Source organism: Pseudomonas sp. LBUM1672, from assembly GCF_059695655.1.
In genome coordinates, this window is sequence record NZ_CP166781.1 from 5,048,598 (window position 1) to 5,740,000 (window position 691,403).

A 691,403-nucleotide genomic window follows, 5' to 3' on the forward strand; every position below is an offset into this window, starting at 1 on the left:
AGCTACAAAGAAGTCCGTCAGGCGACTGGCGTAGCCAGCCAATGCGGCAAATGCGCCTGCCTTGCCAAGGAAGTGGTCCGCGAAACCCTGACCAAATTGCAATCGGCCCAGGCCGCGATTCCTTTCCCTGTAGAATTTACTGCAGCGTAAATACCGTATTCCAAAGAACCGGACTTGAAGTCCGGTTTTTTTATGTCTGAAAATCAATTGCTTACGGGCTAGACGCGGAACACAAACATTCTTATTCCGATTAATTTTCATTTAAGTTTCAATAACTTAGGTTTGACACTCTTAGTTGCGCGGCTCAAACTCTGCCTTATAGACAGCTAATACAGGGCAGGACCCCACCATGAAAGGCGACATTACAGTCATCCAGCATCTCAACAAGATCCTTGCCAATGAACTGGTCGCGATCAATCAGTATTTTCTGCATGCGCGCATGTACGAAGATTGGGGTCTGAACAAGCTTGGCAAGCACGAATACCACGAGTCCATCGACGAGATGAAACACGCGGACAAGCTGATCAAGCGCATCCTGTTCCTCGAAGGTCTGCCGAACGTCCAGGACCTGGGCAAGCTGCAGATCGGCGAGCACACCCAGGAAATGCTTGAGTGTGACCTGCGTATCGAAAAAACCGGTCATGCCGACCTCAAGGTTGCCATCGCACATTGCGAAACCGTTGGCGATTTCGGTAGCCGTGAATTGCTCGAAGACATTCTTGAGTCCGAAGAAGAACATATCGACTGGCTGGAAACCCAACTGGGCCTGATCGATAAAATCGGTCTTGAGAACTATCTGCAATCGCAGATGGGCGAAGAGTAAGTTAGCGCCCGCTAAACTCGATACATTAAAAAGCCCCGCGCTCTTTTGAAGAGGCGGGGCTTTTTCATGACCGGCTTCAGGTTCACCCTGAAACAAATGTGGGAGCGGGCTTGCTCGCGAAGGCGGTAGGTCAGTCAACTAATCTGTTGAATGTTGTACCGCTTTCGCGAGCAAGCCCGCTCCCACATTGAGAGGATCAGGCTTCGGTCTTGCCAGCAGCAGCCGCTTCAACAGCAGCCTTGATCGTGGCCTGCAGCGAACCATCAGCCGACATTTCAGTCATGATGTCGCTACCGCCGACCAGCTCACCACCGACCCACAGTTGCGGGAAGGTTGGCCAGTTGGCGTATTTTGGCAGGTTGGCGCGGATTTCCGGGTTCTGCAGGATGTCCACGTACGCAAACTTTTCACCACATGCCATCACGGCCTGCGCGGCTTTCGCGGAGAAGCCACACTGCGGGGCATTCGGCGAACCTTTCATGTAAAGCAGAATGGTGTTGTTAGCAATCTGCTCTTTAATCGTTTCGATGATATCCATGGAGCACCTCGGCTGAACTTTCCGACTCAAGGGTCGGCACGGTGGCGCATTGTAACGGAAACCCGAGCGCCATGCTCGGTCTCCCCGACAGACACAATCAAGCTGCCGCCACAGTCACCGGAACACCGTTCAACGCCGCATTCCCCGACAACTCGTCGAGCTGGCATTCATCGGTCAGGTCATTGGCGCTGGAGCCTGGTTGACCACTGGCGATCGTCATCTGCACGCCGGGCCGCGCATGGCCCCAACCGTGAGGCAGGCTGACCACGCCTTTCATCATATCCAGACTGGCGACCACTTCCACTTCGATCATGCCGACCCGCGAACTGACCCGTACGCGCTGCCCATCGCTGAGCCCACGGCTGGCCAGGTCATCCGGGTGCATCAACAATTGATGGCGCGGCTTGCCCTTCACCAGACGGTGGTAGTTGTGCATCCACGAGTTGTTGCTGCGCACATGGCGACGACCAATCATCAGCAATTCATCGGCGGCCGGTGCCTGCAGCGCGGCGAAGCGCGCCAGGTCGGCGAGAATCGCGGCAGGCGCAGCCTGGACTCGCTGGTTAGCGGTTTTCAGGCGCGGCGCGAGGTTGGATTTGAGCGCGCCCAGATCGACACCGTGCGGATGATCGAACAGCGTTGCGAGCGAAAGCTTGTGTCCAGAGGCATCACCATAAAGCCCCATTCGAAGTCCGCGATCGATCATCTGTGCGGGAGGAATGGTCGGTTTCAGTTCCTTGCCGGTCTTCGCCGCAAAGGCCTGGGCCAGGCCGACAAAGATCTCCCAGTCATGCAACGCACCCTCTGGTTTTGCCAGAATCGCCCGGTTGAAACGGGTCACGTTGCGCACCGCAAACATGTTGAACGTAGTGTCGTAGTGATCGTTTTCCAGTGCCGAGGTCGACGGCAGGATCAGGTCGGCATAGCGCGTGGTTTCATTGATGTACAGGTCGATGCTGACCATGAACTCCAACCCGTCCAGCGCCTGTTCCAGTTGCCGGCCATTAGGTGTGGACAGCACCGGATTGCCGGCCACGGTGATCAACGCACGGACCTGCCCTTCCCCGCCGGTCAGCATCTCTTCCGCCAGGGCCGACACCGGCAACTCGCCGCCGTACTCGGGACGCCCGGATACCCGGCTCTGCCACAGATTGAAATGGCCGCCCGAAGTGGACGCCACCAGATCCACCGCAGGTTCTGTGCACAACGCCCCGCCGACGCGGTCGAGGTTGCCGGTGACCAGGTTGATCAGTTGCACCAGCCAATGGCACAAAGTGCCGAAGGCCTGGGTGGAAACGCCCATCCGGCCATAACAGACCGCAGTCGGCGCTGCCGCAAAATCACGGGCCAGTTGGCGAATCTGCTCTGCCGGCACCGCGCACAAAGGGCTCATGGTGTCGGCGGTGAATGTGGCGATGGCCTGACGGACTTCATCCAGACCGTCCACCGGTAAATGACTGTCGCGGGTCAGGCCTTCGGCGAACAAGGTATTGAGCAGCCCGAACAACAGCGCCGCATCACCACCGGGGCGCACGAACAGATGTTGATCGGCAATCGCAGCCGTTTCACTGCGACGCGGATCGACCACCACCACTTTGCCGCCCCGGGCCTGAATCGCCTTCAGGCGTTTTTCCACATCCGGCACGGTCATGATGCTGCCGTTGGAGGCCAGTGGATTGCCGCCGAGGATCAACATGAAGTCGGTGTGATCGATGTCCGGGATCGGCAACAGCAAGCCGTGGCCGTACATCAAATGGCTGGTCAGGTGATGAGGCAACTGGTCGACCGAGGTCGCGGAAAACCGGTTGCGTGTTTTCAGCAGGCCCAGGAAGTAATTGCTGTGGGTCATCAACCCATAGTTGTGCACGCTGGGATTGCCTTGATAAACCGCCACCGCGTTCTGCCCGTGACGCTCCTGAATCGCCGCCAGGCGTTCGGCGACAAGGCTGAAGGCGTCTTCCCACTCGACAGGCTGCCATTCGCTGCCCACTCGCAGCATCGGCTGACGCAGGCGATCCGGATCGTTCTGGATGTCTTGCAGGGCAACCGCCTTGGGGCAGATGTGCCCACGGCTGAACGTATCCAGCGGGTCGCCTTTTATTGAGTTGATCTGTACGCCGCTGCCTTCGACCTCGGAGGTCTCGATGGTCAGGCCGCAAATGGCTTCACACAGGTGGCAGGCACGGTGATGGAGAGTCTTGGTCATGGCCAGTCTCTGTTTTGTTCTGGGCGGGCAATATCGGCCGCGGGAACAAAACTATGGCGCGTGACCCGCCACTGCGCCAGCGACGTTCGTCTTGTGAATCGGCGACCATCAGGCCAGCCGATGGCCGCGCACGATCACTTCGGCGGCAACCCAGGTGGCGGCGCCTGCAACTGGATCTCCTGAATGGTTTCGATCTGCTCCTGGGCGACATGTACGCCGGTGAGCTCGCCGATCAGTCGCCAGTGCTCATCGAGCCCGGTGCTGATGGTTGCCATGCGGTCGATCATGCGTCGACCGGCCGCCTTGGTCACTTCGTCTTCACTGCGCATCAATTCAAAGGACATCGACGTCATGGAAGCGGTGAGGTGGGTCAGAGAACGGGCCGTGAGGCCAAGTAAATCCATTAACAGCTGTTCTTTCGATTCCATTCCGAAGGCTTCCTGCATCATTCGTGAGCTAGTTATAACCCAGCACTTTGCATTAGCAAATGTTTCATCCCGGCACATCGCCAGCCACCGTCGCGAATATCAGGTCAGAAACCGACCCGTGGCCATGCGATCCCCGCCCGGTTTGATTGCCAACCCCAAGGAGCCCAGTGTACAAATGACAGGCTGCTGTCAGTAAACCGGCTTCAAAAGCGCTACTGCGGACACCCCGTAGCCCCTCTGAAATCCCCAAACACCGTAGCCTATTGGAAAAACGCGACATTTAATGTCAATATCGCGCCTCCCCCTATTTCGTCGCCCCGTGCGGCTTACGCCGCAGGTCTCGCCCGTTTTTCAGTTAAACAAGGCTTTGAGTATCTGCGGTCTGTTGCAAAAAGGTAGTCAATGATGAGCGCAAGGCACTTTCTCTCCCTGATGGATTGCACGCCCGAAGAGCTGGTCAGCGTGATCCGTCGAGGCGTTGAGCTCAAGGACCTGCGTAACCGCGGCGTACTGTTCGAGCCTCTGAAAAACCGCGTGCTCGGGATGATTTTCGAGAAGTCCTCGACCCGCACCCGAATTTCGTTCGAAGCCGGCATGATCCAGCTCGGCGGCCAGGCCATTTTCCTGTCACCGCGCGACACGCAGCTGGGCCGTGGCGAGCCGATCGGCGACGCCGCCATTGTCATGTCGAGCATGCTCGATGCGGTGATGATCCGCACGTTTTCCCACAGTACCCTGACCGAATTTGCCGCCAATTCGCGCGTCCCGCTGATCAACGGCCTGTCCGATGACCTGCACCCGTGCCAGTTGCTGGCCGACATGCAAACCTTCCTCGAACATCGCGGCTCGATCCAGGGCAAGACCGTGGCCTGGATCGGCGACGGCAACAACATGTGCAACAGCTATATAGAAGCGGCGATCCAGTTCGACTTCCAGTTGCGCATCGCCTGCCCTGAAGGTTTTGAACCCAACCCGCAATTCCTGGCCAAGGCAGGTGATCGCGTGACCATCGTCCGCGATCCGAAGGACGCCGTGCGTGGCGCCCACCTGGTGAGCACCGACGTCTGGACCTCCATGGGCCAGGAAGAAGAAACCGCCAAGCGCCTGAAGCTGTTCGCGCCGTTCCAGGTGACTCGCGCCTTGCTCGACCTCGCGGCTGAGGATGTGCTGTTCATGCACTGCCTGCCGGCCCACCGTGGCGAGGAAATCAGCCTCGACGTGCTCGATGACAAGCGCTCCGTCGCCTGGGATCAAGCGGAAAACCGCCTTCACGCACAAAAGGCCCTGCTCGAGTTTCTCGTCCCGCCTTCGTACCATCACGCATGAGCCATCCATTACTGCTTAACCTGCGCAACCTCGCCTGTGGCTATCAAGACCAGCGCGTGGTGCAGAACCTCAACCTGCATTTGAATGTCGGCGACATCGGTTGCCTGCTGGGCTCTTCAGGCTGCGGCAAGACCACAACGCTACGGGCGATTGCCGGTTTCGAACCGGTGCACGAAGGTGAAATCACGCTGGCGGGCGAGACCATTTCCCGCGCCGGTTTCACCCTCGCCCCGGAGAAACGCCGAATCGGCATGGTGTTCCAGGACTACGCGCTGTTTCCGCATTTGAGCGTGGCCGAGAACATCGCTTTCGGGATCCGCAAGCATCCGCAAAAGGATCGCGTCACCGAAGAACTGCTGGAACTGGTCAACCTGAAAAACCTTGGCAAGCGCTTCCCGCATGAGTTGTCCGGTGGTCAGCAACAACGTGTCGCACTGGCCCGCGCTCTGGCACCGGAACCGCAACTGCTGTTGCTCGACGAACCGTTCTCCAACCTCGATGGCGAACTGCGGCGCAAGCTCAGCCATGAAGTGCGCGACATTCTCAAGGCCCGTGGCACCAGCGCGATTCTGGTAACCCATGACCAGGAAGAAGCCTTTGCGGTGAGCGATCACGTCGGGGTGTTCAAGGAAGGCCGGCTGGAACAGTGGGACACGCCCTACAACCTGTATCACGAACCGCTGACGCCTTATGTGGCCAGCTTCATTGGCCAGGGTTATTTCATCCGCGGCCAATTGAGCAGCCCGGAGTCGGTGCAGACTGAACTGGGTGAGTTACGCGGTAATCGCGCCTACACCTGGCCAGTGGGCGGAGCGGTGGACGTGTTGCTGCGTCCGGACGATATCGTTTATGCACCCGACAGCGGTTTGAAGGCACGGATTGTCGGGAAGTCCTTCCAGGGTGCGTCGACGCTGTATCGTTTGCAGTTGCCGACCGGTGCACAGCTGGAATCGATCTTTCCCAGCCATGCTGATCATCACGTCGGTGCCGAGGTGGGTATTCGAGTCGCGGCTGAACACCTGGTGCTGTTCCAGGCGTCCGGTAGCACGGCAGCGCAGATTCTGGCGGTCGAGTCCGGTGTTCGCCGCTACAGCACCGCCAGCTGACATACACGAACAAACTGTGGGAGCGTGCTTGCTCGCGAAAGCGCCGGACCAGTCAACATCTTCGTTGAATGTAATATCGCTTTCGCGAGCAAGCCCGCTCCCACATAAGATTTGTGTCAACCGAGAATAAGTGTTCCGCTCGCAACCAGCGTAGCATTCCCGCCAATCTTCACCCGATCCCCTTCCAGCCGGCAGAACAACTCTCCGCCTCGATTCGAGCACTGATACGCCGTGAGGCTCGACTTGCCCAACCGCTTCGACCAATACGGAATCAAGCTGCAATGGGTCGACCCGGTCACCGGATCTTCATTGATGCCGATCGCCGGGGCGAAGTAACGCGACACAAAATCATGCTTGCCGCCCTTGGCGGTGACGATCGCACCCGGCCACGGCAGTTTGGCCAGGGCGACCATGTCTGGCTGACAATCGAGCACCGCCTGCTCCGATTCCAGCACCACGAACAATTCATTTGAACCCAACACGTCGACCACTTCGACACCCAAGGCGCGTTCGACATCCAGCGTCACGCCCACTTCAGACGGCACGATGGCCGGAAAATCCAGCCACAAGCGTCCGTCCTCACGACTCACACTCAACGGGCCGGACTTGCAGATGAAGTCCAGGCGTTCGACCGGTTCCTTATAGATTTCAAACAAAACATGCGCACTGGCGAGGGTCGCATGGCCGCACAACGGCACCTCAGTGGTCGGGGTAAACCAGCGAATGTGCCAGCCCTGCCCCTCGCGCACCACGAAGGCGGTTTCAGCGAGGTTGTGCTCGGCAGCGATCTTCTGCATCAACTCATCGGCGAGCCAGGCCTCAAGCCGGTACACCATCGCCGGGTTCCCACTGAACGGGCGATCGCTGAACGCGTCGACCTGATGAAACTCAAGCTGCATAACCTTCTCCCTGATTTAGGCGCGACCGATATCGGCAAACTTGGCCTGAGTGTGTTCGGCCAGCACGGTCGGCGCCAATTCCACTTCCAGACCACGCCGACCGGCACTGACGAAAATAGTCGCAAAGGGCTGAGCAGAGTTATCGATAAACGTACGCAAACGCTTCTTCTGCCCCAGCGGGCTGATCCCACCCAACAGATAACCCGTCGTGCGTTGCGCGGCGGCAGGGTCGGCCATTTCGACTTTTTTCACCCCCGCCGCGTGCGCCAGATGCTTCAAGTCCAGACTTCCGACGACCGGCACCACCGCCACCAGCAATTCACCTTTCTCACTGGCCGCCAGCAAGGTCTTGAACACCTGCGCCGGGTTCAGTCCCAGCTTCTCCGCGGCCTCCAGCCCATAAGACGCTGCCTTCGGATCATGTTCATAACTGTGCACGCGATGTTCGGCTCGAACTTTTTTCAACAAATCCAATGCGGGGGTCATGGCAGCTCCAGACTGGGCGGCAGTAGAAAAATCCTGCGCTGGATTCTAGGACATTGAACGGCAAAAGGCTCTATTGCGCCACTGTTTCAAAGGCTTGGCAGCGCCACGTGCCACTCGTCCGCGCTCGGCCCGCGGCGTGAACGATACGATCATTCACGTGACTAATAGTTGAATTGTGACCGACGGTTCACTTTCGACCTTTGACAGCAGCGTTTCTTGTCTATATTTTTTCGAATCTGAATACCGTACGAATGTGTCATCGCAGCACCCCAGCATTAGGCCGAGAACAGGATGGGGATTCTGCCTCGGTGGAAAACGCGCTTTGGCCATGACGAAAGAAGCGCCAGACAACAACAAAAACGAGGTTTCCAATGACAACTGCTTTACAACAACCGTCGCTCTCAAGCCAATGCATGGCCGAGTTTCTGGGCACTGCACTGCTTATCTTTTTCGGCACCGGTTGCGTTGCTGCGCTCAAGGTCGCGGGTGCCAGCTTTGGCCTGTGGGAAATCAGCATCATCTGGGGCGTCGGCGTGAGCATGGCGATCTACTTGACCGCCGGGGTTTCCGGGGCTCACCTCAATCCTGCCGTCAGCATCGCCCTGAGCATTTTCGCTGACTTCGAAAAGCGCAAACTGCCGTTCTATATCCTCTCTCAAATTGCTGGCGCGTTCTGCGGCGCATTTTTGGTCTACACGCTGTACAGCAATCTATTCTTCGATTTCGAACAAACTCACCATATGGTTCGTGGCACCCAGGCCAGCCTCGAATTGGCGTCGGTGTTTTCCACCTTCCCCAACCCGGCCCTGTCCACCGCCCAGGCGTTTCTGGTTGAGGTGATCATCACCGCCATCCTGATGGGCGTGATCATGTCCCTGACCGACGACAACAATGGTCTGCCAAAAGGCCCTCTGGCGCCGCTGCTGATCGGTTTACTGATCGCAGTGATTGGCAGCTCGATGGGCCCGCTCACCGGTTTTGCGATGAACCCGGCGCGAGATTTCGGTCCGAAGCTGATGACTTTCTTCACCGGCTGGGGTGAAATTTCCCTCACCGGTGGCCGCGATATCCCGTATTTCCTGATTCCGATTTTTGCACCGATTGTCGGTGCCTGCCTCGGTGCTGCCGCCTATCGCGGGCTGATTGCCCGTCATCTGCCCAGCGCCCTACCTGCTACACAGGACGTAACACCGGCCATTGACGGCAAACCAAGAACTTCTTGATACCGTAGGCGCGTGATCCTGCCCATTTGATCTCGCGCCGGACCTTTCTCCCTTTTTTCGTCCAAGGCAATCGACATGACCGACATTCAGAATAAGAACTACATCATTGCCCTCGATCAGGGTACGACCAGCTCCCGCGCGATCATTTTCGATCGTGACGCGAACGTGGTCTGCACCGCCCAGCGCGAATTCGTCCAGCATTACCCGCAAGCCGGTTGGGTCGAACACGACCCGATGGAAATCTTCGCCACCCAAAGCGCCGTGATGGTCGAGGCCCTGGCGCAAGCCGGCCTGCATCACGACCAGGTCGCGGCCATCGGCATCACCAACCAGCGCGAAACCACCGTGGTCTGGGACAAGACCACCGGCCGCCCGATCTACAACGCGATTGTCTGGCAGTGCCGCCGCAGCACCGAGATCTGCCAGCAGCTCAAGCGCGATGGCCACGAGCAATACATCAGCGAAACCACCGGCCTGGTCACCGACCCGTACTTCTCCGGCACCAAACTCAAGTGGATCCTCGACAACGTCGAAGGCAGCCGCGAACGTGCGCGCAAAGGCGAACTGCTGTTTGGCACCGTCGACAGCTGGCTGATCTGGAAATTTACCGGCGGCAAGGTGCACGTCACCGACTACACCAACGCCTCGCGCACCATGCTCTTCAACATCCACACACTTGAGTGGGACGCGAAGATGCTGGAGGTGCTGGATATTCCGCGCGAGATGCTGCCGGAAGTGAAGTCCTCGTCGGAAATCTATGGCCACACCAAAAGCGGCATCGCCATCGGCGGTATCGCCGGCGATCAGCAAGCAGCCCTTTTCGGCCAGATGTGCGTGGAGCCAGGCCAGGCAAAAAACACCTACGGCACCGGTTGCTTCCTGCTGATGAACACCGGCGACAAAGCTGTGAAGTCCAAGCACGGCATGCTCACCACCATCGCTTGCGGCCCGTGCGGCGAAGTGGCTTACGCGCTGGAAGGCGCAGTGTTCAATGGTGGTTCGACCGTTCAGTGGCTGCGTGACGAACTGAAGATCATCAACGACGCCCACGACACCGAATACTTTGCCAACAAGGTCAAGGACAGCAACGGCGTGTACCTGGTACCGGCCTTTACCGGCCTCGGCGCGCCGTACTGGGACCCGTATGCCCGTGGCGCCCTGTTCGGCCTGACCCGCGGCGTGCGCGTGGATCACATCATTCGTGCCGCACTGGAGTCGATTGCCTACCAGACCCGCGACGTGCTCGACGCCATGCAACAGGATTCCGGCGAACGCCTGAAATCCCTGCGTGTGGACGGTGGCGCGGTCGCCAACAACTTCCTGATGCAGTTCCAGGCCGACATCCTCGGCACTCAGGTCGAGCGTCCGCAAATGCGTGAAACCACCGCACTGGGCGCCGCTTACCTGGCTGGTCTGGCGTGCGGCTTCTGGGGCAGCCTGGATGAGTTGCGCGGCAAGGCAGTGATCGAACGCGAATTCGAACCGACCCTGGACGAAACCGCCAAGGAAAAACTCTACGCCGGCTGGAAAAAAGCCGTCAGCCGCACCCGCGACTGGGAACCGCATGAAGGCGCTGAATAAGCCAACAGCAGGGTTGTAACTGGTCGGGAGCAGATTCCTGCGGCATCATGGGCAAATTTTTGCACGGCAGCCAAAGGAAGCCCCATGAATCTGCCTCCCCGTCAGCAGCAAATCCTCGAACTGGTCCGCGAACGCGGCTATGTCAGCATCGAGGAAATGGCCACGCTGTTCGTCGTTACACCGCAGACCATCCGCCGCGATATCAATCAGCTCGCGGAAGCCAATTTGTTGCGTCGCTACCACGGCGGCGCAGCCTACGATTCCAGTGTCGAAAACACCGCCTACGCCATGCGCGCCGACCAGATGCGCGATGAAAAGCAGCGTATCGGCGAAGCCATTGCGGCGCAGATCCCGGATCACGCCTCGCTGTTTATCAATATCGGCACCACCACCGAATCGATTGCCCGGGCGCTGCTCAATCACAATCACCTGAAAATCATCACCAACAACCTGCACGTGGCCTCGATGCTCAGCGCCAAGGACGACTTCGACGTTCTGCTGACCGGTGGCAATGTGCGGCGCGACGGTGGCGTGGTCGGTCAGGCGAGTGTCGACTTCATCAACCAGTTCAAGGTCGACTTTGCCTTGGTTGGTATCAGCGGTATCGATGAAGACGGCAGCCTGCTCGATTTCGATTACCAGGAAGTGCGGGTGTCGCAGGCGATCATCGCCAATGCCCGGAAGGTGATCCTGGCGGCTGACTCCAGCAAATTCGGGCGCAACGCCATGATTCGCCTGGGGCCGATCAGTTTGATTGATTGCCTGGTGACCGATCAGCAGCCTGTGCCGGCGTTGGCGCAGTTGTTGAGTCAGCACAAGATTCGGCTGGAAGTGGTTTAACCCCCCTCCCCTGTGGCGAGGGGATTTATCCCCGTTGGGCTGCGCAGCAGCCCTAGAACCTGCAACTACGGTATTTCTGATACACCTCGTGTGGTGGTTTGACGACTGCTTTGCAGCCGAACGGGGATGAATCCCCTCGCCACATATGTTCTTCGCAACGACCTAATGTTCGTAAATTTTCCTTTCTCGGCCCTTCGATCAGTATTTTCAATCGAAGTTGACTGGCTGTGGGCGGTTTAATGGGCTACTATTTTCGCAAATGAACATTAATGTTCGTATTCCAATACAGAAAATCAAAAGAGCCCGAGGCCAGCCGATGCCCACTTCTACCTTGCCTACGCCCCCTCTCGCTGAGGTCTACGACATCGCCGTCATCGGTGGTGGGATCAATGGCGTGGGGATCGCAGCGGATGCCGCCGGTCGCGGTCTCTCGGTGTTCCTTTGCGAAAAGGATGACCTGGCCAGCCACACGTCATCGGCCAGCAGCAAGCTGATCCACGGTGGCCTGCGCTACCTCGAACATTACGAATTCCGCCTGGTGCGCGAAGCCCTTGCCGAACGCGAAGTGTTGCTGGCCAAGGCGCCGCACATCGTCAAGCAAATGCGCTTCGTGCTGCCGCACCGTCCGCACCTGCGTCCGGCCTGGATGATCCGCGCCGGCCTGTTCCTGTATGACCACCTCGGCAAGCGGGAAAAACTCGAAGGCTCGAAAAGCCTGAAGTTCGGTCCGGACAGCCCGCTGAAAAGTGAAATCACCAAAGGCTTCGAATACTCCGATTGCTGGGTCGACGATGCTCGCTTGGTGGTGCTGAACGCTATGGCCGCCCGCGAGAAAGGCGCCCACGTTCACACCCAGACCCGTTGCGTCAGCGCCCGTCGTACCAAGGGTTTGTGGCATCTGCACCTGGAACGCGCCGATGGCAGCCTGTTTTCGATCCGCGCCAAAGCGCTGGTAAACGCCGCCGGCCCATGGGTCGCCAAATTCATTCGTGACGACCTGAAGATGGAATCGCCGTATGGCATCCGCCTGATCCAGGGCAGCCACCTGATTGTGCCGAAATTGTACGAAGGCGAACACGCGCACATTCTGCAAAACGAAGACCAACGCATCGTCTTCACGATTCCGTACCTGAACCACTTCACCCTGATCGGCACCACCGACCGCGAGTACACCGGCGATCCGGCAAAGGTAGCGATCACCGAAGGCGAAACCGATTACCTGTTGAAAGTAGTCAACGCGCACTTCAAGAAGCGGATCAGCCGCGACGACATTCTGCACAGCTATTCCGGTGTTCGTCCGCTGTGCAACGACGAATCCGACAACCCGTCGGCCGTCACCCGCGACTACACGTTGGCGCTGTCGGGTACTGGCGAGGAAGCGCCGTTGCTGTCGGTGTTCGGCGGCAAGTTGACCACCTACCGCAAACTGGCCGAGTCGGCGCTGGCACAACTGGCGCCGTACTTCTCGCACATCAAGCCCACCTGGACCGTCAGCGCCACCCTGCCGGGCGGCGAAGACATGACCACCCCGCAAGCGTTGAGCTCGCTGATTCGCGACAAGTTCGACTGGGTGCCAACCGAAATTTCCCGCCGCTGGGCAACCACCTATGGCAGCCGCACCTGGCGCATGCTGGAAGGCGTACAGAACCTCAGCGACCTGGGTGAACACATCGGTGGCGGCCTCTACACCCGCGAAGTCGATTACCTGTGCAGCGAAGAATGGGCGACCACCGCCCATGACATCCTGTGGCGCCGCAGCAAGCTGGGCCTGTTCACCACCCCGGCGGAACAGCAGAAACTGGCGGATTACCTGAGCAAGGTCGAGCAGAACCGCAGCAAGATCGAAGCGGCCTGATAGCAAAACCCGCTTGAACGAAAGCCCCTGAATCTCACGATTCAGGGGCTTTTTTGCAGGGGCTCATTGCGCCAGATGCAGCAGCAGGAAATCAATGAACGCCCTCGATTTGTGGGGCAGATGCGGACTGTTGGGGAACACCACGCTGACGGACTGCGAGGGCAGCGAATAGTCGGGCAACAGACGGATCAGCCGCTCGCTGGCGATGTCATCCTTGACCACCCACGCGGGCAGCACCGAAACACCCAGCGACGACAACGTCATGGAGCGGATGGCCGTGGATGAGTTGGATTCATACTGATTGATCCCGTTGATCTCGACAGTCCCCAATTGTGGATGGCGCAACGTCCACTGGGTCGGTGCCTGCAAGTTGCTGTTGGCAATCCACGGCAGCGAATTCAGGTCCTGAGGATTTTGCACCGGGTGACGCGCAAGAAACGCCTCGGTAGCCACCAGGACAATTTCATAATCCGCCAGTTTACGGCTCTTGAATGCCGAGTCCGCCAAGTTGCCCAAACGGATAACCAGGTCTAACTTTTCCGCCACCAGGTCATTGAGTGACGAGTTAAAGTTATAACAGAGTTTGATCTCCGGGTAGCGCTCTATGAATTGCGGAATCAACGGCAGAATATACGCCTCACCGTACTCACTGGTGGAACTTAAGCGCAACTTCCCGGAAACTCGGTTATGCCCTTTTAATACATTATCAAAGGCGTTATCGATGTCCGCGACAATACCTTTGAACTCTTCATAAAAGTCCTGACCGATTTCGGTGAGGGATATATTTCGGGTATTTCTAATCAACAGCGTCGCTGACAGTACGTCCTCCAGCGCCTTGACATGCAGGCTGGCCATGGCTTTGCTGATGCTCAGGTAATTGGCCGCCTTGGTGTAAGAACCAAAATCGACCACCGCCAGAAAAGTCTGGACCCGATTAAGATGGGTGTGCATAGCAATATGGCTCACTGTTAAATCCTGTCAAACATTGTTTCAAGGATAGTCGTATCGACAGCTCAAGTCCACCGCCCCTATGCTTTGCGGCAAAGGGGAAACACCATGACCTATCGCTACAAAGTTGCACTGATATTTCTCATCGGCTTTTTTATAGACTGCATTAACATCTTTATGTCAGCGGTCGCATTACCGAGTATATCGGCGGCGCTGCACGTTAGTACTTCAGACGTTGCCTGGGTGGCCAATGCTTATATTCTGGGACTGACGCTGATCATTCCGGTCAGCACCTGGTTGGCCGGTCGTTTTGGCAGCCGGGAAATCCTCACCGCCTCGATGCTCGTGTTCACAGGTTCCGTGTGGATGTGCGGGCTGGCCAACAGTTTCAACGAGCTGGTGATCTGGCGCTTCGTCCAGGGGATTGGCGGTGGCCTGTTGATTCCAGTCGGCCAGGCGCTGACGTTCAACCTGTTCAAGGGTGAGCAGCGGGCGAAAATATCCACCTTGGTCATGGCCGTTGCCCTGATAGCGCCCGCCATTTCACCAACCATCGGCGGAGTCATCGTCGACAGCAGCTCCTGGCGCTGGGTGTTCTACAGCAACATCCCGTTCTCGCTGATCGCGGCAGTGCTGTCCTGGTTCTGGATTAACGAAGCGCGGCCGACGAGTTTGCCCCGACCCGACATCAAGGGCTTGCTGCTGGTCAGCGCAGCACTCGGCAGCCTGCTGATGGGCATGTCGTTGTACGGCGGCGATGCTCCGGCATGGGTGGCCGCCCTCTTCGTCATGGCCGGCGTTGCTTTCGTGGTGCTGTACGGGCTGCATTACCGCACCTGCAAAAACCCGATCATTGAACTGAGCCTGCTCAAAAGCAAAAAACTCAGCACCTCCATCTTTATCTATTACGCGATTCCCGGTGTGTTCACGGGGGTCAACTTGATGAGCATCTTCTTCCTGCAAAACACCCTGCACTTCAGCGCCCGCCTGACAGGGATGTTCATGATCCTCTACGCCATCGGCGCGTTCATCGCGATGCTGATCTGTGGCCGGGTCTACAACCGGATGGGCGCAAAGCGCCTGTTTGCCCTCGGCATGCTGTTGCACAGCGCCGGCATTGCCACCCTGCTACTGGTGAACAATCCCTCAGACCTTCTGGTGATTGTCATCGCCTACAGCTTGATGGGGATCGGCGGCGGCATCGGAGCCAACACAGCACAAACCACGTCGTTGATGGATTTCGAGGGAAGTGACACGCACAAGGCCAGTGTCATCTGGAACATCAACCGACAGATGTCATTCAGCATCGGCGCCGCCCTCTTCCTGATGGTTTTCAACCTGCTCCTGAAGCATTTCGATACCACCCAGGCCTACCACGTGACGTTCGCCATTGCCGCGCTGGTGGGCCTGTTCCCACTCTTTCAACTGAGTCAGTTGAACACTCAAAAGGACTGTCATGCACAACAAAATAGTTGAACAGGCGCACCACAGCATTCATCACGTGCACGAGCTGATCCACACCCTGTTCACCGACGCCAACGGTAAGGGGCAGGCCGCGCTCGAGCCGCTGATGTCGGCATTCGCCGAGCACTTCACCATGGTCACCACCTCGGCCGCCATCGTCAGCCGGGCGACGGTCGAACAGATGTTCAAGGGTGCAATCGGCGCCAAACCGGGCCTGGAAATCGTCATCAGCGACCTGCAGACGGTGTGGCAAGAAGGCGCCAGCGTGGCGATCCGCTACAAGGAAACCCATCGCCTGGACCAGCGCGAAAGCTCACGGATTTCGGTGGCGATCATTGGCCTGCATCACCACAACGCCCAATGGATCTACCTGCATGAAACGCCGCTAAGCCAGGAAAGCTGATTTTCGTATGAACTACACAATCACTGATTGCCGAATGCTCTCGGCCTCTATCAAAGAAATCACCGTCAGCCCGCAAACACCAGGGCATGCCGCGCTGGATGCGGGCGCGCATTTCAAATGGTTCATCCCCGAACTGAATGAATGGCGGCACTACTCGGCGGTACAACTGGCGGACCGCATGACGGCGCAAGGCAGCGTCGTCTTTGCCATCCGGCTCACGGCCGACTCGGCCAGCAGTCGCTACATTCGTTCGCTGGCAATCAACGACACGGTGCAGCTCGATGGCCCGTTCAATACGTTCACCTACCCGCTCACTGAAGGCGTCGGCAGGGACATTGCGATTGCCGGCGGCATCGGCATTACGCCGCTGACCGGGATCCTTCATCACCTGACGTCATTGAATCGAAGCGCACACCTGCACTACTTCGCCAGGAACGACAACGACGCGGCCTATGCCTTGCCCCTGCAGGCACTTTTGCAGGAACGCCTGCACTTGCACTTCTCCAATAAACCCGATGGCCGCCCCGCTGTCAGTCAGGTGCTCGCAGATCTGGCACCACACGACCGGCTCTACGTCTGCGGTCCGCAGGCGATGCTCAACGACGTGTTTTGCCATGCCGAGGCCAGTGGCCTGGCGCGCGAGCGCATCCATTTTGAAATCTTCAACGTGGTTCGGGAAGACGATGCGTCGGCCTTTGTGATTGACGCCGTCGAGTCGGGTATCAGCGTCAACGTCAATCAAGACCAAACCTTGCTGGAGGCGCTGGAGGCGGCCGGCCTGGATCCGCTCTACGACTGCCGACGCGGTGAGTGCGGTGTCTGCGCGCTGGAGGTCCTTGAGGGTGAAGTCGACCATCGCGACTTCATCATGAGCAAAAAAGAAGCTGCCTGCAGCGCAAGGATTTATCCCTGCGTCTCCCGGGCCAAAAGCCAACGCCTGAAGCTGGCGATCTAACGAGGAACACCGTTTGGACAATTACTTCAACGGCAGAGAAGTGCATAAATCGCTCTACCTTGATCAACAGCTCTTCGACCAGGAACAACACAGCGTCTTCGCCGCCAGCTGGTGTTACGTGGGGCACGACAGTCTGATCCCGCAGCCCGGCGACTTTTTCACCACCGACATTGCACAGCAACCCTTGGCAATGGTCCGGCAAAAAAATGGCGACATCGTTGTCCTGCACAACCGCTGCCCGCACAAAGGCGTGAAAGTGCTGGCCGAGCCTCGCGGCAATGTCGGTCGGTTTATCCGCTGCCCTTACCATGCGTGGACCTTCAAGACCGATGGCGAACTGCTGAGTATTCCGGTGAAAAAGGAATACGACGATTGCGACCTCAGCGCGTGCTCCGCCCACAAAGGCATGCAAGTCGTCGCGGCGGTGGAGAACTATCGCGGTTTTGTATTTGTCCGCCTCCAGGCAGAAGGCATCGACTTCAACACCTTTTTTGGCGAGTCGTTATCGACGCTGGACAACATGGTGCTGCGCTCGCCCCTGGGCCAGTTGCGCGTCGTTGGCCAGCCGCTCCTGCACCGCCATCGCTGCAACTGGAAAATGGTGGTCGATAACCAGACCGACACCTGTCACCCGATGATTGCCCATGAGTCCTCGGCGGGCGAAGCGATTCGCTTGTGGAAGGAAACCAGCGACCAGAGCAGCCCTTCGCCCATGGCGGTCGAGCTATTTTCACCGTTCATGGCGTCCTACGAGTTCTTCGCCAACATGGGTATTCGCATCTGGCCCAACGGCCACGGGCATACCGGCGTCAGCAACTCAATCCATAAAGCCTATGCCGATATTCCGGGTTATTGGGACTTGATGGTCCAGAGCTATGGCGAACGCCAGGCCACCGAGATTCTCGAAGACACCCGACACAACACCGTCTATTTCCCGAACCTGATGGTCAAGGGCCCGATCCAGACGTTGCGGGTGATCAAGCCGATCAGCGCTCAGGAGACGGTGGTCGAGTCGTGGATCTTTGAATTGGTGGGCGCCCCCATCCAGTTGCTGGAACGAACCGTCCAGTACAACAACCTGATCAATTCCCCTTGCTCGATGGTCGCCCACGACGATGTGGAAATGTACGAGCGGGCGACGGAGGGATTGCGCAGTGATTCCAACGAGTGGGTCAACGTGGCGCGACTCTTTGAATCGACCGAATCCTATGAGCGGACCCAGGTGGTGTCGGGCACCAGCGAAATGGCGATGCGCAATTTTTACAACAGCTGGCAGCACTTGATGCGGGATAACCATGCAACTCGATCAGAACAATAAACACGCCATCGAACAGTTGATCGCCAGCGAAATCCAGCTACTGGACCAACAAGACTTCAGTGCCTGGCAACAACTGCTGACCCCCGACTACACCTACTGGATTCCGTTGCGACGAGAACAGACCAGCCCTCTTCATGAGTCCTCGCTGCTGTATGAAGACCGGTTTCTGACCACGCTGCGCATCAACCGATTGGCCAACGCGCGCAACTACTCGCAACAGCCCAAGAGTCGCAGTTTGCATATTGCCCAGTGTTCGTTGATCCGTCTGGAAGACGACGAACTGGGCGCATCGAGTAGCACCAACATGCTCTATTGCGAAGCCCGAGGGGACAGCGAATGGCATTACCCGGTCACCGTCGAGCATCAACTGATTAACGTCGAAGGCACCTGGAAAATCCAAGGCAAAAAAGTACTTCTGCTCAATCCCTCCCGAGCGATTGAAAGCCTGCAGTTAATCATCTGAGTTATCGAGAATCACACGTGAACGTTATGACTACCGGCTTCGACGAAGCCACATTTCCCGGTTCTTTTCCGTATGTCGACCTGTTGTACGACTACGGCCAGTTTTTGCGCAATGCCAGTGATGCGATCGGTTACTTGCCACCCGAAGCGGCCAATAAACACATCGGCATTGTCGGCGCCGGGCTGACCGGGCTGGTCGCCGCCTACGAACTGCTCCGTGCCGGTGCCCAGCGAGTCACGCTGTTCGAGGCCGCCGAAGAACACTTGGGCGGGCGCTTGCTGACCCAGCGCTTTGACGATGACCACCCGCAATTCATCGCCGAAATGGGCGCGATGCGCTTTCCTTCCAGCGAGGTCGGGTTGTTTCACTACCTGAACCGGTTTGGCATCGAAACCACTGAAGCGTTTCCCGACCCCGGTGTCGTGGACACCGAAATCCACTACCGCGGTGAGACTCATCACTGGGCGGCCATGCAGCCTCCACCTGCGATTTTCAGCACGGTCCATCGGGGCTGGAGTGCGTTTTTGAAAGAGGGCGTGACCTTCGATGACGGCACCTGCCTGGCGCCACCGTTGTTACTGACCGAGTTACTCAAGCAACACAACTACGCGGAAGTGCAGCCGGAATGGCAACGCTATCTGGATTACTTCGGCGACAGCTCGTTCTATTCGGCCATGGTGCAGATTTTCACCGGCAGCAACCCGCCCGGCGGACAACCGTGGCGCAAACCCGAAGACTTTCATCTATTCGGTTCACTGGGGATCGGCTCGGGCGGTTTCCAATCGGTATACCGCGCCTCCTTTACCGAGATTCTGCGGCTCGTGGTCAATGGCCTCGAAGTCAATCAACGGCTGGTGCCGATGGGCATCTCATCGCTGTCGGAGTTGATTGCCGATACGTCATTCCACGGCATGCCCCTGCGCGACCGAATCTGCCGCACCCGCATCGAGTCCATCAACAAGGGCAATAACGGTGAAATCCTGCTGGCCGGCAGCAATGGTGAAACTTATGCCTGCGACCGGGTGATCACCACGACGACCACCCGGGCGCTGCAAGTGAACATGAAGCTCACACAGAACCAGGCCTTCGTGAATCGTGACGTGGCCCGGGCGATCAACGAAACCCACATGGTCGGTTCGTCCAAGCTGTTCATCCTGACCAAAGACAAGTTCTGGTTGAAACACGGGCTGCCACAGAACATCCAGACAGACACCTTGGTGAAGGGCGTGTATTGCCTCGATTACGCACCGCAGGACCCTGAGTCCTGGGGCGTGGTATTGATCAGTTACACCTGGGAAGACGACTCCCACAAGATGGTTTCTATGACCGACAAAGTTCAACGCTGCTTGCGCCTTGTCGATGAACTGGCCATGAGCGCACCTGAGTTTGCCAGCCACCTTCTACCGCTCAATGGCAACTACCAGCGCTATGTCCTGGAGTATGACTGGCTGACCGACAAGCATTCGCTGGGCGCCTTCAAACTCAACTTTCCGGGTGACGATATCTACTCGGAACGCTTGTTCTATCAATTCAAAACGGCCCTCGATCCACAGCAGGACACGGGGTTGTACCTCGCCGGGTGCAGCTGCTCTTTCACCGGTGGCTGGGCGGAAGGCGCCATTCAAACAGCACTCAACGGTGCCTGTGCGGTGATCAGCAGTCTGGGTGGCGACTTGATTGCCGACAATCCGCTGGACGGACTGCACGCTCAATACCGCTATTGCTGATGCCTTCATCGCAAGCCTCCTCTCTATCGCCGAGACCGTTTTATGTACAGCCAGCTTTCAATTGAAGAACTCGTCAGCGGATTTCGCAGTGGTCGCCATTGCCTGGATGCCTGGCACCAATCCCTGCGCGATAAACAGTTTGATCATCAACACCTGAACAGCTTCATCACGTTCGACCCGACGGCGTTCGAGGTTGCCCTCGGGGCCGACCGGGAGGCGAGCCTGTATGGCATTCCCGTTTCCTTCAAGGACAACATCAATGTCAGCGGCATGCCGACCACCGCAGGAACGCCGGGGCTCGCTGCTTACTACCCGTTGTCCGATGCCGGGATTGTCGAGCGTTTCAAGACGCTGGGCGCGAGGGTCGTTGGCAAGAACAACATGCATGAACTGTCGTTCGGGGTGACGTCGGCCAACCAAACTTACGGCGCCGTGGTCAACCCGGCTGACGAACGCTACAGCGCGGGCGGCAGCAGCGGTGGTTGTGCGGCAGCCGTCGCAGCCGGTCTTGTGCCCTGCGCCGTGGGTACCGACACCGGCGGGTCAGTGCGCATACCCGCGGCGTTCTGCGGGATCGTCGGGTTTCGCCCCACCACGGGGTGTTACCCGGTGGACGGCATCGTGCCCGTTTCCCAGACCAAGGACACGCCAGGGCTACTGACCCGCACACTGCAAGACTGTCAGTACATCCACCATCACCTGACCGGGAACCACCCAGCGCCCCCGGACGACAACAGACCCCTACGGGTGGGCATACCGGAAAAATTCTTCTGGGCCGACCTCGACGAAAAAGTCCGACGCGACTGCTTCGCGGCTATCGAGGTGTTGGCAGATCGGGGCGTGGAGCTGGTTCCGGTCGATGACCTGTTGATCGGGGAAATCAATGAGAGCATTCAATTCCCATTACCTATTTACGAGTTCTTTATCGACTTCCCGCGCTTCTTGATGAAAGAAGGCTGGGGCGACCAATTTTTGAGCATCCTGGCGCAGATCCGGGACCCGGGCATCAAGAAAATACTGACGGCGCAACTTGAGAGCCCGGCGATTTCCTACACCGACTATGTACAGGCATTGATGAGCAAACTGCAGCTGAGTCGTGAATACAGCCGTCTGTTCAACGCCCATCAACTGGATGTGATTGCCTACCCCACCGTCAGCTGTACGGCACCGTTGCTCACGGAGTGCGAGGCAGAAAGCAACTTCGAGACCTTCGTGCGCAACACCGACCCGGCGAGCAACCTGGCGGCGCCCAGTGTCACCGTGCCGGTAGCGGAAAAACACTCGCTGCCGGTGGGGCTCTCGTTCGACGCGTTGCCCGGGCAGGACAGCTTGCTGCTGGAGAGATCGCGCCAATTATCCCGTTTGCTGGCCATGCGTTAACGCGCTGTCGGCGCCATTCACTGAATGGCGCTGATCCTTTCTCACGCGCGCCTGCAACCTGGCCCGCCGAAAGAACAGCCCTCTAATAACTCAAATGCAGGCCTTGCCATGCGCAGCACTTCTACGTCCACTTCCGCTCCCCCCGTCGCACTCGAACGGTCGCCCTCGGTGCTCGGCGGTGCCATGATGATCGGTGGCACCATCGTCGGTGCCGGCATGTTTTCGCTGCCGGTCGTCATGTCCGGCCTGTGGTTTTACGGCTCCGTCGCGGTCCTGTTGTTTGCCTGGTTCTGCACCTTGCATTCCGGCCTGATGATTCTTGAGGCCAACCTTAACTATCGTTCCGGTGCCAGTTTTTCAACGATCACCAAAGACCTGTTGGGTCGTCGCTGGAATGTGTTGAACGGCTTGAGCATCGTCTTTGTCCTGTACACGCTGACCTACGCCTACATCTCGGCCAGCGGTTCGGTGATTCATCACAGCGCCCAATCATTGGGAGTGAATCTGTCGGCACGCGCCGGGGGCTTGTATTTCACCCTGACGGTCGCGCTCATCGTGTGGCTGAGCACGGCAGCGGTGAGCCGGGTGACCACAGTGATCTTCGGTGCAAAGATTATCGCGTTCTTCCTGACCTTCGGCGGGCTGCTCGATCACGTGCAACCGGCGACACTGCTCAATCGAAACGCCACGGATAGCCACTACCTTCCTTACCTGCTGATGACCCTGCCCTTCTGCCTGACCTCCTTCGGTTTTCACGGCAACGTTCCCAGCCTGATGAAACACTTCGGCAAAGACCCGCAGCGTATCCGTGCCTGCCTGGTCAGCGGCACCCTCATCGCGCTTGGGCTGTACGTTGTCTGGATGGTTTGCAGCATGGGCAACATTCCCCGGGACGGGTTCAAGGACATCGCTCAGCGTGGCGGCAATATCGACGTGCTGATCAGCGCGCTGGGGGCGATGCTCAACAGTGCGAAAATCGATGTATTCCTCAGCCTTTTTTCCAACTTCGCCGTCGCCTGCTCCTTTCTCGGCGTGTCCTTGGGGCTCTTCGATTATCTGGCCGATGTGCTGGGGTTTGACGACAGCCCGCGAGGTCGCCTGAAAACCGCAGCCACCACCTTCCTACCACCTATGCTCTGCGGGCTGTTGTGGCCAGAAGGGTTTATCCATGCCATCGGTTTCGCCGGTCTGGCGGCGACCCTCTGGGCCGTCATTACCCCGGCATTGCTGGCCAGCGCATCACGCAAGCGCTTTGGCAGCCCGCGGTATCGCGTCTGGGGAGGCCAGCCCATGATTGCCCTGATATTGTTTTTCGGCGTGATCAGCGCGATTTCACATGTGCTGTTTTCATTGGATTTGTTGCCGGTGTGGCGCTAGCGGTCTCAAACGCCATTCGGTTTTCCGAACGCGACCTGTCGGTCGATTCGGTTTACCGGATTATCCTTCGCCAAAATCAGCGCCATAAATATTTAATACCCTTATAAATCAATAACTTGATCTATCTGGCCTGGCCTGGCACGAGTCATGCTCTACACTCTTGGACGAATGCCTGTTGCACCCCACTTCAGGAGCCGTCAGGCATTCGAAGCACAAAAGGGCCGATGAACTGGCTCCATAAAAAAAACAATGTCGAGGAAAATTTGATGCGCATCGTTCCCCATATCCTGGGCGCAGCCATTGCTGCCGCTCTGATTAGCACTCCAGTTTTCGCTGCCGAACTCACCGGCACACTGAAGAAGATCAAAGAGTCCGGTGTGATCACCCTCGGGCATCGTGACGCTTCCATCCCGTTTTCCTATATCGCGGACGCTTCCGGCAAACCGGTCGGCTACTCCCACGATATCCAGCTGAAAATCGTCGAAGCCATCAAGAAAGACCTGGACATGCCGAACCTCCAGGTCAAATACAACCTCGTAACCTCGCAAACCCGTATCCCGCTGGTGCAGAACGGCACCGTGGACGTCGAATGCGGCTCCACCACCAACAACGTAGAACGTCAGCAGCAAGTGGCCTTCTCCGTCGGCATCTTCGAAATCGGTACGCGTCTTCTCTCCAAGAAAGACTCCGCGTACAAGGACTTCGACAACCTCAAAGGCAAGAACGTCGTGACCACCGCGGGCACCACGTCCGAGCGCATCCTCAAGTCGATGAACGCCGACAAGCAGATGGGCATGAACGTCATCTCCGCCAAAGACCACGGCGAGTCCTTCCAGATGCTGGAAACCGGCCGCGCAGTGGCTTTCATGATGGACGACGCGTTGCTGGCGGGTGAAGCGGCCAAGGCCAAGAATGCGAAGGACTGGGAAGTGACCGGTACTCCTCAATCCTACGAAATCTACGGCTGCATGGTTCGCAAGGGCGACGAGCCGTTCAAGAAGGCTGTCGACGACGCGATCGTGGCGACCTACAAGTCGGGCGAGATCAACAAGATCTACGACAAATGGTTCATGTCGCCAATCCCGCCAAAGGGCTTGAACCTGAACTTCCCGATGAGCGACGAGCTCAAGACCCTGATCGCCAATCCGACCGATAAAGCGGCTGACGACAAGAAGTCCTGATTTCTGACTAACCTTATCTCCTGAGAGGGCCTCTACCCTTTCAGGAGATAGTCACTCCCTGCTGGCATTTTTGGAAACACTCGAACCGGTGGCTGTCGAGCCGCTCGTGTGTGCCTGATCGTCAAGGTCGGGCGGGAACGGAGCTTCCCCAGGCGGGCATTTGTACATCGAACGATCTGAGGGGAGACCCTAATGAATTACAACTGGGACTGGAGCGTATTCTTCAAGTCCACCGGCGTGGGCAGCGAAATTTATTTCGACTGGTACCTATCCGGTTTGGGCTGGACCATCGCCATCGCCGTCGCCGCCTGGATCATCGCGCTGCTGCTGGGCTCGGTTCTGGGCGTCATGCGCACCGTGCCGAATCGCATCGTATCGGGCATCGCGACCTGCTACGTCGAACTCTTCCGTAATGTGCCGTTGCTGGTTCAGCTGTTCATCTGGTACTTCCTGGTACCCGATCTGCTGCCGCAAAACCTGCAGGACTGGTACAAGCAGGACCTGAACCCGACCACCTCGGCTTTCCTCAGCGTCGTCGTCTGCCTGGGCCTGTTTACCGCCGCTCGAGTGTGCGAACAAGTGCGTACCGGCATCCAGGCGCTACCTCGCGGCCAGGAAGCTGCCGCTCGCGCCATGGGCTTCAAACTGCCGCAGATCTACTGGAACGTGCTGCTGCCCCAGGCGTACCGGATCATCATTCCGCCGCTTACCTCGGAATTCCTGAACGTGTTCAAGAACTCCTCCGTGGCGTCGCTGATCGGCCTGATGGAGCTGCTCGCGCAGACCAAACAGACCGCCGAGTTCTCCGCCAACCTGTTCGAAGCGTTCACCCTGGCCACCCTGATCTACTTCACCCTGAACATGAGCCTGATGCTGCTGATGCGTGGGGTCGAGAAGAAAGTGGCCGTACCGGGCCTGATCTCCGTAGGGGGTAAATGATGGAATTCGACTTCTCGGGCATCGTCCCGTCCCTGCCGGGCCTGTGGAACGGCATGGTCATGACCCTGCAACTGATGGCGTTGGGCGTCGTCGGCGGGATCATCCTCGGCACGATCCTGGCCCTGATGCGCCTGTCCCACAGCAAGCTGCTGTCGAACATCGCCGGCGCCTACGTCAACTACTTCCGTTCGATCCCACTGCTGCTGGTCATCACCTGGTTCTACCTGGCGGTGCCGTTCGTACTGCGCTGGATCACCGGCGAAGACACCCCGATCGGCGCGTTCGCCTCCTGCATCGTGGCCTTCATGATGTTCGAAGCGGCGTACTTCTGCGAAATCGTCCGGGCCGGCGTTCAGTCGATTCCCAAGGGCCAGATGGGTGCTGCCCAGGCCCTGGGCATGACGTATGGCCAGATGATGCGCTTGATCATCCTGCCGCAAGCGTTCCGCAAGATGACACCCCTGCTACTGCAACAGAGCATTATCCTGTTCCAGGACACCTCGCTGGTCTATGCGGTCGGCCTGGTGGACTTCCTGAATGCTTCGCGTGCCAGTGGCGACATCATCGGTCGCTCCAATGAGTTCCTGATCTTTGCAGGTCTCACGTACTTCACAATCAGCTTTGCCGCCTCGCTGCTGGTCAAGCGTCTGCAAAAAAGGTTTGCCGTATGATCTCTATCAAGAATGTCAACAAGTGGTATGGCGACTTCCAGGTACTGACTGACTGCAGCACCGAGGTCAAAAAAGGCGAAGTGATCGTGGTGTGCGGGCCGTCCGGCTCCGGCAAATCCACCCTGATCAAATGCGTCAACGCCCTGGAACCGTTCCAGAAAGGCGATGTGGTGGTTGATGGCACGTCCATCGCCGACCCGAAGACCAACCTGCCGAAACTGCGTTCGCGCGTGGGCATGGTGTTCCAGCATTTCGAACTGTTCCCGCACCTGACCATCACCGAGAACCTGACCATCGCGCAGATCAAGGTGTTGGGCCGCAGCAAGGAAGAAGCCACCAAGAAAGGCCTGCAACTGCTTGAGCGCGTTGGCCTCTCGGCTCACGCCCACAAGCACCCGGGCCAGCTCTCCGGTGGTCAGCAACAGCGTGTGGCGATTGCCCGTGCGCTGGCGATGGACCCGATCGTCATGCTGTTTGACGAACCGACCTCGGCGCTCGACCCGGAAATGGTCAACGAAGTGCTGGACGTGATGGTGCAACTGGCCCACGAAGGCATGACCATGATGTGCGTAACCCACGAAATGGGCTTCGCCCGCAAAGTGGCGGACCGCGTGATCTTCATGGACCAGGGCAAGATCATCGAAGACTGCAAGAAAGAAGACTTCTTCGGCGACATCACCCATCGTGCCGAGCGTACACAGCACTTCCTTAACAAGATTCTGCAGCACTAAGAAAGACACCGCTCCCCAACTGTGGGAGCGGGCTTTTGTGCTGAGGGATTTGGGATAGTGGGTTTTGTGGCGAGGGGATTTATCCCCGTTGGGCTGCGAAGCGGCCCCAGCACTTCAAATTCGAACCGAATTTGATGGGTTGACGACTGCTGCGCAGCCGAACGGGGATAAATCCCCTCGCCACAGAAATCCCCCACCACAAAGGCTCGCTCCTACAAGGGGTCGGTGGTGGTCTGGAGATTTGTGTTGTGGTTGACCCAAGGCATCTGTGATGAAATGCGACCCCACTCTCTATCGCGCCGCGCCGCCATCACTCGCCGTGAAACCCCGTCTGATTCGCCATCTGTTCCTGCCGCCGCTGGTCATCGCCCTGATGATCGGATTGGGTTTCCTCGGCTTCTGGATCAGTGAACACTACGGGATACGCAGCCTCAGCGAGAACGGTCAGCGTCAGCTCGAACTGCACGCCCGCGCCGTCGAGAGCGAGATCAGCAAGTACACCTACCTCCCCAGCCTGCTGGAACTGGAATCCAGTGTTTCAAAACTGCTGGCCGCCCCGTCACCGGAACACCGGCAGACCGTCAACGATTACCTCGAAGGCCTGAACCGGCGCAGCCGCAGTCGGGCCATCTACGTGATGGACACCACCGGCCGCGTCATGGCCACCAGCAACTGGCGCGATGTCGACAGTTACCTGGGTGAAGACCTGTCCTTTCGCGCCTATTTCCAGAACGCGGTGCGCGGTCAGCCGGGACGCTTCTACGGCATCGGCAGCACCAGCGGCGAACCCGGTTATTACCTGGCCCACGGCCTGGAAGAACACGGCAAGATCATCGGCGTCGCCGTGGTCAAAGTCCGCCTCGAAGCCATGGAAGAACGCTGGCAGCGCGCACGCCTCGAAGCCTTCGTCAGCGACGAGAACGGCATCATCATTCTGTCCAGCGATCCGGCACGACGGCTGAAATCGGTTGTGCCGTTGAGCGACGAAACCAAGGAAAAACTGGCCCGCAGCCTGCAGTACTACTGGTTCCCGCTGAACGAACTGCAACCGCTGGCCCGGGAACAACTGGCCGAAGGCGAGGAAAAACTGACCTTCCCCGCCAACAGTGAAGTGGAGTCCGACGAAGAGGACATCAGTTACCTCTCGCAGACCCGCCCCCTGAGCGACACCCCGTGGAATTTCACCCTCCTCACGCCGCTACAGGATTTGCGCCGCGAAGCGATCAACCAGGGGATTCTGGTAGCCGTGGCATTTGCCCTCGTGGCGTTCCTGCTGATTGCCTGGAACGAGCGACGCAAGGTGATCTCCACCCGCCTCGCCGCCCGTGAAGCCCTGCAGGAAGCCAACAATCAACTGGAGCGTCGGATTACCGAACGCACCACCGACCTGCGCGCCAGCAACGAGCGGCTCAAGGGTCAGATCCGCGAACGGCGTCAGGCTGAAGAGACCTTGCGCCGCGCTCAGGATGAACTGGTGCAGGCCGGCAAACTCGCGGCCATCGGCCAAATGTCGACCAGCATCGCCCACGAACTGAACCAGCCGCTGGCGGCGCTGCGCACTTTGTCTGGCAATACCGTGCGCTTTCTCGAGCGCGGTCAACTGGACGTGGCCAGCACCAACCTCAAGACCATCAATGAATTGATCGACCGCATGGGCCGGATCACCGCCAGCCTGCGCTCCTTCGCCCGCCGGGGTGACGACAAGGGCCAGGCCTGCCTCGGCAAAGCCGTGGACGCCGCGATGCAACTGCTGGGCGGTCGGGTTGAAAGCGTCCATCTGACAGTGCACCGCGAATTCGACGACAGGCAAGTGCAGATCGACCAGACCCGCCTTGAGCAGATTCTGGTCAACCTGATCGGCAACGCCCTCGACGCCATGCAGGCACAACCATTGCCCGAACTGTGGCTGGAAGGCGAGGAGTTCGACGGTAAATATCGCCTGCGCGTACGCGACAACGGCCACGGTATCGATGCCGAAGCGCGCAAGCATCTGTTCGAACCGTTTTTCACCACTAAACCCGGCGAACAAGGCCTGGGCCTCGGCCTGACCCTGTCCGCCAGCCTGGCCGCCGCCACCGGCGGGCATCTGGGTGTCGAACACCCGGCCAGCGGTGGCACCACCTTCGTCCTCAGTTTACCGTTGGTAAGCCCCCTTCACGCCGAGCCAATATGAACAACGACCTTAGTGTGCTGATCGTCGAAGACGACCCCCATGTGCTGCTCGGCTGCCAACAGGCGCTGACCCTGGAAGACATTCCCTGCGTGGGCGTGGGCAGCGCCGAAGAAGCGCTGGAGCGGGTTGGCGACAACTTTGCCGGCATCGTCATCAGCGACATCCGCCTGCCGGGCATCGATGGCCTGGAATTGCTGACCCGACTCAAGGCCCGGGATCGCAGCCTGCCGGTGGTGCTGATCACCGGCCACGGCGACATCTCCATGGCCGTCGGCGCGATGCAGAAAGGCGCCTATGACTTCATGGAGAAACCGTTCTCCCCGGAACGCCTCGTCGATGTCGCCCGCCGAGCGCTGGAGCAACGCAGCCTGGCCCGGGAAGTCTCTTCGTTGCGCCGGCAACTGGCGGAGCGTGACTCCCTGGAAGGCCGGATCATCGGCCGCTCGCCGGCCATGCAGAACCTGCGCGAACTGATCGCCAACGTCGCCGATACGTCGGCCAACGTGCTGATCGAAGGTGAAACCGGCACTGGTAAGGAACTGGTCGCGCGTTGCCTGCACGACTTCAGTCGCCGCCACACCAAACAGTTTGTCGCGCTGAACTGCGGTGGCCTGCCGGAGAACCTGTTCGAAAGCGAGATCTTCGGCCATGAAGCCAACGCCTTCACTGGCGCCGGCAAACGACGGATCGGCAAGATCGAACACGCCGACGGCGGCACGCTGTTCCTCGACGAAGTGGAAAGCATGCCCCTGCCCTTGCAGATCAAACTGCTGCGGGTGTTGCAGGAACGCACCCTGGAACGCCTGGGTTCGAACCAGAGCGTGGCCGTGGATTGCCGGGTGATTGCGGCGACTAAATCCGACCTCGACGAGTCGAGCAAAGTCGGCGAGTTTCGCAGCGACCTGTATTACCGCCTGAACGTGGTGACCCTGGAACTGCCGCCCCTGCGCGAACGTCGCGAAGACATCCTGCAATTGTTCGAACACTTCCTGCAGCAGTCGTCCTTGCGCTTCGACCGCGCCGTGCCGGAGTTGGACAACCAGACCTTGTCGAACCTGATGAGCCACGACTGGCCCGGCAACGTACGCGAGTTGCGCAACGTCGCCGAGCGTTTTGCCCTCGGTCTGCCGGCCTTCAAGAAGTCCGGCGCCAGCGGTAGCAATCAGGGTTTGGCCTTCGCTGAAGCGGTGGAAGCCTTCGAACGTAACTTGCTCAACGATGCTTTGCAGCGCAGCGGCGGCAACCTGACCCAGGCCAGCCTGGAACTGGGAATGGCCAAGACCACGCTGTTCGACAAAGTCAAAAAGTACGGACTGAGCCACTGATGGACCTGTTATTGAAAGCGGCGCTCGGTGCGACAGTGGTCGTCATCCTCGCCGCGCTGGCCAAGACCAAAAACTATTACATCGCAGGGTTAGTGCCGCTGTTTCCGACCTTTGCGCTGATTGCGCATTACATCGTCGGCAAGGGGCGTTCGCTGGAGGATTTGAAGACCACCATCGTGTTCGGGATGTGGTCGATTATTCCGTACTTCGTTTACCTGGCGACGTTGTATCTGATGGTCGACCGGATGCGGCTCGAAGCGTCGCTCGCCGTGGCGGCAGTGGCGTGGCTGATGGCCGCCACCGTCCTCGTCACCGTCTGGGTCCGCCTGCACGCCTGACCCCGCAGGTTCTGTAGGAGCGAGGCTTGCCCGCGAAGGCGGTGTTCCTATCGCAGGAGATGCATCGGACGCACCGGCCTCTTCGCGGGCAAGCCTCGCTCCTACAGAGTCTGCGGTGTGTGATCATTCCCACGCGGAGCGTGGGAATGATCATCAAAGGATCTGCGGTGTCTGATCGGTGGCAGCTGGCCCGCCCCTTGCATTTACCCCCAAAAGCCCCCTCGGCCGGCCTTCATGATGGATGAAGCCGGTGTCTGGGAGGGTCTGCCAAGGGTGAATTGCGACCTTGAACATTTTAGATCTCGACCACAGCCTGACAGCCCAGGCGCCCATCTCGAGGCTGCTGGACAGCGGCCGTGCCAAACGCCTCGACCTGCTCGACCTCGGCCCGAAATTGCGCCTGTGGTCCAGCGAACGGACCTTTCGCCGCTTTGCCGAACGCTTGCAGCAACGGCCCCGGCACAGCGGCCCGCAGCCAGAAATTTTCTTCGTCGGCTCCGGTGATTACCACCATCTGACCCCGGCCTTCCTGAGCGATTTGCCGGAGCCGGTGAGCCTGATCCACTTCGACAACCACCCCGACTGGGTCCGCTTCGCCCCGCGCCGGCATTGCGGTTCGTGGGTCAATCAGGCGCTGAAGCTGCCGAACATCCAGCGCATCGTCACCCTCGGCCCGTGCAGCGATGACCTGCAAAATCCGCAGCTCAAGGGCGGCAATGTGCGGGCGCTGAAACGCGGCGTGTTGCAGCTGTTTCCGTGGCAGCGTCCGCCCTCGAAAGTGTGGGGCCGGGTGGGTGACGGCGCTGGCCATCAACAGCAGGAAAACCTGCTGCACTGGCGCAATCTGGCGGAGCTCGACTGGCCGGTGTTTCTCGAACAGATGATCGCCAGCCTGCCCACCCGCGCGGTATGGATCACCGTCGACAAGGACGTATTGGCCAGCGAAGACGCGGCGACCAACTGGGACCAGGGCGGCATGCGCCTGAGCCATTTGCTGCAAGCCATCAGAGCCTTGGCGGCGAGCAAGCGAATCATCGGCATCGACATCTGCGGCGAGTACGCCCGCCCGGCCTTCAGCAACGCCCTCAAACGCTGGGAAGCCAAGTCCGACCAGCCCCCGGCCGAACGCTGGAGCGAAGCGGATCTACTGCGCAACTCGACGACCAACCAGGCGTTGATCGACCTGTTCGAGGAGCTGTTCCCATGACCTACACCGTGATTGTGCTGGTGGCGTTTTCCATCGTGCTGGACGTCATCGGCCAGCTCTGTTTCAAGCTCGGCCTGGACCGATTGCCGGAACTCGAAGGCGGCTTTCGCCTGAATGCGTTCTGGGGCCAGGTGTTCAACGCGCCGCTGCTGTGGTGCGGGATCGGCGCCTATGTGATCGAGTTTTTCGTCTGGCTCGAAGCCCTGTCCCGGGCGCCGCTGAGCCTGTTGTTTCCGGCGGCGGCGCTGGCGTATTGCGGTGTGGTGTTGGCCGGCAAACTGATCCTCGGCGAGACCGTCAGCCGCCGGCGTTGGCTCGGCACCCTGGTGATTACGGCGGGCGTGATGCTCGTGTGTGTCACCCATGCATGAGGTTCAATCGATGATCAGAGGCAAGACCGACTGGCTGCATGAGCGCCTCGGCACGGTGGTGCTGTGGGCGTTGCTGATAGGCTTTGAAAGCGCCGGCCAGATCGCTACGAAGGTCGGTGGAGATCAACTGGGGCAGATGGATTTCAACCTGCAATGGTTGCTGGCCGTGGCGGTGAATCCGGGGGTTTGGTTCGCGATTGCCTGCTACATCGGCGCGTTTTTCGTGTGGATGCTGATCTTGCGGCGTAGCAGTTTGTCCCTGGCGTTCCCGTTGAGTTCGCTGGTGTTTGTTGGGGTGTTGCTCGGGTCATGGCTGGGGTTGGGCGAGCAGATCAGCGTGCTGCACTGGGTCGGGGTGGCGGTGATTATGGGCGGGATTGCGTTGCTGGCCGAAGGCGAAGAAACCTAGATTTTTGTGATCTCAAGGACCCCATCGCGGGCAAGCCCGCTCCCACATGGACGGCGCATAACCTGTGGGAGCGGGCTTGCCCGCGATGGCGTCAGACAGGCCAACCAAGAACCTTCAATTGAACTTGTAGGCCAGTGCCGCCTGCACTTCCCCCTGGTTAGTTTCCCCCACCTCTTTGACAATGCTGCTATCCGCCGCCGCTCCCGTCAGGTGAACCCAGCTCGCGCTGGTCAACAACGACCACTGCGGCGCCAGCGGAAACTCGAAACTCTGGGTCAACGCCACATTCTGCAAACCACCGCCCGCGTTGTAAGGCCTGATCCCCGAGGCTTGTGACTCATTGGCACTGACGCCGAAGAACGTCTGACTCTGCCGCGCATCAGCGAAATGCGCAGTCAGGCTGGAGCTGCCAATTACCCCGCCACCCAGTGGATAACCCACCTCCCCGCCAACGCGCCCCAACACCCCGCCCTGGCCGCCGCGCCCGCCAATCGCTTGCCCGACCGAGGCAAACACCCGCCAGAAATCAGCCGGCGCGTACTGCACGTAGCCACCGACCTCGCCCATGTCCGGCACGTCGCGCAGGCCCTGCAGTTCGCCGTTGGACGTGCGCCCCGGCAGGTAATTCACGAACGGCCCGGCGCTGAAACCCTTGGTGTTCAACGCGTCCCAGGTCAGCCCGTCGTCCGTGCCGAGGCTGACATCACCCCAGTCGAGATCGAGATACGGCACCGGCCGGGTTTCATAGCGGCTGCCGGTCGGATCGTGCGGCTGATAGCTGAGGCCAGCCCCCGCCTCACCGGTGATGCCGTCCGCTAAAACGTTGCCCGAAAGGCACGTCAGCGCGGCGAAGAGAGCAATCGTAATCCTCGACATGAGGCCATTCCTTGAACTGGATGTGCGCGCATCAATCCCCGAATCGCACCTCTCGCGCAAGCACTCATGTTGTTTGTAGCGACCTACAAAAATTGTAGCTTCACCGGCATCCACACCCGTATTAACCCCAGCCCCGCTGGGCCAAACCCGGTTGGCACAGTCCCTGCTCTACCCCCTTGGCAAGCGCAAACAGCGCCTCCTGCCAAGATAGGTACAACAGATGATTGACTGGCATATCGTGTGTGATTTCGACGGGACCATCACCCGCACCGACGTGATCGACAGCATCCTCCAACGGTTCGCCGACCCGAGCTGGGAAGCGATCGAAAACGAGTGGCTGGCGGGCGACATCGGTTCCCGTGAATGCCTCAGCCGCCAGCTCGCGCTGGTCAAGGCGACGTCCACCGAACTGCTCGGGTTCTTCGACACCATCGAGATCGACCCGGACTTCCCCGACTTCGTCGACCACGTGATCGGCCTCGGCGCTTCCCTTGAAGTGGTCAGCGACGGCATCGAGCAAGGCATCGCACGGATCCTGGCGCGCCACTACGTCAGCCTCTTGCCGATCCTCGCCAACCGCTTGCGGCAACTCGACCACCAGAGCTGGCGCATCGACTTTCCGCATGCCAGCGACGCCTGCCGCGCCGCCTCCGGCAACTGCAAATGCAAATCCACCCCCAGCACCAAACGCGTGCTGGTGATCGGCGACGGCCAGTCCGACATGTGCGTGGCCGCCACCGCCGATTTCGTGTTCGCCAAGGATCGCCTGGCCGAACACTGCGAGCGTAACGGCATCGCCTATGCGCGCTTCGACAGCTTCGCCGAACTCCCTGCGTTGCTCGCTCTGCTGCGCCATACCAACGACAGGGCCAACGCCGCCAACGCCACCTCTTTCAACCTAGAAACACAGGAACTCTTCCACCATGTCTGACATTCGAATCGCTACGCCTGAAGACCAAATCCTTCTGGATAAAGAAGCCAAGTACTGCTCCTACGGCGACACCGTTCACTACATCGACCCGCCGCGCATCTTTAGCCGCTGCGAAGGCTCCTACGTCTGGGACACCGAAGACCAGGCCTACCTCGACCTGCAAATGTGGTACTCGGCGGTCAACTTCGGTTACGCCAACCCGCGCCTGAACAACGCGCTGAAACAGCAGATCGACACCCTGCCGCAGATCGCCAGCCAGTACCTGCACAAAGGCAAGATCGAGCTCTCGGAAATGATCGCGGTCGATGCCAAGAAAAAATTCGGCCTCGACGGTCGCGTGCACTTCAACGTCGGCGGTTCGCAGTCCATCGAGGACTCGCTGAAAGTCGTGCGTAACGCCACCAACGGCAAAAGCCTGATGTTCGCCTTCGAGGGCGGTTACCACGGCCGCACCCTCGGTGCCTCGTCGATCACCTCCAGCTACCGCTATCGCCGCCGCTACGGCCACTTCGGCGAACGCGCCAATTTCATCCCGTTCCCGTACCACTTCCGCGGCCCCAAAGGCATGACCAAGGAAGAGTACGGCAGCCATTGCGTGCAGCAATTCGCCCGGTTGTTCGAGACCGAATACAACGGCGTCTGGGACCCGAAAGTCGGCCAGAGCGAATACGCCGCCTTCTACGTCGAGCCGATCCAGGGCACCGGCGGCTACGTGATTCCGCCGATGAACTTCTACAGCGAACTCAAGCATGTGCTGGACCAGCACGGCATCTTGATGGTGGTCGACGAAATCCAGATGGGCTTCTACCGCACCGGCAAGCTGTGGTCGATCGAGCACTTCGACGTCAAACCGGACGTCATCGTCTTCGGTAAAGCGCTGACCAACGGCCTCAACCCGCTGGGTGGGATCTGGGCCAAGGAAGAATTGATCAACCCGAAAATCTTCCCGCCAGGCTCCACTCACTCGACCTTCGCCTCCAACCCGTTGGGCACGGCGGTGGGCCTGGAAATGTTCAAGATGACCAGCGAAGTCGACTACGGTGCGATGGTCATGAACAAGGGTAATTACTTCCTCGAAGGCCTGAAAGACTTGCAGAAACGCTACCCGATCATCGGCGATGTCGACGGTCTGGGCCTGGCCCTGCGTTGTGAAATCTGCGGTCCGGACGGTTTCACGCCGGACAAGGCCACCCTCGATTTCATGGTCGAAGAAGGCATGAAAGGCGACATCGAAATCGACGGCAAACGCCTGGGCCTGATCCTCGATGTGGGCGGTTACTACAAGAACGTGATCACCCTCGCGCCGTCGCTGGAAATCAGCTATCCGGAAATCGACCTCGGCATCGCGTTGCTCGACCGTCTACTTGATCGAGCCATGAAACGATGAACACCGAAAAGATCGACATGGGCGAAGGCAGCGCCGGTTTCGTTCTCGGCAACGGCGAGGTCGCGGTGTTGTTGATCCACGGCCTCACCGGCACGCCGACCGAACTGCGCCGGGTCGCGATGGGCCTGGCCAAGGCCGGTTGCACGGTCTACGTGCCGACCCTGGCCGGCCACTGCGGCGACAACGCCGACCTGCAAGCCACCGGGTGGCGCGACTGGTACGAGAGCGCGCGTAACACCTTCATCGGGGTTCGGCGCAAACACCAGCATGTGTTCGTCGGTGGCTTGTCGATGGGTGCGGTGCTGGCGATGTACCTGGCCGCCGAGCATCCGGGGCAGATCGAGGGCTTGCTGCTGTATTCGACCACCCTGCGCTACGACGGCTGGAACATGCCCAAAGTCGCGGTGCTCACGCCGTTGCTGATGGCAATTCCGTATGGCGTGCACCTGTGCCGCTTCAACGAAAAGTCGCCATTCGGCATCAAGGACGAACGCTTGCGCGCCATCGTCGAGCGGCAGATGAAGGCCGGTGAAAGCAGCAACGCCGGGCTGCTGACCATGTCCGGGGTGAGTGTCCGGGAACTGCATCGATTGGTGGCTGCGGTGAAAAAGCGCATGCCACAGATCACCACCCAGGCGCTGGTGTTGCACTCACGGGAAGACGACATCACCAGCCGCTGGAACGCCGACTATGTGGAACGCAAACTCGGCGGCCCGGTGGTGAAAATTCTCCTCGACGACTGCTACCACATGATCACCGTCGACCTGCAATACCGTCGCGTGGTGGAGCTGAGCGCAGACTTCATCCAGCACCGGTTCATGCAACAAGTCACCGCCCCGCAACCCATCCGCCAGGACTACCGGCAACTTGCTTGAGCGCACACCTGTAGCAGCAGCCGAACGCAGGCTTCGCCAGCTGCTACAAGGATCGGGTTATGGCTGCCATGTGGGTAAATTTTAAGGAACCGATGTGATCACTGCCCTTGCCTTTTCAACCATCGAAGCCATCGACCGCAGTGCCTGGAATGACTGTTTCCCCGATGAACTGGAGGACTGGGATTATTACCGGGCCGTTGAACAGGCGGGCATTGCGGATTTCCAGTGGCGTTATCTAGCGCTGTACGAAGACGAGGTGTTGGTCGCGGCGGCGGTGGCGTTCACCACCGCCTATTCGCTGGACACCACGGTTCAAGGTTCGGGCAAACGCGTCACCGAACAGTTGCGCCGCTGGTGGCCGGGGCTGTTGGACGTGCACCTGTACGCCGTCGGTTCGCCGGTGGCCGAGCAATGCCATGTCGGGACCACACGCCAGATCGACCCCGCCCGGCGTCCGGCCTTGCTTGAGCAATTGTTAATCCTGGCGCGCAACGACGCCGATCAGGCCGGCATCGGTCTGCTGGCGGTCAAGGACGCGTCCCACCGGGATCCGCAGTGGTTGCAGGTGTGCCAGGCAGCCGGTCTGCAAAGCATGCCCGGCCTGCCCAGCGCTGAACTGCCGATCCGTTTTGGCTCGGTGGACGCGTACCTCGGCACGCTTGGCAAATCCACTCGCAAAGACCTGCGCCGCACGTTGCGCGGGCACGGTCCGCGCATCGAATGGCGGCGCTCAGTCGAAGACCTGCTCCCGCGAATGATGGCGCTGTACGAAGCCACTCTTTCACGCAGCGACCTGACCTTCGAACGCCTGCCGCCGGCCTACTTCCGCCAGGTCCTCGAACACCTCGATGAGCGCGCCGCGTGCGTGCTCTACTGGGTCGGCGAAGAGCTGGTAGCGTTCAACCTGGTGCTGCTCGACGAGCAACGCCTGGTCGACAAATTCTTCGCCCACGACCTGGCAAAAACCCGCGATCACAACCTGTACGTGCGCAGCTGGCTGGCCAATGTCGACTACTGTATTGAACACGGCATCCCGATCTACGCGTGCGGTCAGGCCGGCTATGCCAGTAAGCTGCGCCTGGGTTGCTCGTTCACCGGCAACACCGTGTTTTTCCGCCACCGCAACCGAGTGCTCGACAGTTTGTTGCGCGTGGTGAAAATGTTCATTCGACCGGACCGTTCCGATTCCGCCATGGCTGCTGCGATAAGCGAAGCACAATGATCAAAGACCCACGCGCCACCGCCCGACCTTTCGCCCTCTCCGGCTGGAGCCTGCAGCGCAAACTGGTGCTGGCGTTCTGGCTGGTCAGCGTGATCCCGACCATGATCGCCGCGGAACTGGCGGCCACCACCCTGTCGCAGATTTTCGACAGCAACGTGCGGATCTGGCTGCAGGAATCGACCAAGATCGTCGAAGACGAGATCAGCGAGATCCTGCGGGATAACGCCCGGGCCGCGCAGTTGTTCCTGCGCTACACCCGCCCGCCCACCGATCGCCTGTCGAGCAAACACGACAAGTTGACCACCGACATCGCCGATTCCATGGGCATCGACGTCGTGGCGCTGGTGCGCAACAGCGATCACAAAGTGGTATTCAGCACCGCCGCCGATGACGTCGTCCGGCAGATCAGCACCGAGCCCAAAGCGGTGTTGCAAACGCTGCATGTCGGCGGCGTCCCTACCGGCACCGTTGTGTCGACCTTTGAGACCGATCAGGACGGCGTCGATTACAAACTGGTCATCGCCACCTACCTGGACAGCAGTTTCCTCACCAGCGTCGCCGATGTGCATTCCCTCGACCTGCGGCTGTACCTGGCCAAGGCCGATGACTTCTCGGAGATCTTTTCCACCCAGCGCTTCGAAGATCACCCGGCGGCCGTACCGGAGAAAATCGAGCAGATTCTGCGCAACACCAAACAGCCGATCGAACAATTCACCAATCGCTACAGCGGCATTTACCGGCCGATCCTCAACGAAAGCGGCGAGCTGCAAGGCGTGATTTTCAGCGGGCTGCTGCGCCACACCAGCCTGGTCGGGCTGGTGAACCAGAGTAACCTGTTCATCCTGATTTTCCTGCTCAGCTCGGCAGCGTCCCTGGCGGTCGGCTGGATTGTCTCGCAACGCCTGACCAAGCCCTTGCGCGGCTTGTCCAAAGGCGTGCAAGCGGTGATTGCCGGAGATTATCGCCAGCGCCTGGCGGTCACGGGCGGCGATGAACTGGCGGAACTGAGCAGCACGTTCAACCACATGAGCGAACGCCTCGCCGAGTTGCAGCACCTGGAATCACAACTGCGTCGCCGCGACCGCTTGCATGCACTGGGCGAAGTCGCCATGGGCCTGGCCCATGAAATCCGCAACCCATTGGGCATCATCAAAACCGCCACGCAATTGCTGCACCGGCGCGCCGATTTGCCCGAGACCGACAAGCGTCATCTGGAATACGTGGTCAGTGAAGTCAGCCGCATCAACGACCTGATCACCGATTTCCTCGACTTCGCCAAGCCCAGCGCACCGATGCGTTCGACCCAGGCAGCGCGGCCGTTGGTGGATGAATTGATCGGCTTCTGCGCCCCGGAACTGGCCAGCCACAACATCGATGTGCGGATCGACGATCAGGCCCCCGGCGCGACCCTTCACGCTGATGCGCGGCAACTCAAGCAGGCCGGCCTGAACCTGATCGTCAACGCCATCGACGCCATGCCCGACGGCGGTCGGCTCACGGTCGGCATCAGCAGCGACGAGCACTTCACGGTGATCAGCGTCTGCGACACCGGCCAGGGCATCGAACCGGACATGCTCGAACGGATCTTCACGCCGTTCGTCACCACCAAGGCCTCGGGCACCGGGCTGGGTCTGGCCAAGGTCTTCTCGATCATGGAAAGTCATGACGGACGCATCGAATGCGTCAGTGAAAAAGATGCCGGGACCACCTTCACGCTGTACATTCCGGCCAACGGTGAAGACTTCGAAGAGGGCAGCGATGACACATAACGTACTGGTGGTCGACGACGAGCCCAAACTCTGCGATTTGCTGGCATCGGCCCTGGGTCAGAACGGCATTCAGGTGTTCACCGCCGGCAACGGCCTGCACGCGCTCAAGGTGCTGGAGTGCGAGGACATCGACCTGGTGATCAGCGACTGGCGCATGCCCGGCATGGACGGCCCGCAACTGCTGGCGGAAATCAAAACGCGCTTTCCGCAGCTACCCGTCATCGTGATGACCGCCTACAGCACCGTGAAAAACGCCGTGCAGTCGATGCGCAACGGCGCCTTCGACTACATCGCCAAGCCGTTCGACATCGACGAACTGGACATCACCGTCAGCAAGGCCCTGCAATTTCGCGACATCCTCAAAGACAACCAGCGCATGCGCGCCGAGCTTGATGAGCACCAGCAGATCGACAACCTGATCGGCGACAGCCCGAGTTTCCGTCGGGTGCTGCACGCGATCGATTCCGTGCGCGAAAGCAACGCGACGATTCTGCTGACCGGCGAAAGCGGCACCGGCAAGGAAATGGTCGCTCGGGCGATCCACAAACACGGCAACCGCGCGGACAAACCGTTTGTGGCGGTGAACTGCGCGGCGATCCCCGAAGGCCTGCTGGAAAGCGAAATGTTTGGTCACCGCAAAGGCGCGTTTACCGGCGCCGTGGCGGATCGCGTCGGGCGCTTCATGCAGGCCGACAAGGGCACGCTGTTCCTCGATGAAATCGGTGAAATGCCGCTGGCCCTGCAGGCGAAAATCCTCCGGGCCTTGCAGGAACGGGTGATCGAGCCGGTGGGCGATCCACGCGAGCGCAAGGTCGATGTGCGGGTGATTGCCGCGACCAACAAGAACCTGCTGGACGCGGTGGCCAACAAAGAATTTCGCGAGGACCTTTACTACCGCCTCAACGTGTTCCCGATTCCGCTGCCGGCCCTGCGCGAACGGGTGGAAGACATCGCGCCGCTGGCCCGGCACTTCGCACACACCCTCGGCGCCACAGCGGGCAAGCGCTTTACCGGATTCAGCCCGGAAGCCTTGCAGGCGATGGCCAATTATTCGTGGCCGGGGAATATTCGCGAGCTGCAGAACTGCGTGGAGCGCGCGACGATTGTGGCGTCGGGTGCGGTGATTGAAGAGGAAGATTTGCCGGCGTATTTGTTTGCTTCAAGTTCCAGTAGCAGCGGTGCGCTGGTCACCGAAGGCAGCGTGCCGGCGGATCTGGAAGCGGCGTTGGCGGAGGTCGAGAAGGCTTACATTCTGGCCGCGCTGGCACAGAGCAATGGCGTGCAGGCCGCGGCGGCGCAGTTGATCGGGATCTCCGAGCGCAGCTTCTGGTATCGCTTGAAGAAACTGGGCATCCACGTCGACAAAATCGTCCGTTAAACCCAGCCCACGCCCCCACACCATTCCCTGTAGGGGGTGGTGTCAGTGGCGGTCAGTTGTTGACGGTGCCGCCCTTTGATTCGCTCATGATCTGCCGGATCGCCCCGACAAACGTCTCAACCGGCTGCCCACCACTCACCGCATACTGCCCGTTAAACACCACCGTCGGCACCGAACTCACCCCGCGCGACAGCCATAACTGCTCTTCTTCGAGCACCTCTTTGGCAAACTCATCGGACGCCAGAATCGCCTCCGCCCGCTGTCGATTCAGCCCCACGCTTTCTGCCATCTGCGCCAACTGACCGTGATCAGATGGATTGCCGCCATCAGTGAAATACGCCTTGAACAGCGCTTCCTTCAGATTGAACTGCAACCCTTCCAGCCCCGCCCAAAACAGCAACCGATGCGCATCAAAGGTGTTGTAGATGCGGCTGTTGCCATCGGTGCGAAACGCAAACCCGACCTCGGCGCCACGGGCGCGGATCATCTCGCGGTTCTTTTGGGATTGCTCCGGGGTCGAGCCGTACTTTTCAGTGATGTGTTCGGTGATGTTCTGCCCTTCCGGCCCCATCTTCGGGTTCAGTTCGAACGGCTGAAAACGGATCTCGGCCTGGACCTCATCGCGCAGCACTTCCAGCGCCCGGGTCAGCCCATACAGGCCGACCACGCACCACGGGCAGGACACGTCGCTGACGAAATCGATTTTCAAAGGGGTACTCATCATTCACCTCGCAGGCTTGGGTCGCGCCGGAAAGTTTGAACGATACACCTGAAAGACCGAGGTGGCAGCCCTTCTCCTGATCCCTGTGGAACAGAGGTAGCAGTCATTCCACTATCCCTGTGGGAGCGGGCTTGCCCGCGATGGCGGTGTATCAGAAAAGTAGATGGCGACTGACACGCCGCCATCGCGGGCAAGCCCGCTCCCACAGGGTTTTGGGGTGTTTTGGGGAGTGTGTTTAGTTCTGTTTAAGGTTACTTCCTGAAAGCTACAGCGCCTTGCGCCGTCGCCTACAACCACGTCAGAATCCGCCGGCTTGTGCGCCTGGAGGCCCGTCGGTAACTTGGTTCGTGTCACTGATTCCCAGTGATCGGGTTTAGTAGCCCGGCTTTTCCTACCGACCGCATAAGTGTCATCTAGTCAGGCATTCGCCTGCACTTGATGGTGGCTGTGCGCATGGCGCCCTCGGGCGCGCCGGTTTTGGTGGGTGGCCGGTCTACTAACTTGCGTACAGCCGCCACCCTTTCGTGTAGTAGCGAAAAGGTCGTGGCCTCAATCGAGGGACACCACCAATGTTCAAGATCACACCGAATCCACCAGAAACCGACGACGTTTCCCCCTACGAAACCCCAGACTCCAAAAAACTCAACGAAGCCGCCGACCGCGCCCTCGATTTCTACCTCAAACCGGTCATCCCCAAAGACATCCCACGCCGGCCGAGCACCATTTACACCATCGCCCCCGACATCGATCACGAAACCCTGCTGGCCAACGCCTGCGAATCCCTGGCCTCGGCGAGTGTGATGCTGAGTGATTTCGCCGGGTTGCTGGAAGGCCCGCAGCGCAACACCGTGCTGGGCATTCAGCAGTCCGTCATGCTGGGTGAACTGGCGGTAAACCGAATGCTGGATAACCTTGTTCCACCCACATAACCAACTGAGGCAAGGGAGCCTTTGTGGTGAGGGGATTTATCCCCGTTGGGTGGCGAAGCCGCCCCCGCGTCCGTTCAGACAGACCGAGTTGTCTGGATTTACGACTGCTTCGCAGCCGAACGGGGATAAATCCCCTCGCCACAGGTTCCTGCTCGACTGGAGATTGTCTTAAGTGAACAGCATTGCCTCACCACAGGATTTTGTTTCACAGGTTGGATTTGGGGATTACAAGAGATTCGGGCTTGGCACCGGATCGATCTGTGCCCAATGCGAAGTGTCTTCACGGTGAGCCTGCAAATACGGCAACACCGCCGCCAGCAACGGCGCCTTGAACGCTTCCTGGAACCGATGCGCCAGTCCCGGAATCAGCTTCAACTGACTGCCACGGATATGCGCCGCCAAATGCACGCCATGCATCACCGGCAACAACGGATCGGCCGTGCCGTGGACCACCAGCGTCGGTACGCGCAACTGGTTAAGCAGCGCCACGCGACTGCGCTCGGCGAGGATCGCCATGATCTGGCGCTTCACACCTTCCGGGTTGAACGCCCGGTCATAAGACAGCGCCGCCTGATGCAGCAACGCCTGCCGATCATCACTGACAGTCGGGCTGCCCAACGCCGCCAGTAAATCCGCCTGTTGCTCCAGCGCCACTTCGCGATTCGGCGCGCTCCGCCGCGACAACAACTGCACCAACGCCGCACTCGGCGCCGGCAAGCCCTCAGCCCCGGAACTGGTCATGATCAGCGTCAGACTCTCGACCCGCTGCGGCGCCATCGCCGCCATGTGCTGGGCAATCATCCCGCCCATGCTCGCGCCCAAGACGTGGAATTGCTCAACCTTCAGCGCATCCATCAGGCCAAAGGCATCGTCCGCCATGTCGGTCAGGGTGTACGGCGCCGACACCGGCAACCCGAGTTTGTAGCGCAGCACTTCAAAGGTCAGGTTGGCGTCGACGGGCGTCTGCCGCCAAGTTGAGAGACCGACGTCGCGGTTGTCATAACGAATCACCCGAAAACCTTGCTGACACAGCGCGACCACCACCTCATCCGGCCAGTGAATCAACTGCCCGCCCAGGCCCATCACCAGCAGCAACGCCGGGTCGGACGCACGGCCGATGCTCTGGTACGCCAGGCTCACCTGCGCCAGATCGGCATGTTCGGTTGGAACGTTGACATCGCAACGAGACGCCGCCAAGGACGGCAGGCCAAACAACAGCAAGGCCAGAAAAATGAATGCACGCATGAAAAACACCGAAACGCAGAACCCCAGTAGAGCGCGAGTCTGATGAAGTTTGATCAAGCGCGCTGCCACAGTTACGTGACAGTTTGATGAAGATTGCCGAGCGGTCATGCCTCTCGTAGCACCAACCGCTAGTCGGAAAACAGCCTCTACCTGTCAGTTTTGACAGTAGTAATTTCCGACGCTGAAGAATTCAATCAGAAATCCATTTACCCCACGACATCGGTGGCAACGATGACTACCCCGGAGGTTCCCATGACCAGTGACATCGTAAATAGGCCAGACTCGTCCTTCGATCATTGGAAATACGACGACCTGCGGACATTCGAGGGTCAGATGGATGCGCGCCCTTCTCAATCAACCTCAGGGGGTGTACTCGGCGTCCTGGTGCTATGGGCGGTAAGGTTCCCTTTTTCAGTCCCCTCTAATAACTCGGCCGACATTGGTATCAACTACAAGACGGTTTATGACGATCCCAAGGGGGCATTGACGAAAATTCTTCATTATCCAAACCGGATGGTCGGGGACATCATCAGTATCCACTTCTCGGGTATCGATGAAGTGCAAACGCTTGAAGTCCCTGAGGGTCTTAGTGACGACGACGATATAGAGACTTACATTAAAGCTATTTACTTCAAACAGGCACTTCAGTTTTCACCAGATGACAATATACAGATCAAATATTTTGTAAAACGCAAAAGCGGTAACGAATCCGAAGAGTCATTAATCCTGACGGCACGAATCAAGATCGATCTTCCGGGCGGTAAGGATCCAGACCTCGACAAGCCCGGCCATCAAGCCTTATTGGCCCCCAAACTTCCAGAACAACTGGAAAAAGAGGGGGCGGTTACGCAACCCTGGATCAAATCAGGCGTTCCGGTCTTTGTTCCCTATTACTTGTTCATGACCGAAGGCGACGTGATTCAGCTTTTATGGGGGACGGCTATCGTGCGCCATACCGTCCAGACGGTAGTGCAACCCGGAGAATTCATTGAAATTCTGATACCAGGTGAGAAGATCCGCGAGACGGGAGATACCTATCTGGCAAAAATCAGGTACTGGATACAAGACGTACTGCAAAACGATTCCAGCGATTTTTCGGAACTCAAAGAGTTCCCTGTCAAGGCGGGTGAAACCCGACTACGCGCGCCGTCGGTAAAGGGTGTGGACAACCAAGACAGGTTGTTTCTGGACAAACTTGATTCCAAACCCGGGATCATCCAGGTAGTGGCATTGGATCCGCCGTTCAATCGCAATGACGCAGTCATTGTTACTCTGAGTGTGCCGACCCTCGAAGGTGATCGGGTGCTGTTCGTAAAAGAGCAGCCCTTTGAAGTGCCCTCGATATTGGAATTTGAAGTCCCCCACGAAACCTTGCTGAACATTCCACCCGGCCCGGTAAAGGTCAGATATGAACTGAAGAAACCGGACCAGACATTGATACAGTCCAATCAGTACTTGTTCATATTGGTTGCCAAGGCCATTTTACTGGCAAAACCCTTGGTCATCGAAGCCCGGCGTGGTCATGTGTCGCACACACTTCCAAGGGCAGTCGTAGAAGTGAAGCCTTATCTGGACATGCTCCCCAATCAAATAGTAACGATCTATTGGTTTGTCACGCAGTTCAACGGCAGGACCCATCTCTACGAAACCTATCGGCAGATTACCAAAGGCCTGGTCAACCGCCCCGTACCGTTCAACATCAATGGACCGGAGCATATCAATCGTTTCAACACGGCCAAGCTGGAAATCAAGTACAAGGTGACTGAACCGGATGGCTTTACAGAGCGCCACTCATACAACGAGCGATTGTATATCGGTGAAATCCAGGCATTTTACCCGCCGCCCGGCTTCCACCCAAGCTATGGACCGGTGTTGGAAGACGACATCCTATTGATAGAAAAAATCACGGGGTTCATCGACGGTTATATCCAGACATTGAAAGATCTGAAACTTCGCGAAACTTTATTCTTCCGCTGGGAAAATGGTGAGGGCGACCTGGTTTACGAAGAAACACTGGATATCGTCCCTGCCAACATAAACAGAGATTTTCTGTTTTTGTTGGAAGAAGAACTGTTTAAAAGTCAACTCGATCATTATGCAAATTTATTTTATTGGGTGGAAAGTCCGGACGGATGGCCAAGAGCATCCCAAGCGCTGGTGTTCCGAATTGGCGAGATCATTCCAAAAATAGAACAACTGAACGACAGCAAGGGCGAATTCGTGAACGAAACTTTCGACGAAACCGTAACGCTGACCGGAAGCGCCAGACCCAATCGGTCCGTCAAAGTTTATCACCAGGGCCTTTTGCAAGGGCCGGTTAAGGCCAACAACAAGGGCATCTGCACCTATGCTCTGAAAACCCTCAGTACGGGTTTGCATACCGTGGCCCTGGAAGGTGAATACGGAAACAATCCCAGATCCGACGCCCGGGAGTTCTCCGTTCTGGTGGCTCAGATGCCGCTGATCACGTCAGTCATCACCCCTGAAGGCGATGAGATCGCCCACAATAAAAGCACTATCGCCGAAACGCTGACGTTGACCGGCAACGCCAACGAAAATCAGCAAGTAGAAATCTGGCAGGGCAATGTTTCGAAAGGTCCGGTGCAGGTCGACGCCAGCGGTATCTGGAAGCTGGTTGTCAGCGGCCTGGGTCTGGCCACTCATCATTTCACCGCCAAAGCACTTTACGGAACCGGATTGATTTCCCCCACCCGGACTGTCCATGTCGTAGAAGCACTGACGCCCGTCATTTTGTCCATCGTGGACATCAAAGGTCACCCGATCGGGCGCGGTGCCGGCACCTATAGTAGAACCGCCATAGTGAGCGGCAGCGCCACGGCCGATCAGCAGGTTCAGATACTCGTCAATGCCCTGGTGATAAGCACCGTTGACGTTGCTGCCAATGGAACCTGGAACACAACGCTGGCAGGGCTCAACGTTGGCACGCACAATATTACTGTCAGACCGGTTTATGGTGGACAGGACTCCGCGCCATGGAGCTTCAATTTACTGCAATGGCTCGTCAATGACCTCACCACGTTCGACCACTGGAATGGCTGGGTCAAAGGGCCGGCGGGAGCCCCTCAGGACCTGACCCTGCGTCTGGAACAGGGTAACTGGCGACTCAACAACTACACGTATTCCAACCGATCTGCCGGGGTCATCATCTACAAAACGTTCACCAATCTTGAAGTGAACGGTCTCTATCGCTTCTCAACATACCTGACTCGTTTCGACGGTCGTTATGCCTATCCGATTCTTTCGCTGATGGTGGATGGAGTCGCGATAACCTCCCCGATTAGTATCACTAGCCATAGCTGGACATCGATCTGGGGTAACTTTTACGCCACGTCTTCAACAATGACGGTGCAAATTTACAGTCATGTGGACACCGGTTTCGGTAATGACTGGGAAGGAGACAACTTTGAGATCCTCCATCTTTAAGAGCCGCCAACGGCAAGGGTAATAACCCGCCACCTGTCACCGGGAGGCGGGCTTACCCGCCAACCCGCCACCGTCACGTGCTTGACGAGCAATGCTCAGTGATCAACGTGATAATTGCCACCAAGGCACAACGCAATCAGATCCTGCAGGACTGCGTTGATCTTTACGAACAACTCCATCGCAGCATGAATGCCTGGACAACTAGGTATCCGCAGCATTTCGATCTGGACGCCGCGCCGCCACTGCTGCTCAAGCCAACTGACTACGCAACCGTCGCGCCGCCGCCACCATGTTCACCAGCGCCGCCTCAGTCTCCGGCCACGCCCGGGTCTTCAGCCCGCAATCCGGGTTCACCCACAACCGCTCCGCCGGAATGCTCTTCACCGCTTTGCTCATCAACTTGACCATCTCCGCCGTGTCCGGCACCCGTGGCGAGTGGATGTCGTAGACACCCGGGCCGATGTCGTTCGGGTAGTCGAACGCTTCAAAAGCTTCCAGCAATTCCATGTCCGAACGCGAGGTTTCTATGGTGATCACGTCGGCATCCATCGCCGCGATGGACTCGATCACGTCGTTGAATTCGCTGTAGCACATGTGGGTGTGGATCTGGGTTTCATCCCGCACGCCGGAGGCGCTCAAGCGGAAGGCTTCCACCGCCCAGTCCAGATATTCCTGCCATTGTGCCCGGCGCAGCGGCAGGCCTTCGCGGAACGCGGCTTCGTCGATCTGCACGATCTTGGTGCCGGCGGCTTCCAGGTCCACCACTTCGTCACGCAGGGCCAACGCCAGTTGCTGCGCCTGGATTTTGCGCGAGACGTCTTCGCGGGGGAACGACCACATCAGCATGGTCACAGGACCGGTGAGCATGCCTTTCATGACCTTGTCGGTCAGGCTTTGCGCGTAGGTGATCCAGTCGACCGTCATGGCGTTCGGACGGCTGAGATCGCCGTAGATGATCGCCGGTTTGACGCAGCGCGAACCGTAGCTCTGCACCCAGCCGAAACGGGTGAACAAGTAGCCGTCCAGTTGCTCGGCGAAGTATTCGACCATGTCGTTGCGTTCGGCTTCACCGTGCACCAGCACGTCCAGGCCCAGGCGTTCCTGGACTTGCACGGCATGGCGGATTTCGCTGTGCATGGCGTCGGTGTAATCGTTGGCCGACAGCTTGCCTTGCTTGAACGCCTGGCGCGCCAGACGGATCGACCCGGTCTGCGGGAACGAGCCGATGGTGGTGGTCGGGAATGGCGGCAGTTTCAAGCGCGCCTGTTGCTGCGCGATGCGTTTGGCAAATGGCGAGTGGCGTTGGCTGTCTTTGTCACTGATAGCGTTTATCCGTGCCTGCACTTCGGCTTTGTGGATACGCGGAGACTCGGCACGGCTGACCTGAATCGCACGACTTTCGGCAAGTGCGGCTTGCACCTTGGGCGATTGCGGGTCGTTGAGGGCATCGCGCAGCACGGCGATTTCACCGCACTTCTGCACGGCAAAGGCCAGCCAGCTTTTCAGTTCCGGGTCGAGTTTGTCTTCACGCTCCAAATCCACCGGGCTGTGCAGCAGCGAGCAGGAACTGCTGACCCACAGGTTGTCGCCAAAACGCTCTTGCGCCGGTTGCAGTTGCGCGAGGACTTGCTCCAGTTCACAGCGCCAGACGTTACGACCGTTGACCAAACCGACCGAGAGAATCTTGTAGGTCGGCAGGCGATCCAGCACCTGGCCGAGTTGATCCGGCGCTCGCACCGCGTCGATGTGCAAGCCTTGCACCGGCAGGCCGACCGCCAGGCCGAGGTTGTCTTCGAGGCCACTGAAGTAGGTCGCCACGAGTTTTTTCAGCGGCGAGTATTGAAGGATGTGATAAGCGCGTTCGAAGGCGTTTTTCCAGGCTTGTGGCAGGTCGAGGGTCAGGATCGGTTCGTCGATCTGCACCCATTCCACGCCCTGCGCGGCGAGGCGGCCGAGGATTTCGCCGTAGATTGGCAGCAGGCGTTCCAGCAAGTCGAGCTTGTCGAAGTCGTTGCCTTTGGCTTTGCCCAGCCACAGGTAAGTCAGCGGGCCGATGATCACCGGTTTGACGTTGTGACCCAGCGCCTTGGCTTCGTCGACTTCGTCGAACAGCTGTTCCCAGCTCAGTTTGAATTGTTGGTCAGCGGTGAATTCCGGGACCAGGTAGTGGTAGTTGGTGTCGAACCACTTGGTCAGCTCCTGGGCATATTGCGCCTTGGTGTGTTCACCGCCGCAGCAGGCAGTCGTGGTGCCTCGGGCCATGGCGAACAGGGTGTCGAGGGTCGGCAGGCCGCGTGCATCCTTGGCGCTGTCGAAACGTTCGGGGATCACACCGAAGGTCAGGGAATGGGTCAGCACCTGGTCGTACCAGGCGAAGTCGCCGACGGGTAGCAGGTCGATGCCGGCGTCTTTCTGCAACTGCCAGTGGGTGGCGCGCAATTGGCGGCCGACGCTTTTCAGCGCGTCCTGATCGAGGTCGCCCTTCCAGTAGGATTCGAGGGCTTTTTTCAGTTCGCGGTCTGCGCCGATGCGTGGGAAACCAAGTGTGTGTGCCAGAGCCATGGTGAGTTTCTTCCTGTAAAAGAGGCTGTAAAACATGGCGCTATTGTCGACAGCCAACCCAACATGAGACAAACTCAACCTTTTCGTGTTGATCACAAGTTTTCCTCATGGAGCCCCCGGTGCTTGAAATCCGTCACCTGAAGACCCTGCACGCCTTGCGCGAAGCCGACAGCCTGGTCGATGCCGCCGACCGCCTGCACCTGACCCAGTCGGCCCTGTCCCACCAGTTCAAGGAACTGGAGGAGCGCATGGGCATGCCGCTGTTCGTGCGCAAGACCAAACCGGTGCGTTTCACCAGCGCCGGTCTGCGCCTGCTGCAACTGGCTGACGCGACCCTGCCGCTGCTGCGCGGTGCCGAGCGTGATATCGCGCGCTTGGCCGGCGGCACGGCGGGCCGTTTGCACATGGCGATCGAGTGCCACAGCTGCTTCCAGTGGCTGATGCCCACCATCGACCAGTTCCGTGACGCCTGGCCGGAAGTCGAGCTGGACCTGGCCTCGGGCTTCTCCTTCGCCCCGCTGCCGGCCCTGGCCCGTGGCGATCTGGACTTGGTGGTGACCTCGGATCCGCTGGAACTGGCGGGGATCACTTACGTGCCGTTGTTCACCTATGAAGCGATGCTCGCGGTGGCCAATCAGCACCGTCTGGCGAACAAGGCCTACATCGTTCCGGAAGATTTGCTCACGGAAACGCTGATCACCTACCCGGTTGAACGCGATCGGCTGGACATTTTCACCCGCTTCCTCGAACCGGCCGACATCGAACCGGCCCAGGTCCGCACCTCAGAGTTGACCGTGATGATGATGCAACTGGTGGCCAGCGGACGCGGCGTGTGCGGCATGCCCCATTGGGCGCTGCATGAATACAGCTCACGTGGTTACGTGAAGGCCAAGCGGCTCGGCGAGAAAGGATTGTTTGCGACGCTGTATGCGGGGATCCGCGCGGACATGCTGGATGCGCCGTACATGCGCGATTTCTTGCTGACGGCCAAGGACACATCGTTCTCGACACTGGACGGGGTCAGCGCCGTCCGCTAGCCGACACGGTCCCTGTGGCGAGGGGACTTGTCCCCGTTGGGCTGCGAAGCGGCCCTAAAACCTGCGAACAAGGTTTGCCTGAAAGAATGCCGGGGAGCGCTTCGCACTCCAACGGGGACAAGTCCCCTCGCCACAGAAGCCGTTACTCCTCAGAGTCCGAGGAGAGTTCGCGCCACATGTGGATTTTGTCGAAGTAGTCTTCGCCGACGTGTACTGCCATGGGTTCGAGGCCGTACTGTACAAAGCCGCAGCGCTTGTACAGGTTGAACGCGGCCTCGTTGCCAGCGGTGACGGTCAGCTGGATCAATCGCAGGCCCTTATGGTTCTGCGCTTCGGCCAGCGCGGCCTGCACCAGTTGCTGACCCAACCCGCGCTGCCGGACCTTGCCGGACACGTACATGCCAAACAGCGTTGCCTTGTGCCGGGCCTTTTCCCGAGGCTCGAAGGCCAGGCCGACGATGCCCGCCAACTTGCCCTCCTCGAACGCCCCGAACAGCACATCCAGCTTGCTGGTCAGGCGCGATTCCCACCAACTCAACGGCATCGCCGCGCGCTCGCGCACACTTGAGGTGAAGGCCTGCGGATGCAGGTCGTAGGCTTCGAGCATCAGCGCCCGATAGTCCAGGGCATGGCTGGCATCCAGTCGTTCAATCCACATGGTCAAGCCGTCCGACGTTGCTCAAGCATCAGCCGCACCGCCAGCGCTGACAGAACAAAGCCCATGAAATAGCGCTGCACCGACAACCAGGTCGGGTTGTTGACGAACCACGACGCGATGCCGGCTGCGAATATCGCGATCAGCAGATTGACGCAGAAGCTGACGCTGATCTGGGTCAGGCCGAGCACGATGCTTTGGGTGAACACCGAGCCATGCTCAGGGGTGATGAATTGCGGAAACACCGACAGGTAAAACACCGCAATCTTCGGGTTCAGGGCGCTGGTGAGAAAGCCCATGGTGATCAGTTTGCGCGACGAATCCGGCGGCAACTGCTGCGCTTCAAACGGTGAACGCGCGCCGGGTTTGACCGCTTGCCAGGCCAGCCACAGCAAGTACAGCGCGCCGGCCCATTTCAGCACTTCGTAGGCTAACGGCACGGCCAGGAACACCGCAGTCAAACCGGCCGCGGCGGCGAACAGGTGCACGAAAAACCCCGCGACCACGCCGAGCAACGACGTCACGCCGGCCTTGCGCCCCTGGCAGATCGAGCGGGAGATCAGGTAGATCATGTTCGGCCCCGGCGTCAGCACCATCAGCAACGCGGCAGCGGCGAAAATCAGCAAGTCTTGAAGCGGGATCATGGGGGCAATCCTGGTCCGTGGATGATCAGACGGTGGCGGTCAGCGAAGCTCGATAAAACGGCAGGATCAGGTCCCGTGTCAATGGCGCCAGCGTGAGATGGCCGTCGGTGGCCGGGTCGATCCAGCGCACCTCTTCGATCTCCGCCGCAGGCGATACGTCTGAATCAATGGTCAGCAGAAAGAGTTCAGCCTGTACGACAAAACCCGGCTCATTGGCGGCCGGTGCCGAAAAGGGCCCCAAGTAGGTGGCGTGCGCAGGGTCGATGACCAGCCCGAGCTCTTCTTCCAGTTCACGGGCCAGGGCGTGAACCGGTTGCTCGTGGGCCTCGATCTTGCCGCCGGGCTGCATGAAGGCTTCGGTGCCGCGCTTGCGGACCAGCAGCGTGCGACCGTCGGGGCCGATCAGCAGGGCGGCGGCGATGTGGATGATGCGGGGGGAAGTAGTGGAGGAAAAGGTCATGGATCTGAAGAGGCCTTGGGTGAAAGGCGCAAAGGATCACATGGGTGCGGGCTCTGCGTCACCCCGAAAAATCCCGACCGGACGCTGAGCCCTTGTGGGAGCGAGCCTGCTCGCGATAGCGATCTTTCAGTCGACATCAATGGTGAAGTCAGTCCGTCATCGCGAGCAGGCTCGCTCCCACAGGGTTCAGGGCTGAGCCTGAACCACCAGTGGCGCTTCGACGATTGCGGCCTCCACTTCCTCCGGCACTTTCACAAAAACACTGTATTTCGCCCCTTCCATCGCCTCGAACGCGATCAGCTTCTCCACCAGCGGCCCGCTCAGTACCTTGCCCGCATTGAGCAGCAGCATGCCGTTATCGGCATTGAGGTTGCGCGCCAGAATCATCCCGGCCGCCAGGTCCCGGGTGCTCATTACCTTGACCGTCGGATCGGCCAGCGACACATCGCTCAAGTACGCAGCGCAAACCTTGATGAAGTCCTCGACCAGATCAGGATCGTATAGACGACCGGCATACTGGCGGATATAGACCAAGGCTTCATCGCTGTTCATCTGCCGTTCAAGGATCAGCCCGCGTTGCAACTCGATGAAATCCACCGCCAGTTTCAGCCACCGCGAACCGAGCGGAATCGCCTCGCCCTTGAGCCGGTCGGGGAAACCGGTGCCATCCCAGCGCTCCTGATGATGAAGAATCAGGCGCGCGGCGTCTTTCATCGGATCGAGGGTCATCAGCAGCGATTCGCTCTGCTTCGGATAACCGCGATAGCGTTCCCGATCGCTGTGGTGCAGCAGATCCGCAGGCGCGGTCATCATGCTGTCGGTCCAGCTCAGCTTGCCGATGTTGTAGAGCGCCGCGGCCATGGTCAGGTTGCGGGCGCTGCCCTCGTCCAGGCCATGGCGTTTGCAGTACACCCGCACCAGTTCGATGATCTGTCGGTTCGTCTGCTTGGCCGGCGGCAAACGCAGGTTGGCCAACAGCGAAAACACCTCGGTGCCGGTGACATAGCTGTGTTTGAGCTCTTCGTAGGCCAGGTCGAGCATGTCGGCGGTCTGCTGCAGCTCGGCAGTGCGGGACGCGACGTGTTTTTCCAGGGTCGCGTTGAGCAGCTTCAATTCTTCGTTGCGGTCCCACGTCTCCTGCACCAGGCGTAAGCGTTCGCGCTCGGAATGCTGGTAGGCGAGGGATTGGCGCAAGGTCAACAGCAACTCCTCATCGTGCCAGGGTTTGCTGATGTAACGGTCTATCTGCCCCTCGTTGATCGCTTTGACGATCATTGTCAGGTCGGCATAACCGGTCAGCAAAATACGCAGCGTGTCGGGATGGCGCTGGTGAATGTGCGCCAACAGCGTGGCGCCGTCCATATTGGGCATGCGCGCATCGCTCATCACCAGTTCGACGGGCTGTTTCGCCATGATGTCCAGGGCCTGAGCCCCGCTGGTGGCCAGCAGTACTTCGTAGGGCTGACCGCGCAAGAGCCGGCGCAGACTATTGAGAATCGACTCCTCATCGTCGACCAGCAGAATCGTGGGTTTCCAGGTGACAGTCGTGGGGAGTTGCTCTTCCATGGCATTACCTCAAGCGAAACGGGCGTTGTTGCGTCAGTCATCAGCCAGAACATTCCGTTTCTGACCTTGCCTGAGCTACAGGCTAGATGATTTCCAGCCAGGCCCCTGGAAATGATTCGTTTCAGTCGACGGGCGAAGTGCTGCACGGGCGACTATGCTCTGTTCACTCGGATCCATTAACGATGCTTCGCCACGTGATCAGGGAAAGGATGCCCCTATGAGCACACCGCTCCACACTGCCACCGCTCCCGGCGTATGCCTATGAATACGCTGCTCGCGCGCACCAACCGTCGGATTCTTATCGTCGACGACACCGCTTCCATTCATGCGGATTTCATCAAGATCCTCAGCCCGCCATCGAGCGAAGACGACGAGCTGATCAGCGCCGAAAAAGCCCTGTTCGGGATGCAAGCGACGGCCACACTGCAAAGTTTCATGCTCGATTCGGCCTTTCAGGGCCTTGAAGCACTGAACAAGGTCGAGCGAGCGCTGGCTAACGACCTGCCCTACGCGATGGCCTTTATCGACATGCGCATGCCGCCGGGCTGGGACGGTCTGGAAACCATCGAACGGCTGTGGCAGGTCGATCCCAAGCTGCAAGTGGCGTTGTGCACCGCCTATTCCGACTATTCCTGGGAAGACATCGATGAACGCCTCGAACTGGGCGATCGCCTGCTGATCCTGAAAAAACCCTTCGATGCCATCGAAATCCGCCAGCTGGCCAGCGCATTGACCGCAAAATGGCAGATGACCGAAGACGCCGAGCTGAAGATGTCATTGCTGGAACAGGCCGTCGAAGAGCGCACCCGGGAGCTCTCTGACGCCAACATCATCGTGCAGAACAGCCCGACCATTCTCTATCGCCTGCGGGGCGAACCGTCATTCCCGCTGATGTACATCTCCCACAACATCACCAAGTACGGTCACGTTGCGGCGAATCTGGTCGCCTCGGCCAACTGGGCCCGGGAGTTGATTCATCCCGACGACCAATCGAAAGTCGACACGGCCATGGCCCGGGTGCTGGATCGCCACGCTTTAGGCGCTTCCATCGAGTTCCGGATGCGCACCGGCGACGGTGACTGGCGCTGGGTCGAAAACCGCTATATCCCGGTGCGTGACGACGAAGGACGTCTGCTGGAAGTCGAAGGGATCATCATCGACGTCACTGAACGCAAGGTCGCCGAGGAGAAAATCGCCCTGCTGGCCCGCACTGACGGGCTGACGGGGCTGGCCAACCGTGCCACCTTGATCGAGCGCCTGCACCAGGCATTCGCCGCCGCGCGTCGGGGCGCCACACCGTTCGCGATGTTCTATCTGGACCTCGATCACTTCAAACGGATCAACGATACCCTCGGCCACCCGGTGGGCGACCTGTTGCTGCAGGAAGTGGCCCGGCGCATCAAAGCCTGCGTGCGCGAAAACGATGTGGTCGCCCGCCTCGGCGGCGACGAGTTCGCCATTTTGCAACTGGACGTCAGCGACCCGACCCAGTCTGCGTCATTGGCCGGCAAGGTCCGCGATGCGCTGGTGCTCCCCTACTCCCTGGCCGGCAATGACGTGCGCGTCTCGGTCAGCATCGGCATCAGCAGCTATTCGCCGCTCATCACCAGCGCCGACGGCCTGCTGAACCAGGCCGACATGGCGCTCTATCGCTCCAAGGAAAAGGGCCGCAACCAGTATCACTTCCACTCTGAGGAGATCAATCAGGAGGTGGTCGAGCGCATGACCATCGCCAACGATCTGAAAACCGCCATTGAACACGGAGAACTCGAACTCAATTACTGGCCGGAAGTCGACCTGAGCAGCGGCAAGATCCTCGGCATGGAAGCCCAGGTCAGCTGGAACCACCCCGAGCGCGGTTTGCTGGAAGCGCCGGCGTTCCTGCCGGCTGCGGAAAAAACCGGCGCCATCATCGCCCTCGGTCACTGGGTGCTGGATCGCGCCTGCCAGCAAATGCGCCAGTGGCGCGACGACGGCATGGCGCCGCCAGTGATTGCCATCAAGCTGTCCCTGGCCCAGCTGAAAAGCGGGCCCGAGCTGATCTATGACGTGCTGCGCACCACCGCGCGCTGGGAACTGTGTGCCTGGGACCTGCGCTTCGATGTCACCGAAGCGACCCTGGCCCAGACCAAATGGACCCACAACGACGTGCTGCCGCGCCTGCGGGAGCTGGGAGTAAAGATCGCCATCGACGACTTCGGCACTGAATACTCCTCGTTCGATTACCTCAAGACGTACCAGGTCAATCACCTGAAACTCGCCCAGGCCTTCATCGATACCGCGGCCCGCGACCCGGAGAGCGCCAACACCTTACGCGCAATCATCAACTTCGCTCGCGAGGTAGGGATCGGAATCATCGCCGAAGGTGTCGAAACCCAGGAACAGCGCAGTTCGCTGATGGCCACAGGCTCGCCAATGAACGCACAGGGTTACTTTTTCAGTAAGGCGGTCAGCAGCCAACAAGCCGCACAGTTGCTCAAAGCCGGCAGCATCGTGCCCGCAAGTGACGAACACGGACCGATCCTGGACAACCCGCACGCCACGGAGGACAAGGAATGAAAACTCCGTTCGTCCAGACCAACCGGCGCATCCTGATCATCGACGACACGCCCTCGATCCATCGGGACTTTCGAAAGATCCTCGGCCCCGACACCGAGGACGAGCAGACCCTCGCCGGTACAGAAGAGGCACTGTTCGGCGTGCAACAACAGGCTCGGCTCACCTTTGAACTCGATTCCGCCTATCAGGGCCAGGAAGCCCTCGAACTGGTCATGCGCGCCCTGGCGGAAGGACGCCCCTACGCCATGGCGTTCACCGACATGCGCATGCCGCCGGGTTGGGACGGGCTGGAAACCATCGAACGACTCTGGAAGGTCGACCCACACCTGCAAATCGCCTTGTGCACCGCCTATTCGGATTACAGCTGGGAAGACATGGCTGAACGGCTGGAGTTTGGCGACCAGTTGCTGGTGTTGAAAAAACCCTTCGACAGTCTGGAAATCCGCCAGATGGCCAGCGCCCTGACCTGGAAATGGCAGATGACGCAGGACGCGGCGACGAAAGTGCAAAGCCTGGAGCAGACCATCGAGGCGCGGGTCCACGAACTGCTCAAGGTGTCTCACCTGCTGCAATACGACGTCTTGACCGAGTTGCCCAACAGCACGTTGCTCGGTGATCGGCTGAACCAGTCCCTGGCGTTGTCCCGCCGCCATGACAAGCAACTGGCGGTGATGTTTCTGGGCCTTGATCGCTTCAAGCGCATCAACAATGCGCTGGGCCATCCGGCCGGTGACGAGATGCTCAAACGGGTCGGGCATAACCTGGTGTCGACGGTGCGCGAATCCGACTCGGTGTTTCGCTACGGCTCTGATGAGTTCGTGGTGATCCTCGCTGACATCCGCCATCCTCAGCAGACCAAAGGCATCGCTGAAAAACTCTTGAACGCCATCGGCACAACCCAGCACATCGCCGGCCATGACCTGAGCGTGACCGCCAGCCTGGGCATCAGCATCTACCCCGATGACGGCTTCGATGCGATCGCGTTGATCAAGAAAGCCGAGACCGCGATGCGCAATGTCAAGGAAAGCGGCCCCAACGACTTCCGCTTTTTCATTGAAGAAATGAACCAGCGCGCCCGGGACCAGCAGACCATCGAGTCGGGTATTCGCCTGGCCCTGGAGCGCGACGAATTTGTCCTGCATTACCAGCCCAAGCTCGACCTGGGCACCGGTGAGGTGGTGGGTGCAGAAGCCTTGATTCGCTGGCTGAAACCGGGGCATGGCTGGGTTTACCCGTCGGACTTCATTGGTGTGGCCGAAGACAGTGGCCTGATCGTACCGTTGAGCAAATGGGTGCTGGCCCAAGCCTGTCGGCAAGCCTGCGCCTGGCAGGCTGCGGGGCTGCCGAGGCTGTGTATGTCGGTGAATGTGTCGGCCATCGATTTTCGCCAGCGCAGTTTTGTAGAGGGCATTGAACAGGTCCTCGCACAAACCGGTCTGGATCCGTCATTGCTGGAACTGGAAATCACCGAAGGCGTGCTGATGCAGAACGTCGATGCCACCGTCACCGCCCTGAACCGAATCAAGGCAATGGGCGTGCGGCTGGCCATCGATGACTTTGGCACCGGGTATTCCAGCCTGAGTTACCTGCGACGTTTTCCCATCGATGTGCTGAAAATCGATCAGTCGTTCATTCGCGGCCTGAGCTGTGACATCAACGACGCGGCCCTGGTCAGCGCCATCATCAGCCTGGGCAAGAGCCTCAAGCTGACCATCATCGCCGAAGGAGTGGAGACCCTCGAACAGTTGAATTTCCTCAAGGCCCATCAGTGCGAGGAAGGCCAGGGTTACTACTTCAGCAAAGCCGTGGCGCCGGATGACTTCGTACAGTATCTGACGTCGGTGAAACTCCCTCCCCCTGCAGCCACATGATCGATATGCAGCGACACACGGGCTATCAGCCAAGGAATTACAAGATGTCGCCATTTCTCTACCGCTTGCTCTTGATGCCTCTGCTCGGGCTGTGCCTGACAGCCAGCGGCGCGCCACTGGACGAACCGTTAAAGCCGCTGCCGGCCGTGCCAAAGCAGGACCCTCTGCGGGTTGAACTCGGGCGCCGGTTGTTCAATGAGCCACGTTTGTCGGTCAACGGCAGCCTGTCCTGTGCCAGTTGCCATCGCCTGGAAAGCGGTGGCGCCGATAACAAGGCGTTTTCCATCGGTTTCAACGGCCAGCCCGTGGTGGTCAACACCCCGAGCGTGTTCAACGCTAGCCTGAACTTCCGGCAATTCTGGAACGGCCGCGCGAACACACTGGAAACCCAGATCCACGCCGTGGTGCAAAGCCCCAGTGAAATGGGCAGCAACTGGGAACACGTGGTGCAAACGCTGTCCGCCGACGCGACTTATCAAACCGCGTTCGGCGATGCCTACCCGGATGGTGTGACCATGATCAATGTGCAAAACGCCCTGGCCACCTATGAGCGAACGTTGATCAGCGCCAACTCGCGTTTTGACCAATACCTGCTGGGCGACACCGACATCCTCACCCGCGAGGAGAAGTACGGTTACCAACGTTTCAAGGAATACGGCTGCATCACCTGCCATCAGGGGATCAACATCGGCGGCAACATGTTCCAGAAGTTCGGGGTGATGGGCGATTACTTCGAAACTCGAGGCAACCGTACCGAAACCGACCTGGGCCGGTACCTGGTGACCAAGGACGAAGAGGACCGCAACGTGTTCAAGGTCCCGAGCCTGCGTAACGTCGCCGTGACTGCGCCGTACTTTCACGACGGTTCGGCGAAAACCCTCGAAGAGGCGGTCGACGTGATGTTCAAGTTCCAGCTGGGGCGCATCCCCTCCCCTGAAGACAGGGTGCTGATCATCAAATTCCTCAAGACCCTGACCGGTGAATGGGAGGGCAAGCCGTTATGAAAATGTCCCGCCGCCGCAGCCTGACACTCCTTGGTATCGTCGCCCTGATGCTGGCCTCGATACTGTTGTTTCTGTACCTCAAATCCAGCTCGGACCAGACGTCGACCTACACCGAATCCCGGGATCTGATTTCCCGGATGAAACAGCTGAACGCTCAATGGGAGACGGAAATCCTCAAGGCAAGGATTGCCATCAACCACAATTACGATCCGCTGGTCACGCCACTGACCCAAATGACGCTGCTGTGGGAACGGTTCGACACGATGGAGTCGAATCACGGCCGCAACGCCTCGCCTGTCTGGCTTGCCAGCCATGATGCGTACCTGAGCGCCTTCGAGGAAAAGATCCGGTTGGTGGAGCAGTTCAAATCCCACAATGCCGTGCTGCGCAACTCACTGGCGTTTCTGCCAACCGCCGAAGACGACATCCAGGAACCCCTCGCCCAGTTGCAGGACGGCGACAAACTGCAACTGCAAAACATCGCCAACGACACCTATGACCTGGTCCTCAGCACCATGGAGTTCGCCATGGTCACCTCTGACAACAAGGCTGCCGAAATCCTGGTGGGGTTGAGCAAACTGAAAGTGAACAAACTGCGTCTGCCGGAGGAATTCCACAGTCCGCTGGAGGTTCTCAACAATCACATCGAACTGATTCTGCGTGAACAGCCGGTGGTCAACCGCTTGCTGGAAAACATCGAGGCCATCCCCGTGGCCGAACGACTGGACGGCATCACCGACCTGCTGAACAACGATCAGCAGCGTACCGACGCGGTCAACCAGCGTTATCACTTCTACATGCTGGTGTTTTCAGTGCTGTTGGTGTTGTTGCTGGTGTACCTGGCGATTCACCTGATGCGCAGTTTCACGGTGATCAATCGCGTCAACAAAGCCCTGAAATCCGCCAATGACGACCTCGAAAAACGGGTCGAAGAGCGCACCCGCGAACTCAAGGATACCCAGAGCGAACTGCTGGACACCGCGCGCCAGGCCGGCATGGCGGAAATCGCCACCAATGTGCTGCACAACGTCGGCAACGTGCTCAACAGTGTGAACATCTCTGCCGACCTGGTCAGCCGCAAACTGCGTAGCAGCAAGGCCCAGGGGCTGGGCAAGGCGATGCAGTTGATCAACGAACACCAAGGCAACCTGGGCGCCTTCCTCACCCAGGACGAGAAAGGCCAGTTGCTGCCCGGCTACCTCAATCAACTGGTCGACGCCATTGCGATTGAACAACAGAGCATGTCCGAGGAACTGGCCCAACTGACCAAAAGTGTCGACCACATCAAGGACATCGTCGCCACCCAGCAGTCCTACGCCGGCGCCAACAGCCTGATGGAACCGCTGCACATCAGCGAACTGCTGGAGGACGCCTTGCGGATGAACTCCGGCGCCCTGACCCGGCATCACGTCACGGTGGTCAAGGAGTACAACGAGGTGCCGCAGGTCATGGGCGACAAGCACCGGTTGCTGTTGATCCTGATCAACCTCATCAGTAATGCAAAATACGCCATGTCCGACCTCAGCAATCGGCGGCGACAAATGACCCTGGGGGTGAAAATCGTCGAAGACTCCACCCTGCAAATCAGCGTCAAGGATGATGGTGAGGGCATTGCGCCGGAGAACATGACGCGCATCTTTGCCCACGGTTTTACCACCCGCAAGGAAGGTCACGGCTTTGGTCTGCACAGCTGCGCACTGGCGGCGATCGAGATGAACGGCCATCTCAGCGCCCACAGCGACGGACCTGGCAAGGGCGCACAATTCACCCTGCAGATCCCGTTGAATACCGTTCAGGAGGAAGCATGAGTGAGCTTTCGAACCGGCGCATTCTGCTGATCGACGACACGCCGTCCATTCACGATGACTTTCGCAAGATCCTCACCCCGGTTTCGGTGCAGCACGTCGAACTGGACGAAATGGAAGCCACGCTTTTTGGCAGTGAAGTCAAAGCCACCACTGCCCTGTTCGAACTGGATTCGGCGTATGGCGGCCAGGAAGGCCTGGGCAAACTGACTCTGGCCTTGCAGGAAAACCGCCCCTACGCCCTCGCGTTCGTGGACATGCGCATGCCCGAGGGCTGGGACGGCGCGCAGACGATCGAACATCTGTGGCAGGAAGACCCGCGACTGCAAGTGGTGGTGTGTACCGCGTATTCCGACTATTCCTGGGATGAACTGCTGGACCGTCTCCACGCCCACGATCGCTTGCTGATCCTGAAAAAACCGTTCGACAACATCGAAGTCCAGCAGATGGCCAGCACTCTTCTGACCAAATGGGAAATGACCGAGCGCGCGTTTGTGCAGATGAGCCACCTGGAGCATCTGGTAGACCAGCGCACCACCGAGTTCAAACACGCCAGCGAGGCGTTGCAGCGGGAAATTGATGAGCGCAAACAGCTTGAATCGCAACTGGTGCAATCGGAAAAACTCGCTTCCCTGGGGCAATTGGCGGCCGGTGTCGCCCATGAAATCAACAACCCCATCGGCTTCATTTCCTCCAACCTCGGCAGCCTCGACGGCTACTTCAAGCAACTGCAGGAAATGCTCGACGCCTATCGCGAGGCCGAAGAGGCGATTGCGTCGAGTGAGGTGATCGAACGGCTTGGGCAGTTACGTGAGCGGATCGAGCTGGAGTTTCTGCGCGACGACATTCCGTTGCTGATCAAGGAATCCAAGGAGGGCATCAACCGCGTCGGGCAGATCGTCAAGGACCTGAAGGACTTCTCCCGGGTGGACTCCAACCTGGAATGGCAGTGGACCAATCTGCAACAAGGCATCGAATCGACCCTGAACATCGTCGCCAATGAACTCAAGTACAAGGCCGATGTGGTGAAGGTGTATCAGCTGCTGCCCGACATCGAATGCCTGCCGTCGCAAATCAATCAGGTGATCATGAACCTGATCGTCAACGCATCCCAGGCGATGGGCCCACAACGGGGCACCATCACCCTGAGCACCGGGGTTGAGGGTGAACGGGTGTGGATCGAAGTGGCAGACACCGGGTCCGGCATTGCGCCGGACAGCCTGCAGAAAATCTTCGACCCGTTCTTCACCACCAAACCGGTGGGCCAGGGCACAGGGCTTGGGTTGTCCCTGTCCTATGGCATTGTGAAGAAGCATCGGGGGGATATTTCGGTGCGCAGTGAGGTGGGCGTGGGCACTACGTTCCGGGTCGAGTTGCCGGTGCACCAAACAAACTCCGCGGCCTGAAGACCATCGAAATGTAGGAGCAAGCCTTTGTGGCGAGGGGATTTATCCCCGTTGGGCTGCGAAGCGGCCCCGAATCGAAAACTGCGGTGTATCAGATACACCGCAAGCAATGGTTTTGCGACTGCTTCGCAGCCGAACGGGGATAAATCCCCTCACCACTAAGCCCCCTCACCACAGAAGCCCGCGCCCACAGGGTTATGCAGTGTCCGGGGGTTATGTGGCCTCCTGGAAATCCATCTCCGGTGGCTGGCGGCGGAATCCACCGGTCAGCACCGCCAGGTACACCACGCCAATCGCCAGCCAGCTCAGCCCCAGGTAGATCGCCAGGTGATCGAGGCTGACCATCAGCCACAAATCCGCCGCCAGGCCAATGAACGGGAACAGCAGGAACAGCACGAACTCACGCAGACCCTTTTTCTCACCACCGATCCAGTAATGAAAGATCACCGACAAATTCACCAGACTGAACGCCAGGAACGCGCCGAAGTTGATGAACGAGGTCGAAGTGGTGACGTCCAGTTTCAGCGCCAGCAACGCGACCACGGCACATAACAGGATGCTGTTGACCGGTGTGCCGAAGCGTTCGTGCAAGTTGCCGAAAAACGATTTAGGCAGCACACCGTCACGGCCCATGGCAAACAACAGACGCGAACCGCTGGCCTGAGCCGACAGGCCCGAGGCGAACTGGCCGACGATCAGGCCGATCAGGAAGATCGTCACAAACAGGTCGCCACCGATGTTGCGGGCGATTTCATAGGCTGCCGAATCAACGCTGTCGAACTGGAACGAGGGATGGGCGATCTGCACGAAGTACGAGACGCTGACGAAGATCAGCCCGCCGATCAGGGTAATCAGCATGATCGCCCGCGGAATGGTGCGGCGTGGGTCGCGGGTTTCTTCGGTCAGGGTACTGACCGCGTCGAAACCGAGGAACGAGTAACAGGCGATGGCCGCGCCGCTCATGATCAGCGGCATCTGCATGTCGCCGTTGAAGAACGGCTTGATCGACCACAAAGGCGTGCTCGCATCGCCACCGACGTAGTGGATGCACAGCGCGACGAAGGCGATCAGCACCAGGAATTGCACGAGCATCAGCATGGCGTTGATGCCGTTGGCCAGTTTCAGGCCGACGATGTTGATCGCGCTGGTGATGCCGATGAACGCCAGCACCCAGATCCACTGCGGCACGGCCGGGAATGCGGAGTTGAGGTAGGCGGCGCCGATCAGCCAGATCGCCATCGGCAGGAACAGGTAGTCGAGCAGCACTGCCCAGCCGGCGATGAAGCCGAGTTTCGGGCTGATCGCCTTGCGTACATAGCTGTAGGCGGAGCCGGCGACGGGGAACGCCGAGGCCATTCGGCCGTAGCTCATGGCGGTGAAAAACATCGCCACCAGCGCCGCCAGATACGCGGCCGGAACCATGCCGGCGGTGGATTGAGCGAGGATGCCAAAGGTGCCGAGCACGATGATCGGCGTCATGTAGGCGATGCCGAACAGCACCACCGAACCCAATGACAGGGTGCGTTGCAAACGAGCCATGAGCGACTACTCCGAATTTATTAGATTTATGGCAGAGCCGAGTTCGGCAAAAATTTACGTCCAGTTCAAAAGCCACCCCTCACCCCAGCCCTCTCCCCATGGGGGAGAGGGGGAAAGGGAGCAGATCTCCATGTGTTTCAAATCCTGAGTTCGACTCGGTAATTCAGGTCGATGTAGCGCTTTGAATCGCCTCGGTCAGTCCCCTCTCCCTCTGGGAGAGGGCTAGGGTGAGGGCTCGGTCAACGGTCAGGAATCAATAACTCCCGAACACCGTCGACCTGCTCCACCACCTCCCCAGCCAACTTCAACCGCTGATCATCCAAGTACCGATAGTCCTTGCGTGCCGCCTCCAGCCGGCTGAAATCCAGTTCAACCGCAAACTGCCCTTCATCGCGCCCGGCCTCGAACAACAAGGTGCCCAGCGGATCCACCAGTGCGCTGCCACCGGCAAACACCAACCCGTCATCGCTCTCTTCCACCCGATTGACCATCAGCGCAAACGCCTGGTTTTCCTGGGCGCGGGCCATGATCGCGGTGCGGTGAGTCGGGCCGTAGGGGTCCATGTTGCCGTTGGTGACGATCAGCAATTCGGCGCCCAGTTGCGCCAGGGCACGGGCGGTTTCCGGGAACTCGATGTCGTAACAAATCAGCAGGCCGACCCGCATGCCGTTCCACACGCACGTGGCGTAACGGTCGCCCGCTTCGAACACTCCGCGATCCGACGCCCACAGGTGCGTCTTGCGGTATTTCAGGGCGATGCCATCCGGAGTAATCAGCAGCGTGGTGTTGTAGAAGCGGCCGTTGTCGTTCTCGGCCATGCCGATCACCACGGCGATGTTGCGCTCGCGGGCAGCCGCCACGATGGCGCTGACGGTGGGTCCGTCCAGCGGTTCGGCGGTCTGGGCCACGGTGGCGGCGGACGGAAAGCCCATCAGGTGGGTTTCCGGGAAGACGATCAGCTGCGTGTCAGCCTTGCAGGCAGCGATGGCCGCCAGGGCGCGTTCAAGGTTGTACGCTGTGCCGTTGTCACGGCCCGCCAACTGGGCGAGTTCGACTTTCATGAGTAGTCCTTGTTATGGGCCGGGCGGCAGAAAGATTGCCCGGTCTGTGTCTGTGCGCCAGTATGCGCAGCAAGCCACCGGCCGGGGAATCACGCCGCTGGGGTAACCCGATAGGGGTAGAGGCATGACACTTTCATTAGACGATATCGCTTGGCACCGCTCGGTCGGGCAACTGATCGACGCCCTGGACAAGCCCAATTTCTGGACGCAGCTGGTGCGCCTGCTGGACCAGTACGTGACCTTCGACAGCTGGGTGGCGCTGCTTTTCAGCGCGGACCAGCACCCGCAAGTGTTCGCCGAATGCCCGGGCGAGGACGGCAGCCCCGACCAGTTGTTCCAGGATTATCTGCGTGGGCTCTATTTGCTCGACCCGTTCTACATCGCCTGCCGCGAGCAATCGCGCACCGGCCTGTATCGCCTGTCGGAAGTGGCGCCGGAGCATTTCGAGCTGACCGAGTATTACCAACGCTACTTTCGTCTGAATGTGGTGGCCGATGAAATCCAGTTCAATTGCCAGCTCGAAGGCGATCGCACGCTGTGCCTGTCGCTGGGCAGCAAGCAGCGTTTCAGCGGCCAGCAGATTGCCTTGCTGTCGCTGATCCAGCCGTGGGTGCTCGGCCTGTTGCGCCAGCGCTTGCCCTACGAAATCAACGAAGTCGTGGCGCTTGCACCGGCACCGGTCCAGGGCGACTGGCGGGTGCAGCTGGAAGCGTCAGTGCAACAACTCAAGGGCGCGCAATTGACCGCCCGGGAGCTGGATGTCGGGCGCTTGATGCTCAGCGGTTGCTCCAGTAAAGAAATCGCCCGTAAGCTGGAAATCTCTGCTGAAACCGTGAAAGTCCATAAGAAACACATGTACAGCAAGCTGGGGATCAAATCCCAGTCGGAGCTGTTTTCGATATTTCTCCAGGCGCAAAATGCCTGAAGCAGCCTTGAAATGCTTTCCTGTGTCGATAGAGTCCCTGTGGCGAGGGGATTTATCCCCGTTCGACTGCGAAGCAGTCGTAAAACCTATGCATGCGGTCTTTCAGTTAAACCGCGGTGAATAGTTTTGGGGGCTGCTTCGCAACCTAACGGGGATAAATCCCCTCGCCACAAAAGCCCATGCCACAGGTTTGCAACCCATTGAGTCCGAACCCAAGGAACCCGTATGAGCCTGTCACTCTTGAGCCGCTACGCCTTCTTTGCCGCTTGCGTGATCTTCACCCTCGCCAGCCTGCCCTTCCTCGAACACGACTGGCTCTGGCCGATCACCGCCGTGACCGGCGTCTTGAGCCTCGTGGGCCTGTTCGATCTGCTGCAAAGCCCTCACGCGGTGCGGCGCAACTACCCGATCCTGGGCAATATCCGTTATCTGGTGGAGGGCATTCGTCCGGAAATCCGCCAATACCTGCTCGAATCCGACAGCGACGCCCTGCCCTTCTCCCGGGCCCAGCGTTCGCTGGTCTATTCGCGGGCCAAGAATGAAAGCGCCGACAAACCCTTCGGCACCCTGATCGATGTGTACCAGTCGGGTTTCGAATTCATCGGCCACTCGATGCGCCCGGCGCCGTTGAGCGACCCGAGCAGTTTCCGGGTCATCGTCGGCGGCCCGCAGTGCACCCAGCCGTACTCGGCCTCGGTGTTCAACATCTCGGCCATGAGCTTCGGCTCGCTCAGCGCCAACGCCATTCGCGCGTTGAACCAGGGCGCCAAACTCGGCAACTTCGCCCACGACACCGGCGAAGGCAGCATCAGCGCGTACCACCGGGAAAACGGCGGCGACCTCACCTGGGAACTGGGCAGCGGCTACTTCGGTTGCCGCACCGCAGACGGACGCTTCGATCCGGAACGCTTCGCCGCACAAGCGCAAACGCCACAAGTGCGGATGATCGAAATCAAGATGTCGCAAGGCGCCAAACCTGGTCACGGCGGCATCCTGCCCAAGCACAAGGTCACCAAGGAGATCGCTGAAACCCGCGGCATCCTGATGGGTGAAGACTGCATCTCGCCGTCGCGACACAGCGCGTTTTCCACGCCGATCGAACTGATGCATTTCATCCAGCAACTGCGCGAGCTGTCCGGCGGCAAACCGGTGGGTTTCAAGTTCTGCCTCGGTCATCCGTGGGAATTCATGGGCATCGCCAAGGCCATGCTGGAGACCGGCATTCTCCCCGACTTCATCGTGGTCGACGGCAAGGAAGGCGGTACCGGCGCCGCCCCCGTGGAATTCACCGACCACATCGGCGTGCCGATGCGCGAAGGCCTGCTGTTCGTGCACAACACGTTGGTCGGCCTGAACCTGCGCGACAAAATCAAACTCGGCGCCAGCGGCAAGATCGTCAGTGCCTTCGACATCGCCAGCGTCCTGGCCATCGGCGCCGACTGGGCCAACTCGGCACGCGGCTTCATGTTCGCCATCGGCTGCATCCAGTCGCAAAGCTGCCACACCAATAAATGCCCAACCGGCGTCGCCACTCAAGACACCCTGCGCCAGCGTGCGCTGGTGGTCCCGGACAAGGCCCAGCGCGTCTTCAACTTCCACCGCAACACGCTCAAGGCGCTGGCGGAAATGCTCGCGGCGGCCGGCCTTGATCATCCATCACAGCTGTCGGCCAAGCATCTGGTGCGGCGTATGTCAGCGACCGAAATCAAGTTGTTCTCTCAGTTGCATGTGTTCCTGAAACCGGGGGAATTGCTCACCGGTGAGGTGAACGGCGAGTTTTACTCGCGGATGTGGCAGATGGCGCGGGCGGACAGTTTTGAGCCTAATGAGGTGGTTGCCGCGTAAAAATTGTCCTGCATGCCAGCCTTATGGGAAGGCTGGCATCAGCGACACTTTCACGCTTCGCGCTCTCCATACAGGACAAATCCCGAAAAGAAGAGCCCGCAGATCATACTCAACAACGAGAACGACCCTACGGTTACCAGCCCGTGGATTTTCCAGACATCGGCGTAATGCCCGACCACGAAACTCATGCCCCCCATAAAGAACACATACATAAGATAACGAAGGACCGACGCCCCGGCCTCAAACGTGTAAAGCGCATGCACATAGAATGAGAAGGTCGCGGCCACACAAAACGCAGCAAAATTACTGGCGGCCTGACTCAGCTCGGCGGCGACGGTGAGTACGTAAAAGATCTGCCAGTGAATCAGCGTATTGGCCACGCCAACGACCGCATAGGTGGAGAATGCTTTCCATAAAGCTTTCATGTCCGTTCCTTGAACTGTTCCCGTTTCAGGTGCGGTTCAAACCTAAAGTCGGAGACCGTTGCGCGTCTACTGTAAGAACTAACAGGTAGCGCGGCATTCCAGACCAACGGTCATGGGTTCACCACTGCAGCGAGGGGACGCGGACGGGTTCTTTGATAACGATAAAGCCGTAATCCCCCAGCAGATAAATGCGATAGAACAGGCTGTCCACCAGCGGTGGATAACCCTGGTATCCCACTCGCGTGGCGTTGCGCCGTTCCTTTTCCCTGACCACATTGGTAATGCCTGCCTTGGGCAGGTTTTCCGCGAGCATGTAAAAGTCGGTGTTCAGCAGGTAATGCAAAACCGGCATCTGCTTGAACGACCCGGCTGCGCTCACCAGCCAGTGATCCGAATACGTCACCGACATATAAATACGCTTGGCGTCGCGCAATGCCGGGCGCGAAGCGATGTCGGCACTCAAGGCATACAGCGCATTCGTCGCGAAGGTTTTTTGTAACGTCAGCACACGTCCATAAGCAAAGGACAGCGAGAGCATCGCCAACAGCGGAACCAGCAACAGCAACGGCAGTTTTCCATGCACCGACGCCAACGCCCGATGGCTCAGGTAGAACAGCAGCACCAGCACCACAGCAAAACCCATCAAGGTGCGGGCGCCTTCATTGAAGTCGCGGAAAAACAACGAGGCCCCCGGCACCAGCACCATCAGGACAGGCAAGAGCAAAAGACACAGCAGGCCGATGGTGGTTTTTTCCAGGCCTGTGTCCGCACGCTCCACCACACGCTGCCCCACGCACACGGCACCGGCGACGGCGCACAGCAACAGCGCGGCGAACACCCAGGCAAAGCCGCCATGGAACAGCAGCACGATTTTTTCCAGCACTCGGCCCGCATTGATTTCAACTTGCAGCAGCGGCGCCGCTGCCCCGTTCAACAATGAGGTACGGCTATGAGTCATGAAGGAATAGGCGGTGGCGTAATAGATCAACCCGGCCAGACCTATTTGAACGACTTTGCAGCCGATCAAGCGCCACCACGCGGGCCATGCCAATTTGTCGTTCGCCCCCCGCAGCCACTCCAGGCAACAGAGCCCGAGAAACACATTGAAGCTGACCTGATAAAGCCCGATGGCCAAGGCAATCAGCGCGGCGGGTATCAGCAGTTGCTGGACGCGCGAGGGGCTTTGAAACGTGATCGCGTAGATCACCGCCACCAGGCTCAGGGCCATGGTCGGTCCGTCGTATTGGTACGACAGGTTTTGCAGGAAAAACGGGTTGTACCAAAGCGGCAGCAGCACCAGGCAATGGGCAAACGTCGGTTCGGGGAAGTAGTGAAATGTCAGCCGGGTCAGGGACCAACTCATTGCCAGCGTGGCGATCAACAGCGGCAACGGGAAGATATTCGGCGCGGCACCGCTGAAGGTCAGCAGGTTGTAGAACCATTGCGCGAACAGCCGGCCCTCCTGCGCCCAGCCGGTACCTGCGGCCAGGGCACGCCAGTTGTCATCGATGTAGGGGAAATCCGCGAGGATCAGCGGCAGGACGTAAATCAGCGTCGCAAAAAGAAATATCAACCCGACCTGACGGCCTGTGAGCTCTTTGTCGAGCCATTCGCTGATCTTCATGCCGGCGCCTCATGGGAATTCCGCCTTCAATCGGTAAAGCTTTGAAACCGACGGTAGCCAGAGATCGCGGGGCTGCAAGGCTTTTAGACAGGCGGTTACCCCCTCGGTGATGCACAGAGACATTCCGTAATATCCGCACTTTGCAATTGCCAGCGATTCCCTGCACCCTGCGCGCCGCCTATGTGCGGCGCGCAACCTTTTGTGGCGCCAGCGCTCCTACTTCAAAACCCGTTCAAGAGCCCGCCGCCATGACGACTGAACGCGACCACCGGATCGACTTTTTCCGGGGCCTGGCACTGATCTTCATTTTCTGGGATCACGTGCCCCACAACCCGCTGGGTCAGATCACCCTGCGAAATGTCGGTTTCAGCGACGCCGCGGAAGTCTTCGTTTTTCTCGCCGGTTACGCGGCGGTCCTGGCCTACGGCAAGATCCTTGCGCGCGACGGTTACTTGATTGCCTGCGTGAAAATCCTGCGCCGCGCCTGGGTGCTGTATGTGGTGCATATTTTCCTGCTGGCGATGCTGATGGGCATCGTGTTCTTCGCCAACAGCCATGTGGAGACCCGCGACCTGGTCGAGGAAATGGGCATGCACCACTTCATCAGCAACCCGCAGCAAGCCTTGATCGATGAGTTGCTGCTGCGCTTCAAACCGAACCTGATGGACCCGCTGCCGCTCTACATCGTACTGCTGGCAGGTTTGCCGCTGGTGCTGCCGATATTCGTGCGCAAACCATGGGTGGTGGTAGCGATGTCATTTGCGGTGTACCTGACGGTGCCGTTGTTCGGCTGGAATCTGGCCGCCATCAAGGACGGCGTGTGGTACTTCAACCCCGTCGCCTGGCAACTGTTGTTCGTACTCGGCGGTGCCGCTGCGATTCACGCGCAGCGCCCACGCTTGCCCGACAGGCGCTCATTGCTGCGCCAGCCATTGTTTGTGAGTGCGGCGTTATACGCAGGCGTTGCCGGTGTACTGACCGTATTGTGGCGATGGCCGCAACTGCATGATGCGGTGGTACCGACCAGCCTGAGCAATCTGTTGTACCCGATCAGCAAGACCGACCTGTCGTCGGTGCGCCTGCTGCACTTTCTGGCGCTGGCGTACGTCACGGCGAAACTGTTGCCGGACACTGGCTGGACGCAGAACTGGCTGGCGCAGCAATGCAGTCGCATGGGGCGTTATTCGCTGGAAGTGTTCTGCCTCGGGGTGTTGTTGGCGCCGTTGGCGGACATGGTCAACGCCCTGACTGACGATGCGTTTGCCATGCAAATCTTCACCGCGTTGGTGGGGGCGGGGTTGATGGGGTTGTTGGGGGTTTGGCTGGATTTCAATAAGCGTCTGAATCGGTCGGTTCAAGTCACCACCGCGTGACATCGGCAAAGTAAACATTGTTGCGAGGGAGCTTTTGTGGCGAGGGGATTTATCCCCGTTGGGTGGCGCAGCCGCCCCAAAACCAGCAATCGCGATGTGTCAGGTATACCGAGTGCTATGGTTTTACGACTGCTGCGCAGCCGAACGGGGATAAATCCCCTCACCACAGAAACCACATAGCCACACAAGCCCCCTCGCCACAGGGATTTCATCAGCTAATAAAAAGCCCCGGCCAATGGACCGGGGCTTTTGCGTTTCAGGCGTTACGACTTACGAAGCCGAACTCACCGCCCCTTGCGACACGTTGGTCGGTTGCAGCTTGAACACATAGAACAACACCGTCAGCAGCACCAGGAACGCAGGTCCCACGTACAGCGCCACGCGGGTCTCCGGGAAGTACGCCATCAGGCCGACCACCAGCACCAGGAATGCCAGCGCCAGGTACGAGCTGACCGGATACAGCCACATCTTGTACTTCAGGCCGGCACGTTCGCTGGCACTCAAGCCTTGGCGGAACTTGAGCTGGGCCAGCAGGATCATCACCCAGGTCCAGATCGCGCCGAAGGTGGCAATCGCCGTCACCCAGACGAAGACTTTTTCCGGGACCATGTAGTTGAGCAGCACACCCAGCAACAGCACGAAGATCGACAACAGCAGCGCCCGACGTGGCACGCCGTTGTTCGAGGTCGTGGCAAAACCGGCCGGGGCCTGGCCATTCTGCGCCAGGCTGTAGAGCATGCGCCCGGTGCTGAAGATGCCGCCGTTGCAGGACGACAGCGCCGCAGTGATCACCACGAAGTTGATGATGCCGGCGGCGGTCTTGATGCCCAGACGCTCGAAGGTCATCACAAACGGGCTGCCCTGAGTGCCGATTTCGTTCCACGGGTAGATCGACAGGATCACGAACAACGCGCCGACGTAGAACAGCAGAATCCGCCAGAACACCGAGCCGATCGCATTGGGAATGGTCTTCTGCGGGTTCTTCGCTTCACCGGCGGTCAGGCCGATCATCTCGACGCCGAGGTAGGCGAACATCACCATTTGCAGGGACATCAACACGCCTTGCACGCCGTTGGGCATGAAGCCGCCGTGAGCCCAGAGATTGGAGATCCCCAGCGCTACGCCGTCGTTGCCGAAGCCGAACGCAATTACACCGATGCCGCCGACCACCATCGCAATGATGGTGACGATCTTGATCAGGGCGAACCAGAACTCGAATTCACCGAAGGCTTTTACGGCAATCAGGTTGATCGAACCCATGCTGATCAGCGCGGCGAGTGCCCAGATCCAGCGCGGCACATCGGGGAACCAGACGCCCATGTACACCGCCACTGCGGTGATTTCCGCGACACAGGTCACCAGCCACAGGAACCAGTAATTCCAGCCGGTCAGGAAGCCCGCCAAGGGGCCAAGGTAATCTTGGGCATAACGGCTGAAGGAGCCGGCAACCGGGTTGTGCACGGCCATTTCGCCGAGGGCGCGCATGATCACCAGGATCGCCAGACCGCCGATGATGTAGGACAGCATGATCGCGGGACCGGCCATCTCGATGGCCTTGGCCGAACCGAGGAACAGGCCGACGCCGATACAGGCACCGAGCGCCATCAAGCGAATATGCCGTTCGCCGAGTTCGCGTTTAAGCGGGCCGCCCTGAGCGGTCTCGCCGTGAGGCAGGTGATTGCCGACTGGCATAGGGGTACAACCTCGTCTTGTTATTGGATATGACCACTGAGTAACAAAGCGCTGACCGGTAAGCCATTGCTTCTGAGAAACCGGGCCTGCTTCGTGAGCAAACCCGTCTTGCAGGACAACACCTGCAAGATCAGCGGGGCGTGCAGTATAAAAAGCTTCGTAAAGGGTTTTTCACTCTATAAACCCCAACATTCAGGCAGAACTCTCGGGAAAAGCCCGGTTTGCGGAGGGGCATTACCTGGCATCTGTAGGATTATTCACCAGCTGAAGCGCCGCCGAGTATTGCACAGCATTGGTGCATCGTCATGCCCCTGCCTGGGGCTAATTTACTGCTCGACGTGTCTGGCTCAAGCATTCCAGACCTGAATGCCTCAATGTGATGAGAACCGCTGCCTGTGAAGGGGGGGATTTATGTGGTGAGGGGATTTATCCCCGTTCGGCTGCGCAGCAGTCGTAAAATCTGCGGATGCGGTGTGGCTGAAATCGCAGGGGAGCGCTTCGCACTCCAACGGGGATAAATCCCCTCACCACAACAGCTCCCTCATCCCAGAGGTTCTGCCAATCACTTTGGTGAGCCCTGCAAAAGAATCAGAAATTTCGCTCAACAGTCTCAGCGTCGATACAGATCACTGCCTACTAGCCTGAAACCTCACTTAACTTTCATGCACGGAAGCAATGGATTGCCTACTCAACCAAACTCTCATCGCCTGCGCTTGGGTCGTTACTCCGAAACCGGTCGCGCCTATCTCATCACCGCAGTCATCCATGATCGCCGACCCGTTTTTTCTGACTGGAAATTAGGCCGCCTGCTTGTCGCAGAAATGCGACGGGCACACGACTCCAGGTTAGTGAATTCAATCGCCTGGGTGGTTATGCCCGATCACTTTCATTGGCTGATGCAATTGCAAGAAGGCAACTTGGGGAATGTCATTGGTGCTACCAAAGCAAGATGCGCCCAGGCAGTAAACCAAACGACCGGCCGAAATGGCTCTTTGTGGCAAATCGGCTATCACGACCGGACTATTCGTGATGGCGAAGAGCTTCTGCCGTTTGCTCGTTACATCGTTGCCAACCCTTTGAGAGCAGGGCTCGTAGACAAAATTGGCGATTACCCCCTCTGGGATGCATGCTGGTTGTAACGGCACTACCGAACGCCCTGTGGTGAAGGGACTATGTGGCGAGGGGATTTATCCCCGTTCGGTTGCGCAGCAGCCGTAAACCTGTCGATGCGGAGTTACTGAAAGGACACAGGGGAGCGCTTCGCACTCCAACGGGGATAAATCCCCTCGCCACATAAATTCCTCACCAATCCTCTCATCGCATAAATCCCCCCCAAAAGCTCCTTTCCACAAGCACTTGACGGTGAGAATTCGAAATTTGTGTATCCACAATTTTTTCACCATCGCCAACCACCGACTAAGCTTCAGACAAGTCCGATCAATCTGCGTGAATGGATCAATCGACTATGGGCGCTTTATGGCAAACCGATTCGAGTAAAACTGTGGTTCCGACTGAACGTGTGGATGAAGCGCCTTTACCTGAAAAACCCCCTCGCAGTCGAGTGACGCACGGATGGGGGGCGTTCTGGTTGTTGCTGGTGATTATCCTGATTGTCCTGGGGCTTGCCGCTGCCAAGGAAATGCGCACCTCGAAGTTTCAATCCCGCGAGGTGAGTAAATTCGCCGCTTCCCTGAGTTACGAGATGAAACCCGGCCCCAGCGACGCCATTCGCTATCCCGGTGCAGGCCCGTTCGACTTGCGTTTGGGTTACAGCTCGCTGGACGAGTTTCTGCCGCGGTTGCTCAAGCGTGACTACGTCATTGCGTCACAAACCCGTTTTTCCCAAAAGCTGATGGACTACACCGACAACGGCTTTTTCGTGCCCTACGCGGAGAAAATCCAGGCTGGACTGTCGATTACCGATTGCCGTGCAGCACCGCTTTATCAGTACAAATACCCACAACAACTGTATTCAAGCTTTGAGTCGATTCCACCAGTGGTGGTCAGCAGTCTGTTGTTTATCGAAAACCGCTTTTTGCTCGACCCCAAGCAACCCTTGGCCAACCCCGCCGTGGACTGGCCGCGGTTCGGCATGGCGATCTGGTCCCAGGTTGCCAAGCTGATTCACCTGCCGGGCCAGTCGGCGGGCGGCAGTACGCTGGCGACGCAACTTGAAAAGTATCGGCACTCGCCCGATGGCCTGACGGCGTCGGGCCCGGAAAAGATCCGGCAGATGATTTCCGCCACCGTGCGGGCTTATCAGGCGGGCCCGGAAACCTTGCAGGCCCGGCAAAACGTGGTTCGCGACTACCTCAACAGCGTGCCGCTGTCGGCAGTACCGGGCCACGGTGAAGTGCATGGCATGGCCGAAGGGTTGCGCGTCTGGTACGGCGCCGATTTCAACAAGGCCAACGAACGGCTGGCCAGCACCGACACGGACCCCAAGAGCATGGCCGAAAAAGGCCTGGCCCTGCGTGAAATGCTCTCGCTGATGATCGCCCAGCGCCGCCCGTCTTACTACCTGACCAAGGGTCACGATGAACTGGCGGATCTCACCGACAGCCACATTCGCCTGCTGGCAGCCAATGGCGTGATCGATGCGCCCTTCGCCGCAGCCGCCCTGGCCAGCCAGGTGACCTACCGCGACTGGCAGACCCAGCCGACCATTCAGCCAATTGAAACCAACAAAGGCATCAGCGTGGCGCGCAGCCGTCTGGGCGGGTTGCTCAACCGTCCGCTGTACGACCTCGACCGCCTCGACCTGTCGGCCACCAGCACCCTGCAAGGCGATTTGCAGACCCAGGCCACCGAATACCTCAAGCATCTGGCCGACCCAGTGTTTGCGACACAAATCGGCCTGATGGGCGAACGCTTGCTCACCCCCACCAGCACCACCCAGGTGCGCTACAGCTTTACGTTGTTCGAGCTGACACCGGACGGCGCACGCGTGCGGGTACAGACCGACAGCACCGACCAGCCGTTCGACATCAATGAAGGCAGCAAGCTGGAACTGGGCTCGACCGCGAAAATGCGCGTGCTCACCACCTACCTGCAAATCATGGCCGAGCTGCACGATAAATACGCCACGATGACCATCCCGGAACTGAAGAAAGTCGACATCCCGGATCAGGATCGCCTGAGCCGCTGGGCCGTTGATTACCTGATCCAGAACAAGGACCGCAATCTGTCAGCCATGCTCGGCGCCGCGCTGGATCGTAAATACTCGGCCAGCCCCGGCGAAGCTTTTTTCACCGGCGGCGGGTTGCACACCTTCGTCAACTTCCGCAAGGAAGACAACGGCCGCATTCCGACCTTGCGCGATGCGTTGCGTGAGTCGATCAACCTGCCCTTCATTCGACTGATGCGTGACGTGGTGCGCTACACCACGTATTCAGGCCCCAACAACAGCGCCGAATTGCTCAAGGATGATCGCGACCCACGGCGTCAGGAATACCTGGCCAGTTTCGCCGACCGCGAAGGCACCTCGTTCCTGTTGAAGTTCTGGAAAAAATACAAAAACAAGGACACCCAGGCGCGGCTCGACACCTTCCTCGACAGCATGCGCCCAACGCCGATTCGCATGGCGGCCGTGCACCGTTATCTGCTGCCGCAGGCCAGTCAGGAAAGCTTCAATGCCTTCGTGCGTGCGCACCTCAAAGGCGCCAAGCTCACCGAAAAACTCACCGACGAACGCCTGCAACGGCTCTACGAGAATTACAGCCCCGGCGCCTACGACCTGCCGGATCAGGGCTTCATCGCCAAGGTTCACCCGCTGGACCTGTGGCTCATGGGCTACCTGCTGAACAACCCGGATGCCAAGTGGAGCCAGATCGTCAAAGCCAGCCAGTTCGAGCGTCAGGAGGTCTACAGCTGGCTATTCAAGAGTCGTCACAAGGGCGCCCGCGACAGCCGTATCCGCACCATGCTGGAGATCGAAGCCTTCCTCGACATTCATCAGCGCTGGCAGAAAGTCGGTTACCCGTTCGACCACCTGGTGCCGTCGCTGGCCACCGCCATCGGCAGCTCCGGCGACCGTCCGGCAGCCTTGGGCGAGTTGATCGGCACCATCCTCAACGACGGTGTGCGCATGCCCACATTGCGCATCGACACCCTGCATTTCGCGGCCAATACGCCATACGAAACCAAACTGATCAACGATCCGGACGCTGGTAAACGGGTGATGCCGTCTGAAGTCGCCACGGCCATGCGCGAGGCCTTGTCGCAAGTGGTGGATGCCGGTACGGCCAAACGTGTTTCCGGCAGTTTCATCACGCCCGATGGCGAACCCTTAGCCATGGGCGGCAAGACCGGAACCGGCGATAACCGCATCGAAGCCATCGGGTCCGGTGGGCGGATCCTGAGTTCGAAGTCGATCAACCGCACGGCGACCTTTGTGTTCTTCATCGGCGACAACCACTTCGGCACCTTGACTGCGTTTGTACCGGGGCGCACGGCCGAAGCCTTTAAATTCACCTCGGCATTGCCGGTGCAAGTGCTTAAAGGCATGGCGCCGATTCTGACACCGTACCTGCAACCGGGAGGTCACACCGGATGCCTGCCGGTTGAGGTCGCACGGCGCTGATCGCGGGTGGTAATTAATTATTTTCGGCATGGATAATTCAAATGCTTTCGGCACTGTCCACAGGAACCTGACAGCAATAATTCAGACTTTTACTTTGAGCGATGAAAGATAGGCTGTTGTCTTCTATCACTGCTCAAGGCTTATAAAAACAATGTCAGATTTACAAGGACGTAAAGCTGTTCACCCGTCGGTGACAGACGACAATAAGGGCCGTCACTACGATTTCATCAACCGTCGAATTCACCCAACGTTCAAGGACGCCTCATTGCGAAGGGCGCGGGAGTTGGGCCTCACGGAAGTAATGTCCGGACAATGGTTAAAGACGGCTAACACATACGATCACACGCTGTTACAAGAAGCCAACCTCGAACTCTGGTCCGCTCAGAACAAGGTGGATCGGTTTATTGAAGCGTTACAAAACGTTGATGACTTTGCCGAACCCTTACTCACCGAGGCATTGAAGAAACAGTACGGCGTCGATGTCGATGTAAGAACAACTTGTTTACATCTTTATTTACCCAAAGAGCGCCCCTGGTATGCCATCGACATTTCCGGCGGCGTCGTCACCCGAACCGTCTCACTGCTGAACGCCGCCCTACACAACTTCGCACGGACCGAAACCTGTGAGGCAGATTCCGACTTCATCAGTCAGCCCGATGAGCGCGGTCACTTCGACGTTTTGCCGGTCAAACGCAAAATGTCCATCGCCGAGTTCCAGACCCTGTGTCGCAAGCTGGACATCGGCGCGCGTTATGCCCGTTATCTTGAAGACCGCTTGCTGCCTCGCGATGCCGTCGCGAAGCGTTTTTTGCAACTCAAAATCATCGAGAGCGAGAAAGCGGCCTTCAAGGCAGCCGTTCAATTAGCGCTGATGACCGGCGACATTGATGCCCAGGCGAGCGATCTGATTCTGAAGATGCTCGATGGTCAGCGCAACCTCACTCGCAAAGGCCGGGTGATGCATTTCGCTGAATTGTCCGTTCTGGATAGCCGACTGGCCGGGATCGTGTTGATTACGCCGCAGCTGTATCGCGAGCACAAGGGCGAGCGAGAGCGTGAAGCCGTACCGATATTCGCGTATGTCCCGCAAGGCCCTGAACATCCGCTGAAAGAGTATCCGTCCACTGTTGCCTTCATGAATGAACTGACTCGCCAGCTGCGTGACAACCAGGTCATCTCGTCCGCTGGCATGACTTATCGCCAATACTTCAGCCGGTTCGTCGATCAGTCAGAACGAGGGCATTTTTTCGGCGGGCTGCAACAGCGACTGTTCGAGGTGAAATGGCATCAGAAAGATCCGCTGGATCCAGGACCCAGCTGGCGAGAAGTCCCGGTCGACCCACCCAGTCTTCGTTTCAGCGCCACACCGATCCGCGGCGAATTCTGGGAATACCGCTTTGAGCAGAAGCTGAACAAGATCCTCAATGACGCCCGACACATTGCCGTGTCCACCGCCGACACCGATCGCGATGCCCGATGGGCCTGGTGGGAGAACTTCAAGAAAATAGTCTCGGACATCTTCAACGTCGCCCTGATGGTCATCACACCGTTCGTGCCGGGGTTGGGGGAATTGATGATGGCCTACACCGCCTATCAGATCGCCAGCGATGTCATCGAAGGCATCGTCGACATGACGTTGGGGCTGTGGACAGAAGCCGCTGAGCATATCGTCGGCGTGGTGACGGATGCTATTCAATTGGCGGCGTTTGCTGCCGGCGTGAAGATTGGCGAGATCGCTCGCTTGAAACTTTCACCGTTGTTCGAAGGCATGAAACCGGTGGAGCTGCCCAATGGCCAGCAACGCTTGTGGCATCCCGACCTCAAGCCCTACGAGCACCCGAACGTCGAGTTGCCAGCCGATTCCAGGCCTGACGAATCGGGTTTGCATACTCATGAAGGTCAGCAGATTCTGCCGCTGGAGAAAAAACATTACGCCGTGCAAAAAGACCCGAAAACGGGCAACTATCGTGTCAAACACCCCCATCGTGGCGAGGCCTATTTACCCGAGGTGAAACACAACGGTTTCGGCGCCTGGACACATGAAGCGGAAAGCCCGCGAGACTGGGACCACCCGACACTGATGCGGCGTCTCGGTTACCGCGTCGACGGTTTCAACGATGCGCAGCTGGAGCAAATTCGCATTGCCAGCGGCACCGAAGCGGCTGCATTACGCCAAATGTACGTCGAAAACACCGCCCCGCCCCCGTTGCTTGCCGACGGCCTTGATCGCGCAGACATTCAGCAGCAAACCGAGCAGACGATTCATGACATCCGCTCCGGACGGCCTATCGATCCCGCTTCTTACTGGTTCGAACCGCTGGTGACTTACCTTGAAGGCTGGCCCTCGGACAAAGCCCTGAGAGTCTACGAAAACGCCGACCTGAGGGGCCGCTTTCGCACCTACGGAAATGCCTGGGCGAGCGACGAACAGACGCTCGCCACCAGTCTGTCCCGTCTCATGCAGGGTGACCTGCCAAAGCAGCTCACCGAGTTTCTGAGCGAAGACGAACTTCAAGCGCTGCTCGGCCCGGGTGTCGCCCGGGAAGAACAGCTTCAGGCGCTGCGCAATCAATTGGCTGACGAGGCAGACCGCCTCAGACCCGATATCTTCAATCAGCGCTATCAAGCCGCACAAGCGAGCGCCAACCCGCAGGTTCAACAGCTGCGCGAGGTGGCTCCAGCGTTGCCGACCCGCGCGGCAACCGTACTGCTCAACAGTGCCAACGGCGCTGAGCTCGAACGCATGACACAGGACAAACGCCTGCCGCTGAACCTGAAAAACCAGGCACGTGAAGCGGCCTTCGAAACCCGGGCCAACCATGCCTATGAAGGTTTCACCGATGATGCGCGCTGGATACCAGAGACCGAGCGATTGGTGCTGAACGCGCTCAGGATTCACACCGACGCGTTCGGCGATTTGCGTATCGACGTTCGTCAGGGCACCGACATCGGGCCCTTGCGGTGCAGCGTGGGAGCAGAAGACGCTTCGGTCATCCGGGTTTTGATCAAGGATGACGGGACACGGTACGAAGTGTGGGACGCCGACAACCACAAATTGCACGAAGCCGACGACTTCTACGAATCGGTGCTCAACGCGCTGCCGGCCGGCAAACGCCTGCAACTGGGATATCGCCCCGGCCAGGGAGCCTCGTTCAGGCAATGGGTGCTGGTCAAAACCGAAGCCCCCGCCGAGCGCCGGATCGCGTTGGCGCAGCCACCGATTCGCCCGATCGGCGACCCGGACACCCTGCTGCTGTTGCGTGGCCCGGGCTTTTCCATACAAAGGGCTACCCTGGCGGAACGGGTGCAGGGAACTTACCCACATTTGAACGAGCGCGAGGTCAGCACGTTTGTTCGATCGCTAGGCGAAGAAACTCAGGCGCGCAAGACCCTCGATCGGCTTGACCGCGAACTCTATGAACTTCAAGTGAAGCTCAATAAATGGCGGAATCAGCAACCGGATGCCTGGGGTCCGGACAGAGAAGGGTTCGCGAGAGGTGGCGGGCTACATATCAGCGAGCGACTCATCGAGTGCTTTCAAAGAAAGTCGAGGGCCTTTGGTGATCGCAGTGAGACGCTGGAAGGCGGGTATGTGCTGGACCTGTCGATGGAATTCAACACGATTGACCTTGAGTTGTGGTGGAGCAAACTGCCGGATCTGAAGTACTACCTCGACCAGGTCAGCACGCTAAATCTGGACCGTACTGCCTTTTCCACAACCTCCACGGGGCTGCTGGAAGACTTCACCGGACTTCGGCAACTGAGCGCCAGGGGCTGTGAGCTGAAGGAACTGCCGGTAACGATTGGCAAAATGCATTTTCTTCGCACGCTGCGCTTGATGAACAACCAGCTCCGCTTGACCCGGTCGGCCGTCGAGCAATTGCGGCATTTGACCCATATGGAAACGCTCAGGCTCGATGACAACCCGCAGTTGGGTCTGCTGCCGAACGTCGAACGCATGCCGAAACTGAAGATTCTGAGTTTGAGCAACACCGGCGCAACCGCCTGGCCTGAAGGCCTGTTCGCAAGGCGCCGCCCGCGCGGGTTTTATCTGGACCTGATGCAAAACCCGTTACGCGACATCCCCTTGGTCGTTCCCGGTTCGGAGGCCGCGCGCCTCGTGGCCCGTACGCGACTGTTTCCGACAGACCTTTCGGACGCCAATCTGATTGTTTACAAAGACTACCGAAGATCAGTGGGCATCAGCCCTGATCGCCCTTATTCGGCCGTTGCGGAGCATGCGATCAATCAGTGGCCCATGTCCGACGATTCCCAATGGTGGAGCGACAAGGCCGCCGGCGTGGGCATCTTCAGGGTAGAAGCCTGGCACGACCTGGTGACAGAACCACACTCCCGAGGGTTCTTCAGCTTGATCCAGAAGCAGACAGAGTCTGCCGACTACCGCGCCGGTGGCGATCGGCGCAAGCAGCTGAGTGATCGAGTATGGCGAATGATCGAGGCCATCGACCTGGACACGGCACTGCGCAAAGAGTTGTTTGAAATGGCAACCGCACCGACCACGTGCGCTGACGCCGGTGCTCAGGTCTTCAACAACATGGGCATCAAAGTCTTGGTCAGCGAGGCGTATGCCCAGTCGACTTCGGCCGCGATCCTGGAAAGCAGATTGGTGGCCCTGGCAAAAGGCGCCGCGCGTCTCGAACGGGTGGATGACATCGCCCGGGCGGATTTCGCCAGCCGAAAAGGTCATCCCGATGAAGTCGAAGTGTTCCTCGCTTACGAGACCGGCCTAGCCCAGCGACTCGGTTTACCCTGGCAATCAGAGACCATGCTCTATCGACCCATTGCCGGCGTGAGTGCCAAAACACTCGATACAGCCTTCGATACCGTGATGTCGATGGAAGCCGGTGACGGTTTGATCAATCACATGATCGAGCAGTCGTTCTGGGAAAAATACCTGCATGACACGTATCCCGCGGAGTTCAGGCGCAATGCCCGGACGTATGAAATCAGAACCGATCAATTGGATGAATTGCGCGAGGCCCAGCGTTCCTGGGCGAACGCCAAAGGACGGGTGATTGCGCAAAGACAGGCGATCAAGAAGCGACTGCTGGACCTTGCCAATCAACTGAACGTCCAGGTAAACCGGGTGCTCACCGATGAAGAAATGACCGACGAGGTCTACGGCGGATTGCTGAACGACATCGGCTACGAGGAAAAACAACTGAGCAGACGGTTGACCCGACAGGCGCTGCTCAACGCCGGGTAACCGCCAGTGCCCTGAAGGCAAACAAACGCCTTCAGGGCATGCTACGCGCTACGCGCTTATCCGATTTCCGAATCCCAAACCACGGTGAAGTTCCCGGAATATTTGGAGGCCTCGCCCGGCTTCAACATGTAGTTCACGTAATAAGGTGCAATCTCGAAATGCAGGATGCCCGGCGCACGATCCAGGTAAAAACTGGGTTTGAATTCTTGTGCATTCACGTGCCCGACATGCAACGGACGACGCTTGACCGGTTGCCCGTTGGTATCCGTCAAGCCGTTCGGCAAGCTGACGCTGAGTTGCACCACCGCCGCGCGTTGCGAAACGGGGTCGCGAATCATGCAATCGAACAATCCCGGAATGTCACACTCCAGATGCATCTTGAAGCGGGTCGATGACGAGATGTTGAACGTCTGATCACGAAACAACCGGGTCGGTTTGCGCCCTTGGGTCAGCCAGGCTTGCCAGCCACCCGGCGGGGCCAGTTCCACACGATCGCCACCGGGAGGGATTTCCACTTTCAAGGTGTGCTCGATATTCAAAGCGAAGTTGAGCGTGATCAGGTTATCGTCCGGCAACATCACATCACCCATGTCGAAGTCGCCACCGGGCCCGACGCGATAGCTCATGGTCCCCGTATAAAGCCCGGATGACATTTTCAACGGGTTCGGCGTACGAAGCTCGTAAGCAAAATCTATATAGTTATAAGTCATTGCCGGTATTGGATATCGGGTCGATTTGACACAAACGCCTTCAACAGGCGTTTTCCAGAAAAAGGTATAGCTCCAGGGGTCGTAGGAGCCGACACCACTGTATTCGCAGGGGGGCGGTGAGTAGACCCAACTTGAGCCCCATAAGGTCTGATGCCCTTCGAGCCAGTTCGAGGCACCTGTCAGGCTGATGGTCGTCTCACTGAGCTTATATTGAGACCCCATACCGGCAATGCGTACCTCGACCTGCTCCAACTCCCCCGTAGCTTCATTCTTCACGGACAGGGACCGCCATTGAGCCGGGACTCTGAACATTGAATTATTACGTGGCTCGGCATCAGGCAGCATGGGCCTGACTGACTCGAATTTCAGTGGTAGCCGAATGCTGAACATGTTCTGGTTCTTGCACTCGGAAGGATACGACGCGCAATAACCACTGCTTGGCGTTTGGTTGATGAATTTGTTGTCTGCAGGCTTCGATGGATCAGGCCGAAATAGCGCCGTAATGTCCATTGACGTCGACATCGCCGGCTCAATGCTCCATCCGAACGCCACAATGGCCCAAGCCAACCGACTCGGAATTTTTTCAGTGCTCAGGATGTTCATCGCCTCTCTCAAGCCCCCGGAAGAATCGCATTGAAGATCATGTTGACGCTGCCAAAGTAACTGCCAGGCTTGTAAACCCCATCGGTAGGCGGCATCGGGATGATTTCCAGCAACACGCGTTTTCCGGGTGCTGCCTCGGTCAGCGAAACCACTTCGCTGTTTTCGTGCTCGCTTAACAGCTTGCCGTTGAACAGCACTCGCAAGGCAATGTCATGGGCGTCGGTGCCGTTGGACAGATAGGGACGACCATCAAGCCGCGCCTCGATCGAGCCCGCTTCGTTTTTCACGTCGAAATATTTGCGCAAGCCACCCAATGTCGACGACCTCAGATTCCACGGCAGTTGCTGCTCACGGTGGATCCAGCCAGCGTCTGATGGAATGACATAAAACGCCTGGGTCGGAATCGTCACGAACACTTCGAAGGTGTGCACTTCCCTGGCGGCGGAGGCACCAGCGCTCGACCCCATCACCACGGCCGACAAAAAAACCTGGATCAGCTTCTTGCTCATGGGTTATCCCTTCACGTCCAGTTTTTTGCTGCTTTCACCTTCAATCAGGGTAAAGCGATATTCGCGACCGGCCTGCTTGTCGAACTGAAACGTGCGGCCGGCCAGAATGTGATGCTTGGTCGTCGGTTGGCAGTCCTGCTCGTTCTTGACCGAGCAATCCTTGAACTCGTCGATCACCACCACGGTGTTGCCGTTGTTGCGGATCCGGTAGTTGCCCGCCTCGTTCTCGATTGCGCTGTCGAAACGCGTTTCTTTGGGCCGCACGAAAAACACCGCGCCGTAACCTGCCAGCACGGTGACCCCGGCGGACAAGGACTTTTTGTAGTCTTCGCGCTCTTCGCTGGAGACGGCGAATTCGTCTTCCTTCTCCGGTACGACCGGCACGAAACGCACCCTGAAATACCGCTCTCTGTCGCGTTCGCCCATGTACAGCAACCGTGTGCCCTGCATGCCATTGGCCGGCACAATCAGCCGCGCCGGACTGGCCATCAAGCCATCCCGGGCATTGCCGTCGGCCTGGGTCTTGAGCGGAACTTCGCGCGAGGTGCCATCGGCGTCATACAGGATTTCAAGGATGTTGACCTTGACGAAGGCCGTGCTGTCGCCGCCATTGAACACGCGTTTCAAGTAAGTACTCTTGTCGCTATCCAGGTAGTCGTAAACAGTCCCGATATTGATGCTCGGTGCGGCGTGAGCCATTTGCGTGAAAAGATAAAAACCAAACAGTGCCAACAGGTGTTTCATCGTACTGAACCTCGTTGAATTGAATGCTGAAAAGGGCGGCCTGCTAGATGTCTGAATCCCAGATCACCGTCACATTCCCGGAGTACTGCCGTTGGCGCTCGGGCCGTATCATTTCCGCGACTTCGTCGGGAGGAATCTCGAAGTGCAGCGTTCCCGGTCTTCGCTCTACATAAAAAGCCGGTTGAAATAACTCGGTGCCGCTGCCGTCACGCAGCAGGGGGCGCCGTTCGACAGCGAAGCCATTGGCGTCGCTCAAACCGCGAGGCAGACTGACGCTGACGTTCAGCGGCACGACATGGCCGGACACCGGCTCGCGTAACGAACAGGTCTTGCCGTCCTGGGTGAATTCACACTCCAGTTTCATCTTGAACCGCGAACTGGCTGAGAGATTGAACGTCTGGTCGCGGGACAGGCGCGTGGGTTTGCGTCCCTGCGCCAACCAGGCTTGCCAGCCGCCTTGTGGCAGCAGCTCTATTCGATTGCCACCTGGGGGAATCTCGACTTTGAGGGTGTGTTCGACGGTCAGGGTGAAGTCGAGCTGGATGATTGCATCCGCGGGCACGACGATGTCACCGAGGTCAAAATCGCCGCCAGGGCCGATCGAATAGACCTGCGTGCCCTGATAGACGCCCGAGGACATCTTCAACGGATCCGGCGTGCGCAGTTCGTAGGTAAAATCCAGAGCGCCGTAACCAAACCCGGGAATGAGGAATTTGGCCTGCTTGCCACATACCGCTTCTTCAGGGGTCAGCCAGAAAAACTGAAAACCGGTCAAACCGTAATAGTTTGGAGGGCCTATTGCCCGGCAGGGTCCCGGCGCAATTTGCCAGTCGCGTCCCCACAATGCCGTATGCGCCCTGACAAAATCCGGTTCCCCTGTCAGCTCCAACGCAGAGTGGCTGAGCGTGTAAACACCGCCCATCCCGGCAATGCGCACCTCAACCGTGGCGAGTTCACCGGTCTCGCGGTTCAACACTGTCAACGCTCGCCAGGCGGCGGGCGTCTTGATCATCGCGCCTTTTCGTACGTCTTCGTGGTTGGGCTGGACATCGCCGTGCAATCCAACAGTCACGTGAGAGCGCAAACTGAATATGCCGTGAGCCTTGCAGATAGCGGGGTAATCCTGACAAAACCCTCTATTGGGCGTGGTATTCCTGAATTCGTTTTTCTGCGGGTTGCTCGGGTCAGGGTTGAAGGTGGCCGTGATCGGAAGTACGACCGCGACGGCCTGGAAGCTTGCCGCAACCAGACAGGCCCCTATAAAAAGAGCCACTGCCGTGCGCCATGGGAAAGCAGTCGAAACATTCATCGAGTCATGCACTCCAGAGATTGATCAACCCACATCAGCCGGCGCTCTGCGCGGCATCGCCAACGTCGGCCAGCGTGTCTGGGCTGCAACGCAAATCCCCGATCATCAACACATTGTTTTCAGTACGCCCCTGACTCGGGTCCAGCCGGAACTGACACAGCAACTGGTCGCCGTAGCGCACTTCCAGGGTCGGTGCGCCGGCGTTCATTTCCATGGAGAAGAACCCGTCCACCTCGCTCACCCCGCGACTGGCGTGGTTAATGATGTGATGGCCTTTGAGCGGATTGCCCTGGGGGTCGATCAGGCGGCCGAGTACGGTGAGGGTTCGCATCACGCGAATCTGGCGGTAGCCCACGCCGCCCTTGTTCAGGTGGTAGCTGGAACGGGCAGGCTGAATGGTTGCGGCGGGGACGTCGGTGCCCTCGAAATCGAAACTCACCGAGCTGCTTTTGTACGCCGTGATCGGCACAAAATTGCGCCCGGGTTTGAGCACCGCGCTGCCGCCGCTCAAGTCGTCGGCACGCAAGGCGATACCGTCGATGTCTGATTCGACATCGATGATCATGCCCGCACCGTTGCGGTGGAATTGACTGGTCATGACCATTTTTTGCCCGCCGACGGCCACCGTGCTGTCCAGGTTCAAACCGCCAGTAAGGTCGTTGTTGAACGACGAACGCTGGATAAAACCGTCACCGTTGACCCGGTCCGATTGCATCGTCGCCATCGCGTTCAGACCGATGCCGTAGGTGTCGGTGATCGCCGTGGCCGAGACGCTCTGCAGCAGGTGATCCTGCAAGGTTTTGCGGTAGGTGAGCGAGGCATTGTTATCGCGCCCGCCGTCGCGATCGGTGCGGGTGCCGATGCTGCCGGACAGCTGCTCTCCCGGGCCGCCCAGCGCGATGTTCACGCTCAGGTCGAGGCCGCGATTGCGATCATTGCCCGAGCTGAAACTGCCCGGACGGTCGAACAGCGACAGGCGCCAGTTGGCATCGCTGCCAAATAGCTGAGTGCGTTGCGTCCACCCCAGATCCAGGCCGACGCCTTCGGTGTTGCCCTCGCTGTGGGACACCCGGGCATTGACCGAACTTTTGCTGGTAAGTCGATGATTCACCGATAAGGACGAGTTGCTGGTCTGGCCGATAAATACGTTGCGCTGCCGCACGCGCGTGCCGTCGGGCAGGGTGTCGTAGAGCCGGGTGGTGTCGAGCCAGCTGCGGTTATGGCTGGCGACGAGGCTGCCGCTGCCGTAGGAATAAAGGCCCTGCACATCGAGGCCGGTGCCGTAGTCCTGGGTCTTGTAGACGTTGGCATAAACGCTGGCGTTGTTGACGATGGCCCAGTCGACCGACGTGCCGTATTGCAGGGAGTCTTTCACCTGTCGACTCGACAGGCCGAGGATCACCCTTGGGTGCATCAGGAAGTTGAGCGCGGCACCGGCGGTCATGTCGCCGTCGGCCTGCTCTTCCCAGTTGCTGAGCATTTTCGATTCACGTCCGGCGAACAGGTTGTAGCGCCAGCGCTCGTCATGATTGCGCCAGTTGTTGGGCTTGTAGACCAGTTCCTGCGTGCTGGAGGTGATCTGGCCGTCTTCAATCAGCCGCACTTCCACTTCATAGATACCACCGGGCAGTGGCCGCGTATCGAGGGTCTGCAAACCGGCCGGCATCGACTGAGTGTTGATCAGCAAACCGTCGCGATAGATTTCCACCGAGCCCTGGCGATTGGCCGTGACGTAGATCGGGTAGACCGCCGGTTTCGGGTTGTTGATGGCCAGGCTGTCGGAGCTGCCGTACATGACGCCCAGCGCAGTGTCAGGGCTGGCGCCAAAGGAGCGTGGCTGGCGAGTGAGGCCTTCCGAGGTGGGCGTGAACAAGCCCAGGCGCAGAAAGTTGCCTTGCAGTTCGCGTTGGGTGAAAAGCTCGTGCACCGCGTGATAGGTCTGGTTGTCCATGCCGCCCAGGCGGGACAACTGCAGGTTCACCGCCTGGGTCCAGTTGCCCAGGCTGCTGCTGGCTTCCAGACCGTAACGGCCACCGAGGTCCTGGTTCTGGCCGCCATTGAGGTTCAGCTGGTTACGCACGATCAACCCGGTGCTGCCGCCTTCGGGCAGGTTGTAATAGAGCTGCACCTGATCATCGCGTTCGGCGTTTTCCGTGAGGATCGACACCAGCGAGTTTTCGAGGCTGTAGTGCACAGCCAACAGTTGTTCGGGGCAGTTGGCCTGGCAGGCGCCCAGCGCCACGCCTTGTTTAAGATGGTTGGCCCAGATGTCACGCTCGCTGGGCTTGATTGTGCTGTCGCTGACATCATTGAAGTTAACTAAGGTGATTCGATCGTCGCGGGTTAATACGACCATCGCCTCGCCGAGAAACTGTTGATCAAGTTCCACCCGCACCGCCAATGGCACATCAAAGAAATGCTCTTCGAAGTCGGTCGGCAAACCCTTGGCTTGCGCAAGCAAACTTCGAGGTGTGTGGCCGTTTTCCGTGGGCGCGGCCAGGGCAGTTGCACAAAAACATAGGGCAAGCGCCGTCGCGATGGGCGTCATCGGGAACATGAACGGGATACTCTGCAGATAAGTGCGTTGAAACCCGATCGACAGGCAGTGATTACCCATCGACCGGTAAGTGTTAACGAATAAGGCCGAGCCTTAAGTCATGGCTGACTTAGATGCGCGGAACGGCATCGAAAATCAGGACTGGATTGGCCGTGTAAAGACCTGTCTGAGTGCTAATCGGATAGGCGGCGCTAATCACCAGATCAGCCCGCATACCCCCGTTGGATTCGGTATCGCCGACCACTTCTTGAGAAGTACCGGTCAAAGTGACTCCGTTGAATTTGTAGGTCAGAAAGATGTTGTTGTTGCCGTTGGTCAGCGGTTGCGGACCACCTTCCACGTAAGCATTGACCGAACCGAGAGTGTGGCGGATATCGTAAGTCGCACGCAGCGGCCTCAAGCCCTCGTCTACAATATCCCAGGTCATTTTTTCATCTTTACCAAAGTTAGGATCCACCGGTTGGGCGTGGAATGCAAAGGTGGGGATATTAGCGCTGATGTTGATGGACGAGCGTATTTCATCCGCAGCGAACGCCACCGAAGAACTCAGGGCCAAGAGGGTCATCGGAACGGTGATTGCAAGCTTCTTGAACATTATTAAGTACCTGTCAATTTCAAGGGATTGGGCCGAGGAAAGTCTTGTAACGCGAATACCACTCAATACGAAGATGGCGATTTCGCTTAACTTTCGACGCCGGAGAATGATCGACCAATCCCTTGAGAAAGTAAGTACGTAACTTCCGAAGAACATGTAGTAACAACGGCCTCCGAACAGCAGGAAAATAGTTAAAAAAACACCAACTGAATTGTTTTACCCTCAGAGAAATACTACACACAGATTTAACTGAAAAAGCACACAGACAATAACTAATTAAACTTCCGTAAGACCGGTACTACTGATCACGATAACGAAGTAATTATCAACTGGCGAACTTCCATGATTAGTTTAATTACTCTAAAAGAGCAACCGATGCCTCATTCCCGGTCGTTGAGGGCGCCTGTCCTCCCAGCGGCGACCGAAGCGACCGCTGGTCAAGAAGGCTTGCACAAGGCTAAAGATATATCTTAAGTTGTATCTAAACACGACGAGAGAAGACGCAAAATGAGAGACCATCATTCCCATCGAGACCACAGCGACAGCCGCGACGGCTTCGAAAAACGCCCAGGCCCCGGCCGTGAACGCGGCGGACGCGGTCCCCGGGTGTTCGCCCCCGGTGACCTGAAATTGCTGTTGCTGGCACTGATCGCCGAACAGCCCTGCCACGGTTATGACCTGATCCGCCAGATCGAAAGCATGTTCGACGGAGCGTACAGCCCCAGCCCTGGTGTGATTTACCCGACACTGACCTTTCTTGAAGAAAGCGAAATGATCCTGGGCGATGCCGAGGGCGGCAAAAAACGCTACAGCATCACCGACGCCGGACGCCTGTCGTTGACCGAGCAAGCCATTGCGCTGGACGGCGTGCGGATGCGCATTGAGGTCAGCAAGCGCTCATTGCGTGGCCATGATCGTCCCGCCGAGATTCACGAAGCGGTGCATAACTTGCGTCACGCCTTGCAGATGCACCACGGCCGCTGGAGCCCGGAAGAAATCCTGCGGGTGCGCGATCTGCTCAACAACACCGCCAAAGCCATCGTCGACGGCCCGGCCGTTCAACCCGTTCAGGAGCAGCCGAATGACTGAAGTTGTGCACACCATTCACCGCGTCATGCATGAAATCAAACGCCGTCGCCTGCAAGTGCTGCGCGTGGTCGACCTGACCCCGCGGATGCGCCGGATCACCCTGGGCGGCCCGGAGCTGGCCGGTTTCGTCAGCCTGGGCACGGACGACCACGTCAAACTGCTGTTCCCGCAGAACGCAGCAGAACAAGCAGCGCTGGAAACCCTGGTGCTCGGTGCTGGCAAGGACAACGGGCCGATGCCGGCGATGCGCGACTACACGCCCCGTCGTTATGACCTCGACACGCTGGAACTGGACATCGACTTTGTGTTGCACGGTGACGGCCCTGCCGCGACATGGGCCGAGCAGGCCCAACCCGGCCAGTTCCTGCACATCGGCGGGCCACGCGGCTCGATGATCGTGCCGGACATGTTCGACAGCTACCTGCTGATCGGCGACGAAACCGCCCTGCCCGCCATCGCCCGGCGTCTCGAAGGCCTGGCGGCCAATCGGCGTGCACTGGTGATCGTGGAAGTGGAAAACGGCGCCGAGCAGCAACGCCTGGAAAGCGCCGCGCAGGTCAATGTGATCTGGGTGTTGCGTGACGGTGGCAAAGACAATCTGCTGACCACCGTGAAGCAGCTGCAAGTGCCCATCGGCAATCTATATGCGTGGGTGGCGACGGAGACCAAGGTGTCACGGCAGATTCGTCGGGTGCTGCTTGATGAGCATGGTCTGAATGAGCAATTCGTCAAAGCCGTGGGTTACTGGCGGGCGGATGGCAGCGACGAAGAGTGACTGTGGCTTTTATGCCTGCCAGTTTTCCTGTGGTTAAGAGGCTCCTGTGGTGAGGGCTTTTGTGGCGAGGGGACTTGTCCCCGTTGGAGTGCGAAGCGCTCCCCAAAATCTTCGACAACTGCCGAGATTTTGGGGCTGCTACGCAACCCAACGGGGACAAGTCCCCTCGCCACAAAGTCCCCTCGCCACAATGGGGGTTCACTTTCGGCCCGGTCGCCACCGATCCAACCCGATTACCAACAATGAGATCACCAAAAACCCAACCAACAATCCCCCCGCATTCAAAAACACCTGTGGATAACCCAACGTACCGACATCAATGAACGGATAGGGATAAACCGCCAACTCATGCCCACGCAGCAGTGAATAGGCGAAGTACACCAGCGGATAAATTACCCACAGGCCGATATGCCGCAGGCGCAAGGTGCCTTTGGGCACGCACCACCACCAGTACGCCAGAAACAGCAGCGGCATGACGTCGTGCATCAATTCATCGGCCAGCAACTGCCAGCCTTCGGGATGCCACAAGTGGCGCAACAACAGGCTGTACGCCAGGCCGACGACCACGATGCTCACGGCAATCGCGCTGCTGACCCACGGCTGCAAGAACCAGCGTCGCGCCGCCGACTCACGGGACGTCCATTCGCAGGTCAACACGGTCGCCACCAGCGTATTGGTCAGCACAGTGAAGTAGCTGAAAAAGCTCAGCAGCCCACCGATCAAGCTCGCTTCCAGCGTCCAGCGCGAGTACAGAATCAGGTACAGCTGAATGGCCAGCCCCGCCCAACCCAGCACCGCGGCCACCGCCACAAAACGACGCCTCGCGGCAGAACCTGGTGTCGACAGGTTGGCCATGTTCAGAGCGGGCGCTTGGTGCGCATCAGCTTCACGTACAAGCGTTCGACCTTCTCCCGCGCCCACGGGGTTTTGCGCAGGAAGGTCAGGCTCGACTTGATGCTCGGGTCACTTTTAAAGCAGCGAATATCAATACGCTCGGCCAGCCCCGACCATTCGTAATGTTCAACCAGGGCGTTGAGGATTTGCTCCAGCGTCACGCCGTGCAGCGGGTTGTTGTTCTGTTCGGTCATGCCGGGCCTTCGAGCGATGTCAGGATGGGAAGCCGCGCACCTTAGCCGAGGGGATGGCCGGGTGGAAGCGCTCTGTGCGCTCTCTGGTAAATGTAGGTGACCTTGAACAGATCGCTGCCTGGCACTGTTACCAAACAGGAAATAATTCATGTCACGAAAAGCGCTTTCTCTATTTGTAACAGGACATTATCCTTGCGCCCGTCAAGCTGAAACGCTTCATCTGCCCGCGACATAGTGCCGCTTTCCGTTCACCCCCCAGAAAAAGATCAAGAATTCCTTCTCTATGCCTGATTTCCCAACTCCGCGAGACAGCGCTGTCTGCACCGCTATTGCCAGCCGAAAAGCCCTGAACCTGATCGGTGGGTTGACCGCTTTAGGCCTTGCAACCTGCACCCAGGCCGCTCCCGCCTTCGATAGCGAATCGCCCTGGATGCTCGGCGACTGGAACGGCACGCGCACCGAACTTTCGGAAAAAGGCTATGACTTCAAAGTCGATTACACCGGCGAAATGGGCAGCAATCTGCACGGCGGCTACGACCACGATCGCACCGCGCGCTACAGCGACCAGTTTGGTTTCGGCACGCATCTGGATTTGCAGAAAATCCTCGGCTGGGACGACGCCGAATTTCAGCTGACGATCACCGAGCGCAGCGGCAACAACATCAGCAACGACCGAATCAACGACCCGCGTGTGGGCGGTTTCACTTCCGCCCAGGAAGTCTGGGGCCGTGGGCAAACCTGGCGCCTGACGCAGATGTGGTATCAGCAGAAATTCTTCGACCAGAAGCTCGACATCAAGCTCGGCCGCTTTGGCGAAGGCGAGGACTTCAACAGCTTCCCGTGCGACTTCCAGAACCTGGCGTTCTGCGGTTCCCAGGTCGGCAACTGGGTTGGCGGCATCTGGTACAACTGGCCGGTCAGCCAGTGGGCGATGCGCGTCAAATATCACCTGACGCCAGAGCTGTACGCGCAAGTCGGCGCGTATGAGCAGAACCCGTCGAACCTCGATCGCGGCAACGGCTTCAAGCTCAGCGGCAGCGGCACTCAGGGCGCGATTCTGCCGGTCGAGCTGGTGTGGTCGCCCAAGCTCAACGGCCTGCCGGGCGAATACCGCGCCGGTTATTACTACAGCAACGCCAAGGCCACGGATGCCTACAAGGACAGCAATGGTCAGCCGGCCGCCCTGAGTGGCGAGGCTTACCGCAGCGCGTCGAGCAAGCACGGCGTGTGGCTGGGCGTGCAACAGCAAATCACTAGCCGCGCCAGCGACAACTCTCGCGGCTTGAGCGTGTTCGCCAACGGCACGATGCACGACAAGAAAACCAACGCCATCGACAACTATGTCCAGGCCGGCGTCGTCTACAAAGGCCTGTTCGATGCGCGCGCCAAGGACGACATCGGCTTTGCGCTCGCCCGCGTCCACGTCAACCCGGCCTATCGCAAGAACGCCGAAGCGACCAATCAGGCCCGCGCTGTCTATGACTACGACGATCCCTCGTTCCTGCCACCCCAGGACACCGAATACAGCGCCGAACTCTATTACGGCGTGCACGTCACGAACTGGCTGACCGTGCGCCCGAACCTGCAATACATCCGCCACCCCGGTGGCGTGGACAAGGTCGATGACGCGTTGATTGGCGGAATAAAAATCCAGTCATCCTTCTAACCCACACCACAAAACCCTGTGGGAGCTGGCTTGCCAGCGATGGCGGTATGTCAGTCAACATCTGCGCCAGCTGAGACACCGCTATCGCTGGCAAGCCAGCTCCCACAGGTATCGCGTCAACCGAACCATTTTTATATGAACCATGCCCGCACAGGATCGTCATCTACAGTGAACTTGCGCGGGACTACTTAAAACGTCACGGAGAACCACACTATGAGCACTGATGGTGCTTTGAGTCGAAGCCGTCTGTTGCCGACCCTGCTCGGCATTCTGCTTCTGCTAATGGGCCTGGCCATGCTGGCCGGCGGGATCAAGCTGAGCATGCTCGGCGGCTCGCTGTATTACCTGCTGGCCGGTATCGGCCTGACGCTGACCGGCGTGCTGCTGATCCTGGCCCGCCGCGCTGCGCTGGGCCTTTATGCATTGGTGCTGTTTGCCAGTACCGTGTGGGCCTTGTGGGAAGTCGGCCTCGATTGGTGGCAACTGGTGCCGCGTCTGGCGATGCTGTTTGCGCTGGGCCTCGTCATGTTGCTGCCGTGGTTCCGCCGTCCGCTGCTGATCACCGGCCCTGCGCCGATGGGCACTGGCGCGTTGAGCGTGGCCGTGGTGCTCGCTGGCGTTACCGCGCTGGCCAGCCAGTTCACCAACCCGGGTGAAATCAAAGGCGAACTGGACCGCGACAGCGTACCGGGCATGACCAACACCGCCCCGGCCATGCCCGACGGTGACTGGAATTCCTACGGCCGTAGCGCCCACGGTGATCGTTACTCGCCACTGGCGCAGATCACTCCACAGAACGTGAACAAACTGGTTCCCGCCTGGACCTACCGCACAGGCGACCTGCCTGGGCCGAACGACCCGGGCGAAACCACGGCCGAAAACACCCCGCTGAAAGTCAACGGCATGCTCTACGTGTGCACGCCGCACAGCCAGGTGATCGCCCTTGATCCGGACACCGGCAAGGAAATCTGGCGTTTCGATCCGAAGCTCTCGACGCAAAACGCGGCGAACTTCAAGGGTTGGGCACACATGACCTGCCGTGGCGTGACCTATCACGATGACGCCGCTTACGCGTCCGAGCAAAGCCCGACCGGCACCGCCAGCCCTGCGCCGGTCAGCACGGTCTGCCCGCGCCGGATCTTCCTGCCGACCGCCGACACTCGTCTGATCGCCCTCGACGCCGACACCGGCAAGATGTGCGAAGACTTCGGCAACAAAGGCCAGGTTGACCTCACCGCCAACATCGGCGGCTTCAACGCTGGCGGTTACTACTCCACTTCACCTCCAGCGGTCACCAAGGATCTGGTGGTGATTGGCGGCCACGTCACCGACAACGTTTCCACCGACGAACCCAGCGGCGTGATTCGCGCGTTCGACGTGCACACCGGCAAACTGGTGTGGAACTGGGACAGCGGCAACCCGGACGACACCACGCCGATTGCCGAAGGCCAGGTCTACACCCGCAACTCGCCGAACATGTGGTCCATGTTCGCGGTCGACGAAAAACTCGGCATGCTCTACCTGCCGATGGGCAACCAGACCCCGGACCAGTTCGGTGGCGATCGCACCCCTGAATCGGAACTGCACGCCGCCGGCCTGACCGCCCTCGACATCGCGACCGGTCAGGTACGCTGGCACATGCAGTTCACCCACCATGACCTGTGGGACATGGACGTCGGTGGCCAGCCAACCCTGATGGACCTGAAAACCGCTGACGGCGTGAAGCCAGCGGTGCTCGCGTCCACCAAGCAAGGCAGCATTTATGTGCTGGATCGCAGCACCGGCAAGCCGATCGTGCCGATCAACGAAGTGCCGGTGCCACAAGGCGCTGTCGAAGGTGATCACACCTCGCCGACCCAACCGAAGTCCGACCTCAACCTGATGCCGCCGCCGCTGCAAGAGCGCGACATGTGGGGCGTGACACCGTTCGACCAACTGATCTGCCGGATCGACTTCAAATCCATGCGCTACGACGGCCCGTTCACGCCGCCATCGCTGCAAGGTTCGATCGTGTATCCAGGCAACTTCGGCGTGTTCGACTGGGGCGGCATCTCGGTTGACCCGGTGCGTCAGATCGCTTTCATGAACCCGGATTACATGGCGTTCAAATCGAAAATGATCCCGGCCGCCGAAATCGCCGCCCAAGGCCCGCGCAAAAGCGAAACCGAAGGCGTGCAGCCGAACAAAGGCGCGCCATACGGCGTCGTCCTCGAACCCTTGCTCTCGCCTGTGGGCCTGCCATGCCAGGCACCTGCCTGGGGTTACGTGACAGCGGTCGACCTGACCACCAGCAAAATCATCTGGAAACACAAAAACGGCACCGTGCGCGACAGCTCACCGGTTCCAATTCCGCTGAGCATGGGCGTGCCTAGCCTGGGCGGCACCTTCGTCACTGCTGGCGGCGTTGGTTTCCTGAGCGGCACCCTCGACCAGTACCTGCGCGCCTATGACGTGAAAAACGGCAAGCAGTTGTGGGAAGGTCGCCTGCCAGCAGGTGCACAAACCACACCGATGACTTACACCGGCAAGGACGGCAAGCAATACGTGCTCGTCGTGGCTGGCGGTCATGGGTCGCTGGGCACCAAGCAAGGTGACTATGTGATTGCGTACAAACTGTCCGAGTAAGGTTTAGCGGCGGTTGAAGGAAAGGCGACTCCTGCGAGGGGGTCGCCTTTTTTGTCGGAATTTTCCGCCACACCGCCTATCACTTGTGGGAGCGGGCTTGCCCGCGATAGCGGTGTATCAGTCAACACATGTGTTGAATGTTAAACAGCCATCGCGGGCAAGCCCGCTCCCACATTGGGCCGCGTCAGGCCTGAATTTATTTGCCAACGTCCTACAGCCGTTGCTGTTCTGGCGGAGGATTCCGACAAGTTCTATCGGTTGTCGTGTCAGAAGCCCGTTCGATAGGCTTTCGAGGTCGCTGCAAATTCAGCGGCCGGGTTTGGTCGCCCAGGTTTAGAATGACGCACTTTTCGTGATTGCTTCATGGCGAGCTGTGCGTGGGAGGGCTTCGGCCCTGCCGGGTTCCATTCCCTGGTCGACCAACCTGCGTACGGTTCGCCACCCAACTGCTTGGTCGCAGTCGTGGCGAACTCCCTGTCCCCGAATGGAGCTTCACCATGTTCAAAGAAACCCCGAATCCCCCGCAAACCGACGACGTTTCCCCCTACGAGTCCCTCGATTCCAAAAAACTCAACGAAGCCGCCGAGCGCGCACTGGATCACTACCTCAATCCCGCCGCCCTCAAATCCCCCGCTACCCGCAAACCCAGCACGATGTTTTTGATTGCGCCGGATATCAAAGACGAAGACCTGCTGGCCCATACCTGTGAATCGTTGGCCCAGGCCAGCGTGATGGCGAGTGATTTCGCGGATTATCTGGAAGGCCCGCACCGGCACAAGGCGATGGCCATTCAACAGATCGTCATGCTGGCCGAGCTGGCAGCAAACCGGATGCTCGATAACGTCGCTATACCAAAACCTGCGCCGCACAGCTGATCCCCAGTGGAAGCAAATCCCCTGTGGGAGTGAACCTGCTCCGGGCGGCGCTCCGACGATTGCTGTCCGACATCCGGCATTGATGTTGGCTGACACTCCGCCATCGCTGGCAGGCCAGCTCCCACAATTGGATTGGGTACTTCAGCAAGAGATTGGTCGGCTGTCAGGCCGCCATCGCGGGCAAGCCAGCTCCCACAATTGGATTGGGTACTTCAGCAAGAGATTGGTCGGCTGTCAGGTCGCCATCGCTGGCAGGCCAGCTCCCACAATTGAATTGGGTACATCAGCAAGATGTTGGTCGGCTGTCAGGTCGCCATCGCTGGCAGGCCAGCTCCCACAATTAAATTTTGTACATCAGTAAGAGATTGGTCGGCTGTCAGGCCGCCATCGCGAGCAGGCTCACTCCTACAAGGGCCCGGCGTACATCCGCTTCTCACCACTCAACAGGCCGAGCGTTAGCTCGCCTGCAGCTCTTGATCTTGATCCACCCGCCCCTTTCGGGAGGCTGAGTGGAGGTGTTCATCCGGGGAGTGGCGCGCAGCGCCGTTCGACGCAGTCGAACACGCTGCATGTAGGTCGTCGCGAAGCAGACCGGAGGGCAGTGTCCCCGGATGGATACCGGAGCGAAGGTACGCCGAGCCTTAGCGAGGGGCCGGACGCTTGGGGCGAGCGTTTTTTTGCTTACTTTTTTTAGGCGCTTGTAAAAAAAGTGAGTCGCCGTAAGGGCGAAACCGCCAGCCGCCATTACCGCAGAAACGGATATGTACACAACCACCAAGAACATGGTCGGCCCAAAGGCCGCCAAGTCAAAAGCACCTGTCCAAACCCTGAACACACACCCAGAAATATCCCGCCCCATTGAAACCACCCCCCACCTGCCCCATCTAAGACCCATACCCCATTGCGCAGGTGCCCCATGAGCGACCAGCAAGAATTCCCTGAAGACCCGAGCGAATACGCCGACCCAGAGAACGCCGAACACCATTCCACCGGCAAAGGCCTCGCCCTGCCCGGCCAGAACCTGCCGGACAAGGTCTACATCATCCCGATCCACAATCGCCCGTTCTTCCCGGCCCAAGTGCTGCCGGTCATCGTCAATGAAGAACCGTGGGCCGAAACCCTCGACCTGGTCAGCAAATCCGACCACCACTCCCTGGCCCTGTTCTATATGGACACGCCCCAGGAGGATCCGCGCCATTTCGACACCTCGGCCCTGCCGCTGTACGGCACGCTGGTCAAGGTGCACCACGCCAGTCGCGAAAACGGCAAACTACAATTCGTCGCCCAAGGGCTGACCCGCGTGCGCATTCGCACCTGGCTCAAACACCATCGCCCGCCATACCTGGTGGAAGTCGAATACCCGCACCAGCCCACCGAGCCGACCGACGAGGTCAAGGCCTACGGCATGGCGCTGATCAACGCGATCAAGGAACTGCTGCCGCTCAACCCGCTGTACAGCGAAGAGCTGAAAAACTACCTCAACCGCTTCAGCCCCAACGATCCGTCACCGTTGACCGACTTCGCCGCTGCCCTGACCTCGGCCACCGGCAACGAGCTGCAAGAAGTGCTCGACTGCGTGCCCATGCTCAAGCGCATGGAAAAAGTCCTGCCGATGCTGCGCAAGGAAGTCGAAGTCGCGCGGTTGCAGAAAGAGATTTCCGCCGAAGTTAACCGCAAGATCGGCGAGCATCAGCGCGAGTTCTTCCTCAAGGAACAACTCAAGGTCATCCAGCAAGAGCTGGGGCTGACCAAAGACGACCGCAGCGCCGACATCGAACAGTTCGAGCAGCGCCTGGAAGGCAAAGTCCTGCCGGCCCAAGCGCAAAAACGCGTCGAAGAGGAAATGAACAAGCTGTCGATCCTCGAGACCGGTTCGCCGGAGTACGCGGTCACCCGCAACTACCTCGACTGGGCGACCTCGGTGCCGTGGGGCGTGTACGGCGAAGACAAACTCGACCTCAAGCACGCGCGCAAGGTGCTCGACAAACACCACGCCGGCCTCGACGACATCAAGGACCGCATCCTCGAATTCCTCGCGGTCGGTGCCTATAAAGGCGAGATCAGCGGTTCCATCGTCTTGCTGGTCGGCCCGCCCGGCGTGGGTAAAACCAGCGTCGGCAAATCCATCGCCGAATCCCTGGGCCGGCCGTTCTACCGCTTCAGCCTCGGCGGCATGCGCGACGAAGCCGAGATCAAGGGCCACCGCCGCACCTACATCGGCGCACAGCCGGGCAAACTCGTCCAAGCGTTGAAAGACGTCGAAGTGATGAACCCGGTGATCATGCTCGACGAGATCGACAAGATGGGCCAAAGCTACCAGGGCGACCCGGCCTCGGCGCTGCTGGAAACCCTCGACCCGGAACAGAACGTCGAATTCCTCGACCACTACCTGGACCTGCGTCTGGACCTGTCGAAAGTGCTGTTCGTCTGCACCGCCAACACCCTGGATTCGATTCCCGGCCCCTTGCTGGACCGGATGGAAGTGATTCGCCTGTCGGGCTACATCACCGAAGAAAAAATCGCCATCGCCAAGCGCCACCTGTGGCCCAAGCAACTTGAGAAGGCTGGCGTGTCCAAAGGCAGCCTGAGCATCAGCGACAGCGCCTTGAAGGCCTTGATCGATGGTTACGCCCGCGAAGCCGGGGTGCGCCACTTGGAAAAAGAACTGGGCAAACTGGTGCGCAAAGCCGTGGTGAAGTTGATCGACGAGCCGAAAGCGGTGATCAAAATCGGTCCGAAAGACCTCGAAGCCTCGCTCGGCCATCCAGTGTTCCGCAACGAGCAAGTGCTGTCCGGCACCGGGGTCATCACCGGCCTGGCCTGGACCAGCATGGGCGGCGCCACTTTGCCGATCGAAGCCACGCGCATCCACACCTTGAACCGAGGCTTCAAACTCACGGGGCAATTGGGCGATGTGATGAAAGAGTCGGCGGAAATCGCCTACAGCTACGTCAGTTCAAACCTGAAGTCGTTTGGCGGCGATCCGAAGTTCTTCGACGAAGCCTTCGTCCACCTGCACGTCCCGGAAGGCGCCACTCCGAAAGACGGCCCGAGCGCCGGCGTGACCATGGCCAGCGCCCTGCTCTCGCTCGCCCGCAACCAGGCGCCGAAAAGAGGCATCGCCATGACCGGCGAACTGACCCTGACCGGACATGTCCTGCCGATTGGCGGGGTGCGTGAAAAAGTGATCGCGGCGCGGCGGCAGAAGATCTTTGAGTTGATCCTGCCGGAGCCGAACCGAGGGAGCTTTGATGAACTGCCGGACTATCTGAAGGAAGGGATTACCGTGCACTTTGCCAAGCGGTTTGCGGATGTGGCGAAGATTCTGTTCTGACGGTCACCTAGCGCCCTTCTACCGCTATCGCTAGCAGGCTAGCTCCCACAAGGATGGGTGGTGTTCACAAATTTTGTGTTCACTGCAACCCCTGTGGGAGCTAGCCTGCTAGCGATGGCGTCATTACTGACACCCCCATTTCTGAACCTGTCACACTTTGTCTCATCTTCAGTTATGCTCGCCGTTCGTCGTGAACGCCGGAGCCACTGACCTTATGTCCCCCACCCGCCTGTTTGTCCCCCTCGCCCTCTCCTTGCTGGCCGCCTGCGCCACGCAACCGAAACAGAACGTGACCGTGGAAAAACAAGGCGAATGCCCGCTGCAAATGCGCAACGGACAGATCCTGATCCTGACTCTGCCGAGCAACCCGACCACGGGTTATCGTTGGGCAATCCAGGATTCGGCCGGCGGTGTGCTGCATGCGCTCAGTCCTGAGGTGTACAGCAACCCGGAAGATGCCGGGATCGTCGGCAGCGCCGGGATTTCGACCTGGCGCTTTCAGGCGTTCACTGCCGGTACGGGCCGTTTGCGTCTGACCTATTCACAGCCTTGGGCACCGGAAGTGCCGGCCGTGAAAACCTTCGACTGCCCGATCGCGGTTAACTGATCGTGGGCTGGCTGATTCTGGCGCTGATGGGCGCGGTGACTTTTCTGTATGGCCTGAGCGTGCACGCCGCGCTGCTCTGTCTGCTGGTCAAGCCGTTGCCGGTGTTGGCCTTGCTCGGTTGGTTGCATGACGCACCACCCAGCGAATACCGGCGCTGGATCAGCCTTGGATTGATTTTCTCCCTGCTCGGCGATGTGTTGCTGGCGTGGCCGGGGGATTTGTTTGTGTTTGGGCTTGGGGCTTTTTTGGTCGCCCACCTAGCGTATCTGAAAGCCTACTTGAGCGATTGCCGGCGGTTGGCATTGTTGCCATTGGTGATTGCCTTGGCCGTCGGCGCGGTGCTGCTGGGGATTTTGATTTCCCACGGGCTGGGCCCATTGTTGATCCCGGTGATTGTTTACGGGTTGGCCATCAGCGCGATGCTCTGGCGGGCGCTGGCCCGGCTCGGGACCGAAGTGCCGAAACGTTCGGCGCTGTTGGCAGCGGCTGGCGCCGTGGCGTTTGTGTTTTCGGACAGCGTGATTGGCATCAACCGGTTTGTCTTGCCGTTTAACGCCGCGCCTTACGTGATTATCCTCAGTTACTGGCTGGGGCAATGGGGGATTGCGGCGTCGGCGTTTGGCCCGAAATCGCGTTGAATTTGTGGTGAGGGGATTTATCCCCGTTCGGCTGCGTAGCAGACGCAAGGCTTTGATCCTAGGGACCGCTACGCAGTCCAACGGGGATAAATCCCCTCACCACGTCAGACAACCCGCGCATCCCCCCGTCAATTTGGCTAAAATGCCGGCCTTTTCCACCTATGCCGCTGGAACCGCCGTGAGCAAAGACCCCGATCGCCTTTTCGCCCAGCCTTTGGCCCAAGTGCCTGACTTCGCCTTCAACGAGGACGTGGTGCGGGTGTTCCCGGACATGATCAAGCGCTCGGTGCCGGGTTATCCGACCATCGTTGAGAACCTCGGCGTGCTCGCCGCGCAATTCGCCCAGCCCAACAGCGTGCTCTACGACTTGGGCTCGTCCTTGGGCGCCGTGACTCAAGCATTGCGTCGTCACGTGCGCACCGACGGTTGCCGAGTGATCGCTGTGGATAACTCGGCGGCGATGGTCGAGCGCTGCCGCGAATACCTCAACGGTCAGGACTCGATGTTCCAGGAGTTGCTGCCCGTGGAAGTGATCGAGGGCGACATCCTCGCCCTCGACTTTCAGCCCGCCTCGGTGGTGGCGCTGAACTTCACCCTGCAATTCATCGCCCCGGACCAGCGCACCGCGTTGCTCTCGCGTATCCGCCAATCGCTACTGCCCGGCGGCGCGCTGATTCTGTCGGAGAAGCTGCGCTTCAATGATCTGGAAGAACACGCGCTGCTCACTGATTTGCATGTCGCGTTCAAACGCGCCAACGGCTACAGCGAGCTGGAAATCGCCCAGAAGCGCAGCGCCATCGAAAACGTCATGAAGCCCGACAGCCTCGAAGAACACCGCGAGCGCCTGTTGGCTGCCGGGTTCTCGAAAGTCGTGCCGTGGTTCCAATGTCTTAACTTTGCCTCGTTGATTGCCTTGCCATGATTGATCTATCCCCCCTCGCCCGCCGATTGGCCGGCACACCGCTGGCCGACTGGGCCAACACCCTGCAAGCGCAACTCGACAAGAAAATGGAAAAGGGTCACGGCGACCTTGAGCGCTGGCAAAGTGCGCTGGATGCTCTGCCGAAGATTCAGCCGAGTGAAGTTGATTTGCTCAACGGTCTGACGCTGGACACTGACTGCGATGACGAAACCCGTGCGCAAATGCGCACGGCGTTGATGGGTTTGTCGCCATGGCGCAAAGGCCCGTTCGACCTGTTCGGCGTGCACGTCGACACCGAATGGCGCTCGGACTGGAAGTGGTCGCGGGTCGCTCCGCACCTGGATTTGAAGGGCAAACGCATCCTCGATGTCGGTTGCGGCAATGGTTACTACATGTGGCGCATGCTCGGTGCCGGGGCCGACAGCGTGATCGGTGTCGACCCGAACTGGCTGTTCTTCTGCCAGTTCCAGGCGGTGCAGCGTTACTTGTCAGAACCCAATGCCTGGCACCTGCCGTTCCCTTTCGAAGACCTGCCGCCAAACATGGAAGGCTTCGACACGGTGTTTTCCATGGGCGTGTTCTATCACCGTCGTTCGCCGATCGAGCATTTGCTGGCGCTGAAGGATTGCCTGGTCAAGGGTGGTGAACTGGTGCTGGAGACGCTGGTGATCGAAGGCGATCAGCAGCAGGTGCTGGTGCCGGAAGACCGTTATGCGCAGATGCGTAACGTGTGGTTCCTGCCGTCGGTGCCGGCGCTGGAATTGTGGCTGCGGCGTGCCGGGTTCACGGATGTTCGCTGTGTTGACGTGAGCGTGACCACGGTCGAGGAACAGCGCGGGACGGAGTGGATGAAGTATCAGTCGTTGAGTGATTTTCTGGATCCGCAGGATCACAGCAAGACGGTTGAAGGGCTGCCGGCGCCGATGCGGGCCGTCATTGTTGCTCGTAAGTAGAACTCCAATTTCCCAGACACCAGATAAACCTGTGGGAGCGGGCTTGCCCGCGATAGCGTTGGTTCAGTCAAAATCAATGTTTGATGTGCCGACGCCATCGCGGGCAAGCCCGCTCCCACAGGGGCCGGTGTTTATTCTGAAGGTTTGGCTCTGCGGGCCTTGAAGAACTCGCTGAGTACAGCCCCGCACTCTTGCGCCAACACCCCGCCCTCAAACAGCACCCGGTGATTCAGGAAGCCCTGGGTAAAAAACTGCCCCTGACTCTGCACAATCCCCGCTTTCGGCTCCAGAGCGCCATACACCACCCGCGCAATCCGCGAATGCACGATCAGCCCGGCGCACATGCTGCACGGCTCAAGGGTCACGTACAGCGTGCTGCCCGGCAGCCGATAGTTGCTGGCCGCCAACGCCGCGGCGCGGATCGCGACCATCTCGGCATGGGCACTCGGGTCGTTGCCGCTGATCGGGCAGTTGAAGCCGCGACCAATAATTTCGCCGTCTTGCACCAGCACTGCGCCCACGGGCACTTCACCCAGCGCCGCGCCTTGTGCGGCCAGGGCCAGGGCTTCGCGCATGAAGTCGCGGTCGCGGCTACGGTCGATGATCGCGGCGGGACGAATCTGACGCATCAGGCCACCTCGATGGCGGCCATCAGGCCGGTTTCCATGTGATCGATCACGTGGCAATGGAACATCCACACGCCGGGGTTATCCGCCACCAACGCAACTCGCGCGCGCTCGTTCTTGCCCAGCAGGTAGGTGTCGGTGAAGTACGGAATGACCTTGTGCCGGTTCGAGGCGATGACCTTGAAACTCATGCCGTGCAGGTGAATCGGATGCTGATACTGAGTCATGTTCTTCAATTCGAAAATGTAGCTCTTGCCCTTCTCGAGCTTGGCAATCGGCCGGTCGGCACAGGTCTTGTCGGTGATGTCCCAGGCCTTGCCGTTGATCTGCCACAAGCTCGGCGGCTTGCCGTTGTCGACGTTGACCGACACCGAGCCTACCCATTCGAAATTGAAGTTGAGTTTCTCGGCATTGGCCAGGTCCGGTTCTGCCACCGGGTTGGCGGGCAGCGCGGGCGGCCATTCGGTGGGTGCATCGGTATTCGCTACCGAGCGCAATGTGCCCAGGCGAACCGGGCCGTTGCGCAGGGACAATTCCACACCGACGGGCGGCGCCTTGATCGCCAGGCAGATGCGCATGCCCGGGCCGAGCCAGTATTCCTTGCCCATGGGCCGCGGTTCTACGGGATTGCCGTCCAACGCATAGATCTGCGCTTCGACGCCGGGAATGTTGAGGCGATAGGTCAGCGTGTTATCGAGGTTGAGCAGGCGCACACGGGTGATTTGCCCGGCGGGCAAGTCAATCACCGCTTGCGAGACACCGTTGATGGTCGAGAGGCGCCCCGCCGTGCCACCACGGGCGGCCTCGCGAGGAATGCTGAACGCTACGAAAGCGCCCTCTTCATCAACGTGCCAGCTCTTGAGGCTCAGGGTTTTCTCGTACTTGAAACCGGTAGGCTCGCGCTCTTCGACGATCAGCGGGCCGACAAGGCCACGGCCGAGTTCTTCGCTGCTGTTCACGTGCGGGTGATACCAATAACTGCCGGCGTCCGGTACACGGAATTTGTAGTCGAAGTATTCGCCCGGCAACACCGGCAATTGCGAAACGTACGGAACACCGTCCATCTCCAGTGGCAGGCGAATGCCGTGCCAGTGAATGGTGGTCGCCACCGGCAGATGGTTGATGAAGCGCACCCGCAGCCATTCGCCCTGACGCACCCGCAACTCGGTGCCTGGCGCCGACGGGCCGAACGCCCAGGCTGGGGTCTTGTGCCCAGCGACCAGTTCGACATCCAGCGGTGCTGCGATCAGTTCATAGTCGTGGCCGGCGTCAGCGTCAGCCATCTTGCCCAGCCAGTACCGCGACGCGCCCCCCGCTCCGACACCAACGACAACAAGACCGGCCAGGCCACCGAGGATTTGGCGACGGGTAAAGGACATGAACTCAACTACCTCACGTATCAGCGACAGGCCCGAGGGCCTGTAAAAGGCGAATACGATACACCTGCGGATGAGAAACGGTAAGGGTGGGGCGGCGGATGGCCGCAGAGAGCCACCCCTCACCCTAACCCTCTCCCCAGGGGGTAGAGGGGACTGACCGAGTTGTTCCTGGAGCTACATCGACCTGAAAAATCGAGCCGAACTCAGGTTTGAAAAGCTTGAAGATCTGCTCCCTTTCCCCCTCTCCCCCGTGGGGAGAGGGCTGGGGTGAGGGGTGGCTCTTGAATCTGATCAACTAACGTCCGGCAGCTACCAATCCCATCAACAAATGCACAACGCCTTCGCCCAGCATCATGACTCCTGGCACCCCAGCCACATTCAATGCCTGTCGATCCATCCGCGCCACATCCCGCAACTCCACCCGCACCCGGGTCAGCGCCACAGGCTGCTGCGACTTGAGGTTATCCACACCGCCCAGCGCGGCTACGACTTCTGGCGCCAGCCCGGAAACAGGCTGAGCAATTACCTTCGGCTCATCAACCACCAGATCCGGCGTCAACGCTTTCCAGAACGCTCGCTGCATTTTCTCGAACATGTTCAGTTCTCCAGAACCAGTGAAGTATCGACCGTCGCCTCGTGATACAGGCGCAACGCCTCGCGCACCTGCCCGGCACTTTCCAGACCCAGGACCTGTTGGGCAATGGCCTGGCAGTCCACCAGATCCACTTCGCGAACGGCCGCCTTGATGGCCGGAATCAACGGCACACTCACTGACAGCTCATCCACCCCCAGCCCCAGCAACAGCGGCACGGCCAGCGTCTCGGAGGCCATGGCGCCACACACACCGACCCACTTGCCGTGGGCGTGCGCGGCCTTCACGGTGCTGACAATCAAGCGCAGCACCGCCGGATGAAAGCTGTCGGCCTGACTGGCCAGACGCGGGTGATCGCGGTCCATGGCCAGGGTGTATTGCGTGAGGTCGTTGGTGCCGATGGAAAAGAAATCCACCTCGGGTGCAAACAGATCGGCCATCAGTGCCGCCGCCGGCACTTCGATCATGATGCCCAGCTTGGGAAGTTCCGTGAGGCCCAACGCCAGCACCTCCTCTTCAAGCAGTTGCCGAGCCAGACGCAACTCCGAAAGCTGCGTCACCATCGGCAGCATGATGTGCAGGCGGGCCAGCCCGGCGCTGTTCAGAATGGCCTTGAACTGATCGCGCAAAAGCTGCGGGCGCTCCAGGCATAAACGAATCCCGCGCATGCCCAGGAACGGGTTGGTTTCGCTGTCCATCGGCACGTAGGCCAGCGGTTTGTCGCCGCCGACGTCCAGGGTGCGCACCACCAGATTGCGCGTTGGCCCAAGTGTCTTGGCGATGGCGCTGTAGATCGACGCCTGCTCGTCATGGCTCGGTGCATGGTTGCGATCCAGATAAAGAAACTCCGAACGCAGCAAACCGACGCCCTCGCCTCCCAGTGCCATCGCCTGTTCGGCTTCAGCCAGCGAAGCGATGTTGGCCGTGACTTCAAAATGATGACCGTCGCGGGTACAGGCGGCCTGCGTTGCGTGCGCCAACTCATGTTGCTGGCGTTGCTGTTGCAGCTGCCGTTTGGCTTGCAGCAGTTCAATGGCCTGCAGATCCGGATCCAGCTGCAGCTCGCCCTTGTCAGCATCGAGCAGCACCTGGGTGCCGTTGACCAGCGCCAGCACTTGCACCGGCAGCCCGCAGATCGCCGGCAACCCGAACGCCCGGGCGAGGATCGCGACGTGACTGGTGGCGCCGCCGCCGACCGTGGCGAAACCCAGCACCTTTCGGGTATCGAGCCCGGCAGTCTGTGACGGCGTCAGTTGTTCGGCGATCAGGATCGCCCCTTCCGGCAGCTCCATTGCCTGATCCTGTAGGCCAAGGATCAACTTGAGCACCCGCTGACTCACATCGGCCAGATCCGCAGCCCGCTCTGCGAGCAACGCATTGCCCAGGTTTTTGAACAAGGTGGCGGCCGACTCGGTGGCCGTACGCCAAGCGAAACCGGCGCTTTTGCCTTCGTTGATCTGCACATGAGCCACTTCCAGCAAACCCGGGTCTTCGAGCAGTTCCTGATGCGCCTTGAAGATGTCTGCCTGCGCGTCGCCAATGGCGCTGTCACGCAACTGTTGCAGATCCACCAGCGCCTCGGCCAGGGCGCGAGACAGATGATCGCGTTCAGCCTGCGGTGTAGTGCCGAGTTCATTCACTTCCAGGTTTTGCTCGGCTATCTGCACCACTTGGCCAAACGCCGATCCGGGCGATGCGCAAACTCCACGCAAAATGTTCAGCGATGAAGCCTCGATCGCATTCTTCTCAACCTGCGCCGAAGCTTCCACCGCTTCACCGCATCCAGTCATGAGCAGGTCAGTCAATGTCTTGATCGCCGCTTCAGCGTCCGGACCGGCCGCGCTGACTTGCAAAACGTCACCGTGAGCCGTCTGCAACGCCATGATCGCCACCAGGGATTTCCCGTTCGCACTCTCCTGCTTCTTATGCAGGCAAATGCTCGCCGAAAAACCTTTCGCCGCCTGGGCGAACACCGCGGCCGGACGGGCGTGCAAGCCATTCGGATTGGCCAGTGTCACCGGTTTGGAGAACACTGCTTCGTCTTCTTCCACTACCGGTGCATCCGTCCCCTGCTCAATCGGATTCAAACTCAAGAGCGGCTGACCACTTTCCACCAGGCCCGTTTCCGGCGTCACCCAGGCGAACGGCTCACCGCTGACCACCAGCATCAACGTCAGCAGGCTGCGGGCATTCGTCGCAACAAAATCGGCATCGAACTCGATCAGCGCCTGCCCGACATCAACCTGCTGGCCCTCCTCCACCAGTTGCGTGAACCCCTTGCCTGCCAGGTTCACCGTGTCGAGGCCGATGTGCATCAACACCTGCACGCCGTTTTCGTCGGTGATGCTGACCGCATGCCCACTGGCCTGCACATTGCTGACAACCCCTGCCAGCGGCGCACACAAGGTCGATGAAGTCGGATCGATGCACACGCCATCGCCGATCACGCGGCTGGAAAACACCGGATCGGGCACGAGGTCCAGTGGCATCAATACGCCGGACAACGGGGCGTGCAGTTGCAATTGTTGGGGTGTGGCCATGACGTCACCTGCTGTTTTGTTCTTTGAAGTGCCGATGGAGCGCGAGGCTCCGACAGCATCGCTTATTTCCACCAGTACTCGACCTGCAATCCGACATTCGAGCCGTGCCGCGCCGTGCCGAAGGCGCCGGTATCGGACAACGCCGAACCCGCCGCCAGTTCATTGGCCGCCCGTTTGGCCGCCTCGTTCCAGCTGGCATAGGTGTAATACAGACGCACCTCGGGGCGAGCCCAGAATTCCGGGCCTTTGGGCGACCACGTCGGAGCGAAGGTGAACTTGCTCAGCTTGCGTGTGCCGCCCTCGGCTTCGACCTGATCGTGACCCAGTTCGGTCACCAGCTTGAACTGCTCGGTGATCGCGTAGGCCGGGCGAATCCCCAGGGAAATCCAGTTCTGGTCGGCACCGTCCGGGCGAATGTCTTTCTGGTAAACCGCCTCGAGTTGCCCACCGAACCGCGGTGTCACTTGCCAGTCGAAAAACTCCACCACACGATAGCTTTTGTTGCTGTCGTCCAGTTTCACGTTACCGGTATAGCCCAACCCGGTGCCGGGGCCTTCGCCATACTGGAAGGCCAGTTTGTTCTTGCCGCCCAGAAAGCCTTTCTGCACATGCTGAGTGGTGATTGCCCAGCCGCGGTGTGCATTGCGGCTGTCGGGTTTGTCGATGTAGCTCAGGCCGAATTCCAGTTCACCACCGGGGTTAGTGTTGAAACCGGCGACGTTGAAATCGTGACGATTGATGTAGTCCTTCTGGTACAGGTTGTCCTTGCGTGAAAAGGCATAGCTGTATTTCAGATCGCCGATCAGCACATCCTCGATACCGCCGCCGGTGGCGCTCTGGTTCCAGTAGTAGAAGTCGGAAATATGGATGTCGTTTCGCTTGTAGTAACGTCGACCGGCCCACAACGAGCCGCCGTTGAGGCTCGGCATGTTCGACCATTGCGCGTAAAGCTGTGGCAGGCGCACCGAGCCGTTATCGCCATTGAACGTCAGGTCCTTGTCGTACTGGTTATACAGCGAAGCCATGCCGTCGACACTCAGCACCGAACCGTCGTCCAGGGTGTACAGGTCCTGGCGTAGTTCGAGTTCACCATACTGCTCACACTCGTTGCCCAAGCGGTATTTGGTCTGCGCGCCGGGCAGCTGGAAACACTGCTGTTTACCACTGTTGACCGACGTTCCGACGCCGCTGCGCAAGTAACCGCCGAACTCCAGGGCCTGCGCCGACAATGGCAACGCCAGGCATACGCTCGCGACGGCAAGACTGCGATTTAGTGTTGTTTTCAAGAACCACCCCATTATTTTTATTGTGTTGTTCTGCAAATTCGGCGCGCAAAACTCTCCCGCGCAGCGTTCTGCGTGTTTTTAAAATCGGTGTTTTTTAGTGGTCGGTCAGTCGGTCAGGTGCAAAACGAATGACTCATAGGGCCTGAGAAGAATCTGCCGATTTCGCTGCGGGCAGTCCGGGTAGTTGCTGATGACCAGACGCTGAGCCATCGCTTCGCTGATCACGTCATCCGTCAGTTCGACTTCGCACGGCGTGCCATAGAAGTTGTTCAGTACCAGCAAACGTTCGCCATTCCCTTCGCGGACATACGCCCAGATCTGCGTGTGCTCCGGCAACAACTGCCGATAGACGCCATCGCAGATCAGCGCTTCACTGCGGCGCAGGGCAATCAACTGACGATAGTGATGCAACACGGAATCCGGGTCGTCGAGCTGGGAGGCGACGTTGATCTGCGTCGCGTTGGCCGGTACGCCGATCCAGGGTTCTGCGGCGCTGAATCCGGCGTTCGGCTCGGCGTTCCAGTGCATCGGCGTACGGCCGTTGTCCCGGGACTTCTGCATGATCGCCGCCATGTTGTCGGCATCGCTAGCACCGGCTTCGCGCTTGAGCCGGAAGATGTTCAGCGTCTCGACATCGCGATACTGATCGATGTGATCAAACCCCGGATTGGTCATGCCCAACTCTTCGCCCTGATACACAAACGGCGTGCCCTGAAGGAAGTGCAGCGCGGTGCCGAGCATCTTCGCCGACACCACGCGATGCTCGCCGTCATGGCCAAAACGCGAGACCACGCGCGGCTGGTCGTGGTTACACCAGAACAGCGCATTCCAGCCACCGCCGGCCTGCATACCGGTCTGCCAGTCCGAGAGGATGCGCTTGAGTTGGAGGAAGTCGAAGTCGGCGCGGATCCACTTCTGCAGGTTCGGGTAATCGACCTTCAGATGGTGGAAGTTGAAGGTCATCGACAGTTCTTTTGAATCCGGCTTCGAGTAGCGAATGCAGTGCTCAAGGCTGGTGGAGGACATCTCGCCAACGTTGATCAGGTCGTGACCTTCGAAGACTTCGCGGTGCATTTGCTGCAAGTACTCATGCACATTCGGGCCGTCGGTGTAGAAGCGTCGCCCGTCGGTGTTGTCCTCGGGGAAATCCGCCGGTTTGGAGATCAGATTGATCACATCGAGACGGAAACCGCCCACGCCTTTATCGCGCCAGAAACGCATCATCTTGAAGACTTCGGCGCGCACCTTCGGGTTGTCCCAATTCAGGTCGGCCTGGGTGTGATCGAACAGATGCAGGAAGTATTGGCCGGTTTGCGCCTCGTATTCCCAGGCCGAACCGCCGAACTTGGATTCCCAGTTGTTCGGCTGATCGCGCCAGATGTAGAAGTCGCGGTACGGGTTGTCGAGGCTGCTGCGGGCCTGCTGGAACCAGGTGTGTTCAATCGAGGTGTGGTTGACCACGATATCGAGCATCAACTTGATCCCGCGCTTGCCGGCCTCGGCGATCAATAACTCGCAATCGGCCATGGTCCCGTAGCTCGGGTCGATGGCGTAGTAATCGCTGATGTCGTAACCATTGTCGCGCTGGGGCGAACGCAGGAACGGCGTGATCCAAAGGCAATCGACACCCAGCCAGTGCAGGTAATCGAGCTTGGCCACGACGCCGAGCAAATCACCCGTGGGGTTGCCGGCGTGGCTGTGAAAACTCTTCGGGTAGATCTGGTAGATCACCGAACGTTGCCAGTCTTGCATGGCGCTATTCCTTCAATAAGTTTTGTAAGGGCCTTGAGGGCCCCTTCGCGAGCAAGCCCGCTCCCACATTGGAATGCAGTCAACCTGTAGGAGCGAGCTTGCTCGCGAATGCGATCTTTCAGGCGACCCGAAACCCTGGCCGGACAATCTTCATGCTCAACCCACAGGTCAGAACAAACGGCACCACCATCGCGATGACCATCCCGATCACGAACATCGGAATGAACTGCGGAATGATCGAGATGAAACCAGGCAAGCCGCCGACCCCGATGGCCGAGGCCTGGACCTTGTTCATCGACAGGAAGATGCAGCCCAGGGCCGAACCGCACAGGGCCGCATAGAACGGAAATTTGTAGCGCAGGTTGACCCCGAACATGGCCGGTTCGGTGATGCCGAAATAAGCGGAAATCGCCGAGGTCGAGGCCATGCTTTTATCGCGCACATTGCGGGTCATGTAGAACACCGCCAGTGCCGCGCTGCCCTGGGCGAGGTTGGACATGACGATCATCGGCCAGATGAACGTGCCGCCCTGGGTGGAGATCAGTTGCAAGTCGACTGCGAGGAACATGTGGTGCATGCCGGTGATCACCAGCGGCGCGTAGAGCAGCCCGAAAATCGCCCCGCCGACCATGGGCGCGAGGTCGAACAGCATGACCACGCCTTCGGTGATGAGAATCCCCAGATGACGGGTCACCGGGCCGATGACGGCCAGTGCCAGCACACCGGTGACAACGATGGTGGTAATCGGCACCACCAACAATTGCACCGCGTTCGGCACCCGCGCCCGCAGCCATTTTTCGATGACGCTCATCACATAGGCCGCCAGCAGGATCGGCAGGATCTGCCCCTGGTAACCGACCTTTTCGATCTGGAACAGCCCGAGGATGTCGAAGTACGGAAGGCTCTGGCCGTCGAGACCCGCAACGGCCTTTCCGTAGTTCCAGGCATTGAGCAGATCGGGGTGAACGAGCATCAGACCGAGCACGATACCGAGGATTTCACTGCCACCAAATCGCTTGGCCGCCGACCAGCCGACCAAGGCAGGCAGGAACACAAACGAAGTGTTGGCCATCAGGTTGATCAGGCTCCAGAGCCCGTCGAGTTTCGGGTAGGCGTCCAGCAGGGTCTGGCCCTCGATGAACATGCCCTTGGCGCCGATCAGGTTGTTGATGCCCATCAACAGCCCCGCAATGATCAGCGCCGGCAGGATCGGCATGAACACGTCGGAAAACACCCGCACCAGACGCTGCATGGCGTTTATCTTGTCGGCGCTTTTTTGTTTAACGTCGGCGATGGTTGAAGCGGCGAGACCGGTTTGACGGCGCAGTTCGGCGTAGACCTTTTCAACTTCGCCGGGGCCGATGACCACCTGGAACAAGCCGCCAGTGAAGAACGAGCCTTTGACCAGGTCGATCTGGTTCAGTGTGGCGCTGTTGACCAGTCTCGGGTCCTTGAGGGCCAGGCGCAGGCGTGTGACGCAGTGCGCGGCCTGCTCGAGGTTGTCGCTGCCGCCGAGGCTTTGCAGCAGCTCGCTGGCGATATTCGGATAGTCGTGGCTCATGCTTTTCTTCCGCTGTAGTTTTTTGTTTTTGGCAGCACGCCGAAGCGAAAAGTACTCGTCTGTACGAGTTAAAGCAACAACTCGTACAGACGAGTTTGATTTTGTTTATTCTGAACCCGACCGGCGGCGAAGTTTCCTACTCCTAGAAGGGATGAAACCTAAAGCTGCATGGACAAACCCCTACCCTGCCCTTAAGGTTCGAAACCTTGAGTACATCGCGGCACAGAGCCATCCCCATGAGTAAATACAACCAGATCTACAGCGATCTGCTTGCCAGCATCACGACCGAACGTCTGGAACGCGGCGCACGGTTGCCTTCTGAAACCGAATTGATGGACAGCTACCAGGCCAGCCGAGGCACCGTGCGCAAGGCCATCGAGCAATTGCAGGAGCGTGGTTTCGCCCAGAAAGTCCACGGTAAAGGCACCTTCGTGCTGTCGACCAACCCGATCGAATTCCAGCTGGGCGGCATCGTCAGCTTCCAGGAGACTTATCCGCGACTGGGCAACGACGTCAGCACCGAGGTGGTGGAATTCACCCAAATCCCCCTCGAAGGGCCGCTGCTCGAACACATCAAAGCTGAAAAAGGCAGCCTGATCACGCGGATCAAGCGCGTGCGGCGCATCGACGGCAAACGCGTGATCCTCGATATCAACCATTTTGTCAGCGACGTGATTCCCGGCCTGTCCCGCGACATCGCCGAGCAGTCGATCTACGCCTTTATCGAGCAGACCCTGCAACTGCAAATCGCCTACGCCCAGCGCACTATCGAAGCAGTGCCGCGGAGCAAGGACGACCAGCACCATCTGGACCTCGACGGCCAAAGCCATGTGATCGTGGTCAGCAACCAGACCTTCCTGCAGGACGGTCGCCAGTTCGAGTACACCGAATCTCGGCATACCCTCGACAAATTCTACTTTTCGGATGTGGCACGGCGCTGACCCTACACGCTTCAGAATCGCGTTTGGGCATAACTATGTAGTGCACTTGCCTTGAGCAAATGGGCCATTCTCACCGCCCATTTTCTCAAGGAGCGAGAGCATGCCTGTTGATCAACAAATTGAAGTGCCCACCACTGCCGCCGATAAGGATCAGCTGAAAGTCATCGCGCCCGTCATCGTCACGGCCTGTCCCGACTTGCAGGAAGAAGCCCATGCGATGGCCACCGAAATCCTCGCAAAGCATGGCATTACCGGCCTGGACCCGGATCGGGTCTGGTGGCATCGGTTCAACAATGTGTCAGCCAGCAGCACCAAGGCCTTCCTCGGCTGGGAACACGGTCCTAAACCCAGTGAATCAATGACCCTGACTCAACTGGTCATTCATCGGTATTACGTCACCGATCAGGACTACGCCGACCAACTGGACGCTTACGGCGGGTTTTACACCGCTGACGCTACCGCGAGCATTTTCAACGAAACCAATGAAGTGCGGATGTACCCCAGCGAAGTGCTCAAGGACTTCTGGCACGAGACCTTCAGCGACCGTTATCTGAACAAACTGAACGCCTACTGGAGCGCACATTTCGATGACTACCGGGCCTTGGCGAAATGCAATTTCCTGAGTAAAGCCGTCGAGGCACGGGAAAACGGTACGCTCCAGGAGGAAGAGTTTCAAACCCTCATCCGGGCCGTCGCCGCTGACAAAAGCTGGCCGATCACCCTGGAGACCTTGCGTGCGCAAACCTCTGTTCCCGCCGACCTGCGGGTGTGCGCCCTTGACGTCGCCGGGCATGTCGCCACGGACATTCTGCGCATTGTCGACAGCAGTGGCCGGCAAATCACCTACGTTCCCGGCGCCGCAGAAGCCTTCCATGTGCATCCGACGCTGACGGACATGCACTGGTGGATCTTGCTGCAAATGAACGATGACGCGCGCTATGCCGAATTCATGACCCATTTCCCGCTGTCGGTGCGTCAGGAAATCCACGACAACATCACGCCCCTGATGAATCAGTTGGTGGGCACGTGGGGCAAATACGACCACCATTTGATCAATCAGAAGAACATCACCATCGGCGGCGACGCGTTTACATGGCTGAGCGGCAATGTCCGGAGCGCGATGTCGGAAGAAGCGGATCTGTCCCTGGTCACCAATGGACAACTGCGCAAAGGCATGTGGCTCGGCTACCTGACTGCCGGGCTGCACGTCTTCGGACCGCTGGCACTGCTCGGCTGGCCGATTGCGCTGCCGGTGATTGGAGCCAGCATCGCTTCAATGGGCTTGAACATCGACAAGGCCGTCAACGGCAAAACCGTGGCGGAGCGCAAGGCCGGCGTCAAAGGCGCCGTGCTGGATGGCATCAACCTCCTGTTCAACCTTCCGCTGCTCAAGGAGGTCGAAGTTCTGGAGGAAGTCGGCGCTTCAGCCGAGGCCGCCGAAGCCGCCGAAATGGCCAGGCTGCAGGAGGCCAACAACCCTTCTGAGCCGATCGGTGCACAAGACCCGGAGGTATCTGACGGTTCAGAGCGCGCAACCACTCAACTTCAAGAGTTCATCCCCCTGAGACCGGCACCGGCACCGGCACAGCACTTTGAAGTACCGGAGAACTGGCAAAGCAACGAGATTCTGGAAAGTGAGGCGCCACTCGCCACCAGTGGCAAGTTCCAGGGCATCTACACACTCAACTCCAACCCCTCGACTGCCATCATGATGAACGACGTGGCTTACTACGTGCGCTACGAAGCCGACATCAACGGCGGCGGTAACTGGGCCATCATCGACCCGGCAAACCCTCACGCCTCCTCAGGATCGATACCTGTCCACTTGAATGACGAGGGCGAGTGGGAGCTGATACCGAAATCCGGTTTAAAGGCTGGCGGCAACGACGGCCTCGCCGCTGTTCCGGGACCGTCCCGGTTGCCCGACCCTGTCCGACCACCGGAAGAACTTCGCGTACCCTCGACGAAATACGATACCCCCAATGGGCGGTCACTTAACGTCCTGGCGCTAGGTAAAAAAGAAACGCATATAAAAGTCATCAACCTTCCCGATGGGCGCCTAAAAGGGATGACTCCGTATGAAGAGTTCGTCGCTGGACGTCGCGCAACCCTATTGAGCGATACTCGCGCCGCGCTTTCGAAAAAGAACTTTTTTTCCTCATTACCAGCACGTCCGGTACAACCCGTCATTACGCCATCCATGACCGTGCAGGAACTCATCGAGAAGATATTCGACGCCGCGCCCGGGTTAGTGATTGGTGAAAGCCAGGATCGAATTGCCAGCATGCAGTTCCTGATCGAGAACATGCAGACATTGGCCCGGCAAGGCGTCAAGACGATCTATATGCATCGCTTGCTCAACGATTTCAATCAGTTAGACCTGAATATTTTCGCCAGAAGCGAAAAGATGGACGGCATGCTCGAAAAATATCTGAAGCAGTTACAAAGCGATCCGACCGGACAGTTCACCCCCCTTGAGGTCGTCAAGGTGGCTCGCGAGAACGGTATCCGGATCCAGGCGATCGACTGTCTCGCAAGTTACCGCTATCCAGCATCGTCCTTCATTGACGTTCAGGAACAATCCATTAAAAACTACCTCACCACTGCGATCATGCGTGCCGATGAAGCGCTTGGCAGGACAGGTAAATGGGTCGTACTGACAGGCCAGGAAAACACCAATACCTTTAGAGGGATGGCCGGCATCAGTGAAATGAATGGCGGTATCGGTTTGCGTATTGAGGAGGTACTTCCCGAACACAGCCTGCAAATAGAGATAGATCACGGCGTAGAGATGGGCCGTAATGCCAGCCCGCTTCCCGTCAACTTTCATGGAGATTTCGACACCTTGTATGCCGATATCAACCTGCAGGTCCCCTTGCCCATGCTGCAACGAACCCCGGTTGAAATAGATCGCATCCTGTTCCGTCAGGGAATGTTCTCCTTCAAGGAATCCAATGGAGCCTGGACACTGATCCATCGCAGCAGGACCGGTCTGATCACCGAAACGCTGGTTGAACGAACAGCCGATGGGCAATACCTGGTCAATCGCCCCGCCTGGGCCGATATCCATCAAAAACCTTACTCTGGACTGGTCGATCTCTCGCACGCCCTCACCCGCATGGGCATGAAACTCGAAGGACGCTTGCCCATGTAGGAAAACACCGTACCGCGATACGCAAAAGGCCCCGTGAACTCACATTCACGGGGCCTTTCGGTTGTCACGGACGATCAGTCAGACCGGGATCACTCCCACTCGATCGTCGCTGGCGGCTTGCTCGACACGTCGTATGTGACGCGGGAGATGCCCTCGATTTCGTTGATGATCCGGCCGCTGACGGTTTCCAGCAGTTCGTAAGGCAGGTGTGCCCAACGCGCGGTCATGAAGTCGATGGTTTCCACGGCACGCAGGGCCACGACCCAGGCGTAACGACGGCCATCGCCTACAACGCCAACCGATTTCACCGGCTGGAACACCACGAATGCCTGGCTGACCTTGTGGTACCAGTCGGCCTTGCGCAGTTCTTCGATGAAGATGTGGTCGGCGCGACGCAGCAGGTCGGCGTATTCCTTCTTCACTTCACCGAGAATCCGCACGCCCAGGCCCGGGCCCGGGAACGGGTGACGGTAGACCATGTCGTACGGCAGGCCGAGTTCCAGGCCCAGACGACGGACTTCGTCCTTGAACAGCTCGCGCAGGGGTTCAACCAGCTTGAGGTTCATTTCTTCCGGCAGGCCGCCCACGTTGTGGTGCGACTTGATCACGTGAGCCTTGCCGCTTTTGGCGCCAGCCGACTCGATCACGTCCGGGTAGATGGTGCCTTGGGCGAGGTACTTGATGTTGTCCAGTTTGTTGGACTGGGCATCGAAGACGTCGATGAAGGTACGGCCGATGATCTTGCGCTTCTTCTCTGGGTCGCTTTCGCCAGCCAGGTTGTCGAGGAACTGGTCTTCAGCGTTGGCGCGGATCACCTTGACGCCCATGTTCTCGGCGAACATGGCCATCACTTGCTCGCCTTCGTGCAGACGCAGCAGGCCGTTGTCGACGAAGACGCAGGTCAGCTGGTCGCCGATGGCTTTGTGCAACAGCGCGGCAACCACCGAGGAGTCAACGCCGCCGGACAGGCCGAGCAAGACGTTGTCGGTGCCGACTTGGGCGCGAACCTGGGCGATGGCGTCTTCAGCGATCTTCGACGGCGTCCACAGGGCTTCACAGCCGCAGATGTCGAGGATGAAGCGCGACAGGATGCGACCGCCCTGCTTGGTGTGGGTCACTTCCGGGTGGAACTGCACGCCGTAGTAGCCGCGAGCGTCGTCGAACATGCCGGCAATCGGGCAGCTCGGGGTGCTGGCCAGGATGTGGAATTCCTGCGGCATCTTGGTGACTTTGTCACCGTGGCTCATCCACACGTCGAGGCCGAACAGGCCATCAGCGTCGATGTGATCTTCGATGCCGTCGAGCAGGCGGCTCTTGCCGACTACGTCAACGCGGGCGTAACCGAACTCACGCAGCTCGGAACCTTCAACCTTGCCACCCAGCTGTTCAGCCATGGTCTGCATGCCGTAGCAGATACCGAAGACCGGTACGCCCAGGTCGAACACCGCTTGCGGGCAGCGAGGGCTGTTGGCTTCGTGCACGGACTCGGGGCCGCCGGCGAGAATGACGCCTTTTGGAGCGAATTCGCGAATCGCTTCTTCATCCATATCGAACGGATGCAGTTCGCAGTACACGCCGATTTCACGCACGCGGCGGGCAATCAGTTGGGTGTACTGGGAACCGAAATCGAGGATCAGGATGCGGTGAGCGTGAATGTCGAGGGCCATGATTCAGTCTCGTCTAAGTAATTCAGAAACAGTCGTGATTCAGAAACAACTCGGGGCTGAATAAAACAGCCCCGGTTACTTAACTTTTTGCTGGAAGCCTCAACCTACGCGGTAGTTTGGCGCTTCTTTGGTGATCTGTACGTCGTGGACGTGGGACTCGGCCATGCCAGCGCCGGTGATCCGCACGAACTCAGGCTTGGTGCGCATTTCTTCGATGTCGGCACTGCCGGTGTAGCCCATCGAGGAACGCAGGCCGCCCATCAGTTGATGGATGATGGCGCTCAGGCTGCCCTTATAAGGAACACGCCCTTCGATGCCTTCCGGAACCAGCTTCTCGGCGCCCGCGGAGGAGTCCTGGAAGTAACGGTCGGAAGAACCTTGAGCCTGGGACATGGCGCCCAGCGAACCCATGCCGCGGTAAGCCTTGTACGAACGACCCTGAAACAGTTCGATCTCGCCCGGCGCTTCTTCAGTACCGGCGAACATCGAGCCCATCATCACGCAGGAAGCACCGGCTACGATGGCCTTGGACAGGTCACCGGAGAACCGGATGCCGCCGTCGGCGATCAACGGAACGCCGGTGCCTTCAAGGGCAGCGGCGACGTTGGCGATGGCACTGATTTGCGGGACGCCGACACCGGCGACGATACGGGTGGTGCAGATCGAGCCCGGGCCGATACCGACCTTGACTGCGTCAGCGCCGGCTTCGGCCAGGGCCTTGGCGGCAGCGCCGGTGGCGATGTTGCCGCCGATGACCTGCACTTCAGGGAAATTCTGTTTGACCCAGCGAACGCGGTCGATCACGCCTTTGGAGTGACCGTGAGCGGTGTCGACCACCACTACGTCAACGCCGGCATTGACCAGGGCAGCTACGCGGTCACCGGTGTCTTTACCGGTGCCGACGGCAGCGCCAACGCGCAGACGACCTTGATCGTCCTTGCTGGCCAGCGGGTAAGCCTTGGCTTTTTCGATGTCGTTGACGGTCATCATGCCTTTGAGGGCGAATTTGTCGTCGACGATCAGGACGCGTTCGATGCGGTGTTTGTGCAACAGCTCGCGAACGTCGTTCTTGTCGGCGCCTTCCTTGACCGTGACCAGACGCTCTTTAGGCGTCATCACTTCGCGGACAGTGGCTTCCAGACGATTTTCGAAACGCACGTCACGGGAAGTGACGATGCCGACCAGGTCGCCATTGTGCAAAACCGGAACGCCGGAGATGTTGTGCTGGCGGGTCAGTTCGAACAGTTCACGAACGGTGGCGTCGGCCTCGATCGTGATCGGGTCCTTGACCACACCGGCTTCGTAACGCTTGACCTTGCGGACTTCGGCAGCTTGCTGCTCGATGGTCATGTTCTTGTGGATGATGCCGATGCCACCTTCCTGAGCCATGGCAATTGCCAGACGGGCTTCAGTGACGGTGTCCATGGCGGCAGAAACCAGAGGAATATTCAGCTCGATGCCACGGGTTAGGCGGGTCTTGAGACTGACTTCGTTAGGAAGCACCTCGGAATAACCAGGCACTAGGAGAATGTCGTCGAATGTCAGAGCTTCTTGGCTGATACGCAGCATCGCGGGGGCTCCCGAGCGGGAAAATGGAAGCGCGCCATTATAGTCAGACACCCCCTCGGGTTCAATGTAAAACTCTGTCTATTATTAGCATTACTGATATACGGGGATTGTCGCTTCCTACAACTCGACTTTCACCCAACTGACAGGCTGATCGAGCCAATCGGCAAATTCATCGATAAAGCTCTGCTTGAACCCGGCCTCGGCCCAGTTGTTGAAGATGAAACCCAGGTTGGAAAAACCGCACTCCTGCAGGAAAAGAAAGCCGTTGATGTCGTCTTCATGCCCGCATTCCGGGCAGGTGAAGTTATCGGTGCGCCCCGGCATCCAGTCTTCCAGGCTTTCGAACAGCGCTTCGCCGACTTCCTTGCGGCACTCGGCGCAACCCGCCTCCTCCAGGAAACCCTTGGCCGGCGTGTAAATGCAACGCTTGGTGATGATTTCCAGGCCATTGATCGGCTCGCCGAAAGGCAGGGCTTCCGGGTGAAGCACCACAGCGCGGGCACCGTCGCCGATGGCGTGAGCCATGCGATTACCCGTGCGGCCACAGGTGGTCAGTTCTTCTTTGACGATGTTCTTGCGCACCAGCCAGCGCACGACCGCCCGGGCCCGGGGTTCATGCACCGGCAGCGTGGAGATTTTCGGGACGATGATGCTTTGCGAATTCATGGATGCAGCCTACTGCGTTAAAGAGAAAGTTCTGCGGTGTGCCACCCGACGCTATCGCGGGCAAGCCCGCTCCCACAAGGATTGGCGGTGTACATAAAAGTTATGTTCACCCCGGTCACTGTGGGAGCGGGCTTGCCCGCGATAGCGTCAGGGCGGCCGGCAGCTTAATCCCTGAGGAAATCCGGTCAAGTACTCAAATAACGCCCGATCAAGGCAATCCCGCTGGTCAGCACCAGCCAGGTCACCAGCCGCACGAACGCCTCGCGGGACAATCTCATGGTCAATCGCCGCCCGACCCACAGCCCCAATGCCATGGCCGGCAACAAACACACGGCCAGTATCAATAAGGGTAGCTCGGCATAGACACCGGCGACGGCAAACAGGCTCAAGCGCACCACGGTGCTGCAACTGATCAGCGCACTCTGGGTCGCCCGCGCCGCCTCTTTCGGCAACCGACTGTTCAGATAGATCGCATATAAAAAGCCGCCACTGCCAAACAATGCTCCGAACATCCCGCCCACCGTGCCCATCGGCACAGCCCAACCGGCGGACAATTGCGTCGGCCGGGTTTTGACCCACAAGCTGTAAATCGCGTAGGCGCTGATAAACAGCCCCATCAACAGCAACAACACATCGGATTTGAGGTTCAGCAGAAAGATCACCCCCAGCGTGCAGCCCACCGCCATGCAGGGCAGCAGCCGCAGCAACTCGGGTTTCGCCACATCCCGCCGCGAAGGCAGCAGATTGCCGAACGCCGCGACGAAATCCAGTAGCACCAGCAACGGCACAATCTTCGATAGCGGCATGAACAGAATCAGAATCGGCCCCGCCACCAACGCCGTGCCAAACCCGGCGATACCAAACACGATGTAAGCCAGGGCGATGCCCAATCCGATCACCAGCCAATCCGTGGCGCCGAATGGCCATTGGTGCAACAACTCAAGCACATTCATTTGCACGGCTTCCTTGAATAACTGTGATGACTTTAGCCAGCGCCGAGGCTTGCGACTAATATCTTCAACGCCACTCACCCATCTCAAAAAGGCATGCCTTGTGCTTTCAACCCGCCAATTGCGTTACTTCGTGGAAATCGCCGATTGCGGGAGTTTCAGTGCCGCAGCCGAACGGCTGTTCATTGCCCAGTCGGCCCTGAGCCGGCAAATAAAGGACATGGAAACCCGACTGCAAACGCCTTTGTTCCAACGTACTGCACGCCAGCCCCGACTGACGGCGGCCGGTGAAGCCTTCTTGCCCCGAGCCAGAAACCTGCTGAATGAACTGACTAAAGCCAGTGAGATGGCCACCCAGGTCGGCAGTGGAGAGCTCGGCACCTTGCGCCTCAGCCATTCCAGCACCGTGCCCATGAGTGGCCGTTTACTGCGAGGCATCAGCGACTATCTGGACCGGCACGTCGGCGTGTCCATGGAGATCGTCAAACTGTCTTCCGAAGCGCAACTCGAAGCGCTGGCCGACAATCGGCTGGATGTCGGACTGCTGCGCCTGCCGGTATTGCGCCAACGTGAAGGCGTGCACATTGTTCCTCTATATAACGAGCGCTTGCTGCTGGCCGTGCCGCCCAATCACAGACTGGCTGTGGATAAGTCCGCGCAAGCCATCGACTTGGCGCAATTGAAGGATGAGGCCTTTATCTCCATTCCTCATCCGCAACGTGGCGGATTGAGCTATCTGTCCGCCGAGTTGTGCATGCGCCAGGGATTCTTCCCGAAAGCGGCGCGGGTGGTGTCGCGCAAAACCACGCAACTGCAATTGATTCAGGCCGGTTTCGGCATCGCCCTGCTGCCGGAATCGATGCAGGACATTGCACCGCCCGACATCCACTTCCTACCCCTGGCCGATCCGGATTGCCACAGCACCGTCGCCCTCGCCTGCAAGCAAAATCCCACCGCGCTGGTTCAACACTTCATCAATACCTGCACAAATCCCTGTGGGAGCGGGCTTGCTCGCGAAGACGGCGTGTCAGTCGACATACATGCTGAATGTTAATCCGCATTCGCGAGCAAGCCCGCTCCCACAAGGGGATTTTTGTTGGATCGTGGAGTTTGTTTGCCGAATGCCTTTAAACTGCGCCCCATGATTAAAGATCCCTTTGCAAGACTCGGCCTGGACCGTGAAGTCCTGACTGTCAGCCAGCTCAACGGCCGCGCGCGGGTGTTGCTTGAAGACGTGTTCAGCAACATCTGGGTCGAAGGCGAAATCTCCAACCTCGCTCGGCCGGCGTCCGGGCACGTGTATTTCACCTTGAAAGACAGCGGCGCCCAAGTGCGTTGCGCGCTGTTTCGGCAGAACGCGGCACGGGTCCGTCAGGCGCTGAAGGACGGCCTGGCGGTCAAGGTGCGCGGCAAGGTTTCGCTGTTCGAGGGGCGTGGCGACTATCAGCTGATCCTCGACACCGTCGAGCCGGCCGGTGACGGCGCGCTGCGTCTGGCTTTCGATGCATTGAAAGAAAAACTCAGCGCCGAAGGCCTGTTCAGCGCCGAGCGTAAAGTGCCGCTGCCGGCGCATCCGCAGCGCATCGGTATTATCAGCTCGCCGACTGGCGCGGTGATTCGCGACATCATCAGCGTCTTTCGCCGCCGCGCACCGCAGGTCCAGTTGACACTGATACCGACCGCCGTGCAGGGCCGCGAAGCGACCGCGCAGATCGTCCGCGCGCTGAAACTGGCAGACGCCCGTGGTTTCGACGCACTGATCCTCGCCCGTGGCGGCGGTTCGCTGGAAGACCTCTGGTGTTTCAACGAAGAAGCCGTGGCCCGCGCCGTGGATGCCTGCGTGACGCCGATTGTCAGCGCCGTCGGCCATGAAACCGACGTCTCGATCAGTGACTTCGTGGCCGACGTTCGCGCCCCGACGCCGTCCGCCGCCGCCGAATTGCTTGCACCGGATTCCAGCGACCTGGTGCGCCGGGTCGAAAGCCTGCATCGGCGCCTGGTGATGCGCATCCGCGACCGCCTGATGCGCGATCGGCTGCGCCTGGAAGGCATGTCCCGCCGTCTGCGTCATCCTGGCGAACGTCTGCGCCAACAAGCGCAACGTCTGGACGACCTGGACATGCGCATGCGCCGCGCCTTTGAACGCAGTTTGAATACCCGTCGCGAACGGCTGATTCGCCTGGAAACCCGCCTCGCCGGGCAACACCCGGGACGGCAACTGGCGATGCTTCGTCAGCGCCTCGACAGCTTCGCCGAACGCCTGCCGCGCGCCATGCGCGAAGGGCTCAAGGCCCGTCGCCTGCAATTGCAAAGTCAGGTGCAGACGTTGCAGGTGGTCAGCCCGCTGGCCACCCTCGCCCGTGGCTACAGCATTCTGCTGGATGAACGCGGCAACGCGATCCGCAGTGCCGAACAAACCCATACCGGTCAGCGCCTAAAAGCCAAACTGGGCAACGGCGAGCTGCAGGTCCGGGTTGAAGACAATCACCTGACGCCTGTCACCCTTTCTTTACTGGATTGATCCATGCCGCGTTTTTTAGCTCCGCTGTTGTTGCTGTGCCTGACCTTCAATGCCCACGCCGACAGTTACATCACCCGTCTATTGAACAAACCGGTGCCGGGTGGCGTGGCCGTGGTGGATCTGGGCGCTTCTGCCCAGGCGCCGAAAGCCAGCTATCAAGGCAAACCAGTGCTGGTGGTCAAGGAACAGAACAACTGGCTGGCGATTGTCGGCGTGCCGTTGACCGCCAAGCCGGGCGCGCAGTCGATCAGCAGCGGCGGCCGTAATCTAGGTTTCACCGTCGGCAACAAGAAGTACCCGGAACAGCGCATCACCCTGAAGAATACGCAGCAGGTCAATCCGAACCCGGAGAACCTTAAGCGCATCGAGCGCGAGCTGGCCGAGCAAATCGCCGCCTACCGCACGTTCAGTCCGAACACCCCGAGCAACCTGCTGCTGGACAAACCGGTCAACGGTCCGCTGTCGAGCAAGTTTGGTGTGCGCCGTTTCTTTAATGGTGAAGAGCGCAATCCGCATTCGGGCCTGGATTTCGCCGTGGGTGCCGGCACACCCATCAAGACCCCGGCGGCGGGCAAGGTGATCCTGATCGGCAACTACTTCTTCAATGGCAACACGGTGTTTGTCGACCATGGGCAGGGCTTTATCAGCATGTTCTGCCACATGTCGAAGATTGATGTGAAGGTGGGGCAGCAACTGGCTCGCGGTGGCGTGGTCGGGAAAGTCGGCGCCACCGGGCGGGCGACCGGGCCGCATATGCACTGGAATGTCAGCCTGAATGATGCGCGGGTGGATCCGGCGATTTTTATTGGCGCGTTTCAGCCTTAGTCATCTGTGAGGCTACTGGCCTCTTCGCGGGCAAGCCCGCTCCCACAGGTTCCGAGTTGGATTACGAATGTGTGATCCACACCCGTCCACTGTGGGAGCGTGGCTTGCCCGCGAAGACGGCCTCAAAATCGCCGAAGCATCTCCCGACAACTTGGGTCTTTGCATCGACACAGCTCGACTTCTTCAATTGCGCATCCCTCAAGCCTCGCGCAAACATAAAAACGATCATTCCCATTCAAAGCAATAAAATCGCGACAAAATCGCTTTTTCGGGTATTCCTCTCAATTTTTTTCGACTGCTTGCCATCCTCCACCCCCGAGGTTAGGGTTGAAGGCATGAAAACCTCTCACACCCTCATTCAGCTTCGCCAGCACCGCAGCCTGTGCCTCGTCAGCGCACGACTGCCGGGCTGAATCGCGGTGCCTCGCCCTACGCTTTTCCCCAAGAACAATTGATCCACCGGCAGGCCGCCTTTTTTCGGCCCACACAATAAGGATTTCCCGATGAGCATGCTCAAAGACCCGTCTTCGAAATACCGCGCGTTCCCGACCATCGATATCCCGGACCGCACCTGGCCATCGAAGACCATCACCGCAGCGCCGATCTGGTGCAGCTCCGACCTTCGTGACGGCAACCAGTCGCTGATCGAGCCAATGGACGCGGTCAAGAAGCTGCGTTTCTGGAAAACCCTGGTGCAGGTCGGTGTGAAAGAAATCGAAGCGTCGTTCCCGGCCGCGTCGCAAACCGACTTCGACTTCGTCCGTACCTTGATCGAAGGCAACCACATCCCGGACGACACCACCATTCAGGTGCTGACCCAGGGCCGTGAAGACTTGATCGAGCGCACTTTCGAATCCCTGCGCGGGGCGAAGAAAGCCATCGTTCACTTGTACAACGCGACCTCCCCGTCCTTCCGCCGCATTGTCTTCAACCAGGACAAGGAAGGGGTCAAGGCCATCGCCGTGAACGCGGCCAAGCTGTTCGTCAAATACGCCGCCCAGCAGCCGAACACCCAGTGGACGTTCGAATACTCGCCGGAAACCTTCAGCGCGACCGAACTGGAATTCGCCAAGGAAGTCTGCGACGCGGTGATCGAAGTCTGGAACCCGACGCCTGAGCACAAGGTGATCCTCAACCTGCCGGCCACCGTCGAATGCGCGACCCCGAACATTTATGCCGACCAGATCGAATGGTTCGGCCGTCACATCAACCGTCGTGACAGCGTGATCATCAGCCTGCACACGCACAATGACCGTGGCACGGGCGTTGCGGCCACCGAACTGGGCTTGATGGCCGGAGCGGACCGAGTCGAAGGCTGCCTGTTCGGCAACGGCGAGCGTACCGGTAACGTCGACCTCGTGACCGTGGCGTTGAACCTCTACACCCAGGGCATTCACCCTGAGCTGGACTTCTCCGACATAGACGGCGTGCGCAAAGTCGTCGAAGAATGCAACCAGATCCAGGTTCACCCGCGTCACCCATATGTCGGCGACCTGGTTCACACCGCGTTCTCCGGCTCGCACCAGGACGCCATCCGCAAGGGCTTCGCTCAGCAGAAACCGGACACCCTGTGGGAAGTGCCGTACTTGCCGATCGACCCGGCCGACATCGGCCGCAGCTACGAGGCGGTCATCCGCGTCAACAGCCAGTCGGGCAAGGGCGGTATCGCCTACCTGCTGGAGCAGGAATACGGCATCAGCTTGCCGCGTCGCATGCAGATCGAGTTCAGCCAGGTCGTACAGCGTGAAACCGATCGCCTGGGCCTTGAGATGACCGCCCAGCAGATCCACGCCTTGCTGCACAGCGAGTATTTGCAGGCCAACACCCCGTATGCGCTGGTCAGCCATCGCCTGCAGGAAGAGAACGGCCACAGCGCCGTCGAAGTGGAAGTCTCGGGCAAGGGCCAGGGCGAAACCAACCTGCACTGGCGCGGCAAGGGCAACGGCGCGCTGGAAGCCCTGGTGGCCGGCCTGCCGATTCCGGTTGAGATCATGGACTACAACGAACACGCGATCGGCGCGGGCACCAATGCCAAGGCCGCGGCCTACATTGAACTGCGTGTGAACGGTGAACGTGCGGTGCATGGCGTCGGCATCGATGAAAACATCACCACCGCGAGCTTCAAGGCCCTGTTCAGCGCGCTGAACCGCTCCCTGAGCCAACCGGAAGCGAAAGCGGCATAACCCTTCGCTGAAATGCAAAAGGCCCCAAGGTGCGAACCTTGGGGCCTTTTTGTTTGCCTGGCATTTTTGTGGTGCCTGTCATGGCCTCATCGCGAGCAGGCTCGCTCCCACAGGAGATTTTTGGTGTACACAAAATCTGTGTTCACATCGATCAACTGTGGGAGCGAGCCTGCTCGCGATGAGGCCAGCTCAGGCTGCCGAGATCTCAGGTGAACTCGAAAGTATCGGCATCCAGATTCGCCGGAAACCGTGTGCGATAGGCTTGCAGATCCGCCGCATTCAGCACGACCTGAAACACACCATCGGCTTCGCCCGCACTGAGCAATGTCTCACCCTGGAAATCCAGCACCTGGCTATCACCGGTGTAAGCAAAGCCTTTGCCATCGGTACCAATGCGATTCACCGCCGCCACGTAGCACAGGTTTTCAATCGCCCGCGCCGGCAGCAAACGGTTCCAGTGCTGACGGCGTGCGCCGGGCCAGTTGGCGGTGTACAGCAACAGGTCGGTGTCCTGTGCATCGCGGCTCCACACCGGGAAACGCAAGTCGTAGCAAATCAGCGGCCGCACTCGCCAGCCCTTGAGCTCGAATTGTACTTGGCGCTCGCCCGGCGTGTAGTGGTTGTGCTCGCCGGCCATGCGGAACAGATGACGCTTGTCGTAATGCCAGACTTCCCCGTCCGGCCGTGCCCACAGCAGACGATTGCGATGGCTGCCATCGGCGGCCTGGACGATCACGCTGCCGGTTATCACCGCGTCGAGTTTCGCCGCCTGAACGCGCAGCCATTTGCTGGTCGGACCGTTTTCTGCTTCGGCGAGGGTTTCCGATTCCATGGAAAAACCGGTGGTGAACATCTCCGGCAGGATAATCAGATCCGCCCCGCGAGCCTGCTCAAGCAATTGCTCGAAATGCTCGAGGTTGGCCTGACGGTCGTGCCAGGCCAGGGTGGTCTGGATCAGCGCGACGTTCAGATTGGGCAGTGCACTCAGATCACGCATAGTTTTGCCGCTGCTTCACGCAACGTCTCCTCGCGTTTGGCGAAGCACAAGCGCACCAGGCGCTGGCCTTCAGGTGGAGTCTGGTAGAACACTGAAATCGGGATGCTCGCCACGCCATGTTCACGGGTCATCCACAGCGCCATCTCGACATCATTGAGGTCCGGGCGAATCTGCGAGTAATCGACCAGCTGGAAATAGGTGCCGGTCACCCGTTTGAAGCTGAAACGCGACGGTGCCAGCAGATCGCAGAACAGATCGCGCTTGGCCTGGTAGAAACCCGGCAGTTCTTCAATGTGTTCGGGATGTTCGGCCATGAAGTCGGCCAAGGCGTATTGCAGCGGGGTCACGCCGCAGAAACTGACGTACTGATGCACCTTGCGCAGCTCGGCGGTGAGCGCCGGCGGGGCGACGACGTATCCGGTTTTCCAGCCGGTGACGTGATAAGTCTTGCCGAAGGAACTGACCACGAAGGCGCGCTGATACAGCTCTTCGTGATTGAGCACGCTGACATGAGGCACGCCGTCGAAAACCAGGTGTTCATAGACTTCGTCGCTGACGATGTAGATGTCGCGATTCCGAATCAACGCTGCCAACTGATCCAGTTCGGCACGACTGATCAGTGCGCCACTGGGGTTATGTGGCGAGTTGAGAACGATCATCCGCGTGCGTGGGGAAATCGCTTCGGCGAGCTTTTCAAAGTCGATGGCAAAATCGTTCAGGCCCAACTGCACATGCACGCAACGACCTCCGGCCAGCTCAACCGACGGCTCGTAACTGTCGTAGCACGGGTCGAACACGATCACTTCATCGCCGCTGTGGATAACCGCCTGAATCGCGCAGAAGATCGCTTGAGTGGCGCCGGGCGTGACCGTCACTTCATGGTCGGCATCCACGTTGACGCCGTAGCTGCGGGCGATCTTCGCCGAAATCTGCTGGCGCAGCGCCGGCAGGCCGGTCATCGGTGAATATTGGTTGTGGCCATTGGCAATGTGCCGGCCGACCGCATCGCACAGGGCTTGCGGGGCATCGAAATCGGGAAAACCCTGGGACAGGTTGATCGCCCCGGTTTGCGCCGCGAGCTGAGACATCTGAGTGAAGATAGTGATGCCGACATTCGGCAGCTTACTGGTGATCATCGGTGATTCCCTGCTCTACACCCGGCTCTAACGGCGGCGCGGGAGAGCCCGAGGATAGCCCATCCGGCGCCCATAAAAAAAGGGCGCCTGGTGGGCGCCCCTCTTCCAAAACATTCACTGCATTACTCTGTGGTGAGGGGATTTATCCCCGTTGGGTGGCGTAGCCGCCCAAAAACCATCCACTGCGGTCTGTCAGATAAACCGCGGTGCAGGGTTTACGACTACTTCGTAGCCGAACGGGGATAAATCCCCTCGCCACAAAAGCCCACACACAAATGCGTGCGGGGGCTGTGAATCAACGCTTGTCGCGGCGCTTTTTGTCGGCCTTCTTGTGGTGCGACATCATGCGGCGCTTCTTGTTGACCTGACGGTCAGTGAGCGAGGTCTTGTTACCTTCATATGGGTTCTCGCCGCCCTTGAACTCGATGCGAATCGGCGTACCGACCAGCTTCAAGACACGACGGTAAGTGTTTTCCAGATAACGGACGTAAGACTTCGGCACCTTCTCGATCTGGTTACCGTGAATCACGATGATCGGCGGGTTCGCGCCACCCAAGTGGGCATAGCGCAGCTTGATCCGGCGGTTATTGACCATCGGCGGCGCGTGCTCACTGACCGCATCTTCCAGGATTGTGGTCAGGCGGTTGGTTGGCCAGCGGGTGACCGCAGACTTGAACGAGTTCTGTACGGAGGCGTAGAGGTTGCCCACGCCCGTGCCGTGCAGGGCCGAGATGAAGTGGATGTCGGCGTAGTCAACGAAGAACAGTCGACGTTGCAGTTCGACCTTCACGAAGTCGCGCTCGCTCGGCGTCATGCCGTCCCACTTGTTGATCGCGATGACCAGCGCACGACCCGACTCAATGGCGAAGCCCAGCAGGTTGAGATCGTGATCGACCACGCCTTCGCGGGCGTCCATCACAAAGATCACCACGTTGGCGTCTTTGATCGCCTGCAGGGTTTTAACCACGGAGAACTTTTCGACTTCTTCGTGGATCTTGCCGCGCTTGCGCACACCGGCGGTGTCGATCAGCGTGTACTTCTCGTCGTTACGCTCGAACGGGATGTAGATACTGTCGCGGGTGGTGCCGGGTTCGTCATAGACGATGACCCGGTCTTCACCGAGCATGCGGTTGACCAGGGTCGACTTGCCAACGTTCGGGCGGCCGATGATCGCGATCTTGATCCCGTCTTTTTCGCTAGGGCCAGGAATGCGCTTGGCTTCCTCGCCTTCGGCAACGATCTCTTCCTCGCCTTCTTCCAGCTCGTCATCGTCTTTCGGGAAGTCGCTGAGGGCGATTTCCAGCATCTGGGTGATGCCACGACCATGTGCACCGGCGATCGGGATCGCGTGGCCCATGCCCAACGGAGCGAATTCGGCGCGGGCCATTTCAGGGTCGATGTTGTCGACCTTGTTGGCAACCACGTAGGAACGCTTGTTACGTTTGCGCAAATGCTCGGCGATCATCTGGTCGGCGGCGGTGAAACCAGCCTTGGCATCTACCAGGAACAGAACGACATCCGCTTCTTCAATGGCCAGCAGCGACTGCTCGGCCATTTTTTCGTCCATACCGTGCTCGTCACCGGAGATACCGCCGGTGTCGACCAGAATGTAGGAACGCCCTTGCCACTTGGCCTCACCGTATTGGCGATCACGGGTCAGACCGGACAAGTCGCCGACGATGGCGTCGCGAGTCCTGGTCAGGCGGTTGAACAAGGTGGACTTGCCGACGTTCGGTCGGCCCACCAGGGCGATTACGGGAACCATGCGGCTCTCCACTTCGTTATTTCAGAAAATACAAAAGCCGCTGCGAGGCAGCGGCTGGTGCTCGGGGCAGCGCTTGAAGGCGCCGCAAGCCTTGCAGAACAAGGCCGCCTGGGGGTTAAACCCCAAGCATAGTCAAATCTTTACTTAATGGTCAGGGCTTCCAGTTTGCCGCTGTTGCCATACACATAAATCGAGTCACCCACCACCAGCGGACGGGCACGCAGGCCGTCGCTGTCGATGCGCTCGCGGCCGACGAAACGACCGTCCACCTGGCTCAGCAGGTGCAGGTAGCCTTCCATATCACCGACTGCAACATAGCTGGAAAACACTTCCGGAGCCGACAGTTGACGACGGGCCAGCGAATCGTTGCTCCACAAGGCTGTGGTGGAACGTTCGTCGACGCCTTCAACGGTGCCCGAAGACAGGCTCACGTATACGCTGCCAAAACCTTGGGCGACGCCGGCATAGCTGGAAGCATCACGCTGCCAGAGCTGACGACCGCTTTCCAGATCCAGTGCCGCAACGCGACCCTGGTAGCTGGCGACATACAGCGTACCGCCGGACAGCAGCAAGCCGCCGTCGATATCAACCACACGTTCCAGTTCCGAACGGCCTTGTGGAATCGCGACCCGTTGTTCCCACACCGGCACGCCGTTGGAAATATCGAGAGCGACCACTTTACCGGTCGACAGGCCAGCCACCGCGAGGCGGTTGGTAACGATCGGTGCACTGGTGCCGCGCAAGGTCAGGACCGCAGGGGTGCTGTCATACAACCAGCGCTGGTTGCCGGTAGCGGCATCCAGACCGATCAGACGGTCGTCCTGAGTCTGAACCACCACAACGTCACCGTTGTTGGCCGGCGGTGCGAGGACTTCGCTGGACACGCGAGCGCGCCATTTCTCTTCACCGTTGATCGCATCCAGGGCAACGATTTCGCCCTTGATGGTACCGAACATGACCAGACCGTAACCCACGCCAACGGCGCCGGAAACAGGCAGTTCAAGGTCCTTCTTCCATTTGACGTCGCCGTTGCTGCGATCCAGCGCCATCACCACGCCAGTGACGTCGGCGGCATAAATGGTATCGCCTTCGATCGCCGGAACCAGCATGTTGTAGGTTTCGCCCTGACCGTCACCGATCGAACGACTCCACTGCTTTTGCAGAACCACTTCTTCCTTGAAGTCGGTCAACTCGGCCGGTGGCAATTCTTTTTTGCTGTTGCTGCTGCAACCCGCGGCCAAAATGGCCAGAGCCAGCAATGCTGCATGTTTCCAACGGATCACGTCACGCATCCCCTTTGGCCAGGTCGTCCAGCTTGATTTGTAGGCCACCGACCGCCGCTTCATCCGACAGTGCCGCCTTGGCTTTTTGATACGCCGCGTTTGCTTCGTCAGTACGACCCAGCTGCACCAGCAGGTCGCCCTTGAGTTCTTCGCGAGTGGCCAGGAATGCCTTGTCGGCATCGCCTTCGAGCAGCTTCAGGGCTTCATCGACCTTGTTCTGCGCGGCCAGCACCTGCGCCAGACGCTGACGGGCGATTTCGCCCAGCGCCGGGTTGGCCGGTTTGGCAACGATGGCTTTCAGCTCGGTGGCCGCGTCGTCCAGCTTGCCGCTGTCGACCGCGACTTTCGCCACGAACAGGCTGCCGTACTGCGCATAGGCGCTACCGCCGAACTCGCTGTTGAGCTTGCCGGCCAGGTCAGAAACGCGGGCGGCATCAGGCTTGCCGTCAGGCGTCAGCGTGGTTTCGAGCAATTGCTGATAGAGAATCGAGGCGCCTTGCGACTGATTGCTCTGATACTTCTGAAAGGCCTGCCAGCCGAACACGATGACCAGCGCCAACAGGCCGCCAGTGACCAGGGGCTTGCCGTTGCGTGTCCACCAGTCCTTTAAATCCGCCAGGTTTTCGTCTTCGGTACTCGACACCCCAATACTCCTTAATCGCTAAATCGGCTGTTTATGACAGCTTCAACCCTGCACGACGCAGGTGGCCAGGTGTGCAGCAAGCGCATCCCAGGCAATGCTTTGTTGTTCGCCCTGGCCACGCAGGGGTTTGAAACCTACCACTTGCTGGGCCATTTCGTCGTCACCGAGGATCAGCGCATACAACGCACCGCTCTTGTCGGCCTTCTTGAACTGGCTTTTGAAGCTGCCGGCGCCGGCATTGACTTGCAGGCGCAGGTTGGGCAATTCATCACGAACGCGTTCACTCAGGGTCAGACCGGCCAGCTCGGCAGCTTCACCGAAGGCGCAGAGGTAGACGTCGACCTGACGGGAGATCTCTTGCGGGATCTGCTCTAGGGTTTCAAGCAACAGCACCAGGCGCTCGATACCCATGGCGAAACCAACGCCCGGGGTCGGCTTGCCGCCCATCTGCTCCACCAGACCGTCGTAACGACCACCGGCACACACGGTGCCCTGAGCGCCCAACTTGTCGGTGACCCATTCGAAAACGGTCTTGCTGTAGTAATCCAGCCCGCGAACCAGCTTCGGGTTGATCACGTAAGGAATGCCGGCGGCGTCCAGGCGAGCCTTCAGGCCCTCGAAGTGCACGCGGGATTCTTCGTCGAGGTAGTCGGCCATTTTCGGCGCGTCGACCAGGACCGCTTGAGTGTCGGCGTTCTTGGTATCAAGCACGCGCAATGGGTTGGTCTTCAGACGGCGTTGGCTGTCTTCGTCCAGCTTGTCCAGGTGAGCGGACAGGAACTCGACCAGCGCTTCGCGATAACGACCACGGGATTCGCTGGTGCCCAGACTGTTGAGCTCGAGCTTGACCGCATCACGGATGCCCAACTCGCCCCACAGGCGCCAGGTCAGGATGATCAGCTCGGCGTCGATGTCCGGACCGTCGAGGTTGAACACCTCTACTCCGATCTGGTGAAACTGGCGATAACGGCCTTTCTGCGGACGTTCGTGGCGGAACATCGGGCCGATGTACCAGAGTTTCTGCACCTGGCCACCGCCGGTGATGCCGTGCTCGAGCACCGCACGCACGCAGGCCGCCGTGCCTTCAGGGCGCAGGGTCAGGGAATCGCCGTTGCGGTCGTCGAAGGTGTACATCTCTTTTTCGACGATGTCGGTCACTTCACCGATGGAGCGTTTGAACAGCTCGGTGAACTCGACGATCGGCATGCGGATCTGCTTGTAACCGTAGTTATCCAGCAGACGCGAGACGGTGCCCTCGAAATGACGCCACAGGGACGTCTGTTCGGGCAGGATGTCGTTCATGCCACGAATGGCTTGCAGAGACTTGCTCACTATAAATCCTTAAATTCGTTCGGCTCTTCAGTCGGGCTCAGCCGCGGGCGATAACTGCCGCGTCGGCTTCGACCTTTTCGGCCGCTTTCTGGCGGATCAAGCGTTCAAGCTCATCCACCAGATTGTCATTCGTCAGTTTCTGCGACGGCTTGCCGTCGATGTAAATCAGGTTGGGCGTGCCACCGGTCAAGCCGATATGGGCTTCCTTGGCTTCGCCCGGCCCGTTGACCACGCAACCGATGACCGCGACATCCAGCGGCACCAGCAGATCTTCGAGGCGCCCTTCCAGTTCGTTCATGGTCTTGACCACATCGAAGTTCTGCCTCGAGCAGCTCGGGCAGGCGATGAAGTTGATGCCACGGGAACGCAGGTGCAGGGATTTGAGAATGTCGTAGCCGACTTTCACTTCCTCGACCGGGTCGGCCGCCAACGAGATGCGAATAGTATCGCCAATCCCTTCGGCGAGCAGCATACCGAGGCCCACGGCGGATTTCACTGTGCCTGAGCGCAAACCACCGGCTTCGGTGATGCCCAGGTGCAGCGGCTGGACGATTTCCTTGGCTAGCAGGCGGTAGGCGGCGACGGCCATGAACACGTCGGAGGCCTTCACGCTGACCTTGAAGTCCTGGAAATTCAGTCGTTCGAGGTGCTCGACGTGACGCAGGGCCGACTCGACCAGCGCGGCCGGGGTCGGCTCGCCGTATTTCTTTTGCAGGTCTTTTTCCAGGGAACCGGCGTTGACGCCGATGCGGATCGGAATCCCGCGATCACGGGCGGCATCGACCACCGCACGCACGCGGTCTTCACGACCGATGTTGCCCGGGTTGATGCGCAGGCAGTCAACGCCCAGCTCGGCTACCCGCAAAGCGATCTTGTAGTCGAAGTGGATGTCGGCCACCAACGGCACTTTGACCAATTGCTTGATCTTGCCGAAGGCTTCGGCGGCGTCCATGTCCGGCACGGAAATGCGCACGATATCGACGCCAGCGGCTTCCAGACGATTGATCTGGGCCACGGTGGCGGCCACGTCATTGGTGTCGCTGTTGGTCATGCTCTGAACAGCGATGGGCGCATCGCCGCCAACGGGCACGTTACCGACCCAGATCTTGCGGGATTCGCGACGTTTGATTGGAGATTCGCCGTGCATGACTTATTGACCCAACTTCAGGCGAGCAGTCTCGCCACTGGTGAACGGAGCGACATCGACCACCTGCCCGTTGTAGCTGACCTGCGCGCCACGGGCAAAGCCCAGACGTACGGCAAAGGGCGGCTTGCCGCTGACGGAAACGTTTTCGCCTTTACGCTTGAGACCGCTCAACAGCACCTTGCCAGTGCCATCAGTTACTTGAGTCCAGCAATCGGCGGTGAACTGCAATTGAACCTGGCCTTGGCCGGCCACCGGAGCAGCGGCTGGAGCGGCTGGAGCGGGAATGGTCGGAGTGACCGATGCGCTTGCAGGCGGGGTCGACACAACAGGCGCAGTCGGCGCTGGCGCAACTGGAGTCGCGACAACGGGCACAGTGCTGTGCGCCGGTGCAGCAGGCGCTGGGGTAGCAGGTGCAGGTGCAGTTGGAGCGGCAGCAGGCGCGGTGGCTTCAGCCTCGGCCGGTGCTTCAGTGGAATTCTCGGCTTGCGGCAACGCGAGCGCGGTGGCGCCGTCAGCCTGACCTTCCGCACCTTCCGCGACGGCCTGGTCTTCCGGCTCGTCCAGCGGATGGATCTGGGTGGTCCCATCAGCGCCTTCGACTTCGACGTGCTCCGGACTCGGGCTGATCAGGTCCTTGGTGCGCAGGGAAGTCTGATCCTGCCACCAGACAAAACCACCACCAATCACTGCAATCAGCAACAGCAGGCTGACAATGCGCAAAATAGTGTGGGAAACCCGAACCGGTTCTTCGATACGGCCCAGGCTGTGGACGTTGCTGCCCTGGGAGTCGGTGCCGGTGGATTGGTCGAACTGCTGCACCAGAACGGTCTGGTCCATGCCCAGCAACTTGGCGTACGCGCGAATATAACCGCGAGCAAAGGTGTGCCCTGGCAGCTTGTCGAACGCGCCGGCTTCCAGGTTGCTCAAGGAATTAACGGTGAGGTTGAGCTTGAGGGCCACTTCGGCCAGCGACCAGCCATTGCTTTCGCGGGCCTGGCGCAAAGTCTCACCGGGGTTAACGCGATTCGCTGCTACAACTTCGGGATGCGCCGCTTTCATCATTGCTCCGACAGGTATTGCTGATATTCCGGCGTACCGGGATAGAGTCGTTTTAGTTGCAGGCCAAAACTGGCGGCCTTGTCGCGATCTTCAAACACTTTTGCCAGCCGAACGCCGAGCAATAGACTACGTGCATTTTGCTCGGTGAGCAGGCTAAAACGATCGTAGTAGTCACGCGCGGGCACATAATGCCTGTCTTCGAAGGACAACTCAGCCATTTCCAGCAATGCACGCGGTTGTTGGCGGTTCAAACGCAGGGCTTTTTCCAGTTGCTGCTGCGCCAGATCACGCTGGCCCAGCTTCGAAGCGGTCATGCCCAGGTTCTCGAACACCCGCGAACGCTCAGGATACAGGGTATCGGCGGCGGCCTGTTCAAAGCGCTCGTAGGCCTCTTTGTAGCGTTTTTCTTCGAAAAGAAAGCTGCCGTAGTTGTTCAGGATTCGAGCATCGTCGGGACGGGAAGACAGCGCCTTGCGAAAGTGCTGGTCTGCCAGCTCAGGTTCCATTTCCGCCTGGAACACCAATCCAAGCGCCGCATTGGCATCCGGATCGGAGTCATCCAGATCCAGGGCTTTCTTCAATGGCACTTTCGCCCGCTCGGTCATGCCTTGCTGCAAGTATCCCAAGCCCAGTTGCACGTAGGCATTACGCGCTTCATCGCGACCCTTGCTGGTTTTCATCGGGTTGAAATCGCCCGACAGGACGCAGCCAGCACACAGGCTGGCCAACAGCAAAAGCAGCGCGAAGCGCAGGGACATAGAGATCCTCTCTTGATTTATTTCGCGGCGTTTTGCGCCATATCGTTCTCGGCGCTCAATTCGCGCACGGCGATATAACGTTCGCTGCGACGGGTGCGATCCAGCACCTGCCCTACCAATTGGCCACACGCGGCATCGATGTCTTCACCGCGGGTAGTGCGTACGGTGACATTGAAGCCTGCATGGTGAAGCTGATCCTGGAACCGGCGAATCGCGTTGTTGCTCGGGCGTTCGTAACCGGAATGCGGGAACGGGTTGAACGGAATCAGGTTGATCTTGCACGGGATGTTCTTGAGCAGCTCGATCATCTCGACGGCATGCTCGACCTTGTCATTGATATCTTTCAACAAGGTGTACTCGATGGTCAGCACGCGCTTTTCGCCCAGGGACGACATGTAGCGCTGGCACGACTCGAGCAGCATCTTAAGCGGATATTTCTTGTTGATCGGCACCAATTGGTTACGCAATGCGTCGTTTGGTGCGTGCAGCGACAACGCCAGGGAGACGTCGATGTGCTTGGACAGCTCATCGATCATCGGCACCACGCCCGAAGTGGACAGGGTCACGCGGCGCTTGGAGATCCCGTAGCCCAGGTCATCCATCATCAGATGCATGGCGGCCACGACGTTGTCGAAGTTCAGCAGCGGCTCACCCATGCCCATCATCACCACGTTGGTGATGGCACGGTCGGCGGTCGCCGGGATGCTGCCGAACGATTTATTGGCAATCCACACCTGGCCGATGACTTCGGCGGCGGTGAGGTTGCTGTTGAAACCTTGCTTGCCGGTGGAGCAGAAACTGCAATCCAGGGCACAGCCTGCCTGGGACGAAACGCACAGAGTGCCGCGCTTGCCCTGGGGAATGTAGACGGTCTCGACGCAGCTGCCGGACGCCACGCGCACCACCCACTTACGGGTGCCGTCGGTGGAAATGTCCTCGCTGACGACTTCAGGACCACGAACTTCGGCAATAGCCTTGAGCTTGTCGCGCAAGGCCTTGCTGACGTTCGTCATGGCGTCGAAATCATCGACGCCAAGGTGGTGAATCCATTTCATTACCTGACCGGCACGGAAACGCTTCTCCCCGATTGAGTCGAAGAATTTTTCCATTTCCTGTTGGGTCAGACCCAGCAGGTTAGTTTTTACAGTCGATGTAGTCATGGATTCACCTTCACTCATAAGCCAATGCTTAGCGAGTGGTTACTTCAGTAGCTGCGAAGAAGTACGAGATTTCGCGAGCAGCAGCGGCTTCGGAGTCCGAACCGTGTACAGCGTTGGCGTCGATGGAATCAGCGAAGTCAGCGCGGATGGTGCCGGCAGCAGCTTCTTTAGGGTTGGTAGCGCCCATCAGCTCACGGTTCAGAGCGATAGCGTTTTCGCCTTCCAGAACCTGAACGACAACCGGACCGGAGATCATGAAAGCAACCAGGTCGCCGAAGAAACCACGAGCGCTGTGCTCAGCGTAGAAGCCTTCAGCTTCGGCTTTGGACAGTTGCTTCAGTTTCGAAGCTACAACGCGCAGGCCTGCTTTTTCGAAACGAGTGGTGATCTCGCCGATGACGTTTTTTGCAACAGCGTCAGGCTTGATGATGGAGAAAGTACGTTGAACAGCCATGGTGTAACTCCAGAAACGGTAATTTGCGAAAAATTAAACCCGCGAATTATACGCGGGTTCTTTGGTATTGCCTAACTGCGTACGGCGCAGACTCAGTCTGCTTCTTCGATCCAGGCGGCCTGAATGGCTTCAAGCACCTTCTCGCCACCGCGGGTCGGATCATCACTGAACTCCGGCAATGCCAGCACCCATTTGTGCAGATCGACGAAGTTCACGTAACGCGGGTCCACTTCCGGCTTGGATTCAGCCAGTTGGATCGCGATTTCCAGCACATCAACCCATTTCAGACTCATGTCACTTCCTTGAATCAGTGCGGCGCTTCGGCGGCATGGTTGAGCGAGTATTTCGGAATTTCAACGGTCAGGTCTTCAGTCCCGACTTTTGCCTGACAGGCCAGGCGCGACTGAGCTTCCAGCCCCCAGGCCTTATCAAGATAGTCTTCTTCCAGCTCATCAGCCTCTTCCAGCGAGTCAAAGCCCTCACGGATTAGGCAATGACAAGTGGTGCAGGCACAGACGCCGCCGCAAGCGCTTTCCATCTCGATATGGTGCTCATGCGCCAGTTCGAGGATGGAGATGCCGGGTTCAGCCTCCACAACCATGCCGTCCGGGCAAAACTTCTCGTGTGGCAGAAAAATGACCTGCGGCATCGTTATTCCTCAATCTCATTCAGGTTGCGACCCGCCAGCGCGGCTTTCACCGTCGAATCCAGGCGGCGGGCAGCAAAGGCATCGGTCACTTGCGACAGACGCTTGGTCTGCTGCTCGATGGCGAAACCATCGGTGCCTTTCATCAGTTCGGTCAGTTCCTGCATCTGCAATTCAATGACCATGCGCTCTTCGGCGTCGAGCAAGCGCTCACCGTCGACATCGAGGGCGGCCTGCACCGCTTCGATCAGGCGCTGCGCATCGACCTGCTGCTCGCGCAGTACACGGGCAACCTTGTCGTCGTTGGCGTGCTGGAACGATTCCTTGAGCATCTTGGCGATTTCGCCGTCGGTCAGGCCGTAGGAAGGCTTGACCTGAATGCTCGCCTCGACGCCCGAACCCAACTCGCGAGCCGAAACACTGAGCAGACCGTCGGCATCGACCTGGAACGTCACGCGGATTTTTGCGGCACCGGCGACCATTGCCGGGATACCGCGCAATTCGAAGCGCGCCAGGGAGCGGCAGTCGCTGATCAGCTCACGCTCGCCCTGCAACACGTGAATCGCCATGGCCGACTGGCCATCTTTGTAAGTGGTGAAGTCCTGGGCGCGGGCGACGGGGATGGTGGTGTTGCGTGGAATCACCTTCTCCATCAGCCCGCCCATGGTTTCCAGCCCCAGGGACAACGGAATGACGTCGAGCAAGAGCAATTCGCCGCCATCGCGCTTGTTACCAGCCAATGTATCGGCCTGGATCGCAGCACCGATGGCCACCACTTGATCCGGATCGATTTCAGTCAGCGGCTGGCGACCGAAAGCTTCAGCGACGGCTTCGCGAACGCGAGGTACGCGCGTCGAGCCACCAACCATCACCACGGCGTGCACTTCATCCAGCTCAATGCCGGAATCACGCACCGCGCGGCGGCAAGCTTTAAGGCTGCGGGCAACCATTGGCTCGATCAGCGCATCAAAAGCTTCGCGAGTCAGTTGCGCTTTCCAGTCACCGTAAGCGACTTCAACGGATGAGGCGTTGGTCAGGGCTTCTTTGGCTGCGCAAGCGGATTGCAGCAGATGGCGTTGCGCACCCGGATCGAGGTCGGCGGACAAACCGGCGCTCTCAATGATCCAGCCAGCGATCGCGTGATCAAAGTCATCGCCGCCCAGGGCGCTGTCGCCACCGGTAGCGAGCACTTCAAACACACCGCCGGTCAGGCGCAGGATCGAAATATCGAAGGTACCGCCGCCCAGGTCGTAAATCGCGACCAGGCCTTCGGCGTGTTGATCCAGACCGTACGCCACAGCGGCAGCGGTCGGCTCATTGAGCAAGCGCAGGACGTTCAGACCGGCCAGCTTGGCCGCATCCTTGGTGGCTTGACGCTGAGCATCGTCGAAATAGGCCGGAACGGTGATCACCGCCCCCACCAGTTCACCGCCCAACGCCTCTTCAGCGCGTTGACGCAGCACTTTCAGGATATCGGCAGAGACTTCGACCGGGCTTTTCGGGCCCTGAATCGTGTCGATGAACGGCATGTGCGACTCGCCACCGACAAAGCGGTACGGCAGCTGGTCGCCCAATTGCTTGACGTCGGACAGACCACGACCCATCAAGCGCTTGACCGACAGCACAGTGTTCAAAGGATCGGTCGCGGCCGCCAGCTTGGCCGACTCGCCGACTTCGACGCGATCGGCGTGGTAGCGCACGGCGGACGGCAGGATGACCTGCCCGTCAGCGTCGGCCAGAGGCTCGGAAAGACCACTGCGCAATGCAGCGACCAGCGAATTGGTAGTGCCCAAGTCGATCCCCACAGCCAGACGACGCTGGTGCGGTTGAGGACTTTGGCCGGGTTCGGCGATCTGCAGTAGGGCCATCGTTATCAGGACTTATCTGTATATCAGGCGTGCGACCGGAGCGGCACTGGGTTAATCGTCGAGGCGCTCTTCTAACTGGCGCACTTCGTAGTTGAGCTTGTCGAGGAACTGCATGCGCCGCATCAGGCGCTCTGCCTGCTCACGTTGCGCTGCATCATCCCAACAGGCTGCGAAGCTTTCGTTCAGTTCATCCTGAGCGATCTTCAGGCGACGCTTGAACACTGCAACACCCGCCAGGTCGGCGCTGTCTTGCAGGTCTTCGAGCTCTTCACGCAATTCCATCTGCTGCAGAAGGAACTCCGGATCATGCACCGTGACCTCCAGCGGCAGCTCACGCCCGCCCATGGCGAGCAGGTATCGCGCGCGCTTCGGGGGACTTTTGAGCGTCTGGTAGGCCTCGTTGAGGCTCGCGGATTGCTCTAGCGCCAGCCGCTGCTCGCGCTCGGAAGCGTCTGCAAAGCGGTCCGGATGAACACCGCGCGCCAACTCACGATAGCGCGTGGCCAACTGATCGAGATCCAGACGGAAGCTCGGCTGCAGTTCAAATAAAGCGAAATGACAAGGAGTACCCACGAGCAGCCTCAGATGTTGAAGCTTTCGCCGCAGCCACATTCACCGCGTACGTTGGGGTTGTTGAACTTGAAGCCTTCGTTCAACCCTTCCTTGACGAAATCGAGTTCGGTGCCGTCCAGGTAGGCCAGGCTTTTCGGGTCGATGATCACTTTCTCGCCGTGACTTTCGAACACCTGATCCTCTGCAACCACCTCGTCGACAAACTCCAGCACGTAGGCAAGGCCGGAACAGCCCGTGGTGCGAACACCCAGACGAATCCCCTCACCTTTGCCGCGCCCGTTGAGGGAGCGTCGCACGTGTTGAGCAGCCGCTTCTGTCATGCTGATAGCCATCGGTGACTCCTTACTCGTCGCTTAATGCTTAGATCAAGCCTTTCTTCTGCTTGTAGTCACGGACGGCCGCTTTGATAGCGTCTTCAGCGAGTACGGAGCAGTGAATTTTTACTGGCGGCAGGGCCAGTTCTTCGGCCAGCTGAGTGTTCTTGATGGTCTCTGCTTCATCCAGAGTCTTGCCTTTCATCCACTCGGTTGCCAGGGAGCTGGAGGCGATTGCCGAACCGCAACCGTAGGTCTTGAACTTGGCATCTTCGATGATGCCTTGCTCGTTGACCTTGATCTGCAGGCGCATCACGTCGCCGCACGCCGGAGCGCCGACCATGCCGGTGCCGACATCAGGATCTTCCGCGTCCATCTTGCCGACGTTGCGCGGGTTTTCGTAGTGGTCGATGACCTTTTCGCTGTAAGCCATGGTTCTTAATCCTCACTCATCAGAGAGTCGCTCTTGAGCCCTGAAACCTTGGTTTGCAGGGCCGGTTTGCGGCGACTTGAAATCAGTGTGCCGCCCACTCGATTTTCGAAATGTCGACACCGTCTTTGTACATGTCCCACAGCGGCGACAAGGTGCGCAGCTTGGTAACGGCCTCGCAGACTTTCTGCGCGGCGTAGTCGATTTCTTCTTCGGTGGTGAAACGGCCGAAGGTGAAGCGGATCGAGCTGTGCGCCAGTTCGTCGTTGCGGCCCAGGGCGCGCAGTACGTACGAAGGCTCAAGGGAAGCCGAGGTGCAGGCCGAACCGGACGAAACCGCCAGATCCTTGAGCGCCATGATCAGCGACTCGCCTTCAACGTAGTTGAAGCTCAGGTTCAGGTTGTGCGGTACGCGGGCGGTCATGCTGCCGTTGATGTACAGCTCTTCCAGGCCTTCGACCTGCTTGAAGAAACGGTCGCTCAAGGCTTTGATGCGGATGTTCTCGGCCGCCATGTCCTCCTTGGCTACGCGGAACGCTTCGCCCATGCCGACGATCTGGTGGGTCGCCAGGGTGCCGGAACGCATGCCACGTTCGTGACCGCCGCCGTGCATGGTCGCTTCGATGCGAACACGCGGCTTGCGGCTGACGTACAGCGCGCCGATGCCTTTAGGGCCGTAGGTTTTGTGGGCGGAGAACGACATCAGGTCGACTTTCAGCTTCTGCAGGTCGATCTCGACCTTGCCAGTGGACTGAGCGGCGTCGACGTGGAACAGAATGCCCTTGGAGCGGGTCAGTTCGCCGATGGCTGCGATGTCGTTGATGGTGCCGATTTCGTTGTTCACGTGCATGACCGAGACCAGGATGGTGTCGTCGCGCAGAGCGGCTTCGATCATCGCTGGTGTAACCAGGCCATCAGTCTGAGGCTCGAGGTAGGTCACTTCGAAACCTTCACGCTCCAGTTGGCGCATGGTGTCGAGGACAGCCTTGTGCTCAATCTTGGTGGTGATCAGGTGTTTGCCTTTGGTCGCGTAGAAATGCGCCGCACCCTTGATTGCCAGGTTGTCGGACTCGGTGGCACCGGAGGTCCAGACGATTTCACGCGGATCGGCGTTGACCAGGTCAGCGACCTGACGGCGAGCGTTTTCGACGGACTCTTCAGCTTTCCAGCCGAACACGTGGGAACGGGACGCCGGGTTACCGAAGTTTCCGTCAACCAGCAGGCATTCACTCATCTTTTGCGCCACACGCGGATCAACCGGGGTGGTTGCAGAGTAATCAAGGTAAATCGGCAATTTCATGGACTATCTCCTAAATCAGGCTGGCTGGCGTACCGCTTGGCTCTGTGGCTGTCATTCGACGGCGGACGCTTCAATCTTGTCCAGGCGTGGCGCCTTGCTGTTGCAACGGCGCTGGTCCTGACGCTGGGCTACTTCTTGCACCTCACGGCGAGTTACAAGGTCAGCCAAGCTGATACCGCTCAGAAATTCGTGAATCTGCAGGCTCAGATCGCACCACAAGTGGTGGGTCAGGCAGGTGTCGCCTTGATGGCAATCACCCTGGCCCTGGCATTTGGTCGCATCGACCGATTCGTTCACCGCATCGATCACCTGGGCGACCTGGATGCCCTGCATGTCGCGGGACAGTTGGTAGCCACCGCCCGGGCCACGAACGCTGGAAACCAGATTGCTGCGGCGCAATTTGGCGAAGAGCTGTTCGAGGTAGGACAGGGAGATGCCTTGGCGCTCGGAGATATCGGCCAGGGACACCGGCCCGTGCTGCGCGTGCAACGCCAGGTCAAGCATGGCGGTTACGGCGTATCGGCCTTTTGTAGTCAGTCGCATGGACAATTACCACGGAGTTCGGAATGGGGCGAGTATGCAATTCCCGAGTATTTAAGTCAACTATAAGACCTAGTACTTTAGTCAGGATTACCCGCAAAAGAGCGGCCGCATCATAGCAAAGGCTGGCGGCGTACAGCCAGTAATTGCGCGTTATCGCTCTTCGCGAGCAAGCCCGCTCCCACAAGGACGATGAGCATCCTGTGGGGCGGGCTTGCTCGCGAAGAGGTCAGCGCGGTTTAGCTGGCCTGACTCTGATCCTTGTCCTTCACACAGGCGAAGTCCTCTTCGCGCAGCTCAGGCAGATCTTTCGCACAGTAATTACTGCCCAGATCCTTCAACGCCCCGCACATCCCCTCCAGACGCCCATCAACCGCTTGCAAGTGGTCGAGCAACTGATTGATGGCTCGCGCCACCGGGTCAGGCATGTCTTCGCCAACACCGTAGGCATCGAAACCGATCTTCTCGGCCATGGCCTTGCGTTTGGCGTCTGTCTCTTCGTCGGACTTGACGATGATCCGCCCCGGAATCCCGACCACAGTCGCACCCGGCGGCACAGCCTTGGTCACCACCGCATTGGAACCGACCTTGGCCCCAGCGCCGACCGTAAACGGGCCGAGCACCTTGGCGCCCGCCCCTACCACCACGCCATCTTCCAATGTCGGGTGACGCTTGCCCTTGTTCCAGCTGGTGCCGCCCAGGGTCACACCCTGATAAAGGGTGACGTCATTGCCGATTTCAGCGGTTTCACCGATGACAATACCCATGCCATGGTCAATAAAGAAGCGACGACCGACCTTGGCGCCCGGATGGATCTCGATCCCGGTCAACCAGCGACCGAAGTTCGACACCAGACGCGCCAGCCACTTCCAGCCCATGCCCCACAGGGCCGATGACAGGCGATGTATCCAAATGGCGTGCATGCCCGGGTAGCAAGTCAGGACTTCAAAGGCGTTGCGCGCTGCCGGGTCACGATGGAAAACACTCTGGATATCTTCACGCAAACGCTCGAACATTTTTAATCCTTCCGCTTTAGAAGCTCGCCACGGGCCGCTTTCTGGGTTTCCGTGAGGATGCCACGCAATATATTCATTTCCGCCCGGCTGACCGAGCTTCGACCGTACAACCGGCGCAGGCGCGCCATCAAGTGCCGCGGCTTTTCCGGATCGAGGAATTCGATGGCCACCAGGGTTTGCTCCAGGTGCTCATAGAATCGCTCCAGCTCATCCATGGTCGCCAGCTCACCACTTTTGGTGGACGCCACTTCATCCTTCTCGACCTTGCTCGGCTGGCCTTGGGCCGCGAGCCAGGACATGCGCACTTCATAGCTCAACACCTGCACCGCTGCCCCAAGGTTCAGCGAACTGAACTCAGGGTCTGATGGGATGTGCACGTGATAATGACATCGCTGTAGCTCTTCATTGGTCAGGCCGGAATCTTCACGACCAAAGACCAAGGCAATTTCGGCCCCCGACGCGGCTTCCTCGACCACTTTCACACCGCACTCGCGGGGATCAAGCAACGGCCAGGGAATACGCCGGTCACGGGCGCTGGTACCGAGCACCAGATTGCAGCCGACCAAGGCATCTTCCAAGGTGGCGACGACTTGCGCGTTTTCAAGGATGTCCCCGGCGCCGGAAGCGCGAGCATCGGCCTCGTGGTGCGGGAACAGCCGCGGTTCGACCAGCACCAGCCGCGACAGGCCCATGTTCTTCATGGCACGCGCAGCCCCGCCGATGTTGCCGGGGTGACTGGTATTGACCAGGACGACACGAATGTTATGCAGCAAGGGAGGCGCTCTCGAACACAGAAATGGGGAGCAGAATCTTACAGTTCATCCTACCGTTAAGCTATGAAAGCGAACACCAACCTTCACCTGTAGAAAAGTTCTGATAGAATGCCCGGCTTTCTTTAACAACCTTAGGTGACACATCCATGCAGCCCATGCTGAATATCGCGCTGCGCGCCGCCCGCAGCGCCAGTGAATTGATCTTCCGCTCCATCGAGCGCCTGGATACCATCAAGGTCGACGAAAAAGACGCCAAGGATTACGTATCCGAGGTGGATCGCGCCGCCGAACAGAAAATCATCGACGCACTGCGCAAGGCCTACCCGAATCACTCGATCATGGGTGAAGAAACCGGCATGCACGCCGGCACCGGGATCGAAGGCGAAGAATACCTGTGGATCATCGATCCGCTGGACGGCACCACCAACTTCCTGCGCGGCATTCCTCACTTCGCTGTCAGCATCGCCTGCAAATACCGCGGTCGCCTGGAACACGCTGTTGTTCTGGACCCGGTTCGCCAGGAAGAATTCACCGCCAGCCGTGGTCGCGGCGCTCAACTGAACGGTCGTCGCCTGCGCGTCAGCGGTCGCACCAGCCTCGACGGCGCCCTGCTGGGTACCGGCTTCCCGTTCCGTGACGACCAGATGGACAACCTCGACAACTACCTGGGCATGTTCCGCGCCCTGGTAGGCCAGACCGCCGGTATCCGCCGCGCAGGTTCGGCGAGCCTGGACCTGGCCTACGTGGCTGCCGGCCGTTTCGATGCGTTCTGGGAGTCGGGCCTGTCCGAGTGGGACATGGCTGCAGGCGCCCTGCTGATCCAGGAAGCTGGCGGTTTGGTGAGCGACTTCACCGGCGGCCACGATTTCCTTGAGAAAGGCCACATCGTCGCCGGCAACACCAAGTGCTTCAAAGCAGTGCTGACGGCGATCCAGCCGCACCTGCCGGCTTCGCTGAAGCGCTAAGCGAACGCCCACAAAAAAGCACCCTTCGGGGTGCTTTTTTTATGCCTGGGATTCGTCCCCGAAAACACCGACGATCCCTGTGGGAGCGAGCCTGCTCGCGATGACTGAGCCACATTCAACATTAATGGAGGCTGACACACCGCTATCGCGAGCAGGCTCGCTCCCACAGGGGACTTGTGGTGAGGCATAAATTTCGGGCACAAAAAAAGCACCCCGCAGGATGCTTCTTTTTGAATCTGAAACCCCACTATTTTTAGCGGTTCTCTTCATTCTGCGACAGGACCAGCTTGCCTTCCTTGTCGACCGGAATCTGGTTGCCCGGATCACGATCCATCCGCACCTTGCCTTCCTTGCCGTCCAGCGAATAACGAACGTCGTAGCCTACAACCTTGTCGCTGATGTCATTCACGGTGTTACAGCGAGTCTGAGTCGTGGTGTAGGTGTCACGCTCTTGCATGCCTTCCTGAACCTTGTTGCCCGCATAACCACCACCGACAGCGCCTGCGACCGTGGCAATCTTCTTGCCGGTGCCGCCGCCGATCTGGTTACCCAGCAAACCACCTGCCAATGCACCGACCACTGTACCGGCGATCTGGTGTTGGTCTTTCACCGGCGCTTGCCGGGTCACTGCTACATCCTTGCACACTTCACGTGGCGTCTTGATTTGTGTCTTGACCGGTTCAACGGCTAGCACTTGCGCATACTCAGGGCCGCTTTTAACCAGGCTGTAGGTGGCAACAGCACCCCCGGCAGTTACACCGACAGCACCCAATACCGCACCAACCAGCAACGACTTGTTCACATGAACCTCCTGACCATCACATGCGGGCAAAGCCCGCGCTTCTCCCAGCCTTGGAGCATAAAAAAAGGCGCGAGTTCAACTCGCGCCTTTTTCGGCTGACAGCTGGAAAAGCGATGGCCGTTATGGACGGTCGTCGACTTCCTTGTCAGTGGCCACAGGAGCAATCAGATCTTCGCTGCTCAGGTTCAGCCAGATCAGCATCACGTTCGCGATGTAGATCGACGAGTAAGTACCCGCCAGAACACCGATGAACAGGGCGATGGAGAAGCCGAACAGGTTGTCGCCACCGAAGAACAGCAAAGCAGCGATCGCCAGCAAGGTGGAGATCGACGTCGCCATGGTCCGCAGCAGGGTTTGCGTGGTCGAGATGTTGATGTTCTCGATCAGGCTGGCCTTGCGCAGTACACGGAAGTTCTCACGAACCCGGTCGAATACCACGATGGTGTCGTTGAGCGAGTAACCAATGATCGCCAGTACCGCCGCCAGCACCGTCAGATCGAAGGTGATCTGGAAGAACGACAGGATACCGATGGTCACGATCACGTCGTGGATCAGCGAAACGATGGCACCGACCGCGAACTTCCACTGAAAGCGGAAAGCCAGGTAGATCAGAATGCCGCCCAGCGCCATCAGCATGCCGAGGCCGCCCTGGTCGCGCAGCTCTTCACCGACCTGCGGGCCGACGAACTCGACGCGCTTGACCATCGCCGGGTTGTCGCCGCCGACTTTCAGCAGCGCTTCGGCCACTTGATGGCCCAGCTGCGGGTCCTCACCCGGCATGCGCACCAGCAAATCGGTAGTCGCACCGAAGCTCTGCACGATTGCCTCGTGATAGCCCGAAGTAGCCAGCTGCTCACGCACCTTGGTGACATCGGCCGGACGCTCGTAGGTCAGCTCGATGAGCGTACCGCCGGTGAAGTCCAGGCCCCAGTTCATGCCCTTGGTGGCGACGCTGAACAAAGCCAGCACCGTAAGGAACAATGTGACGCCGAACGCAACGTTGCGAACGCCCATGAAGTTGATTGTACGTAACATGGCAGCCCCTTAAATCCACAACTTCTTGAAGTCACGACCGCCGAAGATCAGGTTGACCATCGCGCGGGTCACCATGATGGCCGTGAACATCGAGGTAAAGATCCCGAGGGACATGGTCACTGCGAAACCTTTGACCGGGCCTGTACCCATCGCAAAGAGAATCCCGCCGACCAGCAATGTGGTCAGGTTGGCGTCGAGAATCGCAGTAAATGCCCGGCCGAAGCCTTCGTTGATTGCCCGTTGTACGGTCATGCCCGCCGCGATCTCTTCACGAATCCGCGAGAAGATCAGCACGTTGGCATCGACCGCCATACCCATGGTCAATACGATACCGGCGATACCCGGCAGGGTCAGCGTTGCCCCCAGCAGCGACATCAAGGCCAACAGCAACACCATGTTCACCGACAGTGCGACGGTGGCGATGATGCCGAAGAAGCGGTAGATGGCGATGATGAACAGCGAGACAAACAGCATGCCCCACAGCGATGCATCGACACCTTTGACGATGTTGTCGGCACCCAGGCTCGGGCCAATGGTACGTTCTTCAGCGAAGTACATCGGGGCAGCCAGACCACCGGCACGCAACAGCAGCGCCAGTTCGGACGACTCGCCCTGACCGTTCAGGCCAGTGATGCGGAATTGAGCACCCAGCGGCGACTGGATGGTCGCCAGGCTGATGATCTTCTTCTCTTCTTTAAACGTTTGAACCGCTACGTCTTTCTCGACACCGTTCACCATTTGTTTGGTGTACGTGGTGACCGGACGCTGCTCGATGAAGATCACCGCCATGCTGCGACCGACGTTGCTGCGCGTCGCACGACTCATCAGCTCGCCACCGTGGCCATCCAGACGGATGTTCACTTCTGGCGTACCGTGCTCGCCGAAGCCAGCCTTGGCGTCAGTTACCTGGTCACCGGTGATGATCAGGCCACGCTCGATCTGTGCCGGCGGACGATTGCCTTCACGGAACTCGAAGCTTTCGGAAGTGGCTTTCGAAGCGCCCGGCTCAGCGGCCAGACGGAACTCAAGGTTGGCCGTCTTGCCGAGGATACGCTTGGCTTCTGCGGTGTCCTGCACGCCCGGCAGCTCAACCACGATGCGGTTGGCGCCCTGACGCTGAACGATCGGTTCGGCAACACCCAGCTCGTTGACGCGGTTACGTACCGTGGTCAAGTTCTGCTTGATGGAGTATTCGCGGATTTCCGCCAGCTTGGCCGGGGTCATCGCCAGACGCAGCACCGCCTGACCATTGAGGTCGGCCGGAACAATGTCGAAATCGTTGAAGTTCTTGCGGATCAGCGCACGGGCCTGTTCGCGGGAAGCTTCATCACTGAAACCCAGCTGAATGGCGCCGTTGAGTTGCGGCAGGCTGCGATAGCGCAGTTTCTCTTTACGCAACAGGCTCTTTACATCGCCTTCGTACACTTTCAAGCGTGCGTCGAGGGCTTTGTCCATGTCCACTTCGAGCAGGAAGTGCACACCACCGGACAAGTCCAGACCCAGCTTCATCGGGTGCGCAGCGAGGTTGCGCAGCCATTGCGGGGTGGTTTGTGCCAGGTTCAGCGCGACGACGTAGTCATCACCCAACGCCTTGCGCACAACGTCTTTGGCCGGCAGCTGATCTTCAGCCTTGGTCAGACGAATCAGACCACCCTTGCCATTGGCCGCCAGCGTGGCTGCCTTGACGTTGATCCCGGATTCCTTGAGCGCAGCGCTCACACGATCCAGATCAGCCTGATTGACTTGCAGCGAAGTGCTTGCGCCGCTGACCTGAATGGCCGGGTCATCAGGATATAAATTGGGAGCGGAATAAATCAGACCGACCGCCAGCACCGCCAGGATCAGAATGTATTTCCACAGAGGGTATTTGTTCAGCATCACGCCGCCCGCTTATGACGCGGGGCGCCTTGCGCGCCCCGTCGATTGAGTAGAAGTTGAAACTTAGATCGCTTTGAGCGTGCCTTTTGGCAGCGTGGCGGCGATGGCGCCTTTCTGGAACTTCATTTCGACGGTGTCGGAAACTTCCAGAACCACGAAATCGTCAGCCACTTTAGTGATCTTGCCGGCGATACCACCGGTGGTCACAACTTCGTCACCTTTTTGCAGGCTGCCCAGCAGGGTTTTCTGCTCTTTGGCGCGCTTGGCCTGTGGACGCCAGATCATCAGGTAGAAGATGACCAGGAAACCGACCAGGAAAATCCACTCGAAACCGCCACCCATTGGGCCGGCAGCAGCAGGTGCAGCAGCGTCAGCCATGGCATTAGAGATAAAAAAGCTCATTTAGCACTCCAGTTGCAAATGTTGAATCTTGGGGTCAGAAAACTCAGTCCAAAGGCGGAACAGGTAACCCGCGTTTGGCGTAGAAGGCATCGACAAAGGCGGCCAATGTACCCTGTTGAATAGCCTCGCGCAAACCAGCCATAAGCACTTGATAATGACGCAAGTTATGGATGGTATTGAGCATGCTCCCCAGCATTTCGCCGCACTTGTCCAGGTGATGCAGATAAGCGCGGGAGAAGTTCTGGCAGGTATAGCAATCGCAGGTCGGATCGAGCGGCGAATCATCATGGCGATGGAACGCGTTTCGGATCTTCAGCACGCCAGTATCAATGAACAGATGCCCATTGCGGGCATTACGGGTTGGCATCACGCAATCGAACATGTCCACACCGCGGCGCACACCCTCAACCAGATCTTCCGGTTTGCCAACGCCCATAAGGTAACGAGGTTTGTCAGCCGGCATCTGGCCTGGCAGGTAATCCAGCACCTTGATCATCTCGTGCTTGGGCTCGCCCACCGACAGACCGCCAATGGCCAGGCCATCGAAACCGATCTTGTCGAGGCCTTCCAGGGAGCGCATGCGCAGGTCCTGGTGCATGCCGCCCTGAACGATGCCGAACAGCGCCGCCGTGTTGTCGCCATGGGCTTCTTTCGAACGCTTGGCCCAACGCAACGACAGCTCCATGGAAATCCGCGCGACGTCTTCGTCGGCCGGGTACGGCGTGCATTCGTCGAAAATCATCACGATGTCGGAGCCCAGGTCACGCTGGACCTGCATCGACTCTTCCGGCCCCATGAACACTTTGGCGCCGTCGACAGGAGAGGCGAAGGTCACGCCCTCCTCCTTGATCTTGCGCATCGCGCCCAGGCTGAACACCTGGAAACCGCCGGAGTCGGTCAGAATCGGGCCTTTCCACTGCATGAAATCGTGCAGGTCGCCGTGCTTCTTGATCACTTCGGTGCCAGGACGCAGCCACAAGTGGAAGGTGTTACCCAGAATGATTTCCGCGCCAGTCGCGGTGATATCCCGCGGCAACATGCCCTTGACGGTGCCATACGTGCCCACCGGCATGAAGGCCGGGGTCTCGACGGTACCGCGCGGAAAGGTCAAACGACCGCGACGAGCCTTGCCGTCAGTAGCAAGCAACTCAAACGACATACGACTTTGGCGACTCATTCTTTGTCCTCAGGGCCACGTGGTGCGGGGTTACGGGTGATAAACATCGCATCACCGTAGCTGAAAAAGCGGTATTCATGCTCGACAGCCGCTTTATAAGCGGCCATGGCTTCGGGATAACCGGCGAACGCCGAAACCAGCATCAACAGCGTGGATTCGGGCAAATGAAAATTGGTGACCAGGGCATCGACCACATGAAACGGCCGGCCCGGGTAGATAAAGATGTCTGTGTCGCCACTGAACGGCTTGAGCACGCCATCGCGCGCGGCACTTTCGAGGGAACGCACGCTGGTGGTCCCCACGGCAATCACCCGACCACCACGAGCGCGGCAAGCCGCGACGGCATCGACCACGTCCTGGCCGACTTCCAGCCATTCGCTATGCATGTGGTGATCTTCGATCTTCTCGACCCGCACCGGCTGAAACGTACCCGCCCCCACGTGCAAGGTCACGAACGCCGTCTCGACGCCCTTGGCGGCAATCGCCTCCATCAGCGGCTGATCGAAATGCAGCCCCGCCGTCGGCGCCGCCACCGCGCCCAGGCGCTGGGCGTACACGGTCTGATAGCGCTCGCGGTCCGAGCCTTCATCCGGGCGGTCTATATAAGGAGGCAGCGGCATGTGCCCGACGCGGTCGAGCAGCGGCAACACCTCTTCGGCAAACCCCAGCTCGAACAACGCATCATGACGCGCCAGCATCTCGGCTTCGCCACCGCCGTCGATCAGGATCTTCGAACCCGGCTTCGGCGACTTGCTGGAGCGCACATGGGCCAGCACGCGATGACTGTCGAGCACCCGCTCCACCAGGATTTCCAGCTTGCCGCCGGAAGCCTTCTGGCCAAACAGCCGCGCCGGAATCACCCGGGTATTGTTGAACACCATCAAATCGCCCGGGCGCAAATGCTCGAGCAAATCAGTGAATTGACGGTGCGCCAGGGCGCCGCTGACCCCATCAAGGGTCAACAGGCGACTGTTGCGACGCTCGGCCAAAGGGTGGCGAGCAATCAGCGAATCAGGGAGTTCGAAAGTAAAGTCAGCAACGCGCATGATGGGGTTCGTCTAGCAGGGGCCGGAAGTCTAGCCGAAATAGTGAAAATTCTCTATGTACCTGATTGACCGACGGTAATCTCATCTCTATACTTCGCCGCCATTGAGCCCTGATGGCGGAATTGGTAGACGCGGCGGATTCAAAATCCGTTTTCGAAAGGAGTGGGAGTTCGAGTCTCCCTCGGGGCACCAAAATTAAGAAAGGTCTTGCTTTGCAAGGCCTTTTTTTTCGTCTGTAGAAAAGCTACCCCGTCGCTGTAGGAGCTGCTGAAGGCTGCGATCTTTTGATCTTGCTTCTCTTCCACACCGCCCGCACCGGTGGAACATTTCACAAGGATTCCCCCCATGGAATTGCTGCTGGAAACCGTCGCCCTGTTCAGCCTTAAGCTTGCTTATGAGACGGAGGATTCGAGTCCGATTCTTCGGGATGATTTGCTGATGAGTGATTATGAGAGGGAGGTTTTTGGGTTGCTGGCGCGTAGGGGGGATGTTGAGGCGATCCAGAGGAAAGTGGATGAATGCCTGGATTTGGCGCTGAAGGCGATTGGCGGTGTTGATACAGTCCTGGGTCGTGAATTGCATAGGTTGGCAGCAAATTTCAGCGCTGCACTAACGATGGAGCAGCTTGATTCTCCGCTCCTCGCGCTTAAGGACTACTTGAAAGACATTCAATGAATGGAGGGGAGTGCCTAAAAACCGGGTTCGTCCGAAGGCGCACCAACGCTAACAGCCATGTATTGACGAGTAACAAATGTGCTCCCTTTCCTCCAGTCACCTTTTCTCCATCATCACCCAATGATAGCAATGTGCTTGCCACCAGCATGCGAGCATGGCCTTATATGAGACTAGTCGGTTAGGGAGGATCGTAGGAAGCACCACACGCCCCCCCGGTCAGTCATACAGTGGATGGGTCGAGTGAATTAGATCGTGGCCAATACAAAGAGCTTTACTGAACAAACCAGTGCGGACACTACCGAAATTGGCTTCCACTACCAGTACTATTATTTTCTTTATCGCCTATTAAATCTGAAATCTGGTCAATCTGTCGGTCTCGAAGTTAAAGATGACGTACATACCGACCTCGATAATGACACACAAATACTGTTTCAGCTGAAGCATACTGTACAGCTTAGTGCCGCCGGAAATCCTATTGCGCTCACTGAGTTAGACAGCGATCTCTGGAAGACGATGCATAACTGGGCAAAAATCATTTCAGATAAAGCTGCTGACCGGAATCAGACTTCAAAGCAAAACGAGTTCGTCAAGAAAACTGAATTCCACCTAATTACAAACAAATCAGAAAGCAGTCGAAATGAATTTCTAAAAAAACTAGAAGACTACAAAGCATCAAAAATTAATTTTGATGCCTTACGCACACACATAAACTCATTACATGAAAAAACCAAAGACGATGATATAAAAAAGTACTTAGGGGCAGTTCTAGCGCTCAGCAAGAGTGTTCTTGCAGCGTTTCTTCGCAAGGTCCATCTTGAGTTAGACCTTGACGACCTTCACACTCTGATCAAGACAGCCATTAGGGAAAAAATGGTTGAAAACTCCAAAGTAGATATCGTTTTTGAAAGACTTGATTCAAATATCAGAACCGACAACTACATTCGTATCAAAGAAGGTCAAAAAGTCGAATTAGACTTCGACTCATTCTACAGCCGGTATCGAACTATTTTCTCTACATCCAGAGAGCCGCTTCAGCTTGGCAGGCCATTTCTTCCGGCATTCCCCGATGACATTTTTGCACAAACATTTGTCAAACAACTTCTCGCCGTAAACGCTATGAAAGTCGGAGATATTGAAAAAGCGTTTGAATTCACCACAAACAAACTAAAAATTGCTCGTTTCCTGGATGACTGGCTCCAATCAGGAGAGCTTGTAGCCGACGAAATTTCTGCGTTCCATGATGACGTGAAGTCAAAGTGGCGCAATGCATTTGATCACTGGTGCGAAGATTGCCTCGACCACGACGTGGTCAATAAAGCGAAAGAGTTACTTTATGATCTTCGTAAAGTGGAGTTTTCTATAGCCAACAGCAAACTTAACACTGAGTTAAGTAATGGAGAGCTCTACCATCTTTCTGACGAACAACTGATTGGATGGCACCGCGATTGGAAAACTTTGTAATTCAACCACCACCGAAGACCAACAAGGGCTTCTGGGATGGATATAACAATGTTGGCATAGGCGTGACAGCCATTGCTTCCGTGCTAAATCATTTAGGCAGCCTCTCCATTCCTAAAGCGCTGCTGATCATTCCTATGATTGTCCACCGCCCTACCCTTAATCATATGGCAAATAAAGGAACCCTAGAGCGAGGATCTGCCGCCCTCAGCTCAGGTCATCCGCAACTATTCGTCAACTTCAATGAACGCTTCGAAAGTTGTCTTCCATTATCGGTTAACTCTATTCAGTTACTAGCACACCTGGGCTACGCCAAACTGGGCGAAGTGCTAGTCCGCCAACGTCGACTGGTAATAGATTCGGATCTTGGGCAGAGAGCAAAAAAAATCGACCTAGCTTCCGAAAAAATTTCCGAACTTCTACTCGAACCCGACGAAGAACTTTACTTAAACTTTAGGGTGCAACTGTGAATTTTGGCATTGATGCAATCATCCTGTGGTCTAGAAACAACGAAATTCGCTCACTGGATTTTGAGCGCAACAAAGTAAATGTCATAACCGGTGAAAGTCAAACCGGCAAATCAACGATACTCAAGATATTCGATTACTGTTTTCTAGCGAGCGAGCATGACATCCCACACGACGTTATTAACGATAACGTCGGCTGGTACGGAATCAAGTTTTACGTTAATGACAAGAGCTACTTTCTTGCTCGACGCAGCCCTGTCGGAAACACCGTGTCATCTGACTATTGTTTCTCATCCATGGGCGTAGTTCCGGAAGCACCAACACCCAACATCAAACAAGATGACTTACGAGGAATACTCGAAGCGGAGTTTTCAATTGATGACAGAATTCGAATGCCCTTTGGTGGCCGAGTTATAAAATCCGGCTCCCGAATTTCATTCCGCTACTTTTTTCTTTTCAATACAATTTCCGACGACATCATTCTTAACAGTAAGAACTTCTTTGACAAGCAAGAAGTCGATCGATATCGCGAAGCTCTACCCAGAATCTTTGACTTGGCACTCGGAATCGATGATTTGGAGAATATTGTCGCTCGTGAGCGCAAAGATTCCCTGAGCAAAGAGATTGCTAAGCTCGAACGTAAAAATTTTTCGCTGACAGAGAGCAAAAGCTCCTTCAGTAGCGAGATTCGCGACATAGCTGCAAAAGCGACTGAGTATGGATTGACACCCGAACTTGACAAAGATATTACGGCATCCAACCTACGAAACATGCTCGACAAACCCACTATCACACCAAACTACGACACATCAACAAAACGTCGCTCGGATATCAACTCACAGCTTTTTTCCATAAACAGACAAATCAGAAAATACTCTCAATTCAATGAGGAGTATAAGAGCTACAAGTCGACGGTAAAAAACTCTCAGGACAGCTTGAAACCGCTAAAGGTACTCATGGAGCGCTCTAGCGAAATCGTAAAATCAGATATTTTTGATGAGCTGATCAGCAGTCTTCAAGTCGACCTTCGTACGATTTATGAGACCATCAAGGCTAGGCGCCCAGTTGAGAGCCAAGTAAACGGTGCAGTTAGGCAGCTAGAGGACAAGAAAAAAGCGCTAGAGGAGGAACTACAAGTCCTTCCTGAGACGCCCCGCTCCTTTAAAGAACTCCAAGATATGTGGGTATTTTTGGGCGAAGCTCGGGGTAAACTCAGCATCTATGCTCGTATGGATGACAAGCGCGCTGAAAAGCCGGAGGCAGCCGATTTAACACGACTTACAACCGAGCATGACGCCATCAATGTAAAAGATGTGGAGGCGGAGCGAAATGCGACCATTAGCTTGATAGATGAAGTTTCCGCAGAATTGATGACACAAGCGAAGAGCGCCCTGGAGAACTACGCAACGTGGTATCCAAGCTTCAACTACAAAGAAAAAAAAGTTCAGCTTAGAAAGCCAAAATCAACACTCATTGAAAATGTTGGCAGCAGTTCCAACCACATGTTTTTGCATTTAATTCACTTCCTATCCCTACACGAAGTCGCTCTTAACAAAAAATCTAAATTTGTTCCTAGCTTCCTGATAGTTGACCAGCCCAGCCGTCCCTACTGGGGCGAAGAGGAAGAAGTAGATCCCGAGAACCTTATACATAGCGACAGAGCCAAGATTAGAACTGCATTTGAAATGCTTAATACCTTTATCGAAAACATCAATATAGAATACAAAAACGAGTTTCAGATGATTATGTTCGAACACGTACCTATATCAATGTTTGATGGATTAAAGAACATCCATCTCCTACCCTCATTCCGAGACGGGAATGCTCTAATTCCAAATGACTGGCGCAGTAACAGCGCTAGTTAAGTGGTTACGCCGTACGAATCCCGGCTTTAAAAAGTCGGGATACTTTTCAAATTTTCAGTAACCAGAGGATCGATACGCTTTCTGACTTTTCAAAAAAAGATAAACCGAGTCTTCCTATTCACTTGATTTTTTTTGGCTACAAACACCCTACAAGCCCAAGGTGCGAATTTAATCACCATGCAAATGGCTCGTGTTGTCGGAAGTCTTTGGGCACAACGCGATGCTGGAAGGCAGCAGAGGGAAATTTCGGGTGACTTCAAAATAACGATTGGAACTTTCTGAATCGCCTAACGCCGGCGACTTTCATTGACCGAGCTTCAGATAGGACTCGAAGGTTGCAGGAAAGGGGGTCTGCAAGATACTCTGCCACCGTCGCTGCCAATTCAGCGACCGGGTGTGGAAACCCGTGTAATTCAAGGCGCAACAGCGCCCCCATCACGTCTGCCGGCGCTTTTTTTATGCCTGCGGCGTGAGTTATGGCGGCTGTGCGTGGGACGTCTTCGGGCGTGCCGGTTTCCTTGATTCCCGGTTTTCCACCCTGCGCACAGCTGTCACCCATTCGTGTGGAAACGAATGCGGCAGCTTCACATATCAAGGAGTCTGATAATGCGCAGCATCAATCCGTACAAAATTTGGCTTTTCCCTCAACGCGACTCCCGGTTGCGTAACGCCTCAATGTCCACCCTCTCCCACCGCCGCTCCTTCATCGGAGGTGGCAAATGACCGAACAACCCGAACTCAAAACCATCGGCCTTACACCCGCGATCTACTGCGCGGATCAACCACTCTTCCACGTCACTCGCGGCGTTCCCCTCGGCGATGCCTTATCCATGGCTTCTGACTTTCTGTTTCTCGCCAAGAAGCTGACCGAAGATGCTGCTTACGCCACAGACACCGACCGCCACGCCTGGGCCGCGCATTATCTGACGGCGATGAGTAAGGCGGTGGTGGATGATGCGGTGAAGGTGCTGAATCGGGATCGGGACAATGAGCTGGCGTCTAAGCGGGCGGGGGCGAAGTCTGAAGGGTAGTGGCTGGGAAATGGCGGGATGGTTCTGATGTCGGTCGGTGAGGTGTGAAGTCAGGGGGAGCGGACTGCTTGGGATGATGGTAGGGCATTCAGGATTAATGTTGGATGGTCTGGCGCTTTCGCGAGCAAGCTTTGCTCCTACAGGGTTTGCGGTGAATTGACTGGCATTGTTAGCCCCGAGTTCTTTCGGGGCTTTCGACCTGCGGGTGATGTCCTGCACGTTGACCGCGATGATGCGTTTGTTGGTAAACACCACGTCGTCGCGCATGGATTTGCAGGAGTCGATGGCTGCTCCCCTTCCAGTAGCAACCAAGCATGACTTCACGCCATCGGCTTACCCGGCTCGTCCTGCCCCGCCGCCCGCACTGCAATCTCAATCGCCCGAACACTGATCGCCGCAAATATCGCGGTCATCAGCACCCCGTTGAACCCCAACAAAATCGCCAGAATCCGCGAGACGCCAAGTTTCGGCACGAGTTCTCCATAGCCAATGGTCAAACCGGTCACGAAGCCGAAATAGATGCCGTCAAAAGGATCCCACCCCTCCAGGTAGCTGATGATGAGGCCGAACAGCACGATAAGAAAAAACAGTACGGAAAAGATCGGCCAGACAACACGCAAGTAGAACCCGATTGCTTTGAAGAATTCTCGACGGACGTGCGATGCATGAGTGGGCTTCATGTCATGGGCTTCCTGAGATTTGCCTGAGCGGCAGGCGTATTAACACTCCATCAGCTTGGCACAAGCGCTGGAAACTGGTGCATCAGCAGCGGGTCGGGGGTGGTTCAAGCACGATTCGCGATAGCGTTGCACATAGTCCCCGACCATTCAGGGACGACGCCTCCGGCCGCACTCTTCTAGACTCAATAGAAGGTCGTAGAAAGAACCGAACACGTCGCTTTTGTGCAGATGAATCAAAGGCAGCGTGGCAAGCTGACTTTTATGCCCTTATAGAGGTGCGGCAAAGACCGTGCCGGGCACAACAAGATGCCCGCCAAGGGTGCCCTGGCCAACGGCCTGAAATTGCCACGATTCCGTGACGTGGTGTGAGTGCCGCAGCCGACACTTTCGGACGACCGACAACCTTCTGGTTTGTCCGTGACCGTGAGGATTGCTGAATGCCTGATGAGACGTTGCACGTGCCTTTGGTCAACAGCCTGCTGGAGCGCCACAAGGGCTCTGCGGGCGCACTGTTGCCCATTCTTCATGATATTCAGGAACGCATCGGTTACATCCCCGATGCGGCCGTCCCCGAGATTGCCCACGCGCTCAACCAGAGTCAGGCCGAGATTCGTGGGGTGATCAGCTTTTACCATGACTTCCGTACTGCGCCTCCGGCCCGACACATTCTGCGGTTGTGCCGCGCAGAGTCGTGCAAGAGTCGCGGTGCCGAGCAGCTTGCGGCGCAGTTGCGCGAACGTCTGCAACTGGACGATCACGGCAGTAGCGCCGATGGCAGCATCAGTTTGCGGCCGGTGTATTGCCTCGGTGCCTGTGCTTGCTCGCCCGCTCTGGAGCTGGATGGCCGGGTGCATGCGCGGCTGAGCGCTGAGCGTCTGGATGCTTTGCTCGACGCTTGTCGGGAGGACGCATGATGCCGTCGCTCTATTTGCCCAGTGATTCGCTAGCCCTTGCCGTGGGTGCCGATGAGGTGGCGGTGGCCCTTATCACTCAGGCCCGGGAACGCAATCTGCCACTGGAGTTGCAGCGCACCAGTTCGCGCGGCCTGTATTGGCTGGAACCGCTGTTGGAAGTGGACAGCCCGCAAGGCCGGATCGGCTTCGGCCCGCTGACCGCCGCCGATGTGCCGTCCGTGCTCGAAGCGCTGCAAGGCGAGCCGTCCGCACATCCACTGGCCTTGGGGCTGGTGGAAGAATTGCCGTATCTGAAGACTCAACAACGCCTGCTGTTTGCCCGCGCCGGTGTTACCCGGCCGCTGTCGCTGGATGATTATCGGGCCCATGGCGGTTTCGAGGGTTTAACGAGGGCCGTGACCGTTGGCGGTGAGCAAACCGCGACGGAGGTGTTCGATTCAGGCCTGCGTGGCCGTGGCGGCGCGGCTTTCCCCGCCGGGATCAAATGGCGCACGGTGCGCGCCACCCAAGCGGCGCAGAAATACATTGTGTGCAACGCCGACGAAGGCGACTCCGGCACTTTCGCCGACCGCATGTTGATGGAAGGCGACCCGTTCCTGCTGATCGAAGGCATGGCGATTGCCGGCATCACTGTCGGTGCCACTTACGGCTACATCTACGTGCGCTCGGAATATCCAGACGCCGTGGCCACACTGCGCCAGGCGCTGAACCTGGCTCGGGCCGCCGGTTACCTCGGCGCCAATGTCGGCGGCAGCGGCCAGGCTTTCGATATGGAAGTGCGGGTCGGTGCCGGGGCTTATATCTGCGGTGAGGAAACCGCGCTGTTGGACTCGCTCGAAGGCAAGCGCGGGATCGTGCGCGCCAAACCGCCGATCCCGGCGCTGAAGGGGCTGTTCGGCCTGCCGACGCTGGTGCACAACGTGCTGACCCTGGCCTCGGTGCCGCTGATTCTCGCCAAGGGCGCGCAGTTTTATCGCGATTACGGCATGGGCCGCTCCCTGGGCACCATGCCCTTCCAGTTGGCAGGCAATATCCGTCACGGCGGCCTTGTGGAACGGGCGTTTGGCCTGACCTTGCGCGAACTGGTGGAAGACTACGGCGGCGGCACCGCCAGTGGCCGGCCGCTGAAGGCCGCGCAGGTGGGCGGCCCGCTCGGCACGTGGGTGCCGCCGTCGCAATTCGACACGCCGCTGGATTACGAAGCCTTCGCCGCCATGGGCGCGATGCTCGGTCACGGTGGTGTGGTGGTGGCGGATGACAGCCTGGACATGGCGCAAATGGCGCTTTTCGCCTTGCAGTTTTGCGCCGAGGAATCCTGCGGCAAATGCACGCCCTGCCGTATCGGCTCGACCCGGGGCGTTGAGGTGATTGACCGCCTGTTGGCCGCGCCGGACCAGAGCGGTCGCAATGAGCAGGTCATCATCCTCAAGGACCTGTGCGACACGATGCAATACGGTTCGCTGTGTGCCTTGGGCGGCATGGCCCCCTTTCCGGTGGTCAGCGCCCTCAAGTACTTCCCCGCTGACTTCGGTCTGCAAGCCTCGGAGGCCGAGCAATGATCACCCTCTTCGACCCGAAAACCGATATCGATCTTGGAACGCCGGCCCGCGACAGCGACGTGCAGGTCACCCTGAACATCGACGGCCGCAGCATCAGCGTGCCCGAAGGCACTTCGGTGATGCGCGCCGCCGCGCTGTTGGGCACCACCATTCCGAAACTGTGTGCCACCGACAGCCTGGAAGCCTTCGGCTCCTGCCGCATGTGCCTGGTGGAGATCGACGGCATGCGCGGTTACCCGGCGTCCTGCACCACGCCGGTCACCGAAGGCATGACCGTGCACACCCAGACGCCGAAACTCGCGACCCTGCGCCGCAACGTCATGGAGTTGTACATCTCCGATCACCCGCTGGATTGCCTGACCTGCTCGGCCAACGGCAACTGCGAACTGCAAACCGTGGCCGGTCAGGTCGGCCTGCGTGAAGTGCGTTACGGCTATGAAGGCGACAACCATCTGGCCGACGTGAAGGACACCTCCAACCCGTATTTCGACTACGACCCGAGCAAGTGCATCGTCTGCAACCGCTGCGTGCGCGCCTGCGAAGAAACCCAGGGCACGTTTGCCCTGACGATTACCGGGCGCGGTTTTGAATCGCGGGTGGCGGCGGCCGGTGGCGATAACTTCCTCGAGTCGGAATGCGTGTCCTGCGGTGCCTGTGTGCAGGCCTGCCCGACCGCGACGCTGATGGAAAAAAGCGTGGTCGAACTGGGTCAGCCCGAGCGCAGCGTGATCACCACTTGCGCTTATTGCGGCGTGGGTTGCTCGTTCCGCGCCGAGATGAAAGGCGACCAGCTGGTGCGCATGGTTCCGGACAAGAACGGTCAGGCCAACCACGGCCACTCTTGCGTCAAGGGGCGCTTTGCCTGGGGCTACGCCACTCACCCGGATCGCATCACCAAGCCGATGATCCGCCAGCACATCAACGACCCGTGGCAGGAAGTCAGCTGGGATGAAGCGGTGACCTACGCCGCCAGCGAATTCCGCCGGTTGCAGCAAAAGTACGGTCGCGACTCGATTGGCGGCATCACCTCCAGCCGTTGCACCAACGAAGAAACCTATCTGGTGCAAAAACTGGTGCGCGCCGCGTTCGGCAACAACAACGTCGACACCTGTGCGCGGGTCTGCCACTCGCCGACCGGCTATGGCCTGAAACAAACCCTTGGCGAGTCCGCCGGTACGCAGAGTTTCGATTCGGTGATGCAGGCCGACGTGATCCTGGTGATGGGCGCCAACCCCAGCGACGCCCACCCGGTGTTCGCCTCTCAGCTCAAACGCCGCTTGCGTGAAGGCGCACGGCTGATCGTCATCGACCCTCGGCGCATTGATCTGGTGGACTCGGTGCATGCCCGCGCTGAGCTGCACCTGGCCCTGCGTCCGGGCACCAACGTCGCCATGCTCAACGCGTTGGCCCATGTCATCGTGACCGAAGGTCTGCTCGACCAGGCCTTCATTGATGAACGTTGCGAGGGCAGCGATTTCGCTCGCTGGAGTGAGTTCGTCAGCCGTGCGGAAAATGCGCCGGAAGTGCTTGGTGATATTTGCGGCGTAGACGCTGCCGATATCCGCGCCGCCGCTCGTCTGTACGCGGGCGCCGGCAATGCGGCGATCTATTACGGCCTGGGCATCACCGAACACAGCCAGGGCAGCACCGCGGTCATGGGCATCGCCAACCTCGCCATGGCCACCGGCAACATCGGCCGCGAAGGCGTCGGTGTGAACCCGTTGCGCGGACAGAACAACGTCCAGGGCTCCTGCGACATGGGCTCCTTCCCACACGAGCTGCCCGGTTACCGGCACATCTCCAACGAGGTGGTACGGGCGCAATTCGAACAAGCGTGGAACGTGACCTTGCAACCCGATCCGGGCCTGCGCATTCCTAACATGTTCGAGTCTGCGTTGGCTGGCAGCTTCAAGGGTTTGTATTGCCAGGGCGAAGACATCGCCCAGAGCGACCCGAATACCCAGCACGTCACCGCGGCCCTGTCGGCCATGGAATGCGTGGTGGTGCAGGACATTTTCCTCAACGAAACCGCCCGGTTCGCCCACGTGTTCCTGCCGGGCAGTTCGTTCCTGGAAAAGGACGGCACTTTCACCAACGCCGAGCGGCGTATCTCGCGGGTGCGCAAGGTCATGGAGCCGCTGGGCGGCAAGGCAGACTGGGAAGGCACGGTGGCGCTGGCCAACGCCTTGGGCTACCCGATGAACTACACGCATCCGTCGCAAATCATGGATGAAATCGCCAGCCTGACGCCGACCTTCACCAACGTCAGCTACGCCGCACTGGATAGCCACGGCAGCCTGCAATGGCCATGCAACGCCGCGGCACCGGACGGCACGCCGACCATGCACATCGAGCAATTCGTGCGCGGCAAGGGGCGCTTCATGCTCACCGGTTACGTGCCGACCGAGGAGAAGGTCAACAATCGCTATCCGCTGCTGCTGACCACCGGGCGCATCCTCAGTCAGTACAACGTGGGCGCTCAGACGCGGCGTACCGAAAACGTCGCCTGGCACGACGAAGACCGTCTGGAAATCCACCCGACCGACGCCGAGAGCCGCGGCATCAATGAAGGTGACTGGGTCGGCATCGGCAGCCGCGCCGGCCAGACCGTACTGCGTGCGCGGGTTACCGAACGGGTCGCCCCGGGCGTGGTGTACACCACGTTCCACTTCCCGGAATCGGGGGCCAACGTCATCACCACCGACAACTCGGACTGGGCCACCAACTGTCCGGAGTACAAGGTCACCGCCGTCGAAGTCAGCCGCGTCTACCACCCTTCCGAATGGCAAAAACGCTATCAGGCCTTCAGCGACGAACAGGACCGTCTGCTCAAGGAACGCCGGCATGCCCGTGGCGCTAAAGCGGAGGTGCGCCGATGAGTACGGAGAACCTGATCAAGATGGTCAACCAGATCGCCCTGTATTTCGCCACCGAACCGGACGAGCAAGCGGCCGTGCTCGGCGTGCGTAATCATCTGCAGATGTACTGGACGCCGGGCATGCGCAAGGAATTGCTGGCCTGGCAGACAGAACATCACGGGGAGGATTTGCACCCGTTGGCGCAGGCGGCGGTCAGTGGCGCGGGGTGGGAGGCTTAGGCTCCCACGATCTTGAGACTAGCTAAAAACCTGTGGGAGCGAGCCTGCTCGCGATGAGGCCAGTACATTCAGCATCAATGTTGACTGAACTGACGCTATCGCGAGCAGGCTCGCTCCCACAGGGGTTGTGTGTTCAGAGCAAATGCTTGGAAATCAGCTTCGAAATTTCCACCATCGATGTCTTCCCGGTGAACTCGAACTTCACCTTCCCCAACGACGAAAAATAAATCTCCAATTCGGAGTCCAGGTCAAACGTGCCGGACGTTTCCACCGAATACGCCACGATGTTTTTGTACGGCAACGAGGTGAAGTCTTTCTTGCTGCCGGTAAGGCCCTGGACGTTGACGGCGATGATCCGCTTGTTGGTAAACACCACGCCATCGCGCATGGATTTGTAGGAGTCGATGACCTGCTCCCCATCCAGTAGCAGCGCGGTGACGCGTTCGGCGTATTCGTCGTTCTGCTTGAGTTTGAAGAAGCCTTTGTTGTTGAAATCAATCATCTGTCATTCCCTGTTTTCAAATGAACCTCTAAACCGGATGCACCGGCAACACCACCAACGCTTCCAGCCCGCCCTTCGACCGATTACGCAGTTTCAGTTCCCCGCCGTGCTCCAACACTATCGCCCGCGCCGCCGATAATCCCAAGCCCACGCCGCCGGTGCTTTTGTTTCGCGATCCTTCCATGCGAAAGAACGGCGCGAACACTTGTTCAAGGCTGGCCTCCGGAATCCCCGGCCCACGGTCCAGTACTTTGATCCGCACTTCCCCGGCATCAGGGATCAGCTCAATCGCCGGCTCACTCCCGTACTTGATCGCGTTATCCAGCAGATTGGTCATCACTCGCTTAAGTCCCAACGGCCTGCCGAAATACACCAGCCGCAACGGCCCGCTGAAGGCCATCTCAACACCTTGATCGCGATAATCATCCAGCAAGGTTTGCAGCAATTCAGCCAGATCAAACTGGGTCGCCGGTTCTAGCCGCGCATCATCCCGGAAGAATTCCAGCGCCGAATTGATCATCGCCTGCATTTCATCCACGTCGCGAAACAGCCGTTGCTGTTGCTCGCTGTCTTCGATGAATTCCCCGCGCAAGCGCATCCGCGTCAGGGGCGCGCGCAGGTCGTGGGAGATCGCGGCGAGCATTTGCGTGCGGTCGCGGATGAAGTGTTGCAACTGCGCCTGCATGGCATTGAAGGCGAGGATCGCCTGGCGGATTTCCTGGGGTCCGAGGGGTTCGATGGGTGGCGCGCGGAAGTCCACGCCGAATCGCCGAGCGCCTTCGGTGAAGTGTTGCAAAGGTGTGGCGAGGCGGCGAGTGGCAATCAGTGTGACGAGGGTGGTGGAGATCAGCACCAGCAGGATGACGATCAGGTAGCGTGGCGTGTCGTCGAGGCCCCAATTGCGCGAGTGTGCGGCGAACATCAGCCAGGAGTGGTCCGGCAGTTCGATCAGCAGCGCGTAATGCGCGTCCGCCGAGTTTTCCGTCCAGTCAGACGGCTCATAGACCTGGATTCGACCGGCGAATTTAAGCAGCGGCTGTAGGACGGTCGAGCCGATTTCGGAGTCCAGATCCTCCACCGGTGGCAGATCGAGTTCACACCGATCAAGGTGCCAGCTAACGGTGAAGCCATCATCGCTGACGGCTTGCGCCATTTGACTGCGCAGCGGCGCCGGGGCGGCCTGGATGATGCGGGTGATGGCGGCCATTTTATCGAGCAGCCCGGTTTCGGTCAGCGGCGGACGTGCCCACACGCCGGCCAATTGTATAAACAGTCCATTGAGCGCCAGAGAAATGAGCATCGCCAGAATGATGGTCAAGGCGATCCAGCGCGCCACCGTGTCCCGGCGAATCCGCTTCAGCAAGCTCATCGCCGCGTCACGCTGGGGGTGAACAGGTAGCCGCCATTGCGCACGGTGCGAATCATTGCCGGGCGCTTGGTGTCGGACTCGAGTTTGCGGCGCAGGCGGCTGATTTGCACATCGATGCTGCGATCAAACGCGTCATGGCAATGCCCGCGCGCCAGGTCCAGCAACTGCTCGCGGGTGAGGATGCGCTGGGGGTGTTCGACGAAGACCAGCAGCAAGTCGAACTCACCGGCCGAGAGCGGGATCATCACGTTGTCCGGCGAACGCAGTTCACGGCGGGTGACGTCGAGGTGCCAGTCGGCGAAGTCGATCAGTGGCCGCGGGCGCTCCTGCACGACCGGACGGCGCTCGTCCACGCGCCGCAGCACGGCGCGCACCCGGGCCAGCAGTTCGCGGGCGTCGAAGGGTTTGGTCAGGTAATCATCGGCGCCGAGTTCGAGGCCGACGACCCGGTCGCTGAGTTCGCCCATGGCGGTCAGCATGATCACCGGCATGGCGTAGCGAATCCGCAGTTGCTGGCACAGGATCAATCCACTGTCACCTGGCAACATCACGTCAAGAATGATCAGGTCCGGCGGCTGTCGCTCGATGGCCGCCCACAGCGACGCGCCGTCGGTGGCGACCTCGACGCTGTAACCGTGTTGTACGAAGAATTTTTTCAGCAGATCGAGGACTTCAACGTCGTCGTCCACAATTAAAAGGCTGTTCACCGAAGGTCACTTAAGGGCCGAATGGAACCGCCATCTAAAACCATTCACGGCAGCGCGTCATATATTTCAATCCTGCAATAAAACATCAGCGCCGCAATAAACCGGACATCTTTGCGCAAGGCTTGGGGCTCAGCATCTCGGCGAATTCCTCCCGAGACTTGCGTCCATGTTGCCTTTCAAATGTGCTCCCTGGCTGGCCCGCAACACTTCGATTGCCGTGCTGGCCGCAGGGCTGGCAGGTTGCAACAGCCAACCGCCTGCGGCCGCCACCGTGACTTGCGCCGAAATCAGCTATTCGGTGTATGACCCGGTGGAGCCCTTCAACCGCGGCGTCTTCGCCTTCAATCGGGTGGCCGATGACTATGCCCTGGCGCCGGTCGCTCGTGGCTATCGTTACTTGCCGGACTTTTTCCAGACGGGTGTGCATAACTTCGTGGCGAACTTTGGCGAGCCCAAGGTCTTTATCAACGACCTGTTGCAAGGCAACCCGATGCGCTCGGTCAACACCCTGGGGCGTTTCGCGCTGAACACCACGGTGGGTGTGGTGGGCTTGATCGATGTCTCCGGCATGGCCGGCATCCCGCGTCATGACGCGGACTTCGGTCAGACGTTTGGCGTGTGGGGCATCGGCGGCGGTCCGATCGTCGAGCTGCCATTGTTCGGCACCTCGAACAGCCGCGATGCGGCCGGGCGAGTGCTGAGTTTTGTGGTCGATCCGTTCGGCAGCAACAGCGACACCGTGGATACGCTGTCCACCATCAATACGGTCGGCGGCATCGTCGATGGTCGAGCAGAAGCGTTACCGCTGACCGACAGCCTGCAAAAAATGCCGGATTATTACAGCGCGCTGCGCAACGTGGTCGCCGAGCATCGTGCTGCTTATGTGGCGGATGGCAAACAAGGTTCAGCGCAAACCACTAAACCTCAATGCGAAGGAGCACCGGCCGATGGTTTCTGAAAGCAATCATTTGACGCTGCAACAGCGCGTGACCCGGCAGGACGCGGTCAATCTGCACTGCCGGGAAATCACCCTGCGCCTGTCACCGGACTGCCGCCAACTGGTGCTCAGCCGCTACACCGAACACTACGGCCCGGCGGTGGTGCGCTGGATCGAGCGCAGTCATACCGTGTCGCTGAGCGAGCTGTTTCGCTGGCTGGTGGCCAATGGGGAAACGAGTGTCATGAGAGGGGACAGCCTTTCGCTGCCTTGATGAACCCTCAAGCCTTCGGGTGTGAGTGATGCCGAAACAATCACCGCTTGTTACAGATTCAGCTGCAAGCCAGTGGCCATCAGATAATACCGGCCGCTGGCTGCGCTATCATCGCGCGCTCTGTGCACCAAGAGTCTTGAACCTGCATGCCCATGTCTTCGCCATTCCCCGACAGCCATCGCTCTCTGCCACCGGTCCTTGCCGGCCCGCTGTTGCGGCGTCTGGAGCCCACGCGCCTGGTGCTCTGGCTGGTGGGAACCCGGGCCTTGTCGCTGACCTTGCGCCTGCAAGGTGTCGGCGACATTCGCCTCGACGCCGGGCAATGCACGGTCATCCCGATTGGCAAGCATGCCTTCGTTCATCTGATCGATGTGCCGCTGACCACCGCCCTGCCCTGCGACACGCTGATCGACTATGACCTGCTGATAGATGACGCGGCGGCCGGTATTGCCGACTGGGCGCCTCATCTGCTGTATGGCGAAGCCCGTTGCCCGAATTTCGTGTTGCGTTCGCGCATTGATCAGTTAATGCACGGTTCCTGCCGTAAACCTCACCACCCGGCAGCCGACGGCTTGCTGTGCGTCGATCGTTTTCTGGCGACAGAACATGTCGCGACAGAGCGCCCGGCCCTGCTGATGATGAGCGGAGATCAGGTCTACGCCGACGACGTTGCCGGTCCGACGTTGCGAGCGATCCATGCCCTGATCGAGCAACTGGGATTGTTCGAAGAACACCTCGAAGGCGCGGTGGTCAGCGACAGCGCCAAGCTCTACGAGCACCCCGCCAGTTACTACCATCGTGCGGATTTGTTACCGGCGCTTGAGAGCAACAAAACCCTGCGCGAACGATTTTTCGGCGGGGCGCGTAAGCCGATTTTCACCAGCAGCAGTGCCGACAACCATCTGGTGACGTTCGCCGAAGTCATGGCCATGTACCTGCTGGTCTGGTCGCCGACACCCTGGACGCTGATCGCGCCACAACCCCCGGCGCTGACGCCCGAAAGACAAAAGCGTTATGCCCTTGAGCAAACCCGTATCGATGACTTCAAGGCAGGGCTGGGCGGTGTCGCGCGTGCGATGGCGCATCTGCCGTGCCTGATGATTTTCGACGACCATGACATCACCGATGACTGGAATCTGTCCGCGCAATGGGAGGAAACGGCCTACGGCCATCCGTTCTCCAAGCGCATCATCGGCAACGCGCTGCTCGCCTACATGCTGTGCCAGGGCTGGGGCAACAACCCGGATGCGTTCGGCGGTGTGCTGGAAAAAGCCCGCTTATTGAGTGCCACCGGGCAAGACCACTATCTCGACAGCGACGTTCAGGACGCTCTGATCGATGAGCTGCTGGTTTTTCAACACTGGCATTACGTGCTGCCGACCAGCCCGGCGCTGGTGGTCATCGACACTCGCACCCGACGCTGGCGCAGCGAGATGAACCTCAAGCAACCCTCGGGTCTGCTGGACTGGGAAGCGCTCAGCGAACTGCAACAGGAACTGCTCGATCACCCGTCGGCGATCATCGTTTCGCCGGCGCCGATCTTCGGCGTCAAACTGATCGAAACCGTGCAACGCGTCTTCAGCTGGTGCGGTTATCCCCTGCTGGTCGACGCGGAAAACTGGATGGCCCATCGCGGCGCGGCGCAGGTGATCCTGAACATTTTCCGACACTCGCGCACACCGGGTAACTACGTGGTGCTGTCGGGCGATGTGCATTATTCCTTCGTCTACGAAGTCCTGATCCGACACCGCAAGGCCGGTCCGAGGATCTGGCAGATCACCAGCAGCGGCATCAAGAACGAATTCCCGCCCGCACTGCTCGAGTGGTTCGACCGCCTAAACCGCTGGCTTTACTCACCGCGCTCGCCGCTCAACTGGCTGACCAAACGCCGCCGCATGCGCATCATCCCGCACACCCCCGAACATGCTGAAGCGGGTGAACGGTTGTGGAATTCGGCGGGGATCGGCCAAGTGTTCTTCAATGAGAAAGGACAACCGCAGGGAATCTATCAGCACAACTCAAACGGTGCGCCAAAGACGCGGATGATTGCGCCCGACAACGACGACTGAAAATGTGAGCCACCATGGACCTCACCCGAACCCTGATCATCGGCAACTCCGGCGCTGGCAAAAGTTGGCTGGCTAAACGACTGGCTGAGCAACTGCATGCGCCACGGACCGATCTTGACCAGGTTCATTGGGTGTCGGATGAATGCAGCATCGCCCGCCCTCGCCCCGAAGCACTCGCCATGGCGCGCGTCGCGGCGGATGAACCGCGCTGGGTGATCGAAGGGGTGTACGGCTGGATCGTCAACGAACTTATCCACCGCGCCACTGCGCTTGTCTGGCTGTGTGTTGACGACGAAAGCTGCGTCACCAACATTCGCCAACGAGAAAACCGACAGGATAACGACGAGTTGCTGATAGCGTTGCTGGAATGGGCCGGCAGTTACCGTGTTCGCGAAGACTCCAGTGGGTTTTCCGCACACCGGCAATTGTTCGAAGGATTCAACGGTTCAAAAATCAGGCTCATGGATCGGAGTGAAATCGCGGCTTTCGTGAACACTCTTCCCGACTCATCTCACAGCGCTTAAAAAAGGATAGGTATGTTTGCACGGAGCAAGTTGGTGCCCGAACTGATGGTCACCGACATCAAGAAAAGCCTGCATTTCTGGACCTCGTTAATCGGTTTCGAGATCGCCTACGAGCGTCCGGAAGCGGGTTTCGCCTACCTCGATAAAAACGGCGTGCAAATCATGCTGGAGCAATACGCTCCAGATGAAGGCCAGTGGATGACTGGGGCATTGGAAGAGCCGTTTGGCCGGGGCATCAACTTTCAGATCACCGTTGATCTCGTCGAGCCGATACTCAAACGATTGGCGGAGGTTGAATGGCCGTTGTTTCGTCCCTGTGCCGATGTCTGGTATCGCGCCGATGCGGTGGAAGTCGGGCAGCGTGAGTTTCTGGTGCAGGACCCGGATGGGTATCTGGTTCGGTTGGTGGAGAGTTTGGGGGAGCGGGTGTGTTTGTCAGATTGTTGAGGTCGCAACAACCATTACCCCGAGCAAGATCGTTCCTACGCTCTGCGTGGGAACGATCCTTATGTCAGGCCGCGCTCACCGCTCGACAAACCCCTCTGACAATCATTTCCACTTCCCGCTCATCAATCGTCAGCGGTGGCAGCAGGCGAATGGTCTTGCCCCGTGTCACGTTGATCAGCAAGCCGTGGTCCCGTGCGGCGATCAGGGTCAGGTCGCGGATCGGTTGCTTGAGTTCGATGCCTATCATCAGGCCTTGGCCACGAATCGCCAGGACGTTCGGGTCGTCTGCCAGTTCGGCACGCAGTCTGGTCAGCAGGCGATCGCCCTGAAGCCTGGCGTTTTCCAGCAGGCCTTGTTCTTCGACGATGTCCAGCACCGTGCAGCCGACCCGGCACGCCAGCGGATTGCCGCCGAAGGTGCTGCCATGGCTGCCGGGGGTGAACAGCTCGGCGGCTTTGCCCCGGGCCAGGCAAGCGCCGATGGGGATGCCGTTGCCGAGGCCCTTGGCCAGGGTCATGACGTCCGGAACGATGCCTTCGTGCTGAAAGGCGAACCATTGGCCGGTACGACCGATGCCAGTCTGGATTTCGTCGAGCATCATCAGCCAGCCGCGCCGGTTGCACCGTTCGCGCACGGCTTTCAGGTAACCGGGAGGCGCTAACTGCACGCCGCTTTCGCCCTGAATCGGTTCCATCAGAATCGCCACGATGCGCGGGCCGTGGGCTTGCTGCACCTTTTTCAGCGCGTTGAGGTCGCCGAAGGGCACTTTGACGAAATCGCCGGGCAACTTATTGAATCCCAAGCGCACGGCCGGGCCGTCGCTGGCGGATAACGTGCCCAGCGTCCGGCCATGAAAGGCGTTCTCCATGACCACCACCAGCGGCTGCTCGACGCCTTTGTGCCAGCCGTAAAGCCGTGCGAGTTTCAGCGCGGTTTCATTGGCTTCGGCACCGGAGTTGTTGAAAAACGCCCGCTCCATGCCGGACAGTTTTGTCAGTTTCTGCGCCAACCGCTGCTGCCAGTCGATGCTGTAGAGATTGGAGGTGTGCAATAGCAACCCGGCCTGCTCGCTGATTGCTGACACGATTTTGGGATGAGAGTGGCCGACATTGGTCACCGCCACACCGGCCACCGCGTCCAGATATTCACGACCCGCCTGATCCCACAGTCGAGTGCCCAGGCCTTTGCTGAAACTCAGGGCCAGGGGTTGGTAAGTGGTCATCAGGCAGGCGGCGGTCATGACATCAAGCTCCATCAATTGTTGGTGTTTTTGCAGTATGGTTAGCCACCTGAGCTGGATAAACGCTGCAACACTTCAATCATCTTAAAGCTGAGCTTGATAATGGATTTATTCCAGGCAATGACGGTTTACGTCAGGGTTGTAGAAGCCGGCAGCATGACCGCCGCCGCGCAGCAGTGCGAAATGTCGACAACCATGGTCGGCAATCACCTTCGCGCGCTGGAGCAACGTCTGGGCGTGCGCTTGTTGAACCGGACGACACGGCGCCAGCGACTGACGGAGTTCGGTTCCGCTTATTACCAGCGCTGTCTGGAGGTGCTGGGGTTGGTGGAGGATTCCGAGCGGCTGGCCGAACAAAGTCAGGACACACCGAGCGGGACCTTGCGGATCACGGCGCCGTTGACCTTCGGCACTGAAAAGCTTGCGCCGGCGCTTAGCGAATTCGCCCTGCGTTACCCGCAAGTCAAACTGGATGTGGTGCTCACCAACGGGCGACCCGACCTTCTAGAGAACGGTCTCGACGTGGCTTTTCGCCTAGGCGCAATCGAACCGTCCAACCTGATCGCCCGCCCGCTCATCGACTACACGCTGACCATGTGCGCCTCGAAATCTTATCTGGCACGCCGGGGCACACCGGAAAAACCCGAAGACCTGCAACATCACGACTGCTTGTCCTTTGCCTACCCGGTCGGCGATGACTGGCAGTCAGTGGAAAAACAGTGGCGCCTGAGCGGACCCGAAGGCGAAGTCATGGTGGCCGTCAAAGGCCCGATGCTGATCAACAGTTCGGCGGGGCTTCATCAGGCCGCTCGAACCGGGATGGGCATCGTGATGTTGCCCGATGCGTTGGTCGAGCAGGATTTGCTGAACGGAAAACTGGTGGCGTTGATGCAGAACTATCAATTGCCGAGCCGGCCGATGCACTTGGTGTACGCCCAGGATCGCTACCGCTTGCCGAAATTACGTCGCTTCGTCGACTTCGCCATGCAGTTGTGGGCCAAGCACTAGCCGGAGCATTACGCCATGCACTAATCTCCCCGACTGACGGGTCACTTTGATATCAGTGCAAGGAGAGCGGTGATGGGTGAGGCATCAAATATCGAGCCGTTGAAATTCAATGTGTCGGATTTGAACGAGGACATGTTGCACACCATTCTGGAACTGGTCAGTGATGGCATATGGGACTGGAACGCCAACACCGGGTTCGTCTACCGCAATCCCGGGTGGTACGAAATGCTCGGCTACGCGCCTCACTCCCTGGACAACACCGTGTTTACCTGGGAAAACGTGATGCACCCCGATGACTATCCGCGGGTGATGACGGTGTTTGATGATTACCTGAATCAACGAGTGCCGGGCTACCAGGCTGAGTATCGCTGCCGCAAGCAGGACGGCAGTTATATCTGGATCGAAGATCGCGGCTACGTGCTGGCACGCAACGCCGACGGATCGGTCGCGAGGATGGTCGGTGCGCACCGCAGTATCGAAGACAAGAAACGTCTGTTCGAGGAGATGGAACGGCGCAATCAATCCCTTGAAGCCATCGTCGAAGAACGCACCCGCGAGTTGTCGCGGGTCAATCAGCAGCTGCAAATTCAATTGGAAGAAAACCGCAAACTGGCGGAAACCGATGCGCTGACATCGATCGCCAATCGCTATCGTCTGGAAAAAACCCTGCCCCAGGAATGCGACCGTGCCCAGCGCTTTCGGCAGCCACTGTCACTGATTGCGATGGACATCGACGACTTCAAGAACATCAACGATCACTACGGCCATGCCCTGGGAGATGCGGCGTTGGTGCAGGTCGTCAAGAGCGTAAAACGCTGCGTGCGCTACGGCGACCTATTGGCGCGCTGGGGCGGCGACGAGTTCATCATGATCCTGCCCAATACGTCGCTGGCCGACGCCAGATCCTTCGCCGAGAACATCCGCCATGGCCTGTCGAGCCTTCCGCCTGTGGGAGAGTTTCAGGTGACCATGAGTTTTGGCGTAGTCCAGCGCTTTGAAGAAGAGCAACAAACCGGTCTTCTGGCCAGGGCCGATCAGGCGCTGTATCGGTCAAAAGTCGCGGGCAAGAATGTGATTTCCGGGTGAGTGCCGTCCTGCATGTCCGCGATGTACTGCCCTTGGAAGTGGAATCCGTGCGGCTTTTTCTTGAGCAGAACGGATGGGCTCATCGTCTGGGTTCACCTGAACATTTTGAACTGTTGATCGCCAACTCCCAACGCACAGCGCTTGCCGTGAAGGACTCCCACATCGTCGGGTTTGCCCGTGGCATTACCGACGGCCTGTCCAACGGTTATCTGTCGATGGTTGTCGTGTCCGGGCAGCATCGACGTGAAGGCGTTGGTCGGGCGCTGGTCGAGCATGTCATGGGCGAGAACACCGACATCACCTGGGTTCTGCGCGCTGGCCGCGAAGGCGCTTCGGCATTCTTCTCGCGCCTGGGTTTTGAACCGTCGAGCATCGCGATGGAGCGCCCACGCAGTCGATAGCCAAAACGTCCTTCACATTCCCGACTTCACCAGCACCGGTTTCTCCTGATACCGATCCGGGTACAGCTGCTTCAGCTGCGCGACTTTCGGCAGGTCGTTGATCACGATGTATGGATACGTCGGGTGCTCGGTCAGAAAGTCCTGATGCTCCTCCTCCGCCGGGTAAAAACCGTTGTAGGTTTCAAGCTTGGTCACAATGGGTTTGTTGAACGAATGGGCGGCGTCGAGCTGGGCAATGTAGGCCTGGGCGACGCGCTGCTGTTCAGTGTTCGCCGGGAAGATTGCCGACCGATACTGCGTGCCGCTGTCGGGGCCTTGGCGGTTCAACTCGGTGGGGTTGTGCGCCACTGAGAAATAGATCTGCAGCAAGGTGCCGTAACTGACCTGCGACGGATCGAAAGTGACCTCGACCGATTCCGCATGACCGGTATCGCCGTCGCTGACGCGCTCATACCGAGCGGTGTTCGCTTCACCGCCGGCGTACCCGGAGACGGCTTGTTTCACGCCTTTGACGTGCTGGAACACCCCTTGGACGCCCCAGAAGCAACCGCCAGCAAAGACTGCGGTTTCACTGTGGGCCTGAGTGGTTTCGTCCAGGGCAGGCGGCGGGATGATGACCGCCTCCTCCGCTGCACCGAAAGAGAACGCCGAGCATTGGCCGATGACGCCAGCGGCTGCAAAACCCAACAAGGTACGGCGCCATACAACTGGGATCTTCATGAGTCTGACTCCTGAACAAATGATAGGGCTATCAACCGAACGTAAAGGCATACGCCGACACACCCGGATCGAGAAACTCGATGCTGAAGGTTCGGTCCGTCACACCGCCGTTCTGGCGCACCAATTGATATAACCGTTGCTCGGTGACACTGCCGCTGCCATCGGGCGCCACGTCGGTACCGTGGGCATCGCCGGGGGCTTTTCCGTCGATCAGCACTTTGAAGCGCACCGGTTTACCGTCTGCGCCGGGGCCCAGTACGAGGTGCAAATCGCGAGCGTGGAAGCGGTAGACGATGCGGCTGGCGGGCGCAGTTGAGGTCGCGCGTTCAGAACCGACGTTCCATTGACCGTCCAGCCCCCAATCGTTGAGTGCCAATTGCGGTGGGGTGGTGTACGCCGACGCCTTGTCCGGTACCAGACCGGTTGCCGGTACGAAGTGCTCCGCCCGCTGGTAGCCGACATAGGTTTCCGGAGACTGGACCTCATTCATGTCGGGGGCGAGCTGAACCCCAGTGGCGTCGGCTTTGATCAGCCCGTCGGCGACCTTTGTGGCGCCCGCTTCACGCAGCAGTTGCTGGATGACCCGTTCCGACTCGGCATAATCGCCTTCACCGAAGTGGTGATAACGAATACGCCCCTGCGCGTCGGCAAAATAATGGGCTGGCCAGTATTCGTTGTTGAATGCACGCCAGATCTTGTAGTCGTTATCGATCGCCACCGGATAGGTGATGCCCAGGTCTTTCATGGCTTTGGTGACATTGCCCACATCACGCTCGAAGGCGAACTCAGGCGCATGAACACCGATCACCACCAGGCCCTGATCGCGGTATTTCTCGGCCCAGGCTTTGACATACGGCAAGGTGCGCAGGCAGTTGATGCAGGAGTAAGTCCAGAAATCCACCAGCACGACCTTGCCCTTCAATGCCTGTGCGGTCAGTGGAGGTGAATTGAGCCACTGCACGGCGCCGTCCAGTGGCGGGAGGTTGCCTTCAATCGGCAATGCGCCCGGCGCTTTCGCCGCCATTTTCATCGCCCCGCCAGCGGCCATCATCGCTCCGCTGTTGCTCGGTGACTTACCGGCTAACCGACTCACCAAGGCCTGCTCGATGCCGCCGGTGGAAGCTGTCGAAATCCGCGCCAGAATCCCGGTGTCCAGCCCGAGGGCAATCGCCGCCACGCCGGCCAGCATCGCCGCGCCCAAACCTCGGCGCAGCCATTCACCCGCGCCGATCGAGCGCTTCATCGCCGCAAAGACTTTACCGCCCAGCAACAACGCCACGGCGAGGGAAGTGGCGGCACCCGCGGCGTAGGCCAGCAACAGCAACGTGGTGGCGATGCTTGCCCCTTGCAGCGCTGCGCCGGTCAGCAACAGGCCGAGAATCGGTCCGGCACACGGCGCCCAGAGCAGGCCCGTGGCGACGCCGATCAGGAACGAAGCGCCGGGACGCGGACGAGCATCGGCGCCCGCCGCTTCCGACAGTCGGCTGCCGGCCGCCACCAGTGGACGTGTCAGGCGCTCGGCCAGTCGAGGCAGCAGCAGCGTCAGCCCGAACAGTGCCACGAACAGCAACGCGAGCCAGCGACCGTACTGATTGACTTGCACCACCCAACCGCCGCCCACCGCCGCCAACGAGGCGACGAGCGCGAAGGTCAGCGCCATCCCCGCCAACAGCGGCAAGCCACTTTTCATAAACGGCTGCCCGGTGCGAGCGAAGACAAAGGGCAATACCGGCAGAATGCACGGGCTGACAATCGTCAGCACACCACCGAGATAAGCGAGAACCAGAAGCCACATAGCATCGACCTGCATTAAATGAGTGAAAGGAAGTGCCCATGGGTCACGCCGCCTGGGGCTCGAAGGTCATCGCCAGACCATTCATGCAGTAACGCAGGCCGGTGGGCTTGGGCCCATCGTCGAAGACATGGCCCAGATGCCCACCGCAACGCCGGCAATGGACTTCTTCGCGCAGCACGCCGAAGGATCGGTCCTGACGAGTCGCCACTGCCTTGTCCAGCGGCGCCCAGAAACTGGGCCAACCGGTGCGGCTATCAAACTTGGTGTCGGAAGAAAACAGCGGCAAGGCACAACCGGCACAGGCAAAAATCCCCTCGCGATGCTCGTTGTTCAGCGGGCTGCTGTAGGCCCGCTCGGTGCCCTCTTCCCGCAGGATTTCGTACTGTTCGGCGCTGAGCAGGGCGCGCCATTCGCTGTCGGTGTGAGTGACCTCGAACACCTCCGACGCACTGGCGTCGCTGATCAGCTCGGTACGGGCGGCAAATTTTGGCAACACACCGACCACCAGGGCTGCAGCGCCCAGCCCGCCGCTCGCTACAAGAAACTGTCGCCGTGAAAACATGGCCTTCTCCAAAATTCCAGATGCCTGATAGGGAGCACAGCCTAGGCTTGGGTTGATCGCCAAATCCTCACGGACAGTTAAACAATTCGTGATAACTCGACCCGAGGAAAACCCGCACAATGTGCCCATTGCGCTACAAAGGATTGAGCTTTATGGAACAGACCAAACGTGTCCTGGTGGTCGAGGACGACCTGCACATCGCCGACCTTATCTGCCTGCATCTGCGCGATGAGCAGTTCGAGGTGGTGCACTGCGCCGACGGTGATGAAGGCATGCGACTGCTGCAGCAAGGAAGCTGGGACGCATTGATCCTCGACCTGATGTTGCCCGGTGTCGACGGCCTGGAAATCTGCCGTCGGGCGCGGGCCATGGCCCGCTACACACCGATCATCATCACCAGCGCCCGCTCCAGTGAAGTTCATCGGATCCTGGGGCTGGAACTCGGTGCCGACGATTACCTGGCCAAGCCTTTCTCCATGCTTGAGCTGGTCGCCCGGGTCAAAGCCCTGCTGCGACGAGTCGACGCCATGGCCCGCAACCTGAAAATGGACGCTGGCAGCCTGATCACAAATGGCCTGTCCATCGACCCGATCACCCGCGACGTCTCTCTCGACGGTCGTCGCCTGGACCTGACTCCACGCGAGTTCGACCTGCTGTATTTCTTCGTCCGTCAGCCTGGCAAGGTGTTCTCGCGGATGGACCTGCTGAACGCGGTCTGGGGCTACAGCCACGAAGGCTACGAACACACGGTCAACACCCATATCAACCGCCTGCGGGCCAAGATCGAAGCCGATCCGGCACAACCCGCGCGCATCCTGACGGTGTGGGGTCGCGGCTATAAATTCTCGGTCAGGGAGGAGCAGCCATGAGGCTAACCCTGACACAGCGCCTGTCCCTGGTGTTCGCCGTTCTGTTGCTGGTGTGCTGTAGCACCTCGGCCTGGATGCAAGTGCGCTCCAACAAGATGCACGAACTGGAAGTGGTTCAAGGGCTGTCGCGCGATCTCGCCCAACACATCGCCCGCGACACCGTGCTGATGGACACCAATGGCCTGATGCCGAACGCCGTGCGCGAACTGTTCAGCAAACTCATGCTGGTCAATCCCAGTGTCGAGGTCTACCTGCTCAACACCGAGGGACATGTCGTCGGCAGCGCTGCCCCCGAAGGCCGGATGCGCCGGGACCGGGTCGATCTGGCACCGATCCAGCGGTTGCTAAAAGGCGATGCGCTGCCGATTCTCGGCGACGATCCGCGCAGCGTCGACGGACGCAAAGTGTTCAGCGCCGCGCCGTTGCAGGTCAACGGCAAACAGGAGGGTTACCTCTATGTGGTGTTGCTCAGCGAAGAACACGACCGCTTCGCCGAACGCGGCGCCACCAGCGCCGCGCTCGATACCGCGCTGCTGTCCATCGGTCTGGTGGCGTTGTTGTGCCTGATCGCTGGCCTCGCGGCATTTGCCCTGATCACCCGACCGCTGCGTCGGTTGACCGAACGAGTCAGCCAGTTCGACATCGACGGCGTCCCCTCCTCCCCGCCCGTCACGGACCCGGTAGAAAAAACGTCCAGTCATGATGAGATTGCCGTACTCGACGCCGCCTTCCGCCAGATGCAAACCCGCCTCAGCGAACAGTGGCGCTCGCTGACTCGCCAGGATCAGGAGCGTCGCGAACTGGTGGCGAACATTTCCCACGACCTGCGCACACCGCTGGCTTCGCTGCACGGGTATCTGGAAACCCTGTCGCTCAAAGACGCCACGCTGTCCCCCGTCGACCGCCGTCGCTACCTGGGCATCGCCCTGGATCAAAGCCGCAAGGTGGGTGGCCTGGCGCAATCGCTGTTGGAACTGGTTCGACTGGAACACGGTTTCGTGCAACCGGTGCTGGAGCGTTTCTCCCTGACCGACCTGGTGCAGGACATCTTCCAGAAATTCGAACTCACCGCCGAATCACGGCAGATCGAACTCAAGGCCACCTTCGCGCCCAACGTTTCGGCCGCCTGCGCTGACTTGGGGCTGATCGAGCGCGTATTGACCAACCTGTTCGACAATGCCCTGCGCGACACACCTCAGGGAGGCGAAATCGAACTGAGCCTGCGCCCTCAGGGGCCCTTTATCGAAGTCACCGTCAGTGACACCGGTCCCGGCATCGCACCCGAATTGCGCGAAGGTTTGTTCCTGCGTCCGTTCAACATTGGCGGTGCCCGGCGCGATGGCGGACTGGGGCTGCGAATCGTGCATCGGATCCTGCAATTGCACGGTCGCGAGATTCAGTTGATCGACGTTCCGGGACGGGGTGCGACTTTCCGTTTCTCCTTGCCGGTGGATGAGCAAACGGCGGAAAAATGGGCTGTTCGCTCGATGAACCTGAATTCGATGGGGAGATAGCCAGGTTTCAGCGGTCACAGTTTTTAACCTGATGCTGAGGCGAGAAAACGCTGATGACTGCCACCACGCCCCTGTATATCGGCTGCGCCGGATGGAGCCTGCCCCGCGAACAGTGGGAAGTATTTCCCGTCGCAGGCACACACCTGCAACGGTACGCGGCACGACTAACGTGTGTGGAGATCAACAGTTCGTTTTATCGGCCTCACCGCCCGGCGACCTATGCACGATGGGCCGAGAGTGTGCCGCAGGGTTTCAGGTTTTCAGTCAAAGTCCCCAAGCAGATCACTCACGAAGCTCGCTTGCTGGATTGTGAAAAGTTGATCGATGACTTTGTCGAGCAATGCTGCCATCTGGGTCAGAAGCTTGGTTGCCTGCTAATCCAGATCCCGCCCTTCCTGTCCTTCGAAATCAAAACCGCCGAAACCTTCTTCACCACATTTCGTTCGCGTTACTGCGGCTTCGCGGTATTTGAACCGAGGCATGTCAGCTGGCAAACACCTGAGGCGCAAGCGCTACTGATTGAGCATCGAATCGGCCAAGTGGCCGTTGATCCTTCGCCATTGCCCGATGGAGATGTGCCCGGAGCCTGGCCGGGCATCCGCTACTACCGGTTGCACGGATCACCACGAATCTACTACTCAAGCTACGAAACGCCTTGGCTTGAACTCCTGGCTCAAAAGCTACAACCCCAAGCCGACGGCGTTCCCACCTGGTGCATCTTCGACAACACCGCCAGTGGCGCGGCGACGTCCAATGCGCTGGAGCTTCAGCGAATGACGCTTCCCCGCCAAAAATGATGACCAACCGCCTGTTCATCCGTGACAACTCAGGTCAGGTCCAATAGATTAGTCGGCCTGAAAAGGCCCCGTGCTTTCTCGCCTAAACCCAAGTTAAAAGAAGTAGTGAAATTTCAATGTCCGATTCCAATACCGCTGAATCCGTAGTCACCTTGTCGTCCAAAGCGGAATACGAAAACTCCATCAATCTTTCACAGCATGTGCCACAGGCCAAGACCATCAGCGAGATGGTCCTGGACGCTTTTCAATCGACCCGGGAAAGCGACCAGATCCGCGAGCTGCGCGCCGCGATTCGCCAGGCTCACGACAGCTTCGACGACGATAAAGCCTATGAATTGATGGGCGAGCTGAAACAACTGAAAGACGCCGAAGCGTCCGACATTGCCGCGCTGGAAGACCTGAGCAGCAAGTTTCCGATCAGCCGTATTCTGTCCAGTTTCAAGGAAGACCCGGCGTTTCAGGAAATCGTCTATGGCCTGGCCTTGAAGGTGCTGAACCAGACGCATCAGGCCATCAGCAACCCAAGCACCGGCAAGAGCAAAGTGGCTCGCGCCAAGAAAGACCTCGAAGTGTTTACCATCAGCAAGGATGGCGCGAGCGTCACGCTGCCGCTACGCACGCCTCGTGCGAGCCTGAACGTAGATCGCAAAGCGCTGGAGTTCCTCGGTTTCACCTTCGTCGGCGAAGGCGAGGATGCGCAGATTGAAAGCGAAACGTTCCTGGACAACACCGGGGCCGAACAAGCGGTCAACCGCAAAAACATCATCACCGCACTTCAGCAGCAAACCGCGTTCGACGGCTACAGCATCGCCGCGCAGTAACACGATCGACCTGAAAGCTTTCAGTCAGTAAGCAACCTGTGGCGAGGGAGCTTGCTCCCGCTGGGCTGCGTAGCGGCCCCAAAAAAATGTGGCAACAATGCCGATTCTTGTGAGTGCTACGCACTCAAGCGGGAGCAAGCTCCCTCGCCACAAAAGCAGGTATGCCCAAAAGACTTACCGCTCGGTCGGATACAAGGCCGCAATCATATCCACTTCTATCGGCGCGTTTTTCGGCAACTGGTAAACACCGACGGTCGTTCGTGTGTGCTTCCCGGCTTCACCCAACACATGCGTAAAGACGTCGGACGCGCCGTTGGCCACCTCGCTGAGGTCCACAAAGTCGAACGTGGATTTCACGTAGACGGTGATGCGCAACAGTGCCTTGACGTTATCCAGTGAACCGATGGCCTCACGGATCAGTGCAAGCCCACGGATCGCGCTGATACCCGCGGCCTCTTGGGCATCGGCCAGGTTGAGTTCCAGCCCCACTCGGCCGGGGTACTGGATTTTGCCGTTCATTCGCGGCACCAGCCCGCTGACATACAGTTCGTCATCGTGCCGGATCAGCGGCGCGTAATGCCCGCCGGCAGAGTTCTCGTCGTAGATATCAAAGCCGAGTTCTTTCGCCATCGCGAGGAAGCGCTCGTCGCGACTCATTTGATTACTCATTAACCGAACCCTCTTAATCAATCATGCATACGCGCAGGTGATGGTAGAGAGAGATGCGTGTCTTGATCAGGGCAACTTCGTATAAGATCCAACAAACTTTACTGCCAGGGAGACCAGTAAAATGCAGCGCGCCGTCATCGCCGCCATCGAGTTCCAGCCAGGAGTGCCGCTGGTGCAGCAGATCGTCGATCAGTTGTCTGCGGCCATCAGCCAGGGAGGCCTGCCTAACGGGGCCAAGTTGCCGCCGATTCGCGAACTCTCCGAGTTGATGAACGTCGGTAAATCCACGGTGGTCGACGCCCTCGACCGCTTGCGGGCCAAGGGGCTGGTGGTCTCACGCCAAGGTTCGGGGCATTACATCCATCGCCCGAGCCCCTCTCCCCAACACGCAGCGGCCCCAAATCTACAACCCCAAGACACGCTCAGCCGGGTCCGCCGCGCAATGCTGCTGGACAACGGTGCGCTGCGTCCCGGCTGCGGATTTCTGCCAGCCTCGTGGCTGCCCGCCGACGAACTGCTCAAAGCCGTGCGCAGCACCCTTCGCGCGACCGCGCTGCGCATGGGCGAATATGGCGAGGTCGGTGGTTACCTCCCGCTGCGCGAGGCGTTGCGGGTCAAGCTGTCGACCGTCGGCATCGAGGTGCCAGTGGCGCAGATCATCACCACCGCCAACACCGTACAGGCCATCGACCTGCTGATGCGCCTGTTGATAAAACCCGGCGACACCGTGCTGCTCGACGATCCGTGTTATTTCAACATGCACACCAACCTGGCGTTGCACGGCGCCAAGGTCATCACCATCGCCCGCGATTGCGACGGCCTGGATCTGGAAGCCTTCGAGCAATTGCTGATCGCCCATCGCCCCGTGCTGTACATGACCAACAGCACGCTGCACAACCCGACCGGGCACTCGTTCTCCGCCGCCCAGGTATATCGCTTGCTGGAGCTGAGCCACCGTTACGGCGTCCACATCCTCGAAGATGACTTGTATGGCGACATCCAGCAAAGACGCACCCCGCGCCTGGCCGCGAGCGGTCTGGACAATGTCAGTTACGTCTCCGGTTTCTCCAAGACCCTGACCGCCAACAGCCGGGTCAGCTATACCGCGCTATCGCCACAATTGGCCGCACGACTGATCACTTTGAAGATAGCCTGCGGCGGCGTGACCTCGGAACTGGCGGAGCAGATCACCTGCACCATGCTCAGTAACGGCAGCTACGCCAAACACACCCGGCGCACGGTTGATCGCCTGTATGAATCGAGCAGTCGCGTGACGAAATGGCTGACAGAGGCTGGATGCTCGGTGTCATCGATACCGGGTGAAGGGCTGTTCATCTGGACACGACTGCCCGAAGGACTGCATGCCGAAACGCTGGCCAGCAAAGGCCTTGAAAACGATCTGGTGCTGGCGCCTGGCACTCTGTTGAGCAAAGCCGCTGATGCCAGCAGCTTCCTGCGTTTCAACGTGGCGCACAGCGATAGCCCGCAGGTGCGCGAGCGGTTTTTCCGGCTGCTTGATCGCTGAGGTTTGCTGAGGCCATTAGTCCAAGATCAAAAGATCGCAGCCTCGTTTCACTCGACAGCTCCTACAGGGAGTACGCATTCCAATGTAGGAGCTGTCGAGTGAAACGAGGCTGCGATCTTTTGCTGTTCCAACAAAAAGCCCCACCCTTCTCTCGAAGGGCGGGGCTTTTATTTACAGCATCCGACGTTTAAGGCGCGTACGTCAGCAACAACTCGCTCGGCACTTTGAAGTCCAGGGACATCATCACACTCAACGCGGTAATGGTGAAGATCGAGAACACGAACAGCTTGCGTGCCCAGACCGTGTCATCCACTGCCTTGTAGCCGGTCCAGGCCATGTACAACCAGTACATGCCCATGGCTGCGGCGACGGCGAGGTAGCTCATGCCGGCGTAGCCGCTGAATGTCAGCATCAAGGTCGCCACGAGGAACGCCAGGATGTAGAGCAGGATGTGCTTCTTGGCCACCTGGATTCCGCGCTTCACAGGCAGCACCGGAATCGATGCGGCCAGGTAATCGTTGAAGCGGAAGATCGCGATGGCGTAGGAATGCGGCATCTGCCACAGGCTGAACATCACCAGCAGCGTCAGAGCGGCCATGTCGAAGCTGTTGGTCACAGCCACGTAGCCAATCACCGGCGGCATTGCGCCCGACAGACTGCCCACCAGCGTGCCGTGAACCGACTTGCGCTTGAGGTACAGGCTGTAGAAGCCGACGTAGATGACAAAGCCGATCACCGCGAACAACGCGGCCAACGGGTTGGCCACTTTGTACAACAGTGCAACGCCGAAAACACCCAGGACGGTCGCAAAAGCCAGGGCCAGTTTCAGGGAGATCAAGCCCTGGACCAGCGCCCGGTTTTTGGTGCGTTCCATCTTCAGGTCGATGTCGCGGTCGATGCAGTTGTTGAACACGCAACCGGAAGCCACTACCAGGGAGGTGCCGATCATTGCGGCCAGGAAAATGGCCAGATCGACATGCCCTTTCGAGGCCAGGAAAAATCCGCCTGCCACAGAAAGCACGTTACCGAAAATGATCCCCGGTTTGGTGATTTGGATAAAGTGCTTCAAGGACATCCGGATTTACCTCAGTGCGCCATCATGTTGGTGTGGATGCTGAACATGATCCACAGCGACAGGCCAACCAGCAGGACGATCACGATGGCGGCGAAAACAAACGCAATCACGTTGTTACGCTGCGCGGCCGAACGGTCCAGGTGGAGGAAGTACACCAGGTGCACCAGCACCTGGATCACTGCGAAGGCCAGTACGATCCACAGGGTCATGGCTTTCGGCAGCGATGGGTACATCACCAGGCCGAATGGAATGACGGTCAGGATCACCGACAGAATGAAACCGATAGCGTAAGACTTGACGCTGCCGTGGCCGGCGTCGTGGCTATCGTGGGAATGAGCGTTAGCCATTTACATAGTCCCCATCAGATAAACAACGGTGAATACGCAGATCCACACCACGTCCAGGAAGTGCCAGAACAGGCTCAGGCAGCTCAGACGGGTCTTGTTGGTCGCCGTCAGGCCGTTTTTCTGCACCTGGTACATCATGATCGCCATCCAGATCAGACCACTGGTCACGTGCAGACCGTGGGTGCCGACCAGGGTGAAGAACCCGGACAGGAAGCCGCTGCGGCTAGGGCCGTAACCTTCGGCGATCAAGATGTGGAACTCGTTGATCTCCATGGCGATAAAGCCGGCGCCCAGCAGGAAGGTCATGCCCAACCAGCCCAGGACCTGATTCTTCTTGCCCTTGAACAACGCCAGCATGGCGAAGCCGTAGGTGATCGAACTGAACAGCAGCAGAGCGGTTTCGCCCAGTACGTATGGCAGTTCGAAGATGTCGTGGCCCGACGGGCCACCCGCTACGTTGTTAACCAGTACCGCGTAGACCGCGAAGATCGACGCAAACAGGATGCAGTCGGTCATCAGGTAGAGCCAGAAACCGAATACGGTCATCTCGCCCGAGTCGTGGTGATGGTCATCGTGCCCATGTCCATCGACATGGGTGTGTCCAGCATTGGTCACTAAGTTCGACATGGTTTAAGCCTGTTCCAACGAGGTTTCAACACGGGTGGCGGTGGCTGGGATTTTCCCGGCCGCTACCAGACGCTTGTGCTGCTCGGCTTCGATGCGTTCGATTGTCTCGACCGGCACCATGTAGCCTTGGTCATCACGTGCAGCGTGGATCACGAAGTAGACCACGGTGCCAACCAGGCCAACGATGGCCAGCCACCAGATGTGCCAGATCATCGCGAAACCGAACACAGTCAACAGAGCGCCCATGACCACACCGGTCGCGGTGTTGTTTGGCATGTGGATCGGCTCGTACTTGGCCGGAGCCTGGTACGCGGTACCGTTTTCCTTGGCTTCGGTGAACGGGTCGATGGTTTCGGCTTTTGGCAGCACAGCGAAGTTGTAGAACGGTGGTGGCGACGAGGTCGACCATTCCAGCGTGTGGGCATTCCACGGGTCGCCGTGTTCGCACATGTTTTCCGGCTTGTTGCGATCACGCACACTCACGTAGAGCTGGATCAGCTGGCAAGCGATACCCACAGCGATCATCACCGCACCGAACATGGCGACGTACAGGTACGGCACCCACTCAGGGTTGGTGGTGGCGTTCAGACGACGGGTCATGCCCATGAAGCCCAGTGCATAGAGCGGCATGAACGCGACGAAGAAGCCCGAGATCCAGAACCAGAACGCTGCCTTGCCCCAACCTTCGTGCAGCTTGAAGCCGAACGCTTTAGGGAAGTAGAAAGCGAAGCCGGCGATGTAACCGAACACGGCACCGCCGATGATCACGTTGTGGAAGTGAGCGATCACGAACAGGCTGTTGTGCAGGACGAAGTCAGCACCCGGGATGGCCAGCAATACGCCGGTCATGCCGCCGATGGCGAAGGTCACCATGAAGCCCAGGGTCCACAGAACCTGGCTGGTGAAACGCAGACGGCCTTGGTAAATGGTGAACAGCCAGTTGAATAGCTTCACACCCGTCGGGATCGAAATCAGCATCGTCGCCAGACCGAAGAAGGCGTTGACGCTGGCACCCGAACCCATGGTGAAGAAGTGGTGCAGCCAGACCATGAAGCCCAGGATCGAGATCGCGCCCGATGCGTAGACCATCGAGTGGTGGCCGAACAGACGCTTGCCGGTGAAGGTCGAGATGACTTCGGAGAAGATCCCGAACGCCGGCAGAATCAGGATGTAAACCTCAGGGTGACCCCAGGCCCAGAACAGGTTGACGTACATCATCGGATTGCCACCAAGTTCATTGGTGAAAATGTGGAAATCCATGTAACGGTCAAGCGTCAGCAGTGCCAGGGTAGCGGTCAGGATAGGGAACGAAGCCACGATCAGGACGTTGGCCCAGGTGCAGGTCCAAGTGAAGATCGGCATGTCCATCAGCTTCATGCCAGGGGTACGCATCTTCAGGACGGTGGCCAGGAAGTTGACCCCCGTCAGCGTCGTACCTAACCCGGATAGCTGTAGCGCCCAGATGTAGTAATCCATCCCCACGCCAGGGCTGTATTGCAGGCCCGACAGCGGCGGATAGGCAACCCAGCCGGTCTTGGCGAATTCGCCGACGCCCAGGGACAGGTTGATCAGCACCACGCCCGATACCAGCAGCCAGAAGCTCAAGGAGTTCAGGAACGGATAGGCAACGTCACGCGCGCCGATCTGCAGCGGCACTGCAAGGTTCATCAGGCCGGTGAAGAATGGCATCGCCATGAAGATGATCATGATCACACCGTGAGCGGTGAAGATCTGGTCATAGTGTTCAGGTGGCAGGTAGCCAGGCGAACCCTCGGTGGCCATGGCCAGCTGGGTACGCATCATGATGGCGTCGGCAAAACCGCGCAGCAGCATGACCATGGCGACGATGATGTACATCACGCCGATTTTCTTGTGGTCGACCGAGGTCAGCCACTCGGTCCACAAATAAGTCCACTTCTTGAAGTAGGTGATTGCAGCGAACAGCGCCAGACCGCCGAGCGCGATCATGGCGATGGTAATCATCACGATCGGTTCGTGGAACGGGACCGCTTCCCAACTTAATTTACCAAACATCGTTTACTCCTCTGCCCCGGCAGCTGAATGCGAGTTCATGTCCATTCCTTGCGTAGCGGCCACTTCTTTCTCTTTCTTCTCGTGCTTGACCTTCGGACCCGGTTTCATGCCTTCGTACTTGTCGACGATGATCTGGAACAGGTTCGGAGTGACCGAGGAGTAGAGCTCGACTGGGTTGTTCTGGCTCGGCTTGGAAAGGGCTGCGTATTCAGCTTCTTCAAGCTGTTTAGGTGCCTTTTTGACTTCACTTACCCAGGCGTCGAAATCTTCCTGGGAAGTGGCGATAGCCTTGAATTTCATGCCGGTGAAACCAGCGCCGCTGTAGTTGGCGGAGATACCGTCCATTTCAGCGTTCTGGTTGGCGATCAGGTGCAGTTTGGTCTGCATGCCGGCCATCGCGTAGATCTGGCCGCCCAGGGCCGGGATGAAGAACGAGTTCATCACGGAGTCCGAAGTCACCTTGAAGTTGATCGGCGTGTGCGCCGGGAACACGATCTTGTTGACGGTGGCGATGCCTTGCTCCGGATAGATGAACATCCACTTCCAGTCCAGCGCGACCACTTCAATGGTGATTGGCTTGACGTCGGACTCCAGCGGCTTGTAAGGATCCAGCGCGTGGGTCGACTTGTAGGTGATGTAACCCAGGGCAATGATGATCAGTACCGGGATCGTCCACACTGCGATTTCGATCTTGGTGGAGTGCGACCACTTCGGCGTGTAGACGGCGTCGGTGTTGGAGGCGCGGTATTTCCAGGCGAACAGGAAGGTCATGACGATGACCGGTACCACGACCAGAAGCATCAGCAGCGTTGCGGTGATGATCAGGTTTCGCTCATCCAGGCCAACCTGGCCCTTGGGATCGAGCAAGGTCATGTTGCAGCCTGACAGCAACAACGTGCCGAGCAGCGGCAATAAGCCTAGTAGTCTGGGGTACCTGTTTTTACTCATCTCACGACCTCTAAAGCAGCTTGCGCAATGCAGTTGGGTTTTGATCGCCAACACTTCACCCTGCCAAGGGTTGGCATTTTTCTTGGATTGAATAAGGGCTGCCCGTCGCGCGTCAGACGCTGTTCGACAAATCCTGGGCTAGCGGTAAGTTCTTATTCGAATTCGTGGTCAAAGGCCTTGTTACAGACCAATTCCATTTGGTGCGGATAGTTGGAAGGCTCCGACACCTGGGAGTCGCACGAAGCGTTCAGCTCCTCGACGCCCTGTTTTCCTGCTCAAGGTGAGCAGTGCCGGAATTCAGTGCGGGCGATTGTAGATACGTAACGATCCATAAACCATGTCTCATCCCGAAATAATTTTTATCCATTCCAGCAACAATCATTAACGGTTTTTGCAAAAGTGCGGCATCTTATCGAAATTCATTCTCAACAAAAACACCAAAATTTGTAGGTCTACCGCACGCAGTTCAGACAGCTATCAGGGCTTGCGCAGACGCTTCGAGGATGCCCTAGCCCCTATCAGACAAGGGCTCTGGCGATTCGCCAGCCCCTGTTAAAACTGCCTGCTTGCGCGTGATAGCCTTTAAATCGACAGACGCCTGAGCAGGCCAATTTCGTTGTCTGGCTATGCACCAATCAGGCACCTTGAAATGCCTTGCGACAGCCTCGCTGTGACAACATGTCGCACACGTGTCGCACCCTTCGCTGCCGCACATCACTAACTTTTTACGCCGACCCTGAAATGCAAAACGCCCCGGTCCTCTTGATGAAGGACCGGGGCGTTTTTCGTTTCAGTAACGGATCGTCCGCGCGAGTGGCGGATGACCTCAGCGCAACGCTTTGCGGTTACGCGAAGTGAGCAGCGGCACCAGCACCACGATCAGCACGAACGCCACCAGCGCCCACTGCGCCAGCGACAAACCGAGGATCGGCGGATACGGCGTGGAGCAGAAGCCATCGACCTGGAAGCCCAGCGGGAAGATCTTCGCCAGCGGCAGTCCATCGACAATCGGTTGCAGCACATCGATGCCACAACTCACTGCCGGGTAGAACTGGGTGTAGACGTGATGCCCGGCCACCCCGACGCCTGCGATGGCGCAGATGACCACCAGCGTCTCGAACACCGTGATGCTGCGACGGGTGCGCATGGCCGCGCCAATGAAGGCAAACAGCGCAATCAGCAACAGCGCATAACGTTGCAGGATGCACAGCGGGCACGGCGCCTCGCCCAGCACAATTTGCATGTACAGCGCGCCACCGATCAGCGCCAGGCAGATGATGCCCAGCAACACCAGATAGCGCCGTTCACGTCCCAACCGCATCGTTTCCTCGCTCATCGCGTTTCCCTTGTAAAGATCGATTGCCCGGAAGTCTACACGCAGGCTCCAACCTTTGAGAGCCCGGCGCGTTCCGGTGGTGATCGGGGAATAGACGATAAACCAGTTAAGGAGGGATTAACTTTCGAAGGTTTTTACGAATGAAGACCGAGGTGGGCCAATCGCGAGCAGGCTCGCTCCCACATTCGATCGCATTCCCCTGAAAGAACGCGGTCAAGTGTGGGAGCGAGCCTGCTCGCGATGAAGGCGACTCGGTCTATCCTGGGAACGATCAGGGAGAGAGGCTTATTCCAACGCCGAAGCCGGCCCGAAGAACTCGTAACGGCTCTGCTTCTCCGGCACACCCAAGGCTTTCAAGTGACGCTTGATCGCCGCCATAAACCCTTTCGGCCCCAGGAAGTAAGCATCCACATCACGCTGCTCGGGCAGCCACTCACCCAATTGCTCCCGGCTCAACAACCCGACCTTGTCCGCCGCCGGGCTCACGCCGTCATCTTCGGCGTAGCAATAGAAGCGCTTGAGCTGCGGGTGACGCGCGGCCAAGCCATCGATCCAGTCGCGGAAGGCGTGAACACTGCCGTTGCGCGCGCAGTGGATAAAGTGCACCGGCCGCTCAGTCGCCAGCGCCGCTTCCAGCATCGCCAGCGTCGGGGTGATACCGACGCCGCCGCTGATCAGCACCAACGGTTTGTCACTGGCGGTCAGGGTGAACTCGCCCGATGGCGGGAACAGCTGAATGCTCGAGCCGACATGCAGTTGATCGTGCAAGTGGTTAGAGGCGCGGCCACCGGTCTCACGCTTGACGCTGATGCGGTATTGACCTTTGTTGGCCAGCGCCGACAACGAATAGTTACGGCGGATCTCTTCGCCATCGAGGATCAGTTTCATGCCGATGTACTGGCCCGGTTCAGCCGCCAGAATCGCGCCTTTGTCCGCAGGTTCGAAGTAGAACGAGGTGATTTCCGCGCTTTCCTCGACCTTGGCCGCGACGATGAATTCACGCGCCCCGCGCCAGCCGCCGGGGGCTTGTTCCTTTTGATCGTAGATGCTGGTTTCGGCGCCGATCAGGATATCGGCCAATTGACCGTAGGCCGCGCCCCAGGCACTCATCACTTCAGGGGTGGCGATTTCGTCGCCCAGCACTTCGGAAATGGCGCGCAGCAGGCAATTGCCGACAATCGGGTAGTGTTCGGGCAGGATTTGCAGGGCCACGTGCTTGTTGATGATCTTGGCGACCAAGTCGCCCAACTGATCGAGCTGGTCGATGTGACGCGCGTACATCAAAACGCCGTTGGCCAAGGCGCGAGGCTGATCACCGCTGGCCTGGTGGGCCTGGTTGAACAGCGGACGCACTTCCGGGTATTCGGAGAGCATCATGCGGTAGAAGTGAGTGATCAGCGCTTCGCCACCGCTTTCCAGCAGCGGCACGGTGGATTTGACGATGGCTCGGTCTTGAACGCTAAGCATAAAGTGACTCCTGGGCTACTTGGGTTACTAACTGATTGCCCTAGACTTATCACTTTCCATGCCAGAAATTTAAACGTTTAAAATCAATATCTTATAAACAAGATAGTCATATCGACACACACTGCCTTATAGTCATACCGACTACACGGAGTCACTATGACTGCAAAATCTCTGCTCACCGCCCTACTGCCGCTGGTCTCCGACCTGTCCCGCGAACTGCCCGAAGGCGAGCGCTATCGACGCCTGCTCGAAGCCATGCGCGCCCTGCTCCCCTGCGATGCCGCCGCCCTGCTGCGCCTGGATGGCGAATGGCTGGTGCCGCTGGCCGTCGATGGGTTGAGCACCGACACCTTGGGCCGGCGTTTCAAAGTCAGCGAACACCCACGCTTCGAGGCGTTGCTCAGCAGCCACGGCCCGACCCGGTTCGCCGCCGACAGCGACTTGCCCGACCCTTACGACGGTTTGGTCGACGGTCTCGACGAGCATCTGGAAGTCCACGACTGCATGGGCTGCCCGCTGTTTATCGACGAGCGCCCGTGGGGCTTGCTGACCCTCGACGCCCTCGACCCGGAACAATTCGAACCCATCGAACTGGACGCCCTGCAAGCCTTCGCCAGCCTCGCCGCGGCCACCGTCAACGCCGCCGAACGCATCGAACGCCTGGCCAATCGCGCCGAAGACGAGCACCAGCGCGCCGAGGTCTACCGTCAGGCCAGCGGCCAGCAGAACCGCGAGATGATCGGCCAGAGCAAGGCCCATAAACGCCTGGTGGAAGAGATCAACCTGGTGGGCGGCAGCGACCTGACCGTGCTGATCACCGGCGAAACCGGGGTCGGCAAGGAATTGGTGGCGCAGGCGATTCACGCCGCCTCGCCTCGGGCCGACAAACCGATCATCAGCCTCAACTGCGCCGCCCTGCCGGACACATTGGTGGAAAGCGAATTGTTCGGCCATGTGCGCGGCGCGTTCACTGGCGCCACGAACGATCGACGCGGCAAGTTCGAACTGGCCAATGGCGGAACGCTATTTCTCGATGAAGTCGGCGAACTGTCGCTGACCGTGCAGGCCAAGTTGTTGCGGGTGCTGCAAAGCGGCCAGTTGCAGCGCCTGGGGTCGGATAAAGAGCATCAAGTCGACGTGCGGCTGATCGCGGCGACCAACCGCGACCTGGCCGAAGAAGTGCGCAGCGGCCGCTACCGTGCTGACTTCTACCATCGCCTGAGTGTTTACCCGCTGCTGGTGCCGGCCCTGCGTGATCGCGGGCGCGATGTGTTGCTGCTCAGCGGTTATTTCCTGGAACAGAACCGCTCGCGGATGGGCCTTAGTAGCCTGCGCCTGAACAGCGACGCGCAAGCGGCACTGCTGGCGTATGGTTGGCCGGGGAATGTGCGGGAGCTGGAGCATTTGATTGGTCGCAGCGCGTTGAAAGCGTTGGGCAACTGCAAGGAACGGCCGAAGATTCTCAGTTTGAGTGCGGCGGATCTGGATTTGCCCACTGGCAGCGTCGAAATCGCCGCCACCGAGCAACCGGCGGCCAGCCCTGCTGTTTTGGTCGCGGGAGATTTGCGTGAGGCCACCGAAAATTATCAGCGACAATTGATCAGCGCTTGCCTGGAACGGCATCACGACAACTGGGCGAGCGCGGCCCGTGAGCTGGGCCTGGACCGGGCGAATCTCGGGCGGATGGCCAAGCGGCTGGGGATGAAGTAGCGCCCCCTGTGGCGAGGGAGCTTGCTCCCGCTGGAGTGCGAAGCGCTCCCAAATCAGACGACGCGTTTTGTCGGGCAATCCGCAGGCGCAGGTTTTGCGACTGCTGCGCAGCCGAGCGGGAGCAAGCTCCCTCGCCACAGGGGATCACCGTTTGGCTGCCAATGGGTATTTAGCCTAAAGCCTGCCCCCAACAAGTCGATAACCCGGCATCAATAGCTTTTGGCGACTTTTTATTCGCCGATCACCTTTTTCCACAGAAGGTTTTTATGTCCACCACCAAAGCCCGCGCAGACTCACTTTCGCTTCTGCTGTTTACCTTGCGCAGCGGCAAGCTGATGGCGATCAACCTGCTGAAAGTCAGCGAGATCATCCCCTGCCCGCCATTGACCAAGCTGCCGGAGTCGCATCCCCACGTCAAAGGCATCGCCACCCTGCGCGGCGCCTCGTTGTCGGTGATCGACCTCAGCCGGGCCATCGGCGAGCGGCCGTTGGAAGACCCGAACGGTGGCTGCCTGATCGTCACCGACGTCAGCCGTTCCAAGCAGGGCCTGCACGTTCAGGCCGTGAGCAAGATCGTCCACTGCCTGACCACCGACATCCGCCCGCCGCCCTTCGGCTCCGGCGGCGTGCGTTCCTACATCACCGGCGTGACGTCGGTCGACGGCACACTGGTGCAAGTGCTGGACATCGAAAAGGTCATCCACGGCATCGCCCCGGCGCAGATCGAAATGGCGCCGACCGAACTGAGCATGGAGGACGCCGAAGTGCTGGGCAACGCGCGGATTCTGGTGGTCGACGACAGCCAGGTCGCGCTGCAGCAATCGGTGCACACCCTGCGCAACCTCGGCCTGCAATGCCACACCGCCCGCAGTGCCAAGGAAGCCATCGACTGCCTGCTGGACCTGCAAGGCACGGCGCAGCAGATCAACCTGATCGTCTCAGACATCGAAATGTCGGAGATGGACGGCTATGCCTTCACCCGCACCCTGCGCGAGACGCCGGACTTCTCGCACCTTTATGTGCTGCTGCACACGTCGCTGGACAGTGCGATGAACAGCGAGAAAGCGCGCCTGGCCGGAGCCAACGCGGTGCTGACCAAGTTCTCCTCACCGGAACTGACCCGATGCCTGATCGAGGCGGCCAAGGCCGTCGCCGAACAAGGTCACTGAGTCTTGGCCGAGCAATTTTGCTTTTTGATGCGGCGCAACCTTGCTGAGGTTGTGCCCGCGATCACCTGGCCCGAGGGAATAGTCCTCGTCGAATACCGCCCCGAACTGGCTGACGCCGTTCATCACTTGATGGAACAGGGGCATAGAGAGGGCGGTGGTCGTGTGCCGGCACTGGATGTCTGGCAACAGCGATTTGAGACCGATCCAGAATACGATCCGAGCCTGTGTTTCATTGCTCTGGATGGCGGAAACATCGTCGGTGTTTGCCAGTGCTGGACCAGCGCGTACATCAAGAGTTTGGTGGTGCATCCACAGGCTCAGGGCCTCGGATTGGGTCGTGCGTTGCTGCTGCATGCTTTCAAGGTGTTTCAGGATCGCCGGGAAGGCTTTGTGGATTTGAAGGTATTGGAAGACAACCTTCGGGCGCAACGGCTGTATGAAAGTGCCGGGATGTATGTCGTCCGCCGAGAGCAGGTTCCCGTCTGATACACCGCCATCGCGAGCAGGCTCGCTTGTATGTTTAGACTTGAAGGGGTGGGTGGGACTACAGACTCGATTCTGACTCTGACCAGTACAGACTGTGGGAGACTTCTCGTCCCGCCCCTTCTACCCAAAGCGCCGATAAGGAATTCATCGGTAAACCGACGATAGAGACAAGCCAGCGCAACGGTAGACCCCAACAAGCACTTAAACCCTAGCTCCGAGGATTCGTCATGACAATCCTTACTTCGCAGACGGTTGTTGGTATCGATATCGCCAAGGCCCAAATTGCTGTCTATCGCACCGACCTGCAAATCATTCAAGACATCAAGAACGATCGAACCGCCCTCAAGCGTTGGCTTAAAACCCTGCCTGCCCAAAGCGCTATCGCCGTTGAAGCCACCAACATCTACCACTTGGACACGGTAGAGCTGGCCCATGAGATGGGTCATCAGGTCTACGTGGTGGATGCTTATCGCGTGAGTCATTACCGCCGTGGCGTTGGTCAACGAGCCAAGAACGATCCCTGCGATGCGCGTTTGCTGGCGCGTTACCTGGAGAATGAACAAAGCAAACTGCGGGTCTGGAGCCCGCCACCCAAGGCCTACAGCTCGCTGAAAAGCCTGCTTCACAGACGTGCAACGCTGATCCAGAACCATGCTGGGCTGATGTTGAGTTGGGCCAATGAACCCTTGTTGAAGAAAGTGCAGGTCGCTCAGCAGAAGGCGTTCAAGCAAGCGGATCAGGCGATTCAGAAACTGCTGCGCAAGGTCAGCAAAGAGGCGGGAATTGAGGCGAATATTGATCGCTGCAAAGCCATCGAAGGCGTTGGGGAACTGACCGCAACCGGGTTGGCGACGACCTTTATGCGGGGCGATTTTGCGAACAGCGATGCGTTCATCGCATTCCTGGGAATGGACTTGGCAGTCGAAGACTCCGGCAAGAAGAATGGGCAGCGGTACCTGACCAAAAAAGGAGATCCGGAGGTTCGTCGTTTGGCGTACAACGCCGCAATGGCGGCGTGTCGCTCGCCTAAATGGAAGCCGTTTTACGAGGCATACCTGGCTAGAGGCTTCTCGAAAACCCAGGCCTTGGTTGCCTTGGCCCGAAAGCTCTGTCGAGTGGCATTTGCCCTGATGAAAAATCAGAGCGAATACCTGTCAGCCTGAGAATTCAGGGTTGCCGGGCAACATAGAATCTCCCACATTTAATCGCGTACCCCCTGTGGGAGCCAGCCTGCTGGCGATGAGGCCGACACATTCAACCCAACACCATCAGGCATACTCCCCCCTCGGCCAACTCACCGCCCAAGGATGCCAGCCCCATGAAAACCGCCACCCTGACCTTCCTCTGCCTTACCGCCCTCGCCACCCAGGCCCACGCCTCCAGCCCTGACGCCTGGGCTGCCTACGACAAAGCCGTGCTCGCCAGCTGCAGCAAAGCGAGCGGCCTGAAAAACGCCAAACCCGTCGGTAACGCCGCGCAATTCGACGACCGGGTCGGCTACACCGCGCTCCTGCTGCAAGGCCAATACCCGCAAAAACACATGAAAGGCCAGCAAGGCACCGAGCTGTGCCTCTACAACAAAAAGACCAAAACCGCCTACGTGACCGAGTGGGACTCCATCCGCCCCACCGCCAAAGCCCAGTGAATGGCGCATAACTTGCTTCGAAACGTGCTTTCGCGGTGTCTTTCTGGCGCCGTTTCATGCCTTAGGAAGCGACCTGCCGCTCAATGAATACGACTTTTTCCTGCGTAGGTTGCGGCAAATGCTGCAACGACCACCACGTGCCCCTGACCCTGGCCGAAGCCCGCATGTGGGCGGCCGACGGCGGTCAGGTGATCGTGTTGGTGGAAGGTTTCCTGGGCAACGGCCTGGGCCTGCCCGTGCAGCAACGCGAACACGCCGAACGCCGTTCAGTGGTGGTCCGAAGCGGTACGTCCGAGGCGTACGTGGCGATCACCTTCGCCGCCTACAACGTCGGCCCCTGCCGGAATCTTGACGAAGACAACCTCTGCCGCATCTACGAACGCCGCCCGCTGGTGTGCCGCATCTACCCAATGGAAATCAATCCGCACATTGCGCTGAACACGGCAGTGAAGGAATGCCCGCCCGAATCGTGGGAACAGGGCCCGGACTTGATCATCGGTGGTGAGCTGGTGGATCAGGAACTGGCAGGATTGATCCAGCGTTCACGTCAGGCGGATCGCGATGACATTCAGACCAAGGATGCGATTTGCGGGTTGCTGGGGATTCGGACTACAGCGCTGAAGGGGGATGGGTTTACGGCTTATCTGCCGGATATGAATGCGTTTGCCATGGTTATTGATCAGCTTGCCGGTCAGCCGCTGGCGGGCTCAGGCAGTGAATGGCAGTTCCATGTGTCGGGCGACGATATCGCCGGACAAGTGCTGGCGGCTGGAGCGCAAGTGGCGACTGAAGCGCCGGTGAACTATGCGTTTATATCGTTGCGGGCGGCTTGATCCTGAAGATGTATCGCCTGTTATTGCCTCATCGCGAGCAGGCTCGCTCCCACAGGGGATCCTCGTCGTACACAAAATCTGTGTCTTGAGGAGATCAAATGTGGGAGCGAGCCTGCTCGCGATGGCGATGGATCAGGCACCGCAGAAATAGAAACTCAGCGCTTACCCATCGACCGACGAGTCCCAGGAGGCGCCGCCCCAGGCGTCTTGGTATGGCCATTCTTCGCGCCATTCTTGTACCAAGGCTGGCTGGCGTTCTTCGCGGCGGCCAGATCCCCCGGTTTGAACGGGAATTTGAACGCCGGGATCGCGGCTTTGGATTCGCTGTCTGCGCTGGAGTCGACGCTGTCTGGCAGGTCTGCCTGGTCGTCGCTCAAAGCGTCAGCAACCGGCGGTTGTGTCGGGGAAGTCATGAAAGCTCCGGGGTGATGCAAAAAGTCGGGCCCGGTCAGCGAGCCGCGAAAGGCGGCAGTATACCTGTGTCCAGAGCCGCAAGCTTCACGCTGCAAGCGAGTCCGTCGGGTTTTGTGTCCACTGACACACCGCCTTCGCGAGCAAGCCCGCTCCCACAAGAACACCGCAGTACCTGTGGGAGCGGGCTTACTCGCGAAGAACGAAACCGCGGTTTACCAGACCAAACGCAATCTAAGCCGGAAGCTCAACCCTATCCAGCACCCGATTCACCGCCAACTCCGCCAGCATGATGACCTGCTGAATCGCCATCAGCGTATGCCGCTGCGGCCCCTCCAGACTCATCGCAAAATCACTGCTCATCACACTCGCCGACGCCAAAGACTCACAGGCATGGGCCAACAGACTTTCAGAATCAACCTCAGGGGCGACCACAAACATCGTGCTCGGGCGACGCGGTTTTGCGCTGTAGCGCTCGGGGGGATCGAGGTAGTAATCGAGCGCGCGTTTTATGGCTTCGTGGTCTTTGATCAGCGATTCGGCCTGGGTGGTCTCTTCGCGGGGAGTGGTGGTGTCGATGGGTGGATCGGGGATTAACTTATCCATGCAAACTCCTACTGAAATGGGTGCCACCATTCGCCGGATCTCAAGCGGCGAAGAGGTGGCAGCTATGTGCAGTGTGAGATCACCGGTAGTAGGCACCCGGCCAGACCGAAGTCTGCCCGCACACAGCCGCCATAACGCATTTACAGGCAGCGGATAAGCTGGCGCCAATTATGGTGACATTGGCGCTAGATGCATACTAGTTGCCGGGGATCTCACGCCCGGTCGCTGAATTTGCAGCGACAGCCACAGGTTAGAGAACACGCTTCCTACCCGGCAACCTGAAAAATGCGTGGGAAAACACTGTGTTTCTTACACATCTTTCAACACACAAAAATGGAACGCGGAGCGTCCCGGGCGGCATTCCCACGCGGAGCATGGGAACGATCAATCGAGGCAACGGGAAGAGATTGGTTGACTGTCAGTCCGCCATCGCTGGCAGGCCAGCTCCCACAGGGGGTTGGTGTACATCTGCAAGAAATTGGTCGGCTGTCAGGCCGCCATCGCTGGCAAGCCAGCTCCCACAGGGTTTGGTGTACATCGGCTAGAGACTGGTCGGCTGTCAGGCCGCCATCGCTGGCAGGCCAGCTCCCACAGTGATGATGTACATCTGCAAGAGACTGGTCGGCTGGCAGGCCGCCATCGCGAGCAGGCTCGCCCACAATGGTTCGGCATACACCGGTCGCTCCTCACCACTCATCAGGCCGAGCGTTAGCTCGCCTGCAGCTTTTGATCTTGATCCACCCGCCCCTTCGGGAGGCTGAGTGGAGGTGTTCATCCGGGGAGTGGCGCGTAGCGCCGTTCGACGCAGTCGAACACGCTGCATGTAGGTCGTCGCGAAGCAGACCGGAGGGCAGTGTCCCCGGATGGATACCGGAGCGAAGGAACGCCGAGCCTTAGCGAGGGGCCGGACGCTTGGGGCGAGCGTTTTTTTGCTTACTTTTTTTAGGCGCTTGTAAAAAAAGTGAGTCGCCGTAAGGGCGAAACCCTAAGTGGCCGTTACCGCAGGAATGGATATGCACCCGATCAACCACAACATGGTCGGCCCACAGGCCGCCAAGCCCAAACTGACAGCGCCGTCAGTTAGCAGTCACCTTCCTGACCGGCGAACAGGTTTATAAAGGAAGGTACAAACCAGACCCGACTCCCGACCACCCAGCCCGGCGCCCCACTCGCATGCGAATTCAGAAAAAACCCGCCTTGATCGCAGGTCTGCTGATTGCCCTGGCAGCAGGAGGCGCGTGGTACGCCACCAAACCCGCCACCGCCAAACTCGCCGCGCCCACGGCAATCCCGGTTCGGGTCGTCAGCGTCACCGAAAAAGACGTCCCCCGCTATGTCAGCGGCATCGGCTCGGTCCTGTCCCTGCACAGCGTGGTAGTTCGTCCGCAAATCGACGGCATCCTCACCAAAATCCTGGTCAAAGAAGGCCAACGGGTGAAACAAGGCGACCTGCTCGCCACCATCGACGACCGCTCGATCCGTGCCAGCCTCGACCAGGCCCGGGCCCAATTGGGCGAAAGCCAGGCCCAACTGCAAGTCGCCCTGGTCAACCTCAAGCGCTACAAACTGCTGAGCGTCGACGACGGCGTATCCAAACAGACCTATGACCAGCAACAAGCCCTGGTCAACCAGCTCAAAGCCACCGCCCAAGGCAATCAAGCGTCAATCGACGCCGCTCAAGTGCAACTCTCCTACACACAGATTCGCTCCCCGGTCACCGGCCGCGTCGGTATTCGCACGGTGGACGAAGGCAACTTCCTGCGCATGACCGACACCCAGGGCCTGTTCACCGTGACGCAGATCGACCCGATCGCCGTCGAGTTCTCCCTGCCGCAACAAATGCTGCCGACCCTGCAAGGCCTGATCGGCGACCCCGAGCGTGCACAAGTGAAGGCTTACATCGGCGCCGACACCGACGGCGAAACCGGCAACCTGCTGGGCGAAGGCCACCTGACCCTGATCGACAACCAGATCAACGCCAACACCGGGACCATCCGCGCCAAGGCCGAATTCAACAACCCCGGGCAGAAACTCTGGCCGGGCCTGCTGGTGACGGTAAAAATTCAGACAGCCCTGGATAAAGATGCGCTGGTGGTCCCGCCCACCGTCGTACAGCGTGGCCTCGATCAACATTTCGTGTACCGGGTCAAAGGCGACAAGGTCGAAACTGTCACCGTACAAATGGTCCACCAAGGCAGCGGCCAGGACATCATCAAAGGCGTCAAACCGGGCGATGTGCTGGTCAGCGACGGCCAATCGCGGCTCAAACCCGGCTCGACCGTGCAGGTGCTGACCGAGCCGCCGCAAGTGGTGCAATCGGAGCCCAAGCCATGAAGGGCCACGGCTCGGTCTCGGCCTGGTGCATCGATCATCCGGTGGCGACGATCCTGCTGACCTTTGCCCTGGTATTGCTCGGCGTTATCGCTTTCCCGCGCCTGCCCATCGCGCCGCTGCCGGAAGCCGAATTCCCGACCATCCAGGTCGCCGCGCAACTGCCCGGTGCCAGCCCCGAAACCATGGCGTCATCGGTGGCCACGCCGCTTGAAGTGCAATTCAGCGCCATCCCCGGCGTGACCCAGATGACCTCGAGCAGCGCCCTCGGCTCGACCAACCTGACCCTGCAATTCACCCTCGATAAAAGCATCGACACCGCCGCCCAGGAAGTGCAGGCCGCGATCAACACCGCCGCCGGTAAACTGCCCAAGGACATGCCGAACCTGCCGACGTGGCGCAAGGTCAACCCGGCCGATAGCCCGGTGCTGATCCTCAGCGTCAACTCGACGCAAATGCCCGGCACGGAACTCAGCGACCTGGTGGAAACCCTTCTCTCGCGTCAGATCAGTCAGATCGACGGCGTAGGCCAAATCAACATCACCGGCCAGCAACGTCCGGCGATCCGCGTTCAAGCCTCGGCGGACAAAATCGCGGCTATTGGCCTGACGCTGGCGGACATTCGCCTGGCGATCCAGCAGGCCAGCCTCAACCTGGCCAAAGGTGCGTTGTACGGTGAGTCGAGCATTTCCACGCTGTCGACCAACGATCAGCTGTTCCATCCCGAGGAATACAGCCAGCTCATCATTTCCTACAAGGACGGTGCCCCGGTTCACCTCAAGGATGTCGCCAATGTCGTCGACGGTTCGGAAAATGCCTACGTGCAAGCCTGGGCCGGTGACAAGCCGGGGGTGAACCTGGTGATTTCCCGGCAACCGGGCGCCAACATCGTTGAAACCGTGGATCGCATCCAGGCCGCCCTGCCCGGCCTCGAAGCCATGCTGCCGGCTTCGGTGCAGGTCAAAGTGCTGGTCGACCGCACCCAGACCATTCGCGCCTCGCTGCATGAAGTGGAAGTCACCCTGCTGATCGCGATCATGCTGGTGGTGGCGGTGATGGCGCTGTTCCTGCGTCAGTGGTCGGCAACGCTGATCGTATCCGCGGTGCTCGGCGTGTCGCTGACCGCCAGTTTCGCCCTGATGTACATCATGGGCTTCAGCCTGAACAACCTGACGCTGGTGGCGATCGTGGTGGCCGTGGGGTTTGTGGTCGACGATGCGATTGTGGTGGTGGAGAACATTCACCGCCATCTCGAGGCCGGCGACGGCATGCGCGAGGCGGCGATCAAGGGCGCCGGCGAGATTGGCTTTACCGTGGTCTCGATCAGTTTCTCGCTGGTGGCGGCGTTTATCCCGCTGCTGTTTATGGGTGGCGTGGTCGGGCGACTGTTCAAGGAATTCGCCCTGACTGCCACGTCGACCATCATGATTTCGGTGGTGGTCTCGCTGACGTTGGCACCAACTCTTGCCGCGCTGTTCATGCGTGCGCCGGTGCATCACGCCCACAGCAAACCTACATTTGGCGATCGCTTGCTGGCAGGCTATGAAAAACTTCTGCGCCGCGCCCTCTCCCATCAAAAGCTGATGATCAGCGTTTTCTTTCTGTCTTTGGGACTGGCGGTCGCCGGTTACATCTTTATCCCCAAAGGCTTCTTCCCGGTGCAGGACACCGGTTTTGTCCTCGGCACCACGGAAGCCGCCGCCGATATTTCCTACGGCGACATGGTGAAAAAACACCTGGCGATGGCCGAAATCGTCGCGGCGGATCCTGCGGTCCAGGCGTTTTCCCACTCGGTGGGCGTCTCGGGCAGTAACCAGACCATCGCCAACGGTCGCTTCTGGATCTCCCTGAAAAAGCGCGGCGACCGCGACGTCTCGGCCAGCCAATTCATCGACCGGATTCGTCCGCAACTGATGAAAGTCCCGGGCATCGTGCTATATCTGCGCGCAGGCCAGGACATCAACCTCAGCTCTGGCCCGAGTCGCGCGCAGTACCAATACGTGCTCAAGAGCAACGACGGCGCGACCCTCAGCACCTGGACCCAGCGCCTCACGGAAAAACTGCGCGCCAACCCGGCGTTCCGCGACATTTCCAACGACCTGCAACTGGGCGGCAGCATCACCCACATCAGCATCGACCGCAGCGCCGCGGCGCGTTTCGGCCTGACTGCCAGTGACGTCGACGAAGCGCTGTACGACGCGTTTGGCCAGCGGCAAATCAACGAGTTCCAGACCCAGATCAACCAGTACAACGTGATTCTGGAACTGGACACCAAGCAACGCGGCAAGGCCGAAAGCCTCAACTATTTCTACCTGCGCTCGCCCCTGAGCGGAGAAATGGTGCCACTGTCGGCGCTGGCCAAATTCGATGCGCCAACGGTCGGCCCGCTGTCCATCGCCCATGACGGCATGTTCCCGGCCGCCAACCTTTCGTTCAACCTCGCGCCCGGCGTGGCGTTGGGCGATGCGGTGATCATGCTCAACCAGGCCAAGGCCGAGATCGGCATGCCGGCGGCCATGAGCGGTAACTTCCAGGGCGCGGCGCAAGCGTTCCAGAGTTCCCTGGCCAGCCAGCCGTGGTTGATCCTGGCGGCGCTAGTGGCGGTGTACATCATTCTCGGCGTGCTCTACGAGAGCTTCGTGCATCCGCTGACCATCATCTCGACCCTGCCGTCGGCAGGCCTCGGCGCGGTGATCATGCTGTGGATTTGCGGGCAGGACTTTTCGATCATGGCGTTGATCGGGCTGGTGTTGCTGATCGGCATCGTGAAGAAGAACGGCATTTTGATGATCGACTTCGCGCTGGAAGCTCAGCGCAAAGGTGGATTGCCGCCGGAAGAGGCGATCTACCAGGCCTGTATCACGCGATTCCGGCCAATCATCATGACCACCCTCGCCGCCCTGCTCGGCGCGCTGCCGCTGATGTTCGGCTACGGCGCTGGCGCCGAACTGCGCCAGCCATTGGGCATCGCGGTGGTCGGCGGCTTGCTGGTGAGCCAGGCGCTGACGCTGTTTACCACTCCGGTCATATACTTGTGGCTGGAGCGGCTTTTCCATAAGCCCAAACCCGCACCGATGCCGGCGCTGGCAACCACAGACTGAGGCGGGGTCATGCGCGTTCTGATTATCGAAGACGAAGAAAAAACCGCGGATTATCTGCACCGCGGCCTGACGGAACAGGGTTACACCGTGGACCTGGCGCGTGACGGCGTCGAAGGCCTGCACCTGGCGCTGGAAAGCGACTACGCGGTGATCGTCCTCGACGTCATGCTGCCGGGCCTCGATGGCTTCGGCGTACTGCGCGCGCTGCGTGCGCGCAAGCAAACCCCGGTGATCATGCTCACCGCCCGCGAGCGTGTCGAAGACCGCATCAAAGGCCTGCGCGACGGTGCCGACGATTACCTCGGCAAACCGTTCTCCTTCCTTGAACTGGTCGCGCGACTGCAAGCGTTGACCCGGCGCAGTGGCGGTCATGAACCGGTGCAAGTGAGCATCGCCGACCTGTGGATAGATTTGATCAGCCGCAAGGCCACCCGTGCCGGCACGCGCCTGGACCTGACCGCCAAGGAATTTTCGCTGCTCAGCGTGCTGGCCCGTCGGCAGGGTGAAATCCTCTCGAAAACGGCGATTGCCGAAATGGTCTGGGACATCAATTTCGACAGCGACGCCAACGTCGTCGAAGTCGCGATCAAACGCCTGCGGGCCAAACTCGATGGGCCGTTCGACGAAAAACTGCTGCACACGATCCGTGGCATGGGTTATGTGCTGGAGAGCCGCGGTGTCCAGTAATTCGATTGCCCTGCGCCTCAGCGGCATGTTCACGCTGGTGGCGCTTCTGGTGTTTCTGTTGATCGGCTGGGCCTTGTACCAGCAGGTCGATAAGGGCCTGGGTTTGCTGCCAGAAGCGGAACTGGATGCGCGCTACAGCGTGCTCGAATCCACGGTCGGGCGTTATGGCACGCCGGAGCATTGGGTGAAGATCAACAACAAGCTCAAGTTGCTCGGCGAAGAAGACAAGCGCATCAGTTTCTGGATCATCAGCGGCGATTCGCACTACGAATACGGCAACCTGACGCCGCAGATCCGCGCCTTTGCCGAAGGTCCGCTGGGGATGCGCGACATGACGTTGCCGGACCAGCCTTATCCGCTGAAAGTGCTGGTGAGCCAGTTCCCGGCCAAGGACCAACGTCCGCCGCTGCGCTTCATGATCGGCATCGACACCGAGACGTTTCTCCAGACCCAGCATCATCTGCTGATCGCGCTGATTAGCCTGGCGATTGTCGGTGTGTTGCTGGCGTCGGCGCTGGGTTATTGGGTGGCGCGCATTGGTCTCAAGCCGTTGATCAAGTTGTCCCAGGAAGCCCAGCGCCTCGCGCCGCCGTTGCGTTCCGGGCGTTTGCGCTTATCGCCTTTGCCGCCGGAGCTGAATCAGTTCGTCAATTCGTTCAACTCGACCCTGGAGCGGGTCGAGCAGGCCTATTCGCGCCTTGAGTCGTTCAACGCCGACGTCGCCCATGAACTGCGCTCGCCCCTGACCAACCTGATCGGTCAGACCCAGGTCGCGCTGACCCGCGGTCGCTCGGCGGAACACTACTTCGAAGTGCTGCAATCGAACCTTGAAGAGCTGGAGCGGCTGCGCTCAATCATCAATGACATGCTGTTTCTTGCCAGCGCGGATCAGGGCAGCAAGGCGACCAAACTGACCTCCACCTCGCTGGCCGATGAAGTGGCGACGACGCTGGAGTATCTGGATTTCATTCTGGAGGACGCGCAGGTTCAGGTGCAGGTCAGTGGGGATGCGCAGGTACGCATCGAAATTGCTCATCTGCGCCGGGCGTTGATCAATTTGCTGAGCAATGCGGTGCAGCACACCGGGCCTGGGCAAGTGATCGAGGTGCGGATAGAGGTTGAGGATCATCAGGTCAGTATTGGCGTAGCCAACCCCGGGTCGCCGATTGCCAGCGAGCATCTGCCGCGCTTGTTCGAGCGCTTTTATCGGGTGGATGCATCGCGCAGTAACAGTGGCAACAACCACGGGTTAGGGCTGGCAATCGTCAAGGCGATTGCGCTGATGCATGGCGGCGATGTGTTTGTGCGCAGTGATCACGGCATGAATACCTTCGGCATCCACCTCCCGGTCTAAACCCTTTCCCTGTATTGAAGGGGCTTTTGTGGCGAGGGGACTTGTCCCCGTTCCAGTGCGCAGCGCTGGCAGGATTTCGGTAACACCATAGATTTTTTGGGGCCGCTTCGCAGCCCAACGGGGACAAGTCCCCTCGCCACAGGACTTCATACACTCCGGCTCAACACTGTTGCTTTTAGCGCAACAGTCCTTTCATGAATCCGCTCTTTTTCCCCTGTCCAATCCCCCTTATCGTTGCCGCACCAAACAGCACTTGCCAAGCAAGAAGGTTTTAAAGATGTCCAACACTATGGGTATTGCCAGCGCTTTCGTTTTGTCCTCTTTGTTCCTGTCTCCGTTCGCCCTGGCTGAAGAGTCGCAAACGTTCGTCGCGCAAAATGCAGCGCGCGCCGCGGCGTATGAAGAGCATCAGAGCGAAATGACAGCCAAGGCCCAGGACGCTGCGCAAACCCCTCAAACGTCCACCTCTACGACCCAGCAACGGGTTGAGAAAGACAGCTGATCCCACGTATTCGCTCCATTTCCCTCGACACTTTTCATCGGCTCTTCCCTTTGAAAAGTTGTCTTCAAAGCCGCTGCTATCAGCGGCTTTTTTTCGTTGTGGTTTAAACGCCGTCCGGTTCGTCTTCACTAACAAGAAACATTTTGTACTTCATGCATACGAAGTGCTTAGTTGACCCAAGGAGCTTTACCGCAAGTGCGTTTCCCTCTCCGCTGCACCCCGCTGTTCATTGCAATCGCTGCAACGATGCCCCCCGCCGCCCACGCCGCCGACGAATCCAGCCATGAAGGTTTTGTGCAAGGTTCGAGCCTCAACCTCAATGCCCGTAACTACTACATGAACCGCAACCGTCTGCAGCAGACGGACGACAACATCGAATGGGGCCAGGGTTTCCTGGGCATCTTTGAATCGGGTTTCACCCAGGGCACCGTCGGGTTCGGTGTTGATGCCCACGCCATGCTCGGGCTCAAACTCGACGGCGGTGGCGGCACGGATGGCTCAAGCATCCTGCCGATCGGCGATGGCAACGGCAAAGCGCCGGGGTCGTTCTCGACCGCAGGGGGAACGTTGAAAATGCGCGCCTTTGATACCGAGTTGAAGGCCGGCGACCTGTTCCTCGCCAACCCGGTGATTGCCGGTGGCGAGACCCGCATGCTGCCGCAGACCTTTCGCGGCGTCAGCCTGACCAACCACAGCTTCGATGGCTTCCTGATCGAAGGTGGCCAGGCGAGCTTCACCAAGCCGTACAACCAGAGCGGTCATACCCGCATCGGCACCTCCTACGGCAGCCTGGCGGACGGCGACGACAGTCAGCACCTGAACTGGGCCGGCGTGGCCTGGAGCGGTCTGCCGGGGTTGACCAGCAGCCTCTATGCGTCCGAACTCAAGGACATCTGGAACCAGTACTACTACGACCTGGATTACACCTACGCGCTGAACGACCTGGTCAGCCTCAACCCGGGCCTGCACTTCTATCACACGCAAGACACCGGCGATGCGCTACTGGGTAACATCGACAACAACACCTACAGCCTGCACTTCACCGTCGGCGTGGGCTTTCACAGCGTTACCGCGGCGTATCAGCGGGTCAACGGCAACACGCCGTTCGACTACATCAGCCAGGGCGACAGCGTGTTCCTCGACAACTCCCAGCAGTATTCGGACTTCAACGGCCCGAACGAGCGCTCGTGGAAACTCAAGTACGCCTACGACTTTGCCGGCCTCGGCCTACCCGGCCTGACCTCGGCACTGTCGTACTCCCGGGGCAAACTGGACTTGACCAAAGTCGATCCGGACAGCCACGGTTACGCCTCGTGGCACAGCGCCGACGGCAAAAATGCCAAGCACTGGGAGCGTGACGTCGATCTGAAGTACGTGGTCCAGGGCGGCAAGGCCAAGGATCTGGCGGTACGCCTGCAATGGGCTACCAACCGTGGCGGCAATGGCTACGGCGCGCTGGATCAAGACACCGATGAATACCGGGTGATCGTCGACTACCCGCTGAATGTCTTCTAAGCTTTATTAAGCAAAAGGCCAGCATGTTTTGCTGGCCTTTTTTTTATCCGGCATTTATACAAGCGCTCTGGACGCGACCGGTTTCTGGGACTCTGCCCGATTCTTGTAAGAAAACTTTCATAACGCCTTATTTGCAGAAGTCAGAACCATGAGTGTGAGCAGTGTGAAATCTCAAGATCCGATCAGCTCGACACGATCTGAGCGACTTCTGGTTCTCGGCAGTGTGCTGTTGGTAATTGCGATACTCAGCATTGTGACCTTCCTGCTGATCCGTGAACGCGCCAATGCCGAGTTGTCCGCCACTCGCGCCGCCAACAACATCGTGCAATTGATCGACGCCGATGTGCTGCGCAATGTCGAACTCTATGATATTTCCCTGCTGGGTTTGATTGCCGCCTCCCGGCGAGAAGACCTCAAGAGCGTTTCTCCAGCCATTCGCCATATGGCCTATTTCGACCGCGCCACTGCCGCGCCGTACAAGGGCAACATTTTGTTGCTCGACAACAAGGGCGACGTGATCGCGGACTCGGCTTCGGTGGAGCCCAGGCAAGGCAACTACGCCGACCGCGAATACTTCCAGTCTCACGTGAACAACCCGGACCCGGGCATGTTCATCAGCCCCCCCTTCAGAGCCAGATTGCCCGAACAGGATTGGCGGATCAGTTTCAGTCGACGGGTGAGCGGCTCCCAGGGTGAGTTTCTGGGGGTGGCCGAAGCCGCCATGCGGCTGAGTTACTTCGATCAGTTGTTCAACAGTTTAAGCATCGGCCGCGACAGCACGGTCAATCTGATCAGCAAGAACGGGATTCTCCTGGCCCAGCAACCCCGTCTGGCCGAAGAGCTGATCGGCAAGGATTTCAGCAACCGCCCCAATTTCCAGCGCATCGTCAAAGAAGGCAACGGCAGCTTTACGAGCCTGTCCGACCGATACCGCGACAAGCGCCTGTATACCTTCTCCAAGGTCGGAAATTTGCCATTGATCGTCGTCGTTGCGCTGTCCAGTAATGAAGTCTTTGCGGCCTGGAAGCGCACGGCGGTGGTGGTCAGCTCTGCAACCATGGCCTTGTGCGTGAGCCTGCTGTGGCTGACATGGTTGCTTCGCCGGGAACTGCGTCGGCGACACCACGCCGAACACGAGTTGGCGCAACTGGCCGCCACCGACGCGTTGACCGGCCTGGCCAACCGCCGAACACTGGATCAGGCCCTGCGCCACGAATGGTTTCGTGCCCAACGTTCCGGCATGCCGTTGTCGGTGATGATGATCGATGCCGATCACTTCAAGGCGTTCAACGACCGCCATGGCCATCAGGCCGGCGACGAAGCGCTGCGCTCGTTGGCCAATGTCATCAGCGCTAACGTCCGACGACCGGCGGACCTGGCTGCCCGTTACGGCGGCGAGGAGTTTTCGGTGATCCTGGCGGAAACCGATAGCGCGGGTGCGCGGCAGCTTGCCGAAAACATCCGCAAGGCGGTTGAGCAGTTGCCGATGGTTGAGGGCGCCGAGTCGCCGATGACTGTCAGTATCGGGATCAGCACTTGGACGACAGCGACAGATATCAGCCTGGAGAGTTTGCTGTTCGCAGCGGACAAGGCGCTGTATCAGGCGAAGGAAGGTGGTCGGAATCGGGTTGTGGCTTCTGTCTGAAGTTATTGTGCTGATGCGAGCGGCCCCTTCGCGAGCAAGCCCGCTCCCACAATTGACCGAGTTGCCCAGACGGACGCGGTTTAATGTGGGAGCGGGCTTGCTCGCGAAGGGGCCAGCCCGGACACCGCAAAATCAGCGCATAAAAAAAGGCCACCCGAAGGCAGCCTTTAAAAACTAGAGAGGTTTTTTTACTTACACGGCCGCAACGGGACGCATGTAAGAGATCGGTGCTGTGCTGGCGTCTTCGAAAGTCACGACTTCCCAAGCATCTGTCTGCTCAATCAACTTGCGCAGCAGCTGGTTGTTCAATGCATGTCCGGACTTGAAGCCCTTGAACTCACCAATCAGGCTATTGCCCAGCAGGTAGAGGTCACCAATTGCATCGAGGATCTTGTGCTTCACGAATTCGTCTTCATAGCGAAGGCCGTCTTCGTTCAGTACACCATCCGCGTCGACCACAATAGCGTTTTCAACGCTGCCGCCGAGTGCGAGGTTGTGCTTGCGCAGGTACTCGATGTCACTCATGAAACCAAAGGTACGGGCGCGGCTGACTTCTTTTACGAACGAAGTACTGGAAAAATCCACGCTTGCACTTTGTGTGCGGTCACGGAAAACCGGGTGATCGAAATCGATCTCGAAGCTCACTTTGAAACCTTCGAAAGGGACGAAAGTGGCGCGCTTGTCGCCGTCTTCCACTGTCACTTCCCGCAGGATCCGGATGAACTTCTTGGCGGCGTCCTGTTCTTCCAGGCCCGCCGACTGAATCAGAAATACGAAGGGTCCAGCGCTACCATCCATGATCGGGACTTCAGACGCGGAGAGCTCGACGTAGGCGTTATCGATGCCCAGGCCAGCCATGGCCGAGAGCAAGTGCTCCACCGTATCCACTTTGGTGTCGCCACTGACCAATGTGGTCGACATCGTGGTTTCACCAACGTTTTCCGCGCGGGCAGGAATCTGCACGACCGGATCGAGGTCGGCACGAACAAACACAATGCCGGTGTCGATAGGTGCGGGCTTGAGGGTCAGGTATACCTTTTCCCCGGAGTGCAGGCCTACACCTGTAGCACGGATAATATTTTTCAGTGTGCGTTGTTTAATCATGGCTTGGGCCGCTTCAGCGCAAATTGCGAACTGGTATCAACAAAGGCTGGCGATAATAGCAGACCAGACCTTTGCTGAACACCAATCACCTTCATAGCCCTGATACATTCCATCAATCAGCCTGACGACGCAGGAAAGCCGGGATGTCCAGGTAATCCAGATCATCTTGCGGATTCATCTTCGCGGCAGTCGCAGCACCGGCCTGAGCCTGGTTGCGCATGACGGTCGGACGGTCCAGATCACGGTAGTTTACCGCCGGTTGTTCCTGACGAGCGGGCGCCGATTGTTGCGGCTGGGAGGCCATCGAGGTGTGAACGGTGTTGTCGATGACCTTCACAGGCTTCTCGATTTTTGCGCCCAGACCCGTGGCAACCACAGTCACGTGCAGTTCATCGCGCATGTCCGGATCGATAACGGTACCGACCTTGACCATCGCGTGCTCGGAAGCGAAGGCTTCGATGATGCTACCCACGTCGGAGTACTCACCCAGGGACAGGTCAGGACCGGCGGTGATGTTCACCAGGATGCCGCGTGCACCTTGCAGGTTCACGTCTTCGAGCAATGGGTTGCGAATGGCCGCTTCGGTGGCCTCACGTGCACGGTTCGGACCGCTGGCGCAGCCAGTACCCATCATCGCCATGCCCATTTCGCTCATCACGGTGCGTACGTCGGCAAAGTCGACGTTGATCATGCCCGGACGTTTGATGATGTCGGAGATACCGCGAACGGCACCGGCCAGTACATCGTCAGCCTTGGCGAACGCGGACAGCAGGCTTGCGTCCTTGCCAAGGATGGTCAGCAGTTTCTCGTTGGGAATGGTGATCAACGAGTCGACGCTTTCAGACAGCAGACGGATACCTTCGTCGGCGATCTGCATGCGCTTGCGGCCTTCGAACGGGAACGGACGAGTCACCACCGCAACGGTGAGAATCCCCATTTCCTTGGCCACTTCAGCAATGATTGGCGCAGCACCGGTACCGGTACCACCGCCCATGCCTGTGGTGATGAACACCATATTGGTGCCCTGCAGGACTTCGGCAATGCGCTCGCGATCTTCGAGAGCGGCCTGACGACCTACTTCAGGGTTGGCGCCGGCGCCCAGACCTTTGGTCACACCGGTACCGAGTTGCAGGATGGTCCGCGCGCCGATGGATTTCAGCGCCTGGGCATCAGTGTTGGCGCAGATGAATTCAACGCCTTCAATGTTGCTCTTGACCATGTGGTTGACAGCGTTGCCGCCGCCTCCGCCAACACCGATAACTTTGATTACCGGGCTTGCGGGGATGTTGTCTACGAGTTCGAACATTTTCCCTCTCCTTTACGTTCTCTAGTTTTTTCGCCTACTGCGTGTATCTACAACGGTGCTGCGGTAAATCTTCAGAAGTTGCCTTGTACCCAGCTCTTGAAGCGATCGAGCAAGGCGACTTTCGGTTCTTCATTGCTGTAGCTGTCGCGGCTGCTGATGCCCGAGAATGAAATCCCGTCGGACTGCTTCTGCAGGCCGTACATCAACAGGCCAACGCCCGTGGAATAAATCGGGTTGCGCACCACATCGTCCAGGCCCTTGACGCCGTGAGGCACGCCCAGGCGGACCGGCATGTGGAAGATCTCTTCGGCCAGTTCGACCGCGCCTTCCATTTTCGAGGTACCGCCGGTCAGCACGATGCCGGCCGGGATAAGGTCTTCGTAGCCGCTGCGGCGCAATTCGGCCTGGATCAGCGTGAACAGTTCGTCGTAACGCGGCTCGACCACTTCGGCCAGGGCCTGGCGGGACAGCTCGCGCGGTGGGCGGTCGCCAACGCTTGGCACCTTGATGGTTTCACCGGCACCGGCCAGTTTGGCCAGGGCGCAGGCGTAGCGAATCTTGATTTCTTCGGCGTACTGGGTCGGGGTGCGCAACGCCATGGCGATGTCGTTGGTCACCTGATCGCCCGCAATCGGGATCACCGCGGTGTGACGGATCGCGCCTTCGGTGAAGATCGCGATGTCGGTGGTGCCGCCGCCGATGTCCACCAGGCACACGCCCAGCTCTTTCTCGTCGTCGGTCAGGACCGAATAGGCCGAAGCCAGTTGCTCGAGAATGATGTCGTCGATTTCCAGGCCGCAGCGGCGCACGCATTTTTCAATGTTTTGTGCAGCGTTGACGGCGCAAGTCACCACATGAACCTTGGCTTCCAGACGCACGCCCGACATGCCCAGCGGCTCACGGACGCCTTCCTGGTTATCGATCACGTAATCCTGCGGCAAGGTGTGCAGCACGCGCTGGTCAGCCGGGATCGCCACGGCCTGGGCAGCGTCGAGGACGCGCTCAAGGTCGGCGGAGCTGACTTCGCGATCACGAATCGCCACGATGCCGTGGGAGTTCAGGCTGCGGATGTGATTGCCCGCCACGCCGACGAACGCCGAGTGGATCCGGCAACCGGCCATCAGCTGCGCTTCTTCGATCGCGCGCTGGATCGATTGCACGGTGGACTCGATGTTCACCACCACGCCTTTCTTCAGGCCACGGGACGGATGAGTGCCGATCCCGACGATTTCCAGCGTGCCGTCGTCCGAGACCTCGCCGACCAGCGCCACCACCTTGGAGGTGCCGATATCGAGACCGACGATCATTTTGCCGCTTTGCACGTTTGCCATGGGTCCTGCCTCTTCTTAATTCTTCGCGACAGCGGGTTGGGCTGTCGTGGGCGCTACAGGTTCCCGCCAGCCAACAGCGAGGCCGTTGGCGTAGCGCAGATCGATGCGCGCAATGTTCGTAATCTGTTCTTTAAGCGTCTTGTCGTAGATGGCAATGAAGCGGCGCATCTTTTCCACCAGCTTGCCGCGTCCCAGCAGCAGTTCGATCCCCGGGCCCGCACTGCCGGCTCCGGTGGTCAGGAACCAGCTGCCTCGTTCACGCAATTCCAGGCGTGCAATCGAGAAGCCCAACGGCCTGAGCATCTGGCTCAGCACCTGGTACTGCTGCATTACCTGCTGTTGAGCCCGTTGTGGGCCGAACAGCTGTGGCAAGTGTTCGTAGTTCGCCAGCTCACGCGGGGTGAACGCCTGACCCTGGTTGTTCAACAGCGATTCATCGCCCCAACGTGCCACCGGCAGTTGTTCTTCCAGGCGGATCACCACTTGATCCGGCCACACCCTGCGCACTTCGGCGTGGGCAATCCATGGCATCGTTTCAAGCTCGGTGCGCATGCTCGCAAGGTCGATGGTGAAGAAGCTCGACGCCACGTACGGGGCGATCCGCTGCTGCACCGCTTGCTGGCTGATGTAACTCAAGTCGCCCTGCACCGCGATTTTGCTGATCGGCCGGTCGGCGTACGGCAGCAAACGCTGCGCGCCTTCGTAAGTGCCGAACCCCAGCGCCACCAACAGCACCGGCCAGAACAGGCTTTTCAGAAAACCAAAATTGGCTTTCGGCAGGCGCGCAGACATCGGCTCTTTAGCCACCATTCGGCTGGCACCCCGAGGCACCGGCTTGCGGCCGGGTGCTGGAGGGGGCTGATGTCTCAGCTGTGCGCCTTGCATGGTCTTACCCTCGTGGCTCAATACTTGCGGCCAGAATCGCCAGAACCAGTTGCTGGAAATCCAAACCGGCAGCACGCGCTGCCATCGGCACCAGGCTGTGATCGGTCATGCCCGGTGCGGTGTTGACTTCGAGGAACCAGAACTGCCCGTCGGCGTCCTGCATCACGTCTGCCCTGCCCCAACCGGCGATACCCAGCGCCTCACAGGCTTTCGCCGTGAGGTCCATCAGTTCTTTTTCTTTGTTGCTGTCCAGGCCACACGGGATCCGGTACTGGGTATCGGAAGCCACGTACTTGGCGTCGTAGTCGTAGAAGCTGTGCGTCGTGCCCAGGGCAATTGGAGGCAACACCTGGTCACGCAGGGTGGCGATGGTGAACTCAGGACCTTGAATCCATTGCTCGACCAACACTTGCGAATCGTAGGTACTGGCCGCTTTCCACGCATCGATCAACTCCGACGCGGAGGTCACTTTGGCCATCCCGATACTTGAACCTTCATGGGCCGGTTTGACGATCAAAGGGAAGCCCAGTTCCGTCGCTGCCGAAATACAATCAGCCTCGCAGCTCAGTACCGCGTGACGTGGCGTCGGAATGCCCAGACTGTGCCAGACCTGTTTGGTCCGCAGCTTGTCCATGGCCAGTGCCGAAGCCAGAATGCCACTGCCGGTATACGGAATGCCCAGGCATTCGAGCAGGCCCTGCATGCTGCCGTCTTCACCGCCACGACCGTGGAGGATGACGAAAGCGCGGTCGATTTTTTCGTTCAGCAAACGCTGCAGAAGGTCATCGCCCACATCGAGGCCGAACGCATCCACACCGGCGCTCAGCAGTGCGTCGAGTACAGCGTTGCCCGACTTCAGGGACACTTCACGCTCGGCACTCTTGCCGCCGAACAGCACGGCGACGCGGCCGAAGTCTTTCGGCGCGATCGTGGAGACGAGGTTGGCGTATGCAGCAGTCATTTCAACTTCCCCGCAGTCGGCGCGGCAACAGCTCCCGCGAATAGTGGACTGGCCAACAGTTTCGGGGCGAGACCACCGATATCACCGGCGCCCTGGCACAGCAGGATGTCGCCAGCACGCAGCAGTGGCTTGACCAGCGGCGCGAGGTCGACACCGCGCTCGATGTAGATCGGGTCGAGTTGACCGCGCTGACGGATGCTGTTGCACAGCTTGCGGCTGTCGGCGCCCGGGATCGGCTCTTCACCGGCCGGGTAGACTTCCATCAGCAGCAAGACGTTGGCATCGGCCAGTACATTGACGAAATCGTCGTACAGGTCACGGGTGCGGCTGTAACGGTGCGGCTGGTACACCATCACCAGACGGCGCTCCGGCCAGCCACCGCGTACGGCCTGGATCACGGCCGCGACTTCGGTCGGGTGGTGACCGTAGTCGTCGACCAGCATCACGTTGCCGCCGTCTACCGGCAGTTCGCCGTAGACCTGGAAGCGTCGGCCGACACCCTGGAAGCCGGACAGCCCCTGGACGATGGCTTCATCGCTGACGCCTTCGTCGGTGGCGATGCAGATGGTCGCCAGGGCGTTCAATACGTTGTGGTTGCCTGGCATGTTCACCGAGACATCCAACGGCTCGCGATCCGGGCGCAGCACCGTGAAGAAGGTTTGCATGCCTTGCTGGCGCACATTGATGGCGCGTACGTCGCAGTCATCGCCGAAGCCATAAGTGACCGTCGGGCGTTTCACCAGTGGCAGGATTTCACGCACCACCGGATCGTCCAGGCACACCACCGCCAGACCGTAGAACGGCAGGTTGTGGAGGAACTCGACGAAGGTTTTCTTCAGTTTGTTGAAGTCACCGTCGTAGGTCGCCATGTGGTCGGCGTCGATGTTGGTGACCACGGCCACCAGCGGCTGCAGGTGCAGGAAACTGGCATCGCTTTCGTCGGCTTCGGCGATCAGGTAGCGGCTGGTGCCGAGCTGGGCATTGGTGCCCGCAGCATTCAGACGACCACCGATGACGAACGTCGGGTCCAGGCCACCGGCCGCGAACACCGAAGCGATCAGGCTGGTGGTGGTGGTTTTGCCGTGCGTACCGGCAACGGCGATGCCGTGGCGATAGCGCATCAGTTCCGCGAGCATTTCGGCTCGCGGCACCACAGGGATACGGCGTTCCAGAGCAGACGCGACTTCCGGGTTGGAGGTGTTCACGGCGCTCGATACCACCAGCACGTCAGCGGCAGAGGCGTTTTCGGCACGGTGGCCGATGAAAATATGCGCGCCAAAGGACTCGAGACGCTCGGTCACCGGCGACGCTTTCAGGTCGGAACCGGACACTTCATAGCCCAGGTTCAGCAACACTTCGGCGATGCCGCACATGCCCACGCCGCCGATGCCGACGAAGTGGATGCGACGGATGCGGCGCATTTCCGGTTGCGGCATGGCTTTCTGTTTCTCAACCATGGGCCACCTCCAGACAGGTATCGACCACGTTACGGGTTGCATCGGGTTTGGCCAGGCGGCGTGCCGCAGTGGCCATGTCGTTGAGTCGTTGTGGTTGCATCAGGACCTCTGTCAGGCGCGCGGCAAGATCCGCTGCGCCAGTCGTTCTTTGCGGCATCAGGAAGGCAGCGCCTTCACGGGCCAAATAATCGGCGTTGCGGGTCTGGTGATCGTCGATCGCGTGGGGCAACGGCACCAGCATCGAGGGCAGACCGGCGGCAGCCAGTTCACTGATGGTCAACGCGCCTGCGCGGCACACCACCAGGTCGGCCCAGCCATAGGCTTGGGCCATGTCTTTGATGAAAGGCTGCACTTGCGCCTCGACGCCAGCCGCGCGATAGCGCTCTGCAGTCACTTCATCGTGGTTTTTGCCGGCCTGATGAAACACTTCCGGGCGCAGGTCGGGGGCGACTTGCGACAGGGCTTCAGGCAGCAACTTGTTCAACGGCTCTGCGCCCAGGCTTCCGCCCAGGATCAGCAAACGCGCCTTGCGTCCCGCCAGGGCAGGACGCTGTGTTTCGAGGAACAGCTCGGTGCGCACCGGGTTACCGGTGGTCCGACGGCTGTCCGACAGGGTAAAGGTGTCGGGGAACGCTTCACAGACTCGGGCGGCCAACGGCACCAGCAACCGATTGGCGGTACCGGCCACGGCGTTCTGCTCATGAACGATCACCGGCACACCGGCCAGTTTGGCGGCAACGCCACCAGGACCGGTCACATAACCACCGAAGCCGACCACACACACCGGCTGCAGCTGACGAATGATCGCCCGCGCCTGCCAGACCGACTTGAGTACCATGAACGGAGCCTTGAGCAGGGACAACTTGCCCTTGCCGCGCAAACCGGTGGCATTGATCCGGTGCAGCTCGATACCGGCCATCGGCACCAGGTCGTTCTCGATGCCGCGTGGCGTTCCGAGCCAGTGCACGGTGTAACCGCGGGCCTGGAATTCGCGGGCGCACGCCAGCGCCGGGAACACATGGCCACCGGTGCCGCCCGCCATGATCAAGACGTTAGCGCCCATGGGTCGGCTCCTCGGCGAAGTCGCTCTCATGGAACTCCATCTCCTCGCTGCCCAGGTGGGTTCGACTCTCCCACTCGATGCGCAACAACAAGCCGAGACAGGCACCGCAAATCACCAGCGAACTGCCGCCATAACTGAGGAACGGCAGGGTCAGGCCTTTGGTCGGCAGCAGGCCGACGTTCACCCCGATGTTGATCAGGAACTGGCCGATCCACAGGAACGACAGGCCGTACGCAATGTAGGCGGCGAAGAACTGCTTGGCCTTCTCAGCCCAATAACCGATGTACATGCCACGCACACAGACGAAGACGAACAGCGCTACGGTGCACAAGGAACCCACGGCGCCCAGCTCTTCGGCCAGCACCGAGAACACGAAGTCGGTGTGGGCTTCCGGCAGGTAGAACTGTTTCTGCACGCTGTTGCCCAGGCCAACGCCCAGCCATTCGCCGCGACCGAATGCGATCAATGCTTGCGACAACTGGTAGCCGGCACCGAACTGGTCGGCCCACGGATCGGCAAAGTTGGTCAGACGCGCCATTCGATACGGCTGCACTTGAATCAACAGCACCACCGCCCCGACCGCGAGGACCACCATTAAGGAAAACCGGAACAGCCCGACCCCGCCGAGGAATAGCATCGCCGCTGCCGCGCCCATCATGACAACGGTGGCACCGAAATCCGGCTCCATCAGCAACAGACCGGCCATGGGCAGCAGAACGATGAACGGCTTGAAGAAGCCCATCCAGCTTTCGCGCACTTCTTTCTGGCGACGTACCAGATAACCGGCGAGGTAGATCACCACGAATACCTTGGCGATCTCGGACGGCTGAACGTTGAAGAAACTGAAGCCGATCCAGCGCATCGAACCGTTCACTTCGCGGCCGATCCCCGGGATGATCACCATCACCAGCAAACCGAATGCACCCAGCAGCATCAGCCAGCCCAGGCGTTGCCAGGTGGCGATCGGAATCATCATGGTGATGACGCAGGCGCCCAGGCCCAGCACGATGTAGATCAGGTGGCGAATCATGTAGTACAGGGCACTGCCCGACTGCACGGCCGCCACTTCGGTCGAGGCCGAGGCAATCATCACCAGCCCGAGACCGATCAAGGCCAGGCAACCGGCGAGCATCGGGAAGTCGAGGTCGATCCCGCGCCCGGTGATGATCGGCGACGGGTACGGCTTGATGATATTGAGCAGGCTCATGCCAGTTCCTCCACAGCGCGGACGAACTGATGGCCACGGTCTTCGTAATTCTTGAACATGTCGAAACTGGCGCAGGCAGGCGACAACAACACGGCGTCGCCTGGCTCGGCGACGGCGCGGCACTGTGCGACCGCTTCCTCCAGTGAACTGACGCGAATCAGCGGCACGGCATCGCCGATGGCCTGACCGATCAGGTCACTGTCACGGCCCATCAGCACCACGGCGCGGCAGTTGACCGCCACCGGGTCACGCAAATCCTTGAACTCGGCACCCTTGCCATCGCCACCGGCGATCAGCACGAGTTTGCCGTCGATGTCCGCGCCCAGCCCTTCGATGGCGGCCAGTGCGGCGCCGACGTTGGTGGCTTTGGAATCGTTGTAATAGCTCACGCCACCCAGGTCACGAACCCATTGGCAGCGATGCTCGAGGCCAGCGAAGGTGCGCAGGCTCGAGAGCATGGCGTCGAACGGCAGGCCGACGGCGTGCCCCAGTGCCAATGCCGCCAGGGCGTTGGACTGGTTGTGGGCGCCACGAATCTTCAACTCGCGCACCGGCATCAGGTTCTGGAATTCGAAGGCCAGGTACTTCTCGCCGTCTTCTTCGCGGATCCCAAAGGCCTTGAAATCGGGTTTGCTCAAACCGAAGGTCCAGCATGGCTGGCCCTCGCCCATCAGCGGACGGCTCAGGGCGTCCTGACGGTTGACCACAAACTGTTTGGCGCCACGGAAGATCCGGTGCTTGGCCAGGTGATAGGCCGGCAGACCGCTGTAGCGGTCCATGTGGTCTTCGCTGACATTAAGCACGGTCGCCACTTCGGCGTTGAGTTGATCGGTGGTTTCGAGCTGGAAGCTCGACAGTTCCATCACGTACAACTCGACGTCGTCGTCGAGCAGATCCAGCGCCGGCGTACCGAGGTTGCCACCGACAGCGACACGCTTGCCCGCCGCCACTGCCATCTCGCCAACCAGGGTGGTGACGGTGCTTTTCGCGTTGGAACCGCTGATGGCGACAATCGGCGCCTTCGCGTTACGCGCGAACAGCTCGATGTCGCCGGACAATTTCACGCCACGGGCGGCGGCAGCCTGCAGGGCCGGGGTCGCCAGCGCCAGGCCGGGGCTCACGTAGAGCTCGTCGGCACGGCACAGGAATTCGACGTCCAGCTCGCCACAACGCACTTCCACGTGCGGATAGTCACGCTTGAGCGTGGCCAGTTCCGGTGGATTTTCCCGCGTATCAGCCACAGCAAACGACGTGCCCCGGTTCGCCAGGAAGCGAACCAGGGACATGCCGCTCTTGCCGAGGCCGACAACGATGCGGAAGTGGTCAGAAGCGATCAGAGACACTCGTTCTACCTCAGCTTCAGGGTGGCAAGGCCGACCAGTACGAGAATCACGGTGATGATCCAGAAACGGACGATCACGCGTGGCTCAGGCCAGCCCTTGAGTTCAAAGTGGTGGTGAATCGGCGCCATGCGGAATACGCGGCGACCGGTCAGCTTGAAAGAAGCAACCTGGATAACGACAGACAGGGTTTCCATCACGAACACGCCGCCCATGATGAACAGGACGATTTCCTGGCGGACGATCACCGCGATCGTGCCAAGCGCTGCGCCCAGCGCCAGTGCGCCGACGTCGCCCATGAAGACTTGCGCCGGATAGGTGTTGAACCAGAGGAAACCGAGGCCCGCACCGATCAAGGCACCGCAGAACACGATCAACTCACCGGCACCCGGCACGTAAGGAATCAGCAGGTACTCAGCGAATTTCACGTTACCGGACAGGTAGCAGAAGATGCCCAGGCCGCCGCCGACCATCACCGTCGGCATGATCGCCAGACCGTCGAGGCCATCGGTCAGGTTGACCGCGTTGCTCGAGCCGACAATCACGAAATAGGTCAGGACGACAAAGCCTATGCCCAGCGGAATGCTGTAGTCCTTGAGCATCGGCAGGATCAGGGTGGTTTCCACCGGCGTCGCAGCGGTCATATAAAGGAAGATCGCCGCGCCGAGGCCGAACACCGACTGCCAGAAATACTTCCAGCGGCTCGGCAGGCCTTTGGAGTTTTTCTCGATCACCTTGCGGTAGTCGTCGACCCAGCCGATAGCGCCGAACAGCAACGTCACCAGCAAAACGGTCCAGACATAACGGTTGCTCAGGTCAGCCCAAAGCAAGGTACTGACACCGATAGACGACAGAATCAGTGCGCCGCCCATGGTCGGGGTGCCCGATTTTGAAAGGTGCGATTGTGGACCGTCATTGCGAACGGATTGACCGATCTGACGGTTCTGCAACGTGCGGATCATCCACGGGCCGTAGCACAGCGACAAAACCAGCGCGGTCAGCACACCGAGGATCCCGCGCAGGGTCAGGTACTGAAAGACCGCGAAGCCTTTGTAGAACTGTTGCAGGTACTCCGCTAACAGCAGCAGCATTAATGTTTCTCCAGGCTGGACCCGCACAAAGCGGCGACGATGTTTTCCATCGCAGCGCTGCGCGAGCCCTTGATCAAAATGGTGGTGTTGGTGTCTTGCTCGGCGCCCAAGGCCTTGATCAGCTCAGCCTGAGTGCTGAAGTGAAAGGCCTGGGGACCGAAAGCGTTCACGGCGTGAGCCATCAGTGGCCCGACAGCGTAAAGCGCGGAAACCTTGCCGCGGGCGTACTCGCCCACATCGCGGTGCCCCTGCTCCGCCCAATCGCCCAATTCGCCGATATCTCCGAGCACCAGAACGGTGCGGCCGGAAAAGCCGGCGAGTATATCAACGGCAGCGCACATGGAGGTGGGGTTCGCGTTGTAGGTGTCATCGATCACGCGTATGCCATTAGTGGCCAGTTGCGCGACGGTACGACCCTTGACCGGTTGCACCGCGCCGAGACCGGTAGCGATGCCGAACAGCGACACGCCCAGAGCATACGCGGCAGCGGCGGCGGCCATGGCATTGGCGACGTTATGGGTGCCGAGCAGGTTCAGTTGAACGCGTTCCACACCTTCAGGACTGTGCAGGTTGAAGGCAGGGCAACCACGCGCATCGCGATCCAGCTCGCTGGCGTAGAAGTCGGCGCTTGGATTGTTCAGGGCGAAAGTCAGCACTTTGCGACCGCCCGCACGAGCCTTCCAAATACCGAACGCTTTGTCGTCAAGATTGAGCACGGCGACGCCATCGGCATCCAGCCCTTCAATGATCTCGCCCTTGGCTTCAACGATTTTTTCCGGCCCGCCGAACTCGCCGACGTGAGCGGTCCCGGCATTGTTGAGCACGGCCACGTGCGGCTTGGTCATGCCCACGGTGTAGGCAATTTCGCCGAGACGCGAAGCACCGAGCTCGATCACGGCGGAGGTATGTTCCGGCGAGAGTTCGAGCAGGGTCAGTGGCACGCCGAGGTCGTTGTTCAGGTTGCCACGGGTCGCCAGTACCGGACCGCGGGTGCGCAGGATGCTCGCGAGCATCTCCTTGACCGTAGTTTTACCGCTGGAACCGGTGATCGCCGCCACTGGTTGAGTGAACGCGGCACGGTTCATAGCGCCCAGTTGACCCAACGCCTGGCGGGTATCCTTGACCAGCAATTGCGGCAACGCGCTGTCGGCGACTTCGCGCTCGACCAGTGCAGCCACGGCGCCTTTGCTGGCGACATCGTTCAAATAGTCATGACCATCGAAACGCGGGCCGGTCAGGGCAATAAACAACTGACCCGGTTTGATCGCGCGGCTGTCGATGCTGACGCCATCGAATGTGGCATCGCCCGCGATCAATCGTGCATTCAGTGCGCCGGTCAGTTCGCTCAGTTTCAAGGCTTTAAGCATGAGCCACCTCCCACGCGGTCAAGGCATGATCAGCCTCGACCAGATCGGAGAAAGCGTGACGCTCGCCGTTGATTTCCTGATAGTCCTCGTGACCTTTACCGGCCAGCACAATCACGTCATCCGCCGAGGCGCTGGCGATCAACTGGGCAATCGCCTGACCACGGCCGGCGACAAAGGTGACTTTATCCACAGCGGTAAAACCAGCGCGAATGTCATCAAAAATCAGCGAAGGATCTTCGGTGCGCGGGTTGTCATCGGTGACCAGCACACCGTCGGCCAGACGCTCGACCACTTCGGCCATCAGCGGACGCTTGCCGCGATCGCGATCACCGCCGCAACCGAACAGACACAGCAAACGGCCTTTGGCGTGTGGACGCAGAGCCATCAAGACTTTTTCCAGCGCATCCGGCGTGTGGGCGTAATCGACCACCACCAGCGGCTGGGTGCCGCCGCCGAGACGCTGCATGCGACCGGCCGGACCTTCGAGTTTCGGCAGGACCTTGAGGATTTCGTCCAGCGCGTAGTCCAGACCGAGCAAGGCACCGACAGCGGCCAGCACGTTGCTCAGGTTGAAGCGACCGAGCAAGGTGCTGCGCAAATGATGCTCGCCCTGGGGCGTGACCAGCGTGGCGCGCACGCCTTCGTCGTCGAACTGTGCTTCACGGCAATAGAGGTAGGCGCTGGCATCTTCCAGGCTATAGGTGATCAGGCGCGACTCACGTTTGTCCGCAGCCAGTTGGCGGCCGAACTCGTCGTCGAGGTTGATCACCCGGCACTTCAAATCGTTCCAGGCAAACAGCTTGGCCTTGGCTTCGCCGTAGGCTTGCATGGTGCCGTGGTAATCGAGGTGATCGCGGGACAGGTTGGTCATCACTGCCACGTCGAACGCCAACGCCGTCACGCGACCTTGATCCAGGCCGTGGGAAGACACTTCCATGGCGACGGCTTTGGCACCGGCCTTTTTCAGGTCAGCCAAGGTCGCTTGTACGGCGATCGGGTTCGGCGTGGTGTGCAGGCCGCTTTCCAGCGCGCCGTAGAAACCGGTGCCCAGGGTGCCGACGATGCCGCAATGCTGTCCGAGCAAGTCCAGGGCCTGCGCAACCAACTGCGTGACGCTGGTTTTGCCATTGGTGCCGGTTACGCCAACCAGGTTCAGGTGCCGGCTCGGGTCGCCATAAAAGCGACCGGCGATGTCCGACAGTTGCGCCGCCAGGCCTTTGACCGGAATCAGCGGCACGTCGGTGATCGGCAATACGGTAGCGCCTTCGACTTCATAAGCCACCGCAGCAGCACCGCGCTGCAAGGCGTCGGCGATGTGCGCGCGCCCGTCTAACTTGCCGCCAGGGACGGCAAGAAACAGATCGCCAGCCCGCACGTTGCGGCTGTCCAGGGTCAGTTCGCGGATCAACAGATCGCGGCCAGCGTGGGCGAAAATTTTATTCAGACTAAGAGACATCAGCCGCGCCCTCCATTGGCTTTCAGTGGAACGACCGGTGTGGCGTTAGCGGTTTGCGTCGGCGGCAGGTTGTCCGGGGTGATGTTCATCAGGCGCAACGTCCCGGACATCACCTTGCTGAACACCGGCGCCGAGACCAGACCACCGAAGTAACCGGCCTTGGTCGGTTCATCGATCACCACCACGATCGCGTAACGCGGATCGCTCATCGGGCCGAAACCGGCGAACAGCGAGCGGTAGGAATTCTCGGCGTAGCCTTTGGTGCCGACCGACGTCTTACGCGCCGTACCCGACTTGCCAGCCACGTGATACGCCGGCACCTGCGCACGAAACACACCGCGCGGGGCCTCGATCACCTGGGTCAGCATGGTCTGCATGGTTTTCGCGACGGCTTCCGGCAGCACTTGCGTGGTTTGCGCCGGCTTGTCGGTCTTGATCAGGGTCAGCGGCGCGAGTCGACCGTTGTTGGCCAGGGCCGAGAAGGCGTGGACCAACTGGATCGCGGTCACGGAAATACCGTAGCCATAAGACAGCGTGGCGGTTTCAGCCTTGCGCCATTCGCGGTAGTTCGGCAAGTTGCCGACGCGCTCGCCCGGGAAGCCGAGGCCGGTGTCCTGGCCGAGGCCGACTTTCTGCGCGAGGCGGAAGATGGTTTCGCCGCCGATATCGAACGCGACCTTACTCATGCCGACGTTACTGGAATTGATCAGGATGCCGGTCAGGTCAAGCACCGGGCCTTCGGACTTGGAGACGTCCTTGATGGTGTATTTACCAATCTGCAAAGTGCCCGGGTACACCTCGACGGTGTCACTCGGTTTCCAGCGCCCGGTTTCGATCGCGGCACTCATGGAAATGGCTTTCATGGTCGAACCCGGCTCGAACACGTCGATCATGGCGCGGTTGCGCATCATCGCCGGTTGCAGGTTGCGACGGTTGTTCGGGTTGTAGGTCGGCTGGTTGACCATGGCGAGGATCTCGCCGGTCTTCACGTCCATGATCACCAGGCTGCCGGCCTTGGCGCCGTTCTCAATGATCGCGTTACGCAACTCGCGGTTGGCCAGGTATTGCAGACGCAGGTCAATGGACAACGCCAAGGGCTTGCCGGCCTTGGCGTTTTTGGTGACCTGGACATCCTTGATAAGTCGGCCACGCCGATCCTTGATGACCTGCCGCTTGCCAGGGACCCCGGCCAGCCATTCGTCGTAGGCCAGTTCGACCCCTTCACGACCGTGGTCATCGATGTCGGTAAAACCGACCATGTGCGCGGTGACTTCACCGGCCGGGTAGAAGCGCCGGAATTCTTCGATGCCGTAGACACCCGGCACTTTCAGATCGAGTACAGATTGGCCCTGCTCGGGGGTGAGCCCGCGCACGAGGTAGATGAATTCTTTGTTGGCCTGGGCTTCGAGGCGCTCGGCCAGGGCTTTAGGGTCTTGGCCCAGAGCCGCCGCCAGTGCTGGCCACTTCTCTTTGGCCAGCTGCATTTCCTTGGCGTTCGCCCACAGCGTGGTGACCGGCGTACTCACGGCCAAAGGCTCGCCGTTACGGTCGGTGATCAGACCACGGTGAGCCGGAATCGGAATGTGACGAACGCTGCGCGCATCGCCCTGGCTTTTAAGGAAGGCGCGGTCGACGACTTGCAGATCGATGATCCGCCAGCATATAGCCGCAACCATGACGCCGAGCAAGCCCAGCACCAGGCGGAAACGCCATGGAAACAGTGCGCCCTCGAGTTTCATCATGGCGCCACCATCTGCACTTCAGCGGCGCCGGGAATGCGCATCTTCAGTTGCTCGGTGGCCAGCACTTCGATACGGCTGTGGGCAGTCCAGGTGCTCTGCTCGAGAATCAACCGGCCCCACTCCGCCTGCGCCTTGTCGCGCACACTCAACTCGGCGTACAGCGAGTTCAGCAACTGCCGGTTCCAGTGGGCGCTGTACGACACGCCGATGGCCGACACGAGCACGCCAACAAACAGCAGCAGCATGAAGAAGCTTCCGCCGGGAAGAGGCTTGGCGAAAAGCTTGCTCACCGCAGCTTCTCCGCGACGCGCATGACGGCGCTGCGCGAACGTGGGTTGGCTTTGAGTTCGGCCTCGGAGGCGGACTGCGCTTTGCCATGAATTTTGATGATCGGTTCGAAAGCGACGTGACGGACCGGCAGGTTGCGCGGCAGGTTGTCGGCTTCGCCTTTTACCAGTTTGCGCATGAACAGTTTGACGATGCGGTCTTCCAGCGAGTGGAAGCTGATGACGACCAGGCGGCCACCGATTTCCAGGCAGTCCAGTGCAGCTTCGAGGCCGGCTTCCAGATCACCCAGTTCGTTGTTGACGTGAATACGCAGGCCCTGGAACGCACGGGTGGCAGGGTTCTTGCCCTTTTCCCATGCCGGATTGGCGACTTTCAAGACTTCAGCCAGGTCGGCTGTGCGCTCGAACGGCTTGATGTCTCGGCGCTCGGCCACGGCTCGGGCCATGCGGCCAGAGAAACGCTCTTCGCCGTATTCCTTGAATACCCGGGCGATTTCTTCCACCGGTGCGGTGTTGACGAATTCGGCAGCGCTGATTCCGCGGGACGGATCCATGCGCATGTCCAGCGGGCCATCATTGAGGAAACTGAAGCCGCGCTCAGGGTCGTCGAGCTGCGGCGAAGACACGCCCAGGTCGAGCAAAACGCCGCTGACCTCGCCGTGCAGACCGCGTTCGGCCACTTCCGAACCGAGCTCGGCAAAGCTGCGTTGCACAACGACAAAGCGGCCGTCTTCGGCCGCTAGCGTTTGCCCGGTGGCAATCGCTTGAGGATCTTTGTCGAATCCGAGGATCCGACCATCGGGGCCGAGCTGGCTGAGGATCAACCGACTGTGCCCGCCGCGCCCGAACGTGCCGTCCAGATAGCAGCCATCAGGACGTACGGCGAGAGCCTCCACGGCTTCGTCGAGCAGTACGGTGATGTGGTTAAAGCCGCTATCAATAGTCACAGGATCAAATCACGCAGTTCATCAGGCATGGCGCCCGGTTGTTGAATAGCAGCCAGGTCAGCGGCAGAAACCGCATCCCAGGCATCCTCGTCCCACAATTGGAACTTGTTCAGTTGGCCTACCAACATCGCGCGCTTATCCAACTTGGCATATTCACGAAGACGCGGCGGAACCAGAAAACGACCACTGCCATCGAGCTCGAGGTCGACGGCATTACCAATCAGTAAACGTTGCAGGCGGCGGTTCTCTTCGCGAAGCGAAGGCAGTGCGCGCAGTTTGGTTTCGATAATTTCCCACTCATCGAGGGGGTAAACACACAAACACGGATCAACGGCATCAATTGTGACGATCAACTGACCGGAACTACGCGAAACGAGCTCGTCACGGTACCGGCTCGGCATGGCGAGACGGCCCTTTGCATCGAGACTGATAGCGTTAGCTCCGCGAAACACGTCAGCGTTTCTCCAAATATTAGCGTTTTACGCTCAAAAAACCCACTTCATGCCACTTTCCGCCACTTGCGCACACTATAGGAATGCGGCCACCGCACCGTCAAGGCGCGGTTTAAAGGAAAACCCTTACAGAACTGAGATTTAGGAGGGTAAACAGAGGTGCAACGAGAATCTGACGTGTGATTTTGCTCAATAACTTGAATCAGCACAGAAGGCTGCGTTCGAAAGTTAAAGTAATTTGTTAAGAGTAAGATTTTTTCGGTATTACGAAAGTGTTCTGGCAACGATTCTGGAAGGAGGGAAATTGCTACTACCAGCACCCTGCTCAATGATTAAAGCAGGGGGAGAAAAAAGGTGGAGAGTCGATCTGTAAGCCGGGTTCTGTCTTGAACAGTCATTCGTCTACGATGGCCATCACTGGACATCTTTAGCAACCTACCCGGTCCCAGCGCGGGCCACGCCTTGGGACCCTATTTGGTCTTGCTCCAAGTGGGGTTTACCTAGCCACGAACTGTTGCCAGACGTGCGGTGCGCTCTTACCGCACCTTTTCACCCTTACCGGCGCCGAAGCGCTTAGGCGGTTATTTTCTGTGGCACTTTCCGTAGGCTCACGCCTCCCAGGCATTACCTGGCACTTCGCCCTATGGAGCCCGGACTTTCCTCCCCCCCCTAATTTTCATAGAGGGCAGCGACTGTCCAATCGACTCTCCGCCGCGAAGGTTAACGGCAGAGCGGCCGAAGAACAAGCGCTAAACGCCTTCAGCTGATCCTGCGCGTCGGGTTTTTACTCGCCCTTCTGTTTATCCAGCGCCACCTGATAGAGCACATTCTTGCGCTCACCGGTAATTTGCGCCGCCAATGCCGCCGCACGCTTGAGCGGCATTTCTTCAAGCAACAGATTGAGGATGCGCATGGCTTCGCTGCTGACCGCGTCCTCGGTCTCAGGAACCGACCAGCCAGCCACTAACACCACGCACTCACCGCGCTGCTGGTTGCTGTCCGACTCGACGAACTCGCGCAACTCGGCCAGCGGCAAACCTTTGAGGGTTTCGAACGTTTTGGTGATTTCACGGGCCAGCAACGCCGGACGCTCGGGACCGAACACCAGCTCCATGTCTTGCAGGCATTCAAGGATGCGATGTGGCGCTTCATAGAAAATCAGCGTGCGCGGCTCTTCCTTGACCAGCTCGAGGCGAGCACGGCGACCGACAGCCTTGGCCGGCAGGAAACCTTCGAAAATGAAGCGGTCCGACGGCAGGCCCGCCGCCGACAACGCTGCGATCAATGCACAGGCCCCCGGGACCGGCACCACATTGATCCCGGCAGCACGGGCCTGACGCACCAGGTGATAACCCGGATCGGAAATCAGCGGCGTGCCAGCATCGGAGATCAGCGCCACATCGTCGCCCGCCAGCAATCGCGTGATAAAGCGGCTACCTTCATCTCGCTCGTTGTGCTCATGACAGGCTGCCAGCGGCGTCGGAATGCCGAAATGCTGCATCAAGCGCTGGGAGTGACGAGTGTCTTCGGCGGCGATCAACGCGACGTCGCGCAGGATTTTCAGCGCACGCGCACTGATGTCGTCCAGGTTGCCGATGGGCGTCGCCACCACATAAAGCGAGCCAGCAGCGGAATTCAAAGCACCTGGAGCAGTCAAAGCGCACACCTCATGATCGGTAAAAGGCGACATTGTAGCGCGTAGCGGCGCTTGCGATCGCCCCGCCCTCCTCGGGTTTTTCAGGCGTTTGTGCAGCGCTGCAACATTTGTACGAGCTAAATTGATCGATTCACGCCAGTAACATCGCGCCCCGGCCAGTGCTTGGGTACAATTCCACGCTAATTTGATCGAGTATCAGGAACACTACATGATCGCTTGCCTGCGGCTGTTCACTGCCCTCTGCCTCGCTGCCTTGCTGGCGGCTTGCGCCAGCTCGCCCTCCTCCAGCCTTGGCGAACTTCCACGGACCCCGGACGCCAGTATCGAGCAACTGCTCGAACAGGCTGCTCAAAGCAAGGACCCGGAAAAAGCCGCGCTGTTGCGCCTGAGCGCGGCCGACCTGGCTTATCGTCAGGGCAATGCCGGCCAGTCCGCGCAAATCCTGCAACAGGTTCCGGTGGAACAACTCAAGCCCGGCCAACAAGTCTTCGCCAGCACCCTGGCGGCTGAACTGGCCATGGCGCGCAACCAGCCGAAGGCGGCGCTGACTGCCCTGAGCCATCCGAGCCTGCAACGCCTGAGCGAATTGCCGGTCGAGCAACAGGTTCGCACCGGCACCGTTCATGCCCGCGCCCTTGAGGCCGACGGCCAGACCCTGGCCGCCGCACGGGAGCGCATCTTTATTGCGCCGATGCTTGAAGGTGAAGCAGCCAGCAAAAACCACGAAGCAATCTGGACCCTGATCGCCTCGCTGCCAACCGATCAACTGCAGCCCACCACCAACGATGACCTCGGTGGCTGGATAGGCCTGGCACTGGCGGTGAAAACCGCTGGCACCCTGGAACAGCAGCAAGCTGCGATCGACAACTGGCGCGCCCAGAACCCCAAGCACCCGGCCGCCATTCAGTTGCCGCTGCCACTGACCAAGCTCAAGGAACTGGCCAGCCAGCCGTTGAGCAAGATCGCCCTGCTGCTGCCGCAAGACGGCCCGCTGGCCTCGGTCGGCAAAGCACTGCGCGAGGGCTTCATGGCCGCTCACTACCAGGCTCAACAAGCCGGGCAGAAGCCGCCAGCCATCGAGTTCTATGACAGCTCGAAACTGACCTCGATGGACGAGTTCTACCGCAAGGCCCAGGCCGACGGCGTGCAACTGGTAGTCGGTCCGCTGGAAAAACCGCTGGTCAAACAGCTCAGCGCTCGCCCGCAACTGCCGATCACGACCCTGGCGCTGAACTACAGCGAAGGCGAACAAGGTCCGGCCCAGCTGTTCCAGTTTGGCCTGGCCGCTGAAGACGAAGCCCGTGAAGTATCTCGTCGTGCCCGCGCCGACGGCCTGCATCGCGCCGCGATCATGGTGCCGAAAGGCGAATGGGGCGATCGCGTGTTGCGCGCCTTCAGCCAGGACTGGCAAGCCAACGGTGGCAGCATCGTTGCAACCGAACGCGTTGACCAACCAGTACAACTGGCCCAGCAGATTGCCGACATGTTCCAGCTGCGTCAGAGCGAAGGTCGCGCCAAAAGCTTGCAAAGCACCGTTGGTTCGCAGGTAGCGGCCCAGCCTTCGCGCCGTCAGGACATCGAGTTCATCTTCCTGGCCGCGACCCCGCAACAGGCCCAGCAGATCAAACCGACCCTGAACTTCCAGTACGCGGGTGATGTGCCGGTTTACGCCACATCACACGTATTCAGTGCCAGCGGCGATGTGAATCAGTACAACGACATGAACGGTATTCGCTTCTGCGAAACCCCATGGTTGCTGGACGCCAATGATCCGCTGCGCAAACAGGTCACCGCACAATGGCCACAAGCCGCCGGCAGCCTCGGCCGCCTGTACGCAATGGGCGTGGATGCGTATCGCCTGGCGCCGCGACTGGGGCAACTCAAGGCGCTGCCGGACAGTCGCATTGAAGGCCAGTCGGGCAGCCTGGGCATGACCCAGAACCAGCGCGTGGTGCGCCAGTTGCCGTGGGCACAGTTCGTCAGCGGCCAGGTTCAACGCCTGCCGGATACCCCGCGCTGATGCCTGACAGGTCACGCCAGCAAAGCGGTAAAGATGCCGAGCGCCACGCGCTCGAGCATCTTCAACAACAGGGTCTGCGCCTGCTGGCGCAGAACTGGTTGTGCAAACGCGGCGAGCTTGATCTGGTCATGCTTGATGGCGATACAGTAGTATTCGTTGAAGTCCGCTACAGAAAAAACACCCAGTGGGGTGGAGCGCTCGACAGCATCGATGGGCGCAAACGGCAGAAACTGATTTTCGCCGCGCAGTATTTTCTTCAGCGCGAGTCGCGTTGGGCCAATTCCCCCTGCCGCTTCGACGTGGTTGCCATCGACAGCAACCTCGATCAGTTGAACTGGTTGCAGAATGCCTTTGACAGCTGATCACGTGCGACCCGAAGCGGACACCTTTACCCAACACTTTTGCTCTTTGCTTTGCGGGCTGCACATTCATGTGCCGAGTAGCCGCGCTAATTAAGGTCACACAGATGGACATGCAATCCCGAATTCGCCAGCTTTTTCAGGCCAGTATCGACACCAAGCAAATGGCGATGGACGTACTTGCACCGCACATCGAGCAAGCCAGCCAGGTGATGGTCAACGCCCTGCTCAACGAGGGCAAAATGCTTTCCTGCGGCAACGGCGGCTCCGCCGGTGACGCCCAGCACTTCTCATCCGAGCTGCTCAACCGCTTCGAGCGCGAACGCCCGAGCCTGCCAGCCATTGCGCTGACCACCGACAGCTCGACGATCACCTCGATCGCCAACGATTACAGCTACAACGAAATCTTCTCCAAACAGATCCGCGCCCTCGGCCAGCCAGGTGACGTATTGCTGGCAATTTCCACCAGCGGCAACTCGGCGAACATAATTCAAGCGATCCAGGCCGCACATGATCGCGAAATGATTGTCGTAGCATTGACCGGTCGTGATGGCGGCGGCATGGCGTCGCTGCTATTGCCCGAGGACGTCGAGATTCGCGTACCGGCCAACGTCACCGCACGTATTCAGGAAGTCCACCTGCTGGCGATCCATTGCCTTTGCGATTTGATCGACAGCCAACTGTTCGGGAGTGAAGAATGACCCCTAATCGCCTAGGCCTTCTGGCCTTGACCCTGTGCCTCGGCATCAGCGGCTGCACCTCGGTGGTGAAAGCCAGCCGTGAAGCGCCGATTGAAGATGACCGCGGCACGCGTACCTTCGGCAGCAAGATCGACGACTCCCTGATCGACACAAAAGTCGGCGTGAACGTCGCCAAGGCCGATCCGGCCCTGGACAACGATTCGCACATCGTCGTCACCAGCTTCAACGGTGTCGTACTGCTCGCCGGGCAAACACCGACCGCAGACCTCAAGGCCAAGGCCGAACAGGCTGCCGCTGCGGTTCAGCGCGTGAAGAAGGTGCATAACGAACTGCAAGTGCTGCCGCCATCAGGCTTCCTTGCCCGCCAGAACGACACCTGGCTGACGTCCAAGATCAAGACCCAGATGCTCACCGACCCGAACATCCCGGGTTCGCGCATCAAGGTCGTCACCGAGAACGGCATCGTTTATCTGCTGGGTCTGCTGACCAAGCAGGAAGCGGCGCAGGCCACCAACCTGGTGCAGAGCGTTTCCGGTGTGCAGAAGATTGTGAAGTTGTTTGAGTACATCGACTGACCCCTTGGGGGAGCAGGCACAAAAAAGGCGATCCATCCGGATCGCCTTTTTTATTACTTCACCACTTTCAAACTGGGTCGACCGCTGGGACGCGGCGGCTCGCTGTCGGGTGGCGGAATATCATCATCCGGCTCGATCTCTTCCTCGTCTTCCATAGGCGATTCCAGATCAAACACCATGCCTTGGCCATTCTCCCGGGCGTAGATACCCAGGATCGATGCGATAGGCACGTACAGGGTGTGCGGTACGCCACCGAAGCGCCCTTCGAAGCTGACCGCCTCGTTGTCCATGTGCAGATGACGCACGGCAGCCGGTGATACGTTCAGGACAATCTGTCCGTCACTGGCAAAACCCTGAGGCACCTGCACCGACGGATACTCGGAATTGACCAGCATGTGCGGGGTGCAATCGTTGTCCACAATCCACTCGTAGAGCGCGCGGACCAGATAAGGTCGACTGGAGTTCATAGCGGCTCCTTAAGCCTTAGCGCATATCGCGTTCGACACCAGACAGACTCGCCTGGAAAGCCTCACGCGCAAACGAGCGCTCCATGTAATCAAGCAACGGCTTGGCAGGCCGCGGCAGTTCAATACCCAAAATCGGCAAACGCCAGAGTATTGGCAATAGGCAGCAATCCACCAGACTTTGTTCCTCACTGAGGAAAAACGGCTTGTCGGCGAACAACGGCGACACGCCAGTCAGGCTTTCACGCAACTCTTTACGAGCCACGACGCGGGCGGCTTCCTTGGTCTTCGAATCCAGGATCAGATCCACCAGACCACACCAGTCACGCTGAATACGATGAATCAGCAGACGGCTATTGGCACGCGCCACAGGATAAACCGGCAGCAAGGGCGGGTGCGGGTAACGCTCATCCAGATATTCCATCACCACGGTCGACTCCCACAACGCCAGGTCACGATCGACCAGGGTGGGCAGACTTCCGTAAGGGTTCACTTCAATCAGTTTAGGCGGCTGGCGACCAGCTTCCACGTAAATGATCTCTGCGCTGACACCCTTCTCTGCAAGTACGATGCGCACTCGGTGGGAATAGTGGTCGGCGGGGTCGGAGTAACAGGCCAACCGATTGGTCACGCCCATGGCGGTCCTCCTCGCTTGTTGAAATTATCGGAAGCGGAAAAACGCACGCGCCCAGAAGACGCCTCCCGTAACGTCTGGCTTACCAGACTCGTTACACCTTCAGAGACGCCCCTGGGCGCGTGCGATTAACAGCAATTGCTTACAGCTTTATCAATGGACGTCTTTCCAGTATTCACGCTTGAGCAAGTAAGCGAATACGAAGAAGAACGCCAGGTACAGCAACACATAGGTACCGATGCGCTGATGCTGCAGCTTCACCGGGTTGGCCGAATAGGCCAGGAAGGTCACCAGATTCTTGACCTTCTCGTCGAACTGCTCTGCGTTCAGCGTGCCGGTCTTCGGCAGCACGGTCAGCTGGTCACACGCCTCATGAGTCAGAGCCGTACCGGTCAGCGGATCGTATTGCTTCTTGCCGTCTTCGACGATTTGAATTTGTTTGCAGCCTACCACCTGACGACCCTGCAGGCCGACCAGAACGTTAGGCATCCCGACGTTCGGGAAGACTTTGTTGTTCACGCCCCAAGGACGCGACGGGTCTTCATAGAACGAACGCAGGTAACCGTAGAGCCAGTCAGTGCCACGAACGCGAGCGACCAGGGTCAGGTCGGGCGGTGCCGCACCGAACCAGGTCTTGGCGTCTGCCGGCTGCATGCCGATGCTCATGTGGTCGCCAATCTTGGCGCCGGTGAACACCAGCTTCGAGAGCATCAGGTCGTGCGGAATGCCCAAGTCATCGGCAACACGCTCGTAGCGCTGGAACTTGGCGCTGTGGCAGCCCATACAATAGTTGGCGAACGTACGTGCGCCATCCTGCATGGCAGCCTGATCGGAAACGTCAATGTCGACCTTTTCCAATTCAGGAGCACCGGCTGTCGACGCGAACGAGAACACAGGCATGGCAGCAAGAATCAGTACAGCAAATAGCTTTTTCATCAGCCAGTCACCCTTTCCGGAACCGGTTTGGTCTTCTCGAGCCTGGTGTAGAACGGCATCAGAATGAAGTAGGCGAAGTACAGGAAGGTACAGACCTGCGACAGCAATGTACGGCCTGGAGTCGGAGCCAGAACACCCAGCACACCCAGAATCACGAACGATACGCAGAACACCACCAGCCAGATCTTGCTCAGCCAGCCTTTGTAGCGCATCGACTTGACCGGACTGCGGTCCAGCCATGGCAGGACGAACAGCACCGCAATGGCCGCACCCATGGCAATAACGCCAAGGAGCTTGTCCGGCACCGCTCGCAAAATCGCGTAGAACGGTGTGAAGTACCAGACCGGAGCAATGTGCTCTGGGGTCTTGAAGGCGTTCGCCACTTCAAAGTTCGGCTTCTCGAGGAAGTAGCCGCCCATTTCCGGGAAGAAGAACACGATCGAGCAGAAGATGAACAGGAACACCACCACGCCGACGATATCTTTCACGGTGTAGTACGGATGGAATGCAATACCGTCCAGCGGTACGCCGTTTTCGTCCTTGTGTTTCTTGATGTCCACGCCGTCCGGGTTGTTCGACCCGACTTCGTGCAACGCCAGGACGTGCAGCACCACCAGGCCGAGAATCACTATCGGCAAAGCCACGACATGCAACGCGAAGAAGCGGTTCAGGGTAATACCGGAAATCAGGTAGTCACCACGGATCCACTGGGTCAGGTCGTTACCGATGACCGGGATCGCACCGAACAGCGAGATGATCACCTGGGCACCCCAGTAGGACATCTGGCCCCAGGGCAGCAGGTAACCCATGAAGGCTTCAGCCATCAGCGCCAGGTAGATCAGCATACCGAAGACCCATACCAGCTCACGCGGCTTCTGGTAAGAACCGTAAAGCAAGCCACGGAACATGTGCAGGTAGACCACGATGAAGAACATCGAAGCGCCGACCGCGTGCAGCAGACGCAGGATCGAGCCGTACTCGACGTCGCGCATGATGTATTCGACGGAAGCAAACGCTTCTTCCGCCGACGGGGTGTAGCTCATGGTCAGCCAGACACCGGTTACGATCTGGTTGACCAGAACGAGCAGTGCCAGGGAGCCAAAGAAATAGAAGAAGTTGAAGTTCTTCGGGGCGTAGTACTTGCTGAGATGGTCTTCCCACATTTTGGTCGCGGGAAAGCGCGCATCAACCCAATCCATGAACTTGCTCATCACGCTTTCTCCGTATCGACGCCAACGACAATAATGTCATCAGTCTCATAGGAATGCGGGGGAACTGGCAGGTTCAAAGGCGCAGGTTGCGACTTGTAGACGCGGCCAGCCAGATCGTAGTGGGAACCATGGCAAGGGCAGAAATAACCACCTACCCAGTCCTTGCCCAGATCCGCAGGTGCCACTTCTGGACGGAAGGTCGGCGAGCAACCCAGGTGCGTGCAGATACCGATCAGCAGCAGAACTTCTGGCTTGATCGAACGCGTTTCCGGGTCGACATAGGTCGGTTGTGTCGAGTTCTTGGAGGTCGGGTCAGACAACTGGCCCTCGATCTTTTTCAGATTCCCCAGGATTTCCTCGGTACGGCGGACAATGAACACCGGCTGACCGCGCCACTCAGCAATCATCTGCTGGCCTGGCTCGATTTTGCTGACATTCACTTTCACCGGTGCACCTGCGGCTTTCGCCTTGGCACTGGGAAACCATGACCCCACGAACGGGACCGCAGCCCCCACCGCTCCTGCAGCACCCACCACGGATGTGGCTGCTACCAAGAAGCGACGCCGGCCTGCATTCACGCCGTCATTGCTCATTCAGTCCTCTCCCATCAGCTTTGTGGCCTGTTAAATCAGGCGTCTACTAAGTAAATCTGTGTACTTATAAAAATTTTGCCGAATGGTAATGAAAAGCCCCAATTCTGACAAGGTAATTACCGAGGGGCTCCACTGCCAAGCCTTGCAGTATAGGGGCTCTGCGGCTGTGGCAAGTTGTCACAGCGCAATTCTTTGATAAATCGCGCCCATAAAAAAACGCCCAGCTTCGCGAGGAAACTGGGCGTTCTTTTTGAACGCGAAAGCGAATTAACGCTTCGAGTACTGCGGACGCTTACGCGCTTTACGCAGACCAACTTTCTTACGTTCAACTTCACGAGCATCGCGAGTAACGAAGCCAGCTTTGCGCAGAGCGCCACGCAGGGTTTCGTCGTACTGCATCAGTGCGCGAGTGATACCGTGGCGGATTGCGCCAGCTTGACCACTTACACCACCGCCGATCACGGTGACGTAGATGTCGAACTTCTCGACAGTCTCAGTCAATTCCAGCGGCTGACGAACTACCATGCGGGCAGTTTCGCGGCCGAAGAAATTATCCAGCGAACGGTTGTTGATGGAGATGTTACCAGTACCCGGACGCAGGAAAACGCGTGCGGTTGCGGTCTTGCGACGGCCAGTGCCGTAATTTTGAGTCGCCGACATAATGAACTATTCCGTTAAAACTTCAGTTCTTGGGGCTGCTGAGCAGTATGAGGGTGTACAGCGCCCGCATAGACTTTCAGCTTACGATACATGTCGCGACCCAGCGGGTTCTTAGGCAGCATGCCTTTGACCGCAGTCTCGATCACGCGCTCAGGGGCTTTAGCGATCAGCTTTTCGAAGTTGATCGACTTGATGCCGCCCGGGAAACCGGAGTGGGAGTAGTAGATTTTGTCGGTGGTTTTAGCACCGGTTACACGAATCTGCTCGGCATTGATAACGACGATGTAATCGCCGGTGTCAACGTGAGGAGTGTACTCAGCTTTATGCTTGCCACGCAGACGGCTCGCGATTTCGGTGGCCAGACGACCCAGGGTCTGACCTGCAGCGTCGACGACAAACCAGTCGCGCTGTACTGTTTCCGGTTTAGCAGTAAAAGTTTTCATTCTTTATAGCCTCAGGGGCCGCCCTGTAAATTAGACGGCGGATCTTACTGAATAGTGCGTACTTTGACAAGTCAAAGGCAGCCGGATACAGACGCTTTCGGGGGCTCGGGTCGGCGCGTCCGTTCAACGGCAAGATTCTTCGGCGGCGGCGCATCACTTCCACTGCAGAAAGAGGTGCGCAATTATGCAGATTGCGAAAAATATTTCAACCTGCTTTTATGATTGTTTTGCCCAAGGAGCACCCGATGGACTATCGCCAGCTAGGCCGAACCAATCTGAACGTGAGCGCCATCTGCCTCGGAACCATGACCTGGGGCGAGCAAAACACTGAAGCTGAAGCCTTCGCCCAGATCGAACGGGCCAAGGAAGCCGGGATCAATTTCATCGACACCGCCGAGATGTACCCGGTGCCGCCTAAGGCCGAAACCTACGCCACCACCGAGCGTTACATCGGCAATTACTTCAAAAGCCGCGGTGATCGCGCCGACTGGATCCTCGCCAGCAAGATCGCCGGACCCGGCAACACCATCGATTACATCCGCGACAAAAACCTGCGACACAACCGCCAGCACATCACTGAAGCCGTAGACGCCAGCCTCAAGCGCCTGCAAACCGATTACATCGATCTCTATCAGTTGCACTGGCCGGAACGCAGCACCAACTTCTTCGGCCAGCTGGGTTACAAACACAAGATCGAAGCCAACCTGACGCCGCTCGAGGACACCCTCGAAGCGCTGGACGAGCAGGTCAAAGCCGGCAAGATCCGCCACATCGGCCTGTCCAACGAAACGCCGTGGGGCACCATGCGTTTTCTGGCGCTGGCCGAAGCCCGTGGCTGGCCGCGTGCGGTGTCGATCCAGAACCCGTACAACCTGCTCAACCGCAGCTTCGAGGTCGGTCTGGCGGAAATCGCCATCCGCGAACAATGCGGCCTGCTTGCCTATTCGCCGCTGGCGTTCGGTTTCCTGTCGGGCAAGTACGAAGGGGGCGCGCGTCCGCCGAAAGGTCGCCTGAGCCTCTACAGTCGCTTCAGCCGCTATTTCAACCCGCAATCGGAAGCTGCATGCAGCCGTTATGTGGCGCTGGCCCGTGAACACGGCCTGGACCCGGCGCAGATGGCGTTGGCATTTGTTACCCAGCAGCCGTTCGTGACCAGCAACATCATTGGCGCCACGACCATGGAGCAGCTGGAGAGCAACATCGCCAGTTTCGAGCTGAAACTTTCCGATGAAGTGCTGGAGGGGATTGAGGCGATTCACAAGGATCACCCGAATCCTGCACCGTAACTTACGACGACGATCGTTCCCACGCAGAGCGTGGGAACGATCAACGCTGCATTACAGCGACCGCGCAATAATCTCCTTCATGATTTCATTGGTCCCCGCATAAATCCGCTGCACCCGCGCATCCGCCCACGCCCGGGCGATCGGGTATTCCCACATGAACCCGTAGCCGCCATGCAGTTGCACGCATTCGTCGAGCACCTTGCATTGCAGGTCCGTGCCCCAGTACTTGGCCATCGCGGCCGTCGGCACATCCAGCTTGCCTTGCAGATGCAGCTCCAGACAGCGGTCAACAAAAACCCGGCCGATCTGAATTTCAGTGGCCATCTCCGCCAGCTTGAAGCGCGTGTTCTGGAAATCGGCAATCGCCTTGCCGAACGCCTTGCGCTCGCGGGTGTAATCCAGCGTCCATTTCAACGCGGCCTCGGCCGAAGCCAGTCCACCGATGGCCACAGTGAGACGCTCCTGAGGCAATTCCTGCATCAAGTAGGCGAAGCCCATGCCGGCCTGCCCTAACAGGTTTTCCTTGGGTACTCGCACGTCCTGGAAGAACAGCTCCGAGGTGTCCTGAGCCTTCATGCCGACTTTTTCCAGGCGCTTGCCCTTGTCGAAACCCGGGGTGTCGGCCTCGACCAGAAACAGACTGGTGCCCTTGGCGCCGGCCTTCGGATCGGTCTTGGCCACGACGATCACCAGATCAGCCAGATAGCCGTTGGTGATGAAGGTCTTGGAGCCGTTGATCACGTACTCCTCGCCGTCCAGCACGGCGGTGGTCTTCACCCCTTGCAGGTCGGAACCGGCACCAGGCTCAGTCATGGCAATCGCTGTCACCATCTCGCCGGACACCAGTTTCGGCAGGTATTTGTGCTTCAGCGCTTCGCTGCCGTAATGCAGGATGTACGGCGCGACAATGTCCGAATGCAGCGAAAAACCGATGCCGGTCAGGCCGAGGCGACCGACCTCTTCGATCACCACTGCGCTGTAGAGAAAGTCCGCCCCCAGCCCGCCGTATTCTTCCGGCAGATGCGAGCACAACATCCCCGCCTCTCCTGCCTTATTCCAGAGTTTACGGTCGATGTAGCCTTGTTTTTCCCATTGCCCATGGAACGGCACGGCCTCCTTTTCGAGGAACGTTCGCACGCTGTCGCGAAACAATTCGTGCTCGGAACTGAACAAGGTTCTGGGGATCATGCGGCACCTGTCGTTAATTGTTAGAAGGAATTGACCTTCAGAGACTAAGCCCCGCATCCGATACAGGACACTGGACACATCAGACAAAAAATAAGACGATCCAGCCGTCTGGTGACCACTTTCCCCTATAAGAATAAAGTTGAATTATGTCTAACCAAGTCTCCACGCCCTTGCGGCGCGTCAGCATCCTGGCTATCGACCGGGTTTTCGCTTCCACCCTCATGCAAGCCAAGGATTTCTTCCACCTGGCCAGCCTGCGCTACGGCAAACAACTGGGGCAGGGCCTGACTCCAGCGTTCGAAACGCGACTGGTCAGCCCCGACGGCAAACCGGTGAACAGCTTCAGTGATGTGATCATGCCGGTGGACGGCGGTCTGGAAAATGCCGACGTCATCATCCTTCCGGCCTTCTGGGACGATTTCGATACCCTTTGCCAACGTTATCCTCAGGTCCTGCCATGGCTGCGTCAGCAACACGCTCGCGGCGCCGTGCTGTGCGGTGAGGCGACCGGAGTGTTCTGGCTGGCCGAGGCCGGGCTGCTCAATGGCAAGGAAGCAACCACGTACTGGCGCTTTTTCAATGCCTTCGCCGAACGCTTTCCACAGGTTCAGCTCAATCAGGACAAACACCTGACCGATGCCGACAACCTGTATTGCGCAGGCGGCACTACTTCGGCGTGCGATCTCTACATCTACCTGATCGAACGCTTCTGCGGTGCCAACGTATCGCAAGCCGTGGCGCGGGACATTCTCTACGAAGTGCAACGCAGCTATTCCCCAGGACGCATCGGCTTCGGCGGGCAGAAGTTGCACCAGGACGTGATCATCCTGCAGATCCAGCACTGGCTTGAAGAACACTTTGCCGACAAATTCCGCTTCGAAGACGTCGCCCGCGAACACGGCATGAGCATCCGCAACTTCATGCGCCGCTTCCAGACCGCCACCGGTGACAAGCCACTGCATTACCTGCAACGCCTGCGTATCGAGACAGCCAAGGGCTTGTTGTCGGGTAGCCGCAAGAGCATCAAGACCATCAGTTATGAAGTCGGTTACGACGATGCGAGCTTCTTTGCGCGGCTGTTCCGCCAGCACACAGAATTGTCGCCGAACCAGTATCGGCAGCAATTCCAGCAAGCTGCATAAACAAAAAAAGGGCCTGCAATGCAGGCCCTTTTTTATTTTCCGAAATGTCCTACGGCTTGTGCGCCCGGGACAGGAATTCGTGCGACTGCATCTCCAGCAAGCGGCTAAGCGTGCGCTGGAACTCGAAGTTCAAGCGACCGCCGGTGTAGAGGTCTTTGAGCTCGACTTCAGCCGAGATGATCAGCTTGACGTTACGGTCGTAGAACTCGTCGACCATGTTGATAAAACGTCGGGCGATGTCGTCGGTGGTGACGCTCATTTGCTCGACACCGCTGAGCAGCACGGCGTGGAAGATCTTGCCCAGTTCGATGTAATCGTTCTGGCTACGCGGGCCGTCGCACAGTTCGCGGAAGTCGAACCAGGCCACGTCATCACAGGTACGCACCGCACGAATCTCACGATTCTCGATCATCAGCACGTCATTCTCGATGGCGGCCGTGCATTCCGGTGTCAGGGCGCGGAAGCTTTTGCGCAAGCTTTCCTGAGCGGCTTCGTCCAGCGGGAAGTGGAACAGCTCGGCTTGCTCAAGGTGACGCAGACGATAATCGACGCCGCTGTCGACGTTGACGATGTCGGTGTTCTGCTTGATCAGCGCAATGGCCGGCAAGAAGCGCGCACGTTGCAGGCCATCCTTGTACAGACCGTCCGGCACGATGTTCGAGGTGGCGACCAGGGTCACGCCGTTTTTGAACAGCTCTTCCATCAGCGTGCCTAGGATCATCGCGTCGGTGATGTCGGACACGAAGAATTCATCGAAACAGATCACCCGGGCTTCGTCGGAGAAGCGCTTGGCGATGATGGTCAGCGGGTTTTTCTCGCCGCCGAGGGTCTTCATCTCTTCGTGCACACGCTTCATGAAGCGGTGAAAGTGAGTACGGACCTTTTCCTTGAACGGCAGCGCTTCGAAGAAGGTGTCGACCAGGTAAGTCTTGCCGCGACCCACGCCGCCCCAGAAATACAGACCTTTGACCGGTGCCTGGTCTTTCTTGCCAAACAGTTTGCCGAGCAGCCCCGGCTTGTTGTTCGACGCAGCGACCAGATCGTCGTACAGGCGCTGCAAATGGCGCACGGCAGTTTCCTGCGCGGCGTCATGGAAGAATTCCGGGCGTTTCAGATCAGCTTGATATCGTTCTAGGGGCGTCATAATTCGTTAGCAAGGCAACAAAAACGGGCCGTCACTGTAGCGACGGCCCGTGGGAATGGCAATCGGCCCTTGGTCGGGTCGAGCCGTTGATTTATTCCTGAACCGGCGTCAGCGCAACCCGCAGGGCGTCGATGGCGACGTCGCGAGCGGCGTTGTCAGCAAATGTCGGGCTGTCGCCAACGCATTCGCCTTCCAGCCAGACGCTGAAGCTGCGGTCTTCACTGCGCACATCCAACGGCAGGCCAGATTGCAGCTGCTTGGTCACCTGGCCTGCGGTTTTGCCGTCAGCGAAGTTGCGCGACAGCAGCAGTTGCTCGCCATCGGCCGCCAGCAGACGGAAGCGGAAACTGCTGTCTTCTTCGCGGAAGCTGACAAAACGCGCGGCTTTCGCGGCTTTCTTCTTGGTTGTCGCAGCGACTTGAGTCTGGGCGACGAAAGAACGCAAGCCGACCGCTTCGCGCAGTTCGTGGAGGAACGGTGTCGCCACCGAACGGGCCTTTTTGGCGCCGATTTGCAGGATGTCTTCCAGGTCTGCCGGGCGCTCGATCAACTGGTGATAACGCTCGCGAGACTCGCCCAGCTCGCTGTCCAGCAACTGGAACAGACGATTCTTCGCTTCGCCCCAACCCAGGCCCTGCAACAGTTCGCTGCGGAACTCGTCGGCCTGTGCCGGCGTGGCAAACGCCTGGAACAGGGTAAACAGGTGCGAGTTGTCCGGGTCTTTGGCTTCGCCCGGCGCGCGGGAGTCGGTGACGATCCGCGAGATCGCGTCCTTCATTTCCTTGGCGCTGCTGAACAACGGAATGGTGTTGTCGTAGCTCTTCGACATCTTGCGACCGTCGAGGCCCGGCAGCGTAGCAACGCTTTCTTCGATCAGCGCCTCGGGCATGGTGAAAAATTCTTTGCCCTGGCCAAACAAGTGGTTGAAGCGCTGGCCGATGTCGCGGGCCATTTCCACGTGCTGGATCTGGTCACGACCGACCGGCACCTTGTGGGCGTTGAACATCAGGATATCCGCGGCCATCAGTACCGGGTAGCTGTACAAGCCCATGGTGATGCCGGCATCCGGGTCTTCGCCGGTCTCGACGTTCTTGTCCACCGAAGCCTTGTAGGCGTGGGCGCGGTTGAGCAGGCCCTTGGCAGCGACGCAGGTCAGCAGCCAGGTCAGCTCGGGAATTTCCGGGATGTCGGACTGGCGATAGAACGTCACGCGGTCCACATCTAGGCCACCGGCCAGCCAGGTCGCGGCGATTTCCAGACGCGAGCGCTGGATGCGCAGCGGGTCATCGCATTTGATCAAGGCGTGGTAGTCGGCCAGGAAGTAGAACGAATCGGCATTGCTGTCACGGCTGGCCAGGATCGCCGGGCGGATGGCACCGGCGTAGTTGCCCAGGTGCGGCGTGCCGGTGGTGGTGATGCCAGTGAGGATACGGGTACGAGTCGTCATGGGTAATCGCTTGTCAGACTGCAATCAATTCGAGAGACGCGGCAGGATCAGATCCTTGAGATCGGTCAGCTTGCCATGAAAAAAGTGTCCGCATTCTGCCACTTTCAGCAGCTCATGGGGACGTTCGAGCTTGTCGGACCACTCGTAGACGAGTTGTGGATCGATCACTTCATCGGTTTCCGGCTGGATCAGGGTCAATTCGCCCTGCTGCGGCAGCTGATCCTGATCGCCCAGGCGCATGACGGCTGGCGCCACCATGAACACATGCTTGAGCTGCTCGCCCTTGGCTTCCAGGCGTCCGCCGAGACTTGCTGCAACAAAACCACCGAAGGAGAAACCGAACAGGGTCAGCGGCAAGTCAGGATGTTTGGTCCGCAACCATTCGGCGGCGGCCTGAGCATCATCGACCTCACCGGTGCCCATGTCGTGAGTGCCTTCGCTGGCACCGACGCCACGGTAGTTGAAACGCAACGTGATCAAACCGGCGTCGCGCGCGGTGCGCTGCAAGGTCGAGACCACTTTATTGAGCATGGTCCCACCCTGCACCGGGTTCGGATGGCAGATCAGCGCCAGGCCGCGCGGCTGCTCATTATCAAGATAAAGGGCTTCCAGTTGGCCCGCCGGGCCATCAATCACTACAGGGGTTTCGCGCATAAGCAAGGAAGGAACTCCGTGACCTCGAATCGGGTCGACTCGTCTAGCAAATTGTCTGTGCCAATCTATTGCGAGTGAATCGCGGTATACAGCGCAGGTTCGAGCCGTTAACGTAAAGCAAAGCCGTTTATAGAGGAAGGACTCGTGGAACACTCGCTCTTAGTTTGGTTGTTGCCGACTCTTGCCCTGGTTGTGGGTGTCGCCATTGGTTTCCTGATCGCTCGCCTGGTGCCGAATGCCGCGCCGAGCAGCACACAACGTCAGCTGGATGACATTCAGGAACGTTTCGACAGTTATCAGAACGAGGTGGTCACCCACTTCAACAGCACTGCAAACCTGGTCAAGAAGCTGACTGCCAGCTATCAGGAAGTGCAGGATCACCTCGCCGAGGGTGCCAACCGCCTGGCCCTGGACGAGCAGACTCGTCAACGCTTGCTGGCCGCCCTGCACGCCGACACGGCACAGGCTCCACGGGAACGCCTGACGCCACCGCGCAATCAGGAGCCGCCTCGTGATTACGCACCGAAAGCCCCGAACGCGCCGGGCATGCTCGATGAACATTACGGCCTGAAGAAGTAATCAGGTTTCGCGCGACATGAAAAAGCCCCCGGATGAGTAATTGTCCGGGGGCTTTTTTAATTTTGAAGTTTTCATCGCCTGTTCTGTCCCCTTCGCGAGCAAGCCCGCTCCCACAGGGGATTTGTGCTTTGCCACATTGTTGTGATCGACACAGAACACTGTGGGAGCGGGCTTGCTCGCGAAGGGGCCGGAACTGGCGACAAAAAAAAACCGCCCGATCTGCTGAGAATCGGGCGGGCTTTTTTACGCCTGGGGTTCAATCAGACAATTACGGATACTGCTGAACCGTACCCGGCTGCTGCTGACCACCATACTGCTGACCCGGAATCGCCTTCAGGTTGACCTCGACACGGCGGTTCTGCGCCCGGCCATTGACATCGCCGTTGCTGGCAATCGGGTTATCCGGCCCGGCACCGCGAGCCGACAGGTTCGCACCGCTCACGCCTTGTGAGGTCAGGTAAGTCGCCACGCTCTGCGCACGACGCTGGGACAGGTCCATGTTGTGCTGGCGACTGCCGGTGCTGTCGGTATAACCGACGATTTCGATCTGGTTCTGGCTGAACTCTTTGAGCGAGCCAGCCAGACTGTTCAGCGGCTGATAGAAGCTGGAAGCGATATTCGCCGAATCGGTAGCGAACGTGATGTTGCCCGGCATGATCAACTTGATCTGGTCACCCTGACGCTGCACCTCGACACCGGTGTTGGCCATGCTGGCCCGCAGCTTCTTCTCTTGCTGGTCGGCGTAGTAGCCGTAACCCGCAGCGGAAGCACCCACGACGGCGGCGCCGATCAGCGCGCCCTTGCCACGGTTATCGTGACCGATGGCGGCACCAGCCAAGGCGCCAGCCAGAGCGCCGAGGCCACCGTATTTAGCGGTTTTGCTCATGCCCGTGGAGCCACTGTCAGCCTGGCCCTGATTGTCATAAGGGTTAGGCGAGGCGCAGCCAGACAGCAAGGCCACAGCCGTAGCGACAATAATCAAACGCTGCTTGGTGAACATGAAGAGCTCCTACTTTTTGCATTCTGGGGTGCAACGGACAAAGGCAATGGACCTTTGCGGGTGTTGGATCATTTTGCCCGGCGAAAATTCCATCGGTTACATTCAAGCCCGCACAAACGGGTTCTCGCGCATTTCATCGCCCAGGCGCGTGTCCGGACCATGGCCGGTCACCACCGTCGCCTCTTCGTCGAGCGTATACAGCCGCTGCTTGATTGACCGCACGATGGTCGCCTGATCGCCGCCCCACAAATCCGTGCGCCCTACCCCGCGACGAAACAACGTGTCACCGGCAATCAGCAGCTTGGCCTCGGAAAACCAAAAACTCATGGAGCCCGGCGTATGACCCGGCGTGTGCAACGCCACGCCGCACCCGCAGGCCAGCTCTTCATCGTCGGCCAACCAGAGATCGGGCGACGGCACCGGCGTGTAAGGCACACCGAACATCTGGCACTGCATCTCCAGATTGTCCCAAAGGAACTGATCTTCTTTATGCAGGTGCAGGGTTGCGCCGGTTTTCTCCTTGAGTTGTCCGGAGGCCAGAAAGTGATCCAGGTGCGCATGGGTGTGGATGATGCTCACCACCTTCAAGCCCAGGGCATCGAGGCGCGCCAGGATCAACTCATGATTGCCGCCCGGGTCGACCACGATGGCTTTTTTGGTGATCGGGTCGCCGATGATGGTGCAGTTGCACTGCAAAGGGCCGACGGGGAAGGTTTCGCGAATCAGGGTGGGCTGCTGGGACATCTGGGCATGCTCGGAAAACAGGGATGGGCAATTTTGGCACAAAACCGTAGCAAGTCTTTTTGTGGACCCTGTAGATCTTGAAAATGCGCTACCCCAACACGCCCAACTCTTTCGCCCGCGCCACCGCCTGCGTGCGCCGCTCAACACCAAGCTTGCTGTTGATGTGGCTGGCGTGGGTCTTGACCGTGTGCAGCGAGATGAACAGTTGATCGCTGATTTCCTGGTTGGAGCAACCTTGGGCGATCAGGCGCAGGACGGCCAGCTCACGGGCGCTGAGCTGTTCCGCCCCGGGGGATGCCTCCAATGCCGCGCGAGGGGCCATGACCGGAAGTTTTTCGGCCAGGTTCTGCGACACCACTGTCGGGGCACAGAGCTGCAGTTGCCCACGCAGCCAGTCCGGATGTTCGGTCAGCAACGCGTCGAACGGTTGCAGGACGCCCCCGTCAGCCGCTTCCAGCGCCTGGACCAGCGCCTTGCGGGCTTCGGGTTCACGGCCGCACGCCAGCAACAGGGGGATTTTCTGAGTCAGCGCCATCACGCTGAGCATTTGCCGTCCCGATTTCTGTCCATGCTCAAGCAGCGCGTTCAAACGCCCCTCGGCCAGCATCGGCTGCCCCTGAATCACCTCCAGCAAGGCTTGCTGCAATTCGATGTGCAGTGGCAGCTGTGGATGAAATTCCGGCGGCGCGGCCGCATGGTCGCCGTTGTAGGTCTGGCCCAGTCGTGCCAGCCAGGCTTCGGCCAGATCGGTACGCCCCTGGGCCAGCCAGAGTTCGCATTTGACCAAGGTGATCATCGCCAAGTAATAGATCGGCGGCACGTCCCAGATGTGCATCAAGCGTTCGGCTTCGGCAAGTTCGGCGAAGGCTTTGGCGAACTCGCCGCTGCTGCCCTCAAGCCGGGCGATCACGCAGTGACCGATCAACACACTGATATCGCGACAGGCTCGGGCTTCACTCAACCCGGCTTGCAGACGTGCCCGCGCGGCTTGTGGTTGCAAGCGAACGGCCAGCAAAAAGCCCTCGTACAAGGTCAGCCGTGCACGCACGGCGTAAAGCCGTTGCGGGGATAACCCTTGCAGGCGTTGCAGCCCCTGACGGACTTCTTGCAGTGAACGCAGGATTTCCCCACGCGCCTGCAACACACGTGCGCGGTCGTAATGGGCCAGCGCTTCGAACAGCGGGTTGCCAACCCGTTGCGCCAATTCCAGCGATTCGCGGTTCAAGCTGCGGGCACGCCACAGGTCGCCGTCGGCGATCGCCAGGTTGGACAAGGTCGAAAGGCACATCAGCCGTTGCCCGTAGCGCTTGGCCGGCAGGCTCTCCAGCGCTTCGGTGCAGTAAAGTTGCGTGAGCGCGCGATGGCCTCGCCCCCGGGCGATGATACCGCTCAGGGCCAGCCATTGCGCCAGCATGGACTTCTGCGCGGTGGCCGACGGGGCTGGCAGGAAGCGGCTCAAATGGGCCGCAAGCTCCTCGGCAGCGTCCAGCTGACAGGCCAGCCCCAACGCCCAGCTGTAGAGCACGATCAGCCGCGGCGTGCTGATCAGCAGGCTGTCGGGCAAATCCATTTTCCAGCGCAGCAACATGCCGACGTTCTGTTCGGCGAGCAGTTGTTCTTCAGAGAGGTTTTGCACCAGGTTCGCCGCAACGTCCAGGTGCCCGGCGCGTAACGCTTGCTCCACCGCCTCGTCGAGCAAACCTTGTGCATTGAACCAGCGACAGGCGCGCAGGTGCAGGCTGGCGGCCGGCACGATCGACTGGGTGGTGGGCCGGGTACGCAGCAGATCGGAAAACAGGTGGTGATAGCGATACCAGCGGCCGTGCTCGTCCAGCGGTACCAGGAACACTTGGTGCGCCTGGAGGAAACGCAGGATTTCGGCACTGTCATGGGCCTCGCGAACCGCGTCGCAGAGCTCGCTGCAAAAACGCTCCTGAGGCGCGGTGTCGTAAAGGAATGACTGCACTTCGGCGGGCAGACAATCAATGACTTCTTCAAGCAGGTAGTCGCGAATCAGCCCTTCCCCACCATGCAACGACTGCGGCAACGCACCGTCGGTGCCTGCCTCGGAGGCCGCCAGCAACCAGAAACGCAAGCCGGCGACCCAGCCTTCACTGCGCTGGATCAGGTTTTCCAGCGCCTCGCCTCGCAATGAACTGCTGTGTCGATCGAGCAGTGTGAGGGCCTCATCGTGGGTCAGCCGGAGGTCCTGCTCATGCAATTCGAGCAGTTGCCGCGACAGGCGCAAACGCGCCAGGTGCCAGTCCGGACGCTGTCGACTGGTCACCATGACCAGCAGGCCATCGGGTAAATGATTGAGGAAAAACTGTAGGCAGCGATCGAGCACCGGACCCTGGGCCAGATGATAGTCATCCAGCACCAGCAGCAAAGGCGTCATCGGCGAAAGGTGGATGGCCAACTCATCCAGCAATCCGTCGAGCCATTCTTCGAAGGCGAATGGTTGATGGCGCTGGCGCATTTTCAGCAGGCCCAGCGCCTGGCTGCCGAGCTTCGGAAAGTAGTCCTGAAGACCGTCGAGCAAACGTTCTAGGAAACGTCCCGGATCACTGTCCCGAGGACTCAGACCCAGCCATAGACTTTGCCAATGGGCCGGCAGCCCCTGGCAGAACTCCACCGCCAATGAACTCTTGCCGAACCCGGCAGGTGCGCTGACCAGCAACAGCCTGCCACCGAGGCCGGCACTCAAGCGCTCGCACAGACGAGGCCGCAGCACATGGCCGTCAGGCAACGGGGGCCGAAAAAAGCGCCCGTCCAGTGCCGCGACGGCAACGCTTGCAGGGCCCGGGAGTGGGGACAGATCAGTCATGGCCGGCTCTTGTTTGAATTGCGGGTGGCGGCGTTGCAGATGTCCGCAGACTATCGGTAAACGAAGAGGGAATGAAGGTTATTGCTACAAATGGCTACAAAAAGAATACAAGCAGAAGTGTCGAGCAAACCCGACAGTCACACCGCCCTCGTAGCAGCTGTCGAGCCTGCGAGGCTGCGTTCGGCTGCGAAGCAGTCGTAAACCCATGCAACGCGGTCTGCCAGACAAACCGCGTGCACCGAATTTACGAGGACTTCGTCCTCGAACGCAGCCTCGCAAGCTCGACAGCTGCTACAACGATCATTATGAAATTCAAAAAAAAACGCCCCGAACCAGTCGGGGCGTTTTTTCGAGGATGCGGCCTCTGTTCAGTGCAGGTTAACGAACCCCGTCCTGACGCAGCGCAGCGGGTGTGAAATCGCTGGTGGTCGCGGTGAAGCCGAAGTCATACGCCGACTTCTCTTCGTTCTTCATGCCCAGTGCCAGGTAACGGCCCGATTGCAGGTCGTACAAGGTTTCCAGGGTGTACCAAGGCACTTGAACGTTGTAGTAGTTCTGGGAGTGAGCTTCCGCCACACGCCACAGCTGATTACGACCGTCGTAGTGGTCGATCACCGCGGCTTGCCAGGTGTCTTCATCGATGTAGAAGTCACGTTTGGCGTAGATGTGACGCTGACCTTCCTTCAGGGTGGCAACCACATGCCAGACGCGACGCAGCTCGTAGCGAGCCAGGTCCTGGTTGATGTGACCGGCCTTGATGATGTCGTCGTACTTGAGTTGTGGCGAGTCGAGCTTGTAGCTGTCGGAGGCGATGTACATCTCTTTCTTGCCTTCGAGTTTCCAGTCGTAACGATCCGGCGCACCGTTGTACATGTCCAGGTTGTCGGAGGTCCGCAGGCCGTCAGCCGCAGTACCCGGCCCGTCATAGGACACTTGCGGCGCACGACGCACACGACGTTGACCGGCGTTGTAGACCCACGCCGAACGCGGCTCTTTAACCTGGTCGAGGGTTTCGTGCACCAGCAGCACACCACCGGCCAGACGTGCCGGCGCGGTCACTTTCTGCTTGAAGTAGAACAGGATGTTGCCCGGGTTCGCCGGATCGTAATCCTTCATCTTGTCGCGGAACACGAACTGATCCTGGAAGTACACCAGGCTGTACGAGCCATTCGGCTGCGGCGTGGCCTGGGTCACCAGACGGGTCACGCTGCCACCGCGATAGCGGGTGATGTGGTTCCAGATGACTTCGACGCCGGTCTTCGGAATCGGGAACGGCACGGCCGTTTCGAAGTTCTCCAGACCGTTGCCGCCAGACACCAGATTGGTGCTGGTGGCGTTTTTCTTGATCGAGGCAAACACGGCATCCGGCACGGTCGCGCCGCGATGGGACGGGTAAACCGGCATCTTGAAGGTTTCCGGGTAGCGCTTGAACATCGCGTACTGGCCCGGAGCGAGTTTGTCTTTGTACTGGTCGACGTTCTGCGCCGTGATGGTGAACAGCGGTTTTTCACTGGCGAACGGGTCAGACAAGAAGCCTTTGCCGTCGACAGTGCCGGCGTTTTTCGCCATCGGTTTCCAGGCCGGGATCGAGCCGTCGGCGTTGCCCGCCATCTCGGCGCCCATCGGCGTCAGGCTCTTGCCCAGTTTGTCCGCTTCGGCGGCAGGCACGGCTGCCATGACGCTGGTCGCTAGCAGCGAAAGCCCCAGAACTCCGGCGTGGAACAGACTCTTTGTTATTTTCATATGTGTGTTCGTCCTGAAAAAACAGTGCTTAGAAGTTCACGCCGAAGCTGAGCGCAACGAAGTCGCGGTCATCGACGGTGGTGTACTTGCCATCAAAGAAGTTGGTGTAGGCCAGGCTCGCGGTGTAGGTGTTCTGGTACTCGGCGTCGACGCCCAGGCTCACCGCTTTGCGACCTTCCTCGAAGTTGCCGCCAGGGCCAGGCGAATAACCGTCTACGTCATGGGACCAGGCCACGTTCGGCTTGAGGTTCACACCGGCAAACACGTCGTTGTATTCCCAGATGGCCCGACCACGGTAGCCCCACGAAGTCGACGTGGTGAAGCCGTCGCTGTTGCAGTTGCGGCTGCGGTTGTTGGTCGCAGTGCCCGGGCCGGCGCCGTTGATGGTGCTGGTGTTGAGCGCCACGCAAGTGTTGACAGCGCCAGTGGCTGGCAAGGCACCCGGGCCGTAGACCGGATCGCGGCCATAACGGACGTCGGATGTGCTTTCCAGGCCGCCGACGTGAGTCACGCCCACTTCGCCCACCAGGGTCAAACGGCTCGCGCCCATGACTTGGTCAAAGAAGTGCGTCAGGGTGGTCTGGAACTGGGTGATTTCCTTGCGACGATAGCCATGCAGGTCTTGACCCGGGCCGGCAGAGAGCAACGAAGCGTTACCCAGTGCGCCGCCCAGAGGACGTACACCGGCGAACAGAATGTCAGTGGAGTTGAGTTGCACCGGCGCGTTCGGACGGTAGCTCAGTTCACCGCTCCACGCCGTACCGGTAGGCAGGGTGGTGGAGAAGCTCAGGCCGTAGAGACGAATGTCTTCCGGGTACTCGATGAAGTATTTCGAGTTACCTGCCACCAGCAGCGGCGCGAGTGCAGCGAACGGACCTGGCAGAGACGCCGCGGTGTTATAGACCGACTGCGGCGCACCCGTGGCGCTGAAGATCGGCGCACGGCTGTGGTAGTTCATGAAGTAGGCACCGAACTCGGTGTCCAGTGGCTCGAACATGTACTTGAGGGACGCGCCCCACTGGCCGCTGTCGCGAGCATCACGATCGCCGCCACGCTGGACCAGCACACCTTCCTCGTTGACATTGACGCCGTTGGCGGCCAATGGACCCAACGCAACGGCTGGAATCTGCGAGCGCTTGTTCAACACGCGCAAGTTGTTGTCGCAACCATCGGCAACGATGTCCGGCTGCGAGAAGAACGTGCCGCAGTTATCGACAACGGTCTGGTCCCATTCCAGCTGATAGAACGCTTCAGCCGACAGGTTTTCGGTCAGGCTCTGGGACACATAGAACATGTTGACCGGGATCAGGCCTTCCTTGATCTCGGCACCCGGACGACGGAACGCGGACACGTCGATCGGGTTGATCGAGTTGATGCCGCCGCCGATGAAGGTACTTTCACCCCAGCTCACCACCTGCTTGCCCAGACGCACGGAACCCGGCTGATCGGCAACGGAGTAGTTGTGGTAGACGAAGGCGTCGAGGATCTGACCGCCAGAGGACTTGGCGCCTTCCTTGCGGTTGCTGTCGCTGATGTCCTTGAACGGACGGCTTTCGTCCTTCAGTTCAAAGTCGTACCAGTATTTGCCACGGACGAAAACGCCGGTGTCGCCATATTTCAATTCAAGGTCATGGATGCCCTTGAAGATCTTCGAGAAGGTTTTCCCGCTCTCGAAGTTCAAGTGACCGTCATCGGAGGTCTGGGACAGGCCACGACCACCGTTGTTCACGCCGATGAGGTTCTTGTTGGCACTCTCGGTAGACCAGCTCGCACCGATCGAGAGGGAGGAATCGAACTGACCTTCGATTTCACCAACGTTGAAACTGACGCCGAATGCAGGCCCGGCGAGCGAAGAGGCGAGACTGACCGCCAGGGGCAATTTCGCCCGGCGCCAGAACGTGTTTACTGATGTCATCGACGCTACTCCATGTGCATTATTGTTATGGCAGTTAGCACTTCTAAAAACGTTGTGGATGACAGGGAGCAAAGGTGTCCCGAAGTCATTCCAAATTGCATCGCCCCGTTTTGTGCGTGCGCTCCGTTCTTAAAAATCCTTGAGCGGACTATAGCCAGCAGGTAGTAGAGCTTGATCCCTCTAAAGTGTGATTTGCAGCTGCCGGCCACTCTGGAACAGTCCTTTCGCCAGTCCGACACATGTCGGCACGGCAAGGATGGCTGAAAATTCGGATTTCACAAGCCAAGCGCTTGCTTGGTGGGGCTGGCGTGCCTTTTCAGGCACGCCAGAAGGCGCTTAGAGCGTCGAGAGGAAGGTGCTGTTGTTGGCCTGCCATTCAGTGATGTCGAGGCGGATGCGCTTCTTGTCGAGCTTGCCAACACTGGTCTTGGGAATTTCAGTAACAAGGGCGATCTGGCTCGGGATCGCCCACTTGCTCAGGTGGCCCAGTTCCACGAATGGCTTGAGGTGTTCTTTGAGCTCCTTAGCCCCTATCTCATGCCCTTCGCGGATCACCAGCAGCGCAAACGGGCGCTCGCCCCACTGTGGATCGGCGATGCCCACCACTGCTACTTCGCGTACCGCCACGTGGCGACTGATCAGGTCTTCAAGGTCCAGTGAGGAGATCCACTCGCCGCCGGTCTTGATCACGTCTTTGATCCGGTCGCGGATGTCGATCACGCCCATGCTGTCCAGCGTCGCCACGTCGCCGGTGTGCAGCCAGCCCCCGGCCCAGAGCTCGGCGCCCTTCTGCGGCTCGTTGAAGTAACCCTCGGTAAGCCACGGCGCACGCAGCACCAGTTCGCCCTGAGTCTCGCCATCGGCAGGCAGGAAGTTGCCGTCGGTGTCGACGATCGCCGCCTCCACCAAAGGCCCCGGCACGCCGGCCTTGATGCGATACGTGGTGCGTTCGTCTTCGGTGCCGGCCATCAACTCATCGTTGAGGTGGGCACAGGACACCAATGGCCCGGTTTCCGACATGCCGTAAGCGGCGGTCAATTGAATGCCCTTGGCCTTGGCCGCGTCATACAACGCACGGTTCAGCGCACTGCCGCCGATGACGATTTTCCAGCCGCCGAAATCGGTGGCTTGAGCCGCCTTGGAATTGAGGACCATCTGCAGGATGGTCGGCACGCAATGGGAAAAGGTGACCTTCTCCTTGCGCCACAGCTCCACCAGGTATTCCGGGTCGTAACGACCGGGGTAAACCTGCTTGAGCCCGAGCATGGTCGCCACATACGGCAAGCCCCAGGCATGCACGTGGAACATCGGCGTAATCGGCATGTACACGTCGTTGGTGCCCAGCAGGCGCACGCTGTCGATCGCGCCCATGATGGTCGACACACCCATGGTGTGCAGCACCAGTTGCCGATGGGTGAAGTACACGCCTTTAGGGTTGCCGGTGGTGCCCGTGGTGTAGAACGTGGTCGCGACCGAGTTCTCGTCGAAATCCTGGAAGTCGTACTGCGTGCTCGCAGCCGCCAGTAACTGCTCGTATTCGCCCACCAGATTCGGCAGGTCGGCGGTTTTTTCCGGCAGATCGGTCAGCAGCAGGGTTTTCTCGACCGTGGTCAGGTGCCCGGCAATCGCCTGGTACAGCCCGACGAACTCGCTGTTGACCAGCACGAAGCGGTCCTCGGCGTGGTTCATGGTGTAGAGGATCTGTTCCGGTGACAGGCGCACGTTGATGGTGTGAATCACCGCGCCGATCATCGGGATGGCGAACATGCATTCCAGATACCGATGGCTATCCCAGTCCATCACCGCCACGGTATCGCCGGCCTTGACGCCAGCTTCCGTGAGCACGTTGGCCAGCCGCGCGACCCGCTCGATCAGGGTCGGGTAGCTGTAGCGCAACTGGTCGCGGTAAATGATCTCGCGGGTTTTCTCGTAACGAGCGCCGGACATCAGCAGCCGTTTGATCAGCAGCGGATACTGGTAAGCGCCTTCGGCTGGGGGGATAACGCGAGTCTGCAACATAAGAATCCCTTTTCTGACTGCACGGTGTTGGCTTTTAGAGGTAACCACTCTAGAACCCTTATACGCCGGCCAAATCAGCCAAAGGAATGATTTGCAGAGCCGTACAAATGCTAGCTTTGCGCCAGCATCTGCGGGAAAGCGTTCTGCGCGATCAATGCATCTCGGTGAAGGCGAGTTTCACGCCGATGGCGATCAGCACCACACCCATGGTCCGGTCGAACCAATGGCCCATGCGAGCGAAACCGGCGCGCACGCGTTGCTGGCTGAACAGCCGCGCCACCAGGCAGAACCACACGGCCGTCGCCGCGGCGAGATAGAGCCCGTAGCCAGCCTGTACCGCCAGCGGCGTGTGGGGGTTGATCACCACGGTGAACAGCGACAGGAAGAACAGCGTGGCTTTCGGGTTCAGGCCATTAGTCACGAAACCCGAGGTGAAGGCACCACGAGGCGTGCGCTCGCCGGCCTCTTTGTGCAGATCGTCACCGACTACTTTGGCCGGCTGCGCGCGCAGGGCTTTGTAGCCGATGTACAGCAAATAGGCGGCAGCCGCCCATTTCAAGGCGTTGAACAGCACGATGGACTGCGACACGATCAGGCCGATACCGAGCAACGAATAACCGACGTGCAGGAAAATCGCTGTGCCGACCCCCAGCGCTGTCCAGGTCCCGGCGCGGCGACCGTGAGTCACGCTCTCACGCACCACCACGGCGAAATCCGGGCCGGGGCTGGCAACGGCGAGCAAGTGAATCAGGGCAACGGTCAAGAACTCTGTCCAGTACATGGGGGCTCCTTTGGGGCAGATCGGTCTGATTGAAATTCATAAGGCCAACGCGCCCCTGTGGGAGCGGGCTTGCTCGCGAAGGCGGCCTGTCAGGTAATAAAGATGTCGACTGACACGCCCTCTTCGCGAGCAAGCCCGCTCCCACAGGTCCAGCGTGCAGCCTGGCACTGCGTAACCATTTGTTTCATCTGGTAGGCTCGGCAGATTACGCCTTCAGTTCACCGCACAAAAGGTACAGTTGATGACGAACTCTCGCCGCGCCGTTTTCCTCGACCACCCGTCCCTGGACCTGGGCGATCTGGACCTCAGCCCGTTGCGCGCCTGCTTTGACGATTTGCAGCTGTTCGCACAGACCACGCCGGACCAGGTGATCGAACGCCTCAAGGGCGCCACCGTGGCCATCAGCAACAAGATCCTGATCGATGCCGCCGCCATTGCCGCCAGCCCCGAACTGAAGCTGATTCTGATCACCGCCACCGGCACCAACAATGTCGACCTCGCGGCCGCTCGCGCCCACGGCATCACCGTCTGCAACTGCCAGGGTTACGGCACGCCATCGGTGGCGCAGCACACGATCATGTTGCTGCTCAACCTGGCCACGCGCCTGGCCGATTATCAGAAGGCCGTCGGCGAAGGTCGCTGGCAACAGGCGAAACAGTTCTGCCTGCTGGATTACCCGATCGTCGAACTGGAAGGCAAAACCCTCGGCCTGCTCGGCCATGGCGAACTGGGTGGCGCGGTTGCGCGGCTGGCCGAAGCGTTCGGTATGCGCGTGTTGCTGGGGCAGATTCCGGGGCGCCCTGCCCGGCCGGATCGCTTGCCGCTGGAAGAACTGCTGCCGCAAATCGATGCCCTCACCCTGCATTGCCCGCTCAACGAACACACTCGCCACTTCATCGGAGCCCGCGAACTGGCCTCGATGAAACCCGGCGCTTTCGTGGTCAACACCGCGCGTGGTGGCTTGATTGATGAACAGGCGCTGGCCGATGCCCTGCGCAACGGTCATCTGGGCGGTGCGGCGACTGATGTGCTGAGCGTCGAACCACCGACCGCCGGCAACCCCTTGCTGGCCCACGATATTCCGCGACTGATCGTCACGCCGCACAACGCCTGGGGCAGTCGTGAGGCACGGCAGCGGATCGTCGGTCAGTTGACCGAAAACGCACAGGGATTTTTCAGCGGTAAAGCGCTGCGGGTCGTCAGTTGATAGACTGCGGCACTTTTTTTCACAGGAGCAGTTATGGATCCGCGCAGTGAAGTACTGCTTCGTCAGGCCGAGTTATTTCAGGGTTCGGTGCTGCTGGCCGGTTTGCCCGCCGACGATTTGCTGGGCCGTCTGCCCGACGCCCACGGCTGGTGCTGGCATGCCGGCGATCAAGCGGCGCTGGACGCGCGTTTTGCCGAGCGCAGCCATTTTGGCGTGAACGCACCCGAGCGCGAGTTCGAGACGGCGGTGGTGTTCTTGCCCAAGTCCAAGGACCTGACCGACTACATCCTCAACGCCCTCGCTTCGCGCCTGGCCGGTCGCGAGTTGTACCTGGTGGGTGAAAAACGCAGCGGCATCGAAGGCGCGGCCAAGCAATTGAACCCGTTCGGCAAGCCACGCAAGCTCGACAGCGCGCGGCATTGCCAGCTCTGGCTGGTCACCGTGGCCAACGCGCCAGCAGCCAAGTCGCTGGAAAGCCTGGCCCAGACTTATGAATTGCCGCTGGCCGAAGGTCCGTTGAAAGTCATCAGCCTGCCGGGTGTGTTCAGCCACGGTCGGCTGGATCGGGGCAGCGCGTTGCTGCTGGAGCATCTGGACAAGTTGCCAAGCGGCCACCTGCTCGACTTCGGTTGCGGCGCGGGTGTGTTGGGCGCTGCGGTGAAACGTCGTTATCCACACAATCAAGTCACCTTGCTCGACGTCGACGCGTTTGCTGCCGCCAGCAGTCGTTTGACGCTGGCGGCCAATGGCCTGGAAGCGGACGTGATTACGGGCGACGGCATCGACGCGGCGCCGATGGGTTTAAGTGCCATTCTGAGCAATCCGCCGTTCCATGTCGGCGTTCATACCGATTACTTCGCCACCGAGAACTTGCTGCGAAAAGCAGCCAAACATCTGAAAAACGGCGGCGAACTGCGTTTGGTCGCCAACAGCTTCCTGAAGTATCAACCGCTGATCGAAGAGCACTTAGGCGTGTGTGCAATCAAGGCCGAGGGACAAGGTTTCAGAATTTATCGGGCCAAACGAGGCTGAAAAATAAGTGCTTGCCTAACGGGTTTCGCCTAGGCAGAATCCGCTCCGTCCTAGGGGAGTAGTCTCCCACGAGCGCCATGCTCGTCCGGCATACGTCAACATACTTGGTCAACAGACCATGGCGTATGCGACCCAAGCATCCGCATCAGACGGATCGCAGGGTTTGACAAGACCTATGACACGAACACCTTACCCGGGGCGGGAAGGCTGTACGTGTCATAGCCGTGTCGACCCGCCCCTTAGGAAAATCCCTGATGCTGGACTCTTTGCTCGTTCCCACCGCAATCGTTGCCTTGGCCGAAATCGGCGACAAGACGCAACTGCTCGCGCTCATTCTCGCTGCCCGCTTTCGCAAACCCTGGCCGATCATCGCCGGCATCGTCGCCGCGACCCTGGCCAACCATGCGGCGGCCGGTGCGGTAGGTGCCTGGTTCGGCAGTTTCTTCTCGGATGCGGTGTTGCACTGGATCCTGGCGGCGAGCTTCGCCGCGACCGCACTGTGGACCCTGGTGCCGGACAAGATGGACGAAGATGAAGCCAGCACCGCCCGCAAGTTCGGGCCGTTCCTGACCACGCTGATTGCGTTTTTCCTCGCGGAAATGGGCGACAAAACCCAGGTCGCCACAGTGATGCTTGCCGCGCAATACCCGGACCTGTGGCTGGTGATCATCGGCACCACCGCCGGGATGTTGATTGCCAACGTGCCGGTGGTGTTGGCGGGTAACTTTGCGGCAGACAAATTGCCGCTCACCCTGATCCGTCGCCTGGCGGCGGCGGCGTTCCTTATCCTGGCGATTGTGGCGGTGTACAAGGCAATGCAGAGCAGCGGGTGGGTTTGACGCGGTAGGTCGATAGACCGCGTTATAGTTCTTCGCGGGCAAGCCACGCTCCCACAGGTTTTTGGTCGATTACATAATTTGTGTACGACACAAAACCTGTGGGAGCGTGGCTTGCCCGCGAAAGCGTCAGTGGCATCAACGCCTGGCTATCAGGACTTCGGCGCTTTCTCGTACAACGGCATCACCTTGGGAATCGCTGCCTGCAACGAAGCAATACGACTGGTCGAAGCCGGGTGCGTGCTCAAGAACTCCGGTGGCGCGCCTTCCGAGGCTTTGCTCATCTTGTTCCACAACGTGATCGCGGCATTCGGGTTGTAACCGGCGCGGGCCGCCAGTTCGAGGCCGATCAGGTCCGCCTCGTTTTCATTGCCACGGCTGTTGGGCAAGGTCATACCGTATTTCGCCACGGTGTCCGCCAGGGCCAGGCTGTCCTGACCCAGACCGAGCAACGCGCCAGCACCCTGCTTGGCCATCTCGACGCCGTAGGCCTTGGACATCGCTTCACGACCATGTTCGCGCAGGGCATGGGCGATTTCATGGCCCATGATCGCGGCGATTTCATCGTCGGTGAGTTGCAGTTTGTCGATCAGCCCCGTGTAGAAAATGATCTTGCCGCCAGGCCCGCAGTTGGCGTTGAGCTCGTCGCTCTTGATCAGGTTGACTTCCCATTTCCACTGGGCCGAATCCGGACGGAAAACCGGCGCCTGGGCAATCAGCCGGTCAGCGATCCCCTGCACGCGTCTGGCGTCGTTGCTGGTCTTGTCCAGCACACCTTTGGTGTTCGCCTCACCGACCGTCTTTTGATAAGACTGAGCGTACATCTGGTTGACTTCGTCGGTGGACAACATGCTGAACATGTACTGCTTACGCTCAACACCCACGGCACCGCCGCTGGTGGTGTTGACCGACTGACAACCGGCAAGCAACAAACCTGCGCTCAGCGCACACACAACCAATGTCTTGTTCATCAAAAACTCCCTGGAAACATGGCGCGTATCCTGGGCGGGAATGTATCGACGCCAGTTACGCAGATGAGTAGACGTCTATTTCAGTCAAAACTCTCATGACCGTAGGAAAAAATTCACATACCGACGCCGGCGACGGCCGACAACGGCCCGCAATGATTCATTTGCGACATCCAACACTCCAAAACAGCCATTTCGCCCGACCCCGCTCATGGCCCTCCGGGCGCCTGCCGATACACCACCGCAGACGTCCTCTTGCGTGCGGAGCACCCATGAAATTCAAGTCGATCCAGTTTTCCGTGGCCGCCCTCGCCGGCGCCATCGTTCTTAGCGTAGTCGCCGCGCTGGTGCTGTACGCACTGTTTTCCGGCGCCCGGACGCAAGACATGGTCCAGGACCGGACCCAGGCGCAATTCGAGCAAGTCATCGAGCAGCGCCTGACCTCCCTGGCGCAAACCCAGGTCAGCCAGATCCAGCGTGAGCTCGAAGCACCGCTGCTGATCGCAGGCGGCCTGGTGCGGGTCAACACGTTGATCGGCACACCGGGCGCCGATGGTCAGCCGCAGCTGAGCCTGAGCCGTGAACAGTTGATCAGCCTGACCAAGGAAAACGTGGCCAGGAACCCGAAAATTCTCGGCACTTATATCGGCTGGGAAAAAGACGCCCTCGACCACAACGACGCGGCCTATGTCGACACCAAAGTGGTCGGCATCGATGCCAGCAACGGGCGCTTCCTGCCGTGGTGGTTCCGCAACGAGGACGGCACCCTGGGCCTGGACAAACTGGTGGACGTCGACGACCAGAAAACCCTGTCCACCGGGGTCCGCGCCAGCGAGTACTACCTGTGCTCGAAAGAAACCAAAAAGTCCTGCGTGATCGATCCGGCGCCTTACAAGGTCGGCGACAAAATCGTCATGCTCGCCTCCTTTATTGAACCGATCATGCTCAACGGCACCTTTCAGGGCATCGTTGGTGCTGACTTGTCGGTGAACTTCATCCAGGAAATGCTCCTGGGCGCGAATCAGAAACTGTACAACGGCGCAGGGGAAATGGCGCTGATCGGCGGTAATGGCCGGATCGTTGCCTACACCAAGGACCCGAGCAAATTCGGTGAGAAGGTCAGCGACATTCTCGACAGCAAGCAGATCGCCAACATGGCCAACCTCAAGCGCGGCGAAGTGACTTACACCGTCGACAAGGCCCAGGGTCGGATCGAGCTGTACTTGCCGTTCGGTATCGGCCAGACCGATGCACGCTGGACCTTGATGCTGCAGTTGCCGTTGAACGCAGTGATGGCCGACCTGCAAAAGCTGCAGGGTGATCTGGACGTTCAACGCAAATCCGACACCTTCGGCATGGCCATGGTCGGTTTGTTGATCGCCGGTATCGGCTTGCTGGTGATCTGGTTGGTGGGCCATGGCATTGCCCGCCCACTCAAGCAAATGGTGGCGATGCTCGACGATATCGCCAAAGGCGAAGGCGACCTGACGCGCCGCCTGACCAGCGACCGCGCCGACGAACTGGGCTCGATCGCCAAAGGCTTCAACACGTTCCTGGCCAAGTTGCAGGCAATGATCACCCAGGTCGTGACCTCGGTGCAGAGTGTCAGCGATTCGTCGGAACACACCGCCGACATCGCCATCCGCACCAACATCGGTGTGCAGAAACAAATGGCCGAGATCGATCAAGTGGCCACGGCGGTGCATGAAATGACCGCCACCGCCCAGGACGTGGCGCGCAACGCGACCCAGGCGGCGCAAGCCGCCAGCCATGCCGATCAGGCCGCGGCCCAGGGCATGCAGATTGTTCGTGATACGTCGAACTCGATTGGCGTGTTGGCCGTGGAAATCGGCAAGGCTGTCGGCGTGGTGCAAACCCTGGCCAAGGACAGCGAGAACATCAACGCGATCCTGACCGCCATTCGCGGGATCGCCGAACAAACCAATCTGCTGGCCTTGAACGCGGCCATCGAAGCCGCCCGCGCGGGCGAACAGGGCCGTGGTTTTGCGGTGGTGGCCGATGAAGTGCGCAACCTGGCGCAGAAAACCCAGAAGGCCACGGAAGAAATCCAGACCATGATCCAGCAACTGCAACAAGGCACCCGCGATGTGGTGCGGGTCATGGAGGACAGCCAGAACCGCACCGACGAAAGCGTGCAACATGCGGCGAAAGCGGCCGAGGCGCTGGAGACGATTACTCAGGCGGTGTCGGTCATCAACGACATGAACACGCAGATTGCCAGTGCGGCCGAGGAGCAGAGCGCGGTGGCCGATGACATCAACCGTAACGTGATCAACATCGGGCAAGTGGCCAATGAAGTGGCGGGCGGGGCGGATGAATCGAGTGCGGCGAGTGCGGACCTGACCAAACTGGCTGAGCAGCAGCGGCGGTTGATCAATCAGTTCAAGGTTTGATCCAAAGGCCCCATCGCTAGCAGGCTAGCTCCCACAGTTGATCTTCAGTGAACACACAATTTGTGTACAGCACAGATCCAATGTGGGAGCTAGCCTGCTAGCGATGGGGCCAGCAGAGACACCCCATCAGCCGGGGGTAAGACACTCCGGCCCATTCAACTTCGGATCATTCACCAGATTCGCCAACACCCGCTCGCGCAACGCTGCGGGCTCACTGGCGAGCAACGCCTGCAAGGCATGCAATGGCGTTTCGGGATTGAGCCAGGCCTCTTGCCCCGCCGCGTCGAGAATCAACGGCCGACGCTGACTCGCGGCTGGTTGGGTGATCACGGCCGTGCTCAGCCACACCTGCTCCTGCACCGGATACGCTTCCCAGATTGCCGCGAAAAATAAAGTAGAGCCCTCCCCCGGCGTCAGCCAATACGGCCGCTTGCGGGTGGTGCCGCGCCATTCGTAAAAACCGTTGGCCGGCAGGAGGCAACGGCGCTCGCGCAAAGCCTGGCGAAACATCGGTTGTTCAGCGACGGTTTCGGCCCGGGCATGGGCCGGGGTGCGGGAAAGGTCAGTCAGCCACGGCGGCGTCAAACCCCAACGCGCTCGGGCCAACTCACGCTGGCCGTCGACACCGGCACGCAGCATCAGCACCGAATCATTGGGGGAAATATTCCACTGGGCCTGCTGATCGGCGGGGAAGCCAGGCAGGGCCGCGAAGGCGGGGTTCCAGCGAAACAGGGCATAACGTCCACACATGGGGCAACACGACTCTCAATAAAACGAACGCCAGCCTAACAGACCAGCGTGCCGGGAAAACTGTCCGGCTCATCACCGGGCAGTGGCAGCGCGGCATTGTACGCGGTGATCAGCTCCCGGGCGTATTCGGCCTGGTCGTTGTCCACCGACAAGCCCAGCAGGCCATAAATCGGCAATTCACCGGCCCCGCCGATCAAATCGCGGCCCGCCAGATGCGCCTCGATGCCCTCGCTGGCCAGCATGCCTTGCAGCAACTCCCCTTCCATCAGGTTTTCCGGCTCGTAGATTCGCTGCATAGACGCCCCTTACTCGTTTTCACTGAACACTTCGAGATGCCATTCCTCTCCTTCCACCTGCAACACAAACGTTATCGGCCGACAGCACACCTGACAGTCCTCGATATAGGTCTGATCGCCACCGGACAGGTCCACCGCCGTCTCAACCTCCTCACCACAATACGGACATTCATACAGCGCAGTTTCCAGCATCGCGGTCTCCCAGGTGACTTGTGCGTATAATCGCCGGTCTATTTGCAGGGCTATTTTTGTCTGGCTAACTTTTCAGACCGTGCCCCGTTGGTTTTCGATCAAAACCTTTACTTACCCTAGCCGTTTCTAACAAGAGAGCATGATGGGCGAATTCGATGCCATCCGACCTTACGACGACAGCGAAGTCCCAGCGGTGCTGGACCGACTGCTCGGCGACAAGGCGTTTCTAGATATCCTCATCCACTTCCGCTTCCCGCGCTTTGCCGGTGCTTTCGGCTGGGCGCTCAAACCTCTTATAGCTCATCGGCTGCGCCGTGAGTTCGCCGGCGTCACGTCGGTGGCCACGCTGCAGGATAAAGTCGAGATGTATGTCGACCACACCATCGAGCGAGCCACGGACGGTGTAACGTACACCGGCGTCGAGCAGTTCAAGTCCGGCAACGCCTACCTGTTCATCGCCAACCACCGCGACATCGTGATGGACCCGGCCTTCGTCAACTACGCCGTGTACCACGCCGGCCTGCCGACCCCGCGCATCGCGATCGGCGACAACTTGCTGCAAAAGCCTTTCGTCAGCGATCTGATGCGCCTGAACAAGAGCTTCATCGTGCACCGCTCGATCACCGGGCGTCGCGAGAAAATGGCGGCGTACCAGCTGCTGTCGGCCTACATCAACCACTCGATCCGCAACGATTGCGCCTCCATCTGGATCGCCCAGGCCGAAGGCCGGGCCAAGGACGGCGACGACCGCACCGAGTCGGCGATCCTGAAAATGTTCCACATGAGCCGCAAGGACGAGCCGTTCGGCGAAGTCATCCGCTCGCTGAACGTGAGTCCGGTGTCGATCAGCTACGAATACGACCCGTGCGACCAGGCCAAGGCCCGCGAGCTGTTCATCCGCGCCACCACCGGCAGCTACACCAAAGTGCCGGGCGAAGACGACGTCAGCATCGCCAAGGGCATCACCGGCTACAAGGGCCGGGTGCACGTTAACTTCGCTGCGCCGATCACCGAACTGTTCGACGATACCAAGCAATTGGCGATCGAAATGGACCGGCAGATCCTCGGCGGCTACCGGTTGTTCCCGGTGCACTACCTGGCTTACGCGCAGTGGAAAGACGCCGATCCGCAACTGCAGGTGCCGAAGGCTGCCGAGGTGTTTGCGGCGGACGAACTGGCCAAGGCCCAGGAAGAATGGCAACGTCGCCTGGAGGCTTGTCCCGAGGAGCATCGTCCGTATCTGGTGCTGCAATATGCGACACCGGTGCGGAATCAGTACCGGGTCAAGGCTGGCTTACCGCTGTAATTGCCCGGATACAACAACGGCGCCCTGTGGCGAGGGGATTTATCCCCGTTGGGCTGCGCAGCAGCCCCAACACCTGCAATCACAGTTTTCAGACAGACCGTGGGCGCCGATTTACGACTGCTGCGCAGCCGAACGGGGATAAATCCCCTCGCCACAGAGTCCCCTCAACACGGCAGTCTCTTCACCACAGCAGCTCCCTCACCACAGGGGTCTGCGCAAGAGATTCAGAACCGGGTGCTGATCCACGACACCAGCAGCGCCAGCCCCAGGCAGGCGAAACCGAAGCGGTAGAAGAACCGGTTCATGCGCAAGGTCGCCCAATCCAGGGTGGGCTCTTCGTTCGGGCGGCTCTGGCGCTGGGCGACAAGGCTCGCCATGGCGCGTTGTTCACGGCGGCGAGTGGCATGCAGCAGCCAACCGCCCGGGAACGCCAACAGCAGCGCAAGCAGGTTGATCAACTTGGCGGGATGGTGGGTGAACAGCGAAATCAAATGCAACGACATCACGGACCTCGGCAGAACAGGTGTGGCAAACGCCGAACCGACGATCGCGGCGCGGATTCTACCGAAAGCCCGCCCACCTGCGCCGCCTTTCCGACAAATAACGAAGCATCTGACCAAATGCTGCCCTGTGTCACGGCGCCGTCATCTGTATAGGCCAGTCTGGCGGCCCTCGAAACCGACACGGAAACCGTCATGCTGCACGCCGAAAACCAGGACCGCCTCTACCTCATCGCCCAGAGCGACGAACAACAAACCCTAGTAGGAAGCCTCGCCTTTAACGTTCAGGACCGCCACTGGCTGGTTTATTGCGCGTTGGGTGGGCATCAACATGCGGATTTGCCGGAGACGGATTTGCTGACGGGCGTGAGTGTGCTGGATTTTTATTCGCAAGCTGCCTGATCACCGATGATCCCTTGTGTGAGCGAGCCTGCTCGCGATGGGGATTTAAGGTTCAACATCAAGTTGACTGACACTCCGTCATCGCGAGCAGGCTCGCTTGTATGTTTAGACTTGAAGGGGTGGGTGGGACTACAGACTCGATTCTGACTCTGACCAGTACAGACTGTGGGAGACTTCTCGTCCCGCCCCTTCTACCCAAAGCGCCGATAAGGAATTCATCGGTAAACCGACGATAGAGACAAGCCAGCGCAACGGTAGACCCCAACAAGCACTTAAACCCTAGCTCCGAGGATTCGTCATGACAATCCTTACTTCGCAGACGGTTGTTGGTATCGATATCGCCAAGGCCCAAATTGCTGTCTATCGCACCGACCTGCAAATCATTCAAGACATCAAGAACGATCGAACCGCCCTCAAGCGTTGGCTTAAAACCCTGCCTGCCCAAAGTGCTATCGCCGTTGAAGCCACCAACATCTACCACTTGGACACGGTAGAGCTGGCCCATGAGATGGGTCATCAGGTCTACGTGGTGGATGCTTATCGCGTGAGTCATTACCGCCGTGGCGTTGGCCAACGAGCCAAGAACGATCCCTGCGATGCGCGTTTGCTGGCGCGTTACCTGGAGAATGAACAAAGCAAACTGCGGGTCTGGAGCCCGCCACCCAAGGCCTACAGCTCGCTGAAAAGCCTGCTTCACAGACGTGCAACGCTGATCCAGAACCATGCTGGGCTGATGTTGAGTTGGGCCAATGAACCCTTGTTGAAGAAAGTGCAGGTCGCTCAGCAGAAGGCGTTCAAGCAAGCGGATCAGGCGATTCAGAAACTGCTGCGCAAGGTCAGCAAAGAGGCGGGAATTGAGGCGAATATTGATCGCTGCAAAGCCATCGAAGGCGTTGGGGAACTGACCGCAACCGGGTTGGCGACGACCTTTATGCGGGGCGATTTTGCGAACAGCGATGCGTTCATCGCATTCCTGGGAATGGACTTGGCAGTCGAAGACTCCGGCAAGAAGAATGGGCAGCGGTACCTGACCAAAAAAGGAGATCCGGAGGTTCGTCGTTTGGCGTACAACGCCGCAATGGCGGCGTGTCGCTCGCCTAAATGGAAGCCGTTTTACGAGGCATACCTGGCTAGAGGCTTCTCGAAAACCCAGGCCTTGGTTGCCTTGGCCCGAAAGCTCTGTCGAGTGGCATTTGCCCTGATGAAAAATCAGAGCGAATACCTGTCAGCCTGAGAATTCAGGGTTGCCGGGCAACATAGAATCTCCCACAATTGTTCGATGTATGCCTGAGTAGTCAGCAGCCATGAAAAAGCCCGGGGCCATTGCTGGCACCGGGCTTTTTTGCATCTCGCGAACGTTATTCGCTGAGAATCTGACCAATCGTCGGGTCCTTGAACAGACGCGTCAACGCATCGCTCAATACATCACTGACCAGCTTGGTGTTGGTTTCCTGATTCGGCGCCATACCAAAACGCTGATCCAGGGACGCACCGTAACGACCGCTGTAGCGACGGTTGGCGTTCTGCACATCAGAGCGGAACGTCGCGCCAATAGTCGCCTCGGTCACGTACATGCCTTCTTTGGGCGACTGATACTTCAGTTCGGCCAGCGTCACCGTCAACTGCGGAGCATTCAGCGCATTCGACGTCGGGGTAAAGCCCAGCAACCGCACGGCCGCCTCGGCCTGAGCCTGCAACTTCGGCAGGATCTGCGCGCCCTGCACGGTGATCGCGCTGGTCTCAGGGTACAGGCCACCACGAGTGCCCAGGGTCGGCGACGGACGACCGTCCACCACACGCACCACCACCGGCTGACCACGGCCGACCGGCGCCAGCTGAGTCGTCAGCTTGGGTTCAGGGTTCAGTTGTTGCGGGCTGTGGGCGCAGCCGACGAGGGTCAAACTGGTCACAGTGATCAAACCGAACAACAGGCGTTGCAACATGCTCTTCTCTCCAGAATCAGGCACAAACAGGCCCGCAGTATAGCGGTGGGCCACTGCGGGTAACTAGCACCTCACAGTGAATACTGAAATGTCTGACAAACCCGTGGGAAACCGGTTCCTGTCACAGATCTGTCATCGCCCATACACTTGCACGTCACGGCTTGCTGGCAACCTTCACTACAGGTCACCCACAAGGTACTTCGCCATGCGTTATCTCATCTCGCTGTTCGCACCACGCCCGCTGCACCGCAGCTTTGCCCTGCTCGACCGCAACGGTCACTGCCAGGCGTTCAAGCAGTGCAGCCTCCAGCCGATGGGCGATGGCTGGGTCGAAATCGAAGAAATCCGCCTCAACTGGCTGCACCATCCGCTGCCGCCTAGCGCCCGTGTCAGCCAGCGTCGGCCACGTGCACGGGTGCAACATCTGTTGACCACCTGACCAGACGCCTAATAAAAGTCATTAAACACGTCCATTTCCCCGCGTTTCTTAGATACAATCTCCCCCCGATTATAAGGACGTCTCCTGATCGGGCCTCGCAGCATCGTCAATGCTTCGGTATTGGCACCCCGCACCGCCCACAGAGAGCCGCCCACACAGATCGAGTGAAGCTGGCGCGCTTGCTGTTCCTTGAGCAAAAACCCCACTTTTCGCGAATCTGCAGAGCTGTCATTACGCTCGGTTACTGAGCTGTTTGCCCGTTTTGCCTGTCATGTACCCCATGGCGGCAATCCATCCGGGCACAGTGCCAGGCTGGGACAGCCCTTTTTGAGGTTCACGTCTTCAAAAGAGCGTGAAAAAAACGGGTTTTCACAACTTCACAAGAGTGTGGCGAGCAAATGAATAGTTTTGCGTCTGAACATGCACCATTAGCGTCTGAAACAGCCCAACGACACAGGACCGAGTACTCCTCGAACACCGGAGCCTGAAGCCTGTCCGCTACGGATTTGGTTGCACAAACGGATGTCTCGACCATAAGTCGAATTGCCAGCCGCGCGCCGAGATGAGTTCATGTAACTCTTTAGGCCCGGCCGCATGCATCCGTCGAAGTTGCGAAAAATTGCGAAGATTCGGACATGGCGACACTGGCCATGGTTACCTGGGGCATCAATAACACGCCCCTGAACACCTGGCCGCCATGCCGACAATTTGGTGCTGCAGATTTTGGAGACGCGTTAAATGGCGCATAACGAAGCAGTCGACGTAGTACTGGTTGGGGCCGGCATCATGAGTGCCACCCTTGCCGTACTGCTCAAAGAACTCGACCCCGCGATCAAGCTGGAAGTCGTCGAGCTGATGGATTCCGGTGCCGCGGAGAGTTCGAACCCGTGGAACAACGCCGGTACCGGTCACGCCGGGCTGTGTGAGCTCAATTACACGCCGCAGGCCGCCGACGGTAGCGTCGACATCAAGAAAGCCGTGCACATCAACACTCAGTTTGAGGTGTCGAAGCAGTTCTGGTCCTACCTGACCAAGAAAGGCACGTTCGGCTCGTGCAAGACGTTCATCAGCCCGGTGCCGCACCTGAGCTTCGTGCAGGGCAATGAAGGCGTTTCCTTCCTCAAGGAACGCTTCAAGACCCTGAGCAAGCACCACGCCTTCTCGGACATGGAATACACCGAAGACAAGACCACCATGTCCGAGTGGATGCCATTGATGATGCCGGGCCGGCCAGCCGATGAAGTCGTCGCGGCCACCCGCGTGATGAACGGCACCGACGTCAACTTCGGCGCCCTGACCAATCAACTGCTCAAGCACCTGACCAGCGCACCCGATGCCCAGGTCAAATACTGCAAGCGCGTGACAGGCCTCAAGCGCAACGGCAGCGGCTGGACCGTCAGCATCAAGGACGTCAACAGCGGTAACACCCGTGAAGTCGATGCCAAGTTCGTCTTCCTCGGCGCCGGCGGCGCGGCACTGCCGTTATTGCAGGCCTCGGGCATCGAAGAAAGCAAAGGCTTCGGCGGCTTCCCGATCAGTGGCCAGTGGCTGCGTTGCGATAATCCGGAAGTGGTCAAGCATCACCAGGCCAAGGTCTACAGCCAGGCTGCAGTGGGTTCGCCACCGATGTCGGTGCCGCACCTGGACACCCGCGTAGTCGATGGCAAGAAGTCCCTGCTGTTCGGACCGTATGCCGGTTTCACCACCAAGTTCCTCAAGCACGGTTCCTTCATGGACCTGCCGATGTCGGTTCGCGCCGGCAATATCGGCCCGATGCTGGCCGTGGCGAAAAACAACATGGACCTGACCAAGTACCTGGTCAGCGAAGTGATGCAGTCGATGGAGCAGCGCCTGGAATCCCTGCGTCGTTTCTACCCGGAAGCGAAAGCCGAAGACTGGCGCCTGGAAGTGGCCGGCCAACGGGTGCAGATCATCAAGAAAGACCCGAAAAAGGGCGGCGTTCTGCAGTTCGGTACCGAACTGGTCGCGGCCAAGGACGGTTCCCTGGCCGCCCTGCTCGGCGCCTCCCCAGGCGCTTCGGTGACTGTTTCGATCATGCTTGAGCTGATCGAAAAATGCTTCCCGAACAAGGCGTCCGGTGAATGGGCTGCCAAACTGGCGGAAATCTTCCCGGCCCGGGAAAAGGTTCTGGAAACCGACGCTGCGCTGTATCGCAAGATCAATGCGCACAACAACGTCGCACTGGAACTGGTTGAAGCCAGTAACGAGACCGAAAGCTACGCTTGATTCGGCCGCATAAAAAACGCCCCGTTCTCAGTGAGAGCGGGGCGTTTTTTTATGGGCCTGAAATCATATTGCTGGCTGACTTTATTCTGTGGCGAGGGGATTTATCCCCGTTGGGCTGCGAAGCGGCCCCAAAAACTGCTTGCATGGTGTGTCTGGCAAACAGCATTCAAAAGATTTGCGACTGCTGCGCAGCCGAACGGGGATAAATCCCCTCGCCACAGATTCCGGTGTATCCGGGATCAGCCGCGCGCCTTGGTGATCAACTCGATGTATTCGGCGGCATTGCGTTGGTCCTTGATCAGGGCAACGAAGTCATTGCCGTGCTCATCCTTGCCATCCAGGTCCAGGCCAGCTTCGACGAAGAACGTCAGAAAACGCTCGAAGTCATCGATGCGCAGGCCACGGTAGGCCTTGATCAGTTTGTGCAGGGACGGCGAAGTGGCGTCGACCGGTTCGAAATCGAGAAACAACTTGATCTGCTCATCGCCGATCTCGTCACCAATCACTTGTTTCTTATCTTTACGCATTGCCGACTCCAGCTCGCAGACATTTCACGGGGCGGGCAGTTTACCCCTGCCCGGGCAAAAGGCTCAACGCGGACGAACAGCCCCGGTGTGCAGATCTGCCCAGACATGGCCGTTGGCGTAGCTGAGGAACTGGCAATACACCGTGTCATTACGCAACAAATCGATCACCACCCGGTACTGCGCCATCGGGTAAAACAGCGTCAGGGTTTTGCTTTTTTCGTCGTAGATCGGCTTTTTCAGGCTTTTACTTTCGCCGTCGAAATTGACCAGCACCTGGTTGATAGTCGCGCCCTTGTTCAAGGACTTGCCCTTGAGGCGGATCAGCAAGGGGGAAGTCACAGGAATCGGCTGTTGATTGGACTGACGCTGACTGCCGACCACCACCGAATACTCGGTGACCTGCAACAGTTGCTGTTGTTCGGGCTCGGCATCACGCAGTGTCAGGTCGTCCGGCGGCAGAAACTGCGCGTGCATCGGCGCCGGGGCGGCCGCCAGTGGCAGGCTGAGGGTCAGCAACAGGGCGGCGCAGCTGCGGATCAAAAGGCTCATGACGGGCTCCGAAGGCGAGGCCAAGCACTCTAGCATGAGGATCAACCGCGCGAATTGGCGATATAGGTCAATACTTCGCAGTACGAGGCTGGCGATGCTGGACGAGCTTTCAGCCGTCGTTCAACAGTGCATCGTCTTCTAGGGAGTGTTCATGACGTTCTCCGTCCCCCCGTTGTTCGCGGCCTGGCGTCAGACCTGGCGCGCCGGTTACACCCTCAGGCGCTTACGCGGCGACATCAGTGCCGGGGTAACGGTAGGGATTATCGCCATCCCGTTGGCCATGGCACTGGCGATTGCCGTAGGTGTACCGCCCCAGCAAGGTTTGTATACGGTACTGATCGCTGCGCCCCTGATCGCCCTGACAGGCGGTTCGCGTTTCAATGTCAGTGGGCCGACCGCCGCGTTCGTAGTCATTCTGCTGCCCATCACCCAACAATATGGCCTGGGCGGCCTGCTGCTTTGCACCATGCTTGCCGGCGTCATCCTCATTGCCCTGGGGCTGATTCGAGCCGGGCGGTTGATTCAGTACATTCCGTACCCGGTCACCCTGGGCTTTACCGCCGGGATCGGCATTGTCATTGCCACCCTGCAATTGAAGGATTTGCTGGGCCTGAACACCGCCGGCCAGGCAGAACACTACATCGAACAGCTGGGCGTTTTGATTCTGGCGTTACCCAGCGCCCGGCTAGGGGACGGGATCATCGGCCTCACCTGCCTGGCCGTTCTGATTGTCTGGCCACGGTGGGTGCCGAGGATTCCGGGGCATCTGGTAGCGCTTACCATCGGCGCGTTCCTGGGGTTGGCGCTGGAGCACGGTGGGCTGGCGGTGGCGACATTGGGTGAGCGTTTCAGCTACATGGTCGAGGGCGTCAGCCATCCCGGCATTCCGCCGTTCCTGCCAAGCTTTGATTGGCCGTGGAATCTGCCCGGTCCCGACGGCCAACCTCTGCACCTGTCGTATGACTTGATCCGTCAATTAATGGCGCCGGCGTTCGCCATCGCCATGCTCGGCGCCATCGAATCCTTGCTGTGTGCGGTGGTGGCGGATGGCATGACCGGCAGCAAACACGATCCCAACGCAGAACTGCTGGGCCAGGGCCTGGGCAACCTGATCGCACCGTTGTTCGGCGGCATTACCGCCACGGCGGCCATTGCCCGAAGTGCCACCAACGTGCGCAGCGGAGCCTTTTCGCCACTGGCCGCCATTATTCATAGCGCCGTGGTGCTGATGGCAATACTCGTCCTCGCACCGCTTTTCAGCTACTTGCCGATGGCTGCACTGGCAGCATTGCTGATCATGGTGGCGTGGAACATGAGCGAGGCCCGGCACGTGCTGCATACCTTGCGCATCGCACCTCGCAGCGATGTGCTGGTCTTGCTGACCTGCCTGAGCCTGACGGTATTGTTCGACATGGTGATGGCCGTCGCCGTCGGCCTGCTGCTGGCCGCCGGGTTATTTATCAAACGCATGAGCGATCTCACCGATACCGCTGAACTACCCCGCGCCTTCCATCAAGCCTTGCAGGACATGCCGGAACATGTTCGTTGCTATGCGATACGCGGGCCCCTGTTCTTCGGCGCTGCTGAAAAAGCCTTGGGAGTGCTACGCAAATTCAGTCCGGAGGTCAAAGTGGTGATCGTCGAGATGAGCGCAGTGCCGATGCTGGACATGACGGCGCTGGCGGCCTTCGACAATATCCTGAGGGATTACCGCACGGACGGCATCGGCCTGATTCTGGTGGCGACTGCTCCAAGGGTGCGCCTGAAGCTCAGGCGCGCGGGCATCCATCGGGAACAGCGTCAGTTGGCCTACGTGAACAACCTGGAACAGGCTCGTCGCAAAAGCGAACGCTGGCTGGCCGGGGAAAATTGAGCGCACGGCTCAATCAAACTGCGCGCGCATCCAGGCCTGATACTCGGCCACACCTGGCTCGCCTTCACGTGGCGCCCACGGAGCAAGCTCACCCTCACCGACCGGGCGATAAGGCCCGGCTTTGCACTCGAACATCACGCTGTCGGCTTCCAGCACGACCAAGCCATGGAACACACCTGTTGGCAGGTCCACGCCGACACAATCACCACCGGCGACGAGGACTTGCTTCTTCACGACCACGCCAGACTCATCAAAGATCAGCAAACCGAGCTGCCCTTTGAGGACCAACAAGGTTTCGGCCTTGTTGTCGCCCAAGTGTCGGTGAGGCGGGATATACGTGTTCGGCTGCAAGCCCACCGCCATGCGATGGCAAGCCTCTTCCATCTGATGGAAGTTGTGATGCTGACGCCCGCGAGGATTCGCCGCCGCTTTCTCGGCCAATTCGGTGAACAGGGTTTGATCAAGAAAGCTGGGCACGGTCATGTTCTTACATTCCTTTAACAGCAAAAATCCCGTTGGCGTTACGCCAGTAGCCTTTGTAGTCCATGCCGTAACCGAAGATGTAACGGTCGATACATGGCAGGCCGACGAAATCGGCTTTCAGGTCCGGGCGAGCCTTGCGGTCGTGGTCCTTGTCGATCAGCACGGCGGTGTGCACTTTGCGCGCGCCGGCGTGTTTGCAGAAGTCGATGATCGCGCCCAGGGTGTGACCTTCGTCGAGGATGTCGTCGATGATCAGCACGTCACGGTCGATGAACGAGACTTCCGGCTTGGCTTTCCAGAACAGGTCGCCGCCGCTGGTTTCGTTGCGATAACGGGTGGCGTGCAGGTAGGACGCTTCCAGCGGGAATTGCAGATGGGTGAGCAGCTTGCCGGCGAAAATCAGACCGCCGTTCATCACGCAGAACACCACCGGGTTAGTGTCAGCCAGTTGTTCGTTGATGTGTGCACCGACGCGGGCGATGGCCGCCTCGACTTCAGCTTCGGTGTACAGGCAGTCAGCCTCTCGCATGATTTGACGGATATGCTCGAGATCAGCGGACATGGCGCTCTCCAGGGGGTGGCAGGATTCGGGAAAAGCGGGCAAAGGTACGCATCCCGCACGGCCAGATCAAGCGTTTGTGGACTAACGTACTCTATGTCTATAGGACAACACCCTCGGATAGATTAATCTAGGCCGGTTTTTTTGCCCGCCGCCGGAGCCTTTCCCATGCCCATCCTCGAGATCCGCCATCCGCTGATCCGTCACAAACTCGGCCTTATGCGCCGCGCCGACATCAGCACGAAGAATTTCCGTGAGCTCGCTCAGGAAGTCGGTGCGTTGCTGACCTATGAAGCCACCAAAGACCTGCCGCTGGAAACCTACGACATCGAAGGCTGGTGCGGCACCGTGTCGGTGGAGAAAATCGCCGGCAAGAAGATCACCGTGGTGCCGATCCTGCGCGCCGGTATCGGCATGCTCGAAGGCGTGCTGAGCTTGATCCCGGGCGCCAAAGTCAGCGCCGTCGGCGTGGCCCGCAACGAACAAACCCTGCAGGCTCACACCTACCTGGAAAAACTGGTGCCGGAAATCAACGAGCGCCTGGCAATGATCATCGACCCGATGCTCGCCACCGGCAGCTCCATGGTCGCGACCATCGACCTGCTGAAAAAGGCCGGTTGCCGCGATATCCGCGCCATGGTGCTGGTTGCCGCGCCGGAAGGCATTGCCGCTGTAGGCAAAGCGCACCCGGACGTGATGATCTACACCGCCTCCATTGACGAAAAACTCAACGAACACGGTTACATCATCCCAGGCCTGGGCGATGCCGGTGACAAGATCTTCGGTACCAAGCAGAAGGACGCTTGAGCATGCAGCAAGAGTTCAACGATCCGCTCTGGCGCACGGTACTGTCTGGCGCACAGATGCTGTTCGTGGCCTTCGGCGCCCTGGTGTTGATGCCGCTGATTACCGGCCTCGACCCGAACGTGGCGCTATTTACCGCAGGTCTGGGAACGATCCTGTTCCAGATCGTCACCGGGCGTCAGGTGCCGGTGTTCCTCGCGTCGAGCTTTGCCTTCATCACCCCGATCATTCTCGCCAAGGGCCAGTTCGGCCTCGCGGCGACCATGGGCGGCGTGATGGCGGCGGGCTTCGTCTACACCTTCCTCGGCCTTGCCGTGAAGATCAAAGGTACTGGGTTCATCGACCGTCTACTGCCACCGGTGGTGATTGGTCCGGTGATCATCTCCATCGGCCTGGCCATGGCGCCGATTGCCGCCAACATGGCGATGGGCAAGGCTGGCGACGGCACCGAGCTGATTGATTACCAGACCGCCATGCTGATCTCGATGCCGGCGCTGCTCACCACCCTGATCGTCGCGGTGTTCGGTAAAGGCATCTTCCGCCTGGTGCCAATCATTTCCGGCGTGCTGGTCGGGTTTGCCATGGCGTTCTATTTCGGCGTCGTTGATACCGCGAAGATTGCCGCCGCACCGTGGTTTGCGATTCCGCAATTCACCGCGCCGGAGTTCAACTGGCAGGCGATTCTGTTCATCGTTCCGGTAGCGCTGGCGCCGGCCATCGAGCATATCGGCGGGGTGATTGCCGTCGGCAGCGTGACCGGTCGCGACTACCTGAAGAAGCCCGGCCTGCACCGCACCCTGCTCGGCGATGGCATTGCCACCACTGCGGCCGGTCTGTTCGGCGGCCCGCCCAACACCACCTACGCCGAAGTGACGGGCGCGGTGATGCTGACCAAGAACTACAACCCGAAAATCATGACCTGGGCGGCGATCTTTGCCATCAGCCTGGCGTTCGTCGGCAAGTTCGGCGCGTTGCTGCAAAGCATTCCGGTGCCGGTGATGGGCGGGATTCTGTGCCTGTTGTTTGGCTCGATTGCCGCGGTAGGGATGAACACGCTGATTCGCCACAAGATCGACCTGGGTGAAGCGCGCAATCTGGTGATTGTGTCGGTGACGCTGGTGTTCGGGATTGGCGGTGTGCTGGTCGGCACTGGCACCGGCCCCGACGACTTCGGCCTCAAAGGCATCGCGTTGTGCGCGGTGGTGGCGATCGGGCTGAATCTGCTGCTGCCGGGCAATGACAGCTGGAAGCACAAGAAGGCGGATGAGCCGTTGCTCTAAAGGTTGACGCGACACCGTGGCGAGGGAGCTTGTCGGATCGCCGCACCGTCCCGCTTGAGTGCGCAGCACTCACAAAATCTTCGTCGACTGCGAGAGTTTTGGGGCCGCTTCGCGACCCAGCGGGAGTAAGCTCCCTCGCCACAGTTCGTGTTTTTACAACGCCAACGGCGCTCGTTCACACAAGGCACTCAACGCCCGCGCCCACTGCGGATCATCGTTGAGGCACGGCACCAACACCAACTCCTCTCCCCCCGCCTCGCGGAACAATTCCTTGCCTCGATCACCGATTTCCTCAAGCGTCTCGATGCAATCGGCCACGAACGCCGGGCACATGACCAGGACTTTCTTCACGCCCATCCCCGCCAATTCATCCAGGCGCGCCTCAGTGTAGGGTTCGATCCATTTCGCCCGGCCCAGGCGCGACTGAAACGACACCGACCATGTGCCGTCCGGCAGGTCCAGCCGTTTAGCAAACTCGGAGGCAGTGCGCAGGCATTGGGCTCGGTAACAGGTCGCCAATACTTCTGGCGAAGCGTTCAGGCAGCAATTATCGCCTTTGAAGCAATGGTGACCGGTAGGGTCTATCTTGGTCAGATGCCGCTCCGGCAAACCGTGGAAACTCAGCAGCAGGTGATCGTAATCCTGCTGCAAATAAGGCTTGGCGCTGGCCACCAACGCATCAAGGTATTCCGGCTGATCGTAGAACGGCTGGAGAATCGAGAACTGCACATCGAGCTGCTTCTCGCGTACCACCCTCTTGGCCTCCTCAATCACGGTGGTCACGGTGCTGTCGGCGAACTGTGGATAAAGCGGCGCGAGGGTGATTCTTTTGTGGCCCTGGGCCGCCAGCTCAACCAGTTTCGACTCAATCGACGGCTCGCCGTAACGCATTGCCAGCTCAACCGGCCCGTGGGTCCATTGGGCAGTCATTGCCTGTTGCAGACGACGGCTGAGCACCACCAGCGGTGAGCCCTCCTTCCACCAGATTGACGCGTAGGCGTGGGCCGATTGCTCTGGACGCTTGATCAGGATCAGCGACACCAGCAAGCGTCGCACCGGCCATGGCAGGTCGATCACATACGGGTCCATCAGAAATTGATTGAGGTAGCTGCGCACATCCGCCACCGAGGTGGAGGCAGGTGAACCCAGGTTAACCAGAAGCAATGCGTGATCGGTCATTCAACGTCCTATTTCAAAGGCGGCTGGACAGGTCGTCCAGGGCCGCGCGCAAATCAGTGAACTGGAAAGTGAAACCCGCTTCCAGCAAGCGCACCGGTACGGCCTTCTGACCACCCAGCAACAGCAGGGACAACTCGCCCAGGCACACTTTCAGGGCCAGGGCCGGCATCGGCATGAACGCCGGGCGGTGCAGCACGCTGCCCAATGTCTTGGCGAACTCGCTGTTGCGCACCGGTTTAGGCGCGCAGGCATTATAGGGACCGCTGGCGTCGTTGCGATGCAGAAGAAAATCAATCAAGGCGATTTGATCGTTGATATGAATCCACGGCATCCACTGCCGACCACTGCCCAGAGGCCCGCCCAGTCCCAGTTTGAACGGCAGCAACAGCCGCGACAAAAAGCCGCCCTCGGCGGACAACACCAAACCGGTTCGAATCAGCACCACTCGAATACCCAAGGCCTCGGCGCGCTGAGCGGTTTCTTCCCAGGCAATGCATAACTGACTGGCGAAATCATCGATGGACGGCGGAGAGGCTTCCGTCAACTCCCGCTCACCACTGTCGCCATACCAGCCAATGGCGGAACCCGAGATCAATACCTGCGGTTTCTGCTCGCGGGTCTCGAGCCAGGCCAGCAAGGTTTCGGTCAGGGTGATGCGACTGCTCCAGAGCAAGGCTTTGCGCCGGGACGTCCATGGCCGGTCGGCAATGGGTGCGCCCGCCAGGTTGATAATCGCGTCTACCGGTTCTTGCCCGAGGTCTTCGAACAACGCGACGCCGCGAACCTGGGCGCCGCAGATTTTTGCGACTTTTTCGGGCGTGCGGCTCAAGACGGTCAGGCGATGTCCCTGGCTCAACCAGTGTCGGCAGAGTTGACGTCCTATCAAACCAGTACCGCCGGTCAGCAATATGTGCATGACTTCTTCCTCGCGTGGCGTTTTACCCTGATCACTAGTCTATTTTTATAAGCAGGGATCTTTGATATCGGGCAGTGTCTGTGTTTAACAATAGGCCAAGCTGTCAGATCGAGAACGCTAAAAGTTATACCGAAAAACAATATTGTACAGGTTTAAACCACGGCGTAGTCTGTACAGAAAGGTAAACGAGGCCCCTATGACTGTACCTATCGCAATCATCGGCACCGGCATCGCCGGGCTCTCAGCCGCGCAAGCCCTGACAGATACAGGGCATGTCGTTCAACTTTTCGATAAAAGCCGCGGCAGTGGCGGACGCATGTCGAGCAAGCGCAGTGATGCGGGAGCTCTGGACATGGGTGCCCAGTATTTCACTGCCCGCGACCGGCGCTTCGTCACCGAGGTCCAGCGTTGGCAATCCAACGGATGGGTCGCCGAATGGGCGCCGCAGCTCTACACCTTTCACGGCGGCCAGCTCAATCTGTCACCGGACGAACAGACGCGCTGGGTCGGCACGCCCCGCATGAGCGCCATCACGCGCGGCCTGCTCGGCGATCTGGAAGTGCATTTCGCCTGCCGGATCACCGAGGTGTATCGCGGTGAAGAACACTGGCATCTGCAAGACGCCGAAGGCTTCACCCATGGTCCGTTCAGTCATGTGGTGATCGCCACACCGGCGCCTCAAGCCACTGCACTGCTGGCCTCCGCGCCGAAACTCGCTGGGGCCGCCGCCGGGGTAAAAATGGAGCCGACCTGGGCCGTAGCGCTGGCGTTCGATACACCGCTGGATACGCCCATGGAAGGTTGCTTCGTGCAGGACAGCCCGCTCGACTGGCTCGCGCGCAACCGCAGCAAACCCGGACGCGACAACACCCTCGACACCTGGGTGCTGCATGCGACCAGCGCCTGGAGCCGGCAACATATCGACCTGCCCAAGGAAGCGGTGATCGAGCAACTGCATGGCGCATTTGCCGAGCTGCTGCACAGCGCCATGCCCGCTCCGACCTTCAGCCTGGCGCACCGCTGGCTCTACGCGCGTCCCGCCAGCAGTCACGAATGGGGCGCCCTGGCCGATGCCGATCTGGGCCTGTATGTGTGTGGCGACTGGTGCTTGTCCGGGCGTGTAGAAGGCGCTTGGCTCAGTGGTCAGGAAGCTGCGCGGCGGTTGCATGAGCACTTGCAGTGAATCGCATTAATCCGAGTAAATTGCTGCTGTCGAAATGGACAGCAGCCCACCCGCAAAACCGCGAAAAACATTTTCTGGTGACCGCGCTGTTCCGCGATGAGGAAGGTATGGTGCTGGACATTGAGTTGCAGGCGGTGCTGACCCAGCGCAGTGAGCGTCTCGCATGGCAGACTTTGAAAGATAGCGACGGCTGGATCCTGGGCTGGAAGTAGATCCAGTGTGGGAGCGGGCTTGCTCGCGAATGCGGTGTGCCAGCCTCCCATGTCTCTTCTGATACACCGCATTCGCGAGCAAGCCCGCTCCCACATGAGCATTGCACCCCTCTCTAAAATACTTATACAAATAATTTGACTTGTACACCTTTGAATCTATGATGAAGACAAAGTTGTACAGAGCTCCCACTCTGTACAAGTCTGGATTCGAGGTGCTCCGATGTCCGTACAGCCAGCGACCCAACCGAAAATCGCCATCAGCGCCTGCTTGATGGGGGCCGAGGTGCGTTTTAACGGCGGGCACAAGGAATCACGGTTGTGCAGCCGAACCCTCACTGACTATTTCGATTTCGTCCAGGTGTGTCCGGAAGTCGCCATTGGCCTGGGCATTCCTCGCGAACCGATCCGCCTGATCGGCGATCCCGAACGTCCCGAAGCCGTCGGCACCGTCCACCCCGAGATCAACGTCACCCGTCCGCTCGCCGAGTACGGTCAGAAAATGGCCGCGGAACTGGACGACATCTGCGGCTACATCTTCATGCAGAAATCGCCTTCCTGCGGTCTCGATCGGGTCAAGGTCTACCACGCCAACGGGTCGCCGGTGGACGGTGGTGGTCGCGGCATCTACGCCCAGGCCTTCTGTGCCCAGCACCCGGACTTGCCGGTGGAAGAAGATGGCCGTCTCAACGACCCGGTGCTGCGCGAAAACTTCCTTACCCGCGTGTTCGCCTACAGCGCCTGGCAGCAGTTGCTGCAAGAAGGCCTGACCCGGCGCGGCCTCACGGACTTCCACTCGCGCTACAAATACCTGCTGATGGCCCACAACCCGGTGCAATACAAAACCCTGGGTAACCTGCTGGGCAACATGGGTCAGACCGATCCTGCGGACATCGGCCCGCGCTATTTCAGCGAGTTGATGTCGGCATTGAAAAAATGCGCCACGCGCCGCACCCACACCAATGTGCTGCAACACATCAGTGGTTACCTCAAACAGGTCATCAGCCCTGAAGACAAGCAGGAAATGCAGCAGGTCATCGCCCAATACCGGCTTGGCGTCGTGCCGCTGGTGGTGCCGTTGACGCTGCTCAAACATTTCTTCCGCCAACACCCGGATCCGTATATTGCGCAACAGGTTTACCTTCAGCCGCACCCGGAGAACCTCAGCCTGCGAAACGCAATCTAATGAAAAGCCCACTCGACACCAGCGCCCGGGAAGACCTTGGCGATGACTTCAAGAAAGCCCTCGACGAAGGCTGGTTGCCGATTCGCGAAGTGGCGCGCCAGACCGGCGTGAACGCCGTGACCTTGCGCGCCTGGGAACGACGTTACGGGTTGATCGTGCCCCAGCGCACGCCCAAGGGGCATCGCCTGTTTTCTGCCGAACACGTGCAACGGATTTTGACGATCCTCACCTGGCTCAATCGCGGCGTGGCCGTCAGCCAGGTCAAGCAACTGCTCGACACGCCGCAAGCCTTTACCGAAGCCATCGAAAACGATTGGCAGGTGCTGGGCCAGACGTTGCTGCAAGCGGTAACCCAACTGAACGAACGCACGCTTGATGACACCGTCAATCAAGCCATGGCGCTGTATCCGCCACGCACTTTGTGCGAACAACTGCTGATGCCGTTGCTGGCGGAACTGGAGCAACGCTGGCAAGGCCAGTTCGGCGCGCAGATGGAGCGGGTATTTTTCTTTTCCTGGCTGCGCAGCAAATTCGGCGCACGCATCTACCATAACAATCGTCAGTTACGCACCGCCCCGCTGCTGTTGATCAATCAGTCAGACCTGCCACTGGAACCTCATCTGTGGCTGACCGCGTGGCTGATCAGCAGCGCCGATTGCCCGGTGGAAGTCTTCGACTGGCCGCTGCCGGTGGGCGAGCTCGCACTGGCGGTCGATCACCTGCAAGCCCGCGGCGTACTGCTGTATTCCAGCAAAGCCATGAATCTTTCGCAGTTGCCGAAACTTTTGAGCGGCGCCAGTTGCCCAAAAATAATCGCCGGACCAACGGTATGCATTCACCACGCCGAGTTGTCCGCAAAAACGACTGAGATCGCTGATTTGTTCCTGGCCGAAGACCCGTTATCGGCTCACCAGGAACTGGTCAAGCGTGGGCTGATTTAATGGATACCGCCATGCAATTGATCTGGCTGCGCAGCGACTTGCGCCTACACGACAACACCGCCCTCTCGGCTGCCGCAGCGCGCGGCCCGACGGTGGCGGTGTACCTGTTGAGCCCGCAGCAATGGCTGGAACACGATGACGCACCGTGCAAAGTGGATTTCTGGCTGCGCAACCTGCGTGAGCTGAGCCGCGCGCTGGGCGAATTGAACATTGCGCTGCTGGTCCGCCAGGCGCCTCGCTGGGATGAAGCGCCGAAGGTTCTGCTCGAACTGTGTCAGCAATTGAACGTTGAGGCGGTGCACGTCAACGAGGAATACGGGGTTCATGAAAGCCGTCGTGATGCGGCGGTAGCCGAAACGTTGAAGACCAACGGCATCGACTTCTTCAGTTACCTCGATCAGTTGCTGTTTAAACCCGGCACCGTGCTGACCAAGACTGGCACTTACTTCCAGGTCTTCAGCCAATTCCGCAAGGTCTGTTACGAACGCCTGCACCGATCACTGCCAGGTCAGGTAATCGCCCCCATGGCCCAGGCGCCCTTGGACATCAGCAGCGACACGATCCCGTCGAGCGTTGAAGGGTTCGAAACGCCCAGCGACAGCTTGCGCAAGCTCTGGCCAGCCGGTGAAGCCGAAGCCCGCCGCCGCCTCGACACCTTCGCCGACGCGCAAATCGACCACTACAAGAACGAGCGCGATTTCCCGGCCAAACCCGGCACCAGCCAGCTTTCGGCCTATCTCGCCGCCGGGGTGATTTCCCCTCGTCAGTGCTTGCACGCCGCCCTGCAAAGCAATCAAGGCGAGTTCGAAAGCGGCAAGGTGGGCGCGGTCACCTGGATCAACGAGCTGCTGTGGCGCGAGTTCTACAAACACATTCTGGTGGGTTACCCACGAGTCTCGCGTCACCGTGCCTTCCGCCCGGAAACCGAAGCCCTGGCCTGGCGCGACGCTCCGGAAGAACTGCTGGCCTGGCAGCAAGCCCGTACCGGCCTGCCAATCATCGACGCGGCCATGCGCCAATTGCTCGAGACCGGCTGGATGCACAACCGCTTGCGCATGGTGGTGGCGATGTTCCTGACCAAGAACCTGCTGATCGACTGGCGCGAAGGTGAGCGGTTCTTCATGCGCCACTTGATCGACGGTGACCTGGCGGCGAACAACGGTGGCTGGCAGTGGAGTGCGTCCACGGGCACTGATTCGGCCCCTTATTTCCGTATTTTCAATCCACTGAGTCAGTCGGAGAAATTCGACGCCGAAGGCGTGTTCATCAAGCACTGGTTGCCGGAACTGGCCGGGCTGAACAAGAAAGAAGTGCACAACCCGGCGAACCTCGAAGGCTTGTTCGGTGTTGCGGATTATCCATCGCCAATCGTCAATCTAATTAAATCCCGCGAACGTGCACTGGCTGCATTCAAGAACCTGCCCTCGCGACAACATGCCGGAGGCGCTCATGAGTGATTTCCTGGAGCATTTTGCCCGACAGTTCGCGCAGTTGGACAAAGACAATTTACAACGCCTCGGTGAGCTCTATGCCGACGATGTGCACTTCACTGATCCGCTGCACGACGTGCAAGGGCTCGGACAGTTGCGCAGCTACTTCGCCGAGCTCTACGCCAACGTCACCGAACTGCGTTTCGATTTTCGCGGCTTCGATCAGACCGGTGAAGGCGAAGGGTATCTGCGCTGGGTCATGAGTTACCGCCATCCACGCCTGAGCGGCGGCCAGTTGATTCACGTTGACGGCTGCTCGCACCTGCTCTGGCGCGACAAGGTTTATCGCCACCGGGATTATTTCGATGCCGGGGCACTGCTTTATGAGCACTTACCCGTATTGGGTCGGGCGATTTCGTGGCTGAAAAGGAGAATGGGATGAGCCTTACACCTCCACGGCGATACTGGCTGACGGGCGCCAGCAGTGGCATTGGCGCCTCGCTGGCCGAAGAAATTCTGAAAACCGGCGCTCACCTGGCCGTGAGTTCGCGCTCCATAGCGGTACTGAAAGTCTTGTCCCTGCGTTATCCCGGGCAAGTGCTGGTGGTGCCTGGCGATCTGACCGACAGTCAGACGGTGCGCGAAATCGGCGAACAAATCGCTCATGAATGGGGCTCTCTGGACACGGTCATCCTCAACGCCGGCACCTGCGAATACGTCGACGTTCAGCAGTTTGATGCGTCGATCGTCGAGCACGTGGTGCGCACCAATCTGCTCGCGAGCGCCTATTGCATCGAGGCCGCTTTGCCGCTGTTACGCAAGGGCACTGCGCCGCATCTGGTGGGCGTCGCCAGTTCAGTAACCTATTTGCCGTTGCCTCGGGCCGAAGCCTATGGCGCGTCGAAGGCCGGGCTGCGCTACCTGTTCGAATCCCTGCGCATTGACCTTGCGCCGGAAGGCATCGAAGTCACGGTGGTCAGCCCGGGGTTTGTAGAGACCCCGCTGACGGCGAAAAACGATTTCCCGATGCCGCTCAGTTGGCCAGTGGCCAAAGCCGCACGGCACATCTTCGCCAAGCTCAAGCACCGTCCACTGGAAATCGCCTTCCCGGGACTGTTTATGGCTGCGCTCTGGCCCCTGTCGAAAATGCCCGCATGCGTGAAACTGGCAATCGGCAAACGCATGGTGCGCAGCAGTCCACCGATCAAGGATGTGCCGTGAACATCGCCATTATCGGCAGCGGGATCTCGGGGCTGACCAGCGCCTACCTGCTCAATCGCAGGCATGAGATCACCCTGTTCGAGGCCAGCGACTGGATCGGCGGTCACACCCACACCGTGGACGTGACCGTCGATTATCAGCGCTACGCCGTGGACACCGGTTTCATTGTGTTCAACGACTGGACCTACCCGAATTTCATTCGCCTGCTGGGCCAGATCGGCGTCGCGTTCAAACCGACGCAAATGAGCTTTTCGGTGATGGACCCGGACACCGGGCTTGAGTACAACGGCAACACTCTCAACAGCCTGTTTGCTCAACGCCGCAACCTGTTGTCACCAGGGTTTTGGGGCATGTTGCGCGACATTCTGCGCTTCAACAAAGAGGCGCAGCGCGACCTCGCCGAGGGTCGGATTGCCGCCGACACCACGCTGGACGAGTATCTGAAAAACGGCCGCTATGGCGAACGCTTCATCCTCCATTACATCGTGCCGATGGGTGCGGCGATCTGGTCGATGTCCATGGCCGACATGCTCGGTTTCCCGCTGCAGTTTTTTGTCAGGTTTTTCAAGAATCATGGCCTGCTGTCCGTCAGCAATCGCCCGCAATGGCGGGTGATCGAAGGCGGCTCAAGTGCCTACATCGGGCCATTGACGGCGACCTTTAACGAGAAGATCCGTCTCGACTGCCCGGTGACCCGGGTCGAGCGCGATGAGGATGGCGTCGTTATCCACAGCGCCGCCGGCCGCGAGCGATTCGACAAAGTGGTGTTTGCCTGCCACAGCGATCAAGCCCTGAAACTCTTGGCCAAGCCGAGCGATGCCGAACACTCGATCCTCAGCGCCCTGCCCTACGCCGACAACGAAGTGGTGCTGCACACCGACACAAGGATGCTGCCCACACGAAAACTGGCCTGGGCCTGCTGGAACTATCGCCTCGGTGGCCCGGGCCACACGCAGGCCGCCGTCACCTATGACATGAATATCCTGCAAGGCATCCAGAGCGACACGACGTTCTGCGTCAGCCTCAACCAGAGCGCGGGCATCAGCCCGAGCAAAGTGCTCGGCAAATACACCTATGCCCATCCGCAATTCAGCCTGGCCGCCGTCGCCGCGCAAAACCGCTGGGAGGAACTGGACGGTGCGCAGCATTCTTACTATTGCGGCGCCTATTGGGCCAATGGTTTCCATGAAGACGGCGTGGTCAGCGCGTTGCGCGTTGCCCGCTCGTTTGGCGAAGTGTTGTGAACAGCGCCCTCTACAGCGGCTGGATCGCCCATCGGCGGTTCGCCCCAAAGCCTCACGCCTTCCGTTACCGGATCGGTCTGCTGTACCTGGACCTGGACGAACAGGACGCCGTGCTGGGTTTGTCGCCGCTCTCGGGCAGCAGTCGCTTCGCACCGTTCTCGTTTCGCGAGAGCGATTATCTCAAGGCCTATACCGGCAACGGCACGCGCCTGATTGAGGCGGTGCGCCAGCTGGTCAGCCAAGCCATCGGCCATGCGCCGCAAGGCTCGGTCTGCCTGCTGACTCAGGCGCGCAGTTGGGGCCTGTCGTTCAACCCGGTGAGTTTTTTCTACTGCCATGAGGCTGACGGGCAACTGGCGGCGATTCTTTGCGAAGTCACCAACACCCCTTGGCGCGAGCGTTATCACTATGTATTGCCGGCCAAGACCCCGACGAACCTGAGCGACTTCCATCAACATTTTGCTGTGGCAAAGGCGTTCCACGTCTCGCCGTTTTTGCCGCCGGATCTGGAGTACCGCATGAGTTTCAGCCCCGCCGCAAAAAAGCTCGGCGTGCACATGGCGGACTGGCAGGGCGAACTGAAATTGTTCGACGCCACGCTCAACCTCAAACGCGAAGCACTGGATCGCGCCAGCCTGCACCGTTACTTGCGGCGCTTTCCATGGATGACGGCGAAAACCTGCCTGGCGATCTATTGGCAGGCTCTGCGCTTGTTGTTCAAACGCGCACCGATCTTTGCTCATCAGGCTGCCGATGGCAGCTTCCAGACCGCCATGGTGCCTCCCAAGGATCGCCGTCATGAAATCCTCTAGTGCCTCGGCCAAAATCAATCTGCTCAGCACCAACGGCCTGACCGGGTCGTTGCTGCGCCGTGGCGTGCTGCGGCAACTGACGCACCTCAAGCATGGGCAACTGGTGGTCATCGAAAACGGTGAACGGCTGGTCTTCGGCACCGCCGGCAGTCCATTGATCGGTGAGATCCATATCCTCGACGCGGCGGCGTGGGGACTGGTGGCGGGCAACGGGTCGATCGGCGCTGGCGAAGCGTATATCCATGGTTATTGGAGTTCGCCGGACCTGACCGCGGTGGTTCGCGTGTTTGTCAGCAACCTTGAAGTGCTGGATGCGCTGGAAGGCGGCCTGGCGAAACTCGGCCGGCCCTTCGTCCAAGGGCTGCACTGGCTCAATCGCAACACGCGCAAAGGCTCGCAGAAAAACATCGCCGCCCACTACGACCTGGGCAACGACCTGTTCGAACAGTTTCTCGATCCCACCATGATGTATTCCGCCGCGCAGTTCCTGACGGATGAAGACAGCCTGGAACAGGCGCAGTTGAACAAGCTGGAGCGGATCTGCCAGAAACTCGCGTTGAAGCCCAGCGATCACTTGCTGGAAATCGGCACCGGCTGGGGCAGCATGGCGCTTTACGCAGCGCAGCATTACGGCTGCAAGGTCACCACCACCACGCTTTCAAAAGAGCAGTACGCCTTCACTGCACAACGCATCGAAGCCCTCGGCCTGCAAGAACAGGTCACGCTGCTGCTCAAGGATTACCGCGACCTCACCGGGCAGTACGACAAACTGGTGTCGATCGAGATGATCGAAGCGGTCGGCCATCGCTTCCTGCCGGTCTATTTCAAGCAGTGCGCGCAGTTGCTCAAAAGCAACGGCTTGATGCTGTTGCAGGCGATCACTATCCGTGAACAGCGCTACGAACAGGCCAAGGGCAGTGTCGATTTCATTCAGCGTTACATTTTCCCTGGCGGCGCCCTGCCCTGTGTGCAGAAGATGCTGGAAGTCATCAGCCGCGACACCGACATGAATTTGCTGCACATGGAGGATTTCGGCCTGCACTACGCCCGGACCCTGCGCGTGTGGCATGAGAATTTTCGCCGCGCCCAGGGCCGTTTGATCGAGTTGGGCTACGACGATTATTTCCTGCGCTTGTGGGAATTCTATCTGTGCTACTGCGAAGGGGGATTTCTGGAACGCACCATCGGCACCGCGCAATTGCTGCTGGCCAAACCGTCGGCGATGCCTGCGCCGCTGCTGGGCCGCTTCGATGCTTGAGCGGGTGGCCAATGCCGCGTTGTTTCAGCTCGGCTGGTTTGCCTGTGTGCTGGGCGGCAACAGCCTGTGGTTGTTAGTGGCGCTGGCGGCGCTGGTGATTCATCTGCTGTGGATAAGTCGCTGGGCTGATGAGGGCCGACTGATCCTCAGCGTTGTGTTGTTGGGCACCACCGTCGACAGCACATTGCGCTGGTTGGGGGTGTTCGACTTCGCCGATGTCGCGCCCTTGATTCCGCTGTGGTTGATGCTGTTGTGGGCGTTACTGGCAACGACCTTGCGCCACTGCCTGCAATGGACCGCAAACCCCTGGTGGCTCGGCAGCCTGCTGGGCGCCGTGGGTGGACCAGTGTCCTATTTCGCCGGTGGGCAACTGGCGGACGTGCAGTTCCCCTATGGTCAGGTGCCCACGCTGGTGGGCCTCGGGCTGCTCTGGGCCTTGCTGTTTCCCGCACTGCATTTCATGGCGCAACGGCTGGCGGCGGACACTCGCAGCTAAGCGTCCGTCAGGCCTTTCACACAGCATCGGCCCACTGCCTTACACTGCGCGGCATGAAAACCATTCCCCACACGCAAATCGCCGAGCCGGCCGTCACATGCTCGACCTGTGCAGCCTGCTGCTGCCAGCTCGAAGTCATGCTGATCACCGACACGGGCGTGCCCGAACGATTTATCGATACCGATGATTGGGGCGGGGAAGTCATGCTGCGCCTGGATGACGGCTGGTGCGCTGCGCTGGATCGCAACAGCATGATGTGCACCATCTACGAAAAACGCCCGCTGATCTGCCGGGAATTCGAGATGGGCGCACCGGAATGCATCGATGAGCGCCAAGGGATAACCACGGCGTATCGCTGAAAGTCAGGCCATTGAAGATCTATTGTGAGAGCGGGCTTGCTCGCGAAAGCGGTTTAACATTCAACATTGATGTTGACTGACAGTCCGCTTTCGCGAGCAAGCCCGCTCCCACATTTGACCGAGTCCAGCCTTACAACGGCATCGTGTAGTGCAGCGCGTAGCTTTCTACACCGTTGTTCGGGCTACTGAGCCCGGCATTGGAATAGTGCGTCGCACGAATCCCGACTTCATGCCCGCCCGCAAAGCGCAGGCCAAAGCCGAACCGGTCTTCGAACTGAAAGGCACTGCCGAGTTGATTGTTTTCGACTTCAGTATTGGCGAACACCGCGACGCCAACGCCCAACTCCACGTAGGGCTTGACGGTCTGGCCGGAAAATTCGTAAACCAGCACCGGCGAGAACGACAGGCTGTGGTTGCTGGAGGACTCGTCGCCGTCCCAGTAGGTGTAGGCGCCGCTCCAGTAACCGGTCAAACGACCGACATCACTCTGCAACCAGCTCTTGTCCCAATCGAATTGCATGCCCAGTCGATAGGTCATGGACGACTCGCTGGTCTGGCCGACCGCGAACTCCACGCCTGCTGCCTGTGCGGTAAAACTGTTCCCCATCAGTGCGGCCGCAATCGCGGCCAAGCAGAATAGTCGCTTCATTAGAAACATCCTTTTCCGAACGATTTCGTAAGGTTTTTTTTGTTGCTCACCGCTATAGAAGTCGACGTTTAATCAGAAGTTCACCCCAATTATTCGTTTGCCCCAGGATTTTTGTTTACCCCTTGAAGCTTTGCACAACGCCGGCGGTATTCCACAGGATCGGCAAGATATTTCTGAAGTGCTCCGGATCGGCACTCGTCCAGAACTGCGCAGCACGTGCAGGTCCTTCGGCGAGCAATTCACGCTCGGCCAACAATCGCTGAAGTTGCCGCGCCACAGCGGCGCCGGTATCAATCAAGCTGATGTCATCGGGGATCATCTGCTTAAGCAATGGCTTTAGGAAGGGATAATGCGTGCAGCCCAGAATTATTGTGTCGCACCCGGCGCCGAGCAGCGGTCCGACGTACCCGGCCAGCAAATGACGCAATGCCTCACTGTGCAGATCGCCATTTTCAATCAGCTCCACCAGGCCGGGGCACGGCTGAGTGATGACTCGAACGTCCGTGGCGAATCGATCGAGCAAGGCGGCGAACTTGGCGCTCTGCAACGTGCCGGTGGTGGCGAGCACACCGACCACACCGCTGCGGGTCGCGGCAGCGGCCGGTTTGACCGCTGGCTCCATGCCGACGATGGGCCACTGGGGATAATCGCGTCGCAAGTCTGCAACGCCAGCGACGGTCGCCGTGTTGCACGCCAGCACCAGGGCCTTCGCGCCCTGCTGCTGGAAGAATTCGGCCATCACGCTGCAACGCTGCTGGATGAATGCCGGGGTTTTCTCGCCATAAGGAATGTTGCCGCAATCGGCGACGTACAGCAGAGACTCGTTGGGCAGCAAGCGCTGGATCTCGGCCAATACCGAAAGCCCGCCGACGCCGGAGTCGAACACGCCGATCGGCGCTTCACGCATGTTTCGAACCACAGACGCTGCAGCCCGGATCACGCTTGACCCGTAGTTCACGGAAGCGCGAGCCCAAGGCATCGATCAACAACAGGCGCCCCACCAGTGGTTCGCCGAAACCCACCAGCAATTTCAGGGCTTCCAGCGCCTGGAGACTGCCCACCAACCCAACCAGTGGACCGACGACGCCGGCTTCACTGCAGGTCAACTCGGCTTCGCTGCCGTGACCGTATAAACAGTGGTAACACGGGCTTTCCGGGCGGCGCGGGTCGAACACCGACAATTGCCCTTCAAGACGAATAGCCGCGCCGCTGACCAGCGGTTTGCCCGCGGCAACGCAGGCCGCATTGACCGCTTCGCGGGTCGAGAAATTGTCGGAGCAGTCCAGCACCAGGTCCACCGCAGCCACGGCGGCGGCCAGGGAGTCTTCGTCCAGCGCGGTGCGATGGGCGATCAATTGGATCTCGGGATTGATTGCGCTCAAACGGCGGATCGCAGAATCGACTTTGCTCAGGCCAACGCTGTCGGTGTCGTGAACAATCTGGCGTTGCAGGTTGGTCAGGTCGACCGTGTCGAAGTCCGCCAAATGCAACTCACCGACACCGGCTGCTGCCAGATACAACGCGACCGGTGAGCCAAGACCGCCGAGGCCGACGATCAATACGCGGCTTTCTTTCAGTCGCAGCTGGCCGTCGATGTCGACGTGTTGCAACAGAATCTGCCGGCTATAGCGCAACAATTCCTGATCATTCAGCACGGCAGGCGCCCCAGGCTGATACGTTCGTGACCGCCCAGATCGGTGCGGCTGTGGACTTCTTCAAAGCCGCGGGTCAGCAGCAAATCACGTACGGCCACGGCTTGATCGTAACCGTGTTCGAGCATCAGCCAGCCACCCGCCTCCAGATAATCCGGCGCCTGGGCGACGATCAGACGCAAATCGTCGAGCCCGTCGACACCGGCGACCAAGGCGCTGGCCGGTTCAAAGCGCACATCACCTTCCACCAGATGCGGATCGGCGGAAGCGATGTAAGGCGGGTTGCTGATGATCAATTGAAAACGCTGACCTTCCAGGGCGCTGAACCAGTGGCTGCTCAGCACGATGGCGTTGTTCAGGTGCAGGCGCTGACGATTGCGCTCGGCCAGCGCCACGGCTTCGAGCACGCGATCCACGGCGGTCACTTTCCACGCCGGACGTTCGCTGGCCAGAGCCAAGGCAATGGCGCCGCTGCCGGTGCCGAGATCCAGGACCTTGGCCGGTGTCGCAGGCAATAATTCCAGCGCGGCTTCCACCAGCAATTCGGTATCCGGGCGCGGGATCAGCGTGTGCGGCGCGACTTCCAGATCAAGCTTCCAGAACCCTTGCTGCCCCAGAATGTAGGCCACTGGCTCACCGCCACGACGACGTTGCAGGAATTCAGCAAATTTCAGCGCCGCTTCGCTCGGCACGATGCGTTCCGGCCAGGTGTGCAGAAAGCTGCGGGACTTGCCCAAGGCCGCGGCCAGCAACAATTCGGCATCCAGCCGCGCCGTGGGCGAATCGGGCAAATCGGCGGCGCGCAACAAACTGGCAATGATCGTCATTTACTCACCTATCGCTGCCAATTGATCGGCCTGGAACTCGGCCAGTAACGGTTCGATCACCGCTTCGACGCCACCCGCGAGGATTTCGTCGAGGGAATACAGCGTCAAGTTGACCCGGTGATCGGTCACCCGGCCCTGAGCAAAGTTGTAGGTGCGGATGCGCTCGGAGCGATCACCCGACCCGACCAGCAACTTACGCTCGCTGGCGATCGCATTGGCGGCGGCGCTGGTCTGCTGATCGTTGAGTTTGGCCGACAGCCAGGACATCGCCCGGGCGCGGTTCTTGTGCTGGGAACGTTCTTCCTGGCACTCGACGACGATACCGGACGGCAAGTGCGTGATGCGGATCGCCGAGTCGGTCTTGTTGACGTGCTGGCCGCCGGCACCGGAGGAACGATAGGTATCGACCCGCAGATCCGCCGGGTTGATCTCGATCGTTTCCTGCTCATCCGGCTCGGGCAACACGGCCACGGTGCAGGCCGAGGTGTGGATTCGCCCTTGGGACTCTGTGGCCGGAACCCGTTGCACGCGGTGCGCGCCAGATTCGAATTTCAGTTTGCCGTAGACGTTTTCGCCTTCAACCCGGGCGATGACTTCTTTATAGCCTCCGTGCTCGCCGATGTTCTCGGAGAGGATTTCCACCCGCCAGCCGCGACGCTCGGCGTAACGCGAATACATGCGGAACAGGTCGCCGGAGAAAATCGCCGCCTCGTCACCGCCGGTGCCGGCACGGATTTCGAGAAACACGTTGCGCCCGTCATTCGGGTCCTTGGGCAGCAGCATGCGCTGCAGGCTGGCTTCGATGTCGATCAGTTGCTCTTTGGCTTCGCGAACTTCTTCCACGGCCATTTCACGCATGTCCGGGTCGCTGTCCTTGAGCAGTGCCTGGGCGCCTTCGAGGTCGCCTTGCACTTTGAGCAGCTGTTTATAGGTGGCGACAATCGGTTCGACTTCCGCGTATTCCTTGGAATAGGTGCGGAACTTGTTCTGATCGGAAATGACTTCGCCATCGCCAAGCAAGGCGGTCAATTCCTCGAAACGGTCCTGGAGGATGTCCAGCTTATTGAGCAGTGACGCTTTCATTGCGGTTTCTTATCCGAAAAGCTATCCGATGAGCCCTCATTCAGGGCAAAGAGTTCCTGGGCCATGGCCAGCGCATCGAGGCGGCCTTCGGCAGAGAGCTTTTTCAACTGCACGCTCGGGGCGTGCAAGAGTTTGTTGGTCAGGCCTCGTGCCAATTGCACCAGCACGTCTTCGGCGCTGCTGCCGTTGGCCAGCATGCGCTGGGCCTTCTGCAATTCTTCGTCGCGCATGCGCTCGCTTTGTTGGCGATAGGCCTTGAGCACATCCACCGCCGCCAGCTCACGCAAGCGGACCATGAAATCTTCGGCACCGACCGAGACCATCTCTTCGGCCGCCTGGGCTGCGCCCTGCCGGCTCTTGAGGTTCTCGGCGACCACTTCGTGGAGATCATCGACGCTGTAGAGGTAAACGTCGTCCAACTCGCCGACTTCTGGCTCGATATCGCGCGGTACGGCGATGTCTACCATGAAGATCGGTTTGTGCTTGCGCAGTTTCAAGGCGCTTTCCACGGCGCCTTTGCCCAGGATCGGCAACTGGCTGGCAGTGGAACTGATCACGATGTCGCTGCGCACCAGCTCGGCCGGGATGTCCGAGAGCAAAACGGCATGGGCGCCAAACTGCTCGGCCAGGATGCTCGCGCGTTCCAGGGTCCGGTTGGCGACCACGATACGCTTCACACCCAGTTCATGCAGATGACGGGCGACCAGGGTGATGGTCTCGCCGGCACCAATCAGCAAAGCCTGGCTGCGTTGCAAGTCACTGAAAATCTGTTTCGCCAGGCTGACCGCGGCAAACGCCACGGACACCGGGTTCTCGCCGATGGCCGTGTCGGTGCGCACCTGCTTGGCGGCATTGAACGTCGCTTGAAACAAGCGCCCGAGCAACGGACCGATGGTGCCGGCCTCACGCGCTACGGCGTAGGCCGATTTCATCTGGCCGAGAATCTGCGGTTCGCCCAACACCAGCGAATCGAGCCCGGAAGCGACCCGCATCATGTGACGAACTGCCGCATCATCTTCGTGCACATAAGCGCTCGCGCGCAGCTCTTCGAGGCTCAAATGGTGATAATCGGCCAGCCAGCGCAAGATGATGTCAGCCGAAAGGTGATCCTGTTCTATATACAGTTCACTGCGATTGCAGGTGGAAAGGATCGCAGCTTCGCGGCTGTCGGTGAGTCGGCAGAGCTGCTGCAAGGCCTCCACCAGCTGCTCAGGGGTAAAGGCCACGCGCTCGCGGACGTCTACTGAAGCAGTCTTGTGGTTGATACCGAGTGCAAGGAAGGCCATTCAAGGTCGCTGATGGTGACGTGAAGCCGGCAATTGTCCTACTTCGACAGAGCCAGAACAACTACCGCTGACTATTGTCCCAATGACCTGCCTCTATAAAGGCATCCATCGAGACTCGGTTATGTTTGGCCGAAGGCTTGTGTCATGATGATCCGACCGCAGGTTAGTCGTCCTCTCTCTATATGAATAGATCTTCCGCGTTGCTCCTCGCTTTTGTCTTCCTCAGCGGCTGCCAGGTCTTGGCACCCGTTTCGTCGGACGGTACGCCGCCGGTCGAAGACAGCACTCCGGCCCCTGAAAAGCCCAAGGTTTACAGCTCATTCAGCGAAGAAACCGTCTTCAGCCTGTTGAGCGCCGAACTGGCTGGCCAGCGCAATCGTTTCGACATTGCCCTGGACAACTACGTGACCCAGGCGATCAATACCCAGGATCCGGGCATCTCCGAGCGGGCTTTCCGCATCGCCGAGTACCTGGGCGCCGATCAGGCTGCCCTGGACACCGCTTTGATCTGGGCGAAAAACGCCCCGGACGATCTTGAGGCGCAACGAGCGGCTGCCGTGCAACTGGCGCGCGCCGGGCGCTATGACGACTCCATGGTCTATATGGAGAAAGTCCTGCTCGGCAAGGGCGACACGCATTTCGACTTCCTGGCTCTGTCCGCGTCCGATACCGACCAGGACACGCGCAACGGCCTGATGAAAAGTTTTGACCGTTTATTGCAGCGCCACCCAAACAACAGCCAGTTGATTTTCGGCAAGGCCTTGCTGCTGCAACAGGACGGTGACGCCAAAGGCGCACTGGCGTTGCTGGAGGACAATCCGCCGGACGAAGGCGAAATTGCTCCGATTCTGCTGCGCGCGCGCCTGCTGCAAGTGCTCAACCGGGGCGACGAAGCCTTGCCGCTGCTGCAAAAAAGCATCAAGAAATACCCGGACGACAAACGCCTGCGCCTGACCTATGCACGCATGCTGGTTGAACAGGACCGCATGGACGACGCCAAAGTCGAGTTCTCCAGCCTGGTTCAGCAATACCCGGAAGACGACGAACTGCGTTACTCCCTGGCGCTGGTGTGCCTGGAAGCCAAGGCCTGGGACGAGGCCAAGGGTTACCTGGAAGACTTGATCGCCCGGGAAAGTCACGTCGATTCGGCGCACCTGAACCTCGGCCGCATCGCTGAAGAGCGCAACGATCCACAAGGCGCGCTGATCGAGTACGCTCAGGTCGGCCCCGGCAATGACTATCTGCCCGCGCAACTGCGCCAGACCGACATTCTGATCAACAACGGCAAGACCGCCGAAGCCCAGCGCCGTCTGGCAACCGAACGCGACGAGCAACCCGATTACGCGATCCAGTTGTACCTGATCGAAGCCGAGACCTTGTCTGCCAACAAGCAGCCCGACAAGGCCTGGCAGGTTCTGCAAACCGCGCTGCAAAAGTACCCGGACGATCTGAACCTGCTTTACACCCGCGCGATGCAGGCGGAAAAACGCAATGACCTGGCGCAGATGGAAAAAGACCTGCGCCTGATCATCAAGCGCGACCCGGACAATGCAATGGCGTTGAACGCCCTCGGCTACACCCTGTCCGACCGTACGACGCGCTACGTCGAAGCCAAGGCCCTGATCGAACAAGCGCACCAGATCAACCCGGAAGACCCGGCGGTCCTCGACAGCCTCGGCTGGGTGCACTTCCGCCTGGGCAACCTCGATGAAGCCGAGCGCTACCTGCGTCAGGCCCTGGAGCGTTTTCCCGATCAGGAAGTCGCCGCTCACCTGGGCGAAGTCCTCTGGGCTAACGGCAAGCAAAGCGAAGCCAGGCAAATCTGGAGCAAGTTCCTCAAGGAACAACCCGACAGCCCCATCCTGCGCAGCACCATCAAGCGCCTGACCGGATCAGAGACTCTTTAAGATTATGTTTTTGCGCCACCTTATTGTTTTCAGCTTCATCGCCCTGCTCGCCGGTTGCGCGGGCTTCGGCGCTCGCGAATCGGTCCAGGGCCAAGGCAACCCGGCCCAATGGCGCGATTACAAACAACAGCTGACCAGCCTTGATGGTTGGCAGATCAACGGCAAGATCGGTATCCGCGCGCCCAAAGATTCGGGCAGCGGTACGCTGTTCTGGCTACAGCGACAGGACTACTACGACATCCGCCTCTCCGGCCCACTGGGTCGCGGCGCGGCTCGCTTGACGGGTCACCCTGGCAAAGTCTCGCTTGAAGTGGCCAATCAGGGCCGCTATGACGCCACGACACCGGAAGCGTTGGTCGAAGAACAGCTCGGCTGGAAGTTACCCGTTTCCAACCTGGCCTGGTGGGTTCGCGGGCTCCCGGCGCCGGACAGCAAAAGTCGCCTGACCCTGGATGCCGACAGCCGCCTGGCCAATCTCGAACAGGATGGCTGGCAGGTCGAATACCTGAGTTATGCCGAGCAAAACGGTTATTGGTTGCCCGAGCGGATCAAACTGCACGGCACAGACCTTGATATCACGCTGGTGATCAAGGAATGGCAACCACGCAAACTGGGGCAGTGAACATGACCGCTCCTCGCTTGACGCTACCCTCCCCGGCCAAACTCAATCTGATGCTGCACATCCTTGGTCGCCGTGAAGACGGTTATCACGAATTGCAGACGATTTTTCAGTTTCTCGATTACGGCGATGAAATCACCTTCGCCGTACGCGACGATGGTGTGATTCGGTTGCACACCGAATTCGACGGTGTTCCTCACGACAGCAATCTGATCGTCAAAGCCGCGAAAAAACTTCAGGAGCAATCCGGTTGTTCGCTCGGCATCGACATCTGGATCGAAAAAATTCTGCCCATGGGCGGTGGCATCGGTGGCGGCAGTTCAAATGCCGCGACGACTTTGCTGGGCCTCAATCATCTCTGGCAACTGGGTTGGGATGAGGATCGCCTGGCTGCGCTAGGCCTGACGCTGGGCGCCGACGTCCCGGTTTTCGTGCGTGGACACGCCGCTTTTGCCGAGGGCGTAGGGGAAAAACTCACCCCTGTAGACCCCGAAGAACCGTGGTATGTCGTGCTGGTGCCGCAAGTCTCTGTAAGTACAGCAGAAATTTTTTCAGATCCGTTGTTGACACGTAACTCTTCTCCCATTAAAGTGCGCCCCGTTCCCAAGGGAAACAGTCGAAATGACTGCTTACCGGTGGTAGCAAGGCGTTATCCAGATGTACGTAACGCTTTGAATTTGTTAGGTAAATTTACCGAAGCAAAACTCACCGGAACTGGAAGTTGTGTGTTTGGGGGCTTCCCAAGCAAAGCTGAAGCTGATAAAGTCTCGGCCCTTCTTACAGAGACCCTTACAGGGTTTGTAGCAAAAGGAAGCAACGTTTCGATGTTGCATCGCAAGCTGCAAAATCTGCTCTAAAGGAATCGATTACTGGGTAATCGTTGCAACAGATACAGGGGCGTCGCCAAGCGGTAAGGCAGCAGGTTTTGATCCTGCCATGCGTTGGTTCGAATCCAGCCGCCCCTGCCATTTTCCTATACTCATCCAGGTTACCCTCAGCCTTCAGGTACTGCGCGTGTCCAAGATGATGGTCTTTACGGGGAACGCTAACCCCGATCTGGCTCGGCGTGTTGTACGTCAGCTGCATATCCCTCTCGGTGACATCTCTGTCGGTAAGTTCTCCGACGGCGAAATTACTGCCGAGATCAATGAAAACGTCCGCGGTAAAGATGTCTTCATTATTCAGCCGACTTGCGCTCCGACCAACGATAACCTGATGGAACTGGTAGTGATGGCTGATGCCTTCCGCCGCTCCTCGGCTACTCGTATCACTGCTGTTATTCCTTACTTTGGTTATGCCCGTCAGGATCGCCGTCCGCGTTCCGCACGTGTGGCTATCAGCGCGAAAGTCGTTGCTGACATGCTTACCGTAGTCGGCATCGACCGTGTTCTCACGGTTGATCTGCATGCTGACCAAATCCAGGGTTTCTTCGATATTCCGGTAGATAACATCTACGGCTCCCCGGTATTGGTGGATGACATTGAAGATCAGCGCTTCGAAAACCTGATGATCGTGTCCCCGGACATTGGCGGCGTCGTGCGTGCACGTGCTGTTGCCAAATCCCTGGGCGTTGATCTCGGGATCATCGACAAACGCCGTGAGAAAGCCAATCACTCTGAAGTGATGCATATCATCGGTGATGTCGAAGGGCGTACCTGTATTCTGGTCGATGACATGGTCGATACCGCCGGCACTCTGTGCCACGCGGCCAAGGCCCTGAAAGAGCATGGCGCTGCCAAGGTTTTCGCCTACTGCACACACCCTGTGCTGTCCGGTCGGGCGATCGAAAACATTGAAAATTCCATGCTGGACGAACTGGTGGTGACTAACACCATCCCGTTGTCCGCTGCAGCTCAAGCCTGCTCGCGTATCCGTCAACTGGATATCGCGCCGGTAGTTGCCGAGGCGGTCCGCCGCATCAGCAATGAAGAATCGATCAGCGCGATGTTCCGTTAAGGGCCCTGCCCTTCTCGACTGTCTCGTTGACGAAAAGCGCCCCGCCCCGGCATTCCTGTCGGGGCGGGGCTTTTTTGCCCATATCGCCTTTAGCGCTGGTCGCAACCGCTGGGGCGAATGTGGTTATTTTGGAGATACAACATGAACGATTTTACTCTGAATGCTGAAGTGCGTTCCGACCTGGGGAAAGGTGCGAGCCGCCGCCTGCGTCGTCTCGCAAGCCTGGTTCCAGCTGTAGTTTACGGTGGCGAAAAAGCCCCTGAATCCATCAGCATGCTGGCTAAAGAAGTTGCCAAACTGCTCGAAAACGAAGCGGCTTACAGCCACATCATCGAGCTGAACGTTGGCGGCACCAAGCAAAACGTAATCATCAAAGCTCTGCAGCGTCACCCGGCCAAAGGCCACGTGTTGCACGCCGACTTCGTACGCGTTGTAGCTGGCCAGAAACTGACCGCTATCGTGCCTGTACACTTTGTTGGTGAAGAAGCTCCGATCAAGAAAGGCGGCGAAGTTTCGCACGTTGTTTCGGAAATCGAAGTGACCTGCCTGCCGAAGGACCTGCCTGAGTTCATCGAAGTCGACCTGGCTAACGCCGAAATCGGTTCGATCATTCACCTGTCCGACCTCAAAGCCCCTAAAGGCGTTGAGTTTGTTGCTCTGGCACACGGCGATGACAAGGCTGTTGCCAACGTCCACGCTCCACGTGTTGCTCCAGAAGCTACCGAAGAAGGCGAAGCAGAGTAATTTCACTCTGTTTGCCGGAGTGACTGGAAACATCGCGGACTAGAGCGTAGCGAGAAAGCGGGCGAGAACGCGGAGTTTACATAATGGTAAATGAGCACTTGTCGTCCACTTTCGCCGCACACACTGATTGCGGCGATGTTATCCACCACTCCAAGGAAGGGCCCCTATCGTGACTGCCATCAAACTGATCGTTGGCCTGGGAAATCCAGGCGCTGAATACGAACAGACCCGGCATAACGCAGGGGCCCTTTTTGTTGAGCGCATCGCGAACGCACAGGGCGTAAACCTTGTGGCGGATCGCAAATATTTCGGCCTGACCGGTCGCTATTCGCACCAGGGTCAGGATGTTCGTCTGCTGATTCCCACCACGTACATGAACCGCAGCGGCCAGGCCGTCGCGGCACTCGCCGGTTTCTTCCGCATCAAGCCTGAAGAAATCCTCGTGGCGCATGACGAACTCGACCTGCCACCGGGCGTTGCCAAACTCAAACAGGGCGGCGGTCACGGCGGTCACAACGGGTTGCGCGACATCATTGCGCAACTGGGCAATCAGAATACCTTTCATCGCTTGCGGCTTGGCATTGGCCACCCGGGCGTTGCCAGTATGGTTTCAAATTTCGTCCTGGGTCGTGCGCCACGCGCCGAACAGGAAAAACTCGATGCCAGCATCGACTTTGCCCTCGGCGTGCTGCCGGATATCCTCGCCGGGGAATGGAACCGCGCGATGAAAAACCTGCACAGCCAGAAGGCCTGACTCTTATCCGAGGGGAAACACCATGGGATTCAATTGCGGCATCGTCGGCCTGCCTAACGTCGGCAAGTCCACCCTGTTCAACGCCCTGACCAAATCCGGGATCGCGGCCGAGAACTTCCCCTTCTGCACCATCGAGCCGAACACCGGTATCGTGCCGATGCCGGATTCGCGTCTGGAAGCCCTGGCGGCCATCGTCAATCCAAAGCGCATCCTGCCGACCACCATGGAGTTCGTCGACATCGCGGGCCTGGTCGCCGGCGCCTCGAAAGGTGAAGGCCTGGGCAACAAATTCCTCGCCAACATCCGCGAGACCGATGCCATCGCCCACGTGGTCCGCTGCTTCGAAGACGAGAACGTGATTCACGTCTCCAACAGCGTCGACCCGAAACGCGACATCGAAATCATCGACCTGGAACTGATCTTCGCCGACCTCGACAGCTGTGAGAAGCAACTGCAGAAAGTCGCGCGTAACGCCAAGGGTGGCGACAAGGACGCCGTGGTCCAAAAAGGCCTGCTGGAGCAACTGATCGCTCACTTCACCCTCGGCAAGCCAGCGCGCACCCTGATGAAGACCATGGGCGCCGACGATAAAGCGGTGATTCGTGGTTTCCACCTGCTGACCACCAAGCCGGTCATGTACATCGCCAACGTCGCTGAAGACGGTTTCGAGAACAACCCGCTGCTGGACATCGTCAAAGCCATCGCCGAAGAAGAAGGCGCCATGGTGGTTCCGGTCTGCAACAAGATCGAAGCCGAAATCGCCGAGCTTGAAGACGGCGAAGAAAAAGACATGTTCCTCGAAGCCCTGGGCCTGGAAGAACCTGGCCTGAACCGCGTGATCCGCGCCGGCTACGAAATGCTGCACTTGCAGACCTACTTCACCGCCGGTGTCGAAGAGGTCCGCGCCTGGACCGTCCGCGTCGGTGCCACCGCACCACAAGCCGCTGGCGTGATCCACACCGACTTCGAAAAAGGCTTCATCCGCGCCGAAGTCATCGCCTACGACGACTTCATCCAGTACAAGGGCGAAGCCGGCACCAAAGAAGCCGGTAAATGGCGTCTGGAAGGCAAGGACTACATCGTTAAAGACGGCGACGTGATGCACTTCCGTTTCAACGTCTAAGTTTTCAAGACGAAACAGCCGCACAAGAAAAAGCCGCGTTTGATACGCGGCTTTTTTGTGCCTGAAATAATCATCCGCCACACCACCAAACCAATGTGGGAGCGAGCCTGCTCGCGATGGCGGAGTGTCAAACGACATCCATGGTGAATGTGAGACCGCAATCGCGAGCAGGCTCGCTCCCACAGGGGATTTGTGTTTGGTCAGGGCGTATTGGTTTTTGGCAGGAAGATCGCCAGTACGCCTAACAACGGTAAGAACGAACACAGGTAGTAGACGTATTCGATGCCGTGAATGTCGGCCAAATGCCCGAGCAACGCCGCGCCAATCCCGCCAAAACCGAACATCAATCCAAAGAACACCCCGGCAATCATCCCGACATTCCCCGGCACCAGTTCCTGGGCGTAAACCACAATCGCCGAGAACGCCGACGCGAGGATGAAGCCAATCACCACGCTGAGAATGCTGGTCCAGAACAGATCAACATGCGGCAGGATCAAGGTGAACGGCGCAACACCAAGGATCGAGAACCAGATCACCGCCTTACGGCCAATTTTGTCGCCGATGGGTCCACCGAAGAAGGTCCCCGCCGCCACGGCCCCCAGAAACAGGAACAGATGCAGCTGCGAACTGGCCACCGACAGGTCGAACTTTTCGATCAGGTAGAAGGTGAAGTAGCTGGTGAAGCTCGCCATGTAGAAATACTTGGAGAACACCAGCAGCCCGAGCACCACCAGCGCACTGATCACCCGACGTTTCGACAGCCCGTGAGTGGCGGCCTGACCTTGCTTGAGCTTGAACAGGTTCAAGTGATTGGCGTACCAGCGGCTGATCCGATAGAGCACGAACAGCGCAAACACGGCAAACAATCCGAACCACGCCACATGGCCCTGGCCGAACGGAATGATGATCGCCGCCGCCAGCAATGGACCAAAAGCGGAACCGGCATTACCGCCCACCTGAAAGGTCGATTGCGCCAAGCCGAACCGCCCGCCCGAGGCCAGTCGCGCCACACGAGAGGCTTCCGGGTGAAAGGTCGACGAGCCGATGCCGATCAACCCCGCCGCCAACAGAATCATCGGGAAGCTGCCGACCACCGACATCATCAAAATGCCGATCAGCGTGCAGACCGTTCCCGCCGGTAGCAGCCAGGGTTTGGGATGACGATCGGTGTGGTAACCGACCCATGGCTGCAACAATGACGCGGTCAGCTGAAAGGTCAGGGTAATCAATCCAACCTGGGTAAACGTCAGGCCATAGTTGGCCTTGAGCATCGGATAAATCGACGGCAGCACCGACTGGATCAAATCGTTGATCAAATGCGCCAGCGCCACCGCGCCGATGATGCGCATGACCAGCGGGCTGCTTTGTGGAGTCGCGGGTGCCGACGTCGCGCCGGTCTGAGCGTTCGTAATAGCCATGAGAATTTCCGTACAGCAGATGGGTGCACACGGGCAGGTGCGTCAATGTGCCATTTTTCAGTGCAGCAGCGCCATCCCCTTAGCCTGCTAACGACCTCGACTTTCATCGCCGAGGAGGTGATAGCGCAACGCCATGGTCTGAATCTTGCCTTGTTAATCCGCTTCAACGCGGCCCCTTACAAAGGGGACCGAGAATGGGAAGTTTCGCCACAGAGTCGGCCTACAGAGCTGACAAGGGTGAACTTTCGAGGCCTTTTAAAGGGGCACAAGTCGCGGTCGCAACGACCCCGACGCACGCCATTGGTGCGTGGTGTCCAGAGGAGTCATGGGGCATGCAGGCTTTTTTATCACCGGGGATTGGATTGCTGGGGCGTTTTGGCTTCGCACGCAAATTTCAGCTGTTGTTCCTGCTGTTTATCCTGCCGCTGGCGGGCAGCCTGTTGATGATCGGTCAGGACTATCGGGCCAAACTTAATTTGATCTCCGGCGAACGTGCCGGCGTTCGTCAACTGCTCGCCCTGGATGCGCTGGATAACCTGCTCGCCGCCCAACGTGACCGCGCGGCGCGTTGGCGCGCGACGGAAACCAATCGCCAGCCAACGCCTGCGACCCTTGCCGCGATGGCCGCGTTCGATGCGGTTCAACCCGCCGTCGCCCAAGCCACCACAGACCTCGGTAATGCGCTTAAAACCGAAGGCGCCGAGGGCGAAACCCTGACCCGTTATCAGGCGCTGCAAACCGCACTCAACGGCCTCGACTCGAAAAACCTGAGCAGCGTCGGCTGGTGGCCGGATGGCTACGATCGTTTCACCAATGCCTTGAGTGCGCTGCAAGCCTTGCGCGAGCAGATCGCCATGGACAATCGCCTGACGCTCGCGCCGTGGCTGGAAACCTACCTGCTGACGCAAATCTCGACGCAACATGCGCCGGACCTGATTGAGCGGGTTGGCCGCCTGGCCAGTGTCGGCCAGGCATCGGTGGTGTCCGGGCAGTTCACCCTGCAAAGCCGTCTGCAACTGCGCGATTTGCGCAGCCGCATCGGCGATGCCCGGGAACAGTTGGTGAAAACCGCCAGCCTCCTGGAAGCACGCCTGCCCAGCGCCTTGCAGAGCTGGGCCGGGCAATACCACGACAGCCTCAAGCATCTGGACGCCGAACTGAAAGTCCTCGATGACGGAGTCTTCGGCGGCAGCATCAAGCTCAAGCCGGAAGAGTTCGAACGCAGCCTCGACAGCCTGCTCACCGACCTCGCCTCGCTGCGCCAGCAGTCGCTGGTGTCGCTGGATCATCGCCTGGATTACTACCATGGATCGGCGATAAGCCAGTTCATTCTAGTGGCGACAATCTTTGGCTGCCTGCTCCTGGCGGCGCTGTACCTGTTCATCTGCTTGCAGACCTCGATCCGTCGCAGCGCCAGCGGCATCACCCTGCTGGCCGAAGCGTTGCGCGACGGCAACCTCAGCCTGCAAGTGCCGGTGCAGGGGCGCGATGAATTGGCGGCCATCAGCACTGCGCTGAATGTCGCGGTGGTGCAACTGCGCAACAGCTTGCTGGGGGTCGATCACGAAACCTTGCAGGTGAGCAATGCGGTGCGCACCCTCAACCATCACTCGAGCGGCGCCCTTGGCGAAGTTGAAGCGCAGCAGTTGCAGATCAGCCAGATCGCCGCTGCAGCCACGCAATTGGCGGCCACCTCTCAAGGGGTCGCCCAGAGTTGTGAACAGGCCTCCGGCAGCGCTCAACACACCCAGCGCATTGCGGCCGACAGCAGCCGCGACAGCCAACGCACCACGGCGAGCATTCAGCAGCTCAACCAGCGTTTGAACGAGACGGCGGCAGCACTTGGCCGGGTCAGCGAACAAGGGCAACAGATTCAATTGGTGGTCGACACCATTCGCGGCGTCGCCGAACAGACCAACCTGTTGGCGCTCAATGCGGCCATCGAAGCGGCTCGCGCTGGCGAACAAGGTCGCGGCTTTGCAGTGGTCGCGGATGAAGTGCGCAGCCTCTCGCAACGCACTCAATCCTCCACCGCGCAGATCGCCGGCACGGTCGACAGCCTGCGCAGCACGGTGAATGAAGCGGTAAACCTGATGGAAGCGGCCTGTAACCAGGCGCAAAGTGACGCCCAGTCGGTGACCGGTTTAGGCGAACGCCTCGGGGAAATTGCCCTGGCGGTACAAGGCGTGACCGACACCCTGGCGCAGATCGCCACGGCAGTTGAGGAACAAGCCAGCACAGCCGATGAAGTCAGTGGCAACATCCAGCAGGTCGATCAGGCAGCGGTGAGATTGCTCGAAGGCGCCCGGGCGGTGAACCTGGCGGCGGACACCTTGAGCCAGGGCAGCAAGGCCTTGAGTGCCAATACCGGGAGATTTCAGCTCAGTTGACGCCCTCCTCCGGTCCGGATTTTCGGGTCAGGTGGATAAGCGGTTGAAAGCGTAGAGAAATATTTTAGATTTACGCTTGACGCATCTGCATTACCGGTGAATAATGCGCGCCACTTGGCTACATAGCTCAGTTGGTTAGAGCATAGCATTCATAATGCTGGGGTCCGGGGTTCAAGTCCCTGTGTAGCCACCAAGTACTAAAAACGGCTTACCGAAAGGTAGGCCGTTTTTTTATGCCTCGAGAAAAGCGCCTCTCAACAGCACATCAAGAACGAATCGTCGGCAACGCCGACAACGCCCGCTCCCAAATTTGCCAGGTCCTCAGCCAGACCATCGCCTGCCAGTCGCTGTCGGCAGGATAGAACTGCTCCAGCAGATTCAGTTTGATCTCCCGCCCTACCGCATCACTCGGATTGCCGTGCAGATGCAGCCAATGATCATCGCGCAAATGACGATGAACGTCCGGCCCCGGATACGTCCCGCACTCGATCACGAACGGCATCAGTTTTACCTGCGGCAGCGCATTGATCAGCGCCTGCGAGGTGTAGCCCGTAGCGGTGGCCGCCACACCGGTCTCACTCAAGGTGTCGGCGCTCGTGAGCAACGTGTAGAGCCACGGACCGTAGATGGCCTGCGCATCGGGCAGCGCGGGATAAGCGCCCTCGGTGATGGTCAGCAACATCGGATGACCGTATTCGCCAGCACCGGTGTGCAAGTCGAAACACATTGCGACCTCGCCATGGGAAACATGCTTATGCAGGATTTCGTGCAGCGTACGGTTCGACCAGCTCGGCGCCAGCCCGCCATAAAACAGACCATCGGGATGACTGTGCTGGCCACCCTCGACAATCGACATCACCGCCGGCCAGCCGTGCTTTTGAATCTGCTCGTCGAGCAAGGCATCGGCGCGACCACGCTCGGGGCCTCGCAACTCGGTGAAGGCATAGATTTCATGCAGCGCTGCGTAAGCCCGATTGTCCGGCAGCGGACGTTCGAAGTTCAGGTGATTGCGGTTCAGGTCGATGTTGTCTTCGTTGACCCGACGCAGCCACGCGGTGCCCCAGGGATTGATCAGGTGGATCATCACCACCGCGACATCGGCCGGCAGTGAACGCTTGCCCAACTCCTGCATCCATTTGATCTGGCATCCCGATCCATAGAAACCTTCCACTCCATGGGTGCCGCTCAACGCGATCAGAAGTCGCTTGGCGGCCGGATCGCCCAACACCGCCACATCGGTGCTCAAGGGCTCGCCGAATGGCCCTGTGAGTGGGTGAGGATACTCGGTCAACGTCGCTCCGGCCGCGGTCGCTGCCGCGAGGAATTGCTCACGTTGAGTGCGATAACTCGGCTGCGTGGGAAACTCGGTCTGCATGGCTGCCTCTTGTTGATCTTTTGACCCGTCTGTTGCCCTCGACCCTACAGAAAATCTGTCGACTGATGAAGGACAAAAGCGCCTGTGCTGTAGTCCGTGATTTGCACCTCGCTCTGGCGGCCGATAAAGTCCCATGATCTTTTCCCACGGACGGAGTGCCCACACGTGTTCTCAGCCTTCCATTTGAGCCGCTATCGCCTGTCAGCCCTTTCGCTGATCGCCACCGCGCTGACCCTCGCTGCCTGCAGCGCTCCGCCCACTTCGACGTTGCCAATCGCGCCGGAAGTTGCGTCGGGTTATCGCACCGACCTGAAAACCCAATACGCCTCGAAACACATGGCCGCAGCGGCCAACCCTCTGGCAACCGAAGCCGGCCGGGAAATACTGCGTCAGGGCGGCTCGGCGATTGATGCCGCGATTGCCATGCAAGCAGTGCTGACGCTGGTGGAGCCGCAATCCTCGGGTATCGGCGGCGGTGCGTTCATTGTGTTGTGGGATGGCAAGAACGTGCGCACGTACGACGGTCGCGAAACCGCTCCGGCCGGCGCCACAGAGAAGCTTTTCCTACAGGCCGACGGCAAACCGATGGCCTTCACCCAGGCACAGATTGGTGGCCGCTCGGTGGGAACGCCCGGCGTATTACGGGCGCTTGAGTTGGCTCATCAGAAACACGGTCGCCTGCCGTGGGCGCAGTTGTTCGAACCGGCCATCCGGCTCGCGGAGCAAGGTTTCGCCATCTCACCGCGCCTGCATCAGCTGATCGCTTCAGACTCATCCATGCGCCGCTCGCCGGACATGGTGGCGTATTTCCTGAATGCGGATGGCAGCCCGAAAGCGGCCGGTACTCAACTGAAAAACCCGGCGCTGGCCGCGGTGTACAAACGCATCGCCAAAGAAGGGCCGGATGCGTTGTACAAAGGGCCGGTTGCGCAAGAAATCGTCGCCAAGGTTCAGGGCCATGCCAACCCCGGCAGCCTGTCGCTGAACGACCTCCAAGGCTACACGGCCAAGGAGCGCGCGCCGCTGTGCACCGACTATAAACGCTGGCAGGTTTGCGGCATGCCGCCGCCGTCGTCGGGCGGGATCGCCGTGGCGCAGATCCTCGGCACACTCCAGGCGCTGGAAGTTCGCGATCCGCGCTTCGCCTTGGCCTCAATGAAACCGCTCAAGACGGATAAATCCGCCGGCACCGAGCCGACGCCAGAAGCCGTGCACCTGATTTCCGAATCCGAGCGCCTGGCCTATGCCGACCGCGCGCTGTATCTGGCCGACGCCGACTTCGTACCTGTCCCCGTCAAAGGCTTGGTGGACCCGACCTATCTGGCCAGCCGCGCCGCCCTGATTGGCGATCGCAGCATGGGCACGGCCAAACCAGGGACTCCTCCGGGCATCAAGGTCGCCTACGCGCCGGATCGCTCGCCGCTGCGCATCTCCACCTCGCAAGTGGTGGCGGTCGATGACGAAGGGGGCGCGGTGTCCATGACCACCACCGTTGAATCCGCGTTCGGTTCGCACGTGATGGTGCAGGGCTTCCTGCTCAACAACCAGATGACCGACTTCTCGTTCATCCCGGAAGAAAACGGGCAGAAAGTCGCCAACCGCGTCGAACCCGGCAAACGCCCCCGCTCGTCCATGGCCCCGACGCTGATCTTCGATCGCCAGAGCGGTGAATTCCTCGCCACCATCGGCTCGCCGGGCGGTTCGCAAATCATCGAATACGTCGCCAAATCCACCATCGGCCTGCTCGACTGGAACCTCGACCCGCAAGCGGCCATCAGCCTGCCCAACTTCGGCAGCCGCAACGGCCCGACGGAACTGGAAGAGGGTCAGTTCAGTGCCGGGTTGATTCAGGTGTTGAAGGACAAAGGGCACAGCGTGAACGAGATCGACATGACCAGCGGCACCCAGGCGATTGTTCGGGTGAAGGATGCACAGGGGAAAGCTTCGCTGGCTGGCGGGGCCGATCCTCGACGGGAAGGGGCGGCGTTGGGGGATTGAGTCCTACAGAGGGAGGAAAAGGCTTACCGGGAGGTAAGCCTTTTTTGTATGTAATGAGTCCTGATCGGCTACCTAGCGCCGACTTTTCCTACCTGCAAACCACTGCTTCTTCGATAGAGTTCAAAGATCATTTTTCGCATCAGATCGGCTACCCGAAGCACCTAAGTACAAAGTCGAATCCGCTCCTCCCATCGGCCACACCTCCACAGACTTGCATCAGTCCCATCACGGGACTAGGATCACGCCATGAGAATTATCGCCATTAGTCAGCTTAAAAGTTTTTGGAGGAAGTACCCAGACTCGGAACAATCCTTCCAGGCCTGGATTGACGAGGCAAGAAATGCTGAGTGGAAAACACCTGCGGACATAAAAGAGCACTTTGCTACCGCCAGCATTCTCAAGAGCCGTAGAGTCGTGTTCAACATCAAGGGTAATGGCTTTCGGTTGGTAGTCGCGGTCGCTTATCGCTTCGGCGCCGTTTACATAAAATTTGTCGGCACTCACAAACAGTACGACGCAATCGACGCCGATACCGTCGAGATGGAGTAATCAATGAACATTCATCCGATCCACACCGATGAGGACTATCGCGCAGCCCTCAAGAATGTATCCGCCCTTTTCGACAATGAGCCAGAGCCTGGCACCCCTGAAGGGGATTATTTCGACATCATGATCACACTGATCGAAGCTTATGAAGCAAAGCAGTTTCCGGTTGATCTGCCCAATCCAATCGATGCGATAAAATTCCGCATGGAGCAATCAGGTCTGTCCGCAGCGGACCTTGCGCCAGCCATTGGCCGGACAAACCGGGTTTACGAAGTGCTTAATGGCAAGCGTGCGTTGACGCTCCCGATGATATGGAAACTACATGATCTGTTCGGAATACCAGCGGAGAGCCTGATTAAACCGGTGAAACAAGCTTGATCAAGCGTCGGCCGAATCGTACTGGCCGACGCTGAAAATCCCCCCCCTCCCCGGCTCATCGGATATCACGCAGGCCCCTACACGCTCACATACACCCACGCTTCAATCCCGGATTGAAGGACCACACTGACACGCTTGTAATCCGACACTTCATAGCGGTCAGCGGCCGCCAGTTCCTCGGGTGTGATCTGGAACACCATCCCCGGAATCGGCGCGCTGCTGTCGCTGCCCGGACGAAGAATCGGGTGATGCGTCTTGCCACTGGTGGCCAACACCGCGGGGTCGGTGATTTCCACCAAGGACTGCTCGTAACCCAGCATCGCGTCGGCACGGCCAGTCAGTTCGCGCCCGAAGTTGGCCAGTTGCACGACTTTGTCCTGCAAGGTGCCGTAGGAAAACAGGTTCACCGTTTTATCGCTCATCCATAAATCCTTGATTGAATAGTCGCGTGCCGCTCAGCGAGTGATCTTCAGCGCTTGCCGTGCCTTGTGCTTCTCCAGCGCCAGATCGATCAAGCGGCTGACCAGCTCGCTGTACGTCATGCCGGTGGCTTGCCAGAGTTTGGGGTACATACTGATTCGGGTGAAGCCGGGCAACGAGTTGATTTCGTTGATCAGCACTTCGCCGCTGTCGGTCAGGAACACATCGACCCGCGCCAGCCCGGAACAGCCCAGCACCTGAAACGCTTCGACGGCCAAGGCGCGGATGCGCTCACTGGCTTCGCTGCTGATGTTGGCCGGCACCACCACCTCTGCCGCTTGAGCGTCGATGTATTTGCTGTCGTAGGAATAGAAGCCGCTGCGCACCACGATCTCGCCACAACCGCTGGCGATGGCGTCTTCGTTGCCGAGTACGGCGCACTCTATCTCACGGCCGCTGACGGCGGATTCGATCAATACTTTTTCATCGAAACCCAGGGCCAGCTCCACGGCCGCCGTGTATTCGGCTTCGTCACTGACCTTGCTCACGCCCACGGACGAGCCCTGGTTCGCCGGTTTCACGAATATTGGCAGTCCGAGTTTGCCCTGGACTTCGGCGAATCCGGTGCGCGCGGCGCTGACACGGTTCAATGTCACGAACGGTGTGACCGCAATCCCCGCGTCACGCAGCAGGCGCTTGCTGATGTCCTTGTCCATGCACACCGCCGAGCCAAGCACGTCGGAGCCGACAAACGGCAAATCCGCCATGCGCAGCAGGCCTTGCAGGCAACCGTCTTCACCCAGCGTGCCGTGCACGATCGGGAAGATCACGTCGACATGGCCCAGCAGTTCCTGGCCGGAGGTTTCGACCAATTGCTGGCTGGCCTTGCCCGGCACCACGGCCAGTTCCCGGTTGGACTGGTTGAGGGCGATCAGGGCCGGATTTTCCTGGTTGAGCAGGAAATTCGAAGGATCGTTGAGGTGCCAATGACCTTGTTTGTCGATACCGATCAGCACCGGTTCGAAACGCGACCGATCCAGCGCATCGACGATGTTTTTCGCCGACTGCAGCGACACTTCGTGCTCTGCCGAACGACCACCAAAAATCACACCTACCCGCAGTTTACTCATTCAAAACTCCTCAACGATTGGCCACCAGATGCGCGCCGAACAGCAAGTAACAACTGCCGGCGAAGCGATCCAGCCATTTACGTGAACGATCATAGGCCCCCGCCACCCGACGGCTGGCGAACAGCAGCGCCACACTGCAATACCAACCGAATGACAATGTCGCCATCGTCAGCACGGCCAGCGCCAGCAGCATCGGTGGCGGGGAGGCAGGCATGGCAGTGGCGAAAATCGTCGCCACGAACAGCGCAGCTTTGGGATTGGTCATATTGCCTACAAAGCCCCGGCCATAAGCCGACAGCAACGTGCACCCTGCCCCGTTCAACGAACTGTCCCCCGGCATCACCGCCGGTTTGCGCTTGAACTGTTTCAGGCCCAGGTAAATCAGGTAACAACCACCGGCAATCTTGAAGCTCAGGTACAACGTCGGTGCCGCGCTGAACAGTGACTTGATGCCAAGGCCTCCCGCCAGTCCCCAGAGTACGGTGCCCGTCGCCACGCCCAACGCAGCCACTACGCCATGGCGGCGGGAGCAACTGGCGGCCAATTGCGCGGTATTGAAAAAATTGGGGCCCGGCGTCACTACCGCCACCGTCCATAAAAGCGCCAGGGACAACAGCGGTGCGGCGTAGCTCAGAGGAGTCATTTCCATAATATCGGCGCCTTCGTGGCTTCAGAGAATGCTCGATACCTTGCAACATTTGCCCACGGTTTTCTACCGGCCCAATGGCTTTTGTCGGGCAGCAGACAGGTGGCCGGTCCCTGGGTTACCGTGTTCGCATTGAGTTCAAGACAACGACACCATGGCCAAGCACACGCCTCCCATCGACTGGTTCCACCGCGCGCCCGACGTGGGCGGGGTTAAGCGTTTCGAGGCGTTTTTTGCGGGCCACGGCTACGACCTCCACCGCCATGACACCTATGCAATCGGCCGCACCCTGGCCGGCGTGCAGAGTTTTCAGTACCGCGGCGGCTGGCGCCACAGTCTGCCGGGCGGGACGTTGGTGCTGCACCCGGACGAAGTCCACGATGGCGAGGCCGGCACCGAGGCCGGTTTCAAATACCGAATGATGTACATCGAACCGGCGCTGATCCAGCAGATACTTGGCGGGCAGCCGCTGCCGTTCATCAAGACGGGATTGTCGACCGACCCACGCCTGTTCGCCGCCACCGACGTGCTGCTGCGAAGCCTGGATTGTCCCCTCGACCCGCTGGAAGAACAGGACGCGCTGTTCGATCTGGCGCACGCCTTGAGCAGCGTCTCCGGCGCGCCAGACAAACGCCAGCGCTTCGACTACGTGGCGGCAGAACGCGCGCGGGAGTTTATCCACAGCGCCCTGGATCGCACGGTGACACTGGAGGAACTGGCGCAACACAGCGGCCGGGATCGCTGGAGTCTGTCGAGGGATTTTCGCCTGTTGTTCGGCACCAGCCCTTATCGATACCTGACGATGCGCCGCCTGGACCTGGTCCGCGCACTGCTCATCCAGGGCCAGTCGCTGGTCAGTGCCGCGCTGATCGCCGGCTTCACCGACCAGAGCCACATGACCCGGCAATTCAGCAAGACCTACGGCCTGTCGCCCGCCCGCTGGATGAAAATGCACCAGCGCTGAGCCACGCACAATCGTGCAAGAAACCCGCTGTCGTGCCGACTATCGTGGATTCACGATCAACCACGAGAGCTCGTTTCATGAACGCCTACCAAAGCCTGAACTTCGCTGAAAAAATCGCCCGGATCGACTCGCACTGGAGCCCGCGGGTCATCGCCGAAATGAACGACTACCAGTTCAAAGTGGTGAAATTGCTGGGGGATTTCATCTGGCACGATCACCTGGATACCGACGAGACCTTCATCGTGCTTGAAGGGCAGTTGCGCATCGACTTTCGCGATGGCCACGTTCTGATAAACGCGGGCGAAATGTACGTGGTGCCAAAGGGTGTCGAGCACAAACCCAGCGCCGAACAGGAAGTGAAGTTGCTGCTGATTGAGCCCAAGGGTGTGTTGAACACGGGCAGCGAGGGTGGCGAGCGCACCGCGCAGAACGACGTCTGGGTGTGAAAGGCAGCCGGTTTACGGCTGCAGGGTCTTGCCGTCCACCGGGTCACCGATTGTCAGGAAATGCCCGCCAGCCACGTGGTGCAAGGTGCGCAGTGCGTCGTGCCCTTCGAAGTGCCAACGGCCTTCGCTGAACACGCGCTCATCGGCCTGGGCGGCAATCACCTCGGCCACGAACAGATCGTATTGCTGATGATTGTTGGGCTCCGGCAGCAGTCGGCATTCCAGCCAGGCGACGCAACCTTCAAGCATCGGTGCATCGATCAGCTCACCGCTGAACGTCTGCAGGCCATAGACCTGAAACTTGTCCTGACCCTGGCCTTGAGTCAGTTCCAGTCCCGACGTCGAGCCCACAGTCTGGGCGATATCGGCCTGTGCAGCGCAGGGAACGTTCAACACGAAGGTTCCCGACGCTTCCAGCAGTTGTCGGGTCCAGGTGGACTTGTCCAGCACCACGGCGATTTTCGGCGGCTCGAAATCTAGCGGCATCGCCCACGCGGCGGCCATGATGTTGCGCTGACCGTCATGCGCCGCGCTGACCAGAACGGTCGGCCCGTGATTGAGCAGGCGATAAGCCTTGGACAAGGGAACCGGACGGCGATGGGAAACGCTCATGAGGGCTGCTCCTGTGGAAAACGCCGATTGTAGCGATTTCTAAAAGGAGCGCAGGTATCAAGTCGCCAGTTGATTGGCGAACTGCCCGACCGCGTTCACCACTTTCTGCGCGCCGTCCTGGATCTCGACGATCACCGTGCCCGCCTCCGCCGCCAGCGCCAGGCCTTGTTCAGCCTGGAGTTTGCCGTCGGTCATCAGGGCCACGGCATTGCGCGCCATGTCCTGGTTCTGACGCACCACGCCGACGATTTCATCGGTGGCCTGACTGGTGCGCGAAGCCAGTTGCCGGACTTCATCCGCGACCACGGCAAAACCTCGGCCCTGCTCACCGGCGCGCGCCGCTTCGATCGCCGCGTTAAGCGCCAGCAGGTTGGTCTGTTCGGCAATGCCGCTGATGGTTTTGACGATGGTGCCAATGACCAGCGATTGCTCGTTCAGCGCTTCGATGCCTTCGCCGGCGGTCTGCATGTGCCGGGCGAGATCACGCATCACGTCCACGGCTTGAGTCACCACGGCGGTGCCGCGCTGGGCGCTTTGATCGGTTTGCTGAGAGGTGCTGTAGGCGATGTTGGCCGCTTCGGCGACCGCCTGCTCCTGATTGACCTGATCGGTAATCACCGTGGCGAACTTCACCACTTTGTACAGCGTGTTGTTGGCATCGACCACCGGGTTGTAGGACGCCTCCAGCCAGACCACACGACCGTGGCTGTCCACACGCTTGAAGCGGCCCGCCACGAACTCGCCAGCGTTCAAACGGCGCCAGAAGTTCTGATACTCAGCGCTGCTGTACTCCTCAGGTTCGCAGAAAGTACGGTGGTGTTTGCCTTTGATCTGCGCCAGGCTGTAACCCATGCCGCTGAGGAAGCGCTCGTTGGCCGCCAGCACGTTGCCATTGAGATCGAACTCGATGACCGCCGTCGAACGCACCAGCGCACCGATCAGGTTCTCATGCTCGCGGGACGCCTCGATGGTGCGGGTCAGGTCGCTGGAGTAAATCGAGAAGTGCTTGATGCGCCCTTCCGAGGACCGCACCGGCTGCGCGATCGAGCGCAGCCAGGCTTCCTGGCCATTGCCACGCAACAAACGCACGGTGCCGGCGAAGTGCTCGCCACGGGTCAGCGCAGACTTGAAGCGGTGGTGGAATTCGTCCGATTTCACATGGGGAGGGACGATGTCTTCGATGTGCCGGCCGATCAGGTCGCTGCTCTTGTAGAGCATCTCGCCGAGGAAGTTCTGGTTGACCGATTGAATCCGCCCATCGGGATCGAGGGTCAGGACCAGCATCTCGCTTTCCAGACTTTCCTTCACTTGCTGAAGGCTGGAGAGTTCTTCGCGAAGAGCCGACAGCTCCTGCTTCAAGCGTTTGTTGAACATGGAAAGCACCGATGGACAGGGATGGAAAGCGGCATGCAGCCTAACCATCGGCCTTGCGGATATTTTCTGAAGAGTGTTTCAGGTTTGTCCTACAAAAATAGTTGGGACACGCCTGCCGGGTTTTTCATTCATGCCGTGCCGGCGGCCGGGCAGTGTTCACCCCGTGGCATGCGTGTGCCGAAATACGCCGCGCTGCTCACGCCCACCGCGCCCATTACCGCGCTGAAGATCACGCAAATCCACGGACTCCACGGCATCAGACCGATCAGCAACAGCGGTGTGATGCTTGCCCATGCCGCATAGGCAATGTTGTAGGTGAAGGAAATCCCCGAGACGCGAATCCGCGCCGGAAACAGGCTGACCATCACTGACGGCACCGCGCCGACGACCCCGCAACCGAGACCGGCAATCGCGTACGCCAAGCCGATCCAGTCGCCGCCGGTGATCAGGCACGTATAAAGCACGCCGATTCCCAGCGGCAGCAGCAGGCTGTAAAGCATGACCGTGCGCCAGGCACCGATGCGATCGACGAGCAGCCCGGCGAGTACGCAGCCGATGTTCAGGAACACAATGCCCAACGCGCTCAAGGCGAAGGTGTGGCTGGCGGTCATGCCGAAAGTTTTCTGCATCATGGTCGGGGTGATGACCACGAACACCACCACCGCCGATGTCAGTACGCAGGTGAGGATCATCGCCGGTAATATCGCCAGGCGATGTTCGCGCAAGACCGTGCGCAACGGCAGTTCGACAGCGGCATCGCGCTTCGCCTGCATGGCCATGAACACCGGGGTTTCGCTGAGCCAGCGGCGCAGCCAGACACCAATCACGCCAAACACGCCGCCCAGCAGGAACGGGTAGCGCCAGGCGTAATCGAGGATTTCCGCCGGGGTGAACGCCTGCGCCAGAAAGGTCGCCGTCAAGGCGCCGATCAGGTAGCCAAAGGTCAGCCCGGCCTGCAGGAAACCCAGGGCATAACCGCGATGCCCGGCCGGCGCATGTTCGGCGACGAACACCCAGGCGCTCGGCACTTCTCCGCCGACGGCCGCGCCTTGCAAGACCCGCAGGGCCAACAGCAAAAGTGGTGCGAAATAGCCGATCTGGGCGTAGGTCGGCATGATCCCGATCAGCAGGCACGGCAGCGCCATCATCAGGATGCTCAGGCTGAAGACCTTCTTGCGCCCCATCCGGTCGGCGAAGTGCGCCATCAGAATGCCGCCCAATGGACGCGCCAGATAACCCGTCACGAAGATCCCGAAGCTTTGCAGCAAGCGCAACCACTCGGGCATTTCCGGCGGGAAAAACAGCTGGCTGAGGGTCAGCGCGAAAAAGACGAAAATGATGAAGTCGTAGATTTCCAGCGCGCCGCCAAGGGCCGCCAGGCCAAGGGTCTTGTAGTCCGAGCGGCTGAAGGGCGCCGGGCGCGAATCGGTGTTGGCAGTCATGAAAAGAACTCTGGCACGGGCAAAAAACCAAGGCGCCCATGGTCTACGCAAATGCGCCCACGGACAACCCGTTAGACCAAAGTCTCAGACTGGTTAATCTTCGTCACAAAATATGACTGATTGATTTACTGTTGGCACCTGTCCAGACGGGCCTTTGCCGCCCCAAAGACCACAATAAACATAAAAATTCGAGGTACTCCCGTGGCCGCTGATATCGAAGATACCCGCTCCGCCCGCTTTGCCCTGCGCTGTTCAAGTTTTGCCGAACGCTGGTTCCCCGATTCCTGGGTATTTGCCGCACTGGCGGTGATCATCGTCACAGTGGCCACTCTGTTCATGGGCGCCAAACCGACCGATGCGGCAATGGCGTTTGGTGACGGCTTCTGGAGCCTGATCCCGTTCACCATGCAAATGGCGTTCGTGGTGATCGGCGGTTATGTGGTCGCCAGCTCCCCGCCCGCGGTGAAGCTCATCGACCGCTTGGCGCGGATCCCGAAAAACGGTCGTTCGGCCGTGGCCTGGGTCGCACTGATTTCCATGGTTGCGTCACTGCTGAACTGGGGCTTGTCGCTGGTATTCGGCGGTCTGCTGGTGCGCGCCCTCGCTCGCCGCACCGACCTGAAAATGGATTACCGCGCCGCCGGTGCTGCCGCGTATCTGGGTCTCGGCGCCGTGTGGGCTTTGGGCCTTTCGTCGTCCGCCGCGCAATTGCAGGCCAACCCGGCCAGCCTGCCGCCATCGATTCTGTCGATCACTGGCGTCATTCCCTTCACCCAGACCATCTTTCTCTGGCAGTCCGGCGTCATGTTGCTGGCCCTGATCGTGATCTCGCTGATCATCGCCTACGCCACCGCGCCGGGGCCGAAAACAGCCCGCGACGCCGAAGCCTGCGGCATCGACCCAAGCTTCAACCTGCCGCCGCTGCAACCGCGCACCCGCCCCGGCGAATGGCTGGAGCACAGTCCACTGCTGACGATTTTGCTGGTGCTGCTGGCGGCGGGATGGTTGTTCCACGAGTTTTCGACCAAGCCTGCGATCAGCGCGATCTCGGGCCTGAACACTTACAACTTCCTGTTCATCATGCTTGGCGCGCTGTTGCACTGGCGTCCGCGCAGTTTCCTCGATGCCGTGGCGCGAGCCGTGCCGACCACCACCGGCGTGCTGATCCAGTTTCCACTGTACGGCTCGATCGCCGCGCTGATGACCACGGTCAAAGGCACTGACGCTCAGACGCTGGCGCACCACATCTCAACGTTTTTCGTCAGCATTGCGTCCCACGACACTTATGCGCTGCTGATGGGCGTGTACTCGGCGATCCTGGGTTTCTTCATCCCGTCCGGCGGCGGCAAATGGATCATCGAAGCGCCGTACGTCATGCAAGTGGCCACCGACCTGAACTACCACCTGGGTTGGGCCGTGCAGATCTACAACGCGGCGGAAGCCCTGCCGAACCTGATCAACCCGTTCTACATGTTGCCGCTGCTGGGCGTGCTCGGGTTGAAGGCGCGGGACTTGATCGGCTTTTCGTTCGTACAACTGCTGGTGCACACGCCGCTGGTGCTGTTTTTGCTGTGGGCGCTGGGGACGACGCTGACGTATACGCCGCCGGTGATGCCTTAATCCCGACCTGATAATCTCCACAAAACTACTGTGGGAGCGGCGGTGCGAGCAAGCCCGCTCCCACATTAAAATCCCGGTTGTATTCAAAACAGTTGTCCTATGCCTGAGGATCAACTGCGCCCCGTCGCAAATAATAGCTCAGTGCCACTACTTTCCTTTACCGCCCCGCTGCTCCGGTAATATCCTTGCGCGAATATTATCTGTTTCAACTTTTTGCAGGCCGGAAAGGGAGTTCATCGCAATGATCGTAGGGATTGACCTGGGGACCACCAACAGCCTCGTCGCCGTCTGGCGTGGGGAGTCGAGCGAGTTGGTGCCCAATGCCTTGGGCCAGTTCCTCACTCCCAGCGTGGTCGGTCTCGATGATCAGGGCCGCGTATTGGTCGGCCAGGCCGCCCGCGAGCGTTTGCACACTCACCCGCGTCAGACCACTTCGCTGTTCAAGCGGCACATGGGCAGCGCCACGCAAGTGCGTCTGGGAGACCGGTCATTCCGTCCCGAGGAGCTTTCGGCGCTGGTGCTCAAAAGCCTGAAGGAAGACGTCGAGCGGGCCTTCGGCGAAACCGTGCATGAAGCGGTGATCAGCGTGCCGGCCTACTTCAGCGATGCCCAGCGCAAGGCCACGCGCATTGCCGGTGAACTGGCTGGATTGAAAGTTGAAAAACTGATCAACGAGCCGACTGCGGCTGCGCTGGCGTATGGGTTGCACCAACGGGACAAGGAAACCTCGTTCCTGGTTTTCGACCTCGGCGGCGGCACCTTCGACGTGTCGATCCTGGAGCTCTTCGACGGGGTCATGGAAGTGCGCGCCAGCGCCGGCGACAACTTTCTCGGTGGCGAAGATTTCGACAGCGTGCTGCTTGAGCACTTCCTCGAACACCATCGCAACACCGATAACTTTCCTGACCGCACCAGCATCATCCAGCCGTTGCGTCGTGAGGCCGAGCGCGTGCGCAAAGCCCTGGGTCAGGACAGCAGCGCCGAATTCAGCCTGCGGGTCGATGGCCAGCAATGGACGCAAACCATCACCCAACAACAATTGGCGACGCTCTACACGCCGTTACTCGAACGCCTGCGCACACCGATCGAGCGGGCCCTGAGAGACGCGCGGATTCGCGTCAGCGATCTCGACGAAATCCTGCTGGTGGGCGGTACGACGCGCATGCCGCTGGTTCGCAAACTGGCGGCCGGCCTGTTTGGGCGTTTTCCTTCGATCACTCTCGATCCGGACGAAGTCGTGGCCCACGGTGCGGCGATTCAAGCGGCGTTGAAAGCACGCTCCGCAGCGCTGGAAGAAGTGGTGCTGACGGACGTCTGTTCCTACACCTTGGGCATCGAGACGACTACCCAGATCGGCCAGCAATATGAAAGCGGTCACTACCTGCCGATCATCGAACGCAACAGCATCGTGCCGGTGAGCCGGGTCAAGACGGTGTACACGCTGCAAGATAATCAGGAGCACGTGCTGCTGAAGATCTTTCAGGGCGAAAGCCGCCTGGTCAAAGACAATGTTGCGCTGGGCGAGTTGGACATCAAGGTACCGAAACGCAAGGCCGGCGAAGTCGCCCTCGACGTGCGCTTCACCTACGACAACAACGGTTTGCTCGAAGCCCAGGTGGTCATCCCGCTGACGGGCGACAAGCATTCGCTGGTCATCGAAAACAATCCCGGCGTGCTCACACCCGAGGAAATCCAGCAGCGCCTGGAGGGCCTGGCGCTGTTGAAGATTCATCCGCGCGATCAGCAGGTCAACACGGTATTGACGGCACGTCTTGAGCGTCTCTATCAGGAAAGCCTGGGGCAGATGCGTGAGCAGATCGGTCATTGGGCCAAACAGTTTCAGCACGTGCTTGATTCACAGGATGAACGCCGGATCCGTGAAGCGCGTAGCGAACTGACCCGGCAACTGGGCACGCTGGACAACGGCCTCTGGCAGTAAGGAGCGGCAACATGGATTGCTGGTCTGTGCTGGAACTGCCCGAAGACGCCGACGCGCGCACCATCAAGCGAAGTTATGCGCGACTGCTGAAAACCTTCCGGCCCGACGAAGATCCGGAAGGCTTTCAGCGCTTGCGCGAAGCCTATGAGCGAGCGCTGGATGTTGCGCAATGGCGAGCCGAATATGCCGCCGAAGAACCTGAAGTCGCAACAGCCGAAGTCGTCGAACAGCCGAATCACGCCAACCTCCAGGCGTGGTCCGATGTGCTCGATCTGCGTCCGCTGAGCATTGAAAGACCACCCCCTCTTCGCTCGCTGAATCTTGCACTGTCCGATCCCCAGACCTTGCACGAACCGGACGTCGCGCCGGATGAGTTGGCGGCACGGGCGTTACTCGACGGGCTCTCGGCGCAGAACCTGTCCGAGCGCTGGGCGCAAGCACAACAACAGCACTGCGCCCAGGCGTTTGAGAGGTTGCTGCTGGCGTTGTGCTTCGATCATCCGGGCTTGCGCAATTCGATTGCCGCCTGGGCGGTCCAGCACCTCGATTGGCTCGCGCCCTGGCAAAACATCGAGATGACCGATTGGCAGCGAGACGCGCTGGCCAGCGGACTTCTGCAGGATTATCGGCAGTCGTTGCAGGAATTACTCGAAGGCGGCAAAGAGCGGGAATTCCTTACGCAGCTCAAAAGTTACACAGAACAACCCTGGCTGCAGGTGTTCGATCGACGTCAGGAGTGGCAGCGAATCCTCCTGCAACTGTTCAACGACTCCAAATGGAGCCTGCCGCTGTTCGACCGTGTCGGCCAGGTGTTTGGCTGGGACGATGAAAAGGGCATTCATCCTGAACCGGCGTCGCTCTGGCAGACACTGATCGAGCGCTGCAATCAGGAAAGCTTCTACGCAAGCCTGCAGGCCAAGGCGCAAGACAGCCGGACCTGGGCCGCTGACGTTCAGGCCGCGCATTTGCTGATGAACCCGATGAAGCCCGGGCAGCAGAAGAAAATGATCGATGGCTTTGGCCAAAATGAATGGCAGGCCTGTCATGACCTCGCGCAAACCCTCAAGTGGCGTTACCCGGAGTTGCGCTTACGATTGCCCCACGCCGATGTTTTTCACTGGCGACGTTTCCTGCCGCGTCCCATTGCCGACGAGACCTGGGTGCAAGTCTGGGCGGGCATCGCGCTGGCGCTGTTCTTGTTTTATTTCCCGACCGAGCACAAATCCCTGGGCTACAGCATCAGCATCCCGTTGATATTCGCCTGCGTTCCGGTCTGGTTCCTCCGTTTCGCCATGAGCTGGTGGGTGCCGATCATCTCGCACGTCATTGTCCATGACCTGTGGCTGACCGAAGGCCTGGTCCCCCGCCACTGGAACCCGGATACCCGCTGGCTGGTAATCCGACATGGTATTCCCCAAGCCATCCTCACGTTGCTGTTCGGGATTCTGTTGGGTTGGCCGGGGGTGGTGACTTATGTCGGTTTTATGCTGATCGGTCTCTTGCACAAGCGCCGTATCGGTCAGCTTGACCCTGAACTGGCCGCGAGGCGTCCATGGCTGACCGCGCTGCATTGGGCGCACTTCAGTCCGTTGCAGTTGGTGTTTTTGCTGGTGATGGTCGGCGTCACCTTCGTGTGCCGGATGTATTTCCCGGAGTATCACCTGACTCATTTGATGTTCAGGTGAGCGATTGCCGGCCGATCTGCTTAAGTAACTATCGCCCGCGATCAACGCGGTCCCACGCTGAAAAGGATCTGAGCATGTTCAAACTGACAGGACTTACCCTCGCAGCCCTCACCCTGAGCGCCGCCGCCCACGCCAATGTCGATCTGAAACTGGGTAGCACCGAACGCGTCACGCGGCTGTTCGCCTACCCCAACAACTGCAACGTCGTCTGTTTCCGCAACTGGACGCTTGAGCAGACCGTCGAGCACTACCTGACCCAAAGTGTGCAGCGCGACGGATACACCACCGCGAAAGTGCGGGTCAAAACCGATAACGGTCAGCTCTACGCCGACATCAGCGGCGTGCCAAAGGGTTACGACAAACCGTTGTCCGCGCTGCTCAATGCCGGTGATCTGGCCTACAGCGGCGCCAAAAAGCTCAACATTGATGGCAAGTGGGCTTACAGCTGGTATTTGTTCCTGCCGTTGGGCATGGCCCTGGAAAACCGTAAAAGTGTCGAATTGCTGCATTTCCCGCCGGATTACTCCCTGACGCAGGCCCAGGATTACCTGCGGTCCGCCACCACCGATCGCTGGGCCACGCTGCTGACCGACAACGGTATCCCCGCCGATCAGACGCCGGGCTACCAGACCATCATCGATATCGCACCGATTGCGGCACCTTCCAGTGCTGGCAAGGATCTGGAAGGGGTCTACGACTACTTCAAGGACTACCAGACCACCATGGTCAAGGAAGTCAGTCAGAATGCCCGCGGTGCCGCGTTGCCGATGGTCGCGTTCGGCGCGCCGGTGCGTAACTGGATCAAGCAGCAATACGGGCCGACCGTTGATGTGCTGGGCCTGGCCACCATCAGCCCGAGCGCTGGGGTGAAAGTGCCGGTGCTGGGTTCCAACCACCCGAGCTACATCTGGTACGCCGCCAACCCGGAGAGCTACACCGGCGACGATGCGCAGGCCAAGGCCGACGCCGCGGGCCTGAAAGTCATGGGCCAGGACTTGAGTGCCGCCTGCTGGCAGGCGGGCATGGGCAGCAAACCCGGGACTGACCCGACCGTTCAGCTGAAAGGCTGCACGCAGACGTGGCAAGTGACCCGGAAAGAAAAAACCTGCGAGCTGTTCTACACCTCGATCCGTAACCTGACGCCTGAACAAGCGGTGGCCAAGTGCGCGACGACGCCGATCCAGTCCGAACTCAAACAGTTACAAGCCCCGCCACCTGTGACTGCGGCACCTGCGCTGTAATCACCCTTGCACTTTTGCGCGTGAGCGAAGGCTTACGCGCAAAAGCGCACTTTCCTCCTGTCAGTTCTGACAGTAGACCCCTCGTTTCATTTGCGAGATCTTGAGGTGACACCCTGTGTTGCTGGGCTGACAGGACGTCAGTTTTTGAAATCGCAACGCGCTGCCGACAAGGATCGTTATGAAACCTAAACCCCTGCCCGGGACCGTTGCGCAACCTCCCGATGGAATCTACCCATTCCCGGAGCTGCCGCTGAGCCTTGGATTTCCCTCTCGCGCGGATTTCGAGATTATCTACAACGCCAATGGATCGGCGGTGGCCGTTGCGGCCGTGCGCGATTTCCCACGGATCAGCCGAATCTGCCGCGTGTCGGGGCATCTGCTGCCTTACCGCAATCAGCATACCCGGCAGCTGGCGCCGGGCATTCACGTCTACGACCCACATTTCAGCGGACTGCTGGAACACTCCTGCGCACCCAACGTCTTTTTCGACATGAGCGAACTGTGGCTGTGGGCGCTGAAGGACATCCGCAAAGGCGACCACTTGACCATGGACTTCGCCACAACCGAAGACAAGCTGCTGCGCCAATTCGCCTGCTGTTGCGGTCGTCCCGAATGCCGAGAGTGGATCTGCGGCTACGATGAGTCGCCAAACGCCGACGGCCAGTTGTATTACCACCACTGGCGTCGGCGCAGTCTTTGCTGAACGGCGTTACAGCGTCTCGACCGGACGCAGACGGTACTGCGGCGGCAACTGCTCAAAGCCACTGATGGTCGTGTTCAGGCTTTTCCAGCGACCATCCTTGATGCCATAGATGCAACCGTGGATCGACAGGTTCTGCCCGCGATGCCAGGCGTTTTGCACAATGCTGGTGTGGCCGACGTTGGCCACTTGCTGGATCACGTTGAGCTCGCAGAGACGGTCAACCCGCTCTTCTTCAGTCGGTAACTCGGCCAGTTCTTCGCGCTTTTCGTAATAGAGGTCACGAATCGAGCGCAACCAACCGTCGATCAGGCCCAACTGACGATCCTGCATCGAGGCGCGCACACCACCGCAGCCATAGTGGCCAGTGACGAGGATGTGTTTGACCTTGAGCACGTCGACCGCGTACTGAATCACCGACAGGCAGTTGAGGTCCGTGTGCAGCACCACATTGGCGACGTTGCGGTGGACGAACAGGTCGCCGGGCAGCATGCCGACGATCTCGTTCGCCGGCACCCGGGCGTCGGAACAACCAATCCACAAGTATTCCGGCGTCTGTTGGCGGGCCAGCTTGGAGAAGAAGTCCGGATCTTCCTGTTTGATCGCCTCGGCCCAGCGTTCGTTGTTATCAATCAGATCTTGTAATTCGTTCATGCTGTAAAGCCTCAAGAATGATGCGCTGGTTTGACAGACAACCGCCCGTCGGGGTCACGCGCTTGATGCAAGTATGGCCGGTGGAATTCTCAGGAGTTCAGTGGGTCCACCCTAGTAAGGCCCACAGTATGAGGAATTGCCATGACTGATTCACGACGTCCGTACGATGCGGTGCAACCCGAGCCCATCGATGATAACGAAGACCGCATGGGTTCGATGCATGAGCTGGACTTCGACGAGGAAGAGCCCAGCGCGAAAATCGGCGACGAGTTACCGGAAAACGAACGCGAGCGCCTGATGCCTCGCGAACGCGTGCGTGAAGCCGGCATGACCGGCGCCTCGACTGATGACCATGAGTCTACCGACGACGACATGAGCCCGGAAACGTTGATCCGTGAAGACGGCGCGCGGGATGCCCATGAGGCCGGTGAAGGCGATCAGGCGGATTGGGATTTGAGCATTGTCGATGAAGACGATATTGGCGGGGGCAATGGGCTGGATGAAGAGGAACTGGCGAAGCGGGATCCGATGGATGGTAATCGTTGATCTGTGGCGAGGGAGCTTGCTCCCGCTCGGCTGCGAAGCAGTCGTAAAATTTCAGGATCGCTTCGCGGCCTAGCGGGAGCAAGCTCCCTCGCCACAATAGCTGTGGTTCAATCAACGAGGGTGCAGGCCATGACCACGGCATCTTCTCGCCCGCCCACCGCCGGGTAGTAATCCCGACGACGACCAATCTCGTTAAACCCATACCGCTCATACAACTTGAACGCCCCACGGTTGCTGTCGCGCACTTCCAGGAAACACTCTCGCGCCTTGGCGTCATACGCCCGGGACATCAAATGCTCCAGCAGCGTCAAACCCAGGCCACGGCCCTGATTCTCCGGCTTGACGGTGATGTTCAGCAGGTGCGCTTCATCAAGGATGATCTGCACCACGCCATGACCGACTTGCTGCTGGCCTTCGAACATCAGCCAGATCTGATATTTACCCAGCCCATCGAGAAAAATCCCGCGGGTCCAGGGATGGCTGTAGGCCGCGTATTCGATTTTCAGTACAGCGTCGAGGTCGGCCTCGGTCATCGGGCGGAACGATACAGCGTCACTCATTTGATTCTTTCCAGCGCGCCATCAGCCGACGCATGGCTTGCCAGACATCAGCCTTACGCTGTGGCTCTTCCATTAATAATTCCAGGCCCGGCAGAGCCCAGACCGAGCCCAGGCCTTCGACCTGGAGTTCGCGGTTGAAGGATTCGGCATTTGCCTCACCGGCAAAACGCACGGCCGGCAAGCCGATCAGCCACACGCAGACACACGGAGCGTCTTCCAGTCGGGCCGAGAGGAAACCTTGCACGAAATCCCGAGCGGCTTCCGGGCCCTGGTCCATGGTACCCCGGACCAGCAGCGGCCAGCGTACCGGCTCACCGATGATCTGCGGGCTGTCCGGCAGACCGGCGGCACGCAGCATGTCCTTGAGCAGCAGATAAGCAGGGTCGCGGGTCTGGAACGTTTCGCCTGTGGGTAACTCGACCAACAGCAGGCAACGACCGGCGCGCAGCAATTGCAGGGAAAAACGCGGTGGCGGCACGACCGGCGCTTTGACCGCGACCGGCGCGGCCTCTTCTTCGACCTTGGCGTTCGTGCGCGTGCTGGCCAACGAGGGGCGCGGCACTTCGATCTTGACCCGTTCCGTCGGCGTCACCACCGGCGCAGCGGCGGCGTTGGCGGCGTTGGCGGCAGGCGCTGGCGCAGAGACCGGCACCACAGGCGCGACGATCAGCGGCTCCGGGATCTCCAGCAACTCGGGACGCGAGGGCGCGGCAAAGGGCAATTCGGTGCGCGGCAGCCAGTTGACCACCTGCATGGCGGTCAAATAGGCGCGGCGACGGGACTCGATTAGCAAAGGTCGGCCACTTGTGGATAACTAAAGTGCGGTGATTCTACCGCCCTTCGCTCAAGATCGCCCACGCTTGATCGATACTCTTTCCCTTAGAAACAGCTACAGCCTGTCCCGAGAGTGAATCGCATCGGTCCCGATGCAGTACAATCGCGGCTTTTAATCGCCAACCAGCCGGCCATTCCGATGATCGAACCCAAGCGCGTCTTGCGCGCCCTCGCTGAACACTGGGCACTTTTGGAGCCACTGTGCGAGCACTTCGACCAGGGCACCTTGAGCCTCAACGAACTGCGTTCACAGTTGGCCGCCCAGCAACTCGACAGTACGCCGCAGGACATCACCAGCCTGCTGGACGTGTGGATCCGCCTCGACATTCTGGTTCCCGTGGCGAAAAGCCCGAACCGTTTCGAGCTCAACGCGCAGATCCACGACTTCCTCGCGTACCTGCGCCGAGAGCACCGTCTGGGCCTGTGCCTGGAAATCGAAGCCTATTTGCGCCACCTCGAACGCCTGGCTGGTTATATCCAGGACGCCTTCGACATCCGCGACGGCCACGACCTTGCACGTCAATTGCGCCTGCTCGACATGCGCGTACGCGATGTTCTGAAGAAACTGGCCAACGACGAACAGGCCCTGGTGGCCGTCGCCGAACGCGCCAAGACCAGCGATCGGCAGATCCCGCTGCGTCAGCGTTACGCTGAAGTACTGGCGACCTGGGACGAATACGTCGAGCCGATGATTCAGCTGGTGAACGCCGACGGCGCCTTCGAGCAAGGCGTGCGCAAAGTCGAAAACGTCCTGCTGAAGATGCTCACCGAGCAGCAGCGACTCGGCCACCTGGTCGATGACGACATGCTGCTGCGCACCCACGCGCGCATCCTCGAAATGCAGACCAGCGCCCAGCTGACCCTGCGTCATGCCCGCGAACTGCTGCTGCCATTGCGCGAAGAAGCCCGCCGTCACAACGCCGTGACCCGTGGCGCGGCGCTGGCCTTGTCGGCCATCCGTCGCAAAGGCATCGATGCCGTGCCACAAGCCGCGATGCCGATGTTCACCCGGCCGCAAAGCACCTTCCTTGGCAGTGCCAGCCAAGTCGAAGCCTACGTGTACGCCCTGGCCCGATTCGAGCCGAAACCGGCGCGGTTCCCCAAGGCTCACAAGACGCAGAAAGGCGAAGCCCCGCGCGCGCCACGCACCGTTCGCGAAATGCTCGAACGCTGCGAAGACGCCCTGCCGATGCCGGACCTGATGACCTGGTTGCTGGAGCAAGAACCGGACGGTGCCACCGACGAATTGCTTTACTGGTTCTCGCGTCTGTCGCGGGAAAAACGCTTTAAACGCGAGCGTCTGGAACGCCGCGATTACCACACTCACGAGCACCAGGTCAGCCTGCGCTCCTTCGCCCTGCTCTCGGCCCGCGACACCGCCGCCGAGGATTCTGCGAGCACCCCACATGCATCTTGATCTATCCGAACTGTCCCAACTCGCGCCGATCTTCCGCGAACTGTTCAAGGGCTATCACGTCAGCCGCCGCGATCCGGAACTGTACGCGCAACTGTCGAACTTCCAGGACCAGTACCGCACGCTGTTCCGGGCGCTGGGTTATGAGTTGGTCTGCGACACCCGTGGCTTCTACTACTTCGTTCCGGACTTGGCTGCGGCGGCGGTGAACAAGACCGCGCAACGTCTGGCGCTGTTCACTTTCATCCTCGTCGAGCACCTGGCCGATCAGGGCCGCGACCCGGTCGCCGTGCTCGACGGTGGCAGCCTTGGCCGTGATGAGTTGCCGTCCTTGTTGGAAAAATACCGCGACCTGTTTATCCAGGCCGAAGTACAGACCGTCGAAGAACTCGAAGAAAAAATCATGCGCCGCATGACTCAGCTCGGTTTTGCCGGCGAAGAAAACGGCGTCTACCGTTTCCTACCGCCGATGCACCGCTTCCTTGATGTCTGCCTGTCGGTTCAGCAGGACCGCGATCTGGCGGCCAGCCTGCACAGCGTGTTGCCGTTGCCGGTTCCAGTATTGATCGACGACGATAGCGACGAAAAACTGCTGCAAACCGACGACCCGCTGGACCTCAGTGACTTCGAAGAAGACAGCGAAGAAGACGCCATGGCCCGCGCCATTGCCGAAGAACAGGAGACCGACGCATGAGCAAGGAACGCTACGGCATTCGCCGCTTCGCCCTTTTGAACACCGCCGGTTACAGCCTCGGCTTGTTCCCGCTGGAAGAACCGTTGTCGGTCTACGGCGCGAACAACCTCGGTAAATCCGCATCGATCAACGCCTTGCAGTTCCCGATTCTGGCGCGCATGTCGGACATGAGTTTCGGCAAGTACAGCCTGGAACAATCCCGCCGTTTCTACTTCGCTTCGGACACCAGTTACATCCTGGTCGAAGTGTCCCTCCCCCACGGCCCGCACGTGATCGGCGTGGTCGGTCGCGGCCCGGGCGGTGGTTTCGGTCACCAGTTCTTCGCCTACGCCGGCAAACTGGATCTGGCCCATTACCAGAAGAACGACACCTGCCTGCGTCAGAAAGAATTGTTCACCAACCTTGAGCGCGAAGGCCTGAAAGCCTACGAACTCAAACCGGATGAACTGCGTCGTTTGCTGGTCGGCGGCCACACTTCGATCCCCCTGGACCTGACGCTGATCCCGCTGCGCTCCACCAGCGAGCAGAGCCTGAAGACCTTCCGCGCCCTGTTCATCAACTTGCTGCACATGCGCGAAATCACCGCGGCCAAGCTCAAGCAGCTGTTCCTCGATGCGTTTGAACACAGCCTGCGCTCCGGCAGCGTCGATTACATCGCCGCGTGCGAAGAAGCGTTCCGCGATGTCCGTCGCATGGAACAGGACTACAACTCGCTGGTGACTGCCGGCCCATTGGTCGAAGCCCTTGCGGCAGGCGTGACCCAGCGCAATATCCTGCGCGGCAAGCTGCACCGGATCTCGCCGCTGCTCGATTCGTTGCTGGGCACCTGGTCGGATTACGCCAGTGCGCGCAAGGAAGAGTTGACGATTCAGGCCGAGCACTACCGCAACGAGCAGGACGCGCTGCAAAACGATCAGCGCGGCGGCACTCAGGAGCTGATGCGCCTGGAGCGGGAAATCACCGGCATCCAGCGCTGGCTCGGCGAGCTGTCGGTGCTCAAGCATCGCTTCGCGTTGGTTGATGACGTCAAAGTGCTGGAACAGCAACTGCTCGCGGCCAAGGACGCGCACGACGAACTGGCCGGTGCACTGGCGCAGTCGCGGCAGTTCTCTGCCGAAGACCTGGAAGAACGTCTGCGGGACCTGGAAAAACGCCTGAAGTCGGTGAAGCAGCAACTCGATCACGCCGACAACAACAGCTACGCCCGTCTGCGCGAGGAATTCTCGCAACAGGACGTCGAGCGTCTGATGCGCCTGTTCAACAGCGCACTGTTCAGCCTGCCGCTGGGCGAACACGGCATTACGCTGGACGAGGACGGTCAGTGGGTCAAGTCCATGGAGTTGATCCTCGACGGTTTCAAAGGCGAGCGCTTCGAAGTGCCGGGACTGTCCATCGACATCTCGCACATTGAGCCGCCGGCCCTGCAAGCTTTGGCTGACCGCGCGGCATTGCGCGATCAGAAAGAGCGTCTGGACAAAGAACTCAAGCAGCTTAAAACCCAGGCGGCCGTGGCCGCCGACCGTGCCGCGAGCAAGACCCAGACCGAAGCGCTGTACCAGCAAGTGCTGGACGCGCAGAAAGCCCTGGAAGATTTCCGTCGCGCGCAAACCCTGAGTGCCGAGGAAGGCGACAAACTCGAACAACTGGCGCAGATGGAAGCGGCGCAGGACGAATTGAAGCGTTCCAGCGATGCCTTCACCGAACGCGTCCAGCAACTGTCGGCCAAGCTGCAACTGGTCGGCCGGCAGATCGGCGACATGGAAGCCAAGCAACGCACCCTCGACGACGCCTTGCGCCGCCGCCAGCTGTTGCCGGCAGACCTGCCGTTCGGCACACCGTTCATGGACCCTATCGATGATTCCATGGACAACCTGCTGCCCCTGCTCAACGACTACCAGGACAGTTGGCAGGGTTTGCAGCGCAGCGACGGTCAGATCGAGGCGTTGTACGCTCAGGTCCGTCTCAAAGGCGTGGCCAAGTTCGACAGCGAAGACGATATGGAGCGTCGCCTGCAACTGCTGATCAACGCCTATGCGCACCGTACCGACGAAGCCCTGACTCTTGGCAAGGCCCGCCGTGCGGCGGTCACCGACATCGCCCGGACCCTGCGCAACATCCGCAGCGACTACGACAGCCTCGAGCATCAACTGGCGCTGTTCAACCGTGAGATCAACAAACGTCAGGTCTCCAACCTGCAGAGCTTCCGCATCGTGCTCGCGCCGAACAAGGAAGCGCTCAAGCACATCGACCAGATCATCCACAGTGCCGGCCAGTACGAAGAAGGCGAAACCCTCTCCGTCTTCGACCTGAGCCAAAGTGCCGATCAGGACAACAAGAACGAAGAAGCCAAGGAATACCTGGCACGGCTGGTGGCGGCGAACCACAACCAGCTCGGCCTCAAGGACTTGTTCGAACTGGCGTTCGAGATCACCAAGGTCAACGGTCAACCGGTGATTCACACTGACATCGACGGCGCGGCCTCCAACGGCACCACGATGACCATCAAGGCGCTGACCAACATGTACTTGTTGCTGCACTTGATGGACCGCGACCAGGCCGGTCGCGTGCGCCTGCCGTACTACCTCGACGAGGCGGCGGACATCGACGAGAAGAACCAGGCCGCGTTGCTGGAAACCAGCCTGCAGCTGGGCTTCGTGCCGATCCTGGCGAGTGTGAAGCCGCAGGTCTGCGCCAGTGTGGCGATTGACCTGGAAGGTGGCAGCGGGCCGAACGGGATCTACATCGATGAGGCGGACTGGAAGTACATTCGCCGGCATGATGAGGTGAAGGCTGCTGTTGTTGCACAGGCGGACGAGCCGGAGCTGGATGCGGTCTGATTTGGCGTTAAATCGAAGGCAATAAAAAAGGCCGCGATCCAATGGATTGCGGCCTTTTTTATGGTGCGAGACTTGTAGTGGACTCCAGGGCCTCTTCGCGAGCAAGCCCGCTCCCACATTGTTTCTGCGCCGTGCACAAATTCAGTGTGGGAGCGGGCTTGCTCGCGAAGGCGTCATCACAGACGCCCAATCAACGTCCCGCTATTTACCGAGTGAAATCTTCGGCGCCCAGGTCAGCCACTCATCTTCAAACTTGTCGAACAACGGGAACGTCTGCTCAGGCCGCGCTGGGCTACCCATGCGATCACCATCTGGCGTTGCGAAGGCGATGCCGCCCTGAATCAACGTTTCAAGGGATTCAGTCCTTACCGTCGCGCCTTTGAACAAGCCGTAGTCGAAACCGAAACCGCTGGTGTTCCAGAAACGCGTGCCGCTGCGCACCAATGGCGCGTATTTCGGCTCGATCAGGATGTGTACCAAGACACGATCAGCGGTCTGGCCCAACTCATAGCCCGTCACTTTGCCCACGGTGACCTCGCGGTACGTCACCGGCACACCGGTTTTCAAGGACCCACGGCGAGCGGCGCTCAGAACCAGACTCAAACCGGCTTCCTGTTTGGCCGATTCCGGTGGAGTGGCCAGGGCGACGAAGTTCTTCTGCGGGCCGAGGTTCTTCGGCGCGGGCTGTACTTCAATGTATTGGCCGGTGACCAATGTTTCCAGGTTAGAAGTCTTGATCAGGCCCAGCTCAGGCTTGACCACCCAAAATTGGCTGCCGACCCGGGCAATGCGCTCCGGCACTTCGGTGATTCGTGCGGTGAGCATCACCGATTGCAGGTCATCACTGAGGTCGACGTCTTCAATCTTGCCAACGTCCAGGCCTTTGAATCTCACGGGGGTGCCGCTGTGCAAACCATCGGCGCGATCAACCTTGATGGTGACCACGGTGCCTTTCTGATTGGCCTCCTCATGGTTGGCGAACAGGCGAAAACGTGGAATGCGCTTCTGCAACGGCGCCTTGGCTTCTGGGGTTTCGAAAGCGATACCGCCGGCCATCAGGCTTTGCAGCGACTCGCTTTTGACCTGGATTCCGCCAGTCAATCCGCCTGTGAGCGTGATGCCGCTGGCGTTCCAGAAGCGGGTCGACGCGTTGACCAGGCCTTCGTACTCCTTCTCGATGTGGACACCGATCACCAGTTGCTTCTTCTTCTTGGAGAACTGATAGCTCTGCACCGAACCGACCTTGACCTGCTTGTAGAGAATCGGACTGCCGACTTCCAGCGACCCCAGATTCTCGGTGAACAACACCAGGTGCAGGCCGGGCGAACGCAGGTCCAGCGGCGGCGCCTTGGGCCTGGCAACGAACTCACGTTGCGGCGCAGCCCCTTTGTCGCCCGGTCGCACAGCGATGTAGTTACCTTTGACCAAGGCCTCCAGACCGGTGATACCGGCAAGGGAAATCGACGGTTTGACTACCCAGAACTGAGTGCCTTCGACCAGATAATCCTCGGCCAGTGGGTCAAGGGTCAATTCGGCAGTGGCGGCATTCAGGTCCGCATCGACCTTCAGCGCTTTCAGGTTGCCGACCTGGATGCCTTTGTACATGACCGGTGTACGGCCGGCCTGCAGGCCTTCGAAATCGCTCAATTTGACCTTTACCCGAATACCGGCAGCGGCGGCATCGAAATCCTCGTAGAGACGGAATGGCAGGCTCGGATCGGTGGGCGGGCTGTCCTTGCGGTTCTCCGGCGTGGCGAACGCCATACCGCCTGCGACGATGCTGGCGAGCGATTCGCTGCGCACTTTCACACCCGACAGGTTGGCGTCGATGCTGATGCCGCTGGCGTTCCAGAAACGCGTGTGTTTGCGCACCAGATTGGCGTAGGTGGGCTCAATGAAGACTTTGAGTTCGACAGTGCTTTGGTCTTCCGACAGCAAGTAGCTTTTGACCTGGCCAACTTTGATCTGCTTGTAGAACACCGGGCTGCCACGGTTCAGTGAACCGAGACGATCAGCCTTGATGGTGAGGTGCAGACCGGGCTGGGAGTCCGACAGAGGGGGCTCTTCGGCCAGGGCTTTGAACTTGCGGGTCGGCTCGCCCTCGCCGGGACTGATGGCCACGTAGTTACCGGACACCAGCGTTTCCAGCCCGGTGATACCGGCCAGGGTCACGCTGGGTTTGACCAGCCAGAAACGGGTGCTGGTCTTGAGGTATTGCTCCACGTCCTTGTTCATCTCGACGGTGGCGATCACCCCTTTGGAGCTGCCTTCATCATCGAGCTTGAGGGTTTTCACCTTGCCGACTGACATGCCTTTGTAGACGACTTCAGTCTTGTTGGCCTGAATGCCTTCACCGCTTTCGAAACGCACCTGAATCTCGATGCCGGTTTCGCTGTAGGCACGCCAGCCGAGCCAGCCGCCGATGATCAAGGCGATCAGGGGCAACACCCAGATGGCAGACCAGTTCGAGGCCGGTCGGGTTTTAGCTGTAGGCAAATCAGTCATGGTCGTCGTCCGACTCCGTGTTATCCCAAATCAGTCGGGGATCGAAAGTAACTGCGGCAAGCATCGTCAGAATCACCACACTGGCGAAAGCGATGGCGCCAAGATTGGCTTCGACGCTGGCGAGCCGTCCGAAATTCACGACCGCCACCAGGATGGCGATCACAAAGATGTCCAGCATCGACCAGCGGCCGATGAACTCGATAAAGCGGTACATCCAGATTCGCTGGCGTGCCGAGAGTGGCTGGCGACGTTGCACTGAAAACAGCAGCAGCGCGATGCCTACCAGTTTGAACGTTGGTACCAGAATACTGGCGATAAAAACTACGGCGGCGATGGGAATCATGCCGTGCTGAACCAGCTGGATGACACCGGACATGATCGTACTCGGATCGCCCTGCCCCAATGAGCTGACGGTCATGATCGGCAGCACATTGGCCGGGATATAGAGAATCGCGCCGGTTATCAGCAGCGCCCAGGTACGCACCAGACTGTTCGGACGACGGGCGTGCACCAGCGCACCGCAACGGGTGCAGGTCTGCTCGTCGGTGTCGGCTTCCTGCTTGTTCAATTCATGGCATTCGGTGCAAATCAGAATGCCTGCATCAATCGCCCGCATGGGCATCCTCTCCTGACAAAGCCTGCCAGATCTGATGAGGTGACATCACAACCTCCAACCAGACCTGGACCAACAACAAACTGATGAAACACGCCAAACCAAGGCCTACGGTAATGGCTGCCATATCTGCCAGCTTGACGATCGCTACCAGTACGCCCATGAGGTAAACCTCGAGCATCCCCCAGTCCCGTAGATGGTGGTAAATGCGGTAGAGCAACAAGCCGTAGCTGCGTCCGATATCAAAGCGGATGGTCAACAGCACGGCCAATTGGCAGAGCAGCTTGAGCAGCGGAATTCCCATGCTGCACAGGAACACAATCACCGAGACGCCTTGCATGCCGGTGTCGAACAAGCCGACAACGCCGGTCCAGACGGTGTCTTGCGACGATTGCCCGAGTAGATTGAGCTGCATGATGGGTAAAAAGTTCGCCGGGATGTACAACAGCAAAGCGGCGATGACCAACGCGAGACTGCGCTGCACCACGTTATGGCGATGGGCGTAGAGCTCGTAACCACAGCGTGGGCATAAGGCTTTCTCGCCATGGGCGAGTTGGGGCTTGCGCATGAGCAAGTCACACTCATGGCACGCCACCAAGTCGTCCAGCGGTAATTCTGACAGCCCAGGGGCGTCAACCGGATCTGGCATAAAGGCTCTGGCCTCCGAAAAAGTTGGGCCTATTCTAGTGTCATGGCTCGAAAATAACTGTGCAAATTTGTGTTGTACCGAAGCAGTACTTTCCTGCGGGCAAAACAAAACCCCTACCTGCATACGCAGATAGGGGTTTCGGAATTTAATCTTGACGATGACCTACTCTCACATGGGGAAACCCCACACTACCATCGGCGATGCATCGTTTCACTGCTGAGTTCGGGATGGGATCAGGTGGTTCCAATGCTCTATGGTCGTCAAGAAATTCGGTAGCCAGGTCATGGGCCCTTACGGGTTCACGCTCCAGCGAATGGGTATGTGACAGCTTGGTGTTTTGTGAGTATCTCGAACTTTCGGTTCGTTTCGTCTTCACACACCGCAATCTGGTGCTCTTTCGCCTTTGGGCTCGAAGCAAGCAAATTGCTTGGGTGTTATATGGTCAAGCCTCACGGGCAATTAGTATTGGTTAGCTCAACGCCTCACAGCGCTTACACACCCAACCTATCAACGTCGTAGTCTTCGACGGCCCTTCAGGGGACTCAAGGTCCCAGTGAGATCTCATCTTGAGGCTAGTTTCCCGCTTAGATGCTTTCAGCGGTTATCTATTCCGAACATAGCTACCCGGCAATGCCACTGGCGTGACAACCGGAACACCAGAGGTTCGTCCACTCCGGTCCTCTCGTACTAGGAGCAGCCCCTCTCAAATCTCAAACGTCCACGGCAGATAGGGACCGAACTGTCTCACGACGTTCTAAACCCAGCTCGCGTACCACTTTAAATGGCGAACAGCCATACCCTTGGGACCGGCTTCAGCCCCAGGATGTGATGAGCCGACATCGAGGTGCCAAACACCGCCGTCGATATGAACTCTTGGGCGGTATCAGCCTGTTATCCCCGGAGTACCTTTTATCCGTTGAGCGATGGCCCTTCCATACAGAACCACCGGATCACTAAGACCTACTTTCGTACCTGCTCGACGTGTCTGTCTCGCAGTCAAGCGCGCTTTTGCCTTTATACTCTACGACCGATTTCCGACCGGTCTGAGCGCACCTTCGTACTCCTCCGTTACTCTTTAGGAGGAGACCGCCCCAGTCAAACTACCCACCATACACTGTCCTCGATCCGGATAACGGACCTGAGTTAGAACCTCAAAGTTGCCAGGGTGGTATTTCAAGGTTGGCTCCACGCGAACTGGCGTCCACGCTTCAAAGCCTCCCACCTATCCTACACAAGCAAATTCAAAGTCCAGTGCAAAGCTATAGTAAAGGTTCACGGGGTCTTTCCGTCTAGCCGCGGATACACTGCATCTTCACAGCGATTTCAATTTCACTGAGTCTCGGGTGGAGACAGCGCCGCCATCGTTACGCCATTCGTGCAGGTCGGAACTTACCCGACAAGGAATTTCGCTACCTTAGGACCGTTATAGTTACGGCCGCCGTTTACCGGGGCTTCGATCAAGAGCTTCGCGTTAGCTAACCCCATCAATTAACCTTCCGGCACCGGGCAGGCGTCACACCCTATACGTCCACTTTCGTGTTTGCAGAGTGCTGTGTTTTTAATAAACAGTCGCAGCGGCCTGGTATCTTCGACCGGCATGGGCTTACGCAGTAAATGCTTCACCCTCACCGGCGCACCTTCTCCCGAAGTTACGGTGCCATTTTGCCTAGTTCCTTCACCCGAGTTCTCTCAAGCGCCTTGGTATTCTCTACCCAACCACCTGTGTCGGTTTGGGGTACGGTTCCTGGTTACCTGAAGCTTAGAAGCTTTTCTTGGAAGCATGGCATCAACCACTTCGTGTTCTAAAAGAACACTCGTCATCAGCTCTCGGCCTTAGAATCCCGGATTTACCTAAGATTCCAGCCTACCACCTTAAACTTGGACAACCAACGCCAAGCTGGCCTAGCCTTCTCCGTCCCTCCATCGCAATAACCAGAAGTACAGGAATATTAACCTGTTTTCCATCGACTACGCTTTTCAGCCTCGCCTTAGGGACCGACTAACCCTGCGTCGATTAACGTTGCGCAGGAAACCTTGGTCTTTCGGCGTGGGTGTTTTTCACACCCATTGTCGTTACTCATGTCAGCATTCGCACTTCTGATACCTCCAGCAAGCTTCTCAACTCACCTTCACAGGCTTACAGAACGCTCCTCTACCGCATCACCTAAGTGATACCCGTAGCTTCGGTGTATGGTTTGAGCCCCGTTACATCTTCCGCGCAGGCCGACTCGACTAGTGAGCTATTACGCTTTCTTTAAAGGGTGGCTGCTTCTAAGCCAACCTCCTAGCTGTCTAAGCCTTCCCACATCGTTTCCCACTTAACCATAACTTTGGGACCTTAGCTGACGGTCTGGGTTGTTTCCCTTTTCACGACGGACGTTAGCACCCGCCGTGTGTCTCCCATGCTCGGCACTTGTAGGTATTCGGAGTTTGCATCGGTTTGGTAAGTCGGGATGACCCCCTAGCCGAAACAGTGCTCTACCCCCTACAGTGATACATGAGGCGCTACCTAAATAGCTTTCGAGGAGAACCAGCTATCTCCGAGCTTGATTAGCCTTTCACTCCGATCCACAGGTCATCCGCTAACTTTTCAACGGTAGTCGGTTCGGTCCTCCAGTTAGTGTTACCCAACCTTCAACCTGCCCATGGATAGATCGCCCGGTTTCGGGTCTATTCCCAGCGACTAGACGCCCTATTAAGACTCGCTTTCGCTACGCCTCCCCTATTCGGTTAAGCTCGCCACTGAAAATAAGTCGCTGACCCATTATACAAAAGGTACGCAGTCACCCAACAAAGTGGGCTCCCACTGCTTGTACGCATACGGTTTCAGGATCTATTTCACTCCCCTCTCCGGGGTTCTTTTCGCCTTTCCCTCACGGTACTAGTTCACTATCGGTCAGTCAGTAGTATTTAGCCTTGGAGGATGGTCCCCCCATATTCAGACAAAGTTTCTCGTGCTCCGTCCTACTCGATTTCATGACCAAGAGATTTTCGCGTACAGGGCTATCACCCACTATGGCCGCACTTTCCAGAGCGTTCCGCTAATCTCAAAGCCACTTAAGGGCTAGTCCCCGTTCGCTCGCCACTACTAAGGGAATCTCGGTTGATTTCTTTTCCTCAGGGTACTTAGATGTTTCAGTTCCCCTGGTTCGCCTCTTAAGCCTATGTATTCAGCTTAAGATAACCATCTTATGATGGCTGGGTTCCCCCATTCAGACATCTCCGGATCAAAGTCTGTTTGCCGACTCCCCGAAGCTTTTCGCAGGCTACCACGTCTTTCATCGCCTCTGACTGCCAAGGCATCCACCGTATGCGCTTCTTCACTTGACCATATAACCCCAAGCAATCTGGTTATACTGTGAAGACGACATTCGCCGAAAATTCGATAATACTCAATTAAGAGCAACTCACAAATTTTACCTTAGCCTGATCCGCTACCAGTGAAAGTAACGTTCAGTCTATCTTTCTATCACATACCCAAATTTTTAAAGAACGATCTAGCCAAAGACTAGAAATCAACATTCACCATCATCACAATGGAATGCTCATTTCTAAGCTTTCAACAAACAGAAGCAGTAGTGGTGGAGCCAAACGGGATCGAACCGTTGACCTCCTGCGTGCAAGGCAGGCGCTCTCCCAGCTGAGCTATGGCCCCGTATTTCTACAGGTTCCCACACAAAATTGGTGGGTCTGGGCAGATTCGAACTGCCGACCTCACCCTTATCAGGGGTGCGCTCTAACCAACTGAGCTACAGACCCAATTTCGGGCTGCTTCTTATCGTCTTCTTCAATGAATCAAGCAATTCGTGTGGGAACTTATGGAGCAGCTGATGTCGTCGATTAAGGAGGTGATCCAGCCGCAGGTTCCCCTACGGCTACCTTGTTACGACTTCACCCCAGTCATGAATCACACCGTGGTAACCGTCCTCCCGAAGGTTAGACTAGCTACTTCTGGTGCAACCCACTCCCATGGTGTGACGGGCGGTGTGTACAAGGCCCGGGAACGTATTCACCGCGACATTCTGATTCGCGATTACTAGCGATTCCGACTTCACGCAGTCGAGTTGCAGACTGCGATCCGGACTACGATCGGTTTTCTGGGATTAGCTCCACCTCGCGGCTTGGCAACCCTCTGTACCGACCATTGTAGCACGTGTGTAGCCCAGGCCGTAAGGGCCATGATGACTTGACGTCATCCCCACCTTCCTCCGGTTTGTCACCGGCAGTCTCCTTAGAGTGCCCACCATTACGTGCTGGTAACTAAGGACAAGGGTTGCGCTCGTTACGGGACTTAACCCAACATCTCACGACACGAGCTGACGACAGCCATGCAGCACCTGTCTCAATGTTCCCGAAGGCACCAATCCATCTCTGGAAAGTTCATTGGATGTCAAGGCCTGGTAAGGTTCTTCGCGTTGCTTCGAATTAAACCACATGCTCCACCGCTTGTGCGGGCCCCCGTCAATTCATTTGAGTTTTAACCTTGCGGCCGTACTCCCCAGGCGGTCAACTTAATGCGTTAGCTGCGCCACTAAGAGCTCAAGGCTCCCAACGGCTAGTTGACATCGTTTACGGCGTGGACTACCAGGGTATCTAATCCTGTTTGCTCCCCACGCTTTCGCACCTCAGTGTCAGTATCAGTCCAGGTGGTCGCCTTCGCCACTGGTGTTCCTTCCTATATCTACGCATTTCACCGCTACACAGGAAATTCCACCACCCTCTACCATACTCTAGCTTGTCAGTTTTGAATGCAGTTCCCAGGTTGAGCCCGGGGATTTCACATCCAACTTAACAAACCACCTACGCGCGCTTTACGCCCAGTAATTCCGATTAACGCTTGCACCCTCTGTATTACCGCGGCTGCTGGCACAGAGTTAGCCGGTGCTTATTCTGTCGGTAACGTCAAAACACTTACGTATTAGGTAAATGCCCTTCCTCCCAACTTAAAGTGCTTTACAATCCGAAGACCTTCTTCACACACGCGGCATGGCTGGATCAGGCTTTCGCCCATTGTCCAATATTCCCCACTGCTGCCTCCCGTAGGAGTCTGGACCGTGTCTCAGTTCCAGTGTGACTGATCATCCTCTCAGACCAGTTACGGATCGTCGCCTTGGTGAGCCATTACCTCACCAACTAGCTAATCCGACCTAGGCTCATCTGATAGCGCAAGGCCCGAAGGTCCCCTGCTTTCTCCCGTAGGACGTATGCGGTATTAGCGTCCGTTTCCGAGCGTTATCCCCCACTACCAGGCAGATTCCTAGGCATTACTCACCCGTCCGCCGCTCGCCACCAGGTACAAGTACCCGTGCTGCCGCTCGACTTGCATGTGTTAGGCCTGCCGCCAGCGTTCAATCTGAGCCATGATCAAACTCTTCAGTTCAAACATCTTTGGGTTTTTAAGAAACCCTAAACTTGGCTCAGCAATCGTTGGTTACATCTTTGATTTCTCGCGGAGTAACTTGTGATGCCGATAATCTTGTTGACTATCAGTCTGACTCCACAAGCACCCACACGAATTGCTTGATTCAGTTGTTAAAGAGCGGTTGGTTAAGATCTTTCGTCTCAACCGAGGCGCGCATTCTACAGCAGCCTCTGTTGCTGTCAAGCGGTTATTTTCAGAAGTTTCAAAGCTTCCTTTGCAACTTCAACCACTTGCGCTTCCGATCTCTCGTTAGCGGGAGGCGAATTCTACAGCGTTACTCGCTGCTGTCAACACCTCTTTTTCTCCGCTTTCGACCGAGAAGATCGAACCGTCAATCAAGCCACACAAACCCGCTTGATCAACTCCTTCGGGGCTTCGATGACCTGAAGCAACCCGCTGTCGAAAACTGCGTAACTCTTTGTTTACCAAGGAGTTTTCCGTTTCGACTGCGCCGGAAGTGGGGCGAATTATAGACTTCCAGAATCTGCCGTCAACACCTATTTACGCTTTTCTTGCAGAAGGTACCTTTTTAGCTATTAAGCGCGGGATTCGGCGAGCAATCGGGGGAATGCGCAGCACTAACAGCAGCGCGCCTATAGAGGCATAGACAGACCATTCCTTCAAATCCGCTCGAACGATCCAAAGCATATGCAGCAAGCCGAGCCCGAGAATCACATAAGCCAGCCGATGCAACTTCTTCCAACGCACACCCAAGCGTCGCTGACTATAACGATTGGAGGTCACCGCCAATGCCAACAAACCAAGAAATCCCAACGTCCCGACAATGATGTACGGCCGCTTGCGCAACTCGACACCCAGCTGCGACCAGTCAAATCCAAGAATGAACGCTGTATAGCCGCTCAAATGCAGAACCACATAAGCGAAACACCACAGCCCCAGTTGCCGGCGTACAGCGATCCATCCCGCCCAACCGGTAAGTTTCTGCAGAGGCGTCATGCTTAAGGTTATCAATAGCAGGACAAGCGTCCCCAACCCGAGACGGTCAACCAGCACCTTGCCCGGGTCGGGGCCCAGCACATCCTGCCAAGCCTGATACAACCAAAGCAGCGGCCAGATCGCAGCCGCTATAAAGACGCCCACTCGCCAAAACAGATAACGCATCAGTAGTTCTTCCGCAGATCGAGCCCTGTATAGAGAGAAGCGACTTCATCCGAGTAGCCGTTGAACATCTGCGTATCCCGAACATTGGGCTTGAACAGACCGCTCGGCAACCGCCGCTCCCGCGCCTGGGTCCAGCGCGGGTGATCGACCGTAGGGTTCACGTTCGCATAAAAGCCGTACTCATCCGCGGCAATGCTCTGCCAGGTGGTTTTCGGCTGTTCACTGACCAGACTGATCCGCACGATGGATTTGATGCTCTTGAAGCCGTACTTCCAAGGCACCACCAACCGTAGCGGCGCCCCGTTCTGATTCGGCAATTCGCGCCCATACATGCCCACCGCAAGAATCGCCAGCGGATTCATCGCCTCATCCAACCGCAGCCCCTCTACATAGGGCCACTCGATCAAGGCAAAGCCGGAGCGCTGACCTGGCATGCTCTTGGGATCTTGCAGCGTTTCGAAACGGATGAACTTCGCCTTGGACGTAGGTTCGACCTCCTTCAGCAAAGCCGAGAGAGGAAAACCGATCCACGGAATGACCATCGACCAGGCCTCAACACAGCGAAGACGATAAATCCGCTCCTCCAATTGATAAGGCTTCATGAAGTCTTCCAGCGCATACCGCCCCGGCTTACCCACCTCCCCGTCTACTACCACGGTCCAAGGTTCAGTCTTCAACGAACCGGCATTGGCAGCAGGGTCGCCTTTATCAGTGCCGAACTCATAGAAGTTGTTGTAGTGGGTCGCATCCTTGAATGGCGTGATCGCCTCATCCTTGACGTTGACCGCCCCCCACTTGGTAGAAGGAAGCTTTTCGGCAAACCAGGAAGGTGCCTTGCCAGGCTCGACATCGGCGTAACGAGCGGCTTCGTCAGCACTGGCCCAACGCGGCAGACTGCTCACAGCCAGACCGGCTACGGCAGCACCCAATAGATTGCGTCGAGAAAGATAGAAGGATTCAGGCGTGACGTCCGACTCGTGGCAGTCAGACGCTTTGGGGACTTTGATCAGCATGGCAACTCCGCAGCATTGGAGGACAGATGCACCAATAGACTGCGGAGTATGAGGGAAATTACATCACTCGGCTTTTTTGTGCCGACGAAGATGCAACAGGTATTGCACCGGACCGGACGCCGCGTAAGCGAGGAAAACCAGCAGCAGAATGCGCGGTGGATCACTGAAGACCACGGCAAACACCAGCACCACCGCCAGGATCGCGACAAAAGGCACTCGTCCCTTCAAGTCCAGCTCCTTGAAGCTGTTGTACTTGATGTTGCTGACCATCAGCATGCCGGCGGCGGCCACCATCAGCGCAACCAGGAAGGACATCTTGGACCCCTGAATGCCGTAATCGCTGAACGCCCAGACAATCCCCGCGACCACACCCGCGGCAGCCGGGCTGGCCAGACCGATGAAGTAGCGTTTGTCCGCAGTGCCGACTTGCGTATTGAAGCGGGCCAGACGCAATGCCGCGCCAGCAACATAGATGAAGGCAACCATCCAGCCGACCTTGCCCATGTCGCCCAAGGCCCAGCCAAACGCCAGCAATGCCGGCGCGACACCAAAGGCGACCATGTCCGACAGCGAGTCGTACTCGGCGCCGAAGGCACTCTGGGTATTAGTCATACGGGCGACTCGACCATCGAGGCCGTCGAGCACCATGGCGACGAAAATCGCGATAGCGGCAAACGCGAAATACTTGCTCGCGCCAACCGAATCACCGGCACTCAAGGCGCTCTGGGCGCTCATCGAACTTATGATGGAATAAAACCCTGCGAACAGGTTCGCAGTGGTGAACAGATTCGGCAGAAGATAGATACCACGATGCCGGACTTTACGACCTTCAGCGTCGTGCCCTTCCTCGATGTGCTCATCGATGGGCAGCAGGCTTTCGGCGTCAGAAGCCTTGTTTGGCTCTTCGGGACGTTCGCTCATGGACATTACCTTGCAACGGGGTGGAAAGTTTCGACAGGTGTCTGGGACGACGGTTCGGCCGCAAACGATGCAGCTTTATACCAGAACCGGCCACCCAAACGAAAAAACGCGGCCTAAGCCGCGTTTTTCGTACAAGTGCGCGACTTAGTTTTTAGCTTTGTCGACGATCTTGTTGGCACCGATCCACGGCATCATGGAGCGCAGTTGCTCGCCGATGATTTCGATACCGTGAGCGGCGTTGTTACGACGCTTGGCGGTCATCGAAGGATAGCCGGTCGCGCCTTCGCTGATGAACATCTTGGCGTATTCGCCGTCCTGAATACGTTTCAGGGCGTTGCGCATGGCCTGACGGGATTCGGCGTTGATCACTTCCGGACCGGTCACGTACTCGCCGTACTCAGCGTTGTTGGAGATCGAGTAGTTCATGTTGGCGATGCCGCCTTCGTACATGAGGTCAACGATCAGCTTCAGTTCGTGCAGGCATTCGAAGTAAGCCATTTCCGGCGCGTAGCCAGCTTCAACCAGGGTTTCGAAACCGGCTTTGACCAGTTCAACGGTACCGCCGCACAGAACGGCTTGTTCGCCGAACAGGTCGGTTTCGGTCTCGTCCTTGAAGGTGGTTTCGATGATGCCGGTACGACCGCCACCCACGCCTGCGGCGTAGGACAGTGCAACGTTTTTGGCGTTGCCCGAAGCATCCTGGTAGATAGCGATCAGGTCAGGGATACCGCCGCCTTTGACGAACTCGGAACGCACGGTGTGGCCCGGTGCTTTCGGCGCGATCATGATCACGTCGAGGTCAGCGCGCGGAACAACCTGGTTGTAGTGGATCGCGAAGCCGTGGGAGAAGGCCAGGGTGGCGCCTTTCTTGATGTTCGGCTCGATTTCGTTCTTGTACAGGGCAGACTGGAACTCGTCCGGGGTCAGGATCATGACCAGGTCGGCCGCAGCAACAGCGGAAGCAACGTCGGTCACTTTCAGGCCGTGGGCTTCGGCTTTGGCAACAGTGGCCGAACCTTTGCGCAGACCGACAGTCACGTCAACGCCGGAGTCTTTCAGGTTGCACGCTTGAGCGTGGCCTTGGGAACCGTAACCAATGATGGCAACTTTCTTGCCCTGGATGATCGACAGGTCGCAGTCTTTTTCGTAATAAACTTTCATGAAATTCCCCTATATATCCAGGCCGTTCAGGCCATTCGCTAATTTGGTTTAGATGCTGAGTACTTTGTCGCCGCGAGCGATGCCGGTCACGCCGCTACGGACGGTTTCCAGGATCGAGGCGGTGCCAATGGACTGAATGAAGCTGTCGAGCTTGTCGCTGGTACCGGTCAATTGAACGGTATACACGCTAGCGCTGACATCGACGATCTGCCCACGGTAAATATCGGTGGTGCGCTTGATCTCGGCGCGCTGGGCGCCGGTGGCCTTGACCTTGACCAACATCAGTTCGCGCTCGATGTGAGCACTCTCCGACAGGTCGACCAGTTTGACCACTTCGATCAGCTTGTTCAGGTTCTTGGTGATCTGCTCGATGATTTCATCGTGGCCGACAGTGGTCAGCGTCAGACGCGACAAGGTCGGGTCTTCGGTAGGGGCCACGGTCAGGCTTTCGATGTTGTAGTTGCGCTGCGAGAACAGGCCGACTACACGAGACAGAGCACCGGGTTCGTTTTCCAGAAGCAGGGAAATAATATGTCGCATGATTAAGTACGCTCCGTCTTGCTCAGCCACATATCGCGCATGGAGCCGTCTTTGATCTGCATCGGATAGACGTGCTCACCGGCGTCGACCTTGATGTCGATGAACACCAGACGATCCTTCATCGCGAACGCTTGCTCCATCATCGGCTTCAAATCCTTCAAGTCCGTGATGCGCATCCCCACGTGACCGTAGGCTTCGGCCAACTTGACGAAGTCCGGCAACGATTCCATGTAGGAGTGCGAGTGACGCGCGCCGTAGCTCATGTCCTGCCACTGACGGACCATGCCGAGCACGCCGTTGTTGAGCAGGATGATCTTCACCGGCAGGTCATGCTGCAGGCAAGTGGACAGCTCCTGGATGTTCATCTGGATGCTGCCTTCACCAGTCACGCAAGCCACGTCCGCTTCCGGGAAGCTCAGTTTCACGCCCATTGCTGCCGGGAAACCGAAGCCCATCGTGCCCAGGCCGCCGGAGTTGATCCAGCGATTAGGCTTGTTGAAGCGGTAGTACTGCGCCGCGAACATCTGGTGCTGACCCACGTCGGACGCAATGTAGGCGTCGCCCTTGGTCACTTCGTGCAGGGTTTCGATAACGGTCTGCGGCTTGATGATGCTGCCGTCCCCTTTGTTGTAAGGGAACATGTCGCGATCACCGCGCCACTCTTCAACCTGCTTCCACCAGGCAGCAACCGAGTCCTTGTTCGGGGTCTCGCCGATTTCCTTGAAGGTAGCGACCATTTCGGTCAAGACGCTTTCCACCGGGCCGACGATAGGAACGTCGGCCTTGATGGTCTTGGAGATCGAAGCCGGGTCGATATCGATGTGGATGATCTTGGCGCTTGGGCAGAACTTCGATGCACCGTTGATAACACGGTCATCGAAACGTGCGCCCACGGCCATGATCACGTCCGCATGGTGCATCGCCAGGTTGGCGGTGTAGCTGCCGTGCATACCAAGCATGCCGAGGAACTGACGGTCGCTGCCCGGATAGGCGCCGAGGCCCATCAAGGTATTGGTGACCGGCACGTTCAGCAGTTGCGCCAATTCGGTCAACGGCGCGGAGCCGTTGCCCAGAATGACGCCGCCGCCGGCATAGATGATCGGCCGCTTGGCCGCCAACAGCATTTCCACCGCTTTGCGGATCTGGCCCGAGTGACCACGAACCGCCGGGCTGTAGGAACGCAGCTTGGCTTTTTTCGGGAAGATGTATTCGAACTTCTCGGCCGGGTTGGTCATGTCTTTCGGGATGTCGACAACGACAGGACCAGGACGACCGGATTGCGCGAGGTAGAACGCCTTTTTCATGATCTCCGGGATTTCCGAAGCATGCTTGATCATGAAACTGTGTTTCACGATCGGCCGGGAGATACCGATCATGTCGGTTTCCTGGAAGGCATCGGTACCGACCATGGTGCTAGGCACCTGGGCGGTCAGGATCACCATCGGGATCGAGTCCATGTACGCAGTAGCAATACCGGTAATGACGTTGGTCGCGCCGGGACCGGAGGTCACCAGTACGACGCCGGCCTTGCCGGTAGCGCGCGCATAGCCGTCAGCCATGTGAGTGGCAGCCTGCTCATGACGAACGAGAATGTGTTGAACGGCTGGTTCTTTGAACAGCGCGTCATAGATATGCAATGCGGCACCACCCGGGTACCCATAGATATATTTAACGCCTTCGTCACGCAAAAAGCGGACGAGCATCTCACCGCCAGATAAAAGCTCCACGTTGTTCACCTCTAAAACGCCAGAATACCGCCCACATCAAAGAGGACGGGTCTTAATAGGTTTACTTCTCAGCAGAGCATGAGCGACGGTGGTCGCCGACTACGTCAGCACTGACTGAGCAAGTATTGGGATCGTCCCAAGTGTTGCGGGGCTTTCCCACCCAGCGCGAGGTAACGCGTTGCGGGTGTAACAGGTCGGCGCGGATGTGCGCCTCATGATCTGCTGAGTGGGCCTGCTTCTGGCAGTCCCTCTACAGCGGACTTTGGATTCTTCTGTTTCGTCCCCTGCAAGTCAAGCCGTCTATGTGCTTTATTGAAGTAAGCACATGAGAAAGCAAGAAAAAACCGCTAAACCGCAACTGTGTTAGCTTCAATTGCGCAACTCTGGCAAGGAAATGGCATGCGAACGTTCTTGATGGTCAGTCTGCTGATCAGCCCTTTGTGTATGGCCGGTCAGATCTATAAATGGGTCGACGCTCAAGGTGTAACCCACTTCGACGCGCAACCGCCGCAAGGCCAGGAGGCGACCACGGTGCTGACGCCCTCCCCGCCTGCCGGCAAACCCGCCGCGCCAAAGCGCAGCACCGCGATTGGCGATCAACAGGCCATCGACAACACAGTGAAAAAGCAGGTCGCAGAGCAGCAAGCCCAGCTAAAGATATTCTGCGAGCAGGCGCGAACGAACCTGGCCCAACTGCAGAACAATCCGCGATTGCGGGAGGATGTCGACGGTGAGAGGCGCCGTCTGACCGATGAGCAACGTCAGGAGCGCACGACCGAAGCACAGAAACAGATTGCGGATAACTGCCAGTAGAACCTGGCAGTTTCCGTTTCAGCGAGAGGCGGTGATGAGCAGGTCGAACTCTTTGAGCAAGACCTGCAAATAGCGATCTTTGCCCTGGACATTACGGGCGGCGAAGACCATTTCGGCCATCTCCTGAATCCCTGATGCGTTGGGCAGCGGCAGATCCTGTTCGAGGATGATCTTCATCCGCGGCAAGAAGATCCATTGCAACCACTGCTCGAAATCCAGCGTATCCACCGAAAACGGCTCGACGCTGGATAATGCCTCAGCGGAGGGCGAAACCTCGTCCCACCAGCCCTGAACCCGCAACTCACGCTCGATCAACAGCAGTTGCTCGGCAATTTTCGGAAAACGTGCGTCCATCACGACGAAACCTTGGCCTTCTGACGGGCCAGTGCAGCACCTGAGGAATCACCCTGTTTCTCACGCGCCTGGGCGATCAATTCCCACAGGCTGGCCTGAAGCGCCGGACGACCACTTGCGAACGTCAGGCCACGACGGGCGAATTGTTCAGCCTGGGGTGCATCGCCTTGGGCCATGCGCACCTGAGCCAGTCGATAAAGCACTTGCGGCTCACGCGGCGCAACACGCTGGGCGCGCTCGAGACTGGAGGACGCACCATTGAGGTCGCCGCCGGCCTGTTGCTGCTGAGCCGTGGTCAACAACGCGAGTACCGGACCGTCCAGTTGCTCGTCGGCAGACAAGCCCCCGGAGCTCGCCGAAGGAATCCCGCTCGGCGTCGACGGCATGCTGTAGCTGCCCTGATTGACCGGTGCCGACTGCACCGGCGAGGTATCGATCGGGCCTGGGGTAATCGGACCCGGCGTAATCGGCCCGGTGCTGATCGGGGCCGATGCCACTGCGCCGCCACCCGGGACCATCACGACGACACCGGTGTCACCTTGCGGAATCGCCTGAGTCTGAGCTTGCACAGGGCGTTTTGAGGTCGTCTGACGGAAACCGCCATTTGCCGACACTCGCTCACTGTTGGAGACAGCGCTGCCGGAATCCACAACCGGGATCGAACCGCGCTGTACGGAGGAGCAACCGCTGAGCAAAGCCACGGCGGTAACCGCTGGAATCAACCACTTGTTCACTTGAAACCCTCTTTGCTTAATTCATCCAGCCCTTGACCCAATCCATCACCGTTTCGCCGGATGCAGGGCTTTCGCCACCGCACGCAGCACCGGGATGCGGTTCGCTGCCGCGAATATACGGCATCTGCACAGCGCCTGGGCAGCTGCCTTCGGAACCTTGCCCGGTCCGCGAATCCACCCAAGCTTGAACAACATTATCCGGCTGCGGCATGTCCAACGGCAGCGGATCGGCCTTGCGCATGAAACTGGTCCAGACCTGCAATGCACCGGTGGCACCGGTGAACGGCGTCTTGCCGTTGTCATCGCGCCCCAGCCACACCACCGCCAGCAAATCCTGGCTGAAACCGGCGAACCAGCTGTCTCGCGAGTCGTTACTGGTACCGGTTTTACCCGCCAGCGTCAGGGTTTTCGGCAGCACGTTATAAACCGAACTGCCGGTCCCTTCACGCATGACCCGCTGCATGGCGCTCTGGATCAAGTAAATGGAGGCCGGGTCGAAACGTTGCTCGATCTGGAACGGATAACGCTTGAGCGGCTCGCCTTCGGCGGTGAGTACGCTACGAATCCCGCGCATCGGTGTATTGAAGCCACCGTTGGCCAGCGTCTGGTACATGGTCGCCACTTCGATCGGCGTCAGGCCACCAGCCCCCAGCAGCATCGAAGGGAACGCCGGGAACTCGCGACTGACGCCCAGGCGTGCCAGTGTCTTCAGGACATTCGGCACGCCCACCGCCAACCCGAGACGCGCCGTCGACAGGTTGTAGGAATGGGCCAGTCCCTGGTACAGGAACACCGTACCGTGGGAACGGCGATCATAGTTCTGGGGTTTCCAGACCTGACCGTCCGCGCCTTTGACCGAAAAGGATTCGTCCGACAACCAACTGGTCAGCGTGTACTGGCTCGGTTTCTCAAGGGCTGTCAGATAAACCGCAGGCTTGATCAGCGAGCCGATCGGTCGCACCGCATCAAGCGCCCGGTTGAAACCGGCAAAACTCGCCTGACGACTACCGATCATGGCCTGGACTTCACCGGTTTCCGGGTTGGTCACGACCATCGCCGCTTCAACCTCATCGGCCCCCTTGCGCCCGGACAGGCGTTTAAAGGTGTCGTTGACCGAAGCTTCGGCTTTCATCTGCAGAATCGGATCGAAACTGGTGAAGATCCGCAGGCCTTCTTCGGTCAAGTCTTCGTCGCGGTAGTCTTCGCGCAACTGGCGTTTAACCAGGTCGAGGAAGCCCGGGAAAGAACTGTCCGCCAGCTTGCCGCGCGTCGTCACGCCCAGCGGCATTTTCTTCGCGGCGGCGACCTGCTCGGCGGTGGCCACGCCTTGCTGCTCAAGCACATCGAGCACCAGATTGCGTCGCTCCATCGCCCGTTCCGGGTTGCGACGCGGATTGTAATAAGACGGCCCCTTGACCATCCCCACCAGCATTGCGACTTGATGCAGTTTCAGCTCGGACAATGGCTGCCCGAAGAAGAACTGGCTGGCCAGGCCGAAACCGTGCACCGCGCGCTGGCCATCCTGACCGACGAACACTTCATTGAGGTACGCCTCAAGAATTTCCCGTTTGTCGTAATGCAGCTCAAGCAGCATCGCCATCATGGCTTCGGTGAGTTTTCGGGTCAGGCTGCGTTCGCTGGTCAGGTAGAAATTCTTTACCAACTGTTGGGTCAGCGTACTGCCGCCCTGGGTCATCTTGCCGCCGGAGGTGTTGACCCACACGGCGCGGGCAATCGACTTGGGCGACACGCCCCAGTGGCTATAGAAATCCCGGTCTTCCACCGCCACCAAGGTTTCCAGCAGATACGGCGGAACCTGATCAATCTTGATCAGAATGCGATCTTCGAGGTTTTTCGGGTAGATCCCGCCAATCAGCAGTGGCTCCAGCCGCACGACCGAAAGCTTCGAACCGTTGGTCGCCGAAAGTTCGGCTACATAGTCGCCGGAGAACCGCACGCGCACCGGCTGAGCGCTCTCCAAACCTTCATAGAACTGGAAGCCACGGGTATTCAAGTCGACGGTGTTGCCGTTGACCGCCGCTGCGCCGGGGCCGTTGCTCACCGCTTCACGGCGATAGCCCAAGGCGTCGAGCTCGGTCAGGAAGTCTTCCTTGCTCAGCTTCTGGCCGGTGAACAGCTCGAGCGGGCGCGCATACACCTTGGCCGGGATGGTCCAGCGCTTGCCGGAGAACTTCTCCTGGACCACGGCGTCGAGGTACACCGCGACCCCGGCGAGCACCACGAGGCCGACCAGACTGAGTTTAAGGGCCCAGCCCAGCCAAGGGCTCAAGCCCTTGGAAGGTGGTTTTTTTGGGGTACGGGGGGATCGAGTACGAGTCATGGCGGCGGATTATACGCACTTTATTCATACTCAACAGGAGCCCTCCGAGGTTTGCGTCAGGCGGACTTGCAGCCATAATGGCGGCCGTGAATTTTCCCCAGTCTTTGAAGGATCGCCTGTGAGCCAGTCCCTGATCGCCGCCCTGCAAAACCCGGCCCTCTACCCGCATCCGGTAGACGGATTCCAGGTCATCGAGACCCATATTTCCTGGGTCATCCTCACAGGTCCCTTTGCCTATAAAGTGAAGAAGCCCGTGAATTTCGGCTTCCTCGACTTCACCAGCCTCGATGCGCGCGAGCATTTCTGCGGCGAAGAGCTGCGCCTCAACCAACGCCTGACCAACGATTTGTATCTGGAAGTGTTGCCGATCACCGGCAGCGCAGAAGCACCGCAACTGGGCGGCGACGGTCCGGTGGTCGATTTCGCGCTGAAGATGCGTCAGTTCCCACAGAGCCAGTTGCTCAGCACCTTGCAAGCCAACGGCGAATTGACCACCGCGCACATCGACGAGATGGCCGCGCAGATCGCCCAATTCCACCTCACCGCACCGAAAGTGCCTGGCGAACACGAAGCCGGCACCCCGGACAGCGTGATGGCGCCGGTACGCCAGAACTTCGAACAGATCCGCCCGTTCCTCAGCGACAAGGCCGACCTGCTGCAACTTGATGCCCTGCAAGCCTGGGCCGAAAGCAGCTTCGAACGCCTCAAGCCGCTGTTTGCCCAGCGCAAGGCAGAAGGCTTCATCCGCGAATGCCACGGCGATATCCACCTGGGCAACGCCACCGTCATCGACGGCAAGGTCGTGATCTTCGACTGCATCGAGTTCAACGAACCGTTCCGCTTCACCGACGTGTATGCCGACACCGGTTTCCTGGCCATGGACCTGGAAGACCGTGGCCTGAAAAGCCTGGCACGTCGCTTCATCAGCCAGTACCTGGAACTGACCGGCGACTATCAGGGCCTTGAGCTGCTGAACTTCTATAAAGCCTACCGCGCTCTGGTTCGCGCCAAGGTCAGCCTGTTCAGCATGCCGGCCGAGGCCGACCCGGTGCAACGCGCCACCACCCTGCGCCAGTACCGCAACTACGCCAACCTGGCGGAAAGCTACAGCACCATCCCGTCGCGCTTCATGGCCATTACCCACGGCGTATCCGCTGTCGGCAAGAGCCACGTGGCCATGCGTCTGGTGGAAGCGTTGGGCGCCATTCGCCTGCGTTCCGATGTTGAACGCAAGCGCCTGTTCGGCGAGCAAACCGTCCCGAATGACCCGCAGGCCGGCATTTATAGTGCCGATGCCAGTGCCGCCACTTACAGCCGCCTGCATGAGATTGCCGCGGTCATCCTGCGCGCTGGTTTCCCGGTGGTCATCGATGCGACGTACCTCAAGCGCGACCAGCGAGACGGCGCAGCGAAAATCGCCGAGGCTACCGGTGCACCGTTTCTGATCCTCGATTGCAATGCGCCACAAGCGGTCATCGAGAGCTGGCTGGCCTTGCGTCAGGCAGACAAGAAGGATCCGTCCGACGCCAACCTCGCCGTTATTACCGCCCAGCAAGCGAGCCGTGAGCCCCTGACACCAGCAGAGATTCTGTGCAGCAAACGCGTCCAGACCAATGAAAGCGGGACGCTCGATACCGTCGTTGCGCAGATCCGCCAGCGTATGCCAGGCCTGTAAAAAACTATTTCAGCCGTGGAGCCTTTGCCGGCTTCACGGCTGTCAAATAGTGGCACTATACTGGCGTCATAAAACCATCAGGTGATGCGACATGAGCCAGCCGAAACTTCTCGACACCCCGCTTTATGCCTTGCTGCACAAAGACGACATCACAGGCTTCAATGCCGAACGCGCCAGTCATGCCTCGGTCGACATGGTCGGCGGCGATTTCCGTGGCCTGGACCTGCGTGAGCTGAACGCCGATGGCGTCGACTTCACCGATGCCTATTTCCGCTCCGCCGATTTGCGCGGCATCGACTTCCGCAACTCATGCCTGGAAGGCGCGAGCCTGGCTCACGCACAGATCTCCGGCGCCTACTTTCCGCCGGAACTGAGTGCTGACGAGATTTTGATGTCGATGAATTTCGGGACACGCCTGCGTTACCGCACCCGCTAAAAACGACGTTCTACCGGACAAGTCCAGCGCCCCCGCTTTGCGCTGGACGCCGGTTTTTCTGTCCGGAAGTTGATTCCTCCGCACTTCCCTACCTCTCCCTCAGACGTTCACGCAGCTCTTTGAGCTGCGCTTCTTAGAAGCTTTTGCGTCGAAACCGACCAAACAATCACGCTTTTCCTACTGATGGCTACACTCCTGAGAGGCTCGCCCACGCACCGTTCGGCCGTCGCAAGGAGGCTTGATGAATGATGAACTGCAACACCTGAAGAATCTTGGCAAGACGTCGGCACAGTGGCTGCATGCCGTGGGCATCCACAGCGCGTCGGACTTGCGCCGCCTGGGAGCGGTGGATGCTTATCGGGCCGTGCGTACGCGCGGGTTCCGGGCGTCCAAGGTGTTGTTGTATGCGATCGAAGGCGCGCTGATGGACGTGCACTGGAACGACATTCCAGCCGATCGCAAAGAAGCCCTGAACAAACAACTGGAAGCCATCTCGTCCCGCCACAAGAACTGAACAGGCAGATTCACTTCAGGATTTAGTGCTCTGGGCACAATGATCATGGGGCTCTTGAGCAAGAAAACAGAGGACTGCAAAGAAATCAAAAAAACAGCGGTTGACTTGGTAATGAGAATCGCTATGATTATCACAACTGGTCGCGAGACTGGTCGATATTTGAAAAGCCCTTGGTTCGGACTCTCAGATATCTCCTCATCAGGCTAATCACGGTTATTTGACCCGGCTCTTGCCGGGTCTTTTTTTGCCTGTGGAAAAGTCGCCCGTTTACTTCCCGAACTGCTTACGCATTTGTGCGCAGTAATCCTGCGCCGGTGTGGCGGGTGTGTACCAGACGAAATCAGCCATGGCCGGCGTGACCTCGCCACCCTGCTCCGCCAGCATCAGAACCGTGGGGGCTTCAGGCTCTCCAAGATCAAGCACGTGGATCGGCACGCCAACATCCTTGCGCGCGTGGTAGGCGCCAGCCAACAGCAGCGAAGGCATCGGAGCCGACAGCAAGCGCTCGGCCATCCGCCGATCACGTTGCTGCTGGACCGCCAGCATCGCGGGCATCTGCGATGTTGGCAGCAGGCCGCAATGGGAGTCATTGATCTGCGCCAGCAACTCATCCTTGACTGACGAGGCGTTGGAACGCGAACCGCTTACTGTCGGCGGTTTGCCATAAACAGTACGGACTTCATGATTGTCCAGGTTGGCCGCCAACAGCGGGTAGGGTTGAGTCAGGACAAAGCGCACGATCGGCCCGTAAAGATTCCAGTCCCAGCCCGACTGCCAGTTGAGCGCGCCGGACAGATCTGCAGGTAGCGTCGAGGCACGGCGCACTTCATCGATGCGCGGTTGTTGATCCGGCGTAAGCATTTCCAGCAGCAGACTGCCTTGGGGTCGACGCTCACCCAGCGACTGCAACAACCACAATTGAAGTTGATGGTGATCAGGGTTGTCATGCTGCTCGCCGACGATCAGCCGTGACGACTCGGCAAGTCGTTCAACCAACTCATGGGGCGTCAGGATCTGGCCGCTGCGCAGGTCCTGAATCTCACCGACAACCGGAGGCGGCACCGAGACGTGCTGGCAGGCACTCAACAACAATACCGCCAGTAGCAAAATCCCTCGCATACTCACCTCAATGTCATTTTCAACGGGCGATGATCAGCGGATGCCCACGTTCCGGGTGCTGCTGCACCAAAACCTCCAGCCCGAACACGGCCTTGAGGGGTTCCGGACGCAAGACCTGCTCCGGCGTATCAAGCGCCACCGGTCGCCCACCTTCGAGTAGCAACAGGCGATCACAATAGCGCGCCGCCAGGTTCAGATCATGCAGGATCACCAGCACCGCCGCGCCGTGATCGGCGAATTCACGCACCGCTTGCAGGGTGGTGTGCTGGTGCAGCGGATCGAGCATCGAGGTCGGCTCATCGAGCAACAGCGTCTGCCCCGCTTCGCCCGGCCAGAGCTGCGCCAGCACCCGCGCCAGATGCACCCGCTGACGCTCGCCGCCAGACAGCGCCAGATAACTTCGACCACTCAGGTGTCCCGCATCGGCAGCGTGCAAGGCGGCGGCGACGATCTCGTCATCCCGCACTCGTCCGCTCTGGTGCGGCAAACGGCCCATGCCGACTACTTCTTCGACACGAAAGGCGAAGTCCAACGTCGACACCTGCGGCAATACCGCCAGCCGCTGGGCTCGCTGCGCGCCGGTCCAATGCCTCAACTCGCGATCATCGAGCCAGACACTGCCGTGGTCAGCCTTCAACTCGCCACACAAGGCGCCGAGCAAGGTGCTTTTGCCGGCACCGTTGGGGCCCAGCACGCCAAGGACTTCGCCCGGATTGAGTTCAAGTGTGATGTCCGTCAGAACGATCTTGGTGCCTCGACGGATTTGCAGGCTCTGGGTTCGCAACATCAGGCTCGCCCTCTGAGCAGTAAATACAGGAAGAACGGCGCACCGATGAAGGCCGTAACGATCCCGATCGGCAACTCCGCCGGCGCCAGCGCTAACCGCGCCACCAGATCGGCAAATAGAAGAAGACTGGCACCCGCCAGCACCGAGGCCGGCAACAACACTCGATGATCAGGGCCGGCCAACAGGCGCACCAGATGCGGCACCACCAGGCCGACAAACCCGATCATCCCCGCCGCCGCCACGGCCGCGCCAACGCCCAGCGCAGTGCAAAATACCAGTTCGCGCTTGAGCCCTTCGACGTCAATGCCCAAGTGACCGGCCTCCGATTCGCCGAGCAACAACGCGTTCAAGGCCTTGGCCCGACGCGGCAACCAGAGTGCCACACCGGCGCTCACCAACAGTAACGGCCAAAGGCGCGAATAGCTGGCGCCGTTGAGGCTGCCCAGGTTCCAGAACGTCAGTGTGCGCAAGGTCGCGTCGTCGGCCAGATAGGTGAACAAGCCGACCGCTGAACCCGCCAGCGCAGTCAATGCAATGCCGGCCAGAAGCATGGTTGCCACGTTCGTCTGCCCGTTACGCCGCCCTAGCCGATAGACCAGCGCCGTCACGCCCAGCCCGCCGAGAAATGCGCATACCGACAACAGATAAGGTCCGAACGATTCAGGCAGTCCGCCAAACACCGAACCGCCGACAATCGCGATAGCGGCGCCCAACGCTGCACCACTCGACACCCCGACCAACCCCGGATCAGCCAGAGGGTTACGAAACAATCCCTGCATCGCCACGCCGGACAATGCCAGCACGCCACCCACCGCCAGGCCCAACAAGGTTCGAGGCAGGCGGATTTGCCCGAGGATCAGCTCGGCCTGTTCCAGTCCATCGGGTGCAATGGGCACGCCGATCATGCGCAACGCCGCACGCAAGGTATCGAATAACGGCAGGCTCACCGGCCCCAGCGCCAACGACAACCAGATCGCCAGCAAACACAGCAGGCTCAAGCCAATGAACAAGGCACGGGGTTTAACCAGAATGGTCATTGGGTGGCTTTACCGGGGTAGAAACCTTCAGACAGCGTTTTCAACGCATCGGGCAAACGCGGTCCCAATCCACCCACCAACAAGGTCGGATCAAGCTCCATGACGCGCCCGTCCCTGGCCGCGCGGGTCGCGGACAGAATCGGGTTTTCCTTGAACAACGCCGCACGCGCGGCATCGCCGGTCAGCGCTCGGTCCGCAAACACCAAGACGTCCGGGTCAAGACTGACCAGCGATTCAACAGAAAAGGGTTTGTAGCCGGTGTGCGTGGCCAGATTGTGCCCGCCCGCCTGCTGGATCAACCAATCGGCAGCGGTGTCCTTGCCGGCGATGAGCGGTTTGCCGCCCGCATGGCCGAGCAGCATCAGCACGCCCGGCGATTTTTCCTTCAACTGCGCGCGAGTGACCCGGACCTTCTGCAGCTCAAGTTGCTGCTGATAGGACTGGAGCAACTGCGCAGCCTTATCTTCAGCCCCGAGCAACTTGCCCAGATGCGCCAGGTTGCCCTGCAACGTCGGCAGATCGGGCTGGGCCGAGAACAGCTCAACCTGCACGCCCGCGCTACGAACCTGCGAAAGCACCGGCGGCGGCCCCATTTCCTCGGTGCCAATCAGAATCTGTGGGCGTAAGCTCAAGATGCCCTCCGCCGACAGTTGCCGCTGATAACCGATGCTCGGCAGCGCCTTCAACGAGGCCGGATGCTGACTGGTGGTATCGACGCCGACCAGTTTCGACTCGCCGCCCAGCGCGCTCACCCACTCCGACAGAGCGCCACCGGCACTGACCCAACGCTGTGGCAACTCGGCCGCTGCGGCGTGGTGGCTGACGAAGAGTCCGACACACAGCGCAGCAACGCGGGTACTCAGGCGCATAAACGGCTTCCTTTTAAGTTTTCCCAGGCATCGAGATGACAGGCCAAGTATCCTCGGCATCCGGCACCTGCACCCGATGGGCGAAGCGGCCATTTGATAATTGTTTGCATTTGAACGTCAAGCTCGGACATATCCGGTCACGAGCAGCAGGATTTGAGGATAGACATGAAGTGGCTATGCACAGGTGCCGAATTGGCTGACAACAGCAGTCGCGGATTCGACGTCGACGGTCAGAAACTTTTTGCCGTGCGCCGGGGCGGCCAGGTGTATGTCTACGTCAATCGCTGCCCGCACCGGGGCGTCGGGCTGGAATGGAAACCCGATCAGTTTCTCGACCCCAGCAACAGCCTGATCCAGTGCGCCACCCACGGCGCACTGTTCCTGATCGAGGACGGCGAATGCGTCGCCGGCCCGTGCGCCGGGCAATCCCTGACCACCGTTGCCAGCCGCGAAGACGAACAAGGGATCTGGATCAGCCTTTAGCCGTTCAGCAGCACCTCAAGACGCCGATCGACCACCATTTCTTCGTGGGTCAATCTCACGCCATAGGCCAGCACCTCGACTCCGCACGCCACCGCCTCGCGCAATGCCGCCGCGTAGGCCGAATCGATCTCGTCTGCCGGACGCACTGCTTCAATGCCGGTCAGGTTGACGCAATACAACTGCACCGCACGAATCCCGTCCCGAGCCAGATGCGCCAGCTCCCGCAAATGCTTGGCTCCCCGTTGCGTCACCGCGTCGGGAAACGCCGCCACCGATGATCCGTCGAAGCCCAGGGTCACGCTTTTGACTTCCACGTACGCCGGCCCGCTCGGGTAATCGAGACGAAAATCGATGCGGCTGCTTTCCTGCCCGTAGGCCACTTCGCGTTTCAACCCGGTAAAGCCGTTCAGTTCGGTAATCACACCCGCCCGCAACGCTTCTTCGATTAGCCCGTTAGCACGTCCAGTGTTTACGCAAAACTGCCGGCCCTGTGGGGTTTCACCGATTTCCCAAGTGCCAGGCAACTTGCGTTTCGGGTCGTTGGAGCGACTGAACCAGACCTTCCCGCCCTCCACCTGGCAATTGAGCATCGAACCGGTGTTAGGGCAGTGAATGGTCAGCAACTCGCCGCCAACGGTTTCGATATCGGCGAGAAAACGCTTGTAACGTCGGATCAGGCGACCTTCTTCGAGGGGAGGAGAAAAACGCATCAGCCTTGCCAGCTCCGCAATCCACGCGCAATCCGTTCGACCGCTTCTTCCAGGCGCGGCAGGCTCTGGGTGTACGCAAAACGCACGTGATGCCCGGCCTGATAGCGCCCGAAGTCTAGCCCCGGGGTAATTGCCACGTGCTCGGTTTCGAGAAAGTGTCGGCAGAACGCGAAGGCATCGCCGCCGAACTTGCTGATATCGGCGTACAAGTAGAACGCGCCTTCCGGTTCGACGGCGATGCCGAAGCCCAGCTCCCGCAGGGCCGGCAACAGGAAATCCCGACGACGACCGAATTCGGCGCGACGCTCCTCCAGGATACTGATCGTGGCCGGTTCAAAGCAGGCCAATGCGGCATGCTGGGCCATGCTCGGGGCGCTGATGTAGAGGTTTTGCGCGAGTTTTTCCAGCTCGCCGACCGCCGCTTCAGGCGCGACCAGCCATCCCAACCGCCAACCAGTCATGCCGAAATACTTGGAAAAACTATTCAAGACGAAGGCGCTGTCATCGACTTCCAGCACACTGGCGGCATCGGTGCCGTAAGTCAGGCCATGGTAGATCTCGTCCACCACCAGATGACCGTGGCGCGCCTTGATCGCCGCCGACAAGCCGGCCAGCTCGTCGCGGGTCAGGATGGTTCCGGTCGGGTTGGCGGGCGAGGCCACCAAGGCGCCGACGCTGTCTTGATCCCAATGGCGCGCCACCAAGTCCGGCGTGAGCTGATAACGCACATCCGGGCCGACCGGCACCAATTGCGCAGCGCCTTCGACCAAGCGCAGGAAGTGCCGGTTGCACGGGTAACCCGGGTCCGCCAGCAGCCAGTGTTTGCCAGGGTCGACCAGCAAGGCGCTGGCCAGCAACAGCGCGCCCGAACCGCCAGGCGTGATGAGGATTCGCTGCGGATCAATGCTCAAACTGTAACGCTGTTGATAGAAATTCGAGATCGCTTCACGCAACTCGGGGATGCCGCGCGCAGCGGTGTAACGGGTCTTCCCCGCCGTCAGTGCGGCCTGGCCGGCCTGGATGATCGGTTCGGCGGTGGTGAAGTCCGGTTCGCCGATTTCCAGGTGGATCACATCGTGACCCGCAGCCTGCAGTTCATTGGCCCGCGCCAGCAGCGCCATGACGTGGAAAGGTTCGATCGCGCGACTGCGGGCACTGTAGGACTGAGCCATTAGCCTTCCTTACAACGGAGAAAAGAATCGATTCTACCCAAGCGCCGGAACGAGCGAGAACCTAAAGCGGTCAGAGCCGATATATCCCTGGCCACAAACGACTCAAGCGTGTACCCCAGGTTTGACTAAAATCAATAATTGATCAGGCCTCCAACGCCGCCAGACAAGGCTTTGCAATCATTTGCAAGCCCTTGGGGCCACTACCTCGACATCCGGGAGTAGCGCGCCCCGATTTGATCTGGTAAGTTCGCCCGCTTGCAGCCGCAGGGCCGGCAGGTGTCGGTGATGGAGCAATCCTGCGCAATGGATTACAAGAGTAGAGGCGGTCCATTTCATGCCCACCCAAGCAAAGCAGCAAAATACGTCGATCAGCGGCTTCGAACCCTACAAAGAAGTAAAGGGCGAGGAGTACATGGGCAAACCCATGCGCGCTCACTTCACCAAGATCCTGAATAAGTGGAAACAGGACTTGATGCAGGAAGTCGACCGTACGGTTGATCACATGAAAGACGAAGCGGCCAACTTCCCGGACCCGGCAGACCGTGCCAGCCAGGAAGAAGAGTTCAGCCTTGAACTGCGAGCCCGCGACCGCGAGCGCAAGTTGATCAAGAAGATCGACAAGACGCTGCAGCTGATCGAAGACGAAGAATATGGCTGGTGCGAGTCCTGCGGCGTCGAGATCGGCGTCAAGCGACTGGAAGCCCGTCCTACCGCCGACATGTGCGTTGACTGCAAGACCCTGGCGGAAATCAAGGAAAAGCAAGTCGGCAAGTAATGTCGCCTTGAACGAACAACGGAGCGTGCGAACGCTCCGTTTTTGTTTCTGAAATTCGCCCCAGCAAAAAAACCTGAGGGAGGGAGCCTTTGTGGCGAGGGGATTTATCCCCGTTGGGTCGCGTAGCGGCCCCAAACGCTGCAATCGAGAGGCGTCAGAAAAAACGCATCCACCGGGTTTGCGACTGCTCCGCAGCCGAACGGGGCGGTGCGACGTTTCGCTAAATCCCCTCACCACAAAGGCTCGCTCCCACAGCGACTTGCGTACGCCGGACAACATAGATCGCCTTTATGACCGCCACCACCTACATCGGGCGCTTCGCCCCCACGCCCAGTGGACATCTGCATTTCGGTTCGCTGGTCGCAGCGCTGGCTTCGTACCTTGACGCGCGCGCGGTGGGTGGCCGCTGGCTGATGCGCATGGAAGACCTCGATCCGCCACGGGAGGAACCCGGCGCTCAAGCGGCGATTCTTAAAGCCCTGGAAAGCTACGGTTTCGAATGGGACGGCGAAATGGTCCGCCAGAGCGATCGGCACGAGGCTTACGCTGAAGTACTCAATCGCCTGTTCAATCAAGGCCTCGCTTACGCCTGCACCTGCTCGCGCAAGCAATTGGAGCCGTATCACGGCATCTACCCGGGCCTGTGCCGAAATGCCGGCCACGGCACTGAAGACGCCGCGATTCGACTGCGTGTACCCGAGCTCGACTACCACTTCATCGACCGCGTGCAAGGCGAGTTTCGCCAGCATCTGGGCCGGGAAGTCGGCGATTTTGTGATCCGCCGCCGCGACGGGCTCTACGCCTATCAACTGGCCGTGGTGCTGGACGATGCCTGGCAAGGCATCACCGATATCGTCCGGGGCGCTGACCTGCTGGACTCCACACCGCGCCAGCTCTACCTGCAAGAACTGCTTGGCTTGCGGCAACCGCGCTATCTGCACATCCCGCTGATTACCCAGCCCGATGGCAACAAGCTCGGCAAATCCTACCGCTCGCCGCCATTGACCGCCGATCAGGCCACACCGTTGTTACTGCGTGCGTTACGCGCACTCGGGCAAAACCCGGGCAAGGAACTGGCCTATGCGTCACCACGGGAAGTGCTGGATTGGGGCATCGCCCACTGGGATGCCTCATTAATCCCGCGCACACTCACCCTGCCCGAAGCGCAACTACAGTGATCACACTTGCAGTGGCGCGCCCATCCGTTACCATCGCCGCACGTTTTCGGGCACACGCCTAAAAAAGAGAGGCCGGGATGTACATCTATCGCTTGGTCCTGCTCCTGGTAGTGGGGATTTATCTGTTCTCCCCGGCCATCATGGATTGGTGGATCGACGCCACTGGCGCCTGGTATCGCCCTTATCTGCTCTGGCTGATTCTGATCGTCGTGACCTTCATCCTGCAGAGCCAAAAAGATGCCGATGAGCTTTAGCCTGACCCAGATGATCCTGATCAGCGCCGCCTACCTGGCGGTGCTGTTCGGCGTGGCCTGGATCAGCGAACGGGGCATGATCCCCCGGGCGATCATTCGCCACCCGCTGACGTACACCCTGTCGCTGGGCGTGTATGCCAGCGCCTGGGCGTTTTACGGCACGGTGGGCCTGGCCTATCAGTATGGCTATGGCTTTCTGTCCAGCTACCTGGGGGTTTCCGGGGCATTTTTGCTGGCACCGGTGTTGCTGTACCCGATCCTGAAAATCACCCGCACCTATCAACTGTCGTCCCTCGCCGACCTGTTCGCCTTCCGTTTCCGCAGCACCTGGGCCGGGGCACTGACGACGATTTTCATGCTGATCGGCGTGCTGCCGTTGCTGGCGCTGCAGATTCAGGCGGTCGCCGACTCCATCGGCATCCTCACGCGCGAGCCGGTGCAACACCGCGTGGCCCTGAGTTTCTGCGCACTGATTACCCTGTTCACGATCTTCTTCGGCTCGCGCCACATCGCCACCCGCGAGAAGCATGAAGGCCTGGTGTTCGCGATTGCTTTCGAGTCGGTGATCAAGCTGATCGCCATCGGCGGCGTCGGCCTCTATGCCCTTTATGGGGTATTCGATGGCCCGCAACAGCTGGAGCTGTGGCTGCTGCAAAACCAGACCGCCCTCGCCGCTTTGCACACGCCGTTGCAGGAAGGCCCATGGCGCACGCTGCTGTTGGTGTTCTTCGCTTCGGCGATCGTGATGCCGCACATGTACCACATGACCTTTACCGAAAACCTCAACCCGCGCTCGCTGGTCAGCGCAAGTTGGGGTTTGCCGCTGTTCCTGCTGCTGATGAGCCTGGCGGTGCCGCTGATCCTCTGGGCCGGCCTGAAACTTGGCGCCACGACCAATCCGGAATATTTCACGCTGGGCATCGGCATCGCCGCCAACAGCAAAGCCCTGGCATTACTCGCCTATATCGGTGGATTGTCGGCCGCCAGCGGGCTGATCATCGTCACCACCCTGGCGCTGTCCGGGATGGCGCTGAACCACTTGGTGCTGCCGCTCTATCAACCACCGGCCGAAGGCAACATCTATCGCTGGCTGAAGTGGACCCGCCGCGCACTGATCGTTGCGATCATCATGGCCGGTTACGGCTTCTACCTGTTGCTGGGCGCCGAACAGGACCTGGCCAACCTCGGCATCGTCGCGTTTGTCGCAACGCTGCAATTCCTGCCGGGCGTGTTGTCGGTGCTGTATTGGCCGACCGCCAACCGTCGTGGATTCATCGCCGGTTTGCTGGCGGGGATTCTGGTGTGGCTGGTGACCATGCTGTTGCCGCTGGTCGGCAATCTGCAGGGCTTTTACATTCCGCTGCTGAACATGATCTACGTGCTGGACGACACCAGTTGGCACATGGCCGCAATCGCATCCCTGGCCGCCAACGTGCTGATGTTCACCTTGATCTCGCTGTTCACCAACGCCAGCCCCGAAGAGGCCAGCGCTGCCGAAGCCTGCGCCGTGGACAACGTGCGCCGGCCGCAACGCCGCGAGCTGCACGCTGCCTCGCCTCAGGAATTCGCTACGCAACTGGCCAAACCATTGGGCGCGAAAGCCGCACAAAAAGAAGTCGAACAGGCACTGCGCGATCTTTATCTGCCGTTCGACGAGCGCCGTCCGTACGCCTTGCGCCGTTTGCGTGACCGTATCGAAGCCAACCTGTCCGGCCTGATGGGCCCGAGTGTGGCGCAAGACATGGTCGAAACCTTCCTGCCGTACAAGGCCGGCGGCGAAAACTATGTCACCGAAGACATCCATTTCATCGAAAGCCGCCTTGAGGACTATCACTCGCGCCTCACCGGCCTTGCCGCCGAACTCGATGCCCTGCGCCGCTATCACCGCCAGACCTTGCAGGAATTGCCGATGGGCGTGTGCTCGCTGGCCAAGGATCAGGAAATCCTCATGTGGAACAAAGCCATGGAGGAGCTGACCGGGATTGCCGCGCAGCGTGTGGTCGGTTCACGCCTGAGCACCATCGCCGATCCGTGGAAAGAACTGCTGCAAGGCTTCATCAATCTGCCGGACGAGCATTTGCACAAGCAGCACCTGGCGCTTGATGGCCAGACCCGCTGGCTGAACCTGCACAAAGCGGCGATCGATGAACCGCTCGCGCCGGGTAACAGTGGCCTGGTATTGCTGGTGGAAGACCTGACCGAAACCCAGATGCTCGAAGACAAACTGGTGCACTCCGAGCGCCTGGCCAGCATCGGCCGCCTCGCTGCGGGTGTGGCCCATGAAATCGGCAACCCGATCACCGGCATCGCGTGCCTGGCGCAGAACCTGCGCGAAGAGCGTGAAGACGATGGCGAGCTGAAGGAAATCAGCGGGCAGATCCTCGAGCAGACCAAGCGCGTGTCACGCATCGTTCAGTCGCTGATGAGCTTCGCCCACGCCGGCAGCCATCAGCACAGCGACGAGCCCGTCTGTCTGGCCGAAGTGGCCCAGGATGCGATCGGTCTGCTGGCCCTGAACCGACGCAATTTCGAAGTGCAGTTCTATAATCTGTGCGACCCCGATCACTGGGTCGAAGGCGATCCGCAGCGCCTCGCCCAGGTCTTGATCAACCTGCTCTCAAACGCCCGTGACGCCTCGCCTCCCGGCAGTGCGGTACGGGTCAAAAGCGAAGCCGGCGAACACACGGTCGATCTGATCGTGGAAGACGAAGGCAGCGGTATTCCGAAGAACATCATGGACAGATTGTTCGAACCTTTCTTCACCACCAAGGATCCTGGCGAAGGCACCGGTCTGGGCCTTGCACTGGTCTATTCCATCGTTGAAGAGCATTATGGACAAATCACCATCGACAGCCCGGCTGATGTACAAAGCCAACGCGGCACCCGTATCCGGGTGACTTTGCCGCGTCATGTCGAAGCGACGTCCGCTGTGAACTGAGACCGTCGAGAGTATCGAATCAATGCCGCACATTTTGATCGTCGAAGACGAAACAATTATCCGCTCCGCCTTGCGCCGCCTGCTGGAACGTAACCAGTACCAGGTCAGCGAAGCCGGTTCAGTGCAGGAAGCACAAGAACGCTTCACCATTCCCACGTTCGACCTGATCGTCAGCGACTTGCGTCTGCCGGGCGCCCCGGGCACCGAGTTGATCAAACTTGGCCAGGGCACTCCGGTGCTGATCATGACCAGCTACGCCAGCCTGCGTTCGGCCGTAGATTCGATGAAGATGGGTGCGGTGGATTACATCGCCAAACCTTTCGACCACGACGAAATGCTCCAGGCCGTCGCCCGAATCCTGCGTGACCGCCAGTCGCTGCCAGCCAGCGGCGAACCCGTCACCGGCAAAGCCGGCAATGGTGCGGCGAAACCGGGTGTCGATAACAGCAATGGCGAAATCGGCATCATCGGTTCTTGCCCGCCGATGCAGGACCTGTACAGCAAGATCCGCAAAGTCGCGCCGACCGATTCCAATGTCCTGATCCAGGGCGAATCCGGTACCGGTAAAGAACTGGTGGCCCGCGCCCTGCACAACCTGTCCCGACGCGCCAAGGCGCCGATGATTTCGGTGAACTGCGCAGCCATTCCGGAAAGCCTGATCGAGTCCGAACTGTTCGGCCACGAAAAAGGCGCGTTCACTGGCGCCAGCGCCGGGCGTGCCGGTCTGGTGGAAGCGGCTGATGGCGGCACCTTGTTCCTCGACGAAATCGGCGAACTGCCACTGGAAGCCCAGGCTCGCCTGCTGCGCGTGTTGCAGGAAGGTGAAATTCGCCGGGTCGGCTCAGTCCAGTCGCAAAAGGTCGATGTGCGTTTGATCGCCGCGACTCACCGCGACCTCAAGAGCCTGGCGAAGATCGGCCAGTTCCGTGAAGACTTGTACTACCGCCTCCACGTGATCGCCCTGAAACTGCCTGCCTTGCGCGAGCGCGGTGCCGACGTCAACGAGATCGCCAATGCCTTCCTGGCGCGACAGAGCGCGCGGGTCAACCGCACCGACCTGAAATTCGCCGCGGATGCCGAGCAGGCGATTCGTCATTATTCCTGGCCGGGTAACGTTCGTGAACTGGAAAACGCCGTCGAGCGCGCCGTCATCCTGTGTGAGAGCCCGGAGATTTCCGCCGAGCTGCTGGGAATCGACATCGAACTGAGCGATCTGGAAGACGACGATTTCATCGGCCTGCCCCCGCAACAGGGCAACGGCGCCAGCAACAACAATCATGAGCCGACCGAAGACCTGTCGCTGGAAGACTACTTCCAGCACTTCGTGCTTGAGCATCAGGACCACATGACGGAAACCGAACTGGCCCGCAAACTCGGGGTGAGTCGCAAATGCCTGTGGGAACGTCGTCAGCGCCTGGGCATTCCGCGGCGCAAGACCGGGGTGGCCAGCGAGAGCTGAACGTCACCTGTCAGGTGTGCGGGTAACACGTGACTTTGTGAAAAAACTGTTACCCCAGTCTTTTCACGTAACAGAAGCCGGGGCTTACGGTAACGAAGCCCCGGTTTTTTTGGACCTCGAAAAACCCCATCAACCCGCCTAACCCCTTGTTTTACTGGGTCTCGCAAAAGTTGGCACGCACCCTGCTATATGTTTAGTACAAGAACAATAACAAGCAATGCACAAGACAATAAAAATAAGACGAATCGACTCACGCACAATAAAAACAAGACGGCGAGAGGCGCAGCTAACTGATTCTTTTGGAGAGGCGTTGTATTTGGGGCTTGCCCCACGACCAGGCCGAGAATAATAAAAAACTGTCCTAAGACAGTGCCTGAACTGGTTGGATCGCAAGATCACTGCAACACAGCGACCAAAGCAATCCGTTTGCTCTTGGCTCCCGATTGGGAGGGTCATGAAGGAAAAGCTTCATGGCGAGGGCACTTAATAAAAACAAAAAGCCCGAATCAAAAATAAAAATAGAGCATGCAACTACTTTCTTGGGGAGCTTCGGCTCCCCTTGTAGTTTCTGGCGTTTGAGCTCTTGTAGCAGCTGCCCTGTGGCGAGGGGATTTATCCCCGTTCGGCTGCGCAGCAGTCGTAAAACCTGAACACATCGTCTGCCTGACGCATCCAGTTATCTAAATTCACGACTGCTTCGCAGCCGAACGGGGATAAATCCCCTCACCACAGTGCGCGGCTCGACAGCTGCTACACGGTTCGCTACACAAACTCGCCTTCCAGACATGCCCTTCAAGTGCTTGCGCAGCTTCCTACACCATCCCCCGACTAAATGCTAGAATCCCCGCCCATCATGCGGTCATTCTTCGTTATGGCCGAACATTCCTTCAAACAGTGCATCCCATGCTGAAGAAGTTGTTCCAGTCATTCCGTTCTCCCAAGCGTCATACGCAACACATTCGCAGTACGCCTGAAGTGCTCAACAGCGGCCAACATTCGCTGCAAAAGGGTCAGTTCAGCCGTTACGCGGTGAACATCGTCGAACGCCTGCAGAACGCCGGTTACCAGGCTTACCTGGTTGGCGGCTGTGTGCGTGACATGCTGCTTGGCATCACGCCAAAAGATTTCGACGTCGCCACCAGCGCCACCCCTGAACAGGTGCGAGCCGAATTCCGCAATGCGCGGATCATCGGTCGCCGCTTCAAACTGGTGCATATCCACTTTGGCCGCGAAATCATCGAAGTCGCGACCTTCCGCGCCAATCACCCGCAAAACGACGACGAAGAAGACAGCAACCAGTCTTCCCGTAACGAGAGCGGGCGTATCCTGCGCGACAACGTCTACGGCACGCTGGAAGAAGACGCGCAACGCCGCGACTTCACCATCAACGCCCTGTATTACGATCCGGTCAGCGAGCGCATTCTCGATTACGCCAATGGCGTACACGACATTCGCAATCACCTGATCCGTCTGATCGGCGACCCGAAGCAACGCTACCAGGAAGACCCGGTACGGATGCTGCGGGCCGTGCGTTTCGCCGCCAAGCTTAATTTCGGCATCGAAAAACACAGCGCCCAGCCGATCCGCGACTTGGCGCCGATGTTGCGCGAGATCCCGTCAGCCCGTCTGTTCGAAGAAGTGCTCAAGCTGTTCCTCTCTGGCCATGCCGCGGACACCTTCGAGATGCTGGTCGACCTGCAGCTGTTCGATCCGCTGTTCCCGGCCAGTGCCGAGGCGCTGGAATACAACCCGACGTACACCCACACCTTGATCAGCGAAGCGTTGATCAATACCGACCTGCGCATCAAGCAGAACAAACCGGTGACCCCGGCGTTCCTGTTTGCAGCCCTGTTGTGGCCTGCCCTGCCGGCCCGCGTACTGCGCCTGCAAGAACGTGGGATGCCGCCGATTCCGGCGATGCAGGAAGCGGCTCATGAGCTGATTGCCGAACAGTGCCAGCGGATCGCGATCCCGAAACGCTTCACCATGCCGATCCGCGAAATCTGGGACATGCAGGAACGTCTTCCGCGCCGCAGCGGCAAGCGGGCCGACCTGTTGCTGGATAACCCGCGGTTCCGCGCCGGTTACGACTTCTTGCTGCTGCGCGAAAGCGCTGGCGAGCAGACCGATGGCCTGGGCGAATGGTGGACTGACTATCAGGACGCCAACGACAGTGAGCGTCGGGACATGATCCGCGACCTCAGCGGCAAGGATGAAGGCACCGGCGCTCCACGCAAACGTCGTCGCAGCGGTGGCGCCAAGCGCAAACGCGCGGCCGGCGCACCGAGTGCCACGGGCGAGTAATCCATGGAACGCATCTACATCGGCATGGGCAGCAATCTGGCTGACCCCGCCGAACAATTGCGCAGCGCCGTCGAGGCGCTGGCGCAGTTGCCGCAGACCGAACTGATCGGTGTGTCCGGGTTTTATCAAAGCGACTCGCTCCTGCCCGGCCAACCGCGTTACACAAACGCGGTCGCCGCCCTCGACAGCACGCTCGCGCCGCTGGACCTGCTTGATGCGCTGCAAGCCATCGAGAACGGACAGGGACGCGAGCGTCTTGAGCGTTGGGGGCCGCGCACGCTGGACCTCGACATCGTGCTGTTTGGCGATCGGCTGATCGACGAACCACGCCTCAAGGTGCCGCACTATCACATGCAGGAACGGGCTTTCGTACTGTATCCGCTGGCCGAACTCGCGCCGACGGAGCTGCATCTGGCCGATGGCCGCAGCCTGAAGGCACTACTCGCCGATTGCCCGTTCGTCGGCCTGGAACGCCTCTCCCCAAATTGACACCTATCCCTGTGGGAGCGGGCTTGCCCGCGATGGCGGACTACCAGTCAGCATTGATGTTGAATGTAAAGTCGCTATCGCGGGCAAGCCCGCTCCCACAGTGTTTTGTACAAGGCTCAAGATCGACCGCAAACCTGCTGAAACGCATCAGTTACCCCGGTAACACCGACCGCGTAACAATGCGGTAACACATGCAATTGACTTCCCGAGTTCTCCTCACGACTATAGGCGTCCCGCTGCCGCCAACACGGCATTGAAGGGCGCAATCCAGGCCTTAAAAGCACGACAACAGACCGTGCGCCTGTATTTAACGAAGAATCACGCGCGTTACTCGCAGTAGTTTCCACAGCGCCTGAATGAGGAACTTTTCATGCCAGCCATTACCCTGACCACTCTGCAAGGTCTCAAGCAAAAAGGTGAAAAGATCACCATGCTGACCTGCTATGACGCGACCTTCGCCCACGCCTGCAATCAGGCTGGCGTCGAAGTGCTGCTGGTGGGCGACTCCCTCGGCATGGTTCTGCAGGGTCACGACAGCACCTTGCCGGTGACCACCGCGGAAATGGCTTACCACGTGGCAGCCGTCAAACGCGGTAACGCCGATGCGCTGATCCTCGCCGACCTGCCGTTCATGGCCTACGCCACCACCGAACAAGCCATGAGCAACAGCGCCCTGTTGATGCAGGCCGGTGCGCACATGGTCAAGGTTGAAGGGGCCTTGTGGCTCGCCGACTCGATCCGTCTGCTGGCCGAACGCGGCATCCCGGTGTGCGCACACATGGGCCTGACGCCGCAATCGGTGAACATCCTGGGCGGTTATAAAGTCCAGGGCCGCAGCGAGAACCAGGCACGGCAAATGCGCGCCGACGCCATCGCCCTGGAGCAGGCCGGTGCAGCCATGTTGCTGCTGGAGTGCGTACCGAGCGAACTGGCCCAGGAAATCACCCAGGCGGTAGGCATTCCGGTGATCGGCATCGGCGCCGGCAGTGGCACCGATGGCCAGGTCCTGGTCCTGCACGACATGCTGGGCCTGTCGATTACCGGCCGTGTGCCTAAATTCGTAAAAAACTTCATGAACGGCCAGACCAGTATTCACGCTGCGTTGAGCGCCTACGTTTCTGAAGTCAAGGCAGCCACTTTCCCTGGGATCGAACACGGATTCTCTGCATGAACACCGTAAAAACCGTACGCGAACTTCGGGCCGCCGTCGCCCGTGCCCGCAGCGAAGGCAAGCGCATCGGCTTCGTGCCGACCATGGGCAACCTGCACAGCGGTCATATCGCGCTGATTACCAAAGCGACCCAACGGGTGGATTTCGTGGTCGCGAGCATTTTCGTCAACCCGCTGCAATTCGGCGCCGGCGAAGACCTCGACAAGTACCCGCGGACCCTGGCCGCCGACCAAGAGAAACTGCTCCAGGCCGGTTGCCACCTGCTGTTCGCGCCAACCGTCGAAGAGATGTACCCCGACGGCATGGCCGGCCAGACCCGCGTCAGCGTCCCGCAACTCTCCGAAGGCCTGTGCGGCGCCAGCCGTCCCGGGCATTTCGAAGGGGTGGCGACGGTGGTCAGCAAGCTGTTCAACATGGTCCAGCCGGACCTGGCGATCTTCGGCCAGAAAGATTTCCAGCAACTGGCGGTGATCAAATCCCTGGTCCACGACCTGAATATGCCGGTCCAGATCATTGGCGAACCGACCGTACGTGCGCCCGATGGCTTGGCGCTGTCGTCGCGCAATGGTTTCCTCAGCGAAGAGCAACGGGCCGTTGCGCCGGCGGTATATCGCGGCCTGAGCCAGATTGCCGAGGCGATCAAACAGGGCGACCGGGATTTCCCGGCGCTGATCGACGCACAGATCAAGCAGCTCGAAGCGGCGGGATTGCGCCCTGATTACCTGGAGATTCGTCACGCGCAAACCTTGCGCCCGGCGACCCCGGAGGATCGGGACCTGGTGATTCTCGTCGCGGCATTCCTCGGTACCACGCGGTTGATCGACAACCTGCACCTGAACCTCGACGCCCCCGCCTGAACACCACAAAACCCCTGTAGAAGCGAGCCTGCTCGCGATGAGGCCATCACTTCAACATCTATGTTGAGTGGAAAGCCGCCATCGCGGGCAAGCCCGCTCCCACAGGGATCTGCGTAAGTTTTCACATCGTATTGCTGCCTCTGAAGCCTTCGGGCAAACTGCCCGCCGTTCGATTCCGACCTGGGAAACCCCTCATGCACGCCATCATGCTCAAAGCCAAGCTGCATCGCGCCGAAGTCACTCACGCCGTACTCGATTACGAAGGTTCTTGCGCCATCGACGGCGAATGGCTGGACTTGTCCGGTATCCGTGAATACGAACAGATCCAGATTTATAACGTCGACAACGGCGAACGCTTCACCACCTATGCGATTCGTGGTGAAGAAGGCTCGCGCATGATCTCGGTCAACGGCGCCGCCGCGCACAAGGCCAAGGTCGGTGACCGGGTGATCATCTGCGCCTACGCGCATTACAGCGAAGCCGAGCTGCTCAACTTCAAGCCGCGCATGCTCTACATGGCGCCGGGCAATGAACTGAGCCACACCAGCAATGCCATTCCGGTTCAGGTCGCCTGATCGAACCGCCGCCCCTCCCGCTTGTCGAAACGTTCCCTGCTTTGTGTATAAAAAAGTACCGGGAACGTGTTAGACAAAGTCAAGACAGATCGCAGCGCGAGGTTTACTGTATTCGCCCTGTGTCATTGAAATCGTGTCGACGCAGTTGACCGGACGCCTGCCCACGGCGCTCCGGGATTTTCAGTGTTCAAAAAAGCCGTTCAAGTAAAAAGGAAACCCGCAGCGATGGCGTACTACCGCACTCCTCATGACGTTACCGCTCTGCCCGCCTGGCAAGCGTTGAATGACCACCGCCAAGCCATGCAGGATTTCAGCATGCGCGAGGCCTTCAATGCCGATCCGCAGCGCTTTACTCAATTCACCCTCAGCAGCTGCGGCCTGTTTCTCGATTACTCGAAGAACCTGATCAACGCCGAGACCCGCAATCTGCTGGTGGGCCTGGCCAATGAAGTCGACCTCAAGGGCGCGATCAAGTCGCTGTTCGACGGGGAAATCGTCAACTCCTCGGAAGGTCGTCCGGCCCTGCACACCGCCCTGCGCCGCCCGGTCGGCGACAAACTGTCGGTGAACGGCGTCAACGTGATGCCTGAAGTGCACAAGGTGCTGAATCAGATCACCGACCTCGTCGGCCGCATCCACGACGGTCTGTGGCGCGGTTATACCGAGAAGCCGATCACTGACGTGGTGAATATCGGCATCGGTGGCTCGTTCCTCGGCCCTGAGCTGGTCTCTGAAGCGCTGCTGTCCTACGCCCAGAAAGGCGTGCGCTGCCATTACCTGGCAAACATCGACGGCAGTGAATTCCACGAACTGACCATGAAGCTGCGCGCCGAGACCACGCTGTTCATCGTTTCGTCGAAATCCTTCAATACCCTCGAAACCCTGAAGAACGCGCAAGCCGCTCGCGCCTGGTACCTGGCTCAGGGCGGTTCGGAAGCCGAGCTGTATCGTCACTTCATCGCCGTCTCCAGCAACAACGCGGCGGCGGTGGCATTCGGTATCCGCGAAGAAAACATCTTCCCGATGTGGGACTGGGTCGGCGGCCGTTACTCGCTGTGGTCGGCTATTGGCTTGCCAATCGCACTGGCCATCGGCATGTCGAACTTCAAGGAACTGCTGTCCGGTGCCTACACCATGGACCAGCACTTCCAGAGCGCGCCATTCGACCAGAACATGCCGGTGCTGCTGGCCTTGCTCGGCGTCTGGTACGGCAACTTCTGGGGCGCGCAAAGCCACGCGATCCTGCCGTACGACCACTACCTGCGCAACATCACCAAGCACTTGCAACAGCTGGACATGGAGTCCAACGGCAAGAGCGTACGCCAGGACGGCACGCCAGTGTCCACCGACACCGGCCCGGTCATCTGGGGCGGCGTGGGTTGCAACGGTCAGCACGCGTATCACCAGTTGCTGCACCAGGGCACCCAACTGATTCCGGCCGACTTCATCGTGCCGATTGTCAGCTTCAACCCGGTGTCCGACCACCACCAGTGGCTGTACGCCAACTGCTTGTCGCAAAGCCAGGCACTGATGCTCGGCAAGACCCTGCCGGAAGCCGAAGCCGAACTGCGCGACAAGGGCATAAGCGAAGAAGAGGTGCATAAAATCGCACCGCACAAGGTGATCCCGGGCAACCGTCCGAGCAACACCATTGTGGTCGAGCGCATCAGCCCCCGTCGTCTCGGCGCGCTGGTGGCGATGTACGAACACAAAGTCTTCGTGCAAAGCGTGGTCTGGGGCATCAATGCCTTCGACCAGTGGGGCGTGGAGTTGGGTAAAGAGCTGGGCAAGGGCGTCTACAACCGTCTGGTCGGCAGCGAAGAAACCCCGGCTGACGATGCTTCCACCCAAGGCCTGATCAACTATTTCCGCGGTCGTCACCGCGGTTGATCTGACGCCACACGGTAACCTCTGTGGGAGCGAGCCTGCTCGCGATAGCGGTCTAACAATCGACATCTGTGTTGAATGTTAAGCCGCCATCGCGAGCAGGCTCGCTCCCACAGTTGTTTAAGCGCACGGCTTGAACCCTTCGGTCACTCGGCGCATCTTTATTACTTGTCGCAAAACAAGAATAAGGAACCGTCATGTTCGATATCAGCACATTCCCCAAAGCCGATGCCGTCCGCCGGGCTGCAAACCTGAGTCAAGATGACTACCACCGCCTCTACCGCCAATCCATCGAACACCCCAGCACCTTCTGGGCCGAGCAGGCGAGCCGCTTTCTCGACTGGAGCACGCCATGGGACACCGTCCAGCGCTATAACCTGAAAACCGGTGAGGCCAGCTGGTTTGCCGGTGGCAAATTGAACGTCAGTTACAACTGCATCGACCGTCATCTGGAAAAACGCGGCGATCAGATCGCCATCCTCTGGGAAGGCGACGACCCCGCCGAATCCGCGCAGATCACCTACAAAAAACTCCATCACAACGTCTGTCGCCTGGCCAACGTGCTCAAAAGCCGTGGCGTGAAAAAGGGTGATCGTGTGTGCATCTACATGCCGATGATTCCCGAAGCGGCCTACGCCATGCTTGCCTGCACGCGGATTGGCGCGGTGCATTCAGTGGTGTTCGGTGGCTTCTCTCCAGACTCGGTACGCGACCGGATTCTCGACGCCGACTGCCGCACGGTGATCACCGCCGACGAAGGCGTGCGCGGCGGCAAATTCGTGCCGCTCAAGCAGAAGGTCGACGAGGCGCTGCAAAGTTGCCCGAACGTCAGCACCGTCATCGTCGTCGAGCGCACCCAGGGCCAAGTGAACTGGGTTGAAGGTCGCGATCTCTGGTATCACCAGGCGCTGCGCGACGTCACCGACGATTGCCCGCCAGAACCCATGGACGCCGAAGACCCGCTGTTCATCCTCTACACCTCCGGCAGCACCGGCAAACCCAAGGGCGTGCTGCACACCACCGGCGGCTATCTGCTGCAAGCGGCAATGACCTTCAAGTACGTGCTCGATTACCGCGAGGGCGAAGTCTTCTGGTGCACCGCCGACGTCGGCTGGGTCACCGGTCACAGTTACATCGTGTACGGCCCGCTGGCCAACGGCGCGACCACGCTGATCTTCGAAGGCGTGCCGAGCTACCCGAGCAGTTCGCGGTTCTGGCAGGTGATCGACAAACACCACGTCAACATTTTCTACACCGCCCCGACCGCGCTGCGTTCGCTGATGCGCGAAGGCCCGGAACCGCTGAAGGAAACTTCGCGCCAGAGCCTCAGATTACTCGGCAGCGTCGGTGAGCCGATCAACCCGGAAGCGTGGGATTGGTACTTCAACGTCGTCGGCGAGCAGCGTTGTCCGATCGTCGACACCTGGTGGCAGACCGAAACCGGCGGCATCATGCTCAGCCCGCTGGTCAGCGCGCAACGGATCAAGCCCGGCTGCGCCACCCAACCGATGTTCGGCGTGCAACCGGTGCTGCTGGATGAAACGGGCAAGGAAATCAAAGGTGCCGGCAGCGGCGTGCTGGCGATCAAATCCAGCTGGCCGGCGCAGATCCGCAGCGTCTATGGCGACCCGCAACGCATGGTCGACACTTACTTCAAACCCTACCCCGGCTACTACTTCACCGGCGATGGCGCTCGGCGCGATGAGGATGGCGATTACTGGATCACCGGGCGCATCGACGACGTGATCAACGTCTCCGGGCACCGCATCGGCACCGCCGAAGTGGAAAGCGCCCTGGTGCTGCACGACAGCATTGCCGAGGCCGCCGTGGTCGGTTATCCCCACGACCTCAAGGGCCAGGGCATCTATGCCTTCGTCACGCCCATGAACAGCACCGAGGCCAATGACGAACTGAAGAAGGAACTGCTGGCTCACGTCAGCAAGGAGATTGGCAGTTTCGCCAAACCGGACTTGATCCAATGGGCCCCGGCCTTGCCGAAAACCCGTTCGGGCAAGATCATGCGGCGCATCCTGCGCAAGATCGCGTGCAACGAACTGGACAGTCTGGGGGACACCTCAACACTGGCCGATCCAAGCGTGGTGCAGGGGCTGATCGACAAACGTCTGAACCAGTAACGCACCTGACAGCATCGCGAGCAGGCTCGCTCCCACATTGGCTTTGTGCGAAACGCAAAACGCTCAGCCAACAATTAGCTCTGTGGGAGCGAGCCTGCTCGCGATGGCAACACCTCGACTTCACGCCAATGCTGTTAAACTCCCGCGCCAAATTCCCTCCTGCAAGGCGCCCAGCATGTCTTCCTTGAATCAGGCGCTGCGCGCCGCCCTCGATCATCGCCAGGACCTGCTCGCCGAGCTGCATCAGCAAGGCACCGATTGCTATCGCCTGTTTCACGGCAGCCAGGAAGGCGCCGGCGGCCTGACCATCGACCGCTACGGCCCGCAACTGCTGGTGCAAAGCTTCCACCAGGCACTGGAGCGTGAGGCGCTGCTGCAACTGCACGAGATCATCAATCAACACCTGGGCCTCGAAACGCTGCTGGTCTACAACGACCGCTCCCGGGGCAACTCGCGCATCGACCGCGAAGACACCGTCTACCGCGCCGACGAGGCCGCCCTGCAAGACTTGATCGGCCACGAATGGGGTCTGAACTACCGGGTTCGCGGGCGCCATGCCGGCCAGGATCCGCTGCTGTTCCTTGACCTGCGCAACACCCGCGGTTGGGTCAAGGAGCACAGCAAAAACAAAAGCGTGCTCAACCTGTTCGCCTACACCTGTGGTGTCGGCCTGAGCGCTGCGGCCGGTGGGGCGAGCGAGGTGTGTAACCTGGATTTTGCCGAGGGCAATCTGGCGGTCGGCCGTGAGAACGGTCTGCTCAATCCGCAGTTGCCGGCCATGGAATTCATCCAGTCCGATTACTTCCCGGCCATCCGCCAACTGGCGGGCCTGCCGATCAGCCAACGGCGCGGGCAGAAACTGCCGAGTTACCAACGTCTTGAGCAACGTCAGTACGACCTGGTGCTGCTCGATCCACCGGCCTGGGCCAAGAGCGCGTTTGGCACGGTCGATCTGCTGCGCGACTACCAGAGCCTGCTCAAACCCGCGCTGCTGACCACCGCCGACAACGGCGTGCTGATCTGCTGCAACAACCTGGCAAAGGTCAGCATGGACGATTGGCGCGAACAGGTTTTGCGTTGCGCCGAGAAGGCCGGCCGGCCCGTCCGCGAGTGGACAGTGATGAAACCTGGCGCGGATTTCCCGTCGATGGATCAACAGCCGCCGCTGAAAACACTGATTCTGCAACTCTGAAATTTCACCGCAAAATCAGATTAATCCTATAAAGCAGGATCACTTCGGAACCGGATTCGCGTGCCATACTCCAACGCACTCCGATTCAGACAGATGAAGCCGCACATGCCCAAAGGATTGATTCGCGCTATTGGCGCATTGTTGACTGCTCTGGCCCTTTATAGCCTGCTGGGGTTTCTGATTTTGCCGGGCATCGCGTTGCGGGTTGCCAACCAACAATTGGCCAACTACGCCACGATGCCCGCCACGATTTCCCGCATCGAACTCAACCCTTTCAGCCTGGAAGTGACCCTTTGGGGCTTGGTCATCGGCGAGCCGGGCAAAGAACAGGTCGGCTTTGAACGCCTGTATGCCAACTTGCAGATCGACAGCCTGTGGACCAAAGCGCTGCACCTGTCCGATATCGAACTGGACAAACCCAAGACCGAAATCCTCTTCGGCAAGGACGGCAAACTCAATCTGTTGGGCCTGTTCAAGATCCCCGCCAGTGAGCCAACTCCCGCCGACCCGGACGCCAAGCCGTTTCCGTTGCGCATCGAGCGGATCAAACTGGCTGGCGGCAATGTGCACTTTCAGGATTTGCGCCCCAGCGAACCCATCGAGTTTCTCTACGACAAACTCGACTTCGAGCTGAAGAACCTCAGCACCCTGCCCGAAGACAGTGCCGACATGACCCTGGTGGCCGTCGGCCCGGCCGGTGGACAGCTCGACTGGACCGGTAACTTCAGCCTGATCCCGATTGCCTCCGAAGGTAAGTTGAAGATCACCGACGGCAAGATGAAAGCCTTTTGGCCCTATGTGCGTGACGCATTGCCGCTGGTGCTGGAAGACGGCGTCGTCAACCTGAGTACCGACTACAAGCTCAACTTGTCCAAGGAAACCGAACTGCTGCTGAGTAACGTCGCCGTCAGCGTCGCGCCCTTCGCCATCAAGGCTCCGGACGGTCGACCGCTGGCGAAACTCGAGCGTCTGGACATCAGCGAAACCACCGTGGATCTGGCCAAACAGCAAGTGGTGGTCGGCAAGATCCGTAGCAATAAACTGGAAACCTGGGCCGCCCTGGAAGCGGATGGCCAACTCGACTGGCAGAAACTGTTCGCCAGTCAGCCTTCCAAGGCGACGGTCAAAGCCAACGCCGAACCAACCAGCACTCCAGCCGCCGCTGATTCACCGAAACCTGAACCCGCGCCACCCAGCAAACCGTGGCAAGTGCTGCTCAAAGACGTGCAACTGCGCAATTACCAGGTGCATCTGGCCGATCGCAAGGCACAACCCGTCGTGGCGCTGGATGTCGGCCCCCTGAACCTGGACCTGCAGAATTTCGACAGCCTCAACGGCTCGCCTTTTAACCTCAAGCTCGACACCGGCGTGGGTAAACAGGGCAAGCTCATGGCCGACGGAGTGGTCAATCTTGCACCGGTCAGCGCCAAATTGAACGTGCAGACCAAGGACATCGATCTGCGTGTCGCCCAGTCCTACATCAACCCGTTCATTCGCCTGGAACTGCGCAGTGGCATGCTCGGCAGTGATCTGGCGGTCGACCTGAAAAGCACCGAGCCATTGGCGTTCAGCGTCACCGGCAAAGCACAGGTCGATCAACTGCATACCCTCGACACCCTCAAGACTCGCGACTTCCTCAAGTGGCAGCAACTGGTGCTCGAAGGACTGAATTATCAACACGGCGACAGCCTGACGATCGACAAGGTCAACCTGTTCCAGCCTTACGTGCGCTTCATGATCAACGATGACCGCACCACCAACGTGGATGACCTGCTGATCCCGCAACCGGCCGACACCGGGGTTGCCAAGACCGCCGCTGCCAAACCCGCCAGCAAGGACAAACCGCTGGGCATCCACATTGGCGGCATTGCGATCAATGACGGTTCGGCGAACTTCGCCGACTTCAGCCTGACGCCGAACTTCGCCACGGCCGTGCAACAGCTCAACGGGCAGATCGGCACCATCGACAGCCGTCAGGCAAAACCGGCCACCGTCGATATCAAAGGCAAGGTCGACCGCTATGCGCCCGTGACCATCAAGGGGTCGGTCAACCCGTTCGACCCGATGGCCAGCCTCGACATCGCCACCAGTTTCAAACGCGTGGAACTGACCACGCTGACGCCCTACTCCGGCAAGTTCGCCGGTTACCGCATCCGCAAGGGCCGACTCAATCTCGACCTGCATTACATCATCGTCAAGGGCCAGCTCAAGGCCGAGAACAAAGTAGTGGTCGAGCAACTGCAACTGGGTGAAAAAGTCGACAGTCCGGACGCTGTCAGCCTGCCGCTGAAACTGGCGATCGCCTTGCTCAAGGACGTCGATGGCAAGATTTCCATCGAGCTGCCGGTGACCGGCGACTTGAACAACCCGCAATTCAGCGTCATGCCGATCGTCTGGCAGACCCTGCGCAACCTGATCGTCAAAGCCGCTGCCGCCCCGTTCAAAATGATTGGCGGGCTGGTCAGTGGCGGTGGTTCGGAAGATCTGGGCACTGTCTCGTTTGCACCGGGTTCAAGCGATCTGAGCAAGGACGCCGAGGCTTCGTTGGTCAAACTGTCCCAAGCCCTCAAGGAACGTCCTGCCCTGCGCCTGGAAATCGAAGGCACGGCCGCCGCCAGCAGCGACGGCCCACTGATTGCCGAACAACGGCTTGAACGCGAATACCAGTACAACTACTACAAAATGCTCCAGCGGCGCGGTGACAAGGTTCCGGCCCAGGCTTCCTTGGTGCAGGTGCCGGACAGCGAGAAAGGTCCGCTGCTGGAAGGGATCTACCGCACCCGCCTGAAGACCCAGCCACCCGCAGAATGGAAGGACCTGGGCAAGGAAGAACGCACCGCAAAAATGCGCGCAGACGTGATCAAGTTCTGGAGCTCCAGCGATGTGCTATTGCGCCAGCTCGGTCAGGAGCGCGCCAGCAGCATCAAGGATTACCTGGTGGACAAGACGCAGATGGCCGATGACCGCGTCTACTTCATCGACGCCCAACTGGGCGAGGCAGAAAGTGACGGTCGGGTGGTGACGCCAATGCACCTGGATGCCGAGTGATGATCAGACGAGTGCTGATGAGCCTGACCCTGGCACTGGCGGCCAGCCAGGCCTCGGCGGCCGATACCTTGCGCTGCGGCAGTCAATTGGTCAGCGTCGGTGACCGGTCCAGCGAAGTGCTGCAGAAATGCGGTGAACCGGTCAGCCGCGATCTGCTGGGCTACAAGCGCAGCGCCAACCGACGGGAAGAGTTTCAGGTCGAGGAATGGACCTACGGGCCCAATGGCGGGATGTATCAGTACCTGCGGTTTGAAGGCAATCGGCTGAGACAGATCACCAGCAAACGCGGGAACTGAACCCACCATCCAAAGTGGGCACATACAAATGTGGGAGCGGGCTTGCTCGCGAAAGCGGTGCGTCATTCAGCATTGATGTTGGCTGACACACCGATTTCGCCAGCAAGCCCGCTCCCACAGTGGTTTTTGCGGCGCCCACAATAGAACAGGCCCCCGACACGAATGTCGGAGGCCTGTAATGACCACATCCTTGTGGCCGTCGCATGAACTCTCCAGATGCGGCTGGCGTATTACTCGGCCCGCCTGCCGCGCCTTCTCCCAGTCCAGGCGAGAAGTCTTGCCTTACTCGGCTTTCAGGCCGTCAGCGGAGACCGCCTGGACGCCTTTGATTTTCTTGGCGATAGCCACGGCGGTGGCTTTCTGAGCGTCAGTCACCGCAACGGTGGACGACAGAGACACAACACCTTTGTTGGTTTCGACTTTGATGTCGGTACCAGGAATGCCTTTTTCGGTTACCAGGTCTGCTTTGACTTTGGTGGTGATCCAGGTGTCGGAGGTAGCTTCTTTGGCTTGGGTCACTTCACCGGCGGCCAGGACCATTGGCGCCTGGGTCGCTTGGGTTTGAGCGAATGCAGCGTTGGCCATGGTCAGGGTCAGCGCGGTAGCAGCAGCGGCAGCGATAGCGAACTTCTTCATACGAGTAACTCCTGTTTTTCTAGAAAGTCTGCTGCGTGTCTTGTCAGCAGGGTTACTGGGTATATTGCGAACGCTGTGCCAACTTTGAGACAGCCAATAAATCCTTTTAAAACAACAGCTTATAAAATCACCTGATTTTCGAAATCATGCAAAATGCATGACTTCGAGATTCTCTACATGCAAGTTGCGGGTTTTGACGTGGGCCTAAGGCCATGAATTGTCGGGGTTTTCTTGTTTTTCGAATTCTCGGGTGCCGTTCCAGCAAAAAGCCCCGCTTTTCAGGGCGGGGCTTTGGCTTTCAAAAGAATTGCTGAGCGTTATGTCGCGGAACCGGTGCAGCCTTTAGGCAAGAAGTCCTGCTGAGCATTACTGGAGCAAACCCAACCAGTGGTCGAGCGCGTCAGCGTGACCGTCTTGCCTAATACCGGCGCAGGCGCGTTAACGATCGTACAAACAATGGTCCCGGCACCATCAGCGGCGGTACCGGACGCTGTCAGCGTGCAGTTAGAAGTTGGGCTAGTCCCACCAATTGCCGCCACATTCGCCGGGCTGGTCCCGTTATTCATGAGTTCTTCAAAGGGCACTTTCAACGCGGAAATTTCTGCCAGGCCCGCCGTGACTTTGGCCTTCGCTTGATACTTGGAGTACATCGGCAACGCAAACGTCGCCAGAATCCCGATGATCGCCACCACGATCAGCAGTTCGATCAGGGTAAAACCTTTTTGAGTATTCATAGACAGGCTCCATGCATGAGTCGAAATCTCATGATCTGAATAAGCTTCAGCACAGCCCGTGCCAAGCGCTGCACTCCCTGTTTTCGGGGCACAAAACCAAGGTATGGAGCTTTCCTACCCCCAGGATCCGCACTATCTGACACTATTTGTCACCTGACGGCCGCTGGTTTGGCTCAGCTCATTGACTAGGCTATAAGTCATGAACTGTCTGCGTCCGGTATCCCAATGAATGACATCGCCCTTAGCGGTCTGGCCAAGCAATTGGTTCTGGCCGAACTGCTCACTGACCAAAGCGCGCAACAGGCGTATCAGCAAGCTCAACGCAACAAAATCTCCCTGGTCAGTTATCTGGTGCAGAACAGACTGGTGAAGAGCCGACAGGTCGCCGAGATTGCCTCGGAGCATTTCGGCATGCCGCTGCTCGACCTCAATTGCCTGGATAAAGAAACCCAACCCCGAGGGCTGGTCAGCGAGAAGCTGATCCGTCAGCACCACGCCCTGCCCCTCTGGCGTCGTGGCAACAAGCTGTTCGTGGGGGTTTCCGACCCGACCAATCATCAAGCCATCAATGACATCCAGTTCAGCACAGGACTGAACACCGAAGCCATTCTGGTGGAGGACGATAAACTCGGCGATGCCATCGATAAATTCTTCGACAGCCAAGCCACCGGTCTGGAAGACATGGCTGATGTTGACCTTGACGGGCTGGATATCGAGTCGGTCGATGACAATAAAAAGGACTCCATCGCAGGCCAGGATGCCGATGACGCGCCGGTGGTGCGCTTCGTCCACAAGATGTTGCTCGATGCGATCAAGAGCGGTTCGTCCGACCTGCATTTCGAGCCTTACGAAAAAACCTACCGGGTGCGGATGCGCACCGACGGCATGCTGCGCGAAGTCGCCAAGCCGCCGAGCCAACTGGCCAACCGCATTGCGGCGCGACTGAAAGTCATGGCCAGCCTCGACATCTCCGAGCGGCGCAAACCCCAGGACGGACGGATCAAGATGCGCCTGTCCAAGACCAAATCCATCGACTTCCGGGTCAACACCCTGCCGACCCTGTGGGGCGAGAAAGTGGTGATCCGGATCCTCGACCCGTCCAGCGCGCAAATGGGCATCGACGCCCTCGGCTACGAGCCGGAACAGAAAGCCTTGTACATGGCTGCGCTGAAGCAGCCACAGGGCATGATCCTGGTCACCGGGCCGACCGGTTCGGGCAAGACCGTGTCGCTCTACACCGGGCTGAACATCCTCAACACCGTGGACATCAACATCTCTACCGCCGAAGACCCGGTGGAGATCAACATGGAAGGCATCAATCAGGTCAACGTCAATCCCAAGCAAGGGCTGGATTTCGCCCAGGCGCTGCGCTCGTTTCTGCGTCAGGACCCGGACGTGATCATGGTCGGTGAAATCCGCGACCTCGAAACCGCCGAGATCGCCATCAAGGCCGCCCAGACCGGGCACATGGTGCTTTCCACCCTGCACACCAACAGCGCCGCGGAAACCCTGACCCGCTTGCACAACATGGGCATTAAGGGCTTCAACATTGCCACCTCGGTGACCCTGATCATCGCCCAGCGGCTGGCGCGCAAACTGTGCAGCCATTGCAAGAAACCCATCGAGATTCCCCGCGAGGCGTTGCTCAAGGAAGGCTTCCCCGAGGAACGCATCGGCTTGTTCACGATCTATGAGCCGGTCGGCTGCGATCAGTGCAACCGCGGTTACAAAGGGCGAGTGGGGATTTATGAAGTGGTGAAGAACACACCGGACCTGCAACGGCTGATCATGGCCGAAGGCAATTCACTGGAAATCGACATCCAGATGCGCAAGGACGGTTTCAACGACTTGCGCACTTCGGGATTGAGCAAGGCCATGCAAGGCATCACCAGCCTTGAAGAAATCAACCGGGTCACCAAGGACTGAACATGGCGGTCAAAGCAGCAAAAATCAGTGTCTACGCCTGGGAAGGTACGGACCGCAAAGGCTCCAAAATGACCGGCGAGTTGAGCGGACTCAACCCAGCGTTGATCAAGGCTCAGCTGCGCAAGCAGGGAATCAACCCCGGCAGGGTGCGCAAGAAATCCGCCTCGATTTTCAGCTTCGGCAAACGTATCAAGGCTCAGGAAATTGCCCTGTTTACCCGGCAGATGGCGACCATGATGAAAGCCGGCGTGCCACTGCTGCAGTCGTTCGACATCATCGGCGAAGGCTTCGACAACCCGGCCATGCGCAAACTGGTGGACGAGGTGAAACAGGAAGTCGCGGCGGGTAACAGCTTCGCCGCGTCCCTGCGTAAAAAGCCGCAGTATTTCGATGAGTTGTACTGCAACCTCGTTGATGCCGGTGAACAGGCCGGCGCGCTGGACACCCTGCTGGAACGGGTAGCGACCTACAAGGAAAAGAGCGAAAGCCTGAAAGCGAAGATCAAGAAAGCCATGACCTACCCGCTGGCCGTGGTCTTCGTGGCGATCATTGTCACCGGGATTCTGCTGGTCAAGGTGGTGCCGCAGTTCGAGTCGGTGTTCAAGGGCTTTGGCGCGGAGTTGCCGGCCTTCACCGTAATGGTCATAGGCCTGTCGGAGTTCATGCAGGCGTGGTGGTGGATGATGCTGGTCGTGTTGGTCGCCGCCATCTTCGGTGTGCGCCAAGCCTTTAAAACCTCCCAGGGCTTTCGGGACCGGATGGACACCTGGCTACTAAAGCTGCCGCTTATCGGCACCTTGATGTACAAGTCTGCCGTGGCCCGTTACGCCCGCACCCTGTCGACCACGTTCGCCGCTGGCGTGCCGTTGGTCGAAGCCCTGGAGTCAGTGGCTGGCGCGACCGGCAACATCGTATTCAAACGTGCCGTGCTGCGCATCAAGCAGGACGTGTCGACCGGCATGCAGCTGAATTTTTCCATGCGCACCTCGGGCATCTTTCCCAGCATGGCGATCCAGTTGACCGCCATTGGCGAAGAATCCGGTGCACTGGACGACATGCTCGATAAGGTCGCGAGCTTCTACGAGGATGAAGTGGACAATATGGTCGATAACCTCACCAGCCTGATGGAGCCGTTCATCATGGTGGTGCTGGGTGTTATTGTCGGTGGCCTGGTGGTTGCGATGTACCTGCCCATTTTCCAACTCGGCTCAGCGATCTGACATGCCCTTGAACGACATCCTGATCCTCTATCCGCTGGTGTTCGTAGGCATCGCCCTGGCGGTCGGCCTGCTGGTTGGCAGCTTCCTCAACGTGGTGGTCTGGCGCCTGCCGAAAATGCTCCACCGCGAATGGCGGCTGCAAGCCCATGACGTGTTGGGCGTGCCGCCCGAGGCGCCGGGCCCGGCCTATAACCTGATGCTGCCTCATTCCCACTGCCCGCATTGCGACCATCAAATCCGCGCCTGGGAAAACATTCCGCTGCTCAGCTATCTGTTTCTACGGGGGCGATGCTCGAACTGCGCCACGGCGATCAGCAAGCGTTATCCGCTGACTGAACTGGCCTGTGGTCTGCTCTCGGCGTTTATTGCCTGGCATTTCGGCTTCGGCTGGCAGGCCTGCATGGTGCTGGTGCTGACCTGGGGCTTGCTGGCCATGAGCCTGATCGACGCCGAGCACCAACTGCTGCCGGATGTACTGGTGTTGCCGCTGCTGTGGCTGGGGTTGATCGTCAACAGCTTCGGGTTGTTCGTGTCATTGCATGAGGCGTTGTGGGGCGCGGTGGCCGGTTATATGACGTTGTGGACGGTGTTCTGGCTGTTCAAGCTGCTCACCGGCAAGGACGGCATCGGTCACGGCGATTTCAAGCTGCTGGCCATGATCGGCGCTTGGGGCGGCTGGCAGATATTGCCCCTGACCCTTCTCCTTTCATCCCTTGTGGGGGCCATCATCGGCGTGATTTTACTGCGCCTGCGCCACGCAAAAACCTCGACACCGATCCCCTTCGGACCCTTTCTGGCGATTGCCGGCTGGATTGCCTTGCTCTGGGGTGGTCAAATAACCGGCTTCTATTGGCAGTTTGTCGGTTTGAAATGAATACCCCTGTGGAAAAACCCTGGATTCTCGGCCTGACCGGCGGCATCGGCAGCGGCAAAAGCGCGGCTGCCCAGCACTTTATCGACCTCGGTGTACACGTTGTGGACGCCGATCATGCGGCGCGCTGGGTGGTGGAACCGGGTCGCCCGGCATTGGCGCAAATCGCTGAACACTTTGGCCCCGGCGTGTTGCAAGCCGACGGGCAACTGGATCGCGCTGCGTTGCGCAAGCTGATCTTTGAAGTGCCGGAGGAACGCCGCTGGCTCGAAGCGTTGCTGCATCCGCTGATCGCCAAGGAAATCGCCGATCACCTGGCCAAGGCACAATCGCCTTACGCGATTCTGGTTTCGCCGTTGCTGATCGAGTCCGGGCAGTACGCCATGACCCAACGGGTCCTGGTGATCGATGCCCCGGAACAGCTACAGATCGAACGCACCTTGCAGCGTGACCAGACCAGCGAGCAACAGGTCCAGGCGATCCTCAAGGCGCAATCCAGCCGCCAGGACCGCGTGAGCCACGCCGACGATGTGGTGGTCAACGACCGCGACCTCGCCTGGCTGCACAGCGAGGTCGAACGCCTGCATCACTTTTACCTTACTTTGCGTGGAGGCCAGTCATGAGCCAGACCCCAATCGTCAATTGCCCAACCTGTGGCGCCCCCGTTGAATGGAGCGCCGAGAGCACGTTCCGACCGTTCTGTTCGGACCGTTGCAAACTGATCGACCTGGGCGCCTGGGCGTCGGAAGAACACAAGATTCCGGTCAGCCCGGATGCCGAAGACGAGATGTTCAGCGAAGACTTCGAGCCGCGTCACTGATCTTCAAGGCCGCATAAAACCGTAATCCTGGCTGTCATCGAGGTTTTCCGCGAGAAAACGCAACTCATCGGCCAGGTCTTCGGCGCTGCGCACCGCCTTGCTCTGTTGCACCACTGCACTGAGCAAGGCGCGCAGGCTCAATCCCGGATCAAACCCCACTTCCTGCGCGCCATCCAGACTCTGACGCAACTCCTGCCTTGCCCATTCGTAGACACTCATTTCGATGCTCCTGAAGGTTTTGCGGAGCATGGAAGCGTCAGCGATGGTTGGATTTGATGTGGATCAAGACTTGGGATCGTCGTCTTTCCAGGGCGCCGAAAGGTAACGTGTGCGGTTGAAGGTCTCCAGCCACTCGGGGCAGAACACCACTAGTGCGCTGACCACCATGCCGTTGATGAACGCCTCCGGAAAAATGATCAGCCACAGGTAACCGACAAAATCCTCGAGCCAATAAGGCATGGCGAAACGCTCGTCATACCACAGCAACGTCAGCGCCAGCACCAGGCACAACAACGCCGAAAGCGCTGCAGCCGAGAACCCGGAAACAAAGATATACACGAAGGGATTACGCGGCTGCGCTCGCTCCACCAGGATCGCGCAGCATTCGGTGACCAGCACAGGCAGCAGAATAAACAGCGCACCATTGACCCCCATCGCCAGCAGATCCTGGCGCCCGAGCAGCACTAACCCCGCTTGCGCGACCAACCCGCCGACAATCGCCAGTGGCCAGTCGAGCAACAGCGTCACCGCGGTCATGCCGATGAAGTGGTAGGACACGCCGGTATCGAAATCGCGACGCACCAGCCACAGCATGAACAGCGCGAACACCGTGCCGAACAGCAGATGCTGGCGGCGCCTGTCGCTGAACAGCTCGACCCACGGCGCTCGCGCAACGGCCCAGACCAGCACCGGTATATAGATCAACCACCCTGCTGCGAGGGTTTCAGGTGACAGTAACTCGGCGCCGATCATGTCTGGGCACACTCCTTTGTCTTGCCAAAAGAGAACAGGCCCTCAGTCTACACCGGGCTTTGAGTGCGCTTCGATTTCGGGAGGGGGCTCCATGATTGGGGGCGTATCCGTTCCTGCGGTAACGGCTGCTATTGGTTCCGGCCTTCCGACGGGGCAGATCAAGATCAAAAGCAAAATCGAGTCTGTAGTCCCGCCCCCCCTTCAAGTCTAAACATACAAGCGAGCCTGCTCGCGAAAGCGGACTGGCATCCGCCATGATGTCGACTGACACGGCCCCTTCGCGGGCAAGCCCGCTCCCACAGGGGGAACACGTGCACTTGAGATCAGGTCGGCCCGTAGGCCGCCTCGCTTTTGCTCTTGCGGTACACGCCTATATCGAGAGGCCGAGTGGAGGTTCTGCGCAGTGGGCAACCCGGCAAGGATGCCGGGTTAGCCGCCCCCGGCCATGGATGGCCGACGGCGGCGGGCCCACGGAGCAGGACCGGAGCGAGGGCATGCCGAGCCTGGGCGAGGCACCGAACGTCAGGGGCAAGAGCCCTTTGGTTACTTTGGGGCTTTTCCAAAGTGAACCGCCGTAAGGGCGGAACCAATAGCTGCCGTTACCGCAGAAACGGATATGACCTCAACCAAAAACAGCGATTGTTACGTTCCCTGCAACGCTGAATCAAACCCAGCCCCCTTTATCACTCACTGCCAAAGACTAAACTTCAAACATCAGAATCAACCCCGAGCCCACAACAATGAAAACCCTGACCAGCCTGTTTCTGACCCTGATCGCAACCTCCGCCATGGCTGCCAGCAACGAGCCGGCCGCCCCCCCATCACAGTCGCTGGACATCGCCGAAGTGGTGTCAGTAACAGACACCGCAACGGCCTGCGACGTCGTGCCAGCCACCATGGTCTACATCGATCACAAGGGACAGACGCATCAAGTGACCTATCAAGTCATGGGCAACTGCACGAGCAACCTGTAACTAGCGCCTCATAGCAACGTCCACGTATAGCTGAGGATCAAACGGTTCTCGTCGATATCGCTGCGGTAGTTGGAACGCGCCATCACGTTGCGCACGCGAATCCCGAGGCCTTTGAGGCTGCCGCTCTGCAACACATAGCCGAGATCGAGATCGCGCTCGCGGTCCTTGCCCTCGAACCCTTGCCCGGTATCGACATTGCCCCCGCTGATGTAGCGCACGGTGCTGGTCAGCCCAGGCACGCCAAGCGCGGCAAAATCGTAGTCGTAGCGCGCTTGCCAGGATCGCTCGTCGGTGTAGGCGAATTCATAGGTTGGCACCTCGTTGCCCAGCGGTGAGATGTTGGCAAACACCCGCGGGAACGCGCTGTCGCCGAACATGCCCTGATAGCCGAGATAAAACGTGTGCCCACCGCGCTTGGCCGACAGCAAGGAGAAGAACGCCTGGTTGTCGATGTTGCCGAGCAATTTTTTGCCGTCTTCGCGCGAATCGTAGTAACCAAGGTTGGCACCCAAGATCCAGTTGCCCAACGGCTCGCTGTGCTTGAAGCCGAGGAAACGCTGGTTGTAGATATCTTCCAGTTGCCCGAACCACGCGCTGACCGAGCTGCGTTTATCGTTGAAGGCGTAATCGGCGCCGGCAAAGTTGAAGCCGTCGCTGCTGACCTGACGCTGCGGCACATGACCGAGCATGGCTTGCATCTTTTCGTCGCCAGCCTCGTTACGCAGGCTGGTCGAGTTCAAGTGTCCCCCTTGCACCGTCAGGCCATTGATCTCGTTCGAGCTGATGCTCGCGCCCTGATAGCTGGGCGGCAGCAAACGGATATCGCTGAAGGCCAGCACCGGCAGGTTCGGTTGCAGTTCGCCCACCTTCAATTCGGTTTTGGAGAAACGCACCTTCAACGCGCCTTCCAGTCGGCTGTAATCATTCGCCGCGCGCCCGTCATCCTTTACCGGCAGCAAACCGGTATTGACCCGGTCCGGGCTGCTGTCGAGCTTGAGGCCGAGCAGGCCAATGACATCCACACCAAAACCGACGGGGCCTTGGGTATAACCGGATTTGACGTTGAGGATGAAGCCCTGCGCCCACTCTTCGGCCTTCGATTGCTGGTTGGCCCCGACGATGTCGGAGAAGTCCCGGCTGAAGTAGTAATTGCGCGCTTGCAAGGTGGCCGTAGTGTCTTCGATGAAGCCACCCTCGGCCGCCATCGCACCGGAGGAGAAACCCGAGACGACCGCCATGGACAACACCGAACCGGTTGTTGGAAAAATCTGTTTCATCGTTATTTCTCTTATTTTTATTGATCGACAGGTTGAAGTGCTTCAGCCGTAGCGCATTCGCGGCGAGGAACGGGACGACGGGCGTTTAACAACAAGTGCGTGACCATGCCGAAAATCAGCCCCAAAAAAGCGGCGGACAAACCCAGCAACGACATACCCGACGCGGTGGTCAGAAAGGTCACCAATGCGGCTTCGCGATCGCTCGGCACGGCCATGGCGCCGGCCAATGCCCCGGCAATCGCGGCGAACAGCGCCAGCCCGGCCAGGGCTGCGATCAGTTCCTTGGGAAAGGCCGAAAACAGAGAAACCAGGGTGGCGCCGAAGATCCCCAGCACCAGGTAACACAGCCCGCCGACAACCCCGGCCACATAGCGTTTGCCGGGATCTTCATGGGCCTCGCGCCCGGTACAAATGGCCGCGGTAATCGCCGCCAGATTCAGCCCGTGACAACCGAATGGCGCCAGCAGCGCGGTGCCCAACGCACTGCTGGCGATGATCGGGCTGGCCGGCGTTTGATAGCCGCTGGCACGCAGCACCGCCATGCCGGGGACGAACTGGCCGGTCAACGCCACCATCACCAGCGGCAAGGCGATATTCAGCGTCGCGCTCAGGCTGAACACGGGCGTGATCCACACCGGCGTGGCCAAACCGATCACCAAGGCTTCGCGGTGCAAATCACCGGAAAGAAAAGCCATCGAGCAGCCCACCAGCAGCACCATCACCACCGCATAACGCGGCATCAGCCGCTTGCAGATCAGGTACGTGGCGAACATCGCCAGTACCAGCAACGGCTTGCCCTGCAGCGACACGAACAAACCGGTGCCGAAGCTGAACAGAATCCCCGCCAGCATCGCTGCCGCAATCGCCGCGGGCAGTTTGCTGATGATCCGGTCAAACGCCCCCGACACCCCGACCAGGAAAATAATCAGACTGCTGACCAGGTAGGCCCCCACCGCCTCGGGCATGGAGATCCCCGGCAACAGCGCCACCAGCAACGCCGAGCCCGGCGCCGACCACGCGATGATCACCGGGACGCGGTAACGCAGGCTCAAGCCGATACCGAGCACGGCGCTGCCGATGGAAATCGCCCAGACCCAGGACGACAACACCTCTCGCGAGAGGTGCGCGGTCTCGGCGGCCTGGAAGATGATCACCAGCGGGCCTGCGTAGGAAATCACCGTGGCGATAAATCCGGCGACTGCCGCAGACAGGGAAAAATCCCGGACTAACGCTCTCATGAAACGTCGCCAACAGACCCGTCGATCGAACCGTGGCGCAAGCCCGACAGCGCTTGTTTAGCGCTGCGCCGACTGCTGATGGCGAACACGGTCATGGCAATCGCGGCCACTGCCCCGGGCAAGGCAAAGGCCATGAAGTTCAGTTGCAGCGGCAGGCTGATCCCGAGCAACGCACCGCCCAGCAGCGGCCCGACAATGGCACCGTTGCGCCCGATACCCGAGGCCCAGCCCAGACCGGTGGAACGAATGGTCATGGAGTAGAACTGCGCAGCACAGGCATACAAAAGGATTTGCGAGCCAATCGTTGTGGCGCCGGCAATCGCGATCAGGAGGTACAACAGCGGCATCGGGCTGTTGAAACCCAGCAAGGTGATTGACACGGCGGCCACGGCGAAGAACACCGCCAACACCCGTGGCAGGTTGAGTTTGTCCCCCAACACACCGCCGCCAACCGCGCCGAAAATGGCGCCGAAGTTGAGCACCAGCAGGAATGACAGACTCGAGCCCAGGCTGTAACCGGCATTGGCCATCAGTTTCGGCAGCCAGGAACTCAAGGCGTAGACCATCAGCAGGCAGCAGAAAAACGCCAGCCACAACATCAGCGTGCGCAGCGCGCGACCTTCGCGAAACAGTTGCAACACCGGCGTGCCGGTGCCCTTCACTTCGCTCATGTGCAGCTGATCGCCGGTTTGCGCGACGTAAGCCGGGTCAATCCGCTGCAGGATGTTGCGAGCCTCTGCATTGCGCCCCTGACGCAGCATGAAACCCACCGACTCGGGCAGGAAGTACATGATCAGCGGCAACAACAGCAACGGCAGCACTGCCACGTAAAACACCGATTGCCAGCCAAAACTCGGGATCAGCACGATGCCGAGCCCCGCCGAGAGCATGCCGCCCACCGAGTAGCCGCTGAACATGATCGCCACCAGCGTGCTGCGGATTTTCTTCGGCGCGTATTCGTTCATCAACGCCACGACGTTGGGCATCACCCCGCCGATGCCGAGCCCGGCAATGAATCGGCAGAGGCCAAATTCGGTGGGATTGCGGGCAAAACCGTTGAGCACGGTAAACCCGCTGAACAGCATCACGCAGATCGTGATGGCTTTCTTGCGGCCGATCTTGTCCGACAGCGGACCGAAAAACAGCGCACCGAACATCATGCCGAACAGTGCGTAACTGCCCAGTGCGCCCGCTTGCAGGGGACTGAGCCCCCACTCTTTCATCAGCATCGGCAACACCACGCCGTAGATCACCAGATCGTAACCGTCGAAAATGATGATCAGGGCACACCAGAACAGCACCATCCAGTGAAAGCGGTTGAATCGTGCGTTGTCGATAACCTCATGTACGTCAATCTTGCGCATGGCATTGATCTCTTGTTGTTGTTTTTTTAAGAGCGTCGGTAACGCGGCGAACGTCCGTACAGCCGAGGGTAAAGGTGCCAGGCACGGGGCAATATCCGCTTTGCGCAGATCGCTATCCGTTTTGTGCGTTGCCCTGAACCGGGCGGGGATGAGGAGTGTTGCGGGGATTTCAGGTGGTAAATCCGGCAGATCGGAACCTCTCCGATGGACTGCCTACGCCAAGCGCAGCCCTGTGGATGACCCGGATGTCAGCCTTTGCGGTCGCGGGAGCCCTGTGTCAATCAAGGCAGGGCCTTCTCCAGCGCCTCACGCAATTGCGCCGCCGTGGCATATTCGGACTGCCCCACCAATTGACCGTTCCTGAGCTGCAGCCACAACACTTTATCCACGGACCCGGGGTAGCGCGGCGCCACACGACCATCACGGTCAAGCATCACCCGATAGGAGTAATCGCGCATGGCCGGCACCGCGAACATTTTCGCGATCAATCGAGGCATGCGCTGGATGTCCGCGACAAATATGGCGTGCCGAGCCTCCAGGTAGCCCTTGGGCTGGCCCTGCAGAGCGGCGTCGACCAGTTTGGCGGCGTCCATGCTGCGCGCTACCAGCAGCGTCTGCGTCTGGTTATCGAGCGTATAGGCCTGATCGAACTGATCAAGCAAGGTCCACGGCGACAGCCGCTCACCCACCTGCAACGCCTGCGCCCAAAGAGGCAGAAGACTGAGCAACAACACGGGCCAATATTTCACGTTCTATTCCTCGTTCGAGCGCCTAGGCGCAATGGCCATCAGTCTACACCGCCCGTTCCAAGCCTCCTGTCCTACTGTTTACCGTTTCACGCTTTCTGCTTGTCGCAAATGAACGCTAAGCTTGGGCCTATGGATGACTCAGATTATTTACGCCTGCTGACCATAGCGGCCGAGCAAGCCAACGCGTTCCTGTCCAATGCCCGCAAATGGGAGCGTGAGCGTTGGGTCTGCCAGCGCCTGCTGCAAGGCCTGAACATTCCCTACCGCGCCGACGAGTTCGCCCCGGCCGGGGAGCCGCCGGACGTGCTGTTTCGTGACGCCAGTTTCGAGGTGTTCTTCGTGCTCGACGAAGGCCGACGCCTCAATGACGAATGGCGCGATGAGCTGCAACGCCGGCGCAGCGCGTTTTCCCTGAGCCAGCTGGTGCGTCGCGAGGCCAAGCCCCGGCGCATCCCGGCCAATGAGTTTTTGCTGAGACTGGCGCCGACCTTGCGTAAAAAAGCGCACAACTACAAAGAACGCGGCATGGACCTGGGGGAACTGGACATCATCGCGTTCGCCAGCCTCAAGCGCGAAGTGCTGGACCTCAACAGCCATTTCCCGCCGCCCACCGAATACCTGCGTCAAGGCTGGCGTTCGCTGTCGCTGGTCGGTCCGACGTTCGCCCGTGTGCTGTTTGCCCACCCGGACGCCCCGGATTTCCTGCGTAGCAACCTGGGTCGCAGCATCGTCTTCGACGTCGGGATCAGCCTGTGAGCCCGATGCAGGAATTAATCGCCGAAGTCCCGCAAACCGGCCGCGTGCGCTGGATCGGCGTGCGCCCGGAACCCCATGTGCCGATGATCGAACTGGATGCCGTAGAGGCGCGACTTGAAGCCGGTTTGACCGGCGATCGAGCCCGCCCCGGTGTACGTAACGCGCGGCAGGTGACGTTGATTCAGTGGGAGCACCTGGCGGTGATCAGTTCGCTGATGGGCCGCCCGCACGATAAACCGGTATTGCCTAATGATTTGCGGCGCAACCTCGTTATCAGCGGTATCAACCTGTTCAGCCTCAAGGGTCGGCGCTTCCGCATCGGCCAGGCGATTTTCGAAACCACCGGTTGGTGCCAGCCGTGCGCACGCCTGCAAAACAACCTCGGCTCCGGGACGTTTCAGGCGGTGCGCGGACATGGCGGAATCACGGCCCGGGTGTTACAAGGTGGAATTATTCGCCTGGACGATACGGTGAGCGTCGAGCCTGTTCCAGCCAGCGGCTATGCTCCGTTCAACGTTCGTTGAGTCACTCTGTAGCTTCTACACATTCAGCAACGTCTACCTGACGAGGCCCAATATGACCAGCCGCCTGAACCCCGACGACCAGAAGCATGTCGAAGAGTACCTGCAACTGTCCCAGCACCGAGTCGAGCGCCGGCCCTTCCGGCCGTGGATGCTCCTGGTGGTGGTGTTGGCAGTGACCATTGGATTAGGCCTGTTGAGCCGATTTATCAGTTACCTGACGCTATGAGCTGCATCGCGCTCGCTCGGTTGACTGCACCGATTTCTTTTAGCCTTGCGAGATATCCCCATGACTCATCGTATTGTCATCGTTGGCGGCGGCGCCGGCGGTCTGGAGTTGGCTACCCGTCTGGGTAAGACTCTGGGCAAACGTGGCACGGCCAGTGTGATGCTGGTCGACGCGAACCTGACCCACATCTGGAAGCCGTTGTTGCACGAAGTGGCGGCCGGGTCACTGAACTCTTCCGAAGACGAACTCAACTATGTTGCCCAGGCGAAATGGAACCACTTCGAGTTCCAGCTGGGGCGCATGAGCGGGCTTGATCGCGCGCAGAAGAAAATCCAGCTGGCCGCCACTTACGACGAAGCCGGCCTGGAACTGGTGCCAGCGCGTGAAGTGGCTTACGACTCGCTGGTGATTGCTGTCGGCAGTACCACCAACGATTTCGGCACTCAAGGCGCGGCGCAGCATTGCCTGTTCCTCGACACCCGCAAACAGGCCGAGCGTTTCCATCAGCAATTGCTCAATCACTACCTGCGCGCCCATGCCGGACAAACCGACAAGGTCGAGCAGATCAGCGTCGCCATCGTCGGCGCCGGTGCCACCGGGGTTGAGCTGGCCGCAGAGCTGCACAACGCCGCGCATGAGTTGGCGGCTTACGGCCTGGACCGGATCAAACCGGAAAACATGCACATCACCCTGATCGAAGCCGGCCCACGGGTACTGCCAGCCCTGCCGGAACGCATCGGCGGGCCTGTGCATAAAACCCTGGAGAAACTCGGGGTCAATGTGATGACCAATGCCGCGGTCAGCGAAGTGACTGCCGACAGCTTGATCACCGCCGACGGCAAAGTGATCAACGCCAGCCTGAAAGTCTGGGCCGCCGGCATTCGTGCACCGGGTTTCCTCAAGGACATCGACGGTCTGGAAACCAACCGCATCAACCAGCTGCAAGTGCTGCCGACCCTGCAAACCACCCGCGACGAGAACATCTTCGCCTTCGGTGACTGCGCGGCATGCCCGCAACCGGGCACTGACCGCAACGTACCGCCACGCGCCCAGGCCGCGCATCAGCAGGCTTCGTTACTGGCCAAATCGCTGAAACTGCGGATCGAGGGCAAGGCGTTGCCGGAATACAAATACACCGACTACGGCTCGCTGATCTCGCTGTCGCGTTTTTCGGCTGTGGGTAACTTGATGGGCAACCTGACCGGTAGCGTGATGCTCGAGGGCTGGCTGGCGCGGATGTTTTACGTGTCGCTGTATCGCATGCACCAGATGGCGCTGTATGGCGCGTTTCGTACGGCGATGTTGATGTTGGGCAGCAAGATCGGACGCGGGACTGAGCCGCGGTTGAAGCTGCACTAATCCCAACCACTGTGGGAGCGGGCTTGCTCGCGAAGAGGGAGCGTCAGTCGACCTATAAGTTGTCTGACCCACCGCTTTCGCGAGCAAGCCCGCTCCCACATTTGGTCTGCATTGTTTTTGGAGATCTGTGTCTCACTGTATCTCCCGCCACGAATTCTCCCCTTCGCTTACAAACTCCCCCTTGCGCGACACAGTAGCGATACACCCTGCCCTTTAAATGGCCACATCCGAGCAAGGCAACTCGCCCGCTACGGTTATCGCCGCACTCACGTGGCGTCCTTTATCGAACGGTTGTGTCGTGCAACCCAGGAGTATTGAAATGTCCCGTACTACCAAAAACACTATTGGTCTGCTCGGCGCTGTGCTGGCCGGCGGCATGATGTTGTCCGGTTCCGTATTCGCTGCGCAGCCGTTGACCCAGGGCTACCTGCTGGCCTCGGCTGAACAAGTGGTGAAAACCCCTGAAGGCAAGTGTGGCGAAGGCAAGTGTGGCGATGCGTCGATGGCGAAGACCGATACGGATGGCGACGGCAAAGTCTCCCGCGCCGAATTCCAGAAAGTCGCGCCGAAGTCCAACTTCGACAAGATCGACACCAACCATGACGGCTTCATCGACGAGCAAGAGGCTTACGACAACGTGAAAGCCAACTTCGAAGCCAATGGCAAGAAAATGCCAAAAGGCCTGTTCGAGCACCTGAAAGACCAAGACGGCGCCTAAGCCTTCAAGAACAAAACCGCGCTTTTCCTTCGGGAAGCGCGGTTTTTTTTCGTCTGGTGGATTTACACCTGGAAGCGCTGGACCATGGTCCGCAAGGAATTGGCCAATTGTGAAAGCTCATGGCTCGAAGCGCTGGTCTGATCCGCACCGGCAGCGGAACGAACCGACAGGTCGCGAATGTTCACCAGGTTGCGATCGACTTCCCGCGCCACTTGCGCCTGTTCTTCAGCCGCGCTGGCGATCACCAGGTTACGTTCGTGAATTTGATGGACCGACGCCGTGATGGTCTGCAACGCCTCGCCCGCACGCTCGGCCAAAGCCAAAGTGCTGGCTGCTCGGGTCGAGCTGGCTTGCATGGAATCCAGCGCCTGGGTTGAGCCACTGCGCATGCCCTGGACCATTTGCTCGATTTCCTGGGTCGATTGCTGCGTGCGATAGGCCAGCGCACGCACTTCGTCGGCCACCACCGCAAACCCTCGACCGCTTTCCCCGGCCCGCGCGGCTTCAATGGCCGCGTTGAGCGCCAGCAGATTGGTTTGCTCGGCGATCGCCCGAATCACATCCAGCACCTTGCCGATGTCCTTCGACTGGTTGGCCAGGGATTGCACCAAACCGCCGGTGATCTGCACATCGCTGGCGAGTGCACTGATGGCCGTGACGGTTTCGCTGACGCGCTCCTGGCCAACGTGCGCGGACTCACTGGATTGGCGCGTGGCGTCGGAGGTCGACACGGCATTGCGGGCAACCTCCTCCACTGCCGTGGTCATTTCTGTCACGGCGGTGGCCGCTTGTTCAATTTCGTTGTTCTGTTGTTGCAGGTTCTGCGTGCCGTCGAGGGTGACCGCGTTCAACTCATCAGCCGCCGTGGCCAATTGCGCCGCCGAACCGCTAATACCTTGCAGGGTTTCCCGCAGATTCTGTTGCATGGTCGCAAGGGCCTTGAGCAAGCGGCTGACTTCGTCGTTGCCATGGGTTTCGATGGGGCGAGTCAGGTCGCCTCGGGCGACGTTTTCTGCGGCGTGCAAAGCTTCGCCCAGCGGTTTGACGATGCTGCGGGTCAGCAGCATGGCCAGGCCAACGGTGGCCAAGGCTGCGAGGGCGATGAACAGGCTGACGATCATTCGCGATGTTTCGTAATGCGCTTCGGATTTCTGGCTTTCGGCGGCGACTTGTTTGGCGAACAGATCGGCCAGGTCATTGAGCTGTTTACCGGAGCCATCGACCACGGTTTTCATGTCCACCAGCAGCAGCTTGGTCAGTTCGTCACGGCGTCCCTGCTCCGCCAGTGAGAACGATTGGGCAATGCCGGCACGATACGCCGCGAAGGTGGTTTTGAACTGGTCATACAAGGCCTTGCCTTCGACGGTGTTGACCAACTGGTCGTAGGCGGCAATCTTCTCGCTCAGCTCTTTGTCGCGGGTGTCCATCTGGCCGCGATACACAGCAATGTTCTTCGGGTCCTGATCGAGGGCCATGCGCAGGGAAATGGTGCGGATGCGCAGCATGATCTCGCGGATCTCATCACCGCCGCGGATACTCGGCAGCCATTGTTTCTCCACGGCCACCTCGCTGTCGCGAATGCTCGACATTTGCCCCAGTGCGAAAACCCCGAGCAAGGCGACCAACACAGCAATCAGAGCAAACCCCAAGGCAGCCCGAGGTGCGATATTCAACTGACGAAGCAACATAACGAACGCCCTATTCTTGTAGTGGCTTGGATAAGGGGCGTTGTTTCGTCAGTACCCCGTCGCCTCGTTATCGGCAAGTTGTACGATGACTGAAGTGTGTTTTTATGAAGACAAAAAAAATCCCCGTATCTTTCGATACGAGGATTTTTAATATGGTCGGGGTAAGGGGATTCGAACTCCTGACATCCTGCTCCCAAAGCAGGCGCGCTACCGGACTGCGCTATACCCCGGTAAAAAAAAGGCACCTTTTAAAGGCGCCTTCTGCGAACAGAGCTTTTGGCGTCTGATCTTAAGATCTGATCCCAGCGTTAACTGGTTTCAAAAATGGTGGGTCGTGTGGGATTCGAACCTACGACCAATTGGTTAAAAGCCAACTGCTCTACCAACTGAGCTAACGACCCAAAAATGGTCGGGGTAAGGGGATTCGAACTCCTGACATCCTGCTCCCAAAGCAGGCGCGCTACCGGACTGCGCTATACCCCGGTTTGAAATTGGCTCCGTGACCAGGACTCGAACCTGGGACCCAATGATTAACAGTCATTTGCTCTACCGACTGAGCTATCACGGAACTACATATTTCAATTACAACGTTTGACGCTTTGTTGCACTCTCTTCGACCCGTTCGCATCGCTGCGTTCGTGTGTCTGAGGCGCGCTATTCTACAATCTTAAGCACCTCTGTCAACCCCTTAAATTGCATTCAAGTTAATGATTTGCAACTTATTTCAGATTCCTGCTTGGGGAGCAGAAACCCTTACGGGCGACTTACTGCGGGGCGCACTTTACAAGCCTTTTCCTTTCAGTTCAACAACCTGACGAAAAAAAGGCCTCGCGATGCGAGGCCTTGTTTATTTCACCGCCGTGACGGGTCAGGCAAATACGATCTCGTCGTTCTCCACCTTGCCGACAGCCGTGTCGCCAGGCATGAATCGACCGGACAGAATCAGCTGTGCCAGCGGGTTCTCGATCCAGCGCTGAATCGCTCGTTTGAGCGGCCGCGCGCCGTACACCGGGTCGTATCCCACCGCGATCAGCTTGTCCATGGCCTCTGGACTCAGCTCCAGTTTCAGCTCGCGCTCAGTCAGACGACTGCGCAGACGACCCAACTGGATCTCGGTAATGCCCGCGATCTGATCCCGCGCCAATGGCTCGAAGATCACGACTTCGTCGACCCGGTTAATGAACTCCGGACGGAAGTGTGTGGAAATCGCATCCATCACTGCCGCACGTTGCGCCTCGCGATCACCGACCAGTTCCTGGATCTGCACCGAGCCCAGGTTGGAGGTCATGACGATCACGGTGTTCTTGAAATCCACCGTGCGGCCATGGCTGTCGGTCAGGCGCCCATCTTCCAGCACTTGCAGCAAGATGTTGAACACATCCGGGTGGGCCTTCTCGACCTCGTCAAGGAGGATCACCGAGTAAGGCTTGCGACGCACCGCCTCGGTCAGGTAACCGCCCTCTTCATAGCCCACGTAGCCTGGTGGCGCACCAATCAGTCGGGCCACGGAATGTTTCTCCATGAACTCGGACATGTCGATCCGCACCATCGCCTCTTCGGTATCAAAGAGGAACTCGGCCAGCGCCTTGCACAGCTCGGTTTTACCGACACCGGTCGGGCCGAGGAACATGAAAGAACCACTCGGGCGATTCGGGTCGGACAACCCGGCCCGGGAACGCCGCACCGCGTTGGAAACGGCGATCACCGCTTCGTCCTGGCCGATCACGCGCTGGTGCAACAGGCTTTCCATCTTCATCAGCTTGTCGCGCTCGCCTTCGAGCATTTTCGACACTGGAATGCCGGTCCACTTCGAGACGACTTCGGCGATCTCTTCCTCAGTCACCTTGCTGCGCAGTAACTGGTTCTCGCTTTTACCGTGCTGATCGACCATTTGCAGGCTGCGCTCCAGGTCTGGGATCACCCCGTATTGCAGCTCGGCCATGCGGTTCAGGTCGCCTTTACGGCGCGCGGCTTCCAGTTCCTGACGGGACTGTTCAATTTTCTGCTGGATCTGTGCAGAACCCTGAACCTCGGCTTTTTCCGAGTTCCAGATTTCTTCGAGGTCCGAGTACTCACGTTCGTGGCGAACGATTTCCTCCTGGAGTTTCTCCAGACGTTTCTTCGCCGCGTCGTCGCTTTCTTTCTTCAGCGCCTGTGATTCCACCTTCAGCTGTATCAGACGGCGCTCCAGACGATCGAGCACTTCCGGCTTGGAGTCGATCTCCATGCGGATGCGGCTGGCCGCTTCGTCGATCAGGTCGATGGCCTTGTCCGGCAACTGACGGTCTGTAATGTAGCGATGACTGAGCTTGGCCGCGGCGATGATAGCGCCGTCAGTGATCGCCACTTTGTGGTGGACCTCGTAACGCTCTTTGAGGCCACGCAGAATCGCGATGGTGTCTTCTTCGCTCGGCTCGTCCACCAAAACTTTCTGGAAGCGCCGTTCGAGGGCCGCATCCTTCTCTATATATTGGCGGTACTCATTGAGCGTGGTCGCGCCGACACAATGCAACTCGCCGCGCGCCAACGCAGGCTTGAGCATGTTGCCCGCATCCATCGAGCCTTCGCCCTTGCCGGCGCCGACCATGGTGTGCAGTTCGTCGATGAACAGAATGATCTGCCCTTCCTGCTTCGACAGTTCATTGAGCAAGGATTTGAGGCGCTCTTCGAACTCGCCGCGGTACTTGGCACCGGCAATCAGCGAACCCATGTCCAAAGACAGCAAGCGCTTGCCCTTGAGACCGTCCGGCACTTCACCGTTGATGATGCGCTGGGCCAGGCCTTCGGCGATGGCGGTTTTACCCACGCCGGGCTCACCGATCAGCACCGGGTTGTTCTTGGTGCGGCGTTGCAGCACCTGGATGGTCCGGCGAATTTCGTCGTCACGGCCGATCACCGGGTCGAGCTTGCCTTCTTCGGCACGCTTGGTCAGGTCGACGGTGTACTTGTCCAGCGCTTGGCGCGACTCTTCGTGGTTGGCGTCATTGACCGCCTCACCGCCGCGCAGGTTGTTGATTGCGTTTTCCAGGGCTTTTTTGCTGACGCCCTGGCCGAGCAGCAACTTGCCGAGTTTGCTGTTCTCATCCATCGCCGCGAGCAACACCAACTCACTGGAGATGAACTGGTCGCCCTTCTGCTGAGCCAGGCGATCGGCCTGATTGAGCAGGCGCGCCAGATCCTGCGACATGTTCACGTCGCCGGTCGGGTTCTGGATTTTCGGGAGCTGATCGAGCTCTTTGGTCAGCTCTTTACGCAGGCTGTTGACGTCAAAACCGACCTGCATCAACAGGGGTTTGATCGAACCGCCCTGCTGCTCAAGCATCGCCTGCATCAAGTGCGCCGGCTCGATACCGGGATGGTCAAGGCCGACGGCCAGCGATTGGGCGTCGGATAGAGCTAACTGCAATTTGCTGGTTAAACGATCTATACGCATGGGTCACCTTCCTTTTGAGCAGGCCGGACCTATAAAACATCCTGAATGAAGAAACCTGCCAGATACCGTTATAGATGCGGTCGATTCTGGGAGTTTCAAGCGTCGAACAGTTGATGTAGATCAGGAAAGCTTAGTCTTCGAGCCAGACAAGGGAGGCAAACCGACCGGTGCGAGGACTGCGGCGGTAAGAAAAGAAGCGAGGATCGGAAACGGTGCAGAAACCGCCACCATAAACAGCGGTGACACCGCGCACAGCCAGACGCAAACGCGCCAGCTCGTAGATGTCAGCCATGAATTTGCCAGCATTTTGGCTCGGCACAAAGGCTTTGGCCGCTTCGGGCTGTTGCTGGACGAAAGTCTCGCGCACTTCGGGGCCGACTTCGAAGGCTTGCGGGCCAATGGCCGGGCCAAGCCAGACCAGCACGTCTTCCGGAGGTGCGGCCAAACTGTCGAGCGTTGCTTCGAGCACACCCGCCGCCAACCCGCGCCAACCGGCATGGGCCGCCGCAACGCGAGTGCCCGCGCGGTCGCAAAACAATGCGGGCAGGCAATCGGCGGTCATCGCGGCGCAGGCGATTCCGGGTGTGGAAGTCCAGCTGGCGTCGGCGGTGGCCGTGATGCCTGGTTCCGCGTGGGCCACGGCGATGCCGTGAACCTGCTTTAACCAGGCCGGTTGAATAGAGAAATGATCGGTGAGGCGACGGCGGTTTTCGGCAACTGCTTCGGGGCTGTCGTCGACGTGATCGCCGAGGTTGAGGCTGTCGAACGGCGCCAGACTGACGCCGCCCGCACGGGTGGTCACACAGGCTTTCACCCCGGCAGGCGCAGGCCAGTCGGGAATCAGCCAGTCACTCATCCGATGAACGCCTCACGGTCTTGCTTGAGCAGGGTCAGCAACCAGACGAAGTCGTCCGGCAGTGGCGATTCCCAGCTCATGCGTTTACCGGTGGTCGGGTGATCCAGCTCCAGGAACCGCGCATGCAGGGCCTGACGCGGGAACGCCTTCAACGATTCGACCATGGTCACACTGGCTGCCGGCGGAATGCGGAAACGACCGCCGTAGGCAGGGTCTCCGACCAACGGGTAGTTGATGTGGGCCATGTGCACACGAATCTGGTGCGTACGACCGGTTTCCAGCTTCACCCGCACGTGCGTGTGAGAGCGGAAACGCTCGAGTACGCGGTAATGGCTGACGGCTTGCTTGCCACCTTCCATCACGGCCATGCGCTGGCGTTGCTGGCCGTGACGACCGATCGGCGCGTTGATCTTGCCGCCGGCAGTGACCACACCGATCACGATGCATTCGTAGATCCGGCTTACGCTGCGGCTCTGCAATTGCGTGACAAGCTGTGTCTGCGCCTGAATGGTCTTGGCCACCACCATCAGACCGGTGGTGTCCTTGTCGAGGCGATGCACGATACCGGCGCGGGGCACATTGATAATGTCCGGCACGTGGTGCAGCAAGGCGTTGAGCAGGGTGCCATCGGCGTGACCGGCGGCAGGATGCACCACCAGGCCCGCAGGTTTGTTGATCACCAGGATGTCGTCGTCTTCATAGACGATGTCCAGCTCGATGTCTTGAGCGATCCATTCACCCTGAGCTTCCTGCTCGGCAGTCAGCTCAAGAATGGCGCCACCATGAACGATGTCTCGCGGGCGGATAACCGCCCCATCCACAGTCAGGCGGCCGTCTTTGATCCAGGCGGAAAGGCGCGAGCGCGAGTGCTCAGCGAATAATTGTGCGGCGACTTGATCGAGGCGTTGGCCGCCCAATTCGGACGGCACCTCTGCGCGAAGTTCAATTTTATCGGACATGCTCAGACTAGGCGTCGGCACAGCCTTTGGTTTCGGCTGCGCGCTTGTGGTTAAATACGGCGTCTTTTGCCCCGAGGCTATTCAACGGGGCGCTCATCATAACAGGACGGCCCCGCCCAAGACAGCGGCCGTCATAGGGACGCAAGCCGCCATGCAAGTGAAACACCTGCTGCTGATCGCCATCCTCGCATTGACCGCTGCTTGCTCATCGAAGGAAGTCGTAGACGAAAACCTTAGCGAAGTCGAGCTGTACCAGCAGGCTCAGACCGACCTGGACAACAATAGCTACACCGCCGCCACAGCCAAGCTGAAGGCGCTGGAGTCGCGTTATCCGTTCGGGCGCTACGCCGATCAGGCTCAACTCGAGTTGATCTACGCCAACTACAAGAACGCCGAGCCTGAGGCTGCCAAGTCTGCCGCGGAGCGTTTCATTCGTTTGCACCCACAGCATCCGAACGTGGATTACGCGTATTACCTCAAAGGCTTGACCTCCTTCGACCAGGACGTCGGCCTGCTGGCGCGCTTCCTGCCGCTGGACATGACCAAGCGTGACCCGGGTGCTGCCCGCGACTCGTACAACGAGTTCGCCCAGCTGACCAGCCGCTTCCCGAACAGCCGCTACTCGCCGGATGCCAAGCAGCGCATGATCTACCTGCGCAACCTGCTGGCCTCCTACGAAATTCACGTCGCCGACTACTACCTGACCCGTCAGGCCTATGTCGCCGCCGCGAACCGTGGTCGTTACGTGGTGGAAAACTTCCAGGAAACCCCATCGGTCGGCGACGGCCTGGCGGTGATGACTGAAGCCTATCAGCGTCTGCACCTGGACGATCTGGCAGCCACCAGCCTCGAAACCCTGAAGCTCAACTACCCGAACCACCCAAGCCTGGTGGACGGTCAGTTCAAGCCTTCGGTCGACGAAGCCGACAACCGTTCGTGGTTGAGCAAGGCCACCCTGGGCCTGATCGAATCCCGTCCGCCGCTGCCGCCGGGCGAAACCCGCGCCAACCAGGACGTGCAGAAGCAGTTCCAGGATGCCAAGGACGCGATTCCGAACGATCTCAAGCCTAAAGACGCAGATGGCGACGTGATCGAAGAAGAGGAACACGAGTCCGAAGCCAACAACGAAGACCGCTCGTGGTTCAGCTACATGACCTTCGGCGTGTTCGACTGACACATCAGGTTGTGCAAAAAAGGGAGGCTCTTGAGTCTCCCTTTTTTATTGCGCTGTGCGCGGGTCAGGTCCTTGGCTAAACTGCCTGTTCATTAGCCAATAAAGCTGCTCACCATGCTTCGTTTACTGTTCTGGATTGCCTTGATTGCCGCTGCGGTATGGTTCTGGCGCAAGTTCAAGGCTTCGACTTCCGCGCCCAAGTCCCCCGCCGAGCGGGATGCCGCGCCCATGGTCCGCTGCGCGCATTGCGGCGTTCACCTGCCCCGCGACCGCGCGCTGAGCCTTCAACAACAGTGGTATTGCAGCCAGGCTCACCTCGAGCAAGGCCCGGGCTCAAGTGATCGCTGAGACGTCCAGTCCCGGCGGCAAACAGGCTCAGCGACTGCTGCGCCTTTATCATCTCTACCGTTTAAGCGTCGGCATCACTCTGGTGCTGTTGATCTCCAGCAACATGGACAACCAGTTGCTGGCTTTCGCCGAGGACGACCTGCTGCGCAGTGGCAGCTGGTTATACCTGGTGCTGAACATCCTGCTGGTGGTCTTTTGGGAGAACACCCGACGGCCGGCCCAGCTTTTCAGCCTTGCCCTGGTCGATGTCCTGCTGCTGTGCGGCCTGTTCTATGCCGCCGGCGGAGTGGCCAGCGCCATCGGTAACTTGCTCATCGTCTCCGTGGCCATCAGCAACACCCTGCTGCGCGGGCGTATCGGCCTGTTGATCGCGGCGGTTGCTGCTCTGGGCATCGTCGGTTTCAGCCTCCTCCTGAGCTTCAGCCACCCCGTCAGTCCCAGCGAGTACCTGCAAGCCGGCACCCTCGGCGCGCTGTGTTTTGCCGCTGCATTGCTGGTGCAGGGCCTGATCAGTCGACTGGAGGTCAGCGAACACCTCGCCCGGCAGCGCGCCAGTGAAGTGGTGGGCCTGGAAGCGCTCAACGCGTTGATCCTGCACCGCATGCGCACGGGCATTCTGGTGCTCGACGACCAGCGGCGGGTCCAACTGGCCAATCACAGCGCCTTGAGCTTGCTGGGGCAGAAAAACCTCGACGGCCAGTTGATCGACGATTACTCACCAGCCTTGGTCGAACGCCTGCAACTATGGTTCAACAACCCAACGCTGCGCCCGCAAAGCCTGAAAATCGCCAGCAGTGGCCTGGAACTGCAACCCAGCTTCATTGCCCTGGACCAAAGCCCGAATCATCAGACTCTGGTGTTTCTCGAGGACCTTGCCCAGATCGCTCAACAAGCGCAGCAACTGAAACTCGCCGCACTCGGTCGTCTGACTGCCGGTATCGCCCATGAAATCCGCAATCCACTGGGCGCCATTAGTCATGCCGCGCAGCTATTACAGGAATCCGAGGAACTGAAGGGCGCAGATCGGCGTCTGACGCAGATTATCCAAGACCACTCTCAGCGAATGAATCGGGTTATCGAAAACGTCCTGCAACTGTCCCGCCGCCAGCAAACCGTGCCACAAAGGCTCGATCTGAAGCCGTGGCTGGAGCACTTCGTCGCCGAAACCCGTGAAGGGGCAACTGATCGTCAATTGATTCACCTGCACATCGGATCGGGCGACTTCAAAACCCTGATGGACCCGAATCAGTTGACCCAGATTCTCGACAACCTGTTGCGCAATGCCTGGCGCCATAGCGCGCTGAATCACGACCTGGCGCAAGTCTGGCTCGAATTGTTTGTCGAACCCGACAGCCAGTTGCCGACACTCGAGGTCCGGGACAACGGTCCCGGTGTGGCGCCGGACCAACAGACGCATTTGTTCGAACCCTTCTTCACCACCAGTAGCCAGGGCACTGGCCTGGGGCTTTATCTGTCCCGTGAGCTGTGCGAAAGCAACCAGGCCCGCCTAGACTTCAATCCACGCCAAGGCGGCGGCTGCTTTCGCATCACTTTTGCTCACGGACGGAAACAAAGTTGAACACGAGCCCACGGCCAAAAGTCCTGATCGTCGACGACGAACCGGATATCCGCGAACTCCTGGAAATCACCCTGGGACGGATGAAACTCGATACCTACAGTGCCCGCAACCTTGGCGAAGCCCAGGCCTTGTTGACACGGGAGACATTCGACCTGTGCCTGACCGACATGCGCCTTCCCGACGGCACGGGTCTTGAGCTGGTGCAGTACATCCAGCAGCGTTACCCACAAGTGCCGGTGGCGATGATCACCGCCTACGGCAGCCTCGAAACGGCGATCAATGCACTCAAGGCAGGCGCCTTCGACTTCCTGACCAAGCCGGTCGACCTGACACGCCTGCGCGAACTGGTCACCAGCGCCCTGCGTTTGACGGCCGCGGGCAGCGCCAGTAACGCCATCGATCGCCGGTTGCTGGGCGATTCACTGCCCATGCGCAACCTGCGCAAACAAATCGACAAACTCGCCCGCAGCCAGGCGCCGGTGTACATCAGCGGCGAATCCGGCAGCGGCAAGGAATTGGTCGCCCGACTGATTCACGAACAAGGCCCGCGGTCTGCTCAACCATTCGTCCCGGTCAACTGCGGGGCGATTCCGTCGGAGTTGATGGAAAGCGAATTCTTCGGTCATCGCAAAGGCAGTTTCAGTGGCGCCATCGAAGATAAACCCGGGCTGTTTCAGGCGGCCCATGGCGGCACTTTGTTTCTCGACGAAGTGGCTGACTTGCCCTTGGCGATGCAGGTCAAGCTGCTCCGGGCCATTCAGGAGAAGGCCATTCGCAGCGTCGGCGGGCAGCAAGAAGTGGTGGTCGACGTGCGTATCCTGTGCGCCACCCACAAAGACCTCGACGCTGAAGTCAGCGCCGAACGCTTTCGCCAGGATTTGTACTATCGGTTGAACGTGATCGAACTCCGCGTTCCCCCATTGCGCGAGCGCCGCGACGACATCGAACCGCTGGCCAGTCATGTGCTCAAGCGTCTGGCGGCCGGCAGCGGCCAACCCGCCGCGAAGCTCCACCCACTCGCTCTCGACGCGCTGAAAAGTTACCGCTTCCCAGGCAACGTGCGGGAGCTGGAGAACGTGCTGGAGCGGGCTTACACCCTGTGCGAGAACAAACAGATCGAAGCCAGCGACCTGCGACTGGCCGAAGGCAACTGCACCGCAGAGAACGTCGTGGCGGACCTGACGCAGATCGACAACCTGGAAGACTATCTGGAAAATGTCGAACGCAAACTGATCCTGCAGGCATTGGAGGAAACGCGCTGGAACCGCACGGCGGCGGCTCAGCGGTTGAATCTTTCATTCCGGTCGATGCGCTACAGGCTCAAGAAACTCGGCCTGGATTGAGGGCCCCATCGCGAGCAGGCTATCTGACCGTCACCGAAGATCCTTCGGCTAGATCCGCCCGGTCGGCGCATACGGCGCCGGATCAATAATCGGCGCCCTCCCCAACATCACATCCACAAACAACTGACACGACGCTGGCGCCAGCACCAGCCCGTTACGGTAATGCCCGCAATTGAGCCAGAGTCCGTCGAAGCCCGGCACTCGGCCAATGTAGGGAATGCCCTCCGGCGACCCCGGCCGCAATCCAGCCCAATGCCCCACCACTTCGGCATCCGCCAGCGCAGGAATCAGCTCCACCGCCGACGCTTTCAGACTCTCCATCGCCGAATCGGTTGGCGTCTTGTCATAGCCTTCATGTTCCAGCGTGCTGCCAATCAGAATGTGTCCGTCGCGCCGGGGAATCGCGTAACGCCCCTTGGCCAGGACCATGCTCGGCAAGAACTCCGCCGCGCACTTGTACAAAATCATCTGACCTTTCACTGGCTCGACCGGCAATTCAAGACCCAGACTCTTGAGCAAGTCACCACTCCAGGCACCCGCCGTCAGGACCACCTGATCACCGAGAACAGGGCCCGTCGAGGTCTGCACACCGACGACCCGATCGCCTTCACGAACAAACCCGCTGACTTCGCACTGCTCACGAATCGTCACGTTCGGCAGCGCCAGCAAAGCAGCCTTGAGGGACTTCACCAGCCGCGGATTACGCACGTTGGCCACATCGGCCATGTAGATCGCCCGGGAAAAACCGGCGCCCAACACCGGTACAGCATCATGTGCCGCCGAGATATCCACAGCCCGCAGCGGACGGTTTTCCCGCTCGGCCCAGGCCAGCGCCTCGGCCTCGTCATCCAGATCCAGCCAGTACAGGCCGGTGGTGTGCACTTCAGGATCAACCCCGGTCGCGGCGAACAGTCGCTCACCGAGCTGTGGATAAAAATCCTGAGACCAATGCGCCAGCGCGGTGACTGCCGGGCTGTAGCGCCACGGATAGAGCGGCGAAACAATTCCGCCACCGGCCCACGACGATTCCTGACCGACGTTCGAACGATCCAGCAACACGATACTTTGCACTTCGGACGCGAGATTGAACGCCGTCAGCAACCCAATCACGCCGCCGCCGACAATCACCACTTGCTGTTGCCTGCTCATGTTCTGATCCAACCGATAAATAGACAGAGGACGCAAAAAGGCGCCCGAAAAAGAAACTCAGCGACCCCAGCAATCTTTGGTGACGAGCCCGGATGTCGCATTGACCATGCTTCTGACGCCGGTATTGGTGAGGGTGAAATCCCCACACTTGTCGGTCGCCATTGCAGCGCCGGTCTTGCGCGTTGCCGTCAGCAAAAAGGTTTGATCGGTCAGGGTCGGGGTGATGGTGTAGAAGTCGTTGCCGGCGCTCAATCCGGTGGCAGCGGTGTAGACATTGTTTTTCGAGTAGAACCGCTCAAGGATTTGCGCCTGCTCGGAAAGCAGCCCGGCCACTTCAGTGCGGCGGCCCTTTTTCACGTACTCCGTGAGGTTTGGGGCGGCAATGGTTATGACGATCCCGATGATCGCAATCACGATCATGATTTCGATCAGGGTGAAACCTCGGTTGGATCTGCGCATTCCTAAACTCTCACTTACTGTATTTGTCGCCACATGATGCGACGGCTGCCGCCGCCGGATTTTTCCACCAGGGTGCTGATGCCGCCACTGGAATCGTTCACGATCTTGCGGGTCGCACCGTTGACGATGGCGTTCAGCGTCGGGATGCCGCCGGTGAAAATCACGCCGCTGGACACCGTGTCCTTGGTGTCGACTGTCCCGTCGTTATTAGTATCGAGCACCGCGTAGTTGAGCATCTTACCGCTGAACGCATCCAGTTCGACCAGTTTGCCCGTACCGAAGCTGGCGCATGGGTCGGTGGTGTCCACACTCGCCGTGGTAAAGACGATCCGCCCCAGCACCAGATTGGCCTGATTGATCACCCGTTCCCCCGTCAGCACGCTGTTGTACACCAGCGGCAAGTACCAGCCCTTCTCTCCCGGATAGGTCACGTCGTTCTGGCTGGTGGTGATGAATTGCCCGGTGCTGCCAGAGAACACACCGGTCACCGCTTGCGCCTGCAAACTGGACACAGTGATCTGACCCGCGCCGCCTTCTGCATCCCACACGGCGTAGAACGCCTGCAAATCCTTGTTGGTCTTGTCGGCAGTCTCGTTGAATTTTCCGGTGCCGAAGAATACTTCCTTGCCGCCCAGTGAGTTGTCCGCCAGCAACGGCTGCACGGTAATCGGCTGGGTGGCGCCACCCGCCGTGGTAAACAACGGCTTGCCGGCAAACGCCACGCCCCAGCTATTGGGGGCGGTAGCGCTCAAATCAAACTTCCATAACCGCCCTTTCAGGTCGCCACCATAGGCGGCCTGCACCACATTCTGCGAGTTGACCCTGAGCTTCACCGACGATAGGCCGTTGGTGGTGTCGGTGCTGTCGACCACGATTTTCTTGATCAACGAACCGTCACGAACATCCACCACGTACAACGCCGCCACCCCGGAGTTGCTGCCATAACCGTTGGAAATGAACGCAGCCCAGCGACCGTCGGCCAAGCGTGCCACTTCCGGTCGTGCGTAGGCATAACCCAGATCATTGAAAACGTTCGCGGTGTTGGCCGTGGCCGGTGCGCTGAACTCCCACAATGCCTTGAACACGTTGCCCGCAGACGCATCGAACAGCTGCAATGCATAGAAAGTTCTGCCGCCGGCCCCGGTCCCGCCAATGGCCAGGGTTTTCCAGGCGCTGCCGAACTGGGCATCGAACACCCCGAGCTGACCGTCGACCAGAAACTTGTGGCTCACACCGTTGATGTAGGTCGGGTCGGCGATGTAGCGCAGCGATGGCAACACGCTGGAAGGCATGTAGGCATAACGCCGGGTGCCATTGGCCGAGTTGATGACATTCACGAACCCGTCGTTGGCGTTCACCACCAGGCTGGTATTCATGCTGGCGGCTTTGGTGGTCAGGTAGGTGCTGTAGGTGGTGTCGCCCACCAGATCGGAGGCGGTTTTGTCCGTGGGTGATGCCAGTACAAGCGGCGAATTGATGATGTCGCCGAGCAGCACGCTACGCACCTTGAGCCCGGCTTTGTTGGTGCCCTTGCTCCATTCCACCAGATCGCTGCCGGTGATGCCCGTAGGCAGGCCTTGGCTGAGGGAGGTCTGCTGCGTCGGGGAGAAACTGGTATACGCCAAGCTGACCGCCGTGTTGGTCAGGGTGTTCCAGGACTGGTAAGTCGGTGCGGTGGCACCGGGAACGATGGTGGTGTCGGTGGTCCACAACGCTGCCGCGGTGTTGACCGTACCGGCCGTGGTGAAGCCGAAGGATTTGATCGTGCCGCGCCAGTCTTTAGGGTCATAACTGGTCTGGAAGTAACTTGAATTGCTGGCCAGGGTAGTGCCGCTGGTGACACCGCTGCCACCGGAGCCGGCCTTCGAGGTGATGTCGCTCAGGGCCGAGGACAATGCACTGTTGAGCCCGGCGCTGTCGGTCGCCTGATAGTACTTGCCCTGTCCGTAGCTTGCCGCGTCCGACAACATCTGATTCGCGGCGGTAAAGCCCACGGTGTAGGTGTTGATGTTCTGTTTCGGGAAGTCCACCGCGTTCCAGCTTTTACCTGCCGCGTCGGTGCCGGTGGAACGCATGTCGATGTCGAAGGCAAACTTGGCAACGTCGTCCAGGTAAAGGGTGTCGCCCTCTCCGTCACCACTCAGGTTGTCACCATCGTTGTTTACACCATCCCAGTTGGGTAGGCGAGCTCCACCCAATGGATCGGCAGTCGGAAAAGTCCGGTCGTAAGTCGGTAACCCATCGGTGATCACCACACCATAATTTTTCTGACAGCGATACTGAATCGGGCTGGTATAAGTCGCCGGTGTCGAGTTGTAGAACGGCGCCAGCCCCCGAAAATAGCGGGTTATTTCATAGTAGGTTTCCGCCAGCGGCGTATTGGCCACGGCGCTCAACCCGTTGATGGCAGCGATCAGGTTGTTGTAGTTGGTGTCAGCCTGAGATTGGGTGACACTGCCGCTCACCGCAGAGAGATCACTGATTGATCGGGCGATGAAGCCGCCGCCCCCGGAGTTGCTGGTCGTGGGGGGATTGAACGTCGCCAGACCAATACGTAGCGAGCGATTGCTGGAGACCAGGTTTGTAGACACATCCTGTGCCACGCTAATCCGGTATTCGTTGGGAATCGCACTGGCTCCCGTGGTGAAATCCTTGCTCGAACCGTTGGCCAGGGTCACCAGATAGGACAGATAGTCAGCCGTATAGCGAGTGTTTTCATTGCCCACCGGGTCGGGCAGTTTCAAGCAGATCGATGACAACCCCAAAAAACCGCGATAAAAACCGTACCAGTTGCCGCTGTTCGGGCAATTGCCACGGTTGAGGCTCGACAAGGGGATATTGGCATTGCTCATGTCCAGATTCTGGCCGTTCAAACATGACCCGTTGGAATTGCAAATCGCAATCTGCGCACGGTTGACCGTTGGATCGAAACCAGGCGCCCATATGATGTTGTTCATACTCCCCGAGTCATCAATCAGCAGCATGACATTCGGAGCGACCGCTGCCGCGCTCAACAGCGGTGAGTCCGACGGTGTGAAGGCGTACGCCGGTGCGGACAGGTAAAGCCCCAGCAACACGCCGCAGATCAGCTGCCACACCCGGCCGCGCCTCTCAGTACTTCGCATAAATACTCTCCACGACGCTGCGCGAGTTGCCCGCGATGCCGACGGCGGTCACCCGGTAAAGCGTCGCCGAGGTGTTGCTCGGCACATTCACGGCGTTAACCGTGGTGCCGATATTCTGCACCGCGTAAAAGCCCTTGCCCGAGGCGATCCAGGTCACGCCGGGGGTGGAACCGGGGCCGGCGACAGTGACCGTCGACGCGTCCGACGGCGGTGCGCACTGGCTGCAGACCGGCAATGAATAGCTGTCCAGCTGGACCGCGCTTTCGCCCACGCGTAACGCCGCTTCAGCACCCTGGAACGACTGATTGCGCAAGCTCACACTGCCGGCCATTTTTTCCTGCAGGGTAGCGTTCTGCATCGATGAAAGGCCGATCAGCGTCAGCAACAACAGAAACACCAGGCTGACCAGCAGCGCCATACCCCGCTGGGCGTGAAAAGTCATGGAGGCCTTCCTCATGGCAACCTGTTGCGCAAGGCGGCAACCACGTTGAAGGTTTGATTGCGCACCCGGTTGTTCGGGTCGGTGAGGGTCAGGCTCAGGCGGACGCTGCGAATCCGCGCGGGGTCGGACGGGTTAGGGCTGTAGCTGGAGGCGGCTACGTCAGTGGCAGAATTGGCGAGGCCGAAGCTCACGCTGAAGGCACTGACGTTGTCGATCAGCACAAACTGGGCCGGCGTGCCGGTACCGGAGCCCATCATGATTTTGTTATTGCTGAAGCTGTAGATCAGGCGCCGGATCGGAAACGCCAGAAACCCCGAGGCCGCTACCCGCGCACCCGTGTAGGCCGTCGCCGTGTTCCGACAGTCGGAGATCACCGTCCAGGCGGGCACCCCGCCACTGCTTCCGATATCAGCGGTCACCAGCGTCAACTTGAGGTTGGCGTTGTCCCAACTGATGGGCGTTATCTGGCCAGCGCTGAAGTCGCCGGCAGTACTTGAGTCAGTGATCGTCCCCAGGCAGCCAAACATGCCGACCATGCGGAGTTCCTGAATCATCTTGCTCAACACAAACCGCGCATCTTCCTGCATGGCGGCGGAGGTGTTCTGGCTGACGTAGGTGTTCTTGGCGGCGATGAAAACCTGCACCACGCCCAGCACCACAATCAGGCTTAACGCGAGGGCGATCAACAACTCGATCAGCCCGAAACCTCTGCTGGACCGATTCATGGCGTTGCCACCGGGTCGACAGCGGCACGACTGGTCAAAACGAAGCTGCGACGTGAATTGGCGGTATTGGCGGCGCGCGAGTCGTCCCAGGTGATGGTGATGGTGTAGACCCGCTGGCTCAGCGTAACGGCGCCGGTGGCTGTCGCGCCGCCGAAATTGACGATGTTGGTGGTGAAATCGTAAAGGTCCTGATCCCGGGCAACGCTCAGGTTGCCTGACGTTGGTGGCGTCACGGTATAGTCGGCGCCGGAGTTGGCGCGGATACGGTCCATCATGTCGTAGGCGATAAAACTCGCCTGGCTGGTCATCCGCGAACTGTCGGTGTATTTCAGCGCATTGAGCTGAATCGCCGCCGCGCCCAGCAGCCCCACGGTCAGAATCACCAACGCGACCAGCACTTCGATCAGCGTCATGCCCTCCTGTGCATGTTTGCTCCGTTCCCTCATCCGCAATTTCCACCCAATAGAATTCGTCCGTTCAAACACACACTCAGCGTCCTGCTTTGCGCCCCCAATACATAGCTGATCACCACGGGTGTGGGCGGCGCCGCCAAACCGCCCAGATTGTTGAAATCAATGGCGGTCACTCCCAAGGGTAGCGTCAGAGCCGCGCCGCTGCTCATCGCTGGAACAACCCGCAATACATTGGCCGGCGTGTTCGTACTGTCATAGACCGCCAACTCACCGGTCCAGACGCTGCCACCCGCGGTCGGACGAATCCGAGTAGCGACGCCCCGGTCGATGGCCTCAAGCCGGGCGAAATTGAGTCCGCGTTGCAGGTCGCCAATTTCGGTGTCGGCCTTGGTGCCTTGCACCGACCGGGTAAACGCGGGCACGGCCAGGGTGATCAGGATCAAAAAAACCGCGAGCGAGACCAACAGCTCGATCAGCGTGAAACCTTTTGTACGATGATCCATCGGTGCCCTCCGTTGCCGTCGGCTATACCTGCTTCTACACGCTAGAACATTCGACCGGATGGCGTACGGTTGATTTGCCATTACTCGCGCACGGATTGCGCGGGCCGCAGCACTCCACGGAGGGAGATGATATGCATCAGCGAGGCTTCAGCCTGATCGAACTGCTCATGGGACTGACAATTGCCGGGATTGTTCTGCTGTTGGTCAGTCCGGCGTTCGCGGCGCTTACAGAATCGAATCATCGCGAGGAGGCGGCGAAGTCTCTTGCCAGTGGTATTCGCAGTGCCCGAAGCGAAGCACTCGCGCGTAATCAGACCACCGTCATCCATGGCATCAACGACGACTGGGGCCAGGGCTGGCGAATCATTCTGGATATCAGCGGCAAAGGGCCGGAGGACAGCAGCAATCCGATGCTGATTGAGCGCGTAAGTGGCGCTCGGGTGCCGATTGTCGGTAATTGGCCGGTCAAGCGATTCGTGCGTTTCAGCCGTATTGGCGAACCACAAATGCCTGGCCGGGCCTTTCAAGCGGGGACGCTGCACATTTGCGCAGCCCGCGAACCGGTCAGCCAGCGCCAGGTGGTGCTGGCCGCGACCGGTCGCGTCAGCCTGCGCAGCGATAAGGCTGAGCAGGCGCTGTGTCCGGGAGGGAAAAAAGTTAAAGCAGGGAGCGCACGCGCAACTCTTTAGGCATGGAGAACGTGATGTTCTCCTCGCGACCAGCCAATTCATCGGCCCCGGTAGCGCCCCAGGCCTGCAACTGCTGGATCACGCCACGCACCAGCACTTCCGGAGCAGAGGCGCCAGCGGTGATACCGATACGCTCGACACCGTCGAACCAGCTCTTTTGCAGGTCTTCGGCGCCGTCGATCAGGTAAGCCGGGGTGGCCATGCGTTCGGCGAGTTCACGCAAGCGGTTGGAGTTGGAGCTGTTCGGGCTGCCGACCACCAGTACCACATCACATTCGTCGGCCAGTTGCTTGACGGCGTCCTGACGGTTTTGCGTGGCGTAGCAGATGTCGTCCTTGCGCGGGCCACCAATCGCCGGGAAGCGTGCACGCAGGGCGTCGATCACGCGGCTGGTGTCGTCCATGGACAGGGTGGTCTGGGTCACGAACGCCAGTTTGTCGGGGTTGACCACCTGCAACGAGGCAACGTCTTTCTCGTCTTCAACCAGATAGATCGCGCCACCATTGCTGCCATCGTACTGGCCCATGGTGCCTTCGACTTCCGGGTGACCGGCGTGGCCGATGAGGATGCATTCACGGCCGTCACGGCTATAGCGCGCGACTTCGATGTGCACCTTGGTGACCAGCGGGCAAGTCGCGTCGAACACTTTCAGGCCTCGGCCGGCGGCTTCGGTACGCACAGCCTGGGAAACGCCGTGGGCACTGAAGATCACGATGACGTCGTCCGGCACCTGATCCAGTTCCTCGACGAAGATCGCCCCGCGAGCACGCAGGTCTTCGACGACGAATTTGTTGTGGACCACTTCGTGGCGCACATAGATCGGCGGCCCGAAGACTTCCAGGGCGCGGTTGACGATTTCGATCGCCCGGTCCACGCCGGCGCAGAAGCCACGGGGGTTGGCGAGTTTGATTTGCATGCTGTGCCTCGTGTCTTGCGCGCAAGAAATAGTAGTGCCACCTGTCATACGAACACCGGGTTCGAAAACAGTGAAAATCTTAATGTGGGAGCGGGCTTGCTCGCGAAGGCTGCTTCACATTCAACAAAAATGTTGGCTGATACACCGCTTTCGCGAGCAAGCCCGCTCCCACAATTAGACCGCATTCGGTCAGTTACAGCGATTTGACGCTGATGATCTCGACGTCAAAGGTCAATGTCTTGCCGGCCAGCGGGTGATTGAAGTCGATGGTCACTTGCTCGTCATCGAATTCTTTCACAACACCCGGCAGCTCAGTATTGGCCGCATCGTTGAAGATCACCAGCAAACCCGGCGACAGGTCCATGTCCTTGAACTGCGAACGCGGGATGATCTGCACGTTTTGCGGGTTTGGCTGGCCAAACGCGTTTTCCGGTTGAATCGTCAGCGTGCGCTTATCGCCCGCCTTGAAGCCGAACAGCGCCGCTTCGAAACCCGGTAACAGGTTGCCATCGCCGACCTTGAAGGTCGCCGGGGCTTTGTCGAAAGTGCTGTCGACGGTGTCGCCGTTCTCCAGGCGCAGTGCAAAGTGCAAGGTGACTTCCGTGTTCTGGCGGATGCGTTGCTCAGCCAATACCTGTTCAGTCATGAACGGTTTCTCCGGTTTTCTTGCTTTTGAACATATCCAGCGCAAGCATCACGGCACCGACGGTAATTGCACTGTCGGCGAAGTTGAACGCCGGGAAGTACCAGCGGTTCTGCCAATGCACCAGAATGAAATCGATCACATGGCCCAAGGCAATGCGGTCATACAGATTGCCCAGCGCCCCGCCCAGTACCAGCGCCAAAGCGACGGCCAGCCAGGTTTCGTTGCGCCCCAGACGCTTGAGCCAGACCACCAGCACCGCACTCACCCCAATGGCGATCAGGGCAAACAACCAGCGCTGCCAGCCGGAGCTGTCAGCCAAGAAGCTGAAGGCCGCGCCGGTGTTGTAGGCCAGGGTCCAACTGAACAGATCGGGAATGATCACGATCTGCTGGAACATTTCGAGCTTGTTTTCGAAGTAGAACTTGCTGGCCTGGTCGATGACCAGGACCAGCAAACTCAACCAGAGCCAGCTCAGCCGTCCGAAACGGCCAACGGCATTAGGCATAATGACGAACCTCGCCAGCGCCGCTGATGTTGTCGACGCAACGACCGCAGATTTCCGGATGCTCCGGGTTCACGCCGACGTCTTCACGGCAGTGCCAGCAACGGGCGCACTTGGCGAAGGCCGACTTGACGATTTTCAGCTTCAGGCCGCTGACTTCGGTGACTACCGCGTCCGCAGGTGCCTGAACAAAAGGCGCCACACTCGCGGTCGAAGTGATCAGCACGAAGCGCAGTTCGTTGCTCAGCTGGGCCAGGTCGGCGCTCAGAGCGTCTTCGGCGAACAGCGTCACTTCGGCTTGCAGGTTGCCACCGACGGCCTTGGCCGCACGCTGGATTTCCATTTCCTTGTTGACCGCGACCTTCACCGCCATGATCCGCTCCCAGTAGGCGCGGCCCAGTTCGACGTTGTCCGGCAATTCGGTCAGGCCTTCGTACCAGGTGTTGAGCATCACCGATTCGTTACGCTCGCCCGGCAAGTATTCCCACAGTTCGTCGGCGGTGAAGGCAAGGATCGGCGCGATCCAGCGCACCAGCGCTTCGGAGATGTGGTACAGCGCGGTTTGCGCCGAACGGCGGGCCTTGCTGTTGGCGCCAGTGGTGTACTGACGGTCCTTGATGATGTCGAGGTAGAAACCGCCCAGCTCCTGCACGCAGAAGTTGTGGATCTTGGAGTAGACGTTCCAGAAGCGGTATTCACCGTAGTGCTCTTGCAACTCGCGTTGCAGCAGCAAGGTGCGGTCCACGGCCCAACGGTCCAGCGCAAGCATTTCTTCGGCCGGCAGGATGTCGGTGGCCGGGTTGAAACCGGTCAGGTTGGAAAGCAGGAAGCGCGCAGTGTTACGGATCCGCCGGTAGGCGTCCGCACTGCGTTGCAGGATCTGCTCGGAAACCGCCATTTCACCCGAGTAATCGGTGGAAGCCACCCACAGGCGCATGATGTCTGCGCCCAGAGTGTCGTTGACCTTTTGCGGCGCGATCACGTTGCCCAGGGACTTGGACATCTTGCGACCGGACTCGTCGACGGTAAAGCCGTGGGTCAGCAGTTCGCGATACGGCGCGTGGTTGTCGATGGCGCAACCGGTCAGCAAGGAAGAGTGGAACCAGCCGCGGTGTTGGTCCGAACCTTCCAGGTACAGGTCGGCACGCGGGCCGGTCTCGTGGCCCATCGGGTGCGAACCGCGCAGGACGTGCCAGTGCGTGGTGCCCGAATCGAACCAGACGTCCAGGGTGTCGCTGATTTTGTCGTATTGTGGCGCTTCGTCACCGAGCAACTCGGCGGCGTCCATCTTGAACCAGGCTTCGATGCCTTCGACTTCGACGCGCTTGGCGACTTCTTCCATCAGCTCGGCGGTACGTGGGTGCAGCTCACCGCTTTCCTTGTTGAGGAAGAACGGGATAGGTACACCCCAGTTGCGCTGACGGGAGATGCACCAATCCGGCCGGTTGGCGATCATCGAGTGCAGGCGCGCCTGGCCCCAGGCCGGAACGAACTGAGTCTCTTCGATGGCTTTGAGCGCGCGCTTGCGCAGGGTGTCGCCGCTGACAGGCTCTTTGTCCATGCCGATGAACCACTGCGCAGTGGCGCGGTAGATCAGCGGGGTCTTGTGACGCCAGCAGTGCATGTAGCTGTGTTCGATGATGGTGGTGTGCAGCAGCGCGCCGACTTCGGTCAGCTTGTCGACGATGGCCGGGTTGGCTTTCCAGATGAACTGGCCGCCGAAGAACTCCAGCGATGTCACGTAAACGCCGTTGCTCTGTACCGGGTTGAGAATGTCGTCGTTGACCATGCCGTATTTCTTGCAGGTCACGAAGTCGTCCACGCCGTACGCCGGAGCGGAGTGAACCACGCCGGTGCCAGCGCCCAGTTCAACGTAGTCGGCCAGGTAAACCGGCGACAGACGATCGTAGAACGGGTGACGGAAGTTGATCAGTTCCAGTTCTTTACCGGTGGTGGTCGCGATGACCGAGCCTTCCAGGCTGTAACGGGCCAGGCACGACTCGACCAGTTCTTCAGCCAGCACCAGCAGTTTGTCGCCGACGTCGACCAGGGCGTAGTTGAATTCCGGGTGAACGTTCAGCGCCTGGTTGGCCGGGATGGTCCACGGGGTGGTGGTCCAAATCACGATCGAGGCAGGTTTGGCCAGCGACGCCAGACCGAAAGCGGCAGCCAGTTTGGCTTCGTCGGCAATCGGGAAAGCCACGTCGATAGTCGATGACTTTTTGTTCTCGTACTCGACTTCCGCTTCAGCCAGGGCCGAACCGCAGTCAAAGCACCAGTTCACAGGCTTCAGGCCCTTGAACACGAAACCGCCCTTGACGATTTCGGCCAAAGCGCGGATTTCACCAGCTTCGTTCTTGAAATCCATGGTCTTGTACGGGTTGGCGAAGTCGCCCAGCACGCCCAGACGGATGAATTCGGATTTCTGCCCTTCGATCTGCTCGGTGGCATAGGCACGGCACAGTTCGCGGGTCTTGTCCGCGCCCAGGTTTTTGCCGTGGGTCACTTCGACTTTATGCTCGATCGGCAGGCCGTGGCAGTCCCAGCCCGGAACATAAGGCGCGTCGAAACCCGACAGGGTTTTCGAGCGGATGATCATGTCCTTGAGAATCTTGTTCAACGCATGACCGATGTGAATCGTGCCGTTGGCATACGGAGGACCGTCGTGCAGGACAAACTTCGGACGATCCTTGCCAATCTCGCGCAACTTACCGTACAGGCCAATGCTGTCCCAGCGATGCAGGATCTGCGGTTCGCGCTGAGGCAGGCCGGCCTTCATTGGGAAGGCGGTGTCCGGAAGGTTTAGCGTGGCTTTATAGTCGGTCATTTAAGGCTCTTCATTAGCGATTGGCGCTAGGTGCGACAGGGCACGGGCGGCGGCAACATCCGCATTGATCGCCGTCTTAAGCGCCTCCAGAGAGGCGAAACGCTGCTCTTCACGCAGCTTGTGGTGGAAAACCACCGTCAAACGCCGGTCATACAGATCGCCGGCAAAATCTAAAAGGTGTACTTCGAGGTGGGCTTTGCCATCCCCTTGGACCGTTGGCCGCACGCCAATGTTGGCGACACCTGGCCAGGTCTTGCCGTCGATGTCGACGTTGACCAGGTAAACCCCGGTCAGCGGCACGCGACGACGCTTGAGTTGAATGTTGGCAGTTGGCGTACCCAGTTGGCGCGCCAGCTTCTGACCGTGCAGGACCCGCCCGGTGATCTGGAACGGACGCCCGAGCAGCCGCTCGGCCAAGGCAAAGTCGGCAGCGGCCAAGGCATTACGGACCTGGGTGCTGCTGACACGAATGCCGTCCAGCTCGACGGTTTGCGCCGCTTCGACGGTAAAACCCTGGACGATGCCGGCCTGCTGCAGGAAATCGAAATCCCCTACCCGGTCACAGCCGAACCGGAAGTCGTCACCGACCTCCAGGTGCTGGACGCCGAGGCCGTCGACCAAAATGGTGTCAACGAACTCACTGGCGCTGAGCTTGCTCAGACGATGATTGAAGGCCAGGCACAGGACCCGGTCGACACCTTCGTCGGTCAGCAGCTGCAGTTTGTCCCGCAGCCGGGCCAGACGGGCCGGGGCCGTGTCCGGGGCGAAGAATTCTCTCGGCTGCGGCTCGAAAATCACCACGCAGCTGGGCACGCCCAACTCGATAGCGCGCTCACGCAGCCTCGCCAGGATAGCCTGGTGGCCACGGTGAACACCGTCAAAGTTGCCAATAGTGGCGACACAGCCCCGATGCTGGGGGCGCAGGTTGTGGAGGCCTCGAACCAGCTGCATAACGCGCTTCTTGCTCATAAAGTGGTCGATTATAACCACACCCGGCGGCCGACGACAGGCAACACCGTAACCCAAAGTAATCGAGCCGACAAAACCGCCGGTTCGCCCGTGTTTATCGAGGCCAAAGCCTCAGCTCAGCGCCTTGCGATTGAAGTCGCGCAAACGAAAGCCCATCAACAGCAGCATGCCGAAATAACTGACCACGCCGGCAGCGACCAACGCGCCCAGGCGCAGGAACCGCTCCAGCATATGCCCCTGATCCCAGGCCGGCATGAAGTGCATCCCGGCCAGCAGCACAGCAGACATCACCAACACCGCAATCACAAGCTTGGCGCCGAACTTGGCCCAGCCCGGTTGCGGCTGATACATCTGTTGCTTGCGCAGCTGATAGAACAATAGCCCGGCATTGATGCAGGCACCGATGCTGATGGCCAGGGCCAGACCGGCGTGAGCCAGCGGACCGATCAGCACCAGGTTGAACAACTGGGTAACGACCAGCGTGAAAATCGCGATTTTTACCGGGGTGCGGATGTTTTGTTGCGCATAAAAGCCCGGCGCCAGCACTTTGATCACGATAATCCCGAGTAAACCGACGGAGTAAGCGATCAACGCCCGCTGGGTCATGGAAGCATCAAACGCACTGAATTGCCCGTACTGGAAAAGCGAAACCGTCAGCGGTTCGGCCAGAATCCCCAGTGCCAGCGAACACGGTAGCACCAGCACGAAGCACAGGCGCAGGCCCCAGTCGAGGATGCGCGAGTATTCCTGGCGATCCTTGCTGGCATAGGTCTTGGCCAGGGTTGGCAGCAGAATCGTACCCAACGCCACGCCCAGCACGCCGGATGGCAACTCCATCAAACGGTCTGCGTAATACATCCACGACACGGAGCCGGCGACCAGAAACGAAGCAAAAATGGTGTTGATGATCAAAGAAATCTGGCTCACGGACACACCGAGAATTGCCGGCAGCATCTGTTTCATTACTCGCCAGACGCCGCTGTCGCGCAGATTCAGGCGTGGCAGCACGAGCATGCCGATCTTTTTCAGGTGCGGCAGTTGATAGAGCAACTGCGCCAGACCACCCACCAGCACCGCCCAGCCCAGGGCCATGACGGGAGGATCGAAGTACGGCGTCAGGAACACTGAAAAGACGATCATGCTGACGTTGAGCAGGGTCGGCACGAAGGCCGGCACCGAGAAGCGGTTGTACGTATTGAGGATCGCACCGGCCAATGAGGACAGGGAGATCAGCAATATATAAGGGAAGGTCACCCGCAACAGATTTGAGGTCAGCTCGAATTTTTCCGGGGTATCGGTGAAACCCGGTGCGGTGGCCCAGATGACCCACGGCGCGGCGAGTATGCCCAGCGCGGTGACCAGGGCCAGCACCAGCGTCAGCAGGCCGGAGACGTAAGCAATGAAGGTTCGCGTCGCCTCCTCGCCTTTCTGGCTCTTATATTCAGCCAGGATCGGCACGAATGCCTGGGAAAAAGCCCCTTCGGCGAAGATTCGCCGCAGCAGATTGGGCAGTTTGAAGGCGATAAAGAAGGCGTCAGTCGCCATCCCGGCACCAAATGTGCGTGCGATGAGGGTGTCACGAACGAACCCCAGAATCCGGGAAAGCATCGTGATAGAGCTGACGGCGGCCAACGATTTGAGCAGATTCATTGAAAGAGTTTGTGCCTGTCGATAAACAGCAGGCGAACAAAGCGCCTACTTATGCGATACTCCGCGCCGCAGCAGCACAGAGCCAAAGCTCGCGAGTTTACAGGTCAAGCGCCGGAAATAAATATCCCGCCTCTTTATACCTACCACTTAGCGGAACGTCTCAACCGCCCTTGACAAGACATCAACTCATCGGCATGATTCGCGGCCTATTTTGTTTGCTATTTCCTAAAAAGTCTTTCGAGGAGCTCGACGGTGGCCAACACACCTTCCGCCAAAAAACGTGCAAAACAGGCTGAGAAGCGTCGCAGCCACAACGCCAGCCTGCGTTCCATGGTTCGTACCTACATCAAGAATGTAGTTAAGGCCATCGACGCAAAAGACGCTGAAAAAGCTCAAGCAGCTTACGTTCTGGCTGTGCCAGTTATCGACCGTATGGCCGATAAAGGCATCATCCACAAGAACAAGGCAGCTCGTCATAAGAGCCGCCTGAACGGTCACGTCAAGGCTCTGAACCTTGCTGTTGCCGCATAAGCGATAAGCTTGTTGAAAAACCGACCTCAGGGTCGGTTTTTTATTGCCTGCGATTTGGTAAACGCTGCGCAAAAAAATGTGGGAGCGGGCTTGCTCGCGAATGCGGTGTACCAGTCGGCATCCATGCCGACTGACACTCCCTCTTCGCGAGCAATCCCGCTCCCACATTTTGGATCTCTGTTAGTTTATTGAGCGTGCGTCCACGGCAAAATCGGGATCGCCGTTACCGCATTTTGCGGACTGCCCTCGATCAAGCGATCACTGTAGACCAGGTACACCAGCGTATTACGCTTCTTGTCGAGGAAGCGCACCACTTGCATGGTCTTGAACACCAGCGACGTGCGCTCCTTGAACACCTCGTCACCATCCTTCAGTTCACCCTTGAAGTTGATCGGACCGACCTGGCGGCAAGCAATAGATGCCTCGGCGCGATCTTCAGCCAAGCCCAAACCACCCTTCACGCCGCCCGTCTTGGCCCGCGACAGGTAACACGTCACGCCCTCGACCTTCGGATCATCAAATGCTTCGACGACGATACGGTCGTTCGGGCCGACGAATTTGAACACCGTCGACACCTGACCAATCTCCTCGGCCGAGGCCAGCAGCGGCATTGCCAACAGCAGACCCAACAATCCTTTTGCCACACGCATTCAAATATTCCTTCAGACCAGAATCAGGTTATCGCGGTGAACCAGTTCTGGCTCAGCCATGTAACCCAACAGACCGACAATCGCCTCAGACGACTGACCGATGATTTTTTGTGCTTCCAGCGCGCTGTAGTTGGCCAGGCCGCGGGCGATCTCACGACCGTCCGGGGCCACGCACACCACCATTTCACCGCGACGAAAACTGCCCTGGACCAGCTTGACACCAACCGGCAGCAGACTTTTGTTGCCTTGGGACAGCGCCGTCACCGCCCCCGCATCCAGCACCAGAGTGCCACGGGTTTGCAAGTGACCGGCTAACCATTGCTTGCGCGCCGCCAGCATGCCGCGCTCAGGCGACAACAGGGTGCCAATGCGCTCGCCCGCCTTCAGACGATCCAGCACGCGCTCAATGCGCCCGCCGACGATGATGGTGTGCGCACCGGAACGCGCCGCCAGGCGCGCAGCGCGCAATTTGGTCTGCATGCCGCCACGACCCAATGCACCACCGGTACCGCCAGCGACGGCGTCCAATGCCGGATCATCGGCGCGAGCTTCGTAAATCAGGTTCGCATCAGGGTTGTTGCGCGGATCAGCGTCGAACATGCCGTCGCGGTCGGTAAGGATTACCAGCAAGTCTGCTTCGACCAGGTTGGCCACCAGCGCCGCCAGGGTGTCGTTGTCGCCGAAGCGGATCTCGTCGGTGACCACGGTGTCGTTTTCGTTGATCACCGGAATCACTTTCAGCTCGACCAGCGCACGCAGGGTGCTGCGGGCGTTCAAGTAGCGCTTGCGGTCCGACAAGTCATCGTGCGTCAGGAGAATCTGTGCGGTATGCCGACCATGCTCGGCAAAGCTCGATTCCCAGGCCTGCACCAGCCCCATCTGACCGATAGCAGCGGCAGCCTGGAGCTCATGCATTGCACTGGGTCGTACACTCCAACCAAGACGGCTCATCCCCGCCGCTACTGCCCCAGAGGACACCAGCACCAGTTCGACGCCGGCTTCGTGCAACGCCACCATCTGCTCGACCCAGACACCCATTGCCGCGCGATCCAGGCCTTTGCCGTCCGCCGTCAGCAAAGCGCTGCCGATCTTCACGACCCAACGCTGCGCACCTGCCACCTTGCTCCGCATCATCTTCAACCTTAGCTTGAGGACAGCGCGACCTGGCACTGCCCGTAACGTTATTCGTGGTTATTCGTGACTAACTATCGATTTCCAGATACTAAAACGCCGCTCGATTGAGCGGCGCTTAAGTTTACTGCAACGAATCAGTCACGCACGTAAATGATTTCCGGACCGTCTTCGTCATCCACATCTTCTTCGTCCCAATCATCGTCGCCGATATCGTGGACCGACTTCACGCCGCTGCGACGCAGGGCACGCTGGTCATCCAGCGCCTGCAGCTGAGCACGAGCTTCGTCTTCGATGCGCTGATCGAGCTCGGCCAGCTCTTCTTTGTAGACAGGGTCGTTCGCCAGACGGTCAGCGCGATCTTCCATATAACGCATGATGTCGTGGCACAGACGCTCGGTGCCCAGCTTGGAGATGGCGGAGATCACGTAGACCGGACCAGTCCATTCCAGGCGATCAACGATCTCCTTGACGCGAGCATCGTGCTCTTCTTCAAGGATCTGGTCGCACTTGTTCAGCACCAGCCAACGATCACGCTCAGCCAGGGACGGGCTGAACTTGGTCAGCTCGCTGACGATCACTTCAGCAGCATCCGGAGCGCTGGCGTCATCCAGCGGCGCCATGTCCACGAGGTGCAGCAGCAGACGGGTACGCGACAAGTGCTTGAGGAAGCGAATCCCCAGGCCCGCGCCATCGGAAGCGCCTTCGATCAGACCCGGAATGTCCGCGACCACGAAGCTCTTCCAGCGATCGACGCTGACCACACCCAGGTTCGGCACCAGCGTGGTGAACGGGTAGTCGGCGACTTTCGGCTTGGCGGCCGAGACCGAGCGGATGAAGGTACTTTTACCGGCGTTCGGCAAGCCCAGCAGACCGACGTCAGCCAACACTTTCATTTCCAGCTTGAGATCACGCGCCTCACCCGGTTTGCCCGGAGTGGTCTGACGCGGAGCACGATTGGTACTGGATTTGAAACGGGTGTTGCCCAGACCGTGCCAGCCGCCATGAGCCACCAGCAGTTTCTGGCCAGCCTTGGTCAGGTCACCGATCACTTCCTGAGTGGCGGAGTCGATGACGGTGGTGCCGACCGGAACACGCAGGACCAGCTCTTCACCTTTCTTGCCGGTGCAGTCGGTGCTGCCGCCGTTGGAACCGCGCTCGGCATCGAAGTGCCGGGTGTAACGGTAGTCCACCAGTGTGTTGAGGTTTTCGTCGGCGATCATGTAGACCGAGCCGCCATCACCACCGTCACCGCCGTTCGGGCCGCCGTTTTCAATAAATTTCTCGCGACGGAAGCTCATGCAACCGTTGCCGCCGTCACCGGCCTTTACTCGAATCGATACTTCATCAACAAACTTCATAACAAAACGCCTCTCGTCATACGGACGAGCCGAAAAAATCCAGACATAAGACTCTTGCAAAAATGAGCGCAGCGACCTCAATCAACGACCGCAAATCCAGCGCTGGAGCCCATCACAAACAGCTTTGCAAGAGACTCACCCCACAAACGAAAAAGCCCCGTCGCGAGACAGGGCTTTTCCAGCATCTACGTAATTATGCCGCGACGACTTCAGTCTTCGGGACAATGCTCACGTAACGGCGGTTGAAAGCGCCTTTTACTTCGAACTTGATCACGCCGTCGATTTTAGCGAACAGAGTGTGATCTTTACCCATGCCAACACCGTAACCGGCGTGGAATTGGGTGCCGCGCTGACGCACGATGATGTTGCCCGGAATGATAACCTGGCCGCCATACATCTTCACGCCAAGGCGTTTGGCTTCTGAGTCGCGACCGTTACGGGTACTACCACCAGCTTTTTTGTGTGCCATGAGTCAATTCTCCTAGTGAGGAATTAGGCTGAAATTAAGCCTGAATACCGGTGATTTTGATCTCGGTGTACCACTGGCGGTGGCCCATACGCTTCATGTGGTGCTTACGACGACGGAACTTGATGATGCGGACTTTATCGTGACGACCTTGGGAGATCACTTCAGCCACAACGGTAGCGCCAGCAACAACTGGAGCGCCGATGTTCACGTCATCGCCATTGGCGACCAACAGAACGCGATCAAAAGTAACGGATTCGCCGGTAGCGATTTCCAGTTTTTCGATCTTCAGGTATTCACCTGGGGCGACCTTGTATTGCTTGCCACCAGTAACAATTACTGCGTACGACATGGTATTTCTCCGATAATCCTGCTCACCCAGCTCTTTATAAGAAGAGGTATTGGCTGGCATGGCTGCATAAGGCTGGAAGGCCTGTTTGCAATTGCGTAAGGCAGGTGCTGCCCAGGAAGTTCAGGGTGCGCGATTGTACGCAAGCTGCCGGGGTGATGCAAGAGGCCGTCCATCGTGCCTTGACACCCGCCGACGTGGGTCCTAGCATGCCGCGCAACCCTTCTGGAGCAACTGTCGCTGATGCAACCCCAAGCTTTCTACCGCGCGGTGGCGGACGATTTTAGCGCCGTCGACGGCATCATCAAGAAGCAGCTGACTTCCCGAGTGCCGCTGGTATCGAAAATCGGCGATTACATTACCTCGGCTGGCGGTAAACGCCTGCGTCCTCTATTAGTGCTGCTGTGTGGCAAGGCCCTGGGTCGCGAAGGCGATGACCTGCGCCTGCTGGCCGCAACCATTGAGTTCCTGCACACCGCCACCCTGCTGCACGACGATGTGGTCGACATGTCCGGCATGCGCCGTGGCCGCTCGACCGCCAACGCCATGTGGGGCAATGCGCCAAGCGTGCTGGTGGGCGACTTCCTGTACTCGCGTTCCTTTGAAATGATGGTCGAACTGGGCTCCATGCCGGTGATGAAGATCCTTTCGCAAGCCACGCGCATCATCGCCGAAGGCGAAGTGTTGCAGCTGTCCAAGGTCCGTGACGCCAGCACCACCGAAGAAACCTACATGGAAGTCATCCGCGGCAAGACCGCGATGCTCTTCGAAGCGTCGACCCACAGTGCGGCAGCCCTGGCCGGTGCCACACCGGAACAGAGCGAAGCGCTGCGTACCTTTGGCGATCATCTGGGTGTGGCTTTTCAACTGGTCGACGACCTGCTGGACTACAAGGGCGACGCAGAAACCCTGGGCAAGAACGTCGGTGACGATCTGGCCGAAGGCAAGCCAACCCTACCGCTGATCTACACCATGCGTGAAGGTACGCCGGAACAGGCTGCCCTGGTGCGCAAGGCGATTCAGAAAGGCGGCATCGAAGACCTGGAAAGCATTCGCGAAGCGGTAGAAGCGTCTGGCTCGCTGGATTACACCGCAAATCTGGCCCGTGATTACGTGGCCCGTGCGATCAAATGCCTCGATGCGCTGCCAGCCAGCGAGTATCGCGATGCATTGGTTGAATTGAGTGAGTTCGCGGTAGCCCGCACGCACTGACGACGACCATCCCTGTGGGAGCGAGCCTTTGTGGCGAGGGAGCTTGCTCCCGCTCGGCTGCGAAGCAGTCGTAGAGCTTTTGGGGCCGCTTCGCGACCCAACGAGGGCAAGCCCCCTCGCCACAGGTCGCTCCCACAGGTTATGCATTCCGTGCGCCTCCTCACGCTAAAACCCTATATAATGTGCGCTTTTTAGCGGTCCTGAATCCAAGGAGCTTTAGTGAGCACGTTGCCACCCTGCCCAAAATGCAATTCCGAATACACCTATGAAGACGGCGCACAGCTGATCTGCCCCGAGTGCGCCCACGAGTGGTCCGCCGGCGGCGAAGCCGAAGCGGCGTCCGATGACACCGTGAAAAAGGATTCGGTCGGCAACGTCCTGCAGGACGGCGACACCATCACCGTGATCAAGGACCTCAAGGTCAAAGGCACGTCGCTGGTGGTCAAGGTCGGTACCAAGGTCAAGAACATCCGCCTGTGCGATGGCGATCACGACATCGACTGCAAGATCGACGGCATCGGCCCGATGAAGCTCAAATCCGAGTTCGTCAGAAAAGTCTGAATCTGCTGTCTTCCATCCCGCGCCCTGCGTGGGATGGCGCTTCACCCTCTCCGTTTCTCCCCAGCATTTCTTCGCAATAGCCAAACGCCAGCCGCTTTGACCTTACGCAATCTTTACCCGGGAAAAATCACAAATCGCCAATAGGTCCTTGCTATTTGATGAATAAGAATTATTCTCATTGAAACACATCAATGGAGATGAGACCCATGACTTATTTGATCGATGCCTGGCTGGACCGCCCACACCCATACCTCAGGATCCTGCATCGGGAAACAGGGGAAGTCTGTGCAGTGCTTGAAGAAGAAGCCTTGAACGAGCTGCAGGATCAGGGAGACCTGGACGTCAATGGCTTGAGTTCCAGCGAGCCGGTGGTGCTCAAGGAACTGGTGCGCAATCTGTTTCTGTTCTGCTATGCCCGGGCGTTGCGCCCGACCAGTGAGTTGCATAACAAGCTTGAAGTATGAATAGCGCCGTAAAAACTGTGGGAGCTAGCCTGCTGGCGATGGTATCAACGCGGTCTTGAAGAAACCCGGTCGCTCCTATCGCCAGCAGGCTAGCTCCCACATTAGCCCGACGTGATATCGGGCCAGGTATTACAGAACGTCGAGCAGTTCGACGTCGAATACCAGTACGCTGTGCGGCGGAATGCTGCCAACGCCTTGAGCGCCGTAAGCCAGTTCGCTCGGCACGTACAGACGCCATTTGCTGCCGGCATTCATCAGTTGCAGGGCTTCGGTCCAGCCAGCGATCACACCGCCAACCGGGAATTCTGCAGGCTGACCACGATCATAGGAGCTGTCGAACACAGTGCCGTCGATCAGGGTGCCGTGGTAGTGGGTGCGCACTTGATCTTCACGGGTGGGCTTGGCGCCTTCACCTTGAGTCAGCACTTCGAATTGCAGGCCGGAAGCCAGGGTGGTGATGCCATTACGCTTGGCGTTTTCAGCCAGGAAAGCCAGGCCTTCGCCAGCAGCCGCTTCAGCTTTGGCAGCTGCTTCAGCTTGCATGATTTCGCGAATGACCTTGAAGCTCGCGGACATTTCTTCCTGACCCACACGGCTTTCCTTACCGGCGAAAGCGTCGGTCAGACCTGCCAGGATCGCGTCCAGGCTAACGCCCGGTGGCGGGTTGTCGCGCAGTTGATCGCCCAGCTGACGGCCAATACCGTAGCTGACGCGGGTTTCGTCGGTGGACAGATTTACTTCGGACATGACACTGCTCCGCTGTGCGGACGGCCCTGGAACTTGCCGTGCGTGCACAGCGCGTCCCGGAGCGCCCGGAACCAAAAGGGCCAGCAGACTAGCACAGATGCCGTTGCGTTGATGAGCGCTGTCAGTGGTGCCAGGCAGAACGGAAGGCAATCGGTACTTTCAGGCTTTCCTCTGCACCGGAACTCATCCCGCACATCTCATCATGAACGGACGTGTGGACAAGGTTGAATGACAAGGAGGGAAAGGCATGCAGCATTTGACGCGCATGCTCGACCGAGCGTAGGTGAACCATCTGGTCGTGGGCATCACTCAAGGGATACGCCGCACCATGCATGCGCGCTTCCAGCAGGTAGATTCCGCCTTCCATAGAGATCAGATTCAGCTCATCGATTTTCCCGGCGATGGCATACGCACGCAACTCAACGAAGTTCATGAAGGCACCTCTTACAGTGTCGAGCAAAGACACTTACAGGCATATGCCTTGATGCCTCAAAGCACAAGCCACGAACGCCACCGCCCGTCTGTTTGCGTCTGACTGTAGGAGCGAGGCTTGCCCGCGAAGGCGGTGTGACAGGCAACATCTATATCGACTGACACGACCCCTTCGCGGGCAAGCCTCGCTCCTACAAGGGCCGTGTGAATCAGTGCTTGGTGAGTTTGTCCAGGTAGCCCATGGCAAACGCCGAAATAACGAAGGTCATGTGAATGATCACGTACCACTTCAAATGCTCGGGATCGACGTTCTTGGCGTCCATGAAGATCCGCAGCAGGTGGATCGACGAGATCGCCACGATCGAGGCCGCCACTTTCATCTTCAGCGAAGACGAATCCATGGTGCCCAGCCAGTTGAGCTTTTCCTTGTCGTCGTCGATGTCCAGTTGGGAAACGAAGTTCTCGTAACCGGAAATCATCACCATCACCAGCAAACCGCCCACCAGCGCCATGTCGATCAGCGACAGCAGCACCAGAATCAGGTCCGACTCGGCCATCGAGAATACGTTAGGGATGACGTGGAAAACTTCCTGGAAGAATTTCAGCGCCAGCGCCAGTAGCCCGAGGGACAGACCGAAGTAGATCGGCGCCAGCAGCCAGCGGGAGGCGTACATTGCATTTTCGATAAAGCGTTCCATTGAATCTCACACGTGGGCTGGAAATGGCCGCGAGTATAACAGTCCCCCGTTACAGCCAGAAACCGTCGGGAAATCCGCAACCTGCGCGTGTGTCACAAAGTTTTTCTGCTAGTGTCCAGACTATTGACAGCTCAGCGACATCGGACAGGAAGACTGGAAATGGATCTGCGATTGCCAATAACGAGTGCCGGTTTTTGCCTGGCGCTGCTGCTGAGCGGCTGCTCACCCAGCGACGAGAAGCGCCAGACCAGCCTCGAGGAAAAGACCGCGCAGTTCGAGAAGTCTCTGGATGCGATTGAGGATCCGAAGCTCAAGGATGCCGCTGCCGAACTCGGTGGTTCGCTGCTGTTGCTTGAGCGCGCGCAACTCAAGCTCGACAGCAAACCCGTGGAAACCGAATACGGCGAAGACGCCCTCGCCGTGCTCAAGCACTACCCCACGCCTCAGGCCCTGGTCGATACCTACATCAACGGTCTGTTCGTGCTGCACAAGGATTCCAGCTCCGACTACCTGACCGATCTGCAACCGGTGTTCCCCTTCAATTTCAACATTCCGGCCGCGTTTCTCTTTCCCCATGGCCTGGAATGGCAATCGGTGACCCTGAGCAACAAGCGTGTCATCGCGTTCCAGCCGGAATGGTCGGAAACCGATCCGGGCATTCAGCTGAGTCCGTCGAGTTCCAACGTGACTAACCCGGATGATCTGACGGTGACCTATCCGTTCATCGACGGCCTGGACGTGGACAACAAGCACCAGCCCCAGCCGGTAAGCCTGCAAGGCAAGGTCGAGGTCATCGCCCCGCGCAGGCTCTACACCTTCGACCTGAGCAAAAAAGATGTCGGCCAGACCCGCACCAACGAAAACCTCAGCGTCACCTTGCTGAAACTGGGCAACAACTACGCCGAAATCGAATTCAACAACAGCGCGCCACTGGCCCCGGAAGTCAGCGAAACACCGTTGAACCCACTGATCGTCCAGGCCAAGGACATCACCGGGCAATTCCTCTCGCGCTCGGGTTCGATCAATGAAACCGCCGCGCAAATTGCCTTCTATCAAAAACAACTGGCGAAAATTCAGCAGCAGAAGGCCTGGAGCGAGACGTTCGAACAACAGATCAATGAAGAACAGCGCACTTTCGAGGCGCAACAGAAGAATCATTACAGCAAAGTGTATTTCAACGGACCGGTCGAAACCGTTGAGGTCAGTGTGCTGGACTTCTCCGCCGCCACGGTGACCCGTAAGGATTTGAACCTGCCGGTGCGTCGCTTCGAATCGCACACCACGGAAAAAACCATCCAGCCACTGACCTTGCCGGTGGTGGTGTATGACGATCAGGCCCCGAACTGGCTCAAGGGCGCGACATTGAGCGAGGAACAACTGAAGAAACGCATCATCGTCAGCCAATCGGTGGAGGACCCCAGCGCCGCACGCATCGAGTTCGATCACCCCAAAAGCTTCAATGATGAGCTGCTCGGTACATCGTTCAGCGCTGGCAATAGCCCGGTCACTTTCTTTACGGAGGATGGCAGCGGCAAACGCGATGAGCCGATCGAGCTGCCACAAGAGGCTTATGAGGTCGACCCGCTAAGTGGCGCCATCACCTATGACCTGAACCTGTTTCCGGAAACACCGGCCTATGCAGTGGGCTCCATGCCGCTGTTCCTGGCGACAGTGGCCAAACAAACGTTCGACGCCCCTGCGCTACCCAAAGGCCTGGAACTCAAAGGCAATGCGCTGGTGGTTGATTTGAAGCTGTTTCCTGCCCAGGACTGGCGATTTTTCGCCAAGGACGACTCCGGAAACTATCTGAAGGAAATTCTTTCCGTCACACACGACGCGAGCGCAGAAGGCCCGGCGTTGTTTGCCGTGCATTACTTCTACGGCCAGCCAACGCGCCTGGAAAGCTATCAGCGAACCGACCTCACCACGGTCCAGTATGGTTTCGAGGTCAAACTGGCCAAGGCTGATCTATCCCACCTTGATCAATAGCCGGGTTCAGTGCTCGAGCCGAACTCAGCCACCGAGGTTGCGGCAACGACCGCCGTTGATTTCCCGCAACTGGGCTTGCAAGTGCAGGCACCAGATTTGTGGGTCATCGGCCAGCTCGTAGCCATGCAGCGTCAGGCTTTCAACAATCGTGTCGAGGATGGATTCAGCCACGAAAGGGCCATGGAACGGGCCCTGTGCCTTGATGGCGGAAGGTTGTTCACCGGCCATTCCGGCGGCAAAAAGCAATGTCCACATGCCCGTATCCCCCGCCAACGGGCGGATGGCACACTCGATACGGGTCACAAGGCCCAAACATTGACGGGTGAGGCAGAGGTTGCGCGACATGGCGGCGACCCTCGGTAGATCCGGTATTCAGCCCCCACGAGAAGGCTGTCTCGATCCAGTGATTACTGTCGATATCCTTGAGCTGAGAATAGAAGAAAAGTCTGACTAGCACGTCAGGTAGAACCAGAAGGCGCCGAATGGTCATTGTGTGAATATTGACGCCAGAGTGATGGCACTTTTTTGTGCTTCACACAAACAAATGTGGGAGATTCTATGTTGCCCGGCAACCCTGAATTCTCAGGCTGACAGGTATTCGCTCTGATTTTTCATCAGGGCAAATGCCACTCGACAGAGCTTTCGGGCCAAGGCAACCAAGGCCTGGGTTTTCGAGAAGCCTCTAGCCAGGTATGCCTCGTAAAACGGCTTCCATTTAGGCGAGCGACACGCCGCCATTGCGGCGTTGTACGCCAAACGACGAACCTCCGGATCTCCTTTTTTGGTCAGGTACCGCTGCCCATTCTTCTTGCCGGAGTCTTCGACTGCCAAGTCCATTCCCAGGAATGCGATGAACGCATCGCTGTTCGCAAAATCGCCCCGCATAAGGTCGTCGCCAACCCGGTTGCGGTCAGTTCCCCAACGCCTTCGATGGCTTTGCAGCGATCAATATTCGCCTCAATTCCCGCCTCTTTGCTGACCTTGCGCAGCAGTTTCTGAATCGCCTGATCCGCTTGCTTGAACGCCTTCTGCTGAGCGACCTGCACTTTCTTCAACAAGGGTTCATTGGCCCAACTCAACATCAGCCCAGCATGGTTCTGGATCAGCGTTGCACGTCTGTGAAGCAGGCTTTTCAGCGAGCTGTAGGCCTTGGGTGGCGGGCTCCAGACCCGCAGTTTGCTTTGTTCATTCTCCAGGTAACGCGCCAGCAAACGCGCATCGCAGGGATCGTTCTTGGCTCGTTGACCAACGCCACGGCGGTAATGACTCACGCGATAAGCATCCACCACGTAGACCTGATGACCCATCTCATGGGCCAGCTCTACCGTGTCCAAGTGGTAGATGTTGGTGGCTTCAACGGCGATAGCGCTTTGGGCAGGCAGGGTTTTAAGCCAACGCTTGAGGGCGGTTCGATCGTTCTTGATGTCTTGAATGATTTGCAGGTCGGTGCGATAGACAGCAATTTGGGCCTTGGCGATATCGATACCAACAACCGTCTGCGAAGTAAGGATTGTCATGACGAATCCTCGGAGCTAGGGTTTAAGTGCTTGTTGGGGTCTACCGTTGCGCTGGCTTGTCTCTATCGTCGGTTTACCGATGAATTCCTTATCGGCGCTTTGGGTAGAAGGGGCGGGACGAGAAGTCTCCCACAGTCTGTACTGGTCAGAGTCAGAATCGAGTCTGTAGTCCCACCCACCCCTTCAAGTCTAAACATACAAGCGAGCCTGCTCGCGATGAGGGAGTATCAGTCAACAATGATGTGACTGATACACCGCTATCGCGAGCAGGCTCGCTCCCACAGTGGGTTGAGGGTGACCTCAGGTTGGCGTCAGGCTGGTTTTGCTTCGACCAATGCTTCCAGCGCCGCTTCCTTCTCGGCTTCCTTGAGGTCTTCTTCGCTGATCATTTCCGCGATCACCCGCAAGCGTTCCACCACCCGCGCGTTGACGCTTCCTTCAGGGAACTGGCCATCGGCATCCGGCGCGCCGGCCGGTTCACCGACCAACAGGCTCAACGCCTCGTCAGCCTGGCGGACGGCGTAGACATGGAACTGCCCCGCACGCACCGCCGACAACACCTTCTCGTCGAGCATCAGCGTGGCCACGTTGGCCTGCGGAATGATCGCCCCCTGCTCACCGGTCAACCCGCGGGCCTCGCAGAGCCGGAAGAAACCTTCGATCTTCTCGTTGACCCCGCCCACCGCCTGCACTTCACCGAACTGGTTGATCGAGCCGGTAATCGCGAAGCACTGCTTGAGCGGCGTCTTCGACAGCGCCGAGATCAGCGTACACGCCTCGCCCAGCGACGCACTGTCGCCATCGACATAACCGTAGGACTGCTCCAGCGCGATACTCGCGGAAATCGCCAGCGGGAATTCTTGAGCGTAACGGCTGCCCAGATACCCGGTGAGGATCATCACGCCCTTGGAGTGAATTGGCTGCCCGAGGTTGACCTCACGCTCAATGTCGACGATGCCGCTGCCGCCCGGGTAGACCGTGGCGGAAATCCGCGCCGGCACACCGAACGCCGAGTCGCCGACTTCCAGCACAGTCAGTCCGTTGCACTTACCGACGGCGGCGCCGTCCGTGTCGATCAGGATGATCCCGGCCAGCATGTCATCGAGGATCCGCGCCGAGACCCGCCCGGTACGCGTGGCCTTGGCCTTGAGCGCCCGTTCGATATGCCCGGCATCGGTCATCTCGTCACCCGCCAGGTGACGGATGAAATCCGCCTCGCTGACCAGCTGGAACAGATCACCGATACGCGCCGACAAACGCCCCTGGTGTTCGGCCAGGCGCGCGCTGTACGTCGCCAGTCGCGCCACGGCATCGGCGGTCAGCGGTGCCATGCCTTCTTCCGAGGTACGGGTTTTGAGCAATTGGGCGAACTGCTCCAGGCTCTCGTCGACCATCGGGATGTCTTCGTCGAAGTCCACCAGGACGCGGAACATCTCCTGGAAGTCCGGATCGAGATCTTGCAGCGTGTAATACAGCTGACGCGCACCGATGATGACGACTTTGACCTGCAACGGAATATGTTGCGGCGTCAGGGTCACCGTGGCCAGACGGCCCAGTTCACCCAGCGGCGATTCCATTTTCAGTTTGCGCGATTGCAGGGCGCGCTTGAGCGCATCCCACACGAACGGCTCGCTGAGCATTTTTTCCGCTTCAAGGATCAGGAAACCGCCGTTGGCCCGGTGCAGCGCACCCGGCCGCAGCTGCCGATACGTGGTGTAGAGCGCGCCCTGATCGGTGCTGTATTCAATGCGGCCAAACAGGTTTTCGTAAGTCGGGTGCGGCTCGAAGACCACCGGCGCACCGCCACTGGACGAATGACCGACCACCAGGCTCGGAGCGTATTGTTCTTCCAGCAGCTTGCGGGCGATTGCGTCGGTCTTGCTGTCGTCCACCAGTTGCTCGACCACCGTCTTGAGCAGATAGACCTGCATGGCTTGCAGGTAACCACACACGGCCGCGTTCTCGGCGTATTTCTCCGACAACGGCGACAGCAACGGCTGCAAGGCCAGGGTGATGGTTTCTTCGTTGAGGTGGCGCAGTTGATTGCTCGACTCGCGCTTCCATTGCGGCAGGCTGGCGAGCTCTTCGTTCAGTCGCTCCTCCAGACCGGAAATATCGTCGTGGAAACGCTCACGATCGGCTTCCGGCAACTGGGCGAATTCCGCTTCGTCCAGGGCTTTGCCTTCGCTCATCGGCGTGAACGCGATGTTGCTGGCGTCGCGGTACAGCGCGACTTCCTTCTCCAGCGCCAGGCGCTCGATCACGTCCAGCGCCTTGTCGTAGCGCTGGTTGAAGGCGCGGTCGATGGCGCTTTTTTTCTGCTGGTAGGACGGATGCTCGAAGACAGCCGGAAAGGTTGCCAGCAGGTTGTCGATCAAACCGTTGATGTCACCGATGAAGGCGCCGGCGGTGCCCGACGGCAATTCCAGCGCGCGAGGTTCGCGAGGTTCATCGAAATTATTGACGTAGACCCAGTCTGCCGGGGTCTGCAGGCGTTTGCCTTCGGCTTTCAGGTAGCGTTTGACGAACGAAAACCGGCCGGTGCCGGGCTCACCCATGACGAATACGTTGTAACCGGGGCGTGGCATGGCCACGCCGAACTGCAAGGCTTCGACAGCACGTTCCTGGCCAAGCACACCGCGGAAGGGCTCCAGATCATTGGTGGTAGAGAAGCTGAACTGTTCAGCGGAAAACGGACGGGTCAGCGCTTCAGGCGCTAGACGCAAGCTGGCAGCAACAGGATCAGGCATCGGGCTTCCTTACATCAGGCGGGGCAGATAGCGGCATTCTGGCGCTGCCCATACCTCACTTGCAAGGCGCACCTCCAGCCAAAGCATAGTCAAACCGTCATCTCCAGTCCGGCCGGGCGCAAATCAACGATTTCAACGAATGTTTCGCAAAAAATCACGGAACCCCGGGAACGTGCCTAAACTCCAAACTGCGCGGCTGGATTAATAACTGGCCCACTGGCGCCGGATTGGGCCAGACCCCTTGTCCATTGGTATGCACATAAAGAGAACAAAGCTATGAAACGGATTCTTCTCGGTACTCTCTTCACCGCTGTATCCATCAACGCCATGGCGCAAGCGCCAGGCGGCCCGGATTGCGGTTGGGGCAACATGCTGTTCGAAGGTCAGCGTGGCACCCCGGCTCACTTCCTGGCATCCACCACCAACGGCACTTCCGGTAACGCAACGTTCGGTATGACTTCTGGTACCAACGGTTGCTCGACTAATGCGTCGCTGACGTATGGCGGCAAATCCTGGTTTGCCATGAATGGCATGATGAACGAGCTGTCCGAAGACATGGCCAAAGGTAACGGCGAAGCGCTGACTACCTACGCTGTGGTACTGGGCGTGGCGCCGGAAGACCGTGCGCATTTCGCCGCTGTGACTCACCAGCACTTCCAGCAGATCTTCAGCAAGGCTGACGTGACCGCTGACGACGTGCATACCAACACCCTGGCCGTTCTGAAGAACGATCCACGTCTGGCCAAGTACGCGACTCAAGCTTAAGCTCGACTCGCCCGCTCCTTTCGGGGAGCGGGTTTTATTTTTTGGACCTGGCCCTTTTTGGTCTTTGTTTCTTTCGACTTAAGTTGCCCACTATGCTCAAACGCCTTGCCTGGCTGGCGCTCTGTGTCTGCGCCCCGCTGTCCGCCGCGCCACCTATCGACAATCAACGTTTGCAGCAACTGGCCAACGACCCCTTCTGGATTTCCCTGGGCCACTACGAAACCGCCAAGCTGGGTGGCTGGCGCAGCTATGTCAGCGACAAGAAATTCTTTCTCGCACCCGACGGTAACGAACACCCCGACCGTGAACTGGCAGCCACCGTGCAGGCGATATACGCCCCGGCCAGTGCGGGCGAAACACATGCGCAATGCGTCTATCCGGCCCGCACCCGCTGGCTGAAGTCGCAACTCAATCTGACTGATTTGCCAACGTTGGATTGCAGCGAATTCAAACAATGGTTCAAGGATGTTTCGCCCCACAGCGCGGTGATGATTTTCCCGGCGGCGTACCTGAACAGCCCCTCATCGATGTTCGGCCATACCTTGTTGCGCATCGACCAGGCTGACGTTCAGAGCGATCACACGGCACTGCTCAGTTACGCGATCAACTTCGGCGCCTACATCGAAGGCTCGGACAACAGCATCCTCTACGCCTGGAAAGGCTTGATGGGCGGCTATCCGGGGCTGTTCGCGCTGGTGCCGTATCAGGAAAAACTCTCCGAATACCGCAGCCTCGAGAACCGGGACCTGTGGGAATACCGGCTGAACCTTACCCAGGCAGAAACCGAGCGCATGGTCGAGCACGTCTGGGAACTGAAGCAGATCCAGTTCGACTATTTCTTCTTCGACGAAAACTGCTCCTATCGCTTGCTCGAACTGCTGCAAGTGGCGCGGCCGAGCCTGCGCCTGACCGAGCAGTTCCCGCTGACCGCGATTCCCACCGACACCGTCAAAGCGGTGAAAGAAGCCGGGCTGGTGGAGTCCATTCAGTATCGTCCGTCTCGTGAACGGGAACTGCTGAGCCGCGCGGAACCGTTGACTGATGAAGAACAGGAGTGGGTGCTGAAAGTCAGCGCTGACCAGAAGCAATTGCAAACGCCAGCCTTCAAGGCCCAACCCCGCGACCGCCAGGCGCTGATCATCGATGCGGCTTATCGACTTGAGCGTTACCGCGCCAACGGTCAGGAGCGTGATCCAGAGCGGGCGCAGCGCAGTTTCGAATTGCTGCGGGCGATCAACCAGAACCCGGCGCCGGAGCTGGACATCCCACGGCCCGGCCTGCCCGAGGACGGCCACGAATCCCGCACCTGGCAAGCCGGAATCGGCACTCGGGGCGACAAGGCCTTCGGCGAATATGGCCTGCGCATGGCTTATCACGATCTCAACGATAACGCCGAGAGCTTCCCGCTGGGTGCGCAGATCGAAATCCTGCAGATGAAACTGCGTCAGTACGAAGGCAATGAGTGGCAGTTCCAGCAATTGGACCTGGCGACCATCCGCTCGCTGACGCCGCGCAATGAGCTGTTGCAGCCGCTCTCGTGGCAAGTCACCGGCGGTCTGGAGCGCGTGCCGGGCAAGCATGACGATGAAACGTTGGTCAGCCACGTCAACGGCGGCGGCGGCGGTACCTGGCAACTGGGCGAAGACATGCTCGGCTTTGCACTGGGCACCGTGCGCGTCGAGCACAACAACGACTTCGCAGGCTTTATCGCGCCAGCCGCAGGCTTCAATAGCGGCCTGCTGTGGAAAAACCCGCTGGGTAACTTCAGCCTGGAAGCCAAGGGCGATTTCTTCACCAATGGCGAAGTGCGCCGCAGCGTGAGTCTGAACCAGCAGTGGGAATTGTCGCGCAACCTGGGCCTGCGCCTGAGCGCCCAGCGCGAATTCAGCCACCTCGCCTCACCGGAGAACGAAGTGATGCTTGAGGTGAAGTGGTATCACTACTGACCCGAATCCACTGCAAAACCAATGTGGGAGCGAGCCTGCTCGCGATGGCGGTGTATCAGTCGACATCATTGCTGACTGACACACCGCCATCGCGAGCAGGCTCGCTTGTATGTTTAGACTTGAAGGGGTGGGTGGGACTACAGACTCGATTCTGACTCTGACCAGTACAGACTGTGGGAGACTTCTCGTCCCGCCCCTTCTACCCAAAAGCGCCGATAAGGAATTCATCGGTAAACCGACGATAGAGACAAGCCAGCGCAACGGTAGACCCCAACAAGCACTTAAACCCTAGCTCCGAGGATTCGTCATGACAATCCTTACTTCGCAGACGGTTGTTGGTATCGATATCGCCAAGGCCCAAATTGCTGTCTATCGCACCGACCTGCAAATCATTCAAGACATCAAGAACGATCGAACCGCCCTCAAGCGTTGGCTTAAAACCCTGCCTGCCCAAAGCGCTATCGCCGTTGAAGCCACCAACATCTACCACTTGGACACGGTAGAGCTGGCCCATGAGATGGGTCATCAGGTCTACGTGGTGGATGCTTATCGCGTGAGTCATTACCGCCGTGGCGTTGGTCAACGAGCCAAGAACGATCCCTGCGATGCGCGTTTGCTGGCGCGTTACCTGGAGAATGAACAAAGCAAACTGCGGGTCTGGAGCCCGCCACCCAAGGCCTACAGCTCGCTGAAAAGCCTGCTTCACAGACGTGCAACGCTGATCCAGAACCATGCTGGGCTGATGTTGAGTTGGGCCAATGAACCCTTGTTGAAGAAAGTGCAGGTCGCTCAGCAGAAGGCGTTCAAGCAAGCGGATCAGGCGATTCAGAAACTGCTGCGCAAGGTCAGCAAAGAGGCGGGAATTGAGGCGAATATTGATCGCTGCAAAGCCATCGAAGGCGTTGGGGAACTGACCGCAACCGGGTTGGCGACGACCTTTATGCGGGGCGATTTTGCGAACAGCGATGCGTTCATCGCATTCCTGGGAATGGACTTGGCAGTCGAAGACTCCGGCAAGAAGAATGGGCAGCGGTACCTGACCAAAAAAGGAGATCCGGAGGTTCGTCGTTTGGCGTACAACGCCGCAATGGCGGCGTGTCGCTCGCCTAAATGGAAGCCGTTTTACGAGGCATACCTGGCTAGAGGCTTCTCGAAAACCCAGGCCTTGGTTGCCTTGGCCCGAAAGCTCTGTCGAGTGGCATTTGCCCTGATGAAAAATCAGAGCGAATACCTGTCAGCCTGAGAATTCAGGGTTGCCGGGCAACATAGAATCTCCCACAGGGGATTTGTGGTGGTCAACAGATTGATCACACGCCTTTCACGATCGCCTGACAATTTCACTCGTAGACTTCACCCATTGGCCGTCTAACGGCCCGGGAGTCCGAGATGTGGCGTTGCGCAGGTGTGTTGGGGATGTTGATGTTGATCGCGGGTTGCCAGACCACCCACGAGGATTTGATCGCCAAGGGTTACCCACCGGCGTTCGCCGATGGTTTCGATGACGGTTGCAGCAGTGGCCGGCAAGCCGCCGGGGCAATCACCGGGGAATTTCGCAAGAACGTGCCGCGTTACCTCAAAGACAAGCAATACGCCGAAGGCTGGAGCGACGGCTTTCGCCAGTGTCAGGCCATGCGCGAAAGCGAGGATCGCGAAGACTATCGCAGCCACCATTGGGATGACCGGGACAAGGCCTGGCGGCAACAGAAGGACCAGGACGCCGCCCGTGCCTATCGCTCGCAATGAGTCGCTGACAGACATCCGTCGAAACTAATAGCCTGCAACCATGGCCCAAACCCTATAACGGGAGAAAACCATGAGTCGCGCCTTCGTCAATGAAGATAACGTCGCCGCGCAAGCCGATCAGCCAGTCGAACGGCAGGTCAGCGCGCAGCCCAATTACGTCACGCCCGCCGGGCTTGCGCAGCTTCAGGTGAAAGTCGCCGAGGTGCAAAACCTGATCAATGAACAGAATGCGAAGGGTGAACTGGCGGACAAACAGCGCCAGGCCGACCTTGAGCGTGACTGGCGGTACTTCAATCAACGCCTGCAAAGCGCTCAGCTGGTTGTACCGGCCTCTTCGACCGACAAAGTGCAGATCGGCGCGTGGGTGACCTTTGCCGATGAGCACGGCAACGAACAGCGTGTGCAGTTGGTGGGTGAGGATCAGGCGGAGGCTGCGAGCGGGCTGATCAACTGGGGCTCGCCACTGGGGCGGGCGTTGCTGGGCGCGCAGGTTGGGGATGAAGTGGTGTGGAAGCGGCCGGTGGGGGATTTGGTGATTGAGGTTCTGGGCATAGAAATCGGGTGATCTTCAGGCCGCCATCGCTAGCAGGCTAGCTCCCACAGTGGATTTGTGTCGCTCTCATACCCCCTGTGGGAGCCAGCCTGCTGGCGATGGCCGCACCACGGTGTAACTTAAGCCCATAAAAAACGGAGCCCCGAAGGCTCCGTTTTTCATGCAAACCACCCGATATCAGGCCAGTTTCTTGTGCCGTACACGATGCGGCTGGGATGCAGCTTCGCCGAGGCGCTTCTTGCGATCGGCTTCGTACTCGGTGTAGTTGCCTTCGAAGAACACGGCTTGCGAGTCGTCTTCGTACGCCAGGATGTGGGTCGCGACGCGGTCAAGGAACCACCGATCGTGAGAGATCACAATGGCGGCGCCCGGGAAGTCCAGCAGGGCTTCTTCCAGGGAACGCAGGGTTTCAACGTCGAGGTCGTTGGACGGTTCGTCGAGCAGCAAGACGTTGCCGCCCTCTTTCAGGGTCAGGGCCAGGTGCAAGCGACCGCGCTCACCTCCGGACAGATCCTTGACGAACTTCTGCTGGTCGCCGCCCTTGAAGTTGAAGCGACCGACGTAGGTGCGCGAAGGGATCTCGTAGTTGCCGATGCGGATCTGATCGGAACCGTCGGAGATTTGCTGGAACACAGTCTTGCTGCCGTCCAGGTCGTCGCGGCTCTGATCGACACACGCCAGTTGCACGGTTTCGCCGACTTCGATGCTGCCCGAATCCGGTTGTTCCTTGCCCATCAGCATGCGGAACAGGGTCGATTTACCGGCGCCGTTACCACCGATCACGCCTACGATGGCGCCTTTGGGCATGGAGAACGACAGGTTGTCGATCAACACGCGATCGCCATAGCCCTTGGAAACGTTCTTGAACTCGATGACCTTGTCACCCAGGCGCGGACCGGCCGGGATGTAGATCTCGTTGGTTTCGCTGCGCTTCTGGAATTCCTGCGATTGCATTTCTTCAAAGCGTTGCAGACGAGCCTTGGATTTGGACTGGCGAGCCTTGGCGCCTTTGCGCACCCACTCCAGTTCTTCCTTCATGGCTTTTTCGTGGGCCGACTGCTGCTTGGATTCGGCAGCCAGACGGTCGGACTTGGCTTCGAGCCAACCCGAATAGTTGCCCTCGTACGGGATACCGGCGCCGCGGTCGAGCTCGAGGATCCAGCCGGCAACGTTGTCCAGGAAGTAACGGTCGTGCGTGATCGCGACCACGGTGCCCGGGAAATCGTGCAGGAAGTGCTCCAGCCAGGCGACGGAATCGGCGTCCAGGTGGTTGGTGGGTTCGTCGAGCAGCAGCATGTCGGGGGCGGACAGCAGCAGGCGGCACAGGGCCACACGACGCTTTTCACCACCGGACAGGAATTCGACCTTGGCATCCCAGGCTGGCAGGCGCAGCGCATCGGCGGCGACTTCCAGTTGGCGATCCAGGTTGTGGCCGTCGCTGGCTTGCAGGATGGCTTCGAGCTTGGCCTGTTCGGCGGCCAGTTTGTCGAAGTCGGCATCTTCATCGGCGTAAGCGGCGTAGACCTCGTCCAGGCGCGCCTGGGCGTTCTTGATCACGCTGACCGCTTCCTCGACCACTTCACGCACGGTCTTGGTCGGGTCCAGGATCGGTTCCTGTGGCAGGTAGCCGATGTTCAGCTCCGGCATCGGACGAGCTTCGCCCTCGAACTCGGTGTCGACGCCCGCCATGATTTTCAACAGCGTGGACTTACCCGAACCGTTGAGACCGAGCACGCCGATTTTGGCGCCGGGGAAGAAGGACAGAGAAATGTTTTTCAGGATTTCCCGCTTCGGCGGAACAACTTTGCCCAGCCGATGCATGGTGAAGACGTATTGAGCCATGGAGAACCTTGGGTCAGTGACAGATGAATGATTGGAGCGCAGGCGAAGCCCGGCCAGACTGTGCGCGTCGTCCGCTTGGTAAAGACCCTGCGTGCGCGCTGAAAAAGTCTGATTCTAGGAGCTGGAACGCCCCCACGTAACCGGCAAAGCTACCTTAATGACAGATGGCAGTCCAGCCGGGAGGGGCTGGCACTTAGCCACAACTCAAGGCATGCTAGCCGCCCTTCGGGCGTCCGGCTTATAGTGCACGTCGCGCCAGTCCAGCCAAACCGCAGGATTACAGTTTGTCTAATGTCTCTCCGCCTTCGTCCGTGAGCGCACCCCATCCTGCGACCGGCTCGCCCCTGCGCGGATCCTTGAAGGGTGCGCTGGCAACGCTCGTGCTGTTGCTGCTCGCACTGCTGTTCTGGCAGTTGCTGGATCAGCTTCGCGAAACCCAGAAACATCAGCGCCAATACACCATCGACTACACCGCCGACCTGGCCGCGCAAGTCAGCCTGAACATGGCGCTCAACGCCCAGATCGCGCTGAACCTGCTACCGATCGTCGAACAACCGCAAAGTGCCGACGAACAGCAGGCGTTGCTGCGCAAGCTGCAGCAATCGCTGCCTGAACTGCGCAGCCTGGCGTTGCTCAGCCCGTCCGGCAAAGTCCTTGGCGACAGCGCCGCCGATAGCCAGGACGCCGATTATCTGAGCGATCTGGTCCGGCGCAGCCGCGCCCAGGCCCACTATTTCAGCAATGCCGACGACGGCTCAGTGGTGCACCTGCTGCTGCATCAGGCCAGCGGCAGCACTCGCGGTTACTGGGTCCTGCGCCTGACACCGACCTTTTTCTCGTCACTGACCAAACAAAACGAAGCCGGCATCCGCCCGTTGTGGCTGGTGGAAAACCGGGTCAATCATCAGATTGTCAGCCGTGATGAAGGGGTGCCTTCAGTCAACCCCGGCGCAGTGACCCCGGACGATCTGGCCAACAGCGTGCTGACCGTTCCCCTGAGCAGCAGCGACTGGCAAATGCGCGGGCTGTTCGATCGCCAGCAAGTGCTTGAACACCTGTTGCCGGCGTTCATCGGCAAATGCCTGTTGGGTCTGGCCTTCTCCCTGCTGCCGTTCATCGCGCTGCTGAACATTCGCCGCCGTCAAAGCCAGCTGCACGAAGGTCGCCGGCGCTATCACGATATTTTCGAAGGCACTGGCGTTGCTCTGTGCGTACTTGATGTCTCGGGGCTCAAGACCTTTTTCGACAAGGCCCACCTGCACAACAGCGAGCAACTCAAAGCCTGGCTCGACGTACCGGAGCAACGCCAGCAACTGCTCCAGGAACTGCGCATCACCGAGGTCAACCAGGTCGCACTGCAACTGCTGAACGTCAACTCCTGCGAGCAGGCCTGGAAACTGTTGATTAACGGCTGCCCGCTGGATGGCACCGCCATCGGCCATCAAGTGCTCGAAACGGTGCTCAACCAGCAGCGACAGCTTGAGCTGGAAATCAAACTCCAGGATGCCAATGGCCGTGACCAGCACCTGTGGCTGGTGCTGCGCCTGCCGGAAGATCACGCCGACTATAAAGCGGTGATCCTGAGCATCACCGACATCACCAGCCGCAAACTCATCGAGCTGTCGCTGCTGGAACGTGAAGGCTTCTGGTCCGATGTGGTGCGCACCGTGCCGGATCACCTGTACGTGCAGGACGTGATCAGCCAGCGGATGATTTTCAGCAACCACCACTTGGGCCAGACCCTCGGTTACAACCGAACCGAACTGCACCAGATGGGCGAGTACTTCTGGGAAATCCTCCTGCACCCCGAAGATGCCGATTACTACCACCGCTCGCGCCAGACTCAGCGCCGCGCGGGTTACACCCAATTGCTGCAATGCCAGCTGCGCTTCCGTCATCGCGATGGCAAGTGGCGGCGTTTCGACATTCGCGAACAGGCACTGGCGCGGGACAAACACGATCAAGTCACGCGGATCATCGGCGTGGCCAAGGACATCACCGATCAGATCGAAGCCAGCGAATCCCTGCGTGACAGCGAGCAACGTTACCGGATGCTCGCCGAAAGCATCAGCGACGTGATTTTCTCCACCGACAGCAAAATGAAGCTCAACTACGTCAGCCCGTCGGTGCATGCGGTACTGGGCTACGACGCCGAGTGGATCTTCCAGAACGGCTGGCAGTCGACCATCGCCAACCCGCAACAACTGACCGGCATTTACAGCCTGATGGACCGGGTCAGCAAAGCGCTGGATAAACCCGAGCAACTGGCACTGCTGCGCAGTCAGGTGCAGACCCAGCTGTTCCTGTTCGATTGCCTGCGGGCCGACGGGCGCAAGATTCCGATCGAGCTGCGGTTGGTGCTGGTCTGGGACGAACACGGCGCCTTCGAAGGTGTGCTGGGCGTCGGTCGCGACATCAGCCAGCAACGCCGGGCGGAGAAAGACCTGCGCATGGCGGCCACGGTATTCGAGCACTCAACCTCGGCGATCTTGATTACCGACCCGGCGGGCTACATCGTCCAGGCCAACGAAGCGTTCAGTCGCGTCAGCGGTTACGCGGTGGAGCAGGTGCTCGATCAGTTGCCAAACATGCTGACCGTCGACGAACAGCAGGAAGCCCACCTGCGTTATGTGCTCAAGCAACTGCATCAGAACAGCACCTGGGAAGGCGAAGTCTGGCTCAAGCGGCGCAATGGTGAACATTACCCGGCCTGGGTCGGCATCACGGCGGTGCTCGACGATGAAGGTGACCTGGCCAGTTACGTGTGCTTCTTCAGCGACATCAGTGAGCGCAAGGCCAGCGAGCAGCGGATTCACCGCCTCGCCTACTACGACGCCCTGACCCACCTGCCCAACCGCACGCTGTTCCAGGACCGTCTGCACACCGCGCTGCAATCGGCCGAGCGGCAGAAGTCCTGGGTGGTGCTGATGTTCCTCGACCTCGACCGTTTCAAGCCGATCAACGATTCCCTCGGCCACGCCGCCGGCGACCGCATGCTCAAGGAAATGGCCACGCGTCTGCTCGGTTGCGTCGATGACGACGACACCGTGGCGCGCATGGGCGGCGATGAATTCACCTTGCTCCTGCAACCGCGGGTCAACCGTGAAATCGCCTTGAACCGGGCGATTCATGTGGCCGAGCAGATCCTCGCCAGCCTGGTGAAACCGTTCGTGCTGGAAGGCCGCGAGTTCTTCGTCACCGCCAGTATCGGTATCGCCCTGAGTCCGCAGGATGGCAACGAACTCAGTCAGTTGATGAAGAACGCCGACACCGCGATGTACCACGCCAAAGAACGCGGCAAGAACAACTTCCAGTTCTATCAGGCGGACATGAATGCCAGCGCCCTGGAACGCCTGGAACTGGAAAGCGACTTGCGCCATGCCCTGGAACAAGACGAATTCGTTCTGTACTACCAGCCGCAGTTCAGCGGCGACGGCAAACGCCTGACCGGCGCCGAAGCGCTGCTGCGCTGGCGCCATCCACGTCGTGGCCTGGTGCCGCCGGGGGATTTCATTCCGGTGCTCGAAGAGCTCGGGCTGGTGGTGGATGTCGGCGACTGGGTGATCAGCGAAGCCTGCCGCCAGCTCAAGACCTGGCACCAGGCCAAGGTGCGGGTGCCGAAGGTGTCGGTGAATATCTCGGCCCGGCAGTTCTCCGACGGTCAGCTGGGGACGCGGATCGCCACCATTCTCAAGGAAACCGGCCTGCCGCCGGCGTGCCTGGAGCTGGAACTGACCGAAAGTATCCTGATGCGCGAAGTCAGCGAAGCGATGCAGATCCTCGCCGGGCTGAAAAACCTCGGCCTGAGCATTGCGGTCGATGACTTCGGCACCGGTTATTCATCGCTCAACTACCTCAAGCAATTCCCGATCGACGTGTTGAAAATCGACCGCACCTTCGTTGATGGCCTGCCGTCGGGTGAACAGGATGCGCAGATTGCCCGCGCGATTATCGCCATGGCTCATAGCCTGAATCTGGCGGTGATCGCCGAAGGTGTGGAAACCCATGAGCAGCTCGATTTCCTGCGTGAGCATGGTTGCGATGAGGTTCAGGGGTATCTGTTCGGGCGGCCGATGCCGGCGAGCCGGTTCGAGGCGCAGTTCAGCAATGATGCGCTGTTTATGTTCGACTGAAATTTTGTGGAGAGGCCATCGCCAGCAGGCTGGCTCCCACAAGAATTTATGTCGGTCAGGGAATTTGCAGGCTATCGCGATTACTGTGGGAGCCAGCCTGCTGGCGATTGGGGCGCATGATCACCGCTGATCCCGTCATGAAGCCCACTTGTCTGCGACATGATGTCCTTTCATATGCCATCTAAAACCCATTGGGTTAGAATGCCCCCCTTTTCTGCCCCGATCCTTGAGGACCGCCATGTTCAGCCGTGATTTGACTATTGCCAAGTACGACGCCGATCTTTTTGCCGCCATGGAGCAAGAAGCTCAGCGCCAGGAAGAACACATCGAGCTGATCGCTTCGGAAAACTACACCAGCCCAGCGGTGATGGAAGCTCAAGGCTCGGTACTGACCAACAAGTACGCCGAAGGCTACCCGGGCAAGCGCTACTACGGTGGTTGCGAGTTCGTCGACGTGGTTGAGCAACTGGCCATCGACCGTGCAAAAGAGCTGTTCGGCGCTGATTACGCCAACGTTCAGCCGCACGCCGGTTCCCAAGCCAACAGCGCCGTTTACCTGGCTCTGCTGCAAGCGGGCGACACCATCCTGGGCATGAGCCTGGCCCACGGTGGTCACCTGACCCACGGTGCCAGCGTTTCCTCCTCCGGCAAGCTGTACAACGCCGTTCAGTACGGCATCGACGCCAATGGCCTGATCGACTACGACGAAGTCGAGCGCCTGGCTGTTGAGCACAAGCCGAAAATGATCGTGGCCGGTTTCTCTGCCTACTCGCAGATTCTGGACTTCCCGCGCTTCCGCGAAATCGCTGACAAGGTTGGCGCTTACCTGTTCGTCGACATGGCTCACGTAGCCGGTCTGGTCGCCGCTGGCGTCTACCCGAACCCGGTTCCTTTCGCTGACGTCGTGACCACCACCACGCACAAGACCCTGCGCGGTCCACGTGGCGGTTTGATCCTGGCTCGCGCCAACGCCGACATCGAGAAGAAGCTGAACTCCGCCGTATTCCCGGGCGCCCAGGGTGGCCCGCTGGAGCACGTGATCGCCGCCAAAGCGATCTGCTTCAAGGAAGCGCTGCAGCCTGAGTTCAAGACCTACCAGCAACAAGTGGTGAAAAACGCCCAGGCCATGGCCAGCGTCTTCATCGAGCGCGGTTTTGACGTGGTGTCCGGCGGAACTGAAAACCACCTGTTCCTGCTGTCGCTGATCAAGCAGGAAATCTCCGGTAAAGACGCCGATGCCGCTCTGGGCAAAGCGTTCATCACCGTGAACAAGAACTCCGTACCAAACGATCCACGCTCCCCGTTCGTCACTTCCGGCCTGCGCTTCGGCACTCCGGCTGTGACCACTCGTGGCTTCAAGGAAGCAGAGTGCAAAGAGCTGGCCGGCTGGATCTGCGACATCCTGGCTGACCTGAACAACGAAGCGGTGATCGACGCCGTTCGTGAAAAGGTCAAGGCCATCTGCAAGAAGCTGCCGGTGTACGGCGCTTAATTGCACCGCTGAACCGCAGCACTGAAAAACCGGCCACGTGATGGCCGGTTTTTTTTCGTCCGCATTTTTTTCAAAAGGCGAAAAGGCTCAAGGTCGGGCTATTGCGCTCAACTGGTAAGACCGGTCATGCCAATTCCATAATTTCCGCTTGCGATCACCCAAAAACAGCGCCTAGACTGCGCCTGAACTGGACATACCGGTAAGACCACAATAATTAAGTCCTGAATCTGATGCGGCCACCCAAGCGCACGGCAGCCAGGACACCGACCAGGATTCCTCCCATGCTCAGATGGTGCTCGCGTTCAATCTTCCTCCAAGTGGTTCTCGGACTGGTGCTCGGCATCGTCTGCGGGCTGACCCTTCCTGAATACTCCGCCCAGCTCAAACCGCTCGGCGATGGCTTCATCAAACTGATCAAGATGCTCATCGGTCTGATCGTGTTTTGCGTGGTGGTCAGCGGCATCAGCGGTGCCGGCGACCTGAAGAAGGTCGGACGCATCGGCCTGAAATCGGTGATCTACTTCGAAATCCTCACCACCATCGCCCTGGTGATTGGTCTGGTGTTCGCTTTCACCACCGGCATCGGCAGCGGCGCGAACATTCATCTGGAACAGCTCTCCGCCGCCGACATGGGCGATATCGCCCAGCGCGGTCAGCACATGCAAACCACCTCGCAGTTCCTGATGAACCTGATCCCGACCTCGGTCATCGGCGCCTTCGCGGAGAACAACATCCTGCAAGTGCTGCTGTTTTCAGTGCTGTTCGGCAGTGCGCTGAACCTGGTGGGCGAAGCGGCTTCCGGCATTTCGCGTTTGATCAACGAGCTCAGCCACGTGATCTTCCGCATCATGGGCATGATCGTGCGTCTGGCGCCGATCGGCGTGTTCGGCGCCATTGCTTTCACCACCAGCAAATATGGCCTGGATTCGCTGCAGCACCTGGGCAGCCTGGTTGGCCTGTTTTACCTGACCTGTGTGGCGTTCGTAACCTTGATTCTCGGCCTGGTGATGCGCCTTTCGGGCCTGAAGATGTGGCCGTTGCTCAAGTACCTGCGCGAAGAACTGCTGATCGTCATGGGCACCGCTTCTTCCGACGCCGTGCTGCCACAAATCATGCGCAAGCTTGAGCATCTGGGCATCGGCAGTTCGACGGTCGGGTTGGTGATTCCTACGGGTTATTCGTTCAACCTCGACGGCTTCTCGATCTACCTGACCCTCGCCATCGTCTTCATCGCCAACGCCACCGGCACGCCGCTGGCCATGACCGACCTGCTGACGATTCTGCTGGTGTCGTTGATTACCTCAAAAGGGGCCCACGGGATTCCCGGCTCGGCGCTGGTGATTCTGGCGGCGACACTCACCGCAATCCCGGCGATTCCGGTGGTCGGCCTGGTATTGGTGCTGGCCGTGGACTGGTTCATGGGCATCGGCCGGGCGCTGACCAACCTGATCGGCAACTGCGTCGCTACCGTGGCCATCGCCCGCTGGGAGAAGGACATCGATATTCAACGGGCGAACAAAGTGCTTTCCGGCCAGGTGGGTTATACCTTCCAGCCGAGAAAACCAGTGGCCCCGGCGCATCAGCAGGAATTCTGAATAAACGCCGTGCCTGCCTGCGGGCGGGCACGGTCTTCAACCGTTTTGGATGCTCATGGAGCGAACAGTGATTACCTCGTCGACCGTTGTGAACTCAGTCGTAGAAAAACTCCGGGCCGCGTTGGCCCGTGGTCAGTGGCGCTCCGGCGAAATGTTGCCGGGGCAACGGGAACTGGCCGAACAACTGGGCATCAGCCGCCCGAGCCTGCGCGAAGCAGTGATCGTGCTGGAAACCCTTGGCCTGGTGCGCTCGATGCCTGGCAAAGGCGTGGTGGTGCTGGACGCCCACCTCAGCGACAGCCAAAGCCACGACAGCGCGGTGGCCGGCGCGAGCCTGGAAGATGTGCTGCAACTGCGCTACACGCTTGAGCCGTTCATCGTCGGCCTGGTCGCGCAATCGATCAGCAGCAAGGAAGTCGGGCAGTTGCGCCTGACCCTGATGGACATGCGCGAAGCGCTGGAGGCCAACGACAGCGAGGCCGGGGTCAACGCCTATATCGCGTTCCACGAGGAGCTGTTCACCCTGACCTCGAACCCGATCTTCCAGAGCGTGGTGCAGCAAACCAGCAACGCCCTCAAGCAAAGCGCCGAGGTGCTGCGCAATTCGCCGGAGCATCTGGCAGAACGTCTCGAAGAGAACGAAGCCGTGGTGCGGGCGATCCGCAGCAAAAACAGCGCCCAGGCCAGCGCCGAGATGCGTCGGCACATCCTTAGGGAAGGCCAGCGGATGGGCATCGAACTGAATATTCCGGACGACAACCTCGGCAGCTAAAACTTCTTCGAACTGGAGACAGGCCATGAACAGCTTCGCTTCACCGCAGACACTCACTGCCCTGCCCTTTCCAGCGCGGGCGGACGATCTCTACTCGCGGCTCTTCGACGCCATTCTCGAACAGCGCCTCACTGCGTCCAGCCGCTTTACTGAAGAAAGCCTGGCGCAGATGTTCAGCGCTCGACGCAGTGATATTCGTGGCGTGCTGACGCACCTGTCCCATCAGCAGATCATCGTCCTTCGCCCGAACCACCGGCCTCGCGTTGCCACGCTTGATGTCGAGCAGACCCGCCAGACGTTGCATGCCCGGCGGCTGACCGAGATGACGTTGGTGCGACTGGCTTGCCGGCAACCCCGTGCGCAAGACTTGAATCGCCTGTGTGCCCTGATTGATAGCGAACGCAGCTGTACGGCGCGTGGCCCGGCGATTCGGTTGTCGGGGGAGTTTCATTTGCAGTTGGCGCAAATGGCAGGGAATGCCCCGTTGGCGCATTTTCTCGGCAGTCTGGTGCCGCTGACTTCGTTGGCGATTGCGCAGTTTGATGCGCAGGTAGAGGGTGATTGCGGGTGGCAGTTACATCAAGGAGTTCTGGAAGCAGTGGAGCGTGGCGATTCAGTCATGGCCGAAACGCTGCTAAGCCAGCATCTGGACCACCTTGAGGAAACACTGCTGAACTCAGGATCAAGATCCAGCCTGAATCGTGTTGCCGGTTAGATCGCTATCGCGAGCAGGCTCGCTCCCACATTTGGAATGCATTCCCCTGTGGGAGCGAGCCTGCTCGCGATGACGGCATAAGATTCACTGAAAATCTTTTATTTTAGTCCGCAGCCACCCGCGCAAACCCTTCCCGAATCTTCTCTTCCGGCAAATCATCGGCAATAAACACAATCACGCTTTCCCGCGCCTCGCCGTCCGCCCATTCGGTGTCCCAGTCGAAACCGTACAACTTCAGGACCCCTTGAAACACCATCCGCCGCGGTTCACCAACCATATTCAACACACCTTTGTAGCGCAGCAACTGCTTGCCATGGTCTTCCAGCAGTTCGTTCATGAACTCGCTGAGCTTGTCGATATCCAGCGGCTTGTCCGTGCGCAGCACCAGGCTGGAAATCCGGTCGACGGACGGCGCCTTGCCCACCGGGCGCAGGCTGATACCGCCGAGGTCGGCATTCAGGTTGAAACCGCGTACGTCGAGCAGTTCGGCCAGGTCGATCTTGCCGTGTTCGACCACGCGAATCGGCGCGCGACGGTTGATGCGGGTCAGGCGCTCGCTCAGCGCGGTAAACGTCGCTTCGTCCACCAGATCGCGCTTGCTGATCAGCAAGCGGTCGGCAAAACCGATCTGTGCCTGGGCGATGGTCTGGGTCAGGTGAGTGTCGGCATGCGCCGCGTCCACCAGGGTGATGATGCCGTCGAGAATGTAGCGCTCGCGCAGCTCTTCATCGATAAAAAAGGTTTGTGCGACCGGTGCAGGATCGGCCAGGCCGGTGCATTCGATCACTAGGCGATCAAAGGCGATTTCGCCGCTGTCCAGGCGTTCGAGCAACAGGTACAGGGCTTTGGTCAGGTCGGTGTGGATGGTGCAGCAGACGCAGCCGTTGGACAGCGTCATCACTTGCACGGGTTCGTCGCCCAACAGCTGGGTGTCAATACCGGCGTCGCTGAATTCGTTCTCGATCACGGCGATTTTCAGGCCGTGTTCGGCTTTGAGCAGGTGGCGCAGCAGCGTGGTTTTGCCGGCACCGAGGAAGCCGCTGAGGATCGTGACTGGGATGGGAGAGGACAACGGGAGTCTCCTGTTTCACAAAATTAGAAAGCAACACAAAAACAAATGTGGGAGCTAGCCTGCTAGCGATAGCGGACTGTCAATCAACAGTGATGTTGAATGTTCAGCCGCCATCGCTAGCAGGCTAGCTCCCACAGGGATTGCTGTTAACCCGACAACCGGGTCAACAGCACTTCGGCCCACCCTTGCCACCGTAACGCGCTTCCTGACGTTCCCTGAAGAACATCTCGTAAGTCATCACCGGTTTGTCCGGGTGTTTGGTTTGCATATGCTCGACGTAGTTGTCGTAGTCGGGCATGCCGACCATCAGGCGCGCGGCCTGACCGAGGTATTTACCGAGGCGACTCAGGTCATTGAACATCGTGCATTCCTCGATTACGCATCCGGCAGCACCTGGAACGGTGCTTCTTTATCCGTACGCTCTTTGCTGCCCCAGGCGGAAATACCGACCTTGAGCGCATAGAACAGGATGCTGAAGACCACGAACAGGAACAGCGCGGTGAGCGTTGCGTTGGTATAAGCGTTGAAAATCACGTGCTGCATTTGAGTGATGTCCTTGGCCGGGGCGAGGATCTGACCGTTGGCCAGCGCATCGCTGTATTTTTTCGCCAGCGACAGGAAGCCGATCGCCGGGTTGGCGTCGAACAGCTTGATGAAGCCCGCGGTGGTGGTGCAGACCAGAAGCCAGACCGCTGGCAGCATGGTTACCCAGACATAGCGTTGGCGTTTCATTTTGATCAGCACGACGGTGCCGAGCATCAGTGCGATACCGGCCAGCATCTGGTTGGAGATACCGAACAATGGCCACAAGGTGTTGATGCCGCCCAGTGGATCAATCACGCCCTGGTACAGCAACCAGCCCCACATCGCCACACAACCGGCAGTTGCGATCAGGTTGGCGGTCCAGGATTCGGTGCGTTTCAGCGCCGGCACGAAGGAGCCGAGCAAGTCCTGGAGCATGAAACGTCCGGCACGGGTGCCGGCGTCGACGGCGGTCAGGATGAACAGCGCTTCGAACAGGATCGCGAAGTGGTACCAGAACGCCATGGTGTTTTCACCCGGCAGGACACTGTGCAGGATCTGCGCAATACCGACCGCCAGGGTCGGCGCACCGCCGGCACGGGCCAGGATAGTGGTTTCACCGATGTCCTTGGCCACTGCTTGCAGCGCTTCGGGGGTAATTGCAAAGCCCCAACTGCTGACGGTTTGAGCCACGGCCACCACATCACCACCGACGACTGCCGCCGGGCTGTTCATGGCGAAGTACACGCCTGGCTCGATCACCGAAGCAGCGACCATCGCCATGATGGCCACGAAGGATTCCATCAGCATGGCGCCGTAACCGATGTAACGGGCGTTGACTTCGTTATCCAGCAGTTTTGGCGTGGTGCCGGAGGAGATCAGCGCATGGAAACCGGAGACCGCGCCACAAGCAATGGTGATGAACAGGAACGGGAACAGACCGCCCTTCCACACAGGGCCGGTGCCGTCGACGAACTGGGTCAATGCCGGCATTTTCAGCTCGGGCATAGTGACCAGAATGCCGATCGCCAGCGCCACGATGGTGCCGATTTTCAGGAAGGTCGACAGGTAGTCACGCGGCGCCAGAATAAGCCAGACCGGCAGCGAGGCGGCCACGAAACCGTAACCGACCAGCATCCAGGTAATCTGCACGCCACTAAAGGTAAAGGCTTTGGCCCAGACCGGATCAGCGGCAATCTGCCCGCCCAGCCAGATCGAACCGAGCAGCAGCAACACGCCGACCACGGAGATTTCACCAATGCGACCCGGACGGATGTAGCGCATGTAAATGCCCATGAACATCGCGATCGGGATGGTCGCCATTACCGTGAAAATCCCCCATGGGCTTTCGGCCAGGGCTTTCACGACGATCAGCGCCAGCACCGCGAGGATGATGATCATGATCAGGAAGCAGCCGAACAGCGCAATGGTCCCGGGGATACGGCCCATTTCTTCACGGACCATGTCGCCCAGGGAACGGCCGTTGCGGCGGGTGGACATGAACAGGACCATGAAGTCCTGAACCGCACCGGCCAGCACCACACCGGCAATCAGCCACAGCGTACCGGGCAGATAACCCATCTGTGCGGCCAACACCGGACCGACCAGCGGACCTGCGCCCGCGATGGCGGCGAAGTGGTGACCGAAGAGGATGTGTTTGTTGGTAGGGACGTAGTCCAGACCGTCATTGTTGAGCACGGCGGGAGTGGCCCGTCGCGGGTCGAGTTGCATCACATTGTTGGCAATGAACAGACTGTAGTAGCGGTAGGCAACCAGATAAATGGCCACGGCCGCGACCACAATCCACAAGGCGTTGATCGCCTCACCTCGGCGCAATGCCACGACACCAAGGGCGCACGCCCCTACGATTGCCAGCAGCAGCCAGGGTAGATGGCGTAGCAGGCTATTATTATTTTTCATTTTATGATTCCAGCCAGAGTGGACAAGAAAGACAGCCACCCCGAGTTTAGCTCGCCTGACGGCAAAGGCCATACCCGACATAGGTCGAGAGCCTTCACTTTGCTGGCAAGCTTTAATAAGGCGGGTCTATAGTCAGCGGACATTCAGAGGATTGCGTCATGAGCGAACACCCTGCCGATCGCCGCCGCTTCAAACGAATTGCGTTCGATGCCAAAACCGAATTGAGCCAGGGGGAATTCATCTGGCCGGTGAAGCTGATTGACCTGTCACTCAAGGGGCTGCTGATCGAGAAGCCCGAGCCGTGGCTGGGTAATCCAGACTGGCATTTCCTGGTCGATATTCATCTGACCGAGGACGTCGAGATCAAGATGGATGTGATGTTGACCCACGATGACCATGGCCAGCTTGGGTTTGAATGCAAGCACATCAGCCTGGAATCGATTGAACGCCTGCGGCGGTTGATCGAATTCAATCTGGGCGATCCCAAGGAACTGGAGCGCGAATTGGGCGCTTTGATCGAAATCTGAAGCCCAACACTGATCCAATGTGGGAGCGAGCCTGCTCGCGATAGCGGTTTAGCATTCAACGATGATGTTGACTGATAGTCCGCTATCGCCAAGCAGGCTCGCACAGGGGGCTGTGTTCTACCTGGAAATTATTCGAACAATGCGTCGAGGGCCTGTTCCAGGCGGGTCACGGCAATAATCTGCAACCCCGGCGGCGCTTCCTTGGGCGCATTGCCCTTGGGCACGATGGCGCGTTTGAAGCCGTGCTTGGCCGCTTCCTTCAGGCGTTCCTGGCCACTCGGCACCGGGCGTACTTCGCCCGACAGCCCAACCTCGCCAAACACCAGCAAATCATGCGGCAGCGGGCGGTTGCGCAAACTGGACATGACCGCCGCCATCAACGCCAGGTCGGAGGCCGTTTCCAGCACCTTCACCCCGCCGACCACGTTGAGGAACACGTCCTGGTCGTGAGTCGGAATCCCGCCGTGACGGTGCAGCACCGCCAGCAACATCGCCAGGCGATTCTGATCCAGCCCCAGCGTGACCCGGCGCGGGTTCGCCAGATGGCTGTCATCCACCAGCGCCTGGACTTCCACCAGCATCGGCCGCGTCCCTTCCCACGTCGCCATGACCACACTGCCCGGGACTTCTTCCTGGGCACGGGTGAGAAAAATCGCTGACGGGTTGGAGACTTCCTTCAGGCCCTTGTCGGTCATGCCGAACACGCCCAGTTCGTTGACGGCACCGAAACGGTTTTTCACCGCACGCAACAATCGCAAGCGCCCATCGGATTCGCCTTCGAAATACAGCACCGTATCGACCATGTGCTCCAGCACGCGCGGTCCGGCCAAGGCGCCTTCTTTTGTCACGTGGCCGACGAGGAAAATCGCGGTGCCGCTCTGCTTGGCATAACGCACCAGCAACGCCGCACTTTCCCGGACCTGCGACACGCCGCCCGGTGCCGATTGCAGCTGTTCGGTGAAGATCGTCTGGATCGAGTCGATCACCATGACCTTGGGTTTTTCGACCCGAGCGGTGGCAATGATGGTTTCGATGCAGGTTTCAGTCATCACCCGCAGCTGGTCCTGAGGCAAACCGAGACGGCGGGCGCGCATGGCCACTTGCTGCTGGGATTCTTCTCCGGTGACGTACAGCGCCGGCATGACTTTGGCGAGGTTGCACAAGGTTTGCAGGAGAATGGTCGACTTGCCGATGCCCGGATCACCGCCGATCAGCACCACCGAACCATCCACCAACCCGCCGCCCAACACCCGATCAAGCTCACTGGAGGCGGTGGAGAAGCGCGGAATCTCTTCGACGCTGACTTCGGCCAGGGTCTTGATCTGTGCCTGTTGGCCGGTCCAGCCGGTTCGACCGCTCGGTGCTGCGGCGCCGCCGCTCTCGACCATGGTTTCGGTCAGCGTGTTCCAGGCCCCGCACTCGCCGCACTGGCCGGCCCACTTGGGGAAGGTTGAGCCGCACTCGGTGCAGCCGTACATGCGCTTGGCCTTGGCCATCTGAACTCCCGGCAAAAACCGCGATGATAGCTCAGCTGACGCGGATCAGCGCGGCGCCGCTGTGCGGATTTCACCGTTGGCCAGACGTGCGGCGCTGTTGCCCAACGGATCTTCGGCATTCAGGTCGGCACCCTTGGCCTTGAGCTCATCCAGCAATTCGACTCGCTTGAACAGTCCCGCGTACATCGCGGCCGTCTGGCCAGCGCCGTTACGCTGGTCGGGGCTGCAATGGGCGGCCAACAGGGTTTTGGCGATCTGGATTTCGCCCTTGAAGATGGCGCCCATCAGGGCGGTGTTGCCGCGCTGATCCTGCGCGCAGGCATCGGCCCCGGCAGCGAGCAAACGTTCCACGGCGCCAGTCTGGCCGTGATAGGCGGCAAGTATCAGCGCGGTGTAACCCTTGCTGTCGCGAGTATCGAGGGAGTACCCGGCCTCGATGAAGGTCTCGAGCATCGGTACATCGCCACGGCGGGCGGCATCAAAGTAGTAATCCTGCAGTTGAACCTTCAGCGCGGCGGGATCTTCGGCCGGCCCTGCGAAGACGCTGAACGACACGCACGCCAGAAACAGCGATAGACAAAAACGCATGGCAAGCTCCTTGGTCTGACGGGACCTCCTCAAGAGGCCCCGCTTCTCAGGCAAACGCGATCAGTCGGCCAGCTTGGCCGCCAGTGCCTTGACCCGGCTCAGATCCCCCTTGGCCACCTTGGTCACGCCGCTCCCGTATTCCGGGTCGGCCTTATAAAGGAAGGACAGGATGATGTGCTTGCTCTCGTCATCGGTGGTGGCCAGTGAGCCGCCGAAGCTCTCGATCAAGTCCTTGCGTTCTTTCTTGCTGAACGAGCGGTACAGATCCCCGGCCTGCTTGAAGTTCTGCTCTCGCTGGATTTTCGCTTGCTGCGTGCTGCCCGACAGGACCGACTGGCTGTAACGCGCGGTTTGCGGCTCGTCACGCGGCAGCAAACGGCTCGGCTGATAATTCACACCGCTGCTGCTGTGGCCGATGTTCATCGCGCCATCCTGGTTACCGTTGTTCACGGCGATCTTGGGTGCATTGATCGGCAATTGCAGTGCATTGGCGCCCAGGCGATACAGTTGAGTATCGGCATAAGAGAACACCCGCCCCTGTAATAAGCGATCTTCGGAAGGCTCGATACCTGGAACAAGATTGGCCGGTGCCATGGCAACTTGTTCCGTTTCCTGGAAGACATTTGCCGGGTTACGGTTCAACACCATTTGTCCAACTTTTCGCTCAGGAACTCCGGGCCAGATTTTGGTGGCGTCCAATGGATCGAAATCAAACTTGTACAAATCTTGAGGATTTAATACCTGGACGTACAAGTCCCATTTCGGAAACTTACCCTTGTTAATATGAGACACCAAATCATTAGTCATATGACTGTAGTCTTGCCCTTGAACGTTGGTCACTGCTTTTGGATCGAGATTATTAATACCCTGCAGACTTTTCCAGTGAAACTTCACGTAATGAACTTCACCCTTGGCATTAACCAACTTGTAAGCGTGAACACCGTTACCGTCCATTTCCCGATAACTGGCCGGTGTACCGGCATTGGAATATAACTCCGTCAGGGTGCGAGTGGCCTCTGGCACATGAGAGAAGAAATCGAAGCGGCGGGCATCATCGTCCAGATTGGTACGCGGGTCCGGCTTGAAGGCGTGGACCATGTCCGGGAATTTGATGGCATCACGAATGAAAAAGGTCGGGAAATTGTTGCCGACCAGGTCCCAGTTGCCGTCCGCCGTGTAGAACTTGGTAGCAAAGCCACGGGGATCACGCAGGGTTTCTGGCGAATGGTTGCCATGGACGACCGCCGAGAAACGCACAAACACCGGGGTGCTTTGACCGCCAGAGAACACCTTGGCTTTGGTCAGGTCACTCAGGTCGTCCGTTACCGTGAAGGTGCCGTGGGCTCCGGTGCCGCGGGCATGCACGACGCGCTCGGGAATTCGTTCGCGGTCAAAGCGTTGGAGTTTCTGGATCAACTGCACGTCCTGAAGCAGCACCGGGCCGTTGGCACCGGCGGTTTGCGAATTCTGGTTGTCGCCGACGGCAGCACCGTTATCGCGGGTCAGGGTCGCAGCGTGGACGGAGAAGGACAGCAGGCTGGCGGTTAACACGCCAAGGGTACGCCGATGGGGAAAAGCCCCGAGGCCAATGGTCGAAGTCATATCAGGTTCCTCTGTTTTCAAGGCGCACTCCAAGTGCGCTACCCAGAGGCTAGAGGCCCTGGCCGCAGAACATAAATAGAAAGAACGCAATGCGATGATTCAGAAAATTGTGTGGCCAATCAGCTTGTTAGCGCGTAGTTCCCGCGCGATTGGTGGCACTTTGAAAACTAAATGCCTGCAAATGTGTCGATAAACACGGGCATTGTAAGAAGGCGTTTCGAGCATGAGCGGATTTGCTGATTTACACTGCGTTCACCAACCTCATCTGTAACAAGGAAATAACCTATGGGCGTGATAAGTGAGTTCAAGGCCTTCGCGGTCAAAGGTAATGTGGTCGACATGGCCGTCGGTATCATCATTGGCGCTGCATTCGGCAAGATCGTTTCATCGTTTGTCGGCGACGTGGTAATGCCGCCAATCGGCCTGTTGATCGGTGGGGTGGACTTCAGTGACCTGGCCGTTACCCTCAAGGCAGCCAACGGCGATATCCCGGCGGTGGTGCTGGCTTACGGCAAGTTCATCCAGAGCCTAATCGACTTCATCATCGTCGCTTTTGCGATCTTCATGGGCGTCAAAGCCATCAACCGTCTGAAACGCGAAGAGGCCGTCGCGCCAACCTTGCCGCCGGTTCCAACCAAGGAAGAAGAGCTGTTGAGCGAGATCCGTGACCTGCTCAAAGCCCAGAACAATCAGCCCTGAAGGCTGGTTGCATGCAGAAAAACGGCGCCTGCAGGGCGCCGCTTTTTTTACCAGAAGTTTTCCACCGCCACCTGGCCGGGTCGTCGACTGAGGCTCAGGTGCATGTCGCGCTGTTTGAGCAGCTTGCGTGTGTCATCGATCATCTGTGGATTGCCGCAGAGCATGACCCGCGAGTGCTCGGGCGTAAGCTCTACGCCTGCCACACGCTCCAGTTCGCCATTTTCGATCAGCGTGGTGATTCGCCCGTTCAGGGCGCCGGGGTGCTGTTCACGCGTGACGGTCGCAATGAACTGCAACTTGTGCGCGTATTCCGCCAGATAGTCGCGTTGCGTCAGCCCTGCGATCAGCTCCTGATAAGCCAGCTCGCGGGCCTCACGTACGCTGTAGACGAGGATGATCCGCTCGAATTTCTCCCACACCTCGAAGTCCTGCAGGATCGACAAAAACGGCGCCACGCCCGTGCCTGTGGATAACAACCAGAGATCACGGCCATCGACGAAACGATCCAGCGTCAGGTAACCAAAGGCCTGGCGATCGACCAGCAGCGTATCGCCGACCTCCAGCCGACTCAGTTCACTGGTGAATTCTCCGCCGGGTACAACGATGGAAAAGAACTCAAGGAATTCGTCATAGGGCGAAGAGACCATTGAATAGGCGCGCCACACGGTGCTGCCGTCGGCTTTCGTCACGCCCAGCCGGGCGAATTGCCCCGCCCGAAAACGAAAGCCAGGGTCTCTGGTGGCCCGCAACGTGAATAGGTTGGGGGTCAATGGCTGAACATCAGTCAGGGTCTGGCGAGTGAATTTTTCTGCACTGGCAGTCATGAGGTGCTCCATTCAACAGATGACCCAGTGTCCCGCAAAGCGAGCGCTGGAAACACCGGTGATTTGTAGTGGCTTTAGATAAAAGGCCATTATTTCGCCTGCACTCTCCGCATTTTAAAATGACTACTAACCAGTAACTACATAACTAAATTGTAATGGTTGAAGGATGAACCCCATATAACTTCGCCTTTGCGGGCTAAGAACCAGTTATGTATTTTCCGGACTTTTCAAGAGCAAAAAAATTGCAGCGTATGTGTAGGAATGGTCCTACACTCGGAGCGTGCTGGATTTCGGATCCAATGTGCACCCCCTGAGAAACCCACATGGAGTTCAACCGATGGAAATGTGGAAGGATTCACAATTAAGGCAGATATCGAACGCACGGAATGTTGAGTCTGCATACGGGATGTCACTTAATCTCGTTCAAGATCTTGGCTTTAAATTCTGTGCCTTTTCAATAACCTCACATTCGCGAGGACCGCACTTCGAGAGGGTAAATCTCAACAATTACCCAAGCGAGTGGAACGTGAAATATGCACAAAGTCATTTCAGCGATGAAGATCCGATACTGGCTCATTGCAAACGTTCAACGCTGCCAATTCTATGGGAAGAGAAGATCTACTCGAAAGCACCAGGACTGTGGCAAGCACAAAAAAAACTGGGTTTGCAGCATGGCTGGTCACAATCGTTTCACGACGACAAAGGGCTCTGCAGCATGTTGAGCCTGGCCAGAAGCGACAGCCCCATCACGCCCTATGAGCTATATGAAAACCTGGGCTATGCGATGTTTATCAGCCAACAACTGCATGGACTTGTCGCTCAAAATCTGCCTTCGCGCATACCCCATTCGTGCCCTGTTTTGTCGACACGCGAACTCGAGATATTGAAGCTGTCAGCCGACGGAAAGACGGCATACGAAATATCCAGGATCCTGTACCTCTCTGAACGCACCGTAAATTTCCACATACACAATGCGATTCAGAAACTGGGCGTCAACAACAAGATCGCGGCGGTCATCGCGGCAGCCAGGGCCTGCATGATCTGAGCAGTACGTCCGAATAAACGAAGGGGAAAAACCCGCGAGTATTCCGAAAGAAAAAAACGTACCATTTGCGGCTCCTCCAGAGTGATGACGAGTGAAACATCACGTCGTAGTCCACTCGGACGGCCCCGCCCGCTACAACGCTTCAGGCAGCGGGACACCACACCTGTTGACTACCCAGAGCCCCCAGCCTCATGCCCCTGCTCGAAACGCCCTTCGCCCAACTCGATCTGATCCGTCAGCCAGAACAACAGAACGAACCGCTGCAAGCTTTCGATGCAGCAGACGAATACCTGCTCAATCATCTGTCCGAGCAGCAACCGGCCGCGGACACCCGAGTGCTGGTGCTCAACGATAGCTTCGGCGCATTGGCCGCGAGCCTGGCAGGAAAAGTATTCGTGACCAGCAGCGGCGACTCGTTCCTGGCTTTTCAGGGTCTGGAAAAAAACCTGATCCGCAACGGCCAGGCCTTCGACACCGTACCCATCGTACCGGCCAACGAAAAATTTACAGGCCCGTTCGACCGTGTGTTGATCCGCGTGCCGAAAACCCTGGCCTTGCTGGAAGAGCAACTGATTCGCCTGCAAAACCACTTGGCCCCGGGCGCCCAGGTGATTGCAGCAGCCATGGTCAAGCATCTGCCTCGCGCGGCGGGTGATCTGCTGGAGCGCTACATCGGCCCGGTACAAGCCTCATTGGCAGTGAAGAAAGCCCGGCTGCTGATTGCAACACCTGAAGCCAAATCCCCGGCCGTGTCCCCCTACCCTTCACGCTATCAACTCGACACACCGGCGATCGAGCTGCTGAACCACGCCAATGTGTTCTGCCGCGAGGGGCTGGACATCGGTACACGAGCCTTTCTCCCACATTTGCCCAACAACCTCGGCACAGCGCGAGTCGCCGACCTTGGTTGTGGAAATGGCGTACTGGCAATCGCCAGCGCTCTGCAAAACCCTGAGGCCCGGTACACGCTGGTGGACGAGTCGTTCATGGCGGTGCAATCGGCCAGCGAAAACTGGCGCGCTGCGCTGGGTGACCGTGAGGTGATCGTGCGTGCGGACGACGGCCTGGCTGGGCAAGAGCCGCAATCGCTGGACGTGGTGCTGTGCAATCCGCCGTTTCACCAGCAACAGGTCGTTGGCGACTTTCTCGCTTGGCGGATGTTCCAGCAGGCGCGCGAAGCCCTGGTGGTTGGCGGTGCGCTGTACATCGTCGGCAACCGTCACCTGGGTTACCACAGCAAGCTCGCACGGCTGTTCCGCGGTGTTGAACAAGTAGCGGCTACACCGAAATTCGTCATTCTCAAAGCCCGCAAATAATCGCACGTAAAAAAAACCCTCCGTGACAGGAGGGTTTGAATCCGTGCCGCAAGGCAACGGGATGGGAATGTCGAGTGTCTCAGTGCGTGGACAGACCTGCGGCGTTCATGAACATGCGCATCAGGCTGGCCACGATAAACAAGGCCCCCACGCTTGCGACCCAGATCAAGGCCAACCAACCCAGGCGCTGCCAAAGCGGTTTCTTCTCTGCTTCCTTGATTTCCTCAAGGGAATGTTTGCCAGCCATCATCGTGACCTCCTCTGAAACGGCGCAGGAATCGGCCCTGCGCCGTTGTCGTGTGCGCTAGTGATAACCGTCTTCGTGGGTCACCTTGCCGCGGAACACGTAGTAGCTCCAGAAGGTATAACCCAAGATGAACGGGATGATGAACAGCGTACCGACCAGCATGAAGCCTTGGCTTTGCGGCGGTGCAGCGGCTTCCCAGATCGAGATCGACGGCGGCACGATGTTGGGCCACAGGCTGATGCCCAGACCGCTGTAGCCAAGGAAGATCAGCACAAGGGTCAGCAGGAACGGCGTGTAATTCGCATTGCGGGCCACCGCGCGAATCAGACCGTACATGGTCACCAACACCAGAATCGGCACCGGCAGGAACCAGAAAAGATTCGGCAGCGTGAACCAGCGAGCGGCGATTTCAGCGTGAGTCAGCGGGGTCCAGATACTGACGATACCGATCACCGCCAACACCACGAATGCCAATGGCCGTGCCAGATCGTGCATCTGCTCCTGCAACTTGCCTTCGGTCTTCATAATCAGCCAGGTGCAACCCAGCAACGCATAAGCCACCACCAACGCGAGGCCGCAGAACAGGGTGAACGGTGTCAGCCAGTCCAGTGAACCACCGGCGAACTGGCGATTGACCACTGGCAGCCCATCGATGAATGCACCCAGCGCCACCCCCTGAAAGAAGGTTGCAGCAATCGAACCACCGATAAACGCCTTGTCCCACAGGTGACGCTTGTCGTCCTTGGCCTTGAAGCGAAACTCGAACGCCACGCCACGAAAAATCAGCCCGATCAGCATGAAAATCAGCGGCAGGTACAGCGCCGAGAGCACCACCGAATAGGCCAGCGGAAACGCGCCGAACAACGCCGCGCCGCCCAATACCAGCCAGGTTTCGTTGCCGTCCCAGACCGGGGCGACGGTGTTCATCATTACGTCACGGTCGGTCTTGCCCGGGATGAACGGGAAGAGAATCCCGATCCCCAGGTCGAAGCCATCCATGACCACGTACATCATGATGCCGAAGATGATGATCACGGCCCAGATCAGCGGAAGATCAATACCCATGACTCAAATCTCCTTGGTCAGGCTGGGGCTGCTATCAGCGTCGGCGTCATCGTCGGCGGCGGACAGCGGACGAGCCGGCGTGCGTTTCTTGCCTGGACCACCTTCGGGCGTTTCCTTGCCTTCGTCGATCTTCGGCCCTTTGCGCACCAGGCGCATCATGTAGCCCAGACCGGCACCGAACAGCGCGAAATACACCACCACGAACAGGATCAGCGTGATGCTCATCTGCAGGAAGCTGTGATTGGAGGACGCATCTGCCGTGCGCATCAGGCCGTAGACCACCCACGGCTGACGGCCGATTTCAGTGGTGAACCAACCGGCGAGGATCGCGATCAGGCCGGACGGGCCCATCCACAACGCCAGGTAGAGGAACGGTCGCGAGGTGTACAGCTTGTCGCCTTTGCGCAGCCACAGGCTCCACAGTCCGGTGAAGATCATCAGCATGCCCAGCCCCACCATGATCCGGAACGACCAGAACACGATAGTCGAATTCGGCCGGTCTTCAGGCGGGAAGTCCTTGAGCGCCGGCACTTGCTTGTCCAGGGAGTGCGTGAGGATCAGGCTGCCAAGGTACGGAATTTCCACCGCGAATTTGGTCCGTTCTTCTTTCATGTCTGGCCAGCCGAACAAGATCAGCGGGGTTGGCTCATCGCCATGATTTTCCCAGTGACCTTCGATCGCGGCGATTTTTGCCGGCTGGTGCTTGAGTGTGTTGAGCCCGTGGAAGTCACCGATGACGGCCTGGATCGGCGCCACGATCAAGGCCATCCACATCGCCATCGAGAGCATGGTGCGGATCGCCGGATTGTCCTTGCCGCGCAGCAAGTGCCAGGCCGCCGAAGAGCCGACAAAGAAAGCGGTGGCGACGAACGCAGCCGTGGCCATGTGCATCAGGCGGTAGGGGAATGACGGGTTGAAGATCACGGCGAACCAGTCGGTGGGAATGACCTGGCCATTGATGATTTCGAAACCTTGCGGGGTCTGCATCCAGCTGTTTGAAGCAAGAATCCAGAAGGTCGAGATCAGCGTGCCGATGGCGACCATAACCGTGGCGAAGAAGTGCAGGTTGCGCCCGACCTTGTTCCAGCCGAACAGCATGACGCCAAGGAAACCGGCCTCAAGGAAGAACGCTGTCAGTACCTCGTACGTCAGCAACGGCCCGGTCACGGAACCGGCGAAATCCGAGAAGCGACTCCAGTTGGTGCCGAACTGATACGCCATGACCAACCCGGACACCACGCCCATGCCAAAGTTGACGGCAAAGATCTTCGACCAGAAATGGTACAGATCGCGGTAAGTGTCGTTGTTCGTCTTCAGCCACAGACCTTCGAGCACCGCCAGGTAACTCGCCAGGCCAATGGTGATGGCCGGGAACAGGATGTGGAACGAGATGGTGAACGCGAACTGAATTCGGGCGAGATCAAGCGCCTCCAAACCGAACATAAGTCTTCCTCTGTCAGGTAATACCGGCTGAAGGCTTGCGGCCTGCACCCACTGCCCCCACGGATATGGAGTGTGGCGAATTAGCATTCGTTCTTTTTTTACAAGCATCACAACGTAGGGAGTCTGGCCATCTGGCCGCCGGATCATTTCCACAAGGGTCTTGATCTGGATCAAGCAATGGTTGAAAGAGTAGTCCGATTTTTGACGATGGACGGTGTGGTCTTTTGACGCGTGACAGGTTGCCTCATCTCTGTGCTCATGAACTGAAACACATTCCCTGTGGGAGCGGGCTTGCTCGCGAAAGCGATCTGTCTGGCACCTTTATGGTGAATGTGTCGACGCCTTCGCGAGCAAGCCCGCTCCCACAGGGGATTTCTGTGTTTTTGGAGATCGGTATCTAGCTATCTAAATTTAACCATCCTGCAACTTCTGGTTACAGGTTGGTGATAATCTCGACCCTCCCCTCGCTCAAGAACTGCCCTCAGATGCCCAGCCACGCGCCCTTGCTGCTACGTCATCACCGCCCTTTTATCGCGTTCTGGCTGGCTCGGGTGTTTACCGCCAGTGGTTTTCAGATGCTCACCGTGGCTATCGGCTGGAATCTGTATCAACTGACCGGCAATGTGCTGGACCTGGGCTTGGTGGGGCTGGTGGAATTTGCCCCGCGGGTGCTGTTCATGCTGCATACCGGACATGTCGCGGACCGCTATGACCGGCGCAAGGTTGCGGCGATCTGTCAGTCCCTGCAGGCGTTGATCGCTCTTTCACTGGCCATTGGCAGCGCGACCGACCATGTCACCCGGGAAATGATCTTCATCCTCGCGTTCCTGCTGGGTGCTGCGCGCTCTTTCGAGATGCCGACCACCCAAGCCTTGCTACCGAGCATCGTGCCCAGCGCGCTGTTTCCCCGCGCAGTCGCCGCCGCGCAGTCGGCCCAGCAATCGGCCACCATCGTCGCCCCGGCCCTGGGCGGTTTGCTCTATGCCTTCGGTAGTGTCTGGGTGTATGGCCCGACGGTGATCCTCTACATCATTGCCTGCCTGTTGATGCTCAATCTGCCCGCCCGACAAACGCCGCTGAACAAGGGCAAAGCGACCCTGGACTCGTTGCTCGCGGGCATCCGCTTCATTCGCAGCCGCTCGGACATTCTCGGGGCGATCTCCCTGGATCTGTTCGCGGTATTGCTCGGCGGTGCGACAGCGTTGCTGCCGGTGTTCGCCAAGGACATCCTGTTGACCGGCCCATGGGGCTTGGGCCTGTTGCGTTCCGCCCCGGCAGTCGGTGCGCTGTTGATGTCGCTGTACCTGGCGCGATTTGCCGTGGAGCGCAAAGTCGGGCGGGTGATGTTCACCGCCGTCGGTGTGTTCGGCGTCGCGACCATCGCGTTTGGCCTCTCGACTTCGTTCTGGTTTTCCCTGGCCGTGCTGGTGGTGTTGGGCGCGGCGGACATGATCAGCATGGTGATCCGCGCCTCCTTCGTGCAATTGGAAACCCCGGACGAAATGCGCGGCAGGGTCAGCGCCGTCAACGGTCTGTTTATCGGCGCGTCGAACCAGCTGGGCGAGTTTGAATCCGGCCTCACCGCCCATTGGTTCGGCACCGTGCCGGCGGTGGTCATGGGCGGTATTGGCACATTGGTGGTGACCGGGGCGTGGATCAAACTGTTCCCGACCCTGGCCAACCGCGACCGCATGCATGTACCGGTGGAAGAAGTGAAGGTCTGAGTCCTTCTAAACAACCAACTCCCCCGCCACGGCAGCTCGCGTGGCTTTACCGCAGAGTTGCTCCACCAGCGTCAGGGCAAACTGCAGGGCCGCACCCGATCCCTGCGCGGTGATGCAGTTGCCGTCGACCACGACGGGCTGGTCAATAAAATTACAACCCGACAGTTGATGGCTGGCCGATGGCAGGCAGGTCATGCGCCGCTGTCGCAAGACGCCGAAGGCTTGCAAGGCCAGCGCGGGGGATTCACCGATGCCGGCGAACAGACGCCCGGCGGCGGCCTGGTCCTTGATCAACTGTTGCAGGGGCTGATGCGCGGCGAGGTGCTGTGAACCCACCTCTCCTCCAGGCAATACGAGAAGGTCGAACGGCTGAGCCAGCAAATCCACCAGCATCGCATCGGCGGTCAGGCGGGTACCGCGAGCACAAGTGATCATGCGTCGCCCCTCAATGCTTGCCACCACCACTTCAACCTTGGCGCGGCGCAGTACATCGATCAGGGTGACGGTTTGCAGGTCGTCGATGCCCTCGGCGAGGGTAATCAAAGCTCTAAAGGTCATGGGCGCGGTCCACAGAATGATCTTTAAAGCGTAGTCAGCTTTCCTGGCCCTTGTTCGAGCGCTGCCGTTACTTGATGTAAAGCTGTGTCGACATCGTGTTGCGGGGCGCGTTGATGGAGGTGTTGCTGAAGGTAAAGATGCCGTCCTGCTTGCCTGCAAGATTGAAGATATACAGATTGCCGACGGTTTTTTCTCCGGGCGCGCACTCCTTCAGGTTGCCGGTTTGATAGGCACACACCGACGTCCGGTTGCCGTCCACTTCAAAACCATCCAGCGCAACGTGCGGACTAAGGCTACCGTAGCCAATCTCCAGAACGTAGACCTTGATGCTCGGACCACTGTGGTCGCAGCTCGTCTGCTCCTGTTTCTCGACAATATTTTCAAGACCACAGCCCTGCGATTCGACCTTGATCACTTTCACCTGAGTCAACGCAGACGCCATCGCCGCCGAGGCCGTTTGCGCCCCGAGCCACAACGCCATCGCGACGCCAATCACCGCAACCCCACACTTTTTAATGCAATACATATCGCCCCCCAGAACCAGCGCGCAGTATGGCGCACTTCGCTTTAGCGCAAAACATCGGCGACGATCGCAGCCATAAGCAGCCACAGCCCCACGCTGCTGGTATGATGCGCGGCTTTTTCCGACCCGCAGAAAATTACCAGGCGCCTTCAACGGTCTGTGCTTTGCTGTTGAGGTCGATACATTCACGGCGCCGGGCGCGCCACGGGGAGCAGACATGCTGGAAAGGCTGTTTCAACTCAAGGCACACAACACCAACGTGCGGACCGAGATTCTGGCGGGCGTCACGACCTTCTTGGCCATGGCCTACATTCTGTTCGTCAACCCGAGCATCCTCGGCGAGACCGGCATGGACAAGGGCGCGGTGTTTGTCGCGACCTGTCTGGCAGCCGCCATCGGCTCGACGACCATGGGCCTGATCGCCAACTACCCGATCGCGCTTGCGCCGGGCATGGGCCTGAACGCCTTCTTCACCTACACCGTGGTCCTGCACATGGGCCACACCTGGCAAGTGGCGCTGGGGGCGGTGTTCATCTCGGCGGTGCTGTTTTTCCTGCTGTCGATCTTCCGCATCCGCGAATGGATCATCAATAGCATCCCGCTACCGCTGCGCTCGGCGATTGCCGCCGGTATCGGCCTGTTCCTGGCGCTGATCGCCCTGCATAACGCCGGCATCGTGGTCAGCAACCCGGCGACCATGGTTGGCCTCGGCGACCTGAAACAACCCGCCCCGATCCTCGCGACCCTCGGCTTTGCCCTGATCGTTGCCCTCGAAGCGCTGGCCATACGCGGCGCGGTGCTGATCGGTATTCTGGTCGTGACTATCGCGTCCATCGCATTGGGCTTCACGCCGTTTGGCGGCGTGATGTCGATGCCACCGTCCCTGGCCCCGACCTTCCTGCAACTGGACATCAAGGGCGCGCTGGACATCGGTCTGGTCAGCGTGATTTTCGCTTTCCTGTTCGTCGACCTGTTCGACAACTCCGGCACACTGATCGGCGTCGCCAAGCGTGCCGGCCTGATGGGCAAGGACGGCCACATGCCGAAAATGGGCCGCGCCCTGATCGCCGACAGTACCGCGGCCATGGCCGGTTCATTGCTCGGTACATCGACCACCACCAGCTACATCGAATCCGCCGCCGGCGTGAGTGCCGGTGGCCGCACCGGCCTGACCGCCGTCGTGGTGGCGATTCTGTTCCTGCTGGCGCTGTTCTTCTCGCCATTGGCCGCCAGCGTTCCGGCATTCGCCACCGCCCCGGCGCTGCTGTTCGTCGCGGTGTTGATGACATCCGGCCTGGCCGAAATAGACTGGGACGACATCACCGTTGCCGCACCGGTCGTGGTCACTACGCTGGCCATGCCATTCACGTATTCCATCGCCAACGGCATCGCCTTCGGTTTCATCTCCTGGACCGCGATCAAGTTGCTGTCCGGCCGCGGCCGTGAGCTGAACCCGGCGCTGGTGATTCTTTCGATTCTGTTCGTGATCAAGTTGGGTTGGTTCAACGCATGACTTTTGATTCCCAGGCTTACGCCGTCCAGCTCGAAGAAAAGGTCACGCGCCTGCGCGACCTGCTGGCCCCGTTCGATGCACCGGAACCTGCGGTGTTTGACTCGCCGCTGAAAAATTTCCGCCTGCGTGCCGAGTTCCGCCTGTGGCGCGAAGGCGGCGATCGGCATTACGCGATGTTTTCCCAGGAAGACAAACGCACGCCGATCCTGATCGAAGAGTTCCCGATCGCCAGCCTGCGCATCAATGAATTAATGCCGCAGCTCAAGGCGGCGTGGAAGGCCAGTGCGGCGCTGAGCCACAAGCTGTTTCAGGTGGAGTTCCTCACCACCCTGGCCGGCGATGCGATGATCACGCTCTGCTATCACCGCCCGCTGGACGAACACTGGCACGCGGCGGCGACAAAACTGGCCGCCGACCTGAACGTCAGTGTTATCGGTCGCTCGAAAGGCAAACGCGAAGTGATTGGCCAGGATTACGTGGTCGAGAAACTGGACGTCGGTGGCCGCACGTTCAGCTATCGCCAGCCTGAAGGTGCCTTCACCCAGCCCAACGGCACCGTGAATCAGAAGATGCTCAACTGGGCTTACGACGCCCTCGGCGATCGCCCGGACGATTTGCTGGAGCTGTATTGCGGCAATGGCAACTTCACCCTGCCGCTGGCGACCCGCGTAGGCAAAGTGCTCGCCACCGAAATCAGCAAGACTTCGGTCAACGCCGCACTGAGCAACCTCAGCGAAAACGCTGTGGATAACGTCACCCTGGTGCGTTTATCCGCGGAAGAGCTGACCGAAGCCTTGAACGAAGTCCGTCCGTTCCGTCGCCTGCACGGCATCGACCTGAAGAGCTACGAGTTCGGTAGCGTCTTCGTCGACCCGCCTCGCGCCGGCATGGACCCGGACACCTGCGAGCTGACCCGGCGCTTCGCCAACATCCTCTACATCTCCTGCAACCCGGAAACCCTGGCAGCCAACATCGCCCAGTTGCACGACACCCATCGCATCACCCAGTGCGCGATGTTCGACCAGTTTCCGTGGACACATCACATGGAATCCGGGGTGTTGCTGACGCGTCGTTAATTGCAGCCCTCCCCTACAAAACAGCCGTCTGTACGACGGCTTTTTTGTGGGTGCTCATTCGGTGACCTCTGCCTTGCGCGGACGCCCGCCTTTACGGCCATTAGCCCGCGCAGCCTCGGCTTTGGCGGAGCTGCTTTGGCGACCATTGCGCGAGGCGATGACCGAGGCTGCCATGTCCATCAAAGGCTTGCTCGCCGAAATCATCCCGGCGATGGACACGTGCAGATCCTTGCCAACATGGCACAGGGCGGTTCCGGAAAAGCCGACTTTCAGATCTACGAAATCCTCGATGTCGAAATCATCAAATTCCGGGTAGTGCTGCACAGGCAGCAGCACGCCACTGCCATCAGTAAAGCTGACCGCCAGACAAGGTTCCATAAACCTCACCGAAATCGCCTGCAATCCGCTTTTTTGGCGCACTTGCCCGCGCTGGATGGCTTCATCCAGCACGGCCTCGGTGACGGGCCGATCGGCCAGCATTCCTGCCTGTATCGTTTTCATAGTTGGATCTCCACCCCCTCCGGAACACCGATCAGCGCCAGCAGGGTCTTGTTCGTCTCGGGTTCATAGCAAGCCGAGCCAATCATCCAGGTCGTACTCGCAATCCTTTTTACCACCACGACTTCGCTGGTCTGCCAGTCCCATTTCTGATGATCGAGACAGACCGTTTGCAGCTTGTCCCACCAGATGGCCCGGGCGCGTCGCAGGTGGGCGGGCTGTCCAAGTGCGTGCCGCAACCCTTCCAGCACTGCCACAGGTGGCCGGTTTGAATGAGGAACCACATCCCACAGCTCGACACTGTTGTGCCAAAAGCAGAATTTGAAGCGTGCACTCCAGCTTCCGGCGTCTACATGCGCGTGCGGCGGACAGTGTTCATCGCGCAGCATGATCACCATTGAAAATCCTTTGTAGCTGAATAATCGCATGCTAACCCATCCGTTAGGTTAATGAGTCCACAGACTCGACACTCCCTGAAAAATCCGACAATTGGCTCTGCGCCAAATTGCCTTTATGCCTCTGAGACTAGCGCCAAGCCTCGCCTTGAGCCGGTGGATAACTGCGCAAAATAGTAAGCAATCCTTTCCTCGTGCCCACAAAAAAGCCGTCACGAGAACGGCTTTCCTGGCTTGGCACACAATCATCCCGGCTGGTTTTTTCGATACTCGGTGGTGGTGATGCCCGCGTACCCCCAGTTATCAGTATCGACTTCCTCGATCACGATGTGGGTCAGCTCCGGCGGCTTGCCGAGGACGCGTTTCAGGGTGTCGGTAATTTCGGCGATGACCTGGGCTTTCTGCTCCCGGGTGACGCCGTCACGGGTGATGCGTACGCTGACGAAAGGCATGATGCTGCTCCTGTCCGGTAATCAATTGAGACGCCGGTCAAGTAAAGCACCGCTTCGTCGATTTCATCTACAGTGGCGCAGTCCCTCATTTGATCCGTGGTGTCATCAATCATGCAGCGAGTATTCGACGATCTTCAGCTGGGCAGCATCGAACTGTTTTGCCTCGCGGCCGAGGCCGGCAGCTTTACAGCGGCCGCGTTGGTGGCCGGCGTAACACCGGCCGCCGTGAGCCGTTCGGTGTCGCGCATGGAAGAACGCCTCGGCGTGCGGCTGTTTGCGCGCACCACCCGCAGCGTCAAGCTGACCGACAGTGGCCGGCGCTATTACGAGGAGTGCCGTCAGGCGCTGGCTCAGCTGGTGGAGGCTCAGCGCGAGGTCATGGGCCAGCAGCAGCAACCGTCCGGCACACTGCGTATCAGTATTCCCACGACGTATGCGCACCACCGGATCTTGCCGTTGTTGCCGGCATTCCGGGCGCGGTTTCCAGATGTAAAAGTCGAGTCGCACATCAGCAATCGCAACATCGATTTCGTCGGCGAAGGCTATGACATGGCGATCCGCGTGCGGGCGATTCCGGATTCCGGTCTCATTGCCCGGCACCTTGAGGACGCCGAGCTGGTGATGATTGCCAGTCCCGAGTACCTGAAGCGCGCAGGTGTCCCGCAAAGCCTGGACGATCTTGCGCAGCACGAATGCATTCAATACGAACTGCCCAGCAGCGGCCGGCGCATTGCCTGGCTGTTCAACGACAACGGCGCACCGCAGGAGATTCTTGCCGAGGGCAGCTTCAGTTGTTCTGACGATGTGCTCGGTGGCGTGACCTTGGCCAAAAACGGGGCGGGGCTGTTTCAAACCTACCGCTTCATCGTCGAAAACGAGCTGGCCAATGGTTCGTTGGTCGAAGTGCTCAAACCTTATGGCGGACGCTCCCGGCCGTTTACCCTGCTCTATCCACAGAGTCGCCATATGCCGCTGAGACTGCGGGCATTCATCGATTTTCTGGTTGAACATTTGCCGCGTTAAAACATTGAGACTGTCCGATCACCGCACACAAAACCTGAATGAAAGCGCTCTTCAATTGACCGAACTAACCAGCTAGTACAATTTATCTCCACAGGCTGAATACCCCAGCCCATTCCAAAAATAATAAGTGGAGAGACTTCGATGTCCCCTATCGTTCTGGTGCTCAACGGCCCGAATCTGAACCTGCTCGGCACTCGCGAACCGGCAACGTACGGCCACGAAACCCTGGCCGACATTTCGGCGCTGTGCGGACGCGCCGCCGAAGAGTTCGGCCTGGCCGTGGAGTTTCGCCAGACCAATCACGAAGGCGAATTGCTCGACTGGATTCACACAGCCCGCGGCCGTTGCGCCGGGATCGTGATCAACCCGGCGGCCTGGACACACACGTCAGTAGCGATCCGCGATGCCTTGATCGCCAGCGAATTGCCGGTGGTCGAAGTCCACTTGTCCAACGTCCACGCCCGCGAGCCCTTCCGGCATCACTCCTTCGTTTCAGCCATTGCCACTGCGGTGATGGCCGGTTTCGGCAGCCACGGTTATCGCCTGGCGCTGGATTATTTCAGCCAACGTTTGAAGGGGTGAACGCCGTGACTCAGAACAACGCGGTATTGGCCGGGCTGATCGGCGCCGGCATCCAGGCTTCCCGTACCCCGGCGCTGCACGAGCATGAAGGTCATGCCCTGGGTTTGCGTTATCTCTATCGCTTGATCGACCTCGATCAGCTGAAACTCGATAGCAGCGCCCTGCCCGACCTGCTGATGGCCGCCGAGCGAATGAACTTCACCGGTTTGAACATCACCTTCCCGTGCAAGCAAGCGATCATCCCGCTGCTCGACGAATTGTCGCCGGAAGCTCGCGGCATCGGGGCGGTGAATACGGTGGTGCTGAAGGACGGTAAACGCATCGGCCACAACACCGATTGTTTGGGATTTGCCGAGGGTTTTCGCCGTGGATTGAAGGACGTTGCCCGCGAGCGTGTGGTCCAGATGGGCGCTGGCGGCGCAGGTGCGGCGGTGGCCCACGCGCTGCTGAGCGAAGGCGTACAGCTGCTGAGTATTTTTGATGTGGAGATCAGCCGCGCTCAAGCCTTGGCGGACAACCTCAATCAACACTTCGGCGCTGGTCGGGCCGTGGCGGGGCATGATTTGCCGAGCACGTTGGGCCAGGCGAATGGGTTAGTGAACACCACGCCCATGGGCATGAAAAAACTGCCGGGCATGCCGGTGCCGGTGGAGTTGCTTCGGGCTGAATTGTGGGTGGCGGAGATTGTTTATTTTCCGCTGGAAACCGAGTTGCTACGCAACGCCCGCGCCTTGGGTTGTCGTACGCTGGATGGCGGCAACATGGCGGTGTTTCAGGCGGTGAAGGCGTTTGAATTGTTCAGTGGCGTGGTGCCGGATGCGCAGCGGATGTTGGCGCATTTTCAAAGCATGAATGGCTAAAAAGCGAAAGATCGCAGCCTCGTTTCACTCGACAGCTCCTACACAGCCTGTAGGAGCTGTCGAGTGAAACGAGGCTGCGATCTTTTAAATGTCAGGCCTGCAAATACCGCAAAACCGACTCGCAGATCATCTCCCGATGCCGCTGCTTGATGCTTTCGTCCGGCAAGTCGATCTGAAAGATCTCACCGAAGGTGTGGCGGTTCGACACGCGATAAAAACAGAATGAGCTGATCAGCAAATGCACATCCAGGGGCTCAAGCCCTGAACGGAACACGCCCTCTTCGGCCCCGCGACGCAAAATCACGCCCAGTGAGTCAAGGATGGTGTTGTTCATCGCCTTGATCGCGTCGGAGCGCTTCACGTATTCAGCGTTGTGAATGTTCTCGATGCTGACGATGCGCACGAAATCGACATTGCGATCATGGTGATCGAAGGTGAACTCCACCAACCGCCGGATCGCCTCCACCGGGGCCAGTTCGGCCAGGTGCAGGTGGTTTTCCGTATTGCGGATATCGCCGTAGAGTTTCTCCAGCACCTCGACGTAGAGCTGCTCCTTACTGCCGAAGTAGTAATAGATCATGCGTTTGGAGGTGTGGATGCGCTCGGCGATCGCGTCGACGCGAGCACCGGAAAGCCCTTGCTGGACGAACTCGACAATCGCCTCTTGAAGAATGTTCTCGCGGGTCTTTTCCGGGTTGTTCTTGCGACTCTTGCGCGGCTCGGCAATGGGTTCGGCGGGCGCTGCGGAGAGTTCTGAAGTTATCGTCATTGCGGGCTCACGGCCATCACTGCACAGGCTGGCGATTATGGGCCGCGCCGCACAGTGAAGGAAGCCGCGCGGCGACGGTTTGTCGCCGTGTTTACGATTTTCCTACAACTTTGCCTGACGTACGGCACCGCTTCGGGATTTGGCCATGGCCGCCAGGCGCACCGCCACGTTAGCCGCGCCGTAACCGGCGTAGCCATTTTTGCGCTGGATGATTTCGAAGAAGAACCGCCCTTCAAACGGCTCGGTATAAACGTGGAACAGCTCACCGCCCTGGGCATCACGGTCATAAAGAACGTTGAAATACGCCAGTTCGCTGAGGAATTCGTCATCGAAGTCGAATCGTGCAGCAAGGTCGTCGTAGTAATTGAGCGGGATATCCAGCAGCGGCACGCCCGCCTCTTTCGCACGACTGACTTCGGCAAAGATGTCATCGCAATCAAACGCAATGTGATGCACACCGGAGCCGCGATAACTCGACAGCGCGTGTGAGATCGCGGTGTTGCGGTTCTCGGAAATGTTCAGCGGCAAGCGAATCGAACTGTCGCGACTGCGCAACGCCCGGCTCTTCACCAGACCGTACGGATCGGGCAGCACCACTTCGTCGTCGGCTTCGAAATCCAGCAGGCTCTTGTAGAACAGCACCCAACTGTCGAGGCTGTCGGCCGGCAGCGCCATCGCCATGTGGTCGATGCGCTTGAGGCCGCCACCGGTCACCGTGGCTGGTTGCAGATTGAAGTCGGTGCCGTAGACATCAGCTTCCTGATCCACCAGATAGATCAGGCTGCCGTCCGGAGCGCGCACGGCGGCCAGCTCAAGTTCATTGGGGCCGACCAATCCGCGATACGGTTGACCTTTATAGGCCACGGCTCGAGCCAGCGCACTCGCGCTGTCCTTGACCCGCACGGCGGTGGCGCACAGCGAAGGGCCGTGGGCTTCGAAAAAGCTGTGGGCAAACGAGTAAGGCTCGCAATTGAGGACCAGGTTGATATCGCCCTGGCGCAGCAGGCTCACGCTCTTGGAGCGATGTTGCCCGGCCTTGACGAAACCCAGGCGCTCCAGCCAATGGGTGAGCTTGGCGCCAAGGCTTTCGTCCACTGCAAATTCGAGAAACTCGATGCCGTTGTATCCGCTGGCTTTGGGCGTCTCGAACAGAATGTCGGGATGGGTCGACGGTGCCGCTTCCTGCGCCAGACGCTGACGGGTCTTCTCCTCCAGATACAGCAACGAGCGCAAACCGTCGGCGGCATTGGCCCGAGGCGGTGCGGCGCGGAAACCATCATTGAAGATTTCCAGCGACAGCGGCCCGGTGTAACCACTCTTGATGATCGGTGCCAGGAAGCCCGGCAAATCGAATTCGCCCTGGCCCGGGAAGCAGCGGAAATGCCGACTCCATTCCAGCACGTCCATCGCCAGGATCGGCGCGTCGGCCATCTGCACGAAGAAGATCTTGTCACCGGGAATCTCGGCGATCGCACTCGGATCACCCTTGAGCGACAGCGTGTGAAAGCTGTCCAGCAGCACACCGAGGCTTGGGTGATCGGCTTGACGGACGATGTTCCACACCTGTTGCCAAGTGTTCACATGCCGGCCCCAGGCCAATGCTTCGTAGCCGATCCGCAATCCGCGTGCGCCAGCGTGTTCGGCCAACAGGCGCAGGTCATCGATGAGGATGTGTTCATCACCGACGGAGTCGGCGGACGCGTTGCTGCACACCAGCACCAGGTCGGTGCCCAGCTCCTGCATCAGGTCGAACTTGCGCTCGGCCCGTTCCAGATTGCGAGACAAACGGTCGCGGCGGCAGCCTTCGAAGTCGCGGAACGGCTGGAACAGCGTGATCGCGATCCCGAGATCGGCGCACATCTGTTTAATTTCCCGCGGGCTGCCGTCGTAGTAGAGAAGGTCGTTTTCGAAAATCTCCACCCCGTCGAAACCGGCGGCGGCAATGGCTTCGAGTTTTTCCGGCAGGGTACCGCTCAAGGAAACGGTGGCAATGGAACGCTGCATATTTCGGCTCCCGGTGGAGGCTTCGGCTACAGGGAATTTGCGCCGCTTTTAAAAGAGTGAGCGAATTATTGGACGGGGTTGTTTAATGAGCAATTCAAAGTGTACTACCCGGTTAGTTTTGCGTGCGATTATCGAACACAATGCCCTTTGGCGAATTGACGATTTTTCGTCCACTGCCCAACATCGACGACACATTGAGCCCGGTCACACACATCGGTCTCGGTGACCAAAGAACCAGAACACCACATAAAAATAATCGGTGGCCTACATGACTCCTTCTCAAAGCTCTCCCGTGGAGCGTTCCTCCATGCCTTCTGCCAGTGGCGGTATCGGCGACAAGATTCGCGGCGCCATGGCGGTCGGCAAAACCCGTTGGGGCATGCTGGCGCTGGTGTTTTTCGCCACCACGCTCAACTACATCGACCGCGCCGCACTGGGCGTCATGCAGCCCATCCTCGCCAAGGAAATGAGCTGGACGGCGATGGACTACGCCAACATCAACTTCTGGTTTCAGGTCGGCTACGCCATCGGTTTCGTGCTGCAAGGCCGGCTGATCGACCGGGTCGGCGTGAAACGCGTGTTCTTCTGCGCGGTGTTGCTCTGGAGCCTGGCGACCGGCGCCCACGGCCTGGCCACTTCGGCGGTGGGCTTCATGGTTTGCCGGTTCATTCTCGGATTGACCGAAGCCGCCAACTACCCGGCCTGCGTGAAAACCACACGTTTGTGGTTCCCGGCCGGCGAACGCGCCGTGGCCACCGGCATCTTCAACGCCGGCACCAACGTCGGCGCGATGTTCACACCGATGCTGCTGCCGCTGATCCTGCACGTGTGGGGCTGGCAAGCCGCGTTCCTGTGCATGGCGTCACTGGGCGGGATCTGGTTGCTGTTCTGGGGTTTGAAGTACTTCAACCCGGAAGATCATCCGAGCGTCAATCAATCGGAACTGGACTACATCCAAAAAGAAGTCGAGCCGGAACAGGCCCGCGTCCCGTTCTCGAAAATCCTGCGCATGCGTGGCACTTGGGCCTTCGCCCTCGCCTACTCCATGACCGCGCCGGTGTTCTGGTTCTACCTGTACTGGCTGCCGCCGTTTCTCAATCAGCAATACAACCTTGGGATCAACGTAACCCAGATGGGCATCCCGCTGATCATCATCTACCTGACCGCCGACTTCGGCAGCGTTGGCGGCGGGATCCTCTCTTCGTTCATGATCGGCCGCGGCATGAACCCGATCAAGGCGCGACTGTTGTCCATGTTCCTGTTCGCCTGCTGCATCGTCGGCGTGATCATGGCGGCGGGTTCGAGCAGTCTGTGGGTCGCGGTGTTCGCCATTTCCCTGGCCATCGGCGCGCACCAGGCCTGGACCGCGAATATCTGGAGCCTGGTGATGGACTACACGCCTAAACACATGATGAGTACGGTGTTCGGCTTCGGCGGCATGTGCGCCGCCATCGGCGGGATGTTCATGACCCAGTTGGTCGGCCACATCCTGACCGTCACCAACAACAACTACACCGTGCTGTTCACCCTGATTCCGGCGATGTACTTCATTGCCCTGATCTGGATGTACTTCATGGCGCCGCGCAAGATTCCTACCGTCACCGAGTAAAACTCCGACGCAATTCCCCTGTGGGAGCGAGTCTTTGTGGCGAGGGGACTTGTCCCCGTTGGACTGCGCAGCAGTCCCAAAATCTGAATTCTCGGTGTATCAGATACAACTTGAATTCAGAAATTGGGGCCGCTTCGCGACCCAACGGGGACAAGTCCCCTCGCCACAAAGGCCCGCTCCCACCGCTCGTTCACCGTTTTACCGACGACTCTGCTGCCACGCCGCCGCCAACCCGCTGCAGCAAATCACCGCGATCCCGATCACCGTGGTCAGGGTCGGTGTGTGGGAGAACAGCAGCCAGCCCAATAAACCGGCAAAGACGATCTGGCAATAACCGAACGGCGCCAACAACGCGGGCGCGGCGTGGCGGAAGGCCTGGGTCAGAAACAGATGCGCGGTCATCCCGCAGGTCCCCAGCGCCACCATCATGAAGCCATGCCCAAGGGTCGGCACTTGCCAGAAGAACGGCACCAGCGCGCTCATCACCAGGGTGTTGCACAGGCCGGCGAAGAAGTTGCTGGTGGTCGGGCTGTCGATGTTGCTGAGCTTGCGGGTGAGCAGTTGATAGAAGCAGAAAAACAGCGCCGAACAGAGCGGCAGCAACACCGCCGGCGTGAACAGATCGCCACCGGGATGGACGATGATCAACACGCCGACAAATCCGCAAATCACCGCGATCCATTGGCCGCGGGTGACACGTTCACCCAGCAGCGGTACCGACAGCGCAGTCACCAGAACCGGCGCAAGAAAGTTGACCGCCGTGGCTTCCGCCAACGGGATGTACTGCAGCCCGGTGGTAAAAAACAGACTGGTGCCCAACAGGCACAACGCCCGCACCAACTGCAGCATCGGCCGTTTGGTCCGTAGGACGCGCAGCCCGGACTGCGGCAGAAAAATCCCGGCCATCAATAGCGTGTGCACCACATAGCGGGCCCAGACCACCATCACGATCGGATAGAAGCCCGAGAGGTATTTCGAAAAAGCGTCATGGCTGGAAAACAGGAAAGTCGCAACGACAATCAGCAGGATCCCTTTGAAGGGCTGGTTTACGCCGGAGAGCGGAGTGCTGGCTGTCATGGGGATCCCTTGCGAAGTGAAACGTGTCGCGGACGGCGAGTTCCAATAATTTAGAACCTGGTTCCAGATTCCAACACAAGCATAGGCCGAAAGTGTTCGAACATCGCACGGTTTTGCGACCCACAAAAATTCACTGTGGGAGCGGGCTTGCTCGCGAAAGCGGTATGCCAGACAAATCCAAGTTGACTGACCCACCGCTTTCGCGAGCAAGCCCGCTCCCACAATAGGCTGGCGGCGCACCGAGGTTAACTGAACAACTCCGACGCCAGACTCGCCGCCGCCAATTCCTCGGTATACCTCACCAGCAGCGGCGCCAACTCATGCAACCGCGCCCCCGGCATCCGTGCACTCGGCCCGGCGATACTCAGCACGCCGATCACTCGCCCCTCGCTCGGGTGCCGCACCACCGCCGCAATCGCCGAGGTGCCCACCGCCGAGCTTTCCTCGACCCAGGCGTAGCCCTGCTCCCGCGCCAGACGCAGGCGTTCGAGCAATTCAATGTTGGAACGCGGCGCATTCGGCCCGAGGTCTTTTGGCCGCTCGCCGCCCTGGCGTTCCACCAGTGACAACGCCTCGGCATCGCTCATGCACGCCAGCCACGCATGGCCCGACGCGGTATAGAACAACGGCGCATCGCGGCCCATTTCCGGGTCATAACGCAGGCCGGAACGGGCGCCCTGAGACTTGGCGATCCAGACCTGCCGCTCACCTTCAATCACCCCAAGACGCACCAGCTCCCCGGTTTCCTGGGCCAGGCGATCCAGCACGGGCTGGACGATATCGGCGCCGCTGCCCGACAGGTAACGAAACCCCATCGCCACCAGTTTGGTGGACAAGTGATACCGCAAGTTTTCCGGATTCTGCCGCACATACCCCAGCCGAATCAGCTCGGCGAGCAGACGGTGAGTGGCGCTTTTAGGGATGTCGAGCTGCTCCGCTAGTAGCTGCATCGGCAGACCGCGAGGATCACTGGTGAGACTTTCGAGCACGTTGAAGACACGTTCGATCTGACTGCCGGCCATGGGAGGTTCCACCTACAATTTGCCTGATTCTAGAAGATGAACCGTGTAATGCGAAATCTGGAACCCGCTGTTCCATAGACGCAGCGACTCGCCTGCTCGATAAAAACCCGCCCCCTGACGGAATTCGATGGGTGATCCATGTTCCTACAGTCTGCAAGAATAACGGCCAGTGCGAAAAAGCCGGACAGCCGGACTGGCGCCGCCCCGACACTCCAGCAACACTCATCACCACGGACAATCAGAGGATTCCCACATGCTATGGAAAAAAGGCCGACGCAGCGACAACGTGGTCGACGCCCGTGGTGATAGTGTCGGCGGCGGTGGCGGCGGGATGCGTTTCGGTGGCGGCAAAGGCCTGAGCCTGACCGCGATCGTCCTGATTGTGGGAATCGGCTGGCTCACCGGCCAGGATCCGATGCAAATCCTCGGCGAACTGACCGGGCAAATGACCGAACAATCGGCCCCGGCTACCAACCAGAGCCGCAAGGCGCCGCCGGCCAATGATGAAGGCGCCGAATTCGTGCGCTCGATTCTCGGCGATACCGAAGATACCTGGGGCCAGATTTTCCAGCAGGCCGGTCGGCAGTATAAAAACCCGACGCTGGTGCTGTTCAGCAACCGGGTGAATTCGGCATGCGGCCTGGCGACATCGGCGACCGGGCCGTTCTATTGCCCGGCCGACCAGAAGGTCTACCTGGACATGGCTTTCTTCCAGGAAATGTCGCAACGCTTTTCAGCGGCCGGTGACTTCGCTCAGGCCTACGTGATCGCTCACGAAGTCGGACACCACGTTCAGACGTTGCTCGGCGTTTCCGCGAAAATTCAGGCGGCCCGTCAGCAAGGCCGGCAGATGGAAGGTGATGGCGGCTTGTTGGTGCGCCAGGAGTTGCAGGCCGATTGCCTGGCCGGTGTCTGGGCCAACAACGCGCAGCAGCGTCTGAACTGGCTGGAACCGGGTGACATCGAAGAAGCCTTGAATGCGGCCAACGCCATCGGCGATGACCGTTTGCAGCATCAGGGTCAGGGCCGCGTGGTACCCGACTCGTTTACCCATGGCACATCAGCGCAAAGGGTGCGCTGGTTCAAAACCGGATTTGCGCAAGGCCAGGTGGGCCAGTGCGATACCTTTGCGGCGAAAAACCTGTAAATGAAAAGTTGGCTGTTGATTGTGTTGTTCACGTGCGCAAGCACCCAGGCTGCGGAGCATGGCGTCAAGGAACTCAGCCCCGGGCGATTGTTGTTGAAAGAAGGCGAGATGGCGGTGAGCCTCGGCCCGGCGCCGGCGAAAATCGAACGCGTGCTGATCATCATCCATGGTCGGCTGCGCAACGCTGAAACCTATCGCCAGAGCGCCGAGCACGCGGCGGAACTGGCCGGGCAAAGTGCAAGCACCCTGGTGATTGCCCCGCAATTTCTCAACGAAACCGACATCGCGCTGCATCCGGTGGCTGACACGGTATTGCGCTGGCAGGGCAATGACTGGATGGCCGGAGGTTTATCCACCGCTCCTTTTGCGCTGAGTTCCTTCGCGGCCCTCGATCAAATCATCGAGAGGGTCGGCGACCGCCGGCAATTTCCGGATGTGAAGCAAATCATCATCGCCGGGCACTCCGGTGGCGGTCAGGTGGTCCAGCGCTATGCGCTGCTGGCGCGTGAGCAACCGGCCCTGACGGCCGCCGGCGTGAAGCTTCGCTACGTCGTCGCCAATCCTTCGTCCTATGCATACTTCAACGAGCAGCGGCCGGTGGCGTTCAACCATGCGGCATGTCCCGGTTTCAATCGCTGGAAGTACGGGCTGACGGATCTACCCGTTTATGCCAGTGGGCAAACGGCACCGCAAATTGAAGGCAATTACGTCAAACGGGACGTGACTTACCTGCTTGGGCAACAAGACACCGACCCGCAGCATCCGGCGCTGGACAAAAGTTGTGAGGCTGAAGCGCAAGGTGCTTATCGTCTGGTTCGCGGGCGGAATTTTTTCAATTACGTGCTGCGTCGAAATCCGAAAGGGGTTAATCAGCGGCTGGTTGAAGTGCCTGGGGTCGGGCATAACGGGGATGAGATGTTGACGTCGCCGGAGGGGCAGAAGGTGTTGTTTGGTCAGTGAGCTTGTGGTGTCTGGCCTGACGCCATCGCGGGCAAGCCCGCTCCCACAGGTATGTGTCGTACCTGAATTATCCTGTCGACACACAATCCTGTGGGAGCGGGCTTGCCCGCGAAGGGGCCCTCAAGCCGAGAGCATTTCCCGCAACACCCCACAATCCGCCGCATGCCAATCCGTCAATTCAGGCCAAGGGTTATCTGGCAAATTCACCAACACCGTGCGCGCCCCTGCCGCCCGACCGCAATCCAGATCAAAGCGGTAATCACCGACCATCACCATCTCGCTCGCCGGCACCTTCCAGGCCTCGGCCAGTTTCAGCAAACCACCGGGATGTGGTTTAGGCGGCGCTTCATCACGCCCCAGCACATCCTCCACCGCAAAGCAGTCGGCCAAGCCGATCGCCTCCAGTGTCACGTGCGCCAGTTCTCGGGCATTGCGCGTCAGGATGCCCAGGCGATAACCGCGCCCGGCCAACTCACGCACCAGCTCCACCGCACCCGGCGCCGCTTTCGAGCCCAACGCCAAATCGCGTTCGTGCTCCAGCAACCAGGCATGTTTGGCGGCCGCTTCATCGGCCGGCAGCGCGGCGAGGTGGGTCAGGATGTCGTCTTCGGCCGGGATTGCCAAGGCCACGCGGATCGCCGCGAAGTCATGCACGGCCACCGTCAGGGTGCCGTCCATGTCGAACACCCAGTGCCGCACCTCAGCCAGGCTCATGCCCAATCCTTGCGGTGACGGATCAAGCCTTCCTGCGTCACCGACGCCACCAGTTGCCCGGCACGGTTGAACACGCTGCCACGGGTGAAGCCGCGAGAGTTGCCGGCCCATGGGCTGTCCATCGCGTACAGCAACCAGTCATCGGCGCGCAGGTCCGCGTGGAACCACAGCGAGTGGTCGAGGCTGGCGACTTGCATGTCTTTCTGCCAGACCGATTTGCCATGGGGCTGCATCGAGGTGGTCAGCAGACCGAAGTCCGAGGCGTAGGCCAGCAGGTATTTGTGCAGCGCCGGAGAGTCCGCCAAGGCACCGTCGGCGCGAAACCAGACGTACTTGACCGGATCGGAAGGTTGCGGGTTGTAGGGATCTTTCTCGGTGATCGGTCGGAATTCGATCGGTTTGGGGCACAGAAATTTTTCGCGCATGTGCTCGGGAATCAGGTGCGCGCGCTGTTGGGTGAGTTCCAGTTCCGAGGGCAGGTTTTCCGGGCCGACCACGGTCGGCATTTCGGCCTGGTGCTCGAAGCCTTTTTCGTCGTACTGGAACGAGGCACTGCAGGTGAAGATCGGGTTGCCCTTCTGAATCGCCGTCACCCGGCGCGTGCTGAAACTGCCGCCATCACGCACCCGGTCAACCTGATACACCACGGGCAATGCGGAATCGCCCGGACGCAGAAAATAACCGTGCATCGAATGCACATGGCGCGTCTCTTCGACCGTCTGACTGGCCGCCGACAAGGACTGACCGATCACCTGACCGCCGAACAACTGGCGAAAACCCAGGTCCTGACTGCGGCCACGGAACAGGTTTTCTTCGATCGGTTCCAGGGTCAGCAAGTCGACCAGATCATCCAACACTTGGCTCATTCAGACTCTCCTCACACAAAGCATGCCGCGCAGTCTTGGCTGCGGCGGTCGATTCAGTTTATGGCCAAGGCCCATGGGGGCCATTGTAAACGTCCGTGCCTGCTTATCCATGCAAGGTTTGCAGCCATTGTTCACGGGTGATGCGGTACAGCACATGGTGACGCAGGGGATGATCGGCCGCGAGCTTGGGGTGTTCGAAATCATCGGCTGAATCATGGTGCATGCCGATGGCCTGCATGACTTTTTCCGAAGGCAGGTTGTCTTTGGCGGTAAACGACACGACTTCTTGCAGCGCCAACCGATCAAAGCCGCAGCGCAGAGCGGTCCACGCCGCTTCACTGGCATAACCCAGACCCCAATGCTCGCGCGCCAGGCGCCAGCCGATTTCGGTCGCCGGGGTGAACGGCGCGTCGAAACCGACCACACCGAGGCCGGTGAAACCGATGAATGCCCCGGTGTCCTTGCGCTCCAGCGCCCAGAGGCCAAAGCCATGCTCGGCAAAATGCCCGCGAATCCGTCCGATCAGCGAAGCACTTTCCAGGCGACTCAACGGCGCCGGAAAATAACGCATGACCTGTGGATCGGCACACATCGCCGCAAACTCCGGCAAATCCTCATCGCGCCACTGTCGCAACACCAGTCGCGCGCTCTCGAGTTCCAGTATCGGCTCCATCGTCTCTTCCCCTTTCCATGCCGCAAGTCTACAACGCTGGTAGGATCCTTCACTCATTCCTACCTGAATTCGTTATGCCGCTGCCGCTGATCTACCACGAAGACTACAGCCCTGAATTCCCGGCCGATCACCGCTTCCCCATGGACAAGTTTCGCCTGCTGCGCGATCACCTGGTGGACAGCGGCCTGACCCGGGACGTTGACCTGCTGCGCCCGGAACTCTGCCCCCCGGAGATTCTCGCCCTCGCCCATGACGCTGCCTATATCGAACGCTACATGAGCGGCGAGTTGTCCCGCGAAGACCAGCGGCGCCTCGGCCTGCCCTGGAGCGAAGCGCTGGCCCGGCGCACCGTGCGCGCAGTCGGCGGTTCGTTGCTGGCGGCGGAACAGGCGCTGGAACACGGGCTGGCCTGTCATCTGGCCGGCGGCACCCATCACGCGCATTACGACTATCCGGCGGGTTTCTGCATCTTCAATGACCTGGCGGTGATCAGCCATTTTCTGTTGGAAAGCGGCCGTGTGAATCGGGTGCTGATCTTCGATTGCGACGTGCACCAGGGCGACGGGACTGCACGGATTCTGCACAACACCCCGGACGCGGTGACCGTTTCCCTGCACTGCGAAAAGAATTTTCCTGCACGCAAGGCCGAAAGCGACTGGGACATCCCGCTGCCCAAAGGCATGGGCGATGCCGATTACCTGAAAGTGGTGGACGACGCGCTGAATTATTTGCTGCCGCTCTACCAACCGGACCTGGTGTTGTACGACGCCGGGGTCGATGTGCATAAGGACGACGCACTCGGTTACCTGAAGCTGACAGACGAAGGCGTAGCCGCTCGCGATGAAAGCGTGATGCGCCATTGCCTGGGGCGGGATATTCCGGTGGTCGGGGTGATTGGCGGCGGCTACAGCAAGGACCGCAAGGCTTTGGCGCGCCGCCACGGCATCCTCCATCACAGCGCGCAACGGGTCTGGCAGTCATCAGGTTGTCATTGAGGTGTGAGTCTTTACCCACAATGCCTGTGGAACTGTCTGTGGATAACCTGAGTGAAAGGGTCTGCAGGCCATGCGGTACTTAGCCTGCAACTCGGTGGTTGTTTTTTAACCACCTATTTTGAGCCCACCAATGCCCCTGTGGGAGCGGGCTTGCCCGCGATGAGGCCGGCACTTCCAACATCTTTATTGACTGACAGTCCGCTTTCGCGGGCAAGCCCGCTCCCACAGGGATCTGTACTGGTAGAATGCGCGGCTTATTCCGCCATACCGCAGCGCATTCCATGACCCAGCCCTCGACCTCCTCCCCTTCCCACGTCGCCATCATCGGCGGCGGCCCCGCCGGCCTGATGGCGGCCGAAGTGTTGAGCCAGGCCGGGATCAAAGTCGACCTGTACGACGGCATGCCTTCGGTGGGGCGAAAATTCCTGCTGGCCGGTGTCGGCGGCATGAACATCACCCACTCTGAAGCCTACCCGGGGTTTCTCTCGCGCTACGCCGAACGCGCCCCGCAAATTGCCCCGCTGCTTCGCTCATTTGGCGCGGATGCGTTGTGCCAATGGATTCATGACCTGGGCATCGAAACCTTTGTCGGCAGCTCCGGCCGGGTGTTTCCGACCGACATGAAAGCCGCGCCCCTGTTGCGCGCCTGGCTCAAACGCCTGCGAGACGCCGGCGTTGTTATCCACACCCGCCACCGCTGGCTCGGCTGGGATGACACCGGTGGATTGCGCATCGACAGCCCCGAGGGCGAAAAAACCATCAAGTCCGACGCCACCTTGCTGGCCCTCGGCGGCGGCAGCTGGTCACGCCTCGGTTCGGACGGTGCCTGGATGCTGCCACTGGAACAGCGCGGCGTAGGATTGATGCCGCTGCAACCGAGTAATTGCGGTTTCGAGGTGCAGGCCTGGAGCGACCTGATGGTCAGCAAATTCGCCGGTGCGCCGCTGAAAAACATCGCCATCGGCCTCAATGACGACGTGCCTCGCTTGGGCGAATGCGTGATCACCGCGACCGGGATTGAAGGCAGTTTGATCTACGCCCTCTCGGCACCGATCCGTGAAGCTATCAACGCGCACGGCTCGGCGACCATTCACCTCGACCTGTTGCCGGGCCGGCCTGTGGATAAAGTTCAGGCTGCGCTGAGCAAACCGCGTGGCTCCCGTTCCATGTCCAAACACTTGCACAGTCAGCTCGGGATTGATGGGGTGAAAGCGGCGCTGTTGCGCGAACTCACACCGGCCGAAAGCTTTGCTGATCCGGCATTGCTGGCCAGAGCGATCAAGGCACTGCCCCTGACGCTGGTCAAAACCCGTCCACTGGATGAAGCCATCAGCAGCGCCGGTGGCGTGATGTTCGAGTCGATGGATGAACGGCTGATGCTCAAGCAATTGCCTGGCGTATTTTGCGCGGGGGAAATGCTCGATTGGGAAGCGCCGACCGGCGGCTATCTGCTGACCGCGTGTTTCGCCAGTGGGCGCGCGGCGGGGTTGGGGATGGTGGAGTGGCTCAACCGCAAGGGCTGAAGACCGAGGCGCACCCATCGCGAGCAGGCTCGCTCCCACAGGGGATTTGTGGACGACACAGATCCAGTGTGGGAGCGAGCCTGCTCGCGATAGCGGCTTAATTAACGCCGCACATTTTATGGCTTCTTCTTGCGCGGCCCAGTGTTAAACACCGGCACCTTGCGCACAGGCTTGATCGAAGGCTCCGGCGTCGAAGCATCCCCGCTCTCCACCCACTTGCCCAGATTGCGTTTACCGCCACCGGAGGTCTTCGGCTTCTTCGGTTTTTTCGGCTTCTTCACCACCTGACCGCTGGCATCGGTATCCGGCACCCGGTGTTCAGGTTCGAAATCATGTTCCATCTGCCGCGGCAATGTCTGACGGGTCAACGTCTCGATGGCCGACAGCAGATTCACTTCATCGGCACAGACCAGCGAAATGGCCTGCCCGGTAGCGCCCGCACGGCCGGTACGACCGATACGGTGAATGTAGTCCTCCGCCACGATCGGCAAGTCGAAGTTGACCACCAACGGCAGGTCTTCGATATCCAGACCACGGGCGGCAACGTCAGTGGCCACAAGAATCTGCACTTCACTGGCCTTGAACCGGTCCAGCGCACGCTGACGAGTCGCCTGCGGTTTGTCGCCGTGGATGCCGTCGGCGTTGATGCCCAGGCCCTGAAGTTTTTCCACCAGCGCGTCCACGCCATTGCGGGTCTTGGCGAACACCAGCACCTGCTTCCACTTGCCCTTGCGCAGCAAGTGAATGAACAGCTCCGGCTTGCGCTTCTTGTCCACCGTCACCACCCACTGTTTAACGGTGTTGGCGGCGACGTTGCGCGGGCTGACTTCGATGCTCAGCGGATCGTTGAGCATTTGCCCGGCGAGGGTGCGGATCGCGTCGGAGAAGGTCGCGGAGAACAACAGCGTCTGACGTTTCTTCGGCAGCGCCTTGTAAATGTTCCCCAGCTCCTCGGAAAATCCCAGGTCGAGCATGCGATCGGCTTCGTCCAGTACCAGGGTTTGCAGCTGGTTGAACTTGAGGGCGTTCTGACGGAATAGGTCGAGCAAACGACCCGGCGTCGCCACCAACAGATCGACACCTTTGCGCAGCTTCATCATTTGCGGGTTGATGCTGACACCGCCGTACACCGCATAAGTGCTCAGCGGCAGGTTCTCGGCGTACTGACGCACGGCTTCGTGAACCTGTTCGGCCAGTTCGCGGGTCGGCACCAGGATCAGCGCGCGGACCGAGTTGGCGGTGACTTTCGGCCCTTCCATGGCCAGCAATTGCAGGAGCGGCAGCGCGAAACCGGCGGTCTTGCCGGTGCCGGTCTGGGCGGCGGCCATCAGGTCGCGACCGGCCAGCACCGCCGGAATGGCTTGCGCCTGAACCGGCGTCGGGGTCTGGTAGCCGAGCGTCTCGAGAGAGCGCAGCAAGGGTTCGATCAGGCCAAGGGTGGCGAAAGTCATGGGATTACCGTAGGAAAATTCAGCGCAGTTGTGCATAACGAGTGTGCAATGGCGCGCAGTTTACCCTAATTCACACTCGATTCTGTCTGCACCACGGCAGCCGGTCTTTGCGGAGCCCGGCGCCACTGCGGCAGACCGATCAACACCACCGCACTAATGATCACCATCATCGCCAACCCTTCTTCGATGCCGATGGTCTCGCCGACAAACACAATCCCCAGCAACACCGCGACCGCCGGGTTGACATAGGCATAACTGGTCGCCGCTGCCGGACGTACGTTTTTCAAGAGGTACATGTAGGCGTTGAAGGCGATGATCGAACCGAAGAAGGTCAAATAGGCCAAGGCTGCCCAGCCTTCGATTGGCGGCATGGCTTGCAGATGCTCGCCGCTCAGCGCACTGCCGATCAGCAACACCACGCCACCCACGAGCATTTCCACGGCACTGGCCATGGCGCCCTGAGGCAGCGGCAAGTGTTTGCTCCACACTGAACCAAAGGCCCAGGAAGCCGCCGCGAACACCAACAACAGCGCACCCAACGGGCTCGATTGCAGGTTGGACCCGAGGTTGAGCATGGCAATGCCGATCAGCCCGAGCACAATCCCGGCCCATTCGAGACGGGTATTTCGCGCGCCCCAGAAATAGCCGCAAAGTAAGGTAAACAGCGGCACCGTCGCCACCGCCAATGCCGCCACGCCGGACGCCACACCCATGTGCTCGGCCACGCTGACCCCGCCGTTACCGCAAGCGAGCAGCAAAATCCCGATGATCCCGGTGGCTTTCCACTGCGCCCAGGTCGGTGCCGGTGCCCCGCGCCAGCGCAGGAAGGCGTACATCAGCGTCCCGGCGATCACGAAACGGATACCGGCGAGCAGCAACGGCGGCCAGTACTCCACACCGATGCGAATCACCAGATAGGTCGAGCCCCAGATTACGTACAGGGCGAAGAAAGCGGCGATCAACGGTAACGGGAAACGGCGCATGGGCAGCTCGACGACAGGAAAATGTGAACAGCTATTCTAGAAAGGCCAGCGGCGTAAAATAAGTTACAAAACCTGTTTATAGCGCCAGTACACTTTTCAAATCACGGAGATCGGCGCTATAAACCGTGTTTTCGAAAGTCAGCCATTTTTCAGGAATACGACCATGGATAAATACGACCGCATGCTCCTCAGCGCCCTGCTGGAAAACGGTCGTGCGTCCTACGCCGACCTGGCGCGCAAGGTCAACCTGTCCGCCCCGGCCGTGGCCGAGCGCGTGGCCAAGCTCGAAGCCAGCGGGGTGATTACCGGTTACCAGGCGAAAGTCGACATGGCCAAGCTGGGGTTGCCGATCCAGTGCGTGATCGAACTGCGTTTGAACCAGCACGGCAACCAGAAGGCCTACGACGACCTGATCAAAATCCCACAATTGACGGAATGCCATCGGGTGACAGGTGATCCGTGCGTGATCATGCAAGCGGCGGTGGGCTCGATGCCGGAGCTGGAAGAGTTGATCAACCGGATTGCCAAGTTCGGGTTCAGCAAGACCTCGATTGTGCTGTCGAGCGCCATCGAGAAGCGCGTGCCGTTGGGGCAGCTGGAAGGGAATGGCAAAGCCTGAAACACCGCAAATCCCCTGTGGGAGTGAGCCTGCTCGCGATAGCGGAGTACCAGTCGACATCGATGCTGAATGATTAATCGCTATCGCGAGCAGGCTCACTCCCACAAGGGATTTGCAGTGTTTTCAGAACCCGCGATGGCGCTTGAGGCCAAATGTGCCGTCAGTTGGCCGCCAGTTCGGCATCGGCCATAGCCCGGCGAGCCTGACCAAAAACCCGTTCCCACAGATGTTACCTAATCCCTGTGGGAGCGGGCTTGCCCGCGAAGCGATCTGTCAGACGCCGCTGTAACTTGCAGGCAACAAACCCGGCATATCCCGTAGACGCACCCAAGGTTCCTTGCGCCAATGCAGCAGTCGCAGCGTTCCGCCCGCCCATTCCATCGCCCGCATATGCGGCGCTTGATTCGAAATGGACCCGACTTCCTCCCGCAACATCGGCACCACGTCGTGGGTCAGCCAACGTCGTAAATGGCGGTTTTCCGGGCAGTAGTGGTACACCAACATCGCGTATACGCCCGATTCACTCAGCATCAAGGTCTCTTCGAGGTCATCATTTCCGGACAGACACATCAGTTGCTTCTGATCCGCATCAAGCTTGAGCACTTGCCTTCCATTTATGTCCACACCCATCAATCGACCGATATCGCGGGCGCAAAACCAGGGCTCTGCGTGCAGCAAAAGTGCTCGCAGCTGGATGTGATGGCGGATGAATGTTTTGGGGGTGAAGTGAGCTGCGCTCGTAGCTGATTGCGCAGAGTCTTCGGGGGGATTGGGGGTAACTTTAATCATGGCGAATTTCCTACTGAAAGTTGGAGCCGCCAGCATCACTTGCAGATGATGGGTGGCAACTATGTGCGGGTCTGCAAGACCGAGTCAGTAGACAACCCCGGCAGACCCGAAGGTCTCCCGCACACAGCTACCATAAATCGATGGTCGCAAATAAAGCGACGCGATTATAGGTGTGCCGTTAGGCGTCTACCAAACTATCGGCGGGCTTGCAGTCCCGGTCGCTGAATTGGCAGCGACGTCCCAGAGGTTATCGATGCGACAGGTACGGGGCAAGACGGACAAATTCCTAATATTTGGTAGGAGCAATCGTCGATTTTGAGGCGTGGTTAAACACAAGGATTGAGATCGAACACCGACCTGTGGGAGCGAGCCTGCTCGCGATAGCGGTTCATCTTCAACAGTTATGTCGACTGACACTCCGTTATCGCGAGCAGGCTCGCTTGTATGTTTAGACTTGAAGGGGTGGGTGGGACTACAGACTCGATTCTGACTCTGACCAGTACAGACTGTGGGAGACTTCTCGTCCCGCCCCTTCTACCCAAAGCGCCGATAAGGAATTCATCGGTAAACCGACGATAGAGACAAGCCAGCGCAACGGTAGACCCCAACAAGCACTTAAACCCTAGCTCCGAGGATTCGTCATGACAATCCTTACTTCGCAGACGGTTGTTGGTATCGATATCGCCAAGGCCCAAATTGCTGTCTATCGCACCGACCTGCAAATCATTCAAGACATCAAGAACGATCGAACCGCCCTCAAGCGTTGGCTTAAAACCCTGCCTGCCCAAAGTGCTATCGCCGTTGAAGCCACCAACATCTACCACTTGGACACGGTAGAGCTGGCCCATGAGATGGGTCATCAGGTCTACGTGGTGGATGCTTATCGCGTGAGTCATTACCGCCGTGGCGTTGGCCAACGAGCCAAGAACGATCCCTGCGATGCGCGTTTGCTGGCGCGTTACCTGGAGAATGAACAAAGCAAACTGCGGGTCTGGAGCCCGCCACCCAAGGCCTACAGCTCGCTGAAAAGCCTGCTTCACAGACGTGCAACGCTGATCCAGAACCATGCTGGGCTGATGTTGAGTTGGGCCAATGAACCCTTGTTGAAGAAAGTGCAGGTCGCTCAGCAGAAGGCGTTCAAGCAAGCGGATCAGGCGATTCAGAAACTGCTGCGCAAGGTCAGCAAAGAGGCGGGAATTGAGGCGAATATTGATCGCTGCAAAGCCATCGAAGGCGTTGGGGAACTGACCGCAACCGGGTTGGCGACGACCTTTATGCGGGGCGATTTTGCGAACAGCGATGCGTTCATCGCATTCCTGGGAATGGACTTGGCAGTCGAAGACTCCGGCAAGAAGAATGGGCAGCGGTACCTGACCAAAAAAGGAGATCCGGAGGTTCGTCGTTTGGCGTACAACGCCGCAATGGCGGCGTGTCGCTCGCCTAAATGGAAGCCGTTTTACGAGGCATACCTGGCTAGAGGCTTCTCGAAAACCCAGGCCTTGGTTGCCTTGGCCCGAAAGCTCTGTCGAGTGGCATTTGCCCTGATGAAAAATCAGAGCGAATACCTGTCAGCCTGAGAATTCAGGGTTGCCGGGCAACATAGAATCTCCCACAGGGGATTTGCGGTGTTTTCAGAACCCGCGATGCCGCTTGAGGTGTTCGTTGATCTTCGCCGCCGGCACTTTCTGCAGGCTGACCAGCAAATCATGCGACAACTCGCGCAACCCATGCTTCTGCTGCAGTTCCTGAAGCAGATGCCCCGTCAGGTTGGCCGCCATTTCGGCATCGGCCATGGCCCGGTGAGCCTTGCCGGTGTTGGGCAGGCTGGCGAAGGTGGTGAGGGTGCCGAGTTTGTGGTTCGGCGCGGCGGGCATCAGGCGGCGGGCGAGGAGCAGCGAGCAGGCGAAGTTCTGCAAGCGGGTGCGCTTGATGCGGCTGAGTTCGAAGTCCCAGAACTTCTGGTCGAACGCGGCGTTGTGCGCCAGCAGCGGCGTGATGCCGACGAATTCGTTGACCTCGTTCATCACCTGCTCGGCCGATGGTGCGGTGCGCAGCATGGCGTTGCTGATGCCGGTGAGTTGTTCGATGAAGGCTGGCACGCGCACGCCGGCGTTCATCAGGCTCTGGTAACGCTCGACGATGCGCCCCTGTTCAAGGATCACCACGGCAATTTCCGTGGCCCGGCAGCTGCTGCTCGGGGAGATCCCGGTGGTTTCAAAGTCGATGACTGCTATGCGTTCCAAACCTGTTTCAACTCCGTAAAAATCAATTCTTGAGCAACAACGCGCCTTCGATCGGCACGTAGCGGCTGGCGGCGCGGATCAGCGAGTTGGCCGTCAGGCCCGGCACGCCGTAGGCCACGGCTTGCACGCCGTGCTTGGTGATGATGCGCTCCAGCAGCATGTCGAAGTCACCGTCGCCGGAGGCCAGCACCACTTCGTCGACGTGATCGGCGGCGTCCATGATGTCGAGGGTGATGCCCACGTCCCAGTCGCCCTTGGCTGAGCCGTCGCTGCGCTGGATGTAGGGCTTGAGCTTCACGACGAAGCCGAGGTTGCGCAGGATCTGCTGGAATTGCTGCTGCTTGCTGTCGCCGCGATCGATCGCGTAGGCATAGGCCTCTACGATTTCGCCCTGTTTGCTGATATCAGCCCACAACGCGGCGTAGTTGAAGTGGCAACCATAGGCCTGACGCACGGTGTAATAGAGGTTCTGGACATCGGCGAACACTGCGATTTTTTTCACCGTGCATCCTCTTTGGCGCAGTTGCGCGCAGGCTGGGTCAGGCACCAGGCCCGAAAAGTGGCCCAGTATGCCAGCCTGAAGGATTGTTCCGCGAATAATCGGCCCGAAGCATCTTGGAGCCTCGGACGAATGGCAACCTGTGGCGAGGGAGCGTGCTCCCGCTGGGTTGCGCAGCGGCCCCAAAGAAGGACTGCTGCGCAGCCCGGCGGGAGCAAGCTCCCTCGCCACGGGTTCAGTGTTACACCTGTAACGTTGAATCAGACGAAGGAATCGTCGTCGCCGCCAAAGAACGACGAGCTGTCATCGCTGTAGTCGGCGTCGGTAAAGCCGCCCTGATCACTGGAGTTGTCAGCCACACGCTGATCGTCGCCCGAGCCGTTGTCACCGCTCTGATCGTTGACCTGAGCCGGCTCTTCCTTGATGACTTCGACGATCTCCTGAGGTTGCTGATTACTGTGGAACAGGCTGCTGATGCCTTGCGCCAGCATCACGCCACCGGCCACGCCAGCCGCGGTTTTCAGGGCGCCGCCAAGGAAACCACTGCCAATCCCGGGGGCTTGCTGCTGCGGCGCGTAATTCTGCTGCGGCGGTGCGGCACCGAAGTTCTGTTGCTGTGGCGGCTGCGAATTGAACGACGGCCGCCCCGGCTCACGCCATCCACCATTGGAGGACGGCGCGCTTTGGGTAGGTGCGGGCTGCGGATCACGGGAGCCGCCGAATATACTCGACAGGAAACCACCGCTGGCAGGTGCCGACGGCTGAGCCTTGGCTGATTGCAGTTCAGCCTGCAATTGCTGCACCTGCTGAGCGAGTTGCTTGTTCTGTGCGTCGAGGCTTTTGAGGGCGGCCTCTTGAACCAGGATCGCCTGGGTCATGAAATAACCTGCCGCCGGTTGGCGAGTCAGGTGTTCCTTGATCCGCGCCTCGGCCTGGGCGTCGCGCGGGGCTGAGTCCGTTTCGGCCTGTTGCAGCCGGGAAAACAGTCCATCGATCAGGGTTTGTTCTTCGCTGTTCATGGCGACCTCGTAGATTGCCGGGAAAATCGTTGCCCTCGTCCACTGTGGATAAGGTGCTCTCCAGTAATGGGGCTGATACAGGATGTTTCAATGACCTTTACCGAACGTTTACGTTTGCGCCCCAAAGGGCTTCATCGGTTAAAGTGGGCCACTGCTTTCAACCTGCGATACCGACTGATGAATTCGTTCGATGTACTGCGTGACTCTCTGTATTTCTTCAAGCGCAATCTGGGCCAGATTGTGCGGTTGTGCCTGCCGCTGGTGATCTTCGAAGCGCTGCTGCAACAAGTGGTCGATCGCTCCACCGAGCCGGACAGCTTTCCCGGTATCAGCGTGATGGTCGGCTTGCTGGTCTATCCGCTGTACACCGCCGCACTGATCCTGTTTCTCGATGCTCGCAGCCGTGGCGAATCGCCAAGCACCCGCGAGCTGCTGTCGAGGTCGGCCTACCTGTGGCCGCGCTTCGCCCTGCTCACCGCCCTCAACACCTTGCTGATCCTGATCGGCCTGTCGCTGTATTTCCTGCCGGGCATCTGGCTGATGGTGACCCTGGCGTTTGGCGAATACTTGCTGGTGCTGCGCGGCCTGGCCCCGTTGGCGGCGATGAAGGAAAGCTTGCGCCTGACCCGCGGCCATTTCCTGCGCATCCTGGTGTGCATCCTGTGTGTGATGGGCCCGTTGTGGGTGCTCAGGGGCGCAACCCTCGCGATTTACCCGGAGCCGCAGAACCCGGTGATTTCGCTGCTGATCGACAGCGCGCACAGCTTCTTGCAACTGTTCACCAGCGTGGTGTTGTTCCGGTTGTTCATGCTGATTGCCGATGCGCCCGAGAAAATTGATCGACCGCTCTGACCCATGGGCTTAAGCCCGACGCTCGGTTATGCTCGGGCTCATCTTTTGTAACGCTATAAGCCGAGCCATGACCCGTCTACTGCGCTACACCCTGCTGGGCCTGCTGATCGCGGCAGGCCTGATTGCCTTACTCATCTACAACCTGACCTGGCGTCCCGAAGCCAAGGAAGCGTTACCGGTCAGCTGCAGCACTCAGGTGCCCACGCTGGTACCCGGCCAAGCGCTGAAAGTGATGACCTGGAACGTCCAGTACCTGGCGGGTAAACGCTACGTGTTCTGGAATGACCTGGCGCAAGGCGACGACGAAAGCCCCACCGCCGAAGACATGGCCTTCAGCCTCGACGAAGTGGCACGGGTGATTCGCGACGAGCAACCGGATGTGGTGCTGTTGCAGGAACTGGATGACAACGCCAAGGCCACCGATTACCAGAACCAGTTCAAACTGCTTCAGGAACGGGTCGCCGACCTTTATCCGTGCAGCGCTCACGCCTTCGATTGGAAGGCCGACTTCGTGCCACAGCCGCACATCTTCGGCAGCGTCGGCCGGCAACTGGCAACCCTCAGCCGTTTCCAGATCGAACACGCCGAGCGCCTGCAATTGCCGGTCGCGCCGGCCAACATCATCAGCCGCCAGTTCAAACCGAAAAACGCCTTGCTGGTGACTTACCTGCGGTTGAACGACGGCGGGCAGATCGCGGTGCTCAATACCCATCTGGACCGCGTCATCCAGCCTGATGAAACCCTGCAAGCCCAGGTAACCGCCGTAACCAAGGTGCTCGACAAGTTTGAAAGCCGGGGCACCCCGTGGCTGATCGGCGGCGACTTCAACCTGTTGCCCCTGGGCCAGTATCGACGCCTGCCCGAAGAACAACGCACGCCCTACTCCGCCGACAGCGCGCTGCATGTGCTGTGGGACAAATACCCGATGATCCCGACCAACAACGAAGCGAGCGGTGTTGATCGGGCACGGTGGCTGACCCACTACCCGAACGATCCAGGCTTGAACGGCCCGGACCGGACGGTTGATTACCTTTTCTACAGCCCGCGGATCAAACGGGTCGAGGCCATAGTGAGGCAGGACGATACGTTGCGGATTTCCGATCATTTGCCGGTGATTGCAAGGTTCCTCCTCCCGGCAGCGCCCTAACTTCGGTTAAACGCAAAACCTGTGGGAGCGGGCTTGCCCGCGATAGCGGACTGTCAGTCAACAAAGATGTTGGATGTGATGGCCTCATCGCGGGCAAGCCCGCTCCCACAGGAATTGCGGTGAACTCAATGTTCCTCCAGTTCATCATGCAGCAACCCGAAAATCCTGCGCTTCATCTCGATAAACGAACGTTCCATGACCATGTCCAAGGTCCGTGGGCGTTCGATCGGCACGTCCAGAATCTGCTTGATCCGCCCAGGCCTGGCGCCCATCACGTAGACCCGATCCCCCAGCAAAATCGCCTCGTCGATATCGTGAGTCACGAACAACACGGTCTTCTTGCTGTTGCCCCAGACCCGTAACAACAGCTGCTGCATTTGCAGGCGCGTCTGGCTGTCGAGCGCGCCGAACGGCTCATCCATCAGCAGGATCTGCGGGTCGTTGGCCAGCGCCCGAGCGATGGCGACGCGCTGCATCATGCCGCCGGACAACTGCTTGGCGTAGTTGTCGGCGAACCCGGTCAGGCCCACTTCATTGACGTAGTAATCGACGATCTCCTTGCGCTGAGCCGCCGCCATGCCGCGCCGCTTGAGGCCGAACTCGACGTTCTGCCGCACGGTCAGCCACGGGAACAGCGTATAGCTCTGGAACACCATGCCGCGATCTGCGCCGGGGCCTTGTACTTGCTGGCCGCCGACGTAGATTTCGCCTTCGGTCGGCTCATTCAGACCCGCCGTGAGGTACAGCAAACTCGACTTGCCGCAGCCCGACGGCCCGACCAGCACGGCGAATTGTTGATCCGGCACTTCGAACGATACCTGCTCCAGCGCGGTGAACATGCCGCCGTCAGGTTTCTGATAACGCAGGCTGACCTTGTCCACTTGCAGCCGTGGCGCGGCCTGCACCGGGGCGGCCGTAGGTGTGACGAAACGCGGGTTGACGGCGCTTACTGAGCCCATGCGGCAATCCTCAGACGTAGGAAACGGAACAGCTGATCGGTGACCAGGCCCAGCAGGCCGATGATCGCGATGGCCAGGAAAATCACATCCACTTGAAAACCGCGCATGGCTTTCAGGCTCAGGTAACCCAGGCCACTGGACGCGGCGACCAGCTCGGCGACCACCAGATAGGTCCACGCCCAGCCCATGGTTACGCGCAAGGTATCGAGCACACCCGGCAACGACGCCGGGGCGATCACGTGCAGCACCGCATCGCGGCGGGTCGAACCCAAGGTGTAGGACGCGTTGATCAGGTCCTTGGAGATGCCCTTGGACACGTCCGCAATCATCACCAGTTGCTGGAAAAACACGCCGAAGATGATCACCGACACCCGCTGTTCCAGACCGATGCCGATCCACAAAATGAACAGCGGCACGAACGAGGTCACCGGCAGGTAGCGGATGAAATTGACCATCGGCTCAAGGAACGCCTGGACGATACGGAAGCTGCCCATCAGCAACCCCAACGGCACGGCCACCAGCGACGAGACAATGAAACCGACCATCACCACTTCGAGACTGGCCCACACATGCAGGCCGAGGGTGCCGTCGCGGCTCAGGCGCACGGCGGCCTCGGCCACCGCACCCGGTGTCGGCAGGAACATGCCCGGCACCACGCCGCCGTAAGACAACCCGGCCCACAGGCCGATCAACAACACCCAGGCCAGCCCGCTCGCGCCCCAGATTACCTGCACCGGCAACCCGGTCTTGGGCGTGATGCAGCGGCTCAACCATGAATTGCGCTTGAACATGCGGACCTCCTACTGCGGGCTGACGAAGCGGTTGTCGATCAGGTCGTCATTGCTGACGTTGTAGGGTTTGCCCTGCAATTCGCTGGCGGTCTCGTTGGCCAGTTTGATCAGCGGTTCGCTGTCGCCCGGCTTGCCCGGTGAACCGAGGAGTTTCTCGCTCATGGCCTGATCGTAGAAACGCACGCCTTTCGCGGCGGCGGCCAGCTCCTTCGGATCGGCGAGGTAACCGCCGACGCCTTTGGCCATGATTTTGTAGGCTTCTTCCGGATGGTCCTTGGTGTACTGCACGGCTTTGTAGAGTCCGGCGACCAACGCCTTGACGTCTTCCGGCTGCTTCTCGATGACCGTGCAGTTGAGCGCGACCACGTCGACAATCACTCCCGGCGTGCTGCTGCTGTCGATCAGCACCTTGCCTTGTTGCTTGTTGCGGACCATCGACAGGTGCGGCTCCCAGGTCACGGCGGCCGGCACACGACCGGCGATGAACGCGGTGGCGGCATCGTCAGCCGTCATGTTCTGCACGGTGATGTCGCTCATGCTCATGCCGTGTTTTTTCAGCAAGTACGACAGCCAGAACTGCGAGGTCGAGCCTTCGTTCACCGCCACCGCTTTGCCTTTCAGCTCTTGCAGACTCTTGATGTCCTTGCCCACCAGAACACCGTCGCCACCATGGCTGTCATCCAGTGCCGCTACGGCTTTGAAACAGAATTGCGGACGGTACTTGAGCACTTCGTCGATGGTCGACGCCGAGCCCGACAACTCGCCAGACGCTTGCGCGGCCATGTACATCGAGGCTTCTTCGACGACGGGCAATTCGACGGTCAAACCGCCTTCCTTGAAGTAGCCAAGGTCCCGAGCGAGATAGAGGGTGCCGTAGCCGACCCACGTGGTGTGGCCGATGGACAGGGTGCCGGCCTGGGCGCTGGTGGCGACCGTGGCGGCGATGGCGGTGACCGCCAGTGGATGAGCGACGCGGTTAAGCAAGGACTTGATCATGGAGCACTCCCAAAGCTGTTGATTTAGTTTTGTCATGGGCAGTACGGCCAGCGGCCTCGGGTTAGCTGTCACCTGCGGTCTCTGGTGGACCTCTTGATGGGCAGCATTCGGCTGACTGGCGAGGTCGATGTTGGACCAGGGGCGGGAATAGGAAAATCAGGAAATATGTCGTTGAGAGTGATGAAAAAACTGGGTAGCGTGCGCCGTAAAAGGGCGGGGTTGGCGGGGGTGCACGGGGTGGGTGCAAAACATGAAATGTGTGTTGAATCGGCCATAGCTTTCGCGGGCAAGCCTCGCTCCTACAGGGTTTATGTCGGCCCCGGAATTGGGCACGACACATAACCTGTAGGAGCGAGGCTTGCCCGCGAAGAGGCCAGCAAGAACTCTACAAGATCAAAGCCGGCCGTATTCCTGAGCCGTACGATCAACCGCTTTCAGGGTCTTGCCGACCAGCTCATCGATTTCCTCACGACTGGCAATCAACGCCGGCGCCATGATCATCCGCCCCAACGTCGAGCGAATAATCACGCCCTCTTCAAAACCAATCGTGCGGCAACGCCAGGCTATGTCGTTCTCATTGGCAAAGCGCTTGCGGCTGCTTTTGTCCTCGGCCAATTGCAACGCCGCGACCATGCCCACACCCTGAACATCGCCCACCAACGGGTGATTGCCGAACACCTCGCGCAGGCACTGTTGCAGGTACGGACCGATGTCATCCTTGACCCGCGTCACCACGCCTTCATCACGCAACGCCGTGAGGTTGGCAATGGCCACCGCCGCGGCCACCGGGTGCCCGGAATAGGTCAGGCCGTGGGCAAATACCCCGCCCTGCTCCACCAGCACCTGAGCCATTTTCTTCGACAGGATCAGCCCGCCCATGGGGATGTAACCGGAGGTCAAACCCTTGGCGATCGACAGCGTGTCCGGCTCGAAACCGAAGTGTTCGTGGGCAAACCATTCGCCGGTACGACCGAAGCCACCGATCACTTCATCCGCGCACAACAGCACATCGTACTTACGGCAGATCCGCTGGATCTCCGGCCAGTAACTTTCGGGTGGAAAGATCATCCCGCCCGCGCCCTGGAACGGTTCGGCGATAAACCCGGCGACCTTGTCCGCGCCCAGTTCGAGAATCTTCGCTTCCAGTTGCTGCGCCGCCCGCAGGCCGAATTCGACCGGCGTCAGGTTGCCCTCGTGGGCGAAAAAGTACGGTTCATCGATGTGTTCGATGTCGGGGAGCATGCCGCCCATTTCGTGCATGAACTTCATGCCACCGAGCGCCGTCGCCGCCAGCGTCGAGCCGTGGTAACCGTTCCAGCGACCGATCATGATTTTCTTCTCGGGCTTGCCGAGGATCGTCCAATAACGCCGCACAGTACGGATCAACACCTCGTTGGCTTCGGAGCCGGAGTTGGTGTAGATCGCGTGGCTGTAGTGCCCCGGCAACAGGCTGAACAGCAGCTCTGAGAGCTCGATCACCTGCGGGTGGGTGGTGTGGAAAAACATGTTGTAGTACGGCAATTGCTCAAGCTGCCGGGTCGCCGCAGCCGCCAGGTCCTTGCGCCCGTAACCGAGGTTGGTGCACCACAACCCGGACATGCCGTCGAGGTAACGCCGCCCATCGTTGTCCCACAGGTGCAGGCGCTCGCCGCGGACCATCACTCGCGGCCCTTCGTCATTGAGCGCTTTTTGATCGACGAATGCGTGGATGTGGTGCGCAGCATCGGCGGCCTGGTAGTCGCGGGTTTCACGTGGTGTGGTCATCGCCAGTTCTCCGTTTTGTTATGAGCGGCAGTTATGCGCGCAGCTGAAACCAGGTGGTCTTCAACTGGGTGTATTTATCGAATGAGTGCAGCGACAGGTCGCGACCGAAACCGGACTGTTTGCCGCCACCGAAAGGCACGGTCACGTCCAGTGCATCGACGCTGTTGACCGACACCGTGCCCGCTCGCAATTGTCGCGCCACGCGATGGGCGCGGTTGAGGTCGTCGGTCCACAGCGAAGCCGCCAAGCCGTAGACGCTGTCGTTGGCCAGTTGCAAGGCGTGGGCCTCGTCATCGAACGCCGTGACCGCCAGCACCGGGCCGAACACTTCCTCACGAAACAGCGGCATGTCCGGGCTCACGCCGGTGAAAATCGTCGGTTGAATGAAGTTGTCGGAACCGTTGAAAATCGACTGTCGACCGCCGCACACCTTGGTCGCGCCGAGGCGTTCGGCCTGCTGGATGAACTTCATGATGCGCGCGGTCTGGCGGCTGTCGACAATCGCCCCGGCGCTGCTCGACGGGTCCAGTGGATCACCCGGTTGCCAGCGTTCGGCCTGCACTTTGAGCCGCTCGACGAACTCATCATGAATCGAACGTTGCACCAGCAACCGCGAGTTGGCCGAACACACTTCGCCCTGATTGAAGAAGATCCCGAACGCGGCTTTCTCGGCAGCCAAGTCCAGGTCCTGGCAATCGGCGAACACCAGATTGGCGCTCTTGCCGCCGCACTCCAGCCATACCTGTTTGAGGTTCGACTGCGCGGAATACTGCATGAAGTATTTGCCGACTTCGGTGGAGCCGGTGAACACCAGGCAATCGACGTCCGGGTGCAAACCGAGGGCTTTGCCGGTCTGCTCGCCGAGGCCCGGCAGCACGTTCAGCACGCCGGGCGGCAGACCGGCTTCCAGCGCCAGCTCGGCCAGACGCAACGCGGAGAACGGTGACTGCTCGGCGGGTTTGAGGATCACGGAATTGCCCGCCGCCAGCGCGGGTGCGAGTTTCCACGCGGCCATGTCCAGCGGGAAGTTCCACGGCACCACGGCGGCGACCACGCCCAGCGCTTCGCGGGTGATGGTCGCCAGCACGTTCTGCGCACTGGGGGCGATCTGGTCGTAGAGTTTGTCGAGGCTTTCGGCGTACCAGCGAAACACCCCGGCGGCACCCGGCACGTCGATGTTGTAGGCGTCCATCACCGGTTTGCCCATGTTCAGCGAGTCGAGCAGCGCCAGCTCTTCGCGGTGGGTCATGATCAGATCCGCCAGGCGCAGCAACACTTGCTTGCGCTCGCTAGGTGAACGCGCCGACCAACTGCCGGCCTCGAACACTCGCCGCGCATTGCGTACCGCCGCGTCCACCTCTTCATCACCGCAAGCGGTCACGTTAGCCAAGCGCTGGCCAGTGGCGGGGTTGATCGCCGCAAAGGTCTGCCCCGACTGTGCCGAACGGGGTTTGCCGTCGATCACGGCCAGATCGGGAAACCGCAGCGCAGCGGCCTTGTTTTGCCAGTATGCAAGCTCGAACACGATCAGATGCTCCATGGGCTTTTCTTGTGTCTGGATGGTGGCCCAGGCCCGAGTCCAGTAAAAATAGTAAAAATGTCTTCGCAGACCATGAAAAAACTGGGCAGCCAATCTCCCCGGTTGTGCGGGATGTGGTTATTGTTCAAACACAACAACACCGTCGTCAGAACGGACGCAGTCGGCGCAAAAATTGCCTGGATGTCGAGTCCATCCACCCCGAGGTTTGCCGTGGCTGCCTACAACCTGCGTCAATTGAAATACTTCATCACCACCGTCGAATGCGGCAGCGTCGCCGAGGCTTCGCGCAAGCTGTACATCGCCCAGCCGGCGATCTCCACGGCGATCAAAGGCCTGGAAGACAGCTTCGGCGTGCAACTGCTGATCCGTCACCACGCCCAGGGCGTTTCCCTGACACCGAGCGGTGCACGCTTCTATCGCAAGGCCCAGGAACTGCTGCGCATGGCCAAGGAGTTCGAACAGAACGCCCTGGCCGACAACGACGTGGTGGCCGGGCAAATCGATATCGGCTGCTTCGAAACGGTCGCGCCGCTGTACCTGCCGCAGTTGATTGCCGGGTTCTCGGCGCTGTATCCCGGAGTAAAAATCCGCATTCGCGACGGCGAGCAGCAAGAGCTGGTGCAAGGCCTGACCTCGGGCACTTTCGACCTGGCGATCCTCTATGAACACGAACTCGACGCCACGATTCAGACCGAACCGCTGATGCCGGCGCAACGACCTTACGCGTTGCTGCCGGCGGACCACCGCTTCGCCCAGCTCAAGCAAGTGTCGCTGCGCGATCTGTGCCTGGAGCCAATGATTCTGCTGGACGTGCAACCGAGCCGGACCTACTTCGTCAGCCTGTTCGAAGAACTGAACCTGTCACCGAACATTGCCTTCAGCTCACCGTCGATCGAGATGGTCCGGGGGATGGTTGGACAAGGGTTTGGCTTCTCGATCCTGGTGACGCGGCCGCATTCGGAGTGCACCTACGACGGGAAGAAGGTGGTGTGCGTGGACATTGTCGAAGACGTCACCGGCTCAGGATTGGTGGCGGCGTGGCTCAAACGCGGGCAACTGACCAAACCGGCGCAGTTGTTTGCGGATTACTGCCGGGAGCAGCTGACTGCCAAAGCCGGAACCTGAGCCTGGTGGAATCCTGTGGCGAGGGGGCTTGCCCCCGTTGGGTGGCGAAGCCACCCCAAGATCTGCAACCGAAGTGTGTCAGTTACACCGCATGCAATGGTTTACGACTGCTGCGCAGCCGAACGGGGGCAAGCCCCCTCACCACAGGCAAGCTCCCTCACACAGGGTTTGTGTTCAGCCCCTGGAGTTACTTGCGGGGTTTGATCCGCGCGGTGGCTTCGGCCACCAACGGATCATCCGGCCAATAATGCTTCGGATACCGCCCCTTCAAATCCTTCTTCACCTCCGCATACGTGCTGCGCCAGAAGTTCGCCAGATCCTGCGTCACCTGCACCGGCCGCCGTGCCGGGGACAGCAGGTGCAGCTTCACCACTTGCCGGCCACCGGCAATACGCGGGGTGTCGGACAGGCCGAACAGCTCCTGTAAACGCACCGCCAGAATCGGCGGCTGCTCGCTGTAATCCAGACGAATCGACGAACCCGACGGCACGCTCAGATGATGCGGTGCCTGCTCATCCAGGCGTTGCGGCAGCGGCCATGGCAGCAGGTTGTGGACGATGCTCGACAGGTCCAGGTTGGCGAAATGACTGAGGCGCGAGACCTTGCCCAGATACGGCATCAACCAGTGCTCAAGGTTTTTCAGCAGCGTGGCGTCGCTGACATCCGGCCACTCACTCTCGCTCTTGCTGCCAAGGTCCAGCTGGCGCAACAACGCCACCCGCGCCTGCCACTGACGCAGCTCCGGGGTCCACGGCAACAGCTCCAACCCCTTGCGGCGCACCAGATTGACCAGCGCCTGGCTGCGAGCAGTTTCGTCGAGACCCGTCAGTGGTTCACGGCTGAGGATCAACTCACCGACCTTGCGCTGACGCTCGGCGCGTAACACGCCTTCACGCTCGTCCCAATCCAGTTGATCGACCACGCGCACTTGCTCGGCCAGCACCGAATCGAACAACACCGGATCAAAATCCGCCGCCAGATAAATCCGCTCCTCACGCTGGCCCTGGCGACTGCCCAGATCGGCGATCACCAGCCACGCTTGCTTCATCAAACTGTCCGCTTCAGCGAACAACGCCGCACGGCCGTTCGCCAAGCGATATTCCGCGCCACCGGCCCGACGTTGTTGGGCGACGCGGTCGGGATAGGCCAACGCGAGCAGCGCTCCGAGCCAGCGCGGATGATCCGGATCGCTGACCGGCTCCGACGCTTTGCCGCGCAGGTAACCGCGATACTGCCGCGCCAGTTGCCGGGCGCGTTGCACGCCGCCCTGAGCACCGCGAGCAGCACGCTCTTCGCCGGACAACAGCACCAATCGGCTGTGCAGATCCGCTCCGGCGCCACGCAAGATGTCCCGCTCGCCGAGTAGTGCCGCGACATCGCAAGCCATGTCGGCCAAACCAAGCGCCTGCCCACGCAACAACAAATGGGCGATGCGCGGATGGGCCGGCAGTTCGGCCATGGCCTGACCGTGACGAGTGAGTGCTTCGCCGTCCAAGGCACCCAGGCGATCAAGCAGATCCTGCGCCTGTGCATAAGCGGCAGCAGGCGGCACGTCGAGCCACACCAATTGCGTCGGGGTCACGCCCCAGCGACCGAGTTGCAAAGCCAGGCCGGCGAGGTCCGCCGAGAGAATTTCCGCGCTGGCATAGGCCGCCAGTTGCTCGTGCTGATCCTGCGACCACAAGCGATAACACACGCCCGGTTCCAGGCGCCCGGCCCGGCCGGCGCGTTGGGTGGCGCTGGCCTTGGAAATACGCTGGGTGTCGAGGCGGGTCATGCCGCTGCCGGGATCGAAACGCGGCACCCGCGCCAACCCGGCATCGATCACCACGCGCACGCCGTCGATGGTCAGGCTGGTTTCGGCGATGTTGGTGGCCAGCACCACTTTGCGCTTGCCCGCCGGGGCCGGATCGATCGCGGCGCGTTGAGCGGCGAGGTCCAGTTCACCGTGCAACGGGCAGAGCAACACCTGTGTGCTCTCACCCAGAGCATCAGCCAATTGCTGATGCACACGACGGATTTCCGCCTGCCCCGGCAGGAACACCAGCACGCTGCCGGTCTCGTCATTCAAGGCTTCAAGAATCGTCTGCACCAGACGCGGCTCGATGAATTCGCCGGGCTGGAACGGCCGGCCCCAGCGCATCGCCACCGGGTACATGCGGCCTTCACTGCGCAAAATCGGCGCATCATCGAGCAACCCGGCCAGGCGTTCGCCCTCCAGGGTTGCAGACATCAAAAGGATTTTCAGCGGCTGGTCGTCGCGAAACAGTTCCCGGCCATTCAGGCTCAGGGCCAGTGCCAGATCCGCGTCGAGACTGCGCTCGTGGAATTCATCGAAGATCAGCAGGCCAACGCCTTCGAGTGCCGGGTCATCCTGCAAGCGTCGGGTGAGAATGCCTTCAGTGACCACTTCGATACGGGTCCTGGGGCCGACTTTGCTGTCGAGGCGAATGCGGTAACCGACGGTTTCACCGACCTTCTCGCCCAGCTCACTGGCCAGGCGCTCCGCCGCCGCCCGCGCGGCCAACCGGCGCGGCTCAAGCATCAGAATGGTCTGCCCGGCCAGCCACGGCTCGTTGAGCAAGGCCAGCGGAACACGGGTGGTCTTACCGGCACCGGGCGGTGCTTCGAGCACGGCTTCATGGCGTGTCGCCAAGGCTTCACGCAGCGCGGGTAAAACTTCATCAATCGGCAGAGAAATCATGCTGGCTCCCAGACAAGCCGGGAAGTATAACGGCGAAGCTTCCAGACCACTGCAACCGGACGATCAGAATCTAGATTTTGAAGGCTGTCCGTACACGCTCAGCGACTTCAGCCATAGTCACTGCGCGAAGTCCGATGGCTTTCATGTCCACATCCAGTGAGGGCATGACGTCCAGAAACTGCCGCAAATCCTCTGCGATGCTTTCGGGCAGATCAAACGCCGAATCCGCAGAAAGAAGGCGGGACAGCACAACGATGTCCTTCAGGTGTTTACTGCTCTTGCGGCCAGCATTTGGCTCTGTGCACTCAGGGCGACTGAGGTTGGTCCATGCCTGTGCTTTCAGCGGGATCAGTCGATCGACGCCGATATAGGAAAGGTCTGCAGTGTCGTTGCGACCTTCGACTATGAACGTGTAGTAAGCCTCATCGAGCAGAATCGCAGACAGATCGGAAACTTCACCGTCTACAGGAACAGGTGGCCCGGAACGTGATGCCCGCGTCTTCAAGTGTCAGGCTGGCTGCAACGCCACCGATGAGTACATAACGATCCGCATAGCCGGCGAAGGCTCCCCGAAAGGTATCCAGTCCTTTTACCATTCGATCTTCTCCATCATTTCATCAAGGCTGATCTGGACTCTGTCATCAACGTCATCCCTTAAGCTGAGGTAGAGAGACAGGGGGTCCACACTTTCTCCCGACACTGGAACACAGGTTTTGCCAAAAATGTGATCCGGAGAGTAACTCCAGATTTCGACCTCAAACGCGGGATCATCGAATCGACCAACTTCCTTGCGGCCAGCCCTCCTGCCCTCCAGGTCCCACTCTTCTTTGGAAAACGCGATGATCGGTATCGGGGGCTCCCCGAGCATCGACGTTTTACTGAGCGCAGACAGACCAGCCGATCTCTGCACCAAAGGGGCCCAATCAGCGTACGTCACCCGTTTCACCGGGTTTTGCAACGCTGGAAGGGCCTTTTTCCAGATGACCTCCGGCGCCGCAACAAAGCGCCAGCGAGGGGGTTTGTCATTCGAGGCAGGCTCTATCAATCCGAACGATTGAAATTCTTTCATCGCCCTGGACATTGTCATTTTCGAGTACGCCTCCCCTCCCATCAGGTCTGCGCCTCGAAAGGCAAAGTCCTTGCCCCACCCTTGAGTGATGGCCGCGATAAGCAAAGCCTGGCTCGCCGGTCCCATGACTTGTTTATCGACTTGCCTGCTGCGATAAAACTCTCGCAGATCAATTCCAAGCTGTGGAGCGAAGAGTTGATTGCCGGGTACTACAAACTGCACCCCAGACTCGATGAGGCGTTTTCTTTCATATGATTTGAGTGCGCCGGTCGCATAGAGGATCGGATGATCCACCATTTTTTGCAGAACTTCGATGTGCTTGCGGATCGTCGCAACGTTTTCGAAAGGCTCGTGAGCCAGCAATACGAGGCATTGCCGGTCGTAGAGCGTCACGATGTCGAAGGTGTATTCGTCCACGAGATAGAAGGGTAAACCCTTGGTTTTCCCCCAGCGCTTAATCTCGGGTTTAATCCCGAAAATCGATTCGAAGTAGTCTTGAATCTCTTGCCTGCTGGTTTTCACTTTGGCGCCTCACAACACGTTTTCAGCACAGTAACAGCCTGACTGTTACTGTTCAATAATCGTGTTACTATCATCTAAGTTCAGCGCGTTTCGAGCACGGCTTCGTGGCGTGTCGCCAACGCTTCACGCAGCGCGGGTAAAACTTCATCAATCGGCAAAGAAATCATGCTGGCTCCCAAACAGAGGGCCGAGTATAACGGCGAACTGTCCGGGGTTTATCACGGTCCTAATTCATATAGACGCCCCTTCGTTTACCAGATGATCCAGGAGATTTCCCATGCGTGTTCCCTTTCGCCTGATTGGCGGTGTTTTGGTCGCCACCCTGCTCACCCAGGTGACCGCTTGCGGATCGATTTTCTACCCCGATCGCCGTGGGCAGATTGACGGCAAGATCGACCCGGCCATCGCCGCGCTGGATGCCGTGGGGCTGCTGTTCTACATCATCCCCGGCCTGATCGCGTTTGCCGTGGACTTCGCCACTGGCGCGATCTATTTCGAGCCTGGCCACACGGCCCAGGTGGCTCCTGAAAAACTCAAGGAAGCGATCGGTGCCGACGGCAAGGTCGATAACCACAAGTTGCAGACCATTCTCGAAACCGAGCTGGGCCGCAGCTTTCCGCTGGACGACCCGCGTCTGATCCAACACAAGGGCAGCCCCCAGCAACTGGCCATGTTCGGCCTGCAACCTGCCGCGTAACTCGTGCATTTAAAGGAATAGCCGCACCTATGATCTCCAGCTCCGAACACGCCCGCCTGCTGCGGCTGGCGACCCGTGCCTCGGTGGCCGTGGCGTGTACGCTGATCGTCGCCAAAGCCATCGCCTGGTGGTTGAGCGGTTCGGTGAGCATGCTCGCCGGGTTGACCGATTCGACGCTCGACGGCGTCACGTCCTTGCTCAACTTGCTGGCGGTACATTACGCCTTGCGCCCGGCCGATGACGATCACCGTTACGGGCATGGCAAGGCCGAGTCGCTGGCGGGCATGGCTCAGGCGTTGTTCATTGGCGGCAGTGCGGTGCTGATTTCTTTGCAGGCGATCGAGCGGCTGAAACATCCGGAACCGGTGGGCGCGCCGTGGATCAGCATCGGGGTGATTGTGTTTTCCCTGGCGCTCACCTTGGCGTTGCTGATGTTGCAACATCGGGTGGTCAAGGCCACCGGCTCGAATGCGGTGCGCGCCGACTCACTGCACTACCGCTCGGACATGTTGCTCAATGGCAGCATTCTGCTGGCGCTGATGTTGGCCGGGTTTGGCTGGCATCAGGTCGACCCCTGGTTCGGCCTGGGAATCGCTGCGTATATTTTCTGGAGCGCGATTCAGATCGCCCGGGAAAGTTTTACGGTGCTGATGGATGAGGAGCTGCCGCCGGATGTCAGCCAGCACATGCTTGAGCTGGCCTGTGGCGTACCGGGGGTGTTGGGCGCGCATGACCTGCGCACGCGGATTTCCGGCAATCAGTGGTTCGTGCAGTTGCATCTGGAGTTGCCGGGGGACTTGACCCTGTCAGTCGCTCACGGCATCAGCGATCAGGCCGCCGATGCAATTCACGCAGCCTACCCGCGAGCCGAAGTGCTGGTGCACGCCGACCCGCAGGAAGTGGTGCTGGAAGCCAGGACTCAGAAGGAAACCTGATAGCCGCGACTGCTCAGGCAATTGCCTTGAGCCTGGCGGTAGGCTTGCACCACCGACGGATCAGGCTGGTAGGTGGCCGTCCGCGGATTAAAGCCGCTCTGCTGGACCGCGTATTGATAGCACTCATAACCGTCCTGATTGACCTGCTCCGGCGACTGGCCGTTGGCCGGATAGGCTTCTACGTCGTAACTGTTGCTGACCGGCTGCGGCTGCATTTGCACCGGCGGCTCGACCACCACGTAGTCCTGAGTGTTTTCCTGATAGGCGTAATACGAGCCCGCCGCCAGGAACAGCAGCGCCCCGCCGATCCACACCTCACGCGCGTAGTCAGGCAAGTAGCTGACCCGAATCCCGCGCGGAGGTTGAACCACCACATAACGCGGGCCTTGCGGGCGATACCAGTAGCCGCCGGAATAGAAATAATCCCGACCGCCATAAGGCACGCGGTAGTCACGGTCCGGAAAACGGTCAATCACATGACCCGGGCGATACTGCGGGCCGGGCCCCCAGCCATTACCGTGCCCGTCCGGGCGACCGACCCAGCGGCGATCATCGGGACGCGGACCGTTGTTCTGCCAGTGCTGGTTGTAATCGTTGCGCCGTGGAACGTCCTGATAATAACCACGCTGCGGCTCCTGGGTCTGGCGCACGCTGTCGGGCCGACCCTGGATCGGCAGGTCATTGGCCGGTAGCTGCGGCGGTGGCGGCGGTGAGCGAACAGGATTGTTGTAGTTGGGCTGCTGACGGTTCTGCCACTGGCCGTTGTTCTGATTCTGGCCGTTGTGCTCGAACTGGCGGCTGTTGTCGCCCCGAATGATGTCGTTGTTCTGCGGGCGCGGTTGATTGTTACCGCCGTGCCCCTGATTGTTGCCCTGATGGCCGTCCGAACCACGTTGCCCGCCATCGGGGCCACGGTTTTGCTGATCATCGGCCAGCGATTGCGCAGTGACACTCATACACAGCAAACCAACACCGGCCAAACGCCAGATGCGCGACTTCATGCTTTTCCTCACTGCGGGTTAGGGCCTGTACGTAAGACTGGGAAAGGACAGGGCGGTTCTGCAACAGGTTATCAGTCGCGCAACTTATTTATTGAGGGCAGTTCTCAAATTCCAGGCAAAAGAAAAGGGAGACCCGTCGGCCTCCCTTAGATAACTTCGTCCGTGCTCGACGCTTATGACGTCGGCTCACCTCACGCCGTCTTCTGGACAGTGTGTAGCTCGGGGGCCGGCACATCCCCTGTGGGGGTGGCGGCCGCCGCTGGCCTGATTCGGCGAGCAGCTGTGGACTGTTTGTCCGAGCAGTGATTCTGGTGATAAGAATAGGCCGCGGGCGCCGGCAGAGGATTGCGAAGATTGCTCAATTAAACATCACTTGCGCAATTTTTAACCCTGGATAGATAATCTTCCGCAATAGTTATGACAAAGGCCTGATTGATGAGCAAACTCGACCGATACGACTTGAGCATTTTGGCGGAATTGCAGCGTGATGCGCGCATCTCCAACCAGGAGCTGGCCGAACGCATCGGCCTGTCGCCTTCGCCTTGCTCGCGCCGGGTCAAGCAACTGGAAGACGACGGCTACATCACCCGCCAGGTGGCGCTGCTGGACCGCAAGATGCTCGGCTTGAGCCTCACGGCTTACGTGCTGATCGGCATGGACCGCCATACGCCGGAGCGTTTCGAGAACTTTGAAGCCGCGATTCGAACGTTGCCGCAGGTGCTGGAATGCAGCTTGGTGACGGGGATGGATGCGGATTATCAGCTCAAGGTTGTCGTGCCTGATATGGATCATTACCAGAAACTGCTGCTGGGGCATTTGACCCGGATTGAAGGGGTGACCAGCGTGCGGTCGAGTTTTGTGTTGAACCAGGTGCTCAATAGTACCGAGTTACCTTTAACCCATCTGCGCAGCTAAGTACGCCTTCGCGGGCAAGCCTCGCTCCTACAGGATTGTGGTAGCTCGTGATCCACACAAATCCGTAGGAGCGAGGCTTGCCCGCGAAGGGGACGGCACAGGCGACGAATAGCTGCGACACACTGCCGCAGGTCAATCCTCCACCCCTGCCCCATGCCGTATACTCCAGCGCCTTTTAGCCCCGCCCGCGCTGGAGAAACTCAATGGATCCTGCCGTATTCGAAGAGTGGATGATGACTGGACTGGTCAGCATCCTGATCATTTTCATGGGTTTCATCGTCTGGGATCTGGCGAAGAAATCCAAGGCCGGACGCTTTGGCTCGGTCATCCTGTTCTCCGTACTGGGTCTGGGCGTGGCCGCGTTCGTGATCAAAAGCGTGGTGATCGGCCTGATCGAATCCGGCGCGTTATAAGCGCGCCGGCACTTCCTTCCACTGGCCCTGGTCGAGCCCTTCGATCGTCCAGTCGCCGATTCTGACCCGCACCAGACGCAACGTCGGCAAGCCGACCGCCGCCGTCATGCGCCGTACCTGACGGTTACGCCCCTCGCGAATGACCAACTCAAGCCAGCTCGTCGGCACACTTTTGCGAAAACGCACCGGCGGATTGCGTGGCCACAGCTCAGGCTCATCCAGTTGCCGCGCCTCGGCGGGCAAGGTCATGCCGTCATTCAGTTCGACACCGTCACGCAAACGCTGCAGCTGCTCGACGCTCGGCTCGCCCTCCACTTGCACCCAATACGTCTTGGCCAATTTGTGTTTCGGGTCGGCGATGCGCGCCTGAAGCTGGCCATCGTTGGTCAGCAGCAGCAAACCTTCGCTGTCGCGGTCCAACCGTCCTGCCGGGTAGATCCCCGGAATCTCGATGTAGTCCTTGAGCGTCGCCCGCCCTCCTTCGTCGCTGAACTGCGTCAGCACATCGAACGGTTTATTGAACAGAATCAGCTTCGGCTCGGCCGGCGGCGCTTTGGCGACACGGCGCGGGGCTGAAGGAGCTGACTTCGCGCCTGGACGACGGGAAGGAGGATGCGGTGGACGGGACATGGGGAAAACAACATCTAACGGTCAGGGCTGCTAATGCTAGTGCCCTGACCGCTAAATGGCCATCTCGCAATCAGCGGAACGGCGGCTCGTCGAAGCTACGCAGTTTGCGCGAGTGCAACGAGTTGAGTTCGGTGCGCAACAGATCCACCGCCTCGATGCCGATCTTCAAGTGCTGGCTGACCGCGCGCTCATAGAAGGCGTTGGCCGAACCCGGCAGCTTGATTTCGCTGTGCAGCGGTTTGTCCGACACACAGAGCAACGTGCCATAGGGCACCCGCAGGCGATAGCCTTGGGCGGCGATGGTGCCGCTTTCCATGTCCACCGCCACGGCGCGGGACAAGTTGATCAGCGGACGCTCCTGGGCCCAGCGCAATTCCCAGTTACGGTCGTCGTAAGTCAGCACGGTCCCGGTGCGCAGGCGTTTCTTCAGCTCATCGCCCTTCTCGCCGGTGATGTTCGCGGCCGCTTGCTGCAAGGCCATCTGCACTTCGGCCAGGGCCGGGATCGGAATGTTGGGCGGCACGACGCGGTCGAGAATCCCGTCGCGACGCATGTAGGCGTGGGCCAGCACGTAGTCGCCAATGGTCTGCGACTGACGCAAGCCGCCGCAGTGGCCGATCATCAGCCAGCAATGCGGACGCAGCACCGCCAAGTGGTCGGTGATGTTCTTGGCGTTGGACGGGCCGACACCGATGTTCACCAGGGTCACGCCATGGCCATCGCTGGCGATCAGGTGATAGGCCGGCATCTGATAGCGGTGCCACACCACACCGGCGGCAATCGCCGAGGCTTCGCCGTGGTCCATGCTCTTTTCGATGATCACGTTGCCCGGCAACACCATGCGCACGAAACGCGGATCGCTGCGCAACTGTTCCAGGCCATGGACGATGAACTGATCGACGTAACGGTGGTAGTTGGTCAACAGAATCCACGGCTGCACATGACGCCAGTCGCTGCCGGTGTAGTGCACCAGACGCCGCAGGGAGAAATCGACCCGCGCGGCATCAAACAGGGCCAGTGGCAGAGGATCGGTGTTTTCCCAATCATACAAACCATCGGCAATGCCGTCGGTCGCGGCCGACAGGTCGGTACTCGGGAACACCCGCGCCAGCACGGCAGCGGTGACACCGGAGCCGGCCAGTTCATCGCCCTGCTCGACCACGTACGGATAAGGAATGTTTTGCTGGCTGATGCCGACTTCCACGGTCACGGTGAAGTCGTGCATCAACGGCACGAGTTGTTCCAACAGGTATTTACGAAAAGCCGCCGGATGGGTGACGGTGACGCTGTAGGTTCCGGGCAACTGAACCTTGGCATAGGCGCGCGTGGTCTGTGGGACTTCGCCTTGGCAGTGGTAGGTCAGACGCAGTTCGGGATAACGAAACATCGCACGCTGTTCAGCGTCCGGTTCAACTCGGTCCTTGAGATAACGCTTGAGCGCCTGGTTCAGCGCGGTGGTTGCACGATTGTGCAAGAGCGCAAGCCGGTCCACGGCTTGCTCGGCGGTTTGAACGACAATAAAAGCTTCGGTCACGATCAGCATCCTGTGTTCTGACTTGCAGAGCTTCATCTTGCCTGCATCATCGCTTCACGGGAACAGCGGTTGTTACACAAATGCCAAGTCCACAGTAGATCCAATGTGGGAGTGAGCCTGCTCGCGATAGCGGTGTGACAGTCGACTTCAATGTCGGATGTTACTCAGCCATCGCGAGCAGGCTCGCTCCCACAGGGCGCCCGTGTTGTTTATAGGAGCGGGGTCGAGCGGGCGACGATCGCTTCCACCTCCAGCCCACGCGGCAACGCGCCATACACCCGACCGGCGGAACCAAGTCGGCTGGCGATGAACGCATCGCTGACCGCCGAGTTGCCGGCCTCCAGCAGCAGCTTGGCCTGTAGCCCCAACGCGATGTCTTCGGTGAGCTGTCGCGCGCGGTACTGAATGTCGCTGGTGTCCTTGAACGCCGTCTGCAACTGAGTGATGTGCGCGGCCAGGCGTTTATCGCCATGACCATCACCCAACTCGCTGAACAACACATCAAGCACACCCGGCTCCTTCGACAACGCTCGCAGCACGTCCAGGCATTGCACATTGCCGGAACCTTCCCACGTCGAATTGACCGGCGCCTCACGGTACAGACGCGGCAGGATGCTTTCCTCGACATAGCCCGCACCGCCCATGCATTCGGCGGCTTCATTGATCATTGCCGGCGCGCGCTTGCAGATCCAGTACTTGCCCACCGCCGTCACCAGTCGGGCGAATTTGGCTTCATGGCTGTCATCCAGATGATCCAGCGCCTTGCCCATGCGCAGGCTCAAGGCCAGGGCCGCTTCGCTTTCCAGCGCCAGATCGGCCAAAACGTTCTGCATCAATGGCTGCTCACTGAGCAACTTGCCGCCGACCCTGCGGTGAGCGCAGTGATGGCTGGCCTGGGTCAGCGCCTGACGCATCAGCGAGCTGGAGCCGACCATGCAATCGAAACGAGTCATCGCGACCATTTCAATGATGGTCGGAACCCCGCGCCCTTCTTCGCCGACCATCCACGCCAGCGCACCGCGAAATTCCACTTCGCTGGACGCATTGGAGCAGTTGCCGAGTTTGTTTTTCAGGCGCTGGATATAGAACTGGTTGCGCGTGTCGTCCGGGCGATGGCGCGGCAGCAGGAAACAGGTCAAACCCTTGTCAGTCTGCGCCAACGTCAAGAACGCATCGCACATCGGCGCGGAACAGAACCACTTGTGACCCACCAACTCATAGGCCTGGCCCGGACCACTGGCGCCAACCGGGTACGCCTTGGTGGTGTTCGCCCGCACGTCGGTGCCGCCCTGTTTCTCGGTCATCGCCATGCCGATGGTAACGCCAGCCTTGTGCGCCATACCGACATTACGCGGGTCGTATTCAGTGGAGAGGATTTTCGGCAGCCATTGTTTGGCCAGATCCGGTTGCAGGCGCATCGCCGGAACGCTGGCGAAGGTCATGGTCAGCGGGCAACCGCTACCTGCTTCGGCCTGGCTGTGCAGGTAGGTCATGGACGCGCGAGCCACATGCGCGCCGGGCTGCGGATGCGCCCAGGGCAACGAGGTCAAACCGTGCTCGACCGCCGTGCGCATCAACTCGTGATACGCCGGGTGAAATTCCACCAGATCGATGCGATGGCCGTAGCGGTCATGGCTGACGAACACCGGTTTGTTCTGATTGGCCAGAAACCCTGCTTCCATCAGCGGCCCGCCGGCCAGTGCGCCATACGCGTCGATCCGCGACTCGGCCCAACCGGCCCCGAAACGCCGCGACCACTCCTGCAAAGGCAGGTCGATGCGATAGAGGTTGGTGCCGTCCAGCGACGGTGGCTGGTTGGTGACTTCGTGGGTTTCGGCGAACTGATGCAGGTTCATGACGGGGCTCCTTTGGTCAGCCAAGGACTTCAGTTAAGCACCGCCCCTTGACCGAACAAAGTGTCATACCTGCCTAAATGTCGGCGCTTTCGCCCTGCCCCGAACAGAGCACCCGCCGATACAGCGCAGCTTGCAAATCCTCGAATTTCACCGGTTTGCTCAGGTAGTCGATCAAGGCGCCAGTCGGACAGCGCTCCCGATCGGCGCTCACGGCAATCACGAACACTGGCAAGTCGACGCAGCCCGGCAAGGCGCGGATCTGGCAGCACAGGGAGGTGCCACCCTGCGTCGGCAACTGACAATCGAGCAGCACCGCGTCAAAGGTTTCTCGCTGCAAGAGATCGAGCGCGGCAGCGCCACCGTCGGTGGCGCGCACCCGGAATCCGAGCTTGAGCAACATGCCGCGCATCACCAATTGATTGATGCTGTTGTCATCCACCAGTAGCACCGTGCAGTCCTGTGGCAATCGAAGACGAGGAAACTCGCGGGTCATCAAGGGCACGGCCGGCCGCTCAACCACGGGCAGTTCGAACTCGACATCCAATTGGAAGCGGCTGCCGCTGCCGGGCTCGGACCGATGGGTCAGGCGTCCGCCGAGCAATTCGACCAGTTGGCGACAGATCGCCAGGCCAACGCCCAGGCCGCCGTATTCGCGGGTCATTGAACCGTCGAGCTGGAAGAAGCGCTGATACATCGTCGCCTCGCCCAGATCGGTGAAGCCGATGCCGGTGTCGATCACCGCAAACGACACCGACACCCGACCGTTCTCCACCGGTTTGCCCGTGACGCGCAGGGCCAGCCCGCCGACCCGGGTGAATTTGATGGCGTTGTCCAGCAGGCATTCCAGGCATTGCGCCAGCTTGGCACTGTCACCGTTCAAGCGATCCGGCAGGCCTGGCGTCACTTCCACTTTGAAGTCCAGCGACTTGCTTGCAGCATTGCCTTCGAACTGCGCGCGCAAGGTCTCGACGACGCCGCGCAGACTGAACGTTGCCGAGCTGACCTTGAGCTTGCCGGCTTGCAATTCCGTCAGGGTCAGGATGCCGTTGACCATGCGCATCATGTCCCGCGCAGAACCGGCGGCGGTTTGCTGGTATTGCTCCAGTTCCGGGTCCATCTCGACGGTCTGCATCAACTCGAGCGAACCGATCACACCGTTCATGGGCGTGCGCAACTCGTGGGTCAGGGTGGCGAGGAATTCGTCCTTGAGCTTGTTGCTGTGGGCCAGTTGCTGGTTCAGCACTTCGAGCTTCTGACCGGCATCGAACAGCGTCTGCGCCTGCTGCTCGCGCATGGCGTTGATGCGGTCGGCCAGGGCCAGGGACAGCAACGCCACTTCGATGGCCGAACCGATCTGGCTGGAATACATGGTCAGGAACACGTTGGGCAGGTAACCCAAGACCATCATGGTGTTGACGATGCCGCCGAGCAGGAAAGCCGACCAGGCAATGATGAAATACCGCGCCACCCGCAGGCCACGCAACCAGGCGCACAGCCCGGCGATGAAGATCACCACGGTGAAGACCAGCGCCAAGGCTGTCGCCAGACGCAAGGCCAGCGCGTAACTGGCCATCAACGACAACCCGATCACCACTGCACTGAACGCCACCAGGGCCAACAGTAAACGGTCGAGCCAGCGACCGTGGCTGGCCGTCTGCAAGAAACTGCGAGCGAACTGGCTGCCGAACAGGCCTGCGCACCCGATGAAGAACGGCGTCGCGGCGTTGGCCCACCAGGGGTTGTCCGGCCAGAAATACTCCACGGCCGCGCCGTTCACCGACAGCTGATACAGGCCGAATGAAGCGATGTAAAAGATGTAATAGAGGTAACTGGTGTCGCGCACGCTGAGGTAAATGAACAGGTTGTAGACCAGCATTCCCAACAACACGCCATAGATCAGCCCCAGCACATACAGGCGGACCGGTTGTTCTTCGAGGTAAGCGGTGCTCGACCACAAGGTGACCGGCGCCTGGATCGACCCTTCGCTCTGCAGGCGCAGGTACACGGTTTGCGCCTGGTCAGGGGTGAAATTCAGATCGAACAGGTAGTTGTTCTGGCGGATCTCGCGCGTGGCAAACGGCAACGCATCGCCGGTTTGCCGGGCCAATCGATAGTCACCGCCCGCATCGGGCAAGTAGAGATCGAGGTGATCGAGGGGCGGATAGGCCAGTTCCAGCAGCCAGGTCCGTTGCGCCGCCGGATTGGTCGGGCGGTAATGCAGATCGATTTTCAGCCAGAACACCGAACGCGAGTAACCGGCGTTGAGAGTGGCTTTATCGTGGAGCTTGAAGTTTCCGGCCGCGGCTTGCGCACGAACATCGGCGATGGTCGCCTGACCGCCCGCGTCTTCGTACACCTGCAGGGCTCGGCCCAGGGGAAGGCTCTGGGTGAATTCATCGAACTCGACGGCGCTCGCCATTAGGGGCAAGCACAACAGTAACATCAGCAAATAGCGCATTTAAGCCCCAGCGTGGCCTGTCCGGTTATCTCAGGAAGCCCCTCATTCCCTTTGAGTAGACGTAAAACCGGTATTACCTGTTATTGGTTTGGATCCACTCTAGCATAGCCGTTGATGGCCATTGAGCACCATTGAAATTTTTCCTGCGAAGGCTCTAGTACGGGCGTTCCAGCGGCATGATTGAGGCAGATCTGTTTATGCTGTCAGCGCGTGACAAGGCATCGGCCGCTTTACACATTCCTGTAGCAGCTGGCGAAGCCTGCGTTCGGCTGCGAAGCAGTCGTGAATTCAGACGATGCGATGCATCATTCAGACCGCGCGCTCAGGTTTTACGACAGCTTCGCAGCCGAACGCAGGCTTCGCCAGCTGCTACAAGTCACTCCCATGACTCGTTGGTCGACTGGTGGTAAGCTCGCGCACCATGAATATCTACAGCTCTCGCCCCGTTGTCCTCTGTCTCTCCGGCCACGACCCAAGTGGTGGCGCCGGCTTGCAGGCAGATATCGAAGCCCTGCTCGCCCAGGGTTGTCATGCGGCCCCGGCCGTCACCGCCCTGACCGTGCAAGACACGGTCAACGTCACTGACTTTCGCGTGCTCGACCGCGAGTGGGTGCTGGCCCAGGCCAATGCCGTGCTCAACGACTCCGAAGTCGCTGCCGTGAAGCTGGGCATGCTCGGTTCCCTGGAGATGGTCGACACCGTCGTCGAACTGCTCTCGGCGCACCCGCATTTGCCGGTGGTCTGCGACCCGGTGCTGCGTGCCGGCGGCGGCGGACGCCTGGGCAAGGATGAAGTTGGCTACGCCATGCGCGAACGCCTGCTGCCCCTGTCCATCATCGCTACCCCCAACCTTCCCGAAGCCCGCATCCTCGCCGAACTGCCCGAAGGCACCGCGGACGAGTGCGCTGAAAAACTCCTGCCGTTCGTCAAACACCTGCTGATCACCGGCGGTCATGGCGACGAACACGAAATCCACAATCGCCTGTACAGCCGCGAAGGCCTGCGCGAAACCTATACCTGCCAGCGCCTGCCCGGCAGCTATCACGGTTCCGGCTGCACCTTGGCCAGCGCCCTGGCCGGTCGACTGGCCCAGGGTGAAAACCTCGCCAGCGCCGTGCAGACCGCGCTTGACTACACTTGGCGTACCCTGCGTGATGCCGAGCAGTTGGGCAAAGGCCAGTTCGTGCCGCGTCGCCTGCCGCTGGATTTCTGTTCGTAACTTTCTATTCGCACTGCGGTGAGGCTTGTCCGATGAAACTACGTGGCCTGTACGCCATTACCGACAGCCAGTTGCTGGCCGGTAAATTTCTCTCGTACGTGGAAGCGGCGCTGGAAGGCGGCGTCACCCTGCTGCAATACCGCGACAAAAGCAGCGACGACGCCCGACGTTTACGTGAGGCCGAAGCCCTGCGCGATCTGTGTGATCGCTACAAGACTCATTTGATCATCAACGACGACGCCGAACTGGCCGCTCGCTTGAACGTCGGCTTACACCTGGGTCAGACCGATGGTCCGCTGACACCGGCACGCGCGTTACTCGGCCGTCAGGCGATCATCGGTTCAACCTGCCACGCGCAACTCGAACGCGCCGAGCAAGCGGCCAAGGAAGGCGCCAGTTACGTCGCCTTCGGTCGCTTCTTCAATTCCAACACCAAACCCGGCGCCCCGACCTGCAGTCTTGAACTGCTCGACCAGGCCCGCAGCAAACTGCACCTGCCGATCTGCGCGATTGGCGGCATCACCTTGGACAACGCCGCGCCGCTGGCGGCCCATGGGGTCGACTTGCTGGCGGTGGTGCATGGCCTGTTTGGCGCCGACAGCACGGCTGAAGTGACCCGCCGCGCCCGTGCCTTTAACGAATTACTGAAAATCTGATTTGAGAGCCCGATCATGTCTCGTTCCGAAACCCTGTTTGCCAACGCCCAGAAACACATTCCCGGTGGCGTGAACTCGCCTGTTCGCGCGTTCAAAAGCGTGGGCGGCACACCGTTGTTCTTCAAACACGCCGAAGGCGCCTACGTCACTGACGAAGACGACAAGCGTTATGTTGACTACGTTGGCTCGTGGGGCCCGATGATTCTTGGCCACAGCCACCCGGACGTGCTGGACGCGGTGCGCAAACAACTGGAGCACGGCTTGTCCTACGGCGCCCCGACCGCGATGGAAACCGAGATGGCCGACCTGGTCTGCTCGATCGTGCCGTCGATGGAAATGGTGCGCATGGTCAGCTCCGGCACCGAAGCGACCATGAGTGCCATCCGTCTGGCCCGTGGTTTCACCGGTCGCGACAACATCATCAAGTTCGAAGGCTGCTACCACGGTCACTCCGACAGCCTGCTGGTCAAGGCCGGTTCCGGCGCCCTGACCCAAGGCGTACCAAGCTCGGCCGGTGTGCCGGCGGATTTCGCCAAGCACACCCTGACTCTGCCGTTCAATGACATCGACGCAGTCGAAGCCATGCTCGCTGACGTCGGCCAGGACGTGGCCTGCATCATCGTCGAGCCGGTGGCCGGCAACATGAACTGCGTTCCGCCGGCGCCAGGTTTCCTCGAAGGCCTGCGGACCCTGTGCGACAAGCACGGCGTGGTGCTGATTTTCGACGAAGTGATGACAGGTTTTCGTGTTGCCCTCGGCGGTGCACAAGCGCACTTCGGCGTGACGCCGGACCTGAGCACCTTCGGCAAGATCATCGGTGGTGGCATGCCGGTCGGCTGCTTCGGCGGCAAGCGCGAAATCATGTCGCGCATCGCGCCACTAGGCCCGGTGTATCAGGCTGGCACGCTGTCGGGTAACCCGCTGGCGATGGCGGCGGGCCTGACGACGTTGCGCCTGATCAGCCGTCCTGGCTTCCATGACGAACTGAGCGACTACACCAGCCGCTTGCTCGATGGCCTGCAACAGCGCGCCGATGCCGCGGGCATTCCGTTCGTCACTACTCAGGCCGGCGGTATGTTTGGTCTGTACTTCAGTGGTGCCGATGACATCGTGACTTTCGACGACGTGATGGCCAGCGACGCCAAGCTGTTCGGTCGCTTCTTCCACTTGATGCTCGAAGGCGGCGTGTACCTGGCGCCAAGTGCTTTCGAAGCCGGCTTCACCTCGATCGCTCATGGCGAAACCGAGTTGAAATTGACGCTGGATGCCGCCGAGCGTGCATTCGCCGCATTGAAATAACGCTGTGCCCGCTGACACTGGCGATTGCCAGCGTCAGCTTTCACCTGGATTTACACCCTTATTCCTACGGTTCTGCTAATAATCCCCCGTAAATGGGGCGATATATTCCCCGCGCAGCAGAAAAACGAGTAAAGACTTTGTAAGGTTGGCCCTGCTTATTTCATAATGCGCGCTTATTGGATCCCCTCGATGGGTCCGCGCGCCCTTCAGAGGTAAGTCGATTCCCATGAACCGCACCGGCCGCGCCCTTGCACTGGGCTGCCTGTTGCTCCTTCAGCCCCTGCTCGCGCTCGCACAAGCAGGCGGCAACTCGTTGTTAATCCCAGCGATGGGTCGCTGCACCCTCAATACTCAGCCGCAAGACCTGACGCAAGCGCTCGCCGCCTGCCAGAAAGCGTCGGATGAAGGGGATGCGCAAGCGCAATACGAGTTGGGTGAGTTCTACTACGACGGCAAAAACACCCCGCGCGACCTCAAAATAGCCCTGGGCTACTTCGAAAAGGCCTCGCTGCAAGGCCACGCCCAGGCGCAATTCAAACTTGGCACCATGTTCTTTCACGGCGAAGGCGTGCCGGCCAATAACGTTCAGGCGTATATCGTGCTGAAAATGGCCGCGGTCAACGGCGCTGAAGATGCGCTGGATACGGCGGATGAAGTCGCCGAGAAGATGCCGCGCGAAGATCTGGAAGTCGCTACCCAGGTGCTGGGGCAAATATTCCGTAAATACCTGATGGAATTGCAGAGCGCCGATGGGCGTACGCCGTTTTCGCCACTGCCCTGATTGACGCAGGCCCCTGTGGCGAGGGAGCTTGCTCCCGCTCGGCTGCGCAGCAGTCGTAACGTCAAACAATGCGGTGAATCAGAAAAACGGTGTTTGCAGAGTTTAGGGCCGCTTCGCGCCCCAGCGGGAGCAAGCTCCCTCGCCACAAACAACCCAGTTCATTTCAAAAGCTTTCCTGCTTACTTCTCAGGCATCGGCATCGGAAACGGCATGACATTGCCGACCGCGCCGCGGGCTTCGCTGATTTTCGGTGTGCCGAGGCGTTCCACTTCGTCGATGCGCACAATCGAATGCATCGGCACGAAACTGCGCACCACGCCCTCGAACTGAGCCTTGAGCTTCTCTTCGCTCGGATCGACGACCACTTGCGTACGCTCGCCAAAGACGAACTCTTCCACTTCCAGGAAGCCCCACAGATCACTTTGATAGATCTGCTTGGCATACATTTCGTACACCTGGCCCTGGTTGAGGAAAATCACCTTGTAGATTGGGGCTTCACGTTTGGTCATGGTGGGCGGGCAACACATTGGGGGATAAAAATGAGGGCGCGAACTATAGCATAGCCGCCGGACGCACAGCGGTAGGAACCTGGGGACATGTTCCCTATAATGCGCGGTTCTTTGAATCACGTGATGACTGTATCCATGGCCAAGAAGCTTTACATCGAAACCCACGGTTGCCAGATGAACGAGTACGACAGCTCGCGCATGGTCGATCTGCTGGGTGAACATCAGGCCCTGGAAGTCACCGCTCGCGCTGAAGATGCCGACGTGATCCTGCTCAACACCTGCTCGATCCGCGAACGCGCCCAGGACCGGGTGTACTCCCAACTCGGCCGCTGGCGCGAACTGAAACTGGCCAACCCGGACATGGTAATCGCCGTCGGCGGTTGCGTGGCCAGCCAGGAAGGCGCGGCCATCCGCGATCGCGCCCCGTACGTGGACGTGGTCTTCGGCCCGCAAACCCTGCACCGCCTGCCGGAAATGATCGACGCCGCGCGCGCCACCAAGCTGCCGCAAGTCGACGTCTCGTTCCCGGAAATCGAAAAATTCGACCATTTGCCCGAGCCGCGTATCGACGGTCCAAGTGCCTACGTGTCGGTCATGGAAGGCTGCAGCAAGTACTGCACGTTCTGCGTGGTGCCTTACACCCGTGGCGAAGAAGTCAGCCGACCGTTTGATGACGTGATTGCCGAAATCATGCACCTGGCCGAAAACGGTGTGCGGGAAGTGACGCTGCTGGGTCAGAACGTCAACGGTTATCGCGGGACCACTCACGATGGTCGCCTGGCGGATCTCGCCGAACTGATCCGCGTGGTAGCCGCCGTCGATGGCATCGACCGGATCCGCTACACCACCTCACATCCGCTGGAATTCTCGGACAGCCTGATCCAGGCCCACGCCGACGTGCCGGAACTGGTGAAACACCTGCACTTGCCGGTGCAATCGGGTTCAGACCGCATTCTCTCGGCGATGAAACGCAACCACACCGCGTTGGAGTACAAATCCAAACTGCGCAAATTGCGCGCCGCCGTGCCGGGGATCTGCATCAGCTCGGACTTCATCGTTGGCTTCCCGGGCGAGACCGAGAAAGACTTTGAACAGACCATGAAGCTGATCGAAGACGTCGGTTTCGACTTCTCCTACTCCTTCGTCTACAGCCAGCGTCCGGGCACTCCGGCCGCCGATCTGGCCGACGAAACGCCGGAAGAGTTGAAAAAGGAACGCCTGAACGCGCTGCAACATCGCTTGAACCAGCAGGGTTTCGAGATCAGCCGACAAATGGTCGGGTCGATCCAGCGGATTCTGGTCACCGATTATTCGAAAAAAGACCCCGGCGAGCTGCAAGGTCGGACCGAGAATAACCGTATCGTCAACTTCCGCTGCGACAATCCGACCTTGATCGGCCAGTTCGCCGATGTGCACATCGATGCCGCACAGCCGCACTCGCTGCGGGGCTCGCTGGTCCAGTAACCCATATCTCCCCTGTGGGAGCGGGCTTGCTCGCGAAAGCGTCGGCACATCCAACATCTATGTGACTGACAGACCGCATTCGCGAGCAAGCCCGCTCCCACAGGGGGACGGTGTTTGGCGCTGGATTATTTAAGAGCTTTCGCACCCAGCCCACTGGCGTTATCCTTGATTTCATCTTAATTGCCCCAGGGCGGCTAAATACGACCTTGAACGCACCCATAGAACCACATCGTTTTATTCTCGAGCCCTTTGAGGCCCGCCGCTTCGCCAATCTGTGCGGGCAGTTCGACGAGCATCTGCGCTTGATCGAACAGCGCCTGACCATCGAGATCCGCAACCGCGGAAACCAGTTCGAGCTGATCGGCGACCCCAAGCACACCACCTCCGCGGAAAACCTCCTGCGCCGCCTGTACCGGGAAACCAAGGGTACCGAGCTGTCGCCGGACATGGTTCACCTGTTCCTGCAGGAATCGGCCGTCGAAGAACTGGACAACGTTTCCCCGTCCGAACCCTCCGTGGCCCTGCGCACCAAAAAAGGCATGATTCGCCCTCGTGGCTTGAATCAGCTGCGCTACGTGAAGGAAATTCTCGGCAACGACATCAATTTCGGCATTGGCCCGGCCGGTACCGGCAAGACCTATCTGGCCGTTGCCTGCGCGGTCGACGCGCTCGAACGCGAGCAGATCCGTCGCATCCTGCTGGTGCGCCCGGCGGTTGAAGCGGGCGAAAAGCTCGGCTTCCTGCCCGGCGACCTGTCGCAGAAGATCGACCCGTACCTGCGCCCGCTCTACGACGCTCTCTACGAGATGCTCGGTTTTGAACACGTGGCCAAGCTGATCGAGCGCCAGGTCATCGAAGTGGCTCCACTGGCCTACATGCGCGGTCGCACGCTGAACAACAGTTTCATCATCCTCGACGAAAGCCAGAACACCACCGTCGAACAGATGAAGATGTTCCTGACCCGGATCGGCTTCGGCTCCACAGCCGTCATCACCGGTGACATCACCCAGGTCGACCTGCCGAAAGGCACCAAGTCCGGGCTGCACCATGTGATCGAAGTGCTCAAAGACGTTCCGGGCATCAGTTTCACCCATTTCATGCCCAAGGACGTTGTGCGCCATCCGCTGGTGCAACGCATCGTCGAAGCCTACGAGCGCTTCGAGAATCGCGTGGTAGACGAAACGCCAAAGGACAGTCGCCGCGATGCTTGAGCTTGATCTGCAACTGGCTACCCAAGCGTCTGCCCCGAGCGAAGCCGAGTTCCGCCAATGGTGCGAACTGGCCCTGCGCCAGCGCACCGCCGACTCTGAAATGACCATCCGTTTGGTCGATGAAGAAGAGGCCCGCGAGCTGAACCACACCTGGCGGCAGAAGGATTACGCCACCAACGTCCTGTCGTTTCCTGCCGATGTGCCTGACGAGTTTCTGGATATCCCACTGCTGGGCGATCTGGTGATTTGCGTGGCCGTGGTCGAACGCGAAGCCGCCGAGCAAGGCAAGGAACTAAAGGCCCATTGGGCGCATCTGGTGATTCACGGCAGCTTGCATCTGTTGGGTTACGACCATATAGATGACGACGAAGCCAAAGAAATGGAAGCACTGGAACGAACGTTGCTTGCCGAGTTGGGCTATCCCGACCCTTATGAAGACGACGAAACAGACACAACCCCTCCCGTGACAACAAAGGATTCAGAGTAATCGCTATGAGCGAAGATCGATCGAGCAACGGGCAAAAGTCTTGGCTGGGTAAGCTCACCCAGGCTTTTGCCCACGAGCCGAAGAACCGCCAGGAGCTGCTGGAGCTGCTGCGCGACGCACACCAAAACAAACTGCTGGACAGCGAAGCGCTGGCCATCGTCGAAGGCGCCATTCAGGTCGCTGACCTGCAAGTACGGGACATCATGGTCCCGCGCTCGCAGATGATCAGCATCAAGGCGACCCAGACACCTCGCGAGTTCCTGCCTGCCGTGGTCGACTCGGCTCACTCCCGTTACCCTGTCATCGGCGAAAGCCACGATGACGTGATGGGCGTGTTGCTGGCCAAGGACTTGCTGCCATTGATCCTCAAGGAGAATGGCGACAGCTTCAACATCAAGGATCTGCTGCGTCCGGCCACCTTCGTGCCCGAGTCCAAGCGTCTGAACGTGCTGCTGCGTGAGTTCCGCGCCAATCACAACCACATGGCCATCGTCATTGACGAATACGGCGGTGTGGCGGGCTTGGTGACCATCGAAGACGTGCTGGAACAGATCGTCGGCGACATCGAAGACGAGCACGACGTCGAGGAAGACAGCTACATCAAGCCGCTTCCAAGCGGTGACTTCCTGATCAAGGCCCTCACGCCGATCGAGAACTTCAACGAGTTCTTCGACAGCGAATTCTCCAACGACGAGTTCGACACCGTTGGCGGCCTGGTGATGAGCGCGTTCGGGCACTTGCCAAAACGCAACGAAATCACTGAAATCGGTCCTTATCGCTTCCGCATCCTGAACGCCGACAGCCGTCGGATTCACTTGCTTCGCCTGACGCCTATTGCCCGGTAATTCTAAGGATTGAAATGCATCGTATGACCCGCCCCGGCTGGCCCGGTAACCTGCTGGCCGTGGCGGCCGGTGCACTCACCACCCTGGCCCTGGCGCCGTTCGATATCTGGCCGTTGGCATTGCTGGCGGTCGGCTTCTTTTATGCCGGCTTGCGCGAACTGAGTCCTCGTCAGGCCTTGGGCCGTGGCTGGTGTTTCGGTTTCGGCCTGTTTGGCGCCGGCACCAGCTGGATCTATTACAGCATCCACCACTTCGGCGGCGCTTCGGTGTTGCTGGCCGGTTTCCTGATGCTGATCTTCACGGCGGCGATTGCCTGGTTCTTCGCCCTGCCCGCCTGGATCTGGGCGCGCTGGCTGCGTCGTAACGAAGCACCGCTGGCGGATGCCTTGGCGTTTGCAGCGCTGTGGGTCGGCCAGGAAGCGTTTCGCGGCTGGTTTCTCACCGGTTTCCCGTGGCTCTACTCCGGTTACAGCCAGCTCGACGGCCCGCTGGCCGGGCTCGCCCCCGTCGGCGGGATGTGGCTGATTTCCTTCACCCTGGCCCTGACGGCTGCGCTGATCTACAACTCAATACGTCTGGTGCGCACGGGCCGCAAAGGCTTCATCGCCGCAGGCGTGTTGCTGCTGGTCGGCCCTTGGGTGGCCGGCATGGCCTTGAAGGAACACGCCTGGACCAGCCCGGCGGGCCCGGCGCTGAGCGTCGCGGCCATTCAGGGCAATATCGAACAAAGCATGAAGTGGGACCCGGCGCAGCTCAACGCGCAGCTGGCGTTGTACCGCGACATGAGCCTCAGCTCCAAGCCAGTCGACTTGCTGATCTGGCCGGAAACGGCCGTCCCGGTGCTCAAAGAGTCCGCCGAGGGCTACCTGAACATGATGGGGAATTTCGCCTCAGAGCGTAAATCTGCGCTGATTACCGGCGTCCCGATCCGCCAGGAAGTCCGCCATGAGAAACGCTTTTTCAACGGCATTACCGTGCTTGGTGAAGGCGATGGCACCTACCTCAAGCAAAAGCTGGTGCCTTTTGGCGAATACGTTCCGTTGCAGGACGTGCTGCGCGGGCTGATCGCGTTTTTCGACCTGCCGATGTCTGACTTTGCCCGTGGCCCGGCAGACCAGCCCATGCTGCAAGCCAAGGGTTATCAGATCGCGCCATTCATCTGCTACGAAGTGGTCTACCCGGAATTCGCCGCCAGTCTGGCAGCTCGCAGTGATTTGCTGCTGACCATCAGCAACGACACCTGGTTCGGCACCTCCATCGGTCCGCTGCAACATCTGCAGATGGCGCAGATGCGCGCGCTCGAGGCCGGCCGCTGGATGATCCGCGCCACCAACAACGGCGTGACCGGCCTGATCAACCCGTTCGGGCAGATCACGGTGCAAATCCCACAGTTTGAACGCGGCATCCTGTACGGCGAAGTCGTGCCGATGCACAACCTGACGCCTTACCTGGAATGGCGTTCGTGGCCGTTGATCATCGTTTGTGTGTTGTTGTTTGGCTGGGCACTGGTGGCGAGCCGGATGGCCAAGACCGTCTGAGACTGACGAGCTTTTGTGGCGAGGGGATTTATCCCCGTTGGGATGCGGAGCAGCCCTGAAAAATGGGCCTGCTGCGCAGTCCAACGGGGCGGTGCGACGTTTCGCTAAATCCCCTCGCCACAGGTATCGATTATTTCTGTCGGTAAAACAGCGAATACCCGATCTGCCCCACTGCCTCATTCAACAACTGCCCGCTCTGCCAGATCGATTTGAATTCCGGCATCCAGCCGCCCAGCGGCCGGGCATTGTCCACGCCTAAAAAACCCACCGGCGCTGGCACCACTTCAAACCCTGCCTGTTCAAAACTCCAGACCGATCGCGGCATGTGCCAGGCCTGTGTGACCACCACTACCCGCTTGATGCCCTGCGGCAACAACACCTCGGCGCTGAACTGCGCGTTCTCCCACGTCGTGCGGCTGCGCCCTTCCTGCCAGCGCACGGTCACGCCGAAATCATCGAGCAACGAATCCGCCATCAACTTCGCTTCGGTGGGCGGTGTACCGTAATGCAGGCCGCCGCTGGTGAGAATGGGCAACCCGGATGCCTTGGCCAGCCGCGCCGCATACCGTTCGCGCTCCAGACCTATACCTGTCGGCTGATCAACCCCCCAGGCAATATCGCCACGCTCACGCCCGGAACCCAGCAGCACAATCGCATCCGCGCGCTGGTTCAGGGTGGCCCATTCCTCCCGTGCCAGTGGCGGCTCACTTTCCAGCGCCTTGGCGCCCCACTGCACCACCACCGGCAAACTCATTAACAGGAAGCCGCCGAAACCCAAGGTAAAGCAAACCGCCGCAAGCCTCGGCCTAGAGCGGCGCAACCACCACGCAAGTATCAGCAACAGCAAAAGAATGCCGGGAGGCAATAGAAGTTGTTTCACGAAATAGCGAAAAGGCATCGAGCATCTCCAAAAGATGCCCGAAGCCTAAGTGGGTTGACGCAATGCGACAACAAGTGCGGAAGGACTATGCTTTAAAAAGCCATGGGACATGGCTTGCAGTCGTTATTTGAACTGCAGAGACCGGACCTTTTCCGCGTCCCTGCCAGGTGCCTTGTCCTTGAGCCAGATGATCTTGGCCGAACGTGGTGCGTCGAGTTGCTTCACTGCTGCAGACAAGCATCCGTGCGTCTCACGTTCACTGCGGTCCAGATAGGCTTTGACCAGTGCAAACTCTGCGGGGCTCAACCCACGCAGTTCCAGCTCCAGGGGACGCTCATCGCGTAGCCGGTCCGCGGTTTTAGCTGCGTCCAGGGCCATCCCCAGACGATCGATCAGTCTTTCATACAGCTGCGGTTTCGTGACTTTTTTCTGTGACTCAACCATCCCTCACCTCATTGAAGATAAGACTCGCTCCCCATTTAGAGCTTAGCTTCCATGAACAAACCGGCTGGATGCCGCGACCAACGGCCCTCGCGGCGGTTTTCACAAGACGCGCGGCAGTAATCAGGGTTTCCCTCGGTAGAGTGCGGTCATGTATGCTACGGCGCTTCCTGTAACTCCACTTCCAGCTCGCGTGGGCACCGAAACGCCGATTTGGCGTCGTCACCGTCCAGCGTTGCATTGAAGAGGATTAGGCCACCCCTATTCAGTTCAAAAGTAGCCATGCACGAACAATATCAGCCCCGTGAAATCGAAGCCGCCGCCCAGTCGTTCTGGGACGAGCAAAAGTCCTTTGAAGTCAGTGAACAGCCAGGCAAGGAGACGTTCTACTGCCTGTCGATGTTCCCTTACCCCAGCGGCAAGCTACACATGGGGCACGTGCGCAACTACACCATCGGCGACGTGATCTCCCGCTACCAGCGCATGCAAGGCAAGAACGTCCTGCAACCCATGGGTTGGGACGCCTTCGGCATGCCGGCGGAAAACGCCGCGATGAAGAACAACGTAGCGCCCGCCAAGTGGACCTACGAAAACATCGCCTACATGAAAACCCAGCTGCGCAGCCTGGGCCTGGCGGTGGACTGGTCCCGCGAAGTGACCACCTGCAAGCCTGATTACTACCGCTGGGAACAATGGCTGTTCACTCGCCTGTTCGAAAAAGGCGTGATCTACAAGAAAAGCGGCACCGTGAACTGGGACCCGGTCGACCAGACCGTCCTGGCCAACGAACAAGTAATCGACGGCCGCGGCTGGCGTTCCGGCGCGCTGATCGAAAAGCGCGAAATCCCGATGTACTACTTCAAGATCACCGCCTACGCGGATGAGCTGCTGGAGAGCCTCGACGAACTGACTGGCTGGCCTGAACAGGTCAAGACCATGCAGCGCAACTGGATCGGCAAATCCCGCGGCATGGAAGTGCAGTTCCCGTACAACGTCGACTCCATCGGCGAAGCCGGTGCGCTGAAAGTCTTCACCACCCGTCCAGACACCCTGATGGGCGCGACCTACGTCGCCGTGGCCGCCGAACACCCACTGGCCACCCTGGCCGCGCAGAACAACCCTGAGCTGCAAGCGTTCATCGCTGAATGCAAAGGCGGCAGCGTTGCCGAAGCCGACGTCGCCACCCAAGAGAAAAAAGGCCTGCCGACCTCGCTGTTCGTCGAGCACCCGCTGACCGGTGAGAAACTCCCGGTATGGGTCGCCAACTACGTGCTGATGCATTACGGCGATGGCGCGGTGATGGCTGTACCGGCTCACGACGAACGTGATTTCGAGTTCGCCACCAAGTACGACCTGCCAATCAAGTCCGTGGTACGCACCAGTTCCGGTGATACCAACCCGGCTCCATGGCAGGACGCTTACGGCGAGCACGGCACGCTGATCAACTCCGGTGAATTCGACGGCCTCGACTTCGCAGGCGCGTTCGACGCCATTGAAGTCGCGCTGATCAAGAAAAACCTCGGCGCCTCGCGCACCCAGTTCCGCCTGCGCGACTGGGGCATCAGCCGCCAGCGCTATTGGGGCTGCCCGATCCCGATCATCCACTGCACCACCTGCGGTGATGTGCCGGTCCCGGAAGATCAACTGCCTGTCGTACTGCCGGAAGACGTGGTGCCGGATGGCGCCGGTTCGCCATTGGCGCGCATGCCTGAGTTCTACGAGTGCGCTTGCCCGAAATGCGGCGCACCGGCCAAGCGTGAAACCGACACCATGGACACCTTCGTCGAGTCGTCGTGGTACTACGCCCGTTACGCCTCGCCACACTATGAAGGCGGCCTGGTAGAAAAATCGGCGGCTGACCACTGGTTGCCGGTGGATCAATACATCGGCGGTATCGAACACGCGATTCTTCACCTGCTGTACGCGCGCTTCTTCCACAAGTTGATGCGCGACGAAGGCCTGGTGAGCTCCAACGAGCCGTTCAAGAACCTGCTGACCCAGGGCATGGTGATCGCCGAGACTTACTATCGTCGCGAAGCCAATGGTGCTTACACCTGGTTCAACCCGGCGGACGTCGAACTCGAACGCGACAGCAAGGCCAAGGTCATCAGCGCCAAGCTGATCGCAGACGGCCTGCCGGTGGAAATCGGCGGCACCGAGAAGATGGCCAAGTCGAAGAACAACGGCGTCGACCCACAGTCGATGATCGACCAGTTCGGCGCAGACACCTGCCGTCTGTTCATGATGTTCGCCTCGCCACCTGACATGAGCGCGGAATGGTCCGACTCCGGCGTCGAGGGCTCGCACCGCTTCCTCAAACGCGTCTGGCGCCTGGCTCAAGCGCACGTCACTCAGGGCTTGCCGGGTAAACTGGACGTCGCCAGCCTGAACGACGAGCAGAAAGCCATTCGCCGTTCGATCCACCTGGCCATCAAGCAGGCCAGCCACGACGTCGGCCAGAACCACAAATTCAACACCGCCATCGCCCAGGTGATGACGCTGATGAACGTGCTGGAAAAAGCCGCGCAAGGCACCGAACAGGATCGCGCACTGGTTCACGAAGGTCTGGAAGCCGTGACGTTGCTGCTGGCTCCGATCACCCCGCACATCAGCCACGAGCTGTGGCATCAACTGGGTCACGCTGGCCCGGTGATCGACGCCGGTTGGCCGGTGGTGGACGAAACCGCGCTGGTGCAGGACAGCCTGACGCTGGTCATCCAGGTCAACGGCAAGCTGCGCGGCCAGATCGAAATGCCGGCCACCGCGACTCGCGAAGAAGTCGAAGCCGCTGCCCGGGTCAACGAGAACGTGCTGCGCTTTGTCGACGGCCTGACTATTCGTAAAGTGATCGTAGTGCCCGGGAAACTGGTCAATATCGTCGCCAGCTAAAATTGGATCAGGCGCCAGGTGAGCCTGGCGCCGAGTAAAACCTTTCGGGCCGCACGGTCGGCCCACATGGTTTCAAGGGGAGCAACAAGATGATCAAACGCAATTTGCTGGTGATGGGCCTTGCGGTCCTGTTGAGCGCCTGCGGTTTCCAGCTGCGCGGCACCGGCACCAATGAACTGGCGATCAAGGAGCTCGATCTGAGCGCCCGCAACGCCTACGGCGAAACCGTGACGCAATTGCGTCAAGTGCTGCAAAGCAGCGGCGTCAAGGTTTACACCGGAGCGCCGTACAAGCTTGTGTTAACGGATGAGCAGGAAAGCCAGCGCATCCTCAGCTACGCCGGTGCCGGCCGTACTGGCGAATATCAGGTGAGCACCGTGTTGAGCTACGACATCCGGGGTGCGCAAGGCCTGCCGCTGCTGAGCGACAAGCTCGAAGTGCAGAAGATCTTCATCCACGATGGCAACAACCTGGTGGGTTCCGACCAGGAAGCCAATACGGCTCGCACAGAAACCCGTCGCGAGTTGGTTCAACGCATGATGCTGCGCCTGTCACAGCTCTCTCCGACTCAGTTGGAGCAACTGCAACAGACCGCCGACGCCAAGGCAAAAGCCGAAGCCCAGGCACTGGAAGCGGCGCAGAAAGCTGAAGCGGAAACCCCGCGTCAGTCACCCATCGAAATCCCGCAGCAATAAGACTTACGGGGCGCCCAGGCGCCCCGTTCGCCCTTTCTTATGAAACTCGCCCCCGCCCAACTCGCCAAGCACCTGCAAGGCACCCTCGCGCCTATCTACATCATCAGTGGCGATGACCCGCTGCTGTGTCAGGAAGCCGCCGACGCCATTCGTGCCGCCGCTCGCCAACAGGGTTTTGACGAACGCCAGGTCTTCGCCGCCGACGCCAGCTTTGACTGGGGGACGTTGCTGCAAGCCGGCGCGAGCATGTCGCTGTTCGCCGAAAAGCGCCTGCTGGAGCTGCGTCTGCCGTCCGGCAAACCCGGTGACAAGGGCGCCGCTGCGTTCATCGAATACTGCTCGCGCCCAGCCGAAGACACGGTGCTGCTGATCAGCCTGCCCAAGCTGGATGGCAGTGCGCAGAAAACCAAGTGGGGCAAGGCGCTGGTCGAAGGACAGCAGACGCAGTTCGTGCAGATCTGGCCGGTGGATGCCAACCAGTTGCCGAGCTGGATTCGTCAACGGTTGTCCCAGGCCGGGCTTTCCGCCAGCCAGGACGCCGTGGAACTGATTGCCGCGCGGGTCGAAGGCAACCTGTTGGCCGCCGCCCAGGAAATCGAAAAACTCAAGCTGATGGCCGAAGGTGGCCAGATCACCGTCGAAACCGTGCAAGCGGCGGTGGCCGACAGTGCGCGCTTCGATGTCTTTGGCCTGACCGACGCGATTCTCAACGGCGAAGCCGCCCATGCCCTGCGCATCCTCGAAGGGCTGCGCGGGGAAGGCGTCGAACCCCCGGTGATTCTCTGGGCGCTGGCCCGGGAGCTGCGTCTGCTGGCCAACCTTTCGCTGCAATACAGCCAGGGCGTGCCGCTGGACAAAGCTTTCAGCCAGGCCCGACCGCCGGTCTGGGACAAGCGCAAACCGCTGATGAGCAAAGCCCTGCAACGCTATCCGGCGCAACGCTGGGCGCAGTTGTTGCTGGAAGCGCAGCGTATTGATGCGCAGATCAAGGGTCAGGCGGCGGGTTCGCCATGGATGAGTCTCAGTCGGTTGTCGTTGCTGATGGCGGGCCAACGGCTGACGTTGCCTGCGGAGTAAGGTTTTTTGTGGCGAGGGAGCTTGCTCCCGCTGGGTTGCGAAGCGACCCCGCTTATCCCTGAAAGCAGGGGACCGCTGCGCAGTCCAACGGGAGCAAGCTCCCTCGCCACAGATATCATTGCCTACGCAATACGGGGACTAGACAGCCCTCCAACTTCAGCAGATTATTTCCCCCGCAAAACCCACTCATCCGAGAGATCCGATCATGAGCAAAAAGCCATCCAAAAATGGCCCCAACAAGGCCAAATCCATCATCGCCCAGCCACTGTTCCGCAGCCGTCAGGAACGAGCCGGAAAGGGCAAAGGCAGCTACCGCCGCGAAGCCTTCCAGTCTAATAGCTGGGAGGCTTCTTACTTTCTGGCGGCCTGAAAGGCAAGCCATCGCTCAACATGTTAAGGTCTGCACCTGATTCGTATTCCCTGGACCTGTGCATGCCCCTTTGTATTTCCCGTCGTTGGCCCCTGCGCCAACTGATCGCTGCCTCCAGCCTCATTTTGCTTGTCGCCTGCGCGGAAAAACCGACCGCCGCTGACGCCCAGCCGCTTCAAACCCTTCCCGTCGCGACAGCCCCTGCGGTCATTCCGCCCGTGGTGCCGACCGGTGAAAACCTCGACATCCAACCCACCCAGACCTTCGCCGAATGGCAGGCGGGCTTTCGCAAAGATGCGCTGGCCGCCGGCATTCGCGCCGATCTGTTCGACCGCGCGTTCGCCAATGTCAGCCTCGACAACAGCGTGATCCGCGCCGATCGCAGCCAGCCCGAATTTTCCCGTCCGGTGTGGGAATACCTCGACGGCGCCCTGTCGCCGCTGCGGGTACGTAAAGGTCAGGCGCTGGTCAACCAATACGCTGACATCCTGCAAAGCATCGAACAGCGCTACGGCGTCGACCGCCAGGCATTGGTGTCGGTGTGGGGCATGGAGAGTAATTTCGGTCAGTTCCAGGGCAACAAGTCAGTGATCAACTCCCTGGCGACCCTGGCCTACGAAGGCCGGCGTCCAGGCTTTGCTCATGCGCAACTGATTGCCGCCCTTCAAATCCTGCAACAAGGTGATATCGAGCCGGAGAAAATGCTCGGTTCCTGGGCCGGAGCCATGGGCCAGACCCAGTTTATCCCGACCACCTACAACACCCACGCCGTGGACTTCGATGGCGATGGTCGCCGCGACATCTGGAACAGCCCCGCCGATGCACTGGCCTCGACAGCGCACTATCTGCAAAGCTCTGGCTGGCAAAGAGGCCAACCATGGGGCTTTGAAGTGCAACTGCCGGGTAGCTTCAATTATGTTCTGGCTGACGGCACGATTCGCAAGAGCGTCGCTGAATGGCAACAGTTAGGTATCTCGCTGCCCAATGGTGCCCAGGTTCCGGCAGGCTCCGAACACCTGTCCGCCGCCCTGCTGCTGCCAGCCGGTTATCGCGGCCCGGCGTTCCTGGTGCTCGACAACTTCCGCGCGATCCTCAAGTACAACAACTCGTCGTCTTACGCATTGGCGGTGAGCCTGTTGTCCGAGCGCTTCAATGGGGGTGGCCTGATCAACGGCACCTGGCCAAAAGATGATTTGCCGTTGAGCCGCACCGAGCGGATCGAACTGCAAAGCCTGCTGAGCGCGCAGAACTACGATGCGGGCACTGCCGACGGGATTATCGGCGCCAATACCCGCAAAGCGATCCGCAGTGCCCAGCAGTCGTTTGGCTGGCCGGCGGACGGGTATCCGACGCACAAGCTGCTTGAAGGCCTGCGTAACCGTTAAAAGCTTCGCGGGCAAGCCTAGCGCCTACGGGATCACACCATCCTGTAGGAGCGAGGCTTGCCCGCGAAGACTGACAGGCGACGAATGACTACCGTTTGACCACCACATCCTGCTCCAACACCAATTCCTTCTTCCCTGCATCCAATCGAACCAACGCGCCCATCGGTAACGTCAGGTTCGGATCGCAATGCCCGCTGCGCCACCCGGCCAGCACCGGAATCCGCAACGACTCGAATGTCTGCTTGAGCAATCGCTCCAGCGCCACCCCATCAACCCCCGCCACATCGCCCACCAGAACTCCGCGCAACTTGCCCAGCGTGCCAGCCAGGCGCAGATGAGTCAGCAAGCGGTCGATGCGATACAGCGGCTCGTTGATGTCCTCGATCAGCAGAATCACGCCCTCAGCGTCCATCTCGTAAGGCGTGCCCATGGTCGCGGCTATCATCGACAGATTGCCCCCCAGCAAACGCCCGTGAGCAATGCCAGGCTCAATTGTGGTCAGCGGGAAAGCCACAGGGTGCAAAATCACACTGCCCGCCTTCACCTGCCCTCTGAGCATGTTGAAAAACGAAGACTCGGTCGGCTTTTGCTTCTCGCCCAGCAAATCGGCATTGAGCAGCGGACCGTGAAAGGTCACGAAACCGGCGTAACGGCTGATTGCCACGTGCAGCGCAGTGATGTCGCTGTAGCCGATAAACGGCTTGGCGTTGTTTTGCAGCAACTCGAAATCGATTCGATCGAGCAGGCGCGGCGTACCGTAACCACCACGCAGGCAAATGATCGCGTCGACTTCGGTGTCGGCGAACGCCGCGTGCAAGTCATTGAGCCGCACATCGTCGCTGCCGGCCAGGTAGCCATCCTGCTCGTACACCCCAGGAAACACCCGCAGCGCATAACCGCGAGCGCGCATCCAGGCAACGGCTTTGTCAGTGTCCAGCCCGGCAGGACCGGCGGGCGCAATGACGCCGATCAGCCCTTGCGAAGGCAAGGCCGGAACGGGTGAGTGAGGAAACAGCGTGTGAGTGGGTCGAACGGTCATCCATGAATCTCCCTGCGCGAAAAGCTTCAGCACACAGTAGTCAGGAACGGGGACAAACAGAAGAGGATCAATCGCCCCGCAGGTTGCAGGAAAAGACGGTAGCGGCCGTAGGCACGGCCAACAAAAACGCCCGCAAGGTTTGAAAAACCTTGCGGGCGCTTTGTTACAAGGACGAGATCAGTTCAGCTTTAACCAGCTTCGCCTGCTCGTCGGCGTGATACGAGGAACGTACCAGCGGGCCGGAAGCGACGTTCTTGAAGCCCATCTTGTAACCTTCCTCGGCGAACCAGGCGAATACGTCCGGGTGCACGAAACGCTGAACCGGCAAGTGACTGCGGGACGGTTGCAGGTACTGGCCCAGGGTCAGCATGTCGATGTCGTGTTCGCGCATGCGCTTCATGACTTCGATGACTTCTTCGTCGGTTTCGCCCAGCCCCAGCATCAGGCCGGACTTGGTCGGAATGTGCGGCATCATCTGCTTGAAGCGTTGCAGCAGGGTCAGCGACCACTGGTAGTCCGAACCCGGACGCGCAGCCTTATACAGGCGTGGCACGGTTTCCAGGTTGTGGTTGAACACATCCGGCGGCTCGGCGGCGGTGATTTCCAGCGCCACGTCCATACGGCCACGGTAGTCCGGGACCAGGGTTTCGAGCTGCACGTTCGGCGACAGCTTGCGGATCTCGCGGATGCAGTCGGCAAAGTGCTGGGCACCGCCGTCACGCAGGTCGTCGCGATCTACCGAGGTGATCACCACGTACTTGAGTTTCAGGTCGGCGATGGCGATGGCCAGGCTTTCCGGTTCGTTGACGTCCAGTGGCTTCGGACGACCGTGGCCCACGTCGCAGAATGGGCAACGACGGGTGCAGATGTCGCCCATGATCATGAAGGTCGCGGTGCCGCCGGAGAAGCACTCGCCCAGGTTCGGGCAGGACGCCTCTTCGCACACGCTGTGCAGCTTGTGTTTGCGCAGCAGGGCCTTGATGCGGTCGACTTCCGGGGAAACCGGGATGCGCACGCGGATCCAGTCGGGTTTCTTCGGCAGTTCGGTGGTCGGGATGATCTTCACCGGGATGCGTGCAACCTTCTCGGCGCCGCGCAGCTTGACGCCGGCTTCAACCTTGGCACGCGGGGCCGGACGCTCGGTAACATCCAGCGTCGGGATCATGGTTTGCACTGCATCAGTAGTCATATCAGTCGATTCCGCCCGTTAGGGTCGTCTGCTCAGCATAGTCGAGGTGTTTGACGAGCTGCGCGCGCAGCCGGGCACTTACCTCGGCAAATTCAATCGATCCTGCGTGATCGCTCAGCTGGGTCATCGCCAGCCCGGCGTAGCCGCAGGGATTAATCCGTCGAAACGGTTCCAGGTTCATGTCAACGTTCAGGGCCAGGCCATGAAAGGAGCAACCGTGGCGGATCCGCAAACCCAGGGACGCGATTTTCGCCCCGTTGACGTAGACACCCGGCGCATCAGGCTTGGCCGCTGCGGTCACGCCGTAGCTGGCCAGCAACTCGATCAGGCAGTGCTCCATGCGGGTGACAAGGTCACGCACGCCGAAACCCAGTTTGCGCACATCGAGCAACAGGTAGGCCACCAGCTGGCCAGGGCCGTGGTAAGTCACCTGACCACCGCGATCAACCTGCACCACCGGGATATCCCCCGGCAGCAGCAAGTGCTCGGCCTTGCCGGCCTGGCCTTGCGTGAACACCGGCGGGTGTTCGACCAGCCAGATCTCGTCCGCGGCATCGCTGCCGCGTTCGTTGGTAAACCGCTGCATGGCATGCCAGACCGGCTCGTAAGCCATCTGACCGAGCTCGCGAAAGCCCAGCGTGCCGGACATCACAGCACCATGTGCACGAAACCGGTAGCCCGCAACTCGCTGTTGATGTCATACAGCTGTTCTTGGCCGGTGGCGATGATGTGCAACTGGATGGTCGTGTACTTGCCGTTGGTGCTCTGGCGCTCGGCCAGGGTCTTGTGGTCAACGGTCGCGTGTTTCTCAAGGATCGCGATGATCTTGTCCTTGAAACCCACGCCGGTATCGCCGATCACCTTAATTGGGTAATCCGCGCAGGGGAATTCGATCTTTGGCGCCTTTACTTCGGTATCTGTCATGGCGTAACGGCCTCGTAAGCCGTGGCAACGGACATGGCCCCGCTCCGGATTGGAACGGGGCCATGCAAGTCCACACTAATTCAGTTGAACAAGCCGTAGAAGAATAGACGGATGCTATCCCACATGCGGCGGAAGATACCACCCTCCTCGACAGCGTCCAGGGCGATCAGGTCAGCGCTGTGCACCACCTTGTCGTCCAGTTTCACTTCGACTTTACCGATCACGTCGCCCTTGGCGATTGGCGCAACCAGTTGCGGATTCATGGTCATGCTCGCGGCGAGCTTTTTCAGCTGGCCTTTTGGCAGGGTCATGGTCAGGTCTTGAGCCAGGCCGGCCTTGACTTGATTGGTGCTGCCTTTCCAGACAGGAGCCTGAGCCAGCTCGGCGCCTTTCTGATAGAAGGTCTGGGTTTCGAAGAAGCGGAAACCGTAGGTCAGCAGCTTCTGGGTTTCGGAAGCACGGGCCACTTCGCTGTTGGTGCCAAACACCACGGCGATCAGGCGCATGCCATCACGTACGGCCGAAGACACCATGCAGTAGCCGGCTTCGTCGGTGTGGCCGGTTTTCAGACCATCGACGGTCTTGTCGCGCCACAGCAGCAGGTTGCGGTTAGGCTGCTTGATGCCGTTCCAGAAGAACTCTTTCTGCGAGTAGATCGCATAGTGAGCCGGGTCTTCGTGGATGATCGCGCGAGCCAGCACGGCCATGTCGTGAGCCGACGAGTAGTGCTCAGGGTTCGGCAGACCGGTCGGGTTCATGAAGTGGCTGTTGGTCATGCCCAGGTCGGCCACGGTTTTGTTCATCATGTCGGCGAATGCGTCTTCGCTGCCGGCGATGTGCTCGGAGAGCGCAACACTGGCGTCGTTACCCGACTGAATGATGATGCCGTGCAGCAGGTCGCTGACAGTAACCTGCGAGCCAACCTTGATGAACATCCGCGAACCGCCGGTACGCCAGGCGTTTTCGCTGACAGTCACCGGATCGTTTTCACCGATCTGGCCACGACGGATTTCCAGGGTCGCGATGTACGCGGTCATCAGCTTGGTCAGGCTGGCCGGCGGCAAACGCTGGTCACCGTTGTTCTCGACCAGCACGTTGCCGCTGCTGGCATCCATGAGCACGTAGGATTTAGCAGCCAGTTGTGGTGGCGACGGCATCATCTCGACCGCGAACGCGGCAGGCGAGAGGAGCAGCGGGACTAGCAGGCACAGGCGTTTGGCAAAGGTGGTGATGTTCATCCGTCTCTCGAAATCGCTAATGGAAACTGCCCGAAGGCAAAACTAATCAGATGACCTTCTAACGGGCCATCGCGTGTTCAGTTGCTCACTCAGAACCCTTGCCGGGCTTTTGTTCTTCAAGAGCCAACAACCAGGTCCACCCCCCAAACCGCAAGTGAACCGTCAATCAAGTACTACGTATTATTCGGCGGTGACCACGCTCGGCGAACCGAGATTGGCCAAGCGCACGCTGTTCTGCACTTGCTGGATTTCACCCGGCGAGCCGATCGGCCCCAGGCGCACCCGATGCAGCGTCTGTTGATTACGCACGATCGAGCTGATGAACACCGGAGCGCTCACCATCCCGCTGAGCTTCGATCTCAGGAGCTCTGCAGCGTCCGGGTTGGCGAACGCGCCCACCTGCAGATACTGGCCAGAGGCTGGTACAGAAGCGTTTTTTTTTGCATCAATCTGCACGGGCACTACGGCCGCCGCGTGTTGCTGCGGCGGTGGCGTCCATTGCTCGACGGTGCCTGCCGAAGCGGTAATCGTCGGCGCGGCATTTTGCGCTACTTGCGGCTCGTTGAGCATCAAAGGCGCCGGACGGCCCTTTTGTGCCCACCACTGTTGCGGATCGATGCCTTCGACCTTGACCCGCGCAGTGCCGGTTTCGGCGTAACCGAGTTTTTTCGCGGCGGCGTATGACAAGTCGATGATGCGGTCCGAATAGAACGGCCCACGATCGTTGACCCGCAGGATCACACTCTTGTGGTTGTCCAGGTTGGTCACCCGAACGTAACTTGGCAGTGGCAAAGTCTTGTGAGCGGCACTCATGCCGTAGAGGTCATACACCTCGCCATTGGCGGTGTTCTGGCCGTGGAATTTGGTCCCGTACCAGGACGCCGTGCCCGAGGCGACATAGGTCTTGGATTCTTGCAGCGGGAAGTACGTCTTGCCCAGCACGGTGTACGGGTTGGCTTTGTAAGGACCCGAGTGCAGGGTCGGCGTGGCATCCGGGATGCGCGATACGTCGACATCCCACCACGGTGCGCCATCTTTGTGCGCACGGTTGATGTCCAGCCCCGGCGTCGAACGCACGGCGGTGGATGAAGATTTCTGAGCCGGCGCGCGGCTGGTCGAGCAACTGGCGACCAGCACCGCCAACGCGGCGAATGCCATCAGCTTCAGGGGTTTATTCATAGGCAATGCCCGCATTACTTGACGCCCCGTGCTTGGACCAGCTGTTCAGACAGTTGATGTACCGCCATGGCGTACATCACGCTGCGGTTATAACGCGTGATTGCGTAAAAATTCTTCAGGCCCATCCAGTATTCAGGGCCGTTGTCACCTTCCAGGCGGAAAGCCGTGACCGGCATATCATCGCGCAGCGCATCATGACTTGACCACCCCAGCGCCCGCAACTCCCCGACCGTTTTAGTCGGCTCGATGCCCGTCGTCAAACCTTCATCCACTTGCTCGCCACGCACATCGGCGCGGCTGACCACCGGTTCGCCGGCGACCCAGCCGTGACGCTTGAAATAACTGGCGACGCTGCCAATGGCATCGTCCGGGTTGGTCCAGATATTGATGTGGCCGTCACCATCGAAGTCCACCGCATAGGCGCGAAAACTGCTCGGCATGAACTGCGGCAAACCCATTGCGCCGGCGTAGGAGCCTTTGAGGGTCAGCGGATCGACCTGCTCTTCACGGGCCAGCAACAGGAACTCACGCAATTCCTTGCGGAAGAATTCGGCACGGGGAGGATAGTCGAAACCCAGGGTGGACAAGGCGTCGATCACCCGGAAATTGCCGGTATTGCGGCCGAAAAATGTCTCAACGCCGATGATCGAGACAATCACCTGCGCCGGCACACCATATTCCTGCTCGGCACGGGCCAGTACCGCCTCGTGCTGACGCCAGAAGTCCACACCCCGGGCGATCCGCGCGTCGGTGATGAACATCGGGCGGTATTCGTTCCATTGCTTGACCCGTTCGGCAGGCTTCGAGATCGCGTCCAGAATCGACTGCTTGCGCTCGGCTTCGCGGAACACGCCCATCAGCTGTTCACCGGCAAAACCGTAGTCGCGGGTCATTTCACCGACGAATTCGGCCACCTGGGGTGAGCCTTCGTAATCGCCGGCCAACGCGTCCTGCGTTGTGCCAAGGATGCTTACCAGGCCGACCCACGGCGCGTATCGAGTCGCCCAGCCACGCATTACTTGCATTGACATCTTCACCTTATTCAAACCTGCGCGATCCACTTACGATGGGTATGGATCGACATCAAAACCCCAAACGCTGACAGCAGCGTTACCAGCGAAGTTCCTCCGTAGCTAATGAACGGCAACGGCACCCCCACGACCGGCAACAGGCCACTGACCATACCGATGTTGACGAAAACGTAAACAAAAAACGTCATGGTCAGGCTGCCCGCAAGCAATTTGCCGAACAATGTCTGGGCCTGGGCGGTTATCACCAGCCCACGACCGATCAATAAAAGGTAGATCAGCAGCAGTGCGCAGATGCCCACCAGGCCGAACTCTTCGCCCATGACCGCAATAATGAAGTCGGTGTGGCTTTCCGGCAGGAAATCCAGGTGCGACTGGGTGCCGAGCAGCCAGCCTTTGCCGAACACGCCGCCGGAACCGATGGCGGCTTTCGACTGAATGATGTTCCAGCCCGTACCGAGCGGATCGCTCTCCGGGTCAAGGAACGTCAGGATTCGCTGCTTCTGGTAGTCGTGCATGATGAAGAACCACATCGCCACCGCCACCGGCACGGCAGCGGCCAGCACGCTCATGATCCAGCGCCAGCGCAAGCCACCCATGAACAAGACGAAAGCGCCACCCGCAAGAATCAGCAGCGAGGTGCCGAGGTCCGGCTGCCGCACGATCAGGATGAAGGGCAAGCCGATCAGGAACAGGCTGACTCCGACGTGCTTGAGCTGAGGCGGCAAAGTACGTTTGGACAAGTACCAGGCGATGGTCGCCGGCATCAGGATCTTCATGAATTCCGAAGGCTGGAAGCGGATCACCCCCGGAATGTTGATCCAGCGCGTGGCACCCATGGCGTTGTGGCCCATGACGTCTACCACCACCAGCAACAGCACGCCGATCACATAACCGACCGGCACCCAGCGCGCCATGAACCGCGGCTCGAACTGGGCGATGACGATCATCGACACCAGACCGATGCCGAATGAAGTGGCTTGCTTGGCCAGCAGATCCCAGCTCTTGCCACTGGCCGAATACAGCACGAACAGGCTGCCGGCGGCGAGGGTCAGCAGCAGGATCAGCAACGGGCCGTCGATGTGCATGCGTTGCAACAGCGTCGCACGGCGACGCATCACATCCTCACTGGAGAGGATGCGATCGAAATTACTCTTCACGGGCCGTAGCCTCCGCACTGATAGGGCTGGCGTATTCGGCCTTCAACCGGCCGTCCTGGTCCAGAAGCCAGGCGTCCATGATCTGACGCACCACGGGCGCGGCGACGCCGGAACCGGACTCGCCATTCTCGACCATCACCGACACCACGATTTGCGGGTTGTCGGCCGGCGCGAAACCGACGAACAAGGCGTGGTCGCGGTGGCGTTCCTGAACCTTGGAGCGGTCGTACTTCTCGCCCTGCTTGATCGCCACCACCTGGGCGGTACCACTTTTACCCGCGATGCGGTATTGCGCACCGATCGCCGCTTTGCGCGCCGTACCCCGGGCACCGTGCATCACCTGCTGCATGCCATGATTGACCTTGGTCCAGTCGGACGGGTCGCGCAGGACGATGTCCGGTATCGGGTTTTCGTCCTTCGGCTTCTCGCCTTCGACGGTCTTGGCCAGGTGCGGACGGTTCCAGACACCTTTGTTGGCGACCAGCGCGGTGGCCTGGGCCAGCTGTAACGGCGTGGACTGCATGTAGCCCTGCCCAATCCCAAGAATCAGTGTCTCTCCCGGGTACCAGGCCTGACGTCGGGTTGCACGCTTCCATTCCCGTGTCGGCATCAGCCCCGGTGACTCTTCGAACATGTCCAGCGAGACCTTCTGGCCGATGCCGAACTTGCTCATGTACGCCGACAAGCGATCGATTCCCAATTTGTGGGCCAGGTCGTAGAAGTAGGTATCGTTGGACCGCATGATCGCCGTGTCCAGGTCCACGTAGCCGTCACCGGTACGGTTCCAGTTACGGTATTTGTGGTCGTAATTGGGCAACTGGTAATAGCCAGGATCGTAGACCCGACTCGACGCAGTCACGACACCAGCATCCAGCCCGGCAATCGCCACCGCCGGCTTGATGGTCGAGCCCGGCGGGTAGAGGCCGCGCAGCACGCGGTTGAACAGTGGCCGGTCGATGGAGTCGCGCAGCTCGGCATAGGCTTTGAAGCCGATGCCGGTGACGAACAGGTTCGGATCGAAACTCGGCGCACTGACCATTGCCAGCACTTCGCCGGTTTTCGGATCGAGCGCTACCACAGCGCCACGGCGACCACCGAGCGCCGCTTCGGCGGCTTCCTGCAATTTGATGTCCAGGCTCAGGACGATGTCCTTGCCGGGAATCGGATCGGTACGCTTGAGCACACGCAATACGCGGCCCCGAGCGTTGGTTTCGACTTCTTCATAACCCACCTGACCGTGCAGCTCGGGCTCGTAGAAACGCTCGATCCCGGTTTTACCGATGTGGTGGGTGCCGCTGTAATTGACCGGATCGAGCGACTTCAGCTCTTTCTCGTTGATCCGCCCCATGTAGCCCACCGAGTGCGCAAAGTGCGGGCCCTGCGGGTAGTGACGTACCAGCTGCGCGACCACTTCCACCCCCGGCAGACGGAACTGATTCACCGCGATGCGGGCGATCTGCTCTTCGGTCAGCTCGAACAGGATCGGCACCGGCTCGAACGGCCGGCGCCCCTGACGCATGCGCTTCTCGAAGATCACCCGGTCTTCGGGTGTCAGTTCCAGCACTTCGACGATCACGTCGAGCACTTGCTGCCAGTCGCCGGACCGTTCGCGGGTCATGCTCAGGCTGAAGCTGGGCCGGTTATCGGCCACCACCACGCCATTGCGGTCGAAGATCAGCCCGCGGGTCGGCGGAATCGGCTGCACATGGACGCGGTTGTTTTCCGACAGGGTCGAGTGGTACTCGTACTGGATCACCTGCAGGAAATACAGCCGCGCGATCAGCACGCAGATCAGCAACACCACCGCAATTGCCCCGAACACGACGCGGCCACGCACCAGACGGGCGTCTTTTTCGTGGTCCTTGATGCGGATCGGCTGGGGCATGAGGGCAGAACTACTTGTGGTAAGGGTGGCCGGACAAGACTGTCCAGGCACGATACAGCTGTTCGCCGATCAGAATCCGCACCAGCGGGTGCGGCAACGTCAACGGCGACAACGACCAGCGCTGATCGGCCCGCGCACACACTTCCGGCGCCAGCCCTTCGGGGCCACCGACCATGAAATTTACCGTGCGCGAGTCAAGCCGCCAGCGATCGAGTTCGACCGCCAACTGCTCGGTGCTCCAGGGCTTGCCGTGGACTTCGAGAGTGACAACACGCTCATTCGGCCCGACCTTGGCCAGCATGGCTTCGCCTTCCTGACGGATGAAGCGCGCCACGTCGGCGTTCTTGCCACGGGTATTGAGCGGTATTTCCACCAGTTCCAGCGCCAGTTCGGACGGAAGACGCTTGGCATATTCATGCCAGCCTTCTTCCACCCACTTGGGCATGCGTGAACCGACGGCGATCAGTCGCAGTCGCACAGCGGTCCCTTATTGCTGGTCTTTGTTGAGCTTGACGAAGTGCTCATGGGTGTTTTCCGGGCTGTGGTGAGCCGCGTTCAGAGCACGGCTCTGTTCCGCACCGGACCACAGACGCTCGAGGTCGTAAAACTGACGAGCCGAAGCCGTCATCATGTGCACGATGACGTCATCCATATCCAGCAGCACCCAGTCGCTGTCGCCCTTGCCTTCTTCACCCAGTGGCTTGACGCCCAGGGCTTTGACGGCTTCGCGGACCTTGTCCAGCATCGCGCCGATCTGGCGGTTGGAGGTACCGGTGGCGATGATCATGTAGTCAGTAATGCTCTGCTTTTCACGAACGTCGATGACCTGGATGTCCTGGCCCTTTACGTCTTCCAGGGCTGCTACGGCAACCTTGACCAGCTCATCACCCTTCAGGGGCTCGGTGGTGAGAACCGGCTCAGGCAGCGGGGCGCTCTTGAACGTGCCTTTGCGCTTTACTTTAGTTACGTCTTTGTTCGTCATATAAAACTCGTTTTGCTCGTATGTTCGGGCGCTTCGGTACACGCGTTCACGTGTTTTGAAGCGCTCCCTTTTTCAGTTCGACGCACGGTAGAGTCCGTGCGCATCGATGTAGGCCAGGACCGCGTCGGGCACCAGGAAACGTACCGACTTACCGCTGGCCAGCAGTTGACGGATCTGGGTGGCGGATACCGCGAGCGGCGTCTGCCAGACGAATGCAATCTGTCCGCTCGGCCCTTTGAGGGCCAGCGGGTCGCTCACCGAGCGTGCCGCCAACAGATTGCGCAAGGCATCCGGCGGTTCGCTGTCGGCATCCGGGCGTTGCAGCACCAGGATGTGGCAATGCTGGAGCAACTCTTCCCAGCGGTGCCAAGTGGGCAGGCCGCAAAATGCGTCCCAGCCCAAAAGTAGAAAAACCTGGTCAGAGGCGGCCAATTCGGCGCGCATCAGTTCCAGGGTGTCGATGGTGTAGGACGGTTTGTCCCGCTGCAATTCGCGGGCGTCCACCACCAACGGCGCCACACCGGCCACCGCGCACTCGACCATCGCCAGACGGTCCTTCGCCGCCACCTGCGGCGTACCGCGATGTGGCGGCCGGGCACTGGGTGTCAGGCGTAACTCGTCGAGCGCCAGCGATTCGGCAACTTCCAGCGCACCGCGCAAATGGCCGATGTGCACCGGGTCGAAAGTCCCGCCCAGTACGCCAATGCGTCGAGGCGCAGGCTCGCTGGCGGTTTGCGGGGCTGCCTTTTTGAGGTCGCCCAAGTCAGACCGACGCCTGGCCGCGCAACTGGCCATCACCGACTACGATGTACTTCTCGCAGGTCAGACCTTCGAGGCCCACCGGGCCGCGGGCGTGCAGCTTATCAGTAGAAATGCCAATCTCGGCACCCAATCCGTATTCAAAGCCATCGGCGAAGCAGGTCGGCGTGTTGATCATTACCGACGACGAATCGACTTCCGCCACAAAACGCCGGGTGTCGGCGAGGTTTTCACTGACGATCGAGTCGGTGTGATGCGAGCCGTACTGATTGATGTGCTCGATCGCCTGGTCCAGCCCGTCAACGACGCGGATCGAGAGAATCGGCGCCAGGTATTCGGTGTTCCAGTCTTCGTCAGTGGCCAAGACAGCCTCGATGATCGCCCGGGTGCGCTCGCAACCGCGCAGCTCGACGCCTTTTTCGCGGAACTGTGCGGCCATCGACGGCAGGAAATCCTTGGCGACGGCTTGATCCACCAGCAGCGTTTCCATCGCGCCACAGATGCCATAACGGTAAGTCTTGGCATTGAAGGCGATGCGCTGGGCTTTCGGCAGATCGGCGTGGGCGCTGACGTAGACGTGGCAGATACCGTCCAGGTGTTTGATCACCGGCACGCGGGCATCGCGGCTGACGCGTTCGATCAAGCCACGGCCGCCACGGGGCACGATGACGTCGACGTATTCGGGCATGGTGATCAGCGCGCCAACGGCGGCACGGTCGGTGGTTTCGACTACTTGCACTACGGCAGCGGGCAATTCTGCCTCGGCCAGGCCACGTTGAATGCAGGCAGCGATGGCGCGATTGGAATTTATCGCCTCGGAACCGCCACGCAGGATGGTTGCATTGCCGGATTTCAGGCAAAGGCTCGCGGCATCGATGGTCACGTTCGGCCGGGATTCGTAGATGATCCCGATCACGCCCAACGGCACGCGCATCTTGCCGACCTGAATGCCCGATGGCCGGAAGCTCATGTCGCGAATCGCGCCGACCGGGTCCGGCAGCGCCGCGACCTGACGCAAGCCGACGATCATGCCGTCGATGCGTTCCGGGGTCAGCGCCAGACGCTCAAGCAATGCTGGTTCGAGACCATTGGCACGACCTGCAGCCAAATCCAGCTCATTGGCCGCCGTCAGCTCGGCGCGTGCAGCGTCCAGCGCATTGGCAGCCGCCTGCAACGCGCGGTTTTTCTGCGCAGTGCTGGCACGGCCAATGACGCGAGAAGCCTCGCGGGCGGCGCGACCCAGGCGGGTCATGTAGTCAAGAACGGACTCAGTCATTGTCTGTGGTGGTCTTTGCTAAGGTCTTGGTAAAGAGTAAAGCGGCAGATTATAGCTGTCGCGTCCCGGGACTAACAGCGGTGACGGGCGGATGGTCGAAATGGAGGGCAATTAGCCGACGTTCAGCCGGGATTAAGCTGCAAATTGTTATCATCACGACTCAATCAGCCTTGATAAACATCGTTCATCATGTCCAACCTGACTGTTCGAGCGTCCGCTGCAGGCCTGCCCACGGGGCTCCCGGACGAGTTTTTCGACCGCGATGCGCAAACCCTGGCCCGGGATTTACTCGGCAAAGTCATCCGTCATCGAGTCGGTGACCTGTGGCTCAGCGCCCGGATTATCGAGACCGAGGCCTATTACTGCGAAGAAAAAGGCAGCCACGCGTCCCTCGGCTACACAGAAAAGCGTAAGGCTTTGTTTCTGGATGGCGGGCACATCTATATGTATTACGCCCGCGGTGGTGATTCCCTGAACTTCAGCGCCCAGGGGCCGGGCAACGCGGTACTGATCAAATCTGCCTATCCATGGGTCGACGAGTTGAGCGGGCCGGCGAGCCTGGCGCAGATGCTGCTGAACAACCCCGACGCCCAAGGCCGCCCTCGCCCGTCGCAAAAGCTTTGCGCCGGGCAGACGTTGCTTTGCAAGTCGCTGGGTTTGAAGGTGCCGGCCTGGGATGCCAAGCGTTTTGACCATGAAGTGTTGCTGGTCGAAGACGTCGGCCCGGCGCCTGTTCACATCATTCAAACCACCAGACTGGGCATCCCCCATGGGCGTGATGAGCATTTGATGTACCGCTTCGTCGACGCGGCTTACGCGCCGTATTGCACGCGGAACCCGATGCGAAGGGGGCAGGTCGAAGGTCGCGATTATTTTTTGCTGTCCTGAATAATGCCTCCCACATGGGTTGTAGTGTTTTGAAGATTGCGTTCGTCCCATGGGACCAATGAACATCAGAGGGAGTTGTTTTTATGGGCCCATGGCTCGATAGCGTGACCGGTTGGCTGGCGGCTAACCCGCAATGGCTGGCCGCTGCGGTGTTCATCGTGGCATTCGTGGAATGCCTGGCAATTGCCGGGCTGATCGTGCCCGGCACGGTGTTGCTGTTCGCCGTGGCGGTGCTGGCCGGCAGCGGCGCGTTGTCCTTGAGCGAAACGCTGTTGCTGGGGTTCGTCGCCGGCGTGCTGGGCGATATCGTTTCGTACTTCATCGGTCGACATTTCCACCAGAACATCCGGCGTCTGCCTGGGCTGCGCCACCATCCGGAATGGATCGCCGGCGCCGAGGCGTATTTCCAGCGCTACGGCATCGCAAGCCTGCTGGTCGGCCGCTTTATCGGCCCGCTACGGCCGATGCTGCCGATGGTCGCCGGGATGTTCGACATGCCGTTCCCGCGCTTCGCCGCTGTCAGCTTGTTGGCCGCCGCAGGCTGGAGCGTTGCGTACCTGCTGCCCGGATGGGCCACGGGCGCGGCGATTCGCTTGCCATTACCCGAAGGTTTCTGGCCTGAAGCAGGGATCGTCGCCGGCAGCATTGCGCTAATGATCGGCTTGAGCGTGACCAGCAGCCTGCGCCGCCATCGCCACGCCACCGCCTATATAGCGAGCCTCGGCTTGTTGATTCTGGCGGGGCTGTTTATCGGCTACCCGCACCTGACCGCGCTCGATCAAGGCGTGATGACCCTGGTGCAGGAACACCGCAGCCCGATGCTCGATGAAGTGGCCGTCACCTTCACGCTGATCGGCGAATTCCGCAACATGCTGGTGTTCAGCGCCCTGCTGACTGGCTTGCTGCTGCTCACCCGGCAGTGGCGCCAGGCGATTTTCGCCGGCGGCACCCTGCTCTTCACCGCGCTCGGCAACACGTTCACCAAACAATTTTTCGCCCGTGTGCGCCCGGAAGTATTGAGCGATCCGCTGACCAGCTACAGCATGCCCAGCGGCCACGCGTCGGGCGCCTTCGCCTTGTTCCTGACCCTCGCCGTGCTGGCCGGTCGCGGCCAACCGCCGCGCATGCGCCTGACCTGGTTGCTGCTGGGCTGCCTGCCGGCGCTGGCGATTGCCTTGTCGCGGGTGTATCTGGGCGCGCATTGGCCGACGGATGTACTGGCCGGCGCGATGCTGGCGGCTTGCGTCTGTGCGGCGAGTTTGTGGCTGAGCCAACGTCAGACGCCGCTCAACGCCATGCCGCCCAAGATCTGGTGGCTGGTGTTGCCGGCGCTGGTGGCGCTGTTCGGTTTCTTTGCGTTGAGGCATTTGCCGCATGCGATGTTGCGGTACGCCTACTAAGTGCAGCTACAAAAAACCCGGGCGCAATGCTCGGGTTTTATTGGACGTGACCAGCGTTTAACCTCCTAGACCTTGTCGCGCTCACTGCCATTTACTAGTCCATCAATCGTTATCAGTTATTTCTTAAACAGCTCCCCACATCTGTCAAAAACAACAAACATCCAGAAAAACAAATACCATCGAAATAGACATAACGTCATGCAATATTCACTACCACTCACGGAGCACTCATCAATTATAAATAACCTATGAAAGATAAAAACTCATGCCCCTACCCGCCACGCTGACAAATAGAAACAACGCTATAAATATCACAGATATTTTACCGTCCCCCTCCGTTACACCACTCGTTGAATCCCACCCTATCAAGCAAACTTCAGAAAACAAATCCTCCGCACTAAAACCCAGCCTTCAAGATCTCGACGCATTATTTGGTTTTCTGCACTTCGGGGAGTTTTCGGTCAGTCGCGTAGAACTTCATACAATGGGCGCCATGATCAATGGTGAATTTATCACCAGCACCAACACTTACTTCGCAATGCCTGATCAGGTATTCATCGATTCACTGGAGTTTGATCCTGCCAAGGTCGAACAACGTATCAAAGCCGTGGAAGCACACCAGAGCCATATCCCCGTCACTCTGCTTTTTGAAATCGCCACACAACGCTCAACCACCGCTCCTCCCTTGTTAAAAGAGTCAGATGCCTCGACGGTGCCCGCTGAGAAAATCGGCAACCTGTTGAAATCAACCCAGCGCCTCGACATCCACAAAAACCCCTTGCCCGATCAATTGCCTGCCTGGATTGACAGGACCAAGAGTTATGGCATGAGCTCCATGGGCGCCGGACTTCAGGCATACGGTCTCTACAGCGCGATTATCGGCACAGCTGAAGCGATCAAGAAAGGCCATTGGGACGAAGCGGCGATCAATGTCGGGGGAGGCACAGCAGAGATCGGCTCGCTGATTATCGAACGCGGTCTGGCGAAGACTGGCGAGGCCATGATTCGCAGCGGAGCAAAAACGTTTGAACATTTCGGCAGAACAACCGTTGGACAAGTACTGAGCAAAGGTGCCGGCCTGATGGCCAGTGTCCTGACGCTGCCCTTCGATCTCTACACAGCGATCAAATCGTTCAACGATGCCGCCGACGCCAAGGGAAAAGAAGCGCAAGACCATTACTTCAATGCCGCCCTCAGCCTGACCAGTGCAGGTCTTTCCACAATACTTGGGTGCGCCGCGCTACTCGGCTTCAAAGCCGCCGGCCCTGTGGGTATCGCTGCCGCCGCAATATTGATTGTCGGCGCCAGAATTTATGGTGCCGCACGGACTGTTGACGACATCGACGATTACATCGAGCTGAGCATGCATGAACGCTGGCGGGCAGGTTGGTTTGCCTTTACCGGTCAGAATCAGGACCAAGAGGTCCTGGACCGTTTTGCCGTCGCCAAAACCTACAGCGATTATGCCAAGGCGCTCGATAGCACCGGCACCGGCTGGCTCAAAAATGAACTGAAGGACAGTGTCGAAGCGGTGGTGAACGGGCGATTTGAAGTGCAGTTACAACCCACCCGACACCATAAGTTTCAATGGGATGAAGCCAGCGGCGAACCCTCCTTTGTAACGGTCAACGTCCCCGTGATCAAAGAGACCGATGACGTCTACGACGCCACAGACGGTCTTCCGACAGGTATTCCCAATGCCCTTGTCGGTGAAACAGGTCCTTCCAAAGGGGTCCTCTGGCAACTGGGCGGCGGCAACGACAGCATCATTGGCGTTCGCAGCAAACCGAACTACTTCAACTATTCCTCCGGAACTAAAACGCTGAACGGAGGCGACAAGAACGATTCTTTCCTTTTCCAGTCCGCCGCTCAAAGCCTCAAGAAAGCGCCTTCAACCGGACAGGTCAATACATTACGAGGCGGAGCCGGCACAGACACGTTATCGCTTCAGGGTAAGCATGTTCCGGTTCGCCATGGGCCGGATGACACGATGTATGTTGGGTACGACATCAATCTGATGAGTGGAAAGCTCGGGTTACGTTCACCGGATAACGCCACCGCTCCAGTCCTGCACTCAAACATCCACTCCATCGAAAAGGTCGAAACCCTGGCCGGTGCGCATAACCTTGTGACGGGTTCCGACGAGGCTGACTACATCATTGCGAACGGCCACGACCGCATCAATGCTGGCGCGGGAAATGATCAGATCGTCGTCCGAGGCAACGACTGCAGCGTCAATGGGGGTAGCGGTGCGGATACCTACTACCTCAATGGCATGACGCATTCGGTATCCATTGCAGAAGATGGCGAAGATCTTAGCGTCATTCACCTTGGTGTAACGCTTGAGTTCGTGCAGGACTGGCGCATCCGCGATAACGCATTGGTCATTTCATCCCTGCAAAACGCGGAGTCTTTCCAGCCGGAAAGGCAACTGGTCATTAATGACGTGTATGAAACGCAGACGGATAAACGCTCGTTGCGAAACCCCATGCTTTTATTTGTCACTGAGGACGGGTACCAACTAAAGGCCGATCTGCCCGCCCTGATAAACGGCCTGACCGAGCAGAGCGTCAACGTCATTGTGGTGGTGATGGGAACACCAAAAACACCGCCCTTCATTGTCAACAGCCGTGTTCAGCGAGTGCCTAACCCCAGCCTTTCGTCCTACTTTGTGGCCCGCGAGACTTATAGAACCGTCTTTTTTGTCGACAAGCCAGAAAGCCTTACGCCCAGTGTTTTATACATAGACTTTGACAGTGACGAAATCACAGCGATCGACGCCATTTACACAGTGACCTCCACACCTCGAAACAGCTTTAACTACCTGAATTATTCAAACACCCATTTCCAGATTTCGTTCAAGAGCGGTAGCTCCCTACTGATTCACGGCAGTGTGGAAGAGGATCCCGGAAAAAAAACCGATAGGGGCGCCGGCATCATGTCCTCGGGCTGGAAGACCGTCCACCCGTTCACCCTGGTAATGCGTAACGGTAAATCCTACTGGTTGGACTTCCCTAAAAACGCCTACCTTGATGACAGCAAATACCCTGGGTACAGAGTCATCGACAGCGCCGCCTCATTGCGTGAAAAACCCGGAAAATACGTATTCGCTAAACCGACTTGCGATAGACGTCTTTTGAAAGCGGCTCCGCAGCGTGTCGATTTCGATTCAGCGTCACACAGCTCCGTTTATTCGCTGGAAGGGCAAGCCTCATCCTATGACATCTACCCGACCGGCAATACATCCCTTCGGCTGTCGACTCCCGGTGCCGCGGCCAAAACCTCCAGCGCCTCGACCTGGAACATTTACACGCTTCGTCTGGCAGAGAACATCACTCTGCAAGGGATAAACATCAAAAACTATTTCCTGAAAATTGGAAGTGTCCATATTCAACTGCCAAATACCGAAGTGTCTGACATACCGCTGGAAACGATCAACGTTATTGTTTCATCAGGAAGCCGCTATCGCATCGACCCTTTGTTCGAAGTTGCCGTCTTGCACGCCATCAATGCGAATAGTTACCCAAGCATTGCCGCCATCGCATTGGACATCATTAAACACAAACAAAATGACGGCCTTGTCGCCGAACTGATAAGCATTGAAAACCTTCGAACGAACGACACCACGCAAGGAAACATTTATTACGACACAGAAATTGACAACTGGACTATCGACACGGACTGGTCACGTAGCTTCAAAATCGAAAACCTGGAGATTGTGAAATAACCTCGCCCGCCTCAACCCTTCATTCCACATTTATTCAGTCACCCCAATTATTAAACATTGAGGAGCGCCAACATGCGTCCAAAACCGCCACATCGATTAAAACCGGACGGAGTCAACTTATCACCTGACGCGCTGGAACCACCCCGATTGCCCGGAAACGAAACGCTCACGAGGCAACATTCAAACATCGTCGACCCGCATGATTTTCATCCTCAAGGTCGGCAGCCATTCCTGCCAGATGAAAGACAGATCAGCGGAGCAACCAGTGTCGAAGGCGTATCGGTGCCCGAGTCGGGGGTGGAGATCTCGGATACGCCAGGGTCGGGCCCCGGTGAACTGGCGGTCCAGTACGGCCTGGAGACTTACTTGCTGCGACCCGCCCTGCTAAGCGGCATGCAACCACCCGATGGCCAGGGGTTCCGGTGGATGAAAGGGCGCAAGTTTGTTGATATCGAAAATAAGGGAACCGCGTATGTGGAATTCGACATCGTCACCGGAACCTACCGTGCGACTGATCTCTACCGGAAGCTCCCTTCCGGCCCCGCCCTGTACAAAAATGAGGGAGCACTGACCTGGCGTCAAAAAGAAGCGATCACCGAAGGCAGTCCTGATCAATCTGCCCGACATCAACATCCAATTGTCGAGGCGCAACCCGGACACAGCAGGAGTCGCTCAGACTCTCTGGAGCAGGAATCACTCGCCTCCCAACCCAGTGCAAAAAAAACAGAGACTGACTTGACCGCTCAGTCGAACACACCTGATACCGTCGACTCTGTCGATGCTGGAAGGCTGTTAATCGATGGGCCATTGAAATGGCTATACCCGAGCAAGACGAGCAGCGAACGCTACGAGTTACTTGAATCGTACAACTTAACCAGCGGCCAACTTACACGTTTGCTTCGAGACATGAACGAAACTCGCACTTTTCCTGCGTGGGCGGAAACTCATAAGCACTTATCTTCACAAGCGGACAACTCTCAAAGATTCGACCTCATTGCTGCCGAGGTTGCTCTGGTCATCCCCCAACTAAGACGTCAGCCGCAAGACGATTATTCTCCACACGACTTATATTGCTCCAGCGAGTTTCTCGACCATTTTTCCGCGTCGATCGGTTATCAGCGCAACCAACACGGTCTTTTATACCGTACCGATATTCCCGCCATGTTCAGGGGGGATGATCGAACGCCGTTCGAACTGGCAAGGGATCGGCGAATGATCGCGCGCGAAGGGCATCCTCAAACGGTCACACAACGAGCGCAAAGCGCTACTTTTCTCCTGTCAGATGCGAAGGATTATGCAAGCAACCTGGGTGGGCACGCGAAAAACGACAAGTTGCGATACAACGCACAGGCCAATCTATTTCCTGGAGTGCGAAAGTATCCAAAAGGCAGATTTGATGATGATTCTGACGAGGACTACCGTAACGAGTCGTCGAATTCGGATTCCGACAGCTCATTTACGCTTGATAAGTCGCGAGACTATGAGCCCATCAGATACAGGCAACATGTTGGTTTTATCTACATGATCGACACCCGTGGTATTGAGGTGGTGCCGGGGCGAGAAAACCTCTATCTCAATGATGATGGCTCGAGCAGCTTCCAGCCCGACGCGCTGGAAGGCGTTATCTCAATATCGAAAAGGGGATTGAGTTCCGACCGGGTATGGTTAGTCAATTCAGATCTGACTCGTGCCGCCCCCGTCAATGAGGTTTACGAGCAGGCAGGTAACAACGCTGACGCCATAGAACATGAAACCTGGATCGGTACCTTTAACCGGGATCGTTATGATCAGTTGGTTGATCAAGTCGTCGACAAAGGCTGGGGGATCACATTTCCGGAAAACCAGGCGATCTCTTCCGACGATATTGTTTGGCCGACCATAGAACCCAGGTCGTAAGTCATTTGCTACATAAGCCCCATAAACTTTCTTTGCTTAAACGGATTTGAGCACCTCTACCATGCCTGTAAAACCCCCTACGAAGCTTCCTGCAGTAGACATCTCAACAATCAACGTCAATCCGCCGCCAATACGGCCCGACAGAGACGCCCTGGTTCCACCACCGGCAATGCCAGGCAGCTCCGTTTTTCATCATGGACAATCGCCAAGTCCGGCGAGGCCTGAACACGGGACGGGCGCCACCGTTGCAATAACCTTCGATAGAGGGGGTCGCGTGCCTGCGAAACTGGACATTACGGAAATCTCCGTAAGACAACCGTTACAACCCTTGGCAGACTCGAGTCTGACACCCTATCTATTGCGCCCCGCCATGCTGCGAACTATGCCGCTGCCCGACGAACTCGGGTTTCGGACAATCGTCGCACGCAAATTTGTGGACGTTAAAAACGAAGGAACCGTCTATGTGGAATTCGATGACGCCACCGGGGCTTATCGAGCGACAGACCTTTACAAAAAGCAGCGGCAAGGACCTGCGCTTTACAAAAACGACGGGGAAGCCACCTGGAGTCAGCGGCCTCGGGCGAGAGAAACAGTCACTCTGAAACGTTCCCGGCCCGATGAGTCAGTGCTTGAAACAACCCTCCCCGACAAACATCCAAGAGTCCAGTCTCCAGGTGCGCCACGGAGCATTGAGGATGCGCCTGCAAGCCCCCGCCCGGGCAATACGCAATGGGGTCAGAACCCACGGGCTGAGTTGATCGATGGTCCACTTCAGTCGCTCTATCCAGACAAAACAGCCAACGAGCTTGAAACACTTCTAAGGTCTTACAATTTATCCCCGGGACAGCAAACACGCCTGCACAGGAACATGGTGGAAAATCTCAAGATTCCCGAATGGGCTGAACAGCATAAGCAGGTGAGCAGGGATACCGGTAATCCTCATCGACACGACCTGCTGTACAGCGAGATAGAGCCAAACCTGATTCACCTGAGGAACGGAACCGCAACTACTGGCCTGTATGACCTTCATCTCAGTTTGACCAAAGAGTTTCTCGATAGCTTTCTGCTAAAGGCTGGCTACTTGCGAAACAGAAACAACTGCCTGTACCGGACCGATATCCCGGCTGTATTCAGGGGGGATGAACGCACACCGTTTGAACTGGCAAATGATGGCTGGATGCTGCCCCGCTACAACCATAAACCCTATGCAACCACCCAAAAAGCCATGAGCGTCACAGTGAGTTTGAAGGCGGCAAAAATGTATGGCGGGGACGAGCCGGACCCGGAATATCTGCTTTACAACAGTCAAACCAATAAATACCCGGGCAAGCAACCCGATGACGCCAGCGACGACTCCGATGCCTCCACGACCTCTCAGACCGCCAGCAGCGGATCAGAGTCGGACAGTTCGCTGCAACTCGACCTGGAGCGCAACTACGAAACGACCAGGCACAACCAGAAAATTCAGTTTGTTTATGCCATCGACAGCCGAAACATGGAAATCGTACTGGGCGAAGAAAACCATGCGTTCAACCGCGCAGCAAACGGCCCGAACTGGTTCCCCGAGGATGATCTGGAAGCACTGCTTTCAGTCTCGAGACGAGGCATCAGCGCCGATCGGATCTGGGTTTTTGATTCCGCCCACCAAAAAGCGGTGCGCGTCAAAGATCTCCGGGATCACGCCGATGACGCCGATGACTCCTACGCCCGAAGAGTAGAAGAACGAACACACTCCGGCGCCAGCAACACAGATGAGTATGACCTTCTGATTGCTGAGGTTGCAGCGGCTGGCAAACCGGTCCTTTTGCTCAGTGGCGACAAGGAGTGGTTTGCCAACGATATCGTCTGGCCTTCACTGTCGGAAAATCAAAGCTAACGCGGCGTTCGACTTACCCTGCAATCAATACCCCGAAATCAGGCAAACAACTCACCCTGCAACTCATCCAGCAGCGCCTGAATCGCATCCAGTCGCTGTTGGGGATCATCGAGTTGCAGCAGGTCGATCTTGTCCACTTCAGCGAACGGCAGCAGATACGCCAGTTGATTGGCCAGCGACTGTTGCCCGGTCGCTTCGGTGCCCATGTTCAGCGCCTCGACCATCGGGTGTTCGGCCAATGCCTTGAGGAGTGCGACCAGGTCGGCGTCCTCGTCCTGCAGCGGCTGCTCAGGCTCGTCCTCCAGCCACTCGACGTCAGCGACGGTCAACTGATCGCGCTGCACCTCGGTGCGCAAGACATGAAAGCGCCGCCCGCCCTGCACGCGAATGCCCAGCAGGCCGTTGTCCTGTTGCTTGAAATCGGTGATCAGCGCCTCACACCCCACCAGCGCATAGCCGGCCGGAGCGATGCCGACTTCTTCGCCGTCGAGAATGCACACCACGCCGAAGCCGCCGCCCTGCTTCATGCAGCGGCCGATCATGTCCAGGTAGCGCGCCTCGAAGATCTGCAAGTCGAGGATGCAACCAGGGAACAGCACCGTGTTCAACGGGAAAAGCGGCAAGCTCATAGACATTTCCTTACACCACTATCGACACCGCCAACGGCAGGAACACCGCCGTGGCTACGCCCATCAGACTCATCGCCAGCGCCGCGAAGGCGCCGCATTCTTCACTTTCCTGCAAGGCCACCGAGGTGCCGACCGCGTGGGCGGTCATGCCCAGCGCCATGCCCCGGGCTTCAGGGCTGTGCACACCCAGCCGGGTCAGCAGACTCGGCCCGAAGATCGCACCGATCACGCCGGTGATCAACACGAACACCGCCGCCAGCGCCGCGACACCACCGATCTGCTCGGCGACCAACATGGCAATCGGCGACGTCACCGACTTCGGCGCCATGGTCATCAGGATCATGTGCTCGGCGCCAAACCACCAGCCCAGCAACACGCCCATGCCCGTGGCAACCACGCCGCCTATCACCAGCGTAGTAAATATCGGCCAGAACAACTGCCGAATCCGTCGCAGATTGAGGTACAGCGGCACCGCCAGTGCAACGGTCGCAGGCCCGAGCAGGATGCTGAGGATCTCGGTGCTCTTGCGGTATTCGATAAAGGTGATGCCACACACCGTCAGCACGCCGATCACCAACAGCATGGAGACCAGCACCGGTTGCAGAAAGATCCAGCGGGTTTTCTCGAAGGCCGCCAGCACCAGCTGATAAGCGCCCAACGTAATGCCGATGCCGAACAACGGATGATGGATCACCGAATCCAGCGCGCCGTGCCAGTCGAGGATCATGGGCGATCTCCGCGGTGGGCATGAGGCTTGACCATGCGCTGCATCAGCACCCCGGCAAACGCCATGGACAACACCAGCGACAACACCAGTGCGCCGACGATGGCCCAGAAATCCGCGGCGATGTCCTTGGCGTAAACCATCACGCCCACGGCCGGCGGCACCAGCAGCAACGGCAAATAACGCAGCAGGCTGCTGGCCGCCAGGTTCAGCGGCTCGCCGACCTGCCCGCGTGAAATCAGGTACACCAGCAACAGCAGCAGGCCGACAATCGGCCCGGGCAGTACCGGTAAAAACAAATGGTTGATGGCTGTGCCCAGCAATTGGAACAGCACCAGCCAGGTCAGGCCACGTAACAACATCCAGCATCTCCCGCACGCACTCCCCACCAAACAGGGGCCGGGCATTATAAGCACGTCAACGCTATGGATCGGCATTCGCCAAAAGCATGGTCGGTTGACCGGAGCAATTTGCCATGTTGATCTAAAGTGGTTCACAGGGAGGCCAAATCCCCCCACTCGAAAAACTATAAATCCGATGAAACCCAAGGAGAGTCTCAATGCCCTATGTTCCCGTTGCAGAGCTCAAAGATTATGTCGGCAAGGAACTCGGACGTTCCGAATGGCTCACCATCGATCAGGAGCGCATCAACCTGTTCGCAGAAGCCACAGGTGATTATCAGTTCATCCACGTCGACCCGGTCAAAGCCGCGCAAACGCCATTTGGCAGCACCATTGCACACGGATTCCTGTCGCTGTCGCTGATCCCGAAACTGATGGAAGACATCCTGATCCTCCCTCAAGGGGCGAAGATGGTGGTCAACTATGGTCTGGACAGCGTGCGTTTCATCCAGCCAGTGAAGGTCAACTCCAGGGTTCGACTCAAGGTCGACATGAACGAAGTCATCGAGAAGAAACCCGGTCAATGGCTGCTCAAAGCCACCGCCACGCTTGAAATCGAAGGATCGGACAAACCGGCGTATATCGCCGAGCCGCTGTCCCTCTGTTTCGTCTGACACAGGCCTGATTGCGAAACAGCTCACGCTGTTTCGCGCCGTGTCTCTGCCGTGTCTCTATAAATGCGACACATAGCTGCGGCATACTCCGTCGCATAATTGCCCGGATCCCGCTATGCGCTCACTTGCCCTCCTCGCCTTGACCTTGTTGCTCACCGCTTGCGGCGATGGCGAATCGCTGCTGCCCCCCGATGCCCGCTTGCCGGACGGCGGGCGCTATCGCGGTGATCTGGTCAACGGCTTGCTGCAAGGCCAGGGCCGCATCGACTACCCCAATGGCAGCTGGTACGCCGGCGAGTTCGACAAAGGCCAATGGCATGGCCAGGGCGAATGGCATGGCAGCAACGGCGAGGTCTATCGCGGCCAATTCAATCAAGGCTTGTTCGACGGCCAAGGCACACTGACCACCAACGGCAGCAGCTACACCGGCGGATTCAAACTCGGCCGTCGTGATGGCGAGGGCACGCTCAAAGAAAACGCGATGACCTATCGCGGTGAATTCAAGGCCGATCAATATTCAGGGCTCGGTCGTCTCGAACTCGACGACGGCAGCTCTTACCAGGGCCAGTTCGCCCACGGCAAACCCAACGGTGAAGGCCAGCGCGGCGACGCCAGCGGCAATCAGTTCACCGGGCACTTCAAGGACGGTCAGCTGGAAGGCAACGGGACCTTCAACAGCGCCGATGGCGACATCTACGTCGGTGGCTTCAAGAACAATCAACTGCACGGCAAGGGCCGCTACGAGAACGCCGACGGCGATGTCTGGCTGGGCCAGTTCAAGGAAGGCTCGCTGAACGGCAAGGGTGAGTTGATTGGTGCCGATGCCAGTCATTACGTCGGCCAGTTCAGCGACTGGCGCTTCAGTGGCCAAGGCCGATTGAACCTGCCCGACGGCAGCTTCTACATCGGCCAGTTCGACGCAGACGCCTATTCGGGGCGCGGCACGCTGGTGCTGACGGACGGCACGGTGCAAAGCGGCACGTGGATCAATGGTCAGCGGGTCCGCGATGCCGATGGCAAATTGTTGCCCGATAGCCTGGAGCTCGGTTTGTTGGCCCAGGGCCGCTTGCTCGACGATGCACTGACCAACGTGCCGGCCTCGACGCCAGCGGTTGAGCTGTACACGTTGACCGTCGGCGGTGACGGTAAGCAGAGCGTGTTCCTGCGTGAGTCCGATTACGTCAGCAACATGCTGACCAGCCGCTTCGGCGCCTTCGGCCAGATCCGCCTGGTGAACCATCGCGATCACCTCGTCGACCGGCCGATGGCCACCCGGGAAAACCTGCGCCGCGCTGCGCTGACCCTCGCCGAGCGCAGTGGCCCGGAAGACTTGATTTTCATCTACCTGACCAGCCACGGCAGCAGCGAACATGAACTGGTGCTCGACCAGCCGCGCATGGAGTTGGCCGATCTGCCGGCCGATGAACTCGCCGCCGTCCTCGCGCCGCTGAGAAATCGCGACAAGATCATCGTGATTTCATCCTGCTACTCCGGCGGTTTCATCCCCGCGCTCAAGGATGAACGCACGCTGATCATGACCGCCTCACGCGCTGACCGGGTGTCCTTCGGTTGCTCGGAAGAAGCCAATTTCACCTACTTCGGCGATGCGCTTTTTGCCCAGGCACTAAACCAGACCGATGACCTGGAGCAGGCCTTCAAGCTGGCCAAGGCCACGGTGGCGGAGCGTGAGCTGGCTGACGGCTTCGAAGCCTCTGAACCGCAGATCTGGGCGCCGAAAACCGTTCTCTCGCACTGGCAGCTGTTACGCAAGCAGCAGGCACGAAAAGCACTACAAAGTGTCTCTATCAGCAACAAGGATGCAAAGAGCAACTAAGCTGAACAGTATCAAGGGGGAAACACTATGTACTTGACGCCTCAGCATGTATTGCTTGCCGGAGCTACCGGGTTGACCGGTGAACATTTGCTTGATCGCCTGCTCAATGAGCCAACGATTTCAAGGGTATTGGCCCCCTCACGCCGGCCACTGGCCGAGCATCCCCATCTGGAAAACCCGGTCGGTGACCCGGCGGTGTTTCTGCCGCAACTGAACGGTCGTGTCGACATCGCCTACTGCTGCCTCGGCACCACGATCAAACAGGCCGGCTCCGAACAAGCCTTTCGTGCGGTGGACCTGGACATGGTGGTGGCGTTCGCCAAACGTGCGCGGGAGATGGGAGCACGACACCTGATCGTCATCAGTGCCTTGGGGGCCGATCGCAGATCCTCGGTTTTCTACAACCGGGTCAAAGGCGAGATGGAATATGCATTGCGCGCGCAGGACTGGCCGCAGCTGACCATTTGCCGACCTTCGGTGTTGTTGGGCGAGCGACTCGAACCGCGCACGGCTGAGCAATTCGTCGGGCCGTTGTCGCGCTTGATCCCTGGCAAATACCGCGGCATCGAAGCCTGCCAATTGGCGCGGGCGATGTGGCGGCTGGCGCTGGAAGAACAGGATGGGGTGCGGATTGTCGAGTCGGACGAGTTGCGCAAGTTAGGCAAATAGTCCGCAGGACCTGTGGCGAGGGAGCTTGCTCCCGTTGGACTGCGCAGCAGTCCCTGTTTTGGGGCCGCTTCGCGACCCAACGGGGGCAAGCCCCCTCTCCACAGGGTCTCCTACAACCCACCCGTCGCCTGAAAACTCACCCCGATCACCGTCAGCAATGACAACGGCAATAACAGCGTGTCGAGCAACGCGCTGGCCGGCAGATCGACACCAGGGTAGCTCGGCGCTTCGGCGCCAAACCGGTCCATGGCGCAGCACCCACCGTTCATGGCGTACAAATCAAGACGCGTCCCCGCGTACACCACTGGCGCTCCCGGCTTGGCGGCGTCCAGCGTGCGCGCCGTGGCGCAGCCCGTCAGTTGCAGCGCCAGCAGCATAATCAGCAGCTTATTCATCGCTGCTCAAATGATGTTCGCCCCAGCGCGGCAGCATGTCTTGCGGGATGTTCAACAGGTTGAGAATCCGTGCCACCACAAAATCGATCAGGTCATCGATGGTCTGTGGCTGGTGATAGAAGCCCGGCGAAGCCGGCAAAATCGTCACGCCCATGTTCGACAACTTGAGCATGTGCTCCAGATGAATGCTCGAATACGGCGCCTCGCGCGGCACCAGAATCAACTGGCGACGCTCCTTCAACGTCACATCGGCAGCCCGCTCGATCAGGTTGTTGCAGGCACCGGTCGCGATGGCCGACAAGGTCCCGGTAGAGCAAGGCACCACCACCATCGCCGCCGGCGCACCGGAGCCCGAGGCCACCGGCGACATCCAGTCTTCCTTGCCGTACACCTTGATCTGCCCGGCCGCCGCGCCGGTGTATTCAGTGAGGAAGGCCTGCATCGACTGCGGCTTGGCCGGCAGCGTGACGTCAGTTTCGGTCGCCATCACCAGTTGCGCCGCCTTGGAGATCAGGAAGTGCACTTCGCGGTCTTCGCGGATCAGGCAGTCGAGCAGACGCAAACCGTACTGGGCGCCCGAAGCGCCGGTCATCGCGAGGGTGATGCGTTCCGGGCCGTTGTTCATTGCAGCGCCTCGGCGAGTTTGCCGTGCAGGCCGCCGAAGCCGCCGTTGCTCATGATCACCACGTGGGTGCCGGGCTGGGCCTGGCTCTTCACGCGCTCGATGATACCTTCCAGGGAGTCGCTGACAATCGATGGCACCGTGCACAATGCGGCGGTCGCGCCCAAGTCCCAGCCGAGGTTGGCAGGGGCGTACCAGATCACTTGATCGGCATCGACCACGCTTTCCGGCAAACCGTCACGGTGAGCGCCGAGCTTCATGGAATTGGAACGCGGCTCGATGATCGCAATCAACGGCGCATCGCCGATGCGTTTGCGCAAGCCGTCGAGGGTCGTCGCAATCGCCGTCGGGTGGTGAGCGAAGTCGTCGTAGATGGTGATGCCGCGAACCTCGGCGACTTTTTCCATCCGGCGCTTCACGCTTTTGAACGCGCTCAACGCGGCGATGCCCATGGCAGGCACCACGCCGACATGGCGAGCGGCCGCCAATGTGGCCAGGGCGTTAGCGACGTTGTGCTGGCCGGTCATGTCCCAGTCGACGACGCCTTGGGCCACGCCTTCGAACATCACTTCGAACTTCGAACCGTCTTCGCTGAGCAGTTTGACCTGCCACTGACCGCCGGCACCGGTGGTTTGCACCGGGGTCCAGCAGCCCATCTCGATGACCCGCTGCAACGCCGGCTCGGTGGTCGGGTGGATCACCAGGCCTTCGCTCGGGATGGTGCGCACCAAATGGTGGAACTGCCGCTCGATGGCGGGCAAATCCGGGAAAATGTCTGCGTGATCGTATTCCAGGTTGTTCAGGATCGCCGTGCGCGGACGGTAGTGAACGAACTTGGAGCGCTTGTCGAAGAACGCGCTGTCGTACTCGTCCGCTTCGATGACGAAGAACGGCGTACCGCCCAGACGCGCTGACACCGAGAAGTTTTGCGGCACGCCGCCGATCAGGAAACCCGGGCTCATGCCCGCGTGCTCCAGGACCCAGGCGAGCATGCTGCTGGTGGTGGTTTTGCCATGGGTGCCGGCGACAGCCAGGACCCAGCGACCTTGCAGCACGTGGTCAGCCAGCCATTGCGGGCCGGAGACGTAAGGCAGGCCTTTGTTGAGCACGTATTCCACGGCCGGGTTGCCGCGGGACATGGCGTTGCCGACCACCACCAGATCCGGTGCCGGATCGAGTTGGGCGGGGTCGTAGCCTTGGGTCAACTCAATGCCCTGCGCTTCAAGCTGAGTGCTCATCGGCGGATAGACGTTGGCATCGGAGCCCGTCACGTGATGGCCCAGCTCTTTGGCCAGAACTGCCATCGAACCCATGAAAGTGCCGCAGATACCAAGAATATGAATGTGCATAGTCGACCTCGTAAAACATGGCCGCAGGTTAGCGTAGGGAGGAGAAAATCGCACTCTTTAGCTGATGGGGCCCCGGTCTCTGTGGCGAGGGAACTTGCTCCCGTCCGGCTGCGCAGCAGTCGTAAAACCTGAGTTCGCGATGTACCTGATACACCGTAGTTGCAGATTTTTGGGCCGCTTCGCAGCCCAGCGGGAGCAAGCTCCCTGGCCACAAAAGCCTCTAGCGGGCGATTCCGTGTTTGCGCAGCTTCCGATAGAGGGTGTTACGGCTGACGCCAAGCTGTTCGGCGGTATGCGTCATGTGCCAGCGCGTCTGCTCCAGCGCATTGAGTAACGCCAGCCGCTCAGCATCATCCAGCGGATGTTCGGAAGTTTCTTCAATGGCCACAACCTGCACCGGTCGAACCTGACGAATCATCGCCGGCAAATCCTCCAACCCGATCCGCCCGTCGTCACACAACGCCGCCAAGGTGCGCAGCACATTGCGCAACTGCCGCACGTTCCCCGGCCAGACGAAGCCCAGCAAAGCTTGCCGGGCCGGCTCATCGATCAGTACGGTTTCCCCGCCCGCTTCTTCGGCCAGCAGGAAATCAAGCAGCTGCGATTTGTCACTGCGCTCACGCAACGCCGGCAACGCAACCTCCAGCCCATTGAGCCGGTAATACAGGTCCTCGCGGAAGCTACCGTCCTGCACCCGGTCCAGCAAATTACGGTGAGTGGCGCTGATGATCCGCACATTGACCGCCTCCGGTTCGCCGCCAATCGGCACCACCTGACGATCTTCCAGCACTCTTAGTAGTCGGGTCTGCAACGCCAACGGCATGTCGCCGATTTCATCGAGGAACAGCGTGCCGCCGTCCGCCTGCTGCAACTTGCCGCGCATGCCTTCCTTGCGCGCGCCGGTGAAGCTGCCGCCGCGATAACCGAACAGCTCGCTCTCGATCAGGCTTTCAGGGATCGCCGCGCAGTTGAGGGCGACGAAGGCTTTTTCCGATCGCTGGCTGGCCTGATGCACGGCTTTGGCAAAGGCCTCTTTGCCGGAACCGGTTTCGCCATTGATCAACAGCGGCACGTCTCGCTCGAAGACCCTCAAGGACTTGCGGAAATCTTCCTGCAACGCGGCATCGCCCAGGCAAATGCCCGACAGACGCGGACGCTCGGCAATCGCCGGGCTTGGCACCACGGGTACCGGAATGCTGCGCGGCTGCCCACGCAACAGGGCAAACAGGCTCCGCCCATCGCGGGTGCGCAATGGCCAACTGGCGCTGGCGTTGACACTGGCGCGGCCGAGCAAGTCGTCCAGCGAGCAATCGAAAAACGCCTCGACCGGCTTGCCCAACAATCCACCGCGAATATGCCCCAGCAAGTTCAACGCACTCTGGTTGACCGCACTGATGCGCCCTTCTCCGTCGAATGCCAGCAACCCTTCGCTGAACAGCCCGACGGATTCAGCCTGCAAGTGAAAGCGCAGCAGCCATTGATTGTCGAAGTAGCGCAGGAAATAGCAGCTCTCGATCATCTTCGCCGACAGATTGACCAGAGCCATGGTGTGGAATTGGCTTTGTCGTGAAACCTCGTGACGCGCCGAGGACACGTCAAGCACCGCCAGCAGCTCGCCGTGAGGGTCGAACACCGGGCTCGCCGAGCACGTCAGGCCCGTGTGGCGGCCGCGAAAGTGTTCATCCTGGTGAATGGTCAGCGACTGGCGCTCCACCAGGCAGGTGCCGATACCGTTGGTGCCTTCGCAGGCTTCGCTCCAGTCGGCGCCGAGCCACAGGCCTGCGCGTTCGAAGATTTTCCGTTCGGCGGGCGCGGTGACACAGTTGAGGATCACCCCGCGGGCGTCGGTCAGCAGTACGGCATGCCCGGCGCCGGAGAGTTGCTGATGCAGGCTGGTCATTTCGTTGCCGGCAATGTGCAGCACTTGCTGCAAGCGTTCGCGGCTTTCGAGCACCCGCCCATGTTCCAGCACCGTCGGCGCCATGGTCAGGGCCGGGTCGAGGTGATAGTCCTCAAGACAGCGCAGCCAGGAACGGGCAATGGACGGATCGCTGCCGGGACCGTGCAGGTGGGACTTGCCCTGAGTGACGGTCAAGACTTGCTGGGCATGGCGACTCAAATGGTTGTCGTGCATTTCTTATTATTCTCCCCGAGAGCTGTGCTGAACCCCACGAAGGGCTGACACACATCCTGTGGCGAGGGAGCTTGCTCCCGTTCGAGTGCGAAGCGCTCGCCAAAAACCATAATCGGCAGACATTTTGGGGCTGCTTCGCAACCCAGCGGGAGCAGGCTCCCTCGCCACAGAGAAATACCGGTGCATTGATTTGTGGCCCAGCATCCTCCAGCCATCGGCGCATTGCAATGCTGGCCAGACTCGCCAGTCACAGCTTGTGCCACAAGCGGTACAAAGTGTCACAGGGGCTGTACCGAAAGCGTCACAGGCTCGGTCCGCCTGTCCGACAAAAACCACGCAAGGCCTTGATTTGCCTGACCTGCAGGGCAGTGGCCCGACCTTTGCTCTACGCTTATAGCAGGCGCACATGCGCTCTCCCTTATAAGCACAAAAGCCAAGGAGAAATCACCATGCGTTACGCTCACCCCGGTACTGAAGGCGCTATCGTTTCGTTCAAGAGCAAATACGGTAACTACATCGGCGGCGAGTTCGTCGCGCCTGTCAAAGGTCAGTACTTCACCAATACCTCGCCAGTGAATGGCCAACCGATTGCTGAATTCCCGCGGTCCACGGCCGAAGACATCGAAAAGGCCCTGGACGCTGCCCACGCTGCGGCCGATGCCTGGGGCGCCACGTCCGCCCAGGCGCGCTCGCTGGTGCTGCTGAAAATCGCCGACCGCATCGAACAGAACCTCGAAGTCCTGGCAATCACCGAATCCTGGGACAACGGCAAAGCCGTGCGTGAAACCCTCAACGCTGACATTCCGCTGGCCGCTGACCATTTCCGTTACTTCGCCGGTTGCATCCGCGCTCAGGAAGGCAGCGCCGCCGAGATCGATGGCAACACCGTGGCTTATCACATCCACGAACCGCTGGGCGTGGTCGGGCAGATCATCCCGTGGAACTTCCCGATTCTGATGGCGGCGTGGAAACTCGCCCCGGCCTTGGCTGCCGGTAATTGCGTGGTGCTCAAGCCGGCCGAGCAGACGCCACTGGGCATCACCGTGCTGATGGAACTGATCGGCGACCTGCTGCCGCCAGGCGTGCTCAACGTCGTGCAAGGTTTCGGCAAAGAAGCCGGCGAAGCGTTGGCCACCAGCAAACGCATCGCCAAGATCGCCTTCACCGGCTCGACCCCGGTCGGCTCGCACATCATGAAATGCGCCGCTGAAAACATCATTCCGTCCACCGTGGAGCTGGGTGGCAAGTCGCCAAACATCTTCTTCGCCGACATCATGCAAGCTGAAGAGACCTTCATCGAAAAAGCCGCCGAAGGCCTGGTGCTGGCGTTCTTCAATCAGGGCGAAGTCTGCACCTGCCCATCCCGTGCATTGGTGCAAGAGTCGATCTACGACGACTTCATGAAAGTGGTAATGAAGAAAGTCCTGTCGATCAAGCGTGGCGACCCGCTGGACACCGACACCATGGTCGGCGCCCAGGCGTCCGAGCAGCAATTCGACAAAATCCTTTCGTACCTGGAAATCGCCAAGGGCGAAGGCGCCGAGCTGTTGACCGGCGGCAAGGTGGAAAAACTCGAGGGCAACCTGGCGACCGGGTATTACATCCAGCCAACCCTGCTCAAGGGCACCAATAAAATGCGTGTGTTCCAGGAAGAAATCTTTGGCCCGGTGGTGAGCATCACCACGTTCAAGGACGAAGCCGAAGCCCTGGCCATCGCCAACGACACCGAGTTCGGCCTGGGTGCCGGCCTCTGGACCCGTGACATCAACCGCGCCTACCGCATGGGCCGCGCCATCAAGGCCGGTCGTGTGTGGACCAACTGCTACCACCTGTACCCGGCGCATGCCGCGTTCGGCGGTTACAAAAAGTCCGGCGTCGGTCGTGAAACCCACAAAATGATGCTCGACCACTATCAGCAGACCAAAAACCTGCTGGTGAGCTACGACATCAATCCGTTGGGCTTCTTCTAAACCGTCTGTCGCAGGCAAGCCACTCTCCTTGTGGGAGTGAGCTTGCTTGCACATCGGGCCTTCGCGCCAACCCGGCAATCACGCCGGTCAAAAACAATAAGAACAGGTGAACCCCTATGCCTAGCGATCAAGCCAGCGTGCAGCCGGCTACCTCCTCGGTCGACTTTGAAAAAGTTGGCTCCGACTATTTCCAGCAACGGGAACTGAAAAAAGGTGCAGCAGGCTGGGTCCTGCTGGTGGGTCTTGGCGTGGCCTACGTCATCTCCGGCGATTACGCGGGTTGGAACTTCGGCCTGGCCCAGGGTGGCTGGGGCGGCATGTTTCTCGCCACGTTGCTGATGGCGACCATGTACCTGTGCATGTGTTTCTCCTTGGCGGAGCTGTCTTCCATGATTCCTACCGCGGGTGGCGGCTACGGTTTTGCCCGTAGCGCATTCGGGCCGTGGGGCGGGTTTCTGACCGGGACCGCAATCCTGATCGAATACGCCATCGCCCCGGCGGCGATCGCGGTGTTTATCGGCGCCTATTGCGAGTCACTGTTCGGTATCGGTGGCTGGATGATTTACCTGGCGTTCTACATCATCTTTATCGCCATTCACATTTTCGGGGTCGGCGAAGCGCTGAAACTGATGTTCGTCATCACCGCCGTCGCCGCCCTGGCACTGGGCGTGTTTCTGGTGGCGATGGTGCCGCACTTCAACGTCGCCAATCTGCTCGACATCCCGGTGACTGACGCCAAGGGCGCCAGCAGCTTCCTGCCCTTCGGCTACGTCGGCGTGTGGGCGGCAATTCCTTACGCGATCTGGTTCTTCCTCGCTGTCGAGGGCGTGCCATTGGCAGCAGAAGAAACCAAAAACCCGAAACGCGACCTGCCCCGCGGATTGATCGGCGCCATGCTGGTGCTGGTGAGCTTTGCCCTGCTGATTCTGGTCATCGGCCCGGGCGGTGCGGGCGCCAATGCACTGCTGACCTCGGGTAATCCGTTAGTCGAAGCATTGAGCAAGGCCTATGGCGGCTCGACCTGGATGGGCCACTTCGTCAATTTGGTAGGCCTGGCCGGATTGATTGCCAGTTTCTTCTCGATCATCTACGCCTACTCGCGGCAGATCTTCGCGTTGTCCCGCGCCGGCTACCTGCCGCGCAAACTGTCAGAAACCAACAAGAGCAAGGCTCCCGTTCTGGCTCTTATTATTCCCGGCATCATCGGATTCGGCTTGTCGCTGACAGGTCAAGGCGACCTGCTGATTCTGGTAGCAGTGTTCGGCGCGACCATTTCCTACGTCCTGATGATGGCGGCGCACATCACACTGCGCATTCGACGCCCCAAAATGGATCGGCCCTATCGCACGCCGGGCGGTATCTTCACCTCGGGTGTAGCGTTGGTGCTGGCTTGCATCGCCGTAGTAGCGGGTTTTCTGGTAGACCCACGCGTGGTGATTGGTGCTGCGATCATCTATGGAGTGTTAATTGCTTACTTTGCTTTCTACAGTCGGCATCACTTGGTAGCAGGCACGCCCGAAGAAGAGTTCGCGGCCATTCAGAACGCTGAAAAAGCCCTGCACTAACGGCCAGAAATCACGGCGCAGGTCCTGTCTGCGCCGTCACGGAGAATCTGTATGGCAAGTTTTGCTCACACCGTCGGCGCCCAGACCTACCGCTTCGCGAGCCTCAAGGACGTCATGGCCAAGGCCAGTCCGGCGCGCTCCGGGGACTTTCTGGCCGGCGTCGCCGCCCTCAACGACGGCGAGCGTGTGGCCGCACAAATGGCCCTGGCTGACATCCCCCTGAGCCATTTCCTGCAGGAAGTACTGATTCCTTACGAAGCCGATGAAGTCACCCGACTGATCATCGACACTCACGACAAACAAGCCTTCGCCGCCGTCAGCCATCTCACCGTCGGCGGGTTCCGCGACTGGCTGCTCAGCGATGAGGCCGACGAACAGAGCCTGCGCGCCCTCGCTCCCGGCCTGACCCCGGAGATGGTTGCCGCCGTGTCGAAGATCATGCGCGTGCAGGATCTGGTACTGGTGTCGCAAAAGATCCGCGTGGTCACGAAATTCCGCGGCACCATGGGTTTGCGTGGGCGACTGTCCACGCGCCTGCAACCCAATCACCCCACCGACGAACCGGCCGGCATTGCGGCGAGCATTCTCGACGGCCTGTTGTACGGCAACGGCGACGCGATGATCGGCATCAACCCGGCCACCGACAGCATCGCGTCGATCTGCGCCATGCTGGAAATGCTCGACGCGATCATCCAGCGCTACGAAATTCCGACCCAGGCCTGCGTGCTGACCCACGTCACGACCTCCATCGAGGCGATCAATCGCGGTGTTCCGCTGGATCTGGTGTTCCAGTCGATCGCCGGCACTGAAGCGGCGAACGCCAGTTTCGGCATCAACCTGAATGTCCTGCAGGAAGGTTATGACGCCGGCCTGAGTCTGAATCGCGGCACTCTGGGCCAGAACCTGATGTATTTCGAGACCGGCCAGGGCAGTGCCCTGTCGGCCAACGCCCACCACGGCATCGATCAACAGACCTGCGAAACCCGCGCCTACGCCGTGGCGCGCCATTTCAAACCGTTTTTGGTCAACACCGTCGTAGGATTTATCGGCCCGGAATACCTCTACAACGGCAAACAGATCATCCGCGCCGGTCTCGAAGACCACTTCTGCGGCAAGCTGTTGGGCGTGCCGATGGGTTGCGACATCTGCTACACCAACCACGCCGAAGCCGATCAGGACGACATGGACACCCTGCTGACCCTGCTGGGCGTGGCCGGGATCAACTTCATCATGGGCATCCCGGGCTCCGACGACATCATGCTCAACTACCAGACCACCTCGTTCCACGACGCCCTTTACGCCCGCCAGACCCTGGGCCTGAAACCGGCGCCGGAGTACGAACAGTGGCTGGCAAAAATGGGCATCCTGACGCAAGCGGACGGCAAGATTCACTTCGGCGACAAGCTGCCGCCGGCCTTCCGCCAAGCAATGGCGCAACTGGGATGAGTGTTGAAATGGATAAACCACCTGTTGATCCAGAGAATCCGCTATTGGAACTGCGTCGCCTGACCCCGGCGCGGATTGCCCTGGGTCGCACCGGCACCAGCATGCCGACCCGTGCGCAACTGGATTTCCAGTTCGCCCACGCTCAAGCCCGGGACGCGGTGCACTTGCCGTTCGATCACGCCGGACTCAGCTCACAACTGGCCAAGGCCGGGCGTGAGAGTTTGCTGCTGCACAGTGCCGCCACGAACCGGGACACTTACCTGCAGCGGCCCGATCTGGGGCGAAAGTTGAGTGATGAGTCGGCGCAGACCCTGCGCGAGTACGCGCTGGCCAAACCGGGCGGTGTGGACCTCGTGATCGTGGTCGCCGATGGCTTGTCGGCGCTGGCCGTTCATCGCCATACCTTGCCGTTTCTGGCGCGGATGCAAGAGCAGATCGAGGCTGAAGGCTGGTCCGCTTCGCCGGTGGTGCTGGTGGAGCAAGGCCGGGTCGCCGTGGCCGACGAGATTGGCGAATTGCTCGGCGCAAAAATGGTGGTGATCCTGATCGGTGAACGCCCCGGCCTCAGTTCGCCGGACAGCCTGGGGTTATATTTCACCTACAATCCAAAGGTCGGGCTGACGGACGCCTACCGCAATTGCATCTCCAATGTCCGGCTCGAGGGCTTGAGCTACGGCATGGCGGCACACCGTTTGCTGTACCTGATGCGTGAGGCTTGCCGCCGGCAGCTGTCGGGAGTCAATCTGAAGGACGAAGCCCAGGTTCAGACGCTGGAGTCGGACGCAGGTGCAGACATGAAAGGTAATTTCCTACTGAGCCCGCCGAATGCCTGAACCGTTTCCGCATTGCGTTTCTGTTCCGGTTTCAGGCAGGATCGATGCACGGCTGCCCGAGTGAAAGAACCGTTCGCCGTCAGAGCACGTGAAGACAGCCACTTGAAGACGAGACCTATCGATGCGGATTATTCAAGCGACCCTCGAACACCTGGACCTGCTGACCCCGTTGTTCGTCAAATATCGCGAGTTTTATGGTTCCCTGGCGTATCCGGACTCGTCCCGGGCGTTCCTTGAGAAACGCCTGCGACGCAAGGAATCGGTGATTTACCTGGCGCTGGCCGATGGCGACGACAAACTGATGGGGTTCTGTCAGTTGTACCCGAGCTTTTCGTCCCTTTCGCTCAAACGCGTGTGGATCCTCAACGACATCTACGTCGCCGAAGACGCCCGCCGCCAATTGGTGGCCGACAACCTGATCCGCACCGCGAAGAAAATGGCCAAGGAAACCAATGCCGTGCGCATGCGCGTTTCCACCAGCAGCAATAACGAAGTGGCGCAGAAAACCTACGAATCCATCGGGTTCAAGGAAGACACCGAGTTCAAGAACTACGTGTTGCCGATCAGCGACGAGCTCTGATGCCTGCCGGCTTCTGTGATGAGGGATCGTTCGCCCTCATCACAGAAGGGTTATTTATTGTCACCAGTCTTCCGGCCGCGCCATAGACATCCCCCGCTACAATCTCGACGCGCGTTTCACCACTCAGCCCGTATAATGCCGGCCTTTTCGGCTTGTAAGAAAAACTACACTCCTCTGTAGGCTTTCGCGAAGTCATCCGCACAGGCCCGCAGAGTCCGGCCGTCACCACAGGTGCCCCTCCATGGATTTCAACCCGATCGACCTTATCCTGCATCTCGATGTTTACCTCGACTTGCTGGTGAACAACTACGGGCCATGGATCTACGCCATCCTGTTTCTGGTGATCTTCTGCGAAACCGGCCTGGTGGTAATGCCCTTCCTGCCGGGCGATTCCCTGTTGTTCATCGCTGGCGCCGTAGCGGCTGGCGGCGGCATGGACCCGGTATTACTGGGAGGCCTGTTGATGCTGGCGGCGATCCTCGGTGACAGCACCAACTACGTCATCGGCCGAACCGCGGGCGAACGTTTGTTCAGCAATCCGAACTCGAAAATCTTCCGTCGCGACTACCTGCAGCAAACCCATGACTTCTATGACAAGCATGGTGGCAAGACTGTGACTCTGGCGCGCTTCCTGCCGATCATCCGCACCTTTGCACCGTTCGTCGCCGGCGTCGCCAAAATGCCTTACCCGCGTTTTTTTGCCTTCAGCGTCCTCGGCACCATTCTGTGGGTCGGCGGCCTGGTGACCCTGGGTTACTTCTTCGGCAACGTACCGTTCATCAAGAAAAACCTTTCGCTGCTGGTGGTGGCCATCATCCTGCTGTCGCTGGTGCCAATGATCATCGGCGTGGTCCGCAGTCGCTTCGGCAACGCCGCGTCCAAAACCCAATCGCGCTGACTCGCGATGTGGTCCCTGAGCGCCTGGCGTCGCCGGCGTATCCTGGCCAGACACCCGATTGCCGACGATCTGTGGCAACGGGTGCGCCATCACTTGAGTTTTCTCGATGGCCTCAGCTCCGCCGAAGATCAATGGCTGCGCGAAGCCTGCGTGCTGTTCCTGGAAGATAAACACCTGACCGCCCTGCCCGGCGTCGAACTCCATCAGGAGCAGCGCCTGCTGCTCGCTGCTCAAGCGCAATTGCCGCTGCTGCACCTGGGCGACCTGAACTGGTATCAGGGTTTCCATGAAATCGTCCTCTACCCCGATGACTTCCTCAGCCCTCAACGCCATCGTGATGCCAGCGGCGTCGAACACGAGTGGGACGGCGAGCACAGCGGCGAAGCCTGGCAGCAAGGCCCGATCATCCTCGCCTGGCCGGGCGTAATGGCCAGCGGCGGCTGGGAAGGCTACAACCTGGTGATCCACGAACTCGCGCACAAACTCGACATGCTCAACGGCGACGCCAACGGCTTGCCGCCGCTGCACCCCGACATGCGGGTCAGCGAATGGGCCAAGGTCATGCAGCACGCCTACGACGACCTGAATAAGCACCTTGACCGTAATCCGGACGCCGAAACGGCTATCGACCCCTACGCGGCAGAAAACCCCGCCGAATTCTTCGCGGTCACCAGCGAATACTTCTTCAGCGCCCCGGATTTGCTGCACGAGGCGTATCCTCAGGTCTATGAGCAGCTGAAGCTGTTTTACCGCCAGGACCCACTGGCCAGGCTGCGGCAACTTCTGGCCGAGAACCCGGTCTATCAGGCACACGACTAAGGTCTCTACGACCCTTGGTACGTAGCATCAACGGCGGAATATGCCTATAATCGCCGCCACTTTTTGGTCAATCCGGCCAAGTGTTTTTGGTCAACTAACGGGGGCACCGCCCAATGAGCTACAGCAAGATTCCGGCTGGCAAAGACCTGCCGAACGACATCTACGTCGCGATCGAGATTCCGGCCAACCACGCGCCGATCAAGTACGAAATCGACAAAGACAGCGATTGCCTGTTCGTTGACCGTTTCATGGCCACCCCGATGTTCTACCCGGCCAACTACGGTTTCATCCCGAACACCCTGGCTGACGACGGTGACCCCCTCGACGTGCTGGTCGTGACCCCTTACCCGGTTGCACCAGGCTCGGTGATCCGCGCACGTCCGGTCGGCATCCTGCACATGACCGACGACGGCGGCGGCGATGCCAAAGTCATCGCAGTCCCACACGACAAGCTGTCCCAGCTGTACGTCGACGTGAAGGAATACACCGATCTGCCTCCACTGCTGCTGGAACAGATCAAGCACTTCTTCGAGAACTACAAAGACCTCGAAAAAGGCAAATGGGTGAAGATTGAAGGTTGGGGCGACGCAGAAGCCGCTCGCACCGAGATCATGAAGTCGGTTGCTGCCTATAAAGGCTAAGGCGCCATTGGCCTCGCGCCTGTGACGACTTGAAGAAAACCCCGGTTGATCCGGGGTTTTTTGTGGGCGTCCATTAAGGGCTTTTTAAACGGCGCGTTTACTTCCAGAACGCTACGTTTTTTCTTGTTTAATTTGTTCCAAATACGTCTTACATCCGGTCGTAAATTTCCCTCGAAATTTGAACGGTTCGTTTATTCAAAGCCCGCCCCGGCGCCCGTAGACTCGTGTTTATGAAAAAGAACACTAGCGGCCCACGGTTTAAAGCGCTCCTCGAAAAAGCGAAAATAACGACGACAGGATTTGCCGCTTTCTTCGATACGGAGCCGCAAAATATCCACAACTGGTACACCCGCGGTGTGCCCGCCTACCGCATGGAAGAAGTCTCCAGACTACTCTCGGTAAACAGCGACTGGCTGAAAACCGGCGAGGGTTCCCAAGACTCCAAACACTTGCGCCTGCTCGACGAGTCCGGCAACACCTTCGACGCCCAGGCCATTCGCGGCATCTACACGGTGGTCGAACCCACCGATGTCGAACTGCCCCTCTACAAGGAAATACCCATCGCCCCGGGCTCCTTCAACACTCACGTCGTCGAAGACCCCGGCCAATTCATCCGCCTGCCCAAAAGCCACCTCGACTCCCTGGAAATCAAATACACGGATGTCTTCTGCGTCCAGATGATCGGCAACGGCATGGGAGCACGGATTGAGGACGGCTCCACACTCGCCATCGACCGCGGACTGACCAAGGTGATTGACGGGGAAATCTATGCCATCGAGCACGACGGCATGCTGCGCATCAAATACCTGCACCGGATGCCGGGCAATGCCCTGCGGTTGCGCAGCTACAACCAGGCCGAACACCCGGATGAGATCTTCAATGCCGAGCAGATTGATAAGCAGAACATCAGGGTGCTGGGGTGGGTGTTCTGGTGGTCGACGCTGAACAAACGGCGGCCGGCGGTGCCGTTTTTGTAGCACCCAGGCATTTTTACAGGTAAGCCCACTCCCACAGGCATCACTCAATCCCTGTGGGAGCGGGCTTGCCCGCGAAAGCGATGGAACATTCACCCTGGATATCCAGACGGATCACTCGATCCCAAGCCCCGATAGCTCTAAGACGCACACCACACTGGGAATCCGGCAAAAAAATCAGTATGCTGCGCCCCACATTTGCGCATCACCCCGCCCCGCGGCTCTGATCGCACCGACAAGGCAGATGATTTTCTCGCCGAGTCCCACAGCCGGACGCAAGATCCGGGTGTACGTTTTGAAGGCTGGCGAGGTTTACCAAAAATGAACCAAGCCAGTCCCCGAGAAGCCGGCCACAAGCCGGCTTTTTAATGCCTGTCGAAAAGCTTCTGATCTAGTGTCAGCAGTGCTGACACTCTTCTTTCAATAGGCGACAGAGGCCTAAAAGTAAGCATCTTCGCTTTCTTTTGAAGGAAACATCCTTGAAGGTCCTACCTGCTTGCGTCTGCTAAATGCGCTGACTAATCTTCGACCGTCACTGCCAGATCAGTAATGGTTTTAGCAGCCCACCGCTTGATTCGGTGCAGAGTGCTCCCATTCACTCGGCGCTTTTTTATCGCCTCAGCTTTCTATTAGCCTCTGCACCAAGATGACGGCAAACGCGGCGAAGGCCGCGCCGAAAAAGCCACAAGGGAAAAAAGCATGAGCGACACCCCCGCTAGCCTGAGCATTCCGCCCGAAGGCTATGGAGATTGGCTGGCCGACCTCAAAAGCCGCATCCATAACGCCCAGCAGCGCGCCACTCTGGCGGTGAACCGCGAACTGGTGCTGCTCTACTGGCAGATCGGTCAAGATATTTTGTCCCGGCAAGCACAACAGGGTTGGGGAACCAAGGTGATCGACCGCCTAGCTCAGGATTTGCTTGCGGCTTTTCCGGATATGAAAGGGTTTTCCCCACGCAACCTCAAGTACATGCGCGCCTTTGCCCAAGCGTGGCCGGACGCAAAATTTGTGCAAGAGGTGCTTGCACAATTGCCTTGGTATCACCAGTTAGCGTTGCTGGACAAATTGCCCAGCCCGGAAACTCGCTGCTGGTATGCCGCCCAGGCCATCGAACACAACTGGTCGCGTAACATCTTGGTAATGCAGATAGAGACCCGTCTGCTGGAGCGAAGTGGCAATGCAGTCAGTAACTTTGATAATCACCTGCCCAAGCCACAGTCCGACCTGGCCCGCGAATCACTGAAAGACCCGTACCGTTTCGACTTTCTCGGCCTGACTGTTCATGCCCAGGAACGCGAGATCGAAAACGCTCTGGTGAAGCATGTCACCGAGTTCTTACTGGAGCTGGGTGCAGGATTTGCCTTCGTCGGCAAGCAAGTGTTGCTGGATGTAGGCGGTGACGAGTTCTTCATCGACCTGCTGTTTTATCACCTCAAGCTACGTTGCTATGTGGTAATCGAACTGAAGTCTGGGAAGTTCAAGCCCGAGCATTTGGGTCAGCTGAGTTTTTACCTCACCGCAGTCGATGCCCAACTCAAGTACCCGCAGGACGGCCCGACCATCGGCCTTCTGCTATGCAAGAGCAAGAGCAAGAGCAAGAGCAAGAGCAAGAATAAGATTGTGGCCGAATACGCGCTGCGTGATAACGCCCGCCCCATCGGTGTTGCCGAATACCAATTAGTGGAATCCTTGCCGGTAGAACTGCAAACCAGCCTGCCCAGCATTGAACAGATCGAGCGCGAGCTAGCAAGTGATGACGCATCCATGGAGGACGACTCGCAATGACTGAACAGATCTGTCACCCCCATTAATAGACTGGCAGGTGGGTGCAGACGGGGAGCTGTATGGTGCGAAGGATTAGGAGCGCAACCGCGTGCAAATGCTGCGGTCGCTGTCTCAGAGCCTCACGGATAACTAAACCCCTTAACCAACGTCAACTCTCCCACCGCCCGCATCGGCACCAGAAAAGTCTCCATCTTCTCGTTCGGCGTCCCTTCCTCCGTAATCACCGTCACCTGCGCCGTGGTCAGCGGCTGAACCGCCTCCCCCTGGCCTTCCTCATCACTCCGATACCCGCCCCCGAAGTAGTTCACGTAAACGAGATATTGGCCTTTGATCGGCGCTGGCATGGCGAAGATCTCCGGCCCATACCCCGTCGTCACGTCAACATCCAGCGCCGCACCATTAGGCACAACCCGATCGCCATACCAGATGTGCGCACCATCGGGCGTGATGAGGTGCAGATCCAGATCCGTCCCATCGCTGTCCCACGCCAGCAACACCCGCAACTTGGCCGGCGTGGCGCCACCACTGGCATTGAGAAACTGCGTCCGATGCCGCTGCTGACCATCGGGGCTGCGAACTTCAACGCTGTTGCTGCCATTGGGAAACGAGAACGGTCGATCAAAGCGTCCAGCCGGATCAATCTTCAGCGGCATGCTGACGCCGTTGATGATCAACCGTCCCGGTTCACCTGACTTGGGCGTGGCGTTGATCTGTCCGGTGATACGCGCAGTATTGGCCTGGCCCACCGGGGTGTTCACCGACGAAGCCGGGTAGTTAACAATCTGACGAAAGCTTTCACCTTCACCTTCGGACGCGCCAGTGCGCCAACCACCAACGGGCGTATCAAGTTTCACGCCGCTCTCAGCCGCAAAAACCGTCGGCAATACGCAAAAAGAACAAAGGAACAGGAAGACCTGTGGATAACGGAGTTTCATGGCCTATTCCAGCAAGAGGTGGCGGGCGAGCCCTTCAATGTAGGTTTCATCCTGGCCGTTGGGGTGTGCTTCGAAAGCCAGGTGCAGGTATTCGTGGGTCAGGTCGAGGCGGTCTTGCAGCGACAGCACGCCGCGCACGTAGATGCGCTGGCGTTCGCGGTCGACATAGGGGCGGCCGAAGGCCAGGCGGCAGACGGCGAAGGTGCTGACGTCGTTGTAGCCGACTTCGCTTTCCAACCGCGGACGCCAGCCGCGGCGTTGCTTTTGCAGCCAGTCTTGCGCGGCGGGCAGTGCTTCGCAGGAGGCGACGGGGTTGTCCCAGCGGCTGAGGCTGGCGCGCGGGTAGGCGTGCAGCAGGATGGCGTCGTAGCGTTGGCCGGCGTTGGCTTGTTCGACGGCGTGCTGCCAGGACAGTTTGTCCGGGCCGGGTTGGTCGGAGTGATAGGTGACGGTGCTGCCGGCGAGGACCAGGTCGCTGGTCCAGGCGGCGATGTGGCGTGATTCGGCGGCGGCCGGGCGTGGGGCGACGCGTTGGCGGCTGCTGCTGTCGTCGATGCTCAGGCAATCGCCGTGGCGGGTGGCGTTTTGCAGCAGGTAGGTTCTTATCGCAATGGCCAGTGCTTTAGCGGCTTCAGCAGGTTCGGGTTTGGCTTCACGTTGCAGGACCCGGGCGACGTACTCTTCACGGTCCAGCCGGGCGACGAGCTTGTCCTTCAACAGAAACAGTTCGCCATCGCTGTGGATATCGAGTTGATTGCCGTTGGCGAATTCGACGCGGTAATCGCCTTGCAAAGGCCCGGAAGCCACAACGTGATCCCCGGCCAGAACGCGCCCGATCGGATAACGAGAAAACAGCCCGACCTCGACACATCGTCCTGCGTCCGCGGGCCAATCCACCGACAACACCGAAGCCAACGCAGCCCCGTAATGACGAAGCACCATCTGACTGGTCCCGCGCCCGCCCGCCCAGATCGGCGTGCCGTCCGTCGTCCAACCGGCAAACCCGCCCTGACGCGACGAAGGATCCTCATCGCCCAACCAACTCCAGGTTTTCACCCGCAACCGGCCACCGAGTTCGCCGACGACATTGCCGTCAGCCGCATTGAGCACCACATCGAGCAACACCCGCCGCGCCTGATCCTGAGCCGGCATCACGGCCAGCACCTTCAGCAATTCCGCCACCGACACGCGCGTAGAAGGCTGCAACGAAGGCAAGTCCAGCAACCATTCCGGAGCCTGCCGAGCCTGCCAATATCCCCGCCAGCCAGCATTGGAAATACCCAATCGCGCCGGATCAAAGTACAAACCGCACGATTTCACCAACGCCTGATCGCGTTCGATCTTGCCACCCGCCGTGCAGCAATAAACTTCCTCTTTCGACTGCCCGCGACACTCATACGCCGGCTCACGGGCGCCGGTATCCACCAGCCAGCCGTACACAAACAATTTCCACAAACTGCCGAGCGGTGCCTGCACATCAGCAGGCAATGGCTCGCGGGAAATCACCTGAGTCCGGTTCAGCGAAATCAATTCACCCTTGAAGCCCAGTCGCAGCGGTTCGTCCTGCGCTGTCGCCAGCGCAGGAATCAAACACAGCAGCCAAAAGACCAACGCTCGGGTCATGTCAGTTGACCGTGACCTGACCGAGAGCCGGTTTCTGTTCCTGGGCCTGATGTTGTGGCGCGTAGACCTGAGTGAAGCGCACCGGCGGCAGGTCGAACTGGCCTTTCTGCGAGAAGCGCACCAGATGACGCAGGCGCAGTTCGCCGCTCAAGGCATCGACCGGAATGGCATACGCCATCTGGCCCGGTTCGAAACGCGCTTTCTCCAGTGCAGTCGGTTCCGTGCCGGCCTTGCCCATGAGCTTGATGCCCCAAGTCGTGCGCTCGACATCGGCGCCCGGCGGCAGCGGCACTTCAATCATGCCGTAGCGCAACGGCTTGGCGGCTTTGCTGGTGATGATCACTTCGTCCAGATACAGGCCGTCACTGGACAACGGTTTGTTGCCCACCGCTTCAAGCTTGAATTGGAACGCTTCGTCACCCGGCACCAATCGAGACAGGCGCCGGGTCATGGTCACCGCCATCGGCTCAACCGGCGGTTGTTTGGTCTGGAAGCTCAGCGCGGCGCGCAACGGACGTTCCTGCGTTCCGGTCAGCGACAACACCGCCGGCACAGACGGAGCACCCTGCCATGTCCAATACATCTCACCGGTAGCACTGTGTTGTTTTTTCCAGCCTTCACCCGGAGCCAGTGCAATCGTCGGCGACGCTTGCTCGATGCTGCGCTGCAACCAGGTCAGCGCCAACGCGCGCTCCAGGGTTGATTGCTGTGGCAGCAACCGTTGCAACAACGCTTGCGCACGAGCCTGATCGAAGGTTTGCAGCGACAGGTTCAAGGCTTCGGCAAAGGGCTGAGAACTGACCGCCAGACGTTGCTGTGCATCCGGCAGCTGACGATTGAATGCGTCGGGCAAAGCCACCTTCGACTGACGCGCCAGCGATGCCGTCAGCGCACGAGCAGCCGCCAGACCCAATGCGGAATCCGGATCGCTCATGACAAGGCTGTCCTCGCCATCCTCCATCAGGTTCGCCGCATTGCCCTCGCCTGCGTTGGCCAAGTCATCCATCAAACCGCTGAGCAACGTATTGACCGGCAATTGCATCTGCTTGGCGAACGACAGAATCAGCGCCCGCTGCAACAACGGCGTGTTTTTCGCCTGCTTCGAATACACCTCCAGCACCCGCTGCCAATGCTCCGGCGGCAGGCTCAGTTCCAGCGCTTTGCTGGCGTGCCAGTCGGCGTAATAGGCGTAGGCAGTGAGGAACGCATCCGGCTCACCGTCCATGCCCCACCAGGTGAAGCTCGCGGAAGGCCCGGCCATTTGCACCAGGCGCAGGCGGCTGTTCTGCATGATCAGGCGCAAGCGATCGCGGATCTGCGGGTTCGACGACAAGGTCGGATACGCAATGCTCAACGGCAGCAAACGGCTAGCCGTTTGTTCGACGCCGCCATACGGATAGCTCAGCAAATCATCGAGCGCCGAGCGGAACAGCGCTTGCGGACTGTCATCCAGACGCAGGCGAATATCCGTCGCGTCCGCCGGCAGCGTCAGCGGCGTGTCACCGCTGACCACGTCCAGGCTCTGGCTTTGCGTCACCTGCCAACCTTCGCCGGTCGCAGTCAGGCGCACGGCCAGGGCATCGGCGGTTTTACCGTCCTGCACCAGTTCGGCGGCCCACTCGCCGGAGGCCAGCGCGAACGCCGGCAGCGCGATGTAGTTGATGCCGTTGTTGAGCGTTACCGGCACGCGCTGCTCGGTGCCGCCGTAATGGATGACCAGTTCAGCCTTGACCGGTTTTTCGGCCTGGCTGAAAGCGAACACACCGAGATCCGGTTTGTCGCCATTGCGGAACTTGGTCGGGCCGCTCCACTTCAGGTACAGCGGTTTCTCCGAGCGCACGAATTGCTTCTTCTGCCCGACCTGACCGTCATCGGCGATGGCCCGCGCAGTGATGCGCCAGCGGGTCAGCGAGTCCGGCATTTTGAAGGTGAAGCGGATTTTGCCGTTGGCGTCGGTGATCAACTCAGGTTCCCACGCGGCGGTGTCGACGTCTTCGCGACGCGGCCGTTCCAGCACTTTCACGCCGCGTTCGCTGCGGTTGGCTTTGCCCGGTGCCCCGGGGCTGCCCGGCAGCGCAACGTCGTAGCTGATAAACGACAGACTGGCACTGGTGCGCACGTTGTTGCGGCGCGGGTGGTAGAAGAACTGGTCGATGGTCGGCGCGACTTCCGGTTGCAACGCGTAGACCATTTCATCGACCACGCTGACGGTCAGGTGCGCCGGAATCGGCTTGCCGGCGAACTGGGTAGTCAGGTCGACCGACACGGTATCGCCCGGCTGGTACGACTCTTTATCGGTGGCAATGGCGACGTCGATTTGCGGCGCGATCACCTTGATGCCGGCGTTCTGGAAGCTGTACTGACCGCCCTTGGTGTACAGCACCGAGAACGTCAGGTTCGGCGCGAAATTGTCCTTCACCGGAATGCGCGCGCGGTATTGGGTGTCGCTGAGTTTTTCCATCTTCAGCCAGTCGCCGCCCTTGGACAGCAGCGCGGTGGACTCGACCTTGTCGCGTTCCAGCGACAGCAAGGCATCGCTCACTGGCTCAGGGAAAGTGATCAGCGCCAAGGCTTCATCGCCTGCCTTGTACTCGGGTTTGTCGAGGACGATTTCCACGGTGCCGGGCACCGCTTTCACGCCATCGCCCGTGACCGAATGGCCAGTGGCGCCGACGACTCGACCATGGCCATCTTTCAACGTCAGGTTGTAGGTGCCCGGACGGTCGAAGGCCAATGTGAAGCCTTTATCGGTTGCGGTGAGTTTGCCGTCGCCGGTGCTCTGGTCTTCCAGACGCACCCAGCTGTAGCTGCCCGGCGTGACCGCTTTGCTTTCCTCGCTGCCACCTTCATTGGCGTAGCTGAACGCAACTTTGTCGCCCACTGCACTGAAGCGCTGCGGAGCGCTCAAGCGGAAACTCGCGGCGCCACGGTCGATGAGGATTTCTTTGGTGGTCTTGACCCGATACGCCGCGCCATCGCTGGCGAAAACGGTGAGCATGTAGCGACTCGGTTTCTCGGCGGCCGGCAGGTCGAGGGTCGCGTTGCCCTTGGCGTCGGTGGTGAGTTCGGTGCTGGTCAATTCCACCGGGAATTGCCCCAGGTATTGCAGCTCGTTATCCACCATCGACAATTGCTGGGCGCGCAGGCTCAGGCTCAATTTGGCGTTCGCCACCGGCTTGCCGTCCGGGTACAGCAGCACGAGGCTGCCCTTGACCGGTTCGCCGGTGCGGTAATCCTGCTTGGCCAGGTTCAGCGAGATTTCGAAGTGCGGCTTGATGTATTCGGCGACGCGAAATGCGCTGCTGTAAGCCTGATCCTTGTAGCTGAAACGCAGTTCATAACCACCCGCCACCGCGTTATCCGGTAGCTGGAAGCGGCCCTGGGTGCCGGACTTGGAATCGAGTTTCAGCGAGAGCGATTGCAGCGCCGTGCCAGTAGCATCGAGCACGGTGACGTTGACGTCGGCAGCGGTCGGCTGCACCGAGTCCCGGGCATTCTTGAACTCGCGGCCGACGATTTTCAGCGACACCCAATCCCCCGGCCGATACAGCGGCCGATCGGTGAAGGCATAGAGTTTGGTGTCGTAGATTTCGCTGTCGTAGTAGAAGTTCTCGGAGACAAACACCCCGCCCTCTTCGTCCTCGCCGATCACGAACGAACGCTCGGGGCTGACGTGTTTGAGGCGTAGCAAACCATCGGTATCGGTGGCACCGCTGCTCATCACGCCCAAGCCATCGGTCCACAGCACATTCACTTTTGGTACCGAACTGCCTTCGTGTTTGCGCGCGGCCCAGACCAGCAATTCATCACCGGCAATCTTGCTCACGGCGACAGTGTTGGAGACAAAGACCATGGTGGTCGCGCGGTACTTGCCGATCAGCGCTTCCACCAGATACAGACCCGGTTTCAGGTTGCCCAGCGGGATGTACACGTTGCCCGGTGCGACGCTGACGAATTCGCTGGAAGATCCAGCGAGGTTCACACCGGTAGGCGGCTGGATCGGCTTGGCTTGCCACAGCGGATAACGGAACTGACTGACCACCGGCAAACCCGGGATCAATGCGAATTGTGGTTGTGCGTCGTAAGGCGTAGGCGCGGCAATCGCGTTGCCCATCTTCAGCTCCGGCACTTCCTCGGTGACTTGTTTGCGCGACTCGTAGGAAAACGCCCGCTGCATCACCCGACGGGATTTGCGGTACCAGTTGTCCCACAGGTACGCGAGGGTGTTCGACAGCCCTTCGCCCTTGAACTGGCCGTCGCTGACCACGCGGTGCAGGTTCTTCTGGCGCTTGAGGAAATCCAGCGGTTTGTCGATGCGATACACCCGAATGTCGGCGCCGCCGTAAGGCTCCATGCGGAACCGGCGATAGTCGCGACCCGGTGCTTCGAGGCGCACCATCGCCTGCTCGTCGCTGGCGAAACTGCTGTCGGCCAACAGGAAAAAGCTTTCACCGGCCACCGGCGTGTAGCCGCTCGGCTCGACGGTGTCTTCGGCGTTGACCGCTGAAAACGGCAGCACCAGGAGCAACAGCAAAGGCAGAAAACGCAACATGCGGGCACCGATCATTGGGAGAGAAAGTTCAGTCGATAGACGCCGATGAAGTTGGGGTTGGCTGCGTCGGGTATCCATCGGGTGTCCTTCCATGTCATGAGTTGCTGCAGGCTCGCGGAACGCATGCCGTTGTCTGTGGGGGTGGTGGTGCCGGTGTGATAAGCGATGTAGCGGCCCATCCAGATCATCAGGTGCTGGTCGTCGCCCTGATCGAAAAACATCAGGTCGCCAGGCCGGGCCTGCGATACGTCGCGGCCCACCAGATGACTGTTGAACTGGATCAGTTTGATTGCGTTGACGTACGGCCCGACCTTGCCGCCGCCCTGCTGCCACTGCTGGGCGAGGCCGCGTTGGGCTTCGCTCAGTGGCAGCTCTGGCGGCAGGTAACGGTTGGACAGGCCATTGCTGCGCAGCCATTTGTCGTCATGGACTTTCAGCGCTTCGTTGGCGGCGAAACGCACCAGACCCGCACAGTCCTGCTGATACCAGCGCGGACTCGGGCCTTGGGTCAGTTGTTCCTGGGCGATGCGCACGAACCAGGCGCGGAACACCTGGGATTGCTGCGGATCCAGCGCTGCCGCTTCGGTGGCAAATGCGCGACTGCCCAGCAACATCGCCAGCAGGCCGAGGCCTCGGATAAGTGCGGTCACAGGGATTTCCATTCCAGCGGCAGCCACTGCCAATGGCCGTCAGGCTCACTGCCTTCAGGCAAGGTCAGGGCGTATTTTCCGTAACCGCCGAGCTTGCGCAGTTTCGGGATCAGGTAGGTTTGCGCGGCGTTGTAGAACACCGGCTCCATGTCCTGCGGCAGGCTGTCGAGGGTTTCCTGTTGCATCAGTTGCGCCATGGCATCCGGGCCGAAGTAGACCGGCATCAGCAGGTCTTTCGGCACCACGTCGGCCATCGGCGGGAAGCGTTTGTCGAGGGTGCCGAGTGCCTTGTCCACGAGCTTGTCGTCGAGGGAGAACAGCAACGTCGAACCGTGACGCGCGAGACTGACCTTCATGAACGCCTTGCCGGTGATCGCGTCCGGGTTCTCGGCATCCTTGGCTTTATAAGGACCGAAGTTGGAGCTGACCTGGCGCTGCCATTGATGGCTTTGGCCTTCCTGCTTCTCGACCACCGGGAACGCGTGTTCTTCAACGTTGCCTTCGTAGGCGCCGACCATCGAGCCGAACAGAGTGCCCAGGTCGCCGTCGAGTTTGGCGCTGTCATCATCGTTCAGGCTGGCCACCAGCAACGGCGTGTACAGCCGCGAATCGGCGTACCAGCAGAGTCCGGCCGCACCGGCCATGTGTTCGGTCAGGGACTGGGCCACGGTTTCGTCGGCGCCCAGTTTCACTAGCAGCGGTTTCTGTTGTTCGGCGGCGAGCGGCAAGGCCACGCAAGCACTGGCGCCCATCGGCATGGCTTGCCAGATCGGTTTGAAATCGAAGTCCGGTTGGTTGTCCAGTTCGTCCATGGCGAGGAAGCTGTGCCAGCCCTTGTCGTCCATGTCGAAGCGCAGGCCGGCGAAGTTCGGGATGAAACGCTGGTAACCCATGGCCAGAACGCTGGCGTTGACCGACAAGCGTTGTTTCACTTCAGGCGTGCGCGGTGGCAGGCCGAAGGCTTCGGGGAACAGTTTCTGACCGCCGAGCAGTGCTTCCAGCGCTTGGGTCGACACCATGCCGCGCTCGTCAGTCGGGCCGTGGCCGGTGTCATACAGCTTCGAAGGGTTGGACAGCACCACCAACTTGTCGCCATAGGAGGCGAACACCAACGCTTTGCTGTTGTTGTAGGTCAGTTGATACAGCGGCACCGCATCGCCGGCGACCTTGATTTCACCGAGCTGGGTCAGCTGCGTATCATCCAGTGCCACTTTGGCCAGCGGCTCCAGCACCTTGGCCAGACCACCGCGATCCATCACCAACAAAAAGTCTTTCAGACGACCATCCGCCCCGCGCCACAACGCCACATCCGCCGGCTGATCGAAGAGTTGCTCGATCAGGCTGTCCTGCAATTTCAGGTCATGTTCGTAAATGATCCGCCGCAGACTGCCGATCAAACCGAGGCGATCGGCATGCGCTTCGTAATAGAAGACGAAATCTTCGGTCAGGGTTTCCTTGAGGAACGGCACGGCCAGCAAGTCCTTGGGCAACTGGCTCAAGGAGTGGGTTTCGAGCAGGCCGTCCGGGCGGCTCATGCCCAGTTTGTCACTGGCCAACTCTGCCGCTGGCGCCTTGGGTTTGTGCATGAACCAGCCCAAACCGCCCGCCACGCCGGCCACCAGGACCAGCCCGACCAGCAGCGCCGGCCAGCGGCGAGGAGTTTTGGCAGCAGGCGTTTCGGCGGCCGGAGAAACAGTGTTATCACTCATGTTCACAAAACCCGATGTCATCCGTGGAGCGGGATGCTTAATAGTTGAAAGTCTTGACCAGCAGCAGGTCACCGATGGCCCGCAGGGGCACGATGAAGGTCTCGCGTTTTTCGTCGACGGTGTTTTCGTTGAGCACCAGGTTGATCTGCGAGGTGATCACCTCGTTCTGGTTGCTGGTCTCATCGAAGTTATAGCCGCCGCTGCCGAAGTTGCCCCAATAGTTCACGTAAACCAGATAGGTGCCATGCATCGGTGCGGTCATGGTGAACATTTCCGGGCCAGGGCCATCGACACCGTCCGGGTCCAGGCCGCCGCCGTTGCTCATCGCCGGGCGAGCCCAGAACGCATGCTGGCCGTCGGGGGTCACGATGTGCAGATCGAGTTCGGCTTTCGGATCGTCCCATCCCAGCACCACGCGAATCCGCGCCGGCGTGCGCAGGTTGTTCGCTTCATAAAATTGAACGCGCTTGAGGGATTTGCCTTCGACACTGCGCACTTCGACGCTGTTGGAGCCGGCACCGAACGCATACGGCCGGGCGAAACGCCCTTGGTCGTCGGTGTACAGATTCAGGGGATTGCCGTTGACCGCCAGCGTGTGCGGCCCGCGTTGAGTGCCGATGGCCTTGAGCTGACCCTGGATCATCGTGCGATTACGCTGCACGCCCCGGTCGATGGGCGGCGTGGGATAGGCAACTTGAGGGTATTCGCTGCGATCGAGCAGGCCGTTGTAGCGCCAGCCGCCGACCGGTTCCGACAGCTCAGCCGTCGACTCGGCCCAGGCAGCGGTCGCGCAGACCCACCCCATCAGCACTAGAAGTAATGAACGCATGTGACGCCTCCTGCCATGCATAACGAAACCTTGCACCCGATCCTTGGCGCGTTACAGATCCAAAAACTGCGTTTCGTCAGAAAGACCCGTGACTATTGGGTCGTAGAAGGCGCGAAGGTTAGCCATTTGGCGGTTTTTTAACAATCGGATACATCTATATTTGCGGTAGGAATCACGGTGTTTTTTGGACGTGAGCCGAATAAAGAGGTTATTCGGCTCACGAAATGAGCCGAATACGACTATTATTCGGCTCATTGACCTTGGAGCACCTGAATTCATGGCACCTCACTGGATCTGGCAACAGCCCGAATGGCCGAATTTCAACTGGCAAGCCGAGCGCCTGACACCGCTGCTGCGTGAGTGCGTGCAGGCGCAAGGCCGGTTGATGGGCATGGCCAGTTCCGTGGGTGGCTCGCTAAGTGCGCAGAGCGAACTGGATGCGTTGTTGCAAAACATCGTGACGTCTTCCGCTATCGAAGGTGAACAGCTCAATGTTGGCTCGGTCCGCTCTTCGCTGGCGCGGCGCCTGGGTCTGGAACAGGTCGATGGCGATCACGTCAGTCAGCGCAGCGAAGGTCTGGCGGAGTTGATGCTCGATGCCACCCAGCACTTTGCGAAACCGCTGACGCTGGAGCGATTGCTGGAATGGCATGAGTGGCTGTTTCCGGATCAGGACACTGACCTTGCTGCTCGAGCGATGCATGTCGGCGCGTTACGCGGCGATGAGCCGATGCAGGTAGTTTCAGGCCGGCTCGACCGACCGACCATTCACTTTGAAGCGCCTCCCCGTCGTGGCCTTGAGCAACAACTCGATACGTTCCTTGCCTGGTTTGAAGCCAGCCGAAGTCAGGAAGGGCTCGATCCATTGCTGCGGGCCGGCATCGCGCACTTCTGGTTCGTCACCTTGCACCCCTTCGACGATGGCAATGGCCGCCTGACACGCACCCTCACCGATCTGGCGCTGGCTCAGGGCGAGGCACAGGCCATCCGTTTCTATGCGATGTCAGCGAGCATTCTTGAGGATCGCGCTGGCTATTATCGGGTGCTGGAAGCCAGCCAGAAGGCGACGACGGATATTACTGATTGGTTGGAATGGTTTCTGAAAACCTTGCTGCGCAGCTTGCACCAGGCTATGGCGCGGATCGAATCCGTGTTGGGCAAGGCGCGTTTCTGGCAGACGCATCGGCAGTCCCCCTTAACGGCGGAACAGACCAAAGTGCTGAATCGCCTGCTTGATGGCGGGGAGCGCGGTTTCGAGCATGGCATCAGTGCGGCGCAGTATCAGGCAGTGGCGAAAGTATCCAAAGCTACTGCCACTCGTCATCTGAGCGAACTGTTGGAGAAAGGCTACCTGAAGCGTCTACCAGGCGGCGGGCGCAATACTCGATACCAGATCAGCTACCCCGATGCCTCCACCGATTAATCAGGATCAACCCTGTCCTGTGGCGAGGGAGCTTGCTCCCGCTCGGCTGCGCAGCAGTCGTAAATTGCTGAATGCGGTCTTCTTGAAAAAACCTGGGTGAATGGTCTTGGGGCCGCTGCGCGACCCAGCGGGAGCAAGCTCCCTCGCCACAAGGGGTGTTTTCAACTTGGGATCAAGGCTCAAAAACCCGCCCTCATTTGCCCATAACCCCCATGTCTGCTAGTGTCGCGCCGGTTTAACGTCAACCGGAAATAGCCGCCATGGCCCGCAAAAAAGCTGCACTGGATTTCGAACAATCCCTCGCTGACCTGCAAACGCTGGTAGAGCGTCTGGAGAACGGCGAATTGTCGCTGGAAGACTCGCTGACGGCTTTCGAGCAGGGCATCGGTCTGACACGCGATTGCCAGGCGGCGCTGGCCCAGGCCGAGCAAAAGGTTCAAGTGCTGCTCGAGCGTGATGGCGAGTTGGCCGAGGAACCCTTCGACGCGGATCAGCCAGAATGATTGCAGCGTATTCGGCGACCAGTCAGGCCCGCGTCAACGCCGCACTGGAAACCTTGTTCAACGCGCCGAGCCCTGAGCTCGCGCGCTTGTACGAAGCCATGCGCTACAGCGTGATGAATGGCGGCAAACGGGTTCGCCCGCTACTGGCCTACGCCGCGTGCGAAGCGCTCGGTGGCAAGGCCGAGCAAGCCAACGGTGCGGCCTGCGCCGTTGAGCTGATTCACGCTTATTCCTTGGTGCACGACGATTTGCCGGCCATGGACGACGACGATCTGCGTCGTGGCCAGCCGACGACGCACAAGAAATTCGATGAAGCCTGCGCAATTCTGGCCGGTGACGGCTTGCAGAGCCTGGCGTTCAGCGCCCTGCTTGATCCGCGCCTGAGCAACTCTGACGCTGCTCTCACCTCCGATCACCTTCGCCTGCAAATGGTCAGTGCCCTGGCATTGGCAGCCGGCCCGGCCGGCATGGTCGGCGGCCAAGCCATCGACCTCGGCTCGGTCGGTCTGAAACTCGATCAAAAAGCCCTCGAAACCATGCACCGGCACAAGACCGGCGCGCTGATCGAGGTCAGCGTCAAACTCGGCGCCCTGGCCAGTGGCCGCGCCGAGAAGGACGAACTGAAGTCCTTGCAGACTTATGCACAGGCCATCGGCCTCGCTTTCCAGGTGCAGGACGACATTCTCGACGTCGAGAGCGATACCGAAACCCTCGGCAAACGTCAGGGCGCCGACATCGCTCGCGACAAGCCGACCTACCCGGCCCTGCTCGGCCTCGACGCGGCCAAGGCTTACGCCCTGGAATTGCGCGATCAAGCCCTGCATGCGCTGCGACCGTTTGACGCGGCCGCCGAGCCGTTGCGCGATCTGGCCCGCTACATCGTCGAACGGCGCAGCTGACAGCGTATCCGCCAAAAAAGAGCAACGCGTGGGCAGGGGGCGATGCATCAGGTAAACTGCCGCATCTTTTATACCTATAACGATTCGCCTGATGCCCACGACGTTTCATGAGATTCCCCGCAAGCGCCCGACCACGCCCCTGCTCGACCGTGCCAACACGCCGGACGGCCTGCGCCGGTTAGGCGAAGCCGAGCTGGAAACCCTGGCCGATGAGTTGCGCCTGGAATTGCTCTATACGGTCGGACAGACCGGCGGGCATTTCGGTGCCGGCCTGGGCGTCATCGAGCTGACCATCGCGTTGCATTACGTCTTCGACACCCCGGACGACCGGCTGGTGTGGGACGTGGGTCATCAGGCCTATCCGCACAAAATCCTCACCGGCCGTCGCGAGCGCATGGGTACCCTGCGCCAGAAGGACGGCGTTGCGGCTTTCCCGCGTCGCTCCGAGAGCGAGTACGACACCTTTGGCGTCGGTCACTCCAGCACCTCGATCAGCGCAGCGCTGGGCATGGCCATTGCCGCCCGTCTGCAGAACAGTGATCGCAAGGCCATTGCTGTGATCGGCGACGGTGCTCTGACCGCGGGCATGGCGTTCGAGGCGCTGAACCATGCGCCGGAAGTGAACGCCAACATGCTGGTGATCCTCAACGACAACGACATGTCGATCTCGCGCAACGTTGGCGGGCTGTCGAATTATCTGGCGAAGATCCTCTCCAGCCGCACTTACGCGAGCATGCGTGAAGGCAGCAAAAAGGTCCTGTCGCGCCTGCCCGGCGCCTGGGAAATCGCCCGTCGCACTGAAGAATACGCCAAAGGCATGCTGGTTCCCGGCACGCTGTTCGAAGAGCTGGGCTGGAACTACATCGGCCCGATTGATGGCCACGACCTGCCGACCCTGATCGCCACCCTGCGCAACATGCGCGATCTGAAAGGCCCGCAGTTCCTGCACGTCGTCACCAAGAAAGGCAAAGGCTTCGCCCCCGCAGAAGTCGACCCGATCGGTTACCACGCCATCACCAAACTCGAACCGCTGGACGCTCCGGCCGCCGCGCCGAAGAAAGCTGGCGGGCCGAAGTATTCCGGCGTGTTCGGCGAATGGCTGTGCGACATGGCCGCGTCTGACCCGCGCTTGGTGGGCATCACTCCCGCGATGAAGGAAGGCTCCGATCTGGTGGCCTTCAGCGAGCGTTTCCCGCTGCGCTATTTCGATGTGGCGATTGCCGAACAGCATGCTGTGACCCTCGCCGCCGGCATGGCCTGCGAAGGTGCGAAACCGGTGGTGGCTATCTATTCGACGTTCCTGCAACGCGGTTACGACCAACTGATTCATGACGTCGCGGTGCAAAACCTCGACGTGCTGTTCGCCATCGACCGCGCAGGGCTGGTGGGCGAAGACGGCCCGACGCATGCGGGCAGCTTCGACCTGTCGTTCCTGCGCTGCATCCCCGGCATGCTGGTGATGACCCCGAGCGACGAAAACGAACTGCGCAAAATGCTCACCACCGGTCACTTGTTCAACGGCCCGGCGGCGGTGCGTTACCCGCGCGGTAGCGGCCCGAATGCAACGATCGAGAAAGACCTGCAACCGATCGAAATCGGCAAAGGCGTGGTTCGTCGCCAGGGCAACAAAGTCGCCCTGCTGGTGTTCGGTGTGCAACTGGCCGAGGCGCTGAAAGTCGCCGAGAAGCTGGATGCGACCGTGGTCGACATGCGTTTCGTCAAGCCGCTGGATGAAGAACTTGTTCGCGAAATCGCTGGCAGCCACGAGTTGCTGGTGACCATCGAAGAGAACGCGATCATGGGCGGTGCCGGTGGCGCGGTCAGCGAATTCCTTGCCCGTGAAAACATCCTCAAATCGATGCTGCATCTGGGCTTGCCGGACAGTTACGTCGAGCATGCGAAGCCTGCGCAGATGCTGGCTGAATGCGGGTTGGATGAAGCGGGAATTGAAGCGTCGGTTCGTCAGCGGCTGCAACTACTGAACATCTAAACACCAGACACATGCAAAACCCTGTGGGAGCGGGCTTGCCCGCGATAGCGAAATGACAGTCAACTTATTCATTGACTGACACACCGTCATCGCGGGCAAGCCCGCTCCCACATTGGTTTTGAACAACCTTCAAAAATGTGTTCGCTTTAAAGCGTCACCGGACTGTCCATGAAACTCTCCCCCCTCGCCCTGACGCTGACCCTGCTGCCGGCCGGCCAACTCTTGGCTGACACCTTCGAACGCGATCAAGCCCTGAAGCTCCCCGAAGTGCTGATCAGCGCCAACCGTCAGGTCGAAGCGCGCAACGACAGCAGCGCCGCCAACACCGTCTTCACCCGCGAAGACATCGACCGCCTGCAACCGAGCAGTGTCACGGACTTGCTAAGTCGTGTGCCGGGTGTGCAGGTCGGGCAAACCGGCGGGCGCGGCAGTCTGCCGGGGATTTACATTCGCGGGACCAAGTCGGCGCAGAGCCTGGTGCTGGTGGATGGTCAACGCATCGGCAACTCGACTTCCGGCGACAGCAACCTGCAACACATCAACATCGAACAGGTCGAGCGCGTGGAAGTGTTGCGCGGCTCCCGCTCGGTGATTTATGGCAGTGATGCAATTGGCGGCGTTATCCAGATTTTCACCCGGCGTGGCGTCGAACAAGGCCTGCAACCGCGTCTGCACGCTGGATTTGGCAGCAACCAGACGTGGGAGCGAAGCCTGGGGTTGTCCGGTGGCAATGAAAAAACCCGTTTCAACCTTGGCGCCAGCCTCGATGAAACAGCCGGAATTAATCGCACCCACGAGTCGTATCCCAGTGATGGCGATCACGATGAGTATCGCAATAAATCGGTGAGTTTGAGCCTGAGCCATGCCCTCACCGATGACATCGAAATCGGTGCCAACGCTCTCGATAATCGCGGCAAAAGCGAGTTCGACAATCCATTTGGCCGCTTCGACACGACGACCTTCGAATCGCTCCAGCAGCAGCCTTACAGCGACTTTGCCGTAAGCAGCATCAGCAGTTATGTCGATGCCCGGGTTAACGATCTCTGGAAAACCCGTGTCGAATTCGCTCACAGTGAAAACCGCGAGAAGACACTGGACACGCTCAGCGATGAGCGCAGCGTGTTCAACACCTACCGTGATTCGGTGAATTGGCAGAACGACCTGACGCTCAATGAGCGCAACAGCTTGATTCTCGGCGGCGACTGGTACGAAGACCGGATCAACAGCAGCACAGCGTTCGACGAGGACAGCCGCTGGAACCGCGCGGCGTTTATTCAGCATCGCTATCAGGCAGACAATTTTTCCACGGAGCTGGGTTTGCGCCGTGACCAGAACCAGCAGTTCGGTGGCCAGAATAGCTGGAGCGGCACCTTCACCTTGCCGCTGAACCCGGACAACGACGTGCTGTTGACCTACAGCGAGGGCTTTCGCGCACCGACCTTCAATGACTTGTACTACCCGGATTTCAGCAATCCGGACCTGAAGCCTGAAACCTCGAAAAGCTACGAGCTGCAATGGCGCAGTCAGTTGACCGAGACCAGCCGCCTCGAAGCTTCGCTGTATCGCACGGACCTTGAAGACGCGATTATCTTCGGCAGTCACTCACGGCCGCAGAACGTGGCTTCAGCGCGTATCAACGGGTTCGAAGCGGCACTGAAACAGGAGCTGTTCGGCTGGCAGAGCAACCTCGGCGTGGCGATCATCGACCCACGGGATCGCGACAGCGGCCACACCCTGGCTCGTCGTGCGCGGCGGACCTTGAGCCTGGATCTGGATCGACAGTTCGACCGCCTCGGTCTCGGTGCCAGTTGGCAGGCGGTGAGCAGCAGCTATGACGATGAGAACAATCTGCAGCCGCTGGGCGGGTATGCGTTGCTGGGGTTGCGCAGCAGCTGGGAATTGAATCGTGAGATCAAGCTTGAGCTGAAGGTCGATAACCTGCTGGACAAGGGTTATAGCCGGGCGTTGTACAGCCATGATGGCAGTCAATACGGGTATCGCGAGGAAGGTCGGGCGTGGATGTTCGGGGTGACCTGGACGCCGGAGCTCTAAAGCTGACACCGGCCACTGTGGCGAGGGAGCTTGCTCCCGCTCGACTGCGCAGCAGTCGCAAAACAGGCTGATGCGGCTTCATTTGAAGTAACCCTCAGACAAATTTGGGGCCGCTTCGCAGCCCAGCGGGAGCAAGCTCCCTCGCCACAGGTCAGCGGTTGGGCGCGATGACTTGGCACAGTTTGGCCGTCGCCTCGATCATCTGCCCACTCGGTCGCTCCAGGCCCTTATCGGTCACCAGCAGCAATTGCTCCCGAGTCACTGCAGCGACTTGCGGCCAGGCTTTCCACGCCTCCAGCTGCGCCTGGTCACTGGCCAGAATCACCTCGGGATTACGCTGCAACACCGCCTCCACGCTGACCTGCGGTGCCGGCAATGTCAGGTCGGCAAACACATTCCGCACCCCGCACACTTCCAGCGCATCACTGATGATCTGCCCGCCACCCACGGTGTACAGCGGTCGATCCCATACCTGATAAAACACCCGCAACGGTTCATCCCGGCGATAGCGCTGGCGCAGCCCATCCAGGCGCTGGCGTAATTGCGCGGCCAATGAAACGCCACGCTCGGGCCGACCGAGTTGCGTGGCAATCGCTTCGATCTGCGCGGTCAGTTGTTCGAGGGTGTGAGGTTCGGCGACATACGTGGGAATGTTCAGTCGCTTGAGCTGCTCACGCTGGCCCGGGCCAACGCTGCCGGGCCAGAGCAGCAGCAAATCAGGTTTGAGGCTGAGCAGCCGTTCCATGTCCAACTGGCCATAACGGCCAACCGATGGAAGCCCTTTGAGTTCGGCAGGACGTTCACCGGCATCCAGCACGCCGACCAGAAGGTCCGCGGAACCCAGTTCGACAACGATTTCAGACAGAGACGGCGCGAGGCTGACAACGCGCTCGACAGCAGAGGCCATGCCGCTACTGGCCAGCAGCATCACCGCCAGCCAGACGCGAAACATCAGGCGAGTTGACGCGGGATACGGTAGAGGTAGAACAGCACCGTGGTCGACAGCGCCAGCAGCACCAACGGAACTGCTTCGAGGCCGACGAACACCGCCAGCGCACCGATCCACGCCGGCAGACTCGCGACCAGCAACGCCGTGCGACGCTTGGCAGCCAGGGTGATCCAGGCGGCGGGCTCTTCAGGGGTGTCGAGGGCTTTCTGGGTGGCGATCAGTGCATGTTTGTAGCCGCCGAAAAACTTCAGACTGACAAACATCGAGGCGACACCGGCAATGAACAAAGGCATCGCCAGCACCGGCAAGATCGCCTCGCCCTGGCCAAACACGCCATTGATCACGAACAGCGGCAACAGGGCCAAGGCCATGTATTGCCACCAGTTGAAGGACAATCGCCGCCTTACTTGACCGCGCGTCACGCCCGGTCTGCCTCGCCCTGATGCTCGTTGCCCATCATGTGGTCGAGCTTGCTGGCCTTGGTGGCCAGGTAGAGTTTGTTGTGCGGGTTATGCCCGGTGTGCAGCGGCACGCGCTCGGCGACCACAATGCCCATGTCGGTCAAGGCTTTGACCTTGCGCGGGTTGTTGGTCATCAGGCGCAGGGATTTCACGCCCAGGTGTTCCAGCATCGGCAGGCACATGGCGTAGTCACGCTGGTCGGCGGCAAAGCCCAGGCGTTCGTTGGCTTCAACGGTGTCGGCACCGCCATCCTGCAACTCATAGGCGCGGATCTTGTTCAGCAGGCCAATGCCACGGCCTTCCTGGCGCAGGTAAAGCAACACGCCACGGCCTTCACGAGCGATAGCCTGCAAGGCGGCTTCAAGTTGCGAGCCGCAGTCGCAACGCTGGCTGAACAAGGCATCACCCGTCAGGCATTCGGAGTGCAACCGGCCGAGTACCGGGGCACCGTCGGCGAACTCACCCAGGCTCAACACCACGTGCTCGCGCCCGTTTTCTTCATCGAGAAAGCCGTGCATGGTGAATTGCGCAAAAGGCGTTGGCAGCTTGGAAGCGGCGACAAAAACGACAGGCACCGGTGTGCTCCTGATCAATAAGTACTGGAGATTCGCAGAGGCGGCATTGTAACAGCAGGTTCCTGCAGACGCTTAGGCTGAATTATGGGGCATAACGATCAAAAAGTTAGATCTCAGGCCCACCATCAACCCCTGTGGGAGCGGGCTTGCTCGCGAATGCGGGCTGTCAGTCGACTGAAATGTTGACTGAACTACCGTTTTCGCGAGCAAGCCCGCTCCCACATTGACCGTGTTCAGTTCGGGTTGAACGGATAGGGTTGTTTCCACCGTTCGAAGATCGGTTTCAATCGGCCGCTTTTCACCAGCAGTTCCATGCGCTGATCGAACAGCGCCATCAATGCGCGAGCCTTGGGCGTATCGGCGAAGCACAGGTACAGCGGCAATTCCGCAATATGAGTGCGCCGAAACTGAGACGGATCCTTGGCCCACTTCAGGATGTAGTCGACCTCGGTCAGTGCGTCGATGTAGAAGTCGGCACGGTTACGGGTCAGCATCGACAGAATGCCGGTACGCCGCACGACCTCGTTATAGCGCTGCACGCCGGGCAGGTATTTCTGGTACTCGTAACCGCGGACCCAGGCCAGTCGATAGTTGCCAAGGGTTTCCGGGGTCGGCGCCGGATTACTGGCCAGGCCTAGGGCGTAGATGTGATCGGTATCGTAATTCCAGCGTGGATAAAGCACATCACTGGCCTCGTCACGGTAAGAACCGACACAGGCATCCACTTCACCACGCTGGGCCAGGCCCACGGCGCGGGTGTAAGGTTCGGTACGAAAAGCCAGTTTGATCCCGGCCGGTTCGAACACTTCCCGCAGCACATCCCACCCCAGGCCATGCCCGTCAGCAGCGGTATAGTCTTCCCATTCCTCGCTGGCCAGATGGATCACGGAGGGCGTCGTCGCGGCATCCTCCGCCTGGGCGAACGAGCAAAACATGGCGAACACCATCACAGCCAACCGGCGCCGAGCCATCCTTAGTCCCCTGTCTCGCCCGTCAGGCGAAAATCCATACCAGCCCCTGCATCGCCAACCACGCAAACACACCTGCCAATACGTCATCGAGCATGATCCCGACGCCACCGTGCACATGCCGGTCGATCCAGTGAATCGGCCAGGGCTTGAGAATGTCGAAGAAGCGGAACACCAAGAACCCCGCGAGCAACCAGTACCAACCTTCTGGCACCAGCCACAGGGTGATCCACATCCCGACCATTTCGTCCCAGACGATGCCTTCGTGGTCGTGGACCCGCAGATCGTCGGCGACCTTGCCGCACAGCCAGAAGCCGAACAGCATGGTGACGCCGAGCATCAGCCAGTAACCCCAGTCGGGCAGCATCTGCCACAACGGGATGAAGGGTAGCGCAACTAACGACCCCCAAGTGCCCGGTGCTTTTGGCAAGGTGCCCGAACCGAAGCCGAACGCCAGGAAATGCCAGGGATTGCGCCAGACCGAAGGCGGTACGAATTCCGCCGGGACCTGTTTGGGATGATCTGTCACGGTGTCTCCCGAAAATGTTGATAGCCCCGGGTTTGCGGGGTGATGTCTTGCCCAGCGGCATCCAGCAGCACAACGCCCTGCCCTGCCACCACACGTCCGACCATGTGGATCGGCCAGCCGGCGGCCAGCAACGCGGGTAACTCGACGGACGGTAGGGTGAAGGCCAGTACATAGTCATCGCCGCCACTCAGGGCCGCGTCTTCAGCCCCCGACTGGCCGAGAAAGGCGACTAAAGCGTTCGACAGCGGTAAGCGGTCGCGTTCAACCTGAATGCCGACATTCGACGCCAGGGCGATATGCCCGCAGTCCGCGAGCAGGCCGTCGGAGATGTCCAGCGCCGATGTGGCTTTGCCACGAAGCGCCTGACCCAACGCCAGTTGCGGCTGCGGTGACCAGTAATGGGCCAGCAATGGGTCGGCGATGGCGGTTTCAGCCGTACGCTGCCCCAACACCAGCGGCAAGGCACCCGCCGCATTGCCCAACTCACCGCCCACGCAGAGCAAATCGCCGGGCTGCGCCCCCCGGCGGGTCAACGCCTTGCCGGCCGGCACACGACCAAACACGGTCATCGTCAGGCTCAGCGGCCCGCGCGTGGTATCGCCGCCCACCAGCGCCACGCCACAGCTCTGCGCCATGGCATTCAAACCACGGGCGTAGGCGTCCAACCAGTCGGCAGTCACCGTAGGCAAGGTCAGGGCAAGGGTAAAGGCAATTGGGGTGGCGCCCATGGCGGCCAGATCGCTGACGGCTACAGCCAGCGAACGCTGACCGAGCAGAAACGGGTCGCAAGGATCTGCGAAATGCACGCCGGCAACCAGCGTGTCGGTGGAAATCGCCAACTGTTCCCCGGGAGGAACAGCGAGCAAGGCGCAGTCATCGCCGATCCCGAGGGCAACGCCTTCACCGCCTTGCGCACAAGGCGCGGCGGCGAAGAAATTGCGGATCAGCTCAAACTCACCCATAGCGATTGCAAGCGCCGATTAGCGCTTGAACGCCTTCACTTCAGCTTCACGCAGACGCGGGGCCAGCTTGTCGAGTACACCGTTGACGAATTTGTGGCCGTCGGTGGAACCGAAGACTTTCGCCAGCTCGATACCTTCGTTGATCACAACGCGGTAAGGGACGTCGACACGCTCAAGCAGTTCCCAGGTGGACAGGCGCAATACCGCCAGTTCAACCGGGTCCAGCTCTTCGATGGTCAGGTCCAGGCAAGGCTTGAGAGCGGCGTCGATCTTGTCCTTCTGCGCTGGAACCCCGTGCAGGATTTCACGGAAGTAGGCGCCGTCGACATCGCTGAAATCGTTATCGACCCGAAACTGCGCTTCGATCTCGTTCAGCGACTGCTTGGCCATGTGCCACTGGTACAGCGCTTGAGTCGCGAGCTGACGGGCTTCGCGACGCTTGACGCTTCTCGATGGCTTGCCAGCATCCGCAGGCTTTGGATCGCGCGGGTTGAAACGATCGCTTTCGTCGCTAATCACTTGGCCTCCAACTGCGCCAGCAGGCTGACCATTTCCAGAGCGGACAGGGCAGCTTCGGCACCTTTGTTACCGGCCTTGGTGCCGGAACGTTCGATGGCTTGCTCGATGGAATCAACGGTCAGGACGCCGAAAGCGACCGGAACGCCGAACTCCATGGACACCTGGGCCAGGCCCTTGGTGCATTCGCCCGCCACGTATTCGAAGTGCGGAGTACCGCCACGAATGACCGCGCCCAGGGCGATGATTGCCGCGTATTCGCCCTTCTGAGCGACTTTCTGCGCAACCAGCGGGATTTCGAAGGCGCCAGGCGCGCGGATGATGGTGATGTCGCTTTCGCTCACGCCGTGGCGAACCAGGGCATCAACTGCACCGCTGACCAGGCTTTCAACGACGAAGCTGTTGAAACGGCCCACTACCAAAGCGTAGCGGCCTTTAGGGGCGATGAAGGTACCTTCGATGGTCTTCAGGGTCATTCGTTAGATCTCTTAAAGAGCCGGGACGCGTTTTCTACGCATCCCTCAGTGATGTGTTAGCCGCGAATCAAGGACTGGAAACAACCGGTCATTATTCGGAGGGCACGTATTCTACAACTTCCAGATCGAAACCGGATATCGCATTAAATTTCATTGGCGCCGACATCAAGCGCATTTTGCGTACGCCCAGGTCCCGGAGGATCTGCGAACCGGCACCAACGATGCTGTAAGTGGTCGGTTTTTTCACGGCCGTCTGGTCCGCAGTTTCACGGATGTGCGCCAGCAACACGTCGCCATCGAGCGGGTGACCGAGCAACAGCACCACGCCGCTGCCCGCCTCGGCCACTGCGGCCATGGCGGCGCGCAGGCTCCAGCGGCCCGGTTGCTTGACCATCAACAGGTCGCGCAGCGGGTCCATGTTGTGTACGCGAACCAGGGTCGGTTCTTCGGCACACACGGTGCCCAGGGTCAGGGCCATGTGCACGTCGCCTTCCACGGAATCACGATAGGTCACCAGGTTGAACTGGCCCAGTTCGCTGTCCAAAGGCTGCTCGGCAATCCGCTGAACGGTACGTTCGTGGATCATCCGGTAGTGAATCAGGTCGGCGATGGTGCCAATCTTGATGTTGTGTTCGGCCGCGAAGGCTTCGAGTTCGGTGCGACGGGACATGGTGCCGTCGTCGTTCATCACTTCGCAGATCACGCCGCTTGGCTCGAAACCGGCCATGCGCGCCAGGTCGCAGGCCGCTTCGGTGTGGCCAGCGCGCGCCAGGGTGCCGCCGGCCTGAGCCATCAGCGGGAAGATGTGGCCAGGGCTGACGATGTCTTCAGCCTTGGCGTCTTTCGCCGCAGCCGCCTGCACGGTGCGCGCGCGGTCGGCAGCGGAGATGCCGGTGGTCACGCCTTCGGCCGCTTCGATGGACACGGTAAACTTGGTGCCGAAGCCGGAACCATTGCGCGGGGCCATCAAGGGCAGCTTGAGCAGCTCGCAGCGCTCGCGGCTCATCGGCATGCAGATCAGGCCACGGGCGTGCTTGGCCATGAAGTTGATGTGTTCGGCCTTGCAGCACTCGGCGGCCATGATCAGGTCGCCTTCGTTCTCGCGGTCTTCGTCATCCATGAGGATGACCATCTTGCCTTGGCGGATGTCTTCAACCAGTTCTTCGATGCTATTGAGCGCCACAAGGCACCCCCTTCAGTCAGGATTTGAGGTAGCCGTTGGCGGCCAGAAAGCTTTCAGTGATGTTACTGGAGGCTGGCTCTGCGGCCTTGTCGCCCAACAACAGGCGCTCCAGATAACGTGCCAGCAAGTCGACTTCGAGGTTCACCCGGCGACCAGGCTGGTACGACGCCATGATGGTTTCGCTCAGGGTGTGCGGAATGATTGTCAGCATGAACTCGGCGCCATCGACCGCGTTCACGGTCAGGCTGGTGCCGTCGACGGTGATCGAGCCTTTATGGGCGATGTACTTGGCCAGGTCCTTCGGCGCACGGATGCGGAATTCCACGGCACGGGCATTCTCGGTACGGGCAACCACTTCGCCTACGCCATCGACATGACCGCTGACCAGATGCCCGCCGAGGCGAGTGGTCGGGGTCAGGGCTTTTTCCAGGTTTACCGGGCTGCCGCTTTTCAGGTCATTCATGGCGGTGCAGTCGAGGGTTTCGCGACTGACGTCCGCGGCAAAGCCATTGCCCGGCAATTCAACGGCAGTCAGGCAGACGCCGTTCACCGCGATGCTGTCGCCCAGTTTGACGTCGCTCAGGTCGAGCTTGCCGGTTTCTACGTGGACCCGCACATCTCCGCCTTTTGGGGTCAATGCACGAATACTGCCGATGGATTCGATGATGCCGGTAAACATGGAGTCCTCCTCGAGAACAAAGCCGTCGCGTGGCGCAGGCCGGGAATTATACGCTCGCCGCCGGCGCAGGAATGGCGATGACTCGCCAGTCATCGCCAACCGCGCGAATTTCGGTGATTTTGAGCTCGGGCGCGTCTTTCATTTGCGCGAGCGGCCAGTCCAGTAATGGGCGAGCCGAGGAGCCGAGGAACTTGCCGGCGATAAAAATCTGGAATTCATCCACCAGACCTTGCTGGGCAAAAGCCCCCGCCAGACGCGGACCCGCTTCGACCAACACTTCATTGACCCCACGGGCAGCGAGTTCGACCAGCAACTTGCGCAGGTCGACCAGCCCATCGTCACCGGCCACGATCAGGCATTCCGGACCGTTGGCGTATTGCTCTTCAATCGCCATGCAAGTGGCGACCAGTGCCGGGCCAGCCTTGAAGAACGGAGCGTCCAGCGGCACGCGTAAACGGCCGTCGATCAGCACGCGCAGCGGCGGACGGCTCATGGCCAGGGCCGTTTGCTCGGGGTCCAGACCCAGTTCATCGGCCCGCACGGTCAATCGGGCGTTGTCCGCCAGCACCGTGTCGGCGCCGGTCAGCACCACGCTGGCCTGGGCGCGCAGGCGTTGTACTGCTGAGCGCGCCGCTGGGCCAGTGATCCATTGGCTCTCGCCGCTTTCCATCGCCGTGCGACCGTCCAGGCTCATGGCCAGCTTCACCCGCACGAACGGCAAGCCGTGTTCCATGCGCTTGAGGAAACCTTCGTTGAGCTTGCGCGCCTCGCCTTCGAGCACGCCGCTTTCGACAGCGATGCCAGCCTGGGCCAGGCGTTGCATACCGCGACCGGCCACCGACGGATTCGGGTCCTGCATCGCAGCGACGACCCGTGCGAGGCCGGCATTCACCAGCGCATCGGCACAGGGCGGCGTGTGGCCATGGTGGCTGCACGGTTCGAGGGTCACGTAAGCGGTGGCGCCTCGGGCCTTGTCGCCAGCGGCGCGCAGGGCGTGGACTTCGGCATGGGGTTCGCCGGTGCGCACATGCCAGCCTTCGCCGACAATTTGCCCGTCCTTCACGATTACACAGCCGACCCGAGGGTTGGGGTGGGTCGTGTAGTGGCCTTTGCGCGCCAATTCCAGGGCGCGGGCCATGTAATGGGCGTCGAGGATGGCTTGTTCCGGGGTGGTGGTCATTCTTTCACCGGCTCACGGGCCAGGCGATCGATCTCTTCGCGGAACTCGTTGAGATCCTGGAAGCGCCGATACACGGAGGCGAAACGAATGTAGGCGACTTCGTCGAGCTTTTGCAGCTCGGCCATCACCAGTTCACCGACCACGAGGGATTTGACCTCGCGTTCACCGGTGGCGCGCAGTTTGTGTTTGATGTGCACCAGCGACGATTCGAGGCGTTCGACACTCACCGGGCGCTTCTCCAGCGCGCGCTGCATGCCGGCGCGAAGTTTTTCTTCGTCGAAGGGCTGACGGCTACCGTCGGTTTTGATCAGGCGCGGCAACACCAGTTCGGCAGTCTCGAACGTCGTGAAACGCTCGCCGCAGGCCAGGCATTCACGCCGGCGGCGCACCTGTTCGCCCTCGGCGACCAGACGCGAGTCGATGACCTTGGTGTCGTTGGCACCGCAGAAGGGACAGTGCATGGTGGCAGGCAACAAAAAAAGGGAGGGCCATGGTAGCGCATCCCCGTGGCAAGACAAGCCATAGGGTTTGCGGTATACAGACTGGCTATAGAGCTTGATCCATGGATTTCACCTTGCTGGAGCCGCAAATGTCCCTAAGACCGCTCGTATTGCTCAGTGTTTTCAGCCTGCTGGTGGCCTGCAGCAGCGATGCGCCCAAGCCTCAGCCGCCAACGCCAGGGCCCGCCCCGCAGGCGGCGCAGAAAAAAGCCAAGGAATCCGCCAACCTCGGCCCGTTGCCCGCGTATCAGCGTGAATTGAGCGGCACCCTGCAAGGCATACCGGCCGGTGCCGAAGTCGAGCTGGCGCTGCTGGTGATCGATGCCCAGGACCGTCCGCAACAATTGCTCGCCAGCTCCAGCCTGATCGGCACCAATCAGATTCTGCCGTTTCACCTGCGCTTCAACCCGGAATCGTTCCCGGCGGGCGTGCGTGTTGAACTGCGCGGCCGTGCCAGCCAGTCCGGTCAGCTGATTTTGCATCTGCCGTCGCAAGTCATTACCCAGCCGACGACTCAGGCCTTGGGTCAGTTGCAATTCGTCAAAGCGCCATGACTGCACCGCTCGACCTGCAACAGGCGTTGGGTGAATTGCTCGGTGATGCGCAGCTGGTGCCTGTCCCGTTACCCGGCACCGAGCTGAAACTCTGGTTGATCGACGGCGACAACATGGACCGCGCGTTCAGCCCGGAAGAAACCCGGCGGATTCTGCATGAGCCGCCGTACTGGAGTTTCTGCTGGGCCAGCGGTTTGGCGGTGGCCCGTTATCTGGCAGCGTTTCCAGAATGGGTCAAAGGCAAACGGGTGCTGGATTTTGGCGCCGGTTCCGGGGTGGCAGGAATTGCAGCAGTCAAGGCCGGGGCGCTGGAAGTGGTGGCCTGTGACCTGGATCCGCTGGCGATTGCCGCGTGCCGGGCGAATGCTGAACTCAATGAAGTGGAGCTGAGCTACTCGTCGGATTTTTTCGCCGAGGCGGACCGGTTTGATCTGATTCTGGTGGCCGACGTTTTGTATGACCGGGCGAACTTGCCATTGCTTGATCAGTTTTTGAGCCGCGGCCAGGAGGCATTGGTGGCGGATTCGCGGGTGAGGGATTTCAGGCATCCGCTCTATCAACGCATCGAAATGCTGGAAGCGATGACCCTGCCGGATCTGGCCGAACCTGAAGAGTTTCGGCATGTGAGCCTGTACCACGCGCGGCGCGCCTGAAAGCTTCGCGAACAAGCCCGCTCCCACAGTGTTCTGTGTTGTTCACAAAGATTACATTCACAGAAGATCCCTGTGGGAGCGGGCTTGCCCGCGAAGGCGTCCGGTCAGGCAACATACCTCTCAACCGCCACCCCGCTTCCGGCCGCCCCCCGTCAAGCCGTATAGTTGCCCCATTCACGCTTCCAAGAGATCCCCCATGAGTCAGGAAACGCCGTACATCTTCGACGCCACGACCGCCGATTTCGACCAGTCGGTGATCGAGAACTCTTTCCACAAACCGGTGCTGGTGGATTTCTGGGCCGAATGGTGTGCGCCCTGCAAAGTGCTGATGCCGATGCTGCAGACCATCGCCGAAAGCTATCAGGGCGAGTTGTTGCTGGCCAAGGTCAACTGCGATCTCGAACAAGACATCGTTGCCCGTTTCGGCATTCGCAGCCTGCCGACGGTGGTGTTGTTCAAGGACGGTCAGCCGGTGGACGGTTTTGCCGGTGCGCAACCGGAATCGGCTGTGCGGGCGATGCTTGAGCCTCACGTACAAATGCCGCCACCCGCAGCCGCCGATCCGTTCGAACAGGCCCAGGCGCTGTTCGATGACAGCCGTTTCGCCGACGCCGAGGCCGCGCTCAAAGTGCTACTGGGCGAAGACAACACTAACGCCGGCGCCTTGATCCTCTATGCCCGTTGCCTGACTGAACGTGGCGAACTGGGCGAAGCCCAAACCGTGCTCGACGCGGTGAAAAGCGACGAGCACAAAGCCGCGCTGGCCGGCGCCAAGGCACAGATCCAGTTCCTGGGTCAGGCCAAGGATTTGCCGGATGCCGCAGACCTGAAAGCACGTCTGGCGAAAAACCCGCAGGACGATGAAGCGGTGTATCAACTGGCGATCCAGCAACTGGCCCGCCAGCAATACGACGCCGCGCTGGATGCCTTGCTGAAACTGTTCATCCGCAATCGCAGTTACAGCGAAGGCTTGCCGCACAAGACCTTGCTGCAGGTCTTCGAACTGCTGGGCAATGATCATCCGCTGGTGACCACTTACCGCCGCAAGTTGTTTGCTGCGCTTTATTGAAAGATCAAAAGATCGCAGCCTCGTTTCACTCGACAGCTCCTACAGGGGATCTTGTTTCCCTGTAAGAGCTGCTGCGATCTTTGCGGTTTACTCGATCCAGCTGTAGAGCGGCGTATCCCCGCCGCTCGACACTTTCACCTCCGCGCAATGGCGCAGGCGCACCAGCAGGCGCTTGCCCGACGCCGCGCTGCCGGTCAGTCCTTCCAGCTGCTCCAGCAAATCCGGCCCGCTCAATTGCCCGGCCTTGCGCAGCAAGTCTTTGGCGATCTGCCACAGCGCATCATCCTGGTTCATCGGCTTGGCCGGGGCAGCACTGGCTGCACTGGTGTCAGGTGTGACCACCTGCAACTGCGCGCCGAACCGAGCCCAGTCGGCGTCATCCATCTCCAACGTCAAATCCACCGGCCAGTCGCCGATGCTTCCGCGTATACGCAACATAAGTCTGCTCCTGCACATTTCTGACTTGCATGCTCCCATGTGACTTGCGCAACGCCAAGCAGGCGGTCAAACTCCTCGCACTTTCGTTATAAGATTACATAACAAACTCTTCATTTTACTTTCGGAGACCCGCCATGCGCCGTCTGCTTCTCGCTCTGCCGTTTGCCCTGTTGCCGCTGGCCGTCGCCCACGCCGCTGAAGAACATGATCACGACCACGATCATGAACACGGCAGCCTCAGCGCCCACGAACATGGCGTCGCTCGCCTGAATGCAGCGCTGGACGGTCAGACCCTGGAGCTGGAACTGGAAAGCCCGGCGATGAACCTGGTGGGCTTCGAACACGTTGCCACCACTGACGCCGACAAGGCCAAAGTCGCCGCCGCTCGTGCACAGCTTGAGAAACCGTTGTCACTGTTCAACCTGCCGAAAGCCGCCGGTTGTGTAGTGGCGACCCAGGAACTGGAAAGCCCGCTGTTCGGTGACAAGCCAGACGCTGATGACGAAGATGCCAAAGACGAACATCACCACGACCACAGCGAAATCCACGCGCACTATCAATTCACCTGCTCGGCCCCGGGCGCGCTGAAAACCCTGGACCTGGCGAACATCTTCAATACCTTCCCGGCTACCCAGAAGATTCAGGTACAACTGATCAGCCCGAGCGGCCAGCAAGGGGTTGAAGTGACGGCCAAGGCGGCCGCCCTGAAATTCTGAATTTAACCTCGCCACTGTAGGAGCGAGGCTTGCCCGCGAAGACGTCGTTACAGTCGACATCACTGTTGAACGTGATGGCCTCTTCGCGGGCAAGCCTCGCTCCTACAGGGTTCAACACCAACCTGACCGGTTTCACATGACCCAAGCACTCATCGAACTGTCCGACCTGGGCTTCAGCTGGCCAGGTCACCCGCCGCTGCTGGACATCCCGGCGTTTCGCCTGGAACCCGGTGAAACGCTGTTCCTCAAAGGTCCCAGCGGGAGTGGTAAAACCACCCTGCTCGGACTGCTCGGCGGCGTTCAGAAACCCGATCGCGGCAGCATTCGCCTGCTGGGCCAGGAACTGACCGAACTCGGTGCCGGCGCGCGTGACCGCTTTCGCGTGGATCACACCGGCTACATCTTCCAACAGTTCAACCTGCTGCCGTTTCTCTCGGTGCGCGAGAACGTCGAACTGCCCTGCCACTTCTCCAGGCTGCGCACCGAACGGGCGAAACAACGCCACGGTAGCGTCGACCAGGCCGCGGCCACCCTGCTCGCGCATTTGGGTTTGAAGGATGAAAGTATCCTCAGCCGCCGCGCCGACTCGCTGTCCATCGGCCAGCAGCAACGGGTCGCCGCCGCGCGCGCATTGATCGGTCAGCCGGAACTGGTGATCGCCGACGAACCGACCTCGGCCCTGGATTACGACGCTCGCGAAAACTTCATTCGCCTGCTGTTCGCCGAATGCCGCGAAGCCGGCTCGAGCCTGTTGTTTGTCAGCCACGACCAAAGCCTCGCGCCGCTGTTCGATCGCCACTTGTCGCTGGCCGATCTCAATCGCGCCGCCACCCCGTTCGAGGTCTGAGATGTATTTGTTTCGTCTTGCGATGGCCAGCCTGGCTAACCGCCGCTTCACCGCGATTCTCACCGCGTTCGCCATCGCATTATCGGTTTGCTTGCTGTTGGCCGTGGAACGGGTGCGCACCGAAGCCAAGGCCAGTTTCGCCAGCACCATCAGCGGCACCGACCTGATCGTCGGCGCACGCTCCGGTTCGGTGAACCTGTTGCTGTACTCGGTATTCCGCATCGGCAACGCCACCAACAACATCCGTTGGGACAGCTTCGAGCACTTCGCCAACAATCCGAAAGTGAAGTGGGCGATCCCGATGTCGCTCGGCGATTCCCATCGCGGTTACCGGGTGATGGGCACCACCGAGGCGTACTTCGAACACTATCAATACGGTCATCAGCAACACCTGGAACTGGCCGATGGCCGCGCCTTCGCCAGCGATCCGTTCGAAGTGGTGCTCGGTGCCGAAGTGGCGGAGGCGCTGCACTACAAGCTCGGCGACAAACTGGTGCTGGCCCATGGCGTGGCGGTGATCAGCCTGGTCAAACACGACGACAAACCGTTCACCGTGGTCGGCATTCTCAAACGCACCGGCACCCCGGTGGACCGCACGCTGCACATCAGCCTCGGCGGCATGGAAGCGATTCACATCGACTGGCACAACGGCGTGCCGGCCCAGGGCAAAGGCCGGATCAGCGCCGATCAGGCGCGCAACATGGACCTGACGCCGCAAGCGATCACCGCGTTCATGCTCGGCCTCAACAGCAAGATTTCGACCTTCGCCGTGCAACGCGAAATCAACGAATTTCGTGGCGAGCCGATGCTGGCGATCCTGCCCGGGGTGGCGCTGCAAGAGCTGTGGAGTCTGATGAGCACGGCGGAAAAAGCCTTGTTCGTGGTTTCGCTGTTTGTGGTGCTGACCGGGTTGATCGGCATGCTCACGGCGATTCTCACCAGCCTCAACGAACGACGCCGCGAGATGGCGATTCTGCGCTCGGTCGGCGCCCGGCCGTGGCACATCGCGACGTTGCTGGTGCTGGAGGCGTTTGCCTTGGCGTTGTCGGGTGTGATCGCCGGGCTGGGGCTTTTGTACGTGGGCATCGCCCTGGCCCAGGGGTATGTGCAAGCCAATTACGGTTTGTACCTGCCACTCGCCTGGCCCAGTGAATATGAATGGACGCTGCTCGGTGGCATCCTGATCGCCGCGTTGCTGATGGGCAGCGTGCCGGCGTGGCGCGCGTATCGCCAATCCCTGGCCGATGGCCTGTCGATCCGACTATGAGGACGTTAATGATGCCCCGCGCCCTGCTTGCGCTGTTGATGCTGGTCGCCCTGCCACTGTGGGCGGCCGAGCCGAAAGACCTGACCTGGTCGGAAATGATCCCGCCGGACGCCATGCCGGAAGTGCCGAACATGACACCGCTGCATGACCTGTCGCAGATGAGCAGCGCACTGGAATCGGCGCCCGCCGCCAAGCAGGACATGCCCAATGCGCCGGTGGTGAAAGGCCTCGACGGTCAGAACATTCGCTTGCCGGGCTACATCGTGCCGCTGGAAGTGAGCGAGGAAGGACGCACCACGGAGTTTTTGCTGGTGCCGTATTTCGGCGCCTGTATCCACGTGCCGCCACCACCGTCGAACCAGATCGTGCACGTAAAAAGCGAAGTGGGCGTGAAGCTGGATGAGCTGTATCAGCCGTACTGGATCGAGGGGGCGTTGCAGGTCAAAGCGTCGACCAGTGAGCTGGCGGATACGGGGTATCAGATGGAGGCGGACAAGATTTATGTGTATGAGCTGCCGGAGTGAATCCGGCCGTCATGTGTTGCTTGATCGATAGTCATCGCTAGCAGGCTAGCTCCCACATTTGGAATGCATACCCCTGTGGGAGCTAGCCTGCTAGCGATGAGGCATTCACAAACGCCACAAAAACCACCCCATCACTGTTTCATTGAGCTGAATCAAAAGACCGTATCAGACGCCTCCGTACCATTGGACATCGATCATTTTTAACGTCCTTTGGAGCCTCCATGCACAAGTCCTTGCTCAGCGCTTCGCTGTTCGCCCTCGCGCTCGCAGCCCCGCTCGCCTACGCCCATGACGCCGGCGACATCCTCGTTCGTGCCGGTGCAATCACCATCAACCCGAAAGCCGACAGCTCCAGCGTCAAGGTCGATCAAGGCCCGCTGGCCGGCGCCGACCTGGGTGGCAAGGCCACCATGGGCAGCGACACGCAGCTGGGTCTGAACTTCGCTTACATGATCGACAGCCACTGGGGGATCGAGCTGCTGGCCGCCTCGCCATTCGAGCATGACGTGAAGATCAAAGGCACCGCCCTGGGCGCGGCCAACGGCAAACTCGGCACCCTGAAACACCTGCCGCCGACCTTGAGCGTTGTGTACTACCCGCTGGACGGGAAGTCCGCGTTCCAGCCGTACGTTGGCGCCGGCATCAACTACACCTGGATCTACGACGAGCACGTCGGCAGCGCAGCACAGGCCAACGGCTTCAGCAATTTCAAGGCGGATAACTCTTGGGGCATGGCGTTTCAGGTCGGTGCTGACTACATGATCACCGACAACATCATGCTCAACGCCCAGGTGCGCTACATCGACATCGACACTACGGCGACCGTAGAAAACAACGCCGTGGCTCCGGGCACTCGGGCCAAGGTCGATGTGGATGTCGACCCGTTCATCTACATGGTTGGCCTGGGTTACAAATTCTAAGAAGGACTTGAATGGCTTTAGTGGCGAGGGAGCTTGCTCCCGTTGGGCTGCGAAGCAGACCCGGGATTGATGACGACTGCTGCGCAGTCGAGCGGGAGCAAGCTCCCTCGCCACAGGTCCTGCATCGGCCAAAGAAGCATTTCCGGCCACAAAAAAGGCGCCCCGAAAGGCGCCTTTTTCATGGCTGCGAATACCTCAGCGCCCCAACAACCGCGCCAAGCCGACACTCATCGGTGTCTGCTCAGGGTAGGTAAAGCGCTCCAGCAATCGCCGGTTGTTCGCTCGCGAATGACGGATATCACCAGAGCGCGCCGGGCCATAACTCACCGGTGGCAATTGACCGACCACCGCCTTCAGCGCTTCAAGCATTTGCTTGAGGGAAGTCGCCTGATTCCAGCCGACATTGACCGCGCCCACTTCGACCTGCGGTTGCTCGATGGCTTGCACCAGAAAGTCCACCAAATCCTCGACGTACACAAAATCACGCGTCTGCTCGCCATCGCCAAACACGGTGATCGGCAGGCCTTTCTGCGCGCGTTCGCTGAAAATACTGATCACGCCGGAATACGGCGAGGACGGGTCCTGACGCGGGCCGAAGATGTTGAAGAAGCGGAAAATCACCGGTTCCAGATCATGCTGGCGACGGTAGAAATCGAAGTAGTACTCGCTGGCCAATTTGTCCGACGCATACGGGGTCAACGGTGCCTTGGGCGTGTCCTCATCGATCGACTCGCCTTCGCCATTGTTGCCATAGACCGCCGCGCTGGAGGCGTACAGCACTCGCTTGACGTCGGCCTGGCGCATGGCTTCGCAGACATTCAGCGAGCCGATGAAATTGCTTCGGTGAGTCTTCACCGGATCGTCCACCGATGCCTGCACCGAAGCCACCGCGGCCAGATGCGCCACGGCGCTGCAACCGACCATTGCTTGAGCCACCAATGCAGCATCGGCGACGTCACCCACGATGAGTTCGACCTTGGGGTTGTCCAGCGGCAGGTTGCTGCGTTTGCCGGTGGACAGGTCATCGAGAATGCGCACCGAATGACCCTTGGCGAGCAAGGCATCGGTCAGGTGCGAGCCGATGAAACCGGCGCCGCCGGTGATTAAAACAGGGCCGTCAGCCATGGCGATAGAACCTATCCAGTAAGCCCGGGAGTGCCGCACGCCAGGCGCGAGGCTTGATCCCGAACGTGTGCAGAATTTTCTTGCAGGCCAGCACCGCGTGTTGCGGCTCTTCGGCGGCGTCCGGGCGCGCGGCGTGAGCCTGGGCGGTCGGCGCTTCGATGGCGAGCGGATGCAGTGCGCGTGCTTCGGTGAGGATCGCTTGCCCAAGCGCCAGCGGCGTGGTCGCCTCATGCCCGGCGTAATGATAGGTGCCCCACAGCGGCGCTGCACAATCGAGTTGCTTGAGCACCGAAATGATCACCCGCGCCGCGTCATCGACCGGTGTCGGGTTGCCCCGGCGGTCATCGGCCATCAGCAATTCTTCAGGTTGTTCGGCGCGACCGAGGAAACGCCCGAGGGTGCCGTCGGGGCTGTCATCGAGCAGCCAGCCGAAGCGCAGCAGCACGTGTTGCGGGCAAGTGGCGCGCACGCTTTGTTCGATCCGCCACAAGGCCTGACCGCGCAGGCCCAGCGGCACCGGTTCGTCTTTTTCGCTGTAGGCGGTCGCCCGGGAGCCATCGAACACGCGATAGCTCGACGGTTGCAGCAGCACGATGTTGTGATGCTGGCACAGTTCGGCCAGACGCTCGATCGCCCGCTCCTGCCCGGCCAGACGCTGCTCGCTGACCGTCTCCGCCTGGAACCAGTCGAAGTAGTAGGCGAGATTGATCAGCGCGTCCGGGCGGGTGTCGTCGAGCAGTTGCGTCAGGCTCGCGGCATCCCAGCCGTCTTGCGGTGGGCGGGGGGCGAGGAAGCCGATGTCTTCCTCCGCACCGAGGCGAATCAGCGCCTGCCCAAGGGCATTTCCGCCGCCCAGTAACATAAGGCGCATTCGCATAGAGTCAGCAGGCCCAGTCTGATTGGAAGATTGGCTTTATCGACAGCGCCCACGGGCGATGTCGTTGATAGTTGCCGGAATCGTTGCATTTTGCGGGTTTAGTGCGCAACCGTCATCCGTAAAGTGTAGATCCCGGGGATTTGTGGTGCCTGTTCCGGCCCCTTCGCGGGCAAGCCTCGCTCCTACAAGGGAGCGCGATCATCTGTAGGAGCGAGGCTTGCCCGCGAAGAGGCCCTCAAAATCGGCGCAAGTCTTGAGTGGTACTTGCAACTTCCTATCCCCACCCGCATAAATTACCCCATGAATCTGCCCATCCCCACGGACGCGGCCCTGGCAGGCTTCCACCCCGCCGTCAGCGCCTGGTTCAGCAACACCTTCCCGACGGTCACCGCCGCCCAGGCCCGGGCGTGGCCGTTGATCCGCCAGCACCGCTCAACCCTGATCGCCGCGCCCACCGGGTCCGGCAAGACCCTCACGGCCTTCCTGGCGGTCATCGACGACCTGGTCCATCGCGGACTGGACAATGAAGGCGGGCTGCCCGACGAAACCCTGGTGGTCTACGTTTCACCGCTCAAAGCCCTGTCCAACGACATCCAGATCAACCTGCAAAACCCGCTGGCCGGCATCACCGAGCAATTGCGCGTCATGGGCCTGCCCCCATTGCAGATCAACACCGCCGTGCGCACCGGCGATACGCCGCAAAAAGACCGCTCGGCCATGCGCCGAACAGCGCCGCATATTCTGGTGACCACCCCGGAATCCCTTTACGTGCTGCTCGGTTCCGACTCCGGCCGGCAGATGCTCGGCACCACGCGCACGGTAATCGTCGACGAAATCCACGCCATCGCCGCCAGCAAACGCGGCAGCCATTTGGCCCTGAGCCTCGAACGCTTGCAGGCGCTGTGCGCGGTCCCGCTGATGCGCATAGGCCTGTCTGCCACGCAAAAACCCATTGAAGCGGTCTCGCGCTTCCTTGTTGGCCGTGATCGAGCGTGCGAAATCATCGACATCGGTCACGCCCGCCCGCGGGATCTGGACATCGAAGTGCCGCCGGTGCCGCTGTCCGCCGTGATGGCCAACGATGTCTGGGAACTGGTCTACGACAGGCTCGCCGCCCTCGCCCGCGAACACCGCACCACGCTGATTTTCGTCAACACCCGGCGCCTGGCCGAGCGCCTGAGCCGGCATTTGAGCGAACGCCTCGGCAAAGAGGCCGTCGCCGCGCACCACGGCAGCCTGGCCAAGGAGTTTCGTCTCGACGCGGAGCAACGGCTCAAGCGCGGCGACCTGCAAGTGCTGATCGCCACAGCCTCGCTGGAACTGGGGATCGATATTGGCGACGTCGACCTGGTGTGCCAGATCGCCTCGCCGCGCTCGATTGCCGGGTTTCTGCAACGGGTCGGCCGCTCCGGGCACCAGGTCGGCGGCACGCCCAAAGGTCGTTTGTTCGCCACCACCCGCGATGATTTGATCGAATGCGCCGCCCTGCTCGACTGCGTGCGCCGTGGCGAACTCGACACTTTGCAGATTCCCAAGGCGCCGCTGGATGTGTTGGCGCAGCAAATCATCGCCGAAGTCAGCTGCCAGGAATGGCAGGAGCAGGCGTTGCTGGAGATGTTCCGCAAAGCCTCGCCTTACGCCGAACTCGACGAAAAACATTACCAGGCGCTGCTGCACATGCTCGCCGAGGGTTACAACGGTCGTCAGGGGATCCGCAGCGCCTACCTGCACCGCGACGCCGTGACCCGTACGTTGCGCGGTCGCCGGGGCAGCAAACTGACGGCCGTGACCAGCGGCGGAACGATTCCGGACAACGCCGATTACAGCGTGCTGCTCGAACCTCAAGAGCTGAACATTGGCAGCGTCAACGAAGACTTTGCGGTGGAAAGTATCGCCGGAGACATCTTCCAGCTGGGAAATACGTCGTATCGAATCCTGCGCGTCGACACCGGCAAGGTCCGGGTCGAAGACGCCCAGGGCCAGCCGCCGACCATTCCGTTCTGGCTCGGTGAAGCGCCGGGACGCAGCGCAGAATTGTCGTTCGCCGTGGCGCGCCTGCAAGCGCAGCTCGACGAACTGCTCGGCGCCACACCGGGCAACTTGCAACCGGCCATCGACTGGCTGACCGACACCCTCGGCCTGAACCTCGCCAGCGCCGAACAACTGGTGGATTACCTGGCCCGGGCGCGCCTGACATTGGGCGCGCTGCCGTCACAAGACACCTTGCTGATGGAGCGTTTTTTCGACGAGTCCGGCGGCACGCAACTGATCATCCACTCGCCGTTCGGCAGTCGCATCAACCGCGCCTGGGGGCTGGCCTTGCGCAAGCGGTTCTGCCGCACGTTCAACTTCGAATTGCAGGCCGCCGCCAGCGAAGACGCGATTGTGCTGTCGCTGTCCACCAGCCACAGCTTCGAACTCGACGACGTCTGGCGCTACGTGCACAGCAACACCGCCGAGCACCTGCTGATCCAGGCAATACTCGATGCGCCGCTGTTTGGCGTGCGCTGGCGCTGGAACGCCGGGGTTGCCCTGGCGTTGCCGCGTTACACGGGCGGGCGCAAAGTCGCGCCGCAGATCCAGCGCATGAAAAGCGAAGACCTGATCGCCAGCGTATTTCCCGATCAGATCGCCTGCGTGGAAAACCTCGCCGGCGAACGCGACGTGCCCGAGCATCCGCTGGTGGAACAAACCCTCGACGATTGCCTGCACGAAGCCATGGACAGCGAAGGTTGGCTGGCGTTGTTGCGGCGTATGGAAAGCGGCGATGTCCGGCTGATCAGCCGTGATTTGCCGGCGCCCTCGCCACTGGCAGCGGAAATCCTCAGCGCCCGGCCCTACACCTTTCTCGACGATGCACCGCTGGAAGAACGCCGCACCCAAGCGGTGCTCAACCGTCGCTGGACCGATCCGCAGTCCACCGACGACCTCGGTGCTCTGGACGCCGAAGCGATTCAAGCGGTACGCGACGAAGCCTGGCCAACGCCCACGAGCGTCGATGAAATGCATGAGGCCTTGATGAGCCTGGCATGCATCTCCGATGCCGAGGCGAAGGCCAATGCGCATTGGCTGGACTGGCTGAACGCCCTCGCTGAAAGCGGCCGCGCCAGCCGCTTGCGACTCAATGCCGGGCAATCGCTGTGGTTGGCGTTGGAACGCCTGACCTGTCTGCGGGCGATTTATCCACAGGCAACGTTGCTGCCACCGCTGGAGGCGCGGCCAGGTTTCGATGAAGTCTGGGAGTCGGATGAAGCGGTGTTGGAAGTGATTCGCGCGCGGCTCAGCGCGTTTGGTCCACTGCCGTTAAAAGCGATTGCCGAACCGTTGGGATTGCCGGCCATTGAAGTCACCCAAGCGCTGGCGCAACTGGAGCGCGAAGGTTATGTGCTGCGCGGTCAATTCACTCCGGGCGCCACTGAGGATGAATGGTGCGAACGGCATCTGCTGGCGCGGATTCATCGCTACACGGTCAAGCGTCTGCGGCGGGAAATCGAGCCCGTATCGTTGCAGGATTTCATGCGCTTTCTGTTTGATTGGCAGCACCTGTCCGCCGCGACTCAAGGCCAGGGCAGCGCGGTCTTGTCCGCCATCGTCGCGCAGTTCGAAGGCTACCCCGCCGCCGCGTCAGCTTGGGACAGCGACATCTTGCCGATGAGGATCAAAGGCTATTCGGCGAGTTGGCTGGACGACCTGTGTCGCAGCGGCAAACTGGTCTGGACGCGCCTGACCGCACGCAACAAGAGCGCCAGCACGGCGCTGCGCAGCACGCCAATTCTGTTACTGCCGCGCAGCCAGGTCGGGTTGTGGAGCAGCCTGACCGAGCAAACTCCGGTCAGCGAACTGTCGCCCAAGACGCAAAAAGTCTACGAAGCACTTAGCCAGCACGGCGCACTGTTTTTTGATGAGTTGATTCATGAGGCACATCTGCTGCGCACTGAGCTGGAAATCGCCTTGCAGGAACTGGTCGGCGCCGGGCTGGTGAACGCCGACAGTTTCGCCGGACTGCGAGCGCTGATCACCCCGGCCAGCAAGCGCCAGAATCGCAGCAGCCGACGCGGGCGCGGGGCGTTTGTCGGCGGGATGGACGATGCCGGACGCTGGGCTTTGCTACGACGCGGTCCCGCCGCGTCGGTTGTGGATAACAAACGCCCGGCGCCGACGCCGAGCGACACCCTGGAACACATCGCCATGACCTTGCTTCGGCGCTACGGCGTGGTGTTCTGGCGCTTGCTGGAACGGGAAGCGGATTGGTTGCCGAGCTGGCGCGAGTTGCTGCGCACATTCCATCGGCTGGAGGCGCGAGGGGAAATTCGCGGTGGGCGGTTTGTCAGTGGGTTGGCCGGGGAGCAGTTTGCGTTGCCTGAGGCCATTCCATTGCTGCGCGAAGTCCGGCGCCGGCCGCATGACGGAAGTCTGATTGCGGTGTGCGGGGTTGATCCGCTGAACCTTGCCGGGACGTTATTGCCCGGGGCAAAAGTGCCGGCGTTGGCGAGTAATCGGTTGGTGTATCGGGATGGTCTTCCGGCTGCCGCCGAAATCGCCGGCAAGCAGGTTTATTGGGTGGAGCTGGATCAGCAAATGACTGCTGAATTGCACAACAAACTGACCCGGCATTGAGGTTGTCTGGACGGGCCTCATCGCGGGCAAGCCCGCTCCCACAATGATCTCTGTTGTTAATAAGATCTGAATTCACCGAAAAACATGTGGGAGCGGGCTTGCCCGCGATGAGGCCAGTAGTAACAACGCAAACTATTGAGTGCGAGGCTGATCCGGCAGCATCACCGGCGAATTTTCGGCCAGCGGCCCATCATCTGCCATCGCATGTTTCGGCATCAAAACCTGCTGTGGATAAGTCTGCGCGAAATGCACCCACGGGCTGTTATCCACAAGCTTCTTCAAGCGCTGGTTAAACGCCCGGCTCACCGCATATTGCCCGCCCGACACCGTGCGGAACTGCGCTGTCAGCACCACGCCGTTGAGGTCCATTTTGTCGACCCCGAACACGTCCAGCGGCCCTTGCAGGTTGTACTTGAGAAACGCGTCCTCACGGATCGAATCCCCCGCTTCGCGAATCAACTCGATGGCTTTGTCGACATCGGTGTCATAGGTGAACTGCACCGAGAAAAACGCATAGGCGAATTGCCGTGATTGGTTGGTCACGGCCTTGATCTGCCCGAACGGCACCGAATGGACAAACCCCTTGCCGTCGCGCAGGCGCAAAGTGCGGATGGTCAGGCCCTCGACCGTGCCGGCGTGGCCGGAGTCGAGCACCACCCAGTCGCCAATCGACAGGGTGTCTTCGATGATGATGAACAACCCGGTGATGACGTCCTGCACCAATTGCTGCGAACCGAAACCGATGGCCAGGCCGACCACCCCGGCACCCGCCAGCAACGGCGCGACGTTGATCCCCAGGTTAGCCATGGTGGTGATCGCGCAGATCACCACCAGGATGATTTTGATCGCGTTGCGCAACAGCGGCAGGATGGTTTTGACTCGCGTACTCGGTTGCGCCGTGCGTTTGTTGACCGGTGGTTTCAGCGCTTCCTGGATTGCCGTATCGAGCACCACCCACAGCAACCAGGTCACCAGAAAGATCAGCCCCATGCTGCTCAACGACTCACTGATCGCCCGCCCTACCGAGTTCTGCTCGGCGAATTCGAAAAGCGACACGCCCCAGATCCGACCGAGGATTTCGATGAAGGCAACGGCCATGACGATGCGCAGCAACGCATGCAGCAGACTGAGAAAGCGCTCTTTGTAGGCGCTGCTGTGCTGGATCGCGGCGACCTGACGCGACTTGAACATGTGCTGGAAAATCGTGCTGAGGAACACCGTGGCGATCAGCAGGATGGTGGTGAACAACGCACAGCGCAGGGCTTTCTGATTGTCATCGCCCACGCCGAGCAGGTTGATCGCCGAGACCATCACCATCAGCAGGATCGGCCAGTACCAGAGCCCGGAAAAGATCCGCAGGGATTCTTGAAGCGACGGCTGTTTGAGGCGCTGGGCCAGTGGCCGGTTACGGATCAGATGCGCGACCGGGCGCCTTAGTCGAATCACCAAAAATCCGAAAATGATCGAAACGAAAAACCCGGTCAGCACTGCAGCGCTGCTGGTGATGTTGCCGCCCAGTTGCCGGGCGATTTGCGGGCTGGTCAACGCATCACTGAGCGCGGCGAGAAAGCCGATCAGGAACAGCGGTCGTGGGCAGAAATCGCGAATGATCTGCACCGCCGTGCGCTTGTGGCCGGTGTTGAACATGACAATCACGCAGAGCAGCATCGAGGTCGAGAAAATACCGCTGCTGGTGGCATAGGCGAAACACAGCGCCAGCGCCCGGCCTACCGAGGCGGGCAGGAAATGGCTGACGTACAGGGTCAAGGGCAGGCATATCAGCGCCGGGAGCGTGTAAGGCAGCACATAATTGAGCAGATCCTGACTGCGCTGGCGGGTTCGCAGAAAGCGGCCCTGGTTTAAACGCTTGGCGAGGATCCCGCCGAGTACGGTGAGCAAGGCAAAGGTGCCGAGCCAGACGCCGGACAACATCAGGAAGTCCCCAATCACGCTCCAACCTGAACGGCTCGAGGGTCGATTGACCAGTTTGTCCACTTCGTTCGCCGCCCGATCGGCCCGCAGGCGCCAGGCGTCGACCAGGTCTTCGTTGAGGTCGAGCTTGTCCTGAACGTCGTCGATGCTGGAACTGATCGCTCCGAGCAGACCACCCTGGACCAACGGCTCCGGCGCAGCGGGCTCCTCGGCAGCGGCGGGAACACCCGGCAGCGCGGCGGCTTCCAACTCGTTGCTGCCCAGAAACAGCAACGCCCCCAGTAGTATCGCGGTCTTGAACTTGAGCAAAACGGGAAGCTCCTTGGGAAGGGTCTGTAAGGAACTGATCGGGAAATGGCGGGCAAGTTCGGTTTTCACCGCGAGATAACAGCCAGCACATCCCCCTGTGGCGAGGGAGCTTGCTCCCGCTGGGGTGCGAAGCGCCCCCAAAAACCTGCAAACCCGAGCTCCACAGGTACACCGCGCTGTAAGGCTTTGCGGCTGCTGCGCAGCCGAGCGGGAGCAAGCTCCCTCGCCACAGGGTTTCATTTGTCAGCGCGATATTTGACCGGCACGCAAATATCAAATGCCCACCCCTCTATTTTTCCGCACAACCCAAACCCCGACACTGCGCTCCATCAATCAAACCCACCGGAGTTGCAGTCATGCCCATTGCCTTGCTCGCGCTGACCCTCAGCGCCTTCGCCATCGGGACGACCGAGTTCGTCATCGTTGGCCTGTTACCCACCATCGGTGCCGACCTCGGCGTCAGCCTGCCGTCCGCCGGCCTGCTGGTCAGTCTTTACGCACTGGGTGTTGCCATTGGCGCCCCGGTGCTGACCGCCCTGACAGGCAAAGTCCCGCGCAAATTGTTGCTGTTGTCGCTGATGGTGCTGTTCACCCTGGGCAACCTGCTGGCGTGGAAAGCCCCCAGCTACGAGTCTCTGATCATTGCGCGAATCGTCACCGGCCTGGCCCACGGGGTGTTTTTCTCGATTGGCTCGACCATCGCCACCAGCCTGGTGCCGAAGGAAAAAGCCGCCAGCGCGATTGCGATCATGTTTACCGGCCTGACTGTGGCGCTGGTCACCGGCGTACCGCTGGGAACCTTCATCGGTCAGCATTTCGGCTGGCGTGAAACCTTCCTCGCCGTGTCCGCCTTGGGTGTGATCGCCTTTATTGGCAGTCTGCTTTATGTGCCGAAAAACATCGCCCACAGCAAACCCGCTTCGCTGTTGCAGCAATTGCAGGTGCTCAAGCAACCACGCCTGCTGCTGGTGTACGCCATGACTGCGGTCGGCTACGGCGGCTCGTTCATCGCCTTCACCTTCCTGGCGCCGATTCTTCAGGACATTTCCGGCTTCAGTGCCGGCACCGTCAGCCTGGTGTTGCTGGTCTATGGCATCTCGGTGGCCGTCGGCAACATCTGGGGCGGCAAACTGGCGGACAAACGCGGCCCGATCAGCGCCCTGAAAATCATCTTCGCCCTGCTCGCTGCCGTACTGTTCGTGCTGACTTTTACCGCCGGCAACCCATGGCTGGCGCTGGCCACCGTGCTGGTCTGGGGCGCAGTGGCGTTCGGCAACGTGCCGGGGCTGCAGGTTTACGTAGTGCGCCAGGCCGAACATCACACCCCGCAGGCTGTGGATGTGGCCTCGGGGCTGAACATCGCCGCGTTCAACCTTGGCATCGCCGGCGGCGCGTGGGGTGGTGGCTTGATCGTTGCGCACATGGGCCTGATCCACACGGCTTGGATTGGCGGGCTGGTGGTGTTGGTGGCATTGGCGCTGACGGCTTGGAGTGGTCGTCTTGATCGCCTCGGACCGGTCTATGCCGAGGGCTCAACCCGCATCGCCGTCAGCCACTAAACCCTGTGGGAGCGGGCTTGCTCGCGAAAGCGGTGTGTCAGCTGCAGTAATGTCGACTGACACTCCCTCTTCGCGAGCAAGCCCGCTCCCACATTTTGTTATGCGGTGTTTATCGAGGTTGCCGTCCGTAGCCCCGTCGAAACTTTCACGGTTATCCCACGGTCATCAAAAGACAGTGGCAACCGAGGACCATTAGACGGGAGGCGACATGGCGGCGATTCATATCGGTATTTCAGGCTGGCGCTACACACCCTGGCGGGGTGGTTTCTACCCGAAGGGGCTGACCCAGAAGCGCGAATTGCAATTTGCGTCACGGGCGGTCAACAGCATCGAAATCAATGGATCCTTTTACGCCCTGCAACGGCCTGAACGTTACGCCCAGTGGTACGCAGAAACCCCGGCGGACTTCGTGTTCAGCGTCAAAGCCCCGCGGTTCATCACCCATATCAAACGCCTGCGGGACATTCATAAACCGCTGGCGAATTTCTTTGCCTCCGGGATCCTCGAGCTCAAAGAAAAACTCGGTCCGATCCTCTGGCAGTTCCCGCCCAACTTCAAATTTGACGTCGAGCTGTTCGAAAGCTTCCTCAAGCAATTGCCCCACGACACCCAGCAGGCCGCCGCCCTCGCCCGCCAGCACGATTCGCACCTGCACGGCCCCGCCAGCATGAAGGCGTACAAGAAAAAGCCGCTGCGCCATGCCGTTGAAATCAGGAACGAGACCTTTATTGACCCGGCGTTCGTGCGCCTGCTCAAACGCTACAACGTTGCCTTGGTGATCGCCGACACCGCCGGAAAATGGCCGTACCGCGAAGACGTCACCAGTGATTTCGTCTACCTGCGCCTGCACGGCACCGAAGAACTCTATGCCAGCGGTTACACCCCCGAGGCGCTGGAACGCTGGGGCGAGCGGATCGACGCCTGGAACCACGGCCAGCAACCCGCCGATCCACAGTTGATCGCACCTCGGCAGAAACCGAAAGCGCGCAAGTCCCGGGAAGTTTTCTGCTATTTCGACAACGACATCAAGGTCCGCGCGCCCTTCGATGCTCGGCGCTTGCTTGAGCACTTCCATCTCGACAAGGACCTCGCTACCGCCCCTGGAGAACCTGTTGCCGAAGGGGTATTGCCATGAGCATTTCCGAACCGGTCGGCACCACCGACGAACAGCAACCGATCATCACCGCCGTGCGCCGCTTCACCGTGCTGACGGTCAATACCCACAAGGGTTTCACTGCGCTCAACCGGCGCTTCATCCTGCCGGAATTGCGCGAAGCGGTGCGCAGCGTGTCCGCCGACGTGGTGTTTTTGCAGGAAGTCCACGGCACCCACGAGCATCATCCGCAGCGCTACAGCAACTGGCCAGCGATGCCGCAGTACGAATTCCTCGCCGACACCCTGTGGCCGCAGTTTGCCTATGGCCGCAACGCGGTGTACCCGGCGGGTGATCACGGCAATGCGTTGTTGTCGAAATTCCAGATCATTCGCAACGACAACTTCGACGTCTCGATCAGCGGCCACGAGAACCGCGGCATCCTGCACTGCGTGTTGCGCCTGCCGGGCGATGGCCGGGAATTGCACGCCATTTGCGTGCATCTGGGGTTGCGTGAGTCCCATAGAACGGAACAACTCAAGTTGCTGGCGCAACGCCTTGAAGACCTTCCGGACGACGCCCCGGTGATCGTCGCCGGCGACTTCAACGATTGGCGCCTGCGGGCCGATGCGCTGCTCAAGCCCTGCGGCCTGCGCGAAGTGTTCGCCGAACACCACGGCAAACCGGCACGCAGTTTTCCGGCGCGATTGCCCGCGCTACGCCTGGACCGCATCTATGTGCGCAACCTCAAGGCCAGCCGTCCGCAAGTGCTGGCGGCGCGGCCCTGGTCACACCTTTCCGACCACGCACCGCTATCGGTGGAGATCGAGCTATGAGCAGCGCCCCGATGGAGAAGGCCACCGTTGAACACGTGCCGACTAACCCGCCGGTGCGTGAACCCGGTGTGGTCGACGTCGAATACGGCTGGCAGGGCAATAACCTTGTGGAAATGCTGGAAAACGGCGAAGCCTATTTCCCGCGGGTGTTCGAGGCCATGCGCCAGGCCAAGACCGAAATCCTCCTGGAAACCTTCATTGTGTTCGAGGACAAGGTCGGCAATGAGCTGCAGCAAGTGCTGATCGAAGCCGCCCAACGCGGCGTACGGGTCACCGCCAGCCTCGACGGGTTTGGCTGTGGCGAGTTGAGCAACGGCTATCTCGCGGCGTTGAGCCAAGCCGGCGTGCGCCTGCAAATATTCGATCCGGCGCCCAAGCATCTGGGCATCCGCACCAACTGGTTCCGCCGTCTGCACCGCAAGATCGTGGTAGTGGACGGCACGATTGCGTTCATCGGCGGGATCAACTTTTCCGCCGACCATCTGGCCGACTTCGGCCCCGAGGCCAAGCAGGATTATTCGGTTGAAGTGCAAGGTCCGGCGGTGGCTGACATCCATCATTTCGCGCTGCTGCAAAGTGGCCGCCCGGCCCGCGCCAAATACTGGTGGCAACGCCGCCGGCAGCGGCGCTCGGAACTGGCCTTCAGCGATCACGACGGCCAGGTTCGCCTGGTGTACCGCGACAACGGCGACCACCGGACGGATATCGAAGAGGTTTACCGCCAGGTGCTGCGCAGTGCCCAGCGCCGCGTCGTGATCGCCAATGCCTACTTCTTTCCGGGTTACCGCTTGCTGCGTGAAATCCGCAACGCCGCGCGCCGTGGCGTGGACGTGCGCCTGATTCTGCAAGGCCAACCAGACATGATGGTGGCCAAACTGGCCGCGCGCATGACCTACGACTATCTGCTCAAGTCCGGGGTGCAGATCTTTGAATATTGCGAACGCCCGCTACACGGCAAAGTCGCGCTGGTGGATGAGGACTGGAGCACCGTTGGCTCAAGCAATCTCGACCCGTTGAGCCTGTCCATGAACCTGGAAGCCAATGTGTTGATCCGCGACCGTGCCTTCAATCACGACCTGTTCGAACGGCTTGAGGTGCTGAGCAATAACCACTGCAAAGCCATGTCCGTGGAAAAGTCACCGCGCGGACGGATCTGGCACATGACCGTCGGCTTTCTGGTGTTTCACTTCCTGCGCCACTTCCCGGCCTGGGCCGGTTGGCTGCCAGCGCATAAACCTCGTCTGAAACCCTTTACTCATCAAGCCGGGAGCGACCACCATGGACCGCGTTGAAGCTCACTCGGCACCTCATGACGACAGCACAGCACCTGCCCCGGAAAAGAAAACACGCTGGAGCCGCTGGAAAAAGCCGCTGACGATGCTGTTTTTCCTGGCGCTGATCGTGCTGTTGACGATGCTTGCCCAGCGCATCGAATGGGATGAAGTGTTCCATACCCTGGCCAATTTCAAGGTGCGCACGCTGATCATTGCGTCCGGTCTGACGCTGGTGAGTTTTCTGGTGTACGCCTGCTTCGACCTGATCGGCCGCACCTACATCCGCCAGGACCTGACCTGGAAACAGATCCTGCCCGTGGGGGTCATCAGCTACGCCTTCAACCTCAACCTGAGCGCGTGGGTCGGCGGCATTGCCATGCGTTATCGCTTGTATTCACGACTCGGGGTGAGCAAAAGCAACATCGCGAAAATCCTCGGATTGAGCTTGGCGACCAACTGGTTCGGCTACATGGTGATTGCGGGCGCGGTGTTCAGCAGCGGACTGGTCAGAATGCCTCCGGGCTGGAAGCTGAGTAGCGGTGCATTGCAAGCTGTTGGCGTGTTGCTGTTGTTGCTGAGCGCGGGGTATCTGGCGGCGTGTCAGTTTTCCAGGCGTCGGGAATGGTCAATACGCGGGGTGGAAATCAATCTGCCGTCGCTGCGTATGGCGGTGCTGCAACTGGCCCTCGGGGCACTGAACTGGTCGCTGATGGCAGCGGTGATTTTCACGTTGCTGCCGAGCAAGCTGGATTATCCGTTGGTGCTCGGGGTGTTGCTGATCAGTGCGATTGCCGGGGTGATTACCCACATTCCTGCGGGGCTCGGGGTGTTGGAGGCGGTATTTGTGGCGTTGTTGCAGCATGAGGCTTCGCGGGGGAGCCTGGTGGCGGGGTTGCTGGCGTATCGGGCGATCTATTTTATTTTGCCGTTGCTGATTACGTTGGTGATGTATCTGGTGGTGGAGGCCAAGGCGAAGTCGCTGCGGATTGCCAAAAAGCCCAAAGAGTCAGGTTGATTTCGAGGACGCCATCGCGGGCAAGCCCGCTCCCACAAGGTTCTGCGGTGTTACAGATAGTGTATTCACCAGAGACCCTGTGGGAGCGGGCTTGCCCGCGAAGGCGTCCGAAAGATCCCCACTCATTTCGACTGAATAATGCTCAACCGCTCGCCAACCACCATCTCGGTAATCCAGTCCACCAGAATCGACGTATACGCCTGCTGCGAAACCGGTTCGCTCAACGCGTGATCGGCGCCGTCGATGATCCGGTGCGTCAGCGAATGCGTCTGTTGGCACGCGGCGCGGTAGCTCATGATCGTTGCGTGAGGCACGAAGTCGTCGGTCTCGGACTCCACCAGCAGAACATCCCCGGTGAATTGCGAGCACGCATGCAGGGCGCGATTGCTGTCGGCGCGTACCAGCGTGTTGCGGTAATCGCGCAAATCCGCCTTGTCCAGTTCACGCTTGGGCGTGTGCCATTCATCGTCGCGATACAGCGCCGGCACCCGCAGCGCCAGCCAGCGCACCGGGCGCAACGAAGTCAGGATCGAGGCCAGATAACCGCCATAGCTGGTGCCGACCACCGCAATGGCGGAGGTGTCGAGCGCCGGATGGGCGAGCAAGCGGTCGTACGCCGCCAGCAAATCGCGCAGGTTGTCTTCACGGGTGACGCGAGTGAGCGGAATACCGGTGCCGCCGGTGTGCCCGCGCAAGTCGAACGTCAGGCACACGCACCCCAGACCGGCGATGCCTTTGGCCCGTTCCAGATCCCGCTCCTGGCTGCCGCCCCAACCGTGCACAAACAACACGCCGGGGACTTTCGATTTGGGGCTCAGAAATGTCCCGCTCATTTGTTCATCGTCGATGTCGATCTGAATGGTTTCGCTTCTAGCCGTCATAGGATTTGACCGTTACGTACTTGAGAAGAAAGTCACTGTTTTGCGCCGGTCCGCGATACACCTCGATGGCGTCCGCCGGCAGCGGTTGATCGATGTAGGTTTCCACCGAAGACACGCTAATCGCGCGCATTCCGGGGTCGTTGACGAAGCTCTGCAACGCCGCCACTTCGGCACTGCTGGCACCGCCCATGCGCCAGGACTGTTCGAGCACACCGCTTCGCTGTTGGCCATTGCTGTCCAGGCCTTGGGCGATGTCATAGTTGCGGCGCGAGGCATAGAAACCGGGGTAGGCCTCGTCTGCGGCACTGTCGAACACTTGCGCTTGCTGGATCGCCAGGCGCACATCGTCAGGCAGGTCCAGTTTCAGCAGGTCTTCGTAGTAACCCTGCACCACCAGCAGATTGGAACCTCCATAAACCTGCTCGCCCTGACCGTCTTCGGTCAAGTATTGATCGCCGCAATAACTCAGCACCCTGCCGCCGATAAAGCTCTGGCCGACGCTGTGGGTGATCACTTTGTCGAGATCCTGCTCAAGCACCACGCCTTCGTTGAACAGCGCCTTGGCATCGGGACGAGCCAGAACCGCATCGAACTGATCGAGGCTTTTGATCACTTCCTGGCCTCGTCCGGCGCAGGCATGAATCGGCTTGATGCGGATCGGTCCGGTGTAGAGCAAATGCTCAGCCGCCGGTCGCGCATCGTCGAACGAGAACACGCTGAGGCCATCGAGCACCACGCTGCGTACGCGTTCGGAAAACAACGGTGACCAGCCTTCCGGGGCGTGCGCATTTTTGTTGCGCAACCCGTGACTGATGGCTTTGGTGCAGATGAAATCGTGATCGACGTAGCCGCCCCACATATCCTCCGGCCCCGTGACGCCCAATGCCCGGGCGGCAGCGACGCCGACCAGGGTCTGGGTCGGCAAGAGATAAAGATCGCGGCCGTTATGAAGTTCGGGATCGTAGCTGCCACCGAACTTGAGCCCGAGGATTTGCGCCAGCCAACGGGCGAGTGCGCGATTGGTTTCGACTTCGTGCTGGGGCGCCTCGGGGCGGACCGAGTGGGCGACCACCAGTTTCTTGCGGTTTGTTGGGGTCATGCGTCCCCCTTCAATCGGCTTTTGATGAATGTAGTTGAAGGGGTGCAGAGATCAAGCCAAGGGCGGCTGGATCGAAATGGCCTTGAATTCAGTCGGTTGCAGGAATCGTAATGGCACGACGCCTGCTCGATTCTGCACGACGCCCATCGGCGACTCCGGCATTTTGCACGATCCTGGCCTTCAACTGATTCCCTGTGGGAGCGAGCCTGCTCGCTCCCACAGGGAATTGGGGGTGTTACAACTACCGGGTTGCGGCAGTGGGCGTCACGCCGAACCGTGACCGGTAATCACTCGGTGCCAGCCCGGTAATTTTCTTGAACGTCGCCCGGAACGCCCCCGGGTCCTGATAGCCCACGGTCCACGCGATGTGGTCGATGGTGCCGTTGGTGAATTCGAGCATTTCCCGCGCCTTGCCGACCCGCAGGTGCTGGCAATACTCGGTGGGTTTCAAGCCGGTCGCTGCGCGGAAGCGGCGCAGGAACGTGCGTTCTTCCAGCCCCGCCCGCTCGGCCATCGCTGTCAACGACACATCGGTGGCCCCGGTGCTTTGCAGCCAGTGCTGAACCTTGAGAATCGATGCGTCGCCGTGGCTGAGAATCGGTGAAAAGTTGCTGCCACATTCACTCGCGCTGTCGCTGTGCTCCACCACCAGAAAACGCGCAGTGCCGGTGGCGATGCTCGGGCCGAGCAGACGGTCTACCAAACGCAGCCCCAGCTCGGACCAGGCCATCAGCCCGGCGGTGGTGATCAAGTCGCCGTCGTCGACAATGGGCGTATCGGCCTTGAGCTTGATCGCCGGATAACGCTCGGCGAACGTTTTGGCCGAGGTCCAGTGGGTGGTGGCACTGCGGCCGTCGAGCAAACCGCTTTCCGCCAACAGAATCGAGCCCACGCAGATGCCACCGAGCGTCGCGCCCTGCGCATGTTGCTGACGCATCCAGTCGATCAACGCCTGCGGTGCCTGGCCTTCGGAAAACCCTGCGATCGACGGCGGAATCAACACCGCCACCAAGGCGCGGTCCGGCGCTGGATGACTGTCGTAGATCCGCTCCGGCGGCTGCTCGCCATCAACCTGCCAATGGCTGACCCGCAGCAACGGCAACTGCGCAGACTGATGCTCGGCGGCAATCCGGTTGGCCACGCCGAACAGATCGGTCAACCCGTGCACCGCCGCCATCTGCGCGCCGGGATAAATCAGCACGCCGAGTTCGGCGATTGCCCTTTGTGCATCCATTGTCAGTTTTCCCCCTTCTATTGTCGGTGCGGCCAATCCCCTGACGGCCTGCCAGAGCCAATACTTCGTTCCACACCCAACACACACATTTCGAGGAAACAGCCATGGCCAAGCAAGCACTCATCGTAGTCGATATCCAAAACGACTACTTCCCCCAAGGCAAGTGGCCGCTGGTCGGTGCCGATGCTGCCGCCGACAACGCCGTCCGTTTGCTCAAAGCCTTTCGTGATGCTGGTGATTCGGTGGTGCACATCCGTCACGAATTCACCTCTGACGAAGCCCCGTTCTTCACCCCGGGTTCGGAAGGCGCGAAGCTGCACCCCAAAGTCCTGAACCGTGCCGACGAGCCGGTGGTGCTCAAGCACTTCGTCAACTCGTTCCGTGAAACCGAACTCAAATCGATCCTCGACGAGCAAGCCATCAAGGAACTGGTGGTCGTCGGCAGCATGAGCCACATGTGCGTCGATGGCATCACCCGCGCCGCGGCCGATTTTGGCTACACCGTCACCGTCGTCCACGACGCCTGTGCCTCACGCGACCTGGAATTCAACGGCGTCACAGTGCCTGCCGCCCACGTTCACGCTGCCTTCATGTCAGCCCTGGGTTTTGCCTATGCGAACGTGATTTCCACTGACGAATTCCTGGCGGCCAGCCGCTGATCTCTTAACTTATTGATCAACTTCCGAAAAGGGTCCGCCGCGCTTGAGCGCTGCGGGCCCTTTTTGCTGACTGAAAAAAGTAATGCAAAAAATCTCACGCGTGAGCTATTGAGAGTGGCAAAAATTGCCTGTAGTGTTTCCCACGCGTGAGTTTTTCACATCGAGGTCAGCCCCATGAAAAGCAGCTCTCCATCGAGCCCCCCAACCGGGCCCGAGACCGATCCAGCAAGCCGCAAGGGAGAGCGCGCGAAACCGTCCGCGAAAAAACCGTCGAGCTTTTACATGAAGCAGATGCGCGCGGGCCTGGGTGCCGCCGGTTATGTGAAACACGAGACTTGGGTGCTTCCCGAAAACCGAAGCCTGCTCAAGCAGATGGAGAAACAGCTTCGCCAACCGATTCTGGCTGGCTCATTCATGTCGGAGAATTACATGAGCGCAGGTACAAACTGGAACATTGATCGCCTCTTCAGCGCCCTTCAGGCCCTGGACGAAGTGGTTTCGAACGACATCACGCTTTCTCTCGTTCAAGGCTCCGAATCCAGCATCAAGCTGGAAATGAACGATTTCGGTGGCTTGCCGATTTACATCGCGGTGGTGGGCGAGCAGATCATCGTCGATACCGTTCTGGTCGACATCGAGTCTATCAACGACGTGCCGGCCTTCAATGACGCCGTGCTGCGCAGCCGGGAGATGTTCCCGCTGTCCTCGATCGGTATCGAGTCCATGCCGAACGGGCAGATTGTCTACAACATGTTCGGCGCCCTGAGCTCCGACTCCAGCCTGACGAACATCGTGACCGAGGTGAAAACCCTGGTCGATAACGTCCAGCGCGCCAGCGAAGCCTTCGAACGTTTCTTCAATTAATTATTCGGTATCAGGAAATATCCAATGACTCAGTCCATCTGGAGCAAATTGTTCACCGCGCTGCGCGGCGGTGCCAACGAAGTCGGCGAATCGATTGTCGACCAACAGGCCCTGCGCATCCTCGACCAGGAAATCCGCGATGCGGACAGCGCCCTGGCCAACGCCAAGCGTGAACTGGTCACCATCATGGCCAAGCACAAACTGTCGGCTGACCGCGTCAGCGAGTACAACGCCAAGATCAAGGACCTGGAATCCAAGGCCCTGGCCGCGATCCAGGCCAACCGTGAAGACCTCGCCCTGGAAGTGGCCGAAGCCATTTCGACCCTGACCAACGAGCTGGACGTCGAGCAAAAGCAGGCCACTGAATTCGGCGGTTACGCTGAAAACATGCGCAAAGACATCACCAAGGCTGAAAACCGCATCAAAAGCCTGCGCCAGCAAGTGGACATGGCCAAGGCGCGCGAAAGCGTACAGAAAGCCCAGGTCAGTGCTTCGATCGCCAGTGGCGGCGCCAACGGCAAGCTGGAAACCGCTGTCGGTACATTGAACCGTCTGCAGGCCAAGCAGCAGCAACGCGCGGCTGAACTGGAAGCTCAGGACCAACTGGCCGATGCATCGACCGGTACTGACCTGGAACGCAAACTGCGCGACGCCGGCATCACGCCGAACGAAGGCAGCGCCAATGCGATTCTGGAACGCCTGAAGAAAAAATCGGCTGAGTAATCGACTCTCGGGTCGAACGCATAACCTGTGGGAGCTAGCCTGCTAGCGATTGCGGTTTGTCAGACAACATTGATGTCGACTGACACGCCCCCATCGCGAGCAGGCTCGCTCCCACAATAGATTGCGTTTCAGTTTTCAGTGAATCGAGGTCAAGGATGGATGCCCTGAAGGGTTTCAAGACAATCGCAGGCCTGGCGCTCCTCATGGTCGCGTTGCAACTGTTCAACGTCGCGACCGGCTACAGCCTCATGGCCTTCGGCCTGATCCCGAGAACCGTGCACGGTCTGCTCGGCATCATCACCTCGCCTTTCCTGCACGCTTCCTTTGCGCACCTGAGCGCGAACCTGATTGCCTTTTTGATACTGGGCACCCTGGTCATCATCGAAGGACTCAACCGGTTCATTGCGGTCAGCGCGATCATTATTCTGCTGGGCGGCGCACTGGTCTGGCTGTTCGGCTTTGCAGGCATACACATCGGCGCCAGCGGCTGGGTATTCGGACTGTGGGCGTACCTCTTGTCCCGCGCCTGGTTCCACAGGAGCTGGGGCAACCTGATAACGGCCGGCGTCGTTGCCTTGCTCTACGGCGGGCTGATTTTTGGCTTCCTGCCTCGCCAGGGTGTTTCCTTCGAAGGTCACCTGTTTGGTGCACTCGCCGGATTTATTGCAGCCAAGGTACTTTTCTCCGCGCCGCGCAGCAGGTTTAATGCCGCCGGTTGAACGCACTTGCGCATTCAGACGCCGAGGCGATGACGTCGCCAGGAACAAGCACCCACGGAGTCAGGGACGAAATGTCGATTTTCCTTTTACTGCGCATGTATGCCTCGTCCCTCTTCCACCGTTTCGGCTGGGCAGGTCTGGTCATTGCCTTGGGCGTGCACCTGATCACGGCGTATCTGGGCCTGGTGCTCCTGGGCGAACAACACCTCACCGCCCCCGCCACGTTTACTTACTTCTATCTGACCACCACACTCACCGTCGGCTATGGCGATCTCGCGCCACAGACAGCGGCGGGACGGATTTTCGTGGCCACCTGGGTCATGCTCGGGGGCATTGCGCTGCTGACGGCAGCCATCGGCAAAACCACCAGCAGCGTCATTGATGCATGGAGAAAAGGCATGAAGGGCAAAGGCGATTTCACCGGCAAGGTCGGCCATACGGTTCTCATCGGCTGGGAAGGCGCGTCCAGTGAGCGGGTCATTGAATTGTTGCTTCAGGACGAAACCTCGAACGACAACCTGATCGTCATTTGCGATTGCACCCTTGAAGAAAACCCGATGCCGGGCAAAGCCAGCTTCATCAAAGGTGAAAGTCTGTCTTCGGTTGCGTTGCTACTACGCGCTGGCGTTCCCGGTGCCGAACGCGTTCTGGTGCGAACCCATTCAGACGACCTGACCCTGGCCACGGTGCTGGCGGTCAATCAACTGAAGCCTGTCGGGCATGTGGTCGCCCACTTCAATGACAGTGAAGTCGCCGCACTCGCCAGCGCTTATGCGCCGAGTCTGGAATGCACTTCAAGCATGGCCATCGAGATGTTGGTGCGCGCGTCTCAGGATCCGGGCTCGTCAGTGGTCATCAATGAACTGCTGTGCGTGGGTCAAGGCGCCACCCAATACCTGATGAAACTGCCCGAGGCCTTTGAAGCGACGTTTGGCGATCTGTACACACGGATGAAAGAACATCACAACGCCACGCTCATCGGCTATCGCGCCAAGGGCGCCCGACAACCGTCGATCAACCCGCCCGGCGCCACCCGCGTTGAGGGCGGCGAACTCTTCTACATCGCCTCCACTCGCCTCAAGGAAATCTCCAATGGGATGGTTTAAACAGTTGATGGGGCTTGAGGCCCCGAACGCGACGCCAGAGTCGAAATGGACCGCCAACGAAACCCCGCCACCGGCCACCGGCCCATTGGGCCTGGGATTGGGCAAGGGCGTGATGTTCGACACCTCCCTGAGATTGTTGCTCGACGGCAACACCACGGTCACCATCCCGGGCTCCCAGCAGATCTGGAGCAACGGCACCGTCGATCTCGGGCAGTCGACCTGGCTGTCGCGCTATTACATGAACGACGAAGACTACTGGCTGCAGGTACACACCACCGGCGAAATTGCCGGGCAGGTCGAGTCGGTGATCCTGTTCAACTACCTCAGTTACATCACCATCAGCAGTGAAGCGGAGCTGCGCCGATTGGCCGGTCCGCAAAGCCTGATCGGGCTGCCGACCTACACCCATAACGGCGTCGAATACACCCGCGAATGGGGCACCGAGAATGGCCAGACAGAATTGGTGGCGTTGAGCGAACAGCTGAAAAATCCGGAGGAGTCCTACGGCATCGAGCACCGTTCGATGCTGTACGCCCGCGAAACCGGCCTGACCGATCGCAGGGAGTTCCTGCTGTTTTCCGTTGAGGAAGACGCCGAAGGCACCATCAGCTTGAGTACGTCGCTAGGCATCTCGCTGTACACAACCGACCTGAATACGTTTTAAAAAAGGAAGAAGTCCATGCTAGAAGCACTCTCCATCTCCCTGAACAAGGCCGCCGTGTTCGGGTTTGTTTCGTACATCCTTGGCGCCGCGGTATTGTTCGCGCTGTTCCAGTTCATCTACACCCGCATCACCCCGCACAAGGAGTTCGAACTGATCCGTTCGGGCAACGTAGCCGCTGCAATTGCCCTGGGCGGCGCCGTCATCGGCTTCGCCATTCCGGCGAGCAACGTGATTGCGTACTCGATCAGCATCCTCGACTTCGTTGTCTGGGCAGTGATCGCGGCCCTCGTGCAACTGCTGGCGTTTCTGGTCACCAGCCTGGTGCTCAAAGGCACCTCGGAACGCATCAAGAAAGGTGAAATCGCGGCCGGCATCTACGTCGCAGCCGTGGCCATCAGCGTCGGCATGTTGAACGCCGCGTGCATGACCCCTTCCCAGAACTGATTGCGCCCGGAGATCCCGATGAAACGAAGCAAGTACGTTCAGCTTTCGCTGGCAGCGTCGGTCGCCATGGCGATATCCGGCTGCGGACCGACGGAAAAAACCTACGCGGTGCAAAAGAAGTACAACTTCCAGTCCGTTCAGCAGTGCGCCGATGAAAAGCTTCCGGTGGACGTCTGCTCGGACGCCTACATGACGGCCATGGCCGAGCATCGCCGCATTGCGCCGGTGTACGACAGCCAGGCCGATTGCGATGCCGACTTTGTCGCCGACTGGTGCCAGCAGGATTCCGCCGGCAAGTTCATCCCCAAGCTCGGCGGTTTCGAACTGACCGCCGATGGCCAGGTGACGCAATCCCAGGTGGACGCCGCCAAGGCGCAATTACCCGCCTCGGAAACGGCGAACACGGGTGGCTCGGGCTTCTCCACCAGCAGCCTGCTGACCGGCTTGCTGATCGGCAACATGCTGAGCAGCAACCGCAACAGCTACTACTCCGAGCCGGTGTATCGCTATCGCGATGATCGCGGCAGCTACTCGAACTCGACGCTCAGCCAGCGGATTGCCAAGGGCTCGACGTTCACCAAGTCCAATCAGGCGCGGTACGGCAGCAGCAACTACGCCGACTCGGTCCGTTCTTCTACCAGCAAGCCGGTTTCCGTTTCCTCGTCCACCTCCCGTGGCGGCTTCGGCAGCAAGGCCAGCGCACGCAGCGGCTGGGGCGGCGGCGGATCGAGCAGTTAAGGAAACCGGGCCATGAAGAAGATCCAATGCGCAGAACGTCCTGACTGGAAGCAGACGGCCGAGAGTCTCGGCTTTATGTTCCATACCATCGACAACGAACCTTACTGGGACGAGAGCGCGTATTACCAGTTCACGCTCAAGCAGATCGAGAACGATCTCGAAGACCCGACCACCGAGATTCATGAGATGTGCCTGGATCTGGTGGCCCGCGTGGTGCAGAGCGAGGAGTTGCTGGAGCGCCTGAGCATTCCCGCACCATTCTTCGACATGGTCCGCACCTCATGGCTTGAAGGTCACCCGCACCTGTACGGGCGCATGGACTTCTCCTACAACGGCACCGGTCCCGCCAAGTTGCTGGAACTCAACTACGACACGCCGACGAGCCTGTATGAGGCGGCGGCGTTTCAGTGGGGCTGGCTGGAGCAATGCATCGAACGCGGCGTGCTGCCCAAGCATGCCGACCAGTTCAACAGCATCGACACCAAACTGCATCAGGCCTTCGCGCAATTGCAGCTCAAGCAGCCTTTCTACTTCGCCTCGATGAAAGACTCGGTCGAAGACAAGGGCACCACCGATTACCTGCGGCTGGTGGCGGAAAAGGTCGGCATCGAATCACGCCACATCGATATCGAAGACATCGGCCTGACCAGTGACGGACGTTTCGTCGACCTCGAAGAACGCTGGATTCCTCACCTGTTCAAGCTGCACGCCTGGGAGTTCATCTTCCACGAGCCCTTTGGTGCCGCGATTGCCCAGAGTGATACGCAGTTTTTCGAGCCGGCGTGGAAATCCATCATCTCCAACAAAGGCATCCTGCCGCTGTTGTGGGAATTCAACAAAGGTCACCCGAACCTGCTCGCGGCGCACCTGGATGCTGACCCGAACAAAGCAGTGCCGAAGGGCTGGGTGCGCAAGCCGTTCTTCTCGCGGGAAGGCGCCAACATCGAGCTGCAAACCGCTGACGGTCTGATCGTGAAAGAGGACGGCCCCTACACCGATGCGCCGTTTATCCTTCAGGAATTCGCGCCGCTGCCACGTTTTGGCGACAGCTACACGCTGATTGGCTCCTGGGTGATCGGCGATCAGGCGGCGGGGATCGGTGTGCGAGAGGACAACAGCCTGATCACCAAGGATTCGAGTCGCTTCTTGCCGCATCTGATCCTCGACTGACTGCTAAAAAAGGCCCGTTGGGGACATATCACAAGACGCTCGCAAGACTTACAGCTGAAATACCGGATAATGGCGGCCATTCGTCTAGCCGTTATTCTGGTAATCCCCCATGGAAATCAAGGTCAACTTTCTCGACAACCTTCGACTTGAAGCCAAGTTCGATGACTTCACGGTGGTGGCCGATCAACCTATCCGCTACAAGGGCGATGGCTCGGCACCGGGTCCGTTCGACTACTTCCTGGCGTCGTCGGCGTTGTGCGCCGCGTACTTTGTGAAGTTGTACTGCAGCACGCGCAATATCCCCACGGATAACATCCGGCTGTCGCAGAACAACATTGTTGACCCGGAAAACCGTTACAACCAGATTTTCAAGATCCAGGTCGAGTTGCCGGCGGACATCTCCGACAAGGATCGCCAGGGCATCCTGCGCTCCATCGACCGTTGCACCGTGAAAAAAGTGGTGCAGGCCGGGCCGGAGTTTGTGATCGAAGAGGTGGACAACCTCGACGCCGATGCCCAGGCATTGCTGATGCCGGCGTCCAGTTCAGAGGCGAGCACTTACATCGCGGGCAAGGATCTGCCGCTGGAGCAAACCATCGCCAATATGTCGGCCATTCTGGCGGACCTGGGCATGAAGATTGAAATCGCCTCGTGGCGCAATATCGTGCCCAATGTGTGGTCGCTGCATATCCGCGATGCGCACTCGCCGATGTGCTTTACCAACGGCAAGGGTTCGACCAAGGAAAGCGCACTGGCATCGGCGTTGGGCGAGTTTATCGAGCGACTCAACTGCAACTTCTTCTACAACGACCAGTTCTGGGGCGAAGACATCGCCAACGCAGCGTTTGTGCATTACCCGGACGAACGCTGGTTCAAGCCTGGCCGTAAAGATGAACTGCCGACGGAAATCCTCGACGCGTACTGCCTGAAGATTTACAACCGCGACGGCGAGCTGCGCGGCTCCCACCTGATCGACACCAACTCCGGCAATGAAGAGCGCGGCATCTGCTCGCTGCCGTTCGTGCGCCAGTCCGACGGCGAGGTGGTGTATTTCCCGTCCAACCTGATCGAAAACCTGTTCCTGAGCAACGGCATGAGTGCCGGCAACACGCTGGCCGAAGCCCAGGTGCAGTGCCTGTCGGAGATCTTCGAACGCGCGGTCAAACGCGAAATCATCGAAGGTGAATTTGCATTGCCCGATGTGCCGGCCGATGTGCTGGCAAAATACCCCGGTATCCTGGCCGGTATTCAGGCGCTGGAAGAACAGGGTTTCCCCGTATTGGTGAAGGACGCATCCCTGGGCGGTGAATTTCCGGTGATGTGCGTCACGTTGATGAACCCGCGTACTGGCGGTGTGTTCGCCTCGTTCGGCGCGCACCCGAGCCTGGAAGTGGCGCTCGAACGCAGCCTCACCGAATTGCTCCAGGGTCGCAGCTTCGAAGGCCTCAACGATTTGCCCCAGCCGACGTTTGAAGGTCATGCGGTGACCGAGCCGAATAACTTCGTCGAACACTTCATCGACTCCAGCGGCGTGGTGTCGTGGCGCTTCTTCAGCTCCAAGTCCGATTACGAATTCGTGGAGTGGGACTTCTCCGGCCAGGGCGAAAACTCGAACACCGACGAAGCCGCAACGCTGTTCGGCATTCTCGAGGGCATGGGCAAAGAAGCGTACATGGCGGTGTATGAGCACATTGGTGCAACCGCCTGCCGCATCCTGGTGCCGGACTATTCGGAAATCTATCCTGCGGACGATCTGATCTGGGATAACACCAACAAAGCGCTGTTCTTCCGCGCCGATATCCTGAACCTGCATCGCCTGGACGAAGAGGAACTGCAAGCGCTGGTTGAGCGTCTGGTGGAGAGCGAGTTGGACGACTACACCGACATCACTTCCTTGATCGGCATCGAGTTTGACGACAATACGGCCTGGGGTCAGCTGACGATCCTGGAGTTGAAGCTGCTGATCTATCTCGCCTTGCAGCAATATGAAGAGGCGAAAGAGGCCGTGGAAATGTTCCTGCAGTACAACGACAACACCGTTGAGCGCGGCTTGTTCTACCAGGCTGTCAATGTGGTGCTGGAGATGAAGCTGGACGAAGACCTGGAACTGGAAGACTACGAGGCCAATTTCCGTCGGATGTTTGGCAACGAGCGCACGGATGCAGCGATCGGCTCGGTGGACGGCAGCGTGCGTTTCCATGGCTTGACGCCGACCAGCATGAAGCTGGAGGGGCTCGACAGACACCTGCGCCTTATCGAGAGCTACAAAAAACTGCACACCGCGCGGGCCAACGTCACGACGTTATCCCTTTAACAGTGCCCACAAAAAAGCGAAGCCGGATTAATGGCTTCGCTTTTTTTGGTGTCACTTATCGAGTAGCTGCTTCTCAGAACGGGATATCGTCATCAAAGCTGTCGAAATCCGGTGCTGGCTGCGGAGCGGCCTGCTGTGGAGCCGGAGCCTGACGCGACTGTTGCGGTGCCGACTGCTGCGGACGCGGCGCCTGCTGGCGTGGAGCCGGGGCAGACTGCTGATAGTTATTGCCCCCGCCTTGTTGGTCGCCCTGTTGTGGACGGCCGCCGAGCAGTTGCATGGTGCCTTGCATGTCGACCACGATTTCAGTGGTGTAACGCTTGATACCGTCTTTTTCCCACTCGCGGGTCTGCAGCTTGCCTTCGATGTAGACCTGCGAACCTTTACGCAGGTATTCACCGGCGATCTCGGCCACCTTGCCGAACATCGAAACACGGTGCCATTCGGTCTTCTCGACCTTCTGACCGGTTTGCTTGTCGGTCCACTGTTCGCTGGTCGCCAGACTCAGGTTGGTCACGGCGTTACCGTTAGGCAAGTAGCGAACTTCGGGATCCTGGCCGCAAGTGCCGACCAATATGACTTTGTTAACCCCACGGGCCATAACGTTCTCCTAGGCTACGCACGCTGCCTCGGCCGGGTTGTTCACCAGGCGCTCAAGGGTGGTGCGATCCAATAGTTCTGTGTCCAATTTGATGTAAATCGCCGCTTCATCAGCAACGACTACCGCATCTGTTACCCCTACGACGGCCTTCAGGCGCTCAACCAGACCCGCTTCCCGGATCGCCTCGGGCGACAACGGCAAGCGCAGGCTCGTGACATAAGGTGGTTCGCGCATGGTAACAGCAAAGGCCAGCCAGAGGGCAGCCAGGCCGGCGCATCCGAGGAATACAACCGACAAACCGCCATGCTGGAAAAGCCAACCGCCGAGGATCCCGCCCAGCGCCGAACCGAGGAATTGGCTGGTGGAATAAACCCCCATCGCCGTGCCTTTGCCGCCTGCCGGTGAAACCTTGCTGATCAGCGATGGCAACGAAGCTTCGAGCAAGTTGAACGCGGTAAAGAACACCACCGTCCCGATCACCAGAGCTCGCAGGCTATCGCCGAACTGCCAGAAGAATAGCTCAGTGAGCATCAGCGTCAGCACCGCGCCCAATAAAACTCGTTTCATTTTGCGTTTCTTCTCGCCGTAGATAATGAACGGGATCATGGCGAAGAAGGAGATCAGCAGCGCGGTCAGGTAGACCCACCAGTGCTGCTCTTTGGGCAACCCGGCTTTTTCGACCAGGGCCAGGGGCAAGGCAACGAAGCTCGACATCAACATCGCGTGCAACACAAAAATGCCCAGGTCCAGGCGCAACAGGTCCGGATGCTTGAGCGTCGGGATCAGCGCCGAACGCGCGACGCCGGATTCACGGTGCTGCAACGGGCCGGTGGAACGCGGCACCATGAACATCACAATCACAATGCCGAACAGCGCCATGCCACCCGTGGCGAAGAATAACCCGGACAGACCGAAGGCGCGGGTCAGCAACGGTCCTACCACCATGGCGACAGCGAACGACAGACCAATCGTCATGCCGATCATGGCCATGGCTTTGGTCCGATGCTGTTCCCGGGTCAGGTCTGACAGCAGCGCCATCACCGCAGCGGAAATCGCCCCGGCGCCTTGCAGGATCCGTCCGGCGATGACGCCCCAGATCGAATCGGCATTGGCCGCCAGCACGCTGCCGAGGGCGAAGATGATCAGCCCGAGGTAAATAACCGGACGGCGGCCGATGCGGTCGGAAATGAAGCCGAAAGGAATCTGGAAAATCGCCTGGGTCAGGCCGTAAGCGCCAATCGCCAGCCCGATGAGGGCCGGGGTCGCCCCTGCCAGATCCATCCCATAGGTCGCCAGTACCGGCAACACCATGAACATGCCAAGCATACGGAAGGCGAACACCAGGGCCAGACCGCTTGCTGCGCGCGTCTCACTGCCACTCATGCGTTCGCTGTGGGGATCGTGCATGGAAAAACCTCATGTGAACCGGCGGCGATTCTACCAGTCCCATCGATTGACGGGGTATATCGCGACGCTTTGACGCGCTCCGCTGACAGACTCTTCATGTAAGACACAAATCCGCTCGTTTGATAGTGTGCATCCATCCAGTATTTGGCCGTATACTCCTACGTTTTCGACGCCCGCCAAGCGAGGCCACTTTGGACAAGATCCTGATTCGTGGGGCCCGAACCCACAACCTGAAGAACATCGACCTGACCCTGCCACGGGACAAACTGATCGTCATCACCGGCCTGTCCGGATCCGGCAAATCGTCCCTGGCGTTTGACACGCTGTACGCCGAAGGCCAGCGCCGCTACGTCGAATCGCTGTCGGCCTATGCCCGGCAGTTTTTGTCGATGATGGAAAAGCCTGACGTCGACACCATCGAAGGTTTGTCGCCAGCCATTTCCATCGAACAGAAGTCGACCTCGCACAACCCGCGCTCGACGGTCGGCACCATCACCGAAATCTACGACTACCTGCGCCTGCTTTACGCACGCGTGGGTATTCCGCGCTGCCCGGATCACGACATTCCGCTGGAAGCGCAGACCGTCAGCCAGATGGTCGACCTCGTCCTCGCCCAGCCGGAGGGCAGCAAGCTGATGCTGTTGGCCCCGGTGATTCGCGAGCGTAAAGGCGAGCATCTGTCGGTCTTCGAAGAACTGCGTGCCCAGGGTTTTGTCCGGGCGCGGGTCAACGGCCGGCTCTGCGAGCTGGACGAGTTGCCGAAGCTGGATAAACAGAAGAAGCACTCGATCGATGTCGTGGTTGACCGCTTCAAGGTTCGCGCCGACCTGCAACAGCGCCTGGCCGAGTCGTTCGAGACCGCACTGAAGCTGGCGGACGGCATTGCGCTGGTAGCGCCGATGGACGACGAGCCCGGCGAAGAGATCATCTTCTCCGCGCGCTTCGCCTGCCCGATCTGCGGTCATGCCATTAGCGAACTCGAACCCAAGCTGTTCTCCTTCAACAACCCGGCGGGCGCTTGCCCGACGTGCGATGGACTGGGGGTCAAGCAGTTCTTCGACATCAAGCGCCTGGTGAACGGCGAGCTGACGCTGGCCGAGGGCGCGATTCGCGGCTGGGACAGGCGTAACGTCTATTACTTCCAGATGCTCGGGTCGCTGGCCTCACACTACAAGTTCAGCCTCGAAGTGCCGTTCAACGACCTGCCGGCCGATCAGCAGAAATTCATCCTGCACGGCAGCGGTTCGCAAAACGTCGACTTCAAATACCTGAACGACCGCGGCGACATCGTCAAACGCTCGCACCCGTTCGAAGGCATCGTGCCGAACCTCGAACGCCGCTACCGCGAAACCGAGTCGGCTTCGGTGCGTGAAGAGCTGGCCAAGTTCCTCAGCACCCAGCATTGCCCGGATTGCCGCGGCACGCGCCTGCGTCGTGAGGCGCGGCACGTCTGGGTGGGCGAGAAGACGCTGCCGGCGGTGACCAATCTGCCGATTGGCGATGCGTGTGAATATTTCGGCGGATTGAAGCTGACCGGCCGCCGCGGAGAAATTGCCGACAAGATCCTCAAGGAAATCCGCGAGCGCCTGCAGTTCCTGGTCAACGTGGGTCTCGACTATCTTTCACTGGACCGCAGTGCCGACACCTTGTCCGGCGGTGAAGCTCAGCGGATTCGTCTGGCCAGTCAGATTGGCGCCGGCCTTGTGGGGGTTCTGTACATTCTCGATGAGCCGTCGATCGGCCTGCATCAACGTGATAACGATCGGTTGCTCGGCACGCTCAAGCACCTGCGTGACATCGGCAACACAGTGATCGTGGTCGAACACGACGAAGATGCCATTCGCCTCGCGGACTATGTGGTCGACATTGGGCCGGGCGCGGGTGTCCACGGTGGGCATATTGTCGCCGAAGGTACGCCGGCCGAGGTCATGGCTCACCCTGATTCGTTGACCGGCAAGTATCTGTCGGGCCGGGTGAAGATTGCGGTTCCAGCCAAACGCACACCGCGTAACAAGAAGTTGTCGCTGTCCCTCAAGGGCGCTCGCGGCAACAACTTGCGCAATGTCGACCTGGACATTCCGATTGGTCTGTTGACGTGCGTCACCGGTGTGTCCGGCTCGGGCAAGTCGACGCTCATCAACAACACGCTGTTTCCCTTGAGCGCCACGGCACTCAATGGCGCAACGACGCTTGAGGCTGCCGCTCACGACAGCATCAAGGGCCTGGAGCATCTGGATAAGGTCGTCGACATCGACCAGAGCCCGATCGGCCGTACGCCGCGCTCCAACCCGGCGACCTACACCGGGCTGTTCACGCCGATTCGTGAATTGTTCGCGGGCGTGCCGGAATCTCGCTCCCGTGGTTACGGCCCAGGCCGCTTCTCCTTCAACGTGAAGGGCGGACGCTGCGAAGCGTGTCAGGGCGATGGCCTGATCAAGGTGGAAATGCACTTCCTGCCGGACATCTATGTCCCGTGCGACGTCTGCAAGAGCAAGCGCTACAACCGCGAAACCCTTGAGATCAAGTACAAGGGCAAGAGCATCCACGAAACCCTCGAGATGACCATCGAGGAAGCGCGAGTGTTCTTTGATGCGGTTCCGGCACTGGCGCGCAAGCTTCAGACGTTGATGGACGTGGGCCTGTCCTACATCAAGCTGGGACAATCGGCGACGACGCTGTCGGGAGGTGAAGCCCAGCGGGTGAAACTGTCCCGCGAGCTGTCCAAGCGCGATACCGGCAAGACCCTGTACATCCTCGATGAGCCGACCACCGGCCTGCACTTCGCGGATATTCAGCAACTGCTGGATGTGCTGCATCGACTGCGCGACCACGGCAACACAGTGGTAGTCATCGAGCACAACCTGGATGTGATCAAGACGGCTGACTGGCTGGTGGACCTGGGGCCGGAAGGCGGCTCCAAGGGCGGACAGATCATTGCTGTCGGTACCCCGGAAGAAGTGTCGGAGATGAAGCAGTCTCACACCGGCTTCTACCTCAAGCCGCTGCTGGCTCGCGACAAGGCCTGAATCACAGCCATGAAAAAGCCCCTGTCACTTTGTCGGTGACAGGGGCTTTTTTGTATCCGGTGGAATCAGGCGTGCGACTGCAGGTAGTTCTCGAGACCGATCAACTTGATCAGACCCATCTGCTTTTCAAGCCAGTAGGTGTGGTCTTCTTCGGTGTCATGCAATTGAACACGCAGCATCTCGCGGCTGACATAGTCCTTGTGCTGCTCGCAGAGCTTGATGCCCTTGCAAAGTGCGGCGCGGACTTTGTATTCCAGGCGCAGATCGGCGGCGAGCATGTCAGGCACCGTGGTACCCACATCCAGATCGTCCGGACGCATGCGCGGCGTACCTTCCAGCATCAGGATGCGGCGCATCAGGGCATCGGCGTGCCCTGCTTCTTCTTCCATCTCGTGGTTGATTCGTTCGTAGAGCTTGGTGAAACCCCAGTCCTCATACATCCGCGAATGGACGAAATATTGATCACGCGCCGCCAGTTCGCCGGTGAGCAACGTGTTGAGGTAATCGATTACATCTGGGTGGCCTTGCATCGCCCTACATCTCCCTGCTTGAAAGTCTGTAGTTTGAACCAAGGCGACTGTTTGGTCACTCCGTTCGCGCGATAAAAGCGAAGATATTCTGAGAAAAGCAGTTCAAATAACGCAAAAACCGCCCAAATGAGGGCGGTTCTGCTTCTCGTTTAGACTTCGTTAAGCTGTACGTTGAGTGCCTTTGCGATTGCTTCTCCATACGCCGGGTCAGCCTTGTAGAAATGCTGCAACTGGCGATCAACCACATCACTGGAAACACCAGCCATCGCGCCGGCAATGTTGCTGACCAACAGAGTTTTCTGCTCGTCATTCATGAGTCGGAAAAGTGCACCGGCGTGGCTGTAGTAGTCGGTGTCTTCGCGATGATCGTAACGGTCAGCGGCGCCGCTCAATGCCAAAGCCGGCTCAGCGTAGCGCGGCGCTTGTTTTGGCGAATCGACATAGCTGTTCGGCTCATAGTTTGGTGCCGCACCGCCATTGCTGCCGAACGCCATCGAACCATCGCGCTGATAGCTATTCACCGGACTGCGAGGCGCGTTCACGGGCAGTTGCTGATGGTTGGTGCCAATGCGGTAGCGGTGCGCGTCGGCGTAAGCGAACACGCGGCCCTGGAGCATGCGATCCGGCGAAAGACCGACACCCGGGACCATGTTGCTCGGACCGAACGCCGCCTGCTCGACTTCGGCGAAGTAGTTCTGCGGATTGCGGTTGAGCTCCAGTTCGCCCACTTCAATCAGCGGAAACTCTTTCTGCGACCAGGTTTTGGTCACGTCGAACGGATTTTCGTAGTGCGCTGCGGCCTGGGCCTCGGTCATGATCTGGATGCACACGCGCCATTTCGGGAAGTCACCGCGCTCAATCGCTCCGAACAGGTCACGCTGCGCGTAATCCGGATCGGTACCGGCCAGGCGTGCTGCATCTGCAGGCGCCAGGTTCTTGATCCCTTGCTTGGTCTTGTAGTGCCACTTCACCCAATGCCGCTCGCCATTGGCGTTGATCAGGCTGTAGGTGTGGCTGCCGAAGCCGTGCATGTGACGATAGCCGTCAGGAATGCCACGGTCGGAAAACAGAATGGTGACCTGGTGCAGCGCCTCAGGCGAGTGCGACCAGAAGTCCCACATCATCTGCGCGCTTTTCAGGTTGCTTTGCGGCAGACGTTTTTGGGTGTGGATAAAGTCGGGGAATTTCAGCGGATCACGGATGAAGAACACGGGCGTGTTGTTGCCGACGATGTCCCAGTTACCTTCTTCGGTGTAGAACTTCAAGGCAAAGCCACGTGGGTCGCGCTCAGTATCCGCCGAACCACGTTCGCCACCTACCGTGGAAAACCGCAGGAACGTCGGGGTTTGCTTGCCGACCGATTCAAACAGTTTGGCGCTGGTGTATTGGGTGATGTCGCGAGTTACGGTAAACGTACCGTAAGCACCCGAGCCTTTGGCGTGTACACGACGCTCAGGGATGTTTTCACGGTTGAAGTGGGCAAGCTTCTCGATCAGGTGGAAGTCGTCGAGCAGCAGCGGGCCACGAGGGCCGGCGGAACGGGAATTCTGGTTGTCGGCGACAGGAGCGCCGCTGGCGGTGGTCAGCGTCTTACTTTGACTCATGCGATCTCTTCCTCTGTCAGTCTTTAACTGCCGGCTATCGGCTGAGAGGGAGTATTGATCACGAACGTTACACTGACTAATTCATTAACTCGCGATCATCAATAGAAAATTACTAATACTCCCCCTTTCGGAGGCTGACAATATTAGTAATGTGCAGGCATGGACAATCAGACATAGGTTTATTTCAGGCACAAAAAACCGGGCACTAGGCCCGGTTTTTCGTTTCAGACTGACGTCTTACTCAGCGGATACAGCTTCACCACCGGCAGGACGGTCAACCAACTCGACGTACGCCATAGGCGCGTTGTCGCCAGTGCGGAAACCGCACTTGAGGATGCGCAGGTAGCCACCCTCACGGGTAGCGTAACGCTTGCCCAGGTCGTTGAAGAGCTTACCAACGATAGCCTTCGAACGAGTACGGTCGAAAGCCAGACGGCGGTTAGCCAGGCTGTCTGTCTTGGCCAAAGTGATCAGCGGCTCAGCAACGCGACGCAGTTCTTTAGCTTTCGGCAGTGTAGTTTTGATCAGCTCGTGCTCGAACAGCGACACTGCCATGTTTTGAAACATGGCCTTGCGGTGCGAGCTAGTGCGGCTCAGGTGACGACCACTTTTACGATGACGCATGGTTCATTCCTTACCAAACACAACGTTCGGTGATTACGACGATCAGGCAGTCGCCTTGTCGTCCTTCTTAAGACTTGCAGGCGGCCAGTTGTCGAGGCGCATGCCGAGGGACAGACCGCGGGAGGCCAGAACGTCCTTGATTTCAGTCAAGGATTTCTTGCCAAGGTTCGGAGTCTTCAACAGCTCTACTTCGGTACGCTGAATCAGGTCACCGATGTAGTAGATGTTTTCCGCCTTAAGGCAGTTAGCCGAACGTACAGTCAGTTCCAGATCGTCAACCGGGCGAAGCAGGATCGGATCGATCTCGTCTTCCTGCTCAACAACCACTGGCTCACTGTCACCTTTGAGGTCGACGAACGCAGCCAACTGCTGTTGCAGAATGGTTGCAGCGCGGCGAATAGCCTCTTCAGGATCCAAGGTACCGTTGGTTTCCAGATCAATAACCAGCTTGTCCAGGTTAGTACGCTGCTCGACACGGGCGTTTTCCACCACGTATGCGATACGGCGAACCGGGCTGAACGAAGAGTCAAGCTGCAAGCGACCGATGCTGCGGCTTTCGTCTTCATCGCTCTGACGCGAGTCTGCCGGTTCATAACCACGACCACGAGCTACGGTGAGCTTCATGTTCAGGGCGCCGTTAGACGCCAGGTTAGCGATTACGTGATCGGGGTTAACGATCTCGACATCATGATCCAGCTGAATATCGGCAGCGGTAACCACCCCCGAACCCTTCTTCGACAAGGTCAGCGTAACTTCGTCACGACCGTGCAGCTTGATAGCCAGACCTTTAAGGTTCAACAGGATTTCAATTACGTCTTCCTGTACGCCTTCGATGGCGCTGTACTCATGGAGCACACCGTCAATCTCGGCCTCGACTACTGCACAGCCGGGCATTGAGGACAACAGGATGCGTCGCAGCGCGTTGCCCAGGGTGTGGCCGAAACCACGCTCGAGAGGCTCGAGAGTGATCTTGGCGCGGGTTGGACTGACAACCTGCACATCAATATGGCGGGGTGTCAGGAACTCATTTACCGAAATCTGCATGGATGCACCTATTTTCTAGCCCTTACTTGGAGTAGAGCTCGACAATCAGGCTTTCGTTGATGTCGGCGGACAGATCACTGCGAGCAGGAACGTTCTTGAAAACGCCCGACTTCTTCTCAGTGTCTACTTCTACCCATTCTACGCGGCCACGTTGGGCACACAGATCGAGAGCTTGGACAATGCGAAGTTGGTTCTTTGCTTTCTCGCGAATCGCGACCACGTCACCAGCACGAACCTGGTAGGACGGTACGTTTACGGTCTGACCGTTAACGCTGACGGATTTGTGCGATACCAGCTGACGGGATTCGGCACGAGTAGAGCCAAAACCCATACGGTATACAACGTTGTCCAGACGGCATTCGAGCAGTTGCAGCAGGTTTTCACCGGTTGCACCTTTCTTGCCAGCAGCTTCTTTGTAGTAGCCGCTGAATTGACGCTCGAGAACGCCGTAGATACGACGGACCTTCTGCTTTTCACGCAGTTGGGTGCCGTAATCGGACTGGCGACCGCGGCGTTGGCCGTGGATACCAGGTGCTGCTTCGATGTTGCACTTCGATTCGATCGCGCGCACGCCGCTCTTCAGAAAGAGATCGGTGCCTTCGCGACGAGCGAGTTTGCATTTTGGACCAATGTAACGAGCCATTCTTTACAATCTCCTGGATTACACGCGGCGCTTCTTCGGCGGACGGCACCCGTTGTGCGGGATTGGCGTCACGTCGGTGATGCTGGCGATCTTGTAGCCACAGCCGTTCAAAGCGCGGACTGCAGATTCACGACCTGGGCCTGGACCTTTGACGTTAACGTCGAGGTTTTTCAGACCGTATTCCAGCGCAGCTTGACCAGCACGTTCAGCAGCTACTTGAGCAGCAAACGGGGTGGACTTGCGGGAACCGCGGAAACCCGAACCACCGGAGGTAGCCCAGGAAAGAGCGTTGCCTTGACGGTCGGTGATGGTCACGATTGTGTTGTTAAAAGAAGCATGGATGTGGGCAATGCCATCAACCACTGTCTTTTTAACTTTTTTACGAGGACGAGCAGCAGGTTTAGCCATGATTAATTTCCTGTCGATTCGCTGGGGCGATTACTTGCGGATCGGCTTACGCGGACCTTTACGGGTACGCGCGTTAGTCTTGGTACGCTGACCGCGCACTGGAAGACCACGACGATGACGCAGACCGCGATAGCAACCGAGGTCCATCAAACGCTTGATTTTCATGTTGATTTCGCGACGCAGGTCACCTTCAGTGGTGAACTTCGCCACTTCGCCACGCAGCTGTTCAATCTGCTCGTCGCTCAGATCCTTGATCTTTGCGGCTGGGTTTACCCCAGTCACTGCACAGATCTTCTGCGCAGTAGTGCGACCAACACCATAGATGTAGGTCAGCGAGATAACAGTATGCTTGTTATCTGGAATGTTAACGCCTGCAATACGGGCCATTCAGTGGGACTCCAATTGACAGCTACCTACGCCCCGGAAGCCAAGAAATAGGGCGCGAGATAATATCGCTGTAATAACAAATAATCAACCCGGTAGCGCACTAGCTACCGGGCTTGAAGCACAATCACAGTCAGCCTTGGCGCTGTTTGTGACGCGGTTCCGCGCTGCAAATTACTCGAACAACACCTTCGCGGCGAATAATCTTGCAGTTACGGCACAGCTTTTTCACCGATGCACGAACTTTCATCACCAACTCCTCGAACCTTATGGGTACTCAGCGCAACATGCCGCTGCCGTAACCCTTCAGGTTGGCTTTCTTCATCAGGGATTCGTACTGGTGCGAAACGAGGTGCGATTGTACTTGGGACATGAAGTCCATCACAACCACGACGACGATCAGCAACGAGGTCCCGCCAAGGTAGAACGGAACGTTTGCTGCAACCACCAGGAACTGGGGCAACAGGCATACGGCCGTCATATATAGAGCACCGAACAGGGTCAAACGAGTCAGAACGCCATCAATGTAGCGCGCAGACTGCTCACCTGGACGGATGCCCGGAATAAAGGCACCGGACTTCTTCAGGTTTTCCGCTACGTCTTTCGGATTGAACATCAACGCCGTATAGAAGAAGCAGAAGAAAATAATCCCTGCACTAAACAGCAGAATATTCAACGGCTGACCAGGAGCGATCGACTGCGAGATATCCTGCAGCCAGCCCATACCTTCAGACTGACCAAACCAGGTACCCAACGAAGCCGGGAACAGCAAAATGCTGCTCGCGAAAATGGCCGGAATAACACCGGCCATGTTCACCTTCAACGGCAAGTGGCTAGTCTGCGCAGCAAAGACCTTACGGCCCTGCTGACGCTTGGCGTAATGAACAGCAATACGACGCTGACCACGCTCAATGAACACCACGAAACCGATAATCGCTACTGCCAGCAAACCGATGGCAACCAGGGCAAAAATGTTTATATCACCCTGACGCGCAGACTCGAAAGACTGCCCGATCGCTCTCGGAAGACCGGCGACGATACCTGCGAAAATCAACATCGAGATACCGTTGCCAACACCACGCTCAGTAATCTGCTCACCCAGCCACATCATGAACATCGCACCAGCCACAAACGTGGATACTGCGACGAAATGGAAGCCAAAGTCACCAGTGAACGCAACGCCCTGCCCTGCCAGACCAATGGACATGCCAATTGCCTGAACGAGAGCGAGGACGACAGTGCCGTAGCGGGTGTACTGAGCAATCTTGCGACGCCCAGCTTCACCTTCCTTCTTCAACTGTTCCAGCTGCGGGCTGACGGCTGTCATCAGTTGCATGATGATCGATGCCGAGATGTACGGCATGATCCCCAGTGCAAAGATGCTCATCCGCTCCAGCGCACCGCCGGAAAACATGTTGAACAAGCTAAGAATGGTCCCCTCATTCTGTCGAAACAGGTCCGCGAGTCGGTCCGGGTTGATACCTGGAACCGGGATGTGTGCGCCTATTCGGTAGACGATAATCGCCAAGAACAGAAAACGCAGACGAGCCCAGAGTTCAGACATACCGCCTTTGCCGAGCGCAGAGAGAGCACCTTGCTTAGCCATTTATTCCTCGAACTTGCCGCCAGCTGCTTCGATAGCCGCACGCGCACCTTTGGTGGCGCCGATTCCCTTTCCGATGGTAACAGCGCGAGTAACTTCGCCGGACAGCATGATTTTCACACGCTGTACGTTGACGTTGATCACGTTGGCATCTTTCAGAGACTGCACAGTGACGATGTCGCCTTCCACTTTAGCCAGCTCGGACAAACGCACTTCTGCGCGATCCATGGCTTTCAGGGAAACGAAACCGAACTTCGGCAGGCGACGATGCAGCGGCTGTTGACCGCCTTCAAAGCCTGGAGCAATGGTGCCACCGGAGCGGGAGGACTGACCTTTGTGGCCACGGCCACCGGTCTTGCCCAAACCACTACCGATACCACGGCCCGGACGATGCTTTTCGCGACGGGAACCCGGCGCTGGACTCAGATCATTGAGTTTCATCGATTAACCCTCGACACGCAGCATGTAGTAAGCCTTGTTGATCATCCCGCGATTCTCGGGAGTATCAAGTACTTCTACAGTGTGACCGATGCGACGCAGACCCAGACCCTTAACGCACAGTTTGTGGTTAGGGATGCGGCCGGTCATGCTTTTGATCAGCGTAACTTTAACGGTAGCCATGATCAGAAGATCTCCTTGACGCTTTTGCCACGCTTGGCGGCAATGGATTCAGGAGACTGCATAGCTTTCAAACCTTTGAAAGTGGCGTGAACCACGTTTACCGGGTTAGTCGAGCCGTAGCACTTGGCCAGAACGTTCTGAACGCCAGCAACTTCGAGGACAGCACGCATAGCGCCGCCAGCGATGATACCGGTACCTTCAGATGCAGGCTGCATGTACACCTTCGAAGCGCCGTGACCGGACTTCATTGCGTACTGCAGAGTGGTGCCGTTCAGATCAACTTGGATCATGTTGCGGCGAGCAGCTTCCATTGCCTTCTGGATCGCAGCAGGCACTTCACGTGACTTGCCACGGCCGAAGCCAACACGCCCTTTACCATCACCAACCACGGTCAACGCGGTGAAAGTGAAGATACGGCCGCCTTTTACGGTTTTGGCTACGCGGTTAACTTGAACCAGCTTCTCAATGTAGCCTTCGTCGCGCTTTTGGTCGTTATTTGACATAACTTAGAACTCCAGCCCAGCTTCACGAGCAGCATCAGCCAGCGCCTTGACGCGGCCGTGGTACTTGAAGCCAGAGCGGTCGAAAGCCACCTGCGAGACGCCAGCGGCTTTAGCACGCGTAGCGACCAGCTGGCCAACCTTAGTGGCCGCGTCGATGTTGCCAGTGGCGCCATCACGCAGTTCTTTATCCAAAGTCGAGGCAGATGCCAGGACTTTGTTGCCGTCGGCCGAAATGACCTGGGCGTAGATGTGCTGCGACGAGCGGAACACGCAGAGACGCACGACTTCGAGTTCGTGCATTTTCAGGCGTGCTTTGCGAGCGCGACGCAGTCGAGTAACTTTTTTGTCGGTCATTTGCTATGCCCTACTTCTTCTTGGCTTCTTTACGACGGACGACTTCGTCCGCGTAGCGCACACCTTTGCCTTTGTACGGCTCTGGTGGACGGAAGTCGCGGATCTCGGCGGCCACTTGACCTACCAGCTGCTTATCGATGCCCTTGATCAGGATATCGGTCTGGCTAGGAGTCTCAGCGGTGATGCCTTCCGGCAGTTCATAATCCACTGGGTGCGAGAAGCCAAGAGCCAGGTTCAGCACTGTGCCTTTTGCTTGCGCTTTGTAACCAACACCGACCAGCTGGAGCTTGCGCTCGAAGCCTTGGCTTACGCCTTGGACCATGTTGTTTACCAACGCACGAGTGGTACCAGCCATTGCGCGAGTTTGTTGATCGCCATTGCGAGCAGCGAAACGCAGCTCACCAGCTTCTTCAACGATCTCAACGGACGAATGGATGTTCAGTTCGAGAGTGCCCTTGGCACCCTTCACCGAAAGCTGTTGGCCTGCGAATTTTACTTCGACACCGGCTGGCAGCTTAACGGGGTTCTTAGCGACGCGTGACATGCTTATCCCCCCTTAGAACACAGTGCAAAGAACTTCGCCGCCGACACCGGCAGCGCGCGCAGCACGATCCGTCATCACACCTTTGTTGGTGGAGACGATAGACACACCGAGACCGCCACGAACTTTTGGCAGATCATCGACGGACTTGTACTGACGCAGGCCTGGACGGCTAACGCGCTTCACTTCCTCGATGACCGGACGGCCTTCGAAGTACTTCAGCTCGATGGACAGCAGTGGTTTGATTTCGCTGCTGATCTGATAACCCGCAATGTAACCTTCGTCCTTCAGGACTTTGGCAACAGCTACCTTCAAAGTAGAAGATGGCATGCTTACGACGGACTTTTCAGCCATCTGGGCATTACGGATTCGAGTTAGCATGTCCGCTAACGGGTCCTGCATACTCATGGGCTAGACGCTCCTAATACAAAAAAATTAGCCTTGCGGCTACTACTTGTCGCCGAGGACATCCATGCGAAAAAAGCACGGGCTCAGGCGAGCCGGGTATTCTAGACACACCCCACAAATGAATCAAGCCCCAAAAGGGGCTTGATTCAAGTTCAAGGTCACCGGCGGTCAGGATCTTACGATTCCAACCACCGAGACTTTGATAGTGCTTACCAGCTGGCTTTAACCAGACCAGGTACGTCACCACGCATTGCAGCTTCACGCAGTTTGTTACGGCCGAGGCCGAACTTGCGGTAAACGCCGTGTGGACGACCGGTCAGGCGGCAGCGGTTACGCATGCGCGAGGCGCTTGCGTCACGTGGCTGCTTCTGCAGAGCTACTGTGGCTTCCCAACGTGCTTCTGGACTTGCGTTCAGATCAACGATGATAGCTTTCAGTGCTGCACGCTTTTTGGCGTACTTGGCAACCGTGAGCTGACGTTTCAGCTCGCGGTTTTTCATGCTCATCTTGGCCATTTTCCTACTCCAATCAGTTGCGGAACGGGAATTTGAAAGCACGCAGCAAAGCGCGACCTTCATCATCGTTCTTGGCAGTGGTGGTCAGGGTAATGTCCAGACCGCGGAGAGCATCGATCTTGTCGTAGTCGATTTCCGGGAAGATGATCTGCTCTTTAACGCCCATGCTGTAGTTACCACGACCATCGAAGGACTTGGCATTCAGGCCGCGGAAGTCGCGAACCCGAGGCAGGGAGATCGACAGCAGACGATCCAGGAATTCGTACATACGCTCACGGCGCAGAGTCACTTTGACGCCGATCGGCCAACCTTCACGGACTTTAAAGCCAGCGATGGATTTCCGAGCGTAAGTCACAACGACTTTCTGACCGGTGATCTTTTCCAGGTCGGCAACAGCGTGCTCGATGACTTTTTTGTCACCGACCGCTTCGCCCAGACCCATGTTCAGGGTGATTTTGGTAACGCGTGGAACTTCCATCACGTTCGAAAGCTTAAGTTCTTCCTTAAGCTTCGGTGCGATTTCCTTCCAGTAAATCTCTTTTAGTCGTGCCATGGTCTTCTACCTAGCAGTGTTCAAGCATCAACCGCTTTTTGGGTCGACTTGAAGACACGAATTTTCTTGCCGTCTTCTACTTTGAAACCAACGCGGTCAGCCTTGTTGGTTTCGCCGTTGAAAATGGCGACGTTAGAAGCGTCCAGTGGAGCTTCTTTTTCGACGATACCGCCTTGTACGCCCGACATCGGGTTAGGCTTGGTATGACGCTTAACCAGGTTCAGACCACCAATAACCAGACGGTTATTAGCGAGAACCTTAAGCACCTTACCGCGCTTACCTTTGTCTTTGCCGGCGATCACGATGATCTCGTCGTCACGACGAATCTTTTGCATGTCGGATCTCCTTACAGCACTTCTGGGGCGAGCGAGACGATCTTCATGAACTTCTCAGTACGAAGTTCACGGGTCACTGGCCCAAAGATACGGGTGCCGATCGGCTCTTGCTTGTTGTTCAGAAGAACAGCAGCGTTGCCATCAAAGCGGATAATGGAGCCATCAGCACGACGTACGCCGTGACGAGTGCGGACTACAACAGCAGTCATCACTTGGCCTTTTTTCACTTTACCGCGAGGAATTGCTTCCTTCACGGTAACTTTGATGATGTCACCGATACCAGCGTAACGACGATGGGAGCCACCCAGCACCTTGATGCACATAACACGGCGAGCGCCGCTGTTATCGGCCACATCGAGCATGGATTGAGTCTGAATCATATAATTTCTCCGACCCCTAGTCCTTAGACTTCCACAGCGCGTTCGAGAACATCAACCAGCGCCCAAGACTTGGTCTTGGCCAAAGGACGAGTTTCACGAATAGTGACTTTGTCGCCGATGTGGCACTGATTGGTTTCGTCGTGCGCGTGCAGCTTAGTCGAACGCTTAACGTATTTACCGTAGATCGGGTGCTTAACGCGACGCTCGATCAGAACGGTGATGGTTTTGTCCATCTTGTCGCTGACAACACGGCCAGTCAGCGTACGGACAGTTTTTTCGGCTTCAGCCATGATTACTTACCTGCCTGCTGGTTGAGCACAGTCTTCACGCGAGCGATGTCACGCTTAACTTGCGAGAGCAGATGAGACTGCCCCAACTGGCCAGTTGCTTTCTGCATACGCAGATTGAACTGGTCGCGCAGCAAGCCGAGCAGTTGCTCGTTCAGCTGCTGTGCGGATTTTTCACGAAGTTCATTCGCTTTCATCACATCACCGTCCGTTTAACAAAGGCGGTGGCGAGCGGCAGCTTTGCAGCAGCCAGGGCAAAAGCCTCACGCGCCAGCTCTTCAGAAACACCCTCGATTTCATACAGGACTTTGCCTGGCTGAATCTGGGCAACCCAGTACTCCACACTACCCTTACCTTTACCCATCCGAACTTCGAGTGGCTTTTTGGAAATAGGCTTGTCCGGGAATACACGGATCCAGATCTTGCCGCCACGTTTAACGTGACGGGTCAGAGCACGACGCGCTGACTCGATCTGACGAGCGGTGAGACGACCACGAGCTACAGACTTCAGCGCGAACTCGCCGAAGCTGACTTTGCTACCGCGCTGAGCCAGACCACGGTTGTGGCCTGTCATCTGCTTGCGGAACTTCGTACGCTTTGGTTGCAACATTTGGCGTACCCCTTACTTAGCAGCTTTTTTACGAGGCGCTGGTGCTTGTGGTTTCAGTTCTTCTTGGCGACCACCAATTACTTCGCCTTTGAAGATCCAAACCTTTACACCGATCACACCGTAAGTGGTGTGAGCTTCGTAGTTGGCATAGTCGATGTCGGCACGCAGGGTGTGCAGTGGCACACGACCTTCGCGATACCATTCAGTACGTGCGATTTCAGCACCGCCGAGACGACCACTCACTTGGATTTTGATGCCTTTGGCACCAATGCGCATGGCGTTCTGTACAGCGCGCTTCATAGCGCGACGGAACATTACGCGACGCTCCAGCTGCTGAGCTACGCTCTGCGCAACCAACATACCGTCGAGTTCCGGCTTGCGGATTTCTTCGATATTGATGTGCACAGGCACACCCATTTGTTTGGTCAGGTCCTGACGCAGTTTCTCAACATCTTCACCTTTCTTCCCGATAACGATACCTGGACGAGCGGTGTGGATGGTGATACGTGCAGTTTGAGCCGGACGATGGATATCGATACGGCTTACGGACGCGCTTTTTAGTTTGTCTTGGAGATACTCACGCACCTTCAGATCAGCGAACAAATAGTCCGCATAAGTCCGACCGTCTGCGTACCAGACGGAGGTGTGTTCCTTGACGATTCCCAGGCGAATGCCAATGGGATGTACTTTCTGACCCATCTCTTCGACTCCGTTACTTGTCAGCAACCTTGACAGTGATATGGCAAGACCGCTTGACGATGCGATCAGCACGGCCTTTGGCACGTGGCATGATTCGCTTCAGCGAACGCCCTTCGTTGACGAATACGGTGCTGACTTTCAGGTCATCAACGTCTGCGCCTTCGTTATGCTCGGCGTTGGCTACGGCCGACTCCAGCACTTTCTTCATGATCTCGGCGGCTTTCTTACTGCTGAAAGCCAACAGGTTGAGCGCTTCGCCCACCTTCTTCCCGCGGATCTGGTCGGCGACCAAGCGGGCTTTCTGGGCGGAGATTCGAGCGCCCGACAACTTAGCGGCTACTTCCATCGTTCCTTACCCCTTAACGCTTGGCTTTCTTGTCTGCCACGTGCCCACGATATGTGCGGGTACCGGCAAACTCGCCTAGTTTGTGGCCGACCATGTCTTCGTTCACGAGAACTGGAACATGTTGACGACCGTTATGAACTGCGATGGTCAGACCGACCATTTGTGGCAGGATCATCGAACGACGCGACCAGGTTTTAACTGGTTTGCGATCGTTCTTTTCCGCCGCCACTTCGATCTTCTTCAGTAGGTGAAGATCAATAAAAGGACCTTTTTTCAGAGAACGTGGCACTGTCGTATCCCTCTATTTACTTGCGACGACGGACGATCATTTTGTCGGTACGCTTATTACCACGAGTCTTCGCGCCCTTAGTCGGGAAGCCCCATGGCGATACCGGATGACGACCACCAGAGGTACGACCTTCACCACCACCATGTGGGTGGTCAACCGGGTTCATGGCAACACCACGAACGGTTGGGCGAACGCCACGCCAGCGTTTGGCACCAGCTTTACCCAGCGAACGCAGGCTGTGCTCGGAGTTCGAGACTTCACCCAGGGTCGCGCGGCATTCAGCCAGCACTTTACGCATCTCACCAGAACGCAGACGCAGGGTCACGTAGACACCTTCACGAGCGATCAGCTGAGCCGAAGCACCAGCGGAACGAGCGATCTGTGCGCCTTTACCTGGCTTCAATTCGATGCCGTGTACGGTGCTACCAACTGGAATGTTACGCAGTTGCAGAGCGTTGCCCGGCTTGATCGGCGCCAAGGCACCTGCGATCAGCTGGTCGCCAGCACTCACGCCTTTAGGGGCGATGATGTAGCGACGCTCGCCATCTGCGTACAGCAGCAGAGCGATGTGAGCAGTACGGTTTGGATCGTATTCAATACGCTCGACAGTGGCAGAGATGCCATCTTTGTCGTTGCGACGGAAATCGACCAGACGATAATGCTGCTTATGGCCACCACCGATGTGACGAGTGGTAATGCGACCATTGTTGTTACGACCACCAGTCTTCGATTTTTTCTCGAGCAGCGGTGCGTGAGGAGCGCCTTTATGCAGCTCCTGGTTGACCACCTTGACCACAAAACGGCGGCCAGGGGAAGTCGGTTTGCATTTAACGATTGCCATGATGCACCCCTTCCTTACTCAGCACTGCTGCTGAAATCGAGATCTTGGCCTGGCTGAAGGGAGATAACTGCCTTCTTCCAGTCATTACGCTTGCCCAGACCGCGAGCAGTGCGCTTGCTCTTACCCAGAACATTCAGGGTAGTAACACGCTCTACTTTCACGCTGAACAGGCTTTCGACGGCCTTCTTGATTTCCAGCTTGGTTGCGTCAGTTGCAACCTTGAAAACGAACTGGCCTTTCTTGTCAGCCAGAACCGTAGCCTTCTCGGAAACGTGCGGGCCAAGCAGAACTTTAAATACGCGTTCCTGGTTCATCCCAGCAGCTCCTCGAATTTCTTCACGGCCGACACGGTGATCAACACCTTGTCGTATGCGATCAGACTAACTGGATCGGAACCTTGCACGTCACGTACATCAACGTGTGGCAGGTTACGAGCAGCCAGGTACAGGTTCTGATCAACTACTTCAGACACGATCAAGACGTCAGTCAGGCCCATGCCGGTCAGTTTGTTCAGCAGATCTTTGGTCTTCGGTGCATCAACAGCGAAGTCCTGAACCACAACCAGACGATCAGTACGCACCAGCTCAGCAAGGATGGAACGCATTGCTGCGCGATACATCTTCTTGTTCAGCTTCTGGGTGTGATCCTGAGGACGAGCTGCGAAAGTGGTACCGCCGCCACGCCAGATTGGGCTACGGATAGTACCGGCACGAGCACGGCCAGTACCTTTCTGACGCCATGGGCGCTTACCGCCACCACGAACGTCGGAACGGGTCTTTTGCTGCTTGCTACCTTGACGGCCGCCGGCCATGTAGGCCACGACTGCTTGGTGAACCAGCGTCTCGTTGAATTCGCCGCCAAATGTCAGTTCGGAAACTTCGATCGCTTGAGCGTCATTTACATTTAATTGCATGTCAGCTTCCCCTTAACCGCGAGCCTTGGCTGCTGGACGTACAACCAAGTTGCCGCCAGTAGCGCCAGGAACAGCGCCCTTGACCAACAACAGATTGCGTTCAGCGTCCACGCGCACTACTTCGAGGGACTGCACGGTCACGCGCTCAGCGCCCATATGACCGGACATTTTTTTGCCCTTGAATACACGACCAGGAGTCTGGCACTGGCCGATAGAGCCTGGAACGCGGTGGGACACGGAGTTACCGTGGGTATTATCTTGCCCGCGGAAGTTCCAACGCTTGATCGTACCCTGGAAGCCTTTACCCTTGGACTGACCGGTTACATCAACCAGTTGACCAGCGGCGAAGATTTCAGCGTTGATCAGATCGCCGGCCTGGTACTCGCCTTCTTCAAGACGGAATTCCATTACGGTACGACCAGCGGCAACGTTCGCTTTAGCGAAGTGGCCAGCTTGAGCAGCTGTAACACGCGAAGCACGACGCTCGCCTACAGTGACTTGCACTGCACGATAGCCATCGGTCTCTTCAGTTTTGAACTGGGTGACGCGATTCGGCTCGATCTCAATGACCGTGACCGGAATGGAGACACCTTCTTCGGTGAAAATACGGGTCATACCGCATTTACGACCGACTACACCAATAGTCATGTTGTAAACCTCATGAGTGTACGGGGCTTTCACCCGCTATGGCCGCCCATTTCAGAGCGTTACACGACTAAGACCGAGTCTTAGCCGAGGCTGATCTGTACTTCCACACCGGCCGCAAGATCAAGCTTCATAAGAGCATCAACGGTTTTATCCGTTGGCTGGACGATGTCCAGAACGCGCTTATGAGTACGGATCTCGTACTGGTCACGCGCGTCTTTGTTGACGTGCGGGGAGACCAGAACGGTGAACCGCTCTTTACGGGTAGGCAGTGGAATTGGACCACGCACTTGAGCACCAGTACGTTTCGCGGTTTCCACGATTTCCTGGGTGGATTGGTCGATCAGGCGATGGTCAAAAGCCTTCAACCTGATACGGATTTGCTGATTTTGCATTGGATTTCAGACTCCGGCTGCTATTCCCACCGAGCGCAATACGCCCGTTAAAAGGAGGCGCAATTCTATAGACGCCCCATATAGGTGTCAACCCAATAAAAAAGCCCCCGCTGAGCGGGGGCTTTTTCAATTCATCAAAGCTTGCTCTAAAAGAGCTTACTCGATGATTTTGGCTACGACGCCAGCGCCGACGGTACGACCGCCTTCACGGATAGCGAAACGCAGACCGTCTTCCATTGCGATGGTCTTGATCAGGGTGACAACCATTTTGATGTTGTCGCCTGGCATTACCATTTCAACGCCTTCCGGCAGTTCGCAGTTACCAGTCACGTCAGTAGTACGGAAGTAGAACTGTGGACGGTAGCCTTTGAAGAACGGAGTGTGACGACCGCCTTCTTCTTTGCTCAGAACGTAGACTTCAGCTTCGAACTTGGTGTGCGGCTTAACCGAACCTGGCTTAACCAGAACCTGGCCACGCTCAACGTCGTCACGCTTGGTACCACGCAGCAGAACGCCGCAGTTCTCGCCAGCACGACCTTCGTCGAGCAGCTTACGGAACATTTCAACACCGGTGCAGGTGGTGACGGTAGTGTCACGCAGACCAACGATTTCCAGTGGATCCTGAACCTTGACGATACCGCGCTCGATACGGCCAGTTACAACAGTACCGCGACCGGAGATCGAGAATACGTCTTCGATTGGCATCAGGAACGGCTTGTCGATAACACGAACTGGATCTGGAATGTAGCTGTCCAGAGTCTCAACCAGTTTACGAACGGCAGTGGTGCCCATTTCGTTGTCGTCTTGGCCGTTCAGAGCCATCAGAGCCGAACCGATGATGATCGGAGTGTCGTCACCTGGGAAGTCGTAAGTGCTCAGCAGATCGCGCACTTCCATCTCAACCAGTTCCAGCAGCTCAGCGTCGTCAACCATGTCAGCCTTGTTCAGGAAGACAACGATGTACGGAACGCCAACCTGACGGGACAGCAGGATGTGTTCACGGGTTTGTGGCATCGGACCATCAGCGGCCGAGCAAACCAGGATAGCGCCGTCCATCTGAGCAGCACCGGTGATCATGTTCTTCACATAGTCAGCGTGACCTGGGCAGTCAACGTGAGCGTAGTGACGGATCAGCGAGTTGTATTCAACGTGCGCGGTGTTGATGGTGATACCACGAGCCTTTTCTTCCGGAGCGCTGTCGATCTTGTCGAAAGCAACAACGGCCGAACCGAAAACTTCGGAGCAGACGCGAGTCAGAGCAGCGGTCAGCGTGGTTTTACCGTGGTCGACGTGACCGATGGTGCCAACGTTGACGTGCGGGAGGGTACGGTCAAATTTTTCTTTAGCCACGACAATTAACTCCTAGCCTAAAGGGGCTGAATCAGCCTTGTTTTTTGGTAACGGTTTCGACGATGTGCGACGGAGCCGTATTGTATTTTTTGAATTCCATAGAGTAGCTTGCGCGACCTTGGGACATGGAACGGACGTCAGTTGCATAACCGAACATCTCGCCCAGCGGAACTTCAGCACGAATTACTTTGCCGGAGACCGTGTCTTCCATACCCAGGATCATGCCGCGACGACGGTTAAGGTCGCCCATCACGTCACCCATATAGTCTTCAGGTGTAACAACCTCTACCGCCATGATCGGCTCAAGCAACTCACCACCGCCCTTCTGGGCCAGTTGCTTGGTTGCCATGGAAGCAGCCACCTTAAACGCCATCTCGTTGGAGTCGACGTCGTGGTAAGAACCATCAAACACGGTAGCCTTCAGGCCGATCAGCGGATAGCCGGCAACAACGCCGTTCTTCATCTGCTCTTCGATACCCTTCTGGATAGCCGGGATGTATTCCTTAGGAACCACACCACCCACTACTTCGTTCAGGAATTGCAGACCTTCCTGACCTTCGTCAGCAGGAGCAAAACGAATCCAGCAATGACCGAACTGGCCACGACCGCCGGACTGACGAACGAACTTGCCTTCAATTTCGCAGCTCTTCGTGATGCGCTCACGGTACGAAACTTGAGGCTTACCGATGTTGGCTTCGACGTTGAACTCACGGCGCATCCGGTCTACCAGGATGTCCAGGTGCAACTCGCCCATGCCGGAGATGATCGTTTGACCAGTCTCTTCATCAGTCTTGACGCGGAAAGATGGATCTTCCTGAGCAAGCTTGCCCAGAGCGATACCCATTTTTTCCTGGTCGTCCTTGGTCTTAGGCTCTACGGCAACCGAAATAACCGGCTCCGGGAAGTCCATGCGAACCAGGATGATTGGCTTGTCAGCGTTGCACAAAGTCTCACCAGTGGTGACGTCCTTCATGCCGATCAAGGCCGCGATGTCACCAGCGCGTACTTCCTTGATTTCTTCACGGGCGTTTGCGTGCATTTGCACCATACGGCCCACGCGCTCTTTCTTGCCTTTAACCGAGTTGATCACGCCGTCGCCGGAGGCCAACACGCCCGAGTAAACTCGAACAAAGGTCAAGGTACCCACGAATGGGTCAGTGGCAATTTTGAATGCCAGAGCGGAGAACGGTTCGTTGTCGTCTGCATGACGCTCCAGATCGATAGTCTCGTCATCCGGGTCAGTACCCTTGATGGCAGGAATATCAACAGGCGCAGGCAGGTAATCGATAACGGCGTCGAGAACCAGCGGAACACCCTTGTTCTTGAAGGAAGAACCGCAAACAGCCAGAACGATCTCACCAGCGATAGTACGCTGACGCAGAGCGGCCTTGATTTCCGCGTTGGTGAGTTCTTCACCTTCGAGGTACTTGTTCATCAGTTCTTCGCTGGCTTCGGCCGCAGCCTCAACCATGTTGCCGCGCCACTCGTCAGCCAGTTCCTGCAGTTCAGCAGGGATAGGCTTGCGAACTGGGACCATGCCTTTGTCAGCATCGTTCCAGTAAACAGCTTCCATGGACATCAGGTCGATCTGACCCTGGAAGTTGTCTTCGGAACCGATAGCCAACTGGATTGGAACCGGAGTGTGACCCAGACGCTGTTTGATCTGACCGATCACGCGCAGGAAGTTCGCACCAGCACGGTCCATCTTGTTTACGTAAACAAGACGTGGAACGCCGTACTTGTTGGCTTGACGCCATACGGTTTCCGACTGAGGCTCAACACCCGAGGTGCCGCAGAACACAACGACCGCGCCGTCGAGAACACGCAGGGAACGCTCAACTTCAATAGTGAAGTCCACGTGACCCGGGGTGTCGATGACGTTGAAGCGGTATTGGTCCTTGTGCTGCTTCTCGGAACCCTGCCAGAAGGCGGTAATAGCAGCAGAAGTAATGGTAATACCACGCTCCTGCTCCTGCACCATCCAGTCTGTGGTCGCGGCGCCGTCATGCACCTCGCCCATTTTGTGACTTTTGCCAGTGTAAAAAAGGACGCGCTCGGTGGTGGTGGTTTTACCAGCATCCACGTGAGCAACGATACCAATGTTACGGTAGCGATTAATCGGTGTAGTACGAGCCATAAAGCCCTCGCAAAATTAGTGACGCTAAAATTAGAAGCGGTAGTGCGAGAAAGCCTTGTTGGCTTCAGCCATACGGTGCACGTCTTCACGCTTCTTAACTGCAGCACCTTTGCCTTCAGCAGCGTCCAACAGTTCGCCAGCCAAACGCAGAGCCATAGACTTCTCGCCACGCTTACGGGCGAAGTCTACCAACCAGCGCATTGCCAGAGCGTTACGACGGGACGGACGAACTTCGACCGGAACCTGGTAAGTAGCACCGCCTACACGGCGCGACTTTACTTCGACCAGCGGAGCGATGGCGTCGAGAGCTTTCTCGAAGATTTCCAGGGGGTCGCTGTTCTTGCGTTCTTTAACCTTTTCCAGCGCGCCATAAACGATACGCTCGGCAACGGCTTTCTTGCCGCTTTCCATCACGTGGTTCATGAACTTGGCCAGAATCTGGCTGCCGTATTTTGGATCGTCAAGCACTTCGCGCTTGGCTGCTACGCGTCTTCTTGGCATGGATAAGCCCTCAAACGGTCTTCAGGTTCGCTCGGAATCGGTGCCCTTTCGGGACGCCTCCGACCTTACTCTTATCGACTCAGAAAAATAGAAAATCAGTTCTTACAAAAAGCCACTACTACTTAGGCTTCTTGGTACCGTACTTCGAACGACCCTGGTTACGACCTTTAACGCCGGAAGTATCCAAAGAGCCGCGAACGGTGTGGTAACGAACACCTGGCAAGTCTTTTACACGGCCGCCACGGATCAGTACGACGCTGTGCTCTTGCAGGTTGTGGCCTTCACCGCCGATGTACGAGGAAACCTCGAAACCGTTGGTCAGACGCACACGGCATACTTTACGCAGTGCCGAGTTAGGTTTTTTCGGCGTGGTGGTATACACACGGGTGCATACGCCACGACGTTGCGGGCAGTTCTGCAGCGCAGGTACGTCGGATTTCTCGACGATACGCTTACGCGGCTGACGTACCAGCTGGTTGATAGTTGCCATCTACTAGCTCCACTGTTGTCTTGCGACGCTATTGTCTTGCAAGAAAAGCAAAATGGCAGGAACGAATTCCCGCCAAATTTAGGGGTACAAGAGTCTAAAGAGGATCTTGTCCCCAGTCAAGGCAAGGCCCCGACCTCCCCGCTCATCCAACCTCGACAAATTGTCTCGATTCGATGAACGGAACGGCCAGGGCCTTACGCTCATTTACCGCAGAACTCAGTTACCGCTCGAGTTCAGCGCTTCGGTCAGTGCAGCTTCCACTTCACTGGCGCTTACGCGCAACGGTTTGTCAGCGTCACGGCGGCGCTTACGCTCGCTGTGATAAGCCAGACCGGTACCCGCCGGGATCAGACGACCCACGACCACGTTTTCTTTCAGGCCGCGCAGGTAATCGCGCTTGCCGGTTACCGCCGCTTCGGTCAGTACGCGAGTGGTTTCCTGGAAGGAAGCCGCCGAGATGAACGATTCGGTGGACAACGACGCCTTGGTGATACCCAACAGCACGCGAGTGAACTTGGAAACGAATTTCTCGTCGCCAGCCAGACGCTCGTTCTCTACCAGAACGTGAGTCAATTCCATCTGGTCGCCCTTGATGAAACTGGAATCGCCGGATTCAGCGATTTCAACTTTACGCAGCATCTGACGCAGGATGGTCTCGATGTGCTTGTCGTTGATCTTCACGCCTTGCAGACGGTAAACGTCCTGGATCTCGTTCACGATGTACTTGGCCAGCGCACTCACACCCAACAGACGCAGGATGTCGTGTGGATCGCTCGGGCCGTCGGAGATAACTTCGCCGCGGTTTACCTGTTCGCCTTCGAAGACGTTCAGGTGACGCCACTTCGGAATCAGCTCTTCGTACGGATCGCTACCGTCGTTCGGGGTAATAACCAGACGGCGCTTGCCTTTGGTCTCTTTACCGAACGCGATGGTGCCGCTGACTTCAGCCAGAATCGAGGCTTCTTTCGGACGACGGGCTTCGAACAAGTCGGCAACACGCGGCAGACCACCGGTGATGTCACGGGTTTTCGAAGTCTCTTGCGGAATACGAGCGATAACATCACCGATCGCAATTTTCGCACCATCCGCAACACCGACCAAGGCGTTGGCTGGCAGGAAGTACTGAGCGATAACGTCAGTGCCTGGCAGCAACAGATCCTTGCCGTTGTCATCAACCATCTTCACAGCAGGACGGATATCTTTACCGGCAGCTGGACGGTCTTTGGCGTCGAGTACTTCAATGTTGGTCATACCGGTCAATTCGTCAGTCTGACGCTTGATCGTGATGCCTTCTTCCATGCCCACGTAGGTCACGGTACCTTTCATTTCGGTAACGATTGGGTGAGTGTGCGGATCCCACTTGGCCACGATTGCGCCAGCGTCGACCTTGTCACCTTCTTTAACCGAAATCACAGCACCGTACGGCAGCTTGTAACGCTCGCGCTCACGACCGAAGTCATCAGCGATTGCCAGCTCACCGGAACGGGACACAGCAACCAGGCAGCCATCCACTCGCTCAACGTGCTTCAGGTTATGCAGACGGACGGTACCGCCATTCTTCACCTGAACGCTGTCGGCTGCGGAGGTCCGGCTTGCCGCACCACCGATGTGGAACGTACGCATGGTCAGCTGGGTACCCGGCTCACCGATGGACTGGGCAGCGATAACGCCGACCGCTTCACCGATGTTCACCTGGTGACCACGAGCCAAGTCACGGCCGTAGCACTTGGCGCAAATGCCGTAGCGGGTTTCGCAGCTGATCGGCGAACGCACGATCACTTCGTCGATGCTGTTCAGCTCGATGAACTCGACCCACTTCTCGTCTACCAACGTACCGGCTGGAACGATGATTTCTTCGGTACCTGGCTTGAACACGTCACGGGCAATGACACGACCCAATACGCGCTCACCCAACGGCTCAACAACGTCACCGCCTTCAATGTGCGGAGTCATTACCAGGCCATGTTCGGTGCCGCAATCGATCTCGGTCACAACCAGATCCTGCGCCACGTCTACCAGACGACGAGTCAGGTAACCGGAGTTCGCAGTTTTCAACGCGGTATCCGCCAAACCTTTACGAGCACCGTGAGTGGAGATGAAGTACTGAAGTACGCTCAAACCTTCACGGAAGTTCGCAGTAATCGGCGTTTCAATGATGGAACCGTCCGGCTTGGCCATCAGGCCACGCATACCGGCGAGCTGACGGATCTGTGCAGCAGAACCCCGTGCGCCCGAGTCGGCCATCATGTACATCGAGTTGAACGATTCCTGGTCGACTTCGACGCCATGACGGTCGATGACTTTCTCTTTCGAGAGGTTGGCCATCATCGCCTTGGAAACTTCGTCGTTCGCCTTGGACCAAAGGTCGATCACTTTGTTGTACTTCTCGCCCTGGGTTACCAGGCCGGAGGCGTACTGACTTTCGATCTCTTTCACTTCGTCGGTAGCAGCACCGATGATGCGGGCTTTTTCATCCGGGATAACGAAGTCGTTAACACCGATGGAAACGCCGGAAATGGTCGAATAGGCAAAACCGGTGTACATCAACTGGTCAGCGAAGATCACGGTCTCTTTCAAACCAACCACGCGGTAGCACTGGTTGATCAGCTTGGAGATCGCCTTTTTCTTCATCGGCTGGTTGACGACGTCGTACGACAGGCCAGGTGGAACAACCTGGAACAACAGCGCACGGCCGACAGTGGTGTCGACGATACGGGTGTTCTTGACGCTGCCACCGTCACGATCGTTAACGGTTTCGTTGATCCGCACTTTAACCTTGGCGTGCAGTGCGGCTTCGCCGGCACGGAACACACGGTCAACTTCCTGCAGATCCGCGAACACACGACCTTCGCCTTTGGCGTTGATCGCTTCACGAGTCATGTAGTACAGACCCAATACAACGTCCTGCGACGGAACGATGATTGGCTCACCGTTGGCTGGCGACAGAATGTTGTTGGTCGACATCATCAACGCACGCGCTTCCAACTGAGCTTCCAGTGTCAGCGGTACGTGCACGGCCATTTGGTCGCCGTCGAAGTCGGCGTTGTACGCGGCACAGACCAGAGGGTGCAGCTGGATAGCCTTACCTTCGATCAGTACCGGTTCAAACGCCTGGATACCCAGACGGTGAAGGGTCGGTGCACGGTTGAGGAGAACCGGGTGTTCGCGAATTACTTCAGCGAGAACGTCCCAAACCTCTGGCAGTTCGCGCTCGACCATCTTCTTGGCAGCTTTGATGGTGGTAGCGAGACCACGCATTTCCAGCTTGCCGAAAATGAACGGTTTGAACAGTTCGAGAGCCATTTTCTTCGGCAGACCGCACTGGTGCAGACGCAGGGTCGGACCTACGGTAATTACCGAACGACCGGAGTAGTCAACACGCTTACCGAGCAAGTTCTGACGGAAACGACCCTGCTTACCCTTGATCATGTCAGCCAGGGATTTCAGAGGACGCTTGTTGGAACCGGTGATAGCGCGGCCACGACGACCGTTGTCGAGCAGTGCGTCGACGGCTTCCTGCAACATACGCTTTTCGTTGCGCACGATGATGTCCGGAGCGGACAGATCGAGCAGACGCTTCAAGCGGTTGTTACGGTTGATCACTCGACGATACAGATCGTTGAGGTCGGAAGTCGCGAAGCGACCGCCATCCAGCGGGACCAGTGGACGCAGATCTGGCGGCAGAACCGGCAGAACGGTCAGCACCATCCATTCTGGAAGGTTGCCGGAACCCTGGAAGGCTTCCATCAACTTCAGACGCTTGGACAGCTTCTTGATTTTGGTTTCGGAGTTGGTTTGCGGAATTTCTTCACGCAGACGGCCAATCTCGTGTTCCAGGTCGATAGCGTGCAGCAGTTCACGGACAGCTTCGGCACCCATACGGGCATCGAAATCGTCGCCGAACTCTTCCAGCGCTTCGAAGTACTGCTCGTCGTTCAGCAGCTGACCTTTTTCAAGGGTGGTCATGCCTGGATCGATAACGACATAGCTCTCGAAGTAGAGAACGCGTTCGATATCACGCAGGGTCATGTCCATCAGCAAGCCGATACGCGACGGCAGCGATTTCAGGAACCAGATGTGGGCAACTGGCGAGGCCAGCTCGATGTGCGCCATGCGCTCACGACGAACTTTGGCCAGCGCGACTTCAACACCGCACTTCTCGCAGATCACACCACGGTGCTTCAAGCGCTTGTACTTACCGCACAGGCACTCGTAATCCTTTACCGGGCCAAAGATCTTGGCGCAGAACAGGCCGTCACGCTCAGGTTTGAACGTACGGTAGTTGATGGTTTCCGGCTTTTTAACTTCACCGAACGACCACGAACGGATCATCTCAGGCGATGCCAATCCAATACGGATGGCGTCGAACTCTTCGACTTGACCCTGGTTTTTCAGCAAATTCAGTAGGTCTTTCAAGGCCTTTCCTCCTGGCGGAGCAGAGAGCGGGCAATCCTGCCCCGCTCTCGATTCGCGTCACGTGTTATTCGGTTTCCAGATCGATATCGATGCCGAGGGAACGAATTTCCTTGATCAACACGTTGAAGGACTCGGGCATGCCCGGCTCCATACGGTGATCGCCATCCACGATGTTTTTGTACATCTTGGTACGGCCGTTCACATCGTCCGACTTCACTGTGAGCATTTCTTGCAGAGTGTAAGCAGCACCGTATGCTTCCAGTGCCCAGACCTCCATCTCCCCGAAACGCTGACCACCGAACTGCGCCTTACCACCCAGCGGCTGCTGGGTAACCAGGCTGTACGAACCGGTAGAACGAGCGTGCATCTTGTCGTCTACCAAGTGGTTCAGCTTCAGCATGTACATGTAGCCAACAGTAACCGGGCGCTCGAACTTGTTGCCGGTACGGCCGTCGGTCAGCTGCATCTGGCCGCTTTCTGGCAAGTCTGCCAGTTTCAGCATGGCCTTGATTTCGCTTTCCTTGGCACCGTCGAACACTGGAGTGGCCATTGGAACGCCGCCACGCAGGTTCTTCGCCAGATCCAGGATTTCCTGGTCGGAGAAGCTATCCAGATCTTCGTTACGACCGCCGATCTGGTTGTAGATCTCGTCGAGGAATTTACGAAGCTCGGCGACTTTGCGCTGCTCTTCGATCATCCGGTTGATCTTCTCGCCCAGACCTTTGGCTGCGAGGCCCAGGTGGGTTTCAAGGATCTGACCAACGTTCATACGCGAAGGTACGCCCAACGGGTTGAGGACGACGTCGACCGGGGTGCCATTGGCATCGTGCGGCATGTCTTCAACCGGCATGATCACGGAGACCACACCTTTGTTACCGTGACGACCGGCCATCTTGTCGCCCGGCTGGATGCGGCGACGGATTGCCAGGTAAACCTTGACGATTTTCAGCACGCCTGGAGCCAGGTCATCGCCCTGCTGCAGTTTGCGCTTCTTGTCTTCGAACTTGTCGTCCAGCAGACGGCGGCGATCAACGATGTAGGCCTGAGCCTTCTCGAGCTGCTCGTTCAGAGCATCTTCAGCCATGCGCAGTTTGAACCACTGACCATGCTCAAGACCGTCGAGAACTTCGTCGGTGATGTCCTGACCTTTCTTCAGGCCGGCGCCGCCTTCGGCTTTGTGGCCGACCAGAGCGGAACGCAGACGTTCGAAAGTGGCGCCTTCAACGATACGGAACTCTTCGTTCAGGTCCTTGCGGATCTCGTCGAGTTGAGTCTTCTCGATCGACAGTGCACGAGCATCACGCTCGACGCCGTCGCGGGTGAAGACCTGTACGTCGATGACAGTACCCTTGGTGCCGGTAGGCACGCGCAGGGAGGTGTCTTTAACGTCGCTGGCTTTTTCACCGAAGATGGCACGCAGCAGTTTTTCTTCCGGAGTCAGCTGGGTCTCGCCTTTCGGAGTGACCTTACCAACCAGGATGTCGCCTGCGCCAACTTCAGCACCTACGTAAACGATACCGGCTTCGTCCAGCTTGTTCAGTGCAGCTTCACCCACGTTCGGGATGTCTGCAGTGATTTCCTCTGGTCCAAGCTTGGTGTCACGTGCCACACAGGTCAGTTCCTGAATGTGGATCGTGGTGAAGCGGTCTTCCTGAACCACACGCTCGGACAGGCAGATGGAGTCTTCGAAGTTGAAGCCGTTCCACGCCATGAACGCGATGCGCATGTTCTGACCCAGAGCCAGTTCACCCATGTCGGTGGACGGACCGTCGGCCATGATGTCGCTACGCTGAACCCGATCACCTTTACGCACCAGCGGACGCTGGTTGATGCAGGTGTTCTGGTTGGAGCGGGTGTACTTGGTCAGGTTGTAGATGTCGACACCAGCTTCGCCGGTTTCAACTTCGTCATCAGCAACACGAACCACGATACGGCTGGCGTCGACGGAATCGATCACGCCGCCACGACGAGCCACGACGCAAACGCCGGAGTCACGGGCTACGTTACGCTCCATGCCAGTACCGACCAGCGGCTTGTCAGCGCGCAGGGTTGGTACAGCTTGACGCTGCATGTTCGAACCCATCAACGCACGGTTGGCGTCATCGTGCTCGAGGAACGGGATCAGCGACGCTGCAACCGAAACTACCTGCTTCGGCGATACGTCCATCAAGGTGACGTCTTCCGGCGCCTTGACGGTGAACTCGTTCAAGTGACGAACAGCTACCAACTCGTCGATCAGGACTTTCTTGTCGTTCATCGTGGCCGAAGCCTGAGCGATCACGTGGTCAGCTTCTTCGATGGCAGACAGGAACACGATCTCGTCGGTGACCAGAGCGTCTTTCACCACACGGTACGGGCTCTCGAGGAAGCCGTACTGGTTGGTGCGCGCATAAGCGGCCAGGGAGTTGATCAGACCGATGTTCGGACCTTCCGGCGTTTCAATCGGGCATACACGACCGTAGTGAGTCGGGTGTACGTCACGAACTTCAAAGCCAGCACGCTCACGAGTCAAACCGCCAGGGCCGAGTGCAGACACACGACGCTTGTGGGTGATCTCGGACAGCGGGTTGTTCTGGTCCATGAACTGGGAAAGCTGGCTGGAACCGAAGAACTCTTTCACCGCCGCAGCCACTGGCTTGGCGTTGATCAGGTCTTGCGGCATCAGGCCTTCGCTTTCAGCCATCGACAGACGCTCTTTGACCGCACGCTCAACACGTACCAGGCCAACGCGGAACTGGTTCTCGGCCATTTCGCCTACGCAGCGAACACGACGGTTACCCAGGTGGTCGATGTCATCGACGATGCCTTTACCGTTACGGATGTCGACCAGAGTCTTCAGAACCGCGACGATGTCTTCTTTGCACAACACGCCCGAACCTTCGATTTCGGTACGACCGATACGACGGTTGAACTTCATCCGGCCGACCGCAGACAGGTCGTAGCGCTCAGGGCTGAAGAACAGGTTGTTGAACAGAGTCTCGGCAGCGTCTTTGGTTGGCGGCTCGCCTGGACGCATCATGCGATAGATCTCGACCAGCGCTTCCAATTGGTTGCTGGTGGAGTCGATCTTCAGGGTGTCGGAGACGAACGGACCGCAGTCGATATCGTTGGTGTACAGAGTTTCGATGCGAACAACCTGGGCCTTGGCGACTTTCGCCAGGATCTCGGTGTTCAGCTCGGTGTTGCACTCTGCCAGGATTTCGCCGGTTGCCGGATGCACGATGGCCTTGGCGGTAGTGCGACCCAGGACGTAGTCCAGAGGCACTTCCAGGGTCTTGAGACCGGCTTTTTCGATCTGGTTGATGTGGCGCGCAGTAATACGGCGACCTGCCTCAACGATGACCTTGCCCTTCTCGTCCTGAATATCAAGTACAGCGATTTCACCACGCAGACGCGAAGCAATCAGTTCCAGACTGAGGGTTTCGCCGCTCAGGTGGAAAACGTTGGTGGTGTAGAACGCGTCGAGCACTTCTTCAGTGGTATAGCCGAGCGCGCGCAGCAGTACCGATGCAGGCAGCTTGCGACGACGGTCGATACGCACGAACACGCAGTCTTTCGGGTCGAACTCGAAGTCCAGCCACGAACCGCGGTAAGGAATGATGCGCGCGGAGTACAGCAGTTTACCGGAGCTGTGCGTCTTGCCACGGTCGTGGTCGAAGAACACGCCCGGGGAACGGTGCAGCTGGGAAACGATTACACGCTCGGTACCGTTGATTACGAAGGTACCGTTCTCAGTCATCAGGGGGATTTCACCCATGTAGACTTCTTGCTCTTTAATGTCCTTGATCGCTTTGTTCGACGATTCTTTGTCGAAAATGATCAGGCGCACTTTTACCCGCAAAGGTACGGCGTAAGTTACACCGCGCAATACGCATTCTTTGACATCAAATGCCGGTTCGCCCAGGCGATAACCGACGTACTCCAGCGCAGCATTGCCGGAGTAGCTGATGATCGGGAAAACGGATTTGAAGGCCGCATGCAGGCCCACGTCGCGGAACTGATCTTTAGTCGCTCCCGCTTGCAAGAATTCACGATACGAATCCAGCTGGATGGCCAGGAGGTACGGCACATCCATGACGTCCGGCAACTTGCTAAAGTCCTTGCGGATACGTTTTTTCTCAGTATATGAGTAAGCCATCAGCGTTCCCCAGCTTGGTCACCTGCTTGTTTGGCCCCTCCCGACGGGAGCAGCCAGAAAATCGTGCAAACCCCATGGTTTGCGCCACCGCATCGGGTGGTTACAGCTCGTTACCAGCACCGACCCAGTCGGCTGCCAATAACGGAAAAAGGCCGGTGGCAAGAGCCACCAGCCATCAGCCTTTCGCTTAACGCTCGGGCTGGAGGAGCAAAGTCGATGCTTACTTCAGCTCGACTTTGGCGCCTGCTTCTTCCAGAGTGGCTTTGGCTTTGTCAGCTGCGTCTTTCGAAACAGCTTCCAGAACCATGCCAGGAGCGCCGTCAACTACAGCCTTAGCTTCTTTCAAGCCCAGACCGGTCAGTTCACGTACTGCCTTGATCACGTTAACTTTCTTCTCGCCAGCTTCCAGCAGCATGACGTTGAATTCAGTTTGTTCTTCAACAACAGCAGCGACAGCAGCTGGACCAGCGGAAGCAGCGGCAGCAGAAACGCCGAACTTCTCTTCCATGGCCTTGATCAGCTCAACGATTTCCAGAACGGATTTTTCGCCGATTGCTTCGATGATTTGGTCGTTAGTCAGAGACATGACTATAAATTCCTGTATTGGGGTGACAGCCTACGCGGCCATCGAAATAAACAATAAACGCTGAAAGGTGTCGCTCAGCCTTAGGCTGCAGCGGCTTCTTTCTGGTCGCGAAGAGCCGCCAGAGTACGAGCCAATTTGCTGGTTGCGCCTTGAATCACGCTCATCAGCTGAGAAATTGCTTCGTCACGGGTCGGCAGGCTTGCCAGTACGTCGATCTGATTAGCCGCGAGGAACTTGCCCTCGAACGCAGCTGCCTTGATCTCGAACTTATCCTGACCTTTTGCGAACTCTTTGAAGATACGGGCAGCAGCACCCGGATGTTCTTTGGAGAATGCAATCAAGGTCGGGCCAGTGAACACGTCGTTGAGCACGTCATATTGAGTGCCAGCAACGGCGCGCTTGAGCAGGGTGTTACGTACAACACGTACGTAAACGCCAGCTTCACGAGCCTCTTTACGGAGTCCGGTCATAGCGCCTACTGTTACGCCACGGGCATCAGCCACGACAGCGGACAGAGCAACTTGGGCAGCCTTGTTGACTTCAGCGACGATGGCCTTCTTGTCTTCAAGTTTAATTGCCACGGGAAAAACTCCTGCTTGTTACCGTTTCATCCAACCGAGGCCAGATGTCGTTTTGGTGTCTGATTCGGTAAGGAACCGGGAGCACCATCTGCGTAGGCTTGTGGTTTAAGACTTGCGTCGCCTACGGTCTTGGATAGCCCCCGCCAGGCAGGGACCCCAATCTTTCAATTGGCGCAATCACTTGCGCCAATCTGTGTCTTACGCGTCGAGCGAGCCTTGGTCGATGACCAGACCTGGACCCATGGTGGTGCTCAGGGTAACGCGCTTGACATAAATACCTTTCGAGGAAGCTGGCTTGATACGCTTCAGATCAGCGATCAGGGCTTCAACGTTTTCCTTCAGCTTGACGGCATCAAAGCCGACTTTGCCAACGGAGGTGTGAATGATGCCGTTTTTGTCGGTGCGATAACGAACCTGACCAGCCTTGGCGTTTTTAACCGCGGTGGCTACGTCTGGCGTTACGGTGCCGACTTTAGGGTTAGGCATCAGGCCACGTGGGCCCAGGATCTGACCCAACTGACCCACAACGCGCATGGCATCCGGGGATGCGATAACGACGTCATAGTTCAGGTCGCCGCCTTTCATTTCGGCAGCCAGGTCGTCCATACCTACACGGTCAGCGCCGGCAGCCAGAGCGGCCTCAGCAGCTGGACCCTGGGTGAACACAGCTACGCGAACGGTCTTGCCAGTGCCGTGTGGCAGCACAGTAGCGCTACGAACAACCTGGTCAGATTTACGCGGGTCAACACCCAGGTTCACAGCAACGTCGAACGACTCGCTGAACTTGACAGTCGACAGCTCAGCCAGCAGAGCAGCAGCGTCTACAAAGCTGTAGGACTTGCCTGCTTCGATTTTGCCGGCGATAGCCTTTTGACGCTTGGTCAACTTAGCCATTACACACCCTCCACGTTAAGGCCCATGCTACGAGCAGAACCGGCGATAGTACGCACGGCTGCGTCCATATCAGCTGCAGTCAGATCCGCGTTTTTGGTTTTCGCGATTTCTTCCAGCTGAGCACGGGTCACGGTGCCAACCTTAACGGTGTTCGGACGAGCGGAACCGCTAGTCAGACCGGCCGCCTTCTTCAGCAGAACCGAAGCAGGGGTGGATTTGGTTTCGAAAGTGAAGCTACGGTCGCTGTAGACAGTGATGATCACTGGAGTCGGCAGACCTGGCTCAATACCCTGAGTACGGGCGTTGAAAGCCTTGCAGAATTCCATGATGTTCACGCCGTGCTGACCCAAAGCAGGACCAACAGGTGGGCTTGGGTTAGCCTGAGCGGCCTTCACTTGCAGCTTGATGTAAGCGGTAATCTTCTTGGCCATGAGGCACTCCAATTACGGGTTCGAACGCCTCGAAAGGCTCCCCGGTTACTTGCGCGTTTATCCCAGTGACGACAAAACCCCACAGCCTAGGGCTGCGGGGTTGGGATGCTTGCTCAGCTAGACCTTTTCGACCTGGCTGAACTCTAACTCTACCGGAGTAGAGCGACCGAAAATGAGCACTGCCACTTGGATCCGGCTCTTTTCGTAGTTAACTTCTTCGACCGTACCGGTGAAATCGGCAAACGGACCGTCATTGACACGTACCGACTCACCTGGCTCGAACAACGTCTTCGGCTTCGGCTTGTCGCTACCATCAGCAACGCGACGCAGAATCGCTTCTGCCTCTTTATCTGTGATCGGCGCAGGCTTATCAGCGGTACCGCCGATGAAACCCATCACCCGAGGAGTATCCTTGACCAAGTGCCAAGTACCCTCGTTCATGTCCATCTGAACCAGCACATAACCTGGGAAGAACTTGCGCTCGCTTTTGCGTTTCTGGCCATTACGCATTTCAACCACTTCTTCAGTGGGAACCAGAATTTCGCCAAAGCCATCTTCCATGCCAGCCAGCTTTACGCGCTCTACTAACGAGCGCATGACATGCTTCTCGTAACCGGAGTAAGCATGCACAACGTACCAACGCTTAGCCACGGGACACCCTTAGCCGACAATCAAGGAAACAAGCCAGCCGAGCAGGGAATCAAGCCCCCACAACAGCAACGCCATAACCAGAACAACAGCCACAACGATCAACGTGGTCTGCGTGGTTTCTTGGCGAGTTGGCCATACGACTTTACGAATCTCAGTGCGCGCTTCCTTAACCAGTACAAAGAAAGACTTGCCCTTGACTGTCTGCAGGCCTACAAAGGCAGCTACAGCAGCAATGACGAGCAATGCAAGTACGCGGTACAGGATCGGCGAAGCAGAGTAATACTGATTGCCAACAACGCCAACAACCACCAAAGCGACTACTACTAGCCACTTGAGCAGATCGAAGCGAGAGCCTTGAGCTTCAGCTTTAGGAGTCATCTATGAAGATCCTGTGAAAAGAAAGCCAGACACACCAAGTGAATCTGGCAGGTCAGGAGGGAATCGAACCCCCAACCTACGGTTTTGGAGACCGTCGCTCTGCCAATTGAGCTACTGACCTAAAACAAAATCAGGCCGACCATTATGCCGGCCCGAAAAAGACATTACAACAATTTACTCGATAACTTTGGCTACGACACCAGCACCGACGGTACGACCGCCTTCACGGATAGCGAAACGCAAGCCATCTTCCATCGCGATAGTTTTGATCAGAGTGACAGTCATCTGAATATTGTCACCTGGCATCACCATTTCAACGCCTTCTGGCAATTCGCAGTTACCAGTCACATCAGTAGTACGGAAGTAGAACTGTGGACGGTAACCTTTGAAGAACGGGGTATGACGCCCACCCTCCTCCTTGCTCAGAACGTAAACCTCAGCAGTGAACTTGGTATGCGGCTTGACGGTGCCTGGCTTGACCAGAACCTGGCCACGCTCAACATCATCACGCTTGGTACCGCGCAGCAGAACGCCGCAGTTCTCGCCAGCACGACCTTCGTCGAGCAGCTTGCGGAACATCTCAACACCAGTGCAAGTAGTTTTGACAGTGTCACGCAGACCAACAATCTCAACTTCTTCCTGAATGCGGACAATGCCACGCTCAACACGACCAGTCACAACAGTGCCGCGACCGGAGATCGAGAACACATCCTCGATCGGCATCAGGAACGGCTTATCAATAGCACGCTCAGGCTGCGGAATATAAGTATCCAGAGTCTCGACCAACTTCTTGACGGCAGTAGTACCCATCTCGTTGTCGTCTTGACCATTCAACGCCATCAGCGCCGAACCGATGATGATCGGAGTGTCGTCACCCGGGAAGTCGTAAGTGCTCAGCAAATCGCGCACTTCCATCTCAACCAGCTCCAGCAGCTCAGCGTCGTCAACCATGTCAGCCTTGTTCAGGAAGACAACGATGTACGGAACGCCAACCTGACGGGACAACAGAATGTGCTCACGAGTTTGCGGCATCGGACCATCAGCGGCCGAGCAAACCAGGATAGCACCATCCATCTGAGCAGCACCGGTAATCATGTTCTTTACGTAGTCGGCATGACCTGGGCAGTCCACATGTGCGTAGTGACGCACGGCCGAATCGTATTCAACGTGAGCAGTGTTAATGGTGATACCACGTGCTTTTTCTTCTGGGGCGCTATCGATCTTGTCGAAATCAACCTTTGCCGAACCGAACACTTCGGAGCAGACACGGGTCAGCGCAGCGGTCAGGGTAGTTTTACCATGGTCGACGTGACCAATGGTGCCTACGTTGACGTGCGGCTTATTACGTTCGAACTTTTCCTTAGCCATCGAAGCAATCCCCAGCAGAAAAATTAAGCAGTAATACCAACCATTAAAACAAAGGCAGATATTTTCATATCTGCCTTGTTATATGGAGCTCTTGAGCGGATTTGAACCGCTGACCTCACCCTTACCAAGGGTGTGCTCTACCAACTGAGCTACAAGAGCGTAACGCTTTGCAGGACCTGCAAACTTGGAGCGGGTAGCGGGAATCGAACCCGCATCATCAGCTTGGAAGGCTGAGGTTCTACCACTAAACTATACCCGCGGAGCTTGCAGCTCTCGCTAAAAATGGTGGAGGGGGAAGGATTCGAACCTTCGAAGTCGTAGACGTCAGATTTACAGTCTGATCCCTTTGGCCGCTCGGGAACCCCTCCTAAGCGAGCCGGCATTCTATATCATGCCGACCTTCTGTCAAGCATTTTCTCATTAAAAACCTGAGGTTAGCTGCGTTGACACCGCCTTGCACCGTTGACCGCTAAAGGTCTTCACTGCGAAGCGGGCGCCATTCTATGCAAACTATTCCGCAGGCGCAACCCCCTCGCAGGGCATTATTTTATGTTTTAACTCATTGAAATCTTTGGAAAGGTTTAGCAGCTGAAGATCATCCACTAAACGCCGGCTTTCGGGCGCTATGCGGACCCAGTAACCCACCGAATCTGAAGAGTCTTTCGGCAAGGATTGAAACCTGATATCCATCCCGCTCAATCGTCGCTCAGCAGCTTGCACGGTCTCTTGACGAGTGAAGCCACCCAAATAGAGACATCCACTGCCCACTGATGCCGACTTCCCTTTCTCACGAGCCGTATCAGTCGCCTCGCTCAACAAGCGAATGTCCTGCTGCGATCCTCGATACAAACTCAAAGGCGTTACATCTTTCGCACGCAGCGGCGCCTCTTGTTGATGCCAGATGTAATAGAAGACATTGAGCACAAGCAGCAAAAGGAACAACCAACGCATAAAAACCTCAAGACAAAGGACATGCCATCGCCAGACCTACAAACACCAGGTCTGGAACCCGCCTGGCATCAGGTACGATTTCAGAGACGAGCGCTGCATCACCTCCGGTGAGAAATACAGCAAAATCTTCCCCCCAATAACCACGCGCCATTTCCAGCTGAGTCAGGACGAAGCCCCTCAACATAAGCGAACATCCTCGCTCAACCGCCTCGACCGTTGTGCGGCCAGGAGCAAGGCTTTCCAGCGCGCGCTCGGCAGCAATATCGCCATAGCGAATCTTGCGGGTATGGGTTCGTAACTGGTTGCGCATCAAAGGCATGCCTGGGCAAATAAACCCGCCAAGATGCTCTCCATCTCCCGCAATGAAGTCAGCAGTCACAGCGGTGCCAAAATCGAGCACCAGGCATGCTCCTGCGGCCAGGTTAAATCCACCGAGCATCGCCAGCCAGCGATCAAGCCCCAACCGCTCGAACTCCTCGTATCCATTTCGCACACCAGCCATTTCACGCGCCGGCGCCGCGCATATCGCGGACACAGAGAACGCTTTCGCCAGAAGAGATGTCAACGCCGCAGTCTCTTCGGTCGTTCTGACGCTGACCAGCCGGCACTGTTTGAGGGCCAGCCCTTCAAGCCTGTTCAGGCTTTCCAGCAATGCGAGATCCGAATCCACCACGCCCTCACCAAACACCCGTTTGGCATCCGCATGGAGAACACGCCACTTTATGAAACTGTTTCCGCAGTCGAGCTCAAGAATCATCACGCAACCTCAGGCTGAGCTCACCACCACTAAATACTTTTTCCACACCATTTACCTTCAAGCGCAAGGCACCCTGACTGTCGACACCCAACACCTCACCATCTATCTGGCTAATTCCAGCAATCAGCGTGACTTCGCGCCCGTGCCAAAGGTGGTTCTGTTCCCATTCCCGCTGGATGGCGGAAAAACCATCGATCTGATGGCGAGCCAGATACTTCTGAAGCATCAATCCTAAATGCGCGACGAGGTGATTGCGATCAAACATCCTGCCCGCCTCCAGCCGCATGGATGTCCACTGCTGATCAATCTCATCGGTCGCCTGCATGTTCACATTAATTCCAACACCCAGCACCACATGACACACATCAGCAGGATCACCCACCAACTCGAGCAATATCCCGGCAATCTTTTTCTGGCCAACCAAAACATCGTTTGGCCACTTCAACCCCGCGCCCGGAATGCCGAGATCTCTCAAGGCTTGCATAACAGCAAGCCCAACCACAAGACTCAGCCCTTCAAGCTGACGCATACCACCTTCGATGCGTAATACGAGACTGTAATAGATGTTTTCCGCGAAAGGACTGGCCCAATTTCGTCCACGCCGGCCGCGCCCCGCAGTCTGCCGCTCGGAAAGCACCAAAAAGGGCGCGGCCTGGCCACGCTCAATTGCGCGCAGAGCTTCAGCGTTAGTAGAGTCAATTGAGTGGAAGAGCAGAATAGGCCAGCCACACGAGGGCGCCTGTTCTTTTATGTCGACAGGATCAAGCAGCGTCAATGGCGCAGCCAATTGATAACCACGACCGCGCACCTTGTGAATGGACAAGCCGAGCTCAGCCTCCAAATGCTGTAGCTGTTTCCATACCGCACTACGACTGATACCCAGGGCGATGCCCAGGGCCTGACCCGAATGGAACTTGCCATCCTTAAGAAGCTTTAACAACGTCAGCATGCAAGTCTCGCCTCACAATGAGGCCCGCATGATAGCCATGCCCCGAGCCGTTGCATAGAAACCCCGAGGGCTAGATTTCCTGCGGACAAAACAAAACCCCAACTGCTTTCGCAATTGGGGTTTCGGAATTTAATCTTGACGATGACCTACTCTCACATGGGGAAACCCCACACTACCATCGGCGATGCATCGTTTCACTGCTGAGTTCGGGATGGGATCAGGTGGTTCCAATGCTCTATGGTCGTCAAGAAATTCGGTAGCCAGGTCGTGGGCCCTTGCGGGTTCACGCTCCAGCGAATGGGTATGTGACAGCTTGGTGTTTTGTGAGTATCTCGAACTTTCGGTTCGTTTCGTCTTCACACACCGCAATCTGGTGCTCTTTCGCCTTTGGGCTCGAAGCAAGCAAATTGCTTGGGTGTTATATGGTCAAGCCTCACGGGCAATTAGTATTGGTTAGCTCAACGCCTCACAGCGCTTACACACCCAACCTATCAACGTCGTAGTCTTCGACGGCCCTTCAGGGGACTCAAGGTCCCAGTGAGATCTCATCTTGAGGCTAGTTTCCCGCTTAGATGCTTTCAGCGGTTATCTATTCCGAACATAGCTACCCGGCAATGCCACTGGCGTGACAACCGGAACACCAGAGGTTCGTCCACTCCGGTCCTCTCGTACTAGGAGCAGCCCCTCTCAAATCTCAAACGTCCACGGCAGATAGGGACCGAACTGTCTCACGACGTTCTAAACCCAGCTCGCGTACCACTTTAAATGGCGAACAGCCATACCCTTGGGACCGGCTTCAGCCCCAGGATGTGATGAGCCGACATCGAGGTGCCAAACACCGCCGTCGATATGAACTCTTGGGCGGTATCAGCCTGTTATCCCCGGAGTACCTTTTATCCGTTGAGCGATGGCCCTTCCATACAGAACCACCGGATCACTAAGACCTACTTTCGTACCTGCTCGACGTGTCTGTCTCGCAGTCAAGCGCGCTTTTGCCTTTATACTCTACGACCGATTTCCGACCGGTCTGAGCGCACCTTCGTACTCCTCCGTTACTCTTTAGGAGGAGACCGCCCCAGTCAAACTACCCACCATACACTGTCCTCGATCCGGATAACGGACCTGAGTTAGAACCTCAAAGTTGCCAGGGTGGTATTTCAAGGTTGGCTCCACGCGAACTGGCGTCCACGCTTCAAAGCCTCCCACCTATCCTACACAAGCAAATTCAAAGTCCAGTGCAAAGCTATAGTAAAGGTTCACGGGGTCTTTCCGTCTAGCCGCGGATACACTGCATCTTCACAGCGATTTCAATTTCACTGAGTCTCGGGTGGAGACAGCGCCGCCATCGTTACGCCATTCGTGCAGGTCGGAACTTACCCGACAAGGAATTTCGCTACCTTAGGACCGTTATAGTTACGGCCGCCGTTTACCGGGGCTTCGATCAAGAGCTTCGCGTTAGCTAACCCCATCAATTAACCTTCCGGCACCGGGCAGGCGTCACACCCTATACGTCCACTTTCGTGTTTGCAGAGTGCTGTGTTTTTAATAAACAGTCGCAGCGGCCTGGTATCTTCGACCGGCATGGGCTTACGCAGTAAATGCTTCACCCTCACCGGCGCACCTTCTCCCGAAGTTACGGTGCCATTTTGCCTAGTTCCTTCACCCGAGTTCTCTCAAGCGCCTTGGTATTCTCTACCCAACCACCTGTGTCGGTTTGGGGTACGGTTCCTGGTTACCTGAAGCTTAGAAGCTTTTCTTGGAAGCATGGCATCAACCACTTCGTGTTCTAAAAGAACACTCGTCATCAGCTCTCGGCCTTAGAATCCCGGATTTACCTAAGATTCCAGCCTACCACCTTAAACTTGGACAACCAACGCCAAGCTGGCCTAGCCTTCTCCGTCCCTCCATCGCAATAACCAGAAGTACAGGAATATTAACCTGTTTTCCATCGACTACGCTTTTCAGCCTCGCCTTAGGGACCGACTAACCCTGCGTCGATTAACGTTGCGCAGGAAACCTTGGTCTTTCGGCGTGGGTGTTTTTCACACCCATTGTCGTTACTCATGTCAGCATTCGCACTTCTGATACCTCCAGCAAG

Annotated in this window: 626 protein-coding genes, 13 tRNA genes, 5 rRNA genes, 1 other RNA gene, 5 pseudogenes and 1 riboswitch (2 of these 651 cut by a window edge); of the genes and pseudogenes, 291 read left to right on the top strand and 359 right to left on the bottom strand. The window is 59.1% G+C overall.

Going from position 1 to position 691,403, the window contains the following annotated elements:
• On the top strand, positions 1–150 hold the 3' portion of the coding sequence (locus ACA053_RS23080; RefSeq protein WP_007943567.1) for a bacterioferritin-associated ferredoxin. The gene continues 69 nt to the left of window position 1, outside the view; 150 of the gene's 219 nt are visible here — the last part of the coding sequence; its start codon lies beyond the left edge, outside the window; its stop codon occupies positions 148–150.
• Between the two features lie 199 nt (positions 151–349).
• Positions 350–823 carry a bacterioferritin gene (gene bfr, locus ACA053_RS23085; RefSeq protein ID WP_010457685.1) on the top strand — a complete coding sequence of 158 codons (474 nt, stop codon included), beginning with the start codon at positions 350–352 and terminating at the stop codon, positions 821–823.
• 196 nt (positions 824–1,019) lie between these two features.
• On the opposite strand, the gene grxD is transcribed toward bfr (ACA053_RS23085), so the two are convergent.
• From grxD to plzR, 3 genes are all read right to left on the bottom strand, one after another.
• On the bottom strand, positions 1,020–1,361 hold the full coding sequence (gene grxD, locus ACA053_RS23090; RefSeq protein ID WP_109634441.1) for a Grx4 family monothiol glutaredoxin: 342 nt from the start codon (positions 1,359–1,361) through the stop codon (positions 1,020–1,022).
• Positions 1,362–1,458: 97 nt separating this feature from the next.
• Complete coding sequence (locus tag ACA053_RS23095; RefSeq protein ID WP_497393784.1) at positions 1,459–3,567, bottom strand: molybdopterin oxidoreductase family protein; 2,109 nt, start codon at positions 3,565–3,567, stop codon at positions 1,459–1,461.
• A gap of 134 nt (positions 3,568–3,701) precedes the next feature.
• A complete protein-coding gene (gene plzR / locus ACA053_RS23100) occupies positions 3,702–3,995 on the bottom strand; it encodes a PlzR type 4 pili assembly inhibitor (RefSeq protein ID WP_497393785.1) in 294 nt (97 codons plus the stop codon).
• A gap of 405 nt (positions 3,996–4,400) precedes the next feature.
• Between plzR and argF the strand changes: the two genes are divergently transcribed.
• Entirely contained in the window at positions 4,401–5,321 is a 921-nt protein-coding gene (argF, locus tag ACA053_RS23105; protein ID WP_497313368.1) for an ornithine carbamoyltransferase, read from the top strand.
• Positions 5,318–6,427 carry an ABC transporter ATP-binding protein gene (locus ACA053_RS23110; RefSeq protein ID WP_109634448.1) on the top strand — a complete coding sequence of 370 codons (1,110 nt, stop codon included), beginning with the start codon at positions 5,318–5,320 and terminating at the stop codon, positions 6,425–6,427. The genes argF and ACA053_RS23110 overlap by 4 nt, the downstream gene beginning before the upstream one ends.
• A 116-nt stretch (positions 6,428–6,543) precedes the next feature.
• On the opposite strand, the gene ACA053_RS23115 is transcribed toward ACA053_RS23110, so the two are convergent.
• Both ACA053_RS23115 and ybaK read right to left on the bottom strand, forming a co-directional pair.
• Entirely contained in the window at positions 6,544–7,326 is a 783-nt protein-coding gene (locus ACA053_RS23115) for a PhzF family phenazine biosynthesis protein (RefSeq protein WP_109634450.1), read from the bottom strand.
• 15 nt (positions 7,327–7,341) lie between these two features.
• Positions 7,342–7,812 carry a Cys-tRNA(Pro) deacylase gene (gene ybaK, locus ACA053_RS23120; protein ID WP_109634451.1) on the bottom strand — a complete coding sequence of 157 codons (471 nt, stop codon included), beginning with the start codon at positions 7,810–7,812 and terminating at the stop codon, positions 7,342–7,344.
• 371 nt (positions 7,813–8,183) lie between these two features.
• On the opposite strand from ybaK, the gene ACA053_RS23125 reads away from it, so the two are divergent.
• From ACA053_RS23125 to glpD, 4 genes are all read left to right on the top strand, one after another.
• Positions 8,184–9,035 (top strand): MIP/aquaporin family protein, encoded by an 852-nt coding sequence (locus tag ACA053_RS23125; protein ID WP_497393786.1) that lies wholly within the window; start codon positions 8,184–8,186, stop codon positions 9,033–9,035.
• A gap of 75 nt (positions 9,036–9,110) precedes the next feature.
• Entirely contained in the window at positions 9,111–10,616 is a 1,506-nt protein-coding gene (gene glpK / locus ACA053_RS23130; protein WP_497393787.1) for a glycerol kinase GlpK, read from the top strand.
• Positions 10,617–10,700: 84 nt separating this feature from the next.
• Positions 10,701–11,456: a DeoR/GlpR family transcriptional regulator gene (locus ACA053_RS23135; RefSeq protein ID WP_027922833.1), complete on the top strand. Its 756-nt coding sequence runs from the start codon at positions 10,701–10,703 to the stop codon at positions 11,454–11,456.
• Between the two features lie 316 nt (positions 11,457–11,772).
• On the top strand, positions 11,773–13,311 hold the full coding sequence (glpD, locus tag ACA053_RS23140; protein ID WP_497313374.1) for a glycerol-3-phosphate dehydrogenase: 1,539 nt from the start codon (positions 11,773–11,775) through the stop codon (positions 13,309–13,311).
• Positions 13,312–13,374: 63 nt separating this feature from the next.
• Here glpD and ACA053_RS23145 read toward each other — a convergent pair whose 3' ends face one another.
• Positions 13,375–14,262: a LysR family transcriptional regulator gene (locus tag ACA053_RS23145; protein WP_497396230.1), complete on the bottom strand. Its 888-nt coding sequence runs from the start codon at positions 14,260–14,262 to the stop codon at positions 13,375–13,377.
• 105 nt (positions 14,263–14,367) lie between these two features.
• Here ACA053_RS23145 and ACA053_RS23150 point away from each other — a divergent pair, with 105 nt between their 5' ends.
• The 18 genes from ACA053_RS23150 (at position 14,368) to ACA053_RS23235 (ending at position 32,691) form a co-directional block, all read left to right on the top strand.
• The gene (locus ACA053_RS23150; RefSeq protein WP_109634460.1) at positions 14,368–15,735 is read left to right on the top strand and encodes an MFS transporter; all 1,368 of its coding nucleotides are present in this window, start codon (positions 14,368–14,370) and stop codon (positions 15,733–15,735) included.
• Entirely contained in the window at positions 15,716–16,126 is a 411-nt protein-coding gene (locus tag ACA053_RS23155) for a DUF4440 domain-containing protein (protein WP_497313376.1), read from the top strand. The genes ACA053_RS23150 and ACA053_RS23155 overlap by 20 nt, the downstream gene beginning before the upstream one ends.
• Before the next feature lie 34 nt (positions 16,127–16,160).
• A complete protein-coding gene (locus ACA053_RS23160) occupies positions 16,161–17,081 on the top strand; it encodes a flavin reductase family protein (RefSeq protein ID WP_497393789.1) in 921 nt (306 codons plus the stop codon).
• A 13-nt stretch (positions 17,082–17,094) separates the two neighbouring features.
• On the top strand, positions 17,095–18,399 hold the full coding sequence (locus ACA053_RS23165; protein WP_497393791.1) for a Rieske 2Fe-2S domain-containing protein: 1,305 nt from the start codon (positions 17,095–17,097) through the stop codon (positions 18,397–18,399).
• Entirely contained in the window at positions 18,377–18,862 is a 486-nt protein-coding gene (locus ACA053_RS23170; RefSeq protein ID WP_497393792.1) for an aromatic-ring-hydroxylating dioxygenase subunit beta, read from the top strand. The genes ACA053_RS23165 and ACA053_RS23170 overlap by 23 nt, the downstream gene beginning before the upstream one ends.
• A gap of 17 nt (positions 18,863–18,879) precedes the next feature.
• Positions 18,880–20,589 (top strand): NAD(P)/FAD-dependent oxidoreductase, encoded by a 1,710-nt coding sequence (locus ACA053_RS23175; RefSeq protein ID WP_497393793.1) that lies wholly within the window; start codon positions 18,880–18,882, stop codon positions 20,587–20,589.
• A 42-nt stretch (positions 20,590–20,631) separates the two neighbouring features.
• Complete coding sequence (locus tag ACA053_RS23180; protein WP_219094582.1) at positions 20,632–21,969, top strand: amidase family protein; 1,338 nt, start codon at positions 20,632–20,634, stop codon at positions 21,967–21,969.
• Between the two features lie 108 nt (positions 21,970–22,077).
• Positions 22,078–23,346 (top strand): tryptophan permease, encoded by a 1,269-nt coding sequence (gene mtr, locus ACA053_RS23185; protein WP_497313388.1) that lies wholly within the window; start codon positions 22,078–22,080, stop codon positions 23,344–23,346.
• A gap of 266 nt (positions 23,347–23,612) precedes the next feature.
• Complete coding sequence (locus tag ACA053_RS23190) at positions 23,613–24,527, top strand: glutamate/aspartate ABC transporter substrate-binding protein (protein ID WP_109636201.1); 915 nt, start codon at positions 23,613–23,615, stop codon at positions 24,525–24,527.
• Positions 24,528–24,719: 192 nt separating this feature from the next.
• Positions 24,720–25,466 carry an amino acid ABC transporter permease gene (locus tag ACA053_RS23195; RefSeq protein ID WP_109634473.1) on the top strand — a complete coding sequence of 249 codons (747 nt, stop codon included), beginning with the start codon at positions 24,720–24,722 and terminating at the stop codon, positions 25,464–25,466.
• Entirely contained in the window at positions 25,466–26,137 is a 672-nt protein-coding gene (locus ACA053_RS23200) for an amino acid ABC transporter permease (RefSeq protein WP_109634474.1), read from the top strand. Before ACA053_RS23195 ends, ACA053_RS23200 begins: the two co-directional genes overlap by 1 nt.
• On the top strand, positions 26,134–26,868 hold the full coding sequence (locus ACA053_RS23205; RefSeq protein ID WP_109634476.1) for an amino acid ABC transporter ATP-binding protein: 735 nt from the start codon (positions 26,134–26,136) through the stop codon (positions 26,866–26,868). The genes ACA053_RS23200 and ACA053_RS23205 overlap by 4 nt, the downstream gene beginning before the upstream one ends.
• A 271-nt stretch (positions 26,869–27,139) precedes the next feature.
• Complete coding sequence (gene aauS / locus ACA053_RS23210) at positions 27,140–29,041, top strand: two-component sensor histidine kinase AauS (RefSeq protein ID WP_109634479.1); 1,902 nt, start codon at positions 27,140–27,142, stop codon at positions 29,039–29,041.
• Complete coding sequence (aauR, locus tag ACA053_RS23215) at positions 29,038–30,366, top strand: two-component response regulator AauR (RefSeq protein WP_497393795.1); 1,329 nt, start codon at positions 29,038–29,040, stop codon at positions 30,364–30,366. Before aauS ends, aauR begins: the two co-directional genes overlap by 4 nt.
• Positions 30,366–30,704, top strand: a complete 339-nt coding sequence (locus ACA053_RS23220) for a GlpM family protein (protein ID WP_497313393.1) — start codon at positions 30,366–30,368, stop codon at positions 30,702–30,704. Before aauR ends, ACA053_RS23220 begins: the two co-directional genes overlap by 1 nt.
• A 286-nt stretch (positions 30,705–30,990) precedes the next feature.
• Complete coding sequence (locus ACA053_RS23225; protein ID WP_497393796.1) at positions 30,991–31,911, top strand: arginase family protein; 921 nt, start codon at positions 30,991–30,993, stop codon at positions 31,909–31,911.
• Positions 31,908–32,282: a DMT family transporter gene (locus ACA053_RS23230; protein WP_497313397.1), complete on the top strand. Its 375-nt coding sequence runs from the start codon at positions 31,908–31,910 to the stop codon at positions 32,280–32,282. The genes ACA053_RS23225 and ACA053_RS23230 overlap by 4 nt, the downstream gene beginning before the upstream one ends.
• Before the next feature lie 10 nt (positions 32,283–32,292).
• Entirely contained in the window at positions 32,293–32,691 is a 399-nt protein-coding gene (locus ACA053_RS23235) for a DMT family transporter (protein ID WP_176457759.1), read from the top strand.
• Between the two features lie 114 nt (positions 32,692–32,805).
• On the opposite strand, the gene ACA053_RS23240 is transcribed toward ACA053_RS23235, so the two are convergent.
• Positions 32,806–33,567 carry a MipA/OmpV family protein gene (locus tag ACA053_RS23240; protein WP_497313401.1) on the bottom strand — a complete coding sequence of 254 codons (762 nt, stop codon included), beginning with the start codon at positions 33,565–33,567 and terminating at the stop codon, positions 32,806–32,808.
• Between the two features lie 220 nt (positions 33,568–33,787).
• Here ACA053_RS23240 and ACA053_RS23245 point away from each other — a divergent pair, with 220 nt between their 5' ends.
• From ACA053_RS23245 to ACA053_RS23270, 6 genes are all read left to right on the top strand, one after another.
• On the top strand, positions 33,788–34,498 hold the full coding sequence (locus ACA053_RS23245) for an MtnX-like HAD-IB family phosphatase (RefSeq protein WP_497393797.1): 711 nt from the start codon (positions 33,788–33,790) through the stop codon (positions 34,496–34,498).
• The gene (locus tag ACA053_RS23250) at positions 34,491–35,885 is read left to right on the top strand and encodes an aspartate aminotransferase family protein (protein ID WP_497393799.1); all 1,395 of its coding nucleotides are present in this window, start codon (positions 34,491–34,493) and stop codon (positions 35,883–35,885) included. Before ACA053_RS23245 ends, ACA053_RS23250 begins: the two co-directional genes overlap by 8 nt.
• The gene (locus tag ACA053_RS23255; RefSeq protein ID WP_497313407.1) at positions 35,882–36,760 is read left to right on the top strand and encodes an alpha/beta hydrolase; all 879 of its coding nucleotides are present in this window, start codon (positions 35,882–35,884) and stop codon (positions 36,758–36,760) included. The genes ACA053_RS23250 and ACA053_RS23255 overlap by 4 nt, the downstream gene beginning before the upstream one ends.
• A 94-nt stretch (positions 36,761–36,854) precedes the next feature.
• Entirely contained in the window at positions 36,855–37,982 is a 1,128-nt protein-coding gene (locus tag ACA053_RS23260) for a GNAT family N-acetyltransferase (protein ID WP_497393800.1), read from the top strand.
• A complete protein-coding gene (locus tag ACA053_RS23265; RefSeq protein WP_497393801.1) occupies positions 37,979–39,751 on the top strand; it encodes a sensor histidine kinase in 1,773 nt (590 codons plus the stop codon). Before ACA053_RS23260 ends, ACA053_RS23265 begins: the two co-directional genes overlap by 4 nt.
• Positions 39,741–41,129 (top strand): sigma-54-dependent transcriptional regulator, encoded by a 1,389-nt coding sequence (locus ACA053_RS23270; protein ID WP_497313413.1) that lies wholly within the window; start codon positions 39,741–39,743, stop codon positions 41,127–41,129. Before ACA053_RS23265 ends, ACA053_RS23270 begins: the two co-directional genes overlap by 11 nt.
• A 52-nt stretch (positions 41,130–41,181) precedes the next feature.
• On the opposite strand, the gene ACA053_RS23275 is transcribed toward ACA053_RS23270, so the two are convergent.
• A complete protein-coding gene (locus tag ACA053_RS23275; RefSeq protein ID WP_497393802.1) occupies positions 41,182–41,850 on the bottom strand; it encodes a DsbA family oxidoreductase in 669 nt (222 codons plus the stop codon).
• A 569-nt stretch (positions 41,851–42,419) separates the two neighbouring features.
• Here ACA053_RS23275 and ACA053_RS23280 point away from each other — a divergent pair.
• Positions 42,420–42,779 (top strand): DUF6124 family protein, encoded by a 360-nt coding sequence (locus ACA053_RS23280; protein WP_497393803.1) that lies wholly within the window; start codon positions 42,420–42,422, stop codon positions 42,777–42,779.
• Between the two features lie 225 nt (positions 42,780–43,004).
• Here the strand turns inward: ACA053_RS23280 and ACA053_RS23285 are convergent, their stop codons facing one another.
• Positions 43,005–44,024 carry an alpha/beta fold hydrolase gene (locus tag ACA053_RS23285; RefSeq protein ID WP_497393804.1) on the bottom strand — a complete coding sequence of 340 codons (1,020 nt, stop codon included), beginning with the start codon at positions 44,022–44,024 and terminating at the stop codon, positions 43,005–43,007.
• A gap of 252 nt (positions 44,025–44,276) precedes the next feature.
• On the opposite strand from ACA053_RS23285, the gene ACA053_RS23290 reads away from it, so the two are divergent.
• Positions 44,277–47,468: a hypothetical protein gene (locus tag ACA053_RS23290; RefSeq protein WP_497393805.1), complete on the top strand. Its 3,192-nt coding sequence runs from the start codon at positions 44,277–44,279 to the stop codon at positions 47,466–47,468.
• Positions 47,469–47,717: 249 nt separating this feature from the next.
• On the opposite strand, the gene metE is transcribed toward ACA053_RS23290, so the two are convergent.
• Positions 47,718–50,030 (bottom strand): 5-methyltetrahydropteroyltriglutamate--homocysteine S-methyltransferase, encoded by a 2,313-nt coding sequence (gene metE / locus ACA053_RS23295; protein WP_497393806.1) that lies wholly within the window; start codon positions 50,028–50,030, stop codon positions 47,718–47,720.
• A gap of 119 nt (positions 50,031–50,149) precedes the next feature.
• On the opposite strand from metE, the gene metR reads away from it, so the two are divergent.
• Positions 50,150–51,067, top strand: a complete 918-nt coding sequence (metR, locus tag ACA053_RS23300; RefSeq protein WP_010457725.1) for a transcriptional regulator MetR — start codon at positions 50,150–50,152, stop codon at positions 51,065–51,067.
• A 142-nt stretch (positions 51,068–51,209) separates the two neighbouring features.
• On the opposite strand, the gene ACA053_RS23305 is transcribed toward metR, so the two are convergent.
• The 4 genes from ACA053_RS23305 to nosR form a co-directional block, all read right to left on the bottom strand.
• On the bottom strand, positions 51,210–51,725 hold the full coding sequence (locus tag ACA053_RS23305) for a GNAT family N-acetyltransferase (RefSeq protein ID WP_497393807.1): 516 nt from the start codon (positions 51,723–51,725) through the stop codon (positions 51,210–51,212).
• A 2-nt stretch (positions 51,726–51,727) separates the two neighbouring features.
• A complete protein-coding gene (locus ACA053_RS23310; RefSeq protein ID WP_109634507.1) occupies positions 51,728–52,366 on the bottom strand; it encodes a LysE family translocator in 639 nt (212 codons plus the stop codon).
• A gap of 25 nt (positions 52,367–52,391) precedes the next feature.
• The gene (locus ACA053_RS23315) at positions 52,392–52,826 is read right to left on the bottom strand and encodes an NUDIX hydrolase (RefSeq protein WP_497313424.1); all 435 of its coding nucleotides are present in this window, start codon (positions 52,824–52,826) and stop codon (positions 52,392–52,394) included.
• A 186-nt stretch (positions 52,827–53,012) separates the two neighbouring features.
• Positions 53,013–54,392, bottom strand: coding sequence for a response regulator c-di-GMP phosphodiesterase, NosR family (gene nosR / locus ACA053_RS23320; RefSeq protein ID WP_497393809.1), 1,380 nt, complete (start codon positions 54,390–54,392; stop codon positions 53,013–53,015).
• Between the two features lie 255 nt (positions 54,393–54,647).
• Between nosR and ACA053_RS23325 the strand changes: the two genes are divergently transcribed.
• From ACA053_RS23325 to ACA053_RS23345, 5 genes are read left to right on the top strand one after another with little or no spacing between them, the layout of a single operon-like run.
• Entirely contained in the window at positions 54,648–56,951 is a 2,304-nt protein-coding gene (locus tag ACA053_RS23325) for an EAL domain-containing protein (RefSeq protein WP_497313428.1), read from the top strand.
• Complete coding sequence (locus tag ACA053_RS23330) at positions 56,948–58,822, top strand: putative bifunctional diguanylate cyclase/phosphodiesterase (RefSeq protein ID WP_497313430.1); 1,875 nt, start codon at positions 56,948–56,950, stop codon at positions 58,820–58,822. Before ACA053_RS23325 ends, ACA053_RS23330 begins: the two co-directional genes overlap by 4 nt.
• A 44-nt stretch (positions 58,823–58,866) precedes the next feature.
• Entirely contained in the window at positions 58,867–59,826 is a 960-nt protein-coding gene (locus ACA053_RS23335; protein WP_497313432.1) for a cytochrome-c peroxidase, read from the top strand.
• Positions 59,823–61,634: a DAHL domain-containing sensor histidine kinase gene (locus tag ACA053_RS23340; protein WP_497393810.1), complete on the top strand. Its 1,812-nt coding sequence runs from the start codon at positions 59,823–59,825 to the stop codon at positions 61,632–61,634. The genes ACA053_RS23335 and ACA053_RS23340 overlap by 4 nt, the downstream gene beginning before the upstream one ends.
• A complete protein-coding gene (locus tag ACA053_RS23345; RefSeq protein WP_497393811.1) occupies positions 61,631–63,037 on the top strand; it encodes an ATP-binding protein in 1,407 nt (468 codons plus the stop codon). Before ACA053_RS23340 ends, ACA053_RS23345 begins: the two co-directional genes overlap by 4 nt.
• A 213-nt stretch (positions 63,038–63,250) precedes the next feature.
• Here the strand turns inward: ACA053_RS23345 and ACA053_RS23350 are convergent, their stop codons facing one another.
• Together ACA053_RS23350 and ACA053_RS23355 are read right to left on the bottom strand one after the other, a co-directional pair.
• Entirely contained in the window at positions 63,251–64,576 is a 1,326-nt protein-coding gene (locus tag ACA053_RS23350; RefSeq protein ID WP_497393812.1) for an APC family permease, read from the bottom strand.
• 239 nt (positions 64,577–64,815) lie between these two features.
• Entirely contained in the window at positions 64,816–65,637 is an 822-nt protein-coding gene (locus tag ACA053_RS23355; protein WP_497313438.1) for a carbon-nitrogen hydrolase family protein, read from the bottom strand.
• Between the two features lie 124 nt (positions 65,638–65,761).
• Between ACA053_RS23355 and ACA053_RS23360 the strand changes: the two genes are divergently transcribed.
• Together ACA053_RS23360 and ACA053_RS23365 are read left to right on the top strand one after the other, a co-directional pair.
• Positions 65,762–66,562: a helix-turn-helix transcriptional regulator gene (locus ACA053_RS23360; RefSeq protein WP_497313440.1), complete on the top strand. Its 801-nt coding sequence runs from the start codon at positions 65,762–65,764 to the stop codon at positions 66,560–66,562.
• A 225-nt stretch (positions 66,563–66,787) separates the two neighbouring features.
• Complete coding sequence (locus tag ACA053_RS23365) at positions 66,788–68,407, top strand: FMN-binding glutamate synthase family protein (protein WP_109634525.1); 1,620 nt, start codon at positions 66,788–66,790, stop codon at positions 68,405–68,407.
• 50 nt (positions 68,408–68,457) lie between these two features.
• Here the strand turns inward: ACA053_RS23365 and ACA053_RS23370 are convergent, their stop codons facing one another.
• Positions 68,458–68,832: a GtrA family protein gene (locus ACA053_RS23370; RefSeq protein WP_497393813.1), complete on the bottom strand. Its 375-nt coding sequence runs from the start codon at positions 68,830–68,832 to the stop codon at positions 68,458–68,460.
• A gap of 118 nt (positions 68,833–68,950) precedes the next feature.
• Positions 68,951–70,456: a glucosyltransferase domain-containing protein gene (locus tag ACA053_RS23375; protein ID WP_497393814.1), complete on the bottom strand. Its 1,506-nt coding sequence runs from the start codon at positions 70,454–70,456 to the stop codon at positions 68,951–68,953.
• 248 nt (positions 70,457–70,704) lie between these two features.
• Between ACA053_RS23375 and ACA053_RS23380 the strand changes: the two genes are divergently transcribed.
• The gene (locus ACA053_RS23380) at positions 70,705–71,829 is read left to right on the top strand and encodes an OpgC family protein (protein WP_497393815.1); all 1,125 of its coding nucleotides are present in this window, start codon (positions 70,705–70,707) and stop codon (positions 71,827–71,829) included.
• 270 nt (positions 71,830–72,099) lie between these two features.
• Here ACA053_RS23380 and ACA053_RS23385 read toward each other — a convergent pair whose 3' ends face one another.
• Entirely contained in the window at positions 72,100–73,521 is a 1,422-nt protein-coding gene (locus ACA053_RS23385; protein WP_497393816.1) for an amino acid permease, read from the bottom strand.
• A 680-nt stretch (positions 73,522–74,201) separates the two neighbouring features.
• Between ACA053_RS23385 and ACA053_RS23390 the strand changes: the two genes are divergently transcribed.
• The 3 genes from ACA053_RS23390 (at position 74,202) to ACA053_RS23400 (ending at position 83,330) form a co-directional block, all read left to right on the top strand.
• Positions 74,202–74,660, top strand: a complete 459-nt coding sequence (locus ACA053_RS23390) for an REP-associated tyrosine transposase (protein WP_497393817.1) — start codon at positions 74,202–74,204, stop codon at positions 74,658–74,660.
• Positions 74,661–74,986: 326 nt separating this feature from the next.
• Positions 74,987–78,103: a transglycosylase domain-containing protein gene (locus ACA053_RS23395; RefSeq protein WP_497393818.1), complete on the top strand. Its 3,117-nt coding sequence runs from the start codon at positions 74,987–74,989 to the stop codon at positions 78,101–78,103.
• Positions 78,104–78,254: 151 nt separating this feature from the next.
• Entirely contained in the window at positions 78,255–83,330 is a 5,076-nt protein-coding gene (locus ACA053_RS23400) for an NEL-type E3 ubiquitin ligase domain-containing protein (RefSeq protein WP_497393819.1), read from the top strand.
• 56 nt (positions 83,331–83,386) lie between these two features.
• Here the strand turns inward: ACA053_RS23400 and ACA053_RS23405 are convergent, their stop codons facing one another.
• The 6 genes from ACA053_RS23405 to ACA053_RS23430 form a co-directional block, all read right to left on the bottom strand.
• Positions 83,387–84,643: a hypothetical protein gene (locus ACA053_RS23405; RefSeq protein WP_497393820.1), complete on the bottom strand. Its 1,257-nt coding sequence runs from the start codon at positions 84,641–84,643 to the stop codon at positions 83,387–83,389.
• 8 nt (positions 84,644–84,651) lie between these two features.
• Positions 84,652–85,152: a CS1 type fimbrial major subunit gene (locus ACA053_RS23410; protein ID WP_497393821.1), complete on the bottom strand. Its 501-nt coding sequence runs from the start codon at positions 85,150–85,152 to the stop codon at positions 84,652–84,654.
• Positions 85,153–85,155: 3 nt separating this feature from the next.
• Positions 85,156–85,896 (bottom strand): molecular chaperone, encoded by a 741-nt coding sequence (locus ACA053_RS23415; protein WP_497393822.1) that lies wholly within the window; start codon positions 85,894–85,896, stop codon positions 85,156–85,158.
• A 43-nt stretch (positions 85,897–85,939) separates the two neighbouring features.
• Positions 85,940–87,205 (bottom strand): hypothetical protein, encoded by a 1,266-nt coding sequence (locus ACA053_RS23420; protein WP_497393823.1) that lies wholly within the window; start codon positions 87,203–87,205, stop codon positions 85,940–85,942.
• 34 nt (positions 87,206–87,239) lie between these two features.
• Entirely contained in the window at positions 87,240–89,762 is a 2,523-nt protein-coding gene (locus ACA053_RS23425) for a TcfC E-set like domain-containing protein (protein ID WP_497393824.1), read from the bottom strand.
• A gap of 109 nt (positions 89,763–89,871) precedes the next feature.
• Positions 89,872–90,357: a CS1 type fimbrial major subunit gene (locus ACA053_RS23430; RefSeq protein ID WP_497313465.1), complete on the bottom strand. Its 486-nt coding sequence runs from the start codon at positions 90,355–90,357 to the stop codon at positions 89,872–89,874.
• A gap of 507 nt (positions 90,358–90,864) precedes the next feature.
• On the opposite strand from ACA053_RS23430, the gene ACA053_RS23435 reads away from it, so the two are divergent.
• Together ACA053_RS23435 and ACA053_RS23440 are read left to right on the top strand one after the other, a co-directional pair.
• On the top strand, positions 90,865–91,446 hold the full coding sequence (locus ACA053_RS23435) for a PadR family transcriptional regulator (RefSeq protein ID WP_497313467.1): 582 nt from the start codon (positions 90,865–90,867) through the stop codon (positions 91,444–91,446).
• A complete protein-coding gene (locus ACA053_RS23440) occupies positions 91,439–92,221 on the top strand; it encodes a siderophore-interacting protein (protein WP_497313469.1) in 783 nt (260 codons plus the stop codon). The genes ACA053_RS23435 and ACA053_RS23440 overlap by 8 nt, the downstream gene beginning before the upstream one ends.
• Before the next feature lie 198 nt (positions 92,222–92,419).
• Here the strand turns inward: ACA053_RS23440 and ACA053_RS23445 are convergent, their stop codons facing one another.
• Both ACA053_RS23445 and ACA053_RS23450 read right to left on the bottom strand, forming a co-directional pair.
• On the bottom strand, positions 92,420–93,076 hold the full coding sequence (locus tag ACA053_RS23445; protein ID WP_497313471.1) for a Pr6Pr family membrane protein: 657 nt from the start codon (positions 93,074–93,076) through the stop codon (positions 92,420–92,422).
• Between the two features lie 2 nt (positions 93,077–93,078).
• The gene (locus ACA053_RS23450; RefSeq protein ID WP_007903672.1) at positions 93,079–93,309 is read right to left on the bottom strand and encodes a VF530 family protein; all 231 of its coding nucleotides are present in this window, start codon (positions 93,307–93,309) and stop codon (positions 93,079–93,081) included.
• A 283-nt stretch (positions 93,310–93,592) separates the two neighbouring features.
• Between ACA053_RS23450 and ACA053_RS23455 the strand changes: the two genes are divergently transcribed.
• From ACA053_RS23455 to cmoB, 8 genes are all read left to right on the top strand, one after another.
• Positions 93,593–94,975, top strand: coding sequence for a carbohydrate porin (locus ACA053_RS23455; RefSeq protein WP_497393825.1), 1,383 nt, complete (start codon positions 93,593–93,595; stop codon positions 94,973–94,975).
• A gap of 213 nt (positions 94,976–95,188) precedes the next feature.
• Positions 95,189–97,600 carry a glucose/quinate/shikimate family membrane-bound PQQ-dependent dehydrogenase gene (locus tag ACA053_RS23460; protein WP_497393826.1) on the top strand — a complete coding sequence of 804 codons (2,412 nt, stop codon included), beginning with the start codon at positions 95,189–95,191 and terminating at the stop codon, positions 97,598–97,600.
• 497 nt (positions 97,601–98,097) lie between these two features.
• Positions 98,098–98,475, top strand: a complete 378-nt coding sequence (locus ACA053_RS23465; RefSeq protein WP_497313477.1) for a DUF6124 family protein — start codon at positions 98,098–98,100, stop codon at positions 98,473–98,475.
• A 916-nt stretch (positions 98,476–99,391) separates the two neighbouring features.
• Positions 99,392–101,809, top strand: a complete 2,418-nt coding sequence (gene lon, locus ACA053_RS23470) for an endopeptidase La (RefSeq protein ID WP_109634562.1) — start codon at positions 99,392–99,394, stop codon at positions 101,807–101,809.
• Positions 101,810–102,023: 214 nt separating this feature from the next.
• The gene (locus tag ACA053_RS23475; RefSeq protein ID WP_109634564.1) at positions 102,024–102,416 is read left to right on the top strand and encodes a protease inhibitor I42 family protein; all 393 of its coding nucleotides are present in this window, start codon (positions 102,024–102,026) and stop codon (positions 102,414–102,416) included.
• Positions 102,417–102,418: 2 nt separating this feature from the next.
• A complete protein-coding gene (locus tag ACA053_RS23480; protein WP_497393827.1) occupies positions 102,419–103,054 on the top strand; it encodes a lysoplasmalogenase in 636 nt (211 codons plus the stop codon).
• Positions 103,055–103,196: 142 nt separating this feature from the next.
• Positions 103,197–103,976, top strand: a complete 780-nt coding sequence (gene cmoA, locus ACA053_RS23485; protein ID WP_178082324.1) for a carboxy-S-adenosyl-L-methionine synthase CmoA — start codon at positions 103,197–103,199, stop codon at positions 103,974–103,976.
• Positions 103,973–104,929: a tRNA 5-methoxyuridine(34)/uridine 5-oxyacetic acid(34) synthase CmoB gene (gene cmoB, locus ACA053_RS23490; RefSeq protein WP_497270968.1), complete on the top strand. Its 957-nt coding sequence runs from the start codon at positions 103,973–103,975 to the stop codon at positions 104,927–104,929. The genes cmoA and cmoB overlap by 4 nt, the downstream gene beginning before the upstream one ends.
• Positions 104,930–105,060: 131 nt before the next feature.
• Here cmoB and tadA read toward each other — a convergent pair whose 3' ends face one another.
• From tadA to treP, 7 genes are all read right to left on the bottom strand, one after another.
• Positions 105,061–105,558: a tRNA adenosine(34) deaminase TadA gene (gene tadA, locus ACA053_RS23495; protein ID WP_497393828.1), complete on the bottom strand. Its 498-nt coding sequence runs from the start codon at positions 105,556–105,558 to the stop codon at positions 105,061–105,063.
• Positions 105,558–106,934 carry a multicopper oxidase family protein gene (locus tag ACA053_RS23500; RefSeq protein WP_109634573.1) on the bottom strand — a complete coding sequence of 459 codons (1,377 nt, stop codon included), beginning with the start codon at positions 106,932–106,934 and terminating at the stop codon, positions 105,558–105,560. The genes tadA and ACA053_RS23500 overlap by 1 nt, the downstream gene beginning before the upstream one ends.
• A gap of 295 nt (positions 106,935–107,229) precedes the next feature.
• The gene (locus ACA053_RS23505; RefSeq protein WP_497393829.1) at positions 107,230–107,529 is read right to left on the bottom strand and encodes a PTS sugar transporter subunit IIB; all 300 of its coding nucleotides are present in this window, start codon (positions 107,527–107,529) and stop codon (positions 107,230–107,232) included.
• Between the two features lie 2 nt (positions 107,530–107,531).
• Positions 107,532–110,066, bottom strand: a complete 2,535-nt coding sequence (gene ptsP, locus ACA053_RS23510; RefSeq protein ID WP_497393830.1) for a phosphoenolpyruvate--protein phosphotransferase — start codon at positions 110,064–110,066, stop codon at positions 107,532–107,534.
• A 62-nt stretch (positions 110,067–110,128) separates the two neighbouring features.
• Positions 110,129–111,352: a maltoporin gene (locus tag ACA053_RS23515; RefSeq protein WP_497393831.1), complete on the bottom strand. Its 1,224-nt coding sequence runs from the start codon at positions 111,350–111,352 to the stop codon at positions 110,129–110,131.
• Between the two features lie 105 nt (positions 111,353–111,457).
• Positions 111,458–113,104 carry an alpha,alpha-phosphotrehalase gene (treC, locus tag ACA053_RS23520; RefSeq protein ID WP_497313491.1) on the bottom strand — a complete coding sequence of 549 codons (1,647 nt, stop codon included), beginning with the start codon at positions 113,102–113,104 and terminating at the stop codon, positions 111,458–111,460.
• Positions 113,105–113,222: 118 nt separating this feature from the next.
• Complete coding sequence (treP, locus tag ACA053_RS23525) at positions 113,223–114,665, bottom strand: PTS system trehalose-specific EIIBC component (protein ID WP_497393832.1); 1,443 nt, start codon at positions 114,663–114,665, stop codon at positions 113,223–113,225.
• A 236-nt stretch (positions 114,666–114,901) separates the two neighbouring features.
• Here treP and treR point away from each other — a divergent pair, with 236 nt between their 5' ends.
• Together treR and ACA053_RS23535 are read left to right on the top strand one after the other, a co-directional pair.
• Positions 114,902–115,606 carry a trehalose operon repressor gene (gene treR / locus ACA053_RS23530; protein ID WP_497313493.1) on the top strand — a complete coding sequence of 235 codons (705 nt, stop codon included), beginning with the start codon at positions 114,902–114,904 and terminating at the stop codon, positions 115,604–115,606.
• A gap of 100 nt (positions 115,607–115,706) precedes the next feature.
• Complete coding sequence (locus ACA053_RS23535; protein WP_497393833.1) at positions 115,707–118,760, top strand: membrane-targeted effector domain-containing toxin; 3,054 nt, start codon at positions 115,707–115,709, stop codon at positions 118,758–118,760.
• Positions 118,761–118,849: 89 nt separating this feature from the next.
• Here ACA053_RS23535 and guaA read toward each other — a convergent pair whose 3' ends face one another.
• From guaA to ACA053_RS23555, 4 genes are all read right to left on the bottom strand, one after another.
• Positions 118,850–120,427: a glutamine-hydrolyzing GMP synthase gene (gene guaA, locus ACA053_RS23540; RefSeq protein WP_109634585.1), complete on the bottom strand. Its 1,578-nt coding sequence runs from the start codon at positions 120,425–120,427 to the stop codon at positions 118,850–118,852.
• A 99-nt stretch (positions 120,428–120,526) separates the two neighbouring features.
• Positions 120,527–121,996 carry an IMP dehydrogenase gene (guaB, locus tag ACA053_RS23545; RefSeq protein ID WP_109634587.1) on the bottom strand — a complete coding sequence of 490 codons (1,470 nt, stop codon included), beginning with the start codon at positions 121,994–121,996 and terminating at the stop codon, positions 120,527–120,529.
• Positions 121,997–122,113: 117 nt separating this feature from the next.
• The gene (locus tag ACA053_RS23550) at positions 122,114–122,662 is read right to left on the bottom strand and encodes a sugar ABC transporter ATPase (protein WP_109634588.1); all 549 of its coding nucleotides are present in this window, start codon (positions 122,660–122,662) and stop codon (positions 122,114–122,116) included.
• 185 nt (positions 122,663–122,847) lie between these two features.
• A complete protein-coding gene (locus ACA053_RS23555) occupies positions 122,848–123,615 on the bottom strand; it encodes a sulfite exporter TauE/SafE family protein (RefSeq protein WP_497393834.1) in 768 nt (255 codons plus the stop codon).
• 100 nt (positions 123,616–123,715) lie between these two features.
• Here ACA053_RS23555 and ACA053_RS23560 point away from each other — a divergent pair, with 100 nt between their 5' ends.
• The 4 genes from ACA053_RS23560 to leuA all read left to right on the top strand — a co-directional run bounded on the left by ACA053_RS23560 (position 123,716) and on the right by leuA (position 129,141).
• Positions 123,716–124,666 carry a LysR family transcriptional regulator gene (locus tag ACA053_RS23560; RefSeq protein ID WP_497393835.1) on the top strand — a complete coding sequence of 317 codons (951 nt, stop codon included), beginning with the start codon at positions 123,716–123,718 and terminating at the stop codon, positions 124,664–124,666.
• Between the two features lie 87 nt (positions 124,667–124,753).
• Entirely contained in the window at positions 124,754–126,133 is a 1,380-nt protein-coding gene (gene xseA / locus ACA053_RS23565) for an exodeoxyribonuclease VII large subunit (RefSeq protein ID WP_497313503.1), read from the top strand.
• A gap of 3 nt (positions 126,134–126,136) precedes the next feature.
• Positions 126,137–126,958, top strand: a complete 822-nt coding sequence (locus ACA053_RS23570) for a peptidoglycan DD-metalloendopeptidase family protein (protein ID WP_497393836.1) — start codon at positions 126,137–126,139, stop codon at positions 126,956–126,958.
• Between the two features lie 503 nt (positions 126,959–127,461).
• Positions 127,462–129,141: a 2-isopropylmalate synthase gene (gene leuA, locus ACA053_RS23575; RefSeq protein WP_109634598.1), complete on the top strand. Its 1,680-nt coding sequence runs from the start codon at positions 127,462–127,464 to the stop codon at positions 129,139–129,141.
• A gap of 205 nt (positions 129,142–129,346) precedes the next feature.
• Here the strand turns inward: leuA and ACA053_RS23580 are convergent, their stop codons facing one another.
• From ACA053_RS23580 to trmJ, 21 genes are all read right to left on the bottom strand, one after another.
• Positions 129,347–130,138 carry an amidohydrolase gene (locus ACA053_RS23580; RefSeq protein ID WP_109634599.1) on the bottom strand — a complete coding sequence of 264 codons (792 nt, stop codon included), beginning with the start codon at positions 130,136–130,138 and terminating at the stop codon, positions 129,347–129,349.
• Positions 130,126–131,274: a pyridoxal phosphate-dependent aminotransferase gene (locus ACA053_RS23585; RefSeq protein WP_497313508.1), complete on the bottom strand. Its 1,149-nt coding sequence runs from the start codon at positions 131,272–131,274 to the stop codon at positions 130,126–130,128. The genes ACA053_RS23580 and ACA053_RS23585 overlap by 13 nt, the downstream gene beginning before the upstream one ends.
• 295 nt (positions 131,275–131,569) lie before the next feature.
• Positions 131,570–133,039 (bottom strand): ribosome biogenesis GTPase Der, encoded by a 1,470-nt coding sequence (gene der / locus ACA053_RS23590; protein ID WP_109634602.1) that lies wholly within the window; start codon positions 133,037–133,039, stop codon positions 131,570–131,572.
• A gap of 140 nt (positions 133,040–133,179) precedes the next feature.
• Positions 133,180–134,331 carry an outer membrane protein assembly factor BamB gene (gene bamB, locus ACA053_RS23595; RefSeq protein ID WP_497313510.1) on the bottom strand — a complete coding sequence of 384 codons (1,152 nt, stop codon included), beginning with the start codon at positions 134,329–134,331 and terminating at the stop codon, positions 133,180–133,182.
• The gene (locus tag ACA053_RS23600) at positions 134,324–134,965 is read right to left on the bottom strand and encodes a tetratricopeptide repeat protein (protein ID WP_109634605.1); all 642 of its coding nucleotides are present in this window, start codon (positions 134,963–134,965) and stop codon (positions 134,324–134,326) included. Before ACA053_RS23600 ends, bamB begins: the two co-directional genes overlap by 8 nt.
• Before the next feature lie 42 nt (positions 134,966–135,007).
• Positions 135,008–136,297, bottom strand: coding sequence for a histidine--tRNA ligase (hisS, locus tag ACA053_RS23605; RefSeq protein ID WP_497393837.1), 1,290 nt, complete (start codon positions 136,295–136,297; stop codon positions 135,008–135,010).
• A gap of 37 nt (positions 136,298–136,334) precedes the next feature.
• Complete coding sequence (gene ispG, locus ACA053_RS23610; protein ID WP_010457850.1) at positions 136,335–137,444, bottom strand: flavodoxin-dependent (E)-4-hydroxy-3-methylbut-2-enyl-diphosphate synthase; 1,110 nt, start codon at positions 137,442–137,444, stop codon at positions 136,335–136,337.
• 3 nt (positions 137,445–137,447) lie between these two features.
• Positions 137,448–138,503: a RodZ domain-containing protein gene (locus ACA053_RS23615; protein WP_497393838.1), complete on the bottom strand. Its 1,056-nt coding sequence runs from the start codon at positions 138,501–138,503 to the stop codon at positions 137,448–137,450.
• Entirely contained in the window at positions 138,503–139,261 is a 759-nt protein-coding gene (gene pilW / locus ACA053_RS23620) for a type IV pilus biogenesis/stability protein PilW (protein ID WP_497313516.1), read from the bottom strand. The genes ACA053_RS23615 and pilW overlap by 1 nt, the downstream gene beginning before the upstream one ends.
• Before the next feature lie 17 nt (positions 139,262–139,278).
• Positions 139,279–140,421, bottom strand: coding sequence for a dual-specificity RNA methyltransferase RlmN (gene rlmN, locus ACA053_RS23625; protein ID WP_007948172.1), 1,143 nt, complete (start codon positions 140,419–140,421; stop codon positions 139,279–139,281).
• A 28-nt stretch (positions 140,422–140,449) separates the two neighbouring features.
• Positions 140,450–140,875, bottom strand: a complete 426-nt coding sequence (gene ndk, locus ACA053_RS23630) for a nucleoside-diphosphate kinase (protein WP_007916882.1) — start codon at positions 140,873–140,875, stop codon at positions 140,450–140,452.
• Positions 140,876–140,967: 92 nt separating this feature from the next.
• The gene (iscX, locus tag ACA053_RS23635; protein WP_017340315.1) at positions 140,968–141,168 is read right to left on the bottom strand and encodes a Fe-S cluster assembly protein IscX; all 201 of its coding nucleotides are present in this window, start codon (positions 141,166–141,168) and stop codon (positions 140,968–140,970) included.
• Positions 141,169–141,182: 14 nt separating this feature from the next.
• Positions 141,183–141,524: an ISC system 2Fe-2S type ferredoxin gene (fdx, locus tag ACA053_RS23640; protein WP_109634612.1), complete on the bottom strand. Its 342-nt coding sequence runs from the start codon at positions 141,522–141,524 to the stop codon at positions 141,183–141,185.
• Positions 141,525–141,526: 2 nt separating this feature from the next.
• Positions 141,527–143,389: a Fe-S protein assembly chaperone HscA gene (gene hscA / locus ACA053_RS23645; RefSeq protein WP_497393839.1), complete on the bottom strand. Its 1,863-nt coding sequence runs from the start codon at positions 143,387–143,389 to the stop codon at positions 141,527–141,529.
• A gap of 51 nt (positions 143,390–143,440) precedes the next feature.
• Entirely contained in the window at positions 143,441–143,962 is a 522-nt protein-coding gene (gene hscB, locus ACA053_RS23650) for a co-chaperone HscB (RefSeq protein ID WP_497396232.1), read from the bottom strand.
• Positions 143,963–143,970: 8 nt separating this feature from the next.
• Positions 143,971–144,294 carry an iron-sulfur cluster assembly protein IscA gene (gene iscA, locus ACA053_RS23655; protein ID WP_007903589.1) on the bottom strand — a complete coding sequence of 108 codons (324 nt, stop codon included), beginning with the start codon at positions 144,292–144,294 and terminating at the stop codon, positions 143,971–143,973.
• Between the two features lie 28 nt (positions 144,295–144,322).
• The gene (gene iscU, locus ACA053_RS23660) at positions 144,323–144,709 is read right to left on the bottom strand and encodes a Fe-S cluster assembly scaffold IscU (protein ID WP_003443374.1); all 387 of its coding nucleotides are present in this window, start codon (positions 144,707–144,709) and stop codon (positions 144,323–144,325) included.
• 82 nt (positions 144,710–144,791) lie between these two features.
• Positions 144,792–146,006, bottom strand: coding sequence for an IscS subfamily cysteine desulfurase (locus tag ACA053_RS23665; RefSeq protein WP_010457878.1), 1,215 nt, complete (start codon positions 146,004–146,006; stop codon positions 144,792–144,794).
• Between the two features lie 51 nt (positions 146,007–146,057).
• Positions 146,058–146,549 (bottom strand): Fe-S cluster assembly transcriptional regulator IscR, encoded by a 492-nt coding sequence (gene iscR, locus ACA053_RS23670; protein WP_007903581.1) that lies wholly within the window; start codon positions 146,547–146,549, stop codon positions 146,058–146,060.
• A 236-nt stretch (positions 146,550–146,785) separates the two neighbouring features.
• Positions 146,786–147,562: a serine O-acetyltransferase gene (gene cysE, locus ACA053_RS23675; RefSeq protein WP_008147732.1), complete on the bottom strand. Its 777-nt coding sequence runs from the start codon at positions 147,560–147,562 to the stop codon at positions 146,786–146,788.
• A 2-nt stretch (positions 147,563–147,564) separates the two neighbouring features.
• Complete coding sequence (gene trmJ / locus ACA053_RS23680; protein ID WP_010457884.1) at positions 147,565–148,335, bottom strand: tRNA (cytosine(32)/uridine(32)-2'-O)-methyltransferase TrmJ; 771 nt, start codon at positions 148,333–148,335, stop codon at positions 147,565–147,567.
• 146 nt (positions 148,336–148,481) lie between these two features.
• On the opposite strand from trmJ, the gene suhB reads away from it, so the two are divergent.
• Positions 148,482–149,300 carry a type III secretion system regulator SuhB gene (suhB, locus tag ACA053_RS23685; protein ID WP_008014726.1) on the top strand — a complete coding sequence of 273 codons (819 nt, stop codon included), beginning with the start codon at positions 148,482–148,484 and terminating at the stop codon, positions 149,298–149,300.
• Between the two features lie 253 nt (positions 149,301–149,553).
• Here the strand turns inward: suhB and ACA053_RS23690 are convergent, their stop codons facing one another.
• The 6 genes from ACA053_RS23690 to queA form a co-directional block, all read right to left on the bottom strand.
• Complete coding sequence (locus ACA053_RS23690) at positions 149,554–150,102, bottom strand: glycine zipper 2TM domain-containing protein (protein ID WP_027922743.1); 549 nt, start codon at positions 150,100–150,102, stop codon at positions 149,554–149,556.
• 120 nt (positions 150,103–150,222) lie between these two features.
• A complete protein-coding gene (gene secF / locus ACA053_RS23695) occupies positions 150,223–151,137 on the bottom strand; it encodes a protein translocase subunit SecF (RefSeq protein ID WP_497313524.1) in 915 nt (304 codons plus the stop codon).
• 9 nt (positions 151,138–151,146) lie between these two features.
• Positions 151,147–153,015: a protein translocase subunit SecD gene (gene secD, locus ACA053_RS23700; RefSeq protein WP_497313526.1), complete on the bottom strand. Its 1,869-nt coding sequence runs from the start codon at positions 153,013–153,015 to the stop codon at positions 151,147–151,149.
• A gap of 63 nt (positions 153,016–153,078) precedes the next feature.
• Positions 153,079–153,417 carry a preprotein translocase subunit YajC gene (gene yajC, locus ACA053_RS23705; protein ID WP_131059389.1) on the bottom strand — a complete coding sequence of 113 codons (339 nt, stop codon included), beginning with the start codon at positions 153,415–153,417 and terminating at the stop codon, positions 153,079–153,081.
• Between the two features lie 43 nt (positions 153,418–153,460).
• Positions 153,461–154,576, bottom strand: a complete 1,116-nt coding sequence (gene tgt / locus ACA053_RS23710) for a tRNA guanosine(34) transglycosylase Tgt (RefSeq protein WP_162130724.1) — start codon at positions 154,574–154,576, stop codon at positions 153,461–153,463.
• A gap of 14 nt (positions 154,577–154,590) precedes the next feature.
• Positions 154,591–155,640 (bottom strand): tRNA preQ1(34) S-adenosylmethionine ribosyltransferase-isomerase QueA, encoded by a 1,050-nt coding sequence (gene queA, locus ACA053_RS23715; protein WP_497313528.1) that lies wholly within the window; start codon positions 155,638–155,640, stop codon positions 154,591–154,593.
• A 107-nt stretch (positions 155,641–155,747) separates the two neighbouring features.
• Between queA and ACA053_RS23720 the strand changes: the two genes are divergently transcribed.
• From ACA053_RS23720 to ACA053_RS23745, 6 genes are all read left to right on the top strand, one after another.
• A tRNA-Leu gene (locus tag ACA053_RS23720) sits at positions 155,748–155,832 on the top strand.
• A gap of 153 nt (positions 155,833–155,985) precedes the next feature.
• Entirely contained in the window at positions 155,986–156,315 is a 330-nt protein-coding gene (locus ACA053_RS23725; RefSeq protein ID WP_497393841.1) for a hypothetical protein, read from the top strand.
• A 252-nt stretch (positions 156,316–156,567) separates the two neighbouring features.
• Positions 156,568–157,776: an ABC-three component system protein gene (locus tag ACA053_RS23730; protein ID WP_497393842.1), complete on the top strand. Its 1,209-nt coding sequence runs from the start codon at positions 156,568–156,570 to the stop codon at positions 157,774–157,776.
• A complete protein-coding gene (locus ACA053_RS23735) occupies positions 157,761–158,243 on the top strand; it encodes a three component ABC system middle component (RefSeq protein ID WP_497393843.1) in 483 nt (160 codons plus the stop codon). The genes ACA053_RS23730 and ACA053_RS23735 overlap by 16 nt, the downstream gene beginning before the upstream one ends.
• Entirely contained in the window at positions 158,240–160,105 is a 1,866-nt protein-coding gene (locus ACA053_RS23740) for a DUF3732 domain-containing protein (RefSeq protein WP_497393844.1), read from the top strand. The genes ACA053_RS23735 and ACA053_RS23740 overlap by 4 nt, the downstream gene beginning before the upstream one ends.
• Positions 160,106–160,824: 719 nt before the next feature.
• Entirely contained in the window at positions 160,825–161,136 is a 312-nt protein-coding gene (locus ACA053_RS23745) for a DUF3077 domain-containing protein (protein ID WP_497393845.1), read from the top strand.
• 197 nt (positions 161,137–161,333) lie between these two features.
• Here the strand turns inward: ACA053_RS23745 and ACA053_RS23750 are convergent.
• Both ACA053_RS23750 and ACA053_RS23755 read right to left on the bottom strand, forming a co-directional pair.
• Positions 161,334–161,444, bottom strand: a pseudogene (locus ACA053_RS23750) (PH domain-containing protein); the annotation flags it as partial.
• Positions 161,445–161,456: 12 nt separating this feature from the next.
• Positions 161,457–161,816, bottom strand: coding sequence for a potassium channel family protein (locus tag ACA053_RS23755; protein ID WP_497313540.1), 360 nt, complete (start codon positions 161,814–161,816; stop codon positions 161,457–161,459).
• Positions 161,817–162,253: 437 nt separating this feature from the next.
• Between ACA053_RS23755 and ACA053_RS23760 the strand changes: the two genes are divergently transcribed.
• Genes ACA053_RS23760 through ACA053_RS23775 form a run of 4 tightly spaced genes read left to right on the top strand, consistent with a single transcriptional unit; the run spans position 162,254 to position 167,386 of the window.
• Positions 162,254–162,730: a formate dehydrogenase subunit gamma gene (locus tag ACA053_RS23760; protein WP_109634635.1), complete on the top strand. Its 477-nt coding sequence runs from the start codon at positions 162,254–162,256 to the stop codon at positions 162,728–162,730.
• Positions 162,727–164,289, top strand: coding sequence for a formate dehydrogenase beta subunit (locus ACA053_RS23765; RefSeq protein ID WP_497393846.1), 1,563 nt, complete (start codon positions 162,727–162,729; stop codon positions 164,287–164,289). Before ACA053_RS23760 ends, ACA053_RS23765 begins: the two co-directional genes overlap by 4 nt.
• Positions 164,286–167,168: a formate dehydrogenase subunit alpha gene (gene fdhF / locus ACA053_RS23770; protein ID WP_497393847.1), complete on the top strand. Its 2,883-nt coding sequence runs from the start codon at positions 164,286–164,288 to the stop codon at positions 167,166–167,168. Before ACA053_RS23765 ends, fdhF begins: the two co-directional genes overlap by 4 nt.
• The gene (locus ACA053_RS23775; protein WP_497393848.1) at positions 167,165–167,386 is read left to right on the top strand and encodes a formate dehydrogenase subunit delta; all 222 of its coding nucleotides are present in this window, start codon (positions 167,165–167,167) and stop codon (positions 167,384–167,386) included. The genes fdhF and ACA053_RS23775 overlap by 4 nt, the downstream gene beginning before the upstream one ends.
• Before the next feature lie 133 nt (positions 167,387–167,519).
• Here the strand turns inward: ACA053_RS23775 and ACA053_RS23780 are convergent, their stop codons facing one another.
• Genes ACA053_RS23780 through ACA053_RS23790 form a run of 3 tightly spaced genes read right to left on the bottom strand, consistent with a single transcriptional unit; the run spans position 167,520 to position 169,964 of the window.
• Positions 167,520–167,888: a PH domain-containing protein gene (locus ACA053_RS23780; RefSeq protein WP_083375797.1), complete on the bottom strand. Its 369-nt coding sequence runs from the start codon at positions 167,886–167,888 to the stop codon at positions 167,520–167,522.
• 28 nt (positions 167,889–167,916) lie between these two features.
• The gene (locus ACA053_RS23785; protein WP_497393850.1) at positions 167,917–169,257 is read right to left on the bottom strand and encodes a sensor histidine kinase; all 1,341 of its coding nucleotides are present in this window, start codon (positions 169,255–169,257) and stop codon (positions 167,917–167,919) included.
• Complete coding sequence (locus tag ACA053_RS23790) at positions 169,254–169,964, bottom strand: response regulator (RefSeq protein ID WP_109634641.1); 711 nt, start codon at positions 169,962–169,964, stop codon at positions 169,254–169,256. The genes ACA053_RS23785 and ACA053_RS23790 overlap by 4 nt, the downstream gene beginning before the upstream one ends.
• Positions 169,965–170,130: 166 nt before the next feature.
• On the opposite strand from ACA053_RS23790, the gene ACA053_RS23795 reads away from it, so the two are divergent.
• From ACA053_RS23795 to ACA053_RS23815, 5 genes are all read left to right on the top strand, one after another.
• The gene (locus ACA053_RS23795) at positions 170,131–170,922 is read left to right on the top strand and encodes an MlaA family lipoprotein (RefSeq protein ID WP_497393851.1); all 792 of its coding nucleotides are present in this window, start codon (positions 170,131–170,133) and stop codon (positions 170,920–170,922) included.
• Positions 170,912–171,175 (top strand): hypothetical protein, encoded by a 264-nt coding sequence (locus tag ACA053_RS23800; RefSeq protein ID WP_497313554.1) that lies wholly within the window; start codon positions 170,912–170,914, stop codon positions 171,173–171,175. Before ACA053_RS23795 ends, ACA053_RS23800 begins: the two co-directional genes overlap by 11 nt.
• A gap of 146 nt (positions 171,176–171,321) precedes the next feature.
• Positions 171,322–173,244: an alkaline phosphatase D family protein gene (locus tag ACA053_RS23805; RefSeq protein WP_497313556.1), complete on the top strand. Its 1,923-nt coding sequence runs from the start codon at positions 171,322–171,324 to the stop codon at positions 173,242–173,244.
• Between the two features lie 14 nt (positions 173,245–173,258).
• Entirely contained in the window at positions 173,259–173,768 is a 510-nt protein-coding gene (locus ACA053_RS23810) for a P-loop NTPase family protein (RefSeq protein WP_497393852.1), read from the top strand.
• 12 nt (positions 173,769–173,780) lie between these two features.
• Positions 173,781–174,215 (top strand): bleomycin resistance protein, encoded by a 435-nt coding sequence (locus tag ACA053_RS23815; protein ID WP_497393854.1) that lies wholly within the window; start codon positions 173,781–173,783, stop codon positions 174,213–174,215.
• Between the two features lie 64 nt (positions 174,216–174,279).
• On the opposite strand, the gene ACA053_RS23820 is transcribed toward ACA053_RS23815, so the two are convergent.
• Positions 174,280–175,455 carry an aspartate aminotransferase family protein gene (locus ACA053_RS23820; RefSeq protein ID WP_497393855.1) on the bottom strand — a complete coding sequence of 392 codons (1,176 nt, stop codon included), beginning with the start codon at positions 175,453–175,455 and terminating at the stop codon, positions 174,280–174,282.
• Between the two features lie 102 nt (positions 175,456–175,557).
• Between ACA053_RS23820 and ACA053_RS23825 the strand changes: the two genes are divergently transcribed.
• The 3 genes from ACA053_RS23825 (at position 175,558) to ACA053_RS23835 (ending at position 177,950) form a co-directional block, all read left to right on the top strand.
• Positions 175,558–176,463, top strand: coding sequence for a LysR family transcriptional regulator (locus ACA053_RS23825; RefSeq protein WP_109634652.1), 906 nt, complete (start codon positions 175,558–175,560; stop codon positions 176,461–176,463).
• Positions 176,464–176,535: 72 nt separating this feature from the next.
• Positions 176,536–177,549, top strand: coding sequence for a sensor domain-containing diguanylate cyclase (locus tag ACA053_RS23830; protein WP_497313564.1), 1,014 nt, complete (start codon positions 176,536–176,538; stop codon positions 177,547–177,549).
• Positions 177,546–177,950: a GNAT family N-acetyltransferase gene (locus tag ACA053_RS23835; protein WP_497313566.1), complete on the top strand. Its 405-nt coding sequence runs from the start codon at positions 177,546–177,548 to the stop codon at positions 177,948–177,950. The genes ACA053_RS23830 and ACA053_RS23835 overlap by 4 nt, the downstream gene beginning before the upstream one ends.
• 12 nt (positions 177,951–177,962) lie before the next feature.
• On the opposite strand, the gene msrA is transcribed toward ACA053_RS23835, so the two are convergent.
• The 3 genes from msrA to msrB are packed head-to-tail and all read right to left on the bottom strand — an operon-like array spanning position 177,963 to position 181,027.
• Complete coding sequence (gene msrA / locus ACA053_RS23840; RefSeq protein WP_497393856.1) at positions 177,963–178,670, bottom strand: peptide-methionine (S)-S-oxide reductase MsrA; 708 nt, start codon at positions 178,668–178,670, stop codon at positions 177,963–177,965.
• A 31-nt stretch (positions 178,671–178,701) separates the two neighbouring features.
• A complete protein-coding gene (locus ACA053_RS23845; protein ID WP_497393858.1) occupies positions 178,702–180,465 on the bottom strand; it encodes a cytochrome c biogenesis protein DipZ in 1,764 nt (587 codons plus the stop codon).
• 43 nt (positions 180,466–180,508) lie between these two features.
• On the bottom strand, positions 180,509–181,027 hold the full coding sequence (gene msrB, locus ACA053_RS23850) for a peptide-methionine (R)-S-oxide reductase MsrB (RefSeq protein ID WP_497393859.1): 519 nt from the start codon (positions 181,025–181,027) through the stop codon (positions 180,509–180,511).
• A gap of 152 nt (positions 181,028–181,179) precedes the next feature.
• On the opposite strand from msrB, the gene ACA053_RS23855 reads away from it, so the two are divergent.
• The 4 genes from ACA053_RS23855 (at position 181,180) to ACA053_RS23870 (ending at position 185,028) form a co-directional block, all read left to right on the top strand.
• Positions 181,180–181,896 (top strand): response regulator transcription factor, encoded by a 717-nt coding sequence (locus tag ACA053_RS23855; RefSeq protein ID WP_497313574.1) that lies wholly within the window; start codon positions 181,180–181,182, stop codon positions 181,894–181,896.
• Positions 181,893–183,410, top strand: coding sequence for a sensor histidine kinase (locus ACA053_RS23860; protein ID WP_497313576.1), 1,518 nt, complete (start codon positions 181,893–181,895; stop codon positions 183,408–183,410). The genes ACA053_RS23855 and ACA053_RS23860 overlap by 4 nt, the downstream gene beginning before the upstream one ends.
• Before the next feature lie 53 nt (positions 183,411–183,463).
• Entirely contained in the window at positions 183,464–184,207 is a 744-nt protein-coding gene (locus tag ACA053_RS23865; protein ID WP_497393860.1) for a DUF72 domain-containing protein, read from the top strand.
• Between the two features lie 116 nt (positions 184,208–184,323).
• Entirely contained in the window at positions 184,324–185,028 is a 705-nt protein-coding gene (locus tag ACA053_RS23870; protein WP_109634666.1) for a hypothetical protein, read from the top strand.
• Positions 185,029–185,202: 174 nt separating this feature from the next.
• Here the strand turns inward: ACA053_RS23870 and ACA053_RS23875 are convergent, their stop codons facing one another.
• Positions 185,203–185,685, bottom strand: coding sequence for a RidA family protein (locus ACA053_RS23875; protein WP_497393861.1), 483 nt, complete (start codon positions 185,683–185,685; stop codon positions 185,203–185,205).
• Positions 185,686–185,818: 133 nt separating this feature from the next.
• Here ACA053_RS23875 and ACA053_RS23880 point away from each other — a divergent pair, with 133 nt between their 5' ends.
• Complete coding sequence (locus ACA053_RS23880) at positions 185,819–187,222, top strand: aminotransferase-like domain-containing protein (protein WP_497313582.1); 1,404 nt, start codon at positions 185,819–185,821, stop codon at positions 187,220–187,222.
• Positions 187,223–187,409: 187 nt separating this feature from the next.
• On the opposite strand, the gene cyoE is transcribed toward ACA053_RS23880, so the two are convergent.
• The 7 genes from cyoE to hmpA form a co-directional block, all read right to left on the bottom strand.
• The gene (gene cyoE, locus ACA053_RS23885) at positions 187,410–188,297 is read right to left on the bottom strand and encodes a heme o synthase (RefSeq protein ID WP_497313584.1); all 888 of its coding nucleotides are present in this window, start codon (positions 188,295–188,297) and stop codon (positions 187,410–187,412) included.
• Between the two features lie 11 nt (positions 188,298–188,308).
• Positions 188,309–188,644 (bottom strand): cytochrome o ubiquinol oxidase subunit IV, encoded by a 336-nt coding sequence (gene cyoD, locus ACA053_RS23890; protein ID WP_096481055.1) that lies wholly within the window; start codon positions 188,642–188,644, stop codon positions 188,309–188,311.
• Positions 188,645–189,271 (bottom strand): cytochrome o ubiquinol oxidase subunit III, encoded by a 627-nt coding sequence (locus tag ACA053_RS23895; protein ID WP_109634674.1) that lies wholly within the window; start codon positions 189,269–189,271, stop codon positions 188,645–188,647.
• A gap of 3 nt (positions 189,272–189,274) precedes the next feature.
• The gene (gene cyoB / locus ACA053_RS23900; RefSeq protein ID WP_109634676.1) at positions 189,275–191,305 is read right to left on the bottom strand and encodes a cytochrome o ubiquinol oxidase subunit I; all 2,031 of its coding nucleotides are present in this window, start codon (positions 191,303–191,305) and stop codon (positions 189,275–189,277) included.
• Between the two features lie 3 nt (positions 191,306–191,308).
• Complete coding sequence (gene cyoA, locus ACA053_RS23905; RefSeq protein WP_497313587.1) at positions 191,309–192,253, bottom strand: ubiquinol oxidase subunit II; 945 nt, start codon at positions 192,251–192,253, stop codon at positions 191,309–191,311.
• 826 nt (positions 192,254–193,079) lie between these two features.
• Positions 193,080–193,589: a disulfide bond formation protein B gene (locus ACA053_RS23910; protein ID WP_497313589.1), complete on the bottom strand. Its 510-nt coding sequence runs from the start codon at positions 193,587–193,589 to the stop codon at positions 193,080–193,082.
• 285 nt (positions 193,590–193,874) lie between these two features.
• Positions 193,875–195,056 carry an NO-inducible flavohemoprotein gene (hmpA, locus tag ACA053_RS23915; protein ID WP_497313591.1) on the bottom strand — a complete coding sequence of 394 codons (1,182 nt, stop codon included), beginning with the start codon at positions 195,054–195,056 and terminating at the stop codon, positions 193,875–193,877.
• A 156-nt stretch (positions 195,057–195,212) separates the two neighbouring features.
• Between hmpA and norR the strand changes: the two genes are divergently transcribed.
• The 6 genes from norR (at position 195,213) to ACA053_RS23945 (ending at position 200,899) form a co-directional block, all read left to right on the top strand.
• A complete protein-coding gene (gene norR / locus ACA053_RS23920) occupies positions 195,213–196,766 on the top strand; it encodes a nitric oxide reductase transcriptional regulator NorR (protein WP_497393862.1) in 1,554 nt (517 codons plus the stop codon).
• A gap of 266 nt (positions 196,767–197,032) precedes the next feature.
• Entirely contained in the window at positions 197,033–197,935 is a 903-nt protein-coding gene (locus ACA053_RS23925; RefSeq protein ID WP_010458072.1) for a chemotaxis protein CheV, read from the top strand.
• Positions 197,936–197,962: 27 nt separating this feature from the next.
• The gene (locus ACA053_RS23930; protein ID WP_109636218.1) at positions 197,963–198,421 is read left to right on the top strand and encodes a GNAT family N-acetyltransferase; all 459 of its coding nucleotides are present in this window, start codon (positions 197,963–197,965) and stop codon (positions 198,419–198,421) included.
• A 227-nt stretch (positions 198,422–198,648) separates the two neighbouring features.
• Positions 198,649–199,584 carry an IS110 family transposase gene (locus ACA053_RS23935; RefSeq protein WP_497312732.1) on the top strand — a complete coding sequence of 312 codons (936 nt, stop codon included), beginning with the start codon at positions 198,649–198,651 and terminating at the stop codon, positions 199,582–199,584.
• Positions 199,585–199,739: 155 nt separating this feature from the next.
• Positions 199,740–200,066 carry a hypothetical protein gene (locus ACA053_RS23940; protein WP_109634685.1) on the top strand — a complete coding sequence of 109 codons (327 nt, stop codon included), beginning with the start codon at positions 199,740–199,742 and terminating at the stop codon, positions 200,064–200,066.
• 83 nt (positions 200,067–200,149) lie between these two features.
• Positions 200,150–200,899 carry a YkgJ family cysteine cluster protein gene (locus tag ACA053_RS23945; protein WP_497393863.1) on the top strand — a complete coding sequence of 250 codons (750 nt, stop codon included), beginning with the start codon at positions 200,150–200,152 and terminating at the stop codon, positions 200,897–200,899.
• A gap of 155 nt (positions 200,900–201,054) precedes the next feature.
• On the opposite strand, the gene ACA053_RS23950 is transcribed toward ACA053_RS23945, so the two are convergent.
• Both ACA053_RS23950 and ACA053_RS23955 read right to left on the bottom strand, forming a co-directional pair.
• Entirely contained in the window at positions 201,055–201,312 is a 258-nt protein-coding gene (locus ACA053_RS23950; RefSeq protein WP_109634687.1) for a hypothetical protein, read from the bottom strand.
• 232 nt (positions 201,313–201,544) lie between these two features.
• Positions 201,545–201,916 (bottom strand): DUF6124 family protein, encoded by a 372-nt coding sequence (locus ACA053_RS23955; RefSeq protein ID WP_497393864.1) that lies wholly within the window; start codon positions 201,914–201,916, stop codon positions 201,545–201,547.
• A 1,173-nt stretch (positions 201,917–203,089) separates the two neighbouring features.
• Between ACA053_RS23955 and ACA053_RS23960 the strand changes: the two genes are divergently transcribed.
• From ACA053_RS23960 to ACA053_RS23990, 7 genes are all read left to right on the top strand, one after another.
• Positions 203,090–204,250 carry an efflux RND transporter periplasmic adaptor subunit gene (locus tag ACA053_RS23960; protein WP_497393865.1) on the top strand — a complete coding sequence of 387 codons (1,161 nt, stop codon included), beginning with the start codon at positions 203,090–203,092 and terminating at the stop codon, positions 204,248–204,250.
• Positions 204,247–207,348, top strand: coding sequence for a multidrug efflux RND transporter permease subunit (locus ACA053_RS23965; RefSeq protein WP_497393867.1), 3,102 nt, complete (start codon positions 204,247–204,249; stop codon positions 207,346–207,348). The genes ACA053_RS23960 and ACA053_RS23965 overlap by 4 nt, the downstream gene beginning before the upstream one ends.
• 9 nt (positions 207,349–207,357) lie before the next feature.
• Positions 207,358–208,035: a heavy metal response regulator transcription factor gene (locus ACA053_RS23970; protein WP_007916978.1), complete on the top strand. Its 678-nt coding sequence runs from the start codon at positions 207,358–207,360 to the stop codon at positions 208,033–208,035.
• Positions 208,025–209,389, top strand: coding sequence for a heavy metal sensor histidine kinase (locus tag ACA053_RS23975; RefSeq protein ID WP_497393868.1), 1,365 nt, complete (start codon positions 208,025–208,027; stop codon positions 209,387–209,389). Before ACA053_RS23970 ends, ACA053_RS23975 begins: the two co-directional genes overlap by 11 nt.
• A 277-nt stretch (positions 209,390–209,666) precedes the next feature.
• The gene (locus ACA053_RS23980) at positions 209,667–209,891 is read left to right on the top strand and encodes a hypothetical protein (protein WP_109634694.1); all 225 of its coding nucleotides are present in this window, start codon (positions 209,667–209,669) and stop codon (positions 209,889–209,891) included.
• A 195-nt stretch (positions 209,892–210,086) separates the two neighbouring features.
• The gene (locus ACA053_RS23985; protein WP_497393869.1) at positions 210,087–211,406 is read left to right on the top strand and encodes an OprD family porin; all 1,320 of its coding nucleotides are present in this window, start codon (positions 210,087–210,089) and stop codon (positions 211,404–211,406) included.
• A gap of 148 nt (positions 211,407–211,554) precedes the next feature.
• Positions 211,555–213,051 carry a sensor domain-containing diguanylate cyclase gene (locus ACA053_RS23990; protein ID WP_497393870.1) on the top strand — a complete coding sequence of 499 codons (1,497 nt, stop codon included), beginning with the start codon at positions 211,555–211,557 and terminating at the stop codon, positions 213,049–213,051.
• A 192-nt stretch (positions 213,052–213,243) separates the two neighbouring features.
• Here ACA053_RS23990 and lpxC read toward each other — a convergent pair whose 3' ends face one another.
• From lpxC to rsmI, 18 genes are all read right to left on the bottom strand, one after another.
• On the bottom strand, positions 213,244–214,155 hold the full coding sequence (lpxC, locus tag ACA053_RS23995; RefSeq protein WP_095130494.1) for a UDP-3-O-acyl-N-acetylglucosamine deacetylase: 912 nt from the start codon (positions 214,153–214,155) through the stop codon (positions 213,244–213,246).
• Between the two features lie 112 nt (positions 214,156–214,267).
• Positions 214,268–215,461: a cell division protein FtsZ gene (gene ftsZ / locus ACA053_RS24000; RefSeq protein ID WP_007943486.1), complete on the bottom strand. Its 1,194-nt coding sequence runs from the start codon at positions 215,459–215,461 to the stop codon at positions 214,268–214,270.
• A gap of 71 nt (positions 215,462–215,532) precedes the next feature.
• Positions 215,533–216,792, bottom strand: a complete 1,260-nt coding sequence (gene ftsA / locus ACA053_RS24005) for a cell division protein FtsA (protein ID WP_033061341.1) — start codon at positions 216,790–216,792, stop codon at positions 215,533–215,535.
• 15 nt (positions 216,793–216,807) lie between these two features.
• The gene (locus ACA053_RS24010) at positions 216,808–217,677 is read right to left on the bottom strand and encodes a cell division protein FtsQ/DivIB (protein ID WP_109634700.1); all 870 of its coding nucleotides are present in this window, start codon (positions 217,675–217,677) and stop codon (positions 216,808–216,810) included.
• A 4-nt stretch (positions 217,678–217,681) separates the two neighbouring features.
• On the bottom strand, positions 217,682–218,638 hold the full coding sequence (locus tag ACA053_RS24015; protein ID WP_497393871.1) for a D-alanine--D-alanine ligase: 957 nt from the start codon (positions 218,636–218,638) through the stop codon (positions 217,682–217,684).
• The gene (gene murC / locus ACA053_RS24020; protein ID WP_109634701.1) at positions 218,635–220,095 is read right to left on the bottom strand and encodes a UDP-N-acetylmuramate--L-alanine ligase; all 1,461 of its coding nucleotides are present in this window, start codon (positions 220,093–220,095) and stop codon (positions 218,635–218,637) included. Before murC ends, ACA053_RS24015 begins: the two co-directional genes overlap by 4 nt.
• Positions 220,088–221,158 (bottom strand): undecaprenyldiphospho-muramoylpentapeptide beta-N-acetylglucosaminyltransferase, encoded by a 1,071-nt coding sequence (gene murG, locus ACA053_RS24025; RefSeq protein WP_109634703.1) that lies wholly within the window; start codon positions 221,156–221,158, stop codon positions 220,088–220,090. The genes murC and murG overlap by 8 nt, the downstream gene beginning before the upstream one ends.
• Entirely contained in the window at positions 221,148–222,365 is a 1,218-nt protein-coding gene (ftsW, locus tag ACA053_RS24030) for a putative lipid II flippase FtsW (RefSeq protein ID WP_109634705.1), read from the bottom strand. The genes murG and ftsW overlap by 11 nt, the downstream gene beginning before the upstream one ends.
• Positions 222,362–223,708 (bottom strand): UDP-N-acetylmuramoyl-L-alanine--D-glutamate ligase, encoded by a 1,347-nt coding sequence (gene murD / locus ACA053_RS24035; protein ID WP_497313612.1) that lies wholly within the window; start codon positions 223,706–223,708, stop codon positions 222,362–222,364. Before murD ends, ftsW begins: the two co-directional genes overlap by 4 nt.
• 5 nt (positions 223,709–223,713) lie before the next feature.
• The gene (gene mraY, locus ACA053_RS24040) at positions 223,714–224,796 is read right to left on the bottom strand and encodes a phospho-N-acetylmuramoyl-pentapeptide-transferase (protein ID WP_109634708.1); all 1,083 of its coding nucleotides are present in this window, start codon (positions 224,794–224,796) and stop codon (positions 223,714–223,716) included.
• Entirely contained in the window at positions 224,796–226,163 is a 1,368-nt protein-coding gene (locus tag ACA053_RS24045) for a UDP-N-acetylmuramoyl-tripeptide--D-alanyl-D-alanine ligase (RefSeq protein WP_109634711.1), read from the bottom strand. The genes mraY and ACA053_RS24045 overlap by 1 nt, the downstream gene beginning before the upstream one ends.
• The gene (locus ACA053_RS24050) at positions 226,156–227,619 is read right to left on the bottom strand and encodes a UDP-N-acetylmuramoyl-L-alanyl-D-glutamate--2,6-diaminopimelate ligase (RefSeq protein ID WP_497313616.1); all 1,464 of its coding nucleotides are present in this window, start codon (positions 227,617–227,619) and stop codon (positions 226,156–226,158) included. Before ACA053_RS24050 ends, ACA053_RS24045 begins: the two co-directional genes overlap by 8 nt.
• Positions 227,619–229,358 carry a peptidoglycan D,D-transpeptidase FtsI family protein gene (locus ACA053_RS24055; protein WP_497318342.1) on the bottom strand — a complete coding sequence of 580 codons (1,740 nt, stop codon included), beginning with the start codon at positions 229,356–229,358 and terminating at the stop codon, positions 227,619–227,621. The genes ACA053_RS24050 and ACA053_RS24055 overlap by 1 nt, the downstream gene beginning before the upstream one ends.
• Positions 229,358–229,651 carry a cell division protein FtsL gene (gene ftsL / locus ACA053_RS24060; RefSeq protein WP_497393872.1) on the bottom strand — a complete coding sequence of 98 codons (294 nt, stop codon included), beginning with the start codon at positions 229,649–229,651 and terminating at the stop codon, positions 229,358–229,360. The genes ACA053_RS24055 and ftsL overlap by 1 nt, the downstream gene beginning before the upstream one ends.
• Entirely contained in the window at positions 229,648–230,595 is a 948-nt protein-coding gene (gene rsmH, locus ACA053_RS24065; protein ID WP_497393873.1) for a 16S rRNA (cytosine(1402)-N(4))-methyltransferase RsmH, read from the bottom strand. The genes ftsL and rsmH overlap by 4 nt, the downstream gene beginning before the upstream one ends.
• Positions 230,592–231,047: a division/cell wall cluster transcriptional repressor MraZ gene (mraZ, locus tag ACA053_RS24070; protein ID WP_008147486.1), complete on the bottom strand. Its 456-nt coding sequence runs from the start codon at positions 231,045–231,047 to the stop codon at positions 230,592–230,594. Before mraZ ends, rsmH begins: the two co-directional genes overlap by 4 nt.
• A 354-nt stretch (positions 231,048–231,401) precedes the next feature.
• Positions 231,402–231,755, bottom strand: an RNA gene (gene rnpB / locus ACA053_RS24075) — RNase P RNA component class A.
• A 76-nt stretch (positions 231,756–231,831) separates the two neighbouring features.
• Complete coding sequence (rsmI, locus tag ACA053_RS24080; RefSeq protein ID WP_167362276.1) at positions 231,832–232,737, bottom strand: 16S rRNA (cytidine(1402)-2'-O)-methyltransferase; 906 nt, start codon at positions 232,735–232,737, stop codon at positions 231,832–231,834.
• 175 nt (positions 232,738–232,912) lie between these two features.
• On the opposite strand from rsmI, the gene ACA053_RS24085 reads away from it, so the two are divergent.
• From ACA053_RS24085 to ACA053_RS24100, 4 genes are all read left to right on the top strand, one after another.
• Positions 232,913–234,724: a penicillin-binding protein activator gene (locus ACA053_RS24085; RefSeq protein ID WP_497313618.1), complete on the top strand. Its 1,812-nt coding sequence runs from the start codon at positions 232,913–232,915 to the stop codon at positions 234,722–234,724.
• Entirely contained in the window at positions 234,724–235,086 is a 363-nt protein-coding gene (locus tag ACA053_RS24090; RefSeq protein WP_007904371.1) for a YraN family protein, read from the top strand. The genes ACA053_RS24085 and ACA053_RS24090 overlap by 1 nt, the downstream gene beginning before the upstream one ends.
• Positions 235,087–235,190: 104 nt before the next feature.
• Positions 235,191–235,784, top strand: a complete 594-nt coding sequence (locus ACA053_RS24095) for a phosphoheptose isomerase (RefSeq protein WP_008025961.1) — start codon at positions 235,191–235,193, stop codon at positions 235,782–235,784.
• Positions 235,781–236,359 carry a BON domain-containing protein gene (locus tag ACA053_RS24100; protein WP_109634717.1) on the top strand — a complete coding sequence of 193 codons (579 nt, stop codon included), beginning with the start codon at positions 235,781–235,783 and terminating at the stop codon, positions 236,357–236,359. The genes ACA053_RS24095 and ACA053_RS24100 overlap by 4 nt, the downstream gene beginning before the upstream one ends.
• 53 nt (positions 236,360–236,412) lie before the next feature.
• Here the strand turns inward: ACA053_RS24100 and ACA053_RS24105 are convergent, their stop codons facing one another.
• The 7 genes from ACA053_RS24105 to rplM form a co-directional block, all read right to left on the bottom strand.
• A complete protein-coding gene (locus ACA053_RS24105) occupies positions 236,413–236,826 on the bottom strand; it encodes a ClpXP protease specificity-enhancing factor (protein WP_008155980.1) in 414 nt (137 codons plus the stop codon).
• A gap of 16 nt (positions 236,827–236,842) precedes the next feature.
• Positions 236,843–237,460 (bottom strand): glutathione S-transferase N-terminal domain-containing protein, encoded by a 618-nt coding sequence (locus ACA053_RS24110; protein ID WP_027922678.1) that lies wholly within the window; start codon positions 237,458–237,460, stop codon positions 236,843–236,845.
• 150 nt (positions 237,461–237,610) lie between these two features.
• Positions 237,611–238,393 carry a cytochrome c1 gene (locus ACA053_RS24115; protein ID WP_497313620.1) on the bottom strand — a complete coding sequence of 261 codons (783 nt, stop codon included), beginning with the start codon at positions 238,391–238,393 and terminating at the stop codon, positions 237,611–237,613.
• The gene (locus ACA053_RS24120) at positions 238,393–239,604 is read right to left on the bottom strand and encodes a cytochrome b (protein WP_109634721.1); all 1,212 of its coding nucleotides are present in this window, start codon (positions 239,602–239,604) and stop codon (positions 238,393–238,395) included. Before ACA053_RS24120 ends, ACA053_RS24115 begins: the two co-directional genes overlap by 1 nt.
• Complete coding sequence (gene petA / locus ACA053_RS24125) at positions 239,604–240,197, bottom strand: ubiquinol-cytochrome c reductase iron-sulfur subunit (RefSeq protein WP_008060255.1); 594 nt, start codon at positions 240,195–240,197, stop codon at positions 239,604–239,606. The genes ACA053_RS24120 and petA overlap by 1 nt, the downstream gene beginning before the upstream one ends.
• A 267-nt stretch (positions 240,198–240,464) precedes the next feature.
• Entirely contained in the window at positions 240,465–240,857 is a 393-nt protein-coding gene (gene rpsI, locus ACA053_RS24130) for a 30S ribosomal protein S9 (protein ID WP_002555064.1), read from the bottom strand.
• A 14-nt stretch (positions 240,858–240,871) separates the two neighbouring features.
• Positions 240,872–241,300 (bottom strand): 50S ribosomal protein L13, encoded by a 429-nt coding sequence (gene rplM, locus ACA053_RS24135; protein WP_007905295.1) that lies wholly within the window; start codon positions 241,298–241,300, stop codon positions 240,872–240,874.
• Positions 241,301–241,545: 245 nt separating this feature from the next.
• On the opposite strand from rplM, the gene ACA053_RS24140 reads away from it, so the two are divergent.
• The gene (locus tag ACA053_RS24140; RefSeq protein WP_497313623.1) at positions 241,546–242,586 is read left to right on the top strand and encodes an NADP(H)-dependent aldo-keto reductase; all 1,041 of its coding nucleotides are present in this window, start codon (positions 241,546–241,548) and stop codon (positions 242,584–242,586) included.
• A 51-nt stretch (positions 242,587–242,637) separates the two neighbouring features.
• Here the strand turns inward: ACA053_RS24140 and ACA053_RS24145 are convergent, their stop codons facing one another.
• The gene (locus ACA053_RS24145; protein ID WP_497313624.1) at positions 242,638–243,774 is read right to left on the bottom strand and encodes an acyl-CoA dehydrogenase family protein; all 1,137 of its coding nucleotides are present in this window, start codon (positions 243,772–243,774) and stop codon (positions 242,638–242,640) included.
• Positions 243,775–244,019: 245 nt separating this feature from the next.
• On the opposite strand from ACA053_RS24145, the gene ACA053_RS24150 reads away from it, so the two are divergent.
• Positions 244,020–244,916: a GlxA family transcriptional regulator gene (locus ACA053_RS24150; protein ID WP_178082360.1), complete on the top strand. Its 897-nt coding sequence runs from the start codon at positions 244,020–244,022 to the stop codon at positions 244,914–244,916.
• A 49-nt stretch (positions 244,917–244,965) separates the two neighbouring features.
• Here the strand turns inward: ACA053_RS24150 and zapE are convergent, their stop codons facing one another.
• The 3 genes from zapE to ACA053_RS24165 all read right to left on the bottom strand — a co-directional run bounded on the left by zapE (position 244,966) and on the right by ACA053_RS24165 (position 248,161).
• The gene (gene zapE, locus ACA053_RS24155) at positions 244,966–246,060 is read right to left on the bottom strand and encodes a cell division protein ZapE (protein ID WP_109634727.1); all 1,095 of its coding nucleotides are present in this window, start codon (positions 246,058–246,060) and stop codon (positions 244,966–244,968) included.
• Between the two features lie 91 nt (positions 246,061–246,151).
• Positions 246,152–247,507, bottom strand: coding sequence for a tryptophan--tRNA ligase (locus ACA053_RS24160; RefSeq protein WP_497393874.1), 1,356 nt, complete (start codon positions 247,505–247,507; stop codon positions 246,152–246,154).
• 24 nt (positions 247,508–247,531) lie between these two features.
• Positions 247,532–248,161: an alpha/beta hydrolase gene (locus tag ACA053_RS24165; protein WP_497393875.1), complete on the bottom strand. Its 630-nt coding sequence runs from the start codon at positions 248,159–248,161 to the stop codon at positions 247,532–247,534.
• A 144-nt stretch (positions 248,162–248,305) separates the two neighbouring features.
• Between ACA053_RS24165 and ACA053_RS24170 the strand changes: the two genes are divergently transcribed.
• A complete protein-coding gene (locus ACA053_RS24170; RefSeq protein WP_497393876.1) occupies positions 248,306–248,740 on the top strand; it encodes a Z-ring associated ZapG family protein in 435 nt (144 codons plus the stop codon).
• Between the two features lie 268 nt (positions 248,741–249,008).
• Here ACA053_RS24170 and ACA053_RS24175 read toward each other — a convergent pair whose 3' ends face one another.
• The 7 genes from ACA053_RS24175 to ACA053_RS24205 all read right to left on the bottom strand — a co-directional run bounded on the left by ACA053_RS24175 (position 249,009) and on the right by ACA053_RS24205 (position 259,769).
• Positions 249,009–249,740 (bottom strand): YiaD family glycine zipper/OmpA-like lipoprotein, encoded by a 732-nt coding sequence (locus ACA053_RS24175; RefSeq protein WP_424479897.1) that lies wholly within the window; start codon positions 249,738–249,740, stop codon positions 249,009–249,011.
• Between the two features lie 102 nt (positions 249,741–249,842).
• Positions 249,843–250,484, bottom strand: coding sequence for an MBL fold metallo-hydrolase (locus ACA053_RS24180; protein ID WP_497393877.1), 642 nt, complete (start codon positions 250,482–250,484; stop codon positions 249,843–249,845).
• An 88-nt stretch (positions 250,485–250,572) separates the two neighbouring features.
• Positions 250,573–253,311: a winged helix-turn-helix domain-containing protein gene (locus ACA053_RS24185; RefSeq protein ID WP_497393878.1), complete on the bottom strand. Its 2,739-nt coding sequence runs from the start codon at positions 253,309–253,311 to the stop codon at positions 250,573–250,575.
• A 378-nt stretch (positions 253,312–253,689) separates the two neighbouring features.
• A complete protein-coding gene (locus ACA053_RS24190; protein WP_109634739.1) occupies positions 253,690–255,054 on the bottom strand; it encodes a DUF1329 domain-containing protein in 1,365 nt (454 codons plus the stop codon).
• 28 nt (positions 255,055–255,082) lie between these two features.
• The gene (locus ACA053_RS24195) at positions 255,083–256,969 is read right to left on the bottom strand and encodes a DUF1302 domain-containing protein (protein WP_497313635.1); all 1,887 of its coding nucleotides are present in this window, start codon (positions 256,967–256,969) and stop codon (positions 255,083–255,085) included.
• Between the two features lie 336 nt (positions 256,970–257,305).
• Positions 257,306–258,988 (bottom strand): fatty acid--CoA ligase, encoded by a 1,683-nt coding sequence (locus ACA053_RS24200; protein WP_497393879.1) that lies wholly within the window; start codon positions 258,986–258,988, stop codon positions 257,306–257,308.
• A 151-nt stretch (positions 258,989–259,139) separates the two neighbouring features.
• Positions 259,140–259,769: a LysE family translocator gene (locus ACA053_RS24205; RefSeq protein ID WP_109634745.1), complete on the bottom strand. Its 630-nt coding sequence runs from the start codon at positions 259,767–259,769 to the stop codon at positions 259,140–259,142.
• Between the two features lie 241 nt (positions 259,770–260,010).
• Here ACA053_RS24205 and ACA053_RS24210 point away from each other — a divergent pair, with 241 nt between their 5' ends.
• The 3 genes from ACA053_RS24210 (at position 260,011) to ACA053_RS24220 (ending at position 262,847) form a co-directional block, all read left to right on the top strand.
• Entirely contained in the window at positions 260,011–260,976 is a 966-nt protein-coding gene (locus tag ACA053_RS24210) for a 2-hydroxyacid dehydrogenase (protein WP_497313639.1), read from the top strand.
• 33 nt (positions 260,977–261,009) lie between these two features.
• Positions 261,010–262,008, top strand: a complete 999-nt coding sequence (locus tag ACA053_RS24215) for a methyltransferase (RefSeq protein ID WP_109634748.1) — start codon at positions 261,010–261,012, stop codon at positions 262,006–262,008.
• Positions 262,009–262,048: 40 nt separating this feature from the next.
• A riboswitch (yybP-ykoY riboswitch) is annotated at positions 262,049–262,173 on the top strand.
• Between the two features lie 89 nt (positions 262,174–262,262).
• Positions 262,263–262,847 (top strand): TMEM165/GDT1 family protein, encoded by a 585-nt coding sequence (locus tag ACA053_RS24220; RefSeq protein ID WP_497393881.1) that lies wholly within the window; start codon positions 262,263–262,265, stop codon positions 262,845–262,847.
• Between the two features lie 149 nt (positions 262,848–262,996).
• Here the strand turns inward: ACA053_RS24220 and ACA053_RS24225 are convergent, their stop codons facing one another.
• Complete coding sequence (locus ACA053_RS24225; RefSeq protein WP_497313643.1) at positions 262,997–263,815, bottom strand: M48 family metallopeptidase; 819 nt, start codon at positions 263,813–263,815, stop codon at positions 262,997–262,999.
• A 269-nt stretch (positions 263,816–264,084) separates the two neighbouring features.
• On the opposite strand from ACA053_RS24225, the gene ACA053_RS24230 reads away from it, so the two are divergent.
• Positions 264,085–266,226 (top strand): methyl-accepting chemotaxis protein, encoded by a 2,142-nt coding sequence (locus ACA053_RS24230; protein WP_497393882.1) that lies wholly within the window; start codon positions 264,085–264,087, stop codon positions 266,224–266,226.
• 126 nt (positions 266,227–266,352) lie between these two features.
• On the opposite strand, the gene ACA053_RS24235 is transcribed toward ACA053_RS24230, so the two are convergent.
• The 3 genes from ACA053_RS24235 to ACA053_RS24245 are packed head-to-tail and all read right to left on the bottom strand — an operon-like array spanning position 266,353 to position 267,464.
• Positions 266,353–266,976, bottom strand: coding sequence for an SOS response-associated peptidase (locus tag ACA053_RS24235; RefSeq protein WP_046048287.1), 624 nt, complete (start codon positions 266,974–266,976; stop codon positions 266,353–266,355).
• 35 nt (positions 266,977–267,011) lie between these two features.
• Complete coding sequence (locus tag ACA053_RS24240; protein WP_109634756.1) at positions 267,012–267,272, bottom strand: putative signal transducing protein; 261 nt, start codon at positions 267,270–267,272, stop codon at positions 267,012–267,014.
• A 9-nt stretch (positions 267,273–267,281) separates the two neighbouring features.
• The gene (locus ACA053_RS24245) at positions 267,282–267,464 is read right to left on the bottom strand and encodes a CPXCG motif-containing cysteine-rich protein (protein WP_109634758.1); all 183 of its coding nucleotides are present in this window, start codon (positions 267,462–267,464) and stop codon (positions 267,282–267,284) included.
• Between the two features lie 139 nt (positions 267,465–267,603).
• Here ACA053_RS24245 and ACA053_RS24250 point away from each other — a divergent pair, with 139 nt between their 5' ends.
• Positions 267,604–268,770 (top strand): 1-acyl-sn-glycerol-3-phosphate acyltransferase, encoded by a 1,167-nt coding sequence (locus ACA053_RS24250; protein WP_497393883.1) that lies wholly within the window; start codon positions 267,604–267,606, stop codon positions 268,768–268,770.
• Between the two features lie 224 nt (positions 268,771–268,994).
• On the opposite strand, the gene ACA053_RS24255 is transcribed toward ACA053_RS24250, so the two are convergent.
• Positions 268,995–269,273 carry a hypothetical protein gene (locus tag ACA053_RS24255; protein ID WP_497313649.1) on the bottom strand — a complete coding sequence of 93 codons (279 nt, stop codon included), beginning with the start codon at positions 269,271–269,273 and terminating at the stop codon, positions 268,995–268,997.
• A 192-nt stretch (positions 269,274–269,465) separates the two neighbouring features.
• Here ACA053_RS24255 and ACA053_RS24260 point away from each other — a divergent pair, with 192 nt between their 5' ends.
• Together ACA053_RS24260 and ACA053_RS24265 are read left to right on the top strand one after the other, a co-directional pair.
• Entirely contained in the window at positions 269,466–269,672 is a 207-nt protein-coding gene (locus ACA053_RS24260; RefSeq protein WP_018929592.1) for a hypothetical protein, read from the top strand.
• A gap of 298 nt (positions 269,673–269,970) precedes the next feature.
• Positions 269,971–270,906 (top strand): IS110 family transposase, encoded by a 936-nt coding sequence (locus tag ACA053_RS24265; protein WP_497312732.1) that lies wholly within the window; start codon positions 269,971–269,973, stop codon positions 270,904–270,906.
• A gap of 124 nt (positions 270,907–271,030) precedes the next feature.
• On the opposite strand, the gene ACA053_RS24270 is transcribed toward ACA053_RS24265, so the two are convergent.
• Positions 271,031–271,615: a YajG family lipoprotein gene (locus ACA053_RS24270; protein WP_109634763.1), complete on the bottom strand. Its 585-nt coding sequence runs from the start codon at positions 271,613–271,615 to the stop codon at positions 271,031–271,033.
• 205 nt (positions 271,616–271,820) lie between these two features.
• Here ACA053_RS24270 and ACA053_RS24275 point away from each other — a divergent pair, with 205 nt between their 5' ends.
• The gene (locus tag ACA053_RS24275; protein ID WP_010458219.1) at positions 271,821–272,054 is read left to right on the top strand and encodes a hypothetical protein; all 234 of its coding nucleotides are present in this window, start codon (positions 271,821–271,823) and stop codon (positions 272,052–272,054) included.
• A gap of 738 nt (positions 272,055–272,792) precedes the next feature.
• Positions 272,793–274,301: a malate dehydrogenase (quinone) gene (gene mqo, locus ACA053_RS24280; RefSeq protein ID WP_497393884.1), complete on the top strand. Its 1,509-nt coding sequence runs from the start codon at positions 272,793–272,795 to the stop codon at positions 274,299–274,301.
• A gap of 239 nt (positions 274,302–274,540) precedes the next feature.
• Here mqo and ACA053_RS24285 read toward each other — a convergent pair whose 3' ends face one another.
• Both ACA053_RS24285 and ACA053_RS24290 read right to left on the bottom strand, forming a co-directional pair.
• Positions 274,541–274,828 carry a PA4642 family protein gene (locus ACA053_RS24285; RefSeq protein WP_497393885.1) on the bottom strand — a complete coding sequence of 96 codons (288 nt, stop codon included), beginning with the start codon at positions 274,826–274,828 and terminating at the stop codon, positions 274,541–274,543.
• Between the two features lie 63 nt (positions 274,829–274,891).
• Positions 274,892–275,377 (bottom strand): hypothetical protein, encoded by a 486-nt coding sequence (locus ACA053_RS24290; protein ID WP_109634767.1) that lies wholly within the window; start codon positions 275,375–275,377, stop codon positions 274,892–274,894.
• Positions 275,378–275,528: 151 nt separating this feature from the next.
• On the opposite strand from ACA053_RS24290, the gene dauA reads away from it, so the two are divergent.
• The gene (gene dauA, locus ACA053_RS24295) at positions 275,529–277,250 is read left to right on the top strand and encodes a C4-dicarboxylic acid transporter DauA (protein ID WP_109634769.1); all 1,722 of its coding nucleotides are present in this window, start codon (positions 275,529–275,531) and stop codon (positions 277,248–277,250) included.
• 9 nt (positions 277,251–277,259) lie between these two features.
• Here the strand turns inward: dauA and ACA053_RS24300 are convergent, their stop codons facing one another.
• Together ACA053_RS24300 and ACA053_RS24305 are read right to left on the bottom strand one after the other, a co-directional pair.
• Positions 277,260–277,733 carry a WbuC family cupin fold metalloprotein gene (locus ACA053_RS24300; RefSeq protein WP_109634771.1) on the bottom strand — a complete coding sequence of 158 codons (474 nt, stop codon included), beginning with the start codon at positions 277,731–277,733 and terminating at the stop codon, positions 277,260–277,262.
• Between the two features lie 4 nt (positions 277,734–277,737).
• Entirely contained in the window at positions 277,738–278,295 is a 558-nt protein-coding gene (locus ACA053_RS24305; RefSeq protein ID WP_109634772.1) for a hypoxanthine-guanine phosphoribosyltransferase, read from the bottom strand.
• 165 nt (positions 278,296–278,460) lie between these two features.
• Between ACA053_RS24305 and upp the strand changes: the two genes are divergently transcribed.
• Positions 278,461–279,099 carry a uracil phosphoribosyltransferase gene (gene upp / locus ACA053_RS24310; protein WP_010458234.1) on the top strand — a complete coding sequence of 213 codons (639 nt, stop codon included), beginning with the start codon at positions 278,461–278,463 and terminating at the stop codon, positions 279,097–279,099.
• A gap of 2 nt (positions 279,100–279,101) precedes the next feature.
• On the top strand, positions 279,102–280,376 hold the full coding sequence (locus ACA053_RS24315; protein ID WP_497393886.1) for a uracil-xanthine permease family protein: 1,275 nt from the start codon (positions 279,102–279,104) through the stop codon (positions 280,374–280,376).
• A gap of 153 nt (positions 280,377–280,529) precedes the next feature.
• Here the strand turns inward: ACA053_RS24315 and hemH are convergent, their stop codons facing one another.
• Positions 280,530–281,555 (bottom strand): ferrochelatase, encoded by a 1,026-nt coding sequence (gene hemH, locus ACA053_RS24320; RefSeq protein WP_109634775.1) that lies wholly within the window; start codon positions 281,553–281,555, stop codon positions 280,530–280,532.
• A gap of 13 nt (positions 281,556–281,568) precedes the next feature.
• Positions 281,569–282,471, bottom strand: a complete 903-nt coding sequence (locus tag ACA053_RS24325; protein ID WP_497313661.1) for a TIGR01777 family oxidoreductase — start codon at positions 282,469–282,471, stop codon at positions 281,569–281,571.
• Between the two features lie 196 nt (positions 282,472–282,667).
• Here ACA053_RS24325 and ACA053_RS24330 point away from each other — a divergent pair, with 196 nt between their 5' ends.
• From ACA053_RS24330 to ACA053_RS24385, 12 genes are all read left to right on the top strand, one after another.
• Positions 282,668–283,654 (top strand): NAD(P)/FAD-dependent oxidoreductase, encoded by a 987-nt coding sequence (locus ACA053_RS24330; RefSeq protein ID WP_109634779.1) that lies wholly within the window; start codon positions 282,668–282,670, stop codon positions 283,652–283,654.
• Positions 283,651–283,866 carry a TIGR02450 family Trp-rich protein gene (locus tag ACA053_RS24335; protein ID WP_497313663.1) on the top strand — a complete coding sequence of 72 codons (216 nt, stop codon included), beginning with the start codon at positions 283,651–283,653 and terminating at the stop codon, positions 283,864–283,866. Before ACA053_RS24330 ends, ACA053_RS24335 begins: the two co-directional genes overlap by 4 nt.
• A 220-nt stretch (positions 283,867–284,086) precedes the next feature.
• On the top strand, positions 284,087–285,049 hold the full coding sequence (locus ACA053_RS24340) for a YbgA family protein (RefSeq protein ID WP_497393887.1): 963 nt from the start codon (positions 284,087–284,089) through the stop codon (positions 285,047–285,049).
• Entirely contained in the window at positions 285,049–285,990 is a 942-nt protein-coding gene (locus ACA053_RS24345; RefSeq protein WP_497313665.1) for a MerR family transcriptional regulator, read from the top strand. Before ACA053_RS24340 ends, ACA053_RS24345 begins: the two co-directional genes overlap by 1 nt.
• A gap of 11 nt (positions 285,991–286,001) precedes the next feature.
• Positions 286,002–287,447, top strand: coding sequence for a deoxyribodipyrimidine photo-lyase (gene phrB, locus ACA053_RS24350; protein ID WP_497393888.1), 1,446 nt, complete (start codon positions 286,002–286,004; stop codon positions 287,445–287,447).
• A complete protein-coding gene (locus ACA053_RS24355; protein WP_109634785.1) occupies positions 287,440–287,862 on the top strand; it encodes a nuclear transport factor 2 family protein in 423 nt (140 codons plus the stop codon). Before phrB ends, ACA053_RS24355 begins: the two co-directional genes overlap by 8 nt.
• Positions 287,859–288,641: an SDR family NAD(P)-dependent oxidoreductase gene (locus ACA053_RS24360; RefSeq protein ID WP_109634787.1), complete on the top strand. Its 783-nt coding sequence runs from the start codon at positions 287,859–287,861 to the stop codon at positions 288,639–288,641. The genes ACA053_RS24355 and ACA053_RS24360 overlap by 4 nt, the downstream gene beginning before the upstream one ends.
• Positions 288,638–289,885, top strand: a complete 1,248-nt coding sequence (locus tag ACA053_RS24365; RefSeq protein WP_497393889.1) for an NAD(P)/FAD-dependent oxidoreductase — start codon at positions 288,638–288,640, stop codon at positions 289,883–289,885. Before ACA053_RS24360 ends, ACA053_RS24365 begins: the two co-directional genes overlap by 4 nt.
• A complete protein-coding gene (locus tag ACA053_RS24370) occupies positions 289,882–290,697 on the top strand; it encodes a DUF1365 domain-containing protein (protein ID WP_109634791.1) in 816 nt (271 codons plus the stop codon). Before ACA053_RS24365 ends, ACA053_RS24370 begins: the two co-directional genes overlap by 4 nt.
• Complete coding sequence (locus ACA053_RS24375; protein WP_497393890.1) at positions 290,684–291,955, top strand: class I SAM-dependent methyltransferase; 1,272 nt, start codon at positions 290,684–290,686, stop codon at positions 291,953–291,955. The genes ACA053_RS24370 and ACA053_RS24375 overlap by 14 nt, the downstream gene beginning before the upstream one ends.
• Entirely contained in the window at positions 291,948–292,451 is a 504-nt protein-coding gene (locus tag ACA053_RS24380; RefSeq protein WP_497393891.1) for a DUF2878 domain-containing protein, read from the top strand. The genes ACA053_RS24375 and ACA053_RS24380 overlap by 8 nt, the downstream gene beginning before the upstream one ends.
• Positions 292,452–292,504: 53 nt before the next feature.
• A complete protein-coding gene (locus ACA053_RS24385) occupies positions 292,505–292,810 on the top strand; it encodes a YkgJ family cysteine cluster protein (RefSeq protein WP_084320418.1) in 306 nt (101 codons plus the stop codon).
• Positions 292,811–292,940: 130 nt separating this feature from the next.
• On the opposite strand, the gene ACA053_RS24390 is transcribed toward ACA053_RS24385, so the two are convergent.
• The 6 genes from ACA053_RS24390 to hemA form a co-directional block, all read right to left on the bottom strand.
• Positions 292,941–293,459 carry an acyloxyacyl hydrolase gene (locus ACA053_RS24390; RefSeq protein WP_497393892.1) on the bottom strand — a complete coding sequence of 173 codons (519 nt, stop codon included), beginning with the start codon at positions 293,457–293,459 and terminating at the stop codon, positions 292,941–292,943.
• A gap of 115 nt (positions 293,460–293,574) precedes the next feature.
• On the bottom strand, positions 293,575–294,366 hold the full coding sequence (murI, locus tag ACA053_RS24395) for a glutamate racemase (RefSeq protein WP_497393893.1): 792 nt from the start codon (positions 294,364–294,366) through the stop codon (positions 293,575–293,577).
• A complete protein-coding gene (locus ACA053_RS24400; protein ID WP_461955693.1) occupies positions 294,359–295,114 on the bottom strand; it encodes a molybdopterin-synthase adenylyltransferase MoeB in 756 nt (251 codons plus the stop codon). Before ACA053_RS24400 ends, murI begins: the two co-directional genes overlap by 8 nt.
• The gene (gene prmC, locus ACA053_RS24405; protein WP_497313679.1) at positions 295,108–295,938 is read right to left on the bottom strand and encodes a peptide chain release factor N(5)-glutamine methyltransferase; all 831 of its coding nucleotides are present in this window, start codon (positions 295,936–295,938) and stop codon (positions 295,108–295,110) included. Before prmC ends, ACA053_RS24400 begins: the two co-directional genes overlap by 7 nt.
• Positions 295,939–297,021 (bottom strand): peptide chain release factor 1, encoded by a 1,083-nt coding sequence (prfA, locus tag ACA053_RS24410; protein WP_219094342.1) that lies wholly within the window; start codon positions 297,019–297,021, stop codon positions 295,939–295,941.
• Entirely contained in the window at positions 297,018–298,307 is a 1,290-nt protein-coding gene (gene hemA / locus ACA053_RS24415; protein WP_046053450.1) for a glutamyl-tRNA reductase, read from the bottom strand. The genes prfA and hemA overlap by 4 nt, the downstream gene beginning before the upstream one ends.
• A 182-nt stretch (positions 298,308–298,489) precedes the next feature.
• Between hemA and ACA053_RS24420 the strand changes: the two genes are divergently transcribed.
• The 8 genes from ACA053_RS24420 (at position 298,490) to ychF (ending at position 305,410) form a co-directional block, all read left to right on the top strand.
• On the top strand, positions 298,490–300,214 hold the full coding sequence (locus tag ACA053_RS24420; RefSeq protein WP_109634805.1) for a tetratricopeptide repeat protein: 1,725 nt from the start codon (positions 298,490–298,492) through the stop codon (positions 300,212–300,214).
• A gap of 4 nt (positions 300,215–300,218) precedes the next feature.
• On the top strand, positions 300,219–300,836 hold the full coding sequence (lolB, locus tag ACA053_RS24425; protein WP_109634806.1) for a lipoprotein insertase outer membrane protein LolB: 618 nt from the start codon (positions 300,219–300,221) through the stop codon (positions 300,834–300,836).
• Positions 300,837–300,838: 2 nt separating this feature from the next.
• Positions 300,839–301,690, top strand: a complete 852-nt coding sequence (ispE, locus tag ACA053_RS24430; protein WP_497318344.1) for a 4-(cytidine 5'-diphospho)-2-C-methyl-D-erythritol kinase — start codon at positions 300,839–300,841, stop codon at positions 301,688–301,690.
• Between the two features lie 36 nt (positions 301,691–301,726).
• Positions 301,727–301,801, top strand: a tRNA-Gln gene (locus ACA053_RS24435).
• A 46-nt stretch (positions 301,802–301,847) separates the two neighbouring features.
• Positions 301,848–302,789: a ribose-phosphate pyrophosphokinase gene (locus tag ACA053_RS24440; RefSeq protein ID WP_003208392.1), complete on the top strand. Its 942-nt coding sequence runs from the start codon at positions 301,848–301,850 to the stop codon at positions 302,787–302,789.
• A gap of 141 nt (positions 302,790–302,930) precedes the next feature.
• Complete coding sequence (locus ACA053_RS24445) at positions 302,931–303,533, top strand: 50S ribosomal protein L25/general stress protein Ctc (protein WP_109634809.1); 603 nt, start codon at positions 302,931–302,933, stop codon at positions 303,531–303,533.
• Positions 303,534–303,702: 169 nt separating this feature from the next.
• The gene (gene pth, locus ACA053_RS24450) at positions 303,703–304,287 is read left to right on the top strand and encodes an aminoacyl-tRNA hydrolase (RefSeq protein ID WP_046030136.1); all 585 of its coding nucleotides are present in this window, start codon (positions 303,703–303,705) and stop codon (positions 304,285–304,287) included.
• 22 nt (positions 304,288–304,309) lie between these two features.
• Positions 304,310–305,410 (top strand): redox-regulated ATPase YchF, encoded by a 1,101-nt coding sequence (gene ychF, locus ACA053_RS24455; RefSeq protein ID WP_046053455.1) that lies wholly within the window; start codon positions 304,310–304,312, stop codon positions 305,408–305,410.
• Positions 305,411–305,610: 200 nt separating this feature from the next.
• Here the strand turns inward: ychF and ACA053_RS24460 are convergent, their stop codons facing one another.
• Positions 305,611–306,828: an MFS transporter gene (locus tag ACA053_RS24460; RefSeq protein WP_497393894.1), complete on the bottom strand. Its 1,218-nt coding sequence runs from the start codon at positions 306,826–306,828 to the stop codon at positions 305,611–305,613.
• A gap of 332 nt (positions 306,829–307,160) precedes the next feature.
• Here ACA053_RS24460 and ACA053_RS24465 point away from each other — a divergent pair, with 332 nt between their 5' ends.
• Together ACA053_RS24465 and ACA053_RS24470 are read left to right on the top strand one after the other, a co-directional pair.
• Positions 307,161–309,218 (top strand): methyl-accepting chemotaxis protein, encoded by a 2,058-nt coding sequence (locus tag ACA053_RS24465; protein ID WP_497313684.1) that lies wholly within the window; start codon positions 307,161–307,163, stop codon positions 309,216–309,218.
• Positions 309,219–309,334: 116 nt separating this feature from the next.
• A tRNA-Met gene (locus ACA053_RS24470) sits at positions 309,335–309,411 on the top strand.
• Positions 309,412–309,483: 72 nt separating this feature from the next.
• Here ACA053_RS24470 and ACA053_RS24475 read toward each other — a convergent pair.
• Positions 309,484–310,593 carry a DUF2817 domain-containing protein gene (locus ACA053_RS24475; RefSeq protein WP_497393895.1) on the bottom strand — a complete coding sequence of 370 codons (1,110 nt, stop codon included), beginning with the start codon at positions 310,591–310,593 and terminating at the stop codon, positions 309,484–309,486.
• A gap of 165 nt (positions 310,594–310,758) precedes the next feature.
• Between ACA053_RS24475 and ggt the strand changes: the two genes are divergently transcribed.
• The 3 genes from ggt (at position 310,759) to ACA053_RS24490 (ending at position 313,515) form a co-directional block, all read left to right on the top strand.
• Positions 310,759–312,591: a gamma-glutamyltransferase gene (gene ggt, locus ACA053_RS24480; RefSeq protein WP_497393896.1), complete on the top strand. Its 1,833-nt coding sequence runs from the start codon at positions 310,759–310,761 to the stop codon at positions 312,589–312,591.
• Between the two features lie 246 nt (positions 312,592–312,837).
• Positions 312,838–313,140, top strand: a complete 303-nt coding sequence (locus tag ACA053_RS24485; protein ID WP_497393897.1) for a type II toxin-antitoxin system HigB family toxin — start codon at positions 312,838–312,840, stop codon at positions 313,138–313,140.
• 3 nt (positions 313,141–313,143) lie between these two features.
• A complete protein-coding gene (locus ACA053_RS24490) occupies positions 313,144–313,515 on the top strand; it encodes a helix-turn-helix domain-containing protein (RefSeq protein ID WP_497393898.1) in 372 nt (123 codons plus the stop codon).
• A gap of 77 nt (positions 313,516–313,592) precedes the next feature.
• Here ACA053_RS24490 and ACA053_RS24495 read toward each other — a convergent pair whose 3' ends face one another.
• From ACA053_RS24495 to ACA053_RS24505, 3 genes are read right to left on the bottom strand one after another with little or no spacing between them, the layout of a single operon-like run.
• Positions 313,593–313,937, bottom strand: a complete 345-nt coding sequence (locus ACA053_RS24495; RefSeq protein WP_497313689.1) for a gamma-glutamylcyclotransferase family protein — start codon at positions 313,935–313,937, stop codon at positions 313,593–313,595.
• Between the two features lie 33 nt (positions 313,938–313,970).
• Complete coding sequence (ddlA, locus tag ACA053_RS24500) at positions 313,971–315,065, bottom strand: D-alanine--D-alanine ligase (RefSeq protein WP_497313691.1); 1,095 nt, start codon at positions 315,063–315,065, stop codon at positions 313,971–313,973.
• A gap of 10 nt (positions 315,066–315,075) precedes the next feature.
• Complete coding sequence (locus ACA053_RS24505) at positions 315,076–315,714, bottom strand: LysE family translocator (protein WP_497393899.1); 639 nt, start codon at positions 315,712–315,714, stop codon at positions 315,076–315,078.
• Between the two features lie 151 nt (positions 315,715–315,865).
• Here ACA053_RS24505 and ACA053_RS24510 point away from each other — a divergent pair, with 151 nt between their 5' ends.
• Positions 315,866–316,675 (top strand): AraC family transcriptional regulator, encoded by an 810-nt coding sequence (locus ACA053_RS24510; protein WP_109634824.1) that lies wholly within the window; start codon positions 315,866–315,868, stop codon positions 316,673–316,675.
• A 77-nt stretch (positions 316,676–316,752) separates the two neighbouring features.
• Positions 316,753–317,121 (top strand): cupin domain-containing protein, encoded by a 369-nt coding sequence (locus ACA053_RS24515; RefSeq protein ID WP_109634825.1) that lies wholly within the window; start codon positions 316,753–316,755, stop codon positions 317,119–317,121.
• Positions 317,122–317,133: 12 nt separating this feature from the next.
• Here the strand turns inward: ACA053_RS24515 and ACA053_RS24520 are convergent, their stop codons facing one another.
• The 4 genes and pseudogenes from ACA053_RS24520 to ACA053_RS24535 form a co-directional block, all read right to left on the bottom strand.
• Positions 317,134–317,733, bottom strand: coding sequence for a flavin reductase family protein (locus ACA053_RS24520; RefSeq protein WP_109634827.1), 600 nt, complete (start codon positions 317,731–317,733; stop codon positions 317,134–317,136).
• A gap of 57 nt (positions 317,734–317,790) precedes the next feature.
• Positions 317,791–318,351, bottom strand: coding sequence for a methyl-accepting chemotaxis protein (locus ACA053_RS24525; RefSeq protein WP_370655159.1), 561 nt, complete (start codon positions 318,349–318,351; stop codon positions 317,791–317,793).
• Positions 318,331–319,155 (bottom strand): annotated as a pseudogene (locus ACA053_RS24530) (PAS domain-containing protein); the annotation flags it as partial. The gene ACA053_RS24525 and the pseudogene ACA053_RS24530, both read right to left, overlap by 21 nt.
• Before the next feature lie 80 nt (positions 319,156–319,235).
• Positions 319,236–320,549: an MFS transporter gene (locus tag ACA053_RS24535; protein ID WP_497313699.1), complete on the bottom strand. Its 1,314-nt coding sequence runs from the start codon at positions 320,547–320,549 to the stop codon at positions 319,236–319,238.
• Positions 320,550–320,750: 201 nt separating this feature from the next.
• On the opposite strand from ACA053_RS24535, the gene ACA053_RS24540 reads away from it, so the two are divergent.
• The 5 genes from ACA053_RS24540 to ACA053_RS24560 all read left to right on the top strand — a co-directional run bounded on the left by ACA053_RS24540 (position 320,751) and on the right by ACA053_RS24560 (position 327,737).
• The gene (locus ACA053_RS24540) at positions 320,751–322,169 is read left to right on the top strand and encodes a short-chain fatty acid transporter (protein ID WP_109634832.1); all 1,419 of its coding nucleotides are present in this window, start codon (positions 320,751–320,753) and stop codon (positions 322,167–322,169) included.
• Between the two features lie 241 nt (positions 322,170–322,410).
• Positions 322,411–324,108 (top strand): molecular chaperone HscC, encoded by a 1,698-nt coding sequence (locus ACA053_RS24545; RefSeq protein ID WP_497393900.1) that lies wholly within the window; start codon positions 322,411–322,413, stop codon positions 324,106–324,108.
• Between the two features lie 11 nt (positions 324,109–324,119).
• Positions 324,120–325,793, top strand: a complete 1,674-nt coding sequence (locus tag ACA053_RS24550) for a J domain-containing protein (protein ID WP_497393901.1) — start codon at positions 324,120–324,122, stop codon at positions 325,791–325,793.
• Between the two features lie 74 nt (positions 325,794–325,867).
• Entirely contained in the window at positions 325,868–327,034 is a 1,167-nt protein-coding gene (locus tag ACA053_RS24555; protein WP_497393902.1) for a hypothetical protein, read from the top strand.
• A gap of 178 nt (positions 327,035–327,212) precedes the next feature.
• Positions 327,213–327,737, top strand: a complete 525-nt coding sequence (locus ACA053_RS24560; protein ID WP_497393903.1) for an SET domain-containing protein-lysine N-methyltransferase — start codon at positions 327,213–327,215, stop codon at positions 327,735–327,737.
• 6 nt (positions 327,738–327,743) lie between these two features.
• Here the strand turns inward: ACA053_RS24560 and can are convergent, their stop codons facing one another.
• Positions 327,744–328,388 carry a carbonate dehydratase gene (can, locus tag ACA053_RS24565; RefSeq protein ID WP_131063236.1) on the bottom strand — a complete coding sequence of 215 codons (645 nt, stop codon included), beginning with the start codon at positions 328,386–328,388 and terminating at the stop codon, positions 327,744–327,746.
• A 141-nt stretch (positions 328,389–328,529) separates the two neighbouring features.
• Here can and ACA053_RS24570 point away from each other — a divergent pair, with 141 nt between their 5' ends.
• Positions 328,530–328,934, top strand: a complete 405-nt coding sequence (locus ACA053_RS24570; RefSeq protein WP_109634842.1) for a serine kinase/phosphatase — start codon at positions 328,530–328,532, stop codon at positions 328,932–328,934.
• Between the two features lie 107 nt (positions 328,935–329,041).
• On the opposite strand, the gene rimI is transcribed toward ACA053_RS24570, so the two are convergent.
• Positions 329,042–329,494 carry a ribosomal protein S18-alanine N-acetyltransferase gene (gene rimI / locus ACA053_RS24575; protein ID WP_008145534.1) on the bottom strand — a complete coding sequence of 151 codons (453 nt, stop codon included), beginning with the start codon at positions 329,492–329,494 and terminating at the stop codon, positions 329,042–329,044.
• Positions 329,487–330,248, bottom strand: coding sequence for an energy transducer TonB (locus ACA053_RS24580; protein ID WP_497396235.1), 762 nt, complete (start codon positions 330,246–330,248; stop codon positions 329,487–329,489). The genes rimI and ACA053_RS24580 overlap by 8 nt, the downstream gene beginning before the upstream one ends.
• A 219-nt stretch (positions 330,249–330,467) precedes the next feature.
• Here ACA053_RS24580 and mksB point away from each other — a divergent pair, with 219 nt between their 5' ends.
• The 3 genes from mksB to mksF are packed head-to-tail and all read left to right on the top strand — an operon-like array spanning position 330,468 to position 335,273.
• Complete coding sequence (mksB, locus tag ACA053_RS24585; protein WP_283181672.1) at positions 330,468–331,745, top strand: Mks condensin complex protein MksB; 1,278 nt, start codon at positions 330,468–330,470, stop codon at positions 331,743–331,745.
• Positions 331,735–332,436, top strand: a complete 702-nt coding sequence (gene mksE, locus ACA053_RS24590) for an Mks condensin complex protein MksE (RefSeq protein WP_109634847.1) — start codon at positions 331,735–331,737, stop codon at positions 332,434–332,436. Before mksB ends, mksE begins: the two co-directional genes overlap by 11 nt.
• Positions 332,433–335,273: an Mks condensin complex protein MksF gene (mksF, locus tag ACA053_RS24595; RefSeq protein WP_109634850.1), complete on the top strand. Its 2,841-nt coding sequence runs from the start codon at positions 332,433–332,435 to the stop codon at positions 335,271–335,273. The genes mksE and mksF overlap by 4 nt, the downstream gene beginning before the upstream one ends.
• 201 nt (positions 335,274–335,474) lie before the next feature.
• Here the strand turns inward: mksF and ACA053_RS24600 are convergent, their stop codons facing one another.
• The 14 genes from ACA053_RS24600 to ACA053_RS24665 form a co-directional block, all read right to left on the bottom strand.
• The gene (locus tag ACA053_RS24600) at positions 335,475–337,778 is read right to left on the bottom strand and encodes a PqiB family protein (protein WP_109634852.1); all 2,304 of its coding nucleotides are present in this window, start codon (positions 337,776–337,778) and stop codon (positions 335,475–335,477) included.
• On the bottom strand, positions 337,771–338,394 hold the full coding sequence (locus ACA053_RS24605) for a paraquat-inducible protein A (RefSeq protein ID WP_109634854.1): 624 nt from the start codon (positions 338,392–338,394) through the stop codon (positions 337,771–337,773). The genes ACA053_RS24600 and ACA053_RS24605 overlap by 8 nt, the downstream gene beginning before the upstream one ends.
• Entirely contained in the window at positions 338,381–339,040 is a 660-nt protein-coding gene (locus ACA053_RS24610) for a paraquat-inducible protein A (protein ID WP_109634855.1), read from the bottom strand. Before ACA053_RS24610 ends, ACA053_RS24605 begins: the two co-directional genes overlap by 14 nt.
• A gap of 149 nt (positions 339,041–339,189) precedes the next feature.
• Positions 339,190–339,305 (bottom strand): 5S ribosomal RNA (gene rrf, locus ACA053_RS24615).
• A 173-nt stretch (positions 339,306–339,478) separates the two neighbouring features.
• Positions 339,479–342,370, bottom strand: a 23S ribosomal RNA gene (locus ACA053_RS24620).
• 249 nt (positions 342,371–342,619) lie between these two features.
• Positions 342,620–342,695, bottom strand: a tRNA-Ala gene (locus ACA053_RS24625).
• 27 nt (positions 342,696–342,722) lie between these two features.
• Positions 342,723–342,799: transfer RNA gene (locus ACA053_RS24630), tRNA-Ile, on the bottom strand.
• 82 nt (positions 342,800–342,881) lie between these two features.
• Positions 342,882–344,420: ribosomal RNA gene (locus ACA053_RS24635) — 16S ribosomal RNA — on the bottom strand.
• Together the 16S, 23S and 5S rRNA genes with 2 tRNA genes alongside form the textbook arrangement of a ribosomal RNA operon.
• Before the next feature lie 543 nt (positions 344,421–344,963).
• Positions 344,964–345,584, bottom strand: coding sequence for a protein-methionine-sulfoxide reductase heme-binding subunit MsrQ (gene msrQ / locus ACA053_RS24640; RefSeq protein ID WP_109634857.1), 621 nt, complete (start codon positions 345,582–345,584; stop codon positions 344,964–344,966).
• Positions 345,584–346,597, bottom strand: coding sequence for a protein-methionine-sulfoxide reductase catalytic subunit MsrP (gene msrP / locus ACA053_RS24645; RefSeq protein ID WP_497313711.1), 1,014 nt, complete (start codon positions 346,595–346,597; stop codon positions 345,584–345,586). The genes msrQ and msrP overlap by 1 nt, the downstream gene beginning before the upstream one ends.
• A 63-nt stretch (positions 346,598–346,660) precedes the next feature.
• On the bottom strand, positions 346,661–347,518 hold the full coding sequence (pssA, locus tag ACA053_RS24650; protein WP_109634860.1) for a CDP-diacylglycerol--serine O-phosphatidyltransferase: 858 nt from the start codon (positions 347,516–347,518) through the stop codon (positions 346,661–346,663).
• A 144-nt stretch (positions 347,519–347,662) separates the two neighbouring features.
• Positions 347,663–348,679, bottom strand: coding sequence for a ketol-acid reductoisomerase (ilvC, locus tag ACA053_RS24655; RefSeq protein WP_007948647.1), 1,017 nt, complete (start codon positions 348,677–348,679; stop codon positions 347,663–347,665).
• A gap of 48 nt (positions 348,680–348,727) precedes the next feature.
• Positions 348,728–349,219, bottom strand: coding sequence for an acetolactate synthase small subunit (gene ilvN, locus ACA053_RS24660; RefSeq protein WP_003205610.1), 492 nt, complete (start codon positions 349,217–349,219; stop codon positions 348,728–348,730).
• 2 nt (positions 349,220–349,221) lie between these two features.
• On the bottom strand, positions 349,222–350,946 hold the full coding sequence (locus tag ACA053_RS24665; protein WP_109636224.1) for an acetolactate synthase 3 large subunit: 1,725 nt from the start codon (positions 350,944–350,946) through the stop codon (positions 349,222–349,224).
• Positions 350,947–351,345: 399 nt separating this feature from the next.
• Between ACA053_RS24665 and ACA053_RS24670 the strand changes: the two genes are divergently transcribed.
• Complete coding sequence (locus ACA053_RS24670) at positions 351,346–351,759, top strand: DUF4124 domain-containing protein (RefSeq protein ID WP_497313716.1); 414 nt, start codon at positions 351,346–351,348, stop codon at positions 351,757–351,759.
• A gap of 18 nt (positions 351,760–351,777) precedes the next feature.
• Here the strand turns inward: ACA053_RS24670 and ACA053_RS24675 are convergent, their stop codons facing one another.
• From ACA053_RS24675 to mrcB, 3 genes are read right to left on the bottom strand one after another with little or no spacing between them, the layout of a single operon-like run.
• Positions 351,778–352,113 carry a YqcC family protein gene (locus tag ACA053_RS24675; protein ID WP_497393904.1) on the bottom strand — a complete coding sequence of 112 codons (336 nt, stop codon included), beginning with the start codon at positions 352,111–352,113 and terminating at the stop codon, positions 351,778–351,780.
• Positions 352,113–352,847 carry a tetratricopeptide repeat protein gene (locus ACA053_RS24680; protein ID WP_497313720.1) on the bottom strand — a complete coding sequence of 245 codons (735 nt, stop codon included), beginning with the start codon at positions 352,845–352,847 and terminating at the stop codon, positions 352,113–352,115. The genes ACA053_RS24675 and ACA053_RS24680 overlap by 1 nt, the downstream gene beginning before the upstream one ends.
• A 16-nt stretch (positions 352,848–352,863) precedes the next feature.
• The gene (gene mrcB, locus ACA053_RS24685) at positions 352,864–355,188 is read right to left on the bottom strand and encodes a penicillin-binding protein 1B (RefSeq protein ID WP_497393905.1); all 2,325 of its coding nucleotides are present in this window, start codon (positions 355,186–355,188) and stop codon (positions 352,864–352,866) included.
• A gap of 118 nt (positions 355,189–355,306) precedes the next feature.
• Between mrcB and ACA053_RS24690 the strand changes: the two genes are divergently transcribed.
• From ACA053_RS24690 to ACA053_RS24700, 3 genes are all read left to right on the top strand, one after another.
• Positions 355,307–356,863: a bifunctional aminoglycoside phosphotransferase/ATP-binding protein gene (locus tag ACA053_RS24690; RefSeq protein ID WP_109634869.1), complete on the top strand. Its 1,557-nt coding sequence runs from the start codon at positions 355,307–355,309 to the stop codon at positions 356,861–356,863.
• Between the two features lie 91 nt (positions 356,864–356,954).
• Complete coding sequence (locus ACA053_RS24695; RefSeq protein ID WP_109634870.1) at positions 356,955–357,299, top strand: pentapeptide repeat-containing protein; 345 nt, start codon at positions 356,955–356,957, stop codon at positions 357,297–357,299.
• Between the two features lie 241 nt (positions 357,300–357,540).
• Positions 357,541–357,813 (top strand): TfoX/Sxy family protein, encoded by a 273-nt coding sequence (locus ACA053_RS24700; RefSeq protein WP_010467623.1) that lies wholly within the window; start codon positions 357,541–357,543, stop codon positions 357,811–357,813.
• A gap of 267 nt (positions 357,814–358,080) precedes the next feature.
• Here the strand turns inward: ACA053_RS24700 and ACA053_RS24705 are convergent, their stop codons facing one another.
• Genes ACA053_RS24705 through ACA053_RS24720 form a run of 4 tightly spaced genes read right to left on the bottom strand, consistent with a single transcriptional unit; the run spans position 358,081 to position 361,625 of the window.
• A complete protein-coding gene (locus ACA053_RS24705) occupies positions 358,081–358,932 on the bottom strand; it encodes a ChaN family lipoprotein (RefSeq protein ID WP_497393906.1) in 852 nt (283 codons plus the stop codon).
• Between the two features lie 19 nt (positions 358,933–358,951).
• Entirely contained in the window at positions 358,952–359,719 is a 768-nt protein-coding gene (locus tag ACA053_RS24710; protein WP_109634874.1) for a heme ABC transporter ATP-binding protein, read from the bottom strand.
• Positions 359,719–360,702: a FecCD family ABC transporter permease gene (locus ACA053_RS24715; RefSeq protein WP_178082361.1), complete on the bottom strand. Its 984-nt coding sequence runs from the start codon at positions 360,700–360,702 to the stop codon at positions 359,719–359,721. The genes ACA053_RS24710 and ACA053_RS24715 overlap by 1 nt, the downstream gene beginning before the upstream one ends.
• Before the next feature lie 50 nt (positions 360,703–360,752).
• Positions 360,753–361,625, bottom strand: a complete 873-nt coding sequence (locus ACA053_RS24720; protein ID WP_497393907.1) for a heme/hemin ABC transporter substrate-binding protein — start codon at positions 361,623–361,625, stop codon at positions 360,753–360,755.
• 165 nt (positions 361,626–361,790) lie between these two features.
• Between ACA053_RS24720 and ACA053_RS24725 the strand changes: the two genes are divergently transcribed.
• The gene (locus ACA053_RS24725) at positions 361,791–362,108 is read left to right on the top strand and encodes a Rieske (2Fe-2S) protein (RefSeq protein WP_497393908.1); all 318 of its coding nucleotides are present in this window, start codon (positions 361,791–361,793) and stop codon (positions 362,106–362,108) included.
• On the opposite strand, the gene sfsA is transcribed toward ACA053_RS24725, so the two are convergent.
• Positions 362,105–362,818 carry a DNA/RNA nuclease SfsA gene (gene sfsA, locus ACA053_RS24730; protein WP_497393909.1) on the bottom strand — a complete coding sequence of 238 codons (714 nt, stop codon included), beginning with the start codon at positions 362,816–362,818 and terminating at the stop codon, positions 362,105–362,107. The genes ACA053_RS24725 and sfsA overlap by 4 nt on opposite strands.
• Positions 362,818–363,990 carry a pyridoxal phosphate-dependent aminotransferase gene (locus ACA053_RS24735; protein ID WP_109634882.1) on the bottom strand — a complete coding sequence of 391 codons (1,173 nt, stop codon included), beginning with the start codon at positions 363,988–363,990 and terminating at the stop codon, positions 362,818–362,820. Before ACA053_RS24735 ends, sfsA begins: the two co-directional genes overlap by 1 nt.
• 334 nt (positions 363,991–364,324) lie before the next feature.
• Here ACA053_RS24735 and dksA point away from each other — a divergent pair, with 334 nt between their 5' ends.
• From dksA to ACA053_RS24810, 15 genes are all read left to right on the top strand, one after another.
• Entirely contained in the window at positions 364,325–364,765 is a 441-nt protein-coding gene (gene dksA / locus ACA053_RS24740; RefSeq protein WP_109634884.1) for an RNA polymerase-binding protein DksA, read from the top strand.
• 290 nt (positions 364,766–365,055) lie between these two features.
• Positions 365,056–365,943, top strand: a complete 888-nt coding sequence (gene gluQRS / locus ACA053_RS24745) for a tRNA glutamyl-Q(34) synthetase GluQRS (protein ID WP_109634886.1) — start codon at positions 365,056–365,058, stop codon at positions 365,941–365,943.
• Between the two features lie 77 nt (positions 365,944–366,020).
• Positions 366,021–366,197, top strand: a complete 177-nt coding sequence (locus ACA053_RS24750; RefSeq protein ID WP_003176118.1) for a hypothetical protein — start codon at positions 366,021–366,023, stop codon at positions 366,195–366,197.
• A complete protein-coding gene (locus ACA053_RS24755; protein WP_162556248.1) occupies positions 366,181–369,135 on the top strand; it encodes a sensor histidine kinase in 2,955 nt (984 codons plus the stop codon). Before ACA053_RS24750 ends, ACA053_RS24755 begins: the two co-directional genes overlap by 17 nt.
• A gap of 22 nt (positions 369,136–369,157) precedes the next feature.
• A complete protein-coding gene (locus tag ACA053_RS24760) occupies positions 369,158–370,594 on the top strand; it encodes a sigma-54-dependent transcriptional regulator (RefSeq protein ID WP_109634889.1) in 1,437 nt (478 codons plus the stop codon).
• Positions 370,595–371,497: 903 nt separating this feature from the next.
• Positions 371,498–372,898 carry a polynucleotide adenylyltransferase PcnB gene (locus ACA053_RS24765; protein ID WP_109634893.1) on the top strand — a complete coding sequence of 467 codons (1,401 nt, stop codon included), beginning with the start codon at positions 371,498–371,500 and terminating at the stop codon, positions 372,896–372,898.
• 3 nt (positions 372,899–372,901) lie between these two features.
• Positions 372,902–373,387, top strand: a complete 486-nt coding sequence (gene folK / locus ACA053_RS24770; protein WP_497393910.1) for a 2-amino-4-hydroxy-6-hydroxymethyldihydropteridine diphosphokinase — start codon at positions 372,902–372,904, stop codon at positions 373,385–373,387.
• 370 nt (positions 373,388–373,757) lie between these two features.
• The gene (gene panB, locus ACA053_RS24775; protein ID WP_109634897.1) at positions 373,758–374,558 is read left to right on the top strand and encodes a 3-methyl-2-oxobutanoate hydroxymethyltransferase; all 801 of its coding nucleotides are present in this window, start codon (positions 373,758–373,760) and stop codon (positions 374,556–374,558) included.
• Positions 374,555–375,415: a pantoate--beta-alanine ligase gene (gene panC / locus ACA053_RS24780; RefSeq protein WP_497393912.1), complete on the top strand. Its 861-nt coding sequence runs from the start codon at positions 374,555–374,557 to the stop codon at positions 375,413–375,415. Before panB ends, panC begins: the two co-directional genes overlap by 4 nt.
• A 194-nt stretch (positions 375,416–375,609) precedes the next feature.
• Entirely contained in the window at positions 375,610–375,990 is a 381-nt protein-coding gene (gene panD / locus ACA053_RS24785; protein ID WP_003228271.1) for an aspartate 1-decarboxylase, read from the top strand.
• Between the two features lie 225 nt (positions 375,991–376,215).
• Positions 376,216–377,880, top strand: a complete 1,665-nt coding sequence (pgi, locus tag ACA053_RS24790) for a glucose-6-phosphate isomerase (protein WP_497393913.1) — start codon at positions 376,216–376,218, stop codon at positions 377,878–377,880.
• A 194-nt stretch (positions 377,881–378,074) separates the two neighbouring features.
• On the top strand, positions 378,075–380,012 hold the full coding sequence (acs, locus tag ACA053_RS24795; RefSeq protein ID WP_497393914.1) for an acetate--CoA ligase: 1,938 nt from the start codon (positions 378,075–378,077) through the stop codon (positions 380,010–380,012).
• Positions 380,013–380,187: 175 nt separating this feature from the next.
• Positions 380,188–381,204, top strand: coding sequence for a class I SAM-dependent rRNA methyltransferase (locus tag ACA053_RS24800; RefSeq protein ID WP_497393915.1), 1,017 nt, complete (start codon positions 380,188–380,190; stop codon positions 381,202–381,204).
• A gap of 93 nt (positions 381,205–381,297) precedes the next feature.
• Positions 381,298–384,252 (top strand): DUF748 domain-containing protein, encoded by a 2,955-nt coding sequence (locus tag ACA053_RS24805; protein WP_497393916.1) that lies wholly within the window; start codon positions 381,298–381,300, stop codon positions 384,250–384,252.
• Entirely contained in the window at positions 384,252–384,548 is a 297-nt protein-coding gene (locus ACA053_RS24810) for a DUF2845 domain-containing protein (RefSeq protein ID WP_497313752.1), read from the top strand. Before ACA053_RS24805 ends, ACA053_RS24810 begins: the two co-directional genes overlap by 1 nt.
• 282 nt (positions 384,549–384,830) lie before the next feature.
• Here ACA053_RS24810 and ACA053_RS24815 read toward each other — a convergent pair whose 3' ends face one another.
• Complete coding sequence (locus tag ACA053_RS24815; protein ID WP_109634911.1) at positions 384,831–385,184, bottom strand: BON domain-containing protein; 354 nt, start codon at positions 385,182–385,184, stop codon at positions 384,831–384,833.
• Between the two features lie 317 nt (positions 385,185–385,501).
• On the bottom strand, positions 385,502–385,918 hold the full coding sequence (locus tag ACA053_RS24820; RefSeq protein ID WP_497393917.1) for a pilin: 417 nt from the start codon (positions 385,916–385,918) through the stop codon (positions 385,502–385,504).
• Positions 385,919–386,143: 225 nt separating this feature from the next.
• Between ACA053_RS24820 and pilB the strand changes: the two genes are divergently transcribed.
• Genes pilB through yacG form a run of 5 tightly spaced genes read left to right on the top strand, consistent with a single transcriptional unit; the run spans position 386,144 to position 390,755 of the window.
• Positions 386,144–387,844 carry a type IV-A pilus assembly ATPase PilB gene (gene pilB / locus ACA053_RS24825; RefSeq protein ID WP_497393918.1) on the top strand — a complete coding sequence of 567 codons (1,701 nt, stop codon included), beginning with the start codon at positions 386,144–386,146 and terminating at the stop codon, positions 387,842–387,844.
• A gap of 2 nt (positions 387,845–387,846) precedes the next feature.
• Positions 387,847–389,064 (top strand): type II secretion system F family protein, encoded by a 1,218-nt coding sequence (locus ACA053_RS24830; RefSeq protein ID WP_497393920.1) that lies wholly within the window; start codon positions 387,847–387,849, stop codon positions 389,062–389,064.
• A 1-nt stretch (position 389,065) separates the two neighbouring features.
• Positions 389,066–389,938 carry a prepilin peptidase gene (locus ACA053_RS24835; RefSeq protein ID WP_497393921.1) on the top strand — a complete coding sequence of 291 codons (873 nt, stop codon included), beginning with the start codon at positions 389,066–389,068 and terminating at the stop codon, positions 389,936–389,938.
• Positions 389,935–390,558, top strand: a complete 624-nt coding sequence (gene coaE, locus ACA053_RS24840) for a dephospho-CoA kinase (RefSeq protein WP_109634918.1) — start codon at positions 389,935–389,937, stop codon at positions 390,556–390,558. The genes ACA053_RS24835 and coaE overlap by 4 nt, the downstream gene beginning before the upstream one ends.
• Entirely contained in the window at positions 390,555–390,755 is a 201-nt protein-coding gene (yacG, locus tag ACA053_RS24845; RefSeq protein WP_109634920.1) for a DNA gyrase inhibitor YacG, read from the top strand. Before coaE ends, yacG begins: the two co-directional genes overlap by 4 nt.
• A 3-nt stretch (positions 390,756–390,758) precedes the next feature.
• Here yacG and ACA053_RS24850 read toward each other — a convergent pair whose 3' ends face one another.
• On the bottom strand, positions 390,759–390,974 hold the full coding sequence (locus tag ACA053_RS24850; RefSeq protein WP_033054332.1) for a hypothetical protein: 216 nt from the start codon (positions 390,972–390,974) through the stop codon (positions 390,759–390,761).
• Between the two features lie 63 nt (positions 390,975–391,037).
• Positions 391,038–391,727, bottom strand: coding sequence for an energy-coupling factor ABC transporter permease (locus ACA053_RS24855; RefSeq protein ID WP_109634921.1), 690 nt, complete (start codon positions 391,725–391,727; stop codon positions 391,038–391,040).
• 740 nt (positions 391,728–392,467) lie between these two features.
• Here ACA053_RS24855 and ACA053_RS24860 point away from each other — a divergent pair.
• A complete protein-coding gene (locus tag ACA053_RS24860; protein ID WP_497393923.1) occupies positions 392,468–392,701 on the top strand; it encodes a DUF2790 domain-containing protein in 234 nt (77 codons plus the stop codon).
• 8 nt (positions 392,702–392,709) lie between these two features.
• On the opposite strand, the gene ACA053_RS24865 is transcribed toward ACA053_RS24860, so the two are convergent.
• The 4 genes from ACA053_RS24865 to ACA053_RS24880 form a co-directional block, all read right to left on the bottom strand.
• The gene (locus ACA053_RS24865) at positions 392,710–393,978 is read right to left on the bottom strand and encodes an OprD family porin (RefSeq protein ID WP_497393924.1); all 1,269 of its coding nucleotides are present in this window, start codon (positions 393,976–393,978) and stop codon (positions 392,710–392,712) included.
• A gap of 17 nt (positions 393,979–393,995) precedes the next feature.
• A complete protein-coding gene (locus tag ACA053_RS24870) occupies positions 393,996–395,216 on the bottom strand; it encodes a benzoate/H(+) symporter BenE family transporter (RefSeq protein ID WP_497393925.1) in 1,221 nt (406 codons plus the stop codon).
• Entirely contained in the window at positions 395,213–396,580 is a 1,368-nt protein-coding gene (locus ACA053_RS24875; RefSeq protein WP_497393927.1) for an aromatic acid/H+ symport family MFS transporter, read from the bottom strand. Before ACA053_RS24875 ends, ACA053_RS24870 begins: the two co-directional genes overlap by 4 nt.
• A 281-nt stretch (positions 396,581–396,861) precedes the next feature.
• A complete protein-coding gene (locus ACA053_RS24880; RefSeq protein WP_497393928.1) occupies positions 396,862–397,329 on the bottom strand; it encodes an FAD/FMN-containing dehydrogenase in 468 nt (155 codons plus the stop codon).
• 129 nt (positions 397,330–397,458) lie between these two features.
• On the opposite strand from ACA053_RS24880, the gene ACA053_RS24885 reads away from it, so the two are divergent.
• From ACA053_RS24885 to ACA053_RS24905, 5 genes are all read left to right on the top strand, one after another.
• A complete protein-coding gene (locus ACA053_RS24885; RefSeq protein WP_007970534.1) occupies positions 397,459–398,085 on the top strand; it encodes a DUF1780 domain-containing protein in 627 nt (208 codons plus the stop codon).
• The gene (locus ACA053_RS24890; protein ID WP_497313772.1) at positions 398,082–398,609 is read left to right on the top strand and encodes an MOSC domain-containing protein; all 528 of its coding nucleotides are present in this window, start codon (positions 398,082–398,084) and stop codon (positions 398,607–398,609) included. The genes ACA053_RS24885 and ACA053_RS24890 overlap by 4 nt, the downstream gene beginning before the upstream one ends.
• Before the next feature lie 52 nt (positions 398,610–398,661).
• Complete coding sequence (locus ACA053_RS24895) at positions 398,662–398,835, top strand: DUF3094 domain-containing protein (RefSeq protein ID WP_096820886.1); 174 nt, start codon at positions 398,662–398,664, stop codon at positions 398,833–398,835.
• Positions 398,836–398,895: 60 nt separating this feature from the next.
• Positions 398,896–400,194: an NAD(P)/FAD-dependent oxidoreductase gene (locus tag ACA053_RS24900; RefSeq protein WP_109634933.1), complete on the top strand. Its 1,299-nt coding sequence runs from the start codon at positions 398,896–398,898 to the stop codon at positions 400,192–400,194.
• A gap of 319 nt (positions 400,195–400,513) precedes the next feature.
• Positions 400,514–400,912 (top strand): HvfA family oxazolone/thioamide-modified RiPP metallophore, encoded by a 399-nt coding sequence (locus ACA053_RS24905; protein WP_010467563.1) that lies wholly within the window; start codon positions 400,514–400,516, stop codon positions 400,910–400,912.
• 62 nt (positions 400,913–400,974) lie between these two features.
• Here the strand turns inward: ACA053_RS24905 and ACA053_RS24910 are convergent, their stop codons facing one another.
• From ACA053_RS24910 to rluD, 9 genes and pseudogenes are all read right to left on the bottom strand, one after another.
• Positions 400,975–401,838 carry a methyl-accepting chemotaxis protein gene (locus ACA053_RS24910; RefSeq protein WP_497396237.1) on the bottom strand — a complete coding sequence of 288 codons (864 nt, stop codon included), beginning with the start codon at positions 401,836–401,838 and terminating at the stop codon, positions 400,975–400,977.
• Positions 401,830–402,600: pseudogene (locus ACA053_RS24915) on the bottom strand (MCP four helix bundle domain-containing protein); the annotation flags it as partial. The pseudogene ACA053_RS24915 and the gene ACA053_RS24910, both read right to left, overlap by 9 nt.
• Before the next feature lie 153 nt (positions 402,601–402,753).
• Positions 402,754–402,830: transfer RNA gene (locus ACA053_RS24920), tRNA-Pro, on the bottom strand.
• A 95-nt stretch (positions 402,831–402,925) separates the two neighbouring features.
• Positions 402,926–403,001, bottom strand: a tRNA-Lys gene (locus ACA053_RS24925).
• Between the two features lie 5 nt (positions 403,002–403,006).
• A tRNA-Pro gene (locus ACA053_RS24930) sits at positions 403,007–403,083 on the bottom strand.
• A 9-nt stretch (positions 403,084–403,092) separates the two neighbouring features.
• Positions 403,093–403,168, bottom strand: a tRNA-Asn gene (locus tag ACA053_RS24935).
• Positions 403,169–403,468: 300 nt separating this feature from the next.
• On the bottom strand, positions 403,469–406,033 hold the full coding sequence (gene clpB / locus ACA053_RS24940; protein WP_109634937.1) for an ATP-dependent chaperone ClpB: 2,565 nt from the start codon (positions 406,031–406,033) through the stop codon (positions 403,469–403,471).
• A 130-nt stretch (positions 406,034–406,163) separates the two neighbouring features.
• Complete coding sequence (gene pgeF / locus ACA053_RS24945; protein ID WP_497393929.1) at positions 406,164–406,889, bottom strand: peptidoglycan editing factor PgeF; 726 nt, start codon at positions 406,887–406,889, stop codon at positions 406,164–406,166.
• Positions 406,886–407,848, bottom strand: coding sequence for a 23S rRNA pseudouridine(1911/1915/1917) synthase RluD (gene rluD, locus ACA053_RS24950; protein ID WP_007942311.1), 963 nt, complete (start codon positions 407,846–407,848; stop codon positions 406,886–406,888). Before rluD ends, pgeF begins: the two co-directional genes overlap by 4 nt.
• A gap of 151 nt (positions 407,849–407,999) precedes the next feature.
• Here rluD and ACA053_RS24955 point away from each other — a divergent pair, with 151 nt between their 5' ends.
• The 4 genes from ACA053_RS24955 (at position 408,000) to ACA053_RS24970 (ending at position 412,292) form a co-directional block, all read left to right on the top strand.
• Positions 408,000–409,022: an outer membrane protein assembly factor BamD gene (locus ACA053_RS24955; protein ID WP_109634940.1), complete on the top strand. Its 1,023-nt coding sequence runs from the start codon at positions 408,000–408,002 to the stop codon at positions 409,020–409,022.
• Between the two features lie 114 nt (positions 409,023–409,136).
• Positions 409,137–409,370, top strand: coding sequence for a PP0621 family protein (locus ACA053_RS24960; RefSeq protein WP_109634942.1), 234 nt, complete (start codon positions 409,137–409,139; stop codon positions 409,368–409,370).
• Positions 409,360–410,949 carry a sensor histidine kinase gene (locus ACA053_RS24965; protein ID WP_497393930.1) on the top strand — a complete coding sequence of 530 codons (1,590 nt, stop codon included), beginning with the start codon at positions 409,360–409,362 and terminating at the stop codon, positions 410,947–410,949. Before ACA053_RS24960 ends, ACA053_RS24965 begins: the two co-directional genes overlap by 11 nt.
• Positions 410,946–412,292 carry a sigma-54-dependent transcriptional regulator gene (locus tag ACA053_RS24970; protein WP_497393931.1) on the top strand — a complete coding sequence of 449 codons (1,347 nt, stop codon included), beginning with the start codon at positions 410,946–410,948 and terminating at the stop codon, positions 412,290–412,292. The genes ACA053_RS24965 and ACA053_RS24970 overlap by 4 nt, the downstream gene beginning before the upstream one ends.
• Before the next feature lie 48 nt (positions 412,293–412,340).
• On the opposite strand, the gene thiO is transcribed toward ACA053_RS24970, so the two are convergent.
• Genes thiO through ACA053_RS25005 form a run of 7 tightly spaced genes read right to left on the bottom strand, consistent with a single transcriptional unit; the run spans position 412,341 to position 419,108 of the window.
• On the bottom strand, positions 412,341–413,441 hold the full coding sequence (thiO, locus tag ACA053_RS24975) for a glycine oxidase ThiO (RefSeq protein WP_497393932.1): 1,101 nt from the start codon (positions 413,439–413,441) through the stop codon (positions 412,341–412,343).
• A gap of 57 nt (positions 413,442–413,498) precedes the next feature.
• Complete coding sequence (locus tag ACA053_RS24980; protein WP_109634948.1) at positions 413,499–413,900, bottom strand: type IV pilin protein; 402 nt, start codon at positions 413,898–413,900, stop codon at positions 413,499–413,501.
• Positions 413,901–413,914: 14 nt separating this feature from the next.
• A complete protein-coding gene (locus ACA053_RS24985; RefSeq protein WP_497313782.1) occupies positions 413,915–417,025 on the bottom strand; it encodes a pilus assembly protein in 3,111 nt (1,036 codons plus the stop codon).
• Positions 417,012–417,482 carry a pilus assembly PilX family protein gene (locus tag ACA053_RS24990; protein ID WP_497393933.1) on the bottom strand — a complete coding sequence of 157 codons (471 nt, stop codon included), beginning with the start codon at positions 417,480–417,482 and terminating at the stop codon, positions 417,012–417,014. Before ACA053_RS24990 ends, ACA053_RS24985 begins: the two co-directional genes overlap by 14 nt.
• On the bottom strand, positions 417,479–418,192 hold the full coding sequence (locus tag ACA053_RS24995) for a PilW family protein (protein WP_109634953.1): 714 nt from the start codon (positions 418,190–418,192) through the stop codon (positions 417,479–417,481). Before ACA053_RS24995 ends, ACA053_RS24990 begins: the two co-directional genes overlap by 4 nt.
• Positions 418,189–418,638, bottom strand: a complete 450-nt coding sequence (gene pilV, locus ACA053_RS25000; protein WP_497393934.1) for a type IV pilus modification protein PilV — start codon at positions 418,636–418,638, stop codon at positions 418,189–418,191. The genes ACA053_RS24995 and pilV overlap by 4 nt, the downstream gene beginning before the upstream one ends.
• Positions 418,635–419,108: a GspH/FimT family pseudopilin gene (locus ACA053_RS25005; protein WP_497393935.1), complete on the bottom strand. Its 474-nt coding sequence runs from the start codon at positions 419,106–419,108 to the stop codon at positions 418,635–418,637. Before ACA053_RS25005 ends, pilV begins: the two co-directional genes overlap by 4 nt.
• 131 nt (positions 419,109–419,239) lie before the next feature.
• On the opposite strand from ACA053_RS25005, the gene ACA053_RS25010 reads away from it, so the two are divergent.
• Complete coding sequence (locus ACA053_RS25010) at positions 419,240–419,797, top strand: GspH/FimT family pseudopilin (protein WP_497396239.1); 558 nt, start codon at positions 419,240–419,242, stop codon at positions 419,795–419,797.
• Here the strand turns inward: ACA053_RS25010 and ispH are convergent.
• From ispH to murJ, 6 genes are all read right to left on the bottom strand, one after another.
• Positions 419,766–420,713: a 4-hydroxy-3-methylbut-2-enyl diphosphate reductase gene (gene ispH, locus ACA053_RS25015; RefSeq protein WP_109634961.1), complete on the bottom strand. Its 948-nt coding sequence runs from the start codon at positions 420,711–420,713 to the stop codon at positions 419,766–419,768. The genes ACA053_RS25010 and ispH overlap by 32 nt on opposite strands.
• A gap of 193 nt (positions 420,714–420,906) precedes the next feature.
• Positions 420,907–421,344, bottom strand: a complete 438-nt coding sequence (fkpB, locus tag ACA053_RS25020; RefSeq protein WP_178082362.1) for an FKBP-type peptidyl-prolyl cis-trans isomerase — start codon at positions 421,342–421,344, stop codon at positions 420,907–420,909.
• A 7-nt stretch (positions 421,345–421,351) separates the two neighbouring features.
• Positions 421,352–421,864, bottom strand: coding sequence for a signal peptidase II (gene lspA, locus ACA053_RS25025; RefSeq protein ID WP_497393936.1), 513 nt, complete (start codon positions 421,862–421,864; stop codon positions 421,352–421,354).
• Entirely contained in the window at positions 421,857–424,688 is a 2,832-nt protein-coding gene (gene ileS, locus ACA053_RS25030) for an isoleucine--tRNA ligase (RefSeq protein WP_497393937.1), read from the bottom strand. Before ileS ends, lspA begins: the two co-directional genes overlap by 8 nt.
• Positions 424,689–425,639: a bifunctional riboflavin kinase/FAD synthetase gene (ribF, locus tag ACA053_RS25035; RefSeq protein ID WP_497393938.1), complete on the bottom strand. Its 951-nt coding sequence runs from the start codon at positions 425,637–425,639 to the stop codon at positions 424,689–424,691. It abuts the gene before it with no gap.
• A 129-nt stretch (positions 425,640–425,768) separates the two neighbouring features.
• A complete protein-coding gene (gene murJ, locus ACA053_RS25040) occupies positions 425,769–427,307 on the bottom strand; it encodes a murein biosynthesis integral membrane protein MurJ (protein ID WP_497313797.1) in 1,539 nt (512 codons plus the stop codon).
• A gap of 252 nt (positions 427,308–427,559) precedes the next feature.
• Between murJ and rpsT the strand changes: the two genes are divergently transcribed.
• Positions 427,560–427,838: a 30S ribosomal protein S20 gene (gene rpsT / locus ACA053_RS25045; RefSeq protein WP_008154937.1), complete on the top strand. Its 279-nt coding sequence runs from the start codon at positions 427,560–427,562 to the stop codon at positions 427,836–427,838.
• 185 nt (positions 427,839–428,023) lie between these two features.
• Here the strand turns inward: rpsT and ACA053_RS25050 are convergent, their stop codons facing one another.
• From ACA053_RS25050 to rplU, 5 genes are all read right to left on the bottom strand, one after another.
• On the bottom strand, positions 428,024–428,488 hold the full coding sequence (locus ACA053_RS25050; protein WP_109634971.1) for a CreA family protein: 465 nt from the start codon (positions 428,486–428,488) through the stop codon (positions 428,024–428,026).
• A gap of 12 nt (positions 428,489–428,500) precedes the next feature.
• The gene (gene proB / locus ACA053_RS25055; protein ID WP_497396241.1) at positions 428,501–429,619 is read right to left on the bottom strand and encodes a glutamate 5-kinase; all 1,119 of its coding nucleotides are present in this window, start codon (positions 429,617–429,619) and stop codon (positions 428,501–428,503) included.
• 137 nt (positions 429,620–429,756) lie between these two features.
• Positions 429,757–430,980: an Obg family GTPase CgtA gene (gene cgtA, locus ACA053_RS25060; RefSeq protein ID WP_010467530.1), complete on the bottom strand. Its 1,224-nt coding sequence runs from the start codon at positions 430,978–430,980 to the stop codon at positions 429,757–429,759.
• Between the two features lie 193 nt (positions 430,981–431,173).
• The gene (rpmA, locus tag ACA053_RS25065; protein WP_003215862.1) at positions 431,174–431,449 is read right to left on the bottom strand and encodes a 50S ribosomal protein L27; all 276 of its coding nucleotides are present in this window, start codon (positions 431,447–431,449) and stop codon (positions 431,174–431,176) included.
• A 34-nt stretch (positions 431,450–431,483) separates the two neighbouring features.
• Positions 431,484–431,798 carry a 50S ribosomal protein L21 gene (rplU, locus tag ACA053_RS25070; protein WP_003176051.1) on the bottom strand — a complete coding sequence of 105 codons (315 nt, stop codon included), beginning with the start codon at positions 431,796–431,798 and terminating at the stop codon, positions 431,484–431,486.
• A gap of 240 nt (positions 431,799–432,038) precedes the next feature.
• On the opposite strand from rplU, the gene ACA053_RS25075 reads away from it, so the two are divergent.
• The 3 genes from ACA053_RS25075 (at position 432,039) to ACA053_RS25085 (ending at position 434,032) form a co-directional block, all read left to right on the top strand.
• Positions 432,039–433,007 carry a polyprenyl synthetase family protein gene (locus ACA053_RS25075; RefSeq protein WP_497393939.1) on the top strand — a complete coding sequence of 323 codons (969 nt, stop codon included), beginning with the start codon at positions 432,039–432,041 and terminating at the stop codon, positions 433,005–433,007.
• Positions 433,008–433,226: 219 nt separating this feature from the next.
• Entirely contained in the window at positions 433,227–433,568 is a 342-nt protein-coding gene (locus ACA053_RS25080) for a zinc ribbon domain-containing protein YjdM (protein WP_064675813.1), read from the top strand.
• A 206-nt stretch (positions 433,569–433,774) separates the two neighbouring features.
• Positions 433,775–434,032: a PA4570 family protein gene (locus ACA053_RS25085; protein ID WP_017340862.1), complete on the top strand. Its 258-nt coding sequence runs from the start codon at positions 433,775–433,777 to the stop codon at positions 434,030–434,032.
• Between the two features lie 129 nt (positions 434,033–434,161).
• Here ACA053_RS25085 and bamJ read toward each other — a convergent pair whose 3' ends face one another.
• From bamJ to ACA053_RS25100, 3 genes are all read right to left on the bottom strand, one after another.
• Positions 434,162–434,779, bottom strand: coding sequence for a BamJ family beta-barrel-assembly machinery protein (gene bamJ / locus ACA053_RS25090; RefSeq protein WP_497313802.1), 618 nt, complete (start codon positions 434,777–434,779; stop codon positions 434,162–434,164).
• A gap of 121 nt (positions 434,780–434,900) precedes the next feature.
• Positions 434,901–435,212: a DUF6482 family protein gene (locus tag ACA053_RS25095; protein ID WP_497313804.1), complete on the bottom strand. Its 312-nt coding sequence runs from the start codon at positions 435,210–435,212 to the stop codon at positions 434,901–434,903.
• 208 nt (positions 435,213–435,420) lie between these two features.
• A complete protein-coding gene (locus ACA053_RS25100) occupies positions 435,421–435,909 on the bottom strand; it encodes a TIGR00645 family protein (protein ID WP_033054284.1) in 489 nt (162 codons plus the stop codon).
• Between the two features lie 159 nt (positions 435,910–436,068).
• Here ACA053_RS25100 and ACA053_RS25105 point away from each other — a divergent pair, with 159 nt between their 5' ends.
• The gene (locus ACA053_RS25105) at positions 436,069–437,898 is read left to right on the top strand and encodes a hypothetical protein (protein WP_497393940.1); all 1,830 of its coding nucleotides are present in this window, start codon (positions 436,069–436,071) and stop codon (positions 437,896–437,898) included.
• Between the two features lie 24 nt (positions 437,899–437,922).
• Here the strand turns inward: ACA053_RS25105 and ACA053_RS25110 are convergent, their stop codons facing one another.
• The 3 genes and pseudogenes from ACA053_RS25110 to ACA053_RS25120 form a co-directional block, all read right to left on the bottom strand.
• Positions 437,923–438,243, bottom strand: coding sequence for a PA4575 family protein (locus tag ACA053_RS25110; protein ID WP_109634983.1), 321 nt, complete (start codon positions 438,241–438,243; stop codon positions 437,923–437,925).
• A gap of 211 nt (positions 438,244–438,454) precedes the next feature.
• A pseudogene (locus ACA053_RS25115) lies at positions 438,455–439,415 on the bottom strand (IS110 family transposase).
• A 311-nt stretch (positions 439,416–439,726) separates the two neighbouring features.
• Positions 439,727–442,165 carry a Lon protease family protein gene (locus ACA053_RS25120; RefSeq protein ID WP_109634985.1) on the bottom strand — a complete coding sequence of 813 codons (2,439 nt, stop codon included), beginning with the start codon at positions 442,163–442,165 and terminating at the stop codon, positions 439,727–439,729.
• Positions 442,166–442,441: 276 nt separating this feature from the next.
• Between ACA053_RS25120 and ACA053_RS25125 the strand changes: the two genes are divergently transcribed.
• From ACA053_RS25125 to ACA053_RS25145, 5 genes are all read left to right on the top strand, one after another.
• Complete coding sequence (locus tag ACA053_RS25125) at positions 442,442–442,930, top strand: DUF3015 domain-containing protein (protein ID WP_010467516.1); 489 nt, start codon at positions 442,442–442,444, stop codon at positions 442,928–442,930.
• A gap of 92 nt (positions 442,931–443,022) precedes the next feature.
• The gene (locus tag ACA053_RS25130; protein WP_497393941.1) at positions 443,023–444,876 is read left to right on the top strand and encodes an Lnb N-terminal periplasmic domain-containing protein; all 1,854 of its coding nucleotides are present in this window, start codon (positions 443,023–443,025) and stop codon (positions 444,874–444,876) included.
• A gap of 307 nt (positions 444,877–445,183) precedes the next feature.
• A complete protein-coding gene (locus tag ACA053_RS25135) occupies positions 445,184–446,119 on the top strand; it encodes an IS110 family transposase (RefSeq protein ID WP_497312732.1) in 936 nt (311 codons plus the stop codon).
• Positions 446,120–446,262: 143 nt separating this feature from the next.
• The gene (locus ACA053_RS25140; RefSeq protein ID WP_497313811.1) at positions 446,263–446,619 is read left to right on the top strand and encodes a hypothetical protein; all 357 of its coding nucleotides are present in this window, start codon (positions 446,263–446,265) and stop codon (positions 446,617–446,619) included.
• Positions 446,620–446,689: 70 nt separating this feature from the next.
• On the top strand, positions 446,690–447,184 hold the full coding sequence (locus tag ACA053_RS25145; RefSeq protein ID WP_497393942.1) for a GreA/GreB family elongation factor: 495 nt from the start codon (positions 446,690–446,692) through the stop codon (positions 447,182–447,184).
• Between the two features lie 165 nt (positions 447,185–447,349).
• Here the strand turns inward: ACA053_RS25145 and ettA are convergent, their stop codons facing one another.
• Positions 447,350–449,014 carry an energy-dependent translational throttle protein EttA gene (gene ettA, locus ACA053_RS25150; protein WP_497313815.1) on the bottom strand — a complete coding sequence of 555 codons (1,665 nt, stop codon included), beginning with the start codon at positions 449,012–449,014 and terminating at the stop codon, positions 447,350–447,352.
• Between the two features lie 284 nt (positions 449,015–449,298).
• Here ettA and ACA053_RS25155 point away from each other — a divergent pair, with 284 nt between their 5' ends.
• From ACA053_RS25155 to ACA053_RS25175, 5 genes are all read left to right on the top strand, one after another.
• Positions 449,299–453,147 (top strand): bifunctional diguanylate cyclase/phosphodiesterase, encoded by a 3,849-nt coding sequence (locus ACA053_RS25155; RefSeq protein WP_497393943.1) that lies wholly within the window; start codon positions 449,299–449,301, stop codon positions 453,145–453,147.
• A 238-nt stretch (positions 453,148–453,385) separates the two neighbouring features.
• Entirely contained in the window at positions 453,386–454,639 is a 1,254-nt protein-coding gene (glyA, locus tag ACA053_RS25160) for a serine hydroxymethyltransferase (RefSeq protein ID WP_109634995.1), read from the top strand.
• 281 nt (positions 454,640–454,920) lie between these two features.
• The gene (locus ACA053_RS25165; protein WP_109634997.1) at positions 454,921–456,234 is read left to right on the top strand and encodes a C4-dicarboxylate transporter DctA; all 1,314 of its coding nucleotides are present in this window, start codon (positions 454,921–454,923) and stop codon (positions 456,232–456,234) included.
• A 67-nt stretch (positions 456,235–456,301) separates the two neighbouring features.
• Complete coding sequence (locus ACA053_RS25170) at positions 456,302–457,006, top strand: FadR/GntR family transcriptional regulator (RefSeq protein WP_109634999.1); 705 nt, start codon at positions 456,302–456,304, stop codon at positions 457,004–457,006.
• A gap of 25 nt (positions 457,007–457,031) precedes the next feature.
• A complete protein-coding gene (locus ACA053_RS25175; RefSeq protein ID WP_497313820.1) occupies positions 457,032–457,721 on the top strand; it encodes a GntR family transcriptional regulator in 690 nt (229 codons plus the stop codon).
• 103 nt (positions 457,722–457,824) lie between these two features.
• Here ACA053_RS25175 and yjiA read toward each other — a convergent pair whose 3' ends face one another.
• The 3 genes from yjiA to ACA053_RS25190 all read right to left on the bottom strand — a co-directional run bounded on the left by yjiA (position 457,825) and on the right by ACA053_RS25190 (position 461,235).
• Positions 457,825–458,793: a GTPase gene (gene yjiA / locus ACA053_RS25180; RefSeq protein WP_497313822.1), complete on the bottom strand. Its 969-nt coding sequence runs from the start codon at positions 458,791–458,793 to the stop codon at positions 457,825–457,827.
• Between the two features lie 163 nt (positions 458,794–458,956).
• Positions 458,957–459,154, bottom strand: a complete 198-nt coding sequence (locus ACA053_RS25185) for a YbdD/YjiX family protein (RefSeq protein WP_008154232.1) — start codon at positions 459,152–459,154, stop codon at positions 458,957–458,959.
• Between the two features lie 14 nt (positions 459,155–459,168).
• Positions 459,169–461,235: a carbon starvation CstA family protein gene (locus tag ACA053_RS25190; protein ID WP_497313824.1), complete on the bottom strand. Its 2,067-nt coding sequence runs from the start codon at positions 461,233–461,235 to the stop codon at positions 459,169–459,171.
• Positions 461,236–461,393: 158 nt separating this feature from the next.
• On the opposite strand from ACA053_RS25190, the gene ACA053_RS25195 reads away from it, so the two are divergent.
• Positions 461,394–461,762, top strand: a complete 369-nt coding sequence (locus ACA053_RS25195; protein ID WP_497313826.1) for a PilZ domain-containing protein — start codon at positions 461,394–461,396, stop codon at positions 461,760–461,762.
• A gap of 128 nt (positions 461,763–461,890) precedes the next feature.
• Here ACA053_RS25195 and radA read toward each other — a convergent pair whose 3' ends face one another.
• From radA to katB, 3 genes are read right to left on the bottom strand one after another with little or no spacing between them, the layout of a single operon-like run.
• Positions 461,891–463,258, bottom strand: a complete 1,368-nt coding sequence (gene radA / locus ACA053_RS25200; RefSeq protein WP_010467488.1) for a DNA repair protein RadA — start codon at positions 463,256–463,258, stop codon at positions 461,891–461,893.
• Between the two features lie 45 nt (positions 463,259–463,303).
• Positions 463,304–463,846 carry an ankyrin repeat domain-containing protein gene (locus ACA053_RS25205; protein WP_497393944.1) on the bottom strand — a complete coding sequence of 181 codons (543 nt, stop codon included), beginning with the start codon at positions 463,844–463,846 and terminating at the stop codon, positions 463,304–463,306.
• A 60-nt stretch (positions 463,847–463,906) separates the two neighbouring features.
• On the bottom strand, positions 463,907–465,448 hold the full coding sequence (gene katB, locus ACA053_RS25210; protein ID WP_497393945.1) for a catalase KatB: 1,542 nt from the start codon (positions 465,446–465,448) through the stop codon (positions 463,907–463,909).
• A gap of 285 nt (positions 465,449–465,733) precedes the next feature.
• Between katB and mscL the strand changes: the two genes are divergently transcribed.
• A complete protein-coding gene (mscL, locus tag ACA053_RS25215) occupies positions 465,734–466,147 on the top strand; it encodes a large-conductance mechanosensitive channel protein MscL (protein WP_010467482.1) in 414 nt (137 codons plus the stop codon).
• 47 nt (positions 466,148–466,194) lie between these two features.
• On the opposite strand, the gene ACA053_RS25220 is transcribed toward mscL, so the two are convergent.
• A complete protein-coding gene (locus ACA053_RS25220; protein ID WP_497393946.1) occupies positions 466,195–466,971 on the bottom strand; it encodes a ferredoxin--NADP reductase in 777 nt (258 codons plus the stop codon).
• A gap of 337 nt (positions 466,972–467,308) precedes the next feature.
• Here ACA053_RS25220 and ACA053_RS25225 point away from each other — a divergent pair, with 337 nt between their 5' ends.
• Positions 467,309–468,016 carry a LuxR family transcriptional regulator gene (locus tag ACA053_RS25225; protein ID WP_109635016.1) on the top strand — a complete coding sequence of 236 codons (708 nt, stop codon included), beginning with the start codon at positions 467,309–467,311 and terminating at the stop codon, positions 468,014–468,016.
• Positions 468,017–468,207: 191 nt separating this feature from the next.
• On the top strand, positions 468,208–469,332 hold the full coding sequence (locus ACA053_RS25230) for a methyltransferase (protein ID WP_497393948.1): 1,125 nt from the start codon (positions 468,208–468,210) through the stop codon (positions 469,330–469,332).
• A gap of 79 nt (positions 469,333–469,411) precedes the next feature.
• On the opposite strand, the gene ACA053_RS25235 is transcribed toward ACA053_RS25230, so the two are convergent.
• The 3 genes from ACA053_RS25235 to ACA053_RS25245 are packed head-to-tail and all read right to left on the bottom strand — an operon-like array spanning position 469,412 to position 472,087.
• On the bottom strand, positions 469,412–469,579 hold the full coding sequence (locus ACA053_RS25235; protein ID WP_497396243.1) for a DUF2474 domain-containing protein: 168 nt from the start codon (positions 469,577–469,579) through the stop codon (positions 469,412–469,414).
• A gap of 57 nt (positions 469,580–469,636) precedes the next feature.
• Positions 469,637–470,644: a cytochrome d ubiquinol oxidase subunit II gene (gene cydB / locus ACA053_RS25240; protein ID WP_497393949.1), complete on the bottom strand. Its 1,008-nt coding sequence runs from the start codon at positions 470,642–470,644 to the stop codon at positions 469,637–469,639.
• Between the two features lie 3 nt (positions 470,645–470,647).
• Positions 470,648–472,087, bottom strand: a complete 1,440-nt coding sequence (locus ACA053_RS25245; protein WP_497393950.1) for a cytochrome ubiquinol oxidase subunit I — start codon at positions 472,085–472,087, stop codon at positions 470,648–470,650.
• A gap of 485 nt (positions 472,088–472,572) precedes the next feature.
• On the opposite strand from ACA053_RS25245, the gene ACA053_RS25250 reads away from it, so the two are divergent.
• Entirely contained in the window at positions 472,573–473,811 is a 1,239-nt protein-coding gene (locus tag ACA053_RS25250) for an MFS transporter (protein WP_497393951.1), read from the top strand.
• A 6-nt stretch (positions 473,812–473,817) separates the two neighbouring features.
• Here ACA053_RS25250 and ACA053_RS25255 read toward each other — a convergent pair whose 3' ends face one another.
• A complete protein-coding gene (locus ACA053_RS25255) occupies positions 473,818–474,369 on the bottom strand; it encodes a DJ-1 family glyoxalase III (protein ID WP_497313839.1) in 552 nt (183 codons plus the stop codon).
• A 67-nt stretch (positions 474,370–474,436) separates the two neighbouring features.
• Complete coding sequence (locus ACA053_RS25260) at positions 474,437–474,895, bottom strand: DUF4879 domain-containing protein (RefSeq protein ID WP_109635030.1); 459 nt, start codon at positions 474,893–474,895, stop codon at positions 474,437–474,439.
• A gap of 214 nt (positions 474,896–475,109) precedes the next feature.
• Here ACA053_RS25260 and ACA053_RS25265 point away from each other — a divergent pair, with 214 nt between their 5' ends.
• On the top strand, positions 475,110–476,405 hold the full coding sequence (locus ACA053_RS25265; protein WP_109635031.1) for an NCS2 family permease: 1,296 nt from the start codon (positions 475,110–475,112) through the stop codon (positions 476,403–476,405).
• On the top strand, positions 476,402–477,481 hold the full coding sequence (trmA, locus tag ACA053_RS25270) for a tRNA (uridine(54)-C5)-methyltransferase TrmA (RefSeq protein WP_497393952.1): 1,080 nt from the start codon (positions 476,402–476,404) through the stop codon (positions 477,479–477,481). Before ACA053_RS25265 ends, trmA begins: the two co-directional genes overlap by 4 nt.
• Positions 477,482–477,535: 54 nt before the next feature.
• Here the strand turns inward: trmA and ACA053_RS25275 are convergent, their stop codons facing one another.
• The 3 genes from ACA053_RS25275 to ACA053_RS25285 form a co-directional block, all read right to left on the bottom strand.
• A complete protein-coding gene (locus ACA053_RS25275) occupies positions 477,536–477,982 on the bottom strand; it encodes a DUF2442 domain-containing protein (RefSeq protein ID WP_109635035.1) in 447 nt (148 codons plus the stop codon).
• The gene (locus tag ACA053_RS25280) at positions 477,979–478,407 is read right to left on the bottom strand and encodes a DUF4160 domain-containing protein (protein ID WP_094470524.1); all 429 of its coding nucleotides are present in this window, start codon (positions 478,405–478,407) and stop codon (positions 477,979–477,981) included. The genes ACA053_RS25275 and ACA053_RS25280 overlap by 4 nt, the downstream gene beginning before the upstream one ends.
• 212 nt (positions 478,408–478,619) lie before the next feature.
• Positions 478,620–478,826, bottom strand: coding sequence for a tautomerase family protein (locus tag ACA053_RS25285; RefSeq protein ID WP_059402046.1), 207 nt, complete (start codon positions 478,824–478,826; stop codon positions 478,620–478,622).
• Positions 478,827–478,937: 111 nt separating this feature from the next.
• Between ACA053_RS25285 and ACA053_RS25290 the strand changes: the two genes are divergently transcribed.
• The 3 genes from ACA053_RS25290 to ACA053_RS25300 all read left to right on the top strand — a co-directional run bounded on the left by ACA053_RS25290 (position 478,938) and on the right by ACA053_RS25300 (position 481,291).
• Positions 478,938–479,849, top strand: a complete 912-nt coding sequence (locus ACA053_RS25290) for a LysR family transcriptional regulator (RefSeq protein WP_497313844.1) — start codon at positions 478,938–478,940, stop codon at positions 479,847–479,849.
• A 141-nt stretch (positions 479,850–479,990) separates the two neighbouring features.
• Positions 479,991–480,431, top strand: a complete 441-nt coding sequence (gene aroQ, locus ACA053_RS25295; RefSeq protein ID WP_109635040.1) for a type II 3-dehydroquinate dehydratase — start codon at positions 479,991–479,993, stop codon at positions 480,429–480,431.
• Between the two features lie 5 nt (positions 480,432–480,436).
• Positions 480,437–481,291: a shikimate dehydrogenase gene (locus tag ACA053_RS25300; RefSeq protein ID WP_497393953.1), complete on the top strand. Its 855-nt coding sequence runs from the start codon at positions 480,437–480,439 to the stop codon at positions 481,289–481,291.
• A 91-nt stretch (positions 481,292–481,382) separates the two neighbouring features.
• Here the strand turns inward: ACA053_RS25300 and ACA053_RS25305 are convergent, their stop codons facing one another.
• Both ACA053_RS25305 and quiC read right to left on the bottom strand, forming a co-directional pair.
• On the bottom strand, positions 481,383–482,060 hold the full coding sequence (locus tag ACA053_RS25305; RefSeq protein WP_109635041.1) for a TetR/AcrR family transcriptional regulator: 678 nt from the start codon (positions 482,058–482,060) through the stop codon (positions 481,383–481,385).
• 102 nt (positions 482,061–482,162) lie between these two features.
• Positions 482,163–484,064 (bottom strand): 3-dehydroshikimate dehydratase QuiC, encoded by a 1,902-nt coding sequence (quiC, locus tag ACA053_RS25310; RefSeq protein ID WP_109635043.1) that lies wholly within the window; start codon positions 484,062–484,064, stop codon positions 482,163–482,165.
• Positions 484,065–484,332: 268 nt separating this feature from the next.
• Between quiC and ACA053_RS25315 the strand changes: the two genes are divergently transcribed.
• Positions 484,333–485,673, top strand: coding sequence for an MFS transporter (locus ACA053_RS25315; protein ID WP_497393954.1), 1,341 nt, complete (start codon positions 484,333–484,335; stop codon positions 485,671–485,673).
• A 198-nt stretch (positions 485,674–485,871) separates the two neighbouring features.
• Here the strand turns inward: ACA053_RS25315 and ACA053_RS25320 are convergent, their stop codons facing one another.
• Positions 485,872–486,750 (bottom strand): DMT family transporter, encoded by an 879-nt coding sequence (locus ACA053_RS25320; RefSeq protein WP_010467437.1) that lies wholly within the window; start codon positions 486,748–486,750, stop codon positions 485,872–485,874.
• A 245-nt stretch (positions 486,751–486,995) separates the two neighbouring features.
• Positions 486,996–487,772 carry an IclR family transcriptional regulator gene (locus ACA053_RS25325; protein ID WP_109635047.1) on the bottom strand — a complete coding sequence of 259 codons (777 nt, stop codon included), beginning with the start codon at positions 487,770–487,772 and terminating at the stop codon, positions 486,996–486,998.
• 253 nt (positions 487,773–488,025) lie between these two features.
• Here ACA053_RS25325 and ypfJ point away from each other — a divergent pair, with 253 nt between their 5' ends.
• Complete coding sequence (ypfJ, locus tag ACA053_RS25330) at positions 488,026–488,919, top strand: KPN_02809 family neutral zinc metallopeptidase (protein ID WP_497393955.1); 894 nt, start codon at positions 488,026–488,028, stop codon at positions 488,917–488,919.
• Positions 488,920–489,879, top strand: a complete 960-nt coding sequence (locus tag ACA053_RS25335; protein WP_497393956.1) for an alpha/beta fold hydrolase — start codon at positions 488,920–488,922, stop codon at positions 489,877–489,879.
• 120 nt (positions 489,880–489,999) lie between these two features.
• Here the strand turns inward: ACA053_RS25335 and ACA053_RS25340 are convergent, their stop codons facing one another.
• From ACA053_RS25340 to ACA053_RS25350, 3 genes are all read right to left on the bottom strand, one after another.
• Positions 490,000–490,593 carry an HAD family hydrolase gene (locus tag ACA053_RS25340; protein ID WP_497393957.1) on the bottom strand — a complete coding sequence of 198 codons (594 nt, stop codon included), beginning with the start codon at positions 490,591–490,593 and terminating at the stop codon, positions 490,000–490,002.
• The gene (tesB, locus tag ACA053_RS25345) at positions 490,590–491,459 is read right to left on the bottom strand and encodes an acyl-CoA thioesterase II (RefSeq protein ID WP_109635054.1); all 870 of its coding nucleotides are present in this window, start codon (positions 491,457–491,459) and stop codon (positions 490,590–490,592) included. Before tesB ends, ACA053_RS25340 begins: the two co-directional genes overlap by 4 nt.
• A gap of 103 nt (positions 491,460–491,562) precedes the next feature.
• Positions 491,563–492,132 carry a GNAT family N-acetyltransferase gene (locus ACA053_RS25350; RefSeq protein WP_497393958.1) on the bottom strand — a complete coding sequence of 190 codons (570 nt, stop codon included), beginning with the start codon at positions 492,130–492,132 and terminating at the stop codon, positions 491,563–491,565.
• A 74-nt stretch (positions 492,133–492,206) separates the two neighbouring features.
• Here ACA053_RS25350 and ACA053_RS25355 point away from each other — a divergent pair, with 74 nt between their 5' ends.
• Both ACA053_RS25355 and ACA053_RS25360 read left to right on the top strand, forming a co-directional pair.
• Complete coding sequence (locus tag ACA053_RS25355) at positions 492,207–493,127, top strand: histone deacetylase family protein (protein WP_497393959.1); 921 nt, start codon at positions 492,207–492,209, stop codon at positions 493,125–493,127.
• Positions 493,128–493,408: 281 nt separating this feature from the next.
• The gene (locus ACA053_RS25360) at positions 493,409–494,650 is read left to right on the top strand and encodes a TIGR03862 family flavoprotein (protein ID WP_497393960.1); all 1,242 of its coding nucleotides are present in this window, start codon (positions 493,409–493,411) and stop codon (positions 494,648–494,650) included.
• A 116-nt stretch (positions 494,651–494,766) separates the two neighbouring features.
• Here ACA053_RS25360 and rhlE1 read toward each other — a convergent pair whose 3' ends face one another.
• Entirely contained in the window at positions 494,767–496,101 is a 1,335-nt protein-coding gene (gene rhlE1 / locus ACA053_RS25365) for an RNA helicase RhlE1 (protein ID WP_497313866.1), read from the bottom strand.
• Positions 496,102–496,166: 65 nt separating this feature from the next.
• Positions 496,167–497,090, bottom strand: a complete 924-nt coding sequence (gene yedA, locus ACA053_RS25370; RefSeq protein ID WP_497396245.1) for a drug/metabolite exporter YedA — start codon at positions 497,088–497,090, stop codon at positions 496,167–496,169.
• A gap of 157 nt (positions 497,091–497,247) precedes the next feature.
• On the opposite strand from yedA, the gene ACA053_RS25375 reads away from it, so the two are divergent.
• Positions 497,248–497,703 (top strand): Lrp/AsnC family transcriptional regulator, encoded by a 456-nt coding sequence (locus ACA053_RS25375; RefSeq protein ID WP_497393961.1) that lies wholly within the window; start codon positions 497,248–497,250, stop codon positions 497,701–497,703.
• 273 nt (positions 497,704–497,976) lie between these two features.
• Here ACA053_RS25375 and ACA053_RS25380 read toward each other — a convergent pair whose 3' ends face one another.
• Positions 497,977–498,492, bottom strand: a complete 516-nt coding sequence (locus ACA053_RS25380; protein ID WP_497313870.1) for a BRO-N domain-containing protein — start codon at positions 498,490–498,492, stop codon at positions 497,977–497,979.
• Between the two features lie 641 nt (positions 498,493–499,133).
• Between ACA053_RS25380 and ACA053_RS25385 the strand changes: the two genes are divergently transcribed.
• Positions 499,134–500,069, top strand: a complete 936-nt coding sequence (locus tag ACA053_RS25385) for an IS110 family transposase (protein ID WP_497312732.1) — start codon at positions 499,134–499,136, stop codon at positions 500,067–500,069.
• Positions 500,070–500,123: 54 nt separating this feature from the next.
• Here ACA053_RS25385 and ACA053_RS25390 read toward each other — a convergent pair whose 3' ends face one another.
• The 3 genes from ACA053_RS25390 to ACA053_RS25400 form a co-directional block, all read right to left on the bottom strand.
• Positions 500,124–500,735: a 3'-5' exonuclease gene (locus ACA053_RS25390; protein ID WP_109635068.1), complete on the bottom strand. Its 612-nt coding sequence runs from the start codon at positions 500,733–500,735 to the stop codon at positions 500,124–500,126.
• Between the two features lie 22 nt (positions 500,736–500,757).
• Positions 500,758–501,237 (bottom strand): LabA-like NYN domain-containing protein, encoded by a 480-nt coding sequence (locus tag ACA053_RS25395; RefSeq protein ID WP_008149222.1) that lies wholly within the window; start codon positions 501,235–501,237, stop codon positions 500,758–500,760.
• Positions 501,238–501,494: 257 nt separating this feature from the next.
• Positions 501,495–502,253, bottom strand: coding sequence for a DUF2076 domain-containing protein (locus ACA053_RS25400; protein ID WP_497393962.1), 759 nt, complete (start codon positions 502,251–502,253; stop codon positions 501,495–501,497).
• A 177-nt stretch (positions 502,254–502,430) separates the two neighbouring features.
• On the opposite strand from ACA053_RS25400, the gene ACA053_RS25405 reads away from it, so the two are divergent.
• On the top strand, positions 502,431–503,105 hold the full coding sequence (locus ACA053_RS25405; RefSeq protein WP_497393963.1) for a YciC family protein: 675 nt from the start codon (positions 502,431–502,433) through the stop codon (positions 503,103–503,105).
• Positions 503,106–503,172: 67 nt separating this feature from the next.
• Positions 503,173–504,252: an endonuclease/exonuclease/phosphatase family protein gene (locus ACA053_RS25410; RefSeq protein ID WP_497393964.1), complete on the top strand. Its 1,080-nt coding sequence runs from the start codon at positions 503,173–503,175 to the stop codon at positions 504,250–504,252.
• Between the two features lie 125 nt (positions 504,253–504,377).
• Here ACA053_RS25410 and ACA053_RS25415 read toward each other — a convergent pair whose 3' ends face one another.
• The 5 genes from ACA053_RS25415 to ACA053_RS25435 all read right to left on the bottom strand — a co-directional run bounded on the left by ACA053_RS25415 (position 504,378) and on the right by ACA053_RS25435 (position 510,287).
• Positions 504,378–505,211, bottom strand: coding sequence for an ABC transporter ATP-binding protein (locus ACA053_RS25415; protein WP_497313878.1), 834 nt, complete (start codon positions 505,209–505,211; stop codon positions 504,378–504,380).
• Positions 505,199–506,002, bottom strand: coding sequence for an ABC transporter permease (locus tag ACA053_RS25420; RefSeq protein ID WP_109635077.1), 804 nt, complete (start codon positions 506,000–506,002; stop codon positions 505,199–505,201). Before ACA053_RS25420 ends, ACA053_RS25415 begins: the two co-directional genes overlap by 13 nt.
• A 9-nt stretch (positions 506,003–506,011) precedes the next feature.
• Entirely contained in the window at positions 506,012–506,998 is a 987-nt protein-coding gene (locus tag ACA053_RS25425) for an ABC transporter substrate-binding protein (RefSeq protein ID WP_497313880.1), read from the bottom strand.
• Between the two features lie 393 nt (positions 506,999–507,391).
• On the bottom strand, positions 507,392–508,762 hold the full coding sequence (locus ACA053_RS25430; RefSeq protein ID WP_497393965.1) for an aspartate aminotransferase family protein: 1,371 nt from the start codon (positions 508,760–508,762) through the stop codon (positions 507,392–507,394).
• Positions 508,763–508,793: 31 nt separating this feature from the next.
• A complete protein-coding gene (locus tag ACA053_RS25435; protein WP_497396247.1) occupies positions 508,794–510,287 on the bottom strand; it encodes an aldehyde dehydrogenase in 1,494 nt (497 codons plus the stop codon).
• Positions 510,288–510,512: 225 nt separating this feature from the next.
• On the opposite strand from ACA053_RS25435, the gene ACA053_RS25440 reads away from it, so the two are divergent.
• Positions 510,513–511,427 (top strand): LysR substrate-binding domain-containing protein, encoded by a 915-nt coding sequence (locus tag ACA053_RS25440; protein WP_109635083.1) that lies wholly within the window; start codon positions 510,513–510,515, stop codon positions 511,425–511,427.
• Positions 511,428–511,614: 187 nt separating this feature from the next.
• Here ACA053_RS25440 and hrpB read toward each other — a convergent pair whose 3' ends face one another.
• The 4 genes and pseudogenes from hrpB to ACA053_RS25460 form a co-directional block, all read right to left on the bottom strand.
• On the bottom strand, positions 511,615–514,131 hold the full coding sequence (gene hrpB / locus ACA053_RS25445; protein ID WP_497393966.1) for an ATP-dependent helicase HrpB: 2,517 nt from the start codon (positions 514,129–514,131) through the stop codon (positions 511,615–511,617).
• A 70-nt stretch (positions 514,132–514,201) separates the two neighbouring features.
• On the bottom strand, positions 514,202–514,636 hold the full coding sequence (locus tag ACA053_RS25450) for a hypothetical protein (RefSeq protein WP_109635086.1): 435 nt from the start codon (positions 514,634–514,636) through the stop codon (positions 514,202–514,204).
• Positions 514,637–514,720: 84 nt separating this feature from the next.
• Positions 514,721–515,722, bottom strand: coding sequence for a hypothetical protein (locus ACA053_RS25455; RefSeq protein WP_497393967.1), 1,002 nt, complete (start codon positions 515,720–515,722; stop codon positions 514,721–514,723).
• Between the two features lie 89 nt (positions 515,723–515,811).
• Positions 515,812–515,889, bottom strand: a pseudogene (locus tag ACA053_RS25460) (DEAD/DEAH box helicase); the annotation flags it as partial.
• 110 nt (positions 515,890–515,999) lie between these two features.
• Between ACA053_RS25460 and pmcY the strand changes: the two are divergent.
• Together pmcY and ACA053_RS25470 are read left to right on the top strand one after the other, a co-directional pair.
• Positions 516,000–516,419, top strand: coding sequence for a periplasmic Zn2+ metallochaperone PmcY (pmcY, locus tag ACA053_RS25465; RefSeq protein WP_497393968.1), 420 nt, complete (start codon positions 516,000–516,002; stop codon positions 516,417–516,419).
• 29 nt (positions 516,420–516,448) lie between these two features.
• Positions 516,449–517,354 carry a cation diffusion facilitator family transporter gene (locus ACA053_RS25470; protein WP_497393969.1) on the top strand — a complete coding sequence of 302 codons (906 nt, stop codon included), beginning with the start codon at positions 516,449–516,451 and terminating at the stop codon, positions 517,352–517,354.
• On the opposite strand, the gene ACA053_RS25475 is transcribed toward ACA053_RS25470, so the two are convergent.
• On the bottom strand, positions 517,339–518,355 hold the full coding sequence (locus tag ACA053_RS25475) for a DUF6515 family protein (RefSeq protein ID WP_497393970.1): 1,017 nt from the start codon (positions 518,353–518,355) through the stop codon (positions 517,339–517,341). The genes ACA053_RS25470 and ACA053_RS25475 overlap by 16 nt on opposite strands.
• Before the next feature lie 435 nt (positions 518,356–518,790).
• Here ACA053_RS25475 and ACA053_RS25480 point away from each other — a divergent pair, with 435 nt between their 5' ends.
• Together ACA053_RS25480 and ACA053_RS25485 are read left to right on the top strand one after the other, a co-directional pair.
• Positions 518,791–519,270 carry an Lrp/AsnC family transcriptional regulator gene (locus tag ACA053_RS25480; RefSeq protein WP_007894448.1) on the top strand — a complete coding sequence of 160 codons (480 nt, stop codon included), beginning with the start codon at positions 518,791–518,793 and terminating at the stop codon, positions 519,268–519,270.
• A 203-nt stretch (positions 519,271–519,473) separates the two neighbouring features.
• Positions 519,474–519,683, top strand: coding sequence for a DUF2788 domain-containing protein (locus ACA053_RS25485; protein ID WP_109635094.1), 210 nt, complete (start codon positions 519,474–519,476; stop codon positions 519,681–519,683).
• Here the strand turns inward: ACA053_RS25485 and ACA053_RS25490 are convergent.
• From ACA053_RS25490 to ACA053_RS25505, 4 genes are all read right to left on the bottom strand, one after another.
• Complete coding sequence (locus ACA053_RS25490) at positions 519,678–520,313, bottom strand: pseudouridine synthase (RefSeq protein WP_497393971.1); 636 nt, start codon at positions 520,311–520,313, stop codon at positions 519,678–519,680. The two genes, ACA053_RS25485 and ACA053_RS25490, sit on opposite strands and share 6 nt — an antisense overlap.
• A gap of 70 nt (positions 520,314–520,383) precedes the next feature.
• Positions 520,384–521,883, bottom strand: coding sequence for an AMP nucleosidase (amn, locus tag ACA053_RS25495; protein WP_169858286.1), 1,500 nt, complete (start codon positions 521,881–521,883; stop codon positions 520,384–520,386).
• A 173-nt stretch (positions 521,884–522,056) separates the two neighbouring features.
• Entirely contained in the window at positions 522,057–523,703 is a 1,647-nt protein-coding gene (locus ACA053_RS25500) for an acyl-CoA dehydrogenase family protein (protein ID WP_497393972.1), read from the bottom strand.
• A 73-nt stretch (positions 523,704–523,776) separates the two neighbouring features.
• Complete coding sequence (locus tag ACA053_RS25505; protein WP_497393973.1) at positions 523,777–526,161, bottom strand: hybrid sensor histidine kinase/response regulator; 2,385 nt, start codon at positions 526,159–526,161, stop codon at positions 523,777–523,779.
• Positions 526,162–526,582: 421 nt separating this feature from the next.
• Between ACA053_RS25505 and ACA053_RS25510 the strand changes: the two genes are divergently transcribed.
• From ACA053_RS25510 to ACA053_RS25525, 4 genes are all read left to right on the top strand, one after another.
• The gene (locus ACA053_RS25510; RefSeq protein ID WP_109635101.1) at positions 526,583–527,380 is read left to right on the top strand and encodes a hydroxymethylpyrimidine/phosphomethylpyrimidine kinase; all 798 of its coding nucleotides are present in this window, start codon (positions 526,583–526,585) and stop codon (positions 527,378–527,380) included.
• Positions 527,381–527,412: 32 nt separating this feature from the next.
• Positions 527,413–528,036, top strand: a complete 624-nt coding sequence (thiE, locus tag ACA053_RS25515) for a thiamine phosphate synthase (RefSeq protein ID WP_497393974.1) — start codon at positions 527,413–527,415, stop codon at positions 528,034–528,036.
• A 15-nt stretch (positions 528,037–528,051) separates the two neighbouring features.
• Complete coding sequence (gene hemL, locus ACA053_RS25520) at positions 528,052–529,335, top strand: glutamate-1-semialdehyde 2,1-aminomutase (RefSeq protein WP_497393975.1); 1,284 nt, start codon at positions 528,052–528,054, stop codon at positions 529,333–529,335.
• 226 nt (positions 529,336–529,561) lie between these two features.
• The gene (locus ACA053_RS25525) at positions 529,562–530,116 is read left to right on the top strand and encodes a tetratricopeptide repeat protein (protein WP_109635106.1); all 555 of its coding nucleotides are present in this window, start codon (positions 529,562–529,564) and stop codon (positions 530,114–530,116) included.
• Between the two features lie 179 nt (positions 530,117–530,295).
• On the opposite strand, the gene ACA053_RS25530 is transcribed toward ACA053_RS25525, so the two are convergent.
• Positions 530,296–530,625 carry a DUF1820 family protein gene (locus tag ACA053_RS25530; RefSeq protein WP_007894425.1) on the bottom strand — a complete coding sequence of 110 codons (330 nt, stop codon included), beginning with the start codon at positions 530,623–530,625 and terminating at the stop codon, positions 530,296–530,298.
• A gap of 135 nt (positions 530,626–530,760) precedes the next feature.
• Between ACA053_RS25530 and miaB the strand changes: the two genes are divergently transcribed.
• The 5 genes from miaB to lnt all read left to right on the top strand — a co-directional run bounded on the left by miaB (position 530,761) and on the right by lnt (position 536,170).
• Positions 530,761–532,089 (top strand): tRNA (N6-isopentenyl adenosine(37)-C2)-methylthiotransferase MiaB, encoded by a 1,329-nt coding sequence (gene miaB, locus ACA053_RS25535; RefSeq protein WP_162556250.1) that lies wholly within the window; start codon positions 530,761–530,763, stop codon positions 532,087–532,089.
• 206 nt (positions 532,090–532,295) lie between these two features.
• Positions 532,296–533,300, top strand: a complete 1,005-nt coding sequence (locus ACA053_RS25540) for a PhoH family protein (RefSeq protein WP_497313902.1) — start codon at positions 532,296–532,298, stop codon at positions 533,298–533,300.
• Positions 533,293–533,787, top strand: a complete 495-nt coding sequence (ybeY, locus tag ACA053_RS25545; RefSeq protein ID WP_497393976.1) for an rRNA maturation RNase YbeY — start codon at positions 533,293–533,295, stop codon at positions 533,785–533,787. The genes ACA053_RS25540 and ybeY overlap by 8 nt, the downstream gene beginning before the upstream one ends.
• A gap of 5 nt (positions 533,788–533,792) precedes the next feature.
• Positions 533,793–534,632 (top strand): CorC family transporter, encoded by an 840-nt coding sequence (locus tag ACA053_RS25550; RefSeq protein ID WP_109635113.1) that lies wholly within the window; start codon positions 533,793–533,795, stop codon positions 534,630–534,632.
• A 14-nt stretch (positions 534,633–534,646) separates the two neighbouring features.
• A complete protein-coding gene (gene lnt, locus ACA053_RS25555) occupies positions 534,647–536,170 on the top strand; it encodes an apolipoprotein N-acyltransferase (protein WP_497313906.1) in 1,524 nt (507 codons plus the stop codon).
• Between the two features lie 130 nt (positions 536,171–536,300).
• Here lnt and ACA053_RS25560 read toward each other — a convergent pair whose 3' ends face one another.
• Both ACA053_RS25560 and ACA053_RS25565 read right to left on the bottom strand, forming a co-directional pair.
• A complete protein-coding gene (locus tag ACA053_RS25560; RefSeq protein ID WP_497393977.1) occupies positions 536,301–537,068 on the bottom strand; it encodes a YdcF family protein in 768 nt (255 codons plus the stop codon).
• A gap of 105 nt (positions 537,069–537,173) precedes the next feature.
• On the bottom strand, positions 537,174–537,494 hold the full coding sequence (locus ACA053_RS25565; RefSeq protein WP_109635118.1) for a hypothetical protein: 321 nt from the start codon (positions 537,492–537,494) through the stop codon (positions 537,174–537,176).
• 279 nt (positions 537,495–537,773) lie between these two features.
• On the opposite strand from ACA053_RS25565, the gene leuS reads away from it, so the two are divergent.
• From leuS to ACA053_RS25590, 5 genes are all read left to right on the top strand, one after another.
• The gene (gene leuS, locus ACA053_RS25570) at positions 537,774–540,380 is read left to right on the top strand and encodes a leucine--tRNA ligase (protein WP_497393979.1); all 2,607 of its coding nucleotides are present in this window, start codon (positions 537,774–537,776) and stop codon (positions 540,378–540,380) included.
• An 89-nt stretch (positions 540,381–540,469) separates the two neighbouring features.
• A complete protein-coding gene (locus ACA053_RS25575) occupies positions 540,470–541,075 on the top strand; it encodes an LPS-assembly lipoprotein LptE (protein ID WP_497313912.1) in 606 nt (201 codons plus the stop codon).
• Between the two features lie 39 nt (positions 541,076–541,114).
• Positions 541,115–542,152 (top strand): DNA polymerase III subunit delta, encoded by a 1,038-nt coding sequence (holA, locus tag ACA053_RS25580; RefSeq protein WP_109635124.1) that lies wholly within the window; start codon positions 541,115–541,117, stop codon positions 542,150–542,152.
• Positions 542,153–542,357: 205 nt separating this feature from the next.
• Positions 542,358–542,522 carry an alternative ribosome rescue factor ArfA gene (gene arfA, locus ACA053_RS25585; RefSeq protein WP_094470475.1) on the top strand — a complete coding sequence of 55 codons (165 nt, stop codon included), beginning with the start codon at positions 542,358–542,360 and terminating at the stop codon, positions 542,520–542,522.
• 62 nt (positions 542,523–542,584) lie between these two features.
• Complete coding sequence (locus ACA053_RS25590) at positions 542,585–543,907, top strand: lytic murein transglycosylase (protein WP_497393980.1); 1,323 nt, start codon at positions 542,585–542,587, stop codon at positions 543,905–543,907.
• Positions 543,908–543,995: 88 nt separating this feature from the next.
• Here the strand turns inward: ACA053_RS25590 and ACA053_RS25595 are convergent, their stop codons facing one another.
• The 13 genes from ACA053_RS25595 to ACA053_RS25655 form a co-directional block, all read right to left on the bottom strand.
• Positions 543,996–544,946: a S66 peptidase family protein gene (locus tag ACA053_RS25595; protein ID WP_497393981.1), complete on the bottom strand. Its 951-nt coding sequence runs from the start codon at positions 544,944–544,946 to the stop codon at positions 543,996–543,998.
• Between the two features lie 163 nt (positions 544,947–545,109).
• A complete protein-coding gene (gene lipA / locus ACA053_RS25600; protein WP_109635129.1) occupies positions 545,110–546,135 on the bottom strand; it encodes a lipoyl synthase in 1,026 nt (341 codons plus the stop codon).
• A gap of 1 nt (position 546,136) precedes the next feature.
• Positions 546,137–546,784 (bottom strand): lipoyl(octanoyl) transferase LipB, encoded by a 648-nt coding sequence (gene lipB, locus ACA053_RS25605; RefSeq protein WP_109635131.1) that lies wholly within the window; start codon positions 546,782–546,784, stop codon positions 546,137–546,139.
• Entirely contained in the window at positions 546,784–547,059 is a 276-nt protein-coding gene (locus ACA053_RS25610; RefSeq protein WP_008152827.1) for a DUF493 domain-containing protein, read from the bottom strand. Before ACA053_RS25610 ends, lipB begins: the two co-directional genes overlap by 1 nt.
• Positions 547,060–547,139: 80 nt before the next feature.
• Entirely contained in the window at positions 547,140–548,297 is a 1,158-nt protein-coding gene (locus tag ACA053_RS25615) for a D-alanyl-D-alanine carboxypeptidase family protein (protein ID WP_497305712.1), read from the bottom strand.
• A gap of 180 nt (positions 548,298–548,477) precedes the next feature.
• Entirely contained in the window at positions 548,478–549,491 is a 1,014-nt protein-coding gene (locus tag ACA053_RS25620; protein WP_109635134.1) for a septal ring lytic transglycosylase RlpA family protein, read from the bottom strand.
• Positions 549,491–550,501, bottom strand: coding sequence for a lytic murein transglycosylase B (gene mltB / locus ACA053_RS25625; RefSeq protein ID WP_010467366.1), 1,011 nt, complete (start codon positions 550,499–550,501; stop codon positions 549,491–549,493). Before mltB ends, ACA053_RS25620 begins: the two co-directional genes overlap by 1 nt.
• Before the next feature lie 17 nt (positions 550,502–550,518).
• Positions 550,519–551,622: a rod shape-determining protein RodA gene (rodA, locus tag ACA053_RS25630; protein ID WP_162556277.1), complete on the bottom strand. Its 1,104-nt coding sequence runs from the start codon at positions 551,620–551,622 to the stop codon at positions 550,519–550,521.
• 31 nt (positions 551,623–551,653) lie between these two features.
• Positions 551,654–553,549 (bottom strand): penicillin-binding protein 2, encoded by a 1,896-nt coding sequence (mrdA, locus tag ACA053_RS25635; RefSeq protein WP_109635136.1) that lies wholly within the window; start codon positions 553,547–553,549, stop codon positions 551,654–551,656.
• Positions 553,550–553,559: 10 nt separating this feature from the next.
• The gene (gene rlmH, locus ACA053_RS25640) at positions 553,560–554,027 is read right to left on the bottom strand and encodes a 23S rRNA (pseudouridine(1915)-N(3))-methyltransferase RlmH (protein WP_007937439.1); all 468 of its coding nucleotides are present in this window, start codon (positions 554,025–554,027) and stop codon (positions 553,560–553,562) included.
• 9 nt (positions 554,028–554,036) lie between these two features.
• Positions 554,037–554,531 carry a ribosome silencing factor gene (rsfS, locus tag ACA053_RS25645; protein ID WP_010467363.1) on the bottom strand — a complete coding sequence of 165 codons (495 nt, stop codon included), beginning with the start codon at positions 554,529–554,531 and terminating at the stop codon, positions 554,037–554,039.
• Between the two features lie 72 nt (positions 554,532–554,603).
• Positions 554,604–555,326 carry a nicotinate-nucleotide adenylyltransferase gene (gene nadD / locus ACA053_RS25650; protein WP_497393982.1) on the bottom strand — a complete coding sequence of 241 codons (723 nt, stop codon included), beginning with the start codon at positions 555,324–555,326 and terminating at the stop codon, positions 554,604–554,606.
• On the bottom strand, positions 555,295–556,566 hold the full coding sequence (locus ACA053_RS25655) for a glutamate-5-semialdehyde dehydrogenase (protein ID WP_497313926.1): 1,272 nt from the start codon (positions 556,564–556,566) through the stop codon (positions 555,295–555,297). The genes nadD and ACA053_RS25655 overlap by 32 nt, the downstream gene beginning before the upstream one ends.
• A gap of 189 nt (positions 556,567–556,755) precedes the next feature.
• Between ACA053_RS25655 and ACA053_RS25660 the strand changes: the two genes are divergently transcribed.
• The 5 genes from ACA053_RS25660 to ACA053_RS25680 all read left to right on the top strand — a co-directional run bounded on the left by ACA053_RS25660 (position 556,756) and on the right by ACA053_RS25680 (position 566,353).
• Positions 556,756–557,454, top strand: a complete 699-nt coding sequence (locus tag ACA053_RS25660; protein WP_109635140.1) for a DNA-3-methyladenine glycosylase — start codon at positions 556,756–556,758, stop codon at positions 557,452–557,454.
• Between the two features lie 83 nt (positions 557,455–557,537).
• Positions 557,538–558,854 carry a bifunctional DedA family/phosphatase PAP2 family protein gene (locus ACA053_RS25665; protein WP_497393983.1) on the top strand — a complete coding sequence of 439 codons (1,317 nt, stop codon included), beginning with the start codon at positions 557,538–557,540 and terminating at the stop codon, positions 558,852–558,854.
• A 265-nt stretch (positions 558,855–559,119) separates the two neighbouring features.
• Entirely contained in the window at positions 559,120–562,581 is a 3,462-nt protein-coding gene (locus ACA053_RS25670; protein WP_497393985.1) for a calcium-binding protein, read from the top strand.
• 72 nt (positions 562,582–562,653) lie between these two features.
• Positions 562,654–564,477, top strand: coding sequence for a hypothetical protein (locus ACA053_RS25675; RefSeq protein ID WP_497393986.1), 1,824 nt, complete (start codon positions 562,654–562,656; stop codon positions 564,475–564,477).
• Positions 564,478–564,751: 274 nt separating this feature from the next.
• Positions 564,752–566,353 carry a hypothetical protein gene (locus ACA053_RS25680; protein ID WP_497393987.1) on the top strand — a complete coding sequence of 534 codons (1,602 nt, stop codon included), beginning with the start codon at positions 564,752–564,754 and terminating at the stop codon, positions 566,351–566,353.
• A 38-nt stretch (positions 566,354–566,391) separates the two neighbouring features.
• Here the strand turns inward: ACA053_RS25680 and ACA053_RS25685 are convergent, their stop codons facing one another.
• From ACA053_RS25685 to ACA053_RS25695, 3 genes are read right to left on the bottom strand one after another with little or no spacing between them, the layout of a single operon-like run.
• Positions 566,392–566,982, bottom strand: coding sequence for an LON peptidase substrate-binding domain-containing protein (locus ACA053_RS25685; RefSeq protein ID WP_007946676.1), 591 nt, complete (start codon positions 566,980–566,982; stop codon positions 566,392–566,394).
• A 10-nt stretch (positions 566,983–566,992) separates the two neighbouring features.
• The gene (locus tag ACA053_RS25690) at positions 566,993–567,709 is read right to left on the bottom strand and encodes an LrgB family protein (protein WP_109635146.1); all 717 of its coding nucleotides are present in this window, start codon (positions 567,707–567,709) and stop codon (positions 566,993–566,995) included.
• On the bottom strand, positions 567,706–568,068 hold the full coding sequence (locus tag ACA053_RS25695) for a CidA/LrgA family protein (RefSeq protein ID WP_497393988.1): 363 nt from the start codon (positions 568,066–568,068) through the stop codon (positions 567,706–567,708). Before ACA053_RS25695 ends, ACA053_RS25690 begins: the two co-directional genes overlap by 4 nt.
• Before the next feature lie 197 nt (positions 568,069–568,265).
• On the opposite strand from ACA053_RS25695, the gene ACA053_RS25700 reads away from it, so the two are divergent.
• From ACA053_RS25700 to ACA053_RS25710, 3 genes are all read left to right on the top strand, one after another.
• Positions 568,266–568,721 carry a MaoC family dehydratase gene (locus ACA053_RS25700; RefSeq protein ID WP_010467353.1) on the top strand — a complete coding sequence of 152 codons (456 nt, stop codon included), beginning with the start codon at positions 568,266–568,268 and terminating at the stop codon, positions 568,719–568,721.
• Between the two features lie 115 nt (positions 568,722–568,836).
• A complete protein-coding gene (locus tag ACA053_RS25705; RefSeq protein ID WP_497313937.1) occupies positions 568,837–570,555 on the top strand; it encodes a C13 family peptidase in 1,719 nt (572 codons plus the stop codon).
• Positions 570,556–570,582: 27 nt separating this feature from the next.
• The gene (locus ACA053_RS25710; protein ID WP_109635151.1) at positions 570,583–571,224 is read left to right on the top strand and encodes an oxidoreductase; all 642 of its coding nucleotides are present in this window, start codon (positions 570,583–570,585) and stop codon (positions 571,222–571,224) included.
• A gap of 110 nt (positions 571,225–571,334) precedes the next feature.
• Here ACA053_RS25710 and ACA053_RS25715 read toward each other — a convergent pair whose 3' ends face one another.
• The 4 genes from ACA053_RS25715 to ACA053_RS25730 all read right to left on the bottom strand — a co-directional run bounded on the left by ACA053_RS25715 (position 571,335) and on the right by ACA053_RS25730 (position 575,724).
• Positions 571,335–571,619 (bottom strand): YceK/YidQ family lipoprotein, encoded by a 285-nt coding sequence (locus ACA053_RS25715; RefSeq protein WP_109635155.1) that lies wholly within the window; start codon positions 571,617–571,619, stop codon positions 571,335–571,337.
• On the bottom strand, positions 571,612–572,244 hold the full coding sequence (gene ubiX / locus ACA053_RS25720; RefSeq protein WP_109635156.1) for a flavin prenyltransferase UbiX: 633 nt from the start codon (positions 572,242–572,244) through the stop codon (positions 571,612–571,614). Before ubiX ends, ACA053_RS25715 begins: the two co-directional genes overlap by 8 nt.
• Positions 572,241–573,590: a UDP-N-acetylmuramate:L-alanyl-gamma-D-glutamyl-meso-diaminopimelate ligase gene (gene mpl, locus ACA053_RS25725; protein WP_109635158.1), complete on the bottom strand. Its 1,350-nt coding sequence runs from the start codon at positions 573,588–573,590 to the stop codon at positions 572,241–572,243. Before mpl ends, ubiX begins: the two co-directional genes overlap by 4 nt.
• A 220-nt stretch (positions 573,591–573,810) precedes the next feature.
• The gene (locus ACA053_RS25730) at positions 573,811–575,724 is read right to left on the bottom strand and encodes a sigma-54-dependent Fis family transcriptional regulator (RefSeq protein ID WP_497393989.1); all 1,914 of its coding nucleotides are present in this window, start codon (positions 575,722–575,724) and stop codon (positions 573,811–573,813) included.
• 449 nt (positions 575,725–576,173) lie between these two features.
• Here ACA053_RS25730 and exaC point away from each other — a divergent pair, with 449 nt between their 5' ends.
• The 10 genes from exaC to ACA053_RS25780 all read left to right on the top strand — a co-directional run bounded on the left by exaC (position 576,174) and on the right by ACA053_RS25780 (position 587,235).
• Positions 576,174–577,694 (top strand): acetaldehyde dehydrogenase ExaC, encoded by a 1,521-nt coding sequence (exaC, locus tag ACA053_RS25735; protein WP_033054129.1) that lies wholly within the window; start codon positions 576,174–576,176, stop codon positions 577,692–577,694.
• 116 nt (positions 577,695–577,810) lie between these two features.
• The gene (eat, locus tag ACA053_RS25740) at positions 577,811–579,259 is read left to right on the top strand and encodes an ethanolamine permease (protein WP_461977063.1); all 1,449 of its coding nucleotides are present in this window, start codon (positions 577,811–577,813) and stop codon (positions 579,257–579,259) included.
• A 51-nt stretch (positions 579,260–579,310) separates the two neighbouring features.
• Positions 579,311–580,705 (top strand): ethanolamine ammonia-lyase subunit EutB, encoded by a 1,395-nt coding sequence (locus ACA053_RS25745; protein WP_497393990.1) that lies wholly within the window; start codon positions 579,311–579,313, stop codon positions 580,703–580,705.
• A gap of 8 nt (positions 580,706–580,713) precedes the next feature.
• Positions 580,714–581,538 carry an ethanolamine ammonia-lyase subunit EutC gene (gene eutC, locus ACA053_RS25750; RefSeq protein ID WP_497393991.1) on the top strand — a complete coding sequence of 275 codons (825 nt, stop codon included), beginning with the start codon at positions 580,714–580,716 and terminating at the stop codon, positions 581,536–581,538.
• Positions 581,539–581,659: 121 nt separating this feature from the next.
• A complete protein-coding gene (locus ACA053_RS25755) occupies positions 581,660–582,118 on the top strand; it encodes a GNAT family N-acetyltransferase (RefSeq protein WP_109635166.1) in 459 nt (152 codons plus the stop codon).
• A 241-nt stretch (positions 582,119–582,359) separates the two neighbouring features.
• Positions 582,360–583,016, top strand: a complete 657-nt coding sequence (locus tag ACA053_RS25760) for a DedA family protein (RefSeq protein ID WP_010467341.1) — start codon at positions 582,360–582,362, stop codon at positions 583,014–583,016.
• Positions 583,017–583,022: 6 nt separating this feature from the next.
• The gene (locus tag ACA053_RS25765; protein ID WP_497393992.1) at positions 583,023–583,835 is read left to right on the top strand and encodes a M90 family metallopeptidase; all 813 of its coding nucleotides are present in this window, start codon (positions 583,023–583,025) and stop codon (positions 583,833–583,835) included.
• 113 nt (positions 583,836–583,948) lie between these two features.
• Entirely contained in the window at positions 583,949–584,476 is a 528-nt protein-coding gene (gene ppa, locus ACA053_RS25770) for an inorganic diphosphatase (RefSeq protein WP_028620880.1), read from the top strand.
• A gap of 230 nt (positions 584,477–584,706) precedes the next feature.
• Positions 584,707–585,453: a S24 family peptidase gene (locus ACA053_RS25775; protein WP_497313950.1), complete on the top strand. Its 747-nt coding sequence runs from the start codon at positions 584,707–584,709 to the stop codon at positions 585,451–585,453.
• Positions 585,454–586,149: 696 nt separating this feature from the next.
• Positions 586,150–587,235, top strand: coding sequence for a PDDEXK nuclease domain-containing protein (locus ACA053_RS25780; protein WP_497393993.1), 1,086 nt, complete (start codon positions 586,150–586,152; stop codon positions 587,233–587,235).
• Between the two features lie 119 nt (positions 587,236–587,354).
• On the opposite strand, the gene ACA053_RS25785 is transcribed toward ACA053_RS25780, so the two are convergent.
• Genes ACA053_RS25785 through ACA053_RS25810 form a run of 6 tightly spaced genes read right to left on the bottom strand, consistent with a single transcriptional unit; the run spans position 587,355 to position 597,533 of the window.
• The gene (locus tag ACA053_RS25785) at positions 587,355–588,170 is read right to left on the bottom strand and encodes a YfaP family protein (protein ID WP_497393995.1); all 816 of its coding nucleotides are present in this window, start codon (positions 588,168–588,170) and stop codon (positions 587,355–587,357) included.
• 3 nt (positions 588,171–588,173) lie between these two features.
• The gene (locus ACA053_RS25790) at positions 588,174–589,793 is read right to left on the bottom strand and encodes a DUF2300 domain-containing protein (protein WP_497393996.1); all 1,620 of its coding nucleotides are present in this window, start codon (positions 589,791–589,793) and stop codon (positions 588,174–588,176) included.
• Position 589,794: 1 nt separating this feature from the next.
• Positions 589,795–594,360 carry an alpha-2-macroglobulin family protein gene (locus ACA053_RS25795; protein ID WP_497393997.1) on the bottom strand — a complete coding sequence of 1,522 codons (4,566 nt, stop codon included), beginning with the start codon at positions 594,358–594,360 and terminating at the stop codon, positions 589,795–589,797.
• Positions 594,357–595,007 carry a DUF1175 domain-containing protein gene (locus tag ACA053_RS25800; RefSeq protein ID WP_497393998.1) on the bottom strand — a complete coding sequence of 217 codons (651 nt, stop codon included), beginning with the start codon at positions 595,005–595,007 and terminating at the stop codon, positions 594,357–594,359. Before ACA053_RS25800 ends, ACA053_RS25795 begins: the two co-directional genes overlap by 4 nt.
• Positions 594,992–596,704, bottom strand: a complete 1,713-nt coding sequence (locus ACA053_RS25805) for a DUF2138 domain-containing protein (RefSeq protein ID WP_497313967.1) — start codon at positions 596,702–596,704, stop codon at positions 594,992–594,994. Before ACA053_RS25805 ends, ACA053_RS25800 begins: the two co-directional genes overlap by 16 nt.
• A gap of 37 nt (positions 596,705–596,741) precedes the next feature.
• Positions 596,742–597,533, bottom strand: coding sequence for a YfaP family protein (locus ACA053_RS25810; protein ID WP_497313969.1), 792 nt, complete (start codon positions 597,531–597,533; stop codon positions 596,742–596,744).
• Between the two features lie 277 nt (positions 597,534–597,810).
• Here ACA053_RS25810 and ACA053_RS25815 point away from each other — a divergent pair, with 277 nt between their 5' ends.
• The 5 genes from ACA053_RS25815 to ACA053_RS25835 all read left to right on the top strand — a co-directional run bounded on the left by ACA053_RS25815 (position 597,811) and on the right by ACA053_RS25835 (position 604,400).
• Positions 597,811–598,956: a Fic family protein gene (locus tag ACA053_RS25815; protein WP_497313971.1), complete on the top strand. Its 1,146-nt coding sequence runs from the start codon at positions 597,811–597,813 to the stop codon at positions 598,954–598,956.
• Between the two features lie 260 nt (positions 598,957–599,216).
• Positions 599,217–599,459: an exodeoxyribonuclease VII small subunit gene (locus ACA053_RS25820; RefSeq protein WP_007894317.1), complete on the top strand. Its 243-nt coding sequence runs from the start codon at positions 599,217–599,219 to the stop codon at positions 599,457–599,459.
• Entirely contained in the window at positions 599,456–600,358 is a 903-nt protein-coding gene (gene ispA / locus ACA053_RS25825; protein WP_109635185.1) for a (2E,6E)-farnesyl diphosphate synthase, read from the top strand. The genes ACA053_RS25820 and ispA overlap by 4 nt, the downstream gene beginning before the upstream one ends.
• A 91-nt stretch (positions 600,359–600,449) precedes the next feature.
• Positions 600,450–602,348 (top strand): 1-deoxy-D-xylulose-5-phosphate synthase, encoded by a 1,899-nt coding sequence (dxs, locus tag ACA053_RS25830; protein WP_497393999.1) that lies wholly within the window; start codon positions 600,450–600,452, stop codon positions 602,346–602,348.
• Positions 602,349–602,516: 168 nt separating this feature from the next.
• Positions 602,517–604,400: a TonB-dependent receptor domain-containing protein gene (locus tag ACA053_RS25835; protein ID WP_497394000.1), complete on the top strand. Its 1,884-nt coding sequence runs from the start codon at positions 602,517–602,519 to the stop codon at positions 604,398–604,400.
• Positions 604,401–604,551: 151 nt separating this feature from the next.
• Here the strand turns inward: ACA053_RS25835 and ACA053_RS25840 are convergent, their stop codons facing one another.
• The 12 genes from ACA053_RS25840 to nrdR all read right to left on the bottom strand — a co-directional run bounded on the left by ACA053_RS25840 (position 604,552) and on the right by nrdR (position 613,339).
• Positions 604,552–605,352, bottom strand: coding sequence for a cobalamin-binding protein (locus ACA053_RS25840; protein ID WP_497394001.1), 801 nt, complete (start codon positions 605,350–605,352; stop codon positions 604,552–604,554).
• The gene (locus tag ACA053_RS25845; protein ID WP_109635191.1) at positions 605,352–605,771 is read right to left on the bottom strand and encodes an MFS transporter; all 420 of its coding nucleotides are present in this window, start codon (positions 605,769–605,771) and stop codon (positions 605,352–605,354) included. Before ACA053_RS25845 ends, ACA053_RS25840 begins: the two co-directional genes overlap by 1 nt.
• Complete coding sequence (gene ribA / locus ACA053_RS25850; protein WP_027924335.1) at positions 605,768–606,385, bottom strand: GTP cyclohydrolase II; 618 nt, start codon at positions 606,383–606,385, stop codon at positions 605,768–605,770. The genes ACA053_RS25845 and ribA overlap by 4 nt, the downstream gene beginning before the upstream one ends.
• 233 nt (positions 606,386–606,618) lie before the next feature.
• On the bottom strand, positions 606,619–607,356 hold the full coding sequence (locus ACA053_RS25855; protein ID WP_497313979.1) for a substrate-binding periplasmic protein: 738 nt from the start codon (positions 607,354–607,356) through the stop codon (positions 606,619–606,621).
• 22 nt (positions 607,357–607,378) lie between these two features.
• On the bottom strand, positions 607,379–607,882 hold the full coding sequence (locus tag ACA053_RS25860; RefSeq protein WP_403102722.1) for a phosphatidylglycerophosphatase A family protein: 504 nt from the start codon (positions 607,880–607,882) through the stop codon (positions 607,379–607,381).
• A complete protein-coding gene (thiL, locus tag ACA053_RS25865; protein WP_497394002.1) occupies positions 607,879–608,844 on the bottom strand; it encodes a thiamine-phosphate kinase in 966 nt (321 codons plus the stop codon). Before thiL ends, ACA053_RS25860 begins: the two co-directional genes overlap by 4 nt.
• Positions 608,845–608,862: 18 nt before the next feature.
• Positions 608,863–609,363 (bottom strand): transcription antitermination factor NusB, encoded by a 501-nt coding sequence (gene nusB / locus ACA053_RS25870; RefSeq protein ID WP_497394003.1) that lies wholly within the window; start codon positions 609,361–609,363, stop codon positions 608,863–608,865.
• Positions 609,360–609,836 carry a 6,7-dimethyl-8-ribityllumazine synthase gene (gene ribH / locus ACA053_RS25875; protein WP_003185938.1) on the bottom strand — a complete coding sequence of 159 codons (477 nt, stop codon included), beginning with the start codon at positions 609,834–609,836 and terminating at the stop codon, positions 609,360–609,362. The genes nusB and ribH overlap by 4 nt, the downstream gene beginning before the upstream one ends.
• 91 nt (positions 609,837–609,927) lie before the next feature.
• On the bottom strand, positions 609,928–611,019 hold the full coding sequence (gene ribBA / locus ACA053_RS25880; protein WP_109635198.1) for a bifunctional 3,4-dihydroxy-2-butanone-4-phosphate synthase/GTP cyclohydrolase II: 1,092 nt from the start codon (positions 611,017–611,019) through the stop codon (positions 609,928–609,930).
• A 16-nt stretch (positions 611,020–611,035) separates the two neighbouring features.
• Positions 611,036–611,698: a riboflavin synthase gene (locus tag ACA053_RS25885; protein ID WP_497313984.1), complete on the bottom strand. Its 663-nt coding sequence runs from the start codon at positions 611,696–611,698 to the stop codon at positions 611,036–611,038.
• A 46-nt stretch (positions 611,699–611,744) separates the two neighbouring features.
• Positions 611,745–612,878, bottom strand: coding sequence for a bifunctional diaminohydroxyphosphoribosylaminopyrimidine deaminase/5-amino-6-(5-phosphoribosylamino)uracil reductase RibD (gene ribD / locus ACA053_RS25890; protein WP_497313986.1), 1,134 nt, complete (start codon positions 612,876–612,878; stop codon positions 611,745–611,747).
• Positions 612,875–613,339 (bottom strand): transcriptional regulator NrdR, encoded by a 465-nt coding sequence (gene nrdR / locus ACA053_RS25895; protein ID WP_003228656.1) that lies wholly within the window; start codon positions 613,337–613,339, stop codon positions 612,875–612,877. Before nrdR ends, ribD begins: the two co-directional genes overlap by 4 nt.
• Positions 613,340–613,467: 128 nt before the next feature.
• Here nrdR and ACA053_RS25900 point away from each other — a divergent pair, with 128 nt between their 5' ends.
• From ACA053_RS25900 to trxA, 3 genes are all read left to right on the top strand, one after another.
• A complete protein-coding gene (locus ACA053_RS25900; RefSeq protein WP_109636232.1) occupies positions 613,468–613,932 on the top strand; it encodes a YbaY family lipoprotein in 465 nt (154 codons plus the stop codon).
• Positions 613,929–614,585 (top strand): class I SAM-dependent methyltransferase, encoded by a 657-nt coding sequence (locus ACA053_RS25905; protein ID WP_497313988.1) that lies wholly within the window; start codon positions 613,929–613,931, stop codon positions 614,583–614,585. Before ACA053_RS25900 ends, ACA053_RS25905 begins: the two co-directional genes overlap by 4 nt.
• Positions 614,586–614,781: 196 nt before the next feature.
• Positions 614,782–615,654 carry a thioredoxin gene (trxA, locus tag ACA053_RS25910; protein WP_219097484.1) on the top strand — a complete coding sequence of 291 codons (873 nt, stop codon included), beginning with the start codon at positions 614,782–614,784 and terminating at the stop codon, positions 615,652–615,654.
• Positions 615,655–615,741: 87 nt separating this feature from the next.
• On the opposite strand, the gene ACA053_RS25915 is transcribed toward trxA, so the two are convergent.
• Entirely contained in the window at positions 615,742–616,092 is a 351-nt protein-coding gene (locus ACA053_RS25915; protein ID WP_109635208.1) for a hypothetical protein, read from the bottom strand.
• Between the two features lie 134 nt (positions 616,093–616,226).
• Between ACA053_RS25915 and ACA053_RS25920 the strand changes: the two genes are divergently transcribed.
• From ACA053_RS25920 to ACA053_RS25940, 5 genes are all read left to right on the top strand, one after another.
• Positions 616,227–616,808 (top strand): DUF2796 domain-containing protein, encoded by a 582-nt coding sequence (locus ACA053_RS25920; RefSeq protein ID WP_497313992.1) that lies wholly within the window; start codon positions 616,227–616,229, stop codon positions 616,806–616,808.
• 136 nt (positions 616,809–616,944) lie between these two features.
• A complete protein-coding gene (locus tag ACA053_RS25925; RefSeq protein WP_497313994.1) occupies positions 616,945–617,655 on the top strand; it encodes an ABC transporter ATP-binding protein in 711 nt (236 codons plus the stop codon).
• Between the two features lies 1 nt (position 617,656).
• Positions 617,657–618,922 carry an ABC transporter permease gene (locus tag ACA053_RS25930; protein ID WP_109635214.1) on the top strand — a complete coding sequence of 422 codons (1,266 nt, stop codon included), beginning with the start codon at positions 617,657–617,659 and terminating at the stop codon, positions 618,920–618,922.
• Between the two features lie 11 nt (positions 618,923–618,933).
• Positions 618,934–619,446 carry a DUF3299 domain-containing protein gene (locus ACA053_RS25935; RefSeq protein ID WP_497394004.1) on the top strand — a complete coding sequence of 171 codons (513 nt, stop codon included), beginning with the start codon at positions 618,934–618,936 and terminating at the stop codon, positions 619,444–619,446.
• Between the two features lie 221 nt (positions 619,447–619,667).
• Positions 619,668–620,366, top strand: coding sequence for an OmpW/AlkL family protein (locus tag ACA053_RS25940; RefSeq protein WP_109635216.1), 699 nt, complete (start codon positions 619,668–619,670; stop codon positions 620,364–620,366).
• Positions 620,367–620,561: 195 nt separating this feature from the next.
• Here the strand turns inward: ACA053_RS25940 and pgnE are convergent, their stop codons facing one another.
• Complete coding sequence (pgnE, locus tag ACA053_RS25945) at positions 620,562–621,491, bottom strand: UDP-N-acetylglucosamine epimerase PgnE (RefSeq protein WP_497314000.1); 930 nt, start codon at positions 621,489–621,491, stop codon at positions 620,562–620,564.
• A complete protein-coding gene (locus ACA053_RS25950; RefSeq protein WP_109635220.1) occupies positions 621,484–622,368 on the bottom strand; it encodes a sugar nucleotide-binding protein in 885 nt (294 codons plus the stop codon). The genes pgnE and ACA053_RS25950 overlap by 8 nt, the downstream gene beginning before the upstream one ends.
• Positions 622,369–622,668: 300 nt before the next feature.
• Here ACA053_RS25950 and ACA053_RS25955 point away from each other — a divergent pair, with 300 nt between their 5' ends.
• The gene (locus ACA053_RS25955) at positions 622,669–626,985 is read left to right on the top strand and encodes an Lhr family helicase (protein ID WP_497394005.1); all 4,317 of its coding nucleotides are present in this window, start codon (positions 622,669–622,671) and stop codon (positions 626,983–626,985) included.
• Positions 626,986–627,117: 132 nt separating this feature from the next.
• On the opposite strand, the gene ACA053_RS25960 is transcribed toward ACA053_RS25955, so the two are convergent.
• On the bottom strand, positions 627,118–629,226 hold the full coding sequence (locus ACA053_RS25960) for a mechanosensitive ion channel family protein (RefSeq protein ID WP_497394006.1): 2,109 nt from the start codon (positions 629,224–629,226) through the stop codon (positions 627,118–627,120).
• A 356-nt stretch (positions 629,227–629,582) separates the two neighbouring features.
• On the opposite strand from ACA053_RS25960, the gene ACA053_RS25965 reads away from it, so the two are divergent.
• The 5 genes from ACA053_RS25965 (at position 629,583) to ACA053_RS25985 (ending at position 635,003) form a co-directional block, all read left to right on the top strand.
• A complete protein-coding gene (locus ACA053_RS25965; protein WP_109635224.1) occupies positions 629,583–630,785 on the top strand; it encodes an MFS transporter in 1,203 nt (400 codons plus the stop codon).
• Between the two features lie 208 nt (positions 630,786–630,993).
• Complete coding sequence (locus ACA053_RS25970; RefSeq protein ID WP_109635226.1) at positions 630,994–631,920, top strand: DUF72 domain-containing protein; 927 nt, start codon at positions 630,994–630,996, stop codon at positions 631,918–631,920.
• Complete coding sequence (locus tag ACA053_RS25975) at positions 631,917–632,714, top strand: endonuclease/exonuclease/phosphatase family protein (RefSeq protein ID WP_109635228.1); 798 nt, start codon at positions 631,917–631,919, stop codon at positions 632,712–632,714. Before ACA053_RS25970 ends, ACA053_RS25975 begins: the two co-directional genes overlap by 4 nt.
• On the top strand, positions 632,711–634,006 hold the full coding sequence (gene clsB, locus ACA053_RS25980) for a cardiolipin synthase ClsB (protein ID WP_109635229.1): 1,296 nt from the start codon (positions 632,711–632,713) through the stop codon (positions 634,004–634,006). The genes ACA053_RS25975 and clsB overlap by 4 nt, the downstream gene beginning before the upstream one ends.
• Positions 633,993–635,003, top strand: coding sequence for a lysylphosphatidylglycerol synthase domain-containing protein (locus ACA053_RS25985; protein WP_497394008.1), 1,011 nt, complete (start codon positions 633,993–633,995; stop codon positions 635,001–635,003). Before clsB ends, ACA053_RS25985 begins: the two co-directional genes overlap by 14 nt.
• 122 nt (positions 635,004–635,125) lie before the next feature.
• Here the strand turns inward: ACA053_RS25985 and ACA053_RS25990 are convergent, their stop codons facing one another.
• The 3 genes from ACA053_RS25990 to ACA053_RS26000 all read right to left on the bottom strand — a co-directional run bounded on the left by ACA053_RS25990 (position 635,126) and on the right by ACA053_RS26000 (position 638,217).
• Positions 635,126–635,884 (bottom strand): alpha/beta hydrolase family protein, encoded by a 759-nt coding sequence (locus tag ACA053_RS25990; RefSeq protein WP_109635233.1) that lies wholly within the window; start codon positions 635,882–635,884, stop codon positions 635,126–635,128.
• On the bottom strand, positions 635,874–636,983 hold the full coding sequence (locus ACA053_RS25995; protein WP_497314013.1) for a DUF3182 family protein: 1,110 nt from the start codon (positions 636,981–636,983) through the stop codon (positions 635,874–635,876). The genes ACA053_RS25990 and ACA053_RS25995 overlap by 11 nt, the downstream gene beginning before the upstream one ends.
• A 241-nt stretch (positions 636,984–637,224) precedes the next feature.
• On the bottom strand, positions 637,225–638,217 hold the full coding sequence (locus ACA053_RS26000; protein WP_497394009.1) for a GlxA family transcriptional regulator: 993 nt from the start codon (positions 638,215–638,217) through the stop codon (positions 637,225–637,227).
• Between the two features lie 104 nt (positions 638,218–638,321).
• On the opposite strand from ACA053_RS26000, the gene ACA053_RS26005 reads away from it, so the two are divergent.
• The 10 genes from ACA053_RS26005 to ACA053_RS26050 all read left to right on the top strand — a co-directional run bounded on the left by ACA053_RS26005 (position 638,322) and on the right by ACA053_RS26050 (position 647,618).
• On the top strand, positions 638,322–638,876 hold the full coding sequence (locus ACA053_RS26005) for a cysteine hydrolase family protein (protein WP_497394011.1): 555 nt from the start codon (positions 638,322–638,324) through the stop codon (positions 638,874–638,876).
• Positions 638,877–639,158: 282 nt separating this feature from the next.
• The gene (locus ACA053_RS26010; protein ID WP_010467297.1) at positions 639,159–639,740 is read left to right on the top strand and encodes a YjfI family protein; all 582 of its coding nucleotides are present in this window, start codon (positions 639,159–639,161) and stop codon (positions 639,738–639,740) included.
• A 24-nt stretch (positions 639,741–639,764) separates the two neighbouring features.
• Positions 639,765–640,463, top strand: coding sequence for a PspA/IM30 family protein (locus tag ACA053_RS26015; RefSeq protein WP_497314019.1), 699 nt, complete (start codon positions 639,765–639,767; stop codon positions 640,461–640,463).
• A 155-nt stretch (positions 640,464–640,618) separates the two neighbouring features.
• Positions 640,619–641,182 (top strand): rhomboid family intramembrane serine protease, encoded by a 564-nt coding sequence (locus ACA053_RS26020; RefSeq protein WP_497394013.1) that lies wholly within the window; start codon positions 640,619–640,621, stop codon positions 641,180–641,182.
• A gap of 71 nt (positions 641,183–641,253) precedes the next feature.
• Positions 641,254–642,288, top strand: a complete 1,035-nt coding sequence (locus tag ACA053_RS26025; protein WP_109635242.1) for an ion channel — start codon at positions 641,254–641,256, stop codon at positions 642,286–642,288.
• Complete coding sequence (locus ACA053_RS26030; RefSeq protein ID WP_109635244.1) at positions 642,275–642,952, top strand: DUF2491 family protein; 678 nt, start codon at positions 642,275–642,277, stop codon at positions 642,950–642,952. The genes ACA053_RS26025 and ACA053_RS26030 overlap by 14 nt, the downstream gene beginning before the upstream one ends.
• Before the next feature lie 15 nt (positions 642,953–642,967).
• Positions 642,968–643,396 carry a DUF350 domain-containing protein gene (locus ACA053_RS26035; protein WP_109635246.1) on the top strand — a complete coding sequence of 143 codons (429 nt, stop codon included), beginning with the start codon at positions 642,968–642,970 and terminating at the stop codon, positions 643,394–643,396.
• Positions 643,397–643,414: 18 nt separating this feature from the next.
• Complete coding sequence (locus ACA053_RS26040; RefSeq protein ID WP_109635248.1) at positions 643,415–644,134, top strand: DUF1190 domain-containing protein; 720 nt, start codon at positions 643,415–643,417, stop codon at positions 644,132–644,134.
• Between the two features lie 12 nt (positions 644,135–644,146).
• Positions 644,147–645,304: a glutathionylspermidine synthase family protein gene (locus tag ACA053_RS26045; RefSeq protein ID WP_497394014.1), complete on the top strand. Its 1,158-nt coding sequence runs from the start codon at positions 644,147–644,149 to the stop codon at positions 645,302–645,304.
• A gap of 109 nt (positions 645,305–645,413) precedes the next feature.
• Positions 645,414–647,618 (top strand): OsmC domain/YcaO domain-containing protein, encoded by a 2,205-nt coding sequence (locus ACA053_RS26050; RefSeq protein ID WP_497394015.1) that lies wholly within the window; start codon positions 645,414–645,416, stop codon positions 647,616–647,618.
• A 73-nt stretch (positions 647,619–647,691) separates the two neighbouring features.
• On the opposite strand, the gene ACA053_RS26055 is transcribed toward ACA053_RS26050, so the two are convergent.
• Both ACA053_RS26055 and ACA053_RS26060 read right to left on the bottom strand, forming a co-directional pair.
• Positions 647,692–648,219 (bottom strand): single-stranded DNA-binding protein, encoded by a 528-nt coding sequence (locus ACA053_RS26055; protein WP_016969466.1) that lies wholly within the window; start codon positions 648,217–648,219, stop codon positions 647,692–647,694.
• Positions 648,220–648,228: 9 nt separating this feature from the next.
• Positions 648,229–649,626, bottom strand: a complete 1,398-nt coding sequence (locus ACA053_RS26060; protein WP_497394016.1) for an MFS transporter — start codon at positions 649,624–649,626, stop codon at positions 648,229–648,231.
• 191 nt (positions 649,627–649,817) lie between these two features.
• Between ACA053_RS26060 and uvrA the strand changes: the two genes are divergently transcribed.
• Entirely contained in the window at positions 649,818–652,652 is a 2,835-nt protein-coding gene (uvrA, locus tag ACA053_RS26065; protein ID WP_497394017.1) for an excinuclease ABC subunit UvrA, read from the top strand.
• 65 nt (positions 652,653–652,717) lie between these two features.
• Here uvrA and bfr (ACA053_RS26070) read toward each other — a convergent pair whose 3' ends face one another.
• The 52 genes from bfr (ACA053_RS26070) to ACA053_RS26325 form a co-directional block, all read right to left on the bottom strand.
• Positions 652,718–653,182, bottom strand: a complete 465-nt coding sequence (gene bfr / locus ACA053_RS26070; RefSeq protein WP_007943775.1) for a bacterioferritin — start codon at positions 653,180–653,182, stop codon at positions 652,718–652,720.
• 149 nt (positions 653,183–653,331) lie between these two features.
• Positions 653,332–654,786 (bottom strand): catalase, encoded by a 1,455-nt coding sequence (locus ACA053_RS26075; protein WP_497394018.1) that lies wholly within the window; start codon positions 654,784–654,786, stop codon positions 653,332–653,334.
• Between the two features lie 237 nt (positions 654,787–655,023).
• Positions 655,024–655,410: a 50S ribosomal protein L17 gene (rplQ, locus tag ACA053_RS26080; protein WP_008145500.1), complete on the bottom strand. Its 387-nt coding sequence runs from the start codon at positions 655,408–655,410 to the stop codon at positions 655,024–655,026.
• Between the two features lie 42 nt (positions 655,411–655,452).
• On the bottom strand, positions 655,453–656,454 hold the full coding sequence (locus ACA053_RS26085) for a DNA-directed RNA polymerase subunit alpha (protein WP_003186012.1): 1,002 nt from the start codon (positions 656,452–656,454) through the stop codon (positions 655,453–655,455).
• 22 nt (positions 656,455–656,476) lie between these two features.
• Positions 656,477–657,097 (bottom strand): 30S ribosomal protein S4, encoded by a 621-nt coding sequence (gene rpsD / locus ACA053_RS26090; protein WP_003210056.1) that lies wholly within the window; start codon positions 657,095–657,097, stop codon positions 656,477–656,479.
• An 18-nt stretch (positions 657,098–657,115) separates the two neighbouring features.
• Positions 657,116–657,505: a 30S ribosomal protein S11 gene (gene rpsK, locus ACA053_RS26095; RefSeq protein WP_002555466.1), complete on the bottom strand. Its 390-nt coding sequence runs from the start codon at positions 657,503–657,505 to the stop codon at positions 657,116–657,118.
• Positions 657,506–657,535: 30 nt separating this feature from the next.
• Positions 657,536–657,892, bottom strand: coding sequence for a 30S ribosomal protein S13 (rpsM, locus tag ACA053_RS26100; RefSeq protein WP_003186020.1), 357 nt, complete (start codon positions 657,890–657,892; stop codon positions 657,536–657,538).
• Between the two features lie 130 nt (positions 657,893–658,022).
• A complete protein-coding gene (gene rpmJ / locus ACA053_RS26105; protein WP_002555468.1) occupies positions 658,023–658,139 on the bottom strand; it encodes a 50S ribosomal protein L36 in 117 nt (38 codons plus the stop codon).
• Between the two features lie 27 nt (positions 658,140–658,166).
• Complete coding sequence (gene secY / locus ACA053_RS26110) at positions 658,167–659,495, bottom strand: preprotein translocase subunit SecY (protein WP_007896784.1); 1,329 nt, start codon at positions 659,493–659,495, stop codon at positions 658,167–658,169.
• Positions 659,496–659,933 (bottom strand): 50S ribosomal protein L15, encoded by a 438-nt coding sequence (rplO, locus tag ACA053_RS26115; RefSeq protein ID WP_007896782.1) that lies wholly within the window; start codon positions 659,931–659,933, stop codon positions 659,496–659,498.
• Positions 659,934–659,936: 3 nt separating this feature from the next.
• Complete coding sequence (rpmD, locus tag ACA053_RS26120) at positions 659,937–660,113, bottom strand: 50S ribosomal protein L30 (RefSeq protein ID WP_003186033.1); 177 nt, start codon at positions 660,111–660,113, stop codon at positions 659,937–659,939.
• 2 nt (positions 660,114–660,115) lie between these two features.
• Positions 660,116–660,616 carry a 30S ribosomal protein S5 gene (gene rpsE, locus ACA053_RS26125; RefSeq protein WP_007943782.1) on the bottom strand — a complete coding sequence of 167 codons (501 nt, stop codon included), beginning with the start codon at positions 660,614–660,616 and terminating at the stop codon, positions 660,116–660,118.
• Positions 660,617–660,619: 3 nt separating this feature from the next.
• Positions 660,620–660,970 (bottom strand): 50S ribosomal protein L18, encoded by a 351-nt coding sequence (rplR, locus tag ACA053_RS26130; RefSeq protein ID WP_003186037.1) that lies wholly within the window; start codon positions 660,968–660,970, stop codon positions 660,620–660,622.
• 10 nt (positions 660,971–660,980) lie between these two features.
• A complete protein-coding gene (gene rplF, locus ACA053_RS26135) occupies positions 660,981–661,514 on the bottom strand; it encodes a 50S ribosomal protein L6 (protein ID WP_003176412.1) in 534 nt (177 codons plus the stop codon).
• 12 nt (positions 661,515–661,526) lie between these two features.
• The gene (gene rpsH, locus ACA053_RS26140; protein WP_003186040.1) at positions 661,527–661,919 is read right to left on the bottom strand and encodes a 30S ribosomal protein S8; all 393 of its coding nucleotides are present in this window, start codon (positions 661,917–661,919) and stop codon (positions 661,527–661,529) included.
• A gap of 209 nt (positions 661,920–662,128) precedes the next feature.
• Entirely contained in the window at positions 662,129–662,434 is a 306-nt protein-coding gene (rpsN, locus tag ACA053_RS26145) for a 30S ribosomal protein S14 (protein WP_003176414.1), read from the bottom strand.
• Positions 662,435–662,447: 13 nt separating this feature from the next.
• Positions 662,448–662,987 carry a 50S ribosomal protein L5 gene (gene rplE / locus ACA053_RS26150; RefSeq protein ID WP_003176415.1) on the bottom strand — a complete coding sequence of 180 codons (540 nt, stop codon included), beginning with the start codon at positions 662,985–662,987 and terminating at the stop codon, positions 662,448–662,450.
• Positions 662,988–663,007: 20 nt separating this feature from the next.
• A complete protein-coding gene (gene rplX, locus ACA053_RS26155; protein ID WP_003176416.1) occupies positions 663,008–663,322 on the bottom strand; it encodes a 50S ribosomal protein L24 in 315 nt (104 codons plus the stop codon).
• An 11-nt stretch (positions 663,323–663,333) separates the two neighbouring features.
• Positions 663,334–663,702, bottom strand: a complete 369-nt coding sequence (gene rplN / locus ACA053_RS26160; protein WP_002555479.1) for a 50S ribosomal protein L14 — start codon at positions 663,700–663,702, stop codon at positions 663,334–663,336.
• A 23-nt stretch (positions 663,703–663,725) separates the two neighbouring features.
• A complete protein-coding gene (gene rpsQ / locus ACA053_RS26165; protein WP_003176419.1) occupies positions 663,726–663,992 on the bottom strand; it encodes a 30S ribosomal protein S17 in 267 nt (88 codons plus the stop codon).
• Between the two features lie 2 nt (positions 663,993–663,994).
• Entirely contained in the window at positions 663,995–664,186 is a 192-nt protein-coding gene (gene rpmC, locus ACA053_RS26170) for a 50S ribosomal protein L29 (RefSeq protein WP_002555481.1), read from the bottom strand.
• A complete protein-coding gene (gene rplP / locus ACA053_RS26175; RefSeq protein WP_007896757.1) occupies positions 664,186–664,599 on the bottom strand; it encodes a 50S ribosomal protein L16 in 414 nt (137 codons plus the stop codon). Before rplP ends, rpmC begins: the two co-directional genes overlap by 1 nt.
• Positions 664,600–664,611: 12 nt before the next feature.
• A complete protein-coding gene (gene rpsC, locus ACA053_RS26180) occupies positions 664,612–665,298 on the bottom strand; it encodes a 30S ribosomal protein S3 (protein WP_003176422.1) in 687 nt (228 codons plus the stop codon).
• Between the two features lie 13 nt (positions 665,299–665,311).
• Positions 665,312–665,644 (bottom strand): 50S ribosomal protein L22, encoded by a 333-nt coding sequence (gene rplV / locus ACA053_RS26185; RefSeq protein WP_003103908.1) that lies wholly within the window; start codon positions 665,642–665,644, stop codon positions 665,312–665,314.
• 13 nt (positions 665,645–665,657) lie between these two features.
• On the bottom strand, positions 665,658–665,933 hold the full coding sequence (gene rpsS, locus ACA053_RS26190; RefSeq protein ID WP_002555486.1) for a 30S ribosomal protein S19: 276 nt from the start codon (positions 665,931–665,933) through the stop codon (positions 665,658–665,660).
• 16 nt (positions 665,934–665,949) lie between these two features.
• The gene (gene rplB, locus ACA053_RS26195; protein ID WP_003176423.1) at positions 665,950–666,774 is read right to left on the bottom strand and encodes a 50S ribosomal protein L2; all 825 of its coding nucleotides are present in this window, start codon (positions 666,772–666,774) and stop codon (positions 665,950–665,952) included.
• A gap of 14 nt (positions 666,775–666,788) precedes the next feature.
• The gene (gene rplW / locus ACA053_RS26200) at positions 666,789–667,088 is read right to left on the bottom strand and encodes a 50S ribosomal protein L23 (RefSeq protein ID WP_002555488.1); all 300 of its coding nucleotides are present in this window, start codon (positions 667,086–667,088) and stop codon (positions 666,789–666,791) included.
• Entirely contained in the window at positions 667,085–667,687 is a 603-nt protein-coding gene (gene rplD / locus ACA053_RS26205) for a 50S ribosomal protein L4 (protein WP_007896707.1), read from the bottom strand. The genes rplW and rplD overlap by 4 nt, the downstream gene beginning before the upstream one ends.
• A gap of 12 nt (positions 667,688–667,699) precedes the next feature.
• Positions 667,700–668,335 (bottom strand): 50S ribosomal protein L3, encoded by a 636-nt coding sequence (gene rplC, locus ACA053_RS26210; RefSeq protein ID WP_003186059.1) that lies wholly within the window; start codon positions 668,333–668,335, stop codon positions 667,700–667,702.
• 80 nt (positions 668,336–668,415) lie between these two features.
• Positions 668,416–668,727, bottom strand: a complete 312-nt coding sequence (gene rpsJ / locus ACA053_RS26215) for a 30S ribosomal protein S10 (RefSeq protein ID WP_003186070.1) — start codon at positions 668,725–668,727, stop codon at positions 668,416–668,418.
• 156 nt (positions 668,728–668,883) lie between these two features.
• Entirely contained in the window at positions 668,884–670,077 is a 1,194-nt protein-coding gene (gene tuf, locus ACA053_RS26220; RefSeq protein WP_007896660.1) for an elongation factor Tu, read from the bottom strand.
• Positions 670,078–670,108: 31 nt separating this feature from the next.
• Positions 670,109–672,214 (bottom strand): elongation factor G, encoded by a 2,106-nt coding sequence (fusA, locus tag ACA053_RS26225; protein ID WP_438662389.1) that lies wholly within the window; start codon positions 672,212–672,214, stop codon positions 670,109–670,111.
• Between the two features lie 30 nt (positions 672,215–672,244).
• A complete protein-coding gene (gene rpsG / locus ACA053_RS26230) occupies positions 672,245–672,715 on the bottom strand; it encodes a 30S ribosomal protein S7 (protein WP_002555493.1) in 471 nt (156 codons plus the stop codon).
• Between the two features lie 118 nt (positions 672,716–672,833).
• The gene (gene rpsL / locus ACA053_RS26235; protein ID WP_002555494.1) at positions 672,834–673,205 is read right to left on the bottom strand and encodes a 30S ribosomal protein S12; all 372 of its coding nucleotides are present in this window, start codon (positions 673,203–673,205) and stop codon (positions 672,834–672,836) included.
• A gap of 216 nt (positions 673,206–673,421) precedes the next feature.
• Positions 673,422–677,621, bottom strand: coding sequence for a DNA-directed RNA polymerase subunit beta' (gene rpoC / locus ACA053_RS26240; RefSeq protein ID WP_007896632.1), 4,200 nt, complete (start codon positions 677,619–677,621; stop codon positions 673,422–673,424).
• Positions 677,622–677,685: 64 nt separating this feature from the next.
• Positions 677,686–681,759, bottom strand: a complete 4,074-nt coding sequence (gene rpoB, locus ACA053_RS26245; protein WP_497314027.1) for a DNA-directed RNA polymerase subunit beta — start codon at positions 681,757–681,759, stop codon at positions 677,686–677,688.
• Between the two features lie 220 nt (positions 681,760–681,979).
• A complete protein-coding gene (rplL, locus tag ACA053_RS26250; protein ID WP_010467258.1) occupies positions 681,980–682,345 on the bottom strand; it encodes a 50S ribosomal protein L7/L12 in 366 nt (121 codons plus the stop codon).
• Positions 682,346–682,425: 80 nt separating this feature from the next.
• The gene (gene rplJ, locus ACA053_RS26255) at positions 682,426–682,926 is read right to left on the bottom strand and encodes a 50S ribosomal protein L10 (protein ID WP_010467255.1); all 501 of its coding nucleotides are present in this window, start codon (positions 682,924–682,926) and stop codon (positions 682,426–682,428) included.
• Between the two features lie 198 nt (positions 682,927–683,124).
• Positions 683,125–683,820, bottom strand: coding sequence for a 50S ribosomal protein L1 (rplA, locus tag ACA053_RS26260; RefSeq protein WP_415771754.1), 696 nt, complete (start codon positions 683,818–683,820; stop codon positions 683,125–683,127).
• Complete coding sequence (gene rplK, locus ACA053_RS26265; RefSeq protein WP_003210097.1) at positions 683,820–684,251, bottom strand: 50S ribosomal protein L11; 432 nt, start codon at positions 684,249–684,251, stop codon at positions 683,820–683,822. The genes rplA and rplK overlap by 1 nt, the downstream gene beginning before the upstream one ends.
• Before the next feature lie 117 nt (positions 684,252–684,368).
• Positions 684,369–684,902, bottom strand: a complete 534-nt coding sequence (gene nusG, locus ACA053_RS26270; protein WP_007896622.1) for a transcription termination/antitermination protein NusG — start codon at positions 684,900–684,902, stop codon at positions 684,369–684,371.
• Between the two features lie 9 nt (positions 684,903–684,911).
• A complete protein-coding gene (gene secE / locus ACA053_RS26275; protein ID WP_007896620.1) occupies positions 684,912–685,280 on the bottom strand; it encodes a preprotein translocase subunit SecE in 369 nt (122 codons plus the stop codon).
• A 45-nt stretch (positions 685,281–685,325) separates the two neighbouring features.
• Positions 685,326–685,401 (bottom strand) — tRNA-Trp (locus tag ACA053_RS26280).
• A gap of 53 nt (positions 685,402–685,454) precedes the next feature.
• Positions 685,455–686,648 carry an elongation factor Tu gene (tuf, locus tag ACA053_RS26285; protein WP_010467251.1) on the bottom strand — a complete coding sequence of 398 codons (1,194 nt, stop codon included), beginning with the start codon at positions 686,646–686,648 and terminating at the stop codon, positions 685,455–685,457.
• Between the two features lie 83 nt (positions 686,649–686,731).
• Positions 686,732–686,807: transfer RNA gene (locus tag ACA053_RS26290), tRNA-Thr, on the bottom strand.
• A gap of 26 nt (positions 686,808–686,833) precedes the next feature.
• A tRNA-Gly gene (locus ACA053_RS26295) sits at positions 686,834–686,907 on the bottom strand.
• A gap of 24 nt (positions 686,908–686,931) precedes the next feature.
• A tRNA-Tyr gene (locus ACA053_RS26300) sits at positions 686,932–687,016 on the bottom strand.
• 142 nt (positions 687,017–687,158) lie between these two features.
• A complete protein-coding gene (locus tag ACA053_RS26305; RefSeq protein ID WP_497394020.1) occupies positions 687,159–687,599 on the bottom strand; it encodes a hypothetical protein in 441 nt (146 codons plus the stop codon).
• A 7-nt stretch (positions 687,600–687,606) separates the two neighbouring features.
• Positions 687,607–688,356: a pantothenate kinase gene (locus ACA053_RS26310; protein ID WP_109635262.1), complete on the bottom strand. Its 750-nt coding sequence runs from the start codon at positions 688,354–688,356 to the stop codon at positions 687,607–687,609.
• Positions 688,346–689,305: a bifunctional biotin--[acetyl-CoA-carboxylase] ligase/biotin operon repressor BirA gene (gene birA, locus ACA053_RS26315; RefSeq protein WP_497394021.1), complete on the bottom strand. Its 960-nt coding sequence runs from the start codon at positions 689,303–689,305 to the stop codon at positions 688,346–688,348. The genes ACA053_RS26310 and birA overlap by 11 nt, the downstream gene beginning before the upstream one ends.
• Before the next feature lie 133 nt (positions 689,306–689,438).
• Positions 689,439–689,554 (bottom strand): 5S ribosomal RNA (gene rrf / locus ACA053_RS26320).
• Positions 689,555–689,727: 173 nt separating this feature from the next.
• A 23S ribosomal RNA gene (locus tag ACA053_RS26325) occupies positions 689,728–691,403 on the bottom strand; it runs 1,216 nt beyond the window's last position.

Excerpts from the sequence above, each read along its gene's own strand:
- bfr (WP_010457685.1), top strand. The coding sequence starts at position 350 with ATGAAAGGCGACATTACAGTCATCCAGCATCTCAACAAGATCCTTGCC.
- grxD (WP_109634441.1), bottom strand. The coding sequence starts at position 1,361 with ATGGATATCATCGAAACGATTAAAGAGCAGATTGCTAACAACACCATT.
- ACA053_RS23095 (WP_497393784.1), bottom strand. The coding sequence starts at position 3,567 with ATGACCAAGACTCTCCATCACCGTGCCTGCCACCTGTGTGAAGCCATT.
- plzR (WP_497393785.1), bottom strand. The coding sequence starts at position 3,995 with ATGGAATCGAAAGAACAGCTGTTAATGGATTTACTTGGCCTCACGGCC.
- argF (WP_497313368.1), top strand. The coding sequence starts at position 4,401 with ATGAGCGCAAGGCACTTTCTCTCCCTGATGGATTGCACGCCCGAAGAG.
- ACA053_RS23110 (WP_109634448.1), top strand. The coding sequence starts at position 5,318 with ATGAGCCATCCATTACTGCTTAACCTGCGCAACCTCGCCTGTGGCTAT.
- ACA053_RS23115 (WP_109634450.1), bottom strand. The coding sequence starts at position 7,326 with ATGCAGCTTGAGTTTCATCAGGTCGACGCGTTCAGCGATCGCCCGTTC.
- ybaK (WP_109634451.1), bottom strand. The coding sequence starts at position 7,812 with ATGACCCCCGCATTGGATTTGTTGAAAAAAGTTCGAGCCGAACATCGC.
- ACA053_RS23125 (WP_497393786.1), top strand. The coding sequence starts at position 8,184 with ATGACAACTGCTTTACAACAACCGTCGCTCTCAAGCCAATGCATGGCC.
- glpK (WP_497393787.1), top strand. The coding sequence starts at position 9,111 with ATGACCGACATTCAGAATAAGAACTACATCATTGCCCTCGATCAGGGT.
- ACA053_RS23135 (WP_027922833.1), top strand. The coding sequence starts at position 10,701 with ATGAATCTGCCTCCCCGTCAGCAGCAAATCCTCGAACTGGTCCGCGAA.
- glpD (WP_497313374.1), top strand. The coding sequence starts at position 11,773 with ATGCCCACTTCTACCTTGCCTACGCCCCCTCTCGCTGAGGTCTACGAC.
- ACA053_RS23145 (WP_497396230.1), bottom strand. The coding sequence starts at position 14,262 with ATGCACACCCATCTTAATCGGGTCCAGACTTTTCTGGCGGTGGTCGAT.
- ACA053_RS23150 (WP_109634460.1), top strand. The coding sequence starts at position 14,368 with ATGACCTATCGCTACAAAGTTGCACTGATATTTCTCATCGGCTTTTTT.
- ACA053_RS23155 (WP_497313376.1), top strand. The coding sequence starts at position 15,716 with ATGCACAACAAAATAGTTGAACAGGCGCACCACAGCATTCATCACGTG.
- ACA053_RS23160 (WP_497393789.1), top strand. The coding sequence starts at position 16,161 with ATGCTCTCGGCCTCTATCAAAGAAATCACCGTCAGCCCGCAAACACCA.
- ACA053_RS23170 (WP_497393792.1), top strand. The coding sequence starts at position 18,377 with ATGCAACTCGATCAGAACAATAAACACGCCATCGAACAGTTGATCGCC.
- ACA053_RS23180 (WP_219094582.1), top strand. The coding sequence starts at position 20,632 with ATGTACAGCCAGCTTTCAATTGAAGAACTCGTCAGCGGATTTCGCAGT.
- mtr (WP_497313388.1), top strand. The coding sequence starts at position 22,078 with ATGCGCAGCACTTCTACGTCCACTTCCGCTCCCCCCGTCGCACTCGAA.
- ACA053_RS23190 (WP_109636201.1), top strand. The coding sequence starts at position 23,613 with ATGCGCATCGTTCCCCATATCCTGGGCGCAGCCATTGCTGCCGCTCTG.
- ACA053_RS23195 (WP_109634473.1), top strand. The coding sequence starts at position 24,720 with ATGAATTACAACTGGGACTGGAGCGTATTCTTCAAGTCCACCGGCGTG.
- ACA053_RS23200 (WP_109634474.1), top strand. The coding sequence starts at position 25,466 with ATGGAATTCGACTTCTCGGGCATCGTCCCGTCCCTGCCGGGCCTGTGG.
- ACA053_RS23205 (WP_109634476.1), top strand. The coding sequence starts at position 26,134 with ATGATCTCTATCAAGAATGTCAACAAGTGGTATGGCGACTTCCAGGTA.
- aauS (WP_109634479.1), top strand. The coding sequence starts at position 27,140 with ATGAAATGCGACCCCACTCTCTATCGCGCCGCGCCGCCATCACTCGCC.
- aauR (WP_497393795.1), top strand. The coding sequence starts at position 29,038 with ATGAACAACGACCTTAGTGTGCTGATCGTCGAAGACGACCCCCATGTG.
- ACA053_RS23220 (WP_497313393.1), top strand. The coding sequence starts at position 30,366 with ATGGACCTGTTATTGAAAGCGGCGCTCGGTGCGACAGTGGTCGTCATC.
- ACA053_RS23230 (WP_497313397.1), top strand. The coding sequence starts at position 31,908 with ATGACCTACACCGTGATTGTGCTGGTGGCGTTTTCCATCGTGCTGGAC.
- ACA053_RS23235 (WP_176457759.1), top strand. The coding sequence starts at position 32,293 with ATGATCAGAGGCAAGACCGACTGGCTGCATGAGCGCCTCGGCACGGTG.
- ACA053_RS23240 (WP_497313401.1), bottom strand. The coding sequence starts at position 33,567 with ATGTCGAGGATTACGATTGCTCTCTTCGCCGCGCTGACGTGCCTTTCG.
- ACA053_RS23245 (WP_497393797.1), top strand. The coding sequence starts at position 33,788 with ATGATTGACTGGCATATCGTGTGTGATTTCGACGGGACCATCACCCGC.
- ACA053_RS23250 (WP_497393799.1), top strand. The coding sequence starts at position 34,491 with ATGTCTGACATTCGAATCGCTACGCCTGAAGACCAAATCCTTCTGGAT.
- ACA053_RS23255 (WP_497313407.1), top strand. The coding sequence starts at position 35,882 with ATGAACACCGAAAAGATCGACATGGGCGAAGGCAGCGCCGGTTTCGTT.
- ACA053_RS23265 (WP_497393801.1), top strand. The coding sequence starts at position 37,979 with ATGATCAAAGACCCACGCGCCACCGCCCGACCTTTCGCCCTCTCCGGC.
- ACA053_RS23270 (WP_497313413.1), top strand. The coding sequence starts at position 39,741 with ATGACACATAACGTACTGGTGGTCGACGACGAGCCCAAACTCTGCGAT.
- ACA053_RS23275 (WP_497393802.1), bottom strand. The coding sequence starts at position 41,850 with ATGAGTACCCCTTTGAAAATCGATTTCGTCAGCGACGTGTCCTGCCCG.
- ACA053_RS23280 (WP_497393803.1), top strand. The coding sequence starts at position 42,420 with ATGTTCAAGATCACACCGAATCCACCAGAAACCGACGACGTTTCCCCC.
- ACA053_RS23285 (WP_497393804.1), bottom strand. The coding sequence starts at position 44,024 with ATGCGTGCATTCATTTTTCTGGCCTTGCTGTTGTTTGGCCTGCCGTCC.
- ACA053_RS23290 (WP_497393805.1), top strand. The coding sequence starts at position 44,277 with ATGACCAGTGACATCGTAAATAGGCCAGACTCGTCCTTCGATCATTGG.
- metE (WP_497393806.1), bottom strand. The coding sequence starts at position 50,030 with ATGGCTCTGGCACACACACTTGGTTTCCCACGCATCGGCGCAGACCGC.
- ACA053_RS23305 (WP_497393807.1), bottom strand. The coding sequence starts at position 51,725 with ATGTGGATTGAACGACTGGATGCCAGCCATGCCCTGGACTATCGGGCG.
- ACA053_RS23310 (WP_109634507.1), bottom strand. The coding sequence starts at position 52,366 with ATGATCCCGCTTCAAGACTTGCTGATTTTCGCCGCTGCCGCGTTGCTG.
- ACA053_RS23315 (WP_497313424.1), bottom strand. The coding sequence starts at position 52,826 with ATGACCTTTTCCTCCACTACTTCCCCCCGCATCATCCACATCGCCGCC.
- nosR (WP_497393809.1), bottom strand. The coding sequence starts at position 54,392 with ATGGAAGAGCAACTCCCCACGACTGTCACCTGGAAACCCACGATTCTG.
- ACA053_RS23325 (WP_497313428.1), top strand. The coding sequence starts at position 54,648 with ATGCCTATGAATACGCTGCTCGCGCGCACCAACCGTCGGATTCTTATC.
- ACA053_RS23330 (WP_497313430.1), top strand. The coding sequence starts at position 56,948 with ATGAAAACTCCGTTCGTCCAGACCAACCGGCGCATCCTGATCATCGAC.
- ACA053_RS23335 (WP_497313432.1), top strand. The coding sequence starts at position 58,867 with ATGTCGCCATTTCTCTACCGCTTGCTCTTGATGCCTCTGCTCGGGCTG.
- ACA053_RS23340 (WP_497393810.1), top strand. The coding sequence starts at position 59,823 with ATGAAAATGTCCCGCCGCCGCAGCCTGACACTCCTTGGTATCGTCGCC.
- ACA053_RS23345 (WP_497393811.1), top strand. The coding sequence starts at position 61,631 with ATGAGTGAGCTTTCGAACCGGCGCATTCTGCTGATCGACGACACGCCG.
- ACA053_RS23350 (WP_497393812.1), bottom strand. The coding sequence starts at position 64,576 with ATGGCTCGTTTGCAACGCACCCTGTCATTGGGTTCGGTGGTGCTGTTC.
- ACA053_RS23355 (WP_497313438.1), bottom strand. The coding sequence starts at position 65,637 with ATGAAAGTCGAACTCGCCCAGTTGGCGGGCCGTGACAACGGCACAGCG.
- ACA053_RS23360 (WP_497313440.1), top strand. The coding sequence starts at position 65,762 with ATGACACTTTCATTAGACGATATCGCTTGGCACCGCTCGGTCGGGCAA.
- ACA053_RS23365 (WP_109634525.1), top strand. The coding sequence starts at position 66,788 with ATGAGCCTGTCACTCTTGAGCCGCTACGCCTTCTTTGCCGCTTGCGTG.
- ACA053_RS23370 (WP_497393813.1), bottom strand. The coding sequence starts at position 68,832 with ATGAAAGCTTTATGGAAAGCATTCTCCACCTATGCGGTCGTTGGCGTG.
- ACA053_RS23375 (WP_497393814.1), bottom strand. The coding sequence starts at position 70,456 with ATGAAGATCAGCGAATGGCTCGACAAAGAGCTCACAGGCCGTCAGGTC.
- ACA053_RS23380 (WP_497393815.1), top strand. The coding sequence starts at position 70,705 with ATGACGACTGAACGCGACCACCGGATCGACTTTTTCCGGGGCCTGGCA.
- ACA053_RS23385 (WP_497393816.1), bottom strand. The coding sequence starts at position 73,521 with ATGCCAGTCGGCAATCACCTGCCTCACGGCGAGACCGCTCAGGGCGGC.
- ACA053_RS23395 (WP_497393818.1), top strand. The coding sequence starts at position 74,987 with ATGGGCGCTTTATGGCAAACCGATTCGAGTAAAACTGTGGTTCCGACT.
- ACA053_RS23400 (WP_497393819.1), top strand. The coding sequence starts at position 78,255 with ATGTCAGATTTACAAGGACGTAAAGCTGTTCACCCGTCGGTGACAGAC.
- ACA053_RS23405 (WP_497393820.1), bottom strand. The coding sequence starts at position 84,643 with ATGAACATCCTGAGCACTGAAAAAATTCCGAGTCGGTTGGCTTGGGCC.
- ACA053_RS23410 (WP_497393821.1), bottom strand. The coding sequence starts at position 85,152 with ATGAGCAAGAAGCTGATCCAGGTTTTTTTGTCGGCCGTGGTGATGGGG.
- ACA053_RS23415 (WP_497393822.1), bottom strand. The coding sequence starts at position 85,896 with ATGAAACACCTGTTGGCACTGTTTGGTTTTTATCTTTTCACGCAAATG.
- ACA053_RS23420 (WP_497393823.1), bottom strand. The coding sequence starts at position 87,205 with ATGAATGTTTCGACTGCTTTCCCATGGCGCACGGCAGTGGCTCTTTTT.
- ACA053_RS23425 (WP_497393824.1), bottom strand. The coding sequence starts at position 89,762 with ATGTTCCCGATGACGCCCATCGCGACGGCGCTTGCCCTATGTTTTTGT.
- ACA053_RS23430 (WP_497313465.1), bottom strand. The coding sequence starts at position 90,357 with ATGTTCAAGAAGCTTGCAATCACCGTTCCGATGACCCTCTTGGCCCTG.
- ACA053_RS23435 (WP_497313467.1), top strand. The coding sequence starts at position 90,865 with ATGAGAGACCATCATTCCCATCGAGACCACAGCGACAGCCGCGACGGC.
- ACA053_RS23440 (WP_497313469.1), top strand. The coding sequence starts at position 91,439 with ATGACTGAAGTTGTGCACACCATTCACCGCGTCATGCATGAAATCAAA.
- ACA053_RS23445 (WP_497313471.1), bottom strand. The coding sequence starts at position 93,076 with ATGGCCAACCTGTCGACACCAGGTTCTGCCGCGAGGCGTCGTTTTGTG.
- ACA053_RS23450 (WP_007903672.1), bottom strand. The coding sequence starts at position 93,309 with ATGACCGAACAGAACAACAACCCGCTGCACGGCGTGACGCTGGAGCAA.
- ACA053_RS23455 (WP_497393825.1), top strand. The coding sequence starts at position 93,593 with ATGCCTGATTTCCCAACTCCGCGAGACAGCGCTGTCTGCACCGCTATT.
- ACA053_RS23460 (WP_497393826.1), top strand. The coding sequence starts at position 95,189 with ATGAGCACTGATGGTGCTTTGAGTCGAAGCCGTCTGTTGCCGACCCTG.
- ACA053_RS23465 (WP_497313477.1), top strand. The coding sequence starts at position 98,098 with ATGTTCAAAGAAACCCCGAATCCCCCGCAAACCGACGACGTTTCCCCC.
- lon (WP_109634562.1), top strand. The coding sequence starts at position 99,392 with ATGAGCGACCAGCAAGAATTCCCTGAAGACCCGAGCGAATACGCCGAC.
- ACA053_RS23475 (WP_109634564.1), top strand. The coding sequence starts at position 102,024 with ATGTCCCCCACCCGCCTGTTTGTCCCCCTCGCCCTCTCCTTGCTGGCC.
- cmoA (WP_178082324.1), top strand. The coding sequence starts at position 103,197 with ATGCCGGCCTTTTCCACCTATGCCGCTGGAACCGCCGTGAGCAAAGAC.
- cmoB (WP_497270968.1), top strand. The coding sequence starts at position 103,973 with ATGATTGATCTATCCCCCCTCGCCCGCCGATTGGCCGGCACACCGCTG.
- tadA (WP_497393828.1), bottom strand. The coding sequence starts at position 105,558 with ATGCGTCAGATTCGTCCCGCCGCGATCATCGACCGTAGCCGCGACCGC.
- ACA053_RS23500 (WP_109634573.1), bottom strand. The coding sequence starts at position 106,934 with ATGTCCTTTACCCGTCGCCAAATCCTCGGTGGCCTGGCCGGTCTTGTT.
- ACA053_RS23505 (WP_497393829.1), bottom strand. The coding sequence starts at position 107,529 with ATGTTCGAGAAAATGCAGCGAGCGTTCTGGAAAGCGTTGACGCCGGAT.
- ptsP (WP_497393830.1), bottom strand. The coding sequence starts at position 110,066 with ATGGCCACACCCCAACAATTGCAACTGCACGCCCCGTTGTCCGGCGTA.
- treC (WP_497313491.1), bottom strand. The coding sequence starts at position 113,104 with ATGCAAGACTGGCAACGTTCGGTGATCTACCAGATCTACCCGAAGAGT.
- treP (WP_497393832.1), bottom strand. The coding sequence starts at position 114,665 with ATGAGCCACGACTATCCGAATATCGCCAGCGAGCTGCTGCAAAGCCTC.
- treR (WP_497313493.1), top strand. The coding sequence starts at position 114,902 with ATGAGTAAATACAACCAGATCTACAGCGATCTGCTTGCCAGCATCACG.
- ACA053_RS23535 (WP_497393833.1), top strand. The coding sequence starts at position 115,707 with ATGCCTGTTGATCAACAAATTGAAGTGCCCACCACTGCCGCCGATAAG.
- guaA (WP_109634585.1), bottom strand. The coding sequence starts at position 120,427 with ATGGCCCTCGACATTCACGCTCACCGCATCCTGATCCTCGATTTCGGT.
- guaB (WP_109634587.1), bottom strand. The coding sequence starts at position 121,996 with ATGCTGCGTATCAGCCAAGAAGCTCTGACATTCGACGACATTCTCCTA.
- ACA053_RS23550 (WP_109634588.1), bottom strand. The coding sequence starts at position 122,662 with ATGAATTCGCAAAGCATCATCGTCCCGAAAATCTCCACGCTGCCGGTG.
- ACA053_RS23555 (WP_497393834.1), bottom strand. The coding sequence starts at position 123,615 with ATGAATGTGCTTGAGTTGTTGCACCAATGGCCATTCGGCGCCACGGAT.
- xseA (WP_497313503.1), top strand. The coding sequence starts at position 124,754 with ATGATTAAAGATCCCTTTGCAAGACTCGGCCTGGACCGTGAAGTCCTG.
- ACA053_RS23570 (WP_497393836.1), top strand. The coding sequence starts at position 126,137 with ATGCCGCGTTTTTTAGCTCCGCTGTTGTTGCTGTGCCTGACCTTCAAT.
- leuA (WP_109634598.1), top strand. The coding sequence starts at position 127,462 with ATGAGCATGCTCAAAGACCCGTCTTCGAAATACCGCGCGTTCCCGACC.
- ACA053_RS23580 (WP_109634599.1), bottom strand. The coding sequence starts at position 130,138 with ATGCGTGATCTGAGTGCACTGCCCAATCTGAACGTCGCGCTGATCCAG.
- ACA053_RS23585 (WP_497313508.1), bottom strand. The coding sequence starts at position 131,274 with ATGATCACCAGTAAGCTGCCGAATGTCGGCATCACTATCTTCACTCAG.
- der (WP_109634602.1), bottom strand. The coding sequence starts at position 133,039 with ATGGTTCCCGTAATCGCCCTGGTGGGCCGACCGAACGTCGGCAAGTCC.
- bamB (WP_497313510.1), bottom strand. The coding sequence starts at position 134,331 with ATGCGTGACGTGATCCGTTGGAAACATGCAGCATTGCTGGCTCTGGCC.
- ispG (WP_010457850.1), bottom strand. The coding sequence starts at position 137,444 with ATGCACGGCGAATCTCCAATCAAACGTCGCGAATCCCGCAAGATCTGG.
- ACA053_RS23615 (WP_497393838.1), bottom strand. The coding sequence starts at position 138,503 with ATGAAAGCGGCGCATCCCGAAGTTGTAGCAGCGAATCGCGTTAACCCC.
- pilW (WP_497313516.1), bottom strand. The coding sequence starts at position 139,261 with ATGTCCCTGCGCTTCGCGCTGCTTTTGCTGTTGGCCAGCCTGTGTGCT.
- rlmN (WP_007948172.1), bottom strand. The coding sequence starts at position 140,421 with ATGACTACATCGACTGTAAAAACTAACCTGCTGGGTCTGACCCAACAG.
- ndk (WP_007916882.1), bottom strand. The coding sequence starts at position 140,875 with ATGGCTGTTCAACGTACTTTCTCCATCATCAAGCCTGACGCTGTTGCA.
- iscX (WP_017340315.1), bottom strand. The coding sequence starts at position 141,168 with ATGAGTCTGAAATGGGTTGATGTGCTGGAAATCGCGATCCAACTGGCT.
- fdx (WP_109634612.1), bottom strand. The coding sequence starts at position 141,524 with ATGCCGCAGGTCATTTTTCTGCCACACGAGAAGTTTTGCCCGGACGGC.
- hscA (WP_497393839.1), bottom strand. The coding sequence starts at position 143,389 with ATGGCCCTACTGCAGATCGCCGAACCCGGCCAAAGTCCTCAACCGCAC.
- iscA (WP_007903589.1), bottom strand. The coding sequence starts at position 144,294 with ATGGCTATCAGCATGACAGAAGCGGCTGCTCAACACGTGCGACGCTCC.
- iscU (WP_003443374.1), bottom strand. The coding sequence starts at position 144,709 with ATGGCTTACAGCGAAAAGGTCATCGACCACTACGAAAACCCGCGCAAC.
- ACA053_RS23665 (WP_010457878.1), bottom strand. The coding sequence starts at position 146,006 with ATGAAATTGCCGATTTACCTTGATTACTCTGCAACCACCCCGGTTGAT.
- iscR (WP_007903581.1), bottom strand. The coding sequence starts at position 146,549 with ATGCGACTGACTACAAAAGGCCGATACGCCGTAACCGCCATGCTTGAC.
- cysE (WP_008147732.1), bottom strand. The coding sequence starts at position 147,562 with ATGTTCGAGCGTTTGCGTGAAGATATCCAGAGTGTTTTCCATCGTGAC.
- suhB (WP_008014726.1), top strand. The coding sequence starts at position 148,482 with ATGCAGCCCATGCTGAATATCGCGCTGCGCGCCGCCCGCAGCGCCAGT.
- secF (WP_497313524.1), bottom strand. The coding sequence starts at position 151,137 with ATGTTACGTACAATCAACTTCATGGGCGTTCGCAACGTTGCGTTCGGC.
- secD (WP_497313526.1), bottom strand. The coding sequence starts at position 153,015 with ATGCTGAACAAATACCCTCTGTGGAAATACATTCTGATCCTGGCGGTG.
- yajC (WP_131059389.1), bottom strand. The coding sequence starts at position 153,417 with ATGAGCTTTTTTATCTCTAATGCCATGGCTGACGCTGCTGCACCTGCT.
- tgt (WP_162130724.1), bottom strand. The coding sequence starts at position 154,576 with ATGTCGTTTGAGTTGCTTGCTACTGACGGCAAGGCTCGTCGCGGTCGT.
- queA (WP_497313528.1), bottom strand. The coding sequence starts at position 155,640 with ATGCGCGTTGCTGACTTTACTTTCGAACTCCCTGATTCGCTGATTGCT.
- ACA053_RS23725 (WP_497393841.1), top strand. The coding sequence starts at position 155,986 with ATGGAATTGCTGCTGGAAACCGTCGCCCTGTTCAGCCTTAAGCTTGCT.
- ACA053_RS23745 (WP_497393845.1), top strand. The coding sequence starts at position 160,825 with ATGACCGAACAACCCGAACTCAAAACCATCGGCCTTACACCCGCGATC.
- ACA053_RS23755 (WP_497313540.1), bottom strand. The coding sequence starts at position 161,816 with ATGAAGCCCACTCATGCATCGCACGTCCGTCGAGAATTCTTCAAAGCA.
- ACA053_RS23760 (WP_109634635.1), top strand. The coding sequence starts at position 162,254 with ATGCCTGATGAGACGTTGCACGTGCCTTTGGTCAACAGCCTGCTGGAG.
- ACA053_RS23765 (WP_497393846.1), top strand. The coding sequence starts at position 162,727 with ATGATGCCGTCGCTCTATTTGCCCAGTGATTCGCTAGCCCTTGCCGTG.
- fdhF (WP_497393847.1), top strand. The coding sequence starts at position 164,286 with ATGATCACCCTCTTCGACCCGAAAACCGATATCGATCTTGGAACGCCG.
- ACA053_RS23775 (WP_497393848.1), top strand. The coding sequence starts at position 167,165 with ATGAGTACGGAGAACCTGATCAAGATGGTCAACCAGATCGCCCTGTAT.
- ACA053_RS23780 (WP_083375797.1), bottom strand. The coding sequence starts at position 167,888 with ATGATTGATTTCAACAACAAAGGCTTCTTCAAACTCAAGCAGAACGAC.
- ACA053_RS23785 (WP_497393850.1), bottom strand. The coding sequence starts at position 169,257 with ATGAGCTTGCTGAAGCGGATTCGCCGGGACACGGTGGCGCGCTGGATC.
- ACA053_RS23795 (WP_497393851.1), top strand. The coding sequence starts at position 170,131 with ATGTTGCCTTTCAAATGTGCTCCCTGGCTGGCCCGCAACACTTCGATT.
- ACA053_RS23800 (WP_497313554.1), top strand. The coding sequence starts at position 170,912 with ATGGTTTCTGAAAGCAATCATTTGACGCTGCAACAGCGCGTGACCCGG.
- ACA053_RS23805 (WP_497313556.1), top strand. The coding sequence starts at position 171,322 with ATGCCCATGTCTTCGCCATTCCCCGACAGCCATCGCTCTCTGCCACCG.
- ACA053_RS23810 (WP_497393852.1), top strand. The coding sequence starts at position 173,259 with ATGGACCTCACCCGAACCCTGATCATCGGCAACTCCGGCGCTGGCAAA.
- ACA053_RS23815 (WP_497393854.1), top strand. The coding sequence starts at position 173,781 with ATGTTTGCACGGAGCAAGTTGGTGCCCGAACTGATGGTCACCGACATC.
- ACA053_RS23820 (WP_497393855.1), bottom strand. The coding sequence starts at position 175,455 with ATGACCGCCGCCTGCCTGATGACCACTTACCAACCCCTGGCCCTGAGT.
- ACA053_RS23825 (WP_109634652.1), top strand. The coding sequence starts at position 175,558 with ATGGATTTATTCCAGGCAATGACGGTTTACGTCAGGGTTGTAGAAGCC.
- ACA053_RS23830 (WP_497313564.1), top strand. The coding sequence starts at position 176,536 with ATGGGTGAGGCATCAAATATCGAGCCGTTGAAATTCAATGTGTCGGAT.
- msrA (WP_497393856.1), bottom strand. The coding sequence starts at position 178,670 with ATGAAGATCCCAGTTGTATGGCGCCGTACCTTGTTGGGTTTTGCAGCC.
- ACA053_RS23845 (WP_497393858.1), bottom strand. The coding sequence starts at position 180,465 with ATGTGGCTTCTGGTTCTCGCTTATCTCGGTGGTGTGCTGACGATTGTC.
- msrB (WP_497393859.1), bottom strand. The coding sequence starts at position 181,027 with ATGTTTTCACGGCGACAGTTTCTTGTAGCGAGCGGCGGGCTGGGCGCT.
- ACA053_RS23855 (WP_497313574.1), top strand. The coding sequence starts at position 181,180 with ATGGAACAGACCAAACGTGTCCTGGTGGTCGAGGACGACCTGCACATC.
- ACA053_RS23860 (WP_497313576.1), top strand. The coding sequence starts at position 181,893 with ATGAGGCTAACCCTGACACAGCGCCTGTCCCTGGTGTTCGCCGTTCTG.
- ACA053_RS23865 (WP_497393860.1), top strand. The coding sequence starts at position 183,464 with ATGACTGCCACCACGCCCCTGTATATCGGCTGCGCCGGATGGAGCCTG.
- ACA053_RS23870 (WP_109634666.1), top strand. The coding sequence starts at position 184,324 with ATGTCCGATTCCAATACCGCTGAATCCGTAGTCACCTTGTCGTCCAAA.
- ACA053_RS23875 (WP_497393861.1), bottom strand. The coding sequence starts at position 185,685 with ATGAGTCGCGACGAGCGCTTCCTCGCGATGGCGAAAGAACTCGGCTTT.
- ACA053_RS23880 (WP_497313582.1), top strand. The coding sequence starts at position 185,819 with ATGCAGCGCGCCGTCATCGCCGCCATCGAGTTCCAGCCAGGAGTGCCG.
- cyoE (WP_497313584.1), bottom strand. The coding sequence starts at position 188,297 with ATGTCCTTGAAGCACTTTATCCAAATCACCAAACCGGGGATCATTTTC.
- cyoD (WP_096481055.1), bottom strand. The coding sequence starts at position 188,644 with ATGGCTAACGCTCATTCCCACGATAGCCACGACGCCGGCCACGGCAGC.
- ACA053_RS23895 (WP_109634674.1), bottom strand. The coding sequence starts at position 189,271 with ATGTCGAACTTAGTGACCAATGCTGGACACACCCATGTCGATGGACAT.
- cyoB (WP_109634676.1), bottom strand. The coding sequence starts at position 191,305 with ATGTTTGGTAAATTAAGTTGGGAAGCGGTCCCGTTCCACGAACCGATC.
- cyoA (WP_497313587.1), bottom strand. The coding sequence starts at position 192,253 with ATGAGTAAAAACAGGTACCCCAGACTACTAGGCTTATTGCCGCTGCTC.
- ACA053_RS23910 (WP_497313589.1), bottom strand. The coding sequence starts at position 193,589 with ATGAGCGAGGAAACGATGCGGTTGGGACGTGAACGGCGCTATCTGGTG.
- hmpA (WP_497313591.1), bottom strand. The coding sequence starts at position 195,056 with ATGCTTAGCGTTCAAGACCGAGCCATCGTCAAATCCACCGTGCCGCTG.
- norR (WP_497393862.1), top strand. The coding sequence starts at position 195,213 with ATGACTGCAAAATCTCTGCTCACCGCCCTACTGCCGCTGGTCTCCGAC.
- ACA053_RS23925 (WP_010458072.1), top strand. The coding sequence starts at position 197,033 with ATGTCCACCACCAAAGCCCGCGCAGACTCACTTTCGCTTCTGCTGTTT.
- ACA053_RS23930 (WP_109636218.1), top strand. The coding sequence starts at position 197,963 with ATGCGGCGCAACCTTGCTGAGGTTGTGCCCGCGATCACCTGGCCCGAG.
- ACA053_RS23935 (WP_497312732.1), top strand. The coding sequence starts at position 198,649 with ATGACAATCCTTACTTCGCAGACGGTTGTTGGTATCGATATCGCCAAG.
- ACA053_RS23940 (WP_109634685.1), top strand. The coding sequence starts at position 199,740 with ATGAAAACCGCCACCCTGACCTTCCTCTGCCTTACCGCCCTCGCCACC.
- ACA053_RS23945 (WP_497393863.1), top strand. The coding sequence starts at position 200,150 with ATGAATACGACTTTTTCCTGCGTAGGTTGCGGCAAATGCTGCAACGAC.
- ACA053_RS23950 (WP_109634687.1), bottom strand. The coding sequence starts at position 201,312 with ATGACTTCCCCGACACAACCGCCGGTTGCTGACGCTTTGAGCGACGAC.
- ACA053_RS23955 (WP_497393864.1), bottom strand. The coding sequence starts at position 201,916 with ATGGATAAGTTAATCCCCGATCCACCCATCGACACCACCACTCCCCGC.
- ACA053_RS23960 (WP_497393865.1), top strand. The coding sequence starts at position 203,090 with ATGCGAATTCAGAAAAAACCCGCCTTGATCGCAGGTCTGCTGATTGCC.
- ACA053_RS23965 (WP_497393867.1), top strand. The coding sequence starts at position 204,247 with ATGAAGGGCCACGGCTCGGTCTCGGCCTGGTGCATCGATCATCCGGTG.
- ACA053_RS23970 (WP_007916978.1), top strand. The coding sequence starts at position 207,358 with ATGCGCGTTCTGATTATCGAAGACGAAGAAAAAACCGCGGATTATCTG.
- ACA053_RS23980 (WP_109634694.1), top strand. The coding sequence starts at position 209,667 with ATGTCCAACACTATGGGTATTGCCAGCGCTTTCGTTTTGTCCTCTTTG.
- ACA053_RS23990 (WP_497393870.1), top strand. The coding sequence starts at position 211,555 with ATGAGTGTGAGCAGTGTGAAATCTCAAGATCCGATCAGCTCGACACGA.
- lpxC (WP_095130494.1), bottom strand. The coding sequence starts at position 214,155 with ATGATTAAACAACGCACACTGAAAAATATTATCCGTGCTACAGGTGTA.
- ftsZ (WP_007943486.1), bottom strand. The coding sequence starts at position 215,461 with ATGTTCGAACTCGTAGACAACATCCCCGCAAGCCCGGTAATCAAAGTT.
- ftsA (WP_033061341.1), bottom strand. The coding sequence starts at position 216,792 with ATGGCAAACGTGCAAAGCGGCAAAATGATCGTCGGTCTCGATATCGGC.
- ACA053_RS24010 (WP_109634700.1), bottom strand. The coding sequence starts at position 217,677 with ATGCAAGGCGCACAGCTGAGACATCAGCCCCCTCCAGCACCCGGCCGC.
- ACA053_RS24015 (WP_497393871.1), bottom strand. The coding sequence starts at position 218,638 with ATGACTGCTGCATACGCCAACCTCGTCTCCACGATCGCGCCGAAAGAC.
- murC (WP_109634701.1), bottom strand. The coding sequence starts at position 220,095 with ATGGTTGAGAAACAGAAAGCCATGCCGCAACCGGAAATGCGCCGCATC.
- murG (WP_109634703.1), bottom strand. The coding sequence starts at position 221,158 with ATGGGCGCTAACGTCTTGATCATGGCGGGCGGCACCGGTGGCCATGTG.
- ftsW (WP_109634705.1), bottom strand. The coding sequence starts at position 222,365 with ATGAGCCTGCTCAATATCATCAAGCCGTACCCGTCGCCGATCATCACC.
- mraY (WP_109634708.1), bottom strand. The coding sequence starts at position 224,796 with ATGCTGCTGCTGTTAGCGGAGTACCTGCAACAGTTCTACAAAGGCTTC.
- ACA053_RS24045 (WP_109634711.1), bottom strand. The coding sequence starts at position 226,163 with ATGCTTAAAGCCTTGAAACTGAGCGAACTGACCGGCGCACTGAATGCA.
- ACA053_RS24050 (WP_497313616.1), bottom strand. The coding sequence starts at position 227,619 with ATGTCTCTTAGTCTGAATAAAATTTTCGCCCACGCTGGCCGCGATCTG.
- ACA053_RS24055 (WP_497318342.1), bottom strand. The coding sequence starts at position 229,358 with ATGAAACTCGAGGGCGCACTGTTTCCATGGCGTTTCCGCCTGGTGCTG.
- rsmI (WP_167362276.1), bottom strand. The coding sequence starts at position 232,737 with ATGTCGCCTTTTACCGATCATGAGGTGTGCGCTTTGACTGCTCCAGGT.
- ACA053_RS24085 (WP_497313618.1), top strand. The coding sequence starts at position 232,913 with ATGATCGCTTGCCTGCGGCTGTTCACTGCCCTCTGCCTCGCTGCCTTG.
- ACA053_RS24090 (WP_007904371.1), top strand. The coding sequence starts at position 234,724 with ATGCCTGACAGGTCACGCCAGCAAAGCGGTAAAGATGCCGAGCGCCAC.
- ACA053_RS24095 (WP_008025961.1), top strand. The coding sequence starts at position 235,191 with ATGGACATGCAATCCCGAATTCGCCAGCTTTTTCAGGCCAGTATCGAC.
- ACA053_RS24100 (WP_109634717.1), top strand. The coding sequence starts at position 235,781 with ATGACCCCTAATCGCCTAGGCCTTCTGGCCTTGACCCTGTGCCTCGGC.
- ACA053_RS24105 (WP_008155980.1), bottom strand. The coding sequence starts at position 236,826 with ATGAACTCCAGTCGACCTTATCTGGTCCGCGCGCTCTACGAGTGGATT.
- ACA053_RS24110 (WP_027922678.1), bottom strand. The coding sequence starts at position 237,460 with ATGGGCGTGACCAATCGGTTGGCCTGTTACTCCGACCCCGCCGACCAC.
- ACA053_RS24115 (WP_497313620.1), bottom strand. The coding sequence starts at position 238,393 with ATGAAAAAGCTATTTGCTGTACTGATTCTTGCTGCCATGCCTGTGTTC.
- ACA053_RS24120 (WP_109634721.1), bottom strand. The coding sequence starts at position 239,604 with ATGAGCAAGTTCATGGATTGGGTTGATGCGCGCTTTCCCGCGACCAAA.
- petA (WP_008060255.1), bottom strand. The coding sequence starts at position 240,197 with ATGAGCAATGACGGCGTGAATGCAGGCCGGCGTCGCTTCTTGGTAGCA.
- rpsI (WP_002555064.1), bottom strand. The coding sequence starts at position 240,857 with ATGTCGGCGACTCAAAATTACGGCACTGGCCGTCGCAAGACCGCAACC.
- rplM (WP_007905295.1), bottom strand. The coding sequence starts at position 241,300 with ATGAAAACTTTTACTGCTAAACCGGAAACAGTACAGCGCGACTGGTTT.
- ACA053_RS24140 (WP_497313623.1), top strand. The coding sequence starts at position 241,546 with ATGGACTATCGCCAGCTAGGCCGAACCAATCTGAACGTGAGCGCCATC.
- ACA053_RS24145 (WP_497313624.1), bottom strand. The coding sequence starts at position 243,774 with ATGATCCCCAGAACCTTGTTCAGTTCCGAGCACGAATTGTTTCGCGAC.
- zapE (WP_109634727.1), bottom strand. The coding sequence starts at position 246,060 with ATGACGCCCCTAGAACGATATCAAGCTGATCTGAAACGCCCGGAATTC.
- ACA053_RS24160 (WP_497393874.1), bottom strand. The coding sequence starts at position 247,507 with ATGACGACTCGTACCCGTATCCTCACTGGCATCACCACCACCGGCACG.
- ACA053_RS24165 (WP_497393875.1), bottom strand. The coding sequence starts at position 248,161 with ATGCGCGAAACCCCTGTAGTGATTGATGGCCCGGCGGGCCAACTGGAA.
- ACA053_RS24175 (WP_424479897.1), bottom strand. The coding sequence starts at position 249,740 with ATGTTCACCAAGCAGCGTTTGATTATTGTCGCTACGGCTGTGGCCTTG.
- ACA053_RS24180 (WP_497393877.1), bottom strand. The coding sequence starts at position 250,484 with ATGTCCCAGCAGCCCACCCTGATTCGCGAAACCTTCCCCGTCGGCCCT.
- ACA053_RS24185 (WP_497393878.1), bottom strand. The coding sequence starts at position 253,311 with ATGACTGATCTGTCCCCACTCCCGGGCCCTGCAAGCGTTGCCGTCGCG.
- ACA053_RS24190 (WP_109634739.1), bottom strand. The coding sequence starts at position 255,054 with ATGAAAATAACAAAGAGTCTGTTCCACGCCGGAGTTCTGGGGCTTTCG.
- ACA053_RS24195 (WP_497313635.1), bottom strand. The coding sequence starts at position 256,969 with ATGACATCAGTAAACACGTTCTGGCGCCGGGCGAAATTGCCCCTGGCG.
- ACA053_RS24200 (WP_497393879.1), bottom strand. The coding sequence starts at position 258,988 with ATGTTGCAGACTCGCGTTATCCCCCCAGCCGAAGGCGCTTACCAGTAT.
- ACA053_RS24205 (WP_109634745.1), bottom strand. The coding sequence starts at position 259,769 with ATGTACTGGACAGAGTTCTTGACCGTTGCCCTGATTCACTTGCTCGCC.
- ACA053_RS24210 (WP_497313639.1), top strand. The coding sequence starts at position 260,011 with ATGACGAACTCTCGCCGCGCCGTTTTCCTCGACCACCCGTCCCTGGAC.
- ACA053_RS24215 (WP_109634748.1), top strand. The coding sequence starts at position 261,010 with ATGGATCCGCGCAGTGAAGTACTGCTTCGTCAGGCCGAGTTATTTCAG.
- ACA053_RS24220 (WP_497393881.1), top strand. The coding sequence starts at position 262,263 with ATGCTGGACTCTTTGCTCGTTCCCACCGCAATCGTTGCCTTGGCCGAA.
- ACA053_RS24225 (WP_497313643.1), bottom strand. The coding sequence starts at position 263,815 with ATGAACAAGACATTGGTTGTGTGTGCGCTGAGCGCAGGTTTGTTGCTT.
- ACA053_RS24230 (WP_497393882.1), top strand. The coding sequence starts at position 264,085 with ATGAAATTCAAGTCGATCCAGTTTTCCGTGGCCGCCCTCGCCGGCGCC.
- ACA053_RS24235 (WP_046048287.1), bottom strand. The coding sequence starts at position 266,976 with ATGTGTGGACGTTATGCCCTGTTTCGCTGGAACCCCGCCTTCGCGGCC.
- ACA053_RS24240 (WP_109634756.1), bottom strand. The coding sequence starts at position 267,272 with ATGCAGCGAATCTACGAGCCGGAAAACCTGATGGAAGGGGAGTTGCTG.
- ACA053_RS24245 (WP_109634758.1), bottom strand. The coding sequence starts at position 267,464 with ATGCTGGAAACTGCGCTGTATGAATGTCCGTATTGTGGTGAGGAGGTT.
- ACA053_RS24250 (WP_497393883.1), top strand. The coding sequence starts at position 267,604 with ATGATGGGCGAATTCGATGCCATCCGACCTTACGACGACAGCGAAGTC.
- ACA053_RS24255 (WP_497313649.1), bottom strand. The coding sequence starts at position 269,273 with ATGTCGTTGCATTTGATTTCGCTGTTCACCCACCATCCCGCCAAGTTG.
- ACA053_RS24260 (WP_018929592.1), top strand. The coding sequence starts at position 269,466 with ATGCTGCACGCCGAAAACCAGGACCGCCTCTACCTCATCGCCCAGAGC.
- ACA053_RS24265 (WP_497312732.1), top strand. The coding sequence starts at position 269,971 with ATGACAATCCTTACTTCGCAGACGGTTGTTGGTATCGATATCGCCAAG.
- ACA053_RS24270 (WP_109634763.1), bottom strand. The coding sequence starts at position 271,615 with ATGTTGCAACGCCTGTTGTTCGGTTTGATCACTGTGACCAGTTTGACC.
- ACA053_RS24275 (WP_010458219.1), top strand. The coding sequence starts at position 271,821 with ATGCGTTATCTCATCTCGCTGTTCGCACCACGCCCGCTGCACCGCAGC.
- mqo (WP_497393884.1), top strand. The coding sequence starts at position 272,793 with ATGGCGCATAACGAAGCAGTCGACGTAGTACTGGTTGGGGCCGGCATC.
- ACA053_RS24285 (WP_497393885.1), bottom strand. The coding sequence starts at position 274,828 with ATGCGTAAAGATAAGAAACAAGTGATTGGTGACGAGATCGGCGATGAG.
- ACA053_RS24290 (WP_109634767.1), bottom strand. The coding sequence starts at position 275,377 with ATGAGCCTTTTGATCCGCAGCTGCGCCGCCCTGTTGCTGACCCTCAGC.
- dauA (WP_109634769.1), top strand. The coding sequence starts at position 275,529 with ATGACGTTCTCCGTCCCCCCGTTGTTCGCGGCCTGGCGTCAGACCTGG.
- ACA053_RS24300 (WP_109634771.1), bottom strand. The coding sequence starts at position 277,733 with ATGACCGTGCCCAGCTTTCTTGATCAAACCCTGTTCACCGAATTGGCC.
- ACA053_RS24305 (WP_109634772.1), bottom strand. The coding sequence starts at position 278,295 with ATGTCCGCTGATCTCGAGCATATCCGTCAAATCATGCGAGAGGCTGAC.
- upp (WP_010458234.1), top strand. The coding sequence starts at position 278,461 with ATGCCCATCCTCGAGATCCGCCATCCGCTGATCCGTCACAAACTCGGC.
- ACA053_RS24315 (WP_497393886.1), top strand. The coding sequence starts at position 279,102 with ATGCAGCAAGAGTTCAACGATCCGCTCTGGCGCACGGTACTGTCTGGC.
- hemH (WP_109634775.1), bottom strand. The coding sequence starts at position 281,555 with ATGACCGATCACGCATTGCTTCTGGTTAACCTGGGTTCACCTGCCTCC.
- ACA053_RS24325 (WP_497313661.1), bottom strand. The coding sequence starts at position 282,471 with ATGCACATATTGCTGACCGGCGGTACTGGTTTGATAGGACGTCAACTC.
- ACA053_RS24330 (WP_109634779.1), top strand. The coding sequence starts at position 282,668 with ATGACTGTACCTATCGCAATCATCGGCACCGGCATCGCCGGGCTCTCA.
- ACA053_RS24340 (WP_497393887.1), top strand. The coding sequence starts at position 284,087 with ATGTCCGTACAGCCAGCGACCCAACCGAAAATCGCCATCAGCGCCTGC.
- ACA053_RS24345 (WP_497313665.1), top strand. The coding sequence starts at position 285,049 with ATGAAAAGCCCACTCGACACCAGCGCCCGGGAAGACCTTGGCGATGAC.
- phrB (WP_497393888.1), top strand. The coding sequence starts at position 286,002 with ATGCAATTGATCTGGCTGCGCAGCGACTTGCGCCTACACGACAACACC.
- ACA053_RS24355 (WP_109634785.1), top strand. The coding sequence starts at position 287,440 with ATGAGTGATTTCCTGGAGCATTTTGCCCGACAGTTCGCGCAGTTGGAC.
- ACA053_RS24360 (WP_109634787.1), top strand. The coding sequence starts at position 287,859 with ATGAGCCTTACACCTCCACGGCGATACTGGCTGACGGGCGCCAGCAGT.
- ACA053_RS24375 (WP_497393890.1), top strand. The coding sequence starts at position 290,684 with ATGAAATCCTCTAGTGCCTCGGCCAAAATCAATCTGCTCAGCACCAAC.
- ACA053_RS24380 (WP_497393891.1), top strand. The coding sequence starts at position 291,948 with ATGCTTGAGCGGGTGGCCAATGCCGCGTTGTTTCAGCTCGGCTGGTTT.
- ACA053_RS24385 (WP_084320418.1), top strand. The coding sequence starts at position 292,505 with ATGAAAACCATTCCCCACACGCAAATCGCCGAGCCGGCCGTCACATGC.
- ACA053_RS24390 (WP_497393892.1), bottom strand. The coding sequence starts at position 293,459 with ATGAAGCGACTATTCTGCTTGGCCGCGATTGCGGCCGCACTGATGGGG.
- murI (WP_497393893.1), bottom strand. The coding sequence starts at position 294,366 with ATGCGTGAAGCGCCGATCGGCGTGTTCGACTCCGGCGTCGGCGGGCTT.
- prmC (WP_497313679.1), bottom strand. The coding sequence starts at position 295,938 with ATGACGATCATTGCCAGTTTGTTGCGCGCCGCCGATTTGCCCGATTCG.
- prfA (WP_219094342.1), bottom strand. The coding sequence starts at position 297,021 with ATGAAAGCGTCACTGCTCAATAAGCTGGACATCCTCCAGGACCGTTTC.
- hemA (WP_046053450.1), bottom strand. The coding sequence starts at position 298,307 with ATGGCCTTCCTTGCACTCGGTATCAACCACAAGACTGCTTCAGTAGAC.
- ACA053_RS24420 (WP_109634805.1), top strand. The coding sequence starts at position 298,490 with ATGAATAGATCTTCCGCGTTGCTCCTCGCTTTTGTCTTCCTCAGCGGC.
- lolB (WP_109634806.1), top strand. The coding sequence starts at position 300,219 with ATGTTTTTGCGCCACCTTATTGTTTTCAGCTTCATCGCCCTGCTCGCC.
- ispE (WP_497318344.1), top strand. The coding sequence starts at position 300,839 with ATGACCGCTCCTCGCTTGACGCTACCCTCCCCGGCCAAACTCAATCTG.
- ACA053_RS24445 (WP_109634809.1), top strand. The coding sequence starts at position 302,931 with ATGAACGATTTTACTCTGAATGCTGAAGTGCGTTCCGACCTGGGGAAA.
- ychF (WP_046053455.1), top strand. The coding sequence starts at position 304,310 with ATGGGATTCAATTGCGGCATCGTCGGCCTGCCTAACGTCGGCAAGTCC.
- ACA053_RS24460 (WP_497393894.1), bottom strand. The coding sequence starts at position 306,828 with ATGGCTATTACGAACGCTCAGACCGGCGCGACGTCGGCACCCGCGACT.
- ACA053_RS24465 (WP_497313684.1), top strand. The coding sequence starts at position 307,161 with ATGCAGGCTTTTTTATCACCGGGGATTGGATTGCTGGGGCGTTTTGGC.
- ACA053_RS24475 (WP_497393895.1), bottom strand. The coding sequence starts at position 310,593 with ATGCAGACCGAGTTTCCCACGCAGCCGAGTTATCGCACTCAACGTGAG.
- ACA053_RS24485 (WP_497393897.1), top strand. The coding sequence starts at position 312,838 with ATGAGAATTATCGCCATTAGTCAGCTTAAAAGTTTTTGGAGGAAGTAC.
- ACA053_RS24490 (WP_497393898.1), top strand. The coding sequence starts at position 313,144 with ATGAACATTCATCCGATCCACACCGATGAGGACTATCGCGCAGCCCTC.
- ACA053_RS24495 (WP_497313689.1), bottom strand. The coding sequence starts at position 313,937 with ATGAGCGATAAAACGGTGAACCTGTTTTCCTACGGCACCTTGCAGGAC.
- ddlA (WP_497313691.1), bottom strand. The coding sequence starts at position 315,065 with ATGAGTAAACTGCGGGTAGGTGTGATTTTTGGTGGTCGTTCGGCAGAG.
- ACA053_RS24505 (WP_497393899.1), bottom strand. The coding sequence starts at position 315,714 with ATGGAAATGACTCCTCTGAGCTACGCCGCACCGCTGTTGTCCCTGGCG.
- ACA053_RS24510 (WP_109634824.1), top strand. The coding sequence starts at position 315,866 with ATGGCCAAGCACACGCCTCCCATCGACTGGTTCCACCGCGCGCCCGAC.
- ACA053_RS24515 (WP_109634825.1), top strand. The coding sequence starts at position 316,753 with ATGAACGCCTACCAAAGCCTGAACTTCGCTGAAAAAATCGCCCGGATC.
- ACA053_RS24520 (WP_109634827.1), bottom strand. The coding sequence starts at position 317,733 with ATGAGCGTTTCCCATCGCCGTCCGGTTCCCTTGTCCAAGGCTTATCGC.
- ACA053_RS24535 (WP_497313699.1), bottom strand. The coding sequence starts at position 320,549 with ATGACTGCCAACACCGATTCGCGCCCGGCGCCCTTCAGCCGCTCGGAC.
- ACA053_RS24545 (WP_497393900.1), top strand. The coding sequence starts at position 322,411 with ATGATCGTAGGGATTGACCTGGGGACCACCAACAGCCTCGTCGCCGTC.
- ACA053_RS24550 (WP_497393901.1), top strand. The coding sequence starts at position 324,120 with ATGGATTGCTGGTCTGTGCTGGAACTGCCCGAAGACGCCGACGCGCGC.
- ACA053_RS24555 (WP_497393902.1), top strand. The coding sequence starts at position 325,868 with ATGTTCAAACTGACAGGACTTACCCTCGCAGCCCTCACCCTGAGCGCC.
- ACA053_RS24560 (WP_497393903.1), top strand. The coding sequence starts at position 327,213 with ATGAAACCTAAACCCCTGCCCGGGACCGTTGCGCAACCTCCCGATGGA.
- can (WP_131063236.1), bottom strand. The coding sequence starts at position 328,388 with ATGAACGAATTACAAGATCTGATTGATAACAACGAACGCTGGGCCGAG.
- ACA053_RS24570 (WP_109634842.1), top strand. The coding sequence starts at position 328,530 with ATGACTGATTCACGACGTCCGTACGATGCGGTGCAACCCGAGCCCATC.
- rimI (WP_008145534.1), bottom strand. The coding sequence starts at position 329,494 with ATGAGTGACGCTGTATCGTTCCGCCCGATGACCGAGGCCGACCTCGAC.
- ACA053_RS24580 (WP_497396235.1), bottom strand. The coding sequence starts at position 330,248 with ATGCAGGTGGTCAACTGGCTGCCGCGCACCGAATTGCCCTTTGCCGCG.
- mksB (WP_283181672.1), top strand. The coding sequence starts at position 330,468 with ATGATCGAACCCAAGCGCGTCTTGCGCGCCCTCGCTGAACACTGGGCA.
- mksE (WP_109634847.1), top strand. The coding sequence starts at position 331,735 with ATGCATCTTGATCTATCCGAACTGTCCCAACTCGCGCCGATCTTCCGC.
- mksF (WP_109634850.1), top strand. The coding sequence starts at position 332,433 with ATGAGCAAGGAACGCTACGGCATTCGCCGCTTCGCCCTTTTGAACACC.
- ACA053_RS24600 (WP_109634852.1), bottom strand. The coding sequence starts at position 337,778 with ATGACTGATTTGCCTACAGCTAAAACCCGACCGGCCTCGAACTGGTCT.
- ACA053_RS24605 (WP_109634854.1), bottom strand. The coding sequence starts at position 338,394 with ATGCGGGCGATTGATGCAGGCATTCTGATTTGCACCGAATGCCATGAA.
- ACA053_RS24610 (WP_109634855.1), bottom strand. The coding sequence starts at position 339,040 with ATGCCAGATCCGGTTGACGCCCCTGGGCTGTCAGAATTACCGCTGGAC.
- msrQ (WP_109634857.1), bottom strand. The coding sequence starts at position 345,584 with ATGCGTTATCTGTTTTGGCGAGTGGGCGTCTTTATAGCGGCTGCGATC.
- msrP (WP_497313711.1), bottom strand. The coding sequence starts at position 346,597 with ATGCTGATCAAAGTCCCCAAAGCGTCTGACTGCCACGAGTCGGACGTC.
- pssA (WP_109634860.1), bottom strand. The coding sequence starts at position 347,518 with ATGAGCGAACGTCCCGAAGAGCCAAACAAGGCTTCTGACGCCGAAAGC.
- ilvC (WP_007948647.1), bottom strand. The coding sequence starts at position 348,679 with ATGAAAGTTTATTACGAAAAAGACTGCGACCTGTCGATCATCCAGGGC.
- ilvN (WP_003205610.1), bottom strand. The coding sequence starts at position 349,219 with ATGCGACATATTATTTCCCTGCTTCTGGAAAACGAACCCGGTGCTCTG.
- ACA053_RS24670 (WP_497313716.1), top strand. The coding sequence starts at position 351,346 with ATGCGAACGTTCTTGATGGTCAGTCTGCTGATCAGCCCTTTGTGTATG.
- ACA053_RS24675 (WP_497393904.1), bottom strand. The coding sequence starts at position 352,113 with ATGGACGCACGTTTTCCGAAAATTGCCGAGCAACTGCTGTTGATCGAG.
- mrcB (WP_497393905.1), bottom strand. The coding sequence starts at position 355,188 with ATGACTCGTACTCGATCCCCCCGTACCCCAAAAAAACCACCTTCCAAG.
- ACA053_RS24695 (WP_109634870.1), top strand. The coding sequence starts at position 356,955 with ATGAGCCAGCCGAAACTTCTCGACACCCCGCTTTATGCCTTGCTGCAC.
- ACA053_RS24700 (WP_010467623.1), top strand. The coding sequence starts at position 357,541 with ATGAATGATGAACTGCAACACCTGAAGAATCTTGGCAAGACGTCGGCA.
- ACA053_RS24705 (WP_497393906.1), bottom strand. The coding sequence starts at position 358,932 with ATGCGAGGGATTTTGCTACTGGCGGTATTGTTGTTGAGTGCCTGCCAG.
- ACA053_RS24710 (WP_109634874.1), bottom strand. The coding sequence starts at position 359,719 with ATGTTGCGAACCCAGAGCCTGCAAATCCGTCGAGGCACCAAGATCGTT.
- ACA053_RS24720 (WP_497393907.1), bottom strand. The coding sequence starts at position 361,625 with ATGCGCCTGAGTACCCGCGTTGCTGCGCTGTGTGTCGGACTCTTCGTC.
- ACA053_RS24725 (WP_497393908.1), top strand. The coding sequence starts at position 361,791 with ATGAAGTGGCTATGCACAGGTGCCGAATTGGCTGACAACAGCAGTCGC.
- sfsA (WP_497393909.1), bottom strand. The coding sequence starts at position 362,818 with ATGCGTTTTTCTCCTCCCCTCGAAGAAGGTCGCCTGATCCGACGTTAC.
- ACA053_RS24735 (WP_109634882.1), bottom strand. The coding sequence starts at position 363,990 with ATGGCTCAGTCCTACAGTGCCCGCAGTCGCGCGATCGAACCTTTCCAC.
- dksA (WP_109634884.1), top strand. The coding sequence starts at position 364,325 with ATGCCCACCCAAGCAAAGCAGCAAAATACGTCGATCAGCGGCTTCGAA.
- gluQRS (WP_109634886.1), top strand. The coding sequence starts at position 365,056 with ATGACCGCCACCACCTACATCGGGCGCTTCGCCCCCACGCCCAGTGGA.
- ACA053_RS24750 (WP_003176118.1), top strand. The coding sequence starts at position 366,021 with ATGTACATCTATCGCTTGGTCCTGCTCCTGGTAGTGGGGATTTATCTG.
- ACA053_RS24755 (WP_162556248.1), top strand. The coding sequence starts at position 366,181 with ATGCCGATGAGCTTTAGCCTGACCCAGATGATCCTGATCAGCGCCGCC.
- ACA053_RS24760 (WP_109634889.1), top strand. The coding sequence starts at position 369,158 with ATGCCGCACATTTTGATCGTCGAAGACGAAACAATTATCCGCTCCGCC.
- ACA053_RS24765 (WP_109634893.1), top strand. The coding sequence starts at position 371,498 with ATGCTGAAGAAGTTGTTCCAGTCATTCCGTTCTCCCAAGCGTCATACG.
- folK (WP_497393910.1), top strand. The coding sequence starts at position 372,902 with ATGGAACGCATCTACATCGGCATGGGCAGCAATCTGGCTGACCCCGCC.
- panB (WP_109634897.1), top strand. The coding sequence starts at position 373,758 with ATGCCAGCCATTACCCTGACCACTCTGCAAGGTCTCAAGCAAAAAGGT.
- panC (WP_497393912.1), top strand. The coding sequence starts at position 374,555 with ATGAACACCGTAAAAACCGTACGCGAACTTCGGGCCGCCGTCGCCCGT.
- panD (WP_003228271.1), top strand. The coding sequence starts at position 375,610 with ATGCACGCCATCATGCTCAAAGCCAAGCTGCATCGCGCCGAAGTCACT.
- pgi (WP_497393913.1), top strand. The coding sequence starts at position 376,216 with ATGGCGTACTACCGCACTCCTCATGACGTTACCGCTCTGCCCGCCTGG.
- acs (WP_497393914.1), top strand. The coding sequence starts at position 378,075 with ATGTTCGATATCAGCACATTCCCCAAAGCCGATGCCGTCCGCCGGGCT.
- ACA053_RS24800 (WP_497393915.1), top strand. The coding sequence starts at position 380,188 with ATGTCTTCCTTGAATCAGGCGCTGCGCGCCGCCCTCGATCATCGCCAG.
- ACA053_RS24805 (WP_497393916.1), top strand. The coding sequence starts at position 381,298 with ATGAAGCCGCACATGCCCAAAGGATTGATTCGCGCTATTGGCGCATTG.
- ACA053_RS24810 (WP_497313752.1), top strand. The coding sequence starts at position 384,252 with ATGATCAGACGAGTGCTGATGAGCCTGACCCTGGCACTGGCGGCCAGC.
- ACA053_RS24815 (WP_109634911.1), bottom strand. The coding sequence starts at position 385,184 with ATGAAGAAGTTCGCTATCGCTGCCGCTGCTGCTACCGCGCTGACCCTG.
- ACA053_RS24820 (WP_497393917.1), bottom strand. The coding sequence starts at position 385,918 with ATGAATACTCAAAAAGGTTTTACCCTGATCGAACTGCTGATCGTGGTG.
- pilB (WP_497393918.1), top strand. The coding sequence starts at position 386,144 with ATGAATGACATCGCCCTTAGCGGTCTGGCCAAGCAATTGGTTCTGGCC.
- ACA053_RS24830 (WP_497393920.1), top strand. The coding sequence starts at position 387,847 with ATGGCGGTCAAAGCAGCAAAAATCAGTGTCTACGCCTGGGAAGGTACG.
- ACA053_RS24835 (WP_497393921.1), top strand. The coding sequence starts at position 389,066 with ATGCCCTTGAACGACATCCTGATCCTCTATCCGCTGGTGTTCGTAGGC.
- coaE (WP_109634918.1), top strand. The coding sequence starts at position 389,935 with ATGAATACCCCTGTGGAAAAACCCTGGATTCTCGGCCTGACCGGCGGC.
- yacG (WP_109634920.1), top strand. The coding sequence starts at position 390,555 with ATGAGCCAGACCCCAATCGTCAATTGCCCAACCTGTGGCGCCCCCGTT.
- ACA053_RS24850 (WP_033054332.1), bottom strand. The coding sequence starts at position 390,974 with ATGAGTGTCTACGAATGGGCAAGGCAGGAGTTGCGTCAGAGTCTGGAT.
- ACA053_RS24855 (WP_109634921.1), bottom strand. The coding sequence starts at position 391,727 with ATGATCGGCGCCGAGTTACTGTCACCTGAAACCCTCGCAGCAGGGTGG.
- ACA053_RS24860 (WP_497393923.1), top strand. The coding sequence starts at position 392,468 with ATGAAAACCCTGACCAGCCTGTTTCTGACCCTGATCGCAACCTCCGCC.
- ACA053_RS24865 (WP_497393924.1), bottom strand. The coding sequence starts at position 393,978 with ATGAAACAGATTTTTCCAACAACCGGTTCGGTGTTGTCCATGGCGGTC.
- ACA053_RS24870 (WP_497393925.1), bottom strand. The coding sequence starts at position 395,216 with ATGAGAGCGTTAGTCCGGGATTTTTCCCTGTCTGCGGCAGTCGCCGGA.
- ACA053_RS24875 (WP_497393927.1), bottom strand. The coding sequence starts at position 396,580 with ATGCGCAAGATTGACGTACATGAGGTTATCGACAACGCACGATTCAAC.
- ACA053_RS24885 (WP_007970534.1), top strand. The coding sequence starts at position 397,459 with ATGGATGACTCAGATTATTTACGCCTGCTGACCATAGCGGCCGAGCAA.
- ACA053_RS24895 (WP_096820886.1), top strand. The coding sequence starts at position 398,662 with ATGACCAGCCGCCTGAACCCCGACGACCAGAAGCATGTCGAAGAGTAC.
- ACA053_RS24900 (WP_109634933.1), top strand. The coding sequence starts at position 398,896 with ATGACTCATCGTATTGTCATCGTTGGCGGCGGCGCCGGCGGTCTGGAG.
- ACA053_RS24905 (WP_010467563.1), top strand. The coding sequence starts at position 400,514 with ATGTCCCGTACTACCAAAAACACTATTGGTCTGCTCGGCGCTGTGCTG.
- ACA053_RS24910 (WP_497396237.1), bottom strand. The coding sequence starts at position 401,838 with ATGCAACAGAATCTGCGGGAAACCCTGCAAGGTATTAGCGGTTCGGCG.
- clpB (WP_109634937.1), bottom strand. The coding sequence starts at position 406,033 with ATGCGTATAGATCGTTTAACCAGCAAATTGCAGTTAGCTCTATCCGAC.
- pgeF (WP_497393929.1), bottom strand. The coding sequence starts at position 406,889 with ATGAGTGACTGGCTGATTCCCGACTGGCCTGCGCCTGCCGGGGTGAAA.
- rluD (WP_007942311.1), bottom strand. The coding sequence starts at position 407,848 with ATGTCCGATAAAATTGAACTTCGCGCAGAGGTGCCGTCCGAATTGGGC.
- ACA053_RS24955 (WP_109634940.1), top strand. The coding sequence starts at position 408,000 with ATGCAAGTGAAACACCTGCTGCTGATCGCCATCCTCGCATTGACCGCT.
- ACA053_RS24960 (WP_109634942.1), top strand. The coding sequence starts at position 409,137 with ATGCTTCGTTTACTGTTCTGGATTGCCTTGATTGCCGCTGCGGTATGG.
- thiO (WP_497393932.1), bottom strand. The coding sequence starts at position 413,441 with ATGAGCAGGCAACAGCAAGTGGTGATTGTCGGCGGCGGCGTGATTGGG.
- ACA053_RS24980 (WP_109634948.1), bottom strand. The coding sequence starts at position 413,900 with ATGCGCAGATCCAACCGAGGTTTCACCCTGATCGAAATCATGATCGTG.
- ACA053_RS24985 (WP_497313782.1), bottom strand. The coding sequence starts at position 417,025 with ATGCGAAGTACTGAGAGGCGCGGCCGGGTGTGGCAGCTGATCTGCGGC.
- ACA053_RS24990 (WP_497393933.1), bottom strand. The coding sequence starts at position 417,482 with ATGAGGAAGGCCTCCATGACTTTTCACGCCCAGCGGGGTATGGCGCTG.
- ACA053_RS24995 (WP_109634953.1), bottom strand. The coding sequence starts at position 418,192 with ATGAATCGGTCCAGCAGAGGTTTCGGGCTGATCGAGTTGTTGATCGCC.
- pilV (WP_497393934.1), bottom strand. The coding sequence starts at position 418,638 with ATGAGGGAACGGAGCAAACATGCACAGGAGGGCATGACGCTGATCGAA.
- ACA053_RS25005 (WP_497393935.1), bottom strand. The coding sequence starts at position 419,108 with ATGGATCATCGTACAAAAGGTTTCACGCTGATCGAGCTGTTGGTCTCG.
- ACA053_RS25010 (WP_497396239.1), top strand. The coding sequence starts at position 419,240 with ATGCATCAGCGAGGCTTCAGCCTGATCGAACTGCTCATGGGACTGACA.
- ispH (WP_109634961.1), bottom strand. The coding sequence starts at position 420,713 with ATGCAAATCAAACTCGCCAACCCCCGTGGCTTCTGCGCCGGCGTGGAC.
- lspA (WP_497393936.1), bottom strand. The coding sequence starts at position 421,864 with ATGCCTAATGCCGTTGGCCGTTTCGGACGGCTGAGCTGGCTCTGGTTG.
- ileS (WP_497393937.1), bottom strand. The coding sequence starts at position 424,688 with ATGACCGACTATAAAGCCACGCTAAACCTTCCGGACACCGCCTTCCCA.
- ribF (WP_497393938.1), bottom strand. The coding sequence starts at position 425,639 with ATGCAGCTGGTTCGAGGCCTCCACAACCTGCGCCCCCAGCATCGGGGC.
- murJ (WP_497313797.1), bottom strand. The coding sequence starts at position 427,307 with ATGAATCTGCTCAAATCGTTGGCCGCCGTCAGCTCTATCACGATGCTT.
- ACA053_RS25050 (WP_109634971.1), bottom strand. The coding sequence starts at position 428,488 with ATGCGTGTGGCAAAAGGATTGTTGGGTCTGCTGTTGGCAATGCCGCTG.
- proB (WP_497396241.1), bottom strand. The coding sequence starts at position 429,619 with ATGCGGAGCAAGGTGGCAGGTGCGCAGCGTTGGGTCGTGAAGATCGGC.
- cgtA (WP_010467530.1), bottom strand. The coding sequence starts at position 430,980 with ATGAAGTTTGTTGATGAAGTATCGATTCGAGTAAAGGCCGGTGACGGC.
- rpmA (WP_003215862.1), bottom strand. The coding sequence starts at position 431,449 with ATGGCACACAAAAAAGCTGGTGGTAGTACCCGTAACGGTCGCGACTCA.
- rplU (WP_003176051.1), bottom strand. The coding sequence starts at position 431,798 with ATGTCGTACGCAGTAATTGTTACTGGTGGCAAGCAATACAAGGTCGCC.
- ACA053_RS25075 (WP_497393939.1), top strand. The coding sequence starts at position 432,039 with ATGCAACCCCAAGCTTTCTACCGCGCGGTGGCGGACGATTTTAGCGCC.
- ACA053_RS25085 (WP_017340862.1), top strand. The coding sequence starts at position 433,775 with ATGACTTATTTGATCGATGCCTGGCTGGACCGCCCACACCCATACCTC.
- bamJ (WP_497313802.1), bottom strand. The coding sequence starts at position 434,779 with ATGTCCGAAGTAAATCTGTCCACCGACGAAACCCGCGTCAGCTACGGT.
- ACA053_RS25095 (WP_497313804.1), bottom strand. The coding sequence starts at position 435,212 with ATGAACTTCGTTGAGTTGCGTGCGTATGCCATCGCCGGGAAAATCGAT.
- ACA053_RS25100 (WP_033054284.1), bottom strand. The coding sequence starts at position 435,909 with ATGGAACGCTTTATCGAAAATGCAATGTACGCCTCCCGCTGGCTGCTG.
- ACA053_RS25105 (WP_497393940.1), top strand. The coding sequence starts at position 436,069 with ATGGATCTGCGATTGCCAATAACGAGTGCCGGTTTTTGCCTGGCGCTG.
- ACA053_RS25110 (WP_109634983.1), bottom strand. The coding sequence starts at position 438,243 with ATGTCGCGCAACCTCTGCCTCACCCGTCAATGTTTGGGCCTTGTGACC.
- ACA053_RS25120 (WP_109634985.1), bottom strand. The coding sequence starts at position 442,165 with ATGCCTGATCCTGTTGCTGCCAGCTTGCGTCTAGCGCCTGAAGCGCTG.
- ACA053_RS25125 (WP_010467516.1), top strand. The coding sequence starts at position 442,442 with ATGAAACGGATTCTTCTCGGTACTCTCTTCACCGCTGTATCCATCAAC.
- ACA053_RS25130 (WP_497393941.1), top strand. The coding sequence starts at position 443,023 with ATGCTCAAACGCCTTGCCTGGCTGGCGCTCTGTGTCTGCGCCCCGCTG.
- ACA053_RS25135 (WP_497312732.1), top strand. The coding sequence starts at position 445,184 with ATGACAATCCTTACTTCGCAGACGGTTGTTGGTATCGATATCGCCAAG.
- ACA053_RS25140 (WP_497313811.1), top strand. The coding sequence starts at position 446,263 with ATGTGGCGTTGCGCAGGTGTGTTGGGGATGTTGATGTTGATCGCGGGT.
- ACA053_RS25145 (WP_497393942.1), top strand. The coding sequence starts at position 446,690 with ATGAGTCGCGCCTTCGTCAATGAAGATAACGTCGCCGCGCAAGCCGAT.
- ettA (WP_497313815.1), bottom strand. The coding sequence starts at position 449,014 with ATGGCTCAATACGTCTTCACCATGCATCGGCTGGGCAAAGTTGTTCCG.
- glyA (WP_109634995.1), top strand. The coding sequence starts at position 453,386 with ATGTTCAGCCGTGATTTGACTATTGCCAAGTACGACGCCGATCTTTTT.
- ACA053_RS25165 (WP_109634997.1), top strand. The coding sequence starts at position 454,921 with ATGCTCAGATGGTGCTCGCGTTCAATCTTCCTCCAAGTGGTTCTCGGA.
- ACA053_RS25175 (WP_497313820.1), top strand. The coding sequence starts at position 457,032 with ATGAACAGCTTCGCTTCACCGCAGACACTCACTGCCCTGCCCTTTCCA.
- ACA053_RS25185 (WP_008154232.1), bottom strand. The coding sequence starts at position 459,154 with ATGTTCAATGACCTGAGTCGCCTCGGTAAATACCTCGGTCAGGCCGCG.
- ACA053_RS25190 (WP_497313824.1), bottom strand. The coding sequence starts at position 461,235 with ATGAAAAATAATAATAGCCTGCTACGCCATCTACCCTGGCTGCTGCTG.
- ACA053_RS25195 (WP_497313826.1), top strand. The coding sequence starts at position 461,394 with ATGAGCGAACACCCTGCCGATCGCCGCCGCTTCAAACGAATTGCGTTC.
- radA (WP_010467488.1), bottom strand. The coding sequence starts at position 463,258 with ATGGCCAAGGCCAAGCGCATGTACGGCTGCACCGAGTGCGGCTCAACC.
- ACA053_RS25205 (WP_497393944.1), bottom strand. The coding sequence starts at position 463,846 with ATGCGTTTTTGTCTATCGCTGTTTCTGGCGTGCGTGTCGTTCAGCGTC.
- katB (WP_497393945.1), bottom strand. The coding sequence starts at position 465,448 with ATGACTTCGACCATTGGCCTCGGGGCTTTTCCCCATCGGCGTACCCTT.
- mscL (WP_010467482.1), top strand. The coding sequence starts at position 465,734 with ATGGGCGTGATAAGTGAGTTCAAGGCCTTCGCGGTCAAAGGTAATGTG.
- ACA053_RS25220 (WP_497393946.1), bottom strand. The coding sequence starts at position 466,971 with ATGACTGCCAGTGCAGAAAAATTCACTCGCCAGACCCTGACTGATGTT.
- ACA053_RS25225 (WP_109635016.1), top strand. The coding sequence starts at position 467,309 with ATGGAAATGTGGAAGGATTCACAATTAAGGCAGATATCGAACGCACGG.
- ACA053_RS25230 (WP_497393948.1), top strand. The coding sequence starts at position 468,208 with ATGCCCCTGCTCGAAACGCCCTTCGCCCAACTCGATCTGATCCGTCAG.
- ACA053_RS25235 (WP_497396243.1), bottom strand. The coding sequence starts at position 469,579 with ATGGCTGGCAAACATTCCCTTGAGGAAATCAAGGAAGCAGAGAAGAAA.
- cydB (WP_497393949.1), bottom strand. The coding sequence starts at position 470,644 with ATGGGTATTGATCTTCCGCTGATCTGGGCCGTGATCATCATCTTCGGC.
- ACA053_RS25245 (WP_497393950.1), bottom strand. The coding sequence starts at position 472,087 with ATGTTCGGTTTGGAGGCGCTTGATCTCGCCCGAATTCAGTTCGCGTTC.
- ACA053_RS25250 (WP_497393951.1), top strand. The coding sequence starts at position 472,573 with ATGCCCAGCCACGCGCCCTTGCTGCTACGTCATCACCGCCCTTTTATC.
- ACA053_RS25255 (WP_497313839.1), bottom strand. The coding sequence starts at position 474,369 with ATGACCTTTAGAGCTTTGATTACCCTCGCCGAGGGCATCGACGACCTG.
- ACA053_RS25260 (WP_109635030.1), bottom strand. The coding sequence starts at position 474,895 with ATGTATTGCATTAAAAAGTGTGGGGTTGCGGTGATTGGCGTCGCGATG.
- ACA053_RS25265 (WP_109635031.1), top strand. The coding sequence starts at position 475,110 with ATGCTGGAAAGGCTGTTTCAACTCAAGGCACACAACACCAACGTGCGG.
- trmA (WP_497393952.1), top strand. The coding sequence starts at position 476,402 with ATGACTTTTGATTCCCAGGCTTACGCCGTCCAGCTCGAAGAAAAGGTC.
- ACA053_RS25275 (WP_109635035.1), bottom strand. The coding sequence starts at position 477,982 with ATGAAAACGATACAGGCAGGAATGCTGGCCGATCGGCCCGTCACCGAG.
- ACA053_RS25280 (WP_094470524.1), bottom strand. The coding sequence starts at position 478,407 with ATGCGATTATTCAGCTACAAAGGATTTTCAATGGTGATCATGCTGCGC.
- ACA053_RS25285 (WP_059402046.1), bottom strand. The coding sequence starts at position 478,826 with ATGCCTTTCGTCAGCGTACGCATCACCCGTGACGGCGTCACCCGGGAG.
- ACA053_RS25290 (WP_497313844.1), top strand. The coding sequence starts at position 478,938 with ATGCAGCGAGTATTCGACGATCTTCAGCTGGGCAGCATCGAACTGTTT.
- aroQ (WP_109635040.1), top strand. The coding sequence starts at position 479,991 with ATGTCCCCTATCGTTCTGGTGCTCAACGGCCCGAATCTGAACCTGCTC.
- ACA053_RS25305 (WP_109635041.1), bottom strand. The coding sequence starts at position 482,060 with ATGACGATAACTTCAGAACTCTCCGCAGCGCCCGCCGAACCCATTGCC.
- quiC (WP_109635043.1), bottom strand. The coding sequence starts at position 484,064 with ATGCAGCGTTCCATTGCCACCGTTTCCTTGAGCGGTACCCTGCCGGAA.
- ACA053_RS25315 (WP_497393954.1), top strand. The coding sequence starts at position 484,333 with ATGACTCCTTCTCAAAGCTCTCCCGTGGAGCGTTCCTCCATGCCTTCT.
- ACA053_RS25320 (WP_010467437.1), bottom strand. The coding sequence starts at position 486,750 with ATGACAGCCAGCACTCCGCTCTCCGGCGTAAACCAGCCCTTCAAAGGG.
- ACA053_RS25325 (WP_109635047.1), bottom strand. The coding sequence starts at position 487,772 with ATGGCCGGCAGTCAGATCGAACGTGTCTTCAACGTGCTCGAAAGTCTC.
- ypfJ (WP_497393955.1), top strand. The coding sequence starts at position 488,026 with ATGCTATGGAAAAAAGGCCGACGCAGCGACAACGTGGTCGACGCCCGT.
- ACA053_RS25335 (WP_497393956.1), top strand. The coding sequence starts at position 488,920 with ATGAAAAGTTGGCTGTTGATTGTGTTGTTCACGTGCGCAAGCACCCAG.
- ACA053_RS25340 (WP_497393957.1), bottom strand. The coding sequence starts at position 490,593 with ATGAGCCTGGCTGAGGTGCGGCACTGGGTGTTCGACATGGACGGCACC.
- tesB (WP_109635054.1), bottom strand. The coding sequence starts at position 491,459 with ATGAGCCAAGTGTTGGATGATCTGGTCGACTTGCTGACCCTGGAACCG.
- ACA053_RS25350 (WP_497393958.1), bottom strand. The coding sequence starts at position 492,132 with ATGGAGCCGATACTGGAACTCGAGAGCGCGCGACTGGTGTTGCGACAG.
- ACA053_RS25355 (WP_497393959.1), top strand. The coding sequence starts at position 492,207 with ATGCCGCTGCCGCTGATCTACCACGAAGACTACAGCCCTGAATTCCCG.
- ACA053_RS25360 (WP_497393960.1), top strand. The coding sequence starts at position 493,409 with ATGACCCAGCCCTCGACCTCCTCCCCTTCCCACGTCGCCATCATCGGC.
- rhlE1 (WP_497313866.1), bottom strand. The coding sequence starts at position 496,101 with ATGACTTTCGCCACCCTTGGCCTGATCGAACCCTTGCTGCGCTCTCTC.
- ACA053_RS25375 (WP_497393961.1), top strand. The coding sequence starts at position 497,248 with ATGGATAAATACGACCGCATGCTCCTCAGCGCCCTGCTGGAAAACGGT.
- ACA053_RS25380 (WP_497313870.1), bottom strand. The coding sequence starts at position 498,492 with ATGATTAAAGTTACCCCCAATCCCCCCGAAGACTCTGCGCAATCAGCT.
- ACA053_RS25385 (WP_497312732.1), top strand. The coding sequence starts at position 499,134 with ATGACAATCCTTACTTCGCAGACGGTTGTTGGTATCGATATCGCCAAG.
- ACA053_RS25400 (WP_497393962.1), bottom strand. The coding sequence starts at position 502,253 with ATGAACAGCGAAGAACAAACCCTGATCGATGGACTGTTTTCCCGGCTG.
- ACA053_RS25405 (WP_497393963.1), top strand. The coding sequence starts at position 502,431 with ATGAATTCGTTCGATGTACTGCGTGACTCTCTGTATTTCTTCAAGCGC.
- ACA053_RS25410 (WP_497393964.1), top strand. The coding sequence starts at position 503,173 with ATGACCCGTCTACTGCGCTACACCCTGCTGGGCCTGCTGATCGCGGCA.
- ACA053_RS25415 (WP_497313878.1), bottom strand. The coding sequence starts at position 505,211 with ATGGGCTCAGTAAGCGCCGTCAACCCGCGTTTCGTCACACCTACGGCC.
- ACA053_RS25420 (WP_109635077.1), bottom strand. The coding sequence starts at position 506,002 with ATGTTCAAGCGCAATTCATGGTTGAGCCGCTGCATCACGCCCAAGACC.
- ACA053_RS25425 (WP_497313880.1), bottom strand. The coding sequence starts at position 506,998 with ATGATCAAGTCCTTGCTTAACCGCGTCGCTCATCCACTGGCGGTCACC.
- ACA053_RS25430 (WP_497393965.1), bottom strand. The coding sequence starts at position 508,762 with ATGACCACACCACGTGAAACCCGCGACTACCAGGCCGCCGATGCTGCG.
- hrpB (WP_497393966.1), bottom strand. The coding sequence starts at position 514,131 with ATGATTTCTCTGCCGATTGATGAAGTTTTACCCGCGCTGCGTGAAGCC.
- pmcY (WP_497393968.1), top strand. The coding sequence starts at position 516,000 with ATGCGTGTTCCCTTTCGCCTGATTGGCGGTGTTTTGGTCGCCACCCTG.
- ACA053_RS25470 (WP_497393969.1), top strand. The coding sequence starts at position 516,449 with ATGATCTCCAGCTCCGAACACGCCCGCCTGCTGCGGCTGGCGACCCGT.
- ACA053_RS25475 (WP_497393970.1), bottom strand. The coding sequence starts at position 518,355 with ATGAAGTCGCGCATCTGGCGTTTGGCCGGTGTTGGTTTGCTGTGTATG.
- ACA053_RS25480 (WP_007894448.1), top strand. The coding sequence starts at position 518,791 with ATGAGCAAACTCGACCGATACGACTTGAGCATTTTGGCGGAATTGCAG.
- ACA053_RS25485 (WP_109635094.1), top strand. The coding sequence starts at position 519,474 with ATGGATCCTGCCGTATTCGAAGAGTGGATGATGACTGGACTGGTCAGC.
- ACA053_RS25490 (WP_497393971.1), bottom strand. The coding sequence starts at position 520,313 with ATGTCCCGTCCACCGCATCCTCCTTCCCGTCGTCCAGGCGCGAAGTCA.
- amn (WP_169858286.1), bottom strand. The coding sequence starts at position 521,883 with ATGAAGCTCTGCAAGTCAGAACACAGGATGCTGATCGTGACCGAAGCT.
- ACA053_RS25500 (WP_497393972.1), bottom strand. The coding sequence starts at position 523,703 with ATGAACCTGCATCAGTTCGCCGAAACCCACGAAGTCACCAACCAGCCA.
- ACA053_RS25505 (WP_497393973.1), bottom strand. The coding sequence starts at position 526,161 with ATGCGCTATTTGCTGATGTTACTGTTGTGCTTGCCCCTAATGGCGAGC.
- ACA053_RS25510 (WP_109635101.1), top strand. The coding sequence starts at position 526,583 with ATGAATATCTACAGCTCTCGCCCCGTTGTCCTCTGTCTCTCCGGCCAC.
- thiE (WP_497393974.1), top strand. The coding sequence starts at position 527,413 with ATGAAACTACGTGGCCTGTACGCCATTACCGACAGCCAGTTGCTGGCC.
- hemL (WP_497393975.1), top strand. The coding sequence starts at position 528,052 with ATGTCTCGTTCCGAAACCCTGTTTGCCAACGCCCAGAAACACATTCCC.
- ACA053_RS25525 (WP_109635106.1), top strand. The coding sequence starts at position 529,562 with ATGAACCGCACCGGCCGCGCCCTTGCACTGGGCTGCCTGTTGCTCCTT.
- ACA053_RS25530 (WP_007894425.1), bottom strand. The coding sequence starts at position 530,625 with ATGACCAAACGTGAAGCCCCAATCTACAAGGTGATTTTCCTCAACCAG.
- miaB (WP_162556250.1), top strand. The coding sequence starts at position 530,761 with ATGGCCAAGAAGCTTTACATCGAAACCCACGGTTGCCAGATGAACGAG.
- ybeY (WP_497393976.1), top strand. The coding sequence starts at position 533,293 with ATGCTTGAGCTTGATCTGCAACTGGCTACCCAAGCGTCTGCCCCGAGC.
- ACA053_RS25550 (WP_109635113.1), top strand. The coding sequence starts at position 533,793 with ATGAGCGAAGATCGATCGAGCAACGGGCAAAAGTCTTGGCTGGGTAAG.
- lnt (WP_497313906.1), top strand. The coding sequence starts at position 534,647 with ATGCATCGTATGACCCGCCCCGGCTGGCCCGGTAACCTGCTGGCCGTG.
- ACA053_RS25560 (WP_497393977.1), bottom strand. The coding sequence starts at position 537,068 with ATGCCTTTTCGCTATTTCGTGAAACAACTTCTATTGCCTCCCGGCATT.
- ACA053_RS25565 (WP_109635118.1), bottom strand. The coding sequence starts at position 537,494 with ATGGTTGAGTCACAGAAAAAAGTCACGAAACCGCAGCTGTATGAAAGA.
- leuS (WP_497393979.1), top strand. The coding sequence starts at position 537,774 with ATGCACGAACAATATCAGCCCCGTGAAATCGAAGCCGCCGCCCAGTCG.
- ACA053_RS25575 (WP_497313912.1), top strand. The coding sequence starts at position 540,470 with ATGATCAAACGCAATTTGCTGGTGATGGGCCTTGCGGTCCTGTTGAGC.
- holA (WP_109635124.1), top strand. The coding sequence starts at position 541,115 with ATGAAACTCGCCCCCGCCCAACTCGCCAAGCACCTGCAAGGCACCCTC.
- arfA (WP_094470475.1), top strand. The coding sequence starts at position 542,358 with ATGAGCAAAAAGCCATCCAAAAATGGCCCCAACAAGGCCAAATCCATC.
- ACA053_RS25590 (WP_497393980.1), top strand. The coding sequence starts at position 542,585 with ATGCCCCTTTGTATTTCCCGTCGTTGGCCCCTGCGCCAACTGATCGCT.
- ACA053_RS25595 (WP_497393981.1), bottom strand. The coding sequence starts at position 544,946 with ATGACCGTTCGACCCACTCACACGCTGTTTCCTCACTCACCCGTTCCG.
- lipA (WP_109635129.1), bottom strand. The coding sequence starts at position 546,135 with ATGACTACTGATGCAGTGCAAACCATGATCCCGACGCTGGATGTTACC.
- lipB (WP_109635131.1), bottom strand. The coding sequence starts at position 546,784 with ATGTCCGGCACGCTGGGCTTTCGCGAGCTCGGTCAGATGGCTTACGAG.
- ACA053_RS25610 (WP_008152827.1), bottom strand. The coding sequence starts at position 547,059 with ATGACAGATACCGAAGTAAAGGCGCCAAAGATCGAATTCCCCTGCGCG.
- ACA053_RS25615 (WP_497305712.1), bottom strand. The coding sequence starts at position 548,297 with ATGAACATCACCACCTTTGCCAAACGCCTGTGCCTGCTAGTCCCGCTG.
- ACA053_RS25620 (WP_109635134.1), bottom strand. The coding sequence starts at position 549,491 with ATGCGGGCATTGCCTATGAATAAACCCCTGAAGCTGATGGCATTCGCC.
- mltB (WP_010467366.1), bottom strand. The coding sequence starts at position 550,501 with ATGCAAGTAATGCGTGGCTGGGCGACTCGATACGCGCCGTGGGTCGGC.
- rodA (WP_162556277.1), bottom strand. The coding sequence starts at position 551,622 with ATGCGTCGCCGTGCGACGCTGTTGCAACGCATGCACATCGACGGCCCG.
- mrdA (WP_109635136.1), bottom strand. The coding sequence starts at position 553,549 with ATGCCCCAGCCGATCCGCATCAAGGACCACGAAAAAGACGCCCGTCTG.
- rsfS (WP_010467363.1), bottom strand. The coding sequence starts at position 554,531 with ATGACGAACAAAGACGTAACTAAAGTAAAGCGCAAAGGCACGTTCAAG.
- nadD (WP_497393982.1), bottom strand. The coding sequence starts at position 555,326 with ATGGCCAGTTGCGCGGCCAGGCGTCGGTCTGACTTGGGCGACCTCAAA.
- ACA053_RS25655 (WP_497313926.1), bottom strand. The coding sequence starts at position 556,566 with ATGACTGAGTCCGTTCTTGACTACATGACCCGCCTGGGTCGCGCCGCC.
- ACA053_RS25660 (WP_109635140.1), top strand. The coding sequence starts at position 556,756 with ATGTCCAACCTGACTGTTCGAGCGTCCGCTGCAGGCCTGCCCACGGGG.
- ACA053_RS25665 (WP_497393983.1), top strand. The coding sequence starts at position 557,538 with ATGGGCCCATGGCTCGATAGCGTGACCGGTTGGCTGGCGGCTAACCCG.
- ACA053_RS25670 (WP_497393985.1), top strand. The coding sequence starts at position 559,120 with ATGCCCCTACCCGCCACGCTGACAAATAGAAACAACGCTATAAATATC.
- ACA053_RS25675 (WP_497393986.1), top strand. The coding sequence starts at position 562,654 with ATGCGTCCAAAACCGCCACATCGATTAAAACCGGACGGAGTCAACTTA.
- ACA053_RS25685 (WP_007946676.1), bottom strand. The coding sequence starts at position 566,982 with ATGAGCTTGCCGCTTTTCCCGTTGAACACGGTGCTGTTCCCTGGTTGC.
- ACA053_RS25690 (WP_109635146.1), bottom strand. The coding sequence starts at position 567,709 with ATGATCCTCGACTGGCACGGCGCGCTGGATTCGGTGATCCATCATCCG.
- ACA053_RS25695 (WP_497393988.1), bottom strand. The coding sequence starts at position 568,068 with ATGTTGTTACGTGGCCTGACCTGGCTGGTGCTGTTCCAATTGCTGGGC.
- ACA053_RS25700 (WP_010467353.1), top strand. The coding sequence starts at position 568,266 with ATGCCCTATGTTCCCGTTGCAGAGCTCAAAGATTATGTCGGCAAGGAA.
- ACA053_RS25705 (WP_497313937.1), top strand. The coding sequence starts at position 568,837 with ATGCGCTCACTTGCCCTCCTCGCCTTGACCTTGTTGCTCACCGCTTGC.
- ACA053_RS25710 (WP_109635151.1), top strand. The coding sequence starts at position 570,583 with ATGTACTTGACGCCTCAGCATGTATTGCTTGCCGGAGCTACCGGGTTG.
- ACA053_RS25715 (WP_109635155.1), bottom strand. The coding sequence starts at position 571,619 with ATGAATAAGCTGCTGATTATGCTGCTGGCGCTGCAACTGACGGGCTGC.
- ubiX (WP_109635156.1), bottom strand. The coding sequence starts at position 572,244 with ATGAACAACGGCCCGGAACGCATCACCCTCGCGATGACCGGCGCTTCG.
- mpl (WP_109635158.1), bottom strand. The coding sequence starts at position 573,590 with ATGCACATTCATATTCTTGGTATCTGCGGCACTTTCATGGGTTCGATG.
- ACA053_RS25730 (WP_497393989.1), bottom strand. The coding sequence starts at position 575,724 with ATGCACGACAACCATTTGAGTCGCCATGCCCAGCAAGTCTTGACCGTC.
- exaC (WP_033054129.1), top strand. The coding sequence starts at position 576,174 with ATGCGTTACGCTCACCCCGGTACTGAAGGCGCTATCGTTTCGTTCAAG.
- eat (WP_461977063.1), top strand. The coding sequence starts at position 577,811 with ATGCCTAGCGATCAAGCCAGCGTGCAGCCGGCTACCTCCTCGGTCGAC.
- ACA053_RS25745 (WP_497393990.1), top strand. The coding sequence starts at position 579,311 with ATGGCAAGTTTTGCTCACACCGTCGGCGCCCAGACCTACCGCTTCGCG.
- eutC (WP_497393991.1), top strand. The coding sequence starts at position 580,714 with ATGGATAAACCACCTGTTGATCCAGAGAATCCGCTATTGGAACTGCGT.
- ACA053_RS25755 (WP_109635166.1), top strand. The coding sequence starts at position 581,660 with ATGCGGATTATTCAAGCGACCCTCGAACACCTGGACCTGCTGACCCCG.
- ACA053_RS25760 (WP_010467341.1), top strand. The coding sequence starts at position 582,360 with ATGGATTTCAACCCGATCGACCTTATCCTGCATCTCGATGTTTACCTC.
- ACA053_RS25765 (WP_497393992.1), top strand. The coding sequence starts at position 583,023 with ATGTGGTCCCTGAGCGCCTGGCGTCGCCGGCGTATCCTGGCCAGACAC.
- ppa (WP_028620880.1), top strand. The coding sequence starts at position 583,949 with ATGAGCTACAGCAAGATTCCGGCTGGCAAAGACCTGCCGAACGACATC.
- ACA053_RS25775 (WP_497313950.1), top strand. The coding sequence starts at position 584,707 with ATGAAAAAGAACACTAGCGGCCCACGGTTTAAAGCGCTCCTCGAAAAA.
- ACA053_RS25780 (WP_497393993.1), top strand. The coding sequence starts at position 586,150 with ATGAGCGACACCCCCGCTAGCCTGAGCATTCCGCCCGAAGGCTATGGA.
- ACA053_RS25785 (WP_497393995.1), bottom strand. The coding sequence starts at position 588,170 with ATGAAACTCCGTTATCCACAGGTCTTCCTGTTCCTTTGTTCTTTTTGC.
- ACA053_RS25790 (WP_497393996.1), bottom strand. The coding sequence starts at position 589,793 with ATGACCCGAGCGTTGGTCTTTTGGCTGCTGTGTTTGATTCCTGCGCTG.
- ACA053_RS25795 (WP_497393997.1), bottom strand. The coding sequence starts at position 594,360 with ATGATCGGTGCCCGCATGTTGCGTTTTCTGCCTTTGCTGTTGCTCCTG.
- ACA053_RS25800 (WP_497393998.1), bottom strand. The coding sequence starts at position 595,007 with ATGGAAATCCCTGTGACCGCACTTATCCGAGGCCTCGGCCTGCTGGCG.
- ACA053_RS25805 (WP_497313967.1), bottom strand. The coding sequence starts at position 596,704 with ATGAGTGATAACACTGTTTCTCCGGCCGCCGAAACGCCTGCTGCCAAA.
- ACA053_RS25810 (WP_497313969.1), bottom strand. The coding sequence starts at position 597,533 with ATGCGTTCATTACTTCTAGTGCTGATGGGGTGGGTCTGCGCGACCGCT.
- ACA053_RS25815 (WP_497313971.1), top strand. The coding sequence starts at position 597,811 with ATGGCACCTCACTGGATCTGGCAACAGCCCGAATGGCCGAATTTCAAC.
- ACA053_RS25820 (WP_007894317.1), top strand. The coding sequence starts at position 599,217 with ATGGCCCGCAAAAAAGCTGCACTGGATTTCGAACAATCCCTCGCTGAC.
- ispA (WP_109635185.1), top strand. The coding sequence starts at position 599,456 with ATGATTGCAGCGTATTCGGCGACCAGTCAGGCCCGCGTCAACGCCGCA.
- dxs (WP_497393999.1), top strand. The coding sequence starts at position 600,450 with ATGCCCACGACGTTTCATGAGATTCCCCGCAAGCGCCCGACCACGCCC.
- ACA053_RS25835 (WP_497394000.1), top strand. The coding sequence starts at position 602,517 with ATGAAACTCTCCCCCCTCGCCCTGACGCTGACCCTGCTGCCGGCCGGC.
- ACA053_RS25840 (WP_497394001.1), bottom strand. The coding sequence starts at position 605,352 with ATGTTTCGCGTCTGGCTGGCGGTGATGCTGCTGGCCAGTAGCGGCATG.
- ACA053_RS25855 (WP_497313979.1), bottom strand. The coding sequence starts at position 607,356 with ATGGCTCGGCGCCGGTTGGCTGTGATGGTGTTCGCCATGTTTTGCTCG.
- thiL (WP_497394002.1), bottom strand. The coding sequence starts at position 608,844 with ATGGGTGAGTTTGAGCTGATCCGCAATTTCTTCGCCGCCGCGCCTTGT.
- ribH (WP_003185938.1), bottom strand. The coding sequence starts at position 609,836 with ATGACCCTGAAGACCATCGAAGGTACCTTCATCGCCCCTAAAGGCCGC.
- ACA053_RS25885 (WP_497313984.1), bottom strand. The coding sequence starts at position 611,698 with ATGTTTACCGGCATCATCGAATCCATCGGCAGTATTCGTGCATTGACC.
- ribD (WP_497313986.1), bottom strand. The coding sequence starts at position 612,878 with ATGACCACCACCCCGGAACAAGCCATCCTCGACGCCCATTACATGGCC.
- nrdR (WP_003228656.1), bottom strand. The coding sequence starts at position 613,339 with ATGCACTGTCCCTTCTGCGGTGCCAACGACACCAAGGTCATCGACTCG.
- ACA053_RS25900 (WP_109636232.1), top strand. The coding sequence starts at position 613,468 with ATGTCCCTAAGACCGCTCGTATTGCTCAGTGTTTTCAGCCTGCTGGTG.
- ACA053_RS25905 (WP_497313988.1), top strand. The coding sequence starts at position 613,929 with ATGACTGCACCGCTCGACCTGCAACAGGCGTTGGGTGAATTGCTCGGT.
- trxA (WP_219097484.1), top strand. The coding sequence starts at position 614,782 with ATGAGTCAGGAAACGCCGTACATCTTCGACGCCACGACCGCCGATTTC.
- ACA053_RS25915 (WP_109635208.1), bottom strand. The coding sequence starts at position 616,092 with ATGTTGCGTATACGCGGAAGCATCGGCGACTGGCCGGTGGATTTGACG.
- ACA053_RS25920 (WP_497313992.1), top strand. The coding sequence starts at position 616,227 with ATGCGCCGTCTGCTTCTCGCTCTGCCGTTTGCCCTGTTGCCGCTGGCC.
- ACA053_RS25925 (WP_497313994.1), top strand. The coding sequence starts at position 616,945 with ATGACCCAAGCACTCATCGAACTGTCCGACCTGGGCTTCAGCTGGCCA.
- ACA053_RS25930 (WP_109635214.1), top strand. The coding sequence starts at position 617,657 with ATGTATTTGTTTCGTCTTGCGATGGCCAGCCTGGCTAACCGCCGCTTC.
- ACA053_RS25935 (WP_497394004.1), top strand. The coding sequence starts at position 618,934 with ATGCCCCGCGCCCTGCTTGCGCTGTTGATGCTGGTCGCCCTGCCACTG.
- ACA053_RS25940 (WP_109635216.1), top strand. The coding sequence starts at position 619,668 with ATGCACAAGTCCTTGCTCAGCGCTTCGCTGTTCGCCCTCGCGCTCGCA.
- pgnE (WP_497314000.1), bottom strand. The coding sequence starts at position 621,491 with ATGGCTGACGGCCCTGTTTTAATCACCGGCGGCGCCGGTTTCATCGGC.
- ACA053_RS25950 (WP_109635220.1), bottom strand. The coding sequence starts at position 622,368 with ATGCGAATGCGCCTTATGTTACTGGGCGGCGGAAATGCCCTTGGGCAG.
- ACA053_RS25955 (WP_497394005.1), top strand. The coding sequence starts at position 622,669 with ATGAATCTGCCCATCCCCACGGACGCGGCCCTGGCAGGCTTCCACCCC.
- ACA053_RS25965 (WP_109635224.1), top strand. The coding sequence starts at position 629,583 with ATGCCCATTGCCTTGCTCGCGCTGACCCTCAGCGCCTTCGCCATCGGG.
- ACA053_RS25970 (WP_109635226.1), top strand. The coding sequence starts at position 630,994 with ATGGCGGCGATTCATATCGGTATTTCAGGCTGGCGCTACACACCCTGG.
- ACA053_RS25975 (WP_109635228.1), top strand. The coding sequence starts at position 631,917 with ATGAGCATTTCCGAACCGGTCGGCACCACCGACGAACAGCAACCGATC.
- clsB (WP_109635229.1), top strand. The coding sequence starts at position 632,711 with ATGAGCAGCGCCCCGATGGAGAAGGCCACCGTTGAACACGTGCCGACT.
- ACA053_RS25985 (WP_497394008.1), top strand. The coding sequence starts at position 633,993 with ATGGACCGCGTTGAAGCTCACTCGGCACCTCATGACGACAGCACAGCA.
- ACA053_RS25990 (WP_109635233.1), bottom strand. The coding sequence starts at position 635,884 with ATGACGGCTAGAAGCGAAACCATTCAGATCGACATCGACGATGAACAA.
- ACA053_RS25995 (WP_497314013.1), bottom strand. The coding sequence starts at position 636,983 with ATGACCCCAACAAACCGCAAGAAACTGGTGGTCGCCCACTCGGTCCGC.
- ACA053_RS26000 (WP_497394009.1), bottom strand. The coding sequence starts at position 638,217 with ATGGATGCACAAAGGGCAATCGCCGAACTCGGCGTGCTGATTTATCCC.
- ACA053_RS26005 (WP_497394011.1), top strand. The coding sequence starts at position 638,322 with ATGGCCAAGCAAGCACTCATCGTAGTCGATATCCAAAACGACTACTTC.
- ACA053_RS26010 (WP_010467297.1), top strand. The coding sequence starts at position 639,159 with ATGAAGCAGATGCGCGCGGGCCTGGGTGCCGCCGGTTATGTGAAACAC.
- ACA053_RS26015 (WP_497314019.1), top strand. The coding sequence starts at position 639,765 with ATGACTCAGTCCATCTGGAGCAAATTGTTCACCGCGCTGCGCGGCGGT.
- ACA053_RS26020 (WP_497394013.1), top strand. The coding sequence starts at position 640,619 with ATGGATGCCCTGAAGGGTTTCAAGACAATCGCAGGCCTGGCGCTCCTC.
- ACA053_RS26025 (WP_109635242.1), top strand. The coding sequence starts at position 641,254 with ATGTCGATTTTCCTTTTACTGCGCATGTATGCCTCGTCCCTCTTCCAC.
- ACA053_RS26030 (WP_109635244.1), top strand. The coding sequence starts at position 642,275 with ATGGGATGGTTTAAACAGTTGATGGGGCTTGAGGCCCCGAACGCGACG.
- ACA053_RS26035 (WP_109635246.1), top strand. The coding sequence starts at position 642,968 with ATGCTAGAAGCACTCTCCATCTCCCTGAACAAGGCCGCCGTGTTCGGG.
- ACA053_RS26040 (WP_109635248.1), top strand. The coding sequence starts at position 643,415 with ATGAAACGAAGCAAGTACGTTCAGCTTTCGCTGGCAGCGTCGGTCGCC.
- ACA053_RS26045 (WP_497394014.1), top strand. The coding sequence starts at position 644,147 with ATGAAGAAGATCCAATGCGCAGAACGTCCTGACTGGAAGCAGACGGCC.
- ACA053_RS26050 (WP_497394015.1), top strand. The coding sequence starts at position 645,414 with ATGGAAATCAAGGTCAACTTTCTCGACAACCTTCGACTTGAAGCCAAG.
- ACA053_RS26055 (WP_016969466.1), bottom strand. The coding sequence starts at position 648,219 with ATGGCCCGTGGGGTTAACAAAGTCATATTGGTCGGCACTTGCGGCCAG.
- ACA053_RS26060 (WP_497394016.1), bottom strand. The coding sequence starts at position 649,626 with ATGCACGATCCCCACAGCGAACGCATGAGTGGCAGTGAGACGCGCGCA.
- bfr (WP_007943775.1), bottom strand. The coding sequence starts at position 653,182 with ATGCAAGGCCACCCAGATGTAATCGATTACCTCAACACGTTGCTCACC.
- ACA053_RS26075 (WP_497394018.1), bottom strand. The coding sequence starts at position 654,786 with ATGAGTCAAAGTAAGACGCTGACCACCGCCAGCGGCGCTCCTGTCGCC.
- rplQ (WP_008145500.1), bottom strand. The coding sequence starts at position 655,410 with ATGCGTCATCGTAAAAGTGGTCGTCACCTGAGCCGCACTAGCTCGCAC.
- ACA053_RS26085 (WP_003186012.1), bottom strand. The coding sequence starts at position 656,454 with ATGCAGATTTCGGTAAATGAGTTCCTGACACCCCGCCATATTGATGTG.
- rpsD (WP_003210056.1), bottom strand. The coding sequence starts at position 657,097 with ATGGCTCGTTACATTGGTCCAAAATGCAAACTCGCTCGTCGCGAAGGC.
- rpsK (WP_002555466.1), bottom strand. The coding sequence starts at position 657,505 with ATGGCTAAACCTGCTGCTCGTCCTCGTAAAAAAGTTAAAAAGACAGTG.
- rpsM (WP_003186020.1), bottom strand. The coding sequence starts at position 657,892 with ATGGCCCGTATTGCAGGCGTTAACATTCCAGATAACAAGCATACTGTT.
- rpmJ (WP_002555468.1), bottom strand. The coding sequence starts at position 658,139 with ATGAAAGTTCGTGCATCGGTGAAAAAGCTGTGCCGTAACTGCAAGATT.
- secY (WP_007896784.1), bottom strand. The coding sequence starts at position 659,495 with ATGGCTAAGCAAGGTGCTCTCTCTGCGCTCGGCAAAGGCGGTATGTCT.
- rplO (WP_007896782.1), bottom strand. The coding sequence starts at position 659,933 with ATGAAACTCAATGATCTGAGTCCAGCGCCGGGTTCCCGTCGCGAAAAG.
- rpmD (WP_003186033.1), bottom strand. The coding sequence starts at position 660,113 with ATGGCTACCGTTAAAGTTACGCTGATCAAAAGCATGACCGGCCGCATC.
- rpsE (WP_007943782.1), bottom strand. The coding sequence starts at position 660,616 with ATGTCAAATAACGACCAAAAGCGCGACGAAGGCTACATTGAGAAGCTG.
- rplR (WP_003186037.1), bottom strand. The coding sequence starts at position 660,970 with ATGACCGACAAAAAAGTTACTCGACTGCGTCGCGCTCGCAAAGCACGC.
- rplF (WP_003176412.1), bottom strand. The coding sequence starts at position 661,514 with ATGTCACGCGTCGCTAAGAACCCCGTTAAGCTGCCAGCCGGTGTCGAA.
- rpsH (WP_003186040.1), bottom strand. The coding sequence starts at position 661,919 with ATGAGTATGCAGGACCCGTTAGCGGACATGCTAACTCGAATCCGTAAT.
- rpsN (WP_003176414.1), bottom strand. The coding sequence starts at position 662,434 with ATGGCCAAGATGAGCATGAAAAACCGCGAGCTGAAACGTCAGCTCACG.
- rplE (WP_003176415.1), bottom strand. The coding sequence starts at position 662,987 with ATGGCACGACTAAAAGAGATTTACTGGAAGGAAATCGCACCGAAGCTT.
- rplX (WP_003176416.1), bottom strand. The coding sequence starts at position 663,322 with ATGCAAAAGATTCGTCGTGACGACGAGATCATCGTGATCGCCGGCAAA.
- rplN (WP_002555479.1), bottom strand. The coding sequence starts at position 663,702 with ATGATTCAGACTCAATCCATGCTCGATGTGGCCGATAACAGCGGCGCT.
- rpsQ (WP_003176419.1), bottom strand. The coding sequence starts at position 663,992 with ATGGCTGAAGCCGAAAAAACTGTCCGTACGCTGACTGGCCGTGTTGTC.
- rpmC (WP_002555481.1), bottom strand. The coding sequence starts at position 664,186 with ATGAAAGCGAATGAACTTCGTGAAAAATCCGCACAGCAGCTGAACGAG.
- rplP (WP_007896757.1), bottom strand. The coding sequence starts at position 664,599 with ATGTTGCAACCAAAGCGTACGAAGTTCCGCAAGCAGATGACAGGCCAC.
- rpsC (WP_003176422.1), bottom strand. The coding sequence starts at position 665,298 with ATGGGTCAGAAAGTACATCCCATTGGCATTCGCCTGGGAATCGTCAAG.
- rplV (WP_003103908.1), bottom strand. The coding sequence starts at position 665,644 with ATGGAAGTAGCCGCTAAGTTGTCGGGCGCTCGAATCTCCGCCCAGAAA.
- rplB (WP_003176423.1), bottom strand. The coding sequence starts at position 666,774 with ATGGCAATCGTTAAATGCAAACCGACTTCCCCTGGCCGCCGTTTTGTG.
- rplW (WP_002555488.1), bottom strand. The coding sequence starts at position 667,088 with ATGAACCAGGAACGCGTATTTAAAGTTCTGCTTGGCCCGCACGTTTCC.
- rplD (WP_007896707.1), bottom strand. The coding sequence starts at position 667,687 with ATGCAATTAAATGTAAATGACGCTCAAGCGATCGAAGTTTCCGAACTG.
- rplC (WP_003186059.1), bottom strand. The coding sequence starts at position 668,335 with ATGACTATTGGTGTAGTCGGTCGTAAATGCGGTATGACCCGTATTTTC.
- rpsJ (WP_003186070.1), bottom strand. The coding sequence starts at position 668,727 with ATGCAAAATCAGCAAATCCGTATCAGGTTGAAGGCTTTTGACCATCGC.
- fusA (WP_438662389.1), bottom strand. The coding sequence starts at position 672,214 with ATGGCTCGTACTACACCGATTAATCGCTACCGTAACATTGGTATCGTT.
- rpsG (WP_002555493.1), bottom strand. The coding sequence starts at position 672,715 with ATGCCAAGAAGACGCGTAGCAGCCAAGCGCGAAGTGCTTGACGATCCA.
- rpsL (WP_002555494.1), bottom strand. The coding sequence starts at position 673,205 with ATGGCAACTATCAACCAGCTGGTACGTCAGCCGCGTAAGCGTATCGTC.
- rpoB (WP_497314027.1), bottom strand. The coding sequence starts at position 681,759 with ATGGCTTACTCATATACTGAGAAAAAACGTATCCGCAAGGACTTTAGC.
- rplL (WP_010467258.1), bottom strand. The coding sequence starts at position 682,345 with ATGTCTCTGACTAACGACCAAATCATCGAAGCAATCGGCGAAAAATCC.
- rplA (WP_415771754.1), bottom strand. The coding sequence starts at position 683,820 with ATGGCTAAGTTGACCAAGCGTCAAAAGGCTATCGCCGGCAAAATCGAA.
- rplK (WP_003210097.1), bottom strand. The coding sequence starts at position 684,251 with ATGGCCAAGAAGATTACCGCTTACATCAAGCTGCAAGTGAAGGCCGCT.
- secE (WP_007896620.1), bottom strand. The coding sequence starts at position 685,280 with ATGACTCCTAAAGCTGAAGCTCAAGGCTCTCGCTTCGATCTGCTCAAG.
- tuf (WP_010467251.1), bottom strand. The coding sequence starts at position 686,648 with ATGGCTAAGGAAAAGTTCGAACGTAATAAGCCGCACGTCAACGTAGGC.
- ACA053_RS26305 (WP_497394020.1), bottom strand. The coding sequence starts at position 687,599 with ATGCGTTGGTTGTTCCTTTTGCTGCTTGTGCTCAATGTCTTCTATTAC.
- ACA053_RS26310 (WP_109635262.1), bottom strand. The coding sequence starts at position 688,356 with ATGATTCTTGAGCTCGACTGCGGAAACAGTTTCATAAAGTGGCGTGTT.
- birA (WP_497394021.1), bottom strand. The coding sequence starts at position 689,305 with ATGCTGACGTTGTTAAAGCTTCTTAAGGATGGCAAGTTCCATTCGGGT.